At 64.3% G+C, this 905,081-nt stretch carries 864 protein-coding genes, 11 tRNA genes and 2 rRNA genes (2 of these 877 cut by a window edge); 408 read left to right on the top strand and 469 right to left on the bottom strand.

Translation table 11 applies throughout. From position 1 onward, the window contains the following. From NMB43_RS11085 to zapE, 4 genes are all read left to right on the top strand, one after another. Positions 1–2,595: the 3' portion of a 2-oxoglutarate dehydrogenase E1 component gene (locus tag NMB43_RS11085; protein ID WP_494352136.1), read on the top strand. The gene continues 249 nt to the left of window position 1, outside the view; 2,595 of the gene's 2,844 nt are visible here — the last part of the coding sequence; its start codon lies off the left edge, out of view; it ends in the stop codon at positions 2,593–2,595. A 39-nt stretch (positions 2,596–2,634) separates the two neighbouring features. Continuing rightward, on the top strand, positions 2,635–3,885 hold the full coding sequence (gene odhB, locus NMB43_RS11080) for a 2-oxoglutarate dehydrogenase complex dihydrolipoyllysine-residue succinyltransferase (RefSeq protein WP_494348221.1): 1,251 nt from the start codon (positions 2,635–2,637) through the stop codon (positions 3,883–3,885). Positions 3,886–4,024: 139 nt separating this feature from the next. Then, positions 4,025–5,452, top strand: a complete 1,428-nt coding sequence (lpdA, locus tag NMB43_RS11075) for a dihydrolipoyl dehydrogenase (protein WP_494348220.1) — start codon at positions 4,025–4,027, stop codon at positions 5,450–5,452. 82 nt (positions 5,453–5,534) lie between these two features. Continuing rightward, complete coding sequence (gene zapE, locus NMB43_RS11070; RefSeq protein WP_494348219.1) at positions 5,535–6,650, top strand: cell division protein ZapE; 1,116 nt, start codon at positions 5,535–5,537, stop codon at positions 6,648–6,650. Positions 6,651–6,897: 247 nt separating this feature from the next. On the opposite strand, the gene NMB43_RS11065 is transcribed toward zapE, so the two are convergent. Both NMB43_RS11065 and NMB43_RS11060 read right to left on the bottom strand, forming a co-directional pair. Beyond that, positions 6,898–7,887 (bottom strand): Gfo/Idh/MocA family protein, encoded by a 990-nt coding sequence (locus tag NMB43_RS11065; protein ID WP_494348218.1) that lies wholly within the window; start codon positions 7,885–7,887, stop codon positions 6,898–6,900. A 150-nt stretch (positions 7,888–8,037) separates the two neighbouring features. Next, a tRNA-Asn gene (locus NMB43_RS11060) sits at positions 8,038–8,113 on the bottom strand. 272 nt (positions 8,114–8,385) lie between these two features. Here NMB43_RS11060 and NMB43_RS11055 point away from each other — a divergent pair. After that, the gene (locus NMB43_RS11055; protein WP_494348217.1) at positions 8,386–9,459 is read left to right on the top strand and encodes an AsmA family protein; all 1,074 of its coding nucleotides are present in this window, start codon (positions 8,386–8,388) and stop codon (positions 9,457–9,459) included. A gap of 43 nt (positions 9,460–9,502) precedes the next feature. Then, positions 9,503–9,880, top strand: a complete 378-nt coding sequence (locus NMB43_RS11050; protein WP_494348216.1) for a thioredoxin family protein — start codon at positions 9,503–9,505, stop codon at positions 9,878–9,880. A 105-nt stretch (positions 9,881–9,985) separates the two neighbouring features. Here NMB43_RS11050 and NMB43_RS11045 read toward each other — a convergent pair whose 3' ends face one another. From NMB43_RS11045 to ompR, 5 genes are read right to left on the bottom strand one after another with little or no spacing between them, the layout of a single operon-like run. Next, positions 9,986–10,771: a peptidyl-prolyl cis-trans isomerase gene (locus NMB43_RS11045; protein WP_494348215.1), complete on the bottom strand. Its 786-nt coding sequence runs from the start codon at positions 10,769–10,771 to the stop codon at positions 9,986–9,988. Between the two features lie 28 nt (positions 10,772–10,799). Beyond that, positions 10,800–11,084 carry a BolA family protein gene (locus NMB43_RS11040; RefSeq protein WP_494348214.1) on the bottom strand — a complete coding sequence of 95 codons (285 nt, stop codon included), beginning with the start codon at positions 11,082–11,084 and terminating at the stop codon, positions 10,800–10,802. After that, on the bottom strand, positions 11,084–11,626 hold the full coding sequence (locus tag NMB43_RS11035; protein WP_494348213.1) for a septation protein A: 543 nt from the start codon (positions 11,624–11,626) through the stop codon (positions 11,084–11,086). Before NMB43_RS11035 ends, NMB43_RS11040 begins: the two co-directional genes overlap by 1 nt. A 34-nt stretch (positions 11,627–11,660) precedes the next feature. Beyond that, positions 11,661–12,983: an ATP-binding protein gene (locus tag NMB43_RS11030; protein ID WP_494348212.1), complete on the bottom strand. Its 1,323-nt coding sequence runs from the start codon at positions 12,981–12,983 to the stop codon at positions 11,661–11,663. A gap of 4 nt (positions 12,984–12,987) precedes the next feature. Next, the gene (gene ompR, locus NMB43_RS11025; protein WP_494348211.1) at positions 12,988–13,725 is read right to left on the bottom strand and encodes an osmolarity response regulator transcription factor OmpR; all 738 of its coding nucleotides are present in this window, start codon (positions 13,723–13,725) and stop codon (positions 12,988–12,990) included. Between the two features lie 195 nt (positions 13,726–13,920). On the opposite strand from ompR, the gene NMB43_RS11020 reads away from it, so the two are divergent. The 5 genes from NMB43_RS11020 (at position 13,921) to NMB43_RS11000 (ending at position 18,561) form a co-directional block, all read left to right on the top strand. After that, entirely contained in the window at positions 13,921–14,373 is a 453-nt protein-coding gene (locus NMB43_RS11020; RefSeq protein WP_494348210.1) for a hypothetical protein, read from the top strand. Positions 14,374–14,397: 24 nt separating this feature from the next. Then, entirely contained in the window at positions 14,398–15,840 is a 1,443-nt protein-coding gene (locus NMB43_RS11015) for a DUF1800 domain-containing protein (RefSeq protein WP_494348209.1), read from the top strand. A gap of 10 nt (positions 15,841–15,850) precedes the next feature. Then, positions 15,851–17,005: a DUF1501 domain-containing protein gene (locus NMB43_RS11010; protein ID WP_494348208.1), complete on the top strand. Its 1,155-nt coding sequence runs from the start codon at positions 15,851–15,853 to the stop codon at positions 17,003–17,005. Between the two features lie 57 nt (positions 17,006–17,062). Continuing rightward, complete coding sequence (locus tag NMB43_RS11005; RefSeq protein ID WP_494348207.1) at positions 17,063–17,410, top strand: FKBP-type peptidyl-prolyl cis-trans isomerase; 348 nt, start codon at positions 17,063–17,065, stop codon at positions 17,408–17,410. Between the two features lie 143 nt (positions 17,411–17,553). Further along, a complete protein-coding gene (locus NMB43_RS11000) occupies positions 17,554–18,561 on the top strand; it encodes a patatin-like phospholipase family protein (RefSeq protein ID WP_494348206.1) in 1,008 nt (335 codons plus the stop codon). On the opposite strand, the gene NMB43_RS10995 is transcribed toward NMB43_RS11000, so the two are convergent. Beyond that, positions 18,554–19,735: an aminotransferase-like domain-containing protein gene (locus NMB43_RS10995; RefSeq protein WP_494348205.1), complete on the bottom strand. Its 1,182-nt coding sequence runs from the start codon at positions 19,733–19,735 to the stop codon at positions 18,554–18,556. The genes NMB43_RS11000 and NMB43_RS10995 overlap by 8 nt on opposite strands. A gap of 63 nt (positions 19,736–19,798) precedes the next feature. Between NMB43_RS10995 and NMB43_RS10990 the strand changes: the two genes are divergently transcribed. The 6 genes from NMB43_RS10990 (at position 19,799) to NMB43_RS10965 (ending at position 22,931) form a co-directional block, all read left to right on the top strand. Then, entirely contained in the window at positions 19,799–20,275 is a 477-nt protein-coding gene (locus NMB43_RS10990) for a MarR family winged helix-turn-helix transcriptional regulator (protein WP_494348204.1), read from the top strand. A 115-nt stretch (positions 20,276–20,390) separates the two neighbouring features. Beyond that, positions 20,391–20,846 carry a PilZ domain-containing protein gene (locus tag NMB43_RS10985; protein ID WP_494348203.1) on the top strand — a complete coding sequence of 152 codons (456 nt, stop codon included), beginning with the start codon at positions 20,391–20,393 and terminating at the stop codon, positions 20,844–20,846. A 34-nt stretch (positions 20,847–20,880) separates the two neighbouring features. Beyond that, complete coding sequence (ybaK, locus tag NMB43_RS10980) at positions 20,881–21,369, top strand: Cys-tRNA(Pro) deacylase (protein ID WP_494348202.1); 489 nt, start codon at positions 20,881–20,883, stop codon at positions 21,367–21,369. A 76-nt stretch (positions 21,370–21,445) separates the two neighbouring features. Continuing rightward, entirely contained in the window at positions 21,446–22,006 is a 561-nt protein-coding gene (locus NMB43_RS10975) for a histidine phosphatase family protein (protein WP_494348201.1), read from the top strand. Next, the gene (locus NMB43_RS10970; protein ID WP_494348200.1) at positions 22,007–22,450 is read left to right on the top strand and encodes a DUF6644 family protein; all 444 of its coding nucleotides are present in this window, start codon (positions 22,007–22,009) and stop codon (positions 22,448–22,450) included. Positions 22,451–22,460: 10 nt separating this feature from the next. Then, complete coding sequence (locus tag NMB43_RS10965; RefSeq protein WP_494348199.1) at positions 22,461–22,931, top strand: DUF6152 family protein; 471 nt, start codon at positions 22,461–22,463, stop codon at positions 22,929–22,931. Between the two features lie 18 nt (positions 22,932–22,949). Here NMB43_RS10965 and NMB43_RS10960 read toward each other — a convergent pair whose 3' ends face one another. The 6 genes from NMB43_RS10960 to NMB43_RS10935 all read right to left on the bottom strand — a co-directional run bounded on the left by NMB43_RS10960 (position 22,950) and on the right by NMB43_RS10935 (position 27,867). Beyond that, positions 22,950–23,357 carry a YchJ family protein gene (locus NMB43_RS10960; protein ID WP_494348198.1) on the bottom strand — a complete coding sequence of 136 codons (408 nt, stop codon included), beginning with the start codon at positions 23,355–23,357 and terminating at the stop codon, positions 22,950–22,952. Further along, entirely contained in the window at positions 23,354–24,862 is a 1,509-nt protein-coding gene (gene zwf / locus NMB43_RS10955; RefSeq protein WP_494348197.1) for a glucose-6-phosphate dehydrogenase, read from the bottom strand. The genes NMB43_RS10960 and zwf overlap by 4 nt, the downstream gene beginning before the upstream one ends. A 15-nt stretch (positions 24,863–24,877) precedes the next feature. Beyond that, positions 24,878–25,726, bottom strand: coding sequence for a D-hexose-6-phosphate mutarotase (locus NMB43_RS10950; protein ID WP_494348196.1), 849 nt, complete (start codon positions 25,724–25,726; stop codon positions 24,878–24,880). Beyond that, positions 25,723–26,298: a DNA-3-methyladenine glycosylase I gene (locus tag NMB43_RS10945; RefSeq protein ID WP_494352135.1), complete on the bottom strand. Its 576-nt coding sequence runs from the start codon at positions 26,296–26,298 to the stop codon at positions 25,723–25,725. The genes NMB43_RS10950 and NMB43_RS10945 overlap by 4 nt, the downstream gene beginning before the upstream one ends. A 27-nt stretch (positions 26,299–26,325) precedes the next feature. Next, entirely contained in the window at positions 26,326–26,613 is a 288-nt protein-coding gene (locus NMB43_RS10940) for a putative quinol monooxygenase (RefSeq protein ID WP_494348195.1), read from the bottom strand. 144 nt (positions 26,614–26,757) lie between these two features. Continuing rightward, positions 26,758–27,867: an HD-GYP domain-containing protein gene (locus NMB43_RS10935; protein ID WP_494348194.1), complete on the bottom strand. Its 1,110-nt coding sequence runs from the start codon at positions 27,865–27,867 to the stop codon at positions 26,758–26,760. Between the two features lie 103 nt (positions 27,868–27,970). On the opposite strand from NMB43_RS10935, the gene NMB43_RS10930 reads away from it, so the two are divergent. From NMB43_RS10930 to NMB43_RS10920, 3 genes are all read left to right on the top strand, one after another. Next, positions 27,971–29,944: a DNA topoisomerase IV subunit B gene (locus NMB43_RS10930; protein ID WP_494348193.1), complete on the top strand. Its 1,974-nt coding sequence runs from the start codon at positions 27,971–27,973 to the stop codon at positions 29,942–29,944. Between the two features lie 96 nt (positions 29,945–30,040). Next, a complete protein-coding gene (locus NMB43_RS10925) occupies positions 30,041–31,147 on the top strand; it encodes an ABC transporter substrate-binding protein (RefSeq protein ID WP_494348192.1) in 1,107 nt (368 codons plus the stop codon). An 8-nt stretch (positions 31,148–31,155) separates the two neighbouring features. Further along, complete coding sequence (locus NMB43_RS10920; RefSeq protein WP_494348191.1) at positions 31,156–32,451, top strand: GGDEF domain-containing protein; 1,296 nt, start codon at positions 31,156–31,158, stop codon at positions 32,449–32,451. Here the strand turns inward: NMB43_RS10920 and NMB43_RS10915 are convergent. The 5 genes from NMB43_RS10915 to NMB43_RS10895 form a co-directional block, all read right to left on the bottom strand. Beyond that, positions 32,440–32,751 carry a carboxymuconolactone decarboxylase family protein gene (locus tag NMB43_RS10915; RefSeq protein WP_494348190.1) on the bottom strand — a complete coding sequence of 104 codons (312 nt, stop codon included), beginning with the start codon at positions 32,749–32,751 and terminating at the stop codon, positions 32,440–32,442. The genes NMB43_RS10920 and NMB43_RS10915 overlap by 12 nt on opposite strands. 80 nt (positions 32,752–32,831) lie before the next feature. Then, positions 32,832–33,584 carry a TerC family protein gene (locus NMB43_RS10910; RefSeq protein WP_494348189.1) on the bottom strand — a complete coding sequence of 251 codons (753 nt, stop codon included), beginning with the start codon at positions 33,582–33,584 and terminating at the stop codon, positions 32,832–32,834. A gap of 82 nt (positions 33,585–33,666) precedes the next feature. Next, on the bottom strand, positions 33,667–33,864 hold the full coding sequence (locus tag NMB43_RS10905) for a hypothetical protein (RefSeq protein ID WP_494348188.1): 198 nt from the start codon (positions 33,862–33,864) through the stop codon (positions 33,667–33,669). Beyond that, a complete protein-coding gene (recJ, locus tag NMB43_RS10900) occupies positions 33,861–35,555 on the bottom strand; it encodes a single-stranded-DNA-specific exonuclease RecJ (RefSeq protein ID WP_494348187.1) in 1,695 nt (564 codons plus the stop codon). Before recJ ends, NMB43_RS10905 begins: the two co-directional genes overlap by 4 nt. Beyond that, a complete protein-coding gene (locus NMB43_RS10895) occupies positions 35,552–36,598 on the bottom strand; it encodes a hypothetical protein (protein WP_494348186.1) in 1,047 nt (348 codons plus the stop codon). Before NMB43_RS10895 ends, recJ begins: the two co-directional genes overlap by 4 nt. 110 nt (positions 36,599–36,708) lie before the next feature. On the opposite strand from NMB43_RS10895, the gene NMB43_RS10890 reads away from it, so the two are divergent. The 4 genes from NMB43_RS10890 (at position 36,709) to NMB43_RS10875 (ending at position 42,147) form a co-directional block, all read left to right on the top strand. Continuing rightward, a complete protein-coding gene (locus tag NMB43_RS10890; RefSeq protein WP_494348185.1) occupies positions 36,709–37,968 on the top strand; it encodes a lipoprotein-releasing ABC transporter permease subunit in 1,260 nt (419 codons plus the stop codon). Further along, complete coding sequence (lolD, locus tag NMB43_RS10885; protein WP_494348184.1) at positions 37,961–38,635, top strand: lipoprotein-releasing ABC transporter ATP-binding protein LolD; 675 nt, start codon at positions 37,961–37,963, stop codon at positions 38,633–38,635. Before NMB43_RS10890 ends, lolD begins: the two co-directional genes overlap by 8 nt. Positions 38,636–38,728: 93 nt before the next feature. After that, complete coding sequence (locus NMB43_RS10880) at positions 38,729–39,829, top strand: ABC transporter substrate-binding protein (RefSeq protein WP_494348183.1); 1,101 nt, start codon at positions 38,729–38,731, stop codon at positions 39,827–39,829. Further along, positions 39,826–42,147 carry a sensor histidine kinase gene (locus tag NMB43_RS10875; RefSeq protein WP_494348182.1) on the top strand — a complete coding sequence of 774 codons (2,322 nt, stop codon included), beginning with the start codon at positions 39,826–39,828 and terminating at the stop codon, positions 42,145–42,147. Before NMB43_RS10880 ends, NMB43_RS10875 begins: the two co-directional genes overlap by 4 nt. Here NMB43_RS10875 and NMB43_RS10870 read toward each other — a convergent pair. Further along, complete coding sequence (locus NMB43_RS10870) at positions 42,137–42,739, bottom strand: DUF2062 domain-containing protein (protein ID WP_494348181.1); 603 nt, start codon at positions 42,737–42,739, stop codon at positions 42,137–42,139. The two genes, NMB43_RS10875 and NMB43_RS10870, sit on opposite strands and share 11 nt — an antisense overlap. Between NMB43_RS10870 and NMB43_RS10865 the strand changes: the two genes are divergently transcribed. From NMB43_RS10865 to NMB43_RS10845, 5 genes are read left to right on the top strand one after another with little or no spacing between them, the layout of a single operon-like run. After that, a complete protein-coding gene (locus NMB43_RS10865) occupies positions 42,714–45,077 on the top strand; it encodes a DNA internalization-related competence protein ComEC/Rec2 (protein WP_494348180.1) in 2,364 nt (787 codons plus the stop codon). The two genes, NMB43_RS10870 and NMB43_RS10865, sit on opposite strands and share 26 nt — an antisense overlap. Positions 45,078–45,093: 16 nt before the next feature. Then, on the top strand, positions 45,094–45,993 hold the full coding sequence (locus tag NMB43_RS10860; protein WP_494348179.1) for an alpha/beta fold hydrolase: 900 nt from the start codon (positions 45,094–45,096) through the stop codon (positions 45,991–45,993). Position 45,994: 1 nt separating this feature from the next. Beyond that, positions 45,995–46,714: a DUF599 domain-containing protein gene (locus tag NMB43_RS10855; RefSeq protein WP_494348178.1), complete on the top strand. Its 720-nt coding sequence runs from the start codon at positions 45,995–45,997 to the stop codon at positions 46,712–46,714. A gap of 13 nt (positions 46,715–46,727) precedes the next feature. Continuing rightward, positions 46,728–48,371, top strand: a complete 1,644-nt coding sequence (gene pgi / locus NMB43_RS10850) for a glucose-6-phosphate isomerase (RefSeq protein ID WP_494348177.1) — start codon at positions 46,728–46,730, stop codon at positions 48,369–48,371. Between the two features lie 32 nt (positions 48,372–48,403). Next, a complete protein-coding gene (locus NMB43_RS10845) occupies positions 48,404–48,736 on the top strand; it encodes a bleomycin resistance protein (RefSeq protein WP_494348176.1) in 333 nt (110 codons plus the stop codon). A gap of 161 nt (positions 48,737–48,897) precedes the next feature. Here the strand turns inward: NMB43_RS10845 and ald are convergent, their stop codons facing one another. Continuing rightward, positions 48,898–50,013, bottom strand: a complete 1,116-nt coding sequence (gene ald / locus NMB43_RS10840) for an alanine dehydrogenase (protein WP_494348175.1) — start codon at positions 50,011–50,013, stop codon at positions 48,898–48,900. Positions 50,014–50,139: 126 nt separating this feature from the next. Between ald and NMB43_RS10835 the strand changes: the two genes are divergently transcribed. Continuing rightward, on the top strand, positions 50,140–50,616 hold the full coding sequence (locus tag NMB43_RS10835; protein WP_494348174.1) for an Lrp/AsnC ligand binding domain-containing protein: 477 nt from the start codon (positions 50,140–50,142) through the stop codon (positions 50,614–50,616). Between the two features lie 114 nt (positions 50,617–50,730). Here the strand turns inward: NMB43_RS10835 and NMB43_RS10830 are convergent, their stop codons facing one another. The 3 genes from NMB43_RS10830 to NMB43_RS10820 all read right to left on the bottom strand — a co-directional run bounded on the left by NMB43_RS10830 (position 50,731) and on the right by NMB43_RS10820 (position 52,954). After that, positions 50,731–51,087: a cupin domain-containing protein gene (locus tag NMB43_RS10830; protein ID WP_494348173.1), complete on the bottom strand. Its 357-nt coding sequence runs from the start codon at positions 51,085–51,087 to the stop codon at positions 50,731–50,733. Between the two features lie 205 nt (positions 51,088–51,292). Next, positions 51,293–52,360 (bottom strand): PA0069 family radical SAM protein, encoded by a 1,068-nt coding sequence (locus tag NMB43_RS10825; protein ID WP_494352134.1) that lies wholly within the window; start codon positions 52,358–52,360, stop codon positions 51,293–51,295. 207 nt (positions 52,361–52,567) lie between these two features. Then, the gene (locus NMB43_RS10820; protein WP_494348172.1) at positions 52,568–52,954 is read right to left on the bottom strand and encodes a helix-turn-helix domain-containing protein; all 387 of its coding nucleotides are present in this window, start codon (positions 52,952–52,954) and stop codon (positions 52,568–52,570) included. Between the two features lie 156 nt (positions 52,955–53,110). On the opposite strand from NMB43_RS10820, the gene NMB43_RS10815 reads away from it, so the two are divergent. The 6 genes from NMB43_RS10815 (at position 53,111) to NMB43_RS10790 (ending at position 59,222) form a co-directional block, all read left to right on the top strand. Then, positions 53,111–53,386: a hypothetical protein gene (locus NMB43_RS10815; protein ID WP_494348171.1), complete on the top strand. Its 276-nt coding sequence runs from the start codon at positions 53,111–53,113 to the stop codon at positions 53,384–53,386. 69 nt (positions 53,387–53,455) lie between these two features. Continuing rightward, positions 53,456–54,319, top strand: coding sequence for a rolling circle replication-associated protein (locus NMB43_RS10810; RefSeq protein WP_494348170.1), 864 nt, complete (start codon positions 53,456–53,458; stop codon positions 54,317–54,319). 247 nt (positions 54,320–54,566) lie between these two features. Further along, positions 54,567–54,749, top strand: a complete 183-nt coding sequence (locus tag NMB43_RS10805) for a major capsid protein (protein ID WP_494348165.1) — start codon at positions 54,567–54,569, stop codon at positions 54,747–54,749. A 1,591-nt stretch (positions 54,750–56,340) separates the two neighbouring features. Beyond that, positions 56,341–56,655: a DUF2523 domain-containing protein gene (locus tag NMB43_RS10800; RefSeq protein WP_494348166.1), complete on the top strand. Its 315-nt coding sequence runs from the start codon at positions 56,341–56,343 to the stop codon at positions 56,653–56,655. Further along, positions 56,652–57,758, top strand: coding sequence for a zonular occludens toxin domain-containing protein (locus NMB43_RS10795; protein WP_494348169.1), 1,107 nt, complete (start codon positions 56,652–56,654; stop codon positions 57,756–57,758). Before NMB43_RS10800 ends, NMB43_RS10795 begins: the two co-directional genes overlap by 4 nt. 1,224 nt (positions 57,759–58,982) lie before the next feature. After that, a complete protein-coding gene (locus NMB43_RS10790; protein WP_494348168.1) occupies positions 58,983–59,222 on the top strand; it encodes a hypothetical protein in 240 nt (79 codons plus the stop codon). Here NMB43_RS10790 and NMB43_RS10785 read toward each other — a convergent pair. From NMB43_RS10785 to NMB43_RS10755, 7 genes are all read right to left on the bottom strand, one after another. Then, positions 59,171–60,277 (bottom strand): zonular occludens toxin domain-containing protein, encoded by a 1,107-nt coding sequence (locus NMB43_RS10785; protein ID WP_494348167.1) that lies wholly within the window; start codon positions 60,275–60,277, stop codon positions 59,171–59,173. The genes NMB43_RS10790 and NMB43_RS10785 overlap by 52 nt on opposite strands. Continuing rightward, positions 60,274–60,588, bottom strand: coding sequence for a DUF2523 domain-containing protein (locus NMB43_RS10780; protein WP_494348166.1), 315 nt, complete (start codon positions 60,586–60,588; stop codon positions 60,274–60,276). The genes NMB43_RS10785 and NMB43_RS10780 overlap by 4 nt, the downstream gene beginning before the upstream one ends. A gap of 1,591 nt (positions 60,589–62,179) precedes the next feature. Next, positions 62,180–62,362 carry a major capsid protein gene (locus NMB43_RS10775; RefSeq protein WP_494348165.1) on the bottom strand — a complete coding sequence of 61 codons (183 nt, stop codon included), beginning with the start codon at positions 62,360–62,362 and terminating at the stop codon, positions 62,180–62,182. Then, positions 62,346–62,609, bottom strand: a complete 264-nt coding sequence (locus tag NMB43_RS10770) for a hypothetical protein (RefSeq protein WP_494348164.1) — start codon at positions 62,607–62,609, stop codon at positions 62,346–62,348. Before NMB43_RS10770 ends, NMB43_RS10775 begins: the two co-directional genes overlap by 17 nt. A 196-nt stretch (positions 62,610–62,805) precedes the next feature. Beyond that, on the bottom strand, positions 62,806–63,090 hold the full coding sequence (locus NMB43_RS10765; RefSeq protein WP_494348163.1) for a hypothetical protein: 285 nt from the start codon (positions 63,088–63,090) through the stop codon (positions 62,806–62,808). A gap of 24 nt (positions 63,091–63,114) precedes the next feature. Next, positions 63,115–64,338 (bottom strand): replication initiation factor domain-containing protein, encoded by a 1,224-nt coding sequence (locus NMB43_RS10760; RefSeq protein WP_494348162.1) that lies wholly within the window; start codon positions 64,336–64,338, stop codon positions 63,115–63,117. A gap of 505 nt (positions 64,339–64,843) precedes the next feature. After that, positions 64,844–65,263 carry a hypothetical protein gene (locus tag NMB43_RS10755; RefSeq protein WP_494348161.1) on the bottom strand — a complete coding sequence of 140 codons (420 nt, stop codon included), beginning with the start codon at positions 65,261–65,263 and terminating at the stop codon, positions 64,844–64,846. Positions 65,264–65,630: 367 nt separating this feature from the next. Here NMB43_RS10755 and NMB43_RS10750 point away from each other — a divergent pair, with 367 nt between their 5' ends. Then, positions 65,631–65,849, top strand: coding sequence for a hypothetical protein (locus NMB43_RS10750; RefSeq protein WP_494348160.1), 219 nt, complete (start codon positions 65,631–65,633; stop codon positions 65,847–65,849). Between the two features lie 85 nt (positions 65,850–65,934). Here NMB43_RS10750 and NMB43_RS10745 read toward each other — a convergent pair whose 3' ends face one another. Then, the gene (locus NMB43_RS10745; RefSeq protein ID WP_494348159.1) at positions 65,935–66,432 is read right to left on the bottom strand and encodes a hypothetical protein; all 498 of its coding nucleotides are present in this window, start codon (positions 66,430–66,432) and stop codon (positions 65,935–65,937) included. 158 nt (positions 66,433–66,590) lie between these two features. Here NMB43_RS10745 and NMB43_RS10740 point away from each other — a divergent pair, with 158 nt between their 5' ends. Then, positions 66,591–69,611, top strand: coding sequence for a Tn3 family transposase (locus NMB43_RS10740; protein ID WP_494348158.1), 3,021 nt, complete (start codon positions 66,591–66,593; stop codon positions 69,609–69,611). Further along, positions 69,608–69,967: a Tn3 family transposase post-transcriptional regulator TnpC gene (gene tnpC / locus NMB43_RS10735; RefSeq protein ID WP_494348157.1), complete on the top strand. Its 360-nt coding sequence runs from the start codon at positions 69,608–69,610 to the stop codon at positions 69,965–69,967. Before NMB43_RS10740 ends, tnpC (NMB43_RS10735) begins: the two co-directional genes overlap by 4 nt. On the opposite strand, the gene NMB43_RS10730 is transcribed toward tnpC (NMB43_RS10735), so the two are convergent. Together NMB43_RS10730 and NMB43_RS10725 are read right to left on the bottom strand one after the other, a co-directional pair. After that, entirely contained in the window at positions 69,958–70,896 is a 939-nt protein-coding gene (locus tag NMB43_RS10730; RefSeq protein ID WP_494348156.1) for a site-specific integrase, read from the bottom strand. The two genes, tnpC (NMB43_RS10735) and NMB43_RS10730, sit on opposite strands and share 10 nt — an antisense overlap. A 105-nt stretch (positions 70,897–71,001) precedes the next feature. Then, positions 71,002–73,065 (bottom strand): heavy metal translocating P-type ATPase, encoded by a 2,064-nt coding sequence (locus NMB43_RS10725; protein ID WP_494348155.1) that lies wholly within the window; start codon positions 73,063–73,065, stop codon positions 71,002–71,004. 292 nt (positions 73,066–73,357) lie between these two features. Between NMB43_RS10725 and cadR the strand changes: the two genes are divergently transcribed. Both cadR and NMB43_RS10715 read left to right on the top strand, forming a co-directional pair. Next, a complete protein-coding gene (cadR, locus tag NMB43_RS10720) occupies positions 73,358–73,789 on the top strand; it encodes a Cd(II)/Pb(II)-responsive transcriptional regulator (protein ID WP_494348154.1) in 432 nt (143 codons plus the stop codon). An 89-nt stretch (positions 73,790–73,878) separates the two neighbouring features. Beyond that, a complete protein-coding gene (locus NMB43_RS10715) occupies positions 73,879–74,142 on the top strand; it encodes a hypothetical protein (protein ID WP_494348153.1) in 264 nt (87 codons plus the stop codon). Between the two features lie 6 nt (positions 74,143–74,148). Here NMB43_RS10715 and NMB43_RS10710 read toward each other — a convergent pair whose 3' ends face one another. After that, on the bottom strand, positions 74,149–74,574 hold the full coding sequence (locus NMB43_RS10710; RefSeq protein ID WP_494348152.1) for a MerR family transcriptional regulator: 426 nt from the start codon (positions 74,572–74,574) through the stop codon (positions 74,149–74,151). A 56-nt stretch (positions 74,575–74,630) separates the two neighbouring features. Between NMB43_RS10710 and NMB43_RS10705 the strand changes: the two genes are divergently transcribed. The 14 genes from NMB43_RS10705 to NMB43_RS10640 all read left to right on the top strand — a co-directional run bounded on the left by NMB43_RS10705 (position 74,631) and on the right by NMB43_RS10640 (position 87,044). Beyond that, complete coding sequence (locus NMB43_RS10705; RefSeq protein WP_494348151.1) at positions 74,631–75,251, top strand: class I SAM-dependent methyltransferase; 621 nt, start codon at positions 74,631–74,633, stop codon at positions 75,249–75,251. Then, positions 75,248–75,580, top strand: coding sequence for a YnfA family protein (locus NMB43_RS10700; RefSeq protein ID WP_494348150.1), 333 nt, complete (start codon positions 75,248–75,250; stop codon positions 75,578–75,580). The genes NMB43_RS10705 and NMB43_RS10700 overlap by 4 nt, the downstream gene beginning before the upstream one ends. 35 nt (positions 75,581–75,615) lie before the next feature. Beyond that, the gene (locus NMB43_RS10695) at positions 75,616–75,963 is read left to right on the top strand and encodes a hypothetical protein (RefSeq protein WP_494348149.1); all 348 of its coding nucleotides are present in this window, start codon (positions 75,616–75,618) and stop codon (positions 75,961–75,963) included. A gap of 107 nt (positions 75,964–76,070) precedes the next feature. Continuing rightward, positions 76,071–76,643, top strand: a complete 573-nt coding sequence (lspA, locus tag NMB43_RS10690) for a signal peptidase II (protein WP_494348148.1) — start codon at positions 76,071–76,073, stop codon at positions 76,641–76,643. Continuing rightward, positions 76,640–76,954 carry a hypothetical protein gene (locus tag NMB43_RS10685; RefSeq protein WP_494348147.1) on the top strand — a complete coding sequence of 105 codons (315 nt, stop codon included), beginning with the start codon at positions 76,640–76,642 and terminating at the stop codon, positions 76,952–76,954. Before lspA ends, NMB43_RS10685 begins: the two co-directional genes overlap by 4 nt. Beyond that, entirely contained in the window at positions 76,951–77,400 is a 450-nt protein-coding gene (locus NMB43_RS10680; RefSeq protein WP_494348146.1) for a disulfide bond formation protein B, read from the top strand. The genes NMB43_RS10685 and NMB43_RS10680 overlap by 4 nt, the downstream gene beginning before the upstream one ends. Continuing rightward, positions 77,397–78,056 carry a DsbA family protein gene (locus NMB43_RS10675; RefSeq protein WP_494348145.1) on the top strand — a complete coding sequence of 220 codons (660 nt, stop codon included), beginning with the start codon at positions 77,397–77,399 and terminating at the stop codon, positions 78,054–78,056. The genes NMB43_RS10680 and NMB43_RS10675 overlap by 4 nt, the downstream gene beginning before the upstream one ends. Positions 78,057–78,199: 143 nt before the next feature. Continuing rightward, complete coding sequence (gene czcI / locus NMB43_RS10670; protein ID WP_494348144.1) at positions 78,200–78,556, top strand: cation efflux protein, CzcI family; 357 nt, start codon at positions 78,200–78,202, stop codon at positions 78,554–78,556. Between the two features lie 104 nt (positions 78,557–78,660). Continuing rightward, complete coding sequence (locus NMB43_RS10665) at positions 78,661–79,971, top strand: TolC family protein (protein ID WP_494348143.1); 1,311 nt, start codon at positions 78,661–78,663, stop codon at positions 79,969–79,971. Between the two features lie 22 nt (positions 79,972–79,993). Then, positions 79,994–81,523, top strand: coding sequence for an efflux RND transporter periplasmic adaptor subunit (locus NMB43_RS10660; RefSeq protein ID WP_494348142.1), 1,530 nt, complete (start codon positions 79,994–79,996; stop codon positions 81,521–81,523). 14 nt (positions 81,524–81,537) lie between these two features. Beyond that, positions 81,538–84,693, top strand: a complete 3,156-nt coding sequence (locus NMB43_RS10655; RefSeq protein ID WP_494348141.1) for an efflux RND transporter permease subunit — start codon at positions 81,538–81,540, stop codon at positions 84,691–84,693. Between the two features lie 61 nt (positions 84,694–84,754). After that, on the top strand, positions 84,755–85,129 hold the full coding sequence (locus NMB43_RS10650; protein WP_494348140.1) for a hypothetical protein: 375 nt from the start codon (positions 84,755–84,757) through the stop codon (positions 85,127–85,129). A gap of 57 nt (positions 85,130–85,186) precedes the next feature. Then, positions 85,187–85,537 carry a hypothetical protein gene (locus NMB43_RS10645; protein WP_494348139.1) on the top strand — a complete coding sequence of 117 codons (351 nt, stop codon included), beginning with the start codon at positions 85,187–85,189 and terminating at the stop codon, positions 85,535–85,537. 517 nt (positions 85,538–86,054) lie between these two features. Continuing rightward, a complete protein-coding gene (locus tag NMB43_RS10640) occupies positions 86,055–87,044 on the top strand; it encodes a DNA-binding protein (RefSeq protein WP_494348138.1) in 990 nt (329 codons plus the stop codon). A gap of 108 nt (positions 87,045–87,152) precedes the next feature. Here NMB43_RS10640 and NMB43_RS10635 read toward each other — a convergent pair whose 3' ends face one another. Beyond that, entirely contained in the window at positions 87,153–87,593 is a 441-nt protein-coding gene (locus NMB43_RS10635; protein ID WP_494348137.1) for a DNA-binding protein, read from the bottom strand. Between the two features lie 99 nt (positions 87,594–87,692). Here NMB43_RS10635 and NMB43_RS10630 point away from each other — a divergent pair, with 99 nt between their 5' ends. After that, entirely contained in the window at positions 87,693–88,772 is a 1,080-nt protein-coding gene (locus NMB43_RS10630) for a tyrosine-type recombinase/integrase (protein WP_494348136.1), read from the top strand. 34 nt (positions 88,773–88,806) lie between these two features. Here the strand turns inward: NMB43_RS10630 and NMB43_RS10625 are convergent, their stop codons facing one another. After that, the gene (locus tag NMB43_RS10625) at positions 88,807–89,112 is read right to left on the bottom strand and encodes a helix-turn-helix domain-containing protein (RefSeq protein ID WP_494348135.1); all 306 of its coding nucleotides are present in this window, start codon (positions 89,110–89,112) and stop codon (positions 88,807–88,809) included. Between the two features lie 91 nt (positions 89,113–89,203). Here NMB43_RS10625 and NMB43_RS10620 point away from each other — a divergent pair, with 91 nt between their 5' ends. After that, positions 89,204–89,623 (top strand): hypothetical protein, encoded by a 420-nt coding sequence (locus NMB43_RS10620; RefSeq protein ID WP_494348134.1) that lies wholly within the window; start codon positions 89,204–89,206, stop codon positions 89,621–89,623. Between the two features lie 176 nt (positions 89,624–89,799). Here NMB43_RS10620 and NMB43_RS10615 read toward each other — a convergent pair whose 3' ends face one another. The 3 genes from NMB43_RS10615 to NMB43_RS10605 form a co-directional block, all read right to left on the bottom strand. Continuing rightward, positions 89,800–90,645: a DUF5677 domain-containing protein gene (locus NMB43_RS10615; protein WP_494348133.1), complete on the bottom strand. Its 846-nt coding sequence runs from the start codon at positions 90,643–90,645 to the stop codon at positions 89,800–89,802. 75 nt (positions 90,646–90,720) lie between these two features. Next, the gene (locus NMB43_RS10610; protein ID WP_494348132.1) at positions 90,721–91,134 is read right to left on the bottom strand and encodes a hypothetical protein; all 414 of its coding nucleotides are present in this window, start codon (positions 91,132–91,134) and stop codon (positions 90,721–90,723) included. 133 nt (positions 91,135–91,267) lie between these two features. Continuing rightward, entirely contained in the window at positions 91,268–93,718 is a 2,451-nt protein-coding gene (locus NMB43_RS10605) for a DUF4238 domain-containing protein (RefSeq protein ID WP_494348131.1), read from the bottom strand. Positions 93,719–94,541: 823 nt separating this feature from the next. Here NMB43_RS10605 and NMB43_RS10600 point away from each other — a divergent pair. Next, positions 94,542–94,877: a four-helix bundle copper-binding protein gene (locus NMB43_RS10600; RefSeq protein WP_494348130.1), complete on the top strand. Its 336-nt coding sequence runs from the start codon at positions 94,542–94,544 to the stop codon at positions 94,875–94,877. 86 nt (positions 94,878–94,963) lie between these two features. Here NMB43_RS10600 and NMB43_RS10595 read toward each other — a convergent pair whose 3' ends face one another. Beyond that, a complete protein-coding gene (locus tag NMB43_RS10595) occupies positions 94,964–95,155 on the bottom strand; it encodes a heavy-metal-associated domain-containing protein (RefSeq protein ID WP_494348129.1) in 192 nt (63 codons plus the stop codon). Between the two features lie 214 nt (positions 95,156–95,369). Between NMB43_RS10595 and NMB43_RS10590 the strand changes: the two genes are divergently transcribed. Then, positions 95,370–96,644, top strand: coding sequence for a type II restriction enzyme NmeDI-related protein (locus tag NMB43_RS10590; RefSeq protein WP_494348128.1), 1,275 nt, complete (start codon positions 95,370–95,372; stop codon positions 96,642–96,644). A gap of 10 nt (positions 96,645–96,654) precedes the next feature. On the opposite strand, the gene NMB43_RS10585 is transcribed toward NMB43_RS10590, so the two are convergent. The 16 genes from NMB43_RS10585 to NMB43_RS10510 all read right to left on the bottom strand — a co-directional run bounded on the left by NMB43_RS10585 (position 96,655) and on the right by NMB43_RS10510 (position 112,477). Next, positions 96,655–97,011, bottom strand: coding sequence for a hypothetical protein (locus tag NMB43_RS10585; protein WP_494348127.1), 357 nt, complete (start codon positions 97,009–97,011; stop codon positions 96,655–96,657). A 134-nt stretch (positions 97,012–97,145) separates the two neighbouring features. Next, entirely contained in the window at positions 97,146–97,511 is a 366-nt protein-coding gene (locus NMB43_RS10580) for a hypothetical protein (RefSeq protein ID WP_494348126.1), read from the bottom strand. A 108-nt stretch (positions 97,512–97,619) separates the two neighbouring features. Further along, entirely contained in the window at positions 97,620–97,853 is a 234-nt protein-coding gene (locus tag NMB43_RS10575; protein ID WP_494348125.1) for a hypothetical protein, read from the bottom strand. Between the two features lie 56 nt (positions 97,854–97,909). Further along, complete coding sequence (locus NMB43_RS10570) at positions 97,910–98,170, bottom strand: hypothetical protein (RefSeq protein ID WP_494348124.1); 261 nt, start codon at positions 98,168–98,170, stop codon at positions 97,910–97,912. An 88-nt stretch (positions 98,171–98,258) separates the two neighbouring features. After that, positions 98,259–100,505: a copper-transporting P-type ATPase gene (locus tag NMB43_RS10565; RefSeq protein WP_494348123.1), complete on the bottom strand. Its 2,247-nt coding sequence runs from the start codon at positions 100,503–100,505 to the stop codon at positions 98,259–98,261. Beyond that, entirely contained in the window at positions 100,502–100,744 is a 243-nt protein-coding gene (locus NMB43_RS10560) for a DUF2933 domain-containing protein (RefSeq protein WP_494348122.1), read from the bottom strand. Before NMB43_RS10560 ends, NMB43_RS10565 begins: the two co-directional genes overlap by 4 nt. Before the next feature lie 153 nt (positions 100,745–100,897). Next, positions 100,898–104,077, bottom strand: a complete 3,180-nt coding sequence (locus tag NMB43_RS10555; RefSeq protein ID WP_494348121.1) for an efflux RND transporter permease subunit — start codon at positions 104,075–104,077, stop codon at positions 100,898–100,900. 18 nt (positions 104,078–104,095) lie between these two features. Continuing rightward, positions 104,096–105,787, bottom strand: coding sequence for an efflux RND transporter periplasmic adaptor subunit (locus NMB43_RS10550; RefSeq protein WP_494348120.1), 1,692 nt, complete (start codon positions 105,785–105,787; stop codon positions 104,096–104,098). Then, positions 105,784–107,064 carry a TolC family protein gene (locus NMB43_RS10545; protein WP_494348119.1) on the bottom strand — a complete coding sequence of 427 codons (1,281 nt, stop codon included), beginning with the start codon at positions 107,062–107,064 and terminating at the stop codon, positions 105,784–105,786. The genes NMB43_RS10550 and NMB43_RS10545 overlap by 4 nt, the downstream gene beginning before the upstream one ends. A gap of 18 nt (positions 107,065–107,082) precedes the next feature. After that, the gene (locus tag NMB43_RS10540) at positions 107,083–107,544 is read right to left on the bottom strand and encodes a DUF411 domain-containing protein (RefSeq protein WP_494348118.1); all 462 of its coding nucleotides are present in this window, start codon (positions 107,542–107,544) and stop codon (positions 107,083–107,085) included. A gap of 242 nt (positions 107,545–107,786) precedes the next feature. Further along, a complete protein-coding gene (gene bamE, locus NMB43_RS10535) occupies positions 107,787–108,122 on the bottom strand; it encodes an outer membrane protein assembly factor BamE domain-containing protein (RefSeq protein WP_494348117.1) in 336 nt (111 codons plus the stop codon). 260 nt (positions 108,123–108,382) lie between these two features. Further along, positions 108,383–108,712 (bottom strand): copper-binding protein, encoded by a 330-nt coding sequence (locus NMB43_RS10530; RefSeq protein WP_494348116.1) that lies wholly within the window; start codon positions 108,710–108,712, stop codon positions 108,383–108,385. Between the two features lie 107 nt (positions 108,713–108,819). Next, on the bottom strand, positions 108,820–109,317 hold the full coding sequence (locus NMB43_RS10525; protein ID WP_494348115.1) for a cupredoxin domain-containing protein: 498 nt from the start codon (positions 109,315–109,317) through the stop codon (positions 108,820–108,822). A 14-nt stretch (positions 109,318–109,331) separates the two neighbouring features. After that, the gene (locus NMB43_RS10520; protein ID WP_494348114.1) at positions 109,332–110,735 is read right to left on the bottom strand and encodes a multicopper oxidase family protein; all 1,404 of its coding nucleotides are present in this window, start codon (positions 110,733–110,735) and stop codon (positions 109,332–109,334) included. A 33-nt stretch (positions 110,736–110,768) separates the two neighbouring features. Then, positions 110,769–112,193 carry a TolC family protein gene (locus NMB43_RS10515; RefSeq protein ID WP_494348113.1) on the bottom strand — a complete coding sequence of 475 codons (1,425 nt, stop codon included), beginning with the start codon at positions 112,191–112,193 and terminating at the stop codon, positions 110,769–110,771. After that, positions 112,190–112,477, bottom strand: a complete 288-nt coding sequence (locus NMB43_RS10510; protein WP_494348112.1) for a hypothetical protein — start codon at positions 112,475–112,477, stop codon at positions 112,190–112,192. Before NMB43_RS10510 ends, NMB43_RS10515 begins: the two co-directional genes overlap by 4 nt. A 161-nt stretch (positions 112,478–112,638) precedes the next feature. Between NMB43_RS10510 and NMB43_RS10505 the strand changes: the two genes are divergently transcribed. Together NMB43_RS10505 and NMB43_RS10500 are read left to right on the top strand one after the other, a co-directional pair. Beyond that, positions 112,639–113,313 carry a heavy metal response regulator transcription factor gene (locus NMB43_RS10505; RefSeq protein ID WP_494348111.1) on the top strand — a complete coding sequence of 225 codons (675 nt, stop codon included), beginning with the start codon at positions 112,639–112,641 and terminating at the stop codon, positions 113,311–113,313. Beyond that, complete coding sequence (locus tag NMB43_RS10500) at positions 113,310–114,725, top strand: heavy metal sensor histidine kinase (protein WP_494348110.1); 1,416 nt, start codon at positions 113,310–113,312, stop codon at positions 114,723–114,725. The genes NMB43_RS10505 and NMB43_RS10500 overlap by 4 nt, the downstream gene beginning before the upstream one ends. Before the next feature lie 219 nt (positions 114,726–114,944). Here the strand turns inward: NMB43_RS10500 and NMB43_RS10495 are convergent, their stop codons facing one another. Genes NMB43_RS10495 through NMB43_RS10485 form a run of 3 tightly spaced genes read right to left on the bottom strand, consistent with a single transcriptional unit; the run spans position 114,945 to position 118,745 of the window. Continuing rightward, positions 114,945–115,322: a hypothetical protein gene (locus NMB43_RS10495; RefSeq protein WP_494348109.1), complete on the bottom strand. Its 378-nt coding sequence runs from the start codon at positions 115,320–115,322 to the stop codon at positions 114,945–114,947. A 49-nt stretch (positions 115,323–115,371) separates the two neighbouring features. Further along, positions 115,372–115,725 (bottom strand): Tn3 family transposase post-transcriptional regulator TnpC, encoded by a 354-nt coding sequence (gene tnpC / locus NMB43_RS10490; protein WP_494348108.1) that lies wholly within the window; start codon positions 115,723–115,725, stop codon positions 115,372–115,374. A 2-nt stretch (positions 115,726–115,727) separates the two neighbouring features. Further along, entirely contained in the window at positions 115,728–118,745 is a 3,018-nt protein-coding gene (locus NMB43_RS10485; RefSeq protein ID WP_494348107.1) for a Tn3 family transposase, read from the bottom strand. 174 nt (positions 118,746–118,919) lie between these two features. Here NMB43_RS10485 and NMB43_RS10480 point away from each other — a divergent pair, with 174 nt between their 5' ends. The 8 genes from NMB43_RS10480 to NMB43_RS10445 all read left to right on the top strand — a co-directional run bounded on the left by NMB43_RS10480 (position 118,920) and on the right by NMB43_RS10445 (position 124,982). Further along, on the top strand, positions 118,920–119,150 hold the full coding sequence (locus NMB43_RS10480; RefSeq protein WP_494348106.1) for a single-stranded DNA-binding protein: 231 nt from the start codon (positions 118,920–118,922) through the stop codon (positions 119,148–119,150). Further along, a complete protein-coding gene (locus tag NMB43_RS10475; protein WP_494348105.1) occupies positions 119,147–120,175 on the top strand; it encodes a phage/plasmid replication protein, II/X family in 1,029 nt (342 codons plus the stop codon). Before NMB43_RS10480 ends, NMB43_RS10475 begins: the two co-directional genes overlap by 4 nt. A 232-nt stretch (positions 120,176–120,407) precedes the next feature. Further along, positions 120,408–120,635 carry a hypothetical protein gene (locus NMB43_RS10470; RefSeq protein WP_494348104.1) on the top strand — a complete coding sequence of 76 codons (228 nt, stop codon included), beginning with the start codon at positions 120,408–120,410 and terminating at the stop codon, positions 120,633–120,635. Between the two features lie 29 nt (positions 120,636–120,664). Next, positions 120,665–120,907, top strand: coding sequence for a hypothetical protein (locus NMB43_RS10465; protein WP_494348103.1), 243 nt, complete (start codon positions 120,665–120,667; stop codon positions 120,905–120,907). 138 nt (positions 120,908–121,045) lie between these two features. Then, complete coding sequence (locus NMB43_RS10460) at positions 121,046–122,332, top strand: hypothetical protein (protein WP_494348102.1); 1,287 nt, start codon at positions 121,046–121,048, stop codon at positions 122,330–122,332. Between the two features lie 2 nt (positions 122,333–122,334). After that, positions 122,335–122,619 carry a DUF2523 family protein gene (locus NMB43_RS10455; RefSeq protein WP_494348101.1) on the top strand — a complete coding sequence of 95 codons (285 nt, stop codon included), beginning with the start codon at positions 122,335–122,337 and terminating at the stop codon, positions 122,617–122,619. 3 nt (positions 122,620–122,622) lie between these two features. Next, entirely contained in the window at positions 122,623–123,705 is a 1,083-nt protein-coding gene (locus tag NMB43_RS10450) for a zonular occludens toxin family protein (protein WP_494348100.1), read from the top strand. Next, positions 123,702–124,982 carry a type II secretion system protein GspD gene (locus tag NMB43_RS10445; RefSeq protein WP_494348099.1) on the top strand — a complete coding sequence of 427 codons (1,281 nt, stop codon included), beginning with the start codon at positions 123,702–123,704 and terminating at the stop codon, positions 124,980–124,982. Before NMB43_RS10450 ends, NMB43_RS10445 begins: the two co-directional genes overlap by 4 nt. A gap of 758 nt (positions 124,983–125,740) precedes the next feature. Here the strand turns inward: NMB43_RS10445 and ligA are convergent. The 3 genes from ligA to smc all read right to left on the bottom strand — a co-directional run bounded on the left by ligA (position 125,741) and on the right by smc (position 132,903). After that, complete coding sequence (gene ligA / locus NMB43_RS10440) at positions 125,741–128,119, bottom strand: NAD-dependent DNA ligase LigA (protein ID WP_494348098.1); 2,379 nt, start codon at positions 128,117–128,119, stop codon at positions 125,741–125,743. Positions 128,120–128,132: 13 nt separating this feature from the next. Continuing rightward, on the bottom strand, positions 128,133–129,263 hold the full coding sequence (locus tag NMB43_RS10435; RefSeq protein ID WP_494348097.1) for a cell division protein ZipA: 1,131 nt from the start codon (positions 129,261–129,263) through the stop codon (positions 128,133–128,135). 106 nt (positions 129,264–129,369) lie between these two features. Beyond that, complete coding sequence (gene smc, locus NMB43_RS10430; RefSeq protein WP_494348096.1) at positions 129,370–132,903, bottom strand: chromosome segregation protein SMC; 3,534 nt, start codon at positions 132,901–132,903, stop codon at positions 129,370–129,372. A 140-nt stretch (positions 132,904–133,043) separates the two neighbouring features. Here smc and dapC point away from each other — a divergent pair, with 140 nt between their 5' ends. From dapC to NMB43_RS10370, 12 genes are all read left to right on the top strand, one after another. Further along, positions 133,044–134,225, top strand: coding sequence for a succinyldiaminopimelate transaminase (dapC, locus tag NMB43_RS10425; protein ID WP_494352096.1), 1,182 nt, complete (start codon positions 133,044–133,046; stop codon positions 134,223–134,225). 37 nt (positions 134,226–134,262) lie between these two features. Then, a complete protein-coding gene (dapD, locus tag NMB43_RS10420; RefSeq protein ID WP_494352095.1) occupies positions 134,263–135,087 on the top strand; it encodes a 2,3,4,5-tetrahydropyridine-2,6-dicarboxylate N-succinyltransferase in 825 nt (274 codons plus the stop codon). 64 nt (positions 135,088–135,151) lie between these two features. Continuing rightward, entirely contained in the window at positions 135,152–136,330 is a 1,179-nt protein-coding gene (locus tag NMB43_RS10415; RefSeq protein ID WP_494352094.1) for a PilT/PilU family type 4a pilus ATPase, read from the top strand. Positions 136,331–136,358: 28 nt separating this feature from the next. Beyond that, the gene (gene dapE, locus NMB43_RS10410; protein ID WP_494352093.1) at positions 136,359–137,504 is read left to right on the top strand and encodes a succinyl-diaminopimelate desuccinylase; all 1,146 of its coding nucleotides are present in this window, start codon (positions 136,359–136,361) and stop codon (positions 137,502–137,504) included. A gap of 5 nt (positions 137,505–137,509) precedes the next feature. Beyond that, positions 137,510–138,469, top strand: coding sequence for a 50S ribosomal protein L3 N(5)-glutamine methyltransferase (prmB, locus tag NMB43_RS10405; RefSeq protein ID WP_494352092.1), 960 nt, complete (start codon positions 137,510–137,512; stop codon positions 138,467–138,469). Between the two features lie 386 nt (positions 138,470–138,855). Continuing rightward, positions 138,856–141,408 (top strand): sodium-translocating pyrophosphatase, encoded by a 2,553-nt coding sequence (locus NMB43_RS10400; RefSeq protein WP_494352091.1) that lies wholly within the window; start codon positions 138,856–138,858, stop codon positions 141,406–141,408. A 166-nt stretch (positions 141,409–141,574) separates the two neighbouring features. After that, positions 141,575–142,102, top strand: a complete 528-nt coding sequence (locus tag NMB43_RS10395) for a sterol desaturase family protein (RefSeq protein WP_494352090.1) — start codon at positions 141,575–141,577, stop codon at positions 142,100–142,102. A gap of 45 nt (positions 142,103–142,147) precedes the next feature. Continuing rightward, positions 142,148–143,317 carry a DNA polymerase IV gene (gene dinB / locus NMB43_RS10390; protein ID WP_494352089.1) on the top strand — a complete coding sequence of 390 codons (1,170 nt, stop codon included), beginning with the start codon at positions 142,148–142,150 and terminating at the stop codon, positions 143,315–143,317. A gap of 84 nt (positions 143,318–143,401) precedes the next feature. Then, the gene (gene yccS, locus NMB43_RS10385) at positions 143,402–145,582 is read left to right on the top strand and encodes a YccS family putative transporter (protein WP_494352088.1); all 2,181 of its coding nucleotides are present in this window, start codon (positions 143,402–143,404) and stop codon (positions 145,580–145,582) included. 63 nt (positions 145,583–145,645) lie between these two features. Further along, positions 145,646–146,110: a CopD family protein gene (locus NMB43_RS10380; RefSeq protein WP_494352087.1), complete on the top strand. Its 465-nt coding sequence runs from the start codon at positions 145,646–145,648 to the stop codon at positions 146,108–146,110. A 52-nt stretch (positions 146,111–146,162) separates the two neighbouring features. After that, positions 146,163–146,876: a queuosine precursor transporter gene (locus NMB43_RS10375; RefSeq protein ID WP_494352086.1), complete on the top strand. Its 714-nt coding sequence runs from the start codon at positions 146,163–146,165 to the stop codon at positions 146,874–146,876. 115 nt (positions 146,877–146,991) lie between these two features. Continuing rightward, positions 146,992–147,588, top strand: coding sequence for an acyloxyacyl hydrolase (locus tag NMB43_RS10370; protein ID WP_494352085.1), 597 nt, complete (start codon positions 146,992–146,994; stop codon positions 147,586–147,588). Here the strand turns inward: NMB43_RS10370 and NMB43_RS10365 are convergent. After that, positions 147,560–148,609, bottom strand: a complete 1,050-nt coding sequence (locus tag NMB43_RS10365) for a helix-turn-helix transcriptional regulator (RefSeq protein WP_494352084.1) — start codon at positions 148,607–148,609, stop codon at positions 147,560–147,562. The two genes, NMB43_RS10370 and NMB43_RS10365, sit on opposite strands and share 29 nt — an antisense overlap. Positions 148,610–148,681: 72 nt before the next feature. On the opposite strand from NMB43_RS10365, the gene NMB43_RS10360 reads away from it, so the two are divergent. From NMB43_RS10360 to tfpB, 4 genes are all read left to right on the top strand, one after another. Then, on the top strand, positions 148,682–149,512 hold the full coding sequence (locus NMB43_RS10360; RefSeq protein WP_494352083.1) for a class I SAM-dependent methyltransferase: 831 nt from the start codon (positions 148,682–148,684) through the stop codon (positions 149,510–149,512). Positions 149,513–149,635: 123 nt separating this feature from the next. Further along, complete coding sequence (locus NMB43_RS10355; RefSeq protein ID WP_494352082.1) at positions 149,636–150,148, top strand: Spy/CpxP family protein refolding chaperone; 513 nt, start codon at positions 149,636–149,638, stop codon at positions 150,146–150,148. A gap of 111 nt (positions 150,149–150,259) precedes the next feature. Then, on the top strand, positions 150,260–152,005 hold the full coding sequence (locus NMB43_RS10350) for a diguanylate cyclase domain-containing protein (RefSeq protein WP_494352081.1): 1,746 nt from the start codon (positions 150,260–150,262) through the stop codon (positions 152,003–152,005). Between the two features lie 102 nt (positions 152,006–152,107). After that, on the top strand, positions 152,108–153,898 hold the full coding sequence (tfpB, locus tag NMB43_RS10345; RefSeq protein WP_494352080.1) for a type IV pilus assembly ATPase TfpB: 1,791 nt from the start codon (positions 152,108–152,110) through the stop codon (positions 153,896–153,898). On the opposite strand, the gene NMB43_RS10340 is transcribed toward tfpB, so the two are convergent. The 7 genes from NMB43_RS10340 to NMB43_RS10310 all read right to left on the bottom strand — a co-directional run bounded on the left by NMB43_RS10340 (position 153,895) and on the right by NMB43_RS10310 (position 161,059). After that, positions 153,895–155,229, bottom strand: a complete 1,335-nt coding sequence (locus tag NMB43_RS10340; protein ID WP_494352079.1) for an N-acyl amino acid synthase FeeM domain-containing protein — start codon at positions 155,227–155,229, stop codon at positions 153,895–153,897. The two genes, tfpB and NMB43_RS10340, sit on opposite strands and share 4 nt — an antisense overlap. 188 nt (positions 155,230–155,417) lie before the next feature. Further along, complete coding sequence (kduI, locus tag NMB43_RS10335; protein ID WP_494352078.1) at positions 155,418–156,257, bottom strand: 5-dehydro-4-deoxy-D-glucuronate isomerase; 840 nt, start codon at positions 156,255–156,257, stop codon at positions 155,418–155,420. A gap of 172 nt (positions 156,258–156,429) precedes the next feature. Beyond that, positions 156,430–157,284 carry a 5-dehydro-4-deoxy-D-glucuronate isomerase gene (gene kduI / locus NMB43_RS10330; protein ID WP_494352077.1) on the bottom strand — a complete coding sequence of 285 codons (855 nt, stop codon included), beginning with the start codon at positions 157,282–157,284 and terminating at the stop codon, positions 156,430–156,432. 124 nt (positions 157,285–157,408) lie between these two features. After that, entirely contained in the window at positions 157,409–158,350 is a 942-nt protein-coding gene (locus NMB43_RS10325; RefSeq protein WP_494352076.1) for a DUF2950 domain-containing protein, read from the bottom strand. 11 nt (positions 158,351–158,361) lie between these two features. Then, on the bottom strand, positions 158,362–159,564 hold the full coding sequence (locus tag NMB43_RS10320) for a DUF3300 domain-containing protein (RefSeq protein WP_494352075.1): 1,203 nt from the start codon (positions 159,562–159,564) through the stop codon (positions 158,362–158,364). 128 nt (positions 159,565–159,692) lie between these two features. Further along, positions 159,693–160,436 (bottom strand): HesA/MoeB/ThiF family protein, encoded by a 744-nt coding sequence (locus NMB43_RS10315; protein ID WP_494352074.1) that lies wholly within the window; start codon positions 160,434–160,436, stop codon positions 159,693–159,695. A 125-nt stretch (positions 160,437–160,561) separates the two neighbouring features. Next, the gene (locus NMB43_RS10310) at positions 160,562–161,059 is read right to left on the bottom strand and encodes an AP2 domain-containing protein (RefSeq protein WP_494352073.1); all 498 of its coding nucleotides are present in this window, start codon (positions 161,057–161,059) and stop codon (positions 160,562–160,564) included. A 238-nt stretch (positions 161,060–161,297) separates the two neighbouring features. Between NMB43_RS10310 and NMB43_RS10305 the strand changes: the two genes are divergently transcribed. Continuing rightward, on the top strand, positions 161,298–162,308 hold the full coding sequence (locus tag NMB43_RS10305; RefSeq protein WP_494352072.1) for an SPM autocatalytic domain-containing protein: 1,011 nt from the start codon (positions 161,298–161,300) through the stop codon (positions 162,306–162,308). Between the two features lie 16 nt (positions 162,309–162,324). On the opposite strand, the gene NMB43_RS10300 is transcribed toward NMB43_RS10305, so the two are convergent. After that, positions 162,325–163,689: a protein kinase domain-containing protein gene (locus tag NMB43_RS10300; protein ID WP_494352071.1), complete on the bottom strand. Its 1,365-nt coding sequence runs from the start codon at positions 163,687–163,689 to the stop codon at positions 162,325–162,327. A 149-nt stretch (positions 163,690–163,838) separates the two neighbouring features. On the opposite strand from NMB43_RS10300, the gene grpE reads away from it, so the two are divergent. The 4 genes from grpE (at position 163,839) to NMB43_RS10280 (ending at position 168,203) form a co-directional block, all read left to right on the top strand. Continuing rightward, the gene (grpE, locus tag NMB43_RS10295) at positions 163,839–164,399 is read left to right on the top strand and encodes a nucleotide exchange factor GrpE (RefSeq protein WP_494352070.1); all 561 of its coding nucleotides are present in this window, start codon (positions 163,839–163,841) and stop codon (positions 164,397–164,399) included. An 89-nt stretch (positions 164,400–164,488) separates the two neighbouring features. After that, the gene (dnaK, locus tag NMB43_RS10290; RefSeq protein WP_494352069.1) at positions 164,489–166,411 is read left to right on the top strand and encodes a molecular chaperone DnaK; all 1,923 of its coding nucleotides are present in this window, start codon (positions 164,489–164,491) and stop codon (positions 166,409–166,411) included. Positions 166,412–166,505: 94 nt separating this feature from the next. Then, positions 166,506–167,642, top strand: a complete 1,137-nt coding sequence (dnaJ, locus tag NMB43_RS10285; protein WP_494352068.1) for a molecular chaperone DnaJ — start codon at positions 166,506–166,508, stop codon at positions 167,640–167,642. Between the two features lie 105 nt (positions 167,643–167,747). Further along, positions 167,748–168,203 (top strand): c-type cytochrome, encoded by a 456-nt coding sequence (locus NMB43_RS10280; protein ID WP_494352067.1) that lies wholly within the window; start codon positions 167,748–167,750, stop codon positions 168,201–168,203. A gap of 74 nt (positions 168,204–168,277) precedes the next feature. Here the strand turns inward: NMB43_RS10280 and NMB43_RS10275 are convergent, their stop codons facing one another. Genes NMB43_RS10275 through cysS form a run of 3 tightly spaced genes read right to left on the bottom strand, consistent with a single transcriptional unit; the run spans position 168,278 to position 170,994 of the window. Further along, the gene (locus NMB43_RS10275; RefSeq protein WP_494352066.1) at positions 168,278–168,934 is read right to left on the bottom strand and encodes a cytochrome b/b6 domain-containing protein; all 657 of its coding nucleotides are present in this window, start codon (positions 168,932–168,934) and stop codon (positions 168,278–168,280) included. Positions 168,935–168,952: 18 nt separating this feature from the next. Then, positions 168,953–169,582, bottom strand: a complete 630-nt coding sequence (locus NMB43_RS10270; protein WP_494352065.1) for a nucleotide-binding protein — start codon at positions 169,580–169,582, stop codon at positions 168,953–168,955. A 35-nt stretch (positions 169,583–169,617) separates the two neighbouring features. Next, positions 169,618–170,994: a cysteine--tRNA ligase gene (gene cysS, locus NMB43_RS10265; protein ID WP_494352064.1), complete on the bottom strand. Its 1,377-nt coding sequence runs from the start codon at positions 170,992–170,994 to the stop codon at positions 169,618–169,620. Between the two features lie 158 nt (positions 170,995–171,152). On the opposite strand from cysS, the gene NMB43_RS10260 reads away from it, so the two are divergent. The 5 genes from NMB43_RS10260 to NMB43_RS10240 are packed head-to-tail and all read left to right on the top strand — an operon-like array spanning position 171,153 to position 175,298. Then, positions 171,153–172,229, top strand: a complete 1,077-nt coding sequence (locus tag NMB43_RS10260) for a YybH family protein (protein ID WP_494352063.1) — start codon at positions 171,153–171,155, stop codon at positions 172,227–172,229. Then, the gene (locus NMB43_RS10255; protein WP_494352062.1) at positions 172,226–173,431 is read left to right on the top strand and encodes a L,D-transpeptidase family protein; all 1,206 of its coding nucleotides are present in this window, start codon (positions 172,226–172,228) and stop codon (positions 173,429–173,431) included. The genes NMB43_RS10260 and NMB43_RS10255 overlap by 4 nt, the downstream gene beginning before the upstream one ends. Continuing rightward, positions 173,428–174,009 carry a peptidylprolyl isomerase gene (locus tag NMB43_RS10250; RefSeq protein ID WP_494352061.1) on the top strand — a complete coding sequence of 194 codons (582 nt, stop codon included), beginning with the start codon at positions 173,428–173,430 and terminating at the stop codon, positions 174,007–174,009. The genes NMB43_RS10255 and NMB43_RS10250 overlap by 4 nt, the downstream gene beginning before the upstream one ends. 51 nt (positions 174,010–174,060) lie before the next feature. Continuing rightward, positions 174,061–174,555, top strand: coding sequence for a peptidylprolyl isomerase (locus NMB43_RS10245; protein WP_494352133.1), 495 nt, complete (start codon positions 174,061–174,063; stop codon positions 174,553–174,555). Further along, the gene (locus NMB43_RS10240; RefSeq protein WP_494352060.1) at positions 174,552–175,298 is read left to right on the top strand and encodes a UDP-2,3-diacylglucosamine diphosphatase; all 747 of its coding nucleotides are present in this window, start codon (positions 174,552–174,554) and stop codon (positions 175,296–175,298) included. The genes NMB43_RS10245 and NMB43_RS10240 overlap by 4 nt, the downstream gene beginning before the upstream one ends. Here the strand turns inward: NMB43_RS10240 and NMB43_RS10235 are convergent. The 6 genes from NMB43_RS10235 to hrpA all read right to left on the bottom strand — a co-directional run bounded on the left by NMB43_RS10235 (position 175,280) and on the right by hrpA (position 186,604). Next, a complete protein-coding gene (locus NMB43_RS10235; protein ID WP_494352059.1) occupies positions 175,280–175,501 on the bottom strand; it encodes a hypothetical protein in 222 nt (73 codons plus the stop codon). The genes NMB43_RS10240 and NMB43_RS10235 overlap by 19 nt on opposite strands. A gap of 142 nt (positions 175,502–175,643) precedes the next feature. Further along, complete coding sequence (locus NMB43_RS10230) at positions 175,644–176,102, bottom strand: hypothetical protein (protein WP_494352058.1); 459 nt, start codon at positions 176,100–176,102, stop codon at positions 175,644–175,646. A gap of 9 nt (positions 176,103–176,111) precedes the next feature. Further along, positions 176,112–177,026 carry a flagellar hook-associated protein FlgL gene (gene flgL / locus NMB43_RS10225; RefSeq protein ID WP_494352057.1) on the bottom strand — a complete coding sequence of 305 codons (915 nt, stop codon included), beginning with the start codon at positions 177,024–177,026 and terminating at the stop codon, positions 176,112–176,114. A 6-nt stretch (positions 177,027–177,032) separates the two neighbouring features. Next, positions 177,033–179,276 (bottom strand): flagellar hook-associated protein FlgK, encoded by a 2,244-nt coding sequence (gene flgK, locus NMB43_RS10220; RefSeq protein WP_494352056.1) that lies wholly within the window; start codon positions 179,274–179,276, stop codon positions 177,033–177,035. A 151-nt stretch (positions 179,277–179,427) separates the two neighbouring features. After that, positions 179,428–181,971 (bottom strand): sensor domain-containing protein, encoded by a 2,544-nt coding sequence (locus NMB43_RS10215; RefSeq protein ID WP_494352055.1) that lies wholly within the window; start codon positions 181,969–181,971, stop codon positions 179,428–179,430. Positions 181,972–182,110: 139 nt separating this feature from the next. Continuing rightward, positions 182,111–186,604 (bottom strand): ATP-dependent RNA helicase HrpA, encoded by a 4,494-nt coding sequence (gene hrpA / locus NMB43_RS10210; RefSeq protein WP_494352054.1) that lies wholly within the window; start codon positions 186,602–186,604, stop codon positions 182,111–182,113. 189 nt (positions 186,605–186,793) lie between these two features. On the opposite strand from hrpA, the gene NMB43_RS10205 reads away from it, so the two are divergent. The 15 genes from NMB43_RS10205 (at position 186,794) to NMB43_RS10135 (ending at position 202,090) form a co-directional block, all read left to right on the top strand. After that, on the top strand, positions 186,794–188,452 hold the full coding sequence (locus tag NMB43_RS10205) for a tetratricopeptide repeat protein (protein WP_494352053.1): 1,659 nt from the start codon (positions 186,794–186,796) through the stop codon (positions 188,450–188,452). A 327-nt stretch (positions 188,453–188,779) separates the two neighbouring features. Continuing rightward, complete coding sequence (gene urtA / locus NMB43_RS10200) at positions 188,780–190,054, top strand: urea ABC transporter substrate-binding protein (protein ID WP_494352052.1); 1,275 nt, start codon at positions 188,780–188,782, stop codon at positions 190,052–190,054. Positions 190,055–190,235: 181 nt separating this feature from the next. Beyond that, positions 190,236–191,894, top strand: a complete 1,659-nt coding sequence (gene urtB, locus NMB43_RS10195; RefSeq protein WP_494352051.1) for an urea ABC transporter permease subunit UrtB — start codon at positions 190,236–190,238, stop codon at positions 191,892–191,894. An 18-nt stretch (positions 191,895–191,912) separates the two neighbouring features. Further along, positions 191,913–193,007 (top strand): urea ABC transporter permease subunit UrtC, encoded by a 1,095-nt coding sequence (urtC, locus tag NMB43_RS10190; protein WP_494352050.1) that lies wholly within the window; start codon positions 191,913–191,915, stop codon positions 193,005–193,007. Then, positions 193,004–193,861 (top strand): urea ABC transporter ATP-binding protein UrtD, encoded by an 858-nt coding sequence (gene urtD / locus NMB43_RS10185; RefSeq protein WP_494352049.1) that lies wholly within the window; start codon positions 193,004–193,006, stop codon positions 193,859–193,861. The genes urtC and urtD overlap by 4 nt, the downstream gene beginning before the upstream one ends. 55 nt (positions 193,862–193,916) lie before the next feature. Next, on the top strand, positions 193,917–194,609 hold the full coding sequence (gene urtE, locus NMB43_RS10180; protein WP_494352048.1) for an urea ABC transporter ATP-binding subunit UrtE: 693 nt from the start codon (positions 193,917–193,919) through the stop codon (positions 194,607–194,609). A gap of 203 nt (positions 194,610–194,812) precedes the next feature. After that, positions 194,813–195,658, top strand: coding sequence for an urease accessory protein UreD (locus NMB43_RS10175; RefSeq protein WP_494352047.1), 846 nt, complete (start codon positions 194,813–194,815; stop codon positions 195,656–195,658). Between the two features lie 48 nt (positions 195,659–195,706). Beyond that, on the top strand, positions 195,707–196,009 hold the full coding sequence (locus NMB43_RS10170) for an urease subunit gamma (RefSeq protein ID WP_494352046.1): 303 nt from the start codon (positions 195,707–195,709) through the stop codon (positions 196,007–196,009). 99 nt (positions 196,010–196,108) lie between these two features. Next, on the top strand, positions 196,109–196,687 hold the full coding sequence (locus tag NMB43_RS10165; protein ID WP_494352045.1) for a HupE/UreJ family protein: 579 nt from the start codon (positions 196,109–196,111) through the stop codon (positions 196,685–196,687). An 11-nt stretch (positions 196,688–196,698) separates the two neighbouring features. Then, the gene (locus NMB43_RS10160) at positions 196,699–197,004 is read left to right on the top strand and encodes an urease subunit beta (protein ID WP_494352044.1); all 306 of its coding nucleotides are present in this window, start codon (positions 196,699–196,701) and stop codon (positions 197,002–197,004) included. Positions 197,005–197,110: 106 nt separating this feature from the next. After that, entirely contained in the window at positions 197,111–198,811 is a 1,701-nt protein-coding gene (ureC, locus tag NMB43_RS10155) for an urease subunit alpha (RefSeq protein ID WP_494352043.1), read from the top strand. Positions 198,812–198,949: 138 nt separating this feature from the next. Continuing rightward, the gene (gene ureE / locus NMB43_RS10150; protein WP_494352042.1) at positions 198,950–199,438 is read left to right on the top strand and encodes an urease accessory protein UreE; all 489 of its coding nucleotides are present in this window, start codon (positions 198,950–198,952) and stop codon (positions 199,436–199,438) included. Between the two features lie 92 nt (positions 199,439–199,530). Beyond that, positions 199,531–200,211 (top strand): urease accessory protein UreF, encoded by a 681-nt coding sequence (locus NMB43_RS10145; RefSeq protein WP_494352041.1) that lies wholly within the window; start codon positions 199,531–199,533, stop codon positions 200,209–200,211. A 123-nt stretch (positions 200,212–200,334) separates the two neighbouring features. Further along, positions 200,335–200,958 (top strand): urease accessory protein UreG, encoded by a 624-nt coding sequence (gene ureG, locus NMB43_RS10140; RefSeq protein ID WP_494352040.1) that lies wholly within the window; start codon positions 200,335–200,337, stop codon positions 200,956–200,958. A 100-nt stretch (positions 200,959–201,058) separates the two neighbouring features. After that, the gene (locus NMB43_RS10135; protein ID WP_494352039.1) at positions 201,059–202,090 is read left to right on the top strand and encodes an Ldh family oxidoreductase; all 1,032 of its coding nucleotides are present in this window, start codon (positions 201,059–201,061) and stop codon (positions 202,088–202,090) included. Here NMB43_RS10135 and NMB43_RS10130 read toward each other — a convergent pair whose 3' ends face one another. Then, positions 202,091–202,600, bottom strand: coding sequence for a hypothetical protein (locus NMB43_RS10130; protein ID WP_494352038.1), 510 nt, complete (start codon positions 202,598–202,600; stop codon positions 202,091–202,093). It lies immediately after the preceding gene. A gap of 109 nt (positions 202,601–202,709) precedes the next feature. Continuing rightward, positions 202,710–204,668, bottom strand: coding sequence for a DNA repair helicase YoaA (gene yoaA, locus NMB43_RS10125; RefSeq protein ID WP_494352037.1), 1,959 nt, complete (start codon positions 204,666–204,668; stop codon positions 202,710–202,712). Between the two features lie 130 nt (positions 204,669–204,798). Between yoaA and NMB43_RS10120 the strand changes: the two genes are divergently transcribed. The 3 genes from NMB43_RS10120 to NMB43_RS10110 are packed head-to-tail and all read left to right on the top strand — an operon-like array spanning position 204,799 to position 207,589. Further along, positions 204,799–205,464 (top strand): tyrosine-protein phosphatase, encoded by a 666-nt coding sequence (locus NMB43_RS10120; protein ID WP_494352036.1) that lies wholly within the window; start codon positions 204,799–204,801, stop codon positions 205,462–205,464. Next, a complete protein-coding gene (msbA, locus tag NMB43_RS10115) occupies positions 205,461–207,257 on the top strand; it encodes a lipid A export permease/ATP-binding protein MsbA (protein ID WP_494352035.1) in 1,797 nt (598 codons plus the stop codon). Before NMB43_RS10120 ends, msbA begins: the two co-directional genes overlap by 4 nt. Continuing rightward, positions 207,257–207,589, top strand: a complete 333-nt coding sequence (locus NMB43_RS10110; RefSeq protein ID WP_494352034.1) for a DUF4936 family protein — start codon at positions 207,257–207,259, stop codon at positions 207,587–207,589. The genes msbA and NMB43_RS10110 overlap by 1 nt, the downstream gene beginning before the upstream one ends. Here the strand turns inward: NMB43_RS10110 and NMB43_RS10105 are convergent. The 5 genes from NMB43_RS10105 to NMB43_RS10085 form a co-directional block, all read right to left on the bottom strand. Next, positions 207,549–208,517, bottom strand: coding sequence for a DMT family transporter (locus NMB43_RS10105; RefSeq protein ID WP_494352033.1), 969 nt, complete (start codon positions 208,515–208,517; stop codon positions 207,549–207,551). The two genes, NMB43_RS10110 and NMB43_RS10105, sit on opposite strands and share 41 nt — an antisense overlap. A 61-nt stretch (positions 208,518–208,578) precedes the next feature. Next, on the bottom strand, positions 208,579–210,228 hold the full coding sequence (locus NMB43_RS10100; protein WP_494352032.1) for a SulP family inorganic anion transporter: 1,650 nt from the start codon (positions 210,226–210,228) through the stop codon (positions 208,579–208,581). A gap of 13 nt (positions 210,229–210,241) precedes the next feature. After that, positions 210,242–211,018 (bottom strand): polyphosphate kinase 2, encoded by a 777-nt coding sequence (gene ppk2 / locus NMB43_RS10095; RefSeq protein ID WP_494352031.1) that lies wholly within the window; start codon positions 211,016–211,018, stop codon positions 210,242–210,244. A gap of 139 nt (positions 211,019–211,157) precedes the next feature. Next, positions 211,158–211,766 (bottom strand): response regulator transcription factor, encoded by a 609-nt coding sequence (locus tag NMB43_RS10090; protein WP_494352030.1) that lies wholly within the window; start codon positions 211,764–211,766, stop codon positions 211,158–211,160. Beyond that, positions 211,763–213,334, bottom strand: coding sequence for a sensor histidine kinase (locus tag NMB43_RS10085; RefSeq protein WP_494352029.1), 1,572 nt, complete (start codon positions 213,332–213,334; stop codon positions 211,763–211,765). The genes NMB43_RS10090 and NMB43_RS10085 overlap by 4 nt, the downstream gene beginning before the upstream one ends. 179 nt (positions 213,335–213,513) lie before the next feature. Here NMB43_RS10085 and NMB43_RS10080 point away from each other — a divergent pair, with 179 nt between their 5' ends. Both NMB43_RS10080 and NMB43_RS10075 read left to right on the top strand, forming a co-directional pair. Beyond that, entirely contained in the window at positions 213,514–214,782 is a 1,269-nt protein-coding gene (locus NMB43_RS10080) for a putative Na+/H+ antiporter (RefSeq protein WP_494352028.1), read from the top strand. Between the two features lie 58 nt (positions 214,783–214,840). After that, on the top strand, positions 214,841–215,335 hold the full coding sequence (locus NMB43_RS10075) for a universal stress protein (protein WP_494352027.1): 495 nt from the start codon (positions 214,841–214,843) through the stop codon (positions 215,333–215,335). Positions 215,336–215,390: 55 nt separating this feature from the next. Here the strand turns inward: NMB43_RS10075 and NMB43_RS10070 are convergent, their stop codons facing one another. From NMB43_RS10070 to tig, 8 genes are all read right to left on the bottom strand, one after another. Continuing rightward, the gene (locus NMB43_RS10070; RefSeq protein WP_494352026.1) at positions 215,391–216,260 is read right to left on the bottom strand and encodes an EamA family transporter; all 870 of its coding nucleotides are present in this window, start codon (positions 216,258–216,260) and stop codon (positions 215,391–215,393) included. Between the two features lie 2 nt (positions 216,261–216,262). After that, positions 216,263–216,712: a GNAT family N-acetyltransferase gene (locus tag NMB43_RS10065; protein ID WP_494352025.1), complete on the bottom strand. Its 450-nt coding sequence runs from the start codon at positions 216,710–216,712 to the stop codon at positions 216,263–216,265. A 3-nt stretch (positions 216,713–216,715) separates the two neighbouring features. Then, positions 216,716–217,207 carry a L,D-transpeptidase family protein gene (locus tag NMB43_RS10060; protein ID WP_494352024.1) on the bottom strand — a complete coding sequence of 164 codons (492 nt, stop codon included), beginning with the start codon at positions 217,205–217,207 and terminating at the stop codon, positions 216,716–216,718. A 2-nt stretch (positions 217,208–217,209) separates the two neighbouring features. Next, entirely contained in the window at positions 217,210–217,683 is a 474-nt protein-coding gene (gene tadA / locus NMB43_RS10055) for a tRNA adenosine(34) deaminase TadA (RefSeq protein WP_494352023.1), read from the bottom strand. Positions 217,684–217,852: 169 nt separating this feature from the next. After that, on the bottom strand, positions 217,853–220,273 hold the full coding sequence (gene lon, locus NMB43_RS10050; RefSeq protein ID WP_494352022.1) for an endopeptidase La: 2,421 nt from the start codon (positions 220,271–220,273) through the stop codon (positions 217,853–217,855). Positions 220,274–220,384: 111 nt separating this feature from the next. Next, positions 220,385–221,656: an ATP-dependent Clp protease ATP-binding subunit ClpX gene (gene clpX / locus NMB43_RS10045; RefSeq protein ID WP_494352021.1), complete on the bottom strand. Its 1,272-nt coding sequence runs from the start codon at positions 221,654–221,656 to the stop codon at positions 220,385–220,387. A 59-nt stretch (positions 221,657–221,715) separates the two neighbouring features. Further along, positions 221,716–222,336 carry an ATP-dependent Clp endopeptidase proteolytic subunit ClpP gene (gene clpP / locus NMB43_RS10040; RefSeq protein WP_494352020.1) on the bottom strand — a complete coding sequence of 207 codons (621 nt, stop codon included), beginning with the start codon at positions 222,334–222,336 and terminating at the stop codon, positions 221,716–221,718. Positions 222,337–222,399: 63 nt separating this feature from the next. Continuing rightward, on the bottom strand, positions 222,400–223,710 hold the full coding sequence (gene tig / locus NMB43_RS10035) for a trigger factor (RefSeq protein ID WP_494352019.1): 1,311 nt from the start codon (positions 223,708–223,710) through the stop codon (positions 222,400–222,402). A 392-nt stretch (positions 223,711–224,102) separates the two neighbouring features. Between tig and NMB43_RS10030 the strand changes: the two genes are divergently transcribed. From NMB43_RS10030 to NMB43_RS10020, 3 genes are read left to right on the top strand one after another with little or no spacing between them, the layout of a single operon-like run. Then, the gene (locus NMB43_RS10030) at positions 224,103–226,025 is read left to right on the top strand and encodes a PrkA family serine protein kinase (protein WP_494352018.1); all 1,923 of its coding nucleotides are present in this window, start codon (positions 224,103–224,105) and stop codon (positions 226,023–226,025) included. 49 nt (positions 226,026–226,074) lie between these two features. Beyond that, on the top strand, positions 226,075–227,343 hold the full coding sequence (locus NMB43_RS10025) for a YeaH/YhbH family protein (RefSeq protein ID WP_494352017.1): 1,269 nt from the start codon (positions 226,075–226,077) through the stop codon (positions 227,341–227,343). A gap of 10 nt (positions 227,344–227,353) precedes the next feature. Continuing rightward, positions 227,354–228,901, top strand: coding sequence for a SpoVR family protein (locus NMB43_RS10020; protein ID WP_494352016.1), 1,548 nt, complete (start codon positions 227,354–227,356; stop codon positions 228,899–228,901). Here NMB43_RS10020 and NMB43_RS10015 read toward each other — a convergent pair whose 3' ends face one another. The 27 genes from NMB43_RS10015 to NMB43_RS09885 form a co-directional block, all read right to left on the bottom strand. Further along, a complete protein-coding gene (locus tag NMB43_RS10015) occupies positions 228,902–230,341 on the bottom strand; it encodes a right-handed parallel beta-helix repeat-containing protein (RefSeq protein ID WP_494352015.1) in 1,440 nt (479 codons plus the stop codon). It abuts the gene before it with no gap. Positions 230,342–230,444: 103 nt separating this feature from the next. Beyond that, complete coding sequence (locus NMB43_RS10010) at positions 230,445–230,567, bottom strand: hypothetical protein (protein WP_494352014.1); 123 nt, start codon at positions 230,565–230,567, stop codon at positions 230,445–230,447. A gap of 8 nt (positions 230,568–230,575) precedes the next feature. Continuing rightward, a complete protein-coding gene (locus NMB43_RS10005) occupies positions 230,576–238,111 on the bottom strand; it encodes a GNAT family N-acetyltransferase (RefSeq protein ID WP_494352013.1) in 7,536 nt (2,511 codons plus the stop codon). A gap of 10 nt (positions 238,112–238,121) precedes the next feature. Then, on the bottom strand, positions 238,122–239,792 hold the full coding sequence (locus NMB43_RS10000; protein ID WP_494352012.1) for a hypothetical protein: 1,671 nt from the start codon (positions 239,790–239,792) through the stop codon (positions 238,122–238,124). Between the two features lie 10 nt (positions 239,793–239,802). Continuing rightward, a complete protein-coding gene (locus tag NMB43_RS09995) occupies positions 239,803–242,004 on the bottom strand; it encodes a hypothetical protein (RefSeq protein WP_494352011.1) in 2,202 nt (733 codons plus the stop codon). 74 nt (positions 242,005–242,078) lie between these two features. Then, positions 242,079–242,690 carry a hypothetical protein gene (locus NMB43_RS09990; protein WP_494352010.1) on the bottom strand — a complete coding sequence of 204 codons (612 nt, stop codon included), beginning with the start codon at positions 242,688–242,690 and terminating at the stop codon, positions 242,079–242,081. Further along, entirely contained in the window at positions 242,687–244,891 is a 2,205-nt protein-coding gene (locus NMB43_RS09985; RefSeq protein WP_494352009.1) for a phage tail tip fiber protein, read from the bottom strand. The genes NMB43_RS09990 and NMB43_RS09985 overlap by 4 nt, the downstream gene beginning before the upstream one ends. Beyond that, a complete protein-coding gene (locus NMB43_RS09980) occupies positions 244,884–246,533 on the bottom strand; it encodes a hypothetical protein (RefSeq protein ID WP_494352008.1) in 1,650 nt (549 codons plus the stop codon). Before NMB43_RS09980 ends, NMB43_RS09985 begins: the two co-directional genes overlap by 8 nt. Continuing rightward, a complete protein-coding gene (locus tag NMB43_RS09975; RefSeq protein ID WP_494352007.1) occupies positions 246,524–246,721 on the bottom strand; it encodes a hypothetical protein in 198 nt (65 codons plus the stop codon). The genes NMB43_RS09980 and NMB43_RS09975 overlap by 10 nt, the downstream gene beginning before the upstream one ends. Further along, entirely contained in the window at positions 246,664–246,837 is a 174-nt protein-coding gene (locus NMB43_RS09970) for a hypothetical protein (protein WP_494352006.1), read from the bottom strand. Before NMB43_RS09970 ends, NMB43_RS09975 begins: the two co-directional genes overlap by 58 nt. After that, positions 246,837–247,406, bottom strand: a complete 570-nt coding sequence (locus NMB43_RS09965; protein WP_494352005.1) for a hypothetical protein — start codon at positions 247,404–247,406, stop codon at positions 246,837–246,839. The genes NMB43_RS09970 and NMB43_RS09965 overlap by 1 nt, the downstream gene beginning before the upstream one ends. Continuing rightward, positions 247,403–247,900 carry a lysozyme gene (locus NMB43_RS09960; RefSeq protein ID WP_494352004.1) on the bottom strand — a complete coding sequence of 166 codons (498 nt, stop codon included), beginning with the start codon at positions 247,898–247,900 and terminating at the stop codon, positions 247,403–247,405. The genes NMB43_RS09965 and NMB43_RS09960 overlap by 4 nt, the downstream gene beginning before the upstream one ends. Next, entirely contained in the window at positions 247,893–248,117 is a 225-nt protein-coding gene (locus NMB43_RS09955) for a phage holin (protein ID WP_494352003.1), read from the bottom strand. Before NMB43_RS09955 ends, NMB43_RS09960 begins: the two co-directional genes overlap by 8 nt. 2 nt (positions 248,118–248,119) lie before the next feature. After that, complete coding sequence (locus tag NMB43_RS09950) at positions 248,120–248,740, bottom strand: phage adaptor protein (protein WP_494352002.1); 621 nt, start codon at positions 248,738–248,740, stop codon at positions 248,120–248,122. A gap of 1 nt (position 248,741) precedes the next feature. Next, positions 248,742–249,074: a hypothetical protein gene (locus NMB43_RS09945; RefSeq protein WP_494352001.1), complete on the bottom strand. Its 333-nt coding sequence runs from the start codon at positions 249,072–249,074 to the stop codon at positions 248,742–248,744. Then, positions 249,071–249,925 carry a hypothetical protein gene (locus tag NMB43_RS09940; RefSeq protein WP_494352000.1) on the bottom strand — a complete coding sequence of 285 codons (855 nt, stop codon included), beginning with the start codon at positions 249,923–249,925 and terminating at the stop codon, positions 249,071–249,073. The genes NMB43_RS09945 and NMB43_RS09940 overlap by 4 nt, the downstream gene beginning before the upstream one ends. A gap of 46 nt (positions 249,926–249,971) precedes the next feature. Next, positions 249,972–250,412, bottom strand: a complete 441-nt coding sequence (locus tag NMB43_RS09935) for a hypothetical protein (RefSeq protein ID WP_494351999.1) — start codon at positions 250,410–250,412, stop codon at positions 249,972–249,974. Between the two features lie 50 nt (positions 250,413–250,462). Beyond that, positions 250,463–251,734 carry a phage capsid family protein gene (locus tag NMB43_RS09930; protein ID WP_494351998.1) on the bottom strand — a complete coding sequence of 424 codons (1,272 nt, stop codon included), beginning with the start codon at positions 251,732–251,734 and terminating at the stop codon, positions 250,463–250,465. 12 nt (positions 251,735–251,746) lie between these two features. Then, positions 251,747–252,802 carry a hypothetical protein gene (locus NMB43_RS09925; protein WP_494351997.1) on the bottom strand — a complete coding sequence of 352 codons (1,056 nt, stop codon included), beginning with the start codon at positions 252,800–252,802 and terminating at the stop codon, positions 251,747–251,749. Next, the gene (locus NMB43_RS09920) at positions 252,803–255,040 is read right to left on the bottom strand and encodes a portal protein (RefSeq protein WP_494351996.1); all 2,238 of its coding nucleotides are present in this window, start codon (positions 255,038–255,040) and stop codon (positions 252,803–252,805) included. A 68-nt stretch (positions 255,041–255,108) separates the two neighbouring features. Beyond that, the gene (locus NMB43_RS09915; protein WP_494351995.1) at positions 255,109–255,825 is read right to left on the bottom strand and encodes a cadherin-like domain-containing protein; all 717 of its coding nucleotides are present in this window, start codon (positions 255,823–255,825) and stop codon (positions 255,109–255,111) included. Next, positions 255,822–257,576: a putative Ig domain-containing protein gene (locus tag NMB43_RS09910; RefSeq protein WP_494351994.1), complete on the bottom strand. Its 1,755-nt coding sequence runs from the start codon at positions 257,574–257,576 to the stop codon at positions 255,822–255,824. Before NMB43_RS09910 ends, NMB43_RS09915 begins: the two co-directional genes overlap by 4 nt. Next, complete coding sequence (locus tag NMB43_RS09905) at positions 257,577–258,899, bottom strand: hypothetical protein (RefSeq protein ID WP_494351993.1); 1,323 nt, start codon at positions 258,897–258,899, stop codon at positions 257,577–257,579. Beyond that, the gene (locus NMB43_RS09900) at positions 258,896–261,163 is read right to left on the bottom strand and encodes an Ig domain-containing protein (protein WP_494351992.1); all 2,268 of its coding nucleotides are present in this window, start codon (positions 261,161–261,163) and stop codon (positions 258,896–258,898) included. Before NMB43_RS09900 ends, NMB43_RS09905 begins: the two co-directional genes overlap by 4 nt. Beyond that, entirely contained in the window at positions 261,163–261,639 is a 477-nt protein-coding gene (locus NMB43_RS09895) for a hypothetical protein (protein WP_494351991.1), read from the bottom strand. The genes NMB43_RS09900 and NMB43_RS09895 overlap by 1 nt, the downstream gene beginning before the upstream one ends. Before the next feature lie 68 nt (positions 261,640–261,707). Beyond that, a complete protein-coding gene (locus tag NMB43_RS09890) occupies positions 261,708–263,336 on the bottom strand; it encodes a phage terminase large subunit family protein (RefSeq protein WP_494351990.1) in 1,629 nt (542 codons plus the stop codon). Then, on the bottom strand, positions 263,333–264,001 hold the full coding sequence (locus tag NMB43_RS09885) for a hypothetical protein (RefSeq protein WP_494351989.1): 669 nt from the start codon (positions 263,999–264,001) through the stop codon (positions 263,333–263,335). The genes NMB43_RS09890 and NMB43_RS09885 overlap by 4 nt, the downstream gene beginning before the upstream one ends. Positions 264,002–264,133: 132 nt before the next feature. Here NMB43_RS09885 and NMB43_RS09880 point away from each other — a divergent pair, with 132 nt between their 5' ends. Continuing rightward, on the top strand, positions 264,134–265,141 hold the full coding sequence (locus tag NMB43_RS09880; protein ID WP_494351988.1) for an acyltransferase: 1,008 nt from the start codon (positions 264,134–264,136) through the stop codon (positions 265,139–265,141). Between the two features lie 6 nt (positions 265,142–265,147). Here NMB43_RS09880 and NMB43_RS09875 read toward each other — a convergent pair whose 3' ends face one another. The 26 genes from NMB43_RS09875 to NMB43_RS09750 form a co-directional block, all read right to left on the bottom strand. Further along, on the bottom strand, positions 265,148–265,555 hold the full coding sequence (locus NMB43_RS09875; RefSeq protein WP_494351987.1) for a hypothetical protein: 408 nt from the start codon (positions 265,553–265,555) through the stop codon (positions 265,148–265,150). Between the two features lie 32 nt (positions 265,556–265,587). Next, positions 265,588–265,661 (bottom strand) — tRNA-Gly (locus NMB43_RS09870). 402 nt (positions 265,662–266,063) lie between these two features. Next, a complete protein-coding gene (locus tag NMB43_RS09865) occupies positions 266,064–266,258 on the bottom strand; it encodes a hypothetical protein (protein ID WP_494351986.1) in 195 nt (64 codons plus the stop codon). A gap of 144 nt (positions 266,259–266,402) precedes the next feature. Further along, positions 266,403–266,657, bottom strand: a complete 255-nt coding sequence (locus NMB43_RS09860; RefSeq protein ID WP_494351985.1) for a hypothetical protein — start codon at positions 266,655–266,657, stop codon at positions 266,403–266,405. A gap of 105 nt (positions 266,658–266,762) precedes the next feature. Beyond that, a complete protein-coding gene (locus tag NMB43_RS09855) occupies positions 266,763–267,209 on the bottom strand; it encodes a hypothetical protein (RefSeq protein ID WP_494351984.1) in 447 nt (148 codons plus the stop codon). A gap of 66 nt (positions 267,210–267,275) precedes the next feature. Next, positions 267,276–267,476, bottom strand: coding sequence for a hypothetical protein (locus NMB43_RS09850; RefSeq protein ID WP_494351983.1), 201 nt, complete (start codon positions 267,474–267,476; stop codon positions 267,276–267,278). 121 nt (positions 267,477–267,597) lie between these two features. Further along, a complete protein-coding gene (locus NMB43_RS09845) occupies positions 267,598–267,984 on the bottom strand; it encodes a hypothetical protein (protein ID WP_494351982.1) in 387 nt (128 codons plus the stop codon). Continuing rightward, positions 267,981–268,493: a hypothetical protein gene (locus tag NMB43_RS09840; RefSeq protein ID WP_494351981.1), complete on the bottom strand. Its 513-nt coding sequence runs from the start codon at positions 268,491–268,493 to the stop codon at positions 267,981–267,983. The genes NMB43_RS09845 and NMB43_RS09840 overlap by 4 nt, the downstream gene beginning before the upstream one ends. Continuing rightward, positions 268,490–268,951 (bottom strand): hypothetical protein, encoded by a 462-nt coding sequence (locus tag NMB43_RS09835; protein WP_494351980.1) that lies wholly within the window; start codon positions 268,949–268,951, stop codon positions 268,490–268,492. Before NMB43_RS09835 ends, NMB43_RS09840 begins: the two co-directional genes overlap by 4 nt. Further along, positions 268,948–269,130, bottom strand: coding sequence for a hypothetical protein (locus NMB43_RS09830; RefSeq protein WP_494351979.1), 183 nt, complete (start codon positions 269,128–269,130; stop codon positions 268,948–268,950). The genes NMB43_RS09835 and NMB43_RS09830 overlap by 4 nt, the downstream gene beginning before the upstream one ends. Further along, positions 269,127–269,738 (bottom strand): hypothetical protein, encoded by a 612-nt coding sequence (locus NMB43_RS09825; RefSeq protein WP_494351978.1) that lies wholly within the window; start codon positions 269,736–269,738, stop codon positions 269,127–269,129. Before NMB43_RS09825 ends, NMB43_RS09830 begins: the two co-directional genes overlap by 4 nt. Beyond that, entirely contained in the window at positions 269,735–270,091 is a 357-nt protein-coding gene (locus NMB43_RS09820) for a hypothetical protein (RefSeq protein ID WP_494351977.1), read from the bottom strand. The genes NMB43_RS09825 and NMB43_RS09820 overlap by 4 nt, the downstream gene beginning before the upstream one ends. Then, the gene (locus tag NMB43_RS09815; RefSeq protein WP_494351976.1) at positions 270,088–270,294 is read right to left on the bottom strand and encodes a hypothetical protein; all 207 of its coding nucleotides are present in this window, start codon (positions 270,292–270,294) and stop codon (positions 270,088–270,090) included. Before NMB43_RS09815 ends, NMB43_RS09820 begins: the two co-directional genes overlap by 4 nt. Then, positions 270,291–270,707 (bottom strand): recombination protein NinB, encoded by a 417-nt coding sequence (locus NMB43_RS09810; RefSeq protein WP_494351975.1) that lies wholly within the window; start codon positions 270,705–270,707, stop codon positions 270,291–270,293. The genes NMB43_RS09815 and NMB43_RS09810 overlap by 4 nt, the downstream gene beginning before the upstream one ends. Next, positions 270,707–270,997, bottom strand: a complete 291-nt coding sequence (locus tag NMB43_RS09805) for a hypothetical protein (RefSeq protein ID WP_494351974.1) — start codon at positions 270,995–270,997, stop codon at positions 270,707–270,709. The genes NMB43_RS09810 and NMB43_RS09805 overlap by 1 nt, the downstream gene beginning before the upstream one ends. Continuing rightward, on the bottom strand, positions 270,994–271,452 hold the full coding sequence (locus tag NMB43_RS09800; protein ID WP_494351973.1) for a RusA family crossover junction endodeoxyribonuclease: 459 nt from the start codon (positions 271,450–271,452) through the stop codon (positions 270,994–270,996). Before NMB43_RS09800 ends, NMB43_RS09805 begins: the two co-directional genes overlap by 4 nt. After that, a complete protein-coding gene (locus NMB43_RS09795; protein ID WP_494351972.1) occupies positions 271,449–271,628 on the bottom strand; it encodes a hypothetical protein in 180 nt (59 codons plus the stop codon). The genes NMB43_RS09800 and NMB43_RS09795 overlap by 4 nt, the downstream gene beginning before the upstream one ends. Then, entirely contained in the window at positions 271,612–272,097 is a 486-nt protein-coding gene (locus NMB43_RS09790) for a hypothetical protein (RefSeq protein ID WP_494351971.1), read from the bottom strand. The genes NMB43_RS09795 and NMB43_RS09790 overlap by 17 nt, the downstream gene beginning before the upstream one ends. Beyond that, positions 272,090–273,514: a replicative DNA helicase gene (dnaB, locus tag NMB43_RS09785; RefSeq protein ID WP_494351970.1), complete on the bottom strand. Its 1,425-nt coding sequence runs from the start codon at positions 273,512–273,514 to the stop codon at positions 272,090–272,092. The genes NMB43_RS09790 and dnaB (NMB43_RS09785) overlap by 8 nt, the downstream gene beginning before the upstream one ends. Then, the gene (locus tag NMB43_RS09780; RefSeq protein WP_494351969.1) at positions 273,511–274,626 is read right to left on the bottom strand and encodes a hypothetical protein; all 1,116 of its coding nucleotides are present in this window, start codon (positions 274,624–274,626) and stop codon (positions 273,511–273,513) included. Before NMB43_RS09780 ends, dnaB (NMB43_RS09785) begins: the two co-directional genes overlap by 4 nt. Beyond that, the gene (locus NMB43_RS09775) at positions 274,623–278,132 is read right to left on the bottom strand and encodes an LAGLIDADG family homing endonuclease (RefSeq protein ID WP_494351968.1); all 3,510 of its coding nucleotides are present in this window, start codon (positions 278,130–278,132) and stop codon (positions 274,623–274,625) included. The genes NMB43_RS09780 and NMB43_RS09775 overlap by 4 nt, the downstream gene beginning before the upstream one ends. Beyond that, positions 278,129–278,332: a hypothetical protein gene (locus NMB43_RS09770; protein WP_494351967.1), complete on the bottom strand. Its 204-nt coding sequence runs from the start codon at positions 278,330–278,332 to the stop codon at positions 278,129–278,131. Before NMB43_RS09770 ends, NMB43_RS09775 begins: the two co-directional genes overlap by 4 nt. Next, a complete protein-coding gene (locus tag NMB43_RS09765; RefSeq protein WP_494351966.1) occupies positions 278,329–278,610 on the bottom strand; it encodes a hypothetical protein in 282 nt (93 codons plus the stop codon). Before NMB43_RS09765 ends, NMB43_RS09770 begins: the two co-directional genes overlap by 4 nt. Beyond that, the gene (locus tag NMB43_RS09760; protein WP_494351965.1) at positions 278,607–278,789 is read right to left on the bottom strand and encodes a hypothetical protein; all 183 of its coding nucleotides are present in this window, start codon (positions 278,787–278,789) and stop codon (positions 278,607–278,609) included. Before NMB43_RS09760 ends, NMB43_RS09765 begins: the two co-directional genes overlap by 4 nt. Next, positions 278,789–279,187, bottom strand: a complete 399-nt coding sequence (locus NMB43_RS09755) for a hypothetical protein (RefSeq protein ID WP_494351964.1) — start codon at positions 279,185–279,187, stop codon at positions 278,789–278,791. The genes NMB43_RS09760 and NMB43_RS09755 overlap by 1 nt, the downstream gene beginning before the upstream one ends. Positions 279,188–279,219: 32 nt before the next feature. After that, positions 279,220–279,459: a transcriptional regulator gene (locus NMB43_RS09750; RefSeq protein ID WP_494351963.1), complete on the bottom strand. Its 240-nt coding sequence runs from the start codon at positions 279,457–279,459 to the stop codon at positions 279,220–279,222. Between the two features lie 110 nt (positions 279,460–279,569). Here NMB43_RS09750 and NMB43_RS09745 point away from each other — a divergent pair, with 110 nt between their 5' ends. After that, positions 279,570–280,076: a hypothetical protein gene (locus tag NMB43_RS09745; RefSeq protein WP_494351962.1), complete on the top strand. Its 507-nt coding sequence runs from the start codon at positions 279,570–279,572 to the stop codon at positions 280,074–280,076. Positions 280,077–280,202: 126 nt separating this feature from the next. On the opposite strand, the gene NMB43_RS09740 is transcribed toward NMB43_RS09745, so the two are convergent. From NMB43_RS09740 to NMB43_RS09730, 3 genes are all read right to left on the bottom strand, one after another. Next, positions 280,203–280,415: a hypothetical protein gene (locus tag NMB43_RS09740; protein ID WP_494351961.1), complete on the bottom strand. Its 213-nt coding sequence runs from the start codon at positions 280,413–280,415 to the stop codon at positions 280,203–280,205. A gap of 100 nt (positions 280,416–280,515) precedes the next feature. Then, positions 280,516–280,935, bottom strand: coding sequence for a hypothetical protein (locus NMB43_RS09735; RefSeq protein ID WP_494351960.1), 420 nt, complete (start codon positions 280,933–280,935; stop codon positions 280,516–280,518). After that, a complete protein-coding gene (locus NMB43_RS09730) occupies positions 280,932–281,282 on the bottom strand; it encodes a hypothetical protein (protein WP_494351959.1) in 351 nt (116 codons plus the stop codon). The genes NMB43_RS09735 and NMB43_RS09730 overlap by 4 nt, the downstream gene beginning before the upstream one ends. 220 nt (positions 281,283–281,502) lie before the next feature. Between NMB43_RS09730 and NMB43_RS09725 the strand changes: the two genes are divergently transcribed. The 10 genes from NMB43_RS09725 to NMB43_RS09680 all read left to right on the top strand — a co-directional run bounded on the left by NMB43_RS09725 (position 281,503) and on the right by NMB43_RS09680 (position 286,193). Continuing rightward, positions 281,503–281,577, top strand: a tRNA-Pro gene (locus tag NMB43_RS09725). Positions 281,578–281,679: 102 nt separating this feature from the next. Further along, positions 281,680–282,048 carry a hypothetical protein gene (locus NMB43_RS09720; RefSeq protein WP_494351958.1) on the top strand — a complete coding sequence of 123 codons (369 nt, stop codon included), beginning with the start codon at positions 281,680–281,682 and terminating at the stop codon, positions 282,046–282,048. Further along, positions 282,045–282,491, top strand: a complete 447-nt coding sequence (locus NMB43_RS09715) for a hypothetical protein (RefSeq protein ID WP_494351957.1) — start codon at positions 282,045–282,047, stop codon at positions 282,489–282,491. Before NMB43_RS09720 ends, NMB43_RS09715 begins: the two co-directional genes overlap by 4 nt. Further along, positions 282,488–282,901, top strand: a complete 414-nt coding sequence (locus NMB43_RS09710; protein WP_494351956.1) for a hypothetical protein — start codon at positions 282,488–282,490, stop codon at positions 282,899–282,901. Before NMB43_RS09715 ends, NMB43_RS09710 begins: the two co-directional genes overlap by 4 nt. A 2-nt stretch (positions 282,902–282,903) precedes the next feature. Continuing rightward, entirely contained in the window at positions 282,904–283,113 is a 210-nt protein-coding gene (locus NMB43_RS09705) for a hypothetical protein (RefSeq protein WP_494351955.1), read from the top strand. Further along, positions 283,100–283,321: a hypothetical protein gene (locus tag NMB43_RS09700; RefSeq protein WP_494351954.1), complete on the top strand. Its 222-nt coding sequence runs from the start codon at positions 283,100–283,102 to the stop codon at positions 283,319–283,321. Before NMB43_RS09705 ends, NMB43_RS09700 begins: the two co-directional genes overlap by 14 nt. A 186-nt stretch (positions 283,322–283,507) precedes the next feature. Further along, the gene (locus NMB43_RS09695) at positions 283,508–284,392 is read left to right on the top strand and encodes an AAA family ATPase (RefSeq protein WP_494351953.1); all 885 of its coding nucleotides are present in this window, start codon (positions 283,508–283,510) and stop codon (positions 284,390–284,392) included. 1 nt (position 284,393) lies between these two features. Next, positions 284,394–284,897: a single-stranded DNA-binding protein gene (ssb, locus tag NMB43_RS09690; RefSeq protein WP_494351952.1), complete on the top strand. Its 504-nt coding sequence runs from the start codon at positions 284,394–284,396 to the stop codon at positions 284,895–284,897. A 7-nt stretch (positions 284,898–284,904) separates the two neighbouring features. Next, positions 284,905–285,681: a 3'-5' exonuclease family protein gene (locus NMB43_RS09685; protein WP_494351951.1), complete on the top strand. Its 777-nt coding sequence runs from the start codon at positions 284,905–284,907 to the stop codon at positions 285,679–285,681. Positions 285,682–285,800: 119 nt separating this feature from the next. Further along, positions 285,801–286,193, top strand: a complete 393-nt coding sequence (locus NMB43_RS09680) for a DUF8820 family protein (RefSeq protein WP_494351950.1) — start codon at positions 285,801–285,803, stop codon at positions 286,191–286,193. Here NMB43_RS09680 and NMB43_RS09675 read toward each other — a convergent pair. Further along, the gene (locus NMB43_RS09675; protein ID WP_494351949.1) at positions 286,183–287,052 is read right to left on the bottom strand and encodes a hypothetical protein; all 870 of its coding nucleotides are present in this window, start codon (positions 287,050–287,052) and stop codon (positions 286,183–286,185) included. The two genes, NMB43_RS09680 and NMB43_RS09675, sit on opposite strands and share 11 nt — an antisense overlap. A gap of 33 nt (positions 287,053–287,085) precedes the next feature. On the opposite strand from NMB43_RS09675, the gene NMB43_RS09670 reads away from it, so the two are divergent. From NMB43_RS09670 to NMB43_RS09645, 6 genes are all read left to right on the top strand, one after another. Further along, positions 287,086–287,727 carry a DUF6745 domain-containing protein gene (locus NMB43_RS09670; RefSeq protein WP_494351948.1) on the top strand — a complete coding sequence of 214 codons (642 nt, stop codon included), beginning with the start codon at positions 287,086–287,088 and terminating at the stop codon, positions 287,725–287,727. Positions 287,728–287,760: 33 nt separating this feature from the next. Further along, a complete protein-coding gene (locus NMB43_RS09665; RefSeq protein WP_494351947.1) occupies positions 287,761–288,318 on the top strand; it encodes a hypothetical protein in 558 nt (185 codons plus the stop codon). Between the two features lie 221 nt (positions 288,319–288,539). Then, on the top strand, positions 288,540–288,875 hold the full coding sequence (locus tag NMB43_RS09660) for a hypothetical protein (protein WP_494351946.1): 336 nt from the start codon (positions 288,540–288,542) through the stop codon (positions 288,873–288,875). Next, complete coding sequence (locus tag NMB43_RS09655; protein ID WP_494351945.1) at positions 288,872–290,050, top strand: hypothetical protein; 1,179 nt, start codon at positions 288,872–288,874, stop codon at positions 290,048–290,050. The genes NMB43_RS09660 and NMB43_RS09655 overlap by 4 nt, the downstream gene beginning before the upstream one ends. Beyond that, positions 290,050–290,508 (top strand): hypothetical protein, encoded by a 459-nt coding sequence (locus NMB43_RS09650; protein WP_494351944.1) that lies wholly within the window; start codon positions 290,050–290,052, stop codon positions 290,506–290,508. The genes NMB43_RS09655 and NMB43_RS09650 overlap by 1 nt, the downstream gene beginning before the upstream one ends. Continuing rightward, a complete protein-coding gene (locus tag NMB43_RS09645; RefSeq protein ID WP_494351943.1) occupies positions 290,508–290,732 on the top strand; it encodes a helix-turn-helix domain-containing protein in 225 nt (74 codons plus the stop codon). Before NMB43_RS09650 ends, NMB43_RS09645 begins: the two co-directional genes overlap by 1 nt. 209 nt (positions 290,733–290,941) lie before the next feature. On the opposite strand, the gene NMB43_RS09640 is transcribed toward NMB43_RS09645, so the two are convergent. Further along, positions 290,942–291,925, bottom strand: a complete 984-nt coding sequence (locus tag NMB43_RS09640; RefSeq protein ID WP_494351942.1) for a tyrosine-type recombinase/integrase — start codon at positions 291,923–291,925, stop codon at positions 290,942–290,944. A 141-nt stretch (positions 291,926–292,066) separates the two neighbouring features. After that, positions 292,067–292,151 (bottom strand) — tRNA-Leu (locus tag NMB43_RS09635). A 105-nt stretch (positions 292,152–292,256) separates the two neighbouring features. On the opposite strand from NMB43_RS09635, the gene hpnC reads away from it, so the two are divergent. The 3 genes from hpnC to hpnE are packed head-to-tail and all read left to right on the top strand — an operon-like array spanning position 292,257 to position 295,233. Then, positions 292,257–293,075, top strand: a complete 819-nt coding sequence (gene hpnC, locus NMB43_RS09630; RefSeq protein WP_494351941.1) for a squalene synthase HpnC — start codon at positions 292,257–292,259, stop codon at positions 293,073–293,075. Continuing rightward, a complete protein-coding gene (gene hpnD, locus NMB43_RS09625; RefSeq protein WP_494351940.1) occupies positions 293,075–293,908 on the top strand; it encodes a presqualene diphosphate synthase HpnD in 834 nt (277 codons plus the stop codon). Before hpnC ends, hpnD begins: the two co-directional genes overlap by 1 nt. Beyond that, positions 293,908–295,233, top strand: a complete 1,326-nt coding sequence (hpnE, locus tag NMB43_RS09620; RefSeq protein WP_494351939.1) for a hydroxysqualene dehydroxylase HpnE — start codon at positions 293,908–293,910, stop codon at positions 295,231–295,233. The genes hpnD and hpnE overlap by 1 nt, the downstream gene beginning before the upstream one ends. 3 nt (positions 295,234–295,236) lie before the next feature. Here the strand turns inward: hpnE and NMB43_RS09615 are convergent, their stop codons facing one another. Beyond that, the gene (locus NMB43_RS09615) at positions 295,237–295,743 is read right to left on the bottom strand and encodes a phasin family protein (protein WP_494351938.1); all 507 of its coding nucleotides are present in this window, start codon (positions 295,741–295,743) and stop codon (positions 295,237–295,239) included. Positions 295,744–295,939: 196 nt separating this feature from the next. Here NMB43_RS09615 and clpB point away from each other — a divergent pair, with 196 nt between their 5' ends. Next, positions 295,940–298,522: an ATP-dependent chaperone ClpB gene (gene clpB / locus NMB43_RS09610; RefSeq protein WP_494351937.1), complete on the top strand. Its 2,583-nt coding sequence runs from the start codon at positions 295,940–295,942 to the stop codon at positions 298,520–298,522. A 374-nt stretch (positions 298,523–298,896) separates the two neighbouring features. On the opposite strand, the gene NMB43_RS09605 is transcribed toward clpB, so the two are convergent. From NMB43_RS09605 to ppsA, 7 genes are all read right to left on the bottom strand, one after another. Beyond that, positions 298,897–300,147 carry a M15 family metallopeptidase gene (locus NMB43_RS09605; protein WP_494351936.1) on the bottom strand — a complete coding sequence of 417 codons (1,251 nt, stop codon included), beginning with the start codon at positions 300,145–300,147 and terminating at the stop codon, positions 298,897–298,899. Further along, positions 300,144–300,779 (bottom strand): hypothetical protein, encoded by a 636-nt coding sequence (locus tag NMB43_RS09600; RefSeq protein ID WP_494351935.1) that lies wholly within the window; start codon positions 300,777–300,779, stop codon positions 300,144–300,146. The genes NMB43_RS09605 and NMB43_RS09600 overlap by 4 nt, the downstream gene beginning before the upstream one ends. A 190-nt stretch (positions 300,780–300,969) precedes the next feature. Next, complete coding sequence (locus NMB43_RS09595; RefSeq protein WP_494351934.1) at positions 300,970–301,413, bottom strand: NfeD family protein; 444 nt, start codon at positions 301,411–301,413, stop codon at positions 300,970–300,972. Positions 301,414–301,424: 11 nt separating this feature from the next. Then, positions 301,425–301,844, bottom strand: coding sequence for a bactofilin family protein (locus NMB43_RS09590; protein WP_494351933.1), 420 nt, complete (start codon positions 301,842–301,844; stop codon positions 301,425–301,427). Between the two features lie 19 nt (positions 301,845–301,863). Further along, a complete protein-coding gene (locus NMB43_RS09585; RefSeq protein ID WP_494351932.1) occupies positions 301,864–302,250 on the bottom strand; it encodes a hypothetical protein in 387 nt (128 codons plus the stop codon). Further along, entirely contained in the window at positions 302,247–303,206 is a 960-nt protein-coding gene (locus NMB43_RS09580; protein WP_494351931.1) for a M23 family metallopeptidase, read from the bottom strand. The genes NMB43_RS09585 and NMB43_RS09580 overlap by 4 nt, the downstream gene beginning before the upstream one ends. Before the next feature lie 265 nt (positions 303,207–303,471). Next, positions 303,472–305,841, bottom strand: coding sequence for a phosphoenolpyruvate synthase (ppsA, locus tag NMB43_RS09575; RefSeq protein WP_494351930.1), 2,370 nt, complete (start codon positions 305,839–305,841; stop codon positions 303,472–303,474). A 134-nt stretch (positions 305,842–305,975) separates the two neighbouring features. Between ppsA and ppsR the strand changes: the two genes are divergently transcribed. The 14 genes from ppsR (at position 305,976) to gspN (ending at position 320,437) form a co-directional block, all read left to right on the top strand. Next, positions 305,976–306,806, top strand: a complete 831-nt coding sequence (gene ppsR, locus NMB43_RS09570) for a posphoenolpyruvate synthetase regulatory kinase/phosphorylase PpsR (RefSeq protein ID WP_494351929.1) — start codon at positions 305,976–305,978, stop codon at positions 306,804–306,806. Between the two features lie 89 nt (positions 306,807–306,895). Then, positions 306,896–309,610, top strand: coding sequence for a bifunctional acetate--CoA ligase family protein/GNAT family N-acetyltransferase (locus NMB43_RS09565; protein ID WP_494351928.1), 2,715 nt, complete (start codon positions 306,896–306,898; stop codon positions 309,608–309,610). Between the two features lie 98 nt (positions 309,611–309,708). After that, complete coding sequence (locus tag NMB43_RS09560; RefSeq protein WP_494351927.1) at positions 309,709–310,302, top strand: type II secretion system protein N; 594 nt, start codon at positions 309,709–309,711, stop codon at positions 310,300–310,302. Positions 310,303–310,305: 3 nt separating this feature from the next. Continuing rightward, complete coding sequence (gspD, locus tag NMB43_RS09555; protein WP_494351926.1) at positions 310,306–312,408, top strand: type II secretion system secretin GspD; 2,103 nt, start codon at positions 310,306–310,308, stop codon at positions 312,406–312,408. Between the two features lie 4 nt (positions 312,409–312,412). Next, positions 312,413–313,876, top strand: a complete 1,464-nt coding sequence (gspE, locus tag NMB43_RS09550) for a type II secretion system ATPase GspE (RefSeq protein ID WP_494351925.1) — start codon at positions 312,413–312,415, stop codon at positions 313,874–313,876. A gap of 1 nt (position 313,877) precedes the next feature. Next, on the top strand, positions 313,878–315,077 hold the full coding sequence (gene gspF / locus NMB43_RS09545; RefSeq protein WP_494351924.1) for a type II secretion system inner membrane protein GspF: 1,200 nt from the start codon (positions 313,878–313,880) through the stop codon (positions 315,075–315,077). Positions 315,078–315,108: 31 nt separating this feature from the next. After that, positions 315,109–315,558, top strand: a complete 450-nt coding sequence (gene gspG / locus NMB43_RS09540) for a type II secretion system major pseudopilin GspG (protein ID WP_494351923.1) — start codon at positions 315,109–315,111, stop codon at positions 315,556–315,558. 25 nt (positions 315,559–315,583) lie between these two features. Beyond that, a complete protein-coding gene (locus tag NMB43_RS09535; RefSeq protein WP_494351922.1) occupies positions 315,584–316,063 on the top strand; it encodes a pilus assembly FimT family protein in 480 nt (159 codons plus the stop codon). After that, complete coding sequence (gene gspI / locus NMB43_RS09530; protein WP_494351921.1) at positions 316,063–316,434, top strand: type II secretion system minor pseudopilin GspI; 372 nt, start codon at positions 316,063–316,065, stop codon at positions 316,432–316,434. The genes NMB43_RS09535 and gspI overlap by 1 nt, the downstream gene beginning before the upstream one ends. Continuing rightward, a complete protein-coding gene (locus tag NMB43_RS09525) occupies positions 316,431–317,009 on the top strand; it encodes a type II secretion system protein GspJ (protein WP_494351920.1) in 579 nt (192 codons plus the stop codon). The genes gspI and NMB43_RS09525 overlap by 4 nt, the downstream gene beginning before the upstream one ends. A 46-nt stretch (positions 317,010–317,055) precedes the next feature. Further along, entirely contained in the window at positions 317,056–317,970 is a 915-nt protein-coding gene (gspK, locus tag NMB43_RS09520) for a type II secretion system minor pseudopilin GspK (protein ID WP_494351919.1), read from the top strand. A 16-nt stretch (positions 317,971–317,986) separates the two neighbouring features. Continuing rightward, positions 317,987–319,168, top strand: coding sequence for a type II secretion system protein GspL (gspL, locus tag NMB43_RS09515; RefSeq protein ID WP_494351918.1), 1,182 nt, complete (start codon positions 317,987–317,989; stop codon positions 319,166–319,168). Continuing rightward, entirely contained in the window at positions 319,165–319,671 is a 507-nt protein-coding gene (locus tag NMB43_RS09510; protein WP_494351917.1) for a type II secretion system protein M, read from the top strand. Before gspL ends, NMB43_RS09510 begins: the two co-directional genes overlap by 4 nt. Positions 319,672–319,678: 7 nt before the next feature. Beyond that, positions 319,679–320,437, top strand: coding sequence for a type II secretion system protein N (gspN, locus tag NMB43_RS09505; RefSeq protein WP_494351916.1), 759 nt, complete (start codon positions 319,679–319,681; stop codon positions 320,435–320,437). A gap of 48 nt (positions 320,438–320,485) precedes the next feature. Here gspN and dctP (NMB43_RS09500) read toward each other — a convergent pair whose 3' ends face one another. Continuing rightward, complete coding sequence (dctP, locus tag NMB43_RS09500; protein ID WP_494351915.1) at positions 320,486–321,424, bottom strand: TRAP transporter substrate-binding protein DctP; 939 nt, start codon at positions 321,422–321,424, stop codon at positions 320,486–320,488. 313 nt (positions 321,425–321,737) lie between these two features. On the opposite strand from dctP (NMB43_RS09500), the gene bioF reads away from it, so the two are divergent. The 5 genes from bioF to NMB43_RS09475 are packed head-to-tail and all read left to right on the top strand — an operon-like array spanning position 321,738 to position 326,321. Then, positions 321,738–322,937 carry an 8-amino-7-oxononanoate synthase gene (gene bioF / locus NMB43_RS09495; protein WP_494351914.1) on the top strand — a complete coding sequence of 400 codons (1,200 nt, stop codon included), beginning with the start codon at positions 321,738–321,740 and terminating at the stop codon, positions 322,935–322,937. Continuing rightward, positions 322,934–323,665: an alpha/beta fold hydrolase gene (locus tag NMB43_RS09490; protein WP_494351913.1), complete on the top strand. Its 732-nt coding sequence runs from the start codon at positions 322,934–322,936 to the stop codon at positions 323,663–323,665. Before bioF ends, NMB43_RS09490 begins: the two co-directional genes overlap by 4 nt. Continuing rightward, a complete protein-coding gene (locus tag NMB43_RS09485) occupies positions 323,662–324,420 on the top strand; it encodes a methyltransferase domain-containing protein (RefSeq protein WP_494351912.1) in 759 nt (252 codons plus the stop codon). Before NMB43_RS09490 ends, NMB43_RS09485 begins: the two co-directional genes overlap by 4 nt. Beyond that, a complete protein-coding gene (gene bioD, locus NMB43_RS09480; RefSeq protein ID WP_494351911.1) occupies positions 324,417–325,100 on the top strand; it encodes a dethiobiotin synthase in 684 nt (227 codons plus the stop codon). Before NMB43_RS09485 ends, bioD begins: the two co-directional genes overlap by 4 nt. Positions 325,101–325,160: 60 nt before the next feature. Then, positions 325,161–326,321, top strand: coding sequence for a DUF2863 family protein (locus NMB43_RS09475; protein WP_494351910.1), 1,161 nt, complete (start codon positions 325,161–325,163; stop codon positions 326,319–326,321). Between the two features lie 15 nt (positions 326,322–326,336). Here the strand turns inward: NMB43_RS09475 and NMB43_RS09470 are convergent, their stop codons facing one another. After that, a complete protein-coding gene (locus NMB43_RS09470; protein ID WP_494351909.1) occupies positions 326,337–326,951 on the bottom strand; it encodes a hypothetical protein in 615 nt (204 codons plus the stop codon). A gap of 177 nt (positions 326,952–327,128) precedes the next feature. Here NMB43_RS09470 and NMB43_RS09465 point away from each other — a divergent pair, with 177 nt between their 5' ends. Together NMB43_RS09465 and hslO are read left to right on the top strand one after the other, a co-directional pair. After that, positions 327,129–327,488, top strand: a complete 360-nt coding sequence (locus NMB43_RS09465) for an ArsC family reductase (protein ID WP_494351908.1) — start codon at positions 327,129–327,131, stop codon at positions 327,486–327,488. Next, positions 327,485–328,336: an Hsp33 family molecular chaperone HslO gene (gene hslO, locus NMB43_RS09460; RefSeq protein WP_494351907.1), complete on the top strand. Its 852-nt coding sequence runs from the start codon at positions 327,485–327,487 to the stop codon at positions 328,334–328,336. The genes NMB43_RS09465 and hslO overlap by 4 nt, the downstream gene beginning before the upstream one ends. Positions 328,337–328,351: 15 nt before the next feature. Here hslO and NMB43_RS09455 read toward each other — a convergent pair whose 3' ends face one another. The 4 genes from NMB43_RS09455 to gpmA are packed head-to-tail and all read right to left on the bottom strand — an operon-like array spanning position 328,352 to position 332,301. Then, positions 328,352–328,810, bottom strand: a complete 459-nt coding sequence (locus NMB43_RS09455; RefSeq protein WP_494351906.1) for a hypothetical protein — start codon at positions 328,808–328,810, stop codon at positions 328,352–328,354. 51 nt (positions 328,811–328,861) lie between these two features. Continuing rightward, positions 328,862–330,292, bottom strand: a complete 1,431-nt coding sequence (locus NMB43_RS09450; RefSeq protein WP_494351905.1) for a S41 family peptidase — start codon at positions 330,290–330,292, stop codon at positions 328,862–328,864. A 33-nt stretch (positions 330,293–330,325) separates the two neighbouring features. Then, positions 330,326–331,555 carry a murein hydrolase activator EnvC family protein gene (locus NMB43_RS09445; protein WP_494351904.1) on the bottom strand — a complete coding sequence of 410 codons (1,230 nt, stop codon included), beginning with the start codon at positions 331,553–331,555 and terminating at the stop codon, positions 330,326–330,328. After that, the gene (gpmA, locus tag NMB43_RS09440; RefSeq protein WP_494351903.1) at positions 331,552–332,301 is read right to left on the bottom strand and encodes a 2,3-diphosphoglycerate-dependent phosphoglycerate mutase; all 750 of its coding nucleotides are present in this window, start codon (positions 332,299–332,301) and stop codon (positions 331,552–331,554) included. The genes NMB43_RS09445 and gpmA overlap by 4 nt, the downstream gene beginning before the upstream one ends. Before the next feature lie 191 nt (positions 332,302–332,492). Here gpmA and NMB43_RS09435 point away from each other — a divergent pair, with 191 nt between their 5' ends. From NMB43_RS09435 to NMB43_RS09415, 5 genes are read left to right on the top strand one after another with little or no spacing between them, the layout of a single operon-like run. Continuing rightward, entirely contained in the window at positions 332,493–332,903 is a 411-nt protein-coding gene (locus tag NMB43_RS09435) for a rhodanese-like domain-containing protein (RefSeq protein WP_494351902.1), read from the top strand. Positions 332,904–332,922: 19 nt separating this feature from the next. After that, positions 332,923–333,165, top strand: a complete 243-nt coding sequence (gene grxC, locus NMB43_RS09430; RefSeq protein ID WP_494351901.1) for a glutaredoxin 3 — start codon at positions 332,923–332,925, stop codon at positions 333,163–333,165. 38 nt (positions 333,166–333,203) lie between these two features. Continuing rightward, positions 333,204–333,656, top strand: a complete 453-nt coding sequence (gene secB, locus NMB43_RS09425; protein WP_494351900.1) for a protein-export chaperone SecB — start codon at positions 333,204–333,206, stop codon at positions 333,654–333,656. A 19-nt stretch (positions 333,657–333,675) separates the two neighbouring features. Then, positions 333,676–334,110, top strand: coding sequence for an SH3 domain-containing protein (locus tag NMB43_RS09420; protein WP_494351899.1), 435 nt, complete (start codon positions 333,676–333,678; stop codon positions 334,108–334,110). Further along, on the top strand, positions 334,111–335,097 hold the full coding sequence (locus tag NMB43_RS09415) for an NAD(P)H-dependent glycerol-3-phosphate dehydrogenase (RefSeq protein WP_494351898.1): 987 nt from the start codon (positions 334,111–334,113) through the stop codon (positions 335,095–335,097). A gap of 5 nt (positions 335,098–335,102) precedes the next feature. Here the strand turns inward: NMB43_RS09415 and NMB43_RS09410 are convergent, their stop codons facing one another. Then, positions 335,103–336,263 (bottom strand): ROK family transcriptional regulator, encoded by a 1,161-nt coding sequence (locus NMB43_RS09410; RefSeq protein ID WP_494351897.1) that lies wholly within the window; start codon positions 336,261–336,263, stop codon positions 335,103–335,105. Positions 336,264–336,649: 386 nt separating this feature from the next. Here NMB43_RS09410 and NMB43_RS09405 point away from each other — a divergent pair, with 386 nt between their 5' ends. The 20 genes from NMB43_RS09405 to NMB43_RS09310 all read left to right on the top strand — a co-directional run bounded on the left by NMB43_RS09405 (position 336,650) and on the right by NMB43_RS09310 (position 353,933). Then, positions 336,650–337,489 (top strand): flagellin N-terminal helical domain-containing protein, encoded by an 840-nt coding sequence (locus NMB43_RS09405; RefSeq protein WP_494351896.1) that lies wholly within the window; start codon positions 336,650–336,652, stop codon positions 337,487–337,489. A 57-nt stretch (positions 337,490–337,546) separates the two neighbouring features. Further along, the gene (locus NMB43_RS09400; protein WP_494351895.1) at positions 337,547–337,957 is read left to right on the top strand and encodes a flagellar protein FlaG; all 411 of its coding nucleotides are present in this window, start codon (positions 337,547–337,549) and stop codon (positions 337,955–337,957) included. A 34-nt stretch (positions 337,958–337,991) separates the two neighbouring features. Further along, positions 337,992–339,386, top strand: a complete 1,395-nt coding sequence (gene fliD, locus NMB43_RS09395) for a flagellar filament capping protein FliD (protein WP_494351894.1) — start codon at positions 337,992–337,994, stop codon at positions 339,384–339,386. Between the two features lie 16 nt (positions 339,387–339,402). Then, entirely contained in the window at positions 339,403–339,804 is a 402-nt protein-coding gene (gene fliS, locus NMB43_RS09390; protein WP_494351893.1) for a flagellar export chaperone FliS, read from the top strand. 5 nt (positions 339,805–339,809) lie between these two features. Next, the gene (locus NMB43_RS09385; protein ID WP_494351892.1) at positions 339,810–340,136 is read left to right on the top strand and encodes a flagellar protein FliT; all 327 of its coding nucleotides are present in this window, start codon (positions 339,810–339,812) and stop codon (positions 340,134–340,136) included. Between the two features lie 39 nt (positions 340,137–340,175). Beyond that, positions 340,176–341,366 (top strand): flagellar hook-length control protein FliK, encoded by a 1,191-nt coding sequence (gene fliK / locus NMB43_RS09380; protein WP_494351891.1) that lies wholly within the window; start codon positions 340,176–340,178, stop codon positions 341,364–341,366. Next, complete coding sequence (locus NMB43_RS09375) at positions 341,353–341,688, top strand: EscU/YscU/HrcU family type III secretion system export apparatus switch protein (protein ID WP_494351890.1); 336 nt, start codon at positions 341,353–341,355, stop codon at positions 341,686–341,688. Before fliK ends, NMB43_RS09375 begins: the two co-directional genes overlap by 14 nt. Before the next feature lie 13 nt (positions 341,689–341,701). Beyond that, complete coding sequence (locus tag NMB43_RS09370) at positions 341,702–342,472, top strand: flagellar brake protein (protein WP_494351889.1); 771 nt, start codon at positions 341,702–341,704, stop codon at positions 342,470–342,472. A 54-nt stretch (positions 342,473–342,526) separates the two neighbouring features. Beyond that, a complete protein-coding gene (locus NMB43_RS09365) occupies positions 342,527–343,411 on the top strand; it encodes a cation diffusion facilitator family transporter (RefSeq protein ID WP_494351888.1) in 885 nt (294 codons plus the stop codon). 32 nt (positions 343,412–343,443) lie between these two features. Then, positions 343,444–344,472, top strand: coding sequence for a quinone-dependent dihydroorotate dehydrogenase (locus NMB43_RS09360; RefSeq protein WP_494351887.1), 1,029 nt, complete (start codon positions 343,444–343,446; stop codon positions 344,470–344,472). 104 nt (positions 344,473–344,576) lie between these two features. Then, positions 344,577–345,158 (top strand): electron transport complex subunit RsxA, encoded by a 582-nt coding sequence (rsxA, locus tag NMB43_RS09355; protein ID WP_494351886.1) that lies wholly within the window; start codon positions 344,577–344,579, stop codon positions 345,156–345,158. Position 345,159: 1 nt separating this feature from the next. Then, positions 345,160–345,723, top strand: a complete 564-nt coding sequence (gene rsxB / locus NMB43_RS09350; protein WP_494351885.1) for an electron transport complex subunit RsxB — start codon at positions 345,160–345,162, stop codon at positions 345,721–345,723. Then, positions 345,720–347,417, top strand: coding sequence for an electron transport complex subunit RsxC (gene rsxC, locus NMB43_RS09345; RefSeq protein WP_494351884.1), 1,698 nt, complete (start codon positions 345,720–345,722; stop codon positions 347,415–347,417). The genes rsxB and rsxC overlap by 4 nt, the downstream gene beginning before the upstream one ends. Before the next feature lie 4 nt (positions 347,418–347,421). Beyond that, positions 347,422–348,417, top strand: coding sequence for a Gfo/Idh/MocA family protein (locus NMB43_RS09340; protein WP_494351883.1), 996 nt, complete (start codon positions 347,422–347,424; stop codon positions 348,415–348,417). After that, positions 348,414–349,433, top strand: a complete 1,020-nt coding sequence (locus NMB43_RS09335; RefSeq protein WP_494351882.1) for an RnfABCDGE type electron transport complex subunit D — start codon at positions 348,414–348,416, stop codon at positions 349,431–349,433. The genes NMB43_RS09340 and NMB43_RS09335 overlap by 4 nt, the downstream gene beginning before the upstream one ends. A gap of 7 nt (positions 349,434–349,440) precedes the next feature. Then, positions 349,441–350,076 (top strand): electron transport complex subunit RsxG, encoded by a 636-nt coding sequence (gene rsxG, locus NMB43_RS09330; RefSeq protein WP_494351881.1) that lies wholly within the window; start codon positions 349,441–349,443, stop codon positions 350,074–350,076. A 3-nt stretch (positions 350,077–350,079) separates the two neighbouring features. After that, complete coding sequence (rsxE, locus tag NMB43_RS09325; protein ID WP_494351880.1) at positions 350,080–350,763, top strand: electron transport complex subunit RsxE; 684 nt, start codon at positions 350,080–350,082, stop codon at positions 350,761–350,763. A gap of 22 nt (positions 350,764–350,785) precedes the next feature. After that, positions 350,786–351,418, top strand: coding sequence for an endonuclease III (nth, locus tag NMB43_RS09320; RefSeq protein WP_494351879.1), 633 nt, complete (start codon positions 350,786–350,788; stop codon positions 351,416–351,418). An 18-nt stretch (positions 351,419–351,436) separates the two neighbouring features. Then, the gene (locus NMB43_RS09315; protein WP_494351878.1) at positions 351,437–351,865 is read left to right on the top strand and encodes a DUF1841 family protein; all 429 of its coding nucleotides are present in this window, start codon (positions 351,437–351,439) and stop codon (positions 351,863–351,865) included. 172 nt (positions 351,866–352,037) lie between these two features. After that, positions 352,038–353,933, top strand: a complete 1,896-nt coding sequence (locus tag NMB43_RS09310) for a polysaccharide lyase (protein WP_494351877.1) — start codon at positions 352,038–352,040, stop codon at positions 353,931–353,933. 434 nt (positions 353,934–354,367) lie between these two features. Here the strand turns inward: NMB43_RS09310 and NMB43_RS09305 are convergent, their stop codons facing one another. Beyond that, positions 354,368–355,993 (bottom strand): SGNH/GDSL hydrolase family protein, encoded by a 1,626-nt coding sequence (locus NMB43_RS09305; RefSeq protein ID WP_494351876.1) that lies wholly within the window; start codon positions 355,991–355,993, stop codon positions 354,368–354,370. A 189-nt stretch (positions 355,994–356,182) separates the two neighbouring features. On the opposite strand from NMB43_RS09305, the gene NMB43_RS09300 reads away from it, so the two are divergent. Together NMB43_RS09300 and NMB43_RS09295 are read left to right on the top strand one after the other, a co-directional pair. After that, positions 356,183–359,665 (top strand): ATP-binding protein, encoded by a 3,483-nt coding sequence (locus NMB43_RS09300; RefSeq protein ID WP_494351875.1) that lies wholly within the window; start codon positions 356,183–356,185, stop codon positions 359,663–359,665. After that, positions 359,649–360,581, top strand: coding sequence for a response regulator (locus tag NMB43_RS09295; protein WP_494351874.1), 933 nt, complete (start codon positions 359,649–359,651; stop codon positions 360,579–360,581). Before NMB43_RS09300 ends, NMB43_RS09295 begins: the two co-directional genes overlap by 17 nt. Before the next feature lie 231 nt (positions 360,582–360,812). On the opposite strand, the gene NMB43_RS09290 is transcribed toward NMB43_RS09295, so the two are convergent. Further along, positions 360,813–361,817: an integron integrase gene (locus NMB43_RS09290; RefSeq protein WP_494351873.1), complete on the bottom strand. Its 1,005-nt coding sequence runs from the start codon at positions 361,815–361,817 to the stop codon at positions 360,813–360,815. A 1,093-nt stretch (positions 361,818–362,910) separates the two neighbouring features. Between NMB43_RS09290 and NMB43_RS09285 the strand changes: the two genes are divergently transcribed. Together NMB43_RS09285 and NMB43_RS09280 are read left to right on the top strand one after the other, a co-directional pair. After that, positions 362,911–363,285: a DUF7079 family protein gene (locus NMB43_RS09285; RefSeq protein WP_494351872.1), complete on the top strand. Its 375-nt coding sequence runs from the start codon at positions 362,911–362,913 to the stop codon at positions 363,283–363,285. Between the two features lie 93 nt (positions 363,286–363,378). After that, positions 363,379–364,158 (top strand): hypothetical protein, encoded by a 780-nt coding sequence (locus NMB43_RS09280; RefSeq protein WP_494351871.1) that lies wholly within the window; start codon positions 363,379–363,381, stop codon positions 364,156–364,158. Between the two features lie 57 nt (positions 364,159–364,215). On the opposite strand, the gene NMB43_RS09275 is transcribed toward NMB43_RS09280, so the two are convergent. After that, a complete protein-coding gene (locus NMB43_RS09275; protein ID WP_494348244.1) occupies positions 364,216–365,172 on the bottom strand; it encodes an IS30 family transposase in 957 nt (318 codons plus the stop codon). A 202-nt stretch (positions 365,173–365,374) separates the two neighbouring features. Here NMB43_RS09275 and NMB43_RS09270 point away from each other — a divergent pair, with 202 nt between their 5' ends. From NMB43_RS09270 to NMB43_RS09225, 10 genes are all read left to right on the top strand, one after another. Continuing rightward, positions 365,375–365,740, top strand: coding sequence for a hypothetical protein (locus NMB43_RS09270; RefSeq protein ID WP_494351870.1), 366 nt, complete (start codon positions 365,375–365,377; stop codon positions 365,738–365,740). Between the two features lie 99 nt (positions 365,741–365,839). Beyond that, complete coding sequence (locus tag NMB43_RS09265) at positions 365,840–366,193, top strand: hypothetical protein (RefSeq protein ID WP_494351869.1); 354 nt, start codon at positions 365,840–365,842, stop codon at positions 366,191–366,193. A 1,400-nt stretch (positions 366,194–367,593) separates the two neighbouring features. Next, positions 367,594–367,923 carry a hypothetical protein gene (locus NMB43_RS09260; protein WP_494351868.1) on the top strand — a complete coding sequence of 110 codons (330 nt, stop codon included), beginning with the start codon at positions 367,594–367,596 and terminating at the stop codon, positions 367,921–367,923. Positions 367,924–368,016: 93 nt separating this feature from the next. Further along, a complete protein-coding gene (locus tag NMB43_RS09255) occupies positions 368,017–368,313 on the top strand; it encodes a hypothetical protein (RefSeq protein ID WP_494351867.1) in 297 nt (98 codons plus the stop codon). 150 nt (positions 368,314–368,463) lie between these two features. Continuing rightward, positions 368,464–368,811, top strand: a complete 348-nt coding sequence (locus tag NMB43_RS09250; RefSeq protein WP_494351866.1) for a hypothetical protein — start codon at positions 368,464–368,466, stop codon at positions 368,809–368,811. A gap of 131 nt (positions 368,812–368,942) precedes the next feature. Next, entirely contained in the window at positions 368,943–369,455 is a 513-nt protein-coding gene (locus tag NMB43_RS09245; protein ID WP_494351865.1) for a hypothetical protein, read from the top strand. Positions 369,456–369,548: 93 nt separating this feature from the next. After that, on the top strand, positions 369,549–369,962 hold the full coding sequence (locus NMB43_RS09240; protein ID WP_494351864.1) for a hypothetical protein: 414 nt from the start codon (positions 369,549–369,551) through the stop codon (positions 369,960–369,962). A 452-nt stretch (positions 369,963–370,414) separates the two neighbouring features. Continuing rightward, the gene (locus NMB43_RS09235; protein ID WP_494351863.1) at positions 370,415–371,251 is read left to right on the top strand and encodes a hypothetical protein; all 837 of its coding nucleotides are present in this window, start codon (positions 370,415–370,417) and stop codon (positions 371,249–371,251) included. Between the two features lie 113 nt (positions 371,252–371,364). Next, positions 371,365–371,793 (top strand): hypothetical protein, encoded by a 429-nt coding sequence (locus NMB43_RS09230; RefSeq protein WP_494351862.1) that lies wholly within the window; start codon positions 371,365–371,367, stop codon positions 371,791–371,793. A 514-nt stretch (positions 371,794–372,307) separates the two neighbouring features. Then, the gene (locus NMB43_RS09225) at positions 372,308–372,748 is read left to right on the top strand and encodes a hypothetical protein (protein WP_494351861.1); all 441 of its coding nucleotides are present in this window, start codon (positions 372,308–372,310) and stop codon (positions 372,746–372,748) included. A gap of 716 nt (positions 372,749–373,464) precedes the next feature. On the opposite strand, the gene NMB43_RS09220 is transcribed toward NMB43_RS09225, so the two are convergent. The 3 genes from NMB43_RS09220 to guaB all read right to left on the bottom strand — a co-directional run bounded on the left by NMB43_RS09220 (position 373,465) and on the right by guaB (position 377,881). After that, positions 373,465–374,421 carry an IS30 family transposase gene (locus tag NMB43_RS09220; protein ID WP_494348244.1) on the bottom strand — a complete coding sequence of 319 codons (957 nt, stop codon included), beginning with the start codon at positions 374,419–374,421 and terminating at the stop codon, positions 373,465–373,467. Between the two features lie 331 nt (positions 374,422–374,752). Continuing rightward, positions 374,753–376,336 carry a glutamine-hydrolyzing GMP synthase gene (gene guaA / locus NMB43_RS09215; RefSeq protein ID WP_494351860.1) on the bottom strand — a complete coding sequence of 528 codons (1,584 nt, stop codon included), beginning with the start codon at positions 376,334–376,336 and terminating at the stop codon, positions 374,753–374,755. Positions 376,337–376,420: 84 nt separating this feature from the next. Beyond that, complete coding sequence (gene guaB, locus NMB43_RS09210) at positions 376,421–377,881, bottom strand: IMP dehydrogenase (protein WP_494351859.1); 1,461 nt, start codon at positions 377,879–377,881, stop codon at positions 376,421–376,423. 86 nt (positions 377,882–377,967) lie between these two features. On the opposite strand from guaB, the gene NMB43_RS09205 reads away from it, so the two are divergent. Beyond that, positions 377,968–378,459 (top strand): DUF4124 domain-containing protein, encoded by a 492-nt coding sequence (locus tag NMB43_RS09205; RefSeq protein WP_494351858.1) that lies wholly within the window; start codon positions 377,968–377,970, stop codon positions 378,457–378,459. A gap of 54 nt (positions 378,460–378,513) precedes the next feature. Here NMB43_RS09205 and NMB43_RS09200 read toward each other — a convergent pair whose 3' ends face one another. Together NMB43_RS09200 and NMB43_RS09195 are read right to left on the bottom strand one after the other, a co-directional pair. Continuing rightward, positions 378,514–378,831 (bottom strand): RnfH family protein, encoded by a 318-nt coding sequence (locus NMB43_RS09200; RefSeq protein ID WP_494351857.1) that lies wholly within the window; start codon positions 378,829–378,831, stop codon positions 378,514–378,516. Beyond that, positions 378,828–379,271, bottom strand: coding sequence for a type II toxin-antitoxin system RatA family toxin (locus NMB43_RS09195; protein WP_494351856.1), 444 nt, complete (start codon positions 379,269–379,271; stop codon positions 378,828–378,830). Before NMB43_RS09195 ends, NMB43_RS09200 begins: the two co-directional genes overlap by 4 nt. Positions 379,272–379,351: 80 nt before the next feature. Here NMB43_RS09195 and smpB point away from each other — a divergent pair, with 80 nt between their 5' ends. Continuing rightward, complete coding sequence (smpB, locus tag NMB43_RS09190; RefSeq protein WP_494351855.1) at positions 379,352–379,801, top strand: SsrA-binding protein SmpB; 450 nt, start codon at positions 379,352–379,354, stop codon at positions 379,799–379,801. Further along, a complete protein-coding gene (locus tag NMB43_RS09185; protein WP_494351854.1) occupies positions 379,798–380,424 on the top strand; it encodes a trimeric intracellular cation channel family protein in 627 nt (208 codons plus the stop codon). The genes smpB and NMB43_RS09185 overlap by 4 nt, the downstream gene beginning before the upstream one ends. Positions 380,425–380,431: 7 nt before the next feature. Here the strand turns inward: NMB43_RS09185 and NMB43_RS09180 are convergent, their stop codons facing one another. The 17 genes from NMB43_RS09180 to rpsB all read right to left on the bottom strand — a co-directional run bounded on the left by NMB43_RS09180 (position 380,432) and on the right by rpsB (position 396,265). Next, positions 380,432–381,283, bottom strand: coding sequence for an SPFH domain-containing protein (locus NMB43_RS09180; protein ID WP_494351853.1), 852 nt, complete (start codon positions 381,281–381,283; stop codon positions 380,432–380,434). 47 nt (positions 381,284–381,330) lie between these two features. Beyond that, the gene (locus NMB43_RS09175; RefSeq protein WP_494351852.1) at positions 381,331–382,137 is read right to left on the bottom strand and encodes a TrmH family RNA methyltransferase; all 807 of its coding nucleotides are present in this window, start codon (positions 382,135–382,137) and stop codon (positions 381,331–381,333) included. 7 nt (positions 382,138–382,144) lie between these two features. Beyond that, positions 382,145–382,738 carry a ribonuclease HII gene (gene rnhB, locus NMB43_RS09170; RefSeq protein WP_494351851.1) on the bottom strand — a complete coding sequence of 198 codons (594 nt, stop codon included), beginning with the start codon at positions 382,736–382,738 and terminating at the stop codon, positions 382,145–382,147. Beyond that, complete coding sequence (lpxB, locus tag NMB43_RS09165) at positions 382,735–383,877, bottom strand: lipid-A-disaccharide synthase (protein ID WP_494351850.1); 1,143 nt, start codon at positions 383,875–383,877, stop codon at positions 382,735–382,737. The genes rnhB and lpxB overlap by 4 nt, the downstream gene beginning before the upstream one ends. A gap of 11 nt (positions 383,878–383,888) precedes the next feature. Beyond that, positions 383,889–384,659, bottom strand: a complete 771-nt coding sequence (lpxA, locus tag NMB43_RS09160; protein WP_494351849.1) for an acyl-ACP--UDP-N-acetylglucosamine O-acyltransferase — start codon at positions 384,657–384,659, stop codon at positions 383,889–383,891. Positions 384,660–384,665: 6 nt separating this feature from the next. Then, complete coding sequence (gene fabZ / locus NMB43_RS09155; protein ID WP_494352132.1) at positions 384,666–385,100, bottom strand: 3-hydroxyacyl-ACP dehydratase FabZ; 435 nt, start codon at positions 385,098–385,100, stop codon at positions 384,666–384,668. A 5-nt stretch (positions 385,101–385,105) separates the two neighbouring features. Next, a complete protein-coding gene (gene lpxD / locus NMB43_RS09150; protein ID WP_494351848.1) occupies positions 385,106–386,128 on the bottom strand; it encodes a UDP-3-O-(3-hydroxymyristoyl)glucosamine N-acyltransferase in 1,023 nt (340 codons plus the stop codon). Positions 386,129–386,134: 6 nt separating this feature from the next. Beyond that, positions 386,135–386,638 (bottom strand): OmpH/Skp family outer membrane protein, encoded by a 504-nt coding sequence (locus tag NMB43_RS09145; RefSeq protein ID WP_494351847.1) that lies wholly within the window; start codon positions 386,636–386,638, stop codon positions 386,135–386,137. Between the two features lie 10 nt (positions 386,639–386,648). Further along, positions 386,649–388,946 (bottom strand): outer membrane protein assembly factor BamA, encoded by a 2,298-nt coding sequence (bamA, locus tag NMB43_RS09140; protein WP_494351846.1) that lies wholly within the window; start codon positions 388,944–388,946, stop codon positions 386,649–386,651. A gap of 9 nt (positions 388,947–388,955) precedes the next feature. Continuing rightward, positions 388,956–390,323 (bottom strand): RIP metalloprotease RseP, encoded by a 1,368-nt coding sequence (gene rseP, locus NMB43_RS09135; RefSeq protein ID WP_494351845.1) that lies wholly within the window; start codon positions 390,321–390,323, stop codon positions 388,956–388,958. 50 nt (positions 390,324–390,373) lie between these two features. Then, positions 390,374–391,555, bottom strand: coding sequence for a 1-deoxy-D-xylulose-5-phosphate reductoisomerase (ispC, locus tag NMB43_RS09130; RefSeq protein ID WP_494351844.1), 1,182 nt, complete (start codon positions 391,553–391,555; stop codon positions 390,374–390,376). A 16-nt stretch (positions 391,556–391,571) separates the two neighbouring features. Next, on the bottom strand, positions 391,572–392,384 hold the full coding sequence (locus tag NMB43_RS09125; protein WP_494351843.1) for a phosphatidate cytidylyltransferase: 813 nt from the start codon (positions 392,382–392,384) through the stop codon (positions 391,572–391,574). Between the two features lie 3 nt (positions 392,385–392,387). Continuing rightward, positions 392,388–393,167 carry a polyprenyl diphosphate synthase gene (gene uppS, locus NMB43_RS09120; protein ID WP_494351842.1) on the bottom strand — a complete coding sequence of 260 codons (780 nt, stop codon included), beginning with the start codon at positions 393,165–393,167 and terminating at the stop codon, positions 392,388–392,390. A gap of 46 nt (positions 393,168–393,213) precedes the next feature. After that, entirely contained in the window at positions 393,214–393,771 is a 558-nt protein-coding gene (gene frr / locus NMB43_RS09115; protein ID WP_494351841.1) for a ribosome recycling factor, read from the bottom strand. Between the two features lie 11 nt (positions 393,772–393,782). Next, positions 393,783–394,496, bottom strand: a complete 714-nt coding sequence (gene pyrH, locus NMB43_RS09110) for a UMP kinase (protein ID WP_494351840.1) — start codon at positions 394,494–394,496, stop codon at positions 393,783–393,785. A 9-nt stretch (positions 394,497–394,505) separates the two neighbouring features. Further along, positions 394,506–395,405 (bottom strand): translation elongation factor Ts, encoded by a 900-nt coding sequence (gene tsf / locus NMB43_RS09105; RefSeq protein WP_494351839.1) that lies wholly within the window; start codon positions 395,403–395,405, stop codon positions 394,506–394,508. Positions 395,406–395,512: 107 nt separating this feature from the next. After that, positions 395,513–396,265: a 30S ribosomal protein S2 gene (gene rpsB / locus NMB43_RS09100; RefSeq protein ID WP_494351838.1), complete on the bottom strand. Its 753-nt coding sequence runs from the start codon at positions 396,263–396,265 to the stop codon at positions 395,513–395,515. A gap of 270 nt (positions 396,266–396,535) precedes the next feature. Between rpsB and map the strand changes: the two genes are divergently transcribed. Together map and NMB43_RS09090 are read left to right on the top strand one after the other, a co-directional pair. After that, a complete protein-coding gene (gene map, locus NMB43_RS09095) occupies positions 396,536–397,357 on the top strand; it encodes a type I methionyl aminopeptidase (RefSeq protein ID WP_494351837.1) in 822 nt (273 codons plus the stop codon). After that, positions 397,354–399,945: a [protein-PII] uridylyltransferase gene (locus tag NMB43_RS09090; protein WP_494351836.1), complete on the top strand. Its 2,592-nt coding sequence runs from the start codon at positions 397,354–397,356 to the stop codon at positions 399,943–399,945. Before map ends, NMB43_RS09090 begins: the two co-directional genes overlap by 4 nt. 62 nt (positions 399,946–400,007) lie before the next feature. On the opposite strand, the gene def is transcribed toward NMB43_RS09090, so the two are convergent. Next, positions 400,008–400,541 (bottom strand): peptide deformylase, encoded by a 534-nt coding sequence (gene def, locus NMB43_RS09085; RefSeq protein WP_494351835.1) that lies wholly within the window; start codon positions 400,539–400,541, stop codon positions 400,008–400,010. Further along, entirely contained in the window at positions 400,538–401,278 is a 741-nt protein-coding gene (locus NMB43_RS09080) for an S-methyl-5'-thioinosine phosphorylase (RefSeq protein ID WP_494351834.1), read from the bottom strand. The genes def and NMB43_RS09080 overlap by 4 nt, the downstream gene beginning before the upstream one ends. Before the next feature lie 118 nt (positions 401,279–401,396). Between NMB43_RS09080 and typA the strand changes: the two genes are divergently transcribed. Then, positions 401,397–403,214, top strand: a complete 1,818-nt coding sequence (gene typA, locus NMB43_RS09075; protein ID WP_494351833.1) for a translational GTPase TypA — start codon at positions 401,397–401,399, stop codon at positions 403,212–403,214. A 90-nt stretch (positions 403,215–403,304) separates the two neighbouring features. Here typA and NMB43_RS09070 read toward each other — a convergent pair whose 3' ends face one another. The 4 genes from NMB43_RS09070 to NMB43_RS09055 all read right to left on the bottom strand — a co-directional run bounded on the left by NMB43_RS09070 (position 403,305) and on the right by NMB43_RS09055 (position 407,771). After that, a complete protein-coding gene (locus NMB43_RS09070) occupies positions 403,305–403,508 on the bottom strand; it encodes a cold-shock protein (RefSeq protein ID WP_494351832.1) in 204 nt (67 codons plus the stop codon). A gap of 212 nt (positions 403,509–403,720) precedes the next feature. Beyond that, the gene (rocF, locus tag NMB43_RS09065) at positions 403,721–404,638 is read right to left on the bottom strand and encodes an arginase (RefSeq protein ID WP_494351831.1); all 918 of its coding nucleotides are present in this window, start codon (positions 404,636–404,638) and stop codon (positions 403,721–403,723) included. Further along, complete coding sequence (gene recQ, locus NMB43_RS09060) at positions 404,635–406,467, bottom strand: DNA helicase RecQ (RefSeq protein WP_494351830.1); 1,833 nt, start codon at positions 406,465–406,467, stop codon at positions 404,635–404,637. The genes rocF and recQ overlap by 4 nt, the downstream gene beginning before the upstream one ends. Beyond that, entirely contained in the window at positions 406,467–407,771 is a 1,305-nt protein-coding gene (locus NMB43_RS09055; protein ID WP_494351829.1) for a threonine/serine exporter family protein, read from the bottom strand. The genes recQ and NMB43_RS09055 overlap by 1 nt, the downstream gene beginning before the upstream one ends. A 157-nt stretch (positions 407,772–407,928) precedes the next feature. Here NMB43_RS09055 and NMB43_RS09050 point away from each other — a divergent pair, with 157 nt between their 5' ends. Genes NMB43_RS09050 through NMB43_RS09030 form a run of 5 tightly spaced genes read left to right on the top strand, consistent with a single transcriptional unit; the run spans position 407,929 to position 413,537 of the window. Then, a complete protein-coding gene (locus NMB43_RS09050) occupies positions 407,929–408,849 on the top strand; it encodes a lysylphosphatidylglycerol synthase transmembrane domain-containing protein (protein WP_494351828.1) in 921 nt (306 codons plus the stop codon). Next, positions 408,846–409,895: a glycosyltransferase family 2 protein gene (locus tag NMB43_RS09045; RefSeq protein ID WP_494351827.1), complete on the top strand. Its 1,050-nt coding sequence runs from the start codon at positions 408,846–408,848 to the stop codon at positions 409,893–409,895. Before NMB43_RS09050 ends, NMB43_RS09045 begins: the two co-directional genes overlap by 4 nt. Continuing rightward, positions 409,892–411,463 (top strand): ArnT family glycosyltransferase, encoded by a 1,572-nt coding sequence (locus tag NMB43_RS09040; RefSeq protein ID WP_494351826.1) that lies wholly within the window; start codon positions 409,892–409,894, stop codon positions 411,461–411,463. The genes NMB43_RS09045 and NMB43_RS09040 overlap by 4 nt, the downstream gene beginning before the upstream one ends. Continuing rightward, positions 411,460–412,950 (top strand): glycosyltransferase family 39 protein, encoded by a 1,491-nt coding sequence (locus NMB43_RS09035; protein ID WP_494351825.1) that lies wholly within the window; start codon positions 411,460–411,462, stop codon positions 412,948–412,950. The genes NMB43_RS09040 and NMB43_RS09035 overlap by 4 nt, the downstream gene beginning before the upstream one ends. Then, positions 412,947–413,537, top strand: a complete 591-nt coding sequence (locus NMB43_RS09030; RefSeq protein WP_494351824.1) for a hypothetical protein — start codon at positions 412,947–412,949, stop codon at positions 413,535–413,537. The genes NMB43_RS09035 and NMB43_RS09030 overlap by 4 nt, the downstream gene beginning before the upstream one ends. A 50-nt stretch (positions 413,538–413,587) precedes the next feature. Here the strand turns inward: NMB43_RS09030 and NMB43_RS09025 are convergent, their stop codons facing one another. Further along, the gene (locus NMB43_RS09025) at positions 413,588–414,514 is read right to left on the bottom strand and encodes an amino acid ABC transporter substrate-binding protein (RefSeq protein ID WP_494351823.1); all 927 of its coding nucleotides are present in this window, start codon (positions 414,512–414,514) and stop codon (positions 413,588–413,590) included. A 435-nt stretch (positions 414,515–414,949) separates the two neighbouring features. Here NMB43_RS09025 and dctP (NMB43_RS09020) point away from each other — a divergent pair, with 435 nt between their 5' ends. Beyond that, a complete protein-coding gene (dctP, locus tag NMB43_RS09020; RefSeq protein WP_494351822.1) occupies positions 414,950–415,912 on the top strand; it encodes a TRAP transporter substrate-binding protein DctP in 963 nt (320 codons plus the stop codon). A gap of 55 nt (positions 415,913–415,967) precedes the next feature. On the opposite strand, the gene NMB43_RS09015 is transcribed toward dctP (NMB43_RS09020), so the two are convergent. The 4 genes from NMB43_RS09015 to NMB43_RS09000 are packed head-to-tail and all read right to left on the bottom strand — an operon-like array spanning position 415,968 to position 420,563. Then, positions 415,968–417,194: an ABC transporter permease gene (locus NMB43_RS09015; RefSeq protein WP_494351821.1), complete on the bottom strand. Its 1,227-nt coding sequence runs from the start codon at positions 417,192–417,194 to the stop codon at positions 415,968–415,970. Next, positions 417,188–417,895: an ABC transporter ATP-binding protein gene (locus tag NMB43_RS09010; RefSeq protein ID WP_494351820.1), complete on the bottom strand. Its 708-nt coding sequence runs from the start codon at positions 417,893–417,895 to the stop codon at positions 417,188–417,190. Before NMB43_RS09010 ends, NMB43_RS09015 begins: the two co-directional genes overlap by 7 nt. Next, positions 417,895–419,160 carry an efflux RND transporter periplasmic adaptor subunit gene (locus NMB43_RS09005; RefSeq protein WP_494351819.1) on the bottom strand — a complete coding sequence of 422 codons (1,266 nt, stop codon included), beginning with the start codon at positions 419,158–419,160 and terminating at the stop codon, positions 417,895–417,897. The genes NMB43_RS09010 and NMB43_RS09005 overlap by 1 nt, the downstream gene beginning before the upstream one ends. A 2-nt stretch (positions 419,161–419,162) precedes the next feature. After that, complete coding sequence (locus tag NMB43_RS09000) at positions 419,163–420,563, bottom strand: TolC family protein (protein WP_494351818.1); 1,401 nt, start codon at positions 420,561–420,563, stop codon at positions 419,163–419,165. Between the two features lie 153 nt (positions 420,564–420,716). On the opposite strand from NMB43_RS09000, the gene NMB43_RS08995 reads away from it, so the two are divergent. The 4 genes from NMB43_RS08995 to NMB43_RS08980 all read left to right on the top strand — a co-directional run bounded on the left by NMB43_RS08995 (position 420,717) and on the right by NMB43_RS08980 (position 424,501). Beyond that, positions 420,717–421,049, top strand: coding sequence for a nucleotide pyrophosphohydrolase (locus tag NMB43_RS08995; RefSeq protein WP_494351817.1), 333 nt, complete (start codon positions 420,717–420,719; stop codon positions 421,047–421,049). Positions 421,050–421,214: 165 nt separating this feature from the next. Beyond that, positions 421,215–422,528 (top strand): alginate lyase family protein, encoded by a 1,314-nt coding sequence (locus NMB43_RS08990; protein ID WP_494351816.1) that lies wholly within the window; start codon positions 421,215–421,217, stop codon positions 422,526–422,528. Between the two features lie 220 nt (positions 422,529–422,748). Continuing rightward, complete coding sequence (locus NMB43_RS08985; RefSeq protein ID WP_494351815.1) at positions 422,749–423,906, top strand: alpha/beta hydrolase; 1,158 nt, start codon at positions 422,749–422,751, stop codon at positions 423,904–423,906. A gap of 85 nt (positions 423,907–423,991) precedes the next feature. Next, positions 423,992–424,501: a DUF1993 domain-containing protein gene (locus tag NMB43_RS08980; protein ID WP_494351814.1), complete on the top strand. Its 510-nt coding sequence runs from the start codon at positions 423,992–423,994 to the stop codon at positions 424,499–424,501. 119 nt (positions 424,502–424,620) lie between these two features. On the opposite strand, the gene purL is transcribed toward NMB43_RS08980, so the two are convergent. Continuing rightward, positions 424,621–428,556, bottom strand: a complete 3,936-nt coding sequence (gene purL, locus NMB43_RS08975) for a phosphoribosylformylglycinamidine synthase (protein WP_494351813.1) — start codon at positions 428,554–428,556, stop codon at positions 424,621–424,623. 134 nt (positions 428,557–428,690) lie between these two features. Further along, the gene (locus NMB43_RS08970) at positions 428,691–429,272 is read right to left on the bottom strand and encodes a hypothetical protein (protein WP_494351812.1); all 582 of its coding nucleotides are present in this window, start codon (positions 429,270–429,272) and stop codon (positions 428,691–428,693) included. 115 nt (positions 429,273–429,387) lie between these two features. Here NMB43_RS08970 and msrB point away from each other — a divergent pair, with 115 nt between their 5' ends. From msrB to NMB43_RS08955, 3 genes are all read left to right on the top strand, one after another. Further along, complete coding sequence (msrB, locus tag NMB43_RS08965) at positions 429,388–429,783, top strand: peptide-methionine (R)-S-oxide reductase MsrB (RefSeq protein ID WP_494351811.1); 396 nt, start codon at positions 429,388–429,390, stop codon at positions 429,781–429,783. Between the two features lie 75 nt (positions 429,784–429,858). Beyond that, complete coding sequence (locus tag NMB43_RS08960) at positions 429,859–430,326, top strand: OmpA family protein (protein WP_494351810.1); 468 nt, start codon at positions 429,859–429,861, stop codon at positions 430,324–430,326. Positions 430,327–430,446: 120 nt separating this feature from the next. Further along, entirely contained in the window at positions 430,447–431,064 is a 618-nt protein-coding gene (locus NMB43_RS08955; RefSeq protein WP_494351809.1) for an acetate uptake transporter, read from the top strand. 60 nt (positions 431,065–431,124) lie between these two features. On the opposite strand, the gene NMB43_RS08950 is transcribed toward NMB43_RS08955, so the two are convergent. After that, positions 431,125–432,033 carry a hypothetical protein gene (locus NMB43_RS08950; RefSeq protein ID WP_494351808.1) on the bottom strand — a complete coding sequence of 303 codons (909 nt, stop codon included), beginning with the start codon at positions 432,031–432,033 and terminating at the stop codon, positions 431,125–431,127. A 271-nt stretch (positions 432,034–432,304) separates the two neighbouring features. Between NMB43_RS08950 and NMB43_RS08945 the strand changes: the two genes are divergently transcribed. Continuing rightward, positions 432,305–433,924 (top strand): ABC-F family ATPase, encoded by a 1,620-nt coding sequence (locus tag NMB43_RS08945; RefSeq protein WP_494351807.1) that lies wholly within the window; start codon positions 432,305–432,307, stop codon positions 433,922–433,924. On the opposite strand, the gene NMB43_RS08940 is transcribed toward NMB43_RS08945, so the two are convergent. From NMB43_RS08940 to NMB43_RS08925, 4 genes are read right to left on the bottom strand one after another with little or no spacing between them, the layout of a single operon-like run. Further along, positions 433,925–434,230: a hypothetical protein gene (locus NMB43_RS08940; RefSeq protein WP_494351806.1), complete on the bottom strand. Its 306-nt coding sequence runs from the start codon at positions 434,228–434,230 to the stop codon at positions 433,925–433,927. After that, a complete protein-coding gene (locus NMB43_RS08935; RefSeq protein ID WP_494351805.1) occupies positions 434,227–434,892 on the bottom strand; it encodes an energy-coupling factor ABC transporter permease in 666 nt (221 codons plus the stop codon). Before NMB43_RS08935 ends, NMB43_RS08940 begins: the two co-directional genes overlap by 4 nt. A gap of 7 nt (positions 434,893–434,899) precedes the next feature. Then, positions 434,900–435,841, bottom strand: a complete 942-nt coding sequence (locus tag NMB43_RS08930; protein WP_494351804.1) for an electron transfer flavoprotein subunit alpha/FixB family protein — start codon at positions 435,839–435,841, stop codon at positions 434,900–434,902. After that, positions 435,838–436,602, bottom strand: a complete 765-nt coding sequence (locus NMB43_RS08925; RefSeq protein ID WP_494351803.1) for an electron transfer flavoprotein subunit beta/FixA family protein — start codon at positions 436,600–436,602, stop codon at positions 435,838–435,840. The genes NMB43_RS08930 and NMB43_RS08925 overlap by 4 nt, the downstream gene beginning before the upstream one ends. A 145-nt stretch (positions 436,603–436,747) precedes the next feature. Between NMB43_RS08925 and NMB43_RS08920 the strand changes: the two genes are divergently transcribed. Beyond that, positions 436,748–437,317, top strand: a complete 570-nt coding sequence (locus NMB43_RS08920; protein ID WP_494351802.1) for a TetR/AcrR family transcriptional regulator — start codon at positions 436,748–436,750, stop codon at positions 437,315–437,317. Positions 437,318–437,370: 53 nt separating this feature from the next. On the opposite strand, the gene NMB43_RS08915 is transcribed toward NMB43_RS08920, so the two are convergent. Beyond that, positions 437,371–437,574 (bottom strand): cold-shock protein, encoded by a 204-nt coding sequence (locus NMB43_RS08915; RefSeq protein WP_494351801.1) that lies wholly within the window; start codon positions 437,572–437,574, stop codon positions 437,371–437,373. A gap of 300 nt (positions 437,575–437,874) precedes the next feature. Here NMB43_RS08915 and NMB43_RS08910 point away from each other — a divergent pair, with 300 nt between their 5' ends. Next, positions 437,875–438,777 carry a histone deacetylase family protein gene (locus NMB43_RS08910; protein WP_494351800.1) on the top strand — a complete coding sequence of 301 codons (903 nt, stop codon included), beginning with the start codon at positions 437,875–437,877 and terminating at the stop codon, positions 438,775–438,777. Continuing rightward, positions 438,774–439,595 carry a DUF429 domain-containing protein gene (locus NMB43_RS08905; protein WP_494351799.1) on the top strand — a complete coding sequence of 274 codons (822 nt, stop codon included), beginning with the start codon at positions 438,774–438,776 and terminating at the stop codon, positions 439,593–439,595. Before NMB43_RS08910 ends, NMB43_RS08905 begins: the two co-directional genes overlap by 4 nt. A gap of 8 nt (positions 439,596–439,603) precedes the next feature. Here NMB43_RS08905 and NMB43_RS08900 read toward each other — a convergent pair whose 3' ends face one another. Together NMB43_RS08900 and uvrB are read right to left on the bottom strand one after the other, a co-directional pair. Then, positions 439,604–440,065 (bottom strand): low molecular weight protein-tyrosine-phosphatase, encoded by a 462-nt coding sequence (locus NMB43_RS08900; RefSeq protein WP_494351798.1) that lies wholly within the window; start codon positions 440,063–440,065, stop codon positions 439,604–439,606. A gap of 4 nt (positions 440,066–440,069) precedes the next feature. Beyond that, the gene (gene uvrB / locus NMB43_RS08895; RefSeq protein ID WP_494351797.1) at positions 440,070–442,118 is read right to left on the bottom strand and encodes an excinuclease ABC subunit UvrB; all 2,049 of its coding nucleotides are present in this window, start codon (positions 442,116–442,118) and stop codon (positions 440,070–440,072) included. Positions 442,119–442,248: 130 nt separating this feature from the next. Here uvrB and NMB43_RS08890 point away from each other — a divergent pair, with 130 nt between their 5' ends. Then, positions 442,249–443,454: an amino acid aminotransferase gene (locus NMB43_RS08890; RefSeq protein ID WP_494351796.1), complete on the top strand. Its 1,206-nt coding sequence runs from the start codon at positions 442,249–442,251 to the stop codon at positions 443,452–443,454. Positions 443,455–443,586: 132 nt separating this feature from the next. On the opposite strand, the gene NMB43_RS08885 is transcribed toward NMB43_RS08890, so the two are convergent. From NMB43_RS08885 to fur, 5 genes are all read right to left on the bottom strand, one after another. Then, complete coding sequence (locus NMB43_RS08885; RefSeq protein WP_494351795.1) at positions 443,587–445,470, bottom strand: SurA N-terminal domain-containing protein; 1,884 nt, start codon at positions 445,468–445,470, stop codon at positions 443,587–443,589. A 79-nt stretch (positions 445,471–445,549) separates the two neighbouring features. Beyond that, positions 445,550–445,626 (bottom strand) — tRNA-Asp (locus tag NMB43_RS08880). A gap of 13 nt (positions 445,627–445,639) precedes the next feature. Next, a tRNA-Val gene (locus NMB43_RS08875) sits at positions 445,640–445,715 on the bottom strand. 46 nt (positions 445,716–445,761) lie between these two features. Next, positions 445,762–446,034, bottom strand: a complete 273-nt coding sequence (locus NMB43_RS08870; RefSeq protein WP_494351794.1) for an HU family DNA-binding protein — start codon at positions 446,032–446,034, stop codon at positions 445,762–445,764. A 217-nt stretch (positions 446,035–446,251) separates the two neighbouring features. After that, entirely contained in the window at positions 446,252–446,674 is a 423-nt protein-coding gene (gene fur, locus NMB43_RS08865) for a ferric iron uptake transcriptional regulator (RefSeq protein WP_494351793.1), read from the bottom strand. Positions 446,675–446,826: 152 nt separating this feature from the next. Here fur and NMB43_RS08860 point away from each other — a divergent pair, with 152 nt between their 5' ends. Both NMB43_RS08860 and dapB read left to right on the top strand, forming a co-directional pair. After that, positions 446,827–447,252 carry an outer membrane protein assembly factor BamE gene (locus NMB43_RS08860; protein WP_494351792.1) on the top strand — a complete coding sequence of 142 codons (426 nt, stop codon included), beginning with the start codon at positions 446,827–446,829 and terminating at the stop codon, positions 447,250–447,252. A gap of 46 nt (positions 447,253–447,298) precedes the next feature. Next, positions 447,299–448,102: a 4-hydroxy-tetrahydrodipicolinate reductase gene (gene dapB / locus NMB43_RS08855; RefSeq protein WP_494351791.1), complete on the top strand. Its 804-nt coding sequence runs from the start codon at positions 447,299–447,301 to the stop codon at positions 448,100–448,102. Between the two features lie 64 nt (positions 448,103–448,166). On the opposite strand, the gene NMB43_RS08850 is transcribed toward dapB, so the two are convergent. The 3 genes from NMB43_RS08850 to NMB43_RS08840 are packed head-to-tail and all read right to left on the bottom strand — an operon-like array spanning position 448,167 to position 450,986. After that, positions 448,167–449,546 carry an NAD(P)(+) transhydrogenase (Re/Si-specific) subunit beta gene (locus NMB43_RS08850; protein WP_494351790.1) on the bottom strand — a complete coding sequence of 460 codons (1,380 nt, stop codon included), beginning with the start codon at positions 449,544–449,546 and terminating at the stop codon, positions 448,167–448,169. Beyond that, positions 449,543–449,839, bottom strand: a complete 297-nt coding sequence (locus tag NMB43_RS08845; protein ID WP_494351789.1) for an NAD(P) transhydrogenase subunit alpha part 2 — start codon at positions 449,837–449,839, stop codon at positions 449,543–449,545. Before NMB43_RS08845 ends, NMB43_RS08850 begins: the two co-directional genes overlap by 4 nt. Positions 449,840–449,867: 28 nt before the next feature. After that, on the bottom strand, positions 449,868–450,986 hold the full coding sequence (locus tag NMB43_RS08840) for an NAD(P) transhydrogenase subunit alpha (protein WP_494351788.1): 1,119 nt from the start codon (positions 450,984–450,986) through the stop codon (positions 449,868–449,870). A gap of 126 nt (positions 450,987–451,112) precedes the next feature. Between NMB43_RS08840 and corA the strand changes: the two genes are divergently transcribed. Beyond that, positions 451,113–452,216 (top strand): magnesium/cobalt transporter CorA, encoded by a 1,104-nt coding sequence (gene corA, locus NMB43_RS08835; RefSeq protein ID WP_494351787.1) that lies wholly within the window; start codon positions 451,113–451,115, stop codon positions 452,214–452,216. 5 nt (positions 452,217–452,221) lie between these two features. Here corA and NMB43_RS08830 read toward each other — a convergent pair whose 3' ends face one another. The 12 genes from NMB43_RS08830 to NMB43_RS08775 all read right to left on the bottom strand — a co-directional run bounded on the left by NMB43_RS08830 (position 452,222) and on the right by NMB43_RS08775 (position 465,430). Then, on the bottom strand, positions 452,222–452,974 hold the full coding sequence (locus NMB43_RS08830; protein ID WP_494351786.1) for a PP2C family protein-serine/threonine phosphatase: 753 nt from the start codon (positions 452,972–452,974) through the stop codon (positions 452,222–452,224). Between the two features lie 148 nt (positions 452,975–453,122). Further along, on the bottom strand, positions 453,123–453,512 hold the full coding sequence (locus tag NMB43_RS08825; protein ID WP_494351785.1) for an MAPEG family protein: 390 nt from the start codon (positions 453,510–453,512) through the stop codon (positions 453,123–453,125). A gap of 43 nt (positions 453,513–453,555) precedes the next feature. Continuing rightward, complete coding sequence (gene murI / locus NMB43_RS08820) at positions 453,556–454,362, bottom strand: glutamate racemase (RefSeq protein ID WP_494351784.1); 807 nt, start codon at positions 454,360–454,362, stop codon at positions 453,556–453,558. A gap of 8 nt (positions 454,363–454,370) precedes the next feature. After that, a complete protein-coding gene (gene purB, locus NMB43_RS08815) occupies positions 454,371–455,738 on the bottom strand; it encodes an adenylosuccinate lyase (RefSeq protein ID WP_494351783.1) in 1,368 nt (455 codons plus the stop codon). Positions 455,739–455,779: 41 nt separating this feature from the next. After that, entirely contained in the window at positions 455,780–456,907 is a 1,128-nt protein-coding gene (locus NMB43_RS08810; RefSeq protein WP_494351782.1) for a glycosyltransferase, read from the bottom strand. After that, on the bottom strand, positions 456,904–457,917 hold the full coding sequence (locus tag NMB43_RS08805) for an MraY family glycosyltransferase (protein WP_494351781.1): 1,014 nt from the start codon (positions 457,915–457,917) through the stop codon (positions 456,904–456,906). Before NMB43_RS08805 ends, NMB43_RS08810 begins: the two co-directional genes overlap by 4 nt. Further along, positions 457,914–459,017 carry a glycosyltransferase family 4 protein gene (locus NMB43_RS08800; RefSeq protein WP_494351780.1) on the bottom strand — a complete coding sequence of 368 codons (1,104 nt, stop codon included), beginning with the start codon at positions 459,015–459,017 and terminating at the stop codon, positions 457,914–457,916. The genes NMB43_RS08805 and NMB43_RS08800 overlap by 4 nt, the downstream gene beginning before the upstream one ends. A gap of 5 nt (positions 459,018–459,022) precedes the next feature. Beyond that, a complete protein-coding gene (gene asnB, locus NMB43_RS08795; RefSeq protein ID WP_494351779.1) occupies positions 459,023–460,936 on the bottom strand; it encodes an asparagine synthase (glutamine-hydrolyzing) in 1,914 nt (637 codons plus the stop codon). 75 nt (positions 460,937–461,011) lie between these two features. Then, positions 461,012–462,025 carry a glycosyltransferase family 4 protein gene (locus NMB43_RS08790; protein WP_494351778.1) on the bottom strand — a complete coding sequence of 338 codons (1,014 nt, stop codon included), beginning with the start codon at positions 462,023–462,025 and terminating at the stop codon, positions 461,012–461,014. Next, on the bottom strand, positions 462,022–463,380 hold the full coding sequence (locus tag NMB43_RS08785) for an oligosaccharide flippase family protein (RefSeq protein ID WP_494351777.1): 1,359 nt from the start codon (positions 463,378–463,380) through the stop codon (positions 462,022–462,024). The genes NMB43_RS08790 and NMB43_RS08785 overlap by 4 nt, the downstream gene beginning before the upstream one ends. A 65-nt stretch (positions 463,381–463,445) precedes the next feature. Next, positions 463,446–464,069 carry a class I SAM-dependent methyltransferase gene (locus NMB43_RS08780; protein ID WP_494351776.1) on the bottom strand — a complete coding sequence of 208 codons (624 nt, stop codon included), beginning with the start codon at positions 464,067–464,069 and terminating at the stop codon, positions 463,446–463,448. 77 nt (positions 464,070–464,146) lie between these two features. Then, positions 464,147–465,430 carry a PglL family O-oligosaccharyltransferase gene (locus NMB43_RS08775; RefSeq protein ID WP_494351775.1) on the bottom strand — a complete coding sequence of 428 codons (1,284 nt, stop codon included), beginning with the start codon at positions 465,428–465,430 and terminating at the stop codon, positions 464,147–464,149. A gap of 455 nt (positions 465,431–465,885) precedes the next feature. On the opposite strand from NMB43_RS08775, the gene NMB43_RS08770 reads away from it, so the two are divergent. Beyond that, the gene (locus NMB43_RS08770) at positions 465,886–466,224 is read left to right on the top strand and encodes a hypothetical protein (RefSeq protein WP_494351774.1); all 339 of its coding nucleotides are present in this window, start codon (positions 465,886–465,888) and stop codon (positions 466,222–466,224) included. Here NMB43_RS08770 and NMB43_RS08765 read toward each other — a convergent pair. The 3 genes from NMB43_RS08765 to NMB43_RS08755 all read right to left on the bottom strand — a co-directional run bounded on the left by NMB43_RS08765 (position 466,221) and on the right by NMB43_RS08755 (position 469,456). Continuing rightward, positions 466,221–468,041, bottom strand: coding sequence for a glycosyltransferase family protein (locus tag NMB43_RS08765; protein ID WP_494351773.1), 1,821 nt, complete (start codon positions 468,039–468,041; stop codon positions 466,221–466,223). The two genes, NMB43_RS08770 and NMB43_RS08765, sit on opposite strands and share 4 nt — an antisense overlap. A 50-nt stretch (positions 468,042–468,091) precedes the next feature. Further along, the gene (locus tag NMB43_RS08760; protein ID WP_494351772.1) at positions 468,092–468,844 is read right to left on the bottom strand and encodes a hypothetical protein; all 753 of its coding nucleotides are present in this window, start codon (positions 468,842–468,844) and stop codon (positions 468,092–468,094) included. Positions 468,845–468,940: 96 nt separating this feature from the next. Beyond that, the gene (locus NMB43_RS08755) at positions 468,941–469,456 is read right to left on the bottom strand and encodes a pilin (protein WP_494351771.1); all 516 of its coding nucleotides are present in this window, start codon (positions 469,454–469,456) and stop codon (positions 468,941–468,943) included. A gap of 280 nt (positions 469,457–469,736) precedes the next feature. Here NMB43_RS08755 and NMB43_RS08750 point away from each other — a divergent pair, with 280 nt between their 5' ends. From NMB43_RS08750 to NMB43_RS08735, 4 genes are all read left to right on the top strand, one after another. After that, complete coding sequence (locus NMB43_RS08750) at positions 469,737–470,258, top strand: glycine cleavage system transcriptional repressor (protein ID WP_494351770.1); 522 nt, start codon at positions 469,737–469,739, stop codon at positions 470,256–470,258. An 89-nt stretch (positions 470,259–470,347) separates the two neighbouring features. Beyond that, on the top strand, positions 470,348–470,872 hold the full coding sequence (locus NMB43_RS08745) for a gamma carbonic anhydrase family protein (RefSeq protein ID WP_494351769.1): 525 nt from the start codon (positions 470,348–470,350) through the stop codon (positions 470,870–470,872). Continuing rightward, on the top strand, positions 470,872–471,309 hold the full coding sequence (gene dtd / locus NMB43_RS08740; protein ID WP_494351768.1) for a D-aminoacyl-tRNA deacylase: 438 nt from the start codon (positions 470,872–470,874) through the stop codon (positions 471,307–471,309). Before NMB43_RS08745 ends, dtd begins: the two co-directional genes overlap by 1 nt. Beyond that, complete coding sequence (locus NMB43_RS08735) at positions 471,309–471,824, top strand: C40 family peptidase (RefSeq protein WP_494351767.1); 516 nt, start codon at positions 471,309–471,311, stop codon at positions 471,822–471,824. Before dtd ends, NMB43_RS08735 begins: the two co-directional genes overlap by 1 nt. Before the next feature lie 30 nt (positions 471,825–471,854). Here NMB43_RS08735 and ftsB read toward each other — a convergent pair whose 3' ends face one another. The 5 genes from ftsB to pyrG form a co-directional block, all read right to left on the bottom strand. Next, the gene (ftsB, locus tag NMB43_RS08730) at positions 471,855–472,139 is read right to left on the bottom strand and encodes a cell division protein FtsB (protein ID WP_494351766.1); all 285 of its coding nucleotides are present in this window, start codon (positions 472,137–472,139) and stop codon (positions 471,855–471,857) included. Positions 472,140–472,208: 69 nt separating this feature from the next. After that, positions 472,209–473,498: a phosphopyruvate hydratase gene (eno, locus tag NMB43_RS08725; protein WP_494351765.1), complete on the bottom strand. Its 1,290-nt coding sequence runs from the start codon at positions 473,496–473,498 to the stop codon at positions 472,209–472,211. A 135-nt stretch (positions 473,499–473,633) separates the two neighbouring features. Beyond that, entirely contained in the window at positions 473,634–473,945 is a 312-nt protein-coding gene (locus NMB43_RS08720; protein ID WP_494351764.1) for a Dabb family protein, read from the bottom strand. A gap of 2 nt (positions 473,946–473,947) precedes the next feature. After that, positions 473,948–474,787, bottom strand: a complete 840-nt coding sequence (kdsA, locus tag NMB43_RS08715) for a 3-deoxy-8-phosphooctulonate synthase (protein ID WP_494351763.1) — start codon at positions 474,785–474,787, stop codon at positions 473,948–473,950. A 3-nt stretch (positions 474,788–474,790) separates the two neighbouring features. Beyond that, a complete protein-coding gene (gene pyrG / locus NMB43_RS08710; protein ID WP_494351762.1) occupies positions 474,791–476,437 on the bottom strand; it encodes a CTP synthase in 1,647 nt (548 codons plus the stop codon). Positions 476,438–476,664: 227 nt separating this feature from the next. Here pyrG and NMB43_RS08705 point away from each other — a divergent pair, with 227 nt between their 5' ends. The 4 genes from NMB43_RS08705 to NMB43_RS08690 are packed head-to-tail and all read left to right on the top strand — an operon-like array spanning position 476,665 to position 481,821. After that, positions 476,665–477,474 carry a transporter substrate-binding domain-containing protein gene (locus NMB43_RS08705; protein ID WP_494351761.1) on the top strand — a complete coding sequence of 270 codons (810 nt, stop codon included), beginning with the start codon at positions 476,665–476,667 and terminating at the stop codon, positions 477,472–477,474. A 56-nt stretch (positions 477,475–477,530) separates the two neighbouring features. Next, a complete protein-coding gene (locus NMB43_RS08700) occupies positions 477,531–478,346 on the top strand; it encodes a transporter substrate-binding domain-containing protein (RefSeq protein ID WP_494351760.1) in 816 nt (271 codons plus the stop codon). Further along, a complete protein-coding gene (gene dctP / locus NMB43_RS08695) occupies positions 478,343–479,368 on the top strand; it encodes a TRAP transporter substrate-binding protein DctP (protein WP_494351759.1) in 1,026 nt (341 codons plus the stop codon). Before NMB43_RS08700 ends, dctP (NMB43_RS08695) begins: the two co-directional genes overlap by 4 nt. Next, a complete protein-coding gene (locus tag NMB43_RS08690) occupies positions 479,365–481,821 on the top strand; it encodes an ATP-binding protein (protein WP_494351758.1) in 2,457 nt (818 codons plus the stop codon). The genes dctP (NMB43_RS08695) and NMB43_RS08690 overlap by 4 nt, the downstream gene beginning before the upstream one ends. 335 nt (positions 481,822–482,156) lie before the next feature. On the opposite strand, the gene NMB43_RS08685 is transcribed toward NMB43_RS08690, so the two are convergent. The 7 genes from NMB43_RS08685 to NMB43_RS08655 all read right to left on the bottom strand — a co-directional run bounded on the left by NMB43_RS08685 (position 482,157) and on the right by NMB43_RS08655 (position 489,750). Then, complete coding sequence (locus NMB43_RS08685; protein WP_494351757.1) at positions 482,157–482,906, bottom strand: flagellar motor protein; 750 nt, start codon at positions 482,904–482,906, stop codon at positions 482,157–482,159. A 21-nt stretch (positions 482,907–482,927) separates the two neighbouring features. After that, on the bottom strand, positions 482,928–483,686 hold the full coding sequence (locus NMB43_RS08680) for an RNA polymerase sigma factor FliA (RefSeq protein ID WP_494351756.1): 759 nt from the start codon (positions 483,684–483,686) through the stop codon (positions 482,928–482,930). 105 nt (positions 483,687–483,791) lie between these two features. Continuing rightward, a complete protein-coding gene (locus NMB43_RS08675; protein ID WP_494351755.1) occupies positions 483,792–484,604 on the bottom strand; it encodes a MinD/ParA family ATP-binding protein in 813 nt (270 codons plus the stop codon). Then, on the bottom strand, positions 484,601–486,127 hold the full coding sequence (gene flhF, locus NMB43_RS08670; protein WP_494351754.1) for a flagellar biosynthesis GTPase FlhF: 1,527 nt from the start codon (positions 486,125–486,127) through the stop codon (positions 484,601–484,603). The genes NMB43_RS08675 and flhF overlap by 4 nt, the downstream gene beginning before the upstream one ends. 2 nt (positions 486,128–486,129) lie before the next feature. Beyond that, a complete protein-coding gene (flhA, locus tag NMB43_RS08665) occupies positions 486,130–488,223 on the bottom strand; it encodes a flagellar biosynthesis protein FlhA (protein ID WP_494351753.1) in 2,094 nt (697 codons plus the stop codon). A gap of 12 nt (positions 488,224–488,235) precedes the next feature. Then, on the bottom strand, positions 488,236–489,381 hold the full coding sequence (flhB, locus tag NMB43_RS08660) for a flagellar biosynthesis protein FlhB (RefSeq protein WP_494351752.1): 1,146 nt from the start codon (positions 489,379–489,381) through the stop codon (positions 488,236–488,238). Positions 489,382–489,504: 123 nt separating this feature from the next. After that, on the bottom strand, positions 489,505–489,750 hold the full coding sequence (locus NMB43_RS08655; RefSeq protein WP_494351751.1) for a hypothetical protein: 246 nt from the start codon (positions 489,748–489,750) through the stop codon (positions 489,505–489,507). Positions 489,751–490,078: 328 nt separating this feature from the next. Between NMB43_RS08655 and NMB43_RS08650 the strand changes: the two genes are divergently transcribed. Beyond that, on the top strand, positions 490,079–490,714 hold the full coding sequence (locus tag NMB43_RS08650; protein ID WP_494351750.1) for an outer membrane beta-barrel protein: 636 nt from the start codon (positions 490,079–490,081) through the stop codon (positions 490,712–490,714). Between the two features lie 91 nt (positions 490,715–490,805). On the opposite strand, the gene NMB43_RS08645 is transcribed toward NMB43_RS08650, so the two are convergent. Then, on the bottom strand, positions 490,806–492,458 hold the full coding sequence (locus NMB43_RS08645) for a pectate lyase family protein (protein ID WP_494351749.1): 1,653 nt from the start codon (positions 492,456–492,458) through the stop codon (positions 490,806–490,808). Positions 492,459–492,773: 315 nt separating this feature from the next. Here NMB43_RS08645 and NMB43_RS08640 point away from each other — a divergent pair, with 315 nt between their 5' ends. After that, positions 492,774–493,004, top strand: coding sequence for a hypothetical protein (locus NMB43_RS08640; protein WP_494351748.1), 231 nt, complete (start codon positions 492,774–492,776; stop codon positions 493,002–493,004). A 75-nt stretch (positions 493,005–493,079) separates the two neighbouring features. Here NMB43_RS08640 and htpG read toward each other — a convergent pair whose 3' ends face one another. Continuing rightward, positions 493,080–494,993, bottom strand: coding sequence for a molecular chaperone HtpG (htpG, locus tag NMB43_RS08635; RefSeq protein WP_494351747.1), 1,914 nt, complete (start codon positions 494,991–494,993; stop codon positions 493,080–493,082). 104 nt (positions 494,994–495,097) lie between these two features. Here htpG and NMB43_RS08630 point away from each other — a divergent pair, with 104 nt between their 5' ends. Then, complete coding sequence (locus tag NMB43_RS08630; protein ID WP_494351746.1) at positions 495,098–496,915, top strand: sensor histidine kinase; 1,818 nt, start codon at positions 495,098–495,100, stop codon at positions 496,913–496,915. 9 nt (positions 496,916–496,924) lie between these two features. Here NMB43_RS08630 and NMB43_RS08625 read toward each other — a convergent pair whose 3' ends face one another. Next, the gene (locus NMB43_RS08625) at positions 496,925–497,377 is read right to left on the bottom strand and encodes an OsmC family protein (protein WP_494351745.1); all 453 of its coding nucleotides are present in this window, start codon (positions 497,375–497,377) and stop codon (positions 496,925–496,927) included. Positions 497,378–497,474: 97 nt separating this feature from the next. Here NMB43_RS08625 and NMB43_RS08620 point away from each other — a divergent pair, with 97 nt between their 5' ends. The 5 genes from NMB43_RS08620 to NMB43_RS08600 all read left to right on the top strand — a co-directional run bounded on the left by NMB43_RS08620 (position 497,475) and on the right by NMB43_RS08600 (position 503,838). Then, positions 497,475–497,726, top strand: a complete 252-nt coding sequence (locus NMB43_RS08620) for a hypothetical protein (RefSeq protein ID WP_494351744.1) — start codon at positions 497,475–497,477, stop codon at positions 497,724–497,726. A gap of 220 nt (positions 497,727–497,946) precedes the next feature. After that, a complete protein-coding gene (locus tag NMB43_RS08615; protein WP_494351743.1) occupies positions 497,947–498,249 on the top strand; it encodes a hypothetical protein in 303 nt (100 codons plus the stop codon). A 172-nt stretch (positions 498,250–498,421) separates the two neighbouring features. Further along, a complete protein-coding gene (locus NMB43_RS08610) occupies positions 498,422–499,861 on the top strand; it encodes a PAS domain S-box protein (protein WP_494351742.1) in 1,440 nt (479 codons plus the stop codon). Continuing rightward, positions 499,858–502,272 (top strand): two-component system response regulator, encoded by a 2,415-nt coding sequence (locus NMB43_RS08605; RefSeq protein WP_494351741.1) that lies wholly within the window; start codon positions 499,858–499,860, stop codon positions 502,270–502,272. Before NMB43_RS08610 ends, NMB43_RS08605 begins: the two co-directional genes overlap by 4 nt. A 135-nt stretch (positions 502,273–502,407) precedes the next feature. Next, on the top strand, positions 502,408–503,838 hold the full coding sequence (locus tag NMB43_RS08600) for an alanine/glycine:cation symporter family protein (RefSeq protein ID WP_494351740.1): 1,431 nt from the start codon (positions 502,408–502,410) through the stop codon (positions 503,836–503,838). A 59-nt stretch (positions 503,839–503,897) separates the two neighbouring features. Here NMB43_RS08600 and NMB43_RS08595 read toward each other — a convergent pair whose 3' ends face one another. The 9 genes from NMB43_RS08595 to gspG (NMB43_RS08555) are packed head-to-tail and all read right to left on the bottom strand — an operon-like array spanning position 503,898 to position 512,060. Next, positions 503,898–504,302, bottom strand: a complete 405-nt coding sequence (locus NMB43_RS08595) for a type II secretion system protein (RefSeq protein ID WP_494351739.1) — start codon at positions 504,300–504,302, stop codon at positions 503,898–503,900. Then, on the bottom strand, positions 504,289–506,184 hold the full coding sequence (locus NMB43_RS08590; RefSeq protein ID WP_494351738.1) for a secretin GspD/PilQ domain-containing protein: 1,896 nt from the start codon (positions 506,182–506,184) through the stop codon (positions 504,289–504,291). Before NMB43_RS08590 ends, NMB43_RS08595 begins: the two co-directional genes overlap by 14 nt. Before the next feature lie 31 nt (positions 506,185–506,215). Then, complete coding sequence (locus tag NMB43_RS08585; RefSeq protein ID WP_494351737.1) at positions 506,216–506,746, bottom strand: hypothetical protein; 531 nt, start codon at positions 506,744–506,746, stop codon at positions 506,216–506,218. Next, positions 506,743–507,333 carry a hypothetical protein gene (locus NMB43_RS08580; RefSeq protein WP_494351736.1) on the bottom strand — a complete coding sequence of 197 codons (591 nt, stop codon included), beginning with the start codon at positions 507,331–507,333 and terminating at the stop codon, positions 506,743–506,745. The genes NMB43_RS08585 and NMB43_RS08580 overlap by 4 nt, the downstream gene beginning before the upstream one ends. Next, positions 507,330–507,905, bottom strand: coding sequence for a hypothetical protein (locus tag NMB43_RS08575; RefSeq protein WP_494351735.1), 576 nt, complete (start codon positions 507,903–507,905; stop codon positions 507,330–507,332). The genes NMB43_RS08580 and NMB43_RS08575 overlap by 4 nt, the downstream gene beginning before the upstream one ends. Then, the gene (locus NMB43_RS08570) at positions 507,902–508,753 is read right to left on the bottom strand and encodes a hypothetical protein (protein WP_494351734.1); all 852 of its coding nucleotides are present in this window, start codon (positions 508,751–508,753) and stop codon (positions 507,902–507,904) included. The genes NMB43_RS08575 and NMB43_RS08570 overlap by 4 nt, the downstream gene beginning before the upstream one ends. Beyond that, positions 508,734–510,422: a GspE/PulE family protein gene (locus tag NMB43_RS08565; RefSeq protein ID WP_494351733.1), complete on the bottom strand. Its 1,689-nt coding sequence runs from the start codon at positions 510,420–510,422 to the stop codon at positions 508,734–508,736. Before NMB43_RS08565 ends, NMB43_RS08570 begins: the two co-directional genes overlap by 20 nt. Continuing rightward, a complete protein-coding gene (locus NMB43_RS08560) occupies positions 510,419–511,606 on the bottom strand; it encodes a type II secretion system F family protein (RefSeq protein WP_494351732.1) in 1,188 nt (395 codons plus the stop codon). The genes NMB43_RS08565 and NMB43_RS08560 overlap by 4 nt, the downstream gene beginning before the upstream one ends. A gap of 19 nt (positions 511,607–511,625) precedes the next feature. Further along, entirely contained in the window at positions 511,626–512,060 is a 435-nt protein-coding gene (gene gspG, locus NMB43_RS08555; RefSeq protein WP_494351731.1) for a type II secretion system major pseudopilin GspG, read from the bottom strand. Positions 512,061–512,414: 354 nt separating this feature from the next. Between gspG (NMB43_RS08555) and NMB43_RS08550 the strand changes: the two genes are divergently transcribed. After that, entirely contained in the window at positions 512,415–513,932 is a 1,518-nt protein-coding gene (locus NMB43_RS08550; RefSeq protein ID WP_494351730.1) for a fumarate hydratase, read from the top strand. Between the two features lie 78 nt (positions 513,933–514,010). Here the strand turns inward: NMB43_RS08550 and coq7 are convergent, their stop codons facing one another. Further along, positions 514,011–514,640, bottom strand: a complete 630-nt coding sequence (gene coq7, locus NMB43_RS08545) for a 2-polyprenyl-3-methyl-6-methoxy-1,4-benzoquinone monooxygenase (protein ID WP_494351729.1) — start codon at positions 514,638–514,640, stop codon at positions 514,011–514,013. After that, on the bottom strand, positions 514,637–515,170 hold the full coding sequence (locus tag NMB43_RS08540) for an RNA pyrophosphohydrolase (RefSeq protein ID WP_494351728.1): 534 nt from the start codon (positions 515,168–515,170) through the stop codon (positions 514,637–514,639). The genes coq7 and NMB43_RS08540 overlap by 4 nt, the downstream gene beginning before the upstream one ends. Before the next feature lie 185 nt (positions 515,171–515,355). Here NMB43_RS08540 and NMB43_RS08535 point away from each other — a divergent pair, with 185 nt between their 5' ends. The 3 genes from NMB43_RS08535 (at position 515,356) to NMB43_RS08525 (ending at position 518,219) form a co-directional block, all read left to right on the top strand. After that, on the top strand, positions 515,356–517,065 hold the full coding sequence (locus NMB43_RS08535) for a proline--tRNA ligase (protein ID WP_494351727.1): 1,710 nt from the start codon (positions 515,356–515,358) through the stop codon (positions 517,063–517,065). Beyond that, entirely contained in the window at positions 517,065–517,730 is a 666-nt protein-coding gene (locus tag NMB43_RS08530) for a lytic transglycosylase domain-containing protein (RefSeq protein WP_494351726.1), read from the top strand. The genes NMB43_RS08535 and NMB43_RS08530 overlap by 1 nt, the downstream gene beginning before the upstream one ends. A gap of 81 nt (positions 517,731–517,811) precedes the next feature. Then, a complete protein-coding gene (locus NMB43_RS08525; RefSeq protein ID WP_494351725.1) occupies positions 517,812–518,219 on the top strand; it encodes a COG4315 family predicted lipoprotein in 408 nt (135 codons plus the stop codon). A 38-nt stretch (positions 518,220–518,257) separates the two neighbouring features. Here the strand turns inward: NMB43_RS08525 and dnaB (NMB43_RS08520) are convergent, their stop codons facing one another. The 16 genes from dnaB (NMB43_RS08520) to NMB43_RS08445 all read right to left on the bottom strand — a co-directional run bounded on the left by dnaB (NMB43_RS08520) (position 518,258) and on the right by NMB43_RS08445 (position 531,520). Then, positions 518,258–519,682: a replicative DNA helicase gene (dnaB, locus tag NMB43_RS08520; RefSeq protein ID WP_494351724.1), complete on the bottom strand. Its 1,425-nt coding sequence runs from the start codon at positions 519,680–519,682 to the stop codon at positions 518,258–518,260. 118 nt (positions 519,683–519,800) lie between these two features. Beyond that, a complete protein-coding gene (gene rplI / locus NMB43_RS08515; protein WP_494351723.1) occupies positions 519,801–520,250 on the bottom strand; it encodes a 50S ribosomal protein L9 in 450 nt (149 codons plus the stop codon). 16 nt (positions 520,251–520,266) lie between these two features. Next, positions 520,267–520,542, bottom strand: a complete 276-nt coding sequence (rpsR, locus tag NMB43_RS08510; protein WP_494351722.1) for a 30S ribosomal protein S18 — start codon at positions 520,540–520,542, stop codon at positions 520,267–520,269. A 2-nt stretch (positions 520,543–520,544) separates the two neighbouring features. Next, entirely contained in the window at positions 520,545–520,859 is a 315-nt protein-coding gene (gene priB / locus NMB43_RS08505; RefSeq protein ID WP_494351721.1) for a primosomal replication protein N, read from the bottom strand. A 7-nt stretch (positions 520,860–520,866) separates the two neighbouring features. Then, entirely contained in the window at positions 520,867–521,250 is a 384-nt protein-coding gene (rpsF, locus tag NMB43_RS08500; RefSeq protein ID WP_494351720.1) for a 30S ribosomal protein S6, read from the bottom strand. 107 nt (positions 521,251–521,357) lie between these two features. After that, a complete protein-coding gene (locus tag NMB43_RS08495; RefSeq protein ID WP_494351719.1) occupies positions 521,358–522,050 on the bottom strand; it encodes a 3'-5' exonuclease family protein in 693 nt (230 codons plus the stop codon). Between the two features lie 4 nt (positions 522,051–522,054). Next, positions 522,055–522,957, bottom strand: coding sequence for a cysteine synthase CysM (gene cysM, locus NMB43_RS08490; RefSeq protein WP_494351718.1), 903 nt, complete (start codon positions 522,955–522,957; stop codon positions 522,055–522,057). A 90-nt stretch (positions 522,958–523,047) separates the two neighbouring features. Next, positions 523,048–523,383 (bottom strand): DUF3135 domain-containing protein, encoded by a 336-nt coding sequence (locus NMB43_RS08485; protein ID WP_494351717.1) that lies wholly within the window; start codon positions 523,381–523,383, stop codon positions 523,048–523,050. 145 nt (positions 523,384–523,528) lie between these two features. Continuing rightward, complete coding sequence (locus NMB43_RS08480) at positions 523,529–525,445, bottom strand: chemotaxis protein CheA (RefSeq protein WP_494351716.1); 1,917 nt, start codon at positions 525,443–525,445, stop codon at positions 523,529–523,531. Between the two features lie 30 nt (positions 525,446–525,475). Then, entirely contained in the window at positions 525,476–526,405 is a 930-nt protein-coding gene (cheZ, locus tag NMB43_RS08475; protein ID WP_494351715.1) for a protein phosphatase CheZ, read from the bottom strand. A gap of 66 nt (positions 526,406–526,471) precedes the next feature. Continuing rightward, positions 526,472–526,861, bottom strand: coding sequence for a chemotaxis response regulator CheY (cheY, locus tag NMB43_RS08470; RefSeq protein WP_494351714.1), 390 nt, complete (start codon positions 526,859–526,861; stop codon positions 526,472–526,474). A gap of 15 nt (positions 526,862–526,876) precedes the next feature. Further along, positions 526,877–527,824 (bottom strand): chemotaxis protein, encoded by a 948-nt coding sequence (locus NMB43_RS08465; RefSeq protein WP_494351713.1) that lies wholly within the window; start codon positions 527,822–527,824, stop codon positions 526,877–526,879. A 14-nt stretch (positions 527,825–527,838) separates the two neighbouring features. Then, positions 527,839–528,804 (bottom strand): chemotaxis protein, encoded by a 966-nt coding sequence (locus NMB43_RS08460; RefSeq protein ID WP_494351712.1) that lies wholly within the window; start codon positions 528,802–528,804, stop codon positions 527,839–527,841. Between the two features lie 337 nt (positions 528,805–529,141). Next, entirely contained in the window at positions 529,142–529,447 is a 306-nt protein-coding gene (locus tag NMB43_RS08455) for an STAS domain-containing protein (RefSeq protein WP_494351711.1), read from the bottom strand. A 73-nt stretch (positions 529,448–529,520) separates the two neighbouring features. After that, on the bottom strand, positions 529,521–530,669 hold the full coding sequence (locus tag NMB43_RS08450) for a protein-glutamate methylesterase/protein-glutamine glutaminase (RefSeq protein ID WP_494351710.1): 1,149 nt from the start codon (positions 530,667–530,669) through the stop codon (positions 529,521–529,523). After that, positions 530,666–531,520, bottom strand: a complete 855-nt coding sequence (locus tag NMB43_RS08445; RefSeq protein WP_494352131.1) for a CheR family methyltransferase — start codon at positions 531,518–531,520, stop codon at positions 530,666–530,668. The genes NMB43_RS08450 and NMB43_RS08445 overlap by 4 nt, the downstream gene beginning before the upstream one ends. Before the next feature lie 357 nt (positions 531,521–531,877). On the opposite strand from NMB43_RS08445, the gene NMB43_RS08440 reads away from it, so the two are divergent. Continuing rightward, a complete protein-coding gene (locus tag NMB43_RS08440) occupies positions 531,878–532,324 on the top strand; it encodes a response regulator (RefSeq protein ID WP_494351709.1) in 447 nt (148 codons plus the stop codon). A 20-nt stretch (positions 532,325–532,344) separates the two neighbouring features. Here the strand turns inward: NMB43_RS08440 and iscX are convergent, their stop codons facing one another. The 11 genes from iscX to NMB43_RS08385 form a co-directional block, all read right to left on the bottom strand. Next, positions 532,345–532,539, bottom strand: a complete 195-nt coding sequence (iscX, locus tag NMB43_RS08435; protein ID WP_494351708.1) for a Fe-S cluster assembly protein IscX — start codon at positions 532,537–532,539, stop codon at positions 532,345–532,347. Further along, on the bottom strand, positions 532,536–532,880 hold the full coding sequence (fdx, locus tag NMB43_RS08430; protein ID WP_494351707.1) for an ISC system 2Fe-2S type ferredoxin: 345 nt from the start codon (positions 532,878–532,880) through the stop codon (positions 532,536–532,538). Before fdx ends, iscX begins: the two co-directional genes overlap by 4 nt. Positions 532,881–532,890: 10 nt before the next feature. Next, on the bottom strand, positions 532,891–534,759 hold the full coding sequence (gene hscA / locus NMB43_RS08425) for a Fe-S protein assembly chaperone HscA (RefSeq protein ID WP_494351706.1): 1,869 nt from the start codon (positions 534,757–534,759) through the stop codon (positions 532,891–532,893). Further along, entirely contained in the window at positions 534,759–535,271 is a 513-nt protein-coding gene (gene hscB / locus NMB43_RS08420; protein WP_494351705.1) for a Fe-S protein assembly co-chaperone HscB, read from the bottom strand. The genes hscA and hscB overlap by 1 nt, the downstream gene beginning before the upstream one ends. A 113-nt stretch (positions 535,272–535,384) precedes the next feature. Then, on the bottom strand, positions 535,385–535,708 hold the full coding sequence (gene iscA / locus NMB43_RS08415; protein ID WP_494351704.1) for an iron-sulfur cluster assembly protein IscA: 324 nt from the start codon (positions 535,706–535,708) through the stop codon (positions 535,385–535,387). A 9-nt stretch (positions 535,709–535,717) separates the two neighbouring features. Beyond that, positions 535,718–536,101, bottom strand: a complete 384-nt coding sequence (gene iscU, locus NMB43_RS08410) for a Fe-S cluster assembly scaffold IscU (RefSeq protein ID WP_494351703.1) — start codon at positions 536,099–536,101, stop codon at positions 535,718–535,720. A gap of 55 nt (positions 536,102–536,156) precedes the next feature. Continuing rightward, complete coding sequence (locus tag NMB43_RS08405) at positions 536,157–537,365, bottom strand: IscS subfamily cysteine desulfurase (RefSeq protein ID WP_494351702.1); 1,209 nt, start codon at positions 537,363–537,365, stop codon at positions 536,157–536,159. Between the two features lie 45 nt (positions 537,366–537,410). Continuing rightward, entirely contained in the window at positions 537,411–538,559 is a 1,149-nt protein-coding gene (locus NMB43_RS08400; RefSeq protein ID WP_494351701.1) for a cysteine desulfurase family protein, read from the bottom strand. Positions 538,560–538,570: 11 nt separating this feature from the next. Beyond that, positions 538,571–539,053 carry a Fe-S cluster assembly transcriptional regulator IscR gene (iscR, locus tag NMB43_RS08395; RefSeq protein WP_494351700.1) on the bottom strand — a complete coding sequence of 161 codons (483 nt, stop codon included), beginning with the start codon at positions 539,051–539,053 and terminating at the stop codon, positions 538,571–538,573. Positions 539,054–539,161: 108 nt separating this feature from the next. Beyond that, positions 539,162–539,917 carry a serine O-acetyltransferase gene (gene cysE, locus NMB43_RS08390; protein ID WP_494351699.1) on the bottom strand — a complete coding sequence of 252 codons (756 nt, stop codon included), beginning with the start codon at positions 539,915–539,917 and terminating at the stop codon, positions 539,162–539,164. Between the two features lie 33 nt (positions 539,918–539,950). After that, complete coding sequence (locus NMB43_RS08385; RefSeq protein WP_494351698.1) at positions 539,951–540,718, bottom strand: RNA methyltransferase; 768 nt, start codon at positions 540,716–540,718, stop codon at positions 539,951–539,953. Positions 540,719–540,792: 74 nt separating this feature from the next. On the opposite strand from NMB43_RS08385, the gene NMB43_RS08380 reads away from it, so the two are divergent. Further along, a complete protein-coding gene (locus tag NMB43_RS08380) occupies positions 540,793–541,599 on the top strand; it encodes an inositol monophosphatase family protein (protein WP_494351697.1) in 807 nt (268 codons plus the stop codon). Between the two features lie 259 nt (positions 541,600–541,858). Then, positions 541,859–543,001, top strand: a complete 1,143-nt coding sequence (locus tag NMB43_RS08375) for a glycosyltransferase (protein ID WP_494351696.1) — start codon at positions 541,859–541,861, stop codon at positions 542,999–543,001. Between the two features lie 123 nt (positions 543,002–543,124). Here the strand turns inward: NMB43_RS08375 and NMB43_RS08370 are convergent, their stop codons facing one another. Together NMB43_RS08370 and NMB43_RS08365 are read right to left on the bottom strand one after the other, a co-directional pair. Further along, entirely contained in the window at positions 543,125–543,328 is a 204-nt protein-coding gene (locus NMB43_RS08370) for a hypothetical protein (protein WP_494351695.1), read from the bottom strand. A 71-nt stretch (positions 543,329–543,399) separates the two neighbouring features. Beyond that, the gene (locus tag NMB43_RS08365; RefSeq protein ID WP_494351694.1) at positions 543,400–544,257 is read right to left on the bottom strand and encodes an SDR family oxidoreductase; all 858 of its coding nucleotides are present in this window, start codon (positions 544,255–544,257) and stop codon (positions 543,400–543,402) included. A 191-nt stretch (positions 544,258–544,448) separates the two neighbouring features. Here NMB43_RS08365 and NMB43_RS08360 point away from each other — a divergent pair, with 191 nt between their 5' ends. The 8 genes from NMB43_RS08360 (at position 544,449) to pflA (ending at position 556,059) form a co-directional block, all read left to right on the top strand. After that, a complete protein-coding gene (locus NMB43_RS08360) occupies positions 544,449–545,378 on the top strand; it encodes a LysR family transcriptional regulator (RefSeq protein WP_494351693.1) in 930 nt (309 codons plus the stop codon). A gap of 345 nt (positions 545,379–545,723) precedes the next feature. After that, the gene (locus NMB43_RS08355) at positions 545,724–546,680 is read left to right on the top strand and encodes a DUF3617 domain-containing protein (RefSeq protein WP_494351692.1); all 957 of its coding nucleotides are present in this window, start codon (positions 545,724–545,726) and stop codon (positions 546,678–546,680) included. Beyond that, on the top strand, positions 546,670–547,527 hold the full coding sequence (locus NMB43_RS08350) for a D-alanyl-D-alanine carboxypeptidase family protein (protein WP_494351691.1): 858 nt from the start codon (positions 546,670–546,672) through the stop codon (positions 547,525–547,527). Before NMB43_RS08355 ends, NMB43_RS08350 begins: the two co-directional genes overlap by 11 nt. Next, a complete protein-coding gene (locus NMB43_RS08345) occupies positions 547,493–548,872 on the top strand; it encodes a tetratricopeptide repeat protein (RefSeq protein WP_494351690.1) in 1,380 nt (459 codons plus the stop codon). Before NMB43_RS08350 ends, NMB43_RS08345 begins: the two co-directional genes overlap by 35 nt. Before the next feature lie 285 nt (positions 548,873–549,157). Then, a complete protein-coding gene (locus tag NMB43_RS08340; RefSeq protein ID WP_494351689.1) occupies positions 549,158–551,422 on the top strand; it encodes a glycoside hydrolase family 3 protein in 2,265 nt (754 codons plus the stop codon). Positions 551,423–551,544: 122 nt separating this feature from the next. Beyond that, positions 551,545–552,438 (top strand): LysR substrate-binding domain-containing protein, encoded by an 894-nt coding sequence (locus NMB43_RS08335; protein ID WP_494351688.1) that lies wholly within the window; start codon positions 551,545–551,547, stop codon positions 552,436–552,438. 364 nt (positions 552,439–552,802) lie between these two features. Next, complete coding sequence (pflB, locus tag NMB43_RS08330; protein ID WP_494351687.1) at positions 552,803–555,064, top strand: formate C-acetyltransferase; 2,262 nt, start codon at positions 552,803–552,805, stop codon at positions 555,062–555,064. 152 nt (positions 555,065–555,216) lie between these two features. After that, complete coding sequence (gene pflA / locus NMB43_RS08325) at positions 555,217–556,059, top strand: pyruvate formate-lyase-activating protein (RefSeq protein WP_494351686.1); 843 nt, start codon at positions 555,217–555,219, stop codon at positions 556,057–556,059. 6 nt (positions 556,060–556,065) lie between these two features. Here pflA and motB read toward each other — a convergent pair whose 3' ends face one another. The 5 genes from motB to NMB43_RS08300 form a co-directional block, all read right to left on the bottom strand. Then, the gene (gene motB, locus NMB43_RS08320; protein ID WP_494351685.1) at positions 556,066–557,046 is read right to left on the bottom strand and encodes a flagellar motor protein MotB; all 981 of its coding nucleotides are present in this window, start codon (positions 557,044–557,046) and stop codon (positions 556,066–556,068) included. A 30-nt stretch (positions 557,047–557,076) separates the two neighbouring features. Then, positions 557,077–557,934 (bottom strand): flagellar motor stator protein MotA, encoded by an 858-nt coding sequence (gene motA / locus NMB43_RS08315; RefSeq protein WP_494351684.1) that lies wholly within the window; start codon positions 557,932–557,934, stop codon positions 557,077–557,079. 173 nt (positions 557,935–558,107) lie between these two features. Continuing rightward, complete coding sequence (gene flhC, locus NMB43_RS08310; protein ID WP_494351683.1) at positions 558,108–558,656, bottom strand: flagellar transcriptional regulator FlhC; 549 nt, start codon at positions 558,654–558,656, stop codon at positions 558,108–558,110. Positions 558,657–558,668: 12 nt separating this feature from the next. Next, positions 558,669–558,986 carry a flagellar transcriptional regulator FlhD gene (gene flhD, locus NMB43_RS08305; protein WP_494351682.1) on the bottom strand — a complete coding sequence of 106 codons (318 nt, stop codon included), beginning with the start codon at positions 558,984–558,986 and terminating at the stop codon, positions 558,669–558,671. 380 nt (positions 558,987–559,366) lie between these two features. After that, positions 559,367–561,349, bottom strand: coding sequence for a GGDEF domain-containing response regulator (locus NMB43_RS08300; RefSeq protein ID WP_494351681.1), 1,983 nt, complete (start codon positions 561,347–561,349; stop codon positions 559,367–559,369). A gap of 208 nt (positions 561,350–561,557) precedes the next feature. On the opposite strand from NMB43_RS08300, the gene NMB43_RS08295 reads away from it, so the two are divergent. Beyond that, positions 561,558–562,094 (top strand): NUDIX hydrolase, encoded by a 537-nt coding sequence (locus tag NMB43_RS08295; protein ID WP_494351680.1) that lies wholly within the window; start codon positions 561,558–561,560, stop codon positions 562,092–562,094. Between the two features lie 5 nt (positions 562,095–562,099). On the opposite strand, the gene NMB43_RS08290 is transcribed toward NMB43_RS08295, so the two are convergent. Next, positions 562,100–562,423: a hypothetical protein gene (locus tag NMB43_RS08290; RefSeq protein ID WP_494351679.1), complete on the bottom strand. Its 324-nt coding sequence runs from the start codon at positions 562,421–562,423 to the stop codon at positions 562,100–562,102. 505 nt (positions 562,424–562,928) lie between these two features. On the opposite strand from NMB43_RS08290, the gene NMB43_RS08285 reads away from it, so the two are divergent. From NMB43_RS08285 to NMB43_RS08255, 7 genes are all read left to right on the top strand, one after another. Then, positions 562,929–563,462 (top strand): HNH endonuclease, encoded by a 534-nt coding sequence (locus tag NMB43_RS08285; protein ID WP_494351678.1) that lies wholly within the window; start codon positions 562,929–562,931, stop codon positions 563,460–563,462. Further along, complete coding sequence (locus tag NMB43_RS08280; protein ID WP_494351677.1) at positions 563,455–563,712, top strand: SemiSWEET transporter; 258 nt, start codon at positions 563,455–563,457, stop codon at positions 563,710–563,712. The genes NMB43_RS08285 and NMB43_RS08280 overlap by 8 nt, the downstream gene beginning before the upstream one ends. Positions 563,713–563,834: 122 nt before the next feature. Further along, positions 563,835–564,269: a GNAT family N-acetyltransferase gene (locus NMB43_RS08275; RefSeq protein ID WP_494351676.1), complete on the top strand. Its 435-nt coding sequence runs from the start codon at positions 563,835–563,837 to the stop codon at positions 564,267–564,269. Positions 564,270–564,385: 116 nt separating this feature from the next. Continuing rightward, entirely contained in the window at positions 564,386–565,120 is a 735-nt protein-coding gene (locus tag NMB43_RS08270; protein WP_494351675.1) for a ParA family protein, read from the top strand. A 3-nt stretch (positions 565,121–565,123) separates the two neighbouring features. Then, positions 565,124–565,627, top strand: coding sequence for a DNA-deoxyinosine glycosylase (locus tag NMB43_RS08265; protein WP_494351674.1), 504 nt, complete (start codon positions 565,124–565,126; stop codon positions 565,625–565,627). 68 nt (positions 565,628–565,695) lie between these two features. Beyond that, positions 565,696–566,079: a DUF6394 family protein gene (locus NMB43_RS08260; RefSeq protein ID WP_494351673.1), complete on the top strand. Its 384-nt coding sequence runs from the start codon at positions 565,696–565,698 to the stop codon at positions 566,077–566,079. A gap of 20 nt (positions 566,080–566,099) precedes the next feature. Further along, a complete protein-coding gene (locus tag NMB43_RS08255) occupies positions 566,100–567,812 on the top strand; it encodes an NAD-binding protein (RefSeq protein WP_494351672.1) in 1,713 nt (570 codons plus the stop codon). A 5-nt stretch (positions 567,813–567,817) separates the two neighbouring features. On the opposite strand, the gene infA is transcribed toward NMB43_RS08255, so the two are convergent. Together infA and NMB43_RS08245 are read right to left on the bottom strand one after the other, a co-directional pair. Further along, positions 567,818–568,093 carry a translation initiation factor IF-1 gene (infA, locus tag NMB43_RS08250; RefSeq protein ID WP_494351671.1) on the bottom strand — a complete coding sequence of 92 codons (276 nt, stop codon included), beginning with the start codon at positions 568,091–568,093 and terminating at the stop codon, positions 567,818–567,820. 149 nt (positions 568,094–568,242) lie between these two features. After that, positions 568,243–568,446 (bottom strand): cold-shock protein, encoded by a 204-nt coding sequence (locus tag NMB43_RS08245; protein ID WP_494351670.1) that lies wholly within the window; start codon positions 568,444–568,446, stop codon positions 568,243–568,245. A gap of 339 nt (positions 568,447–568,785) precedes the next feature. Between NMB43_RS08245 and NMB43_RS08240 the strand changes: the two genes are divergently transcribed. Beyond that, a complete protein-coding gene (locus tag NMB43_RS08240; RefSeq protein WP_494351669.1) occupies positions 568,786–569,115 on the top strand; it encodes a DUF2249 domain-containing protein in 330 nt (109 codons plus the stop codon). A gap of 18 nt (positions 569,116–569,133) precedes the next feature. On the opposite strand, the gene NMB43_RS08235 is transcribed toward NMB43_RS08240, so the two are convergent. The 6 genes from NMB43_RS08235 to NMB43_RS08210 form a co-directional block, all read right to left on the bottom strand. Continuing rightward, a complete protein-coding gene (locus tag NMB43_RS08235) occupies positions 569,134–570,180 on the bottom strand; it encodes a VWA domain-containing protein (RefSeq protein WP_494351668.1) in 1,047 nt (348 codons plus the stop codon). 1 nt (position 570,181) lies between these two features. After that, positions 570,182–571,132, bottom strand: a complete 951-nt coding sequence (locus NMB43_RS08230; protein WP_494351667.1) for a DUF58 domain-containing protein — start codon at positions 571,130–571,132, stop codon at positions 570,182–570,184. Beyond that, on the bottom strand, positions 571,116–572,126 hold the full coding sequence (locus NMB43_RS08225; protein WP_494351666.1) for an AAA family ATPase: 1,011 nt from the start codon (positions 572,124–572,126) through the stop codon (positions 571,116–571,118). Before NMB43_RS08225 ends, NMB43_RS08230 begins: the two co-directional genes overlap by 17 nt. A gap of 25 nt (positions 572,127–572,151) precedes the next feature. After that, the gene (locus NMB43_RS08220) at positions 572,152–572,985 is read right to left on the bottom strand and encodes a S1C family serine protease (protein ID WP_494351665.1); all 834 of its coding nucleotides are present in this window, start codon (positions 572,983–572,985) and stop codon (positions 572,152–572,154) included. 262 nt (positions 572,986–573,247) lie between these two features. Continuing rightward, on the bottom strand, positions 573,248–573,784 hold the full coding sequence (locus NMB43_RS08215; RefSeq protein ID WP_494352130.1) for a YgjP-like metallopeptidase domain-containing protein: 537 nt from the start codon (positions 573,782–573,784) through the stop codon (positions 573,248–573,250). A 116-nt stretch (positions 573,785–573,900) separates the two neighbouring features. After that, positions 573,901–575,142 (bottom strand): pectate lyase, encoded by a 1,242-nt coding sequence (locus NMB43_RS08210; protein WP_494351664.1) that lies wholly within the window; start codon positions 575,140–575,142, stop codon positions 573,901–573,903. A gap of 206 nt (positions 575,143–575,348) precedes the next feature. Between NMB43_RS08210 and NMB43_RS08205 the strand changes: the two genes are divergently transcribed. After that, positions 575,349–576,161, top strand: a complete 813-nt coding sequence (locus tag NMB43_RS08205; RefSeq protein ID WP_494351663.1) for a helix-turn-helix domain-containing protein — start codon at positions 575,349–575,351, stop codon at positions 576,159–576,161. A gap of 189 nt (positions 576,162–576,350) precedes the next feature. Beyond that, the gene (locus NMB43_RS08200) at positions 576,351–578,054 is read left to right on the top strand and encodes an SGNH/GDSL hydrolase family protein (protein WP_494351662.1); all 1,704 of its coding nucleotides are present in this window, start codon (positions 576,351–576,353) and stop codon (positions 578,052–578,054) included. A 107-nt stretch (positions 578,055–578,161) separates the two neighbouring features. Here the strand turns inward: NMB43_RS08200 and NMB43_RS08195 are convergent, their stop codons facing one another. From NMB43_RS08195 to ppx, 7 genes are all read right to left on the bottom strand, one after another. Continuing rightward, positions 578,162–579,049 (bottom strand): dienelactone hydrolase family protein, encoded by an 888-nt coding sequence (locus NMB43_RS08195; protein ID WP_494351661.1) that lies wholly within the window; start codon positions 579,047–579,049, stop codon positions 578,162–578,164. Between the two features lie 138 nt (positions 579,050–579,187). Further along, positions 579,188–579,961: a TatD family hydrolase gene (locus NMB43_RS08190; RefSeq protein WP_494351660.1), complete on the bottom strand. Its 774-nt coding sequence runs from the start codon at positions 579,959–579,961 to the stop codon at positions 579,188–579,190. 19 nt (positions 579,962–579,980) lie between these two features. After that, entirely contained in the window at positions 579,981–580,556 is a 576-nt protein-coding gene (locus NMB43_RS08185; RefSeq protein ID WP_494351659.1) for a hypothetical protein, read from the bottom strand. Positions 580,557–580,567: 11 nt separating this feature from the next. Continuing rightward, positions 580,568–581,476: an MlaD family protein gene (locus NMB43_RS08180; protein ID WP_494351658.1), complete on the bottom strand. Its 909-nt coding sequence runs from the start codon at positions 581,474–581,476 to the stop codon at positions 580,568–580,570. A 9-nt stretch (positions 581,477–581,485) separates the two neighbouring features. Then, the gene (locus NMB43_RS08175; protein WP_494351657.1) at positions 581,486–582,256 is read right to left on the bottom strand and encodes an ABC transporter ATP-binding protein; all 771 of its coding nucleotides are present in this window, start codon (positions 582,254–582,256) and stop codon (positions 581,486–581,488) included. Further along, a complete protein-coding gene (locus NMB43_RS08170) occupies positions 582,253–583,383 on the bottom strand; it encodes an ABC transporter permease (RefSeq protein WP_494351656.1) in 1,131 nt (376 codons plus the stop codon). Before NMB43_RS08170 ends, NMB43_RS08175 begins: the two co-directional genes overlap by 4 nt. Continuing rightward, entirely contained in the window at positions 583,380–584,894 is a 1,515-nt protein-coding gene (gene ppx / locus NMB43_RS08165; protein ID WP_494351655.1) for an exopolyphosphatase, read from the bottom strand. The genes NMB43_RS08170 and ppx overlap by 4 nt, the downstream gene beginning before the upstream one ends. 233 nt (positions 584,895–585,127) lie before the next feature. On the opposite strand from ppx, the gene ppk1 reads away from it, so the two are divergent. Next, positions 585,128–587,251, top strand: coding sequence for a polyphosphate kinase 1 (ppk1, locus tag NMB43_RS08160; protein ID WP_494351654.1), 2,124 nt, complete (start codon positions 585,128–585,130; stop codon positions 587,249–587,251). Here ppk1 and NMB43_RS08155 read toward each other — a convergent pair. Both NMB43_RS08155 and NMB43_RS08150 read right to left on the bottom strand, forming a co-directional pair. Beyond that, the gene (locus NMB43_RS08155) at positions 587,236–588,594 is read right to left on the bottom strand and encodes a DUF3369 domain-containing protein (RefSeq protein ID WP_494351653.1); all 1,359 of its coding nucleotides are present in this window, start codon (positions 588,592–588,594) and stop codon (positions 587,236–587,238) included. The two genes, ppk1 and NMB43_RS08155, sit on opposite strands and share 16 nt — an antisense overlap. 26 nt (positions 588,595–588,620) lie before the next feature. Next, positions 588,621–591,467 (bottom strand): putative bifunctional diguanylate cyclase/phosphodiesterase, encoded by a 2,847-nt coding sequence (locus NMB43_RS08150; RefSeq protein ID WP_494351652.1) that lies wholly within the window; start codon positions 591,465–591,467, stop codon positions 588,621–588,623. A 187-nt stretch (positions 591,468–591,654) separates the two neighbouring features. Between NMB43_RS08150 and NMB43_RS08145 the strand changes: the two genes are divergently transcribed. The 20 genes from NMB43_RS08145 (at position 591,655) to trmA (ending at position 608,361) form a co-directional block, all read left to right on the top strand. After that, positions 591,655–592,734: a methyltransferase gene (locus NMB43_RS08145; RefSeq protein ID WP_494351651.1), complete on the top strand. Its 1,080-nt coding sequence runs from the start codon at positions 591,655–591,657 to the stop codon at positions 592,732–592,734. A gap of 3 nt (positions 592,735–592,737) precedes the next feature. After that, positions 592,738–593,469 (top strand): beta-ketoacyl synthase chain length factor, encoded by a 732-nt coding sequence (locus NMB43_RS08140; RefSeq protein ID WP_494351650.1) that lies wholly within the window; start codon positions 592,738–592,740, stop codon positions 593,467–593,469. Next, a complete protein-coding gene (locus tag NMB43_RS08135; protein ID WP_494351649.1) occupies positions 593,466–594,254 on the top strand; it encodes a lysophospholipid acyltransferase family protein in 789 nt (262 codons plus the stop codon). Before NMB43_RS08140 ends, NMB43_RS08135 begins: the two co-directional genes overlap by 4 nt. Further along, positions 594,238–594,498 carry a phosphopantetheine-binding protein gene (locus NMB43_RS08130; RefSeq protein WP_494351648.1) on the top strand — a complete coding sequence of 87 codons (261 nt, stop codon included), beginning with the start codon at positions 594,238–594,240 and terminating at the stop codon, positions 594,496–594,498. Before NMB43_RS08135 ends, NMB43_RS08130 begins: the two co-directional genes overlap by 17 nt. Positions 594,499–594,512: 14 nt before the next feature. Then, positions 594,513–594,761 (top strand): acyl carrier protein, encoded by a 249-nt coding sequence (locus tag NMB43_RS08125; protein WP_494351647.1) that lies wholly within the window; start codon positions 594,513–594,515, stop codon positions 594,759–594,761. Then, complete coding sequence (locus NMB43_RS08120; RefSeq protein WP_494351646.1) at positions 594,758–595,321, top strand: COG4648 family protein; 564 nt, start codon at positions 594,758–594,760, stop codon at positions 595,319–595,321. Before NMB43_RS08125 ends, NMB43_RS08120 begins: the two co-directional genes overlap by 4 nt. Further along, the gene (locus NMB43_RS08115) at positions 595,314–597,011 is read left to right on the top strand and encodes an ApeI family dehydratase (protein WP_494351645.1); all 1,698 of its coding nucleotides are present in this window, start codon (positions 595,314–595,316) and stop codon (positions 597,009–597,011) included. The genes NMB43_RS08120 and NMB43_RS08115 overlap by 8 nt, the downstream gene beginning before the upstream one ends. Then, on the top strand, positions 597,008–597,754 hold the full coding sequence (locus tag NMB43_RS08110) for a glycosyltransferase family 2 protein (RefSeq protein WP_494351644.1): 747 nt from the start codon (positions 597,008–597,010) through the stop codon (positions 597,752–597,754). Before NMB43_RS08115 ends, NMB43_RS08110 begins: the two co-directional genes overlap by 4 nt. Beyond that, the gene (locus NMB43_RS08105) at positions 597,751–598,689 is read left to right on the top strand and encodes a lysophospholipid acyltransferase family protein (protein WP_494351643.1); all 939 of its coding nucleotides are present in this window, start codon (positions 597,751–597,753) and stop codon (positions 598,687–598,689) included. The genes NMB43_RS08110 and NMB43_RS08105 overlap by 4 nt, the downstream gene beginning before the upstream one ends. After that, positions 598,686–599,117 carry an acyl-CoA thioesterase gene (locus NMB43_RS08100; protein ID WP_494351642.1) on the top strand — a complete coding sequence of 144 codons (432 nt, stop codon included), beginning with the start codon at positions 598,686–598,688 and terminating at the stop codon, positions 599,115–599,117. Before NMB43_RS08105 ends, NMB43_RS08100 begins: the two co-directional genes overlap by 4 nt. Next, complete coding sequence (locus tag NMB43_RS08095) at positions 599,105–599,863, top strand: outer membrane lipoprotein carrier protein LolA (protein WP_494351641.1); 759 nt, start codon at positions 599,105–599,107, stop codon at positions 599,861–599,863. Before NMB43_RS08100 ends, NMB43_RS08095 begins: the two co-directional genes overlap by 13 nt. Next, positions 599,860–602,178 carry an MMPL family transporter gene (locus NMB43_RS08090; protein WP_494351640.1) on the top strand — a complete coding sequence of 773 codons (2,319 nt, stop codon included), beginning with the start codon at positions 599,860–599,862 and terminating at the stop codon, positions 602,176–602,178. Before NMB43_RS08095 ends, NMB43_RS08090 begins: the two co-directional genes overlap by 4 nt. Beyond that, positions 602,175–602,705 carry a DUF3261 domain-containing protein gene (locus NMB43_RS08085; RefSeq protein ID WP_494351639.1) on the top strand — a complete coding sequence of 177 codons (531 nt, stop codon included), beginning with the start codon at positions 602,175–602,177 and terminating at the stop codon, positions 602,703–602,705. Before NMB43_RS08090 ends, NMB43_RS08085 begins: the two co-directional genes overlap by 4 nt. After that, a complete protein-coding gene (locus tag NMB43_RS08080; RefSeq protein ID WP_494351638.1) occupies positions 602,702–603,901 on the top strand; it encodes a beta-ketoacyl-[acyl-carrier-protein] synthase family protein in 1,200 nt (399 codons plus the stop codon). Before NMB43_RS08085 ends, NMB43_RS08080 begins: the two co-directional genes overlap by 4 nt. Beyond that, complete coding sequence (locus tag NMB43_RS08075) at positions 603,894–604,364, top strand: hotdog family protein (RefSeq protein WP_494351637.1); 471 nt, start codon at positions 603,894–603,896, stop codon at positions 604,362–604,364. The genes NMB43_RS08080 and NMB43_RS08075 overlap by 8 nt, the downstream gene beginning before the upstream one ends. After that, a complete protein-coding gene (gene fabG / locus NMB43_RS08070) occupies positions 604,361–605,086 on the top strand; it encodes a 3-oxoacyl-ACP reductase FabG (RefSeq protein WP_494351636.1) in 726 nt (241 codons plus the stop codon). Before NMB43_RS08075 ends, fabG begins: the two co-directional genes overlap by 4 nt. A 20-nt stretch (positions 605,087–605,106) precedes the next feature. After that, complete coding sequence (locus NMB43_RS08065; RefSeq protein WP_494351635.1) at positions 605,107–606,312, top strand: beta-ketoacyl-ACP synthase; 1,206 nt, start codon at positions 605,107–605,109, stop codon at positions 606,310–606,312. Positions 606,313–606,326: 14 nt separating this feature from the next. Next, a complete protein-coding gene (locus NMB43_RS08060; protein WP_494351634.1) occupies positions 606,327–606,761 on the top strand; it encodes a heavy metal-binding domain-containing protein in 435 nt (144 codons plus the stop codon). A 27-nt stretch (positions 606,762–606,788) separates the two neighbouring features. Continuing rightward, positions 606,789–607,196: a hypothetical protein gene (locus NMB43_RS08055; protein WP_494351633.1), complete on the top strand. Its 408-nt coding sequence runs from the start codon at positions 606,789–606,791 to the stop codon at positions 607,194–607,196. A gap of 85 nt (positions 607,197–607,281) precedes the next feature. After that, complete coding sequence (trmA, locus tag NMB43_RS08050; protein WP_494351632.1) at positions 607,282–608,361, top strand: tRNA (uridine(54)-C5)-methyltransferase TrmA; 1,080 nt, start codon at positions 607,282–607,284, stop codon at positions 608,359–608,361. Positions 608,362–608,610: 249 nt separating this feature from the next. Here the strand turns inward: trmA and NMB43_RS08045 are convergent, their stop codons facing one another. Beyond that, positions 608,611–609,498, bottom strand: a complete 888-nt coding sequence (locus NMB43_RS08045; RefSeq protein WP_494351631.1) for an MBL fold metallo-hydrolase — start codon at positions 609,496–609,498, stop codon at positions 608,611–608,613. 111 nt (positions 609,499–609,609) lie between these two features. Here NMB43_RS08045 and NMB43_RS08040 point away from each other — a divergent pair, with 111 nt between their 5' ends. From NMB43_RS08040 to NMB43_RS08010, 7 genes are all read left to right on the top strand, one after another. Continuing rightward, positions 609,610–610,524, top strand: a complete 915-nt coding sequence (locus NMB43_RS08040; RefSeq protein ID WP_494351630.1) for a LysR family transcriptional regulator — start codon at positions 609,610–609,612, stop codon at positions 610,522–610,524. Between the two features lie 109 nt (positions 610,525–610,633). Then, on the top strand, positions 610,634–611,977 hold the full coding sequence (yjjJ, locus tag NMB43_RS08035) for a type II toxin-antitoxin system HipA family toxin YjjJ (protein WP_494351629.1): 1,344 nt from the start codon (positions 610,634–610,636) through the stop codon (positions 611,975–611,977). Positions 611,978–612,344: 367 nt separating this feature from the next. Further along, on the top strand, positions 612,345–613,274 hold the full coding sequence (locus NMB43_RS08030) for a pyridoxal-phosphate dependent enzyme (RefSeq protein WP_494351628.1): 930 nt from the start codon (positions 612,345–612,347) through the stop codon (positions 613,272–613,274). A 313-nt stretch (positions 613,275–613,587) separates the two neighbouring features. Continuing rightward, positions 613,588–614,994, top strand: coding sequence for a DUF2130 domain-containing protein (locus NMB43_RS08025; RefSeq protein WP_494351627.1), 1,407 nt, complete (start codon positions 613,588–613,590; stop codon positions 614,992–614,994). Positions 614,995–615,149: 155 nt separating this feature from the next. Next, positions 615,150–616,463, top strand: a complete 1,314-nt coding sequence (locus NMB43_RS08020; protein WP_494351626.1) for an SIR2 family protein — start codon at positions 615,150–615,152, stop codon at positions 616,461–616,463. Continuing rightward, positions 616,441–618,324: an ATP-binding protein gene (locus NMB43_RS08015; protein ID WP_494351625.1), complete on the top strand. Its 1,884-nt coding sequence runs from the start codon at positions 616,441–616,443 to the stop codon at positions 618,322–618,324. The genes NMB43_RS08020 and NMB43_RS08015 overlap by 23 nt, the downstream gene beginning before the upstream one ends. Before the next feature lie 54 nt (positions 618,325–618,378). Then, entirely contained in the window at positions 618,379–618,588 is a 210-nt protein-coding gene (locus tag NMB43_RS08010; RefSeq protein WP_494351624.1) for a KTSC domain-containing protein, read from the top strand. Positions 618,589–618,876: 288 nt separating this feature from the next. Here the strand turns inward: NMB43_RS08010 and NMB43_RS08005 are convergent, their stop codons facing one another. Further along, complete coding sequence (locus NMB43_RS08005; protein ID WP_494351623.1) at positions 618,877–620,070, bottom strand: Fic family protein; 1,194 nt, start codon at positions 620,068–620,070, stop codon at positions 618,877–618,879. 295 nt (positions 620,071–620,365) lie between these two features. On the opposite strand from NMB43_RS08005, the gene NMB43_RS08000 reads away from it, so the two are divergent. Next, positions 620,366–620,557 carry a hypothetical protein gene (locus NMB43_RS08000; RefSeq protein ID WP_494351622.1) on the top strand — a complete coding sequence of 64 codons (192 nt, stop codon included), beginning with the start codon at positions 620,366–620,368 and terminating at the stop codon, positions 620,555–620,557. A gap of 418 nt (positions 620,558–620,975) precedes the next feature. Here the strand turns inward: NMB43_RS08000 and NMB43_RS07995 are convergent, their stop codons facing one another. Continuing rightward, positions 620,976–622,379, bottom strand: coding sequence for an amidase (locus NMB43_RS07995; RefSeq protein WP_494351621.1), 1,404 nt, complete (start codon positions 622,377–622,379; stop codon positions 620,976–620,978). A 247-nt stretch (positions 622,380–622,626) separates the two neighbouring features. On the opposite strand from NMB43_RS07995, the gene NMB43_RS07990 reads away from it, so the two are divergent. From NMB43_RS07990 to NMB43_RS07975, 4 genes are all read left to right on the top strand, one after another. Beyond that, positions 622,627–623,718: an ABC transporter ATP-binding protein gene (locus tag NMB43_RS07990; protein WP_494351620.1), complete on the top strand. Its 1,092-nt coding sequence runs from the start codon at positions 622,627–622,629 to the stop codon at positions 623,716–623,718. A 17-nt stretch (positions 623,719–623,735) separates the two neighbouring features. Further along, on the top strand, positions 623,736–624,782 hold the full coding sequence (locus NMB43_RS07985; protein ID WP_494351619.1) for an ABC transporter substrate-binding protein: 1,047 nt from the start codon (positions 623,736–623,738) through the stop codon (positions 624,780–624,782). A 179-nt stretch (positions 624,783–624,961) separates the two neighbouring features. Next, complete coding sequence (locus NMB43_RS07980; protein ID WP_494351618.1) at positions 624,962–625,813, top strand: ABC transporter permease; 852 nt, start codon at positions 624,962–624,964, stop codon at positions 625,811–625,813. Continuing rightward, a complete protein-coding gene (locus NMB43_RS07975) occupies positions 625,810–626,625 on the top strand; it encodes an ABC transporter permease (RefSeq protein ID WP_494351617.1) in 816 nt (271 codons plus the stop codon). The genes NMB43_RS07980 and NMB43_RS07975 overlap by 4 nt, the downstream gene beginning before the upstream one ends. Positions 626,626–626,992: 367 nt before the next feature. On the opposite strand, the gene NMB43_RS07970 is transcribed toward NMB43_RS07975, so the two are convergent. Next, a complete protein-coding gene (locus tag NMB43_RS07970) occupies positions 626,993–627,337 on the bottom strand; it encodes a hydroxyisourate hydrolase (protein WP_494351616.1) in 345 nt (114 codons plus the stop codon). A 36-nt stretch (positions 627,338–627,373) separates the two neighbouring features. Here NMB43_RS07970 and NMB43_RS07965 point away from each other — a divergent pair, with 36 nt between their 5' ends. From NMB43_RS07965 to NMB43_RS07945, 5 genes are all read left to right on the top strand, one after another. Then, entirely contained in the window at positions 627,374–628,618 is a 1,245-nt protein-coding gene (locus NMB43_RS07965) for an MFS transporter (RefSeq protein WP_494351615.1), read from the top strand. 110 nt (positions 628,619–628,728) lie between these two features. Next, positions 628,729–629,415 carry a GntR family transcriptional regulator gene (locus NMB43_RS07960; protein ID WP_494351614.1) on the top strand — a complete coding sequence of 229 codons (687 nt, stop codon included), beginning with the start codon at positions 628,729–628,731 and terminating at the stop codon, positions 629,413–629,415. A 337-nt stretch (positions 629,416–629,752) separates the two neighbouring features. Further along, on the top strand, positions 629,753–630,481 hold the full coding sequence (locus NMB43_RS07955; RefSeq protein ID WP_494351613.1) for a maleate cis-trans isomerase family protein: 729 nt from the start codon (positions 629,753–629,755) through the stop codon (positions 630,479–630,481). A 1-nt stretch (position 630,482) separates the two neighbouring features. Next, positions 630,483–631,928, top strand: coding sequence for a dihydropyrimidinase (hydA, locus tag NMB43_RS07950; protein ID WP_494351612.1), 1,446 nt, complete (start codon positions 630,483–630,485; stop codon positions 631,926–631,928). Next, the gene (locus tag NMB43_RS07945) at positions 631,925–632,746 is read left to right on the top strand and encodes a 2-keto-4-pentenoate hydratase (protein ID WP_494351611.1); all 822 of its coding nucleotides are present in this window, start codon (positions 631,925–631,927) and stop codon (positions 632,744–632,746) included. Before hydA ends, NMB43_RS07945 begins: the two co-directional genes overlap by 4 nt. A 4-nt stretch (positions 632,747–632,750) precedes the next feature. Here the strand turns inward: NMB43_RS07945 and NMB43_RS07940 are convergent, their stop codons facing one another. After that, the gene (locus tag NMB43_RS07940; RefSeq protein ID WP_494351610.1) at positions 632,751–633,731 is read right to left on the bottom strand and encodes a homocysteine S-methyltransferase family protein; all 981 of its coding nucleotides are present in this window, start codon (positions 633,729–633,731) and stop codon (positions 632,751–632,753) included. A 94-nt stretch (positions 633,732–633,825) separates the two neighbouring features. On the opposite strand from NMB43_RS07940, the gene NMB43_RS07935 reads away from it, so the two are divergent. Further along, positions 633,826–634,851 carry a GlxA family transcriptional regulator gene (locus NMB43_RS07935; RefSeq protein ID WP_494351609.1) on the top strand — a complete coding sequence of 342 codons (1,026 nt, stop codon included), beginning with the start codon at positions 633,826–633,828 and terminating at the stop codon, positions 634,849–634,851. On the opposite strand, the gene NMB43_RS07930 is transcribed toward NMB43_RS07935, so the two are convergent. From NMB43_RS07930 to NMB43_RS07920, 3 genes are read right to left on the bottom strand one after another with little or no spacing between them, the layout of a single operon-like run. Beyond that, a complete protein-coding gene (locus tag NMB43_RS07930) occupies positions 634,837–635,763 on the bottom strand; it encodes a polysaccharide deacetylase family protein (protein WP_494351608.1) in 927 nt (308 codons plus the stop codon). The two genes, NMB43_RS07935 and NMB43_RS07930, sit on opposite strands and share 15 nt — an antisense overlap. Further along, positions 635,760–636,524 (bottom strand): aspartate/glutamate racemase family protein, encoded by a 765-nt coding sequence (locus NMB43_RS07925; protein WP_494351607.1) that lies wholly within the window; start codon positions 636,522–636,524, stop codon positions 635,760–635,762. The genes NMB43_RS07930 and NMB43_RS07925 overlap by 4 nt, the downstream gene beginning before the upstream one ends. A gap of 49 nt (positions 636,525–636,573) precedes the next feature. Beyond that, positions 636,574–637,290, bottom strand: a complete 717-nt coding sequence (locus NMB43_RS07920) for a GntR family transcriptional regulator (RefSeq protein WP_494351606.1) — start codon at positions 637,288–637,290, stop codon at positions 636,574–636,576. 357 nt (positions 637,291–637,647) lie between these two features. Between NMB43_RS07920 and NMB43_RS07915 the strand changes: the two genes are divergently transcribed. The 10 genes from NMB43_RS07915 (at position 637,648) to NMB43_RS07870 (ending at position 649,783) form a co-directional block, all read left to right on the top strand. Then, positions 637,648–638,649, top strand: a complete 1,002-nt coding sequence (locus NMB43_RS07915; RefSeq protein WP_494351605.1) for a TRAP transporter substrate-binding protein — start codon at positions 637,648–637,650, stop codon at positions 638,647–638,649. An 82-nt stretch (positions 638,650–638,731) separates the two neighbouring features. Continuing rightward, complete coding sequence (locus NMB43_RS07910) at positions 638,732–639,277, top strand: TRAP transporter small permease (protein ID WP_494351604.1); 546 nt, start codon at positions 638,732–638,734, stop codon at positions 639,275–639,277. Next, positions 639,277–640,557 (top strand): TRAP transporter large permease, encoded by a 1,281-nt coding sequence (locus NMB43_RS07905; RefSeq protein ID WP_494351603.1) that lies wholly within the window; start codon positions 639,277–639,279, stop codon positions 640,555–640,557. Before NMB43_RS07910 ends, NMB43_RS07905 begins: the two co-directional genes overlap by 1 nt. 11 nt (positions 640,558–640,568) lie before the next feature. Next, positions 640,569–641,330, top strand: coding sequence for a maleate cis-trans isomerase family protein (locus tag NMB43_RS07900; protein WP_494351602.1), 762 nt, complete (start codon positions 640,569–640,571; stop codon positions 641,328–641,330). Beyond that, positions 641,327–642,940 (top strand): amidohydrolase family protein, encoded by a 1,614-nt coding sequence (locus tag NMB43_RS07895; protein ID WP_494351601.1) that lies wholly within the window; start codon positions 641,327–641,329, stop codon positions 642,938–642,940. Before NMB43_RS07900 ends, NMB43_RS07895 begins: the two co-directional genes overlap by 4 nt. Then, on the top strand, positions 642,940–643,980 hold the full coding sequence (locus tag NMB43_RS07890) for a TRAP transporter substrate-binding protein (RefSeq protein ID WP_494351600.1): 1,041 nt from the start codon (positions 642,940–642,942) through the stop codon (positions 643,978–643,980). The genes NMB43_RS07895 and NMB43_RS07890 overlap by 1 nt, the downstream gene beginning before the upstream one ends. Before the next feature lie 65 nt (positions 643,981–644,045). Beyond that, positions 644,046–644,624 carry a TRAP transporter small permease gene (locus NMB43_RS07885; RefSeq protein ID WP_494351599.1) on the top strand — a complete coding sequence of 193 codons (579 nt, stop codon included), beginning with the start codon at positions 644,046–644,048 and terminating at the stop codon, positions 644,622–644,624. Continuing rightward, positions 644,621–645,913, top strand: a complete 1,293-nt coding sequence (locus NMB43_RS07880; protein ID WP_494351598.1) for a TRAP transporter large permease — start codon at positions 644,621–644,623, stop codon at positions 645,911–645,913. Before NMB43_RS07885 ends, NMB43_RS07880 begins: the two co-directional genes overlap by 4 nt. 157 nt (positions 645,914–646,070) lie before the next feature. Next, positions 646,071–648,602: a DNA mismatch repair protein MutS gene (gene mutS, locus NMB43_RS07875; protein ID WP_494352129.1), complete on the top strand. Its 2,532-nt coding sequence runs from the start codon at positions 646,071–646,073 to the stop codon at positions 648,600–648,602. After that, positions 648,599–649,783, top strand: coding sequence for an MFS transporter (locus NMB43_RS07870; protein WP_494351597.1), 1,185 nt, complete (start codon positions 648,599–648,601; stop codon positions 649,781–649,783). Before mutS ends, NMB43_RS07870 begins: the two co-directional genes overlap by 4 nt. A gap of 51 nt (positions 649,784–649,834) precedes the next feature. Here NMB43_RS07870 and NMB43_RS07865 read toward each other — a convergent pair whose 3' ends face one another. The 6 genes from NMB43_RS07865 to mltG form a co-directional block, all read right to left on the bottom strand. Further along, entirely contained in the window at positions 649,835–650,647 is an 813-nt protein-coding gene (locus NMB43_RS07865) for a DnaJ domain-containing protein (protein ID WP_494351596.1), read from the bottom strand. 100 nt (positions 650,648–650,747) lie between these two features. Further along, complete coding sequence (locus NMB43_RS07860) at positions 650,748–651,521, bottom strand: TatD family hydrolase (RefSeq protein WP_494351595.1); 774 nt, start codon at positions 651,519–651,521, stop codon at positions 650,748–650,750. Positions 651,522–651,588: 67 nt separating this feature from the next. Then, positions 651,589–651,951: a PilZ domain-containing protein gene (locus NMB43_RS07855; protein ID WP_494351594.1), complete on the bottom strand. Its 363-nt coding sequence runs from the start codon at positions 651,949–651,951 to the stop codon at positions 651,589–651,591. Then, complete coding sequence (gene holB / locus NMB43_RS07850; protein WP_494351593.1) at positions 651,951–653,021, bottom strand: DNA polymerase III subunit delta'; 1,071 nt, start codon at positions 653,019–653,021, stop codon at positions 651,951–651,953. The genes NMB43_RS07855 and holB overlap by 1 nt, the downstream gene beginning before the upstream one ends. Continuing rightward, a complete protein-coding gene (gene tmk / locus NMB43_RS07845) occupies positions 653,018–653,632 on the bottom strand; it encodes a dTMP kinase (RefSeq protein ID WP_494351592.1) in 615 nt (204 codons plus the stop codon). Before tmk ends, holB begins: the two co-directional genes overlap by 4 nt. After that, on the bottom strand, positions 653,632–654,630 hold the full coding sequence (mltG, locus tag NMB43_RS07840; RefSeq protein ID WP_494351591.1) for an endolytic transglycosylase MltG: 999 nt from the start codon (positions 654,628–654,630) through the stop codon (positions 653,632–653,634). Before mltG ends, tmk begins: the two co-directional genes overlap by 1 nt. Positions 654,631–654,797: 167 nt before the next feature. On the opposite strand from mltG, the gene ygfZ reads away from it, so the two are divergent. Next, a complete protein-coding gene (ygfZ, locus tag NMB43_RS07835; RefSeq protein ID WP_494351590.1) occupies positions 654,798–655,829 on the top strand; it encodes a CAF17-like 4Fe-4S cluster assembly/insertion protein YgfZ in 1,032 nt (343 codons plus the stop codon). Between the two features lie 144 nt (positions 655,830–655,973). Here the strand turns inward: ygfZ and NMB43_RS07830 are convergent, their stop codons facing one another. Both NMB43_RS07830 and NMB43_RS07825 read right to left on the bottom strand, forming a co-directional pair. After that, positions 655,974–656,447 carry a cyanophycin metabolism-associated DUF1854 family protein gene (locus NMB43_RS07830; protein WP_494351589.1) on the bottom strand — a complete coding sequence of 158 codons (474 nt, stop codon included), beginning with the start codon at positions 656,445–656,447 and terminating at the stop codon, positions 655,974–655,976. Further along, the gene (locus tag NMB43_RS07825; RefSeq protein WP_494351588.1) at positions 656,444–658,714 is read right to left on the bottom strand and encodes a cyanophycin metabolism-associated ABC transporter; all 2,271 of its coding nucleotides are present in this window, start codon (positions 658,712–658,714) and stop codon (positions 656,444–656,446) included. Before NMB43_RS07825 ends, NMB43_RS07830 begins: the two co-directional genes overlap by 4 nt. A 222-nt stretch (positions 658,715–658,936) precedes the next feature. On the opposite strand from NMB43_RS07825, the gene NMB43_RS07820 reads away from it, so the two are divergent. Together NMB43_RS07820 and cphA are read left to right on the top strand one after the other, a co-directional pair. Further along, a complete protein-coding gene (locus NMB43_RS07820) occupies positions 658,937–661,117 on the top strand; it encodes a cyanophycin synthetase (RefSeq protein ID WP_494351587.1) in 2,181 nt (726 codons plus the stop codon). A 28-nt stretch (positions 661,118–661,145) separates the two neighbouring features. After that, positions 661,146–663,713, top strand: a complete 2,568-nt coding sequence (cphA, locus tag NMB43_RS07815; protein ID WP_494351586.1) for a cyanophycin synthetase — start codon at positions 661,146–661,148, stop codon at positions 663,711–663,713. A gap of 66 nt (positions 663,714–663,779) precedes the next feature. Here cphA and NMB43_RS07810 read toward each other — a convergent pair whose 3' ends face one another. Next, positions 663,780–664,952 (bottom strand): glycerophosphodiester phosphodiesterase, encoded by a 1,173-nt coding sequence (locus NMB43_RS07810; protein ID WP_494351585.1) that lies wholly within the window; start codon positions 664,950–664,952, stop codon positions 663,780–663,782. A 183-nt stretch (positions 664,953–665,135) separates the two neighbouring features. Between NMB43_RS07810 and NMB43_RS07805 the strand changes: the two genes are divergently transcribed. Further along, positions 665,136–665,417, top strand: coding sequence for a TIGR02647 family protein (locus NMB43_RS07805; RefSeq protein ID WP_494351584.1), 282 nt, complete (start codon positions 665,136–665,138; stop codon positions 665,415–665,417). A 9-nt stretch (positions 665,418–665,426) separates the two neighbouring features. On the opposite strand, the gene NMB43_RS07800 is transcribed toward NMB43_RS07805, so the two are convergent. From NMB43_RS07800 to NMB43_RS07770, 7 genes are all read right to left on the bottom strand, one after another. Next, positions 665,427–666,539: a serine hydrolase domain-containing protein gene (locus NMB43_RS07800; protein WP_494351583.1), complete on the bottom strand. Its 1,113-nt coding sequence runs from the start codon at positions 666,537–666,539 to the stop codon at positions 665,427–665,429. A gap of 272 nt (positions 666,540–666,811) precedes the next feature. Then, entirely contained in the window at positions 666,812–667,912 is a 1,101-nt protein-coding gene (locus NMB43_RS07795; RefSeq protein ID WP_494351582.1) for a sugar kinase, read from the bottom strand. An 80-nt stretch (positions 667,913–667,992) separates the two neighbouring features. Then, the gene (locus NMB43_RS07790) at positions 667,993–668,679 is read right to left on the bottom strand and encodes a bifunctional 4-hydroxy-2-oxoglutarate aldolase/2-dehydro-3-deoxy-phosphogluconate aldolase (RefSeq protein WP_494351581.1); all 687 of its coding nucleotides are present in this window, start codon (positions 668,677–668,679) and stop codon (positions 667,993–667,995) included. Between the two features lie 183 nt (positions 668,680–668,862). Continuing rightward, a complete protein-coding gene (locus NMB43_RS07785) occupies positions 668,863–672,045 on the bottom strand; it encodes an error-prone DNA polymerase (RefSeq protein ID WP_494351580.1) in 3,183 nt (1,060 codons plus the stop codon). Then, positions 672,029–673,492 (bottom strand): Y-family DNA polymerase, encoded by a 1,464-nt coding sequence (locus tag NMB43_RS07780; RefSeq protein ID WP_494351579.1) that lies wholly within the window; start codon positions 673,490–673,492, stop codon positions 672,029–672,031. The genes NMB43_RS07785 and NMB43_RS07780 overlap by 17 nt, the downstream gene beginning before the upstream one ends. Before the next feature lie 83 nt (positions 673,493–673,575). Beyond that, positions 673,576–674,268: a translesion DNA synthesis-associated protein ImuA gene (gene imuA / locus NMB43_RS07775; RefSeq protein ID WP_494351578.1), complete on the bottom strand. Its 693-nt coding sequence runs from the start codon at positions 674,266–674,268 to the stop codon at positions 673,576–673,578. Between the two features lie 269 nt (positions 674,269–674,537). Further along, positions 674,538–675,722 (bottom strand): branched-chain amino acid ABC transporter substrate-binding protein, encoded by a 1,185-nt coding sequence (locus tag NMB43_RS07770; protein ID WP_494351577.1) that lies wholly within the window; start codon positions 675,720–675,722, stop codon positions 674,538–674,540. Positions 675,723–675,947: 225 nt separating this feature from the next. Between NMB43_RS07770 and NMB43_RS07765 the strand changes: the two genes are divergently transcribed. Continuing rightward, positions 675,948–676,979: an alpha/beta hydrolase gene (locus tag NMB43_RS07765; protein ID WP_494351576.1), complete on the top strand. Its 1,032-nt coding sequence runs from the start codon at positions 675,948–675,950 to the stop codon at positions 676,977–676,979. Positions 676,980–677,026: 47 nt separating this feature from the next. On the opposite strand, the gene parC is transcribed toward NMB43_RS07765, so the two are convergent. Then, complete coding sequence (gene parC, locus NMB43_RS07760) at positions 677,027–679,411, bottom strand: DNA topoisomerase IV subunit A (RefSeq protein ID WP_494351575.1); 2,385 nt, start codon at positions 679,409–679,411, stop codon at positions 677,027–677,029. A gap of 96 nt (positions 679,412–679,507) precedes the next feature. Next, positions 679,508–681,985, bottom strand: a complete 2,478-nt coding sequence (locus tag NMB43_RS07755; protein WP_494351574.1) for a two-component system response regulator — start codon at positions 681,983–681,985, stop codon at positions 679,508–679,510. A 302-nt stretch (positions 681,986–682,287) separates the two neighbouring features. Here NMB43_RS07755 and NMB43_RS07750 point away from each other — a divergent pair, with 302 nt between their 5' ends. Next, the gene (locus NMB43_RS07750) at positions 682,288–682,857 is read left to right on the top strand and encodes a hypothetical protein (protein WP_494351573.1); all 570 of its coding nucleotides are present in this window, start codon (positions 682,288–682,290) and stop codon (positions 682,855–682,857) included. Between the two features lie 61 nt (positions 682,858–682,918). On the opposite strand, the gene NMB43_RS07745 is transcribed toward NMB43_RS07750, so the two are convergent. The 12 genes from NMB43_RS07745 to sucC all read right to left on the bottom strand — a co-directional run bounded on the left by NMB43_RS07745 (position 682,919) and on the right by sucC (position 692,447). Beyond that, positions 682,919–682,994: transfer RNA gene (locus NMB43_RS07745), tRNA-His, on the bottom strand. A 51-nt stretch (positions 682,995–683,045) separates the two neighbouring features. Further along, positions 683,046–683,122: transfer RNA gene (locus NMB43_RS07740), tRNA-Arg, on the bottom strand. A 45-nt stretch (positions 683,123–683,167) separates the two neighbouring features. After that, positions 683,168–683,244 (bottom strand) — tRNA-Pro (locus NMB43_RS07735). 108 nt (positions 683,245–683,352) lie between these two features. Beyond that, entirely contained in the window at positions 683,353–683,832 is a 480-nt protein-coding gene (locus tag NMB43_RS07730; protein WP_494351572.1) for an FKBP-type peptidyl-prolyl cis-trans isomerase, read from the bottom strand. Then, positions 683,798–684,388, bottom strand: coding sequence for a peroxiredoxin (locus NMB43_RS07725; RefSeq protein WP_494351571.1), 591 nt, complete (start codon positions 684,386–684,388; stop codon positions 683,798–683,800). The genes NMB43_RS07730 and NMB43_RS07725 overlap by 35 nt, the downstream gene beginning before the upstream one ends. 101 nt (positions 684,389–684,489) lie before the next feature. Next, positions 684,490–686,850 (bottom strand): GspE/PulE family protein, encoded by a 2,361-nt coding sequence (locus tag NMB43_RS07720; RefSeq protein ID WP_494351570.1) that lies wholly within the window; start codon positions 686,848–686,850, stop codon positions 684,490–684,492. 42 nt (positions 686,851–686,892) lie between these two features. Next, entirely contained in the window at positions 686,893–687,660 is a 768-nt protein-coding gene (locus tag NMB43_RS07715) for a 3',5'-cyclic-nucleotide phosphodiesterase (RefSeq protein WP_494351569.1), read from the bottom strand. 31 nt (positions 687,661–687,691) lie between these two features. Beyond that, the gene (locus NMB43_RS07710; RefSeq protein ID WP_494351568.1) at positions 687,692–688,441 is read right to left on the bottom strand and encodes an FHA domain-containing protein; all 750 of its coding nucleotides are present in this window, start codon (positions 688,439–688,441) and stop codon (positions 687,692–687,694) included. An 87-nt stretch (positions 688,442–688,528) separates the two neighbouring features. Next, positions 688,529–689,482 (bottom strand): ornithine cyclodeaminase family protein, encoded by a 954-nt coding sequence (locus NMB43_RS07705; protein ID WP_494351567.1) that lies wholly within the window; start codon positions 689,480–689,482, stop codon positions 688,529–688,531. Positions 689,483–689,492: 10 nt separating this feature from the next. Next, positions 689,493–690,224, bottom strand: coding sequence for a TerC family protein (locus NMB43_RS07700; RefSeq protein ID WP_494351566.1), 732 nt, complete (start codon positions 690,222–690,224; stop codon positions 689,493–689,495). 144 nt (positions 690,225–690,368) lie between these two features. Then, a complete protein-coding gene (gene sucD, locus NMB43_RS07695; protein WP_494351565.1) occupies positions 690,369–691,262 on the bottom strand; it encodes a succinate--CoA ligase subunit alpha in 894 nt (297 codons plus the stop codon). 24 nt (positions 691,263–691,286) lie between these two features. Beyond that, a complete protein-coding gene (sucC, locus tag NMB43_RS07690; protein ID WP_494351564.1) occupies positions 691,287–692,447 on the bottom strand; it encodes an ADP-forming succinate--CoA ligase subunit beta in 1,161 nt (386 codons plus the stop codon). Positions 692,448–692,804: 357 nt separating this feature from the next. On the opposite strand from sucC, the gene NMB43_RS07685 reads away from it, so the two are divergent. Continuing rightward, complete coding sequence (locus tag NMB43_RS07685; RefSeq protein ID WP_494351563.1) at positions 692,805–694,967, top strand: type IV pilus assembly protein FimV; 2,163 nt, start codon at positions 692,805–692,807, stop codon at positions 694,965–694,967. On the opposite strand, the gene NMB43_RS07680 is transcribed toward NMB43_RS07685, so the two are convergent. Beyond that, positions 694,964–695,710, bottom strand: a complete 747-nt coding sequence (locus NMB43_RS07680) for a Nif3-like dinuclear metal center hexameric protein (protein ID WP_494352128.1) — start codon at positions 695,708–695,710, stop codon at positions 694,964–694,966. The genes NMB43_RS07685 and NMB43_RS07680 overlap by 4 nt on opposite strands. Positions 695,711–695,756: 46 nt before the next feature. Here NMB43_RS07680 and NMB43_RS07675 point away from each other — a divergent pair, with 46 nt between their 5' ends. Then, entirely contained in the window at positions 695,757–696,911 is a 1,155-nt protein-coding gene (locus NMB43_RS07675) for a Do family serine endopeptidase (RefSeq protein ID WP_494351562.1), read from the top strand. A 2-nt stretch (positions 696,912–696,913) separates the two neighbouring features. On the opposite strand, the gene tatC is transcribed toward NMB43_RS07675, so the two are convergent. The 23 genes from tatC to NMB43_RS07560 all read right to left on the bottom strand — a co-directional run bounded on the left by tatC (position 696,914) and on the right by NMB43_RS07560 (position 712,523). Then, positions 696,914–697,651, bottom strand: coding sequence for a twin-arginine translocase subunit TatC (gene tatC / locus NMB43_RS07670; protein WP_494351561.1), 738 nt, complete (start codon positions 697,649–697,651; stop codon positions 696,914–696,916). Positions 697,652–697,654: 3 nt separating this feature from the next. Continuing rightward, a complete protein-coding gene (tatB, locus tag NMB43_RS07665) occupies positions 697,655–698,089 on the bottom strand; it encodes a Sec-independent protein translocase protein TatB (protein WP_494351560.1) in 435 nt (144 codons plus the stop codon). 68 nt (positions 698,090–698,157) lie between these two features. Further along, positions 698,158–698,382: a Sec-independent protein translocase subunit TatA gene (gene tatA, locus NMB43_RS07660; RefSeq protein ID WP_494351559.1), complete on the bottom strand. Its 225-nt coding sequence runs from the start codon at positions 698,380–698,382 to the stop codon at positions 698,158–698,160. Between the two features lie 10 nt (positions 698,383–698,392). Continuing rightward, positions 698,393–698,737 (bottom strand): histidine triad nucleotide-binding protein, encoded by a 345-nt coding sequence (locus tag NMB43_RS07655; RefSeq protein ID WP_494351558.1) that lies wholly within the window; start codon positions 698,735–698,737, stop codon positions 698,393–698,395. After that, positions 698,734–699,069 (bottom strand): phosphoribosyl-ATP diphosphatase, encoded by a 336-nt coding sequence (locus NMB43_RS07650; RefSeq protein ID WP_494351557.1) that lies wholly within the window; start codon positions 699,067–699,069, stop codon positions 698,734–698,736. Before NMB43_RS07650 ends, NMB43_RS07655 begins: the two co-directional genes overlap by 4 nt. Before the next feature lie 23 nt (positions 699,070–699,092). Then, on the bottom strand, positions 699,093–699,494 hold the full coding sequence (gene hisI, locus NMB43_RS07645) for a phosphoribosyl-AMP cyclohydrolase (RefSeq protein WP_494351556.1): 402 nt from the start codon (positions 699,492–699,494) through the stop codon (positions 699,093–699,095). Continuing rightward, positions 699,491–700,249 (bottom strand): imidazole glycerol phosphate synthase subunit HisF, encoded by a 759-nt coding sequence (gene hisF, locus NMB43_RS07640; protein ID WP_494351555.1) that lies wholly within the window; start codon positions 700,247–700,249, stop codon positions 699,491–699,493. The genes hisI and hisF (NMB43_RS07640) overlap by 4 nt, the downstream gene beginning before the upstream one ends. A 45-nt stretch (positions 700,250–700,294) precedes the next feature. Further along, complete coding sequence (hisA, locus tag NMB43_RS07635; protein WP_494351554.1) at positions 700,295–701,035, bottom strand: 1-(5-phosphoribosyl)-5-[(5-phosphoribosylamino)methylideneamino]imidazole-4-carboxamide isomerase; 741 nt, start codon at positions 701,033–701,035, stop codon at positions 700,295–700,297. Positions 701,036–701,123: 88 nt separating this feature from the next. Next, complete coding sequence (gene hisH, locus NMB43_RS07630) at positions 701,124–701,759, bottom strand: imidazole glycerol phosphate synthase subunit HisH (RefSeq protein ID WP_494352127.1); 636 nt, start codon at positions 701,757–701,759, stop codon at positions 701,124–701,126. Positions 701,760–701,806: 47 nt separating this feature from the next. After that, positions 701,807–702,403 (bottom strand): imidazoleglycerol-phosphate dehydratase HisB, encoded by a 597-nt coding sequence (hisB, locus tag NMB43_RS07625; protein ID WP_494351553.1) that lies wholly within the window; start codon positions 702,401–702,403, stop codon positions 701,807–701,809. A 23-nt stretch (positions 702,404–702,426) separates the two neighbouring features. Beyond that, positions 702,427–703,500 carry a histidinol-phosphate transaminase gene (gene hisC / locus NMB43_RS07620; RefSeq protein ID WP_494351552.1) on the bottom strand — a complete coding sequence of 358 codons (1,074 nt, stop codon included), beginning with the start codon at positions 703,498–703,500 and terminating at the stop codon, positions 702,427–702,429. Between the two features lie 46 nt (positions 703,501–703,546). Then, positions 703,547–704,851, bottom strand: coding sequence for a histidinol dehydrogenase (hisD, locus tag NMB43_RS07615; RefSeq protein ID WP_494351551.1), 1,305 nt, complete (start codon positions 704,849–704,851; stop codon positions 703,547–703,549). Further along, positions 704,848–705,492: an ATP phosphoribosyltransferase gene (gene hisG, locus NMB43_RS07610; RefSeq protein ID WP_494352126.1), complete on the bottom strand. Its 645-nt coding sequence runs from the start codon at positions 705,490–705,492 to the stop codon at positions 704,848–704,850. The genes hisD and hisG overlap by 4 nt, the downstream gene beginning before the upstream one ends. A gap of 8 nt (positions 705,493–705,500) precedes the next feature. Then, positions 705,501–706,760 (bottom strand): UDP-N-acetylglucosamine 1-carboxyvinyltransferase, encoded by a 1,260-nt coding sequence (gene murA / locus NMB43_RS07605; protein ID WP_494351550.1) that lies wholly within the window; start codon positions 706,758–706,760, stop codon positions 705,501–705,503. Positions 706,761–706,790: 30 nt separating this feature from the next. Beyond that, complete coding sequence (locus NMB43_RS07600) at positions 706,791–707,042, bottom strand: BolA family protein (RefSeq protein ID WP_494351549.1); 252 nt, start codon at positions 707,040–707,042, stop codon at positions 706,791–706,793. 90 nt (positions 707,043–707,132) lie between these two features. Next, positions 707,133–707,888, bottom strand: coding sequence for an ABC transporter permease (locus tag NMB43_RS07595; protein WP_494351548.1), 756 nt, complete (start codon positions 707,886–707,888; stop codon positions 707,133–707,135). Between the two features lies 1 nt (position 707,889). After that, a complete protein-coding gene (locus NMB43_RS07590; protein ID WP_494351547.1) occupies positions 707,890–708,816 on the bottom strand; it encodes an ABC transporter ATP-binding protein in 927 nt (308 codons plus the stop codon). Further along, entirely contained in the window at positions 708,813–709,106 is a 294-nt protein-coding gene (locus NMB43_RS07585; RefSeq protein ID WP_494351546.1) for an STAS domain-containing protein, read from the bottom strand. Before NMB43_RS07585 ends, NMB43_RS07590 begins: the two co-directional genes overlap by 4 nt. Then, positions 709,103–709,714 carry an MlaC/ttg2D family ABC transporter substrate-binding protein gene (locus tag NMB43_RS07580; protein ID WP_494351545.1) on the bottom strand — a complete coding sequence of 204 codons (612 nt, stop codon included), beginning with the start codon at positions 709,712–709,714 and terminating at the stop codon, positions 709,103–709,105. The genes NMB43_RS07585 and NMB43_RS07580 overlap by 4 nt, the downstream gene beginning before the upstream one ends. A gap of 17 nt (positions 709,715–709,731) precedes the next feature. Further along, entirely contained in the window at positions 709,732–710,442 is a 711-nt protein-coding gene (locus tag NMB43_RS07575) for an MlaA family lipoprotein (RefSeq protein ID WP_494351544.1), read from the bottom strand. After that, the gene (mlaD, locus tag NMB43_RS07570) at positions 710,442–710,900 is read right to left on the bottom strand and encodes an outer membrane lipid asymmetry maintenance protein MlaD (protein ID WP_494351543.1); all 459 of its coding nucleotides are present in this window, start codon (positions 710,898–710,900) and stop codon (positions 710,442–710,444) included. Before mlaD ends, NMB43_RS07575 begins: the two co-directional genes overlap by 1 nt. A 1-nt stretch (position 710,901) precedes the next feature. Further along, positions 710,902–711,693 carry a lipid asymmetry maintenance ABC transporter permease subunit MlaE gene (gene mlaE / locus NMB43_RS07565; RefSeq protein WP_494351542.1) on the bottom strand — a complete coding sequence of 264 codons (792 nt, stop codon included), beginning with the start codon at positions 711,691–711,693 and terminating at the stop codon, positions 710,902–710,904. Then, a complete protein-coding gene (locus NMB43_RS07560) occupies positions 711,690–712,523 on the bottom strand; it encodes an ABC transporter ATP-binding protein (protein ID WP_494351541.1) in 834 nt (277 codons plus the stop codon). Before NMB43_RS07560 ends, mlaE begins: the two co-directional genes overlap by 4 nt. A gap of 140 nt (positions 712,524–712,663) precedes the next feature. Between NMB43_RS07560 and NMB43_RS07555 the strand changes: the two genes are divergently transcribed. Both NMB43_RS07555 and NMB43_RS07550 read left to right on the top strand, forming a co-directional pair. Next, the gene (locus NMB43_RS07555; RefSeq protein WP_494351540.1) at positions 712,664–714,112 is read left to right on the top strand and encodes a sigma-54-dependent transcriptional regulator; all 1,449 of its coding nucleotides are present in this window, start codon (positions 712,664–712,666) and stop codon (positions 714,110–714,112) included. A gap of 2 nt (positions 714,113–714,114) precedes the next feature. After that, positions 714,115–715,482 carry an ExeA family protein gene (locus NMB43_RS07550; protein ID WP_494351539.1) on the top strand — a complete coding sequence of 456 codons (1,368 nt, stop codon included), beginning with the start codon at positions 714,115–714,117 and terminating at the stop codon, positions 715,480–715,482. Between the two features lie 194 nt (positions 715,483–715,676). Here NMB43_RS07550 and NMB43_RS07545 read toward each other — a convergent pair whose 3' ends face one another. The 5 genes from NMB43_RS07545 to NMB43_RS07525 all read right to left on the bottom strand — a co-directional run bounded on the left by NMB43_RS07545 (position 715,677) and on the right by NMB43_RS07525 (position 720,303). Beyond that, positions 715,677–716,276 (bottom strand): C40 family peptidase, encoded by a 600-nt coding sequence (locus tag NMB43_RS07545; protein WP_494351538.1) that lies wholly within the window; start codon positions 716,274–716,276, stop codon positions 715,677–715,679. 110 nt (positions 716,277–716,386) lie between these two features. Further along, on the bottom strand, positions 716,387–717,454 hold the full coding sequence (locus NMB43_RS07540) for a sulfate/molybdate ABC transporter ATP-binding protein (RefSeq protein WP_494351537.1): 1,068 nt from the start codon (positions 717,452–717,454) through the stop codon (positions 716,387–716,389). After that, entirely contained in the window at positions 717,451–718,323 is an 873-nt protein-coding gene (gene cysW / locus NMB43_RS07535) for a sulfate ABC transporter permease subunit CysW (RefSeq protein WP_494351536.1), read from the bottom strand. The genes NMB43_RS07540 and cysW overlap by 4 nt, the downstream gene beginning before the upstream one ends. Further along, complete coding sequence (gene cysT, locus NMB43_RS07530; protein ID WP_494351535.1) at positions 718,320–719,231, bottom strand: sulfate ABC transporter permease subunit CysT; 912 nt, start codon at positions 719,229–719,231, stop codon at positions 718,320–718,322. Before cysT ends, cysW begins: the two co-directional genes overlap by 4 nt. A 67-nt stretch (positions 719,232–719,298) precedes the next feature. After that, a complete protein-coding gene (locus NMB43_RS07525) occupies positions 719,299–720,303 on the bottom strand; it encodes a sulfate ABC transporter substrate-binding protein (protein ID WP_494351534.1) in 1,005 nt (334 codons plus the stop codon). Positions 720,304–720,458: 155 nt separating this feature from the next. Here NMB43_RS07525 and NMB43_RS07520 point away from each other — a divergent pair, with 155 nt between their 5' ends. Then, the gene (locus tag NMB43_RS07520) at positions 720,459–721,235 is read left to right on the top strand and encodes an NAD-dependent protein deacylase (protein WP_494351533.1); all 777 of its coding nucleotides are present in this window, start codon (positions 720,459–720,461) and stop codon (positions 721,233–721,235) included. Here NMB43_RS07520 and NMB43_RS07515 read toward each other — a convergent pair. Continuing rightward, on the bottom strand, positions 721,232–722,338 hold the full coding sequence (locus NMB43_RS07515) for an aromatic ring-hydroxylating oxygenase subunit alpha (protein ID WP_494351532.1): 1,107 nt from the start codon (positions 722,336–722,338) through the stop codon (positions 721,232–721,234). The two genes, NMB43_RS07520 and NMB43_RS07515, sit on opposite strands and share 4 nt — an antisense overlap. Positions 722,339–722,451: 113 nt before the next feature. Between NMB43_RS07515 and NMB43_RS07510 the strand changes: the two genes are divergently transcribed. The 4 genes from NMB43_RS07510 (at position 722,452) to folE2 (ending at position 726,396) form a co-directional block, all read left to right on the top strand. Then, positions 722,452–722,712 (top strand): exodeoxyribonuclease VII small subunit, encoded by a 261-nt coding sequence (locus tag NMB43_RS07510; RefSeq protein ID WP_494351531.1) that lies wholly within the window; start codon positions 722,452–722,454, stop codon positions 722,710–722,712. Next, positions 722,709–723,602 (top strand): polyprenyl synthetase family protein, encoded by an 894-nt coding sequence (locus NMB43_RS07505; RefSeq protein ID WP_494351530.1) that lies wholly within the window; start codon positions 722,709–722,711, stop codon positions 723,600–723,602. Before NMB43_RS07510 ends, NMB43_RS07505 begins: the two co-directional genes overlap by 4 nt. A gap of 23 nt (positions 723,603–723,625) precedes the next feature. After that, positions 723,626–725,497: a 1-deoxy-D-xylulose-5-phosphate synthase gene (gene dxs, locus NMB43_RS07500; RefSeq protein WP_494351529.1), complete on the top strand. Its 1,872-nt coding sequence runs from the start codon at positions 723,626–723,628 to the stop codon at positions 725,495–725,497. Between the two features lie 86 nt (positions 725,498–725,583). After that, positions 725,584–726,396: a GTP cyclohydrolase FolE2 gene (gene folE2 / locus NMB43_RS07495; protein ID WP_494351528.1), complete on the top strand. Its 813-nt coding sequence runs from the start codon at positions 725,584–725,586 to the stop codon at positions 726,394–726,396. A 115-nt stretch (positions 726,397–726,511) separates the two neighbouring features. Here folE2 and rpsI read toward each other — a convergent pair whose 3' ends face one another. The 3 genes from rpsI to NMB43_RS07480 all read right to left on the bottom strand — a co-directional run bounded on the left by rpsI (position 726,512) and on the right by NMB43_RS07480 (position 728,400). Then, on the bottom strand, positions 726,512–726,907 hold the full coding sequence (gene rpsI / locus NMB43_RS07490; RefSeq protein WP_494351527.1) for a 30S ribosomal protein S9: 396 nt from the start codon (positions 726,905–726,907) through the stop codon (positions 726,512–726,514). A 14-nt stretch (positions 726,908–726,921) separates the two neighbouring features. Then, complete coding sequence (gene rplM, locus NMB43_RS07485; protein ID WP_494351526.1) at positions 726,922–727,350, bottom strand: 50S ribosomal protein L13; 429 nt, start codon at positions 727,348–727,350, stop codon at positions 726,922–726,924. Positions 727,351–727,497: 147 nt separating this feature from the next. Continuing rightward, positions 727,498–728,400: a DMT family transporter gene (locus NMB43_RS07480; RefSeq protein WP_494351525.1), complete on the bottom strand. Its 903-nt coding sequence runs from the start codon at positions 728,398–728,400 to the stop codon at positions 727,498–727,500. 93 nt (positions 728,401–728,493) lie between these two features. Between NMB43_RS07480 and NMB43_RS07475 the strand changes: the two genes are divergently transcribed. Together NMB43_RS07475 and NMB43_RS07470 are read left to right on the top strand one after the other, a co-directional pair. Next, complete coding sequence (locus tag NMB43_RS07475; RefSeq protein ID WP_494351524.1) at positions 728,494–730,092, top strand: peptide chain release factor 3; 1,599 nt, start codon at positions 728,494–728,496, stop codon at positions 730,090–730,092. 164 nt (positions 730,093–730,256) lie between these two features. Beyond that, a complete protein-coding gene (locus tag NMB43_RS07470; protein WP_494351523.1) occupies positions 730,257–730,733 on the top strand; it encodes an FKBP-type peptidyl-prolyl cis-trans isomerase in 477 nt (158 codons plus the stop codon). Positions 730,734–730,900: 167 nt separating this feature from the next. On the opposite strand, the gene NMB43_RS07465 is transcribed toward NMB43_RS07470, so the two are convergent. From NMB43_RS07465 to NMB43_RS07445, 5 genes are all read right to left on the bottom strand, one after another. Further along, on the bottom strand, positions 730,901–732,163 hold the full coding sequence (locus NMB43_RS07465) for a hypothetical protein (RefSeq protein WP_494351522.1): 1,263 nt from the start codon (positions 732,161–732,163) through the stop codon (positions 730,901–730,903). Positions 732,164–732,388: 225 nt separating this feature from the next. Then, positions 732,389–733,183 carry an alpha/beta hydrolase gene (locus NMB43_RS07460; protein WP_494351521.1) on the bottom strand — a complete coding sequence of 265 codons (795 nt, stop codon included), beginning with the start codon at positions 733,181–733,183 and terminating at the stop codon, positions 732,389–732,391. Between the two features lie 37 nt (positions 733,184–733,220). Beyond that, the gene (locus NMB43_RS07455; RefSeq protein ID WP_494351520.1) at positions 733,221–734,597 is read right to left on the bottom strand and encodes a hypothetical protein; all 1,377 of its coding nucleotides are present in this window, start codon (positions 734,595–734,597) and stop codon (positions 733,221–733,223) included. Continuing rightward, positions 734,594–735,193 (bottom strand): RNA polymerase sigma factor, encoded by a 600-nt coding sequence (locus NMB43_RS07450; RefSeq protein ID WP_494351519.1) that lies wholly within the window; start codon positions 735,191–735,193, stop codon positions 734,594–734,596. Before NMB43_RS07450 ends, NMB43_RS07455 begins: the two co-directional genes overlap by 4 nt. 217 nt (positions 735,194–735,410) lie before the next feature. Continuing rightward, positions 735,411–737,150 (bottom strand): vWA domain-containing protein, encoded by a 1,740-nt coding sequence (locus NMB43_RS07445; protein ID WP_494351518.1) that lies wholly within the window; start codon positions 737,148–737,150, stop codon positions 735,411–735,413. A 164-nt stretch (positions 737,151–737,314) separates the two neighbouring features. Here NMB43_RS07445 and NMB43_RS07440 point away from each other — a divergent pair, with 164 nt between their 5' ends. Next, positions 737,315–738,151, top strand: a complete 837-nt coding sequence (locus tag NMB43_RS07440; RefSeq protein WP_494351517.1) for a DNA ligase — start codon at positions 737,315–737,317, stop codon at positions 738,149–738,151. A 67-nt stretch (positions 738,152–738,218) separates the two neighbouring features. Here NMB43_RS07440 and NMB43_RS07435 read toward each other — a convergent pair whose 3' ends face one another. Next, complete coding sequence (locus NMB43_RS07435; protein WP_494351516.1) at positions 738,219–740,759, bottom strand: carbohydrate binding domain-containing protein; 2,541 nt, start codon at positions 740,757–740,759, stop codon at positions 738,219–738,221. 265 nt (positions 740,760–741,024) lie between these two features. Between NMB43_RS07435 and glyA (NMB43_RS07430) the strand changes: the two genes are divergently transcribed. From glyA (NMB43_RS07430) to NMB43_RS07400, 7 genes are all read left to right on the top strand, one after another. Continuing rightward, positions 741,025–742,290 carry a serine hydroxymethyltransferase gene (gene glyA, locus NMB43_RS07430; protein ID WP_494351515.1) on the top strand — a complete coding sequence of 422 codons (1,266 nt, stop codon included), beginning with the start codon at positions 741,025–741,027 and terminating at the stop codon, positions 742,288–742,290. Positions 742,291–742,491: 201 nt separating this feature from the next. Further along, positions 742,492–743,067, top strand: coding sequence for an LOG family protein (locus NMB43_RS07425; protein WP_494351514.1), 576 nt, complete (start codon positions 742,492–742,494; stop codon positions 743,065–743,067). Between the two features lie 151 nt (positions 743,068–743,218). Further along, entirely contained in the window at positions 743,219–744,166 is a 948-nt protein-coding gene (locus NMB43_RS07420; RefSeq protein ID WP_494351513.1) for an AEC family transporter, read from the top strand. 125 nt (positions 744,167–744,291) lie between these two features. Further along, positions 744,292–744,618, top strand: a complete 327-nt coding sequence (gene trxA, locus NMB43_RS07415) for a thioredoxin TrxA (protein WP_494351512.1) — start codon at positions 744,292–744,294, stop codon at positions 744,616–744,618. A gap of 175 nt (positions 744,619–744,793) precedes the next feature. Further along, positions 744,794–746,050: a transcription termination factor Rho gene (gene rho / locus NMB43_RS07410; protein WP_494351511.1), complete on the top strand. Its 1,257-nt coding sequence runs from the start codon at positions 744,794–744,796 to the stop codon at positions 746,048–746,050. Between the two features lie 93 nt (positions 746,051–746,143). After that, complete coding sequence (gene rpmE, locus NMB43_RS07405) at positions 746,144–746,350, top strand: 50S ribosomal protein L31 (protein ID WP_494351510.1); 207 nt, start codon at positions 746,144–746,146, stop codon at positions 746,348–746,350. Positions 746,351–746,480: 130 nt separating this feature from the next. Next, positions 746,481–748,127 carry an ArnT family glycosyltransferase gene (locus tag NMB43_RS07400; protein ID WP_494351509.1) on the top strand — a complete coding sequence of 549 codons (1,647 nt, stop codon included), beginning with the start codon at positions 746,481–746,483 and terminating at the stop codon, positions 748,125–748,127. A 14-nt stretch (positions 748,128–748,141) separates the two neighbouring features. Here the strand turns inward: NMB43_RS07400 and NMB43_RS07395 are convergent, their stop codons facing one another. Together NMB43_RS07395 and NMB43_RS07390 are read right to left on the bottom strand one after the other, a co-directional pair. After that, positions 748,142–749,875 carry a TRAP transporter large permease gene (locus NMB43_RS07395; protein ID WP_494351508.1) on the bottom strand — a complete coding sequence of 578 codons (1,734 nt, stop codon included), beginning with the start codon at positions 749,873–749,875 and terminating at the stop codon, positions 748,142–748,144. Beyond that, positions 749,872–750,468: a TRAP transporter small permease subunit gene (locus NMB43_RS07390; RefSeq protein WP_494351507.1), complete on the bottom strand. Its 597-nt coding sequence runs from the start codon at positions 750,466–750,468 to the stop codon at positions 749,872–749,874. The genes NMB43_RS07395 and NMB43_RS07390 overlap by 4 nt, the downstream gene beginning before the upstream one ends. Before the next feature lie 83 nt (positions 750,469–750,551). On the opposite strand from NMB43_RS07390, the gene NMB43_RS07385 reads away from it, so the two are divergent. The 4 genes from NMB43_RS07385 (at position 750,552) to ribD (ending at position 754,279) form a co-directional block, all read left to right on the top strand. Then, the gene (locus tag NMB43_RS07385) at positions 750,552–751,199 is read left to right on the top strand and encodes a histidine phosphatase family protein (protein WP_494351506.1); all 648 of its coding nucleotides are present in this window, start codon (positions 750,552–750,554) and stop codon (positions 751,197–751,199) included. An 82-nt stretch (positions 751,200–751,281) separates the two neighbouring features. After that, positions 751,282–752,532: a serine hydroxymethyltransferase gene (gene glyA / locus NMB43_RS07380; RefSeq protein WP_494351505.1), complete on the top strand. Its 1,251-nt coding sequence runs from the start codon at positions 751,282–751,284 to the stop codon at positions 752,530–752,532. A 131-nt stretch (positions 752,533–752,663) separates the two neighbouring features. Beyond that, positions 752,664–753,146 (top strand): transcriptional regulator NrdR, encoded by a 483-nt coding sequence (nrdR, locus tag NMB43_RS07375; RefSeq protein WP_494351504.1) that lies wholly within the window; start codon positions 752,664–752,666, stop codon positions 753,144–753,146. Between the two features lie 26 nt (positions 753,147–753,172). Continuing rightward, entirely contained in the window at positions 753,173–754,279 is a 1,107-nt protein-coding gene (gene ribD, locus NMB43_RS07370; RefSeq protein WP_494351503.1) for a bifunctional diaminohydroxyphosphoribosylaminopyrimidine deaminase/5-amino-6-(5-phosphoribosylamino)uracil reductase RibD, read from the top strand. Here ribD and NMB43_RS07365 read toward each other — a convergent pair. The 3 genes from NMB43_RS07365 to NMB43_RS07355 are packed head-to-tail and all read right to left on the bottom strand — an operon-like array spanning position 754,270 to position 758,547. Continuing rightward, positions 754,270–756,411, bottom strand: a complete 2,142-nt coding sequence (locus tag NMB43_RS07365; RefSeq protein ID WP_494351502.1) for a putative bifunctional diguanylate cyclase/phosphodiesterase — start codon at positions 756,409–756,411, stop codon at positions 754,270–754,272. The two genes, ribD and NMB43_RS07365, sit on opposite strands and share 10 nt — an antisense overlap. Further along, a complete protein-coding gene (locus NMB43_RS07360) occupies positions 756,408–757,310 on the bottom strand; it encodes a nitrate- and nitrite sensing domain-containing protein (protein ID WP_494351501.1) in 903 nt (300 codons plus the stop codon). Before NMB43_RS07360 ends, NMB43_RS07365 begins: the two co-directional genes overlap by 4 nt. Positions 757,311–757,320: 10 nt before the next feature. Next, positions 757,321–758,547, bottom strand: coding sequence for a methyl-accepting chemotaxis protein (locus NMB43_RS07355; protein WP_494351500.1), 1,227 nt, complete (start codon positions 758,545–758,547; stop codon positions 757,321–757,323). Between the two features lie 237 nt (positions 758,548–758,784). Between NMB43_RS07355 and prfB the strand changes: the two genes are divergently transcribed. From prfB to lysS, 9 genes are all read left to right on the top strand, one after another. Next, positions 758,785–759,889 (top strand): peptide chain release factor 2 gene (gene prfB / locus NMB43_RS07350; RefSeq protein WP_494351499.1). Its coding sequence is split into 2 segments (ribosomal slippage): positions 758,785–758,865 and positions 758,867–759,889, totalling 1,104 coding nucleotides; the frame shifts between segments, so codons are not numbered across the junction. Positions 759,890–759,893: 4 nt separating this feature from the next. Next, positions 759,894–761,243 carry a S1 family peptidase gene (locus tag NMB43_RS07345; RefSeq protein ID WP_494351498.1) on the top strand — a complete coding sequence of 450 codons (1,350 nt, stop codon included), beginning with the start codon at positions 759,894–759,896 and terminating at the stop codon, positions 761,241–761,243. Then, a complete protein-coding gene (locus tag NMB43_RS07340; RefSeq protein ID WP_494351497.1) occupies positions 761,240–762,232 on the top strand; it encodes an FHA domain-containing protein in 993 nt (330 codons plus the stop codon). The genes NMB43_RS07345 and NMB43_RS07340 overlap by 4 nt, the downstream gene beginning before the upstream one ends. Before the next feature lie 36 nt (positions 762,233–762,268). Continuing rightward, positions 762,269–763,576, top strand: coding sequence for a hypothetical protein (locus NMB43_RS07335; RefSeq protein ID WP_494351496.1), 1,308 nt, complete (start codon positions 762,269–762,271; stop codon positions 763,574–763,576). An 8-nt stretch (positions 763,577–763,584) separates the two neighbouring features. Next, on the top strand, positions 763,585–764,319 hold the full coding sequence (locus NMB43_RS07330; RefSeq protein WP_494351495.1) for a hypothetical protein: 735 nt from the start codon (positions 763,585–763,587) through the stop codon (positions 764,317–764,319). Positions 764,320–764,350: 31 nt separating this feature from the next. Next, positions 764,351–767,143: an AAA family ATPase gene (locus NMB43_RS07325; protein WP_494351494.1), complete on the top strand. Its 2,793-nt coding sequence runs from the start codon at positions 764,351–764,353 to the stop codon at positions 767,141–767,143. Between the two features lie 93 nt (positions 767,144–767,236). Continuing rightward, on the top strand, positions 767,237–768,316 hold the full coding sequence (locus tag NMB43_RS07320; protein ID WP_494351493.1) for a GGDEF domain-containing protein: 1,080 nt from the start codon (positions 767,237–767,239) through the stop codon (positions 768,314–768,316). A gap of 137 nt (positions 768,317–768,453) precedes the next feature. Further along, complete coding sequence (locus NMB43_RS07315) at positions 768,454–768,864, top strand: hypothetical protein (protein ID WP_494351492.1); 411 nt, start codon at positions 768,454–768,456, stop codon at positions 768,862–768,864. 134 nt (positions 768,865–768,998) lie between these two features. After that, positions 768,999–770,516 carry a lysine--tRNA ligase gene (gene lysS, locus NMB43_RS07310; protein ID WP_494351491.1) on the top strand — a complete coding sequence of 506 codons (1,518 nt, stop codon included), beginning with the start codon at positions 768,999–769,001 and terminating at the stop codon, positions 770,514–770,516. A gap of 294 nt (positions 770,517–770,810) precedes the next feature. Here lysS and NMB43_RS07305 read toward each other — a convergent pair whose 3' ends face one another. After that, positions 770,811–772,196 carry an HD-GYP domain-containing protein gene (locus NMB43_RS07305; protein WP_494351490.1) on the bottom strand — a complete coding sequence of 462 codons (1,386 nt, stop codon included), beginning with the start codon at positions 772,194–772,196 and terminating at the stop codon, positions 770,811–770,813. A gap of 37 nt (positions 772,197–772,233) precedes the next feature. Between NMB43_RS07305 and mnmC the strand changes: the two genes are divergently transcribed. From mnmC to NMB43_RS07290, 3 genes are all read left to right on the top strand, one after another. Beyond that, positions 772,234–774,096, top strand: coding sequence for a bifunctional tRNA (5-methylaminomethyl-2-thiouridine)(34)-methyltransferase MnmC2/FAD-dependent 5-carboxymethylaminomethyl-2-thiouridine(34) oxidoreductase MnmC1 (mnmC, locus tag NMB43_RS07300; RefSeq protein WP_494351489.1), 1,863 nt, complete (start codon positions 772,234–772,236; stop codon positions 774,094–774,096). A 166-nt stretch (positions 774,097–774,262) separates the two neighbouring features. Further along, entirely contained in the window at positions 774,263–774,949 is a 687-nt protein-coding gene (locus tag NMB43_RS07295; RefSeq protein ID WP_494351488.1) for an outer membrane lipoprotein, read from the top strand. An 86-nt stretch (positions 774,950–775,035) separates the two neighbouring features. Then, positions 775,036–775,470 carry an OsmC family protein gene (locus NMB43_RS07290; RefSeq protein WP_494351487.1) on the top strand — a complete coding sequence of 145 codons (435 nt, stop codon included), beginning with the start codon at positions 775,036–775,038 and terminating at the stop codon, positions 775,468–775,470. A gap of 46 nt (positions 775,471–775,516) precedes the next feature. On the opposite strand, the gene NMB43_RS07285 is transcribed toward NMB43_RS07290, so the two are convergent. Continuing rightward, on the bottom strand, positions 775,517–775,936 hold the full coding sequence (locus NMB43_RS07285) for a bacteriohemerythrin (protein ID WP_494351486.1): 420 nt from the start codon (positions 775,934–775,936) through the stop codon (positions 775,517–775,519). Positions 775,937–776,121: 185 nt separating this feature from the next. On the opposite strand from NMB43_RS07285, the gene NMB43_RS07280 reads away from it, so the two are divergent. Beyond that, a complete protein-coding gene (locus NMB43_RS07280; protein WP_494352125.1) occupies positions 776,122–776,670 on the top strand; it encodes an NnrU family protein in 549 nt (182 codons plus the stop codon). 9 nt (positions 776,671–776,679) lie between these two features. Here NMB43_RS07280 and NMB43_RS07275 read toward each other — a convergent pair whose 3' ends face one another. Continuing rightward, positions 776,680–776,961: a hypothetical protein gene (locus tag NMB43_RS07275; protein ID WP_494351485.1), complete on the bottom strand. Its 282-nt coding sequence runs from the start codon at positions 776,959–776,961 to the stop codon at positions 776,680–776,682. Between the two features lie 109 nt (positions 776,962–777,070). On the opposite strand from NMB43_RS07275, the gene NMB43_RS07270 reads away from it, so the two are divergent. After that, complete coding sequence (locus NMB43_RS07270) at positions 777,071–777,499, top strand: YkgJ family cysteine cluster protein (protein WP_494351484.1); 429 nt, start codon at positions 777,071–777,073, stop codon at positions 777,497–777,499. A 35-nt stretch (positions 777,500–777,534) separates the two neighbouring features. Further along, positions 777,535–777,948: a PilZ domain-containing protein gene (locus NMB43_RS07265; RefSeq protein ID WP_494351483.1), complete on the top strand. Its 414-nt coding sequence runs from the start codon at positions 777,535–777,537 to the stop codon at positions 777,946–777,948. A gap of 7 nt (positions 777,949–777,955) precedes the next feature. On the opposite strand, the gene NMB43_RS07260 is transcribed toward NMB43_RS07265, so the two are convergent. Further along, positions 777,956–778,162 carry a SlyX family protein gene (locus NMB43_RS07260; RefSeq protein ID WP_494351482.1) on the bottom strand — a complete coding sequence of 69 codons (207 nt, stop codon included), beginning with the start codon at positions 778,160–778,162 and terminating at the stop codon, positions 777,956–777,958. A 195-nt stretch (positions 778,163–778,357) separates the two neighbouring features. Here NMB43_RS07260 and NMB43_RS07255 point away from each other — a divergent pair, with 195 nt between their 5' ends. Next, positions 778,358–781,225: a PAS domain S-box protein gene (locus tag NMB43_RS07255; protein WP_494351481.1), complete on the top strand. Its 2,868-nt coding sequence runs from the start codon at positions 778,358–778,360 to the stop codon at positions 781,223–781,225. Between the two features lie 22 nt (positions 781,226–781,247). On the opposite strand, the gene NMB43_RS07250 is transcribed toward NMB43_RS07255, so the two are convergent. Both NMB43_RS07250 and NMB43_RS07245 read right to left on the bottom strand, forming a co-directional pair. Continuing rightward, positions 781,248–782,837 carry a GGDEF domain-containing protein gene (locus NMB43_RS07250; RefSeq protein ID WP_494351480.1) on the bottom strand — a complete coding sequence of 530 codons (1,590 nt, stop codon included), beginning with the start codon at positions 782,835–782,837 and terminating at the stop codon, positions 781,248–781,250. A 30-nt stretch (positions 782,838–782,867) separates the two neighbouring features. Continuing rightward, entirely contained in the window at positions 782,868–784,136 is a 1,269-nt protein-coding gene (locus NMB43_RS07245; protein WP_494351479.1) for a pectate lyase family protein, read from the bottom strand. Positions 784,137–784,349: 213 nt separating this feature from the next. On the opposite strand from NMB43_RS07245, the gene NMB43_RS07240 reads away from it, so the two are divergent. Beyond that, on the top strand, positions 784,350–784,745 hold the full coding sequence (locus tag NMB43_RS07240) for a hypothetical protein (RefSeq protein ID WP_494351478.1): 396 nt from the start codon (positions 784,350–784,352) through the stop codon (positions 784,743–784,745). A gap of 66 nt (positions 784,746–784,811) precedes the next feature. Continuing rightward, positions 784,812–785,183, top strand: coding sequence for a DUF3301 domain-containing protein (locus tag NMB43_RS07235; protein ID WP_494351477.1), 372 nt, complete (start codon positions 784,812–784,814; stop codon positions 785,181–785,183). Here the strand turns inward: NMB43_RS07235 and NMB43_RS07230 are convergent. From NMB43_RS07230 to serS, 3 genes are all read right to left on the bottom strand, one after another. Beyond that, complete coding sequence (locus NMB43_RS07230) at positions 785,177–788,011, bottom strand: bifunctional diguanylate cyclase/phosphodiesterase (RefSeq protein WP_494351476.1); 2,835 nt, start codon at positions 788,009–788,011, stop codon at positions 785,177–785,179. The two genes, NMB43_RS07235 and NMB43_RS07230, sit on opposite strands and share 7 nt — an antisense overlap. 170 nt (positions 788,012–788,181) lie before the next feature. Continuing rightward, a tRNA-Ser gene (locus NMB43_RS07225) sits at positions 788,182–788,271 on the bottom strand. Positions 788,272–788,325: 54 nt separating this feature from the next. Next, positions 788,326–789,621: a serine--tRNA ligase gene (serS, locus tag NMB43_RS07220; protein WP_494351475.1), complete on the bottom strand. Its 1,296-nt coding sequence runs from the start codon at positions 789,619–789,621 to the stop codon at positions 788,326–788,328. Between the two features lie 224 nt (positions 789,622–789,845). Between serS and NMB43_RS07215 the strand changes: the two genes are divergently transcribed. Further along, positions 789,846–790,109: a hypothetical protein gene (locus NMB43_RS07215; protein WP_494351474.1), complete on the top strand. Its 264-nt coding sequence runs from the start codon at positions 789,846–789,848 to the stop codon at positions 790,107–790,109. A 117-nt stretch (positions 790,110–790,226) separates the two neighbouring features. On the opposite strand, the gene NMB43_RS07210 is transcribed toward NMB43_RS07215, so the two are convergent. From NMB43_RS07210 to NMB43_RS07185, 6 genes are all read right to left on the bottom strand, one after another. Continuing rightward, on the bottom strand, positions 790,227–791,552 hold the full coding sequence (locus tag NMB43_RS07210; protein WP_494351473.1) for a replication-associated recombination protein A: 1,326 nt from the start codon (positions 791,550–791,552) through the stop codon (positions 790,227–790,229). 7 nt (positions 791,553–791,559) lie between these two features. Then, a complete protein-coding gene (gene lolA, locus NMB43_RS07205) occupies positions 791,560–792,168 on the bottom strand; it encodes an outer membrane lipoprotein periplasmic chaperone LolA (protein WP_494351472.1) in 609 nt (202 codons plus the stop codon). Between the two features lie 78 nt (positions 792,169–792,246). Next, positions 792,247–793,713 (bottom strand): type IV pilus assembly protein FimV, encoded by a 1,467-nt coding sequence (locus tag NMB43_RS07200; protein ID WP_494351471.1) that lies wholly within the window; start codon positions 793,711–793,713, stop codon positions 792,247–792,249. Between the two features lie 126 nt (positions 793,714–793,839). Then, positions 793,840–794,442: a hypothetical protein gene (locus NMB43_RS07195; RefSeq protein WP_494351470.1), complete on the bottom strand. Its 603-nt coding sequence runs from the start codon at positions 794,440–794,442 to the stop codon at positions 793,840–793,842. 23 nt (positions 794,443–794,465) lie between these two features. Further along, positions 794,466–796,769, bottom strand: coding sequence for a DNA translocase FtsK (locus NMB43_RS07190; protein WP_494351469.1), 2,304 nt, complete (start codon positions 796,767–796,769; stop codon positions 794,466–794,468). Between the two features lie 102 nt (positions 796,770–796,871). After that, positions 796,872–797,543: a Crp/Fnr family transcriptional regulator gene (locus tag NMB43_RS07185; protein WP_494351468.1), complete on the bottom strand. Its 672-nt coding sequence runs from the start codon at positions 797,541–797,543 to the stop codon at positions 796,872–796,874. 243 nt (positions 797,544–797,786) lie between these two features. Between NMB43_RS07185 and trxB the strand changes: the two genes are divergently transcribed. Next, positions 797,787–798,746: a thioredoxin-disulfide reductase gene (gene trxB, locus NMB43_RS07180; protein WP_494351467.1), complete on the top strand. Its 960-nt coding sequence runs from the start codon at positions 797,787–797,789 to the stop codon at positions 798,744–798,746. A gap of 19 nt (positions 798,747–798,765) precedes the next feature. After that, positions 798,766–799,587 (top strand): Smr/MutS family protein, encoded by an 822-nt coding sequence (locus tag NMB43_RS07175; RefSeq protein ID WP_494351466.1) that lies wholly within the window; start codon positions 798,766–798,768, stop codon positions 799,585–799,587. A 93-nt stretch (positions 799,588–799,680) separates the two neighbouring features. Here the strand turns inward: NMB43_RS07175 and NMB43_RS07170 are convergent, their stop codons facing one another. Then, positions 799,681–800,019: a P-II family nitrogen regulator gene (locus NMB43_RS07170; RefSeq protein WP_494351465.1), complete on the bottom strand. Its 339-nt coding sequence runs from the start codon at positions 800,017–800,019 to the stop codon at positions 799,681–799,683. Positions 800,020–800,073: 54 nt separating this feature from the next. Next, a complete protein-coding gene (locus NMB43_RS07165; protein WP_494351464.1) occupies positions 800,074–801,693 on the bottom strand; it encodes an NAD+ synthase in 1,620 nt (539 codons plus the stop codon). 45 nt (positions 801,694–801,738) lie between these two features. On the opposite strand from NMB43_RS07165, the gene NMB43_RS07160 reads away from it, so the two are divergent. The 4 genes from NMB43_RS07160 (at position 801,739) to NMB43_RS07145 (ending at position 806,023) form a co-directional block, all read left to right on the top strand. Beyond that, positions 801,739–802,848: a GNAT family N-acetyltransferase gene (locus tag NMB43_RS07160; RefSeq protein ID WP_494351463.1), complete on the top strand. Its 1,110-nt coding sequence runs from the start codon at positions 801,739–801,741 to the stop codon at positions 802,846–802,848. 122 nt (positions 802,849–802,970) lie between these two features. Next, on the top strand, positions 802,971–805,022 hold the full coding sequence (locus tag NMB43_RS07155; protein ID WP_494351462.1) for a sodium-translocating pyrophosphatase: 2,052 nt from the start codon (positions 802,971–802,973) through the stop codon (positions 805,020–805,022). 96 nt (positions 805,023–805,118) lie between these two features. Next, positions 805,119–805,697 (top strand): adenylyl-sulfate kinase, encoded by a 579-nt coding sequence (cysC, locus tag NMB43_RS07150; RefSeq protein WP_494351461.1) that lies wholly within the window; start codon positions 805,119–805,121, stop codon positions 805,695–805,697. A 2-nt stretch (positions 805,698–805,699) separates the two neighbouring features. Beyond that, a complete protein-coding gene (locus NMB43_RS07145; protein WP_494351460.1) occupies positions 805,700–806,023 on the top strand; it encodes a hypothetical protein in 324 nt (107 codons plus the stop codon). A gap of 282 nt (positions 806,024–806,305) precedes the next feature. Here the strand turns inward: NMB43_RS07145 and gltX are convergent, their stop codons facing one another. Then, on the bottom strand, positions 806,306–807,691 hold the full coding sequence (gene gltX, locus NMB43_RS07140) for a glutamate--tRNA ligase (RefSeq protein ID WP_494351459.1): 1,386 nt from the start codon (positions 807,689–807,691) through the stop codon (positions 806,306–806,308). A 127-nt stretch (positions 807,692–807,818) separates the two neighbouring features. Here gltX and NMB43_RS07135 point away from each other — a divergent pair. Continuing rightward, positions 807,819–807,894, top strand: a tRNA-Val gene (locus NMB43_RS07135). 354 nt (positions 807,895–808,248) lie between these two features. Next, positions 808,249–809,280 carry a formylglycine-generating enzyme family protein gene (locus tag NMB43_RS07130; RefSeq protein ID WP_494351458.1) on the top strand — a complete coding sequence of 344 codons (1,032 nt, stop codon included), beginning with the start codon at positions 808,249–808,251 and terminating at the stop codon, positions 809,278–809,280. Here the strand turns inward: NMB43_RS07130 and NMB43_RS07125 are convergent. The 12 genes from NMB43_RS07125 to NMB43_RS07070 form a co-directional block, all read right to left on the bottom strand. Next, positions 809,277–811,754: a hypothetical protein gene (locus NMB43_RS07125; protein ID WP_494351457.1), complete on the bottom strand. Its 2,478-nt coding sequence runs from the start codon at positions 811,752–811,754 to the stop codon at positions 809,277–809,279. The genes NMB43_RS07130 and NMB43_RS07125 overlap by 4 nt on opposite strands. Position 811,755: 1 nt before the next feature. Next, positions 811,756–814,680, bottom strand: coding sequence for a type VI secretion system Vgr family protein (locus NMB43_RS07120; protein WP_494351456.1), 2,925 nt, complete (start codon positions 814,678–814,680; stop codon positions 811,756–811,758). A gap of 29 nt (positions 814,681–814,709) precedes the next feature. Continuing rightward, positions 814,710–815,201 (bottom strand): T6SS effector amidase Tae4 family protein, encoded by a 492-nt coding sequence (locus NMB43_RS07115; RefSeq protein WP_494351455.1) that lies wholly within the window; start codon positions 815,199–815,201, stop codon positions 814,710–814,712. Further along, positions 815,198–815,587: a Rap1a/Tai family immunity protein gene (locus NMB43_RS07110; protein WP_494351454.1), complete on the bottom strand. Its 390-nt coding sequence runs from the start codon at positions 815,585–815,587 to the stop codon at positions 815,198–815,200. Before NMB43_RS07110 ends, NMB43_RS07115 begins: the two co-directional genes overlap by 4 nt. Next, entirely contained in the window at positions 815,574–818,282 is a 2,709-nt protein-coding gene (gene tssH / locus NMB43_RS07105; RefSeq protein ID WP_494351453.1) for a type VI secretion system ATPase TssH, read from the bottom strand. Before tssH ends, NMB43_RS07110 begins: the two co-directional genes overlap by 14 nt. Positions 818,283–818,303: 21 nt before the next feature. Continuing rightward, positions 818,304–819,416, bottom strand: a complete 1,113-nt coding sequence (gene tssG / locus NMB43_RS07100; RefSeq protein WP_494351452.1) for a type VI secretion system baseplate subunit TssG — start codon at positions 819,414–819,416, stop codon at positions 818,304–818,306. After that, on the bottom strand, positions 819,380–821,221 hold the full coding sequence (gene tssF, locus NMB43_RS07095) for a type VI secretion system baseplate subunit TssF (protein WP_494351451.1): 1,842 nt from the start codon (positions 821,219–821,221) through the stop codon (positions 819,380–819,382). Before tssF ends, tssG begins: the two co-directional genes overlap by 37 nt. Positions 821,222–821,223: 2 nt before the next feature. Next, on the bottom strand, positions 821,224–821,715 hold the full coding sequence (gene tssE / locus NMB43_RS07090; protein WP_494351450.1) for a type VI secretion system baseplate subunit TssE: 492 nt from the start codon (positions 821,713–821,715) through the stop codon (positions 821,224–821,226). Between the two features lie 101 nt (positions 821,716–821,816). After that, a complete protein-coding gene (locus NMB43_RS07085) occupies positions 821,817–822,320 on the bottom strand; it encodes an Hcp family type VI secretion system effector (protein WP_494351449.1) in 504 nt (167 codons plus the stop codon). Between the two features lie 32 nt (positions 822,321–822,352). Further along, positions 822,353–823,843, bottom strand: a complete 1,491-nt coding sequence (tssC, locus tag NMB43_RS07080) for a type VI secretion system contractile sheath large subunit (protein ID WP_494351448.1) — start codon at positions 823,841–823,843, stop codon at positions 822,353–822,355. A gap of 3 nt (positions 823,844–823,846) precedes the next feature. Further along, the gene (gene tssB, locus NMB43_RS07075; RefSeq protein WP_494351447.1) at positions 823,847–824,350 is read right to left on the bottom strand and encodes a type VI secretion system contractile sheath small subunit; all 504 of its coding nucleotides are present in this window, start codon (positions 824,348–824,350) and stop codon (positions 823,847–823,849) included. Between the two features lie 90 nt (positions 824,351–824,440). Beyond that, on the bottom strand, positions 824,441–825,064 hold the full coding sequence (locus NMB43_RS07070) for a tetratricopeptide repeat protein (protein WP_494351446.1): 624 nt from the start codon (positions 825,062–825,064) through the stop codon (positions 824,441–824,443). Positions 825,065–825,552: 488 nt separating this feature from the next. Here NMB43_RS07070 and tssJ point away from each other — a divergent pair, with 488 nt between their 5' ends. The 6 genes from tssJ to NMB43_RS07040 all read left to right on the top strand — a co-directional run bounded on the left by tssJ (position 825,553) and on the right by NMB43_RS07040 (position 834,013). Next, a complete protein-coding gene (tssJ, locus tag NMB43_RS07065; protein ID WP_494351445.1) occupies positions 825,553–826,176 on the top strand; it encodes a type VI secretion system lipoprotein TssJ in 624 nt (207 codons plus the stop codon). 30 nt (positions 826,177–826,206) lie between these two features. Then, entirely contained in the window at positions 826,207–827,556 is a 1,350-nt protein-coding gene (tssK, locus tag NMB43_RS07060) for a type VI secretion system baseplate subunit TssK (RefSeq protein WP_494351444.1), read from the top strand. Next, positions 827,553–828,338, top strand: coding sequence for a type IVB secretion system protein IcmH/DotU (icmH, locus tag NMB43_RS07055; RefSeq protein ID WP_494351443.1), 786 nt, complete (start codon positions 827,553–827,555; stop codon positions 828,336–828,338). Before tssK ends, icmH begins: the two co-directional genes overlap by 4 nt. A 91-nt stretch (positions 828,339–828,429) precedes the next feature. Further along, complete coding sequence (locus NMB43_RS07050) at positions 828,430–831,369, top strand: type VI secretion system Vgr family protein (RefSeq protein ID WP_494351442.1); 2,940 nt, start codon at positions 828,430–828,432, stop codon at positions 831,367–831,369. Then, the gene (locus NMB43_RS07045) at positions 831,366–832,898 is read left to right on the top strand and encodes a hypothetical protein (protein WP_494351441.1); all 1,533 of its coding nucleotides are present in this window, start codon (positions 831,366–831,368) and stop codon (positions 832,896–832,898) included. Before NMB43_RS07050 ends, NMB43_RS07045 begins: the two co-directional genes overlap by 4 nt. Before the next feature lie 5 nt (positions 832,899–832,903). Then, positions 832,904–834,013, top strand: coding sequence for an Imm71 family immunity protein (locus NMB43_RS07040; protein WP_494351440.1), 1,110 nt, complete (start codon positions 832,904–832,906; stop codon positions 834,011–834,013). A 169-nt stretch (positions 834,014–834,182) separates the two neighbouring features. Here the strand turns inward: NMB43_RS07040 and NMB43_RS07035 are convergent, their stop codons facing one another. From NMB43_RS07035 to NMB43_RS07020, 4 genes are all read right to left on the bottom strand, one after another. Continuing rightward, a complete protein-coding gene (locus tag NMB43_RS07035) occupies positions 834,183–834,887 on the bottom strand; it encodes a hypothetical protein (protein WP_494351439.1) in 705 nt (234 codons plus the stop codon). Positions 834,888–835,044: 157 nt separating this feature from the next. Further along, complete coding sequence (locus NMB43_RS07030) at positions 835,045–835,926, bottom strand: alpha/beta hydrolase (RefSeq protein WP_494351438.1); 882 nt, start codon at positions 835,924–835,926, stop codon at positions 835,045–835,047. After that, positions 835,926–837,590, bottom strand: a complete 1,665-nt coding sequence (recN, locus tag NMB43_RS07025) for a DNA repair protein RecN (protein WP_494351437.1) — start codon at positions 837,588–837,590, stop codon at positions 835,926–835,928. Before recN ends, NMB43_RS07030 begins: the two co-directional genes overlap by 1 nt. Before the next feature lie 15 nt (positions 837,591–837,605). Further along, the gene (locus NMB43_RS07020) at positions 837,606–838,487 is read right to left on the bottom strand and encodes an NAD kinase (protein WP_494351436.1); all 882 of its coding nucleotides are present in this window, start codon (positions 838,485–838,487) and stop codon (positions 837,606–837,608) included. 86 nt (positions 838,488–838,573) lie between these two features. On the opposite strand from NMB43_RS07020, the gene hrcA reads away from it, so the two are divergent. The 3 genes from hrcA to NMB43_RS07005 are packed head-to-tail and all read left to right on the top strand — an operon-like array spanning position 838,574 to position 841,096. Beyond that, complete coding sequence (gene hrcA / locus NMB43_RS07015; protein ID WP_494351435.1) at positions 838,574–839,617, top strand: heat-inducible transcriptional repressor HrcA; 1,044 nt, start codon at positions 838,574–838,576, stop codon at positions 839,615–839,617. A 10-nt stretch (positions 839,618–839,627) separates the two neighbouring features. Continuing rightward, positions 839,628–840,725, top strand: a complete 1,098-nt coding sequence (gene hemH, locus NMB43_RS07010; protein ID WP_494351434.1) for a ferrochelatase — start codon at positions 839,628–839,630, stop codon at positions 840,723–840,725. Continuing rightward, a complete protein-coding gene (locus NMB43_RS07005; protein WP_494351433.1) occupies positions 840,722–841,096 on the top strand; it encodes a phage holin family protein in 375 nt (124 codons plus the stop codon). The genes hemH and NMB43_RS07005 overlap by 4 nt, the downstream gene beginning before the upstream one ends. Positions 841,097–841,106: 10 nt before the next feature. Here NMB43_RS07005 and NMB43_RS07000 read toward each other — a convergent pair whose 3' ends face one another. Beyond that, on the bottom strand, positions 841,107–841,481 hold the full coding sequence (locus tag NMB43_RS07000) for a cupin domain-containing protein (protein WP_494351432.1): 375 nt from the start codon (positions 841,479–841,481) through the stop codon (positions 841,107–841,109). A gap of 118 nt (positions 841,482–841,599) precedes the next feature. Next, complete coding sequence (locus tag NMB43_RS06995) at positions 841,600–842,373, bottom strand: class I SAM-dependent methyltransferase (RefSeq protein ID WP_494351431.1); 774 nt, start codon at positions 842,371–842,373, stop codon at positions 841,600–841,602. A 178-nt stretch (positions 842,374–842,551) separates the two neighbouring features. On the opposite strand from NMB43_RS06995, the gene NMB43_RS06990 reads away from it, so the two are divergent. From NMB43_RS06990 to NMB43_RS06950, 9 genes are all read left to right on the top strand, one after another. Next, positions 842,552–842,824, top strand: coding sequence for a BufA1 family periplasmic bufferin-type metallophore (locus tag NMB43_RS06990; RefSeq protein WP_494351430.1), 273 nt, complete (start codon positions 842,552–842,554; stop codon positions 842,822–842,824). 168 nt (positions 842,825–842,992) lie between these two features. Continuing rightward, a complete protein-coding gene (gene bufB, locus NMB43_RS06985) occupies positions 842,993–843,835 on the top strand; it encodes an MNIO family bufferin maturase (RefSeq protein WP_494351429.1) in 843 nt (280 codons plus the stop codon). Further along, on the top strand, positions 843,828–844,604 hold the full coding sequence (locus NMB43_RS06980; protein ID WP_494351428.1) for an HvfC/BufC family peptide modification chaperone: 777 nt from the start codon (positions 843,828–843,830) through the stop codon (positions 844,602–844,604). The genes bufB and NMB43_RS06980 overlap by 8 nt, the downstream gene beginning before the upstream one ends. Before the next feature lie 23 nt (positions 844,605–844,627). Continuing rightward, entirely contained in the window at positions 844,628–845,137 is a 510-nt protein-coding gene (locus NMB43_RS06975; protein WP_494351427.1) for a DoxX family protein, read from the top strand. Between the two features lie 56 nt (positions 845,138–845,193). Next, positions 845,194–845,709: a sigma-70 family RNA polymerase sigma factor gene (locus tag NMB43_RS06970; protein ID WP_494351426.1), complete on the top strand. Its 516-nt coding sequence runs from the start codon at positions 845,194–845,196 to the stop codon at positions 845,707–845,709. After that, entirely contained in the window at positions 845,706–846,431 is a 726-nt protein-coding gene (locus NMB43_RS06965) for a DUF3379 family protein (RefSeq protein ID WP_494351425.1), read from the top strand. Before NMB43_RS06970 ends, NMB43_RS06965 begins: the two co-directional genes overlap by 4 nt. A gap of 86 nt (positions 846,432–846,517) precedes the next feature. Further along, positions 846,518–848,302, top strand: coding sequence for a glutamine--tRNA ligase/YqeY domain fusion protein (locus NMB43_RS06960; protein WP_494351424.1), 1,785 nt, complete (start codon positions 846,518–846,520; stop codon positions 848,300–848,302). A 131-nt stretch (positions 848,303–848,433) separates the two neighbouring features. Continuing rightward, the gene (locus NMB43_RS06955; RefSeq protein WP_494351423.1) at positions 848,434–849,036 is read left to right on the top strand and encodes a response regulator; all 603 of its coding nucleotides are present in this window, start codon (positions 848,434–848,436) and stop codon (positions 849,034–849,036) included. 222 nt (positions 849,037–849,258) lie between these two features. Then, positions 849,259–851,139: a methyl-accepting chemotaxis protein gene (locus NMB43_RS06950; RefSeq protein WP_494351422.1), complete on the top strand. Its 1,881-nt coding sequence runs from the start codon at positions 849,259–849,261 to the stop codon at positions 851,137–851,139. A gap of 6 nt (positions 851,140–851,145) precedes the next feature. On the opposite strand, the gene NMB43_RS06945 is transcribed toward NMB43_RS06950, so the two are convergent. Beyond that, positions 851,146–851,988, bottom strand: coding sequence for an intradiol ring-cleavage dioxygenase (locus NMB43_RS06945; RefSeq protein WP_494351421.1), 843 nt, complete (start codon positions 851,986–851,988; stop codon positions 851,146–851,148). A 321-nt stretch (positions 851,989–852,309) separates the two neighbouring features. On the opposite strand from NMB43_RS06945, the gene NMB43_RS06940 reads away from it, so the two are divergent. From NMB43_RS06940 to NMB43_RS06920, 5 genes are all read left to right on the top strand, one after another. Further along, entirely contained in the window at positions 852,310–853,542 is a 1,233-nt protein-coding gene (locus NMB43_RS06940) for a phosphoglycerate kinase (protein WP_494351420.1), read from the top strand. Positions 853,543–853,718: 176 nt separating this feature from the next. Beyond that, positions 853,719–854,633 carry a DUF808 domain-containing protein gene (locus NMB43_RS06935; RefSeq protein ID WP_494351419.1) on the top strand — a complete coding sequence of 305 codons (915 nt, stop codon included), beginning with the start codon at positions 853,719–853,721 and terminating at the stop codon, positions 854,631–854,633. Positions 854,634–854,690: 57 nt separating this feature from the next. After that, complete coding sequence (locus NMB43_RS06930) at positions 854,691–855,566, top strand: amidohydrolase family protein (protein ID WP_494351418.1); 876 nt, start codon at positions 854,691–854,693, stop codon at positions 855,564–855,566. A gap of 374 nt (positions 855,567–855,940) precedes the next feature. After that, a complete protein-coding gene (locus tag NMB43_RS06925) occupies positions 855,941–857,779 on the top strand; it encodes an amidohydrolase (protein ID WP_494351417.1) in 1,839 nt (612 codons plus the stop codon). 104 nt (positions 857,780–857,883) lie between these two features. After that, positions 857,884–859,851, top strand: coding sequence for an amidohydrolase (locus NMB43_RS06920; protein ID WP_494351416.1), 1,968 nt, complete (start codon positions 857,884–857,886; stop codon positions 859,849–859,851). A 184-nt stretch (positions 859,852–860,035) separates the two neighbouring features. On the opposite strand, the gene NMB43_RS06915 is transcribed toward NMB43_RS06920, so the two are convergent. Continuing rightward, positions 860,036–860,965 carry a LysR family transcriptional regulator ArgP gene (locus NMB43_RS06915; protein WP_494351415.1) on the bottom strand — a complete coding sequence of 310 codons (930 nt, stop codon included), beginning with the start codon at positions 860,963–860,965 and terminating at the stop codon, positions 860,036–860,038. 137 nt (positions 860,966–861,102) lie between these two features. Here NMB43_RS06915 and NMB43_RS06910 point away from each other — a divergent pair, with 137 nt between their 5' ends. Together NMB43_RS06910 and NMB43_RS06905 are read left to right on the top strand one after the other, a co-directional pair. Continuing rightward, the gene (locus tag NMB43_RS06910) at positions 861,103–861,711 is read left to right on the top strand and encodes a LysE/ArgO family amino acid transporter (RefSeq protein WP_494351414.1); all 609 of its coding nucleotides are present in this window, start codon (positions 861,103–861,105) and stop codon (positions 861,709–861,711) included. Between the two features lie 125 nt (positions 861,712–861,836). Further along, complete coding sequence (locus NMB43_RS06905; RefSeq protein WP_494351413.1) at positions 861,837–863,228, top strand: aldehyde dehydrogenase family protein; 1,392 nt, start codon at positions 861,837–861,839, stop codon at positions 863,226–863,228. A gap of 25 nt (positions 863,229–863,253) precedes the next feature. Here the strand turns inward: NMB43_RS06905 and NMB43_RS06900 are convergent, their stop codons facing one another. From NMB43_RS06900 to NMB43_RS06805, 20 genes are all read right to left on the bottom strand, one after another. Continuing rightward, complete coding sequence (locus NMB43_RS06900; protein WP_494351412.1) at positions 863,254–864,024, bottom strand: zinc metalloprotease; 771 nt, start codon at positions 864,022–864,024, stop codon at positions 863,254–863,256. A 516-nt stretch (positions 864,025–864,540) separates the two neighbouring features. Then, positions 864,541–865,590 carry a pseudaminic acid synthase gene (gene pseI, locus NMB43_RS06895; protein WP_494351411.1) on the bottom strand — a complete coding sequence of 350 codons (1,050 nt, stop codon included), beginning with the start codon at positions 865,588–865,590 and terminating at the stop codon, positions 864,541–864,543. A gap of 5 nt (positions 865,591–865,595) precedes the next feature. Continuing rightward, entirely contained in the window at positions 865,596–867,116 is a 1,521-nt protein-coding gene (pseG, locus tag NMB43_RS06890) for a UDP-2,4-diacetamido-2,4,6-trideoxy-beta-L-altropyranose hydrolase (RefSeq protein WP_494351410.1), read from the bottom strand. Continuing rightward, on the bottom strand, positions 867,113–868,417 hold the full coding sequence (locus tag NMB43_RS06885) for a DUF4910 domain-containing protein (RefSeq protein ID WP_494351409.1): 1,305 nt from the start codon (positions 868,415–868,417) through the stop codon (positions 867,113–867,115). Before NMB43_RS06885 ends, pseG begins: the two co-directional genes overlap by 4 nt. Before the next feature lie 2 nt (positions 868,418–868,419). After that, complete coding sequence (locus NMB43_RS06880; RefSeq protein WP_494351408.1) at positions 868,420–868,674, bottom strand: acyl carrier protein; 255 nt, start codon at positions 868,672–868,674, stop codon at positions 868,420–868,422. Beyond that, positions 868,671–869,450, bottom strand: a complete 780-nt coding sequence (locus NMB43_RS06875; protein ID WP_494351407.1) for an AAC(3) family N-acetyltransferase — start codon at positions 869,448–869,450, stop codon at positions 868,671–868,673. Before NMB43_RS06875 ends, NMB43_RS06880 begins: the two co-directional genes overlap by 4 nt. Further along, entirely contained in the window at positions 869,447–870,607 is a 1,161-nt protein-coding gene (locus NMB43_RS06870) for a class I SAM-dependent methyltransferase (protein WP_494351406.1), read from the bottom strand. The genes NMB43_RS06875 and NMB43_RS06870 overlap by 4 nt, the downstream gene beginning before the upstream one ends. Beyond that, positions 870,600–871,823, bottom strand: a complete 1,224-nt coding sequence (locus NMB43_RS06865) for a pyridoxal phosphate-dependent aminotransferase (RefSeq protein ID WP_494351405.1) — start codon at positions 871,821–871,823, stop codon at positions 870,600–870,602. The genes NMB43_RS06870 and NMB43_RS06865 overlap by 8 nt, the downstream gene beginning before the upstream one ends. After that, complete coding sequence (locus NMB43_RS06860) at positions 871,820–873,343, bottom strand: class I adenylate-forming enzyme family protein (protein ID WP_494351404.1); 1,524 nt, start codon at positions 873,341–873,343, stop codon at positions 871,820–871,822. The genes NMB43_RS06865 and NMB43_RS06860 overlap by 4 nt, the downstream gene beginning before the upstream one ends. 4 nt (positions 873,344–873,347) lie before the next feature. After that, positions 873,348–874,319 carry an aminopeptidase gene (locus NMB43_RS06855; RefSeq protein WP_494351403.1) on the bottom strand — a complete coding sequence of 324 codons (972 nt, stop codon included), beginning with the start codon at positions 874,317–874,319 and terminating at the stop codon, positions 873,348–873,350. A gap of 119 nt (positions 874,320–874,438) precedes the next feature. Next, positions 874,439–875,728: an aminotransferase class III-fold pyridoxal phosphate-dependent enzyme gene (locus NMB43_RS06850; protein WP_494351402.1), complete on the bottom strand. Its 1,290-nt coding sequence runs from the start codon at positions 875,726–875,728 to the stop codon at positions 874,439–874,441. Then, positions 875,721–876,500, bottom strand: coding sequence for a cytidylyltransferase domain-containing protein (locus NMB43_RS06845; protein WP_494351401.1), 780 nt, complete (start codon positions 876,498–876,500; stop codon positions 875,721–875,723). Before NMB43_RS06845 ends, NMB43_RS06850 begins: the two co-directional genes overlap by 8 nt. Further along, a complete protein-coding gene (locus NMB43_RS06840) occupies positions 876,497–877,054 on the bottom strand; it encodes a GNAT family N-acetyltransferase (RefSeq protein ID WP_494351400.1) in 558 nt (185 codons plus the stop codon). The genes NMB43_RS06845 and NMB43_RS06840 overlap by 4 nt, the downstream gene beginning before the upstream one ends. Positions 877,055–877,065: 11 nt before the next feature. Further along, positions 877,066–877,821 carry an imidazole glycerol phosphate synthase subunit HisF gene (gene hisF / locus NMB43_RS06835; RefSeq protein ID WP_494351399.1) on the bottom strand — a complete coding sequence of 252 codons (756 nt, stop codon included), beginning with the start codon at positions 877,819–877,821 and terminating at the stop codon, positions 877,066–877,068. After that, the gene (gene hisH, locus NMB43_RS06830) at positions 877,815–878,459 is read right to left on the bottom strand and encodes an imidazole glycerol phosphate synthase subunit HisH (RefSeq protein ID WP_494351398.1); all 645 of its coding nucleotides are present in this window, start codon (positions 878,457–878,459) and stop codon (positions 877,815–877,817) included. Before hisH (NMB43_RS06830) ends, hisF (NMB43_RS06835) begins: the two co-directional genes overlap by 7 nt. Positions 878,460–878,736: 277 nt before the next feature. Further along, on the bottom strand, positions 878,737–879,897 hold the full coding sequence (locus NMB43_RS06825) for an N-acetyl sugar amidotransferase (protein WP_494351397.1): 1,161 nt from the start codon (positions 879,895–879,897) through the stop codon (positions 878,737–878,739). Between the two features lie 11 nt (positions 879,898–879,908). Next, on the bottom strand, positions 879,909–880,781 hold the full coding sequence (locus NMB43_RS06820) for an aldo/keto reductase (protein ID WP_494351396.1): 873 nt from the start codon (positions 880,779–880,781) through the stop codon (positions 879,909–879,911). 1 nt (position 880,782) lies between these two features. Beyond that, complete coding sequence (gene pseC / locus NMB43_RS06815) at positions 880,783–881,961, bottom strand: UDP-4-amino-4,6-dideoxy-N-acetyl-beta-L-altrosamine transaminase (RefSeq protein ID WP_494351395.1); 1,179 nt, start codon at positions 881,959–881,961, stop codon at positions 880,783–880,785. 9 nt (positions 881,962–881,970) lie between these two features. Next, the gene (gene pseB / locus NMB43_RS06810) at positions 881,971–882,984 is read right to left on the bottom strand and encodes a UDP-N-acetylglucosamine 4,6-dehydratase (inverting) (protein ID WP_494351394.1); all 1,014 of its coding nucleotides are present in this window, start codon (positions 882,982–882,984) and stop codon (positions 881,971–881,973) included. Continuing rightward, positions 882,977–885,082, bottom strand: a complete 2,106-nt coding sequence (locus NMB43_RS06805) for a motility associated factor glycosyltransferase family protein (RefSeq protein ID WP_494351393.1) — start codon at positions 885,080–885,082, stop codon at positions 882,977–882,979. The genes pseB and NMB43_RS06805 overlap by 8 nt, the downstream gene beginning before the upstream one ends. Positions 885,083–885,438: 356 nt before the next feature. On the opposite strand from NMB43_RS06805, the gene NMB43_RS06800 reads away from it, so the two are divergent. From NMB43_RS06800 to NMB43_RS06785, 4 genes are all read left to right on the top strand, one after another. Next, positions 885,439–886,284: a flagellin N-terminal helical domain-containing protein gene (locus NMB43_RS06800; protein ID WP_494351392.1), complete on the top strand. Its 846-nt coding sequence runs from the start codon at positions 885,439–885,441 to the stop codon at positions 886,282–886,284. A gap of 203 nt (positions 886,285–886,487) precedes the next feature. Beyond that, positions 886,488–887,336 carry a flagellin N-terminal helical domain-containing protein gene (locus NMB43_RS06795; protein WP_494351391.1) on the top strand — a complete coding sequence of 283 codons (849 nt, stop codon included), beginning with the start codon at positions 886,488–886,490 and terminating at the stop codon, positions 887,334–887,336. A gap of 184 nt (positions 887,337–887,520) precedes the next feature. Continuing rightward, positions 887,521–888,351 carry a flagellin N-terminal helical domain-containing protein gene (locus tag NMB43_RS06790; RefSeq protein WP_494351390.1) on the top strand — a complete coding sequence of 277 codons (831 nt, stop codon included), beginning with the start codon at positions 887,521–887,523 and terminating at the stop codon, positions 888,349–888,351. Between the two features lie 185 nt (positions 888,352–888,536). After that, positions 888,537–889,373, top strand: a complete 837-nt coding sequence (locus tag NMB43_RS06785) for a flagellin N-terminal helical domain-containing protein (RefSeq protein WP_494351389.1) — start codon at positions 888,537–888,539, stop codon at positions 889,371–889,373. Positions 889,374–889,538: 165 nt separating this feature from the next. Here NMB43_RS06785 and NMB43_RS06780 read toward each other — a convergent pair whose 3' ends face one another. Then, positions 889,539–890,396 carry an amino acid ABC transporter substrate-binding protein gene (locus NMB43_RS06780; RefSeq protein ID WP_494351388.1) on the bottom strand — a complete coding sequence of 286 codons (858 nt, stop codon included), beginning with the start codon at positions 890,394–890,396 and terminating at the stop codon, positions 889,539–889,541. A gap of 284 nt (positions 890,397–890,680) precedes the next feature. Between NMB43_RS06780 and NMB43_RS06775 the strand changes: the two genes are divergently transcribed. Further along, entirely contained in the window at positions 890,681–891,940 is a 1,260-nt protein-coding gene (locus tag NMB43_RS06775) for a pectate lyase (RefSeq protein WP_494351387.1), read from the top strand. A 203-nt stretch (positions 891,941–892,143) separates the two neighbouring features. Here NMB43_RS06775 and hflX read toward each other — a convergent pair whose 3' ends face one another. From hflX to NMB43_RS06735, 8 genes are all read right to left on the bottom strand, one after another. After that, positions 892,144–893,496, bottom strand: a complete 1,353-nt coding sequence (gene hflX, locus NMB43_RS06770) for a GTPase HflX (RefSeq protein ID WP_494351386.1) — start codon at positions 893,494–893,496, stop codon at positions 892,144–892,146. A 112-nt stretch (positions 893,497–893,608) separates the two neighbouring features. After that, a complete protein-coding gene (gene dbpA, locus NMB43_RS06765; protein WP_494351385.1) occupies positions 893,609–894,988 on the bottom strand; it encodes an ATP-dependent RNA helicase DbpA in 1,380 nt (459 codons plus the stop codon). Further along, positions 894,989–895,579, bottom strand: a complete 591-nt coding sequence (locus tag NMB43_RS06760) for a hypothetical protein (RefSeq protein ID WP_494351384.1) — start codon at positions 895,577–895,579, stop codon at positions 894,989–894,991. It abuts the gene before it with no gap. Positions 895,580–895,694: 115 nt separating this feature from the next. Beyond that, positions 895,695–896,546 carry a M48 family metallopeptidase gene (locus tag NMB43_RS06755; protein ID WP_494351383.1) on the bottom strand — a complete coding sequence of 284 codons (852 nt, stop codon included), beginning with the start codon at positions 896,544–896,546 and terminating at the stop codon, positions 895,695–895,697. A gap of 2 nt (positions 896,547–896,548) precedes the next feature. Continuing rightward, positions 896,549–897,025, bottom strand: coding sequence for a YbjQ family protein (locus NMB43_RS06750; RefSeq protein WP_494351382.1), 477 nt, complete (start codon positions 897,023–897,025; stop codon positions 896,549–896,551). A gap of 4 nt (positions 897,026–897,029) precedes the next feature. Beyond that, complete coding sequence (locus tag NMB43_RS06745) at positions 897,030–897,353, bottom strand: YbjQ family protein (RefSeq protein ID WP_494351381.1); 324 nt, start codon at positions 897,351–897,353, stop codon at positions 897,030–897,032. A 208-nt stretch (positions 897,354–897,561) separates the two neighbouring features. Further along, positions 897,562–897,777, bottom strand: coding sequence for a DUF3820 family protein (locus NMB43_RS06740; RefSeq protein ID WP_494351380.1), 216 nt, complete (start codon positions 897,775–897,777; stop codon positions 897,562–897,564). Beyond that, entirely contained in the window at positions 897,774–899,714 is a 1,941-nt protein-coding gene (locus NMB43_RS06735) for a B12-binding domain-containing radical SAM protein (RefSeq protein WP_494351379.1), read from the bottom strand. Before NMB43_RS06735 ends, NMB43_RS06740 begins: the two co-directional genes overlap by 4 nt. Before the next feature lie 330 nt (positions 899,715–900,044). Between NMB43_RS06735 and NMB43_RS06730 the strand changes: the two genes are divergently transcribed. The 3 genes from NMB43_RS06730 to NMB43_RS06720 all read left to right on the top strand — a co-directional run bounded on the left by NMB43_RS06730 (position 900,045) and on the right by NMB43_RS06720 (position 902,029). Next, on the top strand, positions 900,045–900,683 hold the full coding sequence (locus NMB43_RS06730) for an RpiB/LacA/LacB family sugar-phosphate isomerase (RefSeq protein ID WP_494351378.1): 639 nt from the start codon (positions 900,045–900,047) through the stop codon (positions 900,681–900,683). A 180-nt stretch (positions 900,684–900,863) separates the two neighbouring features. Beyond that, complete coding sequence (locus NMB43_RS06725) at positions 900,864–901,418, top strand: flavodoxin (protein ID WP_494351377.1); 555 nt, start codon at positions 900,864–900,866, stop codon at positions 901,416–901,418. A gap of 65 nt (positions 901,419–901,483) precedes the next feature. Continuing rightward, positions 901,484–902,029, top strand: coding sequence for an acyloxyacyl hydrolase (locus NMB43_RS06720; RefSeq protein WP_494351376.1), 546 nt, complete (start codon positions 901,484–901,486; stop codon positions 902,027–902,029). A gap of 33 nt (positions 902,030–902,062) precedes the next feature. On the opposite strand, the gene NMB43_RS06715 is transcribed toward NMB43_RS06720, so the two are convergent. The 3 genes from NMB43_RS06715 to NMB43_RS06705 all read right to left on the bottom strand — a co-directional run. Continuing rightward, positions 902,063–902,296: a DUF2789 domain-containing protein gene (locus NMB43_RS06715; protein ID WP_494351375.1), complete on the bottom strand. Its 234-nt coding sequence runs from the start codon at positions 902,294–902,296 to the stop codon at positions 902,063–902,065. A gap of 200 nt (positions 902,297–902,496) precedes the next feature. Beyond that, a 5S ribosomal RNA gene (gene rrf, locus NMB43_RS06710) occupies positions 902,497–902,610 on the bottom strand. 122 nt (positions 902,611–902,732) lie between these two features. After that, positions 902,733–905,081, bottom strand: a 23S ribosomal RNA gene (locus tag NMB43_RS06705); it runs 536 nt beyond the window's last position.

Here is a 905,081-nt window from a genome sequence, read left to right as displayed (position 1 = left end):
GTCGGCGTGCTGCAGATGATCAATGCCTACCGCTTCCTGGGTAACCGCTGGGCGCAGATCGACCCGCTGAAGCGCCAGGAGCGCCCCTCGATCGCCGAACTGGAGCCCTCGCACTATGGCTTCACCGAAGCTGACCTGTCGGCACCGTTCAACATTGGCTCCTTCCAGTTCCAGCAGAATCCGCAGGCGACCCTGCGCGAGATCCTGGAAGCCGCACGTCAGACCTATTGCGGCACGATCGGCGTCGAGTACATGTACATCGCCGACATTAACCAGAAGCGCTGGATCCAGTCCAAGCTGGAGCCGATCCGCGCCACGCCCAGCTTCGACAACGAGACCAAGAAGCGCATTCTGGGCCGTCTGACCGCCGCCGAGACGCTGGAGAAGTACCTGCATACCAAGTACGTTGGCCAGAAGCGCTTCTCGCTGGAAGGTGGCGAATCGGCCATCGTCGCGATGGATGTGGCGATCAATACGGCCGGTGCGCTGGGCGCGCAGGAAGTGACCATCGGTATGGCTCACCGCGGCCGCCTGAACGTACTGGTCAACACCCTGGGCAAGAGCCCGGCCTCACTGTTCTCCGAGTTCGAAGGCAAGCACGCCGACGACCTGTCGGCCGGTGACGTGAAGTACCACATGGGCTTCTCGTCCGACGTTGCAACGCCTGGCGGCCCGGTCCACCTGACCCTGGCCTTCAACCCCTCGCACCTGGAAATCGTCAATCCGGTGGTGCAGGGTTCTGTCTACGCGCGCCAGCAACGGCGTGGCGGTGAGGCGGCCAAGAAGCAGGTCATTCCGGTACTGATCCACGGTGACGCCGCCGTCGCCGGCCAGGGCATCAACCAGGAAATCCTGAACTTCTCGCAGACGCGCGGTTACGGCGTCGGCGGCACGGTGCACATTGTCATCAACAACCAGATTGGTTTCACCACCTCCGATCCGCGTGATTCGCGTTCCTCGATCTACTGCACCGACATCTTCAAGATGGCCGAGGCGCCGATCTTCCACGTTAATGGCGATGATCCGGAAGCCGTGGCACTGGTAACGCAACTGGCGGTCGAGTTCCGCCAGACCTTCCACAAGGACGTCGTCATCGACCTGCTGTGCTTCCGCAAACTGGGCCACAACGAGCAGGACGAGCCGATGGTGACCCAGCCGCTGATGTACAAGAAGATCGCAGCCCACCCCGGCACCCGCAAGGTGTATGCCGACAAACTGGTGGGCCAGGGCGTGTGCACGCCGGACGAACCGGACGCCATCATCGCCGACTACCGCGAACACCTGGATCGTGGCGAGCTGCTGTACAACCCGGTGCTGTCGGGTCATACGCGCAAGTTCGCTTCCGACTGGTCGCCCTTCATCAAGAAGCCCTACACCGACGAAGCCGACACCACCGTGCCCTTGGCTGAGCTGAAGCGCCTCTCCAAGCGTCTGACCGCGCTGCCCGAAGGCTTCACCCTGCACTCGCGCGTGTCCAACATCGTCGAAGCCCGCAAGGCCATGGGCGAAGGTACTCAGCCGCTGGATTGGGGCATGGCCGAGAACCTGGCGTACGCTTCTCTGGTTGCGCAAGGTTATGGCATTCGCATCTCTGGCCAGGACGTGGGCCGTGGCACCTTCTTCCACCGCCATGCCGTGCTGCACGATCAGAATCGCGAGCGTTGGGACGCCGGCAACTACATTCCTCTGCAGAACATTCAGGAGGGTCAGGCGCCGTTCCAGGTGATCGACTCCGTACTGTCGGAGTCCGGCGTGCTGGGCTTCGAGTACGGCTACGCCACTGCGGAGCCGAACCAACTCGTGATCTGGGAAGCCCAGTTCGGCGACTTCGGCAACTGCGCCCAGGTCGTGGTTGACCAGTTCATCAGCTCGGGCGAAGCGAAGTGGGGCCGCCTGTCCGGTATCACCATGCTGCTGCCGCACGGTTACGAAGGTCAGGGCCCTGAGCACTCCTCGGGTCGCCTGGAGCGTTACATGCAGTTGTGCGCCGAGAACAACTGGCAGGTGTGCGTGCCGTCCTCGCCGTCGCAGATCTTCCACCTGCTGCGCCGCCAGATGGTGCGCAACCTGCGCAAGCCCTTGGTGGTGATGACCCCCAAGTCCCTGCTGCGCCACAAGGACGCGATCTCCACCTTGGACGAACTGGCCAGCGGCACCTTCCAGACCGTGATTGGCGAGGTCGACAAGCTGGAGGCCAAGAAGGTCAAGCGCGTGGTGCTGTGCAGCGGCAAGATCTACTACGAACTGCTCGCCGAGCGCCGTGCCAAGGAGATCAAGGACACGGCCATCGTGCGCATCGAGCAGTTGTATCCCTTCCCCAACGAAGCCTTCGCGCACGAGTTGGCCAAGTACCCCAACGCGAAGGATGTGGTGTGGTGCCAGGAAGAACCGCGCAACCAGGGCGCCTGGTACTGGATCGTGTCGCGTCAGCACCTGGCCCGTTCGCTGGGCAAGGAGCACAAGCTGCACCTGGTCAGTCGTCCGGCTTCTGCCTCGCCGGCAGTGGGTTACTACGCCAAGCACAACCAGCAGCAGAAGGCCGTCATCGAAGGTGCGTTCGGCGCACTGGGCCAGGAACAGGCTCCCGAGCAATAAGGCCTAGGTCACGGAAAGAACTCTGAGGAATATCGAAAAATGATCATCGAAGTCAAAGTCCCGCAGTTGTCCGAGTCCGTCTCGGAAGCTTCGCTCGTCAAGTGGCATGCCAAGGAGGGGGAGGCCGTCAAGCGCGACCAGAACCTGATCGACATCGAGACCGACAAGGTGGTGCTCGAGACGCCCGCACCGGCCGACGGCGTGCTGCTCAAGATCATCAAGGGCAACGGTTCGTCGGTGACCAGCCACGAGCTGATCGCGCAGATCGACACTGAAGCCAAGGCCGGCGCCGCTGCCCCGGCTGCTGAAGCCGCCCCGGCCGCGGCTGCACCGGCTGCTGCCGCCAAGGCGGGTGCCACCGCGGGTCCGGCCGCACGCAAGATCCTGGCCGAGAAGGGCATCGACCCCGCTTCGGCGCAGGGCTCTGGTCCTGGTGGCCGCGTGACCAAGGCCGACGCGCTGGGCGTGGCCGCCAAGCCGGTGGCCGGCAGCAGCGTGTCCGCTCCCGCCGTGGTGCCGGTTGCCGTGGGCACTGCTCAGCCGCTGCCGCAACCGCCTGCACCGGTCGCCATCGAGAATGTGTTGGCTGATCGCCCCGAGCAGCGCGTGCCGATGAGCCGCCTGCGTGCGCGCGTTGCCGAGCGCCTGCTGCAGTCGCAGGCCACCAACGCCATCCTGACCACCTTCAACGAAGTGAACATGGCCCCGGTCATGGAGCTGCGCAAGAAGTACCAGGAGAAGTTCGAGAAGGAGCACGGCGTCAAACTGGGCTTCATGTCCTTCTTCGTGAAGGCCGCCGTGGCCGCACTCAAGAAGTACCCGGTGCTGAACGCCTCGGTGGATGGCAATGACATCGTCTATCACGGCTACTTCGACATCGGTATCGCCGTCGGTTCGCCTCGCGGCCTGGTGGTTCCCATCCTGCGCAATGCCGACCAGATGAGTCTGGCCGACATCGAGAAGAAGATTGCCGAATACGGCGCCAAGGCGCGCGACGGCAAGCTCAGCATCGAAGAGCTCACCGGTGGCACCTTCTCGATTTCCAACGGGGGCATCTTCGGCTCCATGCTGTCGACGCCCATCATCAACCCGCCGCAGTCGGCCATCCTGGGCATCCACGCCACCAAGGACCGTCCGGTGGTTGAGAATGGTCAGATCGTGATCCGTCCGATCAACTACCTTGCGATGTCATACGACCACCGCATCATCGACGGCCGCGAGGCCGTGCTGGGCCTGGTGACGATGAAGGAAGCGCTGGAAGACCCGTCGCGACTGCTGCTGGAAATCTGATGAGTGAAGGGAGAAGGAGGAAGGGAGAAGGGTGTGCGAACACCTGCGGCCTTCCTCCTCCTCCCGCTGAACTAATGATGTCGAAGGCGAGTGGGGCCGACCCTTCCCCCTTCTCCCTTCCCCCTTCCCGGGAACAGATATGAGTAAAGAATTCGACGTCGTCGTGATTGGTGGTGGCCCCGCCGGATATGTCGCTGCCATCCGCGCAGCGCAGCTCGGTCTCAACACGGCTTGCTGCGAGTCCGAAGCCTATGCCGATCCTAAGGGCGAGCCGCGACTGGGAGGCACCTGCCTCAACGTGGGTTGCATCCCGTCCAAGGCGCTGCTGCACTCCTCGGAGCTGTACGACCAGGCCACGCACTCGTTCATCATGCACGGCATCAAGGCCGAGGGCGTGAGCATCGACGTACCCTCGATGATCAAGCGCAAGGACAACATCGTCACCCAACTGGTCAGCGGCATCAAAAGCCTGTTCAAGAAGTACAAGGTCAGCTTCATCCCTGGCCATGGCAGCTTCGTCGGTCAGGTCGATGGTGGTAAGTGGCAAGTCAAGGTCGGGGAAGAGATTGTCACCACCACGCACGTGATCGTGGCGACCGGTTCCAATGCACGCCACCTGCCTGGCATTGAGGTCGATCAGAAACTGATTCTCGACAACGCGGGCGCACTGGACATCAACGACGTGCCCAAGCGCCTCGGCGTGATCGGTGCCGGCGTGATCGGTCTCGAAATGGGTTCGGTGTGGAAGCGCCTGGGCTCCGAGGTCACCATCCTCGAAGCCGTGCCCGACTTCCTGGCCGCCGCCGATCAGGCCGTCGCCAAGGAGGCCTGGAAGGTGTTCACCTCCAAGCAAGGCCTCAAGATCAATCTGGGCGTGCAGATCAAGGAAGTCGCCGCCAAGAAGAATTCCGTCGTCATCAAGTACGAGAATGACGAAGGCGAGCAGACGCTGGAAGTCGACAAGCTGATCGTGGCCGTTGGCCGCGTGCCCAACACCAACGGCCTGAATGCAGCCGCCGTGGGCTTGGGGATCGACGCCCGCGGGCGCATCGAGGTCGATGAGTTCTGCGCCACCAACCTGCCCAACGTGTGGGCGGTAGGCGACGTGGTGCCGGGCCCGATGCTGGCGCACAAGGGCATGGAAGAGGGCGTCATGGTGGCCGAGCGCATCGTTGGCCAGGCGACCAGCATCAACCACGACACCATTCCCTGGGTCATCTACACGCATCCGGAAATTGCCTGGGTTGGCAAGACCGAGCAAGAGCTCAAGGCGGCCAACATTCCGTACAAGCCGGGTCAGATCCCCTTCCTCGCCAACGGCCGCGCACTGGGGCAGGGCGACACTACCGGCTTCGTGAAGGTGCTGGCGCATGCCGAGACTGACCAGATCCTGGGCGTGCATGTGATTGGCACCAGCGCGTCCGAGCTGATCGCCGAGGCCGTAGTGGCCATGGAGTTTGGCGCTTCGGCGGAAGACATCGCGCGTACCTGTCACGCCCACCCGACGCTGTCGGAAGCGCTGCACGAAGCGGCGCTGGCGGTGGACAAGCGCTCGCTCCATTTCTAAGCAGTCGTAGTCGGGGCCAGGCTTGGCGCGCGGTGAAGACCGTGCGCCGACTCTGGCCCCTCGCATTTCCGGGACCGAAGTCATGACGGCGCATTCCATCCTCAACGTTCCCGAGCACGGTGTGCGCGATGCCTACCGTTCCTTGCTCGCCACCCGCGGCTACAAGGCCGACGCGGCTCAGCGTAAGGCCATCGACCGCCTGCAGACGCTCTACACCGAATTGCTGGATTTCAAGGCGCGGCGCCGGACTTCGCTGCGCAAGCTCTTCATCCATCCCGAACTGCCGCGCAGCGTGTACCTGTGGGGTGGCGTGGGGCGCGGCAAGAGCTTCATCATGGATTGCTTCTTCGACGCCGTGCCTTACAAGCGCAAGCGCCGGGTGCACTTCCATGCCTTCATGCAGTCGGTGCATGAGCAACTGCGCGCACACAAGGATCAGGAGGATCCGCTGGGCCACGTCGCGGATGTCATCGCTACTCAGACGCGCCTGCTGTGCTTCGACGAATTCCACGTTTCCGACATCGCCGACGCGATGATTCTGGGGCGCTTGCTGCAGGCCCTGTTCGAGCGCGGTGTGGTGTTCGTGATGACTTCCAACTACCCGCCGGATGGCTTGTATCCCAACGGCCTGCAGCGTCACAACTTCATTCCAACCATCGACTTGATGAAGCTGCGCTTCGACGTGCTCGAGGTGGATGACGGAACGGACTATCGCTTGCGCTCGCTGGAGCGGATGAACATCTTCCTCACTCCACTGGGGGAAGAAACGGACGACGATCTCGCCACGCATTTCGGCCAGATTGCGGGTGCAGTCGGCCGTTCCGGTGAGATTGAGGTGCTCGGGCGCAAGCTCAAGGCGCGTCGTCTCGCGCCTGGCGTCGTGTGGTTTGATTTCGAGGTCTTGTGTGGCGGTCCGCGCTCGCAGAACGACTACCTGGAGATTGCCCGCGAGCACCACACGCTGTTGCTGTCCAACGTGCCACAGATGAGTCGCGAGCAGGGCAACGAGGCGCGTCGCTTCACCTGGCTCGTCGACGTGCTCTACGACGCGCGGGTTAAACTGATTCTCAGTGCCGAGGTGGAGGCCCCGGAGCTCTACCGCGAGGGGCCCAATGCGCAGGAATTTCCGCGGACCGTCTCGCGCCTCATCGAGATGCGCTCGCGCGAATACCTCGCCGAAGCACACCGGCCGCAGTAGGGCGGGGGCAGCGAGCGCTCAGTCGCCAGCTACGTCCTCAGACTCATCGGTTCTGGTGTCCGGCCGGGGAGAGAGGGCCGGCTGGGCCATGCGCAAGTCCGCGATATAGCTGACCGGGCCCGTATGCTGGCTACGGACGGGAGAGGGATTTAGGGGTACGCAGACGCCAATGTTCATGCTGCTCTCCATCGGATTTTGGGGGCGGGGAAGGGTGTGTGCATTGCAGCATCGAACGCTTACAGCCGTCTTACGCAGGGAAGGCCAGCGGCTTCCCCTCATCGGCAGATTGCCGTGCAAGCAGGCTGGCCTCGGTGACGGCCAGGCTGTCCTCCAGGCTGATCAAACAGTTTCCCCTGCCCTCGCATTGCGCGAGAAAGTCCGCGAAGATCGAGCGCGGCGCGGGCAGGGCCAGGTTCGTACTGCTGGTCTGGCCATCTGCATCCAGCAAGGCCACGCCATGCCGCACCTCCAGCACGCCGCGCGTCCCGACCACGCGTACGCGATCGTCGCCATGTGTCGGTGCCGTCGCAGGACGTAGATAGTCCAGATTGACCTGCGCCAGTACCTCCTGCTCCATTCGGAACTGGCATTGCGCGGTCACTTCCAGCTCCCCCAACCCCTGGTTGCAGCGCGAGGACTGCTGCGCGGATACCGACAGGAAGGACAGGCCACCCGACAGCCAGCGCACCCAGTCGATCGCGTGGCTGCCCACCCACGGAATGGTGCCGCCGTAGCGCGAACGCTCCATGAAGAAGGCCGGCCGCTTGCCCAGCCTGTAGGACTTCTGCGCATTGAGCATGCGTACTTCACCGATGCGTCCGTCGCGGATAGCCGCGTGGGCGGCAAGAAAGGCCGGGTGGTAGCGGATACCGAACATCGCGGCGAAGTGTAGCGGCCGTTGGCTCAGCGCCTGGCGGAGCGACGCCAGCTCGGCCAGTTCGGTAGCGACCGGCTTTTCACTGAACACATGAATCCCGCGCGCGATGCAGGCCAGGCTGATCCGGGCAGCGTCGCCGAAGTGCGGATTCACTGCCACCACATCGGGTTGCAGCGCATCGAGCATTGTCTGCCAGTCGGCATACTCTGGAGCGGCAAAGCCAGCGGCCTGCAGCGCTTCGCGCAGCTTGGCCAGATCCTCGCCCGGCGAGCCCGGGGCGAAACCCATCAGCCGGGCAACACTCAGCCCTTCCAGCACATAGCGGTAGTGCCCGCTCCCACCAATGATGCAAACCTTCATGCCGAATCCCGCCAAGCCAATCCTTAGCATAGATTATCCCCAGCGCCCCCAAGGGTTTGCTAGGACTTTCCCAGCCTTGGAGACAGGAAGGTTCTGTCACGTTCCAGAAACGAAAAGGGCCAGTGCCTAAGCACTGACCCTTGTGAATTCTGGCTCCTCGACCTGGGCTCGAACCAGGGACCTACGGATTAACAGTCCGGCGCTCTACCGACTGAGCTATCGAGGAACAGAGACCAAGATTGTAGATACGATACTCAAATGTGTCAACACGAAAGTGCGTGCTGATAGCCTGCGCGGCCGGTCGCGGGAGCGCCGACTGTCACGGACAGGCGCTATCTGCAAGGCAATCGGTTACATTCAGGTTTCCGGAACACTTACTCGGATCGCGTCATGTTCAGTGCTGCTGCCGTCAGGCATCTTGTTGCGGGTTTTCTGGTCCTGTGTTCGCTGGCGGGCGGTGCTCGGGCGCAAGAGGCTGAAAGTTGGCTGGGCCTGCCTGTGACCTACAAGAGCCGCAGCTACGCCTTCTCGCCGTGGCCGGCGATCGAGGTGCGCGAGCTCAAGGTGGCGACAGCCACGCCCATCCTGATCAACAAGGCGTTCGTAACGCCGGACTGGGGGGACTGGATTACCGAGTTCAAGACCCAGCGCGTGCGGATCCAGGCCAGCCAGGTGACGGCCACGCCGGAGGCCTTGCTGCGCCTGTCCTTCATTGATGGACGCTCGTCACGCAAGGTGACGGCGCTGCGTTTCGAGGGCTTGAACCTCATCGTGGGTGGCATGACGCTGCCCTTGCCCAAGGGCGAGATGGATTTCGCGCCCGACGGAACCTTGGCGCACGTGAAGATTGCTCTGGACCAGGGACTGAACCTTGATATTTCGCCGGCTGGTGGCAAGCTGACCGTGCTGCTGCAGGCGAGCTCCTGGCGGTGGTCCGGAATGCCGCTGTTCCTGTGGGAAAGCCTGGTCCTGCAGGGCGAGCTGACTGGTGATGCGCTGACCTTCGACAAGATGGGCGGCAATTCTGATGGCGGCACGGTGCGCGGGCTGCTGCGCTTCGCTTTCACCGAGAAGATGGTCGATCTGGGCGGCGAGTTGAAGCTCGACAATATGCGGGCCACGTCGATGATCGGGCGGATATTTCCGCGTCATACGGTACAGGGCCATCTGAGCGGTATTTTCAAGCTGACTGCGCAGGGTACTTCAGCGGCCGAGCTGGCCAGCAGCACGGCGGTGGCCGGAACCTACACGATCAAGGACGGCGCGATCGATCGTTTCGGCCTGCTGGAGGGCTTGCGCAAGGGAGGGGGCGGGGCTGCCGGCGGTGGCCTGACCCGTTTCGAGACCTTGGTCGGCTCCATCAAGGGGCAGGCCGGGCAGGGGTGGGTGGTTGGGATTCAACGTCTGGATGCGGGCGCTCTTCAGGGTTCGGGTAGCGTGAACGTCGGTGTGGATGGCAAGCTCAAGGGCTACTTCTCCGGCAGCATGCGCTTGCCCGGCGGAGAAACGAGTTCGCGCGGTTTCAGCGTGACCGGTGCGGTTGAGGCGCCGACCCTGATGATCCCCAACTGAGCCGCCGCTGTTATGCTCCTGGGCAAATCTGGGAGTGGTGGATATGGAGTCGGCCCAAGTGTTTTTGGTGACCTGCCTGTGTGCAGAGTGGTGTGGCACTTGCCGGGAGTACCGGCCGTCCTTCGAGGCGCTGCGTGCGCGCTTTCCGCAAGCTGGCTTTTTGTGGGTGGACGTTGAGGACGAGCCCGAACTGGCTGGCGACGTGGACGTGGAGAATTTCCCGACCCTGGTGGTGCAGCGCGATCAGCATGTGTTGTTCTGCGGGCCGATGCTGCCGCAGGTTTCGCTCCTGGAACGCATGCTGGAATCCCTGCTCGAAATGGATGCCGAAAGCGCAGCACGTTTCGCCACGGGAACGGCGGAGCGGGCAAACTGGCAGGGCGTTGCCGATATCCGGGCCCGTCTGGCCGAACGGAACTGAGCAGGGCGCGATACCGGGGATTTAGTTAGACGGTGGGGTCGCGGTATCGCATAGAGAAAAGGGGCGCCATGGCGCCCCTTTTCTATTGCAGGTGAGGGCCTGCGCTTATTCGACCTTGGCCTTGGAGACCAGGGCACCGATGTGCTCAGCTACGACCTTTTGCTGCAAAGTCTGGCGGATGCGGTCCTTGACCTCGTCGAACTTGGGCGGTTCGAACTTGCGGGTGTCCTCGACCAGTACGACGTGGAAGCCGAACTGCGACTTGACCGGAGTCTGCGTGAACTGGCCCTTGTCGAGCTTGGCCAGTTCGTTACCGAAGGGCAGGCTGCTCAGGCGGCCCCAGCCGAGGTCACCGCCGGAGTCCTTGGTGCCTTCGTCCTTCGACTGCTTGGCCAGTTCTTCGAAACGGCCACCCGCCTGCAGCTTCTTGATGATGGCGGTGGCTTCGTCTTCGGTCGTGGTCTGGATGTGGCGCAGCTTGTACTCACGATCGCCGGCTTCCTTGACCTGCTTGTCGTACTCGGCGCGCACCTGGGCGTCGGTGACCGGATGGGTCTTGACCCAGTCGTCGAGGTACATGCCGATCAGTACGTTCTGGCGTGCGATGTCCTGGCGAGCGGTGACGGCGGACTTCTTGTCGAAGCCCTGCTTGCGTGCCTCTTGCGCGATCACTTCACGACGCACCAACTCCTCGCGGATGGCGCGCTTGAGCATGTCGTTGTTCGGTGCGCCCTGGGCGGTCTGCTCGCTGGCGAGGATCTCCGCGTAGGCGGCCGGGATGCTGGTGCCGTTGACCTTGGCGACCGGCTTGTTGGCGTCGCTCTGAGCCAGGACCGGCGACAGCAGGGTGGCGGCGAGCAGGGACGCCAGCAGCGGGAGCTTGATGTTCATTGTCTTCCTTGGTTGTTGAAAGGGGCGTTCAGGCCTGGGTGGCCTGGGCCGCATGTTCGTCCGGTGTGCGGGCGCTCATGCTCAGGGCGTGGATCGGACCCTGCATGAGCTCGCCCAGTGCGTCGAGCACGGCACGCTGACGGGCAAGCCGCGATTGTGCCGCAAAACGTGCAGAGACGATCAGCAGGTGGTAGTGGCCGCCGCCACCTGCGGAACCGGCGTGGCCGGCATGCAGGTGGGAGTCGTCGCGTACTTCCAGCAGGCTGGGCTCCAGCGCGGCGAGGCGGTTGCGGATCAGCGTCGGGGTGTCCATCAAGGCTCCTTGCCCTGGTCTTGCATGTAGCGCGACATGAACAGGGCCTGTGCCAGCACGAACAGGAACATCAGGCCCATGCCGCCGAAGAGTTTGAAGTTGACCCAGGCGTCTTCCGAGAAACCATAGGCGACGATCAGGTTGAGGCCGCCCATCAGGGCCAGGAAGGCCACCCAGGCGAGGTTGAGGCGGGCCCAGGCGATCTCGGGCAGGCTCACCTGTCCCTCCAGCGCCTTGCGGATCAGGTTGCGACCGAAGGCGAGGCTGGAAATGGCCAGCGCGCCGGCCATCGCCCAGTAGAGGATGGTCGGTTTCCACTTGATGAAGGTGGGGTTGTGCAGCAACAGTGTCAGACCGCCAAACACGATGACGATGGCAGCGCTGACCCACAGCATGGGCTCGATGCGCTTCATCACCAGCTTGGCGATCACCAGTTGCAGCACGGTGGCCACGATGGCCGTACCGGTCGCAACGTAAATATCGGCGAACTTGTAGGCGCCGAAGAAGAGCAGGACGGGGAACAGATCGAACAGGAATTTCATGGGGGCCGATTATAGGGCTGTCGCGGGTCTGGCGTTAGAGCGGCAGACGCAGGCGGGCGTTCAATCCACCTCCCGGTCGCGCTTCCAGGCGGAGTTCTCCGCCGTGCAGGCGGGCGATGCGGTCGACGATGGCGAGCCCCAGACCGGACCCGCTGGCATTGGTGCGGGCTGCTTCCAGGCGGGTGAAGGGACGCTTGAGGCGCTCCACCTCGTCTTCCGGGATGCCGGGACCGCGGTCGGCCACGAGCAGGTCCAACCCCTGTGCGTGGGTTTCCACCGACAGTTCCACCGGCCCCTCCGGCGGGCCGTAGCGCAGGGCGTTCTCGATCAGGTTGGACAGTGCCCGGCGCAGCGCCAGCGGGCGGATCGTCAGGCTGGTCTCGGTACCTGCATGCAGGCGTACGCGCTCGATCCTGCGGTTGAACGGGGCCGCCGCGCTGGCCAATAGTTCGTCCAGCCGGTTTTGCGTGGCGGGCTCGCTGTCCAGGTCGCGGGCGAAATCGAGGAACTGGCGGATGATGCGGTCCATCTCTTCGATGTCACCGGCCATCGCCTCGACGTCCTCCGATGCGGCCCCCGACATTTCGATGCCCAGGCGCAGACGGGCCAGTGGCGTTTTGAGGTCGTGCGAGATGCCGGCCAGGATCAGGGCGCGGTCCGATTCGAGCTGAGCCAGATCGTTGGACATCTGGTTGAAGGCCTGGGCCAGGGTGGTCAGTTCCTCGGCGCCGTCCTCGCGCACCCGTACCCCCACCTCGCCACGGCCAATGGCGCGGGCGGCGCGCTCCAGGCGCTTGAGCGGGCGGGTGACGCCGAACACGATCAGGTAGGCGCCAATCAGTGCCAGCAGGATGGCGGCAATCCCCCAGCCTATCCAGCTCACTGCCGCCGCGTGCCGGAAGCGCTCCTGCGGCAGCATGACCCAGTATTCGTCGTCGGATATCTCAGGATCGACGCGGAAGCTCACGTAAATGCCAGGCTGGCCTTGAAGCTCGGCGGCAAGGCGTGTGCTGGCGCCCAGGCGCTGGCGCAGCTCTGCGCTGACCGCGCGGGTAAAGCGGTCCTCCTCGATGAGGACGGCGCCGTCATCGGGTTCGGCCGGATAGATGTGGATGCCTTCCTGTCGGCTGAGGTCGCGCAGCAGAGCAATGCGGCGGTCGATGTCGGAGGCGAGCAGGGCCGAGCGGGTCAGGTTCACCACGCTGGCGACCAGTTGGGCCGAGTAGCGCGCCCGCTCGGCCTGGCCGTAAAGGCTGAACAGCATGAACCAGGCCGAGATCGACAGGGTCAGGAGCAGCGCAATGAGGGCGAAACTACGCCACAGCAGAGTGCGCGGCCAGCGCAGGCGAGGCCGCATATCTTCAGGCCTCGCGGGCGGCGCGCGCTTCGTCAGGCACGAATACGTAGCCGAAGCCCCACACGGTCTGGATGTAGCGCGGCTTGGACGCCTCGTCCTCCACCAGCTTGCGCAGGCGCGAGATCTGCACGTCAATGGAGCGGTCGAACACGCCATATTCGCGGCCGCGCGCCAGTTCCATCAACTTGTCGCGCGACAGCGGCTGGCGCGGGTGCTGCACCAGCACCTTGAGCAAGGCGAACTCGCCGGTGGTCAGCGGCAGCTCCTTGCCCTCGCGCGTGAGCTGGCGCGTGGCGAGGTTGAAGCAGAGGCTGCCGAAGCGCACCTCCTCGTCATCCTCGGCCGGGGCGCCGGGCAGGCTGCGCGGGCGGCGGCGCAGCACGGCATTGATCCGGGCCACCAGTTCGCGCGGGTTGAAGGGCTTGGGCAGGTAGTCATCGGCACCGATCTCCAGGCCGATGATGCGGTCCACATCCTCGGCGCGCGCGGTCAGCATCACGATCGGCAGGTTGTTGCCTGCACCGCGCAGGCGACGGCAGATCGAGAGGCCGTCCTCACCTGGCAGCATCAGGTCCAGCACCATCAGGTCGAAATGCTCGCGGCTCAGCGCGCGGTCCATCTGGCCAGCGTCGATCACGGTCTTCACGGCGAAGCCCTGCTCGTCGAGGTAGCGGTCGAGCAGGCTGCGCAGGCGGGCATCGTCATCGACGACGAGAATGCGGTAACGTTCCTTGGTATCCATGCGTCCATCCTAAGCGCAAGGCGCGCGAATGTCAGCGTGCCACCCGCGCGGCGGGCGGCGCTATCGTAAGAAGAAGTGTCGGCAGCCGGCGATGTTTACAACTGCTTACAGAATGAGGGCCGAATTCCACACACCGGCGCGCCAGGCGCGCCACTATTGGAGCGTGGCCGCAGGGTGCGGCAGAGAAAGTCCAGCGTGCGAGCAGTCCGGTTCCTGATCCTGTGTTGCCTGGGGGCGATGAGCGCCGGGCTGGCGTACGCCCAGCCGCCGCATGGGCCGGCGCCGCACGAGGAGCGCCCGGCGATGACGCCGGAGCAGGAGGCCCGCCTGCAGGCGCGGCGTGAGCGCCTGCGTCTGTTGCGCGAAGAGATGATGCGCGATATGCGCGGCGCCGAAGGCATGCCGCCGCCGCAGTTGTACCCGGCGCCGGACGGCCGGGGCGAGGGGCCGCGCCGGCGCGCCGGGTGGACCGAGGAGGGGCAGCCGCCGCGAGCGGACCGGCCGCCGCCGCGCCCGCCGCAGCCCGAGGCCGCACCGGGGGATGAGCGTGCGCGCGAAGCCGGTCAGCCGCGCCGCCTGAGCCCGGAGGAACGCAAGCAGTTGCGCCGCCAGATGCGCGATGCGGCGCGCGAGGTGTACGGCGAATAGAACCCGGCGGGGAGAGGGGGCGACATGACGCGTTGCGTGAAGGCAGTATGTTTGCTCGCGCTGGCGGTGACTCACTGGACGGCGCTGGCCGCCAGCATGGGGCCGGAGGAGGCCCGTCACCTGCTGAGCCGCAGCGGCTTCGGCGCCACCCCGGCCGAAATCGTCGAGTTCGCAGCGCTGACGCGCGTTGAAGCGGTGGATCGCCTGCTCGCGGCGACCCGCAGCAGCCCGCTCACCCCCTTGCCCGCGCGCGTGACGGACAGCCCCATCCTGCTCGCTCGCGAGCTCACCCAGCCTGAGCGTCAGGCCTATGACCGCGACCAGCGCCTGCGCAGCGACGAGATGCGTGCGTGGTGGATCGGCGAGATGCTGAGCACGCCTTCGCCGCTGACCGAGCGGATGACGCTGTTCTGGCACAACCATTTCGTCTCGGGGCAGCAGAAGGTCAAACACCTGGCCCTGATGCGCGACCAGAACCTGCTGCTGCGCAGCCATGCCACCGGCAATTTCGCGGCCTTGCTGCACGCGGTGTCCAAAGACCCGGCGATGCTCCTTTACCTGGATGCTGCCGCCAACCGCCGGGGCAAGCCCAATGAGAACTTCGCGCGCGAGGTGATGGAGCTGTTCACGCTGGGCGAAGGGCACTACAGTGAGGCCGATATCCAGGAAGCGGCGCGTGCCTTCACCGGCTGGAGCCTGGACACGCAGCGCTGGCAGTTCGTCTTCCGCCGCGCCCAGCACGATGCGGGTGAAAAGCGCATCCTCGGACGCAGCGGACGTTTCGACGGTGATGATGTGCTCGACCTCCTGCTGGCTCAGGACCACACCGCGCGTTTCATCGTGGGCAAACTGTGGCGCGAGTTTGTTTCGCCTCAGCCGGATTCCGCAGAAGTGGAACGCCTCGCGGTCCTCTTCCGTGAGCAGGGCTACGCGATCAAGCCGGTGCTGCGCGAACTGTTGTTGAGCGAGGCTTTCTGGCAGCGGGAGGCGCGTGGCAGCCTGGTCAAGTCGCCGGTCGAGCTGGTCGTCGGCAGCCTGCATACCCTGCAGGGCGAGGTGCCGGACCCACTGCCGCTGACGCGCACCTTGCGCGCGCTCGGGCAAGACCTGCTGGCGCCACCCAATGTGCGCGGCTGGCCGGGGCAGGACGCCTGGATCAACACCACGACCTTGCTCACCCGCAAGCAGTTTCTCGATCGGATCGCGCGCACCGAGACATCTACCATGCGTCCTGCCGCGCCTCCCGCGCCGGACATGGGCGGGATGCTGGACGAGCAGGCGCGCCAGCGTCAGCGCATCCAGGCCGCAGAACCGCTGCTGCGCGCCGACCTTGGCGGCTGGCGCGATACGGTGCTGCGCAGCGGGCTGACACCAGCTGCCGTCTTGCTCAGCGTGGCGCCGGTGCAGGCGAGCCTGGGTGACAGTGCGCGGGCCCTGCTGCAAGACCCGGCCTATCAGGTCAAGTGAGGAGGCACGGATGAGCCGACGCGATTTCCTGCTGCAGATGGGCGCTGCCAGCCTGCTGGCCTGGCGTCCTGGACTGTCGATGGCGATGGCGCCAGCGCCGCGTCTTGGGCGGCTCCTGGTGCTGGTCGAGCTGAAGGGGGGCAACGACAGCCTCAACACCGTGGTGCCCTTCCGCGACCCGGCTTACAAGGCGGCACGCCCCCGGCTCGCCCTGCCGGACAGCGAACTGATTCCCGTGGGCGACGCGGTGGCCTTGCATGCTGCGCTGTCGCCCTTGATGCCGCTGTGGGAGCGTGGCCAGCTTGCCATCGTCCAGGGTCTGGGTTATCCGCAGCCGAATCTCTCGCATTTCCGTTCCATCGAAATCTGGGACACCGCGTCGCGCAGCGACGAGTACCTGGAGGCGGGCTGGCTCAGCCGCAGCTTCCAGCGCTGGCCGCTGCCACCAGCGATGGCGGCCGATGCGCTGGTGCTGGGCTCGGCCGATCTGGGGCCGGTCGCGGGTGGAGCACGTGCGATCACCCTGGACGCGGGCGGCAACTTCGAGCGCCAGGCGCGCCTGGCCAAGGAGGCTCAGCGCGCTGGTGGCGGCGCGCTGGCGCATGTGCTGAAGGTGGAGGGGGACGTGCTGCACGCGGCGCGTTCGCTGGCGCCCGGGCGTCCTCTGCAGACGAGCTTCCCGAACACGGAGTTTGGCCGCAACTGCCGTCTCGCCTGCGAGACCCTGGCACGCACGCCGGGTGTGGGGGCGATCCGCCTGAGCCTGGGCGGCTTCGACACGCACCAGAACCAGCTCGGCACCCAGGCCAACCTGCTGCGCCAACTGGCGGAGGGGCTGCACAGCCTGTACGCCGGGCTGAACGAGCTGGGACGCTGGGATGACAGCCTGATCATGACTTACGCCGAGTTCGGCCGCCGCGTGCGCGAGAACGACAGCGGCGGCACCGATCATGGCACCGCCGCTTCGCACTTCGTGCTGGGCGGGCAGGTGCGCGGCGGGCTGCACGGCCGCATGCCCAGCCTCGAAGACCTGGACGAAGGCGGAAACCTGCGCCATCACGTGGATTTCCGCCGGCTCTACGCCACCGTGCTGGAGCGCTGGTGGGGCATCGCCGACAGCCGCACGGTGCTGGGCGGCCGTTTTGCCCCCCTGGCGCTGGTCTGAGACGGGGCGAGCGGTCATAATCCGCCGCTCTCCCATTCAGACAACGGACGACAGATCATGGCGGACTCCATCACCACGGCCTCGGGCCTCATCTACGAAGACAGCGTGCTCGGCACCGGCGCCGAAGCCAAGTCCGGCCGCACGGTGGTCGTGCACTACACCGGCTGGTTGACCGACGGCAGCAAGTTCGACTCCAGCAAGGACCGTAACGAACCTTTCTCCTTTCCGCTCGGCAAGCGCTACGTGATCACCGGCTGGGACGAAGGCGTGCAGGGCATGAAGGTGGGCGGCACGCGCAAGCTGACCATTCCGCCCGAGCTGGGCTATGGCGCACGCGGCGCGGGCGGCGTGATTCCGCCGAATGCCACGCTGGTGTTCGAGGTGGAGTTGCTGGACGTGCAGTGAGCCGTCCGCAATAGCTGGCCGGAAGACGACAAGGGCACCCGCGTGGTGCCCTTTTGTTTTCTGGCCGTGCTCACATTCGCCGTATAGGATGATGCTGTGGTGCAGCATTCATTCCGCTCAACGTTTGATACACGGAGGACGACATGGCTGGCAAGGCGAAGGCACGCAGGGCATTGATCATCAGCGGTGGGGCGCCCAACGCGACCCTGGTCGGCGGGGCGCTGGAGGCGGTGGTCGATCTGGGCCTGGAGTTCGACGTGATCAGCATGGCGGGTGCCGGCGCACTGCTGGGCCTGATGTACTGCGCGCCGAAGAACGGTGACCCGGTGGCGACCTTGCGCGGGCTGACCGAACTGGGGATCGCCGACCCGCTCTACGACGTATTTCCGGTCAACTACAAGGTTTTCAACAAGCCCGGCATGCTGGCCGACACCTATCGCCAGATGCTGGCCGGCAACCCCCTGGTGCAGCGCGTGATGCAATGGCCGGCGCAGGACCCGGTGAGCCAGCTCACCAAGGACAGCCTGGAACTCGCCTGGGCCACCCTGTGCCCCAGCGATCTGAGTGACAACTCCCTGGGCCTGTGCGCCCATGTGCCCTTTGCCGAGCAGATCATCGATTTCGAGAAGATTCCGCAGGTCAAACCGGCGCTGTACATCAACGCCTACAACCTCAGTACGCACGAGATGCGGAATTTCGAGAAGCACGAGCTCAGCAACAAGCACCTGCAGGCCGCGCTGTCCTTCCCCTTCCTGTATCCGCCCACGCAGCTTGAAGACGGTTACTACATCGAGGGGGCGGCCATCGACTGCCTCAACTTCAAGGGGCTGATGAAAAACCATCCCGACCTGGAAGAGATCGTGGTGTTCGACATCCTGGGGGTGGAGAAGCTGCTGCGTCCGCCGCGTGATCTGTACGACGCCTGGGTCATGTCCATCATCACGCCACTGGTCGAGATCGCACGCGACGACATCAAGCTCTTCGAGGCGAAGCACAAGCCGGAAGGGCTCGCGCTGCACAAGGTTCCCCTGCTCAAAGACATCCCGGCGGAGCGGCTGGAGAAAGTCTTTGACTGGTCGCGTTCCAACCTGTCCTACCTCTACGACCTGGGCTACAAGAACGCGCGCACCTATCTCTCTGCGCTCAAGTAGCGCGGATCAGTCGTGACAGGATCGCGAGGCCACGTGTCATGGCCTCGGGCGTGGCGTGACTGTAGTTCAGGCGCAGGCTGTCGGCCGCGATCGGCTGGGCGGGGTAGAAGGCCTCGCCCGGCATGAACGCCACGCCCTCGGCCAGCGCCCGGTCCAGCAGTGCGCGGTCGGCGCGACCCGAGTGCAGGCGAACCCAGAAGAAGAGCCCGCCCTGCGGGATCGACCATTCCGCGATGTCGCCGAGCTGGGCCAGCAAGGCCGCCTGCATGGCATCGCGGCGCACCCGGTAGCCCGCGATCAGGCGCGCCAGATCCGCCTCGCGCTGGGCGCTCCGCAGCCATTCCGCCACGGCGATCTGTCCGGGGCGCTGGGTGTGCAGGTCATTGGCCTGCTTGAGCTTGAGCAGGTGGGGCATGAGGATCGGCGAGGCGGCGAGGTAGCCGATGCGCAGGCCTGGCCACAGGATCTTGGAGAAGCTGCCGAGGTACACCCATTGGGCGCGTTCCAGGTAGCTGCTGATCGCCCGCATCGGGTGGCTGACATCGAGACGGATGCTGCGATAGGGATCGTCCTCGATCAGCGTGCAGGCGTAGCGATCCAGCAGCGCGGCGACAGCCTGGCGGCGCTCCGCCGAGTAGCACAGGCCGCTTGGGTTCTGGAAGCTGGGCACGAGGTACAGCGCCCGTGCGCCGCCCTCGCGCAGGGCAGCCTCCAGCGTGTCGAGCGCGATGCCTTCGGCGTCCAGCGGCAGGGGGCGGACGCGCGCGCCGAAGAGCTGGAACACCTGCAGGGCCGCCAGATAGGTCGGCGCCTCGACCAGCAGCGTGCTGCCAGGGTCGATGAGCAGCTTGGCGCACAGATCGAGGCCTTGCTGCGAACCGGCCAGGGCCAGCACTTGTGAGGGGGTGACCGTCAGCCCGGCGTGGCCGATCCACTCGGCCACCGCTTCGCGGAAGGCCGGCTCTCCCTCGCTGGCGCCGTATTGGTACAGTGCGCGCTGCGTCAGCGCGGCCACCGGCAACTCGGGCATCAAGTCCGGCGCCGGCAAGCCACCGGCGAAGGAGATCATGCCGGGGCGGGTGGCGGCGGCCAGGATTTCGCGCACCAGCGAGGGCTGGAGGTCGGCCATGCGGTGGGCGAGTGCGGGCTGCGGATGGTCTGCGACGGTGGACATGGCAGGTATTTAGTTGGTCATGTATGTTGACCAATATTGGAAGCCAGGAAATATAAAGTCAACATGATTGACCAAAAAGACAAGCACGACCCGGCAAATCATGCGGAAGCCGGCCCCGACGCCTTGTTCGAGGCCATCGAGCTGTTCCACTTCGCGTTCCGCGCCTTCACCGCCTTGCCCGATGCGATCCTGGCCGAGCGTGGCCTGGGCCGCCTGCATCACCGCGTGCTGTATTTCGTGGCGCGTCGTCCGGGGCAGCGGGTGAGTGATCTGCTGGCGACCCTGGGCATCAGCAAACAGGCACTGCATGCGCCGCTGCGCCAACTGGTGGAGGAGGGCCTGGTGGCCATGCGCCCGGCCGAGGACGATGGTCGCGCGCGTTGTCTGAGCCTCACGCCCGACGGCGCGGCGCTGGAGGCGCGCTTGTCGGCGGCGCAGCGGCAACTGCTGGCGACGGTATTCGCGGAGCAGGGCGGCGGCGCGGAGCAGGGCTGGCGAACCGTGATGGCCTCCCTGGCTGCGTCGCAACGGCCGGGCTGACGCGTACCGCGGCCCCGAGTCTGGTCAACAGACTGCCGCATTGCGGTATCTCCTCCTTGCGATTCGCCCGACCTGACCAATAATTCCAGTTCACCTGACTGAAAAGGGGCCGCTCATGGCCGTGACCCAACAGGTAGCGGGGCGTTGTTTCCTCCGGCATCCCGTCGACATTCCCATCGAGATCTGTGCCGAAGGCGTTCGCCAACGTGCCTCGCGCCGCATGAAGGACGTCAGCCTCGGTGGCCTTGCTTGCCGTTCTGAGCGAGCGCTGGAGGTGGGTGCGGTGGTGCTGGTGGGCATTGATCTGGTTCGACCGCCCTTCCGTGCCGAGGGTACGGTCGTGTGGTGCCGTCGGCATGGTCAGTATTTCGAAGTGGGCCTGCGGTTCCTGCATGCGGATGACGCCTTCGCCGCCCGCATGGTCGAGCAGGTGTGTCATATCGAGCATTACCGCAACGAGGTCTTGCGAGTGGAAGGCCGCGTGCTGGATGGCGAGGCCGCCGCGATCGAGTGGATCACCCGTTTCGCTGCTGAATTCCCCGGCCTGGACGCCTATCGCGGTTCGCATTGAGGCGGGGGTCCGCGGGCGGCATTAAAATGCCCGCATGGCCCAGGAAAAACTTCCCGTCACCCCCGCCGTGCGCGCGCTGCGCGCTGCCGGGGTGAGCTTCACCGATCATCCCTATACCTACGAAGAACGCGGCGGCACAGCGGTCAGTGCGCGCGAGTTGGCCGTGGACGAGCATGCCGTGATCAAGACTTTGGTCATGGAAGATGAGGCAAAACGGCCTCTGATCGTGCTGATGCACGGTGACCGCGAGGTGTCGACGAAGAATCTCGCGCGCCACATCGGCTGCAAGACCATCGTGCCCTGCGCGCCCGAGGTGGCGAACCGGCATTCCGGTTACATGGTGGGGGGCACCAGTCCCTTCGGCACGCGCAAGGCGATGCCGGTCTATGTGGAGAAGAGCATCCTGGAACTGCCACGCATCTACATCAACGGCGGACGGCGTGGCTATCTCGTGGGGCTGGCGCCGCAGGCGATCGTAGACCTGCTGAAGCCTGTTCTGGTCGAGGTGGCGGTGTCCGCCTGAAGTCTTTCGCGCACGCAGGGGAACCGAATGCGCTGCCGGCGCGTCAGTGTCGGCATGACCAGACGGAGTGCCGCCCATGCGCTGGATCGGAAGCCTGCTGCTGTGCCTGTTGTCGACTGCCGCGCTGGCCAGCGAAGCCGCCTGGCAGGCCTTGCGCGAAGGGGGCGTCGTCGTCCTGTTCCGCCATGCGCAGACCGAGCCGGGCGTGGGCGACCCAGCGGGTTTTCGGCTGGATGACTGCGCCAGCCAACGCCAGCTCTCGGCCCAGGGGCGTCAGCAGGCGCAGCGCCTGGGCGAGCGCTTCAGGGCTGCAGGCGTGCAGCCGGTCGCGCTCTTCAGCAGCGCTTGGTGCCGGGCGCGCGATACCGCCCGGTTAGCTTTCCCGGACCTCCCTGTCCAGCACTTGCCCGGGCTCGACTCCTTCTTTGACGAACCTGCACAGCGCGCCGAGCGTGTGGCAGGCATGCGGGCTGCTCTGCGCACGATTGCGTCGGGTGGCGTCACGGTATGGGTCAGTCACCAGGTCAACATCTCCGCCCTGAGCGGCGAGTACCCCTCGATGGGAGAAGGCTTCGTACTGCGTCCAGAGGGCGAAGGCTTCCGCCTCATCGGCCGGCTTCCGGCGGAGGGCGGATAGGTGGAGGCGCCACTGGCGATCGGGGGCGAGTTGGCCGTGTGGTTGCGGACCAGTCTGGCCTATCCGGTACTGGAAACCTTCCACCTGATGGGGCTGGCCACGCTTTTTGGCAGCGTGCTGGTGGTCGACCTGCGCCTGCTCGGCCTGATGCGCGGGCTCGACCTCGCCCTGCTAGCGCGTGGCGTGCTGCCGTGGACCGTGCTGGGCTTCCTGTTGGCTGCCTTGACCGGCCTGACCATGTTCTTTGCCCGTGCCGGCGAACTGATCGGCAACCCGTACTTCATCGCCAAGATGGGACTGGTGATCCTGGCCGGTTGCAATGCCGGCTTCCTGCATGCTCGCGGGCCGCTCGGCGAAGACGGGCTGAGCCGCCTGCAGGCTGTGCTGTCCATGGTGATCTGGTTGGCCGTGATTTTCTGCGGCCGTTGGATCGCCTATTTCTGAGGAGAACAACATGCGACGCAGAGACTTCGTTTTCGGCATGCCCCTTGTGCTGGGTGCCGGGCCGGTGCTGGCCCATCACGGCTGGAGCAGTTTCGACGAAACGCGCCCCTTGTATCTCGCCGGCAAGGCGGCGGAGGTGCGTTGGCAAAACCCGCATGCCGAACTGATCTTGCAACTGAACCAACCGCTTGTGCTGCCGGCCAATCTGAAGTCGCGCGCGGCCCCTGCGCAATCCGCCAACGTGGATGCGGCGGCGATCTTCGCGCGCGCCGTACTGCCGACGCGGCGCGACGAGAAGTGGGAAGTCGAGTTGTCGCCGCTGACCCGCCTGAACGCCTGGAAGGTGCCGGAGATCAAGGCTGGCGAGAGCCTGGAACTGGTGGGCTATACCTTCCCTGGCGAGAAGGGCGCGGCGATCTTCCGGGTGGAGTTTCTGATCCGGGGTGAGGCGGTGACGCCCTTGCGGTCCTCGCCGGCCTGAGTAGCGGATCCCGCCGTTTCAGGTCTCGCTCACCTCGCCGTCCAGGTAGTACCAGCGTCCGTCTTCGCGCACGAAGCGGCTGTGCTCTTGCAGGCGATGAGCGCGGCCGCCGATCTTGTAGCGTGCGACGAAGCGCACCGTGGCCCGGTCGTCTTCGGCATGGTGTTCGCCGACGGCGAGGCCCAGCCAGCGGGTCCCGTTGTCCTGCGCCAGGTCTAGCGCGGCGGGGCGGGTGCTGGCGTGCCAGGTGGCGAGCAGGTAGGGCTCCAGTTTCAGGACGTAGGCGCTGTAGCGGGAGCGCATCAGGGAGGCTGCGTCCGGCGCGGCGGTGCCGGCGTGCAGCGGACCGCAGCATGTGGCGTAGGCCGGGCCGCCGCAGGGGCAGGGCTCGCTTGGCGCGGCCTTGCCCTTGGCGGTCTTGCTCATTCGCCGTCCTCGAACCAGGTGCGGCCGTCGCGCTCGATCAGCGCGATGCCGGCCGATGGCCCCCAACTGCCGGCGGCATAGGGGGCGGCGCGCTGGCCGGTGCTGGCCCAGGCGGCGAGGATGGGGTCGACCCAGCGCCAGGCGGCGGCGACTTCGTCGTGACGCATGAACAGCGTCTGGTTGCCGCGGATCACATCCATCAGCAGGCGTTCGTAGGCGTCCGGATTGGCCACGCCGAAGGTTTCGGCGAAGCTCATGTCGAGCGGGATGCGGCGCAGGCGCATGCCGCCGGGGCCGGGATCCTTGATCATGACCTCCAGCGTCACACCCTCGTCGGGCTGCAGGCGGATGATCAGGCGGTTCTGCGAGATGCGGCCGGCGGTGTCGTCGAAGATCGAATGCGACAGGGGGCGGAAGGTGACCACGATCTCCGAGGTGCGCTGGGCCAGGCGCTTGCCGGTGCGCAGGTAGAAGGGCACGCCGGCCCAGCGCCAGTTGGCGACTTCGGCCTTGATGGCGACGAAGGTCTCGGTGTGGCTTTCGCGGCCGCCCAGCTCCTCCTGGTAGCCGGGCACGGCCTGGCCACCAGCAAAGCCCGCGCGATACTGCCCGCGCACGGTGAGCTGCTCGCAGTTACGCTCGTCGATACGGCGCAGTGCCTTGAGAATCTTCAGTTTCTCGTCGCGCACCGCGTCGGCGCGGAAGGTGTCGGGCGGCTCCATAGCCGTCAGGCACAGCAACTGCAGCAGGTGATTCTGCACCATGTCGCGCATGGCGCCGGAGGTGTCGTAGTAGCCGGCGCGCTCGCCTGTCCCCAGGTCTTCAGCCACCGTGATCTGGATATGGTCGATGTGGGTACTGTTCCACAGCGGCTCGAACAGGCGGTTGGCGAAGCGCAGCGCCATCAGGTTCTGCACCGTCTCCTTGCCGAGGTAGTGGTCGATGCGGAAGACCTGGTTCTCGGGGAAGACCGCGGCGACTGCTTCATTCACTGCGGCCGCGCTCTTGCCATCCTTGCCCAGCGGTTTTTCGAGCACCACGCGGGTGTCCGCCGTGACCAGGGAGAACTGGCGGATGCGCTCAGACAGCGGGGCGAACAGGTCCGGCGAGACCGCGAAGTAGAAGGCCCGGATGTGGCCTGGCTCCTCGTTCAGGAGGTCGGCCAGCTCACCCCAGCCGGCATCGGCGGAGGCGTCGGCCGAGTGGAAGCGGATGCGTTCGAGAAAGCGCGTCAGCGTGGTCGCGTCCTGGTCAGCCGGTTTGACGTACTTCTCGATGCTACCGCGCACGAAGCTGGCGTACTCATCCTGTGCCAGGGCGCGCCGCGACACACCGATGATCCGCGCTTCGGGGGGGATCTGGGTGGCACGGTCACGCATATAGAGTGCGGGCAGCAGCTTGCGCGCGGCAAGATCGCCGGCACCGCCGAACACCACCAGGTCGAAGGGAGAGACCTGGATCACACGCGAGGATTTGTTGCGTGAGTCGTTGCGTGAGTCCTGCATGGGGATGCCTTTCGGTTACATCGCGAGGAGAGTCTGGCGGCCCCACCATTCGGCGCCCGGTTCCAGTACGACCGGTTCCTCGATGGCGGCGGCCTCGACGCACAGCATATGCCGGAATCCTTGCGGCGGCATGTCGGCGATTTTCGCGCAGCCACTCTCCCACGGGTTCCACACCACCGTGTCCGGCATGTTCTCGGCATGAATGCCCAGGGCACCGCGTGCCTCGCGCAGCAGCAGCGGATGGTCGGTGCCGTGGTAGATGCGGTCCACCTCACCCTCCACGCTGAGGGTCACGCCACTGTCGCGGCGTTCCTCGCCCAGCAGCGAATCGGTGTAACGCTGGCCGCGCAGACCTTCCAGTGTGATCTCCTCGACTTCGCGTACGCGCAGGTAGGTGTGCAGGGCCGCTGTGAAACTGAGGTCCGCGTCGCCGGTGTTGTGCACTTCCAGTTCGAGATCCAGGCGCTGGCCGCTGATCGCGACCGACAGCTCCAGCACGAAGGGCTGCGGCCACAGGGCACGGGTGGCGGCGTTGTCCTCCAGGCGCAGGCTGGCGATGGCGAAATCGCCATCGCCGCGCGCATCGACGAGCTGCCAGGGCAGGGTGCGGGCGAAGCCGTGGCGAGGCAAGGGCCCGCGCGTGGAAAACTGCGGGAAGATCACCGGCACACCGCCGCGGATGGCCTGCCCCGCCGCGTAGCTGGCCTTGTCCGACAGGTACAGGCGTTCGCGCCCGTCGGGGCTGATCCAGGAGACGACATGGCCGCCGTACAACAGCACGGTGGCCTGGGCCCCATTGGCCAAGCGCAGGCGACGGGCCGGCTGGCCCTGGAATTCAATTTCTTCGATGGCGGTGAAGCTCATGTTCGGTGACTCAATTCAGCGTGACGGAAGCAGTCGACCAGATGGTCGTTGACCATGCCGGTGGCTTGCATGTGGGCATAGCAGATGGTGCTGCCGACGAAGCGGAAACCGCGCCGTTTCAGTTCCTTTGACATGCGGTCCGAGATGGGCGTACTGGCGGGCACTTCGGCCATGCTGCGCCAGCAGTTGAGAATTGGCTGTCCGTCGACGAACTGCCACAGGAAGTCGGTGAAGCTGCCTTCCTTCGCTTGCAGTTCGAGGAAGGCGCGTGCGTTGCCGATCATGGCCTCGCACTTGAGGCGGTTGCGGATGATGCCAGGGTCGGCCAGCAGACGGGCCAGATCCTTGTCGGTGTAGCGGGCGATCTGGTGGGGGTCGAAACCGCGCAGGGCGCTGCGGTAGTTCTCGCGCTTGCGCAGCACCGTGATCCAGGACAAGCCGGCCTGCGCGCCTTCAAGCATCAGGAACTCGAACAGGCGGGCGTCGTCGCGCAACGGCACGCCCCATTCCTGGTCATGGTAGGCGACATAGAGCGGATCGCGGCCTGGCCAAGGGCAGCGCGGACGATCCATGTCGATGGCATGCACGTGGAGCTGCTCTCAGTCCGCCAGTTCGTTGACCGGGTCCAGCACGCGCACCTGCGGCAGCCCTTTCATCTTGCCGAACAAGGCCTTGATGGCACGCGCCACGATGGGCGAGTCGAGGTGTCGCTGCAAGGCCTCGGCCGAGGCCCACAGTTCGATGGTGTTGAAGCGGCAGGGTTGATCCAGGTCGGCGTAGACGTCGAAGCGCAGACAGCCTTCCTCCTGGCGACACAATTCGGTCAGCTCCTTGAGGGTAGCCCTGACTTCCTTCAGGTGCTGCGGTAGTGCCTCGGCGAGAACCATGGCATGAATCGGTCGGGCATTCATGGCGTGCATTACGTGGGGAGTTCTTCTTCGGATTCCAGGCAGCAGTGTCCCGTATTGCACAAGGAGCTGGCAAGTCGGCGCCCGACTGACAAGGCAATACTCGTCATCTGTGACGAGCGTTCAGCGCATCTGCCAGATACGCCGGAAGTTCACATTGACGCGCAGCTTGTCGCGCGGCAGTACCGATACGACCTCGTACTGCTTGTCGCTGGTCTGGCGCCGCACCGGTCGGTCGTAGAAGCTGCCGGCCGCGCTCAGCACGCTGGCCACGATGGGGGTGTTGGCCTGGGCGCCGCGCTTCCACACCACACCGGTCTCGCCGTTGGCGAGCTGCACGCAGGTGCCTGGTGGGAAGATGCCGACTTCCTTGATCAGCACTGCGGCCAGCGGATCGGCCTCGCCGTTCTGCCCCTGCATCAGCAGCGAGCGTGCGGCCTCGCGCACCGACACTGGTTTGCGCGCGGCGCGCGGGCTGACCTTGGCGGAGAAGATGTCGGCCGTGCGCAGCAGTTGGGCCTCCTCGCAGGGCGAGACGATGCCGGTCGGATAGCCATTACCGCCAGGGGCTTCGTGATGCTCCTCGACGGCACGCAGCCACAGCGGGTCGATGACCTCGGCCTCGCGCAGCATCTCCTTGGCGAGTTGGGGGTGGCGGCGGATCAGCTCACGCTGTTGCGGCGTGGGGGCCATGCGTTGCGAGACGAGGGCGTCCTGCAGGTCGAGCATGGCGAGGTTCATCGTCATGGCCGCGCATACCAGGCTGTGCCGGCGCGACTCGTCCCACTGCAGGCGGCGCCCGGCCAGCTCGCACAGGATCGCGACATGCAGACTGTGCGCCGTGGCGTAGTTGCGTTGGTCGGTCAGGATCATCGCCGCCAGGGCAGTGTCCGGGTTGCGGTCGGCCAGTTCGTTGACGAAGCCGGCCAGTCCCCCGATCTGGCGCGCGAAATCTTCTTCCAGGCGAATGTTTCGCAGCAATGCTTCCAGTTCGATCCGGATATTGGTCCAGATCGAGAAGGGGTCGTTCTCGGGCGGCGCCATGGTCCGCCGGCCGGCGCCGCGCAGCAGGCGCTCGTCGATATAGACGCCGCGTGCGGCAAGGATGGCGATCTGGGAATCACGGGTCAGCACGTAGCCGCGACACAGCAAGAGCTGGCCGGCGGCATCGAAGACATCCCAGGGCAGGGGCTGACCGATCTCCAGGGCATCGTGAGGCAGGGCGTGGCGCATGTGCGGTCTACGTAAAGGGCGGCGCCAAACTTGAGGCGGTCGGCCCGGATGTGTGAAAAAATGCGCCCCTTCCGATCCCGCACAGATGTCCACGCAAAATTCCATGAGTCAGAAGCAGTACGACGAATCCTCTTTCCGCGTTCTCAAGGGTCTGGAGCCGGTGCGCGAGCGCCCCGGCATGTACACCCGCACCGATTCGCCCTGCCACATCGTGCAGGAGGTGATCGACAACGCGGCCGACGAGGCCCTGGCCGGTTTTGCCAAGCACATCCACGTCGCCCTGCACCGCGATGGCTCAGTGTCGGTCACCGACGACGGACGCGGCATCCCGGTCGGCCTGCACCCGGTCGAAGGCAAGCCGGTGGTGGTGCTGGCCTACACGGTGCTGCACGCGGGCGGCAAGTTCGACAAGAAGAGCGGCAACTCGGCCTACGCCTTCTCCGGCGGTCTGCATGGCGTGGGCGTGGCGGTGACGACGGCCTTGTCGACGCGGGTCGAGGTGGAGGTGCGCCGCGAGGGCAAGATTCACCAGATCGAGTTCATCAACGGTGGCCGCGAGATCGGCGAGCTGCGCGAGATCGGCGCCTGCGGCAAGCAAAGCGGCACGCGCGTGCGGGTGTGGCCGGATGGCAAGTATTTCGATTCGCCGCGCATTCCAATGAACGAGCTGGAGCGCCTGCTGCGCTCCAAGGCGGTGCTGTTGCCCGGGGTGAAGGTGATCCTGGACATCGAGCAGGCCGATGGCACGTTCGCGCGCCAGGAGTGGCGCTACCAGGATGGCCTGGCCGGCTACCTGCGCGAGATGGCGGCCGGCGCCGAGACACTGGTGCCGCTCTACACCAAGGAGGCCTATGCCGGCCCCGACGAGGATTTCGCGCCCGGCGAGGGCGCGGCCTGGTGCTTCGGCTGGTTCGACGGCATGCAGTTGGGCGAGAGCTATGTGAACCTCATCCCCACCGTGAATGGTGGCACCCATGAGAGCGGCCTGCGCGCAGGGGTGTTCGAGGCGGTGAAGAGCTTCATCGAACACCACAGCCTGCTGCCCAAGGGCGTCAAGATCCAGCAGGACGACGTGTGCGGCAAGATGAGCTTCGTGCTCTCGGCGCGCATCCTGGACCCGCAGTTCCAGGGCCAGGTGAAGGAGAAGCTGAACAGCCGCGAGGCGGTGAAGCTGGTCTCCAGCATGCTGCTGCACCCCTTCGAGGCCTGGTTGAACCAGAACGTGGAATACGGCAAGGCGATCGCCGAGCTGGCCATCAAGCAGGCGCAGTCACGCCTGAAGGAAGCGCAGAAGGTCGAGAAGAAGAAGAGTTCCGGCGTAGCCGTGTTGCCCGGCAAGCTGTCCGACTGCGAGAGCGAGGACATCGGCGAGAACGAGCTGTACCTCGTCGAGGGTGATTCCGCCGGCGGTTCGGCCAAGCTGGCGCGAAGTCGCGAGACGCAAGCCATCCTGCCGCTGCGCGGCAAGGTGCTGAACGCCTGGGAGGTTGATCCCAACCGCCTGTTTGCCAACGCCGAGATCCATGACATCTCGGTCGCCATCGGCGTCGATCCGCATACGCCCGACGCGCCCGATTCCGTGCTGGCCAACCTGCGCTATGGCAAGGTCATCATCATGGCCGACGCCGACGTCGATGGCTCGCACATCCAGACCCTGCTGCTGACCTTGTTCCTGCGCCATTTCCCGCGTGTGGTCGATACCGGCCATGTGTGGATCGCGCTGCCGCCGCTGTATCGCGTCGACGTGCCGGCGCAAGGCAAGAAGCGCCCGGCACGCCGCTTCTATGCGCTGGACGAAGGCGAGCTGGCAGCCATCCGCGATCGTCTGGTGAAGGAGGGCTTCAAACCCGAGGCCTTGGAGATCGGCCGTTTCAAGGGCCTCGGCGAGATGCGCCCGGACCAGCTCAAGGAAACCGCCATGGACCCGGCGACACGCCGCGTGCTGCCGGTGTCGCTGGATGCCGACAGCGCCGGCCAGGCCATGCGCCTGTTCGACCTGCTGATGGGCAAGGGCGAGGCTTCGGGTCGCCGCGCCTGGATGGAGCTGAAAGGCAATCTGGTCGAAGCGGACCTTTGAATGTCGTCTGCCGCAATGCACAATTGCGGCAGACCCCCATGGAGCCCGTCGTGGAGCGGGCCGTAGACCGCCGTTTACGTTCGACGGAAAGACGCCATGCTTCCTCGCCTTGTCGCGCTTCTGTTGCCCGTGCTGCTGGCGCTGTTGGCCCCCGCCGCCAGCGCCCAGTCGGTCGTCTTCATCAATCCCGGCAAGTCGGACGAGATCTACTGGCTGACGGCCAGCCGGGCGATGGAATCGGCGGCGCGCAGCCTGGGCATGCGCCTGGAGGTGCGCTATGCCGAGCGCGTGCATCAGAAGGTGTTCGACATCGCTGACGAGATCGCCGCCCGCCCGCCTGGGCAGCGCCCGGATTTCGTGGTGTATTCCAACGACTATGGTTCGGCACCGCGCCTGCTGCGCCAGTTCGAGGAGGCCGGCATCAAGAGCTTCCTCGCCTTCAGCGGCATCGTGGCCAGCAGCGAGCGGGCGATGACCGGCGCGCCGCGCGCGCAGCTCAAGCACTGGATCGGCTCTCTCGAGCCCCAGGCCGAAGATGCCGGCTACCTCACCGCACGCGCCTTGATCGAACGGGGCCGCAAGGCGCACGCCCAGACTCCCGACGGCAAGCTGCACCTGCTGGCGATTGCCGGCGACCGCTCCACGCCCAGTTCAGTCGCCCGCAATGAGGGCATGATGCGTGCCGTGGCAGAGAGTCCGGATGTGATTCTGGAGCAGGTGGTCTATGCCGCCTGGACGCGCGAGAAGGCGCGCGAGCAGAGCGAGGTCCTGTTCCAGCGCTACCCGCAGGCCCGCCTGGTATGGGCCGGCAACGACCTGATGGCCTTCGGCGCGATGGACGAATGGCGCAAGCGCGGCGGTACGCCGGGCAGGGATGCCTTCTTCTCCGGCGTGAACACCTCGCGCGAGGCCCTGGAAGCGATGAAGGCCGGCCAGCTCAGCGCGCTGGCGGGTGGCCATTTCATCGCCGGTGCGTGGGCCCTGGTGATGATCCACGACTATGCCCGGGGCAAGGATTTCGCGGGCGACGGGCTGGAGCAGTCGCAGTTCATGTTCACGCTGTTCGACTCGGCGCAGGCCGACATTTTTCTGCGCCGTTTCGGCGAGCTGAATTTCGACGCCATCGACTTTCGCCGCTTCAGCAAGGTGCATAACCCGCGCCTGCGCGCCTACAACTTCAACTTCCGGCAGTTACTGCTGTAGGAGCGCCCGTGTCGGCCCGCCCCGCTTACCGTCCTGCCCCGCGCCCTTTTCGCCCTCTTGCCGTCTCGCTGATCCGCAAGACTTTCCTGCTGTCCACCCTGTGCGCCACGGTCGTGTGCTGCGTGCAGGCAGCGCTGACCTACCAGTCTGTGCAGGACCGGCAGAAGGCCGCCTTGCGTGAGCTGGTGGCCAGCCATGTGCCCTTGCTGGCGCTGAATGTGTGGGACATCGAGCCCGATGCCCTGGCCCAGCAGGTGCGCAGCATCGCCGAGCGGCGCGAGGTCGGCTATGTGTGGGTCGAGACCAAGACCGGGCAGCGCTTCTTCGCCGGCCAGGCCGATCTGGCGCGTGCCCAGGCAATGGTGGTCAATATCCCCTATCCGCGCATCGAGAGCGGCAGCGTGGGCACGCTGCACATCGTGCCCGACCCCGCCATACTGCCGCGCGAGATCCTGTGGAGCCTGCTGCCCGTGGTGCTGGGCTATGGCGTGCTGACCCTGATGCTGTGCGCCTTCATCACCGGCCTGCTGCGGCGTGAGTTGCAGCAGCCACTGGAAGGGATCGCCCGTTTCGTGGCCGGGCTCAACCCGCGCAGCCTGACCATGCCGCTCTCGCTGCGACGGCCGGGCAATCGCTACCGCGACGAGATCGACCTGGTGGTGGAAGGCTTCGGCACCTTGCAGAGTGGCATCAGCGAGCACATCGAGAACCTCGACCGCCTAGTGGCCGAGCGCACGCAGGACCTGGAGAGTGCGCTCAGCTCATTGCAGCGTATCGCGATGACCGATCCGCTGACCGGCTGCTTCAACCGCCGCCATTTCGATGAGCGTTTCCCGATGGAGGTGGAGCGCGCCCAGCGCTACGGCCGGCCGCTGTCGGTGATGTTCTGCGACGTCGACCACTTCAAGCGCATCAACGATTCCTATGGCCACGCCTTTGGCGACGAGGTGTTGCGCGGCTTCGCCGCCCACCTGCTGCACGACCTGCGCAGCGAGGTCGACTGGGTGGCGCGCTATGGCGGGGAGGAGTTTCTGATCGTGCTGCCCGAGACCGAGCTGATGGCCGCCTGCGCCACGGCCGAGCGTCTGCGCCAGCGCATCGAGACCGCCAGTTTCAGCGACGGTCTGCAGAAGGTCCAGGTCACGGCCAGCTTCGGTGTGGCGGAGTGGCTGCCGGGCGATAACGCCGAGCGCCTGCTGGCGCGCGCTGACAACCTGTTGCTGGAGGCGAAGCAGGGCGGACGCAACAAAGTGCTGCCCTCGCCGCAACTCGAAGGTGCGTTGCTGGCGTCTTCAGTCGGTTGAGTCGAAGGCCGCCAGTGCCACCGGCAGGGCCTGCACCACGCCGTTGCCGGCGGCCGGCAGGCCCAGCAGCACGGCACTGATCACCTCTTCGCGGGTGGCGCCGTGCGCTCGGGCGGCCTCGACGTGGAAGGGGATGCCGCCACTCAGCCGCAAGGCGGCGAGCACGGCGACATAGGCCAGCTCTTCGGTTTTCTTGTCGAGCGCGCTGGCTCCGTCGAGTGCCTGCACCGCCTGCATCCAGGCCTGTGCGTGCTGTGGAGCCTCCTTGAAGAAGGCCTCGAACGCTGCCGAAATACCCATCTTTCATTCTCCCGCCGGCGCAAGTGCCGGGAAGGGCATCTTGCGCGGCGGCAGGAAGCGGGCCTTGAGCCTGCGCAAACTCAGTCGGGCAGGTCGCGGTGCAGCTTGACGGCTACGTGCTTGCGGCGCAGGCGGATGTTGATCATCTCGACCACCACCGAGAAGGCCATCGCGAAGTAGATGTAACCCTTCGGGATGTGCGTCTCGAAGCCTTCGGCCATCAAGGTCACGCCCACCAGGACGAGGAAGGAGAGCGCCAGCATCTTGATGGTCGGGTTTGCATCGACGAACTCGCCGATCGACTTGGCGGCCAGCATCATCACCCCCACCGAGATCAGGATGGCCAGCACCATCACGCTGATCTGGTCGGCCAGGCCGACCGCGGTGATCACCGAGTCGAGCGAGAACACGATGTCGATGATGGCGATCTGCACCAGCACGCCCATATAGCTCACCTTGGCGGTGCTGGGGCCATGCTCGGATTCATCCGGCCCCTGCAGCGAGTTGTGGATCTCGTGCACGCTCTTCCACAGCAGGAATAGGCCGCCGAGGATCAGGATCAGGTCGCGCCCCGAGATGTCGGTCGAGAGCAGGGTGAACAGCGGCTCGGTCAGCCGCATGATCCAGGCCAGTGACAGCAGCAGGGCGATGCGGCTCAGCATCGCCAGCGTCAGGCCCAGGCGGCGGGCTGAATCGCGCTGCTTCTCGGGAAGGCGGCCGACCAGCACCGAGATGAAGATGATGTTGTCGATGCCCAGCACGATTTCCAGGGCAGTCAGGGTGGCCAGTGCGATCCAGGCGTTCGGGTCGGAGACCCAGGCGAACCATTCCATGTGTGTCGTCTCGATAATGTTGGTTTATGCCGCAAGCGCAGCGGGCAGCAGACCTGACGTCCGCTGAAAAGTTCCGCGCGGCTCAGGCTACCAGCAAACCGGCCAGCAGGAACACGGCGACCAGCACGAGCGCTGCAATGCCCCGCCAGTCAGTGTAGAAGCGCGGCAAGGTGGGTTTGGGAGCGGTTTTCGGGGTGGCACCGGCCAGCCGCTGCCGCAGTTGTGCCAGGCGGGCATCCTTGTCGGCGTCGCTGCGCGCGAAAGGTTTTTCCTGGCTCATGCTGCTTCGAAGTGTTCCAGCATCAACTGCACGCTGGCGCTGCCCTGGTATTCGTTGACGGCCAGGCGGTAGGCGGCGCGGATGCGCGGGGGGACGGCCTCGGTACAGTTCCATTGCACGGCATCGAAGCGCTGCCCGTTCTTGCGCAAGGCGAGCTTGAGGTGACGATCCTTCATGATGCGCTGGCCCTCGACTTCGAACACATCGTCGAACACCGGCTGCGGGAAGCCCTGGCCCCAGATGGCGGCGTCCAGCTCACGCGCCATTTCGAGCGACATGTAGCCGGTCTCCAGTGGGCCGTCGGTCTCGATCACCTTCTGCAATTCGGCCGGGCTGAGCAATTCGCCCACGGTCTGGGCGAAGGCCTGGGCGAAGCGCGGGAAGTCGGCTTCGCGGATCGACAGGCCGGCCGCCATGGCATGGCCACCGAAACGCAGGATCAGGTCGGGATGGCGCTTGCTGATCAGGTCCAGCGCATCGCGCATGTGCAGCGCGGGAATCGAGCGGCCGGAACCCTTCAACTCGCCATCGCCGGCCTGGGCGAAGGCGATGGTGGGGCGATGCGCGCGTTCCTTGATGCGGCCGGCGACGATGCCGATCACGCCCTGGTGCCATTCGGGCTCATACAGCGCGATGGCCGGCGCGTCGCCGGCGTCGGTGAAGGCGAGGGTGGCGAGCGCGCTGTCGCGCATCTCTTCCTCGATGCTGCGGCGCTCGCGGTTCAGATTGTCCAGCTCGCGTGCGAGGTTCATGGCGCGCGCCATGTCGTCGGTGATCAGGCACTCGATGCCCAGCGACATGTCGGTGAGCCGCCCGGCCGCGTTGAGGCGCGGGCCCAGCGCGAAGCCCATGTCGAAGGTGCTGGCGCGCGCCGGATCGCGCGCGGCCACTGCGAACAGCGCGCGCAGCCCGGCTTGCATGCGCCCGGCGCGCATGCGCGCCAGGCCTTGGCTGACCAGCACGCGGTTGTTGGCGTCCAGGCGCACCACGTCGGCCACCGTGCCCAGCGCCACCAGGTCCAGCAGCTCGCCCAGCACGGGCTCCTTGCGCTCCGCCGCGAACCAGCCGCGCTGGCGCAACTCGGCGCGCAGCGCGCTCATCACGTAGAACATCACGCCCACGCCGGCCAGGTGCTTGCTGGCAAAACCGCAACCGGGCTGGTTGGGATTCACGATCACATCCGCCTCGGGCAGGGTGTCGCCGGGCAGGTGGTGGTCGGTGATCACCGTGGTCATGCCCAGGGCGCGTGCGCGTGCGACGCCCTCGACACTGGCGATACCGTTGTCCACCGTGATCAGCACTTCGGGCTGCAGCCCGGCCGCCAGATCGACGATCGCCGGGGTCAGGCCATAGCCGTACTCGAAACGATTCGGCACCAGATAGTCGACCTGAGCGCCCATGGCACGCAGCGCACGGATGCCCACGGCGCACGCAGTGGCGCCGTCGCAGTCGTAGTCGGCCACGATCACCATGCGCGCTTGCGCTTCGATGGCATCGGCCAGTACCTGGGCGGCCCGGTCGATACCCAGCAGATCCTTGGGTGGGAGCAGGGCCGTCAGCTCCAGCTTCAGCTCGCGCTCACTGTGGATGCCGCGTGCCGCGTACAGGCGGGCGAGCAGGGGATGCACGCCGCCGGCGGCAAGTTGGCGGACGACGGCGGGCGGCGCGGCGCGCGGGCTCAGGCGGGTCATGCCGTGACCTGCACGGAGACATCCTCCGGGCACAGGACAGAAGCTAGCTCGGGCATGCTGCGTTGGCGGCCCCACAGGCGCCAGCGCGGCAGCGGGTTGAGCTCCAGCACCAGGGTGGCGGCATCCCCGGGGGCGACCAACTGGGCGGTGGGCAGGCTACGTTTGGCCAGTGCATCGGCCAAGGGCACGAAGACTTGTGCATCGAGTTCAAGCAGCGCCTGTAGCCAGGCGTGCTCGTCGCGTCGGCGCGAGGGTTCGGCCAGCGCGGTGAAAAACTGCAGCGGGAAATCGGGATCGAACTCGCGCGCGTCGCGCCAGTCCATGCCCGCGCCACGGCACAGGCCCAGCAACAGCGGGCTGGCGTCGCCGCAGCCGCGCGTGCAGGGTGCGCGCAGCGGCACCGGTTCGCCGTTGCCCCACAGCCACAGGCCGCCTAGGGGTACCGCGCCGCGTGCCTCGCGCGCGCGGTTGAGCGGCAGGTTGTGGCAGAACACCTGCAATTCGTTGAGCGCACGTGCCCAGATCGCGCGGTCCGGGCCGTCGGGCTGGAAATAGGCCAGGGGACGGCCACTTGCATCGGCCAGCGCCGGCAGGTCCACATTGAGGGGCTGGTGGGTCTGGAGATACCAGCGCGTGGAGCTGGCGGCAAAGAAGCTGCCGAGGTCGGCGAATTCGGCGTTGAGTGCGGCGATGACGGCTTGCGCTTCTTCCAGCGTGATTTCTTCTGGTGCAAGCCCGCGCAGCAGCATCTGCTCACGCGCGAAATTGAAGCCGACTGGGTCGGCGCACAGCCAGGTGCCCTCGGGTACGGGCGGGCTGACATCCTCGCCGGTCAGGCGCAGGCCGGCGAAGTCGGGCTGGGCGCCGGCACCGAACAAGGCGCACAACCAGGCCTCGAAGCTGCGCGGGCCGCCGCTGTGCGCGCGTGCGCCGGCCAGCAGGCGCTGCAGGCCGGGCAGGCGCTGCGCGGCCAGGCGCGCACGCAGGCCGGGACTGGGCCAGTAGAGGCCGGGAACGGCGATCAGCGTGGGACGGCTGGACATCGGGTGTTGCGGCAAGGGAAAACCGGGGGCAGGCCGGGTGGCGGCGATCTCGTCGCGCCGCCCGGCAAGGCATGCGCGGAACGGGCGGGCAGTGTAGCATGCAGCCCGCAATGAACTTCGAACTCCTGGTCGGGCTGCGCTACGTGCGCGCCAAGCGTCGCAACCGTTCCGGCGGGGGCTTCGTCTCCTTCATCTCCTTCGTGTCCATGGCCGGCATCGCCCTCGGGGTCGCCGCGCTGATCGTCGTGCTGTCGGTCATGAACGGATTCCAGCGCGAGCTGCGCACACGCATCCTGGGGGTGGCCTCGCATGCGCAAGTCGTGGCCTACAACGGTGATCTCGACGACTGGCCTCGCTACGCCGAACTGGCGCAGCGTCAGCCCGAGGTCAAGGCGGCCGCGCCTTATGTACAGGCGCAGGGCATGCTGTCCTACGACGAATCGGTACGCGGCACCGTGGTGCGCGGCATCCTGCCCGAGCGCGAGGATGCGGTGGCCGACTTCGCCAAGTACATGAAGTTCGGCAAGCTGGCCGACCTCAAGCCGGGCGAATACGGCGTGATCCTGGGCATCGAGTTGGCGCGCGCGCTGGGCGTGCGGCCGGGCGAGAAGGTGACGCTGATCGCCCCGCAAGGGCTGGTGACGCCGGCAGCGGTGCTGCCGCGGGTGCGCCAGTTCACCCTGGTGGGTGTGTTCGAGGCCGGCATGTACGAATATGACGTGGGCCTGGCGCTGATCCACCTGAAGGATGCACAGACCCTCTACCGCATGCAGGATGGGGTGACCGGCGTGCGCCTCAAGCTTGCGGAGTTGTTCGACGCGCCGCGCGTCGCGGTGGAGCTCAATCGCCTGCCCGAGATCGCGGACAAGGCCTATGTGTCGGACTGGACGCAGAGTCATGCAAATTTCTTCCGGGCAGTGCAGATCGAGAAGAAGGTGATGTCCATCATCCTGTCGTTGATCGTGGCGGTAGCTGCGTTCAACATCGTCTCGGCCCTGGTCATGGCGGTGCAGGACAAGCGGGCCGACATCGCGATCCTGCGGACCCTGGGCGCGAGCCCGAACTCCATCATGCAGATTTTCATCATCCAGGGGGCCATCATGGGCGTGATCGGCCTGCTCCTTGGGGTGGGCGGCGGGGTTGCGCTGGCCCTCAATATCGACGTAGTGGTGCCGGCCATCGAGCGTGCGCTGGGCTTCCAGTTCCTGGCCAAGGATGTCTATGCCATCTCCGATCTGCCTTCGGAACTGATCTGGAGCGATGTGGTGGGCGTGGTGCTCGTGTCCCTGCTGCTGACCTTGGTGGCCACGCTGTACCCGAGCTGGCGCGCGGCGCGCATCAATCCGGCGGAGGCGCTGCGCTATGAGTGAGCTGATCCTGTCCTGCCGCGGGCTGGCCAAGACCTATGGCAGCGGCGCCTACGCGGTACCGGTGCTGGGCGGCGTGGATCTCGACGTGGCGGCCGGCGAGACCCTGTCCATCGTCGGCGCCTCGGGCTCCGGCAAGAGCACCCTGCTGCACCTGCTGGGCGGGCTGGATGTGCCCAGCGCTGGCCAGGTGAGCGTGCTGGGGCGCGATCTGGCCACACTCAGCGAAGCCGAGCGCGGGGCGATCCGCAATGCCTCGCTGGGTTTCGTCTACCAGTTCCACCACCTGCTGCCCGAGTTCACCGCGCTGGAGAACGTGGCCATGCCCCTGATCATCCGCCGCATGGACGCGGCGGCGGCCCATGCGCGTGCCTACGCCATGCTGGAGTCGGTGGGCCTGGGGCACCGTGTGCACCACACGCCGGCCGAGCTGTCGGGGGGCGAGCGCCAGCGTGCCGCGATTGCCCGCGCGCTGGTCACCGAGCCGCGCTGCGTGCTGGCCGACGAACCGACCGGCAACCTCGACCGGCATACCGCCGGCGTGGTGTTCGACCTGATGCTCTCGCTCAATGCGCGCCTCGGCACAGCCCTGATCATCGTGACCCACGACCAGGCCCTGGCGGCTCGTGCCCAGCGCAGCCTGAACCTCAGCGACGGCGTGCTGGCCTGAGGCGGGGGCGGGGCCGCGCCGCCGGGTTCAAGATTGCGCCGGCCGGGCCGATTTATGGTGCATTGCAAGATATGACTCACCTCGGGGGCGTCGATGCATCCATCCTGCTGGGCCCGTCTCACGGCATGCTGCCTTGTGTTGCTGGCGGGCTGCGCGGAGCCTGAACCGATCCGCGTGGGTTTCCTGGGCGAGCTGAGCGGCCCGTCCTCTGACCTGGGTGAGATGACCCGCAACGCGGCCGTGCTGGCCGTGGACGAGTGGCACAAGAGTGGTCGCCTGGGCCGCCAGCGCATCGAGCTGATCGTGCGCGACAGCGGCGTCACGCCCGAGACGGCACGGCGCGCCGTCGAGGAGCTGATCGCCCGCAAGGTGATCGCGATCGTCGGGCCGGGCACCAGTGGCGTGGCCGATGCGGTGCTGCCGGTGGTCAATCAGGCGCAGATGCTGCTCTTGTCCCCCTCGGCCTCGGCCTCGCGCTTCACCGGCCTGGACGACTATCTCGTCCGCATGAACCGCACCACGCGCGAGAACGGCGCGGACTATGCACGTTACTGCGTCGGCCATGGCTTCAAGCGCCTGGCGGTGGCGGCCAATATCGACAACAAGTTGTTCGCCGACAACTGGCTGCAGGACTTCCGCAGCGTGTTCGAGCCCCTGGGCGGCCGTATCGAGCTGGTCGAACATTTCGACTCGAATGCCGACAACCTGGAGTCCTTCGCCGGCCGCCTGCTGAGCCGACCGGTCGACGCGGTGCTGCTCATCGCCGGGGCGGCGGACAGCGCGCGCATCGCACAACTGATCGCCAAGCGCCAGGCCGGGCTGCCCCTGGTCACCACGGAATGGGCGGGCACCCAGCAATTGCTGGAGACCGGCGGGCGCTCGGTCGAAGGCATGATCCTGTTGTTGAACTACGACACGCGTGACCACTCACCGGATTTCGTGCAGTTCATGTCGCGCTACCAGAAGCAGTACGGCAAGCAACCGGCCTTCCAGGCCATGCTGGCCTACGACGGCGTGCGCGCGCTGCTCACGGCCTACCTGCAGAAACCCGCCGACTTGAGCATGAAGCAGGCCCTGCTGCAGTTCAGCCCCTACCAGGGCCTGCAGCAGGAGGTGCGCTTCGACGCCTGGGGTGATTCCATGCGGCGGGGCTACTTCCACCGCGTGCGTGACGGAGCGTTCGAGCCAGAATGATGCGCAGCGGAGCGGAGCGAAGCCTGCGCAGCTCGCTGGTCTGGCTGTTGAGCCTGGCCTCGGCGACGACCTTCCTGCTCGCCGGGGCGGCCTTGCTGCTGTTCCGCCTGCCGCAGATCGAAGCCCAGACGCGCGAGATGCTCAAGGCCGACAGTGCCGAGATGGCGCTGCGCACCGAGCTTGCACTGGGCGCGGTCCAGGGCCGCCTGGAGGTGGCCGCGGCGACCTTGCGCATCGACCCCGCTTTTTCGGCGCAGGCGCTGCTCGAGCGCATGGTGGGTCCGCAGACGGGAAGCACGGCGGCCTATCTGCTGGCGGCCGACGGGCGCGTCCTGGCCGCCGCGGTGAGCCCGCAGGTGGGCGTGCTGCGGGCGCGCGAGCTGATCGGCAACGACTTCAGCGGCGACCGCCTGTTCCGTCTGGTGCAGGCCGAGAAGCATCTGCAGTGGAGCGAGAAGTTCCTGTCCCCGGTGAACAACCAGCTCGCGGTCAGCGTCGGTATGCCGGCGGGGGACAAGGTGCTGGTGGTCGAGGTGGCGCTCGATGCCCTGATGCGCGCCGCGCGCGAGGCCACCGCGGTGTCCGGGCGTGCCCTGTGGATCGTCGATGCGCGTGGCGAGCTGCTGGCGGACAGCGAGCGCCCCGAGCGGGTTGGCGTGTTCAGCATCAGCGAGCTGCCCCTGTTCCGCCAGGCGGTGCAGCAGCGGCAACACGCGACCGGCACGCTGAACCTGGAAGGCGAGCGTTTCGATGCCGCGATGGTCTATTCCGACACGCTCGACTGGTACTTCATCCTGCGCACGCCCAGTGGATGGCGCAATCCGGGCATCCGCGCGGCGATGGAGTTCGGCCTTATCGCCATCGGCCTGTCGCTGCTGCTGGCCCTGGTGCTGGCCCCGGTCTGGGCGACCAGCATGGCGCGCCCGATCAGCCGCCTGAGCCAGCATGCGCGGGCCATCTCGCGTGGCGAGGGGGCGGGCGAGTGGCCACATAGCCGCACCCGCGAACTCAATGACCTGGCCGCCAGCATCGCCCACATGGCGGCGGCGGTACGCGAACGCGAGCGCGAGCTGGAGGCCATCTTCGAGTTTTCGCAGGTCGGTCTGCTGGTGGCCGCCGGCGAGGAGGGCAATGCCATCGTCAAGACCAATCGGGCGGCCCAGCAACTCCTGGGATACACCGCGGCAGAGCTGGCGGCGCGCAAGCTGGACGACCGTGGGGTGTGGCACGACGAGGCGGCCCAGCATGCCTTCCTCGACGCGCTCGCCCACGATGGCTCCGCCCATGCCGAGGCCTGGCTCCGGCGGGCCGACGGCAGCCTGCTGCGGGCCTTGGTGCATGCCAGTCACTTCCTGCTGGGGGAGCGTCAGCGTACCGTGCTGGTGATGGAGGACGTGACGGCCATGCGCCGCATCGAGGCTGAGGTCCGTCAGCTCAACAACGAGCTGGAGCAACGTGTGGCACAGCGCACTGCCGAACTGCGGGACACCAACGCGGAACTGTCCGACACCGTGCTGCGCCTGCGCCAGACCCAGGCTGAACTGGTGCAGGCGGAGAAGCTCGCCTCACTGGGGGCCTTGGTGGCGGGCGTCGCACACGAGCTGAACACCCCGCTGGGCAACGGCCTCATGGCGGTGTCGTCGATGCGCGATGCGCTGCATCAGTTCCGTCGGCGCTCGGCCGATGGTCTGCGCCGCTCGGCGCTGGAGGAATTCCTGATCACCCTGGAGCATGGCACCGACATCTCGCAGCGCAACCTGCTGCGGGCCGGCGAGCTGGTCAGCAGCTTCAAGCAGGTGGCGGTCGACCAGACCAGTTCGCAGCGCCGCCACTTCTACCTGGACGAGATGGTCGGCGAGGTGGCACTGACCCTGCGCCCCACGCTGCGCAAGTGCGTGGCCGAGCTGCAACTGGCGATTCCGGCGGGCATTCTGCTGGACAGTTATCCCGGCCCGCTGGGGCAAGTGCTGACCAATCTGGTCGTCAACGCGGTGACCCATGCCTTTGAGGGGCGTACGCAGGGGCACATCCGCATCATGGCGCAGCGCGGCGAGGGCGAGTCGACCGTGCGGATTGTGGTGAGCGATGATGGCAACGGTATCCGGCCGGACATCCTGCCACGCATCTTCGACCCCTTTGTCACCACGCGCATGGGACGCGGCGGTACCGGCCTGGGGCTGCACATCGTGCACAACATCGTGGTGCAACTGCTGGGGGGAAGTATCACGGCACGCAGCGAAGCCGGTCAGGGCGCCGAGTTCGAACTTCACCTCCCGCTGGTGGCGCCACCACCGGCTGACGAGGGCGTCAGGACTTGAGCGCGCCTCCGCGCTGGCAGCGCTTGTGCCATTGGTGCAGCACGTGGCGGCGCCACAGCAGGTGGCAGGCGAAATAGCCCAGCGTGGCGATGATCAGGGCCATCGTCGGCAGGCCCACCAGCAGGGGCTTGCCCAGTGAGCCCACCCAGCCCATCAGCGCGTGCATCCAGTCCACCAGGCCCAGGTCGCCCATCTCCGGCGGCGGCGCAAAGGGCGTCGTGTCGCCCAGCAACCAGGCGCCGATCGTATAGGCCACCAGGTACAGCGGCACAATGGTCAGGGGGTTCGTGTACAGGGTAGTCAGCAGGGCAAGTGGCAGGTTGGCATGCCATGCCAGACAGAACAGGGCCGAGCCAAGCATCTGCAGGGGCCCCGGGATGAGCCCGCAGACTAGGCCGATGGCCAGGCCACGCGCGGCCGAATGGCGGTTCAGGTGCCACAGGTTGGGGTGCAGCAGGCTGTCGCCCAACAGGTGGAAAATCTTGTACTGACGGAGGTTGTCGCGGTCGGGCAGGTATTGCTTGATCAGCTTGCGCATGGGCAGTGGGGGTTCGCTCTGAGAGGCGATGTCGTCATGGTCTAATGATGGCATGTACTGGGCCATCCTGTGTTTCGCCATCGGCGTGTGGGCTTGCCAGCAACTGGCCAGTCTGCCCGCGGCTGGAACACTCGGACTCGCTGTCATCCTGGTGGTTCCCCTTGTGCCCTGGGTATGGCGCAGGCCTCGCCTGCACCTGCTGACGTTGGCGGGGCTGGCCTTGCTGGGCGGCTTTGCCTGGGCCGTATGGCGTGCCGAGTTGCGTGTCGCCGAGCAGCTCGCGGCGGCGCTGGAAGGGCAGGACGTGGTGGTGAGCGGTTACATCGCCGACCTGCCCGATCCGGGCGAGCGCGGTCAACGCTTCCTGTTCGTGGCCGACACGCGACCGGCGGGTGTGCCGCCGCGCCTGCTGCTGAACTGGTATGGCCGGTTTGACGAGGACGAGGGGGCGGACTCGCCGCCGTCTTCCGTGCCTCGCTTGCGGGCCGGGGAGCGCTGGCGGCTGACCGTGCGCCTGCATCGCCCGCACGGCAATTTCAATCCGCATGGCTTCGACTACGAAGCCTGGCTGTTCGAGCGCGGCATCCGCGCCGTGGGCTACGTGCGACCCAAGGGGGAGAAACGCCGCCTGGAGGTCATTGACGCTGGTTTCGTGCCGCATCTGCAGCACGCCCGTCAGGTGCTGCGCGAACGCTTCGCGCGCGCGCTGCCAGAGGGCGCATATGCCGGCGTGCTGTCGGCCCTGGCGGTGGGGGACCAGGCGTCGATTCCGGATGCGCAGTGGCGGCTGTTCCGCGAAACCGGTGTCACTCACCTGATGAGCATCTCCGGTTTGCATGTGACCTTGTTCGCCAGCCTGGTCGGCGGCCTGTGCGCTTGGGCCTGGCGCCGCGTGCCCTGGCTGTGTGTGCGCTGGCCCGCCCAGCGCGCGGCCATCGTGGCCGGTCTGTTCGCGGCCTTCTTCTACACCTTGCTGGCCGGCTTCGGTGTGCCGGCCCAGCGTACCTTGTACATGCTGGCCACGGCGGCGCTGGCCATGCTGACGCGGCGCGACGCCGGCATCCTGCGCAGCCTGAGCCTGGCTTTGCTGGTGGTGTTGCTGGTCGACCCCTGGGCGGTGCTGGCCGCCGGCTTCTGGCTCTCTTTCGGCGCGGTGGCCTGTCTCGCCCTGGCGGCCAGTGGCGCCTTTGCCGGGGCGGGGTGGCTGCGCGCCTGGCTGGGCGCGCAATGGGCCATCCTGCTGCTGTCGGTCCCGATGTTGCTGGGCATCTTCCAGCAGTTCTCGCTGGTGTCTCCCTTGGCCAATGCGGTGGCAATCCCCCTGGTCAGCGTGGTGGTCACCCCGCTGGCGATCCTGTTCGCACTATGCCCGCTGCCCAGCCTGGCGGAATTTGCCCACTGGCTGCTGACGGGCTTGATGTGGGCACTGGACTGGCTGGCGCGCCTGCCCATTGCGACCTGGCAGCAGGCGGCTCCGCCGGCCTGGCTGGTAGTCCTGGCGGTGGGGTCGGCCGGGTGGGCACTGCTGCCGCGTGGCATGCCCGGGCGCCTGGCGGCACTGGCCGTGCTGCCGCCGCTGCTGATGTGGACACCACTGCGCCCTGCAAGCGGTGAGTTCCGGATGGTCGCGGTGGATGTGGGGCAGGGGCTGGCGGTGCATGTGCAGACCCAGGCGCACGATCTGCTGTTCGATGCCGGGCCGGCCTGGGGTAGCCCGCCGGCTGACAGCGGAGAGCGGGTGCTGATCCCCTATCTACGCGCGGCAGGCGTGCCGTACCTGGATATGCTGGTGGTGTCGCATGCTGACATCGACCATGCCGGCGGTGCGCTCAGTGTGGTGACGGGCCTGCCAGTGCGCAGCCTGCGCGACAGCCTGCCGGCCGCCCATCCCGTCCATGCCAGCGGGGTGGCCTACCAGCCCTGCGTGGCCGGCGAGACCTGGGAATGGGACGGGGTGCGCTTCGCCTTCCTGCATCCCGAAGCGGATTTCCGCAGCAGGCGCGACAACGAGATGTCCTGCGTGCTGCATGTGTCTTCCCCGGCGGGAGCCGCATTGCTGACCGGCGACATCGAGCGCGCAGCGGAAGACGAGCTGCTGACGCGCCTGCCTGCGGCACTTCGCGCGGATGTCATCGTGGCGCCCCATCATGGCAGCAACAGTTCCTCGCATGCCGACTTCATCGCGGCGGTGGCGCCACGGGTGGTGGTCTTTACGAGTGGCTATCGCAATCGCTTCGGTCACCCGCACGCGGAAGTCCAGGCCCGCTATTCCGCCGCTGGTGCCACGGCCTATCGCTCCGACCGTGACGGCGCGGTTACCATTGACTTCGGCCAGGCGGGCCGGCGTATCGACACGGCGCGGCGCCACGCGCGCTACTGGCACGGAATCTGACGATCGGGTGAGGGACATGGGCATCAAGAACTGGCTTGGCTGGTGGCCGCACAAGAAGCCGGACACCGGCATGCGCCGACGCAGCGTGCAATGCCTGGGCAGTGGCGGCCTGTACAACATGTCCTACGTCGAATGGGGCGTGGCCGACAACCCGCGCGTGCTGGTCTGCGTGCATGGGCTGACGCGCAATGCGCGCGACTTCGACGATCTCGCCCGCGCCATGCTGGGCGAGTACCGCGTGGTCTGTCCCGATGTTGCGGGCCGGGGCCACAGCGACTGGCTCAAGCTGGCCAGTGACTATGTCGTGCCGCACTATGTCAGTGCCATGGTCACGCTGCTGGCACGGTTGGATGCACAGACCGTCGATTGGATAGGGACCTCGATGGGTGGCCTCATTGGCATGGGGCTGGCGGCCCAGGCCGACACGCCGATCCGCCGCCTGGTGCTGAATGACGTCGGGGCAGTGATTCCGGCTATGGCGCTGAGCCGCATCGGCGAATACGTCGGACGGGCGCCGAGCTTTGCCAGCCTGGCCGAGGCGGAGGCCTACATCCGCGCGGTGAGTGCCGATTTCGGCAAACTCAGCGATGCCCAATGGCGTCACCTCGCCGAGCATTCGGTCAAGCCGAACGGGACGGGCTTCGTCATGCGCTACGACCCGGCAATCGGCGACGCCTTCCGCGCGGTGCCGCAACTCAGCGACCTGGCGCTGTGGCCGATCTATGACGCGATCCGCTGCCCGACCCTGCTGTTGCATGGTGCCGCCTCCGATCTGCTGCTGGCGGCGACGGTGGAGCAGATGCGCCTACGCGGACCGCGTCCGCAGGTAGTGGAGTTTCCTGGCGTCGGACATGCGCCGGTGCTGATGGACGAGGCGCAGATCGCGCCGGTCCGCCGTTTCCTGCTGGAGCCCTGAGATGCAGACGGTATTGCACTTTCTCTCCGGGCTCAGTTGGGTGGATTGGCTCGGCCTAGTCTGGTTCATCCTGTGCTGGGGCGGCTATGAGTTCGTGCTGGAGCGTGGCCTGAAGGGGCGTATCACGCTGCTGGAAGAGGGCCACCGCCTGCGCCTAAACTGGGCACGCCAGATGCTTGTACGGGAGAACCGCATCGTCGATGCGGCCCTCGTGGGCAATCTCGTGCACAGCGTTTCCTTCTACGCCAATACCTCGATCTACATCGTCGCCGGCCTGTTTGCCACGCTGGGCGCGCTGGACCAGTTCATCACCACCGCGTCCGAACTGCCGTTTGCCCGCGCCGTGTCGCGCGAGGCGTTGGAGTTCAAGCTGCTGATGCTGATCTGCGTGTATGTGATCGCCTACTTCAAGTTCACCTGGTCGCTGCGCCAGTTCAACGTGCTGTCCATCGTGATCGGCGCGGTGCCACCGCGGGAGTCCGAGCCGGAGGCGCTGGAACGCTTCGCCCAGCGCATGGCCTCGGTCAACACCTGTGCCGGCGACGACTTCAACCGCGGGATCCGGGCGTATTACTTCGGCATGGCCGTGCTGGCCTGGATGCTGTCGGCCTGGGCCTTCATCGTGCTGACCACCATCATCGTCGTGGTGCAGACGCACCGCGAGTTCAACTCTCCCGTCCTGAAAGCCTTGCGCTTGCAGGATGAACTTTCTGCTCCCTGACATGAAGACATCCATGAGCATCGATCCGACCACCACGACCGCCTGGGCCCGACTGAGCGCGCTTGCCCAGGAGAGCGCGCGTCTCAATCTCGCAAAGCTCTTCTCAGAAGACGTCGGACGCGCCGAGCGCCTCACACTGGATGCCTGCGGCATTCATCTCGACTACTCGAAGAACCGTGTCGACGCCGCCGTGCTCGACGCCTTGCTGCAACTGGTGCAGGAAACAGGCGTGCCCGCCCATCGTGATGCCATGTTCGGAGGCGCGGCGATCAACAACACCGAAGCTCGCGCCGTGCTGCATACCGCCCTGCGCCAGCCCGACGGCGCCCGAGTGAGCAGTGGCGGCGAGGACGTGATGCCGGCCGTGCAGGCCGTGCGCGAGCGCTGCTATGCTTTCGCCGATTCGGTGCGAAGCGGGGCCTGGAAGGGGCACACCGGACAGTCGATCCGCGATGTGGTGAACATCGGCATCGGTGGCTCGGACCTCGGCCCGCTGATGGTCTGCGAAGCGCTCAAGCCCGAGTGCGACGGCCCGCGCCTGCACTTCGTCTCCAACGTGGACGGCGCGGCCATCGCGCAGACGCTCAAGCGCCTGGACCCGGCGACCACGCTGTTCATTGTCGCTTCCAAGACCTTCACCACCATCGAGACGCTGAGCAACGCGCGCAGCGCACGCGCCTGGCTGGTGGCTGGCATGGGTGGCGACGAGGCGGCGGTAGCCAAGCACTTCGTGGCGGTGTCGACCAATGCCGAGAAGGTGGCCGCCTTCGGCATCGACACGGCCAACATGTTCGGTTTCTGGGACTGGGTGGGTGGGCGCTACTCGCTGTGGTCGGCCATCGGCCTGCCGATCATGATCGCGGCCGGCCCGGCGCGCTTCAAGGCGCTGCTGGCCGGTGCCTACGCCATGGACGAGCACTTCCGCACCGCGCCCCTGGCGCAGAACATGCCGGTGCTGCTGGCCTTGCTGGGCATCTGGTATGTCGACTTCCTGGGTGCGCGCTCACAGGTCATCGCGCCCTACAACAACGTGCTGCACAGGCTGCCGGCCTTCCTGCAACAACTCGACATGGAGTCCAACGGCAAGGCCGTGCGCCGCGACGGTGCCGCGGTTGCCTATGCCACCGGCCCGGTGATCTGGGGCGAGCCGGGCATCAATGGCCAGCACGCCTACTTCCAGTTGCTGCATCAGGGCCCGGCGCTGATCCCGGTCGACTTCATCCTGGCGCTGCGCCAGCCCGACATGCTGGCGGAGCATCACCGCGTGCTCATCGCCAGTTGCTTCGCCCAGTCCGCCGCGCTGATGCGCGGCAAGACTGCCGAGCAGGTACGGGCCGAGCTGAGCGCGCGCGGCATGAGCGGCGATGCTTTGGAAGCCGCCATCCCGCACCGCGTATTCACCGGCAACCGGCCCAGCAACACGCTGCTCCTGGATGAGCTCAATGCCGAGTGCCTCGGTGCACTGATCGCGCTCTATGAGCACAAGGTCTTCGTGCAGGGCGCGATCTGGGGGCTGAACTCCTTCGATCAATGGGGCGTGGAACTGGGCAAGCAACTGGCGACCGGCATCGAGCAGGTGTTGCTGGGGGCGGACGATTCGGCGCTGGATGCCTCGACGCGTGCGCTGGTGGCGCGGGCGAAGGGCGCAATCGGATGAGTGGCGAGCAGAGTGTCATCCCGCAGCTGCGCATGACCCAGGCTGGCCGCAGCCTTGCGTTCTATCTGGACAGGCTGGGATTCAAGCTCGACTGGGAGCATCGTTTCGGCGATGGCTATCCGCTCTTCGTGCAGATCACGCGCCAGGGGCAGACCCTGTTCCTCACCGAGCATGCGGGCGACTGCGAAGCGGGGGGTGCGGTCTACTTCCGGGTGCCTGATGCGGATGCCTGCTTCGCCGACTTCCAGTCGCGTGGACTCGAGGGGATGGCCGTACCGGCCGATACGCCCTGGGGTACGCGCGAGTTGCTGGTCCGCGATCCGGACGGTAACCGCCTGCGCTTCGCCAGCGAGCGCGAGGCTTGAGGATGGCGGAGGGAAGATGAACCCCTCCCGGCCTCCCCGGGTAAGGGGAGGCGGCGGCCCGCAGCCTGTTGCCAAGGTAAGCAGGAAGGCCATATGCGGATCACGCCTAGCCGCCGCCCCGGTTTCGGGGTGGGGCAGGGAGCGGTTCGGGGAGCGGCTTCTTACTGCAGCAGGCTTTCCGCCGGCACGTAGGGCAGGTTCAGTGCGTCGGCCACTTCGCGGTAAGTCACGCTGCCGGCGCAGATGTTGAGGCCGTTGAGCAGGTGTTTGTCGCGGCGCAGGGCTTCCTTCCAGCCCAGGTTGGCCAAGGCCAGCGCGAAGGGCAGGGTGGCCGCGTTCAGGGCGTGGGTGGAGGTGCGGGCAACCGCGCCGGGCATGTTGGCCACGCAGTAATGCACCACACCGTCGACCACGTAGGTCGGCTCGGCATGGGTGGTGGCACGTGAGGTTTCGCAGCAGCCCCCTTGGTCAATCGCCACATCCACGATCACCGCACCGGGTTTCATGCTCGACAGCATCTCGCGGGTGATCAAGCGTGGCGCGGCCGCCCCCGGGATCAGCACAGCACCGATGACCAGATCGGCCTCGGCGACGGCGCGCTCCACATTGTCGCGGTTGGCATGCAGGGTCTTCACACGGGTACCGAACTGCACGGTCAGGCGGCGCAGCGCAGCGGGGGAGCGGTCCAGCACGGTCACGTCGGCGCCCATGCCGCTGGCCACCAGCGCGGCATTGCTGCCGACGATGCCACCGCCCAGGATCACCACCTTGCCGGGTTCAACACCCGGCACACCGGGCAGTAGCACACCACGTCCGCCGGCAGCTTTTTCCAGGCAGTGCGCACCGGCCTGGATGCTCATGCGGCCGGCCACTTCCGACATCGGCGCCAGCAAGGGCAGGCTGCCATCGGCGGCGGTCACGGTCTCGTAGGCAATGCACACGGCGCCGCTCTTGATCAGATCGGCGGCCTGCTCGGGGTCCGGCGCCAGGTGCAGGTAGGTGTAGAGAATCTGGCCGGGGCGCAGACGGGCGCGTTCCACGGCTTGGGGTTCCTTCACCTTCACGATCATCTCGGCGCGGGCGAACACCTCTTCGGCGGTCGCGACGATCTGTGCGCCGGCGATCTGGTAGTCGCCATCGCTGGCGCCGATGCCGGCACCCGCGGCCTGCTCCACCAGGACCTGATGGCCTTGTGAAACCAGTTCGCGGACTGAGGAAGGCGTCAGACCGACGCGGTATTCATGGTTCTTGATTTCACGAGGCACACCGACAAGCATGATTCACTCCAGAGAGAGGGTTGCGGACAATCAATGCAGATAATTTATGGCGGTCCGCGCAGGTGATTTCACTTCTTTATATTTGTATAGTGGTGAAATCCTCTGTTTGAAAAGCCCCTGTCGAGCATGCCAAGCGATTTCCGCCCCCTGGACCGAACAGACCGCAAAATCCTCGCCGAACTACAGCAGGACGGTCGTCTTTCCATCACCGAACTGGCCGCCCGCGTAGGCTTGTCCGCGACCCCGGTGGCGGAACGCGTGCGTCGCCTGGAGCGCGAGAAAGTCATCACCGGGTATTACGCGCGCGTCGACCCTCGGGCGCTGGACCTGCGCCTGCTGGTGTTCGTGGAGTTGCGCATGTCGGCCAAGTCGGCCGAGATCTTCGATGCGGTGAAGGCCGAACTTGCCCATGTGCCCGAAGTGCTGGAATGCCACCTGGTGTCCGGCGAGTTCGACTACCTCATCAAGGCGCGTATCCCGGACATGAGCGACTACCGACGCCTGCTCGGCCGCATCCTGCTGCGCCTGCCGGCGGCCGTGGAGTCGCGCAGCTACGTGGTGATGGAAGAGATCAAGGACAGCACGAAGCTGCCGGTCGATTGAGGAGGGGAGGGGGCGAGGGCCGTGCGCAGGGAGGCCAGCGTCTCGGGGGCGCGGAAAGCGGGCATAAAAAACGCGCCGAGTGGCGCGTTTTTTTTGGCTACGCAGACAGACGCTTCAGTCGTCGGTCTTGGCGTAGTTGGTCGGGTTGGCACCTAGGAAGTCCAGGCGTTGCGGCGTGAAGGTGTCGAGCAGCACGCCCTTCTTGGTGCACACGCAGCCGTGCATGATGCCGGACGTCTTGTACAGGGTGTCGCCGGCGGAAACCATCTTGGTCTCTTCGCCGATGGTGAACTTGAACTCGCCCGACAGCACGTAGGTGAGCTGTTCGTGCGGGTGGTTGTGCATGGGGCCGATCGCGCCTTCTTCGAAATGAACCTCGACCTGCATCAGGCTGCCGTCATAAGCCAGAATGCGGCGGCTGACACCTCCGCCAAGGTCTTCCATCGGGCGGTCTTTTCCATAAACGAACATGTGGGAACTCCTGATTGATTTATCTGGCCGACTCTCAAAGCGCCAGGCTGGCCCGGATTATGCCGGCCTTTAGGGCCTGATTCAAATGCGCCTGCAGCAATTCGGCATGATTGGGCGCAATCCGGCAAGGGTTTGTCGAGGCTTGCATCAGTCAGTGCGCCGCGCCTTGCTGCACCCCGTCGCCTCCAGGCGCAAGTGCCCTTGCTCACCACAGACTCATCTGCCCGTCGAGTTGTGGCGGGCGGAACAGGTCACACACCGGATCACGCCGATTCTTGTTCAGCCCAAGGCGTTGACAGGCCAGCCGGGCGCGCTGGCTGTACAGCTCGGCCAGTTTGCCCTCACCACGCATGCGGCTGCCGAATCTGGGGGCGTTATCGCGCCCGCCACGCAGTTGCCGCAGCAAGCTCATCACATGGGCGGCACGTTGCGGCGCGTGGGCTTCAAGCCAGGCCGGGAAGATATCGGCCAACTCATGCGGTAGCCGCAGGGTCACATAGCCGGCCGTCTCCGCACCCGCCGCCCGAGCCTGCTCGAACACCTTCTCCATTTCATGGTCGTTGAGCGCCGGAATCAGCGGCGCGAACAACACCCCGACCGGGACGCCTGCTTCGCTGAGCGCACGCACGACGCGTAGCCGCCGCGCCGGACTTGCTGCTCGCGGCTCCAGCTTGCGGGCCAGTTCGCCATCCAATGTGGTGATCGACACCATCACATGCACCAGACCATCGCGCGCCATCGGCGCCAGGATGTCGATGTCGCGCTCGATCAGGGCGCTCTTGGTAATCATCGACACCGGGTGGCGGCATTCCGCCAGCACCGAAAGGATTGCCCGCGTAATGCCCAGCTTGCGTTCCACCGGCTGCCAGGCATCGGTATTCACCCCCAGCGCGATGGGCGAACACCGATAGCCACGCGCCGCCAGCTCGCGCTTCAGCAGGGCGGCCGCATCTGGCTTGTAAGCCAGCTTGGTCTCGAAATCGAGCCCTGGCGACAAACCCAGGTAGCTATGTGATGGTCGAGCAAAGCAGTACACGCAACCATGCTCACAGCCACGGTATGGGTTGATGGATTGGTTGAACGGAACGTCGGGCGACTGGTTGCGGCTGATCACGCTCCTCGCGCGGTCAATCAACAACTCGGTCTGAATGGTCGGCAACTCCGCATCCTCAGCCGCTTTAGCCGAGGTGAACCATCCATCGTCTATGCGCTCCCGTCGCAGCGACTCGAAACGCCCATCCGGCTCAGTCAGCGCACCCCGACCGCGGAACAACAAGGGCTGGCTGCCCGGTTCGGGCTCGGTAGCCTCTGGGATGCGCGCGAAGGGTCGGTTGGGGTGATGCGACTTAGCTGTAAGTATATACAGCCATCAACGCAAATCACGTCTCGTGCGTCTGTAGGCGACGACTACCGTGTCAGGCCGGGTGAGCAAGGGCGTCTGCAATGACCTCCCTGCGTCCAAACTCGGGAGTTCGCAACTTTACATAATAAAGACTGTTTCCCCGGCTTTTGTAGGCGTGGCAAGGCTTTCCGGGGAGTAGGTGACACTAATTGCCGTCAGCGAGCATGCAATCATCATTGCGGCCGCGCTCGCGTAGGTCGCTGAGTATTTTGCAATGCGTTCCCAGTAGGTTCGCGCCTCCGGTGTCTTTGCCCGGTGTGCGGCTGCCTCTGCCATCAGCTCAATTTCTGGCTTGTTCAGCAGTCGTGCAAAGGCGATTGCTTGTTCGTCGTTGGGTGCGCTTTTCCCGCTTCTCCACCACGATACGCTTGCTCTTGTGAGCCCTAGCTTTGCCGCTAGCTCGGCGTCGTTCTTCACGATGCCTCTGTTTATCGCCTCGTCCATGTACATGTAGATCGGCTTCATGGTCTTCCCTTCTGGTTGATCTGTGCCAAGTGTATGTTGGTAAGAAACACTTGACAATTCTGCTTGGTGATTCTTAACATGATGGTAAGCGGTTCTTAACGCTTAACGTTCGCCCGCCCGCGTGGCGTGGCTCACTCAACCGTCAAGGGGATCACCATGGCAACCCGCCTTCAAGTCTTCGCGTCCGAAGTTCTCAAGTCCAAGTCCGGCAACGAGTATCAGGTCCTTCAATGTGGCCTCCATGCCCAAAAGTTCGTGGTCGGCAAAATCCGTGTCTATGGCGATCTGGCCAAGACGCCCATTACCCCCGGTGAGTACAACGCCGAATTTGATTGGGGTGAGGGCTTTGGCGATCAGGCCGGCAACCTCGTTCCGCGCCTGACCTCCCTGCTGCCGCTTCGTTCCTCTCCGAAGCCCGCATCCCAGTCCTGAAAAAGCGAAACCCCGGACCTCGCCAAAGGTTCCGGGGTTTCTTGATTCACCTGTTGCCGCAGGAAAACCATGTCCCAAGATATAGCTCAATTTGATTCACCGCGCAACTACTACATGAATATTCGGGAGTTTCCGGGCGGCAAGATTGAATTCATCGCCCGATGCGTCCGACCGATGCAAATGGAACAAGCCAAAAAACGATTCGAAGAGAGTTACTGCCGGCGCCCTAGTGCGGCCTCTGAAGAGTCGTCTTCTGAGTTGTCCAGTTACGACCGCAGTGCAAATCATGCTCGCGCCGTGCGCCGTGCAAAGCAGAGCATCCGCTATCTCTGCAAGATGATGCAGGCCGACCGCCTCTTTACCCTGACCTACCGCGAGAACATTCAGGATCGGGAGCGCGTTAAGGCGGATTTCACCCGGTTTTTGCGTCTGGTGCGGAAGCACAATCCCGACTGGGCTTACGTCGCCGTTCTCGAGCGTCAGGACAGGGGCGCTTACCACATTCATTGCGCCGTGCGTGGCTGGCAGCGTGTCACGCTCCTGCGCAAGCTTTGGTATCAGGCCCTTGGCGGCGTTGGCGATGAGCGTGGTGAACATACCCCCGGCCAAGTCGATATCACGTCTCCACGGCGTGGGGAAGGGCGTTCAGGTCGCCAGTGGAAAACCGAAAAGCTTGCTGGGTATATCTGTAAATACCTGCAAAAGACTTTTGAAGAGTCCGATCTTGAAAAGCGTCGTTACTGGGCCTCCAAGGATTTGAAGAAGCCTGAGCCTGTGCGTGTTTGGCTTGGGGCCGCAGGTCCTGCGGAAATGTGTGCCGAATCTATTGCTTTCGTGCAGACCTTCTATGGTTTGAATCCTGATTTCAATATGTGGTTGTCCGATGACAAGTGCTGTTTTTGGTTGTCCGGGCAAATACCGGGGGCTTCATAGATGCAATGCGCCCAACTAGTCGCCACTGGCGCAAATCTCTATTCCCTTCAGATCGTTCCTCCGGCCAATGGCGAATGTGTTAATGCCGTCGTTCTGCTGGAGCCGTCTGAATTCAAGAATTTCGCAATGAGCCCTTTCAATCTCAGTGCGGAAGATGGCGCGATTATCGCTGCCGCAATCGTGGCCGTGTGGGGCGTTGGCTTCGCCTCTCGGGCCGTAATTCGTTCTCTTTCAGGAGGTACAAGCCATGAAGAAGATGCTTAAGGTTGGTGTTGGCGCTGGTGCCATGGTCGTCACGGGTCTGGCGAATGCCGCGCCCGACGTGACCGCGATCACTGCTGCCGGCGCTGACGTGGCCGCTATCGGTGCCGCCGTGTTCGCGGTGTACGTCGGTATCAAGCTGGTGAAGTGGGTCCGCCGCGCACTCTGATTCACTGCGCAGCATTCAGGGGTGCGGCTGAATAAGCTGTACCCCTTTTATCGTTTACGGGGTCGGGGAAATGGAAAATGGGAATCTACGTCATCATCGCTATTTGTGGCGCCTGTTGGTTGGCATTTTCAGCCTGATATTTTCATGCGCTCACGCGCAAACCTGTCCGACAGGCTCTTATTGTTTTGGGCCTAAAACTAAATATTCTTTTGGTGATGGGAATCTTTACGACAGTGCCACTTCTGCTTGTAATGCCTATCTCCCGTGGTCAGGTCGTGTAGCGGGTTCTGACGCTAATAGCGTGTGGTCATGGTCTTGTGGTGGTCCATCTACAAATGCTAATGGCGACATTATCGGTATGCAGATTATTAAATCGTATTCGATTACTAATAATTGCACGTCAAATTGCTCCGGGACTAATACCTATGGAATGAGTCTTGCGGAAAATAAAAAATACTGCCCGTCTGAATCTCCCTATAACTCCACCATTCAGATGTGCGAGAACAAAATTTGCCCTCCTAAGGCCGGTCAGTCCGCTGGCGGTGCATATTGTCCCGTCGCAGATGGTTATGGTCCCGGTTCTGTTGGTCGTGTTTTTAATGGTCCCGGCGGCTGTCAGGCTGTTATCAGTGCATATACTCCGCCAGATTCCGGCCTCAGTTCGGATAATGGTTACTGCTCTTTTAAATATACCGGTGCGCCTAATGACACTGGTGGTGGCGGTTCTAGCTCGTCCAGTTCCTCTAGCTCTTCAAGCTCCTCTAGTTCCTCCAGTTCTTCCAGCTCGTCCAGTTCCTCTAGCTCGTCGAGCTCTTCTTCGTCGTCCAGCTCCTCCAGCTCCTCCAGCTCCTCCAGCTCGTCCAGTTCTTCCAGTTCCTCCGGTTCTTCCAGTGGTAGTTCTGGCGGCTCGGCCTCGGGTGGTGGCGGTGGTTCTGGTTCTGGCTCTGGCTCCGGTTCGGGTTCCGGCTCCTCTTCTGGTGGTTCCTCGAGCTCGTCTAGTTCTTCAAGTTCTTCCAGTTCCTCGGGCTCTTCCAGCTCTTCAGGCTCGTCTAGTTCCTCCAGCTCCTCCAGCGGTTCCAGTTCCTCTAGCGGTAGCTCTGGCGGGTCCTCTTCAGGGTCTTCTGGTGGTTCGTCTTCCGGCTCGAGTTCTAGCGGGGGCGGTGGTTCCGGTTCTGGCTCGGGTAGCTCTTCCTCTTCTGGTGGGTCTTTCAGTGGCGGCTGTGGCGCTTGGTCGTGCGAGGGCGACGCCGTTCTGTGTGCGATCGCGCGCGGCCAGTGGGAAACAAAGTGCGCGTTTGAACAAGAGGCGACCGAAAACCAGCGTTACCGCGATGCCGTTTCCGGTGCTGACGGTGTTGTGAGTCCTGCGGATCAATCTAAGCGACAGGTTGTCGATTTAAATGTCGCATTTAATGACCAGCTTCATAAAGCCGATGTCGGCGGGTCGTGCATACCCTCTTTTTCAATACCTGCGCTGGGGCGCTCTTACTCTGTCAGCATGGGTAACTTCTGTGGCGCAATGGAAATAGCCGGACATATTCTTTTCGCTATTGCCTGTTTAATCGCTATTCGAATCGTAGGGGGTGCCTAAATGCCATTACCTGTAGCCGGGATATTTGCGGGTGCGTTCGCCGGCGCCCTGATCCAAATCGCGTCGTCTCTGGTCGGTCGTGTCTTGATCGCGCTCGGCATTACCTATGTCACTTATCAGGGGTTCTCTCTTGTTCTCGATGGTTTGGCGTCTATGTTCGTTCAAAACGTTGGCGCGGCTGGTCCCGTCGCAATGGGTGTCGTGAATACCCTTCGCCTCGATGATGCTGTTGGTGTGATTCTTGGCGCGGTTGCCGCAAAGCATGCTCTCAATGGCCTGACTTCCGGGGCGATTACCAAAATGGTGGTCAAGTGATTACGCTCACGACCGGCACGCCGGGGGCCGGCAAAACCCTGCGCACCCTGGTCGAAGTCAAGGCCTTGGCTGACAAGGAAAATCGTCAAGTCTATTACGCCGGCATAAAAGACTTGATGATTCCCGGTTGGGTGGAGATTGACGCGGCTAAGTGGCATGAATGCCCGGTGGGCGCCATCATCGTCATTGATGAGTGCCAGACCCTCTTTAGGCCGCGCGGCGTGGGGTCTCAGGTGCCTGAGTACGTCGCCAAGCTGGAAACGCACCGTCATAACGGGCACGACCTTTTTTTGGTGACTCAGCACCCGATGCTCGTGGATTCCAATGTGCGCCGCCTGGTCGGTCGGCACCTGCACGTCGCCCGGCGTTTTGGGATGGCGCGTGCCACTGTTCTGGAGTTCCCTAGCGTTCGGGAACAGCCTACCGCGAAGCAGGATGATGCTGTGCGCCATGAGTGGGCCTATCCCAAAGAGGCTTATGGTTGGTACAAGAGTGCCGAAGTACATACGCATAAAGCGCGCATACCCTTTAAGGTGTGGCTGCTCTTCCTGCTGCCTGTTGTGATAGCTGTCCTGTGCTGGTTTGTTTGGTCACGCTGGCAGTCGAGAATTCAGGGGACCGACAAGCCGCAGCAGAGTGACCCGGCGTTGCATCAGACCGTCTTTGCTGGTGGCCAGCCTCACCAGTTACCCAAGCTCGATTTCGTGCAAGCGAGAACCCCGCGCGTGGCTGGGCTGGTGCATACCGCGCCGGCTTACGACGACCTCACTAAGCCGACTCGCGTGCCGGTGCCTGCGGCCTGCATTGAAATGCGTGGCGAATGCCGTTGCTACACCCAGGATGGCACGCGCATGCCGACTGTTCCCCTCGATGTCTGCCGCCAGATCGTCAAGTTCGGCTGGTTCGAAGAGTTCCCGCGTGACTCAGGCAAAGAGCGCGATCAGCAGGCGAGGGAGGGGCAGGGCGATCAGCAGCAAGGTCCTGCGGCCGCATATCAGGCGCCTGAGCCTGAACAGCATGAGCCCATCATCATCGGCGCCCCTAGTCCCTATCAGGAGGCCACGTTCCGCAATTCCGGGCGGGCGCTGGCCCTGAAAAAGTGACCCCTTTGCTGAGGGCTAAACGAAGCCTCGCGGTCATCACCAAGATTCCAGCCGCCAGCCCGAGAGGGTGGCGGGGTTTCTGGAATCGTCTCTCATAGATCAGGCGCCCGCTGGGGCGGCCGCATGGGGACCCGCCGTAGGTGGGGAGAGCGGCGTACCTGATCTTGGGCAAAAGCTATCAAACTTGATCTGTTTTAATAGCTCGGCGCTATGCATTAGATGCGTCGCCTCGGCCGGCCAGCCGTAAGCGAAGCTCGGCGGTCGGCCGGGGCGCAGCCCCGGCCTAGATTTATAACTAGGACACTTTGCAACCGTTCGGACACTTGGCCCGGGCTGACGCGGCCTTCTGGGTTGTTTCTCAAACCTTCGGGCCGTCATGGTGGTGGCTCCGGTCCGGTTACTGGCACATGCGAGCCTGCAGGCGCGATTCCTGCCGTCGTAGGTGGTACAGGTGGATCACTAGGCAAAAAAAACGCCGGGTCGGTCCCGGCGTTGATCCTGAGGCGTTGCGGCTCTACTGTAGGGCGCTAGCTGACCCTCGCTGCGAGTCCCGTTGGTACAGGCTTGCGGCCTATCTTGCGCAGGGCGTTCTTCAGCTTGATCAGCCCCCATCCGAGTACTATCCAAGTTGACATAATAAAGATTATCAGCACTACGATTGCACGAATCAGAAGAGCCGCCCTTGCGCTAGCACGCCTCGCAAGCGGCCCTCAGCTTTGGAGCAGCCCGGGCTCCTAAGCACCTTGCAGACCGCATGCAACACGAAAGGATCAACGCCTGCAACCAGCAGGCGTTTTTTTTCGTCCTGAATCTGGCGGTACAGAGTGCGACGGCTCGGGCGCTGCTGCCTAGGCCGAGACATACGAAGCCGCCAGTAGAGACCACGAAGATTGCACGACCAGTCAGGGAGCAACCCTACCCCCAAAGCTGATCAGGCGACGCGCTAGCGCATCGCACAGCGTTACCTCACCCATCCCGGTGCAACGACGCACTCCCATCGCTTCGCCTTCCGCTGATCCTGGCCTACAGGCACCCCGATAAAGGACCGCCCAACGGGCAAGCCCGATGGTTCGATCCTTGATCGAGGCCCCGCCTTCCGGCCCTGATCGCTCCCGGGCGAAGCGACGGGAGTACGGCGGCATAACAATCGGTGGAATGGCTCGGCAACGCGAGGTGAACACGGGGCTCAGCTCAGGAACCCGGTCAGCTTTGAAGGGCAACGGCATGAAACGCAACTACATGACGAAAGCAGAATTCTTGGAGCGGCAACTGTGCTTTGACTTCGGCCGCGTGGCGCGCGTGGTTATGCCAATCATCGCGGCACTACGCAAGACGTTGCGGGCATGGACAAAAAAAAGGGCTGACAAATATCAGCCCAAAAACAACCAGCAGAAGCAATTCCCGTTCATGTACTACTTTTTCAGGACCAGCGCCCGCCCGGAATTGCGGAACGTGGCTTCCTGATAGGGACTAGGGGCGCCGATGATGATGGGCTCATGCTGTTCAGGCTCAGGCGCCTGATATGCAGCCGCAGGACCTTGCTGCTGATCGCCCTGCCCCTCCCTCGCCTGCTGATCGCGCTCTTTGCCTGAGTCACGCGGGAACTCTTCGAACCAGCCGAACTTGACGATCTGGCGGCAGACATCGAGGGGAACAGTCGGCATGCGCGTGCCATCCTGGGTGTAGCAGCGGCATTCGCCACGCATTTCAATGCAGGCCGCGGGCACCGGCACGCGAGTCGGCTTAGTGAGGTCGTCGTAAGCCGGCGCGGTGTGCACCAGCCCAGCCACGCGCGGGGTTCGCGCTTGGACGAAATCTAGCTTGAGTAACTGATGAGGCTGGCCACCAGCAAAAACGGTCTGATGCAGGGCCGGGTCACTCTGCTGCGGCTTGTCGGTTCCCTGAATTCTCGACTGCCAGCGTGACCAAACAAACCAGCACAGGACAGCTATCACAACAGGCAGCAGGAAGAGCAGCCACACCTTAAAGGGTATGCGCGCTTTATGCGTATGTACTTCGGCACTCTTGTACCAACCATAAGCCTCTTTGGGATAGGCCCACTCATGGCGCACAGCATCATCCTGCTTCGCGGTAGGCTGTTCCCGAACGCTAGGGAACTCCAGAACAGTGGCACGCGCCATCCCAAAACGCCGGGCGACGTGCAGGTGCCGACCGACCAGGCGGCGCACATTGGAATCCACGAGCATCGGGTGCTGAGTCACCAAAAAAAGGTCGTGCCCGTTATGACGGTGCGTTTCCAGCTTGGCGACGTACTCAGGCACCTGAGACCCCACGCCACGCGGCCTAAAGAGGGTCTGGCACTCATCAATGACGATGATGGCGCCCACCGGGCATTCATGCCACTTAGCCGCGTCAATCTCCACCCAACCGGGAATCATCAAGTCTTTTATGCCGGCGTAATAGACTTGACGATTTTCCTTGTCAGCCAAGGCCTTGACTTCGACCAGGGTGCGCAGGGTTTTGCCGGCCCCCGGCGTGCCGGTCGTGAGCGTAATCACTTGACCACCATTTTGGTAATCGCCCCGGAAGTCAGGCCATTGAGAGCATGCTTTGCGGCAACCGCGCCAAGAATCACACCAACAGCATCATCGAGGCGAAGGGTATTCACGACACCCATTGCGACGGGACCAGCCGCGCCAACGTTTTGAACGAACATAGACGCCAAACCATCGAGAACAAGAGAGAACCCCTGATAAGTGACATAGGTAATGCCGAGCGCGATCAAGACACGACCGACCAGAGACGACGCGATTTGGATCAGGGCGCCGGCGAACGCACCCGCAAATATCCCGGCTACAGGTAATGGCATTTAGGCACCCCCTACGATTCGAATAGCGATTAAACAGGCAATAGCGAAAAGAATATGTCCGGCTATTTCCATTGCGCCACAGAAGTTACCCATGCTGACAGAGTAAGAGCGCCCCAGCGCAGGTATTGAAAAAGAGGGTATGCACGACCCGCCGACATCGGCTTTATGAAGCTGGTCATTAAATGCGACATTTAAATCGACAACCTGTCGCTTAGATTGATCCGCAGGACTCACAACACCGTCAGCACCGGAAACGGCATCGCGGTAACGCTGGTTTTCGGTCGCCTCTTGTTCAAACGCGCACTTTGTTTCCCACTGGCCGCGCGCGATCGCACACAGAACGGCGTCGCCCTCGCACGACCAAGCGCCACAGCCGCCACTGAAAGACCCACCAGAAGAGGAAGAGCTACCCGAGCCAGAACCGGAACCACCGCCCCCGCTAGAACTCGAGCCGGAAGACGAACCACCAGAAGACCCTGAAGAGGACCCGCCAGAGCTACCGCTAGAGGAACTGGAACCGCTGGAGGAGCTGGAGGAACTAGACGAGCCTGAAGAGCTGGAAGAGCCCGAGGAACTGGAAGAACTTGAAGAACTAGACGAGCTCGAGGAACCACCAGAAGAGGAGCCGGAACCCGAACCGGAGCCAGAGCCAGAACCAGAACCACCGCCACCACCCGAGGCCGAGCCGCCAGAACTACCACTGGAAGAACCGGAGGAACTGGAAGAACTGGACGAGCTGGAGGAGCTGGAGGAGCTGGAGGAGCTGGACGACGAAGAAGAGCTCGACGAGCTAGAGGAACTGGACGAGCTGGAAGAACTGGAGGAACTAGAGGAGCTTGAAGAGCTAGAGGAACTGGACGAGCTAGAACCGCCACCACCAGTGTCATTAGGCGCACCGGTATATTTAAAAGAGCAGTAACCATTATCCGAACTGAGGCCGGAATCTGGCGGAGTATATGCACTGATAACAGCCTGACAGCCGCCGGGACCATTAAAAACACGACCAACAGAACCGGGACCATAACCATCTGCGACGGGACAATATGCACCGCCAGCGGACTGACCGGCCTTAGGAGGGCAAATTTTGTTCTCGCACATCTGAATGGTGGAGTTATAGGGAGATTCAGACGGGCAGTATTTTTTATTTTCCGCAAGACTCATTCCATAGGTATTAGTCCCGGAGCAATTTGACGTGCAATTATTAGTAATCGAATACGATTTAATAATCTGCATACCGATAATGTCGCCATTAGCATTTGTAGATGGACCACCACAAGACCATGACCACACGCTATTAGCGTCAGAACCCGCTACACGACCTGACCACGGGAGATAGGCATTACAAGCAGAAGTGGCACTGTCGTAAAGATTCCCATCACCAAAAGAATATTTAGTTTTAGGCCCAAAACAATAAGAGCCTGTCGGACAGGTTTGCGCGTGAGCGCATGAAAATATCAGGCTGAAAATGCCAACCAACAGGCGCCACAAATAGCGATGATGACGTAGATTCCCATTTTCCATTTCCCCGACCCCGTAAACGATAAAAGGGGTACAGCTTATTCAGCCGCACCCCTGAATGCTGCGCAGTGAATCAGAGTGCGCGGCGGACCCACTTCACCAGCTTGATACCGACGTACACCGCGAACACGGCGGCACCGATAGCGGCCACGTCAGCGCCGGCAGCAGTGATCGCGGTCACGTCGGGCGCGGCATTCGCCAGACCCGTGACGACCATGGCACCAGCGCCAACACCAACCTTAAGCATCTTCTTCATGGCTTGTACCTCCTGAAAGAGAACGAATTACGGCCCGAGAGGCGAAGCCAACGCCCCACACGGCCACGATTGCGGCAGCGATAATCGCGCCATCTTCCGCACTGAGATTGAAAGGGCTCATTGCGAAATTCTTGAATTCAGACGGCTCCAGCAGAACGACGGCATTAACGCATTCGCCATTGGCCGGAGGAACGATCTGAAGGGAATAGAGATTTGCGCCAGTGGCGACTAGTTGGGCGCATTGCATTATTCGACCAACTCCACAAGGCGATGAATTTCATATTCATCGTGAGTGTTCAAACGCGCGGTATCCACTGCGGATTCGTAATCGTCACAGCGCCCTGCCCGCTTAAAGCTGCGGACCCAATGCAACTCAGACGACAGGAAAAGCCCGCTAGAGCGTTCCTGAATCACGTAGCAGATACGCACGTTTGCAAGCATGATTAGGCAGCCGGTTTATTGCCGGAAACTGCCTTGAAGCCGACGACTTCAATGCCCTTGGTCGTCATGGTGATATCCAGCTCAGCTTGAAGAGGGAACGTCAAATGCTTGATTTTCTCGTACTCATCAGACTTGCCGAACGGAAGCGGGGCGGCGTTATAGCCGACTTCGGTGCCGTTGCGCTCACTGACTTCCATAACAACATAGAGCTTCGTGGAATCGAACTGCTGCCCGTCGATATTGCCCTTGAAACCCTTTGCGCCAAGAACCTGCATGACTTGTTTCATCACCTACCCCTTATAAAAAAACGCCTATGCGAACGACATATCTATGACAAGTTCGCCCGGCATAACATCCCGTATGCGCTGGTGCAGGAACTCCCCGCATGTGCGCCAGTCGGGAACCTTGACCCGTTTCGGGATTTCACCCTCACGGACCACCTTAGAGAGAGCCGCTTCCGCTGAACCCTCAATCTGGGAAAGCACCCACAGAGCAGCGCCGCATTGACGCTTTAACCAATCCACCATGGACGCATAATTGATTTGTGCCGTCTTGGATGTCGTCGCTACCCGCACCTGCTGCTTATCAATCCATGCGAGCGCAGGATAAGCACCAGCCAAATAAGCACCGGGCTGGATAAGGACATCAAAGGGAATCAGACGATTGACGGACTTAAGTTCGAATTCAAAACGGACCCACGGTGACGCCGAATCACCTAATTGCATGCCTTTTTCATAAACACGCAGATATTTGCCGTTCTCTCTGTTGCCAACGTAGAAAGATCGACCCTTGCCATTGGGACGTTTCCAATTGCCCCGCTGTTCGCAGTCGGGCATGCGGCCATTGCAGCCAAACATCCCTGCGTCATACCACGCGGCAGCATCATCAACGGTACGCTCTCCGTCATAGCAATCATGTGCCATATCGACGCGGGTAATACGTGCAGTCGATTCCTTTTCAAGCCAATTGCGTAGCCGAATCTCCCAGCCCTCACGCGCAGCAGCACAACCAGACCCGGACAGCATGACCAAAACCGTCCCACGCTGGCCACCATGGCAAACGAGGCCGTACTCATCACCGAGGGTGTAGGACCGCTCATAGAAATTCGCACCACGATCACGCTGGGCAGATATCCCAAATCCAAACCAACGCTCACACCAGAACGACACCTCGCAGATAACCTCATCATCCGTAACACCCTGCTTCCGGACTGAAAAGGCATCCTCATGACACGTGAAGTTGAGCCAGTCGATAAAAGCGGCCGCACCGCCGTACCCCCTACGTGCAGGGATTTCAACAACCTCGCCGTCATGCATGACGAGACGAGCCGCGATGTCGGGGCGCCGAGCCTCAGTAGGCACCTTTCCCCCCGTGTTACTGACGGGGGGCGCTGGCGCGCGGCGGGCGCCGGCTTCGCCTGTCGCCGCTTCGCGCGCCAGCTTTTCGCCAGTGACGCGCTTAGCGCGCTCTTCGATGTCCCGCACCTCAGACAGCGTTAGATCGCGTTGCTTGAGCTTCCCCGGCTTTGTGGCCATCCCCTCGTATCCCCGTCGTTTACATCGCCGCTATGCGGCTGTATCGTTGCCGTGTTGGGCAATTCCACCTAGACAAATCCGTCTAGGTGCGCGCAGAGTACCTAGACAAATCTGTCTAGGTCAAGGGGTACGACATGGATTTTTTGACCTACATCGAAAAAGCGATCAGCAAAACAGGCTCGAAAGCCGCTCTGTCACGTGAAATTGGGGTAGATCACCCAGGACTAAACGGAGCGATCAAAGGCTCCAGGCCGCTACCCGCAGAGGCGCTCAGGAAGCTGGCGATACTGCTAGATGACGGCACGACACCGGGCCAAATCTGGGAGGCACAACAGGCTGCAAGGGCCGCTACCGAGGAGGAGCGGCAGCTATGGCTTCCGTTTCTTGTGAAGCAGGCAGGAGGCTATGCGAAGGCTGCCAGCGTTATGCTTGCGGCATATATTGCGCTGGCATTTGGCACTTTGTTTTTGCCAAGGGAGGCAAAAGCCGCTGATACGTCAATGACTTACAGCAGCAGCGCCCAGGTAATAAAGATTATCGACACTACGATTTCGATAACCTTCAGTAATGCATGGGCGCCGCTGTGGAGCGCCCAGCCGCCGCAGGCGGCCAGCGCGAAACAAGCGGCCAGCAGGAGGACAGAGGCGCTACCCCTCATGCTGGCCAAGGCTTTTCCCCAGGCGCTGCGCGTGGCCTCGTCCGAGGCCCGCGCTAACTCCAGTTCTGCGATGACTTCCAGTGGGTTCAGGCCGGCCGCTTCGGCCAGCCTGCGGGCAAAGTCGTTGCTAATCCCGTTCTTTCCGACCCTGTCTTTTTCGTAGTTCTTCAGCGAGTCCTCGCTGATTCCAGTGATCTTCGCCAACGCATACGCGGTGCTGACGCATTGGCGGTCTTTGGCCTTCTGAACCAGTTCGCTCGGTTTCATTTGATGTATCTCAGTTGCATACCCGAAAGCTTTCGGGTAGGTTGCGCATACCCGAATGCCATCGGGTATTTGTCACCGTAACGATAAAGGGCGTTCCAATGATCAAGATCGAAGTCAAAACCGGCGTAGCCACAGCGCGCAACGTCAATGTGGGGTATGACCGGGATGAAGTAAAAAACTATACTTTTGTTCTGTAAGTACTTGTTTTTAAGTGCATGCACGCCCGTGATCTTGACCCATCGCAAACCCGCCCTCTTGTCCGGGTTTTGGCCCCCAAAATGGCTCCCTATGCTGGCCAACAGCTGTAGTCCACACAGGCGCTTCGTCTGTGACGACTCGGCTCACGCCACATACTTAGGAGGAGCAAATGCCCAGATTCATCCTGAACCAAAAGCAGCAGCCGAATGGGGATAATGAAGTCCACAATAAAACGACCGGCTGCAATTACATGCCGGCTTTGGAAAACCAGATCGATCTCGGAGAGCATCCGAGCTGTGTGGGCGCCGTGGCGCTCGCCAAGGCCAAATACGGAAATGCTCGAATCAACGGCTGCAAGTACTGCTGCCCGGCCTGTCACACCACCTGAAACACGACACCAAGGAGCGATCACCGGCGATCGTTGTCGCCGGTGATCCTGAGTCGCTGATTGGTCTAGCGAACGGAGCAGCGCTTCAGCGTAGCGACTTCCTGCGTTGAGGCAGCCGTGCGGCCGATGCTGCGGTGCCGCGGTGCCGACGGGCTTCCGCCAACGCGCCTTTCAATCGCCCTACCTCCGCTTCAGCCCGTTCCGCAGTGCCTTCGGCAAGGGTTTGGCGCGTCAGCGCGTCGTCGCGTTGTTGCTCGGTTTGCGCGAGCCTCCCCTGTAGGTGGCCGACTTGCCGCTGAGCCTCGATCCGATCCTGGTTCATTTGCGTCACCTGGCCCTGCAACCTGTCCACCTGATCCAGCCGCTCTTTAGCGAGTCCCTGGGCTTGCTTGAGCTCCTGACGCAAGCGATCCACCTCCGTCAGCCAATGCTGTTCGCGGGCCTGGGCCCGAGACTCCAGCTCGCGTCGCTCCTCATCGAATGCTGAACGTGTGGTGTCAAGTTGCTGCCGGGCCCCGTTGAGCGCGGTATCGAGATCGAGGACGCGCGCTTCGAGCCTGGAGGCTTCTTCCCGGCATTGCACCTCGCGGTGACGTAGATGGGGTACAGCCGGGATGAAGCAAAAATTAGGACATTGGCTACGTAATTGTTTGTTTTGCTGAAAGTTTTTTCGTAACCGTCACCTTTCAGCCATCTGCGCAAGTTATCCTTATCCCTCCTTCAGGGCCAGAGGGACACTGCATGGTATCGATAGAACGGACAGCCTATCCTCGCTTCAGCAAGCCTCCGGCGGGCAAAGAGCTGCAGCGCAACTTCACGCCGACTGAAGAAGAGCGAGCGTGGGCCGAACGTACGGCGCGCACGCCAATTCAGCGACTTGGCCTCTTGGTGCTGCTGAAAACCTTTCAGTACCTGCACTACTTCCCCTCTCTGGAAGATGTCCCGCCCGAAGTCATCAATCACGTGCGCGAATCATTGGGTTACGCCAAGCGGATCGTTATTGACTATTCAACAGAGCGCACCCTGTACCGGCACATGGCGGCTGTTCGGAGCTATCTGCGCGTCAAGGCGTTCTATGGCACTGACGCCAGCGAAATTGCGGACAAGCTGGCGCACGAATCGGCAGAGCTGCTAGACCAGCGCATCGACATCATCAATGCTCTCGTCGATGAACTGGTACATCAGCAGATGGAGCTCCCGGCCTTTTCTGCACTGGACACCCTGGCTGAGCGTGCACACGCGGAGGTGCAGGAACGGATATTCAACACAGTGTTGAGCAGGATTCCTCCAAAGACTCTGGAAGGATTCAAAGCGCTACTTCTCACCGACAAGCTGGAACATCGCCAGAGCGAGTACAACACGCTCAAGAAATCGGCGAAGCGCCCTACCCGCAAACACCTTGAAATGTTGGTCGCGCATCTGGAATGGCTCGAATCAGTTTCCGGTGTCGACTCGCTTTTCGACGGGGTCGTGGATACGAAAATTCGCCATTTCGCGGCGCAGGCCATGGCCTACGACGTGTCCGAGCTGCGTGAATGTACTGAGGCCAAACGCTACACCCTCATGGTCGCCTTGATTCAGCGCATGCAGGTTCGGGCTCGCGATCAACTGGCGGAAATGTTCCTTCGCCGAGTTGCGACTATTCACAAACGTGCCAAGGAAGAACTTGAACAGATCCAGTTCAGCCAGCGCAGCCAGATCGAAAAACTGATCGGAACGCTCGATGGCGTTCTTTCAATTCTCGCCATTGAGCCAGACAACGCCGTGGCCGGAGGGCAGATCCGTGACTACCTGGTCCCGGCAGGCGGGATTGAGAAGGTGCGCGAGACCTGTGCGCAAGTACAAGCCACAAGTGGCAACAACTACCTGCCGCTGGTGTGGAAGCACTTCAAAAGTCATCGTTCCATCCTGTTCAGGCTTGTTCATCTGCTCGACATTCGTCCGACATCTCAAGATCGCTCACTGATTGATGCCTTGGACCTGATAAAGACCTATCAGGACAAACATCGCATCGAATGGATTGAGGATGGCATTGACCTGTCCTTTGTTTCGGATCGGTGGCGTAAGCTCTTGCGCGAAGGCAACGAAGAAGGTTTTGGGTTGGGCGTAAGCCGCCGTAGCCTTGAAATTTGTGTTTTTTCCTATCTGGCTGAGGAACTGCGCTCAGGCGACCTGAGTGTTGCCGGCTCCGAGGAATTTGCCGATTACCGCGACCAATTGCTGTCGTGGGATGAGTGTCAGAAGATATTGCCCGCCTACTGCGACAAGATTGGGCTTCCGCAGAATGCAGCCAATTTTGCGAGCAGCTTGCGTGATTGGTTGAGTGATACCGCCCAGCATCTGGATGACAAATTCCCCGAGTGCCGTGGCGATGTGGCACTCAATGGCGACGGCGAGCCCGTCTTGCGCAAACCTGTTGCACGCGAGATTCCGGCGTCCGTCGTATCACTGCAAAATGCTTTAACGCAGCATATGCCGTCGCGACACATTCTGGATGTGCTGGCCAACATCGAGCACTGGATGGGATTCACGCGGCACTTTGGGCCGCTGTCGGGCAATATGGCCAAGCTTAATCAGCCAGCAGAGCGCTATCTGCTGACCATTTTTGCGATGGGCTGCAATCTTGGTCCAACGCAAGCCGCCCGCCATCTTGGCAACAGCGGTGTAACACCGCACATGCTCTCTTTTGTAAATCGGCGCCATCTGTCGCTGGAAAGCCTGGAGGCTGCTCAGCGCGAGCTGAATGAGGTGTATCTGCGGCTTGATCTACCCAAGGCGTGGGGCGATGGAAAGACCGTGGCTGCAGATGGCACGCAATACGATTTCTACGACGAAAACCTTCTGGCGGGCTATCACTTCCGCTACCGAAAGATGGGCGCCGTGGCCTACCGACATGTGGCCAATAACTACATCGCAGTGTTCCGCCACTTCATTCCACCAGGTGTGTGGGAGGCCATTTATGTGATCGAAGGCTTGCTCAAGGCGGGCCTGTCGGTTGAAGCGGATACTGTGCATGCCGATACGCAGGGTCAGTCTGCAACGGTTTTTGCCTTCACGCATCTGCTTGGCATCAAGCTGATGCCGCGCATCCGTAACTGGAAAAACCTCACCCTCTACAGGCCAGACAAGACCGTGAAGTACCAGCACATCAATCGGCTGTTCGGAGACAGCGCAGACTGGGGGCTGATCGAGCGTCATTGGCAGGATTTGATGCAGGTGGCGCTATCCATCTACACGGGCAAGATTTCATCGGCGACGCTGCTGCGCAAGCTCGGCTCCTACAGTCGAAAAAACCGACTTTACTTTGCCGCCCAGGAACTTGGTAATGTCATCCGCACCGGCTTCTTGCTCGAATGGATTGGCAGTCGAGAGCTGCGTCAGGAAATTACTGCCAACACCAACAAGATCGAGTCTTACAACGGTTTTGCCAAGTGGCTCTCGTTCGGAGGCGATGTCATCGCCGTCAATGAACCGGATGAACAGCAGAAACGTTTGCGTTACAACGATCTGGTGGCGTCTGCCCTGATCCTGCAGAACACGGTCGATATGATGCGCACGCTCGGCGGCCTGCAAAAAGAGGGATGGAAAATTACCGAAGAGGATGTGAGTTTTCTGAGTCCCTATCAGGTTTCCCACGTGAAACGTTTTGGTGAATACAGCCTGAAACTCAAACGCAAACCAGAACCGTGGATTGAGGATGCTACGTTCCAGCAGGCCGCCGCGTCAGTACAAGAAATGCGACGACCGACACGGAAGGCATGAGCATGGAGATCCCGGCCCCTGATTTTGCTATCACGCCTTATGGTGATGCCGATGCTGCGGCGCTCACGCGTCTGCGGCAGGATTTCGATACGGCGTTGTTGCTGGAACTCGTCGAACGACTGACCCCTGTTGCACAGCGCTTCAAGGCGCTTGGCGGTCTCAGGGATGACATGCTCCGCTTGCATCGTATGGCTCACACCGTGATCAATGGCGCCAATTTGAGCGAGCCGGCTTCTGAAGATTTGTGGGAAGTTGCTGCGGAACTCATTGACGAGCTGCGGCAAACGGCCGAGACCTGTCTGGAGATCGCTTCAGCGCTGCAACCGTTGGCCGACCTGCAGCCGAATCAGGGCTGAGATTGCCCTGACAAAGCCCGCTCGATACGCTGTTGTGCAAATGAGTCTGCTGTGTCGATGTAGCGCATGGCTGACTTCATGTCCCTCCAGCCAACATACTCCATCAGGCTTCTCACATCCCAGCCGTTGTCGTTGGCCCAGTTTGCGAAACCTCGGCGTAAGGAATGGCTGCTGAAGTCTCCTGAGGACAATAATCCAGTCTGCTCCAGGATGCTGCGTAGCAGCGGCGTAATACTGTTGGTGTGCAGGCCTTGGGTACTGATGTGGCCCCAGCGATTCACCCCACGAAAAACCGGCCCATCCTCAATGTCCGCCATGTCTGTCCAGGCGGTGTATGCCGCAACGGGACATAATCGGGATAAGGCGGGCACTTTGAAGTGCTGTCCAACCAACTGGCGATCTGTCTTAGTACGTGGCAAAAAACAGATCATGCCCTGCCCAGGAACGAGTTCGACATTTTGTGCTTTCAGACTGATCAGCTCATCGCTGCGGAATCCCCGCCAGAAACCCAGCAGCAACAAAGCCTTGTTTCGCGTGAAACGTAGTCGTTCCGCTGGATCGCACGTAAGCATGGCCGTATCCAGCCAGGCTACGGCGTGGGTCAATTGGTCAATCTGCAGCGGCACTGCCTGCTGCGGCTTTACAGGATGCAGTGCCGAAATCCCCTTCAAGGTCTTGCGCACCAACGGAGTTTTGGTCGGATCAGCAAACCCCTGATCCTGATGCCAGTGTGACAAGGCTGCCAGACGGTGACGTAACGTGGCAATAGACAGCTGTTCGGCATGCTGGGCCAAATAGCGGGCAACACCATCGGCGCTCGCGGGTAAAAAGCCACCCCATTCGAGTTCAAAATGACGGAGTGCAGAAGCGTAGCTGCGGCGCGTGTTGCTACGCGTGGAGGCCTGCACATACACGTCAACGTCGCTCATGGCTCCCCTTGTTCAAACAGGAATTTGTATAGTCGCAGCATGGATCAATGGCGTCATTTTTGCACGCAAACCAGACGTATTCCGTTCATTCCGCTGCAACGAGAGTCAGGCCCGCAGCAGCCGGAGCCCATTCGCCACCACCAGCAAACTCGCTCCCACATCGGCAAACACCGCCATCCACATCGTGCCGGTGCCCGCCAGGGTGAGGACGAGAAACACCGCCTTGATACCCAGCGCCAGCGCGATGTTCTGCACCAGCAAGTTGTGGGTGTGGCGCGACAGGCGCACGAAGCGTGGCAGCTTGCGCAGGTCGTCGTCCATCAGCGCTACGTCAGCGGTTTCGATGGCGGTTCCAGTCCCTGCGGCGCCCATTGCGAAGCCAATGTCGGCACGCGCCAGTGCGGGGGCGTCGTTGATGCCGTCGCCGACCATGCCGACCGCTGTTCCTTTGGAGAGTCGCGCTTCGATCAGCCGGAGTTTGTCTTCCGGCAGCAGGTCGCCCCGCGCTTCGTCGATACCGACTTGCTGGGCGATGGCGCGAGCTGTGTGGGCGTTGTCGCCGGTCAGCATCAGGGTCTTGATGCCCAGCGTGTGAAGTTCCGTGATGGCCTGACGGCTGCTGTCCTTCACGGTATCGGCAACGGCGAAGAGACCATGCACGCGCTGTTCGTCTGCCAGCAGGATGACGGTTTTGCCTTGCTCTTCCAAAGCACTCAGGCGGGCTTCCAGCGCATCGGAGCACAAGCCGCGTTCATGGATCAGCCGATGATTGCCCAGGCAATACAGCTTGCCTGCGACCAGGCCTTGCGTGCCGCGCCCCGGCAGAGCTTCGAAAGCCTCGACTTCCTTGAGCGGGATATCGTCGCGCTCGGCCGCTGCGCTGAGCGCGCGGGAGACGGGGTGATCAGAACGTGCGGCGAGGCTCGCGGCCAGGGTGCGCGCCGTGGCCGCATCAAGCTCACTCAGCGTGGCAAAGTCGGTCTGCACGGGTTTGCCATGCGTGAGGGTGCCGGTCTTGTCGAGCGCCAGCCAGGCGAGCTTGCGGCCTTCTTCGAGATAGACGCCGCCCTTGACGAGGATGCCGTGGCGCGCCGCAGCGGCCAGCCCGCTGACGATGGTGACGGGGGTCGAGATCACCAGGGCGCAGGGACAGGCAATCACCAGCAGCACGAGGGCCTTGTAAATCCATGCGAACCAGTCACCGCCGAACAGCAACGGGGGCAAAAGCGCGACGCCCAGCGCGATGGCAAACACGATGGGGGTGTAGACGCGGGCGAACTGGTCGACGAAGCGCTGGGTTGGCGCACGCGCGCCCTGCGCGGCCTCGATGGCGTGGATGATGCGTGCCAGCGTGCTGTCGCTCGCCGCAGCGGTGACGCGGTATTCGAAGGAGCCGGATTCGTTGATGGTGCCTGCGAAGACCGGGTCGCCTTCGGCTTTCTCCACCGGCAGGCTCTCACCGGTAATGGGCGCCTGATTGATCGCGGAACGTCCGCTGATGATGCGACCGTCGAGTGCAATGCGTTCGCCAGGACGCACACGAATGAGGGCATCAAGCGACACCGAGCGGGCGGGCTGCGCCAGCCAGCTGCCATCCGCCTGTTGAACGATGGCCTGCTCCGGCGTCAGCTTCAGGAGGCCCTGAATGGCGTTGCGTGCCCTGTCCAGCGATCTGGCCTCGATCAGCTCGGCAATCGTGAACAACACCATCACCATCGCGGCCTCTGGCCACTGGCCGATCAGCAAGGCGCCGGTCACTGCAATGCTCATCAGTGCGTTGATGTTGAGATTGCCGTTACGAATGGCAATCCAGCCCTTCTTGTAGGTTGTGATGCCGCAGGCCAGCACCGCAACGATGGCCAGCAGGGCTGCGGCCCATACCGGCAAGCCGGCCCAGTGCGCGGCTTCCGAACCCACCGCAGCCACGCCCGCCAACAACAGCGGCCACCACGGACGAGCGGGTTCTGCCGGCGAGGCGGCAGAACCTGGGCCATTGGCCAGCTCCGGCGTGAAGCCCAGCGAGCGAATGGCCGCCAGAATATCGTCCAGCACGGCCGGGGCATGCGTGACCGTCAGCACCCGCTGCATCAGGTTGAACTCCATGCCTGCCACACCGGCCATGCCGCCCAGCTTCTGGCGCAGCAAGCCCTCTTCGGTGGGGCAGTCCATCTGCATGATGCGAATGGGCGTCCGGGTGCCGTCCGCGTGAGTCACGGGTTCGGCCAAGGGGCTTGAAGACGCAGCCGGACTGCTGCCACAGCAGCTGCTTGAACACGCACCGACGATAGGCAGTTTGGCGGGAGCGCCGCAGGCGTCACTGGCGTCCTCGTTGCCGTGCGGATGCTGATGGCTATCGTGTTGAAGGTGCGCAGACATGCTGTACTCCTGAGCTCGTAGGGTCGTATAGGCGTATTACACAAGCTGAAGCTACTATAGAGTCAACCCCTTTCTGGAGCAGCGAATGAAAATCGGCGAACTGGCGCAGGTGGCGCAATGCACGGTCGAGACTGTGCGCTACTACGAGCGTGAAGGCTTACTGCCCGCACCTGCTCGAACGGCAGGCAACTTCCGGATGTATGGCCCTGCGCACGTCGAGCGGCTGCGCTTCATCCGCAATTGCCGCGCGCTGGACATGAGCCACGATGAAATCCGCCACCTGCTGGCGCTGGCTGACCAGCCCGCCGAGGGTTGCGGTGCGGTCAATGCCGTGTTCGATGAACACATCGCCCATGTGGATGAGCGCATCCGCGAGCTGGCACAGCTCAAGGAGCAACTCAGTGCCTTGCGCCAGCGCTGTGCAGGGGAACAGGCCGTTGATGCTTGCGGCATCCTGCAGGGGCTGGCCGATATGGAAGCCGAAGCCCGGCATACGCGGCACACGCACCTGGGCTGAGTGGCGTGGAGGGTTGAATGGGCCTCTTGACCATGGAGCGTGCTCCACGCTTTAGCTTGTGGGCTCCTCACCCCACACAGGATCTGCCCATGACCTCCCCAACCCCTGACAAGCAAACCCGACGCATCCTATGGACGACGGGTGCGCTCTGCATCGCCTGCTGTGCCTTGCCTTTCATTGGCGCGGCAGTCGGTTCGGCAATGCTGGCCGGACTGGCCATCTACGCAGAGCAGGCCGCATTGGCAGTGCTGGCTCTGGGCGCGGCCTGGCTTGTGTCTCGTCGGCTGACGCGCAACGCTGCACCGGCTTGCGACATTGACTGTGCACGGCGCCCCGGCAAGCCGACAGAATGAAGGGGGTCAGGCGCAACAGCTCCCGCCTTTAAGCGCACGCGTACTGAGTTCAAGGCAATCTGGCAGGCCCGCCGTGCTACCGCAAGCACTATGGCAGGCCTGCCGGGTTTGCCGCAGCAAGCCTCTGTAGGCAATCAGCTCTGCTATTTTTGCGTCGATGCGCGACACCTTTGAATCCAGCTGCGCAGGCAGCCCCTCGCAGACGCTGCGCTCGCCGTCGCTGACAAGTAAGCCACGGACTTCCCGCAGGGTGAAGCCACAGCGTTTCAGCAGCAGGATGTGTTGAAGACGCGTCAGTGCGGCAGGCGGATATTGCTTGTAGTGACTTGTCGGTGCGCGTAGTGCATCGGCCTGCAGCAAGCCGAGCTTTTCGTAATAGCGAATCGTGTCATGCGACAATTTCGAGCGTTTGGAGAGTTCGCCGATCAGCATTGCTTTCCCCGCAACAGGTGGTGGATCCAGTGTAGTGCAAAGCAAAGGGGCAGAACATGCAGGACAAGAGCCACTGGGAGAAGGTCTACACGAGCAAGGCCGTCGATGGCGTGAGCTGGTTCCAGCCGCACGCCGACATGTCGATGCAGATGATCCGCCGCTGCGGCATCGCGCCTGACGCCGCCATCATTGACGTAGGGGGTGGCGCATCCACGCTGGTGGATGATCTGCTGGATGCTGCTTACACGAATGTCACTGCGCTCGATCTGTCAGGCGCCGCGCTGGCCGAAAGTCGCCGACGCCTTGGCCCGCGTGCCGATGCCGTGCGCTGGATCGAAGCAGACATCACGCGTGCCGAGCTTCCGCCGCGCAGCATTGATCTGTGGCACGACCGCGCAGTCTTCCATTTTCTGACGACAGGTGCAGAGCGTGCTGCCTACGTACGACAGGTGCTGCGTGCCCTCAAGCCCGGCGGGCACGTGATCATGGCGACCTTCGGAGCCAAGGGGCCAAGTCAGTGCAGCGGTTTGCCGGTGATGCGCTATGCACCCGACGCCTTGCATGCAGAGTTTGGTCAGGCCTTCGATCTGCTGGCGCACGAGGAGCACATGCATCGCACACCGTTCGGGACGGATCAGCAGTTCATCTACTGCCTGTGCCGCAAGCTGCACGCATGAATACCTTGCAGACCATCGGGCTGTATGCGCTGACCGCCTGTGCCGAAATCCTCGGCTGCTACTTGCCCTACCTGTGGTTGAAGAAAGACGCCTCGATCTGGTGGCTGCTGCCTGCCGCTGCCAGCCTGGCGCTGTTCGCGTGGCTGCTGACCCTGCACCCTCACCCAGCCGGGCGGGTGTATGCGGCGTATGGCGGTGTGTACGTCGCGGTGTCCCTGCTATGGCTGTGGCGAGTCGACGGTGTCGTGCCGGATCGCTGGGATGTAGCGGGCTGTGCGCTAGTGCTGATCGGTGCGGGGCTGATTTATTTCGCACCACGCGCGAGTTGATGCGCATCAAGCCTTTCTGTTAGGCTCCGCCCCCGATGAAGCGCTTTCTGCTGATCCTCTTTGTGATGTTGTTGCCGCTGCAGTCCGTCTGGGCAGCGGTTGATATCTATTGCCAGTCTGGGGTGACAAGCAATGGCGCGCACTGCACTGACGATTGCCTGCTGAAGCAAGCGTCGGACTCATCCAGTCACGATGGCAAAAACACCGTCTCTCACGACGGTGATTGCTCCCCCTGCCATTCTGGCCACTCCTTGGCATTGTCTGGTTTTTCTGTGCAGGACTTCGCGACAACCGGGTTGTCGCCCATAGCGTTCACACGCGTCCCCAACCTCCTTTCTCCTGCCACACGGCCTGAACGGCCCAAGTGGTTCGCGCTCGCCTGAAGCGGGCGCACGGTTCCTTCTCGTAGCGTCCATTGAAAAGTCGGCTTCCAGCCTGGTGCTGGTGGGCCTGCACTCATCTATGCGCTCGCTGCGCGCAAGAGGTGGAAATGAACCGTAGAGAGAATTTGTCGCAGGCCTTGGTCGCTGCGATACGCAAAGCATGTGCTGCGCAGGATGCAGCCATGCCGCACAGGACATGGCCGTGGTTTGCTTTGGCAGGCCTGGTGCTGCTTATCGACCAGTTCAGCAAGACCCTGGTTGCATCCAGTCTGATGCTGGGCGAGCGCATTGCGCTGACAGACTTCTTCAACCTTGTGCATGTGCTCAACCCCGGTGCCGCGTTCAGCTTTCTTGCCGATGCAGGAGGATGGCAACGCTACGCGTTTTCGGTGCTGGGCATTGCGGTGAGTGCCTGGATGGCGCGCGAAATCCGGCAAGGAAAAGCGAGCCGCACGGAGTGTTTTGCCTACGCGATGATCATCGGTGGTGCGCTGGGCAATGTGGCAGATCGCGTCTTGCGCGGCGCGGTAACGGACTTTCTCGATTTCCACTGGCAAAGCATGCACTGGCCCGCGTTCAACTTGGCCGACATTGCGATCAACATCGGCGTGCTGGCGATGCTGCTGGGTGTCTGGCGCCAAGGTCGGTCTGGACAAGCGTGTGACGGAGCGCTTGTATGAACGGACGATTGTCCTTGTTTGTCGCCAGCCTTTGTCTGCTGGCGAGCCTGCCGCTCAGTGCAGCACGCGACGTACTGGAGGAGCGTAAACGAATCCCCGAACGAGTCTCGCCGGTGCGTCAGTTGGCCATTGCGGCGGATAGCGAGCAAAACTATGTACGCGCGATGTTGCGCAATCATGCGCGGCTACTTGAACTGATCGAGCATGGCCTCGGCCTGCCGCTCTCTGCAGACGTCAAGCGCGCCATGGAAGTGCTGGCCTCCAGCGCGATTGCTGAGCGCGCCTTTCTGAATCAGCTGGAGAACTCATGAGCACTATCGGTGAGGTGAGTCACACCTCTGAATCCTGTCACTGGAAGCTGCTGTTCGCTGCCTGGCTGATTGCCTGTGTGGCAACCCTGGGCGCCCTGTTCTTCAGCGAAGTGATGCAGCGCACACCCTGCGTGCTGTGCTGGTATCAACGCATTTTCATGTTCCCGCTGGTTTTTGTCCTGGGGGTCGGCCTGCTGCCATTTGATCCACGCAGCGTGCGCTATGCCTTGCCACTCGCCGTCACCGGCTGGGGTTTCGCGCTCTATCACTGCCTGCTCTACATGGGTTTCATTCCCAAGAGTCTGCAGCCCTGCACCCAAGGCCTGTCGTGTGCTGACGTGAAGCTGGAACTGTTCAGTTTCGTCACCATTCCTCTGTTGTCCCTTCTCGCTTTCACTCTCATCATTGCGCTGCTGTGGGCAGTGCGGAAAGGCCTCAAACCATGAAACGCTCTCTCATCGTCATGGGCGCAGCTGCGAGCCTGATCGCCGCATTTGTCGCCGGCGCCTATTTCTACACGGCCCGGCAAAACGCTGAAGTCAGCACGGCGGCGCAGTCAGTCGCTTCGCCTTTCAAGCGCGCCGGTTCTCCTTCGATCGGCAATCCTGCCGCCAAGGTTGAGATTACCGAATTTTTCGACCCGGCCTGCGAAGCCTGTCGGGCCTTCTATCCACATGTGAAGAGCCTGCTCGGCGAACACGCTGGCAAGGTGCGTCTGACTCTGCGCTATGCGGCCTTTCACGAGGGTTCTGACTACGTGGTCAAGATCCTTGAGGCTGCACGTCTGCAAGGCCATGAGGTCTACCTGAAAACGCTGGAAGCGACACTCGACGCGCAGCCGCTGTGGGCGGAGCATGGACGCCCGCAGCCGCAGAAAGTGTGGGAGGCCCTCGGTGCCAGCGGCCTGGATATCGAACGCGCCAGGCGTGACATGGAGCTCCCGGAAATTGCCGCGCGGCTACAGCAGGACACGGCAGATATCGTGGCGCTCAAAGTGCGTCAGACGCCCACTTTCTTCATCAATGGCAAACCGCTGCGCAACTTCGGTCGGGATGGTTTGAGCTTTCAGCTACGCGAGGAAATTGCTGCCGCTTATCCGTAATGCACGCAGCGGATCGGTAACAGTTCTCAGGGCCTGTCAGCTGCAGGAAAAACCCTGCCTGAAGCGTTGTTGATGGTTTGATGCCGTTTCGCTATCGTCGCTCCGCAATGTAGAAATTCTTCTTGAATTTGCTTCTCCACTTCATGAAACGCTTGGTCTTGATTCTCATCATGCTGATGCTGCCGCTGCAGACCGTCTGGGCTGCGGCCAGTGCCTATTGCAAGCATGAAGCGGATGCGGCTACGGGGCATTTCGGGCATCACAGCCACCAGCATGGTGGCGCCAAAGTGGATAGCGAACCGGATCAGGATTCACCTTCCAGCAAGGCCATGGACAATGACTGCGGGCTTTGCCATCTCGGGCATTGTTCGTTTCTGAACACGCAAATCAAGCTGGGCCTGGTCGATGTCAGCGCGTCGCCCGTTCTCTCTACCCAGCGTCTGGGTCTCTCCGACATCGTGACGCGGCCCGAACGGCCCAACTGGCCCTCGTTCGCCTGATCTGGCGAGCCTCTCCCTCCACCAGTACCTCGTAGTCGCCTGACTTGTACGCGCTTTGCGCGTGCGGCCAGCGTTCGCTTCAATCCTATTCAGCAGGAGTTTTCATGCGCCTATTTCAGCGCAGTATTGCCATGTGCCTCGTCGGCAGCTTGGCGGCAGTCGTGCGACCGGATGGGGCTTTGGCCCAGTCCGCCGCACCTGCCACCCCACAGGCTTCAATCTCGCAGCCTGTCATTGCCCCCCTCACGCTCTCGCAGGCCGTCGAGCGTGCGCTGGCGAACCACCCCGGCTTGCGTGCTGCCGAACGCGAAATCGAGGCGGCCGAGGGCGCCATCGAACAAGGTAGTGCGCGGCCTAATCCGTCCTTGTCCTACGAGATGGAGGACACGCGCAAGGAAACACGCACCAACACAGTCATGCTGAGCCAACCGCTGGAGTTGGGCGGCAAACGCGCCGCACGCATCAGCGCGGCGGAGCGTGGACGTGATGTCGCCCAGGCGCAACTGGCGGCCAAGCATGCCGAAGTGCGCACTCAGACGCGTGACGCCTGGCGTGAAGTGCTGGCCGCACAAGAGGGACTGCGTCTTGCGGAAGAGGCCACGAAACTCTCCCAGCGGGCCACCCAGGCGGCTGCTCGGCGTGTACAGGCGGGCAGCGCTTCGCCACTGGAAGAGACGCGGGCGCGGCTCGAAGAGCTGAATGCACGTCTGGCCCAGGCGCAAGCCGAGGCTACGCTGGCCAGTGCCCGCAATCGTCTGGCGGCACAGTGGGGGCAGCCACAGGCGGACTTCGTGCGCATCGAAGGTCGGCTTGATGACTTGCCGGGTGTCCCCACGGTTGAGGCACTGCTGGGTCGGCTGGACGAGACCCCGGCAATGCGCGTCGCCACCCACGAATCGGCGCGCAGCCAAGCCCTGGCGGAGCTGGAGCGCAGCCGCCGCTACCCGGATTTAACGCTCGGTGTGGGCATCAAGCGCGACAACGAGTTGGGCCGCAATCAGACCCTGCTGGGTCTCAGCATGCCGCTGCCTTTGTTCGACAGCAATCGCGGCAATGTGCGCGAAGCGCTGGCACGCAGTGCTCAGGCACAGGACGCATTGCAGGCCACACGCAACAGCCTCGCAAGCGAACTGCTGCAGGCGCGCAGCCGCCTTAGCGCCAGCCGTCTGGAGGCCGATGGGCTGGCACGCGAAGTCGTGCCTGCTGCGCAGAACGCGCTGGAGGCCACGACGCGTGGCTATGAGCTGGGCAAGTTCGGCTTCATCGACTTGCTCGATGCGCAGCGCAGCCTCTTCCAGATGAAGGCGCAGCAACTGCGCGCCTGGCTCGACACCCACAAGGCTGCCAGCGAGATTGCGCGCCTGCTCGGCGATGCCACCGACAGCCCCACCCCTACACCGACAAGCGCGCGTTGAGCGCAGCACAGGAATCCCCGACATGAAACTCAATCTGAATACCCGCAGCCTCGGCAAGCGCCAATGGCTGATGATCCTGGCGCTGATTGCCATTGCCGTGATCGGCACGGTGCTGATCCTTGCGACCCCAGCCAAGAAAGCTGGCGATGGTCATGGCCATGCTGAAGAAGGTGGTCACGGCGAAGAAGGCCATGGCGAGCATGCCGAAGCGCCCAAGGGGCCGCATGGTGGCGAGCTGATGAGCGAGGGAGATTTCGCGCTGGAAGTGGCCCTGGTCGAAGAAGGCGGCGAAGCGCGCCTGCGCGTGTGGTTCTTCGAGAAAGACAAGCCCTTGCCCGCGACGGCCGCCAAGCTGACGCTCAACCTAGAAAGGCCCGATGGCGAAAAAGAGGCCATCACCTTTGCATCTGACAAGGACGGCCTGCGCAGCGTGCAGACGATTGCCGAGCCGCACGCCTTTGAAGCGACCATTGAGGCACAGACGCCCAAGGAGCCCTACCTCTTTACCTTCAGCAAGGCCGAGGGGCGGTTTGCACTGAGCGAAGCGCAGATCAAGTCTGCCGGCGTGAGCATCGATACCGCAGTTCCTGCCAGCATCAGCAACACCCTGCAACTGCCGGGCGAAATCCGCTTCAACCAGGACCGCACCGCGCATGTGGTGCCACGTGTGCAGGGTGTGGTCGAAAGCGTGCATGCCGATCTGGGCCAGCGCGTCAGCAAGGGCCAGCTGCTGGCCGTGATCGCCAGTACTGCGGTGTCGGAGCTGCGCAGCGAGCAGCTTGCCACGCAGAAGCGCCTGAACCTCGCCAAGGCGAGCTTTGAGCGCGAGAAGAAGTTGTGGGAAGAAAAAATCACGCCGCAGCAGGACTACCTGCAGGCCGAACAGGCATTGCGCGAAGCCGAAATCGCCGCCGCCAATGCGCAGCAGAAGCTGGCCGCACTGGGCGCGGGTGTTCTCGCCAGCAATAATCTGAGCCGCTTTGAACTGCGTGCGCCCTTCGACGGCACGGTGGTGGAGAAGCACGTCACCTTGGGCGAATCGGTCAAGGAAGACGCTCAGCTGTTCACGCTGTCTGACCTGTCGCGCGTGTGGGCCGAGATCAGCATTCCGGCCAAGGACATGAACCTCGTGCGCGTGAGTGACAAGGTGAAGATCAGCGCCACGGCCTTCGACTCGCAAGCCACCGGCACGGTGTCCTATGTTGGCGCCCTGATCGGTGAGCAGACGCGCACCGCAACGGCGCGAGTCACCCTGCCCAACCCGCAGGGGGCATGGCGACCGGGCCTGTTCGTCAATGTCGAACTGACCGCCAGCGAGACGCCAGTGCCGGTCAGCATCGCGGCGGATGCCGTACAGAACCTTAACGAACGGCCCACCGTATTCCTGCGTACCGAAGACGGCTTTCTTGCGCAGCCGGTGCAGCTTGGCCGCAGCGACGGCAAGCGGGTCGAGGTCATCAAGGGACTCAAGGCCGGTGCGCGCTATGCGGCTTCGGGCAGTTTCGTACTCAAGGCAGAGCTGGGTAAATCCAGTGCTGCGCATGAGCACTGATCGGGGGATGAGAAATGTTTGAACGTCTCATCCGCTTCGCCATCGAGCAACGATGGTTTGTCATCCTCGCCGTCATCGGCATGGCCGCGTTGGGCGTCTACAACTACCAGCGCCTGCCCATCGATGCGGTGCCTGATATCACCAACGTCCAGGTACAGATCAATACCGAGGCTGCGGGTTACTCGCCGCTGGAAGCCGAACAGCGCGTGACCTTTCCCATTGAAACAGTGATGGCCGGACTGCCGAATCTGGAGCAGACGCGTTCGCTGTCGCGCTACGGCCTGTCGCAGGTAACGGTGATCTTCAAGGACGGCACCGACATCTATTTCGCGCGACAACTGGTCAATGAGCGCATCCAGGAAGCGCGCGAGAAATTGCCAACCGGCCTCACGCCGACCATGGGGCCGATCTCGACCGGCCTGGGTGAAATCTACATGTGGACGGTGGAGACCAAAGACGGCGCGCTCAAGCCCAATGGCCAGCCTTACACGCCTACCGATCTGCGCGAGATCCAGGACTGGATCATCAAACCGCAGCTGCGCAACGTGCCCGGCGTCACCGAGATCAACACCATCGGCGGGCATGCCAAGGAGTTCCAGGTCGCGCCCAATCCGCAGCGTCTGGCCTCCTACGGCCTGACTTTGCAGGACATTGTCACGGCGCTGGAGAACAACAACGCCAACGTCGGTGCCGGCTATATCGAGAAGCGCGGCGAGCAGTACCTGATCCGCGCGCCCGGCCAACTGGGCGGGCTGGAAGATTTGCGCAACGTGGTGCTGGGCAGTGCCGATGGCGTGCCGGTGCGGGTGCGCGATGTGGCGGAGGTGGACTTCGGGCGTGAGCTGCGCACGGGTGCGGCCACCGAGAACGGCCGTGAGGTGGTGCTGGGCACGGTGTTCATGCTGCTGGGCGAAAACAGCCGCACGGTGTCACGTGCCGTCGATGCCAAGATGACCGACATCAATCGCAACCTGCCTGCAGGCGTGGAGGCCATCACGGTGTACGACCGCACGGTGCTGGTCGACAAGGCCATCGAGACGGTGAAGAAGAACCTGCTCGAAGGTGCCGTGCTGGTCATCGTCATCCTCTTCCTGTTCCTCGGCAACATCCGCGCCGCGCTCATCACCGCGCTGGTGATTCCGCTATCGATGCTGTTCACCTTCAGCGGCATGGTGTCGCAGAAAGTCAGCGCCAACCTCATGAGTCTGGGCGCGCTGGACTTCGGCATTATCATCGACGGGGCGGTGGTGATCGTCGAGAACTGCGTGCGCCGTCTCTCTCACGCGCAAGCACACCACGGCAGGCCGCTGACGCTCAGCGAGCGCTTTCACGAGGTGTTTGCCGCCTCGAAAGAAGCGCGTCGGCCACTGCTCTTCGGCCAGCTCATCATCATGATCGTGTACCTGCCGATCTTTGCGCTCACCGGCGTGGAAGGAAAGATGTTCCACCCGATGGCCTTCACGGTCGTCATCGCGCTGCTCGGCGCCATGATCCTGTCGGTGACCTTCATCCCCGCCGCCGTGGCGCTGTTCATCGGCAACAAGGTGGCAGAGAAGGAGAACGGCCTGATGCTTGCCGCCAAGCGGGCTTACGCGCCGGTGCTGCAACGGGTCATGGCCAACAAGCCTGTTGTGCTAGTGGCAGCCTTCGTAATGGTTCTGCTGTCAGGTTTGCTCACATTGCGCATGGGCAGCGAGTTCATCCCCAGTCTCAATGAGGGGGATATTGCCCTGCACGCCATGCGCATACCCGGCACCAGCCTGTCGCAGTCGGTGGCCATGCAAGCTGACGTGGAGCGCACCATCAAGAGCTTCCCCGAGGTCGAGCGGGTGTTCGCCAAGATCGGCACCGCCGAGGTCGCCACCGACCCGATGCCACCCAACGTGGCGGACAATTTCGTGATGCTTAAACCGCAGTCCGAGTGGCCTGACCCTTCGCGCAGCAAGGAGGATCTGGTCGAAGCCATGCAGGCCGCACTGGCCAAGGTACCCGGCAACAACTACGAGTTCACGCAGCCCATCCAGATGCGCTTCAACGAGCTGATCTCGGGCGTGCGCAGTGACGTGGCGGTGAAAGTCTTTGGCGACGACATGGCGGTGCTCAACAGCACGGCGGAGCGTATCGCTGGCGTGCTGGGCAGCGTCTCCGGTGCGCAGGACGTGAAGGTGGAGCAGACCACCGGCCTGCCAATGCTGACCGTGAACATCGACCGCGAGAAAACGGCGCGTTACGGCCTCAACGTGGCCGATGTGCAGCAGGTCGTCGCCACCGCGATTGGCGGACAGGAGGCCGGCACCATCTTCGAGGGTGACCGCCGCTTCGATGTACTGGTACGCTTGCCCGAGGCCTTGCGCAGCGATCTGGAGGCGTTCAAGCGCTTGCCGGTGGCTCTGCCCAAGGGTGAAGGCAGCAGCCTGCGTTTCATCCCGCTGAGCGAGGTCGCCACACTCGAATTGGCGCCCGGCCCCAACCAGGTCAGTCGTGAAGACGGCAAGCGTCGCATCGTCGTCAGTGCCAACGTGCGCGGTCGCGATCTGGGCTCGTTTGTCAGCGAGGCCGAGCAGGCATTGAATGCACAGGTGAAGATCCCCGCCGGCTACTGGACTACCTGGGGCGGTCAGTTCGAGAACCTGCAGTCGGCAAGCAAGCGCCTGCAGATCGTTGTGCCGGTGTCGCTGCTGCTGGTGTTCACCCTGCTGTTCGCCATGTTCGGCAATTTCAAGGACGGCCTGATCGTCTTCACCGGCATTCCGTTCGCGCTCACCGGCGGCATCGTCGCGCTGTGGGCACGTGGCATCCCGCTGTCGATCTCGGCTGCCGTGGGCTTCATCGCCCTGTGCGGCGTGGCCGTGCTCAATGGCCTGGTGATGCTGGCCTTCATCCGCAACCTGCGCGAGGAAGGCAAGTCGCTCGACGAAGCCATTTTCGAAGGCGCCTTGACGCGACTGCGGCCGGTGCTGATGACCGCACTCGTTGCCTCGCTTGGCTTCGTACCCATGGCCATTGCCCTGGGTACCGGTGCCGAAGTGCAGCGCCCGCTGGCGACTGTCGTCATCGGCGGCATCCTGTCTTCGACCCTGCTCACCCTGCTGGTTTTGCCCGTGCTGTACCGGCTGGCGCATGGGCGCGATGAGGAATCGGCCGACATGCCCACCCCTGAACACCGCTGATGCGGCAACAAGCGGGGCACGCCCGTGCCCCGCTTATTTTTATCCTCTGAAAGGACGCACCATGAAACACGCTCTTATCGCCATCCTCAGCAGCGCAGCTTTGTTGACTGCACCCTTCGCCCTCGCCAGTGGCGATCACAAACCCGCTTACGGCGGCATCGTCACCGAAGTCAAAGACATGCAGTACGAACTGGTCGCCAAGGCCGACACGCTGCACATCTACGTCAGCGACCATGGCAAGCCTGTGAAAGTCGACGGCGCCAGTGCACGCGTCACGCTGCTGTCTGGCACGGAGAAGCAGGAGGTTGAACTCAAGCCGGCGGGCGACAAGCTCGAAGCCAAAGGCAGCTTCAAAATTGCTGCCGGCACCAAGGCTGCAGCCCAAGTCAGCCTGCCCGGCAAGGCGACCGCCAGCGCACGCTTCACCCTCAAATAAACCCTTCATCACGCGCGGCGCCGGGCTCGCGCCGCGCATTCATTGGGAGGCTCAAGCATGCACCACTACAAAACGCTCTGGCCCATCACCTTGATCCTGCTCGTGCCGGCATGCTCGTTTCTAGACCCTGGCCCTTACTCTCTCAGCGATGGCTGGCGCCCGGGCTCGGTCGTTGCTATTTCAACAGATGAAAGCCTGCCTCAATACAGCGGCTATGACTGCCGGAGCGAGAGCGGAACACCTTATCCAGCGGACACAAAAATGGCTGCGATCAGCTACCGCAGTAACCGGATGGAACGCCGCCGCGTGTTACCCGTACCTGAAGAGCTGGCTCTGAAAAGCGGTGATGCCGTTTATATGAATATCCGCCGCTGCGAGAATGCCTTGGTGATGCGGAATCAGCCTTAAACATGCAACGAATTCTCCCGCGACCCCACAGCCCATGAAGGTGTGGTTAGCGCAATGGAAAACAATGCAGCAATGGATGCAGATTTCATGATCTCCTCTTTTGTAGATTTAGGTCGTGAATGGAGGCCATTCAGATGACGCCCCATTCACGACTTCATTCTGGAGAATGAACGACAACGCAACAGTGACGTGGGGATTACGTTTCTGTCAGCAATAACGATTGCGCTTCATCCCGTCCATTCTTTGGCGGTGTGACGAGTTTCTTGTTTGTCGAATACAAGCACGCTTCGGCGAAAAAATGAATCGCCTTCGGCTCATGGTTGTACTGAAATCCTTCCAAATCCCCTCAGTTTTCGTATTGAGGCGTGATAACTCCCTATTATCGCGCCTCATGCTTTCCCGCAATTACAACCCATCTTGACTTTGTAGTGGTATGTACTAGCATGGTACGTAACAAGTATGAAATACACAGCAAGGGATCGATACCATGGCTAGAAGCGGGCTATACAAGTCAGAGGTGAAGAAAGCTCGCGATGCACTCATCGTTCAAGGGAAATACCCTTCAATCGATGCAGTACGGGCAGAACTGGGGACAGGCTCCAAAACCACCATCCATCGATACCTAAAGGAGCTGGAAGAGGAGGAAGGGGGCGGCGTCGGCGGAGGAATCGCGATCAGCGAAGCCCTGCAAGATCTCGTGGGAAGGCTGTCAGCACGGCTGAACGAGGAAGCGGATGCCCGTATCGCCGAGGCTCGTGCAACCTGGGATGGTCAGCGTCAGCAACAAGCGGGCGAGATAGAAAAACTCCAGCAAGAACTTGGCGCCACCAAAGCTCGATTGGCGGAAACTGTCCAGTTACTTGCCGATGAGCGCGAAGCCCACGCGAAGTCTGGCCAGTTGTTGACTGCCGCGCGCATGGAAGGCGAAAGGCTGACGCAGCAAGTTCAAGATATGGTGGAACGCCTGCGCGACAACGAAGCGCACAGGCAATCCCTTGAAGAGAAGCACCAACATGCCCGCACAGCCTTGGAGCACTACCGGGAATCCACCAAAGAGCAGCGAGACCAGGATCAGCGGCGCCATGAACAACAGGTTCAGCAACTTCAGGCTGAACTCCGGGCGAACAATCAATCACTGTCAGCAAAGCAGGGCGAAATCACAAAGCTCTACGGCGAACTAGCCAAAACCACAGCCGAACTGGCTGCAGCCACAAAAGCGCTGCATCAGGCAGAAAGTCAGCTGCATCGAGCCGAAAAGCAGACGGATGAGTTGCGTCGAGGCATTTCAGAGCGTGATCATGCCGTAGCCACATTGACGGAGCGCGCTGACCAGGCTGCTACCGCCAAGCAGCAGCTTCACGAGGTGCTAGTGCAGCGCGATGATCAATTGCGGCAGCTGGAAATCGAGCGCGCGCAGCTTCTGTCCATTCGAGACGGACAGGACACTTTACTTGCTGGGTTGCATTCGCAATTGGTCGAGTTACAGCAATCCAAGAGCAAGTCGTGACATTGCATGAGAGTTCATATGCGTAACTGCTCAACAGCTATCCAAGAATGGCTTTCAATAAAAACAGATAGTTAGGAAGCGAAAGTCCTAATTTTTGCTTCATCCCGGTCATACCCCTAGATCCTCGACTTGCTGATGGGCCTGCGCCAAGGCCGTCGCCGAGGTGGCCAGCTGAGCTTGTATCGCGCGTTCTCGCTGCGCGAGCACTTCGGTTGCCTGCGCAAGATCAGCACGCCCCTGTGCAATGGCCTCTTGCTCGGCCTTGAGCTGAGCACCGATCGCCGCACGTGCCTCGGATTGTGCGGTTTCCCAGAAGAACCGGGACGCTTGTGCCACCGGGTCGGGTACATCGGATGCGGCCGAAAACGCCTCTGGATCCCGGATGCGGGCCCCCAACCCCTTGAACCAGGTATCGAGGTAAGGCTGGACGGTGTTCGGTGAGCCGCGCCCGATTTTCTGGCGCACTCGTTCAATCGTGGGGCGTTGGCCCTCAAGCAGCAGCGCGTCGGCCGCCTTCCAGACGTCCTGTTCCGTGATCCCCGTGGCCATCGTGCGTTCTCCGGGCTAGTATGCATAAACAATGTACGATAAGTGAAGGTTATCGAACAATGCTAACTTTATTGCGTAACATACAGTACAGCATACAGTATGACTGACAGTCTTGCCGTTCGGGCGCTTCACGCACTGGAGTTGCCCCCCGACATCGCCGACGCCGCGGCGGCTTTGCGCGCCGAAGGCGAATCCCGCAACACGCGCCGAAGCTATCGGACGGCCATGCGGTACTGGGCCGCCTGGCACCTGCTGCGCTTGGGCGCCCCGATCCAGCTCCCCCTCTCCCCTGCAACGGTCATTCATTTCGTGGTGGACCACGCCCAGCGCGGCACCCCGCAGGGCTTGCAGCATGAATTGCCGGCCGAGTTGGACGCGCAATTGGTGGCGCTGGGCTTCAAGGGCAAGCCCGGCCCCTTGTCACTGGCCACGCTGAATCACCGGCTGGCGGTGCTGTCCCGCGTGCATCAGCAGTGCGCCCTCCCCAATCCGTGTGCTGCCATCGCGGTGCGAGAGTTGCTCGCCGCCACGCGCCGCGCCTACGCCACCCGCGGCGTTCGCCCGGCCCGCAAGCCCGCCTTGACGCGGGAGGTTTTGCAGCAGCTCCTGGCCACCTGCGACGACTCGCTGATCGGGCTGCGCGATCGCGCCCTGTTGCTCTTTGCCGTGGCCACGGGCGGGCGCCGCCGCTCCGAAGTCGTCACCGCCACGCTGGACCGCCTGCACGCCGTCGGGCCTGCACAATACGTGTACGTCATGGGGCAGTCGAAGACCGATCAAACGGCCGCGGACGATCCGAATGCCCAGAAACCGGTCGTGGGCGAAGCCGGCCAGGCGCTGGCGGCCTGGCTCGCCGCCGCCGGGCTGCAGTCGGGCACTCTCTTCCGGCGCATCCTGGGCGGGGTCGTGGTAGGCGAAGGGCTGAGCGCGGCGACGGTGCGCCGCATCGTGATGCGGCGTGCGCAGCAAGCCGGGCTGCCGGCGGGCTTTTCCGCCCATTCCCTGCGCGCCGGTTTTTTGACCGAAGCGGGCCTCAACGCGATTCCGCTGGGGGAAGCCATGGCGCTGTCGGGGCACGCCAGCCTGCGCACGGCCCTGAGCTATTTCCGCGCGGGTAGCGTCCTGGCGAGTCGGGCGGCGCATCTGTTTGATGCCGCTCTGCCCGCCTCGGACAGTTAGCTCTACGTCATTCCTGCCAAGGTGGCATGCGAGCCTACATGTTGTGTTGCACCTGAGTCACCAGTTTGAGCAGCATGGCGCTCTCCGCCGCGATCCGTTCAAACAGCGCCTGCGGATCCTCTTGTGACCTTATGGCATAGGCGACGCTCAGCAGCGCGGCAGGATGGACGTTCAATACGCCGGCCAACTCATCCAGCTTTTCCAGGGAAACGCCCTTCAGGCCTCGTTCGAGCGTGCTCAAGTAAGTCCGTGAGGACACCTCATCGAAAGACTCCTGGGTGAGTCCGCGGGCTCGCCGCAGCGCACGGATCGTGCGGCCTATTGCTAAGCGGAGATTCATGGTCGGCATCGGGTGCGTCCAAAGCCGACAATGAAGCCAAGATGCACACTATAGGACTACAATCTACAGTGTTCATTTTAGGGAGGTCGCAATGTTTGTAACGGATGCCCAAGGGCACCATCCCTTCCTGTCTAACCTGATGGGAGGGGGATTGGATTTGTGGTCATTTGTCAGGATCTATTCGTTTTTGCCCTGGTATTTGGCAACTTATCGGGTGGAAGAAGATGGCGTTGGCATCGACAACACGATCTTGCTTTCGGATGAGATTCAGGTCGATTCGCTGCTGGCTCAGCATCAGAAGAATGAGGTTCGGGTACTCAGCCTTTGCTTGTTGCGTCGAGATAACCAGTCCGAGCCCACCCGCTGGGAGATGGAGACGGTTGTTCGTGTCTGGCAGGCGACGCGTTCAGAGTGTGGGCAACGCCTACTCGCGTTTGAATTGGCCGACGGGACGCGCCACGCACGAGAGGACAGCGAGGGTGCGTCTTGGGAGATACGCGTCGCGTTCTAGTTGAATGCCCTCCAAGAGAGCCAATCGGCACCAGCCATTACGCCACGCCCAATTCGCGGGCGGCCTCGATCAACTGCGCAGTAGGTAATCGGCATCGCTCCCCGTCTGCTTGCACGCCACACATACGGCAACTATCGCATTCCATTGACGTCATGATGACGGGCGCATAGAAAAGTTCAGCGACGTTCGGACAGGGCCATCGAGACTGTGTTCATCAGCGACTCCGAGGCATAACGCCGCAGGTCCTCGAAATGACGGTCAAGAATCCTATCGACAGCCTCGCTCGGAAAGGCGAGTTGCACCCCCCTGAGGGCCAGGATTTGACAAAGCGCCATGATCGTCAGTGTCTCCTCGATCCGCTCAAACCGAGGCCTGACGCAAATCCCTGTGGCTTGCCCAGAGACTTTGTCCCAGTTGATGTATCGGGACAGCGAGTCCCAGGTGGGATGTCCGGCGTCTGCACTCAGGCTGCGGTAGAGGCCTGCATACACATCGGCGATGCCGGCCCCTTTGGCAATTTGCTCCAGGTTATAGGCTGCAGGTGGGCAACCGTCCGCCAGCTTGATTTTTTGTTGGATGAGCGCGTCGAGCACAGGACCGTAAGGGGAGTCCAGATGCTCTCGCAGGGCTTGTTGCCAAGTGCTGTGGTGACGCTTGTACTCGCTGTTCAGCCGCGCGATCACGTCCAATTCCGGCTTCGCGGCTAACGCATAGCCGAGGATTGCTGCTTCCAGACAATTCCGCGCTTGGGCGTGCGCTTCGCCTTCGAGGCCAACACCGGCCAGCCGGCACGCAGCCTCGAATCCCATGGTGGCTTGGCAGAACAGTAGCGCCGACACGAAGGTGGGGGCGGGGTCCGGGTTGAGTTCGATTTCTTTGATGCGCTGTACGGAAAGCCGGTTGATGGCCACGCACAAGTGGCCCAGTTGTTGTACTGGCTCAGACCAATCGGTACGCGTCAGGAGAGTGGCAGGCAAGAACGCATCATCTACTGAAAACTCTACGCTCGCCTCGGCTGTCATGATTGTCTATTCTCCCTTCCCACCGGTTTCATGGTCGGCCGGCAACAGTTCATCAAGCTCATCGTAGCCCCGCGCCTAAAAACCCATGTGTCGGAGGACATGACGACCGTGTGCAGCAAAGGACGTCTCTGGCACTCCAAGCTCGTACACGTTGCCCGAGAAGGTCTGAACGCGCTGATGGCGCGGATCGATGGCAACTATACGACTGGTCTTGCCGTCCCAGGTCCGGATTACGCCGACCAGAATGCGTTCGGGGATCAGTATGGCTTGAGGGGAATCCTGCTCGGCTAGCCACCACTCTTTGAGGCGACCTTTGAGTGGTGAAGCCCCCAGGGGAGTATTAAGAGGATCGGACGTTGTCTCGGACGACGCGCACTCATCTTCGCATGCCAGATCGTCACGGTCCGAGACAATGGCCGCCAGGAGATCCGCCATGTCTCCGCTGAAGTTCGTTCCAATAAGAAAGCTGTTGCCCTTGCTGCCTGACATCGTGCATCACCGAGGAAAAATGGAGAATCCGGAGATCGGACTCGCTACGCAAAGATCGCACAACGCCTGCTGAACCGGTCGAGCAACGCAGTGGCCTCAAGGCGGAAGGCTCTTGGGTGCGAAGCGGCAATGGCTATCGCGGGCCCGCGTCTTCGCCGACATCCAGCGGTTCATCAAACATCAGACGTAGCGCATAGGGCACCGCCTGCGGCTCGGTCGCGCCGGCGAACATGATGAGCAGCCGCTGCACCTCGTGGCGGCTGAATCCGTGCGGCGGCACATGGAGGTCGAGCCGGGCGCAGAGCACCGAGCCCTCATCTGCGCATTGGGCGGTGCTTTCTACTGCCACGCGGGACTGGAGAAGCTGCTGGGCCAGTTCTGCAGGCGCGGGCCCGCCTGCCGGCGTTGCCACAGCTTCGGCCAGCTGCCGCAGCAGCGACCGAATCGGCGCACAGTCTCCCTGGTCAAGTCGCTCAGCCACCCCGTACGCGTCTTGCTCCACCGGGAACGAGATTTCGCCCAGCGCCTGGCGCACAGGTTCCCAGGCGGGGAGCGAAGGCGCGCGAGCGGGTTGTGCGTCGTTCAACAGTTGCTCCCAGTGAGCTTGCGTATCCACGTGAATAATGGACCCGGTCAGCGAGGCCAGATAGAGCGCCGATTCGAGATTCAACCCTCTGAAGACCTGACACTGCGCGCCCGCCTCGCCGGCGGGAAGCGGTTGCAGAAGCGTATAGGGGTCGGCCTCGGCCAGGGATTTGTAATGTGCGATAAGCCAATCCGTCGTCGCGGCGTCAGCGCCTGGAACGTTCCGGGCAATGAAACTGCGCTGGGACGCCTCGGGCAACATCCAAAAGTAGCGGCGTGTTTCTGCTTCCCCGAGTTTCAGGAACCGGTCCAGTCCGCCGTCGGGGGGCGTCCAGCCTGTGACGCGTCGAGCCAGCACTTCGCGCAGATGCCGGCCCAGGGTCGCGTTGACCTCGCAGGGGTCGGGCACTAAATGGACGAAACCCGCACGGATGAACGGCTCCAGCACCAGCAGGAGCATGACGTTCTTGAGCGTCTGCATCTTGTACGCGCCGGGCGACTCGATAGGGCTGAACTCGGCTTTCATGCGCGTGCCCAGGAAGAATGGGTTCACGAGCACGATCTCATCGATGTACGGCAGCCACCCAATTACCGTCGCCTCGACGGTACGCGGATCGGCGAATCCCATGAAGACCGAGCGCAGCACCTTTCGGTTGGGCCGCGGCAGCAGTGAGGCCAGATCCGTGTCCTCAGGCCATAGCGCCGAGAACACGCCGTGGATGCGTTGGACCTGCTCGTCGCTTAATGTGCGGCGCACGTCCTCCCAAGATGCGCCGTCGTCATGCAGACCCAGAATGCCCTGGACGGCGTTGCAGAACATCAGGTTGCGCTCGCGCAGCCCGTAGATCTCCCAGGAAGGGCGCTCAGCGGCCCCAAGCGGCTGGCAGCAATCCTTGTAGGCATAGGCGCTACCGCAGCCGCAGAAATCATCGGCCTCAATGGTCACGCGCGGGGACTTGCGCGCCAAAAACGCGTGGGCCTTGGAGGTGCGCCCATACGCGTCCCAGTACCCGGAGGTGCCGTCCGCGTAGCCCACGTATATCTCGCCGCCGAAGGTCCACAGATCGCCCCTCGGGAGTAACACCTCGGCAATGCTCGCCCAACTGCCATGGAAGTGCTGTTCCGGAAAAAGCCAGGCTTTGTCAGCGGCCGCAATGTAGCGCTTCGCTCGCGACTTGAGCAGATAGTTGATGGCAATCACGTCATCTCGGCTCAGGCGCCGGTCGCGAATGAAGTTGTCCGTGCGCGTGATGCCGCCTCCAAGCTGTCGGGCGTTCGTGCGCAGTCGATGGAGGTCCTGGCCGTCCGGTTGCTTGGCGTATTCCAGATGGGTAAAGATCAGGCAGGTGTCGGCATTGAGCGCGAACACCGTCTGGGTCCCCAGCGCGGCCACCATTGGATCCTGCGGATAGGCGCATGCCGGCGACGACGGGGGCATGGCTGCGTTGTACACCGTGACCGGGTGGTCCGTCACGATGAACTTCACGTCCGAGTCCGCTGCCGAAACGATCTCTCGGACGCCCTCGGCCCACATGGCGCAGTGCATGAGGCGCAATGCCTGCATCTCCACCATTAGGTCGAGTTGACCAAGCTCACCGTAGCACGAACGAATCCAGTCCAAGCCCTTGGGCGTACGCAGCTTCTGCGCCGCCATGAACTCGAAAAAATCTTCGAACGATTGATGAATGTTGTCGTGATCGCCCAGCGCGAAAGCGCGGACGGCTGGCGCGCCGTGCCTGTCGATATTGCCGAATAGCCGCGTCTCGACCTCGTCATTCACGATTGGGCCGAAGTGCGTGGTGTAGAGGTCGTACTCCACGAAGCAGCTGTCGATGCCCTTTTTGCGCAACGCCGTGTGCGGCACCTCCCGACCATCCGGCAGCGACTGAAGATCCGGTGCCAAATTCAGATAGAACAGGCGCGACTGTCCAGCGGCAAGAAAGCCGCGCTGATACCACTTCGGGACATAGTGGTTGTTCCGGCTCTTTTGTTCGGTCATCCGCTCAGTTAGCGTCGTCGGAAGTCGCGGCTATGACGGCCAAGCGCCTGCTTTCCGGGCGCTTATGGGCATTGTATCTGTTTGGCATGTCGACCGCAGTGGCCGGAGCAATGTTCGTCTCTTGCGACGTAGGGGAACGGGTGGGAACGCGATGAGGTGTAGGGCTCCGCGCTTGCGCACTCGCTCTCGATGAGGCGGTGCTGGCGCGGCTTTTCCCCAAGCCAATTGTCTCCGGACCGCCTCGCCGCCGGGGGTGACCGGGGCGCCCGAGGCCCGCCATTTGCCCTGCAGATCACGGAGGCGCGATCCGCATGATCGCGCGCCGTGATCGAGGGCTCGATGGCCAAGCAGATAACCTCCACCGGACTACGACGCTCACGCCCGCAGGGCGTGGTCGAACACGTCCCTGGCTGGCGGCGGCAGTGCGCTTTCGCGCTTAGCCTCGCCTTGATGCTGTTCGCGCCGACCTCGGTGTGGCCCCAAGAAGGCTCTCATACGCATACCGAGCAATGCGAGGCCACTGACATACCCGGCGCTAGGGTTGCAGTCCCGTCGTGCGAACACAGCGCCTGCGATTTGGCCTGCTGCCAGGTGCTGGGCGTCCTCCCCGACGTGCGCAGCCCGCGGCTACCCCACGTGTCCTTGGGGCGCCCCTCCTACCGTCCGCCTTACTCCTCTTCCCCGGATCCGCAGCGGATCGAACACCCGCCCAAGCGCTAGCGCTCTCGTCCCGCCGCAATCTGAACGTCCGCCTGGCGTGCCATGGCGCGGAACCGGGCCCTTACGTTCATCGAAACCGATCTCACAATCGAAAGGAATTGCCATGAGCCACGAGAAATTCGCGTCCTGCATTGAAGCCTGTCACGCCTGTGCCGACGCATGCGACCACTGTGCCGCAGCCTGTCTGGAAGAAGAACATGTCCACGCAATGGGCCGATGTATCGCACTCGACATCGATTGCGCCGCCATTTGCCGGCTGGCCGCCGGTTACATGGCCCGCGGCAGCACGCTGGCCGCGGTGGTGTGTGCGGCGTGCGCCGAGGTGTGCGCAACCTGCGCTGCAGAGTGTGGCCGCCACGAGATGGCGCATTGCCAGGCGTGCGCCCAAGCCTGTCAGCGCTGCGCGCAGGCGTGCCGCGCGATGGCGGACGCTGCCTGATGCAAGGAGAAATCCGCCACGGGTCGCTTCGGCGACCCGGGGTCTCGCGCGGCACGCCTCGTTATTCGTCGCACCTTCCTTGTCACTCAGGCAGGCGGATAGCCCGCCTGCGCCAGGCAGGCCCGCAATTCATCGGCCGTCAGGTCCGACTCGACCACCACCTGCTTTTCCGGCAAAGCCATCGTGACGCGTGCGTCGGCATCCAATGCTCTGATTGCCTGGGTGATGGTACTTGCGCAGTGTCCGCAGCTCATGTTCGGGATGGTAAATTCCAGCATGTCAGTGCTCCAGTGTCTCGCCTGTATTGGCGTAGTCAAGCTTCAACCCTCCCCGGCAGGGAGAGTCAAGCACGTGAAGGTGGGGAACGCATCCGGCTCCCGCCGCGCGATGATCCGCATCGGCCTTGACGCCATCCAGGGCAAGCCGCGCCGCCCCGCGCCATAATGAGCGGGTTACCGTTGCCAGCCCGCCGACGCTATGCCCCCTGGATTGATGGACGCGCATGAGGAGTCCTTGCGCCTGTTGCTGTCCCGCTGGAAAGCGGACCCCGGCGCCACCTATCAGACCTGGTTTCTGTGGGAAGAGCGGTTGAAGAACTTCCGCTCCATCCGACGCGGCATCGCCCAGGTCGTCCAGGAAATCGACGCGGATGCCTTCGGGAATGTCTACAAGGGCTCGTCGCTGGAAACCGCGGTCGGCTCCATTGCCGAGCAGCGCCAGATCTTCAAGGGCGCGGATCACGCGTTTCTATGGAAGCCCAAGCTGCGCATTCCGGATATCTACGAGAACCGCGACAACCAGCTCGCCTTCGCGCGTTTTCTCGATCACTGCGCATGCTGCACGACCGAACACGCCCTGCTGGCGGGGATTCGCACGCTGGACGCGAAGAAGATCAAGGGCCTCGGGCCGGCGGCCGCGAACCTGCTCTACTTCATGCACCCGACCTTCATGCCCCCGTTCAACACCGCGATCGTGCGCGGCTACAACGCGCTCATGGGGGCCAAGGTGAAACTGGGGAGCTGGAGCGAATACCTCGCGATGCGCGCTGGCATGCTGGAACTCAATGCGCGGCTGCGCGATCAGCTCTCCAACGATCTGGGGGCGGTGGCCGGGTTGCTGTTCGATATCGGAGCGGGACGCTATGCAGCCCCGCCGGTGGGCGATGACCAGGCCGCGCGCGCCAAGTGGGAGGCGGATCTGGCGCAGGTGCGGGAAGAAGCGGCGGCCGCGGACAAGGCATTGAATAGCGCCCAGGCGAGCGACCACACCCATACGCAGGTGCAAGGTTGGCTGCGTGATCTGGGCCTCGCGCTGGGCTATGCGGTGTGGATTGCCGCCAACGATCGCAGCCGACCGTATGCCGACGGCCGCCTGGGCGATGGTTGCCTGGAGAACTTGCCGGCAGCGCTGGCGCAGAGCGCCGGTTACGAGGCCGTGCGCCTGATCGACGTACTGTGGCTCGATGACTCGGGTCACGTGACGGCGGCCTTTGAAGTCGAGCACACCACCTCGATCTACTCGGGGATCGTGCGTTTGCTGGACCTGGCCTGGGGCGCGAACGCAGCAGCGACGCAAAGCCTGTTTCTGGTCGCGCCGGACAATCGGGAAAAGGATGTGCGCGCCCAACTGGCCCGCCCCGCGTTCAGCAAGATCGGTGAGCTCAAAGTGCGCTACCTGCCCTATGGACAGCTCGAAGCGCATCGCCTGGCCATGGCGCGCTTCGGTCAGGGCATGAAGGCGATCGAGGCGATCGTCCACGCGCTCTGAGTCAGACAGATCAAGGTGCGTCTGGGAGGCGCCTCGCCAAGGGAGCAGCGCATTGATCGGGCTGCAGATAAACCCGATCGCCCGCCGCCCACGCGGTCGGGTCCGCGAGTGGCATCACCGCGCTGCCGAAGTCGCCATGGTGCCGATAGCGCACGATCGCCACGGCGGTCGCCGGCGTGACCCCGAGTGCGCGCGCGCAGTCCGTGCCGGGGTGCGCCGTGAGGCTGGCATAGGGGGCGATACGTTCGATACGACCCTCGCGCCAGCCGTCGCGCGCATCAAAAGCGCCGCGCGGGACGCTCGCGCAGGCGGCCAGCCCCAAGCCCGTGAGCGTGAGGACCAGAGCGGAACGCAGTAGCGGGGCCATGGCAGGGCTCCTTGTCGATGAACACGCGCCCAGGAGGTCGGCGCGTGCGTGTCCAATCCACCGCCGGAAGGCGGCGCAGCCGTCCGCCGGGTGGGTGCGGCGGACGGGAAGCCGGGAAGCGACATGCGCCCGTGTCAGCTTTTTTGGAGCTTCACTTCGCAGGTCTGCGGGTTGATGAGCACGTTGGCGCCCACGGTCAGCCCCGATTGCGGGCCGGCCAGCACCACGAAGCGGCCCTCATGGCTGTCCAGCCGCTGCCCGATATTGTCGTGGTGGCGATAGCGGATGATGGCCACCTGTGTCGAGGCGCTGGCGTTGGCTTTCTTGGCGCAATCGTTGCCCGGGTTGAAGGGCAACGCACCATAGGCCGAGACGAGTTCGACGGCGCCTTCGCGCCACCCATCGCGCGGATCGTTTTCCGTGCGCGGCGTGGTGGAACAGGCCGCCAGGCCCAGGGTCAGCGCGGTGAGCGCGAGTCCGGATTTCTTCAGGTTCTTCATGACAACCTCCATTGGCCAGTGAGGGCATGGTCAGACCACGCCAGGTCTCTGTGGGGGCAGTGAATGATTCGCGCGGTCGGCGAATCGTTTTATCAATCGCCAGTTCGTTTATTTCGCATCGCGCTGATGCAGATGGCGGCTCTTGTCGTCCATGGCCGCCTTGTTGCCCTTGTCGGCCTTGGCGGGCGGCTTCATGCCGGTCTTCTCCTGCATGTGGCTGTGCGGTGTCATCTGCGTAGCGGCCGCGGCGCTTGCTGCGGCCGGGGCACTCGTGGGGTCGGCCGCGTACGCGACGCCCGAGGCGGCAAACAGGGCGATCATTAGGAAGGAAGTGACTTTCATGATGAGCTCCTTGAAGATAAACATGCGAGGGAATCCGGTGACAGGAGAGGCTCCCCTTACTTGCCGGAAGAGTCAGCGAGCGACGCAGGAGCCTGCGGCTGCGGCTCGGAGGCCGGCTTGAGCATGCGATGGCACATCCACAGATGCACGGCAGGACACAAGAGCGCGATCAGCCAGGTCCAGCTACTCGTGCCGGCATCCGCCCGCGAGTACAGGAAGACGGCCAGGCCGAGGAAGGCAGCGCACATCAGCAGCCCAGCATGCCGGCGAAAGAAGCCGGGTTTGGTGTCGGCGGACGAGGACTTGCAGCAGTTCATGGCGTACTCCTTGTTTCGGTGTAGCCATCTTGCGCGCACCCGCCTGTCCGTCCGATGACGCGCGCATTACATTGCTGTCAGCTCCCCATCATCGAGGTGTCGCGCGGGTTTGACGCAGTCGGAGCGCATTGGCGATGACGGATGCCGAGCTCAGGCTCATGGCGAGCGCAGCGATCAACGGCGAGAGCAGCCACCCGGTCAGCGGATAGAGCACACCTGCTGCGACCGGGATGCCCAGCGCGTTGTAGAGGAACGCGAACAGCAGGTTCTGCTTCATGTTGCGTACCGTCTGCGCCGACAAGCTGCGCGCCTGCGCGATCCCTCGCAGGTCGCCGCGCACGAGCGTCACCTGCGCGCTATGCATGGCGACATCGGTTCCCGTGCCCATCGCGATCCCCACGTCGGCCCGCGCCAGCGCGGGCGCGTCGTTGATGCCGTCGCCCGCCATGGCCACGATACGTCCCTCGCGCTGCAAGCGCTCGACCAGCGCGAGCTTGTCGGCCGGCTTCACTTCGCCATGCACTTCCCCGATGCCCAGCTTGAGCGCGACCGCACGGGCCGTGGTCTGACTGTCGCCACTGGCCATGACGATGCGCAGGCCCTGCGCCTGCAGCGCGCGCAGCGCCTCGGGCGTGCTGTCCTTGATTGGATCGCTGACCGCGATCAAGCCGAGCACGCGGCGGTCGCAAGCCAATTGCATCACCGTCGCACCTTCGGCGCGCAACGCTTCCGCTTGCGCGTCAAGCGCGGACGCCGACACCCCCAGCTGCGCCATCAAGGCGCTGTTGCCCAAGACAACGGCACGACCCTCTATGCTGCCCTGTACTCCCAGACCGGGTAGCACAGTGAAGTCGTCCACAGGCTGCAAAGGCAGTGCCCGCGCTGTGGCCGCCTGCACGATCGCCTGCGCCAGGGGATGCTCGCTGGCCTGATCGAGACTCGCCGCGAGTGCCAACAATTCGTCCGCAGACTGGTCGGCAAAGGGGAGGACGCGGTCGAGCATCGGGCGCCCCGCGGTCAGCGTGCCGGTCTTGTCGATCAGCAGGGTGTCGACGTCACGCAAGCGCTCGATGGCGGCGGCATCGCGAAAGAGCACGCCCTGGGTCGCCGCGCGCCCCGTGGCCACCATGACCGACATGGGCGTGGCCAGCCCGAGCGCGCAGGGGCACGCGATGATCAGGACGGCCACCGCGTTGATCAAACCGTGCGCCCAACTGGGGGCCGGCCCAAACAGCCCCCACCCCAGCCAGGTCAGCGCGGCGATGGCGATGACCGCCAGCACGAAGTCGCGCGCGACCACGTCGGCCATGCGCTGCATCGGTGCCTTGGAGCGCTGCGCTTGCGCCACCATCTGCACGATCTGTGCGAGCAACGTGTCGGCACCCACGCGCTCGGCGCGCAGCACGAACGCCCCATGCGTATTGAGCGTGGCCCCGATCAGCGCATCGCCCGGCCCCTTGGTCACAGGGACCGGCTCGCCGGTCAGCATGGACTCATCGACCGCGCTGCGCCCTTCGAGCACCACGCCATCGACGGGCACTTTCTCGCCCGGGCGCACCCGCAAGCGGTCGCCCACCTGGATCTGGGCAAGCGGGACATCCGCTTCGCTGCCATCCGCCGCGATACGTCGAGCCGTCTTGGGCGACAGGCCCAGCAGTGCCTTGATCGCTGCCGAGGTCTGCGAACGCGCCTTGAGTTCGAGCCATTGCCCCAGCAGCGTGAGCGTGATGATCACCGCGGCCGCTTCGAAGTAGACCGCGAGACGCCCTTCGGTGCGGAACGCCTGCGGGAAACGCTCGGGAACGAAGGTCGCCGCCACGCTGTAGAGAAACGCCGCGCCGGTCCCCAGCGCAATCAGGGTCCACATGTTGGGGCTGCGGTTCGCGACGGACTGCAGGCCGCGGCTGAAGAAGGGGGCACCCGCCCACAGCACGATGGGAATCGACAGCGCCAATTGCACGAAGGGCTGCCAGGCGCCCTGCAGCGCAGTGACGTGGTCGTGCGCCATGGCCAGCACCACCACGATCAGGGTCAGTGGCAGGCTGATCCAGAATCGGCGCCGAAAGTCGGCGAGCTCCGGATCCTCCTCGTCGCCCAATGCCGGCTGCTCCGCTTCGAGCGCCATGCCGCAAATCGGGCAATGACCCGGCCCGTTCTGGCGGATCTGTGGATGCATCGGGCAAGTGTAAATCCCCTTCGCCAACGTCGGGACCGGCTGCGCAGTCGTCTCGTTTTGCTCGCCCTCGCCACCGTGACCGTGATGATGATGATGATGATGGTGGTGAGGGTGATGGGTGTGAGAAGGGTCGGGTGGGGAGGCGGACGGCTCGCTCATTTGGGGCCCTCGTCGCGCGCGGACCCGTGGTGATGACCGTGTCCGCCATGACCGTGGAACAGGTGCATCAGGGGGCAGGCGAGCAGCAGCAGATAGGGCCAGAAGCCCGCCACGTGCCCCCAATGCTCGCGGAGAACGAAAAAGGCGACGACGATGATCAGCGTCAGGCCGGCCAGGTTCCAGGGCTTGCTGAACCAGCGCGGCTGCGAAGGATGCTTGTGCTGCGATTGCGCGTTCATGATGACACTCCTTTTCGTGGGTTCATCGGTGGCCATGTACCACCACTCGCTCTCTGCTGGCGTCTGTCCGCCGCGTCTCCCGTGCCGATGCCCGGGTTGCACGGATGCAGGGTCATGCCGGCGGCGCGTTGTGCACGCCGCCGGTCCGTCGGATCAGGCTGTCTCGGGCGTTCTTGCTTCGGCGGGCTCCTCTTTGCGAGCGACCGCCGCCCTTGCGTTCTGCCGGCGCAGCTCGTATTGCTTGACCAGGCCGTAGATTGCGGGGATCACGCACAGCGTCAGGATGGTCGAGGACACCATGCCGCCGACCATCGGCGCGGCGATCCGGCTCATGACTTCCGAACCCGTGCCGGTGCTCCACATGATGGGCAGCAGGCCGGCCATGATGGCGACCACGGTCATCATCTTGGGCCGCACGCGTTCCACCGCGCCCTCCATGATGGCTTCATAGAGGTCGGCCACCGTCGCGGCCTGTCCCTGCGCCTCGCGCCTGGCGCGGATCTCGGCCCAGGCGTGATCGAGATAGATCAGCATCACGACACCGGTCTCGGCTGCGACCCCGGCCAGGGCGATAAAGCCCACCGCCACTGCCACGCTCATGTTGTAGCCCAGCGCCCACATCAGCCACACGCCGCCGACCAGGGCGAAAGGCACCGACAGCATCACGATCAGCGTCTCGGTGAGGCGTTTGAAGTTCAGGTACAGCAGCAGGAAGATGATCAGCAGCGTCACCGGGACGACGACCTTCATCTTCGCGACCGCGCGTTCCATGGATTCGAACTGCCCGCTCCAGGTCGCGTAGTAACCGGGCGGGAACTGCACCTGCTCCGAGACCGCCTTGCGCGCTTCATTGACGTAGGAGCCGATGTCGCGATCACGGATGTCGACGTAGATGTAGGCCGACAGCAGCGCGTTCTCGGTGCGGATGCCGGGCGCGCCCTTGGCCACCTCGACCTTGGCGAGCTGGCCCAGCGGAATCATCGCGCCGTCCATGGTCGGCACCAGCACGTGGGTGGCGATGGACTGCGGATCGCTGCGCAGCTCGCGCGGGTAGCGCACGGTGACGCCGAAGCGTTCGCGCCCTTCCACCGTCGTGGTCACCATCTCGCCGCCCAGCGCGGTGGCGATCACGTCCTGCACGGCGCCGACGCTGAGCCCGTAGCGCGCCAGTTGCGCACGGTCCGGCTCGATGTTGAGATAGAAGCCGCCGGTGATGCGCTCGGCGAATGCGCTGGTGGTGCCCGGCACCGTCTTGACGACGGCCTCGATCTCCTTGGCCAGGCGCTCCATCTCGGTCAGGTCCTTACCGAACACCTTGATGCCGATTGGCGTGCGGATGCCTGTCGACAGCATGTCGATGCGCGCCTTGATGGGCATGGTCCAGGCATTGGACACGCCGGGGAACTGCAGCGCGCGGTCCATCTCGGCGATCAGCTTGTCGGTCGTCATGCCGGGCCGCCACTCGGACTCGGGCTTGAGGTTGATGACCGTCTCGAACATCTCGACCGGCGCCGGATCGGTGGCGGTATTTGCGCGCCCCGCCTTGCCATACACGGACGCCACCTCGGGGAAGCTCTTGATGAGCTTGTTCTGCGTCTGCATCAGCTCGGCCGCCTTGGTGACCGACATCCCCGGCAATGACGAAGGCATGTAGAGCAGGGTGCCCTCGTTGAGCGTGGGCATGAACTCGGAGCCGAGCCTGGACGCCGGCCACACGCTCACCCCCAGGGCGATCAGCGCCAGTACGATGGTGGTCTTCTTCCAGCGCATGACCAGCGCGATGACCGGGCGATAGCTCCAGATGAGGAAGCGATTCACCGGGTTCTTCGCCTCCGGCATGATCTTGCCGCGCACGAAGTACATCATCAGCACCGGCACCAGCGTCACCGACAGCAGCGCCGCGCCCGCCATGGCGAAGGTCTTGGTGTAGGCCAGCGGCGAGAACAGGCGCCCTTCCTGCGACTCCAGCGTGAACACCGGCAGGAAGGAGACAGTGATGATCAGCAGCGAGAAGAACAACGCCGGTCCCACCTCCTTGCAGGCGGTGATCAGGGCTTCAGCGCGCGACTCACCGGGCTTGAGCCGCTCGATGTGCTTGTGCGCGTTCTCGATCATGACGATGGCCGCATCGATCATCGCGCCGATGGCGATCGCGATACCCCCCAGGCTCATGATGTTGGAGTTCATGCCCAGCAGATGCATGGCGAGGAAGGCGATCAGCACGCCGACCGGCAACATCAGGATCGCCACCAGCGCCGAGCGGAAGTGCAGCAGGAAGACCACGCATACGACCGCGACGATGATGCTCTCCTCGATCAGCGTGTATTTGAGCGTGTCGATGGCGCGGTGGATCAGCTCCGAGCGGTCGTAGACCGCTTGCACGCTGACACCCTCGGGCAGCCCGGTTGAGATCTCCTCGACCTTCTGCTTGAGGTTGTGGATGACCTCCAGCGCGTTCTGGCCGTAGCGCGACATGGCGATGCCGGAGACCACTTCGCCCTCGCCATTGAGTTCGGCGATGCCGCGGCGTTCGTCCGGCACGAGCTCGACGCGGGCGATGTCGCGCACCAGCACCGGCGTGCCGCGCTGGCTCTTGACGACCAGGTTCTCGATGTCGGTGGCGCCGCGCAGATAGCCCTTGCCGCGCACCATGTACTCGGTCTCGGCCATCTCGACCACGCGGCCACCCACGTCGCGGTTCGACTCGCGGATCGCCTTGGCGACGGTGTCGAGCGGGATGTTGTAGGCACGCAGCCGCACCGGGTCTACCGTGACCTGGTAGGTCTGCACGAAGCCGCCGATCGAGGCCACCTCCGCCACGCCGGGGGCCTTGGCGAGTTGGTAGCGCAGGTACCAGTCCTGGATCGTGCGCAGCTCCGCCAGCGTCTTCTTGGCGCCGACCAGTGCGTACTGATAGACCCAGCCGACGCCGGTCGCGTCCGGCCCCAGTTGCGGGCTGACTTCCTTGGGCAGGCGGCCGGCCGCGAAGTTGAGGTACTCCAGCACGCGCGAACGCGCCCAGTAGATGTCGGTGCCGTCCTCGAAGATCACGTAGACGAAGGACGCGCCGAAGAAGGAGAAGCCCCGTACGACCTTGGACTTGGGCACCGACAGCATGGCGCTGGTCAGCGGATAGGTCACCTGGTCCTCGACGACCTGCGGCGCCTGGCCCGGGTATTCGGTGTAGACGATGACCTGCACGTCGGACAGGTCCGGCAGCGCATCCAGCGGCGTCTTCATGACCGCCCAGATGCCGGCCACGATCAGGAACAGCGTGCCCAGCAGCACCAGGAAGCGGTTGCGGGCCGACCAATCGATCACGGAAGAAAGCATGGTGTCGTCTCTTTCGTCTTAGTGACCGTTGTGGCTGTTCGTGTGCGCGCCGGCGGGCGGCGTCGCCGTCGGTCCGGACGGAGCGCCGATGCGCGTGATCACGAACTCGCCCGGGGCGCGCTCGACGAACTCGAAGCTCACCGCCTGCCCGGCCTTGAAGCCTTGGATGAGGCCCGCGTTCGCCAGTTTGAATTCCATCGTCATCGCCGGCCACTTGAGGGAGGCGATCGGCTCATGCTTGAGCGTGACGCTGTTTGCTGTGGCATCGATCGACTCGATCTGTCCCTGCGCGTGGTGGCTCACCGTCTTGGACGGCGCTGCGGCGGGGGCTGCCGTCGGTGCGGTTTGTGGCGCGGGGGGCGCCACGGCGCTCGGCGGCGTGGCCTGGCTGCCCGGCGCAGCGGCACCGTGGCCTGAATGCCCAAAACCTCCGACCGCCGCCTTGAGGTTGCTTTCGGCGTCGATCAGGAAGTTGGCGGCGACCACGACATCTTCATTCGGCTGCACGCCGCTGAGAACCTGAACGTACTGGTTGCCGCGCGCACCCAGCTTCACCTCGCGCGGCTCGAATCGGCCTTCGGCCCGCTGCACCAGCACCACGGCGCGTGTGCCGCTGTCGATCACCGCACTGGTCGGGACGGTCAGGACCGGTGCGCTGCCTCCGACCGCGAGCTCGACCTGCGCGAACATGGCGGGCTTGAGCAGGGTTTGCGGATTGGCCAGTTCGACGCGGACCGGAATGGTGCGCGTCTCGGCATTGAGTGTCGGATAGACGTAGGAGACTTTCCCTTGGAAGCGCTTGTCGGGGTAGGCCGAAATGCTCACCGTGGCCGAGGTGCCCGGCTTGAGCTGGCCGATGTCCTGCTCGAAGACGTCCGCGATCACCCACACGGACGACAGGTCGGTGATCTGGTAGAGCGCTTCACCGGGCTCGAAGCGCATGCCCTGGATCGCCTTCTTCTCGGTCACGATGCCCGACACCGGCGAGCGGAAAGTCAGCGTGCGCTTGCTCTGTTGGGAACTCGCGAGCGCCTTGATCTGCTCGTCCGAGATATCCCAGTTCTTCAGCCGCGCGAGGCTGGATTCGGCCAGCTGCTGCATGCCGCGGCGCGTCTCCTCGCCGCTGTCCTTGAGCGCCTGCACGCCTTGCGCGGCGATCGCGTATTCGCGCTGCGCGGACACGAGCTCCGGGCTATAGACCTCGAACAGCGGCTGGCCCCGTCCGACGACTTGGCCGGTCGCGTTGACGTGCAGCCGTTCGACATAGCCCTCGAACTTCGGCGAAATCGCGAACGTGCGGCGCTCATCGGGTTCGACGCGGCCGGCCGCGCGCACCTGCCGGTCCAGCGCGCGCAACGTAGCGGGCTCCGTGCGCACGCCCAGCTTCTGGACCTTCTCGGTGCTGATCTTCAACTCGGTACTCGACGCCGCCGGCTCCTCACCTTCATAGACCGGCACGTAGTCCATGCCCATGGGGTCCTTCTTGGGCGTGGGCGACGTATCGGGCAAGCCCATCGGATTGCGGTAGAACAGGATCTTGCGCTCGCCCGGCTTGGCGGCCGCCTGGGCCACCGGGCCCGAAGCGGCCGCCGCATGCGCGGCGTGGTCCGCTGCCGGCGCGCCCATCTCCCTTCCCTGGCCCAACCAGTAGCCCGCGCCCAGTGCGGCCACTGCGAGCGCGATAGCGCCAACGATATGAATGCGCTTCATAGTGCTTCCCCAATGAGTTTTTCGATTTCGGTCAGGCGCAGATGCTGCTCGGCCTGGGCCTTGAGTTGATTCAGGCGCGCCTGGGTGATCTGCCGCTGGGCATCGAGCAAGGTCGCGAAATCCACCTTGCCGTTTTCATATCCCGCCAGCGCGGACTGGAACGCGAGTTCCGACTGCGGCAGCACGCTGGCGTGGACCAGTTGCTCGCTTCGCTGCGCCGTCTCAAAGGCGGTCAGGTTTCCGGCCAGTTCCCCCAGCAGCCTGTGCGCTGCCGCCTCCTGCCGTGCGCGCGCGGCCGCCAGCATGGCGGTCGCCTCGCGTTCTTGACTGCGCCGTGCGCCCTGCTGCAAAGGGATGTTCACCTGGAACATCACCTCGTAGTCCGCAATGCGGCTACCTTGCTGGATGGGGGCGACGCCCAGGCTGAAATCGGGGTAGCGGTTCAGGTAGGCGAGGTCCCGGTTCTGCTCGGCTGCGGCAATCCGGTTGCCCTCGGCCGCCACCTGCGGGTTGTTCGTGCGCAGTCGCTCCATCAACTGACCGATCGTCATGCTCTCGGCGGGCGGCACCGGCGGGAGCATCTGCGCGTCAACGAGGGGCGCGGTCATCGGGCGGTTGAGCAAGGCGTTGAGCTTGGAGGCGAGCCCACGCCGCTCGCCAGCCAGACCGATCAGCTCCGAGCGCATCGCGTTCTGCTCGAGCTGGGCGCGGATGACATCCGACTGAGGCGCCAATCCGCCTGCATAGCGGGCCTGGGCGATCTTCTCCAGGCGCGCCATCAGTTCGAGTTGCTCCTCGGTCAGTCGCTCGCTGCGGACCAGGAAGTAGCGCTGCAGGTGGGTCTGACGGATCAACGCCGCCAATTCCGTCCAGTTGCCGCGTGCCAGATTCTCGGCGGCCTTGGCCTCGCTGCTGGCTACGCCCTCGCGCAGGCCGCGCTTACCGAACCAGGGAATGTCCTGCATGAGCAGGTACTTCGTGCTCCCTACGCGTGACGGATTGAGCGTGGCGTCCTGCTCCCCCATCTTGGTGATATCGCGCAGTTCCACCTGCAGCTTGGGGTCGGGAAGCGCCCCGGCCGGGCCTATGCGCTCATTGGCCGCTTCGGCCTCCAGACGCATGGCCGAGTATTCGACGCTGTGACTGCGCGCGTAGTCGAGCAGCGCGGGCAGGTCCGCCCCGAGCGACGACTCCTGCGCATGAGCGGGGGGCATCGCCAACTGCAGCGCGAAGGCCACCCCCAGAAGGGGAACACGAATCGGGCGTAAGGGGAACACGTTGGGGCTCCTGGAGGATTAGTGTTTTGCGAAGACGGTGGTCGAGCCGTCCATTTTCACTAACAGCGTGTCATAGGGGATGGATTGAGGGCCTTCCATGCCCGGCGAGCCGGGCGGCATGGACGGCACGGCAATGCCGCGCGCGCGAGGCTTTTCCTTGAGCAGGCGCTGCACGTCGGCCGCCGGAATATGCCCTTCGAGGGCGTAGCCCCCGACCGTAGCAGTATGGCAAGAGGTTACGGACTGCGGCAGTTTCAGGCGTTCGCGCTGCGCGCCTGTGTCCTTGACCTCGGTGACCTTGACCTTGAAGCCCGCCTGACGCATGTGCTCGACCCATTTGCCGCAGCACCCGCAATAGGGGCTCTTGAAGACCTCGACTTCAGCGGAGGCCGCATGCAGGGCACCGCTGGCGAGCATCAACACGGTCGAGGCCGCCACACTCAGGGTACGTACGCGGGAGAGGACAGCGAGGCGCTTCATGGTCTTGACATCCCAGGATGAAAGAAGATGACGCTTATGGTGCTACCGCGCGCCTGACCGCAAGCTGTCCCCGAGATTACAGCTTTGTAATGAAAGTCCTCCGGGCTGCCAGCATTCATCCGCGTTGCGTTGGGTCAAACATGCGATGGCGCGGTGCGCGTCGGCACAACAAAAAAAGCCCGCAGCGTAGGCTGCGGGCTGATCGGCGAGCCAGCGGCCCGCGCAGTTCAGTGATGGGAGCTTCAGTTGGTGCCGGGGTCGATCACCTGCGTGGACACGACCTTGCCATCTTGGCCAAAGTTCACGTAGTACTGCGCATCCTTCGAGATGGAGGTGTCCGCGGCGGCGTAGGTCCAGGAAATCTGGGCGCTGCGCGCATAGCGCATGACGCCCGCAGGCTGGCCCAGGATCTTGCTGACCTGGTCTTGCGTCATGCCTGCCGAAATCTGACTGCGCTCTTGTGCGGTCGCAATGGGGGCTCCCGCGTTGTCCAGGGCATAGGTGGCGGAAGACAGGGTCGCGCCCAGCGACAGAACAGCAGCGGCCAGCAGGGTGGAAAGACGAGTGGTGTTTTTCATGATCAGGTTCCTTATGTTAGGGAGAAATCGCGCTGCCCGAAGCAGCTGTGACCATCCTACGTAAAGCCTCCTGACCGGGGCCTGACCGCCCGATTACATTTGCATAACCGTTGTTAGCTGGCTGTCAGCTTCGCGCCATCACGGCGCATATCGGCACCACGCCGAACAAGAAAAAGCCCGAACCGCGCGGGGCGGGTCGGGCTCAAATAGGGACGATGAAGCCTGTCCCCGAAAGGGATCTGAAAGGGGTCGAGCGAGACCTACTTCACGACCTGCAACTGCGTTACGGTCAGGGCACCATTGGCATCCTCGGCGGAGAACTGCACCTTGTCGCCCACCTTGACGCCCTGCAGGAGCGCCGGATCCTTGACCTGGAACACCATGGTCATGGGCGGCATGCCGAGGTTCTTCAGTTCGCCGTGCTTAATCGTGATCTTCTTCGCGCCCAAATCGACCTTGCGCACCTCGCCTTCGGACATCGCGGCCTGGGCGGGCGCCGCTTGCGCCATCATGTGATCATGGTGACCGTCCGCCGCCTGGGCCCCAAAGGCGGCCAACGCGAGACCCAAGGACAACAACAACTTCTGCATCGCACACTCCAATTCGCTAAAGGGTTGAAACTCTCAGCCTAGTCTGCCTGAGGCGAGTGAACGCGAAGCTGACCGAAACATTACATTCCTGTCAGCTTCGCGCCCCGTTACTTCTTCACCAGGATTTTTCCGACCATGCCGGCCTGGTAATGCCCCGCGATCAGACAGGCGAAATCAAACTCACCGGCGCGGTTGAAGGTCCACACGATCTCGCCCGTCTTGCCCGGCGGCACGTGCGTCATGTAGGGCTCGTCGTGCTCCATGTTCGGGAATTTCTGCATCAGCGCGGCATGCTCATCCAGAACCTGCTTCGTGCCGATCACGAGTTCGTGCAGGATCGCGCCCCCGTTGGTCACGGTCAGACGGACCGTCTCGCCTTGCTTGACCTCAATGCGATCGGGGGTGAAGCGCATGTTGTCAGTCATGACAAGCTTGATCGTGCGCCGGGCCGCCTTGGCGTCCGCCGCGATGCCCCACGCCTTCTGCTCCTTGCGCACCGGACCTTTCTTTTCGGCGGCGTGCTCGTCGCCGTGCGCGGCGGCCAGCCCGGGGGCCAACAACGCCAAGCTGGCGATCAGGCTGATGATGCGGATATTGCGGTTCATGCTGGGTGTTCCTTTCAATGGTGGCCTTCATGGCCGGTCGGTTTGCGGACCTTCAGTTCAAGGGGTGTCGCAGGCTGCGGCGCTTTCATTCCGGCGGGGCCGGCGGATGTCGATCGGGGAGCCGGTGCCAGCGCTCCTGTCCATTCGTAGGCGACCGTGCCGGCGGCATGGCGATGCCAGCCCGGGTCGGCGTAGTCGCCACGCTTCTGATCGCGCCGCACCTTGAGCGTCGTGAACATGCCGCCCATCTCGACCGGCCCGAACGGGCCTTGGCCCGTCATCATCGGCAGCGTGTTGTCCGGCAGCGGCATTTCCATCTCGGCCATATCGGCCATCCCACGTTCGCCCATGACCATGTAATCGGGGATGAGCTTGTTGATCTTGCCGGCGAGATTCGAGTGGTCGACACCGATCATGGTCGGCACGTCGTGCCCCATGGCGTTCATCGTGTGATGGCTCTTGTGGCAGTGGAACGCCCAGTCGCCTTCTTCGTCCGCCAGGAATTCGATCTGGCGCATCTGGCCCACGGCCACGTCGGTGGTGACCTCATACCAGCGGGCGCTCTTGGGCGTGGGGCCGCCATCGGTGCCGGTGACGAGGAATTCGTGGCCGTGCAGATGGATCGGATGGTTGGTCATGGTCAGGTTGCCGATGCGGATGCGCACCTTGTCGCCCAGGCGCACATTGAGCGAATCGATGCCCGGGAATGCGCGGCTGTTCCAGGTCCACAGATTGAAGTCCAGCATCGTGTTGACCTTGGGCGTATAGCTCCCCGGCTCCACGTCGTAGGCGTTGAGCAGGAAGCAGAAGTCGCGGTCCACCTCGTCGATCAGCGGATGCCGGCCCTTGGGGTGCGTGACCCAGAAACCCATCATGCCCATCGCCATCTGCGTCATCTCATCGGCGTGCGGGTGGTACATGAAGGTGCCCGGCCGGCGCGCCATGAACTCGTAGACGAAGGTCTTGCCGGGCGCGATCTGCGGCTGAGTCAGCCCGCCCACGCCGTCCATGCCGTTGGGCAGGCGCTGGCCGTGCCAGTGGATCGTGGTGTGCTCGGGCAGCCGGTTGGTCACGAAGAGGCGCACGCGATCACCTTCGACGACCTCGATGGTCGGTCCCGGCGACTGACCGTTGTAACCCCACAGGTGCGCCACCATGCCGGGCGCGATCTCGCGCACCACCGGTTCAGCCACGAGGTGGAACTCCTTGACACCATTGTTCATGCGCCAGGGCAAGGTCCAGCCATTGAGGGTGACGACGGGGTTGTAGGGGCGCCCGGTCTCCGGTACCAGCGGCGGCATGGTGTCGGGCTTGGTCTGGATGACCGGTTCGGGCAAGGTGGCCAGCGCCGCGCGCGACACGCCGGAGGCGGCCACGGCGAGGCCCGCGCCAGTCAGGAAACGTCTTCTGTTCATCATGGGGAAGTCCTTGTTGTCATGCGTATGGGCGCTTCAGTGCCCTTCGTCGCCACCGCCCACGCCCGCCACCGCCGGGCCGCGCGAGGCGCCTCCCCCGGTCGGCTTGCCGAGCATGCTCGCCTGCAGGCTGGCCTCGGACAGCCAGAAATCGCGCTCGGCGTCGATCGCCGCGACGACGCTGGCAACCTGCTCGCGCGCATCGGCGAGCAGCGCGAAGACGCCGATCAACATGCCGTTGTACTTGAGCATCTTCTCGTCCGAGATGGTCTTGCGCAGCGGCACGATCTCCTCGCGGTAGTGGCGCGCCAGGGCGTGCGCCGTCGCGTAGGCGGCGTACTGCTGGCGCACCAGAGAGCTCGCCTCGATGGCGGTCTGGCGCAGGCGATGCACTGCGGCCAGGTAATCGGCCTCGGCGCCAGCGCGTGCCGCGCTGCCGAAATCGAAGAGCGGGATCGGGAAACTCAACTCGTACCCGCGCTGCATCGGCTTGCCGGTTTCCGAGTTGTTCACCACGCCGACTTCGAGCTCGCCGAGCACGCTGTGCACCCGCGTCAGTCCCTGGCTGCGCGCGAGCCGCTCCAGCTCGAAGCGCGCCGCGCCCACGTCCAGGCGGGTGTCCACGGTTTGCTGCAGCACCGCCTGTTCATCGCGCAAGGCGGTGGGCAAGTCGGGCAGGCGTTCGGGCAAGCGCAGCCTGGCGGCCTGCGCGGCGTCCAGGCCCAGTGCGCGCACCAGGCCTTCGCGTGCCTCCAGCGCGCTCTGCCGGGCGCGCGTGAGTTGCGCCGCGGATTCGGCGTAGAACGCCTGCTCCTGGGCGCGCTGCAAGCGGCTCCAGTTGCCTGCGGCCTGCATCCGGCGCGCCAGCTCCGCACCGGCCGACGCGGCCTGCATCACCTGTTCGAAATAGGCCACCGACTGCTGCGCGGCCACCGCGCGCACCCAGGCCTGGCGTGCCTCGGTGACGGCCTGCACCGCATCGCCGGCCGCTTGCAGGCGCAAACGCGTCTGGGCCTGGGTGTCGATGCCGATCCGGCTCGGCAGGTACAGCAGATCGAGCAGGGAGAAGCTCAGCACACGTCCGATCTCGAGCTCGCGCGTACCGTCCTCGGTGCGGACCAGTTTCTCGAAGGCGAATACCGGATTGGGCAGCCGCGCCGTCTGCGTGGAACGCGCCGAGGCGGCCGCGTTCTCCGCCAGCAGGGCCTGGAAGGCCGGGCTGTAGGCCAGCGCCAGGCGGGCCGCGTCGCCCTGGCTCAGGGGCCGCTCGAGCAGCGTCGTCACCTCTTGCTGCGCCGCCTGGCGTGCCTCCTCCGAGTTAAGCCAGCGCAGTTCAGTCTGCAGTTCCCGCTGGGCGTAGCGCGCGGTCTCCTGCGTGTTCTGGTCGACGCTCAATGAGGCGCAGCCGGCCAGCACCAGGGCGCTCGCCAGTACGCTCAGGCGCACCCACGGCCGGCTCATGGCTTCGCTCCCGCCGCAGGCGCTTCCTGCGGACGTGGCGCGGCGGACGGCTGGGGCGCCGGCTCACGCTCGCGCGCATAGGTTTTCCAGCCGCCGATGCGGCCGACCGCGTCGTTGGCCTCGCGCCAGGACGTGACGGGCTCCTCGGCGTAAGGGCGATAACCCGGCAGCGCACCCTGAGGGGCGCTGGCCTGTGGCGGTGCAATCGGGGCGCTTTCGGCGGCCGCGTACACGAGCACGGGCCCCAGCAGGGCAAGCCCTGCCGCAGCGATCTTTGTTCTCATACCTGTTCTCCGTGGGGTACAACGGTCTGGGTAGGACCGTGCCGACAGTGTGCGAGGGCGAAACCGTCAAGGAGCTGACCGGCGGATTACATGTTTGTAATCTTGGGGCGGGGTCCATGCACGGGGCGCACAATGGCCGCCGCAATAGTCAGGAGGTCATCATGAAGATTCTTGTCGTGGAAGACGAACTCAAGACGGGGGAATACCTTCGACAGGGGCTCATCGAAGCCGGCTTCGTGGTCGATCTGGCGCGCGATGGCACGGACGGCCTGCACCTGGGCCTGTCGGAGGATTACGACCTGGCGATCCTCGATGTCATGCTACCCGGGCTGGATGGGTGGCGGGTGCTGCAGGCCCTGCGTAAAGCTGGACGCGAAATGCCGGTGCTGTTCCTGACTGCTCGAGATGAAATCGAGGATAAGGTCAAGGGGCTTGAGCTTGGCGCGGACGATTACCTCGTCAAGCCCTTCGCTTTCGCCGAGTTGCTCGCGCGGGTGCGCACGCTGGTGCGACGTGGCAAGGGCAAGGAACAGAGCATTCTACGCATCGCGGACCTAGAGCTTGATCTACGCCGACGCCGGGTCAGCCGCGGGGGGACACGCATTGATCTGACCGCCAAGGAATTCTTGTTATTGGAACTACTTATGCGGCGCCAGGGCGAGGTGCTTCCGCGTTCCTTAATTGCCTCGCAAGTATGGGATATGAATTTCGACAGCGATACCAATGTCATCGAAGTAGCGATCCGCCGACTACGCGCGAAGATCGACGACGCGTACGAGCCGAAGCTCCTGCGCACCGTCCGGGGCATGGGTTACGTCATCGAGGCGACGGCATGAAGCGACTGCTGCAGACCTCGCTGACCTTTCGGCTCACGCTGCTCTTCTCGTGCTCGGCCACGGTCGTCTTGCTGGTTTTGGGCATCGTGGTGGCGGGCGCTGTCGATCGGCACTTCGTCGATCAGGATTTGGAGGCACTGACCGGAAAGCTCACCCTGGTCAGACACGCCTTCGGGCGCATCGAGGATCGGACCGGGCTCGCGCAACTGCCGGCGCAACTCGATTCCTCCCTGGTGGGCCACCATGGTCTGGCCGTCACGGTGCTGGACAGCAGTGGGCGCGCGTTCTTCACCACCGAAGGGGTGGAGTTTCCAGACCGTCTGGTGAGCCAGCCCCCGATCGAAGGCTATGCCGGCCCCTTCGTCTGGAAAACCCAGGCCGGACATTTCAGGGGCATCGCCGGCGCGGTCGCGACCGGCTATGCCGACTGGCCGCAGGCCACCGTGGTCATCGCCATGGAAGTCTCGCATCACGAGGCGTTCATGGAAGCCTTCCGCGAGACGATGTGGATTATCGTTGTCTGCGCGGCCGTGTTACTGGGCTTCCTCGGCTGGGTCGCGACGCGCCGCGGACTCGCACCGCTGCGACAGCTCGTGGCCGAGACCGACGCCATCACGGCCAGCCGGCTCAACCATCGGATTTGCACTGAGCATGTACCGCTCGAAGTCGCCGAGGTGGCCAACACGCTCAATGCGATGCTCGCCCGTCTGGAGGACTCGTTCCGGCGGCTGTCCGATTTCTCCTCCGATCTCGCGCATGAACTGCGCACGCCGATCAGCAACCTGATGACGCAGACGCAGGTTGCGCTGTCGCGCGCGCGGACGGCCGACGAGTACAGCGAGATCCTGTCGTCGAACGCCGAGGAGCTCGAACGCCTGGCCCGCACGATTTCCGACATGTTGTTCCTGGCCAAATCCGACAATGGCTTGATCGTGCCTTCGCAGGAAACGGTCAGCCTGGAGACAGAGGTCCAGGACCTCTTCGATTTTTACGAGGCGTTGGCCGAATCGCGCCAACTGCATCTGAGCCGCCAGGGTACGGCGAGCGTTCAAGGCGACCGCCTCATGCTGCGCCGGGCGATCAGCAATCTCCTGTCCAACGCCGTGCGCTATGCGCATGAAGGCACGGAAATCCGCGTCGAGCTCGACACGGCGGAAGATCATGCCCGCGTGGTGGTGGAGAACCGGGGTGACACGATTCCGGAAAGTCAGTTGTCGCGCCTCTTCGACCGTTTTTACCGCGGCGACAGCTCGCGTCACCGCACGACCGAGGGGGCCGGGCTCGGCCTAGCCATCACCTCTTCGATATTGCGTGCGCATGGGGGCATGGCGTCCGTCAGTTCGAACGAGGGCATCACTCGGTTTGTACTGAACCTTCCTCAAACCGCCGCGAGTACATTGGCGGTGGCTTGAGCGCAGGGCGGAAGTCAGGCTGCGGATATTCGGGACCGACAGCGTCAAAGATATATGGTTTACTGGCCCACAGCACCCGTTACACCTGCGCGAGACCATCGATCAGTTGCTTGTCTGCCAGGATAGGAACAACTTGCTGCAGCCAGCCATTCTTGTTGGGCGGAATCCAGGGGGCGCGCTTCCGCCAGGGTCATGTCATTCGCCCAGCGGCCTGGAGGCTTACCGCGCATGGTCAGGACAGCGAACCTGATACCAGCCCCCATCCAGCAAATGCACGCCCGGTGCGCCACAGACTTCGCAAATACCGAACGAGCGCTCAGCGATCTCATCGATCAGCTTGAACTGGGCCTCGATCGCGCTGCGCGCATAGAACCGCAAGCTCCCGAACTTCTCCTTGACCTGGGTGGCTACGATTTGCGGCTCTCCATCGTGATCGGTCATGTGCTGCAAGCGCGCGCACAGCTCATCGATCAGCGCAAACCAACCGCCTCCACAGCAGAAGCCCCAACACATGCATGTCGTCTGCATCGAGGCGTGCCGGTCGGCAAAGATCTTGGGGTAGCGCTGGCAGAGCAGTTCGTCGAGATCGGGACTCATGATGCCTCTGACCGCTAGAATTTGCAGTCTGACAGGCGTTATCAGTACGCTAGCGATGAGAGGGTTGGAGTCTCACCAACGAGGTCAATGAATCCGCGACAGACCGCAGGACTGCGGCGGTTTCTGAAAGCTCCTCGTTGAGTTCCAATGCGACTTCCCACAGATCGTCTTGCACCGGTTCCGATACGGCCGCACCATTGATCACGGTGTTTACCATCCGATGCAATCGCAGCAAGTCATCGCGTAAGCCCCCGTCTTCACAGAGTCGCTGAGCAATAGAGTCCAGTTGCTCAATGTGCTCTAACAGCAGTGTGGTATCGAAATCGCGGCGGAGTGCCTCAAGCACCGCGGCATCGACGTCACCATAAGGCGTGACTGCGAAATCCGGCTCGGGAAAATCCATGGTCATTTCCTCGTAGGGCGGCGCATGCCTTGTGCAGAGACGGCCGCTTTCCGGAAGGTTTCGTCCGCGATCCAGGCTTCAGGCTTACGCTTCAGCTTGAGGCTGTACTCGCCGAAGCGCTTGATGTGTGCGACCTGATAGGGACTGAGGAAGGACACATCGTCCGGTGTGATCTTCCAGCCTTCGCGCTTGAGCGCCTCAAGGGTGCGCATCATGTCGACCGTGTTCTGGAGAATCAACGAAGATGCCACCAGGTCGTTGTAGCGCAAACGCTTCTGTTGCTCATCGGGTTCATTGACTGCGATGACGTCCCCGCCAAACGAAAGCCACTTGGCGAAGCCATTGTAGGACTCGATCTTGTTGGTGTTGGCTGTGATCTCCTGGCGCAATTCGCGGCTGCCGATCCATTCGAGCAGGAAACCAGTACGAATGACGTTACCCAGTTCTTGAGCGGCAAAATACAAACGGTTCTTGCGGCTGTAGGAGCCGAGCTTGCGCAGGAGCGTCGCCGAGGAAATCTTGCCTGCGTTGATCGACAGCGCTACCTGCATCAGATCCTGCCAGTGCCGCTCGATCAGCTCCCAATCCACGGTATCGCCGAATAGGCGGTTGATGTGCTCGTACCTCACCGTCTTGTCGGGCCGGTAGAGGATCAGATTCTTCCAGTTTCGGATGCGGGGCATCAGCTTGATGCCCCGTAGGAACGTGAATGCGAAGACCGTGGCGGATTGACCCTGAGTGTCGGCATGCACGGTATCGGCCTCAACAGAAAGCCCCGCCTTGAGCAGCCCCTCAATGACGTAAATAGCCTCCCATACACCGGGCGGAATGAAGTGGCGAAACACCGCGATGTAGTTGTTCGCGACATGGCGATAGGCCACCGCCCCCATTTTTCTATACCGAAAGTGGTAGCCGGCAAGTAGATTCTCATCGTAGAAGTCGTACTGGGTGCCATCCGCGGCTACGGTTTTCCCATCCCCCCAGAGTTTGGGTAGATCGAGGTGCAGGTACACCTCGTTGAGTTCTCGTTGTGCGGTTTCCAGGCTCTCCAAGGACAGATGACGGCGGTTCACGAAAGACAACATGTGTGGCGTGATACCACTGTTGGCGAGGTGACGCGCTGCCTGGCTGGGCCCCAAGTTGCAACCCATTGCAAAGATGGTCAGCAGATATCGCTCGGCGGGTTGCTTGAGTTTGGCCATGTTCCCCGACAACGGCCCGAAGTGGCGGCTGAAGCCAGTCCAGTGCTCTATGTTGGCTAGTACGTCCAAGACGTGCCGTGGCGGCATGCGTTGCGTAAGTGTGTTTTGCAGCGACATGACATTTGCCGGAATCTCGCGCGCTACCGGCTTGTGTAATACCGGCTCGCCGGTGGCGTTGAGTGCGACATCACCACGGCATTCCGGGAACTTGTTGTCCAAGCATTGCGCAGTGTTACTTAACCAGTCACGAAGGCTACTCGTAAAAGACTGGGCATCGTGTGGCAAGCCAATCTTGTCGCAATAGGCCGGCAACTGCTCTTGGCATTCTTCCCACGAAAGCAGTTGCTCGCGGTAGTCAGCAAACTCTTCGGAGCCGGCGATAGCCAGGTCGCCGGAGCGCAACTCTTCCGCCAAGTACGAGAACACGCAGATTTCCAGATTGCGCCGACTCACGCCCAATCCCACATCGTCACCATTGCCTTCACGCAGCAGCTTGCGCCAGCGATCAGAGACAAAGGACAGGTCCATACTGTCCTCGATCCATTCGATACGATGCCGATCCTGGTTGAACTTGACGATTTCGAGGGCTTCGATGAGCGAGCGATCCTGACTGGTGGGCCGAATCTCAAGGAGATGCACGAGCCGGAACAAAATGGATCGATTGCTCTTGAAGTGCTTCCATACCAGGGGCAGGTAATTGTTCGCGCTGGTAGCCCGAACGCGAGCGCAGGCCTCACGCACCTGGTCGATTCCACCGGCCGGGTCCAGGTAGCTGCGGATTTTTGCACCGGCCTCTGCGTTGTCCGGCTCGGTCGCCAGGATGGCCAACACCCCGTCTAGCGTGCCGATCAGATGTTCAACCTGGCTGCGTTGCCCAAACTGGATTTGTTCCAGTTCTTCCTTGGCGCGTTTGTGGATCGTCGCAACACGGCGCAGGAACATTTCGGCAAGCTGGTCCCGGGCACGCACCTGCATACGCTTGATCAGCGAAACCAGTAAGGTGTATCGCTTGGGCTCGGTGCACTCGCGCAGCTCAGACACGTCGTATGCCATGGCCTGGGCTGCAAAGTGGCGAATCTTCGTATCGGGAACATCGGCAAGCAACGTATCGATGCTGCCGAATGACTCCAGCCACTCGAGGTGCTCGACGAGCATTTCCAGGTGCTTGCGCGTGGGACGCCGTGCGGATTTCTTGAGCTCGTTGTATTCACTCTGGCGACGCTCGAATTTGTCGGTGAGCAGCAGAACCTGCAATCCTTTGCGTTGCTCCGGAGATATCCGCCCGAATACATCCGCGAACATGTCACCCTGGACTTTGGCGTGTGTTGCCTCTGCAACGTTGTCCAGCGTAGAGAAGGCAGGCAGCTCAAACTGGTCGAGCACTAAACCTTCAATCATGGCATTGATGATGTCAGCACGCTGGTCCATCAGTTGAGTCGCTTCGCGAGCAAAACGCTCAAGTGCTGATTGAGCCTGCACACCATGAAATGGCTTGACGCGCAGAAACTTCAGTGTCGCTGCCTTGTGACGGAACAGCGTCATCCCAGTAGGGTAGGTCAGGTGAATGCCGTCCCCGTATCCAAACTGATCGCGAATCCAGCTCGTGACTTCTGGTGGTATTGCTTCTTTCGGGGGAAAGTAGCGTAGGTGCTGGAAACCCTTCAGCAACACAGCTAGCGCAAGGCGTTGTTTTGGGGCCTTCGCAACGGAACGTACCCATTCTTGCTCATCGCCTGAGACCGCGAAGAACTGCTTCAGATCTTCTGATGAATACGTTGTGAGGAACTGCGGGTACGCGGTTCGTTCCAGCGAGGCCATCGTGCGCTCCAGTCGTGTAGAACAGGAGCGAGAAGGCTAGCGCAAGTTCCTTGCAGGAAGATAGCCCCTGATATGGCTCATATGAAAACAATTACTTACAGAACAAAAGTATAGTTTTTCCCTTCATCCCGGTCATACCCCAATGTGACCAAGGGCCGCAATGCCGGTCGTGTGATGCAGATGGTCGAGCAAGAAGCCTGGGCTTTCACGTTCGACCCGACCGGCGCACCGCACCCCTATCCGTCGCGCATTGTCCTCACTATCGAAGAGGGCGAACAGCCCTACCCGCCCGGTTTTTACACACTTTCGCCGCAATCGGTCTATGTCGGTGACTTCTCCAAGCTGACCATGGGCCGTGTGCGCCTGGTGCCGATGGACAAGTCCTCCGCCAAGGCCGCCGCGTGATTGACTGGCTCACGCTTCGCTTCCCGCTGGAGCGCCTTCCCGGCGTTCTGCGGGAGCGCCTTCAAGCCTCAATGCTCTACATGTCCTGCGTTGATTCCGACGGCGTATTACGTTGGCATAAGCAGGGCCTTGACCTTGACGCATTGCGCTCCGACACGTCGGGCCTCATGTGGCAAGTTCAAGGCGATGGCAAGCAGTACTTCATCGCCATCGGTGGAAGCCCAGCCAGCCTAGAGCATGGCTGCAACGTGTTCGGCTCCGGTGACATCAAGTACTGCGCCCGCGTCATGGTCAATCACGCCCGCCGTGCGCTGGCGTCAGTGTTGCCGGATGCCGAACGCTGGCAAGTTCGCCGCGTCGACGTGACGCACAACTATCTATTGCCCGGTCCTCGGGAAGTCAAATCCGCGCTTCGTTTTTTGCTCGGCACCGATGCCAGCAGAGCGCGTGCCGCCTCGATGGGCGGCGATACCGTCGGCTGGAACGTCGGCAGCGATCTGCGCAAAGGGAAGGCCTACCACAAGGGGCCGCAGCTCGCGTTTTTAGAGCGCAAGGGAAAAACCAAAGCCACGCCTGAACAGATTGCCTTGGCGGATCGGCTCCTGCGCTTGGAATTGACTTTGGGAAGCCGCTTCTGGCGGCGATTTGAAGAGAAAGGCCTCTCCTGGACGGACTTAACAGAGGCCGATTTAAACGCCGAGCATTTGAACTATTTTGGACGGTTCTTCGGCCGAATTGAGGTGGCAGATATGACCAATCTACTTAACGAGCTGGAGAAAGTGGCCCCTACTCCTGGTCAAGCTCTCGCTGCGCATCGTACTTGGGCGTTGATCCGTGCTGTCGGTTTCGAGAATTCGAAGGGCTCAATGCCTCGCGCCACGTTTTTTCGACACATGAAATTGTTGCGTCAGGCCGGTTTGTCAGACGCTGATTTCTGTCACGGCGACATTATTCCTTTCCGGCGCTCTGTCATTGATATTGGAATCCCTGTCAATTCGTGGGATGACATCAGAAGGGCCGCCTAATGCAATATTTTAAGCCCGATCCTGTTTTGTTATTCCTTTTTGAATACGTTACGTCGGATTTTCTTCTGCTCGCAATGCTCGCCGTGACGTGTTTTGCGTTCGGCTATCTTGTTGGGGTGTGGCGCTAATGATCTGTTTATCTGGCTCTGGGGCGTTTTCAAGTCCTGACCAATTTGGTTATTGCCCTTCCGGCTATGAATTGTTTCTTACTGCGTCTGAGGTCGAGGCTTTTGTGAGTCAGAAGATTGAAGAGTCTTCCGGTCAAGTCGATTTGACCGCTGTTAATCAGACTATTGCCCAAATTCAAGCCGATCAGCAATTAATTCTGAGTTATCAAGCGAAGACTTTTGACCCTGCTTTAGGCGGTTCAATCTTCGCTTTTTTCTTCGGCGGCGTGCTACTCCTTTGGCAGGTATCTAAGGGGGCTGGCGTGCTGCTCGATGCCATCCGTCGTTCTTGACGGTTTTTCACTTCAGGGGAGTTTTCATCATGATTCGTTCGTTCTGCAAGAAGGTCGCTTCCGTTCTGTTCGCTGGTTTCGTCGCTGTAACCGCCCCGGCTGTTGCTCTGGCGCAGACCGCTCCGACCGGTCCCGACTTCTCGTCGCTGACCAGTTCGGTTGACTGGGGTACGGCAACCGTTGCTGTTCTGCTGGTGTTCGCTGGTGTCGCTGGCCTCTACATGGCTTTCCGTGGCGCCAAGCTCATTCTGAGCGCGATCAAGAGCGCCTAACTGGCGTTCCTGCTGGGTGCGCTCTTAACGGGGCGCACCCTTTTTTTTGAGGTGTGCCATGTCTCCTGCTGATTATTGGTATCTGGTCTTTGCCGCCTTCGGAATTGTCTGCGCCTGGGCTGTGATTAAGGGGGTATCGTGAAAAAGCTGATTATTGCGCTAGCGCTTTTGTTTTTTAGCGCATTTTCCTCTGCTTTATTGGTCACGGTGCCCTATGCCTTCGCCTATGTCGCACCTGCCGCAACGTCTGCTGCTTCTGGTGGTATCGCGTGGGGCACTGCCGCGTTAGGCGCTGCTGCGGCGTTTTTCGGACTGACCTATAGCAGCCCTGCAGGCGATCCCAATGAAATACGAGTTCCTTTAACGGACGATCCTGCAAAGGCTCCGGCCGCGCCTTCTGCGCCGGCTAATACTTCTCCTGTTGATCGTTACCGTGCCTGGAGCTGTGTGCAGGATGTGTATGGCGTTTGCGGAGCGCGTAGTTATCACGGGATTTTTTCTACTTCATCTGGCGCATTAAACGCTGCTTCCGGTGCGGTCTGTACGGCTTATGTTGGAAATGGTCAGTGTAATTGCAGTGGTAAAGGCTGTCTTTTTGGTTCTGAATATATGACTGAATGCCCGAGCGGATATTTGGCGTCCTCCGGTTCTTGTTCGTTGAATAATCCACGCGCCGCGACCCCCGATAGTAAATGCGATTTCGGCCGCGTTGGCGGGGCTTACTCCGCAACGGGCGACATTGATTGTGGTGGCACCTTAAACGGCAGTGTTAAACCAGATGGTTCTTTGGTCATCAGTGGCAGGGATCAAAACGGACAGCCCCAGGTGGTGACATTTACGCCTACAACTGGCGGCGGAACCAAAGTTAAGTTGCAAACGCAATCCCAGGATGCGGCCGGAAATACGCAATTGCAGACTCAAACCGGCGATGTTTCGCCTGGTGGTCAAATCGAGAACATTACTCAGCAGACCCAGCCGGGTACGATTAACACGACGGACCCTGATAGCTATTTTCCCGAGCCGACCGGCGATCCGACTACAGGTGGCCAGCAGCAAATACAATTCCCTACCGACTACGCCCGCCAGGGTGAAGCCGAATCCTCCCAGGTCAAAACCCGCGAGAAGCTTGACAAGCTGGCCGAACCTTGGATGTCCGAAACAGCCCCAGCGGACCCGGAGCCGTATGCGAATGAGGACATAAAGAGCCTGTTTTTCCCTGGCACTTTTGACGCTCTCAAGGGCTGGCGTTTCACTGGTACGGGCCAATGTCCGACTGCCGATTTAACGGTCGAAGCATTCGGCACCCAATTCGGCGGCGTCATGGATACGCAGTGCGTAATCCTCGAGGACAATCGCGCCCTGATCAGTAATTTTATGGTTGCCGTTTGGACTGTTCTTGCGTTGTTTGTCGTTCTGAGGGCCTGAATATGGTCGCGTGGCTTCTTCCCTTGCTGTCCTGGTTGTTTCGCGGCGTCGTTGTCAAGTTCGTCATCTTCGCGGCCCTTTTCGCAGTTCTGGCGCTTGTTGTGCCCTGGGCGATTGGCTACCTGACCGGCTTTATTGATCCTGCGTCGTTGTCCAGTGCCTTCGGCGCGCTGCCATCAGGTGTCGTTTATTTCCTCCAGGTGTTCCGCGTTGATTACGGCCTGCCTCTCTGCATTGCCGCTGCCGTTTCTCGGTTTCTGATTCGTCGCATACCGTTTATTGGGTGATCCATGGCCGGCCTTTCTGCATATACCGGCCTCATGGGCTCGGGTAAGTCTTACGAGGTGGTGGCAAATGTCATCGTGCCCGCGCTCATGGAAGGGCGCCGCGTTGTGACCAATGTCAGCGGCCTCCAGCTCGATGCCATCAAGGCTTACGCCGAAGAAAAAGGCGCCGACCTGGAGAAGTTTGGCGAGCTGGTCACGGTCGATAATGACCGCGTTTCTGAGCCAGGTTTTGTGCCGACTGAAGAAGCGCCCGAAGCCATCGTTAAAGGTGGCGATTTGGTCGTGCTGGATGAGGTGTGGCGCTGGTACGCGACCGGCTGCCGGCTTCCTGGCGATCACATGCACTTTTTGCGCATGCATCGTCACTACACGCACCCCGAAACCGGTCGCACCTGTGATGTCGTGCTGATCTGCCAGCAAATCGACGACCTACAGCGCAAGGTGCGCGGCGTGGTCGAAAAGACCTTCGTGATGACCAAGCACAAGGCGCTGGGTCTGCATAAGCGCTACGTGGTCAACATTTACGCCGGATCGCGTGTCACGAAGCAGCGCCTCCTCAACACGATCCAAAACACCTATGACCCTAAGGTGTTCGCGCTCTACAAAAGCCACAGCCAAAGCAGCGCGGCTCAGGCTGTTGAGCAGGACGCCGACAAGCGCGGCAACCTCCTTAGCGGCTGGTTTTTCCGTATCGGGTTACCTCTCGGCGCTGTCGTGTTCGGCCTGGCTGTCTGGTACGTCTATGGCTATTTCCATCCCGACGCGGCAAAGCAGCCCCAGCAAGCCGCCAAATCGGCCGTAGGCGCTGCGCAGCCTGTCGGCCAGCCTGCACCCTCAGTCTCCCCCGAAAAAGCCCGCCCTTCCCTGTCTAGCCGCTGGCGCGTGGTCGGGCATTACTCCGTGCCGGCTGGCCTGCGTGTCCTGGTGCAGGACGCCACCGGAACCCGCCGCCTCCTGGTTGATCCGCCGACCTACAAACTGAGCGCGGCCGGCGTTGAGGTTCAGCTACCCGAGGGCGACTTCGCCGCCCCCTTTTCGGGCGACTTTGGCCCGCGTGGTTTTGATGTGCCGAAGGTGCCGCGATGATGCGTTTGCTGCTGGTTCTGCTTATGGTGGCGTCCGCCTCTGCGGCGCCTGTCTCCGTCGAGTTTGACGGCGTGACGGTCGGCGCTTTGCTGCCTGTCGTGTATGGCGATGTCATCCCGCAAAGCTACGTCATAGACAATGGCCTACCGTTGCAGGCGAAGGTCTCCCTCAGTCTGCGCAACGTCACGCCCGCCGTTGTCGAACGGGAAACCGTTGAAGTGCTGCGCACGGTGGGGATTGAGCCCTACAAGGTTGGCGGTGTTGTTCGCTTCCGGCTGATCGACAAGACAGCCGAAAAGCAGCTCTACACCTACGCGCCGCGCTTCCGGTCGGTCGATACTCTTCTTTCGGTTGTCTCGCCGTTTTTCCCTGCGGATGCCTTCGGCGGTCGTTCCGGTGCCGGCGTGGTGCAGGACATCGGCGCCCGCCTCGATGGCCCAACCAGCTCCAGCTCTGAGCACTTAAACCGAGGCATCAATGCCAGCATGCGCCGCGATGCAGATGTCATTGTGTTCAGGGGCACGCCTGCCGACTGGTCGCGCCTGCAAAGCCTGCTGCGCACGCTCGATGCCGACGTCCATCAGGTGCTTGTCACTGGCTCGATTTACGAGGTCCAGACCGGCAACCGCAACGGTTCGGCCGTGGATCTGCTGTGGTCGATCCTGGGCGGCAAGATCTCGATCTCGATCAACGGCGACGCCAAGGCAGGTGACGCCATCACCATCAAGACCGGCGACAACTTCCAGGCCGTGCTGTCAGCCCTGGCTTCGGACAGTCGTTTCCGCGTCCTGGCGTCGCCCCGTGTGCGTGTCGTTACCGGCAAAACTGCCCGGTTCTCCGTCGGCTCTGAGGTGCCCACGATTGGCCAGGTCAGCTATGACCAGACCGGCCGGCCAATCCAGTCTGTGACCTACCGGCCGGCTGGCGTCATTTTCGACATTACCCCGCAGGTTTTTACCGATCGTGTCGAGCTGGCGATTGGTCAGCAGCTCTCCGAGTTCGTGGCTACGACCAATGGTGTCAATAACAGTCCGACGCTGATTAAGCGCGAGCTGCAAACCGCCGTCTCTGTGGCCGACGATGAGGCCGTTATCGTCGCCGGCCTGGATCAGACCCGCGAAACCTCGGGCAGTAGTGGCCTGTCGTTCCTGCCCTCGTTCATGCGCTCCAGGAGCGATGACGACAGCAAAACGGAAATCCTGGTCTTGCTCAAAGCTGAGCGGCTCGGCACCCGCGCACCGCAGCGGAGCGAGGAGCGCAAGGGGGGCGAGCTGTGAAGCAGAAGGATGACCGGATGACCTTGGAGCTGCCTGGCTTCGCTCGCCCACCTGGTCGGCCTCGCCTGCCCACTACAAAGCCAGGCAAGCAGCGCACAGCAGAATGGCGCCAGCGTCGAGAGCAGCAGGAGGTTGATCGTGCCGTGCGCCTGGTCGAGCTGACCGATGTGCAGCTCGCCCGCTACAGCGTCCATTTGGACGGCCAGGAGGCCCGCGATTGCTGGCTAGAGCTTGGCCGTCGCATGGGTTGGCGCTAGTCCCCTGCCAAACCCGTAGAACCCGTTTAAGCGCGCAGCCGCCAGCCCGAGAGGGTGGCGGGGTTTCTGCACGCGTGTCGCCACGATCAGGCGCGCGCAGGCGCGGCCGCACGGGGACCCGCCCGCAGGGTGGGGAGAGCGGCGCACCTGATTCGCTGCCCGAGCGTCACACCGTGGGGGGGTGGGGTTTGGGGTCCGGGTCCTATGTAACACCCGGACTTAGTCTCATGGGTGAGACTTTTCCCCCTAATTTCGGTGATCTTCTGGCATAACGGGGGATTATCGGCATATATAGTGTGCCGCGGCGGGAGCCCTCCAAGCCTCGATCGCGGGCTGCTGGGGAGCCCGATAGGCCATCCGTGCTTCGTACCGGAGCCATCGGCGGCGAGATCTGCTGGCAGTCCGGCATCACGGGGAACTGCGTCACCCTGTATTAGCCGGTCGACCGTCATGCTTCCACGGCCACGGACCGCTGATATGTCCAGACCGTCGCGGCGAGGCTCAGCCGGCTGTGTGTCCCAGCAAGGCCATGAGGCCCGCTTCGTCCAGAACGGTCACGCCCAGCTCACGCGCCTTGTCCAGCTTGGAGCCCGCTTCCTCGCCGGCAACGACGTAGTGTGTTTTCTTGGACACCGAGCCGGCGACCTTGCCACCAGCGGCTTCGATCAAGGCTTTGGCCTGGTCGCGCGTGAGTGTGGGCAGCGTGCCGGTCAGCACGAAGGTCTGGTCGGCCAGGGGCGAAGCGGCGGCATTGTCGACCTGGCTTGGTGCGTCACGCAGGATGGCGTTGCGATACGCGTCCAGCGCAACCAGACGGGCGCGATTGGCGTCGTCCGCCAGCCACTGGGCCAGGGCTGAGCCGACATCCGCAGGCAGCCCGCGCGCCTGAGCCTCGGCTTCGGACAAGGTGCTCAGGGTGGCCAGATTGAGTCCCTGGTCTGCGAGTTGCTGTGCGCGGACGGGGGTCAGGCGTGGAATCTTCAGATGACCCAGCAAATCGGCGATACCCAGGCGCTGGACGAGACGGGCCGAGGGCAAGTGCTCGTCGGCGGGCTGCACCTGTGTGCTGATCAGCGCATCGAGCACGGCGCTGTTGTTCGGTTCGGAAAAGAATTCATGCAAGGAGTCAGCCACCACTGCGCCTATGTCGGGCAGGCAGGCGAATACCTCGCGTGGCGCGCGACGGATCCGCTCCAGCGTGCCCAGCCAGTCGGCCAGCACCTTGGCGGTGGATTCGCCGATGTGACGGATGCCCAGGGCGAACAGCAGGCGCGCCAGCGGTGGGTGCTTGCTGGCGGCAATGGCGTCGATCAGGTTCTCGGCCCACTTGGTGGCGATCTTGCCCTGCTGCACCGTCTCCGGGACGACGCCGTCGCGCTCGTCGGCGCGGCGCTTCATCTCCAGCAGGTCTTCGAGTTTGAGGCGGTACAGGTCGGCCGGGCTTTGCACGTAGCCGAATTCGACCAGGGACTCGATGTAGCGGTCGCCGAGGCCTTCGATGTCCATCATGCGGCGGCCGGCGAAATGGATCAGCGCCTGCACGCGCTGCGCCTTGCAGGCCAGGCCGCCGGTGCAGCGGGCGATGGCTTCGCCCTCCTCCCGCACCACATGGCTGCCGCAGACCGGGCATTGGCTGGGCATGATGAAGGCGCGCGCCTCGTCTGGCCTGCGCTCGGCCACCGCCATCACGACCTCGGGGATCACGTCGCCGGCACGACGCACGACCACCCAGTCGCCGATCATCAGGCCTTTGCGACGGACCTCGTCCTCGTTGTGCAGGGTCGCATTGGTCACCGTGACACCGCCGACGAATACGGGTGCCAGGCGCGCCACGGGGGTCAGCGCGCCGGTGCGGCCGACCTGGATCTCGATATCGAGCAGTTGGGTCAGTTCCTCCTGCGCCGGGTACTTGTGTGCCACGGCCCAGTGCGGCTCGCGATTGCGAAAGCCCAGTTCGCGCTGCAGGGCGAGACTGTTGACCTTGTAGACGATGCCGTCGATGTCGAAGGGCAGCGCAGGACGCAGCCGGGCAATCTGCTGATGGAAGGCCACTAGACCGGCGGCGCCCTGGCTCACGCAACGATGCTCGCAGACCGGGAGGCCGAATGTAGCCAGCGCGTCGACCAGTGCGAAGTGTGTGGCGGGCGCCTCATCCCAGCCGTACGTCTCTCCTACGCCATACGCGAAGAAGGAAAGCGGGCGCTGCGCCGCGATGGCCGGATCGAGCTGGCGCACCGCGCCGGCTGCGGTATTGCGCGGATTGATGAAGGTCTTCTCGCCCAGTTCGCGCTGGCGGGCGTTGAGGCGCTCGAAGTCGTCGCGCCGCATGTAGATCTCGCCGCGCACTTCAAGTACTGCTGGCGCCCTGCCCCGCAGCCTTAAGGGGATGCCGCCAATGGTACGGATGTTGTGGGTGACGTCTTCGCCGGTCTCACCGTCGCCGCGGGTGGCCGCCTGTACCAGCACGCCTTGCTCGTAGCGCAGGTTGATGGCCAGGCCGTCGAACTTCAGCTCGGCGGCATACTCGACGGGTGGAGCCTGCTCGTCGAACTCCAGTTTTCGGCGCACTCGCCCATCGAAGGCTATGGCGCCGTTGTCGGTGGTGTCGGTCTCAGTTTCGATGGACAGCATCGGTACGCGATGGCGTACCGGCAGCAGTTCCTTGAGCGGGGCTCCGCCCACGCGCTGGGTGGGTGAATCGGCCGTGCGCAACTCAGGCCGGGCTTGCTCCAGGGCCTGCAGTTCGCGAAACAGGCGGTCGTACTCGGCGTCCGGCACCAAGGGGGCGTCGAGCACGTAGTAGGCATGGGCGTAGCGGTGGAGCAACTCGCGCAGTTCGGCGGCACGCGCCGCATCGTCGGCCTGGGAAAACAGGTCCATCGCGCCGGCCGACTCAGGCGAACAGGCGGCGGGCGATCTCGCTGCCGGCCGGAATCGCCTGCCGCTCCATGTGCTGTTCGAATTGGCTGACCTGGGTACGGATCATCGCCAGGGAACGGTCGGACAGGGGGGCCCGATTGTCATCCACCACCTGTCCGCCCAGACCATCGGCCAGGTGCATGGCAAAGTCGATCATGCGGGCGAAAGTGCTATAGGGTTTGGGCGCGCGCGGCAGGTCCATGGCCAGGGTGATGCCATGGGTACTCAATTGACGCATCTGTTCGGCGGAAAACAGGGCCGCCTCCAGGTTGGACAGGGTGAACAGCGACAGCAGGGCTTCGTCCTGCGCATGGAAGCTGCCGTCGGCACGCAGGCTCATGCCGGCCGCCTCGGCCAGGCCACGGATCTTGGTGCCGGCAAAGGGGGTCTCGCGGGCGATCACGTTGACTGCGATCTGGATATCGACTTCCTGACAGAAGCGGTCGATCTCGGCGGCGCGCGCCATGACCTCGGCGCGCACCGGCAGTCGTGGTACGGCAAGGAACTGGTCGCACATGCGTTGCACCTGGTCGTAGAACCGCTCCAGCTCAGACTCGGAAATCGCGCCGCGCGCGTCGACCAGTTGCAGGCTCGCGCAAGCCCGGTTGAGGCTGCCATCGGTACGGGCGTCGAGCATGACCCAGCGGTTGCCGCTCTCGCTCCAGCCATACCAGCGCAAGGGCTTGGAAAGGTTGGCCAGCAGTGTCTGCTGGCCATTGAACAGCGCGGCGGCCGATACACCCGCGGGCGCTTCGATGACTACTGCGCAGTCGATCGCCTGCAATTCCCACGGCAGGCTGGGCTCAACGCCGCGCATGGTGGTCGCTTGGGTGGTCGAAGTGGGTTGTTCGCCCTCCTCCACCACGTCCAGCTCTTCCGCCAAGTCGCCCCGCCCAGGCAGCGAGGGCTCCATGCGCCCGCCCGGGGCCGGCGGAATCACCGGCTCGCTCTGCTCATCCAGCAACACGTCGCGGTGGGTGGAGCGGAACACCTGCTCGGCGTGCTTGCGCGCCTTGCGTTCCTGCCACACGTTGTAGATCACGATGGCCAGCACAAGCAGGGTGCCGAGGCCGATCAAACCGTACTGAAGCTCGTTTCCTTGCATGGAGGGGGGCATGCCTGATCAGGTTTGCTGCAAAAGATGAATGGCCCTTGCGGGTTGGGGCGAATATTGCCACAGACTGAAGGCCACGGCGGCGGCGCCCATGCGGTCAGGCCGCATCCGCCGTGGCGGCCGTTGTTTGCGCCATGCGCATGGCCTCGTCGATGTCGACCTCGACCACGCGCGAGACACCCTGTTCCTGCATGGTGACGCCCACGAGCTGCTGGCCCATCTCCATGGTGATCTTGCTGTGGCTGATGAAGACGAACTGGGTCACCGCCGACATGGCCTTGACCATGTCGCAGTAGCGCACGGTATTGGCGTCGTCGAGTGGCGCGTCCACCTCATCCAGCATGCAGAAAGGTGCCGGGTTGAGCTGGAACATCGCAAACACCAGGGCGATCGCGGTGAGCGCCTTCTCGCCGCCGGACAGCAGGTGGATGGAGGAATTCTTCTTGCCCGGTGGGCGGGCGACGATCTGCACGCCGGCGTCCAGGATTTCCTCTCCCGTGAGCACCAGCGCCGCCTCACCCCCACCGAAGAGACGCGGGAAGAGCTCGCCGAAGTGCTTATTGACCACGTTGTAGGTGGCCATCAGTTGCTCGCGCGTCTCGCGGTCGATGCGGCGGATGGCGTCCTCCAGCGTGTCGATGGCCCGCATTAGGTCGTCGTACTGCGTGTCGAGGAAGTGCTTGCGCTCGCTGGCGGCGGTCAGTTCGTTGAGTGCAGCGAGATTCACCGGCCCCAGTTCTTCGATCTCGCGGTTGATGCGCGAGACCTCGCGGGTCAGCGCGGTCTCGCGTACCTGGGCCAGTTCTTCCGGGCTGAACTGCCTGGGTTCGCCAGGCAGCTCGGTCAGACGTTCGCTGGCCTGCTGGTGCGCCAGCTCGGCCGCTTGATGGGCCAAACGCGCTTCGGCCAATTGATCGCGCAAGGGATGCTGGGCGTGTTCGGTGCGCAGGCGCTCTTCGTCCATGCCGCGGATGCGTTGTCCGAGCGCCTCGTGCGCTTCGCGGCGCTGAACCAGCGTGGCGTCGCGGGACTGGCGCAGGTCCAGCGCGGTACGCATGGCCAGCTGCAGACTGTCCTCGTCCAGCCCGTCGCGCTCGGCGATCAGTTGCGCGAGTTCGCTCTCGCCGCGCCCGATCTGCTCGCGCGTCAGGGCGTCATTGCGCTGGATCTCGTCCAGTTTGGCCTGGCATTCGCGTTGGGCGAAATCGGCCTCCTGGGCTGCTCGGGTCGCATGCTGGAGTTGCTCGCGTGCCCGCCGCAGGGCGTCATCCGCTTCCAGCAAGTCCATCTGGGCTTGCTCCAGGGCCGCCTGCAACTGCTCGCCCTGCTCGTCATGCACCGCGATCTCGCGTTCAGTGTCGGCGATCAGGCGCTGGTCGGCTTCGATGGCGGGCGCCAGCTCGTCCAGTTCGGTACGTAGCTTGGCGCTTTGCTGGCTGAAGCGAGTGTGCTGTTCCTGGCTGCGCAGCAATTGCATCTGCGCCGCGTGAGCCTGCTGCTGGGTGTCCGCCAGCGCACGCCGGGTTGTGCCGAGGCGTTCTTGCGCCTGCTGATAGGCGTTCTCGCAGTCTTGCACCTTCCCGTGCAGGTTTTCGGCCTGGGCTTCAAGCAAGTCCAGGCGCTCGCCCAGTTCGCTGATCTCCCGCTGCCGCTCGACCGCGCCGTGGGTACGCGCGTCCGGCGCGAAAAGGCTAAGTTCCTGCGCATCGAGCTGCACCCCGGCAGGCGTGACGAGGCGTACGCCCGCAGGCAGCTCAGCAGTGCCCAGCCAGGCGTCCAGGCTGTCGACCGCGTACACACCGGCCAGCCAGCGTTGCAGATGAGTCTGGAGTTCCGCTCGCTCGCTACTCACCTTGGCGAGCAAGGGGGCCGCATCGAACGCCGGCGACGCCGGTGCGGCGGCGCCGGCCTCGCGCAGCAGCACGACCGATGCGGGCGCCGGGTGCTGAAGCGCGGCTTGCGCGACGCCAGCGGGCAAGGGGCCCAGCGCGGCGATGCGTTCGCGCAACACCGCTTCCACGGCCAGCTCCCATCCGGCCTCCACCTTGAGGGATTGCCACAGCTCGACTTCGTTGTTCAGGCCGCAATGCTGACGCCAGCGCGCCATATCGCCCTGGTCGCGCAAGCGGTCCTGCAGCGCCTGCAAGGCGCCCAGGCGGGCGCGCGTCTCGGTGACCTGGCGGTTCGCCTCGCGTTCCGAGAACTGGGCTTCGCGCAGCACACCCTGGGTCTGACTGAGCTGTTCCTGTGTCTGGTGCAAGGCCTCTTCGAGTCCGGCCACCCGTGCCTGAAGCTCTTCGGCGCGCGCTTCATCCGCGCCCAGGTCGGGCAAGTCGTCCGGACGCAACTGCCCCAGTTCCGCTTCCAGTCGCTGGCGGCGCTGCAGATGAACGTCCAGGCTGCGCTGGGCGGCCTGCAGGCGGGTCGCTTCCACCTTGCCGCGCTGCTCGGCCAGGGCCAGTTCGCGCCGGAGTTGATCGAGGTGCGCTTGCGCCTGCTGGCGCTGCTGCTCGGCGGGGGCGACTCGCTCCTGCGCGGTGTCCAGGTTTTCCTGGGCCTGCGCGAGGCGCAGTTCGGCCTCATCCTGGCGCTGCACCCACAGCGAACGCGCGGCTTCGAGTTCAGCCGCGCGGGCCTGCCATTGCTGTTCGTTGCCACTCAATTGCAGGATCTGCTGGTCGAGGCGCGCACGCCGGTCGCGCAGATTGCGCAGCTCACCTTCGATGCGGGTGACTTCGGCCGCGATGGCATACACGTCGCCCTGCGCCGCACTGACCAGATCGCCCAGGCGGGTATGGTCTTCGCGCGCCATGGCAAGCTGGTTTTCAAGCTGGCGCAGGCTTTCGGAGCCGTGCTCCACCTGCTGGCCCAGGCTGGCGATGGCGGCCGTGCAGCGCTCGGCTTCGTGCCTGGCTTGTTCGCGCTTGAAGGTCCACAGCAGCGCTTGGCGGTCCAGCAGACTGCCGTGCAGTTCGTTGTAGCGTCGCGCCACCTCGGCCTGGCTGCCCAGGCGCTCGATCTGCTGGCCCAGCTCGGCCCGGATGTCCTCCACCCGTGCCAGGTTGTCGCGCGCGTCGGACAGGCGCCCTTCCGTTTCGCGGCGGCGCTCCTTGTACTTGGTGATGCCGGCGGCTTCTTCCAGGAAACCGCGCACGTCTTCGGGGCGGGCCTCGATGACGCGCGAGATCATGCCCTGCTCGATGATGGCGTAGGCGCGCGGGCCCAGGCCGGTGCCCAGGAACAGGTCGATCACGTCCTTGCGGCGCACGCGGACGTTGTTGATGAAATAGTCCGAGCCGCCCTCGCGGTCGACGATGCGCTTGACCGCAATCTCGGCGTATTGCGACCACTGGCCAGCCGCGCGACCCTCTGCGTTATCGAAGATCAGTTCGACGCTGGCCCGCGATACCGGTTTGCGCGTGGTCGAGCCATTGAAAATGACGTCCTGCATCGATTCGCCCCGCAGCGCGGAGGCGCGCGACTCGCCCAGCACCCAGCGCACGGCATCGATGAGGTTGGACTTGCCGCAACCATTGGGACCGACAATGCCGACCAACTGCCCCGGTGTGATAACCGTGGTGGGGTCGACAAAGGATTTGAAACCGGCGAGTTTGAGCTTCGAAAGACGCACGTTGGGCAGGACGGGGAAGAGTCGAAACGCAGGAGTCAGCCAGCAGGGCCACAGGCAAGGCGGGCTATAATACCACCCCGGTTTTCGGCGCCCGGCGCTGCGGAACCCCCGAATCAGCGTCATTGCCCATACCGAAGACTGTGAATCCCTACCTCAGCAGCCTCCAGCCCTACCCCTTCGAAAAGCTCCGCGCCTTGTTCGCCGGAGTGGAACCCGCCGCCAAGCCAGCGATCCGTCTGTCCATCGGGGAGCCGCAACATGAGACGCCGCGTTTCATCATGGAGGCGCTGGCCGGCTCATTGAAAGGACTGGCGGTCTATCCGACTACCGCCGGGCAGGACAGCCTGCGTCAGACACTGGTGGATTGGCTCAAGCGGCGCTACCAGTTGCCCGCGCTGGAGCTGGGCAACGTACTGCCGGTCAATGGTTCGCGCGAAGCCTTGTTTTCGTTTGCACAATGCATCCTCGACGCCACCAAGCCCGGCGCATTGGTGGCCTCACCCAATCCGTTCTACCAGATCTATGAAGGCGCCGCCTACCTTGCTGGTGCCCAGCCGGTATTCCTGAACCAGACCAGCGAGAACGGCTTCGGGCTGGACCTGGATGCGCTCAGTCCGGAGGAATGGTCGCGCGTGCAATTGCTGTATGTCTGCTCGCCCGGCAACCCGACCGGCCGCGTGCTGTCACTGGACGAGTGGAAGCAGCTTTTCGCGCTGGCCGATCAGCACGGTTTCGTGATTGCGGCCGACGAGTGCTACTCCGAGATCTATTTCGACGAAGCCAATCCCCCGATCGGTGCCCTGCAGGCTGCTCAGCAACTGGGTCGCAGCGACTTCGAGCGCATCGTGGTGTTCTCCAGCCTGTCCAAGCGCTCCAGCGTGCCGGGTCTGCGCTCCGGTTTCGTGGCGGGCGACGCGAAGATCCTGAAGCAGTTCCTGCTCTATCGCACCTACCACGGCTGCGCCATGAGCCTGCCGGTGCAGACGGCCAGCATCGCGGCCTGGAACGAAGAGGCGCACGTGATCGAGAACCGCCGCCTGTACCGCGAAAAGTTCGCTGCCGTGCAGCCCATTCTGTCCACGGTGCTGGATGCGCCGATGCCGGACGCGGGCTTTTATCTGTGGGTGCGCACGCCGGGTGACGATACGCAATTCGCACGCGATTTGCTCCAGCACACGAATGTCACCGTACTGCCCGGCCAGTATCTGGCCCGCGAAGCGCGGGGCGTGAATCCAGGCCAGAACCGCATCCGTATCGCCCTGGTGGCGGGCTTGGCCGAATGCGTCGAGGCCGCCGAGCGCATCGCCGCCTTCTGCCGCTGAACCCGAATAACCCATCGTCAAACCAAGGACCTCACCGATGTCTCAACATCCCTTGCAAGCCCTGATCGAAGAAGCCTTCGAACGTCGCGCCGAGATCAACCCCGGCAACGTGGACGCCAAGCTGGCGGCGGCAATCGACAGCGTCATCAACGAGCTGGATGCCGGCAGCCTGCGCGTGGCCGAGCGCATCGACGGCGAGTGGGTCACGCATCAGTGGCTCAAGAAGGCCGTGCTGTTGTACTTCCGCACGCATGACAACCAGATCATCGAGAGTGGCGATGTGCGCTACTTCGACAAGGTGCCGACCAAGTTCGCGGATTACAGCGAAGCGCAGTTCCGCGAAGGCGGTTTCCGGGTTGTGCCGTCTGCCGTCGCCCGCAAAGGCAGTTTCATCGGCAAGAACGTCGTGCTGATGCCGTCCTACGTCAATATCGGGGCGTATGTGGGCGAAGGCACGATGGTCGACACCTGGGCCACGGTGGGTTCCTGCGCGCAGATCGGCAAGAACGTTCACCTGTCCGGTGGCGTGGGCATCGGCGGCGTGCTGGAGCCGCTGCAGGCCAACCCGACTATCATCGGCGACAACTGCTTCATCGGAGCACGCTCGGAGGTAGTGGAAGGCGTCATCGTGGAAGACAATTGCGTCATCTCGATGGGCGTGTACATCGGCAAGAGCACCAAGATCTACGATCGCGCAACGGGCGAAGTGTTCTACGGTCGCGTGCCGGAAGGTTCGGTGGTAGTGTCGGGCAATCTGCCTTCCGCTGATGGCAAGTACTCGCTGTACTGCGCCGTGATCGTCAAGCGCGTGGATGCGCAGACCCGCGCCAAGACCTCGATCAACGAGTTGCTGCGCGACTGATTGGCAAGTGTGATCACGGGTGGTCCCGCCACCCGTGGCGCCGGCCTCAAGGGGGAGAAGCTGCATGATTTTCGACAGGCTGTTCCAGCTCATGGCCGAGCGCCAGGCGTCCGACATCTTCGTTTCGGCCGGCGCGCCCATCCACATCAAGATCCATGGCACGGTGCTGCCGATCAACCAGCAGATCATGGAACCTGCGGTGATCCAGCGCATGGCCTACGAGATGATGACGCCGGAACAGGTGGCGCGTTTCGAGCGTGATCGCGAGCTGAACCTCTCCTTCGGCCGGCGCGAGATCGGCAACTTCCGCATCAACTTCTTCTGGCAGCGCAACAGCGTGGGTATCGTGGTGCGTTTCCTGCAAGGCGAGATTCCCGCGCTGGAGAGCCTGAACCTGCCGCCCGTGCTGACCGACATCATCATGGAGAAGCGCGGCCTGGTGCTGGTGGTCGGTGCCACCGGCTCCGGCAAGTCCACGACCATCGCGTCGATGCTGGACTATCGCAACACCAACAAGGCCGGCCACATCCTGACGGTTGAAGATCCGATCGAGTACCTGTTTCGTCACAAGCGCTCGGTGGTCAACCAGCGCGAGATCGGCTTCGACACCCATAGCTGGCACGAAGCCCTGCGTAATGCCATGCGGCAGGCGCCGGACTGCATCCTGATCGGGGAAATCCGCGACCTGGAGACCATGAAGGCCGCCATCGCCTACGCCCAGTCCGGCCACCTGTGCGTTGCCACGCTGCACGCCAACAATGCCTATCACGCGCTGAACCGCATCTCGAACTTCTTTCCGCTGGAAAACCGCTCGCTGCTGTACCTGGATCTTTCCGTGGCGCTCAAGAGCATCATCTCGCAACGCCTGGTCAAGAAGCCCGACGGCAGCCGTTTGCCGGCAGTCGAAATCCTGATCAACTCGCGCCATATCGCCGACCTGATCGAGCACGGTTCCTTCAACGAGATCAAGGAAGCCATGGAGCAATCCCTGGCGCCCGGCTCGCAGACCTTCGAGCAGGATCTTTACCGGCTCTACAAGGAAGGCGAGATCAGTTTCGACGAAGCCATGACCAACTCGGACTCGCCGACCAACTTCTCGTGGATGGTCAACAACTCCAGCCCGAGTGCGGCGCCGATCGGACACACCGCCGTCGACCCGTCCGCCCTGACCGAGTTCGACCCCGAGGAGTCCAACGGGGCATCCTTCAGTTCCTTCACGCTGCACATGGAAGAGTCGAACTGAGCTTCGCTCTTCTCTCCCCCTTTGCCCCATGCTTCTTGACCACATCCACGCCAGCACGCTGGCCTTGACGCGCGAGCTGATCTCGCGCCGTTCCGTCACCCCTGCCGACCTCGGTTGCCTCGAACAGATTGCCGCCCGCCTCGCACCGCTGGGCTTCCAGTGCGAGCGGATCGACAGCAATGGCGTGTCCAATCTGTGGGCCCGCCGTGGCACGACCTCGCCAGTCGTCGTGCTTGCTGGCCATACGGACGTCGTTCCGACCGGCCCCCTGGAGCAATGGCACAGTGATCCTTTCGAGCCCACCGAAAAGGATGGTTTCCTGTACGGACGCGGCGCGGCCGACATGAAGACCTCGCTGGCCGCCTTCGTCACGGCCGTGGAGCGCTTCGTGGCCGCCCATCCGGATCACGCCGGGTCCATCGCCTTCCTCCTGACCTCGGACGAGGAAGGCGTGGCCACCGATGGCACAGTGAAGGTGGTCGAGGCTCTCAAGGCGCGCAACGAAACCATCGACTATTGCATCGTCGGCGAGCCCACTTCGGTGGAGCGTACCGGCGACATGATCAAGAACGGCCGTCGGGGATCGCTCAATGGCACGCTGACGATCAAGGGTCAGCAATGCCACATCGCCTACCCGCACCTGGGCCGCAACCCGATTCATCTCGCTGCGCCGGCTCTGGCCGAACTGGCCGCCATTGAATGGGACAAGGGCAACGCCTACTTCCCGCCGACCAGCTTCCAGATTTCCAACATTCACGCCGGCACGGGCGCCAACAACGTGATCCCCGGCGCGCTGGATCTGCTGTTCAATTTCCGCTTCTCGACCGAATGCACCGAGGCCGGCCTCAAGGCACGCGTGCATGAAGTGCTCGATCGTCACGGGCTGGACTACGACTTGGTGTGGAGCCTGTCCGGCAATCCTTTCCTGACGCCGCGAGGCAGGCTGGTCGAGGCTTTGTCGGCCGGCATCGCCGATGCCACGGGCATGACGCCTGAGCTGTCGACCACCGGCGGCACCTCCGACGGTCGCTTCATCGCAACGATCTGCCCCGAGGTGGTGGAGTTCGGGCCGGTCAACGCGACCATCCACAAGATCAACGAACGGGTGCGGCTGGACGACATCGCGCCGCTTTCCCGTGCTTACGAGAACACCCTCGTCAACCTGCTGACCTGATTGCCATGGCCCACGACGAGCATTGCCCCGACTGCGACGACCCGTCGCATGACCACCAGCACGACCATTCACCGCTGGACGAGTTGGTCACCGTGCGTGACCTGATCCGCTACGCAACGACCCGCTTCAACCGCGCCGGCCTGTACTTTGGCCATGGCCTGCAAGATGCCTACGACGAAGCGGTCTACCTCGTCCTGCATTCGCTGGCGCTGCCGCTGGACCGCCTGGATCCCTTCCTCGATGCCTGCATTCCTTCGGACGAGCGTGGCGGTGTGCTCGAGGCGATCCATCGCCGTGCCGACGAGCGTGTCCCTGTCGCGTACATCACCCATGAGGCCTGGCTGGGCGATTATCGATTCTATGTGGATGAGCGCGTCATCGTGCCGCGCTCCTTCTGCGCCGAACTGATCGAGGATGGCTTCTCGCCCTGGCTGCGCGACCATGAGGCGGTCGGCTCCGCGCTCGACCTGTGCACCGGCAGCGGCTGTCTGGCTATCCTGATGGCGCTGCGCTTTCCCAACGCACAGGTCGACGCCGTCGATCTGTCGCCGGAGGCACTCGAAGTGGCGCGCCTGAATGTCGCCGAATACGGACTGGAGGATCGCCTTCAACTGTTCGAAGCGGATGTGTACGACGGTCTGCCAGAGCGTCGCTATGACCTGATCCTGAGCAATCCGCCTTATGTCACCGCAGACTCGATGGCCATGTTGCCGGACGAATTCCTGGCCGAACCCGAGATGGCGCTTGCCGGCGGCGAGGACGGCATGGAGATCGTGCGTCGCATCATCGGCGGCGCGCGTTCCCGCCTCAATCCGGGCGGCATTCTGGTGATCGAGGTCGGCCACAATCGCAATGAGTTCGAAGCCGCATTTCCCCAGTTGGAATGTGTATGGCTGGACGCCACGGGCGGTGATGAGAAGGTGTTGCTGACCTCGGCCGAGAATCTGGCACGCGCCGGTTACTGAAGCCCTTCTGTTCTTGTGCATCGAAATGGCCTGCTTGCAGGCCATTTTCTTTTTGCTGTGGCGCAAAAGTGTGTGCCTTGCCACTGTCATGGCAGCGACATCGCGGGCCGCGCTGGCGCCAAGGCATGTTCATGATTCTCCAGCCTTATAGGCTGTCGTCAGCACCAGCGTGTAACTCGGGGTGGCATATGTGGCGTTGCAGCAGAAAAATATGCCCTTAGAGCAGCTTGAGACAGGTCAACCCCAATTCCCAGCCAGATACTAAAAATTGCACAAGGCGGAGAAGTTGCTTTGATTACGTAACCCCGGCCATAACGACAACACGACCTGGGTTCCAGCACTTCCCGACTGACTATTTTTGGTCCCGTCATCTGGAGGAAGATTCAATGTCACGCGCATACTCAGCCCAGTCGTGTACACGACAACCGGGCCTGATTCGCCGGCTCGCAACGCTGGCAGTCACGTTCGGCCTGGGCGTCATTCCGGCTATTGCCTCTGCTGCGGCAGGGCACGTCAGCGAGGCGGACCTCGTTCTTCCAAACCTGCATGACACCGCAATTGCCAGCTTCCTGGGCGGCATGTCTGGCTGGACCCTGCTCTGCTACGGCCTGCTGATCTGTGTGGCCGGCCTCGTCTTCGGTGCCGTCATCTACGGTCAGGTCAAGCGCATGCCTGTCCATCGTTCGATGGCCGAGGTCAGCGAACTGATCTACGAAACCTGCAAGACCTACATGATCACGCAAGGCAAGTTCCTGCTCGTGCTGGAAGCCTTCATCGCCGTGATCATCGTGGCCTACTTCGGCTGGGTGCAGCACATGCCCGCCAGCGAAGTGATCCTTATCCTCGCCTTCTCCCTGGTCGGTATCGCCGGCTCCTTTGGCGTGGCCTGGTTCGGCATTCGCATCAACACCCTGGCCAATAGCCGTACCGCCTTCGCATCGCTGGAGGGCAAGGGCTTCCCGGTGTATGCGATCCCGATGAAGTCCGGCATCTCGATCGGCATGCTGCTGATCTCGACCGAACTGCTGATCATGCTGGCCATCCTGCTGTTCGTGTCGCCCGCGCTGGCCGGCAAGTGCTTTATCGGCTTCGCCATCGGTGAGTCGCTGGGCGCTGCGGCGCTGCGTATCGCCGGCGGTATCTTCACCAAGATCGCCGACATCGGTTCCGACCTGATGAAGATCGTCTTCAAGATCAAGGAAGACGACGCGCGCAACCCCGGCGTGATCGCCGACTGTACCGGTGACAACGCCGGCGACTCCGTGGGCCCGACGGCCGACGGTTTCGAGACCTACGGCGTGACCGGCGTGGCGCTGATCAGCTTCATCATGCTGGCCGTGCCCGAAGCCGCCGTGCAGGTGCAACTGCTGGTGTGGATCTTCGTGATGCGCGTGATGATGATCGTCGCGTCCGGCGTGTCCTATCTGATCAACGAGCGCATCGCCAAGAGCCTGTTCGGCGACAAGGTGCGCTTCAACTTCGAGCATCCGCTGACCTCGCTGGTGTGGATCACCTCCGGTATCTCGCTGGTGCTGACCTTCATCGTGTCGAAGTTGTTGATTGGCGACATCGCCATTGGTGGTCAGGTCTATGCCAACCTGTGGTGGCAACTGTCGCTGATCATCACCTTCGGTACGCTGGCCGGTGCCATCATCCCCGAAGTGGTCAAGGTCTTCACTTCGACGGCCTCGGGCCACGTGCGTGAAGTGGTGACCGCCTCCCGTGAGGGCGGCGCTTCCCTCAACATTCTGGCGGGCCTGACAGCGGGTAATTTCTCTGCCTTCTGGATGGGCGTGGTGATCGTGGGCCTGATGTCTGGTGCCTACATCGTGTCGCAGTTCGACCTGGCCGCGGTGATCAACCCGGACCCGACCAAGGCTGCCATCATGGCCGCCGTGTTCAGCTTCGGCCTGGTGGCTTTCGGCTTCCTGGGCATGGGCCCGGTGACGATTGCGGTCGATAGCTACGGTCCGGTGACCGACAACGCGCAGTCCGTGTATGAGTTGTCCACCATCGAGCAGTTGCCTGGCATCGAAGCCGAAGTGAAGCGTGATTTCGGTTTCGACCTGAACTTCGACCTTGCCAAGGATCTGCTGGAAGAGAACGACGGCTGCGGCAACACCTTCAAGGCGACCGCCAAGCCGGTGCTGATCGGTACCGCCGTCGTGGGTGCGGCAACCATGGTGTTCTCCATCATCATGCTGCTGACGGGTGGTTTGACCGGCAATCTGGAGAAGCTCTCCCTGCTCTACCCGCCCTTCCTGCTCGGCCTCATCTCTGGCGGCGCCACGATCTTCTGGTTCTCCGGCGCGAGCACCCAGGCGGTGTCGACCGGCGCCTACCGCGCGGTTGAGTTCATCAAGGGCAGCATGAAGCTGGACGGCGTGACCAAGGCTTCGGCCGAAGACAGCAAGAAGGTGGTCGAGATCTGCACGGTGTATGCGCAGAAGGGCATGTTCAACATCTTCCTGGCTGTGTTCTTCGGCACCCTGGCCTGCGCCTTCATCGAGCCCTTCTTCTTCATCGGCTACCTGATCTCGCTGGCCATCATCGGCCTCTACCAGGCGGTGTTCATGGCCAACGCCGGTGGCGCCTGGGATAACGCGAAGAAGATCGTGGAGACCGAGCTGCGCGCCAAGGGCACCGACCTGCACGCCGCCGCGGTGGTGGGCGACACGGTGGGTGATCCCTTCAAGGACACGTCTTCCGTGGCGATGAACCCGATCATCAAGTTCACCACGCTGTTCGGCCTGCTGGCCGTGGAGATGGCGGTGGGCATGACCTCCCAGGGGATGCAGGGCCTAGCCTGGGCCATGGCCGCGGTATTCCTGGCCATCAACCTGGTGTTCGTGTTCCGCAGCTTCTATGGCATGCGCATCGACGTGGCTGCTCCCAAGGAGGAAGCCGTAGCGACCGAGCCGGCCTCGCAATCGGTGTAAAGCACTCAGTACGGCCCGCCATTCGCGGGTGACATGAAACGGAAGGCCCTCCACGGAGGGCCTTCTGTCTTTTCGGGCATCCGGGGCCCAGGTGCGCGCTGACCCTGCATAGAATCCGCGCCAATCTGACTGCGCTTGATCGGCGTCGCCATTCCCGAGAGACAACATGCACGGCAGCCTGACCCAGTGGTTCATCGCCATCGGCTTTACCTTCTTCTACGCGGGTTTCGCGGAATACGCGGCGCATCGCTGGACCATGCACTTCCCTGGCCTGGGCAAGGCCTCGTGGTGGCAGGAACATGCCATCGAGCACCACGCCAAGGGACGTAATGACATCAACATCGACCTCAGTGCCTTCACGACTCTGTTTGCCGGGGCGCCCTTGCTGGTCTTCTGCCCCTGGCTGGGTTGGCCTTGGGTGAGTTTCGTCATGCTGGCCTGCACCGTGTACGCCGCGCTGTGGAGCAATCTGCACGCCGCGTACCATGAGATCAGCGGGACCTGGCTGGCCCGCCTGCCTATCTTTGCCCACTGGAAGGCGCATCACATGCGGCATCACGATCACCCTGACCGCAACTTCGGTACCGTCTTCATCTACATGGACTGGCTGTTCGGCACCCGTGTCGGCAGGGGCTCCGTCGCGCCCTCTGACAGCAGCCCGTCAGCACGCTCGCCCCAAGGCTCGGTGGATTGACGCTTCGGGCGTTAACATGGCGGGGATCTGTTTCGCCGCCCGACCGTGACGCCCCCGCCCCGCCGCATCGCCCACCTCGACATGGACGCGTTTTATGCGTCGGTAGAACTCCTGCGCTATCCGGAGCTGCGTGGGCAGGCGGTCGTGATCGGTGGTCGCCGCCTCCACACTCCACGACCGCAGCCCGACGGCACGCTCGAATATGCGCGCCTGCGCGACTATGCCGGGCGCGGCGTGGTGACGACCTCGACCTACGAGGCGCGCAAGCTGGGCGTGTTCTCGGCGATGGGCATCATGAAGGCGGCACAGCTTGCGCCGGACGCCATCCTGCTGCCTGCCGATTTCGATGCCTATCGGCACTACTCGCGCCTGTTCAAGGCTGCCGTGCGCGAGATTGCACCGAAGATCGAGGATCGCGGCATCGACGAAATCTACATCGATCTCAGCGAGGCGCCTGGCGACAGCCTGGACCTGGCGCGACGCCTCAAGGCCGTGGTGCGCGAGGCGACCGGCCTTACCTGCTCCATCGGCATCACCCCCAACAAGCTGCTGTCCAAGATATGTTCCGAGATGGACAAGCCCGATGGCATCACCTTGCTGGGCATGGACGACATTCCCACCCGCATCTGGCCGCTGGCGGTGCGCAAGATCAACGGCATCGGCCCGAAAGCCGAGCAGCGCCTGCATGCCCTGGGCATCACCACCATTGGCGAGTTGGCGGCAGCGACGCCGCAGTTTCTGGTCGAGCAATTTGGTCGCAGCTACGGAGAATGGCTGCATTGTGTGGCGCATGGCCGCGACGAGCGCAGCGTGGTGACGCACTCCGAACCGAAGTCGATCAGCCGCGAGACAACCTTTGAGCGCGACCTGCACCCGCGCCAGGACAAGGCTGAGCTGTCGGCCATCTTCACCAAGCTTTGCCAGTGGCTGGAGGGCGATCTGCAGCGCAAGGGCTATGCCGGTCGCACCATTGGTATCAAGCTGCGTTACGACGATTTCAGCACCGTCACGCGCGACCTGACCTTGCCCCAGGCCACATGGAGCGCCACGCAAATCCGCCGTGCCGCTGGCGAATGCCTCAAGCGGGTCGAACTGCACCGGCGCATTCGTCTGCTGGGCGTGCGGATCAGTGGGCTGGTGCCGAACAGCAATTGGGCGGAAGAATCGCCGGTGCCGCAGCAAGCCTCCTTGTTCGGCGACACGCCACCGGCATGAACGGCATTTGCGCCAGGCCATTGGTGGCCTGGACCTGCACGGAGATAATCGGCCTGTGATGAGCCGGCTTCTCACCCTTCCAACATGAATACCCTCCGACCCTGGCTGCGCCGCCTGTGGGTGCATGACAAGTCGCTCGACAGTCTCAAGGTTGCACTGGCCTTCGCCGGAGTGATCTGGCTGAGCCTGTGGCAAGGCCAGGAGCACTGGCTCATCGGCCTGATCCTGGGCGTCATCGCGTGCGCCCTGGCAGAGACGGAAGACCGAGTCCTCGGCCGCCTCCAGGCCTTGCTGATGACCTTGCTGTGCTTCGCCGTGACCGCATTCTCGGTGCAGGCGCTGTTCCCCTATCCCTGGCTGTTCGTCACCGGTCTCACCCTGTCCAGTTTCGCTTTCGTGATGCTGGGCGCAGCCGGTGAGCGCTACGCCACCATCGCGGTCGCCTCACTGATTCTGGCCGTCTACACCATGCTCGGCGCCGACCAGGCGGCCAGCCACACCACCCCGCAAACGATGTGGCTGCAGCCGCTTCTGTTGCTTGCGGGCGCGGCCTGGTACGGCCTGATCTCGCTGCTCGCCACGGCATTGTTCGCAACGCGCGCCGCGCGCCGCAGCCTGGCGCGCGTTTTCACCGAACTATCGCGTTACCTCGCGCTCAAGGCTGCGCTGCTTGAACCGGTGGGCGGGCGCGACGAGGACGCGCAGCGCCTGCAACTGGCCGAGCAGAACGCGCGCCTGGTCGGGGCGCTCAACGCGGCGCGCGAAACCCTGATCCGCTGGGTCCAGAACAATCGCCCGTCGGCCAGCGGCGCACGCCATATGCGCTGGTACTTCCTGGCGCAGGACGTGCACGAACGCGCCAGCTCGGCTCACTACCCCTATCGCGCGCTGGTCGCGGCCTTCGCGCGCAGCGACATCCTGTTCCGGGCCCATCGTCTGATGATGTTGCAAGCCGACAGTTGCAGCCGCCTGGCCGAGGCGATCCTGGCGGATGAGCCCTTCGACTACGGCAGCCAGCCCATGCAGGCCTTGGACGAACTGGCGGCCGCGCTCGACTTCGTGCAGTCGCGACAGGAACCCGAGTGGCAGCGCCTCAGCGAATCGCTGGCCGATCTGTGCCGCAACATCACCACGCTGGAGCGCCTGCTGGCCAATGCGCACAACCCGGATGCACTGCCGCTGGAGCCCGACAGCAGCCTGCGCGACCAGAGCCCGCGCGGCCTGCGCCAGGCCTGGCAGCGCATCCGTCTGGAGCTGACGCCGCGCGCCAGCCGCTTCCGCCACGCGTTGCGCCTGGCGCTATCGCTGGCCGCCGGCTACGGCCTGCTGCATGCGCTGGACCTGCCGCAGGGCTACTGGGTGCTGCTGACCACGGTGTTCGTCTGCCAGCCCACCTACAGCGGCACCTGGCGCCGCATGGGCCAGCGCGTGGGCGGCACGGTGATCGGCCTGCTTGCGGCCTGGCTGTTCATCGGTGCGTTTCCCCAACTCTTCGCCCAACTGGCGCTGATCGTGGTCTGCGGCGTGGCTTTCTTTGCCCTGCGGGCCGATCGTTACCTGCTTGCCACGGCCTGCATCACGCTCATGGTGCTGACCAGTTTCCACCAGCTTGGCAGCGGTTACGCGCTGTTCTGGCCACGCCTGCTGGATACCGTGCTGGGCGCCGCCCTGGCCGGGCTGGCGGTGGCCTTCATCCTGCCGGACTGGCAAGGGCGCCGGCTGCCGCAGGTGATGGCGCGCACCCTGCGTACCACCGAGGCCTACCTCACCGAAGTGGTCCGCCAATATCGCGAAGGCAAGCGGGACGATCTGCCTTACCGCATCGCCCGGCGCGACGCCCACAACGCCGATGCCGAACTCTCGGCTGCCATCTCGGCCATGCTGGGCGAACCGGGGCGTCATCACCTGGCGCCCGATCTGGCCTTCCGTTTCCTGGTCGTCAGCCATGCGCTGCTGGGTTATGTGTCGGCGCTTGGCGCGCATCGCGAACATGTCGCGCAGTGGCTGCATGCAGATCTGATCCAGGCCAGCTCGCACGCTGTTCAGACCCATCTGCAAGCCATCGCGAGTCAGTTGGAGACGCGTCAGGTGGCCAGTTTGCCTACCATTGACGAGGCGCTGGACGCCCGGCTTCAGGCGGTGCCGGCCGACGCCAGCGCGCCGGAGCGCCGCCTGATCCGCCAGTTATCGCTGATCCATGCACTGCTGCCGGAACTGGCCGGGATGTGCGGCGAAATCCTGCGCGGCGAACGCCCAACCGCCTGAGCGGCTGGCGCGCGTAGCGGGCTTGCCCCTATCATCGGGAGATTCCCTGATGGAGGCATCGTGATGGCGCTCTACAACGGCTTGCTGTTCCTGCACCTGCTCGGCGTGACCGTATGGGTCGGCGGCATGTTCCTGATGCATGTGGTGGTACGGCCGAGTGCTGCTGAACTGCTGGCACCACCGCAGCGCCTGCCTTTCCTGTCGCTCGCCCTGGGACGCTTCTTCAACTGGGTGGGGCTGGCGATCCTGCTGATCCTGCTGAGCGGCCTGGGCATCCTGCATCAGATGCGTGCCTGGGACGAGATGAGCCCCGCCATCTACGCGATGACCACGACCGGCCTGCTGATGATGGGCCTCTTCGGTCACATCCGCTTCGCTTGCTATCCCCGCCTGCGCAACGCCGTGTCCGCCACTGACTGGGCTGCCGCAGGTGCCGCGCTGGGGCTCATCCGCCGCCTGGTGGCGGCGAACCTCGTGCTGGGCCTGCTGACCATCGGCCTGGCCACGCTGGGGCGGCTGCTGGGCTAGCGCCCGAGCACGCCACGCGACAAATAACAATCCACAGAGAGAGCATCCCGACATGAACCAGACCAGCGGGCGGACCTACCGCTACTACGATTTCGTGATGGCCGCCTTCGTGTGCGTGCTGTTGTGTTCCAACCTGATCGGTGCGGCCAAGGCGGCCCAGCTTGACCTGCCCATCATCGGCACGGTGATCTTTAGCGGCGGCGTGCTGTTCTTTCCGATCTCCTACATCTTCGGCGACATCCTGACCGAGGTGTATGGCTACGGGCGCGACCGCCGCGTGGTGTGGGCCGGTTTCATGGGCCTGGCCTTCGCTGCCTTCATGTCCTGGGCCGTGCTGAGCCTGCCGGCCGCGCCGGACGACTTCAACCAGGCCTACCAGAAGAACCTCGAAGCGGTGTTCGGCAACACCTGGCGCATCGTTGCCGGTTCGATGATCGCGTTCTGGTGCGGCAGCTTCGCCAACAGCTACGTGCTGGCGAAGATGAAGATCGTGACCAGTGGCAAGTGGCTGTGGTCGCGCACCATCGGGTCCACCATCGTCGGCGAAGCGGTCGACTCCGGCCTGTTCTATTTCATCGCCTTCTACGCCATCTGGCCCACCGAGCAGGTCGTCAAGGTCGCCATCGCCCAGTACATCCTCAAGACGAGCTGGGAAATCCTGATGACACCGCTGACCTACCGCATCGTCGGCTTCCTCAAGCGCGTCGAGAGCGAAGACTTCTACGACCGCAATACCCGCTTCAACCCCTTCACCTGGCGCGTCTGAAGCGACAAAACATGGCCGATTCCGGAATCGGCCATGCATTTGCAGGTTTCGGCAAGACCTTCCCTGGCCGCTGCGCTGCAATGCCCCCGTCTTCAACACGACGGGAGTTTTCCAGATGGCCTTCGATGGATTGGGCGTGCTTTACCTTGGCAGCCTCTTTGCCGGCTACGCCCTGATGGGGGAGCCACCCCAGACACGCTTGAATACCGGCATAGACAGCCTGTTACCCACGCAGGACGATCGGCAACTCCGCACAACCACCCTGCATGTCTTCCTGCGGGAAAAGGAACATTCCCCTCTGCGTCTGAGCATGCGCCTGGGCTTCGGCGTCACACGCGTCACCGGCAGCATCACCCAGCTCACCGGCAGTTGGGAGGAAGGCACGCTGCGGCAGGTTCAGCTCGACAGCCAGGCCTGGGGGGCCGGGCCGGAGGTGGAGGCCTCGTTCCGCCTGTTCTCGGCCGGTCGTGTGTCTGGGCGCGCCGACTTCCTGGGCGGTGTGTATCTCTATGACCGCGACTTCCCGGCCGGTGGCAAGCGCTACAACGGCATGCTGCAGGCCGGGCTGAGCCTGGATTACGCGCTCGGCGCGCGGGACTCGCTCAGCCTGGGCTACCGCTGGATGCACGTATCGAACGGCGGTGGAGAGGGGAGCGACAACCCGTCCTATGAGGCGGCGGGGATCACGCTGCGCTACCTACATCGCTTCTGAGTGGCTCTGCGCCACGGCGGAAGTCCGACGGGGTCTGGCCGAGACGCGACTTGAAGGCACGGTTGAACGGGCCGATAGAGCCGAAGCCCACGTCCAGCGCGATGCTCAGGATGGGCAGATGGGCCTGGGCCGGATCGCGCAGTCGGTGGGCCGCCTCGCGCAGGCGCCAATCGTTCAGGTAGTCATTGAAGTTGCGGTAATCCAGTTGCTGGTTGATGAGGCGGCGCAGACGGTATTCCGGCAGGCTCATGCGCCGGGCCAGCTCGGTGATCGTGAGGCCGCTCTGCCGATAGGCGCCCTGCTCGGCCATCAGGCTATGCAGGCGCTGCAGGTCCCGCTGTGCCTCCGTGCCCTCGGCTGCCTGCGTGCCCTTGGGCGCTGCACTCACGGACGCCGTCTCCAAGGCAACCGGCGTAGAGGGCGGCGGCAAGCGCAGATCGAACAGGTAGCCCGCCAGCAGCAGCTTCACAGCGAGCAAGGCCACGGCCTGCAGCACGAGGCCGTCCTCGCCGCCCAGCCGGCGCAGCATCACCAGTGCCATAGGCAGGAGCAAGGCGCACAGGACGAACAGCAGGCGGAAGCGGCGCCGCGGCTCCACCAAGTCCGCCTGGCGGTCGTGCCACACCCGCCACAGCAGATGCAGACCCAGCAGCGCCGATGCCACCAGCGGCAGTTTCCGTAGCGCGGCCAACTCGGGGACGAGTGCAGGCAACAATACGCTGACGGCCAGGCCTGCGGGCAAACAGCCTTGGCGCATACGCAGCGCGAAACCCTCCTCAAACAGCAGGCGGCACAGGGCCCAGAACCAATACACCGTGCTCGCAGCCAGGGCGAACAGCAGCGGCCGCAGCAGGCTGTCGTCCACAGCGGGCAGGCGATAGGCCAGGCTGAGGCTGGCACTGCCCAGCACGCAGCCCACAATGACCAGGCGGAAGTCCCACCGTGGCTGGCGCAACGCAAGCAGCAGGAAGAGCAGCGACAGGCCGCTATGGGCGCCGGTCAGGAAGGGTTCGAGCGTCATCGCATCCATATGTGGGCGCATAGTGCCAGCGCGCGGGTAAACTTGCCGCCCTGCTCCCGTGTCAAACGCATCATGACCAAGACCTACGAAGTCCGCCCCGGCCAGTCCATCGAGTTGCTCAAGGAACTGCATATCCTGACGCGCGAGGGCAAGATGAACCAGGACAGCCGGCGCAAGCTCAAGCAGGTCTACCACCTGTTCCAGTTCATCGAACCCCTGTTGCAGGACGTGCTGGGCCAGCACCCGCAGATCAGCCTCGTCGACCACGGTGCGGGTAAGTCCTACCTGGGCTTCATCCTGTACGACCTGTTCTTCAAGGAGCATGCACCGCAGGGCCGGATTTGGGGCATTGAGACGCGCGACGAGCTGGTGGCGCGCTCGCGCGAGCTGGCGCAACGCCTGGGCTTTCAAGGCATGGATTTCCTTAACCTGTCGGTTGCCGACTCGATCAGCTCGACCGCGCTGCCGGAACGGGTGGATGTCGTCACTGCCTTGCACGCCTGCAATACCGCCACCGATGACGCGATTCGCTTTGCCCTCGCACGTCAGGCAAAGCACATCGTGCTGGTGCCTTGCTGCCAGGCCGAGGTGGCGGCCGTGCTGCGCAAGCACAAGGGGCGCGCGCTGGCCTCGCCGTTGGCCGAGGTGTGGCGCCATCCGATCCACACCCGAGAGTTCGGCAGCCACCTGACCAATGTGCTGCGCTGCCTGCAACTGGAGGCCCATGGCTACCAGCTCAACGTGACCGAGCTGGTGGGCTGGGAGCACTCGATGAAGAACGAGCTGATCGTCGCCACCTACAAGAACCTGCCGCGCCGCAAGCCAGCCGAGCGCTTGCAGACCTTGCTCGACGAACTGGGGCTGGAAGAACTGCAGGCGCGCTTCTTCTGCGCGGCACACTGACCCCGGGGACAGGCCTCACACCTGCTTACACATTGCGGCGTGCGGGATACAACTGGCGCGGGGCTTTCGCATGTAATGAATGCACCGGGCAAGCTGATTGCCCACTTTCAAGGAGCACTCATCATGCGTCACCCCTCTACCCGTCATTCCCGCTGGCTCGGTGCCGGCCTGCTGGCCAGCCTGTTGGGCTGTGCCGCCCTCGCCCCCGCTTTTGCCCAGGGCGGCCCCGCCTCTGCGCCGGGCGCACGTACCGAACAACGTGTGGCGCGCCACGCTGAGCACCGCGCCGCGATGCACAACCGCCTGCACGACACGCTCAAGCTGAGCGCCGCGCAGGAACCGGCCTGGAAGAGCTTCACCGAATCCATGCAACCGCCGGCCCGCCCTGCCATGGACCGTCAATCCCTGGCCGGACTGACCGCCCCGGAACGCGCCGACAAGATGCTGGAGTTCTCGCGCCAGCACCAGGCCGCAATCGAAAAGCGTGCCCAGGCCCTGAAGGATTTCTATGCCCAGCTCAGTCCCGAGCAGAAGAGCGCTTTTGATGCCTTCCATGCCGCCATGCCCATGCATGCGGGCATGCGCGGTCAAAAAGGCGGCCATGGCGGCCCGGGACGCGGTGGCATGCCCTTGTAAGCGCAAGGGGCATCGCCCCGCCCCTGAGTACGTAGCGAATCCAGACGTCGGAGCCGGCATTCTTTGGAATAATGGCGGCTTCCTGTCGGCCCCGTCGTCCGATTCGCCCCCATGCCCCGAAAGCGACTGATTCCCAACCTGCCGCTGCGCCTGATCCTGATCGGCCCTTACGTTGCGCTGGTGCTGGGGCTGGCCACCACCATCGGCGTGCTGTCCTGGCAGGCGGGCAGCCGCGCGGTGGACTCGGTGTCAGAGCACCTGTTGCTGGAGACCGTTGGCCGTATCGGCCAGGCCGTGGACCGCCACATCGTCGGCTCAGGCGCCGCGCTTGAAGCTGCTTTTCCAAACGGTATGGCGGCCCCGTCCGACATCCGCACCGACCTGGCAAACCTGCGCACTCGCTTCTGGATCGCCACCTCGCTGCACATCGACCCCAACAACTACGTCTATTACGGCAACCGCGCGGGCCAGGGCTTCGGCCTCTACCGCCACTCGCTGACCGAGGGCGAGTTGCGGGTGAAGTACGAGGCTGCCGAAATGCGCAGCTACTACCGCTTCACCGGCATCGACGGCGCCCTCAACTTTCATTCGCGCGAGAAGAAACTATTCGATCCCCGGGTACGCCCCTGGTACAAGGCGGGCGAAACCGCTGGCAGCGACATCTGGACTTCCGTCTACATCGACTTCGGTACCCAGGAACTGGTCGCCACCCGGGCGCGCCGCGTGCTGTCGGCCGAAGGATCGCTGGAGGGCGTGGTCGCCACTGACATCTCGCTGCGCGCGCTCAACGACTTCGTGCGCAACCTGAAGGTGTCGCCCAATGGCATCGCTTTCATCATCGAGCCGAGCGGCGATCTCATCGCCTCCTCCTCCACGCCCAATGTGAAGCGCCTGCCGGATGGGGCCAGCACCCGCCTCAAACCAGCCGAGAGCGGCTCGTCCCTGCTTGCCGCGATCAACACCGAGGTGACGGCGGCGCTGGCGCGCCAGGCCAAACCGGAGCTGCCGCAAACCTTCACCTTCGACACCCATGAGTTCGGCCAGATGCATGTGGCCTTCGACCGCGTGCGCGACGACGCCGGGCTGGAGTGGATCACCGTGGTGGCGATGCCGCGCAGTGACTTCATGACCGGCGTGACGGCCAACCTGCGCAGCACCTTCATGATCGGGGCGCTGGCCGCCCTGATCGCCGTGCTCATCGGCATGCGCGTCATCGTGTGGGTGTCGGACGACCTCAAGCGTCTGGCTGCTGCCGCGCGCCGCGTGGGCGAAGGCGAGCTGGATACGCCGATCGGCATCTCGCGCCAGGACGAGATCGGCGAGCTGGCGCACAGTTTCGAGACCATGCAGATGCAGTTGCAGACTGATCGGCTGACCGGCATCGCCAACCGCGAGTGCTTCAGCCGTCGCCTTGATCACCTGATCCGCTCGCGCCGCCTGTCCGATCAGGGCATTCGCTTTGCCGTGCTGTTCATCGACCTCAACGGTTTCAAGCAGATCAACGACAACTTCGGTCACGAGGCGGGTGATCGTGCACTGATCGAAATTGCCCATCGCCTGACCCACTGTGTGCGCGACAACGACCTGGTGGCGCGCTATGCCGGCGACGAGTTCGTCATCCTGCTGCGCGACGTCGACAGTCCGGAGGCCTGCGAGCCGATCCGCAACAACATCGAAACCTCCTTCGCCAGTCCGCTGCAATCCATCGGCATGCCGGATGCCGGTGGCGTGCATGTCGGCGCGGCCATCGGCATCGCGCTGTATCCGCGCGACGGCGAATCGGCCGAAGAGCTGATCCGCTGTGCGGACATCTCGATGTACCACATCAAGACCGGTAGCGCCGGCCTGGCTCAATAACCCAAGCCCTACTGTCTTTGCACCGCTTGACGACGCTTTACGCGGAAGCCTCCCCGGCGCGACTAGAATGCAGTCTGCCCTGTTCCGGATGGATACGTCGTCGTGGGAAATCTGAAGACACCTGAGCACAAGTCGGAAGAGCGCAAGCTCACCCTGGGCGACATCGTGGCGATGCTGACCGAGGACGGACTGGTTGGCGCAGCCGACCTGGCGCATTTGCGCACGGTTCGCCGGCGCCGCGACACCGACCCCCATCCTTTGGCCACGCTAGGCGAACTGCGCCTGCCCAGCGCACGGGACCCCGGCCAGATCCTCACTACCGCATTCCTGACCGAGTGGCTGGCCGGCCGCAGCGGCCTGCCCTTCCTGCATATCGACCCGCTTAAGGTGGATGTTGCCCGGGTGTGCAACGCGGTGTCCCACGCCTACGCGACACGCTTCCATATCCTGCCCGTCTCGGTGGAGGCAGGCGAGGTCACGGTCGCGACCGCCGAGCCCTTCGAGCGGGAATGGCAAAGCGTGCTGGAACAAGCCCTGCGCCTGCGCGTACGCGCGGTCATGGCCAACCCGGTCGACATCCGCCGCTACCTCGCCGAGTTCTACAGCCTGGCGCGCTCGGTGCGCAGCGCCATGGACAAGCACCGAGCGCTGCCCAGTGGCATCACCAATTTCGAGCAGTTGGTGCAACTGGGACAAAGCACCGCCGTCGACGCCAACGACCAGGCCGTCATCCACATCGTGGACTGGTTGCTGCAATACGCTTTCGAGCAGCGCGCCAGCGACATCCACATCGAGCCGCGGCGTGACGAATGCCTGGTGCGCTTCCGCATCGACGGCGTGATGCACATGGTCTATCAGGCTCCGATGCAGATAATGGCGGCCATCACCAACCGCATCAAACTGATGGCGCGCATGGATGTGGTCGAGAAGCGTCGTCCGCAAGACGGTCGCATCAAGACCAAGACGCCCAAGGGTGAGGAGATCGAACTACGCCTGTCGTCCATGCCCACAGCCTTTGGCGAGAAGCTGGTGATCCGCATCTTCAACCCCGAGCTGTTGCTCAAGAGTTACAGCGAGCTGGGACTCTCGGACGAAGAACGCATCCAGTGGGAATCGCTGATCCGCCAGCCCCACGGCATCATCCTGGTAACCGGTCCCACTGGCAGTGGCAAGACCACGACCTTGTATTCGACCCTGCGTGAACTGGCCACGCCCGAGGTGAATGTGTGCACGGTGGAAGACCCGATCGAGATGGTCTATCCCCACCTTAACCAGATGCAGGTGCAGCACAACATCGGCCTGGACTTCGCCAGCGGCGTGCGCACCCTGATGCGGCAGGACCCGGACATCATCATGGTGGGTGAGATCCGCGACCTGGAAACGGCCGAGATGGCGATCCAGGCTGCCTTGACCGGCCACCTCGTCCTGTCGACGCTACACACCAACGATGCGCCTTCCGCGATCAGCCGGTTGATGGATCTTGGTGTGCCGCCCTATCTGATCCGCGCCACGGTGCTTGGCGTCATGGCACAGCGCCTGGCACGCACGGTATGCCCGCACTGTCGCAAGCCAGCGGCGGTGGATGCGATGCAGTGGAGTGACCTGATCACGCCCTGGAAATCAGCCATGCCGGAGCAACTGATGCAGGCGACCGGCTGCCTGGAATGCCGCATGACCGGCTACTTCGGACGTGCCGGCATCTACGAGATCATGTTACTGAGTTCGACGCTCAAGCAACTGATCGTGGACAACGTTGACACCGGCGCCTTGCGCCAGCAGGCCATGCGCGAAGGCATGCGTCCCCTGCGCATCGCCGGGGCAATGAAGATTGCCGCCGGGGTGACCACGCTGGAGGAAGTTGCCCGCACCACACCTCCAGCCTTTGGCGGCTAGGCGGGGTCCCGCGGCAAAGGGGTCAGGGCCTCGCGCATGAAGCGCGTGGCGTCGCCCAGTTCGCCATGGGTGGGTGCCATGCGCAGCGCGTTGACGAACTTCTTCCACACCGCGTCGGCCTGGACGATCTGGAATACGCCGATATGCTCGTCGCTGCGCCCGCGGCGCAACACCTTCACCTGCATCTGGCTGTGATCCTTGCTGCCAAGTTCGATTGACACCTGGCCTTCCACATTCACAGGAACAGGGTCTTCCAGGCGCGCGCGGAAACCACTGCGCGAACACTCGATCACTTTCATGCGGTAGACCGTCTCTGCCTGTGGGCCTGCTGACAGCAGCAACTCGCCCGGGCACATCACCGAGAAGCGCTGGTGCTGCCGCTTGCGCAGGCGGGTCTGTTCCGGGTCCTGTGGCAGCGGCGGCAGGTAGGCACGATAGGCCGGCAGATCATAGATCGCATGCAGCAGCACTTTTTCGCGCTCACTCGCTCGCTGGAATGTGCGCGTGCGTTGGTTGAAGAAGTGATTGATCAACTCCGGGGTCATCACCGGATCATTGGTCGTAAAGAAGCGTTTGTCGGGGAACTGGATGTTCGGCAGACTGACCTCGACGAAGTACTTGTACAGGTTCTTGGTCGGCTGCCGTCCGCTGTAGCACTTGCGATAGATGTCCGGCGCATTGGCGAGGTCGAGATGCGCTCCCACGGCGGGTGCGCCATTGACGAAATCATAGTGCTCCACCGGATTCGCCCGCAGGCGCCTGAAGAACAGCAGGGATTCGTACAGCCCGATATGGCGCGGGTTGACCGCGATCACCAAGTGACGCGTATCGAAGTACTTGGTGGCGTACTCGTACATGAACTTCATCAGCGGGAACAGAATCATCCCGCCGCGCGACTGATAACGCTTGTCTACTGCCAATGCCGAGACTTCCGCGATATTGCCGCCAGTACGCCGGATCGCGTCGATGTCGAAGATCTTCTGCAGTGGAAACCCCAGCGCACTCTCGCGGATCAGCGAGATCGTGCCAACCACACGGTCTCCCATCTTGGCCAGCAGGGTGGAGGTCGTGGGCAGCGCGTGGTACAGCGTGACCCGTAAGCCCGATGTGTCGGGCTGCATGAAACCGGCCTCGACATAAGCATCATGCAGCAGGCGGAAGCAGGCCTCGAGTTCCTCCTCCGTCTCCGCCAGTTTGAGCACGAGCGAAGACGGCGGCGCCTGGTCGCAGTTAATCAAGCGACGATAGGCCGCGAAGCGGGTGCGCCGTGGCAGCACCGACAGGACGGTACGGAAGATGCGGCGCCCGACGGCGCCGAGCAGGCGTTTCATGACCTGGCGCCGCGACCTGGCGGCGGCGATGACCTCTCTCGATTGACTGGGACTTCAGGCTCTGCTGGCCTTGTGCGCCGAAGCATAGCAGTCGATCCACCCAACAGCCATCCTGGATATGGAGAAGCGGTCCCGCAATACGACAGCGGCTCCCGTGAGGAGCCGCTTTCTTCCAACACAGGTAACGCTTACTTCAGCGTCGTCATCGCCACATGGTCCATATCCGGGAAGGTCTGGTTTTCGCCGCACATCCCCCAGATGAAGGTATAGGCCTGGGTGCCGACTCCGGTGTGGATCGACCAGCTCGGGCTGATCACGGCCTGCTCGTTGCGCATCACGACATGGCGCGTCTCGGTCGGTTCGCCACACATGTGGAACACGACACCATCCGGGTTCATGTTGAAGTAGAAATACACCTCCATGCGCCGCTCATGCGTATGGCAAGGCATGGTGTTCCACAGGCTGCCCTCGTCCAGCTTGGTCAGGCCCATCACCAGCTGACAGGAGTCGACCACGCCCGGCACGATGTACTTGTAGATGGTGCGACGGTTGCTCGTCCTGGCTTCACCCATGGTCTGCGGCGAGGCCTGGTCCTGAGTGATCTTCTTGGTCGGATAGGCCGCATGGGCCGGGGTGCTGTTGTAGTAAAACTTGGCGGGGGCATCCTGGCTCACGCTGCGGAAGCTCAGCTCCTTGGCGCCCTTGCCGATGTAGAGGGCCTCCTGGCCATTGATGGCATACTCCACGCCGTCGACGACGATCACCCCGGCTCCGCCGATGTTGATCACGCCCATTTCGCGACGTTCGAGGAAGTAGGCCGTCCCGTAGGTCTTGCCCAGGTCAGGCATGGACACGGCAGCATTCACGGGCATCACCCCGCCGAACACGATGCGATCGACGTGACTGTAGGTCATGGTCATCTGGTCGGCCGCAAAGATCTGCTCGACGAGAAACTCGCGGCGCAATCCTTCGGTGTCCAGTGTCTTGGTATAGGCCGCATTGACGGCCTGGCGGATATCGATGTGCATGTCATTCACTCCTGCGGATACGGCACGGCCGGGGGGTGCCCGGGGAAAGGCTCTAGTCTGACGCGATTTTACGCGGCTTCCGGGACCTTGCCCTGCACTGGATCAAGCCCATAACAAAGAAACAAAAGGCCTTGCCTGTGATAGGCAAGGCCTTTCACAAGAACGCGCTCGATTACTTGAGCTGACAAATGTCCAGCACGTTCATGTCCGTGTAATCCAGGTTCTCGCCGCCCATGGCCCAGATGAAGGCATAGTTGCTGGTGCCCGAGCCCATGTGGATGGACCAGGGTGGCGACATCACGGCCTCGTCCTTGGCCAGCACCAGGTGGCGCATGTCGTCCGGCTGCCCCATGAAGTGCATGACACGCTGATCGTCCTTGAGGTCGAAGTAGAAGTAGACCTCCGAACGGCGGTCGTGCAGGTGCGGCGGACAGGTGTTCCAGACCGAGCCGGTCTTGAGGATCGTCAGCCCCAGCAGCAACTGGCAGGACTGTGCGGTGGTCGGCACGATGTACTGGTAGATCGTGCGCTCGTTCGAGGTCTCGGCGGCGCCACGCTCCAGCGGCACAGCCTTGTCGATGGCGATGTGCTTGGTTTCGTGGCGCTGATGGGCTGGTGTGGACACCAGGTAGAACTTGGCCGGCGTGGCCGCTTCGGCCGATTCGAACTCCACCAAGGCCGAACCCATGGCGATGTAGAGACCGTCCTTCGGAGCCATGTCGTAACGCTGGCCATCCACGGTGATGATTCCCCTGCCCGCTCCGACATTGATGACGCCCAGTTCGCGCCGTTCCAGGAAGGGCTTGCCGGCCGCTGAGGGCGGTTCGGTCTGTGTGGGCAGCGCGAGCTTCTTTGACACCGGGGCCGCACCACCGACCACCATGCGCTCGAAATGGGAGTAATTGAGGTTCAGTTCATCCGCCACGAACAGTTGGCTGAACAGGTAACGCTGGCGCAGTTGTTCGTTGGACGCCCCGATCATGGAATCGGGGGCGGTCGCATAGTAGGTCTTGCGATAGATGCTCATCGGGCGGCTCTCCGGAAGGGGGCGGGCCCGACGCGAATGCGTCGGGCTGGTTCGGACCGGGTTGTGCAGCGCGGCCACTCCTCTTTTTATAGTCGGCGCAAGCGCCGCGGGCGTGGCCGTGCAATCAGTTTTCGCTTGCCGCCTTCCAGCCTTTGCCAGGGTCAAACAGGCGAATGCCCGTGGCCTGCTTTGCGGTGCCGGGGCCAAGATCGCGCTCGTAGACCACGCCATCCTGGTTCACGATGAAGCTCTTGACGCCGGATACACCGTAGGAGACAGGCCAGGCCAGCACGGCGAAACCGCCGATCTGCCGCCCGTTAACCACATAGTCCCGCGCACCACCACGGGCCGCCCGGCCCTGCCCCGGCAACATGCGGTAGTGATAGCCGAAGTAGGCGCTGTCTTCGCCGGTGTAACCCTGGCGTGCAGCCCTGGCCACCAGCGGACCCAGGGGGCTCGGGGGCTCGCCGGCGAGGGCCGGCCAGTAGAGGCCATCGCGCCGGCCTTCGCTGCTCTCGAAGCGGCCGGCGTACTGCCCTGCCCTGTTGGCGGCCGCATCGCGCAGGAAGAACTCGTCCTGGGCCAGTACCACCTGGCGGAGCACCGCGATCGTGGTCAGCTCATTGCGGCCAATGCGCCGGTTGAGGCTTTCCTCGAGACCTGCCTCGATGTCGAACTGCCAGCCCGCCTGGGTCTGGCGCAGCGGCAAGGAGAAAGGGTAGCGGTTGGGGCCGACTACCAGGGTTCGACCATTGGCGCCCAGTTTCTCGAACTCGTGCGCCTGCTCGTAGGCCGCGACGAAACGTTTCCAGGCGGCCTGGTCCTGCGTCGGGTCGCCGCTGAGGATCATTTCATGGCTGCGCCCGCCCAATACCTCCAGGATTCGCGTGGCGTCCTGCGTCTTGAGTGCGCTGACAAAGGCTTCTGCCGCCGCTTCGGGGCTGGGGAAGAACTTGCCCTCCGGCGCAATCGACCACGCTGGCATGGCTACGCCCAGGCACAGGCCCAGGGGCAACAGACGACGGAGCACGTGTTTCAGGATGGATTGCTTCATGAAGTTACCCATTCGATGATTCCTCAACGACGGCCGCCGCGCGCGCCGCCCCCCGAAAAGGACCGTCCCCCCGCCGCGCCACCACCCGAGACGGAGCGGCTGGTGCTGCCACGCGAACTGTAGTCACGCGTGCGGCTCCCGCTGTCCATGCCGGAGAAGGCTGAGCCACGGTCGGCCGTGCCGGCCTGTGGACTGCGATCGATTCCCCCGCCCGCCCGGTCCTGCACGCCGCCACGATCACCCGCCCGATCTGTCGTGCCGGTACGCCCGGCATCCCGACTGCGATCGAGTTGGCCAGCCGTGGCGCCGCCGCGGTCGAAGTTCTGCCCCAGATCCTGACGACCTGTCTCGGCGCGCCCGCGAAACTCTTCACGCGCCTGCGTGTTGCGCGCCTGGCCGGAGCGCTCGCCATACTGCTTGCGCGCCCCTTCGCTGTTGTAGGGCACGCCGCGACGGTTCTCGGCGTTGTGCGACCAGGAGCGATCGCCCCCGTTGATCTGGTTGTTGTGATTGACGCGGTTGAAGTTGTTGACGTTGATGTTGACGTCGCCCCGTCCCCAGTTGCAGCCGCCCCACAGCCAACTGCCCACGGCCACGCCGACGGCGAAGGAAAAGAAGGCCGCCCCCGGCACGTAACCGGGCGGATACCAGTAATACGGCGGTGGCGCTGGGTACCACCAGGTGCCATAGACCACGGTCGGGTCGTAGGTCGGCACGTAGACCACCTGCGGATCGGCTGCCTCGACCTTGATGATGGTCTGGCCCCCTTCATTGGCGGTACTGACCGTCTGCTCCTTGCTGCTCTGCAGCGACCCGGCCTGCTTCGCCTTGGCACGCAGGCTCTGCACCGTGTCCATGACCTGCTTCTGCTGGCCCAGGAAGGCGTCTCCGAGACGCTGCGTCCATTCCAGCTTCTCGTTCATCATGGTCAGCACATTGGGGAAAGCCGTCAGCGATTTGACCGAGGGGTCCCATTTCTGGGCGTCCATCGCGGTTTCGAGCGCCTTTCCTTCGACTTTGGGATTGGCCTTGCGCCAGCGGGCCGCCTCCACCACGTCCAGTGGATAGGTCGATGCCATCAGAATCTGCGCCAGCAGCGCATCCGGGTGAAGGGCAATCGGCGCCAGCAGCTCATCCAGTTCCTGCTGCGAGAACACCTTGCCAGGCGCGGTCTCGCCACTGGCACTGGGGGCAGGTGGCGTCTGCGCCTGGGCCACGGGAAGCATCCATCCACTGCCCGATGCGAGGGAGGACGCAACCAGAAGGGACAACAATCGGGCACACCGCTTTGCCATCTGCGTCTCCACGGAAGGGTAAGAAACAGACTGTAGCAAATGCGCGTACAGAAGAGTGATCAGCCGCAAGCCTTGCAGGCCGTATCGCGCCCGTATCGCACGCTGCGTATCTGCATGCTCAGCCCGTCGATGAGCAGCAGGCGCCCGGTGAGTACTTCACCGCAGTCGGCAATGAGCTTGAGCGTCTCTGCCGCCTGCAGGCTGCCCACCAGGCCGGTCAGGGGGGCGAACACGCCAGTCACGGCGCAACGTAGTTCCTCCACCTCATCCCCTTCCGGGAAGAGGCAGTGGTAGCAAGGGTTGCCAGGCTCACGCAGGTCGAACACCGACACCTGCCCGTCGAAACGGATGGCGGCACCGGACACCAGGGGCTTGCGATGGCGCAGGCAGGCACGGTTCACCGCGTGCCGCGTGCTGAAGTTGTCGCTGCAGTCAAGCACCACATCGGCGGCCGCGATCTGTTCGTCCAGGGCTGCGCCCTCCAGGCGCTGGGCCAGCGCTTCGATGCGCAGCTCGGGGGTGAGTCGATTCAGGCTGCGCGCCGCAGATTCCACTTTGAGCATGCCGATCGCATCGGCGGTGTGGAGAATCTGCCGCTGAAGGTTGGTGGCGTCCACCGTGTCGCCGTCCGCCAGTACCAGGGTGCCGACACCGGCAGTGGCCAGGTAGGTGGCGGCTGGGCAGCCCAGTCCGCCGGCTCCGATGATGAGGACCTTGCTGTCGAGGATGGCCTGCTGCCCGGCAACGTCGATCTGCGGCAGCAGGATATGGCGGGAGTAGCGGAGGAGTTGCTGGTCGTCCATGCGCGCGTTTCCGGAAAGTCAGGTCCGGAGCTTAACGCGCAGCAAGGGTCGGGCGCGAATGAAAAAGGGGGCGAGCGGCGTCACCGCCGCCCACCCCACTCCACCTCGTCGAAAGCAGATCTGCCTTAGGCCGCGAGCTTGCGTGCCTCGCCCTCGGCGGACGCGCGCCGACGCGCCGGCTTGCGGCGTACGGCACCCGGATCAAATTGCCCGTCCAGGTGCTTGAGCGCATCCTTGCGCGCCTTGAGCGCAGCTTTGAAGGCGCCCTCCTCGCCATACTTCTTGACCGAGAACTTGACGCGCTTGCGGCGACCGTCCGGCAGTGGCCAGGAGGCCACCCAGAACCAGCGCTGCTTGTCCTCGGGAAGATCTCGCGTCTCCGAGGCGCAGTAGCGACAGACGCCGACCACGCCGGAGCGGTTGTTCTTCTTCACGATGTTGGAATACTCGCGCATGGAGAACGGCGGGTGTTTCGCGATCACCTCATCGCGGTAGCCCTTGGCTGCCGCAAAGGACTTCTGCTTGCCCCCATGCACGCCGTCAGAAAAATGCTTGCGGTAAATCACGCCGCGACGCTGGATTGTGACCAGCCACCCATGGGTACGGCTGACTTCGTTATCCACGCGACTGATCCCGTATGTGCTGCCTCGGCTCACGTCGTTCCTCCATTCATGATCGGGGTGTAGGGCGGCGATGGGAAGGTTTTCGGCCAGGCGCGCAGAAACTTTAGCCATCGCCCCCGCGATCTGCCAGACGGTTGCCGTCGAGGGCGCCGTCCCCCCGTCTGGTATTCAAGGTCCCCCTGTTGCGGCCGGTAATGAGGCATGACGGCCGGCGACGTACCGGTCGCGGAGAAACGCAATGAAAATCCTTGAATCGAACCTGCAGTCGCAGTCTGCTGCGCTGCAGTGGCAGTATCGGCGGCAGGAAAGCAGCTTTCAAATCGAGCTTCGCCTGCCGGAACCCCCGGTGGTCGAGCCGCAGGACAGCACGCCGGTCACCCTCTCGGCCGAAGCGCTGGTGCTGGAGCCGGATGAGTCAGGACACGCCCTGGACACCCGCCTGCAGATCCTGGTCTCGGTAGTCGAGATGCTGACCGGGCGCAAGGTGCGCTTCTTCCAGGAAAGCGATGTCCGCCCCGTCGAAACAGGCGCTCACGGACAGGGTCAGACGGCGCCCTCCGCTGCCGGCACGGCCACCGCTGCGGCCGAGCCTGAATTCAGCTTGCGCGTTGAGACACGCTCGATTCGAGAGGAGGCGGAGTTCGCGCGCTACCAAGCCAGTGGCTCAGTGCGCACGGCGGATGGACGCCAGATTGATTTCGCGTTGGAACTGGAGATGGCGCGCTACGAGTACGAGGAAAGCAGCATGGTCCTGGAGGCTGGCAACGCCCGTCCGAAAGACCCGCTGGTCCTGAACCTGGGCGCGGATCGCGTGCGTTTGCTGGACGAGCGCTTCAGCTTCGATCTGCTGGCGGATGGCACGGAGTCGTCCCTGGCACGTCTGGGCAGCGGCAGCTTCTTTCTGGCGCTGGACCGCAACGCCAATGGCAGTATCGATTCCGGGCGAGAGCTCTTCGGTCCGCAGAGCGGCGATGGATTTTCCGATCTCGCTGCGCTGGACGAGGACGGCAATGGCTGGATCGACGAGGGCGATTCAGGCTTTGCGCAACTGCGATTGTGGCGACCGGATGAAAGCCTGCAGACCCTGGCAGAGGCCGGCGTGGGCGCGCTGGCCTTGGATCACAGGGCGACCCCTTACAGCCTGAAGACCCCTCAGGGGGAGGTGGCCGGACAGATCCGTAGCAGCGGCTTGTACCTGAATGAAAACGGCAGCGCCGGGACGCTGCAGCAGATTGACCTGATGGCCTGAGCAGCGGCGCTGCCGCTCAGTCGTCCACCAACTGCAGGGTCATGCCGACCGAAGTCACGTTGAGCGCTGCGGTTGCCTTTTCGCCGCTGGCAGCCAGCGTCTTCTCGGCCTTGCTGAGACGCTGCACCATCGCCGTGACAAGGCGTGCGCGCATGTGATCACGGCATTCTTCCGACGCAAGATCCAGCGCGGCGGGCGAGATTTCGAGGTAGCGCGTAGGCGACAAGCTGACCACGGTGCACTGCTGCTTGTGGTCGATCTCGTCGAGATAGGCGGTTTCACCGAAGGAGTCGCCCGGGCCCAGTTTCATGACCCGCTTGCCGTCCATCGACAGTTCCACCTCACCTTCCAGCACGATGCCGAAACGCTGGTCGGTGCTGCCTTCCTTGATGATCTGGGTCTGCAGATCGACCACCCGCCAGGCCGAGAAACGCACCACTTCCCAGATCTCGATGTCGTCAAACTCGGTGAAGAACGGCAGGCGGCGGATCTGCGCGAAACGCGAACTGTCCGGAACCCGAGCGTTCTCGTCCATGATCTTGTAGCGCACCGCAGACAAGTCCTTGGCGAACTCGGCGCCGTTCTTGTAGCGCGAGTACAGATCCTTCTCCAGGGCCTTGCGGATCACCGAATCCATCTGCTCCGGCACGTCCGGGTTGAGCTGGCTGGCCGAGGGCGGATCGGCATTGATGATCTTGTAGACGAGCTGGGCCGGGTTCTTCGCGCGGAACGGCAGGCGCCCGGTCAGCAGATGAAACAGCACGACCCCCAGCGAGTAGAGATCGGTCTTCTGGTTCAGCGGGTAGCTCTTGATCTGCTCTGGCGACATATAGGCCGGCGAGCCCACGCCCATGATGAAGGTCGAGTCGCGGTCGCTTTTCTTGTGGACGTTCAGCGCTAGACCAAAATCGGTGATTTTGACGTTGTCGTTCTCGTCGATCAGGATGTTCGCCGGCTTGATGTCGCGGTGCACGATGCCCTGGCGATAGGCGTAGTCCAGCGCCATCGCGCACTTGAATACGATGCTCACCGCGCGATGGATGGGCAGCATCTTCTCAAAGCTACAGAAGTCCTCCAGCGTCGTGCCGGGGAAATACTCCATCACGATGTAGGCCTGCTCCTCCTCGATCACGGCCTCGTGAATCTTGATGATGTTCGGGTGTTCGAGCTTCTTGGCGACGGACTCTTCGGCCCGCAGAAGCTTGAGAAGCCGGCGGTTCCACTTGGCCTCGTCCTTGCCCTTGTCCTTGAAGGAGATGTGCTTGACGGCAACAGGCTGCGGAAAGAAGGGATTCTCGGCGAGGTATACGGTCGCAGTGGCGCCCCGTCCGACCTCCCGGACCAGCCTGTATTTGCCAATTTTCTCTGGAATGCTGGACATGGCTGCCCTCGAAAGCCCCGACCGACTATGCAGTTTCAATAGTAACCGCTGAACTTGGGGCGTGCGCACAAAAAACTCGGCTTTCGCCTCTTGATATGGACAAAAGCGTCCCCAAGTGCGGTCCAGTGTTTTATCAGGGAGTGTGACTCATGCAGGACAGCACCGGACTGCCGGAACAAGAACCCGCCCAGGAAAATGGACAGACGGCCAGTGCCGCGACGCAGGCGGAAAACCATACCGACACCATCCCCAGCCTCGAAGAGCAGTTGCGCCAGATCGAGCTGAAGGCCGAGGAGCACCACGATGCCTGGCTGCGCGCCAAGGCCGAGACGGAGAACGTACGCCGCCGTGCCCAGGACGATGTTGCCAAGGCGGCCAAGTTTGCTATTGAGAAGTTCGCCGGCGAGTTGCTGTTGGTGAAGGACAGTCTCGAACAGACCCTGGCGGTCGAGGGGGCCACGCCGGAAGCCATCCGTGAGGGCGTAGACCTGACGCTCAAGAACCTCGTCAAGGCTTTCGAAAAGAGCGGCATCGAAGAAATCAACCCGGTCGGCGAGAAGTTCGATCCGCACAAGCACCAGGCGATCAGTCAAATCCCCTCCGAACACCCCGCCAACACGGTCGCCCAGGTGTTCCAGAAGGGCTACCTGCTCGAAGGCCGCGTGCTGCGCCCTGCCCTGGTGGCGGTATCCAGTGGCCAGGCCTCTTGAACTGCACGCAAACAACCCTAATTACGAGTCAGGAATGAATTTCCGCGCAGCCCAAGGCGGCGCAACGAATACAACAAGGAGTTTCTAGCATGGCAAAGATCATCGGTATCGACCTGGGCACCACCAATAGCTGTGTCGCCATCATGGAAGGCGGCACGCCCAAGGTCATCGAGAACTCGGAAGGCGCACGCACTACCCCCTCCATCGTCGCCTACATGGAAGAAGGCGAAATCCTGTGCGGCGCGCCGGCCAAGCGCCAGGCCGTGACCAACGCCAAGAACACGCTGTACGCCGTCAAGCGCCTGATCGGCCGCCGCTTCGAAGAGAAGGAAGTGCAGAAGGACATCAACCTGATGCCCTACACCATCACCAAGGCCGACAATGGCGACGCTTGGGTCGAAGTTCGCGGCAAGAAGATGGCCCCGCCGCAGATTTCCGCCGAAGTGCTGCGCAAGATGAAGAAGACCGCCGAAGACTACCTGGGTGAAGAAGTCACCGAGGCAGTCATCACGGTGCCCGCCTACTTCAACGACAGCCAGCGTCAGGCTACCAAGGATGCCGGCCGTATCGCCGGGCTGGAAGTGAAGCGCATCATCAACGAGCCGACCGCTGCCGCGCTGGCCTTCGGCCTCGACAAGGTCGGCAAGAAGGACCAGAAGATCGCCGTGTTCGACCTCGGCGGTGGCACCTTCGACATCTCCATCATCGAGATCGCCGACGTGGATGGCGACAAGCAGTTCGAGGTTCTGGCCACCAATGGCGACACCTTCCTGGGTGGTGAAGACTTCGACCAGCGCCTGATCGACTACATCGTCGACGAGTTCAAGAAGCAGAACGGCGTCGACCTGTCGAAGGACGCGATCGCCCTGCAGCGTATCAAGGCCGCGGCCGAACGTGCCAAGATCGAGCTGTCGTCCAGCCAGCAGACCGAAATCAACGAGCCCTACATCACCATGACCAATGGCGCCCCGGCGCACTTGACCATGAAGATCACGCGCGCCAAGTTCGAATCGCTGGTCGAGGAACTGGTCAACGCCACCATCGAGCCCTGCCGCAAGGCGCTGAAGGATGCCGGCCTGGGTGTCTCCGACATCGACGACGTGATCCTGGTCGGCGGCCAGACCCGCATGCCCAAGGTGCAGGAGAAGGTGAAGGAGTTCTTCGGCAAGGAGCCGCGCAAGGACGTAAACCCCGACGAAGCCGTCGCCGTGGGCGCTGCCGTGCAAGGTGGCGTGCTGCAAGGCGATGTGAAGGACGTGCTGCTGCTCGACGTCTGCCCGCTGTCCCTGGGCATCGAGACCCTGGGTGGCGTGATGACTGCGATGATCAAGCGCAACACCACCATTCCGACCAAGCACGCGCAGGTGTTCTCGACGGCGGACGATAACCAGCCCGCGGTGACCATCAAGGTTTATCAAGGCGAGCGTGAGATGGCCTCGGGCAATAAGCTGCTGGGCGAATTCAACCTGGAAGGCATTCCACCGGCCCCGCGCGGCACCCCGCAGATCGAGGTCACCTTCGACATCGACGCCAACGGCATCCTGCATGTGAAGGCCGCAGACAAGGCCACCGGCAAGGAAAACAAGATCACCATCAAGGCGAACTCGGGTCTGTCCGAAGACGAAATCCAGAAAATGGTGAACGATGCCGCGGCACACGCCGAGGAAGACAAGCGCCAGCACGAACTGGTCGATGCGCGCAACCAGTGCGAAGCGCTGGTGCACACGACCAAGAAGGCGCTGTCTGAACACGGTGACAAGGTGTCGGCCGAAGAAAAGGGCAAGATCGAAGCCGCCCTTAAGGACGCCGAGGAAGCCCTCAAGAGCAGTGACAAGGCCGAGATCGACGCCAAGGCCCAGGCCCTCGCCATGGCCAGCCAGAAGCTGGGCGAAGCCATGTACGCGAAGGAGCAGGCTGCCGCAGGTGCCGCCCCTGGCGCGCAAGCGGAAGCCAAACCGGCCGACGACAACGTGGTGGATGCCGAATTCACGGAAGTGAAAGACAAGAAGTAAGCTCAGCCCCACCTCACGAGGCACAGAGATGCAGAGATCCTTCCTCTCTGTGCTCTGTGCCTCGGCGTATTTGAAGCAGTAGCGGAATCAGACCATGGCAAAACGCGACTACTACGAAGTGCTCGGCATCAATCGGGACGCTTCGGACGACGACATCAAGAAGGCCTACCGCAAGCTGGCCATGAAGTACCACCCCGACCGCAACCCGGACAGCAAGGAGGCGGAGGACAAGTTCAAGGAGGCCAAGGAGGCCTACGAGGTACTGAGCGACAGCCAGAAGCGCGGCGCCTACGACCGCTACGGCCATGCCGGCGTCGACCCCTCCATGGGCGGCGGCGCAGGACCGGGCGGCGCCGGCTTCGAGGGCTTCGCCGATGCCTTCGGTGGCATCTTCGACGAAATCTTCGGTGGCCGTGCGGGAGGTGGTGGCGGAGGCCAGCGCGTCTACCGCGGTGCCGATCTGCGCTACAACCTTGAGGTCTCGCTGGAAGAAGCGGCCCGCGGCGTCGAGAAAACCATCCGCATCCCCGTCATGGAGGAATGCGGCACCTGCCATGGTTCCGGCGCCAAGCCCGGCACCCAGCCCAAGACCTGCAGCACCTGCGGCGGAGCGGGACAGGTACGCATGCAGCAGGGTTTCTTCTCGATTCAGCAAACCTGTCCGAAGTGCCACGGCTCCGGGCGCGTCATCACCGACCCCTGCGGTGATTGCCACGGCGCCGGGCGTATCAAGAAGCAGAAGACGCTGGAGGTCAAGATCCCGGCCGGTATCGACGACGGCATGCGCCTGCGCCATGCCGGCTTCGGCGAGCCGGGCGTGAATGGCGGTCCAGCAGGCGACCTGTACGTCGAAATCCACATTCGCCAGCACCCGGTCTTCCAGCGCGACAATGACGACCTGCATTGCGAGATGCCGATCAGCTTCGTCACCGCTGCGCTGGGCGGCGAAGTCGAGATTCCGACCCTGGACGGCGCAGCCTCGATCAAGATTCCGGCCGAGACGCAGACCGGCAAGGTCTTCCGCCTGCGTGGCAAAGGCATCCGCAATGTGCGCAGTGGCCACTTCGGTGACCTGCACTGCCATGTGATCGTGGAAACCCCGGTCAAGCTGACGGAACGTCAGAAGGAGTTGCTGCGCGAGTTCGAAAACCTCGCGCAGGGCGAGCACGACAGCCAGAACCCGCGCGCCAAGAGCTGGATGGACAAGGTGCGCGATTTCTTCGCGGACTGATTCGCAGAAAGTGGGATGTCTTCGGGAATAATTTCGGGCCTCGGGGTGTCAACCCCGAGCCGGAAAACCGGCTGATACCCCACAACCGCTACCGAGGAGTCCCCGATGAAGTTCCAGATTGCCGCGTTTGCCGCACTTGTGACTTTCAGTGCCCCTGCTCTCTCCCAGCAATTCAAGCCCGCAGACCAGATCAAGTATCGACAGTCCGCGATGCAGGTATTCCAGCGCAATGCCACCATCCTGAATGCCATGGCGAAGGGCGATGTGCCTTACAACAAGGAAACCGCGGCTGCCAGTGCTGAACTGATCAACCTGCTGGCCAAGCAGGTCGCCAGTGGTTTCGGGCCAGGCAGCGAGAACGGTGCGCCAACTCGGGCCGACATGAAGATCTGGTCTGATGCGGCCGGCTTCAAGGCGGTCAATGACAAACTCATGGCTGCCAGTGCCAAGCTGGCAGCCGCCAATGGCGATCTGAACGGCATCAAGGCAGCTCTCGGTGACCTCGGGCAGTCTTGCAAAAGCTGCCATGACGATTACCGGTTGCGCGAAGCCCGCAACTAACTGATTGATCGGCTCCTGCTCAAAGAAAAGGCGACCACAACGGTCGCCTTTTTCATTGCCTGGCGCGGGAATGGTTACAGCTTGTTCACCACCCACCACACGCATCCTATTGCCACGGCCAGGACAATCAAACCGAGCCACACACTTCCGCCCTGTGCATCGCGCTCTGCGCCTTCCACCGTCTTTTTTCCGGTCAGCATCGGCAGGATCAGATTGTCCTTCTTGAAGAATCTGTAGAAGAAAACTGCAAGAACATGGAGCCCAACCAGCACCCACAAGACATTCGAATTGAACTCATGAAACTCGGTCAGGGCTGCACTCAGCTCACTACTCACCAGTTTTGCCAGCGGCCCCTCGAAAAACTCGTCCGTGGAGGTGAACAGCCCGCTGGTAGCCTGCGCCGCCAGAACGAGAAGTAAAGCCAGCACGGATAGCGCGCCGATCGGGTTGTGTCCTAGCCCTTTGTAGGTGCCATTCAGATATGCCCGGATCGCTGAGGGCCCCTTCACGAAGCTCGCGAAGCGCGCATGCGTGCCACCGACAAAGCCCCACAGGATGCGGAACAGCAGCAAGGTCAGCACGGCGTAGCCGATCTTGGCGTGGGCATCCAGGTTGTCGAAGAATTCGGACAGAAAGCTCCCCGCCACCAGCAGCAGTAAAGCCCAGTGGAAAATGCGCAATGGCAGATCCCATACCCTCACCTTGCGGATCTCTTGATTCTGTTCACTCATGCGTGCTCCTCCCTAGGTTCAGACCCACTCGGCCAGCGGCGCCCACTGGGCAAGATCCTTCTCCACCCGGTGCGGCGCGATGTCGAATACGGTCAGGCCGTGTGCGGCGAGCTGGACGTAGTTCTGCGTATCACGCAGCGACGTCACCAGCGGCAGGCCCGTGCCTTCGATGAAACGATGAAACTGCTCGGCCGCCCGCGTGCGCTCGTCCACCCGCACCCCGACGACGCCGACCTTGAGCCCACGCGCGGCCTTCATCTCCGCGAGTTCGTCGAAGAATTCGCGGCTGGCCAGGATGTCGAACATGGAGGGCTGTACCGGCACCAGCACCTGGTGGGCCAGCTTGAGCAGTTCCTTGAGGCGCTCACCGTGCAGGGCGGCAGGCGAATCCAGCACCGCATGCGTCGTGTCGCGCGGTGGCTTGGCAGGCTTCCCCGGAGTCAGCTCCCAGGTGGAGATTGGCGGCAGGCTGCGCGGACGCCGCGTCAGCCACAGTGCGGCGGACTGCTGGCGATCGGTGTCCCCCAGCATCACCCGCATGGAGCCGTCTTCCCAGCCCTTGCGGGCCAGCATGCCGGCCAGGTTGGTGGCGACGGTGCTCTTGCCGGCGCCACCCTTGGGATTCGCTACCAGATAGACCTTTACCACCTGCCTGCCCTCCATGCCTTAGTACGGAACGGCGCTCATGCGCGGCGCCAGGTCGTGCCTCCTGCACCATCTTCCAACACGATGCCACGCGCTTTCAGCTCGTCGCGGATGCGGTCGGCACCGGCAAAGTCGCGTGCCTTCTTGGCGTCCACGCGTTGCTGGATCAAGGCCTCGATCTCTGCCGCGTCATCGGCCTGCGCGCTGCCTTGCACGAAAGCGGCTGCATCCTGCTCCAGCAGGCCCAGCGTCGCGCCGAGAGCGCGCAACAAGCCCGACAGCTCGGCGGAGTGGCTGCGGTTGACCTCGCCACGCAGCTCATGCAGCACGGCGAACGCCATCGGCGTATTGAAGTCGTCGTTCATCGCATCGCGGAAACGCTGGGCAAACGGATTGCTCCAGTCGACTTCCTGCGCTGCCGGAGGAACGTCACGCAAGGCGGTGTAGAGGGCCAGCAGCGAGGCGCGTGCATCGTGCAGCGTGTCCCAGGTGTAATTGATCTCACTGCGATAGTGACCGCGCAGCAGGAAGTAACGCACCACCTCCCCGCCCTGCACCGGGTCCAGCTTGGCGAGAATCTCGCGCGTGGTGAATACGTTGCCCAGCGACTTGGACATCTTCTCGTTGTCCATGTTGAGGAAGGCCGCGTGCATCCAGTAATTCACGAAAGGCTTGCCGGAAGCCCCTTCGCTCTGTGCGATCTCATTCTCGTGGTGCGGGAACTGCAGGTCCCAGCCGCCGCCGTGAATGTCGATGGTCTCGCCCAGCTCGGCCTTGCTCATGGCCGAGCATTCGATATGCCAGCCCGGCCGCCCCGCGCCGTAGGGCGACTTCCAGTGCGGCTCCTGCGGCTTGGCCGCCTTCCACAGCACGAAATCCAGCGGATCGCGCTTGTGTGAATCCACCGCCACACGCTCGCCGGCCCGCAGGTCGTCGATGGACTTACCGGACAGCTTGCCGTAGCCGGAAAACTCGCGCACCGCGTAATACACATCGCCATTGCTGGCAGGGTAGGCTTTGCCGCGCTCAACCAGCTCACCGATCAGGCCCAGCATGTTGTCGATGTGGCAGGTGGCGCGTGGTTCGGAGACCGGGCGCAGCATGCGCAGACGGTCGGTGTCCTCGTGCATGGCGGCCACCATGCGCTCGGTGAGGGCCTCGATCGGTTCGCCGTTCTTGTTGGCGCGGTCGATGATCTTGTCATCGACGTCGGTGATGTTGCGTACGTACTTCACGTCGTAACCGACCGTACGCAACCAGCGATAGACCATGTCGAACACGGTCAGTGTTCGAGCATTGCCGACGTGAAAATAGTCGTAGACGGTCAGGCCGCAGACATACATGCGGACCTTGCCGGGTTCGATCGGGATGAATTCCTGTTTCTGGCGCGTAAGCGTGTTGTAGATCTTGAGCATGGCGGACTGAGCGAGGCGCTTTGCGCACCTTCTGCGTGATCTTGTGGTTCTGGTCGGGCCGTTGGAAAAAGGCCGGCGCGGCTGCGGCAAATCGCACGGATGTAAAGTAAAATCCGGCGACCGTTTAACCGACGCTTGATCAGACCGACTCTAACACAATGCGCCGAAACACCATCCGTCGTGCCGGTCTCCGGCTCCTCCTCCCCGTCCTGCTTGCCGGCTTCAGCCTGTCCGCCAGCGCCGTCACCCTGCAGGAGGTGCAGGCCCTGGTCCGCCAGGGGCAGTATTCGCAGGCGCTGGACCAGGTGGACCGACTGCTGGCGGGCAGCCCCAAGGACCGCTCGGCACGTTTCCTCAAGGGCGTGATCCTGACCGAGATGAATCGCCTGGACGATGCGGTCGTCGTGTTTTCGGCCCTGGCCCAGGAAGCACCGGAACTGCCCGAACCGCACAACAACCTGGCGGTGATCTACGCCCAGCAGAAGCAATACGACAAGGCACGTGCGGAACTGGAGCTGGCCATCCGCACCCATCCGGCCTACGCCATTGCCCACGAGAACCTGGGTGACCTTTATACAAAGCTGGCGCGCCAGGCCTATGACCGCGCGCTGCAGATCGACGGCAGCAATCAGAATGCGCAGACCAAGCTGAACCTGATCCGCGACATCATTTCGGTGGGGGCCAAGCCCGCCCCAGCCACCGCCGCCAAGCCTGCCGCCCAGGTGGCGGCCGCCAGCCCTGCTCCGGCTGTGCCTGCTACGCCTGCAGCCAAGCCAGCCGTGTCCGCTGCATCCACTCCGGTTCCGGCCGCAGTCAGCAAACCGGCTGCGCCCGTCGTCGCCAGCGCGCCGGCCGACAAGCTGAAGGCAGACAAACCCGCCGCCACGGCGAATCCTGAAGAGGCCGTGCGCAAGGCGGTCCAGGCTTGGGCCGCCGCGTGGTCGCGCAAGGACGTGAAGGACTACCTGGGCGCCTATGCGCGTGATTTCCAGGTGCCGGGCGGGAAGAGCCGCGCGGCCTGGGAAAAGGAGCGTGCCGACCGGGTTGGCAAGCCGGGTAGCATTTCGGTCACGCTCAGTGACCTGCGCGTCGACATGGACGGAGACAGCAAGGCGACCGTGCGTTTCCGCCAGGGCTACAAGTCGGACAACCTCGATACCGCGAGCGGCAAGACCCTGGTGATGGTGCGTCAGCAAGGCCAATGGTTCATTCAGCAAGAAAAGATCGGCCGTTGAAGATTCTCTCGATACGGAACGCGCTGCGTTCCGTGGTGGTCTGCGTCGCTTTCATCACCAGTTCCGGGGCGGGTCCCAATCGGGTGATGGCGGGCATCTCGGATGCCGGCCCTGACGCGACCCTCACCCTGGTCCTGCGCGACCTTGAGCAGGGCAAGCTGGAGACGGCGCTGGCGCGGACCGAGACGCTGCTGCGGGCTTATCCGAACTTCCGCCTCGCCCATCTGATCCATGGCGACCTGCTGCAGGCACGGGCGCGAGGCATCAGCGGCTTTGGCAACATCAAGGGGGCTCCCCCCGAGCGCGTGGAAGACCTGCGCGCCGAAGCCGTCGCCCGCATCCGGGGTTACGCCAACCGCCCCAGCCTGGACGTGATTCCGCGCTACCTGCTGCAGTTGCCGCGAGACTCGCAGCATGCATTCGTGGTCGACACCCGGCGCTCCCGCTTGTACGTGTTCCGCAACGATGACGGGCGCCCGGTCTTCCTGGCCGACTACTACATCAGCCAGGGCAAGGCCGGTGCCAACAAGCTGCGCGAGGGCGACCTCAAGACGCCGACCGGGGTGTACCACATCACGTCCTGGTTGCCGCGCGCCAAGCTGACCGATTTCTACGGTATCGGTGCCTTTCCGATCAACTACCCGAACCAGTGGGACCGCATGAACGGGCGTGGCGGTCATGGCATCTGGCTGCATGGCGTGCCCTCCGACACCTACTCGCGTCCTCCGCTGGCGTCGGAGGGTTGTGTCGTGCTGTCCAACCAGGATCTGCGCGACCTGTCGAGCTATGTACAGATCGGTACGACGCCGGTCGTCATCAGCGACGGCGTGGAATGGGCTTCGCTGAGCGACTGGCAGACCGAGCGCGCCGCCCTGGACAAGCAGATCGAAGCCTGGCGCAGCGACTGGGAAAGCCGCGACGTATCGCGTTACCTGCGCCACTATTCGACCCGTTTCCGCGCGGCCAACCTGGACTATGCGGAATGGTCGAAACAGAAGACTCAGGTCGCCGCCAGCAAGAGTTTCATCCAGGTCGAATTGCGCAAGCTGAGCGTGTTGCGCAATCCCGGCGAGCAGGAACTGGTGGTCGTGAGTTTCGAGCAGGATTACCGCAGCAACAACCTCAACGACGTCTCGCGCAAACAGCAGTACTGGGTGCGCGAAGGCGGCCAGTGGAAAATCATCTACGAAGGGACCCTATGACTACCAAGCTGTTCTCGCGTCTGGCCGGCCTCGCCGCCGCTGCCCTGCTCGCCCTGCCCTGCCTGGCGCAGACGCGCGTGGCCTTCGAGACCTCGCTGGGCAACTTCACGGTGGAGGTGAATGCCGAGAAGGCGCCGAAGTCGGTCGAGAACTTCCTCAAGTACGTGGAGGACAAGCACTATGACGGCACCATCTTCCACCGCGTGATCCCCGGTTTCGTCGCCCAGGGCGGCGGCTTCACGTCAGAGATGCAGCAGAAGCCGGTGCGCGCCCCGATCGAGAACGAAGCCAAGAACGGCCTCAAGAATGCCGCCGGCACACTGGCCATGGCGCGCACTGGCGACCCGCACTCGGCGACTTCGCAGTTCTACATCAATCTTTCCGACAACTCGAACCTCGACTACCCGTCCTTCGATGGCTGGGGCTACGCGGTGTTCGGCAAGGTTGTCGAGGGCATGGACGTGGTACGCAAGATGGCTGGCGTGCCGACCGGCCGCGCCGCCAACGGCATGAGTGATGTTCCGCGCACGCCCATCGTGGTCAAGACCGCGCGCGTGCTGCCCGCAGCCAAGAAATAACCCCAACCGGCGCGCGCTGCGCGCCCCCTCCTCCAACATTCGCGGAGCACTATCATGATCAAACTGACCACCAGCCTGGGCGTCATCACGCTTGAACTCGACGCCGAGAAGGCGCCGGAAACCGTCAAGAACTTCATTTCCTATGTGGAAGCCGGCCACTATGACGGCACGATCTTCCATCGCGTGATCAAGGACTTCATGATCCAGGGCGGCGGCATGCTGCCCGACATGAGCCAGAAGTCGACCCAGGCGCCGGTGAAGAATGAGGCGAGCAACGGGCTCAAGAACATGCGTGGCACGATTGCCATGGCCCGCACTTCGGACCCGCATTCCGCCACGGCGCAATTCTTCATCAACACGGTGGACAACGACTTCCTGAACTTCCGCAACGAGTCGGCGCAGGGCTGGGGCTACTGCGTGTTCGGCAAGGTGGTTGAGGGTATGGATGTCGTCGACCTGATCCGTGCGGTGAAGACCGGCAAGAGCGGCTTCCACTCCGACGTGCCGCTGGAGGCCGTCGTCATCGAGAAGGCCGAAGTCATTTGAGCCGCACGCTCTTCATCTCCGACCTGCATCTCGCGGAATCGCGGCCGTCCACGACGGCCGCTTTTCTTTCCTTTCTCGACGGTCCGGCGCGCGGCGCGGACTGTCTGTGGATACTCGGCGATCTCTACGAGTACTGGACTGCCGACGGCGATCTGGACGAACCGTTCAATGGCGCGGTGGCCGATGCGCTGGCTGCGCTGTCGCGCAGCGGCGTGCGGGTTAGGGTCTTCCACGGCAACCGGGATTTCATGCTGGGCAAGGGATTCGCGCGGCGCTCCGGGGCCGAGCTGGTGGCCGAGCCGCACTGCATCGAACTGGGGCCGTATCGGGTGGCCTTGATGCACGGCGATGTGCTGTGCACCGACGATGTGAAGTACATGGCCTACCGCGCCTGGTCGCGCGAGCCCTGGCGACAGGCCTTGTTCCGCTTGCTGCCCCGGTGGGCGCGCCATCGCGTGGCAGGACGCATCCGCAGCACCAGTCGCGAGGACAAGCGTGACAAGAGCCTCATGATCATGGACGTGAATGCGGACGCGGTAGCGGGCTGCTTTCGCGACACCGGCGCCGACATCCTGATCCACGGCCACACCCACCGCCCTGCCCGTCATGCGCTGACGGTGGAGGGCAAGTCACGACAAAGAATCGTGCTGGCGGACTGGGACGACGCGCCGACCTGGCTGGAATGGGATGGCGAGCGCTTCGTGGACCATCCCCCGCTCACGCCTCAATCGTCGAACGGATAGCCCTCGTCTTCGGTCTCGCGCACCTCGGGCGCGGCCTCTTCCTCTTCGTGGTGTTCGCGACGCGCGCGGGCCATTTCATGGCGGCAGGCGCGGAGTTGGTCGCACAGGCCGGGCAAGGCGGGAATCGTCTCCCCGCGCTTCAGGCTGCGCTGCACATGATTAAAGCCAAGGGCATGGGTGATGCGCTGGCGGCGTTCAAACATGATGGATCTCCCGGGGCGCTTTGAATCGGCCAACTAAGGCCGCTTGTCTGTCTATCTTCAGTTCAGACAAGAACACGGGATCATGCAAGTTCGTCTGCTGGCGTTTTTGTTAAATTCATCACTTGTTGTGGCGTCGCACAAATCAAGTGCCGGTGGCGATCAGGACTGCCTCGGCTTCCACTGTGCGATGCGGCAGCCAGATGCGGGAGTCGATGGACTCCTCGTAGCGGCGCAGCTCATAGCCCGCCATGCCTTGCGTACGCACCATCGCGCGCAGGCGGCGTTCCAGCACCTGGCGTGCCTCACCCTGGCCACCGATGTGGATGCGCTGCATCTTCAGATTGAACACCACCTTGTTGTCGGGATAGCGCATCTCGGTGATCTCCCACGCGGGCGCGCGCGGATCGACGACCTGGTAGACCAGCACGATCACGCCAGCGATCAGCAAGGCGTCGGCCAGTGCGATCGAGTAATCCGGCGTGAGCTGGATCGATGCGTCCGGGATGATGGAGCCACTTTTCGGGTAGCTCCCGCTGATCGACTGGCAGCCGGCCAGCAGGACCAGCAAGCTGGAGAACAGGCAGGCGATGGCGCGGCGCATGACGAGTCCTCAGCCCAGGTAGTCGAACAGTGACAGGCCGGTGATCTTGGCGAAGGTGGAGCGCGACGCCTCCAGGTAGGTCTGTTCCTGCTGCAGATCGGAGATGGCGCTGACATAGTCCAGCCCGACCAGGCGCTCGGTACGATCCGCGTATTGCAGCAGGAGGTCGGAGTTGATGCTCTTGAGGGACTCCACCTCCACCATGCGCGAGCCGACACGGCTCTGCATGCGCAGCACATTGTCCAGCGCATTGTCGATCTGGCCGATGGTGGTCTGGTAGTTGGTACCGGTACCGTTCAGGTCAGTGATGAAGTCCTGCATGATCGAGAACAGGTCGGTGTAGCCGCCGCTGCCGTCCTGGACGCGCATCAGTAACTCCTCGCCGTTGTCGCTGACCGCCAGTTGGCGCCCCTGGGACACCTCCAGCGTGCGGATGCCCTGGTCGCCCATGTACTGGATGCCGCCGGTAGAGGCCCCGCCGGCCTGGAACGGCAGGGTGTCACCCTTGTAGCCGGAGAAGATGTACTCGCCGTTGACGTCGGTGCTGTTGGCCAAGCCCACCAGGTTGCTGAACTGGGCCTGCATGTCGGTGGCGATGGTGCTGCGGTCGACCGGGCTGAGCGCCGCATTGCCGGCCTGGATGGCGCGGTCCTTGGCGTACTGCAGCAGGTCCACGATGGCGGCCATCTTGCTCTCCAGGATGGTCAGCGCATCGCTGGCGGTACCCTGGTTCTCCTCGTACTGCTTGACCTGGCTGACAGCCTGCGAGATTTCCAGGGCGCGGGCCGAGGCCACGGGGTCGTCGGCCGGGGTCACAACGCGGCGGCCAGTGGAGAGCTGTTGCTGGTACTGCAGCAGGTTGGTCTGCTGGCGGTTCAGGTTGGCCACGTTGACGTCATACATGACGGATGTGCTGATTCTCATGGCGCATTACCTCGAGACGGACAGGATTTCATCGAACAGGCGGCCGGCCACGTCGATCACGCGCGCGGAGGCCTGGTATGCCTGTTGATAACGGATCAGGTTGGAAGCTTCTTCATCGATATTCACGCCAGACAGGCTCTGCTGCGCGGTGACGGCCTGGTTGTAGAGGGCCGTCTGCGAGTCCGCGCCGACTTCTGCCTCACGCGCCTTGGCACCAATGCTGCTGACGATCTGCGAATAGGCGTACTGGTAGCTGGCGCTGCCGCCGAGCAAGGTCTTGGCCGACTGCAGGCCGCCCAGCGCCACCATGTTGCGGCTGTCCGACACGCCCACCTCGGTCGCCGCTCCTCCCACCACCGCTGGCGGCGTAAGGTTGGGCGAGATGGTGAACACATCTCCGGCCTGTGGCGTGCCACTGATCTGGAAGGACACGCGCGGCTGCCCCGGGATGTTGATCTCGAAGGTCTTGCCCGCCCCTTCGGTCGCCGGGTTGTAGTTGTTGCTGGGCATCAGCGTCAGCGCGGTCGCCCCGTTCATGACGGTGAAGTTGCCGGCGGCGTTGAAGGTCAGCGTGATCGGCCCGAAGTCGGCAATGCTGTCGCCGTTGGTGTCGAAGCCGCTGGCGGCCATGGTGGCCCCCTGGGAAATCTGCCCGTTGCCGGTGTTGGTGCTCTCGGCCGCGGTGCGGAATGGCGCTGCGGCCGCTACAAGGCGGGTGTCCGACAGGGCGACCGCGATGTTCTGCGCCGCATAGCGCGTGGGCTGGATCAGGAACCGGTCGCCCGCATTGATGGTGCCGGAGGCGAGCGAGATGCTGAGCCCTTCCACCCCGGGCTTGATCAGGATCTGGTCGCCGGCACTTGCCCCGGCCACGCTCAGGTTGAGCCCTTCCACCGTGGTCGGCGGCGTGGCGCCCGAGTACACCACCACGCCATCGGTCTGCCGAGTCAGGCTGTAGGTCGTGCCATCGAAGCCCAGCAGGTACTCGCTGGCCATGCCGGTCACGCCAGTGGCCGCCGGCGTCACCGTCACAGTGGCGGTCGAGGCGCCCAGCGGCGTCGCGCTCGGGCCGGGCAGCGTGGTACCGGAATACACAAGGCTGTTGCCGGGTTGCGAACGCAGCTCGTAGTTCGTGCCGTCAAAGCCCAGCACGTAGTCGCTGACGCTTAGATCGCCCACCGCAGTCACGACGGCATTGATCTGCGCCGCCGGAGGCAGGCCACTGACCGGGTCCGGCAAATTTTGCACGCTGACCGCGAGGTCCTTGAAAAAATTGCCGCCCGCCACGCCATTGAGATCCTGCCCCTTGGCGTGCTGGGCGTTGAAGGCGGTGGCCACGCCCATGGCGATGCGGCCCAGCGCGTTCTGTGCCGAGTCCAGCGCTTCCGAGCGGAACTGCAACAGTCCGCCCAGGGTCCCGCCGGTCAGCAATTCCTCCGACATTGGGATGACGTTTCCACCCGGTTGCACCAGGCCCATGGTCAGGCGCTTGGGGTCGTTGAGCGAGCCGGTCGCCTGCAAGGTGAAGTTGGTCGTGCCGATCACCAGCGGCTGGCCGGTGCCGATGAACACGCTGATGGAGCCGTCGGCCTCCACCGAGGTGCTCGTCTTGATCTGGCGGTTCAGCTCGGTGACCAGTGCATCGCGCTTGTCGTGCAAGTCGTTGGCCGGTACGCCCGGGCCGGCCGCCTGGGCCGACACGATCTGCAGGTTGAGGCTGGCGATTTCCTTGGCGATGGAGTTGATCAGGTCTGCCGAATCCTTGATCTGCGCCTCCAGGCCGCTGCGGATCTCCTCCAGCCGGGTATTGAGCTGGTGGAAGCGGGTCGTCAGCGATTCGGCTGCGGACAACAGGGTCTGGCGCGCCGGAATGCTGGACGGGTTGGCCGCCACGCTCTGCACACCGGTGAAGAACTGCTGCAGCGAGGGCGACAGGCCGGCCGTCTCGTCGGCCAGCAGGTTGTCGATCTGCTTGATTTCGTTGGCGTAGGTCTCGTATTGGGTGCGCGTGGTGTCAGCCGCCATCACCTGGCTGTTGAGGTAGCTGTTGTAGACGCGCTTGACCGTCTCGATCTGCGTGCCCTGGCCGAAGAAGCCCACCCCCGAGAACAGCGGGGTCTGCGTCCCCTGCAGCACCTTCTGACGGGTGTAGCCATCGGTATTTGCATTGGTGATGTTGTGGCTGGTCGTCAGCAGGGCTGCCTGAGCGGCATTGAGTCCCGACAAACCGATTCCCGTCAAACTGGCCATGTGATTACGCTCCTGCCTCTGTTAGCTGGGCAGTAGCAAGTCCTTTGCCAGTTATCTACGCCATTGATTTAAATGAATAAATTGACGAGCTGAAAGCGCCTTCAGGCGACCGGGCGGCAAGACTTGCCGGCTCGCGCGAGCAGCCAGCGGCTCAACTGGAGACAGGCGCCCGCTGCGGTACCTGCCCGGCACGCAGGATGGGGGTCGTCAATCCGACTGGCGCAGGCTTGGCGAACAGGAAGCCCTGCGCGGCCTGGCAGCCCTCGGCGCGCAGGAACTCGACCTGCTGGCTCGATTCGACACCCTCGGCAATCACCTGAATCTTCAGGCTGTGCCCCAGTTGGACGATGGCGTGCACGATCGCCGCATCGTCCGGGTCTTCCGGCACGTCGCGCACGAAACTGCGGTCGACCTTGAGGCGATCCACCGGGAAGCGCTTGAGATAGGACAGGCTGGAATAACCCGTCCCGAAATCGTCGATCGACAGCCCCACGCCCAATGCCTTGAGTTCGCGCATGGTGTGCAGCACGCCATCGGCATTGCTCATCAGCAGCGACTCGGTGAGTTCGATCTCGATCAGCGCCGGATCGACCCCGGTACGCTCAAACACCTCGCGCAGGCTGCGCACGATGTCGCCCCGATTGAACTGCAGGGCCGACAGGTTGACCGCCACCGGTACCACCGGCACGCCAGTCTCCTGCCACTGACGGATCTGGCCGCAGGCCTCGTTGAGCACCCATTCGCCGATCGGCACGATCAGGCCGGTGTCTTCGGCCACCGGGATGAAACTGGCCGGCGACACCATGCCCAGCAGGCTGCTGTTCCAGCGCAGTAGCGCCTCAAGGCCGATCAGGCGGCCGCTCGAGAGCTCCACCTGCGGCTGATAGTGCAGCTCGAACTCGCCCCGCTCCAACGCCTTGCGCAGCGCGTTCTCAATCTTCAGGCGCTCCACTGCGTTGCGCGTCATGCCGCTCTGAAACATGCGCACCGTGTTGCGCCCGCCATCCTTGGCGCTGTACATCGCCATGTCCGCATGCCGCATGAGGGTGTCGACGTCACGTCCGTGGTCGGGGAAGATCGCCACGCCGATGCTGGCGGTGCAGGCCAGCAGGTGGCCCGACACTTCGTAGGACTCCTCCAGCAGTTCGACCATCTTGTAGGCCACGTTCATGGCCGCCTCATGCGAGTCGATGTCGCCCAGCAGCACGATGAACTCGTCGCCACCCTGGCGGCTGACCGTATCGGTGGCCCGCGTGTTCTTGCTCAGGCGCGCGCCGACGGCCTGCAGCAGGCTGTCGCCGACGATGTGGCCCAGCGAGTCATTGATGTTCTTGAAGCGGTCGAGGTCGATGAACAACAGGGCGACCGGCCGCGCCGATCGCGTCGCATGGGCCAGCGCCATGTTGAGCCGATCCTGCAGCAAGGAACGGTTGGGCAGGCCGGTCAGGGCGTCGTGGTGCGCCATGTAGGCGATGCGCTCGCGACTGGCCCTGCGTTCGGTGATGTCTTCCACGATGCCGATGAACTGGGTCGGTTGCCCCTCCTCGTCGCGCAGCAGGGAAACCGTCATCTCGACCCAGATCTCCCGCCCGTCCTGCTTGACGATGCGTTTTTCGGTCACGTAGCCACTGCGGCCACCGCCGAGGCAGTCGAGAAACAGCGCGCGGTCGCGCGGCAGGTCGTCAGGGTGCGTCATCAGGTCGCAGGCCGCCCCCAGCAGAGCGCCGATGGGATGCCCCGTGATGCGGCAGAAGGCCGGGTTCGCGTCGAGGATGATGCCGTCCGGTGCATAGATGCAGATGCCGACCGGCGCCTCCTCGAAGGTACGGCGGAAACGTAACTCGCTCTCGCGCGCCTGGCGCTCGGCCGCCTTCACATCGGTCAGTTCCACGTCCAGGCAGTACATCTGCGGCCCGGTGACGGGGTTGCGCACCATCACATGGCTGGAATAGACGGCCACCAGGGAACCATCCTTGCGCTTGAGCGACAACTCGCCGGGCGGGATCGGAGCACCGTGATTGACCCAGGCATCCACATGCTGGCGCACGCCCTCGCGCATGAAGTCAGGGATGATCAGGTCTTCGAGCAACTGGCCCTTGGCCTCTTCGGCACTGTAGCCATAGAGGCGCTCGCTGGCGGTGTTCCAGAAGGCAACCCGCCGATCCTGGTCGTAGCCCTGGACCGAGATGTTGGGCACCTGCTCCATCACATGGCGAAAGCGCTGCTCGCTTTCGCCGAGCGCGGCGGTCAGCGCCATATGGCTACTCATATCGATCAGCAGACCGCCCAGATCGGCGGGGCCATCCTTGCGATCACCGTGCAAGGGCACCGCAAAGCAGCGCAGGGAGACTTCCTTGTCATCGGCGGCATTGAGGCGGAAGGCAAATTCGCCCACCGCGCCGCTGCGCTGCGCATCGGCAAAGAACTGGCTCAGGCCGGCAAAGTCCTCGTGGCGCACGCGCTGGGCGAGCATGCCGGGCAGCAGCCAGGAATCCAACGGATAGCCGAACAGCATCTCGGCATAGGGCGAGATATAGAGGAAACGGTCTTCTGCCGGACAGAAGCGCCACAACACCACCGGTGCGTCTGAGCCCAGGCGCTCGACGATCTCGGCCGCATCGGCAATCAGGGCATTGGCAGGCTCAACGGCTGCCCGGTCGGACAACAAGCGGAAAAGACTGCGGACGTTTCCCATCGGTGCGTCTCTCTGGTCCCGAAACAAGCGCCTCGTCTCTCTATACGCCAGTGCGCCATCCCATCATAGCCGCTTGAATACCTGGCCGACATATAATTTCTGCGCCGCACCAATGCACCAAGCCCTGTAACACCTAGGGTCAACGAGGTCGACTCTCAAGAATCTTTTGCAGGCGCTTCACGCTCACCGGCATCGGCGTTTTGAGCTCCTGCGCGAACAGGCTGACACGCAACTCCTCCAGCAACCAGCGAAACTCCTCCAGCACGGGATCGTCCACACCGGCACGCTGGCGGCTCAGCAACTCGCGCTCCCACACCTGCGCTAGGCCGCGCCACTCTGCCAGCAACTGCCTGTCCCTTTCCGGATTGTTGCGCAGCTTGTCCAGCCGTACTCCCGCCCCCTTGAGATAGCGCGGGAACTGGCTGAGCCGTTCGTACGGGAAGGCCACGAGGAAGTTGCGCGGCATCAGCTTTGATACCTGTGCCTGGATGTCAACGACGACATCCGGGAAAGTCTTGAGGCCGATCAACCTTTTTTGCAGGGCGGCGTACTCGCCCATCATGCCACCGGCCAGGCGCATCAGCTCCTGCGCCACCAGCGTGATGCGCGGCTTGGCCTCCTGCGCGCGCTGCAGGAAGGCCGCTTCGTCAGTCGGCAAGGGGTCCAGCAGACAAGTTCGGCCAAGGGTGGCCTCGACCAACTGGGCCTTGAGTTCCGTATCCGAGATGAAGGACGCGCACTGCAGCGCCAGCTCGCGTATGCCGGGCAGCTTCTCGATTGCCCGTACCTGGTCCTTGAGGTTCAGCGCAAACAGGCGCGCCAGACCCTTGCGATGGGCCCGGGCCGCCTCTTCCTCGGTGTCGAAGGGGCGCAGGCTGACCGAGTCACCATCGTCGTGCAGTGCCGGGAAGCCGATCATGTTGCGGCCGCCGATCTTCACCTCAAGCAGTTCAGGTAACTCGCCGAACGACCAGGCGGTGAGGCCGGTGAGCTGAGAGGGAGGGCTGCCCTTATCAGTGGAAGTGGGGGACGAGGCGCCGCTCGCCCTCTCCCCCCGCCCCGCGCTCTGCGCCCCACGGTCGGCCCTGCATGGCCGACCGGCTGCGCCGGCGGATGGCATGCCATCCGAAACCCCTGCTAGCCCCGTTCCCGGGAGAGGGGGGGGCACTTTCCCTCTCCCGGGAACGGGAGAGGATGGCCCGGAGGGCCGGGAGAGGGCGACAGTACTTTCGCCAGGCGACTGCTCCCCCTCTTCCTTCCGTCCCTTCACATTCAACGCCGCCAGTTGCGTCCCCAGTGCGCCTTCGACCTGTGCCGCCTTGAAGGCCGCCACAACCTGGTCTTTCAGGCGCGCACGCAGCTCTGGCAGGTTGCGCGACACACCGAGCACGCGACCGTACTCGTCGATGACGCGGAAGTTCATGAAGCAGTGCGGGTTGAGGTTTTCCGCGCGGAAACTCTCCAGCGGCAGCTTGAGTTGCACGCGGTCCTCGACGAAGAGCTGCAGGGCGCGCAGCAGGGGCTGGTCGCGGTCCATCTTGCCCTCCGCCACTGCGTCGAGAAAGGCGCGCGCACTCTCGCCGATGGGCTGCAGGCGATGGCGGTGCTTCTGCGGCACGGTTTTCAGGAAGGCGGTGACCTTCTCCTCCAGCAAGCCCGGCACCAGCCACTCACAGCGATTGGCCGGAATCTGGTTGAGCATGGCCAGTGGTACGGTCAGCGTAACTCCATCTTCCGGGTCACGCGGCTCATGCACATATGTCAGCTTGAGCTTCTGCCCCAGCACCTCCAGCGTGCCGGGGAAGTTGTCGCTGGTGACGCCGGCCGCCTCGTGGCGCATCAACTGTTCGCGTTCGAGGAACAGGCATTTCGGATTGGCGCGCTCGGCCTTCTTGCGCCAGGCGTCGAAGCTGCGGATGTCGACCACCTCGGCCGGAATCTGCGCATCGTAGAAGGCCTCGATCAGAGCCGGGTCGACCAGCAGATCGGGACGACGCATCTTCTGCTCCAGGCGCTCGATCTCCGCCACCAGGCGCTGGTTGTGCTGGAAGAAGGGCATCTGCTTGGCCTGCGTCTCATCCAGGTCGCCCTGCACCAGCGCCTCGCGGATGAACAGCTCGCGACACACCTTGGGATCGGTCTGGGTGTAGCCCACCGCACGCCGCGCATACAGGGTGATGCCATGCAGCACACCGCGCTCCCAGGCGCGCACGGCACCGTGCCGCTTCTCCCAGTGCGGCTCGTAGACGCTGCGCTTGATGAGGTGGGCGCCCACCTCTTCGACCCACTCGGGCTCGATCTTGGCGATGCAGCGCGCATAAAGCCGCGAGGTGTCGATCAGCTCGGCCGCCATCAGCCACTTGCCGGCTTTCTTGGCAAGATAGGAGCCCGGGTGCGGCCAGAACTTGATGCCACGTGCGCCCAGATAGGCACCGACGTTGGCCCCTTGGGCCTCTTCCGACTTGAGCCCGATGTGGCCCAGCAGGCCGGTCAGCAAAGCCTTGTGGATGGCCTCGAAGTCGGTTCGATCTCTGCCTCCTTCTGCGTCATTCCCACGAGCGTGGGCTGGAGAGCGGGAATCCAGTGACTTTTCGACGGTGGTAGCAAGTCGCTGGGTTCCTGCCGGCGCCCTCTCCCCCACCCCCTCTCCCACAAGTGGGCGAGGGAAGCGTCGCGCGGCTTCGCCGTGAGTAAAGCTGGCAGGAGCGACGGTGCTGTCATCGCTGATTTTCGTCTCACGCCCCCCTTCGTCTGACCTCGGAATCCAGCCATGTTCGGCGCACAGCGCATGCAGCTGGCCATGGATGTCGCGCCACTCGCGCATCCGCAGGTAGGACAGGAAATGCTGCTTGCACCAGGCCTTCTGCTTGCTGGAGGACTCGTGCTTCCACAACTGGTCGAACACCTGCCACAGGTTCCAGAACCACAGGAACTCGGAGCGCGGTTCGTTGCGATCATCGGGTGCGAGACGGAACTTCGCATGCGCTTGGTCGGCCGCGCTGGTCTGGTCCGCGGGGCGGTCACGCACGTCCTGCACCGACAGTGCGGCGGCAATCACCAGCACCTCACGCAGGCAGTGGCGGTCGCGCGCCGCCAGGATCATGCGGCCGATCTTGGGGTCCAGCGGTAGCTTGGCGAGCTCGCGACCGATGGGCGTCAGCTCGTTGTCGTCATCCGTCGCCCCCAGCTCGTTCAGGAGCTGGTAGCCGTCGTTGATCATGCGCGGCGTCGGTGCGTCGATGAAGGGGAAGTCCTCCACCGCACCGAGGCGCAGCGACTTCATGCGCAGGATCACGCCGGCCAGCGAGCTGCGCAGGATTTCCGGGTCGGTATGCGCGCCACGGCGGTTGAAGTCCTCCTCGTCATACAGGCGGATACAGATGCCGTTCTGCACCCGGCCGCAGCGCCCTGCCCGCTGCTTGGCCGCACTCTGCGCGATCTTCTCGATCTGCAGCAGCTCGACCTTGTTGCGGATGGAGTAACGGTTCAGCCGCGCCAGCCCGGTATCCACCACGTAACGGATGCCCGGCACCGTCAGCGAGGTTTCGGCCACGTTGGTCGACAACACTACGCGCCGCCCATTGGAGCGCCCGAACACACGCGTCTGCTCCTGCGCCGACTGGCGTGCGAACAGCGGCAGGATTTCAGTGCCGGGAGTGTGGTGTTTGCGCAGCGCCTCGGCGGCTTCGCGGATCTCGCGCTCGCCCGGCAGGAACACCAGCACGTCGCCGGGGCCTTCGCTCTGCAACTCGTCGACCGCGTCGACGATGGCTTCGTAGAGATCGGCATCCTTGCGCCCGCCGCGTGTCGGCGCCTTGGGCTGCGGCCGCCCCGGCGCCAGGCCGGGCTTGTCCTCTTCCTCCACCGGCCGGTAGCGGACCTCAATCGGATACAGCCGCCCCGACACCTCGATCACCGGCGCCGGTTTGCCCGCGATGGCGAAATGATTGGCGAAGCGTTCGGCGTCCAGCGTCGCCGAGGTCACGATCACTTTGAGGTCCGGCCGCTTGACCAGCAACTGGCGGAGGTAGCCGAGCAGGAAGTCGATGTTGAGACTGCGCTCGTGCGCCTCGTCGATGATCAGCGTGTCATACGCCGAAAGCAGCGGGTCGCCCTGGGTCTCGGCCAGCAGAATGCCGTCGGTCATCAGCTTGATGTAGCTGTCGGCGCGCGTGTGATCTGTGAAGCGCACCTTGTAGCCCACCACGGTGCCCAGCTCGCTCTGCAACTCTTCCGCGATGCGGGTGGCGGTGGCGCGCGCGGCGATCCGGCGCGGCTGCGTATGACCGATCAGCCCCGCTTCGCCCCGCCCGATCTCCAGGCAGATCTTGGGCAGTTGCGTGGTCTTGCCAGAGCCGGTTTCGCCGCAGACGATGATGACCTGATGCGCGCGGATCGCCTCAGCGATCTCCGCGCGCCGCGCCGACACCGGCAGCTCGGCCGGGAATGTCGGCCTCGGCAGCCTGTTGCGCCGCTCGATGCGCGCCGCGATGCTGACCTCGAACCTCTTCCTTAAGGTTTCGGGCAGATCTTCGATGCGCTCCACACGCTTCGACAGGGCATGCAAGGCACGGCGCAATGCAGAACGGTCGCGTGAAAGAAGTTGATCCAGCAGGGAGACGACAGAGTTCATGGATTGACAAACGGAAACTGCTCGGATTGTAACGTGGCACAACCCTCCTGCAGCCCTGTCTTCTTGCAGCCCTATCCGCACGGCCTTTGAGGCATGTGAAGAGAGAATCGAATCTATTCAGGTAGCATGAATAAAGATCGAAGCAATGCCCCGCAGCCTGCCACCTGTTTTTTCTCAAGGAGATATCCCTTGAATCACGGAACGCTGATACGCCGTAGTTTTTCCTCTCTGCTCATATGCGTCTCCCTTGCGGTATCCGGACAACAGTCTCCTGCTTCGTCCCCCGGCAACGGTTCCCCGGAGCCGCTGAAAGGTGAGAATTCGGTCTCCAATCTGGAAATCAAGCGTAATGCCGAAGGTGAGTGGGTCGCCAGCTTTGATTACTTTTTCAATGGTGATCCACCCGCTGCAGTGCTGCTCCTCTCCCTGGTATCCGAGAACAGTGGGCTCGTAGATTTCCTCAACGGGGCGCCTTCCGCCGGGATGGAAACCGCCATGCGCGGACGGCATCATGCAGAGATTCTCATCAACCGGCCCTATTACAGTCTGAATGACAGCGTTGCGACCAGGCATGTCACAGCCATCCTTCACACGTACTCGAACCGCGGAGTCCTAGCAAGTCAGCAGGTAGAGCACAAGATTATCTGGCCCGACATGGATAGCTACACGGCAAACCGTCGCTACAAGAATCTGAGCAAGGAAGACATGCTCCAGCTCGCCGTCCAGATGATCGATATGGGTTACCCGAGTGGGCTGAAGGAAGCCAAGGAGATTCTCGACAAGATCATCGTGGCTACGCCCACCTATGCCCCCGCTTACATCGAACTGGCAAGGGTGGCGATGAAGACGAACTGGGGGCCGGAGGGCCTCAAGCAAGCAGAGGATCTACTGATTTCAGCCCTCCGCATCGACAAGGACAGCGTGAACGCCAAGATATTGCTTGGCTATGTCTATACCCACCAAAAAAAGTATGGGGCGGCTGAGAAACTGTTCGCCGAGGCTTCGCAGGCGAACCCGGCCAACCTTTGGTTGTGGTCGAACTGGGGAGAAATGTTTGCCATGCAGGGCAAGCATGAGCAGGCGATCAAGATGTACTTCGAGGCCATCAATCGTCCTCGCCCGAACAATAGTTACGACAACGCACAGCGCGATGCCTACGAAAAGCTGATCACCCTGCTTGATAAGAAGGGAGACCTCGACACTCAAGAGAAGGTCTATCGGCTGCGCTCTGAAAACTTCGGACAAGGCAGTTGCTATAACGCCGAGTACGCCGTGTTCCTGCTGCGTAAGCGCGGCGATGCGCGTGCAGCGATTACAAAAGCGCAACAAGCAGTCGCCGGGCAATGTCGGGAACCTATTGCCCGCGAGGCATTGGGGCAAGCCTACTATGCCAAGTGGACGACCGATACAGAGGCGGACAAGGGAACTTCGCTTAATCAAGCAAAGGCCTTCTTGCCTGGCAGCGCACGAACTTTCTATCTGCTGGCCCAGAGCGAACAGACGCTGGGGGCAGCCAAGGCGCTGATCGCCATGGGAGAGAAGATAGATCAACCTGACAATGCCAGTCTCACCGCCTTGTCCCACGCGTTGACGGACCGGCAATATGCGACCGCACGCAGGCTGATCTCCCTGGGAGCGCAAACAAAAGCGCCCATCGGCGAGGTAGGCATGCCCGTCGCGCTGATCCCGGTCGTATCACGCGATTTCGAAGGCATCCGCTTGATGCGGCAATCGGGGATCGACTACTCGAAGCTGAAATTCAGGGGCATGACAGCCATCGATCACGCAAAGCAGATGGGTGATCAGGAGCTTTCAAATGCGCTGAACCCTCAACGCCAAATTCTCTAGGATCATTCGCTCGCCCAGTCCTGGGCGAGCGAATGAAGATTTCGCTTCCCGTATTCTTGTGGCCTGAATAGCGACGACGAGGACTCAGGCTCGCGGTTTGGCCTGCGAACGCTGGCGCACGACGCTCTTGTTTGGGGCTTGATCTGCCCCCCACAGAACCACTTTCCATCAGCCTGTTCTCCACGCCAACCTGCAGGCCATGCGTTCAAGCTACGCATCGCCTACGCAATCTGGCGTATTCCTTGCCCTCCCCCCACTCCCTACATTTGAGTCGCACGGCAGATACACAGGGCCGGCTCAATCAAACTCTTCCAAGGGAGTCTTCACATGCAATCACGTCGCACCTTCATCAAGGCCTCCGCCATGACCACCGCGCTGGCCATCGCGGGTTTCGCTTCCTTCGCTGCTCACGCCCAGGAAACCATCAAGGTCGGCGTGCTGCACTCGCTGTCCGGCACCATGGCCATCTCCGAGACCGTGCTGAAGGACGTGGCCCTGATGGCCATCGACGAGATCAACGCCAAGGGTGGCGTGATGGGCAAGAAGCTGGAGCCGGTGGTGGTCGACCCCGCCTCCAACTGGCCGCTGTTCGCCGAGAAGGCCCGCCAACTGATCTCCAAGGACAAGGTCGCCGTCACCTTCGGCTGCTGGACCTCGGTATCGCGCAAGTCGGTGCTGCCGGTGTATGAAGAACTGAACTCGCTGCTGTTCTACCCGGTGCAGTACGAAGGTGAAGAGCTGTCGAAGAACGTGTTCTACACCGGTGCTGCGCCCAACCAGCAAGCCATTCCGGCGGTGGAATACCTGATGAGCAAGGATGGCGGCTCGGCCAAGCGCTTCGTGCTGCTGGGCACCGACTACGTGTATCCGCGCACGACCAACAAGATCCTGCGCGCCTTCCTGAAGAGCAAGGGCGTGGCTGAGGCCGACATCATGGAGGAATACACCCCCTTCGGTCACAGCGATTACCAAACGATCATCGCCAAGATCAAGAAGTTCGCTTCCGAAGGCAAGAAGACCGCCGTGGTGTCGACCATCAACGGCGACTCCAACGTGCCCTTCTACAAGGAACTGGGCAACCAGGGCCTGAAGGCGACCGACGTGCCGGTGGTGGCCTTCTCGGTGGGTGAAGAAGAACTGCGCGGCGTGGATACCAAGCCGCTGGTGGGCCACCTGGCCGCCTGGAACTACTTCATGAGCATTAAGAGCCCGGCCAACACCGAGTTCGTGAAGAAGTGGAGCGATTACGCCAAGGCCAAGAACATCGCCGGTCACAAGGACAAGCCGCTGACCAACGATCCGATGGAAGCCACCTACATCGGCATCCACATGTGGAAGCAGGCCGTCGAGAAGGCCAAGTCGACCGATACCGACAAGGTGATCGCCGCCATGGCCGGTCAGACCTTCCCGGCACCGGGTGGCTTCATGTCCACGATGGACAAGGAAAACCACCACCTGCACAAGCCGGTGTTCATCGGCGAAATCAAGGCCGATGGCCAGTTCAACGTGGTGTGGAAGACCAAGGGCCCGGTTGCGGCCGACCCCTGGAGCGACTACATCCCCGAGAACAAGGGCAAGAAGAACGTGCCGGAAAAGAAGTAAGCCGCGCGTGAGACCGTCATCGCCGATCGGGGATGACGGTGCCGGGGAGTTTGGGTGGCTTGCCGCTGTGCGGCAAGCCACCCTTGCGTAGGACGGGTGGAACACAGCCCCATTCCGCACCTACGAAAACAGCAGAACGATAGCGGGATCCGCGCCCCCGCACACAAGAACAGGAAACGCCATGACGTCCGCCGTATCCTCCGAGTCGATCACGCCCGGGCTCGCCAGATTCGCCCGTTACGCTGGCGCGTTGTTCGTCCTCATGCTGGCCACCTGCTTCGTGGCCGCGCAGGCCGCATTACCGCCGCAGACCATCCTGAAATTCGCCACCGGAGAGAACGACGACAAGATCGCCGCGCTCAACGAATTGGCCGCCTCTGCCGATCCGGCCGGCCTCGCGCTGCTGGAAGCGCTGGCGGACGGTCGCCTGCAGTCGGTCGAGGGCAAGCGCGTGCTGATCCTCGATGCCGAGGGCAAGGCCACCGATGCAATCAGCGGCGCCAAGGTCGATCCGATTCCCGAGACGGCCGAAGACGTGACGGTCAACAACCGCGTGCGCAGTGCCGTGGACGCTGCCATCGCCGCCTTGCAGCTCTCCTCACCCGACAAGTCCGTGCGCCTGGATGCCGCGCGCAAGATCAAGAGCGCGGCCAGCGAGGAAATGCTGCCACTGGTGGAAAAGGCGCTGAAGACCGAGAAGGATTCGCAGGTCCAGAACGTCCTCAACGTCACCCGTGCCAGCATCCAGTTGCAGAGCCCGAACGTGTCCACCCGCCTGGCTGCGATCAAGGCCTTGTCCGCCGGCGGGGACTCCGAGATCAAGCAGATGCTTCTCAGCATGCTGGAGAAGGATGGCGACACCTACAAGGAGCCGGAAGCAGCCGTGCGCGTCGAAGCACAGCGTGCCATCAATGCCATCGACTCCCGCCTCAAGGTCGGCGAGTACGCGGGCATGGCCTTCACTGGAGCGTCACTCGGCAGCATCCTGCTGCTCGCCGCGCTGGGCCTGGCCATCACCTACGGCCTGATGGGCGTCATCAACATGGCGCACGGCGAGCTGATCATGATCGGCGCCTATGCCACCTACGTCACGCAGAACCTGGTGCGCGCCTGGGCGCCAGGCTTGTTTGACCTCTATCCGCTGTTCGCGCTGCCGGTCTCCTTCCTAGCCGCCGCGCTGGTCGGCGTGGCCATGGAGCGCCTGGTGATCCGTCACCTCTACGGTCGTCCGCTGGAAACCCTGCTCGCCACCTGGGGAATCAGCCTGGTGCTGATCCAGCTCGTGCGTAGCACCTTCGGGGCGCAGAACGTGCCGCTGGAAAATCCGAGCTGGCTGTCCGGTGGTGTGCAGATCATGAGCAACCTGATCCTGCCGTGGAACCGGATTGCCATCGTCATCTTCGCCGCGCTGGTGGTGATCGGCATGACGCTGATCCTGACCCGCACGCGACTGGGCCTGTTCGTCCGCGCCGTAACGCAGAACCGCAGCATGGCAAGCTGCGTGGGCGTCGCCACGCCGCGCGTCGACACCGTGGCCTTTGGCCTGGGCTCCGGCATCGCTGGCTTGGCCGGTTGCGCCCTCTCGCAGGTAGGCAACGTCGGGCCTGATCTGGGCCAGAGCTACATCATCGACTCCTTCATGGTCGTCGTGCTGGGCGGCGTCGGGCAGCTTGCCGGCACGGTGTACGCCGCGTTGGGCCTGGGCGTGCTGAACAAGCTGCTGGAAGGCTTCGCTGGTGCGGTACTGGCCAAGATCGCGGTGCTCGTGATCATCATCGTGTTCATCCAGAAGCGTCCGCAGGGGCTGTTCGCCGTGCGTGGCCGTTTCGTCGAGAACTGACCGGACGGGATCATCAACATGCTCGACAAGACACTCACTTTCCGTCTCTTCGGTCCCAAGGGCTGGCTGGGGCTGGCGATCTTCGCCGCCCTCACGCTGGTACTGGTGCCCATCCTGAACCTGGCTGTACCCGAGGGCAGCGCCTTTCACCTCTCTACCTACTGGGTCACCCTGATCGGCAAGATCATGTGCTACGCCATCGTGGCGCTCGCCATGGACCTGGTGTGGGGCTACACCGGCATCCTGTCGCTGGGCCACGGCCTGTTCTTCGCGCTGGGGGGCTATGGCATGGGCATGTACCTGATGCGCGCCATCGGCCGCGAGGGTAACTACCAGAGCGACCTGCCGGATTTCATGGTGTTCCTGAACTGGAAGGAGCTGCCCTGGTACTGGCAGGGCACCGACAGCTTCCTGTACTGCATGCTCCTGGTGGTGTTCGTGCCCGGCCTGCTGGCGCTGATCTTCGGCTTCTTCGCCTTCCGCTCGCGCATCAAGGGCGTGTATTTCTCGATCATCACGCAGGCGCTGACCTTTGCCGCGATGCTGCTGTTCTTCCGCAACGAAACGGGCTTCGGCGGCAACAACGGCTTCACCGATTTCAAGCGCATCCTGGGTTTCCAGATCGCCGCCCCGGAGACGCGCGTGACCCTGTTCGCGCTGACCGCGCTGCTGCTCATCGGCTTCCTGCTGCTCGGCCGCTACATCGTCACCAGCAAGCTCGGCCGGGTGCTGGCGGCGATCCGCGATGCCGAATCGCGCGTCATGTTCTCGGGCTACAACCCCCTGCCCTACAAGCTCTTCATCTGGACCGTATCGGCCGTGATCTGTGCCATCGCCGGTGCGCTGTTCGTGCCGCAAGTGGGCATCATCAACCCGAGTGAGATGTCGCCCGCCAACTCGATCGAGATCGCCATCTGGACCGCCGTGGGTGGCCGCGCCACGCTGATCGGCCCGCTCATCGGCGCCGGCCTCATCAATGGCGTGAAGAGCTGGTTCACCGTGGCCTTCCCCGAGTATTGGCTGTACTTCCTGGGCCTGATCTTCATCCTCGTCACGCTGTACCTGCCCAATGGCGTGATCGGCCTGCTCAAGAAGAAAGAGGAACGCGCATGAACGCCGCCGCCAGCGAAAAGACCGTGGGCACCCAGCTCACCGAGACCAGCTTCGATCGTGCGGTTGGCCTGGAGCGGCCGATCACCGACTCCACCCAGCTCGACACCACGAAGGGGGTGATCCTCTACCTGGAGGACATCACCGTCACCTTCGACGGTTTCCGCGCCATCAACAAGCTCAACATCGCCATCGACAAGGGTGAGCTGCGCTGCATCATCGGCCCCAACGGCGCCGGCAAGACGACCATGATGGACGTCATCACCGGCAAGACGCGGCCCGACTCCGGCACCGCCTACTTTGGCCAGACCATCGACCTCACCAAGCTCAACGAGGCGCAGATCGCGCATGCCGGCATCGGCCGCAAGTTCCAGAAGCCCACCGTGTTCGAGCAACTGAGCGTGTTCGAGAACCTCGAGCTCGCGATGAAGATGGACAAGGGCATCTGGACCAGCCTGTGGGCCAGCCTGACCGGCACTCAGCGCGACAAGATCAACGAAACGCTGGAACTCATTCGCCTCAAGGATCAGGCCGCGCGCCCGGCCGGCTTGCTGTCGCACGGCCAGAAGCAATGGCTGGAGATCGGCATGCTGTTGATGCAGGAACCCGTGGTGCTGCTGCTGGATGAGCCTGCCGCCGGCATGACCGACGAAGAAACCGAGCGCAGCGGCGAGCTGTTCCTGTCACTGGCCGGCCAGTACACGCTGATCGTGGTTGAGCACGACATGGACTTCATCAAGCAGATCTCGAGCGGCCGCAAGGTCACCTGCCTGCACGAAGGCAGCGTGCTGTCCGAAGGCCCGCTGGAGCAGGTGCAGAACGATGAGCGTGTGATCGAGGTGTATCTGGGGCGCTGATAGCCGTCATTCCCGCGAAAGCGGGAACGAAGAAATCTTTTTAGTGAGACCTGACATGCTGACAGTCGAAAACCTCAACCAGTACTACGGCGGCAGCCACACGCTGCGCGGCGTGTCGCTCTCGCTCAAGCAAGGCGAGGTCACGACCCTGCTGGGCCGTAACGGCGTGGGCAAGACGACCTTGCTGAAGTGCCTGATGGGCCTGCTGCCTGTCGCGAAAGGTAGCGTCTCATTCGACGGCAAGGACATCACCAAGGCCGCCCCCTACGCTCGGGCGGCCATGGGCCTGGCCTACGTGCCGCAAGGGCGCGAGATTTTCCCGCGCCTGACGGTGGAAGAGAACCTGCAGATGGGGCTGGCCAACGGCAAGGCCTCGCGCGGGGTGCCGGACTACATCTTCGACATGTTCCCGGTACTCAAGGACATGCTCAAGCGTCGCGGCGGCGACCTCTCGGGCGGCCAGCAGCAGCAGCTCGCCATTGGCCGTGCGCTGACCATGCGGCCCAAGGTGCTGATCCTCGATGAGCCCACCGAAGGCATCCAGCCCTCCATCATCAAGGACATCGGCAACGCGATCCGCAAGCTGGCCGAAGGCGGCGAGATGGCAATCCTGCTGGTCGAGCAGTACTACGACTTCGCCGAGTCACTGGCCGACCAGTACGCCGTCATGGCGCGGGGTGAGATCGTCAAGGCGGGTCCCGGCAGCGAGATGCAGGCCCAGAACGTGAAGAGCCTGGTGGCGATCTGAGGTTCCATGCTTAGGGTAGGTTCGGAGCGCAGCGACAACCCACCGATCCAGCATATGTCCAGGCGCGATGCGCCCGCAGATTGACGACCGGTGGGTTACGTCTTCGGCTAACCCACCCTACGCAAACACCCGGCATCGACATCAATACAATCAGATAGAGCGAATCGCTCCATCGCACCCGGTTTGCCGCGAAAATAGCGCCCATGAACCCTGTCGACGCGCCCATCAAGACCGGCTGGCACGCCCGCTTGCGACTCGAAGTCGAAGCACGCGCCGGCCGCAGCGTGCTGGCGCGGCGCGAGCATGAGGGGCCGTTGCGCGTACAGAAGGCGCTTTACCCGGAAGGCGATGCGGTCTGTCAGACCCTGATCCTGCACCCGCCCGCAGGCATTGCCGGCGGCGACCGCCTAGAGATCGACTACTCTGTCCGGTCAGGCGCACATGCCCAGGCCACCACCCCCGGTGCCGGCAAGTGGTACAAGAGCCTCGGCCCGCTGGCCACGCAGGACATACGCCTCGATGTCGGCCCCCAGGCGGTGCTGGAATGGCTGCCACAAGAGGTGATCGTCTTTGACCGCGCGCGAGCACTCGCGACCACCACGGTCACGCTGGCACCCGGTGCGCGCGCCATCGGCTGGGACATCCTGTGCCTGGGCCGCGCGGCGAGCGGTGAGCAATTCCGCGCAGGCAGCTACCGCCAGCGCTTCCGCCTGCAGGACGCGGCAGGCCATCCCCTCTGGCAGGAGTCCATGCATCTCGTCGGCAGCGACGATGCGATGGTCTCCAGCATCGCCCTGGGCGGACACACCGTGTTCGGCAGCCTGTGGATCGCCGGCATTGCGTCCGACGCCGAACTGCTCGGCAAACTACGCGAATTGGACGTCAAGAGCGGCACATGTGGGGTATCGTCCCTCCCACATGTCACGGTGCTGCGCCTGCTGTCACACTCCAGCGAGCATGCACGCCAGTACTTCGAAGCCGCCTGGGCCATTGCCCGGCCGCATGTGTTGAATCACCGAGCGGTTCCCCCGCGCATCTGGAGCACCTGAGCCACATCCGGACGATCCCTGGCTGAACTTGTCGTAGGACACATACAAATGGAACTCACACCACGCGAGAAAGACAAGCTGCTGATCTTCACCGCCGCCCTGCTGGCCGAGCGGCGCAAGGCACGCGGCCTGAAACTCAACTATCCGGAGGCGGTCGCCTTCATCACCGCCGCCATCATGGAAGGCGCGCGCGACGGCCGCACCGTAGCCGAGCTGATGAGCTACGGCACCACGCTGCTGACACGTGACGACGTCATGGACGGCATCGCCGAACTGATCCCCGAGATCCAGGTGGAAGCCACCTTCCCGGATGGCACGAAACTCGTGACCGTCCACCACCCGATCATTTGATCGCCGTGCCTGCACAGGCAGGAACCCCGTGACTTTTCTTTGCACGCCACTGGCCTCTCACTATCAACGGGATGACCAGCGATATCAGGAGATGAACACATGAAACGCTACATGCTCGCCCTCGCCGCCCTTCTCCCCACCCTTGCCCTGGCCCACGCCGGCCCCGACGCTGGTGCCCACCATGGTTTCATGGATGGTTTCACCCACCCCTTCACCGGGCTGGATCACCTGGCCGCGATGGTGGCCGTGGGGGTATGGAGCGTGCTCGCCTTCCGCCACGCCGGCCGTGCGCAATGGGCCGCCCCGGCCGCCTTCGCCGGTGTGCTGCTGGTGGGGGGCCTGCTCGCCTTCGCCGGCTTCAGCCTGCCCGGCGTGGAGCCGATGATTGCCGCCTCGCTGGTTGTGCTGGGCCTGCTGGTCGCCACCCGCGTGCAGATGTCCGCGAGCGCCGGCGCAGCCCTGGTCGGCGCCTTCGCTCTGTTCCACGGCCTGGCGCATGGCGCCGAGTTGCCTGCGGATCAGGCCGTGGCCGCACTGTCCGGCATGGTGCTGGGTACCGCTGTGTTGCACCTGTCCGGCATGGCGCTGGGCCGCTTCGTGCTGGCACGCCAGGTGTGGCTGCCGCGCATCGCCGGCGCCGCGGTCGCGCTGTTCGGTGCCAGCCTGCTGGCTTTCTGAGGAGTCTTGCCATGATCCCCGGCGAACTGCTTGTCGATGACGGTGACCTGGAGCTGAACCCGGGCCGTCGCACGCTCACGCTTGAGGTGAAGAACACCGGCGACCGCCCGATCCAGGTCGGCTCGCACTACCACTTCGCGGAAACCAACGCGGCCCTGGACTTCGACCGCAAGGCCGCACACGGCATGCGGCTCAACATCGCCAGCGGCACCGCCGTGCGCTTCGAGCCCGGCCAGAGCCGCACGGTGGAACTGGTGGACTACGCCGGCGAGCGCAAGGTGTTTGGTTTCAGAGGACTGGTACAAGGCGCGCTGTAACGACTCGTCATTCCCGCGAAAGCGGGAATCCACGAGCCTGGAAATTCGTCCCAAACAAGTGGATTCCCGCTTTCGCGGGAATGACGGATACGTTGAGGATTTACTCATGGCAAATATCTCCCGCCGCGCCTACGCGGAAATGTTCGGTCCCACGGTGGGTGACCGCGTGCGTCTGGCCGACACCGACCTCGTGGTCGAGGTGGAAAAGGACTTCACGCTCTATGGCGAAGAGGTCAAGTTCGGTGGCGGCAAGGTCATCCGCGACGGCATGGGCCAGAGCCAGCGCGTCGCCGCCGAGGTGGCTGACACGGTGATCACCAACGCGCTGATCATCGACCACTGGGGCATCGTGAAGGCCGACATCGGCATCAAGGGCGGCTTCATCTCGGCCATCGGCAAAGCCGGCAATCCGGACGTGCAGCCCGGCGTCACGATCGCCATCGGCGCTGCCACCGAAGTCATCGCCGGTGAGGGCTGCATCATCACGGCCGGCGGCATCGACACGCACATCCACTTCATCTGCCCGCAGCAGATCGACGAAGCCTTGATGAGTGGCGTGACCACCATGATCGGTGGCGGCACCGGCCCCGCGACGGGCACCTTTGCCACCACCTGCACGCCCGGCCCCTGGCACATCGCGAAGATGCTGCAGGCAGCCGACGCCTTCCCGATGAACCTGGGCTTCCTCGGCAAGGGCAACGTGAGCCTGCCCGACCCGCTGCGCGAGCAGGTCGACGCCGGCGCCATCGGCCTGAAACTGCACGAGGACTGGGGCACCACCCCGGCTGCCATCGACAACTGCCTGTCGGTGGCCGAAGAGACGGACATCCAGGTCGCCATCCACTCCGACACGCTGAACGAATCCGGCTTCGTCGAAGACACCGCCGCTGCCTTCAAGGGCCGCACGATCCACACCTTCCACACCGAGGGTGCGGGTGGCGGCCACGCACCGGACATCGTCAAGCTCGCCGGCCTCAAGAACGTGCTGCCCAGCTCGACCAACCCGACGCGGCCCTACACGGTGAACACCATCGACGAGCACCTCGACATGCTGATGGTCTGCCACCACCTGGACCCGAGCATCGCCGAAGACGTGGCCTTCGCCGAATCGCGCATCCGCCGCGAGACCATCGCAGCCGAAGACATCCTGCACGACATCGGCGCCATCTCGATGTACTCCTCCGACTCGCAGGCCATGGGCCGTGTCGGCGAAGTCGTGATCCGCTGCTGGCAGACCGCGCACAAGATGAAGCAGCAGCGCGGCGCACTGAAGGGCGATGGTGCCCGTAACGACAACTTCCGCGCCAAGCGCTACATCGCGAAGTACACGATCAACCCGGCCATCGCGCATGGCATCAGCCACATCGTCGGCTCGGTGGAAGTCGGCAAGCTGGCCGATCTCGTCGTCTGGAAGCCCGCCTTCTTCGGCGTGAAGCCCAGCCTTATCCTCAAGGGCGGCATGATCGCCGCAGCCGCCATGGGCGACGCCAACGCCTCCATCCCGACTCCGCAACCGGTGCACTACCGCCCGATGTTCGGCAGCTTCGGCGGCGGCCTCAAGACCTCGCTGACCTTCGTCTCGCAGGCTGCGCTGGACAAGGGCACGCTGGAAGGTCTGGGCCTGCAGAAGCCGCTGGAAGCCGTGAAGAACATCCGCAGCGTGCAGAAGACCGACATGGTCCACAACGGCTGGCACGGCGAGATCAAGGTCGACGCCGAGACCTACGAAGTGCGTGCCGACGGCGAGCTCCTGACCTGCGAGCCGGCGACATCCTTGCCGATGGCACAGCGCTACTTCCTGTTCTAAAAGCCATGGATAAGCCTACTGCGCCCGCCGATCTTGAGGCTGTGATACTCGACGTACATGCGTACGTCTGCGTTTCTCACCTCAACCTCGACGCGCTCGCTACGGCTTCTCCACGACTTTGATTTCCGGCTCTCGAAAATGCTCCTGATTGAATCGCTCTACACCGGCAGCGCAGCTGCCACCGAACAACTGGTCCTGAACTTCGACGCCCGCACCAAGAGCCGGCTGCGCACGCAACTGGCCTCGGGTGAGGAAGTTGGCATGTTCCTGCCGCGTGGCACGATCCTGCGTGGCGGCGACAAGCTGCAAAGCCAGGATGGCCGTGTGATTGCGGTCGTCTCCGCACCCGAAGCCCTGGTCGAAGCCCGTTGCGCCAACCCTTTCGAACTGGCCCGCATCGCCTACCACCTCGGTAACCGTCATGTCGCGGTGCAGGTCTGCGAGGGCGCCTTGCGCATCCAGCAGGACCACGTACTGGAACACATGCTGGCAGGCTTGGGCGCCCAGCTCACGCATCTGGATGCCGCCTTCGAGCCCGAGGCTGGCGCCTATGCGCATGGTCATCACCACGCGGAGCGCGGCGCCACCGAGGCACGCATTCATGTGATGGGCGGCAACCATGGTTAACGCCCGTCGTTCCTGCGGAGGCAGGAACCCAGTGGCGTTAACCGGCGCCCGTAAAGTCGCTGGATTCCCGCTTTCGCGGGAATGACGGTCACATGAACATCCAGCTCGCCCGCCTGCTCCACCTCGCCAGCCCGGCCCTGCCCGTCGGCGCCTTCTCCTACTCGCAGGGTCTGGAGTGGGCGGTCGAATGCGGCACGGTGAAGAATGAAGCGCAGGCCCAGCAATGGATTCGCGATGCCCTGCACTTCGCGCTGGCACGCTGCGAGGCGCCCGCCCTGGTCGGCCTGATGCGGGCCTGGGCGGCTGGCGATACCGCCGCGGTGCAGCGCCTCAACGCCGAGTTCATCGCCACCCGCGAGACCGCCGAGCTGCGCGCCGAAACCCTGCAGATGGGCTATTCGCTGGCGCGCTTGCTGCGCGATCTGCCGGAGATGCCGGACACGATCCGCGAGGCGCACGCGCAGATGAACGAGATCGCTTTCCCGACACCGTGGGCGGCCGCAGCCGCGCACTGGCAATTGGCCGAGACGGACGCCGCCACGACCTACCTGTGGGCCTGGCTGGAGAACCAGGTGATGGCCGCCGTGAAGCTGGTGCCGCTGGGCCAGACGGCCGGCCAGCGCATGCTGGTGGCGCTCTCGCCCGACTTGCCGATGCTGGCTGCCGAAGCCATCCGGCGCGCCGAATCGCAGGACTGGGAGAACTTCACGCCCGGCATGACGCTCGCCAGTTGCCTGCACGAGACCCAATACACACGATTGTTCAGATCATGAAATTCGGGAGTGGGGAGTCGAGAGTAGGGAGTCGTTGATGTTTCCGGACGGCTTCGCCGTCCGCATACTTTTCGACTCCCGACTCACCACTCCCGGCTCCCGATGCAAAACAAGGAAAGCACCATGCCTCAAACCACCTCCCAACCTCTCAGAGTCGGCATCGGCGGCCCGGTCGGCTCCGGCAAGACTGCTCTGACCCTGGCGCTGTGCCGCGCACTGCGCGACAAGTACAACATCGCTGTCGTCACCAACGACATCTACACCGCCGAAGACGCGCAGTTCCTGGTGCGCAATGAAGCGCTGCCGGCCGAGCGCATCCTGGGCGTGGAGACCGGCGGCTGCCCGCACACCGCGATCCGCGAAGACGCGTCGATCAACCTCGAAGCGGTGGAGCAGCTCACCCGCAAGTTCCCCGGCCTGGAGATCGTGTTCGTGGAGTCTGGCGGCGACAACCTGGCCGCGACCTTCTCGCCGGAACTCTCCGACCTCACGCTGTACGTGATCGACGTGTCGGCCGGCGACAAGATCCCGCGCAAGGGCGGGCCGGGCATCATGAAGAGTGACCTGCTGGTGATCAACAAGATCGACCTCGCGCCGCTGGTGGGCGCCTCGCTGGAGGTAATGGACCGCGATTCACGCAAGATGCGCGGCGACAAGCCTTTCGTCTTCAGCAACCAGAAGACCGGCCAGGGCCTGCCCGAGATCATCGCCTTCATCGAGCAGCAAGGCATGTTGCACGCGGCCTGAGCTCGGGTCGCTGTAGTCCATCGCATTGCATCCAGATCAAAGCCCGGTGCGCCGAGGCGGGCGTATGCTGAGTGCTTTCCGTTCGCGCCGGGAGTAGTCCGTGAGCACCGAATTCCGCATTCCGCTTGAGCAACTTCGCGCCGAAGTCCGCGATACCCTGATCGCCGCCGGCATGCCCGCCAGTGCGGCCATCGTCGAAGCCGAGGTGATGACCGAGGCCGATCTGCACGGTACTCCGTCGCATGGTGTACGCATGCTGCCGGGCCTGCTGGCCGGGCTCAAGGATGGGCGGGTGAAGGCGGATGCCGAAGGCATCATGCTGCGCAGCACCGCCGCCACTTGCGTGCTGGACGGCGAAAACGGTCCCGGCCGCTACCTCTCGGTGCTGGCCATGGAGGCCGCCGTGTCACGCGCCCGCCTGTTCGGCATCGGTGCCTGCCTCGCCACCCGCTTGACCCACTGGGGGCGCGCCCACGCCTACGCCAGCCGCGCTGCGCTGGCGGGCTGCATCGGCATCTGCACCACCAATGCGATGACCACCATGGCGGGTTGGGGCGCCACCAAGCGGGTGATCGGCAACAATCCGCTGGCCATCGGCATTCCCGGCGAAGACATCCGCGAACCGCTGGTGCTGGACATCGCCATGAGCCAGGCCGCCGTGGGCAAGGTAGGTACCTGGCTGCGCGAGGGCAAGAGCATTCCGGATGGCTGGGGCTTCGACGCCGAAGGCAAACCGAGCAATGATGCCAAGGCCATCCTCGGCGGCGCGGTGAAGCCATTTGGCGACCACAAGGGTGCCGGCCTCGCGCTGATGATGGAGCTGATGACGGCAGCACTGGCCGGCGGCATGTTCGGCCCCGAGATCGACGCCGACCGCAGCGGTCTGGATCTGGGCTCCAGCAAGCTGTTCATCGCGCTGGATGTGGCGGCTTTTGGCGACAGCGCGATGTTCCGCTCGCGCTTGCACGACTTCCTGCTGCACCTGGAAACCAACGCCAGCGAGACTACGCCCTTCATGTGGCCAGGCCAGCGTGGCTGGCAGACCAGTCACGAGGGCGAAGCACAGGGCGTGTCGCTGCACCCTGAAATCGTGGCGCAGTTGCGCGCCGCCGGGCTCAAGCTGGAAGTCTGATCAGCCGCTGCTGAGCAGGGAACCGAGGCGGCCGCGCAAGGCTTCCGCCTCGTCTTCACCACGCGCCTTGTGGACCGCATTCACGAGCACTTCGCTGAAGCTGCGGTAATCCTCGACGGCGGCAAGCTTCTCGAGCTGCAGTTGCAGCTTGAAGCCCTTGAGCCCCAGGTGGCGGGAGATCGCCTCGTTGCAGGCGCTGTATAGCGCCATCTGGCGCTCGGCCTGCGCGGCCAGGCTGCCTCCGGCGTCGCTGGGGGACGCGGCGGACGGTTTCGGTGGCGGCGCCACGGGCGCTGCTGCAGCGGGGGCGGCGATCAAACCAGCCTCGGCCAGTTGAGTGAAATGCTCTTCGCTGATGCCCGCCGAGCCCAGCATCTGCAGCAGGCCTTCCACCGAACGCTTGCCATCCACCTGTACCAGGAGGGAACGCAGGCGCGGCGCCAGACGCATCTCGCGTGTCTGGATCTCACGTTGCCCGGCTTCTGTCTTCGAGAACACCCTGTCACGCATGCCCATACCTGCCGATCAATGCCGATTGCATAAGAACGCTTCGCGTTCAACCATGACGCATTAACGCTGCATTGCATCAGCTAGAACATCGGGGCTTGCCCTGACAGGCTCAGCGCGGGATAGCTGGCGGCGGTAACAGTTGCAGGAATTCAACCACTTCCGTCTCCACGCGCGAGCGGCGCATCGGAGGCAGGCTCTGCCACACGCGCTTGCCGTAGGGCTTGGTGATCATCCGCGGGTCGCACACCACCAGCACGCCGCGATCACGCTCGGAGCGGATCAATCTGCCTGCGCCCTGTTTCATGTTGATGACCGAGCGTGGCAACTGGTACTCCATGAACGGGTTGCGACCCTGCTTCTCCATCCATTCCACGCGCGCCTTCAGCACCGGGTCGTCGGGCGGGGAGAACGGCAGCTTGTCGATGATGACCAGCGACAGCGCATCGCCTGGTACGTCGACACCTTCCCAGAAGCTCTGGCTGGCGACCAGCACCGCGTTGCCGAGGCGGCGGAAACGTTCAAGCAGCTCGCTGCGCGAGCTTTGGCCTTGCAGCAGCAAGGGGAAATCCTGGCCCTCGCGCTGCAGGCCATCCGCAATCCCATCGTGGATGCGCTGCATCGCGCGCAGCGAGGTGCACAGCACGAAGGCGCGCCCCTGTGCGGCGATGATCAGCGGCAGCGCCACACGCACCACGGCATCGGCGTAGTCCGGGCTATTCGGGTCCGGCATGCCCTCGGGCGCGTACAGCATGGCCTGCTCGCCGTACTCGAAGGGGCTGCCCCACATGGCCGTCTCGGGCGGCGTCTCCAGGAAGTTGAGCCCCAGTTCGCGGTTGTAGTGGTCGAAGCCACGCCCCACGGCCAGGGTCGCGGAAGTGAAGATCCAGCTCTTGGCCTGCCCCTCCACCTGTTTGCGGAAGATGTTGGCCACATCGAGCGGCGTGGTGTTGAGCGAGGCCGACTGGCTATAGACCTCGACCCAGCGGATCAGGTCCGGCTGCTCCACGCGGCGCCAGCGCTGCACGCGCTCGCACAGCTCGGTCGCCCGCTGCCAGCATTTCTCCAGTCCCTCGGCGCGCTCCGCCTGGGTGCCGGAGAGTTCGACGAACTTCTCCAGCTCGGCCTCCAGGACGTCCAGCGCATCGTGGAAGGGTTTGTTGTCGGCCATCTGGGCGAAGCCCAGGCGCAGGTTCTCGCCCGGAATCGCCAGGCGCAGATCGCGCGCCGCCTTTTCCAGCGAGCGGGTGGCGTCCTGCAGCGGCACGAAGTCGCGCGCATTGGCCAGCGCTTCGTGGCGCGTGTCGCGTGCCAGGTCCAGCATCTGCCCCGTCGATGCGCTTTCGCCGAAGAACAGGCTGGCCGTCTCGGGCAATTGGTGCGCTTCGTCGAACACCACGGTGTTGCAGGCCGGCAGCAGTTCGCCCATGCCCTCGTCGCGCAGCATCACGTCGGCGAAGAAGAGGTGGTGATTGACCACCACCACGTCGGCCTCCTGCGCGCGACGACGCGCGGCCAGCACGAAACACTCCTTGTTATGCGGGCACTCCTGGCCCAGGCAGTTCTCGCGCGTCGAGGTCGCCAGCATCCACACCGTGGCGTCCTCGGGTACCCCACTACATTCGGATTTGTCGCCGGTCTGCGTGTGCTCCATCCACTTGGCGATCTGCTGCATGTAGAACACATCCTCGCGATTGAGGAAGCGCCCGTCGAGCTGCGCACGCTGGATGTGGTAATGGCAGGCGTAGTTCTGGCGCCCCTTCAGCAAGGCCACGCCGACCGGCACCTTGAGCGCCTTGCGCACGGCCGGCAGGTCGCGGTGGAAGAGCTGATCCTGCAGGGTCTTGGTGCCGGTCGAGATGATGACCTTGCCGCCCGAGAGCAGCGCTGGGACGAGGTAGGCGAAGGTCTTGCCGGTGCCGGTGCCGGCCTCGGCCACCAGCACACGATTGCCCTTGATGGCGCGCGCGATCGTCTCCGCCATCTCGATCTGTTGCGGACGCGGACGGAAGCCCGGAATCACGCTGGCCAGCGTGCCGTCTTCGGAGAAATGCAGGGGAATGTCTTGCATGGATACGGTGGAAAAAGCTCGTGCGATGTTAGCACGCAGCCTCTCCGGACCTGAGCATCCATACAGTCGCCCCTGTTCCTGGCCCGCCGGCTCAAGGATAATGCGCGGTTTGCTTTCCCGACCCGACACAGTGGCCCGCGACCTCCGCTCTCCCTGGCAACGCTTCCTCGCCTGGCTTGACCTGATCCTCAAGGATCACGGCTTTTTCCGCACGCTCTACCTGAACCTGCATGCCCTTCCCGGCGGCCTGTACCGCAGCGCCCAGCCCAGCCCGAACCACTTGCGCCGCCTGCACCGCAAGTACGGCATCCGCACCGTGATCAACCTGCGCGGCGCGGACGACAGCGGGCGCTACGCCCTGGAGGCCGAAACCTGCGCCACGCTGGGCATCCGCTTCATCGACCACACCGGCATCCGCTCGCGCAGCGCGCCCGAGGTGGAGGCCGTGCACGCCACGCGCAAGCTGTTCGACGACATCGAATACCCGGCGCTGATCCACTGCAAGTCGGGCGCCGACCGTGCCGGCTTCGCCTCGGCGCTCTACCGGATGTTCCGTCTCGGCAGTCCGGTCCAGGAGGCAATGACGGAACTGTCCCTGCGCTATGGCCATGTGAAGGGCTCCAAGACCGGCGTGCTGGACTTCTTCTTTGAGGATTACCTGCGCCAGACCGCGCAGGCGCCCAAGGAATTCCTGGCCTGGGTGGATCAGGACTACGATCGCGATGACCTGAAGGCTCGTTTCAAACCCAAGGGCCTGCAGGACTTCATCGTCGACAAGGTACTGGAGCGCGAATGAAGGACTCCTGGCTGCTCTATCGCCGACTACTGGGCTACATCCGCCCCTACTGGCGGGTGGCGATCCTCGCCGTGATCGCGATCAGCGCCTCGGCCGCGCTCAATGCCATCCTGCCCAGCCTGATGAAGCCGCTGCTCGACGAAAGCCTGATCGCGCAGGACAACGAGGCGATGTGGCAGATTCCCCTGTTCATCGTGCTCGTCGCGCTGGGCAAGGGCCTCGCCGACTACACCTCGGGTGTCAGCAGTCAATGGATCGCCAACAAGGCGATGGAAGACATCCGCGTGCAGATCTTCCGCCACCAGTTGCGCCTCCCCCTGGCCACCCACCAGACCCAACCCGCCGGCAGCCTGCTCTCCCGCATCACCTATGACGTGGGCCAGGTCGGCGCCGCACTGTCGAATGCCTGGATCGTGGTGATCCAGGACAGCCTGACCATCATCGCCTTGCTGACCGCCCTGCTCTACATGGCATGGAAGCTCACGCTGATGATCCTGCTGGTCGCCCCCCTCGTGGTGTGGGTCATGAACAAGGCCAGTCGTGGCATGCGTACCTCTAACCGCGCGATGCAGGAAACCATGGCCGAGATGACCAGTGCGCTGGAGGAGTCCGTCACCGGGGTGCGCGAGATCAAGGTCTTCGGTGCCGAGGCACACGAGGGCCGGCGCTTTGCCGCCATCTCGAAGAAGCTGCGCCACGAGACCATGAAGGTCGTGCGCATCTCCTCGGCCAACGTGCCGGTGGTCAACATCCTGGCCTTCTCCGCGGTGGCGGCGGTCACCTACTTCGCCACCACGCTGACCAAGAACAACCAGCTCACGCCGGGCGCCTTCGTCGCCTTCCTCACCACCATGGGCATGCTGTTCGAGCCAGTGCGTCGCCTCACCAACGTCAACACAGTGATCCAGCGCGGCCTGGCCGGTGCGCAAAGCATCTTCGGCCTGCTCGACCTGCAGCCCGAGCAGGAGACCGGCCAGGCCCCCGCGCAACCCGTGCGCGGCGCCATCCGCCTGCGGGAGGTGGGCTTCCGCTACCCGGGCCAGGACGCGCCTGCATTGGAAGGCTTCAGTCTCGATGTCGCGCCCGGCCAGACCATCGCCCTGGTGGGCGCCTCCGGTAGCGGCAAGAGCACGCTGGTCGCGCTGCTGGCGCGTTTCTTCGACCCGCAGAGCGGCCATATCGAACTGGACGGCCAGCGCCTCGACACGCTGGCCCCCCAGGCCCTGCGCGAACACATCGCGCTGGTCGGCCAGCATGCCGCGCTGTTCGACGACACGGTGGCGGCCAACATCGCCTATGGCCGCCACGATGCCGACCCCGCCGCAATCGAGGCGGCGGCGCGTGCCGCCCACGCCTGGGATTTCATCCGTACGCTGCCGGAAGGTCTGGCCGCCCGCATCGGCCCGAACGGCAGCCGCTTGTCCGGCGGCCAGCGCCAGCGCATCGCGATTGCACGCGCCTTCTTCAAGGACGCCCCCATCGTGCTGTTCGACGAGGCCACCTCGGCGCTCGACAACGAGTCCGAGCGCGTGGTGCGCGAAGCGATGCTGACGCTGCGCCGGGGCCGCACCGTATTCATCGTGGCGCACCGCCTGTCCACCGTGCGCGATGCCGATCGCATCGTGGTGATGGAGCGTGGCCGGATCGTCGAAAGCGGCGACCACGAAACCCTGCAGGCCGCCAACGGCGCCTATGCCCGCCTGATCCAGAGTGGCGAGGAGGTGCTGCGCGACGCGTCGGCCGAGGTCCTGCCCGAGGCCGAGCAGTTGCGCCAGACCATCGAGCGCGGCTGATGGCGGAGGCGGCCACGCTGTACATCTACTACCGCGTGCCAGACGGGCTGCAGGACGCGGCCCTGGACGCCGCCCGCGCCCTGCTCGCCGCGGTGGCGGCGGACACCGGTTGCGCCACGCAGCTCTCGCAGCGCCGCGACGATCCATTGACCTGGATGGAGACCTACACCGCGATCATCGATGCGGAGCGCCTGCGCACCTGCCTGTCGGCGCGCTTCGCGGCCTCTCCGCTGGCCGCCTTGCTGGCAGCCGGGGCTCGCCATGAAGAATGGTTCGTGCCGCTGCTGGTCGTCAGTTCGGGTGAGCCTCCCGCAGCACCGGCTCCGGTTTGATGCGCAGGGCCCACAGCACACCGGCGACCAGCAGCAGAATCCCCAGCACAGCCAGCCCCTGCGGCGCCTGACCGCGCAGCACGAAGGCATAGGCCAGTGCCGACAGGGTCTCGAACACGATCAACTGTCCCACCAGTGCCGTAGGCAGGCGCTGGCTGGCCTCGTTCCAGCACAGGGTGCCGAGCCAGGAGGCAAGCAGGCCGGTCGCGATCATCAGCCCGACGAAGAGGCCGGCACGCGGCCCCAGCGGCATCTCGAACGGGTTGCCCGCCACCCCCATCGCCCCCCACAGCACGAGATAGCCGAGCAGGGCGAGCGGCAGGGTCATCAGCCCCTGCGCAGTGGCCCAGGCCCGCGGATTGCGATCCGGATGCGCGCGCAGCCAATCGGCATTGCGCAAGGGGTACCAGGTCCAGCAGGCGACCGCCAGCACCGCCAGCGCGGCTCCGCTCGCATAACGCCAGGGGTCGACCTCACGCAGCGCTTGCAGGGCGCTCAGTTCCACCTGGTTTACACAAGCGATGCCAGCGGCGATGAGGAGCAGCGAAGGCGCCAGGCGGCGCCACGGCAGGTGACCATCACGGCGGTGATCACGCAGGTTGGCGCAGATCGCTATCACCACCGGCAGGGTGCCGATGATCATCGTGGGCAGCGGGCCGCCGGCGCGCTGGATCGCGGCCGCCAGGAAGAGGTAGTACAGCAGGTTGCCGATGGCGGCGAGCTTGAGCGCCTCGATCCAGTCAGCCCGGCCCAGTTCGCGCAGGCCACGCCGGTCGAGCCAGCCCAGCGGCAGGGCAATGAGCCCGAAGGCCAGGTAACGCCCCACCGACAAGAGCACAGCCGAATACTCGGGCAGCAGAACGGGGACAATGAACACCAGTCCCCACATGAGCCCCGCTGCCAACGCGAACAACACCCCACCCAGCATCGCATCCTCCTGTCAGGCGCAGGAGTTTAGCTGCATTCTCCTGGCATGCAGCCCTGCGGACTCAACTGCTAGGGGCTGCGTCCAGGGCCTGGTAGCGTTCGATCACCGCACGCGCGTTGAACAGCAGGCGGTCCGGCCCGAGTTGCTCGGCCAGGCCCGCACTGCGCACCACCTCCAACACGGCGGGATTCAGCGCAGCCAGCCACAGCGTGCGCCCGCTCTCCTGCATGCGCTTGTCACCCTCGATAAGCATCTGCAGCGCCGAGTACTCGATATCCGGCACCCGGCTCATGTCCAGCGCCACCACGCGCGGGTCGTGCCGGATCACCAGTTCCTGGAGCTGCGCTGCGATGTTCTGCGCGTTGACGAAGTAGATGCGCCCCACCGGACGCAGGATCAGCAGGCCGGGGAAAGTCTCGTCGTCAGGATTCTCAGGTGATACAGGGCGCAACACGTCGGCTCCGCGCTTGCGGCCGATGACCAGGACCGGCGGGTTGGCCGTCTGGCTGGCCAGCGCGATCAGCGACACGATGATGGCGATGACGATGCCATTGAGCGTACCGAACAGCAGCACCCCCAGGCAGGCCGCCACAGCCCAGCGGAACTCCATCACCCGTACCTTGCGGATCGACCTGAACTCGCCCGGCTGGATCAGTCCGACCGAGTAGACGATCACCACTGCGGCCAGCGTCGCATTGGGCAAGAGCCCCAGCACGGGCGCCAGCACCAGTATGGTGGCCAAGGCCAGCGCGGCCGTCACCAACGAAGCCTTCTGGGTCCGTCCGCCCGCCGCGCGCACCACCGCTGTCTGCGAGGTGCCACCACCACTGGGCATGGCGCCGAGCAGCGCGCCCCCGATGTTGGCCACGCCAGTGGCCAGCAACTCGCGGTTGGGATTGATGCGCGGGTCCGAACTGGCGGCGAAGGCGCGCCCGGCCGCAATGGTCTCGGTAAAGCTCATCAGTGCGATACCCAATGCGCCCGGCAGCAGCACGCCGATCATGTCGAGGTCCGGCAGGTGCAGGCTGGGCAGGCCCTGGGGAATGCTGCCGACGATGGACGTCCCCAACTCCTGCAGCCCCACGCCCCAGGACAGGAGGATGGCCAGCCCCATCGCCACCAGGGGCGGCGCGAACTGCGGCCACCAGCGTTCCATGGCGACCAGCACGAGCAGCGTCGCCAGTGCGACCGCCAGGGTCAGCAGCGAGGTCTGGGGCAGGTGTTGCAGCAGGCTGAACAGGTTGTGGAAGAAGCCGCTCTTCTCGATATGCAGGCCCAGCAGCTTGGGCATCTGGTCGAGCACGATCACCAGGCCGATGCCGGCCTTGAAGCCGGTCAGCACCGGCGCGGAGATGAAGCTGGCCACGAAGCCCAGGCGCAGCACCGAGGCCAGTATCAGGATGGCACCGACGAGCAGCCCCAGCGTGACCGCCGCCACCAGCAGGCGTGCCGGATCGCCATCCGGTACGGCCAATGCGAGATCTGCGCCGGTCAGGATGGCGATGGTCGTCGTCGAGCTGACACTGAGCACGCGCGAGGAGCCCAGCAGCGCATAGATCACCATCGGGACCAGGGCGGTGTACAGGCCCACGGCCACCGGCAAGCCGGCGACCGTGGCGTAGGCCATGGCCTTGGGCAGGATCACGGCAGCCGCCGTAAGCCCGGCCACCACGTCGAAGCGGAGTCCGGCCACGGATTGCCTATCGCTCATGCCCGGCATTCGCTCAGTAACGCTCGGTCACGTAGTTGTAAGGATACGGTGCCGACTCGTACTTCTTGCCCACCTTGCGCTTGGGCAGCTTCACCTTGTCCGTGGGCAGGTCTTCGTAGGGCACATGATCCAGAATATGGTGGATCACGTTCAGGCGCACCCGGCGCTTGTCCTCCGAACGGGCCACGTACCACGGAGCCCAGGCGGTGTCGGTGGCGGCGAACATGTCATCGCGCGCCTTGGTGTATTCGTCCCACAGGGTGAAGGACTTGATGTCCATGGGCGACAGCTTCCAGGTCTTGCGGCCGTCGTCGATACGGTCGAGCAGGCGTCGCTCCTGTTCCTCGGGGCTCACCTCCAACCAGTACTTCAGCACGATGATGCCGGACTCGATCATCGCGTGTTCGAACGCAGGCACCTGCTGCAGGAAGCGCTCAGTCTGCTCCGGCGTGCAGAAACCCATTACACGCTCCACACCGGCACGGTTGTACCAGCTACGGTCAAAGATCACGATCTCGCCGGCTGCCGGCAGGAACTGCACGTAGCGCTGCATGTACATCTGGGTCTTCTCGCGCTCATTGGGCGCCGGCAACGCCACGACGCGGAACACGCGCGGGCTCACACGCTCGGTCAGGGCCTTGATGGTGCCGCCCTTGCCGGCGCCGTCGCGCCCCTCGAACACGATGCAGACCTTGAGCCCCTTGGCGACCACCCAGCGCTGCAGCTTGACCAGCTCCACATGCAGCTTGCGCAGTTCTTTGAGGTAAGTCTTGTTGTTCAGTTCAGGCATCACTTCTTCGTGCTGCCCAGGTGCCGGATGTTCGGCTTTATTCTTTGCGCCCATGAGGTCTCCTAGCTGAGGGACGGCGCACTGGCGTGCGTCCGTCTCCACATCCTAATCGCATGCCTAGGGCAGCGCCAGCGGCACGCTACTGCGGATGTCCCAGGCTCAGGCGTACCAGGTCGGCCACCGAGTCCACCCCCAGCTTGTCCATCATGCGTGCCTTGTGCACCTCTACCGTGCGTGGGCTGATGCCCAGCTCTGCCGCAATGTCCCGATTGTGCTGGCCCGCGACAACGCGCTCCATGACTTCGCGCTCCCGCGGCGTCAGTTCGTCGAGCAGACTATGCAAATCGCGCCGATGACGCAGCTCGGCCAGCTTCTCGCATTGCAGCGCATAGGCCTCGGCAATGGCGGCCAGCAGACGCCCCTGGTCCAGCGGCTTTTCAAGGAAATCGAGCGCTCGCTGGCGGAAGGCCTCGCGCGCCGAGGCCACATCACCGTGGCCGGTCATGATGATCAGCGGCATCTCGCAACCCTGCTCAAGCAGGAGACGCTGCAGGCTCAAGCCATCGAGACCCGGCATGCGGATGTCGACCAGCAGGCAGCCCCGCCAGGCGGGTCGATAGGCCTGCAAAAAACTCTCCGCGTCGGCAAACACGGCCACCCGGTAGTCATGCACACCCAGCAACAAGGCCAGGGCGTCGCGCACCGAGGCGTCGTCGTCGACGATGAATACACTCAGGTTCTCGTTCATGTTGCGTGAGTCTCGTGGATCGGTAGTTCGAACTTGAAACGGCCGCGGGGCCCGATCTCTCCCCAGAGTTGCCCGCCATGCGTCTCGATGATGGCACGGCTAATCAGCAAGCCCAGGCCCATGCCGCTGGACTTGGAGGACTGGTACGCCTCGAACAGACGGGACGCGTCCTGTTCGCTCAGGCCGGGCCCACTGTCGTCCACCCAGACCAGCACCCGCCCTCCCGCACGCAACTCGGCACCGATCACGATCTCGCGCCGATGCGTGCCGTCGGCCGGCAGGCTGTCAACGGCCTCGATGGCGTTGCTCAAGAGATTGCGCAACACCACCTCGATCTGCAGCCGATCGGCCTGTACCTCGACACCGGGGATGCTGCCGGTGTGCAAGGTGATGGCACGCTGACTCAGCTTGTCGCGAAATGGCCGCAGCGCGTGCTCGATGATATCCGCCAGCGACAGTACCTCCAGGCGTGTGGCACCGGTGCGGAAGAAGTCTCGCAGCCGCCGCACCACCTCGCCGGTGCGCGCGGACTCGGTAAGCATGCCGCGGATGGCCAGCAGCAGGCGCTCACCGGCTTCACCACGATGCAGCAAGGTTTCACACGCCGAGGCGTAGGCCGCGAGCGCGGTCAGGGGCTGGTTGAGTTCGTGGGCCAGGGCGCCGGCCATCTCGCCTGCGGCAGCCAGGCGCAGGCTTTGTCGAAGCTCCTCGCTGGTACGCCGCTGCTCGTCCACCACGCAGCCGATGAAGAAGCCGATCAGTGCCATCGCGAAGGCCAGAATCTGCAATTCCGCGATGGTCACCGCGCTGTAGCCCAGCCACAGCACGGCCACGATCACGCCCGCCTGCATCACGCTGGCCGACAGAATGGCGCCGGCCATGCCCTGCCGCGTGGCGGCCCACACGATGGGCAGGAAGAGCAGGTAGAAGAGCTGGAACCCCGCATCCTTGCTGAAGCTGAATACCGCGAACAGGGTTACCAGGCTGAGCAACAGGTAGCCCAGGGACTCCCAGCGCAGCACTGCCGCCCGCAGCAGGAAGCGCCCGCGCTGAGTCGACAACCACCAGATCAGGGGCATCGCCACGGCTATGCCGACAGCATCTCCCACCCAGAAGCGCATGACTCCCTCGAGCCAGCCGTCGGCGGGCAACAGCCCCATCAGGCGCAGGCTGGAGAGGTAGACGAGGCTGTTGAGGAAGGTTCCCAGCGTGATGATGATCACCCAACGGAACAGTGAAGCGCGGTCGTCGATGAGCGTCACGCTCGACAGAATGCGCTGCAGCAGCGCGCCCAGCAGCAGGTAGCCCAGGGCCAGGATCAGGGCCGATCCCACGCTGATGACCCAGGACGAGGGGACGCCACGAAGTACCCATTCCCCCAAAAGGACGGCCATCACCACGGCGCAGGGAGCGATGGGTCCGCGTCGCAACAGATAGACCATGCCCAGCGCGGGGGCGGGATTCCAGGGCGTGATGTTCAGCCCGTGCAGGGGGTCGATGAAGCTCGCCGCGTCCAGCGCGACATACAGGGCGATGAAGGCGACAACACCGAGTCCGTCTTTGATCATCTTGAGCAGTGAAGGGCGAGACCCTTCGGGCACATGTGTCGCAGTCATTGTGGATCAGCCTGAACGCAGGGTCTTGGCAGGAGCGCGTAGTGGAATCCCGTAAGCGGGTCACTGATTTTCGCGCATTGCGGGCTCGCTATCTTGACGGCAAACGCATCCAAAGATCGTGTTCCATCACCATGTCCCTGTCTGCCGTCAGCACTGCCGAAATCGTTGCCGCCGCGCTGTTCCTAGTCGCGGTTCTGCACACGTTCTCGACCAACTTCTTCGCCCGCCTGGCGCACCGCCATCCGAGGCATTCCGGTCTGCTGCACCTGCTGGCCGAGGTCGAGGTGGTATTCGGATTCTGGGCCTTCGTGCTGATCGCTGCCCTCTTCCTGCTCAGTGGCATGCATGAGGCAGTCAGCTACCTGGAAGGACGCAACTTCACCGAACCGATGTTCGTGTTCGCGATCATGGTCATCGCCGCCAGCCGCCCCATCCTCAGCGCGGTGATTGCGACGACCCGCTGGTTGGCCGACCGGCTGCCCCTCACACCGGGGCAGAGCATGTTCTTCCTGTGCCTGTCGCTGGTGCCGCTGATGGGCTCCTTCATCACCGAGCCCGCCGCCATGACGCTGGCGGCACTGATGCTCAAGGACGGCTATTTCGTCCGCGAACGTTCTACCCGCCTCAAGTACGCCACGCTCGGGCTGCTCTTCGTCAACGTGTCGATCGGCGGCACCCTCACCCACTTTGCTGCGCCGCCCGTGCTGATGGTCGCCGCCAAATGGCAATGGGATGCCTGGTTCATGCTCAGCAACTTCGGCTGGAAGGCTGCCCTCGCCGTGCTCATCAACGCGGCGGCTCTGACTTGGTTGTTCCGCACTGAGCTGGCGTCGATCACCCCCTCGCGAAAGGGTGGCGATCGGCCGCCCTGCCCCTTGCCACTGACCCTGCTCCACCTCGTTTTCCTTGTCGGACTGGTCGTATTTGCTCACCACCCCGTGGTGTTCATGGGCATCTTCCTGCTTTTCCTCGGTCTGGCCGAGGCCTACCACGGGCATCAGGATCGCCTGATCCTGCGCGAGGGTCTGCTGGTGGCCTTCTTCCTGGCAGGCCTGGTGGTACTGGGGGGGCTCCAGCAATGGTGGCTGCAGGAGGCGCTGACCGGCGTGGAACCCACCGCGCTGTACTTCCTGGCGACCGCGCTGACGGCCGTGACCGACAACGCCGCACTGACCTACCTCGCCTCGCTGGTGCAAGGCGTCTCCCCCGAGTTCAAGTACGCCATCGTGGCCGGCGCGGTGACCGGCGGCGGCCTCACGGTGATCGCCAATGCGCCCAATCCGGCCGGCGTGGCGATCCTGAAGTCCGCATTCAAGGACGAATCGATCAATCCCTTCGCTCTGTTCGTGGCCGCCCTCGCGCCCACCTGCGTGGCGATCCTGGCCTTCCAGGTGCTGTGATGAAGCGCAGCAGCCATCCCTGCACCCTCCGCAACCGAGCTGCCGCAAGGGAGCCATCATGGGAAATCTGGCCAACATGATCCATTTGTCATCTACTTCGAGCCAGGGCACGCCTCATCCGCTGATCCTGATTGATGGCTCGGAAGAGGCGCAATGGTGCCTGCAGTACGCCCGGCGTCAGTTCCACGCGGGCGTCGCCAAAGAAGTCACGCTGGTGTGCGTCATCACCCCCGTGCGCAACTGGGAAGTCCTGAAGTTCCGCACGGAGGAAGAGGTACGGCAGCACTTCCAGGAACGCTCGGCGATCTTCCTGGCCGAGGCGACTGCGCTCCTGCAGGGCGATGGCATGCCCAACAGAAGCCTCATCCGGGAAGCTGACGACAGAGCCGCCTGCCTGTTGTCGCTGGCTGAAGAACACGCGTGCAGCGAGATCGTCCTGCCGCAGGAAGGTTGGCGTACCTGCTTGCCCAGCAGCCTGCAGCGACAGTTGCGCAACCGGGCACATGGCATCGCCATTGTGGCGGTGGACGCTGAAGGTGTAGCAACGAGGTAGTCCCGTCTTCCCTGGTGGGCTACTTTTCTTTGAGGCGGCGTACCCGCCTCTTTTTTTATCTGCCCGGGCTGCGCACCAGCAGGATCAGCGCCAGCAACACGGCAGCGGCCCCGACGATCTGCATGGGTCGGACGTACTCGCCCAGAAAGATTGCAGCCAGCACCATGGTCACCACTGGCTCGACGGTGGACAGCGTCGCCGCATCGGCCGCCCCCAGATAGCGCACGCCAATGAAGAAGCCCGCCATGGCGATCACGGTCGACACCAGCGCGATGGCCAGCACCGACGCCCAGGCCGACACGCTCACCGGAAACGCAGGGGCCTGCCACCACGTCAGCAAACCGAACACCACGGCGGCGGCCAGCATCACCACGGTGGCGGCCGCCAGGGGGTCCTCCTGCGCCAGCACGCGCTCACCGACCAGGATGTAGATCGAATAAATCAGCGCCGCCGAAATACCCAGCAGGATACCCAATGGCTGGCCACCGACATCTCCGCCGATGGTCAGTGCTGTACCTAGCAAGGCCGCCAGGATCAGGATCACGCGACGACGCGACAGGGCGCGGCGTGCCAGCAGCGCGCCCAGTACGGTCACGATGAAGGGATAGAGATACAGCAACAGCGCCACCAAGCCGGCCGAGGCGTACTTGAGCGCGGAGAAGAAGCTCAGCGATTGCCCCACGTAACCGACACCGCCCATCCCGGCCAGGATCACGGCATGGCGCGCGCCTGGCCAGCGCCGACGCCCCCAGGCCACGATGGCGCTCATGCAGAGGGCGGCAATCGCAAAGCGCAGGAACAGCACGGCGATCACCTCCGCGCCGTCGGCGTAGGCTTGTCGAGCGAAGATTGCCATCGCGCCAAAGGACGCCGCCGAAGCGAGTACCCAGGCCACGCCGACCCGTCTCAGGGTGTGTGTATCCACGATCAGCACCCGGGAGCGAGGCGTTTGCGCATCTCGACATGCGCCAGTCCGGCCTCCATGAAGACGGCCCCATGCTCGACAAAGCCGAGCTGGTGATAGAAACCGGCGGCCGATGTCTGGGCGTTGAGCACCACTTCGGCGTGCCCCCGCTGTGCGGCTTCGCGCATCAGGCAGCGCATCATGAGATTGCCCACGCCCAGCCCACGGGTGTCGGCCAGCACGGCGAGACGACCGATATGTCCGTCCGGCAACAAGCGTCCGGTGCCGACCACGCGCCCCGTGGCATCACGTGCCACGACGTGCAGACAGTGCGGATCAGCCGCATCGCGCTCCAGTTCTTCGGGCACGCCTTGCTCTTCGACGAATACCCGCTGGCGCACCGCCAGCGCCACCGCGCCCAGGGCAGACCACGTTCCGGCCTCCACCTGCACGCCTGTCTCATTGTCAGCCACGACTCACTCCAGAATCTCCACCGGTGTTCCGGCCGGCACCAGTTCAAACAGCTCCACAACTTCATCCACGCGCATGCGGATGCAGCCATGCGACAGAGGCACGCCCATCGGCTGGTCGTCGGGCGTGCCGTGGATGTAGATGTAACGGCGCATCGAGTCGACCAGGCCAAGCCGGTTGTAACCCGGTTCGCAGCCCGATAGCCACAGGATGCGGCCAAGAATCCAGTCTCGCCCAGGCTGTGTTGCAGCCAGTTCCGCGGTCCACCGTTCCCCTGTGGAACGCCGCCCCTTGAGGACAGCATGCGGCGCCAGGCCTGATCCGATACGTGCCCTCACGATGTGCCGACCACGCGGTGTGCACTCACTGCCGGACACCTCTCCGGCCCCCTTGAGTGCAGTCGACACCGGGTAGCGACGGATGCATGCGCCCGCAGACCACAGTTCAAGCATCTGGCGGGATAGCGACACCCGAAGCGAGAGTCCGCGCAAGGACATGCTCAAGTCGACAGCGTCCGATTGCGACGGGCCGCGAAGAATGAAGACAGCATTTCACCGCACTCTTGGTCGAGCAAGCCGCCTTCCACGCTGGTGTGGTGATTGAGGCGTGACTCTCCGAACAGATTGATGACGCTGCCGGACACCCCCGTCTTGGGGTCGCGGGCGCCGAACACTACGCGTGCGATGCGCGCATGCATGATCGCGCCGGCACACATAGCACAAGGCTCCAACGTGACGTACAGCGCGCAGCCCGGCAGGCGATAGTTGCCGATGCGCTGGGCGGCGTCGCGCAAGGCCATGATTTCGGCATGAGCGGTCGGGTCATGAGCCCGGATCGGCTGATTGAAGCCACGCCCCACGATTTCGCCATTGAGCACCACCACTGCGCCAACCGGCACCTCGTCAAGACTGCCCGCCTGGCGCGCCAGACTCAATGCTTCATGCATGAAGAACTCGTCCTGCTCACCGCTCATCCCGCCCACCTCGCTGCTCCATTTTCAGGGTGGCTGCGACCACCCCCACGACATTCTAGAGCCTGAGTGCCTGGCCGTGTTTCAACGGCTCACCTGCGCATGAAAAAGCCCGCAAGCACGAAGTGCCTGCGGGCTGCTGAGTGGCTGATTCGACCGCGCGAGGAAGTCGTCAGTGGGTAATCACGCCAGACGTCCCCACATCGTCCGCTGCGGCAACCGCGGCCGGCGCGGCAGCGGCATCCGCTTCCGGCAAAGGCTCCGGTTGACGCTCCAAGGTGTGCTCGAGGACGGTATCGAACCACTTCACCGGCACGATCTCGATCTTGTCCTTGATACCCGGCGGCAGTTCGCTGAGATCCTTGACGTTCTCTTCCGGAATCAGCGCCTTGCGAATGCCACCGCGCACCGCAGCCAGGAGCTTCTCCTTCAAACCACCGATGGGCAGCACCTCCCCACGCAGCGTGATCTCACCCGTCATTGCCACATCGGCCCGCACCGGGATGCCGGTCAGCACCGAGACCAGCGCCGAAGCGATGGCGATGCCAGCCGAAGGGCCGTCCTTGGGCGTCGCCGCCTCAGGCAAGTGGATGTGAATATCGCTCTTCTGGTAGAAATCTTCAGAGATGCCCAGTTGGCGAGCGCGTTTGCGCACGACGGACAGGGCGGCCTGGATCGACTCCTGCATCACCTCACCCAGCTTGCCAGTGGTCTTGATCGTACCCTTGCCCGGCAGCGAGACGGCTTCGATGGTCAGCAACTCGCCGCCCACCTCGGTCCACGCAAGACCAGTCACCTGACCAACCTGGTTCTCCTTCTCCGCCATGCCGAAGCTGTAGCGATGCACACCCAGGAACTTGTCCAGGTTCTTGGCATTCACCACGATCTTGCTGCTGCGCTTGCGCATGACCAGCGACTTCACGACCTTGCGGCAAATCTTCGACACCTCGCGCTCCAGCGAACGCACGCCGGCCTCACGGGTGTAGTAGCGGATGATGTCGCGCAGTGCGTCTTCGGTGACGGACAGCTCGTCACGCTTCACGCCGTTGTTCTTCATCTGCTTGGGCAGCAGGTAGCGCTGGGCGATGCTGACCTTCTCATCCTCGGTGTAACCCGAGAGACGGATGATCTCCATACGGTCCAGCAGCGGCGCCGGGATGTTCAGCGAGTTGGCGGTCGCCACGAACATGACTTCCGACAGGTCGTACTCGACCTCGACGTAGTGGTCGACGAAGGTGGAGTTCTGCTCTGGATCCAGCACCTCCAGCAGCGCCGAACTGGGATCGCCACGGAAGTCCTGCCCCATCTTGTCCACTTCGTCGAGCAGGAACAAGGGATTGCGCACCGCCACCTTGGTCATGTTCTGCAGGATCTTGCCCGGCATGGAACCGATGTAGGTCCGACGGTGACCACGAATCTCGGCCTCGTCACGCACGCCGCCCAGCGACATACGCACGAACTTGCGGTTCGTCGCCTTGGCGATGGACTGGCCGAGCGAGGTCTTGCCCACCCCTGGGGGGCCAACCAGGCACAGGATCGGCGCCTTCAGCTTGTCGACGCGCTGTTGCACTGCCAGATACTCAAGGATGCGCTCCTTGACCTTCTCCAGGCCAAAGTGATCCTTGTCGAGAATCTTCTGCGCATCACCGAGATCCTTGCTGATGCGCGACTTCTTCTTCCACGGCAGGTTGGTCAGCGTCTCGATGAAGTTGCGTACCACGGTGGCTTCGGCCGACATGGGCGACATCAGGCGCAGCTTCTTGAGCTCGGACTGGGCCTTCGCCAGTGCTTCCTTGGACATGCCGGAGGTGCTGATCTTCTTCTCGATCTCTTCGAGATCGGCACCATCCTCGCCTTCGCCCAGCTCCTTCTGGATCGCCTTGACCTGCTCGTTCAGGTAGTACTCGCGCTGGCTCTTCTCCATCTGGCGCTTGACTCGACCACGGATGCGCTTCTCGACCTGCAGGATGTCCAGCTCGGTTTCCAGTTGCGACAGCAGGCGCTCAAGACGTTGCCCGATATCGAACAACTCCAGCACTTCCTGCTTCTGCTCCAGCTTCAGCGGTAGGTGGGCAGCAATGGTATCCGCCAAGCGCCCGGCCTCGTCGATGCCCGCCAGCGAAGTCAGAATCTCCGGCGGAATCTTCTTGTTGAGCTTCACGTACTGGTCGAACTGGCTGATGATCGCGCGACGCATCGCCTCGATCTCGTGGGTGCCGAGCTCCTCACTGGGGATCGGCGTCACATTGGCCACGAACACGGTGCGCTGGTCTTCCACGCTTTCCACGCGCGCGCGCTGCGTCCCTTCCACCAGCACCTTCACGGTACCGTCAGGCAGCTTCAACATCTGCAGGATGTTGGCCACGCAACCAATCGAATAGAGATCTTCTGCCGTCGGCTCATCCTTGGCGGCGGACTTCTGCGCCACCAGCAGAATGCTCTTGCCGGATTCCATCGAGGTCTCGAGGGCCTTGATGGATTTCGGACGCCCAACAAACAGCGGGATGACCATGTGCGGGAACACCACCACGTCGCGCAAGGGCAACAGGGGGAGCTCGATGGTCTCGGGAGGGAGTTCAGGTTTGCTGGACATGTGATTTCCTTATGCTGGTACTTCCCCTAGCTGGGGCCATCCGCAAACAAATTCAAGCGGCGCATTGCGCGCCGCGCCAGACTGCTCAGACACTACTTGGACAGGGGGCGCTCAGTTCGAGCCCGACACCTTGGGTTGATCGGCGTAGATGAGGATAGGCTTGCCGCCCGACTCGATGGTGCTGTCATCCACCACCACCTTGGACACGTTCTCCATGCCGGGCAGCTCGTACATGATGTCGAGCAGCGCCGCCTCGATGATGGAGCGCAGGCCGCGGGCGCCGGTCTTGCGCTTGAGCGCCTTGCGCGCAATCGCCTGCAGGGCCGCGGGACGCACTTCGAGCTCCACACCCTCCATCGAGAAGAGCTTCTGGTATTGCTTGATCAACGCGTTCTTGGGCTCGATCAGGATCTCGATCAGCGCCTCGGCATCCAACTCATGCAGCGTGGCCACGACCGGCAGGCGACCAATGAACTCGGGGATCAGGCCGTACTTGATCAGATCCTCCGGTTCAGTCTGCAGCAGTGCCTCGGACACGCGCACTTCTTCCTTGCTGCGCACCTCGGCACCGAAGCCGATACCGACCTGTTCGGTGCGATTGCGGATGACCTTGTCCAGGCCATCGAAGGCGCCGCCGCAGATGAACAGGATGTTGGTGGTGTCGACCTGGACGAAATCCTGGTTCGGGTGCTTGCGCCCGCCTTGTGGCGGCACTGCGGCCACCGTGCCCTCGATGAGCTTCAGCAGCGCTTGCTGAACCCCCTCGCCAGACACGTCGCGGGTGATGGACGGGTTGTCGGATTTGCGCGAAATCTTGTCGATTTCGTCGATGTACACAATGCCTTGCTGCGCGCGCTCGACATCGTAGTCGCACTTCTGCAGCAGCTTCTGGATGATGTTCTCGACGTCCTCGCCGACGTAGCCGGCTTCGGTGAGCGTCGTCGCATCGGCCATCACGAAGGGCACATTCAGCAGACGGGCCAGGGTCTGGGCCAACAGCGTCTTGCCGGAACCAGTAGGACCGATCAAGAGGATATTGCTCTTGGCGAGTTCCACATCGTCGGCCGTCTTCGTCATGTGACGCAGACGCTTGTAGTGGTTGTACACCGCTACCGCGAGGATGCGTTTGGCGGCCCCCTGGCCAATCACGTACTGGTCGAGGATCTCGCCAATCTCGCGCGGCGTGGGCAGGTCGCCCTTGTCCAAGCGGCTGCCGGCGTCCGCGCCAATTTCATCGCGGATGATGTCGTTGCAGAGGTCGATGCACTCATCGCAGATGAACACTGACGGACCGGCGATCAGCTTGCGCACTTCATGCTGGCTCTTGCCACAGAAGGAGCAGTAGAGCAGTTTTTCACCGCTGGCAGGCTTTTTGTCACTCATCTTGTTCTGCTCTCTGGCTGGTTCGTACGGACTCGCAGGCTGGCTTGGCGGGAGACCGGTCAGGCGGCGTCAGAGCGGCTGACCAGCACCTTGTCTACCAAACCATAATTCATCGCTTCCTGCGCCGACATGAAATTATCACGGTCGGTGTCCTTTTCGATCCGATCTACAGGCTGACCCGTATGCAGGGCCAGCATGTCATTCAGCTTCGCACGCAGGGTCAGGATTTCGCGGGCGTGGATCTCGATGTCCGAGGCCTGGCCCTGGAAACCACCCAGGGGCTGGTGGATCATGATGCGTGAGTTAGGCAGGCAGAAACGCTTGCCCTTCTCACCTGCTGCGAGTAGGAACGCGCCCATGCTCGCGGCTTGGCCGATGCACAGCGTGCTGACGGCAGGCTTGATGAACTGCATGGTGTCGTAGATCGCCATGCCTGCCGTGACCGAGCCACCGGGGGAGTTGATGTAGAAGTAGATGTCCTTGTCCGGATTCTCGGACTCCAGGAACAGCAACTGCGCCACGATCAAGTTGGCGGTCACGTCATTGACGGGGCCGACCAGGAAGACCACGCGTTCCTTGAGCAGGCGCGAATAGATGTCGTAGGCGCGCTCGCCCCGGCCGCTCTGCTCGACAACCATGGGCACGAGGCCCAGCCCTTGCGGTTCCCAGTTCGTTTGCATCGTTGCTTGCTTCCTGTAGTGATTCATGTGGAGTCCGACGATCCGGTATTACTCAGATTCACTTCAAGCAGGATTCGTTCCCATCAGCGAATCGAAGGTGATCGGCGTGTCGCTCACCTTGGCGCGGGCCAGCACCCAGTCGATCACATTCTGCTCGACCACCATGTCCTGAACGTTCGACAGGTTTTCCGGCTTCGAGTAGTACCACTTGATGACCTGCTGCGGATCTTCGTAACTCTGCGCCATTTCCTCGATCTGTGCGCGCACCTGCTCGGGCTTGGCCTGCAGTTCATTCTTGTTGACGATTTCGGCAACGATCAGGCCAAGCTTGACCCGCTTGGTGGCCTGTTCCACAAACCAGCTCGGATCGACCGGCGGCAACTGCTTGGCATCCATGCCGCGCTGGACCATGTCCTGCTTGGCCATTTCGGCCATGCGCTGGGACTCGTTCTCGATCAATGCCTTGGGCAAATCGAAGTTGCCGGCGGCGATCAACGCATCGAAGGTCTGCTCGCGCACCTTGGCCTGGATGCGACGCTTCACTTCGCGCTCCAGATTGCTCTTGATCTCGGCGCGCATCTTGGCGACATCGCCATCGCCCACACCCAGGGCTTGCGCAAAAGTGGCATCCACTTCGGGCAGACGGGGCGCTTCCACCGACTTCACCTTGATTTCGAACTGCACGGTCTGGCCGGCCAGGTTCTTGGCGTGGTAGTCAGCCGGGAAGGTCAGGTCGAAGCTCTTGCTGTCGCCGGCATTGACACCCTTCAGCTGGGCATCGAAGTCGGGCAGCATCTGGCCGCCGCCAACCTGCACCGGGAAGTCGGTGGCCTGACCGCCTTCGAACAGCTCACCATCCTTGCGGCCGGCGAAGTCGATCACCACGCGATCGCCATCTTCCGACGGACGCTGTGCGGTTTCGAACACGGCGCGTTGCTTGCGCAACACGTCGACGGTGTGGTCGATCTCGGCCTCACCCACGACCAGTTGCGGACGCTCGATGGCTGCCGCCGAGAGGTCGCCGACCACGACTTCCGGATAAACCTCGAACACCGCGCTGAACTCAGCCACGCCTTCGGCTGCGTCGGCCTTGGGTTCGATGCGCGGATAGCCCGCCACGCGAAGGTTCTGCTCGCGAATCTTTTCACCGAAGGCGCGCTCGACGGCTTCGCCCATGGCTTCGGAGCGGACTTGCGGACCATAGGTCTGCTCGACCATCTTCATCGGCACCTTGCCGGGGCGGAAGCCAGGCATCTTCACGGTGCGTGCAAGGCGCTTCAGGCGAGCCTCGACATCCTTTTCCAGGTCGGCCAGCGGCACGGACATGTCGATACGGCGCTCCAGTGCGCCCAGCGTCACTTCATTGGTCTGCATGCAGAAATCCTCAGGTTGATAGGTGTGGGGTCCGGATAGAGCCTTGTTGCACCAGCGCGGGGCATAAACCGGACAAATCTCGACAGGCACGCAAGCCATCGAGACGAATGCGAAGCCCGCGATCTTACCACAAGGCTTCGGTGCGACTTCAGCCCCCGCCGCAGGCCTGAAAGGACGTTTCGTGGCACGCAATCTGCATTGCTGGGACAGGGACGGGAAAGCCCGGTCAACCCGCGGAATCAAACCGCGCGTTATGTGGTCAAACACAAGGCGTGTTTATCCAGGACCGATCGTCGCGTGCGCTCAAGCCGCATGGCGAGACCGCCGTTAGTCCCTGAACAAGTCGTACTGCCGCGCAGGCGGGCAGCGACACTGACAGAGAGGAGCAGCAAATGAGTATTTTCAGTGCCTATCAGTCACGTTTCGAAGCTGCCAAAGAGGAAGAGTACTCACTGCAGGAGTACCTCGAACTCTGCAAGACAGACCGTGCGGCCTACGCGACCGCGGCCGAGCGCATCCTGATGGCGATCGGCGAGCCGGAGATGATGGACACCCGGCTCGATCCGCGGCTATCGCGCATCTTCTCCAACAAGGTGATGAAGATCTATCCGGCCTTCCGTGAGTTCTACGGGATGGAGGAGGTCATCGAGAACATCGTCGCCTACTTCCGTCACGCCGCTCAGGGTTTGGAGGAAAAGAAACAGATCCTGTACCTGCTCGGCCCGGTGGGCGGCGGCAAGAGCTCGCTCGCCGAGAAGCTCAAGCAGCTCGTCGAACGCGTGCCCTTCTACGCAATCAAGGGCTCTCCGGTGCACGAATCGCCGCTGGGTTTGTTCGATCCCGCGGAAGACGGACACATCTTCGAGGATGACTACGGTATCCCGCGCCGCTACCTCAACACCATCATGTCGCCATGGGCAGTCAAGCGCCTGCACGAGTACAACGGTGACATCACCAAGTTCCGCGTCGTCAAGCTGCGCCCCTCGGCCCTGTCGCAGATCGCCGTGGCCAAGACCGAACCGGGTGACGAGAACAATCAGGACATCTCGTCCCTGACCGGCAAGATCGACATCCGCAAGCTGGAGCAGTTCTCGCAGAACGATCCGGATGCTTATTCCTATTCAGGCGGTTTATGCCTGGCCAACCGTGGGCTGCTGGAATTCGTCGAAATGTTCAAGGCGCCGATCAAGGTGTTGCACCCCTTGCTGACTGCCACCCAGGAAGGCAACTACAAGGGTACCGAGGGTTTCGGTGCGATTCCCTTCGACGGCGTGATCCTGGCGCACTCGAACGAATCCGAGTGGCAACAGTTCAAGAACAACAAGAACAACGAGGCCTTCCTGGACCGCATCTTCACGGTCAAGGTGCCCTACTGCCTGCGCGTATCGGACGAGATCCACATCTACGAGAAGCTGCTGCAGCACAGCTCGCTGTCGGATGCGTCCTGCGCCCCCGACACGCTCAAGATGCTGGCCCAGTTCGCCGTGCTCTCGCGCATGAAGGAGCCGGAAAATTCCAGCATCTTCAGCAAGATGCGCGTGTATGACGGCGAGAACCTCAAGGACACCGACCCCAAGGCCAAGAGCTACCAGGAGTATCGCGACTACGCCGGCGTCGACGAGGGCATGACCGGCCTCTCCACGCGCTTTGCCTTCAAGGTGCTGTCGCGCGTGTTCAACTTCGACCATCGTGAAGTGGCGGCCAACCCGGTTCACCTGATGTATGTGCTGGAGCAGCAGATCGAGCAGGAGCAATACCCGCCCGAGGTCGACCAGCGCTACACCGCCTACATCAAGGAATACCTCGCGCCGCGCTATGCCGAGTTCATCGGCAAGGAGATCCAGACGGCCTATCTGGAGAGCTACTCGGAGTACGGCCAGAACATCTTCGACCGTTACGTGACCTACGCCGACTTCTGGATCCAGGACCAGGAATATCGCGATCCGAACACCGGCGAAATCTTCGACCGCTCGGCGCTGAATGACGAACTGGAGAAGATTGAGAAGCCGGCCGGCATCAGCAATCCGAAGGACTTCCGCAACGAGGTGGTCAATTTCGTGCTGCGGGCGCGGGCCAAGAACAGCGGCAAGAACCCGGCCTGGACTTCGTACGAAAAGTTGCGTGCGGTCATCGAGAAGAAGATGTTCTCGAACACGGAAGACCTGCTGCCGGTGATCTCCTTCTCGCCCAAGGGCAGCGCGGACGAGCAGAAGAAGCACCAGGACTTCGTCAACCGCATGAAGGAAAAGGGCTATACCGAGAACCAGGTACGCCTGCTGTGCGACTGGTACCTGCGCGTCCGCAAATCCTCGTAATCGCCTCAAGCGGGGGCGTCCCGCCCCCGCTTCTTGCCGGCAGACACACATGATTCGCATCGTAGATAGACGGGCCGACAGCAAGAAAAAGAGTGCAGTGAATCGCCAGCGTTTCATGCGGCGCTTCAAGCAGCAGATCCGGCGTGCGGTGGCGGATGCCATCGACGGGCGTTCGATCAAGGACCTGGACAACGGCGAGAACGTGTCCATTCCCACGCGCGACCTGTCCGAACCCTCCTTCTCGCACGGACAGGGCGGCGAATGGGAGCAGGTGTTCAGCGGCAACGACCAGTTCGCTGCAGGCGACGAGATCAATCGCCCGATGGGCGGCGGCGGCGGGGGTGGCGCCGGCAAGGGCGCCAGCGACAGCGGCGAAAGCCAGGACGATTTTGTCTTCCAGCTCTCGCGCGAGGAATTCCTGGACATCTTCTTCGATGACCTCGAACTGCCCCACATGGTCAAGACGCAGCTCGCGCGCATCCCGCTCTACAAGACGCGCCGCGCCGGCTACTCCAACGACGGGGTGCCGACCAACCTCAACCTCGTGCGTTCGATGCGCGGCGCGCTGGGCCGCAGACTGGCCCTGGGCGCCCCCTACAATGGGCGCATCCGCGAGTTGCACGAAGAGATCGAGAAACTGGAAGCCTGCGTCCCCCGCGACGAAGCCAGCATCCAGAAACTCAAGGAAGAGATCGGCGTGCTGCGCGCCAAGATCGAGGCCATCCCCTTCCTCGACACCTTCGACCTGCGCTACAACAACCGCGTGCGGCAACCCATTCCCTCCACCCAGGCCGTCATGTTCTGCCTGATGGACGTATCGGGCTCGATGGACGAGGAGAAGAAGGCCACGGCCAAGCGCTTCTTCATGCTCTTGTACCTGTTCCTTACGCGTACCTACGAGCAGATCGAGGTCGTTTTCATCCGTCACCACACGGTCGCCAAGGAGGTGGAAGAGGAAGATTTTTTCCACTCACGCGAGTCAGGCGGCACGGTGGTTTCCAGTGCGCTGGAACTGATGCACGACATCGTGCGCGAGCGCTATGCCGGCGGCAACTGGAACATCTACGGCGCGCAGGCCTCGGACGGTGACAACTGGGAGAACGACTCGCCACGCTGCCGCGAGTTGCTGGCCGACGCGATCCTGCCGCATATGCAGTACTTCGCCTACATCGAGATCACCCCGGGCGAGCCGCAGAACCTGTGGCGCGAGTACGAAAAACTGCTGGGCAGCCAACGCAACTTCGCGATGCAACACATCGAGAACTACGCCGACATCTATCCGGTGTTCCGAGAGCTGTTCAAGAAATCACTTGTCTGAGGCCGACGCCATGGCAACGACCACGCCCCGCAAGCGCAGCCGCAAGCCCCTGCCGGCTCCCTCCGAGTGGAGCTTCGAACTGATCGAGCAGTATCAGAAAGAGATCGCTCGCGTCGCCGCACACTACAAGCTCGACACCTATCCGAACCAGGTCGAGCTGATCACGGCCGAGCAGATGATGGACGCCTACGCATCCGTCGGCATGCCGGTGAACTACCACCACTGGAGCTTCGGAAAACAGTTCATCGCCACCGAGAAAGGCTACAAGCGTGGCCAGATGGGCTTGGCCTACGAAATCGTCATCAACTCCAACCCGTGCATCTCTTACCTGATGGAAGAGAACACGATGACCATGCAGGCGCTCGTCATCGCGCACGCGGCCTACGGCCACAACTCCTTCTTCAAGGGCAACTACCTGTTCCGCACCTGGACCAATGCCGACGCGATCATCGACTACCTGCTGTTCGCGCGGAACTTTCTGACCCAATGCGAGGAACGCCATGGTGAGGAGGCGGTCGAGCTGCTGCTGGACTCCTGCCACGCGTTGATGAATGTCGGGGTCGATCGCTACAAGCGCCCGCCCAAGCTTTCGCTCGAGAAGGAAAAGCTGCGCCAGAAGGAACGCGAGGAATACCTGCAGTCGCTGGTCAACGATCTGTGGCGCACCTTGCCGCAACAAGAGGCCCGCAGCAACACAATGAACCAGCGGCGCTTTCCGGCCGAGCCGGAAGAGAATCTGCTCTACTTCATCGAGAAGAATGCGCCGCTGCTGGAGCCCTGGCAGCGCGAGGTGGTGCGCATCGTGCGCAAGGTCTCGCAGTACTTCTTCCCGCAGCGTCAGACCCAGGTCATGAACGAGGGCTGGGCCACCTTCTGGCACTACACCCTGCTCAACACGCTGTACGACGAGGGGCTACTGGCCGACAGCTTCATGCTGGAGTTCCTGCACTCGCACACCAGCGTGGTCATGCAGCCGCCCTACAACGCGCCCTGGTATCGCGGCATCAACCCTTACGCGCTGGGTTTCGCGATGTGGACCGACATCCGCCGCATCTGCGAGGAGCCCACCGAGGAAGACCGGCGCTGGTTCCCCGACATCGCCGGCAGCAACTGGCTGGAGACTTTCGACTTCGCGATGCGCAACTTCAAGGACGAGAGTTTCATCGCCCAGTTCCTGTCGCCCAAGCTGATGCGTGATTTCAAGCTCTTCGCCATCATCGACGACGACCGCGAATCTCGTCTCAAAGTGGCCGCCATCCACGACGACAGCGGATATCAGCGCGTGCGCCAGGCCTTGTCGGAGCAGTACAACATCGGCGCGCGCGAACCGAACCTGCAGGTGTGGGACGTGGACGTGCGCGGCGACCGCTCGCTGACCCTGCGCCACCAGATGTACAAGCGTCGCCCGCTGGGCAGCAGCACGGAGGAGATGCTCAAGCACGTCGTCCGGCTCTGGGGCTTTGGTGTGCGCCTGGAGTCGGTGGACGACGAAGGCATCATCGTCGACTGCAACGAGATCCGCCCCGAACCACGCAGCCCCCTGGCCAGCGCGGCCTGATCAGCGCGCCGCGGCGAGGCAAGCCGCGACGTCCTGGAACGCGCCCGGCAGCACGCCGCCTTCCAGCTTGGCGCCACACATGTCATGCGTGCGCTGTGGATCGGCCTCGATGTGCGCCGGCGGCGCGCCGCGCCACTCGAAACGCAAGGCCTCCGCGTCGAGGAACAGGCTGCGCACCGGATGCCGCCCAAAGAAGCTCGCCAGCACCTGCGAACGATTGCCCTCTTCGTCATGCAGGACGGCGTCGTCGCGTGCGCTTAGCGGTCCGTCGATCAGGTTGCCACGCAGGCGGGCGCTGCTCTCGGGATAGCGCACCGTCACCCCGGCGGTGTCGATCACCGTGTTGTGCAACAGGCTGCTATTGGCCGCCGAGTTCAAGTAGATGCCGCGATCGGAACAACGACTGACCAGGTTGTTGAGCATCACGCTGCCCTCCTGTTCCACCACGCAGCGCTGGTCGCGGCAATGGTCGGGGCTGGTGCCCCCGCCACCGAAGGACAGACCCACGCGCTGCCCGGGCTGGCCCACCAGGGCGGCCTCGCACACCACGAGATTGGCGTCGAAACGGTTACCCCGTCCACCGCCCTTGGCGAACATGCCATAGCTGATGCCGTCACCGCCGCTCTTCACGAAGTCGGCCACCAGATTGCGGGCGATCAGCCAGCCACTGGCTCCGACAAGATCGACCGAAGTCACCGGCAGGCGCGTCTTGCGCGGCGTGCGATTGACCAGGGTGTTGCCTTCGATGCGGCCGGCATCCGGGAAACGGCCCGCTTCACCATTGATCTTCACATGCGCGTCGAAGTCCTCCAGGCGACTGTTGCGCAACTGGAAGCCGCGCGCGCCGCCTGCGACATGGAAGGCATGCTCGCACAGCGCGCCCTTGTCCAGATCACAGGCGCCACGCAGCACGAGATTCTCGAATTGCCAGTACGGCACCAGCAGCTTGAAGGCCTCGCGCGTCTCGCTCAGCAGGATCACGCTGCCCAGGCGGTCGGCACGCAGCACGATGGGGCGTTCCGCCAGGCCGCCCCTGGGTGGGTTCAGAGTGCCTGTGATGCGGTATTCGCCGGGCAGGAGGTCCAATACGTCGCCGGGCTCGGCATGGGTGATCGCCTCGCGCAGGCTCGCCTCGTCGACCACACCCACGATGCGCCCCGCCGGCGGCTCGCCGCTGCGCCCGGGATGGGCACCGATCCAGTTGGGCAAGCCACTCAGGGCTGCGGGCGAATAGGCATCCAGCGCACGCAGGCTGTTGCCGATGAGGGCACCGACCCCTTCGATCAGGGCGTTGTGGCCACTGGCGCGGCGCTCGGCGTAGCGCGCCCACTCGCGCGGTGCGAAGGACTGCGAGGACAGGACCGTCAGTACGGCGATCAGCCCCACCAACCCGCCCAGGACCAGCAGCCCCAGCAGGACTTTCAACCTGACCCGGCTCATCGATCGCCCCCGCGTTGGACTATGTCCTAGATGGTGCCCAGGAAGGGCACCGCATATCCCCATGAATCGGGGCTTTCCTGTGTTTGTGGGGAATTTATGGGGATCACTTTTTCCGCCACACCAGCACCGCCACGACCAGAATCACGGCCAGCGATTGCACGGGGTACGCCACCAGGCACCCGATTGTGCCGATGGCAGCCATCCCGTAGATCAAGCTGGCCAGCATCCTGTCCATCATTCCCCCATCGCCCGCCTGGCGTTCGCGCGCATCTCACGCGGCGCCATTTTGGCAGTTCTCTCGGCGGCCGTCAGGCGCATGTTCAGCAGGCGGCGGCGCACTGCACCGGCGTCCCACTCGATCGGCGTGCCTGGGTTCCGCGCGTTCCAAGCCCCTACATCGGCCAGCACGTCGGCCAGGGCCTGCGGGTCGTTCTCGAACATGGCCTGTGCAGCCCGCGCATGCAGGTCCGACTTCACCACCTTGGCCATGGTGATCAGCTCCATCTGCATCTGCCGGGCCCGTCCTGGCTGGGCCACCGACGACGGTTGGAAGCCTACCGCCTTCCACACCGCATCGAGTGCGGACACATCCACCACCTTCTGCCCCCGCGTGTTGCGGTACATGCCAGTCTGGTACATGTCGATCGCCTTGGCGAAGTCCGTCACTGCCTTGGGGGCCATGGCCAGCGCGGCATCCTTCGTCCGGCCAGCGCCTGCGGCCTCCCAGGCGTCCCGCGTCTTCACGAATACCAGGCTGCCGGCGGCGCCCAGGATTTCCGACGCCTCGCGCAACGGGTCTTGCTGGCTGCGCTTGAAGAAGCCTGTCGCCGGGAGCAGGTTGCCCATGCTCAGGCGCCCATGCACATCCAGCGGAAGGCCGGCCGAGGCGCCGTACATCATCCAGCGCGCCGCCTCTTCACCGAAGGCGGCCTCCATGGCTTCCAGCTTCCACACCGCCATGTTCGTGTTGTAGCCGGCGGCCTGCCCGATCGTCTCGATGATGTCGTCCAGGTCGTCACCGAATGGCAAGCCGCCGATGCCGGTCATCACCAGCAGTACGCCCAGGGCCACCGCGCGCTGCTGAGGTGGCAAGCGCTTCAGGAACTCGAGGTAGCTGACGGCGTACTGCCGGAAGGTGAAGACGGCCGCGCCCAAAGCTGAGCGGGCCACGGCGGGCCGGCTGTGCTTGTCATAGACGAACTGGGTTTCCTCCACCGCCTTCTGCGCCACGGCGTAGGCTGCCGCCCCGTGCAGGCCTTCGGCATTGGCCAGCCGGTAGGCAGCGATGAACGCCGTCAGCCGGTTGTAGCGCTCGGCCACGCTGAAGAACTCGCCCCAGGCCTTGCCCGCCGCCCGGCCCAGCCGGCTCGACTTGTTGGCCTCGGCGTAGAGCATGTGGATCTGCTGCGGGTCCGTGATGCCTTCGGCAGACGCCTTGTCCAGCGCGCCGCGCAGCTCGGCTTCATCCGGCGCCCAGGTGCTGCCAGGTGCCACCATCCGCGCCGCGTCTGCCATGGCCCGGCGCAACTGGCTCACCGCGCCCTTCTTGGCCGACAGGTACGGTAGCGTCGTCGTGAAGGTCTGGGTCAGGTTCGTTACGGCCGCGGCAATCGAGCCGCCCATGTAGATGTGGAACAGCGCGCCGCGCAGACGGGTGCCTCCCTCTTGGGCCTGGGTGATGAAGCGCATCATGCCGATCGCGTCGTCCTTGACGTCGCCCTTCTCCTTGGGAATCTCCGCCACCGACTTGATCAGCTCGCCCATGTGCCAGTTCTTGGCCGTCAGGCGGGCGTTGCTGGTGATGAAGCTGGCCAGCACGCGCGACACGTCGTCCGAGTAGCCCGGAACCTTCCCGCGCTTGATCATCCGCTTCATGGCGTTTCGGTTGCCGATGGCCAGGCGCAGGTACTGCTGGAAGGCTTCCGTTTGCTCCATGCCGGCCACCTTCGCCAGGGTTTCCATGGTGTCGGGCGACACGCCGGCAAACAGCTCGTGACTCGCTTCCGACAGCACGCCCTGGCTCACCTTCACCTCTGGCATGGCCGCCTTCAGCTCGCGGGCAAAGGCGTTGGCCTCGGCCTCGTCTTCGAACATCCAGAAGCCCACCCGCTCGCCGGCCGCATCCAGGGCATCCACCGTGTAGGTGCCAAAGCGCATCAGCGGCATGTAGCCGTTGCGCAGAAGCTCGCCGATCTGCTGCACAGCCTCGCGCATCTGCTGCGCCAAGTCGCTGGTTTCTTCGAGCTGGCCGAGGTAGTGATCCAGCGCCGCCGCCATGCCGATGCCCGGCCGCGGCACATCCAGGCCTTCCGTCCTGGCCAGGGCCGCCAGGTGCGATTCGGTCAGGTCCGACAGGCTGGTGGCCACCGCGCGCCGCGCCTCCTTGTACTTTGCGATTTGCGCATCGGTCAGCTTGAACCGGCTGCGCAGCTCACCGTCACCGTAGAACCGATCTTCGATCGTGCCGGTGAAGAGCGCCGCGCTCACCGCCTGGCTGTCGCGCTTCTCCTGCGCGTAGCGTGCCGGGTTCAGGTGCTTCAGCGCGTCGCCGAACTGCTCCATCGCCGGCAGCAGGCCGGGCGCCTCTTCCATCGCGCGAGCAGCGAAGTTCTTCACCGCGTCGATGTAGCCGCCCGCCGCGTCGAATGCCCGCTTGTAGTCGGCATCCTTCCAGGCCTTGTGATACCCGGTGCCCACCCAGCGATTCAGGAAGTTGAAGGTTTTGGCGCTGCGCGTGTGGTCCGCGATGTACTCGCGCGCCAGCTTGGCCACGTTGCCCTCGGCCAGCGCATCGCGCAGGCGCTCGGTCGCCCTGCGCGGGCTCGGGATGCTCTCCTGCGGGAAGAACCCTACTTCTTCTCTGGCTCCTGCCGCTTCTCCGCGTCCTGCTTGAGCTGGTCTTGAAGCCATGAATCCGTCGCCGGATCCGTCTTGTCCGGCAGATTCATCAGCCGCTGCTTGTCCATCTGTTCTTGCTTTTCCATAGTCGCCCCACGATAGCGAGCCGTTCATGTCGACGTTCGGATCGCTTGAGATGTTGGCCATGCGCGTGCCCAGCTTCTTCCAGAATGGCAGCGCGTCGGCGCGGATGTCCTGAATCTCAAGCGTAGCACCCTCGGGCAGGCTGGCCAGGAGAGAACGCACCGCGGATTCCCCCAGCCCTTTCCCACGGTACTTCGGCGCCAGCTCGATGTTGCGCAGGCTGGTCAGCTTGCCGGCGCCATCCACGCCCAGCACCACAAAGCCAACACGCTGCCGGCCGCCGCCGCCCTCGGCGTACAGGTAGAAGCGCAGGCTGTCACCGATGCGATCGACCTGCTCCAGCGAGGTGTCCAGGCCGTGCAGCACCAGCCGGCCGCTGGCATCGGCCTCGGCTTCGTAGGCGTGCAGGGCGCGCTGCGGCGTGGATGCCATCACCTCGGGCATGCCGTGTTTCGTGCTGGCAAACTCCAGCGCCCCACGCGCCAGCGCCACCACATCGTCAGCCGTCAGCGTGGCAGGGTTCAGGCCCAGCTTCGCCAGGCCGGCCTTGACGGCATCCATCAACTTGCGCAACCAGCCGGCCAGCGCGCCCTGCTTGCGGGGCCCGTGCCCAGCCTTCACCGCTTCGGTCACGAAATAGGCAATCAGCTCTTCGTCGCGGTTCTCGGCCGCGGTGTCTGCAGGGATGCGGTCGCGGGCGATCCGCGCCAGCCGGCCTTCTTCGCTGTTGCCTTCCAGCGCGGCCCACAGCTTGATCTGGCGGGCCAGCTTGCCCATGGCCTCGTCGCCGATCAGCCCACGCAGGCCTGCATGCACGCCGGCTTCATGCATCAGCACCGCGAAGGCCTGGCCGGGCTCGATGTTGTCGGCCACCAGATACACCTCGCCGGTGTCGGTGAAATAGACGCCTTCGAAGTCCATGCCACCGCCAGATTTCTTGCCCATGCGGCGGCGGTACTGGGCCGGCATGCCCAGCACCGACTGCACCACATACACGTTGCCGGGCTTCTCGGTTTCGGCGCCGATCTCTTCCATCACCTGGGCGACGGTCGATTTCGGCTCAGGGTTTCCGAACAGCGCGCGGGCGGCAGATTCGCCCGTTTGTGCTATATTTTCTGTACCACCTTGGGGGCGAACCGTGGGGGCGGCATCACCGGCACTAGGATGCTTGCCTGCAAAGCCCGATGCGCCGGACGCATCAGCAGAAACGGGATCTCTGCTCCAAAGTGGCTTCCATCCTTCTTTCTCCTGCTTTTTCCCAACGTAGCCTTCACTCACCGGAAACGCGCTGTTGATCCGGTAGTAGTCGCCCGCTTCGTCTCTGGCTGCCTGCAGTTCAAGAAATACGACTTTCCCCTTCGCGCCTGACTGGACAGCGATCAACTGAGTGGTCTTGCCTGGCTTCCAGATTGCGTCGATGTGGCGCACCGCGTCTGAGACAAACGCCTCCACGCTGGGATACCCAGCAGAGCGAATTGACTTCCCGTGCCGGGCCTCAATGTGCGCCAAGCCCCAGCCGGTGCCGTCAGCATGCTGAACGCCAACCTGAAGCCGAATTTTCCCGGGCTGGCGCCGCATTTCTGCCGCCTGCTTTGCCGTGATTTCGCCGAAGTCCAAGCCGCCATCCGGAGCGCGCACAAATGCTTCGCTACTGCGCGCACGCGCCGCCTTCAGCTCTGCTGCGATTCCTCCGGCTTCACTCTTGGCTTCGCCTCGCGCCTCTTGGCTTTCCGGTCGGCGCGCTTCTTGGCCTTTCTCAGCCACTTGTGCAGGTTGGGTAGCATCGGTTCCTTTCGTCAGGATGCGGTTGATCCGGTCGGCCTTCGTTTCCATCGCCGGACGCGTGTGGTCGCCGTTGGCGATCCAGTCCTTGAACTCGGCCATCGGCATGGCCTTCACGGCGCGGATGCCGTCCCAGCCGTCGGAGTAGCTGCGCTGGTAGGCGTCGCGCGCTTCTGCCTCGCTGTCGTAGCCCAGCATGACCTTGTGTTCATCGAAATGCCCGTTCGCCTTCTTCTGGTCGATCACGAACACCTGGCCGTCGTACTCGGCCGGCGTGCCGGGCTTGATGAAGACGTCGATGTGGTCCTTGTCCTTGCCCACCGTGCCGCGGATGTAGCCGTAGTGGGCGGCCATGGTGTTGGTCCAGGCCTGCCCGTTCGGGTCCGTACCGCTGCGCGTGCTGCCCTCCGGGTTCTCGATGGAGATGTCCAGGCCGGCCACGCGGACGTGTCCCTTCTGGTAGTTCCCGGCGCGCTTCTGCGCTTCCGTTGGCTCCGCCAGGGCATTGGCCGGGTTGGTGGCGGCCTCGTTGGCGCGCTGGTCGATCAGTGCAGCCGGCTGTGCGTCGGTACCAACATCTCCCCCTGCCCCGCCGGCATCTCCCACAGCGCGATCCGCTCCACTGCGCTGTGCAGGTGCAAGGGCATCTCCACTTCCTCCGTCGGCGACTCCAGGCACAGAGAGAAGATCTCCATCGCCTCCGCCTCGCTGATCACCTGCTCCTGAATCGCGCGCTGCATCCACTCCGGTAACGTCACCACGGCGGGTCTCCTGCTGGGTCAGGTTGAGGGCTGCCGCCTTGGCGTCCCCCATGAATGGCAGCGCCGGCAGGGTGGCGTCGGCCACGGCCTGGCGCATGTCGGTTGCACGCTGCTCGGCCTGCTGCAGCTCGGCCATCTGCTCAGGGGCGCCGACGTTACCGCGCATGTCTGCCTGCATCGGTGGCACCGGTACCGGGCCCTCGGTGGCACTCAGCACCTGGCCGTCCAGCACGTTCGGGTCTGGCTGCTGCACCTCGTCCATGAATGCCGGTCGTGCAACTCCGTTCGTGCCGGCCACCATGCGGCCTTGCGGGTCACCCGGGCGGATGGGTGGCGGCGGCGCGAAGGGCACGATGTTCGCCGCTGCTGCAGCCTGCTTGCGCTCCACGCCTGACATGCTCGTTTCGTAGCCCTGGCGCTCCAGGTAGGCGTCGATGTCGTCGATCGCCTTGGCGCGCAGGTGCTGGGCGATCGTTGGATTCAGGGCCACCCGGTAGGCCTTCAGGTATTCCGCCCAGCCTTCCGGATCCTGCTCGCGCAGTTCGCGGGTCGCCGTGCGGTCGGCCATGAAGTCGGTCAGCACGCGGGCGCGCTCGGCCAGCACCACATTCGGGTCCGGCGTCGGCTGCGGTACCGCGGCAGAATTGGCGGCTCCTTCCCCTACGGCTGCGCGCATGGCCTGCGTCAGCTCCGCACCGCGCCGCTCCATGTCTCCAAGCTCTTGCAGCACCGCCCCTTGCTGCTCGGGGGATACACGGGTAACGAGTTCGCGCAGTTGCACGATCCGGCGTTGCACGGCGTCTCGCTCGTCGCTGATCCGCCCCAGGTCAGGCGCGGCCTGTTGTGGCGAAGCCGGCGCGCCGTTGGGCATGATCGGCTGCTGCGCAGCCTCGCGCACCACCTGCGGCACGCCTTGCGCTGCTCCGGCACCTTCCACAGCGCCGCCGACGGCACCGAACGGCGCGAACAGCGCACCCATGGCGCCAGCTTCCGCTGCGCCTTCGTCGATGGCCTGTTCCGGATTGTGCTGCTGGGCAGCCAGATTGCCGGCAACTTGGCCGAATGCTTCGTCCGCGCCTTCGCTGACGCCTTCGCCCAGCCCGCCCTTGACTGCCCCGGCCAGCATCCCGGGCGCGCCGGTCTTCTGCATGCCGCCAGCCAAGGCACGCTCCAGCGCCGAAGCCCCGGGCAGCTTGTTCAGCAGGAACGATGCGACCGCCGAGCCACCGCCGGCCAGCACCGCCGACGCACGCGCCGCGCGCTCGATGGCCTCCTGCTCCGACATTCCCTGACGCACCAGGGCCTGAATCGTCGGCGACTGCTGGGCCGCCTCCGGGTTGTCCTTGTAGTGCTGGATGATCTTGTCGTAACCGCCGCTCGCAGCGTCCGCACCCTGCATCACCGCGCCGGTACCGATGGCGGCGTTCGTCGCCACCTTGCCGGCAGCATCCACGCTCGCGCCTACCGCCCTGGCGCCCGCGCCCACCGCCCGGCCGACAAGCCCGGTCGAGATCAGCATCGGCATCTGTTCGACGATGAAGTCACCCAGCAGCGCCGGGCTGCCCAGCGTCTCGCCGGCTGCCGTCAGGAACTTGCCGGCGTTCGTGCCTTGCTGGTCGATGGCTTCGCGCCGGCCCGCCTTCAGTGCCTTGAGGTAATCGGTCTGCGCCTCTGCGGCGGCCTGCTGGATGTCGGCGGCCATCTTCCGGGCGCCGTTGTTCATGTCGCCGGTGGCCAGGCCGTAGATCGTGCCGCCGGTGCCGACCAGGCCATAGGTTCCAGACGCCCAGGCAGCCAGCGCGTCCCAGCCCTTCTCGCCCAGCGAGCGGCCCTTGGCCATGGTCGCGTCGCGTGCTGCGGAGATCTCGCGGGCGTAGCGCGTCTGCTCGATGTCGTCCGATGCCACCGGCACCGAATACCCGATGCCGGCCCGGCTGCTTGGCATGCCCTGCCCGACCGGCTCACCGAATGCGGGCAAAGAGTCAATGAAGCCCAAGCCGTCGCCCTTGCTTTCGGTGCGCAGGGCAATCTTCGGCGGCGCGCTCGTCTTGTTCGGCCAGAATCGCTGCGCCAGCTCGCGCTGCAGATCAACGTTCGTAGGGTCGGCCGCAGCCTCGCGTTCCACCAGCGTTTTCGCCAACTGGTCTCGCTGGGCCTGAACCTCCGGGCTCACCTTCCACGAAAAGCCGCCTGCCGGCTGGTCAGCACCAAACGCCGGCAGATCGTCCAGGAAACTCTTTGCCATGCGGCCCCCGTTATCGGTTCATGTCGGCCAGCGTTGGGATGCGGCCAGAGGCCGAACGCTGGGCCTGCCCTGCCGGCAAGGTGCGCTTGCGAGACGCAGCGGCCTCCTGCTCGCGCATCGCTTCCACCTGGGCGCGCAGTTGCTCGAACACACTGGCGTCCTGGCGCCCCATCCCCTTCGGCAAAGCGAGCCCGCCGTAGGCGTAGGACAACTCAAGCGCACGCACTCCGCCCGGGATGCCCTTTGCCTTCAGTTGCTGGTCGAGCTCTGCGCGCCCGGTTGGCGAGACCATCTTGCTGTTGATCTCGCGCACCGCGTCGGGGTTGGAGAAGATGTGCTGCTGCAGCCAGGCGCTTACCTTGTTCTCCGCCAGCCGGCGCGCCGCCGCACTTTCCTCGGCGTACCTCTTTTCTGCGGGCACGCCAGAAACCTCGCCGGGCATCAGGAAGGTGCCCATGCCATTCGCATTCACCACGCGCGACCACTCCAGCGAATTCGGGTCCAGCGCAGCGCTTTCCACGACCTGGCGCTGGCTCTCCGGCATGGTCTTGTCCTTCGCCAGTTGCACTGCGATCTGCGCCGCCACACCGGCCGACATACCGCCGTTGGCCCGCATGAGCTGCCCGGCGTCGTTGGCCACCACCTGCGGGTCCATGCCTGGTAGAGGCTGCCCCATGGCGTCCATCGGCAGCACGTCCTTGATCGCCTTGGCCAGCTCGGCTTGCGCCTTCAGCGCCTTGTCCGGGTTCTGGCCTTGCTGCCCGCCTCCAGGTGGAGTCACCCAGCCCTGTCCCGGCACGTACAGCGCCTCCCCGGCGTTCTCGCCCGGCATCTTCACCGTCATCGGCCGTGTATCGCCAGCCTTGGCTTCGGCCGGCGCCTGGTAGATCGGTTGCCCGTTGCGCAGTACCGTCTGCCCGGGGCTGACGTTGTGCATGCCGTAGCGGGCCTTGGCCGCTTCCGCCGCCTCGACCTCCATCGCCTTCTCGCGCGCCTTCAGGATCGCGTCGCTGGTGGCCTTCTCGCGCGCCATGCGGCCTTGCGGGTTCAGGTAGTCCATGAAGCTCTGCTGCGCCTCGCGCACATTGGCGAACCGCAGCGGGTCGCGCTTTTGCCCGAAGTGCGACACCCCGACCTCGATGCTCCCGTCCTGGCCGCGTACCGGTTGCGAGAACTCGATCCCGTCCTCGGCCACGTTGGCGATCTGCACCAGGGGCGAGATGTCTTCGCTTTGGAATGCGCCCATGCGCTGCGCTTGGGTCAGCATGCCGTCGATCATCTTGGTGCGCACCCCGGCAGCCAGTTGGCCAAGCTCTTCGTACTTGTCGAAGCGCCCCAACTCCAGGGCCTTCTGGCGCCCCTTGTTGATGTACTGCAGGGCCTGCCGCTGCTGGTCCGCCCCGCCCATCTGCGGCGCTTGCATCGGCTGTGCGCCCTGGGCGGGCTGCGCTTCGGCCAGCGATGCACCGCCTCCGCCGGCCGGCATGCTGGGCTGGCCAGGGTTCATGTCGGCCAGCGTCGCACCGCGGATCGCATCGTCCTCGCGCACACGCTGAAGTTGCCGGTCGAGCAGATAGTCCGTCACCTCATCGCGCTTGCGACGCACGGCGTCCTGTTCGCCCTGGCGGATGCCATCGACAAGGCCAGAAGCCCCTTTGCTGAATGCCTGTAGCAAGTCCATCTCGATCCCCTTACGGCTTCCACCAGCCGGCCCACTGGCCGATCTGTCCGATTGCGCCAGCCAGCCCGCCGATGGATTCGGCGGTTTTCTCGTCCTGCTTCATGTCGAGCAGGGTATTGGCGTAGCTGGAGTTGTTCGCCGCCACTTCGCGCGCCAGCTTCTGCTGGTTGTCGGTCTGCGCGAGCTGCGTGCCAGTGCCCACCAAGGCCGCGTCCGATCGCGTCACCGCGCCCGGTACCGTGGCGTTTTGCACGGCCGAGCTACCCGAAGCGTTCGCCATCGACAGGTCGGCATTCGCCTGGCTGCCCAGGCCGCTTGAGAGCTGGGCCACATTCGTCAGGCGCTGGGTGGCGAGTTCTCGCCCGGTGACACGCCCGCGGCTCATCTGCGCAGCCTTCGCGGCGGCTTCGCTCACGTCCATGTCGGCCAGGGTGGCGGTCGTCATCCCGCTGGACAGGCCACCGCTGGCAGATGCCCGGTCCAGGTAGTTCTGGCGGGCCTCGCCGAAGCTCTTGGTCACGCCCGCCTTGGCTTCTTGCGCCAGGCGGTTGCCTTCGGCGTTTCCGTCGAATGCCAGCGCGTCGGTCGTCAGCTTCTGCAGCGACGGGGCGTAGGTCGTCTCGAAGAGGGTGCGGTCGTAGGCCGCATTCTTCAGGCTGCTGTCCTGGGCGCTGAGCTGGCCAGCCACCGCCTTCGTGGCCGTGTCTTTCACGGCTTGGCGTTCCGTGCCGAGGTTGTTGTAGACGTTCTTGAACCAGTCGTAGGCTTGTGCGCCGTAGTCCGTCCCGGTCGCCGTCGGCGCCACGCCACCAGGAGTCGAGCTTGACCCCCCGCCGGCAACACCAGCCGCGGCGCCGATGCCTGCAACTGTCTTGGCGATGTCCAGCGCGCCCTTTACCGTCTTGGCTTGGTCGAGCACGCTGCTCTGCCCGCCCGATCCACCACCAGAACCGGAGCCACCGCCTACCGCAGTCGTACCGATCGTGCCGTTCAGTCCGGCTCCGCTGGTCGCTTCAGCAATCCCGCCGAAGCCCTGCGAGTACATACCCTGCAGGCCGCCCAGCGTTTCCAGGCCGGCCGCCCCGAGGTTCGCCCCAGAGCCGATCACGCCCATCCCGGGCCCGGCCGTCATGCCGAAAGAGCCGGCACCGCCCAGCGCCTCGACCGACCCGAGAGAGCCAACCCCGCCGCTGATCCCGGATGTCGCCGCCGGCACGCCGCCGAAGGCCGAGCCGCTGGCGTACATCTCGCTCAGGCTGCCGGCCCCGGTGCTGGTCAGGCCGCCCGCGCCTCCACCCGCCCCGCCACCGATCCCACCGCCAGCGCCAACACCGGCTTCAGCGCCGGCCGTCGCCCCACCAAACAGGCCGGCACCAGCCGCCGCACCAGCCGCCGCTGCGACCATGTAGGCGTACTTGACGTTGCTGTCGAAATTGTTGTCCCACTCTTCGTTTGCGTTGATGTAGTTGTCCTTGCCGGCGTAGAGGCCCACGCCAGGGACATACTGCATCTTGCTCAGGTCTTGGAAGCCGCCTTCAGCTCCAGCAGACAGGTAGCTGCCGTTGTAGGCGTTGCGGCCCGCGATCTCCGTTCCCTTCACACCCCCGGTGTTCGAGATCAGGCCCTCGATGGTCGCGCGCTTGTTCGCCATCACCGCCGCGCGGGTCTCGGGGTTCAGGCTGTTGAACTCTTGTCCGTAGGCCTTGATGAACTGCTCGTCGGTGAGCTTGTCGGGGTCCAGCGTCCGCAGGATCGACATCTCGGTGTCCAGCGTGCTTTCGCTGCCAGGGTCCCAGATGCCGTAGGTGCGCTTCTCGGTCGCCTGCGTGCCTTCACTGCCTTCCGTCACTCCGGTCGGCGCGAGCTTGAAGTCGATGGGGTTTGCGTTGACGTAATCGACAACCTTCTGCCAGTCCTGCGGTCCGGTGTAGAGGGAGTTCAGGGTACGCCGCAGCTCGGCGTCCTGGCCTGGCCGCTCGCCGGCAATCGTCTGGAATGACGGCTGGTTTGCGAGAGGCACCCACTCCTGGTAATCCTGCTCGCCTTCCACGCGACCGCCGCGCGTTTCGTAGCGGCCCCACTCTCCGCCGGAGCCCTGCTCGACTCCAGGATTGGCATCCTTGAACGCCTGCACCTGCGCGTCAGCCTGTTCCCATGGCGCAAGCGCATCGGTCCAGTTGTACTGTGTGTCGGCTGCGTATTTCTTCGCCATGGCGGCCATCCGAATAGGTCTGATGGCCCATTCTTGGGGGGTTCAATCGCCCCCGGAAGGCGCGAGTTCCCGCCCTACGCGGCGCTCAATGCCAACTCCACCTGTGCGGTGTGAGCCTCCATGCTCTCGATTGTCGTCATGGCGTCCAGGGCGTCCTTGCCATTGACCCTAAGGCCTTCGACCTCTGGCCCCTTCACGCTTGACCAGTAGTCGCCCAGAACCGCAATGCGGGTGGCGGCTTGTGTCGGGGTCAGCCCTAGCGGGCTGCTTGCTCCGCTCTCCGCTGCGATGTACGGGTAGTCGGTCAGGTCTTCCGGGTATCCAGCCGCGATATAGGCCGTGGCCTGTTCGTACTTGATCCGGTAGCGGTTCTCCTGGCCCGCCCCGTTTGAGATGTATCGCAGGCAGGCCATGTTCGCGGCGGCGTCAATCCGCTGTCGGCACATCTCCCGGTACTGCACAGTCGTCAGCAGCGATACCCACTGACCGGCCGCGTAATCAAACCGGCTCGGCGCGTCTGGCTCGTCCGGCATCTCGATCAGCTCGTCACCGACGAAGTAGTGACGCGAGATGTCCAGCCCATCATCAACCGTCATCACGCGCATGCCGTGACCGTTGAATGCCGCCATCGGCCCCCGCACCTCGCACGCGATGCGCCCGCTTGCTTCAACGAGTACGGTTTTCATTTCTTCACCAAGTGAACAGACAGGCCGGCAGAATTAAACCTAACGAAAGTCCCTGAGTCTCCTTCACCCCATGCGAAATAGGCACTGAATGTCATGCTGTGAGCGTATGAAAATTCTGGCGGGTATGTATTTATCATTGTCGTAGTCAGAATGCATGGTGCAGCCATGTACCTGAATACAGACCCGGCATGTTTCGCACCAAACTCCCCCTCCGCAACGACCCAGCCTTCACCAGTTACAATCCATACGCGGATGAAAGCGCCGTCAGCACCAGCCGGGCCGGATGGTGTGCTTATGTTGACGTTAACTTCAAACGACACTTTGATACGCTGACCAGCGGCCCAATTAACCGTAACTGGCCCGCTTATTAAAAGCGCAGATAACGACGGGTTGTATGGGAGCCAGCCGGAACTTGCGCTGTTGTAGATTGATATCCCGTTGATTGCGCCATCCTGAACTTGCGGCGTACCAATCACATCTACAGCAACATTTCCTGGCTGAACAACCTCACCGTTCAGCACAAGGTCACTGCCCGTCCACGCCATGAACTTGCCTGTCGGGTCGCCGATGTGCATCTTGTACAGGCCTGAGTGATAGCCCATCCAGAAGCCGTTGCCGGTCAGATAGCCAGTGCTTCCACCGCGCAAGAACCCGGTTGAATCAATCGTCAGCCCGCCCGTTGTCGTTGAGAGGGCGGCGAGGCTTGGCGTGCTGATTTGTGCGGCTGTGAGTAGGCCAGCGATCTGCGCGGAATAGACCTTGATCGTGTTGGCAAGCACCGTTCCAAAGGTGCCGTCGTCTGCCAGGATGCGATTACCCGTCGCTCGGTCGAAGTGAAGCTGGTTGATTACCCCGTAAGGGATGAAGGCCGCCGTCATGTAGGTTCCCGCTGGGACCGACACGCCGTTGATTGTGGTCGGCGTCGTGTAATGCGAGAACAGCGCATTACCGGTACCGGATGCGCCCGGTGCGACCACATTGAACCGGTCGGCCACCACCGCAAATACAGATCCTGTCCCGGACTCGTTGCGCAGCCCAACGCCGGCCACCTGCCGATTGCCGCTCACATCGACCTGTACCTTCACCTCCCAGGTGGCGTTCAACGCAGTCTGCGTGGCATTGGCCGTGCTGGTCACGCTGACGATGGAGCTGTAGGTATCCCCGCCGACGTTGAGCCGTGCATTCACCGTCTGGACCGCAGAGCTGATTGCCGAGTCGGTGGCGCTCTTGCTGTAGGCGTAGGTCTGCACGTAGCCCTGCGCGCTGGATAACGTGGCTGCATCTGCGGCCTGATAGTTTGTCGTCAGGGATGACGCCGAGGCAGCAATGGCGCTATCCACCGTCGCCTTCGCGTAGCTGTAGCTCTGGACGTAGGCGACCGCGTTGTTGTAGATCGTCGTGTCGGCGCTTGCGAACTCTGCGCGCAACGTCGTTGCTTGGGCCGACAACGATCCGTCGATGGTGCTGCGCGAGTAGGTGAACCCCTGGGTGTAGCCCTGCGCACTGGATAGCGTGGCCGCATCTGCGGCGATCAGAGCCTGCACCTCTTGGTCGAGCTGGTGCAGGATCGAGCCCGGCACGCTGGCGTCCTCAAGCGGGGTGCGCAGATCGGTGGCCAGTTGATCAATCGTGATGGCATCTTCCAGCACATCCAGGATGTACGCCGGATTGACCGACGACTGCCCTGCCGTGCCTGCCAGCGCGTTGTAGTCACTCTTCCCGTCGTCGCGCGATACCACGCGAATCCAGAAGTAGTGCGGTAGCAGGTCTGCCACATGGAAGGCGTGGAACCCGCCCGGCTCCTGGCCAACCAGCAACGCGGTACCGATGTCGTCGGCTACCGAGTGCCAAACCTCGGAATGCGAATGGCCGCGCCCCACCGTGTAGGCGGGAACGTCCCATGTCACGTAGATCGCCCCGATGCTGCCAGAGGTCTGCACGTTGGTCGCCTTTGGCGGCGGCGTGGTGTCTGGCGTGTATCCGCCGGATCCAGGCAAGGAACCGCCTCCACCAGGCGTGACGATCAGTCCGCTTCCGCCTCGCACGAGCGAGAAGCCCGACTGCTCCAGCATGCGCTTGGTGACAACCGCATCACGCGGGTCTCCCGTCCGCCCCAGCATGACTTCCAGCGCCGCCTTCACGGCGGCACCGAATACTGGCGATGACGGCTGCGGGATGCCCGGGATAACGGTCTCAGCCACTGCGCATCTCCGTCATGCTGCTGGCCATGGCAATCTCGCGCACGGGCCCGGCCGAGCTCACTACCTCGATCGCTGCGTCATGCACGCGCTCAGCGCACGGGATGCGGAACGCGCCGCCGCTGGTGGCCGTGATGTCCGGGCCGTACTGCGTGCCGTTGAAGATCGCCCGGAACGTCACCGGGTAGCCGTCTGCCTCCACCTTGGCGCAGTTGAACAGTGCCGGCCGCGGCAAGGCCTGCCGCTTCGAGCGGAAGCGCAGGGTCATGTTCGCGCCGGCGCCGAACTCGTGCAGCACGCCACCGATCACCAGGTACATGGTGTCGTTCTTCGCATCCACGTAGCTGGCCGAGGCGTAGAGCGTCAGGTCCACGAAGGTCCGCGTCTGCGGATTGAACACAAAACCAGCCTGCTTCGCGCCGGTGTCGTAGAAGCCGAAGTAGTGCCCGTCGTGGTAGCAGGCGTGGATGCTCGACGGCTTGTAGGCCTCCCAGTCCTTCTTGAGCGCGAACACATCCTGGGTCAGCAGAGAGCCGCCGGCAGATGTGATCGCGCACAGTCCGTCCGGGCTCGGGTACATGATCCCGCCCGGAATCTTCTCGATGCCCTTGCGCGACACGCACGACTGCGGGAAGTCGATCTCGATGGGCGTGGCCGACCTTGGGTCGGTGGCCGGCGCCGCGTAGGGAAGGTTCGTGGTCAGCACGATCAGCGTCTGGTCGATCACCCCCAGGCCCACGCCAGGCCACTTGAGCGGGTACCGGTATTTGATCGGCCAGGCATGCGGGAAGCCAGGCTCAGAGAAACAGACGTTGAACCCGCTCAGGCCAGCCAGCCCGCCATTCGGCAAGGCCACCAGGCTATGCAGATCGGCCGGCGGCGGATCGTAGTAGCGCGAGGTCAGCTCGCGCGATCCGGTTTCCGTCGGCGCCGTGTCCGTCCATGTCGTCGTCGTGGCCGGCACCTCTGCCTGCAGGTAGAAGCCCGCAATGTCGGACTCAGGATCGTTCGCCGTCTTGTAGATGCGCTTGGCAGTGATGGAGTAGCCGGACGGCACCGCCGCGCTGATGTCGATCCCGACGGATTGACCCTCGGCCACGCTCTCCACCAGGAGGGGGCCCGAGATGCCGCCCTCCATGACGTAGCCATTCACCGTCGCCACGTAGGCATAGACGTAGGCCACCGTGATCGGCGTGCCGCTTCCGGTACCGGTCACCGTCCCGCCGGTTGGCGCCGACGCTGGGCGCGGCACCCCGAGCGGCAGGCTGTTGTTTGGCGCCGCGTTTCCGCCGCCGGCCAGGATCGTTGTGCTGTCACCCCACTTCGGCGCGCCGTCGCCGGTCCAGTAGGTGCGCTCCATCGTGTCGTCAGCCACCGGGGCCTTCACCACCGACACATCGCCTTGCCACTGCAGCCAGTAATTGACCTTGCTGTCCAGCAGGATGCCGAACCGGTAGATCGTGCCAAGCGTGCCGAAGGCGGCCTTGCCGAGTGTCACCCCGGCCACGGCCGCCGATCCCTTCCAGGGCCTGGCGTCGGCGCCGTCGAAGCGGCAGTTCTCCGCCACCCAGCCGGCTTGCGCAGGCAGTTCGAAGGGATTGACCGACGGCATCGCGCCGGCCAGAGGCTTGACGCTCAGTCGCATTTCTTGGCTTCCGCCAGTTGCTTGGCCAGGTCTTCGGCGTGGCCCTTCATTTGCTGATACCGGCCTTCCATCTCGGCCAGCCGGCCCGACAACTCGGCCACGGCATCCAACGCCGTGTTGCGCTGCACCTTCAGCGTGTTGATGTAGGCCTCGCCACCGGCGGTGCTGTGTTGATCAGTCTCTGCCATTGCTGTTCCTCCAGCATCTGTTCGCGGATCACCTGCGAGGTGCGGATGATCCAGAAGAATGGGTTGCCGTCGCGCTCGGCGTCGTACTCGGCGCGGCGCGAGACCGGCGGCCTCATCACCACGTCACCCCCACACGAATTCGCGCCTCGATACCGACCTGCTGATCGGCATGGCGCACTTGGTTGATGTCCGCGCCGATGCGCAGGCGCCCAAGATCACGTTCAACCCACACCCCGCTGGTGCGATCGGAAGGCGCCCAGCTCACCCCGGCCGCCCACCGTCTTGTCGGCTCGACTGCTGCGCCCTCAACCGGCACGTCCATCCCGCCCACTATCTCGCCGTCAGGACTTGATGCGATCACCCTCCGCCCGCCGTCCTGCTCGCGCACCAGCGACAAATCCACATGCACGGGCGGGCACTCAACCTCCCCGGCCGGTGTCTTCAGGCCAGGGCCCTGAACATCCACGCTCATCACGCGCTCGACCTTCACTCCCTTCGGAATCTTGTGCGCCGGCTTCGCCTTGGCCTCCGGGGCACGCTCAAGCACCTTCGATCCGTCGGCTTGCGTCACTTCTACGCGCGGCGTTTCCACCACGGGGGCGGGCTTCGTCCAGTGCTGGAAGGCGAGAAGGCACAAAGCCGCCAGAGCGGCGGCCACGGCGGCGGTGATGGCGTGCGATCTCATCGGCAGTACCTCCGGAACTCGCCTTCCTCGGCATTGCGTCGATTCGCCAGCCCTGGCCACTTCCGGCCGCCGGCCATCACCCAGCGGTCAAACTGGTCTGCCGCGCCGCGGCAATCACCGGCGTTCAGCTTGCGCATCATGGTTGAGGCGCACACGTTGGACGGGCCCACGTTCCACGCGAAGTCGGCCAGCATTTCCCACTGCCGCTGCGTGATCGCCACCTTCCTGCACCTGTCGATCACCGGCGCAACACGCGTGCGGATGAGATCTTCTTCCTTCGCTGCGCACTCGGCCTCGGTGTATGTCTTGCCGGGCACAACCCATCCGCTGGCCATGCGGTTCGTGATTCCTCGGCACACGGTCCAGAGCCCGGGCACAGCAGGATCCTCGTAGGGCACATAGCGCGTGCCCTCCCACTGCGCCATGAAGGCCAGCAGGAACACCGTGACCGCGCCGGTTGCGCCGGCTGCGACCTTGGCCGCTGGGCTAGTCATCGACGCCTTCCACTACCAGCCGGCCGGCCGCCAGCGCACGCTCTGCGCGCCGATCTGCCCGCACCTTGAAGAACAGGTTCGTCAGGTAGGTCAGCACCACACCGACAATGCCGACGAGCACTGCGACCAGATTCCATTCGCCAGGCGTCAGCCCCAGAAACAGAGATGTCGCACTCGCCGTGTATGAGGCCCCGGAAACGGTTGATTCTTTGATCACGGCTATCGCCCCCCGATAAGTTGAAGTTCAGATTCCAACGGAGCTTGGCTTCGCCCTTTGACGGCCGCGATCTGTGCGCGGCCAATGGCCAAGCGGAAGTCCTCCCCGTACCGCGCGGCGCTACCGATGTCGGTCCATGGCTTCTTGGGCTGGCGCATCATCCTGTGCAGGCAGCCGGCGGCTATGCTTGTCCCCCACGCACCAAGCAGTGAGTCAGGAACGTCTGCCGTGCTGCTGGAAGGCGCTACGCACACTTCGACATCCAGCTCCGATGTGCCGGCCGGAGCAGGAATCAGAATCAGCACATTGGATTGCGTCACCTGATAGACGGGGCGCGCGGTCGTAACCTGCCACCCTGGGATGTTGTCGGCCGTCATCGGGTCGATGCTCAAGCCATCCAGCTTGGCGCTCAGCACTTCGAGAATTCGCGTGCCGGTCTGTGCCGTCAGGGCATATGAATCTTGCTGAGGCGTCGTTGTGATGGTTGCCAGCCAGCGACGGTCAATCTTCGACTTGGTGAAGAACTCTTCGGCGGCGCGAAACAGCTCATGCTGCACTTGCGCAACCACAGCTCCTTGCAGCATTGGCATGACATCGTTGAACAAGGTGGTGAGCTGAGCCATGTCACGCCCCCGTGAGTGCCGTGCGGAACAGCGTGAGGAATGGCGCGGCCATGCCGTCGGCCACATCCTCGTCGTCCCGCAGGTGAGCTCTGGCCACCACGTAGTCAGCCAGAGCCCGGTCGTATTGAGGCGGGAGCAGCACATCGGCGCTCAGCGCCAAGGTAGCCGGCGCAGTCCATGTGCTGGTCCCGAAGAACAGATGCGGCGAGACGGTGAAGGCGAACTGCACGCCGGCCAGTACGTGCTTTGCCAGCACCGCATCCGGCCACGTCACCTTGTTCGGGTCGTACAGGTCTTCCCGGGCAAGATCGCAGATCGCCTGCACCGTGCTCATTGCGGGTCACCTTCCTTGGTCGATTTGGCGGCCCACACCTTGCGCACTTCCTCGCGGATGCGCGCGTCATCCCAGGTGTGATGCACACGCACGACGCCCTGCTCCTTGGCGAAGGTCTTCAGGGCGTCGCCTTCCAAGGTGTCGATGTAGCTCACGACCGTCTCGGAAGGCGGAACGCCCTTGGCGGATGGATCGGACAGCACGCGCTCGATCTCGGCACGCTTGCCGTCCAGGTCCAGGCCTTCCGGCAGAACGACGCCCTGCTCCTTGGCGAAGGCATCCAGTTCCGGTTCCTGCATCTCGGCGAGCAGCTCCGACAGCATCGGGACGTCATCGGGGCTGGTATTGGGATCCTTGTCGTCCTCGGCCGGGCGCACAACCGGCACCAGGCGCAGCTCTGCAGCGCCGGAGATGACCGCGGCGTATTCCTCTGCCGACATCGGGAACGGGACGGCGTAGCGCTGCACTGCCGGGTCTGCCGTGATGGTCTGGGCCTGAATCGTGTGCATGGCCTGCATGCGCAGCGTCTCGATGCTGTCCGTCGGGCTCAGCACCGAGTTGTAGTGCAGGCGCATGAAGTTGATGATCTGTTCCTTGCTGGCCGTGCCGAACGACATCATCGCGACAGGCTTGGGCTGCTCCATGCTCGGCACGGACAGGTACAGGGTTGCGTCCGGATCGACTGGCGACTCTTCGAAGCAGTCCGGGTGCTTTCGCAGGAACACAGCAGCAAGCGGCGCGGTGAAGTTCAGCACATCACCGGGGTTTGCCCACTCAGCTCCACTACGAAGCACAGAATCACGGAACGGCGACTTCTTGCCGATGTAGCGCACGCCGATGATTGGGATCATGTTCTCTCCTTGGCGAGAGGGCCGAAGCCCTCCCGCGCTTCGCGCCTTAGACCGGGGCGCCGTTGAAGTTGGCCGTGATGACCGCACCGATGTACTTGCCAGCGGCGAAGGCAGCGGCGCTCACGTTCTGCGCCACGACATACACCGGGTAGTCGAACTTGATCGGATGCGCCGCCGAAACGCCGCGGCCGATAGCGGCCACGTCACGAGCGGTGAACCAATAGTTGTCGACGGCCGTCGGCCCGAGTGCGGCATTCACCGGGATGAAGCCGAAGTCAGCCGTCACACCGGCGCCTCCCGCCTCGTGGATCGCTTCAAACGCGAGCACTTCGGTACCGGCGGGCAAGATGCCCAGGTAGAAGTACTCGGTCTGCGCGACGCCACCGGACGCGGGTTGGGTTACCTTGCGGCTGAAAACGGTGCTCATGCCGTAGGCCCCGGAAGGGTTGCTTTGCGCCAGCAGATCCGGCGCTTTCACGTTTGCCATGATGAAATCTCCTGTTTGAGCGGCCGGCCTACTGCACCGGCCTTGCTCGGTTAGTAGGCCTTGGCGATCACGTCCAGGGTGATCACACCGAAGTCCGTCGGGACATCCACGCCAGTTTCGTCGGGCAGATCGAAGCGAACCTTCGACACGCCGCCGATGCTGCGCACAGCGAACTCGGGGATCGTGTCGTGGTTCAGCATCTTTTTGCTGAGACGGAACGGGCTGCCGGTGCTGAAGTCCTTGCCGTAGGCAACCGTCGCCGCATGCGCGCCCAGCAGCAGGCAGCGATACAGGCGGTAGCCGGCCGGGATGCCCGACAGCGTGGTGCTGCGGATGGTGCCGTTGGCCTGGGTGGTTTTGAGCACGTCGCCGTTGCCGAAGCTCACGTAGCGGTTCAGCTTCTTGATGGCGATGTTGTTCCACATGGCCGGGTCGCCGCGGAACAGCGGGTGCTTGTAGCCCATGCCCTCGGCACGCTGCAGCGCTTCGGCTTGCCAGTTGCGCAACTTGCCCTCGATGTTGACGTCGTTGTACGCCGGCATCGGCGCCAACAACGTCCACATGTCCTCGTCGTAGTCGCGCATCCCGGGGAGGACGATCGGCTTCGGCGCGCTGTAGGCACTGCCCAGCTTGCTGCGCAGCAGGTCGATGTGGCCGAGCTTCAGCGTGTTGGTCGAAGCCAGCGAACCGAGTTCGGTGATGCCGTCGGTGCCGAACGCGATGTCGTCGCCATTGACGACCGCATAGCGGTTCTCGGACGGCGGCAGGAGCGGATTGCTCAGGATGTCCTCGAAGCGCGCATGCGATTCGGTGGGGATCACCCAGGAAGGATCGTTCTCGCTACCGCGGGCACCGCACAGTTGCACCAGAGCGCGCTGGTCCAACAGGCGCAGCATCAGGTTCAGCGCGTTGCTGCGGGCCAGTTGATCCAGCTTCTGCGGCGTGCGCTGCTGGGTCATCTCGCCACCGGCGGAAACGGCGAAGGCAGCGCCGCGGATGCGGATCTTGCCTTGGCTGAACGCCATCGGCAGGCCCTTGCCTTCATAGACTTCGTTGTCGATGAAGGGGTAGCCGGTCAGCAGCTTCTGCACGTCGAAATACACCTCATCGCCAGCGGTGCGCGACAGGTCGGTGATTTCGACAACCGGCATGCCGGCAGTGGTTTCCAGTCGCTCCAGGTCACGTTGCGCCTGCGCCTGCGTCGGGGCAGGGCCCGTCAGCATCTCGCGGAAGAACGAGTCCTTCGACTTCTGGTACATCTGAAACAGGGCTTGGGACCGGATCGCGGTGCCCTTGAATTGCCCGTATTGAGCCGTGGTCATGATTGATCTCCGTTATTCGAAGAGGTCGAAAACCTGCTCAAGCTCTTCTTGTTTTGCCGACTGCATCCACACGGCGCGCTGGGATTCGGACATGCCGAGGATCCGTTCGCGGAGGGTTCCAGTCGGCGCAACTTCGCCACCGGGAAGGTCAGACAGCGTGACGATTCCGGGCTTTGCGGCAGGAGCTTGCGCAGGGACGGGTTTGCTTGCAGGCTTGGCCGTAGCGGCCGGCGCTGCATCGGTTGCTTGCGGCGATGCGACTTGCTTGAGTTCGATCTCGCCGTGAAGGGCCTCGTGTGCCGCAACCAGCGCTTCCACGCGCTTGTCGATCGGCTTCTGAGCCCATCCAGGGACGGCCTTGCAGTTGGCGGCATCCATCTGCATCACACCTTCCCAGGCTTGCTGGTCGGTCATGCGCAGGTGGTGCGCCTTCGGGTTGGCATCCACGATGGCCGTGATCTCGGCCGCCACGCGCGCACGGCGGTCTGCTTCCGCGCGCTGGGCGTCCTGCTTGACTGCATCCAGCTCGCTGGCATAGGCAACCAGGGCAGCCTGTTGGCTGCGCAAGGCCTTGGCCAGGGCGGGCAGTTCGGTTTCGATCTCGGCCAGTTGCTGCTCGGTGAGCATCTGCGCTTCAGGCACGGCAACCTTCTGCGTGCTGGGTTGCCCCTGCATGGCTTTCAGTTGTTCGGCCTGCTGGCGCGAGAGCTCTTCGAGTTGCGTGGCGCGTGCCCGGGCGTCCTCCAGCACCTTGAACGGCAGGATGTGCTTGCCGTCCTTGGCCAGGACGCCTTCCGGCGTTTCTTCGACCTTCGGCTGTTCGGCGACCGATGGCGCTGCGTCGGGTTGAGCTGCAGCGGCGGGCGCCTCGCTGCTTTCCGCTTGCGCGGTATCGCCCTGTTTCGGCTCTTCCTTCGGCTGCGCGCTCTCAACGACTTCAGGAGCGTTTCCGTCTTCGTCCAGGCCATCCGTGCTGGCCATGAGCGCTTCCAGTTCCGCTTCGTCCATCTGGTTGATCGGCTTCGCTTCCTTGCCTTGCTCTTGCGTTTGCATCGTCACACTCTCCACTCAGCGCATGCCGAGGCCCGTATCGCTGGGCTGCGAAGGAGTTAAGGGGGGTTGTTTGCCCGTATCGCTGGGCTGCGAATCTGCGACGACGACGGCATCCACGCGCTGGGCCAGGTCGATGCCCGCCTGCAGGGTCTGGTGCTCGTCGTCGTTGATGGCGCGCATGCGGTTGGTCTGCGCGTTCGGAATGTCTGCGGCGGTGACCTTCAGGCGGCGGGTCTCTGCGTCGGCCAACTTGACCTTGCCGACCTCCGCCTCCTTGATCTCCAGCTCGCGGTCCTTCTGGCCGAGCTCGCGCTCGCGCCACTCGATCTGCTTGTCCTGCAGTGCCTGTTGCACGGCCTGCTGCACCAGCGCCTGCAGTTGCTCCGGCGTCTTCGGAAGCTGTGCTTGATCGTCCTCGGTATGAATGTTCAGCGCGGCCTGCAGGCGCTCCACGATGGCGTCGCGGAATGGCGAGTCGGTCAGGCTGACGTAGAAGTCGATCAGCAAGCCCTGCAGGTTCGGCGGCAGCGACTGCATGATTTGCGTCATCTGCGCGAGCTGTTGCTGGCGGAAGCTCGCCGTGCTGGCAACCTCTGACAACTCGACCTTCAGGCGAGCGGACTGCACGGCGTTGTTCAGCCCCTTCATGCCGTCCCCGAGGTCGATCAGCTCGTTCAGCACGATGGTCTTCGGCTTCTTGCCTGGCACGTCGATCGTGACTTCCTCACGCTCACGGCCCATGTCCTCGATCACCATGGACATCAGCAATTCGCCTACCTTCTGGCGGCCGAATCGGAAGTTGTCGTTGATGACGCCAAGGGATTGGTTGCTCTGCTCGACCAGCGACTGAATGGCAATGCCGGAATCGGCCTGCCCGTCCGCTCGGCCTTCGAAGCTGGCATAAACGCCGGCCACGTTCTTGATCTGCCCGCGCTTGTCCGCGAGGATCTTGTAGTGCTCACTCGCCAGCGCGAAGTCGGTCTTCACGTCGAAGCGGGCTCCAGGCTGCTGCATTGCCTGTGCATCCAGCACGATGACGCTATTCGCCTTGCCGACTTCACGGCGCACATGGTCCGCAGTCATCCCGCCGCCCAGCACGCCCTCGGTCATGACCGTTTGCTTGGCAGCAAGCAGGTACAGCACCTTGCTGTTGCGGGCGTTGATGTCGTCCTGCAGCGGGATCATTGGGCGGATCAGCCCGTATGGAACACCTGTCAGGTCTTCGCGGAACCCCCAGAACGGCACATACGGAAAATCGTTGTGCTTGAACGGCGAATCCATGTCGAAGAGCTTGTAAGGCCCTGCCCACCAGCTCACGCGCAAGCGCGGGAACACACCTTCGATCACCTGGGCCCTGCCAGACTGAGCCAGGGACAGGTGCAACTGGTTCTGCTTGTCGAACTCGAACACGCGGTCAGAACCGATGATCTTCAGCAGTGAGCCGCGCACCCAGCGCCGGTACCACACCTCGTAGATCATCACGCGCCGCTCGGCGGTCAGCAGCCAATCGTCATCCCATGCAAACGTCCTGTTGTCGGACGCCGTGCCGTGCATTGGCGACGAGTGGTCGTCCAGTAGCGTCAGCGCGTCCGGGCCGCCCGCCATGGCCTCAAACAGATCGCTTTTCTGCGGCATCGTGGCCGCCAGCATGTCGATGTTGTAGCGGCGCTTGCGGATCAGGTATCTGGCATCGCTCAGGTCCGGCTGCTTCGAATGCCAGTCCCAATAGATCTCGGAGCGATGGACATGCTCGACGCGATACGGCGTGGTCGAGAACGGGTTGCTGTTGCGCGAAACCTCAATCCAGCCGATGCCTACCTTCACCTGGGATGCGTATGCCGATGCCTGGGCGCGGTCTGCTCGCGTCTCCTTCTCGGCCTTATTCAGCTTGAAGTTCATCGCGTCAGCGACGTCTTGGTAGCGACGATCGCCAGCCGGAGCCACGCGCCAGTCCGTGCGCGTCTTCGCCTCCAGCCCGAGAACAGAATTGATCGTCGGCTTGATCAGGTTCTCAGGCACCCATGCGATGCCAAGAGAGTTCAGGTGATCAAGCAGCTCGGCGTTTGCTTGGTTGTCGTCGTAGTAGTCGCACTCGACGTTTGCGCGCAGACGCCACTCCGGCTGCAACTGGATCTCATGGATGAAGTCGTTCAGCTCGCGCAGCTCAAGGTCGAGACGTGGCGAGGCATCGCCATCCGGCGACTGCTCGTCGTCCAGCTCATCTACGGATGTGTCATCGTCCAGGTATCGCACGTCGCGTCATCGCTCGGAAGTGATGACGCATGGTTGCGTGCGCGCCGATTGGCGCTAAGGGGAGAGTTCTACGGCCGCACGTACCATCCGCCGGCCATCCACAATCCGGCGTTGGTGCCGGTGACCGGTGCCGGCGTCACGGTGATGGTCAGCGTACCCGTCGCGCTGCTGGTGCCGTCCGTGGCGGTGTAGGTGATTACCGGCACGGACCCCACGAACAGACTTGTCGGCGTGAAGGTGAAAGCGCCCGTGCTGCTGATCTGCAGCGTGCCGGTGCTGGGTAGGCTGGCGTTGGCCGAACCGCCTTGGGCGACCGCGTAGGTCGTCCCATTCACCACGAACTGCGAGACGCGCAGCGGGCCGTCCGTGTCGCTGTCGTTCGTCAGCACGTTGCCGGTGATCGCATTGCCTTGCACGCCGCTGGCGGTGTCCGGTGCCGTGACGGTCGGCGCCGTGCCGCCGGTCACGCCGGCCGCCCAGGTCACCACGCCCTCTTGAGGCGTGGCGTTGTCGATCTCCAGCAGCAGTTCTCCGTCCTGCTCGACCATGTAGCGCCAGGTGTAGGTTCCCGGCGTGCTGGCCGACATGCTGTAGCTGCCGTCCTCGGCCAGCGTCAGGGTCAGGCCCGGGCTGATGTAGGTCACCAGGATGCGCAACTCGGTACCGGCGTCGCCAGGCATCTCGACGTCGTTGATCAGCACCCCGCTCGCTTGCTCGGCGGGCACGCCGTAGCCCTCGTAGATGCTGAAGGGCCGCGTGTAGCTGGTGTCGAATGCCGAACTCACGATGCCACCACCTTGCGCGTCGTCATCCGGCCGGTACCCGGCGTTCCCTCGTAGAAGCGCAGCTCGTAGGTCGTGCCGGCCGTGATGTTGGTGCTGCTGATCGTCGCCCAGGCGCCGGAGCTGTTCGTCGTCCCGTTTGTGATCGAGTGCGCCAGCGCGCCGGTGGCCAGGTTGTAGGCACGCACCGTCAGCCCGGTCAGGTTCGCCGCGGGCAGGCCGTTCGTCTCCAGCTCCATGCCTGTTGCGCACACCAGCGATCCGCTGACGCCGGATGCAGCCACCGTCATCGTGAAGGCGTTGGATGTCGCCGTCTGGCTGGCCGTGTCGGTCACTCGTACTTGCAGGCCGGTGAAGCTGCCGCTCTGCGTCGGCGTGCCGGTGATCTGGCCGGTGGAAGTGTTGATGCTCACGCCGGCAGGCCAGGTGCCCAGCAGAGAGTAGGTCAGCGCGTCGGTGTCGCTGAAGTAGCTCGCCGTCGCCAGGCTGAAGGCCGTGCCCTGCGTTCCGCTCTGCGTCGGAATCGTGCCGGTGAAGCTCGGCGGGTTGTTCGTGACACTCGCCGTGTAGGTGATGTTGCTCGGGTTCGTCAGCGATCCGTTGTTGGTCACGCTGATCGTCTTGGCGCCCTCGCTCGCCGCCGTGTAGGTGAATGTCGCGGTCGGCGTGCCGCTGCTGATATTCACCGTCGTCGGGGTGAAGGTTCCGCCGCCACCGCCGTCTGACGGTGTTACCGTCACCGTGCCGGTGATGACGCCGTTCGCGCCCACAGTGAAGTTGCTCGATGCAGCGCCGACCGTGCCCGCGCTCGGGCCGGACAGCGTGATTGCGGTCGCGGCGGCCTGCGTCGTAAAGCTCGCCGAGGTCAGCACCGTTGAATCGTTGGTCGCCGCATCCTCCTGCTGGAAGTGCGCGTAGTACGTGGTACCCGACGTGAGCCCAGTAGCCGAGAAGGTCTTGGCGCCCGTGCTCGAAACAGCCACGTTTGCCGCGAATGCCGCTGCGGCCCCCGCGTTGTCCTGACCCGCCTGAATCTGCACTACGCTCGGCGCCGTCGCACTGGTCGTGACCACGCAGTACAGCGTCCCGTTGCCCTCGTTCGTCGTGCAGCCGACAGTCGCAGTCGTCGTGCCGATTGCCGATGTCGTGGCCGCACTCAGCGTCGGCGGCGTGGTGTCAGCAGGCGCGCTCAGCGTCTCGCTGAAATAGTCGTCAATCCCCGGCGCAGCACTGACGTATCTCTCCACGAAAAACCCGTCGCGCCCGGCTGAAGTAATCGACGAGTCAGTGGCCGAAACCACCTCCACATCATCGACATAGCCCTTGATGCTTGTTCCGATGCACTCCAGCCGCAGCGTGAAGTTGCCCGTGGCGTTGTACTCGGCCGTGTCCAAAGCGGTATTGACCCCATCCACCCACTTTTGCAGAGAGATGCGGTTCGAGCCTTCGTTGTAATAACGCAGCCAGTAGAACGTCAGCGCTGAAGTGCTGGCACGTGCGACTACGCCCGAGCCCTCCAACCCTTCAGACGGGACGAGCAACACCTCGACGGCATAATCGGCGGTACCGGGGTCGGTGGCGCCGATGTAATACGACCGGCCTGTCCCTCCGCCTGTTGCCACAACCCTATTCCCATACACGATAGCGTTTGGCCCACTTGAAGGAAGCGGGTGCCGCGTCATTCCGGAACTGGTCGCGGTGCTAATGCTCGAATCGTTAGCGACGTTGAAGTTGTAACTGCGGATCGTGGCCATTTATGCAACCCTCATGATTCGAATGTCTTTGTCGCCAGCGGCGCACGCGACAACCGCCTTGATGCGACTGTCGTAATCAATTGCGTAAATGCCGCCACCAACGTCGGAGTCTGCGTACCAGTTTCCGGCAGGCGACGCGATCAAGCTCACCGACGATCCGCTGACATTGAAATGCCTCAACCTGTACGTGCTTCCTGTCGTCTCGCGGTAGAAACCGAAGATGATCTGCTGACCTGTTTCTTGGATAACGACCATGGTGTGGCCGTCTGACGTACCGTCCCACAGGGACGGAGAAAGGTCGCCAGTGGCTGTGATCCACGTTTCCGTCGTTCTGTTGTCGAGATTGAGTTGGTACAGATAGGCGGTCTTGCCAGAAGCCGGGATTGAGAATCCGTAGATTTTCCGACCCGCGCGAGTGAATGCTGCGTTCCAGCTCTGGTCACCTAGCGGACCGATGTGGTTGTTGTCCGCCCGCCGAATCCATGCCCACGAGTTAGTCGCGCGGGTGTATTCCCATGTCTGGTTAGTCTCTGCCCCACCAGCACAGACGCTGTTACGCACTTCGTCATACCACGCGATGACTCCGTTACCCAGTAGTCCAGTTGGTTTGTCATAACTCCCGACTGGTGTGTTGAACGGCATGCGTGGGGTCCAAACGCCTGAGTCTAGATCAAGCTCCCACATGCGACCAATGCACGACCACAGTTTTCCGTTGCCAACAGCAAGGCCCTTGTATGTGTGGCGAGATGTCGGTGTCCTCTGGGCGGTGAAACCGTGGAACTCGTCGCGGCGCACATCCCCACTCGGGTTTGCGAACTCGTAATCGGCGGCTGGCGGGTAATCAGTGAATGTCGTGGTACCGACGACCGTGTATCGAGAATCGCAACCCGTCAGGTCGGTCGGCATCTTGTGCACAGCCCAAGCCATCTTGTCGAAGTCGAGGCGATACACACCGTTGTTTGACGAGTCTTGGTGCCCGCCGCCAAAAACGAATGCACGGGGGGCATCTGGATCAATTGCCATGCCGCTCCACGCCGACAGCACGGTTCTCCAGTCACTGTTGCCACGATCCGTCCAGTTCGGTAGCGCCGCCTTGACAACGGCATCCAGCGCATCAAGCCGTGTGCCTGAAACACGCACCCAGCGATTGAGTGGCACGAGCCCCCAGCTCGCGGCGGTAACGCGGCCATCACTGCCGCGCCCTGGTGTCCAGGTGTCAGTACCAGAATCGTAGCTACCAGGCACGTTGTCCTCGCTCCACAGCCCGGAGGGCGGAAGCGCAGAGACTGAGACGCTGAATGCGTTGCTGCGTGACGTGATCATGAGCGCACCCCCACTCCCCAGGTCGGGTCGTTGGCCAGCGAGTTACGGCATGTCGTGTAATTGCTGGCCGATGTGATGCGCGACCAGACGGCAGACGCGCCCGGCACGCCGCGATTCACGCACATCGCCATCGCGTTCATCGCGTACTCGAAATAGCTGGCACCCCAACTCGACGCTACCAGGTAAGTCGCAGCGTTCCGCTCGTCTGTCCAGCCGCTGTAGATGACGCCGTTGTCCAGATCGGTGCCGTTGGCACGCCCGAACCAGCGCTGGAACGACACGCCCCAATTCGCATCAAAGTTCGCCTGCTGCTGGTTCTGTGGGAAGGTTGAGCCACTGACGGTCGGAGAGTACGGCTGGCGCGTCCAGTGCCACCCATTCGGATTCGTCCCGTCCGACATGCGCTGCACCAAGCCAGCCCCGCACCAGTTCATGAGTGCGTTCCCGTCCGTGAGTTGCTGGCCGGTTAGCAGCTTGTGATCGAGCGCCCACGCGATGCAACCCACCACGTAATCGCTCATCCATGTCCGCTGACCGCCGGGGTCTCCCCAGCCAGCCTGATCGGGCTCGATGAACAAGCCCAGGCCGTTGGTGTGGTAACCGCGCATCCAGGTAAAGGACGCACCGAGCGCGTTGCGGTATGCGGCCTGCTCGCTGTCGTCATCCGGCGTGATACAGCCTGCACACGCCAGATTGCGGATTGCCCAGGCGGTGCCGCGTGTCTGCAGGTTGCGCACCACCAGGCCCGTCGCATTGCCCCGATAGGACACATTGCTGGTGTAGTGCAACCACTTGACGAAGAACTGCAGGCTCTCCAGGTGCCACCAGTCGCCTGTCAGGATGTAGGCCATGAATCCCGGCAACCAACCGTGAGAGATGTCCCAGTCGGTCCCGTACTGCCCCGAGTAGTAGGCCCGCCCGCCGTATGCAGAATTGCTGCCGGCCTGCAGCCCAATCCCTGTCGTCGGAGCGTCAGCGTAAGCAGAAACGCCGTGAGTCGTTGAGTTGCGGTAATGCACCGACCAAGCGCCGGCCGCAAACGAATTCACCAGCACACCCTTGTAGGCCCGCGCGTCGGCACTTACCACGTAGCAGACATCCCAGCGCGGCAGCCAGCCGATGGAGGGATGCGCCCCGCCTCCGCCCAGCGAGTTTCCCGGCAGGTTGTGCTGGGCATATGGCACGTAGGACTGAGCGAGCCCGTTCAAGATCGTCGAGCTGATCGACTGCGCTTGATAGGAAGGAACCGCCCCAGTGCGCTGCAGGTAGGTCGTGTTGTGCGCAAACGTTGGCACACGGCCGACTGCGGCCCCGCTTCTATGCCATCCGTGCGCGCCGTCGTGCAGCACGATGCGTGTGTGGTGCTTGATGTCCAGGTCGGACACCGAGTCATAGACCGGGTTGCTGTTGATCGTCAGCGAGACGCGGCCGATCTTGTTGATGGAGCCTGTGTAATCCAGCGTGCATCCATTCTCTATGCTGCACATCACGTCGATGGTGCCGCCGGCATAGAGCCGGACGTAGAACCAGGCAACGAGCTTTGAGTCGATTGCGGTGCGGTACTGCCACTCGCTGCAGACCGGGCCGCTCAAGAGCTGCTTGTACGGGCTGGACAGCGTCGGGCTTGCGGTGCCGAACCCGGCAACCGAGGCAACGATCTGCGGATTGGCTGCGATCAGGTCGGCCAACTGAATGGCCGTGCCGGACGAAGCTGAACCACGCGAAAGCTGCACCGTGCGCGCAGTCGTAGCGATCAGGTCGCAGCGCCCGGACAGGACGGCGAACTTGACTGAGCCATCCGGCCAGCGGTTGCGCACCACGGCTTGGAAGTCGGGCACGTCAGCCAGTACCGCATACCCGCTCGGTACGTCTCCCTCGCGGAAGAAGTGCCCGACCGTCCAGGGCGAATTGCTGGCGCTGCTCGTCGATGTCACCGCGAACTGCGTGACCGGCGCCGCCTCAAGCTCAGCGAACACGTCCATCGTGAGCCCGGTGACCGTCTGCCCGCCTCCCGTGCCGTCGTAGCTCAACTCGCCCGTCTCGGTGTCGAATGTCACGCCGGCCGGCAGCGCCCCGTTGATCGCGTAGCCGGTCGCCGCATACCCGCTCGGCACCGTCACGTACTGCGTCAGGTCGTGCGTGCCAGGCGTGCCGCCGGTGAATGTGATGTTCGGGATGGTGGCAATCAAGATCGGCGGCAGCACGGATCCTGCAACCGCAATGCTCAGCCCTGAGCTCGATACGGTGTCGTCTTGGATGCGCATCAGGCCAGCTCCACCGTCCAGGTGCTGCCTGTGTCTCCGACCACCTCATACGCAGCCGCGGCGCCGCTGGTAGGGTGCAGCACGTTCAGCGTGCAGGATGCCGTGCCGATCTTCACCGCAATGAAGTTACTGCCTGGCAGCAGTTGGATGTTGGCCTCTCCTGCACTCAGCAGGATCAGCGTGGCGCCCTCGGCGGCCTGGCCGGAGTAGCCGGAAGGCCGCACCTCGAAGAATGTGGCGCCTGCTCCTGAGAGTTCCGTGATTACCGTATGGCCAGAGACGAGCCGCCCTTGTTCATCAAGAGCAGCCGGCTCGACGCGGGCGAACACATCGACCCAGCGCCTCATATTCGGGATCATCTCGGGCGGGATGCACCGAACCTCGTCTGGCAACCACGGGTCGGCATAGCCAGGAACCTTGATCTGCTGTTCCTCGCCTGAGATGTTCTGATACCACTGTACGGTGTATTCGGGCATGGCGCGTCATCCGAATGGAATGACGCCATCCTGCTGCTGGGGTGTAGTGCTCGGAAGTCAGGAGTTCGTCAGAACAGGCCTGTCAGATTTGTCCCGCCGCCAGAAATTGACCTGTGTGGTACTGGCTGCTGGGTGTAACTCTTTGCCGGCTGCGCAATCGCATAGCGCAGGTCCATCATGGCGTAGCGGCTGGCGCTGATCCGGTCGTCGTTCAGCTTCACGATCTGGCCTTTATCGCGCCGGTAGATGCGGAACTCACCGAACCAACCCGTGCAGGTGCTGAATACCTTCCAGCGACCTGTCTGCATCCTGGTCAGCATCTCTTGGATGCCGGCCTCCACACTGGTCACGCTGACGCGCTCCTTGTTTCCTGGTGTCGGCAGGAACTGCGCATGCACCGGGCGCATATTCACGCCCTCGTTTCGGTACTGCTGGGCCAACTGTTCTCCGTTGGTCTGGTCCTTGACTTGGTAGCCGTCGTGCGGCCACGCCACCGGAATCCACTGCCCGCTTGCCTTGATCGCGCTGGCATGCACCGGGATGGTCGTGCGCGAGGCTGCGTACTCGCCGATCACATAGATGATGTCGTTGTCCGGGTCGTAGGCCAGCTCCATGCTGGCGGTCGGGTGATCCCAGCCGAAGTCCAGGCCCTTGATACGGCGGAAGTGCGCAGGGATTGGGAACGGATCGACCTTGATGCTGGCTTCGTCGATCGGGAACACCGCGCCGTCGCCAAGGCTCGGGATGCCGAATTTGCGCGCCTTGTGCTGGTGGATTGGAGTAGCGTCCAGCAGTTCCGATTTCGTCTGCTCGCTCAGGTGTGGCACGTCATCCCAGCCGACCATGATCATGCAGCGCGATGGCGCTACCTGCACGATTCCAGCCCGCGCAATCTCCGGCGTGCCCTCTGCTTCCAGCTCGGCCTGCAACTTGCCCATCATGTCGCCGGGCAAGAAGTGCATGACCGTCTCGGTGATGCCATCCAGCGGAGTGAAGGTGCCGATGACCATGCCGTCCGTCGTCGCGGTTCGCATGACCGACTCGGCCCAGATCTCCATGGGCGGCTCTTCGTCCAGCAGGATGCCGTCGCGCTCGGTGCCCTCGAACACCTTGCGGCCCTGTTCGTAGCTGCGCAGCACCAGAAGTGACCATCCTCCGCTGTCGTGCTTGACCTGCACGCTGTCGATCAGATCTGGTACGCCACTCTTCCAGGTGATGCGCCCGACGCGATCACCGCGTATCAGGCCTGTACCATCGACTGATCGTGTTCCGTCTGGAAGGTGGATGACCTTGCCAAACAGCTTGGCCTGCAGGATGTCGCGTGTCGCCTCGTTGGTCTTTCCGGCGCCAATCCAGTTTGTTGGGCGCCTCCATCTGCGCCCTGGCCACCATTCCGGATAGTCGCCCATGAGGTGGTGGGACATCTCGTAGCAGCCCATGCCTTCGGTTTTTCCTACGCGATTGGCGGCCATCACGCCGCGCTCGCGGTACTTCTGTCCAGCCTCGAAGAATGCGATGTGCTTGTGGTACTTGGCTCTTGCGTGCCACCGCACGCGGCCCTCTGCGTCTGTGGTGTCCTGTTCTGGGTAGTAGCTGTCGATCTTGTTGCGTCTCGCGCGCCAGGTGGCCAGCTTGATCAGGTTGGCAATGCGCGCAGCCGGCGGCAACTTGCGGAACTGATCGAGCGTGATGCTCATTGCAGCGTGCCCCCGCCCAGCAGCGCCATCACCTCGGGCGGGATGGATCCGCCCAGCTCACGCGCAGCTTTCAGCAGTTCCGCGTTGGCTTCCTCCGGCGTCATCTTCTCGATGCCTTCGAACTCGACGTGGGCGCGACGGACGAACATGCCAAGCTCTGTGCCGATGAGTTGCAGCGCCTGGTTGGCTGCAGGCAGGTTTGGCTTGTCTCCTGTGGTGGCGCGCAGGTAGTTCGCGGTCAACTGCTGGAGCACCCATGCCTTATCGACATTGAGCTCCGCGGCTGCCGCGGCCGTTGCGCGGGCCTTGGCCAGCACCTCAGCCTTGAGCGGGTCTTCTGCCGGTGGTGGTGGCGGGAGCGGTGGAACAGCGCGCTTCGTGTAGGGCGCACCAGGTCTCCCTTGCTTGACCTTCGGTGGCTTGGACTTCTTTTCCTGCTCGGCTGCGTAGATGCGGGAAAGCTCCGCCTCGATCTCGTCCGCCACCATAACCGTGTAGCGCTTGATCGCCTCTTGGTAGCGGTAATCCTTGAGCCAGGACGCCGGCTTTATCTGAGCCGTGTTTTCAGAGTACCCAGCAGCACGCGCAGCGTCCCTCTTCTTCCGCCCGTTCGTGGCGTAGTGAAAGCAGAAAAGCAGCGCTTGGTGGCTCAAGCCATCGACCATAACCGTAACCGAGACCGCAACCGAAGATGCGGTTATGTTTGACGGTTAGTGGTTGTGGGTTAAGGCAGCAGTTCGTGCCGCCTTGTCCTTTCGGGCAAATCCGCTCGGTGCGCCATGTGGGATAGTGTGGATATGGTCTGGATCGACAACTTGCGCTTGGTCGCAGCACTCGCGGTTGTAATGCTTCACGTTGCCACTGGCATGGTGGAAGGCTACGCCGTTGGCAGTGCGGATTGGTGGGTGGCGACGGTGTTTAACGTCGGTGCGCGCTGGTGCGTACCAGCCTTTGTGGTGATCTCCGGGGCGCTGCTGCTCAGCGGGCCAGAGCTTCCGGTCGTTGAGTTCTACCGGCGCCGGTTATCCCGTATTGCCGTCCCGCTTGTGGTCTGGTCGGTTGGATACCTAGCTTGGTCGCAGCTTGTGGCATCTGCGCGCGGGCGTCCGCTGGCTGGCCTGGGCGATCTTGCGGTATCCATGCTGGAGGGTCGGCCCTACTACCACCTCTGGTACCTCTACATGCTGGTGGGGCTCTACCTGGCCACTCCCCTCATTCGGCGCGCGGTCTCTCGCGTACCGGTCGGCTGGCTGCCTGCTGTCGTGGTTGCAGGGCTGGTGCTGGCCGCCCTGGAGAGCGCGATTGAACCCGCTGCCCCATGGCGCGAATACTGGCTGCTGTGGTGGGTGATGTACCTCCCGTACTTCCTGCTCGGGCATGCGCTTGTCGTTTGCCGGCCGAGCTTCCGGGTTTGGCCGGTCGCCGTGGCTGCTGTCGGGTCGGTGGCGTTCGGGGCAGGCGCGCTCTTCTGGGCGCTGTCCGGTTGGCATTCTGGCCTCGCCAAGTACCTGCTCGGGTACATGAGCATCGGCGTGATGCTGCTTTCCGTTGCCGTCGTGCTGCTGGTTCGCGTATCCACCCGGCCCATCGTCAGCGGCCGGGCAGGAGCATCTATCGTCGCCGCGACCTTCGGGGTGTATCTCATCCACCCAGCCATCCTCGATGTGTGGCAGCTCACGAGGTTTTGGCCGGGTGATTGGCCGGCGTGGGCCATGATCCCTGCAGTGTGGGTTGTGGTGTTTGCTTCTGCAGTGGTCGCTGTGCTCGGAATCAGGGCGATCCCGCTGGCGAGAAGGATTGTGTGACTGGAACTAGGCTAGGCGCCTGTACTTCCATTCGTAGTGAATCGTCGCGCCTTCCATGCGCGAGTGTACCCCGTGGTCTTCAAGGAGCGGGGTGTCGTCAATGTACAGCGTTTCGTACCTAGCTTCACGAGACTTTGGTGTGGATACGCTGTGAAGGCGCCCCTTCAGTTCATCCAGCACGATTTCCTGCCTGCCCGTGGCGGCCCGGATGCAGTCAGCAATCACCTCGTCTTTTCTCCGCGCAATGCTCAGCGCAATTCGCTGCGCAACACTTTCGCGCACGCCTTCGAAGGTGTCTTCGGGCAGCGTCTCGCTTTCCCACGCGGTGCCGATGTAGGGCTGGGTTAGAGGTGTCGATTCAATCTCGACATACTCACCTGGCGCGGTGAATGAGGCGGGAGGAAGGTAGGTCATATGCTTGTCGGCTCCATGTTTCACTTGTCTTGTGGAGCGGGTACGGAGAATCGAACTCCGGTCCTCAGCTTGGAAGGCTGTGGCTCTGCCATTGAGCTACACCCGCAAAGTTGATCTGTGTGGCATGACTATAGCCACCTTTACTGCCTCACGACACCCACAAGAATGTCGCCTGCGTATTCATCAGCCCGCAGGCGCCGGAGTAGCTTGCCGCTTTCGCGCTGTGTGCATTACCGGGTTGAGGCATTCTTGTAGGCCCTGGGCACTTACGCGGCCCAGGTTACGTGATCCGGCCTATCGGGGCGCCAGCCGGTCAGGCGCGACACGTGCTTAGGAGCCAGTCCCCTAGCGGCATGGGTTCTGCTGGTTCCCCGGGCGAGAAAGGCAACGTCCAGGGCGCAGGTGCTTCCTTGTGCTGCTTGCCCGCTGCCGAATGACGGGCGGCCCGCCGATCTGGCGGTGTGTCCATCATGCTGGTGCAGTGGGCTCGGCGGTAGGGCTGAGTTCTCTAGATTCTGCGCTTTACCCATCGACCGTCAGACCAGCGCACTTCGTAGTCAGTGCCAGAGTTTGGATCAGTGAACGCCGCAATCGAATCGCCTTCTAGGGCTGGAGCAAACATCGACTGTTTGAACAACCCCGAACGCCCAGCTTCCGGTAATGCCATCGCTTCTTCGATTGTTTTCGGTTGCTTCGTTTCCATGGATTGATCCTTCGGTTCATGAATAGATCTCTGACGCCATGCCACCACGAGAGTTGCGTTATCCGACACTGGCTCCATTATCTGCCGCGCCGCTGCTCGATCCTTCCCAGGCGCAGCCGCGTTATGCGACTGCGTTATTGGACATCATGGTGTCGACTTAGTGTTGGGCGTCAAAAGTGCATTCGCCAGCCGCATTCCGGCATCAATTGCGTCCGCACGCATTTTCCGAATGGTCAGCCTGTCGGTGTCCAGCAGGCGTGCCATCTGGCCTTCGCTCAACTCCGCTGCTTCCCAGGCCAGCAGCAGTTGCGCGTTTTCCAACTCGGTTTTGTAGCTTCGCCGGCTGCTGCGGTGCTTCGCCTGGTACAGCCGTGCTTGCCTCTGTTGCTTCTGGTTCATGTTCTTCCTCCGCTTCAACCTTGCCGCCCAACAATTCCGTCGAGAGTGACGGCCCAAAGCTGCGCTTTGGGTTCCCTAAGCCTGCGGCTCCGGCCGCACCTCACGTCAGGTGTTAGATTCCATTTCGCAGTCAGCAAACTCGATGATCGCTGCAATAAAGCCCTTCCACTGCTCTTGGTCGAACTTCATCGTTTCGGCCAGTTGTTTGTGTCCGTCAAAGAGGCCGCAGCTTTGAAACTCAATATCGAAGTCCCACCACGCACCCCTGATGGACGTACCCCAATTGAGCCTGTCAGCAAAGAATGGCATGTTGCACATGAGCAAGTACCAGCGGTATTGCTCCGGGTCTTTGATGTAATCGAACGTCTCGCCGTTGTTGATCGCTCGGCAAACCTCTACCGCCTTGCGTGCGAACAGAACAGACATTTCGCCGTCGTAGGTAGTGAAGTCAAAGATGTGATCGCCGAGGTATTCAAGTCGGCTTTCTGGCGGGCTCCCGCACATCTGCCTTGCATCGGCGTAGCTGTTTTCAAGCAATTCTTTGTAGTTCATTGTTCTTCACCCGTGAAATCTAACAACACGGTCGAGCAGACCGCCTGCAAGCTGCGCTATCGTGCGTCAGCTCACCTCTGCGTTCGGCGTCTCTTTCATTGGGTGCGTATCCGGCATGTTTTCACCGAGCAATTCGGTTAGTTTGGAGGCAGAAATCCCGAGGACATTCGCTGCCAATTTCAACCGCGCCTCTTTGGTGTAATCCCTGTAATTCCATCCACATGTGCAAGGTGTATCCCAGCACTTCACGCAGTCACTCATGGCCATGATTCTGTCCTTTCAAAAGTCGGCGCTGGACTACGGCGCTTCGTTGTCGGCAGCCGCCGAACCCGGCAGTCGAGAGGGAGACTCCGGCGATAATGACGCCTCCGGCCCCCTCACTTTTGCGTTACAAAAACGCCTCGCGCGCAGATCGCCACGCTGGGTCACCGGCATGCTGCTTCACTAGCACCTCGACATCCCACATGAGTTTCCAGGCCGGCGAACATCCGTTGATCGATATGGCCTGCTCGGCAGCCACCTCGGGTATGGATCGCATCAGCGAGCGGTGCCCGACAGACCACAGCACGGCATCCACCACCCACTGACGCGGCGCGGTCCTTGGCAACTTGTCGGCCAGCCTGTCGGCGATGGTTTCCGCGCCAGCCATCACCTCGGACTCGGTACCGCACCACATCATGATGATGGCGCGCTCGATGTCGGCCAGGCCGGGTAGCCTCTCGTCGAGTTGTCCAGCCCGCACACACTCTCGCAGCGATTCAGCGATGGTCTTCATCGTTTTCCCTCGAATGCCTCGATTGACGCGGAGACGACAGGCTGCGTCACGCTCCGCTTGCCGCTCCCCATGTACTTGCCGGTGACGGCGCCGAACCAGCCCGGGTCATCCCGGCGCAGGCCGATCAGACCCTCCCCGCGCATGGCCACGAACACCGTTTCCGGGTGGGCGCAGCGAGCTTCGGAGATCATCGCGTTGCGCCTGGCCGGCGTGCAGTCGCGGCAGTACCTGGCGCTGTCCCAGTCGCTGGCCTTGGCCTCGCGGATGTAGCCCTGCCAGTCGTCCTCGGTGCCGTCCCAGCAGGCCGGCATCATCGGCGCGGCCGGTGCTGGCGCTTCAACCTGGTCGGCGAACAGATCGCCCTGCTCCGGCACCTGCACAACCTTGGCCGCCTTGGGCGGGCGCACGTCGACCACCCAGCCGTCTGGAGCCTCAAGCACGGCGGCCAGGGCCTTCCCTCGCGCCGTGATGGTGTTGCCCAGCAGGTGGATGGTGCGCGTGTGCGTCATCGATCCCACCAATCAGCCTTCTTCATGCGCTTCGACATGCCGTTCTCGAACATGAGGTGGGTGCCGTAGTCGTGGCATACGAACCACTCCCGGCCCTGGCTTCCGTCGTCGTTCTTCGACCTGGCCATGCCGTAATTCGTGCGCTTGAGATCGGACAGGAAGGTCGGCACTCGGTCCGGGAATTCATGTGGCGCAGCCGGCCGCGTGCGTTCCATAACCAGGATCACGCCATTCGGGCTGATCCAGCGGCACTCCGCGAACCACCGCGCGTAGGGCGTCATGCGCACGCGCTGCCACGTCTCCCACTCAATGACGTTCTGAAACTGGCCTGAGCCTTCCTCGACCTTGATCACGCAGTCGGGCAGCAATTTGCTGCTGAATACATTGCGGCTCATGCCGTAGCCAATCTGCTCGTCGCAGAGCAGGTTGAACGATTCGCGCCAGGTCGTTTCGATCATGCAGCTTCCTTTCGCTTCGCCGCGCAGTTGCCGCAGACCCACCGGCCGCGACCATTCGCCATCGGCTTCATGTAGCCGCCCTGGATTGGTCCGCGTCCGTTGTGGTTGCTGCAATAGCGCTCGCTGTCGGCGCGCAGGCCTGCTGGTGCTTGGGCGTGGTGATTGATGGGCTTTGTCATGCGACCTTCCTTTCCGCTACCTTCTCCAGTTCCTTGAAGGCATTCCACATCCTCAGGCTGGCGAGTCTTGCGATGTCGATGGCGGCATCAGGAGTGATCTTTTCGGCTTCCTTGCAAGGGGTGGCGCGACGCACGCAATCGACAACCAGACGTGCCGCGCGCGGAACTTCATGTCGTACCCTGCTTTGATCCGAAAGAAGGAGCACGCCGGAAGATGGCGATGGCAGAAACTCGAACAGAGACTCGTCCCAAATCTCCTTTGGCATGGCGTAGTAGTGCTTCCATACCTTTCTGGGCCATTGTTGAGGCTTGTTCTCGTACAGCGCAGGCTGGCGAATGCGGCGTAGCCTTCCGGTCTCGTCGAACACCTTTTCCTCTGGCCCGTATCCGAGGAACTGACGATCCCACCACTTTTCCTTCTTTGCGTCTGCCTTGAGGTCGGAGCGACTGATCTTGATCTCCACGTCGATGATGCGCAGGTCTTCGGTAACCACCAGCAGGTCACATTCGTAACCGGTCCAGTTGCAGTTGGGGACCACCACCAGATACTTGCGGTTGAAGAACTGCTCAGCCAGGGCGCGAGCGATGGAACGTTCTGACCAGCTCATGCGATCACCTTCAACTTTCCGGCCCTGGCCAGAGCCTGCAGGGTCAGCACGATGGCGCGGTCCATCATGGCGCGCCGCTCTTCTCGGGTCAGGCGCGGGCCGCTGTCGATTTCGACGTGGCATGCCGGGCACAGCGCTGCGGTAAGCGCGTCATCCATCTTCCGGCCCTTGGCTTTTCCCTCGTTGCGGTGGGCTACCTGCACGCCGTGAGCACCGCACAGCACGCAGTGCCCGATGCTGGCGACTGCTGCCAGCCAGTCTCGGGAGCGGAAATACACCGGGTCGCGCTTGCCGGTAGGAGCCTCGGTGCCCGGGCGCTGAACGATCTTGGAGGGGCGGGCCGTGGCGCTCATCGATAGATCTCCGGGTGGCTGGTTCCGTAGATAATCGCGTTCAGGTACAGACGATCCATCTCGGCCCGACCTTCACCGTATGCAGCAGACAGCGCCAACGCGCGGCGAGTCGTGCGGCGCCACCGATCGATCGCGCGCCAATCCTCCCGAGTCGTCGAACGAGGGAGGTTCGGAAGAGTGATGTCGAACGGAATGCGTGTCATCGCTCCTGGCCCTCCATCCACTTCGGGGCCTTGAAGCGCACGCCCTTCTCTGCTCCGAAGGCCTCGATCAGGTCGATCAGCTCGCGCATCTCGCGCTGGCTCATGTTGCTGGTGCTGCGGCCGACGATCACGAAGCCGCCGTTGATGCCCGGCACGACCTTTTCCTTGCGCAGCGCCGCGGTAAGCATGTCCTTCCACTCGTCATCCGTCAGGGTCTGGCCATACCACACCACCTGCTCGGACACGTCGCGCAACATCGCCCACATGCGGGCGTTCAGGTCCAAGCTTCGCGTGGTGTGCTGCACCGTCAGCACGATCGCATGCTCCGCGCGCACCTCGGACAAGGCGATCTCGTGGGCCTGCACGAAAGCAGGCCGCACGGATTCGAAGGACTTGATGACCTCGCGGAACATCAGCGCACCTCCAGCCCGAAAAGCGCCGCGCGGGCCCGGCTGCCCTTGTCGGCGTCGAGCTTGCTCTGTGCCGGCGTGCGGATGGCGTTGGTCAGCATGCGGCCGTAGGCGGCGCTCATATTCTGTTGCGCGGCCAGGTATTGCTGTTGGCTCGCCAGTCCATCGAATAGCGCCGCACCGGTATCGGGGTCGTAGAAGATGAGTCCGTCAGGCCTGCTTTGCTCAGCATCCAGCCTCTGTTGCGCGGCCAGGGCACGCGCGCCGCTCTCGCAGTTCTCGAAGTTGCTCATGACGGCATCCCATCCAGCTCGCCGACCCACACCTCTACACCAGGTCGCTCGGCAAACCGCCGCTGCACGACGACATCTGAAATCTGCGAGTCATCGCGGAACACGATGCCGTTCAGGCCGTCACCGATCGACTTGATGACGTTGTCGACATCAGGCTTCTTTGTCGGGATGATCTCTCCGCGCATGGCCATACCCTGCTTCTTGTAGCTCCAACTCTTGGGGATGGGCAGGCCGATGCGCAGATGAAGCGCGACGGGAGACTGCGTTGGCGCGCGGCCGGCCATCGCTTCCTGGGCTTCCAGGCGGACAAGGTTTTCGTACTCGACCGTATCCTTCGGGGTGTAGCTTGCGACGAACTGCTTGCCGTCGCGGCCATGCGCGATGCGCGAGCGGTGGCGGCCCTTCCCTTTCGGTTCGCCCGGCACGAAAAACCGGACCTTCAGCTTTTCACTCACTTCGTCAGCTCCTTCGCGAGCTTGGCCCGCAACCTGTTTGCGAATGCCGGGCCGTAGGGGTCCGGCTTGTCCTCGTAGTACGCCACTTCCTTCTCGCGCTCCCACGGCCGCATCCAGTAGCAGTTCTGCCAGTGCGTCCGCAGGTAGTCGGCGATGTGATCAACCAGGTCGCTCACGTGGCGCCCATGCGCCATTTCCGACGCGCTTGTAGCCCATCAGCGCGGCAATGATCGGATCGCGGAAGATGGGCGTTTTCCTGATCCTCAGCGCCTGCTTGTCACGATTCTTCTGAACGATTTCAATCCAGCGGTCAGGGTCTGACCGGCGCAGCCTGGCCAGGTAATCGCGCTGCTTCTCGTAGCCCGTTTTCTTCGGAGGATGTGGCTCATCGCGGCCTTTACCGAGGGAATAGACAGGCACGTATCGCGTCTTTCCCGACGGCTTCCGCCATGCGCTGATATGCACCTCGCCATCAGCGTGCATCCTGCGCAGCGTGCCCTGAGCGGAATTTGTACTGATCCCCGTCGCGCGGCTCACGGAATACTTGTCGAGCCTCGTGCGCTTCTCGAACAGCGCGCGAATCGCAACTCGCTGCGTTGGCGTGCCGGCATAGTTCGGGCGTGTAATGGCGGCGTTCTTAGTCATCCTCGCCCCCGAAGCTGTAGCCTTCCTTGCGCTCTGGTCGGGCCGGCTTCCATCCTGGCGCCAGATCTCGGAAGCGTGTTTCGCACCCGATCCAGGCCGTGCGGATCATTCCAATCTCGCCGTTGCGGTGCTTGCCGATGATCAGCTCGGCCGTGCCGCGGTCCTGCGACTCGGGGTAATACACCTCGTCCCGATAGACGAAGAGGATGATGTCGGCGTCCTGCTCAATGGCGCCAGACTCGCGCAGGTCGGACATCATCGGGCGCTTGTTCGGCCGTTTCTCCAGCTCGCGGTTGAGCTGGGACAACGCGATTACCGCGACGTCCAGCTCCTTGGCCAGGTTCTTGAGCCCACGCGAGATATCGCTGATCTCCTGCGCGCGATGCTCGCCCTTCGTGGTGCCAGACATGAGCTGCAGGTAATCGACGACGATGGTCCCCAGCTTGTTGCCCATCTGCTTCTTGGCCTTGCGCGCCTGGGCACGCACCTGCAGGGCGGTGGGAGACACCGCATCCATCACCCGCACAGGCAGCGTCGCCACCTTCGCATTGGCTTGGTTCGTGTCGTGCCATTCGGCCGCCGTCATTTCCGCGCGGCGGATCTTCTGCAGGCTGACGCGCGAGTGCATCGACACCATGCGGTCGTGTAGCTGCTCGGCCGGCATTTCCAGCGAGATGAACAGGCCCGGGTATCCGCACTGCGCCGCGTGGTCGAAGACGTTCAGCGCCAGGGCGGTCTTGCCCATGGATGGCCGGCCGGCAATCACGATCAGGTCGCCGCGCTGCAAGCCGCCGGTGAGGTGATCGAGATCCACCAGCCCTGTCGGGATGCCGGTGGGCTTGCCCTTGGCCGCCTCGCGCCGCTCCATCAACTGCACCCACTTCCCGGACAACGTGTCGGGGGTGATCAGCTCCGCGTCGCTGGAAACCTCGCCGATGGCGCCCCCGATTCGCGTCTGCACCTGATCCACGATCTGATCCACCGTGGCGCCGGCCGGTGACCAGCAAGCCGCCTTCGCCTCGTCCAGCGCCACGATCATCCGGCGCAGCTTCGCGCGGTCGCGCACGATCTCGGCATAGCGCTTGATGTTGGCGGATCCTGCTGCGGACCCCGCCATCTCGCTCAGGTAGGCCAGGCCGCCGACCTTCTCTGCATCCCCGGCGCGGTCCAGCGCTTCGAACACGGTCACCACGTCGGCCGGCTTTCCCTGCGTCAGCTCGCCGGTGATCACTCGGAAGATGCGGCGATGATCGTCGCGGTAGAAGTCGGCCTCGGCCACCACGTCGGCGATTCGGTCCAGCGCGCCGTTGTCCAGCATCAGGCCGCCCAACAGGTACTGCTCAGCCTCGATGCTGTGCGGGGGCACCTTGAGCGAGGCGTGCATCGGCTCGTCCAGGTAGGCGGGAATGTCGGTCATGCCGCCGCCCTCCCCTGCGATTGCATCAGCGCCTGGGCTTGTAGGCCAAGCGTGGTCAGCCCGTAGCCGGTCGCCGGGTCCAGGTACCACAGCCGCAGGTAGTTGCACTCGATGGCCTTGCGGAAACGCTCGCGCCAGTTCTCGCAGCGACGGTCGGCGTTGATGCCGCCAGGCTGGTGCTGGCGCTTGTACTCGGCCCACGCCACGTTCATGAACTCGGCCGGCAGCTTGGCGGCCTCGCAGTAGGCCAGCAGCGGCTGGTACTGCGAGATCGGCGCCTCGCCGGCTGTGCGGCAGGCCGCGATCCACTCGGCAAACGTCTGGCCCTTCTCGGCGCGGGCCTTGATCGCAGCGCTCAGCCACGCCGCGGCGCTGATCGGCTTCTCCTTCGCCATCGCCTCGACCACCACCAGGGCGTCCAGGTCGTCGCAGGCTTTGCGGAGCTGGCCCAGCAGGGAACGGGCCGACGTCTCGCTGCAGCCACCGGCCAGCATCACGGGCAACCCGACCTCGTAGATCGCAGCCAGCAGGGAGGGTTCCGGCTCTTCGGGTTCAGGGATCAGGGAGGTCTGCCCTGACGGCGGCGGTGCGACAGCATCGCCGTCTGAGCGTAGCGAAGACGTAGGTTCTTTCTCCTGCTCTTGTTCCTGCTCCTGGCATCGAAGGGGCTTAGAAGGGGCTTCGATGCCCCTCTTTTTTGTTAGGTGAAAAGCGCTTGAGTAGTGATCGAACCAGTCGGCCAAGAACGGGTTGTCCTGCAAGGCGTTGTATTCCTTCTGGATGCCCGCACAGCGCTTGTCAGATTCCTTGAGTTCATCGGCAATTTGGTAGGTAGCCATCTCAACAACCCACACCATTTCAGTGCCGTCGTCATACTTGCAAAAGCCACACTCAACGCAGTCTTGAAGCCCCTTCGATGCCCCTTCGATGCCCAATCCAGTCTCGTGCGCCATGTACAGCATGGGCTGGTAGTACAGGCCGAGCATGTTGGAATGCGGGCTGGTCATCAGGTACATGGCGACAACGACCGCTTCTGCTCCGCGCTTGCGGATTGCCCGGCCTGTTTCGCCGGTCCAGAAAGTCGGAGACACCTTCCCGTAATCACGCATCACGCCGCCTCACTCGACTCTTCGAAGTCGAACAGCGTGGGCATGCCGACCTTCTGCTCGGCGCTCTTCAGGTACTGCACGCCGTCGAAGAAGTAGGCTGTGTTCAGCTCGGAAGCCTTCCCGTGGCGGCCCTTCAGGATGGCCCGGTACGGCACCGTCATGAGCCCGCCGAACGGGTCATAGACCACCTCGCCGGGGTTCGAATAGCGCTCGATCAGGCGATCCACGATGTCAAACTGAAGTGGACAGTTTTTGACGACGCAGCCCTCTGCTGTGAAGCTCTCGTCTTCTTCGACCCGCAGGCACCACACCTCGCGCTCGCCGGAATCTTCTATGGCGCGAACCTTCTTCCAGGCTCCGTCATCTAGCATGAATGGGCGCTTGCGGCCGTCCGCCTTGGTGTCGAACGACACAATCCACTCTTGCTGGCACCGAACCGTGCGCCCCTGGATTTCGCATTCGCGTTCTCCGCGACCTTCGTACACGGCAGCGATGACGCCGAACACGCGCTGCGCGAGCATGGCGATTCCTAGTGCAAGGGCGCGGCTCACTGTGGTCGCCATCCATCGGTCGCGAGATTGGACAAAGTGCCCGTCACCTGACAGGTATCCCATCAGAAGAGCTCGTGCCTGAGGAATGGGGAGCGTAGCCGCGATGGCGGGCAAGTGCTTTCCGGCGGCGCCGACTCCGCAATCCGCCAGGGTTTCCCGAATAGCTCCATCCCGATCCTTGACGTGCACTTGTTGCGCCGTCCCGGTGTCGCGCCATGCGCCGCAATACTGGCCAAGCCGTGCGGACAGGTCGTCTACCTCGTGCGAGCCGCAGGAAATCGACGCGCCGCCTCGCGCTTCCCAATGACCGTCAGCCAGCCAGCGTCCGACGATCCACCAGTGACGATCGTCATCCAGCGCAGGCTCAGTCTCGGCTAACTTCAAGTTCACGTAGCTGCTAAGCGTGTGCTGAGCTTCCACCCACTGAGGCTCGGATCGCTCGGCGCCGTCGCGCTCACGAACCCAGTCGGTCGTGCGCGCCCACAACTTGTGGTCAGGCGTCAGCGTCAGGCCCGGGACACCCTGCGCGCGAACGGTGATCGTCGGTCGGCGGCCAGTGCAGCGCGCGACCAGAACCGGACGCCAGCGTCCGCGATGCGTCAGCACATGGTCCCCGGGTTGCACGGTCTCGATCGGGACATAACCACGTTCGCGCGTGAGGACGAGGCTCCCTCTGGCGAGGCACACGTGGTTCTGCAAGCCTCGCTGCGACTGCGATCCGTTGAGCGTGAGCATGCGATTCACGTCATGCCACACCAGGTCATCATGTGATCCAGGCGCCAGCGACATGAACGTGCTGGGGAGTGCCGACATGCGGTCCAGCTCTTCGCCGATGCGCACGTGGAATTCGTAGTCGTAGGTTCGGTCCAGGCTGTAGGCTGTGAAAATCTTGGCCAGCTTGTCCGGGCCGTAGCCGGCCATTTCCTCAGCCGTCAGTTGGCGGTTACCGCTGGAGCGCCAGAAGGCATGCGCATCCACCTGCCAGCGGGCCCGGGTGTAGTCGTCCTTGCTCTTGGACACTGGCAGATCGGCATAGCCGCGGGTGCGATCCGTCTGAGGCTTGCGGAACAGCAGCACGTATTCCGGCGAGCCGACACCCATCTTCGTGCCGTCCTTGCACTGCTCAGACCAGCCCAGGCGATACGTCTGGTTGTTCTCGCGCACCACGTCGGTCACGATGGTGATCATCCCCATGTAGTCGAATCCATGCTTACGGGCATGGAAGATCGCTTCCGCGTGGAATGGGCTCACGGTGGGCGCGCCGGCGCCGGTCACATTCCCGAACAGGATGCGGTCCTTCACGTGGCAGCAGTACAGGCGGCCTGGCTGCAGGATCCTCAGCAGCTCGGGCGTCAGGAAGTCCATCTGCGCCCAAAAGTGATCGTTGTTCTCGGTGTGGCCGAAGTCGTTGTAGCTCGGCGTGTATTCGTAGTGGTTCGCAAACGGGATGGAGGTCACGATCAGGCCGACGCTGTTCTCTTCGGTCTGCCTGGCCTCAATAACGCAGTCGTTGTTCGCAACTGTGAAGTGCTCACCCTTCACCTCGACGCGCTCCACACCGATCGAACGCGACAGCGCGTCTTGCATGCTCAGGCTGTTGAGCCCGTGCGACTTGATGATCTCGGTCATCGTGGCCACCATTTCGTTGTGCTGTGCCCACTTCGCCTGCAGCGTGCGCAGCACCTCGCGCTCGGCTTCGGAGTGGATGATGTGGATCTCGCATTCGTGCTGCTGCAGGAAGCGATAGATTCGGTGGATCGACTGAATGAAGTCGTTGAACTGGTAGCCGATCCCCAGGAAGATCGCCTTGTGGCAATGCCGCTGGAAGTTGCAGCCGCTGCCAGACAGCTCGGGCTTGGTGGCCAGGTACTGCAGGCGGCCTTCGCTGAAGTCGATCACGCGCTGCTCGCGCACATCCAGGTCCAGCGAGCCGAACACCTCGGCCGCCGCCGGCAATGCCTTCTTGATGGCGTGCCGCTCGGCCTCCAGGTCATGCCACAGCAGGTAGTGGCTGCCCGGGTCGGCCTCGATGATCTCCATCATCTTGGCGATGCGAGTTTCGATGCTGTCGCGCTTCTCCGCGCTGGCAGCTTGCACGCCAAGGGCGGCATCACGGAACAGCAGAGACTGCCCGTCCCGGTCCTCCCCTGCCGTGCTGTGATCGCTGGCCACCTCGTGATAGATCACACGCAGCGGCGGCAGGTCGTAGCCTTCGTCGCTGTAGCCAAGGTCGGATGGCTTCTGCAGGAACACCGCCCAGCTATGCAACCACAGCCAGAACTCCTGTTCCTTGTGCGGGTACAGCGTCAGGTTGTTGGCCTGGCTGCTGTCGCGCTGGAAGAAGCGCGTCAACGCCTGCCCGGTGTCCATGATCCCCAGGAAGCCGGCGTAATGGATCAGCTCCTTGAACCGGTTAGGGCTCGGCGTGGCCGTGGCCACGAACTTGAAGCGCACGCGATCGAACAGCGTCAGGAAGGTCTGGTAGGTCTTGCTGCCGAAGCTGCGCAGCACGCTCGCCTCGTCCAGCGAGGCGCAGGTGAAGATGTTCGGGTCCAACTTCCCATCCCTAACGCTCTCGTAGTTCGTCAGGTAGAAGTGCTGGCCAGCTTCCATTTCCTCGGCGCGGCGGATGAACTTGAACTGCACACCCAGCAGCGCACCGTCGCGCATGAACTCCTGGCGCACACCGAGCGGGATCACGATCAACACATCGCCACCGGCGTACTTCTGGATCAAGCGCACGATTTCGACCTGCTGCATCGTCTTGCCCAGGCCGAAGGCTTCGAACAGCGCACGGCAGCCGCCAGCCACGGCCCAGCGCACGCAATCGCGCTGGTGAGGCTTCAGGATGGGATTGATCTCGTCGTCCGACACTTCGAAGCCGGCGCGGTCGGCCAGCTTGATCTTCCCGCGCAGGAAGGCCATGTAGTCGGCATGCGGATGGGTGTCGTGTGTCATCCCAGCAGCCCCATCCGTGATTCCATGGCCTGCACCTGGGCCGGCGAGCGCAACTTGATCAGGCATGCCATCGCAGCGGCATACACAGCACGCACGTCACTGCGCTGGGCAGCGATCATCAGCTTGCGCATGTCGGCGATCTCGCGCTCCAGCTTCGCGTCTTCGACGCTGAGCATGTATTCGGGTTTCGTGGCGCTCATCGTGTCGCCCTCCGTGCTTTTTCCTGGCAGCGAGCCAGCAGGCGGTCGCAGATTCGACGCGCCTTGATCGGGTCGCCTGGGAAGCGGCCGCCGTTGTACTGCTCGGCTTTCAGGAACATGACGATGGCCAACTCCATGCGCAGCAGGGCGGCCGTCCAGAGGATGGATTCGTGGATCGTGGTGCGCTCGAACAGCACGTACAGCAAGTCGAGCGGGTCCGTGCCCAGCGTCAGGCCGTCGGCACGCGCCAGGAACACGACCTCCGCGACGCAGCTCACTGCGCATCCTCCTGGGCGGCGATGTCGCGCCTGGCGGCCTGGCGGGCGTACTTGCGCAGAATCTCGTCGCAATCCTGCTGCTGCTTCTTGGCATCCCAACGCAGCAACAACAGGACGACCGCCACGAACAGAACAGCGCGCGCCACCACGGAACTGTCGATGCTGAGCAGCGTGTCCATCACGCGGCCCGCCCGATTCGCGTAACCCCCGTGGATTTGCCCGTCTGCCCTTCTTCGGGCTCGTCCTCTATCGTGAGAAACGAGAGCAGGCCGTGGGCGTGCTTGTACAGGACGGCGCGCTCGTACTCTTCGACCGACACGGCACGCGAGAACGCCAACCCTTCAAAAACCTTCTGCAGAGAGAGATCGCAATGCGACGTGCCGCGCAACAAACCCAGCTCGCCAAGCAGCTCGCGGGTGATCGCCTCGCGCAGGATCTGGCGCTTGGGCATGCCGGTCAGGATGCTGACGGCGGCCAGCGCATCTGCGACGGGTTCCGGGACTTCCACCTCCAGGCGGATGATGCTTTTGCCAAGGGGGTTCGCCGTGGTCGGCCGTGATCCAAGTTCCTTGTCCATGCTCGTGTCCTGTGTGCCGTTGTGTGTGGGTGTCAGGCGGCTTTCGGTTGCCCTGCCAACTCGGGCCAGATGTCTTGCCAGTCGTCGGGGCGGCAATCCGGTCGCGCCACCAGCCCGCCAGTGGCGCGCTCAATGGGGACGCAATGTTCGATAGGAATGGGACGCTGCTTATGCCGCCAGTGCGAGATCTGCACCGGCGTGACGCGCAACTGAACAGCCAACGATTGCGCGGTGACGTCCTTGTGGGTGTTGAGGTACTCGTCGAGGGTCATGGGGCGACTCGGTAAGTTGTCGTGACGCCCCAAGATTAGCCGCTGGCTAACCGTTCGTCAATAGCCTTCGGCTAATCGCAATTTTTAGCCGGCCGCTATCTAATGCAACAATGGAAAGTGCTGAAGAAACGAGGCGTAAGCGCCTCAAGCTGATCGTCGACAAAGCACATGGCGTGGCCGCTCTGGCAAACAAGATTGGGCGGTCATCAAGCCAGATCAGCCAATGGCTCAACGCGTCGATAAACCATGGGACAGGAAAGCCCAGAACCATCAGCGCGTCATCTGCACGGATGATTGAACAGGCTCTGGGGCTACCGCCGAGCTGGATGGATCAGCCACTCTTTGACGGGAGCGACCTCTCCGGTGGCGATTCAAAGCCCGCGCAAGAAGGTGCCCAATCGGGCACCAAGGCCGTTACCGTTGAAGATGCGGCGGGCATAATCGAGTCGGTACTGAACGGGCTTGGCGTGGATTGGGGCATCGTCGGCGTGTCGCGCGAGAAGTTCGTGGCGCGCGTCGAAGCAAAGCTGGCAGGAAAGCCGGCCCCCAACCTGGCAAGAGAGCGCAGCGCAAAGCCAAGCGCTGGACAGAAAAAAGCCAGCTCGAAAGCTGGCTGAGGTTCGGTCCCACGGGCCGGCTTCTACGGCCGTGTCTGCGCCGCCTATGGGAGGGACGGTGTTTACGATACAGGCGGCGAGTGGGTCAGTCTGACCGCTCGTCGTCTGCTTTCTGAATCTGGTAGATCAGCTTCTGCGCCCATAGGTCACAAGCTCGTCGCTTCGATATAGCACCCCGGCGCGGCCGATGACCCAATTCCGTTTCTGCGTGTAGAGCAGCCAGGCCAGGCCCAGAGAGCCGTCCTCCTGCACCAGCGCCGCCAAGTCCTGGGCCGCGCTGATCGTCTCCATCTTGGGCAGTTCCGGCAGGGCGAAAGGGTTGTTTCGTCGTTCTGCCACAAATGTCTCTCTGTTACGAGTCCATGGTGGCACAGGACAATACCTGACGCTGTGAATTGTAGTTTCGCGTTTAACCCGCCAGCAGGCGGTTTGCACAGGCTTACAAAGTGCGCTTGCAGGCGACCGATCGGTAACGCCTGCCCGACTCTCTCCAGTCTTCCGCGATGCTGGCCTGGGCCTCGGCCAAGGGCATCCGGCCTGCACACACCAGGCAAGCCAGCTTCACCTCCACGGTGCGCTTCCGCTGGTTGTCGGTGGCAGCCAAGAGCTGCAGGTTCACTACGGCGCGCGGGTGCCCGCCCAGCACCAGGGGCACGCGATGGTCAAGCGCCCACTCCTTCGCCTCTTCTGCAGGTATGCCGGCCTCGCGCATCAAGCGCAACTTGATGGGGTTCGTGTAGGTCGTGCTTGGCCGCTCGCTGGCCGCATAGCCTGGACGGCAGATGGTCTGGTGGATCGTGTCTTGGGTAACGTCCGTGTTCAGCGCCAGGGCGGCGGCCAGGACGAAAGCCAGAATCATCTCTTGTGCAACACAGCCAATGCACAGCCGGCAACAAGAGCTATTCCTACCCACTCAGATAGCAACTGCACCGTATTCACCCTGGCGTACTGAGGCGGGGAGAAGATGAACGCAAATCCCTGTGGGATCGTTCCACCGTCGATTCTCCGTATTTCGTGTGGCGGGAACAGCAGTGCCATAAGAAACAGCACTCCTGCTACTCCGATGACCCAACGGGACGCCTCTGCTTTCGAACGCCACAGAAATGTTCCGACGAGCGCCAGCAACAGTAGCCCGGTTACCCACATGCAGACCTCCTCGCTGATTTCGTCCTGATTCTCCGCCCCAAAGATGGTCGCACCGTTCATCTGCCCATTCGGGTAGAAAAAAATTAGCCATTGGCTATTGACAGCACATTAGCCGTCGGCTAACTTTCATTCCATGCAGTACCGCAACGGAGCCGAAAGGCCGGCAGGCAATACGCCCTTCAACAAGGTGAGCCAGGCGGGCCACAACCAACAAGCGGCAGACGTAGGCGCCACAAAGGCGCAACGCGGAAAGATCGGCGCGGCTTGAGCGCCAACACGTCGGGGCGTAGCGCAGCGGTAGCGCGCTCGCTTTGGGAGCGAGATGTCGGAGGTTCGATCCCTCCCGCCCCGACCAGAACCCGGAACCCCGCTTACCTCCCTGAGCGGGCCAATGCCGAGCGGGGCAATTTTTGTGGTGCGCGTCCGCCTCAACCGCACCATCGTTTTGGACACGGACATGGGACACGATTTCACCGCTGCATTTCTCAAGCAGCACGGCCTGTCGCCGCTGGACACCTTCGGCATTGCCGAACTGTCCGCCAAGCTGGACGACTACCGCACGGATCCGGACGAAGCCTACGACTTCGCTTTCGGCGAGCTGGTGAAGTCCTGCGCCGAATCGGTTGTCCGTGCCGAAAAGTTCCTGCACGACTGGCACCCTGAAGGCGGCAACTCCCTGGCCGCCGCCGCGCTGCACTACTTCTGCGTCATGTACCAGGCCGACGACATGGCAAAGGCGCCCAGCTCGGTGTTCGCTGCCTGGGTCGGTTTCTTCCGCCCGGTGCTGGACGCGGTGGCGCGTCACAAGGCACGGAGCGCGCAATGAACAAAATCAGGTCACGCATCGCACAAGACATCCGCGCTCGCGTTCTGGCAGCACTGCAAGACGCTGAAGATATTGGCGGCCCGGATGGCGACGAATACGCCGCCTTGATGCATGGCATCGCCCAAGAATGCATCAAGCGCGCCGCGGTGGCGACTGGATCATCTCCAGTCATGTCTGCATCCCAGCTCGAAACGCTGTGCGCCGCACTTGGCTGGCAGGGCGGAACGTACTGGCAGGTTGTCGATGGCATCCGCGCGCTGGTCACTGTCCGCGACGCAATGCTGGAAGCTCTTTCGAAGGCCCTACTTGCGCTGGAGTCTTGCTGCTCCGGTGATTACTCAACAGGCCACGTAATTCACCCGTCATTCGATAAAGAGGCCTGCTCCGCAGCCGAGATCGCCGTGCGAGACGCAATCGCCAAGGCGAAAGGCGGTGCCGTATGAGCATCCGCACCGTCGCGCTTCTCGCGCTCGCCGCCGTATCGCTGCAGGCCCATGCCGAGACCTACCTCGTCATCCATGGCTTCAGCCACCACGGCGACCGTTCCCGCGAGTGGCAGGAAACCAATCCCGGCCTCGGGGTTGAGTACAACGGCTGGGGCGCCGGGTACTACCGCAACAGCTACGACCGCGACACGTTCTATGCCGGCTACCACTGGCGCCCGCTGTCGCTCGGCCCGGTCAAGTTTGGCGCGTTCGCTGCCTTCGCCTCCGGCTACGAAGAAGGTCCGGTCATCGCGGGGCTCTCCATGACCGCCGAATACAAGGGCGTCGGGCTGCAGCTCATGTACATCCCGGCCCCTACCGAGAAGCACACCGAAGTCCTCGGGGCTTCGGTCCTTGTGAGGTTCTGACCATGGCCCATTACGAACAGCACTCTGTCGAGACGGTGAAGGTGAGCAACTGCATTTTGGTGTGCGCCATCTTCGCCCTGCTCGGCTACGTCGCCGGCAGCAAGTCGGACGACTACCACGTCGCCGTGCGCACCGAAGCCGCCAAGGCTGAGCGCTCCTGCGAGCCCGCTCAACGCAAACACACGGAGATCGTCAGCAATGGACGCCAATAGCCTGCGCGAGCAGTCACGCCGCCACATGAACCGCGCCCGCGATGCCCTGCACCTGGCCATGGCCGAGTCCATCGAGAAGGCCGGCCCGCACCTGCTGGCAGCCATGAGCGAGTGCCAGCACGCCTACAACACGGCCGCGGCTGCCGCGACCTACCCCGAACCCACCGAGCAGGTTGTCGCGGAGTTCCGCGCGGCTGGTTACGTGTGATGGCTACCCGTTTCGACCCCGACGAGTTGGACCTGCCCGACGACTCGCCGGCCTTTCAAGATCAGGCAGACATCGACGCCTACGCTGCGTCATTCAACCAGGAGCAAGACCATGTTTCAACGAGCAGAGAGAAAGAAGGCCAGGCTACGGCTGGCACTTTCTGGCCCGAGCGGATCGGGCAAGACGATGGGAGCCCTGCTGATTGCCAAGGGCATCGGCGGGAAGATCGCGCTCATCGACACGGAGCGCGACTCGGCAAGCCTGTATGCCGAACCGATGAAGCTGCCTGACGGCACCGTGTTTCAGCCGCCCGAGTTTGACAGCATGAATCTGTCGGCTCCCTACACGCCGGAGCGCTTCGTCGATGCGATTCGCGCTGCCCAGGCTGGCGGGTACAACATTTTGATCATCGACAGCCTGACGCACGAATGGAACGGCGTCGGCGGCTGCCTTGAGCTGGTCGATGAACTGGCGCGCTCCAAGTACAAGGGCAATAGCTGGAGCGCCTGGAACGACATCACCCCGCGTCACCGCGCAATGCTGGACGCCATCCTGCAGTCTCCCCTGCACATCATCGCCACGATGCGCAGCAAGACCGAGACGGCCCAAACCGAGGGCCCGAACGGCAAGAAGCAGGTGGTCAAGCTGGGCATGAAAGCCGAGCAGCGCGACGGTTCCGAATACGAATTCACCACCGTACTCGACATCGTTCATGACGGGCATTTCGCCGTTGCCAACAAGGACCGCACGGGCCTGTTTGCTGGCGACCCGAAGCGCATCAACGAATCCACTGGCCAGATGCTCCGCGTGTGGCTCGAATCTGGCTCCGAAGCGCCTCCCAATGCGCAGCCACGCGGAACGATCACGGCCGAGCAACTCAAGCAGATCGGCGACGGCCTGGAAATCCTGGGCTGCGATTGGTCTGCCGTGCAAAAGACGGTCGAGAAGGCCATGCATCGCAACGGCATCGACTCGCCCGACAGCCTTTCCACCGAGGAAGCCGCTGCGACTCTGACCTGGATGCAGGCTCAGATCGACAGGCGCGCTGCCGCTACTGCGGGGGCGAACTGACATGGCCAGCGTCAATAAAGTGATCATCGTCGGCAACCTGGGCCGCGATCCCGAAACCCGTTACGCACCTAGCGGGGATGCGTTCTGCACCATCACGGTGGCAACCACCGACACCTGGAAGGACAAGCAGACTGGCGAGAAGAAGGAGGCCACCGAGTGGCACCGCATCGTCTTCAATGGTCGCCTGGCCGAGATCGCCGGCCAGTACCTGAAGAAGGGGCGCGCGGTCTATGTCGAAGGTTCTCTGCGCACGCGCAAGTGGACCAATAAGGAGGGGGTCGAGCAATACACCACCGAGATCCGCGCCGACCAGATGCAGATGCTGGGCAGCGCGCGCGAAGGTGGCGACGCCACACCCCCCGATCAGCAGCGCAACCGAGACGACGCGCGCAGCGCAAGGGCGGCGCAAAACGATCCGGCTGGCGGCGGCAGCAACTTCGGCGACTTCGACGACGACATCCCGTTCGATCGCCTTGGTCGCGGATTCCTCCACCACGTTATCTGAGGCTGACATGGACATCACAACCGACATCGAAACCATTCCCCCGCAGCGGCCTGACATCCTGGCCGAGATCATTGCGGAAGAGCAGCACGCGGCCGAGTTGGAAGTGCGAGACATCGCGCCGCCCAGCAACTACAAGAGCGCCGAATCCATCGAAAAGTGGTGGGCCGAGACAGGCGCGCCGCGTCGCGATCTCATCATGCGAACCGTCGAAGCGGCGGCCGAAGAGAAGTACCGCAAGCTCTCGCTGGATGGCGCCGCGGGCCAGATCGCAGTTATCGGCTTTGCCATCGACGACCGCGATCCCATCGCGGTGTATGAGCGCGACTACTCCGCGACTGGATCGGAGCGCAAGGTGCTGGGCTCGTTCTTCGAGCATGTCACCAAGGCTGTCACGCACAACCAGCCGGTGCGCATGGTCGGCCACAACATCAGTGGCTTCGATCTGCGCTTCCTGTTCCAGCGCGCTGTCGTGAATGGCATCCGGCCGCCTGCCTGTATCGCCTTCAACGCGAAACCGTGGGAGCAGGACAAGGTGTTCGACACGATGGTTGCCTGGGCCGGCGTCGGCCGCACGATCAGCCTTGACCGCCTGTGCAAGGCGCTTGGCCTGCCCGGCAAGCCGGACGGCATCGACGGCTCCAAGGTGTGGGACTACGTGCGCACCGGCCGCATCGACGAAGTGGCGGCCTACTGCCGCGACCACGATGTTGTTATGGCGCGCGAATGCGCGCGTCGCCTGCAGTTCTCCGTGCCTACTGCTGAGCTGTACCAGCACGCGGCGTAACCGATCAACGGGGGAAAGCGCTAACCACGTCGGCGCGGCGACGCAAAACAGCCCGTACCTCCTTCGCTTGCAGCGAGCGCAAGTACCCCACCCCTTCACAACCCAAGCAAGGAACCTCAATGAACAATCCTCTCCAAATCCGCCAGGGCGACGTCCAACTCCAGCCCGTCTCCGCACTTCCCGCTGGTTGCGTAGAAGTGCCCAACGACAACGACCGCATCATCCTGGCTTACGGTGAAGTGACCGGTCACGCTCACGCCATCGCTGACCACCTCGCGACCGATCCAAATTCCGAGCAGCGCGCTGCTGAAATGACTGAAGCATTGATCGCGCGCTGGCAGTACAAGGCGCGGCTGTGGCAAGCGCCGGATGGCGTCCGCTATCTCGAGGTCAGCGCGCCCGTCACGCTGAGCCACGAAGAACACACGGCGCATACCCTCAACCCCGGCATCTATAAACTTCCCGTGCAGGTTGAGTACTCTCCTGCCGAGCTGCGCCGCGTCACCGACTGAGGCCGCCATGCGCATCGACAAGCTCACGCAGCAGCAGGAAGCCTCTCTGGTCGAATACCGCGACCGCTGGCTCAAGATCGGGCTGGATACGAATCCCGCGAACCGGGACGAAGCGGAAGCCGCAATTCGCTTGGCCTACGAGTGTGGCGGACTGCTGCCGCCGAAGATCATCATCTGGATGCGATCTCCGCTTGAAGGCGCGCTCGCCAGCGCCATGCTGGCGAGCGCCAAGGTCGGGGATCAGGTCTGGGATCAGGTCAGGGATCAGGTCGGGGCTCAGGTCTGGGATCAGGTCTGGGATCAGGTCTGGGCTCAGGTCGGGGCTCAGGTCGGGGCTCAGGTCTGGGATCAGGTCTGGGATCAGGTCGGGGCTCAGGTCGGGGCTCAGGTCGGGGCTCAGGTCGGGGCTCAGGTCGGGGCTCAGGTCTGGGCTCAGGTCGGGGCTCAGGTCTGGGATCAGGTCTGGGATCAGGTCGGGGCTCAGGTCGGGGCTCAGGTCGGGGCTCAGGTCTGGGCTCAGGTCGGGGCTCAGGTCTGGGATCAGGTCTGGGATCAGGTCGGGGCTCAGGTCGGGGCTCAGGTCGGGGCTCAGGTCGGGGCTCAGGTCTGGGCTCAGGTCAGGGCTCAGGTCGGGGATCAGGTCTGGGATCAGGTCGGGGCTCAGGTCGGGGCTCAGGTCGGGGCTCAGGTCAGGGATCAGGTCGGGGCTCAGGTCTGGGATCAGGTCTGGGATCAGGTCAGGGATCAGGTCGGGGCTCAGGTCGGGGCTCAGGTCTGGGCTCAGGTCAGGGCTCAGGTCGGGGATCAGGTCTGGGATCAGGTCTGGGATCAGGTCTGGCGTGCTGGCTATGGCCAGCACGACGCAAACTGGCTTGGGTTCTATGAATTTTTTATGGAGCAATGCGGTTTGGAGGCTCCGAAAAAGATACAGGGCCTTCTTTCTCTGGCGCGCTCATGCGGCTGGTTCTGGCCGTTCGAGGGTGTAGTGGTGCTCACCGAGCGGCCTTCGGTCCTGCATCGCGACGACCGGAACCGTCTCCACTGCGAGGACGGCCCGGCACTTCAATACCCGGATGGATTCTCGCTCTGGAAGTGGCACGGCGTTACGGTTCCGCAGGATGTTGTCATGCAGCCTGATGCGATCACCGTTGAGCGCATCGAAGTAGAGACGAATGCGGAAGTGCGCCGGGTCATGATCGACCGCTACGGCCCATCTCGTTACGTCACCGACAGCGGCGCGATCGTTGTCGATGAGCTGCCGGCTGACTACGCCATGCAGGGCCTGCGCACTGCGCGCTTGCTCCGCAAAAACGTCCCCGACGACGAGCCGATCATCTATGCGGATGTCCTGAACAGCACACCAGAGCCGGACGGAAGCGTGAAGCGCTACATGCTGCGCGTCGATCCGAACGCCTACGGTGGCGAAGCGTCGCGAAACGTCCGTGCTGCTGTTGCATCAACTTGGCGCGATTGCGTCACCGGCGAACTCACCTATCAGGACTGGCGCGACTACTCACCTGTCGCCGAGAGCTGATTTACCAACCACCACCCACGAGGAACCCAACACATGGAACTCACCCTGGAACGAAAGACCTGCCACGTGGCCAACGTCAATGTCCGCACCGAGCATCACGGCGAAGTGACGAAGACGGCCGCCGACATCAAGCTGCAATTCGACACCAGCAACGACTTCCTGTCCGAGCTGCACCCCACGCTCAAGCACTCGCTGTACGACAAGAGCGACCAGGGCGACATCCTGGACCTGCCCGAGCACCGCACCGTGCTGCGCTTCCCCGGCCTCAAGACGCCGCTGAAGTGGGAATGGGAAGGCGTCGGCTACCAGCTCCAGGCGCACATCGGCGTCAGCGGCAAGGCCGACGTGCTGCTCAACGACTGCAAGGTCGGCAAGCTCGCCTTCGAGCCCAAGGACGGCGGCACCGTGCGCGTGACCTGCGTGGTGTCTGCGCCGGCAACCGAGCAGCAGATCGGCGCGCTGTGCGGCCTGCTCACCACCGAGGCCGAGATCACGCTGACGCCGCCGTCCAAGGAAGCGGCGAACGACAGCAAGGGCAGCGACGACAAGCCTCTCTTCGACCAATCCGCGCTGGGCGGCGAGGCCGCCTGAGTGCTGCCGGTCCCAGCCTGCAGCCTCGCGTGCGGGGCTGTGGAGTGGGACCAGACAAACGAGGAAATGATGAAGGTCATTTGCGACTACTGCCACAGAGACGCCAAGTTGGTAAGCGGGAACGTCATTTACCCGCATCGCGGCGACTTAGCGCACAAGAAATTCTGGCAGCACGGCCACAAGTGGCGCGGCCTGAACTTCGACCCGAGCGGGAGCCAATCATGAACCGCGCATTCGCAGAAGCAACGACAAGCGCTGCGTTCGTTCTGACGCTGACCAAGAACCAGTGCAACGCGCTGCTGCGCCTGGAGGGCTTTGATCCGGCCGACCGGAATCCGAGCGACGTGCTGCCGCAAGTCAGCACGCTCCAGTCTCTTGAAGCTCGCGGCCTGGTCTGGTGGAAGCGAGACGAGACGGGTATGCCGTGCGGGCTTCAGGGGCTTACCGCTGCCGGCTCACTTCTTGTTGCGCTGCTGAAGGAAGCCGGGATGACAATCGACAACACCAATACCGTGAGCATGCTCAAGCGGCTTGCTCGCGTGGAAGGCCAATCATGACCAACATCGACAAGACCGTGGGCGAGCTGATGGAGCTTGCTACAGATATGGAGCTGCCTGGAACGGCAATGGACTGCATCAATCGGCGCGAGAAACTTCGTGCAGCCATCCGCGCCGCCATGGAAGCCGGGAGCGAGCCTGTGGGCGAGGTCGTGATAGTGCATTACGACGGCTCTTGTTATGGCTTGAATGGCACCGAAGTCCCTGAAGTTGAGCTGCTCGCAGACTTACCGGCCGGCACCAAGCTCTACACCCACCCCCAGCCTGACCAGAGCGCGAGGATCGCGGAGCTGGAGACGCGCTTGCACGACGTAGAGACGATTTGCGACCCCGCCGGGCTTGTAATCCAGAACGCCCAGGCCCAAGACCGGTTGCGCGAGCTGCAGGCAATGTATCGAAAGGCAGCGGACGAACGTGACGAGCTCCGCACCCAGCTCGCCGCAACAGTCGCAGAACTCGACGAATGGCGATTCACAAACAAGGTCGATGAACTAGGCCGCCATGCAGATCGTATGTCAGCAGAGTGCGAAAGCATGCGCGCCCAGCTCGCCACCGCCGAGCAGCGAGCCGTTGACATTCACGCCAAGATGGCGGCGCTGCTGATCGGTCTTGAGGCAGCACCGTCTCTGATCGACATCACTACCCCCGAATGGTTTGGAGGTCTCGGGCGCAGTATTGCGGCCCGCGCTAAAGACGCCGCAAACGCAGAAAAGCGAGTCGATGAGCTTAGCGCTCAACTCGCCGCAGCCGAGCAGCGCGGGGCGGAGAGGATGCGGGAGGCGTGCGCGACACTTGTCGCGGAGATCGGCCACCCGCTCGGAACCATCCGCGAAATCCGCGCCCTCCCCACCTCGCCAGTGCCGGCAGCGGATACTTTCTTCAACGGCATGACCGAAGAAGAAACGAGCGCGACCGCATCCGTAGCGGGCCTGATGACCGAACGCCACTTCTGCGAGCGCTGCGGCAAGCGGCTTGGGGTAGGCATCCACACTTGCACGCCGCCGGAAGCGGAAGCGGCGCCGGATGGGTTCGTGCTGGTGCCGCGCGATCTGCTCGACCGCTTCCCTGAGATAAACCCGAGCAACTACGACCATGCTGATGTCTGCGCCCTGAATGCGTGGGGTGTAGAGGTTGTGCTCTCCGCCGCCCCTGCGGCAGACAAGAAAGGATCGTGATGCCATTGCCCTACGAAAACGCCACAAGCGGCGACAAGGCAATCCAGGAGATGCAGAAGATCCTGCGCGGCTTCGGGTGCGACAAGTTCGGCCAGATGCTGGACTACACCGCAGGCGAGCTGCTGGTGCAGTTCGAGTACCGCAGCCGCAAGGTTAGCGTGAAGGCCAGCATGAACGGCTACGCAGCCGCATGGCTGAAGGCTCACCCCTACAACCCTAGCCGGATGCGCAAGACGCGCGCCCAGCATGAGCAGGCCGCCAAGGACGTTGCTGCAATCGCTGTCTATTCGATCCTGCGCGACTGGATCAAGGGCCAGGTCATGGCTATCGAAACGGGCATCCTGTCGTTCGAAGGCGCCTTCCTTGGGCAGATCATGCTGCCAGATGGCCGCACGGTGTTGGAGCGCGTGGAGACTGAAAAGCTGCTGCCGGCGCCACAGCAAGGAGGTAGTGAGTGATGGCAGAAACGCTCAGCACTGACGCACTGCGCATCGCAACAGCAGCAGTCCGCGCCTATGCAGAGAGCCACCCTCGGCCGTCTCACGTCACCCAGGCCCAGGCTGCGCAGATGCTCGGGCTCAGCAGGCCGACGATTCGCAAGATGGTCATGGCCGGCACGCTGAAACTCAACCAGTGCGGAATGATCCCGATTGAGTACGTCGACATGGCGCGGGCGGCGTAACATGACCCAACCACCAAAAACGCCGAAGGCCCACAAGCGACACGCCGGAAGCGGAATCCCGTGCGGCTGCTGGGAAGGCCACGGCGACAGCATTTCTTGCCCGTGCGGTGCGGCATACCAGCTTGCCGATGTGATTGAATTTGGTGTGTTCCGCTGCTACGACTGCGGAGCGTCGGTAAGGTGGAGGTCAGCAAAGCCGGCGGATCAAATCACCCCAGCCGCTTCGCAATATCCGACGCCGTAGGGTTGTAGTAGATCATCGCCCGCTTCGGGTCTTTCCACCCGAAGGCCTTGCACAGGTCAAGCACCTCAAGGCGCCGCGCCATCCAGGTAGCGGCGGTGTGCCGGGCATCGTGGAAGGTGAAGCCGTCCAGCCCGGCGCGCGTGCGGTATTTCCGGAATGTTGCGTCCAGCGCTGCAGGCGCGAGCCCGAACACCATCTGCTCGTCCCAGCCCCTCATCCGCTCGATGACCGCCTTGGCTTTCTTCGAGAGCGGCACATTGCGCGGCACGGTCTTCGTCACCGGCAGGACAACATGGTCCGCCATCACCCTGTCCCAGGTGAGCCCGCACAACTCCCCCGCTCGCATCCCGGTACGCAGCGCCACCAGGAAGCACGCCGCGACGACGTGGCGCTGCTGGGTGATCTTCTGCCGACGTGAGTACCCAAGCGCAGTCAGCATGCCGCGAATCTGCGCGCGGGTGATGACGACCTCCCGGTGGTGAGGCTGTGAAGGCCGGCGCACGTCCGCCATCGGGTTTGCGGCGATCCACCGCCATTCCCGGCGGGCCATCTCGAATGCCGCCCCGATCTGCCCAAGCTCTCGAATAACCGACCCAGGAGAGACTTCCTTCAGGCGCGCATCCCGCCAGGCGCCCATGACATCCGGCGTCACGTCGCCCAGCTTCATCGCGCACAGGTCCGGGTAGCTGGACAGGAAGCGGTTGATGCGGATCAGCTCCCAGCGCTCCCCGCGCATCTTCACCGACACCTCGTCACGGTAGCGCTTGAGCATGTCGCCCACGGTGTGCCGGGTGCCGACAGGCGCGGTCGCGGTAGCACGAAGCTCAACCTCTCGCGCGGCCCCCCAGGCCTCGGCCTCTCGCTTCGTGCGGAATGTCTTGCTGTCGCGCTGGCCGAGTACGGCGATCTGGGCGCGGTAGCCCTTCGCGGTCTTCTGGACGGAAGCCATGGGGGAAGTGCGTGGGGAAATCGCGGGGAACTGATGTTCCCAAACTTGCGCATTTGGCGGCAAGCTGTGTAAAAGCACAGGGCCGTGAAGCCCTTGTTTTGCCTTGTTTTTGCCTTTACCGTAAAGGCTAGAAAACCTGCGTGGTGCCCAGGAAGGGACTCGAACCCCCACGCCTTGCGGCGCCAGAACCTAAATCTGGTGCGTCTACCAATTTCGCCACCTGGGCCGTGCGGCACGCTGTGCGCCGCAGGAAGGGCGGAGTATATCAGTGGCGACCCACGCGGCCCGGTATACTCCGCCCCTTCCTCAACCGTCCCCTGCCCGCGCGCCGATGCCCGTCGAGCATTACGAGAACTTCCCCGTCGCTTCCGTCCTGCTTCCTGCACGTCTGCGCGAGCCTGTGGAGGCCATCTACGCCTTTGCGCGCAGCGCCGACGACATCGCGGACGAAGGCGATGCCTCGGACGAGCTGCGTCTCGCCGGGCTGGCCAGTTACCAGCGGCAACTCGACCGCATCGAGCTGGGCGAGACAGCCGAAGGCGCGATGTTCCAGCGTCTGGGGCGCAATGTGTCGGATTTCGGCCTGCCCATTCCCTTGCTGCGTGACTTGCTGGACGCCTTTGCGCAGGACGTGGTCAAGAAGCGTTACGAAGACTTCCCCGAGTTGCTGGATTACTGCCGTCGTTCCGCCAACCCGGTCGGCCGCCTGCTGCTGCATCTCTACGGACACACCGACACAGCCTCTCTGCTGCGCTCAGACAGCATCTGCAGCAGCCTGCAACTGATCAATTTCTGGCAGGACGTGGCCGTCGACTGGGCCAAGGATCGCGTCTATCTGCCGCAGGACAGTCTGGCGCGCTTTGGCGTCAGCGATGCGCAGATCGCCGCCGGCACCGTGGACGACAACTGGCGCGCGCTGATGCGCTTCGAAGTGCAACGGGCCCGCGCGATGATGCTGGAGGGCGCCCCGCTCGCCACCACCCTGCCTGGTCGTATCGGGCTGGAACTGCGTCTGGTGGTGCAAGGCGGACTGCGCATCCTGGAGCGCATCGAGGCCGTCGACTACGATGTGTTCCGCCATCGCCCGACCCTGGGCAAGACCGACTGGCCGCGCCTCGCCTGGCGCGCCCTGTGGATGAAAGCACGCTGATGGACCCGTTTGATTACTGCAAGCAGAAGGCAGCCGCGAGCGGCTCCAGCTTCTACTACAGCTTCCTGTTCCTGCCGCCCAAGCAGCAGCGCGCCATCATGGCGCTGTACGCCTTCTGCCGCGAGGTGGACGATGTCGTCGACGAAACTCACGACCTGCAGATCGCCCAGACCACGCTCGACTGGTGGCGCAACGAGACGGTGCAGATCCATGGCGGCACGCCGACGCACCCAGTCACCCGGGCGCTGGCCGAAGTGGTGAAGGACTTCAACCTGCCGCGTGAGCAACTGCTGGAAATCATCGACGGCATGGAGATGGATCTGCAGCAGAACCGCTACTTCGACTTCAAAGGCCTGCAGCTCTACTGCTATCGCGTGGCCAGTGTGGTCGGACTGCTGGCGGCTGAAATCTTCGGCTACACCGACCGCCAGACGCTCAAGTACGCGCACGACCTGGGCATCGCTTTTCAGCTCACCAACATCATCCGCGACGTCGGCGAGGATGCGCGCCGTGGCCGCATCTACCTGCCGGTCGACGAGCTGCAACGCTTCAACGTGCCGGCCAAGGACATCCTGGACGCACGCTACAGCGACAACTTCCGCCAGCTCATGGAATTCCAGATCGAGCGCGCCGAAAAGTACTACGAGCAGGCCTTCGCACAGCTCCCGAAGGTAGACCGCAAGGCGCAGCGCCCCGGCTTGGTGATGGCCGCGATCTACCGCGCGGTGCTGGCCGAGATCAAGGCCGATGGTGGCAAGGTCCTGACCTACCGCACCTCGCTCACACCGCTGCGCAAGCTGTGGCTGGCGGTCAGCACCTGGCTGAAGAACTGATGGACGCCAAGGTTGCCGTCATCGGAGGTGGCTACGCCGGCCTCAGCGCCGCCGTCGAACTGGCGCGTGCCGGGGTGGATGTCACCGTGTTCGAAGCCTCGCGCACCCTGGGCGGCCGCGCCCGCGTGGTCGAGAAGGACGAATGGCGCGTCGACAACGGTCAGCACATCCTCGTCGGCGCCTACACCGAAACGCTGCGCCTGCTGCGCTTCCTGAAGGTCTCGCCCAAGACCCTGCTGCGCCGACCCTTCTTCATCCACGTGCCGGGCCGGCTGGATATGCGCGCCGCCGAGCTGCCCGCCCCCTTCCACCTGGCCGCCGCGCTGCTGCGCGCCAAGGGCCTGAGCTGGGCCGACCGCTTTGCCATGCAGCGTCTGTTGGGCAGCCTGAAGAAGCGGCAGTTCAGGTTCGACCAGGACATCACGGTCGGCCAGTTGCTGCGTGACACGCGCCAGACTCCCACGACCACGAACCTGATCTGGGATCCGCTGTGCGTGGCTGCGCTGAACACACCCACCGACGAAGCCTCGGCACAAGTCTTCGCCAATGTGCTGCGCGACACCCTGGCCGGCAGCGCCGCCGACAGCGAGCTGCTGATCCCGAAGCAGGACCTCACCAATCTGCTGCCCTTCCCAGCCACGCTCTACCTGAACTCGCAGGGCCACGCGGTGCACACCGCCACGCCGATCAAGGCGATCCGCCAGTTGGAGGACGGCCGCTTTCTGCTGGAAGGCGACCCCTTCGAGGCCTGGTACTACACGCATGTGGTCCTGGCCGTGGCGCCCTATCACGCCAGCGAGCTGCTGGCCGGCCACGACGAGCTGACGATGCTGCGCGAGCAGATCGACGCCCTGCCGCACGAACCGATCACCACGGTTTATCTCGCCTACGACGAATCCGTGCGTCTGCCTGAGCCTATGCTGGGCGTCAGCGCTTCGATCATGCAATGGCTGTTCGACCGCGGCCAGCTCGGCGGCCCGGCCGGTTTGCTGGCAGGCGTGATCTCGGCGCGCGGGCCGCATTCCGTACTGCCCAAGGAAGAGATCGCGCTGCGCGCGCACGAGACGGTGGAAAAGCTGCTGGCACGCGACTACCCGCGCCTAGGCGCGCCGCGCTGGTCGCAGGTCATCACCGAGAAGCGAGCCACCTTCGCCTGCCGCCCCGACGTGATCCGGCCGATCATGCTGACGCCCAAGAAGAACCTGCTGCTGGCTGGCGATTACGTGGCCTCACCCTACCCGGCCACCATCGAGGCGGCCGTACGCTCGGGGCTAAATGCGGCGCGGCACATCCTGCGCGTCAGCCAGGCCGACGCGCAGGCCTGAGCCTTACTTGTGCTTGCCGGTACCTTTGGCGATGCTGCCAAAGGCCTCGCTGGACGCCTTGGCCACTTGTTCCAGCGTCTTGCGCGCAGCATCGAAAGTGCTCTGCAGCGCTTCGGCGGCCGCATGGCTGTTCATCGGCATGCCCTTCAGGAAGCTCTGCATCGCCTCGATCATCTCGTGGCTACCACTGGAGAGCTGCTGGCTGACAAGCTTGCCCATCTCGTTCTGCAGCTCGGCCGTCACGTCGGCAATGCCACGTGAACAGGAGAACATCTTCTCGGCCGCCTGCTGCGCGTAGCGCGTGCGCAGCTCCATGGCCTCCTGCGGGGTTTTCACCTGGGCCAGGGCCTGGGCGTTGACCACCCCGTCCTCGAACAGCTCCTTGGCAATCTGCATCTGCAATTGAAGAATGCGCTGGGAGTTCTCTATCGACAGCTGCGCCAGCTTGACGGCGGCATCCAGGTTCTTCTTCTGCAATGCCGACACGACCTCATCGCTCTTGTTGCTCATCTCAGACCCTCCGGAAAAATGGTGCAGGCATAGCCTGCCACGCCACACGTTCGATTGCCTTGACTAGAAGCTAGCATCCATGCAGCCGGCGCGCGAGTGCCCGGCCATCAGGCCTTGCTCGGCTTGACAGCCGGCCGCGCCTTGAAATGTCCCGCCATACCCCCACTTTCAGTGCAGATACCCAAGGGGGAAAACTATGCGTTTCGACAAGCTCACTACCCGCTTCCAGCAGGCCTTTGCCGATGCCCAGAGCATTGCCGTGGGCCATGATAGCCAATACATCGAGCCACAGCACTTGCTGATGGCCCTGCTCAATCAGGACGATGGCGGCACCGCCTCGCTGTTGGCCCGAGCCGGCGTCAATGTGCCACCGCTGAAGACGGCGCTCGACCGCGCCATCGACCGCTTGCCCCAGGTACAAGGCCATGGTGGCGAGGTCCAGGTGGGGCGCGACCTGACCAACCTGCTGAACCTCACCGACAAGGAAGCGCAGCAACGCGGCGACCAGTTCATCGCCAGCGAGATGTTCCTGCTCGCCCTGTGCAATGACAAGGGTGAGACCGGCAGGCTGTTCAAGGAGCATGGCGCGAGTCGCAAGGCACTCGAAACGGCCATTGAAGCGATACGTGGCGGCGCCTCCGTGGGCAGCCAGGACGCCGAATCACAACGCGAATCGCTGAAGAAATACTGCATCGACCTCACCGAGCGTGCCCGCAGCGGCAAGCTGGACCCGGTGATCGGCCGCGACGACGAGATCCGCCGCGCGATCCAGATTCTGCAGCGTCGCACCAAGAACAACCCGGTGCTGATCGGCGAGCCAGGCGTGGGCAAGACGGCCATCGTCGAAGGCCTGGCCCAGCGCATCATCAACGAGGAAGTGCCCGAGACGCTCAAGGGCAAGCGCGTGCTGTCGCTGGACATGGCGGCCCTGCTGGCCGGCGCCAAGTACCGCGGCGAGTTCGAGGAACGCCTCAAGGCCGTGCTCAACGACATCGCCAAGGAAGAAGGCCGCATCATCGTCTTCATTGACGAGATCCACACCATGGTCGGCGCCGGCAAGGCCGAAGGCGCCATCGATGCCGGCAACATGCTCAAGCCCGCCCTGGCGCGCGGCGAGCTGCACTGCATCGGCGCCACCACGCTGGATGAATACCGCAAGTACATCGAGAAGGATGCCGCGCTGGAGCGCCGCTTCCAGAAAGTGCTGGTCGACGAACCGACCGTGGAGTCCACCATCGCCATCCTGCGCGGCCTGCAGGAGAAGTACGAGCTGCACCACGGTGTGGACATCACCGACCCGGCCATCGTTGCCGCGGCCGAGCTGTCGCATCGCTACATCACCGACCGCTTCCTGCCGGACAAGGCCATCGACCTGATCGACGAGGCCGCCGCGCGCATCCGCATGGAGATCGACTCCAAGCCCGAATCCATGGACCGCCTGGAGCGCCGCCTGATCCAACTGAAGATTGAGCGCGAGGCCGTCAAGAAGGAGAAGGACGAAGGTTCGCAGCGTCGCTTCGGCCTGATCGAGGACGAGATCGCCAAGCTGGAGCGTGAATACACCGATCTGGAAGAAGTGTGGAAGGCCGAGAAGGCCGCCGTGGTCGGCTCGCAGCACATCAAGGAAGCCATCGAGGCCCTGCGCCAGCAGATGGAAGAAGCGCGCCGCGCCGGCAACTGGCAGAAGATGAGCGAGCTGCAATACGGCGAACTGCCCAAGCTGGAAGCCCAACTCAAGGCCGCCGAGGGCAGTGAGGACAAGAAGACGCCCAACAAGCTGTTGCGCACTCAGGTCGGCGCCGAAGAAATCGCCGAGGTCGTGTCACGCGCCACCGGCATCCCGGTCGCCAAAATGATGCAGGGCGAGCGCGAGAAACTGCTCAAGATGGAAGAGAAGCTGCACGAGCGCGTGGTCGGGCAGGACGAAGCCGTACGCCTGGTGTCCGACGCCATCCGCCGCTCCCGCGCCGGGCTGTCGGAGGAATCGCGCCCCTATGGCTCCTTCCTGTTCCTGGGCCCGACCGGCGTCGGCAAGACCGAGCTGTGCAAAGCACTGGCCGGCTTCCTGTTCGATAGCGAGGATCACCTGATCCGCATCGACATGAGCGAGTTCATGGAGAAACACTCGGTCGCCCGCCTGATTGGCGCGCCGCCGGGATACGTGGGCTACGAGGAAGGCGGCTACCTGACCGAGCAGGTACGTCGCAAGCCCTACTCCGTGATCCTCTTCGACGAGGTCGAAAAGGCCCACCCGGACGTGTTCAACGTGCTGCTGCAGGTGCTCGACGACGGGCGCATGACCGACGGCCAGGGCCGCACCGTCGACTTCAAGAACACGGTGATCGTGATGACCTCCAACCTCGGCAGCCAGATGATCCAGCAGATGGCCGGCCAGGGCTACGGCGCGGTCAAAGAGGCCGTCATGGGCGAAGTGAAGACCTACTTCCGGCCGGAATTCATCAACCGGATCGACGAAGTGATCGTCTTCCACGGCTTGGCCGATGTGCACATCCATGCCATCGCGCGCATCCAGTTGCAGTATCTGGAGCGTCGCCTGGCCCGCCTGGAAATTGGCCTCAAGGTCACCGAAGGCGCCTTGGCCGAAATCGCCAAGGCCGGCTTCGACCCGGTCTTCGGCGCCCGGCCGCTCAAGCGCGCGATCCAGGAATACATCGAAAACCCGCTCGCGCGACGCATCCTGGAAGGCAGCTTCACGGCCAAGGACATGGTGATCGCAGACCAGGAAAACGGCCAGATCGTGTTCCGCCGGCCGAACTGAGTGGCAGATGGGCCGCGGGGCGTGATAGGTAGATCCCCGTGTATGGGCTCAGGCCGGCGTGGATGGCAGCTTCGAACGATGCGGCCTTCTACGCCGGCAGACACTTCAGTCGCAGGCCGTGGCGGGAGTGCTCATGTCGCCAACCCGCGAAACGCGGATCGGCGAACTCTGGAGCGAACACGCAGAGCCTGCCCGAATGCCACGCCGACGCCAGGGTTCGTTTGACTCGGTCCAGTTGATGGCGAGGTGCTTCTTGCGTCCGCGGCCTACTCGGCCTGCAGGGCTGCAGGGCTGTCGACCACACACCGGCAGGCGATTGATGCCCCCAAGCCATCCCCAAGGCACGACTGCGCGCACTTCCTGCCGTGTGTCTGTCACACGCCGAGCAGGGACTTGGCACGGGTGAGTAGACGACGGCGGTCTTCAAGGCCGTTCAGGCCTCCGTTGATGCGTTTGGTGATGGCCGTCAGGTCGTCTGCATCCGCCAGCACATTGAGGTTCTTCTTGGCCCAGAACCAACCGGCGACGTCCACGCAGAGTTCCAGATCCTGTTCGATCAACTCAGGGGTTTGCAGTATCTCGGCTTCGCGTCCAATCGCTTTTCCGTACTCGGCGTAATTGGCCCGGCCGGTCAGTTGGATCAGGCCGCGGCCTTTGAACTTGCGACCGTCGCCGGGCTGCACATTGCCGAGATCGAGACGCCCCTCGTAGGCTTCGCCCGACGCTATCTCTGCCTTGAAGCGCAATTCGCCGGATTCGTGCCCGATCTGGGCCAGGAAATGGGCTTGTCGCAAGGGTGAGTCGATATTCCGGTTGGCCATGATGCGGGTGATCCGCTGCGCCAGTTCGATCACATCCGGCTCCCCGGCACGCAAATACAGGAGCAGCAGGATCTGTGCGTCGATGGATTCGGGCAGCGCCTTGCACAGGGTGTCGAGTTCCGTGCTGGCGACGCCGATCCGCCCGTCCGGTGTTGTTGCACCCATGACACTGCGTTGGAAGGCCATGATGCCGCTCAGCGTCTTTTTGCCAAATGCGCCGTCCGTCTTCAGTGTGCCTTCCTCCAGTTCGAACTGCTTGAGACCGGCGCACAGGTTCAGCAGGCGTTGGACGGTTTCGACGTCGTCGCGGGTATTGGGGCTTTGCGCACCGACGGCGGCCTGTAGCAGGCCTTTGCCGCGTCCACTGGTTCCAGGCGACGGAGCGCCGGCAATGGTTACTGGGCCCAGCGTGGCTCTGCTCGACGGCGCACTGCGCGGCGTGGCGGACGTGCCGTCGCGACGTTCGAAATGCGGCGTGTCCTTGAAGGAATTCCAGTTTCCACCCCAGCGATTGGCAGGGTCCAGGCCCTCCCAGTAATTGCCGAGAGCTTGCAGGTCGGCCACTTCGTAGGTCAGCGCGTACTCGCCATTGGCTTGCTCACGGAAGAAGTTGAGGTCCACCGCCAGCCGCTTGAGATGCTGGCTGTTCATGGTCTTGCTGCGACCGTTCTTGACGTGCAGGGCCTGCTGTTCCGGGGTCCGGTACAACTCGCCGGCGGAGACGAGGAAGCCGAGTTCCGACGCCTTGCGGATCAGCTCGGCCACATGCAGCAGGAAGCTGGATTGTTCGCGCACGAGACTCATGATTGCCCCTCCCTGCCTGAGGCGCCGACCTCATTCTTCGACTGAAGGGCCGCGGTAAGGTCGCCGATCCGCTCTTCCTTGCTTTTACTGCCTGCGCTGGAACCGAAGAAGAACTGGATGATGGCGGACAGGGATACGCCCAACAGAAAGCCGAGCACGGTGTCGATGATGCGGTCGTTACGCCCGCCGGGCTCACCCGGGAAGAACGCCGCCCAGAAGATGAACAGGAAGGTCAGCGACGTAATGAAAATGGCGTAGTAGTAGATGAAGCGCTTGGCAAAACGGTCATCACTGGCCAGTGCCGCTTTTTGCATGTCCCGGGCGGAGACTCGGTCTGCCTGGTGCAGGCGCTCGCGTTCAAGCTCGTTGGCATCTGCCTGCTGGCGGAACTCCAGCAGCTTGGTCTGGTACTCGAACTCGAACTGCTTGAGCTGGGTCCATTGCGCCTCGGTGAGTTTGTCATCGGCCGCATCGTTGATGTCGATGCCGGTCTTCTCTTCGATGAGGTTGCTGATTTCCTGGGTGCCTTTGTCCAGGGCGCCGCGGAACACGCCGCTCAGCAGATCCAGTCCGCGCTTGGCGAGCGCGGGCGCGATGGCGGACAAGGCCGCCGCAATGAGGGGTGCGGGCATCTTCTCTCCCAGGGTCCGAGTGGGGCGACTACGGTCCGTCCGGTCATGCCGGACTCCGGGTAACCATAGTCTTCGGGGGAGGGAATGTGAATAAAAACGAGGCCCCAGGCATGCGTTCGCCCACCTGGGCAGGTTATCGGAGGGGCTTCGGTTTCACTGCGCGCGCGCGGACTGGCGCGGCAGGGGTGATTCAGGGACGCTCGGCGACGCGCAGTGTGCTGCCTTCTACGCCCATGACCACGACGCGACTACCGGCCTTGAGCGCTTCGTCGGCCACGCAATCCCACACGTCCGACCCCATCACGGGCCGCTGGAAGCGTACTTCGCCGTGCTTGAAGGGTGCGACCTCGGAGACCAGGAGGCCGGTTTCACCCAGAATGGCGTCCGGGGTGCCCGCCTTGGTTTTGCGCTGAGCGGCTTTGAAGACCCGCAGCCACAGCACGACCAGGCCGATGGACAGAAGCGTCCATGTCAGGACTTGGGTACTCAGCGACAGCGTGGGGACAAGTAGTAGCGCCAAACCCAGCACCAGGGCCGACAGGCCAAACCACACCAGTACCATGGCCGGCACGAGCAGTTCGCTGGCAATCAGCGCCAGCCCCAACACGATCCAGTGCCACCATTGCAGGCTCATGGATGAGTCGCTCAGGCAGCGTTGTGGGTGGGTAGTTCGACTACGTTGGCGTTGTCTCCGTCAGCGCTCACGCGGTTGAGTTTGCCATCCACGGTGGCGCCGCAGTCCATGCGCAACTGGCGATAGGTGATGTTGCCGGTAATCCGCGCATGTTCCTGCAGTTCGAGAAAGTGCTCGACCTCCACGTCACCGATGATGACGCCGTTGATCACCGCGTCGTAGCTGCGCACATTACCCCGGATCGAGCCCTGGTCACTCAGCACCAGCAGGCTCTTGGTGCCGGGACGACTCAATACGCTGCCGGCCACCTGACCGTCGATGCGCAGGCCGTCGACGAAATGCACATCACCGGCCAGCTCCACGTTACTGGCGATCAGGCTGGACAGCTTGGTCAGCTCGATCGAGGAATCCTTGCGCTTCTTGCCAAACATGTGAGTCGTCTCCTTGCGTTCAACGCGCGGCACTGGGACCGGAGGCTGCCGCCGCCGCTGCCCGCTGGCTGCGGAAGAAACTGATGTCCTCCTGCAGCTTCTTGATCTGGGCCGCCCGGTCGTCGAGCTGGCTCTGAAGTTCCTTGCGTGTGGCCTCGCCGTGGCTCACGCTCATGCGCAACTGTTCCAGCTCAGCTTGCAGTGTCTTGTTCTGCTCGCTGAGACGCTGCATTTCGGCCATCTGCACAGCTTCTGGCGAGCCCAGCTGGGTGCGCCAGGCTGCATAGGCGCCGGCTGCCCCAAGCAGCAGGAGCAATGCCAGCCAGCGTCGCGAGCGCCTGCCCGACGGCTGAATCTGGTATTCGCCGCAACTGAGCTGGCGTGTCCGGATTTCCTTGTTGCTCATCCTGCGCCGGCTCCGACCAACAGGTAGCGCTGCGGATCGACATAACGTCCCTGATGCAGCACCTCAAAGTGCAGATGAGGTCCGGTGGAGCGCCCGGTCGAACCGACTGCGGCAATCTGCTGGCGCGGGGTCACGACATCGCCGGTCTTGACGTGCAGCCGCGAGGCATGCGCGTAACGCGTCATGAGGCCGTTGCCGTGGTCGATCTCGACTACATTGCCCAGCTCTGGATGCCAGCCCGCGAAACGCACCTTGCCACCACCCGCGGCATGGATCGGCGCACCGGTGTCGGCGGGGAAGTCCAGGCCGGAATGGAAGGCCACGCGCCCGGTGAACGGATCAACGCGGTTGCCGAAGGCTGAGCCCAGGTCGTTGGAGTCGATGGGGCTGCGGGTCGGCACCGCCATGTAGGTCACGTTGCGTTCGGAAGCGGCCTCCTCCACTTGCGACAGGATCTGCTGCAGGCAGTCCAGGGCACGTTCGGCGCGCTGCAGTTGCTCGGAGGAGTTTGCCTTGCTGGCACTGATTGCCAGGCTGTATTCACAGCGCGGCGCCAGGGCTTGACCACCCGAGTTGGCGTTGCCACGCGCAACATCCTGTTGCTTGGCACGCCCATTGGACGGCAGGAGATTGCCCAGCTTCTTTTCCAGGCTGTCGAGCGCGGCAATCTTCTTCACCAGGGTGCTGGCACTGGACTCCAGGCTCAGCACGCGGCCGGATAGTTCGCCCAGGCGCTCGAAGGCGAAACGTTCGAGCGCCGGGCTGGCTTGACCCGCCGCAGCCAGGCTCTGCTGGTGTTCGCTCTCGATCTGGCGGCCCACGCTGAGACCGATACCAAAGGCCAGCATACCCACCACAGTGCAGGCCAAGCCTGCACCGAACATGACCTGACGCAGGGTCAGCGCCTTGACGCCGGAGCGAGTCATGGAACGACTCGACAGCAGAATCAACGCCATCGCGTAGTCTCCTCTCAACACATGCCTGCGAGCGGCAGACAAACACATGAACCGGCTCGCCTCTGGCTGGCTGTTCGTATAAGCGGAGCTCGCCAGCCGAGGCAGGCGAGCCCTTGACGTCCGGCCAGGGCGAAAGCCTGCCCTTTCGGACGTACGCGAAAACCCGTGGATGGTACAACAGACGTCCGGAGGGGAATACCCCGCCGGACAGAAGGGATCAATTCATCCGGCACCGGGAGGCGGCACCGGATGGCAGGCAGGTGCTTCAGGATTGGCGGTGTGAAGCGAGCTTGAGCCAGGTATCAACAACTGTGTCAGGGTTCAGGGAGATGGTCTGGATGCCTTCGTCCATGAGCCACTCGGCGAAATCGGCGTGGTCGGACGGACCCTGTCCACAGATGCCGACGTATTTACCGAGACGATTGGCCGCCCCGATGGCCAATGACAAGAGGCTCTTGACCGCCGGGTCTCGCTCGTCGAAGGCATGCGCCACCAGGCCGGAATCGCGATCCAGCCCCAGCGTGAGCTGGGTCAGGTCGTTGGAGCCGATGGAGAAACCGTCGAAGTACTCCAGGAACTGGTCTGCCAGCAGGGCATTGGAGGGAATCTCGCACATCATGATGAGCTTGAGCTCGTTCTCGCCTCGCCTGAGGCCGTGCTCGGCGAGCAGGCCGACCACGCCCTTGGCCTCTTCCAGATTGCGCACGAAGGGCACCATCAGTTGCACATTGGTGAGCCCCATTTCGTTGCGCACCTTGTTCATGGCCAGGCATTCCAGCTCGAAGCAGTCACGGAAGCTCTGCGCGATGTAGCGCGCCGCGCCGCGGAAGCCCAGCATGGGATTCTCTTCCTCCGGTTCGAAGATGTCGCCGCCGAGCAGCTTGCGATATTCATTGGACTTGAAGTCGGACAGGCGCACGATCACTGGCTTGGGCCAGAACGACGCCGCGATGGTCGCCACCCCCTCGGCCAGGCGGTCGATGAAGAACTGGCGTGGTGAGGCGTAGCCGCGCGAACGGCGTTCGATCTCTTCCTGCAGGCTGCCGGAGACCTGGCTGGGCTCCAGGATGGCCTTGGGATGGATGCCGATCATGTTGTTGATGACGAACTCCAGGCGCGCCAGGCCGACGCCGAAGTTCGGAATCTGCGCGAACTCGAAGGCCAGCTCCGGATTACCCACGTTCATCATGATCTTGACCGGCAGGTCGGGCAGATGGCCCATGTCGGTGGTCACGATCTCGAATTCCAGGCGGCCGCGATAGACGTAGCCGGTGTCGCCCTCGGCGCAGGAGACGGTGACCGATTCGCCCTCGGTAAGCACCTCGGTGGCGTCACCGCAGCCCACGATGGCCGGAATGCCCAGTTCGCGCGCAATGATCGCCGCGTGACAGGTGCGCCCGCCACGATTGGTGACGATGGCCGAGGCGCGCTTCATGACCGGCTCCCAGTTCGGGTCGGTCATGTCGGTGACCAGCACGTCGCCTTCCTGCACTCGGTTCATCTCCGAGGCGTGCGCCACGATGCGCACCGGTCCCGCTCCGACCTTCTGGCCGATGGCACGGCCGGTGGCCAGCACCTTGCCGTGCTGCTTGAGGCGGTACTTCTCCATGACCAGCGCGGACTCCTGCGACTTCACCGTCTCCGGACGGGCTTGCAGGATGTAGAGCTTGCCGTCCGCGCCATCCTTGCCCCACTCGATGTCCATCGGGCGACCGTAGTGCTTCTCGATGATCACCGCGTAGTGCGCCAGTTCGGTCACATCGGCGTCACTCAGCGAGAACTGGTTGCGCTGGGCTTCCGGTACGTCCACGGTATGTGTCGACTTGCCGGCTTCCTTCTTGTCGGCAAACACCATCTTGATCATCTTGGAACCCAGGCTGCGCCGCACGATGGCCTGCTTGCCGGCTGCCAGCATGGGTTTGTGGATGAAGAACTCATCCGGGTTCACGGCGCCCTGCACCACCGTCTCACCAAGGCCCCAGGAGGCGGTGACGAAGACGACGTCCTTGAAACCGGACTCGGTATCCAGCGTGAACATCACGCCCGAGGCCCCGAGGTCGGAGCGCACCATGCGCTGCACCCCCGCCGACAGCGCCACCTCGGCATGGGTAAAGCCTTTATGGACGCGATAGGCAATCGCCCGGTCGTTGTACAAGGAGGCAAACACCTCCTTCATGGCATGGAGGATGTTCTCGTAACCCGAGATATTGAGGAAGGTCTCCTGCTGGCCGGCAAAGGATGCATCCGGCAGGTCTTCCGCAGTGGCTGAGGAACGCACCGCGAAGGAGCCCTCGCCTTCCTTGACCAGCGCGTCATAGTGCGTCCGGATCTCGTCTTCCAGGGCCGGCGGAAAGGGCGTATCGACGATCCACTGGCGAATCTGCGCGCCAGTCCTGGCCAGCGTATCGACATCATCCACGTTGAGTGTGCGGAGCGCATCCTCGATGCGCTTGGCCAGGCCCTGATGCGACAGGAATTCGCGGTAGGCGTCCGCTGTGGTCGCAAAACCGCCCGGCACCCGCACCCCTGCCCCGGCGAGCTGGCTGATCATTTCCCCGAGCGAGGCGTTCTTGCCCCCCACTTTGTCGACATCGGTCATGCGCAGGGACTGGAAGGGGATCACGTGGCGGCTCATGTTTTCGGCTCTCAGGTTGCGTTGTGGGGCGAAGAAAAGCATTCTATCCAGCGCAAAATGCTGCACTGCATAAGAGCTTACCCCAACCGTAGTAGCCGCAAGTAGTTGGCTAGACTCCAGCAGAGGTCCATAAAATGATGCATAGCACAAAACGTAGCGTGTTTTTTGTGTCGGACGGCACGGGCATCACCGCGGAGACGCTGGGGCACAGCCTGCTGGCGCAGTTTCCGGACTGTGAATTCCGCGAAATCCGCATGCCCTTCGTCGATTCGGTGGACAAGGCCCGGGACTGCCTGCGGGCGATTAACCAGGCGGCCGAGCGGGACGGTTGCCGGCCCATCGTGTTCAGCACCCTGGTGCAATCGACCATCGTGGACGCGCTGCATGAGGCCGATGCTACTTTCCTCGACCTGTTCGACAAGTTCATCGGGCCGCTGGAGCAGGAGCTGGGTACCAAGTCCACGCATACCGTGGGACGCTTTCACGGCATCACCGACAGCGAGGACTACAAGACGCGCATCGAGGCGATCAACTTCACGCTGGCACATGATGACGGCGTGTCGGACAAGAATCTGGACGCCGCCGAAGTGATCCTGATCGGCGTGTCGCGTTCCGGCAAGACACCGACCAGCCTCTACCTCGCAATGCAGTTCGGCGTGAAGGCGGCCAACTATCCGCTGATTCCGGAAGACTTCGAGCGCAACAAGCTACCCGGGGAAATCCACAGGTACCGCGCCAAACTGTTCGGCCTCACCATCTCGGCGGAGCGCCTGTCGGCGATCCGCCAGGAACGTCGCCCCAACAGCAAGTATGCGTCGATCGAGAACTGTCGCTACGAACTGGAGGCTGCCCACAAGCTCATGCGGCGCGAGGGGATCAGCTTTATCGACTCCTCGACCCGCTCGATCGAGGAAATCTCGGCCCGCATCATGCAGGACATACGCATCAACAAGAGCGGCTTCTGAACCTGGACCGGGCTTGATGGTCGTCAAGCAAACCCGGCCCACCCCTAACGCACTGTAGGCCTCATTGCCCTTCATGGCCTGGCCCAGACATGGACGAACGCCACTACCTGACCCCCTTGTTCGAACCCCGTACCGTGGCCATCGTCGGCGCCACGGAGCGCGAGGGCCGGTTGGGTGCCGTGCTGATGCAGAACATGCTGCAGGCCGGCTACAAGGGTGGGCTGTACGCGGTGAATCCAAAGTACCGCCAGGTCCATGGCGTGGAGTGTTTCCGCCGCATTGGCGAAACCCCACAGAAAGTCGATCTCGCGGTCATTGCCACGCCAGCGCACACCGTACCCGACGTGGTGGAAGAATGCGGCCGGGCGGGCGTGCGCATGGCCGCCGTGCTGTCGGCCGGTTTCGGCGAAAGCGGCGCGGCCGGCGCGCATCTCGAAATGGAGACGGTACGTAGCGCCAGGCGTTACGGCATGCGCCTGTTGGGCCCCAACAGCCTGGGGCTGGCCCGGCCGCTGATCGGGCTCAATGCAACCTTCTCGCTGAAGCCGCCGCAGCCCGGGCCGGTGGCCCTGGTGTCGCAGTCCGGCGCCTTGTGTGCGGCGGTCCTGGACTACGCAGGCCCCAACCACATCGGCTTTTCCAACGTCATCTCGCTGGGTGTTTCCAGCGATCTGGATTTCGGCGAGATTCTGGATTACCTCGTGTGGGATTTCCGCACCGAGAGCATCCTGCTGTATGTCGAAGGCATCCGCGATGCGCGCCGCTTCCTTAGCGCCCTGCGTGCCGCCGCCCGCGCCAAGCCGGTCATGGTGCTGAAGGTCGGACGTCATCCGGTCGGCTCGCGTGCCGCCTTCACGCACACCGGCGCCATGCCCGGCGACGATGCGGTGTTCGATGCCGCGCTGCGCCGCGCCGGGGTGATCCGCCTGTACAACCTGAGCCAGCTCTACGCGGCCTCCAAGGCCTTGTTCGCACATTTCCGGCCACGCGGCAACCGCCTGGCCATCATCACCAACGGTGGCGGTCCGGGCGTGATGGCAGCCGACCGCGCGGGCGACCTGGGCATCCCGCTGGCACAGCTCTCCACCCAGACGGTGGCACGCCTGAACCGCATCCTGCCGCCCCATTGGTCGCGCGACAATCCGGTGGACCTGGTCGGCGATTCCGACCCCGAACGCTATGCCGCCGCGCTGGACGCCCTGCTTGGCGACGAGGCTGTCGATGGCGTGCTGTGCCTGCTGTCGCCCCAGGCCATGACCCAGCCGACCCAGGTGGCGCGTCGCGTGATCGCGCTCAAGGCCAAGACCGACAAGCCTTTGCTGACCTGCTGGCTGGGCGACGATGTGTGCCGCGAAGCGCGCGAAGAGTTCCGCCTCGCCGGTATTCCCAGCCTGCGCACGCCGGAGGTCGCGGTCGAACTTTTCTCCAACCTCTCGTCCTACTATCGCAACCAGCAGTTGCTGACCCAGACCGCGGCACCGCAGGAGGACGATCGCCCGTCCCTGCGCGAAGCCGCGCGCATGATCATCGACAACGCGCTGGGCGAGCGCCGCACCGTACTGCTGCGCCACGAGGCCATGGCCTTGCTGGCCGCCTTCCGCATCCCCATCGTGCCGCTGCGCGTCGCCCATACGGCGGCCGAGGCGGTCGCGATGACGCAGGACATCGGCTTCCCGGTGACGCTGCGACCCAACGCCCCCTTGTCCGATCTGCCGGCTGGCGCCTCCACCGTGCGCCTGAACATCGTCAGCGCAGTGGGCGTCCATCTGGCGTTCGAAGAACTGCTCGCCGCACTGCAACAACGCATGCCCGAAGCCACGGCCAGCGGCATCTGCGTCGAGCCCATGGTAGAGAACGACTACACCCGACAGTTGATGGTCCGGGTCTGGCGCGACCCGGTGTTCGGGCCAGTGATCGGTTTCGGCGAGCGCAGCCTCGACCCGCACTACTGGCCCGATCGCGCAGTGGCCCTGCCCCCGCTCAACGCCTACCTGGCCAACGACCTGGTGCGCGGCACGCGGGCGGCGACGCGCATGCAGTCTCTGTCGGGCCTGCCCGCTGCCGACCAGGCGGCCGTCGAGAAGCTCCTGCTGCGCGTCTCGGAGATCGTGTGCGAGCTGCCCTGGATGCGCAGTATCGAACTGAACCCCTTGTTCGTTGACGATCATGGCGCCTGCGTCGCCGACGCCCGCATCGAGGTTGGGCAGATTCCGCGCAATGCGGGCCGTTACGAGCACATGGCGATCCACCCCTACCCCAGCGACCTGATCCGCCACTGGGAGTTGCGCGATGGCACGCCGGTACTGATCCGCCCGCTGCGCGCTGAAGACGCGCAAAGCGAGCAGGACTTCGTGCGCCGCCTGTCGCCCGAGACCAAGTACTTCCGCTTCATGAGCGCACTGAAGGAACTGCCCCCCTCCCTGCTGGCCAAGCTCACCCAGATCGACTATGACCGGGAAATGGCCTTCCTCGCCTTGATCGACCGCGAGGGCGAGGATTTCCAGATCGGGGTCTGCCGCTACACGGTTAACCCGGACGCCACTAGTTGCGAGTTCGCCATCGTCGTCGATGACGCCTTCCAGCACAGCGGCGTCGGCCGCAAGCTCATGGAGGTGCTGATCGAGACAGCACGTCAGCGCGGTCTGCGCCAGATGAAAGGTATCTTCCTCACCAATAACGATCGCATGCTGCGCTTCGTCCAGCGCCTGGGCTTCCGTCTCAGCAATGACCCGGATGACAATTCCATCAAGCACGGCTCACTGGACCTGAGTGCCCCCCCGGCTGAGCCCCGCTCATCGCCCTGACATTGCTCACAGAGTGGCGACAGCCTGTACAGCGCGCAGGCCTGAACGCCTCGGGTACAATCGCTGCCTCGCTTTTGCTGCATGAGACTCACCGCCCGATGCGCCTGACCGGACGATCCTTCAGTCTTGCCCCGCTCCTGTCCATTTTGGCCTGGTTGCTGGTGGCAGGCATCGTGGCCTGGGTGGCGGCCGGCTGGTACTGGCGCCTGGCCGCAGCACGCGGCGAACAGGCCGTGCCCGCAATTGCCACCGATGTTGCAACCGTGACGCGCGAGATCACCAGCCGCAACCTCTTCGGTCAGCCGGTGAACAGCGCCGGCGACGCCGCCCCGGTCAGCTCCAGCCGCTACCGCCTGATTGGCGTCGCCGCAAATTCCGGCACGGCAAGGGGCTTCGCCATCATCCAGGTCGACGAAAAGACCTCCCTGCCCGCCATCGAAGGCGAGGAATTCGAGCCCGGCGTCAAGCTCCTGCGCGTGTTGCCACGCAGTGTGGAGATCGAACGCAACGGCCTGCGCGAAACCCTGAGCTTGGCCGACAACGCGGCCGCCGGAGCGACGCCGGTACTGACCCAGGCGCCAGCGGCAACCCAGGCCCCGCCGCCACCGCCTCCTCCACCCAGCATGCTGCGCCCCGTCGCACCGCCGCCCGAGGCCAACAACGCGCCTCAAACTGAATCCACCTCGGACTGAGCAATGAACAAGCCCGTATCCTCCCGCAAGCTGTCGGCCACCCTGGCGGGCCCGTTCCTGGCCTTGCTCCTGCTCGGAGCGTCGCCCGCACTGCAAGCCCAGACCAACGATGGCCGCCCACAGACCGTGGAGAGTGGCGACAACGTGTCGCTGAACTTCAACAATGCCGAGATCGAAGCGGTAGTGCGCGCCATCGGCAAGCTGTCAAACCGCAACTTCATCATCGACCCGCGCGTGAAGGGCACGATCAACATCGTGACCCACCAGCCGGTTCCGCGCGCCATGACCTACTCCATCCTGCTGTCGGCACTGCGCCTGCAAGGCTACGCGGTGGTCGAGGGCAAGGACGTGGTCAAGGTCGTGCCCGAGGCCGACGCCAAGCTGCACGCGGTGCAGGTGGACAAAGACCGCAGCAAGCCCGCCACCGGCGACCGCATCGTGACCGAGGTATTCGCCATCAAGCATGAGTCGGCCAACCAGCTCGTGCAGGTGATCCGCCCCCTGGTGACCGCCAACAACACGGTGAGCGTATACCCCGGTAACAACTCGCTGGTGATCACCGACTATGCCGAGAACATCGCGCGCATTGCGCGCATCATCCAGTCAATCGACGTGCCCCAGGGTGATGCCCAGGTGCTGGAGCTCAAGCACACCTCGGCGGTCGATATGGCCGCCCTGTTGACGCGTCTGTACAACGAAGGCGCGCAGAACCAGGAAGCCTCGATGCGCGTCACCGTGCTGGCCGACTCACGCAGCAACAGCCTGGTCGTGCGCAGTGAGAACCGCTCGCGCCTGCAGGCGGTGCGTAGCATGGTGGCGCAACTCGACCAGCCGAACGCGATCACCAACGTACGCGTGGTCTACCTGAAGAACGCCGATGCTACGCGGGTCGCCCAGACCCTGCGCTCGGTGCTGGCGCGCGATGCCAGCGGCAACGCGACAACGCCCGCCGCCCAGCCGGCCACCACCACCGCGCCGACCTCGACGCAAAGTACCGGCAGCATGAGCAGCAGCGCAGCCGGGGGAGCTGCGCAGTCAGCAATCAACCTGGGAGGCGGCTCCGTCTATGCCGACACCGCCAACAATGCCCTGGTGATCACCGCGCCAGACGCGATGTACAACAACCTGCGCGCCGTCATCGATCAGCTTGACCGTCGCCCGGCCCAGGTGTACATCGAAGCGCTGATTGCCGAGATGTCGTCCGAGCGGGCCGCCGAGTTCGGCATCCAGTGGACGGATGCTCAGGGTGACGCGATCCTGAACACCAACTTCGGTGGTACTGGCCAGAACATCATCGGCATCGCCCAGAACCCGGCCACGATAGGCAAGGGCATGAACTTCGTCGTGGGCGGAGGATCAGTTGAAATTGCCGGCGTAAAGATTGGTGAACTGGGTTTTTTGGCCCGCTTCCTGGAATCCGATGCGCGCACCAACATCCTGTCCACGCCTAGCCTGATCACTGTGGACAACGAAGAGGCCAAGATCGTGATCGGCAAGAACGTGCCCTTCGTGACCGGCCAGTACACCAACACCGGCAGCTCGACGCCATCCAACCCCTTCCAGACCATCGAGCGCAAGGACGTGGGCCTGACCCTCAAGGTCAAGCCTCAGATCACCGAAGGTGGCTCGGTGCGCCTGCAGATCATGCAGGAGGTGTCGGACGTGCTGCAGGACACCGCCTCCAACGCCAACGGCCCGACCACCACCAAGCGCTCGCTGGAGTCGGTAGTGATCGCCAACAACGGCGAGGTCATCGTGCTGGGCGGCCTGGTGCAGGACAACTACACCGGCGGCGTGGACAAGGTGCCCTTCCTCGGCGATCTGCCGTTGCTGGGCCCGTTGTTCCGCTACGACACGCGCAGCCGCTCCAAGGCCAACCTGCTGATCTTCCTGCGCCCGCGCATCATGCGCAGCAGCGATGACAGTCGCAACGTGACCCAGAACCGCTATGACTACATCATGGGCGAGCAGCGCGGCAACGTGGACGACAAGAACCTGATGCGCGGCGAGGCACCGGCCCCGGTGGTGCCGCCGATCGAGCAGTTCAGTCCGCAGCCCGTGGCCCCCGCCACCGCGCCCGTCAAATCGCAGCCTCCGGCCCCGTAAGCCCATGCAGGCCCTGCCCTACATCTTCGCCCGTACCCACGGGCTCATGATCGCCGAGGCCGGCGAGGCCAGTGTCGAGCTGCTGGCACGGGAGGACGTCGCGCCCGCCGCGGTGGCCGAGGTGCGCCGTCACCTGGGCCTGCCGCTCAAGCTCAACCGGGTGCCGCGCGCCACCTTCGAGGCGCGCCTGGCCGAGGCCTACGGCCAGGGCGAAGGCGACGCCGCCGCCGTGGTCGACGATGTGGGCCAGGACGTGGATGTGTCGCAGATGATGCAGGAGATCCCGGTCATCGAGGATCTGCTGGAAACGCAGGACGACGCGCCCATCATCCGCATGATCAACGCCTTGCTGCAGCAGGCAGTGCGCGAGAAGGCCTCGGACGTGCATATCGAGCCCTACGAGCGCAGTTGCCTGGTGCGCTTCCGCCGCGACGGCACGCTCACCGACGTGGCCCGCCCGCACCGCGCGCTGCACGCCGCCATGGTGTCGCGCATCAAGATCATGGCGCAGCTCGACATCGCCGAGAAACGCCTGCCGCAGGATGGCCGCATCTCGCTGCGCCTGGCCGGTCGCACCATCGACGTACGGGTATCAACCGTGCCGACCGCACATGGCGAACGCATCGTGCTGCGTCTGCTCGACAAGTCCTCCAACCAGCTCGGACTGGAATCGGTGGGCATGGCCAGCGGCACCCAGACTGCCTTCCGCCGCCTGATGGCGCAGCCGCACGGCATCGTGCTGGTGACCGGCCCCACCGGCTCGGGCAAGACGACCACGCTGTACGCGGCGCTGCGCGAGATCGCCAGCCCCACGCGCAACATCGTCACGGTGGAAGACCCGGTCGAGTACGACTTGCCCGGCGTTGGCCAGATCCAGGTCAATCCGCGCATCGAGCTGTCTTTCGCCCGCGCGCTGCGCTCCATCCTGCGCCAGGACCCGGATGTCATCATGATCGGTGAAATCCGCGACCTGGAGACCGCGCAGATCGCGGTGCAGGCCAGCCTGACCGGCCACCTGGTGCTGGCCACCCTGCACACCAACGACGCCTGCTCGGCAGTCACCCGCCTGATCGACATGGGGGTCGAATCCTTCCTGCTCGCCAGCACCTTGCGTGGCGTGCTGGCGCAGCGCCTGGTGCGCTGCCTGTGCCCCAAGTGCCGCGAAGCACGCCCCGCGACGGATGCTGATCGCGAAATGCTGGGCGCCCAGACGCCCGATACGCTGTGGCAGGCCGCCGGTTGCACCGCCTGCGCGCGCAGTGGCTACGCAGGCCGCAGCGGGGTCTACGAGTTGCTCACCGTCGACAGCGGCATCGCCCAACTGATCCACGACGGCGCACCCGAGGCGCAACTGCGCGAAACCGCGCTGCAGCAAGGCCTGCAACTGCTGCGCATGGATGGCATGCGCTACCTCGCCGACGGCCGCACCTCGCCGGAAGAACTGCTGCGCGTGACCCGCGACAACTGAGATGGCCGTCTTCTCCTATCGCGCGCTCGACGCGCAAGGCATCGACCACCACGGCAGCCTGGAGGCCGACAGCGCCCGCCACGCCCGCGGGGTGCTCAAGGAGCGCGGGCTGTTCCCCACCGAAGTGAAGCCGCTGGCGGGTGACGCCCGCCAGCAGCGGCGCGTCCGCCTCTCTGTGTCCGAGCTGTGCCTGATGACGCGCCAGCTCTCCGCCCTGCTGGGGTCCGGCCTCAACGTGCCCCAGGCGCTGGCCGCGCTGGGTGAACAGGCCGAGAACCCGAACACCCGCGCGGTGCTGGCTGCCGTGCGCAGCGAGGTGGTCGGCGGCCAGTCCCTGCGCGCGGCGATGGAGAGTGCGGGGAATGCTTTTCCGCCGATCTATCGCGCCTCGGTAGCCGCCGGGGAGAAATCCGGCCAGCTTGCCGAGGTCATGGCGCAACTGGCCGACTACCTGGAGCGGCAGGACGCGATGCGCCGCAAGACCCTGCAAGCCCTGCTCTACCCCGCCGTGGTCGCCACCGTGGCGCTGCTGGTGGTGGTGGCCTTGCTGACCTACGTGGTACCGCAGGTGGTGTCGGTGTTCCAGCAAGGCAAGCAGGCGCTGCCCCTGCTCACCCGCATCCTGATCTTCGCCAGCGCCCTGCTCAAATCCTGGGGCTGGCTGATGCTGCTGGGTACTGTAGCGAGCGCGGTCGGTTTCCACTACGCGCTGCGCGAACCGCATCTGCAGCGGCGCTGGGATGCCTGGCTGCTGAGCCTGCCCCTGGTCGGTCGATACCTGCGCACGGTGGATACCGCGCGCTTCGCCAGCACACTGGCCATCCTCGTGAGCAGCGGCGTGCCCTTGCTGTCGGCGCTCGACGCCGGACGCCAGGTGATCCAGCGCATGCCGCTGCGCGACGCCGTGAGCAACGCGGCGGACCGCGTGCGCGAAGGTGCCTCGCTGTCGCAAGCCCTCAAGCAGACGCAGGCCTTCCCGCCGCTGCTGATCCACATGATCTCCAGCGGCGAAGCCACCGGTGAGTTGTCCGGCATGTTGTTCCGCGCCGCACAGTTGCAACAGACCGAGGTGGAGAATCGCACCGCGATGATGACCACGCTGCTGGAGCCCTTGCTGCTGCTGTTCATGGGCGGTACGGTCCTGCTCATCGTGCTGGCCGTCATGCAGCCGATCATCCAGATCAATACTTTGTTGAAGTAAAGACATGTCCGAACACACTGGAGTACACACCATGCGACGTTCCGCCAGCGCCCAGCCACGTCGTGCCGCCATGCGCGGCCTGACCCTGATCGAAATCCTCGTCGTCGTCGTGATCCTGGGCATCCTCGCCGCCCTGATCGTGCCCAAGGTCATGGATCGTCCGGACGAGGCACGCATTGCAGCCGCCCGCCAGGACATCAGCGCCCTGGTGCAGACCTTGCGCCTGTACAAGTTCGACAACCGCACCTACCCGAGCAACGAGCAAGGCCTGCAAGCGCTGGTGACGAAACCGACGACGGCCCCGTTGCCTGCGAACTGGAAGAACGGGGGCTACCTCGACAAGTTGCCCAACGATCCCTGGGGCCACCCTTACCAGTACCTGAACCCCGGCGTGCATGGCGAGATCGACGTGTGGAGCCTGGGTGGGGACAGCGAGCCCGGTGGCGAGGGCGCGGCGGCCGATATCGGCTCCTGGATGTAATTCGCGCGACCACACTCGAACCGCGATGCGTCACAGCCGGGGCTTCACCCTCATCGAGGTACTGGTGGTCCTGTTGATCATCAGCGCCTTCTCCGGACTGGTGGCCTTCAGTCTCGAAGGCACGCGCAATCGCAGCATCGAGAACGAGGTCGAGCGCCTGCGCGTCGTGCTGGAATTTGCCAGCGATTACGCCGCGGTGCAGGGCACGCCGGTGGCGGTGGACCTGCTGGCCGAGGGCTATCGCTTCAGTGCGATGCAAACCGACGGAACCTGGAAGCTGCTGTTCGCGCCTTCCGCCCTGGCCGCGCAGAACTGGCCGGAGAACGTATCGGTGCTCGGTCTCAGCATCGACCAGGTGGATGCCCGCCCGCCTTACCGCATCGTGTTCGGCCGCGAGGCCCCCGAGTACGTACTGAGCCTGCGCACCCCGCTGGGTATCGAAACCCTCACAGGCAGCCTGGTGGGCAGCGTGGCGCGCGCGCAGTCCGAGCCGCGGGGCTCCTGATGCGCAAGCGCGGCGGCTTCACCCTGCTTGAAGTCCTGGTTGCGTTGGCCATCCTCGCCATCGCCCTGACCGCCGTCATGCGTGCGGTCGGCATCGCCTCCCAGCAAGCTGATGCGGTACGCGAACGCATGCTGGCGCAATGGGTGGCGGAGAATCGCCTCAATGAGCATCGCGCCAAGGCCACCTGGCTGGAGGCCGGTTCGTCGGCCAACGGCGAGGTCGAGCAGGCGGGCCTCAAACTCAGTTGGCGCGAGGAAGTGAAAGCGACGCCCAATCCCTTGTTCCGGCGCCTCGAGGTCAGCGTGTTCCGCACAGGCGACGACGCCCGCCTGATCATGTTGACCGGTTTCCTGTCGCGGGCTGCCCAATGACCCTGCATCGCCGGTCGCACGGCCTGACTCTCATCGAACTACTCGTGGCGATCGCCATCTTTGCCGTGCTGGGCGTGATGTCCTGGCGCGCCCTGTCGACCACGCTCGACAGTCGCGAACGCCTGCAGCAGGAGTTTGGTGACTGGCAGCGCCTGGCGCGGGTATTCAGCCTGGTCGAGACCGAACTGATCCAGATCGTGCCGCGCGAGGCTGGTCCTACCGACACCACGCCCGCGGTGCGCTTCCAGATGCTGCAGGACGGTGCCAATCGGCTGATCTTCCTGCGTGTGCTGGACAGCGCGGGCAGCCGCCACACCGGCTACGAGTTCGCCAACGGGCGCTTCAACCTGCTGCGCTGGCAGACCGAAGACCTTAGCCTTGAGCCACGACGCGAGGTCTTGCTCGAAAACGTGCGCGCCGTACGCTGGGCCTTTACTGACCGCCAGGCCGGCACGCCCTGGCTGGCCACCTGGCCGCCGCAGGCCGAGCGGCGCAGCGAATTGCCCAGTGGCCTGCGCCTCGAGATCGAGGTCAACAACATCGGCAGCGTGAGTCGGATCTATGCGCTGCGCTAGTCCGTACATCCATCCCGCTGCCCGCACGTCACGCAGCCAGGCCGGTATGGCCGTGATCATGGCGCTGCTCACGGTGGCGCTGGTCGCCGGCGTCGCGGCCGCCCTCATGGCCGACTATGGCAACGCGGTCAGTCAGCTCTCGGGGCGGCGCGACCAGACGCAATCGCAGTGGCTGGCGCGTGGCGCCATCGACTGGGCGCGCAACGTACTGGAAGACGACTTCCGGCGCGGCGGAGCCAACAATATCGACCATCTGCGCGAGGAATGGAACGTGAAGGTGCCCCCCACGCCGGTGGATGAGGGTGAGCTGAGCGGTGAGATTCTCGACATGTCGGGCCGCTTCAACCTCAACTCGGTGGTCACCGGCGGCGCCGTCGACACGCGCCAGCTCGCCATCTTCGTCCGCCTGCTGCAACACGCGGGCATCGACAGCGCACAGGCCACGCAACTCGGAAACGCCCTGGTCGACTGGCTGGACTCGGACCAGGAGATCGTCGGCCCGGGAGGAGCCGAGGATTCCTGGTACCGCAGCCAGCCACGCCGCCGCATCACGCCCAAAGGCTACCTGGTCGATGTCGGCGAGCTGCTCAACGTGCGCGGCTTCGATGGCGCCATCGTGGACGCGCTGCGCCCCCATGTCGCCGCGCTGCCGGCCGCAACCCGCCGCATCAATGCCAACACCGCGAGCGCCGAAGTCATCGCCGCCCATGTCGAGGGCATGAGTCTCACCGACGCACGTGCCCTGGTCACGGCGCGTGAACGGGCCTACTTCACCTCGCGCGACAATTTCATCTCGCAACTGCCCAAGAACACCAGCAGCGACGCCAGTCAGTTCGAGGTGCGCAGCGAATTTTTCCTCGCCACCGGCCGCGCCCGCTGGGGCAGCGCCACCACCCGCATGGAGGTGCTGCTCAAGCGCAGCCAGGCGAGACCGGATATCCTGTGGTTCAAACTTCTGTAAGCAAACCGAAGCAGCAATGAAGACATTACGCGTGCTGATCCCGGACGCTTGGCCCGACCACCCGGAAGCCCACTGGGCCCTGGTCGACGAGGCCGGTCGCGTCGACAGCGAAGGCCATGCCGAGCCGCGCCACTGGCCACAGGCGGAGCGCACCGAAATCATCCTGTCCGGCAGTCAGGTCGCCTGGCATACCGTACGCATGCCGCGCGCCAGCCTGCGTGAGCAGGCCAAATCGCTCGGTTTCGCGGTGGAGGAACACCTGCTGCGCGAGCCGGACAGCCAGCACAGCACGCCCACACTGCAGGGCGAGGAAAGCTGGTCGGTGCTGGTCATTGCGCGCGAGCGCCTGCGTCGCCTGTGCGCCCAGTTCCAGACCCTGCACCGGCCGCTCGACGGCGCCTACGCCGCCCTCGCCTGTCTGCCCTGGGAAGCGGGCAACTGGACCCTGGCCGTGGATGGCCAGGCCCTGCTGGTCCGCCACGCCGAACACGCGGGCTTCTATGACGACCTCCCTGGCGACGGGCAAGCCCCGTGGATTCTGACCGAGACCCTGGAGCAGGCGCGCAGCGCCGGCACCCTGCCGCAAGCCCTGCGCGTGCTGAGCGGACACCGTAGCGATACGGGCTGGGCCGATCGACTCTCCTGCCCTGTGGAGAACGCGGGCGAATGGCCATGGCATCAACTTGGCCAAGCGCCCAACCTGCTGCATGGCGAGTTCGCCGCGCGCCACCGCACCGACGCCTGGCTCAAGCACCTCAAGCCAGCCGCCGCGGTCCTGCTGTGCGTATTCCTGGCCGATCTGCTGCTGGGCGGCATCGAAGTTGCCCTGCGCCGCAACGAGCTGGCAACCGTCAAGGCCGACATGGCGCGCCTGCTGAAGAGCCAATTGCCGGGCACCGCGGTGCTCGATCCGGCGCTGCAGATGCGCCGCGAACTCAACAACCAGCGCTTGGCGCATGGCCAGTTTTCCGACGACGCGCCGCTGGTTCTGCTGGCCCAGTTGTCCAACGCCCTCGGTGCCGAAGCGAACAACGCGATCTCAGCGCTGCGCTTCGAGAACGGCACGCTCAATGTAATATTCGCCTCCACCTCGCTGGACCTCGACGGCCTGCAGCAACGCCTCTCCGCACAAGGCATCCGCGCGGTCCGTCGCGAGGGCGACGGCCTGCAACTGAGCCTGACGAGGAATCCCGCATGAAGGCCCTGTCGCAACTCCTCCGCTCTACCCAGGTCCAGCAGGCGCTTGCCGCCTGGCAGGCGCGCAGCCGGCGTGAACGCCAGTTGCTGCTCGCCGCACTCGGGGTCATCGTGCTGGCCGTCCTGTGGACCAGCCATGACAGTATCCGCGCCGAACGCAAACGCCTCGATCGCGTGGTGCCGACGGCCCATTCCCAGCTCAAGAGCATGCAGGAACAGGCGGCCGAGTTGGCCCGCCTGTCCAACCAACCGCGCCTGCCCAAGCTCGATGTGACGCGTCAGACCGACGAGATCACGAGTGCGGCCAAGACCCAGGGACTGAGCGTGCAGGTCAAGAACGAGGCCGGACGCCTGGTGATCAGTGGCGACGCGCCCCAGTTCAACCAGTTGGTCGCTTTCGTGGGCGGGGTACAGACTGCGTTGGGTATGCGCAACGAGATGCTGGATGTGAGCCGCGTGCCGGCGGGCATCCACTTCGAGCTGCGCCTGGCGCCGCTCAATTGAAGCTGTCGTGCTGAAGCGATCACTTGCCGGCCTGGCCCTGCTGGGCGTCTGCCTTGCAGTGCGCGCCCCCGCCTCGGTGTGGGACAGCGCCCTGCGGCGGGCCAGTCAGAACAACTTCGGCCTGCTCGACGTCCAGGGCTCGCTGTGGGAGGGACAGGCGGTGCTGGGGGCGCTAGATGCCGAGGCCGGCGTCATGCGCGCGGTGATGCCCGTGGCCTGGAAATGGCATGCCGCACAGTTGCTGCGGGCCCGACTCAAATGGGATTTCTCGCTCGCCGGCAGCCTGCCCTTCGGCCTGCAGGCCAGCGTCCAGGGCTTCTCGCTATCCACCTTGCGCCTCAGTCTGCCGGCGCAATTCGTGATGGCGCGTATTCCCAACACTCTGGCTCGCGCGGGTTGGCGGGGCGACTGGCTGATCAATCTGCCGGCGCTGGCCTGCGACTGGCAGGGGCGGTGCGATGGCTCGCTATCCGCGCGTTGGCAGGGTGCCGCCTCCGATCTGTTCCCCGGCCGCCTGCTGGGCAACTACCGGCTGGACGTGGGCGCGCGCCAGGGCGCACTGGACTTCCGCCTCGGCACGGAGGGCGGCGACGTGCGCGTGGATGGCAGTGGCCAGCTCGACGCGCAGCGCCAGTACAGCTTCAATGGCTTCATCACCGGCGACGCGGCCTTCGTCAACCGCATCCCCAACGTGGCCAGCCCCTTCGTTCAACGTACCGACACGCCGGGTCGTCTGCGCATCGCCCTCCAAGGCCGACTGCGCTGAGGGGGCCAACGCAAACCGGCCGCTGCTTGCGCGCGGCCGGTGCCGGACTCACTTGGTGCTGACGATGCGCAGCACGGTCTCCAGGTCTTTCTCGTCGCGGATGTACTTGGAGTAGAGCTTGACCGCAAAGGCCTCGATGCCGGTGATCGACATCTGGTTGCGCGGCAGGATGGTCACACCGGCCTTGCGTGCAGCAGCCAGGGCCTCCTTCTCCTTCTCCGCCCACAGCTTGCCCATGAATTCGGACGCCGCCACGGCGGCATCCTTGACCATGGCCTGCTGCTGCGGCTTGAGCCCGTCCCACTGTTTCTTCGAGATCAGCAGCACGTCGGGCACCATCGAGTGCTCGTCCAGGCTCAGGTAGCGCGCGTACTTGTAGTGGTCAGCCCCGACGAAGGACGGCAGATTGTTCTCGGCGGCGTCGATCTCGCCAGTACGCAGACCGTCCGCCACCTTGTCGTAAGGCATCACGACCGGCACCCCGCCCAGTTGCGTGATCAGGTCCTGGAACACCGGCGAGGGCTGCACCCGTACCTTGAGGCCTTCGAAATCACTGCGGCTCTTGATCAGCTTCTTGTTGGAATAGAAGTTGCGCGTACCGCTGTCGAAGAAAGCCAGCACCACCACGCCATGGCTGGCGAGATCGCTCTCCAGGCGCTTGCCGAAGTCGCCATTGAGCACGCTCCACATGTGTTCGCGTGAGCGGAACAGGTAGGGCAAGGCCAGCAGTTTGGCGGTCTGTACGTCGCCCAGCACGCCCATGCTGATGCGTCCCATGGAAAGCTGACCGCCGCGCAATTGCTCCAGCACCTTGCTTTCGTTGCCGACCTCTCCGCTGTGTTTCACACTGATCAGCAACTCGCCCTTGGAGCGTTCTGCCAGCGCCTTGGACATGAAGTCCAGCGCCTGCACCACCGGGTGATCGGGTTTCTGCACGTCAGCCACGACCAGGGTACTGGCGGCCGCGGCCGGCAGGGAAACCAACATGCCCATCGCCCACGCGATGCAGCAAGCAATCCGCATTTTCATCCCAGCTTTCCTTTCTTCCTGTTGTCTGAATCCGCCCCAAGGATCGGGCGAAAAATTCCTTTGTCCTAAGATGGGATTGTAAGGAATAAGTCAGGCAAACTCCGGCGCCTAGGGTAAACACCTAACCCTGAAGGGGTATGATCACCGCGCCGCGTCCAGCGGGGCGAGCATCCCCGCGGCTACCGCGAAAACGGACGGAAGCGCCCTCCGGCGGGTAGAATCGCGCCCCTGCACGGGGTGTCTTCCTGCCCCGCTCCCGCCTTGCCCAGCCATGCCCGACTCCTCCCGTTCCGCGCCCACCTTTGCCTTGCTCGATGAGATCCACACCCGCCTGGGTGAGTTGGATGCCGAGCACCTGCGCCGTGTGCGTCGCGTCACCGACAGCCCCTGCGCGCCAGACGTGACGGTGGATGGGCGGCGCATGCTGGCCTTTGCCAGCAACGACTATCTGGGCCTGGCTCACCACCCGGCCTTGCGCGCGGCCCTGCAACGGGGGGCCGAGGAATGGGGCGCCGGCGCTGGTGCCTCACACCTCGTGAGCGGCCACAGCCGCCCCCACGACCAACTTGAGCACGCGCTCGCAGATTTCGTCGGCATGCCGGCCGCGCTCGGCTTCTCCACCGGCTACCTGGCCAACCTCGCGGTGATGCCGGCCCTGGTCGGGCGTGGCGATGCGATCTTCAGCGACCGCCTGAACCATGCTTCGCTGCTCGACGGCGCGCAACTGAGCCGGGCCGACCTGCAGCGTTACCCGCATTGCGACCTCGATGCGCTGGGCGCCGCGCTCTCAGCCAGTCGTGCGCGGCGCAAGCTGATCGTGAGCGACAGCGTGTTCAGCATGGATGGCGATATCGCACCCCTGGCCGGTTTGCTCGATCTGGCACGCGAACACCACGCATGGCTACTGGTCGATGATGCTCACGGCTTCGGCGTGCTCGGGCCACAGGGGCGCGGTGCGCTGGCCGCGGCTGGCTTGCAGGATGAGCGCCTGATCCTGATGGGCACCCTGGGCAAGGCTGCCGGGCTAGCCGGTGCCTTTGTCGCCGGGCAGACGGCTGCCATCGAATGGCTGCTCCAGCGCGGGCGCCCCTACATCTTCACCACCGCCGCGCCGCCCCTGCTGGCAACGACACTGCTGCAGGCCCTCGAACTGATCGCCGGGGGTGACGCGCTGCGCGCACATCTGCAGGCCTTGATCGGCGAGTTGCGCGCGCGGCTGAAGCTGCGCCATTGGCAACTGCTCCATTCGGATACCGCGATCCAGCCGGTGCTGGTCGGCGATAACGCCACCACGGTCGCACTGTCGCGTCGCCTATGGCAGGAAGGCCTGTGGGTGCCGGCCATCCGCCCGCCGACCGTGCCAGCCGGTACGGCACGCCTGCGCATCTCGCTGAGCGCGGCGCACCGCCTCGAAGACGTCGCCCGCCTGGCCGCCGCGCTGAATGCGGCCGAAGAAAGCCTGCTGCCATGAAGCCGCTGCCACTGGTGTTGCTGCATGGCTGGGGGGTGCGCCCAAGAGTGTGGGACAGTCTGCGCGCCGCCCTGCCCGAGCAGCCGATCCTGACCCCCGCGCTGCACCCGGCCCCCTCGCTTGCCGAATGGGCGGAACAAGTCCATGCCAGCCTGCCGCAGCCCTGCGTGTTGGGCGGCTGGTCGCTCGGCGCCATGCTTGCCATCTGCCTGGCGCATCAGCGTTCCCAGGCAGTAGCCGGCCTGTTGCTGATCGCGCCGACGCCACGCTTCGTCGCCGGCGACGGCTGGCGCCATGGCCTGGACTCCGCCACCGTGCAGGCCTTCCGCGAAGCCTTCCAGCGCGATCCGGCACGCACCCAGCAACGCTTTCTGGCGCTGCAGGCGCTTGGCGACGCAGATCGTCACGCCGTCACGCAGGGCCTGCAGGCCGGCCTGGCAGATCCCGTAGCCGACTTCGCCTCGCTGGCTCAGGGGCTGCGCCTGCTGGCCGACGAGGACCTGCGCAAACGCCCTCCCCCCGCCGGCGTGCCGGGCCTGATCATCCACGGTGAACAGGACGCCCTGGTGCCGGTCGCCGCTGGCCGCGCGCTGGCCGAACCCTGGTCCGCCTGCCGCGTGCTGAGCCTGGCGGACACCGGCCACGCCCCTTTCCTGAGCCAGGGGCCGCGGGTGAGCGAAGCGATCCGCGCGTTCATGGCGCAATGCCAGAGCAAGGCCAGCACATGAACAGCCTGGGCGAGAAGCATCGCATCCGCGCGGCCTTTGCCGCAGCCGCGCCCGCCTACGACGGCCTGGCCATCGTCCAGCGTCGAATCGCCGACGCGCTGCTGACGCACCTGCCCAAGGAGGCGAGTGGCCCCATGCTCGACGCGGGTTGCGGTACCGGCTACCTGGGCCGTCAGTTGCAGACCCGCTACCCCGGTCTCGCCCTCCTCTCCTGCGACCTGGCCTTCGACATGCTGCGGCTGGCACCCGCCACGACCCTGTGTGGTGACTTGGAGCAACTGCCGCTGCCTGATGCCAGCCTCGGGCTGTACGCGTCCAGCCTGTCGTGGCAGTGGGCAGATACCGCGCGCGCGGTGGCCGAGGCCGCGCGTTGCCTGCGCCCGGGCGGCCAGTTGCTGGTCGCCAGCCTGGGGCCGACCAGTCTGGGCGAACTGCGGCAGGCTTTCAGCGCGGCCGACCGCCGCCCGCATGTGCGTGACTTCCAGCCACCAGAGCTTATCCGGACGTTGTTCGACGGTGGCAGCTGGTCACAGCTCCGCATCGAGGTGGAAGTGTTCCGCGAGTACGCCTCGGAGCTTTCACAATTGCTGAACGGCGTGCGCGGCCTCGGCGCCGGCGTGCTGCCCACCCGCCCGCCCGGCCTCTACGGCAAGACCGCCTGGCAGCAGATGGCGCAGGCCTATGAGGCCTTGCGCGAACCGGCCGGCCTGCCAATCAGCTATGAAGCGGTGTTCATCCGCGCCATCCGCGCATGAAGCCGAACCCGCCGCTCTCATTCTTCGTCACGGGCACGGATACCGGTGTCGGCAAGACCCTGGTCAGTTGCGCCTTCCTGCACTGTCTACATGCCCAAGGATGGCGTGTCGCGGGCTACAAGCCAGTGGCTTCCGGCGCCGAGCCGCTGGCCAGCGGCCAACTGGCCAACGAGGACGCGCTGGCGCTACAAGCCGCGGGCAGCCCCGGTTTCGCGCTGGCACGGATCAATCCGATCTGTCTGCGCGAGGCGACCGCGCCGCATCTGGCCGCACGCGACGAAGGCATCGCTCTCAGCGTGAGGGAGCTCGTAGAAGGCTTTCACGCCCTGCGTGGTGAGACCGACGCGGTGGTGGTGGAAGGCGCAGGCGGTCTGTTGGTGCCGCTGGACGACACGACGGATTTCTCCGACCTGGCCCAGGCCCTGGCGCTGCCGGTGGTCCTGGTGGCCGGCATCCGCCTTGGCTGCATCAACCACGCTTTGCTGAGCGTCGAGGCCTTGCAGGCGCGCGGGCTGGTCCTGGCCGGCTGGGTCGCCAATTGCCTGGAGCCCGATTTCGCGCGCCAGGACGACTATGTCGCCACACTCACGGCACGCATCCCGGCCCCCCTGCTGGGCCGCCTGCCGCGCGTCGGCTCCGCCATCGAGGCTGCAAATCTGCTTGTCTTGCCTCCGGCCTGATGGGGATGCGCACGAAACGGCTAAACTCAGACCATTCGATATAACGAAAAGAACCCGCCCATGAAACGTTCCCGATTTGGCCGCCGCAGCGGCCTGCCGCGCGAGGCAGAAGATCTTCTGCGCCTGGCTACCGGCCTGTCCGAGTCCGGTTGTCGGGCCGAAGACAGCTACTGGGAAAGCAGCCTGGTCGCACGCATTGACGATCTGCTGCAATCCGGCAGCGAAGACACGCTCAACGCCGCGCTGGACCACCTCTACTCGACCAACGCAGCGGCTTACGACACCCTGGCTGATCTCGTTGAGGCGCGTGCCGAATGTGGCGCCGGCGAGGCGGACATCCTGCTGCTAGCGATTCCGGTACTGGCCTGGAGCCGTTTCACCATCCAGGCCGGGCCACTGTCAGCCACGGTGGTCGACAACCTGCGCGTGCACCTGGCCGCCCACGTGCTGGCCAGCAACGTGAAGCTGGCCATGGCCAACATCCTGTTCAGCCCGGAACAACTGCCCCAGGGCTACTGCGAGACGGCCCGTTTCGCCGCCGACCTGGGCGCCTGCGCACGCCAGGGCGAAGACATGAAGATCGACCCGGAATCGCTGCCGGAACCAGCGCGCTTCCTGTCCGACGTGCGCTACGTATTGGCCTGCGTGGCCTACAAGCCGCAGGCGCCGATCTTCCGCTGGCAAGAGAAGGATGGCAGCCGCGACCACGCCACCAAGCAATGGCGCGCCCAGGGCGGCGCCTGCCTCACTCCGGTGATGACCGGCTGCGCCATCGAGACGGTGCTGCCAGACGGCTTCTTCGCCGCCAGCCGCGAGAGCGAACGGGCTTCCCGCCCCTACTCGCTGCGAGCCTCGGTAGCCTTCCTGAGCACCACGCTGGACCTGCCGCCGGCGCGCCTGCGCGCGGTGGTCGCGCCTTTTTACGACACCCAGGTGGAGGAGTACCGCATCGGTTTCACCACCGCGGGCAACAACCGCATCTACCACGGCGTGGTGTGGCCCTTGCTGGGGGCGGAGGAAGACAGCGCGGAACTGTCGGGGCAGATCGACGCGGCGCTGCGCGAATGCGGCATCAGCGATATCCAGCACATCGACAACCGTTTCCCGCTGGAATACTGCGACGACTGCGGCACGCCCATGTACCCCGCGCCGGACGGCGAGGCAGTGCATCCCGAACTGCCGGAGGAGCAGGCCGAGCAGATGCCGCGCCACCTGCATTGAAGCAGGCTGTGGCGCTCAGTTGCCGTTGTTGAGCTGACCGGCCAGGTCGCGACCGTTGACGCGCACCTGTGCAGTCGCCACACCACTGTCGTCGATGGCGATCTGCTCGATCGAGATGTTGCCGCTGTCGAGCAAGGTCTGCAGGCGCTGCTTGGCGTGCTCGCCAGTCGCCGTGGCGTTGGCTGAGCTGAGTCCTTCGATGCGGATGCGCCTGCCCTGGTGGAAGAAGGTCTGGCCGTCGATGGCGTAGGCCCGGTCGGGCACCGTGCGCGCCTTGATCTCGTCCCCGCTGGTCGCGGCGCTCTTGTCCAGCGAGTCGGCACTGATCGGACTGTTCAGCGTTCGGCCCGTCGTGTTGCTCTTGCTTGTCGTCCTGGATTTGCTGGCGGACTTGCCAGTGGATTTGGCGGTCGACTTGGCAGTCGAACTCTTGGCTGTGCTCTTGGTAGCGGTCTTGGACTTGGTGCCACTCTTGGTCGGTGCGGCGGCCTTTGCTTTGCTGGCCCCCTTGGCCGACGACGTGCTCTTGGCCGAACTGCTCTTGCCGCTCGCGGCCTGGGTACTGGTGGCAGCTTGCACGCTCCCCATGACCAGGCCCACACACACGGCCAGCACTGGAACAAGACGCATCGACGACTCCGGATCAATTTGCAGGAATGCGCGATTTTCGCCTATCCCGGCCCAGGCTGCACTCCCGCAGACGGACGCCGGATGAGAAAATAGGTTTGAATCAAGCTTCCATCCCTGCGCCTGCGCCGATTGGGTTTCCATTCTTCCCCTCTTTTTGCTTCATCACCCGCCCTCAGCATGATCACCGTCTACGGCATCCCCAACTGCAGTACCGTCAAGAAGGCCCGCTCCTGGCTCGAAGAGCGTGGCGTGCCCTACCACTTCCATGATTACAAGAAGGACGGGCTGGACCCGGCCCTGCTCAAGACCTGGGCCGCCGCACTGGGTTGGCAGGCCTTGCTCAACACCCGTGGCACTACCTGGCGCGGCCTGCCTGAAACCGAGCGAGAGGGCGTGGACGAATCGCGCGCCCTGGCCTTAATGGCGGCCCGCCCGAGCCTGGTGAAGCGCCCGCTGATCGCCTTGGAAAGCGGCTATCTGCTCGGATTCGATGGTGACGAGTACCTGCGTACATTGGGCAAGGAGGGCAAGGCGTGAGCGATGCAGTCCAACGCTTCCTGCTCGAAGACCTCGACATCCGGGGCGCCGTGGTGCAACTGGACGCCAGTTGGCAGGCGATCCGCGCCCGTCGTGACAACCCCGCAGCAGTGGATGGCTTGTTGGGGCAGATGTGCGCGATAACCGCGATCATCTCGGCCAATCTCAAGCAACCGGGTCGCCTGACCTTCCAGCTCAGCGGCCACGGGCCTGTCTCGATGCTGGTGATCGACTGCTCGCAGGACCTGAACCTGCGCGGCTACGCGCGCCATGCCGGCGTGGGCGAAGCTCACCACCTGCCTGAACTGCTTGGGGATGGCCGTCTGCTGATGACACTGGATGTGGAAAGCGCGCGCGAACCCTGGCAAAGCATGGTGCCAGTGGAAGGCGGCAGCATCGCCGAAGTGTTCGAGCACTACCTGGCACAGTCGGAGCAGCAGCCTGCCGTGCTGGTGCTGGCGGCGGATGCTCAGCGTGTCGGCGGCCTGTTCCTGCAGAAGCTGCCCGGCGCGGATTTGAAGGACGAAGACGGCTGGAACCGCATGGAGCAACTCGCCCGCACCCTGAAGGACGAGGAGTTGCTGGGCCTGCCCGCCGAGACTTTGCTATCGCGCCTGTTCCACGAAGAAACGGTGCGCGTATTCGCACCACAGCCCGTGCGCCACGATTTTCCGCCGCAGCCGGAGAAGATTGCCGACATGCTGCGCTCGCTGGGACAGGCGGAAGTGGAGCGGATTCTCGCCGAACACGGCGAGATCCATGTGCGCGACGACCTGTCGAATCATGACTACCGCCTGAGTCCGGAAGAAGCCCGCAAGCTATTCAGCGACGGCCCCACGCTGCACTGAGCGTTCAGCCCGACCTCACTTCGCCTGGCGCAGCTCGGGCGGAGTGTCGTCGTGGTCGCCGTGCGGATGGTGTTCGTAGGCCTGCACGTACACTTCGCTGGATTGCTTGATCAGGCGTTGCGGTGCGCTCAGGTTGCGTCGCCGCGTCTCCTCGCAGAAATGCACCATGGCGCGGCGCAAGCGGCCGTACAGCGAATGGTCGAGCTGCAGGCCCAGCTTTTCGAGCTGCTCCTCCAGTTCATCGCAGGTATGCAAAGCCAGGTTGTAGCTGACATGCAGGGCATCCGGCGTGGCCGCCGCCTGTACCTTGACGCCGGGAATGGCGGCCAGCGCCTGCGCGGCCTGCTCAAGCTGTTCCGGCGTGATGTGCTCGAAACGGATATCCCGCTCGCACAGCCCTTCCTCTGGTAGGCGCTCCTCTGCACTGCGGTGGTGGCGACCGGCGAGTTGGTAGGCAGTTTCACGACGCAGCATGTCATTCCTCCATGCAGCGGGGCGGCGGAACCGCCCCGGATCAGGCACCTCTTACTTGCTGGCGACAGGCTCCGAACTCGCCACCGGCGCCTTGGACTTGATCACCGGCAGCCCCTTGAGTTGATTCAAGGCCTGCTGCAGCTGGAAATCATCCTTGCTGCCGAACTCGATGCGTGGCGTATCCACATCTTCCTCGACCGGCTTCTTGCCTTCCTGCGCCTTGTCCTGTGCCTTGGGCTCTTCCGGCTTCTTCTCACCGGCGCCCGGCACCTTGTCGTTGCTCAAGTGGCGGGTCAGGTCGGCCTCACGCACATGCTTGGCGGTAAAACCTTCAGGCGTCTCGTCGACCAGCACGTCGGGCACGATGCCCAGTGCCTGGATGGAGCGGCCGTTGGGCGTGTAGTAGCGCGCCGTCGTCAGCTTCAGCCCCGTCTTGTCCGACAGCGGCACGATGGTCTGCACCGAGGCCTTGCCGAAAGTCTGCGAGCCCATGACGACCGCGCGCTTGTGATCCTGCAGTGCGCCCGCCACGATCTCGGAGGCCGAGGCCGAGCCGCCGTTGACCAGCACCACTAGCGGCAGTTTCTTCACCGAGGCCGGCAGTTGCGCCAGTGCGTCATCACGCTCGCCACGCATGTAGTCGTCCGGCGTCGCATACATCTTGCGCTTGGAGTCCTCGGTGCGACCATCGGTGTACACCACCAGCGCGCGGTTCGGCAGGAAAGCGGCCGACACGCCGACCGCACTGTTGAGCAGGCCACCCGGGTCGTTACGCAGATCCAGTACCAGGCCCTTGAGCGGGCCTTCCTTGTACAGCGTGTTCAGGTGCGTAGCCAGATCGCGCGTGGTCTGCTCCTGGAATTGGGTCAGACGGATGTAGCCATAGCCCGGCTCGATGAGCTTGGAGCGCACGCTGCGCACCTTGATGACTTCGCGCGTGAGCGTGACCTCGAAGGTCTTGTTGTCGGTCTTGCGCAGCACGGTCAGGGTGATCTTGGTATTCGGCACGCCACGCATGCGCTTGACCGCGTCACCCAGGGTCATGCCCTTGACTGGCGTTTCATCGAGCTTGACGATCAGGTCACCGGATTTGATGCCGGCACGGAAGGCCGGTGTGTCCTCGATCGGCGAGACGACCTTGACGAAGCCATCCTCCATGCCAACCTCGATACCCAGGCCGCCGAACTCGCCCTTGGTACTGGTCTGAAGGTCTTTGAAGGCCTCTTCGTCGAGATAGGCCGAATGCGGGTCCAGGCCGGACACCATGCCGCTGATGGCATTGGTCAGGAGCTTCTTGTCCTCTACCGGCTCGACGTAACTCTGCTTGATCGCGTTGAACACGGAGGCCAGATTGCGCATTTCCTCGACCGGCAACGGCGCATTCGCCTCCCGGTTCGCGGTGGCCGACAGATGGAGGCTGATCAGCACCCCGACGCACACGCCGCTCAACACCAGGCCCGCCTGTTTCAACTTGCCGCTCATCCAGCACTCCACTATCGAGGTTAGTTGCGGGGTCTAGCGCCCCGCCATCCATTTCATCGGATCCACGGCCTGACCGCGATACCGTAATTCAAAGTATAAGCCGGTTTCCTCGGCCCCACCCGTCGCGCCGACGCTTGCAATGGCGTCGCCGGCGCGCACTTTCTGTCCCGGGCTGCGCAGCAATGATTCATTGTTGCCATAGATGCTCATGTACTCGCCACCATGGTCCACGATGATCAGGTTACCGAAACCGCGCAACCAATCGGCATAGGCGACTTCACCATCCGCCACGGCGCGCACCTCCGCGCCCTGCGTGGCGCGGATGAACACGCCTTTCCAGGTTGCCCCGCCTTCCGCCCTTGGACTGCCGAAGCGCCCGCTGAGTTCTCCCTTGACCGGCCAGCGCAAGCGCCCCTTCAGTGCGCTCAGGCTGGCACCGGAGTCCGCACTGCTGGCCACGCTGTCGGCACGGCCGGCGACCGGTTCGCTTGCAGACCCGGACTGAGGCTTGGCCGCTACAGGCGGTTTGGGGGTCGGGCGATTGCGCGCGATGCGCTCCAAGCCCTTTAGGAGCTTTTCAAGGCGCAGCGCATCGGCCTGCAAGCTCGCCATCTCGCGGCGCTGGGCGCGCAACTTGCCAGCCGCTGCGTCGAGCGCTTCGCGATGCTTGCGGCGCTCGTCGCTCAACATGCGCTGCTCACCGGCCCGCTCTGCTTCAAGCTGGCGCAATTCGTCGCGCTTCTGCTCCGTCTCCGCCAACACGCGCTGCAGGTTGTCCAGAGCAAGACGCGTCTCTTCGATGAGCTGGGCCCGCTGGCGGGCGATCTGTTCAAGGTAGTAGCTGTCGCGCGCGATCTGGTTGGCGTCTCCGCCGCCCAGCAAGCGTCGGGCGCCCGCCTGCCCGCCTTCGACATAGAGCTGATAGACAGCTTCGCCGAGCTGGCGCCGCCGCTCGGCAATCAAGCTCTCCAGGCTGGCACGCTCTGCCTGCAGCCGCTGCAGCGCGGCCTCGGCAGCCTGGCGTGCCCGCACGATCTCGTGCAGACGGCGTTGCGCGGCAGAGATCGCACGCTCTGACTCGGCCAATTCGTCTGCTGCGTCACCACGCGCCTCTTCACTGCGCGCGATATCGCGCTCCAGTTGCTTGATCTGCTCGCGCAACTGGCGCAACTCGTCACGCGAGCCGCTTTCCTGGGCGGCAAGCGGCGTCGCCCAGGCGAGCAGCGCCAGCATGGCGCTGCTCGCAAGGAAGCGAAGGATCACGCCTTGGCCTTGCCTTGATTGGCCACGGCCTGCATGGCGGCCGCAATGGCGTCGGCGTCGCCGAGGTAGTAGTTCTTGATCGGCTTGAGGTTGGCATCCAGCTCATAGACCAGCGGCTGGGCGGTGGGGATGTTGAGATTGACGATGTCCTCGTCCGACACTTGGTCGAGGTACTTGATCAGGGCGCGCAGACTGTTGCCATGCGCGGCGATGATCACGCGCTTACCCGTCTTGACCACCGGAGCGATGACCTGCTCCCAGTACGGCACGAAGCGGGCCACGGTGTCCTTCAGGCACTCGGTCAGCGGCAGCTCGCCATCCTTGAGGTTGGCGTAACGGGGATCGTCACGACCCACGCGCGGATCATCCTTCTCCAGTGCGGGCGGCGGAATGTCGTAGGAACGACGCCACACCAGCACCTGCTCGTCGCCGAACTTGGCCGCCGTCTCGCCCTTGTTGAGGCCTTGCAGGGCGCCGTAATGACGCTCGTTCAGGCGCCAGTCGTGCTCGACCGGAATCCACAGTTGGTCCAGTTCTTCCAGCACGACGTTGAGCGTCTTGTTGGCACGCTTGAGCACGGAGGTGAAAGCCACGTCGAAGGCAAAGCCCTCGCGCTTGAGCAACTGGCCTGCGGCCTTGGCTTCCTGGACGCCCTGTTCGGTCAGGTCGACATCGGTCCAGCCAGTGAAGCGGTTTTCCTTGTTCCAGGTGGATTCGCCATGGCGAATCAATACGATCTTGTACATGTGTGGTGCCTGATTCTAAAGAGGGATGAGAGTGGGCGCCCGCCATGAGGCCGTTCGTCTGCCTGAGGGCAGCCGGGGCGGTTGCTGGCGATTGATGGTATTGTATCGGATTCATTCGGAGCCGCATGGCCCCTGCCTTTGCCCCAGCGCAAAGCCGGCCGCGGCGGTGTTTCACCTCGATCGCAAGCCACATGGAATTCATTACCCAAAACCTCGTCTGGATCGCCCTGGCCATCGTCAGTGCCGCCCTCCTGATCGCTCCGCTGATGCGTGCCGGCGGCAAGGACAACATTACCGTCACCCAGGCTGTGATGTTGATCAACCGCGAGGACGCTCATGTCATCGACGTGCGTGCGCCCGCTGAGTTCGCCAAAGGACATTTTCCGTCCGCCCGCAACGTCGAACTGAGCACGCTGGACAAGCACATCGACGAACTTGGCAAGCTGCGCAAGCGTCCGCTGATCATCGTCTGTCAGACCGGCATGCGTGGCGCGTCGGCCGGTGAAAAACTCCGCAAGGCAGGTTTCGAGAAGGTGTACAACCTTGAAGGCGGCGTCGCAGCCTGGAGCCAGGCCGGCCAACCCCTGGTGAGCGGCGCCTGATTCCGTGAAACCTGTTGTCATGTACGCCACCGCGGTGTGCCCTTATTGCGTCCGCGCGGAGCAGTTGTTGCAACGCAAGGGCGTCAGCGCCATCACCAAGATCCGGGTTGACATCGACGCGACACAGCGCGAGCGCATGATGTCGCTGACCGGGCGCCGGACCGTCCCGCAGATCTTCATCGGCGAAACCCACGTCGGCGGCTGCGACGATCTGTACGCCCTTGAGCACGCCGGCCAGTTGGACGCCCTGTTGGCCGACTGAGCCGCCCCTCCACTTCCACACCCTCTGTCAGGAACATCATGGAACAGCAAGAGAACAAGCAACCGGTCTTCAACATCGAAAAGCTCTACGTGCGGGATCTTTCCGTCGAGGTGCCGAACGCGCCCGCCGCCTTCCTGGAGCGCGAGCAACCGAACGTGAATGTTGAACTGGCCACCAACGGCCGTGCGCTGGAAGAAGGCTTCTACGAAGTGTCGCTGAAGGTCACCGTGACCGCCTCGGTCGGCGAAGACAAGACCCTGTTCCTGGTCGAGGCCACTCAGGCAGGTGTGTTCCAGTTGCGCAACATCCCGCAGAGCGATCTGGAACCGGTGCTGATGATTGGCTGTCCCAACATCCTGTTCCCGTATGCTCGCGAGGTGGTGTCCGACGCCGTGACGCGCGCCGGCTTCCAGCCGGTATTGCTGGCCCCGGTGAACTTCGAGGCCATGTATCAGGCGCGCCAGCAGGAAGCCGCGGCAGCGGTCCAGTAACACCGAAGGAGGTTTGGCCATGCCCAGGCTGCTCGCCTTGTTGTTCGTCGCCTTCGTCAGCACGACGGCCAGTGCGCTGGAGTACCGCAGCATGGCCGACCACGGTGTCGTCTATGACGCGGGGTCGAAAGAATCGCGCCCCTTGTTCATCCTGATGCGCGGCACTCCGGTCGAGGTCATCGTGAGCCTGGAGCGCTGGATCAAGGTGCGTGAAGCGGGCGGCGGCATCGGCTGGGTGGAACGCAGTGCGCTGAGCGAGCGCAAGCAGCTGATCGTGGTGGTGCCGCAACTTGAACTGCGGCAAAGCGCAGAGCCGGGTTCCCCGGTGGTCGGCACCGTCGCGCGCGACGTCTTGCTGGAATGGGTGGATGGGCCTATTGCAGGCATGCTGAAGGTCCGCCACCCGGACGGCCTCACGGGATTCGTCCCGGTCAAAGCTGTGTGGGGAATCTAGTTGTCCCGAATTGCCATTCTGGGTGCCGGCGCATGGGGTACCGCGCTGGCCGTTTGTTTTGCCGAATCGCACAAGGTCGTGCTGTGGTCCATCGACGCGGATCAGGTCGCCCTCATGCGCGAGACGCGCTGCAACGCGCGCTACCTGCCTGATATCACCCTGCCCGAAACACTGGAGCTGACGGCGGACTTTGCCGCTGCAGTCCAGGAGGCCGACTTGCTGATCGTGGCGACGCCGGTCAGTGCGATGCGCGAGACCTTGCACCGGGTGGTCGAATCGGCATCCGCCGCGCCCCTGCTGTGGGTCTGTAAGGGGTTCGAGAGCAAGAGCAGCAAGCTGCCGCACCAGATCGCGGGCGATGTCTTGCCGGCCGGGCAGACTTTCGGTGTGTTGACCGGCCCCAGCTTTGCGCAGGAGGTGGCGGCCGGCATGCCCTGCGCCATCACCCTTGCCGCCACCGACCTCAGCTTCGCCCAGGACTGGGCGCGCCGCCTCGCCACACCACGCTTACGGCTTTATGCCAACGACGATCTGGTCGGCGCCGAAATCGGTGGCGCCATCAAGAATGTGCTGGCCATCGCGGCGGGCATATCCGACGGACTCGGCTTCGGGCTCAATGCCCGCGCCGCGCTGATCACCCGCGGCCTGGCCGAGATCGCGCGCCTGTGCCAGGCGCTCGGCGGCCGCCGCGAGAGCCTAATGGGGCTGGCGGGTGTCGGTGACCTGATCCTGACCTGTACCGGCGACCTTTCACGTAACCGACGTGTAGGCCTGGCATTGGCCAGGGGCGAATCGCTGGCCGACATCCTGCGCCAGCTCGGTCATGTCGCAGAAGGCGTCAATTCCACCCAGGTCGCCGCGCGCCTGGCCCAGGAGCTGGGCGTAGACATGCCCATCACGCGCGCAGTCAATGATGTGCTGGCCGGCCGCATCGCGCCGCGCAGCGCGGTCGAACAATTGATGAGTCGCGATCCGAAGACCGAATAGGCGCTCTACACCGGCCGCACGATCTGGTGCAGCACCAGCGCCGTGGCGCCGACCGAGACTGCGTGGTCGCCGAAACGTGCGATGCTCACCTGCGGCGCTTTCAGGCCGGCTTTCTGGGCCAGTTCATCGAGGCCGTCGCGAGCCGCCTTCAGGTAGTCGTCCCCGAGTTGGCAGCACTGCCCGCCCAGCACGATCTGCGCCGGGTCGAAGGTGGACCACAGGTTGTGCATCAACACCCCGAGGAAGTGGCCGGCACGCACCGATACCAGGCGCGCGGCTTCGTCGCCGGCCGCCAGGCGCGCTTGAAACTCCTCTGGCGTGACGCCCAGCGCGGTAGACATTGCGCGCAGCCCGATCAAGGCTTCGGCACAGCCCTTGCGACCACAGGTACACAGAGGCCCTTCCGGGAGGAGTTGCAGGTGCCCGACCTCTCCGGCAAATCCGCCATGTCCGCTCAGCAGGCGGTCGCTGACGAACACCCCCGCCCCCAGCCCCATGCCTACATGGATGTACAGCAAGGGTTCCTCGACTTCGGTGCAGGCGAACTCGACCTCTCCCAGGGCGGCCGAAGCGGCCCGCCGTTGCAGGTAGATCGGTAGCTCACCCAGACCGTGGCGCCCCAGGAGGCCGGCGAGCATCTGGCGGATGGGCACGTCGCGCCACCCCAGGTTGGGCGAGTAATGCAACACCCCCGTTCCCGCATGCACCGGCCCCGGCACGGCCAGACCCAGGCCCAGCACGCTGCGCCCCTCCGCCTTGAGTGTGTGCACCGTCTCGACGATCACACCGCCCAGCAGGTTCAGCACATGACTGACATCATTGCCCTCGAAGCTGCGCTCCTTCACGGCAATCACCTCGCCGGTCAGGGAAGTCACGGCCAGTTCGAAGCGCCCGGTGTTCAGATCGACCCCGAGTAGTGCAAGGCGGCGGGTATCCAGGCGCAGCGGTGTCGGGCGGCGCCCGATAGAGCCGGTCGCCAAGGCGTCGTCTTCGGTCAACCACCCCTCTTCGATCAGCTCGCCGGTCAGCATGCTGACGGTGGATTTGGTCAGCCCCGTGACCCCGGCAAGATCAGCCCGCGACAAACCTGGCTGGGCGCGGATCAGGCGCACCAAGGCCATTCTGTTGATGCGCTTGAGAAACTTCTGGTCGCCCGTGATCGTCATTCGCTCTCCCCGTGCGCCAGTCGGCGCTGATTATTAGTGATCTTCTTATTGCACCCGCCCGAAGCTGCTACGTGGCGGATTGTAACGCGCCGGCAAATATCAGTCCGACGTCATTTCCAGTAGATACCCTCGGCGAAGGGACAGCCTGGCCGGCACCAACAAGTGCCATCAAATCAAAGAGCTAACAAGCTGCCTTGCAGCACAGCTCACCCTGCGGCGCAGCACTCACGCGCCGTAATGAGCCTCATGAGGCTGCCGGGCGTCTGCCAGTACAACCGGTTCTTAAAGAAATCCAGCAGCCGGTCGTAATTGCACATACGGACCAAGAGTCCGTGTCGTCCAGTTCGACGACTAGTGGGAAACGCATATAAAACAAGGAGTTGAAAATGGCCATGACCATCAACACCAACGTTGAGTCGCTCAACGCCCAACGTAACCTCAGTGGTTCGCAGAACAGCCTGGCGACCTCGTTGCAGCGCCTGTCCTCAGGTCTGCGCATCAACAGCGCCAAGGACGACGCGGCGGGCCTCGCCATCTCCGAGCGCATCAATGCGCAGGTGAAGGGCTTCAACGTCGCGATCCGCAATGCCAACGACGCGATCTCGCTGATGCAGGTCGCCGACGGCGGCGCGCAACAGATCTCGGACAACCTGCAACGCATGCGCGAGCTGGCGGTGCAGGCCGCCAACGGTACGCTGAACTCCGGTGACCGAGACAATCTTCAAGTCGAGTTCTCTGCGCTGAGAAGCGAGATAGACCGATTGTCGCAAGCAACGAAGTTCAACAACGTTTCGCTGATCGATGCGGGCACGACATTCACCTTCCAGGTTGGCGCGGGCACCACGAGTAATGATCAGATCACGGTGTCTACAACTGATCTGCGTGCCTCGACTATCGCCTCTGACTCTGCAGGCTCGGCCGTGATCATCTCGGGCACCTCAGCGTCCAATGCGCTGCTCGCCTTAACTGTGCTGGATGCGGGGATCAATACCGTGACCACCAGCCGCGCCCGTTTCGGCGCCGCACTCAACCGCACCCAGGCGGTGATCTCCTCGCTGCAGATCGCGGTGGAGAACCAGTCGGCCGCACGTGGTCGCGTGGTGGATGCCGACTTCGCATCGGAAACCGCCAACCTGTCGCGCGCGCAGATCCTGCAACAGGCTGGCACGGCCATGCTGGCGCAAGCCAACGCCGGCCCGCAACAGGTGTTGAGCCTGCTGCGCTGACAGGCCACATTGGGGCCGCCCATGAGGCGGCTCTGACGAGACCAAGGAGTAGCCGACATGGCCATTCAACCGATCCCCTCCGCCGCCGCCCAACTGCTGTTGTCGCGCGCCCAGGCCACGTCCGCCCCGCGTGAAGCCGAGCCCGTCGATCCCGTGGCCCCGAGCAACGGCATTGTCGAGGCCGAGGCTGCACCTGCCGTTCCGGTACCGGGCGAGACCACCGCCCAGCCGTCGGCCGCGCCCAGCCGGGAACAAATCGACCAGGCAATGACGGAAGTGAAGAAGGCTCTCGCGCCGGTGGCACGAAACCTGCAGTTCTCGGTCGATGACGAAACGGGACGCACGATCATCAAGGTGATCGACGCGTCCACCAACGAAGTGATCCGCCAGATGCCCAGCGAGGAATTGCTGGCCATCACCAAGGCCATCGATTCGTTTTCAGGGCTGTTCGTCAAGCAGAAGGCTTGAGCGCGCTTGGCGCGTAGATGTTGGAGATTGAGGCATGGCCACTATCAGTTCACTAGGCGTGGGATCGAGTCTCCCGCTGGATACACTGCTCGAACAGTTGATGACTGTCGAACGCCAGCCGATCACGCAGATCGAGACACGCAAGAGCTCCACCCAGACCAAGTTATCGGCCTACGGGACGCTGAAGAGCTCGCTCGCCTCGCTGCAGACTGCGGCCGAAGCGCTCAACACCAAGGCAAAGTTTTCCGCCTTCACGGCAACGGTTGCCGACACGACGGTAGCCTCTGCCGCCGCCAGCGGCAGTGCGGCAGCCGGCAGCTACTCGCTTGAAGTGTCCCAACTGGCGCAGACACAGAAGGTCAAGTCGGCCGGCTACGCCGCCACCAGCTCGACCATCGCGACCGGCACCTTCACGATCGAGATCGGCAAGTACGCCGAAGACAGCAGCACCGACTTCACCGCCAGCAAGACGACCAACATCACGATCGACAGCAGCAACAATACGTTGGCTGGCCTGCGCGATTCGATCAACGCCGCCAACGCCGGGGTGACCGCCACCATCGTCAACGACGGTGGCAGCTCGCCCTACCGCCTGGTCCTGACGGCTTCGGCCAGCGGTACCGCCAACTCGTTCCGCACCTCCGGAGTGACCGGCTTTTCCTACACCGAGGACACCACACCGGCACCGAGCAACGATCTCAGCTCCATCCAGGTCGCCAAGGATGCGAAGTTCAAGCTCGACGGGATCGACATCGTCAAGTCCTCGAACGTCGTGACCGACGCCATAGACGGGGTGACGCTGACGCTCAGCAAGACCAACGTCGGCGCGGCCACCACGCTCAACATCAATACCGATGTATCGGGCGAGAAAGCCAAGATCGACGCCTTCATCAAGGCCTACAACGATGTCGTCGGCCTGATGAAGTCGCAGTCGGCCTACAACGAGACCAGCAAGACTGCGGGGCCGCTCAATGGTGACGCCACGCTGCGCAGCATCCAGTCGCAATTGCGTGGCATCGTCGGTGGCACGCTGGGCGGTTCGGGCCTGACCCGCCTGTCCGACGTGGGCGTCAAGATCAATGTGGATGGCACGCTCACGGCCGACAGTACCAAGCTCGAGGCCGCGCTCAAGGACCCGACCAAGGATGTCGGCGCCCTGTTTGCCAAGGTCGGCTCCACCAGTGGCTTTGCTGATCAAGTAGCGAGTGCGGTGAAGGAGCTGATCGACAGCGACGGCCTGCTGACCAGCCGCACTGACGGCTTGAATTCGACGATCAAGAATTTCGACAAGCGCATCGAGGAGATGGAGAAGCGCCTGGAACTCGTCGAGACCCGTTACAAGCGCCAGTTCGCCGCGCTCGACACGATGATCGCGGGCCTCAACTCGACCAGTTCCTACCTCGCCCAACAACTCGAAAAGCTCGCCTGAGCAAAGGAAACGCATCATGTTCGGTACCCAGTCTGCTGCCGCGTATGCCAAGGTTGGCGTCGAGACGCACGTCAGTGAAGCCAATCCGCACCAACTCGTGGTGATGCTGTTCGACGGCGCGCTGCTGGCCATCAACAGCGCCGCCATCTCCATGTCGCAGGGTGACATTCCGAGCAAGGGCAAGGGCATCAGCAAAGCCATCGAGATCATCACCTATGGCCTCAAGGCCAGCCTCGACAAGGAGGCCGGTGGCGAGCTGTCACAGCGCCTGGCCGCGCTGTACGACTACATGGCCAGTCGTCTCTTCTTCGCCAACGCCAACAACGACCAGGGCGCCTTGAGCGAAGTCGCCAAGCTGCTGGGCGAGCTGCGCGAAGCCTGGGTGCAGATGGGCCAGGGCGAGCGGGACGCAGTGTGACGACCATGGACACGACACTGAGCATCTACGAGCGCATGGGCGAACTGACCACCCGCATGGTGGGCGCCGCCCGCGACAACGACTGGGACCACCTGTGTGAGCTGGAGCGCGAATTGGCCGGCCTGCGCGACTGGCTGCAGCGCCATGACGGCAAACCTGCACGCCTCGACGAGACCGAGCGCCAGCGCAAGGTGCAGCTCATCAAGACCATGCTTGCCGACGACCGCGAGATCCGTCGTCACACCGAACCCTGGATGGAGGATGTGCGCAAGCTGATCGCCAGTGGCTCACGCGCACGTTCGCTGGAAGCCACCTACGGCGCCATGCGCTGACCTTAGCGCCGGCGGGCGCACGCCTGGAGGAATGACGCGATGATTCCGAGCGATTTGGCCACGCGCCTGCGCGCCTTCATCGAGTCCCAGGTCAATCCTCTGGCGGCCCTCAAGCCGATTGGCGATGAGCTGCCGCGCTACGAGCAGGGACAACGGTTTACTGCACTGGTCCAGAATCCACTACCCGATGGCACCTTCCGTGCCATCGTGGCAGGGCGGACCCTGACCCTGGCCCTGCCCGACTCCGCCAAGAGCGGCGACGTGCTGGAACTGGTTGTCACCGGCCGCGAAGGCAGCACCGTTGCGGCACGCTATGCCGATGACGCCGACATCGAGCCAGCCTCGCCACAGGCCCGGCCAGCCCTGAGCCAGGCCGGGCAACTGATCAGCCAGCTTCTGACCGGGCGCTTCAGCCAGGCGGCTGCCGTGCCGCTACGCGGCGGCGAACCGGTCCTCGCCGCGCCGCCGCTTGATGCGGCCGAGGTGGCGCCACAGCTTCAGCAAGCGGTCAAGCAAAGCGGTCTTTTCTTCGAGTCACACCAGGCCAAGTGGCTGGCCGGCACCTTGCCGCTTGAGCACCTGCTGGCAGAACCTCAGATGAAGCTGATGCGTGCCCTGACCCAACCAGGCAGCAAGCAGGCAGAGCAGGCCCCCAGCCAGGCCGAGCCCCCGCCCTCGCGCGCCGACGGAAGTGCCCCGACCCGAGCCCCGGCGAACGCGACGGCGGCGGCGCCCACGCCCACGCCGACGCCGCAAAGCCCGCAACGCACCGAACAACAGGCCGCCGCGCTGGCTGCCGCGATCGAGCGCACCATCCCGCCACCGGAGCGCGAAAGTCTGCGCATCCCGGAACGCCTGATGCCCCTCGTGCACCAGCAGCTTGAAACGCTCGCCACCCACCAAGCCCAATGGCAAGGTCAGATCTGGCCCGGTCAGCAGATGCAATGGACGGTCTTCGATCCGGAACACCAGGCCCGAAGCGGCCAGGACGAAGAAGCGGCGCCATGGAGCAGTTCGATCCGCCTGACCCTGCCCAGCCTGGGTGGCGTGAATGCCCACCTCGTGCTGAGCCCGCAGGGGCTGGCACTGCGCGTAGAGGCAGACGAAGCGAGCACCACCGCACGCCTGCTGGCCGATCGACAGTCGTTGGCCGAGGCACTCGATGCCGCCGGCATTGCCCTGACCAGCATGACGATCCACTCCGTCGGAGACACGCATGGCCGCACCTGAGCCGCCACAGCGCCGTCCCAAGGCGGTCGCCCTGTCCTACACCGAGGGTGAAGCTGCTCCGCGTGTGGTGGCCAAGGGCAATGGCCTGCTGGCCGACGAGATCATCCGCCGCGCCCGCGAGGCAGGCGTCTACGTGCACGAATCGGCCGACCTTGTAGGCCTGCTGATGCAAGTGGATCTGGACGACCGCATCCCACCGCAACTCTACGTGGCAGTCGCCGAACTCCTGGCTTGGCTGTATCGTGTGGAACAGGGTACGACGCACAGCGCGGCAGCGCCGGCTGCTGCTATAGTCGCGCCCAGTACCAACCCTGCATCTTGAGTTGCCCGCGCCGATGTCTCATCCGGAAAGTCCAGAACCGCGTTTCGAACTCCTGAAGGCGGATGACTACACCCAATACCTGTTGCGCGAGACGCGCGAGATCGTGTTCGTGCTGCGCCAGCTTGCGTCGCGCCGCGCCAACATCACCGCCTATCTCGACGAAGGGCAGACCTTCTTTCCGACCTCCATCGTCGACATCTCGAGTGACGAGCAGCACCTGTTGATGGACCTCGGCCCGGATACCGGGCTGCATGCCCAGATACTCGCGGCGCAGGGCGTCCTGTGCATCACCCAGATGGACAAGGTGAAGATCCAGTTCATGCTGCACGACGCGCAGATCACCCAGCATGAAGGTTTCCCGACACTGCGCGCGCCCCTGCCCGCCAAGCTGCTGCGCCTGCAGCGCCGCGAGTACTACCGCCTCGCAGCGCCCAGCAGCGCGCCGCTGCGCTGCGTGATACCGGTTTCACCGATCAACGGCGAGCAGATCGACGCGCGCGTGCTGGACATCTCGGGTGGCGGCATCGCCGTGGTGGTCCCGCCACAAGGGCTCAGCTTCACGCCGGAGCAGGAATATCCGAACTGTCGCCTGGAACTGCCCGAGTTTGGCCCGATCACCGCCACCCTGCGCATTCGCAGCGTGTTCCGCATCGTCCAGCGCAACGGGGTGGAAACCATCCGTGCGGGATGCCAGTTCGTTGACCTGTCCCCGGCGACGGCCAACCTGATCCAGCGTTATATTCTCAAGGTCGAACGCGACCGCAAGCTGCGCGGCATCGAATAGTCCACCGTCCTGCGGTGAGGCCCCGCGGGACTCCGTGTCCCGCCCTCAGAAACCATGACCGTACATCTCACTGACACTGCCCGCGACGAGGCGCGCGGTTATATCTGGCTGTCCATCCTGGCCGCGCTCGCCACGATCACGCTCAAGCTGCTCGCCTGGCACCTGAGCGGCTCGGTGGGCCTGTTGTCCGATGCCCTGGAGTCCTTCGTCAATCTCGCCGGCGCAGCGTTCGCGCTGACCATGCTGGGCATCGCACGGACACCTCCCGACGACGACCACCCCTTCGGTCACAGCAAGGCTGAGTATTTCTCCAGCGGCTTCGAAGGCATGCTGATCTGTTGCGCGGCCGTCGGCATCCTGGTGACCGCGATTCCGCGGCTGATCCAGCCCCAGCCGCTCGAAGCACTGAACCTCGGTTTATGGTTTTCCGCCGCCAGCACCGTACTCAACTTCGTCGTCGCGCGCGTGCTGGCCGGTGCAGCGCGGCGCCTGCGCTCGGTGGCGCTGGAAGGGGATTCACGCCACCTGATGACCGACGTATGGACTTCGGTAGGCGTCATCGCCGGCCTGGTGGCCGTGCAACTGACCGGCTGGCTGGTACTCGACGCGCTGATCGCGCTGGCGGTAGCCTGCCACATCCTGCTCGAAGGCTGGCGACTCATGCGCGACGCGGTCCAAGGGCTGATGGACCAGGCCCTGCCCGCCGATGAACTGGCACAGATCGAGGCCGTGCTGGCTGAGTTCGCCGCCCGCGGCCTGCAGTTCTCCGGCCTAATGACGCGCCGCGCGGGCAGTCAGCAGTTCGTCCACCTGAACGTGCTGGTACCCGGTCACTGGCGGGTAGACGAGGCCCATGTGCTGCTCGACGAGATCGAAGCACGGGTGTCGGCCGCCGCCGGCGGCGCCCATACCACCACCCACCTCGAACCCCAGCCCTGAGCGGGGGCGCCCGATCGGGTAGAATCCGCGCCATGCTTTATTCCCTAGCCCGTCCTTTCCTGTTTGCGCTGGACCCCGAGAAGGCGCACGACTTTTCCATGTGGACCCTGCGCAACCTGGGGGGCTGGATGCCCGCCTGTGGCGCCATCGCCGGTACGCCGGTCGATGTCATGGGCCTGAGCTTCCCCAACCGCGTAGGCCTGGCCGCCGGCCTGGACAAGAACGGCGAGGCCATCGACGGCCTATCCGCCTTCGGCTTCGGCCACATCGAGGTCGGGACGGTGACCCCGCGTCCGCAGCCTGGCAACCCCTCGCCGCGCATGTTCCGCCTGCCCGAGCACCAGGCCATCATCAACCGCATGGGTTTCAACAACCATGGCGTCGACAACCTCGTCGCGCATGTGAAGGCCAGCCGCTACAAGGGCATCCTGGGCATCAACATCGGCAAGAACTTCGATACGCCGATCGAGCGCGCCACCGAGGACTACCTCGCCTGCCTCGACAAGGTGTATCCCGTCGCCAGTTATGTGGTGGTGAACATCTCCTCGCCGAACACCAAGAACCTGCGCCAGTTGCAGGGTGAGTCGGAGCTGGATGAGCTGTTGGGGCGCCTCAAGGCCCGTCAAGTGGAACTGGCCGAACAGCACAGCAAGTACGTCCCTATCGCCCTGAAGATCGCACCAGACCTGGATGAGCAGCAAATCATCAATATTGCCGACGCGCTGCGTCGCCATCGCATTGACGCGGTGATCGCCACCAACACCACGCTGTCGCGCGCGGGAGTGGAAAGCCATCTGCATGCGGGCGAAGCTGGCGGCCTGTCGGGTGCGCCGCTGCGCGAGAAGTCGACCGCCGTGGTCGCCGCACTGGCCAGGCAACTTGCCGGCGAGCTGCCCATCATTGCGGTCGGCGGCATCACCGAAGGCCGGCATGCGCTGGAGAAACTCGAAGCCGGCGCCAGCCTGGTCCAGATTTACACCGGCTTCATCTACGGTGGCCCCAGGCTGGTGCGCGACTGCATTGCCACCACGCGGGACTTCGTTGCCGCCCCCGTCGCCTGATCAGCGCGGCCGCCGATTCAGTTCCTGCATAAGCTGATAACCCGCCAGCGATTGGATGCAGGCGGCGGGTGCAGGATAATCCGCGGTCTACCAAGGAATCCCGGATGTCTCACTACATCTTTCTCGTCATTGGCGCGGTCCTCGTCAACAACGTGGTCTTCGTGCGCATTCTCGGGCTTTGCCCCTTCATGGGCGTGTCCAAGAAGCTGGACACGGCCATCGGCATGGGCGCGGCGACCACCTTCGTGCTGACCCTGGGCTGCGGCAGCAGCTACCTGATCGAGCACTTCCTGCTCGAACCCTTCGATATCGGCTACCTGCGCACCCTGTCCTTCATCGTGGTGATCGCGGCCATCGTGCAGCTCACCGAACTGGTGATCCAGAAGACCAGCCCGGTGCTGCACCAGGTGCTGGGCATCTATCTGCCACTGATCACCACCAACTGCGCGGTGCTGGGCGTGCCGCTGCTGTCGGTGAACTACCGCCACAATTTCCTCGAAGCCCTGCTGTTCGGTTTTGGCAGCGCGGCAGGTTTCACCCTGGCGCTGATCCTGTTCGCCGGCATCCGCGAGCGCCTGGAAGGCGCCGATGTGCCGACGCATTTCAAGGGCACCGCCATCGCCTTGGTGACTGCCGGCCTCATGAGCCTGGCCTTCATGGGCTTCGCCGGTCTGGACAAGTACTGACATGCTCTCCGCGCTTCTCATCATGCTGGCCCTGGCGCTCGCGATCGGCGCCGTGCTGGGCTATGCCTCGCTCAAGTTCAAGGTCGAAGGCGATCCGCTGGTCGACAAGATCGACGCCATCCTGCCCCAGACGCAGTGCGGCCAATGCGGCTTCCCCGGCTGCAAGCCCTATGCCACCGCCATCGCCAGCGACGAGGCCGACATCAATCAATGTCCGCCCGGCGGCGAGGAGGGCATCCGCAAGCTGGCTGATCTGCTGGGGCGCGAGTTCAAGCCGCTCAACGCCGAGAACGGCGTGGAAAAGCCGAAGTCCGTTGCCATCATCGACGAGAACACCTGCATCGGCTGCACCCTGTGCATCCAGGCTTGTCCGGTCGACGCCATCTCCGGCGCGGCCAAGCAGATGCACACCATCATCGCGCCGCTGTGCACCGGCTGTGAGCTGTGCATCGCCCCCTGCCCCGTCGATTGCATCACCATGATTCCCGTGCCCGAGACGGTCGAGACCTGGAAGTGGCGTTACCCGGTCATCCCGCTCAAGCAAGAAACGAAAGTCGCCGCATGAACGCCGCGAACCAGATCATCCGCAAGCTGTTCCAGTTCAATGGCGGTGTGAAGCCGGCCACCAACAAAGACGCCTCCACGCGCGAACCGATTGCCACCCTGTCGCTGCCGGCGCAACTGGTCATCCCCCTGCATCAGCACGTCGGCGGTCAGGCCACGCCCTTGGTCAAGGTCGGCGACCTCGTGCTCAAAGGCCAGCGCATTGGTGAAGCGGATGGCAACGTGTCGGCCGCGACGCATGCCTCCACTTCCGGCCGCGTTGTCGCGGTGGAGCCGCGCGTGATGGCGCACAGCTCCGGCCTCAGCGTGCTCTGCGTGGTGCTGGAGCCGGATGGTGAAGAACGCTGGATCGAAGCCGCCACGCTGGACTGGCAGGCCGCCAGCCCGGCCGCGATCCGCGACCATGTGCGCGATGCCGGCGTCGTAGGCCTGGGTGGCGCGGTCTTCCCCAGCCACCTGAAGCTGCGTCCGGGCAAGGGCACGCCGATGAAGACCCTGGTCATCAACGGCGCGGAATGCGAGCCCTACATCACCTGCGACGACATGCTGATGCGCGAGCGGCCCGGCAAGATCCTGGCCGGCATACGCATCATGCAGCGCCTGCTCGAAGCCGAAGAGGTGCTGATCGGTATCGAGGACAACAAACCGGAAGCCATCGCCAGCCTGCAGGCCGCCTGCGCCGCGCTGGGTGATACCCGCATCGCGGTGGTAGCGGTACCGACGCGCTACCCGGCCGGTGGCGCCAAGCAACTGATCCGCGTGCTGACCGGCATCGAGGTGCCGCACGGCGAGCGCTCCACCGACTACGGTGTGCAGTGCTTCAACGTCGGCACCGCCTACGCCATCCATGAAGCCGTCGAACTGGGCCGCCCACTGGTATCGCGTATCGTCACCGTTGCCGGCAACGTGGAAGCGCCGCGCAACTTCGAGGTGCTGTTCGGTACGCCCATGAACCACCTGGTCGCCCAGGCCGCACCGCGCCCGGACACCGACAGCTACATCATGGGCGGCCCGATGATGGGCTTCCGCATGCCTGCCTTCGACGTGCCGGTGGTCAAGGCGACGAACTGCGTCCTGGCCTCCAGCGCCAGCGTGTTTGCGCCGCCACCGCCCGAAATGCCCTGCATCCGCTGCGGGGAATGCGCGCGCGCCTGCCCGGCCGACCTGCAGCCTTTCGAGCTGTACTGGCACGCCCGCAGCAAGAACTTCGGCAAGGCACAGGAATACCACCTGTTCGACTGCATCGAGTGCGGCTGTTGCGCCTACGTATGCCCGTCCACGATCCCGCTGGTGGACTACTACCGCTTCGCCAAGAGCGAGATCTGGGCGCGCGAGCGCCAGAAGGATGCGGCCGACGTGGCACGTGACCGCTTCGAGTTCCGCAATGAGCGCATCGAGCGCGAGAAGCGCGAGAAGGCCGAGAAGCTGGCTGCGCGCACCTCGGCTGGCCGCGCCGCCGCCCCGGCCGAAGGTGCACCGGCCGGCAGCGCGCCCGCACCGACCCCAACGGCGGAAGACGACCCGAAGAAAGCCCTGATCGCCGCCGCGCTGGCTCGCGCGCAGGCGCAGAAGGCAGCCACGCAGCCAGCCAATACCGAGAACCTGACGCCGGCGCAGCAGGCCCAGGTCGATGAGGCAGAGAGCCGCCGCAAACCGCTGGCCGAGGCCGGCGACACGACAGGCAGCGAGGGCTGAACCCATGAGTCGACGCGTGAACTGGGGCATCCTGGGCTATGCCCGCATCGCCCGCCTGTCCGCCATCCCGGCCATTCTGCGCAGCCCGAATGCGCGCCTGCATGGCGTGGCCTCGCGCGATGCGGCCAAGCTTGCCGAATGCCAGGCGCATTTCCCGCAGGCCGGTGAGATCGTGGCCTACGACAGCTACGAAGCACTGCTGGCCGACCCGGCGATCGATGCGGTCTACATCCCCCTGCCCAACTCGCTGCACAAGCCTTGGACGCTCGCCGCGCTGCGCGCCGGCAAGCATGTGCTGTGTGAAAAGCCGCTCGCCCTGGACGCCGCCGAAGCCGCCGAGATGATCGCCGCCGCGCACGCCGCCGGCCGGCTGCTGATGGAAGCCTTCATGTACCGCTACACCGACCGCGCGCAGAAGATCGCCGAGGTGGTACGCAGCGGTCGCCTGGGCAGGCTGCGCCACATCAACGCCTCGTTCCGCTTTTTCCTCGATCGCCCCAACACGATCAAGGTCCAGCCAGGCCTGGGCGGCGGCGCGCTGTATGACGTGGGCTGCTATCCGGTGAACCTGCTGGGGCTGATCACGGGTAGCGTCCCGCAGCAAGTGCACGCGCTGGCCGACATGGACAATGGCGTGGATGTGAACCTCTCGGCCGTGTTGCGCTATGACGACGGCCTGATCGCCAACATCCACTGCGGCTTCAACGCCGCCGCCTACATGCACGCCACGCTGATCGGCACGGATGGCGTGCTGGAATGCAGCGACACCTTCGTCGACTTCCGCGGTCACCTGACGCTGCGCGACAAGGAAGGCACCCGCCTCATTCCGGTGGATGAGTCCGACCGTTACGCGGCGGAATTCACCGACTTCTCTACCGCCATCCTCAATGGCTGCCAGCCGGCCCTGAGCCTGGACGAAAGCCTGCGCAACATGCAGGTGCTTGACCTGATCCGCGCCAGCCTGGCCGGCCAACCCAGCCCGCATACCCGCAACGCATGAGCGCCACCCACAATTCTCCCTACGTCCGGGCCCAGGCCAGCGTCACCCAGGTGATGCTGAAAGTCCTCTTGGCCCTGGTGCCGGCCTACCTCGCCTATGTCTGGCTGTTCGGCTGGGCCATCCTGCTGCAGACCGCGCTGGCCGTAGCCACCGCCCTGGTATGCGAAGCGGCAGTCCTGAAAGCGCGGGGCAAGCCACTCGCCCTGCACCTGTGCGACCTGTCGGCGGTGGTAACAGCGGTGCTGATCGCGCTGGCCTTCCCGCCCATTGCGCCCTGGTGGATCGTTGTCGTGGGCAGCGCCATCGCCATCGTAGTCGCCAAGCATCTCTATGGCGGTCTTGGCCAGAATCCCTTCAACCCGGCGATGGTGGCCTACTGCGCCATGATCGTGGCCTTCCCTGCGCTGATGTCGAAATGGCCGGCCGATCTGGCGATGCAGGCTGTCGCTACCGCCGAGTTCCTGCAGGTCACGCCGCAGGCGGGCCAGGTACCACTGGATGCACTGACCGGCGCAACGCCGCTGGACGCGCTGCGCACCGGCCTGCTCAGCGGCACGAGCTCGGTGAGTCAGCTTCTGGGCGACCCTGCCATCTTCGGCCTCCTGGCCGGCCGCAGTTGGGAGTGGATCGCCCTGGCCTACCTGCTGGGCGGGCTGTGGCTGGTACAGCAGAAGATCATCACCTGGCACATCCCGGTGGCCTTCCTGGGCACGCTGGCGCTTGTCAGCGGCGTGTTCTGGCTCACCGACAGCCAGCATTACGCCTCGCCACTATTCCATCTCATGGCCGGCGGCAGCATGTTGGGCGCGTTCTTCATCCTGACCGACCCGGTGTCGGGCGCCACCACGCCGCGTGGCAAGCTGCTCTTTGCCGCCGGTGCGGCCCTCATCACCTACCTGATCCGCGTGTTCGGCAACTACCCCGACGGCGTGGCCTTCGCCACCCTGTTGATGAACCTGTGCGTGCCGCTGATCGACATGAAGACCCAGCCGACCGTGTTCGGCCACAAGAAGTGATCGCGCGATGAAGGAACCCACGCCCCTCGGTCTCTCGGTGCGCACCGCAGCCATCATGATGGCTTTCACGCTGGTGTTCACCGCGCTGATGGCCGGCACCTACCAGGCCACCAAACCGGCCATCGAGCAGAGCGCGGCCGAAGCGCGCCTGCGCCTCATCAACGAAGTGCTGCCGCCCGCGAGCTATGACAACAAGCTGCTCGCCGATGCACTGAAGCTGGGCCCGACGACCGAGCTCGGCTTGCGGGATGGCGGTGAAATCCTGCGCGCCCGCAAGGACGGCCGGATCGTGGCCCTGGTGCTCGAAGCCGTGGCGCCGGATGGCTATGCAGGCGCGATCAAGCTGATCCTCTCGGTCGATGCAGCGGGCCGCATCGGCGGCGTGCGCGTGACCGAACACAAGGAGACGCCGGGCCTGGGCGATTACATCGACCCCCTGAAGGACAAGAACAAGGCCCAGCCCTGGGTGGGCCAGTTCAAGGGGCGTGAGACCGACACAGCCGCCCGCCTGAAGGTGCGCAAGGACGGTGGAGACATCGATTACATGAGCGGCGCGACGATCTCGCCGCGCGCAGTCACCAATGCCGTGCGGCGGGCACAGGAATACGTGCAGGCCCATCGTGCCGAGCTGTTCAAGGAGTAAGCCATGAGTCAGGTGAATTGGCGTGAGATTGCCTGGAACGGGGTATGGAAGCAGAACACCGGCCTCGTCCAGTTGCTGGGCCTGTGCCCGATCCTCGCGGTGTCGACCACGCTGGTCAATGGCGTGAGTCTGGGCTTGGCCACCATCCTGGTGATGGCTTTGTCCAACGGCGTGGTGGCGGCACTGCGAAACCTGATCCCGTATGAGATCCGCATTCCGGTTTTCATCCTGATCATTGCGGCCCTGGTGACGGTGCTGGATCTGGCGATGAATGCCTGGCTGCACTCGCTGTACCTGGTGCTGGGCATCTTCGTGCCGCTGATCGTGACCAACTGCATCGTGCTGGCGCGGGTGGAAGCTTTTGCCGCCAAGAACGGAGTGCTGGCTTCGACAATCGACGGTGCCGCCATGGGTGTGGGCCTGGTGGTGGTGCTGGCGATCCTCGGTGCGGCACGCGAAGTGCTGGGCAGCGGCACGCTGTTCGCCGGCATCGAGATGATCATCCCCGGCGCGCAACCGATCCATGTGCTGCCGGCAGACTACCCGGGCTTCCTGCTGGCCATCCTGCCGCCCGGTGCCTTCATCGCCCTGGCCTGCCTGATCGCCGGCAGATCCTGGCTCAACGCGCGTGCCGAAGCGCGCGCCAAGGCGCAGCCGCCGGCGCCGGTCGCCACCCAGTCCGCCTGAGCGACACGCGATGGCACGCCCGATGAGCAAGGCCGCCATTGCCGAGGCCTTCGCGCGCTGGCAGGCGGCCAACCCTGAACCCAAGACCGAGCTGGAGTACGCCACGCCCTTCCAGTTGCTGGTGGCCGTGGTGCTGTCGGCCCAGGCCACCGACAAGGGCGTGAACCTCGCCACGCGGAAGCTCTTTCCCGCCGCACCGACACCCGAGGCCATGGCCACGCTGGGTGAGGACGGCATTGCGGACTACATCAAGACCATCGGCCTCTACCGCAACAAGGCGAAGAACGTGGCCCAGCTCTCACGCATGCTGCTGGAACGCCACGCTGGCGAGGTGCCGCGCAGCCGCGAGGCCCTCGAAGCCCTGCCCGGTGTCGGCCGCAAGACCGCCAACGTGGTACTCAACAGCCTGTGGCGCGAACCGGTCATGGCGGTGGATACCCACATCTTCCGCGTGTCGAACCGCATGGGGCTCGCCCCCGGCAAGGACGTGCTGGCGGTCGAACAGGCCCTGCTGCGCCGGGTGGCGAAGGATTACCTGATTGACGCCCACCACTGGCTGATCCTGCATGGCCGTTACGTGTGCACCGCGCGCAGCCCCAAGTGCGGCGAATGCATCGTGCGCGACCTGTGCGGCAGCACCGACAAGACCGTCTGAACCCGGAGTCCTTACAGCATGTTCAGCCCCACCCGCGACCAGGCCCGCCTGTTCTTCATCGAGGCCTGGCGCAAGCATGGCCAGGGCGAAAGCCTCACCGCCCTGGAGGATGTCGCCGCCGAGCTGATCAGCCAGCATCCCGAGTACCACGCCCTGCTCGCTTCGCCCGAGGCGGCGGACAAGGACTTCAGCCCTGAGGACGGGCAGATCAATCCCTTCCTGCACCTCTCGCTGCACCTGGCGATCCACGAGCAGCTGACGATCGACCAGCCGCCCGGCATCCGCGCAGCCTATGACGCCTGCCTGGCGAGGCATGCGGGCGACCGTCATGCGGCACTTCACGTCGTTCTGGAAGCATTGGGTGAGACGATCTGGCAGGCCCAGCGCGATGGCAGCGGCCTGGATGCGGGCGCCTATCTGGAGCGAGTCCGCCAGCGCGCCGGATGATGCTGGCGCACATCAAAACAAACGATTACCAGCCGTTTATCGTCAATAAGTTCATGTTCTAAAAGATCTAGCACGTCTTGGTTAACCCTTATTACGAAATTGACAGTTAACCGCTTACCTTTAGCGTACTGCCTCCTCGATGAGGTGGTCACGACAATCACTGGAGGTAGACATGAACCTGTTTTTCCCACGCCCCTGGAGGGGCGCTGCCATTGCGCTGGCCGGCATCGGGATGTTCGCGCTGTCAGCGACCGCCGCCGCTTCGCAAGTGACGGCACGCATCGACGAGGACACGACTTCGCGCACGAAGTACGACGTTTTCATCAAGAACACCACGGGCAGCACACTGAGCAACGTATCCGCGCGGGTATACGTCGACCTGTCCGAGGTCATCGCGTCTGGCCTCACGGCGGCCAACGTGAAGTGCGACGAGCGCTACGATCCGTCTGGCGCCACCTGTACGCTGGTGCAGTACAGCGGCAACATCTACTACGCCAAGCTGACGTTCGCCAACAGCATCGCGTCCAATGTGGAAGTGCAATACAAGATCACCCTGCGCCTGTCCGACTGGTCCAGCAACTGGAGCAGCACCAACGACTACTCGCGCGTCGGTCTGACGAGCAGCAACAGCGTGACCACGCGGATTCCGGTGTATTCGGGCAGCACGCTGATCTCCGGCACCAATCCTAGCGGCGGCGGCTCCAGCTCCTCGTCGTCGTCCAGCTCGTCAAGTTCGTCCAGCTCTTCCAGCAGTTCGAGCAGCTCCAGTTCCTCCTCAAGCAGCTCCAGCTCGTCGAGCTCCTCCTCGAGTTCTTCCTCATCCAGCTCTTCCTCGTCGAGCAGCTCATCCTCCAGTTCCTCCTCCAGCTCGAGCAGTTCCTCCGGCGGCGCCCTGCTCTATCGCCAGAACTTCGACGCCCTGCCCACCGGCCAACTGTGGACCAACAACCTGGACAGCGCGAAACCCAAGGCCCGGCCCGAGAACGCGTTGGTCACCTCGGGCTGCGGCGTGAGCGGCAACTGCCTGCGCATCGTCTATCGCCATGCCGACGGCATCCACAAGGCACCGCCCTCCAGCCCGGTGTTCGTCAACGATGGTGGCACGATCAACTGGGCCGCCGCCGACTCGACGCACACCAACACGGCGACCGATGTGATCCAGCAGAACCTGCCGATCAGCGGCCTGCTCGATACCAGCAAGAAGACAGATACCCCGTCGCCGCGCAAGACGATGACGCTGAGCTACAACGTCTACTTCGAGCCGGGCTTCGACTTCGCCAAGGGCGGCAAGCTGCCGGGCCTGGCCTCGGAGCAATTCGACAGCGGCTGCACGGAAGACGGCAACAACAAGCGCAGCACCGGCAACTGGAGCGTGCGCCTGATGTGGCGCGCCAACGGTCGCCTGGAGCTGTATTCGTATGACCAGACACGCCCCTCCGGTGCCTGCGGCATCACGCGCAAGATCGACGAAGTGGCGGGCGAGCCGGCGCACGAGATCCCGGGCCAGATCCCCAATGACGGCAAGTTCCGCTTCCAGACCGGCGTGTGGTACACGATCCGCCTGTCGGTGAAGATGAACGACAACGGCGCGGTGGTCTATCAACGCGATGGCAGCGGCAACGTGGTGCGCGACGAGTTCGGTGACCCGATCGTGCTGTCCGGCAACGGCGAAGTGAGCCTGGCGATCAAGTCGGCCGACGGCGCTACCAAGCGACTCCTGGTCTATCCGAACGTCGCCCTGCGCGACGAGTGCAACGGTAGTTGCCCGGGCACGGTACCCGACAGCGCCGCCACGCAGATCAACGCCTTCTTCTTCAGCACCTTCCACGGTGGCAACGAGACCAAGCGCCTGACCTGCATCAACGAAGCCCAGAGCACGCTGACGACCCTGGTGCAGAACCCGCTACCCAGCTTCAGCGGACTGACGCAGGCACGCTTCAACCAGCTCTGCGCCTCGCAGATGAGCAACAGCGTGTATTCCGACCTGACCTGGAACCCGCTGACGCCCTCGGCAGCACGCTTCGACAACATCACGGTGACAGAGGGCTACACCAACGCGCCGTTCTGATCTGGACGTGAGTAAATGATGAACCGGGATACCCTGAGGTATCCCGGTTTTGCTTTGTATGCCCCCGCCCCAAGCACATCGCCCCTGCGCAGATTGGGACCCAGCGGCTTTGCCTTTCCTGTCTATCGGGCCGAAAACCCAGGAAAGACGCTGGATTTCTGCCCCCGATCGGGTCGAGGGCAGGCTCTACGCAGGAATGACGGCGTGGGTGAGAGTCAGCCTGCTTATCCTCTCTCCCCGCTCTGACGAGGAGAGTATTTGCACGCCGGCCACGTCTATCCTGACCCCGCCTCGTCGCCCCTGCGCAGGCAGGGGCCCAGCGTCTTTACCTTTCCTGCTGCCCTGGCTTAGGGCACTGGATTCCTGCCCCCGATCGGGTCGAGGGCAGGCTCTGCGCAGGAATGACGGGTTTTCCAAGCGAGGCCGCGACGCGCCTACTTCAGCAAAGTCGCCAGTGCGGCAAGCGCTGGTGTCTCCTTGATCCCCTGCACCACCAGATCGGCCATGGCGTGAGCGCCCGCTTCCTGGAAGTGGGTGGTGTCCGGGCTGGCCAGGGTGCCGCTGCTCTGCGTCTTGTAGTACGGATAGCGCGCATCCGTCGGGTCGATCGCGAGCCAGTAGGACTTCCAGTCGGCGGAATGCGCGTTGGCGAAGGCAATGGACTTGGCCTCCAGGTCGATCAGCGGAATCGCATTGGCGATCGCCGTGTCCTTGACCGTCTGACTGTAGTCGCCGATGAAGGCAAAACCGTTCGCCGCGTTCTGGCTGGTGAAGTGATTGGGCACTACCGGGCGCGTGTCGCCGGACTGATAGGCGGTCTTGCGATCCACGTTCCAGTAGCGCGTGGTCGGCGTCATGATGAAGGGCGTGGCGCCGGCGGTGCGGGCCGACTGGATGTAGTTTTCCAGCGAGGCCTGGAAAGACATCTCCGGCTTGCCGGCCGGGAACTGCCGCACGCCGCCGGCGGCGTTCGGGTAGCTGCACAGGTTGGCCACGTCGGCCGCGCCGCGCACCGCCTTGCTCGCATCGCAGTTCTGGTCGTTATGTCCGTGATTGATGATCACGTAGTCGCCCGCCTTCATGAAACGCGCCATCTGCCGGTACCAGCCGCCGTTGTAGAAGTCGCGGGAGGAACGCCCGGCGCGTGCGCCGTTGAGCACCTTCACGCCGCTGCCGTCCTTGAACTTGCTCTCGAACACCTGCCCCCAGCCCATGCGCGGTAGGCGTTCCAGCTCGTAGGTGGCGGCCGTCGAGTCGCCCACCACCAGCACGCGCACGCTGGCAGCCTTGATCTCGGCCAGCTCCCGCACCGCCCGCTTGTAGTCCAGCGGCTCGTAGGGACCGCTACCCAGCAGACCTACGATGGGCCGGAAGCTGATGTCGGTGAGCACGGTATGGGCCGACTCGCCACTGTTGTTGTCGTAGTTGCGGGTGTGGTTGATCACGTCCAGCACCGCGTCCACACCCTTGCCATCGGCCTCCATGGGCGTGGTGACCGGATCGAAGGCCTCGACCTTGGCCACACCCGCCTCACTCAGCGCGGTTTTGAAGCCGGCGCGCATCAAGCTCATCGCGGTGTCCAGCGCGGCGCCGCTGACGCTGGGCGCCTTACCGCTCTCCACCATCTGCTGCGGACCGATGAACTTGAGACTCACCGCCAGATCGGACGCCACGCGGTCGGTCAGCGGGTTCAGGTTGGCCACGTTGCCGGCCTGGGCGCTCAGGTTCGGCAAGTAGGCCGCCAGGCAACGCGCGCGCAGGCTGCTGTTGTAGCGGCAGTTGGTATTGCCGCCCGCCTCGATGGCCGACAGCAACAGCGGCGCCTGCAGGCCATCCACCACCAGGGTATAACGGCCGCGCGCATCGGCCGTGGCGGTCTTCTTCTGCCCCAGGCTGTCGACAACGGTAATGCTGGCGCCCGCCAGTGGGGCGCCAAGGGCGGCGACGCCAGTCAGGGTGGTGGCGGGCGGGGCTTCATCATTGCCCCCGCCACCGCAGGACGCCAGCACGACCGCCAGTAGCCCCAGGCTCAGTGGCCGGGCCATTCCCATGCGTTTCATCTTGTCTCCTCGTCTGTTCTGGATACCCGATGCGCATATGCGCAGCGACACGGATTACCGTGGCGCGCAGCCTGCGCCGCGCGCGCTGGCTTGTCCTGATAGCGATTGCTGCTTTACAGTCGAGCGCAGGCAACGGGATGGGGCCGCGCCGAACGAACGCCCCGCCCGCCCTGCAGTGCCCCGATCGTCATGCCCTTGCCCCCGCCCCAGATGGACCTGCCGCGCCCCAGCCCTGCCGCCGACGCCGTACCCGCCCCCGAGCCGCACGAAGCCATCCAGCGCGTGGTGAAGATCCGCCGCGACTACAACACCTGGGTCGCCAACGAGACCATGGAGGACTACGCGCTGCGCTTCACCCCGCGCAGCTTCCGCAAATGGACCGAGTGGCGCGTCGCCAACACCGCCTTCGGCGCCGCCTCCTTCCTGGTGCTGGAAGCAGTGGGTGCGACCCTGCTGGTCAACTACGGGTTCATCAACGCCTTCTGGGCGATCCTCGCCACCGGGCTGATCATCCTTCTGTGCGGCCTGCCGATCAGCCTCTACGCGGCCCGCCACGGGCTGGACATGGACCTGCTGACGCGCGGCGCCGGCTTCGGCTACATCGGCTCGACCATCACCTCGCTGATCTACGCCAGCTTCACCTTCATCTTCTTCGCGCTGGAAGCGGCCATCATGGCCTACGCGCTGGAGCTGGCCTTCGACATCCCGCCCTGGCTGGGCTACATGATCTGCGCGCTGGTGGTGATCCCGCTGGTGACGCACGGCGTCACCGTGATCAGCCGCCTGCAGACGCTGACCCAGCCGATCTGGCTGTTTCTGCTGGCCCTGCCCTTCATCTTCGTGCTGGCCAAGAATCCGGGCGTACTGCAGGGGCTGGCCGCCTACCCGGGGCAGGACGGGCTGGGCGGCGCTTTCAATATGGCCTTGTTCGGCGCCGGCCTCACCGTGGGCATTGCGCTGATCACGCAGATGGGCGAGCAGGTCGACTACCTGCGCTTCATGCCGGAGAAGACGCCGGCCAACCGCCTGCGCTGGTATGCCGGCGTACTGGTGGGCGGACCGGGCTGGGTCATCATGGGGGTCGCCAAGATGCTCGGTGGCTGCCTGCTGGCCTATCTGGCCCTGCGCAATGAGGTACCGGCCGAACACGCGGTCGACCCCAACCAGATGTACCTGGTGGGTTTCGAGTACGTGTTCTCGCGCCCCGGCATCGCCATCGCGGTGACCGCCTTCTTCGTCATCGTGTCGCAGTTGAAGATCAACGTGACCAATGCCTACGCCGGCTCGCTGGCCTGGTCCAACTTCTTCGCGCGGCTGACCCACAGCCACCCGGGGCGCATCGTGTGGGTGGTGTTCAACACATTGATCGCGTTGGCGCTGATGGAGCTCAACGTGTTCCGCGCGCTGGGCCAGGTGCTGGGGCTGTACTCCAACATCGCCATCTCGTGGATGGTGGCGGTGGTGGCCGATCTCGTCATCAACAAGCCGCTGGGCCTGTCACCCCCCGGCGTGGAGTTCAAACGCGCCCACCTGTACGACATCAACCCGGTGGGCGTGGGCGCGATGCTGATCGCCTCCACCCTGTCGATCTGCGCCTACGTGGGCCTGTTCGGCCCCACCGCCCAGGCCTTCGCCTCCTTCATCGCGCTGGCGGCGGCCCTGGTCAGCGCGCCCCTGATCGCCTGGGCCACGCGCGGCCGCTACTACCTGGCGCGCCAGCCGGCGGCCGGCACACACGGACGTCATGCCCATCGCTGCGTGATCTGCGAGCGCGAGTACGAGTCCGACGACATGGCGCACTGCCCCGCCTACCAGGGCGCGATCTGCTCCCTGTGCTGCTCGCTGGACGCGCGCTGCAACGATCTGTGCAAGCCCGAGGCCAAGCTCTCCGCCCAGTGGTCGGCGGTGCTGCGCCGCCTCTTGCCGCGCAGCGCCTGGCCTTACATCGACACCGGCCTGGGCCATTACCTGCTGCTGATGGGCACCATCCTCACCTTCCTGTCCGCGCTGCTGGGCCTGCTGTACCTGCATGAGCTGCAGATCCTCGAGCCCCATGAGCACGCCCTGATACCGGCGCTGCGGCTGGCCTTCCTGAAGGCCTTCGTGGCCTTGCTGATGGTCAGCGGCATCGTCGCCTGGTGGCTAGTGCTCACGCACAAGAGCCGGCAGGTGGCGCAGGAAGAATCGAACCGCCAGACCCACCTGCTGATGCGCGAGATCGAGTCGCACAAACGCACCGACGAGCAACTGCAGCGCGCCCGCGTGGTGGCCGAGCAGGCCCGCGCCGCGGCGGAACAGGCCAATCAGGCGAAGAGCCGCTACATCACGGCGATCAGCCACGAGCTGCGCACGCCGCTCAACAGCATCCTCGGCTACGCCCAGATCCTCGACAGCGACCCCTCGATCCCGGCCCATCGCCACCAGGCCATCAACGTGATCCGGCGTAGCGGCGACCACCTGCTGTCACTCATCGAAGGCACCTTGGACATTGCCCGCATCGAGGGCGGCAAGCTGCGCCTGGAGGTGCGCGCACTGGACTTCGCCGACATGCTGCAACAGCTCGTCCGCATGTTCGAACTGCAGGCGCGCAACAAGGACATCGGCTTCCGCTTCGAGGGGCCGGGCGAGATTCCGCAGGTCGTGCGCGCCGACGAGAAGCGCCTGCGCCAGATCCTCATCAACCTGCTCGGCAACGCGGTCAAGTTCACCGAGCAGGGCGGCGTCGTGCTCCGCCTGCGCTATGCCTACGACATGGCCACCTTCGAGATCGAGGACAGCGGCCCCGGCATCTCCGCGGACGAGATCGCGCGCGTCTTCGAGCCCTTCTCGCGCGGCGCGGCGGCGCAGGGCAACACCAGTGGCACCGGCCTCGGCCTGACCATCGCCAAGATGCTGACCGACCTCATGGGCGGCGAGCTGAGCCTGCGCAGCACGCCGGGCGTGGGCAGCACCTTCACCGTGCGCCTGTTCCTGCCCCAGGTGCACTCCACCCAGGCGGCACGCGAGTTGCCGCGCGAGCGACGCAACGGCTACCTGGGCCCGCGCCGGCGCATCCTGATCGTCGACAACGAACAGGTCGACCGCGAACTGCTGATCAGCATCCTCGCGCCACTGGGCTTCGAGCTGGACCAGGCCGCCTCCGGCATCGAGTGCCTGGAGGTGCTCCCCCGCTTCCAGCCCGAACTCGTCTTCATGGACCTTGCCATGCCCGGCATCGACGGTTGGGAAACGATCCGCCGCATCCGCGCGCAATACGGCGAGGCGGCACCACATATCGCCGTGATTTCGGCCAATGCCTTCGACAAGGGCCTGGAGAACGAGGTGGCCCTCCCCAGCGAGGACTTCATCCTCAAGCCGGTGCGTGTGCACGAGTTGCTGGACTGGATCGGCCACCGCCTGCAACTGGAATGGCGCGAGCAGGATGCCGCCCCCCCGCCCCCGCCGCCGCCTGCCAGCAGCGGCCTGCTGCCCCCGGTGGACAAGCTGGAAGCCCTGGCCGAGCAGGTCAAGCTGGGCTATGTACGTGGGGCCGAGGCCGTGCTGCAGCAGATCGCCGCGCTGGACCCCGGCCACGCCCCTTTCGTACAGTCCATGCGCGAGCAACTGCGCCAGTTCCAGCTCGACCGCATGAGCCAGCAACTCAAGAACCACCTCGATGCCACCCAGCCTTGATCGCCTGAACACCGACATCGTACTGATCGTCGACGACGTGCCGGAAAACCTCTCGGTGCTGCACGACGCACTGGACGAATCCGGCTACACGGTGCTGGTCGCCACCAATGGCGAGAGCGCCCTGCAGCGCGCGCGCCAGAGCCTGCCCGACATCATCCTGCTCGACGCCCTGATGCCGGGCATGGACGGCTTCGAGGTCTCGCGCCGCCTCAAGGCCGACTTCTCGACCCAGCACATCCCCATCATCTTCATGACCGGGCTGACCGAGACCGAGCACGTCGTCGCCGCCTTCAACGCCGGCGGCACCGATTACGTCTCCAAGCCCATCCGCACCGGCGAGGTCATCGCGCGCATCGCCACCCACCTGCAGAGCGCGCGCCAGATGAAGCAGGCACGCTCCGCGCTCGACGCCTTCGGCCAGGCCACCATCGCGGTACGCCCGGACACCGGCCGCCTGACCTGGCAGACCGCGCTCGCCCGCCGCCTGCTCGCCGCCTACTTCAGCCACGACGGCGAGCATGCGCCAGCCCCCCTGCTCGACTGGATTGCCGCCAGCCTACAACGCCGCCGCAACGCGCCGGACAGCGAGATCACCCCGCTCCACATCATCCAGTCCGCCCGCCGCCTGACCCTGACCCTGCACGACCAGACCAGCGAGGGCGAATGGCTCATCGTGCTGCGCGAGGAATCGGACAGTGCCACCATCGAAGCCCTGATCGCCACCTTCCGCCTCACCCTGCGCGAAGCCGAGGTGCTCTACTGGGTGATCAAGGGCAAGACCAACAAGGACATCGGCGACATCCTCGGCACCAGCCCGCGTACCGTGCACAAACACCTGGAGCACGTGTTCGAGAAACTCGCGGTCGAAACCCGCACCGCCGCCGCCAACCTGGCCATCAGCCGACTGCGCGGGTAGTGCCTCTCCGCTCTTCCTCCCACCCCAAAGACACTGGATTCCTGCCTGCGCAGGAATGACGAATGACGGACTGCGCGGCACAGTCTCTCCATGCCGTCGTCCCTGCGCAGGCAGGGACCCAGTGGCTTTGATTTGTTGTCGATTCAATCTAGCTTGACTGCTCGAAAGAACCCCAGCCCACAGGCGATACAAGTCACAGACTGCGTTCCACCCGAGCAACTCGCGCTACGCCTACGCCCCCATCCTGTCTAGCGGCGACAGCACCCCCAAACCGCCACGATTGAGCACATGGGTGTAGATCATCGTCGTGCTGACGTCCTTGTGCCCCAGCAGCTCCTGCACCGTACGGATGTCCTGCCCCGTTTCCAGCAGATGCGTGGCAAAGGAATGGCGCAAAGTGTGCGGCGACACTTGCTTCTCAATACCCGCCAGCTCCGCCGCCTTCTTCACCGCCCGCTGCACCCGCTTCTCATCCACGTGATGCCGCCGCACCACGCCCGACACCGGATCGCGCAAGTAAGCCGCCGACGCAAACACGTAGTGCCAGCGAAACTCCTGTGGGGCTCGCGGATACTTCTCTGCCAGTGCGTGAGGCAAGTAAACACTGCCGTACCCCTTCTCCACGTCCTGCCGATATTGCACCTGACGCTTTCGCACCTGCTCGCGCAAGGGCTCCAGCAGACTGGCCGGCAGCATCGTCACGCGATCCTTGTTGCCCTTGCCCTCGCGCACCACGATCTCGCGGCGCACGAAGTCGACATCCTTCACGCGCAGACGCAGGCACTCCAGCAGACGCATTCCCGTGCCGTACAACATGCGTACGATCAACTCCATCTCCGGCCCACCTTCCACCGCATCCAGCAAGGCCGTCACCTCGCGTCGGTTCAGCACCGAAGGTAGGCGCGCCGGGCGCTTCGCGCGCGTCACCTCGTCCAGCCAAGGCAGCGCCTGACCCAACACCTCCTGATACAAGAACAGGATGGCCGACAAAGCCTGCCCCTGTGTGGCGGCCGCCACATTGCGCTCCACCGCCAGCGAAGTCAGGAAGGCCTCCACCTCGACCTTCCCCATCTCCCGCGGATGGCGCCGGTCATGGAAGAGCAAAAAGCGCCGCACCCAGCTCAGGTAGGCATCCTCGGTCCGCAAGCTGTAGTGCTTCAAGCGCAGCCGATCCCGCATGACCGCCAAAACCCCCTTCTGCCCACCCACAGCCCCCACTCCAGCCACGCTGCTCATGGCGCTTGCTCCCCTATCACTGGTTGCTGTATAAAAACACAACAATCAAATGCTGTAAATAACCACAGGTCAGAAGGGTTCGGGTCCGAAGGCCCTGAGAAACGCGAACTGCATTGCCAACTAGCGACGATGCTCAGCCTCCCGAAAGGGCAGGCAGCAGCGATCCACTTCACACTCAACGATGTGATCGGCATCATGACGATCGAAAGTGTTATCCGACAGGATATGCACCAGTCTCAAGTCCCAAGGTATTGATTAATCAACACTTGGCATCAAGTCCAGCGCGTTATCAGACAGGTTTATTGGACAAGATGTCGTCTACTTAACGTTAGAGCGCATCAATGTCATTGCTTTGGGTCGCTATCGTCTCGGGGGTAATGCTCTTGGCTCTGCTGGCGTACTTGGCGTTATGGTTTGCTGCTTACCAGGCCACGCCCAATATTCGTAAGCGCCCATTTCGACCCACTGCACGCAATTGGGTTTGTAGGAAACTACAACTCCAGCCCTACAAGGCACATTCACTAAAACAGGCGCCCAATGGTGGATCATTAAACGGCAAAGTCATACAGACAGACCACTGATTGGGGACATTCTTGACCATTGAGACCTTGGGTGGGCAGCAAAATCCGTCAAGTGTTCTGTAACGACCAGCGGGTGAAACTCAGCATCTCCTTGCGGTTCTATAGATCCCGCTACTTGACCGATGCCACCGCTTGGGTCGCGTGCTTCACGACCTCGACGATCTTCAGCCCACCATCAGGTGCCGACTCGTTCTCCAGGTAACCAGACGGTGTGATGGCGAAAATCGACTTAGTGGTTTCCATTAGTACCGCATTACGAGCGGCATCGTCACTGGCGGCCTTGCTAAAGGCCTGGAATGTCCGCAGTGCATTTGCCCGGTGCTTGTTGATTGCGCTCTGATGCCGGGCTGGCGTTCAAATCTTTCCGTGTCGTAGAAGACAAGAACTCCCGCTATGCTCCCACCGAAGCCTAACAATTCCGTCGAGAGGGACCGCCTGCAAGCTGCGCTTGCAGGTTCCCTTCGCGGCTTCGCCGCTACGGCGGCCCCTCACGTCAAACGTTAGAGGGCACAGTGAACTCGCCACACGAAGACGTCGAACTTAGGGCTCCAGTTTGGCAGGCGCTCGGTGAGTTCTTCTTGGACAATGAGCCGCACTTGGAATATGTAATTCGCGTCTGTTCGGAGTCTCCTTATTCACTAAAGGAGCTAGATCAAATTCTCCTTAGTGAGGTTTGGCCTGCGCTAAGTCCAAACCTTGCTTCTATGGTCGGAGAATGGGCAGGGTGGGACCGTGAGTGGCTTTCTCAAAGGGTGTTGGCGAAGCACAGCACAGGCTCTTCTAGATTTTGGTGGCTTAATCCAGCCAAGCTGTTTTTTTGTTCGGCATGGTTACGTGTTCGTAAAGAAATCGAGAAAAAGCGTTCCAATGAACCAGCAGCCCTCTAACACTACAGTCGAGCGGGACAGCCAAAAGCTGCGCTTTTGGTTCCCTGCGCTTCGCTCCGGCTGCCCCTCACTTCCACGTTAGGCAGGCCATAAATGTTCGTCTTCGAAATTACGAAACCTGGCACATGGCTTGAACTTGATGATCGCGACCGATCACGATTTTTTGAAGACCACATCGATCATCTGATATCGAGTTTTTACGAAGCCAATGTGGCATTGAATTTATTCGTAGCCGCAAGAGAGGCCGCCACCAATCAAATGACTCGCGACCAGTGGGAGAAGGACAATGAACGACGCAGGGAGATTCGGCAGGGACTTGAACCGGAAAATCGCGTCAATTTTGATTTTGAACTCTCTCGCAAACTAGATTTCGAGGCTGAAATCATGTTCAAGCGCGAACAATGGAGCCGAGGCGTACTTCCAAGAAAGTTTGAGCATGAGCCGTCATTGCTTTATGCACGTGCTTTTCTTTTTGCACTTGATTCTTTTGATAAGTTTTTGAAAATTTTGGCCGATGAGCCAGACGCCCCATCTTCACTACCTGATATACATTCTCAGTTTTGCCAAAAGTTTCCGGATCTACGCGCAGTAAGAAATTCTGCCCAGCATAAAGAAGATAGAGCGCGGGGCCTCGGCGTTGGCGGGAAAGCCTTGGATTTGAAGGGGATGAGCAACAACATGATTCATGCCCCAAACGCGAAAGTACTGGTATTAAACTCTCTAAATGGTTCGCGGTACGGAAATACTATGGCAGATGGCTGCTATGGCGAAGTTGACGTGAGTCCAGATGCAATGAAGGAACTAATGTCCATTCTTCAAGCAACAATAAATGCTTTCTCTTGGAAGGGATCGGCTTCACATTATCCCCAATAGATTAAATAGCATTTTATGAGCGAACTGCGTAGTCTCAACGTTGAAGTGCAACGGTAGTCAGGACGCATGGTAAATCTCCTTGGGGGTTTTGAATTGAAGTCTTTTGCGGGGTCGAGTATTTAATTCATTGGCGATCCAGTCGCAGTGAGCTTGGCTCAGTTGGCTCATGCAAGTGCCCTTGGGGAGGTACTGACGGATCAAGCCATTGAGGTTTTCGTTGGCCCCGCGCTCCCAGGAGTGGTACGGGGTGGCGAAGTAGCAGGTGACAGGGAAACGGGCTTCGAGTGCCTTGTAGTCGTGGAACTCGGTGCCGTTGTCCAGCGTGAGGGTATGAAACCGACCCGCCTGTTCGGTGAGTGCCTGGCTGGCGGCCCGCGTAACTTGTGCGCTCGTCCTGGCCTTTAGTTTCTTGATGATGGCGTAGCCGGTTTTGCGTTCCAGCAGCGTGAGGATGCAGTGATGCTTGTCCTGGCCGATGACCGTGTCACCTTCCCAGTGCCCCAGGTACAGGCGCTGTTCAATCTCTTCTGGCCGCTCGGAAATATGGCGTTTGCCCGCCAGTACGCCGCGCGAATCCTTGCTGGCGTACCGCTTGCGCACCGCCTTGCACATGATGCGCAGGCATTTGAAGAGCGTGCCCCCCGCACGCTTGTCGCGCAGGACATGGCGGTAGATCGTCTCAGGACTGATGCGCCACTGCCCGGCTGCCCGCAGCGTGCCGCTGATCTGTTCCGGGCTCCATTTCTGGCGCAGCCACCCTTCGATCTGTTGCCACTGTGCCGGGCTGAACCAGGAGCGGCGCCGTGCCCGCCGTCGCCTGGCCGTGGCGTACTTGTGCGCTTTCTCCGCGCGATAGTGGCCGTCGTGATGGGTGCGGTTTCGCCGCAACTCTCGGCTGATCGTGCTGGCTGCGCGCCCCATCTGCTGGGCGATCTGCGCTTGCGAGAATCCCGCAAGCCGCAGCCCCGTTATGCGGTATCGTTCCTCTCGGGTGAGCTGGTGGTACTTATTCATCAACGCTTCCTTTTTCTTGGCCGGAAATGGAAGCGTTCAGTATCCCAGTTCGCCCGCCTATTTCAGGGAGCGTTGCACTTCGTCTTTGAATCCGCGTCCCCTAACCCTACAGTCAAGCGGACCGCCACAAGCTGCGCTTGTGGTTCCCTCCGCGCTTCGCGCTCCGGCGTCCGCTTACTTCCACGTTAGCCGTCTTCCAACCATGAACGATACGCCTGAAGAATTTCGTAAGTTCGCTTGGAACAACACAACGTTTCATGTGCTCAAGAAATCAAAAGATGAGTTCATCCTTGTTTTCGATAGCATGTCTTTGGCAACGGAACCGGCGAGAAGAATCGAGATGTCGTTCCTTAACCCAATCAATGAGTGGTCATCTCTTTGGGACCCCGCGTCAAATGAATGGATCGAACACACAGACAATGTTCATCCAATCGGAGACAAAGTGATTGAGGCCACCGCGAAACAAGTAAACAAAATGAGGTTCAGCTTTGGCGGAAATCATTCACTAGGCTGGGCTCGTTGGGGTTTCACGGCTGATGCTTTCAAAATCTCCGAGGTATCAACGTGACGGCTAACCCTACAGTCAAGCGGACCGCCACAAGCTGCGCTTGTGGTTCCCTCCGCGCTACGCGCTCCGGCGTCCGCTTACTTCCACGTTAGAGCGCACATGTCTCCCGAGCAGCTTCACTGGACTGAGAGCAATATCGAAAGCATTTCGGTTTCAGGCCGAGAGCTAGTAGTGATTGCGTCTCAGGTTTTTGCTTTGGGCGCTGCGGGCGGCCCGTTGAAAGTAAAGGTCACCTACTCAAACGTAGCTAGCGCTACGCGCGAAGTCACCGAATACATCGGTGATCCAAAAGAGAGTCCAGAATTCAAAGAGCCGCGCATCTATCAGGACATTGAGCCTTCGGATCTTCCCAATGTGAAAACCTACGGCATTGAGGGCATTTCCACATTTAGCCCCGTTGCGTGGATTGATCTTGAAGTTCAAGCCCAGGGAGCTTCCGTTGAGATTCTGTAATTCAAAACCATCACGGATTTGGCGAAAGCGCTCTAACCCTACAGTCAAGCGGACCGCCACAAGCTGCGCTTGTGGTTCCCTCCGCGCTTCGCGCTCCGGCGTCCGCTTACTTCCACGTTAGCCTCTTTGTTTCGGTTGTGAATTGAGCGTCGTGCCGGTGGGCTCCGAATCGAGAGCGCGCCAGGTTGGGAGTTGGTTTTCATTGTGAGCGCCGCGTCACTCTTTTCGTTGTCGGCGTTCATGCCGTTGAGATTTGCCGTGTCGCTTGATCGTGAGGCGTTGTATCTTCGGTTTGCCCGATAGGTTTGTAATTTGGCGTTCGGGTTCGTTGATGTTTTTAGTTTTGTCCCGGTGGCACGGCTTTTTCCGTGCTCTTGTTTATTTGGCGTCCGGCGCGGTGGCTGATGAATTGTCAAAGTTTTTGGCTAACAATTCAGTCGAGCGGGACGCCCAAAAGCTACGCTTTTGGGTTTCCTCGCTACGCTCGGCGCCCCTCACCTCAAACGTTAGGCAGCATAATGCGGCGCTTGTTTTCGAGGCTTGGCCCTGATTACGCTCCACCTAGGGAGCAGAAGTCGCTCCTGCGGTCGATATCGTTATTCGGGTGGCTAGTCCTTTTTATTGGCTTTTCTTCAGCCGGCTCATTTCTTGTCGGCTTGCTGTTCGGTGAGGTTCCGTTTTTACTCCCTGGTAGGTCCCGTGGGGTGTTCTTCCACGCTAGCTTCACTTCATCACCACTCTGGTTTTCCGTCCTAATGGCAGTAAATGCCGCGCTCTCCATTACAATATTTTCTCTATTCATTCGCTGGGTGCGCGAGCGTAGTCGCTAACCTCCACCAGACCAAGAATTACAGCCGAGAGTACATTTCTCTTGCCTAAACCAATGCCGCCCAACCAATCCGTCGAGAGGGACCGCCCACAAGCTGCGCTTGTGGGTTCCCTCCGCGGCTTCGCCGCTACGGCGGCCCCTCACGTCAAACGTTAGCGCCATGCGTTTAAGCGAAACGAAATCCCAGCCAAAGCTTTTGCGAGCGCGGTGGTTTTCCTTTTCGCTTCCATGCCCAGCCCGTGCTGAACTCGGCACAGCACGCAGCCCCATCCTTTTTAATCAGCCCTACACAACCCATCCCGGTTTGGCGCGGGGTACTTCGCAAACCCGCCTGGCCGATGTGCCGGCCGTTGCCGTTCTGGCTCCTGTTTGCCGTTTGTGGGCGCACAAGAATTCACGCAGTTCGTGTGGCACAGTTCAGTCGGTTCGGGGCGGTTCGCATCGCCGGCCTGCTTTCCAGCGGGCTTCCGCTAACCCGGCAGTCGAGAGGGACAGCCCAAAGCTGCGCTTTGGGTGCCCTACGCCGCTTCGCGGCTCCGGCTGCCCCTCACTTCTACGTTAGACGTCTTCAATGAGCCATACGCATAATTTCTCAGAATCGGATTGGCCGTTTAATGTGCCAATAAATTCTGCCTCGTTCACTACGAAGTACGTGATTGACGGCTCTCGCCCGATTCTTGAGGTTTATCACGATCATGATGGTGAGTGGCAATTTATGTGTGGCACAACAAATGCATCTGAAGATGCAAAGCTCGTGTGCCTCGGTTGCATGATGGAGCGCGACCAATCACTCTTTCAGCTCGCCGATTTGCCTGCTGGCTGGGTTGCCTACCGTGAAACACCCACGCAACAATGGTCACGTGAAGCGTATGAAGATAGCGATGCCGAAGACGACGTCTAACCCTGCAGTCGAGCGGGACAGCCACAAGCTGCGCTTGTGGTTCCCTGCGCTTCGCTCCGGCTGCCCCTCACTTCTACGTTAGACCTTGCTCCAATGGCAATCGATCTTCACGCACTCGCAGATGCAGTTCACGATGAAGCATCCTTCCTAAATTTTCTGGGGGCACTCAGTGCTGATTGGCACGAAGAAAAGAAAATCGAGAATGAGAAACCTTCGTCGCCTTATTCATCTGGCGCGCTCGGTTGGGAAAATGGAACAATCGGGGCAATGCTTGAGGCAGCAGAGGCTTGGGGGAGCGCATCAATTTCTGGCTTACCACTTTATGAAAAACCAGAAAATCCATGGCGGCGCGCAGCTCATATCCTTCACGCCGGGAAGTTCTATGAGTAGTCGTCAACTGACATTCCGTAAAACCGGGGCGTTGTTCAAAGTCCGGTCTAACCCTACAGTCAAGCGGACCGCCACAAGCTGCGCTTGTGGTTCCCTCCGCGCTTCGCGCTCCGGCGTCCGCTTACTTCCACGTTAGGCTCAAGTACGTCAATGAAGCGCCATGCCTACTATTCAACTTTTTCCAGAGCAGCAACTCTCTGGTCGATTGTTTCTTTAGGCATCGTCGTTATTTCCATAGGAGTTTGTTTTCTTGTTGGTAGCCAGTGGCGCCCAACACTCCTTTCGGTTGCATCAATTGCAATGTCCGTACTTGTTTCTATTACTACCTACCAATGCTTTGTGAATGGCTTCTTTCCGGGGAGCATGTTTGTATCCATTGAAACGAAGCCCGTTCAATTTTGGCTTACCGTTGCTTTATTCTTTTTTATAGCAATATGCCTATTTCTGGTTGGCGAATTTAGTTTAGTTTCTTCTTTACTTGCAAAACTCATGCTCTAGTGCTCACTGCCATGCCTACCGGTAAAACGCCTAACCATTCCGTCGAGAGGGACCGCCCACAAGCTGCGCTTGTGGGTTCCCTTCGCGGCTTCGCCGCTACGGCGGCCCCTCACGTCAAACGTTAGATTTCAATGAATCTCGACGCTCTGCGAGAAGTGACTAAGTGCAATGGATGGAAAGCATTGGCAGATACTTTGCTGATGCAGCCGACACCCAGCCAAGAAGCCTCGGGGGTTTTTGAAACCTACTGGATTGAAGGTGGGGCGCGAATGCGCGAACAAATATCAGATGATAGAAAGCTCGTCGCGCTTCTTCGTCACATGCTCAAGCCCTACGCGGGAAGCGAAGTTTCATTGTATCGAGGCGAAAACATCGAAAGATGGCGGGAAGGGAAAATCGGATTGGCATGGACGCCAAAAATTGAAACCGCACAAATGTTTGCTGGCGGCTTAAATTCAGTCCCTTCCGGTGGTGTTGTGTTGCGCACGGTTTGCGCCCCTAGCTCAGTGATTGCAGAGCCGAACTACCATAGTCGCTACTTGGGCGAAGACCAGTACACGATTGATCCGTTCTCTTTAGGGGGCATTGATGTCATTGAACACCAACCGCCATCGCCGGTGCTTAGTCGTGAAAATGAAATCTAACCCTGCAGTCGAGAGGGACAGCCAACAAGCTGCGCTTGTTGGTTCCCTCCGCGCTACGCGCTCCGGCTGCCCCTCACTTCCACGTTAGGCCAAATGCGAATCATCCCCTACATCAGCGCAATTGGAGTTCCGTTCGGCTGTTCCGAGGAAACTGTTGCATCAGCCTTGGGAAGCGAATTCACAAGGCAATCCAATAGCATTGGACAGGTAGAGCTTGTCTATGAGGCCTACACGTTTCGCCTCTCGAAAGACGACAAAGTGCTTGTCGAAACAACGTTGAATTCGGAGTACTTCCAAATTGATGGCTGCTCCTTGCGCTCGACCAAAATGAACGAGATTGCGTTTGCTGAGCTCGGTTACGCAGTGGCAAAGCTCGACCAAGAATCTTTTGAAGCGCATGGGTTTATCGTAAGCCCAAAGTTTGGAATAGCCTTTGATCCGCAATTCGCCTCATGGCTCACCGTGTTTGCTAAAAATGAACTGCATGCTTGGCGAAAATTGGCCTAACCCGGCGCTCAACCCCGTTCGCTTCGCTCTCTGGACGCTGCGCGATAATGCCGCGCAGCGCCGGTTAGCTCTACGTTAGACAGCGGGGCACCGAGGTGAGTGGCGGTTGGTTCTTGCGCGAGGAGTCTGTTGCCTGCCATCGTTGGCCCTCGCGTGGCGAGCGCCGTGCTGGTTCGGTCGACGCGGTTGGTTCAATCGGCGGCCTGGCCGGCACGTTCGAACACTCGCTCGGTTTTCAGGTCGCAGCGAGTGTTTCGCGAGTTCGTTGCGGCACGGCCAAGTCAGCTCGGGAAGCCGCCGCTCGGCTGCGGTGTCTCGCTGGTTCACCAAGTCATGCGGGCAGTGGTGGTTCGCTGCCTAACCCCTCAATCAACCGGACGTCACCCGGCAAGCTGGGTGCCGCCGGTTATCTCAAACGTTAGATTCACTCAAGACTTACCGGAGCGCCATAAGTGACTAATCAAATAAATAACCCACCACAGAGAAAAGGATTCCTATCTCTGCAATTTATGAGGGACTTACTGCTGATCCTATTAATAGTGATCGTCGCATGGAAGGCACTCAACGCTGAGATAAAAGTTGATCTGGCCAGCTTCTCTTTCAACGATTTTTTGTCACTTGTACTCGCGCTGTTCTCTGTGGCTCTGTCTGTCGCGTTTTACTTCAAAGCGAACGAGGCAAGTAATCAGTTCTACGACAACACATACAAATTCACCAAGGAGATGTCCGAAATCCTAGGGCGAATCGAGGCCGGATTCGGGGAACGCTTGAGGCATCTCGATGAAGGATATTCTGGCATGAGAGACCGTCTTGACAGAATGCCGCACTATGGCGCATCTCCATCTGACGTCAAAAAGGAAGAAGAAGAAATCAAACGTAAAGAGGCAGAGCAACGGGCGGTGATTGAAGAGCTGGCCAAAAAAGCAAAGCTTGCGGTACATGAAAAGGATGCGCTTTTTGCTAATCTCGCTCAGAAGAATGAAGAACTAGAACAGGCGCGGCTCGAATTGCGCCAAATGCAAGCAAGTCGACACCCCAGGTCTCCTGATTCCGGCATGAGACGGGAAGTGATCCGATATGTCGTTGGAAGACTGAAACAGTCACTCCCTGCTAACGAGGCTGATGAGCCGTTGCCATTGTCAAAAATAAGGAGGCTATTTTTGGAGAACAAGGCTGAAATTGCTGAGGCTGCGATTGATGATATGAGAAAGCTAGACCTGCTTGACGTTGAGGACAATTTAACCAGAGACGCACTTATGATGATCCGCATCGAATGGAAACGAATCTAACTATTCAGTCGAGAGGGACAGCCAACAAGCTGCGCTTGTTGGTTCCCTCCGCGCTACGCGCTCCGGCTGCCCCTCACTTCTACGTTAGACGCTATAGCCAGGATCACTCCGCTATGAAAGCATTTTTCCTTTTCATTGCACTCGCTCTCACTGGTTGCGCCACAACACCAGTTCCCACCACCTCCGCAAAGCAGGCTCCAGCAGACCGTGTACTTGCTTTTCAAAATAAACCCGAAGGACCTTCAGGCAAGCTCATCGTTACTCGTGACGAAGGCTTTCTCGGCGGTGGCTGCTTCTATGCCTTATCAATCAATGGCACCGTGGCTGCAAGGCTAGATGTGGGAGAAACGTCGGCATTCTTTGTTTCTCCAGGCGAAGTTCTTCTTCGGGCTGGCCGAGACCCACAAGGCAAGGCTCTTTGCGCCTTAGGTCAAGACGAATGGACTCAACGCGAGACTCTCGTCAGAGACAAAGAAACAAAATACTTCCGTTTATCTATCGACATGAATGGAAAGACTGATATTCAGCGCGCTGATCCGTAGAAATGTCTAACAATTCCGTCGAGAGGGACGGTTTGCAAGCTGTGCTTGCAAATACCCTCCGCCGCTTCGCGGCTTCGGCCGCCCCTCACGTCAAACGTTAGCCCCAAGCGGGTTTTGTGGTTTGAAAGTCGTGCCCCAGGCCCTGTTGGTTTCTCGGGCATGGGTTGAAAGTTGGGAGGGCGTGAATGTTCGCGCCACTTTATCGTTGGGCATGAACGGTTCGTTGGGAAGATTCGTGGCGCTCAAATCCAGCCTGATCGTTTCTTCCGTAGTTCGTGGTGGCTTACTACAGTTTTTCCCGGTGGCACGCGGGTTCTCGGTGTCAGGCTGGCCGGAGTTCGGCGCAGTGAAACCTTTAAACCAGTTCTCGGCTAACCCGGCAGTCAAGCGGACCACCACAAGCTGCGCTTGTGGTTCCCTACGCGCTACGCGCTCCGGTGGCCGCTTACTTCTACGTTAGTCGTCACAAAACGCGAGTTCGGCGCTTCCGACCAACCAGTCCGGTACTTTCACAATGCATCAATTGCAGCTCAATGTCCTGCTCGATCTAGCACTCAAAAGTGATGAGCTCATCGAGCTACTTGAAGACTTTGAGTTGAGCGTCGTATATGAATTCGATCGTCTCAATGAAGGTATCGAAGACATCTACTGGGTGTCAGCTTATGACGCAGGTTTCCAGTTGATGTTTAACGAAAATCAGGTCCTTAAAACTGTGTTTGCGTATGTATCCCCAAGAGACGGCTTCGCAAAAGTAGACTCAGCGATTGTGGGAGTGCCTTTCTACTCTTCTCGTGAAGAGGCGCAACGCGCCCTCGAAGATGCGGGCATTTCATTCGCAACCGGGCACCCAAAGTACGACTGGATCAAAGGCCAATTTCCTGAGTACTCGGCTCACTACGAGTTCAATCCCAGCGGAGAGCTAGCACTTGTCACACTCATGTCGAGTGACGCCTAACCCTACAGTCGAGCGGGACAGCCAACAAGCTGCGCTTGTTGGTTCCCTCCGTGCTTCGCACTCCGGCTGCCCCTCACTTCCACGTTAGCCCCATGGGGGTTTTGGTGTTTGAAAATCGTGCCTCAGGCCCCATCGGTTTCTCGGGCTTGAGTTGTAAGTTGGGAGGGCGTGAGTGTTCGCGCCACTTCATCGTTGGGCATGAACGGTTCGTTGGGAAGATTCGTGGCGCTCAAATCCGGCCCAGTTGTTTCTTCCGTAGTTCGTGGTGGCTTGCTACAGTTTTTCCCGGTGGCACGCGGGTTTTCGGTGTCAGGCTGGCCGGAGTTCGGCGCAGTGAAACTTTTAAACCAATTCTCGGCTAACCCGGCAGTCAAGCGGACCACCACAAGCTGCGCTTGTGGTTCCCTACGCGCTGCGCGCTCCGGTGGCCGCTTACTTCTACGTTAGGCTTCAAAGTCGCGCTCCATTTGCAGAACGCATCCCAAGTCTTTTTGCTCGGCACAACAATCGGCTTGATTGCGGCCTCGCTCCGGTAAAAAGTTGGGCCAAGGTAGTTATGATGATCGCACCAAACCTTTGCGCCGTATGGCTCAAGATTTACCCAGTGGTCTCCGTGGCAGATGTGCCCAACAAAACCCGGCCCTGAAAAGTATGTGCAGCCCATCCGTATGTCCTTTCTGTGCCGGCGTAGTCTCAACGTTGAAGTGCAACGGTAGTCAGGACGCATGGTAAATCTCCTTGGGGGTTTTGAATTGAAGTCTTTTGCGGGGTCGAGTATTTAATTCATTGGCGATCCAGTCGCAGTGAGCTTGGCTCAGTTGGCTCATGCAAGTGCCCTTGGGGAGGTACTGACGGATCAAGCCATTGAGGTTTTCGTTGGCCCCGCGCTCCCAGGAGTGGTACGGGGTGGCGAAGTAGCAGGTGACAGGGAAACGGGCTTCGAGTGCCTTGTAGTCGTGGAACTCGGTGCCGTTGTCCAGCGTGAGGGTATGAAACCGACCCGCCTGTTCGGTGAGTGCCTGGCTGGCGGCCCGCGTAACTTGTGCGCTCGTCCTGGCCTTTAGTTTCTTGATGATGGCGTAGCCGGTTTTGCGTTCCAGCAGCGTGAGGATGCAGTGATGCTTGTCCTGGCCGATGACCGTGTCACCTTCCCAGTGCCCCAGGTACAGGCGCTGTTCAATCTCTTCTGGCCGCTCGGAAATATGGCGTTTGCCCGCCAGTACGCCGCGCGAATCCTTGCTGGCGTACCGCTTGCGCACCGCCTTGCACATGATGCGCAGGCATTTGAAGAGCGTGCCCCCCGCACGCTTGTCGCGCAGGACATGGCGGTAGATCGTCTCAGGACTGATGCGCCACTGCCCGGCTGCCCGCAGCGTGCCGCTGATCTGTTCCGGGCTCCATTTCTGGCGCAGCCACCCTTCGATCTGTTGCCACTGTGCCGGGCTGAACCAGGAGCGGCGCCGTGCCCGCCGTCGCCTGGCCGTGGCGTACTTGTGCGCTTTCTCCGCGCGATAGTGGCCGTCGTGATGGGTGCGGTTTCGCCGCAACTCTCGGCTGATCGTGCTGGCTGCGCGCCCCATCTGCTGGGCGATCTGCGCTTGCGAGAATCCCGCAAGCCGCAGCCCCGTTATGCGGTATCGTTCCTCTCGGGTGAGCTGGTGGTACTTATTCATCAACGCTTCCTTTTTCTTGGCCGGAAATGGAAGCGTTCAGTATCCCAGTTCGCCCGCCTATTTCAGGGAGCGTTGCACTTCGTCTTTGAATCCGCGCTGGCTAACATGGCAGTCGAGCGGGACAGCCCAAAGCTGCGCTTTGGGTTCGCTCCATTGCCGGTTACTTTCAACGTTAACCACCAGTGAATTGGTGTTCAAACCGTGCGCGTGGCATAAATCCGGTGGGGTCAAGGGAGTTGCGCCTTCGGACGGATTCGTGCACCAAAGCCGCTGTTGAGCGCAAGTCCCCTCCAGAACCTTCTTTTCGACAATGGCCACGAATGACCCAACTTCACTCCCACTCAATGGTTGCGGGCGGCTTACCTGAGACGTCATAGACCACTCGATTGATGCCACGCACCTCGTTGATGATCCGATTCGAAACACGCCCCAGCAAGTCGTGAGGTAGATGCGCCCAGTGCGCAGTCATGAAGTCCTGCGTCTGCACGGCACGCAGGGCCACTACATATTCGTAGGTACGGCCGTCACCCATCACACCCACACTCTTGACCGGCAAGAACACGGCGAAGGCCTGGCTGGTCAGCTCGTACCAGGTTTTGCCGGAATTCTCGTCGACGGTCTTGCGCAATTCTTCGATGAAGATGGCATCGGCGCGACGAAGCAGGTCAGCGAAATCTTTCTTCACTTCACCCAGGATGCGCACGCCGAGGCCCGGCCCCGGGAAGGGATGGCGGTACACCATTTCGTGCGGCAGGCCCAGCGCCACGCCCAGCTCGCGTACCTCGTCCTTGAACAGTTCGCGCAGCGGCTCCAGCAACTTGAGGTGCAAGGTGTCGGGCAGTCCGCCGACGTTGTGGTGGCTCTTGATCGTGGTCGCCTTCTTGGTCTTGGCGCCGGCTGACTCGATGACGTCCGGGTAGATGGTGCCTTGCGCCAGCCACTTGGCACGGCTCAGCTTGCCGGACTCGGTCTGGAAGACCTCGACGAATTCCTTGCCGATGATCTTGCGCTTTGCTTCGGGGTCGGACACACCTTCCAGCTTACCCATGAACTGCGCCGTGGCATCGACGTGGATGACTTTGACGCCCATGTTGCGCGCGAACATGTCCATCACCATCTGGCCTTCGTTGAGGCGCAGCAGGCCATGGTCCACGAAGACACAGGTGAGTTGATCGCCAATGGCGCGGTGGATCAGCGCCGCCGCGACAGAGGAATCCACACCGCCCGACAGGCCGAGGATGACTTCCTCATCGCCCACCTGCTCGCGAATCTTCTCCACCGCTTCGGCGATGTAGTCGCCCATGATCCAGTCGGGCTTGCAGCCGCAGATCTCGCGCACGAAGCGCTGGATGATCTCGGCACCACGCAGCGTGTGCGTCACTTCCGGGTGGAACTGCACGGCGTAAAAGCGGCGCGCTTCGTCGGCCATGCCGGCCATCGGACAGGACGGCGTGGAAGCCATCAGCTTGAAGCCTGGCGGCAGCTCGGTGACCTTGTCGCCATGGCTCATCCACACCTTGAGCATGCCGTGGCCGTCGACCGTACGGAAATCCTCAATGCCGTCGAGCAGCTTGGTGTGGCCATGTGCCCGTACTTCGGCGTAGCCGAATTCGCGCGTCTTGCCCGGCTCCACCTTGCCGCCCAGTTGATGCGCCATGGTCTGCATGCCGTAGCAGATACCCAACACGGGCACGCCCAGCTCGAACACCGCCTGCGGCGCCTTGTCGGTCGACTCCTCGTAAGCAGACATGTGGCTGCCCGACAGAATCACGCCACTGGCGCCATAACTGCGCACGAATTCGTCGCTGACATCGGCAGGATGAATCTCGCAGAACACGTGTGCTTCACGCACGCGGCGCGCAATCAACTGGGTGACCTGGGAGCCGAAATCGAGAATGAGGATCTTGTCGTGCATGGCGGTCGTAGTGTCGAAATGGAATTGAAAAGCGAAACGACCGGCAATCAGCCGGCCGTTCCTGGTACTTGCATCACGCGGAAATCAATCCACGTGGTAGTTCGGGGCTTCCTTGGTGATTTGCACGTCATGAACATGCGACTCACGAATGCCGGCCGAGGTAATCTCGACGAATTCGGCACGCGCGCGCATCTCTTCGATGCTGCCGCAACCCACGTAGCCCATGGAGGCACGCAAACCGCCGGCCAATTGGTGAATCACCGCACCAACCGCTCCCTTGTAGGCCACACGACCTTCGATGCCTTCCGGCACCAGCTTGTCGGCATTGTTCTCGGCATCCTGGAAGTAGCGATCGGCCGCACCCTGCTGCATCGCCCCCAACGAACCCATGCCACGGTAGGACTTGTAGGACCGGCCCTGGTACAGCACCGTCTCGCCCGGCGCCTCCTCGGTGCCGGCGAACAGGCCGCCCAGCATCACGCAGTAGGCACCGGCCGCGATGGCCTTGGAAATGTCGCCCGAGTAGCGGATGCCGCCGTCGGCAATCAGCGGCACGCCGGTTGACGCCAGTGCGGTCGCTACGTTGTCGATGGCAGTGATCTGCGGCACACCCACGCCAGCCACGATACGCGTGGTGCAGATGGAGCCCGGGCCGATGCCGACCTTGACGCCGTCAGCACCCGCGTCGACCAGCGCCAGCGCGGCCGCGCCGGTCGCGATGTTGCCGCCAATCACTTCAACCTGCGGGAAGTTCTTCTTGACCCAGCGCACGCGGTCCAGCACGCCTTGCGAATGACCGTGCGCGGTATCAACCACGATCACGTCCACGCCGGCTTCAGCCAACAGCTCGCAGCGCTCCTCGGTGCCGGCACCCACGCCCACCGCCGCGCCCACGCGCAGGCGGCCATGCGAATCCTTGGCGGCCAGCGGGTGCTCGGTGGCCTTCTGGATGTCCTTCACGGTGATCAGGCCGTACAGGTCGCCTTCCGCATTCAGCACCAGCACACGCTCCAGGCGGTGCTTGTGCATCAGGCGCTTGGCCTCTTCCAGCGTGGCGCCCTCGCGCACTGTCACGAGGCGGTCGCGCGGCGTCATGACCCCAGCCACCGGCTGGTCCAGATTGGTCTCGAAGCGCAGGTCGCGGTTGGTGACGATGCCGACCACGTGTCCGTCATCCACGACCGGCAGACCGGAAATCTTGTGCTGACGGGTCAGCGCCAGCACTTCGCGCACCGATAATGTGGGTGGAATCGTGATCGGATCGCGCAGCACGCCGGACTCGAAACGCTTCACGCGCGCGACTTCCTGCGCTTGCTGCTGCGCTGACAGGTTCTTGTGGATGATGCCGATGCCGCCCTCCTGGGCCAGTGCAATGGCCAGGCGCGACTCGGTGACCGTGTCCATGGCTGCGGACACGAGCGGAAGATTCAGGTGAATGTTGCGCGTCAGGCGGGTAGCGAGGCTGACATCGCGGGGCAATACATTGGAATGAGCAGGAACGAGCAGAACGTCATCAAACGTCAGCGCCTTCTGGATCAAACGCATGTCTATAATCCTTACCGGCAAATCGGCATTATACAGGTGTCGATAAGCGCCCGCAAAACAACCAGTTGGAAGTGCAAGAGGTGCTCATGTTGAAGCAGGTTCTCTCTGTTCTGTGCCTGGGGCTTGTCACCAGCACGGCCTCGGCTCAGATCTATACCTGGACGGACAGCAAGGGGGTCAAGCACGCCTCCGACCAACCGCCGCCCGAGGTGGAGGTGAAGACCACGGTCAAGGGCGGCAATCGCGCTGCGGCGGCAGCGCCTGCTCCCGTTGCCGGCTCGGCACCGGTCGCGCCAGTCACGGCCAGCGGCCCCAAGACAATGAAAGAGCAGGAACTGGAATTCCGCCAGCGCCAGGCGGCACAGAACGAAGCTGCAGCAAAGGCACAGAAGGAAAACCAGGTCAAGGCGGAGCGTGAAGCCTACTGCCAGGCCATGCGCAGCAATCTGTCCTTGTATGAGGGTGGCGGTCGTGTGACCCGGGCCAATGCCAAGGGGGAGAAGGAGTTCCTGACCGACGCACAGCTTGCGCAGGAGGCTGAGAAGGCCCGCAACCAGATCGCCCGCGACTGCAAGTAAGGGCCTCAGCGGCAATCCAGATATGCAAAGCCCGGCTAAGCCGGGTTTTTTGTTTCAGGCAGGCAGATCGCCGCCGCCCTTCTTCATCGCCTTGCCCTCGTCGGCGCGCTTGCGGCGCACCTCCTTGGGGTCGGCAATGAGGGGGCGGTAGATTTCGACGCGATCACGATCGTGCAGCACCGCGTCAAGCTTGGTGAGCTTGCCGAAGACACCAATCTTGTTGGTCGCGAGGTCGATCTCCGGATACTTGGCGCAGATGGCCGAGGCCTCAATGGCCTGGGCAACGGTACTTCCTTCCGCCAGGTCCAGCACAACCAGTTCCTGACGTTCGCGCAAGGCGTAACAGACTTCGATACGGATCACGTTGCTCACGGCTTGGGGCCTCCATGAATCTGATCGGCGCGCTTGACGAAGGCGTCGACAAAGGTATTTGCGATATGGCTGAACACCGGCCCGACGACCTTCTCCAGCATCTTGCTGGAGAACTCGTAGCTAAGGCGGAACTCTATCTTGCAGGCTGCTTCGCCGAGCGGCGTGAAGAGCCAGTCACCATCCAGTTTGCGAAATGGGCCGTCGCGCAGAACCAGGCGCATGTGGCGCGGGGCATCCTTGCTGTTGGCCGTCGTGAAGTGCGAGCGGATGCCGTGGTAGTTGATTTCCAGGCGCGCCACGGTCAGTGCGGGCGTGCGCTCCAGCACCTGGGTGCCGCCGCACCAGGGCAGAAAGGCGGGATAGTCCTCGACACGATCAACCAGCTCGAACATTTCACTCGCACTGCGTTCGATCAGGACCAGCTTTTTGACTTCAGCCATGCGGATCGCCGGGCGCCGGGGGCGGCGCTTGCTAAAATGGGCGATTCTATCCGAACGGCAAGACCGCAGACTGACACGGCATGAGCATCATCGACAACCGCAAGGCCTTCCATGACTACTTCATCGAAGAGCGCTACGAAGCAGGCCTCGCGCTGCAAGGCTGGGAGGTCAAGGCGATCCGTGCCGGCCGCGCCCAGATCAAGGAAGCCTACGTGCTCCTGCGCGATGGGGAGTTGTTCATCATCGGCATGCACATCAGCGCACTGCCGACGGCCTCCACCCACGTCAATCCGGACCCCACCCGTACGCGCAAGTTGCTGCTGCATGACCACGAGATCGACCACCTGATCGGCAAGGTCGAGCGCGCCGGCTTCACGCTTGTGCCACTCGACCTGCATTACACGCGAGGACGCATCAAGGCAGAGATCGGCCTGGCCAAGGGCAAGAAAAACTACGACAAGCGCGAAACGGAGAAGAAGCGCGACTGGGACCGCGAAAAGGCCCAGTTGATGCGCAATAAGCGATCGTGACACCTCCCGAGCTGCTGTACTGGATCGGTATCGCCGCGGTCGCGGTGTGCGCCATCACCGGCGCGCTGGATGCCGGGCGCAAGAACATGGACATCGTGGGCGCCACCGCCGTAGGACTGGCGACCGCAGCAGGTGGTGGCACGGTTCGCGACCTGTTGCTGGATCGCCCGGTGTTCTGGGTCGCTGACCAGACCTACCTGGTGGCCGCCCTGCTGGCGACCACGCTGAGCTTCTTCGCGGTGCGTGCCACCCGCCTCCACCCGCGCCTGTTCCTCGTGCCCGATGCGCTGGGCCTGGGCCTGTTCACGGTGCTCGGCACGCAGATCGCACTGGACCATGGCAGCCCCTGGCTGGTTGCCAGCCTCATGGGCGTCATCACCGGCGTACTGGGTGGAGTATTGCGCGACATGCTGTGCAACGACATTCCGCTGATCTTCCTGCCCGGCGAGCTGTACGCGACGGCGGCCTTTGCGGGCGCCATCAGCCTGGTCGGCGCCCAGGCCTGGGGCCTGAGCCACTCAACCAGCGCGATCATCGGTTTTGTGGTGGCCACTGGCCTGCGGCTAGGTGCGATGGCGTTCCGCTGGCAGGCGCCGCGCTGGACGCCTGACGACGGCGTCTGAGCCCCGCCTACTTGCGGCCGCCGACAAACTGCTTGAGCGCCTCCGGCAGATCGGCCGGCAGCATCACGATCTTGGCGTTCTCCGAGTTGCTCATGCTCTGCAGGGAGTGAATGTACTTCTCGCCCAGCAGGTAGAGCACCGGCGTGGTGGAATCACCGATCGCCTCACTCACGCGACGGATCGCCTCCGCGCTGGCGGTGGCCAGGGCGACCTGCGCATTGGCGTCGCGCTTGGCGGATTCCAGGCGCGCCTCCGCTTGCAGGATGGCGGATTGCTTCTCGCCTTCAGCACGCGTCACCCAGGCCTTGCGCTCGCGTTCTGCCGCAGCCTGCATTTCCATTGCTTTCTGCATGGACTCCGAAGGCTTGATGTCCTGGATTTCCACCGTCTTGATGCTGATACCCCAGTCCAGCGCCTCGTCGGAAATGCTCTCGCGCAGTCGCGCCTTGATCTTGTCGCGCGAGGACAGGGCTTCGTCCAGCTCCATCTCGCCGACGATGGAGCGCAGCGTGGTCATGACCAGGTTGCGGATCGCTTCGGAGAAGTTGGTCACGCCGTACACCGCACGCACCGGGTCGGTCACCTTGATGAAGGCAATTGCGTTGGTAAGGATCACCGCGTTGTCGCGGGTGATGACCTCCTGCTCCTGCACATCGAGGATGATGTCCTTGGTGACGACCTTGTAGGCTACGTCGTCCAGGTAGGGCACCAGAATGCTCAGGCCCGGCTTGAGTACGCCGTTGTACTTGCCCAGGCGCTCGACCACCCATTCCTCACCTTGCGGAACGATGCGCACGCCCTTGGCGATCGTGATGACCACGAACACCAGGATGGCGACGACGACGATCAGACTCTCCATGATGCCTCCTTGCTGGTTGATGCAACGAGACCCGAGGCAGACCGCGCTCAGGCCGGATGAGCTGCGTCAGCGCGACGCTGGCGCGACTGTTCGAACAGGCACACGGCGGCAGCCGCCGCCACGTTCAGCGACTCACTGCCCGCCGCCATCGGGATACGCGTGCGCAGGCTCGCGGCAGAACACAGCGCCTCGCTCAGTCCGCTCCCCTCCGAGCCAAACAACCACAGGCAGGGCGGGCGCAGGTCCAGCGCGTAGAGATCGTGTGCATCGGCCGCCAGACTCGTGGCGATGCTAGGCCCAGACCATGACACCAGCAAGTCGGCGCCAGCGACCTCTTCCTCGATGCTCAGCACGAAATGGGCGCCCATGCCGGCGCGCAAGACCTTGGGCGACCACACGTGGACGCAACCGGGGCTCAGCTTCACCTGCCGCAGGCCGGCGGCGGCGGCTGTACGCAGCAAGGTCCCCAAGTTGCCGGCGTCCTGGATGCGCTCCAGGAACAGCACATCGCGCCCAGGATCGAACCCGGTCGGCGCAGCCGGCAACTCGATCTCGGCCACCACGCCGCTGGGGGTCTCGACCGGACTGACCTGCCGCATCAAGGCCTCGGGCAATTCGACCAGCTCGCAGCGGGTCGGCACAAGGTTTTCGAGCAGGCCGATGATCTCGTCACGTGCCCTCGCCTGCGCAGTCACCGCCACACAGCGCAGCGCAATGCCGGCGTCAGCCGCGGCCTGCAGCAGATGCGCACCGTCCAGCAAGGTCGCGCCGGACTGGCGGCGGTAGCGCGCATCGTCCAGCAAGCCGCGCCAGTGCTTGATGAGGGGATTGTCGCGTGAGCTGATCGCCTTCATGCCCGTCTCAGGCAAAGAAGTCCGGCTGGTCGAGCAACTGCTTCACCGGACCGAAACTGCGGCGATGCTCTGGCGTCGGGCCCAGACGCTTCAGTACCGCCAGATGATCCGCCGTCGGGTAGCCCTTATGTTGCGCGAAGCCGTATTCCGGGTAGCGCGCATCGAGCGACTTGAGCAAGGCGTCGCGATGCGTCTTGGCCAGAATGGAGGCAGCCGAGATCGCCGGCTCCAACGCGTCGCCCTGCACGATGGCACGAGCCGCACACGGCAAGCCCGTCGGCACCCGGTTGCCGTCCACGATCACCTCGTCCGGCACGTTGCCCAGCGCCTCCACTGCCCGGCGCATTGCCAGCATGGTCGCATGCAGGATGTTCAGACGGTCAATTTCCTCCACGCTGGCCTCAGCCACCGCCCAGGCCAGCGCGTCACGCTGAATCTGCGGCGCGAGGGCGTCGCGCTTGCGTTCGCTGAGCTTCTTGGAGTCGTTCAAGCCGATAATAGGACGCGCCGGATCGAGGATCACCGCCGCCGCGACCACGGGCCCGCACAGTGGGCCACGGCCCGCCTCATCCACCCCGCAGACCCGGCGGCTCGTGCTCACCCTGCTCGCCCCAGCAGGCCGGCAATGGCTTCCGCCGCGCGCGTCGCATGATTCTGCCGCAAGGCCAGATGCATCTGCATGAAGCGCGCCTCCTGCGCCTCCCGCGCCGTGCGGTCGTCGAGCAGCTTGGCGATAGCATCACCCAGCGCAGGTACGGTCGCCGCGTCCTGCAGGAACTCCGGCACCACGAACTCGCCGGCCAGGATGTTGGGCAGGCCCACGTAAGGCAGGTAGGCCATGCGCGAAATGATGCGGTAAGACCACTTGCCCATGCGGTAGGTGATGACCATGGGACGTTTGTGCAGCGCGGTCTCCAGCGTGGCCGTACCACTGGCAACCAGCACCACGTCGGCTGCGGTCATGGCCAGGTCGGCATGTCCGAACATGATCTTGATCGGCAACTCGGTGGCGTTCGCCGCGTACAGGGCCTCCTCGAACAGCTCGCGGGTGCGCCGCGTCACCAGGGGTACCAGGAAGCGGATGTTGGGGTAACGCTGATAGAGGCCCTGGGCTGTCTCCACGAACAGCCGCGCAAGGTGCGTGACCTCTCCCACCCGGCTGCCGGGGAGCAGCGCCACGACCGGCCCCTCACCCGTCAGTTGCAACTCGGTACGCGCTGCCGCGCGATCCGGCTCAAGTGGAATCTGATCGGCCATCGGGTGACCGACAAAGGCCGCGCGTACGCCATTGCGCTCGTAGATTGCAGGCTCGAAGGGGAATAGACACAGCACCAGATCGGCGGCCCGTTTGATCTTGTGCACCCGTTTGCCACGCCACGCCCAGATGGACGGACTCACGTAGTGCACGGTCTTGATGCCGGCACGCCGCAGGCGACGCTCGACTTCAAGATTGAAGTCAGGTGCGTCGACGCCGATGAACAGATCGGGCGGGTCATCCTTGAGGCGCTTGAGCAGATCCGCGCGGATGTTCCACAGCTCCCTGAAGCGCCGCAGGACGTCGACATAACCGTTGACCGCCAGCAACTCCGACGGCCACCAGGCATCGAAACCTTCGGCCTCCATCTTGGGGCCGCCAATGCCGCAGAATCGCGCCTCGGGGTAAGCCTTCTTGAGTGCGCGGATCAGATGGGCCGCGAGCATGTCGCCCGAGGCCTCTCCTGCCACCAGGGCAATTCGCATAGGCCCTCCGGTCAGCGGATGATGCCGCGCTTGGACGCCGCGAAGAAGTCGACCAGAACCTGCAGTTCCGGGGTCCCGGCCGCAGCAGCCTCGATCTCTGCACGTGCGGCTTCGAGCGTCAGCCCCTGGCGGTAGATCGCCTTGTAGGCGCGCTTGAGCTGCGTGATGGCTTCGGCCGAAAAACCACGGCGGCGCAGACCTTCGCTGTTGATGCCATGGGGCGTGCTGGGGTTGCCGGCATGCATCACGTAAGGAGGTACGTCCTGGGTGATGATGGCACCGCCACCAGCCATGCTGTGCGCACCGATGATCGCAAACTGGTGCACGGCGGCCATGCCACCGAGAATCACGAAATCCCCGACGTGTACATGCCCCCCCAGGGTCACGTTGTTGGCCATGATCGTGTTGTTGCCAACCTGGCAGTCATGCCCGATATGCACGCTGGCCATGAACCAGTTGTCGTGACCGATGCGCGTCACGCCGGCGTCCTGTGCGGTGCCGATGTTGAAGTTGCAGTACTCGCGGATCGTGTTGCGGTCACCGATCTCCAGGCGCGTCGGCTCGCCGGCGTACTTCTTGTCCTGCGGAATCTCGCCGATCGAGCAGAACTGGAAGATGCGGTTCTCGCGACCGATCTTCGTGTGTCCCTTGATGACGACGTGCGGACCGACCGCGGTGTCGTCGCCGATCTCCACGTGATCCTCGATCACCGAGAAGGGGCCGATGCTAACCCGTTCACCGAGACGGGCGCTGGGACTGACGATGGCGCTGGGATGGATCATGGCGGCTCAGAGCTGCTTGATGGCACACATCAGATCGGCTTCGGCGGCGAGTTCATCGCCTACCTTGGCCACACCGGAGAACTTCCAGATGCCGCGCATGTTGCGCACCAGCTTCATCTCGAAGCGCAACTGGTCGCCCGGCACCACGGGACGCTTGAAACGCGCGTTGTCGATGGCGGCAAAGTACAACACGGAGCGTTCGTCCGGCACCTGGCCATGCGTCTTGAAAGCCAGGATGGCGGCGGCCTGGGCCATCGCCTCGATGATCAGCACACCGGGCATCACCGGCTCATGCGGGAAATGCCCGTTGAAGAAGTCCTCGTTGATGGTGACGTTCTTGATGGCCGTGATGTGGTCACCGATCTCCATGTCCAGCACGCGATCCACCAGCAGAAAGGGATAGCGGTGCGGCAGGAATTTCATGACCTCCTTGATATCCATCTGATTCACTTCTTGTTCTCCAGTTCTTGCAGTTTCTTTTCCATCTCACGCAGGCGCTGCGCCAGTGTGTCCAACTGGTGGAAGCGCGCCACATCGCGCAACCACTCTTTGTGCGGGGTCGCCGCCCAGGTCGAGGTATAGAGTCCGGGGCGCTCCGTATCCTTGGTCATGCTCGTCGCGCCAGACACCACCACATCGTCTCCGATGTGGATATGGCCGTTGATCCCGGCCTGCCCCCCCACCATGACGCGCCGCCCCAAGCTGCTGCTGCCGGCCATGCCGACCTGCGAGGCCAGGGCGGAATGCTCGTTGATACGACAGTTGTGGGCGACCTGGATCAGGTTGTCCAGCTTCACGCCATTGGCGATCACCGTGTCGTCCAGCGCGCCACGGTCGATGCAAGTGTTGGCACCGATCTCCACGTCGTCGCCGATGAGAACGCGGCCAATCTGCGGCACCTTCTCCCAACGGCCATCACGATGGCGCGCATAGCCGAAGCCATCGCTCCCGATCACCGTGCCCGCGTGCACGATGCAGCGCGCACCGATGACGCAGTCCTCATATACCGTGACGTTGGCGCGCAGCACACTGCCGGCACCGATACGCACACCCCGCTCCACTACGCAGCCAGGGCCAATACGCACGTTCTCGCCGATCTCACAGCCTTCGCCGACATAGGCCAGCGGCGCAACACTCGCCGATGCAGGCAGGGGCGACAGCACCACCGCCTGCGGATGCACACCAGCCTCAACGGCCGTAGGAGGATTGAGGCACTGCGCCAAGCGCGCGAAGTAGACATGCGGTTCAGGCGTCACGATACATGCCGCCTTGCATTCCGCCGCCAGCGCCGGGGGCACGATCACCGCACCAGCCTGCGTGGACTGCAGTGCCGAGCGGTACTTGGCCTGCGCCACAAAGCCGATCTCCTGCGGCCCTGCCCGTTCGAGAGGGGCTACCTGAAGGATATCGGTCGTGCCGTCCCCGCGCAGTTCCCCGCCCAGGCGGGCCACGATATCAGACAGCAGCATGAGCGCTTACTTCCCGGGGGTGTCGGCCAGCGCCTTGATCACCTTGTCGGTGATGTCGATACGCGGATTGAAATACACGGCCTCTTGCAGGATCAGGTCGAACTTTTCGGCCTCCGCGACCTGTCGGATGGTCTTGTTGGCGCGATCCAGCACGCCAGCCAGCTCTTCATTCTGGCGCTGGTTGCGGTCTTCCTGATACTCGCGCTTCTTGCGCTGGAAATCGCGATTGAGGTCACCGAACTCACGCTCCTTCTGGCGACGATCGGCCTCCCCCATGGTCAGGGCGTTGCGGTCGAGCTGCTCCTGCAAGCCTTGCAACTGCTTGCCCAGACGCTGCAGATCCTGCTCGCGCTTTTCGAATTCCTTCTCGAGCTTCTTCTGGGCACGCACGGCCGGTGCCGACTCGCGCATGATGCGTTCGGCGTTAACGAAACCAATACGGAACTCGGCCTGGGCCAAGACCCCTGTGCAAGCGGCAAGCAGGCCGAGTGACACGAGAATGCGGCGCATCTGGTCTCTCCTAGAACACGGTGCCGACGGTGAACTGGACCGTCTGCTTATTGTCGCCTTCCTTGGCATTGAGCGGATAGCCAAAGGCAAAGCGTAGCGGGCCGATCGGGGACACCCAGTTCAAGCCCACGCCGGTACTGAAGCGCATATCGGAAAACTTGACCTTGTCATCCACGCCCCACACCTGACCGGCATCCAGGAACAGGCTCAGACGCAAGCTGCGATCATTTTCCTTCATGCCCGGCATGGGGAACAGCAACTCGAGGTTGCCGACGATACGGCGATTACCCCCCAGCGCCTGACTCGTCTCAATCCCGTTGGCATCCACCACGCGCGGCCCCAGCGAGCTGTCGGCGAAGCCGCGCACCGAGCCGATACCGCCGGCGTAGAAGTTGCGCATGAAGGGCAGGCTCTTGCCTCCATAGCCATTGGCGATGCCGAAGTCGGTATTGACCATCAGCGTGAAGGTGTTGGTCAGCGGCGTGTAGTGCTGCCATTGGTAGCTCAGGCGCCAGTAGCGCAACTCCGCCGGCGCCACCGCGACCTCGGCCCCGGCACGCGAGTACCAGCCTGCCGTGGGGTAGACCGCGCTATTCCGCCCCTCATGGATCCAGTTCATGGTCAGCGGCAACGAGGTCGTGTTCTCGCCGTATTCAGCGACGAAATCGCGGTACTGCTGCGGACTGGTGTCGGTCAGCTCAAGATTGGTCTTGTCGGCCGTGATACCGGTCGTAATCGTATCCTGGTCGGACAAGGGAAAGCCAAAGCGCACCCCCAGGCCACCCGAGGCCGCCTTGTAGTTGGCGACCGAGCTGCTGGTCGTGTCGGTCTTGCGGTAATAGAGATCAAAGCCGCGGCTCACCCCATCCGGCGTGAAGTACGGGTTGGTGTAGCTCAAGGACAGCAGACGATTGGTCTTGCCTGTATTCGCCGCAAGCGTCAGCGCATTGCCCGTCCCGAACAGGTTGTTCTGCGAAATCGAGCCGCTCAGCACCAGCTTGTCGACCTGGGAGTAGCCCACCCCCAAAGACAGAGCACCAGTGGGGCGTTCCTTCACATTGACGTCCAGGGCCACCTTGTCGGGCTCACCCGCCTGGGGCGAAGGCTGAACGGTCACTTCTTCGAAGAAGCCGCTGCGATCCAGGCGCAGCTTGGAGCGCTCGACGCTCTCGCGGTCGAACCAGGCGCCTTCCATCTGGCGCATCTCGCGTCGGACCACCTCATCGCGAGTCTTCGAGTTACCGCTGATGTTGATGCGATCCACGTAGACGCGACGGCCGGGGTCGACGAAGAATGTCAGACCGACGCGGCGCTGCTCGCGCTCGACTTCGGGCACCACATTCACATTGGCGAAGGCGTAGCCGTCATTGCCTAGGCGCTCGGCCACGGCCTTGCTGGTGGCGTTCTGCAGTCCGCGCGAATAGACCTCACCGGGCTTGAGCTTGACCAAGGGCTGGAGTTCCGACTCGGGCAACAACAGATCGCCCGCCAGTTTTACCGAGGACACGGTGTACTGCTCACCCTCGGTCAGGCTGATCGTGATGTAGACGTCCTTCTTGTCCGGCGTGATCGAAACCTGGGTGGAGTCCAGACTGAAATCGACGTAACCCTTGTCGAGGTAGTAGGACTTGATGGTTTCCAGATCGCCGGTGAGCTTGGGCTTGGAGTAGCGGTCGCTCTTGGTGATGAAGGTCAGCCAGCCGCTGGTTGTCAGCGACATCAGGTCAATCAGGTCCTTTTCCTTGAATGCCTTGGCGCCAATGACCGAAATCTTCTTGATCTTGGCGACTTCGCCCTCTTCGATCTCGAAGTTGATCGCCACCCGGTTGCGCTCCAGCGGCGAGGTCGTGGTCCGCACTTTCACGCCATAGTAGGAGCGGGTCAGGTAGAGACGCTTGATTTCCTGCTCGGCTTTTTCCAGCGTGGAACGGTCGAAGGTGCGCGACTCGGCAATGCCGGCCTCCTTGAGGCCTTTGCTCAGCACATCGGTGGCAAATTCCTTGTTGCCCGAGAAGTTGATCTGGGCAATCGCAGGACGCTCCTCGACGATGACCACCAGCACGTCGCGATCGGAATCGATGCGTACGTCGCGGAAAAAGCCGGTCGCGTAGAGCGCCTGGATGGCGTTGGCGATACGGTCGTCGTTAACGGTATCGCCGATCTTGATGGGCAGGTAATTGAAGACGGTTCCGGCCTCCGTGCGCAGCACGCCTTCTACCCGGATGTCCTTGACCACGAAAGGTGTGATCGCAAAAGCAGCATTCGACAGCGTGGCGGCCACCGCTGCCGCAATCAGGCTTTTTCTCATTATTGGAAGTCAGCGAATAAACAGACGATTGAGGTCATTGAACAGCGCGAGCGCCATGAGCCCCAACAACAAGGCCAGGCCGCAACGTTGTGCGATCTCCAGCGCGCGCTCCGACAAGGGCCTGCCGGTGAGGGCTTCGACCGCATGATACAGTAAGTGCCCCCCGTCCAGAATCGGCACCGGAAGCAGGTTCAGAACCCCCAGGCTGATACTGATCAAGGCGAGCGAGCGGATGTAAACCTCCCAGCCGGCGGCTGCCGACTGCCCCGTGAAGTCGGCAATCGTGAGCGGTCCGCTGACATTACGCAGCGAGATGTCGCCCGTCACCATGCGCCACAAGACCTTCAAGCTGAACACCGACATGCGCCAGGTCTGCTGCACCGCACGCATCATGGCCTCAACCGGCCCGTAGCTCACTTCCACCAGATAACGCGAACTCAGCGCCGCATCCGGCCGCGCTGCCGCGATCCCAATGCGCGCACGCGCGGCCTTACCTTCCCCCACGACTTCCGGAAACACTTCCACAGTGTGTTGATCACCCGCACGCTCAACGCCCAGACGCAGCGCTCGACCTTCTGCCGCCCCGATCTTCTCTGCCAGGTCATGGAAATCTGCGATCGCAGCACCGTCGACCGTCGCCACACGATCCCCGGCACGCAGCCCGGCCTTCTCGGCCACGCTGCCGGGCGCGACGCTACCAATCACTGCCGGCAGTTGAGGGCGCGCGGGCCGCAGCCCGAACTGTTCCATCGGGTCGGCAGCCCCCTCGTCCACCACGATCGCCGACAAATCGGCCTGCCGGATCTGCGTCGAACCGCCGGACGTCCGGGTCTCGATCTCGATCACCCGTCGTGCCAGCCCGTTGTCGATGATCGCCCAGCGCAGATCGTCCCAGGAGCGGATGCCTTCGCCCTCGATGCGCATCACGCGCTCGCCAGCGACCAAGCCAGCGCGCTCGGCAGCCGAACCCTGGGTAATGCTGCCGATCTCCGGTGCCAGAGTCGTCGTGCCCGCGATGAACGTCCCCCAATAGATGAGGATGGCCAGCAGAAAATTGGCAAATGGGCCGGCAGCCACGATCACGCTGCGCTTCCAGATCGGCTGGACATTGAAAGCGCGTGCGCGCTCCTGCGTGGCGACCGGTTCCTCGCGCTCGTCCAGCATCTTGACGTAGCCTCCCAGCGGGATCGCCGCCACGCACCACTCCGTCTGGTCTGCACCGAAGCGGCGGCTCCACAGGGGCTTGCCGAAACCGATGGCAAAACGCAGCACGCGCACGCCACACCAGCGCGCGGCCAGGAAATGCCCCAACTCGTGCACGAAGATGAGCACCGCCAGGGCGAGCAGAAAGGACCACAGGTAGTGCAGGAAGCTCATCAGGAACCTCTATAAATGGGGAAGCCAGCGCCCCGACGGCTAAGCCAGACTCAGGCGGACACTGAGACCAGTGCTCGCGCGGCAAGTTCACGCGCCTGGTGATCTACCGCGATCAGATGCTCCAGTGAGTCGACAGATGTCGCTGGCAACTCGTCCAAAACCTGCTGGACGGTCCGCGCAATGTCGACGAAACGCGTGCGCCCATCGAGAAAGGCTGCCACCGCGATTTCGTTCGCCGCATTGAGGATGGCGGGTGCACATCCCCCCTGGCGCAAAGCCTCAAACGCGAGGCCCAGACAAGGGAAGCGCTGCAGATCCGGCTCCTCGAAACTGAGTTTGCCGATCTGCGCCAGGTTCAGGCGCGACACCCCGGCGTCGATGCGCTCGGGATAGGCCAGTGCGTGCGCAATGGGGGTCCGCATGTCGGGATTCCCGAGTTGGGCGATCACCGAGCCGTCTCGGTATTCGACCATCGAGTGGATCACGCTCTCGGGGTGGATCAGCACCCCGATACGATCGACCTCCACGCCGAACAGCCAACGGGCCTCGATGACCTCCAGCCCCTTGTTCATCATGGTGGCGGAATCCACCGATATCTTGCGTCCCATCACCCAGTTGGGATGCGCGCAAGCCCGCTCTGGCGTCACCCCGTCCAATTCCGCCAGGGGCGTGCGACGGAACGGTCCGCCGGAGGCGGTCAGCACGATACGCGCCACGCCGCAGTGATGCAGACCGTAGTCAAAACCGGCTGGCAGGGACTGGAAGATCGCGTTGTGTTCGCTGTCGATCGGCATCAGCGTGGCACCACCCTCGTGCACCGCCTGCATGAAGAGTTCACCGGCCATCACCAGCGCCTCTTTGTTGGCCAGCATCAGACGCTTGCCCGCGCGCGCAGCCGCCAAAGCCGGCCGCATGCCCGCGGCACCGACGATAGCCGCCATCACGGTAGTCACTTCGCCGGCACAGGCGACCTGTTCGAGTGCCTCCGCGCCCCACAGCACCTCGGTCGACAGCCCGTCCAGCGCGGAACGCAAACGCCCCGCGTCCTCCGCCGACGCCACCACCGCCATTCTCGGCCGGTGGAGACGGCATAGGGCCGCCAACTCGTCCACCCGCGAAAAAGCCGTCAGGGCGAAGATCTCGAACCGCTCGGGGTGGCGTGCAACGACATCCAGGGTGTTCAAGCCTATGGAGCCGGTCGCACCCAGAATAGTTAACACCTGCTTGCTCATGCGCGCGCTCCCGGATTCAGGCGAGGAAGGACAGGATCAGGACCGCAGCCGCCGCCAAGGGCAGCGTCGGCAGCAAACTGTCGATGCGGTCGAGCAGGCCACCATGGCCCGGCAGGAGGTCGCCACTATCCTTCAATCCAGCCTGGCGCTTGAGCAGGGATTCGAACAGATCGCCCTCCACGCTGGTTGCCGTGTACAGCAAGGCGAACACCATCAGGACGAGCGGACTCAGCGCTTGCAATGCCGGCACGAAGGTCTGACACAGCAGCACGAACACAAGCACCGCGAGCACACCGCCCATTACACCTTCCCAGGTCTTGCCGGGACTGATCCCCGGCGCTAGCTTGTGGCGCCCAAAGGCCCGTCCAGCGAAGTAAGCGCCGATGTCGGCCAGCCACACCATGGCCATGGCCCCAAGCAGGAGCCAGGGGCTGATCTCGCGCAACTGGATCATCGCCAGACCTGCCGGCACCAGAACAACCAAACCCACGATGTAACGCCCCACGCCCTCGCGGAACTGGGGCTTAAGCCGCAGGATCGCCGACACCGTAAACCACCAGAAGGACACGGCCCCCAGATGCACGGCCAAGCCCAGCATGAGCGCGTCCTCCTTGGGCATCAAGGCAAATAGCAGTGCCGGTGCCACGGCCAGCACGCGGAATACCCAGCTCATCGGGCCGCGTATGGCGGTCAGGCGCAGCCACTCCCCTGCTGCCAGCCACAACACCCCGCCGACCACACAGGCCCAAGCCAGCGTCGGCAACAGGAACACGCAGGCCAGCAAGGCCAGGAGAAGGGCGACTGCCGTCAGGACACGCGCTTTCAGCATGGATCAGGCACCGGTTCCCGCCGCAGGATTCGCATGCACCTGCTCGCTTGTGCGACCGAAGCGGCGCTCCCGCCGGCGATAGGACTCGAGCGCCTCGGCAAAGGCCGCTTCATCGAAATCCGGCCACAGCCGATCGGTGAAATAAAACTCCGCATACGCGAGTTGCCATAAAAGGAAGTTACTTACCCGCTGCTCACCACCGGTACGGATGAAGAGATCCGGCTCAGGCGCATCGGCCAGGCACAGGTACGGCGCCAAATCCTCTTCGCTGAAGTCGCCAATGTGGTCCGGCCGCGCTGCGCGCAGACGGTTCATCGCATTCAGGATGTCCCAGCGGCCGCCATAGTTTGCCGCGATCGACAAGGTCAGCGCCGTATTGCCCGCGGTCTGGGCTTCGGCATCACGGATGGTCGCCACCAGGGCTTGGTCGAAGCGCGCCAGATCGCCAATCACCCGCAAGCGGATGTTGTTCTTGTGCAAGCGGGCCACTTCGTCGCGCAAGGCCTGCAGGAACAGGTTCATCAGGAACGAGACTTCGTCCGCCGGACGACGCCAGTTCTCGCTACTGAACGCGAACAAGGTCAGGTGCTCAACACCATGCTCAATGCATAGCCTGACGACGTTGCGCACCGTCTCCACGCCACGCTTGTGACCGGCCACCCGCGGCAGCAACCTCTTCTTGGCCCAGCGCCCATTGCCATCCATGACGATGGCAATGTGACGCGGAAGGTCCGGAGAGGCGGGAATGTCGCGCGTGGAGCTGAAAAGTCGCGATAGCGGCATGGCCGTTCCTTGCGCGATGAAATGGAAGGCGGTGCGATGCAGCCGCTCAGACCTGCATCAACTCCTGCTCCTTCTGGGCCAGGAGCTTGTCGACTTCGGCGATGTACTTGTCAGTAAGCTTCTGCACATCGTCCTGCGTGCGACGTTCTTCGTCCTCGGCGATTTCCTTGTTCTTCAAGGCATCCTTGAGCGAGGAATTGGCATCACGACGAATATTGCGGATCGCCACCTTGGCTTCTTCGCCTTCGCTCCGCACGACCTTGATCAGGTCCTTGCGGCGCTCTTCGGTCAGGGCCGGCATCGGCACCCGCACAACATCGCCGACGGCAGACGGATTCAGACCAAGGTCCGAGTCGCGGATCGCCTTCTCCACCTTGCTCACCATGTTTTTTTCCCACGGCTGCACACCGATGGTACGGGCATCGAGCAGGGTCACATTGGCGACCTGCGGAACTGCTGTCGGCGACCCGTAGTAATCGACCATCACATGGTCCAGCAAACCGGTATGGGCACGCCCGGTACGCACCTTGCCGAGGTCGTTCTTGAGCGCCTCGACGGACTTCTGCATCTTGCTTTCGGTGGTTTTCTTGAGTTCCGCAATCATGGTCTGTTCCCTCAAACGTGAACGAGCGTGCCTTCGTCTTCGCCCATCACGACGCGACGTAGCGCTCCCTTCTTGAAGATACTGAACACCTTGATCGGCAGCTTCTGATCGCGGCACAGCGCAAAGGCCGTAGCGTCCATCACTTGCAGGTTTTTCGCGATGGCCTCGTCGAAACTCACGGTGCTGTAACGCGTGGCGTGCGGATCCTTTTTCGGATCCGCCGTGTAGATGCCATCAACCTTGGTCGCTTTGAGTACGATCTGCGCGCCGATCTCGGCGCCGCGGAGCGCGGCCGCCGTATCGGTGGTGAAGAAGGGGTTGCCGGTACCAGCCGCGAACACGACAATCTTGCCCTCTTCGAGGTAACGGATCGACTTGCCACGGATGTACGGCTCGACGACCTGATCCACGCGCAGCGCGGATTGCACGCGAGCAGTGACGCCGGCATGCGTGAACGCATCGACCAGCGCCATGGCGTTCATGATCGTCGCCATCATTCCCATGTAGTCCGCCGTGGCGCGGTCCATGCCGGAAGCGGCACCGGCCATGCCACGGAAGATATTGCCGCCACCAATCACAATCCCTACTTCGACGCCCATGCGGGCCACTTCGATCACGTCGGCCACGATGGTCGACACCACCCCCTGATTGATGCCATAGGCATCATCACCCATGAGAGCTTCACCGGAGAGCTTGAGCAGGATACGTTGATAGGCAGCGGCCATGCGGACTCCTTAGCGGGCTTGAGCGGCAGCGGCGGCCTGGGCAGCCACCTCGGCGGCGAAGTCGGTCACCTTCTTTTCGATGCCCTCACCCACCACGTACAGCGTGAAAGCGGCCACCGAAGCCGACTTGGACTTCAGCAGTTGCTCGATGGTTTGCTTGCCATCTTCAGCCTTGACGAACACCTGCGACAGCAGCGTCACTTCCTTCAGGAACTTCTGCACCGTGCCTTCGGCGATCTTTTCTAGCATCGCTTCGGGCTTGCCGCTTTCCTTGGCCTTTTCGATGGCCACGCGACGCTCGGTTTCGATCAGCTCGGCCGACACGCCGGAAGCGTCCAGCGACTTGGGCTTGCTGGCAGCGATATGCATCGCCACGTCCTTGCCCAGGCTCTCATCGCCGCCCAGCAGGTCCACCAGCACGCCCACCTTGGCGCCACCGTGAATGTACTGGGTCACCTTGCCCGTGGCTTCCACGCGCTGGAAGCGGCGGACGCTGATGTTCTCGCCGATCTTGCCGACCAGGGCCGTACGCACGGCATCCACGGTCGAGCCCTGCAGCGGCAGCGCCGACACGGCGGCCACATCGGCCGGATTCTGGGTTGCGACCAGCTCGGCCACGGCCTTGGTGAAGGCGATGAAGTCGTCGTTCTTGGCTACGAAGTCGGTTTCGCAATTCACCTCGACGATCGCGGCCAGCTTGCCGTCGGCGGAAATGTAGGTACCGACGATGCCTTCGGCAGTAATGCGAGCGGCAGCCTTGCTGGCCTTGTTGCCCAGCTTGACGCGCAGAATCTCTTCGGCCTTGCCCAGGTCGCCATCGGCTTCGGTCAGGGCCTTCTTGCACTCCATCATCGGCGCGTCGGTCTTCGCGCGCAGTTCTGCCACCATGCCTGCGGTAATTGCCGCCATGCTTGTGCTCCTAAATCAATAAAGTAAGCCTAAAAGCAAGGCCCTTTCGGGCCTCGCACGCGCCCAGAGCCTCGCGGCCCTTGGCGCCAAAGTATCCAGCGAAGCTGTTACGCCCGTTCTTCGACGTTTTCTTCCACCTCGACGAACTCGTCCGAAGCGGCAGCCACGATGTCCTGCACCATGTTGTTCTTGCCTTCCAGGACGGCATCAGCCACGCCCTGGGCGTACAGACGGATGGCACGGCTGGAGTCGTCGTTACCGGGAATGACGTAATCCACACCATCCGGGGAATGGTTGGTATCAACCACGGCCACGACCGGAATACCCAGCTTCTGGGCTTCGGTGATGGCAATCTTGTGGTAACCCACGTCGATCACGAACAGGGCGTCGGGCAGGCCGGACATGTCCTTGATGCCACCGATGCTCTTCTGCAGCTTGGCCAGTTCACGCTGGGCCATCAGCGCTTCCTTCTTGTGCAGCTTTTCGGACGAACCGTCGGCGAACATTTGCTCCATGTCCTTCAGGCGCTTGATCGAGCCCTTGACGGTCTTGAAGTTGGTGAGCATGCCGCCCAGCCAACGATCGTCCACCACCGGCATGCTGCAGCGCTGAGCCTCTTCGGCGATGATCTCGCGAGCCTGACGCTTGGTGCCCACAAAGAGAATGGTGCCGCGATTGGCTGCCAGCTTCTTCACGAAGCTCATGGCCTCGTTGTACTTCTGCAGCGTCTTCTCGAGGTTGACGATGTGAATCTTGTTGCGATGGCCAAAGATATAGGGGGCCATCTTGGGGTTCCAGAAGCGGGTTTGGTGGCCGAAGTGGACACCGGCTTCCAGCATTTGACGCATGGTCACGGACATGGAAATACTCCAGTTTTCAGGGTTTGGCCTCCGCTCGCGGCACATGCCGGCAAATCTGCCACCATGCTGCACGTCACCAAGGATGACGAACCCGGACCGCGAGCGTGCGAATTAGCCAGATCGAATGCCGACCCGGCTTAGCCCGCAATTCTAGCAGCAAACGACAGGCCGGCTCAAGCCGCAAACCGGCGAAATTCGCGCCACGCGTTGCCCTGAGCCCATGAGTGGGCTAGTCTTGGGCGTTTGTTTCTGGAAGGTCCCCTGCTCACCATGAGCGTCGTCATCAAATCCCCGGCAGAAATCGAGAAGATGCGGGTCGCCGGCCGTCTGGCCGCAGAAGTCCTGGATTTCATCGAACCCCACGTACAGCCTGGCATCACCACCGAAGAGCTGGACCGCCTGTGTCACGAATACATGGTCAAGGAGCAAGGCACGATCCCGGCTCCGCTCAATTACACGCCGCCCGGCTACACGCCCTACCCCAAGGCCATTTGCACCTCAGTGAATCACCAGGTGTGTCACGGCATTCCCGGGCCCAAACCGCTCAAGCGCGGCGACATCGTGAACATCGACATCACGGTCATCAAGGACGGCTACCACGGCGACACCAGTCGTATGTTCATCGTCGGCGGCGAGGCCAGCATCCAGGCCAAGCGTCTGTGCCAAATCACTTACGAGTGCATGTGGCTGGGCATTGCCCAGGTCAGGCCTGGCGCCCAGCTCGGTGACATCGGCGCGGTGATCCAGAAGCATGCCGAGGGCAATGGCTTCTCGGTGGTACGGGAGTTCTGCGGCCACGGCATCGGCGCCAAGTTCCACGAGGAGCCGCAGGTGGTCCATTATGGTCGCCCGGGTACCGGCATGACCCTGCGCGAAGGCATGATCTTCACCATCGAGCCGATGATCAATGCGGGCAAGGCGGCCATTTCCGAGTTGCCGGATGGCTGGACGATCGTCACCCGCGACCGCTCACTGTCCGCCCAATGGGAGCACACGGTACTGGTGACGGCGGACGGCTACGAAGTACTGACAGTGTCGCCCCGCATGCCGGCCCTCCCGGCCTTCATCCGGGGAACCCAGGCAGGCGCATGATCATCGACGAAGCGACGGTCCCGCCGGTCGCCCGCGGCGACCTGGAAGCCCTGCGCAGCAAGCTGGTTGAAGGACAGGCACGCCTGCGCGGCGAGTACGAAGCGCGCGCCAACCCGGCCCACCTGCTGCGTGGCCGGGCACGCAACGTGGACGCCGCCTTGATCGAACTGTGGCGGCGCAGCGGCCTACCTGAATCCGCCACCTTGGTTGCGGTTGGCGGCTATGGCCGTGGCGAACTGTATCCCTGCTCAGACGTAGACATCCTGGTCCTGCTGGCCGAAGAAGCCGGACTCCCGCTGCAACAGAAGATCGAGCGCTTCATCGGTCACCTGTGGGATCTCGGTCTGGACATCGGTCACAGCGTGCGCACCCTCGAGGAATGCCTCAGCGAAGCCAAGCAAGACGTCACCATCCAGACCAATCTGCTGGAGTCACGTCGCCTGACCGGCAGTCTCGCGCTGTACCGTCGCTTCTGCCAGCAACTGGCAGTGAGCTTCGACCCCGAGGCCTTCTTCCACGCCAAGTGCGCAGAGCAGGAGCAGCGCTACAACCGCTTCAACCACACCCCCTACGCACTGGAACCCAACTGCAAGGAGAGCCCCGGTGGGTTGCGCGACCTGCAGAACATCGTGTGGGTCTCGCTGGCCGCCGGCCTGGGCACGCGCTGGGGCGACATGGCGAAGAACGGGTTGATCACGCCCGAAGGCGCGCGCGAACTGCGCAGCGTGGAGCGCTTCATGCAGCATGTGCGCATCTGTCTGCACCACATCACAGGACGGCGCGAAGACCGCCTGATCTTCGATGTACAGGAAGCACTGGCACGCGCCTTTGGCGTCGGTGCGACCAAAGCCAAGCGCGCGTCCGAGGTCATGATGCAGCGCTACTACCGCATCGCCAAGCAGGTGACCCAGCTCAATACCCTGGTGCTGCAGAACCTGGCGGTACGCTACCGCCCACTCGCCTTGTCGCAGACGCGCGCCATCAATGCACGATTCCAGGCCAACAGCGAGTTGCTGGACATCGTCGACGAGCAGGTCTTTGAACGCGAACCAGGTGCCCTGCTCGAGTGCTTCCTGCTGATGCAGCGCAATCCGGAACTCAAGGGCATGAGTGCGCGGACCCTGCGCGCCCTGTGGCGTGCGCGCCATCTGATCGATGCAGACTTCCGCCGCAAGCCGGAAAACCGCATGCTGTTCCTCGACATCCTGAAGGAACCGCACGGCCACACACACGAGTTCCGGCGCATGAACCAGTACGAGATACTGGGGCGCTACATACCGGCCTTCGGACGCATCGTAGGCCAGATGCAGCACGACCTGTTCCATGTCTACACGGTGGATCAGCACATCCTGCAGGTGCTGCGCAACGTGCGACGCTTCGCGCTGGAACAACATGCGCACGAATATCCCCTGATGACGCAGTTGTTCACCGGCTTCGAGCGCCCCTGGCTGCTCTATGTCGCGGCGCTGTTCCATGACATCGCAAAGGGGCGCGGTGGAGACCACTCCAAGCTGGGCATGGCCGATGCACGTCGCTTCTGCCGCGACCACGGCCTCTCCAAGGAAGATACCAACCTCGTCGTGTGGCTGGTCGAACACCATCTCACCATGTCGCAGGTCGCGCAACGCCAGGACCTGACCGACCCGGACGTCATTCACAGTTTTGCCGCGCTGGTGAAGAACGAGCGTCGCCTGACCGCGCTTTACCTGCTGACCCACTCAGACATTCGGGGCACCAGCCCCAAGGTGTGGAACGGCTGGAAGGCCAAGTTACTGGAAGACCTCTTCCTGATCACTCGCAAGCTGCTGCGCGGCGACACGCCGGAGCAGGCGCAGGGGGTGGAAGAGCGCCGCCAGCAGGCACGCGAACGCCTGCGCTTCTTCGGCTTGCAGGAAGGCATCGAGAAAGCCCTCTGGAAAAATTTGGACACCGTCTACTTCCTGCGCAACAACACCGAGGAAGTGGTGTGGCACACGCGCATGCTCTACTACCGCCCTGACAGCGAAGAGCCGGTGGTCAAAGCGCGCACCAGCCCGGTCGAGAAGGGGCTGCAGGTGATGATCTACACGCGCGACCAGAAGGATCTGTTTGCGCGCCTTTGCGGTTTCTTCAGCCGCATGGGCTACAACATCATGGATGCGCGCATCCACACCACCCTGCACGGCTACGCGCTGGACACCTTCGTTCTGCTCGACCCAAGTGAAGAGGAAGGCCACTACCGCGACGTCATCGCACTGATCGAGCATGAACTGACCGAAAGGCTTCGCCAGCAGGGGCCTATCGACAAGCCAATAGGTGGGCGCATCTCACGCCAACTGAAACACTTCCCGATCACGCCGGCGGTGACGCTGCAACCTGATGAGCGCGGCCAGCATTTCATCCTCTCCATCGTCGCTGCTGACCGTCCTGGCCTGCTCTTCACGGTCGCCAGCACGCTGGCCGAACATGGCATCAATGTGCAGGGCGCCAAGATCGTGACCCTGGGCGAGCGAGCCGAGGACATCTTCCTCGTCAGCAGTCACAACCTCGACCACAGTGCGAAGACGGTGCAACTTGAATCGGACTTGATCGAGCGGCTGCGCGTCTGAGCCACTTGCCGCGCATGAAAAAGCCGGCGCCCTGCGCCGGCTTTCTTTTTTTGAACTTCCCCTCAATCGTCCGGCTGGCCGGCCAGTTCGGGAAACAAGACCTCGGTAAAACCGAAGCGACGCAGGTCGCGGATGCGCATCGGGTAGAGGATGCCGTCAAGGTGATCGCACTCGTGCTGCACCACGCGCGCATGGAAGCCCTCGGCGATGCGATCAATGGGGGCGCCCTCGGGAGTGAAGCCGCGATAGCGCAGACGGGTGTAACGCGCCACTTCGCCACGCATTCCGGGGACCGACAGGCAGCCCTCCCACCCCTCCTCCAGCTCCTCGGTCAGCATCTCGATGAGGGGATTGACGAGGATGGTGCGCGGCACGGCCGGCGCATCCGGGTAGCGTTCGCTCTGCTCGAAGCCGAAGATCACCACGCGCAGGTCTACGCCGATCTGCGGCGCGGCCAAACCCACCCCGCCCGCCGCATGCATGGTGTCGAACATGTCCTGCACCAGTGCATGCAACTCGGGGGTATCGAAGGTCTCAACCTCTCGCGCGCGTCGCAAGAGACGCGCATCCCCCATTTTCAACAGGGTGCGGATCATGCGACCTTGCACACATGCTGCAGGATGTTATGGACGCGGTGCATCGCGCGCTGCAGGGTTTGCTCGATGTCCTGCATCTGGATGCCTTGGCTGCTACTGGCGCGCCCGGCCGCATGGTTGGCCACCACGTTGATGGCCGCGTATGGCAGCTCCAGCTCGCGCGCCAGCACCGCTTCGGGCATGCCAGTCATGCCGACCACATCGGCACCGTCGCGCTCCAGCCGGTTGATCTCGGCGGCCGACTCCAGGCGTGGGCCCTGGGTGGCGGCATAGACCGCCCCATCGACTACAGCTTCGCCCGCAGCCTTGGCAGCGCCCAGCAGGCGTGCACGCAAGGACTGCGCGTAGGGTTCAGTGAAATCGACGTGCACGACAGCAGAATCACTGCCGTCGAAGTAGGTCGCCTTGCGACCCCAGGTGTAGTCCAGGATCTGGTGTGGCACCACGATCACGCCCGGCCCCAGGTCGGCACGGATGCCGCCCACCGAGGCCACCGACACGATCGCCTCGGCCCCGGCATGCTTGAGCGCCCAGATGTTGGCGCGGTAGTTCACCTGGTGGGGGGGGATCGTATGGCCGTAACCATGACGTGCGAGAAACACCGCCTCCTGGTCGCACACACGCCCGAACAACAAGGCTCCCGAAGGCTCGCCATAGGGGGTGCGCACGACTTCGCGTCGTTCTATATCAAGATTCGAGAGCTGCGACAGTCCGCTGCCGCCGATGATTGCAAGCATTGCCAGAATCCGTTGTAGGTTGGTTTTCGATGGTAGCACGCCACAAAACGACCTCGGCTGATACGGTGCAACATGCTAGAATAGTCGGCTTTTTCAAACATTTAGAGCCCTCCCCGCCATGAGCCGCGCCATCCGCAACATCGCCATCATCGCCCACGTCGATCATGGCAAGACCACGCTGGTCGACCAGCTTCTTCGCCAATCCGGCACCTTCGCCGCCCACCAGCAGGTGGCCGAGCGCGTGATGGACAGCAACGATCTGGAAAAAGAGCGCGGCATCACGATCCTGGCCAAGAATTGCGCGATCCAGTACGGCGAAACCCACATCAATATCGTCGACACCCCGGGGCACGCCGACTTCGGCGGTGAGGTGGAGCGCGTGCTGTCGATGGTCGACTCGGTGCTGCTGCTGGTTGACGCCGTCGAGGGCCCGATGCCGCAGACGCGCTTCGTCACGCGCAAGGCGCTGGGCATGGGCCTCAAGCCCATCGTCGTGATCAACAAGATCGACCGTCCGGGCGCGCGCCCTGACTGGGTCATCAACCAGACCTTCGACCTCTTCGACAAGCTGGGCGCCACCGAGGAGCAACTGGACTTCCCGGTCGTCTACGCCTCGGCCCTGAACGGCTTCGCCATGCTCGACGCGAGCCAGCCCGGCACCGACATGAAGCCCCTGTTCGAGGCGATCCTCACGCATGTCCCGCAACCCGAGGTTGATGCCGAGGGCCCGCTGCAGGTGCAGATCTGCTCTCTGGATTACTCGACCTACATCGGCCAGTTGGGCATCGGCCGCATCAAGCGCGGCCGCATCCGCCCGAACCAGGAAGTGGTGGTCATGTACGGCGACGAGAACCGCGGCAAGGCCAAGGTCTCGCAGGTGCTGACCTTCACCGGCCTGGAGCGCGCGCCGGCCGAAAGTGCCGAGGCTGGCGACATCATCCTGGTCAGCGGTATCGACCAGGTCGGTATCGGCGTGACCATCTGCGATCCGGAGAACCTGGATCCGATGCCGCCGATCGCCGTGGATGAGCCCACGCTGACCATGAACTTCCTGGTGAACTCCTCGCCGCTGGCCGGCCGCGAAGGCAAGTTCGTGACCAGCCGCCAGATCCGCGAGCGCCTGGAAAAGGAACTGCTCAAGAACGTCGCGCTGCGCGTGAATTACACCAGCGACTCCGATGTGTTCGAGGTGTCCGGGCGCGGTGAGCTGCACCTGACCATCCTGCTGGAAAACATGCGCCGCGAAGGCTACGAACTGGCCGTCGGCCGCCCGCGCGTGGTGTTCAAGGAAATCAACGGCGAAAAGTGCGAGCCGTATGAAATGCTGACCGTCGACGTGGAAGAGAACCACCAGGGCGGCGTCATGGAAGAACTGGGCCGTCGCCGTGGTGAACTGCAGGACATGCAGCCGGATGGCAAGGGTCGCGTACGCCTGGAATACCGCATCCCGGCGCGCGGTCTGATCGGCTTCCAGGGTGAGTTCCTCACGCTGACGCGCGGCACCGGTCTCGCCAGCCACGTGTTCGACGACTACGGCCCCATGGCCGGCGGCATGGCCGAGCGTCGCAACGGCGTGCTGATCTCGCAGAACGATGGGGATGCCGTCGCCTATGCGCTGTGGAACCTGCAGGATCGCGGCCGCATGTTCGTGTCGCCCGGCGACAAGCTGTACGAGGGCATGATCATCGGCATCCACACGCGCGACAACGACCTCGTGGTGAACCCGATCAAGGGTAAGCAGCTCACCAACGTGCGCGCCTCGGGCAAGGACGAAGCAGTGGCCCTGACGCCGCCGATCCAGCTCACCCTGGAGTCCGCCATCGAGTTCATCGCTGATGACGAACTGGTCGAGATCACCCCGCAGAACATCCGCCTGCGCAAGCGCTTCCTGAAGGAACACGAGCGCAAGCGCGCGGCACGCGCCGACGAGGTCTGAGCGAGACTCTCCCGAGAGCAACAAAAAAGCCCGGCGATGCCGGGCTTTTTTGTTGGCTGCGCGGGCTTATGGCCCGCTGACCAATCCGCCTTATTCGGGACGGATGTTCGAGGCTTGCTTGCCCTTAGGGCCTTGCACAACGTCGAAGCTCACACGCTGGTTTTCGGCCAACGACTTGAAGCCGGAGCCCGTGATCGCGGAGAAGTGCGCGAACAGGTCTTCGCCGCCGTCATCCGGCTTGATGAAACCGAAACCCTTTGCGTCGTTGAACCACTTGACGATGCCAGTTGCCATGATTGATGTGTCCTTAACAAAAACAGATAACAAGGCCGAAGCCCAGGACGAAGATCAAGTGGAGCGGTGACAAACCGGCACGTCGCATCACGCAACGCTGCGAGCAAGACAGACCAACTTCGCAGCTTGAAAATCGTTGGCCCGCACTATGTCTCAACGTCCACCACTTGGCAAGCACAGACAAAAGGGCAGGTGCTCGTATGGCAGGTCACTCAGCCCGGTTTGCGCATCAGCGTGGATTTGCCGAACAGGCTTTCGACCAGATCGACCGCCAGTTCGGCCGTGCGGTTGCGCAGGTCCAGCGCCGGGTTGAGTTCCACGATATCAAGCGAGGCCAGGGCGCCGGTATCCGCGATCATCTCCATGCATAGCTGGGCCTCGCGGTAGGTCGGTCCCCCGGGCACGGTGGTGCCTACACCGGGCGCAATCTCGGGGTCGAGAAAGTCGACGTCGAAGCTCACATGCAGGTGGGTGTCCTGATCGACGCCCAGCAAGGCCTGCTCCATGGTGTGGCGCATGCCCATCTCGTCGATGAAGCGCATGTCGAACACATCGAGATCGGCCTGGTGCACGAAGCGCTTCTCCTCGGCATCCACGCTGCGGATACCGATCTGGCGGATGTCATCGACGGCCAGGGCGGGCACCTGGTCGGACAGCCCGATCAAGGCGTCCGGGCCATGCCCGCACAGGCAGGCCACGGGCATGCCATGCACATTGCCGCTGGGCGTGATGGTGGCGGTGTTGAAGTCGGCATGGGCATCCAGCCACAGCACGCGCAGCTTCTTGCCAACGCGCCGGCAGTGGCGCGCGACGGCGGAGATCGAACCCACCGCGAGCGAATGATCACCGCCCAGCATGATGGGGAGGCGCCCCGCCGCCAGCTCCGCCAGCACCGCGTCGTGCACCGCGCGGTTCCACGCCACCACCTCGGCCAGGTGTCGATAGCCCTGCTCCGGCGGCAACCACGGATTGGCCGGACCGGCGAGATTGCCGCGATCCAGCACGTCCAGCCCCTGGCGCGTGAGGACGGGACCGATGTCGGCCACGCGCAAGGCTTCCGGCCCCATCGAGGCGCCGCGCGCGCCAGCACCGATGTCGGTCGGTACGCCGATCAGCGATAGCTTGTTCATTCAGACCCCTCCAGTCCGTAGCGTTGTGCATGATCCTGCAGCACTTCGAGAAATGCCTGGCCATAAGCCGCCAGCTTGCGGTCGCCGACGCCCGACAGTTCGTACATCGCGTCCAGGCTCTGCGGCCTCTTCTCCAGCATCTGCTTGAGCGTGGTGTCGCCGAAGATCACGTAGGCCGGCACGTTCTGTTCTTCCGCGAGGCGACGGCGGCACTGGCGCAGCGCGGCCCACAGGCTGCGCGCTTCGTCGGACTCGAACTCGATCTCGCGGCGCACGCTGGTAGCCGCGCTGGGCGCTGCCTCGCGCACCTTGCGGGCGACGAAGCTGGCTTCGCCACGCAGCACTTGACGGCAGGCCTCCTGCAGCACGAGGCCGCCATGCTCGTTCACGCCGATCAGGCCTTGCGCGGCCATCTGGCGCAGCAGCGAGCTCCATTGCACATCCGACACATTCTTGCCGATGCCGAAGGTGGATAGATGCTGGTGTCCGCGCTCCGTGACCTTGGGCGTCTCGCGGCCGACCAGGATGTCGATCAGGTGCCCGGCACCGTAGCGCTGCCCGCTGCGATAGATCGTGGACAAGGCCTGCTGTGCGGCAACCGAGGCATCCCAGGTCTGCGGCGGGGTGAGGCACATGTCGCAGTTGCCGCAGGGTTCGGAGCCTTCGCCGAAGTAGCGGAGCAAGACCTGGCGGCGGCAGGCCGGTGCCTCGCAATAGCCGAGCAGGGACTCCAGGCGCTGGCGTTCGAGACGCTTGACCTCGTCCGGCGCCTGCGACTGCTCGATCATCTCGCGCTGCAGGACAAGGTCTTGCAGGCCGTAGGCCATCCAGGCATTCGACGGCAGGCCGTCGCGGCCAGCGCGACCGGTCTCCTGGTAATAAGCTTCCAGCGATTTGGGCAGGTCGAGGTGGGCGACGAAGCGCACGTCGGGCTTGTCGATGCCCATGCCGAACGCGATGGTCGCCACCATGACGATGCCATCGCCGCGCACGAACTGGGTCTGGTGCGTCTCGCGCGTGGCCGGGTCGAGGCCGGCGTGATAGTGCAGCGCGCGGATGCCTTCGCCGCGCAGCCAGTTGGCCGTCTCTTCGACCTTCTTGCGCGACAGGCAATAGACGATGCCGGACTCGCCGTCATGGCTGTTGCGGATGAAACGCAGCAGTTGCTTGCGCGGATTGTCCTTCTCCACCACGGTGTAGCGGATGTTCGGCCGGTCGAAGCTGGACAGGAAGACGCGTGCTTCGTGCAGGGCCAGGCGCTCGATGATCTCCTGTCGCGTGGCGCCGTCGGCGGTCGCGGTCAGCGCGATGCGTGGCACTTGCGGGAAGCGCTCATGCAGGATGGAGAGCTGGATGTATTCGGGGCGGAAATCGTGCCCCCATTGCGACACGCAATGCGCCTCGTCGATCGCGAACAGGCCGATGCGGCTACGCCCCAGCAGGTTCTGGAAGCGGCCGGTCAGCAGGCGCTCAGGGGCGACATAGAGCAGGTCCAATTCGCCGCGCTGCATCTGGGCTTCGATGTCCTGCGCGGCCTCGGCATCCAGGGTCGAGTTCAGGTAGGCCGCGCGCACGCCCAGTTGGCGCAGGGCCTGCACCTGATCCTGCATCAGCGCGATGAGGGGTGACACGACGACGCCGCAGCCCTCGCGCAGCAAGGCGGGGATCTGGTAGCACAGCGATTTGCCGCCGCCGGTGGGCATCAGCACCAGGGCATCGCCACCGCCGCTGACGTGCTCGACGATGGCCGCCTGCTCGCCGCGGAAAGCCGGAAAACCAAAAGTGTGGCGCAGCGTGTGCAGCGCCGGATCGTGCAGGGCTTCTTCCATCAATTGTGGTACGGCGAATTCAGCAGGGAGTGATGGCGCAGGCTCATGCCCCACTCGACCACGCGGCTGCCGATCAGCAGGCCCATGCCCATCGCGCCGACCACGAAGCCCGCCTTGAACAGGTTGGCCAGGGTCTCGGCCAGCAAGGGCAGCGCCGCGCCCTGACCAGCAAAGGAGATCTGCATGGCGCCCGCGATGCCCTGGAACATCAGCACGCCGGGCATCATGGGCACCGCACCGGCAAAGGCGATGGTGGCGAAGGGGGCGCGCAGGCGCTCCACCGCGAAGCTCGCGATGACGCCGATGGCCAGGCAGGCAAACAGCGTGGAAACCTCCAGCGAGATGCCATTGTGCAGGCACAGGTAGCGGATGCCGTGACCGACCATGCCGCACAGGATGGACGCCCACAGCACGCGCCACGGCGCGTTGTAGAAGGCGCCGAAGCTGCACGCGGCCACCCCGGCCAGCAGCACGTCGAGCCACAGCGAAATGTCAGCCGGCGCGCCCTGGTGCGGTGGCACGGTGGTCATGCCGAGGGTGATCCAGCCGCCGAGGAAGATGCCCATGGCAGCCGCAACCAGGATGCCCACCGCCAGCCCGAAGCGCGGGATGCCGGTCTGCATGTTGTTCTCGATCACGTCGTAGAGCCCGTTGATGAGATGCGGGCCCGGCACCAGCATCAAGGCTGGCACGATCAGGCAGATACCGGGCGTCGAGGTCCCCCCCAGGGTGATCAGCGTACCGCCCAGCAGAGAGCCGATCAGCGCGGCCGTGAATGGCAGGGCGAACAGCAGCACATGGCGCTTGGCCAGTTCCTGGCGCGCCAGCAGCCCCAGGGCCGAGGCCAGCGCGACAATGGCGATCGCCGCCGCGTCGCCCGCCAGCAACCAGGCCAGGGCACCGGCGCCGGCGCCGAAGATCAGCGCGAGCAACCAGCGGTTGTGACGCGGCGCAGTGCGCTCCACATGGTCGAGCGCCTGGATCGCCTCGCGCAGGTTCATGCGCCCGGCGCACAGCTCGTCGATGACGCGATTGACGGCGATGCTCACCGACACGTTGATGCGGAACTCCGGCGCTTGCGCATGCGCATACTCGCCATGGGGCGAATAAAGCGTGACCGAGCGGTAGCCGACCCATACCTGGCAGTGCAGGCCCAGGGTCTGCGACACCGCCAGCAGGCGGCTGCGCAACAGTTCGGTGCGCATGTTGTATTCGAGCAGCAAGCGCGCCGCGCGGCGCAGGAACAGCATGCCCTCGCTGGAGGTTTCGGCGTGGGCAGGAGGGGGTGAATCGGAAAGCGACATGGGATCGGAGAATGACGAAATACAGGGCGGGATCAGACCATAAGCCTGCCTGCGCGGCAATGCAGCATGATCAAGTTGAGCGCAGCCCGGAGCGAATGATACGGGGGTGCTAAACTTCGCGCCCTCTCCCGCCTCCGGTGTGTGCCCTCCCCGTCGCATGAAAACCTGGCTCACGCGCCTTCTGGGCCTGCTGCTGACCGCCGCCTTGCTGGCCTGGTTCGTCCAGGGCGCGCATTGGCAAGGCGTGGGCGAACGCCTGACCAGCATCGCAAGCTGGCAGCTCGCCGTCGCCCTGGGGGCCTTCGCGCTGACCTATCTGCTGCGCGCCGGACGCATCTTCGACGAGTTCCGCCACAGCCACGCCATCCCGTATGCTGGCGTGCTGCGCCTGACCCTGATCCACAATGCCTCGATCAACATCCTGCCCTTCCGCAGCGGCGAGGCCGCCTTCCCCCTCCTGCTGAACCGCTGGTTCGGCGTGGATACCTCGCGGGCCATCGCCACCCTGCTGTGGCTGCGCATCCAGGATGCCTTCGTGGTGCTAGCCTTGGCCGCGCTGGTGTGGCCCGGCGTGCCGGCCTGGCTGCGCGCGCTGTGGATCGCCGCGGTGGCGGTGGCGGCATGGGCGATCCCGGCCTGGGCGCGCCGTCATCCGGAGCTGCTCGACAGCCATGGCCGCCTGCAGCGCCTGGCGATCAAGTTGCGCGCCGCCCTCGCCGAATCCACCCGCGGCAGCGGTCGCAGTTGGCTGTGGACGCTGGCCAACTGGTCGCTGAAGCTGGGGGCCCAGGCCTGGTTGCTGGCAGCTTTGCTGGCTGGCGGACTGGCCACCGGCCTGGCCGGCGCCCTGGGCGTGGAGTTGGCGGCGATCCTGCCGATCCAGGGCGTGGCGGGATTCGGCACCTACGAAGCCGGCGGCGCAGCCCTGATGCTGTCTCACGGCATAATGCTGGCCGATGGCCTGCAGGCCGCGCTGGCGCTCCACCTGTTTGTGATCTGCTGCGCCCTGGCGGCCGGCGGACTGGCCCTGCTGCTGCCGCTGCGGCCCACCCAATCGACTGAAGAAGAAACGACATGAGCACTTCCTTGCTGCCGCCCGTCCAGCCGCAACCCGAGCTTGCCCTGGAGACCCTGCCCCCGCACCGCCTGTCGGTCGTGGTGCCGATGTACAACGAGGCCGAGAGCGTGGCGCCGATGGTGGCGCGCGTGCATGAGGGCCTGGCCCACTACCCGTGGCCGTGGGAGCTGATCATCGTCGATGACGGCAGCACCGATAGCACGGTGGACGCACTCAACGCCGCCGCCGCGCAATACGGTCCGCATGTGCGAATAGTGGAGTTGATGCGCAACTTCAAGCAGACCGCGGCCATGCAGGCCGGCGTGGATGCCGCGCGCGGCGACGTGATCGCCACCCTGGACGGCGACCTGCAGAACGACCCGGTCGACATCCCGCGCATGGTGGCGCGCCTGCTGCGCGAGAAGCTGGATCTGGTGGCCGGCTGGCGCAAGAACCGCAAGGACGGCATGGTGCTGCGCAAGATCCCGTCGCGCATCGCCAACCGCCTGATCGCCCGCATCACCGGCGTCAAGCTCAACGACTACGGCTGCAGCCTCAAGGTCTATCGCGCCAGCGTGATCAAGAGCGTGCGCCTGTATGGCGAGATGCACCGTTTCATCCCGGCCTGGATGGCCACCGTCACCACGCCGCGCCGCATCTCTGAGGAAGTGGTGGCGCACCACGCGCGCCAGTTCGGCGAATCCAAGTACGGCATCTCGCGCACCTTCCGCGTGATCCTCGACCTGATCTTCGTCTACTTCTTCATGCGCTTCCGCACCCGCCCCGGCCATTTCTTCGGAGGCCTGGGCCTGGGCCTGGGCGCGCTGGGCAGCCTGATCCTCGCCTGGCTGGCCTTCGACAAGTTCGTCATGGGCAATCCGATCGGCACCCGCCCCCTGCTGCTGGCGGGCTTCTTCACCTTGATCGCCGGCGTACAGTTCGTGGTCACCGGCGTACTGGCCGAGACCCTGGCGCGGATCTACTTCGAGGCCGGCAACGCCAACCTGTACCAGGTGCGCGACCCCGACAGCCCGGGTGACCAGGACGCCTGGCAGCGCGCGCAATGAGTCTGAGTCACCCCGGTTCACCGGACAGCCGCACGCGCTGGCTGCTGTTCCTGCTGCCCTTCGCCGCCCTGCTGCTGAACCTGGGCGGCGTGCCGCTGTTCGATGTGGACGAAGGCGCGTTCTCGGAAGCCACGCGCGAGATGTTCGACCGCCACGACTTCCTGTCGACCTGGCTCAATGGCGCCCCGCGCTTCGACAAGCCGATCCTGATCTACTGGTGCCAGGCCTTGTTCGTGTGGCTGCTGGGCCCCAACGAGTGGGCCTTCCGCCTGCCCTCGGCGATCGCCGGGGCCTTCTGGTGCCAGGCCGTGGCCTTGTTTGCCTTCGAGCTGGCCGGTCGCCGTGCCGCCTGGCTGGCCTGCGTGGTTGCCGCGACCTGTGTTGGCGTGCAGGTCATCGGCCGCGCAGCCATCGCCGACGCGCTGCTCAACATGTTGCTGGCGCTGGCCTTGTTCGACGCCTGGCGACACCTGGAAAATCGCAGCCGTGGCGCCTTGCTGCGCAGCTACCTGTGGATCGGCCTGGGCGTGCTGACCAAGGGCCCGGTCGCCCTGCTGGTGCCGGCCGCCACCACCTTGCTGTACTGCCTGTCGGCCGGACGCTTGCGCGACTGGTTGCGCGCCAGCTTCGACCCTGCCGGCTGGCTGATCCTGCTGGCCGTCACCGTGCCCTGGTATGCCACCGCGCTGGCCATCCATGGCCAGGCCTTCATCGACGGCTTCATCCTCAAGCACAACGTGCAGCGCTTCTCGGGCACGCTGGAGGGCCACTCCGGCAGCCTGGGCTATTACTTCTACGTCATTCCGCTGCTGCTGCTGCCCTGGCTGTCCTGGCTGCTTGCCTCGTTGCGCCGCCTGCCTGGCGACTGGCGCCAGCCGGAACGCCGTTTCCTGTGGCTGTGGTGCGGCTTCGTGACGGTGTTCTTCTCGCTGTCCGGCACCAAACTGCCGCACTACGCGCTGTATGGCTGCACACCACTGTTCCTGCTGATCGCCCTGCATGCCGATGCGATCCGCAACCGCTGGCTCGGCGCCCTGCCCCTGCTGGCACTGTTGGTCCTGTGCCTGGCCCTGCCCTCACTGCTGGCGCAGGCACTGGCAAACGGCGCGATTGGCGACGCTTACTATCGCCTGCAGTTCGCCCGCCTGAGCGAGTTGTCGCTGACCAGCTACTACGTGGTACTGGGTGCGGCGCTGGCGATCACGCTCGCGCTGCTGCTGGTGCGTGGCGGCGCCACTGCCGCCGGCCGCATGGCGCTGGCGGCCTGGGTCATGGTGCCGCTGCTGGCACTGGCGGTGATGCCCCTGTTCGGCGAACTGCTGCAAGGCCCGGTCAAGCGCAGCGGACTGGCCGCGCGCGAGATGCAGGGCGTCGCGCCCAATCAATTCATCCTGTGGAATTTCCACGCCCCCAGCTTCAGCGTCTATCGCCAGCATGAAACGCCAACCCGCCAACTCGCACCCGGCGAAGTGGCGTTGACGCGCGCCGATCGCCTGCCACCCGATCTCCCGGTGGAAGTGTTGCGACGCGAGGGCGGCGTGCTCCTGGTCCGCCTGCGCCAGCCATGATGCACGAGCGTTCCGCGTCTCCCGCCGCCTCCGCCGCGGCCTGGCCACAGGCCGGCGTACTGCTGCTGTGGCTGACCGGGCTCACGCTGTACCGCATGTGGGTCTTGCCGGGCCTGGGCATCGGCCTGTACGTGGATGAGGCGCAATACTGGACCTGGGCCAAGGATCTGGACTGGGGCTACTTCTCCAAGCCACCGGTGATCGCCTGGCTGATCGCCGCCAGCACGGCCTTGTTCGGAGACGGCCTGCTGGCCGTCAAGCTGCCGGGCCTGCTGCTCTACCCGGCCACGAGCTGGCTGCTGTTCCTGCTCGGGCGCCGCCTGTTCGACGCCCAGACCGGCTTCCGCGCTGGCTTCGCCTTTTCGCTGATCCCGCTGGTCTCGGCGCTTGGCCTGTTCGTGTCCACCGACGCGCCGCTGCTGTTCTGCTGGGCAGCCTGCTTGCTTTGCCTGCAGCGCGCGATCGAGGAAGACCGCTGGACCGACTGGGCCCTGTTGGGCCTGTGCCTTGGCCTGGGCTTGATGTCGAAATACACGATGGGCGCTTTCGTGCCCTCGGCCCTGCTCTATCTGCTGATCGACCCGCGCCGGCGGCGCCTGTTCTCGCATGGCGGCCTGTGGCTGGCGGCCCTGCTGGCACTGCTGATCCTGCTGCCCAACATCCTGTGGAACTGGTCGCACGACTTTCCGACGCTGCGCCACACGGCCGACATCACCCATGTTGACGGCAATAACGACAAGGGCGGCAACATCGGTGAATTCCTGCTGGCCCAGGTCTTCTCGCTGGGCCCACTGTTTGCCCTGGCTTTCGCGGCCGGCTGCGTGATGGCGCTGCGCCGCTGGCGCGAGGCGCGCATGCAGTTGCTGCTGTGCTTCAGCCTGCCCCTGCTGCTGCTGGTGGTGGCCCAGGCCTGGCGCTCGGAGGCCAACGGCAACTGGGCTGCGCCCGCCTTGTTGGGTGCGCTCTTGCTGAGCGTGGTGTGGCTGCTGCGCCAGCGCAGCCTGTGGTGGAAGTCGGCACTAGGGCTCAACCTCGTACTGATGCTGCTGGCCTACCACCTGCATGCGGGCTTCGCCCTGTTCGACCGCACGGTGCCGGACAATCTGGACTACCTCAAGCGCGCGCGCGGTTGGCCACAGCTCGCCAGCGAACTGCGCCCGCTGCTCGCCGCCCACCCGCACGCGGTGCTGCTCGTCGACAACCGCACCACCATGGCCCATCTGCGCTACGAACTGCGCGACCTGCGCTTCGACCATGCCGCGTGGGCACCTTACCCATTCCCGCAGGACCACTACCAGCTCACCGAGCCGCTCGACGAGTTGCTCACGCCGCGCCAGTTCCTGCTCGTGACGCGCGATGACGCTGCGGGTATCCGCGCGCGCTTCCAGCACAGCCGCCTGCTCGGACGCTTCAACGCGCCGATCAGCGAGAAACGCAGCATCCAGTTGCAGGCGCACCTGCTCGAAGGCTTCCGGGGTTACAAATGAGCTGGCCGCGCCTGCTGCTGTGCGGCCTGCTGGCCTGGTGGGGACTCAGCCAGTGGCAGGCCCGGCCGGTGCAGCACGGCCCCGGCGTACTGGCAGCGGAGGCGCCGCAGCAGCGCAACTTCGGTGGCGATGCCTTTGCTGTCGGCGATTACCGACTCACGCCGCGCGCCCGCTTCGACATCGAAGCGCGGGTGCTGGCCCGCGAACGCTATCGCAGTGGCCGCGAGGCCGATCTGTCCCCGGTCGACCTGGCCCTGGGCTGGGGCCGCATGTCGGACAGCACGGTGCTGGCCAAGATCGACATCTCGCAAAGCGGCCGCTTCTACTTCTGGCGCACCGAGGATGCGCCGATCCCGCTGCGCGAGATCGAGACGCACAGCGCCAACATGCACATGATTCCGGCCAGCGACGTAGTGCGCGAGCAGTTGCTGGACATCCGCCCAGGCCAGGTGGTGCACCTGCAAGGCAAGCTGGTGGACGTGCAGGCTGGCGACGGCTGGCAATGGCGCAGCTCGCTGACGCGCGACGACACCGGCGCCGGCGCCTGCGAACTGGTGTGGGTGGAGGCGGTCAGGGTGACACGCTGAGCAGGGCTTCACGCCCTGCCTCGCCTACCTGCCGCCCTAGCCGGTGTGCCTCAGAGCGAATGCCCCAGCACGCGCGCGAAGCCGGCCTCCTTGGTCGGCCGTGAGAAGGAATCGCGCAGCAGGCGCGACATGGGCAGCTTGATCGACTCGGTGTCGAACCAGCGCTCATAGATCGCGTTGATCTGGCCGCTCGAATAGAGGCCGCGCAGGGTCCGGTCCACCGCCGACAACAAGGCCTCGTCGCCCTTGCGCACCATGATCGCGTAGGGCTCGATCGACAGATAGCTCTCCGTCAGGCTGTACTTCTGCGCGTCCGGCGCTGCGGCCAACATGCCCATCAGGAGGATGTCGTCCTGCGGGAAGGCGACCACCTGGCCCGCCTGCAGGGCCTTGAAGGCTTCCGCGTTACTGGGGTAGCTCACCAATTGCATGCTGCCCAGTTCGGCATCACGCATCTGGGTGAACAGCTTCTCCGAGGTCGTGCCCTTGCTTAGTGCCACCTTGCGCCCGCTCAGGCTGGCCGGCTGGGTCACGCCCTTGTCGGCGGTCAGGATCTTCATGCCGGCCACGAAGATGGTGTAGCTGAAATCCACCTTCTCCTGCCGCGCCTTGGTGTTGGTGGTGGGGCCACATTCCAGATCAACGGAACCATCCATAAGCTTGGGGATGCGCTCAGCCCCCGACAGGGTCACGTACTTCACCTTGAGGTCGGGCATCTTGAGCTCCTTGCGCAAGGTGTCCACCACGCGCAGGCACAGGTCGACCGAATAGCCGACCGGCTTCTTGTCGGCGTCGAGGTAGGAGAAGGGGCGCGCCGCCTCGCGGTTACCGAGCGTGATGGTGCGCGTCTGGCGGATCTTGTCGAGCGTGTCTTCGGCAAGCGCGCTGCCGGGCAGGCTTGCACCGATCGCGAGGCACAGCAAAGAACCGACGAAACGGGGAAGGGGGGAGAAACTGGACAGGCTGACGGGATACATCGGGAACTCCGGTATGACCTTGTGGGCCGGGTTGAACTCGCACGGGTTGCGCGGAAAGACCCGGGAGACGCAGTCTGGCGGTCGTGTCGGAGAACGACTGGATGCAGATCAAGCTGGCATGGCGCCTTTCGTCGCTCACCTGACGAAAGGCATGCGGTCTGCAGCCAGGCGGGACAGGGGCCACCGTGGAAGCGCCACCCGAGACATAAGGGTTAACCCTTGTTTTACCAGTTTGAGTTCCGGCTGGCAGCCCACAGCCGACGAAGAGGACTATTCGGGCGCTGGAATGAGCCCGCATGATCCTCATGCTGCAGTGAAAATTGCCGGAAGCATATTGATCCGCTAGATTCGGGGCCGCGCCTGTTTTTCCCAATGAACGCACGCGGAAAACGCGGGTCCATCTGCGCAGCCCTTCGCAACAGAGGAATAGACAAGATGTTCAAACGACTGCTCGCCCTGCTGGCTTTCCTGGGCTCCGGCCTTGCCAGCGCTGCTCCGCTGACCGGCTGGGTGCTTGAAAACGAGGACTACCCCAACCACCAGGGCATGAAGCGCTTCTTCGAGCTCCTCAAGCAGGACAGCAAGGGCAGCCTCGACGGCAAGACGCTGTGGCGGCAGGACCTGGGGGCCCAGAAAGAAGTCATTCCCAAGTACAAGAAGGGCGAAGTGGACTTCATGGTCATCAGCAACTCCGGGCTGGCCGAGTTCTATCCGGTCATGGAAGTGCTGTCCCTGCCCTTCCTGTTCCAGAACCAGCAACACATGCTGCGCGTGCTGGATGGCCCGGTCGGCCAGTCGCTGGAGGCCGAACTGGCCAAGAAAGGTGTGATCGTGCTGGCCTGGTACAACGGCGGCTCGCGCTCCTTCTACTCGCGCAGCAAGCCGCTGCGCCACTCCACCGACTTTGACCAGCAGAAGATCCGGGTCGCCAACCGCGAGAGCATGATCTCCATGATCAAGGCCTTGCAGGGCGTTCCCTCCACCCTGGCCTTCGACAAGGTGGGCGACGCGCTCAAGTCAGGCGAGCTCGACGGCGCCGAGAACGACATCATCTCCTATGAGCTGACGCAGCATCACAAGGTGGCGCCGCACTACGTGTTCAGCCACCACAACGTGCTGCCGGAAGCGCTGATCATCTCCACCCAGCGCTGGGCCGCGCTGAGTGCCGACGACAAAGCCAGGGTGAAGCAGGCGGCCATCGCCTCGGCCACCTACATGCGCCAGCAGCGCGCGCAACTGGAGGCCACGGTCAAGGGCCGCCTGGAGAAGGCCGGCGTCAAGTTCGCCGAATTGCGCAGCCCGGAGAACTTCGTGGCGCGCATGCGCACGATCTACGAGCCGGTCATCAAGAGCCAGGATTCGACCAACCTGATGTTCCGCATCATGTCGGGCAACTAAGAAGGGTGCCGGGCGGGACCCGCAGTGGGCCCGCCCATTCCTGGCGAGGCCGCACTCACTGGTAGCGCAAGGCCTCGATCGGATCCAGGCGCGAGGCCTTAAGCGCCGGATAGAAGCCGAAGAACACGCCGATCGCGGCAGAGATCACGAAGGCCACGGTCAGCGCGGCGGTGGTCACGTTCACCTGGGTCTTCCACACCTCTTCCACCAGCCAGGCGCCGCCCACGCCCACCAGCACGCCGATCAGGCCCCCGGTCAGCGACAGCAGCAGAGACTCCACCAGGAACTGCCGCAAAAGATCCTTGCGCCGCGCACCGATGGCCATGCGGATGCCGATCTCGCGCGTGCGCTCGGTCACCGACACCAGCATGATGTTCATGATGCCGATGCCGCCCACCACCAGGGACACCGAGGCGATGGCGCCGAGCAGCAGGGACATGGTGCGCGCCACCTCGGCTGCCGCATTGGCTGCGGCGGTGAGGTTGTTGATGAAGAAGTCATCCTCCACGCCTGGCCCGATGCGATGACGATCGCGCAGCAGTTCGGTCATGTCATGCTGGACTTGCGGCATCGCGTCTTCCGACTCGGCCTGCACCAGGATCATGCGCACCGAGTTGCGGAAGCGCGTGCCAAACAGCGAGCGCGCCGCCGCCGAATGCGGCACCAGCACGGTGTCGTCCTGATCACGTCCATCCAGGCTCTGCCCCTTGTGGGCCAGCACCCCGATCACGGTGAATGAGGAGTTGCGGATGCGGAAGGTCTTGCCCAGCGGGTCCTCGTCACCGAACAGGTTCTGCACCACGGTCTGCCCCAGCACGGCCACGCGCCGCGAGGAAGTCACGTGGTCGGCGTCGAGGTTGTCGCCGCGCTCGATTTCCCAGTCTCGCACCTGCACATAGGCCTCGTTGCTGCCGAATACCTGGGTGCCCCAGTTGTTGTTGCCATACACCACCTGCTGGCCGCTGAACACCATGGGCGCGGCGGCGGCCACGCCGGGCAACTGGGCTATGGCATCGGCATCATCACTGGTCAGCGTGACCGCATTGCCGCTGCCAATGCGCGCACCACTGGTGTTCTGCGAGCCGGCCAGCACGATGAAGAGATTGCTGCCCATCGACTCGATCTGGCGCTTGACCGCGTCGCGCGCGCCCTGCCCCACGGCCAGCATCAGCACCACCGCGGCGACGCCGATCATCATGCCCAGCATGGTCAGGAAGGAGCGCAGGCGATTGGCCCCCATGGCATGCCAGGCCTCGCCGATGGCGGCCCACCACATCAGCATGCCCACCTCCGCTGCATCACCGGCGCATCCTCGACGATCAGGCCATCGTGAAAGCGCACCAGGCGCCGCGCATGCTCCGCGATGTCGGCCTCGTGCGTCACCAGCACGATGCTGACGCCTTCATCGTTGAGACGGCAGAACAGGCCCATGATCTCCTCGCCGGTCTGGCTGTCGAGGTTGCCGGTCGGCTCATCGGCCAGGATCAGTTGCGGCTCGCCGACCAGTGCCCGCGCGATGGCCACGCGCTGCTGCTGGCCGCCGGATATCTGGTTCGGCCGCACATGACCGTACTTTCCCAGGCCTACCCGCTCCAGCATGCGGGCGGCGCGCTCGTGACGCAGCGGGCGCGGCACGCCGGCATAGACCAGCGGCAGGGCCACGTTGTCCAGCAGGTTGGCGCGTGGCAGCAGGTTGAAGCCCTGGAACACGAAGCCGATCACCCGGTTGCGCAGGCCGGCCAACTGGTCGGGATTCAGCTCGGACACCTTCTCGCCGGCCAGCCTGTAGTCCCCTTCCGACGCGAGGTCCAGGCAGCCCAGGATGTTCATGAAGGTCGACTTGCCGGAGCCGGACGGCCCCATGACGGCGACGAACTCGCCGCGCCCCATGTGGAAGTCCACCCCGTGCAGCACCGGCACCGGCCCGGCCTCGGTGTGGTAAGTCTTGCGCAGGCCTTGCACCGCGATGACCGCCTCGGCCATCAGAACCTCCGCATCGGGCCGCCGGCGCCCAGCGGACGCGCCGCGCTGTCCTGCTTCTGCGGCACGGCGTCGCCGATGATCACGCTGACGCCCTCGGTCAGCTCCCCCGCGATCACCTCGGTCAGACGATTGTCGGACAGTCCGGTGCGCAGCTCCACCCGACGTGGTTCGGCCCCGTCCAGCACGTACACCGTGCCAGCGCGGCCACGCTGCTCGCCCGCCACCGCTTCGCCATTGCCTCGCGCACGGCGTGGCTGCGCGGCGGGCGCCGACGCGGCCGGGCGCGGTGCATTCTCGGCGCGGGCGTCAGCCCTATTGCCTGCCGCATTGCCCCCCTTGTCATTGGCCGGGCGATAGCGCAGCGCCGAGTTGGGCACCAGCAGGGCCTGGCTGCGCCGGCCGGTGTCGATGTCGACATAGGCCGTCATGCCCGGCAGCAGCATCTGCCCGGGATTGTCGACGTCGATCACCACGTCATAGGTCACCACGTTCTGCGTGGTGATCGGGTTCAGGCGCACCTGGCGCACCTTGCCGGCCAGCACGCGGCCGGGAAAGGCGTCGACGCGGAAGCTGGCATCCTGACCCTCGCGGATGCGCCCGAGGTCGGCCTCCGAGAAGCTCGCATTGATCTGCATGCGGCTCATGTCCTCGGCAATCTTCAGCAGATTGGGCGTCTGGAAGTTGGCCGCCACGGTCTGCCCGAGGTCGACCGACTTGTCGATCACCACGCCGGAGACTGGAGAACGGATCGTCGCGTTGTTGAGGTTGAAGCTGTCACTGTCGACCTGCGCCTGGGTCTGCTGCACGGTGGCCCGGGCGGCGGCAAAATCGGCCTCGCTCTGGTCCAGTTCCTGTTGCGATGCATAGTCCTGCTCGCGCAGGCGGCGCATGCGTTCGACATTGGTCTGCGCCAGCACCAGGCGTGCCTTGGCGGTCGCCAGGTTGGCCTGGCTCTGGCGCAGGCGTGCCGACAGGATGTCGGTATCCAGTTGCAGCAGCACCTGGCCCTGCTCCACGCGGGTGTTGTAGTCGACGTAGAGGTGGCGGATCGTGCCCGACACCTGGGTGCCCACGTTGACCACGCGCACCGGGTTGATGGTGCCGGTCGCGCTGACCGTCTGCACCAGGTCGCCACGCGTCACCTGCGCGGTGCGATAGGGCGAGGGCACGACCTGGCTGGCCTTCCACCAGCGCCAGCCACCATAGGCCGCAGCGGCCAGCACGAGGGGAAGGATCAGGAGCGGGAGGATGCGGGAACGCTTCATGGTCAGCGAGACGAGGGTGAAGGCTGCGAGGTGGGCGGAGACGGAGGGACCGCCTGCTCGGCGGACAGGACGGGGCGCCAGCCCTGCGGGCTGCTCGCGAGGCTGCCGCCCAAGGCCCAGGCCAGGCTGGCGCGTGCGCTCAGCCAGTCGAAACGGGCTGCGGTAAGCTGCTGCTGGGCATTGGCATGGGCGGTCTGCGCCGTCAGCACGTCGAGGATGCTGCTGATGCCCGCCTCGTAACGCGCCAGCGCCGCCTGCGCCGCACGGCCGGTATTGGTCTCCACCGCCTGCGCCGAGCCCACCGTCTCCAGGGCCAGACGCAGGTTGTAGAAGCTCTGCCAGGCGTCGCTCTCGACGCTGCGTCGCGTCACGTCCAGGCTGGCCGCCTGCGCATCGCGTTGCGCTTGCGCCTGCTGCACCTGGGCCCGCGTGATGCCATTGATATCCAGCGGCACGCTGAGGGTCAGGCCGATGCTGTTGCCATACTGATTCACATTGTCGCTGCGCGAGGCATTGAGGCCGGCGCCCAGGGCCAGGCTGGGCAGGCCGCTGGCGCGTGCGGCGCGGATGTTGGCCTCGGCCGATTCGATGGTGGCCAGGGCCTGGCGCACCTCGGGCCGCTCACGCATCGCCTCGTCGAGCAGGCGCCCGAGCTCGCTCTCCGGAATCGGCAACAGCGGCAGATCGGCCGGGATGCTGCGGATATCCTGCAGGCTCGTCGGGCTGATGCCCATGGCCTGCGCCAGCAAGCCGCGGCTGAGATCGAGCTGGCCTTCGGCCCGGGTGCGGTTGAGCGTGGCCTGGGCCAACGAGGCGCGCGCCTGCAGCACATCCAGTTGCGTCGCGCTGCCGACGCGGGCGCGGTTCTCGGCCGCCGCCAGGCTCACCTGGGCCGCCTTCTCGGCGGCCCGCGCCGCGTCGATCTGGCTCACCGTGCGCGCCACGTTGAAATAGCGCTGTGCGGTGTTGAGCCACACCTGGGCAAAGCTCGTATCACGCGCATACCCCGCTGCCGCCAGGGTGGCGTCGGCCGAGTCCAGGCGGGCCGCGCGCTGGCCGAAATCGAACAAGGTGTAGGCCAGACGCAGCGAAGCGCCGAGCGAGCTGTTCTCACGCTCCAGCGAGGCGGTACGGGTCTGCTCGCGTTGCCAGTCAGCGTTGAGGCTGGCCGAGGGCAGCAAAGCGCCGGCTGCCTGCGCACGCGCCGCTTCCTGCGCCCGCACCTGGGCCCAGGCCACACGTGTCTGCGGCTGGTTGCACAGGGCGAAGTCGATCGCGTCGGACAGGGCCAGGGGCGAAGGCGGCAGGCTGGCACTGCAAGGCAGCGCGTCCGCCGCATGCAGCGAGCTGACAGAGAGAAGCACGCCGATCAGGGCGAGGGCACGTATCAACGACGAAGACATCGGGATAGGCGGACAATCCGGGAGGCCCGAAGCATACGCCCTCGCCTGGCAGGCTTTGCGAGGAAGCAGCGGCATTTTGTAATGATATGTTTGGAATGACACACACCGTGTTGGCGTGTGGACCCACCACCCTCTAATTTGTTCTCTCCCCCCATGCCCCTGATCGACACCACCGCCTTGCAGCACGCCCTGGCCGAGTTCGCCGGACAGCGTGACTGGGATCGTTTCCACACGCCGCGCAACCTCCTGCTGGCGCTCACTGGCGAGGTCGGCGAACTCGCCGAAATCTTCCAATGGATGAGCGACGCCGAGGCGGAGACCATCATGCAGACGAGCAAGGCCGAGCATGTGCGCCAGGAAGTGGCAGACGTGCTGCTGTACCTGGTACGCCTCGCGATGGTGCTGGAGATCGACCTCGATCAGGCCGTGCGCGACAAGATCGCGCTCAACGCGATCAAGTACCCGCCCACCCAGCCTCAGGGTTAAGGCGGGGTAACGCATACCTGTCTGAATATTACTGACATTACGTCGGGGTTTTACTGAACAAGTTAAACGATTATCTTTGAGCTATCCTGTGCACAGGCGGCGTAGGGTACGCAGCTCGTAGATCCGCCCACGCCTGACCAAACCTACTGATTGGAGACGTTCATCATGACTTTCCGGACCGGAATGCTAGGCCTGCTGGCCGGCATCCTGTGTGCAGCCTGCGCCAGCACGGCGGACAAGACCGCTGCCACGAATCCCGCCGCGCCCCAGGTGACCGTGCCTGCGGTCATCACCATGGACAAGGCCTACCTCGACTACGCGAAGCAACAGGTCAAGGCTGGCGATGCGCAACTGACCCCGGCCTACAACAAGCTGATTGCCGACGCCAACGCGGCGCTGCAACTGGCGCCGGAATCGGTGACCTACAAGAAGATCATGCCGCCCAGCGGCAGCAAGAACGACTACCTGAGCCTCGCGCCCTACTGGTGGCCGGACCCCAGCAAGCCGGACGGCCTGCCCTACATCCAGAAGGACGGCCAGTTCAACCCGTCGTCCAAGAATGCCGACTCCGACTCGGTGCGCAACCAGGTCATGTGCCTGTCGGCGCAGAACCTCTCGCTGGCCTACCACTTCACCGGTGACGCGCGCTACGCCAAGAAGGCGGCAGACGTGATCCGTACCTGGTTCCTCGACCCCAAGACGCGCATGAACCCGAACCTCAAGTTCGGCCAGGCCGTCATGGGCCGCACCGACGGGCGTGGCATCGGCCTGATCGACACCCGCAACTACTGGATGGTGATCGACGCGGTGGGCCTGATCGAGCCGGCCAAGGTACTCAGCGCCAGCGAAGTGGCCGATCTGAAGAAGTGGTTCCGCGAGTTCTCCGACTGGATGCTCACCAGCGAGCTGGGCATCGAGGAATTCAACGCCCACAACAACCACGGCACGTTCTATGACATGCAGATTGCCGCCTTCGCACTCTTCGGCGGCGACACGCTGACCGCCAAGCGCGCCGTCGAACGTGGCGTCGACCTGCGCATCGCCAGCCAGGTAGCCATCGACGGCAAGCAATGGGCCGAACTGGAGCGCACCACGCCCTTCCACTACGTCGCCTTCAACCTCGATGCGATGACCAACATCGCGCGCTACGGCGAGATCGTGAAAGTCGAGGTGTGGAAGAAGCGCGACAAGACGCGCGGCCTCAAGAACGCGGTGAACTTCATCGTGCCCTACGTGCAGAAGCCGGAAAGCTGGCCCTACAAGGAACTGCGCGACATGGAAGAGGAAGTCTCGCAAGGACCGCTGCTCAAGGCCGAGCGCGCCTACGGCGGAGGCAGCTACGCGAAGGCCGCCTACTCGATCAAAGAACACACCTACGAAGCACAGGAATACCTGGCCTTCTACGGCGCCATCAATCAGCCAAAGCCGACCACCAGCAACGTGGTCGACCGTCTGATCTGGCCGGTGATGAAGAAGTGAGCGTTCCGCTCCCAAAGAAAGGCGCCTGCGTGGCGCCTTTCTTTGTGTGAAGAAAAGCAAGGCGCCGCAAAACCTGCTGACACACGCTCACCCGATTTGGCAGCGGCTTCTTCCACACTGGACGGATCAGCATCCCTCCCCGCCCAGAATGAGACTTCACGCCCTCCGCTGCCCCGCGTACCACCTGCCCCTGCTAACGTGCGTGCTACTGAGCCTGGTCATGCTGCTCAGCGCCTGCAGCCACGCACCAGGCCGTGCCCCATCGCCCACACCCCAGGTTCAGGCGATCCCGCAGGATCAGGCCTATCGCAGCGGTCCCCGCCTGCCCACCGAGGTCCAGCGCCAGCAATGGCAGACAGCACAGGGCACGCTGTCCGCCGAAATCCTCGCGCCGCGCGAACAGGGCCGCTTCCCCCTGATCATCTACATGCCGGGTTGGGGCGAGGACATTGCGGCCGGACGGCGCTGGCGCGACGCCTGGGCCGGCCAGGGCCATGTCGTGCTGGCGATCCAGGCGCAGGAATGGGCCGCCGGCGCACGCCACGCGGACACCGCGGCCCGTGGCAGCGTGTTCCTGCAGGCCCGCGCCATCTACCAGGACGATGTACGGACGCGCCGCGTGGCACAACTGCAGGCCGCGCTGGCCGAGGCCCGCCGGCTCGCCATCATAGGCGAGCGCGGTTTCGCGCAGATCGACTTCGAGCGCATCGTGCTCGCCGGCTTCGACCTCGGGGCCGACACCGCCCTCGCCTGCTCGGGCGAACGCTGGGCCGGTGCTGCGCAGGCGCAGATCGCCGGGCTGCGCGGCATCATCGCGATCAGCCCTTACCACGACGCCACCGAAGCCAGCCACGCACGTTATGCCTCGGTGTCGGTACCCGTCCTCAGCATGAGCTCGGACGGCGATTTCGACGACCACGGACTGATCCGCGACCTCAGTCTGCGCAGCCTGCCCTACCGTGGCATGCCGCGCGAGGACAAGTACCTGCTGGTCCTCAACAAGGTCTCGCATCGTGCCCTTGCTGGCAACGAGGAAACAGGCGGCATGGAGACTGCGCGCACGCGACGTGCCGACGGGCGTGGCGGGTCGGGTGGAACACCCCCGGGCGGCGAACGCGGCGGCCCGGGTGGAGGCGACGGCATGGGTGGTCAGGCAGGTGGGCCGCCCAGTGGTGGCAAGCGGAATGGCGAGGCTCAGGGCGAGCGTCCGGAGGACGAAGACACTGGCATGCGAGGCGATCCATCGCGCTTGGTCATGGAAAGCGTGAGCCTGGCCTTCCTGGATGCGGTCAGCCAGGGCAGCGAAGCTGCGCGCGACTGGCTGGCGCTGGATGCGCCACGCTGGCTACGCCCACTGGGCAGCCTCAGCAGCAAGTAGGCCCGCACACGCATCGCTGCTTGGCGCGCGGATCGGGGAGTGGCACAGTAAGCCCCCTTCCCTTCTACCCTCGCAGGAGCACGCCATGAGCCTCTCCATGTACCAGGCCCTTGTCCCACCCGCCATCCACGCCCTGAAGAACCTCGTCGACATCCTGGGCAAGATCGCCGCGCATGCCGAGGCACGCAAGATCGAGCCTGGCGTCTTCATCAAGGCGCGCCTGTTCCCGGATATGCTGCCCCTGTCCAGCCAGGTGCAGATCGCCTGCGACATGGTCAAAGGGGGCGCTGCCCGCCTCGCCGGCGTGGACATTCCGCGCTACGAGGACAACGAAAGCACATTCCCCGAGTTGATCGAGCGCGCGCAGAAGACCATTGCCTTCCTGCAGACCTTCACGCCCGAACAGATCGACGGCAGCGAAACGAAACCGATCACCCTGAGCCTGCGCAGCGGCGACCGCCACTTCAAGGGACAGGACTACCTCTGCTACTACGTACTGCCCAACCTCTACTTCCACGTCAGCACGGCCTATGGCATCGCGCGCAGCAATGGCGTGGAGCTGGGCAAGGCGGATTACCTCGGCGCCAACAAGTAGGGCGGAACGCCAAAGGCGGTTCCGCCACGCGGCGGTAAACGGAGGCTCATGCCGCCTTGCGGCGGCTGGCGGAACCTCCTAGGGAGTTCCGCCCTACGCGATACGTGTGAGGGGGCGAATCAGCCCACCCACTTGCGTGCGTTGCGGAACATGCGCATCCACGGCGAGTCTTCGCCGAGGAAGTCCGGCGCCCAGCTCATCTGCACCGTGCGGCGGCAGCGTTCCGGGTGCGGCATCATGATGGTGAAGCGGCCGTCCGGCGTCGTCAGGCCCGTGATGCCGTCCGGCGAGCCGTTCGGGTTGGCAGGATAGGTCGTCGCGATGCCGCCGGCATTGTTAACGAAACGCACCGCGACCAGTGCGTTGTCACGGTCATCCACGCCCTGGAACACCGCGCGGCCTTCGCCGTGGCTGACCACGATGGGCATGCGGCTGCCGGCCATGCCTTGCAGGAAGATCGACGGCGACTCCAGCACCTCGACCATCGCCACGCGTGCCTCGAACTGCTCGCTGCGATTGCGATGGAAACGCGGCCAGGCTTCGGCGCCGGGGATGATCTCGGCCAGGTTACTCATCATCTGGCAGCCATTGCACACGCCCAGCGCGAAGGTGTCGGAGCGCGAGAAGAAGGCCGCGAACTGCTCACGCAGACGCTCATTGAACAGGATGGACTTGGCCCAGCCCTGCCCCGCGCCCAGCACGTCGCCATACGAGAAACCGCCGCAGGCCGCGAGGCCCACGAAGTCGTCCAGCTTCACGCGGCCGGACATCAGGTCCGACATGTGAACATCGTATGGGGCGAAGCCGGCGGCCTCGAAGGCCGAGGCCATCTCGTTCTGCGAATTGACGCCCTGCTCGCGCAGGATGACCACTTTCGGACGACGCCCAGACGCGATGAAGGGGGCCGCGATATCTTCGCTCGCGTCATAGCTCAGTTGCACCGACAGGCCTGGATTCGCCTTGTCAGCCAAGGCTGCGAATTCCTGGTCGGCCGACTCTGCGTCGTCGCGGATGCGGGCAATCTGATGGCTGACTTCGCTCCACACCTGCAGCAGCGCGTTCACATCGTCTTCGAACACCACCTTGGCGTTACGGCGGATGCGCAGCGTGCCGCGGTCATTCGGGAAGCCGATGAAGTGCGTCGCGGCGCCGAGGCCGGCTTCGCGCAGCGTCTGCTGGACCTTTTCCCGGTCCGCGCGGCGGATCTGGATCACCGCACCCAACTCCTCGGCGAACAGTGCACCGAAGACGCGATCGTTGAAGCGACCCTTGAGCAGGTCCGGGCGCTTTTCGCTGCCGTCGACATCGCTGGTCATGTCGTCGTAAGCCACCGAATCCAGCTCGATGGAAATACCGCTGCGCGAGGCAAACGCCATCTCGGCCAGCGTGGCGAACAGGCCACCGTCGGAGCGGTCGTGATAGGCCAGCACCAGGCCGTCGCGCTTGAGTGCGTTGAGGCCGTTCACGAACTGCTTCAACGTCTCGGCATCGATGTCCGGCGCATGTTCGCCCACCGAGTTGTAGGCCTGGGCCAGCACCGAGCCGCCGAGGCGATGCTTCTGCTTGCCGAGGTCGATCAGCACCAGTTCGGTCTCGACACCGGCCTCCAGCTTGAGTTGCGGCGTCAGCGTCTTGCGCACGTCCGCGACGGGCACGAAGGCGGTGGCGATCATGGACAGCGGCGAGATGACAGCCTTGTCCTCTTCGCCCTCCTTCCACGCCGTCTTCATCGACAGCGAATCCTTGCCGACCGGGATCGCCAGATTCGCGCCGATACAGAACTCGGACACCGCCTTGACCGTTTCGAACAGGCGCGCGTCTTCGCCACGGTGGCCGCAAGCCGCCATCCAGTTGGCCGACAGCTTCACCTGCTGCAGGTCGGCCACGTCGGCCGCCATCAGGTTGGTGATCGCCTCGCCGACCGCCATGCGGCCCGAAGCGGCCGGGCTCACACAGGCCAGCGGCGTACGCTCGCCCATCGCCATCGCCTCGCCGGCGTAGCCGTGGAAGCTCAGGGTCGTCACCGCCACGTCGGCCACCGGCACCTGCCAGGGGCCGACCATCTGGTCGCGCGCCGTCATGCCGCCGACCGAGCGGTCGCCGATGGTGATCAGGAAATTCTTGCTCGCCACGGCCGGCATGCGCAGCACGCGCAGGGCGGCTTCCTTGACCTCGATGGCCGTCACATCGAATGGCGGCAGGAAGATCTGGCGCGTCGCGACGTTGCGCGTCATCTTCGGCGGCTTGCCCAGCAGCACCTGCATTTCCATGTCGACCGGGCGGTTAGAGAAATGGCTGTCGGACACGACCAGTTGCTCTTCCGCCGTGGCGCGGCCGACCACCGCGAAGGGGCAGCGCTCGCGCGCGCAGAAGGCCTCGAAGACCGGCAGGCTCTCCGGCGCGATGGCCAGCACGTAGCGCTCCTGCGCTTCGTTCGACCAGATCTCGCGCGGGCTCATGCCGGGCTCTTCGATCTTCACTTCGCGCAGCTCGAAATGCGCACCGAGGCTGGCCGAATCGGCCAGTTCGGGGAAGGCGTTGGAGATGCCGCCGGCGCCCACGTCATGGATCGCCAGGATGGGGTTCTTGTCGCCAAGCTGCCAGCAGGCGTCGATGACTTCCTGCGCGCGGCGCTGGATCTCGGGGTTGCCACGCTGCACCGAGGCGAAGTCGAGGTCGGCCGTGTTGGTGCCAGTCGTCATCGACGAAGCCGCGCCACCGCCCAGGCCGATCAGCATGCCGGGGCCGCCGAGCTGGATCAGCAGCGTGCCGGGCGCGAACTTGATCTTCTCGGACTGCTGCGCCTGGATGTTGCCGACGCCGCCCGCGATCATGATGGGCTTGTGGTAGCCGCGCACCTCGCCTTGCACCTCCTGCTCGAAGGTACGGAAGTAACCGGCCAAGTTCGGGCGGCCGAATTCGTTGTTGAAGGCAGCCGCCCCCAGCGGGCCTTCGATCATGATGTCCAGCGCGGATGCAATGCGTTCCGGCTTGCCATAGTTCAACTCCCAGGGCTGAACCGCGCCGGGGATGTTCAGGTTCGAGACCGAGAAGCCCGCGAGACCCGCCTTGGGGCGCGAGCCACGCCCGGTGGCGCCTTCGTCGCGGATCTCGCCGCCCGCGCCGGTCGAAGCGCCGGGGAAGGGGGAGATCGCGGTCGGGTGGTTGTGCGTCTCCACCTTGGCCAGCAGGTGCGTCTCTTCCTGCTTGAAGCTCCACTTGCCATCGGCCTCCGGGTAGAAACGGTCGACCGTGTAGCCATTGATGATGGCGGCATTGTCCGAATACGCGACCACCGTGCCCTGCGGCGTGGCCTTGTGCGTGTCCTTGATCATGCCGAACAGGCTCTTGGACTCGGTCCGGCCGTCGATGATCCAGTCGGCATTGAAGATCTTGTGGCGGCAGTGCTCCGAGTTCGCCTGCGCGAACATCATGAGTTCCACATCGGTCGGGTTGCGCTGGATGCGCGTGAAGTTGTCGACCAGGTAGTCGATCTCGTCTTCCGACAATGCCAGGCCCAGCTCGCCGTTGGCCGCGACCAGCGCAGCGCGGCCGCCACCGATCACATCCACCGTGGTCAGCGGTTGCGGCGCATAGTGCGCGAACAGGCGCGCGGCGGCATCCACATTGTCCAGCACCGACTCGGTCATGCGGTCGTGCAGCAGCGGCAGCACGGCGGCGCGTGCCGCGTCGTCCAGCGTCTTGATGTCCAGCGTGAACATCGTGCCGCGCTCGATGCGCACGATCTTGTCGAAACCACAGTTGTGGGCGATGTCCGTCGCCTTCGACGACCACGGCGAGATGGTGCCCAGACGCGGCGTGACCAACAGGCCCACGCCAGCCGGCAGTGCGGCGCTGGCCGGATGCGCATCCAGCAGTTCGACCAGGCGCTCCTGCTCTAGGGCGCTCAGCGGCGCATTGATCTCGACGAAATACCAGTGTTCGGCGGCTACGCCACGCACTTTGCCGGCGGCGGACTGCAGGGATTCGGAAAGGCGGGACAGGCGCGAAGCCGAGAAGGCCGGCGCGCCACGAAGCTTGAGGATGTCGGACATTGAGGGTCTGCTCGCGGTGGGGAAGAAGCCGGCGGTGAGGCAGTGGCCGCACCGGCTGGCGATCAGGAGGGCGGAATTCTAGCGAATTCAAGGATTTCCGGCCACCCGAACCTCACCCAAACCTCACCCGCGCCCTACCACGCCAGGCGCAGGCCCAGTGACGCGCCGCGCGCTGCGTACGCCGGGTTGTGATCTCCGCTCCCTAGCCCGTTCGAAACATGCGCCCAGTGGTACTGAAGGTTCAGCGCCGACGCCTTGCCGAGTCGGAATTCCAGCGCTGGCCCGGCCCGCCACATGAAGTTGTAACGCTCGCCACCGTACGGAAACTCGCGGTCGTAGAGCAGCACGGCGCCCTGCGCCTGCAACCAGACAGTCAGCCAGTCGCAGCGCCATGCCGCGAAGCGCACCCGCATGGCCGGCCCGGCGCCACTGGCATTGGACTCATGACTGACCGTCGCACCGTTCTCGTCCAGCCGGATCGAACCCTCGGCCTGGGTCAGCGTCAGCCCCAGCGCATACTGCACGCGGCTGTCCGCGATGCCGGCCTTGCCGAACAGCAGATGCAGGTTACGCGTCTCGATCTGGCGATCGTCCCGTGTCGGCAACAGCGATTCCACGCTCAGCTCGCCCCAGGCGGGTGCCAAGCCTTGCGCCTGGACGATCGCCCCCCACATAGACAGCAGCAGGCCACACAGCCCGCGCACCGAACCCTTCATCTGCGTCCTCCTGCCTGCCTCGGCATGAAGCTGAGCCTTGTACCACAACAGCCGCGGCGGCTTGGCAAACCCGCGCAATGGGCTCAGCATCCACTGACCAACCCGGAGAACCCCTATGTCACGCAAGGTCGATAAAAAAGAAAGCGAATGGCGTGAGCAGCTCACGCCCGAGCAATTCCGCGTCGCCCGCCTCAAGGGCACGGAGCGCCCCTTCAGCGGCCAATACTGGAACGAATGGGCCAAGGGCGAATACCGCTGCATCTGCTGCGGCGCCGAACTGTTCCACTCCGAGCACAAGTTCGATGCCGGCTGCGGCTGGCCCAGTTTCTTCACCGCCGCCGAGCCTGACAACATCGAGACCGCCGAGGATTTCAGCCACGGCATGCATCGTGTCGAGGTAATGTGCCACCAGTGCGGCGCCCACCTGGGCCATGTGTTCGAGGATGGCCCGGAACCCACCGGCCTGCGCTACTGCATCAACTCCGCCTCGATCAAGCTGGACAAGACATAGCCGCAGCGCCTGTCATACCAGCGGCATGAGACGGGATTACACTGGCGGCACCATTGATCTGCAAGGGAGGGTGACATGAGTGAGCAGGACAGCGACCAGAAAATCGCGTTCTACGTAGTCGGTATCGTGGTGGCAGCTCTCGTGGCGGCCGTCGTCAGCTTCGGCGCCTGCAGCACGCACACGCCGCCCGCGGCCACCGTGGCGGCAGACGAGGCCCCGGCCGCCATCGGCGAAGCCCTGGCCAAGGTCTACTTCGAGCTCGGCCAAGCCGCGCTGACACCCGACACCGAGGCGGCCCTGGCGGTCGTGCTCGAAGCAGCGAACGCAGCGCAGGCCAAGATCGTACTGATTTCCGGTTTCCACGATGCCTCGGGCGATGCCGCGCGCAATGCCGAACTGGCCAAGCAACGCGCCATCGCAGTACGCGACTTTCTTACGGCCAAGGGCGTGGACGCGACGCGCATCAAGCTCAGCAAACCGGCCGAGACCCTGGGCGGCAGCGACGCCGCCGAGGCGCGCCGGGTTGAACTGCGCGTGCAGTAAATGTCTTACAAACTTACAGGGTTTTTGATCTTTTACGGGTAAACCCAAGTCGGTTATCGGCACACTCCGCGGGCCCGCATGTGCGGGCTCGTTTTTTTGCCCCTGCCCTGGAGTATTGCGATGGCCGACCACGCCAAAACCACCGACACCACCGCCAACCCTGCCCCGCTCGGGCTGCTCGGGTTCGGCATGACCACCGTCCTGCTCAACCTGCACAACGCGGGGCTGTTCGAGCTCAACGCCATGATCCTCGCCATGGGCATCTTCTACGGCGGCATCAGCCAGGCCATCGCCGGCGTGCTGGAATGGAAGAAGGGCAACACCTTCGGTACCGTGGCCTTCACCTCGTACGGCTTCTTCTGGCTGGTGCTGGTGGGCCTGATCGTGTTCCCCAAGACCGGCCTGATGCCGGCCACCTCGGAAGCCGGCATGACCGCCTTCCTGGCCATGTGGGGCATCTTCACCTTCATCCTGTTCTGCGCCACGCTGAAGATGAACCGCGCCACCCAGTTCATCTTCGCCTCGCTGACCGTGCTGTTCGCGCTGCTGGCCGTCGCCGACGCCACCGGCTCCGCCGCGATCAAGACCCTGGCTGGCTGGGAAGGCATCGTGTGCGGCGCCTCCGCCATCTACGCCGGCGCAGCCCAGATCCTCAACGAAGTCTATGGCCGTACCGTGCTGCCACTGGGCAATGTGGTCGTCGCACCGGCCCAGAAGCTGTATCCGAAGGCAGCCTGAGCCTGGCGCCTCATAAAAAAACCCGCCAAGTGGCGGGTTTTTTTATGCTCGAATGGCTGCTTACTTCGTCACTTTCACGTTCCAGATTCGCAAGCCGCCACCGCCGCCACCATTCCGGCTGAAGACCACGTAGACCGGACCCGCGGCCGATGTCGTCGCCGACAGGCTCTGGTTGGTGGGCGACTGGGTGTAGATGTCGGCCGAGTTGAGGATGTTCCCAGCCGAATCGACCAAGGCCAGGCGCGAATTGGTACACGCCGTGGTGCAAGTCCCGCTGTTGCTGTACGAGTAGGTGATTTCCACCGTCACATTGCCCGAAGCGGTGTATGGCACGGCCAGGTAGCGGTTAGAAGTCGTCACCGTCACCGAGCCGGTGGCGTTCAGGGCCGCAACGGTTTCCCCGTTGTAGTTAACCGCGTACTCGGTACCTGCTGCATTGAGGTGCAGGCGCAAATTGCCCGCAGTCGGAGAGCTGAAGAGCATGCCATCCGCCGTCACCGGCGTCGTGCTCGTGGCGTTGAAGTTCGAGTTCGAGTTCGCAGCCGGATCGCCCGCCACGATGCTGGACAGGGCTGCATAGCTTGGCACCCAGGTCGTCGTCGTTCCACCCGAGGAACTGCTCGACGAAGAACTCGATGAAGAGCTACTGGAAGACGAGGAGCTGCTCGACGACGAACTGGACGACCCGCTGGACGAGGACGACGAACTCGAACCGCTGCTCGACGAACTGGACCCGCCCGAAGAGGAGCCAGAGGAAGACGAACTCGAGGACGACCCCGCACCACTGGACGACGAGCCCGAGGAAGACGACGAGGAGCTGGACGAAGACGAACTGGACGACGAACTGCTGCTCGACGTCGTGGTCGGCACAGGGTCATCGTTACCGCTGCCACCACAGGCCACCAGAATCATGCTGCTCAGCAGCGCTGCGATCGTCAGGCGACGATCAACCACCTTATTGCTGTACATCTTCAACTACCCTCCTTTGATGATCCGCTCGTTTGCGGCGGACCGCTGATCGAGTCATTTCTCTTATGAATCGCAGACTTGCGATACGCGGCCGATCATCCGTTTGGAAGAAAGCTTTCTCAAGATTGATTTTGGTGTTTTCACGGTAAACCATCAGTGGTCAATCGAGAGAATCAAGACGAGTACTTGTGCGGGCTAGGCATGGTCTCGCACCACCTGCCCCCGGTATAATTTCCGGTTTTGCCATTCCCCCGCCGCAGAAAGGTTTTCCGTGCTGGTTGCCAACAACATCACCATGCAGTTCGGGGCCAAGCCCCTGTTTGAGAACGTCTCGATCAAGTTCGGCGACGGCAACCGCTATGGCCTCATCGGCGCCAATGGTGCCGGCAAGTCGACCTTCATGAAGATCCTGGCTGGCGTGCTGGAGCCTTCTGCCGGCAACGTGGCACTCGACTCCGGTGAGCGCATGGCCTTCCTGCGCCAGGACCAGTTCGCCTACGAGGATGTGCGCGTGCTGGACGTGGTCATGCAAGGCCATGCCGAGATGTGGGCGGTGATGCAAGAGAAGGACGCGATTTACGCCAATCCGGAAGCCACCGAAGACGACTACATGCACGCCGCCGAACTGGAGTCCAAGTTCGCCGAGTACGACGGTTACACGGCAGAAGCCCGTGCCGGCGAGCTGTTACTGGGCGTGGGCATCCCGACCGAACAGCACAACGGTCCGATGCGCGAAGTCGCGCCGGGCTGGAAACTGCGCGTGCTGCTGTGCCAGGCGCTATTCTCGAACCCGGACATCCTGCTGCTCGACGAACCGACCAACAACCTGGACATCAACACCATCCGCTGGCTGGAAAACGTGCTGAACAATCGTGACAGCACGATGATCATCATCTCCCACGACCGCCACTTCCTGAACCAGGTGTGCACCCACATGGCCGACCTCGACTACGGCCGCATCCAGGTCTGGCCCGGGACCTGGGACGACTACATCGAAGCCTCCACCCAGGCGCGCGAGCGCCAGGCGGCACAGAACGCCAAGGCCAAGGAACGCGTGCAGGAGCTGCAGGAGTTCGTGCGCCGCTTCTCGGCCAACAAGTCCAAGGCACGCCAGGCGACCAGCCGCGCCAAGCAGATCGAGAAGATCAAGATCGACGAGTTCAAGCCCTCCTCGCGCCAGTACCCGTGGATCCGCTTCGACTACGACGAGAAGGAGAAGCTGCACCGCCAGGCGGTGGAGATCGAGAACCTGTCGTTCTCGTACGACGCGAGCAAGAAGATCATCGACAAGCTGACCGTCACCTTCGACGCTGGCGACCGGGTCGCGATCATCGGCGAGAACGGTGTCGGCAAGACCACGCTGCTCAAGTTGCTGATGGGTGAACTACAGCCCCAGGCCGGCACCATCAAGTGGGCCGAGAAGGCCAAGCTGGGCTACTACGCGCAGGACCACGCCGCGGATTTCGCCAAGGACGAAAACCTTACCGACTGGATTTCGGGTTACGTGCGTGAAGGCGGCTACGAGGGCGACGACGCCGAGACGCTGATCCGCGGCACCCTGGGCCGCCTGCTGTTCAAGGGTGACGAGGTAAAGAAATCGGTCAAGGTCATCTCCGGCGGTGAGCAAGGTCGCATGCTGTTCGGCCGCCTGATGCTCCAGCGCAAGAATGTGCTGGTGATGGACGAGCCGACCAACCACCTGGACATGGAGTCCATCGAATCGCTGAACTCCGGCATGATGGATTTCACCGGCACCCTGTTCTTCGTCTCGCACGATCGCGAGTTCGTCAGCTCGCTGGCCACCCGCATCCTGGAGCTCAAGGGTGACGGCAAGGTCGTCGACTATCGCGGTACCTACGACGAATACCTGTCCAGCCAGGGCCTGGAGTGATCAGCCCGCGGGCACGCCCAGGCGTGTCCGCAGCACCGCCAGCGACTCACCTCCGCGCAGCTCGGTGACGAAGGGCAGAACCTGCGGCAGGCTGCACGAACCGCAGGATGCCCAGGGTCGCAGGTAGTACCCCGTCCCGCCCTCCTCCGGGGGCAGGAATTGCGGTCGCATGGGGCTGCCGTCCTGCGCGAAGAACAGCCAACGTTCCGCCCTCACCTCTGCAGTCAGACACAGGGCCCGCACCGCGGCCTCATCGTTCAGCATATGCAGGACCTGGGTTTCAACCTGCAGGACGTAGAAGCTCATGAGCGCCCCAGGTAGCTCGCGTCGTCGAAGCTGCCCACCCAGCCGGGTCGCCACACCACCATCAAGGTGATCGCCATGCCGGTGAGCCAGGCCTCGGAGAAGGCGAGCAAGATGAAGAAAGGGCTGTAATCCTGCACCAGCACGGCCAGCGGCAAGGGCCCGAAGGCGGCCATCAGCAGCGTCGCGACCAGCCCCACGGCAGCCACGCTCAACACCGCGCCAAGACAGGTCGTCACGAACAGGAACACGAAGTAATTGTGCGGCAGATGACGCTGGGTCCAGCGCAGCCAGGCGGTCGTCACCAGCACGGGCAGCCAGCCGGCAGTGAGCAGGTTGAGTGCGAAGGCAGCCCAGGACTCGCCCCCATTGAGGCTGGCCACGGCCACCGCGAGCAGCATCGCCACGCAGGCCAGCGGCAGGGGAAACATCAGCGCCAGCAGCGTGGCTCCGATCAGATGCAGATTGAAGCCCGGCATCAAGGCCCCTTTCAGTGACCAGGCCAGGCTTACGGCCAGAATCGCGCCGGCCCAGTGGTGCAGGCGATTGCCTTGCATCAGCTCGCGCCAGCCGGCTCGCCACAACAGCCAGGGCAGGCTCAGCCCCAGCACCGCCCAACTGATCCACAAGCAGGCTCCAGAGACGGATTGACCGGCAAAATTCATCGCAAGCTCAGGCCTTCAAGAGTGCGGTCAGGCGGGGCACGACTTCGGCGAGATCGCCGATCAGGACCCAGTCTGCTTGCGCGCAGATGGGCGCCTCCGGGTCCTTGTTGATGGCCACCACCACGCGCGAATCGCGCATGCCAGCCATATGCTGGATCGCGCCAGAAATGCCGATCGCGAGGTACAGGTCGGGGGCCACGATCTGACCGGTCTGTCCTACCTGGCACTCGTTGCCGACAAAGCCCGCATCCACTGCCGCGCGCGAAGCGCCCATCGCAGCCCCCAGCGCTTCTGCCAAGGGTGTCAGCAAGCCTTGAAACTGTTCGGCGCTGTCAAAACCCCGCCCCCCAGCAACCACCACGCGTGCGGTATCCAGTGCAGGTCGGTCGCCCCTCGCCAACTCGCGCCGCTGCAGGCGCACCACGCCCAGGTCCGGTCCGGCCGGCGCATGCTCGATCGGTGCCGGCCTAGCGCCCGGCCCGGCTGCTGGAAAGGCCGCGCTGCGCACGGTCAGCAACTTGACCGGATCATGGCTGCGTACGGTCTCCAGAGCGTTACCTGCATAGATCGGCCGCACAAAGGTATCCGCCGCCTCGATCGCCACCACCTCGGTAATCGGCGCAACATCGAGCAGGGCCGCCACACGTGGCCCCAGATTCTTGCCGTAGGAACTGGCCGCCAATACGACATGGGTATAGGCCCCTGCCAGTTGCGCCACCACGATGGCCAGGTTCTCCGCCGTCTGGTCGGCATAGTGAGGCGCGTCGACCATGCGCACGCAGCGCACTCCCTCGAGCGTAGCCGCTTCACGTGCCGCAGCTTCGCAGGCGTGGCCGATCACCAATGCATCGACCGAACCGCCCAGCGCGGCGGCCGCGCCCAAAGCATGCGCACTCACCCCGGCCAGATGGGAATGCAGGTGCTCGACCACCCACAGCACCTTGCTCATGGCCGTAATCCTCCCGGGCAAGCCAACTCGGCTTTCAACTGTTCGGCCAGTTCCTCGACCTTGCTCAGGTGCAGACCACGACGTTCCCGCAGAGGAGCTTCCACTTTCAGCACCTCCAGGCGTGGCACCAGGTCCACCCTGAACGTGTCGGCCGGGAGTACCTCGATCTGTTTCTTGCGGGCTTTCATGGTGTTGGGCAGGGTGACATAGCGCGGCACGTTCAGACGCAGGTCCGCAGTCACAACCGCCGGCAGGCTCATCGACAGGGTTTCCGTCCCCGCATCGATCTCCCGCGTCACCTCGATACCCGCTTCGCTCACGCTCAGGTGTGAAGCGAAGCAGGCCTGTGGCCAGCCCAGCATGGCGGCCAACATCTGGCCAGTTTGATTGGCGTCGTCGTCAATCGCCTGCTTACCCATCAGCACCAGTTGCGGCGTCTCGCGTAAGACAACGCACTTGAGTAGCTTGGCAACGCCCAGGGGCTGCAGCAGAGCGCTCGTCTCGACCAGAATCGCCCGGTCAGCCCCCATGGCCAAGCCGATGCGCAAGGTTTCCTGGCAGGCCTGGACGCCGCAAGACACCACCACCACTTCGTTTGCAACGCCCGCCTCGCGCAAGCGCAAGGCTTCCTCAAGCGCGATCTCGTCAAAGGGGTTCATCGCCATCTTGAGCCCGGCGAGGTCGACACCGCCGCTATCCGCCAGCACGCGGACCCGCAAGCTGGCATCCGGCACTCGTTTGATCGGGACCACAATCTTCACGTCAGACACTCCTGTGCGGGCACCCACCCGGCGAGGCAAGTATCGCATCCATGGTCAGTACGCTGCGCAACAGCTCACATCTCACGCCACATGTCGGGCACCTGGTGCTGGCGTAAGCAAGGCGAATGTGGCAATACTCCCACGTATGGAACCCAACACACGCCCTGCTCTTGATCGCCAGGCCTGGATACGCCAGGCCACCGACTGCCTGGGCGAATCCGGACTGGAAGGGATTCGCGTCGAAACCCTGGCCAAACGCCTGGGCGTCACCAAGGGCAGTTTCTACTGGCACTTCAAGGACCGCCCGGCCCTTCTGGAAGCCGTTCTCGAAACCTGGCAGACCGGGCGTACCCGCGAAGCCACACGCCTCGCGGAGCAAGCCGGCCACGATGCCCAGGCACAGATCCGCCATGTGATGAACCTGCACAGCCTGGAGCCAAACCAGAAAGGCATTGCTATCGAACTGGCAATCCGCGACTGGGCCCGCCGCGACGCCCGCGCCGCTGCAGCCGTCGAATCGGTGGACCAGGCCCGCCTGGCCGAAGCGACACGCCTGTTCGAGCGCGCTGGATTCTCGGCGACCGAGGCGCGAGCCCGCGCCCTGCTTCTCTACACCCACGCATTTGGCATGAGCCTGATGTTTTTCCGCAGCAATCCGGAAGACATATCCTCACTGCACGCACGCATCAGCGAGCTGATCACCCGGCTGGCCTGAGGCAATAAAAAAGCAGGGCCGCAGCCCTGCTTCCTGATCTTGGCGACGCTCCGTCAGAGCGGCTTGATCGTCGACGCCTGTCGCCCCTTGGGCCCCTGCTTGAGTTCGAATTCGACCTTCTGGCCTTCCTTCAACGTGCGGAAGCCGGAACCCTGAATCTCCGAGAAATGGGCGAACAGATCTTCACCACCCTGGTCGGGCGTAATGAAACCGTAACCCTTGGAGTCGTTGAACCACTTGACGATACCAGTTGCCATACAGCATTCCTTACCTTGCGAAATTCTTGGATTTCGGCCGGATGCCCCGACCGCTCTGGCACGCGGATGAGAATGCATGAAAATGCGACGGTGCAGATACTGAATGGCAGTCCGCTCTCGTGGAGCGGCGTCAAGGAGTAATGCAACACACAACCCAAGCGCCTGCTGTTGGCGACAATATTTCAAACATAAGGTGCGCGCAAGCCATGACCAGTGGGTTTTTACGGGTTTTGGCATCAACGTTTACCCGCATGCAATTCGAATTCCAGCATTAGGCCGATAGCATATTTAAATCTTTGAATGAAACTCTATTACGCCGACCACTTCGTACTGCCCTTGCCTGAAGGACATCGCTTCCCAATGCGCAAATATGCCGACTTGCGCGGCTTGCTGTTGAATTCTGGACAATTCGCGCCGGACGACTTTCAGGAACCCCCGGCAGCCAGCGACAAGCAGATCCGCCGCGCCCACTGTGCCGACTACCTGGCTCGTGCGGCGACAGGCCACCTCGACCACGAGGAGATCCGCCGCATCGGTTTCCCCTGGTCAGAAAAAATGATCGAGCGCTCGCGTCGCTCCTCCGGCGCCACGATCGAAGCTGCCCGCAGCGCATTGCGCGAAGGCTGCGCGGTCAATCTCGCGGGGGGCACGCATCATGCACATTTCGATTTCGGCAGCGGCTTCTGCGTATTCAACGATGCCGCCATTGCCGCGCGTGCGATGCAACAAGAGGAAGGCCTGCAGCGCGTCGCCATTGTCGATTGCGATGTGCACCAGGGCGACGGCACGGCCACCATCTTCGCCAGTGACCCGAGCGTATTCACCTTCAGCATGCATGGCGCCAAGAATTTTCCGTTCCGCAAACAATGCAGCGATCTCGACATCGAATTGCCCGACGGCACGGGTGATGCGGAATATCTTCAAGCACTGCAAGACGCGCTCGACATCGTATTTTCTCAGGCCCGTCCGCAACTGGTGATCTACCTCGCCGGCGCCGACCCGTACGAGGACGACCGCCTGGGGCGGCTCGCCCTCAGCAAGGCCGGCCTGCAGGCACGCGACCGATACGTGCTGACGCGCTGTCATTCAGCAGGCGTGCCGGTGGCCGTGGCAATGGCGGGGGGCTATGCCAACAACATCGACGACACGGTCGCCATCCATGCGACCACCGTGCTCACCGCCCACTCAATCTTCGCGGCATGAGCGCGGACCACCTGCTGCTGGGCGTGGACTTCACCTCGGCGCCACGCCGCGCCAAACCGATCACGGTGGCGCATGGCCGCTTCGTCGGAGTGCGCCTGCAGGTCTTGGCCCTGGAAACCATAGGCGACTGGGCTGCTTTCGACGCCCTGCTGCTGCGCCCCGGCCCATGGCTCATGGCGCTGGACCTGCCACTCGGCCTGCCGGCGCAACTTGTGGAACAACTCGACTGGCCTCGCACCTGGCCGGCGCTGACCGCGCATTGCGCGGCACTCGGCAAGGCAGGCTTCTGCGCAGCGCTGGATGCGGTCCGCGAGTCACGCCCCTATGGCGAGCGCTACCTGCATCGCGCTACAGACCTGCCGGCGCGCTCGCACAGCCCCATGAAACTGGTCAATCCACCGGTCGGCCTGATGTTCCTGGCCGGTGCACCACGCCTTGCCCAGGCCGGCGTGCACATCCCCGGGGGCATGCAGGCCGGTGAGCCCACACGCATCGCGCTGGAGGCCTATCCGGGCCTGCTGGCGCGACGTCTGGGAGCTGCGTCCTACAAGAGCGACGACCCGCGCAAGCAAAGCACGGCACGCTATGACGCCCGGGCGGACATGCTGGACAAGCTGGGCAGCGCAGACAATCCGCTGGGATTCGCGTTGGAGCTGGATCGTTCGCTGCGCGCTCAGGCCCTGGATGACGCCCGTGGCGACGCCCTGGATGCGATCCTGGCCTTGGCGCAGGCTGGCTGGGCGTGGCAGCGCCGCAGTACGAACTATGGCCTGCCACACGATTTCGATCCCGTGGAAGGCTGGATCGTCAGCGCCTGAGCATTCGCTCAGCGATGATCGTCGAGGAGGCCGTGCACAGCGTCCTCGCACATGTCGAGCACCTCGTCGAAGCCATCGTCTCCGCCGTAGTACGGGTCGGGCACATCGGCATCGCGAAAACGCTCGGACCAGGCCGTGAACATGGCCAGCTTGTGACGATGCTCGGCCGGACACTCACGGCGCAACCACACCAGATGGCCACGATCCATGGCCAGGATGAGGTCGAAGCGCTCGAAATCCTGTGGCACCACCGGACGCGCCCGCAGGCGGGACAGGTCATAGCCGCGCCCACGTGCCGCGCGCTGCGCACGCGGGTCCGGCGCTTCGCCGTTGTGATAGGCATGTGTGCCAGCAGAGTCGAACTCGACCTCGCCCTGCACGCCCAGGCGCTCGGCCCAGTGGCGGGCAATGCCATCGGCGGTGGGGGAACGGCAGATGTTGCCAGTACAGACGAACAGGATGCGTTTCATGTGCTCAGTGGTGATCGGCGCCGAAGGCGCGCTGACGTAGCTTGAAGAGTTCATCGCGTGCCGCGGCGGCCTTTTCGAACTCCAGGTTCTTGGCGTGCTCCTGCATCTCTTTTTCGAGTTGTTTGATCGCCTTGGCCAGGGCCTTCTCGTCCATGGCGGCGTAGTCAGCGCGCGGCTCAGCCACGTAGCCGGCCGACTTCTCGTCATCCGCCTGGTACACGCCGTCGATGATGTCCTTGATGCGCTTGTTGACCGATTTAGGCACGATGCCGTTCGCTTCATTGAAGGCGATCTGCCGGTTGCGGCGACGCTCGGTCTCGCCGATGGCGGCGCGCATCGAGTCCGTCATCCTATCCGCATACAGGATGGCGGTGCCGTTGAGGTGGCGCGCCGCGCGGCCGATGGTCTGGATCAGCGAACGCACCGAGCGCAGGAAGCCTTCCTTGTCCGCATCCAGGATCGCCACCAGTGAGACCTCTGGGATATCCAGCCCCTCGCGCAACAGGTTGATACCAATCAGAACGTCAAACTCGCCCAGGCGCAGGTCGCGGATGATCTCCACACGCTCCACAGTGTCGATATCGCTGTGCAGGTAGCGCACGCGCACGCCGTTCTCCGCCAGGTAATCCGTCAGGTCCTCCGCCATGCGCTTGGTCAGCACGGTGATCAGCACGCGCTCTTCGACCGCCACCCGCTTGCGGATCTCCATCAGCACATCGTCGACCTGTGTTGTCGCCGGTCGCACCTCGACAATCGGATCCACGAGGCCGGTTGGGCGCACCACCTGCTCGACCACCTGCCCCTGGTTCTTCTCTTCGTAATCAGCCGGCGTGGCCGACACGAAGATGGTCTGCGGCATCAACTTCTCGAACTCGTCGAACTTGAGCGGCCGGTTGTCGGCGGCCGAAGGCAGGCGGAAGCCGTACTCAACCAGGTTTAGCTTGCGCGCCTGATCACCCTTGAACATGCCGCCCACTTGCGGAATCGCGACGTGAGACTCATCGACAAACAGCAAGGAGTCGGACGGCAGGTAGTCGATCAGCGTCGGTGGCGGATCGCCCGGCATGCGGCCCGAGAGGTGGCGCGAGTAGTTCTCGATGCCCTTGCAGAAGCCCAGCTCGCTGAGCATTTCCAGGTCGAAACGGGTGCGCTGCTCGATGCGCTGCGCCTCGACAAGCTTGCCGCCACGCTGGAAGAACTCAATGCGCTGGCGCAGTTCCTCCTTGATGTTTTCGATCGCCCGCAGCACCGTCTCGCGCGGGGTCACGTAGTGGCTGGAAGGGAACACCGTGAAGCGCCCCAGCTTCTGCTTGAGGTGGCCGGTCAGCGGATCGAACAGCGTGATGTGCTCGATCTCGTCGTCGAACAGCTCGATACGTACCGCCAGTTCGGCATTCTCGGCCGGGAAGATGTCGATGATGTCGCCGCGCACGCGGAACTTGCCGCGCGAGAAATCGATGTCGCCGCGCTCGTACTGCATGCCCACCAGGCGCTGCAGGATGTCGCGGTGGGCCATCTTCTCGCCCTCCCGCAGGTGCAGGATCATGCTGTGATAGTCGACCGGATCGCCGATCCCGTAGATGCAGGACACGGTCGCCACAATCACCACATCGCGGCGCTCCAACAGGCTTTTGGTAGCCGACAGGCGCATCTGCTCGATGTGCTCGTTGATCGAGCTGTCCTTCTCGATGAACAGGTCGCGCGAGGGTACGTAGGCTTCGGGCTGGTAGTAGTCGTAGTACGAGACGAAGTACTCGACCGCGTTCTCCGGGAAGAACTCGCGGAACTCGGCATAGAGCTGTGCCGCCAGTGTCTTGTTCGGCGCCAGTACCAGCGCGGGCCGGCCGCTGCGCGCGATGACGTTGGCCATGGTGTAGGTCTTGCCCGAGCCCGTCACCCCCAGCAGGGTCTGGAACATGAGCCCGTCTGCCAAGCCCTCGGTGAGCTGGGCGATCGCGGTCGGCTGATCGCCAGCCGGCGGAAAGGGCTGATGCAGCCTGAAAGGGCTGCCATCGAAGCTCACAACTGTGGGCCGGCCGGCTTGATCTGGCATGATAAAATGTTGGGCTTTCAGAGGTTTGAGCGCAGGGTCAACTTCTCACGCGCCGAACCGTTGATTATTCCGGATTTCCCGCCTCGATGCGAAACCAGTTCGGGGCCCCCAACAGACCATTGGAGTATTCATGAGTTCTTCGATTTTTGCCGCCGTCGAGATGGCCCCGCGCGACCCCATCCTGGGCCTGAATGAAGCGTTCAACGCCGACCCCCGCAGCACCAAGGTGAACCTGGGCGTGGGCGTGTACTTCACCGACGAAGGCAAGATTCCGCTGCTGGGTGCCGTCAAGGCCGCCGAGAAGGCCCGCCTGGAAGCGGCCCCGGCCCGCGGTTACCAACCCATCGAAGGCGCAGCCGCCTACAACAACGCCGTCGCGGCCCTGCTGTTCGGCAACGATTCGCCGCTGCTCGCCAATGGCCAGACCCTGACCGTTGAAGCCCTGGGCGGCACCGGCGCGCTGAAGGTCGGCGCTGACTATCTGAAGCGCCTGCTGCCCAACGCCACCGTCTACATCTCGGATCCGAGCTGGGAAAACCACCGCGCGCTGTTCGAAGCCGCCGGCTTCCCGGTCAACAACTACGCCTACTACGATGCCAGCACCCGCGGTGTGAACTTCGAAGGCATGCTGGCCGACCTGCGCAAGATGCCGGCGCAGAGTATCGTCGTGCTGCACGCCTGCTGCCACAACCCGACCGGTGCCGACCTGACGGCTGCCCAGTGGGAACAAGTGGTCACGGCCGTCAAGGAACGCAACCTGGTCGCCTTCATGGACATGGCCTACCAAGGCTTCGCCGATGGCATCAAGGAAGACGCCGTGGCGCTGGACCTGTTCGCCGCCTCCGGCCTGCAGTTCCTGGTCTCCAGCTCGTTCTCCAAGTCTTTCTCGCTGTACGGCGAGCGTGTCGGCGCGCTGACCATCGTGGCCGCCAGCAAGGACGAAGCCTCGCGCGTGCTGTCGCAGGTGAAGCGCGTCGTGCGCACCAACTACTCCAACCCGCCGACCCATGGCGGCGCCATCGTGGCTGCCGTGCTGGCCTCGCCGGAACTGCGCAAGCAATGGGAAGAGGAGCTAGCCGGCATGCGCCTGCGCATCCGCGAGATGCGCAAGGGCCTGGTCGAGAAGCTGGCCGCACGCGGCGTGAGTCAGGATTTCAGCTTCGTGCTGAAGCAGCGCGGCATGTTCTCCTACACCGGCCTCAGTGCCGAACAGGTGGAGCGCATGAAGACCGAATTCGGCGTGTATGCCGTGTCGACCGGCCGCGTGTGCATCGCCGCGCTGAACAGCAAGAACATCGACTACGTGGCCGATGCAATTGCCGCCGTGCTGAAGTAAGCCCAGCACAGGGCAAAACAAAAAAGCCGCTCAATTGAGCGGCTTTTTTGTTTGACAGTGCAGCCCCGAAGTCTGCGCTCACTCACCTCGGTGCTTATACCGGCGAATGAAGGCGCTTCATCGACGCGCGCTTTACTTGCTCTCTGCGGCCTGGTTGCTCGTCATCACCTTGACGCCAGCACGGTCACGCAGGCCGCGGATATAGGCCCGCACATCCGCATCCGCCATGGTCTGAGCGTAAGAATTGCGCAGCGCCTCCACGCGCGGATCCTGCGCCGCGATCGTCGGTTGCGTGGCCTTTTCCAGGCGGTACAGCGTGTATCCCTGAGCGCTGTCAGCGCCAAGGTAGGCCGGCAGTTTGTCAGTCTTGGCGCCGAACACCACCTTCTGCGCCTCGGGCATCAAGCCAGGAGCACCACGCTTGAGCGTCTTGGCCGCCGACCAGTTCAGCGTCACCGCCTCTCCTGCGGCCAGCTTGGCCAGCTTGGCCTCGCCATCCGCCTTGGCAAGCTTCTGTGCCTCCTTAGCCAACAGTTCCTTCTCGATCTGAGCCTGCACTTCCTCGAAAGGCTTTTGCGCAGCAGGCTTGTGATCCAGCACGCGCACCGACACCAGATTGCCACCACCAACGTCGATGGCCTCGCTGTTGCGACGATTCTTGAGTGCATCCGAACTCTGGTAGGCCGCACGGACCTTGTCATTGCCCAGCACGCCAGGCAACTTGACCCCGCCGGCAATCCAGTCGGTCGACACGATGGTGACCGGCAGCTTCTCGCCCACCGGTTTGAAGCTGTCGGATTGTTCGTACACGGTGTTGGTGAATTGCTCAGCGGCTTCGGCGAACTTCTTCGCTGCCGCGCTCTTGCGCAACTCCTCGACGATGTCTGACTTGGCCGCCTCGAAAGCCTTGGCCTTTCCACCGCGGATATCGGTCAGGCGAATGATGTGGTAACCGAAATCGGTCTTCACGACATTGCTGATGTCGTTCGCCTTCAGCCCAAAGACTGCATCCTCGAAAGGCTTGACCATTGCGCCACGGCCGAAGAAACCCAGGTCACCACCCTGCTCGGCCGACACCTTGTCGGCCGACTCAGCCTTGGCCAGTTTGGCGAAACTGGCCGGGTCCGCCTTCAGCTTGGCCAGCAGCGCTTCGGCCTTCGCCTTGGCCGCGGCATCATCGCTGCCCGATTCGATCAGGATGTGGCTGGCACGACGCTCCTCCGGCTCCTTGTAGCGGTCAAGGTGCTCGTCGTACCACTTGCGGGCCTCTGCATCGCTGACCTCGACCGTCTTGGTCAGAGCCTCGGTCTTCAGTTCGGCATATTCCAGCTTGAATTGCTCCGGGGTTTCGAAGCGACTCTTGTTCGCCTCGTAGTAGTCCTTCAGTGCAGACGGCTCCAGCTTCACCTTCGCCTCAAAATCCTTGGCCGCCACAGTGACTTCGGCGACCACCCGTTCCTCGTCCTGCAGACGAATCCAGTGCTCCAGCACCGGAGTCGGCGCCACCGCGGACTTCACCACCGGGGTGATGAGAGAGCGCAAGGCCAGATCCTGTTGAACATCCCGCTCGAACTCCAGCTCGCTCTTGCCGTTGGAACGCAGGATGTTCTGGTAGGCCGTCATCGAGAACTTGCCGTTCTCTTGAAACTCCGGGAAGTTGGTCTGGATGTAGTGCTGAGCCTGCTCCTTCGACACATCCAGTCGGGCGTCCACCACACGCTTGAGCAGGGCACGGCGCACGATCAGGGAATCCAGCACGGCGGCGCGGAATTCCGGCGTCTCGGTGGCGGCCTGATCGAAGGACTCACCCATCTGGGTACGCATCGCTTCACGGCGATTGCGTACGTTTTCGGTCAGTTCCGCTTCACTGATCTTGATCGAGCCGATGGTCGCCACGGTATCGTCACCGCCACCACTGCGGATATAGGACTCGACGCCCCACAGGGCGAACGGAATCGTGATGAGCACGAGGAATACCTGGACGATCTTGCGGTTGTTGCGCACTGCATCAAACATGGCGAATCCGTTTTGGATGAATGAATCGATCACAGATACGAAAAAGGCGAACTCTCGTTCGCCTTCTTCTACTTCTTGCTGGCGGAGTGGACGGGACTCGAACCCGCGACCCCCGGCGTGACAGGCCGGTATTCTAACCGACTGAACTACCACTCCGCGTCAATGCACTTGGTGGGCGCTGACGGGCTCGAACCGCCGACATCCTCCTTGTAAGGGAGGCGCTCTACCAACTGAGCTAAGCGCCCGCTTTCCAGCCCGCCACAAGGCGCTCGCGGCCGGAAAGAAAGCGCATCAGTTTACAGCATCTTTGAGCGCTTTGCCAGGACGGAACTTAGGCACCTTGGCCGCCTTGATCTTGATCGTGGCTCCCGTCCGGGGATTGCGGCCAGAGCGGGCTGCGCGCTTGCCAACCGAAAAGGTGCCAAACCCGACCAGGGTCACGTCATTGCCCTTCTTCAGGGATTGCTTGATGGCCGCGATTGCGGCATCCAGCGCCCGGCCGGCTGCCGCCTTGGAAATCTCGGATTGCTTGGCGATCACTTCAATCAGTTCAGACTTGTTCACGTCATACCCCCTCGGTGTATATCCAGCGTGGAACGAACCATACGCGACGACAGGCATGACGCCACGTAGCAACTGAAAGCCTGCGGCGGACCTTATAACAAGCCAAAAATCCTTGTGTCAAGCCGCTTTGCAGCGAATCGCCCCCGTCCGGGATGCCCCCTCCCAACCCGGATGCATACGCCCGGACTGGCGTCGTGAAACAAGGCCGGTGCGTGCACTACTTCTTCTTGTTGGCGCAGTCATCGCACTCTGCGTACAGGTGCATGGCGTGATCCTTTAGGGTGAAACCGCGCTCGCGTGCGATCTCATGCTGACGGGCCTCGATCCCGGCATCGTAGAACTCTTCCACCTTGCCGCATTCCACACACACGATATGGTCGTGATGGCGACCCTCATTGAGTTCGAATACGGCCTTGCCGGTCTCGAAGTGATGGCGTTGCAACAGACCAGCCTGCTCGAACTGCGTCAGCACCCGGTAAATGGTGGCCAGACCGACATCCATGTTCTCCGCCAGGAGCATCCGGTAGACGTCCTCTGCCGTCAGGTGCCGTTCCTCTGCACGCTGAAATAGATCAAGCACCTTGAGGCGCGGCAAGGTGGCCTTGAGCCCCATGTTTTTCAGGCTTTGCGGGGTAGCCATGTCTTCTCCGTTCTGGTCAGCAGGGTGGGGGCACTATGATATAGTTTGCCGCGCTCTCGTGCCATTCGGCCTGCCTGGCCGGGCACCGTTCGCCGGACCTGATCCGGCCACGTTTTCTGACCAGACCACGTTATACCGGTGGCCACATCCTGATGTTGCATATTCATTCCAAGCCCCTTCGCAGCCTCTTCCTCGGCGCGACACTCGCCCTGCTGCTGGGCGCCTGTGGCCCGCTCCTCGAACGGACGTATCGGATTGATGTCCGCCAGGGCAACTACGTCACCCAAGCCATGCTGGCGCAGTTGAGCCCCGGAATGACCGAAGAACAGGTCCGTTTCATCATGGGCTCGCCGATCCTCATCGACCCCTTCCACACCGGACGCTGGGACTATATCTACCGCTTCACTCCGGGGCGCGGAACCCCTGAGGACCGGCGCATCACCCTTCTCTTCGACCAGGGCAAGCTAATGCGGGTCGAAGGCGATGTGACTGCAGCCCCCTCCACCTCGGTCGCAGCCGAGTCGGCAGGCACCCCGCGTGTCGTCGAGATTACCAATCCCGGCACCAAGAAGAAGTAGTCCCGCCTCGGGCATTCGCTGTCCCTGCCTTTTTCCTGGAATACACATGAGCTTGAAAGTCGCCATCGCAGGTAGCTCCGGCCGCATGGGCCGCATGCTGATCGAAGCCGTGCTGCAACAGCCGGAGGCCAAACTGGTTGCGGCACTCGAACGCCCAGAGAGCCACTGGATCGGGCGCGATGCCGGAGATTTCGCCGGAGTGGAAACAGGAGTGGCCATCAGCAGCGACATCGATGCGGCCTTTGCCGTGGCGGACTGCCTGATCGACTTCACCCGCCCCGAAGGCACCCTGCTCCATCTGGCCGCGGCGCGTCGTGCAGGCAAGAGCATGGTGATCGGCACCACAGGCTTCAAGACGGAAGAGAAAGCACGGATCGCCGAGGCAGCACAAGATATTCCTGTCGTGTTCGCAGCGAACTTCGCCGTCGGTGTAAACACCGTTTTCAAGTTACTGGATATCGCAGCACGCATTCTGTCGAGCGGCTACGACGTCGAAGTGTATGAAGCGCACCATCGCTTCAAGGTGGACGCGCCCTCCGGCACGGCGCTGCGCATGGGCGAAGTCGTCGCGACGGCATTGGGGCGCGATCTGGACAGTTGCGCGGTCTACGGTCGCGAAGGCGTGACGGGTGAGCGCAAGCCCGAGACCATCGGCTTCGCCACGGTACGTGCCGGTGACATCGTGGGCGACCACACCGTCACTTTCGCCGCCATGGGCGAGCGCGTGGAGATCACGCACAAGGCCAGCAGCCGTATGCCCTATGCGACAGGCGCTCTGCGTGCCGCTCTGTTCCTGAGGGAAAAGCAGAATGGTCTGTTCGACATGCAGGACGTGCTGGGACTGAGATGATCGCTAAGTAGCCCAACAAAAAAGCCCGGCTGATGCCGGGCTTTTTGTCTGACGGTGGCGTTACTCAACCCATCGTCTTGATGTGCGAGATCACATCCGCCACGGCCTGCTGCGCGCTGCCGTAAAGCATGTTGCAGTTCTCCTGGAAGAACAGCGCGTTCTCGATACCCGAGTAGCCAGCGCCCTTGCCGCGCTTGATGACGATGACGTTCTGCGCCTTGTCGCAATCGAGGATCGGCATGCCGTAGATCGGGCTCGACTTGTCGGTACGTGCGACCGGGTTCACCACGTCGTTGGCACCGATGACCAGGGCCACGTCGGCGAGCGGGAACTCGGCGTTGATCTCTTCCAAATCGAAGATCTTGTCGTAAGGCACGCCTGCTTCGGCCAACAACACGTTCATGTGACCCGGCATACGACCCGCCACCGGATGGATGGCGAAGCTGACCTCGACCCCGGCCTCTTCCAGCAACTCGGCCATCTCCCACACCTTGTGCTGAGCCCCCGCCACCGCCATGCCATAGCCCGGCACGATGATGACCTTCTGCGCGTAGCGCATCATGGCTGCGGCATCCAGACCGGACACCTCCTTCATCGTGCCCTGCGGGCCTTCGCCGGCCTGCGCCTCACCCGTGATCGGGGTGAAGATGATGTTGGAGATCGGGCGGTTCATGGCCTTGGCCATGAGCTGGGTGAGCAGCGTGCCCGAAGCGCCCACGACGATACCGGCAATGATCAGCGACGGGTTCTGTAGCACGTAGCCCTCGAAGCCAACGGCCAGGCCGGTGAATGCATTCAGCAGCGAGATCACCACCGGCATGTCGGCGCCTCCGATCGGAGTCGTCAGCACGACGCCCAGGATCAGGGAGAGCACGAAGAAGGCGATCAGGTACTGCACGTTGTTGCCGCCGTCGATGACGATCAACGCGCCCAGCACAACCGCGACCAGCGCCAGCACGGCATTCACCGCGTTCTGCGCCGGCAGGCGCCAGGCCTTCTTCATGATGCCCTGCAGCTTGGCGAAGGCCACGCAGGAGCCGGAGAAGGCCACCGAACCGATCAGCGAACCCAGTACGGCCAGGATCAGTGCCACCGTGCCATGCTGGGCCACCGTACCGCGCGCAAACTCCACTGCTGCGATCGCTGCCGCGGCGCCACCGCCCATGCCGTTGTAGATGGCGACCATCTGCGGCATGTCGGTCATCTTGACCACCTTGCCCAGGTACCAGGCCGCACCACCACCGATCACGATGGCCGCGATCATCAGGCCAAAGTTATGCAGGCCCGGGATGGCGAAGGTCACCAGCGTGGCGATGACCATGCCCACACCAGCCCACACGATGCCCTTGCGCGCCGACACCGGCGAGGCCATGGCCTTCAGGCCGAGGATGAACAGGACTGCTACGACGAAATACGAAATGTTGACGAGCAACTGGACGTTCACTTGCCGCCCTCCTTCTTCTTGTCGGTCTTGAACATCGCGAGCATGCGCTCGGTCACCACGTAACCCCCGGCGGCGTTGGCCGCGCCCAGCAGCACGGCGAAGAAGCCGATACCTTGCTCCAGCGGCGTCTCGGCATGGCCAAGCGCAACCATCGCGCCGACCAGCACCACGCCGTGTACAAAGTTGGAACCCGACATCAGCGGCGTGTGCAGAATGACCGGCACACGCGAAATGACTTCATAGCCCGTGAATGCCGCGAGCATGAAGATGTACACGTAGATAAAGCCTTCCATCTCTTGTTCTCCGAATGGTGAGCGGGCCTTACAGGCCGAGGACCTGCTTGACGCCAGCGTGCTTCACGAGGCCATCATGAGTCAGGCAGGCGCCGGCCAGCACTTCGTCTTCCCAATCCAGCTTGAGCTGTGCGTCCTTGATCATGCCGCCAATGAAATTGAACAGATTCTTGGCAAACATCTCGGAGGCATGCACGGCCATGCGGCTGGGCAGGTGCGTGGGGCCAACGATCAGTGCCGGGCCTACCTGCACGTTCTGGCCGGCGACGGTACCCGCGACGTTGCCACCGCTCTCCGCCGCCATATCGACGACGACCGCGCCCTGCTTCATGCCGGCCACCATTTCGGCGGTGACGATCTGGGGGGCACGCTTGCCGGGGATGGCCGCGGTGGTGATCAACACGTCCACGTTGGCGATCGCCTTGGCCAATTTCTCGGCCTGCTGACGTTTCTCGTCCTCGGTCAGTTCACGCGCATAGCCGCCGGTGCCGGCCGCAGACACCCCCGTGTCGACGAACTTGGCGCCAAGCGATTCGATCTGCTCCTTGGTTTCGGGCCGCACGTCATACGCCTCGACCATTGCGCCCAAGCGCTTGGCGGTGGCGATGGCCTGCAGACCGGCCACCCCGGCACCGATGACCATCACGCGTGCCGGGCGAATGGTGCCGGCAGCATAGGTCATCATCGGGAAGAACTTGGGGCACAGCGAAGCGGCGATCAACACGCACTGATAGCCCGCGCAGGCGGCCTGCGAGGACAGGATGTCCATGCTCTGCGCGCGCGAGATGCGCGGCAGCAGCTCCATGGCGAAGGAAGTGATCTTGCGTTCGGCCAGCAGCTTGACGCGTTCCACACTGGCATAGGGTTGCAGCATGCCCAGCAGGACGGCCCCTGGCTTGAGCTGCTGCAGCACGGCATCACTGGGCGGGGTCACGCACATCAGGATGTCCAGCACGCCAGCAGCACCTTCCGCGGACCACGCGGTTTCAGCATAGTCAGCCTCGGGATAGAAGCTGCCCAGCGTGGCGCCGTGCTGGATATGGATGTCGGCCCCCAACTGGCGGTACTTCTTCGCCACGTCGGGAACCAAGGGCACACGGCGCTCGGCCGGATCGGCCTCTTTGAGAACACCAATCGTCAAGGACATCTACACTCCCTTTCAACATGCGTGATCGTTGTCGTGCGCGGAAATCGGGCTCCGCGCAGGGTTCGTCGTCTCCACCTACCGCCTTGGCCGGTGCATCATAGCGAAAACCATTCCATTGATGCCGTCATGCCAAAAAAGACCGAGCGCCGTAATCGGCGCCACCAGGGGCAATACGCCAAGAAAGCCGGGCAGCCGCCAGGCAGCATCCTGCACCTAGGCGACGTCAAGGTTGCCAAACCGGACATCACTCTATTCGACTACGATGCGGCCCGGCTGACAGAGATCACATTCTCGACAGTCGATGATTCGCGGACTTATGTGCGCCAGCACGAGAAGCTCTGGCTCAACGTGCACGGCGTACACGAGCCGCACATCATGGAGGAGATTGGCGCCCGCTTCAAACTGCACCCGCTGGTGCTGGAGGACATTGCCAACACCCACCAGCGCCCCAAGCTGGAGGACTACGGGGACTACATCTACGTGGTGCTGCGCGCCTTCAGCTATGACCGCGAGCACGCGGAAGTCACCTCGGACCAGATCAGCCTGGTCCTAGGCCGGCACTTCGTGGTGAGTTTCCAGGAGCGCGGCACGGGCCTGTTCGCTCCGGTGCGCGAGCGACTCCGCAAGGAAGGCAACCACCTGCGGCGGGCGGGCGCGGATGCGCTGCTGCACGCGCTGCTCGACAACGTGGTGGATCGCTACTTCGTGGTCGTGGAGGAACTGGCGGACGACATCGACACGCTGGAAGATGAAGTCATCCGCGGGCGCGGCAAGCGTGTGGTCGAGCGCATCAATCACTTCAAGCATGAATGCCAGGTATTGCGGCGAGCCATCTGGCCCATGCGCGAGGCCCTCTACAGCCTCCTGCGCCAGCCTGGCGGACTGATCTGCGACGGCATGGAGCTGTACTTCCGCGATGTGCACGATCACTGCACACACATCCTCGACCAGATCGACGCCCTGCGCGACCAGATCGGCGGGCTGCTGGACATCCACCTCACCACCGCCAGCAATCGCCTCAACGCCGAGTTGCGCGTGCTAACCGTGGTCACCACCCTGTTCTCGCCTGCCATGCTGGTCACGAGCTTCTTCGGCATGAACTTCCAGCACATGCCCCTGCTCGAACAGAATGACGGATGGGTAATTTCGCTGCTGATGATTGCCGCGGGCGGCTTCGTGCTGCTGCTGGCGCTTTACTGGCGCCGCTGGTGGGTACGCGATGGCCTATAGGGGCCTCAGACAACGGCGGGCACCACCTTGATGATGGCCAGCGAGATGTTGTCGCCACCGCCCTGGGCGCGCTCACGCGCCGCATTGATCAGCACACGGGCAGCAGAACGCGCATCCAGTTCAGCCAGGGTATGACCGATCTCGCGATCTTCGAAATAGCCCCACAAGCCATCGGAACAGAGCAGGAAGACATCTCCGGCCTGCAGAGCATGGGTGCGACCGAAGTCGATGCGAGGATCGCGCTCGGCCCCCAGGCAGGACAAGAGCAGGTTGCGCTGCGGGTGCACCGCGGCCTGTTCCTCGGTGATGCGGCCAGAGCGGACCAGCTCACCGACCAGCGAATGGTCGGGTGTCTTGCTGACCAGTTCGCCGCTGCGGAAATGGAACAGGCGCGAATCCCCGCAATGCGCCCAGTCCGCATGGCCCGGTCGCAGCACGAACATGACCGCCGTGCTGTGAGGATCCTGCTCGCTGGTGAAGCGGGTCAGCTTGATCACGACATGCGCCTCCTCGATGGTGGAGCGCAGGAAATCGGTGGGTTCCTCTCCGACTGGGGAATAGGCAGAGAAATTCTGCTTGGCCTTCAACACCACCTGTTCGGCCGCGATGGCCCCGCCCGAGTGCCCACCCATGCCATCAGCCAGCACGGCCAGCATGCAGCCCGGCTGCTTGGGGTGGGCCATGATGGCAACCCGGTCTTGCTGCTCGGTGCGGTCGCCAATGTGCATGGCGGCGCAAGTGTCGATAGAAATACCCATGAGTGTCGATCGGAGCCTGATGTGTGCGTGAATTGTATTTTATGTTTTTGTTGATTTTATCGAATCGTAAAGGCTAAACCGTAAAAGGTGGTGCGCTGTCGATGAACGCATGTACGGCAGGCCGACCGGCAAACTTGACGCGCCCGCCTTACAGCGCAGCAAGCATCAGGCGGAACGATGCCAGCGTCGCCACGGCCCACACTAGGCTGCGCAGTGACGCCAGATTAGCCAGATAGCAGCCAATGTAGGCCAGGCGGGCGAGCACCCAGACGACACACCAGAAGGCCAACAAATCGTCCGCCACTGCAGCATGGCGCGCAAGCAGCACGCCAGCGAGGAACACCGGCAAGGCTTCCCATGAATTCTGCTGGGCCCAGTTTGCCCGCGCCGGCCATCCTTCCAGGCGGGCCAGCCAGGCGCGCGGCGCGGCGTTGTCGAAACGGCTCGACGAGTTGTGCACACCTCCGATCTTCGCGAGAAGCGTGCAGACATAAGGCAGAAAACAAGCCAGCGCGACGCAAGCAACGACGGTGTTCATGCGGGGTCCTGACAGCATTGAGAGAGCCTCAGCTTAGCCCGGCTCAGGACAGTTGTGCCGCGGGCAGACTCGCGCAATCACTGTCGGCGTGCCAAAGCACACGCAGTACCTGCTGCGCCTGGCGCAGATCGCCCGAGGTCCAGAAACGTGTCGGCAGCGCGCAGGCGTGTGAGAGCAGCGCAGCCGCCTCCAGGCGGCGCAGCAATTGACGCGCCACGGCCGCGCCAGTATCGATCACCGCGATCTGCGAACCCACGATGGCCTCACACATGGCGCGCAAGAAGACGTAGTGCGTGCAGCCGAGCACGATGGTGTCAGCCCCGGCTGCCAGCAAGGGTTCGAGATGCGAACGCAGCAAGGCCTCGGTCGCAACATCATTCAGGGCGCCACGCTCGACGCATTCGACCAGGCCTTGACCGGGACGGGTGACCACGCGGGTCTCACGCCCGAAGCTGTCCAGTAGCGCAGCGAATTGCGCACTGGCGAGGGTGCCGGTGGTGGCCAGCACGCCGACAACACCGGAGCGCGTCGCCTTCGCGGCGGGTTTGACCGCCGGCTCCATGCCGATGATCGGCATGTCCGGCCAGGTTTCGCGCAGCGTCCTGGCGGCGGCGGCGGTAGCCGTATTGCAGGCGATCACCAGCGCCTTGGCGCCCTGCCCGATCAGGAATTCCGCCAGTGCCAGGGAGCGCGCCCGGATGAAATCCTGTGATTTCTCACCATAGGGCGCGTAGCCGGAGTCGGCGCAGTACAGCAGGCTTTCCGCCGGCAGCAGGGCGCGGATCTCGCGCAGCACCGACAGGCCGCCCACGCCGGAATCGAAGACGCCGATCGGGCGTGGATCTGCCATGGCAGCGATCAGATCTTGCGCGCGAGTTCCGCGGCAGCGCCGATGTAGCTGGCGGGCGTCATGGCCAGCAGGCGAGCCTTGTCCTCGGCCGGCAGATCGAGACCGGAGACGAATTCCTGCATGGTCTCGCGGGTGATCGCCGCACCGCGGGTGAGCTTCTTGAGCTGGTCGTAGGGGTTGTCGAAACCGAAGCGACGCATCACCGTCTGGATCGGCTCGGCCAGCACCTCCCAGGCCGCGTCGAGATCGGCCGCCAGCGCGGCCGGGTTCGCCTCCAGCTTGGACAGGCCGCGCAGGCAGGATTCCAGACCCAGCACGCTGTGACCGATCGCCACGCCCATGTTGCGCAGCACCGTCGAATCCGTCAGGTCGCGCTGCATGCGCGAGATCGGCAGCTTCTCGGAGAAGTGGCGCAGCACCGCGTTGGCGACGCCGAAGTTGCCCTCGGCGTTCTCGAAGTCGATCGGGTTGACCTTGTGCGGCATGGTGGAGCTGCCGACTTCGCCTTCCTTCAGCTTCTGTTTGAAGTAGCCCAGCGAGATGTACATCCAGATGTCGCGGCAGGCGTCGATCAGCATCGTGTTGGCCCGCGCGATGGCATCGAACAGTTCGGCCATGCTGTCGTGCGGCTCGATCTGGATCGTGTAGGGGTTGAACGTCAGGCCCAGCGACTCGATGAACTGCTGGTTGAAAGTCGGCCAGTCGAAAGCCGGATAGGCCGACAGGTGCGCGTTGTAGTTGCCGACCGCACCGTTGAACTTGGCCGTCATCTCGACACCCACGATGGCCTTGCGGGCGCGTTGCAGGCGATAGGCGATGTTGGCCATTTCCTTGCCGACGGTGGTGGGGCTGGCGGTCTGGCCGTGGGTGCGCGACAGCATGGGCAGGTCGGCCAGTTGATGCGCCAGTTCGCGGAAGCGTGCCAGCACCTTGTCGAAGGCGGGCAGGAAGGCTTGCTCGCGCGCCTCATGCAGCATCAGCGCATGCGAGGTGTTGTTGATGTCTTCCGAGGTGCAGGCGAAGTGGATGAACTCGGCCGCCTTGCTAACCTCCGCGTTGGCCGCGAAGCGCTCGCGCAGCCAGTACTCCATGGCCTTCACGTCGTGGTTGGTGCGCGCTTCGATGGTCTTGATGGCCGCGCCATCCGCCTCCGAAAAGCCCGCCACCACCGCATCCAGCTCGGCCAGCGTGGCGGCGGAAAAGGGCGCGACTTCCTTCAGTTCGGGCGCGGCGGCGAGGGCCTTGAGCCATTCGACCTCCACCCGCACGCGATTGCGGATCAGGCCGTACTCGGAAAAATGCGGGCGCAGGCCATCGAGTTTGCTGGCATAGCGGCCATCGAGGGGCGACAAGGCGGTCAGGGCGGAAAGCGACATGGAAATAGATCCGTAACGACGGGAAAACCGACGATTTTAAACTAGTCCAGCAAGGCCTCATATTCCGCCATGAGGCAGGCGGCCACGCCATCCAGGGCGTAATGCCCGGCAATCTGCGTCCGCAGTTGCTCTGGCGTGCCGCCCTGCCCGGCCAGCGCAGCCGCCCAGGCCTGCGCGATCGAGGCTGGATCGTCCTGCACGATCGCCCCCAGCCCGCCCAGAATGTCACGTGCGTCTCCCACGTCGGTGCTGACTACCGGCACACCACAGGCCATCGCCTCGGCGAGTACATTCGGAAACCCCTCGCTGGCGGAGGTCAGCGCCAACAGATCGAGTCCGGGGTAAATGGCTTCCACGTCATGGCGCATGCCGAGCAGGTGGCAGTGTTCCCGTAAGCCATGCTGATCCAGCAGGGCGGCCAGCATGGCGTTGTCGGTATCCAGCCCTTTGCCAACCAGCACGAATCGCGCGTCTGCACGCAGCGCGAGCAAGCGGGCAGCCACCTCCAGAAACAGGCCATGTCGCTTGACCGGCGTCCACCGCGCCACCATCCCGATCAGGGGCTGCGCATCGCTCACCCCGAGTGCGCCACGCAGCGCAGCGCGCGCGGCGGCGTCGGGCCGGAAACGCGCGAGGTCGATGCCATTGGGCAGCACGCGAGTCGCCGCGGCGGGCCAACGGTAGCGCTCGGCGCAATAGGCCGCGCTGCGAGAGGACACGTTGAAGATGCGGGCGACCCGTGACGCGTAATGCCCGCTCAGCCAGATCACGGCACGCGTGAATCGACTGTGGCCTTGCGCCGCATCCGGCGTATCCCGCACGCTCCAGCACACCGGCACCCTAGGCGCCAGTCTGGCCCCTGCGAAGGATGCGGCAAGGTTGCCGTGGTACATCCAGCCCTGGATCAGATCGGGGCCGAACTCCCGCACCGCATCGAGGAGCCGGCGTATACCGGCCAGCGGCCAACGACCCGCGTGCAGCCCGAGCAGCACGGGCTCGATGCCTATCTCCCGGAAGCGCGGCAACAAGGCCTCATCGTCGCCCAGAACGAGGAGGCGTAAAGCGAAACGGTTGCGATCCACACGCGACAGGGTCTGCAACAAGGCATGCTCTGCCCCACCCAAGCCCAGATTGGTGACGATCACACACAAACGGATGGCTTGCCTCATGCACGGGGCTCCGCGCCGGAATCCGCCTCGTGCGACTCCCACACGCGCATCCACAGCATCTTGGCCACCAGCATGAAGAGCCAGACCAGCACCAGCACCAGGGTGCCGGCCCCCATGCGCCACAGCAGGAAGCCCAACCCGGCCAGCGACACCTGCAAGACCCACAGCAAGACCACCGACAGTTCGACACGCATGCCTTCGAGCATGAGCAGGTGGTGAAGGTGCGTGCGATCGGCCCGCATCGGGTTGCGTCCGTTGAGCATGCGACGCGTCGCCACCGTCACCATGTCCATCAGCGGCAGGCCACAGGCGTAGAGCAGCAGCGCGGCCGGAATGTTGCTGCCGGGCGTTCGCGTCAGCACGATGAAGAACCAGCACAGCAGCAGTCCCAGCGTCATGGCACCGGCGTCCCCCATGAACACATGCGCACGCGCCAGCCAAGGGTGGCGTGCATTGCAGACCAGGAAACCTGCAACGGCCGCCATCAATCCCACCACCAGCAGCACGACGACTTGGTGACCCGTGCCCAGGGCCAGCGCGCAGAGAAAACCCAGGGCGACGATCACGTACCCACCCGCCAACCCATCCGCGCCGTCCGACATATTGATGGCATTGACCGTGGCCACAATGCCGATCAGGCAGATCAACCACAGCATGAAGCTGCCCGTCTGCGCATAACCCGTCGTCTTGAGCAACAACCAGGCGGCCACGAACTGCCCGATCAACTTGAGGCGGGCCGGCAGTGGACGCGCATCGTCCACAATGCCAAGCAACAACAGGAAACCGACGGGCAGGATGGCCTCGCTGAGATTGCCGGACAGGCCGCGCAACTTCAAAGCGAGGAAGTAAGAGATCAGGATCGCCAGCCCGCCGACCACGGGCACCGCGCGCCCGTGCTGCTTGCGTGCATCCGGCCGATCCATCAGCGACAGGTAGGGCGCCAGCCGCGCCAGCAGCAGGCAGGCCAGCAGCGAACACAGGAAGGGAAAGAGAAGGTACTTGAGCGTCATGCGGTGTAGAGCGCCAAGGTTTGCGCGTTGATCACCTCGTTGGCATACAGTGCCTCTACCCGGGCACGCGCGGCAAGCCCCATGCGCCGCGCGCGATCGCAGTCCTGCAACAAACCGAGGATCGCGTCCGCCAACGCCTGCACGTCACCCGGCGGTACCAGCACGCCGTTCTCTCCTTCTGCCACCAGCTCACGACAACCCGCCACGCGGGTCGTCACCAAGGGCTTGCCGCAGGCTGCCGCTTCCAGCAGCGAGCGCGGCATACCCTCGCCCTGGGTGCTGGCCAGCACGGCCAGCGTGCAGCCTTGCTGCAAGGCCAGCACATCCTCGCGGTGTCCGAGGCATTCGACGTCCCCCTGCTCACGCCAGGCAGCAAGCTCGGCGGTAGTGACACTCTCCGGATTACCCGGATCGGGCTCGCCCGCCAGCAGAAAACGCACCTGCGGCATCCGCGCACGCACGCGTCCGGCGGCCTCCACGAACTCCCGCACGCCCTTTGAATGGAGCAGGCGGCACATCATCAGCACAACAGGCGGTGCATCCTGACCCGCCTCTGCTGGCCTGAAATGCGCGGTGTCGATGCCATCCCCCGGGATCAACGCTACCCGGCTGCGGGCCAGCACACCATGACGAGCCAACACGTCGCGGTTGTCCGCATTCTGGAAAACGACCTGGGTATCGCGCAGCGCCAGGCGATACAGCGCCAGCACCACGGGGCGGATGAGCCGCGCCTTGAGCGTATGGGCCAGCAAGGCGAATCCCAGCCCCGTCACCGAATTGACGATGCGCCGGACGCCCGCCCGGCGCGCCGCCAGCGAACCATAGATGACGCACTTGATCGTGAAGTGGTGCACCACCTCCGGCTGCCACTCCGCATAGCAGCGCCGCAGCCGTGCAATGGAGAGGCATTCATCTAGCGGATTGATGCCACTGCGCGAAAGCGGAAAGCTCTCCCACCGGAAGCCCAGCTCCCTGAGCTTTTCGCCAAAGGGCCCGGGCGGGCTCAACAGGATCACCTCATGCCCGCGGGCACGCAGGCTCTCGGCCAGCGACAGCTTGAAGTTGTAAAGAAACCAGTCCGTGTTGGCGAACAGCAGCACGCGCATCAGGCAATGTGTTCCTTGTAGCGGGCATGCCAGGCCTGGAACATCAGCACGTCCCACAGCCAGTAAGGCCAGCTCGCACGGCCCTCGACATGCTCCAGCCATTTGCGGCGGATCGGCGCCGGATCGAGCAGCCCGCTCGTGGAGAGCGCTTCGACGGACAGCAGGGACTCGGCCCACTCACGCAGCGGGCCGCGCAACCACCCCGCCAGCGGGATGCCGAACCCCTGCTTGGGGCGCTCGAACAGATGCCGTGGCACATGGCGCGCCAGCAGTTCGCGCAGGATCCACTTGCCCTGCCCGTCGCGCACCCGCAGGTGCGGCGGCAGTTGCCACGCGAACTCCACCACGCGACGATCGAGGAAGGGCGCACGCGTCTCCAGGCTCACCGCCATCGCCGCGCGATCCACCTTGACCAGAATGTCGTTGGGCAGATAGGCCAGCGTGTCATGCGCCATCATGGCCTCGATGTCGTTGTCGGCGGCATGAGCCAGGCGCTCCGCCTCGCCGAGCGCCTGCAGATGCGCGCCCGGCACGAGCAGCCCGGGATGCTTCCAGTGCGAAATCAATTCGTCATAGAAATCCGCCGGTGAGCGCCCCTTGAGCATGCGCGCGATGCGCCCGAACTTGTCGCCCGGTGAGGCGCGCAGCATCGGCGGACACCAGTTGCCCAGCGAATCGGCCAGGCGGTCCCAGCTGCGCGGCGGCACGAGGTCGATGCCTGCGGCCAGCATGCGTCGCAGCGGGTGCGGTATGCCACGTACCTTGCGCCAGAAACCATCCCCCACGTGATAGCGGGTGTAGCCGGAAAACGACTCGTCCCCCGCATCCCCCGACAAAGCCACCGTCACATGCCGGCGCGCAAACTGAGAGACCAGATAGGTCGGCAACTGGGATGAGTCGGCAAAAGGCTCGTCATACACCTCGGCCATGCGCGGCACGAGATCCAGCGCATCCTGGCCCGACAGGTACAACTCGTGATGCTCTGTCTTGAGGTGCGAGGCGACCTCGCGCGCGTAGTGCGCCTCGTCGAAAGCGTCCTCGCGGAAGCCGATGGTGAAGGTCTTGACCGGCCGCGTGGCACGGCGAGCCATCATGGACACGATCAGCGAGGAGTCGATGCCACCCGAGAGAAAGGCACCCAGTGGCACATCGGAGATCATCTCCTCCTCCACCACTTCGCCCAGCACGTCTTCGAAACGATCGACCCAGGCCGCCTCGCTCAGGGCAGGCGCCTGACGCGAAGCACGGCCCGCTTCGATGGCATCCGCCAAGCGCCAGTATGCGCGCGGCTCACCGAGCCGCCCGGCCTGAATGTCGATCCAGTGCGCGGGCGGCAGCTTGCCGACATGCCGCCAGATCGACTGCGGCGCCGGTATGCAGTTGTAATGCATGAAACCCGCCAGCGCATCGCGCGAAATCTCACCATGCCAGGCCGGGTGGGCATACAGCGCGCGCAGCTCGGAGGCGAACAGCAGCGTGCCGTCGGGCATGCGCCCCCAGTAAAGCGGCTTCTCGCCCAGACGGTCGCGTGCCAGCACGAGACGCTGCTCCGCACCATGCCAGGCGGCAAAAGCGAACATACCGTCACACGCTTTCAATGCCCGCTCGGGCCCCCAGGTGTCGATGGCCTCCAGCAATACCTCGGTATCAGAATGCCCACGCCAGGCAATCGCGCCACGCTCAGCCTCCAGGCTGCGGCGCACCTGCTGGTAGTTGTAGATCTCCCCATTGAACACGATCACCCACCGCCCGGAGTGGCTGCGCATGGGTTGCACACCGGCTTCGGTCAGATCGAGGATGGACAAGCGCCGGTGCGACAGCCCCAGCCCAGCCGCTACGTCGGCAAATTCGCCATGCGCATCCGGCCCGCGATGCACGATGGCCTGCCCCATGGCCTGCGCCACGTTGCGCAAGCGGGGCTCATCCCAGCCAACCGTTGCGTTAAGAAATCCGGCTATCCCGCACACCTTGCTTGCTCCCTCGGCAGATCAGACCCGGCTGCGCAAAGCGGCCGCAATACGCGGCGCAATGACCGCACTGGAATACCGCTGCTCGACGAGCGCACGCCCTGCTGCCCCCATGCGTGCGCGCAGCGGCGCATCACGCAGCAAGCTCAGCAGTGCATCCACCCATTCGGTTTCGGTATGCGCGCCCAACGCCACTTCGCCCTGCGCCAGCACTTCGCCGTTCATGCCCCAGGGCGACACGATCGCGGGAACGCCACATGCCAGATAGCTCAGCATCTTGAAGCTGCACTTACCGCGCGTCCAGGCCGTATCCGGCATCGGCATCAAGCCGACCCAGGCCTCATTGACCGCAGCCACCTCGCATTGCGGCGACCACATGACTTGCTCCACCCGGGTCTCCGGCAATCCGACCAGTTTCGCAGGCGCATTGCTGACGACACGCAAGCGCGCCTCGGGCAGCAACTCCAGCACGGTTCGAAGCGCACCGCTGATCGCCTCAAGATAGGGATGCCCGCTCGCGCTGCCCGACCACACGATCAAGGGCTGCGACGCCGCCACCCCGGGTCGATAGTAGGCTGTGTCAACCGCGGTCGGGATCACCTCGACGGCCGCGTAACGAGAGAACCAGTCCGCCAGGTACGCATTGCCACACAACACCAACCCACAATGACGCGCAATGCGCTCGGCCGCGCCAAAGCGCTGATCGAGCCAGATCGCATCGTCCACGTCCAGCACAGCCGGTTTGCGCCAGCAGCGCTCGACACTCGGCAGCGTGGACAGCATCTCGCGCTGGAACAAAGCCACCGCACAGGTCTCTTCAGCCTCACGCAAGGCCTGGTAGCGCTCCGTCAGACTACGTGGCAACCAGCGCATGCGGGGCAGAAGACCCGCGGGCGGATAGCTGCCGTGACGCGCCGGCCATTCATGCAAGGCGATGCCTTCGGCCTGCAGGGCCGAAACATGCTGCCGCACCCGGAAGCGCGCGGAAGGCACGGTCATGCCTTGGGTGAAGGCGGCCACCTGCAACTGACTCATGCGACACGCGCCCGGACACGCTGGCACAGCCAGCCCCGCACTCCAAGTCCATCGAGCAGCAACAGACCGAGCCCAAAACCCGCCACGCCCAGAACCACGCGCACCAACAGCCCGGCAACACCGGAGAACGGTACCAGCAAGACCAGGACACACATCAGGATCACCGCGAGGCCAATGGCCAGCAAATCGCTGACTGGCACGCGCCAGGCGATCAAGCCCCGTCCGGCCCACCAGGACAAGAGCACGCCCAGGGACTGAGCACAGACGTTCGCCACCGCAGCACCATATGCGCCCACCCGAGGCACCAGCACCCAGGTCAGCAACATGCCCGCAGCGGCCGCGACCAGCGCATTCGCCAGTTGCGTCCTCAAGCGACCCGAAATGAACAGCGAAACATCGAACACCAGGGTACGCAGCGTGCCCAGACACGCCGCTGCCGCGAGCCAGGGAACCATCTGGGCGGCTTGCCCCAGGTAAGCGGCGCCGAGAAAGAGGCCGACGATCTCGTGGCTCAGTAGTGCAAAGCCGATGCCGGCCGGCACCATGACCGCCAGACTCAGACCAAGATAGCGCCCGGCCAGGCGGTCTACCTCGGCACGCTGACCGCTCTCCCAGGCGGCCACCATGCGCGGGAACCAGGCCAGGAAACAGGCAGAGGACAACATCGTCATGGTCTGTGCGATGAGATCCGCCATCGCGCCGTAAGTCCCGGTAGTCGCCGCATCGCTCAACGCCGCCAGCAACCAGCGATCGGACCACTGCAACAAACCAGCACAGCCCGAAATGCAGGCAAGCATCAGCGCAAAACCGCGAACTTCCCGCAGCAAGCCAGGGCGCCAGGGGCTGATCAGCACGCTGCGCCAGGCATCGCGACAGATCAGCAGACTACCCAGCACACCGGCGAGCACCATCACGCCCAGCACGCCCCACTCGCCGCCGCCCAGCCACAAGACGCAGCCCCCGGCTACCAGCGTGCCGACTGACTTGAACAGAAACAGCACCGAATAGCGTTCAGACTGGAAACGACTGTTGGCAAACTGGGCCGACAATTCGAACATGCCGATCGCAAGCAGCAAGAGCGTGGCACCCAGCAGCACGCCGGGGCGAAACGAAAGTCCGCCCAGCCAGCCGGACCATTCCAGACAGCCTGCCAGCAGGATCAACACGCAGGCCGCACCCAGAAATACCCTGGCCAACACAGGCAGCAGGGTTTCGAAACCAGGACGCGGCAGATAGCGGGCAAGCGTCTGCCCCGCGGGAACCACGAGCAGACTGGAGAGAATCGCCGCCCCGGTCGCGCACAAGGCAAGCCAAGCGTAGTTCTCCGGCCCCAGACTGCGCGCAAACAGGCTCACCGCACAGACCGTGGCGACTCCGGCAAGAGCGCGGGCGCCAAGATAGATGGCAGATGCGCGCGCGCTCACACCGAACCGGCCCGCGGCAGACGACGCAAGGCGTAGCGCACCTGATAACACGGCAGCATATGGCACAGGTTTTCCTCGTGGAACTCCTGCAACCAGCGCGTCAGATTGAATACCCTGCCCAACGCACGCTTGATCAAGCCGCGCACGGGAAACGGAGAATTGAAGTCAAGCTGTACATCGATCTGCCGGAAGCGTGGCTCACGCCCATAGCGAGGCACCTTGCGCGTAAGCAGATCGTCCTCGGCCAGATAACAAAAGGTATAGAGGCCGAAGAAGCGGTGATGAGTGGGATCGGAATAGAAGTACGGATTGGCGAAATGTGGCACTTCGACGTCCAGCAACGCCCCCTCCTCCATCACGCGCGCTAGTTCGTCGAGCAGTGCTCCCAGATCCTCGACATGCTCGAAGAAGTGGTAGGCATGGACGGCCCGCACGCAGGCATCTGGCAGCGCACGCAAGACAGCGAACACATCACCGACAAGGTCCACACCCGGGTAATCCAGCGCATCCACTCCCAGTGCTTCCGCATGCCTCTTGCGCGGTCCGCAGCCCAGTTCAAGCACCAGACGCTCGCCAGCAGCAACGCGAGAAAGCACGCCAGACTTGTCAATGAATTCCATGCGGCCAGCGCCAAAGGCAAAGGCGAGGAGTATACCTGCCTGCGCACGCCCCCCAAGCCTTGGTTCGTCCCGCCAACTCAACGAATGCAGTACATCTCCGGGCGGACAGCCCAGCCTTGGCGCTGAAAAATGGCTGCCAGCTCAGCCGGGAAACGACCGTGATAGATCGCGGGATAGGCACCGCAGACCATCGCCCCGGCCTGGACGGCCTCAGCTTCACGCCCCACCTGCCCGTAAGCTAGGGCGCATTGCGTCAGGGTCTGGAAATTGGGCTTGTAACGAAGATAGTGATCGCACAAACCAACGACTTCAGCCGCAGCATCCTCGCGTTCTGGTGGCCAGGCCCGAATCTGCAACGAGCGGGCATGCAGCGCCAGCAAGGACCAGTCGGAAATCTTGACTCCGACCTCTCGACTCTCGGCGAAGCTGCTGTCGGACGCCACGGCACCATAGGGGAAGCGCGCGTACGCCTTTTCCAACAACAAATAGTCACGCATGCTCCAGACCAAACCGATTGCCAACATCAAGGCGGGCAGCAGCAGCCAACGACTGCTGATCCTCATTCCCGAAGCGTCTCTCTGCTCCGCAGCAGCAATCACCCCCATCGCCAGCCCGGCGGGAATCAGAAAGTAGGTGTACCACAGCGGATACTCGACCATGCTATGGGCTCCTATCACACCAAGGATCATGAAGCCCCACAAAGCCTCTGGCGTGCTGGCCCGTACCCATCGCCGCAACAACCACCAGGCCAGCCCCCCGCAGATCATCAAGGTCAGCGGCCAGCCGAATTCAGCCAGCAAGTGCAATGGAGTGTTGTGCGCGTTCTCGCCGATGCGGATGAAATCCGGAGGCGGGAGTCCTATGGAGTGCAGCGCCGTTTGCCAGGCGAACATTCCCGCCCCGGCACCCATCCACGGATGATCCAGCCCAGTCTGCCAAGCCACGATCCAGTCAAACAGGCGCTGCCCGTTGGAACTGGCATCCCCCACACGACTGGCGGAAGACACGACGCCCAGCCACTTGCCCAGATCGCTGAAAGCCAACAGCAACTGCATGCCGACCGAAATACCGGCTACCACCAAGCTCGCCTGCGCCATCAGCCGGGCCGAATCATCCCCGCGCCTTCGCCACGCGTACAAACCACACAGCACGGGCAGTGCGGCCGTATACAACCACACAGCCCGCGACGCAGACATCGCAGCAAATAGAGAGATCGCAGTCGTCAACACCAAAGCAAGCCAAGGCTGAAGCCGTCGCGTGCTCCAAAGGTAGATCAATGAAGCCTGTCCGAGCCACAATAGGTTGCCGAAATGATTGGGCTGCGCAATGTTCCCGTACACGGCATTGTAGAGTTTGGGCATGATGATGCCGCCCCAGTCTAACCCCGCAAGCTGACCCCAAGCCGCAACGCACTGCAGCCCCCCTCCTACTGTGGTCCCAAACGCAAGCAGGGCAACCTGTCTCGATGAGTGCAGATGACCCCAGGCAACCCATATAGCAATCAACGCGAGAAGGGTGTAAGTCGCATAACCAACTTGAGAGCCGCCTGAAAAAACGACTCCGACGGTCATCAACGACAGGTACATCAAAGTCTCAGGCTTGCGATGCATGCTCTTCAAAGTGAAAGGCCCCACAGCAATCACAAGTGTGATAGCTGACAGTACAAGCATCACAACCCATTCGTTGACGAACACAGTCTGGGGATAGCGATGAATCCCACATAGAGGCCCCAACCCTCCGAAAGTCACGACAAGCAACGCCAACAGTTTAGAATGCACGACGATTGATCCGAAAAATCCAAGCAGTGGTCTTTTTGATGCAACCGCATCCAGTGAGGATACCGATGGGCCTATTTTCAGACTTTAAGAAAAGAAATCAGATCGACACTTTCGCGCACAATCTGGCCGAGCAGCTTGCTAGACGCCTCCCTCCGTCACACCGCAAAGATGAAAAACGCCTGAATGCTGAACTCGAAATCGCTCTTGGGCACGCCCAGGGGTTTCATCGCACGAACGAACTGGGAACCTATGGCAAGTCCAGACTAGTCAACAGCTTCCAATGGAAGCTCATTGAGCTCGGATATGACTCAGTGGTCGCAAAAAAAATTGGTTACAATATCGCGACGAGATTGACAAAGCAGCGGGCAATTTCTTAGTTATTTCTCAGAGAAGAAAAGGCATTTAATGCAGCAACCCTTGTCTGCAGATCCTGTGCGGCGAGCCTAATTGGATCCTCCCAGGCCGCCGGCGCCTTGCAACGATACGGCGTAGCATTCGGCCACCAAGGCCGGGCATCCTCAGCAATTTGCCAACGCCAATCCAATGCAGACGGGAGCAAAACCAGAACAGGCTTTCCGAGCGCAGCAGCCAAATGTGCGACAGAACAATCTATGGCCACTACGACATCCATGGCATCAATAATCGCCGCGGTATCGCAGAAGTCCCGCATATCAGGCATAGGGTCCACCATTCCTAGCGCGGCAATGGCCTCATCGCGCTCCTTCCGGACATCTACGGCCAGGTTGAACCATGCCACCCCGTCGAGTTGACATAGTCCTTTGAGATGTTCAGGCGGAACAGAACGCAACCAGTCATCATGTCGCCATGGATTACCAACAGCCGCCACTCCAACCCGAAGCCCCTGGCTCTCTGCAATGCGCTTCCGCCAATCCTGACAGCGATCTGATGGTGCGCGAACGAGAGCAGGAGCCTTCAGATCCGCTGGCGAAAGTCTAAGCAAGCGAATCAGGCTGAACAGCGGAGCGACTGCTACACACCCAAACAAGCGCGGATCGGGCCGTTCATCCGCACCGACCAGTTCGTCGACGCCCTCGACTCCTCTAAAAAGCTGTTCAATCTCTGGTTTTACCCAGAATACCGATGCAACACCCCGCCTGCCGAGAGCCCGAAAAAGTCGCAAAGCCAACAACGCGTCCCCGAAACCCTGATCCTGATAGACAAATAGTTTTCCAGCACGCAGTTTCTCGCCCCGCCACAGAGGCAACTCAAAAGAATGCCGGCCCCGATACATCTGAAGAAACGCTTCGTCCGCCATCCGCCAAGCATCAAACCAAGTCCTGCCGCCAGCAGCGATACACGTAAACGAGAGCGAGAGGCTGGGACCAGTTCTACCAGGATACTCATCTACAACGACCTGTCGCATCTCCAAAGTGCGCGGCAAATCACCCTCTACGCTGAATACGTTAGCAAGATAGTCAGCAGAATCCGCATCGACAAAACGCTCTTCATACAACCTATTGGCAACCCTTTGCGCCACAGGAAAGAGCGCTGCCGAACGGCTGGCCAACGAGATCAGGACCAATGACTCCTTGTGACTGAGCGAACCCTTTCTCTCCGCGACCAACAAGCGCTTTAAAACCTGACGCTCAACATTCTGCGTCCTCTCATTTTCCACCTCGCGCCGCAGCTGCATCTTGGCGCGCAACTCAATTGCCTGCAAATTAAGGAAAGTGGAGATATCAGACGGCTTCAGTTCGACCGCACGATTAAAGTAATGAACTGATTCTTCGAAACGCTCCAGCAACATGCAAAGAACGGCCAGCATGTTGGCAGTCTGATGGTCCGCTGGCCGTAACGCCCACGCCCTCTCGGCCACAAGAAGTGCTTCAGCATTCGCTCCAACATGCATCAATACCGCAGCGAGATATTTAGCAGCCTCTGCATCCTCAGGCGACATCTGTGCCGCCTTCCGCAATAGCGGGAGCGAAGAAGCGAAATCCTTATTCTCAAACGCCAAGACTCCGCCAACAAAACAAGCAACAAAACCAGGATCTTGCTCCTGCAACAATGCTACACAAGCCTCTTCCGCCACACGTCTTTCTCCGGCGCGCAAAGCACGTAAAGCCTCCGTCTCAAGCTGTAATTTCAGTTGTGGCAACAAACCTGGAGCACGGGCCTTCGGCGAGTCTATCTCGACGCGCTCTCTCAACCAGGAAATAAAGCCTTTAATCATAACCAAGCTTATATAATTTCAGCCATTTTAATTTACTTAATCATCGAGCACTAAGGCTTTACCGGCCACACAACCACCGGCCAGAAATCAACTGGTTCCAATGTAGCCCGCACGAAAACCACACTTACATCCCGATCCCTGGTCTGCAGTGGCAAGTAGCCTAGATCAGAGGCCTGATAGCCGAGTCGCTTCAAGGCACGCATGTAATCCGACTCCGAAAATACCCCGCCCGCTTTTGCCAGCGCGTCCACTGGAAGCAAGCGTGACTGTAAATCCTTCCGGCCCTCTTTCATGGATCTGAAGTACTGGGGCATTGACGTCACATCCCTACCCGACACAACGGCAGAGGCAACAATCTTGGCCGCCTCTTCCTGATCGTCTGGCAACGGCGCCCACACCCAACGGGGGCGGCTCGCAAAGCTGGGAGCAAACTCATTCCCTTGCTTTCTGGCAAGCATCACATCCTCCGGCGCTAAACTTGCCGCGGACACCAGCTCGACGCGATCCAAGGAGAATGCATAAAACATGGGCCGCATGACCCATAGTGCATGAGCACCGTAAAACAGGGCAGAAAACTGCAGCACAGCAATCATCAGGATATCCCGCCGCAACTCTGACCTGGGTTTGGATGGGCTGGCCACAACAAGAGTTGCGAGGGGACCCAAGCCTAGATCAACCAGCACCATCATGCCCGCAACAGGACCCGCCCCCATTAACTCGTAGTTAGGCCAATAATACCAACCTGCATACAACAAAAGCAGCACCGACGCCAAGACAGCAGCACTGACCAATAAATGCACCAAGAAGCACTTCAATCTGAAAGGAAGCATCTTCTGTATCACGTCAAAAAATAAAAAAGGGCGCCAAGCGCCCTTTTTTATCAAACAACTCGGTTCAGATCAACGGCATTCCGAAGGTGCGTACTTGGCAGGCAACGGAGTACCAGTCGGAGCAGTGAAGGGCAGGGAGCGCTGCGTAGCCTGAACGTTGGTTGAGGAAGCACACGCCCAGTCGATCGCACCGACCGAAGTGGCCGCCAGCGCAGCACCACCAACCGACGGCGTGAAGGTCAGGCGATTGCCATTCAGCGTCGTGGGAATACCGTTGTTAGCCGTAGCCAGAATCGACACTTCGACAACGCCGGCATTCGAAACCGATACGCTCTGCACATACTTGGAACCAGTGATAGCAACGTTCCAGGCACCCGCAGCAGCCGAAACGCCAACCAAGCCGTCGGTCTGGAAGGCTTCACTGATGGTGGCCTTGGCCGATGACGCAGCGATGATGCCTTCCGACACCTTCGAACGGATCGTGTAGTCCTGATAGGCAGGCAGCGCGATCGCTGCCAGGATACCGATGATCGCCACCACGATCATCAGTTCGATCAGGGTAAAACCTTGTTGAACACGCTTCATCACGAATCTCCTGTTGATGTTGCCGGATACCGTTATCCGTACAAGGCAGTACGTGCGAATGACATGCCACACACTTGACCGCTCATCGCCTACAGACAAGAGCCACTAAAAATCAATAACTTAGACGACAGACCGCACGTTCGTCGTCAGGCGTTCAAGTTTGCACACCGAGCGCAACTGACATTTTTCGTCACTCACCTGTCGAACAAGGGCAGATTCCGGCATGAAGAGCTGCGCGTTAGCATGTGCCCTGCACTGCATACACACAAAGGAGGCAAGCATGCAGAGAACTCTGGTGTTGACCGCGATTGGTGATGATCGGCCCGGCTTGGTGGAGGAACTGGCGCGCACGATCAGCGGCCAGGGCGGAAACTGGTTGGAGTCGAGCATGTCGCGCTTGGGCGGCAAGTTTGCCGGCATCGTGCGGGTGGAGATTGCGGACGAGAAACTGAGGACGCTGCAAGCCGCGCTGGACGCCTTCGCGCCCTTACAGATCGTGCATGGCACCAGTCAGACCGTCGTCGCAGGCGCGGCCGGTCGCCGCTTCATCCTCAATCTGATGGGACACGACCGGGTGGGGATCGTGCGCGAGGTCAGTCAAGTCCTGACCCGACACGCGCTCAATGTAGAAAGCCTGCACACCTATACCTCGACAGCCCCGATGTCAGGCGAGACGCTGTTCCACGCAGAGGCCGAGCTGCAAACCGGCCCGGACCTGGATGAGGTGCAACTCCAGCGGGATCTGGAAGCCTTGTCTGCTGAACTGGTCGTGGATATCAAGCTTGAGGACGCGTCGGCCTGAGCCCAGCGCATTGGAGGGTCGGCGGGCGGCTGTTATCATCGGCCAGTGCGCTGCACAAACACTTTTGAATCAGGAAAGTAGCAACAAGCATGGCCATTTTTTCCTTGGGTAAACGGGTCCCTGTGCTGGGCGAAGGGGTGTGGATCGCGGAGAACGCCACGGTGGCGGGGTCCGTCACGCTGGGGGACAAGGTCAGCGTGTGGTTCGGCGCGGTCGTGCGCGGCGACAATGATCCGATCACGATTGGCAAGCACACCAACATCCAGGACGGTTCGGTGCTACATACCGACGACGGCGTACCGCTGACCATTGGCGACAATGTGACGGTGGGGCACATGGCCATGCTGCATGGCTGCACCATCGGCGACAACACGCTGATCGGTATCAATGCGGTGGTGCTCAACGGTGCGGTGGTGGGCAAGAACTGCCTGATCGGCGCCAAGGCACTGGTGGCCGAGAACAAGGTCATACCCGACCGCTCCCTGGTGGTTGGCACACCCGGCCGGATCATCCGTGAGCTGACCGATGAGGAAGTGGCACGACTGCAGGCCAGTGCCGATACCTATATCGCGCACGCCGAGGAATATCAGGTCGATCTCAAGAAGATCGGCTGATGATTGCCCTGATCCAGCGCGTCAGCGAGGCGGCCGTGCATGTGGACGGCGAGTCGGTGGGCCAGATCGGTCGCGGCCTGCTCGCACTGATTGGTGTGCAGCGTGAAGACGACGAGGCCAGCGCGGCCCGCCTGCTCGATAAGATGCTGGCCTATCGCGTCTTTCCCGACGACGAAGCACGCATGAACCGTTCATTGAGCGACATTGGCGGCGGTTTGCTGCTGGTCTCGCAATTCACACTGGCGGCCGACACCAAGAAAGGTAGCCGTCCTGGTTTCTCCACGGCCGCCGCGCCTGCGCGCGCCGAAGCACTCTACGACCACCTCGTCGGGCTGGCACGCGCCAAGCATGCCGATGTCGCCACAGGCCGCTTCGCGGCCGACATGAAGGTCAGCTTGGTCAATGACGGGCCGGTCACATTCTGGCTGGAGACCTGATGGTGAAGCACAAGGGGTTCGCGCGCCTGCTGGTCGCCACGGTTGGCGGCTTGCTGGCCGCCTGCTCGACGACACCGCCAGCCCCGCCCCCGAGCCCTGCCCCCGCTCGACCCGAGGCAAGGTTTCGGCTGGAAGAGCAACAAGCTGCCAACGAGATCGTGCTGTATGCGATGGGCCTGCTCGATACCGGCTACCAGTTCGGCGGTCGCAACCCGGAGGCCGGCCTGGACTGCAGCGGCATGGTGAGCCTGGTCGTGGAGAAGGTCACCGGCCGCCGCCTGCCGCACAACGCGGCGCAGATCGCCGGCCTGACACGGGAGATTCCGCGCCAGGAACTCCGCCCCGCCGACCTGGTGTTCTTCAACACCAATGGCAAGCCTTACTCACACATGGGCATCTATCTTGGCAAGGGGAAGTTCGTACACGCGCCCTCCTCCAAAGGTCGGGTACGTGTGGAGAGCATGGAGAGCAGTTACTTCGCCAGCCGCTTCACCGGCGCACGCAGCTTGTTTTGAGGCGCGACAAACGGGGGACGGACACCCAGCCTACCTGGCTGGCGCACCTTCCGGAATCTGGATGAATTTCTCGCCCGGCTTGATCAGGCCGTGGTCGAAACGCGCCCGCTCCTCGATGGCGTCATAGCCCGACTTGAGATCCTGCACCTGGGCGCTGTTGCCAGCATTGCGCTGCTCCAGCTTGCGGTTGTCTTCCTTCAGCGTGGCGAGTTGTTTCTCGGCTTGTTGCACAGAGAGATAGCCGCCCTTTCCGAACCACAGCGGATACTGAAGAAGCAGCAGGAGAACCAGGAAGATCAGCGCAGGCCAGCGCATCGGCGATGTCGGGAGCAGAAACAAAAAGGGCGCGCCAGTTGGCGCGCCCAGATTGTACCTGCTGCCTAATTACTTCAGGCGCAGGTTGTAGAAGGCACGGCGGCCCGGGTAGATCGCGGTGTCGCCCAGGTCTTCCTCGATGCGCAGAATCTGGTTGTACTTGGCCACACGATCCGAACGCGACAGGGAACCCGTCTTGATCTGACCGGCGGACAGGCCCACGGCGATGTCGGCGATGGTGCTGTCTTCGGTTTCGCCCGAACGGTGCGAGATCACGGCGGTGTAACCGGCGCGCTTGGCCATCTCGACGGCAGCGAAGGTCTCGGTCAGGGTACCGATCTGGTTCACCTTGATCAGGATGGAGTTGCAGATGCCCTTGTCGATGCCTTCTTGCAGGATTTTGGTGTTGGTCACGAACAGGTCGTCACCCACCAGCTGGATGCGCTTGCCCAGCGCGTCGGTCAGCAGTTTCCAGCCGTCCCAGTCTTGTTCTGCCATGCCGTCTTCGATGGTGACGATCGGGTACTTGTCGACCAGGCCAGTCAGGAAATCGACGTTCTGGGCCGAGGTCAGCGACAGCTTCTCGCCGTGCATCTCGTACTTGCCGTCCTTGTAGTACTCGGAGGCGGCGCAGTCCAGGCCCAGCACCACGTCGGTACCGGCTTCGTAGCCGGCGGCGGCGATGGCTTCCATGATCAGGTCCAGGGCCTCGGTCGCGCCGGACACGTTGGGCGCGAAACCGCCCTCGTCACCCACGGTCGTGGGGTAACCCTTCTTGTCGACGATCTTCTTCAGGTTATGGAAGATCTCGGCGCCGCAACGCAGGGCTTCGCGGAAGCTCTTGGCGCCGACCGGCAGCACCATGCATTCCTGGAAGTCCAGGCTGTTGTTGGCGTGCGCGCCGCCGTTGATGACGTTCATCATCGGCACCGGCAGTTGCATCTGGCCCGAACCGCCAAAGTAACGGTACAGCGGCAGGCCGGCTTCTTCAGCGGCGGCCTTGGCCACGGCCATCGACACGGCCAGCATGGCGTTGGCGCCCAGACGGCTCTTGTTGTCGGTGCCATCCAGCTCGATCATGGTCTTGTCGATGAAGGCCTGCTCTTCGGCATCCAGGCCGATCAGGGCTTCACAGATCTCGGTGTTGACGTTCTCGACGGCCTTCAGCACGCCCTTGCCCAGGTAGCGAGCCTTGTCGCCATCACGCAGTTCGATGGCTTCGCGCGAACCGGTGGACGCGCCCGAGGGCACGGCGGCACGGCCCATGACGCCGGATTCCAGCAGCACGTCGGCTTCAACAGTGGGATTGCCGCGGGAGTCCAGAATCTCGCGGGCAATGACGTCAACGATTGCACTCATGTCCAATTTCCTTATTGGGTGAAGAGATGACAGGGGATGTCGGCGACTGCTGCAGGGGACGGCCGCAGGCGCAAAAAAACCTGCGAATTCTATGCTGGGCGCCCTCTTTCGTGTTGATCCGACGCAGACAAACCCTTATGAAACGACCACTTCGGTGTCCTCGATGTCGCCGAAACGCAGTTGCGCCACCGTCCCCAGCATGGCCAGCAACTCCAGGTGGGCGGGATGATCGAAGTAGCGGTGCAAGGCGGCCTTGGAATCGAAGCGCGCAACCAGTACGTAATCATAGGCTTCGCTATCCGGGGTGACATTGAAACCGCAATGCCATTCCCGGATTTCCTCGATCTTGCCTGGCAAGGCCAGCATGGCCTCGTGGAAACGCCGGCCGGCCTCGCTGTCGGCGGTGACGCCCTCAAACAGCTTGAACAGCACGGCGTGGGTGATCATGCTCAGAGACTCAGTTCAGCCAGCCCTGCGCGCTTGACCACAGCATCCAGGTCGCGCAGCGTGGCCAGCAACTCCTTCATGCGCGGCAGCGGCCAGGCGTTCGGTCCGTCCGACATCGCCACCGCCGGGTTCGGGTGGGTCTCCATGAACACGCCGGCCACGCCCGCCGCGATGGCGGCACGCGCCAGCACCGGCACATGCTCGCGCTGGCCACCGCTCTTGTCGCCCTGCCCACCCGGCAACTGGACCGAATGGGTGGCATCGAACACGACCGGGCAGCCGGTCTCGCGCATGATCGCCAGGCTACGCATATCGGACACGAGGTTGTTGTAGCCGAAGGAAGCGCCGCGCTCGCACACCATGATGGTGTCGGCACCGCCATTGGCTTCCTTGGCCTTCAGCACGACCTGCTTCATGTCGCCCGGTGCCAGGAACTGGCCCTTCTTGATGTTCACCGGCTTGCCCGAGGCGGCCACGGCGTGGATGAAATCGGTCTGACGGCACAGGAAGGCCGGGGTCTGCAGCACGTCGACAGCGGCGGCGGCATCGGCAATATCGTCTTCGCCATGCACATCGGTGAGCACCGGTACGCCGATCTTCTCGCGCACCTCCTTGAGGATCGCCAGGCCGTTGTCGCGGCCCGGGCCGCGGAAGCTCTTGCCCGAGCTGCGGTTGGCCTTGTCGAAGGAGGACTTGTAGATGAAGGGGATGCCCAGCGCGGCAGCAATCTCCTTGAGCTCAGCCGCCGTCTCCATGGCCATCTCGCGCGACTCGATCACGCAGGGGCCGGCGATCAGGAAGAAGGGTTTGTCCAGTCCGACTTCGAATCCACACAGTTTCATCGTTCAGCGGCCTTTCTGTTGGCGGTAGGCCAGCGCTGCCTTGACATAGGCAATGAACAGCGGGTGGCCATTTCGGGGATTGGAGGTGAACTCCGGGTGGAACTGCACGCCCACGAACCAGGGGTGGGCGCTCTCACCTTCCTGCGGCAGCTCCATCATTTCCGGCAGGTTCTCGTTGGGCGTACGGGCACTGATGATCAGGCCGGCCGCTTCCAGCTTGGGCACATAGGTGTTGTTCACCTCGTAGCGATGGCGGTGACGCTCGTTGACCTGGGCGCCGTAAATCGACTCCGCCAGGGTGCCGGCCTTGATCGGGCAGCGCTGCGCGCCCAGGCGCATGGTGCCGCCCAGGTCAGAGCTCTCACTACGCTTCTCGACGCGCCCTTCGCGGTCCAGCCATTCGGTAATCAGCGCTACCACGGGGTGCGGCGTGTCCTGCTCGAACTCGGTACTGTTGGCGCCTTCCAGGCCGGCCACGTGGCGCGCGAACTCGATGGTCGCCAACTGCATGCCCAGGCAGATGCCCAGGTAGGGAATCTTGTTCTCGCGGGCGTAGCGGATCGATGCGATCTTGCCCTCGGTGCCGCGCTTGCCGAAGCCGCCCGGCACCAGGATCGCGTCCATGCCCTTGAGCGCAGCGCAGCCATTGCGCTCGATCTCTTCCGAGTCAAGGTAATGAATGTTCACGCGGCTCTCGGTATGCAGGCCGGCGTGCTTCAGGGCCTCGATCAGCGATTTGTAGGACTCGGTCAGGTCGACATACTTGCCGACGAAGGCAATCTCGACGTGGTGCTTGGGGTTCTCCAGCGAATGGACCAGCTTTTCCCAGATCGACAGGTCGGCCGCGCGGGCCAGGATCGCCAGTTTGTGACAGACGATCTCGTCGATCATCTGGTCATGCAGCATGCTGGGGATCTTGTAGATCGAGTCGGCGTCCATCACCTCGATGACGGCTTCCGGCATCACATTGCAGAACAACGCGATCTTGCGCCGCTCTTCCATCGGAATCGGGCGATCGCAACGGCACAGCAGCAGATCGGGCTGGATGCCGATCTCGCGCAGGTCCTTGACGGAGTGTTGCGTGGGCTTGGTCTTCAGTTCGCCGGCGGTGGCGATGTAGGGCAGCAGCGTGAGGTGCACGAAGCAGGTGTTGTTGCGCCCTTCTTCAATGCCCATCTGGCGGATGGCCTCCAGGAAGGGCAGCGACTCGATGTCGCCCACCGTGCCGCCAACCTCGACGATGGCCACGTCGGCGCCCTCTGCGCCACGCTTGATCGACAGCTTGATCTCGTCGGTGATGTGCGGGATCACCTGTACGGTCTTGCCCAGGTATTCGCCGCGGCGCTCCTTGCGGATCACCGAGTCGTAGATCTGACCGGTCGTGAAGTTGTTGCGCTTGGACATCTTGGCGCTGGTGAAGCGCTCATAGTGACCAAGATCGAGGTCGGTCTCCGCGCCGTCGTCGGTCACGAAGACCTCGCCGTGCTGGAAGGGGCTCATCGTGCCCGGATCGACGTTGATGTAGGGGTCAAGCTTGAGGTGGGTGACGCGGATGCCTCGGGATTCGAGGATGGCCCCCAGAGATGCCGCCGCGATGCCTTTGCCCAATGAGGACACGACACCGCCCGTGACGAATACGTACTTGGTCATGGAAATACAGGTGCGGGGAAATGCGAATGATACAGCAGCCGGGAGGGGGGCTCAAATCCGGCTGCCCGCGCGGCCACGGAAAGCCGTCGTCCGGAGACGCGCCATCCTCACCGGCCCGCACTTCAGCTTGCCCCAAAAGGGGCCGTTACTCCCTACGGGTGATTTGGCGGCATACTTCCGCAAAAACCATGGCGCGGGCAGGCCCGCGACCCGACAGGAGGAGCGCAATGAACAAGCGGCGGCAATGCATCGCCGGCATTCTCTGGCTATTCAGCCAGTGCGTGGCGGGAGGCGCCTGGGCGGACCAGCTCGACGACATCCTGGCCAGCCGCAAACTGCGGGTGGCGATCATCAATGGCCTGCCCCACTTCAGCTACCAGCATCCCCAGCAGGGCTTCGTGGGTTCCGACGTGGAAACCGCCCGCCTGCTCGCCAAGGATCTCGGGGTCGCGGTCGAGTTCGTTCAGGTCCCCAACGCCGAGCGCATCGACGCCCTGCTTGGAAGGCGCGCCGACCTGGTGATCTCGGCACTGTCGATCACGCCGGCACGTGAGCAGGTGATCTCCTTCTCCCTGCCCTACTCGCAGATCGCCCTGGTCGTCGCCGCGCCGCGCGCCATCAGCATCTACAGCTACCAGGACCTGACCGACAAGCGCGTCGGCGTGGGCAGCAAGACATCCAACGGCGAGTTGCTGAAGATGCGCGCACCGGGCGCCAGGCTGGTGGAGTATGCCGACGAGCAGAGCCTGCTCGACGCCTACGTCAAGGGGGATTTCGACATCGTGTCGATGCAGCGTGCGGACATTGAAGTGATCAACCGCCGCACCCCGGCACGCAGCCTGGAGGAAAAGTTCGTCCAGCAGGAGTTCGACATCGGCATGGGCATTCTCAAGGACGAACGCCGCTTGCGCAGCCGCATCAACACCTGGATCTCGAGCCGGCTGGCCGATGGCAGTCTGAACGACATCTTCCGGCGCTATCACGGTCGCGACCTGCCCGAGAGCGTGCTGCCCCGGACGCTGACGCCAAAGGGATAGGAGCCGTGGATATTGTCCGCAGCCGCTGGCGGGAACGACAGGCACGACCCGTGGCGATGGCGGTCGCACTTCTGCGGCAGTGGGGTGCCTGGCTGACCTGCCTGGGCCTGCTGGCCCCTGCGGCGCAGGCCGACCGCCTGGAGGACATCCGCAGCGCCGGACGCATCCGCATCGCCATCGCGGGCGCCGTGCCGCCTTTCAATGCCTTCAACGCGGCGGGTCAGGCGAGTGGCTCGGATTTCGATACCGCCACCTTGTTGGCGCGAGACCTCATGGTGCGCCTCGAGATCGTGCGCGTGTCCAACGCCGACCGTGTGAAGGCCCTGCTGGACAAGCGGGCCGACCTCGTGATCTCGGCCCTGTCCATCACGCCCGAACGCGAACGCCAGATCGCCTTCTCCGTGCCCTATGCCCGCCTCGCAACCTACATCGCGGCCCCCGCCAAGACGCCGGTTTCCTCGATGCTCGACCTCAACGGCAAGCGGATCGGCGTGCTCGCCAACAGCTCGAACCAGGCCCACCTGCTCAGTGCAGCGCCGGGCGCACATGTCGTGCCCTACGAGGACCATGATCACCTGAGTGCGGGCTACCTGGCGGGAGAGTACGAGATCGTCTCGGCCCCCGACTCGGCGATCCAGGCCACCAATGCGCTGCGCCCCAGGCACGCCTTGGTCGTCCAGTTCCACCAATCCGATTTCGATATCGCCATCGGCTTCAACCATGGCGAAAAGGGGCTGCGCGAATGGATCAACGCCTGGGTGGTAAACAACCTGCACAACGGGCGGCTGGACGAGACTTTCCGCAAGCACCATGGCCATGGATTGCCGCCGGGCATCCTGCCGGCACCCTCGCCGACCCGGAGGTCACCATGACACCACCACGCGCCGCCCGCCCCCGCCTGTATCGCACCCTCGTCCTGGCGTTGCTGCTGGTGGCGGGGGGATCGCTCGTGTCCGCCGCCTGGGCCGCCGACGCACCCAAGCGATTGCTTCGCTCGGCCGACGTACACCCGGAGGACTACCCGACGGTACAGGCCGTGCTCGCCCTGGGCCAGACCCTGCGCCAGCGCACCGGCGGCCGCCTGGGCATCCAGGTCTTCCACTCTGGCCTGCTGGGCGACGAGGCGCCCTTGCTCGACCTGGTGCAGGCCGGCAAGCTGGACATGAACCGGATCAGCGTGCAGGCGCTGGAGTCGCGGACCAGCCTGGCGCACGTGCTGAGCCTGCCCTACCTGTTCCGCAACACCGAACACCTGCACAAGGTGATCGATGGCCCCATCGGCCAGGAGATTCTCGATTCGCTGGAGCCCAGCGGCCTGATCGGCCTCGCCTTCTATGACGCGGGCGTGCGCAACGTCTATAGCGCGCGCAAGCCCATCGAACGGCTGGATGACTTCCGCAACCTGAACATGCGCGTCCAGCCTTCCACCATGGCGACCGCCTACTTCACCGCCCTGCTCGCCAAGCCGATCGCCCTGCCCTATGCGCAGACCGGGCGTGCGCTCAACAACCGCATCGTGGAGGCGGCCGAGAACAATCTGCCGTCCTATGGCAGCAGCGAGCACTACCGCGCCGCGCCGTACTACACCCTGACTCGCCACTTCATCCAGCCCGATGTGCTGGTCATTTCGCGCGAGACCTGGAAGTCGCTCAGCCCGGCGGACCAGGCCGCGTTGCGCGCGAGCGCACGCGCCTCGGTGACGGTGATGCGCGACATGTGGCAACAACGCGAGGAGCGGGTCGAGGCCTCGCTCAAGCTCGCGGGCGTGCGCTTCAACGAGTTGCCGCCGGCCGAGCTGGCCCGGCTGCAGCAGGCCGCCCAGGCCATCTACGCCCGCTTTGCGTCCGACCCCCGCCAGCAGGACCTCATCAAGCGCATCCGCGCCGTGCAATGAAGCTGCCACTCCCCCGCCAGATCACCGACCGCCTGCATCAATGGCTGGATCGCACCCCCATCCACCAGCGCCTGCGCTACCTGGTGCTGCTCAACGTAGGGGGCCTGCTGCTCCTGCTGCTGCTCAACGTCGCTGGCGGGGTGCTGCGCGACCGCTACTTCAACGCCATCGAAAGGCTCAATGCCGAGCAACGCGAGCTGCGCCATTTCGTGACCGAGACGGCGCGCCTACAGGCGAGCATCCGCGAGTACCTGAGCGCGCCCAACGACGACCTGACAGGCTCGATCGACCAGGCCACCGCGCTGCTGTTCCTCGATCTGAGCAAGATGGAGGAAGCCGGCAGCGACTACGCCGAGAGCCTGGGCGTGCTGCGCAACTCGCTGCAGACATTCGTGGGCGGCTACCGCGAGCTCAAGCAGATCAACAAGGAGATCGACTTCATCTACCAGACCGAGCTGCTGGAACCCAGCAAGCGCTCGGCTGAACTGCTCGCCCTGGTCATTGGCGGCAACACGCAGAACCCGCGCAAGTCACTGCTCGACCCGGCCTCGCTGTCGCTGATCAATGCCTTCGTCGATTCGCTGCTGAAGATGAACGCCTACTACGCCAACCGCGAGACCAATGTGAGCCTGTCCACGCGTGCCTCGCTCGAACGCGTGGCGATGCTGGCACCGGTGCTGCGCGAGCTGGCGCCGGGCGAACTGGAGCGCAAGTCGCTGAGCCTGCTGGAGTCGCGCGTGTATTCCATGATCTCCGGCCTGGGCAGCCTGCAACGGGCCTCGTCCAACCGCGCCCAGATCATGGAGCGCAAGATCGAGGCCAGTCAGCGCGCCATCGCCCAGGCGGCCGGCGCGCTGGACAAGCGCTACACCCGCATCGAGGAAGAGCTGCGGCAGCGCCACGGGCGCCAGTTGCACATCCTGAATGCCTCCATCTACCTCGTCGGCGCCCTCGTCGTGGCGCTGGCCTTCTTGTTCGGCGCCCTCATCGCGCGCTCCATCCGCCACCCCCTGAGCAGCTTGATGGGCACGGTGGGCGCCTTCTCGGCGGGCGACTTCGAGCACCCTATCCCCGAGGTCGGCAGCAACGAGTTCGGCCAGCTCGCCGGTGCCCTGCGCGAACTGCGCCACAGCGCGATCGAGCGCCATCGCGCCGAATTCGCGCTGCGCGCCAACGAGGCCCGTTTCCGCGCCCTGTCCGACATGTCCAGCGACCTGTTCTGGCGCCAGGATGCCGAGCATCGCTTCGTCTCCTTCTCCGGCACCCGCGCCACCGAACTCATGGAAGCCGGCCTGCTGCGGGTCGGCGAACGCCCCTGGGACAATCCGCGGATGTGCCCCGAAAGCGGCGACTGGGACACCCATCGCGCCACCCAGGAGGCACAGCGCCCCTTCCGCGACCTTGAGGTGGCACTCCAGACTGACGGCAACACTCTCGCCCACCTGCTGGTCAATGGCGACCCCCTGTTCGACCAGGAAGGCGGCTTCCTCGGCTACCACGGCACGGCCAAGGACATCACGACCCAGAAGGCGGCCGAGTCCGAGATCCGCCAGCTCAACGCGAGCCTGGAGCAACGCGTGCATCAGCGCACGGCCGAATTGCAGGCGACCAACGAACAGCTCTCGCAGGCCATGGAACAACTGGTGCAGAACGAGAAACTGGTATCGCTGGGCAACCTGGTGGCGGGCGTGGCGCACGAGTTGAACACTCCCCTGGGCAATGCGCTGGTGGCCACCACCTCACTGCGCGATCACGTCAACCAGGTACAGCAGGCCATTGCCGACGGCCAGTTGCGCAAGTCCTTGTTCGAGACCTTCCTCGGCCAGTGCGCCGAAGGCTGCCAGATCATCGAGCGCAACACCCAGCGCGCCGCCACCCTGGTCGCCAGCTTCAAGCAGGTCGCGGTCGACCAGACCAGTGCCCAGCGCCGCCGCTTCGGCCTGCGCCAGACGATCGGCGAGGTGGTCGCCGCGCTCGCGCCCACGCTGCGCAAGCAGCAGCTCTCGATCACCCTGGACATCCCGGACGACCTGGAGATGGACAGCTACCCCGGCCCGCTGGACCAGGTGATCACCAACCTCGTCTCCAACGCCGCCCTGCACGCCTACGAGGACGAGGAACGCGGCGACCTGCTGATTTCGGCCGCCCGCCTCAATGAGCAGGAGATCATGCTGATGCTCTCCGACAACGGGCGCGGCATCCCGCTCGAACGCCAGGGCCGCGTGTTCGACCCCTTCTTCACCACGCGCCTGGGCCAGGGCGGCACGGGCCTGGGGCTCTACATCGTCTACAACATCGTCACCAACCTTCTGGGCGGACACATCCAGCTCGTCAGCGCGGAAGGCGCCGGCACCTGCTTCATCCTGCGTCTGCCGCGCGTGGCACCGGGCCACGAGCTGGCCGGGCTGGCCGCGCCGATGTCGGTCGGGCACGCGCCACCGTCGCAGCAATAGCAGGTACTAGGGTCTGTTCACAATTACTCCGCCGGTTGCGCTGGCGGTGAATGGCACGCAGATCAAGGCGCCGCGACAACGCAATGCCGTCAGCCTTGCTAGGAGCGGCAACGCCGAGATGCGTGCCATTCACCCCCAGCCCTTCGGGTGGTTCGCTGCGGCCGTCCAGCTGCGTTGCGCTCGTCGCCAAGGGCACCACCCTTGGTTTCCTCGCGGCGCCTGGCTGGAACGACCGCAGCGAACCACGCAATCCGGCGCGGTAAATGTGAACAGACCCTAGCATGGAAGAGTGATCGCACGCCGGGCCCGCGGGTTTCCCCGGGCGGCAGGCGCGCTCAGCGACCGTGGGTCAGGTAGCCCTGCAGTCGCGTCTCGATGATGCGGGGATTGTCGCCATGGGCAATGCCGACCAGGCCGTCGAGCACCATCTCGCGCACCGCCACGAGGTGCATGATGCAGGCCTGCAGCTTCTTGGCCACCGGCAGGAAGATGAGGTTGGCCGAGCCCACGCCGTAGATCGTGGCGACGAAGGCCACGGCAATGCCGGCGCCCAGCTTGCTCGGGTCCGACAGGTTCTCCATCACGTGGATCAGGCCCATCACCGCGCCCAGGATGCCGATGGTGGGCGCATAGCCGCCCGCCGCCTCCCAGATCTTGGAGGCCTGCTTCAGCTCGGCCTCCCAGATCGAGATCTCGACTTCCATCACCTCGCGGATACGGTCCGGTTCGACGCCATCGACCAGCAACTGCAAACCCTTCTGCATGTAGGGGTCGCGCAACTGGTCAAGCTTGGCCTCCAGTGCCAGCAGGCCTTCCTTGCGCGCCGCGCTGCTCCAGCTCACGATCTGCGCGATCAGCTCGCGCGAGGGCGGATGCGGCGGCTGGAATACCCAGGCGATCATGGTGACGCCGCGCTTGAAGGTGGCCAGGGGGCTCTGCAACATGACGGCACCGATGGTGCCCCCCATCACGATCAGGAAGGCCGTGGGCTGGATCAGCGAGGAGATGTGCCCCCCCTCCAGCACCTGCCCGACGATGATGGCCAGTATCCCGAGAAGGAGGCCGGCGATGCTGATCAGGTCCATGGCGTCGCGGGATGTCCGGCCTCAGGTTGCGGCGCGGCGGCCGCGCTTGCCGGCAGCCTGGCTGCTTTCACGTCCGCTGGCGATGCGCGAGCGCAGACGCGCGATCGCCTGGCTGTGCAACTGGCACACGCGGGATTCAGATACCCCCATGACCTCGCCGATCTCGCGCAGGTTCAGATCCTCTTCGTAGTACAGACCCATGACCATCTTCTCGCGCTCCGGCAGATCCTCGATCGCCATCACCAGGGTGTGGCGCATGTCCGAATCGAGCAGCAGTTCCAGCGGATCATTGTTCTCGCCCACCATGTGGCGTTCGAGGAAATCATCCTCGTCGTCCTCGCCGAAATCCTCGAAGTAGACGAGCTGGTAGCCGCGCGCTTCCTGCAGCATCTTCTGGTAATCGGCCAGCGTCATGCCCAGCGACTCGGCCAGCTCGCGTTCGGTCGGCTGGCGTCCGTGCTGTTGTTCGAGCGAATGGACGGCTGTTTCAATACGGCGCATCTCGCGCCGCAGGCTGCGCGGCAACCAGTCGTTCTCGCGCAGGCCGTCGAGCATGGCGCCGCGGATGCGCTGCACGGCGTAAGTCTCGAACTGCGCACCCAGGCCTTCCTCGTAGCGCGTGATCGCATCGAGCAGGCCCAGCATGCCGTTCTGGATGATGTCTTCCACCTGCACGCTGGCCGGCAGCTTGGCCATCAGGTGGTAGGCGATTCGCTTGACCAGGGGCGCATAGCGCGTGATCAACTGGTCTTTGTCGAGTGTTCCGGCGGCGTTGTACATCTTTGTCTCTCGTCAGCGTCCTGTCGGTCCGGCCATGAAGCACATTGTCCCGCCATCCGCATCATGCAAGGCTCCGAAAAGAGCCAGCATGTGCCGCATTTTCACTCAAATCGCGTGCTTCAGGCCATCAGACCCCGCCAAGCCCCGCCAGGCCCGCGCAGTGACCGCCTCGCGCGACAGGCGCAGCAGGCGGTCGATGAAGAGTTCCGACAGTTCGCGCGCGCCCGGCTCAGCCTGCATGCCGAAGGCCTCGCCGACGCTGCGCACCGGTTGCATCACCACGCCCAGTTGCCGTAGCACGGCCCCCTGCAGGTTGTTGAGCAGGCTGCGCCCTTCCGGCGTGACGGGGCCGGCCAAGGCCAGCCCGACCGACAAGGTATCGGCACCTGCGGCACATCTCTTGAGCGTGGCGTAGGCCTCGGTCATGGCCTTGGGATGGGCATCGACCACCACCAGCAGGCGCGGCGCAGCCAGCGCCAGGGGCGACAGGCCCTGCATGCCGGCGGTACGCGCCAGCACGATCCATTCGTCGGTCATCGGCTGCAGGGCACGCAGGCGCTCCGCCGCACGCTGCAGGAGGATGCGTTCGCCCTCCAGTGCCCCCAGCAACTGGGCTACCGGACTCAGGAAGACCTCCGGGCAGATTTCGCCCAGGCATTGCACCAACTCCACTTCACCGCGCACTGCCCGCAACAGGTCGTGGCAGCCCTGGATACCCAGGCTGTCGGCCAGCGAGCCGCTGGTGGCGGACTCGTCCAGGGCCAGCACACGCCGCCCGGCACGACCACGCTGCACGATCTGGCGTGCCGTCCAGGTGAAGGCCCCCGCCCCGCACGGCACCACGCACAGGACTTCGGGCGGGGCCTGGCGGAACAAGCGACGCAGGCCGCTGGCCTGGTCATGACTCCAGTTCGTCACAGGGCGCCTCCGGCGGAAGCGGCGCGTCCCGGGCGCGTGGTGCCGGCCATCAGCAGGCCGGCATCCGACTGGTCGAGCTTGTAGGGCGAGTCCTGGGCAATTTCGCGCAGCGCGCGATGGATCAGGTAGGCGCGATTGGGCAGGTGCAGATCTTCCGGCACGCGCTGACCGTTGGCGATGTAGAACACCGACAACTCGTTGCGCATCGCCACGTCCAGCGCCGGAGCCAGCGAAGCGGCCTCGTCGACCTTGCTCAGCACGCAGCCGGCGAGATCCTGCCCTTCGTAGGCGCGCATCACATCGTCCAGCGTGCTGCCCTGCGCGGTGGCGTTGAGCACCAGCAGGCGCTTGATGTTGCCGGCCGCGGTGAGCATCGAGGCCTGTTCGACCACCATGCGGTCGCGCTGGCTCATGCCCACGGTGTCGATCAGCACCATGTGCTTGCCGCGTAGTTCCTGCAGGGTCTGACGCAGATCGGAGGCATCCCTCACCACGTACACCTGCACGCCCAGGATGCGCCCATAAATGCGCAGTTGCTCATGCGCGCCGATCCGGTAACCGTCGGTGGTGATCAGGGCCAGCTTGTCGGCACCGTGGCGCACCACGCAACGCGCGGCGAGCTTGGCCGTGGTGGTGGTCTTGCCCACGCCGGTGGGGCCGACCAGGGCGTAGACGCCACCACGGTCGATGATGTCGGTGTCGGTGGACAAGGTGCGCAGGTTGCGCGCCAGCGCGTCGCGCACATGCTTGCGGGCTTCGTCCAGCGAGGCCTCGGGGCGCAGCTGTTCGGTCAGACTGCGGGTGAGCTGGGACGAAAAGCCGACCTCCAGCAGCTCGCTCATGAGCTGGGTGCGCGCCGGAGCCTGGCGGGTGATCTCGCTCCATGCGAAGCCGGCCAGTTGGCGTTCCAGCAGGCCCTTGATCGAGGCCAGCTCGTCCATCAAACGGGCATTGGTGGCTTCCAGGGCCTGCACCTTGGCCTCGGCCGCCGGGTCTTGCGCCTGGAGGTGTTGCTCCACCATCCGCTCGACGGGGCGGGCCGACTGGCGCGGCACGGCGACGGCCTCCAGCGGCTCGCCATAGCTATTGACGCGCGGCGGGTTGAAGGGGCGCACCACCTGTGCCGGCGCGGCGGCGTGCGCAGCAGGCTGGCTGCGCGTGCTGCGCAGGCCGCCCTGGGCGCCGTCGCGCGTGGCGTGTTCGCGCGCCGCGCGGGCCAGGTGCTGCCCCAGGGTCAGGGTGTAGTCGTCGTCATGCTCGCTGACGGCCCGACGTTGCGGAGCGGCAGGATTTGCCGGTGCGGCAGCCATGACCGCCGGAGCGGCAGCTTGCGCCGCCGGCGTGCGCGCCTGGCGCACCGTGGCCGACAGCTCGCCCATCTGTTCGGCGGGGATCGCGACGATCTCCACCTGGTCGCCGAGCGCGCGGTTGGATAGCACGATGGCATCCGCCCCGAGTTCCATCTTGACCTGGGCGAGCGCCTCGCGGGCCGTCTTGCCGACATACTTGCGGACATTGACCATGATTAACCTCCAACGACGGCCGTGACGCGGATGGTGCGCGTTTCGGGCACTTCAGAATGCGCGATGACGCGCAGATTCGGGATCGTCCGGCGCAAGAAGCGCGCCAGCAACCAGCGTAGATTGTTCGGGACCAGCAACACGGCGGGCAGGCCCAGGTCTTCCTGTTTCTGCGAGGACGCTGCGGTCTGGCGCAGCAATGCGTCGGCCAGACCGGGTTCGATGGCGCCGCCCTCGCCGCCTCCGCTGGCGATGGCCTGTTGCAGCAAACGCTCCAGGTTCGGGTCGAGCGCCATGACCTGAAGGTCGCCCGGGCCGGGGAACAGGCCTTGCACGATGGCGCGGCCCAGCGCGATCCGGGTGCGGGCGGCCAGCTCCATCGGGTCCTGGGTGCGCGGTGCATGCTCCGCCAGGCTTTCGACGATGGTGCGCATGTCGCGGATGTTGACGCCCTCTTCCAGCAGGTACTGCAGCACGCGTTGCAAGCTGTGCAGCGGCAGGGTCTTGGGCACCAGATCCTCGACAAGCTTGGGCGAATCCTTGGCAATGTGGTCGAGCAGTTGCTGCGTTTCCTGGCGACCGAGCAGATCGGACGCGTGACTCATGATCACATGGTTGATGTGCGTGGCCACCACGGTGCTGGCATCGACCACGGTGTAGCCCAGGGCATGTGCCTGGTCGCGCAGGTTGGCGTCGATCCAGGTGGCGGGCAGGCCAAAAGCCGGATCCTTGGTCTGGGCGCCGGGCAGCACGCCGGCCACGCGCCCGGGGTTGATCGCCAGGAACTGACCGGGATAGGCCTCGCCATGACCGATATCCACGCCCTTGAGCGTGATGCGGTAGGCGTTCGGGCGCAGCTCCAGGTTGTCGCGGATGTGCACCGGGGCGGCGAGGAAGCCGATGTCCTGCGCAAACTTCTTGCGCAGGCCGCGGATGCGGCGCAACAGTTCGCCGTCCTGCGACTTGTCGACCATGGGGATCAGGCGATAGCCCACTTCCAGGCCCAGGACGTCGACAGGCGCGACATCGTTCCAGCTCGCCTCCTGCGATTCGGCGGCGGCCGGCGGGGCCACCGGCTTGGCGGTCTCGCCCTCCTCCGCCTCGGCCATCTGCTTCTTGTTGAGCATCCAGGCGAGCGCACCGAACAGGCCCGCCAGCAGCAGGAAAACAAGGTTGGGCATGCCCGGGATCATGCCCAACAAGCCCAGGATGGCGGCCGTCAACACCATGACGGTAGGGTTCGCGAAGAGCTGGCCGACCACTTGGCCACCGATGTCGCCCTCGTCGCCCACACGCGACACCACCAGGCCGGCTGCCACCGAGATGATCAGCGCCGGCAACTGCGCGACCAGACCGTCACCGATGGTCAGCAGGGTGTAGTTGTTGATCGCACGGCCAAACTCCATCTCGTGCTGGACCACGCCCACGATCAAACCGCCCACCACGTTGATCAGCAGGATCAGGATGCCGGCCACCGCGTCACCGCGCACGAACTTCGAGGCACCGTCCATAGCACCGTAGAAGTCCGACTCCTGCGCGATCTCCTTGCGGCGGCGCTTGGCTTCCTTGTCGTCGATGAGGCCGGCGTTGAGGTCGGCGTCGATGGCCATCTGCTTGCCGGGCATCGCGTCCAGGGTGAAGCGTGCGCCCACTTCGGCGATGCGGCCGGCACCCTTGGTGATCACGACGAAGTTGATGACCGTGAGGATCACGAACACCACCACGCCGACCGCCGTATTGCCACCGACCAGGAAGTGGCCGAAGGCCTCGATCACCTTGCCGGCCGCATCCGGCCCGGTGTGGCCTTCGAGCAGCACGATCCGGGTGGAGGCCACGTTCAGCGACAGGCGCAGCAGCGTGGTGATCAGCAACACCGTGGGGAAGACCGAGAAGTCCAGCGGCTTGCGGGAGTACATCGCCACCAGCAGCACGATCATCGAGATCGCGATGTTGAAGGTGAAGAACACATCGAGCAGAAAAGCCGGCAGCGGCAGCACCATCATCGACAGCACCAGCAGCACCAGGATCGGTGCCGCGAGCTGGCGGATGTTGCCCGGCGAGAAGAGCTGCTTGAGGTCGAGTGCGTTGGCCTGGGCCATGACGTCTGCCTATCAGTGAACGGTCGGCGCGCCGGGATCCATGCCCTCGGGAACGGGCAGGTCGACGGGCGGCACGGGCGGCAAACCGCCCTGACTCAGGAAATGGTTGAGCTGGTAGACGTAGGCCATGACCTCGGCCACCGCGGTATAGAGCCCGGCCGGAATCTGCTCGTCGACCTGGGCATGGCGGTACAGCGCGCGCGCCAGAGGCGGCGCTTCCAGCAGGGGTATGTGGTGTTCGGCGGCCAGTTCGCGAATGGCCTGAGCCATCAGGTCGGCACCCTTGGCCACCACGGTGGGCGCCGCCATCGTGCCGGCCTCGTACTTCAGCGCGACCGCGAAGTGCGTCGGGTTGGTCACCACCACGTCGGCCTTGGGCACCGCTTCCATCATGCGGCGGCGGGCCATCTCGCGCTGGCGCGCACGGATGCGGCCCTTGATCTGCGGGTCGCCTTCCTGCTCTTTGAACTCCTGCTTCAGCTCTTCCTTGCTCATCTTGAGCTTGTCGAAGTACTGCCAGATCTGGAAGGGCACGTCGATCAGCGCCAGCACGGCCAGGCTGCCGGCGAGGAACAGGCTGGAACTCAGCAACAGATCACCGAAGGTGGCCAGGCTGCGATCCAGCGGCATGGAGATCAGGGCCAGGATGGTGTCGCGCTGCTTCCAGATCACCCACATGCCGATGCCGCCGATCAGGAAGGACTTGAGCAGGCTCTTCACCAGCTCCACCGCGCCGTGCAGGGACAGGATGCGACCGATGCCCGAGAGCGGATTGAGACGGGTGAAATCCGGTGTGTAGGCCTTGGTGGAGAAATTCATGCCGCCGACCATCAGGGGGCCTGCCACGGCAGCCACGATCAGCACCAGCAACATCGGGGCGATGGAAATAAGACCGTCGGTGAACTGCGAGCCCAGCAGGCGCAGCATGTAGGTGGTATCGAAGACCGCGCGCTGGTCGAAGCTAAGCCCCTCGGTCACCACGCCCTTGACGCGCTGGAACATCCAGCCAGAGGTGATCATCAAGGTGACGGCACCCGCCATCATGACCAGGAACGACGACAGCTCCCGCGATTGCGGGACCTGTCCTTCCTCACGCGCCTGCTCGATGCGCCGCGCTGAGGCTGATTCCGTTTTTTCCTGATCGCTATCTTCGGCCATGACTCACTCCGGGAGGCGAGCCATTATTTGCCGCAGCGGCAAGAACTGCCGCCTGGAAAAGCCGGAGAAAGGGCCGTCTATTTCAGCGCCGAGCGCGCGGCCCCATGCGGTTTGCTGGGGAAACTACTGATGCCGGGGGTGATCAGCCAGCAGGAAATCGAGCGACTGGACCGTCTCGATATCGAACACTTCGCTTGTCGCTGCCAGGCGCAAAGCCTTTTCCAGAGCGGGAAAACCCACTTCCCTCACCGGCACGCGGGCACACTCCAATGCACCGTTGAGGGCCAGGAGGCGCAACTGGAATTCGAGCAGTCGGGGCGAAACGCTGGTCATGGCTGTGTGATCGGTGAGCTGGTTGAAGATGGACAATCGCTGGCGTTCACGCGATACATCGCCACCTCTGTGCGGATATTTAGCCCGTGACAGGCATGATCGCAAGTCCGGCACACAAGAAAAAACCGCCTCGTGAGAGGCGGTCAAGGAGAGAGTCGATGCGTGGAGAATCCCCACAAGCCAGATTACGACATGCTTCCAGCTCAACTTGAGGGCCAGATTCGCAAGACTTTGCAAAACACTGTGTCGGTTCGAGCCCGCGATGTAAGCAGTTTTTCCGCACTGCGCGCCCGCCCATCGAGCCCCTCTTCGCAGTCGTTGGAGCCTCCCCTTCCCTATTCATTTCGTCCTGCCCGGAGAGAACATGAGACGCCTCACCCGCCACATGCGCTGCCAGATACCCTGCCTGCTCGCCCTGCTGCTGGCACCTCCGCTGGCGAACGCGCAGACACAACAGCCCAAACCTTATGCGCTGACGGTCTACGGCGCCTACCGCGACGGCGGCACCCTGACCAATGACAGTAGCGCACGCGACATGGACATTGATGGCAGCCCGGCCTGGTCGCTCGCCTTCGACACGCTGCTCGACTCAAACCGCCAGGTTCAACTGTTTCTGTCGCGCCAGCGCACCGACCTGATCGACAAGGGTACGACCGGCACCCGCCTGCCCATGTACATCAGTTACCTGCATTTCGGTGGCACCTATTTCTTCGAAGGGCCGGTCGGTCGCGGCCCCTACGTGGTGGGTGGCCTGGGCGCCAGCTTCATGCAGCTCGATGGTGAGGGGTATGGCGACGAACTACGCCCATCGATGAACCTCGGCGTGGGCTACCAGTGGGCCGTCGCGCAGAACCTCGCGCTACGCCTTGAAGCCCGCCTGTATGCAACCCTCGTCAACAGTTCGGGCGGCCTCTTCTGCTCCGGTGGCTGCGTGATCTCGATCCGCGGCGAGACCATCACACAGGGCGAAGTGGGTCTCGGACTCTCCGTGCCCTTCTGAAACCACATGCAGATTAAAAAAGGGCGCACCGAGGTGCGCCCTTTTTCTTTTTCTTGGGGGCGGAGCATCGCCCCGCCCACCGCTCACACCATCAATACAACTCGAACTCGGTGATGGAAGGCTGTCCCGATGCGCTGGTCACGAACAGGCGGACCGCACTCGTACTCACCGGGCTGAAGGCGTGGCTCTTGCTGGCGCCGACCGTGGTGCCGGTGGCCACCGCAACCCAGTTCGCCCCGCTCAGCACTTCGACGCGATAGCCCTTGATACGGCTGGCGTACTCCTTGAGCGTCACGCTGGAGACCGTCTGTGTGCTCGGCAGGCTCAAACGCAGCCAAGTCCCTGCGCTGCTGTTGCTGGCCTCCCAGCGGGTGGCGGTGTTGCCATCCTTGGCTGCGGCTGCGGTGCGGCTGCTGCCGGACTGGCTGGAAGCGCTAGCCGTCGCACTCAGCGCCAGGTTTGCTCCGCCACCACCGCTGCTCGACGACGAGCTGCTGGACGACGAAGAAGACGAGGAGGAAGAACTCGAGGAGCTGGACGAACTACTGGACGAAGAGCTCGAACCGCCAGAGGAACTGCTGGAAGACGAAGAGCTGGAAGAACTGCTCGACGAGGAGGAACTGCTGCTGCTCGAAGAGGAGCCGCCATTACAACCGCCCGCCACCTCGGCCGCCTCCTTGAAGCCCTTGCCTGCGCCCGCGGTCGCCAGCGTGATGCACTTCGCGCGCAGGCCTGGATAGGCCGTGTAGGTATAGGGGATGGCGATCGGGAATGGCTTGGTGGTCTGCCAGTCATCCGCGTTCTTCTTGGTGTCCGAATCCACCGTCCAGGTGATGCCATAGGTCGCGAAATCGGCCGGACTCATGATGTTGTTGTTGCGCAGATCCCAGTAACCGATCGTGCTGCTGTAGCGCGCCACCACCGGGTTCACCGAGTTCTCGAAGTAATTGCCTTCGATCAGCACGTTGCCATTGACACGCGAGTTGATCCCGCTGGCCGTCACCCCGGTGTAGTAGTTGTTGTACATGTGGTAGTTGCCACCACGGTTCATCGGCGCGCGTTCCTGCACGTTCTTGAAGATGTTGTACGCCCAGGTCACGCGGCGCACGGTACTGACGTCGCTGTCGCTGGAGCCGCCCAGGGCCACCTTCTGGTGGTCACGCAGGATGTTGTAGGAGATGGTGATGTCATTGACCGCGCCCTTGATGTCGATCATGCCGTCGAAGGTCGTGTCATCCCCCGGCGTCCCGGCGCACTTGTAGTTCTGGCTATAGAACTCGTTGTGGTCGATCCACACGTTGGAGGCATTGCCTTCGATGCCGATGATGTCGCCGTCCGAGGCGCCACCGGGCAGCAGGCCCATCGTCATGTTGCGCACCGCGACATTCTTGGACGAACCCTTGATCCGGATACCGAAGTTGGCCGACGAGCCATCCACGCCCTGGATCGTGATGTCGTTCTTGTTCTGGATCGTCACTTCCTGCCTGGACTTGCTCCATTGGCCACAGATGTTCGCCAGGATGGGTGCCGGATCGAAACTGCCGGTGTAGTGGATCACCAGACCACCGCTGCCGGCGTAGTTGTTGATGGCGGTCTGCATGGCCGACATGCTGTTGACCACCACCGGCGTCGCGCTGCCACCACCAGTGACATTGCCTGCAAAGCCGGGCACCGCCGCACCGGCCTGGGTCGCCGCCAGCACGGTTGCAACGGCGAGCAGGCGCTTCATGGGTATCGCTTTCATCGTTCAGTCTCCAGAGTTTGTCATTTTTGATAATTCCGCAAAATCAAATGCTTAGAATGATTTTGCGACACTCAGTCTGGTAGACAGGCCGCCACTCCGCAAACCTTTTTCGTGCTGCTGCACAGCATGCAGCCCCATGAAGTACGTCGGGCACCCGCATGTGCATTGGGTACTGCGTCGCAGCATCCGAGCCGGTGTTTCCTTCCGCTTAATCCGCGTCAACCTCTGTGCATTCAAGCCAGGGACACGAGTCGCCGAGACCTAAGCTCAACAGAAAGAAACGCCATCCAGGCATTGCATGAAGGAGACAAGCTCATGACTACGCTCGATCAAACCGGCCCGGTGACCCACTCGTCCTTCTATCGCTTCTGTCACAACAAGCATGTGAAGGCGGAGCTGAGCGCCATCATCTATCTGGTCGTCGCCATCGGCGCGCTGTACGTCGGCCTCCACATCGCACCGATCGTGTGCTTGCTGATCGCGGTAGGTATCGTCATCGCCGACCTCTACGACTGGACGCATCCGCCCAGCAGCCCCCAGGGCTGAACGCCCGATAACGAAAAAAGCCACCCGCTTGGGTGGCTTTTTTCTGGGCGATGCCCATGCCGGACTACTGGCTGATCACTTGCTCATATCCAGCATCAGCTGGTTCATGCGCTTGATGAAGGTCGCCGGGTCGTCCAGGGTACCGCCCTCGGCGAGCAAAGCCTGGTCGAACAGCACCGCCGCCCAGTCGTCGAACTTCGCATCCTCTCCCTTCAAGCGTGTCACCACCGGGTGTTCCGGGTTGATCTCCAGGATCGGTGCGGAGGTGGGCACGTGCTGGCCAGCCGCCTTGAGCAGACGTGCGAGGTTGGCCCCCATGTCATGCTCATCGACCACCAGGCAGGCCGGGCTGTCGGTCAGGCGGTGCGTCACACGCACTTCCTTCACGCGCTCGCCGAGACTGGTCTTGATCTTCTCCAGCAAGGGCTTGAACTCCTCTGCCTGCTCTTCGACCTTTTTCTTCTCGGCTTCGTCTTCCAGCTTGCCCAGATCGAGGTCACCCTTGGCCACCGACACGATCTGCTTGCCATCGAACTCGGTCAGGTAGCCGATGGCCCACTCGTCGATGCGGTCGGACAGCAGCAAGACTTCGATACCCTTCTTGCGGAACACTTCAAGGTGTGGGCTGTTCTTGGCGGCGTTGAAGCTCTCGGCCGTCACGTAGTAGATCTTCTCCTGGCCTTCCTTCATGCGCCCGATGTAGTCCTTCAGCGAGACGCTCTCGTCGGCCGTATCGGTATGCGTGGAGGCAAAGCGCAGCAGGCCCGCGATCTTGTCCTTGTTGGCGTGATCCTCGCCGATGCCCTCCTTCAGCACGCGGCCAAACTCGGTCCAGAAACTGGCGTAGTCATCCTTGCGGTTCTCCGCCATGTCTTCGAGCAGGCCCAGCACCTTCTTCGCGCAACCGCCGCGGATGGTGTCGACGTCCTTGCTCTCCTGCAGGATCTCGCGCGACACGTTCAGCGGCAGATCGGCCGAATCCACCACGCCGCGCACGAAGCGCAGGTAGTGCGGCAGCAGCTTTTCGGCGTCATCCATGATGAAGACGCGGCGTACGTAGAGCTTCAGACCGTGGCGCGGGTTGCGGTCCCACAGGTCGAAGGGCGCGCGCTTCGGCACGTACAGCAGTTGCGTGTATTCATGGCGACCTTCGACCTTGGCATGCGACCAGGCCAGCGGGTCTTCGAAGTCATGCGAGACATGCTTGTAGAAGGCCTTGTAGTCGTCGTCCGTGATGTCGTTCTTGGAACGCGTCCACAGCGCATTGGCCTGGTTGATCGTCTCTTCCTCGTCGCTGAGGACGTTCTCGGCCTTCTCCTGATTCCACTCTTCCTTCTGCATCAGGATGGGCTGGACGATGTGGTCGGAATACTTGCGGATGATGCTGCGCAGCTTCCAGCCCGACAGCAGGTCGTCCTCACCTTCACGCAGGTGCAGGATGATGTCAGTGCCACGGATCGCCTTGGCATAGGGCTCGACGGTGTACTCGCCGGCCTCATCGCCTGCCATCGAGCATTCCCACTTCACGCCGGCGTCGGCGCCCAGGCCAGCGCGACGCGTCAGCACGGTGACCTTGTCGGCGACGATGAATGCCGAGTAGAAACCCACGCCGAACTGGCCGATCAGGTTGGCATCCTTCTGCTTGTCGCCGGACAGTCGGGAGAAGAATTCCTTGGTGCCCGACTTGGCGATGGTGCCCAGGTGTGCAATCGCTTCATCGCGGCTCATGCCGATACCGTTGTCGGAGATCGTGACCGTGCGCGAGGCCTTGTCAAAGGCGACGCGGATCTTCAACTCGCCGTCGTTCTCGAACAGGGCGGCATTGTCGAGCGCCTCGAAGCGCAGCTTGTCGCAGGCGTCTGAAGCGTTGGAAATCAGTTCGCGCAGGAAGATCTCGCGGTTGGAATACAGCGAGTGGATCATCAGGTGCAGCAGTTGCTTCACCTCGGCCTGGAAACCACGCTTCTCGACGGTACTGGAATCGCTCATGTAAACCCTCCGGATGGAACTTTGTTAGCATCCGCGCAGATGGGGGTGCGCCCTCTTCATTTCAAGCCCTGTCCGCCGCCTGGTCCCCCGACTCCAACCCATCCATGCCCGACATCCGTGACCCCGGCCCCCTCACCATGGTCGCCGGCGACCCGGCAACGGACGATGCCAGCCCGCGGCGATCCGCTTGGCGCTTGACGCTGGGCGGGGCGCTGTTCGGGGCCTACATCCTATTCTTCCTGGCGGTCGTCGTGGCCTTGTGGGCACTGATCGCGCACGACCGGCAGCGCGAACTGACGCGCCGTGAAGCCGAGCTGTCAGGCCTGGTCCGCATGTTCGAGGAGCATGCCGCCAACACCCTGGACGAGGTGGACTGGCTGCTTGAAACCAGCGCGCGCGACCTGGCCCGCCTGCTGGCCAGCGGCGACCCGGGCAATCCGAGCGCCCGCGAGGATCTGCGTGCCCAGACCGGACGCCAGCTCGCCCGTGTCGCGGCCGCTTCTGCCCTGCGCCTGTCTGACGCCAGTGGGCAGACCGTGCTGATCCTGCGCGACGCTGGCCTGCCCGGCGTGATCTCCCCGCCCACCTTCAATCCGCAGGACTGGGGAAGCTCCCCGCAGGCGCCTATGCGCATCGGCAAGCCTGTGGCCCTGGGCACACAGGAGAGCACGCGCTGGCAACTCCCGGTCGAGCGTGCGCTCAGTCAGCGCGATCAACTACTGGGCGGCGTCACCGCCCTGCTGGACTTGCGACGCAGCGCCCGCTTCTTCCAGGAGGTCAGCATCCATGCCGAGGACCAGGTCGACCTGCTGCTGGAAGACGGCACCGTACTGTTGCGCCACCCTTTCGCCGCCGGCGAGATCGGTCGCAACCTGCACGGCACGCCCTTGCTCGAACGGATCCAGCAAGAGCGCAGCGCGGTCTTCACCGCCCGCCTGCGCGTCGACGACGAACCGCGCATCTTTGCCATGCGACGCCTCTCCGGCCACCCCCTGATTGTGGTGGTGAGCCGGCCGCTCAGCGTCGCGATGAGCGACTTCCGCGAGATGCAACGTCGCCTGATCGTCGGTGCGGCCCTGCTGCTGAGCCTGTTGCTGGCGCTGATCCTGCTCGCCTACCGCGACATCCGCCGGCGCGAGGCCGACCGCGCCGAACTGCGCCGCGTCAACGCCACGCTGGAGGCACGCGTGGGGCGCCGTACCGCCGAACTGGAACAGACCAACCGCGAGTTGCTGGCCTTCAGCTACTCCGTCTCGCACGATCTGCGCACCCCGCTGCGGGCGATCAATGGCTTTGCCTATGCGCTACGCGAGGACTATCAGCACCGGCTCGACGCCACCGCCCAGGACTACCTGGACCGCATCTATCGCGCCAGCGTGCGCATGGGCGAGCTGATCGACGAGCTGCTGAGCCTTGCCAACATCTCGCGCCAGCCGCTGAACTTCGGCAACATCGACTTCAGCGCCCTGTGCGCCGAGGTCGGCGAGGATCTGCGTCTGGCGGAACCCCACCGCACAGTGCGCTTTGACATCCAGCCTGGCATGCGCGTCGAGGGCGACGAGGTCCTGCTGCGCAATGCCCTGACCAACCTGCTGGGAAATGCCTGGAAGTTCACGCGCAGCCGCAACCCGGCGATGATCGGCGTCGTTGCACGCGACGAAGGCGACCGCGTGCGCTACACGGTCAGCGATAACGGGGTCGGTTTCGACATGGCGCATGCCAAACGACTGTTCCAGCCCTTTCAGCAATTGCACGGGGACCAGGGCTACGGCGGCACCGGCATCGGGCTCGCCTCGGTCCGCCGCATCATCGAGCGCCACGGCGGCCGCATCTGGGCCGAGGCCATGCCGGACCAGGGCGCCCGCTTCATCTTCGAGCTGCCCAAGCGCATGGCGGTGGTGCGCCGCCGCCGGAGCGGCTGAGACGCTCGCTCAGGCCTTGAGCGCCACCCCGTCGGCATCATGCACCGACACACTGACCGGGAAGCCGCTGCGCACGCTCTGCGTCACCACGCAGAAATCCTCGAACTGCGCCAGCACACGTTCCAGCATCGCCACATCGGCCCCGCGCTGGCCGATGCGGATGTCCACCGCCATGCTGCCCACGCGCAGCCGGTTGTGCTCGTTGCGCACCATGGTCACGTCCACCGTGGCGGTGACCGGCGAGGGATCGTTGCGGAATTTGCCCAGCGCGAACAAGAGACTCGCCGCGAGGCAGTTGGCCACGGCCGTGGCCAGCAGGCGTGAGGGGTTGGGCCCGCCATCCGCCCCTAGCGGCGCGGACTCGTCGGTGATCAAGGGCGGTACCGCCGGATTGTCAAAGCTCGCCTTGAATCGGAACTTCTCTTCCTGTTCGAGCACCACCCGCCACTGCGTCTCGCTCATCCCCCGCTCCTTGCATCAAGCTACCGTTCGTCGCCCGCAGGATCACCTGGCATGGCGGTTGCACATTGCCTCCCAGTCATCGAACCCTGAGGCCGCAATGGACTATACCCTGTTCCAACTGATCGCCCGTTTCAAGATCCGCCTGCGCCAGGACCTGGGGCTGTACCTCAATACCGAACGCTTCGTGCGCGACCCCGAGTACGCCATGCAGGCCCTGGATACGGCAGAAGGCAGCGAGCTGCTCGAACTGATCACCACCGCCCTGGAACTGCGTATCCACCTGGGCTGGATCGACACGCCACGCAGCGATGCGCCGCTGCAGAACGCAGCGGCCTGGGCCAGCGCCTGACCAGGCGGGCGCGGCACCAGTAGCCGGGGCATGCCCCGGCTTTTTTTCGTCCACCGCTTTTCCGGGGTGACGTTTTCCAGCACCTGGCTGCCCCACTCCGGCAGCGCTGGCGCGCCAGCCCGCCGTCGGAATCGCCGGATTGCCGGATCGCCTATTGACCGTTCGTCGGTACTGGGCACAGGCATTGCTTAGATGCCTCCGACCTACTTACGGAGGACCCATGGATAGCGCCCTGATACACCTGATCGCCCGCCTGAAGATTCGTCTGCGCCAGGACAAAGGCATATCCATCAACACCCAGCGCTTCTTCGACGACCGCGCTTACGCCTCGCAAATCCTTGATGCGGCAGAGGAAAGCGAGAACCTCGATCTCGTCGAGATGGCCCTGCAAATGCGCGACCGCCTGGGCTGGCTGGGAGCCCCTGCGGCCCCGGCCAAAACCGCGTCCGCTGCATCCCCGACGCGCGCCGCTGCCTCAACAGGCACCGCGACGGAGCGTTACATCTTCGGCGCCCGCTCCTGAGTGCCCGCCTCAGGGCAGTCCCTGCAGGCGATCGTCTCCGTCAATGATTCTGGATACTGACTATAGTTATCTGGAATGACATCCCGTTCCGCTCCATCCGTATGGCATGGCTGGGCAGGCGACGGGAGACTCGGCCGATATCACGGCCAGCCCTGACGGAGTACCGAGTGGAATGGCCGGACAACACGACCTAGCTGCCCAGGGCGCCGATGGGCCGCTTCCGAAAAGCCTGCTCGACGCCCTGCCCGGCCTGGTGGGCCTGCTCGACCACGGGGGGCGCATCCGCCACGCCAACCCCCGCCTCGCCAGCCTCACCGGCAGCACGCCCGAGGCGATGCTGGGCAAGCGCCTGTGGGACTGCCCCGGCTGGTGCGTGGACGCCGCAGCCGCCACCCGCCTGATGCTCGACATCGAACGCGCAGTCCAGGGCACGACGGTCAGCCATGCCGCCGCGATTTGCCAGCCAAACGGCGACATCCTGGCCCTGGATCTCAGCCTGTCCCCCTGGGCCTTGCCCGGCGGACAGTCCGGCGGGGTCGTGCTGAGCGCCAGCGACCGCGCCGAGCAACGCGCCGGGCAGGCCGCCCTGGATCGCTCCGAGGCACGTTTCCGCCACGTTTTCGAGGGGGCCCCGGACGGCATCGCCATGGTCGATGACCAGGGCCGCATGGCGCTGGTCAACGGCGCGATGGAACGCCTGTTCGGCTATTCGCGCGAGGAGATGACCGGCCAGCCCATCGAGATGCTGATTCCGCCGCGCTACCTGCCCGGTCACCACCAATGGCGCAGCGCCTACATGAGCGCGCCGACCACGCGCGACATGGCCGGCCGCAAGGAACTGTATGCACGGCGCAAGGACGGCAGCGAGTTCCCCGCCGAGATCGGTCTCAATCCGCTGCGTCTGCCCGAGGGCGTGTTCGTGCTGGCCACCGTGTTCGACGTGACGCGCCGCCGCGCCGACGAACAGATCCTGCAGAAGGCGCTGGCCGAAAAGACCGCCCTGCTCAACGAGGTGCATCACCGCGTCAAGAACAACCTGCAGGTCATCTCCAGCCTGCTCAATCTGCAGTCCCGGCATGCCCCGCCGGAAGCGCAAAGCTTCCTGGTGGAGAGTCAGAACCGGGTGAAGGCGATGGCCCTGATCCACCAGCTCGTCTACGAGCGCCACGACTATGCCGACGTCAACCTGGCGCAGTACCTGCAACGCCTGGGGAAACTGCTGCACGACAGCGTGACGGTCCAGCGCGGACAGATCCGCATCGACACGCTGTGCCATGGCGCGGACCTGCTGATCGACCTGCAGCGGGCGATTCCCTGCGCGCTGATCGTCAACGAGCTGGTCACCAACGCGATCAAGCACGCCTTCCCCGACGGCCGCCAAGGGCGCATCTGTATCGAGCTGGACCAGCATGAGGACGGCACGGGCCGTATCGTCGTGTCGGACGATGGCATCGGCCTGCCGGCTTCGGCACGCATCGGCGAGGCCCACTCGCTTGGCTTCCAGCTCATCCCGCTACTGGTCGACCAGCTCGGCGGAAACCTGGACGTCGTCCGCACGCCGGGCGCCCGCTTTACGTTGAGCTTCACACTCCTACGAGGGGAACCGACATGAGCGCACGCCTGATGGTGGTGGAAGACGAGCGCATCGTGGCCCTCGATCTCAAGCACAACCTGGAATACCTGGGCTACCAGGTGGTCGGCATGAGCGCCCGCGCCGACGAGGCGATCAGTCTCGCCCACAGCCTGCGGCCCGACCTGATCCTCATGGACATCCATCTGGAAGGCACCCGCGACGGCACCGACGCGGCACTGGAGATCCGTCGCTCGATGCGCCTGCCGGTCATGTTCCTGACCGCCTACGCGGAAGAGAAGATCCTCAGCCAGGCGGAGAACAGCGCCCCCTATGGCTATGTGATCAAGCCCTTCGAGCTGCGCGAGCTGGAGGCCGCGGTCCGCATGGCGCTGGCGCGGCGTCGCGCCGAATTGGAGGTGGAGCACGCCAGCGAGCGCCTGCACATCGCCATGGATGCCGCCCAGCTCGGCGTCTGGGAGTGGGATGCGAAGAGCGGCGACTTTCACACGGCCGGCCACATGGAGCGCATCCTGGGCAAGGTTCCCACGGTACTGCGCGACGCGGCCGACGCCTTCCTCCAGCGCATCCACGAGGAGGACCGCCACGCCATCACCGCCGCCATCCAGGCCGGCTACCCGGTCAACGCCACCGTTCGCATGACCCTTGCTGACGGCCGCCAGGGCTGGTGCGACCTGCACGCCAAGGCGATCGTCAGCGACGGCCACACGCGCATCATCGGCGCCCTGCGCGACGTGACCGAACGCCGCTGCAGCGAGGACCGCCTGCGCCAGGCCAGCGTGGTGTTCCGCACCACCGCCGAGGGCATCACCATCCTCGACGCACAGCGCCGCATCATCTCCGCCAACCCGGCCTTCTCGGCACTCACCGGCTATGCCTTGAGCGAAGTCGAGGGGCGTGATCCAGACGACTTCCTGCACGCCCGCCGCCACAGCGACCAGTTCTACCCGCGCTTGATTGACTCACCCCAGGGCTACTGGCTCGGCGAGATCGCGTGCCGCCACGCCGACGGCCGGGTCTTCCCCGCCTGGCAGCACATCAGCGCGGTGCGCGACGAGCACCACGACGTGACCCACTACGTGCTGGCCATCAGCGACATCAGTGCGGTGCGCCAGGCCGAAGCGCAGATCAAGCACCTGGCCTTCCACGACGCACTGACTGGCCTGGGCAACCGCCACATGCTGGAGCAAAGCCTGCAACACGAGATCGTCCAGGCACAGCAGAGCGGGCAGACGGTGGCCTTGCTGTTCATCGACCTGGACGGTTTCAAGCTCATCAACGACTCCCTGGGCCACAGCGTCGGCGATCACTTCCTGCGCACGGTGGCGCAACGCATCCATGCCAACCTGCGGCGCAGCGACATCCCGATTCGCCTGGGCGGCGACGAGTTCATCCTGGTCGTGCCGGAGGTGGCACGACCGGAGGATTGCGCCTTGCTGGCGGACAAGCTGCTGGGCCAGATTCGCGACAGCGTGGAATTGCAGGGCGACCGGGTCAGCGTGTCAGCCAGCATCGGCATTGCCCTCTACCCGCAGGATGCCACCACGCCGGACACCCTGGTCAGCGCCGCCGACAGCGCCATGTACGCGGCCAAGGCGCGAGGGCGCAACCGCTATGCGTTTTATTCACCCGACATGGCCGAGCGCGCGCTCACCCGCATGCGGACCGAGCAAGGCCTGCTGCGGGCGCTGGAGAACCAGGAGTTCCGGCTCCACTTCCAGCCCCTGGTCCGCCTGGCGGACCGTCAGATCTGTGCTTTCGAGGCCCTGATCCGTTGGGAGCACCCGCTGCAAGGCATGGTGCCGCCAGACAGCTTCATCCCGATCGCGGAAGACACGGGCCTGATCGAGCCGATTGGCGAATGGGTACTGCAGGAGGCCTGCCGGCGTGGTGTCGAATGGGTGCGCAATGGTCACTCAGACATGCGCATGGCGGTCAATCTCTCGGTACGCCAGATGGCCAGCGAACGCCTCGTCGAGCACATTGCCGCGGTACTGGCGGAGACCGGCTTCCCGGCGGATCGCCTGGAACTGGAAATCACCGAGAGCACCCTGCAGAGTATCGAGCACAGCCAGGGCGTGCTCTATCGGCTACGCAGCCTGGGCTGCAGCATCGTGATCGACGACTTCGGCACCGGTTTCTCCTCGCTGGGGCTGCTCAAGCACCTGCCCATCAATGGCATCAAGATCGACCGCTCATTCGTGCGCGACCTGCCCGAGGATACGAATGACCTGGCGATCGCCCGCGCCATCGTAGCCATGGCTGACAGCCTGGGGCTGCACGTCACGGCAGAAGGCATCGAACACCCCGAACAAGCCCGAATACTGCAAGAGATCGGCTGCCGCGAAGGCCAGGGCTTCCTGTTCAGCCGTCCCCTCCCTGCATCCGAAGCCACACAACTGCTGCAGCCCCCACCCCACCCTCCGCACTGACTGCACGGCCGCCACGCGCAGCCGACTTCAGGCAGATCAAGCCGCGCCCCTCCAGTCCCGGCTAGTCTGCGCCGCTTGACCCGGCCACAAGCCGGGTCAGCTAACAAGACCACCTATCAAGACTGGAGACACGAGATGACCGATCTCATCAACCGCATCAACGACATCGTCTGGAGCCCGGCCCTGATCTGGCTGTGCCTCGGTGTCGGGCTGTACTTCTCGCTGCGCACACGCTTCATGCAGATCCGCCACGTGCCCGAGATGATCCGCCAGTTACGCGAGCACGAAGCCACCGAGGCCGGCGTGTCGTCGTTCCAGGCGCTGACCATGGCCCTGTCCGGCCGCGTCGGCACCGGCAACATCGCTGGCGTGGCCGCCGCCATCTTCTATGGTGGCCCGGGGGCCGTTTTCTGGATGTGGATGATGGCCTTCCTCGGCGCCGCCACCGCCTACATCGAATCCACCCTGGCCCAGATCTACAAGGAAAAGAACGACGGCCTGTTCCGCGGCGGCCCCGCCTACTACATCGAGAAAGGCCTGGGCTGGCGCGCCTACGCCTGGGTCTTCGCCCTCGCCACCATCATCTCGATGGGCCTGCTCCTGCCCGGCGTGCAAGCCAACAGCATCGCCTCCGGCCTGCAGAACTCGCTGGACGTTGACCCTTCGGTGTCCGCCGCGATCATGGTCGTCCTGCTGGGCCTCATCATCTTCGGCGGCGTCAAGCGCATCGCCAAGTTCGCCGAAATCGTCGTGCCTTTCATGGCCCTGGGCTACATCCTGGTGGCCTTCGTAATCGTCGGCCTCAACATCGAGAAGTTGCCAGGCGTGCTGCAACTGATCTTCAGCAGCGCCTTTGGCATGGATGCGGCCTTTGGCGGCATGCTGGGCAGCGCGATCCAGTGGGGGGTCAAGCGTGGCGTGTTCTCCAACGAAGCCGGCCAGGGCAGCGGCCCCCACCCGGCCGCCGCGGCCGCGGTGAAGCATCCCGCCGAGCAAGGCATCGTGCAGGCCTTCTCGGTCTACGTCGACACCTTGTTCGTGTGCTCTGCCACCGCCTTCATGATCCTGATCACCGGCCTGTACAACGTGACCAGCCCCAGCGGTACGCTGCTCGTCGAGAAGCTACCCGGCATCACCGTCGGCCCGGCCTTCACTCAAGCCGCCGTGGAAAGCGTACTGCCCGGTTTCGGCAGCATCTTCGTCGCCACCGCGCTGTTCTTCTTCGCCTTCACGACCATCGTCGCCTACTACTACATCGCCGACACCAATGTCGCCTACATCAACCGCAAGATCAACCGCCCCTGGCTGGGTTTCCTGCTCAAGCTCATGATCCTCGGCGCCACGCTGTTCGGTGCGGTGAGATCGGCAGAACTGGCCTGGACCCTGGGCGACATCGGCGTCGGAGTGATGGCCTGGCTCAACATCATCGCCATCCTGGCGCTCCAAAAACCAGCACTGCTTGCCCTTCGGGACTGGGAAAAGAAGCGTGGAAACGGCCGCGCAACCATGCGCTTCGACGCGCGCGAACACCAGATCGGCAACGCCGATCTGTGGGTCGGCGATTGATGAAAACAAAGCGGGAGGCCCGTGCCTCCCGCATTGTTCTGCATCGAATTCCTTGAGCCTCAGAGTTGTGAGTAGGGGCGCCCGTCACGGGTCGCCCCGCGCGCACCGCTCTTGATGTCGTACACCTGGCCGCGATAAGGCTGTTCAGGCGGAATGATGATCCAGGTGCGATTGCTGTTGGTCACCGGGTCGATCGGCACGCTGCGCAAATACTTCTTCTCCACCAGTTCGTACAGCGACTCCGGGTAGCGCCCGTTGTCGCCGTAGAACTTGTCGATCACATCGCGCGTCGTCTTGAGGTTCTCCATCAGCACCGCATCCTTCGAGTGCTCCAGACCCGAGAAATAGCGCGGCAAGGCCAAGGTCAGCAAGAGTGCGATGATCGCCATCGCCACCAGCATCTCGATCAGGGTGAAGCCGCGCCATGATCTGGCGCGGCCGGGTGCTGCCTCACTCTTCGTCACGTTCCCGCCTTCTGCTGCTATCCGTCGGCGTCTGCTGCTGGGGCGACACCACATTGCCCTGCATGCCGTCTGTGAAGCCGGCATTGCCACCCTGCTGCAGTTCGTTGTCCGGACGACGACCACGCACGCTGGTGACGGTACCCGCATCGAAGCCCGCCGCATCCGGCGTCGGCTTGTTGATCGCGCGAATCAGGCGCGGCGTGATCGACAGCACAATCTCGGTCTTGCGCTGATCGTCAGTATTCGAGCCGAACAGGTAGCCCAGGACCGGGATGTCACCCAGGCCTGGCACCTTCTGCGCCTGCTTGCGGTCGATATCCTGGATCAGTCCGGCCAGCACCTGGTTCTCGCCATCCTTCAAGCGCAGCACGGTGGCCGCGTTGCGCGTGGTGATACGGTAAGCCTGAGTGCCGCTCTTGGTCTGCACGGTCTCGGAAATCTGGCTCACCTCCAGGTTCAACTTAATGGCCACTTCGCGGTCCGCAAAGATCTGCGGCTCTGCTTCCAGCTTCAGGCCCACATCGACATAGGTAATGTTCTCGCTGACGAAACCGGTCGAGGTGGCCGTCGAATTGATGTTGGGCACGCGCTCACCGATCAGCACCTTGGCCTTGTCGCGGTTGCGGATGCGGATACGCGGGTTGGCCAGCAGGTTCAGGTCGCCATCGGTCTTGCCGGCGCGGGCGGTGACCGGGCCGATCGCCGCGCCGATGCGCGAGGAATTGATGGTCATCAGGTCCTTGAGCGTAAGCGTGGTCGAGCCATCCGCCGTCACGTAGTTGCCGGAAGGCAGCGGCGTGAGGCTCAGGCTGGTGGGCCACTCGATGCCCAGGTTCTGCAGCATGGAGCGGGAGATTTCGATGACCTCGATCTCCAGCATCACCTCGGCCTCGGGCACGTCGTGCATCGCCACCAGTTTCTCGGCCAGGCGGATCGCCTCCGGCGTATCGCGCATCACGATCATGTTGAGCTTGGGATCGACCACCACGTTGTTGAAGCGCAGCACGGTCTTGAGACTGTTGGCCACCAGCTTCGCATCCGCGTTGGCCAGCACGAAGCTGCGCACGGTCAGCGCCTGATAGTCGCGCTGCTTGGTCACATCGTCGTTGTAGATCAGCAGCGTGTCTTCGTCGAGCGCGCGCCAGGCGAGCTGGCTGGTCAGTACGATCTTGTCGATCGCGGCACGCACCGTGGTGTTCTTCAGGAACACCGTGGTCTTGAGGTCGGGCGAGACATCGCGGTCGAACACGATGTTGAGTCCGCTAGTCTTGCCGATCACGTCGAACAGGGAACGCACCGACGCGTCGCGGAACTGCAGCGTCACGCGACGCTCCAGCGCCTGCTCCAGGTCGCTTACCGGAGACTGCGCCAAGCCGGCCGCAGGATTCGCCGCCGGCCGCGTAGCCGCCTTGCCGCCCACCGCCACGTCGAAGCCCTCGTAGCTGCGCACCGGCCCCGCGCCCGGCATGGGCGTGGCCGGCACCACGGTCGCCGTCACCTTCGGCATCACGACGGCTGGCACGCTCGCGGCCCTGCGCTCACTCACCTGGGCCAGGCCGACGTTTCCCTGCTGCTCATAGCCCGGCACCGCCGCCAGTTGCTTGTACTGGCGCTCGGCATCGTCCCAGCGCTGCCTGTCCATCGCCTCCCCTGCCTGGTTGGAGAGGAAGTGGCCCAGGCGTTGCCGCGAAGTTTTCAGCGCGGCCTGCACCTCGGCATCGTTGGGATACTTGGCGGCGGCGCGCTGCAAGACCTCGTGTGCCTCGCTGATCTGGCCGGACGCGGACAGTCCTTGCGCGTACTTCAGCTCTTCCTTGCCGCCGGTCGTGGCACAGGCGGTCAGCAGCACGGTCGCCAGCACCAGCGTCCAGGCGCGGAGCATTCGATGTTGTCTCATCATTCTCGTTTTCATTTCACTCACCATCGATCGCGATGACGTGCCTGGCCTGGGTCGACAGCTCCACCAGGGCCAGCTCTCCATTTCCTGCCTTCTCAAGCCTGAAACCCTCGGCCTGTTCGCCGGCCGCCAGCACGAAAACCTGACCGTTCCTTTCCAGGAAGTAACGCCAGCGCGACTTGTCCAACTCGCGCCCAATGTAGGCGAAGGGCTGCACCGGCGGTGGCGGCGGTGCCACAACTTGCTGATCCTGCGGCGGTGGCGGCGGCACGCTGGGGGCAAACAGGTCGCGCATGTCCGCACTGTCGATCATGGCGCTCACACGGTCGCGTGGCGCCACTCGCAACACCTCGCCTTCCGCAACCTCTGCGGCCACGGGCTGCGCGGGCGCCTCGACGCTCGCCACCGGCGCGGTTTCGCTCGCCCCGCTGCCACGCGTCGGCGCGGCCACCTCGTCCTCCGGCGTCTTGTCGCCGAACAAGGCCAGCCAGGCAGCGACGGCCAGCAGCGGCAGCATCACGAGCAAACGCTTGTGTTTGGGGTTCACGGCGTGCCCCCTGTGACAAGCTGCCTGCGTTCGGGCGTCTGCCACACGGACAGGATGATCTGGGCATCGACCTGGTTGCTCTGCACCTGCTCGCGCTTGAGGACCAGTTGATCCAGCGACAGCGAGGGGATGGCCGACAGCAGGGTCAGACAGAAGCGACGCAGGGCGGCATAGTCTCCCCGCGCCGGCAGCGCGATCTGCAGTTGCGAGGCAACGCCGGCATTGTCGTTCACCCGCCGCAGGTCCGCCTGCACCGTCGCGACGCCAGTGTTCTGTGCGATCTGGTGAATCTGCCGCAACAGGTCATTGGTCTGCGCCTGTGGCATCAGGATGCGCTGGAAGGCATTGAGTGGCGGCTCCTGCGGCGCCACCGCCACCTTGCTGGCGGACTGTTCGACCGCTGCGGCCAGTTCGTTCTCCAGGGCCTCCACGCGCAGGCGCTGGACCGGCAGGACCAGCGCCAGGCACAGCACAGCCACCACCAGCAGCACGACGGCCAGCACCGGCAGCCAGCCCAGGCGCCACAGCAGCATCTCGCTGCGCAGACGCAACGCCGACAGGTCCAGGCTCTTGGCGTCGAGCTTCATCGCCCCTCTCCTCGCGGCGTCTGACGCGGGCTCGGCACGGCCTGCGGAATCTCCAACAGGACCCGGGATGCCTTGCCAGTGTCGGTCGTGGTCTCCTCGTGCTTGGTCACCGCGAGGCCACGCAAGGCAGGCTCGGCCTTGATGCTATCCACATAGCCCAAGGCTTGTCCGACATCCGGTGCCTGCACGCTCAGCTTGATGCTGGGTCGGGTAATGCCCATCTCCAGCGACACCAGGGTCACCTCCGGGCGGATGTGACGCTCCAGCGCGCCCAGCAGATCCACCCAGGGATAGTTGAGATAGCGCACGGCCGCGTTCACCGACTCCAGTTCGTCGGTGGAGACGCCGGCAGCCTGCTGGCGGGTCGCCTCGATGCTGCGCGTCGATTCATCCAGCTCGGCAATCTGCGCCGACAGCTCGGCACTGGTCGCGCCGGCCTGCCAGATCACGCCGACACAGGACAGCAACAACAGCAGGGCCACGACCAGCAGCCCCCACCACAAGACGCGACGCTGCCCGCCGCCGAACATGGGCAGGGCTTCGCTGGCGAAGTCGATCTCGACGCGTCTCATGCCAAGCCTCCCTGCATGGCGAGCACGCAGGCCTCGGCCTGGCTGCGCTTGCCGCTGCCGGTGAGCACAGCCCGCTCAGCCGCGTCGTTGAGTGCCTCCAGGCGCATCCCATGCCAGTTGGAGGCTTCACGCAATTCCGGCCCCTTGCCCAGGAAGTAGGCCACCGGCGGCATGTCGCAACCGACCCGCAACAGTTCCGTCTCCAGGCGCAGGCAGACTTCCTCCATCATCGGCAAGCTGTCGAAGCGGAACTGACGCGCGTGGCGCAGCAGCTTGTCTTCATAGAGCAGCGCGAGGAAGGTGCCACTGCTGAAGCAACACACCCAGGCGTGGTCCTCGATTCGATCGCGGTGCCCATTGAGCAGGCGCACCGCCTGCGGCTGGATGGTCTCGATACGCCAGTGGTACTGCGCGCTGACATTGCGCAGCGAGGCAAGCAGGCGGCTGGGCAGCGCACAGGCCAGGGAAGCGCCGTGCGGGCTCCAGTCCGCGCAGAGGGTCCAGCCGTCCGCCGGGCTCGAATAGAGCTGTTCGAAGCGGGTGGCGGACAATGCCCGCAACTCTTCCATGCTGCGGATGCCCTCAGGCACACCGAGCGCCCAATAGCGCACCCAGTCGTCGGCAATGGTCACATGCAGGTTGCCGCCGGTCTTCACTTCGGTCTGTGCCATCACGGTCGCCATCGACGGCTCCCAGTCAGCAAACTCGGGGGTGTGCGAGCCGGCCAGATAGGCTTCCAATGGCAGCAGCGAGAGCAGGCGCGCAGCGGCCTTGCCCTGCAGGTCGACCACCGCCATCTCGCGCGCACCGACGCCCAGCGAATAAGTGTTAGGCCGCAAGCGTGACACGCCGGACCTCCTCCAGTGTCGTCTCGCCAGTCGCCACCAGGGTCAGCGCATCCTCGTAGAGGCTGCGCGTGCCATTGCGGCGCGCCGCTTCCATGAGTTGGCGCACCGAACGCCGTTCGACGATCAATTCTGCGATTTCGGGATTCATCACCAGCACCTCGGCCACTGCCTTGCGCCCACGATAACCGGAACCACGGCAATCCCCGCAGCCCCGCCCGCGCATGAACACGTAGTTTTTCACACCCTCCTGCGTGAGCCCGGCATCCGCCAGCTCACGCTCGGAAGGGGTGTAGGGTACACAGCAGCGCTTGCAGTTGAGGCGAACCAGCCGCTGGGCGGTCACACCATTCAAGGCAGAGACAAAGGAGTAGAGATCGACGCCGATGTGGTGGAAACGTCCAAACACGTCATACACGTTGTTGGCGTGCACCGTGGACAGCACCAAGTGACCCGTCAGCGCCGATTGCACGGCAATCTCGGCGGTTTCCTTGTCGCGGATCTCGCCAACCATGATCTTGTCCGGGTCATGCCGCAGGATGGAGCGCAAACCACGCGCAAAGGTCAGGCCTTTCTTGTCGTTGACCGGAATCTGCAGGATGCCCGGCAACTGGTACTCAACCGGGTCTTCGATGGTGATGATCTTGTCGCGGCCGTGGTTGATCTCGGACAGCGCGGCATACAGCGTGGTGGTCTTGCCCGAGCCCGTGGGGCCGGTCACCAGCACCATGCCATAGGGTTCCTGCACCAGGCGGCGCAAGGTCGCCAGGGTCTTGGCGTCGAATCCTGCCGCATCCAGCGTCAGCGTGCCGTGCTGCTCGACCATGGCCTGTTTGTCGAGGATACGGATCACCGCATCCTCGCCGTGGATGCTGGGCATGATGGACACCCGCAGGTCGATCTCGCGCCCCAGCGCCTCGACACGGAAGCTGCCGTCCTGCGGAATGCGACGCTCGGCGATATCCAGCTCCGACAGCACCTTGATGCGGGAGATCACCTGCTCGGCCAGGGCCGAGCCTTGGATGGTCGCCACCGGGTCCAGCACACCGTCGATACGGTACTTGGAGACCATGCCGGTCGGCGTGCTCTCCAGGTGGATGTCGCTGACGCCCGCCTTGAGTGCGTCGTACAGCGTCGAGTTGACCAGCTTCACGGCCGGACTGGTGGCATCGCTAACCGAGGCGAAGGTCAGGCTCTCCAGGGTACGGGCATCGCCCTTGCCCATCTCGCCACCCGACAGCAGGCTGTCGACCGCGCGGATCGACTCTTCCTGCTTCGACAGGTAGGCCTGGATATCCGAGGCCAGCGCCAGGCGGAACTCCAACGCACGTTCGGCAACCGATTCAAGCCACACCTGCAGGTCGGCATCGAAGGGGTCCGCGATCACTGCCAGCAAACGCTTGCGGTCATCCGCCTTGGGCTGCAGCAAGACACAGCCGCGCTGCTGCGCGCGCGCCAGCGGCAGCAGTTCGAAGACAGCCACGCAGTCCAGCATCTCGGCGGTTTCCATCACGCGGCAACCGAAATGCGCCGCCACTGCGCGCAACACATCGCGCGCTTCGAGGCGGGTCACGGCCTCCAGCTCGGCCATCACCGAGCGGCCGGAACTGACCGCCGAAGCCCGTGCGCGGCGCAGCACTTCCTGTTCAATGCGGGGATCACGCGCGGTCATTGCAGGGACCCTGCCAAATCAAAGATGGGCATATACAACAACACCACGATGAAGCCGATGATGACCCCGATGAGCGCCATGAGGGCCGGTTCAAATGTCTTGCTGAAGCGCTCGATCCAGCGCGCGCTCTCACCCTCGTAGAACAGCGCGGAGCGTGTCAGCATGGTGCCGAGCTGGCCGGACTTCTCGCCCACCCGCAGCATGCGCAGCGCAATCGGCGTCGACAGGCCGTGCATTTCGAAGGCACGCGAGACCGGCTCACCATTGGCAATATCGGCCCGCGCGGCCAGGATGCGGTTGCGCGTGCCGGCCGCGACGGTACCGCCCACCATGTCGAGAGCCCCCACCACGGGAATGCCGCCCTCCAGCAACATGCCGATGGTCAGGTACATGCGCGACAACTCCATGATCTGCGCCCGCTCCGCAATGCCGGGAATCTTCTCCGCGATCTGCGCCCAGCGCCCTTCGCGGTTGTTGCGTCGCACCACCCAAACCACCGCCGTCACCAGCATGCCCGCCAGCACCGTCACAATCAGGAAATGCTGGCTGATGAACTCACCCCAGTTCAGCAGGAGCTTGGACATGAACGGCAGGTCCCGCCCGCTGTCCTTGTACACAGCAGCAAACTTGGGCACCACGTACATCATGAGGAACAGGCCGACCAGGCCGCCCACCGAGAACAGGATACTGGGATAGATGGTGGCACCCACGATGCGCTGCCGCACCTGGTCGACGCGGGTCTGATAGTCGATGTATCGGGCCAGCGCGCGCGGCAGGTCGCTAGTCTTCTCGGCCGCCTTGACGATGCCCACGAAGAGCGGCGGGAAGTGCTCCGGCAGCATGCTCACCGCGTCGGAGAAGCGCCGCCCTTCACGCATGCGCTGCAGGATGGAATCCATGATCGCCCGCGAGGACGGCGCCGACTCCTTCTCCAGCAGGGCCTCCAGGCCTTCGACCAGGGTCAGGCCGGCCTCCAGCAGGGACAGCAGTTCCTGGCTGAACATGACCAGCGAGAAATTGCCCTTGCGCTTGCCAAAGGCACGCGCCGCGGACAATTGCTTGAGCGTAACCGGCTTGAGGCGCTTCTCCTCAACCACCTTGCGGGCGGCGTGGGCATCCTCGGCGTCGACCACCAGGGTCTGCAGCCGATTGTCCGCCGACAGGGCTCGAACTTCGAACTGCATGACTGGACGGGACGGAAGCTTAGTTGGTCACGTCGGCCGCACTCTCGGCGCCGCCCGGCTGGCCATCACTGCCATAGGAGAGGATGTCGAAGTCACGCCCCTGCGTACCGGGGAAACGATAGACATAGGCCTTGCCCCAGGGGTCGAGCGGTACCTTCTTGCCCAGATAGGGGCCATTCCATTTGTTCATGCCGGCAGGGCGGGCGAGCAGTGCCTGCAGCCCCTCGGCACTGGTCGGATAGCGGCCGACGTCAAGCCGCATGGTGTCGAGCGCCTTGGCGAAGGCTTCGATCTGTGCCTTGGCCACGCCCTGCTCCGACTTGCTGATCTGCGAAAAATACTTGGGTCCCACATACGCCGCGAGCAAGCCGATGATGGCCACCACCACCAGCAGTTCGAGAAGGGTGAAGCCCTTGGAAGTCCGGCCCTGCGATGCTTGTCTCTTGTCGTTCATATGTCACCACGAAAACTCGGTTCACTGCGCCGGAGAGCCGCAACCATCAAGCGTTTCCGGCCTTCGGCAGCACCCCCAAGCATGCCACAAACCGCACTCAAGTCCAACGCCGCCTGGCATGTGAAAGTCACCCTAAGAGCACGTCGGACCACTCGCACGCGCAACATGGAGAAACACCTTCCCGGCCCCATCACACCCCGGAATCAAGCACTTGAGAAGACACTGCAGCGCACCAAACACCTTGCGCAGCGGCTCCCGGGCGGTTGATATAATCAGGGGCTGCTGTGGCAGACGCCGCCGTAGCCTGACCCACCCCCCGGGGCAGACCGCCCTTGCATACGAGACCCCCAAATCATGAGCACGATCCGCCAAAGCGACCTGATCGAGAGCGTCGCCGCTGCCCTGCAATACATCAGCTATTACCATCCGGTCGATTACATCAAGAACCTGTCACGCGCGTATGAACTGGAGCAAAGCCCGGCGGCCAAGGACGCCATGGCGCAGATCCTGATCAACTCGCGCCTGTGCGCCGAAGGTCACCGCCCGATCTGTCAGGACACTGGCATCGTCACCGTGTTCGTGAAGATCGGCATGGACGTACGCTGGGAAGGCTTCAGCGGCAGCCTGGACGACGCCATCAACGAGGGCGTGCGCCAAGCCTACAACCACCCGGACAACAAGCTGCGCGCCTCGATCCTGCTGGAGCCCGCGGGCGCCCGCAAGAACAGCAAGGACAATACGCCGGCGGTGATCCACTACTCGATGGTGCCGGGCGACAAGGTGGACATCACGGTCGCGGCCAAGGGGGGCGGCTCCGAGAACAAATCCAAGATGGTCATGCTGAACCCCTCGGACTCGATCGTTGACTGGGTGCTCAAGACGGTGCCGACCATGGGTGCCGGCTGGTGCCCGCCCGGCATGCTGGGCATCGGTATCGGCGGCACAGCCGAGAAGGCTGCGCTGCTGGCGAAAGAAGCCCTGATGGATCCGATCGACATGCAGGAGCTGATCGCGCGCGGTCCGCAGAACCGCATCGAGGAACTGCGCGTCGAACTGTACGAAAAGGTCAACGCGCTGGGCATCGGCGCCCAAGGCCTGGGCGGCCTGACCACGGTGCTGGACGTGAAGATCCTTGACTACCCGACGCACGCGGCCTCGCTGCCGGTGGCCATGATCCCGAACTGTGCCGCGACCCGTCACGCGCATTTCGTGCTCGACGGCTCGGGTCCGGTCTACCTCGATCCGCCCTCGCTGGACGACTGGCCCTCGCTGACCTACGACACCTCCAAGGGTCGTCGCGTGAACCTCGACACCGTGACGCGCGAGGAAGTCGCCTCGTGGAAGCCGGGCGAAGTGCTGCTGCTCAATGGCAAGATGCTGACCGGCCGCGATGCCGCGCACAAGCGCATGGTCGACATGCTCAATAAGGGCGAGGCACTGCCGGTCGACCTGGCTGGCCGCTTCATCTACTACGTCGGCCCGGTCGACCCGGTGCGCGACGAGGTGGTGGGCCCGGCCGGCCCCACCACCGCCACCCGCATGGACAAGTTCACCGAACAGGTGCTGGCGCAAACCGGCCTGCTGGGCATGATCGGCAAGTCCGAGCGCGGCCCGACCGCCATCGAGGCGATCAAGAAGCACCAGTCGGTGTACCTCATGGCCGTGGGCGGTGCCGCCTACCTTGTCTCGAAGGCCATCAAGGCCTCGCGCACCGTGGCCTTCGCCGACCTGGGCATGGAGGCCATCTACGAGTTCACCGTGCAGGACATGCCGGTGACCGTGGCGGTCGACTCGACCGGTATCTCGGTGCACAACACCGGACCGAAGGAATGGCAGGCGAAGATCGGCAAGATTCCGGTTGCCACGGCCTGAGCCAGATGCAGCAGATGAAAACGGGCCCCGCGGGGCCCGTTTCTTTTTCCGACTCACGCTCCGAGGAGCACGATACGCTTACACGTGATACGCCAGTCCCGTCATCACGCGCGAGGCCGCACGCATCGCCAGCTTCACCGGCGGTGGCAGTTCCGCTGCGCCCAGTTTGACCGCTGTTTCGGCATGCTCGATCTCGTCGGCCTTCATCTGCTGGACGACAGCCCGTGAGCGCTGGTCACCTGCCGGCAATAAACCGAGGTGCCCATCCAGATGCGCTTCCACCTGGCGTTCGGTTTCGGCCAGGAACCCGAGGTTCCACTTGTCACCGGCCACGCCGGCAGCCACCCCAATACCCAAAGCGCCGAGATACCACAGCGGGTTGAGCAGGCTGGTCCGCCCACCCAGTTCGTCGATACGCCTCGCCGTCCACGCCAGGTGTTCAGTCTCCTGGTAGGCCGCATGCTCCAGCGACTGGCGCAGGCCCGCAGTGCGCGAAGTCAGGGCCTGCCCTTGGTAGAGCGCCTGCGCACACACCTCACCGACATGATTGACCCGCATCAGCGCTGCGGCGTGCTGACGTTCGGCTGCAGACAAGTCTGCCTCCGGCAGTTCTGCGCCGGGATGAGCACGCGTGCTCTGCTGGCGCGCAAAGACCGTGCGCAGTGCACGATCGAAACCGAGGATGAACGCATCGACCGGATGACTCACGCTCGACTCCCTGCCGCGCTTGGCTCAAGCAGATAGGCTTCAGGACGCGCGCAGCCCTTGGCGAATGCAAGGCAACTCAATTCATTCAAAGCCTGGCGATACACCTCGCGCTTGAACTCGATCACGCTGTCCAAGGGCACCCAGTACTCCGCCCAGCGCCAGGCGTCGAACTCCGGATGCCCGCTGGCGCGCAGGCTGACATCGGTGTCCCGTCCCTGCATGCGCAGGAGGAACCAGATCTGTTTCTGCCCCTTATAGGTACTGCGCCATTCGCGCTTGATCCAGTGCTTTGGCACGTCGTAATGCAACCAGCCACGAGTACGGCCGAGCACTTTCACATGCTCGGGCCGCAAGCCCACCTCTTCGTACAGCTCTCTGAACATGGCCTGCTCGGGAGACTCTCCCTGCTTGATGCCACCTTGCGGAAATTGCCAGGAGTGTTCCCGAATCCGTTTGCCCCAAAAAACCTCGTTGCGTGCGTTGATGATGACGATGCCGACATTGGGCCTGTAGCCGTCTCTGTCGAGCATGAAAACCACCTGAAACTGTTATTGACTGGCGACGATTGTTCCACAGTTACGATTCCGTGAAAACCAGCCGTCGCTGCCTGCGCACCCCACCGCCCCAACCCTGATCAGGAACTGCGGTGACTCGGTTACAATGCCCTGTTTACGCGGCATTCCGCCGCTTCACCTCTTTAGCCCAGAGTCAATTCATGCGTGCCAGCCAGTTCCTGATCACCACCCTCAAGGAAGCCCCCTCCGACGCCGAGATCGTCAGCCACAAACTGATGATGCGGGCCGGTCTCATCAAGAAACTGTCGGCCGGCATCTACAACTACATGCCGATGGGATTGCGTGTGATCCGCAAGATCGAAGGCATCATCCGCGAGGAGATGAACCGCGCCGGCGCCATCGAACTCTCCATGCCCATCGTGCAGCCGGCCGAGTTGTGGCAGGAGACCGGGCGTTTCGACAAGATGGGCGATGAGCTGTTGCGCTTCAAGGACCGTCATGAGCGCGACTTCGTGATGCAGCCGACCTCGGAGGAGGTCGTCACCGATATCGTGCGGCAGGAAATCCGCAGTTACCGCCAGTTGCCCAGGAACCTGTACCAGATCCAGACCAAGTTCCGCGATGAGCGCCGCCCCCGCTTCGGCATCATGCGCGGCCGCGAGTTCACGATGAAGGACGCCTACTCCTTCCACACCAGCTTCGAGGATCTGAAGCGCGAGTACCAGAACATGTTTGAGGCCTACTCACGCATCTTCACGCGCCTGGGTCTGCAATTCCGCGCCGTGGCGGCCGACACCGGCGCCATCGGCGGCACCGGTTCGCACGAATTCCATGTCATCGCCGAAACCGGGGAGGACTCCATCGCCTACAACCCGGCCTCGGACTACGCCGCCAATGTCGAACTGGCAGAGGCGCTCGCGCCCACGATCGCCCGTCCCAGCCCACAGGCCCCGCTGACCAAGGTGCACACGCCGGCCATCAAGACCATCGCCCAACTGGCCGATTTCCTCAAGATTCCTGCCACACAGACCGTCAAGGCTGTTGTTGTGGAAGGCGAGGAAGGTGTGCCAGTGCTGCTGATGCTGCGTGGTGACCATGAACTAAACGAAGTGAAGGCGAGCAAGCTGGCCGGCGTGTTCTCACCCCTGCGCTTCGCCTCGCCTGCCACCATCCGTGACGCCTTCGGCGCCGAGCCCGGTTCGCTGGGCCCGATTGGTTTCAAAGGCAAGATTTATATGGACCGTGCTGTGGCCGCCATGGCCGACTTCGTGATCGGCGCCAACGAGAACGATCAGCACTACACCGGCGCCAACATCGGCCGCGACTTCCCCGAGCCGGAAGCAGTAGACATCCGCAACGTGGTCGAAGGTGATCCCTCGCCTGACGGTAAGGGCACGCTCGCCATCTGCCGCGGCATCGAAGTCGGTCACATCTTCCAGTTGCGCACCAAGTACTCCGAAGCCATGGGCTGCAAGTTCATCGGCGAAGATGGCAAGGAGCAAGTCATGGAGATGGGCTGCTACGGCATCGGTGTCACGCGCATCATGGGTGCGGCCATCGAGCAGAACAACGATGCGCGCGGCATCATCTGGCCGGACGCCATTGCGCCCTTCCAACTGGTGATTGCGCCGATGGGCTGGAGCAAGTCCGAGGCCGTGCGCGAAACAGCCACCAAGCTTTATGAAGAATTCACCGCAGCCGGCATCGAAGTGATGCTGGATGACCGCGACGAGCGCCCCGGCGTGATGTTCGCCGATTGGGAACTGATCGGCGTGCCGCATCGTGTCGTCATCGGCGACCGTGGTCTCAAGGAAGGTCTGGGCGAATACCAGGGCCGCCGCGACGCAGAAGCCACCAAGCTGCCGCTGAGCGAGATCGCGGCTTTCGTGAAGGGCAAGCTGGGTCATTGATGATGCTGCTCCGCTGCCCCCTTCGCGTACAGAAACTCGGCGCCATCCTGATGTTGGGTGGCGCCCTGCTGATCTCTACGCCACCGGCTATAGCTGGCGCACAACAAGAAGAAAAGCTCGCAGCAAGCGTACGGGCCGCGCTGCACGCTGCGGTCAGCGACATGGCCTCACCGGAGCCGATCTTCTCCTCACCGGATGAGAAATACCGCTGGCTGACGCAGATGTCCGCCAAGCTCGAAAAGCGCATGCCCAACTCGCAGGAGCGCGTCGAGTTTCTGAAGACGGTGCATTACGAAGCCACCCGCGCCGGCCTCGACCCACAGCTCGTACTGGGCCTGATCCAGGTGGAGAGCGGTTTCAAGAAATACGCAGTATCGAGCGCAGGCGCCCGTGGCTACATGCAGGTCATGCCGTTCTGGGTGCGCCTGATCGGCACCCCGGACAACAACCTTTTCCACCTGCGTACCAATTTGCGCTACGGCTGCACGATCCTGCGCCACTACCTGGACATCGAGAAGGGTGACCTCTATCGCGCGCTGGGACGCTATAACGGCAGCCTGGGCAAGCCGGAGTACCCGAATCTTGTGCGCGGCGCATGGGAGAAACACTGGAGCTACACCAAGCCCCAGGTGGCCCAGTCCAGCGGTAACGCTGCCGTCCGCTGATCTGCGCGGGCCCGGAATAAAGCGCGCGCGCTTACTGTTCATCTCGCGTCAGGCCCTGACACAACCCACGGGAGAATCCAGATGAACAGCAATAATGCAAAGGCAGTCCTGAAATCCACCCTCCTCGCCCTGGCACTGGCCGGTCTCGCCGCTTGTGCCAGCATGGGCCCGGCCCCGGCCGCGCCAGCCAAAGTCGCAGACGGGGTCTTCGTCGACGCCAAGGGCATGACGCTCTACACCTTTGACAAGGACGCCGCCGGTTCGGGCAAGAGTGTGTGCAACGGCCAATGCGCCATCAACTGGCCCCCCTTGTTCGCCACCGACACAGACAAGGCAAGCGGCGACTGGAGCATCGTGACCCGCGACGACGGCAAGAAGCAGTGGGCTTACAAGGGCAAACCCCTGTATCTGTGGATCAAGGACAGCAAGCCCGGCGACAAGACGGGCGAAGGCATGGCCAGCAACACCTGGCATGTCGCCAAGCCCTGACACGGGCTTGAATGAAAAGGGCGCCTCGGCGCCCTTTTTTACTCCGAAGATCCGTAGTACCCGCTCCCGCCGGCAAAACTCTCAAAGCGCGTGTTCTCGCCCAGGAAGGTCAGGCGCACCGTACCGATCGGGCCGTTACGATGCTTGCCGATGATCAGCTCGGCCGTGCCCTTGTCCTGCGAATCCGGGTTGTAGACCTCGTCGCGGTAGATGAACATGATGATGTCCGCATCCTGCTCGATGGCGCCTGACTCGCGCAGGTCGGACATCACGGGACGCTTGTTGGGGCGCTGTTCCAGACTGCGGTTGAGCTGCGACAGCGCGATGATCGGCACATGCAGTTCCTTCGCCAGCGACTTCACCGAACGCGAGATCTCCGACAACTCGGCCGCGCGGTTGTCACTCTCCTTGTTGGTCGTCATCAATTGCAGGTAGTCGATAACGATCAGCCCCAGCTTGCCGCACTGGCGATACAGGCGGCGTGCGCGCGCACGCAGATCGGTGGGCGTCAGGCCCGGCGTCTCGTCAATGAAGATCGGCGCCTCATGCAGCTTGCCCAGTGCATATGACAGACGCTGCCACTCGTCGTCATTGAGCTTGCCGGTGCGCAGGCGGTGCTGATCCAGGCGCCCGACCGAGGAGATGAAACGCATGGCGAGCTGGGTCGCCGGCATTTCCATCGAGAACACGGCCACTGGCAGCTTGGGCTCCAACGCCACATGCTCGGCGATGTTCAGCGCCAGCGAGGTCTTGCCCATGGCAGGCCGCCCCGCCAGGATGATCATGTCGGTCGGCTGCAGACCGGACGTCATGTTGTCGAGGTCGATCAGACCGGTCGGCACCCCGGTGATCGCAGACGGATTGTCGCGATCGTAGAGCTCCTGGATGCGATCGACGACCTGCGTCAATACCGGCTGGATGGCGATGAAACCCGCCGCCGTGCGGCTGCCCTCCTCGCGAATGGCAAAGATCTTGGATTCGGCTTCGTCGAGGATCATGCCGGCATCCCGCCCGGCCGGTGACAAAGCGCTGCCCGCGATCTCGTCGCCCACCGACACCAGCTTGCGCAGGATGGCGCGCTCGCGGACGATCTCCGCGTAACGCTTGATGTTGGCCGCCGACGGCGTGTTGTTGGCGATCTCACCAAGATAGGCCAGGCCGCCGACGTGCTCGGCGTCGCCCATCTTGTCGAGCGACTCGAACACCGTCACCACGTCGGCCGGTTTGCCGGACTCGATCAGGCGTTCGATGTGATGGAAGATGCGGCGGTGCTCGTCGCGATAGAAGTCCACCTCGCTGACCAGGCCGGCACAGCGCTCCCAGGCCATGTTGTCGAGCAGCAGACCGCCGATCAAGGACTGCTCTGCCTCGATGGAGTGCGGTGGCAGCTTGATCGCAGCCAGTTGCGCATCACCCGAGGAAAAAGAGGAAGAAGAGAAATGTCCGCCGCGCGCCTGTGCCATGAATTCCGTCCTGCGAGTCAGGGAAGGATTCTACCGTCCGCCCCAAAGGAGCAACCTGACCTCCAAACAAAAAGGGCTGCTCACGCAGCCCTTTTTGTTTGCCACGAAGTGGCGACGATCAGTTTTCGCCCAGCACCGAAACGGTGATGGTGACAACCACATCGGTATGCAGCGCGATTTGCACTTGCGTATCGCCGATGGTCTTGATCGGGCCTTCCGGCATGCGCACGGCAGCCTTGGCGATCGCGAAACCTTGCTTGGTGACCGCATCCGCGATGTCGGCGTTGGTGATGGAACCGAACAGGCGACCATCGACACCAGCCTTGCTCGTGATCTGAACCATCAGGCCTTCGATCTTGGTAGCCAGTTCCTGCGCGGCAACCAGCTTTTCGCCCGCCACGCGTTCCAGCTCGGCACGCTTGGCTTCGAACTCGGCCACGTTGGAGGGAGTGGCGCGCTTGGCCTTGCCCTTCGGGATCAGGAAGTTGCGTGCGTAGCCATCCTTGACGCGCACGACATCGCCCAGGTTGCCGAGGTTGACGACTTTTTCCAGCAGAATGATTTGCATTGTGTTGGCCCCCGGATTACTGGTGCAGATCGGTGTAAGGCATCAGAGCCAGGAAGCGAGCGCGCTTGATCGCGGTCGACAGCTGACGCTGGTAGTTGGCCTTGGTACCGGTGATGCGGGCCGGCATGATCTTGCCGTTTTCGGTGATGAAGTCCTTCAGGATCTCGATGTCCTTGTAGTCGATCTCTTCGATCTTCTCGGCCGAGAAACGGCAGAACTTGCGACGCTTGAAGAGACTGCGATTGCCGCCACGCTCTTCCTTCTTCTTACCTGCTGCTTTGTTGAAAGCCATGCTTATATTCCTTCCAGCAATTCAATTGATCTGACGTGCAGTACGAGCTTGCGGTTGCGGGTGCTGCGGGCGGCGAGAAAGCCTTCCAGGATCAGCTGCGTGCCGAGCGGGATGGCGCAGAGCTGCTGCGCCAGCGCCTCGATCGCGCTTGCCTCGACCTCGCACGTCACATCGCGCTCGATTCCGGCTTCTTCCTGGCGGGATACGTGTTCGACACGAAACCCGACGACTGCCACTCTTGCCGGCGTGTAGCGAAGCGCATCGCGCTCCACCAGACACCCCGCGATGCGCACCGTGTTCGGCGCGACCGCGCTCATTCCTGCATCAAGCCGCGGGCTGCTCGGCCTTGGCGGCTTCAGCGCCGGCCGGCTGGGTCAGCGACTTGGCCTTTTCTTCCTTCATCATCGGCGAAGGAGCGGTCACCGCCTTCTTCATCTTGATGGTGAGGTGGCGCAGGACGGCGTCGTTGAACTTGAAGCCATTTTCGATCTCGGCCACGGTCTCGCTGCCGCACTCGATGTTCATGAGCACGTAGTGAGCCTTGTGGATCTTGTTGATCGGGTAGGCCAGCTGACGGCGACCCCAGTCTTCAAGACGATGGATCTGGCCACCTTGGCCGGTCACCAGCGACTTGTAGCGTTCGATCATGGCGGGCACTTGCTCGCTCTGATCGGGGTGCACGATGAATACGATTTCGTAATGTCGCATGCAGACTCCTCTTGGGTTGATTCAGCCCCCCGGCATGCGTACCGGTGGAGCAAGGAAAGCCCGCGATTGTATGCCGAAATCCAGACTCAGGCAAGCAGCAGGAAGATTCAGGCGCGTTCGAGCGCCTCGATGACGGTCGCCAGTGCCTCGTACTCGACGCGGCCCAGTTCGCCTCGCACATGACACAGCCGCAAGTAAGCCAGGGCGAGATACCGGACGCGCGCGCGGCAGGCTGCATCGACCAGGCTGTGGTCATCGCGCAGGAAAGCCTGCCAGAGCGCGGTTTCATCAGGAAACTCATGTGCCTGCGCGCCCTCGAGGCGCGCCAGCAGCGCTAGGTCTTCCCGCGCCAGGCCACTCGTCAGGCAGGCCCCCACTCCGCAAACCTGTGCTGGATTCGCCGACAGGCAAGCCCAGAAGGCCGGAGCGACCAAGCCGTGGTGATAGCTGCGGGCAGCAAGCAGGCTGAGACACTCCTCCGGATTCCACACGACCAGGCGGGCCTCGGGATGATGGGCCTGCAGCACGAGCAGGGCAGACAGGAGCGCAGGCTCGCCCGCCCCCGCAGAACCCAGCGTGTGCATCCGCGCCATGCCGGAGATGACCTCGATCACCGCCACGCCGGTCACGCGGCGCAGCAGCGCGGGCAAAGGGGCTTCCTGGCCAGTCCGGGCACGTTGCTTCTGCAGGGCGAACTCGCCCACTTCGAAATCCGACAGGGTCGCGGGGGCGCCATACACGCGCCGCAGGCCCGGCACGTCCGGCACGCTCTCGACCGCCAGGATCAGCGCGTCAAGCATGAATTCAAGCTGGGAACACGCCCGTCGACAGGTAGCGATCGCCGCGATCGCACACGATGGAGACGATCACCGCATTCTCCAGTTCCTGCGCCAGGCGTAGTGCCACGCTCATCGCGCCACCCGAGGAGATGCCGGCAAACAAGCCCTCCTCGCGCGCCAAGCGGCGGGTGGTTTCTTCCGCTTCAGCCTGCGACACGAGGATCAGGCGGTCGACCCGCGCAGCCTCATAGATTGAGGGCAGATACGCCTCGGGCCATTTGCGGATGCCTGGAATCTGGGCGCCTTCCTCCGGCTGGCAACCGATGATCTGGATCGCCGGGTTCTTTTCCTTCAGGAAGCGAGAGGTCCCCATGATGGTGCCTGTGGTCCCCATACTGCTGACCAGGTGAGTGATGCGCTCCCCGGTCTGCTCCCATAGTTCGGGGCCCGTACCTTCGTAATGTGCGCGCGGATTGTCTGGATTGCCGAACTGGTCGAGGATGATGCCCTGCCCTTCGTCACGCATGCGGATGGCGACGTCACGCGCCATCTCCATGCCGCCACTCCTGGCGGTCAGCACCAGCTCTGCACCATAGGCGCGCATGCTCTGGCGCCGTTCAACGCTCTGGTTCTCGGGCATCACGAGGATCATGCGGTAGCCACGCATGGCCGCCACCATGGCCAGGGCGATGCCGGTATTGCCACTGGTGGCCTCGATCAGGGTGTCGCCCGGCCGGATGTCACCACGCGCCTCGGCGCGCAGGATCATGGACAAGGCCGGCCTGTCCTTGACCGACCCCGCCGGGTTGTTGCCTTCCAGCTTGGCGAGGATCACGTTGTTACGGGCCTCGGCCTCGGCACCAGGCAGGCGCTTGAGGCGCACGAGCGGGGTTCGGCCTACGTAGTCTTCCAGGGTGGGGTAGTTCATCGCAAATCTATCGCAGCTTTCATTCAGAAAGGCCGGCCATCATAGCGGCAGCCGTCGGGCGCGCCTATGGCTCTTGACGCGGGAACCACCCTAATCGGCGAGGCGTGCGAAGGCGTCAGAGAGGTGCTGCGATTCGTCGCGCAACAGGACAAGCTGGGATTGCATCGCGGCCAGGTGCTCGCTGAGCATCAGCATCAGCTTGCGCGTGGCCGTAACCGGCGAGCCGGCCTCCAGCCGCGTGCCGTCGATGAGGGTCTGCAGACGGCGCAGGTCATCCTGGTGCTGCAGCGGCACGGACTCGATGAAGGCCTCGATCAAGGCCTTGCGCTGGGCGAAGTAGGCCGCGGGGTCTTGCTGCGCAAGATCCGCCCAGTACTGGAAATCGATGTCGAAGCTGCTTGATGACACGGGGACTCCGGAAGACATGGCCCTACTCCTGCCCGATGCTACGGATGGCAGCGACCATGTTCAAGCTGACTACATGTCGCTTGGCGCGACATCCTGCTGTGCCAGTGAAAACGGCGCTGGGCTCACGCCACAGCGCCGTTCTTCGTCGAGTGTCGAACAAGGATCAGGCCGCCTGGGCGTACTGAGATCCTTCAAGCAACAACTGTGCGCGGGTCACCACCCGCTGGTCACCCGCCCCGGCCAGCAGCTCCTTCATGTCGAGGATCAACACGATCTGGCCGTTGGACAGGGTGGACACCCCGGCCACGCCCTTGGGGCGGAAGTCGTCGAGCGACTTGATCACGGCGTCTTCGCGCCCGGCGAAGCTGTCGATGGCCAGAATGAAGCTCTGCTCGGCCGTCTGCATCAGCACGCCGTACTCGGGCACGCGTTCCTGGTCCCAACCGAGCAGGCAGGACAAGGTCACGATCGGCAACACCTCGCCGCGAACCACCATGGTGGCACGTCCGCCCAACTCCTGAACCTGGCCCGGCTCAATCGGCAGAATCTCGCGCACCATGGACAGCGGCACGGCAAAGGGTTGATCGCCCAGGCACACCAGCAACACCGGCAGGATGGCCAGGGTCAGCGGCAGCGAGATGATGAAGCTGGTGCCTTTGCCCAGGGTCGAGCGGATGTCGATCGTGCCGTTGAGCTTCTGGATGTTGGTCCGCACCACGTCCATGCCCACGCCACGGCCGGACACATCGGAAATCTGGGTCGCGGTCGAGAAGCCGGGCAGGAAGACCAGGTTGTAGCTCTGGCGCTCGTCCATCGTGTTGGCCTCTTCATCCGAAATGAGGCCCTTCTCCAGCGCCTTGGCGCGCAGCTTTTCCGCATTCATGCCGCGCCCATCGTCGGCCACGATGATGACGATGTGGTCACCTTCCTGGCGCGCCTCCAGACGCACGATGGACTTTTCCGGCTTGCCTGCACCCAGGCGCTCGCCGATCGGCTCGATGCCATGATCGACTGCGTTGCGCACCAGATGGATGATCGGGTCCGACAAGTCCTCGATCATGGTCTTGTCGATTTCGGTCTCTTCCCCATCGAGCACCATCTCGACGTCCTTGCCCAGCGAGCGGGCGAGGTCGCGGGCGATCCGCGGGTACTTCTGGAAGAGGCGGCCAATCGGCTGCATGCGCGTCTTCATGACAGCGTTCTGGAGGTCCGAAACCAGCAGATCGAGCTGGCTGACTGCGACATCCAGCGCATGCATCGTGTCGGTATCGTTGCGTCCGTTCAGGATGTCGCTGCGCAGCGCGTTGAGGCGGTTCTTGGTCAAACCGATCTCACCCGACAGGTTCAGCACCTGGTCGAGGCGTGCGGTATCGACGCGGATCGAGTTGTCGCGTACGCGTTCGTCGGTGCGGCGCCCGCTCGGCGGCCCCTGGTAGCCGGGCTTGTCCGAGGTACGACGGCCAATCGCAGCCTGGATGATCTGGTCCGCCGGCACATCGGCCAGGGTCTTGACCGGCAGGTTCTCGGCCGAGGCGCCTTCGGGCAGCACGCCCGTCACGGCATGGTAGAGCGCGTTCCAGTCGAGGCCGTCGGCACCGATCGCGGCGCTGGCCGGCGCGGGTGCGGATGCTTGCGGGGCGGGTGCAGCAGCCGGCTTGGCCGAGGCATGCGAGCTTGCGCTCCCCAAGGTTCCGGCGATGGCCTGCTTGAGGGCGTCGATCAGGTCCGGCTTCGCCGCCGACGGCTGCATGCCACGCTCCAGCTCACCGAACATCACGCGCACCGTGGCCGTCGCGGAGAGGATCGCGTCCAACACCTCCGGCGTCACCATCAACTCGCCGTTGCGCAGCTTGTCGAAGAGGTTTTCGGTGAGGTGGCACAGGGTGACCATCTCGCTCGCGTTGAGGAAGCCCGCTCCCCCCTTGATGGTGTGGAAGCCGCGGAAAATCTCGTTCAACAGGGCGCGGTCGTTGGGCGATCGCTCCAGATCTACGAGCTTGTTGTCGACCCCGGATAGGAGGTCTCCCGCCTCGATCAGGAAATCCTGCAGCAGGTCTTCCATGCCAGCAAAGTCACTCATGTTCCGCTCCGTCTTTCCGCTTCTGCAGGCTCAGAAACCCAGGCTTTCAAGCAGGTCGTCGACCTGTTCCTGTCCGGTCACCACATCGTCACGCCCTTCAGCGTTGACCACCGGTCCGTTGAGCAGGCCTTCGTTGGCCAGGTTGCGCTTGTTCTCGGGCATGACTTCAATGAGCACCGACAGCAGGCCCGACTCCAGGGTCTGCGCCATGTCGACGATCTTCTTGATGACCTGACCAGTCAGGTCCTGGAAGTCCTGCGCCATCATGATTTCAAGCAACTGCTCATTGACCAGTTGGCCATCGCGCGCCACTTCACCCACGAAGGCACGGGTGTCACCCGCCAGTTGCTTGAATTCGTCGACTGACAGTTGCTTGTCGTACAGCCGCGACCAGCGCGTCTGCAGGACCTTGGCCTCTTCAACCACGCGATCCTGCAGCGGCTTGGCAATGTCGGTGGCATTGAGTACGCGACTCGCCGCCTGCTCGGTCATCTGGGCGATATAGGACAGGCGCTGGCGGGCATCCGGCAGCTTCTGCGCGGTTTCTTCCAGCATGCGGTCATAGCCCAGCTCGCGCAGTGAGTCGTGCAGCATGCGGGTGAGATGGCCCAGGCGGTTGAACACATGCGCCTGGCGCTCCTCCGGTGTGGCATCGGCCGCCAGCGGCGGGTCGATCATGAGGGCTTTCACCGCGCTGGAGGCCGCGGCCGGCGCTGCGGTGCTTCCGCCCTGGGTGCTGACCTGGTCAAACAAGGCCTGCAGTTCATCCGAGTCGCCGGAGTCGTCGCTCGCTGCGGCGAGCTCCGTCACGGCCGGCTTGGCAGCAGCTTGCGGAGCGGCTTTGGTTTCACTGGTCTTGGCCGGGCTTGGGGCCTGGCCGGAATTCTCGGCAATGGAGTCGAACAAAGCCTGCAGCTCGTCGTTGTCTCCGGCTTCATCCATCTTGGGGCGCTTCGCCATAATCGGGCTCCTGATGATTCGTGTCTGCTGATCTGCCTGCCGGTCAGTGCCTGACCGGCCCTTCGGTCACTTCCCCATCTTCTCGAAGATCTTGCCGAGCTTCTCGGACAGGGTGGCCGCGGTGAAAGGCTTGACGATGTAGCCACTGGCGCCCGCTTGCGCCGCCTCGATGATGTTTTCCTTCTTCGCCTCGGCGGTGATCATCAGCACCGGGAGGTGGGCAAGCTGGCCGTTGCCGCGGATGGCGCGCAGCAGCTCGATGCCGGTCATGTTGGGCATATTCCAGTCGGTGACGACGAAATCAAACCCGCCCGCAGTGAGCTTCTGCATGGCCACGACGCCATCTTCGGCTTCGTCCACGTTGGTGTAGCCCAGCTCCTTGAGCAGGTTGCGGACGATGCGACGCATCGTCGAGAAGTCATCAACTACAAGAAATTTCATTTTGGGATCCGACATGACTTGTTCTCCGTATTAGTCCTTGTTGCCCTTGCTCAGATAAGGCCGCAACGTATCCGCGAGGACTTCCGCGTCAAACTTCGCTACATAGGCATCGACGCCGACCGATTTGCCCATCGAGCGATTGGCTTCGGACGACAGCGAGGAATGCATCACGACGGGAATGCCGTCGAAACGCGAGTCGTTCTTGATATTGCGCGTCAGCACATAGCCATCCATCTCCGGCATTTCCGCGTCGACCAGGATCAGGTCCAACTCGTCGGCCAGGCGCCGCTTCTGCTGCTGCGCGTGGGTCGCCATGCCCTCCAGGCGGGTCCACGCCTCCAGACCATTGAGCGCGTGCTTGTGGCGAACACCCAGCTTGTCGAGCACTTCGGCAATTTTCTTGCGCGCCACGGCAGAGTCATCGACAAAGAAGAGGTTCGATTCGGACCCTTTTTCCATCGCCTGGATGTTGCCGATGGGCGACTCGCCGAAGGTCTGAGCCAGGATGGTCTCGACATCCAGGATGGAGACCAGCTTGCCATCGGGCAGCTCGGTGATCGCGGTGATGAAGGATTGCGACGAGCCCGCCATGTTTTCGGGCTGGCGTACCTTGTCCCATTCGACGCGAATGATGCGGTCCACGTCATGCACCAGGAAGCCCAGGGTGCGCTTGCTGTACTCGGTGACCATCATCGAGCCACCCAAGGGCTGGCCGGGCCGGGCCAGGCCCAGGATTTTCACCAGCGACAACACGGGAATCACGTTGCCGCGCAGGGAGATGAGCCCCTCCACGCCAGTCGGCATGTTGGGCGCCTTGGTGATGAAAGGGGTCTTCGAAACCTCGCGGACCTTGAACACATTGATCCCGAACACCTCACTGGTGCCCAGGGTGAACAAGAGAATCTCCATCCGGTTCGAGCCGGCCAGCTTGGTCCGGCCATCGACTGCGTCCAGCAGATTGGTATCAGCGCGCTCCATGCTTCCCTCGCCTCTCAAACCGTTTCATCCACACTGTCGGGCACCAGCATCGCGCGTATCGACGAAGACAGGCGATGCGGCTCGAACTTCGATACGTAGCCATCCACCCCCACCGATTTGCCTAGCGTCTGGTTCGACATCGACGACAGGGAGGAATGCATCAGCACGGGCACGCCGTCAAAGCGCGGGTCGGACTTGATTTTCTTGGTCAGGATATAGCCATCCATCTCGGGCATTTCGACATCGGTCAGCACCAGGTGCAGCACCTCCCACACCTTGCGACCGGTAATCTCGCAGTGCTGGGCCAGTTTTTCCAGCTCATCCCAGGCTGCCCGGCCATTGACGGCGCCCATCGCCCGCACGCCCATGGCATTGAGGGTGCGCTCGATCTGCTTGCGCGCCACCGAGGAGTCATCGGCATAGAACACGGTGAAATTGTCCCGGCCAATATGGGGAATGTCCTTGAACAAAGCCTCGTCGTCGATGTGCGTGGTCTCGGACAGTACCTTCTCGACATCCAGCATCATGATCAGACGGTGGTCGTCGATCTCAGTCACAGCGGTCACCAAACCACCCAGCTTGGAGGTCAGCATTTCGGGCGGCACCCGCATCTGGGCCCAGTCCAGGCGCAGGATCGTATCGACGGCCTCAACCAGAAAGCCCTGGGTATGTCCGTTGTATTCGGTGACGATCATGATGTCGCGGCGCCCGTTGGGGTCGATCCCGCAGTACTTGCCCAGGTCCACCACCGGCACGAGCTGGCCACGCAGGGACACCATGCCCTCCACCCCTTGCTGCATGGAAGGCGCCGCCGTGATCGGCGGCGTGCGCATCACCTCGCGCACCTTGAATACATTGATGCCGAAGCTCTCCCGGCGCCCGGTGCGCTCATCGACGCCGAGCGAGAACAGCAGTATCTCGAGCTTGTTGGTACCCGCCAGCCGGGTCCGTGCGTCAATGCTCTTCAGCAACTCAGACATGGTGTTCTCCGTAGGTCACGCCAGCAGCCCGACCGCGCTGCAATAATCCAAGAGGCTTTACGGCACCCGCAAGGCAAACTTTAAGCATCACAAGCACTCCGGAAGCCGCGCCAGCGCAAGCCCGACCCAGGAAAACGGTGCCGACACATCATGTAATACTTTCGGCCCGCCAGACACCAGGCATCCCTGCCCGCACAGCCCGCCTCGCAGGGTATTCGCCGCATTCAAGTCATTATCGGTCGGCGGCCGGAAGGGCTTGAATGGCGCGGAGCAAGGCAGCTCCAAAAAAAGAGGCCACCCGATTCGGGTGGCCTCTTTTTCTAAAACAGGAAGTCGATCAGCTGATCGCGAACAACTTGGAGAAATTCGCAATATCCAGCACCTGACGTACGTTGCCCTTGACTCCGGTGAGCTGAACTTCGCGGCTGGACGCCTTGGCCTTGTCACGCAACATCAGCAACATGCCGAGGGCAGAGCTGTCCAGATAAGACACTTCGGCCAGATCGACACGCACCGCGCCCTCTGCAGACTGCTGGAGGAGTTTGTCCACTGCTTCGCGAAACTCACGGTGGGCCTTGAAATCGAAGCGACCGGACAGCTTGAGCGTGGCCTGACCATTTCCGGCCGATACGTTGGTTTCCATTCTTGCTCTCCACGTGAAATCTGCCGCAGGGAATATAACGTCAGATGCGGGCGGGGCTTGAGTGTACTAAATGTCAGCTTGGAATGGTGCGCCGTTCCGCGCTTTTCAAGCGAGCCAGCACTTGGCCTGCAATGGATTTGAGGCTGCTCACTTCATGCGCTGCACCATTCAAGGTTGCCTCCCGCGGCATCCCCCAGACCACGCAGCTCGCCTCGTCCTGGGCAATGTTCCAGGCCCCGGCTTGGCGCATGGCCAACATGCCCTGCGCGCCATCCTTGCCCATGCCGGTCAGGATCACACCCAGCGCTTGCGCGCCCAACTCACGCGCGGCCGAATGGAACAGCACGTCGACAGAGGGACGATGACGATTGACCGGCGCCTCGCGTGACAGCACGCAGGCATAGCCGCCGGCATTGCGCTTGACCATGAGGTGGGAGTGCCCTGGCGCCAAGTAGGCCACGCCGGGCTTCATCACCTCCCCGTCCTGGGCCTCCTTGACCTTGATGCGCGACAGATCGTCCAGGCGCTTGGCAAAGGAAGCGGTGAACATCTCCGGCATGTGTTGCACGATCAGGATCGGCGGCATGTCGACCGGGAAGCGCGTCAGCACCTCCTTGATGGCCTCCGTCCCGCCCGTGGAGGCGCCGATGCACACCACGCGCTCGCGCAGCACCCGGGCATCCAGCACTTCCAGCGCGGAGCGCTGCGGCGCAGCGGCCGGCGCAGGCTCATGGTCCGCACCGGGTCTGGCCGCCGCTGCGGCGCGCACTTTCTCGCGCACTTCCTCGGCATAGCCGGCCACGCCGCTGCTGCCCACCTGGCGTGGCTTGGCGAGGAAATCGACCGCCCCAAGCTCAAGCGCCTTGAGGGTCGCCTCCGATCCGCTCTCGGTGTAGCTGGAGATCATGACCACCGGCAGTGGCGCCTCTCGCATCACCCGCTCAAGCAAGGCCAGGCCGTTGATGCCCGGCATCTCCACATCCAGCGTCACCACGTCGGGCTTGAGCCGGTTCAGTAATTCCCAGGCGCGCTCGGCATCCGGCGCCGCGCCGATCACACGCATGTCGTTCGAAGCGTTGATGATGTCGCCGAGCAAGGCCCGCATCAGGGCCGAATCGTCTACGACCAGCACCCGGATCTGCTTGCCCGCCCCGGCACCGGTCGTGCGTGCGACATGCGTGGCGGCAGAAAGACGCAGCTTGTTCAGCGCGTCCAGTTTCATCGAGGCGCTCCGGTCGGGGCGTAGACCGTGCGGCCAAGGGAGCGGAAGAGCTTCACCGCGTGGATGAAGTTTTCCGAATGGCCGGCAAACAGCAGACCGTCCGGGCGCAGCAGCGGCAGGAATTTTTCGAGGATCTGGTACTGCGTGTCTTTGTCGAAATAGATCATGACGTTGCGGCAGAAGATCGCGTCGAAGCCCGCCTGCAAGGACCAGCGCGCATCCAGCAGATTGATCTTCTGGAAGGTGATCAGACGGCGCAACTCGGGACGTACCTTCACCTGGCCGGCCTCGCTGCCCGTCCCTTGCAGGAAAAACTTCTGCACCCGCGCGGCTTCCAGTCGCTCCACCCGATCGCGGGTGTAGACGCCCCGCTCGCCGTGCGCCAACACGTTGGTGTCCAGGTCCGACGCAATGATTTGGACCGGCGGACTCATGCTGGCGAAGGCTTCGCAGGCCGTAATCGCCAGCGAGTACGGTTCCTCACCGGTGGAGGCCGCACAACACCAGACGCGGAAGGTCCGCTTTTCGGTCTGCTTGCGCAGGTGCGCGGCGAGAATCTCGAAGTGATGCGCTTCGCGGAAGAACGAAGTCAGGTTCGTGGTGAGCGCGTTGACGAAGGCTTCCCATTCGGCCGTATCGCCCCCGCGCTCCAGTGCATCCAGATAGTCGACGAAACGACGCAGGCCCTTGGCGCGCAGGCGGCGTGCCAAGCGGCTATACACCATGTCCTGCTTGACCGGCGACAGCGAAATGCCGGCCCGCTTGTAGATCAGGCCACGCACCCGCTCGAAATCGGCTGCGGTGTACTCGAACTCGCGCACCCCGGTATCGATACGCTGCAGGGTCTGCATGATCGAGGCGTGCACCTTGGACGGGGTGGTCGCGTCACTGCCCGAAGCGGGCTTGGGTCGGCTGGCCGACGCCGCAGGAAGGGTGTCCCAGGGTTTGCTCTGCGCCAAGTTCTCTCTCCAATTCGCTCGCACGGCCTGTGGCCTTCGCAGCAGTAACGACGATTGGCGGCAAATCTTGACCCCGGCCAAGGGGGCATGCCGCGCCCTGCTCCAACCGAAGACTCGGGATATACTCGGCCCGGCATGCATTCGTGCATTCCGTCACGATTTGTGTCGACGGGAAGTCAAGTCCGCGGGCACTGGATCCGCTGCTGACAGATTCACCGACACGCCCGCAAGGCAAGACAAGGACGCTAGATGGCTACCGATCGCCCCATCCTGCTCGTCGAGGACAATCCCGACGATGAGGCGCTCACCCTGAGGGCTTTCAGCAAGAACCGGATCACCAATGAAGTGGTGGTGGCGCGTGACGGCATCGACGCGCTGGACTACCTGTTCGGCACCGGCCGCCACGCCGGGCGCGATACCGGCGTGCAGCCGGCGGTGGTCTTCCTCGACCTGAAGCTGCCCCGCATCGACGGGCTGGAAGTGCTGCGGCGCATCCGCGCCGATTCGCGCACCACCCTGCTGCCGGTGGTGGTACTGACCACCTCGCGCGAGCAGCAGGACATCCACGAAGCCTACAGCCTCGGCGCCAACAGCTACATCCGCAAGCCGGTGGATTTCGAGCGTTTCATCAATACGGTGGGACAGCTCGGCCAGTACTGGCTGGAGCTCAACGAGGCCGCCGAAGGTCGGGACTGATCCCGCCCCGTCGCGCGGGTTCAGTCCGCCTCTTCGATCCAGGTCGCCTGGATGGCTTCGAGGACGCGCTCGCCACAGCGCTTAGGGTCGTCGTCAAAGCCGGGCAACTCCATCACCCACTGCATCAGGTCGACGAAGTTGATGCGCTTCGGGTCGACATCCGGCTTGGCTTCGGACAAGGCAATGGCGATGTCCAGCGTATCGGTCCACTTCATTTCTTGCTCCCCTCGCTGACCATATTGATGGTGTAACGCGGAATCTCGACCACCAAGGGCGTTTCCGCCACCACCGCCTGGCAGGACAGGCGGGAGTTCGGCTCCAGGCCCCAGGCCTTGTCCAGCAGGTCTTCCTCCAGCTCCGTCGCCTCCTCCAGCGAGCGGAAGCCCTCGCGCACGATCACATGGCAGGTGGTGCAGGCGCAGGATTTCTCACAGGCATGCTCGATCTCGATGCCGTTGGACAGCAAAGCGTCACACAGGCTCTGCCCGGCCGGCGCTTCGATCACCGCCCCCTCGGGGCACAGTTCAACATGGGGAAGCACAACGATCTGGGTCATTCGTTCAATCTCACAATTTCAGGGCGTTGACGCTGCTGCCCATCAGCGCCGCGCGGATCGCCTTGTTCATGCGGCGCGCCGCGAAATCCGCCGTGGCCACGGACAAGGCCTCGATGGCCTGCTTGATGGCCGGCGCTTCGTTGCCTGCAGCCACGGCGACAAGCTGCTCCATGGCCGTGTCGATGAGTTCTCGCTCGTGCTGGGCCAGCAGTTCCGCATCCGCCGCCAGGGCCTGCTGGGTGGCCTCGATCAGGCGTTGCGCCTCGACCTGCTGCTCGCGCAGGGCACGCAGCTTCATATCGTCGACCGCATGCTCGAAGCCGGACTGCAACATATGGGTGATCTCGTCATCCGACAGCCCGTAGCTGGGCTTCACCGTCACGCTGGCCTCGACCCCGGAGGTCTGTTCGCGCGCGCCCACCGCCAACAAGCCGTCGGCATCGACCTGGAAGGTCACGCGGATGCGCGCCGCGCCGGCGGCCATTGGCGGGATGCCGCGCAGCTCAAAGCGCGCCAGCGAGCGGCAGTCGCTGACCAGTTCGCGTTCGCCCTGCACGACGTGGATCGCCATCGCGGTCTGGCCATCCTTGAAGGTGGTGAACTCCTGCGCCTTGGCAACCGGAATGGTGGAATTGCGCGGGATGATCTTCTCGGTCAGCCCGCCCATGGTCTCGAGGCCCAGCGACAGCGGAATCACGTCCAGCAGCAGCCAGTCCTCGCCCGGGCGGCGATTGCCGGCCAGCACATTGGCCTGGATCGCGGCCCCCAGCGCGACCACCTTCTCGGGGTCGATATCGACAAAGGGTTCGCGGCCGAAGAACTCCCCCACCGCGGCACGGATATGCGGCATCCGCGTAGCCCCACCGACCATCACCACCGCCTCGATGTCGGCCGCCTTGAGCCCGGCGTCACGCAGGGCCGCCCGCACCGGCTGCAAGGTACGCTCCACGAGTTGGCGTGTCAGTGTCTGGAAATGTGCGGCGGTGACTGTCAGTTCCTTGAAACCGCCTGCGGCCAGCGGTACGCCCGCCAGCACCTCGGTCTCGCGCGACAGCGCCTCCTTGACGCGCCGAGCCTCGGCCAGCAGCGCACGCGAGGAGCCACAATCCAGGTCCGCCCCAAGTGCCTGGGCATGTAGCCACTGCGCCAGGGCTTCGTCGAAATCATCCCCGCCCAGGGCCGAATCGCCACTGGTGGCCAGGACCTCGAACACGCCGCGCGACAGCTTCAGGATGGAGAAGTCGAAGGTGCCACCACCCAGGTCGAACACCGCGTAGATGCCCTCGGCCGCTTCGTCCAGGCCGTAGGCGATGGCCGCCGCGGTCGGCTCGTTGAGCAGGCGCAGCACGTTGAGGCCGGCCAGACGGGCCGCGTCCTTGGTGGCCTGGCGCTGGGCGTCGTCGAAATAGGCCGGCACCGTGATGACGGCGCCCACCAACTCTCCCCCCAGCGAAGCCTCGGCGCGTGCGCGCAGCACCTTGAGGATCTCGGACGACACTTCGACCGGAGTGCGCGGGCCGGCCACGGTCTTGATGCGTACCATGCCGCCCGCATCGACCAGGTCGTAGCGCGAGCGCATGCCAGCGTCGGCATCGGCGAAACCGCGTCCCATCAGACGCTTGACCGAGGCAATGGTATTGCGCGGGTCAGTGGCCTGGGCGGCGATCGCGTCGCGTCCCACCAGCGTGCTGCCGTCGCGCAGGTAGCGCACGACAGAAGGCAGGAGGATGCCGCAGTGTTCGTCGGGCAGGCACTCGGGCAGGGAGTGGCGGATCGTCGCCACCAGCGAATTGGTCGTCCCCAGGTCGATGCCCACCGCCAGCCGATGCTCGTGCGGGGCGGGGCTTTCGCCAGGTTCGGAGAGTTGCAACAGGGCCATCAGCTTTCCAGTGCCGCCAGGGCATCCTCGATTTCGTGACGCAGCTTTTCCATGAACATCAGGCGACGCACCAGTTCAGCTGCCTGGGCCAGATCGTTCGCCTCGTCCAGCGCGCGTGCCATGTCTTCCAGCATTACGCGCTCATCGCGCTCCAGGTCGCGCGCCAGGCGGCCGAGTGCCTCGGCATCCTGGCCTGCTTCCTCCACTGCCTCGCGCCACTCCATTTGCTGCATCAGGAAGGCGCTGGACATGGCGGTGTTGCGCTCAGCGTCGATTTCCGCGCCGCGCAGCTTCAGCAGGTAGCGCGCGCGTTCCAACGGGTTGCGCAAGGCCCGAAAGGCCTCGTTGGCATGGGTCGCCCATTGCATGGCGACCCGCCGCTCGGCCTCGGGCCGATGCGCGAAGCGGTCCGGATGGACCTGTGCCTGCACGTTGCGATAGGCAGATTCAAGCTGGGCCAGGTCAAGCGCGTAGCGCTCCGGCAATCCAAACAGCGAAAAATACTCTTGCATGGGCAACCCCCTTGCGGGGAGTCAAGCAGGGTTCGGGCCGACAGCCTCACCGGCTGTCACGGAAAACGCGTCAATCGAGACAGGGCCAGCGATGCCGGCCCTGTCACCAGACTTCAAACGTTGAAACTCTCACCACACCCGCATTCGTTCTTGACGTTCGGGTTGTTGAATTTGAAGCCTTCGTTGAGCCCCTCGCGCACGAAATCGAGTTCGGTGCCGTCGATGTAGGGCAGGCTCCTGGGATCGACCAGCACCTGCACACCGTGGCTCTCGAACACGAGGTCTTCCGGCTCGATGGCGTCGGCGTATTCCAGCTTGTAGGCCATGCCGGAGCAGCCCGTGGTCTTGACGCCCAGACGCACGCCCACGCCCTTGCCGCGCTTGGCCATGAATTTGGTGACGTGGCTGGCGGCTGCCGCACTGAGGGTGACTGCCATGATCGTTCCTTACGCGTGCTTTTTCTTGTAATCGTCCACCGCAGCCTTGATCGCATCTTCGGCCAGGATCGAGCAGTGGATCTTCACCGGGGGCAGCGCCAGTTCTTCGGCGATCTGCGTGTTCTTGATGTTGAGCGCCTCGTCCAGGGTCTTGCCCTTGACCCACTCAGTCACCAGCGAGCTCGACGCGATGGCCGAACCGCAGCCATAGGTCTTGAACTTCGCATCCTCGATGAGCCCGGTGGCGGGATTCACCTTGATCTGCAGCTTCATCACGTCGCCGCAGGCGGGGGCGCCCACCATGCCCGTGCCCACTTCCTCGTCGCCCTTGGCGAAAGACCCCACGTTACGGGGGTTTTCGTAGTGATCCAGAACCTTGTCGCTGTATGCCATTTCCTTGCTCCTGCTTAACTTGCCGGGCCGCTCGAAACGCGGCACCTCTCAATCATCAATGTGCGGCCCACTGGACCGTGTTCAAGTCGACGCCGTCCTGGAACATCTCCCACAGCGGGGAGAGTTCGCGCAGCTTGCCAATCTTCTCGTGCAGCAGCCGGATGGTGAAATCGACCTCTTCCTGCGTGGTGAAGCGACCGATGGTGAAGCGGATCGAGCTGTGCGCCAGCTCGTCCTCGCGGCCCAGCGCGCGCAGCACGTAGGACGGTTCCAGCGAGGCCGAGGTGCACGCGGAGCCGGAGGATACCGCGATCTCCTTGATTGCCATGATCAGGGATTCGCCTTCGACGTAGGCGAAACTGATGTTCAGATTGTGCGGGACACGGTGTTCGACATCGCCGTTCACGAAAGTTGCCTCGATATCCGACAGGCCCTTGAGCAGGCGGTCGCGCAGCGCGCGGATACGTTCGTTCTCCTGCACCATCTCTTCGCGGGCAATGCGGAAGGCTTCGCCTATACCGACGATCTGGTGGGTGGCCAGCGTGCCGGAGCGCATGCCACGCTCATGCCCGCCGCCGTGCATCTGCGCTTCCAGGCGGGCACGTGGTTTGCGCCGCACGTACAAAGCGCCGATGCCCTTGGGACCGTAGGTCTTGTGCGCCGAGAAGGACATGAAGTCGACCTTCAGCTTCTCCAGGTCGATGACGACCTTGCCGGTCGCCTGCGCAGCGTCGACATGGAACAGGATGCCCTTCTCACGGCAGATCTCGCCGATCTGTTCGATGGGCTGGATCACGCCGATCTCGTTATTCACGTACATCACCGACACCAGCGTGGTATCCGGCCGGATCGCCGCCTTGAAGGCGTCGAGATCGATCAAGCCATTCGGCATCACGTCGAGGTAGGTCGCCTCGAAGCCCTGGCGTTCCAACTCGCGTACCGTGTCCAGCACGGCCTTGTGCTCGGTCTTGACCGTGATGATGTGCTTGCCCTTGCCCGCATAGAAATTCGCCGCGCCCTTGATGGCGAGGTTGTTCGATTCGGTCGCGCCCGAAGTCCACACGATCTCCTTGGGGTCGGCGTTGACCAAGGCCGCCACCTGCGCACGCGCGTGCTCGACCGCCTCCTCCGCCTCCCAGCCATAGGCATGGGAACGGCTGGCCGGATTGCCGAAATGCTCGGTCAGCCAGGGGATCATCTTTTCCGCCACGCGCGGATCAACCGGGGTCGTGGCCGAGTAGTCGAGATAAATCGGAAACTTCATGTTCGCACTCCAGGGGGATAGTCGCGTCTTGTTAAGCCGTGTGCACTACACCGCCATGGCGGTGAGGTGCTTCAATTCCTTCAGCGTCGCCGACAGCGCCGCCACGAATCCATCAATGTCTTCCGTCCGTGTCGTCGCGCCGGTGCTCACGCGCAGCGCGCCGCGCGCCAGTTCCGGCGCCACCCCCATGGCCAGCAGGGTGCGCGAGGGCTCGGGATGGGCGCTGGAGCAGGCAGCCCCACTCGCCACCGCATAGCCAGCGCGGTCCAGCTTGCCCACCAGGGTTTCGCCGTCGACGCCCTCGAACGCGAAATACGAGGTGTTGGGCAAGCGCTCGCCACTGCCGAACAGCGTGGCGCCGAGCCCATGCAAAGCTTTCTCCAGCCGATCGCGCGCAGCCAGCATCGCGCGCCGCCGCAGCGCCAACTCCGCCACCGCCAGTTCCGCAGCGACCCCGAACCCGACGATGGCCGCCACGTTCTCGGTGCCCGAGCGCAGGCCACGCTCGTGGCCGCCGCCGGCGATCAAGGGACGCAGCTCGACGCGCTTGTCCAGGACCAACGCGCCTGCGCCGATCGGCCCGCCTATCTTGTGCGAGGACAGAGTCATCGCGTTGACGCCCAGCGCCCGGAAATCCAGCGCGATCTTGCCAAGGGCCTGCACCGCGTCTGTGTGCAGCCAGGCAGCGCTCGCGCGCGCCGCCTCAGCCAGGCGCGGAATATCGCTCACCGCACCGCACTCGTTGTTGGCCAGCATGGCCGAGACGAGCTGCGGCTTCTCACGGGCCAGCATGACCTCGGCCTGCGCCATATCCAGGCCACCCCCGGCCAACACCGGCAGTTCCAGCAGGCGCCAGCCGCTCGCCACCAACTGCCGCGCCGGTTCGCGCACACAGGGATGCTCGCCGGCCCCCACCGCCACCACGCCGGGCTTGAGACTGGCGGCAGCGCCCTTCATGAACAGGTTGTTGGCCTCCGAACCGCCGCTGGTGAACACCAGCTCGGTGGGATGCGCCCCCACCGCGGCCGCCACCTGCTGGCGTGCGGTATCAATGGCGGCACGCGCCTGGCGACCGTATTCATGGCGGCTGGAAGCATTGCCAAAACGTTCGCGCAGCCACGGCAACATCGCAGCCAGCACGCGCTCGTCGAGCGGCGTGGTGGCGTTGTAGTCGAGGTAGGTGGGCGCGAACATGATGCGGACGCTCAGGCTTGTGCGGTACTCGGCACGGAATCACGTTCCTCGCGGAACATGGTCACGCATTGTTCCGTCGGCGTGCTGCGCGTCTTCTGCGCCGCCACCAGCGAAGCCAGGGAGACCGATTCGAGGTACTCGAACATCTTGCGGTTCAGGTTGGACCACAAGTCATGCGTCATGCAGCGATGCTCGTCGTGGCAGTTCTGTTTGCCCCCGCACTGGGTGGCATCCAGCGGCTCGTCGACGGCGATGATCACATCCGCCACCGAGATGTCGTCCATGCCGCGCGCCAGGGTGTAGCCCCCACCGGGGCCACGCACGCTGCACACCAACTCGTGCCGGCGCAGCTTGCCGAACAACTGCTCAAGGTAGGACAACGAGATGGCCTGCCGCTCACTGATACCCGCCAGCGTCACCGGGCCGTCGGCCTGGCGCATGGCCAGGTCGATCATCGCGGTGACGGCGAAACGTCCTTTGGTCGTCAATCTCATGCTGGGGCTCCGAAGCCTAATACTTGATTATTTTGGTCAAGAATAAAATACCCGACAAAATCAGTCAAGGATTAACCCCATAACTGCAAACTATCGCCAGGCGGCGGACTAGTCGACGATCTTCGACAGGTAGTCGTGATCGAAGGGGCGCTCGCAACCGGGGTCGTCTCCCTCGCCACACAGGCCGGCCGCCTTGAGACGAGCAACCAGGGCGTCGATGCGCCGATCCTGCTCGCTGGCATGGTCGAGCAGTGCATGCAGCGCCTTGGACAAGGGGTCGTCCATGTCACGACTGACGCCATAGGCAAGGAAAGGATGCGCATCTGCGCTATGCCCCTGGCTGGCCTCGGAGGGCTGGATGATGCGCGCTGGGATACCCACGGCCGACACGCCGGCCGGCACCGGCTTCACCACCACGGCATTGGAGCCGATCTTGGCCTCCACCCCGACCGTGAAACCGCCCAGCACCTTGGCACCAGCGCCCACCACCACGCCTCGCTCCAGTGTGGGATGGCGCTTGACGCCGCGATACAGGGATGTGCCGCCCAGAGTCACCCCCTGATAGATGGTGCAGTCGTCACCCACCTCGGCGGTCTCGCCGATCACCACCCCCATGCCGTGATCAATGAACACACGGCGGCCGATCACCGCGCCGGGATGGATCTCGATGCCGGTCATCCAGCGCCCGAAATGCGACACGCAGCGCCCCAGCCAGCAGAAGCCGCGCGTCCACAGAGCATGTGCGATGCGATGCAGAAACAACGCGTGCACGCCGGGATAACAGGTCAGCACCTCCAGCTTGCTGCGGGCGGCGGGATCACGGGCCAGAACGCTGGCGATGTCTTCTCGAAGCTGGCTGAACATTTGGATAAGAGTCCGACGAGTTGTCCGAGTATTTTACTCGGGTATTTTCTTGTCCGCTGCCTTGTGTCCAAACTGGTGCAGCGGGCGCTCAAAGTAGCTGAGCATGCCGCGCAGGATGTTCACCTCGTCGCGTTCCAGCCGCACACGGCCGAATAGACGGCGCAGCCGCGGCAGCAGGCGCTTGGGATTGGCCGGATCGAAGAAACCGCTGGCCGTCATCGCGCGCTCGAAGTGCGCATGCATCTGCTCCACCTCGTCCACGGTCGCCAGCTCACCTTCCTGGTACGGCGCGGAGCCAGGCTGCAGGCAGGCCATGCGCAGCTCGTAGCACATCAACTGCACGGCGGCGCCGAGGTTCAGGGAGGCGTATTCCGGATTGGCCGGGATCATCACCGGCATCTGGCACAGTGCCAGCTCCTCGTTGGACAGGCCGAAGGTCTCATTGCCGAAGACCAGCGCGACCTCGCCCGCCACCGCCTGCTCGGCCAGCCCTGCAGCGGCTTCGCGCGACCACTGCATGGGCAGGGCCAGTTCGCGCCGGCGCGAGGTCAGCGCCGCCGCCAGGGTGACACCGGACAAGGCCTCGCCCAGACTGGCACATACGGTCGCCGCGGCCAGCACGTCGGTGGCCCCGGAGGCGCGCGATTCGGCCTCGGGATGTGGAAACTGCTTGGGCTCGACCAGATAAAGCCGGCTCAAGCCCATGGTTTTCATGGCACGCGCAGCGGCGCCGATGTTGCCGGGGTGGCTAGGCCGCGACAAAACGACACGCACGCGGCTCAACGCGGAAGGCTCGGTCATACTATAATTCGCGGTTTTCCTGAATACGCCAGCAACAGCCGCGCCGGCTATTGCGCTGCGAGACTCCAATACCCATGCATCCCACGCTGAATATCGCCGTCAAGGCTGCCCGCCGCGCCGGCAGCGTCATCAATCGCGCCGCACTGAATCTGGACCTGCTTGAAGTGCGCGCCAAACAGCAGAATGATTTCGTCACCGAGGTCGACCGTGCGGCGGAAGAAGCGATCATCGACACGATCCGCGAGGCCTACCCGGAACACGCGATTCTAGCAGAGGAGTCAGGCCTCTCCGGACCGACCACCGAGAGCGAGTTCCAGTGGATCATCGACCCCTTGGACGGTACGACCAACTTCATCCATGGTTTTCCGCAGTATGCGATCTCGATCGCCCTTGCGCAGAACGGCCAGCTCCAGCATGGCGTGATCTACGACCCGAACCGCAATGAGCTATTCACTGCCAGCCGCGGCAAGGGCGCCTTCCTCAACGATCGCCGTATCCGCGTCTCCAAGCGCGTGCGCATGAACGAGTCGCTGATCGGCACCGGCTTCCCGTTCAAGAACCTGCAGCACAGCGACGCCTATATCGCCATGTTCCGCGAGCTGACCGAGAAGACCGCCGGCCTGCGCCGCCCCGGCGCCGCCGCGCTGGACCTGGCCTATGTGGCCTGCGGCCGCACCGATGGCTTCTTCGAGATCGGTCTCAAACCCTGGGACATGGCAGCCGGCGCCCTGCTGGTGCAGGAGGCTGGTGGCCTGGTCAGCGACTTCGCTGGAGAAGCCGCCTACCTCGACACCGGCAACCTGGTGTCGGGCAACCCGAAGGTGTTCGCACAACTGCTGCAGATCGTGCAAAGCCACAAGGGCGACGCACTCCCGGCCTGAGTCGAGACCGACACCCGTCGGAAAAGGGCAGCGTCCATGGACGCTGCCCTTTTTGTTTGGTCAGGCAAATATTGGGCAGGAATCCTTAATGTCTTACTAATACTTACACTTGCTCAAAACTTGTTAAGTATTTCACGGCTAGCATGGTGTCATTGCCAGTGACCTCTGCGATCACCCGATCGCTACGCCAGCCATGCAACACAGTCTTCCCCTCACGGCGCAAGCGGCGCGCCTCGCCAATACGCCTCACAGCTTGTCCTTGCCTCGCACGCACAAACGCATCGGGCTGCTGATCGACTCCTTGATCGGCGGAGGAGCCGAGCGCGTTGTGCTGAACCTGGCCCAGGCCTTCACAGAGCTGGGGCACGAAGTTCATATCATCCTGCTGCGACGCGAGGTGCACCATGCGCTGCCGGCCGACATCCACTTGCATGCCTTGTCCGAAGACGGGGCACTGAGCCGCTGGCGCCCCCTCAACAAATGGCTGCTGGCACAGCGCTTGAGACAGGTCGTCAAACAGATCGAATGCGACGGTCAGGCCTTCAGCTTCTTCGTTTCCAACGCCGAAGACTCGGACCGTGTTTCCCGCCTTGCCGAGCTGCCCCGGGTCTATATCCGTTACCGCAACTCCATGGTGGAGTACCTGAACAGCAAGATCGGCAACAAGACCGGCCTCAAACGGTTGATCCGCCAGTTCCGCTGGCTGCACCGGTTCCGCCACGAGTACTCGCACCGTCCCATCATCACGGTCTCGCACGCACTGCAGAAGGAGATCGTCGAAGAGGTCGGCGTTCTCCCCTCCTCCATCACGACCATCTACAACCCGTTCGACTTCGACAAGCTCAGAGCGCAGGGCGAAGCCTACCGGCCGCCCATCACCGACCCATACATCGTATGTGTGGCCAAGCTGGAGATGCGCAAGCGCCAGGATGTGCTGCTCCGCGCCTTCGCGGCCAGCCAGGCCCGCCATACGCACAAACTGGTGCTGCTGGGCGCGGCCTACACCGATTCCGACCGTCGATGGCAAGCGCAGATCCTGCAGTTGATCGCCGAGCTGGATCTCACCGAGCAGGTCGTCATGCCGGGCTTCCAGCAGAACCCCTTCCCTTGGGTAGCCCAGGCCGACCTCCTGGTGCTGGCCTCCGACAGCGAAGGCCTGCCCACTGTGGTGATCGAATCCCTGATCCTCGGCACTCCCGTCGTCAGCACCGATTGCCCGACCGGGCCGCGGGAAATCCTGACCGGCGACCTGGCACGCTTTCTGTGCCCGCGCAACGACCACGAGACGATGCGCGATCGCATCGAACAGGCCCTGCAGCATTACCCTGAGATCACCGAACACCACCTGCGCCGGTTCTCGGCGGACTATGCGGCGCGTCAGTACCTGCGCTACTGCGCCTGAACGCAACGCGGCAGCACGCCTGAATCAAGCCGCCGCGCCGCAAAGCTAAGAACTCTGCGCAAGCCCGCTCAGCCGGCCTTCATACGCGGCCCGGGTCGGCGCAAAGCCTTGCCCCAAGACGCCTCAGTTCAACGCGCCGACACACAGGCCGGCCGGCTGCGCCACGTTCTCGCCGAACCGGAATCCATCTTCCACATTCACGCAGACGCGCTGGCAGGACCATTGCGCCGCCGCGTCATGGCGGAGGATGAAAGCGCGCGCGCGCTGCTCCGATGAAAAGGCGGCCAGCAGGCCTTCTGCCTCACCCCAAACGATCCATACGAACATGGCGTCCTCCTGGTTTGACGGGCATGCCGGCTCTCTCTGGGAGCCGGTCAGGCCCGAATACACGATTTGCGTTACACGCCCGAGTAGGCCGAGAAGCCACCATCGACCGGCACCACGATGCCGTTGACGAAGCCTGAAGCCTGGTCGCTGGCAAGCCATAGCAGCGTACCCAGCAACTCGCTGGACTCACCGAACCGACCCATCGGGGTATGCGCCAGGATCTTGCCGGCGCGCGCGGTGGGCTGGCCTTCCTTGTCGAACAGCAGCGCGTGGTTCTGATGCGTCACGAAGAAGCCCGGGGCAATGGCGTTCACCCGCACGCCGACCGGCGCCATGTGCACCGCCAGCCACTGGGTGAAGTTACTGACCGCGGCCTTGGCGGCGCTGTAAGCCGGAATCTTGGTCAGCGGACGGAAAGCGTTCATCGACGAGATGTTCAGGATCGAGCAGCCCTGGCGGCCGACCATGTGGCGCGCGAACACCTGCGAGGGCAGCAGCGAGCCGACAAAGTTGAGGTCGAACACGAAGCGGAAGCCTTCGAGGTCCATGTCGAAGAAGGTGACCTTGGCCGGATCGGTATTGCCGAGATCGTCCAGCGACAGGGTTTCGTTGCTGGTCGTACCCTTCGGGTGATTGCCGCCAGCGCCATTGATCAGGATGTCGCACGGACCGAACGCAGCAGCCACGTCATCGGCGGCCTTCTGCACCGAGGCGCGCTCAAGTACGTTGCATTGCAGGCCGATGGCCTCGCCACCGTCCTTGCGGATCACTGCAGCCACCGTGTCGGCAGCATCAAGCTTGAGATCGAGGATGGCGACCTTGGCACCACAGGCGGCCAAGGCACGTGCCATGTCGGCACACAGCACGCCACCACCACCGGTGACGACGGCTACCTTTCCGGACAGATCGACTGAGAGAGGAACTTGCATGGTTATCTTCCTTTTGCGATGAACGAATGGGATGAGCTCGGGGGCGTCCCTGGGGTCGCCGGATCAAGGCCGGCGCTCTTCTCGTATCAGCATCGCGGAGAATATCCATACCGTCCAATTCAAAATTTGTTCTTCTCGATACCTATTAGGTATATCTTCAGACGCACCACATCGGCCGCCTGGAGACCGCAATGGACATTCGCAAACTGAGGTATTTCATTGCCGTTGCCGAAGAGCGCAACATCGGCCGCGCGGCCACGCGGCTGGCTATCTCGCAGCCGCCGCTGACGCGCCAGATCCAGATGCTGGAGGAGGAGTTGGGCGCGCAACTCTTCATCCGCACACCACGCGGCGTGGAGCTGACGCAAGCCGGCGAGATCCTGCTGGCGGATGCGCGCAACATCCGCGCCCTGGTTGACCAGGCCACCGACCGCGCGCAGCGCGCAGGCAAGGGACAGGTCGGCCGGCTGGACATCGGCATCTTCGGTTCCGGCGTGCTGCAGATCGTGCCGGAGATTCTGTCGACCTACACCGGCCTCTACCCCGATGTGAAGATCGTGCTGCACAACACCCACCGCACGCTGCAGATCGAGGCTCTGCGGCAAGGCCGGGCGCTGCTCGCCTTCGACCGCTACCTGCCGGTGGAGCCCGACATCGCCATCGAGGTGGTGGCGCGCGAGCCCTTCGTGGTCGCGCTGAATACGCGCAACCCCTTGGCCGCGCAGGAGAACATCGCCATCGAGCAACTCCGCGACGAACAACTGATCCTCGGCGGTCAGCCCGGCTCCGACACTGCCAACATCGTGCTGGAACTGTGCCGGAAACATGGCTTCGAGCCACACGTAGCGCAGGAGGTGGAAGACATGATCACCGGCACCGCGCTGGTAGCCTCCGGTTTCGGCAGTGCGCTGGTACCCAGCTCCATGCTCAACCTGCAACTGCCCAACCTCGTCTATCGCCCACTGCAACCAGGCCAAGGAGCCTGCATGGACCTGCATTGCTACTACCTGAAAGGCGAGCCTTCACCGCTGCTGCAGTCGGTACTGGCGGTGCTGCGACGCTTCCGCGACCCGCGCTTGGCGGCAGAGCATGGCTCCCGCCCCGTCGCCCACGTGCAGTGACACAACAGGCGCTCGTTGTCTGTCTTTGGCGAAAGAGGGTGTATTGCCGCCCTCATGGGCCTGAGGGACATCGTGTGCAGGAGACCCAAACGGGCGTCTGCCCACCCGGGCAGGCGGGCCGTCACAGACCGCAGCGTCTTCGTGCACAGCCCATGTCTGCGCGGCATTCCAGGCGTTGCGGCCAGCAGCCCCCGTACCCACATGCCATATCGCGCACCCTAAGAATTCCATAAGCACGCAGCACCGCCTCCACCCGGTGCTAAGCTCCGGCTACACGTTTTACCGCCCCGGCGCCCACAATCATTCCATCGCGCCAACCGGGCCCCATCCACGGAGCGCAATACCATGACGTCGACCTTCCGCATCGCCGCCACGATGCCCGCCACCCTGTTCCTGAATTTCGCCCTGTGTGCCGGTGCGGCACATGCCGTCGAGGGCGAGCTGTGGGAAATGACCACCAGCATGAAGATGCCCGGCATGGACATGCCGGCCCGCACACAGCAGGTCTGTACTCCCAAGGGCCAGCAGGAAAAGATGGCCCAGCCCGACCAGGGCGACTGTGTGATGAAAGACCTCAAGCGCAGCGGCAACCGCACCAGCTTCAACGTCTCCTGCCAGGGCGGCCAGCTCACCGGCTCGGCCGAAATCATCTCCACCGGCCCGAATGCCAGCAACGGCAGCATGCGCATGAAGGGGAAGATGGATGGGCAGGACATCGACATGACGCAAACCTGGTCGGCCAAGAAACTGGGCACCTGCGACGCCGTTGACGTCGCGGCCGCAACCGCCGCCGCTCAGAAACAGGCAGCCGACGCGCAGAGCCAGAGCTGCAAGGGCATGCTGCAGGCCCGCTACTGGCAAGGCCTCGACAAGGGCGGCCCGTGCGAGTCGCAGCGCAAGGAGTTCTGTAGCGACCTGAGCGGGCTGGGCCGCAGCCTCGGCACCGCGGAGGGTTACACCAAGCATCGCGGGGGCGCCGGTCTGGAGGGCGCTTTCGGCTTCTGCGGCATCGCCACCGCTGGCCTGCTGCCTGCTGCCTGCAAGGACGGTGTCTCCACCAGCAACTGGGGCTTCGTCGCCAACCACTGCCCAGCCGAGGCGCAAGCAGTGGCGGCGACCAACTGCGAAGGTCGCAGCTACACCGTGGTGATGAGTAGCCCCTACGGCCCGGTGTGCCAGAAGTACGCCGCCGACCGCTGGCAGAACAATCGCTCCGCCACCAGCAACGCCCCGGCCCCCGCCAGCACCGAGGCCTTGATCAAGGATGGCGCCAGCAAGCTGAAAGGCCTGCTTGGCTTCTGATCGCGCACTGCGGCGCCGGCTCTGCGCCCTGCTGCTGGGGCTGGCCTGCGGCGCGACGGCGCCATGCGCCACGGCACAGCCCATGCCCCCGCGCGGGCTGCCACTCATCGCCGACGCGGTCGCCGTCGCGCTGGACGGCGAGCCCCTGTGGTCCGTCGCAGCAGACAAAGCGCTCCCTCCCGCCAGCCTGACCAAGATCATGACGGCCTTGCTGATCATCGAGCGCGGCGGACTGCAAGCCCGCACCACAATCAGCATACGGGCGGCCGGCAGTGGCGGCTCGCGGCTCGGTTTGCGCAAGGGAGAGCGTGCCAGCGTGGGCGACCTGCTCAGTGCAGCCCTGGTGCGATCGGCCAACGATGCCTGCCTGGCACTGGCCGAATGGCATAGCGGCAACGAGGCCCGCTTCGTCGCACGCATGAACGCGCGTGCCGCCGAGTTGGGCCTGCGCGACACCCATTTCGTCAATGCGTGTGGCTTCGACGCAGCTGGCCACCACAGCAGCGCGGCTGACCTCCTGAAACTCGCGCAGGCCGCACTGGCCCGACCCGAGTTTGCCGAGCGCGTGCAATGGCGCGAGGGCAAGCTCACCACTCAGGGGGGACGTCAGCTCGCCTACCGCAGCACCAACGCGATGCTCGACTACTACCCAGGCCTGCTGGGCGTGAAGACGGGTCGCACCACCCAGGCCGGCGACTGCCTGATCGTTCTGGCCGAGCGCAAGGGGCACCGCGTGCTGGCCGTGCTGCTCGATGCGCGCGACCGCTGGTGGGACGCCACCTCGCTGCTCGACTATGTGTTCGCCCAGTTCGATGATGCAGGCCGCCCCACGCCCCTCGCCCGCTGAGGACGTCCCGCGCCAGGCCGTGCGCGGGCTGATCCTGCTGGCCCTGCTCAGCATCGCGGCCTATGCCAACAGCCTGCACACGCCCTTCCAGTTCGACGACTTCGTGGCCTTCGCCCACTACCACGGTGCACGCGACCTGCAGGGCTGGTGGGCGGCCATGCCGGGCATCCGCCCGCTGCTGAAGCTGAGCTATGCGCTGAACGCTGAGCTGGGCCGCTCCAGTTTCGCCTACCACCTCACGAACCTCGTTTTGCATCTGGCCAACACCGGCATGGTGTTCGTCTTGCTGCGACGCTGGCCCGGCCGTTCTCTGCCAGCCCTGGCCGCACTGGCGGGCGCCGCCGTGTTCGCGCTGCATCCGGCACAGACCGAAGCGGTGAGCTACCTCGCCGGGCGCTCGGCGTCCTTGATGAGCTTCTTCTACCTCGCAGCCTGCCTCGCCTGGAGCAGTGCGAGCCGCCATCGGCGCGCGCATTGCACCGCGCTGTTTCTCGCTGCGCTGGCGAGCAAGGAAACAGCGGTCACCTTGCCGCTGACGCTGATGCTATGGGAATACGCACGCCAGCCGGTCGGCTCCTGGCGCCAGGCCCTGCAGGCCACGGCGCCACTGTGGGGCGTACTGGCGCTTGGCCTGGTGGTCATGCTCGCGCTGCCACGCTACCGCGAATTGCTCGACTTCAGCCTTGCCCTGCGCGACACCGGCAGCAATCTGCTGGCCGGGTTGCACGGCATCGCCTACCTGCTAACGCGCCCCCTGCTTCTGTTACATCTGAACATTGACCCCGACCTGCGCGCGCCGGCGGCGCTCACGCCGCTACTCGCGCTGCAGGGCGCTTTGCTGATCGCCACCGCCGCGCTGGCGCTCGCCATGCTGCGCCGCACGCCAGGTGCCAGCCTCGCCGTGCTGGTCTGCCTGCTGCAGTTCGTACCGACACACACCGTGCTGCCACGCCTGGACTTGGCAAACGATCGCCACCTCTACCTGGCCCTGATCGGTCCGGCCTGGCTGTGGGCGGCCGCCGTCGCCAGGCTGGCCGCGTGGCAACCGCGCGCCACGCCCTGGCTCGGGCTGCTACTGACACTTGGCTTGGCCACCGCCACCGCTGTGCGCAATCACGACTACCGCAGCGAAGTCGCGCTGTGGGTGGATACCGTGCGCAAATCGCCTGACAAGCCACGGCCCTGGAACAACCTGGGCTACGCCTTGCGCCAGCAGAGCGAGCACGCAATGGCAGCAGCGGCCTACCACCGGGCGCTGGAGCTGGACCCTGCCTTCGAACAGGCACGCATCAACCTGGGCGTGATGGATCTCCAGCGCGAACTGGGCAAGGCAAAGAGCCCTTGAGCCAGTTTCTGGCGCGATTCAATGAGGGCATCTCCCCCATTTGAGCTAGTGGTTTACACCGACAGGTGCTCAAGCCGGGCCCTCACAAGGCGACATGGCGCTCCCGCGCAAACGCCCAAGCCATCTACCATTCCAATTCTTATATATGTTTTGCCATACCAAATAAGGTATTGCGCTCAAAGATTTCAGCATTGGATGCGCAAAAAACCCTCGGCAATGATTCAAGCGGCTTCGGAAGCCCCGTCTTCCATGCCATGCGAATAATCAGTCAGTCGAGGAGATGCAATGAAAAGCAGCAAATACGCAGCGCCCGCCAGGGCTCGGGCACGCCGCCTGGGAATCGTGTTCGCCGGCAGCACGGTCCTGTTGGCCGCCTGCGGTGGATCGGGCAACGACGACACGCCGGCCGCGCCGACTCAGGTCGCGCTGAGCGCCCGCGCTAAGCCGATCATCACGGCGGACGGGCTGCAGTTCAAGGATCTCAATGCCAATGGCCGCCTCGACGCCTACGAGGATTGGCGCCTCACCGCCGAGCAACGCGCCGACGACCTCCTCCCGCGCATGTCGCTGGAAGAGAAGACCGGCATGATGATGATCGACACGCTAAACTCCGGCTGCCAGGGCGCCGTGACGAGTACCGCGCTCGACTATGTGCAGACGCAGAAGATGAACCGTTTCATCCTGCGCACCACGGCCAAGGCCACGGCGGAATCCTGCGCCTCGGCACCAGCCAACGCACGCGGCGGCTACGTGGTCACGCCGCAGCAACTCGCACAGTTTTCCAACTCCATCCAAGAACTGGCCGAGGCCATGCCGCTGGGCATCCCGGTCGTGTTCAAGGACAACGCACGCAACCATTACGAGACCGATCCGCGCTTCGGCATCTCGGCCGGTGCTGGCGCCTTCACCGAATTCCCCAAGGAAGCCGGTCTCGCCGCCGCCGCCCTGGGTGAGGAATACCTGAAGACCGGCAAGGCCACGGTGGGCGACATGTCGGTGATCAAGACCTTCAGCGAGGTCATGAGCCAGGAATACAACGCCGTCGGCATCCGCGCCATGTACGGTTACATGGCCGACCTGGCGACCGAGCCGCGCTGGTACCGCGTGCACGAGACCTTCACCGAGGATGCCGACCTCAACGCCAACATCATGAAGGCGCTGGTGGAGGGCTTGCAGGGCGGCCCCATCAGCCCCAAGACGGCGGTGGCGATGACGATGAAGCATTTCCCGGGCGGCGGTCCGCAGGAGCTGGGACTGGACCCGCACTACTCCTTCGGCAAGAACCAGGTGTACCCGGGCAACAACTTCGGCTATCACCTGAAGCCATTCATGTCGGCCATCGACGCTGGCGTGTCCTCGATCATGCCCTACTACGGCGTGCCGATTAACGTGACCTACGAAGGGGTCAAGTACGACCAGGTCGGCATGGCCTTCTCCAAGCAGATCGTCACCGACCTGCTGCGCGGCAAGCTCGGCTTCAAGGGCTATGTGAACTCCGACACCGGCATCATCGACGCTCGCGCCTGGGGCCTGGAAGACAAGACCGTGCCGGAGCGCGTGGCGGCAGCCATCAATGGCGGCACCGATACGCTCTCGGGCTACCACACGAACAAGACGATCACCGATCTGGTGGCGGCAAACCAAGTCAGCACCTCCCGTGTCAATGAGGCGGTACGGCGCCTGTTGCTGGAGCAGTTCAAGCTCGGCCTGTTCGAGAATCCTTACGTAGACGCAGACAAGGCCAACGCCACCATCGGCTCGGACGCCAACCGCGCCAAAGGCATGGAGATGCAGAAGAAGTCGGTCGTCCTGCTGCAGAACAAGGACATGGGCACGGGCAGCAAGACCCTTCCGCTCGCGGCCGGCGCCAAGGTCTACACGATCGGCATGGGCAAGTCGGACGTGGAGAAGTACGGCTACGTGGTCACCGACGGCAACGTCACGGCGCCTGCGGTGCGGCCCAGCGCGGCGGGGCACGACTACGCCATCATCCGCGTCCTGATCCGCGATGCCGGCTCGGCCTATTCCAGCAAGAGCGCAACGACCGGTGCCAACCCCGCCTTCCTAAACCCGCTGACGGGCAAAACCTGGGGCAGCGAAGACCCCTGCGTGATGTTCCCCCTGATCAATACCACCTGCTCGGATACGGCTTTGATGTTCGGTGGCGCCCTGCCGTGGGAGAACAACATGCTGTCGCTCTCCACCATTGCGACGGCGAGTTCGCGCACGATGACGCCCTCGCTGGCCGACATCAAAGCCGTCATGGCCGAAATCGGGGACGCGAAGAAGGTCGTGCTGAGCATCTATTTCCGCGCACCGTATGTGCTGGATGATGCCAGCGGCGCCAAGGACGCCGGGGCCATCGTTGCCACCTTCGGCGTCAGCGACACGGCACTGCTGGAGGTCTTGAGCGGCAAGTTCAAGCCGCAGGGCAGAATGCCTTTCGCATTGGCCAGCAACCTGCAGGCCGTCATCGACAATCAGCCCGACGTACCCGGCTACCCGTCCGCCGACACGCTCTACCCCTTCGGCTACGGCCTCAGCTACTAAACCGGCTCCAACCCGAAAAGGCCGCCCTGCGGGGCGGCCTTCTGCTTTGGAAGCCGGAAACAGACACAAATGGCGCAGGCACCGTATTGCATCCGCCTCACCGCTCCCCCAGTATCGCCCCCATGGAAATACGCCAGCTCAAATACTTCATCGCAGTCGCCGAAGAAGGCAACATCAGCCGTGCCGCCGCCCGCCTGCACATCTCGCAACCCCCGCTGACGCGCCATATCCAGAGTCTGGAGGAAGACCTCGGCGTGCAACTCTTCCACCGCACCACCTCAGGGGTGGAGCTGACCCAGGCCGGTGCCCTGCTGCTGGAGCACGCGCGCAACATCAAAGCCCATGTCGAGCTGGCTTCGCTGCAAGCCAGGCGCGTGGCAGCCGGCCAGTTGGGCCGCATCGAAGTGGGTGTTTACGGTACGGCCATGCTCAACGTGGTGCCCCGCATCCTGCGGGCCTTCGCGGCCAAGCACCCCGACGTGGAGCTGGCCCTGCAGAGCGCGCCCAAGGGACCACAGCTCGAAGCGCTGCGCCAGGGCCGCATCCTGATCGCCTTCGACCGTTACATTGCTGAATCCGACGACATCGCGGTCGAACTCGTCGACCGCGAGCCGATGATGCTTGCCCTCCACAAGGACCATCCGCTGGCCGCCCACGCCAGCATCCGCGTCCCCCAGCTCGCGGGGCAGGAAATGATCGGCGAGCTGGGTCGGGTCCTCCAGCGCAGCAGTCCCTTGTTCCAACGCCACGGCCTGCAGCCCAACGTCACACAGTACGCAGCCGACATGATCTCGGCCGCGATCCTGGCCGCCGGCGGCTTCGGCATCGCCTTCGTGCCGGCCTCAATGGCCGACATGCAGTTGCCCGACCTCGTCTATCGCCCGCTGGAGGACGACAGCCAGCCTGCGATGTACCTCCATTGTGGCTACCGCCGCCAGGAGACCAATCCCTTGCTGCAGGAAATGCTGCGGACGGTGCGCGAATACCGGGCCGCGCGCGGGATCGCGATAGACTGACGCCCGCCACCTGAACCGGATAAGCTGCGCCCGGTCCGTGAAAGAAAGCGGCTCCTAGGCGTTTCGCATGTCAGCCAGAACAATGCTTCCTATACTGGATGTTTCCGTGCCAACACGAGAGACCCTCGCCCAGGTTTTTGAATTTGCAGGATATTGCGACGCACCAGAAGCAGAATCCATCGCCAGATAAAGCAATGTAATTGATTGATTTATATGGCGATTATTTCTGGATTTGACCGGTGTCAATAATTTCACATGCCGAAAGCGCATACTGCATTACGCAATAACGGACGGTTCTTCACGAGAGAAAACAGTCCGTTGGCCCCACCCGGGCTTACTGATTTCGACCTACCAAGGAGGCATCATGTCTGAACGCGATAACCCCCCCCTCGACGGAGCACTGGCTCACGCCTGGCGCGGTTTCAAAAGCGGCGAATGGCAGCAGCTCGTCAATGTGCGTGATTTCATCCAGAAGAACGTGGCCTCCTATGAAGGCGACGACAGCTTCCTGGCGCCCGCCACGCCGCGTACCACCGGCATCTGGAACAAGCTGTCCGAGCTGTTCGTGAAGGAGCGCGAACGCGGCGTGCTGGACGTGTCGCAGATCCCGTCCTCGATCACCGCACACGACGCCGGTTACATCGACCGCGACAACGAAGTCATCGTCGGCCTGCAGACCGAAGCGCCGCTGAAGCGCGCGATCTTCCCGAACGGCGGCTGGCGCATGGTGGAGAACAGCCTCAAGGCCTTCAACTTCCCGGTCGATCCGAAGGTCGCCGAGATCTTCACCAAGTACCGCAAGACCCATAACGAGGGCGTGTTCGACGCCTACCCGGCCGACGTGCTGAAGGCCCGCCGTTCGCACATCGTGACCGGCCTGCCCGACGCCTACGGCCGCGGTCGCATCATCGGCGACTATCGCCGTGTCGCCCTGTACGGTGTCGATCGCCTGATCGAAGCCAAGAAGCTCGAGAAGAAATCCATCGACGGCGCGCATTCGACCGACGAGATCATCCGCGACCGCGAAGAGCTGTCCGAGCAGATCAAGGCCCTGGGCGAACTGAAGGAGATGGCCGCCAAGTACGGCTTCGACATCTCGAAGCCCGCCGCCACCGCCAAGGAAGCCGTGCAATGGCTGTACTTCGGCTACCTCGCCGCGGTGAAGGAACAGAACGGCGCCGCCATGTCGCTGGGCCGCACTTCCACCTTCCTCGACGCCTACTTCGAGCGCGACCTCGCCGAAGGCACGCTGAACGAATCGCAAGCACAGGAAATCATCGACGACTTCGTCATCAAGCTGCGTATCGTGCGCTTCCTGCGCACGCCGGAATACGATGCCCTGTTCTCGGGCGACCCGACCTGGGTGACGGAATCCCTGGGCGGCGTGTCGGAAGACGGCCGTCCGCTGGTGACCAAGACCTCGTTCCGCTACCTGCAGACCCTGTACAACCTGGGGCCGGCACCGGAACCCAACATGACGGTGTTCTGGACGCCGAAGCTGCCGGAAGGCTTCAAGAAGTTCTGCGCCAAGGTCTCCATCGACACCAGCTCGATCCAGTACGAATCCGACGAGTTGATGCGCCCGGCCTGGGGCGACGACACCGCCATCGCCTGCTGTGTGTCCGCGATGCGCGTGGGCAAGCAGATGCAGCTCTTCGGCGCCCGGGTGAACCTCGCCAAGTGCATGCTGTACGCCATCAACGGCGGCCGTGACGAGATCACCGGTGACCAGGTCATGCCGGCCTTCGAACCCGTCAAGGGCGACGTGCTTGACTTCGATGCCGTGATGAAGAACTACGACATCGCCATGGACTGGCTGGCGCGCACCTATGTGAATGCGATGAACTGCATCCACTACATGCACGACAAGTACGCCTATGAGCGCATCGAGATGGCGCTGCACGACTACAACCCGCTGCGCACCATGGCTTTCGGTATCGCCGGCCTGTCGGTGGTGGCCGACTCGTTGTCCGCCATCAAGTACGCCAAGGTCAAGGTGGTGCGTGATGAGACCGGTCTGGTGACCGACTACATCACCGAAGGCGACTTCCCGAAGTTCGGCAACAACGACGATGCCGTCGACCAGTTCGCAACCTGGCTGGCCGAAACCTTCATGAACAAGCTGCGCACGCACCGCACCTATCGCGACGCCCTGCACACGCAATCCGTGCTGACCATCACCTCCAACGTGGTGTATGGCAAGAGCACCGGCAACACGCCGGACGGTCGTCGCAAGGGCGAACCCTTCGCCCCGGGCGCCAACCCGATGCACGGTCGCGACAAACTGGGCTTCGTGGCCTCGGCCATGTCGGTTGCCAAGATTCCGTACGAGCACTGTCAGGACGGGATTTCGATGACCTCCAGCATCGTGCCGAGCGGTCTGGGCTCGACGCGCGATGACCAGGTCGTCAACCTGGCCCGCTCGCTGGACGGCTTCTTCGGCACCACCGGTTTCCACGTCAACATCAACGTGCTCAACCGCGACATGCTGGTGGATGCGATGGAGAACCCGGAAAAGTATCCGCAGCTCACGATCCGTGTGTCCGGCTACGCGGTGAACTTCATCAAGCTCACCAAGGAGCAACAGCTCGACGTCATCAACCGCACCTTCCACGGCGAGGTTTGATAAGGCCCTGCGGGCGGGCCGACTGGCGCGCCCGCAGGCTGCCGCTGCTCCGTATAATCAGTAGCACGGGCCGCACTTCGGTGCGGCCTTTGTTTTGTCCAGGCCAGCACACTGACTGATTCACCCGCCCCTTATTGCCAGCAGGATTCGTCATGACCACTCCCGATATCCAGAAACCCTCGCTCAAGGGCAGCCGCTTCGAGCTGCGTCAGGTCGATCACAGCGACATGGCCGATGACGAGGCCTATCGCCTCGCTCGCGAGGGCCGGTGGGGCTTCCTGCACTCGGAAGAAACCGGCTCCGCCGTCGATGGCCCGGGCATGCGCGTGGTGTTCTGGACCACGGGTTGCGAGTTTCGCTGCCTCTACTGCCACAACCCGGACACCTGGAAACTCAAGCACGGGCAACTCGTCTGCGTGGACGACATCCTGGACGAGCTGCGCAAGTACGCAGATTTCCTGCGCCTGGCCGGCGGTGGGCTCACCCTCTCGGGGGGCGAACCGCTGGTGCAGGATCGCTTCGTCATGAACATCCTGCGCGGCGCCAACGAGATGGGGCTGCACACGGCGTTGGACACCAATGGCTTTCTCGGCGACAAGCTCAGCGATGCCGAGCTCGACGAGATCGACCTGTTCCTGCTGGATATCAAGAGCTGGGACCCGGAGACCCACTTGAAGGTGACGGCCAAGCCGGTCGAGCCGGTGCTGGCTTTCGCCCGCCGCCTGGCCGAGCGCAAGCGCCCGATGTGGCTGCGCTTCGTGCTGGTGCCGGGTTACACCGATGATCCAGCCAACATCGAAGGGGTGGCGAAGTTCGCGGCCAGCCTGGGCAATGTGGAACGCGCCGAAATCCTGCCCTTCCACCAGCTTGGCAAGTTCAAGTGGGAACAGATGGGCATGAAGTATGAACTGGGCGAGGTCAGCGCACCGACACAGGAATCGGTGGCCAAGGCGCGCGAGATCTTCCGTGCTGCCGGTTTGAACTGCCCCGGCTAAGGCTGCTCAGGGGGCGCGTGCCGGTGGCGTCGCGCCCTGTCCCGGCGGGCTGGCCGACGGTGCGGTCTGGCTGTTGATGAACTCGCTGGCCGGCACTTCCTCACGCGAGGCCTGGATCAGTGCATCGGCGGCCTTCTGGTTCATCACCACGATGCTGATGCGACGGTTGATCGCACTGAACGGGTCGTTGGTATCGAGCGGGATCGAGGATGCCAAGCCGACGACACGCACCACCTTGTTCTCGTTCATGCCGCCGGCGATCAGCTCGCGCCGACAGGCATTGGCCCGCTCGGACGACAACTCCCAGTTGGAGAAGCCACGGTCGCCGCCTGCGTACAGTGCCGCATCGGTATGGCCGGAGATGCTGATGCGGTTGTCGACCTGGTTCAGCAAGGTGCCCAGCGCCTGCAGGATGACCCGCGTATAGGGCTTCAACTGCGAGCTGGCGGAATCGAACATCGGCCGGTTCTGCTCATCGACGATCTGCAGGCGCAAACCCTCGGAAGTCATGTCCATCAGGATCTGGTTCTTGAACTGGCGCATGTCGGCACGCGCCTCGATCATCGCCTCGATCTTGGCCTTGAGATCATTGAGGCGCTGACGCTCCTCCTGAACGCGTAGCGTCTCCTTTTCCTTCTCTTCCGGGGTGATGTGCACCGTGGTCATGCGCTGCGGATCACGGTAATTGCTGCGTGCAATCTCACCGATCGACTTGGTCAGATCCTGCCCGCCGCCCTCCACCGGCGTCGTCGCCGAACCGGATCCAGGACCGCCCTGGAGGGACACCTTCAGCGGTGCCTGAAAGAAATCGGCGATCCCCTTGAGGTCCCCCTTGGTGGTGGAGCCCAGCAGCCACATGAGCAGAAAGAAAGCCATCATGGCCGTCACGAAGTCGGCATAGGCGATCTTCCATGCGCCGCCGTGCGCGCCGCCGCCGCCCTTCTTGATGCGCTTGACTACGATTGGCTGTTGCGAATCGTCGCTCATATCCTGGTCCGCTCGCCGTACTCGGCCCGCTTACTTGTTCTTGCGACTCTTGATCTCGTCCTCCAGCTCCTTGAAGCTGGGACGATCGTTGGAGAACAACACCTTGCGGCCGAACTCGACCGCCACCTGCGGCGCGTAGCCGCTCATGCTGGCCAGCAGGACCACCTTGATGCACTGGTAGATCTTGCCCTCCTCCTCCGATATCTGCTCGAGTTGGCCGGCAATCGGCTGCACGAAACCATAGGAAACGAGAATCCCGAGGAAGGTGCCGACCAACGCACCACCGATCATCTTGCCCAGCACTGCCGGCGGCTGGCCGACCGAGCCCATCACGTTCACCACGCCCATCACCGCCACCACGATACCGAAGGCCGGCGTCGCGTCACCTACCTTGGCCACGATGTGCGCCGGCATGTGCGCCTCATGGTGATGGGTCTCCAACTCCACGTCCATCAGGCCTTCCAGCTCGAAAGCGTTGAGATTGCCGCCCACCATCATGCGCAGGTAATCGGTCAGGAACTCAATCGCATGATGATCCTTCAATACGTTGGGGTACTTGGAGAAGATCGGACTGCCTTCCGGGTTCTCGATGTCGTTTTCGATCGACATCAACCCTTCCTTGCGCACCTTGGCGAGGATCTCGAACAACATCGACAGCACGTCGACGTAAAGCGCCTTGTTGGCACCAGAGCCCTTGAACACCTTGGGCAACGCCCCGAGCGTGGCCTTGATGGCCTTCATTCCGTTGCCCGCCACGAAACCACCGATGGTCAAACCGATGATGGCCACGTACTCGGCCGGCACCCAGAGGGCGGCGAGGCTGCCATGGATGGCGTAAGTGCCGACTGACGCGGCTAGGATGATCACGTAGCCAATGATCAGGAACATCTGCGCTTATCCCCTTGTCGCCCGGTGGGAACGGGCTCGTCTCTCCCTGTTGGGTATCGGCCCCGGAAAAGGAAACTTGACGGCTATGCGATGCCCCATGCACCAAAAAAAACGCCGGCGGGGCCGGCGGCTTTAACTCCCCACGCAGGAGAGGAGGTCAGACTGGAGAACAATCAACTGGCGAGTGGGACTTCCTCATCGCGGCTCACGCGCTTGCCCTTGCCGGCACGCGCGGGAATGTTGCACAGGCCGCAGACATAGCCCTTGGTCGGATCGTAGGCATGCGCGACGAAATGGCCCCCGCACTTGGTACAGCAGGCCGTCTGCAGCATCTTGGCGTCGAAGAAGCGCACCAGGGTCCAGGCACGGGTCAGGCTCAGCACCTGCTCCAAGCCATTGTCGATGGTGTAGTCGCGATACATGCGGAAGGCCTTGAGCGTGGCTTCCAGGCCCGTGAGGCCGGTATTGCGGGTGATGAAGCCCAGCAGCGACACGAACAACGAGGCATGTACGTTCTGCTGCCAGGGAATGAACCAGTCGGTGGAAAAGGGCAGCATGCCCTTGGGCGGCGATTCACCGCGGATTTCCTTGTAAAGCTTGAGCAGGCGCTCGCGCGACAGGCCCGTCTCCGACTCCAGCATCTGCATGCGCGCGCCGAGCTCGATCATCTCCATGGCGAGCTGGGTCTCGCGTGCGTCCTGTACCAGGCTCTTCATCCGCATGATCGCCTCCGCTCAGGCCAGGTGCTCGACAGGCTTGCCAGCCGCGAGAATGGTGGCGTGGATGCGCGAAACCGAAGAGTCACGCTCATGGCTGGTCAGCAGGTTGACCAGCATCGTGTCGTCGAAGCGGAAGCGGCACAGCAGCATATCGCTGGAGGCCATGCGCAGAATCTGGCCAGGAGAGAGTTTCTCCACGATGTCGGCGAGATCCTCGCCCAAACCCAGCTTGAACATCGCCGACTCACGGTCACTCGCCAGCATCTGTTGGGCGAGCATGAGGTAGGCAAGATTCAACTCGCGGATTTCACTATTGATATTGGTTCCGGTCATGTCGATCTCCCTGATGGGCCAGCCAGCGCCTAAATGCTTTCTGGCATGGGAGGCAGTTTGCCTTTGAGGGGTAACGACGACCAATCAGGCAGTGTCGGAAAAACGTGTAACAACAGACGGAGACACCCTTGTAAGAATTACTCTTACAAGGGTTGGCCCGGAGAGGGAGTTCAGCAGTATTCGGTCGCCCACATTCAGCGTCCTTGCTGAGGGTTTACGGCAGGCGGCGAGCCGACTTTAGGAAAATTTTCAGCCCCGCCATAGAGGGGAGAAACAGACGACAACTCATTGTTTCTAAAGGATCAACACATCATAAGACAACCATGTCCTGCAGGGCCGTCAGAACAACAAGCAAAAGAAGCCTCAGTTTCCCGCAGCGCTCAGGCTTCTGACAACTTGTGAGGCCGCAACTGGATGGCCTCCACCGCATTGCGCCCCGCCTGCTTGGCCAGGTACAGCCCCTGGTCGGCACGCTTGATCAACGCATCGGGGTCCACGATGCCCGTGTCGCGCGTCGCCACGCCCACGCTGACCGTCACCTTGCCAATCGGTCGTTCAAGCGTAACGGCGCAATCCTCGACCTCCTGCCGCACCCGCCGGGCGCAGGCCAGGGCGGCCTCCAGCGCGGTATCCGGGCACATCACGAGGAACTCGTCGCCACCCGTGCGCGCCACCACGTCATTGACCCGCAAACCCTTGCGGATGGCCTGCGACACCGCACGCAGCACAAGGTCGCCAACATCGTGGCCATAGGTGTCGTTGATCGTCTTGAAGTGGTCGATGTCGATCATGAGGCAGGACAAGGGGCGCTTGCTGCGCGAACTGGCCGCCCACTCCTGCAGCATGCGATCGGAGAAGAAGCGCCGGTTGGGGAATCCGGTGAGCGAATCCATCAGGGCGGCTTCCTGCAAGCGCCGGTTGCTGACCGCCAGCTCGGCCGCGAAGTGGCGGATCTCCTCCTTGTCGGTCTCGATCTCCGCCTGCAGGCTCGTCATGCGCACCCCCGCGCCGGCCCGCGCCAGCAGCAGGCGTGGATTGAGGGGCATGGCCAGCATGTCATCCACGCCGGCCTCGAAGGCACCGATCAGCAAGTCATCATCCACCCGGGGCGCCAGGCCAAGCACGTAGATGCCGCGCCCGATGCGGGTCTTGCGCAGGCTGGTGACCAGCTCCAGGCCGCTCTGGTCTGGCAAGGCCCAGCCCGCAATCAAGATGTCCGGGCGGAAATCCAGTGCCAGCTCGATGGCCATCCCGGCATCACCCGCCTCCGCCACCTGGTAGCCCGCCCCCAGCATGGTCTGCTTGATCTGCGCACGTAGCCCAGGCTCAGCCTCGGCCACCAGCACACGCACCTGCGGCAGGTCCGCCGCCGCTTGCGTACTCGCAGAGGGTTCGGCCGGCGTCACCACCGGCACGGAGTCGGCACCGGTGGTGCCCCCCAGCGTCTCCCGCGCAGAACGGCTGAGGGTCTCGAAGGGAGGCAGGCTCTCCGCATGTACATCCAGCAGGGCGCCCCACTCCACCCATTCACGCACCACGCCGTCGCACAGGGCAGTCGTGGTCTCTTCGTCGAACGAGAGGCGCGAGCACAAGGCCAGCAGGCGATTCATCATGGCCGGCCGCACATCCTCCTGCGCCAGGCACAAGTCGCCCATCTGCCGTGCGATCGCCAGGGTCTGCGCGATGGTGTGTTCGCGCGAGCCCTCAGGTGCAGCGGTCTCGGTGAAACTCTGCGCGTGGTAGGCCCCCTCGGTGAACACGCGCGGCAGCCCCCAGTCAGCCAGCATGGCCGCACCCAGCTCGGCGTGATTCATGGCGAAGGCACGGGTTTCCTCCTCCAGCAGCAGGCTGGGCGCCTTGCCTGCCGTGTCGAGCAGGATGCGCGCGTAATCCTTGGGATAGAGCGTGGCCATCGCCAGCTCGCCGATGCGGGCCAGCAGGCCCAGGCAATACACCTCGTCCACCGCAGCAGCACGGGTGCGCTGCGTAATCGCCTGGGTGGTGACTGCGCTGACCAGGGAGGCAGACCAGTAACGGCTGTAGTCGAACACTTCGCAGGCGCCGCTGCGATAGTTGGTGAGCAGCGAGAAGCCCAGGGCCATGGTGCGTACCGCCGGCAGACCCAGCACGGTCAAGGCGTCCTGCACCGAGGCGACCGGGCGACGACCATAACCGATCACCCCGTTGGCAGCCTTGATCAGGCGCCCGACGAAGGCCGGATCGGTGCGGATGATGCGCGCCAGCTCGGCCATCGAAAGGTCGTCCTGCTGGGTCAGGCGCATGATCGCAAGGGCCACGCCCTTGGGAGAAGGTAGGTCGCCGGAAGCCTTGAGCTGCTCCAGCCTGGACATGTCGATCGGCATTTCTTGCTGTTCTCCGCAAGGCCAGCGCTGAGGGAGCCGCCCGAGGCGGAACGGCAGTGTCTGGCCTACCGTCCTGATATCGGCATGGAAACGCTCAGCTTTAAGGCAGCACCGGGCACAGGCGACCACCGGTGGCATTCGTTACAATGCATCGACCGTGGCGGTCTGTCGCCCGGACGCGAAAGCATCAGCCCGCTGCACGCCCATCATGAACTTCTGCTCGAAATGCGGCTCCCCGGTGAGCCTGCGCATCCCCGCCGGTGACACCCTGCCCCGCCATGTATGTGACAACTGTGGCGAAATCCACTACCAGAACCCTAAGCTGGTGATCGGCACACTGCCGGAATGGGAAGACCGCATCCTGTTGTGTCGGCGCGCCATCGAACCCTGCCACGGCATGTGGACCCTGCCTGCCGGCTTCATGGAGATGGGCGAAACCACGGCGCAAGCAGCCTTGCGCGAAACAGCCGAGGAAGCCTGCGCGCGCGTCGAGCTGATCGAGTTGCTCACCCTGGTCAACGTGCCGCACATCAGCCAGATTCACATGCTGTACCGCGCCCGCCTGCTGGACCTCGATTTCCGCCCTGGCGAGGAATCGCTGGAAGTGGCCCTGTTCAGGGAAGACGAAGTGCCGTGGCAGGAGATCGCCTTCCGCTCGGTGGCGGTGACCCTGCGCCATTACTTTTCCGATCGGCTTACCGGCTCCCACCGTTTCCGCATCGAGAACCTTCCCCCGCCCAATTAGGCCGGCTACTCGACCTGCAACTCCAGCACAAATGACTGCCCGCGCAGAGGGTGCGGGATCGGCGCCCGCGCCACGGCCTGGCGCAGGCTTGACAGGAGTCGCGCACGCGCCGCCTCGTCCGGCGGCGATTGTGGCAACCATTCCACCACCTCCAGCCCCTCCCACTCGCCCTGCACGCCAAGGCGCAACTGCAGGCGCGCTGCAGCCAGCTCGCCCTCCGGCACCGCCATGGCGGCCAACAGATTGAGCCGATAGGCCACCTTCGCCTCGACCAGACTGCGGGCAGGCAGGCCTTCCGCCTCTCCGCCCGAGGGCAGTGCTGCATCCATCGCCGCATCCTGGCGTGGCAGCGCCTGTCCGGCAGTGTGCGGTGGCGCCGGCACGACGGGTCGGGACGCAAGCCCAGCCGGCGTAACCGGATGAGGCGGCGCTGGCCGGTGCTCACGCAATGGCGCCGCCACGGGCGACGATGGGGAGGGCGTGGCCTCGGCGCTCGCGGGCGACACCGCCAGCCGGGCCTTCAGGTGCCCTGGCGACACCTCGCCAGACTGTGACGGGCCCGACCCACGCCACGCATCCATGACGGCCAGATGCAGCACAGCCGACAGACCGCTTGCCACAAGGAGGGGGCGCAGGGAGGCACGCATCGCATCAAGTCATTGAAATTTCGCCGCAAGCCGATATGCTCTGCTTCAGTCCCCTTGTTGATTCCGTAGCCGATGTAGCCCACACCACGTCCCGACCATCATGCGCGCCACCGAATTGCGCCCTCTCCGCCGAGAACGTCGACCACTGATCCTCACCCTTGATGTTCATGGTCAACCGCACCGCTGGGTGACCTGGCAGCACGCGCTGTTCTACTACTCGAAGAACCTGGTGGCATGGGACGCGGGTGAAGAGTGCTTCACATTCTATGGCGGCACCTCCCGCGTGACGGGCGCCCGTTCGGTCATGGTGGCCAACAGCATCATTGCCATCAAGGGCAAGGCGCTGCCCAGCCGCAGCTTGCTGCAGACCCCGCCCCTGTCGAACCGCGAACTGTTCCACCGTGACCGCCAGATCTGCGCCTACTGCGGCTGTGAACTGCCTGTTGCTCGCCTCACGCGCGACCACATCCTGCCGGTCTCACGCGGCGGCCAGGACCAATGGATGAACGTGGTCACGGCCTGCCGTCCATGCAACCAGCGCAAGGCCGGCCGCACGCCGGAACAAGCCCACATGCTGCTGCTCTATGCGCCCTACGTACCGAACAAGGCGGAATACCTGATTCTCTCCAACCGCAACATCCTGGCCGATCAGATGGACTTCCTGGCGCGCCATCTGCCGGCACAGAGCCGCTGGCATCCGCTCGTGACCGTCGATGCCTGATTTTTCCGAGCTGATCGGCTATCTCGCAGCCAGCCTCACCACCGCCGCCTTCGTTCCGCAAGCCTGGTTGACCTGGAAGACCCGCTCCGCGCACGGTGTATCGCTGGGCATGTACAGCGTGTTCGTCACCGGCGTCGGTCTGTGGATCGTCTACGGCTGGCTCGCATCGGCCTGGCCAGTGGTAATAGCAAACATCGTCACCTTCGCGCTGGCCGCCTTCATTCTGGTCATGAAGCTGCGCTTCGGATAGACGGCCTTAGTGTCCGTCCGTCACACGGCGACACACTGCGCGCGAACCGACTTGACCTCTCACAAAGCCGGGCCGAAGTGGGCGCGCCAGAATGGCGCCGCCTTCGTTTCCGTCCATGCAGAATGAGTCCGGTCCTGGTCATGAAAGGCGTCGAGTTCGGTTTGCGCCACGCAAACCGCGAAGCGCAGATCGCGCGTACCGACGCCAGTCGTCTGATGCAATCCCGCCTGCCCTTCTACTCGCCCGCCAAGGTCCGCGGGCAACTGGTGTTCTTCATCGAAGAGGGCGGCGAGGTGGTCGCCCTGTGCAATTGCGAACTGTCCGCCTGTGGCGAGGTGCTGACCCTCGTGGGTTTCGGGGTCGATGCAGCCCACCGGGGCCGGGGCTACTGCTCGCAACTGGTGCAGGGGCTGGCGCAGTTCATGCGCAATGGCGGCTTCCGCGCCCTGTGCGTCACCCGCTATACGCAGGCTGGCCTGTCGCGCCTGCGCCCCTGCCTGTGGCGCCATCTGCAGGGGATCGAGGTGCTTGACGACGGCATCCCGCTCGCCGCCTGAGCCCACCGTCGAGACGACGGAGCACCGCAGCGTATCCAGCGTCATCCCGTACGTGCTAGCTTGTTGAGAATGGCAGTCATCCTGCCGTTCACTAAGCTACGAGGAGACGCTCGCAGGTGGCCGTCATCGCAATCATCAACCGCAAGGGTGGCGTCGGGAAGTCAACGCTGGCCACCCATGTGGCGGCTTGGCTGGCCCATCGCGGGCTGCCGGTCATGCTGGGCGACGTGGACCGCCAGCAGTCCTCCCGCCTGTGGCTGAACCTGCGCCCGGAGCGCCTGCCGCCAATCCAGGGCTGGACCATCGACGAGCGCAACTTCGCCCGCCCACCGGTGGGGGTGAAACATGTTGTGCTCGACACCCCGGGAGGCTTCGAGGGCCTGGCCTTGATGAAGGTAGCGCAGTATGCCGACGCCATCCTCATCCCGGCCGGCACGTCGCTGTTTGACCGCCGCTCCGCTGAAGGCAGCCTGCAGGAGTTACGCGGCTATCCACGCATCGCCAGCGGCAAGTGCCAGCTCGCCTGCGTCGGAATCCGCATCGACGGCCGCACGCGCAATGCCGAGTTGCTGCAGGCCTGGGCGGCAGAGCAGGGCCTGGCCTATCTGGGCAGCATCAAGGCGGCCCAGGCCTACAGCCGCTGCCTGGAAATCGGCATGTCCATGTTCGACGTGCCCGCCGCCAAGGCCGCACCCTACCTGCAGGAATGGGAGGCGATCACCGCCTGGCTCGGCGATTTGCTGGGGCCACGCGAAGAAGCCCCCACCAAGCCGCAGCCGGGGAACGAGCCCGATCCACGCATCCGCCCAGTGATCCGCGACGGCATCCTGCCGGAACATCTGCGCCGCTGAGGCATGGGTCGCGTCCACAGCTTTCCGCCGGTGGCCGAACCGAGCGCCCGGCTGCTGATCCTGGGCAGCATGCCGGGCGAAGCTTCGCTGCGCGCCGCACGTTACTACGCCCATCCGCACAACCAGTTCTGGCCCATTCTGGGAGCCCTGCTGGACTTCTCGCCTGACAGCGCTTACGCCGAACGCTGCACGCGCCTGTGCGCCGCCGGCATCGCACTTTGGGACGTGCTGCAGAGCTGCGAGCGGGCGGGCAGCCTGGATTCGGCGATCGTGGGCGAGAGTGTGCAGGCCAACGACTTCGCCAGTTTCTTCGCGGCCCACCCGCTGATCCGCCAGGTATTCTTCAACGGCAGCGCAGCCGAGCAACTGTTCACCCGACATGTTCGCCGCACCCAGCCGATTCCCGCCGACCTGCGCTGTCAGCGCCTGCCCTCAACCAGTCCGGCCCACGCCAGCCTGCGTCCGGCCGAGAAACTTGCGCACTGGCGCGCTGCCCTGCTCGCCTGAGCGCTTGCTGCGCCGCACCGGCTCACCCACAATGGGCGCGAGCGCCCCGCTCTGCACGGAGACACTACATGAACCTGGAAAAGGTCATCTTCGGCTTCTTCATCATCCTGGCCTGCACCCTGAACTTCGGTTTCTTCATCGGTGAGATCGACCGGGTGGAATTGCATCACCCATCCGAGTTGTTCGCCACCGTGGTCGTGAATCTGATCGCCACCGTACTGAAGTTCGGTGATCGCACGCACATGGGCGCGACCCACCTGGCAACCAGTCTGGTCGCCTTGCTCCAGCTCTTCGGCGCTTCCCTCGTGTGGATGTGGCAACTCTACATTCTGAGCCAACCGATGGACGGGGAGACGATGTCCGTCGTCGTCTCGCTGTCCGGCGGCGCACTGGTGGCCAACCTGATCTCGGTGATCCTGCTGATCGGCGAAACCCTTAAGCACAGCCGCTGAAGGAATGGAGAGGCACGGCGATGGGTGACATCGTGCTGCTGGCCGCGCGCCGCCTGCGCGCGCCGCTGATCCTGCTGATCCTGGCCTATGCCATCTCGGTCATCGGCCTGGTTGCCGTGCCTGGCCCCGAAGTGCCAGGGCAGCCGGCGCGACTCGGCATCTTCCACGCCTTCTACGTCATCAGCTACACCGCCACCACCATCGGCTTCGGCGAGCTGCCCTTCGCCTTCAGCGACGCCCAGCGCGCCTGGATCACGTTCTGCATCTACCTCTCGGTGACCTGTTGGGCGTACACCCTGGGCAGCATCTTCGCCCTGGCGCAGGACGCGACCTTCCGCTCGGCTCTCTCACGCAGCCGCTTCAAGCGCCGCGTGGCACGCCTGGAAGAACCCTTCTACCTGATCGCCGGTTATGGCCAGAGCGGCACGGCACTGGCGCATGCACTTGACGAGCTGGATCTGCGCACCAGCATCATCGAGATCCGGCCGGAACGTGCCGCCCGCATTGATATCGAGGACTACCACCAGCCCCCGTTGACGCTGTGCTCCGATGCGCGCTGGCCCGACGTGCTGCGCGACGCCGGCGTCGGCCACCCGCAATGCAAGGCACTGCTCGTGCTGGTCGGCGACGACGAGATCGCCCAGGCAATCGCCATCGGCGCCTCGGTACTTGAGCCCAAGCTGCCGATCATCGTGCGCGTGCATCAGCGACTGGCCCGAACCAATCTGGACAGTTTCCCCGCCATCACGGTGATCGACCCCTTCGAGACCTTCGCCACCAACCTGCAGCTCAACCTCGCCTCGCCTGCCGTGCTGTGGCTGGAGGACTGGCTGTCCAGCGTACCCGGCAGTGCGTGTCCCAAGCCCTGCACCACGCCTATCGGCCACTGGCTGATCATCGGCTTCGGCCGCTTCGGCCACGCCATCTCGCAGGCGCTGGAACGGGCCGGTTCGACCTGGACCGCGCTCGACTCCAACCTGCGACTGGCCGACGAGCCGCACCTGCAGCGCACCGACAACTCGGTCGACAGCCTGCGCACGGCCGGCATCGAGAATGCCGTCGGCATCGTGGCGTGCACCGACCGCGATGCGATCAACCTTGCCATCGTGTCACGCGCACGTGCGATCAAACCCGGGCTGTCAGTGCTGATCCGCCAGAACCATGTGGCCGACGCCAGCCTGATCGAAGCAGCCCAGGCCGACCTGAAGTTCGTGAAATCGGAAGTGATGGTGCGCGAGTGCCTGCAGTTGCTGATCTCGCCGATCCTCAACGCCTTCCTGATGGAGGTGCGCAAGCAAGGCCGTATGCTGGCCGAGCAGATCATCGTGCGCCTGCTCACCGAACTGGATGAACGTGTGCCGCACGTATGGGTGTTTGACTGCTATGCCGCCTACCCCGGGCTGAAGGATGTGCTCACCCGTCCCGGCGCACAGCCCCTGCGCCTGCGGGAACTGCTGATCGACCCACATGCGCCGCCCAGCACGCTACGCGCCGTGCCCTTGCTGCATGCTCGCAACGGCGTCTCGACGATACTGCCGGACCTGAACCTCGAGCTGCGTTCGGGCGACCGCATCCTGTTTGCCGGGGCGACCGGGATGGAGGGGCGACAGCGCCGTTTCCTGCTCGATCCCAGCCCGATCGAATTCGTGCGCACGGGCGTCGAGCCAGCGAGAAGCTGGCTGTTCCGTCACCTCGCCAGAAAACAGGCGGCAAGGCGCGGCAAACCGCACTGACAGACTCAGTGGCGGGGGCGATTGCCGCCAGGACGACTCATGGGCGGTGCGCCGTTGCGGGTTTCCAGGTGACGGAAAGTGATGCGCCCCTTGCTCAGATCGTAAGGCGACAATTCCAGCGAAACCTTGTCGCCTGCCAGGATGCGGATATGGTGCTTGCGCATCTTGCCGGAGGTATAGGCCACCAACATATGGCCATTTTCCAGCGTGACGCGGTAGCGCGAATCCGGCAGCACCTCGCTGACGACGCCATTCATTTCAATCAGTTCTTCCTTGGCCATGCGTTAATCACCTCGGCAGGTAAATGCCCTGGCGCGCCGTTCGGCATCCGCCATGGGTACGAAGAAAAAAGAAAGAGCCCGGCCAGGCCGGGCTCTTCCGGTTCGAGGCATCAGGCCTTACGCCTGCGCCGCGCCACATCGACCGGGAATTATTCCGGATGGATGTTGGAGGCTTGCTTGCCCTTGGGGCCTTGGGTCACGTCGAAGGTGACGCGCTGGCCGTCCTTGAGGGTCTTGAAACCGTTGCCTTGAATGGCGGAAAAGTGTGCGAACAGGTCGTCGCCGCCTTCATCGGGGGAGATGAAGCCGAAACCCTTGGAATCATTGAACCACTTGACGGTGCCGGTTGCCATGTCTTGATACTCCTGAAATAAACAAATAAACGGGGGTATTCCCCGGAAAAACGAAGATCAAGACGGCGGGGTAGTGATGGAAGAACGGCAGTGGAACTGCTGAAGACCAGACAACAACAACGACACGGACTTGAAGATCGCAGGGCGATACTGTGCACTGCTTTGGCTGATAACGCAAACTTTAACGGTCATTTGCAATTGGCCGCGCCAGGTCAAGCATGTATTTCGTGGCCCCATCAGCGTTTCGGTGATGGCCGAAAATTATCCTTGCTCAAGGAAACATGCTGCTTGGGCCGACCAAAATGGGTTTCCCTCAAGCCGACAGACAAGGAATCCATCATGGAATGCTGCAGCGAACCCAGTACTACCACCGTCCATATTTTCGATGCCCGCGGCATTTCGCGCCGCTTCCGCCACTCCGCCATCTTTGGCGCGCTCGAAGCACTGGACGACGGCGAGACGATGCGCTTCGTGAATGACCACGACCCCCTGCCCCTGATCGCCCAGCTGGGCCAGCGCTACGGCGCGCAACTGGTGGTGGAGTACGTCGAGCGCAGCGGCCCGGTGATCATTGATTTCCATGTCCGCCTGGACCAGCCGGCCGCCACCTCGCAGGGCGAGGGAGCGGGTTCCTGCGGCGGTTCGGGTGGCTGCGGCTGCAGCCACTGAGCACGCGCCAGCAGCGGGCTACAGCACCCGCCCGTGCCACCACAGGGACAGGGCCGCCGCCAGTACCACCAGGGCGGCGGCGAACGCCGCAAGCAGGGCGCTCACCTCGGTCTGCTTTTTCTCGAAGGCGATGCGGGCGTTCAGCGACTGGTAGATCTTCTTGAGGTCAACCGCATTGCCGGCGTAGAAGTACTCGCCTTGCGTCATCTCGGCCACTTTCTTGAGCGTCTCCTCGTCCAGGCGCACGCGCATGGACCAGCCCTCGAAGCCGATGGTCTCGCCGTCCTTGGTCCCGACCCCCACCGTGAACACCCGTACGCCGCGCTCGGCAGCCATCTTGGCCGCCTCCAGCGAATCCGGTCCGGTGGTACGTTGGCCGTCGGTGAGCAGGATGATGGCCGCGGAGGTATTGGAGCCCGGCGGCACCGGCTTGAACTCTTCCTTGGGCTTGTCCTGCCCGCCAATGGGCAGGTTGCTCTCGTCCTGCCCACTACGGCCATACAACAGCATGGACAGGTCGATGCCGCTGTTGGGGAACAGGGTGGCGAGCGACAGGATCAGGCCGCTGCCGATGGCCGTGCCGCGCTGCAACTGGAAGCGGTCGATGGCGGCCACCAGATCCTCGCGGTTCAGCGTGGGCGCCTGCACCACCGAGGCCGTGCCGGCGAAGGACACGATGCCCACCTTGGTACGGGGTTGCAGTTCGGCGATGAAGGTCTTGGCCGCCACCTGTGATGCCTGCAAGCGATTGGGCTGCACGTCGGTGGCGCGCATGCTGCCGGAGACATCCATGGCGAGGATCACTGTCTCGTGCTGCGTGGGCAAGGTGATGGTCGCCACCGGCCGCGCGGCAGCAAACAACAGGGTCGCGAGTGCGAGCAACATGAGTACCGGCGGGATGTGCCGGCGCAAGGTGTTGCCCAGACCCAGCGCCTCGCGCACCAGGCCCAGGCTGGCGTAGCGCACGGCCGCCTGTTTCTTGCGCCGCAGGACCAGCAGGTAGAGCACGATGAAGGCTGGCACCAGCAGCAACGCCCACAGCATCAAGGGCCATTGGAATGTCATGTCACGCGCTCCCCTGGGCTTGGGCGAGGTAGGTGGAAAGGTGGGCCGGCAGCCCGCCGCCGCTGACGGCCCGGCTGCGCATCTCGCGCAGGTCGGCAAAGCGCAGCAAGGCGTCCATGAGATCGCCCTCGGTCGACAGCTCCAGGGCATCCACACCGGCCTGGGCGAAGGCGCTGCGCAGGCTCGTCTCGCGCTTCTGCGCCAGTTCGGCGAAACGGCGCCGGAAACCTTTGTCGTGCGTGTCGACGAAGAGCTGCTCGCCGCTCTCGGCGTCCTGCAGCAGCAGCATGCCGATGTCGGGCAGTTCGTGCTCCAGCGGGTCGGACAGGCGCACCGCGATCACCTCGTGGCGCATCGACAGGCGCGCGAGGGCCTGCTCCCAGCCTGGCGCGCTGATGAAGTCCGACACCACGAAGACCAGGGAGCGGCGCGGCACGAGCTGCGCCGCGTGGTTCAGCAGGCTGGCGAGCTGGGTCGGTGCGGGCTTGGTCACCGGTCGCGCCAGCAGCACGTGCAGCAGGTGCAACACGTGACGTCGCCCGCTGCGCGCCGGCACCACGGTGTCCACCGCGCTGCCGTAGCACAGCGCGCCGATGCGATTGCCGTGGCGCGTCAGCAGACGCGCCAGTACGCCCACGAACTCGGCGGACACCGCCTGCTTCTTCACGCGCGAACCGAAGTCCAGCGAGGCTGACAGGTCGAGCAGGAACCACGCGGTGAGGTCGCGATCCTCGTTGTACTCCCGCACATAGGGGGTCTGCATGCGTGCGGTGACGTTCCAGTCGATGTGGCGCACATCGTCGTGGTACTGGTACTCGCGCAAGTCCGCGAGGTCCAGGCCGGGGCCGCGGAAAAAGCTGCGGTAGTCACCGTGCAGCAGGCCGTCGAGACGGCGGATCACCGTCCATTCCAGGCGTAACAGCAAGGCCTCCGCATCAGCCGGCTGCGACATGGCTCGGCTCCAAGGCTTTTTGCGGCGCGGGGATGTGCTGCATCAGCTTGGCGATGATGGCGTCCGCCGTCATCCCCTCGGCGAGCGCCTGGTAACTCAGCACCAGGCGGTGGCGCAGGACGTCGGGCACCAGCTCGGTCATATCCTCCGGCAGCACGTAGTCGCGGCCGCGCAGGAAAGCCAGCGCACGTGCGCCTTCGACGAGGTTGATGGTGGCGCGCGGGCTGGCGCCAAAGGTCAGCCAGGGGGCGAACTCGGCCAGCCCGTACTTGGCCGGCTCACGGGTGGCGCAGACCAGGCGCACCGCGTACTGCATCAACGCAGGCTCGACGAAGCCCTTGCGGCATTCCATCTGCAGTGCGGCCAGTTGCTCGGTGGTGGCGATGGCGCCGATGACGGGCATCTCGCCGGTCACCCGCTGCACGATGACGAACTCTTCCTCGGCCGTGGGGTAATCGACCAGCACCTTCATCATGAAGCGGTCGACCTGCGCCTCGGGCAGCGGGTAGGTGCCCTCGGTCTCGATTGGGTTCTGCGTCGCCATGACCAGGAAGGGCGCGGGCAACCGGTGCGTCTCGCCGGCGATGGTCACCTGGCGCTCCTGCATGACCTCCAGCAGCGCGCTCTGCACCTTGGCCGGCGCACGGTTGATCTCGTCCGCCAGCAATAGGTGGGTGAACACAGGCCCCAGCGTGGTAGAGAACTCGCCGGTCTTCTGGTTGTAGATGCGATTGCCGATCAGGTCGGCCGGCACCAGGTCGGGCGTGAACTGGATGCGCCGGTAGCCCCCGGAGAGCGTGGCGGCCAGCGTCTTGACCGTGAGGGTCTTGGCCAACCCCGGCACACCCTCCACCAGCAGATGCCCTTGCGCCAGCATGGCCACCATCACACGTTCGAGGAAAGTGTCCTGGCCGACGATCAGCTTCTTCACTTCGTACAGGATGCGCTCCATCAGGGAGGCGACTTCGGCAGTCTGGTGGTTTGCGTGTGTCATGTTCTCTCTCGGGGACGGTGAACGATCAGAACGGCGGGAAACCGACGGCGGACGCCGCGTTCTCGATCGGCACCGCGAAACCCAGGCCGACGAAGAAGCGCTGCTGCACGGGATTGAGGATGGCGGTGACGATGCCCACCACCTCGCCTTCCATGTTGATCAGCGGGCCACCGGAATTACCTGGGTTGGCCGCCGCATCGAACTGGATCAGGTTGGACAACACGCGCTTGCCATCCGGCGCGCGGAACTCGCGCTTGAGGCCGGAGACCACGCCGGACGAGACCGAAGGTCCGAAGCCAAAGGGGAAGCCTGCGGCCACGACCTCGTCGCCCGGCTTGAGGTCACCGGTGGAGACCAGGGTCGCCGGCTTGAGATCGTCCGGCACCTTCTTCGTGCGCAGCACAGCCAGGTCGTTCTTGGCGTCGATGCCGGTCACCACGGCCTCCGACTCCGTGCCATCGGCATAGATCACCAGGATGCGGCTGGTGCCGCTGACCACATGCAGGTTGGTCAGGATCGCTCCCTGTTCGGTGATCACGACGCCGGTGCCGATCGACCCCTGCCCGCCCTCCTCTTGCTTGTCCTTGTCTGCCGGTCGGGCCTCAGCCTTCTTCCCGGCCTTCGCTGGCTTGCCAGCCTCGGCCGCCTCGTCGGGATGATCGAAGCCCACCACCCGTACGATGGACGGGCGGATCACCTCGTAGGCCTTGGCGGCCCGTGACGGCAGGGGTTTCTTCTCCAGTGTGCGCAGCACGGCGCGGTCGATGTCGCCTTGGGTGAGCGTAGTCGGCAGCGGGAGGGTATGGCGCTGGATCAGCATGCCGGCGAGGACGGCCAGCACGCCGGCAAGGACCAGCAAGGGGGTGCGCCAGCGAGGAGGGATGCGCGACAAGCGCGAGGGCGGCGGGAGCGGTGGCGCGGCCGACGACGCTTCGTCTACCGCTGGGGCCGGAGTCGCCACGGGTCGGGCGCTGCTGTACAAGGCGGTTCTGCGCATACACCCCTCGCTTCGCGCGGATCGCGGGTGGGGCCAGCGATTCCGTCTGGATGCTTGGTCAGCGAATCGCTGGCCAAGTTTCATGCTGGCATGCGAATAGGGCTTATTCCAGCCGCAAAGAGGGCTATCCGTCCGACCCGATAGTGCTTGCCGACCACAGGGCTTCGCCGCCGGCGTCGAGCCAGCACAGATAGGTGCGCAGATCGAACTCGATCTGGTGATATTCCGGCTCCATGTGGCAGCACAACTGGTAGAAGGCGCGGTCATGCGCGCGCTCCTTGAAGTGGGCCAGCTCATGCACCACGATCATGCGCAGAAATGCTTCGGGTGCCTCGCGGAACAGGGAAGCGATGCGAATCTCGCGCTTGGCCTTGAGCTTGCCGCCCTGCACGCGCGAGATGGCGGTATGCGTGCCCAGCGCGTTGCGGATGACGTGCAGGGTATTGTCGAAGTGCGCCTTCGCCACGGGTGGCGCGCTCTTCAGATGGCGTGCCTTCAGTTCGCCGACATAGGCATACAGCGCCTTGTCGCTGCGCACCGTATGCACTTGCGGGTAGCGACGGCGCAGGCGCTCACCCAGGCTGCCGTCCACGATCAGGGCGGCCACCTGCTCCTTCAAGGGCGGAGGGTAGCCGGACAGGTAGGCGAGGTCGGGAGCAATGGGCACAACACGACGGGCGGCAAAGGAAACGCCGCATGGTACGCCGCCGGTCCTCCCCCCGGTAAGGCAAAGAAAGAGGGCCGCCACAGCGGCCCTCCCCTGGCTTGCCGGCCGGCTTACTTGTTATACGCCGAGCAGTCGCCGATATTGCACTCACCCGGGTTGGTGCGGCTGGGGCCCAGCAGCAGCACGTCGGTGGTCTTCACGTCGCACTGTGCCGTGTTCCAGAACACGCCGATGGTCTCCGAGCTGCCCTCGCCCTTGACCTTGCCAATATAGGCCTGGCACAGCTTGGTGCGGGCGTCGCCGGTGTTGTCCAGGATTACGTTGCGGATGGTGGCGCTGTCGCCGTAGTTCAGGTTGATGCCCACGTAGGTCTTCACGTCGCGCGTCGCCACATTGCTGATCGTGACCTTGCGCGGCCCGCCGTTGGCGGTGCAGTCCCCGCAGGAGCGGTAGAGCTTGCCCGAGTTCTCGACGTAGAAGTTGCTGATGCGCACCTCGCCGCGGCCATTGTGCTGGAAGGTCTTGTCCGCGCCCTTGTAGGCGCCACCGCAGTTGATGCTCATCACCGAGCCTGCCGGGCCGAGGCCTGTGGCGGCATCTTCACCGATGTCCTCCCACCACACGTTCTGCAGGTTGCAGGAACCCAAGCAGTGGATGCCGTCGGCGGCGAGCGTGCCGATGATCACGTTCTTGACGGTCGCCCCGTCCTGCACGTCGATCACCGCCGGCTGTCCTTCCGACTGGCTACCGCCCGACAGGTTGTAGCGCTTGTTGCCGCCGTCGAACACGGTCCCGGCTGGCACCACCAGGGTCGCGGTGAGCTGCACCGTCTCGGTCGGCGTCGGCATCTTGCAGCCGGGGTAGTAGCCCAGGCCCGAGATGTAGCCGCCGCCCGAGCCGCTGCTCGAGGAGGACGAACTGCTAGACGAGCTGCTGGACGAGCTGGAAGAGGAGCTCGATGAACTGCTTGAGGAAGAACTGGATGAGGAGCTGCTGCTGGAAGAGCTGCTCGAACTGCTGCTCGACGAGGACGAGCTGGACGAGGAGCTGGACGACGACGAACTCGACGATGAGCTGGAGCTCCCGCTACCGGAGGGCACGGAACACTCATTGGTACCGCCCGCCACCCGGGTACCCGCACCAAAGGTGGCTTCCGAGCAGACGAAGCTGCCGCTCAGGGTCTTGTAGGTGAATTTGTCGGCACGGCCGAAGGCCACGCTGGTCGCACTGGCGACGCTACAGGTCTTGTTCTCGGTACAGATGGTGACGTAACCGGCGGGGCGATTCGCGGCCTGCGCGAAGCCCGCCAGCGTGAGGGCCGCGAGGCCCAGCACGAGGTGCTTGGTTGGCATGACTTGTCTCCAGAATGTGCTTCTTGTGAGCCGGTCGCAACACGACCGCGTGGGCCGTCGTCCCCTGCCACGCCGGCGATGACAGGACACTCATTTGTAGCACGCGGCAGCGCCGAGGCAAGCGATGCCCGACGCAGGCGATTGACGGCACCCCGCCGGAGGCCCATGCTGCGTCCCGGCACCCATCTGGAATATCGCAGCGCAGCATGAGCATCGAACAGACCACCCGCAAGATCAACCGCCTGCGCCGCGTCGCGCAGCACATTGATCGCCACCTGTTCGAGCCCTTGTGCCTGGACGGCCTGGCCGAAGTCGCCTCGATGTCGCGCTTCCACTTCGAGCGCGTGTTCACCGAGTACGCCGGTGAGACCCCGCTGGCCCGCGTGCGCCGCCTGCGCCTGCAACATGCACGCCGCCGGCTGACCGCCGGCGATGGCGCCAGCATCCTCGAACTGGCATTGGATTGCGGCTACGGCTCGGCCGAAGCCTTTGCGCGCGCCTTCCGCGGGCATTTCGGGCAAGCCCCCTCTTCGGTGCCGGCCGCGCCGGCCCGCGCCCAGCCCGCGCTGACGATCCGCCAGCTTGCCCCGCTGGCGATCCAGTACATTCCCTACGCCGGGCGGATGGACGAGTCCTTGCTGCCCTTCGACGAATTGCGCGCCCGTGCCATGAACCTCGACATCCCGCGCGAGCGGCGCAAAGGCTGGGCGGTGCACCTGTCAGGCCAGACCGAGCACTGGAACGACACCATGGAGCTGCAGGCCGCGCTGCTGTCCGAGCGCCTGGGCACCCGCATTCCCGGCATTGATCACGGTCGCCTGCCCGGCGGCACCTACGCGGTATTCACGATCGAAGGCAGCTACGACGCCCCGCCAGTCACGGATCTGGCCCGACGGGTCACTGTCGAGACCGGCTGGCGTCTTGCTGCCGGCCCGGTGCTGCGTTGCTTCGACAACCCTACCTACCTGCCGGCCCAACACGAGCGCCGCTATCAGCTCCACCTGCCGGTGACACGCTGAGAAGAGTCAAAGGCCACGTACAGTCGGCCCTGCACTGTCCACTCAGAGCGGACAAAAACAGCAATTCCTGTCAGGACGCTGCCTGCCGCCCTGCCTAAGCTTTCGCTCCAGCCCGGACGTCCTCTGTTCGCAAGACAGGCTTCCGGCGCGATCGAAACAAAAGGGCCGAGGAAGGCCGAGGAGACAGGAATGAATCAGGTATTGCGCATCAGCGCGATGGCAGGCGCCATCGCGCTCACTCTTTCCGCCTGTGGCGGCAGCGGCAACGATGACTCCGTCGCGACCACCACCCCCAGCGGCAGCACCGCCACCACCATCAGCGGCGTGGCTGCGACTGGCGCCGCACTGGCAGGCGCGAAGATCACCGTGTGCGATGCCAATGGCACCAGCAAGACGGCCACCACGGCCAGCGACGGCAGCTACTCCATCGACGCCGCCAACCTGACCGCGCCGCTGCTGATCTCGGTCACCACCGCACCCTTCGCCACCATCAACGGCATACCGCAACCGGCCAACGGCACCATCGCCTACGCCGCCCTGCTCGACAGCCTCACCAGCGGCGCCAAGAACACCGCCAACGTCAACCAACTGACCGACAAGATCAGTTCCGACGTGGCCAGCACCGACCTCTCGCTGAAGGGCTCCGTGCAACTCATCAACCTGTGCAAGACAGCCGGCATCAAGGCCGCCACCATCACCTCCAAGACTGCCGAACTGCGCGCCTTGGTGGTCGATGCGCTGAAGGCCAAGGGGGTGACGAATGCCGACGCGTTCGATCCGGTCAAGACCGCCATGAAGGCCGACCACACCGGCATCGACGCGGTGCTGGACATGGTGAGCCACAACCGCGATGGCTGGGGCAGTGGCACCGACGACCAGTTGCGCGGCACCAAGCTGTATGACCGTGACCTGCAGGAACTGTCGAGCAGCAACGTCAAGCTCGAAGCCACCCAGAAGGCGTGGTCCAGCTACGGCAAACGCATCTTCGTGGTGGGTGACTCGACGGCCAGCAACTATGGCCTGGATGTCGCGCCGCGCATGGGCTGGGGCCAGGTCTTCGATCGCATGCTGGTCAGCGGCGCCGACGCCAAGGTCGTGAACCTCGCCCAGTCCGGCCGCAGCTCGCGCAGCTTCATCACCGAGGGTTGGCTCAAGGTGATGGAAGACAACATCAAGGCGGGCGACTACGTGCTGATCCAGTGGGGTCACAACGACGAGAAATGCGGCTACCTGACCGCGACCTCCGACGCGACCAAGGGCACCAAGCTCGACTGGGCCAACCGCTGCACCTACCCGAACGACACCAACGGCAACCCGGTGGTCGCCAAGACGGCAGACGGTCTGCCGACCGGCACCACGGTCAACGATCTGTCGTTCCAGAAGTCGCTGGAGAAATACATCAAGGTCGCCAAGGACAAGGGCGCGATCCCGGTGCTGATCACCCCGATGACGCGCATCAACGCGGACAGCGCGGTCACCACCTACGTCGAGGGTAAGTTCCCGATCACCAAGAGCACGCACATCACCAGCAGCGGTGACTACGTGGGCAACTACTCGACGACCATCCTGCAGACCGCAACCGCCAACAACGTGGCCTCGGTGGACCTGGATACAGCCAGTATCAACTTCATGAACAGCATCAACGTGGGCACGGGGGGCGCCAACGCGACCGGCGGCTGGCGCGACTATCACCTGGCGGTGAGCGACTTCACGAAGTACCCGTACTACGCCACTGTTGCGGGTGACTACAAGGCACAGAAGACCGGCCACTACCTCAACGCCGACCGCACCCACTTCAAGGAAGAAGGTGCGCTCAAGATGGCCAGCCTGATCGTGGACGGCATCAAGGCCGACACCACCCGCCTGGCAGGTCTGATCGCGCTGCTCAAGTAATCCGCGTTGTACCTCCACTAGGGAATGCCCCGGGCAACCTCGTTGCTCGGGGTTTTTTTATTGCAGCTCAGGCAGACACGATCACGCCTTGGAGCGCACCCGAAGACTCAAGTCAGGTACTTGGCAAAGAAATCCAAGGTACGCTGCCAGGCCAACTGGGCCGCAGCCTCGTTGTAGCGAGCCGTATTGGTGTCGTTGTTGAAGGCGTGATTGACGCCGTCGTAGATGTACCACTGGTAGGTCTTGCCGGCCGCCTTCAGTGCCGCTTCGTAGCCGGGCCAGCCCTTGTTGATGTTTTCATCCAGCCCGGCGTAATGCAGCAGGATGGGCGCCTTGATATTGGGCACGTCCTCCGCCTTGGGCACCGGACCATAGAAGGCCACTGCGGCATTGATGTCGGTGCCGGCGGCTGCAAGGCGGTTGGTCTGCCCACCACCCCAGCAGAAGCCCACCACCCCAACCTTGCCATTCGACTTGGCATGCGCCCGCAGATACTTCACGGCTGCTTGACCATTGCCCAGCACCTGGGCCGGATCGAGCTTGCTGATCATCTCGCGGCCTTTGTCCTCATCGCTGGGGGTGCCACCGACCGGGCTGAGGTAATCCACCGCCAGCACGAGGTAGCCGGCCACGGCCAGGCGGCGGCCGATGTCCTGGATATGCGGATTGAGACCCCGGTTCTCGTGAATCACGATCACGCTGGGCAGCTTGCCGCTTGCCGCCTTGGGGTAGCTCAACTGCCCCGTGACTTTGCTGCCGACGCCATCAAAGCTGACCGTCTCGACGACGATCCGGGTGTCGTCCGCTTTGACCATCTGAGCATTGGCGTAGTTGTTCTCCAACAAGGGCAGCACCGCGGTCGCGGCAGCGGTACTGCCGGTAATGGCGGTCAGGCGCTTGATGAACACGCGGCGGGCGAGCGGCGCATGAGTGTACTCATCGTAGAGCGCAATGATTTCCTGGTTGATGACGGGGTTTGCGGGCTGTCTGCTCATGCTTTTTTCCTCTCTCTTCGTCGGGCGGGGATGCGGGTTTGGGCGAATCACCGATCCCCGTAAATGGGTGGGATGAGGCTTGTAGGTACGACGCAGCTTTGATGCAGGCTCAGGCTGTCAGTTCCATCCCGAGGAAACTCAAAGCAGACCGGCCGCGTTGGCCGTGGTGGCCATGCAGACTTCCGCTTCCGACAGCCCTCGCAGCCCCGCCAGCACCTCGGCAAAACGCGCCACATTGGCCGGTTCGTTGCGGGCCTGCGGTGCCCAGGCCGGCGGGATGTCCGGCCCGTCCGACTCCAGCACGATGGCCTCCAGCGGCAGCTCAGCGGCCAGCGCGCGAATGCGCGTGGAGCCGCTGTAGGTCATGGCGCCGCCAAAGCCCAGCTTGAAGCCCAGCGCGATGAAAGCCTCCGCCTGCTGGCGGCTGCCGTTGAAGGCATGGGCGATGCCGCCACGCACGCGGTGCCGTCGCAGGTACTTGAGCACCCGGTCCTGGGCGCGCCGCACGTGCAGCAGCACCGGCAGGTCGAACTCACGGGCGATCTTCAACTGCTCGGCGAAGAACCATTCCTGGCGGGCCGCATCGGTGTCGGGTTCGTAGCCATCGAGACCGATCTCGCCGACCGCACAGGCGCCCCCCTCGGCCAGCGCGGCGCGCAGTTCGATGAGGGCGGCTTCAGTCACACGATCGACGTAGAGGGGGTGGATGCCCAGGGCAAAGCGGCTGCCCGGCAGGCGGGCCGCGAGGGCACGCACAGCGTCGAAATTGCCCGGATCCACTGCGGGTAGGATGAAGCGCGTCACACCCGCGGCGTGTGCGCTGGCGATCACCGCCTCGCGATCTGCATCGTACTCGGCGGCATCCAGGTGCAGATGGGTATCGACCAAGAGGTTGCCAGGCAGGCTTTCCATGGCCTCGCCTATGCGCCGCTCAGCCTTTGCACACCTGCCCTGCCGGGCCGCCCAGCCAGGCGGCACTGCGCTCGCCCAGTTGCTGCAACACGCCGCGGAAGGCCAGCGCGGCCTCGGCCGGTGCAGCTTGGGACAAGGGTGCGCGCAGGTCCAGTGCCAGTTGCTGCGACTGACCGGCATCCGAGGTCAGGCGCAGGTCCGCCACCACCACGGCCTGGGCCTTGCCGGCGGCGTCGATCTCGACAATGAACTCGCCCAGCGTGACCAGCAGGCGGCAGCGCCCCGGCGCCCCGCCATTGGCCAGCAGGCGGTTGAGTGCGCCTTCGGTCATGGCCGCCGGCGGCGCGGCCCAGCGGTTGCTGGTCCAGGCGTTGCGGCGTGTCGGCACCGCCGCCTCGCGGTACTGCATGGCCACGCTGTTGATCATGGGGTGGGCCACCACCGCGATGGAGCGCAGGCCGACCGGACTCTTCGCGGCACCGGACTCGAACACGCTGCCCAGGTCGTGCTGACTCAGCGGCGAAGCGCCTTGCTTGGGCACGCTGCCGCAGGCGGCCAGCATGAGGGCGAGGATCAGGCGGGCGAGTGCTTTCATCACGATTCCTGTCAGGGCGTCTTTTCACCGGGGCCGGGCGCGGGCGCCTCACGGCCGAACACCAGCATATTGGGCGAGCGCTCCAGCTCGTCGAGCACGCGGTTGAGCTGAGCTGCCGTGCCTTGCAATTCGCTGGCGAGCTGGTTGACCCGGGGCAGGGTCTCGCCCGCAACCGCGTTGTTGAGATCGGCCGCCAGGCGGTCCCAGCGATCCAGGGTGCGGCGCGCGTCCGCCAGCACCGGCTGCACCTGGCGCGCAGCGGCCGACAATTCGCGGATCGCCGCGCTCATCTGCTCCGCGTTCTGAGACGAGGTGAAGCGGCGCATGTCGGCCGACAGTTCGGCGGAATTCGCCAGGGTCTTTTCAAGATGGGCCGAGCTGGCCGCGAGATTGCGCAGCACCTGGTCGACGCGTTCCACGTTCTGGTCGCTGAGCACGCGCTCGATGCGCGTGGTGGCCTCGCGCAGGCGGCCGATCATGTCGCGCCCGGCATCAGTGGCGCTGTCCATCAGGCCCTGGCCCAGCGGAATCTGCGCCAGCTCCTGCCCCTGCCCCAGCAACGGACGTGGATCGAGCCCATCGTCGTCGAGCTGCACGAAGGCCAGGCCGGTCAGTCCGGTGCTGCCAAGCGTCGCGCGCGTGCCGCGCGTGAGCTTGACGTCGCTGCTGACGCGGATGGTCACGATCACGTTGCGCGTGCCTTCGTCATCCAGCTCGATGTTGAGCACCCGCCCCACGCGCACACCGCGGAAACGCACCGCGGCCTGCGGGTTCAAGCCGGTGACCGGGCGGCTGGAGACCAGTTCGTAATAGTTGAAGTCCTGCCCGCTGCCGGAGAACCACCACAGGCTCAGCACCCCGGCCGCACTCATAAGGATGACGAACAGACCAACGATCAGCGCATGGGCGCGGTTTTCCACTTGGGGGCCTCAGAAAATCCAGTTCGAGATCGGATGGTCGGATTTGACCACGCTGCGGAAGAAGGAATCCACGAAGGGATGCTCCAGGCACATCACCTGCTCCGGCGTGTCGCTGGCGAGTATACGGCGATCCGCCAGCACCGCGACCCGGTTGGCCAGCGCATGCAGCGTCGCCACGTCGTGCGTCACGAATACCGCCGTCAGGTTCAGTTGAGCGTGCAGCGAGCGGATCAGTTCCACGAAGCCGCCGCTGCGGTCCGGGTCCAGCCCGGCGGTGGGCTCGTCGAGCAGCAGCAGCTCCGGCTCCAGGGCCAGCGCGCGCGCCAGGGCGACGCGCTTGACCATGCCGCCGGACAGCTCGGCCGGCATCAGGCGCGCATGGCGCGGCTCCAGCTCGACCAGGGCCAGGCGGCTCATCACCAGGGCGTGGATCTCGTCCTCCTGCATCACGCCCAGCTCGCGCATCGGAAACGCGATGTTGTCGAACACCGTCAGAGCGGAGAACAGCGCGCCATGCTGGAACAGCATGCCGAAGCGGCGACGGCGCAGGCTACGGTCGGCGCGCCGACCGGCGTCCAGGCGTTCTCCGAACAGCAACAGCTCGCCACGCGTGGGCCGTGCCAGCCCTGCCATCTGACGCAGCAAGGTGGTCTTGCCGGAGCCGGAGGCACCGATCAAGGCCAGCAGGTGGCCACGCTCGACCGTCAGGTTCAGGCCTTCATGCACCACCACCCGGCCGAAACGGGTATGCACATCGCGTACCTCGATGACCGGCTTCATCGTGCAATGATCCCGATGCCACGGGTCAGTACGGCAATCAGCGCATCCAGCGCGATCACCGCCGAGATCGCCGCCACCACCGAGGAGGTGGTGTTGACCGACAGGCTCTCGGTGTTGGGCAGGATGCGCAGGCCGAAATGGCAGGCCACCAGCGCGATGGTGACGCCGAACACGATGCCCTTGATGAAGGCGATCCACAGGTTGGCCGACAGAACCACGCGCGGCAGAGTCTCGATGAAGTAGCGGAAGTCGAGCTGCAACTGCAGGTCGGCCGCCAACATGCCGCCGGCCAGGGCCCAGGCGGAACTCCACAGCACCAGCATGGGCATGGCCACGCCCAGGGCCAGCACCTTGGGCAGGATGATGCGCTGGTAGCGCGACACGCCCATCGCGGCGAGGGCGTCGATCTCCTCGGTCACCCGCATGACGCCGATCTGCGCCGTGATGGCGGAACCGGAACGCCCGGCCACCAGCACCGACACCAGCATCGGGCCCAGCTCGCGGATGATGCCCAGGCCCAGGATGTTGACGATGAAGGTGTCGGCACCGAAGTTCTGCAACTGCAAGGAGATCAGGTAGGAGAACACTACGCCGATCAGGAAGCCCAACAGGGCCGCGATCGGCAGTGCCTGCACGCCGGTCTTGTAGAGCGCGGCCGAGATCTCGCGCCACGGGAATTCGCGCGGCTGCAGCAGCAGGCGGCCACACTCGATGCTGACGTGGCCCAGCAGCACACACAGGTCGCGCACGTGCTCGGCGAACAGCGCCGCGCCATCGCCGACCGCCAAGATGGGCGCTCGCCAATCAGCGCGCGCACGCACGCGCGGCACCTCGGCCGCCTGATGGATGCGCTCGAAAGCCCCGAACAGATGCGGCGGCATGACCAGGGCTTCCGGCATGCGCCGCCCCCAGGCCCGCCACAGCAGGAGCGCGCCAAAAGCATCGAGGCGATCCACGCCCGACAGGTCCCAGCGCATACCCTGGCGCCCCAGGCGAGCCAGTTGCCCGCGCAACGCGGGCGCCATGGTGTTGAGTGCGGCCAGCGTCCAGGTACCGCTTAACTCCACCCGCGCCCCGTCATGGGTCACGCGGGGAGGCTGGGTCTCGGGCGGCAGCAGGGGCTTCATGCAGGATTCGGTACGAGGCTGCCGCTGCGCCGCGAGCGCACGCGGAAGCTCAAACCCAGGCGCGCCCACTGCGACTCCTCGTCGTGCAGCGCGGCAGCGGTCAGGGGAGCGTGCTGCAGCCAGCCCGGTGCGAAGTCGAGCACGAAGCCGCCGCGCCGGTCGCGCTCCAGCTGCACGCCGGCGAGTGGCCGGTCCTCGCGCGAACGGCAGAAGATCACCGCCAGGCGCAGGCACAGGATCAAGGCCCAGTCGCCACTCTCCGGCCCCATCGCCTGCACCCGCTCCAGCTTGCCGCGATGGGCCAGCGCGAGGCGGGCCAGACGCCCCTGGTCCATGCGCGAGAAGCCGGGCATGTCGGCGTTCGCCAGGATGTAGGCGGTGTGCTTGTGATAGCTGGCATGCGCCACCGACAGGCCGATCTCGTGCATCAGCGCGGCCCAGCCGAGGAAACGTCGATCCCTGTTGTCGTCGGCCACGGTCTCCGGCTGGAGCTGGGCCAGCAAGCTCTGCGCGGTGGCCGCAACCCGCAAGGCCTGCTGCTGGTCCACCTGATACCGGCGGACGAAGGCCATGACTGTGGCATCGCGCAGGTCATGGCGGTGGTAGCGCCCCAACAGGTCGTACAGCACGCCCTCGCGCAATGCGCCTTCGGAGAACACCATGCGCTCCAGCCCCATTTCCTCGAACACCGCCGTCATGATGGCGAAGCCGCCGGGGAACACCGGGGTCCGGTCGGCCTTGAGACCTTCCAGGCGCAGGCGGTCGATGTGGCCAGCCTTGATCATGAGATTGCGCAAGGCTTCCAGGCCTTCGCGACAGATGCCATGCGAACACAGGCCGTTGTACTCCAGCACGTCGGCCAGGGCCTTGGCCGAGCCACTGGAACCGATGGCCAGCTCCCAGCCGGTCGCGCGGTAGGTCGCGGCGATGGCCTGCAGCTCCTGGCGCGCGGCGTTCTCGGCCTCCTTCAGCGCAGCGCGGGTGATCACGCCATCCGGGAAGTAGCGCAGGCTGTAGCTGACGCAGCCCATGTACAGCGACTCCAGGTGCAGCGGCTCGAAGCTGCGCCCGATGATGCATTCGGTGGACCCGCCACCGATGTCGACCACCAATTGCTGCAGGCCGGGGTCCGGCATCGAGTGGGCGACGCCGACGTAGATCAGGCGCGCCTCCTCGCGGCCGGCGATCACTTCGATCGGGAAACCCAGGGCCTCCTCGGCCTCGATCAGGAACTCGGGGGCGTTCTTCGCCACCCGCATGGTATTGGTCGCCACCGCACGCACCGCCTCCGGCGGCAAGCCGCGCAGGCGCTCGTTGAAGCGCCGTAGGGCTTCCGTGCCGCGTTGGCGCGAGGCCGGGTCCAGTACCTTGTCCGGCCCCAGACCGGCGGCTAGGCGCACCGGCTCCTTGAGGTTGTCGATGGGATAGATCTGGTCGCCCTCGACCCGGCCGATGATCAGACGAAAGCTGTTGGAACCGAGGTCGACAGCAGCGACAAGCTCTTGGGACATAGGCGGGAGGCGGAGACGGGGAAGCGCGGGGCGTCGAAATTCTAGCGTTTTTTGCCCTGCCCCTCGCGCGTCTGTCATCTCGCCCACCCGATTTGGCGCGCAAGCGCACGAAAAACCAACATCCGGCCGGGCGGGTAATATTGCTGTCATGAATCTGTCACACACTGCACGCGCGCCCTACCGGCCGCAGCACGCCGGAGTCCCGCGCCCCTCAACGCTTAGATGGCTCCCGCATGAACAATCTTGATCCGACCCGCGTCACGCCCCCCGACCAACTGCTCAACCGCGAGCTGTCCCTGCTCGCCTTCCAGCGCCGGGTGCTGGCGCAGGCGGCCGACGACAGCGTGCCGCTGCTGGAACGCCTGAAGTTCCTGTGCATCGTGTCGAGCAACCTCGACGAGTTCTTCGAGATCCGCATCGCCGGCGTGAAGGAACAGATCCGTTCCGGCGCCAGCACCTACGGCGGCATGCCGGCGCTGGCCCTGTACCGCACCATGTCACGTGAGGTGCACGCCATCGTGGCCGAGCAGTACGCCCTGCTCTACGACACCATCCTGCCGCGCCTGGAACAGGAAGGCGTGGTGTTCCTGCGCCGCTCGCTGTGGACCGATGAGCAGCGCGAATGGATCCGCGACTATTTCTTCTCCCAGGTTATGCCGGTGCTCACACCGGTGGGGCTGGACCCGGCCCACCCCTTCCCGCGGGTGCTCAACAAGAGCCTCAACTTCGCGGTAGAGCTGGAGGGGCGTGACGCCTTCGGGCGCAACTCGAATGCCGCCATCGTGCAGGCGCCACGTGCGCTGCCACGGGTGATCCGCCTGCCGCGCGAGTTGACCGGCGTGGAGTACGGCTCGGTGTTCCTGTCCTCGGTGCTGCACGCCTTCGTGGGTGAGCTGTTCGCCGGCATGAACGTGCTCGGCTGCTACCAGTTCCGCGTGACCCGCAACAGCGACCTGTTCGTCGACGAGGAAGAGGTCAAGGACCTGCGCACCACGCTGCAGGGCGAACTGCAGCAGCGCAACTTCGGCAATGCGGTGCGCCTGGAGGTGGCCGACAACTGCTCGCCGCAGATGAGCGAGTTCCTGCTCCAGCAATTCGGGCTGGAACGCGAGGAGCTCTACCGCGTGCCGGGCATCGTGAACCTGGTGCGCCTGATGCAGGTGCCCGACTGGGTCGACCGCCCGCAGCTCAAGTACCCGCCCTTCACGCCAACGATTCCCAAGGGCCTGGACAAGCGCAGCGACCTGTTCGCCGCGATCCGCAAGCAGGACATCCTGCTGCACCACCCCTTCCAGAGCTTCGCCCCGGTGATCGACCTGCTCAGCGCGGCGGCCGACGACCCCAAGGTGGTGGCCATCCGCATGACGGTGTATCGCACCGGCACCGACTCCATCCTGATGGAGCAGTTGCTGCGTGCCGCGCGCAAGGGCAAAGAGGTGAACGTGGTGGTCGAGCTGATGGCGCGCTTCGACGAAGAGGCCAACATCAACTGGGCGGCCAAGCTGGAAGACGCCGGTGCACATGTGGTGTATGGCGTGTTCGGCTACAAGACGCACGCCAAGATGCTGCTGATCCTGCGCCGCGAAGAAGACACCAAGGGGGTCGAATACCTGCGCCGCTACGTGCACCTGGGCACCGGCAATTACCACCCGCGCACCACGCGCTTCTACACCGACTTCGGCCTGCTGACCGCCAACGAAGAGATCGGCGAGGACGTGCACGAGGTGTTCAAGCAGCTCACCGGCCTGGGCCATGCGAAAGAGCTACGCCACCTGTGGCAGGCGCCCTTCACCCTGTGCAGCAGCGTGATCGCGGCCATCGACCGCGAGGCCGAGGCCGCGCGTGCCGGGCGCAAGGCCCGCATCGTCGCCAAGATGAATGCGCTGCTGGAGACCCACACCATCCAGGCCCTGTACGAGGCCTCACAGGCCGGCGTGGAGATCGAGCTGATCGTGCGCGGCACCTGTGCGCTGAAGCCCGGCGTGCCCGGCCTGTCGGACAACATCAAGGTGCGCTCGGTGGTGGGCCGTTTCCTTGAGCACACGCGCGTGTTCTGGTTCCATGCCGACGGCGAGGACAAGGTGTACCTCTCCAGCGCGGACTGGATGGAGCGCAACTTCTTCCGCCGCATCGAGGTAGCCTTTCCCATCCTGGACTCCCGCCTGCGCCGCCGCGTCATCAAGGAAGGCCTCAAGCCCTACCTGATGGACAACTGCCAGGCCTGGGAGATGAATGGCGAGAACGGCAGCTACCGTCAGCGCAACCCGCGCGGAGCGCGGCACAGCGCGCAGGAACTGCTGCTGCGCGAGGTCGGCGGCAGTGGCACGGTCCGCCTGGAGCCTCAGCCCGAGGCCTGATCGCGCAGACGCCACTCCGCCACCGCCAGCCATGCCGGCCAGTCAGTGTCGGCCGGCAGCGACGCCAGGCGCAGGCTGGTGATCCGCGGTCCGGCCAACCCACCCACCGGGGCCGTCAACAAGTCCACCAGTTCCTGTTCGCTCAGTGCGGCGGCCGGCGCCAGCACGGCGAAACGGTCGGCCGCCAGGCTGGCGGCCACGCCCAGGCGACGCACCCTCTCGCGCAAGCGCCGCGCTTGCTCGCGCAGCCAGTCGGCCAGCGAGTCGTCGTGCGCCACGACCTCCACCTGCAGCAAGGTCAGCGCCATCGCCTCGCCCTGCTGCTCCTGTGTCGCCGCCAAGGACTCGCACAGGCCGTGGCGGTTGGCCAGGTGCAACCACTCCTCCATCTGCAGGCGGCGTGTCAGACGCTCAATGAGGTCGATGTTGTCCAGGCAGCGCCCGACGTTGCGGCAGAACAGTTCCAGCAGGTTACGGTCCGGCCCGGACATCGGGCTGCCCGCCGCAACGTAGGCCGCCATGTCCTTACCGGTGCTGCCGGCAAAGAACAGTACGCTGCCTCCTGCCAGCAGGCGGCTCTGGCGCAGCCGCAGGGCCTCGCTCAACAGATCGCGCACCTGCTCGTTGCCGATCGCCTCAAGCGGCCGGTAGACCAGTTCGGTATAGCGCCCGGCCGCCGCCACGATTTGGTAGTCACCCTCACCGTCCTCGCCCAGGCAACGGGCGCAGATCAGTCCTTCCGGCGGAATCCCCAACAAGGCCGCGATCTGCGTGATGACGCCAGCGGCGAAGGACTGCAGGCCGTGTTCGGCGGTGATGCGCTGGCAGGCGTTGACGATCAGCTCCAGGCCGCGCCGGCTGGCGTTGATGGTCTGGATCTGCTCGAAGGAACGCAGCGCGGTGGTGAGCGTGGTGTAGAGCTTGTGGCGCGTCAGCTCGGTCTTGGTCTTGTAGTCGTTGATGTCGTAGTCACGGATCGCCTCCAGCTCCGGTGCGTGGCCCGGCTGGCCGGTGCGCAGGATGATGCGCACCTCCTCCAGCCGCAGCTCACGCCGGATGTGGTCGACCAGCTTGAGGCCGGCGTTCTCCTCCTCCATCACCACGTCGAGCAGGATCACCGCAATGTCGCGCTCGTTCAGCAGCAGCGCGCGAGCCTCGGCGGCCGAGCGCGCATGCAGCAACTCCAGTTCGCGCCCGAGCACCTGGGAATTGGCCAGTACCAGGCGGGTGGCGTCATGCACGTCATCGTCATCGTCGACGATCAGCACGCGCCAAGTTGCCCGTGGCGCGCGGGCCGGGTCTGTCTCGTCTTCGTCGAGGAACTCCAGTTCGTCGTTGTCCACGCACCGCCTCCTTGCCGTTCGCGACTTCAACCCGCTTCGCCGCCAGCCCCGAACTCCTCCAGCCAGGCAGCAAACGCCTCGGCCTCCATCGGGCGGCTGTAGTAATAACCCTGGGCCATTTCGCAGCCCAGGCTGCGCAGGGCCTGCAGGGTGCTCGCCTGCTCCACGCCCTCGGCCACCAGGGTGAGCCCCAGAGCATGCCCCATGGATATGATAGCTTCCACGATCGCGCGGTCGGCCCCGGTGCTCTCGACGCCACGCACGAAGGAACCATCCACCTTGAGTTTGTCGATGGGCAGGCGCTTGAGGTAACCGAGGCTGGAATAACCGGTGCCGAAATCGTCGATGGCCAGGCCCACGCCCACCTGCTGCAGCTCGGCCAGGGTGCGCGCCGCGCCCTCGTTCTCCTGCATCACGATGCTCTCGGTCAGCTCCAGTTCAAGCTCGTCCGCCGCCACGCCGAACAGGCTCATGGCCTCGCGCACGCGGCGCGCGAAATCCGGCTGCCGGAACTGCAGCGCCGACACGTTGATGGCGACCGGGAAGCGCGGCAATCCGGCGCGGGTCCACTCGGCACGCTGGCGGCAGGCCTCGCGCAGCACCCAGTCGCCGATCTGCAGGATCAATCCGCTCTCTTCGGCCAGCGGGATGAAGGTGGCCGGCGACACCAGACCCTGCCCGGGGTGCTTCCAGCGCACCAAGGCTTCAACGCCGATCAGCTTGCGCGTGGCGATCGCCACCTGCGGCTGGAAATGCAGGACGAATTCGTCGCGGTCCACCGCCAGGCGCAGCTCCTGCTCCAGTGACAGCGATTCCTCCGCATGCTCGGCCATGGTCTTGCGGAACATCTGGTAGTTGTTCCGCCCCAGCGACTTGGCGTGATACATCGCCACATCGGCCTTGCGGATCAGTTCGTCGGCATCGCGTGCGTCCTGCGGGAACAGGCTGATGCCGATCGAGGTGGTGATCGACAACTCGTGGCCCATCACGTTGATGACCGGGGCCAGCACCGCGATGATGTGCTCGGCCACCAGTTCCGCATCCTGCTGGTTGCGCACGCGGTCGAGCATCACGATGAACTCGTCCGCCCCCTGCCGGCATACGGTGTCGGAGCCACGCACCGCACGCTTGATGCGCTCGGCCACCTCCTTGAGCAGACCGTCGCCCACCGTGTGACCCAGGGTGTCGTTGATCAGCTTGAAACGGTCGAGATCGACGAACAGCAGGGCCACCATGCCCTGTTCGCGCTGCGCATGCGCCAGCGCCACCTGCAGGCGGTCGCGCAGCAGGCTGCGGTTAGGCAGGTGGGTCAGGGCATCGAAGTGCACCAAGTGGCGGATCTGCGCCTCCTGTGCCTTGCGCTCGGAGATGTCGTGGTACATGCCCAGGTAGTTCGTCACCTCGCCGGCCTCGTCGCGGATGGCCGTCATGCTGAGCCACAGCGGGAAACTGCTGCCATCGGCGCGCAGGTCCCAGATCTCGCCATGCCATTCGCCGGCCTGCGCCAGCGTCTGCCAGAAGGAGACGTAGAAGGCCTCGTCATGCAAGCCGGTACGCAGGAAGGAGGGCTGACGCCCCAGCAGGTCCTCGGCGGACTGACCGCTGATGCCCAGCAAGGCCACGTTGACGTATTGCACCATGCCGTCCGGATTGCAGATGAAGATGGCGTCGCGCGCGCGCTGGAACACGCTCGCCCACAGGCTCAGTTCCTGGCTGCGCAGGGCCTGCACCGAAGCCAGCTCGCCCAGGCGCCACAGCTCACCCCCCCCGAATGCCCGCTCATCCGCCCCTTCGGCCAATCTCTGGACCGCCGCGAAATCACCCACGCGCAGCGCCTGCAGGGCGCGATCCAGGCGGGCCACCGCCGGCGCGATGCGCCGCCGCACCCGCCACAGGCACAGCGGCACCGCCGTCAGTGCGGCCAGCAGCGCCGCCACCAGGCTGGCGCCGGACAATTCCCCGAGATCGAACTGCTGCTCCGCACCGTGCAGACCCAGCACCAGGTATTCCGGCCCGGCCACGTCGCCCGGCAGGCGCAAGGCCAGCCGCAGGCCATCCTCCTCGCGGAAGGGCTTGCCGGGCTCTTCGGTCGGGCTCATCGGCATCAGCTCGGCGGCCTCCATCAGGTGGGTGGGCTGCAGATCCTCCCCCTTCTGCACCGCCTGGCCCGGCAGATCCGGCCACCAGTCGAAGCTGAGCCGGGAACCGGACGGCGGCACCACACCCAGCGCCTCTTCGGGCGAGCACAGCAGAATGGCGACATGCCCGGCGAGCTGGCGCAGCGCCTGCACCGGGGCGGACTGCATCAGGCAGTACTCGCCCTGTACCGCCCGCCAGGCCGGCACCCCGCCGGGCCCCAGTCGCAGCGCATCGCGTTTGAGCGGGGTGGCGTACTGCCCGCCGCTGATCCCCGCATTGGCTTCACCTTCAGTGAAAAAGCCACTGGACGGTAGGTCGCCACGGCCATCGACATACACCAGGGGCTGGCCGCGGCGGTCGTATACCGCCAGCACCAGGGGGCTGCCCAGCCCGGCATGGGCCAGTTGGGTCTGCATGAGCTGGCGCATGCCGGCGCCTGGTTCAATGTCGCTGCGCGTCAGCGTGACCAGCATGTCGCGCAAGGCCTCGTCACCGGCCAGCCGCGACACGGCACGCCGCAACTCGTCCGCCCGCTCACGGAAGCGTTGCTGCACCACGGCCCCGACCGCCTGCACGGTCTCTTCCTGGCGCCGCTCCAGCACGCTGGCCGCCAGCGCGTAGCCCGCCAGCGCGATCACCAGCACCACGGCCAGGGCAGCAGCCAGCACGACCCGGGGGTGCTCCATGAGCACCACCAGGGCCGTCCCCGGAGCGGCGCTCTGATCGCTGGACATCTGGGTGTCATTCCTCGGCATATCCCACACTATATCGACCCTGCCCGGACAAGCTTGACGTGCAGTGCAGCACACGCCCTGCCCGTTGTGGGAGGCAACCCGCCCACCGCCCCGGGCACGGTACAATCCTGCGCCTGCCGCACCCAGCCGCTGTGTATTCGCCCGTATTCCACGCCTGTCCCTGCCCATGAACGCGCCCGCCCCGCTGTCCCGACGCCCCGCGCTCAATGCGCTCGACGCCCAGTTCGAGGCGCACAAGATCGCCTTCGGCCCGGTTGTCTTCCAGTGTGTCCGCCTGGCCCTCAAGAAAGGCCTGCTGGCCACCCTGGCCCAGCGGGGGCCGCAGACCCCGGCGCAATTGGCCGAACTCCTGGGCCTCTCGGCCTACGCGGTCGACCTGCTGCTGGAAAGCTGCCTGTCGGCCCAGGTGGTCAGCCAGGATGAAGAGGGCCGCTACGCGCTCGACAAGACCGGCTACTTCGTCCTCAACGACCCTCAGGCGCGTATCAACATGGATTTCGTCCATGAGGTCTGCTACGCCGGCCTGGCCGACCTGGAGCAGAGCCTGGACGAGGCGCGCCCCGTCGGACTGCGCCATCTGGGCCCCTGGCCGACGATCTACCAGGGCTTGTCCATCCTGCCCGAGCCGGCACGCAGCGCCTGGTTCCGCTTCGACCAGCACTATTCCGACAGCGCTTTCCCGGCGGCCCTGCCGCACGCCTTCCTGCATCGCCCGCGCCGCCTCATGGACATCGGCGCCAACACGGGCAAGTGGACGCTGCAATGTCTGCGCCACGACCCGCAGGTGACGGTCACCCTGGTCGACCTGCCGGTGCAGCTCGAAGCAGCTCGCAAGAACATTGCCGCAGCCGGTCTGAGCGCGCGCACCCAACTGCACGCCATCGACCTGCTCAACGATCCGGCACCGCTGCCCGGCGAGCAGGACGTGGTATGGATGAGCCAGTTCCTGTCCTGCTTCACCCTGGCCCAGATCGAGCAGCTCTTCGGCCGTGCCGCCGGAGCCCTGGCCGATGCCGGCGAAGTGCTGGTACTGGACACCTTCTGGGACCGCCAGCGCCACGCTGCCGCCTCCTACTGCCTGATCAACACCTCGCCCTATTTCACCGCGATGGCCAATGGCAACAGCAAGATCTACCGCGCCAGCGAGTACATCGCCTGTGCCGAAGCCGCCGGCCTGCGTCTGGTCGATATCGTCGATGGCCTGGGCCTGTCGCATTCCCTGCTGCGCTTCAAGCGCGCGCGCTGAACCATGGCGCAGTCCCCCCTGGCCTCCTTCACCCTCCGCCGCTGGGCCGCGTGGGCACCACAACGGCCGGATGCGGCCGCCTGGCTGGCCTGGGCCCACGGCGCCCCCGATGCGAGCGAGTCGCACACGCCCGCCGTCGCCGCCATGGCGCCAATGTTGCGCCGGCGCCTCGCACCGTTCGGCCGCATGGCACTGGAATGTGCCTACGGCCTGGGCGCACATGAAGGACAAAGCATCGTGTTCGCCTCGCGGCATGGCGAACTGGGACGCTGCCTGGGCCTGCTGGAAGAGCTTCAGGCCAGCGGCGCGGTCTCGCCACAAGGTTTCAGCGTGGCGGTACATAACGCGGTAGCCGGGCTCTACACCATCGACCGCAAGCTCGCGGCCCCGGTCTCGGCCGTATCCGCCGGACTGGACAGCTATGCCGCCGGCCTGATCGAAGCCGCCGCCCTGCTCGCCGATGGCGCGCCGGAAGTCTGGCTGCTGGTGTGCGAGGAAGCCCTGCCGCCCGCCTTCGCGGCCTTCGCCGAGCATCCGCGCGAGACCGATTGCGCCTATGCCTACGCGCTGGCGCTGGGCTCCGGCGAGGACTGGCAACTGCTGCGCCAGCGCGCCACCGAAGTGGCCGAGGCGGCGGACGAACTGCCCGCCCTGGCCTGCCTGCGTGGTCTGCTGCGCAAGGAGGACACCGCGCTGTCCGGCGGCTGGAGCCTGCGCCGCGGAGCGAGCGCATGAGCGCCCTGTGGTCTGCCGTGTTCCGCCTGTGGCGCATTCTCGCCACCGGTTTCTGCTTCACCGTGTTCGGCACCGGTGGCGTGCTGATCCTGCTGCTGGGCACGCCCCTGCTGCACCTGTTGCCCGACCCGGCGCGCCGTCAGCGCTGGGCACGCCGTCTGATGCATCTGAGCTTCCGCCTGTTTACCCGCCTGATGATCGCGGTCGGCGTGATCAGCGTGGAATGGCGTGGCGTCGAACGTCTGCGGCGCGGTGGCCAACTGGTCCTGGCCACCCACCCTTCACTGATCGACGTGGTGTTGCTGATCGGCGAGGTGCCCAACCCCGACTGCGTGGTCAAGGCCGCGCTGTGGGACAACCCCAGCATGATCGGCCCGCTGCGCCTGGCCGGCTTCATCCGCAACGACGGCGGCCCCGGCCTGGTCGAGGACTGCATCGCCTCGCTCGCCGCCGGCCACACCCTGATCATCTTCCCCGAGGGCACGCGCAGCCGGCCCGGCCAGCCCATGCAACTGCAGCGCGGCGCGGCCAACGTGGCGGTGCGTGGCGCACGGCGCTTCACGCCCGTCATCATCAGCACCTCCGAGCCCATGCTGACCAAGGGCACCCCCTGGTACCGCGTGCCGCAGCGGCGGCCGCATTTCATCGTGGAGGCGCGCGAGGAGATGCCCATCGAGGCGCTCATCGCCCCGCGTCCCGAAGCCCCGATCGAGGCGCGCGCCTTCACCGACGCGCTGCGCCAGTATTTCACCGAGGAACTGAAGCTCCATGTCAAACCTAGCTGACGAAATCAAGCAACTCATCATCGACAGTCTGAATCTCGAAGACATCGCTCCGGCCGACATCGACACCGATGCGCCGCTGTTCGGCGAGGGCCTCGGGCTGGATTCCATCGACGCGCTGGAGCTCGGTATCGCGCTGCAGAAGCGCTACGGCGTGCACCTCGCGGCCGAGGCCGCCGAGACGCGCGCGCACTTCCGCTCGGTTGCCAGCCTGGCCGCCTTCGTCAGCGCCAACCGCACGCTCTGAAGCGGAGGACCGCCATGAACCAGCAGGAAATCTTCCAGCTCATCACCCAGGCCCTGCAGGAGACCTTCGAGATCCCGGCCGACAGCATCACGCTTGAATCGCGGCTGTACGAGGATCTCGACATCGACAGCATCGACGCCGTCGATCTCATGGTCAAACTCAAGACCCTGACCGGCCAGCGCCTGTCGCCGGATGCCTTCCGCGCCGTGCGCACCGTCGGCGACGTGGTCGAAGCCATCCACAAGATCGCCCACGGCGAATGAAGGCTGGCCTGTTCGCCCGCGTGCTGGCGATACCGCTCGCGCTGGCCTTGCCGGCGCTGTTCTGGTTATGCCACATGCAAGGCTGGCCGCTGTGGCTGGGCGGCCTGCTGTTGCTGCCGCTGGCCCTCCTGCAAAGCGGCCGGCGGGCATGGACGGCCGCCGCGGTCGCCGCCTTGCTGGGCGCCTGGGCCTTGCTGGCGCGCAGCGACCTGCCGGTGCGCCTGTACCCAGTTGCGATCAACGCCGCGCTGCTGGGCGCCTTCGCCTTCACCCTGCTGCGCCCGCCGAGCATGATCGAGCGCTTCGTGCGCCTGCGCGTGCCCATGACCGCGCCCATCGCCGCCTATTGCCGCCGCGTGACCCAGGCCTGGTGCCTGTTCTTCGTGGCCAATGGCGGCATCGCGCTGTGGACCGTGCTGCGTGGCGACGAAGGTTTGTGGGCGCTGTACAACGGCGGCATCGCCTACCTGCTTATGGGTCTAATGTTCGCGGGTGAATGGCTGGTGCGCCGCCGCGTGCAACGCCGCCTTGCCGCGCAGGACGGAGCCGCCCGTGTCTGAAGCCCACCCGCTGCTGCACCTGCCGCGCCTGCTGGCGACGCGGCACCAGCCCGTCGCCTTGCGCCAGGGCGCGTTCATCTCGCCCGCCCGTTTCGCGCAGGACATCGGCAGCGCCCTGGCCCGCCTGCACGCCCATCCTGCCGGCGCCTGCGCGCTGTACACCCAGGACGCCTACACCGCCGCCGTGTGGCTGATCGCTGCGCTATGCGCCGGGCGCGACGCCCTGCTGCCGGGCGAGGTGACGCCGGCGACCGTGCGCGCCCTGCGGGCCGAGGGCCTCCTGCTGGTGGGCGACTGGCCGGACCAGACCGGCGTGCTGAGCGAATGGACCGGCCCGGCCCAGCCCTTGCCCGAGACGCTGGCAGCGGACGCGCGCATCCTGCTGCAGACCTCCGGCTCCACCGGCGCCCCCAAGCGCGTGGCCAAGACCCTGGCCCAGACCGAGGCCGAGACACGCGCCATCGAAGCCCTGCTGGGGCCACGCGTGGCGGCCGAGGCGATCATCGCCGGCAGCGTGCCGCATCAGCACATGTACGGCCTGTCCTTCCGCTTCTTCTGGCCACTGTGCAGCGACCGCTGCCTGCTCGCCCCGGCCCTGCCCGGCCCGGAGACCCTGTGGTCCCTGCCGGCCGACCGCCCGGCCGTGTTCGTCAGCAGCCCGGCCCTGCTGCGCCGCCTGCCGGACACCCTGCCCTGGCGCGAGCTGCCCGCCATTCAATGTGTGTTGTCCGCCGGCAGCCCCCTGCCCGCCGAAGCGGCCCGCGATGCCGCCGGCAAGCTGGGCTGTGCAGTCGGCGAGATCTACGGCAGCACCGAAACCGGCGCCATCGCGCTGCGCGCGGACCCCGAGGCGGACTGGACGCTGCTGCCTGGCGCCACCTGGCAACTGGCGGATGGCGGCGAAGGCCCGCGCCCCCTGATGCTGCGCGCGCCCTGGCTGGAGTCGCCGGACTGGTTCGTCAGCGGCGATCTGGCCGAAGCGCAAGAAGGGAGCTTCCGCCTGTGTGGGCGGGGTGACCGCATCGCCAAGGTCGAAGACAAACGTATCTCGCTGAGCGCGGTAGAAGCCGCGCTGAAGCAACTGCCCGAAGTTGCCGAGGCCCGCGTGCTGGTGCTGCAGGCAACGCGCAGCGAAGTGGGCGCGGTGGTGGTGCTGAGCGAGGCCGGACGCGCCCGTCTGCAGGCCGGCGGCAAAGGCGCGCTGGACCGCGCCCTGCGCGCAGCGCTGGCCGACGCGGTGGAGCCCCTGGGCCTGCCGCGCCGCTGGCGTTACCTCGAGGCCCTGCCGCAGGACAGCCTGGGCAAGACGACCGAAGCCGCGCTGGCCAACTGCTTCGCCCCGCCGCGCTGGCCGCGCGTGCTGGCACAGCAGCTCGAAGGCGCCAGCCTGCGCCTGCGTCTGGCCATCGACGCCGATCTGGCGCATTTCGAGGGGCATTTCCCCGCAGCACCGATCCTGCCCGGCGTGGCGCAGATCGACTGGGCCATGCACTTCGCGCGCCGCCATTTCGCCTTGCCGCCGGACTGCCTGAGGCTGGAGGTGGTGAAGTTCCAGCAGGTCATCCGCCCCGGCATGGAGGTGGAACTGCAACTGGACTGGCAGGCCGAGCGCGGCAGTCTCAGCTTCGAATACCGCAGCGGCACGCATCGCCACGCCAGCGGCCGCCTCGTCCTGGGGCAGTCGGCATGAAGCTCGTCGCGGTGATCCCGGTGTACAACCACGAACACGCCATCGGCCAGGTGGTGGCCGGCATCCGCGCGCATGCCCTGCCGGTAATCCTGGTCGATGACGCCAGCCAGCCTTCCTGCGCGGCCGTGCTGGACGCGCTGGCCGACGCCGACCCGCAGCACATCGAACTGGTCCGCCTGCCGGTCAACGGTGGCAAGGGCGCGGCCGTGTCGGCCGGCCTGCGCCGCGCAGCCGCACGCGGCTTCAGCCACGCCCTGCAGATCGACGCCGACGGCCAGCACGACTGCGCCGACATCCCGCGCTTCATCGCAGCCGCCCAAAGCAATCCCGAAGCCGTCGTGACCGGCTGCCCGGCCTACGACGCCAGCGTGCCCAAGGGCCGGCTCTACGGCCGCTATGCCACCCACATCTGGGTGTGGATCAACACCTTGTCGCTGCGTATCCGCGACTCGATGTGCGGTTTCCGCATCTATCCGCTGGCCTCGGTGATGCCGGTCATCGACCAACCGCGCCTGGGGCAGCGCATGGATTTCGACCCCGAGGTGCTGGTGCGCCTGGACTGGGCCGGCGTGCCGGTGATCAACCTGAAGACGCCGGTGCACTACCCGCTAGATGGGGTGTCGCACTTCGATGTGCTGCGCGACAACCTGCTGATCTCCGGCATGCACGCCAAGCTCTTCTTCTGCATGCTGCCGCGCGCACCGAAGCTGCTGTGGCGCCTGCTGCAAGGACGCTGGCGATGAGCACGCCCACGCACTGGGCAAGGATCGGCGAGTCCAGCTTCGTGCTGGGCATGCGCATCCTGTTCTGGCTCAACCGCGTCGGCGGGCGCGCGCTGTTCCGTCTCGCGTTGTACCCGGTGATCCTGTGGTACGTGCTGACCAAGCCCGCCGCGCGTGCCGCCTCGCGTGACTACCTAGCCCGCCTGCATGGGGTGAGCGGTGGCAGCACACCCGCGCCAAGTTTCGGCAACGTATTCCGCCATGTGATGGCCTTTGGCGAGACCCTGCTCGACAAGCTGCGCGCCTGGGGTGGCGAACGCGCCTGGCCGGTCCATTTCGACGGCGCCGAGCACATGGAAGCGCTGGCCCGCGCCGGACGCGGCGCGGTGGTTGTGATGGCGCACATGGGCAACCTGGAGGTCGCACGCGTGGCCGGTGCCCTGCACGGCCTGCGCATCAACGCGATGGTGCACACCCGGCATGCGGAGCGCTTCAACGCCCTGCTCGCCAGCCTCAACCCGGACAGCGGCCTGTCCCTGCTGCAGGTCGGCGCGCTGGACCCGGGCACCGCGATGCAGCTCTCAGCCAAGGTCGAAACCGGCGAATTCATCATGATCGCCGGCGACCGCGTGCCGCTGGATGACAGCCGCGCCACCATCCGCCTGCCCTTCCTCGGCGCCGAGGCGGATTTCCCGATCGGCCCCTACGTGCTGGCCGGCCTGCTGCGCTGTCCCTTGCTGTGCCTGCTGACCAGCCAGCGCGAGGGCGTGCATCATTTCAGCATCAGCATGCTGGCCGAGGAGGTGCGCCTGGATCGGCGCGACCGCGTGGGCAGCATCCGCCCGCTGGCCGAGCAGTACGTGGGGCGTCTCGCCGCCGAATGCCAGGCTGCACCGCTGCAATGGTTCAACTTCTTCCCCTTCTGGGCCAGCGCCCAGGCCAGACAATCATCATGAAGCACAGCCCCTGGTCGGCCTCGGTCGAAATCACCATTCCCTTCCATGACCTGGACCCGATGGCGGTGGCCTGGCACGGCCACTATGCCAAGTACATGGAAGTGGCGCGCTGCGCCTTGCTGCAGAGCATCGACTACGACTACCCGCAGATGAGCGAATCGGGCTATCTGTGGCCGGTGGTCGAGATGCACATCCACTACGCGCGTCCCCTGCGCTACCTGCAGGTGATCCGCGTCGAGGCCGAAATCGTGGAATGGGAACACCGGCTCAAGATCCGCTACACGATCCGCGACGCCGGGAGCGGCGAACGCCTGACGCGCGCCCATACCGTGCAGGTGGCGATCCATGCCGACAACCAGGCCTTGCGCTTCGTCTCGCCCCCCGTGCTGTTCGAAAAGCTGGGCCTGGAGCCGCCATGCGACGCCTGATCCTGGCCGTTTTCCGCCTTGCCTGCGTGCCCTACGCCAGCGGGCCTCACCTGGCCGTCATGCCTGCGAAAGCAGGCATCCAGCGTCGTTGGACGTGGCTGAAAAGTCACTGGGTTCCAGCCTGCGCAGGAACGACGGGTGCGGGCTTGTTGCGCGCGCCGCTCGCGGGCCTACTCCTGTTGCTGGCCAGCACCGCCCATGCCGACCTGCTCTCCGAGGTGCGTGGCCGCCTCGTGGATGCGCCCGTGCTGCGCGGTGAATTCGTGCAGACGCGCCAGCTCGCCGGCATCCGCAAGCCGCTGACCGCCGAGGGCCGCTTCCTGGTGCTACGCGGCCAGGGCGTGCTGTGGCAGACCGAGAAGCCCTTCGCCCAGACGCTGCGCGTGACACCGCGCGAACTGCTGCAGAAGGATGCGCGCGGCAACAGCACGCGCCTGTCGGCCGACAAGGAGCCGGTGGTGGCCACCGTGAGCCAGGTGCTGAGCGCCGTCATGGGCGGCGAGCTGGCCCCGTTGGCGCGCCTGTTCGAGGTCAAGGGCACGCTGGATGCGCAGCGCTGGCAGCTCGTGCTGAGCCCGCGCGAGCGTGGCATGGCACAGCTCATCAGCGAAATCCGCTTGGCCGGCAACACCCAGGTCGACAGCGTGACCCTGCTGTCGCCCAGCGGCGACCAGACGCGCATCGAGATGCGCCAGCACAGCAGCGCGGAGCAGCCCAGCGCAACCGAGAAGGCCGCCTTCGAATGAGCGGCATGCGCCTGCTGCGCCTGGGCGCCTGGCTGTGGCTGGCCTTGAGCCTGCTGCTGGGCGGCCTCGGCGTGCAGCGCTTCGAGGACTGGCGCGCACGCATCGACAGCGACCTGTTTGCGCTGCTGCCGCGCGATGCCCGCGACGCACGCGCCGAAGCCGTGCTGGAGCGCCTGGCCCGCCAGGGCGAACGACAACTGGTGCTGATGGTCAGCGGCGCGGACAGCACCGAGGTGCGCGCCGGCGCGCGCGCGCTGCGTCAGCGCCTGCAAGGCCTGGCCCTGGAAGAGCAGACCAGCAAGCTGGACCCGGCCACGCTGCGCGACTGGTTCAAGCCTTTCCGTGCAGGCCTGGCCGCCCGGGCTGACCTCGAAGCCATGCAGTTCGAGCCGATTCCTGTGTGGACAGCGCGCGCGGCAGCGCTGGCCTTCAACCCCGTCTCACCCAGCGGCCTGCCGTGGCAGGACGATCCCTATGGCCTGTTCGGCAACTGGTTGCTGGAACGCGCCGGCAGCAGCCCGGCGCGCCCGGTCGATGGGCTGCTGGAAGCGCAGCACGACGGCCAGACCCATGTGCTTCTCAACTACCGCGTCGGCGGCAGCGTGTTCTCGCTGGCCGTACAGGAAAGCATCGACCGTGCGGTCACGGCCGCGATCAGCGAGTTGCGCGCGACGCATCCGCAACTGAGCGTGCAGCGCGCTGGTGTGCTGGTGCATGCCGCCGCCGCCGCGCGTGCCGCACAAAGCGAGTTGAACCTGATCGGCAACGGCTCCACCCTGGGCGTGATCCTGCTGACCCTGCTGAGCTTCCGCGGCTGGCGCGCCCTGCCCCTGATGCTGCTGCCGGTGCTGATGGGCAGCCTGTGGGCTGTGGGTGCGAGCTTCCTACTGTTTGAGCGCGTGCACCTGCTGACCCTGGTGTTCGGCGCCAGCCTGATCGGGGTGGCGGTCGACTATGCCGAGCACTCGCTCGGTAGCAGCATCGACTCGCCGATGCCACCGACCGAGCGCTACCGCAAGCTGCTGCCAGGCATGCTGCTGGCCCTGCTGACCACGGTGGTGGGCTATCTTGGTCTGCTGCTGACGCCCTTCCCCGGCCTCGCGCAGATGGCCATGTTCGCCGCCATCGGCATCTGCGCCGCCTGGCTCTGCGTGATGCTGTGGTACCCCTTCATCGCACCCGCCTCGCTGCACGCCGGCCCCGCCGCTGCCTGGCTGTTGCGCGCGCCGCAGCGCTATCCGCGCTGGCCCGAGGGTTGGCGCGGCATCGCCCTGGGGCTGGCCGCCGCCGGCCTGTGCGCACTGGGCATCAGCCACCTGAAGATCGACGACGACATCCGCAACCTGGTCAGCACGCGCCCCGAGCTGGTCGCCGAACAGGCCACCGTCTCGCGCGTGTTGGGCCTGCCCAGCCCGGCGCAATTCTTCCTCGTCAGCGGGCCCGACGAACAGGCCGTGCTGGCACGCGAGGCCGCATTGACCGCGCGCCTGCGCAGCGAGGTGCAGCGTGGCGGCCTGAGCGGCTACCAGGCACTGAGCGACTGGCTGATCCCGCTGGCGCAGCAGAACCCGCTGATCGAAGCCAACCAGCGCCTGCTGACGGGAGAGGCACTGACCGCGCTACGCCAGGCGCTGGAGCTTGAGTCCGACTGGCAACCGACGCCCGCCGGCACCCGCCCGCTCACCCTGGCGGACCTGCGCCACTCCCCGCTCGCGCCGCTGCTTGATGCCCTGTGGCTGGGGAGCACGGCCGAGGGCGCCGGCAACGAGTATGCCAGCGTCGTGCTGCTGAGCGGCCTGCACGATCGCGCCACGGCGGCACGCCTGGCCAGCCTGGCCGACGGCCAGCAGCTGCGCTGGGTGGACAAGCCGGCGCGCATCTCGCTGCTGTTCGGCGAATACCGCCAGCGCCTGCTGTGGCTGTGCGCCCTGGCCATCGCCGCCGCCGTGCCGCTGCTGTGGTGGCGTTTCCGCCGCGACAGCCTGCGCGTGCTGGCCCCCGTGCTGCTGGCCGGGGCCGCCACCCTGGCCGTAATGGGCGCCCTGGGCATGCCACTGCAATTGCTCAACGTGCTGGCCTTGCTGGTCATCCTGGGCATGGGCGTCGACTACGGCATCTTCATCGTGGACAGCCAAGGCGACCCGCGCAGCTTTGTCGCCACCCTGCTGGCCGCCTCGACCACGGTGCTGTCCTTCGGCCTGCTGGCCTTCTCCAGCACGCCGGCCCTGCACAGCTTCGGCTTCGCCATCTTCTGCGGCGTCGCGCTGTCGGCCCTGCTGGCCCCCATGTTCCGCCATGCGGAGGCGCCGCGATGAAGCGCTGCCTGCTCCTGCTGTGCGCCCTGCTGCTTGGCTGCGTCAGCACGCCACCGGTCTTGCTGCGAGTCTCGCCCGCCAGCCTGGGGGAGCGCGCCGTGCAACAACTGGTGAGCATCAGCGTGGGCGAACAGACGCGCAGCTTCGACGCGGTGGTGGAGGTCGCCGATGGTCACCTACACCTGGTCGCCCACAACCTGGGCATCCGCCTGCTGAGCCTGGATTACGATGGCGAGCGCCTGGTGGTGGGCGACAATCGCCTGCCCCCGGACCTGCCACCGGAACGCATCCTCAACGACCTGTTGCTGGTGGTGACGGACGCGCCGGCGCTGCGCGCCGCCCTGCCCGCCGGCCAAAGCCTGCTGGAGGGGCGCGACGCGCAGGGCCTGTGGCGCCGCGTGATGGCCGGCGAGCGCCTGCTCAGCGAGATCCGCTACCAGGGCACGAACCGCTGGCAAGGCGAGCTGAGCCTGCGCCACGCCGACGCCTCTTACCACCTCGACATCCGATCCGAGCTGCTGCCATGACGATCTACCTGCACGAGCTGGGCCTCTTGTGCGCCCTTGGCGACACGCCGGCCGCGATCCTCGCCAACCTGTTCGCCGGCCATGCGCCGGGCATGCGCGTCACCGACCGCTACAGCCCCGGCCGCCCGCTCACACTGGGCCTGGTGGATGCGGCGCTGCCCGCGCTGGAGGACCACCCGCCGGCCTTCCGCAGCCGCAACAACCAGTTGCTGGCCGCCGCCTTCGCCCAGATCGAGCCGCGCTACCGCCAGATGGCGCAAGGGCTGGACCCGCAGCGCATCGCGGTGATCCTGGGCACCAGCACCTCCGGCATCAGCGAGACCGAGGCCGCACTGGCCGCGCGCACCGCCGACGGCCAGTGGCCCACCGGCTACCACCTGTCGCAGCATGAGCTGGGCAACACGGCGGCCTTCGCTGCGCATCTCGCAGGGGCCAAAGGACCGGCCTACACGATCTCCACCGCCTGTTCCTCGTCAGCACGCGCGTTGGCCACCGGCGCCCGCCTGCTGCAATCCGGCGTGGCCGACCTGGTGATCGCGGGCGGCGTGGACAGCCTGTGCCGCTTCACCGTAGCCGGCTTCTCGGCGCTGGAGTCGGTATCGGCCGAGCGCTGCCTGCCCTTCTCGGCCAAGCGCCACGGCATCAACATCGGCGAGGGCGCCGGCCTGTTCCTGATGAGCCGTGAGGCGAACGCTAATGCTGGCCCGGTCGCCTTGTCGGGCTGGGGCGAGAGCTCCGACGCGCACCACATCTCGGCCCCGGAGCCGGAGGGGCGCGGTGCGCGGCGGGCCATCGAGCAGGCACTGGCGCGTGCCGGCCTCACGCCCGATCAACTCGACTACATCAACTGCCACGGCACCGCGACCCCGCTCAACGACGCCATGGAGTCGCGCGTGTTCGGCGCGCTGTGCCCACAAGTGCCGGCCAGCTCCACCAAGGCGCTGACCGGTCATACACTGGGCGCCGCCGCTGCGGTGGAGGCCGGCCTGTGCTGGCTCGCCCTGCTGGACGAGCAGCAACGCCTGCCACCCAACCTGGACGACGGCCAGCCTGACCCGGCCTTGCCCGCGCTGAACCTGGTGCGCCCCGGTCAACGCGCGGACAAGCCGCTGCGGCATGTGTTGTCCACCTCCTTTGCCTTCGGCGGCAACAACGCCGCGCTGATCTTCTCGCGCCAGGAATCCCGCCATGACTGAAGCCCCTTCCACCCTGCCCGAGATCGCCAGCCTGCTGCCGCACCGTGACCGCATGCTGCTGCTCGACCGCTGCGTGGAGATCGGCGAGGACTATGTCGTGGCGGAAGTCCGTATCCGCGAAGACAGCCCATTCTGCGAGAATGGCGCGGTGGAAGCCTGGGTCGGCATCGAATACATGGCCCAGGCAGTCGGCGCCTTCGCCGGCCACTGCTGGCGCCTCCGGGGGGAGGCGCCCAAGCTCGGTTTCCTGCTGGGCACACGCAAGCAGATCTGCCACCGGCCGCGTTTCGCGCTGGGCAGCCTGCTGCGGGTCACGGCAACCAGGGAGTTTCAGGGAAGCGACGGCCTGGCCGCCTTCCGCTGCACGATAGAAGATGAATCCGGCCTCGCGGCCGAGGCTGGCCTGTCGGTGTTCGAACCCGCCGACGCCGCGGCCTACCTGCAACAGAGTCAAGAAGCATGAGCAAGACCGTACTCGTGACCGGCGCCAGTCGTGGCATCGGTCGCGCCATCGCCCTGCGTTTGGCCCGCGAGGGCTACCACGTGGTGGTGCATTGCCGCTCGCGTGTCGCCGAGGCCGAGGCCGTCGCCGCCGAGATCGCCAGCCTGGGCAGCCTGGCCCGCGTGCTGCAGTTCGACGTCGGCGACCGGGCCGCCGCACGCAGCACGCTGGAGGCGGACATCGCCGCCCATGGCTGCTATTACGGCGTGGTGTGCAACGCAGGCATCCACGCCGACGCGGCCTTCCCAGCCATGACCGAGGCCGAGTGGGACAGCGTGCTGCACACCAATCTCGACGGCTTCTACAACGTCCTGCATCCGCTGGTGCTGCCGATGGTGCAGACGCGCAAGCCGGGGCGCATCGTGACGCTCTCTTCGGTGTCCGGCGTGACGGGCAACCGGGGCCAGGTCAACTACAGCGCGGCCAAGGCAGGCATCATCGGCGCGACCAAGGCGCTGGCGGTGGAACTGGCCAAGCGCAGGATCACCGTGAACTGCGTGGCACCCGGTCTCATCGACACCGAGATGGCCACGCCCGAGGTGCTGGAGCAGGCCTTGGCGATGATCCCGATGCAACGCGCCGGCGCGCCGGAGGAAGTGGCCGCCACCGTGGCCTTCCTGATGTCCGACGATGCCGCGTACATCACGCGCCAGGTCATCAACGTCAACGGAGGCATGGTTTGAAGCGCGTCGCAGTCACCGGAATGGCAGGATTCAGCCCCCTGGGCCACGACTGGCCCACGGTGCGCGCGCACCTGCTGTCGCTGCGCAACGCCGTGCGCCACATGCCGGAGTGGGATCAGTACGAAGGCCTGCAGACGCGCCTCGCCGCGCCGGCGGCGCCCTTCGAACTGCCGAGCGAAGGTTACGACCGCAAGCGCACGCGCAGCATGGGGCGCGTCGCCCTGATGGCGGTACGTGCCACCGAACTGGCCCTGCGTGATGCCGGCCTGCTCGGCGCCCCGCTGCTCACCAGCGGCCGCGTCGGCATCGCCTACGGCTCCTCGATGGGCTCCACTGCGGCCACGCAGGATTTCGGCCGCATGCTGATGGACAAGACCACCGACGGTCTCAACGCCAACAGCTACCTGCGCATGATGGCGCACACCGCGCCGGTCAACATCGGCGTCTACTTCGGACTGTGCGGGCGCGTCTACACCACCAGCAGCGCCTGCACCTCGGGCAGCCAGGGCATCGGCTACGGCTTTGAGGCGATCCGCCACGGCTATGCCACTGCCATGGTCACCGGCGGTGCCGAAGAACTATGCCCCACCGAAGCGGCGGTGTTCGACACCTTGTTCGCCACCTCGACGACCAACGACATACCAGAATGCAGCCCCCGCCCCTACGATGCGGCACGCGACGGACTGGTCATCGGTGAAGGCGCCGGCACGCTGATCCTGGAAGACTGGGACCACGCAGTGGCACGTGGCGCCACCCTCCACGCGGAGCTGGTGGGCTATGGAACGAACTGTGACGGCGCCCACGTCACCCAGCCGCGCGCCGCCACCATGGCCGAAGCCATGCGCCAGGCACTGACCGTGGCGGGCCTGCAGCCGGAAGACATCTGCTACGTCAATGGCCATGGCACCGCCACCGAGCAGGGCGACATCGCCGAAACACAGGCCACGCAGGAAGTATTCGGCAAGCGCATGCCGCTCAGCTCGCTCAAGAGCTACATGGGCCACACCCTGGGCGCCTGCGGTGCGCTGGAAGCCTGGTACAGCATCGCCATGCAGCGCGAGGGCTGGTTCGCCCCGACGCTGAACCTGCGCGAGGTCGACCCGCGCTGCGGCGAGCTGGACTACATCCAGGACGCCCCACGCCAGATCGACGGCGAATATGTCATGAGCAACAACTTCGCTTTCGGCGGGATCAACACCTCGCTGATCTTCAAACGCCTCCCCTAATGAAAGGAGCCCAGGTGAAAAACACGTCTCGACTCGCAGCCCTTGCCATTGCCCTTATCGCCGCGGGTGCCGCACAAGCACGCGACACCGAACACAAACTGCCGATCAAGGACGTTGTCGAGGGGCCGGAAGCCGCCAAGTTCAGCAACGTGAAGTTCTACTTCGGCAAGCAGGCAGCGCCTGCCGTCGAGAAGAGCCTGGGCGAGTTCACCACCAGCCAGAAGACCAACGCCTTCAACAAGACCGACGAAGAGGCCTGCCGCTGGGTCATGGCCAGCGCCCTGAAGCGCCTGGCCGAGTCCGCCGCCCAGAAAGGCGCCGATGCAGTGATCAACGTGCGCAGCAACTACAAGAACATCGAGTTCTCCAGCGAGACCGAGTACGAATGTCATGCCGGCGGCATCATGGCCGGCGTCGCACTGAAGGCCGAGTTCGTCAAACTCAAGTAATTGCCTTTCGGGAGGATGACTAGAAACATGAAGCTTCTACTGAAAACCCTTCTCTTTTCTGTTGTCTTGATGCTCAGCCAGGGGGCGCTCGCGCGTGATGAGCCCATTCCCGATTTCGGCAAGCAACAGATCCTCACCGGTGAAGCCGACCAGGCCAAGCTGAACAAGGCCATCAAGGCCGGCGCAATGCAGAAGGGGTGGACCGTCACGAAGGAAGAAGGCGACACACTCCGTCTGAGCATTCTGGTCCGCAACAAGCACACCGTGGTGATCGACGTGAAGGCGATTGACGGCAAGGCTGTCGAGGTGAGCTACGTCGACAGCATCAACATGAACTATGCCGTCCGCGATGGGGTCCCCGTGATTCACCCGAAGTACGAAGACTGGGTCAGGAATCTGCTGCAAGCCGCACGCGCTGCTGCCACCATGAACTAAGCTCCTGGAATCCAGGCAGAAACGAGGCCCGCTACGGCGGGCCTTGCTCTTCCCCCAACCAGCCCCCGTTTCGATCGCAACGCACGTGTCTTCCTCTCACGATTACGCAACCCAACTCGCAGAGAAGCTGGCCGTTTTTCGCGCCGACTTTGCCCCCTTCGACCTGCCGGAACCGCAAGTCTTCGAATCCACGCCGCAGCACTACCGCATGCGTGCCGAGTTCCGCATCTGGCATCAGGGCGAACGGCTGGACTTCGCCATGTCGGACCCGGCCGACCCGAAGCGTCCGCTGCTGATGGAAACCTTCCCGGCCGCCTCGCTACGCATCTGCGAGGCCATGCCACCGCTGCGCGCGCGCCTGCAGGCCAGCCCGGTGCTGCGCCACAAGCTGTTCCAGGTGAACTTCCTGTCCACGCTCAGCGGCGAGCTGATGATCACCCTGCTCTACCACCGCAAGCTGGACGCCGACTGGGAGGCCGAAGCGCAAAAGCTGGGCGAGGAATTCAACGCACAGATCATCGGCCGCAGCCACAAGCAGAAGCTCGTACTGGGCCGCGACTGGCTGCTGGAGGCATTCGAGCTGGACGGCCGCCACCTGCGCTACCAGCAGATCGAAGGCAGCTTCAGCCAACCGAATGCCGGCACCAACCGCCTGATGCTGGGCTGGGCACTCGCCCAGGCGAGGGGCCTTGGTGGCGACCTGCTGGAGCTGTACTGCGGCAATGGCAATTTCACCGTCGCCCTAGCCCCCATGTTCGACAAGGTGCTCGCCACCGAGGTCAGCAAGTCCTCCACGCGTGCCGCGCTCTACAACCTGGATGCCAACGGCATCGAGAACGTGACGCTCGCGCGCATGTCCAGCGACGAGATAAGCGACGCCCTGGCCGGTGGCCGCGAGTACCGTCGGCTACGCGAGATCGACCTCGACAGCTACGCCTTCAGCACGATCTTCGTCGACCCGCCGCGCTGCGGGCTGGACCCTGCGACGGTAGAGCTGGCGCGTGGCTTCGCCCACATCCTGTACATCTCGTGCAATCCGCAGACCTTGCGCGACAACGTCGCCGCCCTGCACGACACGCACCAGATCAGCGCAGCGGCCGTGTTCGACCAGTTTCCCTACACCCACCACCTGGAGTGTGGGTTGCTGCTCTCCGCCAGGGACTGAACCGCGGCGGGCCGGGGCGCCCCTTTTCCCTTGAGCAGGCGCCCCTTTTGTCCGAGGAGGAACTCCCCGGACCGGGCCGCCACGAACGCGCTCCCCTGACAAGGGGGCGACGCGGGGAATTCGGAGTGCATTGCACTCCGCCCGCGCAGCCGCGAGCCCATACAGGGGCGAGAGTGGAGGTTGGGGTGGGGTTGAAGGCCGTACCAAAGATCGCGAACAGGGCCTAAGGGGCGCCTCGCTCCTAGGCGATCACCACTTCATCTCGCCCTTGCGCACCTTGGCACCGATGTCCAGCGCGATGCCCAGGCCGGCATTCGGGTAAGCGCGCTTCATCGCCTCGATCAGCTCGGCGCCGGTCTTGGCCTTGTCGGCCTCGGTGTCGAAGCGCTTCAGGTAGTCGCGGGTGTAGCGGATGCTGCTGGCATCCAGCGCCGTACCGGCCGCCATGTGACCCGGCACCACCGTCGTCGCTTGCAACGCCTCGATCTCGTCGAGCTGCGCATACCAGGCGCTGCGCTCGCTGGCCTTCTGCGTATCCGCCGTCCACACATGCAGATTGCCGAAGATCGCGATGTTGCCGACCACCGCCTTGATCGACGGAATCCAGGTGTAGGGGCGATGCGCCAGCTCACCCGTGGTGCCGCGCACTTCGATGGCCTCGCCATCGACGGTCAGCGTGGAGCCCGTCAGCGCGTCCGGCACGATGGGTTGCTGCGGCGCATTGGCGCCCATCTTGGGGCCCCAGAAGGCGAGCTTGCCGGCGAGCTTGGCGGCGATCTTCTCGCGCACCGCCGGCGTGCTCACCACCTGCGCCTGGGGGAAGAGCTGCTTCAGCGTCTCGGCGCCGAAATAGAAATCCGGGTCGGCATTGCTGATGAAGATGGTCTTCAGCGTCTTGCCGCTGTCCAGCACATTGGCCGCCACGCGCAGCGCATCGGCGCGGGTGAAGCCGCTGTCGATCACCAGCGCTTCGCTCTTGCCGCTGACCACCACGGCGTTCACGTTGAAGCTGTTGCCGTCGGCGTTGTAGACCTTGAGCGTCAGCGGCGCGGTCTGCGCGCTGGCGCCGGTGCTGGCGACGACGCCCAGGGCCAGGGCGGGGAAGAGGGAGCGGGCGATCTGCTTGAGGCTGAACATGTGAATCTCCTTGAATGGGGTGTGCAGGGATGCGACGGAACGAACTTTATGTTTTGCGGTTTGGTAGATAAAGTTCGCATCTGTTGATTGTTTTTTGCACGGACCGTCACAATGGATCGTCTCACCGCCGTACGCGTCTTCGTCGAAGTCGCCGACCTGGGCAGCCTCACCCGCGCCGCCGACACGCTCGACATGTCCACCGCCATGGTCAGCCGCTACCTGGCGGCGCTCGAAGACTGGTTCGGCGCGCGCCTCCTGCATCGCACCACGCGCAAGCTCAGCCTCACCGATGCCGGGCTGGCTGCCCTGCCCGCCTGCCGCCAGATGCTCGACCTCTCGGAAGAAGCGGCCCATCTCGCCGCCGAACGCAGCCGCGAGCCCACCGGCCTGCTGCGCGTCACCAGCGCCGGCTCCTTCGCCGATGCCCAGCTCACCGCCGCGCTGGTCGAGTTCCAGCAACAGCACCCCCAGGTGGAAATCGTCCTCACCGTGGGCGACAAGGCGGCTGACCTCGTCGGCGAGCGCGTCGACCTCGCGGTACGCATCACCAACACGCTGGACCCGGCGATGATCGCCCGCCGCCTCGCCACCTGCCGCTCGATGCTGTGCGCCTCGCCGGCCTACCTGCGCCAGCACGGCCACCCGCAGCAGCTCGAAGAGTTGCAGCAGCACCGTTGCATCGCCCATGCCTTTGGCATCGGCCGGCAGTACCGCTTCACGCGCGGCTTAGACGTCATCGAGGTGCCGGTGAGCTGGAACTTCCACACCAACGAGACGGCCGTACTGCGCCGCGCCGTCCTCTCCGGCGCGGGCATCGGCATGCTGCCCACCTACTACGTCGGCGACGACCTGCGCGCCGGCCGCCTCGTGCAACTGCTCCCCGACGAAGAACCCGAAGTCCTGGGCATCCACGCCATCTACCTCTCGCGCCAGCACCAGCCCCTGGCCCTGCGCCTGCTGGTCGACTTTCTGGCGGCACGCTTCGCCGGCGAAGTCGCCCCCTGGGACAAGGCGCTGGCCGCTTAAGACTCAACCAAGCCGTGGACACAACGAGCCGCCCCGGCTTCCGCATGGCTTTTTCCTCGCCCTAACTCTAAAATCAATTCACTTATCTATTCACAAATCAATTCAAACCATGCCCACGCACGCGGATCAGCTCCGCCTCCAGCTCGCCGACGGCCCCCGCAGCGCTGCCCAACTCATTGAAAAAATGGGGATCAGCCAGCCCACGCTGTCGCGCACCGTCACGCAACTGGGTGATGAGTTGGTCCGTCTGGGCGCGGCCAGATCCATTCAGTACGCCCTGCGCGACACCCGGCGCGGTCTGCCCGACATGCCCGTGCATCGCGTGGACCCCGAGGGCCGGCTGCACCGCCTGGGCAGCCTCATCCCCGTGTGGCCGGATGGCTTCGTGATGCGCGAAGACGCCGGGGCCACCCTGTACAGCGAAGGCCTGCCCTGGTGGCTGGCCGACATGCGCCCGGCGGGCTACCTCGGCCGCGCCTATGCCGCCCGCCACGGCGCCGCGCTCGGCCTGCCACCGCGCCTTGGCGATTGGAACGACAGCCACGTCCTGCGCGCCCTGCTCACCCATGGGAACGATCTGCCCGGCAACCTGCTGCTGGGCGACAGCGCGCGCGAGCACTTTCTTGCCGGCCCGCCCATGGCCCCCATCGCCCAAGCCGACAAGGCCAGCGCCTACCCGCGCCTGGCGCGTGAGGCCGCCCAAGGCGACAGCCCCGGCTCCTCCGCCGGTGGCGAGCAACCCAAGTTCACGACCTGCGCCGAGACAGCGCACGGCCCCGGCCATGTCATCGTCAAGTTCAGCGAAGCCGAGGACAACCCCGTCACCGAACGCTGGCGCGACCTGCTGCTGGTCGAACACCTCGCACTCGACACCCTGCTCGCGGCGGGCATCCCGGCCGCGCACAGCCAACTCATCGACGCTGGCGGCCAGCGCTTTCTCGAAGTCGCACGCTTCGACCGCGTCGGCCCCCACGGCCGCCACGCCCTCTTCTCGCTCGGCGCGCTCGATGCAGAGTTCATCGGCGCGGGCGCTGGCGGCTGGCCCGCCCTCACGCAGCGCCTCGCCAATGCCCGCGTCATCACGCGCGAAGCCGCTTCCGGCGCCGCCCTGCTGTGGGCCTTCGGCAGCCTCATCGGCAACACCGACATGCACCCCGGCAACCTCAGCTTCACCAGCGACGCTGGCCGCCCCTACCGCCTGGCGCCGGCCTACGACATGACCGCCATGGCCTTCGCCCCGCGCAGCGGCGGCGGCCTGCCCGATACGCTGGCAGAGGTGCCGCTGCGCAGCGACATCCCGGCCGACACCTGGAGACAGGCCGCAGCGCTGGCGCAGGATCTCCTCCACCGCATCCACGACACGAGCGTGTTCAGTGCACGCTTCGCACCGTGCAAGGCAGCGCTGGCAGCGCACCTGGACACAGCCGCTGCGCGCATCGAAAGGCTTGGATAACCGCTCATGCAGTTCACTTAAGCCCGTCATTCCTGCGCAGAGCCTGCCCCCGATCAGGTCGAGGGCAGGCTCTGCGCAGGAATGACGGAACTGCAATGACTATGTACTCACTGAACTGCACTGGGGATAGCCCGGCCTTCCGCACGGGATTCCACACGCGACTCCACACGCAGCTCAACGATTTCACGACGCCACCCACCGCCCAGGCCTCGCCCCCCGAGATCGCCTGGGTGGATACACAGAATTCATCTGCGGAGTTGATTTTCAACTCCGCGTTGATAGCCTGTGACCGGCTGCACTCCGGCCGACTCGACCCTGACCTGCAGGGACGACGACCGCGCTGCCTCAGCCCCACACGGAATCACCCATGCCCCTGCACATCCACACCCCCCTGATCGAATCGCTCCCCCTGAGCACCACTACCCAGCGCACCGTCTGGCTCAAGCTCGACGCGCTGCAACCCTCAGGCTCCTTCAAGCTACGGGGCGTCGGCCACGCCTGCGAGGTGTACGTCTCGCGCGGCGCCCGCCGCTTCGTCTCATCCTCCGGCGGCAATGCCGGGCTGGCCGTCGCCTATGCCGGCCGCAAGCTCGGCGTACCGGTCACCGTGGTCGTGCCCGAAACCACCACCCAGAGCGCCAAGGCACTGCTGCAACTGGAGCATGCGGAAGTCATCGTCCAGGGCGCCTCATGGCAGGAAGCCAACGCGCACGCCCAATCCCTGCTCGGCGAGCACGACGCCTTCATTCACCCCTTCGACGATCCCCTGCTATGGCAAGGGCATGCCAGCCTCATCGACGAAGTCGCACAGACCGGGCTCAAGCCCGATGCGGTGCTACTGTCCGTGGGTGGGGGTGGCCTGCTCAGCGGCGTGGTCGAAGGGCTACGGCGCAACGGCTGGCACGACACCCCCGTCATCGCCGTCGAGACCGAAGGCACCGCCTCGTTCCACGCCGCCCTGCAAGCCGGCCACCCGGTCGAGCTGGACAGCATCCGCAGCGTCGCCACCTCGCTCGGCGCCAAGCGCGTGTGCGACCAAGCCTTTCAATGCGCACAGACGCACCCGATCCACAGCGTCGTCATCTCCGACCTCAGCGCGCTCGACGCCTGCGAGCGCTTCCTCGGCGATCATCGCATCCTCGTCGAACCCGCCTGCGGCGCCAGCCTCGCGCTCGCCTATGAACAGCATGCGGCGCTTGAGCCCCACCAGAACATCCTGGTCATCGTCTGCGGCGGCGCCACCGCCACCCTCGACCAGATCCGGCACTGGGCCGCGCAAACCAGGGCGGCGGCCTGAGCGGGCGCCTCCCGCCGGTGGGCGCTGCCTCGCAGGCAGCGCCGTAGGGTGGGTTCGCGAAGCAACCCACCATCAGAGCGACGCGACGGGCCGCAAGTAGTCCCTGCCCGCCACCCCTTCCGCCTCCTCGCCCTGAATCACCACCGCCCCAAGCACCGTGGGCGATTCCCCCCTGCTTCACTGCTTCGGGAAGCCCCCAACTGCCCGCAAGGACTTTGCAACGGCTTGCCTGCCAAACCAGCGGAGTAATATGCCTAAAACATGATTCATCGGCGGAGCAGAAGCATGCTGCCGCTGGGAGGGGGGAACAGACATGCACGAGATCATCTGCCCGCACTGCGGGAGGGCCTTCAAGATCGACGAGGCCGGCTATGCCGACATCCTCAAGCAGGTACGCGACGCCGACTTCGACAAGCAACTGCACGAACGGCTGGTACTGGCCGAGCAAGAGAAACTCAGGGCCATCGAGCTGGCCGAGGCCAAGCTGGCAGGCGAGCTACAGAAAAACGCCGCCGCCAAAGACTCCGAAATCCAGACGCTGAAAGCCCAGCTCGAAGCCGGCGAGGTAGCCCGCAAGCTGGCCGTGACCGAAGCGCTCAGCGCGGCGGAAAAGGAACGGGACGGGCTCGCCAATGCACTGGCACAGGCCCGGCAAGAAAAAGAAGCCGCGGAAAAACTGGCCGAGGCAAAACTGCTGGCCGAGCTGCAGAAGAGCGCCGCCAGCAAGGACGCTGAAATCCAGGCCCTCAAGACGCAGCTCGACACCATCGCGCTCAACCAGAAGCTAGCACTCGCTGACGCACTCGGCTCGATCGAGAAAGAACGCGACGAACTCAAGAGCAACCTGGCCCGCGCCGCGCTCGAAAAGCAGCTCGCCGAAAAATCACTCAAGGACAAATACGAAACGCAGATCAAAGACCGCGACGAGGCCATCGAACGCCTGCGCGACATGAAAGCCCGCCTCTCCACCAAGATGGTCGGCGAAACCCTGGAGCAGCACTGCGAAACCGAATTCAACCGCATCCGCGCCACCGCCTTCCCGCGCGCCTACTTCGAGAAAGACAACGACGCGCGCAGCGGTAGCAAGGGCGACTACATCTTCCGTGACAAGGACGAAGCCGACACCGAGATCGTCTCCATCATGTTCGAGATGAAGAACGAGAGCGACACCACCGCCACCAAACAGCGCAACGAAGACTTCCTCAAAGAGCTGGACAAAGACCGAACCGAAAAAGGTTGCGAATACGCCGTTCTCGTCTCACTGCTCGAACCCGACAGCGAGCTCTACAACACCGGCATCGTCGACGTCTTCCACCGCTACCCGAAGATGTACGTCATCCGCCCGCAGTTCTTCATCCCCATCATCACGCTGCTGCGCAACGCCGCGATGAACTCGCTCAAGTACAAATCCGAACTTGCCCTGGTGCGCGCACAGAACATCGACATCACCAATTTCGAGAACGAACTCGAAAGCTTCAAATCCGCCTTCGCCAAAAACTACGACCTCGCCTCACGGAAATTCCAAACCGCCATCGACGAGATCGACAAATCCATCGACCACCTGCAGAAAACCAAGGAAGCCCTGCTGGGGACGGATCGCAATCTGCGGCTGGCGAACGACAAGGCGCAGGATGTGACGATCAAGAGACTGACGCGGGGGAATCCGACGATGGCGGGGAAGTTTGGGGAGGTTAAGAAGGGGGAGGGGCCTAGTGAATAATGAGAAAAACATAACGGCGTACGGCGCAGTCGTGATGTCGGAACTGACTAAGGAGTCGTGGTGGAAGCCAACGAAGCGCAGTGAAATTACTGTGCATGCGGCGATTCATTTTCATTGATTTGAACAAATCAACAAGGTTGATCAGGAGAGCCTCGGTGACATCATTTAAGAAAACTGACACGCCGTTGATGCCGGCTGCGGCTTCAGGTGGCAAAGCGCTACTTCCGATTCACGATGCTGCCCAGCAGGCAAGAAACCTGAGACAGGTTCTCCAAGACGACAAGCAGCGAATTGGCTGTTTTCTCGGAGCAGGATGTCCACTCGGCATTTACGATGCCGAAGGACAGAAAAGCGTAGTTCTAATACCTGCGATTATCGATCTCACAAAGCGTATTGCTGAGGGACTTCAGGCTGCGGACAAAGCGATAGGTGCTACCTCGAAATTCAAAGCGCAATGGGATTCGTTGTGTTCGGAAAGCAAGCCGGCAAGTGGTCAGGATCCGACTGTTGAGGACGTTCTAACGGAACTCCGCACGCTCTCGAATCGTCGTGGCAGTGCTGAAATTCTTGGAATGAGCAAAAAAGACCTTAGCGATCTTGATGACAAGATATGTGCATTGATCGCCGCGGAAGTGAGCAAGCCGCTACCGGCGTACCGTAACTCCTACAGCCGATTTGCGTCTTGGGTTGGCGGCATCCACCGGGACTTTCGTACGGAAATATTCACCCCAAATTACGATTTGCTTCTTGAACAGGCGCTAGAGCAGCACCTGCTCCCTCACTTTGACGGCTTTGTGGGCTCGCGTGAGCCTTGGTTTGACCTCGCTTCAATTGAGCATGACACGATCCCTACGAGATGGACACGCCTGTGGAAGCTACATGGCTCAATCAATTGGGAGAAGAGCGACGAAACAATAAATGGGAACAAAGTCACTCGCATCGTACGCGTCACGCGTGAAGCTGAAGCCGGCAAAGTGATGATCTTTCCGTCACACCTCAAGTTCGAGCAAAGTCGCCGGATGCCTTACCTAGCTATGCTGGATCGCCTTCGGGCATTCTTCCGCGGGAATGACGCCCCCAGACTTGTCGTATGCGGATACTCATTCTTGGATGACCACCTCAACGAAGTTCTATTGGATGGGCTTCGGGGCAATCGCAATGCCCAATGCTTTGCATTGATGTATTCAGGTCTCAGCAGCCATCCTCGAGTTGTCGAATACGCGCAAAGACAAAGCAACCTCACCGTGCTTGCCTGGGATGGGGCCGTCGTAGGTACTCGTCTTGGCGGCTACCGGTCAGGCACCGCTGGCGGCTCAGAACATGCGCCATGGTTGCTCGACGAGGCTCCATCCGGGGGCGACCCCGAGGAGAGCTTCCCACGCAGTCGCCTTGGCGATTTTCATTACTTTGGACTCTTTCTTGAGCAACTTTGCGGCGAGGGTGGGTATGACACGCGACCAGTTGCCTAATCCCGATCCCTCACGGCTTGGTTCCGTCGAGGACGTAAACGGTGCAAGTATCAGCGTGAAGCTGTCGGAGAGCGCGCCGAGTGGGTTGCTTTTTGTGAATGGCGAAGCTTATCGGGTTGGTCAAGTCGGTGGATTTGTCCGAATTCCTTCTGGTTACGTGGATCTTTACGGCGTTATTTCGCAAGTCGGCGCGGGTGCGGCTCCAGGAGCACCAGAACTTGTCCCCCAGTTCGGCAATCGATGGCTGCGAGTTGAACTGGTAGGACAAGGGCGCCGAGGAACGAAGTTCGAACGGGGCATAGCGCAGTACCCTTCAATTGGAGACTCGGTGCACGTTGTTACTGAGTCCGATTTGAAGACAGTCTACGCGCCAGGGGACGAAGACGGATATGTAGCCGTCGGTCGCGTTGCGAGCGCCGAATCGATCCGCGCGTACCTTGACCTTAATCGGCTTGTCAGCCGACATTCAGCAGTCGTTGGCAGTACAGGTTCAGGTAAGTCGAATGCAGTTGCCAACATTCTGGGCGCTGTTTCTAACGCTGATCGCTTTAAGTCTGCTCGTGTCGTGCTGTTCGACTTGCACGGAGAGTATGCAAAGGCGTTTGGTGATCAAGCCCGAGTATTCCGTGTCGGAGCAAACGTTGAGGCTGGAGAAAAGGAGCTTCATGTTCCGTTCTGGGCCCTGACTGCTGAGGAGTTCATCTCTATTTCAATGGGTTCGGTGTCGGCAGGAGCACCGATGGCTTTGCTCCAAGAAAAACTATTAGCGGCAAAGCGTATGTCGAGGCCAGGGGGAGTGGTGCACGGCATGCCAGAGCTCTCAGTTACGGTTGATACACCTTTGCCTTTCTCCGTTTATCAGCTCTGGCTTGAGCTTTACTCACTGCATTGCGCGACACATACAGTAAGCAGCAGTCAGAATCAGGCTGAAACTACGCGCGCCTACGTTGAAGAAGGTACTCCACCTGAAAAGGTCGTTGGTGATGGAGACCAACTTGTACGCCCCCGGTTTATGCCCGAATGCAAGGACGCTAACGCTACCAAAATTTATAACGGTCAGCACAGCTCACTTCCTCGTGCGCATCTTGAAGTCTTGGAGAGCAGGCTCCGAGATCCGCGTATGCGATTTCTATTCAGGCCAGGGGATTGGGCGGTCGGAAAAGACGGAACGACCATGTCCGATCTCGACACGCTGCTTTCCTCTTGGATCGGTGCGGAATCTCCAATCTCTGTCTTTGACCTTTCCGGCATTCCAACGAGCATCGTGGACGATATGGTTGGTGCCATCCTACGCATCCTGTATGACGCGGTGTTCTGGGGCCGCATGAAACAGGAAGGTGGACGTGAGCGTCCTTTGCTTCTAGTGCTGGAAGAGGCCCACGTATACCTCGGGGAGCAATCCAAGAGCCGTGCGGCCACAGCTGCTAGACGCATAGCAAAGGAAGGTCGCAAGTATGGAGTAGGACTGATGTTGGTCAGTCAACGTCCCTCGGAAGTCGATGCGACGATCTTGTCTCAGTGCGGAACCATCGTCGCGTTACGCCTCACGAACGATAAAGACCGCAATCAAATCGCATCCTGTGCATCTGACAATCTAAAGGGCCTGTTTTCGATGTTGCCTGTCTTACGCACAGGTGAAGCGCTCATCGTGGGAGAGGCCGTCAATATGCCAATCCGCGCTCTGATAGACCGCCCGCCGGAAGGGCGCCGGCCAGACAGCGATGACCCTGTCGTCGTCGTACCAAAAGGGGAAGACGGCAAACGTTTAAGAAGTGGTGGATGGACCGAGCAGGTAGTGGCCGAAAACTACGCGCCACTCGTAGAAGCTTGGCGAAGACAAGACCCATTGGCTGGGGACTAGACTTCGACTACCAGTCAGCAGCCCGTTTAAGCATTTCAAAGGGAGCAGAAAATCATGGAACGGACACCAGTTACCTCTAGCAATATCGCTGCGATTGGCTATGACTCGGATAGCGAGGCGCTTGAGGTTGAGTTCAAGAACGGGGCTGTGTATTCCTATTCAGGTGTTCCGCTCGGCGAGTACGAAGGCTTCATGAATGCCGATTCGAAGGGTACATATTTGCACGCGAACATTAAGGGGCGCTACCCGTACGTGAGGTTGTGACCGCGTACCCCGGATATTCGTAGGGCGGAACGCCAAACGGTTCCGCCAATCCTCATATCGAGCAACCTGATGCATGCCGCCTGGCGGCGGCTGGCGGAACCTCCTGCGGAGTCCCGCCCTACGCCCCAGGGCTACGCGTGTTCTGTTGGTGCGGGAGCTGTTTTCGCTATTCGCGAATAGCGAAATACAGCCCGGGTGGGCAGCGCGTACCCACACGCTTGACCAACCCACCCCCATCACGCGTGGGCTCACCGAGCCCACCCTACCCCTACGCGTCACTCCACGCACTCACTCTTCGCGGCTAGCGGCTTCGGGGTAGAGCTCGGGCAGGAGGAATTGCAGGGCATCGAGGGGGAAGGCGAAGCGCACCGGGGCGACGTGGCCGGTGCTGGTGACCAGACCCGTTTCGATGAGGCGGGAGAGCAGCGTGCGGGCGGTGCGTTCGCCGAGCCCGGTCATCTGCTGGAATTCGCCGCGCGTGGTGGGGCCGGCGAGGAAGAGGTGGTAGAGCGGCAGCGCGGCCTCGGGGCGGATGCGTTTGTCGTGCGCGGCGCGGAAGGCGATGAGCGCCTGGATGCGGGTCTTCATGCCATCGAGATGGAACATGCGGGTCATGAAGCTGACCTGGTCTTCGCAGATACCGATTAACCACTCACACCAGCGGCGCAGCTCCCTCTCGCTGAGGTTGCCGCGCCCGTCGAGGTCGCCTTGACGGGGCGCGTCGGCGGCATCGAGGCGTTCGTAGTATTCGTCGCGACGGCGGGCCAGCCCACGGCTGACGGACCACAGGCCACCGCTCAAGGGCCACAGGGCACAGTGGGTTTGCAGGCGGCAGGCGCGGCCGTTGCCGTCAATAAAGGGGTGAATCCAGGCCATGCGCTGGTGGGCGGCCGCCGCGACGATGAGCTGGTCTTCGAGCAGATGCGGGCGGGCATAGACCTGATCGAAGCGGCCGAGAAAGGCAGCGAGCGCCTCGGGCGGTGGCGGTTCGTGACGGCCGACGGCGACCTGCCGGGTGCGCCACAGCCCGGGCGGAATGGCTTCACCCTCGGTGGTGAGGCGGTCGGCCTCACTCAGGCGGCTGTAGAGGGCACCATGCGCCTGCTGAATGAAGGCACTGGAGAGTGGCGTGATGCCGCCTTCAATGGAGGATTCCAGCGCCCGCTCGGCATCGATGTGGGCAAGTGCGACGCGCTGCAGGCGGGCCACATCGGGCTTGTCGGAGAAGTCGCGCCGCAGGGCGCGGCCGATGTTGTGCGGGTGGGTGCTCTGGCCCTCGATGCGGTTGGAATAGTAGGAGTTCATCTCCCGCACCAGCTCGCGCAGGCTGGCCAGGGTGTCGGGATGCGCAGCGGCAGTGAGACGCAGGGATTGCTCGATGACAGCACGAGAGCGCTCGCGCAGGGCGTCCAGCCCGGTTTGCGGCAGCAAGGGCTCGAACTGATGCGCTTGGGTGTATTGCGCGACGGGGCTGGATTTCATCTCAGTATTGCCGGTTATTGTGCCGGCTTTATTGCCGACCACACCTGCATAATACTTCACACAAATTCAATTGCTTATACTTTTTATATGCGCCTATTCGCACCATCAATCAAGACATAAGTTGCCGGTCATTGTGCCGACCTTGCGCACCGCGCTTGCTCAAGGCATTCAGCGTCACGAGATGGGTTATGGTGGCCAGTCCCTACCCCTGCCCTGCACCTGCAGGTGGAACTCTGGCGGCGCACGCCCGGAGTGCCCGGCGGGATCGGCCGCTGGCCATTTGAGGAGAACCGTCATGCCCTCGCTGCTCGACATCCCGGCTCTGATGCGCGCCGGGCAATGGAACGAAGCCCACAACCTGGTGCAGCAAGATCCGTCGGAGGCGGCGGCGTGGCTGCATGCCCTGCTGCATGTGCACCGCGTACCCCGGATATTCGTAGGGCGGAACGCAAAGCGCTTCCGCCAATTCACCCCTCGCGCAGCCTGATGCATGCCGCCTGGCGGCGGCTGGCGGAACCTTCTGCGGAGTTCCGCCCTACGCCCCAGGGCTACGCGTGTTCTGTTGGTGCGGGAGCTGTTTTCGCTATTCGCGAATAGCGAAATACAGCCCGGTAGGGTGGGCACAGCGTGCTCACGCGTTTGACCAACCCACCCCCATCACGCGTGTGCTCACCAAGCCCACCCTGCCCTTACTTCAACCCCTCCCGACCTCCACTTTCGCCCCTGCATGGGCTCGCGGCTGCACTCCGAATTCCCGCTTCGCCCCCTTGTCAGGGGAGGAGCACTCCGAATCGGGCCGACCTGACCTCCCTCCCCTGTCAAGGGGAGGGCTGGGGAGGGGTTTCCATGACAAACGAAAGATCGTAGACGGCTTCTTAGGCCGAAGCCTGCGGCCAGGCTGGCGCTCAGCACCGCCCTGCCAGTATCTGCTCGGCCGCCCAGGCCGCCTGCAGCACGCGGCCGTCCGCGTCGCGCGGCCCGACCATCTGCAAGCCGATGGGCAGCCCTGCCTTACCGGTGCCGGCTGGAATGCTGATCGCCGGCACATTGCAGTAGTTGAAGAGCGGCGTGTAGGCCGCATGACCGCGCGGGCCGGCGGGTTTGCCGCCGATCTCGGAAGGGCCCAACTGGTCGAGCGGCCAGGCCTCGACCGGCGCAGTCGGGCATAGCAGCAGGTCGTAGTCGCCGAAGAAGCCGGCCAACGCCTGCGCCAGCCTGTCGCGCAGCATCAGCACCGCAGCCAGTTGCGGCCCGCCGACCTGCTGGCCGGCACGGATCTGCGCGGCGAGGTCGGGGTCGATGTCGTCCGGCTGGCGTGACAGTGCATCACCGAACAAGGCTGCCAGCTCGGCCTGCTGCAGGGCCAGCAGCGGATACTCGCGCGCCGCTGCAGGCCAGGACGGGCTGGCTTCGTCGATCTGCCAGCCAGCCGCGCGCAGGCGCGCCACCGCCGCCTGCAGGGCGGCAGCCACGTCGTCGTCGATGGCGAGCCCGCAGCCGAGGTCCAGCGAGAAGCCCACACGCAAGCGCGGCAGCGGCGCCTTGAGGCCGGACAGCACCTCCATGTGTGCAAAGGCGGGTTGCGATAGCGGGTCGCGTGCATCGAAGCCCACCAGGTTCTGGAACATCAGCGCCACGTCCTCGACGTCGCGACCTAGCTGACCGATCACCGACAGCATGTGATTGGGGTCGTCGAAGCCCCAGGGATTGGGCACCGCGCCCAGCGTGGGCTTGAAACCCACCAGGCCGGTGTGCGCGGCGGGCCGCCGCGTCGAGCCGCCGGCATCAGTGGCCAGCGCCAGCGGCCCCATGCCAGCCGCCACCGCCGCCACCGCCCCACCCGAAGAGCCGCCGGGCGTGCGCGTCGGGTCCAGCGGATTGCGCGTGGCGCCGTGCAGCAGGTTGGTGGTGACGCCCTTGCAGGCGAACTCGGAACAGTTGGTGATGCCCAGCATCACCGCGCCGAGCGCGCGCAGGCGCGCCACGCACCAGGAGTCGCGCGGCGCCACGAAGTCGCTGAACAGGCGCGAGCCGAAGCTTGCCGGGCGGCCGCCGACCCACAGATTGTCCTTGGTGGTGAAGGGCACGCCGGCCAGGGGTAGCTCTTCACCCGCCTGCACGCGGCGGTCGACCGCCTCGGCCTCGGCCAGCACGGCGGCAGGGTCGAAGTGGATCAGCGCATTGAGCGCCGGATTGTGCAGCGCCACCTGCGCGCACACCGCCTCGGCCACCTCGCGAGCACGGAGCCGCCCTGCCCTGACCTGCGCGGCGATGTCGCGCGCCCGCATCGTGACCATGTCTGTCTTCATCACCACGTTCCTGTCCTTCCCGTCACGCGCACCGAATCGGGGCTGCACGCGCCTGTTTAGTGCAATGTTTAGTTGAATATTTTGTGTACAACTTACCAGCAAATCCGGTTTTATGAGGATGTAGTCAAGAAGCAAGGCGATGTTTACAAGAGGATTTCCATAAAAACAGCCTGTTCATCATCCAAGCAAAACCTGCTGGCATCCGACTTGCTAAATGCCCTGCATCACACAAGTTCCGTACCCGATCATGCCCACGCAAGAACATGGCTTCAGCCTCACGCTGGACGACATCCTTCATCAGTACGGCCATGCCATCGCAGTCGACCATGTGACGCTGGAGATCGCGGCCGGCGAGCTGGTGTCGCTGTTGGGCCCCTCGGGCTGCGGCAAGACGACCTTGCTGCGGATCATCGGTGGCTTCATCCAGCAAACCTCGGGGCGCGTGGTGGTGGGTGGGCGCCCCATCGACGACCTGCCGCCCAACAAGCGTGGCGTCGGCATCGTGTTCCAGAACTACGCGCTGTTCCCGCACATGAGCGTGGCGGAGAACATCGGCTACGGCCTGGCTGCACGCGGGGCAGATCGTGGAGCGCAGAAGAAGCGCGTCGGCGAGATGCTGGAACTGATCCAGCTCGCCCACCTGGCGGACCGGCTGCCGCGCCAGCTCTCCGGTGGCCAGCAACAGCGCGTGGCCCTGGCCCGCGCGCTGGCGGTGGAACCGCGCCTGCTGCTGCTCGATGAGCCTTTCGCCGCGCTCGACAAGAGCCTGCGCCTGGACATGCAAATCGAGATCAAGCGCATCCAGCGTCAGGCTGGCACCACCTGCATCATGGTCACGCACGACCAGGAAGAGGCCTTGTCGATGTCCGACCGCGTGGCCGTGCTGTCGCGCGGAAAGCTGGAACAGTTCGGCACTCCGACGGCGGTGTATGACGCGCCGGAAACACTCTTCGTGAATCAATTCGTCGGTACGGCCAACCAATTGCAGGGCACGCTCGAAGCGGTCACCGGTGAGGCCTGCAGCGTGCGCCTGCCGACGGGCCGCCTGCTCCAGTGCGCCGCGCCGCGTGAAACCCTGGCGCCAGGCAGCTCGGTGATCGCCTGCGTACGCCCGGAGAGCCTGCGCCTCGACGGCGATGCCGATGGCATTGCCGCCACCGTCGAGCTGGGTCTGCCGCTGGGCGCCACCATCGTGCACGAGGTGCTCACCGACGACGGCCTGCGCATCAAGACCGCCGAACCCCGCCTGCCCGGCCTGGAGCCGCGCCCGGCGGGCAGCCGCATTTCAGTCAGCCCGCTGGCCGCTTCGGCGATCCGCGTTTTCCCTGTTCCAGCCTGAACCACAAGGAGTCGTACATGGACCTCACCCGTCGCCGCGTCCTGCAGTCGGCGCTCACCCTCGCCGCGGTGCAATTGTTCCCCGGCATCACGCACGCCCAGGCGCGCCGCCTCGTCTTCGCCACCTTCACCGGCAGTTGGGAAGAGGCGCACAAGGCGGTGCTGGTACCCGCCTTCCGCAAGGCCAACAACAACGCGGAGATCACGCTCGACCCGATGCTTTCGGTCGACCAGATCGCCAAGGTGACGGCGGCGCGCAACAACCCGCCGATCGACGTGATGCTGCACGATCCGGGCCCCGCGCTGACCGCTGTGGCGCAGGACCTGGTCGAGCCCTTCCCGGTCGCCAAGAGCACCTACTACAAGGATCTGATCCCCGAGGCGCAGGAAGTGAATGGCCCGGCGATCTTCTTCCAGGTCGTGGGCCTGACCTACAACCCCGAGACCGTGAAGAAGGCGCCGACCTCGTGGCTGGACCTGTGGAAGCCGGAGTTCAAGGGGCGCGTCGGCATCACCAACATGAACTCCACGCTGGGCACCGGTTTCATGGTGGAGCTGGCGAAGATGAAGGGCGGCTCCGAATCGAACATCGAGCCCGCCTTCAAGGCGATCCAGGAGCTCAAGCCCAACCTCGCCGCGGTGGCCGCCAACCCGGGCCAGCTCGCCTCGCTGTTCCAGCAAGGGCAGATCGACATCAGCCCGGGCAACTTCAATGCCATCCAGATACTGAAGGCGCAGGGCGTGCCGGTGGAATGGGTCGCCCCGAAGGAAGGTGCCATCGCGTTCAAGACCACGATCCACGTCGTCAAGAACTCGCCCAACCGCGATCTTGCCGTGGCGCTGATCGAAGCCGCCATGTCGCCCGAGGTGCAGAGCAAGCTGATGCAGGCGCCCTACCTGGTCGTGCCGACCAACACCAAGGTCAAGATGGAAGGTGAAATCGCCAAGGCCCTGGCCAAGGATCACGCCGAGATGAAGAAGAAGTTCCTGTTCCAGGACTGGAAGAAGATCAACGAGCAGCGCGCCGGCTGGATCGAGCGCTTCAATAAGGAAATCAAGGTGTAAGACCGCGCTGAACACGCCCCGATTCCGTCATTCCCGCGAAGGCGGGAATCCACTTCTACGTGACGCAACAAGGCTATGCGGCGACGTGGATTCCCGCTTGCGCGGGAATGACGGGTCTGGTGGTGCAAGACCAATCCGACTCGACTCCTTCGATTCATCTGTACAACAGGACTCCGCCCGTGCGCACCTTCACCCCGGTCACCGTCTACGGCCTGCGCTTCGCCACGCCACTGGCGGCGTTCTTCGTCGTGTTCTTTCTCGCACCGCTCTTGCTGCTGCTGTTCATCAGCCTGCACAACGACACCGCGCTCACCGAGTTCGGTGTCAGCCAGTACGGCAAGATCTTCACTGAAGGCTTCGCCCTGCCGATCCTGGCCGACACGCTCTGGCTGGGCATGCAGGTCACGCTGTTGAGCCTGGTGCTGGGCTACGCGCTGGCCTGGGCTTTCGTGCGCAGTCGCCCGTCCATGCAGACGTTGCTGATCATGATCATCGTGATGCCGCTGCTGACCAGCGTGGTCGTGCGTACCTTCGCGTGGATCGTGATCCTCGGCCGCCAGGGCATCATCAACACCCTGCTGCTGCAGTGGGAGTGGATCGAGACGCCGGCCAAGCTGCTGTACACCCGCGCCGGCCTTGTCGTGGCGCTGGCCAACGTGCAACTGCCGTTGATGGTGCTGCCGCTCATCACCGCCCTGCAGCGCATCGAACCCAATCTGGAAGACGCCTCGTCGATCCTCGGCGCGAGCGCCTGGCGCACCTTCTTCAAGATCACGCTGCCGCTGACCCTGCCCGGCATCGTGGCCGGCTGCCTGCTCACCTTCGCCGCCTCGATCACCGCCTTCATCTCGCAATCGCTGATCGGCGGCGGGCAGATGCTGTTCATGCCGATGTACATCTACCAGCAGGCCTCGACTCTACAGAACTGGCCTTATGCCGCGGCCATCTCGCTGATCTTCCTGGTCGCGGTGATGGGCTGTGTGACGGTCTTCAACATCCTCGGCCGACTCTCGAAAGGCTACGCCGCATGAAGTTCGGACACCGCAACAGCCTCTCCGACGCCAGCCTCAGCCTCACGCTGTGGTCACTCGCTGCACTCTCCATCGTGCTGCTGATGGCCCCCACGCTGGTCGTGCTGATCGTCTCCTTCACCAGCGGCTTCTCACTGAAGTTCCCGCCGCCGGGCTATTCGCTGCGCTGGTACGAGGCACTGATCGAGGCTTGGCAATTGCACTTCGCGGCCTGGAACAGCATCAAGGTGGCTGGTCTCACCACCCTGCTCTCGGTCACGCTGGGGGTGGCCGCCTCGCTGGGCATCGCGCGTTCAGAGAAAGCCATGGCGCGCGTGCTCGACAGCTTCTTCATGTCGCCGCTGATCCTGCCCGCACTCGCGTTCGGGCTGGCTTCGCTGATCTTCTTCTCGCAACTGGGCATCCCGGTGTCGGTCACCACGCTGGTCATCGGCCACACCGTGGTGTGCATCCCTTACGTGATGCGCACCACCATCGCTGCGCTGGCGCAGTTGCCCGCCACCCTGCTGGAAAGCTCGGCCAGCCTCGGTGCAGACCGCTGGTATTCCTTCCGCCGCGTGACCCTGCCGCTGATCGCACCGGGCATCGGCGCGGGCGCCTTCATCGCCTTCATGTCCAGCTTCGACAACGTGCCGGTCTCGCTCTTCCTGCGCGATGCGCGCACCGACATGCTGCCGATCCGCATGTGGCAAGACCTCGAAGGCAAGCTCGACGTGACCATCGCCGCGCTGTCCGGCGTGATGATCTTCGCCACCCTGATCCTGATGGTGGTGATGGAGAAACTCACCGGCATCTCGAAGCGGATGCGCTGATGCGGGTGCGTCGGCCCCAGTCTTCATGCCGGCGATGCCCGCACCGCTGCAAAGACGCTGGGCTCCTGCCTGCGCAGGGGCGACGGCGCGAGAGGGACGAAAAGTGTGGATCGTTAGCCGGGGGCAAGCAAGGCAAGCACACCCAACCCGTCATTCCTGCGAAAGCAGGAATCCAGCGGCGTTCGTACCTGCGCAAAGACGCTGGGTCCCTGCTTTCGCAGGGACGACGGTGTGTTTGAGTGCGAAGAGTCGGGAGAACCGCGTGAGGGAAGGCCACCCCATCCGCGGCTGCACCGTCATGCAATGGCGGACTGATATCCCGCGACGTTCATATGGCCGCGAATTCCCCTCAGCCCACCGCGAACCATCAGGCTCCACGGAACAACGAATAGCCCCAGGGCGTCATCTTGAGAGGCAGGTGATAGTGCTGCGCCGGATCACGGATCACGAAACGGAAGGGCACCAGATCGAGGATGCCCGGCCCGCTGCCGCTGGCCGCGAAGTAGGCACCAGCATGAAAGCGCGCCTCGTAGGTGCCGGGCACGATGACATCGGTCCGCGTCACCGGGTCTTCCCATACGCCGTTGGCGCCAAGTTCACCCTGCGCGAGCAGACGAGGCTCAGGCGTCAGCACCCACAATTCCACCCGCATGCCGGCGGCAGGAATGCCGCGCGCTACATCCACTCCGTGCATCGAAATACCGCCTGCCATGTTCCGCTCTCCTCTCGTGTCGGTTGAAGCGCACGCATGAATTCGCCCGCGCCTGAATCCTCAACCAGCAAGAAGCGAGCCGCCAAGCATCCGCTGATGCTGCGCGCCCTGCTGGCCATGACCAGCGTGCAGGCCGTCGTGGGCATCGGCATCTTCGGGCTGGGGGTGGCCGCGCCCTTGATCGGCTTGCCAGTCGAACAGCTCGGCTGGTTCAACACCCTCGTCTTCGGCCTCGGCGCACTGGGCGCCTCCTGGGCGGGGCCGCTGTGCGCGCGCTGGGGCGGCGTGCGGATGTCGATGGCTTGTGTGGCCTGCGTACTGCTGGCTGCCTTGTTACTGACGATGCCCATGGCATGGCTGGTATGGCCTGCCGCGGTGCTGCTGGGCCTCGCCTTCGGGCCCGAGACGCCGGCCAGCTCGGCGAGCCTGGTACGCGTGACGACGCCCGCCCAGCGCGCCAGCATCATCGCCCTGCGCCAGACCGGCAACCAGTGGGGCGCCATCGCCGCCTCGCTGTGCCTGCCGGCCCTGCTGCTGCACGGCCGGCCGCTCGCCTTCGGCAGCCTCGCCGTGCTGTGCCTCCTGTTGCTGGCCCTGCTGTGGTCGCTGCGCGGCATCGACGAGCCGGCCCCGCTGGCCCAGGGCGGGCGCACCGCCCTGCTGCCCACGCTGCGCGAACAATGGCAGACGCGCGGCATGCCCGCCCTGCTGAGCCTGTCGGCCTGCTACGCGGCAATGCAGATCGGCCTCAACGGTTTTGCCTTCAGCTACCTCGTCGGCGTGCTGGGCGAATCACCCGCCCGCGCCGGCCTGTACCTCGCCACCGCTCAGGCCGCGGGGCTGGTCGCACGCCTGCTGCTGGGCGCCTGGGCACGGCGTGCGGCCAGCACCGCCAGTGCGCTGGGGTGCGCTTTGGGATGGATCGGCCCCGGCATCGCGCTGGCTACCCTATCCCTGGCTCTGCTGCCGGCACACACGCCGGCCACGCTGATGTTCCCGCTGATGGCAGCACTCGGCTTCCTCGTCTCGGGCTGGAACGGCCTGCTGCTGGCCGAGCTGGCGCGGTTGGCCGGCCCCGCCCGCACCGCCGCCTGGACCGGCGCTTGCATGACAATCAGCTATGTCGGCCTGCTCATGGCCCCGCTGCTGTTCGCCACGGCAAGCGCGGCGATGCGTCCGGTCTATCTGCTGCTGGCAGCGGGCTGCGCCCTGAGCGGCGTGGCGGTCCTGGTCGGCGCTCGTCGCCGGCCTGGTGCAGAGCTGCCCCAGGAGGCACCATGATCGTGCAGTTTTGTGAACAATCCACACCTGATCTTCAGCCGACAAAGCACCGCAGCCGCGAGTAGAATCCAGGCTCTCTCGAATCCACGCCGACACTCAGGCACATCCACATGGCCACTGCCAGCCCGTCCGCCAAATCAGACATCGCCCTTATCGCCGAGCGCATCACCAACGCGATCATGGAGCACCGCCTGCCACCCGGCGTGAAGCTGGCCGAGGAGCGACTGGCCGAGGCCTTCCAGGTCAGCCGTACGAAGATCCGCCATGCACTGACCGTGCTGGCCAAGGACGGCCTGGTGACGCTCTACCCGAACCGTGGCGCCTTCGTTTCCAGCCCCTCGATCCAGGATGCGCGCGATGTGTTCGCCATCCGCCGCCTGCTGGAGCCGGAGATCGTGCGCAGCGTGATCGCCGGCGCGAGCAAGGCGGACCTGCGCAAGCTACGCGCGCACATCGCCAAGGAGAGCGAGGCCCGCGCCGCCAACGACCGCCGCACCGTCATCAAGCTGTCCGGCGAATTTCACATGCTGCTCGCCCGCATCAGCGGCAATCGCTTCATCAGCAAGATGATGGATGAGCTATGCCCGCTGACATGCCTGATCATTGCCCTCTATGACTCACCGCAGACGCCCGCCTGCCCGGAGGACGAGCATTCCGAGATCGTCGACGCCATCGAGCGCAAGGACGCGGCCACCGCCTGCGAGCTGATGCTGCATCACCTGCAGCACGTGGAGAACGAGCTACGCCTGTCCACCGGCACCAAGGTCGACATCGACTGGGAACGCATGTTCGCCTGAGGCGGCGCCCTGCCCGGCCATGGCTGCGCGAGCGGGCATCCAGCATCTAGTGCGAAGGCCAGCGGGCACGAGAGGAAAACAAAGACACTGGGTCCCTGCCTTCGCAGGGACGACGAAGTGGGACCGACCCGTCAGGCGCGCCGTCATTCCTGCGAAAGCAGGAATCCAGCGTCTTTCAGAACGCCCCGAGCACGCGGAAGGAAAAGCAAAGCGTCCCCAGCCTGCCTCGCCGGGACGGCGCAAGCTGGACTGCGAGAGACAACTCCTTTCTGGCCTACGTCTTGCTAGGATTGTTCACAATTTTTTGAACACCTAACCCGCTCCGGACTTTCAGGCCATGACCACCCGCACCCTGCTCGGCATCCTCACCCCCTCCTCCAATACCTCGCTGGAGCCGCTGACCAGCGCGCTGTGCGCGGCCGCGCCCGGCGTGTCGGCGCACTTCGCGCGTTTCCCGGTGACCGAGATTTCGCTCAAGCCGCAGGCGCTGGGGCAGTTCGACGACGAGAAGATCCTCGCCGCCGCCCGCCTGCTGGCCGATGCCAAGGTGCAGTGCATCGGCTGGAGCGGCACTTCGTCCGGCTGGCTAGGCCTGGAGGCGGACCGCGTGCTGTGCCGGCGCATCGAGGATGCCACGGGCATCCCGGCCACCACGTCGACGCTGGCGCTCAAGGAGATCATGGAGAAGTGCGGGCACCAGACCCTGGGCCTGGTGACGCCCTACCTCGATGATGTGCAGGCGAAGATCGTCGAGAATTTCGGCGCCGAAGGCATGCAGTGCACGGCCGAGCGCCACCTGGGCATCTGCGTGAACTTCAACTTCTCTGAAGTCAGCGAAGCGCAACTGACCAGCATGGTGGCCGAGGTGGCGCAGGCGAAGCCCGATGCCATCACCACCTTCTGCACCAACCTCAAGGCAGCGCATCTGGCTGCCGGCTGGGAGGCCGCGCACGGTATCCCGGTGTATGACACGGTGAGCACCGTGGTGTGGAAGATGCTGCGCATGCTGGGCTACGACACGGCGCAGATCCAGGGTTGGGGCCGCCTGTTCACCGAGGTGAAATGAGATGGCCGACGCCGCATTCGATCTGGTGATCCGCCACGCTCGCTGCGTGACGGCAGCCGACACCTTCGATGCCGACATCGGCATCACGGACGGCCGCATCGTCGCACTCGGCGTACAGCTCGCTGCGGGGCGCGAGGAGATCGATGCCGCGGGGCGCTACGTGCTGCCCGGTGGCGTGGATGGTCATTGCCACCTCGACCAGCCGATGAACGATGGCTCGGTGATGGCCGACGATTTTCTCTCCGGCACGCGCTCGGCGGCTTGCGGCGGCACGACCACGGTGATTCCCTTCGCCTGCCAGATGAAGGGCCACAGCCTGCGCGAGGCGGTGGAGGACTATCACCGCCGCGCGGGCGACAAGGCCTGCATCGACTACGCCTTCCACCTGATCGTCTCCGACCCGACGCCGCAGGTGCTGAACGAGGAGCTGCCGGCGCTGATCCGCGAGGGCTACACCTCGTTCAAGATCTACATGACCTACGACGATCTCAAGCTCGATGATCGCCAGATTCTCGATGTGCTGTCGGTGGCGCGCACGGAAGGCGCGATGGTCATGATGCATGCCGAGAACAGCGACTGCATCGCCTGGCTCACCGAGCGCCTGCTCGCTGCGGGCAAGACGGCGCCGACCTACCACGCGGCCTCGCGCCCGATGCTGGTGGAGCGCGAAGCCACCCATCGCGCGATTGCGCTGGCCGAGCTGGTGGATGTGCCGATCCTGATCGTGCATGTATCGGGGCGCGAGGCGGTGGAGCAGATTCAGTGGGCACAGGCGCACGGGCTGTCGGTGTTCGCCGAGACCTGCCCGCAATACCTGTTCCTCACCGCCGCCGATCTGGGCATCGAGGAACATGTCGCGCACCACCCCGGCGCCAAGTGCATCTGCAGCCCGCCACCGCGCGACGCAGCCAACCAGCAGGTGATCTGGGATGGCCTGCAGTCGGGCACCTTTGCCGTCTTCTCATCGGATCACGCGCCCTTTCGCTTCGACGACCCGCAAGGCAAGTTCGTCGCCGGTGACAAGGCGCCGTTCAACCAGGTCCCGAATGGCATACCTGGCCTGGAGACGCGGCTCGCGCTGCTGTTCTCGGCCGGCGTGCTGGGCGGCCGGCTCGACATCCATGACTTCGTGGCGCTCACTTCGACGAACGTCGCGAAGATGTACGGCCTCTACCCGCGCAAGGGGTCAATCGCCATCGGCGCGGATGCCGACCTGGTGATCTGGGACACCGGCATCGAGCGCACGATCCGCAACACCGACCTGCACCACGACGTCGACTACACGCCTTATGAAGGCCAGACCGTTGCGGCCTGGCCGCGCACCACGCTGTCGCGCGGCAAGGTCGTGGCGGATCAGGGAGCGTTTCACGGTGCATCGGGCCATGGGCAATTCCTGCCCTGCAGCCTGCCGACGCCCGCACGCCCACGCGTGCGCAACGCAGGATGAGCCCCGCCGACATCGAGGCGCTGGCGCGCAGCCTGCTGGAGGCACGCGCCACACGCACACCGCTCAGCTTCGCCGGTGGCGATGAGGGGGCGCGCGCAGCACCGCCCCTCCACTTGCCGGCCCGCTTGCCCGCGAATCGCGCCGAGGCCTATGCCGTTCAGGCCGCCACCTGGCGCCTCACACAGGGCACGCGCCGGCCTTCCGCCTGGAAGATCGGCATCAGCGCGGACAGCGAAATTCCGGTGCGCGCAGCCATGCCCGCCATCGTGCCGAGCGGCGCGCACTTGCCGCGCGCGGCCTTCCGCCTCGTCGGGCTGGAATGCGAGATCGCGGTGCGCTTCGGCCGCCCCCTGCCGCCGCGCGCCCAGCCCTATGGCCAGGCGGAGGTACTGGAGGCGCTGGACGCGGCCTTCGTCGCCATCGAGATCGTCGACACCGCGCTGGCCGACCCCACTGCGGCCGGCCCCTACCTGCGCTTGGCGGACAGCATGCTGCATGGCAGCTTCGTGCTGGGTGAACGCCTTGGAACGTGGCCGCAGCTTGCTCAGCAGTGGCACCAGCTCACGCCACACAGCCACATCGACGAACTGCCGGTCGGCCCCTCAACGGGCCGCCACCCGCTGGGCGACCCGCTCAGCCAGCTCGCCTGGTGGGCCAACGTCGGCGCCCTCGACTGGGGTGGCGTGCGGGCGGGTGACATCCTCACCACTGGCACCTGGAACGGCATGCACTTCGCCGAGCAGCCCGCCCGCTTCGAAGCCCGCTTCACCCACGCCGACGGCCATCTGCTCGGCACCGCAAGCGTCGCCTTCACCTGAGCGTTCAGGTGCGCAGCGCGTCGAGCATGGCGTGCACATGCCGGTGGTCGGTACCACAGCATCCGCCGACGACGGCCAGTGCCGGCAGGCGGGGCAGCAGTTGGGCATGCTGGCCCCCGAGTTCCTGCGGGTCGCCGGCATCGAGGTCGCTGCTCTCGTCGAGTTCCGCATGGCTGCGGCGCGAGGCGTTGGTGCGCAGGCCACGCAGGCGGGTGGCGATGCTCGCATCCTGCGCCAGCACATGCTCGAAATGCGTGGGGTGGGCGCAGTTGATCATGTAGTAGGCGACGTAGCCGTCGGTCGCGTCGTCGGTGCGCGCAATCGCCTCGGCGAGCGTGTCGCCGGCGGGCAGGCGGCCATCCGTTTCCAGCGTGAAGGAGATGACCACCGGCATGGCGTGCATGCGCGCCGCACGCACGATGCCGACGGCCTCTTCGACATAGTTCATCGTGAAAGCGGAGACGAGATCGGCGTCGGTCTGGGCGAAGGTGGCGATCTGGGCTTCGTGGTAGGCACGCGCCTGCTCCGCGCTCATGCGCTTGTCGGCCTTGTAACCATCGCCGCGCGGGCCAAGGTTGCCACTGATGACCATCTGCGATGTGGCGGTGGCGTGGCTGGCGCGTACCTCCAGCATCAGGCCGATGGCGCGACGGTTGGCGTCGGCCAGGCTGGCGGCGTCGTAGCCGAGCTTGTCGGCCCAGTCCGGGTTCGCCCGCCAGGTCGGGCTTTCCAGGACCAGACCCAGTTGCTTGTCGACAGCGATGCGCGCGTAGCGCTCGTAGTAGCGGCGCAGGATGTCGGTACCCGCTTCATCGCGCAGCAGATGGAAGGCCGCGAAGTAAGGCAGATCAATGCCTTCGTGGAAGATCAGCGTGGTTTCAAGCCCGCCGTCGGTCATGAATAGGGCGTGCTCGCCGAGCTGCGGCAGGCGGCTGCGATAGGTACCGGCGAGGGGTGGGCGCGAGAGATCGAGAGGGGTTTGCATGCTGTGGTTCTCCTGTCATGGGGTGAGGCGTACAGTAGGGCCGCCGCCGGCCATGTACTAAAGCCGTTTCGGCAGTAAACCGGACGGATCGGCCATGACTTCCTCCTCGTCGCGCCCCACGATTGCCATCCTCGCCCTGCCCGACGCTTCGGCCTCGGTGGTGTTCGGCATGTACGACCTCTTCCTGTGCGCCGGCCGCGACTGGGGCATGGTCGAGCACGGCCAACCCGGACCAGGACTGATCGACGCCTTCATCGTGTCGCAGGAACCCGCAGCCCAGGGCATGAACGGGGTCAGCATCCAGGCGCACCGGACCCTGGCGGAATGCGAGTACGCCGACATCGTGTGCGTATCCGATCTCAACGTGCCGCCACAGGCTTTCGACGATGCGCAGTACCGCGCCGAGGTCGACTGGCTGCGCCGCTGCCACGCGCGCGGGGCGGTGTTGGCGGCATCTTGCTCGGGCACCCTGCTACTCGCCGAGGCGGGCCTGCTCGATGGCCACGAGGCAACGACCCACTGGGCGTACTGCGACCTGCTGAGCCAGCGCTACCGCGCGGTGAAAGTGCATGCCCAGCGCGCGCTGGTGATCTCCGGCGATGCGCAGCGCCTCGTCATGGCGGGGGGCGGCACCTCATGGCTGGACCTCGCGCTGTACCTGATCGCCCGCGTCAGCAACGTGGAGGCGGCGATGCAGGTGGCACGCCTCAACCTGATCGACTGGCACACCGTCGGCCAGCAGCCTTTCGCCCGCCTGGCGCGCACCCGCCAAGTGGAAGACGCGGTGATTGGCCGCTGCCAGGAATGGATCGCCCAGCATTACCAGGAGCCGGCGCCAGTGGCGGCGATGGTGCGCCTGAGCGGCATCGCCGAGCGTTCATTCACACGCCGCTTCGAGCAGTCCACCGGCATGTCGCCACTGGAATACGTGCACACGCTGCGCCTCGAAGAGGCCAAGCACATGCTGGAAGTCAGCGACGACTCCATCGAGAGCATCGCCAGCCAGGTGGGCTATGAAGATGCCGGTTTCTTCAGCCGCCTGTTCCGGCGCAAGGTGAATCTCACGCCGGCCGCCTATCGCAAGCGCTTTCGTGCCTTGCGCCAGTCACTCAGCGGCTAGCCCGGCCAAGGACTGCGTGGCCTGGGCGTAGTGCGTGGCGATCTGCCTGGCGGTGGTGAACCAGCACTTCTCGCGTTGTGAGGCGATGTGCCGCAAGGCGCGACGCAGATGCTTCAGGCGGAAAGGCTGGCCAATGATCATCGAGTGCAGGGCAATACTCATGACCAAAGGCTGGTCGATTGCTTGACGCGCCATCTCGTCGAACTGATCGACGATCATGTCGGCGAACTCGGCGGCGCCGACCTGGCGCCCGATGATCGCCGCGCTGTCGTTGATCTCCTGCGGATAAGGCATGGACAGGATGCGCCCGCTGCGCGTGGCAAGCCACACGGGCTGGTCGTCCATGCACCAGTCCATCAGGTAGCGGTAGCCCGCCTCGTGCAACAGATCCGGCGTGACCGGCGTCTCGGCGATCCAGGGGCTGAGCCAGCCGGCAGGTGGCGTGCCCTCGTGGCGTGCGATGGTGTCGCGCACATCCTCGATCAAGGCGCGCTCGGTGGCCTCGTCGAAGCCCGCCTGGTGCTCGGAGTTGGTGCGTCCATGGGCGGCGATCTCGGCACCCGCATCGCGGAAGGCGGTGATGAGCTGCGGACACGCGTCGTAGAGCGCGCTGTTGATGAGCAAGGTGACCGGCAGATCGAATTCGCGGAACAGCGCGAGCAGGCGCCAGGCGCCGACGCGGTTGCCATAGTCGCGCCAGGAGTTGTTCAGCACGTCGGGCGCGGGAATGCCCGGCACGAGGTCTTCGGCGATGCCCTCGTTGAACGCGTAGTGCTCCAGGTTCAGGGCAAAGAAGACCGCCAGCCGCTTACCGCCCGGCCAGCAGAAATCGGGGCGCTCGACGATGGGGCTGTAGGCGTAGCGGCCATGCTGTCGCAGGGGCAGTGGCAGCGGTGCGGGGGTCGTTTTCATGTGATGTCCTTGTCATCGGGCGGCAGGCTCAGAGCTCGGGTCAAGGCCGCGCCAAGCCCGCTCTGCTCACGGGCGGGTAAACGGGCCAGGCTGCCGCTGAGGGCTTTCATCGGCTTCAGGCGCGCCAGCGCCTCCGCCTGCAACACGGCGCAAGCGACGCCTTCGACCAGGGGCACCAGCACCTGGGCCTGCAGACGTGCCGGCACCCCGGCCATGACGGCGCCGGCCAGCACGATGACCTCGCACCCCTCGTTGGCAACGAGCGAGTGGGCAGCCTCGATCGCCAACCGGTCGGCTTCGCTCTGATCTCCCTCGGCGTAAGGGGCGCTGCACTCGACGGCACGCCAGCCCACCACGCGCGAGGCCAGCCCATAGGCCGCGACCAGCTCCTGGTATACCGCCAGCACGCGCGCGCCGAACATCACGACGCCGATGCGCGTCCCCAGTTGGCTGGCAGTCAGCAAGGCCGCCTCGGTGATGCCGACAACCGGAATGTCCAGCATCTCGCGCGCGGCCCACAGTGCCACGTCGTAGGACACGGCGATCACCACCGCATCGCACCCAGCGGCATGACGGGCCAGCAGGTCGACGCAGGCGTGATGCGCCACCGCGAGTTCGGTGCGCGTACCGATGACGCGCGCGCCAAAGTCGGCGGTGACCGGGAGGATCTCGGTCCCCGGGGCGGCGATGGACTCAGCAGCCTGCGCCACCCGGTCGGTCACGAACGTGGAGGTATTGGCGTTGAGCAGGAGGATGCGCATGACGATGTACTCCAGAGGATGGATCGGGACGCAGTGCGCCTGAAGGTGCTCAGGCGAACAACTGCTCGATGTCGACCTCCCCGTCAGGCGGGGGCTCCAGCCGCAGGGAATGCTCAACATGTTCCAGGTGGCGCTGCATCAGGCTCGCCGCGCCATCGGCGTCATGCGCCTCGATGGCATCGACGAGCAAGGGGTGGTCGTCATAGGGACAGTGGTGCTCGTCGGGCGCGTCGTAGAGCAGGATGATCAGCGCCGTCAGCGACTCCAGCTCCTGCAGGGTGCGCACCAGAAAGCTGTTGCCCGACATCTCCGCCAGCAACAGGTGGAATTCGCCAGACAGCGGCACGATGGCCAAGGGGTCTTCGCTGGCCCGCGCGCTGCGCTCGCGTTCAAGATGGCGCCGCAGTTGCTGCACCTGGCGGGCGGTTGCGCTCTGCGCCACGGTGCGCACCAGGGGCACCTCGATCAGGCGGCGCGCAAAGAACACATCTTTCGCCTCCTTCGCCGTCGGACTGCTGACGAAGGCGCCCCGGTTGGGGATGTTGGTCGCGATCCGGTCATGGACCAGCCGGCCGATGGCCTCGCGCACCTTGGTCCGGCTGACCTTGAAGACCCCGGCCAGGCGTTCCTCGACGAGTTGGGTTCCCGGCGGCAGCCGATGCTCCATCACGGCAGCGAGGATGCGTCGATAGATCTCTTCCGAGCTGAGCCCCCGGGCTGAGGCTGCGACCGCCCTGCGGCCTATCGATGCACTGTTTTGTGTCACGTCTTTCGCTCCGTTCAACAGACCTTCACTCGACATGCGGACACGTCGGCTTACCGGCGTGCGCCACTTTGCAGCATCCCCGCAGGCGCAAGAACCCTGCCCCACCGTAGGGCGCCCCAAAACCGTGCCTCCGCCTCCCGCTTATGCACCATAACTGTATACAAAACAAAAACACAAAACACAAAATAACACGCACCAATATCGCGCACTCGCGCACCATTCACGTGCAAGTTAATGTATATAACATGCTGATTATCATAGCATTTTTATGTTGACACACTGCATGCATCGCCCCTAGTGTATTGCATACAATCTTTAAAACAGTTGTTGTCAACTCTTAACCCGGAGCACCCACCCATGTCGCCCTCAGCCCTTCGCCGCGCCCTCGCGCTCACCCTCGTTCTCGGCTGCTTCGGCGGCTTGGCCCATGCCCAGCAACGCCTGCGCATCGCAGGGAATTTCGCCTCCGACCACTCCTCCTCCGTCGCCATGCAGCAGTTCAAGAAAGAGGTGGAAAGTGCGAGCAAGGGCGCACTGGTGATCGAGGTGTTCGACAACCAGCAACTGGGCGGCGCGCAGGAGAACGTGACGCAGGCGCGCGCCGGCACCATCGAGATGACTTGGGTGGGCATGGCCTTCCTGTCGCGCACGGTGCCCGAGCTGGAGGCGGTGAGCCTGCCTTTCATGTTCCCGAGCCGCGAAGTCGCCTACAAGGTCATGGATGGCCCGGCGGTCGACCTCATCGAAGCCAAGATGGCCGACAAGGGATTCACCTCGCTGGGCTTCATGGAACTGGGCTCGCGCCAGGTCACCAACAGCCAGCGCCCGGTCAAGAGCATGGCCGACCTCAAGGGCCTGAAGATCCGCATGCAGCCGATCGAGACCCATCTGGCGACCTTCCGCGCGCTGGGTGCCAATCCCTTGCCGATGGACATCAAGGAGGTCTACTCGGCGCTGGAGCAGAAAGTGGTGGACGGCCAGGACAACCCCTTCTCACTGATCCTCGCCAGCCGCTTCTATGAGGTGCAGAAGTACGTCAGCAACACCGGCCACTTCTTCGACTTCATCGCGGTGGTGGCGAACAAGAAGAAGCTGGAAGCGCTGCCAGCCGACCAGCAGAAGATCATCCGCACAGCCATGACGAATGCCATCAAGTGGCAACGCAGCGTGGCCGCGAAGGCCGATACCGATGCCTTGGCCGAGCTGCAGAAGAAGGGCATGACCTACACCGAGCTGCCGGCCAGCGAGCGCGAGGCCATGAAGAAGGCCACCGCCCACGTGGTTGATGACGTGAAGAAGCGCCTGGGCGCCGCCTTTGTGGACCAGGTGCTGGCAGAGGTCGCGAAGGCCAGCAACTAAGCACCCGTCTCGCCTCTGCTCACCGCGCGCGGATGCCCGCATCTGCGCGCACCCCAAGCCACGACACGCTTCCCGGCACGCCATGGACAACCCTCTCCGCTACACCTCGATGCGCGACCGCGGCCCGCTGCGGCCGCTGGCCCAACTGATCGCCACCCTCGACCTGGCGGTGGGCTGGACCCTGGTCGTGCTGCTGCTCGTGATGGTGGCGGTGGTGTCCGCCCAGGTCGCGCTGCGCTACCTCTTCAACAGCTCGCTGGACTGGGCAGACGAGTTGTCCCGCTTGTGTTTCGTGTGGTCCATTTTCATCGCCATCCCGCTCGGTCTGAAACAGGGCGCGCACATCGGCATCGAGCTGCTCGCCGCGCGCCTGCCACAGGCCATGCGTCGTTTGTTGGCCCGCCTGGTCGCGGTGACCGGTGCCGCCCTGCTCCTGCTGGTGGCCTGGGAGGCGCTGCGCATGGCCTTCGAGCAATGGGACGAACTGATGGCCTCGATCAACGCCAGCGCGGCCTGGTTTCTGCTGCCACTGGGCGTAGCCGGCATTCACGGCGCCCTGCATCTGCTGTGGCAGGCACTGACCGGCCCGTCGGACAAGCCGGCTGAAGCCTTGACGGAGCTGGACTGATGAGCCTGCTGATCATCTTCGTCTTTCTGGGTGTTGCCCTGCTGGGCATGCCGCTGGCCTTGTCGCTGGGACTGGCGGCGGTCGGCGGCCTGATCGCCAGCGACGTCGAATTCAACCTGCTGCCCTCGCGCATGATGAGTGCAGTCAACGCCTTCCCGCTGATGACCATTCCCTTCTTCATCCTGGCCGGCGAGCTGATGCTCAAGGCCGGCATGATGGAGCGCCTCATTGACTTGGCGAACACCATCGTCGGGCGTATGCGCGGCGGCCTGGGGTACGTCACCATCCTGTCCGGCCTGGGCCTGTCCACGGTGTCCGGCGCGGCTGTCGCCGATGCCAGTGCGCTGGGCTCCACGCTGCTGCCCTCACTGAAGAAACACTACGGCACCGGCTTCTCGGCCGCCCTGTGCGCGGCGGCGGCCAACCTGGGACCGATCATTCCGCCTTCGGGCGCAATGATCGTCTATGCCTTCATGGCCGGCCCCAGCGTCTCGGTCGGCGGCCTGTTCATGGCGGGCATCGTACCGGGCATCATCCTGGTCCTCGGCATGATGACGATGTGCTGGTGGATCGCGCGCCGGCGCAACTTTCCGCTCACTGGCGAACCCTTTGCGTTGCACGCCGTGCTGCGCGAACTCAAGCGCTCGATCATCATCTTCCTGATGCCGGTGATCGTGATCGGCGGCATCGTCGGCGGGGCCTTCACCGCTACCGAGGGCTCGGCCATCGCGGTGGTCTATGCCTTGTGCATCGGCTTCTTCGTCACCCGCAAGCTGCGCCTGGCCGACCTGCCCGAAGCCCTGGTCCGCACCGCCATCACCTCGGCGGTGGTCGGCGCGATGATCGCCTTCGCCTCGGTGGTGACCTACATGCTCACCATCGACATGCTGCCGCACAAGCTGCTGGCGCTGATCCAGGCGCTGACCGACAGCCCGATCGCCTACATCCTGCTGGTGGCCCTGGTGCTACTGGTCGTGGGCATGTTCCTGGAGTCGAACGCGGCCTACATCATGCTGGTCCCGCTGCTGCACCCGATCGCCATCAAGTTCGGCATCGACCCGCTGCACTTCGGTTTCCTGTTCGTCTTCAACCTGGTGATCGGCATGCTCACACCCCCTGTCGGCGTGGTCTTGTTCGTCATCTGTGGCGTCAGCGGGCTCAAGCTGGGCGAGCTCTCGAAGCACGTATGGCCTTTCATCGCGTTCATGTACGCCCTGCTGCTGGTATGCATGTTCGTGCCCCAACTTGTGCTCACGCTGCCGCGTGCGCTGGGCTACTGAGGCCACACCCCATGACGCGAAGCCCCGCTCCCCTCGCCTACTCCGCGCAGCGCCATTTCATCGGCGTCATCACGCCTTCAGGCAACACCGTAGTCGAGCGCATCACGCAGGGCATCGTCGGCGATCTGCCAGAGGTCTCCGCGCACTTTTCCCGCACGCCGGTATTCGGCAGCAGTGACCCCTCGCCCGACGCCTACGCGCTGCCGGGCCTGCTGACTGCGGCGCAACTGCTGGCCCACCTGGACCCCGACGTGCTGGTGTGGAACGGCAGCAAGGGCGCGGGCATCGGCCTGCGACACGACGAGGCACTGGCCGAGGAGATCACCCGCAGCACCGGCATCGCGGCGACCACATCCATCCTCGGGCTGCGCAGCGTGCTGGCCCGCCGTGGCCTCTCGCGCCTGGCCATCGTCACGCCGTACAACGACGCAGGCCAGGCGAAGACGCTGGCCTGCCTGGCACGCGAGGGATACCACTGCGTCGCCGAAGCGCACGCCGGCTACAGCGACAACCTGTCCTACGCCAGTGTGCCGCTGGAAGACATCGCCGCGATGATGCGCGCCGTCGTCACGCCGCATGTGCAGGCCATCGTCTGCCTGTGCACCAACTTTCCGGCAGCGGTGCTGGCGGCGCAGATGGAGGCCGAACTGGGGCGACCGGTGATCGACAGCACCGCACTGGGCGTATGGGCCGCACTCGATGTGCTGGGGGCGGACATGCGCCCCGCCGCCGCGCGCTGGGGCAGCCTCTTCGACCAGGGGCCCCGGGCATGAAACCGGAACTGATCATCCGCGGCGCACGCGTGCTGTGCCTGGATGCCAGCGACACGGAATGGCCGGACGCCGACATCGTGATCGTCGACGGACAGATCGTGGCGCTCGGTCCGCAAGCGGGCACACCGTTTCTGGCAGCAGCCGGCCGCGTGATCGATGCCCAGGGCATGCTGGCCATGCCGGGGCTGATCAACGCGCACTTCCACTCGCCCGGCAACCTGATGAAGGGCTGCCTGGACGGTCTGCCGCTGGAACTCTTCATGCTGCACGAAGTGCCACCGCTGGCCAGCGCCGACGGGAATGAGGGCGAGGTCGAACGCCTGATCTACGTGCGCACCGCACTGGGCGCGCTGGAAATGCTCCAGCGCGGCATCACGGCGGTACATGACGACGCCTACCACGTACCTGTCGCCAGCGAGGCCGGCATCGACGCCATCATGCAGGCCTACGCGGATGTCGGCATCCGTGCGACGGTGGCCATCGACCAGCCCAACCTGGTCGAGTACGAGAAGTACCCGTATCTCGCCGAGCTGCTGACACCCGGACAGCGTGCTGCGATGGACACCGCACCACGCCAGACCAAGCAGGAACTGCTGGGCCTGTACGCGCACCTGATCGCGACATGGCATGGCGCAGCGGGCGGCAGGCTGCGCGCGGCGGTCTCCTGCTCGGCGCCGCAACGCGTGACCGTTGACTACTTCGAAGGGCTCTCGGCGCTGTCGCGCCAGCACGACCTGCCCTTCAACATCCACATCCTCGAAACTAAGTTGCAGCGCGTGCTCGGCGACACGAAGTACGGCAAGTCGCTGGTTCGATATGTGCACGAGCTGGGCCTGCTCGATGAACGCATGATGGTCATCCATGCCATCTGGATCGACGAGGCGGATATCCATCTGCTGGCCGATGCCGGCTGCACGGTGGCCCACAACCCGGTGTGCAACCTCCGGCTCGGTAGCGGCGTGATGCCCTGGCGACTCCTGCACAACGCAGGCGTGCCGATCTGCATCGGCACCGACGAGATGAACACCGACGACACCACCAATCTGTGGCTGGCCGGCAAGACTGCCGCGCTGCTACAGAACATCGCCGAGCCGGACTATCTCGACTGGCCACGCGCCCCGGAAGTACTGCACGCCATGACGGCCGGCGGCGCACGCGCGATGCGCTATGGCGACAGCCTGGGACAACTGCGCGTGGGCGCGGCCGCCGACCTGATCCTGCTCGACCTCGACACCCATGCCTTCACGCCGCTGAACGATCTGCACCGTCAGTTGGTGTTCTGCGAGGACGGCAGCTCGGTGCGCTACACCATCGTGAACGGCGAAGTGGTCTGCGAAGGTGGCATCGCCAGCAAAGTGAATGCCAAGGCCCTGCGCGCAGAAGCACGCGCGCTGATGGCCGACTACCGCAGGACGCTCACCCACGCCAGCAGCGAAGCCTCGCAGCTAGCCCCCGCCTATCGCGCCATGTACCAGCTAGCGATGCAGCGCGATGTCGGCCTGTCACGCCGGCTCGGTCGCGACAATCCGCCTATTCAAGCCACGCAGTATTTTGCGGCGTCTGCCCACCCGACACCGCTGTCCCCGCCCAACCCACCAGGAGTCTCATGATGTTCACCCGTCTCGCTCTCGCGCTCTGCGCCGTTTCGCTCTTGTCCCTGCCCGCCACGGCCCAGGAGAAGATCAAGCTCAAGGTCATGGGGCAGCCGATCTCCGGCGGCATGATCCAGAAGCACAAGGAACAGCCCTTCTTCGAAGCACTCGCCCAGAGGACCGGGCTGCCCGTCGAGGTCGACTACAAACCGCTGGATACCACCGGCATCAAGGACACCGAGCAACTGCGCATCCTCGATTCCGGCCTGTTCGACATCGTCTCGCTGCGCATGGCGCAGATTTCGCGCGACGAACCGATGACCATGGGCTTCGACCTGGTGGGTCTGAACCCCGATTTCAAGACCGCCCGCGCGACGACCAAGGCCTACTACGACGTGCTCGACAAGCGCCTGCAGGCGCGCTACGCCACCAAGCTGCTCAGCGTGTGGCCGGCCGGTCCGCAGATGCTGTTCTGCAAGAAGCCCATCGCCAAGCTGGCCGACGTGAAAGGTATGAAGGTGCGCGTGTTCGACCAGAACTCGGCCAAGTTCTTCCAGCGCCTGGGCGCCACGCCAATTCCGCTGAGCTTCAACGAGACGCACCAGAGCCTGTCGCTGGGCGTGGTGGACTGCGCGATCACCGGCCCCAGCGCGGCCAACTCCGCCGGCTGGCCCGAGGTCACCACGCATGTGCTGCCGATCGGCATCCAGTTCGCCATGAATGGCTATGGCATCGGCATGGGCGCCTGGAAGAAACTTGGACCAGCAGGTCAGACCAAGCTGCAGGCTGCCGTCACCGAGCTGGAGAATGACATCTGGAAGTATTCGGAAGAGCTGGCCGTCGATGCCACGAACTGCAACATCGGCAAGGACCCCTGCCAGTACGGCAAGAAGTTCAAGCTGACCAATGTGCCGGTGACCGACGCAGACATCGAGGTGGTACGCGACGCAGTGCGTGAGGTCTCGCTGCCGACCTGGACCGAGACCTGCGAGAAGACTGCGCCCGGCTGCGGCGCCGAATGGAAGAAGACGGTCGGCACCGTCGTCGGCATCAAGTAAGGCGACCTGAATCGCCCCGGCGGTCGTCGGCAGCACCGGCGACTGCCGCACCCAGGGATTACACAATGAAACGCTCGCTCGAACGCATCATGGCGAACCTGTTCGGGTTCTGCTTCCTCGGCCTGTCCATCCTGGTCTCGATCGAGACCGTGGTACGCAAACTCTTCAACATCTCCATCCAGGGTTCGGCCGAACTGGGCGGCTACGCGCTCGCCGTCGGCTCGGTCATCGGCTTCAGCCTCGCCGTGGTGGGGCGCAACCACATCCGGGTGGACGTGTTCCACGAGCGCTTCCCGCGCGGCATGCAGGCCTTCATGAACTGGATCTCGGCGGTGTTGATCGCCGCCCTGTCCCTGCTCTTCGTCTACGTGTGCTTCCGTGTCATCGTGAAGACGGTGGAATACGGCAGCGCGGCACAGACGCCCTGGGCCACCCCGCTGATCTACCCGCAAAGCCTGTGGTACGCCGCCCTGGTGATCTTCGCGGTGTTCGCCCTGATCTACGCGCTGCGCGCTTCACGCCTCTACTTCAGCGGCCAGATCGACACTTTGTTGCATGAGTTCCACCCCAAGAGCACCAAGGAGGAACTCAAGGAAGAGCTCGACGATTTGGCGCATCGCACAGCGAAGGAGTCGCAGGCATGAGTACCTTCTCCTTCTCCCTGTGCTTTCTGTTGATGATCGTGCTGATGCTGCTGGGTATCCCGATTGCAGTCACCATGGTGCTGGTCGGCGCGGGCGCCGGTGTGGCGGTGTTCGGCTTTCCCTTCCTCACCTCGACCGGCTCGATGCTGTGGGGCGTGCTCAACGACAATCTGCTGACCGCCGCCCCACTGTTCATCCTGCTCGGCGAGCTGCTGTTGCGCAGCGGCGTGGCTGACCGCATGTACCAGGTGATGACGGCCTGGCTGTCGCGCCTGCCGGGTGGGCTGCTGCACACCAACATCGGCTGTTGCGCCCTGTTCGCCGCCACCTCGGGTTCCTCGGTCGCCACCGCGGCCACCGTCGGCACCGTGGCCCTGCCCTCGCTGCGTGCGCGCAAATACCGTATGTCCGATGCGCTGGGATCACTGGCCGCCGGCGGCACCCTGGGCATCCTGATCCCGCCCAGCGTCAACATGATCGTCTACGGCTCGCTGACCGAGAACTCGATCGGCCGCCTGTTCATGGCCGGCATCATTCCGGGTCTGCTACTCACGGGCTGCTTCATGCTCTACATCTTCGTCACCAGCCTCCTGCGCGGCGACGAAGTACGCGAACCCTTGCCGCCATTGCGCGAGCGCATCCGCCTGCTGGTCCACCTGGTGCCGCCGCTGGTGATTTTCGGCATCGTGATGGGCAGCCTCTACACCGGTGTCGCCACCGCCACCGAGTCGGCCGCGCTGGGCGTCGTCGCCGCGCTGTTCTTCACCTGGCGCAGCGGTCGGCTCAGCATGGCCCTGCTGGAGAACTGCTTCCTCCAAACCGCCCGCATCACCGGCATGATCATGCTGATCCTCGCCGCCGCCTTCGTGCTGAACCTGCTGATCAGCCTCTCGGGCGTTGCGGACGCAATGACGCAATCGGTCATGAGCCTGGGACTGTCGGCCACCGCCATGCTGCTGGTGTTGATCCTGTTCTACCTGGTGCTGGGCATGTTCATGGACGTAATGTCGATGCTGGTGGCCACCGTGCCCATCACCTACCCCATCGTCACAGCGCTGGGCGTGGACCCGATCTGGTTCGGCATCTTCATCATCCTGATGTGTGAGCTCGCCCTGATCACCCCACCCGTGGGCATGAACCTGTTCGTGGTGCAAGGCATCCGGCCCGACGGCGGCAACATCGCCGACGTGATCCGCGGAGCCCTGCCCTACGTCTTCATCCTGCTCGCCTTCACGCTGCTGCTGATCGCCTTCCCCGCGATCGTCACCTGGCTGCCGAACCACACCTGAGTTCGCGCCCCTACGGGGGAGGACGTGCCAGCCGTCCTCCCCGCGCCCATCCGCCCCGGGTTGATACAATCTCGGGCCCCGACCTTACCGCTGGACAGCCACCTTGCAGCCCTTCAAGCCCCTCTCAGAGCAGGAGCTCGCCGCCCACACCCCGATGATGCAGCAGTACATCCGGCTGAAAATGCAGCATCCGGATACGCTGGTCTTCTATCGCATGGGCGACTTCTACGAGCTGTTCTTCGAGGATGCCGAGTACGCCTCGCGCCTGCTGGATATCACGCTGACCACGCGCGGGGCTTCGGGCGGGCAGCCGATCAAGATGGCCGGCGTGCCCTTCCACGCGCTGGAGCCTTACCTGGCGAAGCTGGTGAAGCTGGGCGAGTCGGCCGTGATCGCCGAACAGGTGGGCGAGCCGGGGCAGACCAAGGGACCGATGGAGCGTGCGGTGGCGCGCATCGTGACGCCGGGCACGCTGACCGACGCGAGCCTGTTGGATGACCGCGCGGATGCACCGCTGCTGGCGGTGCAGTTGAATCGCGGCGTGCTGGGCATGGCCTGGCTGAACCTCGCCAATGGCGACTTCCGCATCGTCGAGACCGACCCGGAGATACTGGTCAGCCATCTGGAACGCCTGCGCCCGGCCGAGGCGCTGATCCCGGACTCGCTGAAGCTGCCGCTGCTGGAGTCACGCGTACCGGCGATCCGCCGCCTGGCCGACTGGCAGTTCGACGCCAAGACCGCGCAGCAACTCTTCACCACGCATTTCGGCACGCACGATCTGGCCGGCTTCGGCGCCGAGGGGCTCAACGTCGCGCTGGCTGCCGCCGCCGCGCTGTTCGAGTACGCACGCAGCACGCAACGCCAGGCGCTGGCCCACATCACCACGCTGCGCGTCGAACGCGACGGCGACTACCTGCGCATGGACGCGCACACGCGGCGCAACCTCGAAATCTCCGAGACGCTGCGCGGCGAGCCTTCGCCCACCCTGCTCTCGCTGCTGGACTTCACCGGCACCAGCATGGGCTCGCGCTGGCTGCGCCACACCCTGCACCATCCGCTGGCCAGCCGCCACGCCTGCCGCCAGCGTCACCAGGCCGTCGCCTCGCTGCTGGGCGACGCCGGCGACGGACCGCTGCATGCCGTCTCCGACGCACTGAAGCCGATCGCCGACATCGAGCGCATCGCGACGCGCATCGCGCTGCGCAGCGTGCGCCCGCGCGAACTGGCCTCGCTGCGCGAGAGCCTGGCGGCGCTGGAGGCGCTGCGTGCGCCACTGCTGCCCGACAGCGGCAGCTTGCTGGCTGAACTGCATCAATCACTGGCCACGCCGGTCGACATGCACCAGTTGCTGACCGCCGCCGTGGCTGAGGAACCCGGCGCGCAGGTACGCGATGGCGGCGTCATCGCGCGCGGCTACGACGCGGAGCTGGACGAGCTGCGCGACATCCAGAACAACTGCGGCGAGTTCCTGATCGCGCTGGAAGCCCGCGAGCGCGAGCGCACCGGCATCGCCAACCTCAAGGTGGAGTTCAATCGCGTGCATGGCTTCTACATCGAAGTCACGCATGCCAACGTGGACAAGGTGCCGGACGACTATCGCCGGCGCCAGACCATGAAGAACGCCGAGCGCTACATCACGCCCGAGCTCAAGACCTTCGAGGACAAGGCGCTGTCGGCGCAGGAGCGTGCGCTGGCGCGCGAAAAGGCACTGTACGAGGAGCTGGTCGAGCGCCTCGCGCCCGAGGTGCCGCGCCTGCAGGCCATCGCGCACGCGGTCGCCCTGCTCGACGGGCTGAACGCCTTCGCCCTGGTCGCCGCGCGCCATGACTACCGCATGCCGGAGCTGGTGGACGAACCCGTGATCGAGATCGTCGGCGGCCGCCACCCGGTGGTCGAGCGCCAGGTCGACAACTTCATCAGCAACGACGCGCGCCTGTCGCCCACGCGCCGCATGCTGCTGGTGACCGGCCCCAACATGGGCGGTAAATCGACCTACATGCGCCAGGTCGCGCTGATCGTGCTGCTGGCGCACTGCGGCGCCTTCGTGCCCGCCACCAGCTGCCGCATCGGCCCGGTGGATGCCATCTTCACGCGCATCGGCGCCTCCGACGACCTCGCCTCCGGACGTTCGACCTTCATGGTCGAGATGACCGAGGCTGCGGCCATCCTCAACAACGCGACCGAGCGCAGCCTGGTGCTGATGGACGAGATCGGCCGCGGCACCTCCACCTTCGACGGCATGGCTTTGGCCTACTCCATCGCCAAGCAGTTGCTCGACAAGAACCGCAGCTACGCGCTGTTCTCCACGCACTATTTCGAGCTGACGCGCCTGGGCCTGGAATACCCGGAATGCGCCAACGTGCACCTCGGCGCGGTCGAGCACGGTCACAGCATCGTGTTCCTGCACGCGGTGCAGGATGGCCCGGCCTCGCAGAGCTACGGGATCGAGGTCGCCGCGCTGGCCGGCATCCCGCCCGCCGTGGTACGCGACGCCAAGCGCCGCCTGCGCGCACTGGAAAACCGCGAGGTCGCCAGTGGCCCGCAGGACGACTTGTTCGCCTCGCTGCCCGAGCCTGAGCCCGCAACCGTGAGCCACCCGGCACTCACACAACTGGCCGAGCTGGACCCGGACAACATGAGCCCGCGCGAAGCGCTGGAAGCGCTGTATGCCTTGCGCAAGGCGCTATGACGGAATCATCCGCCTCCTCAGTCTTCGCGCCCCGACAACTGCTGCTGGCCCGCCTCGCGACCAAGGGGCATTTCTTCATCTGCGGCCTGCTGTTTGCGACCTGGGGCGTGCACGTCCCCACCGTGAAAGCGCAGTTCGGGCTGACAGAAGCACAACTCGCCTGGCTGATGCTGTCCGCCGGCATTGGCTCCTTGCTGGCGCTCACGCGCGTCGGCGGCTGGGTCGCACGGCATGGTGCACGGCCTGTCGTGCTGAGCGGCGGCGCCGTGGTCAGCGTTTGCCTCGCAGCGTTGCTGTTCATGCCCAGCTATCCGTGGCTGCTGGTACTGATGTTTGGTTTCGGTCTGGGCAGCGGTGGTTTCGACGTGGCCATGAATGCCGAGGCCGTGGCCGTCGAGCGCGAGATGGCCAAACCCATCATGTCGTCCTTCCACGGTTTCTTCAGCCTGGGAGGCCTGGCCGGCGCCCTGTTCGGCAGCCTGGTGGCCACGCTTGAAGTGCAGGCCACGATCCACATGCTGCTGACCGGCCTGCTGGGCTACGCCCTGATCTGGTTCGCCGCGCGCGCCATGCTGCCGACACATGCCACGCATTCACCGGAGGAACATCACCAGGGTTTCCGCCTGCCACATGGCAGCGTATTGCTGATCGGCCTGCTGGCCGCCTTCGCGCTGGTCAGCGAAGGGGCGATGTACGACTGGAGCACCTTGTACATGGCGCAGGTGCTCGACAGCCCGGCCAGCGTGGCCGCGCTTGGCTACGCCGCGTTTTCGGGCGCCATGGCGGTGGGCCGTTTCGGCGGCGATTGGTTGCGCGGACGCCTGGGCGCCAGGCTCACCCTGCAGGTTTCAGCCTGGACGGCGGGGGCCGCGATGCTGGCGGCCTTGCTGGTCGGTCAGCGCTGGGCTGCCATCGGCGGCTTCGCGCTGGTGGGCCTGGGCCTGTCGAACGTGATCCCGGTACTGTTCTCGGCCGCCGCACGCGTGCCGAATGTGTCGCCCGCAACCGGCATCGCCAGCGTATCGGGCGTGGGCTATCTGGGTTTCATGATCGGCCCACCGTTGATCGGTGCCATTGCGCAATACCACGGTCTCACCATTAGCCTCATGGTGGTGGTCGCGTTCGCCATGGTGGTGGCCTTGCTGACGCCGCGCGCGATGCGCGGCCCAGAGGCCCAATAGCTCAGGGGGCCGTCTCGCGCCCACGGGTCGCTTGGAACACGCAGAACAGGTTCAGCGACTGGAGTTGCGCGGATCCGTGTAGCTGGGTTTCGGAGTGTTGGGTGACGAAATCGTCGACACCCGTGCGGGGCCGGCGCGATTTTCCAGTTCCATCTGGCGCACCAAGGCCTTCTCCCGTTCAAGGCGGCGTCGTGCCTCATCGGCCTCACGCTGGCGACGCGCCTCCTCGCGCTGCTCCTGTCGCTCCAGTTCACTGCGCTGACGCTCTTCGGCACGTACTTGCTGGAGGCGAGCGCTCTCCAGGCGATCACTGACGCGATCGGCTTCACGTCGGGCCTGCTCCAGCTCGCGCTGACGTTGCAGGGCCTCTCGTTCGGCTTGGCGCTCGTTATCACGCTGCTGCCGCGCCCGCTCGACCTCTTGCAACCGTTCCGCCGCCGCCAGTTCGGCCGCCTTCTGCTCCGCCGCCAGGCGAGCCTGTTCGAGCTGGATGGCACGCTCCGCATCGCGCATCGTCTTGTAGTACCAAGCTCCGCCGACAAGCAGCAGCAACACCAGGCCCCACTTGAACACGCTGGGGATGCCACCGCTCTCGATCACGCTCTCCTGCACGATCACGCTACCGACAGGGGGGGCGCGCCGGCCGAAGAGTTTCTGGTCATAAGCCTCCCGCCGGTCCGCGTCGGACAAGGTGGTATAGGCGTCCTTGATGAGGTGGAAGTAAGCCCCTGCATCCATGCCCTTGCTGTCGAGCTGATCGGCGAGATACAGCGCTTTCAGGCGTTCGAACGACAACCGGATGGTTTCGCGACTGGCGTTGGCGCTCACCTCCAGGATGTCGTATAGCGTTGTTTTTGTTTGCATGTGATTTTGACGATTTTTCCGACGAGTGCGATTGTAAAGATATGTCGGTGCTTGCAAAGCCCGACCTTCCCCAAAGTCGCTCCCGCCGGCACCCTCCGGGCTATTGCGCCCGGGCGTGGCGGAACAGGCGGAAGAAGTTGGCGCTGCTGGCCGCGCCCACTTCCTCGGGCGTGATCCCGCGCAGGCGAGCCACTTCCGCTGCCACATGCGGCACATAGGAGGGTTCGTTCATCTTGCCGCGATACGGCACGGGTGCCAGATAAGGAGAGTCAGTCTCGATCAGGATGCGATCGAGCGGGATGCTGGCCGCCACTTCCTTGATCTGCTGTGCGCTCTTGAAGGTCACGATGCCCGAGAACGAGATGTAGAAGCCCAGCGAGATCGCCGCCTCTGCAGCGGTGAGATTCTCGGTAAAACAGTGCATTACACCGCCCACTTCCTGCGCGCCCTCTTCCGCCAGGATGCGCAGCACATCCTCGGTGGAGTCACGCGTGTGGATCACCAGAGGCTTGCCACAGGCCTTGGCCGCCGCAATATGAGTGCGGAAGCGCGCCCGCTGCCATTCGGGCTTGTCCTTGTGCCAGTAATAGTCCAGGCCGGTCTCACCGATGGCGATCACCTTGGGGTGCCCAGCCAGCGCCAGCAGACGCGCCACATCCGGCTCCTCGCCCTCGGTGTATTCGGGATGCACGCCCACGGTGGCAAACAGGTTCGGACGGGATTCGGCCAGCGTCAGCACCCGAGCGATGCGTTCCAGGTCCACCCCGATACACACGGCATGGCTGACCTGCGCTGCCGCCATGCGCTCGAACAAGGCCTCGCCCTGTGCCGCCAGGTCTTCGAAGTCGATATGACAATGAGAGTCGATGAACATCTCGGGATCACTTCCACAAAAACAAACGCGGGCCGGCTGGCCCGCGTCGCACATACGTTGCCGCCGCTCAGATCGTATGGGTCGGCCGATTGGAGCCGAGCGCGCTGCCCAGGATCTGCTCGATCTTGATCTTGGCCGCACTGCCCGCATCATCAGCGCTGAACTGCACGCCAATGCCCTGCGTCTTGCCGTTCTGCGCATTCGGTGGGGTGACCCAGGCCACCTTGCCCTTGACCGGAAGCTTGGTCGGGTCGTCCATCAACTGCAGCATCAGAAACACCTCGTCGCCCGGCTGGTAGGTCTTGGGCGTCGGGATGAACAGGCCGCCATTCTTGATGAAGGGCATGTAAGCGGCATACAGCGCGGAGCGCGAGTTGATATTCAGCGACAGCACGCTGGGGCGCGCAACCGTGGGGCGGACAGCATCCATCAGTGACCTCGTTCAGCAGGGCGCATGCCGCGCGCCACGCGCAGCAGGACGTCTTCCAGGAACAACCGCTGGTTCAGCGGGTGCTGAGCGACCCGACGATAGGCCGCGAGTTCATTGTAGCAAGAGAGCCATTGCGCGCCGCGACCGCTGGCCAGGCCGCCGATGACCGCCTCGAAGTCGGCAAAGAAACGGGCGCCGCCCCCCTGCGCGATCCGCACCCCATCGGCCAGCCAGCGCTGCAGCCAGGACACCAGGTGCGTCAAGGTAAGCCCGGCCTCGGTCGCGGCCTTGCTCTTGAGCCAACTTTCCCATTCGGCCGCCAGCTTGAGCGGATCGGCCTTGGGCAGTGCCGCCAGATCGCGCGCGAAACGGCCGCGGGCCTCGCCCAGCGCCCCGTCGGCCAGGCTACGGGCCGCGATCGGCAGGCCCGAGCTGAAGCCCAGCAAGGCCTCGGCATTCTTCACCCCATGCCGGTCCAGCCAGGCACGCGCGGTGGCGCCGTCCGGCCGCGGAAAGTCCAGCACCTGGCAGCGGCTGCGGATGGTCGGCAACAGGCGGCGCGGCGCGTGGCTGACGAGAATGAAAACGGCATCGGTGGCCGGCTCCTCCAGCGACTTGAGCAGCGCGTTCGCGGTATGCACGTTCATCGCCTCGGCCGGGTCGATCAGCACCATGCGGCGCCCGCCCTGATGGCCGCTGACTTCCAGCAGGCCCTGCATGTCACGCACCTGCTCGATGCGGATCTGGTCGGACTTCTTCTTGTCCTTCTTGCCCTCGGGCTCGCTCTCGCCTTCGTCATCCGACTCCTCGGCGCTCTCCGGCACCATGCGATGCATGTCGGGATGGTTGCCATCGGCAAACCAACGGCAGGACGGACACTCGCCACAGGCGAAGCCAGCCTGCGTCACCTGCGCGCACAACAGGCGCTGCGCCAGTAGCTCGGCGAACAGGCGCTTGCCACTGCCCGCCGGGCCGCACAGCAACAAGGCGTGGGGCAGCTTGGCTAGATCGCCCGTGACCCGCCGCCACAGCGGATGCAGCCAGTCCGGCAAGGCGTCGGGCGCGCTCACAACAGGCGCTCCAGATGCTTCAGCACCTCGGCGGTGATCGCTTCCGGGGTGCGCGAGGCATCCACCACGGCGATGCGCCCAGCGGCTTGCGCGGCGCGGTCCAGATAAGCCGCCCGCACCCGCTCGAAGAAATCGCGTTGCTCACGCTCGAAGCGGTCCGCCGCCTCGCGCCCCGAAGCCAGGCGTTGCGCCGCGATGGCCGGATCGACGTCGAACAGGAAGCTCAGGTCGGGCTGCAACCCCGCATGCACCCACTGCTCCAGTGCGCGGAACTTGGTTTCGCCCAGGCCACGACCACCCACTTGATAGGCGTAAGTGGCGTCCGTGAAACGGTCGCACACCACCCAGGCGCCGCGCGCCAGGGCCGGCTCGATGACCCGCGCCAGGTGCTCGCGCCGCGCCGCGAACATCAGCAAGGACTCGGTCTCCAGGTGCATGGCCTCGCCGTTGAGCAGCAACTGGCGCAAAGCCTCGCCCAGTGGCGTACCGCCCGGCTCGCGCGATTGCACGACCTCGTGACCCGCCGCGCGCACGCGTGCCACGACGGCGGCGATCTGCGTGCTCTTGCCGGCGCCGTCGATACCTTCGAAAGTGATGAATCGGCCCCGCATCAGCGGCCACTCCTCTGGAAGCGCGAAACCGCGCGATTGTGTTCATCGAGCGTACGCGAAAACTGGCTGCTGCCATCACCGCGCGCCACGAAATACAGGAAATCGGTCTTCGGCGGGTTGAGCGTCGCGCGTAAGGCCGCCCGCCCAGGCATGGCGATCGGCGTGGGCGGCAAGCCGCCGCGCGTGTAGCTGTTGTAAGGCGTATCGGTCTGCAGGTCGCGCTTGGTCAGGTTGCCGTTGAAATCCGGTCCCACCCCGTAGATCACGGTGGGATCGCTCTGCAAGGGCATGCCGATGCGCAGGCGGTTGACAAAGACCGAGGCCACCCTGCCGCGATCCTCCTCGCGCCCGGTCTCCTTTTCCACCACCGAGGCCAGCCGCAACGCCTCTTCCGGGCTGTTCAGCGGCAGGCCGCTGGCCCGCCCCGCCCACTCGGCCGCCAGCACCTTATCCATCAACCCCAGGGACCGGCGCAGCACCTCGATGTCGGGCGTGCCACGGGCGACGTAATAGGTGTCCGGGAAGAAACGCCCTTCCGGCACCGCGCCCGCCAGACCCAGCATCGCCATGACCTGGGCATCGGACAGACCCAGCGTGTCATGGCGCAGGTCGGGGTTGGCGTCCAGCGTGGCGCGTACACGGCGGAAGTTCCAGCCCTCGATCAGGGCCACCTCGACGTAGGCGCTGGAACCGGTGGACAACAGCTCGATCAGCGACCACGGCGTCATGCCGGGTTCGATATGGTAGTAGCCGGCCTTGATCGAGCGCGCCCGGCCACTGAGGCGGGCCAGCCACACCAGCGCATGCGGATGCACATCGACGCCCTGCGCCACGACCTGGCGCGCCACCTCGCGCATCGAGCTGCCCCGGCTGACCTCGACATCCAGCGCGCGGCCCGCGTCGGGCAAGGGAGAAGTCGCGTACCACCAGGCCAGGCCGGCGACGAGGGCGCACAACAGGATGCAGAGCTTGATCAGGCGGGAGAGGAAACGCAGCATGGGACGGGAAGAGGCCGACTCAGGGTCGGCAGGAAGCTTGCTTGGAAGGCGTATCTGGAAACCTATTGAAGACCGTCCGACGGGCTTGAAGCGCGGCCGGAACGGCTCAATATAATAGCCCAAAGCATTCAGACGCCCCGCTGCGCCCAACCACAGAAGGATTCCGCATGTCCCCCAGCCGCCAAGCTTATCTTGCCGCCCTCGGCGCCCAACTCAGCACGGATGCCGCGCCCCAGGTCACGATCGCGACAGCGCCCGTGGCGGCTGCGACAGACGCGACACTCGCCGTACCGCTGGAACACCTCGGGCTGATCCGCGTCAGCGGTGAGGACGCCGCCGAGTTCCTGCACAACCTGATGTCGAACGACATCAAGAAGCTGCCCCTGCACGGCGCCCAGCACAACAGCTTCAACAGCCCCAAGGGCCGCATGCTGGCGAGCTTCCTGGTGTGGCGCGACGAGGCCGGCTTCCTGCTGCAGCTCTCGGCCGATCTGCTGGCGGCGATCCACAAGAAGCTCTCGATGTACGTGCTGCGCGCCAAGGTCAAGCTGAGCCTGCCCGGCGAGGACTGGTGCCAGTTGGGCCTGGTCGGCCCGGCACTGGACCAGACCCTGGCCACCCTCGGCCTCACACTGCCGGCAAGCGACATGAGCGTGACGCCGGGCGAGATCGCCGTCGTCCGCCTGGGCGCGAACCGTGTGCAATTGCTGATCCCCGCCGAGCGCGCCGAGGCGACGGCCAAAACCTTGCTGGCCGCGGGCGTGCAGGCCGCCGGCACCGACGCCTGGCGCCTGCAGGACATCCGCGCCGGCATCCCCCTGATCACCGCCGCCACGCAGGACGAGTTCGTCGCCCAGATGGTGAACTTCGAGCTGATCGGCGGGGTGAACTTCCAGAAGGGCTGCTACCCCGGGCAGGAAATCGTCGCCCGCACGCAATACCTCGGCAAACTCAAGAAGCGCATGTTCTTCGCCCATCTCGACGCCGTCGAAGCACCTGCGTCAGGTGGCGACGTCTTCGCACCGGAATTTGGCGAGCAATCCTGCGGCAAGGTGCTGAGCGTGGCGCCTGCTGCGGAGGGTGGCTACGATCTGCTGGTGGTCACGCAACTGGCCGCGCATGAAGCGGGAGAAGTGCATGTGGGCTCACCGAGCGGGCCGCAACTGCGCTTTGGTGCCCTTCCCTATCCGGTGGAGTGAGGCGCGAAGTCAGTGAAGTAGGGCGGAACTCCGCAGGAGGTTCCGCCAGCCGCCCTGAGGGCGGCAATCTGCATCTGGCTGCGCGGGGAAGAGTTGGCGGAACCTCCTTTGGAGTTCCGCCCTACCGCTACTTGTACGGGGCCATCACAAGAAGCGATCAAGGATGCGCCGCGTGCCACGGTCCATCTCGTAGAGGTTACGGATCAGGAACTGCACGCCGTGATTGTCCGCGATCAGCAGGGTGCCGCCGGCGAGGCGCCGGATGTCTTCCTCGCCCTTGAGCACGAAGCGGGTCTCGCCACGGTCGGTTTCCACGGTCCAGGTGCTGGGCGTGGCGAAGCTGGAGACCTCGCGGATGCGGCGGATCTGCGGCATGAACTCGCGTGCCGCCAGTTCCTGCTCGATCAGACTGCGCAGCGTGTCGGGCAAGGCGCTCAGGCGGTCGATCCAGCATAGCTCGTGGCCATCCGCGCTGAGCAGGGAGACCCCCTCGTCCGGGGCGGCGATCGGGAAGGCGCGCACCGGCACCACACCCTCGTGCTGCATGCCGTCCGCATCCGTGAGCACGAGGCGGCCGTAAGCATTGCGCGTCAGTTGAATCTTGTCGATGGCGCTCAATTGGACTCCTCCGCAGGCGCGGCTTCGCCCTGCTCCGCGTTGCGCAACTGGGCTTGGTAAAGCCTGTAGTAGGCGCCTTCGCGCGCCATCAGCTCGTCGTGGTTACCGATCTCGACGATCTGGCCGCGATCCATGACGACCAGGCGATCCGCCTTGCGCAACGTCGACAGGCGGTGGGCGATGGCGATGGTGGTGCGACCCTGCACGAGGTTATCGAGCGCGCGCTGGATTTCCTTCTCGGTCTCGGTATCCACGGCCGAGGTGGCCTCGTCCATGATCAGGATGCGCGGGTCGATCAGCAGCGCGCGCGCGATCGAGATGCGCTGACGCTCACCGCCCGACAGGCCCTGGCCGCGCTCGCCGACCAGCGAGTCGTAGCCCTGCGGCAACCTCAATATGAATTCATGCGCATGCGCCGCGCGTGCTGCCGCGATGATCTCCTCGCGCGTTGCGTCGGGCTTGCCGTAGGCGATGTTGTCGGCGATGGTCCCAAAGAACAGGAAGGGCTCCTGCAGCACCAGGCCGATGTGCTTGCGGAAGTCGGCCAGCGGCAGCGAGCGGATGTCCACGCCGTCGACGCGGATCGAGCCCTCGGTCACATCGTAGAAGCGGCAGATCAGGTTCACCAGCGTGCTCTTGCCGGAGCCGCTGTGCCCCACCAGACCGATCATCTCGCCCGGCTGGATGTCCAGGTTCACGCCACGCAGCACCGAACGGTTGCCGTAGCGGAAGCCGATGTCATGCAGCGAGATGCGACCCTTCACGCTGGGCAGGTGCACCGGCTTGGTCGGCTCCGGCACACTCGAGACATGGTCCAGGATGTCGAAGATGCGCTTGGCGCCCGCCGCCGCCTTCTGCGTCACCGACACGATGCGGCTCATCGAATCGAGACGCGTGTAGAAACGGCCGATGTAGGCGAGGAAGGCGGTCAGCACGCCGACCGTGATCTGGTCCGTCGACACCTGCCAGATGCCGAAGCCCCACACCACCAGCAGGCCGATCTCGGTCAGCAGCGAGACGGTGGGCGAGAACAGCGACCAGGTCTTGTTGAGGCGGTCATTGACGGCAAGGTTGTGCTTGTTGGCCTCGCGGAAGCGCTGCGCTTCGCGCTTCTCCTGCGCGAAGGCCTTGACCACGCGGATGCCCGGGATGGTGTCGGCCAGCACATTGGTGACCTCGGACCACACGCGGTCGATCTTCTCGAAGCCGGTGCGCAGGCGGTCGCGCACGATGTGGATCATCCAGGCGATGAAAGGCAGCGGCAGCAGCGTGACGATGGCCAGCCAGTGGTTGATCGAGAACAGGATGCTGGCCGTCATCACGATCATCAGCACGTCGGTCGCGAAATCCAGCAAGTGCAGCGACAGGAACACGCAGATGCGGTCGGTTTCCGAACCGATGCGCGCCATCAGGTCGCCAGTGCGCTTGCCACCAAAGTACTCCAAGGAAAGTTTGAGCAAATGCTCGTAGGTGGTAGTGCGCAGGTCGGCGCCGATGCGCTCCGACACCAGCGCCAGGATGTAGGTCTTGGCCCAGCCCAGGGCCCAGGCCAGCAAGGCCGCGCCGAGCAGGCCGCCGAGGTAGCCCGCCACCACCCTGGGTTCGATCTCCTGCCCGTTCTGATACGGGATCAGCACCTCGTCCATCAGCGGCATGGTCAGGTAGGGCGGCACCAAGGTGGCCGCCGTGCCGGCGAGCATCAGCAGAAAACCACCGAGAAGCTGCCACTGGTAGGGCCGGGCGAATCGCCACAGGCGGAACAGGGTCCAGGTTGAGGGCGGGGTGTGGATTTCCTTGGCGCAGACCGGGCAGTCCTCCTGCCCTGGTTCCAAGGGCGCCTTGCACTGGGGACAAACCGTCGCGTCCTCTTCCTCCGGCAAGCGGCCCTCGCGCAAGAAGGCGAGTTGCTTGTCGAAGGCCTTGATCAGGCGCAGCGCCGCCAGGTTCTGCGCCAGGGTGTAGCGCCAAGCGGCCAGGCGTTGCATGCCGTCTTCGAGCTGCAAGGTCGCCACGCCGGCGTGGTCGGAATGCTGCAGGACCATCTGGGGCGCCAAGGCCCATTCGATCACCCGCCCGTCCGGCTCCACCTGCACCAGGCGGCGCTCGGTCAACACCAGCAGACTGGTCGCGAAACGCAGTTGGGCGTCGAGATCCAGGTCCAGCCAGGCCAGCACGCGCTCGCCGCTGGCCAATACGGTGGAGAAGCGCTCGACCCAGGGCGCCGGCAAGGCATTCGGATCGGCAGTCGTGGCGACTTGTAGTGTCATGCGATCGAGGTGAAATACGACATCGGGGTGCCGGCCGAACTTCGCCGGGGCGCGCAGTGTAACGCGCCACCCCTGCCCGGCGTTGGCATGACATCCCCTTCTTTTTTTGCTTTTCGGGGCCGGGAGGCCAAGTAAACCAATAGTAACATTGCGCGTTAATCGCCTTGGCCGGTGGCCGGGTGGCGACAGCCGCCCGACCGGCCGGGTTGCGGAGCCTGACACTTGAACACGACAAAAAAGAGCCTTGCATTCCAGCGCATCAATTACCTGCGCGGACCTAATATCTGGACCTATCGCCCAGTCATCGAAGCCTGGGTCGATATCGGTGAGCTTGAAGATTTCCCCTCCAATACCTTACCCGGCCTCTACGAACGTCTGACGAGCTGGCTGCCCGGCCTGATCGAGCACCGCTGCGGCGTCGGCGAGCGCGGCGGCTTCCTGCTGCGTCTGCGCGAGGGTACCTGGGCGGCACATATCCTGGAACATGTGGCGATTGAGCTGCAGAACCTGGCCGGCATGCAGGTTGGCTTCGGCAAGGCACGTTCCACCTCGCAGCGCGGCGTCTATAAAGTTGCCATGCGGGCGCGCAACGAGCAGGTCGGGCGGGCCGCCATCCAGGCCGGCAAGGAACTGCTGGAAGCCGCGATCAACGATACGCCGTTTGATCTGGACGCCACGGTGGAGAAGCTGCGCGAGATCGTCGACGACCATCACTTGGGCCCCTCCACAGCCTGCATCGTCGATGCCGCGACGGAACGCCGGATCCCCTCCATCCGCCTCAACGAAGGCAATCTGGTGCAACTGGGCTACGGCTCGCGCCAGCGCCGCATGTGGACGGCTGAGTCCGACCGCACCAGCGCCATCGCGGAGAGCATCGCCAGCGACAAGGACCTGACCAAGAGCCTGCTCGCCCCTTGCGGCGTGCCGGTGCCGGAAGGCCAGATCGTGGCGAGTCCGGAAGAGGCCTGGGAGGCCGCGCAAGATATCGGCCTGCCGATCGTAGTGAAGCCCTCCGATGCCAACCACGGCCGTGGCGTGTCGCTGGAGCTGAACGGCGAGGATGAGATCAAGGCCGCCTTCCACATCGCGGATGCCGAGGGCAGCGACGTCATCGTGGAGCGCTACATCCGCGGCTGCGAGCACCGCCTGCTGGTGGTGGGTGGCAAGGTCGTCGCGGCCGGCCGCGGCGAGAACATCTACATCACCGGCGACGGCAAGAGCACGGTGCGCGCGCTGATAGACAGTCAGCTCAACAGCGACCCGCGCCGTGGCGTGGCGGAAGAGTTTCCGCTCGAAACCATCGTGCTCGACAAGGACCAGACCATGCAGCTCCTGCTGCAGCGCCAGGGACTGAGCGGCGAATCCGTGCCCGCCGCCGGCCAGCGCGTGACGATCCAGCGCAACGGCAACGTCTCGATCGACTGTACCGACGAGGTACACCCGGAGAACGCGGCCACCGCCTCGCTGGCCGCCCGCATCGTGGGCCTGGACATCGCCGGCATCGACCTGGTGTGTGAAGACATCTCGCGCCCCTTGCACGAGCAAGGGGGTGCCATCGTCGAGGTGAACGCCGGCCCAGGCCTGCTGATGCATCTGAAGCCGGCACAAGGCAAACCACGCCCGGTTGGCGAGGCCATCGTCGACTACCTGTTCCCGCAGGACGACAACGGCCGCATCCCGCTCGTGGGTATTACCGGTCACGACGACACCACACTGATCGCGCGCATCATCACCTGGTTGCTTCATATCGACGGCCGCATTCCCGGCCTGGCCTGCCGCGACGGTCTATTCCTCGACCTGCGCCAAGTCGACCACGGCGATTCGGCCAACTGGAAGGCAGGCCAGCGCCTGCTGTTCAACCGTGTGGTGCAGGCTGCGGTATTCGAGACGCCTGCCGAGAGCATCCTCGGCGAGGGCCTGCCCTATGATCGTTGCGACGTCGGTGTCGTCACCACGCTCAAGCTGACGCCCGAGATCGAGAGTTATGACGTACGCAACGAAGACCAGCTCAGGAACGTGCTGCGCACCCAGGTCGACGTGGTGTGGCCGGAAGGCGCTGCAGTGCTGAACGCCGACGAGGAAGCCGTGGCCGATCTGGCCGAGCTGTGCGACGGCGCCGTGCTGTTCTACAGCCTCAACGCCAGCAACACGCGCATCACCGAGCACCTGGCCGACAACGGCCGCGCGGTCTTCATCGAAGATGGCGCCATCGTGTTGGCGCGTGGCACCGAGCGCAAACGTCTCAGCGCCCCGCCGCTGGAGTCGGTCGCAGCCACGCTGGCCGCCGCCGCCGCAGCCTGGGCCATGGGTGTCGCCCCGGAACTCATCAACACCGGCATCGGCAGCTTCGCCAACGGCTTCGCCCTCCCCGCCACCGGCCCGCGCAAACGCGCCGCCCGCTGACCCGCATCGGCCCAGACAGGAACACACCATGCAAGTATCCCGCGTTCGCGCCCTGCGCGGCCCCAACCTGTGGAGTCGCCACACCGCCATCGAGGCCCTCGTGAGCTGTGCGCCCGAGGCCTGCGCACTGGCCAGCATCCCGGACTTCGACACCCGCCTGCGTACCCTCTTCCCGCAGATCGGCGCGATCCGCCCGACCGATCATGAGGACGAGCTGTCGCTTGCCCATGCGCTTGAATTCGCCGCGCTGGGCCTGCAGGCGCAGGCCGGCTGCCCGGTCACCTTCAGCCGCACGACACTGGCCGAGCCCGGCACCTACCAGGTCGTCGTCGAGTACAGCGAGGAGCCAGTCGGCCGCCTGGCCATGGAACTGGCCGAGCAACTGGTGCTGGCCGCGCTGAACGGTGGCGAGTTCGACGCCGACAAAGCCATTGCCCGCCTGCACGAGATGGATGAAGACGTGCGCCTGGGGCCCTCCACCGGCTCCATCGTGCAGGCCGCCGTGTTGCGCGGCATTCCCTACCGCCGCCTGACCACCGGCTCGATGGTGCAGTTCGGCTGGGGCAGCAAGCAGCGCCGCATCCAGGCGGCCGAAATCGACCGCACCAGCGCAATCTCGGAGTCCATCGCACAAGACAAGGAGCTGACCAAGAAGCTGCTCGACGCCGCCGGCGTGCCGGTGCCCAAGGGCCGCCCGGTGGACAGTGCCGACGACGCCTGGGCCGCCGCGCTGGAGATCGGCCTGCCGGTCGTCGTCAAACCGCAGGATGGCAACCAGGGCAAGGGCGTGACGGTCAACATCACGACCCGCGAAGGGCTCGATGCCGGCTACGCCGCCGCGCGCGAGATCAGCGATGACATCCTGGTCGAACGCTACCTGCCCGGTCACGATTTCCGTCTGCTGGTGGTTGGCAGCCGGCTCATCGCCGCCGCGCGCCGAGACCCGCCGCTGGTGGTGGGCGACGGAGTGCACACCGTGCGCCAGCTCGTCGAGGAAGTGAACAAGGACCCGCGCCGTGGCGAAGGCCACGCCACCTCGCTGACCAAGATCCGCTTCGATGACATCGCCATCGCCCGCCTGGCGGCACAGAACCTGCAGCCGGAATCGGTGCCGCCCAAGGGCCAGCGCGTGATCCTGCGCAACAACGCCAATCTGTCGACCGGCGGCACCGCCACCGACGTGACCGACGACGTGCACCCCGACCTGGCTGCACGTGCCATCGCCGCCGCGCAGACCATCGGTCTCGACGTGTGCGGCGTCGACGTGGTGTGCGACTCGGTGCTCAAGCCGATGGAAGACCAGGCCGGCGGCATCGTCGAAGTGAATGCGGCACCCGGGCTGCGCATGCACCTGTCGCCGTCCTACGGCAAGGGCCGCAACGTAGGCGAAGCCATCGTCTCCGAGATCTTCGCGCCCGGCGAGGACGGCCGCATCCCGGTGGTGGCGGTGACCGGCACCAACGGCAAGACCACCACCGTGCGCCTGATCGCCCACATGCTCACCACCAGCGGGCTGCGCGTAGGCATGACCAATACCGATGGCATCTACGTGCAGGGCAAGCGCATCGACACCGGCGACTGCAGCGGCCCGCGCAGCGCGCGCAACGTGCTGCTGCACCCCGACGTCGACGCCGCGGTGTTCGAGACCGCGCGCGGCGGTGTGCTGCGCGAAGGCCTGGGCTTCGACCGCTGCAAGGTGGCCGTGGTCACCAATATCGGCCTGGGCGATCACCTGGGCCTGAACTTCATCACCACGGTGGAAGACCTCGCCGTACTCAAACGCGTGATCGTGCAGAACGTGGCCGATAGCGGCTACGCGGTGCTCAACGCGGCCGATCCCATCGTCGCCGCGATGGCCGCCACCTGCCCCGGCAGCGTGATCTTCTTCGCCGCCGACCGCTACAACGTGGTGCTGGCCACCCACGCCGCGCAAGGCAAGCGCGTGGTATTCGTCGAAGATGGCCACATCGTGGCGGCCGAGGGCAAGTCCAGCATTCGCATCCCGCTGACCCAGGTGCCAATCACTCGCAAGGGCACGATCGGCTTCCAGGTCGAGAACGTGCTGGCCTCAGTGGCCGCAGCCTGGGGCGCCGGGGTGGAATGGAAGTACATCGCCGAGGCGCTGGCCACCTTCAAGGCCGACAGCGACAACGCGCCGGGGCGCTTCAATGTGTTCGACTATAAGGGCGCGACCATCATCGCCGACTACGGCCACAACCCGGACGCCATCATGGCCCTGGTCAAGGCGGTCGAGGCCATGCCGGGCAAGCGCCGCAGCGTGGTCATCAGCGGCGCGGGCGATCGTCGGGACGAAGACATCCGCCAGCAGACGGAGATTCTCGGCGACGCCTTCGACGACGTGATCCTGTACCAGGACGCCTGCCAGCGCGGGCGCGCCGATGGCGAGGTCATCGGGCTGCTGCGCGAAGGTCTCAAGAATGCGCGCCGCACCACACACACGCAGGAGATCAATGGCGAATTCATCGCCATCGACACGGCCATGGGGCGCCTGCAGCCGGGCGACCTGTGCCTGATCCTGATCGACCAGGTGGAAGACGCGCTGGCCCACATCGCGCGGCGTATCGCCGAGGTCTGAGCGCACGCAGCCAGCCAATACGACAAGGGGCCCCGCGGGGCCCCTTGTCGTTTCCGGATGCCGCTTTCAGCGCCCGTTCCTGCGCGCCGCCACCGCGGTATCGGGAAAGTCCGAAAACACCCCGTCGACACCCAGCTTGTAGAACTGCTCGTACTCCTTGAGCGGATTGCCGCCGTAGTTCGACGGCAGGCGGCGCAACTCGTTGCGGAAGGTCCAGGTGTGGACCAGCAAACCATGACGATGCGCACGCTTGATCAGATCATTCGGCGGCAGGGTCTTGCGCGCGGCCTCGCCGGGCGCACCGGCCGGCGCACTGGCGTCGGGCACCGTGCTCACGATGTAGCGCTTCCACGGCCCGATGCCATCCGCGTAGCGAGCAATCTCGCGCAGGCCGGCATCCGTGGTGAAGTAAGCGAAAGTGCGCGCCAACAGCTTCGGATCGCCCGACACCGTCCAGTCATAGGGACGGTCGTAGGGCGCGGTGAAGTCCAGGCTGCCATCGGCATTGACGTCGTTGGCATCGACCAACTGGACCAGGCGCACATCGGTCATCTTGCGCAGCTTCTTCAGGTTGGCCTGCTCGAAGCTCTGGATGAACACCGGCGCGCGGCGATCGTTCCAGCCCGCCTTCTTCAAGGCCCGGACCAACGGCTCCTCCAGCGCCAGCCCCAGTTGCTGGTGGTAGGTCGGGTGCTTGGTCTCGGGGTAGATGCAGATCTCGCGCCCCACTTCGCGCCCCTTCTGCTTCGCCAGCGCAATCACCTCGTCCAGCGTCGGGATCGCGTACAGGCCGTTGTACTGCTGTGGGCGCTCGGCCAGCGGCTGGATCGCACGCAGGGTCTTGATCTCGGCCAGCGTGAAATCGGAGGCGAAGAAGCCCTCTTCCGCCGCGCCATCGACGACCACGGTTCGCTTGCGACCGGCAAACTCGGGGTGGAAGCGCACATCGGTGGTCGCGTAGATGTTCGGCTCGTGGCGCGCGATCAGGTGGCCGTCCTTGGTTGCCACCAGATCCGGTTCGATGCAGTCGGCACCCAGTTCGATGGCCTTGGCATAGCCTTCCAGCGTGTGGTCCGGCAGGTAGCCCGAGGCGCCCCGATGACCGATCACCAGCGGTCGTTTGGCATGCCCACGCCACTCGCCCCAGCCCTCGTGCCCTGCCCGATCATGCGCCAGCGCCGGCGCGCACAGGGACATGGCCATACCGGTCAGCAGACCAGCTCCAACGATCTTCTGCATTGCTCGCATTTCGTCCTCCTATGGTTCAGGAGCCGACAAGCTTGCAAAGCATCGGTGACCGGCCAGTGACACGGGAATGACAGTTTCGGGAAGCCTGTCCGCTATCGGGGTTGATACGCATCAGCCTGTACGGGTGCATACTGCAGAATGCTTGTACATCCCCATACGGCGAAAGAGGAGACCATGCGCTTCAACCAAGACATGCTGGAAGAGCTGAACACCCTGTTGCGCTTCGACCTGGAAACCAGCCGTCAAGGCATCAAGATCCACCACGACGCAGACGCGGAGGTCATCGCCGCCGCCCAACGCCTGTACGCCAAGGGGCTGATCACGCAGGTCGACGGCGGCTACCTCACCCCTCTTGGACGCGAGGCCGCCGAGCAAGCCCAGTTGCTGCTGACCATCCTGACCACCCGCCCCAACGGCGCCACTCTGGGCGTGCGCGGCGGCGTGCTGATCAACTGAGCCTCGCCCTCACTGGCAGGCCACCCAGGCTTCGACCTGCGGGCGCACGGCCAACTCGGTCTGCGCCCCATTGATGAAGCTGTTGAGCGCTCCTTGCCGGGCGAGCAAGCCGAAATACCCTTTGGCGCGATCCCAGAACGGATAAGCGCCATAGGTGCCGGGGCTGGAGAGCCGCGCGCCCGGCGTGCAGTTGAAGGGCAGACTGCGGCATTCATGCCAGTAGCCGAAACCGTAGTGCCACTCCTCCACTGCATTGCCGGACGAAAAAGCCAGGGCCGCCCCGCCGCCCGGGGTACGGTCCTTCAGAAACTCCGTCATCGCGGCCGGCCCCAGCAGACTGCCGCTCTTGAGCGCCTTGAGAAAGGCCAGGTACTCCTCTCCGCGCCAATGCATCCCCCCCGCCAGCAAAGGATTGCCCACCGACGTGATGTCGTAGCGCGCGTTCTGGAACAAGCCGGTCTGCGCCCTGAACTCGTCGAACACGGCGCGCCAGTCCGCCAGGCCACGTGCGCGCACTGCCATCAGGCCCGCCACCTGCAGATGGGTACTGGCATAGACGAACTGCGTGCCCGGCACGACGTTGTTGGCGGCATTGCTGTTCGCGATCTGGTTCACGCAGGTGGCGAAGTCCGCGCCCGCCACGAACAGGCAGGCCGGCTCCTGGGTCAGTCCCGAAGTGAAACTGAGCAGATGAGTGAGCGTCATGCCTGACAGCGGGCTACTCCCCGGGATGGGCCAGCCCGCGATGCGATCCTGAGGCCTATCCGCCAGACCCAGATAGCCTTGCTCAACCAGGCGGAGAATCACCACCGCTGTCACCAGTTTGGAGGTCGACGCGGAATCGAACTCCGTGCTCATCGAAGCCGCGCCACGGTTGTACGTGTAACGACGCCCGTCACCCCGCTCGACCGCGAAGGAGAATGCCACCTCCGACGGCGCCACCGCCAAGGCGGAGGCCAGCTCGGACTCGCGCGCCACGGTACAACTATTGGCCGTCCCGCCAGCCCCACCGCTGCTGCTTGATCCGCCGCCCGCCGCCGGCGCAGTACTCGTGTCCCCGCCACCGCCGCCACAAGCGGCCAGCAACAGGCTCAGGCACGACACTAACGTCACCTTACGCATGGCACTTCTCCACATGCAGACTCAGAGTGGACATTGTGCACCGGCACAAGTGCCCCGCCCTCACCGAAGATCGGCCCTTGCCAAGCGCTCGGACAAACAAAAAGCCCGCAGGCAAAACCTGCGGGCTTTTTGTTTGTTACTTCAGCGCGAGATTTGCGCAGAAGGCGTAGCGAGCGGGTGGAGGTCGCAACGAGGAGCGGAGACGTACGTGAGTACGTTGAGCACCGGAATTGCGAGATCCGCCCGCGCAGTAGCCTTATGCGTAAATCGGCTTAGCGAATGACGCGAGCTCCCTTGCCCTTCATCGCGGCTTCGACTTCTTCCACGCGCACCATGGAGGTATCGCCCGGGGTCGACATGGCCAGCGCGCCGTGGGCTGCGCCGTACTCGACGGCAGCTTGCGGGCCCTTGCCTTCCAGGAAGCCGTAGGCCAGGCCGGAGGCGAAGCCGTCACCGCCGCCGACGCGGTCGTAGATTTCCAGGTTGTCGCGCTTCATCGACTGGTACAGCTGGCCTTGGTAGTACAGCAGGGCCGACCAGTCGTTGAAGGTGGCCGTGGTGGCCTTGCGCAGCGTGGTGGCAGCGACCTTGAAGTTGGGGAAAGCGGCCACGGCCGTTTCGATCATCTTCTTGAAGCTGTCGGTTTCAATGTTGGTCAGATGCTCGTCGGCGCCTTCGACTTCGAAGCCCAGGCAGGCGGTGAAGTCTTCTTCGTTACCGATCATCACGTCGACGTACTTGGCGATGTTGCGGTTGACCTTCTGCGCGCCTTCCTTGCCGCCCTGGCTCTTCCACAGCGAAGCGCGGTAGTTCAGGTCGTAGGCCACGACGGTGCCGTACTTCTTGGCGACTTCCACGGCTTCGATCACGGCTTCAGCGGTGTTCGAGGCCAGCGCGGCGAAGATGCCACCGGTCTGGAACCAGCGCACGCCCTCTTCACCGAACAGCTTTTCCCAGTTCACTTCACCCGGACGGATCTGCGAAGCAGCCGAGTGACCACGGTCGGAACAGCCCAGGGCCGGACGAATGCCGAAGCCCTTTTCGGTGAAGTTCAGGCCGACGCGGGTGTTCTTGCCCAGACCATCGAAATCGCGCCAGATGACATGGGACATGTCCACGCCGCCTTGCATGATGAAGTCTTCCACCAGCCAGCCCAGGTCGTTCTTCGGCAGGGCGGTCACGACGGCAGCGCGCTTGCCCCAGCACTTGCGCATGGCGCGGGCGACGTTGTACTCGCCGCCGCCTTCCCACACCTGGAAGGAACGGGCGTTGCGCACGCGGCCGAAGCCCGGGTCGAAGCGCAGCATGACTTCACCGAAGGACACGCAGTCCCACTTGGTTTCGGCGGCGGATTTGATGATCAGTTCGGACATTTCTCTTGTTTCCTCGAAGGGTGGATCGCTCTATGCACAAGGGCCGCGCGGTGAAACACCGGGCGGCCCTTGACGGGGAGTTACTTGGCAGCCAGTTCGGCCTTGATCTGCTTGACCAGATCGATGGTCTTGCGCACGTTGGCTTCGATACCCGCGTAGTCCTTGGCCTTCAGCAGTTCCTTGGTGATCAGGTTGCTGCCGATGCCACAGGCCACGATGCCGGCGCCGAACCACTTGCGCAGGGAGGCCTCGTCCGGCTCGACACCGCCGGTGGGCATGATGCGCGTCCAGGGCATCGGGCCCATGACGCTCTTGACGAACTCGGGGCCGCCCACGGACGAACCCGGGAAGACCTTGACGATCTCGCAACCCAGCTCTTGCGCGTCGCCGATTTCGGTGGCGGAACCGCAACCGGGGCTGTAGGGGATGCCGCGACGGTTACACACCTTGGCGACTTCCGCATTCAGCAGCGGGCCGACGACGAACTTGGCGCCGTTGGCGATGTAGATGCCGGCGGTCGGTGCTTCGCAGATGGAACCCACGCCCATGATGACCGAGGGGTCAGCCTTGGCGAAGTACTTGGTCACTTCGTAGAAGACGTGGGAGGCGAAGTCACCGCGGTTGGTGAACTCGATGCACTTGGCACCGCCGTTGGCACAGGCCTGGATCACGTTCTTGCACACTTCGACGTCCGGGTCGTAGAACACCGGAATGATCGACTGATCCATCATCGCGGCCAGGACGGCCATGCGGTCTTTTGCAGCCATTGAATTCTCCACAGAGTTGAAATAGGTCACCGCGGGGGATGCGGCTAGACCACCAGCAAAGCCTAGTATTTTCCCTGATACGGGAGGGCCGGGCAAGGGAATGTGGCTGTCTGCTGATATAGGCCAAATCGGTCCGCTCTGCCGGGTGGAACGTGCTGCAAAGCAACAAAACAACCGTCCTGCTCAATGGAAATCGCGGCTGCTGGTGTCCAGCCGGCCCAGCCAGGGCGTCAGGTCCAATAGGCGCTGGGCGATGACGTGCGTCACCCCGTCGGCGGCCTGGACCTGCCCGAACACGCCCAGCAGGCGTGCGCCCAGCAGTTCGCGGCGGAAGCGCTCGGCCACGCGCGGCCGTACGATCACGTTGGTCATACCGGTCTCGTCTTCCAGCGTCACGAACACGTTCTCGCCCGAACCGGGGCGTTGCCGGCTGGTGACGATGCCCACGGCGCGGGCCAGCGCCCGGTCCCCGGCAGCCCGGATCGCCTCGGCACTCAGGAAGCGGCGCGCGGCCAAGCGGTGGCGCAACAGGGTCAGCGGATGCGGGCGCAGGCTGAGCCCCAAGCTGGCGTAGTCCGCCACCAGGCTCTCGCCCACCGGCGGCGCGCTCAGGCGCAAGGCGGCTTCGGTCGCGGGACTGGCATCGAACAGATCGCCCTGCACGGGCGTGCTCGCCAATTGCACGCCACTGACCTGCCAGGTCGCCTGCCGACGGTGCCCGGCCAGGGCGGACAGGGCGTCGGCCTCGGCCAGGCGTCGCAGCAAGCCGGTGTCCAGCGCGCAGCGCAGGGCCAGGTCCTGCACATCGCGGAAAGCCCGTAGCCCGCGCGCCGCGACGATGGCCTGCGCGGCCTCGGCCGACAGCCCGGCCACCTGCAGCAGGCCCAGGCGTACCGCCGGCCGGCCCCGGCCGCGCGGCAGCAGCGTGCACACGTCCGCGCTGGTCGTGACATCCGGCGGCAGCACCTCCACCCCATGGCGGCGGGCGTCCTGCAGCAACTGCGCGGGCGGGTAGAAACCCATCGGCTGGCTGTCGAGCAAGGCGCACAGGAAGGCCTCCGGCTCATGCCGCTTGATCCAGGCCGAGACGTAGGCCAGCAGAGCAAAACTGGCCGCGTGCGACTCGGGGAAGCCGTATTCGCCGAAGCCCTCGATCTGGCGACACAGTTGCTCAGCGAAGGCAGCCAGCCCACGACTTTCCATGCCAGCACGCAGCTTGTCCTTGAAGCGCTCCAGGTGCCCCTTCTTCTTCCAGGAGGCCATGGCGCGACGCAACTGGTCCGCTTCGCCAGGCGAGAAATCGGCCGCCACCACGGCGAGCTGCATCACCTGTTCCTGGAAGATCGGCACGCCCCAGGTGCGAGCCAGCACGGCATCCACCTCGGGGCTGATGCGCTGCACCGGCGCCTGCGCGCGGTGGCCGGCGAGGAAGGGATGCACCATGCCGCCCTGGATCGGCCCCGGCCGCACGATGGCGACCTGCACCACGAGGTCGTAGAACTTCTGCGGGCGCAGGCGCGGCAGCATGCTCATCTGCGCGCGCGATTCGATCTGGAACACGCCGATGGTGTCGGCCGCACTGATCATGTCGAAGGTCGGCTTGTCCTTCGGCGGAATGTCGTCCATGGACATGGGCGTGCCCAGGCCACGTCGCTGCGAAATGAGCGCCAGCGCCTTGCGGATCACCGTCAGCATGCCCAGCGCCAGCACGTCGACCTTGAGCAGGCCCAGCGACTCCAGGTCGTCCTTGTCCCACTGGATGACGGTGCGCTCCGCCATCGCCGCGTTCTCCACCGGCACCAGGTGCGCCAGCGGCCCTTGCGAGATGACGAAGCCGCCCACGTGCTGCGACAGGTGGCGCGGAAAGCTGCGGATCGCATCGCTCAGCGCCAGCCACTGGCGCACACGCGGACTCTGCAAGGACAGGCCGGCCTCGGCCATGCGCGCCGGCAACTGATCGCGGCTGTCCCACCAGGCCAATGAACCGCTCAGCGCGGCCACCTGTTCTTCGCCGAAGCCCAGCGCCAACCCGACGTCGCGCAGCGCACTGCGCCGCCGGTAGCGGATCACGGTGGCGGCCAACGCAGCGCGATTGCGACCGTACTTCGCGTAGATGTACTGGATCACCTCCTCGCGCCGCTCGTGTTCGAAGTCGACGTCGATATCCGGCGGTTCGTCGCGTTCACGCGACAGGAAGCGCTCGAACAGCAGGCTCGCACGCATCGGGTCCACCGCAGTGATGCCGAGGGCGTAGCAGACCACCGAGTTCGCCGCCGAGCCGCGCCCCTGGCACAAGATGCCCTGGCGGCGCGCGAACAGCACAATGTCGTAGACGGTCAGGAAGAAGGGTTCGTAGCGCTTCTCGGCAATCAGGGCCAGTTCCTTCTCCACGTCGGCCCGCACCTTGTCCGGAATGCCATGCGGGTAGCGGCGCAGCAAGCCGGTCTCGGTCTCCTGGCGCAGGTAGCGGGTGGGCGTGTAGCCGGCGGGCACGATCTCGTCCGGGTACTCGTAGCGCAACGTGCCCAGATCGAAGTCGCACAGCGCCGCGACACGCAGGGTCTCGGCCAGCAGTTCCGGTGGATAGAGCCGCGCCAGGCGCATCCGCGTGCGCAGGTGGCGCTCGGCATTCGGAAACAAGGCCAGCCCGGCCTCGAACACCGTGCTGCGCAGGCGGATCGCGGTCAGCGTGTCCTGCAGGGGGCGTCGTCCGCGCGCATGCATGTGCACATCGCCGGCCGCCACCAGCGGCAGCTTGTGGCGCGCGCCGATCTCGCGCAGCCGGGCCAGGCGCGTCGCATCGTCCGCCGCGCACAGCAGTTCGACCGCGATCCACAACCGCCCCGGAAAACGCTCGGCCAGCCAGGCAGCATCCGCCTCGTCCGGCGCTGCGCCCGGCACCCACAGGGCCAGGCAATCCGGCACCGCGCCGGTCTCGGGCAAGACGCCACCCAGGTCGCCGCGCTGCAGGAGGTAATCCCCCTTCCCCGCCCGCCCCCGCGCCAGCGTGATCAGCGCGCACAGGTTGCCGTAGCCGGCACGGTTGCGGGCCAGCAGCACCAGCTTCAGGCCATCGCTCAGCACGAACTCGCTGCCCACGATCAGCTTGGGCATGGGCAGGAAGACGGGCGGCGGCGCCCCTGCATCCTCTACCTCCTTCGCCGCGCGCTCGTCCTCCGCCTGCATGTCGCGCAGCGCCTGCCAGGCCTGCACCACACCGGCCACCGAGCATTCATCGGTGATCGCCAAGGCCTGGTAGCCACGCTGACGGGCTTGCGCCATCAGCTCGGCCGGATGCGAGGCTCCGCGCAGGAAGCTGAAGTTCGTCAGGCAGTGCAGCTCGGCATAGTCAGGCAAAGAAGCCATGCAGCCACCAGCCTTCCTCGTCGCGATAGATCCACAGCCACTCGCCCGCCTGCGACAGCGCGACGTAGTAATCGCGGCGGACGTCGCCCGGCGCCTGGGCGGCGGGGTCTGCACCCCACCCCGCACTCCACCAGCCGCTCTCGATGCGCTCCGGCCCGGCCAGGCGCTGCAAGGGGCCGCCGTGATGCAGGCTGCCACCCCGCTCCGCCAGACGCCGTGGCCGCGCCAGCAGCCACAGCGGGCGCGGTGGCCCCGGCCGGCGCTGTGTCTCGGCGCGTGCGCCCTCCACCAAGGGCCGCGAAGCGCACTCCGGGCGATGGTCGGGATGCACCATCAGGCCATGCACCGCCTCCTGCCCCAGGCGGGCACGCAGGCGTTCGATGACCGGGTCCAGCGCCTCGGTCGCCGCCTGCGCGAACAGGCCCAGGCTGGTCCCGGGCAGCAGGCGTGGCGCATCGGCACGCAGACTCAGCTCGATCGCAGGCTGGCGCAATTCGAGACGCTCCAGGCGCTCGCGCAGCACCCGCTCCATACGCGGCAGGTCGCGTGTGGCACCGGCAAAGGCCAGGATCAGCTGCGTCGGCGCCTCATCCTCATGCGTCATCGACAGCTCGCACTCGGCCACGCCACACACCCGCTGCCCCAGCCAGCCGGCCAGCCCGGCGAGCAGACGCCGCGCCGCGAACAACAGCATCGGCGCACTCTCCACCTTGGCCGGCAGTTCCATGCCCTGGGCGAACTGCTCCGGAAAAGCGAAGCGCGCCCGCGGATCGGGCGCACTGCCCAGCGCCTGGGCCAGCCGCAGCGGCACACCCGTCCCGAAACGGCGCGCCAGCCCCGCGGCTGGCAGGGCAAACAAATCCTGCAAGGCATGCACGCCGAGGGCGCCCAGCGTCCTGTCGTCACGCGCGGACAGGCCCATCACCGCGACCGGCAGCGGCCCGAGGACCTCAGGCAAGGCAGCCGGATCGACGCAGCGGGCTTCCGCCCCGGCACGCACCAACCATTGCGCTGCCAGGGGTGTAGGCGCGAGCGCCATGTGAAAGGAATAGGCCTGCGCGTGCAGACCGGTGCGGATGGCGTCGAGCAAGACATCCAGGCCGCCGAAGAGACGCAGGCAGCCACCGATTTCGAGCAAGAGCTCATCCTCGGCGGCCAGGCAGACCTCGGGCGTGAAGCCCCCCGCCCAACAGGCCAGGCGCTGCAGCGCCGCCTGCTCCTGCTGCGGCTTGCGTTCCTGCACCAACAACCCTGGCGCCATGCCCAAGGCGGCGGCCAGGCGTAGCCCGACCTGTATGCCCAGGGCTTCGGCAGCCGCGTTGGCACACCACACGCGATGCGCCTCGACCACCACGCTCGGCTCGGCCGGCGGGGCGCCGCCCCATTCAAGCGGCAGACGGAAGAGGCGGAGCGCCAGCCACAGGCTGGCAGGTCGAGACGCATCCATGGCTCAGGCGCAACACGGCCATCGGCACGCCAGGCTGCCGTCACGCACAAGAAGAAGCGCGGAGGAATCGCCCGGCATCCCGCTCACCCCTGTGTCACCAGATGGGGCTTGACGGGTGCCGGCGCGCCTCCTGACACCTGCCGCGCCAGCGCCACCGGGCGCGCCACGTTCAGCCAGAGCGGCTGCGCGCAGACCGGCCCACGCCGCTTCAGGATATCCACCCGCAAGCCCTGGGCACTGCCCGTCAATTGCAGACGCAGGGGTGCCGGCGATGCCGCCTGCGCGGCAGCCTGCGGACGGCACAGGAAAGCCAGGCCGCGGCGCCCCTCGGCCGCCAATTGCAGGCGACGCAGGGATTTGTTGTCGGTCTGCGCCGGCAGCCAGGCCAGCACCGCGCCCACGCCACCGCTGGCGAGCAGCAGCTCGGTGCTCCAGGCAATGTCGTCCCGCCCAGCACGCACGAGCAGCAGGCGGGCCAGTGGAAACTGCGCCGCCCAGGCCGGCGCATGCACCTCACCCGGCGGGGCGACCAGCACGATGGGCGCCTCGGCGGCGCACGCGCGCAAGGCGGGCAAGAGCAAGGACAGCTCACCGATGCCTTGCTGTGCCGCCAGCAACTCGATCAGCGCCCCACGCGGCCAGCCTGCGCCGGGCAAGGCCTCGTCAAGCGGCGCAAAGCCGGTCGGAATGGCCGCCTTGTCCAGCGCGGCCAAGCGGTCGCCGCGCCAGACATCGGGGCGTTGCAGGACGGTCTGCAGGGAAGGCAAGGCGGACATGGCGCGAAGAGAGGGTTGTGTTTATCTGTATTTTTATACAGCAAAACAAAACTTGCCAGTCCACTTGCCGGTTCGCTCCATGCCCAGCACTCATGCCTCTGACTTGTCGACGCAGAGGGGCTCGTCATTCCCGCGAAAGCGGGAATCCACTTTCGCGTGAAGAGCCAGCACTATGGGAACACGTGGATTCCCGCTTTCGCGGGAATGACATGCGGAAAAGAAACAGGCCGGCAAAGCCGGCCTGTCGATCCGTGCTAGACGACGCAGCCTTACTGCGCGCCGCCGATGCTCTCCAGCACCGTCCAGGCGCCCTTCTCCACCTTGTAGACGGTGATGCCGCCGCTCTTGAGGTCGCCCTTCTCGTCATAGGCGATGTCCGGCGCGGTCACGCCGGCATGCTGGATCGTCGCCAGCACCGGGAGATAGGTGGCGGGCTCCACGGAATCCGCCTTCTGCATCGCCGCCAACAGCACGCGCGTCGCGTCGTAACCATAGGGCGAGTAGATCTCCATGTCGCCAAAGCGGGCCTTGAAGCGCGCCTCGAACTCCTTGCCGCCGGGCATCTTGTCGAGCGGCACACCCGCCAGCGAGGCAATGGTGCCTTCGGCCGCTTCGCCCGCCAGTTTGAGGAAGGTGTCCGAACGCGTCATCTCGCCCGACACCAGGGGGACCTTGACGCCAATCTGGCGCATCTGTTTGGCCATCGGGCCGGACTGCGCATCGGTACCACCGAAGAACACCGCGTCCGGCTTGGCCCCCTTGATCTTGGTGAGGATGGCCATGAAGTCGCTGGCTTTGTCGGTGGTGAACTCGCGCGCCACGATGTTGCCGCCGGCCGCCTTGGCCGCCTTTTCGAACTCATCCGCCAGGCCCTGACCGTAGGCGGTACGGTCATCGATGATCGCGATCTTCTTCGCGCCGAGCTTCTCCACCACGTAACGCCCCATCACCGAGCCTTGCTGGGTGTCGGAGGTCATCGAGCGGAAGGTCGTCTTGAAGCCCTGCTGGGTGAAGGCCGGCGCGGTCGCCATGGCGATCTGCGGCATGCCGGCGTCCGAGTACACCTTCGACGCCGGGATCGAGGTACCCGAGTTGAAGTGGCCGATCATGCCCTTGATGCCGCCATCGAGAATGCGCTGCGCCACCTGCGTCGCCGTCTTCGGGTCGGCCATGTCGTCCTCGGCGAACAGCTCGAACTTCACCGCCTTGCCACCAATCACCGGTTTCGTTTCGTTCACGTCGTCGATGGCCAGTTGCACACCGTTCTGATAACCCTTGCCGTAATGGGCCTGTGGGCCGGTCAGCGGTGCCGAGAAGCCGATCTTGACGACCTGGACTTCGGCTGCGGGTGCCGCCGCCGGTGCGGCTGCCTCGTCCTTCTTCGGGCTGCAGGCGGCAGCAAGCAGTGCCAGGCCCGCCAGAGGCAGCAGGCGCAAGGGATTGCGAGTCGTCATAAGGGATGTCTCCGTGGAGTGGATCAGGGCAAAGAAACAGATGTTGACCGAAAACGATGCGCCCGACGCCAGGCTGGGTCAACAAACCCGTGCCCCTGCGGGCGACCACTACCCTCCCGGGCAAGCCCGCAGGCTGTGCTTGCGCCGTCACCTGAGCCCTCTAACCTACAGTCTGGCGAGACGATCCGCGCCAGCCCCAAAGCACACCACAAAGGAGAAGAGTCCATGCGCATCTATTTCGCCACCAACCGCAATCCCAACGACCCCGACAAACCCACCGACTTCGGCAAGACTTTCAGCGCCAACGGGCTGACCGACCTGCGCTTTGGCTGGGCGGATGTCAGCGGCAAGAAACTCGACAAGTACACGCTCACGGTGGCCGACGAAAAACTGGACGTCGGTCTCGCTGCCGCCAGCGTGGGCGATCTCAGCAAACAGAAGCTGGGCAGCAAGGCGATCTTCGAGGAGGTGCAGCGCGAGATGCAGGCGCAGAAGCAGGACTGCGTGATCTCCATCCACGGCTTCAACTACAGCTTCGCCGAGGCGATCCAGCGCACCGCGCAGCTCAAGGCCTTCTATGGCGACAGGCCAATGAGCTTCTTCCTGTTCACCTGGCCGTCGGACGGCTCCATGCTGCCCTTCAAGGCCTACGCCAGCGACCGCGACGACGCGCGTGCATCCGGCGTAGCCTTGGGCCGCGGCCTGCAGAAGCTCGCCAGCTTTCTCAGCAGTTCGCGCCCCGAGGACTTCTGCGGCCAGCGCGTGCATCTGTTCGCCCACAGCATGGGCAACTACGCGCTGCGCTGGGCGCTGCAAGGCATCCGCGGCAGCACCGGCAGCAAGCTGCGCCGCCTGCTCGACCAGATCGTGCTGTTTGCGGCCGATGAGGACGACGACGCCTTCGAGCTGGAACACAAGCTGGCCGGGCTGCCCGACATGGCACGCCGCGTCACGGTCTATCACCACCCCGGCGACAAGGCCCTGGTGGTCAGCGACGTGACCAAGGGCAATCCGGACCGCCTTGGTGCCGGCGGCCCGCGCAACGCGCGCCTGCTGCCCGACAAGGTGAGCGTGGTGAACTGCGAGCCGGTCGTCGGCGGCCTGGACGACATCACGACCCACCAGTACTACCGCCTCGACGACACCGTGCGGCGCGACGTGCTGGCCGTGCTGAACGGCACCGAGCCCCAGGACATCAAGACCCGCCAGTACCAGCCGGAGACGCGCAGCTATCGGCTGAAACGGGTAAAGGCGTAAACGCAAAAAGGCGGAGCCTGGCTCCGCCTTTTTGCTTCAGTCCTGACTCACTCCACCTTGATCAGTCCCACCGGTTTCACCTTCGGTGTCAGCGTGCCCCCCTTGCGCGCACGCTTGCCCCGGCAGGCCTCCAGCGCCACACCCTTCACCACCAGTTCGATGTCCTTACCACCCCGACCCGCGCCGATCACCTTGACGGCATCGACCGGCGGACAGCACACGGCCACCAGCTCTTCCTTCTCGTCCAGGCCCATGACGATCATGCCGCGACCGCGTGGCATCACCTTCATCTCGGCGCGCGGGAAGTAGAGCAGGCGACCATTGGCAGATGCCGCAGCAAGCCATTCACCCTCGACGCGTGCCGGTGCCAGCACGGTCTCCTTGTCCTCCAGGGTCATGAAGGCCTTGCCGGCGCGCTGACGCGTAACCAGTTCTTCCAGCTTGGTGATGAAACCGTAGCTGCCGGAGTTGGCGAAGAAGTATTCGCGGATCGGGTCGTCGGTCAGCGCCTGCGCGATACGTGCCCCGGGCTGCAGCTCGATCAGCGTGCTGATGGGTACGCCATCGCCGCGCCCGCCCGGCAGATCGGAGATGCGTACGGAATACGCACGACCCATGGTGTCGACCAGGATCAGCGGCCAGGTGGTGCGCGCCTCGGCCACCAGCATGGCGGTATCTCCCTGCTTGTAGCTCAGCGTCTGCGGGTCGATGCCATGGCCCTGGCGGGTGCGCACCCAGCCATTCTTCGACAGGATCACGGTGACCGGCTCGTCCAGCACCGGCGCCTCCACGGCCGCCACCGACACCGCCGCCTCGATCAGCGTGCGGCGGTCGTCGCCATGCTTCTTGGTGTCCTCCGCGATTTCCTTGAGGATCAGCTTGGTCATCGCGTTGCGATTCTCGAGCAGCTCGACAAGACCCGCCTGCTCTTCGCGCAGCGCCGCCAGCTCCTTCTCGATGGCGATGTATTCCAGCTTGGCCAACTGGCGCAGGCGGATTTCCAGAATGTCCTCGGCCTGCGTCTCGGACAGGCCGAAGCGCGCGATCAGCTCGGCCTTGGGCTCATCCGCCTCGCGGATGACCTTGATGACTTCGTCGATGTGCAGCCAGGCGATCTGACGCCCTTCGAGGATGTGGATGCGGCGCTCGACCTGCCCCAGGCGATGCCGCGTACGGCGCTCGACTGTGGCAAAGCGGAAGCTGATCCACTCCTCCAGCATCGCCTTGATACCCTTCTGCGCCGGCCGGCCGTCGAGGCCGATGACCGTGAAGTTCATCGGCACCGTGGTTTCCAGGCTGGTATGCGCCAGCAGCACGCGCATCAGCTCGTCCGGCTCCTGCGTGCGGGTCTTGGGTTCGAACACCAGGCGTACCGGCTCCTTGTCGGAAGACTCGTCGCGCGCCGTATCCAGCACGCCCAGCACCAGGGCCTTGTTGTTCTTCTCCTCCTGCGTCACCTCCTTCTTGCCCGTCTTGGGCTGCGGGTTGGTGACGGCCTCGATCTCCGACAGCACCTTGGCGGTCGATACGCCATGCGGCAGTTCATTGATGATGACGCGCCAGGCGCCGCGCGCCAGTTGCTCGATGCGCCAGCGCGCACGCATGCGGATCGAGCCACGGCCGCTCTCGTAGATGTCGCGCAGCACATTGTCCGGCGAGATGATCTGGCCACCCCCCGGGAAGTCCGGCCCCGGCAGCACTTCGCGGATGTCGTCGAGCGAAGCGTTCGGCTTCTTGATCAGTAGTTGCGCCGCTGCCGAGACTTCGCGCAGGTTATGCGGCTGGCATTCCGTCGCCATCCCCACCGCGATGCCCGAAGCACCGTTGAGCAGCAGCATGGGCAGGCGTGCCGGGAACAGCTTGGGCTCGTCGAAGGCGCCGTCGTAGTTGGGCACGAAGTCCACCGTACCCATGTCGATCTCGGACAGCAGCAGCTCGGCGATCGGCGTCAGGCGCATTTCGGTGTAACGCATCGCCGCCGCGCCGTCGCCATCGCGCGAGCCGAAGTTGCCCTGGCCGTCGATCAGCGGGTAGCGCAGCGAGAAGTCCTGCGCCAGACGCACGGCTGCGTCGTACACCGACTGGTCACCGTGCGGGTGCAACTTACCGATCACGTCACCCACGACACGCGCCGACTTCACCGGCTTGGCCGTCGGGTTCAGACGCATCTCGTTCATGGCGAACAGGATGCGGCGCTGAACCGGCTTCATGCCGTCCTCCACCTGCGGCAACGCACGGCCGCGCACTACGCTCATGGCATAGGCAAGATAGGCGCGCTCGGCGAAAGCGGCGATGGGCAGGTGATCGTCCGGCAGCTCGGCCAGGGTCGGCGCCGCCGGCGGTGCGGGCGGTTCGTCCGGTGGCAGCTCGGCGGTGGGAGCGGCGGCAACGTCATCGTCGCCGAAGAGATCGGGTTCTTGCTCGTTATGCATGCGATTCGTGACCAGAGGACTTCATCCGGCGCGAATTATCGCAGCTTCGGCGCGGTCCCGCGCCCCACCCGCTGCAGCCCGGCGCAATCGGCCCGCTCAGTGCAGGTCGGCCGCCCGCAATGGCCCCACCTGGACCAAGGCCTCGATCTGGGCCGCAGGAACCGGCAGGCTGAAATAGAAGCCCTGGAATTCGTGGCAGTCCTCGGCCCGCAACAGACGCCACTCCGCCTCGCTCTCCACCCCCTCGGCCACCACCGTCAGCCCGAGGCTGCGCCCCAGGGTGCTGATGGCGCGCACGATGGCCACGTCGATCTCGTTGCTCGGCGCACTGCGCACGAAGGACTGGTCGATCTTCAGTTCGTGCAGGGGCAACTGCTTCAGGTACGACAGCGAGGAATAGCCGGTGCCGAAGTCGTCCAGCGAGATGCGCACCCCCAGGTTGGACAACTGCAGCATGCGCTGGACTACCGTCTCCACATCAGTCAACAGCACGCTCTCGGTGATCTCCAGCTTGAGCTGGCGCGCATCCACGTTGCAGCGCTGGATGGCGCTGGCCACCCGCTCGACGAAATCGGCGCGCTGGAACTGCAGGGCACTGATGTTGATCGCCATGGCCAGCTCCTCCATGCCGGTCTGTCCTTGCCAGCGGGCCAACTGGCTGCAGGCTGCATCGAGGATGAAACTGCCGAGTGGCACGATGAGGCCGGTTTCCTCGGCAACGGGAATGAACTGACTGGGGCTGAGGATGCCGCGCTCCGGGTGGTTCCAGCGCGCCAGCGCCTCCACGCCGACCATCCGCCCCGCACGGTCGACCTGCGGGTGGTACAGCAGGAAGAAGTCGCCGGCTTGCAGCGAGCGGTGAATGGCCCGCTCCATGTCCACATGCTCGGCCACCCGCAACTCCATCATCGGGTCGAAGAAACGCAAGGTTGCCCGGCCGTCTGCCTTGGCGCTGTACATCGCCAGGTCGGCCTGCTTGATCAGTTGCTCCTCGTTCTGCTCATGCCCCAGGAACAGACTCGCTCCGATCGAGGCGGAGATTCCCCGTCCGCCATACGCCGCCTCACCGGATTCGTGCAGTGCGCGCAACACCTTTTCGCCGATGCGCTGTGCGCTCAGCGCCGCCTCATCCATCTGCTCGCCCAGCTCTTCCAGCAGCAACACGAATTCATCCCCCCCCACGCGCGCGAGCGTGTCAGAGCCCCGCACGCCCTGGGTGAGGCGCTGCGCGATGGCGACCAGCAGGCGGTCGCCCGCGTCATGCCCCAGGGTGTCGTTGAGTTTCTTGAAGTCGTCCAGGTCGATCAGCATCAGCGCCCCGTAGCTGCGAGAGCGTGCGCTGCTGTTCATGGCATGGCGCAGGCGGTCACGCAACAGGCGCCGGTTCGGTAAACGGGTCAGGGGATCGTAGAAGGCCAGCGAGCGGATCTCCTCCTCCGCTCGCTTGCGGGCCGTCACGTCCTGCACCACGACCAGCAAGCCGGTCGGCTCCTCATCGGCGGTGGCAAGCTGGCTCACGCTTGCCTGCAGGTGCAGCACCTGCCCCCGCAGGTCCAGGCTCAGCTCATGCCGCATCGGGCGATGCTGCCGCTGGCTCGCTGGCGGCAAGGCATCGAGCAGCAGCGCCATTTCCTCCGGCAAGACCGCGTGGTAGTCGCGCCCCAGCACCGAACCGGCCAGCTCATGCAAAGGGCTTTCGGCCGGGGCATGGAACAGGGTCACGCAGCCCTCGTTGTCGAGCACCATCACCGCATCCTGCATCGAGGCAATCACCGTGGCCAGGCGCTGCTCGTTCTCGCGCAAGGCCTGCTCGGCCTCCTTGCGCCGGCTGATGACCATGTAGGTGCCCATCATGCGACGCGCCTTGCCGTCCCGATCGCGCTCCACCGTGCTGCCGTGGAGCTGCATCCAGACAAAGCTGTCGTTCTTGTGGCGCATGCGCAGCTCGGGATCGAAGGCCTCCGCTTGCCCCGCCAGGTAGGCATCCCGGCTGGCGCGCAGCACCGCCCAGTCAGCTGGGTGTACGACGTGTTCCCAGGGCATCACGCAGGGCTGCATCTCCCCTGCCGCATAGCCCAGCGGAATGGCCCAGTTGGCATTGAAGAACACCTCGGCCCCCGCCACCTCCCACTCCCACAGGCCCTGGCTTGCCCCCAGCAAGGAGAGCTCCAGTTCCCGCTGCAGGCGGCTGCGCTGCAAGAGGTTGCGCACCCGCGCCAGCACAATGGGAATCACGAAGGGCTTGGTGACATAGTCGTCGGCTCCGTGGCCCAGCCCCTCCAGCTCGCTCTCCGGCGAATCGTCCGCAGTCACGAACATGACCGGGATGGTGCGCGACTCGGCCCGCTCGCGCAGCCGCCGGTGCACCTCGTGGCCGCTCATGCCGGGCATCATCACGTCGAGCAGGATCAGGTCCGGCTTGCACTGTTCGATCAACTCCAGCGCCTGGGGACCGGAGGTCGCGAAGCGAACCTCGTAATCGGTGGCGAGTGCGGTACACAGCATCTTCACGTTCGCCGGCACGTCATCCACGACCAGCACGCGCGGGCAATAGCGGGTGTCGTTCTCGCTCAAGCCTGTCTCCTCCAAGGGGCAGCCTGGATCGGCACGGTCGCGTCCGGGCGTGACCCGCCGCGCACTTCATCTCCCGCACTTATCGGCCCGGCCGGAACGGACTGAATAGCCCTTGCGGCCCCAACTGTGACGAACTGCTTCGAGCCCGCGAACCGGACCGAACTGGCATCCCACCACCCAGCTGCCATACTCTGATTGCATGGCTTGTTACCCCGCGCCCGCCCGGCGCGCCTCGCTGCGCAGGCCACGGTATCGAGCACGCGTTTACCCTGAATCCGCCAGCCAGAGCGAGCGTTTCCCGCATGAATACCCTCCGCCGCCACACCCGGCTAACCCAGGCCCTGGCCAGCGCTGCACGCGACTTGCAGCGGCAGGCATGGCTGCCCATGCAGCAGGCGATGAACGCCTGCCAACGCGGCGAATGGGCCGCCATCGGCACCACCTTGCACGGCCTGCGCGGCGCCGCCGGACGCTTCGACGACGGCGGCTTCACACGTGCGGCCCTGCTGGCTGAAGATGCCATCCAGGCGGGGCGCCACGCCGAGCTGCCCCGCCTGCTGGCCGAGGCCGGACAGCACTACCGGTGTGTCCTGGCAAGAATCGAATCCTGGCTGGCCGAACAGCCCGCAGCCCCGGAATCAGGCACGCCAGCGCTCCCAGGTGGGGCGGGGCGGCGGGAACTGGAGCACCTGATCGGCCTGGTCGAGGAGCAGGCCTTTGCCGCGCTGGACGAATTTGAACGCCTGCAGCCCGCGCTGAGTGCCCTCTCTCCCGACGAGACCCGGGTCATCGCCGGCCTGCTCGACGGACTCGATTTCCAGCGCGCCGCGCTGCGTCTGCGTCGCCTGCTGGACGAGGCCATGCAGCGCTGACTCACAGGAGCAGGTGCATGAAAGCAAAAAGCCCGTGACCAAAGGTCACGGGCTTTTTATCTGGGGCGACATACCGGGATCGAACCGGTGACACTTGGAATCACAATCCAATGCTCTACCGACTGAGCTAATGCCGCCATTGAAACTGCTCGGTACTCTACTGCTTTACTGCGGTACGACGAATTCGGTGGCCTGCCCGAAGGGAATCGAACCCCTAACCTACGGCTTAGAAGGCCGTTGCTCTATCCAGTTGAGCTACGGGCAGTCCTGGGTTTGCCTTCGGACAGGTTCTCGGGAAGGGTCACGCAACTGGTCGGGGCGAGAGGATTCGAACCTCCGACATCTTGCTCCCAAAGCAAGCGCGCTACCGGGCTGCGCTACGCCCCGAGACGCAAGATTATATGTAGATCGGCCCAAGGCGTCAAACGCAATCGCGAGAAATGACAATGGGCGGAGAAAACACCTCCGCCCATTGAAGCGATCCGCTGCAGTTGATCAGTGATGATGGCCGTGCGGGCCGTGCACATGACCGTGGGTGATCTCGTCCTGCGTGGCGATGCGAACGCTGGCGACCTTCAGGTCGAACACCAGCGCCATGCCAGCCAGGGGGTGATTGCCGTCCACCACGACCTTGCCGTCGGCAATGTCGGTGACGCGGAAGACCATGTCTTCCTCGCCGTCTTCGCCGACGCGCTCGAAGGCCATGCCGATCTCGATGTTGTCGGGGAACAGCTTGGCGTCCTCGATCAGCACCAGTTCCTCGTCGTATTCACCGAACGCGTCGTCAGGCTGCAGCTTGATCTGCAGCGTGTCGCCCTCCTTTTTGCCGTGCAGGGTTTCCTCGATCAGCGGGAAGATGGCGTCATAGCCGCCATGCAGGTAGACCAGCGGCTGCTTGCCGTCGTCGACCAGGTTGCCATCGGGGTCGCGCACGGTGTAATCAAGCGTGACGACGGTGTTCTTGACGATTTCCATTGATGCTCCTTGATAAATCCTTGACCAGGTTAAGTACTGTGGCCGCATGTTCACGCGAGCCGGCATCGTCAAGAACATGATGGATCACGCCATCGCGTCCGATAATGAAGGTCACACGCTGCACCGCCGTTCGGGTCACGCCATCGACTTCACGCAGATGCAGGACACCATACTGCCTGCACACTTCGGCTTCCGGATCAGACAGGAGACGGATCGCCAGGCCATGTTCATCGCGGAAATCGGCGTGATTCAGGCACTCGTCGAGGCTGACGCAGGCCACCTCTGCGCCGACCTGGCTGAACTCGTTCTCGATGTCGGAGTAAGCGATGGTCGTGCGCAGGCTGGAAGGCATGCGGTCGCGTGCGAAGAAGCCTAGCACCACGATGCGACGGGAGAGTTCAGCCTGCAGGTCGAACATCTCCATGTCGGCATCCGGCAGCACGAAGGTGGGCGCCTTGGTGCCTACCGCGACGCAGTGTGCATCGTGACCCGCGGGGGATTCTAACCCAGCCGGCGTGACGGAACGGTGTGTGGGCGAACCGGCGAGCTGGGCCATGAGGAGTCCTCCTGGGGGTTGGGCTTCCTCTGATCTAGTCAACCGGCCAAGCATTCACAAGTTGATTGTTGTGTCGACCGCGCGCCGCGACACATCCTGACTCAGCGCAGGCAGACCTTGCGCACCTGCACCATGTCGGTGACACCCGACAGCACCTTTTCGATACCGTCCTGGCGCAGGGTTCGCATGCCGTCCTCAAGTGCGGTCACCAGCAAATCGGCCACCATGCTGCGGGTCTGGATACGCCGCCGCACGTCCTCAGTGCCCAGCATCAGTTCATGCAGACCGACCCGGCCACGGTAACCGCTGCCATTGCAGGCGTCGCAGCCTGCAGGTTCATACAGCAAGATGCGTCCTGATTCGTCTGCAAACTGCTTGCGCCACGCTTCGCGCAGGCGGCTCCGGGCGGCCTGCGGATCGGCCGCGAACTCGACCGTCTTGCGCAAGTCCTCGCAGTACTCGTCAAGCAAGGACTCGATCTCGGCCTCGTGGGCAATATGTGCCTTCTTGCAACTCTTGCAAAGACGTTTGGCCAGACGCTGCGCCAGTACGCCCAGCAAGGCATCGGCAAAGTTGAACGGGTCCATCCCCATATCCAGCAGGCGCACCACCGATTCCGGTGCGCTGTTGGTGTGCAGGGTCGAGAACACCAGGTGGCCGGTCAGCGAGGCTTCAAGCCCGATCGACACCGTCTCTGTATCGCGCATCTCACCCACCATGATCACGTCGGGATCGGCACGCAGGAAGGCCCGCATGACCGTCGCGAAGTCCAACCCCGCCTTGCGGTTCACCTGCACCTGGCGCAGGCCTTTCTGGGTGATTTCGACCGGATCTTCGGCGGTCCAGATCTTGGTGTCAGGGTGATTGATGTACTTGAGGATGGAGTGCAGGGTCGTGGTCTTGCCTGAGCCGGTAGGGCCGCAGACGAAAAAGATGCCATAGGGCTTGCTGACGGTGTCCTTGAGACGTTCCAGGTTGTGCGTTGAGATGGCCAGGTCATCGAGCGGCAGGGGCTCCCCATGCGCCAGCAAGCGCATCACGACATCCTCCATGCCGCCTGCGGTGGGGATAGTGGCGACGCGCAGCTCGAGGTCCAGCGGGCCGAACTTGCGGAACTTGATCTTGCCGTCCTGGGGCTTGCGCTTCTCGGCGATGTCCAGGTCGCACATGATCTTGATACGCGCCACCAGCGGGCTGCGATAGCTGGCGGGCACCTCGATGTAGGGGTAGAGCGAGCCGTCCTTGCGGAAGCGCACCAGGGTCTTCTCCTTGCCCGGGCGCGGTTCGATGTGGATATCTGAGGCGCCCTGCCGGTGCGCATCGACAATGATGCGGTTGACCAGCTTCACCAGTTCGTTGTCGGCCGCCGCATGCAGATCGTCGCTGCCACCGCCATCGCGCTCGTCTTCGCCAAGGTCGGACAGGATATCGCTGACCGAGGAGTCGTCCAGGCTTTGCTCGAAGAACTGCTCGACCGTCTGGTCGAACTCGCGCTGGGTGCACACGCGGTACACGATCTTGCTGCGCTGGAAGATGTTGGAGACCACACGGGAGCCGATTACCTGCTCGGGATCGACGGCCAGGATCACAATCCCCTCCTGCGTCTCCTCCAGCGGCAGCCACTGACTCTTATCGACGTACTCGCGCTTGAGGTTGCGCAGCAAGTCCATCGGCTTGATGCGCCCGGCCCGATAGGGCTCATATGGCACGGCATAGAAGCGCGACATCGATTCGCCGATCTCCTGCAGCGTGCACTGGAACTCCTCGCGCAACACCGTCTCGACGCTGACGCCACGCGTGCGCGCCAGTTCCTCGGCGCGCACCAACTGTTCTTCGACCAGGCGCCCATCCACCACCAGATACTCGTACTTGCCACGCAGAGGCTGACTGGCCTTGAGCCTCTGCAGGAAGGCCATGGACAGCGTATGCGCCAAGCCGAGAATGCCCTCCTCCTCGATCTGCGAGAAGGGCTCGTCGTCCGTGGTGTTGATCAGTTGTAGCACCCCCAGCAAGGCGCCGTTGTCGGCCTGTACCAGCGGGGCCACCAGCATCTGCTTGCAGTGGTAACCGCTGCGGTCGTCCACCTCGTGACGGAACTCCAGCGACGGGGACAAGCCTTTGAGTTCGGCCTCGTCGTAGACATTGCGGATGTTCAGCATCAACTGGTGCGAAGCACAGTAGCCGGCGATGCTGCGGTCCGAGATGGGCAAACGGATCGCCGGGGGCAGGTTGCTGCCTGTCTTGACGTGCGTGCTGATGGTGGTGCCCGTCTTGTCGACGAGGTACACCGACATGCGCTCGGCGCCAAACAAGGAGCAGACCTCGCTACTGATCTCGGCAATGATGCTGTCGATGTTGGGCGCAGCGTGGATTGTCTGGGTCAGGGCCTGCAGCCGCTTGAAGAAGGCCAGGCGACGCGCCAGGCTGCTACGGCTGATCTTGTTCGGGGCAGGAGATTCCATGGGCGGGGGCTCCAGAAACTATCGTCGCCTGAATCAACGGCATTACAGCTCGAAGACTTGATCGTTGCGCAGTATCTGCGGTTTCAGCAAGCCGTCATAGTCGGTGATCTCGGTCAGCATGTTTTCCGCGCTACCCGGCTTGAGATGGGTGACATAGACCTCAGGCGTGACGGTCAGGCGATCCAGCACCCGGTGCAGAATTGCGGGCGACATGTGGCGGGCCGCCAGCGCCAGATCCTGCTGGGCATTGGAGAAGGCCGTCTCGATGATGAGATAGCGCAGGTCATGCGTCTGGTTGATGGCCTCGATCATGCTCTCCGACATCGTGGTATCGCCCGAGAAGATCAGGCTCCCCCCGGGCGCACTGAGCCGATACCCCACCGCCGGCACCGAATGCAGCGCGGGAATCGAGCAGATCCGGCGTTCCCCCAGTTCAACCACCTCCCCCAGACGCATGGCCTGCATTGCCAGATAGGGATTGATGCGGTCCGGGATCGCGGTGAAATCAGGCCAGATCAACCAGTTGAAGATATGCGTGCGCAGCAGGCGCAAGGTCGCGTCCGAGGCATGCAGGGTAATCGACGCACGACGCAGATCGCCCACGGTGTCGATCAGCAAGGGCAGCAGCGCCACATGATCCAAATGGGCGTGGGTCAGAAATACGTGATCTATAGCCTGCAAGGCATCCAGCCCCAGGCGCCCGACACCGGTCCCACAATCCACCAGTACATCATCGTCAACCAACAAGGCCGTGGTGTGCTGATCGGGGCCGCCTATCCCGCCACTACACCCGAGTACCCTGACCTGCATGCTCTGACTCCGGGGACGCGAGCCGAAGGGCTCAGGGATTGGGTCGGAGATAGAACTCCATCTTGACCCCCGCAATTTCGATCACATCGTGGTCGGCCAGCAGATGCGCCTGCGCATCGAGCTGACGGCCATTCAGGATGGGGAAGCTGTCACCCTCGACATGGGTGATGAAGTAACCATGCGGGCGGCGCGTGATGACGGCCACCTGCGATCCAGGCTTGCCCAGGGTCGTGAGCGACTTGGACAGCTCCAGCTCGCGCCCGGCGTTGCGGCCCGAGAGAATCTGCACCACCCCCATCGCCTCGTTGGCGGCAGGCTCGCCCCCCTCGCCCGGCGCCACCCAGCCGGAAGTAGTGGAGGCGTCGGTCACCGTCGCCTCGGCGCCGAAGCCCACCATGGTGTCAGTGTGCGCGCGCGGGGCAGCCCCCAGGGTGGCGGCCTCGGTTGGCGCAATGAAAGCTTTTTCGAAGGTGCTGCCGGCAGAGAAGTCCGGCACATCCTTGATGAACTTGAGGCGGTACTTGCCCAGTTCCACCACGTCGTTGTCCTTCAGCACGTGCTTCTTGACCGGCTGGCTGTTGACGTAGGTTCCGTTGGTGCTGTTGAGGTCTTCCAGGAAAGCGTCGTTGAGGATGGTCACGATCACCGCGTGCTCCCCGCTGATCGCCAGGTTATCGATCTGGATGTCGTTATGGGGCTTGCGGCCAATGGAGGTTCGCTCCTTGGTCAACGGAATTTCCTTGAGTACCAGACCATCCATGCTGAGGATCAGCTTCGCCATCTTCGCCTCTTTACCTCTTCACGTTGCGCGGTCCGGCAATCCACCCCAGCAGTGGGGCATGCGGGTGCCGGTCTCTGCAATTGCAGTTTAATAGGGTAGCGCGATTCCCAGGCCAGCGGCACGGGCCCGTGTGAGGATTTCGGCACCCAGCGCCAGATCCTGAATAGCCAGCCCCTGCGATTCGAACAACGTGACCTGGTGCTCGCCCGTACGTCCGGGGTGGCGCCCCAGCAACACATCCCCCAGTTCAACCAGGGCACGAACCGATAGGCGGCCCTTTTCCAAGGCTGAAAAGAGGTCGCCCGCCTCCTTGGAAGCCGTCGCCACGCTGTCCACACAGATCAGGTCAGCCCGCAGCACGGCCTTCTCTTCCAACTCGCGACGCGTCAGCGCATTGGAGCCCACCGCGTTGACGTGCATGCCTGTTTGCAGGAGATCGGCTCCCACCATTGGCTCACTGGCCGTGGTCACCGTCACGAAAATGTCCGCCCCTTCGGCCGCTGCCGCCACACTGCCCACCGGCACGATCTCGCGTCCCGTCTCCGCCGTCAAATCGGCGCAGAAAACCCGCAACCGCTCAGGGTTGCGGGCAAAGACCTGAAACCGCTCGATGCCGGGCAGTTGCACCAAGCCCAGAATCTGCCCACGAGCCTGCCAGCCGGCACCGATTACGCCGGCCACGCGGGCAGTAGGACGCGCCAGTAAGCGGGCCGCCACGGCACCAGCGGCCCCGGTCCGCATCATGCCCAGCAGATCGGCTTCAATCACAGCCAGGGGCTCACCCGAACGGGTGTCGAAGAGATGCAGCCAGAAGCGCGCACCACCTGCCGAGGTGGTGTAGGACTTGAAGCCCATCACATTGCGCGCGGGGAAGCTTCCCTGCATCAAATGCAGCATGGCGCTCCCCGCCCGCGTGCGATGGCGCGGCACATCCTGAGCCAGACCAACGGCATGATCACGGTGCGCCGCCTCAACCGCCGCGATGGCTGCCGGCATGTCGATCAGGCGCCCAACTTCAGCCTCGCTCAGATACAGCGCCATGCTCTCTTCCTCAAGTATCGGTATTGCCCGCCACGATCTCCCGCCGGCCGGCAAACCAGCGACCGAGCAACAGCACCAGCAGGGCGCCACAGCCTGACGCCACATAGACCACCGTCCGAGCAACCTCGGACTCCCCGTTCGCCGCAAGGTAAGGCACCACGACAGGGTCAGTCACCGCCATATGACCCGCAATCCAGCCCAGCAACATCGCACCCAGCGTAATCACGACTGGGAAACGATCCATCAGCTTGATGACCAATTGGCTGCCCCACACGATGATCGGAATGCTGACCAGCAGGCCGAATATCACCAGCGGCATCTTGTGATCGCCACCCGCGCCCTCGGCGGCCCCCGCAATCGCAATGACGTTGTCCAGGCTCATCACGAAATCCGCCACGATGACCGTCTTCACCGCAGCCCACAGACGATCACTTGCCTGAATACTCCCGTGTTCATCCTCCTGTTCCGGCATGAGCAGCTTGATCCCGATCCAGATCAGCAACGCGGCACCAATCAGCTTGAGGAAAGGCACTTTGAGCAGGATCAGCGCGAAGAAGATCAGGATCACGCGCAGCACGATCGCGCCAGCGGTGCCCCAGAGAATGCCTTTGGTGCGTTGTGCCGGCGGCAACTTGCGACAGGCCAACGCAATCACCACGGCGTTATCGCCGCCCAACACGATGTCGATCATGATGATCTGACTGACTGCGAGCCAGAAAGCCGGCTCCATCAACATCTCCATACCCACCCCCAACAAACACGAAACCGGAAAGACTAGCACTCATGTCCGAGCGCATCCTGATGCAGGCATGCCCAATCCGCATTCCCGCCGTACAAAAGTAAAACAGGCCGCCAAGGCGGCCTGCTTCACACACTTCTTGCGCGATTACAGCACGCTCTTGAGCAGCTTGCCCATCTCGGACGGGTTGCGCGTCACCTTGAAACCGCACTCTTCCATGATGGCGAGCTTGGCGTCGGCGGTATCTGCGCCACCAGAGATCAGCGCGCCCGCGTGGCCCATGCGCTTGCCGGCCGGAGCCGTCACACCGGCGATGAAGCCGACCACCGGCTTCTTCATGTTGGCCTTGCACCATTGCGCGGCTTCGGCTTCGTCCGGACCACCGATTTCACCGATCATGATGACGGCATCGGTGTCGGGATCGTCGTTGAAGGCCTTCATCACGTCGATGTGCTTCAGTCCGTTGATGGGGTCGCCGCCGATACCAACGGCGGACGACTGGCCCAGGCCGATTTCGGTCAGCTGCGCCACGGCTTCATAGGTCAGCGTGCCGGAACGCGACACGACGCCGATGCGCCCCTTGCGGTGGATGTGACCCGGCATGATGCCGATCTTAATCTCGTCCGGCGTGATCAGACCGGGGCAGTTCGGGCCCAGCAGCAGGGTCTTCTTGCCACCGGCGGCTTCCTTGGCCTTCATGCGGTTGCGCACTTCCAGCATGTCGCGCACAGGGATGCCTTCGGTGATGCAGATGGCCAGATCCAGATCAGCCTCGACGGCTTCCCAGATCGCGGCGGCAGCGCCCGCCGGCGGCACGTAGATCACCGACACGGTGGCGCCGGTCTGCGCCGCTGCTTCCTTGACCGAACCGTAGATGGGGATGTTGAAGATCGACTCGCCCGCCTTCTTGGGGTTCACGCCGGCCACGAAGCAATTCTTGCCGTTGGCATACTCCTGGCACTTCTCGGTGTGGAACTGGCCGGTCTTGCCGGTAATGCCCTGGGTGATGACCTTGGTATCTTTGTTGATGTAAATCGACATGTTCTGAACTCCTGGTGGCCCGGCTTACGCCACGGCAGCAACAATCTTCTGGGCGGCTTCTGCCATGGTGTCGGCAGAGATGATGGGCAGGCCGGACTCGGCCAGAATCTTCTTGCCGAGATCCTCGTTGGTGCCCTTCATGCGCACCACCAGCGGCACGCCCAGCTTCACTTCGCGCGCGGCCGTCACCACGCCGTTGGCGATGGTGTCGCACTTCATGATGCCGCCGAAGATGTTGACCAGGATGCCCTTCACCGCAGGGTTCTTGAGCATGATCTTGAAGGCTTCGGTGACCTTCTCGGTCGTCGCACCACCACCCACATCCAGGAAGTTGGCCGGCTCAGCACCGAACAGCTTGATGGTGTCCATGGTGGCCATGGCCAGACCGGCGCCGTTCACCAGACAGCCGATGTTGCCATCCAGCGAGATGTAGGCCAGATCGAACTTGGAAGCTTCGATTTCGGCCGGATCCTCTTCATCCAGATCGCGATATTCGACGATTTCCGGGTGACGGAACAGCGCGTTGGCGTCGAAGTTGAACTTGGCGTCCAGCGCCTTGATGTTGCCGTTGCCTTCCAGGATCAGCGGGTTGATTTCCGCCAGCGAGGCATCGGTTTCCATGTAGCAGGTGTAGAGCTTCTTGAAAGTGTCGACCGCCTTGGCGATCGAGGCTTCCGGCACGCCGATGCCCTTGGCGAGCTCCAGGCCTTGCGCGTCGGTCAGGCCGGTGGCCGGATCGACGAAAACCTTGATGATCTTCTCGGGGGTGCTGTGCGCGACTTCCTCGATGTCCATGCCGCCCTCGGAAGAGGCCATCATGGCCACCTTCTGCGTGGCACGGTCGGTCAGCGCGGCAACGTAGTATTCCTTCTTGATGTCGGCGCCTTCTTCGATCATCAGGCGACGCACCTTCTGGCCTTCCGGACCGGTCTGATGCGTGATCAGTTGCATGCCGAGAATCTCGCCAGCGATCTTCTTCACATCATCCTTGGAACGGGCGAGTTTGACGCCACCGCCCTTGCCGCGGCCACCGGCGTGAATCTGGGCCTTGACCACCCAGATCGAGCCGCCCAGTTCATCAGCCGCCTTGACGGCCTCATCGACGCTGAAGCACGGAATGCCGCGGGGGGTCACGACTCCGTATTTGCGCAGGATCTCTTTCGCTTGATATTCGTGGATCTTCATAATTGCCCTTCGAACGAGCATGCGGGCCGGTCCCGGTCCGACCGCTCGGGATTAGACATCTCTTGATGAGTTGAGGAGATCAGACCCTCTCCTGCGGCAAGGCCTTCTACGGGCTTGTCCTGACAATTCAAGGGCATGAGCGTCGAACATTGTAGCGGAAAGCGCCCCGGGAGCGCAGCTTCCTCCCTTCCGCCAAGGGAACTCAGACCCGGTACCAGCCCCCTGGATCGTTATTCAACGCACGAATATTGGTGCTTTTTGCCGATAAATATGCCCACTGCGGTTTGAACGCCTCCATTAGAATCCGGCCTGATGACCTGCCCCGCCCATAAAGAAGACTGGTCTGACCTCCCGCCCATGCCCGGGGCATGCTGCAGCCTGCCACGCCTGCGCTGGCTCTCCGGTCCGGCACTTGTGCTGGCGCTGACTCTGCCCGCCTCGGCAGCTACGATCGGCAGCGCACGCACGCTGAGCTATCTGGGCGAACCATTGAAGGTCGAAATTCCGGTCCAGATCGACGGGCGCTTCACAGAGGACTGCGTACGCCTTGCGCCTCCCGGGCAGGCAAACGAAGACATTCCCTGGGTACGCGATGCCCGGGCCACGGTCAGCGACGAGGGCGGGGGCAATAAGCGAATCCTCGTCACCACCCAGCGCCCGGTGAATTCGCCGGCCATCATGTTGGGCCTGCAAGTCAGTTGCGGTGTCCAATTACGGCGGGAATACGCCCTGCTGCTGGACCCCCCGGACCTGCAGCAACTGGCAGCGATGACGGCCACGCCCGTAGCCACACCCCACGCGCCAAACACCCCCAAGCCGGCCGATGGCAGTACCGCCCTACGCCGCACGCAGGCCGGTGAGACCGCCGCGAGCATCGCCGCCGAACTGGCAGGGGGTCGCCGCGCGACCCAGCGTCAATTGGCCGAACAAATTGTGGCTGCCAACACCGCTTCGCTTGGCAGCGGCGCCAGCATCGACACGCCTTTCCCTGAAGGTTCATTGATCAACATGCCCGCGCCGCCAGCGGTTCCGCTGCGCAGTGAAGCAGCCCCGGCTCGCGCGACTCGCAGTACGGCGCCTGCTGCGGCTCGGGCCGTTGCGCCGCAACCCCGCCTGCGTATCGCGGACGGCCAAGAGGGAGGCCTCCAGTTGTCGCTCAGCCTAGGGCAGTACCGTGAGCTGAAGGAAACCGAACGCGACCGCCTGCGTACCGAAATGCAGTTGCTCAGCGCGCTGGACGAGAAGATCGCCACCCAGATCGAATTGTCCGACCGGCTGCGACGGCTGGAAGCGCTGCAGGACCAGTTGCGCAACGATGCAGCCCGTCTTGAGGCCGAACTGCAGCGCCAGGCACAGGGCGCCTCGCCAACAGCCCTCGCCGCCCCTGCTGCGAGCACGCCGACCCCGGCCCTGCCCGCCGCCAAGCCAGCAACAGCGCCCCCCTCCAGCTTCAGCCGGGACAACGCGCTGGCCTGGCTGGCGGGTGTTTTACTGATTCTCGTGCTGGCCGTAGGGGCCTGGCTGTGGCTACGCCTGCGACGAAATGGCGCAACGGAAGACGTTCCGCTCGCCGCCCCGCCGGCCAGCAATGCGGTCGCCCCGGCCCAGGACAACATGGATGAGTTGTTCGAACCGCTCAACGAGGCCGACATCTGGCCCGAGCGCGAGGTCGAGCAGGTCGGCACGCTGGCGAGCACTGGCAGCGGCTCGCCCCGCGCAGCCGCCATGGTGGAAGGCGCCCTGGGGCCGATGTCGGTCGCCAGCGTGGGCCCCGCCTCGGTCCTGCAGATTGAAGATGAGGTCGAGGAACACGATTCAGCCGTCGAACTAGCCGAGATCATGATGTCCTTCGGGCGTGTGCACGGCGCGGCGCAGACTCTGGCCGATTTCATCCGCAGCAACCCCAAGCAGGCCGTCAAGCCCTGGATCAAGTTGCTGGAGGTGTACCGCGCCGCCAATATGCGAACAGAATTCGACGCCCTGTGTTCCCAGCTCAACAAGACCTTCAACGTGAAGCCGGTCGGCTGGGAAGACTTCGAGGGCGCGCTGCGTGCGCCAGAGTCGCTGGAAAACATGCCCCACATCGCCAAGAAACTGAGCGACACCTGGGGCAAGCGTGACTGCCAGGCCTACCTGCACGAGCTGCTGCGCGACAACCGCCAGGGCACGCGCCAGGGGTTCCCGCTGGCGATCATCGACGAAATCCTGCTGCTCCTCGCGATCCTGGAATCGCACCTGGGCGCCTATCGTCCCGACGACGAGAGCGCCAATACACCACCGGCCACGACACCGAATCCGGAAACCCTGCAGGTCAAGACTCCTCCGGAAGCGATGATCGCCCCGCTCGACCTGAACATCGAGGAAGCAGCAGACGAAGTGTCCGGCAGCAGCGTCGACTTCGACATCGAGACCATGGATCTGAGCAAGACGCTGCACATCAATCTAGACGACTTCGGTTCGTCGGACAGCCAGACATCGGCCATCGACTTCAGCCTGCCGGACAAGAAACCCCGCCCCTAGACCGGGTTATCTAGGTCAGCGAAGCTCACCTTGATGCCGAAGTGGCCAGCCAGGTGCTCGCCCAGGGCCTTCACCCCGTAGCGCTCCGTGGCATGGTGCCCCGCCGCCAGGTAGGCAATGCCCGTCTCGCGCGCCAGGTGGACGGTGGGCTCCGAGATTTCGCCAGACAGGTAGAGATCAGCCCCCGCCAGGATGGCGTCCTCGAAAGCGCCTTGTGCCGCCCCCGTGCACCATGCGACACAAGCGACCGGGCGTGCCGGATCGCCAATGAGCTGCGGTTCCCGCCCCAGGCGCGCCGCCACCGAACGGGCCAGTTGCCCGGCGGTGAGGGCATGTTCGGGTCGCCCCAGGCAAACCAGATCGCGCTCCCCGCAGTGCCCTTCCACCGTCCAGCCCAGCACGCGCGCCAGTTGGACGTTGTTGCCCAACTCCGCATGCGCGTCGAGCGGCAGGTGGTAGGCAAACAAGCTGATGTCATGTTGCAGGAGGCTTGCCATACGTCGCTTGCGGAAGCCGGTCACGCGCCCATCCTCACCCCGCCAGAACCAGCCGTGATGGACCAGGATCGCATCGGCCTGCGCGGCCGCCGCAAACTCGATCAGCGCCTGGCTCGCCGTCACCCCACAGACGACATGCGCGACCCGCTCCCGTCCTTCCACCTGCAAACCGTTTGGGCAATAATCCTTGAAGCTCGCGCTGCCCAACAAGGCATCCAGGTAGGCTTGCAGCTCCGCTCTTCCGATGGTGACGCGCGCACTCACTCCAACCTCCTTCTCTTAGCAGCGGATTATGCATCGCCTGTGGCTCCTGTTCGCACAATCGGTGACCGTGGCCGTGGCCGTGCTGTTCGTGGTCACGACGCTCAAGCCTGAATGGCTGGCCTTCAGTCGCCCCACCACCGCCCCCGCCGCGCCGCCGCCCGCTTCGCTCCCCGCGCCGGCATCGGGCGGCATGCCGAGCTACCGCGACGGCGCCCAGCGCGCCCTGCCCTCGGTGGTCCATATCTTCACCAGCAAGGAAATCCGCAGCCCGCGGCATCCTTTCATGGACGACCCGGTGTTCCGCCACTTTTTCGGCGACCGGCTCGAGCGACAGACCCAGCGCAAAGCATCAGGGCTCGGCTCCGGTGTACTGGTCAGCACCGAAGGCTACATCCTGACCAACAATCACGTGATCGACGCGGCCGACGAAATCGAGGTGGCGCTGCAAGATGGACGCAAGCTGCCGGCCCGCCTGGTCGGGCGCGACGAGGATACGGATCTCGCCGTACTGCGCATCACCACGCAGGAGCCCTTGCCGGCGATCCAATTCACCAACAGCGACAATCTGCGCGTAGGCGACGTGGTGCTGGCCATCGGCAACCCCTTCGGCGTCGGCCAGACCGTCACGATGGGGATCGTCAGCGCACTTGGGCGCTCTCACCTGGGGATCAACACCTTCGAGCATTTCATCCAGACCGACGCCGCCATCAATCCCGGCAACTCGGGCGGCGCACTGATCGATACGGAAGGCCGCCTGGTCGGGATCAACACCGCCATTTACTCACGCTCCGGCGGTTCGCTGGGCATCGGCTTCGCCATCCCGGCCAGCTTCGCACGTAGCGTAATGGAGCAGATCATCAAGCATGGCAGCGTCGAGCGCGGCTGGATCGGGGTGGAGGTGCAGGATGTCACGCCCGATCTCGTCGCTTCCTACGGCATGCCGGCACAAGGGGCGCTGATCGCCGGGCTGGTCGCCAACGGCCCCGCACATCGCGGCGGCCTGTCACCAGGTGACGTGGTGACCCAGATCGACGGCAAACCTTGCGCCGACCCACAAAGCCTGCTGGAGGCCATCGCCAAGCTGCCCCCTGGCCAACTCGCCCGGCTCCGCTTCTGGCGCCAGGGGCAGACGGTGGAAACCAACGTACAGGTCAGCCGGCGACCACCGATGGGGCGCCAATAGGCTCAGGCGGTCTGTGTCTTCTTGCGGTCGACCATGGCCGCGATCACCAGGCCAAGTTCGAACAGCAGGCACATGGGGATCGCCAGCATCAGTTGCGACACCACGTCCGGCGGCGTTACGACGGCCGCCACCACGAAGGCGCCCACGATCACATAAGAACGCCACTCGCGTAGTTTGGCCACACTCACGATACCGGTCTTGACCAGCAGGATCACCGCCACCGGCACTTCAAAAGTCACGCCGAAAGCGAGGAACATGGTCATGACGAAGGACAGGTACTGCTCGATGTCAGGCGCCACCGTAACGGTCTTGGGGGCGATCGAGTAGATGAACTTGAATACCGTGCCAAACACAAAGAAATAGCAAAAGGCCATTCCGCAGAGGAACAGGAAGGTGCTCCCCATGATCAGCGGCGCGGCGAAGCGACGCTCATGTGCATACAAACCAGGGGCGACAAAGGCCCAGGCCTGGTACAACACGTAGGGCAGTGCCAGGACCAATGCCACCAACATGGTGACTTTCATCGGCACGAAGAAAGGTGTGACCACGCCAGTGGCGATCATGCGGGTGCCTTCAGGCAGCGCCTTGAGCATCGGGCTGGCCAGCAGGTCGTAGATGTCGGACGACCAGGGCATCAGACACAGGAAGACTGCCAGCAAGGCGATCACCGCGCGCACCAAGCGGTTGCGTAACTCCACCAGATGGGACAGGAAGGTGTCCTGGGTATCTTGTTGTACCACGCCTCAGCTCCGCACCTTGCTGTCTGGCCCCGCGCCAAACATATCCAGTTGGTTCTCGTCCCTCTCCGGCTGCGCCTCGGGCTGTGGCTCAGACACTGCGAGGTGCCCGGGCTCAGCCGGCGACGCCGGGGGAAGCAACTCAGTCTGTGCGGGTACGTCTGCGGTGACGTTGCTGAACTGCTGCTCCAGGGCCTGCGCCTGTTCGTTGAGGGAGTGCTGCAACTCGCGCGCCGATTCAGTCACCGATTCCTGCATGCGCTTGAGATCAGCCATTTCCATCTCGCGGCTGATGTCCGACTTCACGTCCGACACGTAGCGCCGCAGGCGACCCAACAGGTGACCGGTGGTCCGCGCCACACGCGGCAGTTCCTCGGGGCCGATGACGATCAACGCCACGACTCCGATGACAAACAACTCCCACATCCCGATATCAAACATGCTGCCTCATCCGGTCCCTGAAAACGGAAAGGGGCGCGTGCGCGCCCCCGTCGCCGATCCGGCGAGCCTCAGCTCTTCTTCTCGCGAGCCTCGGCATCCACTGTCTGCCCGGCGTCGATCTGCTGTGCGGGCTTGCCTGCAGCCTGCTCCTCCGAGCCATCCTTGAGGCCCTGCTTGAAGCCCTTCACGGCGCCACCGAGGTCTTCCCCGATGTTGCGCAGCTTCTTGGTCCCGAAGACCAGCGCCACGATGACCAGCACGATCAACCAGTGCCAGATGCTAAAGGAACCCATGTACTTCTCCTCAGTATTTCAGCATGGCCGGCATGGGCTGCCCGCCAAGGATGTGAAGGTGCAGATGATACACCTCCTGCCCACCGTACCTGCCGGTGTTGATGATGGTGCGCCAGCCCTGCTGGCAGCCCTCCGCCAGCGCAATCCGCGGTACTGCGGCGAGCAGCGCACCCATCAGGGGCGTATCCGCCGCGCTCACGTCGGCCAGCGTCTCGATGTGCTGCTTGGGGATCACCAGGATGTGCGTCTGGGCCTGTGGTCGGATGTCACGGAAGGCGAACACCAGTTCGTCCTCATAAACCTTGTTGCAGGGAATCTGGCCCGCCACGATCTTGCAGAAGATGCAGTCGCTCATTTTGCCGTGCCCTTGTTACGCGCGTTTTTCTCATCAATACCGGAGATGCCCTCGCGACGCCGGAACTCCACCAGCACGTCGTCGGCCGAGAGGCCGAACTGGGCGAGCAGGATCAGGGAATGGAACCATAGGTCAGTCACTTCATAGACGATGTGGCGCAGGTCACCGTCCTTGGCTGCCATGATGGTCTCGGCCGCCTCCTCCGCCACCTTCTTGCAGATGGCATCGGTGCCCTTGGCATACAGGCTCGACACATAGGACGACTCAGGCGGCGCAGACTTGCGCTCGACCAGGGTCGCAGAGAGGCGTTGCAGCACTTCAGGATCGATCATCTTGGACTCCTTCTGCCGTCGCTTCAGCTTTTGCCGTAGATCGCGTCCGGATCTTTCAGCACCGGTTCCACCGTTTCCCAGCCACCTGAAGTCAGCAGCTTCTGGAAGAAGCAACTACGTCGCCCAGTATGGCAGGCGATGCCGCCGACTTGTTCGACACGCAACAAGACCACGTCGTTATCGCAATCGAGGCGAATCTCGCGCACCTTCTGCACGTGGCCAGACTCCTCACCCTTGTGCCACAGCTTGCGACGGGAACGGGACCAATAAACGGCTGTCTGCGTGGAGGCAGTCAGTTCCAGCGCCTCACGATTCATCCAGGCGAACATCAGGACATCACCGGTGTCTGCGTCCTGGGCGATGACGGGCACCAGCCCCTGCTCGTCCCAGGCCACCTGGTTAAGCCAGCGCGTATCGGTATTCATAGCCGCACCTCGATGCCACGCGCACGCATGAAGTCCTTGGCCTCGCGCACCGTGTGCTGGCCATAGTGAAAGATACTGGCAGCCAGCACGGCGTCCGCCCGACCCTGCGTCACCCCCTCAGCCAGGTGAGCCAATTCACCCACGCCACCGCTGGCGATGACAGGAATGCCAACAGCGTCGGCAATCCTGCGCGTCAGCTCCAGGTCGAACCCGATCTTGGTACCGTCGCGGTCCATGCTGGTCAGCAGGATCTCGCCTGCACCCAAGGACTCGACCTTGCAGGCCCACTCGATGGCGTCCAGCCCGGTGTTGCGGCGGCCGCCATGGGTGAAGACTTCCCACTTGCCCGGCGAGGTCTGCTTGGCGTCGATCGCCACCACGATGCACTGGCTGCCAACCTTACCGGCGGCTTCGGCCACCACTTCCGGATTGGAAACGGCGGCACTGTTGATGCTGACCTTGTCGGCACCCGCGTTGAGCAGGCGACGCACATCCGCCACGCTGCGCACACCACCGCCCACGGTCAGCGGAATGAAGACCTGCTCGGCGACCTGCTCGACGATGTGGTAGATGGTCTCTCGATCGTCAGAACTGGCCGTGATATCGAGGAAGGTGATCTCGTCGGCGCCCTGTTCATCGTAACGGCGCGCGACCTCCACCGGGTCGCCCGCGTCGCGCAGCTCAAGGAAATTGACGCCCTTGACCACACGGCCCGCGTTGACGTCCAAGCAGGGGATGATGCGTTTGGCAAGCATGTTTCAGCGGGGCGGCGAGACCCCGTCCAGAGATGATCCTCAGGCTCAGTCAGACAATTCGTCGGCACGCGCCTGCGCGGCCTGGAAGTCCAACTTTCCTTCGTAGATGGCGCGACCGGTGATGGCACCCACGATACCCTCGTGCTCCACGGCACACAGTGCCTCGATGTCGGCAAGGCTGCCGATGCCACCACTGGCGATCACCGGGATACGCAGCGCCTGGGCCAGCTTCACCGTTGCCTCAATGTTGACGCCATTGAGCATGCCATCGCGGCCAATGTCGGTGTAGATGATGGACTCGACGCCGTAGTCCTCGAACTTCTTGGCGAGGTCGATGACATCATGGCCGGTCAGCTTGGACCAGCCATCCACGGCCACCTTGCCATCCTTGGCGTCGAGGCCGACGATGATGTGACCGGGAAAGGCGCTACAGGCATCGTGCAGGAAACCGGGGTTCTTGACTGCGGCGGTGCCGATGATCACATAGCTGATGCCGTCGTCGAGATAGCGCTCAATGGTATCCAGGTCGCGGATGCCTCCCCCCAGTTGCACTGGAATTTCGTCGCCCAGTTCCTGCACGATGGCCTTGATGGCGCTCTCGTTTTTCGGCTTGCCGGCGATCGCGCCATTGAGGTCGACCAGGTGCATGCGACGGGCCCCCAGGTCCAGCCACTGACGGGCCATGACATGAGGATCTTCGGAGAAAACGGTGGCGTCCTGCATGTCGCCTTGACGCAGGCGGACGCAATGGCCGTCCTTGAGGTCGATTGCGGGGATGAGCAGCATGATCTTGCGGGTAGGTAGCGGGAGCGGACGGAGCGTGCGGAGACGTTTCCGGTAGTCTGGGGGTCAGGATCTGCAGTAACTACAGCGCTCAGGGATTCCAGTTCATGAAGTTCGACAGAACCTGCAGACCGGCCCGCGCGCTTTTCTCGGGGTGAAACTGCACTGCAACGATATTATCCCGCGCCACAGCACAGGTAAAGGGTTCGCCATAGCTGGTCAGGGCCGCCGTGTCGCGATCTTCATCGGGCACGCAGTAGTAGCTGTGCACGAAGTAGAAACGCTCCTGCTCCTGCAGGCCAGCCCAGAGCGGATGCTCGGTACAGGGGCTGACCACATTCCAGCCCATGTGCGGTACCTTCATGCGCGCACCCTGAGCATCCATCAGCTTGTCGGAGAAACGCACCACGCGGCCGGGCAGCAGACCCAGGCCCGGCGTGTCGCCCTCCTCGCTGTGGTCGAACAGCATCTGCATGCCCACGCAGATGCCCAGGAAGGGCTTGCTGGCCGCCGCCTGGAACACGGCCTCGCGCAGGCCACAGGCCATGAACTCGCGCATGCAGTCGTTCATGGCGCCCTGCCCGGGCACGATCACCCGGTCAGCACGCAAGATGTCCTCTGCCTGCCCACTGACCAGCACCTGGACTTCAGGCGCGACGTGCTCGACCGCCTTGGCGACCGAACGCAGGTTTCCCATTCCGTAATCGACGATGACGACTTGCATGATGTAGGCAGGTGAAAGCGACCACGCGCGCGGCGTGGCCCGGACTCAGGTCAGAGCGTACCCTTGGTGGAAGGCATCTGGCCGGCGGCACGTTCGTCGCGCTCGGCAGCCATGCGCAGCGCACGGCCGAAGGCCTTGAACACCGTCTCGCACTGGTGGTGAGCGTTGTCGCCCCGCAGATTGTCGATGTGCAGCGTCGCCAGGGCATGATTCACGAAGCCCTGGAAGAACTCGCGCGCAAGATCCACATCGAAACTGCCGATCATGGCTCGCGTGAACGCAACGTTGAACGTCAGCCCGGGCCGGCCCGACAGGTCGATCACCACGCGCGACAAAGCCTCATCCAGGGGCACGTAGGCGTGACCGTAGCGACGCAGCCCCTTCTTGTCGCCAACCGCCTTGGCGAAAGCCTGACCCAGCGTGATGCCGATGTCCTCGACGGTGTGATGCGCGTCGATGTGCAGGTCACCCTTGGCCTCGACCTCAATGTCGAACAGGCCATGGCGGGCGATCTGGTCCAGCATGTGGTCAAGGAAGGGCACACCGCTGGCGAACTTCGCCTGGCCGGTGCCGTCCAGATTGATCGAGACGCGAATCTGGGTTTCCAGGGTGTCGCGCTGAACCGATGCGGTACGTGCAGTGGTCATGGTGTTGAGCGCCGGGGGCGCGCTTACAGATACTCGGACAGGACGTTGAGGAAGGCGTCGTTCTCGGCCGGCGTGCCGACCGTGACGCGCAGGCAGTTGTCCAGCAAGGGGTGACTGCCGTGCAGATTCTTGATCAGGATACGCCGTGATTTCAGACCATTATGCACCCAATTGGCGTCAACCACGCGGAACAACAGGAAGTTGGCCTGACTCTCGAAGACTTGCACTCCCTTGAGCGCCAACATTTCGGTGTAGAGACGCGCACGCTCCGCGACCAGACTCTGCGCCTGTTCGTCGAGCACCTGCACATCGGCCAGCACGCGCGCCGCGACAGCCTGGGTCAGAGAATTGATGTTGTAAGGCAGGCGCAGTTTCTCGAACTCGCCGATCCACTCCGGTGCACCAGCCATATAGCCCAGGCGCAGCGCGGCCAAGCCCAGCTTGGATACCGTCCGCATCACCACCAGATTGGGGAATTCGGCCACGCGCGGCATGAACGAGGCACCACCGGCAAAGGGCGTGTAGGCCTCGTCGATGACCACCAGTCCGGTCGCGGTGCTTAGGGTCGCCTCAACGTCCTCAAGGGCAAACAAATTGCCGGTCGGGTTGTTCGGATAGGCCAAGAAGATCAGCGCCGGCTGCTCGCGCTCGATCGCGGCCAGCCACGCATCACGGTCCAGCGTGAAATCGGCACGCAATGGCACACCGATGTAGTTCATGCCGACGAACTGGGCAATCATGCGGTACATCACGAAGGCCGGCTCGGGCGCCAGGATGGTGGCACCGGGGCGCGCCAGCGCCAGCGCCAGCATCTGGATCAGTTCGTCCGAGCCATTGCCGAGCGAGATCGCGGCCTGTGCGGGGATCTTCATGGCCTCGCGCAGCACTGCCTTCAGCTCAGCCGCCCCCGCGTCGGGGTAGCGATTCAAGGCCGCGTCATGCGCCAGGTCCGCCACCACGCCGCGCAGCTTCTCGGGCAGATGGTAGGGGTTCTCCATCGCGTCGAGCTTGATCATGCCGCTCGCCGGCTGCACGTGATAGGCGGCAAGCGCCTGGATTTCGGGACGGATGAGTTCCTGCGGGCGGCGCGCGGTCATGGGCGTGGGCTCGTGTTGACGGGTCTATGTGCAGCTTGTTTGCGACTTACTTCCGGTACTCAGCCGAACGGGCATGGGCCTGCAGTCCCTCGCCATAGGCCAGGGTCGCAGCCACGGGCGCCAGCGCAGCGGCGCCTGCTGCGGACATGTGAATCACGCTGCTGCGCTTCTGGAAGTCGTAGACACCCAGCGGTGAGGAGAAGCGCGCGCTGCGCATCGTCGGCAGCACATGGTTGGGGCCAGCGCAGTAATCACCCAGCGCCTCGACCGAGTTGTGGCCGACGAAGATGGCGCCAGCGTGGCGGATTTTCTCGACCCAGGGTTCGGCGTGTTCGATGGACAGCTCCAGGTGCTCCGGCGCGATGCGATTGGCAATCTCGCAGGCTTCGTCGAGGCTGGCGACCTGGATCAGCGCGCCGCGATTGGCCAGCGAGGTGGCGATGATCTCGGCACGCGGCATCTGCGGCAGCAGCTTTTCGATGGATGCAGCCACGGCGTCGATGAAGTCCGCACTCGTGCACAACAGGATGGACTGCGCCAGCTCGTCGTGTTCGGCCTGCGCGAACAGGTCCATGGCCACCCAGTCCGGGTTGCCGGTACCGTCGGAGATGATCAGCACCTCGGACGGGCCGGCCACCATGTCGATACCCACCGTGCCAAAGACGCGGCGCTTGGCTTCGGCCACGAAGGCGTTGCCGGGCCCGACGATCTTGTCGACCTGCGGGATGGTCTGCGTGCCGTAGGCCAGCGCGGCCACCGCCTGTGCGCCACCGATGGTGAACACGCGATCCACGCCGGTAATGGCCGCAGCAGCCAGCACCAAGGGATTGCGCTCGCCGCGCGGCGTCGGGCTGACCATGATCAGCTCGCCCACGCCGGCCACCTTGGCCGGAATCGCATTCATCAGCACCGAGCTGGGATAGCTCGCCTTGCCGCCGGGCACGTACAGACCCACGCGGTCCAGCGGTGTCACCTTCTGGCCCAGGCGCGTGCCATCTGCCTCGGCGTAGGACCAGGATTCCAGCAACTGGCGCTGGTGGTAGCTGCGCACGCGCTCGGCCGCCGTCTCCAGTGCGCCGCGTTGCTCGGTACTCAAGCCGTCCAATGCTGCCTGCAGCTCGGCTTTCGGCAACTCCAAGGCTGCGATGCCGGCGACGTCGAGCTTGTCGAAGCGATTGGTGTAGCCCACCACAGCCGCGTCACCCTCCTTGCGCACGGCCGCAATGATGTCGGTCACGGCCTGCGCGATGCCGGCGTCGGTGTCGTCCTCGAAGGCCAGCAAAGCCTTCAGCTCCGCCGCGAAACCCGGCGCAGCGCTGCTCATGCGGCGGATGTTGGCGGCGTCGCTCATGCCTGGATCGCCCCCGCGAACGCGTCGATGACCGGCTGCAGCAGTTCGCGCTTCATCTTCAGCGAAGCCTGGTTCACCACCAGGCGCGAGCTGATCTGCATGATCTCCTCGACCTCGACCAGCTTGTTGGCACGCAGCGTGCCGCCGGTCGACACCAGGTCGACGATGGCATCGGCCAAGCCCACCAGCGGCGCCAGCTCCATCGAGCCGTACAGTTTGATGAGGTCGACGTGCATGCCCTTGGCCGCGAAGTGTTCGCGCGCGGTATTCATATACTTGGTGGCCACACGGATGCGCGCGCCACGCTGTACCGCGGCGGCGTAGTCGAAACCCTCGCGCACCGCGACGCTCATGCGGCACTTGGCGATGTTCAGGTCCAGCGGCTGGTACATGCCCTGCCCGCCATGCTCCAGCAGCACGTCCTTGCCGGCGATGCCGAGGTCGGCCGCACCGTACTGCACGTAGGTCGGCGTGTCGGTGGCACGCACGATGACCAGGCGCACGTCAGGCCGGTTGGTGCCGATGATCAGCTTGCGCGAGGACTCCGGGTTCTCGGCCGGCACGATGCCAGCGGCTGCCAGCAGCGGCACGGTCTCTTCGAAGATGCGGCCTTTCGACAAGGCCAGGGTGATGCCGCCCAGATTTGCGCTCACGCTTCGTTCCTCACGCGACGCACCGAGGCTCCCAGGGCCGCCAGCTTCTGCTCCAGCTTCTCGTAGCCACGATCCAGGTGGTAGATGCGGTCGACCAGGGTCTCGCCCTCCGCCACCAGGCCGGCGATGACCAGGCTAGCCGAGGCGCGCAGGTCGGTGGCCATCACCGCCGCACCCAGCAGCTTGTCCTTGCCGGTGACCACGGCGGTGTTGCCGTCGATGCGGATGTCCGCGCCCAGACGCTGCAGCTCGACCGCATGCATGAAGCGGTTCTCGAAGATGGTCTCGCGGATCACGCCGGTGCCGTTCGCCACCGCATTGAGCGCCATGAACTGCGCCTGCATGTCGGTCGGGAAGGCCGGGTACGGTGCGGTGCGAATGCTCACCGCGTTGAGCTTGGCCGGCGCCTTGAGGCGGATCGCTTCGCGCTCGATCGTGATGTCACAGCCGGCGTCCATGAGCTTGTCGACCACGGCATCGAGGTAGGCCGAGGAAGTGTGGGTCAGTCGCACATCACCACCGCTCACCGCGGCCGCGCACAGGTAGGTACCGGTCTCGACACGGTCAGGCATCACGCGGTGCGTGGCGCCATGCAGACGCTCAACACCGCGGATGCGAATGATGTCGGTGCCGGCGCCGGAGATCTGCGCGCCCATCGCAACCAGGCAGTTGGCCAGGTCGACCACCTCGGGCTCGCGCGCGGCATTCTCGATGATGGTCTCGCCTTCTGCCAGGCAGGCCGCCATCAGCAAGTTCTCGGTGCCGGTCACGGTCACCATGTCGGTCAGGATGCGTGTGCCCTTGAGGCGCTTCGCCTTGGCCAGCATGTAGCCATGCTCGACATGGACTTCCGCGCCCATGGCCTGCAGGCCCTTGATGTGCTGATCAACCGGACGGGCGCCGATGCCACAGCCGCCGGGCAGGCTGACCTTGGCCTCGCCACAGCGCGCCACCAGGGGCCCCAGCACCAGCACCGAGGCGCGCATGGTCTTCACGAGTTCATAAGACGCGACCGGGTCGGTGATCTCGCTTGCATCCAGGTGAACGGTGTCGCCCTCGTGCTGGGTCTTGACGCCCATCTGGCCCAGCAGCTTGAGCAGCGTGCGGGTGTCCATGAGGTTGGGCACATTGGTCAGGGTGACCGGCTCGCGCGTCAACAAGGCCGCGCACAGGATGGGCAGCGCGGCGTTCTTGGCACCCGAAATGGCGATCTCGCCCGCCAAGCGGGCGCCACCGGTAATCAGCAATTTATCCATGAATCGAAAAGAGAGTCTGGCCCAGAAAAACTACAGGGACTTCTGGAACTCCGCCCATTGTGCGGGCGTGTAGGTCTGCAACTGCAGCGCGTGGATCTCGTTCCCCATCAGCTTGCCCAGCGTGGCGTACACGGCCTGATGCTGGCGCACGCGCAGCATGCCCTCGAACTGAGGACTGACGACAATGCCGGTGAAGTGCACGCCGTCGTCGCCCTCGATGGCCACGAATTCGCAGGGCATGCCCTGCTCGATGAGACGCTGGATTTCGGAAGCGGGAAACATGATGTCGATACGCCTGAGAGTGATGGGAACGGAGGACCAGCAACAAGCGGGCCATCCGGTCCAGGGCGGGATTCTAGCATCCGCGGCCGCTCAGGCCCGCAGCTTGTAGCCGCGCCGCAGCATCTCCACCGCCACGCCCGAGACCACCAGCACCGCGGCCAGTACGATGCCCAGCGACAGCCAGGGCGACACGTCGGACTGGCCGAAGAAGCCGTAGCGGAAACCGTCGATCATGAAGAAGAAGGGATTCAGGTGCGACACACCTTGCCAGAACGGCGGCAGGGAATGAATGGAATAGAACACCCCCGACAACATGGTCAGCGGCATGATGAAGAAATTCTGGAAGGCGGCGAGCTGGTCGAACTTGTCGGCCCAGATCCCGGCGACGAGGCCCAGGGTCCCTAGCATCACCCCACCCAGCACCACAAAAGTAAGCGCCCATAACGGGTGGGCCGGCAGCACCAGAGCGAAAGGCAGCGCCGCGAGCCACACGCCCAGCCCGACCACCACGCCACGCAACAACGAGGCGACGACGTAGGCACCAAAGAATTCGCGATAAGACAGGGGCGGCAGCAGCATGAAGATGATGTTGCCGGTGATCTTGCTCTGGATCAGCGAAGAGGATGAGTTGGCGAAGGCATTCTGCAGCACCGACATCATGACCAGCCCGGGAATCAGGAAGTCGGTGTAGCCGACCTGCTCGTAGACCTCGATGCGCTCTGCCAGCACGTGGGAAAAGATCAGCAGGTACAAGACGGCCGTCAGAACGGGGGCCATCACGGTCTGGAAGGCGACCTTCCAGAAGCGCAGAGTCTCCTTGTAGAGAAGCGTGCGGAAAGCAGTCACGTCAGCTCCGGCTTACGATGTCGATGAAAGCCTGTTCAAGGTCAGGCTTGACCACTTCGATGTCGCGCGCGACCAAACCGGCCGTACGCAGGCGCGCCAACAGCGACTCGACTTCGTCGAAGCCATCGAAGGACAGCAGCAGCTCGCCCCCGTCGCGGCGCACCAGGCGCGTCGCCATATCCGCCGGCAGCGCCGCCTGGCCATCAACACGCACCCGCAGCGCATGAGCACTGACCCGGCGCAAGATCGCCTCGGTGGTGTCCAGCGCGACGATGCGCCCGGCCTTGAGCATGGCAATGCGGCCGCACAGTTCCTCGGCCTCTTCCAGATAATGCGTGGTCAGCACGATGGTATGGCCGGCCTCGTTGAGCGAGCGCACGAATTTCCACAGGGTCTGGCGCAATTCCACGTCGACGCCGGCCGTGGGCTCGTCGAGCACGATCACTGGCGGGCGATGCACCAGGGCCTGGGCCACCAGCACACGCCGCTTCATGCCGCCGGAGAGCTGGCGCATATTTGCATCGGCCTTGTCGCTGAGACCCAGATTGGCCAGTATCTCGTCGATCCAGTCGTCGTTACGACGGATGCCGAAATAGCCGGACTGAATGCGCAGCACCTCGCGCACCGAGAAGAAGGGGTCGAACACCAACTCCTGCGGCACCACGCCAAGCTTGCGCCGCGCCGCGCGGTAGTCGCCCACCACGTCGTGCCCCATGACTTCGATGTGGCCACTGGTCAGGCGCACCAAGCCCGCCAGTGCAGAGATGAGCGTGGTCTTGCCCGCACCATTGGGGCCCAGCAGGCCGAAGAACTCGCCCGGCTGCACATCGAGGTCGACCCCGGCCAGTGCGGTGAGCTCACCGTAGCGTTTGACGGCGGCGCGGACGCGGATGGCCACTTCCCCGCCCTGCGTGGCGGAGACGTTCATGACACGGCCAGGCAAGGGGACAGCACGTCTTCCAGGTCGTACAAGCGAACCAGGCTCTCCAAGCTGGCCGGCAGGTTATGCAGGCGCAGGGAATGGCCGGCGGCATTGGCCGCCTTGAGCCAGGCCAGCACGACGGCCAGTGCGGCGGAGTCCACGCGGCTGACCTGGGCGAGGTCGATCTCGCGCGGCCCGGCCGCCAGCAGGCTCGCCCCCTGCTTGCTGAGCGCGGTGGCGGTATCCACTGTCAGCGGCCCGGAGACCAGCAGGCGCGCGCCCTCTTCGACGATCATTTGCTCTTGCCCGCCGGCTGCTTGTTTTTGGCCTGCAGGCTGGCGATCAGACCATCGAGACCTTTCTCGCGGATTTCCTGCGCGAAGGAGTCGCGGTAGTTGGTCACCAGGCTCACGTCGGCCACCACCACGTCATAGACACGCCAGCCTTCGGGTTTGCGAATCAGCTCGTAGTCGATCAGCACCGGCTTGCTGCCTGGCTTGCGCACCTCGGTGTTGACGATGGCGCGCTCGTCATTGGCCTTGCCCTTGAAGGGCTTCACCACGATCTGCTCGTCCTTGTACTGGATCAGCACGTTGGAGTAAGTGCGCACGATCATGGCCTGGAACTCGCGCGTCAGCGCCGCCTTCTGCTCGTTGCTCGCGGCGCGCCAGTCACGCCCCAGGGCCAGCCCCGTCATGCGCGGCATGTCGGTGTAGGGGATCACCTTCTGCTCCACGATCTCCACGGCACGCTGCGTATCGCCGGCGCGGATCGCCTTGTCGTCCTTGATGAGGCCGACGACTTCGTCGACCACGCGACGCACGGTGGCATCCGGCCCTTCCTGGGCCATCGCGACGCCCATGCCACCACACAGCAGCGCGAGCGCAATCAGCTTTCTGAACATATGCAAACCCTTTCCTGTCACTCGAAGTCGTCGTCACGCGGCTGGCGACGACCATCGTTGATGTCGGCTTCCCGCTTGCGCAGGAAGAAATTGCGCCGGAACACGTACTTGTCGGTCGCGGCTTCATCCAGCGTGGTCTCCAGGCCCAGCAACTGCTGGCGGGTGTCGATCGCGCCCAGGATGAACAACTGGTTGCGCCGCGCCTGGCTGTTGGTGGCGTAGATCACCGGGTCAGCCTTGAAATCGAGGAACAGGGCCGCGCCATCGCGCAAGGTGCTCGGCCCCAGGAAGGGAATCTCGATGTAGGGTCCAGACGCCATGCCCCACTTGCCCAGGGTCTGACCGAAGTCTTCCTTGTGCTTGTCGAGCCCGATTTCCGAGGCCACGTCGAAGAAACCCAGGATGCCCAGAGTGGAATTCACCAGCAGACGCCCGCCATCGCTGGCCGCCTCGGCCGGCTTGCCCTGCAACAGGTTGTTCACGCCGGTCCACAAATCCTCGATATTGCCGAAGAAATTGGAAATGCTGGCGCGTGCGGGCAGCGGCATCACCGTCTGGTAGCCACGGGCAACCGGCGCGAAGAGGTACTCGTCGAAGGTCTCGTTGAAGCTCAGCACGCCGCGGTTGAGCGGCTCCAGCGGATCGCTGACCGTCGCCTCCGGCCCGCGCGTCGTGGCGCAGCCTCCCAGCAGCAAACAAGCGAAGAGGACAAGCAACACGCGCTGCATCAGTTTCCTTCAGCCTGCTTGAGCATGAACTGGCCGATCAGCTTCTCCAGCACGATGGCCGACTGCGTCTTGCCGATCGTGTCCCCTGCCTTGAACTCCTCTTCATCGCCGCCCGGCTCCAGGCCCAGGTACTGCTCACCAAGCAGGCCGGAGGTGTTGATGGTGGCGATGGTGTCCTTGGGGAAGGTGTAGCGCTCGTCGATCTTGAGCGTCACCACGGCGTCGTAGCGCTGCTTGTCGAGTTCGATGTTCTCGACGCGCCCCACCACCACACCGGAACTCTTGACCGGCGCCCGCACCTTGAGGCCCCCGATGTTGCTGAAGTGCGCATGCAACTCGTAAGAACGCGAAATCTTGCCGCTGTTGATATCGGCCACCTTGAACGCAAGGAACAACAGCGCGGCCACCCCCATCAATACAAAAGCGCCTACCCACAGATCAATCGTAGAACGGTTCATTTCAGCCCCGGAACATGAAAGAGGTCAGGATGAAGTCCAGCGCCAGGATCGCCAGCGCCGAGCTGACCACGGTGCGCGTGGTCGCACGCGAGACGCCCTCCGCCGTGCCGTTCGAGTCGTAGCCCTCGAACACGGCGATCAGCGACACCGCCACGCCGAACGCGATGCTCTTGATGATGCCGTCCAGCACGCTGGTCGAGAACTCCACCTTGTCCTGCATCTGCGACCAGAAAGTGCCGGCATCAATCCCGATCATCACCACCCCGATCAGATAACCACCCAGCACGCCCATGGCCGAGAACAGCGCGGCCAGCAGCGGCATCGAAATCACTCCGGCCCAGAAGCGCGGCGCGACCACGCGGGCGATCGGATTGACCGCCATCATCTCCATCGCAGCCAGTTGCTCGGTTGCCTTCATCAGGCCGATCTCGGCCGTCATGGCCGAACCCGCGCGACTGGCAAACAACAGACCAGAGACCACGGGCCCCAGTTCCCGCACCAAGGACAAAGCCACCACCACGCCCAGAGATTCCGCCGCACCGTAGCTCTGCAAGGTGTCATAGCCCTGCAAGCCCAGCACCATGCCCACGAAGAGACCTGAGACCATGATGATGATCAGCGACAGCACGCCGGAGAAATACATCTCGCGCAGCGTCAGATGGATGCGCCGGAAGCTGGTGCCGGACATCAGCAGCATCAACACGAAGAAGCGCGAGGCGTAACCCAGGCGCCACACTCCGCTGATCGCGCGGGCGCCGACACGACGAGTGAATTCGGCCAGACAGTGGATCATGGCTGCCTCCCCAGCAACGAATCGGCGTAGCCCTGCTGCGTCGGATACTGGAAGGGCACCGGCCCGTCCGCCTCGCCCCACACGAACTGATGCACCCAGGGGTCGGTGGAAGCGCGGATTTCGTCCGGCGTGCCTTCGGCCACCACCCTGCCTTCCGACAGGAAGTAGATGTAGTCGACGATGCGCAGCGACTCCTGCACGTCGTGCGTGACCACGATGGAGCTGGCGCCCAGGGCGTCATTGAGCTTGCGGATCAATTGCCCGATCACCTCCAGCGAAATCGGATCCAGCCCCGCGAAGGGTTCGTCATACATGATCAGTTGCGGGTCCAGCGCCACGCTGCGTGCCAGCGCCACGCGCCGCGCCATGCCGCCCGACAGCTCGGCCGGCATCAGGTGCGCTGCGCCGCGCAGGCCCACCGCGTGCAGCTTCATCATCACCAGATCACGGATCAGCTCCTCGCTCAGATCGGTGTGCTCACGCAGCGGAAAGGCCACGTTGTCGAAGGCCGACATGTCGGTGAACAGCGCGCCGAACTGGAACAGCATGCCCATGCGGCGGCGCATCGCGTACAGGTCCTCGCGCGACAGCTTCGCCATCGACTGTCCGCAGACCAGGATCTCGCCCTTGCGCGGCTTGAGCTGGCGACCGATGAGGCGCAGCGTGGTCGTCTTGCCACAGCCTGAGCCCCCCATGATGGCCACCACCTTGCCACGCGGGATGCGCATGCTGATGCCGCGCAGGACCTCCCTCGGTCCGTACCCGAACTGCACGTCGCGCAGCTCGACCAAAGGCACATCTTCATTCAATGGATCAACCGGACACACCATGAGGAAATATGTATGACAACGCCGGGGGAGAGCCACGCAGTTTAGCATGTGCGAATGCACACACTTCGTCAGGCAAGCTCAAGTTGCGCTAAAGGACGATACACTTTGGCCCTTCTCCGACAGCCGCTGCAGCCTGATCGATGACCGAGTCCCGTCTGCGCCTGCTGATCGTCGATGACGATCCCCTGATCCAGGAAACACTGGGGTTTCTGCTCGGCCAACATTTCGACCTCAGCGCTGCGAGCGACCGCGCACAGGCCCTCACCCGCCTGCGTGAAGGGCCTTGTGCAGACCTTGCGCTGGTCGACCTCGGTCTGCCGCCCACCCCGCACCGCCCCGACGAAGGCCTGAGCCTGATCGGAGAGTTGCTGGACTACAACCCGAATTGCAAGATCGTGGTGTTGTCAGGCCAGAACGAACTGGAGCACGCACGCCACGCGCGCACGCTCGGCGCGCTGGATTTCATCGCCAAGCCGGCCCAGCCGGAACACCTGCTGGCAACCCTGCGCCAGGCGGCCATGGTGCACCGACGCGAACAGGAGGCCTCGGCAGGGCGGGACAATGCGCCGCGCCTGATCGGTACCAGCCAGGTCCTGCGTCAGGTGCTCGAACGGCTGCAGCAGTTTGCCCCCCTGCCCTTCCCGGTGCTCGTCGAAGGCGAATCGGGCACCGGCAAGGAACTGGCAGCGGCCTTGCTGCACGAGGCGCGCGGCGAGGGGCCCTTCATCACCGTCAACTGTGCCGCGATCTCCCCTGGCTTGATGGAGGCCAGCCTGTTCGGCCATGCGCGCGGCGCCTACACCGGCGCAGTCGGCGCCCAAGCCGGTTTTTTCGAGGAAGCCGGCCGCGGCAGCCTCTTTCTGGACGAGGTCGGCGAACTCCCCCTGGAACTGCAGCCCAAGTTGCTGCGTGTGCTGGAGAACGGCGAATACCAGCGGGTGGGCGAAACCCAGCGCCGCCATGCGGCGGCGCGTGTGATCTGCGCCACCAACCGAGACCTGGCACAAGAGGTGCGCGCCGGCCGCTTCCGTGCCGATCTCTACCATCGCTTGTCGGTGCTACGCCTGCGCATGCCCGCGCTGCGTCAGATGGACGAGGACCGCGAGCTGCTGCTGGCGCACTTTCTCGCCCAGTTCGCACAGCAGATGGGGGTTGCCGCCTGCCGCCTCGGCCCGGACGCGCAGCGCGCCCTGCGTGACTACGACTTCCCTGGCAATGTGCGCGAGCTGCGCAACGTGGCGATCCGCCTGCTGAGCCGGCACGCCGGCCGCGAGGTGACGGCCGCCGCGCTGGAGGCTGAGTTCGAATCCGAGCAGTCCAGCACCGAGCCCCCGGTCTCCCAACCCCTCCTCGCTCCCCCCTCCAGCTTGCCGGGCGACGCGCTGACGGTACTGCAGCAGCACGGCAGCATCGCCCTCGATGACGTGCTGGCCGGAGTCGAGCAGGATTACATCGCCGCCGCCCTGCACCTGGCACGCGGCAACATGAGCCAGGCCGCCCGCATGCTGGGCCTCAACCGCTCGACCCTGTACAACCGCCTGGAAGCCCTCAGCCGGCACGGCAAGGGGCTCGGCCCCGACAAGCCCTGACCATGTACCACGCGCATTTCGGGCTCCGCGAAGCGCCCTTCCGCATCACCCCGCAGACCGGCTACTTCTTCGCCGGCGCCCAGCGCGGCGCCCTGCTCGACGCCCTGGCCTTCGCCATCGAACACGACGAAGGGATCATCCAGGTTACCGGCGAGGTGGGCGTGGGCAAGACCATGCTCTGTCGCATGCTCCTGGATCGCCTGCCGGCCGGGGTGCGCACGATCTACCTCGCCAACCCCAGCCTGGGGCCACAGGAGCTGCTGGCCACCTTGGCGCATGAACTGGGCGTGACCGCCAGCGAGGGACCCAGCCTGCTGCGCCGGATCGAGGAACACCTGATCCAGCTCTACGCCGAAGGCGGGCGGGCCGTGGTGATCGTCGACGAAGCCCACGCCATGCCACGCGAGTCGCTGGAGCAGGTTCGTCTGCTGTCCAATCTGGAGTCACCGCAGCGCAAGCTGCTGCAGATCGCCTTGTTCGGCCAACCCGAGCTGGACGAATTGCTGGCCGAGCACGCCCTGCGCTCGCTGCGCGAGCGCATTACCCAACGCTTCAACCTGGACCGCCTGAAGCACGACGAAGTAGCGGACTACCTGCAGTTCCGCCTGCACGCCGCCGGCTATCGCGGGCCGAACCTGTTCCCGCCAAGCGTGCTGCGCCCTCTGTGCCGCGCCGCCGATGGCCTCACCCGGCGCGTCAACATCCTCGCCGACAAGACCCTGCTGGCCGCCTTTGCCGACAACACCCGCAAGCTGCAGCCACGCCACGTGCATCGGGCCATCCACGATGCCGGCTACCCCGCCGCATCGCGTGGCGCATGGCCCGGCTACGCGTGGGCCGGTTTGGTGTTGGCCGCGGCGGCCACACTGGCCGCAGTGGCCGGGGCTGGGTGGTGGTGGCTGAAGCAGGCGCCTGCGCCGCTCGCCGCTGGGCAACCGGCGACGCCGCCAGCGGCAGCCTCCGAACCATCCGCGCCCGTCGCACCGCGCGCTGCCGCCACCACGGAAGTGCCCGCCAGCACTCCGAGCACCGAGGATTCCAAGCGCCTCGGCGAGCGCGCGGCGCGCCGCCTGGACGCCTCGCGCGAACGCGCGCTGGCCACCCCACCCGGGCATTGGTTCATCCAGTTGCAGACGGTTGCGCCCCCCGATGCGATCGCCCTGCAGGACTACCTGGGGCGGGCGGAGCAGGTGTTGGAGCCGGCGCAACTGCACGTCTATGAAACGCGCCTGGCCCAGGGCAGCCGGGTGGGGATCTATTACGGCAGCTTCGCCGATGCGGCGACAGCCCAGGCCGCGCTTGCCGCCCTGCCCGACTGGATGCGCCAGGCCGGCGCCTACCTGCGGCGATATTCGGCCTTGCAGCCCTAGGGCCTGTTCACATTCACCGCGCCGGATTGCGTGGTTCGCTGCGGTTGCCCCAGCCAGGCGCCGCGAGGAAGCCAAGGGTGATGCCCTTGGCGACGAGTGCAACGCAGCTGGGCGACCGCAGCGAGCCACCCGAAGGGCTGGGGGTGAATGTGAACAGGCCCTAAAAGAAAAAGCCGCCAAGCGGCGGCTGACGATCAGCGCGCGTCGCGCGCCGGACTGGCAGAGTCGCCCGCCCCGATGGCGGGGTGCGGCGCGGGCACCTGCGGCAGCGGAGGCAGCGTCGCCGCATGGGCCTCCGGCACAAGCCGGCGAGCACCCTTGAAGGCCTTGACCCAATAAGAGTCGCGCATGTCATCCACGCGCACGCGGCCGCCAGCCGAGGGGGCATGCACGAAACGGTTGTCACCCAGGTAGATGCCGACGTGCGAGAAAGTGCGACGCATCGTCTTGAAGAACACCAGGTCGCCCGGCTTGAGGTCGGACTTGTTGCCCACCTTGTCGCCCAGCGAGGCCATCTCTTGAGCGGTACGCGGCAGATTCAGGCCGATGGCATCACCAAACACCTTGCGCACCAGGCCGCTGCAATCGAAGCCGCCGTCCGTGGGGCCATCCCCACCCAGGCGGTACTTGATGCCCAGGTAGGACGAGGCGCGTTCGAGCAGCATGCTGACCGTACTGGGCGCTGCCGGCGCGGGGCTGGCAGTCTGCACCAACTCCGGTGCGGCATCTTCCGCCCGCAGGGGGGCAGATGCACACACGGCCAACAGGAAGATAAGCGTTTTCTTGGCAAACATCGGGGCGGACTATAAAACGCCCCGATTCATGCTGTAAACCCTTGACATGAATGCGGATTGATCGAAGGCAGACTGGCCGCGACGGGCGCCGCCAGGTCCGCCGGTCGCATTCAGATGCCGCCGCCCTGGTCGAACAGGCGCGCATCCAGCATCTGGTTACCCTGGAAAACCCGCACGTTGCGTGGCCTGAGCCACACCGCGTCGCCCTCCGCCAAGGCCAGGCGGTCATGCCGCTCGCGCGACAACTCCACCTCGAAGATTTCGCCCTGGTGCTCCACCTCGATGCGCACCATCGGCCCGATGGCCTGCACGTACACCACCTTGGCCGACAGCGCGCCCGTCGAGGCCTCGCGCTCGATCTCGATGTCGTGCGGGCGCACGAAAGCCTGCATCTCGGCCGCGCCCTCCTGGCGCTCGACCTCGGCCCAGTTACCGTGCAGGCGGCTGTGGAACACGTTCACATTGCCCAGGAAGCGATACACGAAAGGCGTGGCCGGTGCGGTGTAGACCTCGTCCGGGGTGCCAAGCTGCTCGATATGGCCCTGGTTCATGACCACCACGCGGTCGGCCACCTCCAGCGCCTCTTCCTGGTCGTGCGTGACGAACACCGAGGCAATGTGCATCTCGTCATGCAGGCGGCGCAGCCAGCGGCGCAGCTCCTTGCGCACCTGGGTGTCCAGCGCACCGAAGGGCTCGTCCAGCAACAGCACCTTGGGCTCCACCGCCAGCGCGCGCGCCAGCGCGATGCGCTGGCGCTGGCCGCCGGAGAGCTGCGAGGGATAGCGCTCGGCCAGCCAGTCGAGCTGCACCAGCTTCAGCAGGCTCATGACCTTGTCGCGGATCGCAGCCTCGGAGGGACGCTGGTCACGCGGTTTCACACGCAGGCCGAAGGCCACGTTCTCGAACACGCTCATGTGACGGAACAAGGCGTAGTGCTGGAACACGAAGCCGACATTGCGTTCGCGCGTATGCACGTGCGTGGCCTCTTCGCCATGGAACAGCACCTGGCCCTCGTCGGCCGACTCCATGCCGGCGATGATGCGCAGCAGGGTCGTCTTGCCACAGCCAGACGGGCCCAGCAGCGCGACCAGCTCGCCGGTCGGGATTTCCAGGGACACATTGTCGAGCGCGACGAAGTTGCCGAAGCGCTTGGTGATGTTGCGGACTTCGATACTCATGATGCAGTTTTCTCCGGCGGCAGCTCGGCGTTGAGCATCGCCGTCTCCTTGTTCATGCGCCATTCCACGATGGTCTTGGCCACCAGAGTGACCAGGGCCAGCAGCGCCAGCACCGAGGCGGCCGCGAAGGCGCCCACGGCGTTGTATTCGTTGTAAAGAATCTCCACATGCAGCGGCAGCGTGTTGGTCTCGCCACGAATGTGGCCGCTGACCACGCTGACCGCGCCGAACTCGCCCATGGCGCGCGCATTGCACAGGATCACGCCGTACAGCAGGCCCCACTTGATGTTGGGCAGGGTCACCCGCCACCACATCTGCCAGCCGGAAGCTCCCAGCGACACGGCCGCTTCCTCCTCGTCCTTGCCCTGCGCCTGCATCAGGGGGATCAGTTCGCGCGCGATGTAGGGCACGGTGATGAACAAGGTCGCGATGATCATGCCCGGCAACGCGAAGATGATCTTGATGTCATTGGCCTGAAGCCAGGGGCCAAGCCAGCCCTGGCGCCCGAAGATCAGGATGAACAGCAGGCCGGCCACCACCGGACTCACCGCGAACGGCAGGTCGATCAGCGTGATCAGCAAGCTCTTGCCACGGAAATCGAACTTGGCGATGGACCAGGCAGCCGCCACCCCGAACAGGATGTTGAAGGGCAGCACGATCAGCGCCACGATGATCGTCAGCCAGATCGCGGACAGCGTGTCTGGCTCTTGCAAGGCCTGCCAGTACAGATCGAAGCCCTGCTTGAAGGCCTCCGAGAACACCGCGGCCAGCGGCAGCGCCAGGAACAGGAACAGAAAGCCGAAGGCCAGCACCATCAGCAGGCCACGAGTCGCCCGCGACTCGGTATTGACGCGGCGGATCCCGCTCATACGGCACCCCCGGTCTTGACGCCCGGCGCAACCGATGAGGGAGGCTCAGGGAGAGGGGGCGCCAGCTCGGCGCCACCGCGATGGGTATGCCGATTGGCCGTCCACCACTGCAACAGATTGATGGTCAGCAGCAGGATGAAGGAGATGACCAGCATCACCACGGCCAGCACGGTGGCGCCGATCAGGTCGTACTGCTCCAGCTTGGAGATGATCAGCAGCGGCGTGATCTCGGACACCAGGGGCATATTGCCGGCGATGAAGATCACCGAGCCGAACTCGCCGATGGCGCGTGAGAAGGCCAGCGTGAAACCCGTCAGCAACGCCGGAAACAGGGCCGGGAACAGCACGCGGCGGAAGGTCTGCCAGCGGCTCGCCCCCAGCGTGGCAGCGGCCTCCTCCACCTCGGGCTCGATGTCCTCAATCACCGGCTGCACCGTGCGCACGACGAAGGGGATGCCGATGAAGATCAGCGCCACGATGATGCCATTGGGCGTGAACGCCACCTTGAAGCCGGCCGGCTCCAGGAACTGGCCCAGCCAGCCATTGCCGGCATACAGCGTGGTCAGGGTGATACCGGCCACCGCGGTGGGCAGCGCGAAGGGCAGATCGACGAAGGCGTCGACCAGACGCTTGCCCGGGAACTCGTAGCGCACCAGCACCCAGGCCACGACCAGGCCGAAGAAGGCATTCACGATGGCGGCGACCAGCGCCGAACCAAAGCTCACGCGATAAGACGCCAGCGCCCGCTCGGTGGTGGCGATGTCCCAGAACTCGGCCAGCGACAGACTGGCGCTCTTGGCGATCAGCCCGCCCAGCGGGATCAGCACCAGCAGCGAAAGATAGACCAGCGCATAGCCCAACGAGAGGCCGAAGCCGGGCAAGACGCGATGTTGCGAACGAGATGACATTGGCACGGACAAAAATGAGGGCCGCCGAAATGGCGGCCCGGATTGTACGGGTTTCAGCCCGGCACGCTTACTTCGACTGATAGACCTGATCGAAGCTGCCGCCGTCCTTGAAGTGGGCGGCAAAGGCCTTGTCCCAGCCACCGAACACTTCTTCCACCGTGAAGGTCTTGACGGTCGGGAACTGTGCGGCGTACTTCTTGAACACTTCCGGGTCCTGCGGACGCAGGTAATTCTGCGCGGCATTTTCCTGGCCGTCCTTGCTCCACAGGTATTCCAGGTAGGCCTGTGCCTGCTTGCGGGTGCCGTGCTTGTCGGCAAACTTCTCGACGACGGCAACCGGGAACTCGGTCAGCACCGATTGCGAGGGATAGACCACCTCGAAGCCACCCCGACCGAATTCGCGCGCAATCAACTCTGCCTCGCATTCGAAGGTGATCAGCACATCACCCTGGCCACGTTGCATGAAGGTCGTCGTGGCATCGCGACCACCGGCCGCGAACAGCGGTGCATTCTTCAGGAACTGACCGACGAAGGCCGCCGCGCTCTTGTCGTTGCCGCCAGGCTGGCGCTGCGCGTAGCCCCAGGCCGCGAGATAGGTGTAGCGACCGTTGCCCGTGTTCTTGGGGTGCGGAATGATGATCGAGGTGCCGGCCTTGGTCAAATCGCTCCAGTCCTTGATGGCCTTCGGATTGCCCTTGCGCACGATGAACACCATGGTCGAGGTATAGGGCGAAGCATTGTTCGGGAACTTCTTGTTCCAGTCAGCAGCCACCAGCCCCTTCTCGGCCAGGAACATGATGTCGGTGGCCTGGTTCATGGTCACCACGTCGGCCTCCAGGCCATCGGCCACTGCGCGCACCTGCTTAGTGGAGCCGGCATGCGATTGCTTGACCTCGACCGTTTCACCGGTCTTGGCCTTGTGGGCTGCAACGAATTTGGGGTTGTAGTCCTTGAACACATCGCGGGCGACGTCGTAGGACACGTTGAGCAGAGTCGTCTGCGCCTGGGCATTACCCAGCCCGAAGGCAAGTGCGGTGACGGCCAGCAGGGCACGGAGGTTTTGTCGATTCATGTTGCGGCTCTCCAATAGGGAAGCCGCATTATCGAAGCACCGAATAGAACAAAAAAGCCGAAATCAGGCAATTGCTTATAACCAATTCACATACACGCAAACCGCAGCAGTACCACGCGGGTTACCATTGCCCTAACTTGCAGCACGGAACACGCATGAAGAAGCCCCCTCACCTGCCCGGCCTGGAGACGGTGATCCCGCGCCTGCGGCACGCTCGCCGCGTACTGGTGATCACCGGTGCCGGCATCTCGGCCGACTCAGGCCTGCCAACCTATCGCGGCATCGGCGGGCTGTACAACGACCAGCACACCGAAGAAGGCTTGCCGATCGAGGTGGCCTTGTCTGGCGAGGTCATGCAGCTACGCCCGGACCTGAGCTGGAAGTACCTGGCACAGATCGAATCTGCCTGCCGCGCGGCAGGCCCCAACGCGGCCCACGAGATCATCGCCCGCCTGCAGGACATCGTGCCCACCACGGTGCTGACACAGAACATCGACGGTTTCCATCGTCAGGCCGGCAGCCGCGATCTGATCGAGATCCACGGTGACCTGTTCGAGCTCTTCTGCATGGACTGCGCACATGAGTTGAGCGTGCCGGACTACGCCCAGCTCAGCCCGCTTCCCCCGCCCTGCCCGAAATGCGCGGGGCCGCTGCGACCGGCCGTCGTGCTCTTCGGCGAAGCTCTGCCGACCCTGGCCCTGCGACGTCTGTCGCAAGTGCTCGACGAGGGTTACGACCTGGTGTTCTCGATCGGCACGACCAGCGTCTTCCCCTATATCGCACAACCTTTTGCGATCGCTCGGCAAATCGGCGCACTGGCCATCGAGATCAATCCCGGCACCACCGAGGTCAGCCGCTACGCCCACCACGCCTGGCGCTGCGGCGCGGCTGACGCAATGCAGGCCCTGTGGGCGGCCCTGCGCGCCGATTAGCCGCGCAAGTGCTGGCCCATCACCCGACGATAGAACTCGTGGAAGTGCTGCATGCCGTCTTCCATCGGTGACTGGTAGGGTCCAACCTCGTTGGTGCCTTGCTTGAGCAGTGCCAGACGACCGCGATCCATTCGCTCGCCGATCTCGTCGTCCTCGATCGCCGTCTCCATGTAGGCAGCCTGCTCGGCTGCAATGAAGTCGGGCTCGAAGGCGGCGATCTCTTCCGGGTAATAGAACTCGACCACGTTCAAGGTCTTGTTCACCGCCTGCGGAATGAGATGGCTCACCACCAGCACATGCGGGTACCACTCCACCATGATGTTGGGGAAATAGGTCAGCCAGATCGCACCATGCGGCGGCAGCTCGCCGTTATAGAAATCCAGCACGGCCTTGTGCCAGCGCTCGTAGGTCGGGGTGCCAGACTTCTTCAGGGAAGTGATGCCCACCCGCTGCACCGAATACCAGTCACCGAACTGCCAGGTCAGGTCGTCACAGGTGACGAAATTGCCCAGCCCAGGATGGAAGGGGGCGACGTGGTAATCCTCCAGATAGACCTCGATGAAGGTCTTCCAGTTGTAGTTGCACTCGTGGTGTTCGACGTGATGCAGCACATAGCCGGAGAAATCCAGTTCACTGGCAAGCTGCATCCCTCCGAGATCCGCGTTAGCCGAGCGCGGCCCCTTGAACAGCAGGCCGTTCCAGGACTCCAGCTTCTGCCGGCCCAGGTTCAGACAAGGATTCTGCGGAAAATGCGGTGCGCCGATCAGCGCGCCCTGGCTATCGTAGGTCCAGCGATGGATCGGACACACGACATTGCGCGCCTGCCCACGTCCTTCCAGCATGATGGCCTGGCGATGGCGGCACACGTTGGACATCAGGTGCACTCCGTCCTCATTGCGGATCAGCGTGCGTGCATGGTCCATCCAGGCCAGCGACTGGTAGTCGAAGCGCTCGGGCACCATCAGCTCATGGCCGACATAGCCTGGGCCGGCATCGAAGAGCAGACGCTTCTCCTGCTCGAAGAGTTGCTCGTCGAAATAGGCCGCCACGGGCAGTTGCGAGGCGGCGGGCGCGAGGATGCGGTGAGAGGCGATATCGGACATTCCCTAGCTCCAGGCGTTTCGAGGGCCGGAAACGAAAAGCGTTCAATTATAATTGCAGGCTTCCTGCGGGTTAAGCCCTGAAGCCAAGCTCCGCGTCGGACCCACGAAAACACATGCCCGCCAAGAAAACCGAAGCCCCCCCGAGTTTCGAACAGACCCTCGCCGAACTCGAAAGAATCGTCGCAGCCATGGAATCCGGCAGTCTTCCGCTCGAAGAAGCTCTGGCCCAGTACCAACGCGGCGTGCTGCTGTTGAAGGAGTGCCGCGGCCGGCTGGAAGCCGCCGAGCAGCAGATCCGCATCCTCGAAGGCGACACGCTGAGCGATTTCGACCAAGGGCCACTGGGCCGCAATGAGGACGACAACACGCGATGAGCGAACCCAAGTTCCAGGACTGGATGGCCCACATCCAGCGTCGCACCGAAGCCGCGCTGGAAGCGCGCCTGCCCGCCGCCGGCCAGGCGCCGGAGCGCCTCCACGAAGCCATGCGCTACACCACGCTGGGGGGCGGCAAGCGGGTGCGTCCGCTGCTGGCGCATGCCGCCGGCGAGCTCGCCGGCGCCGATGCCGAGCGTGTCGATACCCTCGCCTGCGCCGTCGAGTGCATCCACGTCTACTCGCTGGTGCATGACGACATGCCCTGCATGGACGATGATGCCCTGCGCCGTGGCAAGCCCACCGTACACGTGCAGTACGACGAGGCGACCGCGCTGCTCGTCGGCGACGCACTGCAGACCCTGGCCTTCGAGCTGATCTGCGCGCCGGGCGTGTTCGACGACGCGACGCGCCAGTTGCAGGCCGCCGCCTGCCTGGCCCGCGCCGCAGGCTCGCGCGGCATGGCGGGCGGCCAGGCCATCGACCTCGCCTCGGTCGGCAAGCCGCTGACGCGCCCCGAGCTGGAGTTCATGCACATCCACAAGACCGGCGCGCTGATCCGCGCCGCCGTCATCATGGGCGCGCTGGCCGGCACGCTCGACGAAGCCCAGCGCGAACGCCTGGACCACTACGCCAAATGCATCGGCCTGCTGTTCCAGGTGGTCGACGACATCCTCGATGCCACCGCCGATACCGCCACCCTGGGCAAGACCGCGGGCAAGGATGCAGCACACGACAAGCCGACCTATGTGAGCATCCTGGGCCTGGCAGAATCGCGCGAGTTGGCGCACGAGCTCAGTCACGAGGCGCGTGCCACGCTGGCTCCCTTTGGCGCCGCTGCACAACGCCTCCTCGAAATCACCGACTACATCGTCAGCCGGCCCTTCTAATGGCTGCCACACCACATTCCGCCATGTCGTCCTATCCCCTGCTGGAAACGATCAACTCCCCCGCCGAGCTCAAACAACTGGAGCGCAAGCAACTCGATACCCTGGCCGATGAGCTGCGCGCCTTCCTCGTCGAATCCGTCTCGAAGACGGGGGGGCATCTGTCCTCTAATCTCGGCACCGTCGAGCTGACGATCGCGCTGCACTACGTGTTCAACACGCCGGACGACCGCATCGTGTGGGACGTGGGACATCAGACCTACGGCCACAAGATACTGACCGGGCGCCGCGAGGCCATGGCCGGCCTGCGCCAATTCGGCGGCATCTCGGGCTTTCCGCGCCGCTGCGAGAGCGGCTACGACACCTTCGGCACGGCGCATTCGTCGACCTCGATCTCGGCCGCGCTGGGCATGGCCGTGGCCGCCAAGCAGCGCGGCGAGGACCGCCGCGCGATCGCCGTCATCGGCGATGGCGCCATGTCTGCCGGCATGGCCTTCGAGGCCATGAACAACGCGGGCGTGATGGACGCCAATCTGCTGGTGATCCTGAATGACAACGAGATGTCGATCTCGCCGCCGGTGGGCGCGCTGACCAACATCCTGGCGCGCATGCTGTCGGGCAAGACCTACAACTTCGCCCGCCGCGCCGGCGAGAAAGTGCTGGGCGTCTCGCAAAGCATGCTGGAGCTGGCCAAGCGCGTGGAAGAACACGTCAAGGGCATGGTCACGCCGAGCACCCTATTCGAGGAGTTCGGCTTCAACTACATCGGCCCCATCGACGGCCACGACCTGGACGTGCTGGTGCCCACGCTGCAGAACCTCCGGCAACTCAAGGGCCCGCAGTTCCTCCACGTCGTCACCCGCAAAGGGCAAGGCTACAAACTGGCCGAAGCAGATCCCATCCTGTACCACGGCGTTGGCAAGTTCGATCAGAGCGCGGGCATCCAAGGCGGGAAATCCGGCGGCAAGCTGACCTACACCCAAGTGTTCAGCGACTGGTTGTGCGACATGGCCAAGGCCGACGAGCGCCTGGTCGCGATCACCCCGGCGATGCGTGAGGGCTCCGGCCTGGTGCGCTTCGAGCAGGAGTTTCCGGCGCGCTACTTTGACGTCGGCATCGCCGAGCAGCACGCCCTGACCTTTGCCGCCGGCCTGGCCTGCGAAGGCCTCAAGCCGGTGGTAGCCATCTACTCGACCTTCCTGCAGCGTGCCTACGATCAACTGATCCATGACATCGCGCTGCAAAACCTGCCGGTGATGCTGGCCATCGACCGTGGCGGTCTGGTCGGCGCCGACGGCGCCACGCACCATGGCGCCTTCGACCTGTCCTACCTGTTGTGCGTCCCCAGGCTGGTCATCATGACGCCGGCCGACGAAGCCGAATGCCGCCGCATGCTGAGCACCGCCTACAAACTGGACCAGCCCACGGCCGTCCGCTACCCGCGTGGCAGCGGCCTCGGCACAACACCGTCGCAGGCGCTCGACACCCTGCCGGTCGGCAAGGGCGAAATCCGCCGTCAGGGCAAGCGGGTCGCCCTGCTGGCCTTCGGCAGCCTGCTGCGCGAAGCCCTGCAGGTTGGCGAAGAGCTGGATGCGACCGTCGCCAATATGCGTTTCGTGAAACCGCTGGACGTCGAGTTGGTTCGCACGCTGGCGGACGGACACGAACTGCTGGTCACGCTGGAAGAAAATGCCGTCATCAGTGGCGCCGGCAGTGAAGTGCAGCGCGTGCTGGCCGAACAGGGTAGCCACACGCCCGTGCTGCGCCTGGGCCTGCCCGACCACTTCATCGACCATGGCGACCAGGCCCAGTTGCTGGCCCAGATCGGGCTCGATTGCGCCGGCATTCTGGCCAGCATCCGCCAGCGGCTTGATAGCACAGCGAAATCGCCCCAATAGTTGAGCATTTTGCTCAACTATATTAGAGTCGGTTCCTTCGGGCAGCCCCCAAGCCCATCTGCCCGCCCCCTGAGGAAGCATTACCCATGTCTCACACGACCACAGATCTGGCCACGATGCCGGACGTGCAAGGTTCCGAAGACCGTCGCCACATCGCGATCGACAAGGTCGGCATCAAGTCGATCCGCCATCCCGTGCGCGTCAAGGATCGCAGCGCCGGCATCCAGCACACCATCGCCACGTTCAACATGTATGTCGGCCTGCCCCACAACTTCAAGGGCACCCACATGTCGCGCTTCGTGGAAATCCTCAACAGCCACGACCGCGAAATCTCCGTCGAGTCCTTCGAGCCCATGCTGCGCCAGATGGTGCAACGCCTGGAAGCCGAGACCGGCCACATCGAGATGCGTTTCCCCTACTTCGTCAACAAGGCCGCACCCGTCTCCGGCGTGCAGAGCCTGCTCGACTACGAAGTCACCTTCATCGGCGAGATCAAAGCCGGCGGCAGCTACACGTTGAAGATGTCGGTCGTGGTACCGGTCACCAGCCTGTGCCCATGCTCCAAGAAGATCTCGGAGTACGGCGCGCACAACCAGCGCTCGCACGTCACCGTGACGGCCACCGTGAACAGCCACATCTGGCTCGAAGAAATCATCCAGATGGTCGAAGCCCAGGCCTCCTGCGAGCTGTACGGCCTGCTCAAACGCCCGGACGAGAAGTACGTGACCGAACGCGCCTACGACAACCCGAAGTTCGTCGAAGACATGGTGCGTGACGTGGCCGTGGCGCTGAACAACGAAGACCGCATTGATGCCTACGTGGTGGAATCCGAGAACTTCGAGTCGATCCACAACCACTCGGCCTATGCACTGATCGAGAACGACAAGCGCCGCCGCTGAGCTGGGCGTCACACCAAGCAAAAAGCCGCCTACAGGCGGCTTTTGTTTGTCTGCGCCGTCGTACCGGCAACAAAAAAGCCCGCCAAAGCGGGCTTTTCTGCGGAAGCGCTGGATATCAGCGCTTCGAGAACTGCTTACGACGACGGGCGCCGTGCAGACCGACCTTCTTACGCTCGACTTCACGCGCGTCACGCGTCACGAAGCCAGCCTTCTTCAGCGCACCCTTCAGGTTCGCATCGTAGTCGATCAGGGCACGGGTGATACCGTGACGCACCGCGCCGGCTTGGCCGGACTCGCCACCACCGGTCACGTTGACCATGATGTCGAAGCGGTTGACGTTCTCGGTCAGCTCCAGCGGCTGACGCACGATCATGCGGCCGGTTTCGCGCGAGAAGAATTGGTCCAGCGGCTTGCCGTTCACGACGATCTTGCCGGAGCCAGCCTTGATGAAAACACGGGCGATCGCAGTTTTGCGACGACCAGTACCGTAGTTGTATTGTCCGACGGGCATCATGCGCTCCTGGTTCAGATGTCGAGAGTCTTGGGTTGCTGCGCGCTGTGCGGGTGCTCGCCACCGGCGTAGCACTTCAGCTTCTTGAGCATGGCGTAGCCGAGCGGGCCCTTGGGCAGCATGCCCTTGACGGCCTTTTCCAGCACGCGCGCCGGGAAGCGCTGTTGCAGCTTGGTGAAGTTGGTTTCGTAGATACCGCCCGGGTAACCGGAGTGGCGGTAGTACTTCTTGTCCAGCGCCTTGGCGCCGGTCACACGCAGCTTCTCGACGTTGACGACGATGATGAAATCACCGGTATCAACGTGCGGGGTGTATTCAGGCTTGTGCTTGCCACGCAGGCGGTGAGCGATCTGGCTGGCCAGACGGCCGAGCACCTTGTCGCTGGCGTCAACCACGAACCAGTCACGCTTGACTTCGTGGGACTTGGCGGAAAACGTACCCATCATGAGTTCCTTCAGACTTAGTTTCTTGGAAACCTTGTTGTTGTGGCTTTGGTTACTGCGACCCCGAACCGTCATCAGCCGGAAGCCACCAAAGCAAAGAGCCCGCGACTCTATCCCGCGCCAAGCCCCGTGTCAAGCCGTGGGCACTCACTCCTGAGGAGCCGCGGCCGCTCTGCCCCGCGTGTTGATCACCGCCACCGCGCCCAGGATCAAGGCGGCAGAGATCGCTTCCGGCCAGCCCGGCTGCTCACCCAGCATGACGGCGCCGGCCAGGATGCCCACCAGCGGCGTGATCAGCGAAGAGAGCGAGGACACCGAGATCGGCACCAGCAGCACCAACTTGTTCCAGGCCCAGTAACCAAACATGAAACCGACCAGCACGTTGTAGATCAGACCCCAATTGACCGCCGCGCTGGGCCAGGCGGCGGGCAACCCATCGACCACGCAAGCAGCCGCCAGCAAGGGCAACCCACCCAGCAGCATCTGCCAGCCCGTCAGGACCACCGTGCTGACCGGAATCGCGAAGCGCTTCATCAGCACCATGCCCAGCGCCCAGCACCAGGCTGCGGCCACCATGAGGCCTATGCCTATCGGAGCCTGCGCCAGATGCAGGATGTTCTCGCCCATCAGCACCGCCACGCCGGCCAAGCCCAGCAGCAAGGCCAGGATGCGACGCCCGTCCAGGCGCTCATGCAGCAGCCAGACCGACAGGGGCACACACCATAGCGGCATGGTGTAGCCGAGCAGCGCGGCGCGGCCCGAAGGCAGGTTCATCACGCCGTAGGTAGCGAAGATGTTCCAGCCGATGATGTTGGTGACGACCAGCACCCACACCTGAGCCATGCGCCCTTGCGGGATTGCCAGCGTGTGCCCGGCCGCCCGCGCCAGCCCGAAGATGCCCAATCCACCGACCACCAGACACAGCCCCCGGAAGGTGAGCGGCGGCACCTCGGACAGCACCAGTTTCATGACAGGCCAGTTGATGCCCCAGCCAAGGGCCAGGCCGGCCAACAGCAACAGGCCGAGCGGAGAAAGACGTTGGGAGGGCATGCGAGGCACTACGTGAGGGCAAGCGGCGCAGTTTACCGTTTCGGCTCCCTTGTCGCGACGGGTACAATTGATGGTTTTTATCTTTCGGCCGACATGTCCGCCGGCCACCCCACCATCGTGACGCAGATCCAGACCGAGCTTGCGCGGCGACGCACCTTCGCCATCATTTCCCACCCGGATGCGGGTAAGACGACCCTGACCGAGAAGCTGCTGTGGTTCGGCGGCGCCATCCAGGTCGCCGGCGAAGTCCGCGCGCGCAAGGCGGCCCGCCACGCCACCTCCGACTGGATGGAGCTGGAAAAGCAGCGCGGCATCTCGGTGACCTCCTCGGTCATGCAGTTCCCCTACCGCGACGCCATCGTGAACCTGCTCGACACCCCGGGCCACGAGGACTTCTCGGAAGACACCTACCGCACACTCACCGCCGTCGATTCCGCCGTCATGGTCATCGACTCGGTCAACGGCGTGGAGTCGCGCACGATCCAGTTGCTGAACGTGTGCCGCATGCGCGACACACCCATCCTCACCTTCATCAACAAGCTAGACCGCGAAGGCAAGGAACCGATCAACCTGCTCGACGAGATCGAGTCGACGCTGGAGATGGAATGCGCGCCGATGACCTGGCCGATCGGCATGGGCAAGCGCTTCCGTGGCGTGTACCACCTCTACAACGACACCATTTCCTTCTTCGACCCGCATGCCGAGAAAGGCACCTCGGAAGTCATCGAGGGCCTCAACAACCCGCGCCTGGACGAGCTCATCGCCGAGCAGGCCGAGGAACTGCGCATGGAAGTCGAGCTGGTGCGCGGCGCCTCGCACACCTTCGACAAGACCAAGTACCTCGCCGGCAAGCAGACACCGGTGTTCTTCGGCTCCGGGGTGAACAACTTCGGCGTGCAATCGGTGCTGGATGCGCTGGTCGACTACGCCCCACCGCCGCTGGCGCGCGCCGCCGAGAGCCGCGAGGTGCAGCCCGAGGAAGCCAAGTTCTCCGGCTTCGTGTTCAAGATCCAGGCCAACATGGACCCCAAGCACCGCGACCGCATCGCCTTCATGCGCGTGTGCTCTGGCCGCTTCGAGCGCGGCATGAAGATCAAGCAGGTGTCGCAGGGCAAGACGTTGGCCGTCAACAACGCCATCACCTTCATGGCGCAGGACCGCAACACCACCGATGAAGCCTTCCCCGGCGACATCATCGGCATCCCGAACCACGGCAGCATCCGTCTCGGCGACACCTTCACCGAAGGCGAAGACCTCAAGTTCACCGGCATCCCCTCCTTCGCGCCGGATCTGTTCCGCCGCGCGCAGATCAAGAACCCGCTGAAGATGAAACAGCTGCAGAAGGGCCTGCAACAGCTCGCTGAGGAAGGCGCCACCCAGCTCTTCAAGCCATTGGCATCGAACGACCTGATCCTGGGCGCCGTCGGCGTGCTGCAGTTCGACGTGGTGGCCTACCGCCTCGAAGCCGAGTACGGCGTCGAATGCGTGTTCGAGCCCTGCGCCTGGGCCACCGCGCGCTGGCTGCGCGGCAAGGACGAAGACATCAAGGCCCTGCTCGACAAGGCCCCCGGTAACATGGCGCTGGATGGCGCCGGCGACTACGTCTACCTCGCGCCGAACCGCGTGAACCTGCAGATGTCGCAGGAACGCCACCCCAACGTAACCTTCCTCGAAACCCGCGAAATCTACTAAGAAGCCGTAACAAAATGGTTCTGGCGTTGTTGCGCCTCCTTGCCGTACTACCTGTACTGTCTTCGTCGGCGCGCCTAGCCAGAACCGTTACGCTTCGCTTCACTCCATTTTGTTACGGCTTCTAATTACGCGAAGACCGCATGCCATCACACCGAGACACCGCCATGAAGATTGCAAAAGACACCGCCGTCACCGTCACGCTGAAGGTCAGCGACGACAAGGGCATGCTGATCGACCCGGGCAAGGCCCCCATGTCTTACCTGCATGGCGGCTATGACAACATCTTCCCCAAGATCGAAGCCGCACTGGAAGGCCAGGAAAAAGGCTTCCAGATCACCCTGGATTTGAGCGTGGATGAAGCCTTCGGTCCGCGCGACGAAGCGCTGGTGACCGAGATGCCCAAGGCCGAATTCCCGCCCGGCGTGAAGGTCGGCGGCCAGATCGAACGCCTTGGCCCCGACGGCCTGCCGCGCCACTACTTCGTCACCAAGATCAAGGGCCCGGTCGTGCTGCTCGACGGCAACCACCCGCTGGCCGGCAAAGGACTGCGAATCACCGCCAAGGTACTCGACGTGCGCACCGCCACGGCGGAAGAAATCGCCCACCAGCACGTGCATGGTGAGCATGGGCATCACCACTGAGTGGAATGGCCTGCGGCTTTGCGCCGCGTGAAAGCAAAACGCCTCGGCTGTGCCAGGGCTTTATGCTTTGCTGTAATCCGGAAGCAGCGAAGCAGAATCCAGGAACACACGGCCAAACAAGACCCCGGAACCTCCATCGCAACCGAGCTATTTGCAGCCATCACTGCTTACTGACCCCAACTAATCACCTCGAGTGCCCCCCGGTCGCCCTCATGGAGAGTAGTTAAAGTACTCACCAGCACGTTTGCGCGTGCACGAGGTCCAAGACGATACTCTCTATCCCAACCATTGATTTCACGCACATAGATCGTGTTTGCGAGATCATGAAAATGGCTAGCTCGGCTCCTGATGAAGTCATCACCCACAGCCTCTGCTAACAACACATAACGTTTAGCAGCGTCAGCGTAGCCCCTTGGTATCGGCAAATTTACTAGCTCATAGAGCGACCTTAACTCTGCAAAAGGGATACGCCTGAGCAATTCGACAGTTGGCATCTGTGGCCCCCACACAGCCACATCAATTGTACACAGCTCTTGAATATAGCCTTGCTCAACAGATGTAAATTTATTCCATTGGTATGAAGAAGGGGGTTGAGCTAGATACCAACGCCCTGCTTCAGGGGAGATTTTAGCCATAACATCTGCCAACTCATCGCTGCGCTCCAAGAAACCACGTAGGCCAAAGTATTCGCCAACAAAGTCTCTGGGTAGCCAAGGTTTCTGACACTCGGCCAGATAGCAATCCAATTGAGGCCAACAAATGCCACATCTGAATGCCTCGGTAATTGAGAGCCAGCGAGAAGAAGACGATCCGAAGAGAAAGTCATCGAGGCTCTGTTTGAAGTATGAGATCCCGTCTTCGTAACGGGCCTGTAAGTAAATCCTCTGGCCCCCAATTTGCAGTTCAAATGGCTTCAACCTCGGCCTCCTCGGCGGCGGCAGAACACTTTTTGTCGCTAAAGGGTGCTCTAAGTCGCGGGATTCGACCGTTTTAACAAAGCTCTGGCGCGACGGCCAACTGGTCGGCCACGCCTCATACATCAGCACACTCGGAGTTGCTGGCCAAGGTACTGTGTGCTTATCGGCTGTAAAGCGAACAGCGACATCAAGCACGCTCTTGACGGTCCGATCAATGTTATCTAAGGCTGAGGCGTACTCTTCAAGACGTTCAGGCAACTCTCTGTAGTAACGCTCAAGTTTGTCAATCTCCTTGGATAGACGAGTTTGAACGAGATACGAATCTAAGTCACACCCTGGGTAATTCTTGGCCGCCATATCAGGTAGGCCAGTTTCCCATTGCCGTACAACGGCCTCCTGGCAAGGAATGCTAGCAACCCTATGCTCAACCGCTTCTCGAGCCATTAGTGCAAGCGCATATGCCTTCTCAAGCCAAGCGGCGAAGGGCTTGGGAATACGGCTAGGTAGTTCCATACGTAACTTCCAAGGAAGCTGGTTTCGAGACAACACTGAGATCGCGACTTATGTCACCGTTCATCTTGTAAAAACATGTCGTACAGCCCGAACACTACCGCGCCCCCCGGATGGTCGTCGGGCGAAACACGCATCGGCTCCACCAAATCTATCGCTCGGAGCCTGAAGCCACTTGGCTGCGGCCGGCGGTACCTCCATCGGAGCCCAACCCTACAAACCGGCCCCTCAACGAATGCGCCCCAGCCGCCCCGCCAGCGCCTCAAAATACGCGGGAAAGTCCTGGATGTCGTTGTGCCCGGCTTCAGGCAGCACAACCAGCTCCGCATCCGGCCGCTGCGCCTTCAAGGCTTCGGCGTGGCTCAGGCGCACGAGGTCGTCGCGGGCGCCGTGCACCATGAACACAGGGGTCTTCGTCGCGCGCAGCCAGTCTTCACTGCGCATCGGATAGCGCGTGATCTGCGGCGGTACCCAGGGGAAGTGTTCGCGGCCCAGTTGCACGAAGCTGGTGAAGGGCGACACCAGCACCAGCAAGGCAGCGTCGACCTGTGTGGCCAGCTTCGTCGCCAGGCCCGAGCCCAACGAGCGGCCGTAAATGACGATGGGCTTGCCGGCGTATTCGGGCGCCACGCTGTGCCAGGCGGCCAGCACGTCGGCATGCAGTTGCGCTTCGCTGGCGATCTGCCCCGTGCTCTTGCCGAAGCCACGGTAGTCGAGCATGAACAGGTCGTAGCCGACGCGCTGGTAGAGGTCAGTTGAAGGCAACCATATGTCGAGGTTTCCGGCGTTGCCGTGCAGGAAGAAGATCAGCCCCTTCGCATCCGCTTGCTTGAAGTGCAGCGCGGAAAGTGTCGCACCGGGCACGGCAATCTGCCGCTCGACCACGCCGGGTTTGTTGAACTGGAAATCCTCCGGCAGCTTGATCGGGTAGAACAGCAACTTCTCCTGCCGCGCGATCATGATGCCAACCAGCGCGACATAGCAGAGGGAGAGGACGAGCAGGATCAGCAGAATGGTTCGCATGTGTCTCAAGCGTGGCTAAGCGTCAGGAAGCAGGCCCCTACTCGGCGGGAGCAGACGGCGCGGCAGGCGTGGAAGCGGCCTCGTCGGCCGGCGGATTGGATGGCACGACGATGCGCAGCGCATCCGGCGGCAAGTCCTTGTCGCGCAAGATCAGCAGCGCCGCACTCCCTTGCAGCGCGGGCTGCGCACGCAGGCGCTCGGCCCAGGCGCGTAGCGCCGGTAGATCGGGCTGCGCCGCGTAGAGTGCCCAGGTCAGGCCCTTGTCACGTACAGGCAGGCGCGCTGCGATGACGACGGGATCGTCGGCCAGCGTCACGCGCAGGTTTTCGGTCACAGGCGCGGACAATTTCGCAGCAATCGGTGCGCGCGCCGGCGCGGCTGGCGCAGCCGTGCCCGGAGGTATCGCCTCATGGGATTCGCGCGCGCGCTCACTGACAACAGGCGCCGGTGCCGCTGCGGGGGCCGGAGCCGGCGCGGCAGCCATGCTGCGACGTTCGAGCAAGGCCGATGCGGCAGGCGCAGCGGCGACAGCGGGCGGCGGTGCGTCCGCTGCACTGCGCGCGAGTTCGCTCGACGCTGGCGCGGAAGGTAGCGCCTTGGCAAGCTTCGCGTCCGCCGTGTCTACGGGCTTCGGCTCTGCCGGAGGGCGCGCATCCTGCATGGCAATGGCAGGCGCAGCGGCCCCCACGGTGCTGGACGGCGCGGCTTCGGCTTGCGACTGAGCCGGCTTGCGCGCCTGCACCGAGGCAGCATCTGCCTTGGGAGAAGCGTGCCTGGCAGCGGGTGCGGCTGCGGGCGCTTGCGGCGCCGTCGCGACCTGGGGAGCGGACGGAGCCGGCTGAGCTGCGCCTTCGAATGCTTCCTGCATGGCAAGTTCGGTGCTCGGCACATTGCCCGGCAGGAAAAGCTGCGTCATCACCGCGGCCACCAGCGCCGCACTGGCGGCCAGGCCCAGCCCCTTCCAGTGCAGGAAAGCCCAGGGCCGGCGCGGCTGCGCTTTGCTCTCCGGTGGTGGCACGGCCTGCTCTTGCGCGCGGCGCGCCAGCCAGGCGGCTGTCTCGGCACGCACATCCACACCCAGCGCTTCGGCCGGCGATCTGCCTTGGGCGATCTCGCCCAGCAAGGCCTCACGACGCGTGGCCTGTGCCGCGTCCACACTGGCCGCAAGCTGGCGGAAATTGGCTTCCAGGCTGGGCGGTGGCGCGAAGCCGAAATCTGTGACGGCGGGCGCGGCAGCCGTACGGCCCTGCTCCGCGGCGAGCTGCGCCGCGCGCGCAGCCGCCATGAAAGCCTGTTCCAGCGAAGCCGGCGGCGTGTAGGCTGGCAAGGCCCGCAGCAAGGCGACGAGGCGATCTTCGCCTTGCAGGAAAGACTGGAAGCTGTCGTGCTGGGAGCTATCGTCGCGCGTGCTCATGCCGACGACTCCAGCTCGCGCCGCAAGCGTGCGAAGGCGTAGCGCAGGCGGCTCTTCACCGTCTCGAAGCCCTCGCCCAACGTATGTGCGACCTCTTCCAGGCTCATGTCACTGAAGAAGCGCAACACCACCACTTCGCGCTGCGTGGCCGGCAATGCCATCAAGGCCTTGTGCACCTGATCGAGATTCTGGCGCAGCGCCTGTTCCGCTTCTGGCGTGAGGTCTTCGCTGGGGACTTCCAGGTGCGCCTCGTCCAGGGCCTCGCGCTGCGTCTCGGCTGCCGAGCGGCGCAGGTCCAGCCACAGGTTGCGCGCGATCTGGAAGAGATAGGTGCGGAACGCGGCGGTCGGCGCGTAGTCGGCGCAGCGGGTCATGAGCTTCTCCCAGGTGCGCTGCGTGATGTCCTCCGCCTCGGCCAGGTTGCCCTGGCACTGCCAGGCCACGAAGTTGTAGAGCGCCCGGTTGTGGCGGCGGAAGAGCTCGGTGGCGGGCTGCTCGACGATGCCGCGCGCCACCAGGAGCATCAGCTCTTCATCGGGCAGCGAAGCAAGGTCGGGGGTCAGCGTCGTCGGCATGCGGCGAGTATAGACCGGCACGACTCAGCGTTCGGTTCGCGGCGCAAGGGGTTTCGCAGCATGTCGATAAAGGCCTGAAAGACACTGGATTCCTGCCTGCGCAGGAATGACGGAATATGGACGCACCCCATCTCTCCGCCCATCGTCGCCCCTGCGAAGGCAGTCGCGTAGCCCGGATGCAGGCCGCAGGCAGGAATCCGGGGCTGTGCATCCCGGATTCCGCTGCGCGCCATCCAGGCTACAGCTTCGGCTGCGCGCCCAATGTCTGCGCAAGGTCGACCAGTCGCAGGAACTCGCCGCGATACCCGAAACGATCGCGGCCGACGTTCTCGGCCGCCAGGCTGCGCGCTTCGGCGTAGCCCCAGTCGCCGCAGTACTTACCCCCGCGCAACACCTGGCCGAAGCCCGCCACGGCGGTGGCGAAACGGAACTCGCTGCTGACCTGGGCGAGCGGCTTGATGGCCTCGCGTTGCAGGGCGATCTCGATCAGCTCGCTCTTGTCGCCGGCGGGCTGCTTGTAGCGCAAACGCAGGTGGCCGAGCTCTTTGCTCAGCACCGCATTGGCATTCGTCGGTGCGGCATAGCGCAGCGGCTCGACGCTGCCCTTGGCCTCGGCCAGTGTCAGCTCGTACAGCGCGGTCACGGTGTGGCCGGCGCCGATGTCGCCGGCATCCACCTTGTCGTTGTTGAAATCCTCGCGATTGAGCTGACGGTTCTCGTAGCCGATCTGGCGGTATTCCTTCACCACGGCCGGGTTGAACTCGATCTGCACCTTCACGTCCTTGGCGATGGTCGCCAATGTGGATGTCATCTCATTGACCAGAACCTTGTGGCCTTCCATCAGGCTGTCGATGTAGGAATATGCGCCATCGCCCACATCGGCGACCTGCTCCATCATCGCTTCGTTGTAGTTGCCGGTACCGAAGCCCAGCGTCGACAGCGAGATGCCGCTCTTGCGCTTCTCCTCCACGAGGCTCTTCAACTGGCGGGTGTCGCTGATGCCCACGTTGAAATCGCCATCGGTGGCCAGTAGGATGCGGTTGATGCCGCCCTTGATGAAGCTCTGCTGCGCGGCAGAGTACGCGAGCTGGATGCCGGAGGCGCCGGCTGTGCTGCCCCCCGCGCGCAGCGCATCGATGGCGGCGGTGATCGTGGCTTTCTCACTGCCGGCCGTAGGCGGCAGCACGACCTGGGTACCGGACGCATAGGTGACCAGCGAGATGCGGTCCTGTGCGCGCATCTCCTTGACCAGCAGCTTGAGCGAGGACTTCAGCAACGGCAGCTTGTCCGCGCTTTCCATCGAGCCCGAGACGTCGACGAGGAACACGAGGTTGGCTGGCGGCAGGCTTTCCTTGGCGACGTCCATGCCCTTGATGCCGACGCGCAGCAGTACCCGCTCGGCATTCCACGGCGCGGGGGCCAGCTCGGTGTGCACCGCGAAAGGCCGGCCGTCACGCGGCTGGGCGTAGTCGTAAGGGAAATAGTTGATCAGTTCCTCCACGCGCACCGCGTCACTGGGCGGCAAAGTCCCGGCGTTGAGCAGACGGCGCACATTGCTGTAGCTGCCGGTATCCACATCGACCGAGAAGGTCGACACCGGAGCCTCGGCCACCAGCTTGATCGGGTTGTCGGTGATCTGGCCGTAACGCTCGCGGTTCTCGGGCTGCGGCATGACCATGGGTGCGGGCATGGTCACGTAAGGCATGGCCGCCACCGATTCGCGGGCCAGCTTCATGGCCGGTTGGGCGCGACGATCTTCCATGACGACACGGCTGTCGGCAGGGGCTGGCGCGGCGGGTGGTGTCACCTGGGCCACCGCACCCGCTTGCGTCGTGACATCGGCCGACTTCGCCAGCGTCGTCTGCCCGGCCGGGTCGGCCGTGCTTTGCTGTGCGTCCTGGGGCGTGCCGGCGCAGGCGGCCAGCAGGCTCAGGATGAGGACAGTACAGACCGGGCTGGCATGTTTGGGCGTGTTCATGTTTCAGGCTCCTGGGTTGAAGGGTGTGAACCTGAAACGGGGCACAAACGGAATCGGGGTTAAGTCAGTAAAAATATTCTTCAGCACTTGCTCGCCCGGAAGTCCGCTTCACCGCCTCTGCGCCACGGCTTAGCCTGCGCCTGGGTTTCCATCGAAAGCCTCCCATGCGCGCGCTGCTGACTGCCCTGCTCTCACTGCTCATCGCCACCGCCAGCTTCGCCTCCCGGGCTGCGGTGCCGGACATTCTGCTGGCCAATGTGTATCGCGACGGCCTCTCGCCGCAGGCGTACTGGGTCAGCGAGAAACTGGATGGGGTGCGCGGCATCTGGGATGGCAAGGTGCTGCGCTCGCGTGCCGGCAACCCGATCCCCGCACCTGCATGGTTCACGGCCGGCCTGCCACCCGAAGCCCTGGACGGCGAGCTGTGGATCGGCCGGGGCCGCTTCGACGAGGTGTCGGCCATCGTGCGCCGCACCGAGCCGGTGGATGCGGAGTGGCGGCAGGTGCGCTACATGCTGTTCGAGTTGCCCGGCGGCAGCGGCGACTTCAGCGCGCGCATCACCCAGATGCAGGCTGTGGTGAAGCGCACGGGCACGCCCTGGCTGCAGGTCATCGAACAGGTTCGTGTGGCCGATGCAGCCACGCTCAAGCGCAAGCTGGCAGAGGTGGTGAAAGCGGGGGGCGAAGGCCTGATGCTGCATCTGGCCGATGCCCCGTACCAGACTGGCCGCAGCGATGTGCTGCTGAAACTGAAACCCTACCTGGATACCGAGGCCAGAGTGGTCGGCCATGTACCCGGTCAGGGCAAGTACGCCGGGCAGACCGGCGCATTGCTGATGGAGATGCCGGATGGCAAGCGCTTCAAACTGGGCAGTGGACTGACGGATGCGCTACGCGCCAAACCGCCCCCGATCGGCAGCCTGGTGACCTACCGCTACCGCGACCTCACCCCAAATGGTCTGCCGCGTTTCGCCAACTTCCTGCGGGTGAGGGAACCTTGAAGTTAGGGTGGGTTCGACGCATAGCGGCAACCCACCAGCAACAAGCCCCGCGAACGACAGAACGCGCTTAACGCACCTCCACCTCGTACCACAGGCTCTTGTACTGCGGCCCCAGCTCCAACAGAGTCTCCTTGTCGCCGGACACCTTGAGCGGTGCGCGCCGGTTACCGCGCTCGTCCAGCGCCCAGGCACTCACCCGCTTCGCAGCGACCGGCAGGGTTACACGGGCGCGGATGCCTTCGACCAGCACCGGCGCCTTGCCCCAATTGCGGCCCAGGCTGCTGCGCTGCTTGTCGTCGAGCCAGCGCTGGCCGGTGTTCTCCTGTCCGCCCAGTGCGGTGATCAGCACTCGCCCCTTGGCGCCGAAACTCTTGCCTTCGAGCAGGGTGGTCATCAGCACGCCGCTGTCATTGCGGGCCTCCAGGAGTTCGAGTTGAACCCCGTCGGCGCTGAAGGCTTCGCGCATGCGAGCACCGATCAGCCCCTTGCTGCGCTCGGTGTCGATGGTCACGGTCGCCTTCTTCTCCGCACCCCAGGTCAGCTCACCACTGCGGCTGCGGATCGGCGTGGGCGGCACTTCCTGTGCTTCGCTGCCCACGGAGACGGGCTTGACCAGCGACAGATTGCGCGGCACGCCCCAGGCGTCGGCCGAGGGCATGCGGTGGCTGCGCCGCAAGGCGTCGAGCTGCAGAGTCTGCGAAGGCTCCTTGTCGCTCGGGCTGCCTGAACTGGACACGTCGCCCCGGCGGAACAGCGCAGCCGCCGCCACGAGGCTGCTCATCTTGACCGGGTCGCTGTGGGCATCGAAGAAATTGACGATGCGCCCGGGGTTCCAGTTGCCGTCATGCGCGCCATAGCTGTAGAGGAAGATGCCGTCCCAATCCTGCATCGCGGCGTAAGCGGCGAGCAGTGGCAGGGTCTCGCCGGGGTAGTCGGTCGGCGCGGCGTGGTTGTACTCGGTCACGACGAAAGGCTTGCCCGGCACGCGACGCAGTGCCAGGTCCGCCAGCGTGCCCGCACCATCGACGCCGGCCATGGGTTTGTTGCCGATGCTCCAGTTGTCCGGGTCCCAGGGCTTGCCGGGGAATGTCGGGTGCTGCCAATAGGCGTGGCCATCGACCACGTCCATCTCGCCCTGTATGCTGCCAGGACTGTAGGACACCTGGGTACCGATGACCAGCGCGCGCGTTTTCAGCTCGTTGCGGAGGAAGTCGCGCATACCGTTCCAGTACGCCAGCTCGGTGTCCCACAGGAAGCGCAGCCAGTCGCGCTGACCTTCCAGCGTGCGGCTGAGGAAATCGCCAGTGCTCGACATGCGCACCGTGCCTTGCTCAAGCGACTCGCCCTCATCCAGCCCTAGCGTGCCGCCATGGCGCAGGCTCGCGTCAGCCACGAAGAGGCTGCCCGTCTGCTGGCCGAGGTCACCAATGGTCAGGCGCGCGATGTCGTCACCCTCGGTGGGAGCGAAGGTGAAGCGGTGGTCGCGCCACGCCGTGCCAACCTGCACCTCGGTGCTCCACAGGTAAGCCCAGGGCGCATGGGCCTGCATGGCCATCAGCTTGATCTTGCGCGGCTTGTCGGCGCGCAAGCGCAGCTTCAGGGTGTAGGGTTCGCCAGCCTTGAAGCGCAATAGGCTCTGGTGCCACTGCACATGCCAGCGTTCGACTCCCGGGCGGGTGACGCGCAATTCGCCGATACCGTGCGCGGCCAGGGTCGTGGTGGCCTGCGCCTGTCCGACCACCTGCAGATTCCAGCCCGCGCTGTTGGGCATGGCGTTGATGCGCGGGTCCAGCATCTCGAAGCCCAGGCTCACCTCGCGCGCGCCCCAGGCCTTGGCCAGCGCCTCGCTGCTGCGGTAGCGCGCGCGCAGCCATTGCGTCCACTTGTCGTGCAGCGCCGAGCGGTAGGGCTCGTTCATTTCGTTGAGCGAGCCAACGCGCCACTCGCGTAGCAGGCCGTTCTCATTGTTGATCTCGACCAGCGCGATCGCCGGCTCCTCCGCATAGCGCGTGCCGGTGTAGCGATTCTCATGGCTGAGCAGCGCGCGTGCGTAGTCCTTCTGCATCGCGATCATCGGCTCATAGAAGTTGTCGACACCCTTCCAGTACTTGGGCGTGCTCTCACCCCAATCGGCAAAGCCGGGGTACTTGCGGCCCACATGCAGGTTGAGGTTGGTGTAGATCCCTTCGCGCTTGAGCGCGGCGATGAAGTAGTCGAGCTTCTCCAACTGCGCCGGATCGATGGTCTTCATGTCCTTCTGCAGCAGTCCACGCGGCGCGGGACTGGAATCCAGATGGTGGAAACGCGCGATGTTGACCCCCAGGCGCGCCAGGCGCGCGGCTACGCCATCCGCTTCCTCGTGGGTTGGGAAAGCGCCACCGAACACGATGTTCACACCGATCAGGCGCAGGCGCTTGAAGCCGACATAGAGATGCCCGTCGCGCACCGTGACGAAACCATGCTTGCCGGCTGGCTTGTCGTTCCAGCTACTCAGGTTGGTGAGGTTCGGCGAGTTGTCGTTCCACGGCATCGCGTAGGGGAACAGATCCTCGGCACGAACGTTCGCCCCGCACAGCACGAGCAACAGACACAGGCAACGGACCAGCATGCGGATTTCTCCCGACGACTCAGTGACCCGCATTCTACGACCGCGCAGGTCCAAACACTTGCCGCTCGCACACCGCCGCGCCTACACTGGACACCGTCCGCATGACTGACGCGATTTCAGGGGAGGCGACACCCCGGGGAAGTGCGGATATGCCGCAGCCATGCGGCATGCGAGCCGCGCGTCTGGGCCTCATCCTGAAACCTTCCGGTTGTCAGGGAGCGCCCGAGGGCGAGCCTGCGACCGGACCACGCCCGTGGAGGTCGCCATGCAAGCCAGTCCGTCTACCAGTACATTTTCATCTCCCAGCCTGTCCGCACTTGATCCGGCCATCGCCGAACTGATCGCTGCCGAGGACATCCGCCAGCGCGACACCGTGCGCCTGATCGCCTCCGAGAACTACGCGTCCCGGGCCGTGCGCGAGGCCAGCGGCTCCGTGCTCACCAACAAGTACTCCGAAGGCTACCCCGGGGCACGCTACTACGAGGGCCAGCACAACATCGACGCGGTGGAGCGCCTCGCCATCGCGCGCGCCAAGGCCTTGTTCGGCGCCGAGCACGCCAACGTGCAGCCGCACTCCGGCTCGCCCGCCAATCTCGCGGTTTATCTGGCCTTCCTGCAGCCCGGGGACACGGTGCTGGCGATGTCGCTTTCGCATGGCGGCCACCTGACCCATGGCTCCAAGGTGTCCATCACCGGCAAGCACTGGAGCGTGGTGCATTACGAGCTGGATCGCGCCACCGAGCGCCTGGACTACGACGCCATCCGCGCACTGGCTTTGCAGCATCGTCCGAAACTGATCATCGCCGGTCACTCGGCCTACCCGCGACTGATCGACTTCGCCGCCTTCCGCCGCATTGCCGACGAGGCAGGCGCCATCCTGCTCGTCGACATGGCCCACTTTGCGGGCCTGGTGGCCGGTGGTGCGCATCCCTCGCCCATCCCCTACGCCGACGTGGTGACCACCACTACGCACAAATCCCTGCGCGGGCCGCGTGGCGCCATGATCCTGTGCCGCGAGATGCACGCCGCCCGGATCGACAAAGCCGTATTCCCCGGCCTGCAGGGCGGGCCGCACAACGCGATCACGGCGGCCATCGCGGTCAACCTCCAGGAAGCCGCCCAGCCCGCCTTCGCTGGCTACGCCCAGGCCTGCGTCCGCAATGCCCGCGCGCTGGCCGACACCCTGATGTCCCGCGGCTTCAAGCTGGTCTCTGACGGCACCGACAACCACCTCATGCTGATCGACCTGCGCAACAAGGGGCTGGGCGGCAAAGCAGTGGCGCAAGCGCTCGACCGCGCCGGGCTGGTCGCCAACTACAACGCTGTCCCATGGGACGACCGCAAGCCGCAGGACCCATCGGGTCTGCGCCTCGGCTCACCCGCCATGACCACGCGCGGCTTCGGCGAAACAGAGTTCCGCCAGATCGGGGAATGGATCGCCCAGATCGTCGACAGCGGCCTGGACGAGCAGCACATCGGACAGACCGGCCACGCCGTGCGCGAGCTGTGTCGCCACTACCCCATGCCCTAAGAAGCTGTAACAAAATGGAGTGAAGCGCAGCGAAACGGTTCTGGCTAGGCGCACCGACGCAGACAGTACAAGTAGTACGGCGAGGAGGCGGAACAACGCCGGAACCACTTTGTTGCGGCGTCTATGTCGGCCGCGAGGGCGGTCTCACCGCCTTCGCCCTGGCGCGCTATGCTGCACGCCATTCTCTGCTGGAGCACTCATATGCCCTCGATCTGCGTCTTCTGCGGTGCTGCTGCAGGGCACGACCCGAAATACGCCGAAGCTGCCCGTGGCTTCGGCCGGCTGCTCGCGCGCCAGGGCTTCGAGCTGGTGTGGGGCGGTGGCCATGTCGGGCTGATGGGCATCGTCGCCGACACGGTACTGGCGGAAGACGGTCGCACCTACGGCGTCATCCCGGCCTTCATGGCCGACCGCGAACTGGCCCATCCGCGCTCCACCAAGCTGCGCGTGGTGGATTCGATGCATACGCGCAAGGCCGAGATGGCCAACCGAGCCCAGGCTTTTGTCGCCCTGCCTGGCGGGATCGGCACCCTGGAAGAGTTGTTCGAGGTTTTCACCTGGGCCCAACTGAGCCTGCACGACAAGCCCATCGGACTGCTCAACGTCGATGGATTCTTCGACCCCCTGCTGCAGATGCTCGAACACATGGTGACGCAAGGATTCGTCAAACCCGCGCATCTCGACCTGCTCTGCCACGCCAGCACGGCGGAAGAACTGCTTGCCCTGCTCCAGCCACGTATCGGAACCGGGGTCTCGGAGGACCTGCGGGAAATCTGAGGCGCCCCGGTCCCCACGCGTCTCACACAACTCAGTTCCCCCTCGGCACGGGTGCCTCGTCAGCATGCTCAGGCAGCACAGGGCAATGTGATGTGAGTCATGGATTTGTCAGGCAAAGACCTTACAATCGAGGCAAATCTGACATCTGCCCATGTTTACCCTCCTCGAACGCGCCGAGCTCTCCGTTCCTCTTTTTGTCCTGATCGCCATCGGCTACACGCTGATTCGCGGTCTGCAATGGCCGAAATCCATCGCCGAGGCCCTGTCCCGCTTCGTTTTCTCGGTCGCCCTGCCGGCCCTTCTGTTCCAGATGATGTCGGACTTTTCGCGCCTGCCGCCGGTGGATGCGCGCCTGCTGATCGCCTTCTTCGGCAGTTGCCTGATCGTCTTCGTGCTGGGACGGCTCATCGCCCGGCAACTCTTCCGTCTCGACGGCGTGTCCGGTTCAATCTTCGCACTGGGCGGCGTCTTCTCGAACAACGCGATGCTGGGCATCCCGCTCGCCAAGGTCATGCTGGGCGCCGCCGCCCTACCTTCGGTCGCCCTGGTCCTGGTGTTCAACTCGCTGGTCCTGTGGACCCTGGTCACGGTATCGGTGGAATGGGCCCGCCATGGCAGCCTCAGCGTGGACGGGTTCCTCAACACCACCAAGAGCGTGCTGAAGAACCCCATCGTGGCGTCGATCCTGTCCGGCACGCTGGTCGCCCTGATCGGCATTCCCCTGCCCACCATGGTGAATCTGCCGCTGACCATGCTCAGTCAGGCCGCCGCACCACTGGCCCTGATCGCCCTCGGCATGAGCCTGGCCGAATATGGCGTACGCGCGAACTGGCGCATCAGTTCCGCCATCACCGTCCTGAAGCTGCTGATCCAGCCCCTGGTGATCTGGATGATTGCCCGTGCGCTGGGCCTGCCTCTGATCGAAACCCAGGTCATCGTCCTGCTGGGCTCCATCGCGGTCGGCGCCAACGTCTACCTGATGGCCCGTCACTTCAGCGCGCTTGAAGGCCCCATCGCCGCCAGCTTGGTGCTGTCTACCGCGCTGTCATCGGTGACCACGCCCATCGCGCTGACGCTGGTGGCCAATCACTTTCATTGAACGGGACGATAGCTTTCCTGCTCCCGGCTTTTTCGTTAGCATTGATTTTCCTTCCGGTCGCCCCAACCATTGCTTTCAGATGGCATGTGACTGCCTGCAAACGACCGAAATTTCTGTGAGGAATCATGAGCGAACACATTCTCCACGTCTCCGACGCCAGTTTCGAACAAGACGTGATCAAATCCGGCACCCCCGTCCTGCTCGACTACTGGGCGGAATGGTGCGGCCCCTGCAAGATGATTGCCCCGATCCTGGACGAAATCGCCAAGGATTACGCCGGCAAGCTGGTCGTGGCCAAGCTGAATATCGATGAAAACCAGGAAACCCCTGCCAAGTTTGGCGTGCGTGGCATCCCGACCCTGATGCTGTTCAAGGGCGGGAATATCGCGGCCACCAAGGTCGGTGCGCTGTCCAAATCGCAGCTGGCTGCCTTCATCGACGGCAATCTCTGATTCAATCGTTTGACAGGCCGGGACCAAGTCGTTAAAGTCCCGGCCAATCCTTCGCGCAGGCCTGTTTTTCGGCCATCCCCGGCGCGACACGAATAAATCCCCGGCTCTTCACAACGCACCCGCTGCGCTCAGCCCGCGCGCATCCGTCCTACCCGTTTCCCGTCCAAGGTTTGCCATGCATCTTTCAGAGCTCAAATCTCTGCACGTCAGCCAGTTGCTCGAAATGGCTGCGGCCAACGAGATCGAAGGCGCCAACCGCCTGCGCAAGCAGGAACTGGTGTTCGCGCTGTTACGCAACCGCGCAAAAAAAGGCGAGCCCATTTTCGGGGACGGCGCCCTGGAAATCCTGCCGGACGGATTCGGTTTCCTTCGCTCGCCTGACACCTCCTATCTGGCCGGCACCGACGATATTTACGTTTCGCCCTCGCAGATCCGCCGCTTCAATCTGCATACCGGCGACACCATCGAAGGCGAGATCCGCACCCCCAAGGACGGCGAACGTTATTTCGCGCTGGTGAAGGTCGACAAGATCAACGGCGAACCGCCGGAAGCCACCAAACACAAGATCCTGTTTGAAAACCTCACGCCGCTGCATCCGGACGAAGTCTTCAAGCTGGAGCGCGACATGCGCGGCGAGGAGAACACCACCAGCCGCGTGATCGACATGATCGCCCCCATCGGCAAGGGTCAGCGCGGCCTCCTGGTCGCTCCGCCGAAGTCCGGCAAGACCATCATGCTGCAGCACATCGCGCACGCCATCACAGCCAACCACCCGGAAGCCGTGCTGATCGTGATGCTGATCGACGAGCGCCCGGAAGAAGTGACCGAAATGCAGCGCTCGGTGAAGGGTGAGGTCGTCGCCTCGACTTTCGACGAACCCGCGACGCGTCACGTGCAGGTCGCCGAAATGGTGATCGAGAAGGCCAAGCGCCTGGTCGAGCACAAGAAGGACGTGATCATCCTGCTCGACTCGCTGACTCGCTTGGCGCGCGCCTACAACACTGTGGTGCCGGCCTCCGGCAAGGTACTGACCGGCGGCGTGGATGCCAATGCCCTGCAAAAGCCCAAGCGCTTCTTCGGCGCCGCGCGGAATGTCGAGGAAGGCGGCTCGCTGACCATCATCGCCACTGCGCTGATCGACACCGGCAGCCGCATGGACGAAGTCATCTACGAAGAGTTCAAGGGTACCGGCAACATGGAAGTCCACCTCGACCGTCGCATGGCCGAGAAGCGGATCTACCCGGCCATCAACGTCAACCGCTCCGGCACACGTCGCGAGGAGCTGCTGATCGAGCCGTCCGTACTGCAGAAGGTGTGGATCCTGCGCAAGCTGCTCTACAACATGGACGAACTGGATGCGATGGACTTCCTGCTCGACAAGGTCAAGCAGACCAAGACCAATGCCGAGTTCTTCGACGCCATGCGTCGCTGAGCCCATACTTGAGCCGATCTGCATTTGCTGACATAATCGCGGGCTCTGCAATCTTGGGCGGTCACACCCTCCGCCCGCACGAAAAGGAAGATCATGAAAGCCGAAGGCCATCCGAATTACGCCGATGTGCAGGTTACCTGCTCCTGCGGCAACAAGTTCACCACCCGCTCGACCATGGGCAAGCCTGCCTACCACGTCGAAGTGTGTTCTGAATGCCATCCCTTCTGGACCGGCAAGCAGAAGATTGTCGACACGGCCGGCCGCGTCGAGCGCTTCCGTCAGAAGTACGGCAAGCGCTGATCCGCGCCCACCGACCAAAAAGGCAGCCGATGGCTGCCTTTTTTGTTTTTCGTCCCAGTGTCCCGGACCAGTCTGAAGGCAAGGCGGGCTAGAATCCGGCGAAACTTTTTTCCAGGTCAGCCGCCTCTTCATGTTCAGCGCCAAGCACGCAGTTCCCAAGAATTACCTGCCGCCCTACTGGCTCCTGCTTGTCCTGTTCGTCGCTTACGCCCTGCCCGGCAACCTGCTACATGCGCCCTGGCGCGGCGATGACCTGATCGCCATCGACATTGCGACGGGCATCCTGCGGCATGGCGACTGGCTTGCCCCGTCTTTGGCAGGCAGCCACTCTGTCGACTGGTGGCCGCCGCTTCCCCATTGGCTGGGCGCCATCCTCGGGCTCAGCCTGGGCTGGCTGATCCCAGAGCATGATGCGATCCGCCTCGCCTCCGTCGTCTCCCTGACCATCCTGCTGCTGTGCCTGCGCGGCATCAGCCGGCACCTGTACGGTTCCGACGCGGCCCGCGCCGCCGTCCTGATCACGCTGGGTTCGTTGGGCCTGCTGGTGCATGCCCATGAGGCACAGCCGTTGATGCTGCTGTGCGCCAGTGTGGCGGCGACGCTCTATGGCCTGGTCCTGGCGCGCGAAAACCCGCGCCGTGGCGCCCTCGTCGCCGGCATTTCGGCGGCGGCGGCCTTCCTCAGCGGTGGCCTGGCGGGCGCCTTCCTGACCCTGCCCCTGTGGTTCGCCATGCCGGTAATCTGCACCGAATGCCGCGACCGGCAGATGCGCCGGGAATGGCTGTTCGCCCTGGCCCTGGCCCTGTTGCTGGCGGCCACCTGGCCTGTTCTGCTGGCCATCCATGAGCCTGCACTGTTTGCCGAATGGTGGGCCTATGAATGGCGCGAGATCCTGCCGCACGCCTCGCATCTGAATCGCCTCGGGCAACTGGGCAGCCTGCTGGCCTGGTTCGCCTGGCCCCTGTGGTTGATCGCGGGCTGGAGCCTGTGGCGGCAGCGCCGCCAGTGGCGCGAGTTCCGCCTGCTCCTGCCCACGCTTGCCACCATCCTGGCTCTGTGGCTGGTGAGCACGACCGGCTCCCTGCGCAACGCCAACATGCTGCCGCTGTTGCCGCCGCTGGTCGTACTGGCGGCCGGGGAACTGCCGAAACTGCGTCGTGGTGCGATCAACTTCCTGGACTGGTTCGGGGTGATGACTTTCTCCGCCATCATCGCCTTCATATGGCTGGCTTTCGTGGCCCTCCACCTGGGCTGGCCGAGCGGGTTGGCGCGCAACATCCGCCTGCTGGCTCAGGGCTATGACATGCCCTTCTCGCTGTGGGCCACGTTGATCGCGGCCGCACTCACCCTGGGCTGGATCGCCTCGATCACCCGCATGCCCTTCTTCCAGCTACGTGGTGCGGTGCACTGGGCCCTGGGTGTCACGCTCACTTGGGGAGTCGCCAGCGTACTGTGGCAACCCTGGATCGATTACACCAAAAACTATGCCCCCACGATCGAACGTATCGCCAGCGACACGCGGGGCGCAAAGTGCCTGGCCACGCTGGGAGCCGGCGCGGCCCAGCATGCTGCGCTGAACTACTTCGCCGGCATCCTGCCGCGCAGCGTCGATGCCCAGCCTCGTCGGGCCTCACAATGCCCCTACCTGCTGACCTACGCCTCCGGCCGCAACCACGTGGTCCCCACGGCCGGCCCGGGATGGGAGCAGATGTGGCAGCTACGGCGCGGACGAGGGCGCACGGCGGAAACTTTCGTGCTCCATCGTCGCGCCGACTGAGAGGCCCTTCCGCTTCAGCGAGACGGGGCCTGCAACTGACGCATCAGCTCCGCATCTGCATCGCCTGCGGTTGGCGCCGACTCCGCTTCCGGAGCCTGAAGCTCGGGCGGCAAGGCCATCTCGGGATCACCTGACGGCTCTTCGGGTACCAGGATCTGCACCTTGTCGAGATCGACCTGCTCGGTCTTGCCCAAGCCAACCTGCACCATCTGCGGGAAGGCGATGACCAGACAAACCATCACGACCTGGATGATCACAAAGGGGATCGCCCCCCAGTAGATATCTGAGGTGCGTACCGCTGCGGGTGCCACCGAGCGCAGGTAGAACAGCGCGAAACCGAAAGGCGGATGCATGAACGAAGTCTGCATGTTCACGCCCAGCAGCACGCCGAACCAGATCAGGTCGATGCCCAGTTTTTCCGCCACCGGTCCCAGCAAAGGCACGACGATGAAGGCCAGCTCGAAGAAGTCGAGGAAGAAGGCCAGCACGAAGACCAGGATGTTCACCACGATCAGGAAGCCCAGTTGCCCGCCCGGCAGGCTGGTCAGCAGCTCCTCGACCCACTTGTGCCCATCGACGCCATAGAAGGTCAGGCTGAAGATGCGCGCACCGATCAGGATGAAGACCACGAAGGTGGTCAGGCGCGCGGTCGACTCCAGGGCCTGACGCAACAAACCCCAGTTGAGCCGGCGACGGGCCAGCGCCATGACCAGTGCCCCCATCGCCCCCATCGCGCCGCCTTCGGTGGGCGTCGCGATGCCCAGAAAGATGGTGCCCAGCACGAGGAAGATCAGCGCCAGCGGTGGCACCAGCACGAAGGTCACGCGCTGCGCCATCTGCGACAGCAGGCGTAGCCCCAAGAGCTTGTGCAGGCGCGAGATCGCATACGCCGTGGCCGCCCACGCAGACATGCACAGCACGACCATGCCGTCGGTGGCCACCGTATCCACCGTCCCGCCCGACAGCGTCATCATGATGGACAGCGGCAGGCTGCTATAGGCAAAGGCCACGGTGACGCCACCCGCAAAGAGCGACAGCAAGAGCAGAGACAGCAGTCCGGACTTGCCGTCCGGTTCGCGCAGGGTGCGCGCTTCTGGTGGCAGCGCCGGTGCCCATGCCGGACGCAGCACGGTGACGCCAATGATGTACAGCAGGTACAGGCCGGTCAGCACGAAGCCCGGGATGAACGCGCCCTTGTACATGTCGCCGACCGATCGGCCGAGCTGGTCGGCCATCACGATCAGCACCAGCGAGGGCGGGATGATCTGCGCCAGCGTGCCCGACGCGGCGATCGTGCCGCAGGCCAGGCGTTTGTCATAGCCATAGCGCAGCATGATGGGCAAGGAGATCAGACCCATCGAGATCACCGAGGCGGCCACCACGCCGGTCGTGGCCGCCAGCATCGCGCCGACCAGCACCACCGCGATAGCGATGCCGCCACGCACCGGACCGAATAGCTGCCCGACCGTCTCCAGCAGGTCCTCGGCCATGCCGCTGCGCTCCAGGATCAGCCCCATGAAGGTGAAGAAGGGAATCGCCAGCAAGGTGTCATTGCTCATGACACCCCAGATGCGATCCGGCAACGCCTGGAACAGCGCCGGCGACAGCATGCCCAGCTCGATACCCAGCAGGCCGAAGATGCCGCCGCAGGCGGCCAGGGCGAAAGCCACCGGGTAGCCCAACAGGAGGAAGATCACCATGGCGCAGAACATCAGGGGCGCCATGTTGTGCATGATGAACTCGATCATGACTGGCCCTCCTGCGCCGCACGGCTACGGCGGATCTCCTCGGCGAGCTTCTCCTCGTCGCTCTGCTCGACCACGCCGGTGGGCGGCTGGTAGTCCCCACGCAGGAAGGCGATGCGCTTGACGAGTTCCGACAGCCCTTGCAGCAGGAGCAGACCGAAGCCCACGGGCACCAGCAGGCGCGCGGGCCAGATAATCAGGCCGCCTGCACTGTTGGACATCTCGCCGCTATGCAAGGACTCCAGGAACACCCACCACGACAGCCAACCGACCAGCACCACGATGGGCAACAGGAAGAACACGGTGCCCAGGATGTCGATCCACGCGTTCACCCGCGAACCGAAGCGATTGGTGATGATGTCGATGCGCACATGGGCGTTCTTCTGCAGCGCGTAGCCCGCACACAGCAGGAAGACAGCGGAGAAGAGATACCACTGAATCTCCAGCAAGGAGTTCGAGCTGATGTCGAATGCCTTGCGCACCACCGCATTGCCAGCACTGATGATGGTCATCACCAGCACCAGCCAGACCGCTGCCTTGCCGACCCATTCATTGAGCCGATCGATGGCAAACGCAAACCGCAGCCATTGCTTCACGTGTCTCCCCCTCGAGTAGGCCTTCGCACGCCGATCCCAGGTCTCACGCATGGTGCGGCGCGAAGGCCGCGTAATATTACGTCATGACCCAGATCAAGACACTCACCCGCCTGTGCCTCGTCCGCCACGGCGAGACCGACTGGAACACCCAGCGCAGGCTGCAAGGCAGCACCGACATCCCGCTCAACGCACAGGGCCGACGCCAGGCTCAGGCGACGGCCGAACGGCTCGCGGACGAACGCTTTGACCACCTTTACAGCTCCGACCTGGGCCGTGCCCTGGAGACCGCGCGCGCCAGTGCCCAGCGCCTCGGGCTGCCCATCCGGCCCCGGCCTGAGCTGCGCGAGCGGGATTACGGCCAGATCCAAGGCTTGACCCACGACGAGGCCCTCCACCGCTACCCAGCGCTGCAGCCGCGCCTGCGCGCCCGTGAGCCTCATGCCACACCGCCCGGCGGTGAGTCGCTGGCCGTCTTCTCGCAACGCGTTCAGGACGCCTTCACATCGCTGGTGGACAGCCACGCCGGTGCCACCCTGCTGATCGTCAGCCATGGTGGCGTACTGGACATCGCCTACCGGATGGCCACCGGCATGCCGCTCGAAGCACCGCGTGATTTCGTGATCGGCAACGCCTGCATCAACTGGATCGTGCATGACGGCACGGACTGGCAACTGGAGAGCTGGGGCGACGATGCCCACCTGACCGGCGCCCTCGACGAACTGGCCGGCTGAGCCAGTTCATACCCCGTGTCGCAGCGCAACGGGGGCTCACGGTATAATTCGCGCTTTGCCTCAACCCTTTACCAGGCCCACCATGTTCTCCAAGCAAGCCACCCTGTCCCAATACGATCCCGAGCTGTGGTCCGCCATCCAGGCTGAAAACAAGCGCCAGGAAGACCACATCGAGCTGATCGCCTCCGAAAACTACGTGAGCTGGGCGGTCATGGAAGCCCAGGGCTCGCAACTGACCAACAAGTACGCCGAGGGCTACCCTGGCAAGCGCTACTACGGTGGCTGCGAGTATGTCGACGTGGCCGAGCAGTTGGCCATCGACCGCCTGAAGAGCCTGTTCGGTGCCGACGCCGCCAACGTGCAACCCAATTCCGGCTCGCAGGCCAACCAGGCTGTGCTGATGGCCTTCGCCAAGCCGGGCGACACCATCATGGGCATGAGCCTGGCCGAAGGCGGCCACCTCACCCACGGCATGCCGCTAAACATGTCTGGAAAGTGGTTCAACGTCGTCGCCTACGGTCTCAACGAGAAGGAAGAGATCGACTACGACGCGATGGAAGCGCTGGCCCGCGAGCACAAGCCGCGCATCATCGTGGCCGGTGCCTCGGCCTACGCCCTGCGCATCGATTTCGAGCGCTTCGCCAAGATCGCCAAGGAAGTCGGCGCCATCTTCTGGGTGGACATGGCCCACTACGCCGGCCTGATCGCCGCCGGCTACTACCCGAACCCGGTGCCGCACGCCGACGTCGTCACCTCGACCACGCACAAGACCCTGCGCGGCCCGCGCGGCGGCGTGATCCTGATGAAGGCCGAGCACGAGAAGGCCATCAACTCCGCGATTTTCCCCGGCCTGCAAGGCGGTCCGCTGATGCACGTGATCGCCGCCAAGGCCGTCGCTTTCAAGGAAGCCGCCACGCCCGAGTTCCGCCGCTACCAGGAACAGGTCATCGCCAATGCCCGCGTCATGGCCCGCGTGCTGTCCGAGCAGCGCGGCATGCGCATCGTGTCCGGCCGCACCGAGAGCCATGTATTCCTGGTCGACCTGCGCGCCAAGAAGATCACTGGCAAGGAAGCCGAGGCCATCCTGGGCAAGGCGCACATCACGGTGAACAAGAACGCCATCCCCAAGGACCCGGAGAAGCCCTTCGTGACCTCGGGCATCCGCATCGGCAGCCCGGCCATGACCACGCGCGGCTTCACCGAGATCGAAGCCGAGCGCATTGCCCACCTCATCGCCGACGTGCTGGATGCTCCGCACGATGAAGCCGTGATCGCCCGCGTGCGCGACGAAGTGTCGGCACTGTGCAAGAAGTTCCCGGTGTACGGCGCCTGATCGAGCAGTACTGAAAAAGGGAGACCAGGGGTGAAGAACACAACAAACAAGCCGTACCCCGCCATCACCGATCCGGGGCAGAAGCCTGTCCTGGTAGGCGGTCTCCCGCCCCTCACTGGCGGGCGCGCGTCATGAAGTGTCCCTTCTGCGGCGCGCCCTCCACCCAGGTCACCGACACGCGCGAGAACGACGAGGGCGACATCATCCGCCGCCGTCGCCGTTGCGGTGAGTGCGACAAGCGCTTCACGACCTACGAACGGATCGAGCTGCGCATGCCGCAGATCGTCAAGAAGAACGGCAGTCGCACCGAGTTCGACCGCGACAAGGTGCTCGCCAGCATGAAGCTCGCGCTGCGCAAGCGGCCGGTCACGGCCGAAAGCGTGGATGCGGCCATCGACCGCATCGAGAGCCGCCTGCTCTCGCTGGGTGAAAAGGAAATCCCCTCCGACAAGGTTGGCGAGCAGGTCATGCGCGAACTGAAGCGCCTCGACAAGGTGGCCTACATCCGCTTCGCCTCGGTCTATCGCAACTTCGAGGACGCGGAAGAGTTCTCCGAAGTGATCCGCGAAGTCACCACCACCAAACCCAAGGCGCGCACGCCGGGCCGCTCCTGATCGCCAAGCACGACGGAGCACGGTCCATGATCCACCCCTTCGACGAACAGCACATGGCCCAAGCGCTCGCGCTGGCCGAGCACGGGTTGTTCACGACCATGCCCAACCCGCGCGTGGGCTGCGTGATCGTGGCGCCGGACGGCAAGCGCGTGATCGGTGAGGGCTGGACCCAGCCGGCCGGCCATAACCATGCCGAGATCGAGGCGCTCAACGATGCCGCGCGACGCGGCCGCGAAGTACGCGGCGCCACCGTCTACGTCACGCTGGAGCCCTGCAGCCATTTCGGCCGCACGCCCCCCTGCTGCGACGCGCTGATCCGTGCCGGCGTGGCCCGCGTGGTGGTTGCCACGGGCGACCCGAATCCCAAGGTGGCCGGTGCCGGCGTGGCCCGATTGCGCGAGGCTGGCATCCATGTGGATGTTGGCGTGCGGGCCGCCGAGGCGCGCAGCATCAACGAAGGATTCATGTCGCGCATGGAGCGCGGCCGCCCCTGGCTGCGCATCAAGTCCGCCGCCTCGCTCGACGGCCGCACCGCGCTCGCCAATGGCCAGAGCCAGTGGATCACCAGCGAAGAGGCGCGCGCCGACGCGCAGCACTGGCGTGCGCGCTCCTGCGCCATCCTGACCGGCATCGGGACAGTGCTGGCCGACAACCCGCGCCTCACGGTGCGTGGCCATACGATCATCCGCCAGCCGCTGCGCGTGGTCGTCGACAGCCAGTTGCGCACACCGCTGGACGCCGCCGTGCTGGATGCCGGGCGCGCGCTGATCGCCACCGCCCAGACCGAGCCCGCGCGTTTCCGCCCCTACGAAGACAAGGGCGTGACAGTGCTGAGCCTGCCCACGGCAGAGGGCGGCGTCGACCTGCCTGCCTTGATGAGCGCGCTGGGGCAGCGCGACATCAACGAAGTCATGACCGAAGCCGGTGCCCAGCTCAATGGCGCGCTGATCGCCATGGGCTGCGCCGACTCACTCCTGCTCTACCTCGCCCCCTGCCTGCTGGGCGATACGGCGCGCGGCATGTTCGCCTTGCCCGAGCTGGCTTCACTGGAGCAGCGGGTGGGCCTGCGCATCCAGTCGCTGCGCCCGATCGGCGACGATCTGCGCGTGCTGGCGCAATTCAACTACGCCTGAACCAGACGTAGCCCCGGGCCAGTCGTGCGACGGGACAAGAATTGCCCCGCCAACTCTGGATTCAGCGGTTTCGAGAACAGGTAGCCCTGGAACTCATCGCAGCCAGCCGCCACCAGCATGTGAAACTGGCCTACCGTCTCCACGCCTTCCGCCACCACCGACTTGCCCAGGCTGTGCCCCAGCGAGATGACCGCCCGCGCGATGGCCCGCGCATCCTCCTCGCGGTCGCAGGTGGAGACGAAGCTGCGGTCGATCTTGAGGGTGTCGACCGGGAAACGCCGCAGGTAGGCCAGCGAGGAATAGCCCGTGCCGAAGTCATCCAGCGCAACGCGCAGGCCAAGCGCCTTGAGTCCGCGCAGCGTGGCAGCGGCGCGATCCACGTCGGCCACCAGTGAGCTCTCGGTGATCTCGAATTCCAGGTGACGCGCGGGCAGGCCGGTCTCGGCCAGCACCTCGCCGACCAGGCGCACCAGGTCCTTGTCGCGGAACTGCGCTGCCGACAGGTTGACCGCCACGCTGCCCAGCTCCTTGCCGGCAGCCAGCCATTCGGCGGCCTGGGTGCACGCGCGGCGCAGTACCCAGTGGGTCAGCGGCACCACCAGGCCGGTCTCCTCGGCCAGCGGAATGAAACGGTCCGGCGGCACCTGCCCCAGGCTAGGGTTGTACCACCGCATCAAGGCCTCGCAGCCGGTCGGCCGACCCAGCGCATCAACCTTGGGTTGGTAGGCCACGGTGATCTCGTCGCGTTCCAGCGCGCGGCGCAACGCCGACTCCAGCTCCAGACGCTGATGCGCCACCTCGTTGAGCTGCGCAGTGTAGAAGCGATAAGAGCCCTTGCGTTCGCCCTTGGCCTGATACATCGCGGCATCCGCATGGCGCAGCAAGGTGCCCAGATCGCGGCCGTGCGCGGGATACACCGCCACCCCGATGCTGCAGCTCACCTGCAGCGAATGCCCGACCAGCGCCACCGGCTGGGCCACCGCATGCTGGATGCGCTCCAGCGTCTGCGCGGTCTCGTCTTCCTGCCAGTGGCCTTCGAGGATCAGCACGAACTCGTCGCCGCCGTAGCGCGCCACGGTGTCGCAGTCGCGCACGCATTGCCGCAGGCGCAAGGCCATCTCGACGATCAACTGGTCGCCGGCGGCATGCCCCAGGCTGTCGTTGATGACCTTGAAGTTGTCGAGGTCGATGAACAGCACGGCGAGCTGATCGTGCTGGCGGTTGGCGCGGGCGATCGACTGGTCGAGCCGGTCCTGCAGCAGGCTGCGGTTGGGCAGACCGGTCAGCGCGTCGCGCGAGGCCTGGTGCTCCAGTTGTTGCTGGTAGCGACGGCGGTCGGTGATGTCCTCGACCGTGCCTTCGTAGTACAGGAAGCTGCCGTCCGCCGCATGCACCGCGTGCGCGTTCTCGGCGATCCAGATGCGGCGGCCGTCGGCGCAGCGCACCTCGGCCTCGAAGTTGCGCACCACGCCATCGGCCTCGATGCGCTGCTTGAACTGCGCGCGCCGCGTGGGATCGACGTAGAGCGCGTTGGCGATGTCGGACAAGCCGCTCACCAGGGCCTGCGGCGAAGGGTAGCCGTAGAGCCGTGCCAGCGCGTTGTTGGCGGCCAGGTAACGGCCGTCTTCCGAGGTCTGGTACATGCCTACCTCGGAGTTCTCGAAGATGCTGCGGTAGCGCAGCTCAGCCTCCTCCAGGCGGAAGATGGTCTCCACCCAGTCGGTGATGTCCTCGATGAAACCTTCCAGCACGGTCTCGCCGCGCTCGTCCACCACCAGGGTGCCGCGCTCCTGGACCCAGCACACCTGGCCATCCTTGCGACGGATGCGGTACTCGACGCGATAGTGGCCGCCGCGGCTGATCGCCCGCTCGATGTGGCGCCGCACGCGCAGGCGGTCCTCCGCCTCCGTCATGGCCTCCAGCGTGGTGACACGCTGCTGGATCAGCTCGTCCTCGGTGTAGCCGGTCAGGGCCAGGCAGCCGGCGCTGACGAAATGCAGGCTCCAGTGTTCGTCGAGGGCACAGCGGAACACCATGCCGTCGAGGTTGCCGGCCAGCACCGCCAGCACGCGGTGGCCGTCGATGTCGCGCAGCCCCGTAAGGCCTGGCGCGACGCGCCCCTGCTCCGTCATGCGATCGCTCCATGCATGCGGCCCGGCGTGGGGGCGAGGCCGCTGCCGGAGTCCGATAAGTCCTGCAGGGTCTCGCCATGGCTGCCGATCCAGCCGAACACCGCGTCGATGGCACGCGTGGCGGTAGCGAAGTAGTCCTGCGCACCCACGCTGACGCGGCCGCCGTCGAGCACCCGCTTGCGCAGCATCACCAGCAGCTCCTCCACCGCCCGTTGCGCCTGTTCGGCACTGCGTGGGCGGTCGGAACGGCGTGTCGCGAGCAGCAAGGATTCGGCGCGCGCGATGAGGAAGCCCAGGCGCACCCGCGCCACCGGCGAGCACTGCCCGGTCACCGCCACCGAGGTACCCAGCGCGCGCGCCTGCCCCAGGCATTCGGCCAGGGCCGGCAGGCGGTGCACATAGTCGCTGACCAGGCCGGTCGGCAACTGGCGGCCCGCCACTGCTTCGATACGCGCCTCGCCCAGGGCGGCCAGCCAGTCCAGCAGGCGGCTGATCATCTGGGTGTGAAGGTGGATCAGGTCGGCCGCGCTGCTCTGTCCCAGCCCTTCGGTCAGCTTGCCCCACTTGTGCTGGAACACGGCCCATTCGTTGGCGGTGAAACAGGGACGTGCCTGCGCCGTCTCGCGCCGTGCCATCTCGGTGATGGCGGGCCACAGACCGTCGATCTCGCCCTGCAGCGTGCGCCGCCGCTCGGCGAAACTATGGTCACCCGATACCAGCGCCGCACTGGCGCCACGATGCTGTTGCAGCAGGCCCAGCAGGCGCAGCAGCAGCGCGCAGTCGCGCGCCGCCTGGCCGATCTGGCGCGGCGACTGCGCGCTCTGATGGCGCAAGAACAACAAGCCGGCGAGCACGGCGATGCCGGTGAAGGGAAGGATCAAGGCCCAGTCGGTCGTCATGTCGGCACGCTCATTCGTAACGGAAGTGCTGGATGTGCACCGACAGGTGACGTCCAAGCTGGTCGAGGTACTGCGCCAATTCACGGTTGTCGTGGGTGAGGCGCTCGTTGCTGTCGGCCAGGCTCGCCACCGACTCGATGTCACGCGCGATGCTCTGGCAGGCGGCACTCTGCTCAGCCGCCGCGCTGGCCGTCTCGCTGGCCAGGTGGCGTGTCGATCCGGCCAAGCGCGCCACCTCGTCCAGCGCAGCCACGGCCGCCGCACTGTCCTCGCCGCTGCGCGCGGTGCGCTGACGCACCTGGTCCATGGCTGCCTGCATGGCCTGCACATCCCCTTCGATGCCGGCGATGCGCTCGGCGATGTCGCGCGTGGCCTGGGCGGTACGCTCGGACAGCTTGCGCACCTCGTCGGCCACCACCGCGAAACCGCGCCCCTGCTCACCGGCGCGCGCCGCCTCGATGGCCGCATTCAGTGCCAGCAGGTTGGTCTGCGAAGCGATGTCTCCGATCAGGCCGGCAATGCCCCCGATCTCGCGCGAGCGTTCGTCCAGCCGGTGAGCATTGCCATCAGCACCACTCACCGCCGCCGCCAGCGTCTCCAGCGTGTCCGCCAACTGGGCCACACGGGCCTGGCAGCCTGCCACCAGCTCGCCCGTGCTGGCTGCCACGCCAGCCATGTCACGCGCGTTGTCGCTGGCCACGGCGAGGCCCGCCGTCAGTTGTTCCAGCGCCGCCGCCGAGGACTGGGTCACGTCGCGCTGGGCGCGCACGCCCTCGTCGCCACCCACCGCATTGGCCGAAGTCTCGTGAGCCACGCTGGCCAGCTCGTGCGTGCTGCGCGACAGCTCGATGAAGACGCGTCCCAGGGCGTGCGCCATGGCGTTGAACTGCTCCGCCAGCACGCGATGCGCTGGCACGCGGGCCGGGTCGATGCGCTGGCGCAGGTCGCCCGCCGCCAAGGCTTGGGCGAAAGCACTCAATCCGTCCAGCAGGCGACGTTCGGCCACCCTCGCCCGCCACAGCATGAGCACCCCGACCGCTACCAGGGCCAGCGCGGTCAGCACGCCCGGCCACGCCCCCTGTGCCAGGGCCAGGCCCAGCGCCAGGCCGCTCAGCAGGCCGGCCCCCCACAGGATCGCCAGGGCGTCCGGTGGGCGCACGCTGCTGCCGGTGGCGACAAGCCCCGGCGGCGCCACGCGGACACCGGACGGGAGGGGCAAGGACGGGGTCTGGGCCATGAGTTCGGGTCTCCGTGATGGGCGTTTCTCGTTATATGGCGGCTGATGCAAGTTGCTTGCCAATCTGCCAAAACCATCACAAACACCGGGATAACAGGGTCGACCGGGCACCGCGACAGTGCCCCGCGCACCATCGCAGAGCCTACGTCTGCGGCAGGGTTTTCTCGGGCAGGGAGTGAGGCAGGGGGGAGCCGCTATAATGCGCGGCTACTCTTGAAATGAACCGGTAATCGAAACATGGAAGCAGAACGCCTCAACGCCATCACCAACAAGATGTCCGACCTCAAGACCCGGGGTCAGGAACTGCGGAGGTATCTTTGACTACGACAACAAAGCCGAAAAGCTAGTCGAAGTCAGCAAGCAGCTCGAAGACCCGAAGATCTGGGACAACGCGCAGTTCGCGCAGGAACTGGGCCGCGAAAAGAAGGCCCTGGAAAACGTGGTGCTGGAGATCGACGCCATCGAGCAGGGTCTGAAGGACTGTGCCGAGCTGTTCGAGCTCGCCTCGATGGAAGAGGACGAGGACACCGTGGCCGCCGTCGAAGCCGATCTGGCCACGGTCGAGGGCAAGGTGGCAGGCCTGGAATTCCGCCGCATGTTCAACAACCCGATGGACCCGCAGCCGGCCTTCATCGAAATCCAGTCTGGCGCCGGCGGAACCGAAGCCCAGGACTGGGCGCAGATGCTGGAACGCATGTACCTGCGCTACTGCGAGAAGAAGGGCTTCACCGTCGAGCTGATGGAAGAGTCCGAGGGGGAAGTGGCGGGCATCAAGAGCGCCACGATCAAGATCACCGGCGACTATGCCTACGGCCACCTGCGCACCGAGACCGGCATCCACCGCCTCGTCCGCAAGTCACCGTTCGACTCCAACGCGCGTCGCCACACCAGCTTCGTGTCGGTCTTCGTGTTCCCGGAGGTCGACGACTCGATCGAGATCGACATCAACCCGGCCGACGTGCGCACCGACACCTACCGCGCCTCCGGCGCCGGCGGCCAGCACATCAACAAGACCGACTCCGCGGTGCGCCTGACGCACGTGCCCAGCGGCATCGTCGTGCAGTGCCAGAACGACCGTTCGCAGCACCGCAACAAGGATGAAGCCTGGAAGATGCTGCGCGCCCGCCTGTACGAAGCCGAACTGCGCAAGCGCCAGGCCGAGCAACAGAAGCTGGAAGACGCCAAGAGCGACATCGGCTGGGGCCACCAGATCCGCTCCTACGTGCTGGACCAGGGCCGCATCAAGGACCTGCGCACCAACTACGAGGTCGGCAACACGCAGGCCGTGCTCGACGGCGACCTCGACGGCTTCATCCAGGCCAGCCTCAAGCAAGGCGTCTGAGCGCGTGCGCGGACTCCATCGCCTCCTCCTGCTCGCCCTGCCTGCCCTGCTCCTCGCCGGGCAGGGCCGGGCCCAGTTGCTGCCCAGCCAGCCCGCACCGAGCAGTGCGGAAACCCGCTCGGCCACGGCCGACCGCGTGTTCGCCGAGGCCAAGCCACGCCTGCTGCAGATCCGCTCGCTGGTCACCGCCTCGCGCTCACAGTCCTCCATCGGCTCGGGCTTCCTGGTGCGCAACGACGGCAAGCACACGCTGGCGGTGACGAACTACCACGTGGTCTCGCAGAAGGTGCTGGAGCCTGACCAGTACACCCTGGAGTGGGTCAGCACCGACAACACGCGCGGCGAGCTGGAAGTGCTGGCGATCGACATCGCGCACGACCTCGCGCTGGTCCGCTTCAAGGCCACCACGGCGGCGCTCGGTGCGCCCTTCGCGCTGGCCGCGCGCGAGCCGCAGCGCGGGGAGAAGGTGTTCTCGCTGGGCCGCCCGCTGGACCTGGGTTTCAACATCGTCGAAGGCACCCATAACGGCGTGGTCGAAGGCGACTACCGCGAGCAGTTCCTGTTCTCCGGGCCGATCAACTCCGGCATGTCCGGCGGCCCGGCACTGACCGGCAGCGGCGAGGTGTACGGCATCAACGTCGCGCGCAACCTGCGCGGGCAACTGGTGAGTTACGTCGTGCCAGTGCGCTTCGCCGCCGAGCTGATCCGCGCCACACCGGCCGACGCCCCCGCACCGGATGGCGCCGCGCTGGTCAAGGCCATCACCCAGCAGCTCGCCGCCCGCCAGAAAGGCCTGCATGCTCAGCTCTTCAGCAAGCCGCTGGCGCAACGCGAGCTGGGCCGCTTCCAGGTGGCCGAAGAAATCCTGCCCTATGTGCGCTGCTGGGCCAGCACCAGCAATCACCAGGAACAGAAGTCCTTCTCCACCGACTCGCTGAACTGCCGCTCCGACGCCAGCCTGTTCCTCGGCAACAACCTGAACATCGGCGACGTGGCCTGGGATCACACCCTGGTGCGCAGCCGCGAATTCAACCGCCTGCGCTTCGACTCCCTGCTGTCCTCGCAGTTCGGCATCCCCGGCCCGCGCATGCCGCGCAAGCACGCTGGCGTGCGCCGCTGCAGCGAGGACTTCGTGACCCTGGGCGAGCGCACCTGGCGGGTCGCCTTCTGTGCGGCGGGCCTGCGCAAGTTCCAGGGCATCTACCTGTTCAACATGGTGGCGATGTCGGTCGACGAGCGCGCGGCCGATGCGCGCGGCGAGCGCCAGGCCCTGGTCACGCGCCTGGCCGTCAGTGGCGCAAGCTATGAGGACGCCCAGGCCATCGTGCGCCGCTTCCTGGAGGCCACGCGATGAACCGCGACCTCTACCTCGAATTCGCCAGCCGCTCGGGCGAGTTCCAGTTCCGCCAGCGCCTGCAGTCGCTGCCGGCCACGGTGGGCCGCAGCCTGCATAACGATTTCGTGCTCGACGACCCCTATGTCGCCGCCAGCCACATCGAGATCAGCGCCAACCCCGACGATCCGGGCGAGCTGCTGGTGCGCGACCTGGGCAGCCGCAACGGTCTGTTCCTGGACGACCGGCGGGTGCAGCTTGCCCGCGTGCGCCCCGGCCAGATGGTGCGCCTGGGGCACACCACGCTGCGCGTGCGCAGCCCGGACGAAGCGGTCGCCCCCGAGCGCATCGACGCCTTCGCCTCGCAGGCCTTCTCGCTGTCGGCGGGAACCACCCTGGTCGTACTGATCGCACTGATCGCCATCGCCCAGACTCCGCTCAACCAGTTCAACGAGATCGGCGCCAAGACCTGGATGGTTTCGGTGCTGGGCCCGCTCGGCCTGGTCGTCGGCTGGTCCGCGCTGTGGGCCATGCTGACCCGTCTGTTCTCGGGCCGCGCCCAGTTCGGCGCGCACCTGGCCATTGCCGCCTGGACCATGCTGGGTGTAGAGCTGAGCAGCCAGCTCATCGGCCTCACCGCCTATGCCCTGTCACTGTCCTGGCTGGCCCAGGCGATCACGCCGCTTGCCTTCGCGCTGATGGGCTGGGCCTTGTTCCGCCACCTGTCGCTGGCTCAGTTGCGCTGGCCACAGGCCAACCGTGCCCTGGCCCTGGTCTTGCTCGCCCTGCCGCTGAGCCTGTGGATGATCTCGAACTGGGAAGCGCGCCGCAGCCTGCTGGGTGACCCGCTGGTCACCACGACCTACCTCCCCGCCCTGCGGCTGGTCTCCGGAAAATCGCCGGATGACTTCGTCGCCGCCATCGGCAAGCTACGCCCCGCCGTCGATGCGCAAGCCGCCGACGAGCAGGAGAGCGGGACGCAGGACGACGACGAATTCGTCGAGGAATGACGCGCCCGCGCCGCGCTGTCACCACTTACCGTCGCCATGGATAACCGCCCCTTCGATCTCGCAGAGTTCCTGCAACCCGGTCTGCAACCCGATGACGTGCCCGCGCTGTGGTCGCTGGTGCGCTCGCGCAGCCTCATCGACACCTTCATCACGCTGTTCCGCGGCGGCGAGGAAGAGGTCTTCATCCGCCTGCACGTGCTGCGCGAGATCGGCGCCCACGCCGACCGCCCGCGCTGGGAGCCGGACGAACTGCGCCGCCATTTCTCCTACATCGACCCAATCAAGCTGGAGACCGTGCTGGCGCGCCTGCGCGGCAACGGCCTGCTGGGGGTCGGCGAGGATGGCCGCTACGCCTTCTCGGATGCCGGCCGCAATGCGGTGGCCGCGGTGGCCGCCCTGCTGCGCTTCGGCGACAACGAGGACGCCGAGCTGGGCTTCCTGACCACGCAGCTCGCCGGCATGCAGGCCACCGGTACGCTGACGCCGGAGATGCTGCAGCACCTGCTGGCCAAGCTGAACGCGCTGACCGGCTCCTTCGAGGACGCCATCGCCTCCGGCTCCGAGTTCCGCATCCTCGACGCACGCTCGCGCCTGTCAGCCAACACGCGCTGGCTGGAGAAAGGCACCGAGTTCCTGCGCAGCCTGCTGGCCGACGAAGAGATCAGCGCTGAAACCGGTCGCGTGGCACATGCCATCGGCCTGGCGCAGAGCCGCCTGGCGCGCGTCGATGCGGCCTTCCAGCGCGCGCTGAACAAGATCGAGTCACAGCGCGTGACCCTGGGCTCCTCCGGCGTATCGTCCTCCGATGCGGCCGCCTGGCTGCGCAGCCTGGATGCACGCCGCATCGTGGCGCTCGTGGACGGTGCCTTCATCGCGGCGCCGCAGGCCAAGTTCCTGGCCGGCGGCCACGAACTGCTGGACCGCGCCGAAAGCGTGCTGTCGGAAGAGGTCAAGCGCATGGAGGCCGATACCAGCCTGCCGCCGGCCTTCGAAGCGCCACGCGACATGGCGCCGGAAACCGAAGACCTGTCGCTGCTCAACAAGCTGAGCGAGCGCGTCGGCGGCATCCCCTCCGCCGCGCCGCTGCACAAGCTGGTGCTGGGCGGCGGCTTCGGTCCGGCGAGCTATCGCCTGTCGCTGCTAGCCCTGCTCGGTGGCGTCGAAGCGCAAGCCGAAGGCCCGGTCGCCGACTTCACCCAGATGCCTTACGACCTGCTGCTTGAACACGAACTCGTGACCGTCAATGAAGACGAGATCGCCCGCATGTCGGCCGGCCAGATCGTGCGCCAGGAGCGTGGCGCGCCGACCGGCGCCGACACCGGCACGACCACTCAAACTCCCTGAGTTTTCCTATGGAACACGACATCACTACGCTCACTGCCCGCCTGATTGCCCACGGCTGGCTGCCCCGCACCGATGAACAGGTGCGCCGTGCCCTGGTCGACGAGAGCTTCCGCAGCGAGATCGAGCAACGTCTCGGCCAAGTGGGCCTCGCCCTGCTCGACAACCCCTTTGCCGCGCACGTCGCCGTCGGCCTCAAGGACGGTGTCATGGACTGGGTGTTCGGTGGGCGTGAATACCAGGCCAGCACCATGGGCCTGACGCGCGACGAGATCGCACTGCTGATCGTCATCTGGGCCCTGATCGTCCTGCCCAAGCGCGAGCGCCAGTTGGGCCGGCGCGGCATCGACGACGACGGCCAGGACGACATGTTCGGCCAGGAAAAACCCATCGTGCATGGCGAGGAAGTCTCCGGAGCCATTTCGGAAGCCTCGCTGCTGGCTGACTTCGGCGCGCAACTGGGCGGCAAGACCAAGATCCGCAACTTCGGGCTGGGCAAGCTCGCCCGCCTGGGCTTCATCGAGCGGCGCAACGGCTACATTCACGAAGGCCCGCTGCTCGACGTGCTGCTGGACTACCGCGTACTGGCCGACCGCATCATCAACGGCACCCTGGCCGACGTGCTGGCTGCAGCCGGCCGCAGCGTGCCGACGCAGGTGGATCTCGACGACGACATCCTGGATGACGAAGTCATCGACGACGGCGAGCCCGGCGACCCCATCGACGAGGCCGGCGAAGACGCCTGAGCCCTGACAGAACACATCACGACAGGCACGCATGTTCCACATCCGCGACATCGAACTCGTCCACTGGGATTTCTGGCGCCGCTTCACGCTGCCGCTGGATGCCCAGATCATCACCATCGTCGGCCCCAACGGTTCCGGCAAGACCACGCTGCTCGACGCGCTGCGCACGCTGTTCGCGCTCAAGTGCTCCGGCAAGCGCGACTTCCGCCGCTATGTGCGGCGCTCCAACTCCGGCTTTGCGTGGTTGCGCGCCACGGTTTCCAACCAACCGGGCTCCAGTGGCAAGCGGCCCTTCTTCCCCTGCCTCAAGGACAACGTCACGCTGGCCTGCCGCGTCAAGCGCGCCAGCGGCGACTGGACCCGCGAGTACTGCATCGAGGACGGCATCGTCACCGTCGAGCAACTGGATGAGAGCGCGCAGTTCATCGGCCTGCGCGACTACCAGTCGCGGCTCGCCTATGCCGGCCTCACGCCCGCCATCGCCAAGGTGCTGTCGCTGGAGCAAGGCGACACCGACAAGCTGTGCGAATACTCGCCGCGCGCGCTGCTGGACCTCGTCTTCGACGTGTTCGGCGACAAGGAGGTGCTGGACAACTACCAGGCTGCACGCGAAGAACAGAAGGCCGCGCAACGCGAACTGGAGGCCCTGGCGCTGGACCTCGAACGCCTGCGCGCGCAGGCCGAAGGCAAGCGCATGGAGGCCGATCGCTTCCTAGAGTGGCGCGGCCTGCAGGGTGAAGTCACCGCACTCGAAGCCGAGGCCATCCCGCGCCTCGAAGTGGCCGAGCTGGAACACGAGATCGAAGGCGCGCGCGACAAGCTGCGCCAGGCTCGCCTGACGGTGCAGGAGGCCGAGCGCACGCGCGCCGAATCCGAGCAACGCCTGGCCGCCCTGGGCGGCGAGCGCAGCGAGGCAGAAACCGCGCTCAACACCGCCAACACCCGCCAGTTCGAAACCAACGGCCAATGGCTGGCGGCGCGCGATGCGCTGCGCGACATCGAACGCAAGCTGGCCGAGCGCGATGCGCTGCGTGAGCGTGTCGCCAAGGAACACGGCAGCGATGCCCTGGCCTCGGAAGACGCGGCCGCCACCGCCTATGCCGAATGGGAGGCCGCGCGCGCCAAGATCAAGGACCTCACCGCGCGTTTCGAAGACGTGACCCAGCGCCTGCGCGAATCGCAATCCAAGTCCGGTGCGCCGCAGGATGGCGAGGTGCAGCGCTTCCGTGCCGCGCTCCACGAGGCGGGCATCGAACACCGCCTGCTGGCCGAGATCGTCGAAGTCACGGATGCAAGCTGGCAAGGTGCGCTGGAAGCCATCCTGCGCCCCTACCGCTCGCTGGTGCTGCTGGAGGACGAGAACGACCGCCACCAGGCCTGGGCCCTGGGCGAACGCGAGCGCTTCCGCCACTTCATCGTGGCCGACCGTGCGCCCTGCCCCGAAGCCCAACCCGGCAGCCTGCTCGAAGTGCTGCGCTTTGCCGGCGAACCGCCCAAGTGGCTGGCCGAGTTGCTCAATCGCATTCGCCGCGTCGACAACGCGCAGGCCGGCGCCAAGCTGCCGCGCGAGCAGGACTGGATCACCCGCGAGGGCTACCACCGCGAGCGACGCGGCGCGCGTCATCTGGGCGTGCCGCACGAATTCTGGTTCGGCGAACTGGCACGCAAAGCGCGCATCGACGCTCTCCAGCAGGAAGTGTCCGAACTCGACAAGCAGCTCGCCTGGGCGCGCAAGAAGCAGGACGAGGCCCAGGCAGCGATGCAGTCGGCGCGCGAAAAACTGCTGGGCATGCAGGCGGCCGAGCTGCTGCTGTCACGCGGCGGCGAATTCGAGGCGGCGGCGCAGGACAAGCCGGCCGCACAGGACGCCCTGCAGCGCCTGGAAGAGGCGCTCACGGAAGCCAGGGCCGAGGTCGAACGCTGCAAGGAACGCCTGCAAGGCATCGCCATAGAGTACGACCGCCGCAACCGCGATCTGGCCCAGGCGCGCGACATCCTGCACCGCCTCGGCTCGGACGCGCGTCCGCAACGCCTGGAGCAGACCGCCCGCCTGTTGCGCCTGCGCAGCAAGCGCCGCGGCATGCCTGCGAAATGGCTGAGCCCGGAAGCCCTGGCCGAGCTGGCCGAACACTACGGTGGCCTCGCGGGTGCGCGTAACGAACTCTCCCGCCTGCGCCGTCGCCTCAACGAGGGCGACTGGCCCACTGACGAGAGCGTGCTGATCGTCAAGGAGAAGCTGGGGCTGGAGCTGGACCAGCGCCAGGCCGACTACGCCTCGCGCCTGGCCTATACCGAGCGCACCCGCAGCCTGGTCGACGATGCCCGGGCGGCCTATATCGCCAAGCTGCGCGCCACCGTGCGCGAGTACGGCCGCAACCTGCGGGCGCTCGGCGAACTGGCCGGGGTGCACGTCGAGTGCCCGGTGCCCACGCTGGACAACGACGACCAGGTGCTGGCCGCGGCCGGCCTGGAAGTCGCCTTCGACTTCGACCAGAAAGGCGCGCAAAGCCTCAACGACGGCGAGGCCTCGGGCGGCCAGCAGGTCATGAAGTCACTGATCCTGCTGATCGGCCTGCTGATGGACGACGCCCGCCCCGGCGGCTTCGTCTTCATCGATGAACCTTTCGCCCACCTGGACGTGGCCAACATCGACAAGGTCGGCGCCTTCCTGCGGGCGACGCGTGCGCAGTACCTGATCACCACACCGGTCACGCATAACGCCAACGTGTTCCAGCCAGCGCAACTGACCCTGGTGACACGTAAGAAGAAACCCGTAGAAGAGTGGGCGCCGCCCATCGGCGTGCTGCAAAGGCTCATTGATTAAGCATCGGGGGGTCATCAAGCTTCGGCCTGGCCTGCCGTTACAGACGAAGATGCCGATCCTGGCGGCCACCCCGACTATTCAACCGGAAGCCCGATGAGAACCGAGACCGCCCTGCTCAAGCTGCTCAGCCGCCTGCGCTCGCTCGAAGCATCGCGTGACCGCGAGCGCATCGCCGAATCCGTGGTCACGGCGGCCACCGAGTTGCTGGAAGCGCGCTACGGCATCCTCTATGCCGTCAAGGCCCACCAGCAAGGCATGAGCGCGGTGCCGATGGCATGGGCCATCCTGGATGGCGAAAGCTCCACCACGGCGGTCGAACACACCGAGAACGAGGCGCACGACCTGTTGGCGGAGCCGCTGTTCGAAGACGCGGTCTCCAACCCCTCCGGCATCGGCGTCATCGAAACCGACGGCAGCACCCGCATGGGTTTCCGCGTGGGCGACATCAGCACGCCAGTGGCGGTGTTCGAGGCCCATGCCAATTACATCCCGTCCGAGGCCATCCTCGACTGCGTGAGCCAGTTGCTGAACATCTATGCCGACCATCTGGGCATTCTCGACTACGCCGAGCTGGACACGCTGACCAAGCTGAACAACCGCAAGACCTTCGACGACAATTTCGACCGCTTCATCGAGATCGCCGAACAGGCGCGGCGCAGCCAGGAAGACGGCGACAACCGCAACGCCTCGACCGACCGGGACTGCTGGCTGGCGGTGGTCGACATCGACCGCTTCAAGCGCATCAACGACAACTTCGGCCATCTGTTCGGCGACGAAGTATTGCTGCGCGTGGCCGAACTCATGAAGAAGAGTTTCCGCACCAGCGACAAGCTGTTCCGCTTCGGCGGCGAGGAGTTCATCGTACTGCTGCGCCACGTCTCACCTGACATGGCGGAGACGGTGCTGGACCGCTTCCGCCGCGCGGTGGAAGCGCATGAGTTCCCGCAGGTCGGGCAAGTCACCTGCTCGATGGGCTACGTCTGCATCGACCCCAAGCTGACCCCGGCCGAGATCCTGGGCCAAGCCGACGAGGCGCTGTACTTCTCGAAAGAGAACGGCCGCAACCAGATCAACCGCTACGAGACCTTGGTGGCCAAAGGTTTGGTGGACGCACCGACCGCGCCAGAAACCAATGCGGAACTCCAGGCCGATATCGACTCGCTATTCGGTTGAGTACGCCAGCGATCGCAGTCCCTTCCTCCGGCACAGACGAAACAAGCCGTCATCGTGCGCGCGTCCACGGACGTTGTACCCCTATGCGCCATGGCATCCAACCTGGCCAGATACTTATCCCTGACACGAGGTAATCCATGAAGGCATCCATCCCCACTCTGCTCACGAGTCTGTTGTTGGCGTTCTCCGAGGCCCAAGCCGCCGATATCGGCGTCTCCGTCAGCATCGGCGACCCGAACTTCTACGGCCGTATCGACATCGGTAACTTCCCCCAGCCCCGCGTGATCTACCCCGAGCCGGTGATCATCGAGCGCGGTGGCCATTACGCCCCGGTCTATATGCGCGTGCCGCCCGGTCATGCCAAGGACTGGAAGAAGCACTGCAAGCACTACAACGCGTGTGCTCGCCCCGTCTATTTCGTTCAGGACGACTGGTACGAGCGCGACTATGCGCCGGCCTACCGTGAAAAGCAGGGCAAGGGCAAAGGCCCCAAGGACAACCCGGGGCAGGGCAACAAGGGACAGGGTAAAGGCCACGGCAAGGACTGAGCCACACAAGCGGCAGCCGCTTCCTTGCGCGGCGGCTGCAAGAACGGCGGGTGTGACACCCACCGCCCAATCGGTCAAAATAGCGGGTTTCCGCGCCACGTCTGGCGCCCTGTCATCACCGAGACCCACTCATCATGTCTGAACAGAACAAGCCAGCAGCCGACCAGGCCCCCGCCCAGGACGAGAATCACATCATCGCCGAGCGCCGCGCCAAACTGGCCAAATGGCGTGAGTCGGGCAGTGCTTATCCCAATGATTTCCGCCGCGAAAACCTGGCCGGCAAGCTGCACGCAGCCTATGCCGAGAAGACCCCGGAAGAACTCGAAGCGACCCCGGTGAGTGTCGCCGTGGCCGGCCGCATCATGCTCAAGCGCATCATGGGCAAGGCCACCTTCGTGACCATCCAGGACATGTCGGGCCGCATCCAGCTCTACGTCACGCGCGACGCGGTGGGCGAAGAGTTGTACGCCGAATTCAAGGCCTGGGACATCGGCGACATCATCGGCACCACGGGTGTCGTGTTCAAGACCAAGACCGGCGAGCTGTCGATCAAGTCGGAAACCGTGCGCCTGCTGTCCAAGTGCCTGCGTCCGCTGCCGGACAAGTTCCACGGCATGGCCGACATCGAGCAGCGCTACCGTCAGCGCCACCTGGACCTGATCACCAGCGAGGAATCGAAGGCCACCTTCATCGCGCGCAGCAAGCTCGTGTCGGCGGTGCGCAAGTACATGGACCACGCCGGCTTCCTCGAAGTCGAGACGCCGATGATGCACCCCATCCCTGGCGGCGCCTCGGCCAAGCCCTTCATCACGCACCACAATGCGTTGGACATGCAGATGTTCCTGCGCATCGCGCCCGAGCTGTACCTCAAGCGCCTGGTCGTGGGCGGCCTGGAGAAGGTGTATGAGATCAACCGCAACTTCCGCAACGAAGGTCTGTCGCCGCGCCACAACCCTGAATTCACGATGATGGAGTTCTACGAGGCGTACGCGGACTACACGCTGCTGATGAACTTCGTCGAAGGCCTGCTGCGCCACACCGCGCGCGAGGCGCTGGGCACCGAGGTGTTCCAGTACCAGGGCCGCGAGCTGGACATCTCCAAGCCCTTCGACCGCCTGACCATGGTGCAGGCCGTGCTGAAGTACTGCCCCGAATTCACCGAGGCACAACTCAATGACGAAGCCTGGCTGCGCGACGAGCTGGCCAAGCGCAAGGCACTGCCCAAGGGCGAAGTTGGCCTCGGCACGCTGCAACTGATCTTCTTCGAAGAGACGGCCGAAGCGCAGTTGTGGAACCCCACCTTCATCATCGACTACCCGGTCGAGACCAGCCCGCTGGCACGCGCCTCTGACAAGAATCCGGGCATCACCGAGCGCTTCGAGCTGTTCATCGTCGGCCGCGAAATCGCCAACGGCTTCTCCGAGCTGAACGACCCCGAAGACCAGGCCGAACGCTTCCAGGCGCAGGCCAAGGCCAAGGACGCAGGCGACGAGGAAGCGATGTACTACGACGCCGACTACATCCGCGCGCTGGAATACGCGCTGCCGCCCACCGGTGGCTGCGGCATCGGCATCGACCGGCTGATCATGCTGCTGACCGACAGCCCCGCCATCCGCGACGTCATCCTCTTCCCACAAATGCGCCCTGAATAATGGACGCATGAATCTACTGCGCGGGCCGATCTCGGGACTCCGGTGCTCAACGTACATTTCGTACGTTTTCGCTCCTCATCCCGACCTCGACCCGCTCGCTACGATTCCTGCACCCATTATTCACACCTGCTGAAAAACGGCTCAAAGTAGCCTGGATGCAGCGAAGCGAAATCCGGGAGTTTTATCCAATCAACCAACCGCCCCGGATTCCCGGCCTGCGGCCTTCATCCGGGCTACTTGCTCGCGACGATTCCTGCACCCATTAGCGTCAGGATTTAGCAGCGCAGCGTAAGTTCAGGACCGGCGCTGCTGATCCAGTCGCTGCAAGGCCTGTTTGAGCGCCTCAAAGCAGCTTGCGTCGATAGCAGTCCCAACGTTCTCCGCCATCATCTCCAGCGTCTTCGGGATCGGGATCGCGCCGCGGTAAGGCCGTTCGGCGGTGATCGCGTCGAAGATGTCGGCGGTGGTGATGATGCGCGTCTCCAGCGCGATCTCGTCGGCGGCTATGCCGCGCGGGTAGCCCTTGCCGTCGAGCCGTTCGTGGTGCGCGCCGGCGATCTTCGCCAGCTCCGCAAACGCCTCGATGCGCGACAGGATCTGCTCGGTGTAGGCCGCGTGCATCTGCACCGCGCGCCACTCCTCGCTGTCGAGCTTGCCCGGCTTGTCGAGCACGGCATTGCTGACGCCCAGCTTGCCGACGTCGTGCAGCAAGGCGCCACGCTTGAGCCAGCGACGACGCTCGGCTGAGAGCCCCAGGACCTCCGCGATCATGTCGGTGTAGAGCGCCACGCGCGCGCTGTGGCCGCTGGTGTAGGGGCTCTTGGAGTCGACCACCTGGCCGAAGGCGGCGGCGATGTCGTCCAGGTAGTCCTCGTCCAGCGCCACCACGTGCTGCGCCGGCTCCAGCGCGAACACTGCCTGCGGCAGATCGGGGGCAGCCAGGTTCTGCCAGAACGCGGGCTGCGCGGCGACAGCGTCAAACGCGCGGCACAAGGCCGGGTCGAACCAGCTTCCGCTGCGCTGTGCTACCTCCGCACGGGCGGCGGCGGCCCCCGCGCTGGTGTGGAACACATCCACCACCTGCGCCAGCAGCGCGATCTGCGCGTAAACCGGGATCGCCGCGCCACTCAAGCCTAACGGACGCCCGCTCCCGTTCCAGTGCTCGTCGAGGTTCTGCACGCCTTGCGCCACCGCCTCAGAGAAGCGCAACTGGCGCGCGATCTCCGCCCCGCGCTGGCAGCGCGTCTCGATCAGTTCGCGCGCAATATCCCCACCGTTCTGGATGATGTGGAGGATCGCGCGAAAGCGCTCGGCCAGCCCCGCCTTCAGGCCGGTATGCGCGAGCACGAAACCGAGCGCCTTGGGCAGGCTGTCGCCGACAGTCTTGTAGTCGCGCTTGAAACTCAGGTCGTCAGCCAGATACAGCTCGCAGATGCGCGCCGCATTGCTGCTGCAGCCCAGGTCTTTGAGCAGCAGCACGTAGTACAGCTCCCACAGTTGCGCCGCGTCCAGGCCGATCTCGCGTCCGAGATGCATGCCGATCCAGCAACAGCGCACGCAATGCCCTGGCGGCTGCCCCTCGGTCATGTCCAGCGCATGACTCAGCGCGCCCATCAACTGGGCCAGGTGCAAGCCGGTATGGCCGGCCCCCTGGGGTATATTCGCGGTCAATCTGTCCATCCACGCGTTTACGGCCGGTCACCGTTCCGGCTGAACCGTGCGCCACATCGCTTTGCACACCCCACAGCCCTCCCTCGCCCTGCACCCTGCCTCGCTCGAACTGAGCGCCGAGGGGACGCCGTGTTCCTCGCATTACGGCGACGTCTATCACTCCACGCACGGTGCCTTGGCCCAAGCGCAACATGTTTTCCTGCGCGGCAATGGGCTGCCCGATCGCTGGCAGGCGCGCGAACGTTTCGTCATCGTCGAGACCGGCTTCGGGCTGGGCCACAACTTCCTGGCCACCTGGCAGGCCTGGCGCGACGATCCCCAGGCCTGCGGGCGCCTGCACTTCATCTCGGTCGAGAAGCATCCCTTCCACGCGGCAGACCTGGCCAAGGCCCACGCGGCAGCCGGCGTGCCGGCTGAACTCTCGCACCTGCTGGTTGCCGCCTGGCCGATGCTGCTGCCGGGATTCCATCGGCTGGAGTTCGATGCCGGCCGCGTGGTGCTGACCTTGCTGCTGGGCGAGGCCGAGCACTGGCTGCCGCGCTGCGTGGCGCAGGCGGATGCGATCTACCTGGACGGCTTTGCCCCGGGCAAAAACCCGGACATGTGGTCGCCAGGCGTGTTCCAGGCCCTCGCCAGCCTGGCCGCGCCTGGCTGCACGCTGGCCACCTGGTCGGTCTCGGCCGGCGTGCGCAACGGACTGGCCGAGGCGGGTTTCGAGGTCGGCAAGACACAGGGCTTCACCGGCAAGCGGGAGATGCTGGTCGGGCACTACGGCAAGGCTCGCCCAATCACCCCTTGCGATCGCCGTGCCTTGGTCATCGGCGCCGGCCTCGCCGGTACGGCCATCGCCGAACGCCTGTCCGCGCGCGGCTGGCAGCTCACGCTGCTGGAAGAGGCCGCCACGCCGGCACAAGGCGCCTCGGGCAACCTGGCCGGCGCCTTCCGCCCCCTGCCCAGCGCCGACGACAATCTGCTGGCGCGCCTCACGCGCGCCGGTTTCCTGTACGGACTGCAGGAATTGCATAGGCTGTCGCAGACCCCCAGCGCGCCGCGCTGGGCGCCATGCGGGGTGCTGCACGTCGCGCGCGACGCGGCCCAGGCGCGCAAGCTGGAAGCCGCGGTGACGAGCCTGCAGGCGCCGAGCGACTTCCTGCAGTGGCTGGACCAGGCGCAAGCCAGTGCACGCGCTGGCCAGCTCGTGGCGCAAGGGGCCTGGTGGTTCCCCCGCGGCGGCTGGGTCAATCCGCCCAGCCTGTGTGCAGCCCGCCTTGCAGCCGCGCCGATGCTCGACGCCCGCTTTCACTGCCGCGTCGACGCCCTGCGTCGCGTCGACGGTGAATGGCAGGCACTGGATGCGCAAGGCGCGGTGCTGGCCCAAGCGCCGCACCTGGTCCTCGCCAACGGTCACGACGCGCGCCGCCTGCTGGGACTGGACTGGTTGCCGCTGCGCGCGGCGCGCGGCCAGGTCAGCCATCTGCCCGCCACGCACTTTGCTCCGCTCGACACGGTGGTCTGCGGCTCCGGCTACCTGACGCCGACCGTCGATGGCCTGCATGCCCTGGGCGCGAGCTTCGTAGTCGACGACGATTCGCTCGAACTGCGCCCGGCCGAGCATCAGGAGAACCTCGGCAAGCTGGACAAGATGCTGCCCGGCGCCGCCCAGCCCCTCGCCACCGTCGAACTGGACGGGCGCGTCAGCCACCGGCCCATCTCGCCCGACCGCTTGCCCATGCTGGGCGCCCTGCCCGAGGCGACGGGCCTGTGGCTGCTGACCGGCTTCGGCGCGCGCGGCCTGGTCTGGGGTGCGCTGTGCGCCGAGCTGCTGGCCTGCCAGATGGAAGACGAGCCCTGGCCAGTGGAACCTGCGCTCGGCATGGCCGTGGCCGCCACCCGTTTCCTGAAAGCCTGACGCCATCCGCTCCAACTCGCCTCCAGTCGCCTGCCGGCTGCCGTGGCGGGCGCCAGGGACTAAGCTGCAAGCGTGCCAATGACGATTTGTAAGCATTCTTTACTGTCGTCAGCCCTCTTCCGGGCGAAGCCGTTATTCGCGCATCGCCCCCACCGTGGAGATCGTCATGCAAGTCCAGTCGTTCAAACAGCGCGGCAACACCAGCCTGCACCCCGTCATGTGGATTGCCGCCATCGCCATCACCGCCTTCGCGGTCGTGGGTATCGCCAAGCTGATGGGCTGGGTCGGCACCCCGGCCGCCAAGGGGAGCGACCCGCTGGCCGTGGCCGAGGCGCCCGCAGCCGTCGCACCGGCGGCTGAGGCCCCCGTAGCGGCCCCGAAGGAACAAGCCAAGCCCGCCGCTGAAGCACCGCCCAAGAAGACCGTGGCCAAGGCACCCGCCAAGAAGACCGAAACCTCGACCGGTGGCAGCGACTACGCCCAAGGCTCGGGCAGCAACACGCAGCGGGTGATCTGCGGCGACTGCGGCACGATCAGCGCAATCCGCCCGGTGGAAGTGGATGCCGAAGGCAGTGGCGTCGGCGCGGTCGCCGGCGGCGTGCTGGGCGGCGTAGTGGGCAACCAGTTCGGCAAGGGCTCGGGCAAGACGGCCGCCACTGTGGCGGGAGCCGTGCTGGGCGGCGTGGCCGGCCACAAGGCGGAAGAAAAGATCCGCAGCAAGACCGTGTACGACGTGAGCCTGCGCATGGATGACGGCAGCAGCCGCACCATCCGCATGGAACAGGCGCCGGTCTACGGCCAGGGCCAGCACGTGCGCGTCAGCGGCAACCAGTTGCTCGACGCGCCGCGCTGAGAGCCTCTCAGGGTGACGAGCAAAGGGGCCATGCGGCCCCTTTGTTGTTTACACTGCGCCCTTCCCCGAAATGAGCGGTGATTTTCATGGAATGCAACATCAAATGGGTCGGCGGCGCCAAGTTCCTCGCCGAAACCGGCAGCGGCCACGTCGTGGTCATGGAGGGTGCAGGTGACCTGGGCGGCATGAACCACGCGCCGCGGCCAATGGAGATGATCCTGGCCGGCGCCGGGGGCTGTACTGCGTACGACGTGGTGCTGATCCTGCGCCGGGGCCGCCATGCGGTGGACGGCTGCGAGGTCAAGCTGACCGCCGAGCGCGCCGAGGAAGACCCCAAGGTCTTCACCAAGATCCACTACCACTACACGGTGGCCGGCCGGAACCTCAAGCCCGCCGTGGTGGAGCGCGCCATCAAACTGTCGTACGAGAAATACTGCTCGGCAACCTTCATGCTGGGCAAGACGGCCGAGATCACCCACGACTTCAGCATCGTCGAGGTCGGCACGCCGGCCGCCGAGTAGGCTGTTGCTGGCCCGGCCGGGCGCCGGACCAACCGCTACAGCGGGCTCAGACCGGGGCCTTGCGGCTCTCAGCTTCGGCCACGGCACGCGCCAGTGCCATGTCCAGCACCAGCACGTGGCGCCGCAGCCAGTCCGACAGCACCTGCTCGATCGACAGCGACAGCGTGCGTGCGCCGCGCGCCACGCGCGACTGCAGCGCGCACACCTCGCTCACGAAACGCTCATGCTCGGCCTTGTGGGCGGCGTAGTCGGGATAGTTGATCTGACGCATGAAGGACTCTTCACGCGCAAAGTGGGTCTCGGTGTACTCACGCAGGGCATCCACGATGCTCTGCGTCTCCTGGTTGATCAACCCCGTCCGGGCGTCCTGGCGCAGGCGCTCCAGCAATACGAACAACTGGCGATGGTCCTCGTCGATCTCCGCGTTGCCGACGGCGAGGTCCTGGGTCCAGGCGATGGCTTCCATGGTGGCTCCTTGAATGAATGGAAACTGGATTGCCTAATCATTGGAAACTATCGCCCCCAACGGCTTGACTACGATCAAGGCTATGCGGCGCCTGCGTCATCCATCGCCACAATCTTGATTCAAGCCCCGTTTGTAGGCACCCTCACGGCACCGACAGGCTTGCGGGAGGACGCGCCGTGACACTGATGCTGATTGGCTTGATGCTGTTCTTTTCGGTCCATATCGCCACTGCGACGCCGCCTTTCCGGCGCTTCGTCGGCGCCCGTCTGGGAGACAATGCCTGGCGCGGCGTGGTCAGCCTGTGCGCACTGCCCGGGCTGGTGTTGATCGGCATGGGCTGGAGTGATACGCCCAATACGCCGCTGTTCGCGCCGCAGGCCTGGGCGCGCCAATCGGCGCCGGCGCTGGTCACGCTGGCACTGATCCTGGTGGTGATCGGGGGCGGCAAGCTCCAGGGCTATCTGAGCCGCTACCTGCATCACCCGATGCTGGTGGGCGTGGGCCTGTGGGCCGGCGTGCATCTGCTGGCCAACGGCGGCCTGCGCGAGACGCTGCTGTTCGGCAGCTTCCTCGCCTTCGTGCTCTACGCGCTGATCGGGCTGCTGGCCGCCGGCAAGCGCCAGAACTTCGCCCCCGCGCTCAAGTGGGACCTGATCGGTGCCGCGATCGGCATCGTGCTGGCGGGCGGCGTGATGCACGGACACGCCGGGCTGTTCGGCGTGCCGGCATTCTGAGGCAGGGATTCAGTCGGAGGCGAGGCTGGCGGTGAACACCGAATCCGAGTTCGCGGGGAACTGGAAGCGGGAGAAGGTGCTGCGGATCTTCGTCATGTTGTGACGGGCGCCGCGGTCCATGAAGCTGATGCCCAGCGCGCGGCCATTGCGCGCCATGATCATGAAGGCATAGCGCCAGATGGAAGTCTCGGCCAGACGCTCGCGCAGTTCCGGCTCGTTGCTGATCTCGACGCCGGCGGCTTTCAGCGAATCAAGGAATTCGGCATAGGATTCTTGGGACAGGGTTCCCATTCTTGTCTCCTGCTATACAGTTTCACGGTGCGTTCCCGTACGCGAATAACGCTGCCCATACAGTCGGGTTGACACGAATACGCACATTTTTTACGTCCCCCCTCTAGCCATGAACACCCGCCTCCTGCCTGCCTGCGACCTCGACCGGACCGAGACCTGGGTCCGCTTCCGCAAGGGAATGTGTGAAACGTGCAGGGCCACCTGCTGCACCATGCCGGTCGAGGTGCGGATCGCCGACCTGGTGCGCCTGGGCGCCCTTGACGCGTTCGAGGCCGGGGAGGAGCCCCGGCTGCTGGCACGGCAGTTGCAGAAACGCGGCCTGATCACGCATTTCAACCATCGCCACGGCCTGTTCACCTTGGCCCGCCGCGCCAGCGGCGACTGCCTGTACCTCGACGCGCAAACCCGGCTCTGCACCGTGTACGACAAGCGGCCGGACACCTGCCGGCTGCACCCGAAGGTCGGACCACGCCCCGGGTTCTGTGCTTTTCAGCCCAAACAAGCGTCTTTTCCGCCAGATAAGCCAGTTTTCGGTTAAGTTTTCGTCTTGTTCCACACTCGACGCGAAAGACGATGAGCCAAGCCGATGACTACAGCGAGCGCCGGCGGCGCCAGCGTTTCCTGGCCCGCAATGCCGACGGCAGTTCGCCGTTCTGGGTAGCCCTGGATGGCCAGCGCCTGCACCTCAACGATCTCTCGCTCGAAGGTTTCGGCATCGCATCCTCGCAACCAGCGGCCTCAATGGCCCCTTTCCCCTTTGAGCTGAGGCTGGACGGCATCCCCGACCGGGTCCGTGGCATTGCCGAACCCGTCAATTTCGTCCCGGGAGAACCAGAGGGGCAGATTGGCTGCCGCTTCGTCTCGCTGGAGGGGGTAGGAGCGGAGCGCCTGCGCGAATGGCTGACGGTGCATGTCATCCGCTCCGCCTCAGTGCGCATCTCCGCAAAGGAAGCCGAAGCGATCGTTTCCGGCCCCTCGCTGATCTGAGGGCCGTTCAGTAGTGCGGGGGGATGTCCTCGCGCGGATCGCGCGACGAGTCTGGCGCCTCGCCCGCGCCCTGCATCTGCTGATACAGGAAGCGAATCTGCTGTTGCAGTCGCTCGATCTCCTGCTGCTGCCGGTAGACGGTCTGGTTCAGAGTGTCGAGCAGGTCTTCGGTGAAGGCGAGCTTGCTCTCGATGCGGGTAAAACGTTCTTCCATGCGGGGCCTCGACGACGACGGGCCGGCCCTGGCCTGCCCGGACGGGCATTGTACGGCGGGACAGGCGGCCCTACCGCGCCAGCTTGATGCGACACACGCCCCGCTGAGGTTAGTCGTGGCAAGCTTCAAGCATTTTGATCGCGGGTCGTAAGAACATTCAGGCCCCTTCTTTGGCACTCTTCTTCAACATCCCGCATGACGGTTGCAAGCCCGCCTACCCTCGACATCCCGCGCACGGATCGCCATCTGCTGACCCCGCTGCGGCGCGGGATCATCGTGTTGTACACGGTGACCGTAGTACTGATCGTGGCGACCCTGGCGTGGATCTCGGTGCGCGACTACCGCGCGACCATCGCGGACGCGGCCCGCCAGTCGACCTCGCTGGCGCGCTCGCTGGCCGAGCACGCCTCGCGCTCCCTGGTGTCGGTCGAACAGGCGATGCAGAACCTGGCCGAGGACATCCAGCGCACCGGCAGCATCGAGCGCCTGGACGAGCGCTGGATGCACCAGCGCCTGAAGGAAAAAGTGGTGCTGACCCCGCATATCCGCGCGGTGATCGTGATCGACCGCGAGGGCCTGTTGGCCGCGCACGGCCTGGAGTACCCGACACGCCGGGTCAATCTGGCCGACCGCGAGTACTTCCAGTATCACAAGAGCCAGGTGGACGTTCTGCCCCGCCTGGGCGACCCGCTGATCAGCCGCACCGACGGCAAGTGGCTGATCCCGCTGACGCGCCGCCTGCAGATGCGCGACGGCAGCTTCGGCGGCCTCCTGCTATCCGGCGTGGAACCGGTCTACTTCACGCGTTTCTACGACTCCCTGCAGATCAGGCCCGGCACCCGCATCACGCTGATGCGCCCCGACGGCATGGTGGTGCACAACCACCCCTTCGATCCCTCCACCCTTGGCCATCCGGCTGCGATCCTGCCGCAACCCACGCGGGTGCCGCAGTTCTTGCGTCAGTCGTCGGCCACCGAGGGCGACCGCTTCGTGGTGGACCTCAAGGGCGACGATGCCATCCCGCTGGTGGTGCGCGTGTCCACCAGCGCGGACCAGGTACTGCGCGCCTACAAGCTGGACACGGCCTCGCGCATCGGCGTGGCCGCCCTGCTGCTGCTGGTGCTGACATTGATGCTGCGTCTGTTGCTGCGCCAGATCAAACACGTCCAGAAGGCCGAGGCGCACCTGCGCCTGACCCAGTACACGGTGGACGAGTCGCCCGACATGGTCCTGTGGTGCGACCGCAACGGCGCCCTGCGCTATGCCAACGCCGCGCTCGGCAAGCACAGTGGCTATTCGCCGGTCGAGTTGCAGCACATGCGCTTCAGCGATCTCTTCTCTGGCCGCGAGATGCGCTGGGAACGCATCCTGAGCCTGGTGCAGCAGCATGGCCGGGTGGTGGCTGAGCCGCACCTGATGCAGGCGGACGGCAACCAGATGCCGGTGGAGCTGACGCTCACCCGCATGGAGTTCAATGCCGACAGCCTGCTGTGCGTGAGCGTGCGCGACATCACCGCCCGCCGCCGTGCCGACGAGGAGTTGCGGCATCATCGCGACAACCTGCAGGCCATGGTCGACGAACGTACCGCCGAGGTCCGCACCATGCTCGACGCCAGCCCGCTGGCGGTGTGCCTGTCCTTGCGCAACAGCCTGCTGGTGGTCAACCCGGCCTTCAAGAGCCTGTTCGGTTACGACGAGGTCGATATCGTCGGGCGCCATGAAAGCCTGCTCTACCGCAGCGAGACGGCCTATCGCGATGCGCGCCGCGAGATGAAGAGCATCCTGCTGCGCGGCGATACCTTCCGCAGCGAGATCGAACTGTGCCGCAAGGATGGCACAACCTTCTGGGCCGATCTGTTCGCCCGCGCCCTGGTGCCCGACTCGCCCGGCCGTGGCGTGATCCTGATCATCGACGACATCACCGCGCGGCGTACGGCCGAGCAGGCCTTGCGCCGCTCCGAGCAGGTGCGGCGCGCCGTGCTCGACGCCACCCTGGACGGCTTCGCACTGATTGACGAGCAGCGCCGCTTCGTCGAGGTGAACCCGGCGCTATGCCGCCACCTGCAACGCAGCCGCGAGGAGCTGATCGGCATCCGCATCGACGCCGCGCTGGGCGACGAGCTGGCGGACCGGCTGTTCCCCGCGCTGGAAGCCACCGACACGCAAGACCCGGCGCCCCGCGAACTGGCCCTCGAAGTACACGGCTACAACCGCCAGTTCCTGGTGCATGGCAGCCGCCTGGCAGGCGAGCAGGCTTACCGTTTCGCCTTCCTGACCGACATCTCGCAGCAGAAGACCATCGAGCATCGCCTGCTGGAGGCCAAGGATGCGGCCGAGGCTGCCAGCCTGGCCAAGACCAGCTTCCTGACCAACATGTCGCACGAGTTGCGCACGCCGATGCACGCCATCCTGTCGTTCTCGCAGATCGGCAGCGAGAAGGCGCAGGCCCTGGAAGCACAGGACCTGGTGCGCAATTACCAGCGCATCCACCAAAGCGGTCAGCGCCTGCTGCGCCTCATCAACGCCCTGCTCGACATGTCGCAGTTGGAAGCGCGACGCATGAGCTACCTGCGCGGCGAGCATGCCCTGCGGACGACAGTAGATAACGCGCTGGCGGAGCTGCACTCGGTGATCGCCGAAAAGTCGCTGCGCGTCAGCATCGAGCAAGACGAGCAGGATCTGCGCTGCACCTATGATGACGGCCGCATCACACAGGTTCTCATCAACCTGCTCTCCAATGCCATCAAGTACAGTCCGTCTGGTGCCCTGCTGGAAGTCCGCCTGATCCATGACGCCAAATTGGCCAACGGGGCAGACGCCTATGGCGTCAGCGTGCGCGACCAGGGACCAGGTATTCCGGAAGAAGACCTGGAACGCATCTTCGACACCTTCGTCCAGGTAGAACAGGTGCCATTACCCGGCAGCACCGGTCTGGGCCTGTCGATCAGCCGCCACATCGTGCAGGATCATCGCGGCCAGCTCTACGCCCGCAACCACGCGCAAGGCGGCGCCATCTTCACCCTCCTGCTACCCGCCGCAGATCTGCCGGCCGATCCGGCCTGAGTCGCGCCCCTGGCGGCGAGGTTCAGGCGCGCGGAACGTCCTGGCTGGCCGTAGCCAGCATCGCGCAGTTGCGCCCGGCCCGCTTGGCGGCATACAAGGCATCGTCGGCCGCCACCATCAGCTCCATCATGGTCAGGTAGCTGGGGTAGTGGGCCACGCCCGCACTGAAGCTGACCGAGAACACCCCTTCGTCGTAGGGATGGAAGACCTTGGAGAACTGCTCGCGCATGTTGTCGACCAGTTCCCAGGCGGCCTGCGGCGAAGTGTTGAAGAGCACGATCACGAACTCCTCGCCACCGTAGCGCCCGACCACGTCGGCACGGCGCACGCGCTGCTTGAGGAAGCGCGCCAGGGTCTTGATGATCTTGTCGCCCACTGTGTGGCCGTAGGTGTCGTTGACCTTCTTGAAGTGGTCGATATCGAGGATCACGTAGCTGACCGGCACCCCCTGACGCTCTGCCAGCAGCAGGGCTTGCTGCAGCAAGGCCTTGGTCTTCACGTGGTTGTACAGCCCGGTCAGGCTGTCTTCGACCATCAGCTTGCGCAGGCCACGATAGCGCTCAGCCTTGCTGATCACCGCATTGGCGAGCTGGGTCTGGCTGATCGGCTTGGTCAGGAAATCGTCGCCGCCGTTGCGCATTGCCTCCAGTTGTACCGATTCGCTGGTCTCGGAGGTGAAGTAGACGATGGGAATGGACTCGAAGGCCTTGTTCTGGCGGATGATCTTGGCGACCTCCAGGCCCGTGCAGTCTTCCATGTGAAAGTCCAGCAACAGCACGTCGGGCGAGAAATCCATCAGGGTATCGAGGACCATCGCCGGCTGACGCAGCGTGCGCACCGTGATGTTGTCGAACTGGGCCAGGGTCTTCTCCACCATGGCCAGTACGGTGAGCGAATCGTCCAGCACCAGCACACGGTAAGGTTCGTCCTTGGCTTTGTAGGCAATCGGGTCGACTGCATCGACCAGGCCATTGATGCCCAGGGGCGCGACGAAGAAGCCATGCGCGCCCTGGCGTACGGCCTGCAGGCGGAAGGCAAAGTCACCCCGCTCGGACATGGCAAACCACTTGACGCCGTAGTGGTTGAGCATCGAGATCACACCACTGACCCGGGCATCGAAGCCCTGCCCCAGGTCGATGACGACAGCAATGGCACGCTGGCTCAAGGCAGCCTGCAAGCCAGCCCGATAGTCCGGGAAGATGCGGAAGGCATAGCCGTAGTGCTCCATCTGCAGCAGGAGCTCACGCATTGCATCGGTCTGGTTCGACAACAGCACGACCAGGGGCAGATGATCCGAATCCTGGCTGGGCGTCGTACGCCGGGTGGTGTCGCTGCATACGTCGCGCACCACCACGAAGACCTCCGACAGCATGCGGTCTACCGCCTGCTTGTCGGCCTCGGTCGGCTCGCTCAGGCTGGCCAGGCGGTTCAGCAGGGGCTCCAGCGCCTGTTCCAGCTCAGGTACGCCCTGCTGCCGGGCGTGCGCCAGCAGCCGGTCACAGTGCGGCATGAAGGCGGCCCAGCGCTCAAGCGTCTCCGCCTGCGCCCACACCGCGCGCCAGGCCTGAACCAGCGCCACCCAGCTTGCATGAATTTCGTGCCGATTGATCATCTGGCCGCCCGTTGAATCCATCCTCGTCACTTACCTGCCCTCGACCGCGCGCGCGTAGCCGTCCAGCCAGGCTGCCCGATCCCTTGCCGGCACGTTCAGCTCACGTCGCACTGCCCCACTCACCACAGGGTAACCGCCCACTTGCTCCTGGCTGTCGATCACCCGCCCTTCACCGCGCGCGATGTCCGCCACGATCCGCTTGTCCTGTTCATCCCGGTCCGCCGGGCGGGCGCCGGCATTGCGCAGCACCCACTCGCGCACCGTCCCGACCGGGCGGGCCACCAGCCCTGCCGGCCACGCGGGCGGCGCATCCAGTCGCTGCACCCCCGCGGAGGCTTCGGCCACCGGCTTGCCCTGGCGGTCAACCGCCAGATTATCCTGCAGGAAGACCTCACCCTGTGCCGAGTTGCTGCCGACCAGGCTCAAGCCCAGCTGGGTGTCGGCACCGTATTGCATGAAGTTGCCGACCACCGCCACGCGCGGCGCCGGTGGCGGCACGCGATCACGCCATTCGCCCGGTACGTAGCCTAGGCGCACCGCCCACTTGCCCGGGTTATAGATGAAATTATTAATGACCACGCCACTGGCGCCACCCTTGAACCAGGGGTTGCGTTCGATGTTATGGGCGTACAGGTTACCGATCACTGCGACCTCCCCCACTTGGTCGTGGATCAGCGTTCCCATCGAATGTCGACCCTTGCTGTGGGAGGCGTCGTCCAGCCCCTCGGCAATGATGTTGTGGCTCAGCGTGACCCGGCGCGCGGTGCCTTCCGGGCCATCGTAGCGCGGGCCGGACACCGACAGGTTCTCGTCCGTGCCCCAACTGAAGGAGCAATGATCGACCACCACTGCATAGGCCTGCGGCCCTTCGATGGAAACGTCATTCTCGTAGCCGCTCTTGCGTGGCTGGCCCGCGTCGCCCATGCGGAAGCGCAGGTGCCGCATCTGCACATCATGCGTGGTGATGCGCAGACCACCGCGAATCACCGTGATACCCGGCGACGGTGCGGTCTCGCCTGCAATGGTGACCTGCGGTTCGCGCAGCACGAGATTGCGCTGCGCAAGGTCGATCACCCCAGCCACCTCGAACACGATCAGGCGTGGGCCCTTGGCCTCCAGCGCCTCGCGCAGCGAACCCGGTCCGTCCGCGGCCAGGGAACTGACCTTGATCACCCGGCCATCCAGCCCGCCAAGCGTATCGCGCCCGAAGGTGCTGCCGACGCCCTCCGCCGCCACCGCCGCGCTGGCGCACAGGGCGAGGCCTGCAGTCCAGCGCCTCATATTGATCGACATCGACATTCCCCTGCTCTCCTGGCATGCGGGCATCGCGCCCGGGCGATCCCGGTGCAGGCGCATGTTGCCATCATCCTGGGGGCACGCGAGGCATTGGTCGAAAAGGCCTCCGCCCGCGAGGGACGCCGCCGTCCCGCTCGCGCTAGAATCCGGCGAGCGCGCGCCGCCGCAGGCGATGCGCGCCACACCGCCCACCCTCTTTCTCCAGGAGTCCCAGACATGCGCAAGCCGATGATGGTCGCGATTGTTGCCACCTTTGCCAGCCTCTTCCTCGCCCCTGCGGCCCAGGCCGCCGACTGTGAGGCGCAGGCCGCCGAGAAGAAGCTCGCCGGTGCGGCAAAGACGAGTTTCCTGAAGAAGTGCAATGCCGATGCCGGCGCCAGCGGTGCGCAAGCCCAATGCGAAGCCCAGGCGACGGAGAAGAAGCTGGCCGGCGCGGCCAAGAGCAGCTTCGTCAAGAAGTGCGTCAGCGACGCCGGCGGTGGTGCCGTGACGGCCGCCGCGGCCCCTAGCGCCGACGCCAAGTGCGAAGCGGCCGCCGCGGAGAAGAAGCTGGCTGGCGCCGCCAAGACCAGTTTCGTCAAGAAGTGCGTGGCCGACGCCACCGCCAAGTAAGCCCCACGCGGCCCCGGGCAAGGACCGGGGCCCTTCCAGCCCCTTTCCTCCGGATGCCTGCCCGCAATGCTGACGCCCCTGCTGTTCCTCGCCCTCCTGGCCGCCCTCGGCTGGTATGTAATGGATGGCCTCAAGGCCCGCGAAGTGGGTGTGAGCGCCGCGCGCCAGGCCTGCCAGCGCGAAGGCCTGCAGTTCCTCGACGACTCGGTCGCCACCAGCGCAGTGCGCCTGGCACGCAAGGACGATGGCCGGATGAGCTTCCAGCGTAGTTTCAGCTTCGAGTTCAGCGACAACGGAGACAACCGCCTGGCCGGCAGCGTGACTGTGCTGGGCGATGCCGTCAGCATGCTGTACCTGGCCCCCTACGCCCGTGACGCCCAAGCGGCACGCCCAGTCGGCGGCGCTTGCGGTGGCGGATGTGGCGGCGGCTGTCATTGAGCGGCCTGCAGCAGTTTGATCACGGCGTCGGCGGGTAGCGGACGGGCGAACAGGTAGCCCTGCAACACGTCGCAGCCGATCCGGCGCAAGGCGGTTGCCTGCTCCTCGCACTCCACTCCTTCGGCCACGGTATGCATGCCGAGCAGGCGTGCCAAAACCACGATGGTCTGGATGATCGCCTCGTCCGAACGCCCCTCCAGCATGTTGGCCACGAAGGATTGGTCGATCTTGATGCGATCCACGGGGAAGCGCCGCAGGTAGTTGAGGCTGGAATAGCCCGTTCCAAAATCGTCGATCGCCAGGCACACCCCGATGTCCTTGAGCGCCCGCATCACCTGCAGGCTCTCTTCGAGATTGCGCATCGCCATGCTCTCAGTGAACTCCAGCTCCAGCAGATTCGGCGGAATCGCATAGGTCTCCAGCGCCTCGCGCACCACCGCGACCAACTGGCGGCTGTCGCGCATCTGCTTGGCTGACAGGTTCACGGCCATGGTCACCGGGGGCAGGCCGGCATCCAGCCAGGCACGAAGCTGACGGCAGGATTCGCGCAGCACGCGCGCCCCGATCTCGATGATCAGGCCGGTCTCTTCCGCCAGGGGAATGAACTGCGCAGGCGAAATGTAACCCTCGACCGGATGGTGCAGGCGCAGCAGGGCCTCCACCCCGAGGATGCGCCCCCCCTCGGCTGCGACCTGCGGCTGGTAGCACAGGGTGAACCACTCGTGGTCCAGGGCCTGCCGCAAGGTGTGCGTCATACTCAGGCGCTCGCGGGCGCGCGAGTGGATGTCCTCGGTGTAGAACGCGTAGGCGTTACCGCCCTCTTCCCGCAGGCGCACCAGCGCAGTCTCCGACTTCTGCAGCAGCCCGGGAAAATCCGCGCCATCCGCCGGGTACAGCGCAACGCCGATCGACGCGGTCAGGCTCAGCTCCGTCGCCACCCCCTCGGGACGCAAGCCACTCACCGCCCGCAGCAAACTCTCGGCCAGGCCGATCACCGCCGCAGCCTCATTCAGATCGGGCACCAGGATGGCAAAACTATCCCCCGCCAGGCGCGACACGGTCGCCGTCTCCGGCACGCTCTCCGACAGGCGTGTGGCGATGCGGCGCAGCACACTGTCCCCGACAACATGGCCCAGCGACTCATTGACGTAGCGGAAACGATCCAGATTGAGCGCCAGCAGCGCGACATGCCGACCGTACTGGCGCGCATGCGTGACCGCTTCGTTGACGCGGTCCTCCAGCAGCAGGCGATTGGGCAGACCGGTCAGGGAATCGAAGCGGCGCAGCCACTCGATCTGTTCCCGCGCGCGCTGCTCGGAGAAGCTGCCATACACCGCCACATGGTGCGCGGTGCGCCCATCTACATCGAGCACCCGGTTGATGGTGAGCCACACACGCTGGACCTCACCATCGCGGCGGCGATTCCAGATCTCACCCTGCCAGTAGCCCCCGCTGCCCAGCATGGCCCACATCTGGCGGAAGTAATCCCGGTCGTGCCGCCCCGACCCCAGGATGGCCGGATTGCGCCCGCGCAACTCGTCCTGCGTATACCCGCTCAGCGCACAGAAGGCGCGGTTGACCATGACGATGCGATTCTCGCTGTCGGTGATCATCATGCCGTCGCTGCTCTCCTCGAACACGCGCGCATGCAGGCGCAACTGCACCTCATCGCGGGCACGCTGCTCGGCGGCGGCAATGTTGGCCAGCGCAAAGGACAGATCGTTGGCCACCTCCACCAGCAAGGCGCTCACCTCTGCGTCGAAGTAACCCACTTCATCCGCATACACGGTCAGGCAACCCACGAAGCCCCCGCCGCGCACCGACATCGCCATCCCACTGTACAAGCCGTAGACCGGGATCAGCAGATCGGTGGCCACCAGGCCCTGGTAGGTCGTGAAGTCATTCACCACCACCGGGCGCCCCTCGCGCACAGCAATGGCCGACGGCCCGCGGTAAGTCGGTGCACCTTCCGCACACTGGATCGTAATGTGTTCGAGGAACTGCGCCGCCGGTCCTGCCACGGCAACCGGCTTGAGCGTCTGCAGAGAGTCGTCCTGCAACTGGCCGATCCAGATCAGGCGAAACCCGGCCAGTTCCAGTGCCGCCCGACACACCGCCGCGAACAGCTCGTCGCGATCACCTGTCTGGACGATGGCCTTGTTGGTCCCGCTCAGCACCGCATGCATGGCGCTCTTGCGCTGCAAAACCCGGTCGACGCGATGGCGCTCGGTGATATCGACGTGCGTTCCGGACAAGATCAACGCCCGCCCCCGCGCATCGCGCCCGGTCACCCGGCCACGGGTCTGCACCCAGACCCAGCGCCCATCCTTATGGCGCAGGCGCACCTCGCTTTCGAAGTAAGGCGTGTGGCCTGCCAGATGCGCGCGCCGGGCGGCCAGCGACACGGCATAGTCATCCGGGTGCACCAACTCCAGCCAACGCCGGCGGTCAACCCGTCCCAACTCCGACAACTCGTAACCCAGCATGTGGGCGAAGCCGTCGTTCACCTCGCCGGCCCGCTCGGCCAGATTCCACGACCACACACCGACCCCGGCCCCCTCGGTGGCCAGGCTCAGGAAGCGCTCACTTTGCGCCAGCTTCTCGTTCTGCTCCACCTGGTAGCGCATCAGGCGCGCCACCATCAGATAGAGCAGGCCCGCCGTCACCACCACGAACGCCCAGCCCTTGACCATGCTGACGCGCGACATCAGCGTCGCGTCCTGCACGAAGAACTCGAGCACAACGTCGGACAATCCGATCCACGCCGCTGCGAACACGGCATAGGCCACCGCAGCCCGCATGGCGGGGGCCAACAGCACGTGCATCATGCTGCGCCTCCAGCGGCTATGTCTCCAGATCGGAATGTGGACAGGCAAAGAAGGCTCACCCCGCCAACAACGGCAAGGCAGGCGGGAACTTGATTTGCGGGATTATTACTTTTTGGTGCACGTATGCTGCAGCGCAAATGACAACGCCCCTTTCGGGGCGTTGTGGTATCTGGCGGAGAGGGTGGGATTCGAACCCACGGTAGGCTTACACCTACGCCTGATTTCGAGTCAGGTACATTCGACCACTCTGCCACCTCTCCGGGTACTGCAGTCGAGCCCGCGATTATACATATTTCGCGCGAGCCCGCCAGCCCTCAGCGTGCAGGATTCAACACCGCCGCACCGCCGAGATAGGGCCGCAGCGCCTCGGGCACGACGACCGAACCGTCGGCCTGCTGGTAGTTCTCCAGCACGGCGACCAGCGTGCGGCCCACGGCCAGGCCGGAGCCGTTGAGGGTGTGCACCAGTTCATTCTTGCCCTGCTCATTCTTGAATCGCGTCTGCATGCGACGGGCCTGGAAGGCTTCGCAATTGGAGCAGGAGGAAATCTCGCGGTAGGCATTCTGCGCCGGCAGCCAGACTTCGAGATCGAAGGTCTTGGCCGCGCCGAAGCCCATGTCGCCGGTACACAGCGAGACGACGCGGTACGGCAGGCCCAGCTTCTGCAGGATGGCTTCGGCATGACCGACCATCTCGTCGAGCGCGGCGTAGCTCTTCTCCGGATGGACGATCTGCACCATCTCGACCTTGTCGAACTGGTGCTGGCGGATCATGCCGCGGGTGTCGCGGCCATAGCTGCCGGCCTCGGAACGGAAGCAGGGCGTGTGGGCGGTGAGCTTGATCGGCAGCGCATCCGCCGCCACGATCTCGCCGCGCACGGAGTTGGTCAGCGTGACCTCCGAGGTCGGGATCAGGTACAGCGCTTCGCCCTCACCTTCCTGGCCACCCTTCTTGGCGGCAAACAGGTCGCCCTCGAACTTGGGCAACTGGCCCGTGCCGAGCAGGGTTTCAGCATTGACGATGTAGGGCGTGTAGCACTCGGTGTAGCCGTGTTCGGCGGTCTGCACGTCGAGCATGAACTGGGCGAGTGCGCGGTGCAGGCGGGCCACACTGCCCTTCATGAAGGTGAAGCGCGCGCCGGAGAGCTTGCTGCCGGTCTCGAAATCCAAGCCCAGGCCGGCGCCCACATCGACGTGATCCTTGACCTCGAAATCGAAGCTGCGCGGGGCGCCCCAACGACGCACTTCCACGTTGCCGCTCTCGTCCTTGCCGACCGGCACGGATTCGTGCGGCAGGTTCGGGATGCGCTGCAGGAAGTCGTTCATGCGTGCTTGCAACGCGGCCAGCGCCTCTTCGGCCGCCTTCAGCTCATCACCGAGACCGGACACTTCGGCCATCACCGCAGAGGCATCCTCGCCCTTGCCCTTGAGCATGCCGATCTGTTTGGAGAGGCTGTTGCGTTTGGCTTGCAAGTCTTGCGTGCGGGTCTGCAGGGTCTTGCGCTCGTCTTCCATGGCCTGGAACGCGGCGGCGTCGAAGGTGACGTTGCGCGAGGCCAACCGTTGGGTGACCACGTCGAGCTGGTTGCGGAGCAGTTGAATGTCGAGCATGAACAGGTGATCCGTAGGAATACGCGCCCCAACGGGCGGCAAGGAGGCGTGATTGTCTCAAAAATCCAGCGCCCGGTGCCGCTGCACGACACAAGGCCCTGAGGTATAGCGGCAATATGCACACCCAATCAATGCAGCGCACACCCATAGACAGGAACAACTGGCAGCCTTGGCCGCTACCGCATAAAACAAGAGGGGACGGACGCTAAGCGGAGGAGGATCGGATGCTTTCATTGCGTGATTGCCTCGACTATTGCGACCTCACTGACGACGAAGTGGAATTGTTCGCGGAGCACGAACACCTGCCACGCGAGATCGCGGCAACGCTGGCATGCGGACTGGTGCAGACCAAGGATGGCGTGGTCGCCATCGACCACTGCCTGACCGATCTGCTGGAAGACGCCATGCGCTGCGGTGAGTTCGACAAAGCCGAACACGTTTTGCACGTGTATGCGCAGTTCAGGGCTGCGCACCCGCTCGTTCACTAGATTCGCCGACTCTCGCGCGGCAGATCGGGCCCTTTCAGGCAGACGAGCACAGGCACCGTTGCGTGCCGCAGTCCGCGGTACGTGGGCCCAAACCCACGACCGCGGATTTGTTTTTTCTCAGTTTCCCTTGTTGTTCTTGCGCCAGGCGCGGTCCAGGTCTGCCAGATGACGCAGCTTGTCACCGATCTTGCCTTCCAGCCCACGCGGCGTGGGTTCATAGAAGCGCTGCGATTCGATGCCTTCCGGCAGATAGGTTTCGCCTGCCGCATAGGCCTCTGGTTCGTCGTGAGCGTAGCGATAGGCGTGGCCGTAACCCAACTCCTTCATGAGCTTGGTCGGTGCATTGCGCAGATGCACCGGCACCGGCCGCGACGGGTCCTTGCCGACGAAGGCGCGCGCCGCGTTGTAGGCGTTGTAGCCCGCGTTCGACTTGGCGGCCACGGCAAGGTAGATGACGGCCTGCCCCAGGGCCAACTCTCCTTCGGGTGAGCCCAGCCGCTCGTAGGTATCGGCGGCGTTGAGGGCGATCTCGGCGGCACGCGGATCAGCCAGGCCGATGTCTTCCCAGGCCATGCGGATAAGGCGCCGCGCGAGGTAACGCGGGTCCGCCCCGCCATCCAACATGCGACAGAACCAGTACAGCGCACCGTCCGGGTTGGAGCCGCGCACTGATTTGTGCAGCGCAGAGATCTGGTCGTAGAAGGCGTCCCCCCCCTTGTCGAAACGGCGCAGGTTCTGCGCCAGCGTCGATTCGGCGAACTCGCCGGTCACTTCCTGCACACCCGCCGCGTCGGCCGCCGTGCGCAAGGTTTCCAGCACGTTCAGGAACCGTCGCGCGTCGCCATCGGCCCAACCGACCAGTCGCTCGCAAGCCTCGTCGCTGAAGCGCAGTTCGCCCAGCACCTGCACCTGGGCGCGCGCAAAGAGCTGGCGCATCTCGTCGGCCGACAGGCTGTTGAGCACGTAAACCGCGGCACGCGACAACAGCGCCGAGTTGACCTCGAAGGAAGGGTTCTCAGTGGTGGCACCGATGAAGGTGACGAGGCCGGATTCCACATAGGGCAGGAAGGCATCCTGCTGCGCCTTGTTGAAGCGGTGCACCTCGTCAACAAAGAGGATGGTGTGGCGACCACTCAACTGGCGCTGGGTCTCGGCCTGGGTCATCGCCTCTCGGATGTCCTTGACACCGGAGAACACGGCCGACAGCGCGATGAACTCGGCATCGAAATGGGTCGCCATAAGGCGTGCCAGCGTGGTCTTGCCCACGCCGGGCGGGCCCCACAGGATCATCGAATGCGGCCTGCCCGACTCGATTGCCAGGCGCAGCGGTTTGCCCGCGCCGAGCAGGTGGGCCTGCCCGACCACCTCGTCGAGTGTGCGTGGCCGCAGGGCTTCAGCCAGCGGGACATGCCCGGAGGGCGGGCTGTCAAAGAGATCGGCCACGCCCGCCCTACTCGCCGACGACGTCCGCCCCCTTGGGCGGCGTGAAGCGGAACAGGTCGGCCGGTTGCGCCGGGTTGCGCTCGAAGTTGTTGAACTGCAGGCGGGTGGTCTGGCCAAAGTTGTCGCGCACTTCCATGACCAGCGGCACGCCGTCCTTGAATCCCATGCGGACATGCTCGAAGCCCGCCTCGTTGCTCTTGGGCTTGGCGTCAATCCAGGCCAGGCCCTCGGCCTCACCACCTTCCGTCAGCGTGAAATTCTTCTCCAGCGTGTTGTCACCGGCGAGCAGCGCAGCCGGGCTGGCGCCCAGGGCCTGTCCCATGGGCTTGACCACCACCTGGTTGAGCTCCTTGTCGTAGGTCCACAGCTTGCTGCCATCACCCACGATCAACTGCTCGTAGGGTTTCTCATAGTGCCAGCGGAACTTGCCCGGGCGCTGGAACTGCATGGTGCCGCTGGCTTTCTGTCCAGCCTTGCCGGATTTGCTGACGACGACCTGACTGAAGGTCGCTCGCGCGCCGTTGCTCGATTCGAGGAAACGGCGCAATTGATCCAGCCCGGCGGCATGGGCCAGCAGGGGCAGGAGGCTGAACAACAGACAAGCAATCTGACGCATGGGTGATCCGGGGAAAACGGCCGCCGCGGGATCCGGCGGGAAGCGCCGATTGTACCCCCGGGGGCCGCGCCTGCCGGATCAGGCCATGCTCAGCACGGAACTCTCATCCACCGGCATGCCGCGCTGGCGTTGCAGCTCGCGGTCAGCCTCGCGCCACTGGCGCTCGCGGTAGCGGCGATAAGCCAGCCAGGCAGCAGCCGCACTGGCGATGATCAGCATCAGGGTCTGGACCGCCGTGTCCTCGTACCAGTTGCCGGGCATGCGTGCGCTGGTCATGACCTGCGCCTGGGTATCCATCAGGCCGTTGGCCTGGGTGTCGGTCGCTGCCACCGTCGTCGCTTCGGCGACCGGGGCGGACGCCACATCCTGCGTCATCGCCGGTTCGGTACTTGCGGCCACCTGGGTTTCGCCGCCCGGCGCGGGCTGTGCCGCCGCGACCGGCTCACTGGGGGTCGCCGGGGCACTCTGCATGGCCAGCAGCTTGTTGAGCTGCTCCATCGTGACCTCCAGTTCCTGGATGCGCGAGTTCTGCTCTTCCAGTGACTTGGCCTTGCTGGCGATCTCTTCCTCCAGGGCCTCGATCTTCTTGCGTGTCGCGGCCGAAGGCTTGCCCTCGCCGATGCGCAGACGACCACTGGCCTGCCGCGCTGCGGGCTCTTCCACATTGGGCGCGATCTGGCCCGCCGCGCTGCGGCTGGCCTCGGCATCACTGGCCGGACCGGCGGCGGTGGCGACCGCGACCGCCTGGCGATGCTTCTCGAACTCACCCGCCCCCATCACCAGCTTGCGCGACTCGGCCTCGCTCAGTTTCAGGGCATCCGCCTCGGCCGGCAGATTCAGCACCGCATCACGACGCAAGCGGGCGGCATTGCCCCCGACGAAAGCCTGCGGGTTGGCCTGATAGATCGCCGCCATCGTCTGCATGCGGCTCGCCTGACCGATACGGTTCTTGCCCGCGATACGCGCCAGGCTGTCACCTGCCTGGGTACGGTATTGCTGTGCATCGGGTGACGCAGAGCTCTGGCTGGACGGTTCGGCACTGCCAGTCTTCGCCGTCTGCACTGCAGGCGCCGGAATCGTGGCAGCCACTGCACCGACGGCGGGGCTGGAACCCACAGAACTCGGCGGCACGACAACCTTGACGATTTCCGCCGGGGGATCGAGCAAGAAGGTGTAGTCGCGCGTAATGCTGCCGCCCGCCCAGCGGAAATCCAGCAACAAGGCCCCGATCGGCTGGTTGAAAGTATTGCTCGATCGCAGGCGCAGCACCGCCCGCTGGTCGCCCTGGCGCTCCACCTGCAGGTTCAGCCCACGCACGGCGGGGTCGTACTCCAGGCCGTTGCGGATATAGGCCTCGGTGGAGCCCTGGCTCACCTTCAGGTCATCCAGTTCGGCCTTCTCGCCGACGACTTCGATGCTGCCGACGAAGCCCTGCCCCAGATGACTATGGACGATCAGCGGACCGACCGTGGCGGCCTGGGCGGCGAGAGAAGACAGCAGGAACATGCCGAGCGGCACGGTGGCACGGATGAACGAGGAAGCCATGATGAGCCCATGATGCGAAGGGAATCATCACAGCCTACGTGAGCCCGCTGGCATGGGTATCGCCGACCGTCGTGCGTGGCGGCACGCACGACGGACCGCGTAAGAGCACCTTATGCGCCAGCCACTCTATCGTCCGAGAGGTACATAGATGGGAGCTGCAAACGTAGTCGCGTAGGTCCCACCTATGTTTTCAATGTTAGTACCGGTGGCAATGCCCGATACCACAGCCGAGGCCGCAAGCACCGGGTAGCGCGCAGTCAGCACGGGCAGATCGCGAGTCGAGTTTTCGCGCAACGCGACCTTCCAGCCTTTGCCGAAGTGAATGTTGCCCAGATAGATCGCCTTGCCAGGCTCCACCGAAAAGGGAATATCCACAGGTTCGGTTGCATTGAGAGTTCTGGAGCCCTGGACAAAACGCCAACCAGAAATTCGATACTCTCCCGCAGGCAACTCGACGGCAAATGTTCCGCCCTTTGCCTTCAAGGCGTCATCTGTCAGTCGGGAAAATGGCGGCATGGCCATCGGTTCGCCGACGTTGATGTACGTCCGTTTGCCAGAAGCCTGCGAGCGAACTTCAAAGCCATACTGCCCGAAATTGCCATCGTGGGTGATGGAACCAACCGCCAGTCCGGCCGACCGCTGAGGGTCATACTGATAATTAGCGGGAACATTGCTGCATGCCCCCACGATAAGTAGGAACAACGCTATGCATCTGTTCATTTGGCTCACTCAACTCCCGAACGCAATCTGTTCTATTCCTGCTGCGCCGGCGCAATGACGTCGCGGTTGCCGTTGGCGCTCATCGGCGTGACCACGCCGGACTTCTCCATCTGCTCGATGAGCCGCGCGGCGCGGTTGTAGCCGATGCGCAGGTGGCGCTGCACCAGCGAGATGCTGGGGCGGCGCGTCTTGATGACGATCTCCACTGCCTGGTCGTAGAGCGGGTCAGCCTCACCGTCGGCCTCGCCCCCGCCCTCCCCGGTCAGGATGTCGGCACTACCGCTTTCATCTCCAGCGCCTGTCAGGATGCCTTCGACGTAATCCGGCTCGCCAGTACTCTTGAGGTGCTCGACGATCTTGTGCACTTCCTTGTCATCGACGAAGGCGCCGTGAACACGGGTCGGCACACCGGTGCCCGGTGCGAGGTAGAGCATGTCGCCCATGCCCAGCAGGGATTCGGCCCCCATCTGATCGAGGATGGTGCGCGAGTCGATCTTGCTGGAGACCTGGAAGGCCATACGGGTCGGGATATTGGCCTTGATCAGGCCGGTGATCACATCAACCGACGGACGCTGCGTGGCCAACACGAGGTGGATGCCGGCCGCGCGCGCCTTCTGCGCCAGGCGGGCGATCAGCTCCTCGATCTTCTTGCCGACCACCATCATCAGATCGGCCAGTTCGTCGATGACCACCACGATCATGGGCAGGGTCGACAAGGGCTCGGGGCTCTCCGGCGTGATCGAGAACGGGTTCGTGACCGGTTTGCCGGATTTCGCGGCATCCGTGATGTGCTTGTTGAAACCGGCGAGGTTGCGCACGCCCATGGCCGACATCAGCTTGTAGCGGCGCTCCATTTCGCCGACACACCAGTTGAGCGCGTGCGCGGCGTGGCGCATGTCGGTCACCACCGGTGCCAGCAGGTGCGGGATGCCTTCGTAGATCGACAGTTCCAGCATCTTGGGGTCGATCATGATCAGGCGCACCTTGTCGGCACCCGCCTTGTAGAGCAGCGACAGGATCATCGCGTTGATGCCCACCGACTTGCCGGAGCCGGTGGTACCTGCCACCAGCAGATGCGGCATCTTGGCCAGGTCGGCCACCACCGCGTTGCCGCTGATGTCCTTGCCGAGGGCCACGGTCAGCGGCGAATGCATGTCGTGGTAGGCCTTGGAACCGATGATCTCGGACAGGCGCACGGTCTGCCGCTTCGGGTTCGGAATCTCCAGACCCATGCAGCTCTTGCCAGGAATGGTCTCGACCACGCGGATGCTCACCACCGACAGCGCGCGCGCCAGGTCCTTCACGAGATTGACGATCTGCGCCCCCTTCACGCCGGTGGCGGGATCAATCTCGAAGCGCGTGATTACCGGGCCGGGGTAGGCTGCCAGCACCTTCACCTCGACGCCGAAGTCGGCCAGTTTCCGTTCGATCAGGCGCGAGGTGTATTCCAGCGACTCCACCGAAGGCGGCTCCACATCATTGGACGCCGGGTCCAGCAGGGACAGGGGCGGCAGCCCGCCATTCGGCGCATCGCCAAAGAGCGACTGCTGCGCCTCCCTCGCCACGCGCTCGGAGGGCACGATCTCGACCTTGGGCGGCTCAATGTGGATGGCCACCGGTGGATCTTCCTCACGCTTCTTGCGCTCCTTCTTGACCTTCTCTTCGCGCTTGACGGCAATCTGCTGGCCGACGCGGCGGTCCTGCCAGGACTGCCACAGCCCGTAGCTGCGCCAGACCAGGGTTTCGAGCAGCACCCCCAGGCGCTCCGTCAGATTCAGCCAGGAGAAGCCGATGAACAGGCTCAGGCCGCCGGCGAACAGTGCCAGCATCAGCAGGGTGCCGCCGGTAAAGCCCAGGTTGCGCGTCATGAAGTCACCCAGCACCACGCCCAGCACGCCGCCCGCATCGCCGGGCAAGCCGGCTGCGGCAGAATGGAAGCGCGCGGACTCCAGTCCGCAACTGGTTAGCAGCACGACCACAAAACCGGCCAGCACGATGAAGAAGGAACGCTGGTCGCCCCCTAGTTCGACGCGCAGGCGGTGGCGCCCGAACAGCAGGCCCCAGAACATCAGCAGCACCCACCACCAGCTCGAGCGGCCGAAGACCAGCAGCATCACGTCCGCCAGCCAGGCGCCAAAGCGGCCGCCAGGATTGGCGATGCTGGATGACGCGATGGCATGCGACCAGCCGGGATCGGCCGGGTCGTAACCGAGCAGGATCAGGGTCAGGTAGACGCCCACCGCCGCGAGCACAAGCCAGCGCGCCTCGCCGATGAGACCGGCGATCTTTTCAGGCAGGGGGGCAGACGGGGATCGCGTAGACGCGCGGAAGAGCATGGGTCGGGACCGAGGGTGCCGGAGCGGACGGCCGATTATAGCGCGGCCCCCCGGTCTGCCTCAGTGCGGCCGGAGATGGGCGGGCAGGCCCGCCGGACAGATTCAGACCTGGTTGATCTGGTCTTGCAGCACGATGCCGTGATCGGTCTCGTCGATCAGGCCCCGGGTCTGCAGGTCCTTCATCACGCGCGACACCATCTCGCGCGAAGCGCCGATCATCTTGGCAATGTCCTGCTTGGATATCTTGCGCTTGACCACCGTCTCGCCATTGACCGTCTCGGCCATGTCGAGCAGCAGGCGCGCCACGCGGCCGTACACATCCATCAGCGCCAGGCTCTCGATCTTGCGATCGGCCGCGCGCAGGCGCTGTGCCAGGTTGCCCATGATGCGCAGGCACAGTTCGAAATTGTCCTGCAGGATGCGGCGGAAATCGCTCTGCGGGATCGACACCAGATCGGAGGAACTCACCGCGGTGACGGTGGCCGAGCGCGGCGCCTCGTCGACCACGCCCATTTCGCCGAAGATATCGCCCTGGCCCAGCATGGTCAGTATCACCTCGCGCCCATCCTCGTCACTGACCAGGACTTTCAGCGAGCCGTTGAGCACGAAATACACACTGTCGATGCTATCGCCCGCCAGCACCACGGCGGTCCCACGCGACACGCGGCGCATGCTGGCACTGCGCGCGATGCCTTCGAGTCGTTCGGGCGCAATTCCCTGGAACAGCGGAAGGGTGCGCAAGGCAGTGACGGATACAGAATTCCCAAGCGACATCTGGCGAGTCTCCGTTGATTATTCGGGCCGGACTGCAGGCTTTCTCGTATGGCAGCGAGTATATGTGATCGGAACATCAGTCCAAATACTTTAATGCCACCCGTCGGGCCTGGAGATCGATTCGGCGCCCTATGTCGAAAGTGTGCACCGACACGCGCCCTATTGCATCCATAGAGACTTGCTATGCGGCCGCTTGATACCCCTCCGCTATAATCGGCGGCTAGCCGATAAGCGGAGACTTTCATGAGCAACACCAGCCAACATCACCCCCTGATCATCCTGGGCTCCGGCCCGGCAGGCTATACGGCCGCCGTGTACGCCGCGCGCGCCAACCTCAAGCCGGTACTGATCACGGGCCTGGCGCAGGGCGGCCAATTGATGACCACCACCGAGGTGGACAACTGGCCGGCCGACGCCGAAGGCGTGATGGGCCCGGACCTGATGGCGCGCTTCGAACAGCACGCCCGCCGCTTCAACACCGAGATCATCTTCGACCACATCCACACCACGCAGCTCACTGGCCGCCCGTTCACGCTGATCGGTGATGCAGGCACCTACACCTGCGATGCGCTGATCATTGCCACCGGCGCCACCGCCAAGTACCTGGGCCTCCCCTCGGAAGAAAAGTTCTCCGGCAAGGGCGTGTCGGCCTGCGCCACCTGCGACGGCTTCTTCTACCGCAACCAGGAAGTGGCCGTGATCGGCGGCGGCAACACCGCCGTCGAGGAAGCGCTGTACCTCGCCAACATCGCCAGCAAGGTGACCCTGGTGCATCGCCGCGACAAGTTCCGCGCCGAGGCGATCATGGTCGACAAACTGATGGAGCGCGTGAAGGAAGGCCGCATCGTGCTGGAACTCGACAGCACGCTGGACGAAGTGCTGGGTGACGCCAGCGGCGTGACCGGCATGCGCATCAGGAACGTGAAGACGAATGCGGCGAAGGACATCACCCTGCGTGGCGTATTCATCGCCATCGGCCACAAGCCCAACACCGATATCTTCAAAGGCCAACTGGAGATGGACGAAACCGGCTACCTGTTCACCCAGGGTGGACGCGAGGGCAATGCCACACAGACCAGCATCCCCGGCGTGTTCGCAGCGGGCGACGTGCAGGACCACGTCTACCGTCAGGCTGTCACCAGCGCTGGCACCGGCTGCATGGCCGCGCTGGATGCCGAGCGCTACCTCGACAACCTGAAGTAAGCGGGCGCGGGGGGCTGGCGTGAGCAACAACAAGCGCCTGCCGCTCGCGCAGATCCGGCAACGGCTGCGCGAGCAAGCTGCCAAGCCGCCGGCGCCGCCTGCGGACACGGACGACACTGCCCTGCTGGCCCAGGCGCTGCACGGCGTGAAAGCCTTGCCCATCAACAACCAGGCAAACATCGAGCGCCCCAAGCCGCAGCCCCGGCCCAGACCCAAGTCGGCCGACGTCGAAATCGCGCCGCAGCCCAAGCCGGCAGGCAATCCCATGGTATTGCCCGAGCATTGGTTCTCGGGCGACGATGGGCTTGCGCGCGGATCGGACGAAGCCGTGCTGCGCAATGCCCTGCAGGGCATCAACCCCATCAAGCAGACGCGCATCGAGCTGGAGACACCCAAGCCGCGCCCACTGCCGATCCAGCACGAGCGCGACGAACAGGCCGCGCTGGCCGAGTCGATCTACGCCCCGACGCCGCTAGAGCTGCGCCTGGAGGGCGGCGACGAGTTGCACTACCTGAAGGACGGCACGCCACGCACGGTGCTGCGCGACCTGCGCCGCGGACGCTGGGTGGTAGAGGCGCAGATCGACCTGCATGGTGCGACGCGCGACCAGGCGCGCGACATACTGGCCGAGGCCATGGTGCAGTGGAAGAAGAAGGGGATCCGCCTGGTACGCATCATCCACGGCAAGGGTCTGGGCTCGCCGGGCAAGGACCCCGTACTCAAGAAACTGGTCGCTGGCTGGCTGATGAACTATGACGACGTGGTCGCCTACTGCCAGGCCCGCGTGCATGATGGCGGCGCCGGTGCGCTGATCGTGATGCTGCGCGCCATGAAACGCTGACAGGACCTGGCCGGAATACCGCCGCCCACAAAAGAAAACCGCCGGACACGCCGGCGGTTCTCTTTTCGAGTCGGTCAAAGCGTCAGCCGAAGCTCAGATGGCCTGTTCGTTGGTCTCGCCGGTACGGATGCGCACCACCTGCTCCACCGAGCTGACGAAGATCTTGCCGTCACCGATCTTGCCGGTGCGCGCCGCCTTGATGATCGCTTCGATGGCCTGGTCGACGATGCCGTCGGCCACCACCACCTCCACCTTGATCTTGGGGAGGAAGTCGACCACGTACTCGGCTCCGCGGTACAGCTCGGTGTGGCCCTTCTGGCGGCCGAACCCCTTGACCTCGGTGACGGTCAGGCCGGTGATGCCGACTTCCGACAGCGCCTCCCGCACTTCGTCGAGCTTGAAGGGTTTAATGACGGCTTCGATCTTCTTCACGTTTCGGTCTCCGGGTTGAATCTCTGTGACAGGCCGCAGTATATCGTCAGCCGCTCAATACTCATCACTGTAGCGATTGGTGATGGGGTAACGCCAGTCCTTGCCAAAGCCGCGCTGCGTCACGCGAATGCCCGGCGGCGACTGGCGTCGCTTGTATTCGTTGCGCTTGAGCATGCCGACCACGCGCCGCACGTCGTGCTCGCTGAAACCGCGGGCGACGATCTCGCGCGGACTCTGGTCGCGCTCCATGTAGGCCTCGATGATGGCGTCCAGCACCTCGTAGGGAGGCAGCGTGTCCTGGTCGGTCTGGTCGGGCTTCAACTCAGCCGAGGGCGCGCGCGTCAGGATGTTGCTCGGGATCACCTCCGACACCGCGTTGCGGTAGTGGCACAGGCGATAGACGAAGGTCTTGAAGATATCCTTGATGACCGCGAAGCCGCCCGCCATGTCGCCGTACAGCGTGGCGTAGCCCACCGCCATCTCGCTCTTGTTGCCGGTGGTCAGCACGATGTTGCCGAACTTGTTGGACAGCGCCATCAGGCTCATGCCGCGGATGCGCGCCTGCAGGTTCTCCTCGGTCGTGTCGGCCGCCCGCCCTTCGAACAAGGGGGTGAGCATCCGCTCGAAAGTCTCCATCGCCGGCGCGATGCTCAGCTCGTCGTAGCGCACGCCCAGGCGTTCGATCATGGCGCGTGAATCGTCCAGGCTCATCTGCGCCGTGTAGGGTGAGGGCATCATCACCGCGCGCACGCGGTCCGGCCCCAGGGCATCCGCCGCAATGGCCAGGGTCAGCGCCGAATCGACGCCGCCGGAGAGGCCGATGATCGCGCCCGGGAAGCCGTTCTTGCCCAGGTAGTCGCGCACCCCCAGCTTGAGTGCCGCATAGACCTCGGACTCAAGGTTGCCGCGCTCGACCAGGATGTCCGACTCGAAACGGCCATTGGCATAGCCCACCAGGTCCAGGCATTCCGCAAAGCCCGAGGTCTGGTACGCCAGGCTGCCATCGGCATTCAGCGCGAAGGAGGCACCGTCGAACACCAGTTCGTCCTGGCCTCCCACCAGGTTGCAGTACAACACCGCCATGCCGGTGTGGCCGATGCGGTCGCGCAGCACCTCATAGCGCTGCAACTGCTTGTTCATGTGGTAGGGCGAGGCGTTGAGCACCAGCAGCAGTTCTGCCCCGGCCTCGCGCGCGGCCTCCGCCGCACCGCGCTCCCATACGTCGGCGCAGACATTGATGCCGACCTTGACGCCCTTGACCTCCACCACGCAGGGCGCAAAACCCGGGGCGAAGTAGCGCACCTCGTCAAAAACCTCGTAGTTGGGCAGGCGCATCTTGCGGTAGGTGCGATGGATGACACCATCGCGCAGCAGGGAGGCCGCGTTGTAGCGCTCCCCGCTCTCCAACAGGGCATGGCCTACCAGCACGTCGATCCCCGTCACCGCCGCCGCAATGGCCTCCAGCTCCTGGCGCCCGCTGCGATGGAAGTCCGGACGCAACAGCAAGTCCTCGGGCGGGTATCCACACAGCGCGAGTTCCGGTGTAATGAGCAGGTCTGCACCAGCCGCGCGTGCGCGGAGGGCAGCATCAATGATGCGCCGGGCATTGCCGGCGAGATCGCCCACGGTACTGTTGAGCTGGGCGACAGCGATTTTCAGTGTTGCGGTGTTCATGGCGGAACTATACCGCTTCACGCCCGCCCCCAATTGGACCGTAGCGTGTTTCGACTGCATTCCTCCCTCGCTGATCTGCCTGCGGCCGCCTGGGATGCCCTGGCGCCTCCCCAGCCCTTCCTGCGCCATGCCTGGCTGGCCAGCTTGGAGACATGCGGCAGCGTCGGTCCTGGCACCGGCTGGCAGCCTCTGCATGCCACGCTGTGGCGCGACGACATACTGATTGCGGCCGCACCGGCTTACCTGAAGCAGCACTCCTGGGGGGAATATGTGTTCGATTGGGCCTGGGCCGAGGCCTACCAGCGCCACGGCCTGGCCTACTACCCCAAATGGCTGTGTGCGGTGCCTTTCACGCCGGTGGGCGGCCCGCGCCTGCTGGGACGCGGCGCGGCCGACCGCGCCGCCCTGCTACAGGGCATGCTGCAAGTCGCCCCGCAACTGGGCGTGTCCTCCCTGCACCTGCTGTTTCCGGATCAGCCAGGGGATTCGCTTCCGGACGAACTGATGCAGCGCGAGGGCGTGCAGTTCCACTGGCACAACCGGGATTTCAGGGACTTCGAGTCCTTCCTCGCGGCCCTGTCGCATGACAAGCGCAAGAAGATTCGCCAGGAGCGCAACAAGGTCGCCAGGCAAGGCGTCGAGCTGCGTACAGTGGAAGGGCCGCAACTGTGCGAAGCGGACTGGGCTTTCTTTCATCGTTGCTACAGCCTCACCTACGCCCAGCACGGCGCCCGCCCCTACCTGAGTGAAGCCTTCTTCCAGGCCATCGGCCGGGAGATGGCGGACGCCTGCGTAATGGTGATCGCTCGCCGCGCGGGGCACGACATTGCCTGCAGCCTGTCGATGCGCGACGGCGAGGCGCTCTACGGACGCTACTGGGGGGCCGTGGAATACGTGCCCTGCCTGCACTTTGAATGCTGTTACTACAGCCCGATCGAATATGCGATCGGCAAACGCCTGCAGCGTTTCGAAGGGGGCGCGCAAGGAGAACACAAGCTGGCGCGCGGCCTGGACCCGGTACCCACGCAATCCTGGCACTGGATCGCGGATCCACAGTTCCGCGAGGCCATCGGGCATTTCCTGCAGCGGGAATCGGCCGGCATGCATCACTACATCGACGAATTGGCCGAGCATTCAGCTTACCGCGAGAAATAGAACTTGGGGAATCTCCGCGCAGTCGGGCGCACGGGCGGGTGTTAGCGTCGCCGCACCAGAAAAGGGCATCCATCAAGCCCTGAAGCCGCATCGCAACCCAATCAACCGAGGGAGTGCTTCCCATGTCCGGAGTGCTGTGGTTTTCCCTGGCCTGCGCCGCGCTGGCCGTCGTCTATGGTGTGCTGACTACCCGCTGGATTCTCGCCCAACCCGCCGGCAACGCCCGCATGCAGGAGATCGCTGCGGCGATTCAGGCCGGGGCCTCGGCCTATCTCAATCGCCAGTACACAACCATCGCCCTTGTCGGCATCGTGTTGTTCCTGGCGCTGGGTGTGCTGCTCGGCTGGTCCACCGCGATGGGCTTCCTCGTCGGCGCAGTGCTGTCTGGCGTAGCCGGCTACATCGGCATGAACGTATCGGTGCGTGCCAACGTGCGCACAGCAGAGGCCGCCCGTAAAGGCCTCGCTGCCGCACTGGCCGTCGCCTTCCGCGGCGGCGCGGTGACCGGCATGCTGGTTGCCGGGCTGGCCTTGCTGGGGGTGGCCGGTTACTACCTGGTGCTGTTGCAGATCGGCCCAGACACCGCAACACTGGCCGAGCGCATGAAACCCCTGGTCGGCCTGGCCTTCGGCTCATCCCTGATCTCGATCTTCGCACGCCTGGGCGGTGGCATCTTCACAAAGGGCGCCGACGTCGGAGCCGACCTGGTCGGCAAGGTCGAGGCCGGCATCCCGGAAGATGATCCGCGCAACCCGGCCGTCATCGCCGACAACGTGGGGGATAACGTGGGCGACTGCGCCGGCATGGCGGCGGACCTGTTCGAAACCTACGCCGTCACGCTGATCGCCACCATGCTGCTGGGCGCCCTGATGCTGGTCGACCAGCCCACGGTCGGCGCGCTGTATCCGCTGGCGCTGGGCGCGGTGGGCATCATTGCCTCCATCGCCGGCGCATTGATCGTGAAGTCGCGCCACGGCCGCCGCATCATGGGCGCGCTGTACGAGGGGCTGATGTTCGCGGGTGGCGTGGCGCTGGTCGGCTTCTTTCTCGTCACCCTGCTGATGGTGCCGGATGACCTGCTCAAAAGCAGTCTGCACATCAACACGCTGGCCGGCATCCGCCTCTTCGGCTGCGCCACCATCGGGCTGGTGCTGACCGGCTTCATTGTCTTCATCACCGAGTACTACACCGGCACCGACTACAAGCCGGTGCAGCACGTTGCCGCGGCCTCGCAGACCGGGCACGCCACCAACATCATCGCCGGCCTGGGCGTGTCGATGCGCGCCACGGCCTGGCCGGTGGTCGCGGTGTGCGCGGCCATCCTTGGCTCCTACATGCTGGGCGGTCTCTACGGCATCGCCATCGCGGCCACCGCCATGCTGTCAGTGACCGGCATCATCGTCGCGCTGGATGCCTACGGCCCCATCACCGACAATGCCGGCGGCATCGCCGAGATGTCCGAGATGCCACCGGAGGTACGCGCCATCACCGACCCGCTCGACGCCGTGGGCAACACCACCAAGGCCGTCACCAAGGGCTACGCCATCGGCTCGGCCGGCCTGGCTGCACTGGTGCTGTTCGCCGATTACACGCATGCGCTTGAGGCCAGCCACGGCCATCAGACTTTCGACCTCTCCAATCCACTGGTGATCGTCGGGCTGTTCATCGGTGGCATGGTGCCCTACCTGTTCAGCGCCTACGCGATGGAAGCGGTCGGTCGTGCCGCCGGTGCAGTAGTGGTCGAGGTGCGGCGCCAGTTCGCCGAGATCAAGGGCATCATGGAAGGCACCGCCAAGCCAGACTACTCGCGTGCCGTCGACATGCTGACCAAGTCGGCCATCCGGGAAATGATCATTCCTTCGCTGCTGCCCGTCGTGATCCCGGTGCTGGTCGGCCTGCTGCTGGGGCCGCAAGCCCTGGGCGGCGTGCTGATGGGAACCATCATCACCGGCCTGTTCCTCGCCATTTCAATGACCGCCGGCGGTGGCGCCTGGGACAACGCCAAGAAGCACATCGAAGACGGCGCCCATGGCGGCAAGGGCTCGGATGCCCACAAGGCCTCCGTCACCGGCGACACGGTGGGTGACCCTTACAAGGACACGGCGGGCCCGGCGATCAACCCGCTGATCAAGATCATCAACCTGGTCGCGCTGCTGATCGTGCCCCTGTTGTAAAGCCAGCCGTCGCGCCTTGCGGGCAGGTCCGCCTGTCTGCAAGGCCGAATGAGGCCAAATTACGCCACAATGCGCGCTCCTCCCCGGAGTCAACGCATGAGCCTTCCGTCACCCCCTCTTTTTCCCACCGACCGCGCCGCGCTGATGGGCCAGCGCCCACTGGTCGTCTGGTTCACCGGCCTTTCCGGCGCCGGCAAATCCACCCTGGCCGTCGCGCTGGACCATGCGCTCCACACTGCGGGCAAGCGCAGCTTCGTGCTTGACGGCGACGCGCTGCGCAACGGCCTGAACCGTGGCCTAGGCTTCTCGGCCGCTGATCGCAGCGAAAACATCCGCCGCACCGCCGAGGTCGCCCGCCTGATGGTCGATGCCGGCCTGATCGTACTGGTGGCCTTCATCTCCCCCTTCCGGCAAGACCGCGACGCTGCCCGCGCGCTGTTCGGCGATGGCCAGTTCATCGAAGTCTTCGTCGATGCACCGCTGGCCGTGACGGAAGCGCGCGACCCCAAAGGCTTGTACGCACGCGCACGGCGCGGCGAGATCCCACAGTTCACCGGCATCGACTCCCCCTACGAAGCGCCGGAGGCCCCCGAAGTCCATCTGCGCACGGCGGACATCGACGTCGCGACCGCGATCTCGCAATTGCTCGCCTACCTTTCCCCCCGCCTGGGCTAAGCATGGCCAAGCGCAACCCCGTGATGGAAGCCCGTCTGCGCAAGGCCGACGCGCTGGTCATGGCCACCCGGCCAGCCGAGGCCGAACCGCTGTACGCCAGCATCTGCGCCAGCGACCGCCTCAACATGGAAGTGCACGTCAAGCACAGTGAGATTGCGCGCCGCTTGGGTCTGCATACCAAGGCGCTAGCCTCGGCGCCGAAGGTGCCGCAATCTCATTTCCTGGAAGGCGCCGCGCTGCAATGCCTGGGGCATGTCTGCGACAGCGTGGCCGCCTACGAGCGGGCGCTAGCGCTCAATCCGCGCATGGTCGATGGCTGTACCTGAAGGGCATGCACCGTTGGCCCTAAACCCCTCGCGGCACCATTCCGCTGCTGCGTGAGGCCATCGCGCTGAACCCGCGCCAGGCGCCTGGCTTGGGACGACAAGCTGCTGAACCACGCCAGTAACGCATCATCAACACGCCCAGCTAGCACCAGGTGGTGCAGCCGGTGTATCGCCACGCCACCTATCGCTGGCAGCGCTACGGCACGCAGATCGCCGCCGAACAGCCCGTGCTGGAGCCCTTTGCACGGGCCTTCGGCTATCCGATGTAATGCGCTGAGCGAACTACCCCAGACGTCCCAGCACGCGCTCGCGCCCCAGCACTTCCAGCACCGCGTCGATCGAGGGCGTCTGCGGTACGCCCAGCAGCTTCACACGCAGCGGGATCGCCACCTGCGGCATCTTGAGCCCCTTCTCCGTACAGGTCTCCTTGATCGCGGCGCTGAGGCTGGCCTTGTCCCAGGCGGCGGCCTGCAGGCGTTGTGCCAGCGCGGCCAGCGCGTCGCGCGCCACCTCACTCAGATGCTGCGTAGCCAGCTCTTCGCTGATGGTCGGGGCTACGTAATACGGCGCCACGGCATCGGCCAGCTCGACCAGAGTATTCACCCGCTCACGGTAGAGCGCGACTACGGCACTCAGCTCCGGTCCATTTGCCGTGTCGACACCGCGCGCCGCTAGACGACGCGCGCAATCCACCGCCAGCACGGCCGGCTCCGTCTGCTTGATGTAGTGCGCATTGAGCCACTTCAGCTTCTCGGTGTTGAACTGGGCTGCCGAGGGCGTGATGTGGTCCAGATCAAACCACTCGACGAACTGCTCACGCGAGAACACCTCGTCATCGCCATGGCTCCAGCCCAGACGCGCGAGGTAGTTGATCACCGCATCCTTGAGGAAACCGTCTTCGTCGTACTGCATCACGCTAACCGCGCCGTGGCGCTTGGACAGCTTGGTGCCGTCGTCGCCGAGGATCATCGACAGGTGCGCGTACTGGGGCACGGTCGCGCCCAGCGCCTTGAGGATGTTGATCTGGCGCGGCGTGTTGTTGACGTGGTCATCGCCACGGATCACGTGGCTGATGCGCATGTCCCAGTCATCCACCACGACGCAGAAGTTGTAGGTCGGCGTGCCGTCGGCGCGCGCGATGATCAGATCGTCCAGCTCCGCATTGGCGATCTCGATGCGACCCTTGACCAGATCGTCCCAGGCCACCGCCCCCTCCTGCGGATTCTTGAAGCGCACCACCGGCTGCACGCCGGCCGGCACCTCGGGCAAGGTCTTGCCCGGCTCAGGACGCCAACGACCGTCGTAGCGAGGCTTCTCGCCACGCGCGCGCTGCGCTTCGCGGATCGCTTCCAGTTCTTCCGGCTGCGTGTAACAGTAGTAAGCCGTGCCGGCCGCCAGCATCTCGCCGATGACCTGCTTGTAACGGTCCATGCGCTGCATCTGGTAGAACGGACCTTCGTCGTGCGTCAGCTCCAGCCAGCTCATGCCATCCAGGATCGCCTGCACAGCCTCCGGCGTGGAGCGCGCCACGTCGGTATCCTCGATGCGCAGGATGAACTGGCCACCATGACGGCGGGCGAAAGCCCAGGAAAACAGCGCGGTACGCGCGCCACCAATGTGCAGGTAACCGGTGGGGCTCGGAGCAAAGCGGGTGCGAACGGAACTCATGGATGCACGGGACGGATCACAATTGGGAAGCCCGGCATTTTACGGCAGAAGGGCTTTGACTTACGCACAAAGCCTCTCTATAATCCGGCCTCTCTTGAGACGAGCGGTGCAAAACAGCTTGTCTTTTAGGCGGTTAGCTCAGTTGGTAGAGCACGTCCTTCACACGGACGGGGTCGTTGGTTCGAGTCCAATACCGCCTACCAGAATTCCAAGAAAACCCGGCTTCGGCCGGGTTTTTTGTTTTCCGCCTGGACTCGCGAGACTCTGCACGGAGTTGTAGTACGGAGATAGCGCACGGGCTGGGTCCGGCGAGTCGTGAAGCCCAGTACAGCACCGACATCCGCGCTGACGTTTTCCTGTTGGCGAGACGGATCACACGGCTCGTACCGGTGCGGATGAGCCTGTCTGTGCCACACAAACACCCCACTGCGCGCCGCCCAACGGTCTGCTTCAATTGCGAAAAGCCTGACACGTATCATGTAGCCCTCAAACAAAATGGCTACCCCATGCGTTGCTTACTACCCCTGACTCTGACGCTTCTCGCGGCCTGCGGTAACTTGAACGCACAGACGCCCGACGCGTCGCTGTGCCCCAAGCCACTGTCGATTCCTGGGGCTTCCTGCCCCGACGCCACGCTCTACAGCGTCAAGCCGCCCGTAGGGAATCCGAAGAGCAATCACTTCCACATCACCGAACGCGCACTGGAAAAACTGCCCGTTCCGCAGCAGCCCGAGGCCTTAGCCAAAGCGCTGGCAGACCTGGTGCAAGGCACTGTCGAGGAACGCATGGCCAAGCTAAAGGCCAAGGTGGTGGCTGATCTGGTCTTCGTGAAGGGCGGCAGCTTCACGATGGGGGATTTCACGCCGCTCCTGAACATCCCCGGCATCACGCGCATGACCTACAACGAGGACGACAAGCATCTGCACGAGGTCACGCTGTCGGACTTCTACATCGGGCGCTACAAGGCGACCTACGCGGAGCTGAACGTCTTTACGGATGCAACGGGGCGCCCACGGCTTGCCAAGGACGAAGCCCCGAATGATCGCGACCCTACGGTACCGGCCGGCATGTACTGGCAGACCGCGCGGGACTACTGCCAGTGGCTGGGCAAGCTGACTGGCTACAAATTCGACCTGCCCACCGAGGCGCAGTGGGAGTACGCGGCGCGTAGTCGCGGGCAGTTCTTCATGATCCCGACGGACAACGGGAATATCGAGTTTGGGCGGAATGTTCCTTATGCCGCTCAGGCGGAAAAACTCAGGAAAGGCACCTGGAACTGGCGTTATCCGATCGCGCTGTTTCCACCGAACCCGCTGGGACTCTATGACATGCAGTACAACGGCAAGGAGTGGGTATTGGACTGGTATGCCGAAGACGCTTACGAGGAATCAGCGTCGCGCGATCCGCAAGGCCCTGCTACCGGCACGAAGCGTGTGACGCGTGGCTGGGCGTATGGGGACAGTTTGAAGATTGGTGTGGCGACGTGGCGACGGTCTGACGACCCCGAAACAAGAGACAGTTCAGACGGGAAGAAACTACGAGACTTTCAAAGTCCATCTGTGCGATGTTTGGCCGTTCCAATCCGTTAAGCCGTGGTGCTGCTATAGAATCCCCCTTCAGTCGAGGCAAACAACGGGTGGTCAAAACCACGATCTTGCAGGGCATAGGCAATTGATGAGTTCTCAACGGCGGGCAAGCCTCTGATCGGTTCATCCCTCAGGCTAGCGAGTGTGGTATCGAACCAGCCTTGAAAGTCACCGTTCATTGCCGTTTTGCGCGCAGCGTCTGTGGAACCCGCGTTGCGCTCGCGCTGGATTTCCTCGAAGCGCTTTTCGTAGCGGGTACGAGTGCCCGGCATGTTGAATCCACGAGGACCTTCGCCAGCAAAGAAGGTGTTGAGTGCGGCGAGATTGTCTTCGTATTTCCCTTTCGCGCCGTCCCGCCCGATGTGCTGAATCACATTGCGCAAATCCTGCTTGACCTGCGTTTGTTCCAGCACCGCCAAGGCTGCACGGCGTTGGCGTGGTAAGTAATCGTCGAGCAGCCCGAAGCCATCCTTGGCCCAGTTGGCGGCACTGTGGCGCGTAAGCTGGTAGATCAGCATGCCCTTGCTCTCGGGCGTGCTGAAACGTACGCGCTCCGGATTGGCGAGGATGCGGTCGGCGAGCTCTAGACAGGCTTCCGCTTTCGCAAACTTGGCCTCCCAGTCGAGCACGTCACGTTGAAGTCTTTGAACGGCCACCCCAAACTTCTTCTCAATCGCCTCCCCCTCACACACCAGCAGATACCCCAGGTGTTTGAAGGCTTGGAATGCTTCCTTGTAGATGAATTCCGCATTCCTGAACTGGATATTCAGCAGGTTGTAGTACATCCAGTACATGAAGCTGGCGAGCTGCTTGGCGCCCACGGCAAAGCTGATCTCCCCCTCGGCCCCAATGCCCAGACAGAGTCCGGCATGGGCGGTGATGCGAAACACGCCATCGACGTACTCGACGGCCAGCTTCAATTCGCCAGCGAGGCCGGCCATGCCTTCGATGGCGGGGGCGACGCTGGCCAAGAGCTCGAACTTTTTCGTTGCGCTATGCGGATTGCGCCATTCGACCGCTCCCTTGAGTTCCAGCCCGCCGCGCACGCCGGCAAAGAAACTGACATCGGCCGCCAGCCCCGCCGTGTTCTTCCACTCATCGCCTTGTCCCGAAACATCCGCTGAGTTTCGACGCTTAGCCTTCTTGCGCGAGCCCTTTGCGCTGACTTGTTTGCCGTGCTTCTTTTTGCCGTCGGCGTCGGTGACCTCCACGTCCTTCATCTCGACGCCGACCGATACCTCCCCCGCCAGACTCACGCCGAGCATGCCTTTGAGCTCGGCGCCCACCTTGAGACGGATTGCGCCCATGTCGTAACGTGCGGTATCCATGCTTTGTCCGCGCATCAGTTGCGCGGCTTGCTCAAGATCGAAGTAGCACAGCATCAGGCCAGCCTTGGAGGGCAGGTAGAGGTGTCCGTCCATCTTGCCTTCGGCAAACGCGACCTCGGCGGCGCCTTCCGCCTTGAAGCGCAAGTTGCCCTTGAGCGGCGCGATCTCCGCACTGAGGCTACCGCCGCTGTAGTAGCGCATGGCGGCAGCTTCGGCTGAGAAATCGATATCAGCGAGCTGGGTGCCGTTGTAGGACACCGATCCTTCCTTGCTGGTGTGCGCCTTGGCGTTCCAGTTGGCCAGCGCCTCCGGGCCCAGCGTGCCGGTGTTGCTGATTTCCAGTTTGATGAAGTCTGTGCTTTTGACTTTCATCTCCTGAACCTGCTCGCCCAGATAGCGGCGCATCTTCTGGCGATCGATCGTGCGCTTACCGGTCGCAGGGTCTTGCTTGTAGACCTCGGCCCACTTCATGGCCTTCTTGTCTTTGAACTTCGGCCAGCCCACCTTGAGCTTGTCGCTGCTGGCGTAGCGCAGCGGGCCGAGACCGCGGTAGCGCTCTTCCTGCATGAATTTGTCACGCAGTCCGACGCCGCTACGGAATCCCCACTTGCGGGTGAGATCCAGACCTTTGCGCTTCCATTCACCATTGCCTTCCGCTGCTTTGCCTTGCCAAGGCTTGTCGCCTTCTTTCTCCATGAGCGGCACGAGTTCAATGAGCTTCTTGCCCGTTCCGTCGAGCTTGTCCAGGCGCTGCAGCTCGGTGCGCACGGCCTCCGTCGCTTTCTCGCGCCACTCCAGAGCGAAGCCCTGATTGCGCCTGGCGTCGTCGATGATGTCTTGTGGAATGCTATTGGGCTTGTGGGCAAGCGCCAGGGCGATGGCCTCCAGACGCTCGTCAGCGAGCGCCAGTACTTCATTGGCGAGCAGTTGCTCGTGCATCAGGCGGTTCCAGGTGTCGAACTCTTTATGCAGCTCGGCCACATCACCGGCGGGTACGCCGATGACTTCGCCCGTGTCGAGCCGTAGATAAGTCAAAGGCTCTGGCGTAACCGGCACATCGACAATGCTCTTCTGGACCGGGTTGTACTTGCCAGTGGCGAGCGGTTCACCACTCAATGCCGACGGGCTGATTGTTTGTGCAAATGTCATATCAGCGATCCCAGAATACTTTCAGACCCGCAGACTTTGCGCTACGCACACGTTGCGTGCGGCCTTCTGAATCGGTCACACCCTGCGCCACGATGACACCCGCATCATCTTCAATTCGATACGGTGCGCCCGCCAATGGCACTTGGGTTTCTTTGTCACGCAAGACGAACTGCTCATCCAGACTAAGACGTTCGTACTTTTCAAGCTCAAGTGCTGCGGTGCCTGCCAAGGTCCCCTCCCCCGCCGCACTCTTCGCCCCCGTGAAGTTGCGCTGGCTGCCGAGCAACGACACCTTGCCCGGTGCGGTGAGCGTGATGTTTCCGCCCGAGATTTGAATCGCTGCACCCGCTGCGGTGAGCTGCAGCTCGTTCTTGCCTTGCAGCAGAATGTCTGCCGTGGTGGAGGTGATCGTGAGCTTCTTGTCGGCGTTGAAGTCGGCTTTGTCTGATTGGGCTTGCACGCTCAGCTTGCCTTGCGCGGCGTGCAGCTTGAGGCCTTTGTCCTGCACCGCGCGGCGGCCGTCGGAGGCTTTGCCGTAGGTGTAGAGCACGATGCCGTTCTTCACCGCCCAGGCGCTCTTGCCCTGTGCCGTGAGCTGGATGTCCTGGGCTGCGAGGGTGAGGGTCTCGCCGGTGTTCAGGATGGCGTCTTGAGGCGTCAGCGCACTGATGCCGGCAGGGGACTCGGCGACGATCAGGGGGGCGCTCCAGGCCGGTGCGCTGCCGCTGCCGCCATGTGGGCCGTTCTGGGTGTCGGTGTCGCCGAGCGCCGCCTGGCTGTGGGCCAAGGCTTGCGCAGCGCTGAGCTGCGGGGGAGCCGGTTCGCCGGGCAGCGTGGCCTGTTGTTTCTGGGCGGAGTCGGCCAGGCTGGTGAGCAGGCCGTGCGCGGCTTCAAGTTGGGTGAGTGCCAGGCGTGCGTCCATCTGGGTGCCGCTGGCATTTTGGCGGGCGTCGGTACTGAGCAGCAGGCCGCTGCCGGCACGCAGTGCGCCGGATTGTTGGGTGATGAGTTCGGCGCCGTGGGCGCGGTAGGCCAGGCGCTGGTTGTCGGTCTGGTGGCGGATGGCGCCCAGGTTCAGCGCGCTAGCATATTGGGTGGTGGCGAGTTGGGCGCGCGGTTCCTGGGGGGTGAGGTCGAAGACGAGCTGGTTGTAGCCCCCTGCTCCACGCTGACTGGCGGAGAGGGCTTGGGTCTTGATGCCGGCGAGCGTAGCGGCGTGAGCGTGCCCTTGTGCGCCTGCGGCGGACGGTGTGTCGGTGCCCGCGAACCAGGCGGGGGCATTGCCGGTGGCGACACCGGCGCCGCTGCTGATCTGGTTGTGCTGCGCGCGCTCTGCGCCCTGCCCGCTGTAGAGGGCACCCAGTACGACGGGGCGGTCGATGTCACCTTCGATGAAGCCGATGAGGACTTCTTGCCCGATGCGCGGGATGAAGTGCCCCCCCCAGTTGGTCCCGGCCCAGGGGGTCATGACGCGGACCCAGCTCCAGGCGCCCCGGTCACCCGAGGCGTCCTCCGCGCCCGACGGATGCGTCAAGCGGCTGTGACTCTGGCTGCCGCGCTGCCAGTGGAACTGGATGCGGATGCGACCGTCGCGATCGGTGTGGACGGGCTGGCCAGCCCCTCCCTCGCCGACGACGATGGCGGTCTGGGTGCCCCGCACCGTGGGTCGGGGATGCAGTTGGAGGCCGTGCCCATCGGTGTTGATCGGTCGGTAGGGCAAGGCGGCGGGCAGGACACTGAAGTGGTTCGTGTAAAGACTGGCTGTGCCACCTTGCGAAGACTGCGTCGGCAGGCTGGCGAGCTTGTCGGCGAGGCTGGGGTGGAGGTTGTTGCGGGCGTGATGGGTCACGCTCAGCACGGCATAGCGCTCGCCGCCTGCGTCATAGTGGTCGGTCAGCGTGAAGTGGCTGCCCGGGCGCAGGGTGCGCACGCTGCCGCTGCCGGTCAGGGTCTGCCGCGCGGCGTCGAGGGCTTCGGTCTGGCGGCGGGCGTAGCGCTCGCCTTGTTCTCGTGTGGGCCAGAGGTAGGCGCCGGGGGCGTCGAAACGCACCAGGGGGAGCGCTTGCGTCTGCGGCTCGGCCGCGGCAGTGGCGCTGGCCTCGCGCAGGCCCAGGCTGCGGTAGTCCCAGCTGACCAGTTCGATGGTGTGGGTGGCCAGGCCATGCCGGGAGACCAGCGTCTGGATGGTGTCGCTCTGCTCGGTGGCGGCAGCCCGGTGATAGCGGATGCTCGCCTGGGCATTGGGTTGGAAGGCGCCGGGGTGGTCGGCGATCACCAGGGTGTGCGAGGCACTATCCAGCGCGCCCGCTGCCGCATGTTCAAACCAGTAGTACAGGCCCTCCTCCGCCATCAGCCGCTCGATGAAGGCGAGGTCGGTTTCCTGGTATTGGGTGCAGGTGCTGCGTTTGAAGTAGACGCTGGCATCGGCCAGATCGAAACGCCATTGCGGGACCAGCGTGCCTTGACTCGCGTAGTCGGCAAATACGGCTTCGATGATCTCGGGAACCGTGAGGTCGTGGAAGACGAAGCTGTCGCGGCGGTGGCCGAGGAAGGCCAGCCAGGGCTCGAGCGTCAGCCGGTAGTAACCGAAACCACCGTCGGCGCTGATCCGTTCGAAGGCCGTCACATGCCCATGGAATGGACGCAGGACGGTACGCGACTGCTGCGTGAGTAGTTCGATCAGCACGGGTTTGCCCAACCAATCGGGCGCCTGCAACGCAGCGTTGGGGCTGAGAGTCTCGATCTGGAACCGGAAGCCCGCTGTGCCCGCATGCGCTGCCGTGGGCCCCACGCACTCCACCCCGTCGAAACGCGCCGCCAGGAGACTTTCGGCAGCTTGTCCGGTATGCAGGCGGATGAGGCGGGTGTGGTCGGTATGGCCGGGCAGCAGGGCTTGGCGAAGGGTTTCTGCAATGCTTGCGCTCATGAGGGTGCTCGATGCATGAAGGTAAGCGCTCAGACGAGCGCCCAGAACCAGACTTCCTTGCAATTGAAGTAACAGTGCGAATGGCAGACCGCGCCCGCATTGCTGGGCTCCAGCAAGTCGATATGCCCGCCGTCGTAGCCGGAAATCCGGTGAAAGAACACGACACCGCGCTGTCGTTTCAGCGCCTCCAGCGCTTTTCCTGGGTCGGTGAAGACCTCCGGCGCTCCGAAAGCTTGCGGCTTGCTGAGCTGATCAGCCAGGCGCTTGGCACCCGGCTCGATCTGCTTACCCTGATGCTTGCCTGCCTTGACGACAAGACGCCCCCAGAAGGGCACTTGCGCACTCAGCAAGGCGAGGCTCATGCGCACCGCGCAGGTGTTGAGATAAGCAGGGCTTTGCCGCGTCAGCGCAGCTTGCTCATAGCCCAATATGGCGTACAGCGCTTCGCCGGAGAGATAGGACGCCTGGGCATAGTCCGATGAAAAATGTGCCGACTTGAGCGCTGCATAGCTGGGCTTCATCGTTTCTCCTTGCAGGCGAGCGAGGTGCGCAGTGCCTCTGTGATCAAGACCGAGGCACGCTTCTGCAGGTGGGCAGTGCTCTGCTTGCGCAAGTGTTCGAAGACGATCTCACGCAGGGTGACGGACTTGGCCACCTGGTAGGCACACCAGTCGCGCCCCTCCGTGGCATCCAGAACACCCAGCAGATAAAGCTGGGCGCGCTCGCGCCGTGCGGCGTCGCTGTCGGTATAGGCAGCGAAGAAGTCCGCACCGGAGAGGTTCACGCTGTCCGGAGACAGCGAGGCGGTTTGTGCCCACGCAGCCCCAGTTATGCCGAGGCCCAAGGCGCAGGTCATCATGCCGCGCAACACCGGGACAAGGGCCTGGAGAGACTTAGCTGATTGCATACTTGAAGTCTCCCTTGTCGCTCGCACTGAGCTTGATCTTCTTGATCTCGCGCCCTTCGGCCATGCGCGCGAGCACGCTGCCGGCGATCTCGGGCAGCATGGTGCCGTTGAGGATGTTGTCGACGTTGCGCGCGCCGGAATCGACCTCGGTGCAGCGCGCCAATACCGCCTCGACCAGCTCGTCGGTGTAGCTCATCGCCGCGTGGTGGTTGGCTTCGACGCGGCGTGCGATGCGATCAAGCTTGAGGCGGATGATCTGTTCCAGCACATCGTCGGAGATCGGGTAGTAAGGCACCACCTTCAGACGACCGAGGAAAGCAGGCTTGAACGCCTTGTTGAGCTGCGGACGGATCAACTGATCCAGTTCGTCCGGGCTGGGCAAGTCGTTCGCCGGCTTGTTCAGGCAAGCCTGCATGAATGTGCTTGAGCCGACGTTGCTGGTGAGGATGATCAGCGTATTGCGGAAGTCGATCTCACGCCCTTCAGCGTCATCCATCACGCCCTTGTCAAACACCTGGAAGAAGAGTTCGAGCACATCGGGGTGAGCCTTCTCTACTTCGTCGAGCAGCACGACGGAATAGGGCTTGCGGCGCACCGCCTCGGTGAGCACGCCACCTTCGCCATAGCCTACGTAGCCCGGAGGCGAGCCCTTGAGGCCGGAGACGGTGTGCGCCTCCTGGTACTCACTCATGTTGATGGTGATCAGGTTGCGCTCGCCGCCGTAGAGCGACTCGGCGAGGGCCAGCGCAGTCTCGGTCTTGCCGACGCCGGACGGACCGACGAAGAGGAACACGCCCTTGGGCTTGTTGGGGTCCTCCAGATTGGCACGCGCCGTACGCACGCGCTGGCACACCGCTTCGATGGCATGCGGCTGACCAATGACGCGCGCCTCCAGCGAATCCTTGAGCGTCAGCACAGCCTGGATTTCATCCTTGACCATCTTGCCGAGCGGGATGCCCGTCCAGCTGGAGATGATCTCGGCCACCACGTTGCCATCCACCTGCAGCGGAACCAGCGGCGTCTCGCCCTGCATGCCGCGTAGCTCGGCAGACAGGGTGTCGAGTTCAGCATGAGCATCGCTCCTGGGCGCAGCCTTGGCTTTGCCCTTGGTCTTCTTGCCATCGTCGGCCGTCACGAGCTCGGGTGACGTGGTGGCTTGATGCTCCAGGGCAGCGCGCTGCGCGCCGATCTTTTCAACCAGGGCCTTCTCCTGCTCCCAGCGTGCGCGATCGGCCGCCAGTTGCGCGTTCAAGCTGCTGCGCTCCGCCTCCAGCTCCTTGATGCGAACGGCATGGTCGTGGCCGGTGGCACGCTCGCGCGACAGCGAAGCACACTCGGCCTCGATCCGGTCCAGGCGCTTGATGGCATCTTCGATACGCGCGGGCGTGGCGCTCTGGCCGAGGGCCACGCGGGCGCAGGCGGTGTCGAGCACGCTGATGGCCTTGTCGGGCAGCTGGCGGCCGGTGATGTAGCGGGCCGAGAGGCGCACGGCCTCGGTGATCGCCTCATCCAGAATGCGCACGTTGAAGTGCTTCTCCATCAGGGCGCTCATCGCGCGCAGCATGGCGCCAGCCAGCTCCTCGCTCGGTTCCTCGACCTTGACGACCTGGAAGCGGCGCGCCAAGGCTGCGTCCTTCTCGAAGTACTTCTTGTACTCGCCCCAGGTCGTGGCGGCGATGGTGCGCAGCTCGCCCCGCGCCAGCGCCGGCTTGAGCAGGTTGGCCGCGTCGTTCTGCCCGGCCTGCCCACCCGCACCGATCATGGTGTGGGCCTCGTCGATAAACAGAATGATCGGCGTGGGGCTCTTCTTCACTTCGTCGATGACATTCTTGAGGCGGTTCTCAAACTCACCCTTCACGCTCGCTCCTGCCTGCAGCAGCCCCATGTCCAGGGTGTGCAGGGCGACGCCCTGCAGCGGGGGCGGCACGTCACCTGTCGCGATCCGCAGGGCCAAGCCCTCGACCACCGCCGTCTTGCCCACCCCCGCTTCACCGGTGAGGATGGGGTTGTTCTGGCGGCGACGCATCAGGATGTCGATCGCCTGACGGATCTCCATATCGCGACCGATCACCGGGTCGATCTTGCCGTCGCGGGCGCGCTGCGTGAGGTTGGTGGTGAACTGATCCAGCGCGGGGGTGCGCGGGTTGCCCTGGGCTGCCGCAGCCATGTCGCCGGCATCCACGTCTTCCGCCGCAGTGCCCATGCTGACCGCCTGGACGGCCTCGTCGGACCCCAGCGTGAACTCCGTCAGCTTGTGCTTGATCTCGTCGAGCGGAAATTGCGCGAACAGACGTGAGCCGCGATTGGCGAGTTGGGCCAGATCGGGTGCGGTCAGCAAGGCCAGCAGCAGATGACCGCTGCGGATCTGCGCATTGCCCGCATCCAGCGAGGCGATCAGCCAGGCCTGCTCAAACAGGGCCGGCAGATGCGGAGAGAACACCGGCGTACGCGTATTGCCATTCTTGAACCGCCCGATCTCAGCGTTCAGGTCGCGCTCCAAGGCCGTGAGGCTGACATTGCATTTGCGCGCCAGGCGGGCGAAGTCGCTGTTGTCGGTCTCGCATAGCGCAAGAAAGAGGTGTTCCAGGTCGACTTCATAGTTGCCGCGCGACATGCACAACGCAGCGGCGCGCTCGGCCGCCTTGCGGCAAACGGGATTGAGCTTGCCGACCAGGACCTTGAGATTATTGGACATAGTGAGTGACTCTCGGGTGTATCAGGCTGCCTGCAGGGACAGCGGATCGTGGTTGATTTCGTAGGCCATGTCGCGCCGGTGCTCATGCGTCAGACGCGTCAACATCCAGGTGTTGTGGCCGAGCCGCGCGGGTGCCATGCCGCCACCCAGGTGGGCCGGGCGCACATCCTCCTTGCGCAGTACGAGGCGCACGGTGCATGTGACCGTGATGCCCGCCAGCAGACTCAGTAGATGTGCAATGGCATGCGCCGCCTCGCCGCCCGGCAGGAAGCGGTCAAACTGCTCGCGCGACAGCGGGCCGATCTCCAGCGCGATACTGGTGCCGCACTCCCACATGCGCTGGCCACACACGGTGTCGACACCCAAGCGTGCATTGGCCAGCCCCAGTGCGCTCTGCTCGCTGGCCGGCAGGTTCTGCCAACGTCCGGCGAACTGTTCCAGGCGCACCGGCACGGCGAAGTGATCTGCCAGGATGCGTTCGATCAGATGCCCAGGCCGTGCCGACTGACGCAGCGCGCCTGCGTAGTAGGCAAGCGTTTCAGCGAGCACGGGCTGGGTCGCTTCACAGACTTCTGCCCGCAAGTGCCGGTTGCCCACGCCCACCAGCGACAGCATCATCGGTAGGAAACGCTCCTGGCGATCACGCTCGTACTGGAAGTAAAGGCGGTACTTCTCCCATGCGCGGTAGAACAGGCTCACCGCACGGTTGGAGAAAAGATCGAGGAAGGCGCGGGCACTGTGGTCGCGCAGGCTCACCTCGCGTGCAATCAATTGCTCGGTATAGCTGCGCGGAAGCACCCCGCTATTGCCCGTCATCCCGATGAAACTTGGCGTGAGACGAACCCCCTCTGCCTCATCCAGTGCAGGCTCAGCCGCCTTCTCCGGCCAGGCCAGTTCTTGTTGGGGCGCGCTGCGATAGTCGAACTCCAGCCCTTCGATCTCGCTTGGCGCAAAGCCGATGTGCAGAGAATTCGTGAAACGGATGCGCTCGCCCACGACCTCTTCCTGCGCCCGTCCCTCGCGCCGGAAGAATGCGGAAAGCACCCGCACCGCCTGGAAGAACTCGAAACGGTAAGGCTCAGCGCGCAAGCGCTCAATCACGCCAGGATCTGGTCGCCGTTGCGTGCTGGACATTTCAGGATTTCCTCACCACTCTCATGCGAGGTGACGCGCAGACGGGTGAAACTGTTGACGTGAACGTAGAGACCAAAGAAGTGATCGAGCACCCGCGCGAACTGCTCGACACCGATGCCGACAAAGTGCACCGGGTCGACCGCCAGTTCGATCTCGATCCCCTTCACGAAACAGGGAAATGGATTGCTCGTCACGCGCGCAGTCGCCACGCGGTGACTGATCGCCGCCAGGCCATCAAGCAAGCGACGATTGGTAGCCGAGCGATGGATGTCATAGAGCGCCAGTGTTTCCTTCAGCGCATCGAGACCGGTTTCCGTGAGGGAGAGATGATTCAGCGAGAGGTGGGATATCAGCTTCCAGTGCGCCCCTTCCCCCTCGACACGGACACTGGACGTGGGTTTGCGCAGCAGCGAGATACTGCGCGCCAACGAGCCCCCTTCCATGAACAGATCGCCGCCCGCCATCCCGAACGGCATCTGCGCGGGCAGATCGCGATTGGTACAGGTGAGCTCGATGGAGAGCGTCTCGGTCTTTTCGGCGCGCGGATCGAAATCAAGGTCGACCACCGAGATTTCGTATTCGTGACCCGGGCTGCGCTCAGCCACCTGTTCGTCGCGTCGTACCTGATAGAAACGCCCGGCCCGCTGTAAGGACTGGCCGTGTTTGAGCGAGTAGTACGGGCTGTATTCGCGCAGCTGTTCGCCCTGCGCGGTCTTCTCGATCTTGCGTACCGCATCGACGGCATACACCTCGAAGGCATGTGCCCGCCTTGCGTCCGGCAACAAGGTATAGCTGCTGCGCAGATGACTCAGGCGGATCGGTTCGGCACTCTGCTGGAACAGATTGATGACCGGCGTGCAGTGCGTCAGAAAGTTGGCCGTGCTTACCCGCTCCATGATCCGGGCGCCACGGGCTTCGACGTTGCGACCATCCAGCACGAAATGGAGCGAGAACTGACGACAGCCCGCTGGCAGATGCTTGCGCACTTCAGCCAGACTCAGGTCGATGAAGTTGAACTTCTCGGGAAAGGCGAAGAACTCGGTCAGTAAGCGATAGGCCAGATGCGAACGGGCGTCGTAGTCGAGCAACTCTTCGTCAGCACCGAAACCTGCTGCTTGCGCCACCTCCAGCGGCAACGGCACCCAGCGATGCCCCCCCGGCACCTCCACGCAGACGCTGGCTGCGCGTGAAAGCATGGTCTCGCGTAAATGCGAGACAAGCGAGGTCTCGCCGTCCACAAAGAGCCGCAGACGGTCGAGTCGCAGGGTGTCGAAAGCCAGCTGAGGCGAGCTCAGCTCGATATCCAGACTCAGCAAGCCAGCGGCACCGGCCGGCGGCAGATAGCCACGGGGCGGAGTAAACGACTCTGAAAAGCGCGCAGCGGCGACACGTACGGGAGCCAGGGCGACTGGGTAGGCCGTGCGGAACTTGCACACGACGCCCTTGACCGGCCGCGTACTCAACGCGGTATGGCGGGGCAGCAAGCTTGGCCCCGACATCTGCGCATCGGCACCCGCGAGATCGAAACGTGCGATCGAAAATGACGGCAGCGGGCGCAGATAGTGCGGGTAGAGCACGCCCAACAGCGAATGCGTGAGTTCGGGCAACTCGTCGTCCAGCTTCTTGTGGACGCGCGCCGTGAGCAGGGCGAAGGATTCAATCATGCGTTCGACATGAGGATCCTCGCAGGACTCACCCGAGATCAACAGGCGTGATGCAATCTTGGGATAACGCGCGGCAAACTCTCCCGCATGACGACGCAGGAAGGTCAGCTCGCGCTCGTAGTAAGGCAGCAGGTCGCGCATGGCTATCTCACACCCGACAGACCGCGCGACTTCGCCACGGAGTATTGCAGGGTGGTGGGTTGCAGCAGTGCGTCAAAGGTGACCGGCTCAGCGGTCGGCGCCACGTACAACACAGCATTGATGCCGAACTGCAGACAACCGACAGCGCGCCGGTCGGCCTCCAGCCTCACGCTCACATCGCGCAGGCGCGGCTCGTGATGCGCGATGCTGCGCTCCAGCGTGCGGCAGATACGGTCGCGGTCGGCCGGATTGGCCAGACTAAAGCCGACGAAATCGGCCATGCCAAAACTCGCCACCGAACGGTGTGCTTCCGGGTAGGCCTCGAAAGCGTCGGCCTGCATCGCCGCACGGCTGTTCAGCAAGGCCTCAAGGTCACGCGCAACGGAGTCCTTCAGCTCATCGACCGACCACCTGCGCAAGGGATCGTGTTCAGTGGAGCGATGCGGCGCATCGTCAGAGAGTCGTTCAAAGAGGGTCGGCAGAAAACCAGCCATCACATGCATCCCGCGCAGGTCCGCTTCACGCAACCGGGCAGCGGATCCAGGCCCGTTGCAGGCGCGTCGAACAGGGCGACACGCCTGCGCTCAACAGCTCGTTACACGTCGTAGGTCGGCGTGTTCTTGGCCAGACTCCACTTGGCAATCTTGTTGCCCTTGGTGCCGCCCTTGATGTCTTGTGCGGTGTAGGTCCACTGCACCGCGGCATACTTCAGCGCGAACTGTTCGACCGGAATGCCTTCACCCTGCACGGTGGGCGACACGGCGGACACCAGCACATGCTTGAGCTTGACCTCCAGATACTTGACGCGCTTGTCGCCGTCGGCGCGCATGAAGTCGATGGTGACTTCGTCGAAGGTGTGGCCGGCGGAACAGGCTTCCCACAGGCGAGGCGAGGTCAGATCCAGGTCCTTGACGAAAATCATCTCGTCATGTTCGCAACGTTCGGCCGTGAAACCGCCGGCAGTCGAAGCGGTCGCGGACTTGGGCTGACGAATCTGGTGTGCCCACGAACTCACCTCGATCCACTCCTTGTGGTCGTTGTCGCGTGACTCACCCTTGATGTCGTACTTGCCCTTGAACTGAATGTAAATATCCTTCACGTAGTGCTCCTAAAGAGGGATGGAGGGAAAAATCAAGCGCCCTTGGCTGACTGCGGCAACTCGGCCACCAGGCGCAGGGAGACCGAGAGTTCATCGAGCTGGAAGTGCGGCCGCAGGAAGGAGACAGCGCGGTACACACCGGGCCGTCCAGGCACTTCCGAGACCTGGATCGAGGCTTCGCGCAGCGGGAACTGCGCCTTGGCCTCCTGTGACGCGCCGTCGTCGAGCAGCACGTACTGGGCGATCCAGTTGTTGAGGTAGGTTTCGACGTTGCCTGCCGAGGCAAAGCTGCCGATCTTGTCGCGCATCATCGCCTTCAAGTAATGGGCAATGCGCGAGACCGCAAAGATGTACTGCAACTGGGAAGACAGTACGGCATTGGCATTGGCGGCATCGGTGTTGTACTTCTTCGCCTTCTGCACCGACTGCGCGCCGAAGAAGGCGGCGTAGTCCGAGCCCTTGCAATGCACCAGCGGGATGAAGCCCAGGTCGGACAGTTCCTTCTCGCGCCGATCGGTGATGGCAATCTCGGTCGGGCACTTCAGCGCCACCTCACCATCGTCGGTCTTGAAGGTGTGAGTGGGCAGATCCTCGACCAGGCCACCACCTTCGACACCACGGATCGCGGCGCACCACCCGAAGTGATCGAAGGCGTCCGTCAGGCGGGCAGCGAAGGCATAGGCGGCATTCACCCACAGGTACTTGCTGTGGTCACTGCCATCCACCTCTTCCACGTAGTTGAAGCCCTCGACCGGCGTACCGTCCTTCGGGTTGTAGGGCAGACGACCCAGGAAGTGAGGCAGGGTCAGGCCAACGTAACGTGCGTCCTCGCTGTCACGGAAGGAGCGCCACTTGGCGTACTCGACGGTATCGAACACCTTCGCAAGATCGCGCGGCTTGCCCAGGTCGGTGAAGCTTTCCAGCCCCATCAGCTCCGGCGCGGCCCCTGCGATGAAAGGCGCATGCGAGGCGGCCGCCACGTGTGCCATCTGGTCGATGAAGTACATGTCCTCGGGCTGGCGGCCAATCTCGAAGTCGCCGATCAGCGCACCGAAAGGCGCACCGCCAAAGGTGCCGAATTCTTCCTCGTACACCTTCTTGAACAGCACGCTCTGGTCGAAATCGATCGCGGACTTGAAGTCCTTGATCAGATCCTTCTTGTTCGTGTTGAAAACCTTGATCTTCAGCATCGTGCCGGTGGAGGTCTGCTTGCTCAGATACTCCAGGCCGCGCCACGAAGCCTCCAGCTTCTGGAATTCAGGGGCATGCATGACAGCCGAGAGCTGCGTCGACAACAACGCGTCCAGCTCGGCGATGCGCGCATCCAGGGTGGCGGACAGGTTCTCGGAGATCACCACCGCACCGTCCATCACCTGCGACACGAGTTCGCCAATGATGTCCCGGGCACGCGAGTGCTCGGCAGCAGACTTGGCTACCTTGCTCTCGGCAACGATCTGGTCCAGCAGGCTGTTGGCTTCGGCAGCCACAGCCACCGGCTTGAGAGAAGTCAGTTCGGCGCTCATGGCTTACTCCTTGTTGCCCGATTCACGATTGATGGCTGCCAGTTGCTCCGTGTTGGTCAGCACCTGTTGCAGGATGTCATCCAGCTTTTCGTTGCCGGCAAGCTTGCCGCGCAGGTCTGCCAGCTTGTTGCGTGCCTCGAGCAGCTTGCGCAGGGGCTCGACCTGCTGCACGACGGACTCGGGCCGGAAGTCCTCCATCGACTTGAACTTCAGCTCGACCCCCAGCTCGCCCTCACCCGTCAGGGTGTTCTTGACGCGATAGGTCGCGCGCGGCGCCATGCCTTGCAGCACATCGTCAAAGTTGTCGCCATCAATGTTGACGAACTTGCGATCACGCAGACGTGGCAAGGGCTCTTCCGGATTGCCCGAGAAGTCGCCCATCACACCGACGACGAAGGGCAACTCCTTCTGTTCGATCGCGTCGCCGATCTCGACGTCATAGGACAACTGGACCCGAGGCGGGCGCACACGGTTGAGTTTTTTCTGGATGCTTTCGGACTTGGCCAAGATACTTCTCCCTTGCACTGATTCGACAGGCGTGATGACTCACCAAGGCGATCCGAGCCGACCCCGGACCCGCCATGCACTAATTGCTTCCTACTTGAGACTGCTGAATGGATTCGACGCCTGCGGCGACGCTGGCTTGCTTGGCGCGACCGAAGGCACGCTCGTCTTTGGTGTGGAACTCGCTGCCGCAGATCGGTTTGTCGCCGGGCGACTCGCGCGTGATTTCGCAGGGCTCTCTGCCTCAACCAAGGGCACCAGCTCGTCCTGCCCCAAGGTCTCGCGCAGGCTACGCGCCAAGCGCTCGGCCTCGGAACGCGTATTGCCGCGCAGACCGGTGTCCGCCGACATATCCGACAAAGCCCTGACCGCCACTCGCAGACTGGCCACCACCGCCAGCGCCTTCGCATCGCGACGTGACGGGTCACGCTTCATGGCCTCGTCCGCCGCCTCGATCGCCGACGGATAGTTGTCGGCATCGAAGTGAACCTGGGCCATCTTGACCCATGGCATGGCCGACGCTGGATTGGCCCGGGCCGATGCATCCAGGAGCTCCATCCCCTTCTCCTTCTCACCCGCATCAAGTGCTTGCAGCGCGTCGCGATAAAGCGCGGCGGAGTTGGGCGGAGCGGATGCGGGCGCGGAGCGCGACGCGCAACCGGAAATGACGACAGACGCGACCAATAAACCGATCAACGGCTTAAAAATGAATTGCATGATTTGCTTCTCTATAAAATCAACATATTTGTCGTTTCTAGACAGACAACCACAAAAAAACGCCCCCTGACCGGGGCTAAATAAACGATACCAGCACGTCGTGAAAAATATCAATCCAGCCCAAAGGGCAGTACTCTTCACATTCAAATTACATTGAGAGAGACTGCTCACGCCCACTAGATTCGGCAGAGACAAGCACGGCACTCAGCGCCTAGAGACCTGGCAATCCCACGCAACGAGAATGAATTTTATCGTTAAAATTCATAGCGTTACTTAACACAACAAAGCATTGGTAGATCACAGCAGGCGCAACTTAAGCACCCATGACACTCGTTTGGCATATTGTGTTAAATATCACAGACAACACAAACAAGGCGTTTATGAAAAACATGTCGATTTTGTTGTTTTTCTGGACAAGCGGTCGATTGATATAGACATCCGGATATTCTCGATTACAAATCGACATTTACCGTAGAAACACAGCTTTTATGCAATCTAGCCGTTTGATTGAAATCACGACCGCCCTTAAGGGAATACTGATCTGCATATTCATTTCCGGGTGTTCGACCAGCGGTTTGGGGAAAATCGCCGATGGATCGATGGAACTGGTGGGTCTCAAAAAACCCGACGCGCAGCTTCCGTCCATGCCCAGCAAACCCGCTACGCCCGCCGAGGTACCGCTCGTCATACATGCCGGCAACAACCTCAACGCAGACGCACGGGGACGCCCCATTGCGCTGGTGCTCAAGCTGTACAAGCTGCGAGACGACGCCAGCTTCCGCGCAGCCGCCTACTCCGCGCTGTCGGACCCCGCTCGTGAGAAGGATGTCTTGTCTACCGCCCTGATTGAAGCGCGCGAGCTCACGCTACTTCCGGGACAGCGCCTGGAGCTGAAGGAACGTCTGCCGGAAGGAAGCATCTACCTGGGAGTGGCGGCATTCTTCCGTGCCCCCGCCGGCGACCGGTGGCGCGTCAGTCTTCCGATGGATGGCATCAACGCTCGCGGCGTCACGATCGGTGTCCATGCGTGTGCCATGACGGTGTCACAAGGCGTCGTGAGCGGACAGAACAGCAGCGAGGCAGCATCCCTGTCGGGTGTGATCTGCCGCTGACCGAAACAATCCGACCAAGCAGGTAACGCAGTGAAGAACACACAGAAGTTGTTATGGGGCGAGGGGCTCTTCCTGAAGCCCCAGCATTTCCAGCAGCAAGACATCTACCACGAGCAAAGACTCGCCCAAGCCTTGCACGCCACCCACCCCTATCTGTGGGGTGCGAGCCAGTTGCGGCTGGACCGCGACGCACTGGAGAGCGGCTTGCTCCGATTCAACGAGGTCCGCGTGATGTGGCCCGATGGCGAAACGCTGGACGCGCCCACAACCGATCGCCTGCCAGATGCCCGCAATCTGGTGGACATCGACATCCCGGCAGATGGGCTCGACTTTCATCTGTGCTTGCCACTGCTGCGCGAGGATGGCAGTAACTTCTCTTCGCCCGGCAAGCAGACCAGCGTCGCGACGCGCTATCAGCAGGACAGCATCAACGCACTGGACCTCTATACACAGGCCGTAGGCAGCGAGTTGGCCGTGCTACGCAAGCATGCGCGCCTGCTGAGCGATCTGGAACCCCGCGAACAGTACGTGTCACTGCCTGTGGTGCGTATCCGGCGCACCGCGTCGGGTGCCTACGAGAGCGACCCCGCGTTCATGCCTCCGGCATTGAGCATCAACGCCATCCCGGCGCTCGAATCGATGCTGCGGCGCTTGCTCGACATGCTGCAGGCGAAGTGCAACGCCCTCTACGGGCACCACCGCGAGCCATCCAAACACGTCATCGAATTCCGCTCGGGCGATGTGGCCTCGTTCTGGCTGTTGCACACGGCCAGCGCAGCCTTCGCCCAGCTGTCCCACTATCTGCATCATCCCCGCCTGCACCCCGAGCGCCTCTATCAGAGCCTGCTCGGCCTGGCCGGGCAGTTGCTGACTTTCGCGAAGGCCTACAGCCTGGACGATCTGCCGGTTTACCACCACGGCGCCCCAGGCCCGGCCTTCCTGAAACTGGACCAGATCATCCGGGAGCTGATCAACACGGTAATCTCGGCACGCTACGTCAGCATTGGTCTGCAGGAGACGAAGCCGGGCTACTTCGTCGGCAGGCTCGACTCCGAGAAGCTAACCCAGGGCGCATCGTTCTACGTAGCTGTAGCGGCCGACCTGCCACCTGCCGAGTTGGTGGAGACCGTTCCGGTGCGCTTCAAGCTCGGCGCACCAGACGACGTCGACCGCCTCGTGCTGTCGGCCATGCCGGGCGTGAAGCTGCAGGCTGCACCACAAGTACCCGCTGCCATCCCGGTGCGCCCCGGTGCCTACTACTTCTCGGTCGAGGCACACGGCCCCATCTACGAACGCATGATGCAGGCAAAGACGCTCTGCCTCTATGCCCCCAGCGGTTTCCCCGACCTCAAACTCGATCTCATGGCGGTCATCGAATGAGCCTCTCAGCCCCCACCATCTTCGGCAACACCCCAAGCAAACCGAACACGTCCCACCCCCAGGCCGAGGTCGCGCGCAGCCCGCGCAGCCTCGTTGACCTGCTGCACGACGGTTTCTACCTACTGTTCATGCTGCGCAACCGCGCCGCGCCGACAGACGCCGCCATGTTCCGCGAACGCATCCGGCGCTTCCTCGATGATTTCGACAAGAACGCAACGCGACAACACGCCTCCCCGGACGACATCCATTCGGCCAAGTACGCATTCTGCGCACTGGTCGATGAAGTCATCCTGTCGAGCAACTTCGCCATCCGCGATGCCTGGGAGCGTCAGCCCTTGCAACTGGCATTGTTCGGCGAGCAACTTGCCGGTGAGCAGTTCTTCGTTCAGTTGGAGGTGCTACGCGCCCAGGGCGCCAAGCGCTTGCCTGCGTTGGAAGTCTTCCATCACTGTCTGCTCCATGGGTTCAAGGGCAAGTACCTGCTAGAGGGGCCCGAGAAACTGCATTACCTCGTCGCGCGCGTGGGCGATGAAGTCATCCATCACAAGGGCAAGCGTGCCAGCTTCGCGCCACACTGGGCCATTCCAGATCGCATCAAGCACGCCCTGCGTAGCGAGGTACCGATCTGGGTGATCACCTGCATCATGGCCTTGGTAGGGATCCTGGGCTTCATCGGGCTGAAAGCCTACCTGGACGCCCACACGCAGAAGACGCTCAGCCAGTACACCAGCATCGTCAAGCTTGCTCCGCGCAGCGCCAACGTCACGATCACGCTCCCCTGATCTCATGGGCGACCCCAGGGTCGCCCCCGGAATCACCACCATGTTCCCTTCGCCCTCTGCCTCTGCCGCTTCGGTACCAACCGAAGGCACGTTGTCCGCGCTCCCCGACAGTCTGTCCGCCGCCTTGCCCAGCCGCGACATCTTCCAGCGTGCGCTGTCGCAGACGGCACGCCTCATCTCGATCACCACCCCCTTGCCGGATACCGTGCTGGTCGCCGAACGATTTCATGGTGAAGAAGCCCTTTCCACCTGCTATGCCTTCGACATCGACTGCCTGTCATCCAACGCGCACCTCGAACTGAAGCAGTTCATCGGCGAAGAGCTCACCTTGCGTCTGTTACTGGCAGATGGTCGCAGCCATCGCCAATGGCATGGGCTGGTCACACGCGCAGCGCAACTCGGGGCCGATGGCGGGCTGGCGCGCTATCGCCTGACGCTCTCGCCTTGGTTGTCGCTGTTGGCGCATCGCCGCACCAGCCGCATCTTCCAGGACAAGACCATCGAGGAGATCGTCAGCGAAGTTTTCGCGCACTACCCCCTCGCCCGCTTCAGCTTTGAGCTGACCACCCCGCTCTCGCCGCGCAGCCTGTGTTGCCAGTACCGCGAGACCGATCTCGAGTTCGTCCAGCGCCTGCTAGCCAGCGAAGGCTTGTCTTATCGCTTTGCACACGACCAAGCCGCACAGGCGGGAACGACAGGCGAATCACTTCAAGCGATGCATACGCTGGTGATCTTCGATGCGGCGTCTCCCCTGGCCGACTGCGCGCAACCCGACATCCGCTTCCACCGCAGCGCAGCCACCGAAGCGAGCGACAGCATCCACGCCTGGGAGTCAGCCCAGTCGGTGAAGAGCAATGCCTTTACCCGCGCCAGTTGGGACTACAAACAATTGCTGGCACCGGCCGGCAGCGGTGAGGTGGATGCCCAACTCCTGGGTGGGGTGGGTGAGGTGCCGAGCCTGGAAGACTTTGAGGGCAGCGGCGCTTATCGCTATGCCGATGCGCAGGGGGCCGAGCAAGCCGCGCTGCGTGCCGCAGGCTATCAGGCCCTGGCGATGGCTGCGCATCGCATCGAGAGTTCGGTCCGGGTGTTGGCGCCGGGGGAGCGTTTCCGGGCCAGCGCGCATCCCGTCCTGCAGAGCGAGTCGGCCCGGCAGACGGTGTTGGCATTGGTCCATGAGGCGGTCAATAACCTGGACAGTGGGGCGAAAGTCCTCCACGCAGCGGCCACGCACACGTCATCCTCTCAGGTCGAGCGCGGCAGCTACCGCAACCGGGCCGTGTGTGTGTCGGCTGCGCTGCCGGTGCTGCCGCGTCCGTTGCCCAAGCCGGCCGTGCAAGGCATGCAGACGGCGCTGGTGGTCGGCTCGGCTGCGGTGCCGGTGGGCACCGGGACGCACAGTGAGCGGGATGGGCGAGTCAAGATCCAGTTTCCGTGGCAACGCGGAGCACGCCCTCTGACGGGTACGCCGGTCAGTGAGGCGGAGCGCGCGACGCTGGACGAGTCAAATGGCACCTGGGTCCGGGTGGCGGAGTGGTTAGCGGGCCCGAACTGGGGCAGCAGCTTTACGCCACGGGTGGGCACCGAGGTGTTGGTGGAGTTCGTCGAGGGGGATGTGGATCGTCCCTTGGTGGTGGCGCAGCTCTACAACGGTCAGGATGCACCGCCCTGGCCCGCTGGCGAGGGAAGTCAGGCGAATCATCCAGGCCTGCTCTCGGGTTGGCATGTGCCGACACTGGACGGCGCGGGCTGGAGTCAGTGGCAGCTCGATGATGCGACCGGTCAGTTGCGCTGCCGTCTGGCCAGTAGTGCGCAGCGCAGTGAGTTGAATCTGGGCTTTCTGATTCATCAGGCGCCGGGCAGCAGCAGGCGCGGGGCGTATCGGGGCCAGGGCTTCGAGTTGCGCACCGATGGCTGGGGCGTGCTGCGTGCGGCGCAGGGGATGCTGGTCTCGACCAGCGCCCGGATGCAGGCGGCGAGCACGCAGCTCGATACCGGGGAGGTTGCCGTGCAGCTCAAGGCAGCCTGCGACACGGCGACCCGCTTGTCGGATGCGGCCAGTCAGTCGGAAGCCGATGCGCTGGCCCAGGCCCCGCGCATCGAGGCTTTCCGGGCGCTCATCCACCCGCAGGCTGCGCTGGCTCCCCTCTCCCCCACCCCCTCTCCCGCCAGCGGGCGAGGGGAGCAGACGGCGGCTTCTCCGAGCGTAAAGCCGGGCACCGATCCGACGGACCGCACCGTGCCCGCCTTCACTGCCCCTGCCCTGCTGGTGGAGACCCCAGACAGTCTGGCCCTGGCGACCCCGCAGAGCAGCGCCTTGTTCGCCAGTGCGCAGCTCAGTGTCACCGCCCAGGCGGATACCCAGCTCAGCGCGCAGCACACCCTGAGCCTCGTCGCGGGCGAAGCGACCAGTCTCTACACCCATGCCAGCGGCATCAAGGCCATCGCCGCCAATGCCCCGCTCTCCATCCAGGCCCACGACGGCCCGCTCGAAGTACTGGCCGACCAGGATGTCACCGTCACCTCATCGAACGACGAGATCCACATCCTCGCCAGCAGCAAGATCGTGCTCCAGGCCGGCCAGTCCTCCATCACGCTGGACGGCGCCAACCTCACCTTCGCCTGCCCAGGCCAGTTCACCGTCAAAGGCGGGCAGAATGTGTTGGCGGGCGGGGCAAGTGCGGCGGCGAGTTTGCCCATACTGCCAGAAGGCAAACTCACGATTGACAAGGATGTGATCGAACTGGATCACCGTTACCACGATGAAGAAGGTCTGGCCGACGCCGAGTATGTCGCCACACTTTCTGATGGCAGCACGCGCTTCGGGCGGCTGGATAGCCATGGACGCGCAAGGCTCACAGACGTCCCAGCAGGTTCAAGTGCAAGCGTTCGTTTCGGTCCCTCGAGCGCGCCGTTCAAGCGCAAGACCGCCGAGCCCACACCCGGTCATTCCGCCACGCCTGCGGAAACGAACATTCAAAGCCTGGTGGCGCGCTACGCGGCACATCTCAAGAACAGGAGCAAGGTATGAGTACGGCGAACGCAAGCAGTGCGCCGCACTGGTGGTCCGGCTTCGAGTCTACGGTCAGTGAGGCAAGCGGCTGGCTCTGGGGTACGGTACAAGGCGCGTTCAACGAGAAAGCCAGCCTCTCACAGATCATCGTGGATGCCGTGATTGGCATGATCCCGCTGGTTGGCGACGTCACGGCGGTGCGTGATCTGATTGCGGTCAGCATCGGCATGGTCGATGACCCTGCCAAGCGCGACGACAAGCTGCAATGGATCATGCTTGTCGTGCTGATCTTCGCCCTGATCCCTGTGATCGGTGGTGTCATCAAAGGCGTGGGCCGACTCACGCTCAAAGCGGTCGGCGAAGCCGCTCATCTCGTCGGTGCCGCGCGTGCCGCGCATCTGGGTCAGGCGGCCAAAGACATCGTGGCCTTTCTGAATCGGGTGGGCGTCGGGAATGCAGAGCGCTGGCTGCTCAACTTGCGCGTACTCGATCATCAGGCGCAGATCGTGGAGCGCTTTGGCGCCCTGATCGTCACGCTGCGGCGTTGCTGCGCGAAGATCAAGACCGAGCTGCATGCTGTGCTGCCTCAGTCTTTGTTGAGCAGACTGGATGGGCTTTCAAGCGGGCTCCAGCGTTTGAAGGAGACTGGCGACAAGATGATCCCGGAAGCCCTCAAAGAACTTGATCAACACTTGCGCGAGATTCAGGCCTACATTCGCTCCGGCGGCGAAACCACCGCACGCACCGTCGAACACACTGCCACGGCAGGCACGAAGACAGTGACCTATGCCGACGAGCTGCGCATGATTGAAGCCGAGGCCGGCGCGCTGCGCAGCGCCAAGGGCGGGTGGGTGCAGAACAGTGCGAATCCAGGCGACATGCACAATTACTACAAGCATGAGACGGGGTATCCGGATTTGGCAAAATTCGTTGGTGATAAGGGTCGGCTCACGGGTATCCCCGCCTTCGCCGGCAAGATCACCAACCGCACGATGAAGCCAGGTGACGAGGTGTTTCGTTTGTTTGGACCTAAAGGCGAGACGTTTGGCGAAACAGTCGACCAGAGCTTTGGTGCAGGAGGCTGGTGGGGCATGGGCAAGCCGCCCAAGACTGCTGAGGAATGGCGTAAGCACTACGCAGTGCTCGACGAATTCAATCGCGATGGTTTTATGGTGGTCGGTAAGGTTGTGGAGCCGGATCGAATTAGGGCTTGCGTGGGTAAGGTGTCTGAGCAAGTTAGCAACAAAATACCGGGGCAATACCTTGAGGGCGGTGGCATGCAAGCGGTGTTCTATCTGGACGATGCCGCCAAAAAAACCTTGAGCGAGGCCGGGCAAGAAGTCATCAAGACCGGTCAGCCCAAGAAGCTCACAGTCGGTGGCATGGAGTTGGAGATCCGCCCAACCGGTTGGACAGATGCCAACGGCCGCTGGGGCTATGTGCGCATGCCCGGTACCACTACCGTGCAAACCACGCGCCTCGGTGCGCGCGAGATCGCCCGCAAAGATGAAGAGGTGCCTGCCACGCGCAGCACCAAACCCCGGTAATGACCATGAGTAATTCCATTCCCCTGATCCCCAACGCCGAAGAGCGTCGCCGCATCTTCTACATGCTTAAGAAGAACTCCTCCTACACCGCTTGGGCGCGGGTGGCGGAGTACCACTGGAAGTGGTTAGAGATTTATAAACTGGCTGTGGCCGATGATTCACAAAAAGGTACGGGGTTCTTTAGCAATCCAGCAAAGCGCATAGCCTTTGCTGAGGGAATGGCTGTTTGCTTGGAACGCCTGCGGCGAGGCGATAAGCGCCCGTTCAAGTACCTGGGGCTGACGGGATATTTCTATCAAGCCCATCAACCACTCAGCTGGATGGCAACAGATATTTCGCGCTACGAGATGGGGGAGAACGCCCTTCCCGCAATGGACTCACCCCACTGGGATCGCCTCGTCGAGGCTTTGGTCAACGAAGGACGCGCCGAGCAGGAAATCGGCGCCTTCATCCTCGAAGGCCAGTGGATCGACAACCCGGCCCCGCTGAGTTATCACGTCATGGCCAACCACGGCCCCAACTTCCTGATGGAGTACTCCACTTTTCCGGAAGGTGAATTGCCGCCCGTGCCAGAACCCGAGGAGCAGGTGTTTTTGCGCACCAAAGATACGGTGCCTTACTCGGGCATCTGGGAGCCGGTGAAGGTCGATTACACCAAGGGTGTGCTGGGTTTGTTCCAGAAACCCATCGTGCCTGACGCAGGAATCGAACTCGACGGGCTGATGAATTACCTGCATGTGGGCTCGCCCGCGCCGAGCATCGCCTTCCCGGGCGATGACTTGCGCAATGACGGCCGCCCGACGACCTGGCGCCTCATCTGGCGTGATGATCGGTATGAGGACGGTACTATTCCCGACGAAGAAGCGCAGTACACCTTCCGTTGCCCCGAATGGCCGCACGTGCCATGGCCGCAGTTCGCCCCGCCAGACCCGAACGCTCAACCCGACACAGGCCCGGCACGCTGCCCCGCCGGTCAGCCCTGTCCGCGCGCAGGCTACTGGATATCGCCCGCCAAGGCTGACTCACGACGCCTGTTCAAACAAGGCGAGATCATGCCGGAGTTGGGTGCTGACTACGGCGTGACAATCTGGCAATGGGACACGGATCAGGCCTGACGGAAGGTCGACATCCGTTTCCACAGCAACGTGGCCACCGAGGCCAGCGGCAGCATATCGCCCCGGCCCTCTGCGCTCATTTTCCCGCGCCAATTGGGCCTGCAAGCTGTTGCTGGCTCCGGTCGGCGACCGCGAGATCAATGCCCAGCACTGCATGTGCAAGGCACAACTAGGCTCCGCCCTGCCCCCGCCACCTCGCCCACAGCAAGACCATCAGGTCGAGCACGCAGTAGAACGCGCCGGCCGCGAGGGGTGGGTTGGTCATGGCGAGGCCGAACCAGGGGTCTTGCGCCTGCCATTGCCAGTTGCCTAGCCAGGTGGCGAACAACTCCATCCACAGTGCCAGCAGGAACATCCAGGCATAGAGTCGCGGCGCGGGGCCGAAGCGCCAGCAGAGCAGGAAGAAGGCGCAAAGCACGAGACCCAGATGGTCGTGCCCCTGCCATGCCATCCAGAGGGTAAGCGGGGCAGCCAGCCAGGGCACCAGGGCGAGCAGGCGATAGGGCACGCGCGCGACGCTGTGCATGCCGAGCCAGAAAAGCAGCACATGCCCGGGCGGGACGAACAGCGGCAAGCCGCCATCGCGATACAGGTAGAGCCCCCACAGCAGGGACAGGAACAGTTCGCCCGCAGTGGCGATTACCAGGCAGACGATCAGCGGCGGGCGCATGGCGGGCTTTTCCACCCGCAGCAGCAAGGCGTACAGGCCCCACACCCAGGCATTGACCAAAAGTGGCCCCAGCCTGCCGCCCAGTTGATCGAGCAGGAGGCCGCCCACGATGATCAGCAGGATCAGCAGCGGCATGAGGCCCAGCACACGGGCACGCGTCGCGGGCCAGCCACATTGGAACAGCGTGGCGCCGAGTCGACGCACGGCCGCCCTCACCCGCGCCCCCGGTTCTTGTCCCAGGTGAAGCGCTGCGTGCGCTGCCAGCGTTGGTCGGCCTGCAAGCGTGGATTGCCCGGGCGCTGTGCCGCAGGTTTGGGTGCAGATGGCAGCGCAGGTCGATTGCCGGGCTTGGCCGGTTTGCTCATCTCAGCCAGCCGTTGAGGCGCAGCCAGTTCTCGCACAACTGCGTCCATTGCGCGACAGGCCCCTGAGCAAGGCGGATCGCGAAACCGTGACCGCCGCGCTGGAACACATGCAGCTCCGCCGGCACCTTCTGCCGACGCAGTGCGAAGTAGAAACGCAGCGCGTTCTCGGGCGGTACGGAGGCGTCGTCATCGGCATGCACGATGCAACAGGCCGGCGTGTCGGCCTGCACCATCAGCTCGGCGGACTGCGATTTGATTTCGGCCTCAGTGGGCGCTTCGCCCAGCAGTTTCTGCCGCGAAATCGCGTGCGTGTAGACCGCGTCCATGGTGATGACGGGATAGACCAGCAGCGCGAAATCAGGCCGTGCGGAATTGCCGTCCACCGCATCCTGCGCCGCATAGACGGGCGCCGCAAAGCGCGTCGCCAGCATCGCCGCGACATGGCCGCCGGCCGAGAAGCCCATCAGCCCGACGCGCTGCGGCGCGATGCCCAGCGACACGGCATGCGCGCGCAACCAGCGCATCGCGCGCTGCGCGTCCTGCAAGGATACGTGCACCGCCTGCGCATGACCTTCGCCGGGCAGGCGATACTTGAGCACACCGACCGTGATGCCCAGGCCGGTGAGCCAGGGCACGATCTCCTCACCTTCCTTGTCGATGACGACGCGCTGGTAGCCGCCACCGGGAATCACCAGCAGCGCCAGCCCATTCGGCTTGGCCGGGCGATAGACGCGCAGCATCGGCCGCGTGATGCGGCTGATCGCGCGGTCATGGAATTGCGTGATGTCCGGGCTGCGTTCGTCGATGAACTCTTCCAGCACGAGCCCCGCCGAACCCGGCGCATCGCCCGGCCACAGCGGATGCTCGGTGTAGCCCATCAGGCGCGGCGCTGGCCCAGCAACTCGGCGGCGTGCTGGCGCGTGGTTTCGGTGATGTTGACGCCGCCCAGCATGCGCGCGATCTCTTCCACGCGCTCAGCCTCGGCCAGCGCCGAGAGGCGCGACAGCGTGGCACCGTCGACGGTTTCCTTGGCCACCTTCCATTGCCAGTCGGCCTGCGCAGCCACCTGCGGCAGGTGCGTCACACACAGCACCTGGTGCGTGCGGCCCAGCTCGCGCAGACGGCGGCCCACGATCTCGGCCACGCTGCCCCCGATGCCGACGTCGACCTCGTCGAAGATCAGCGTCGGCGCGGACTGCGCTTCACTGGTGATGACCTGGATCGCCAGCCCGATGCGCGACAGCTCGCCGCCGGACGCAACCTTGCCCAGCGGTCGCAGCGGCTGCGCGGGATTCGCGGCAACCTGGAACTCGATGCGCTCGTAACCGGTGGCAGCACCATCCGGTTCGGGCTGCAGGGCAATCTGGAACGTACCACCAGCCATCGCGAGGCCCTGCATGGCTTCAGTCACGGCCTCGCCCAATGCGGCGGCGGCCTTTTCACGTTTGCCACTCAGCTCGCGCGCCTTGCGATCGAACTGCGCCTGCGTCTCCTGTTCGCGCGCCAGCAAGGCGGCGGGATCGGCCAGCTCGTCCAAGCTCGCCAGTCGTGTAGCGCTCTCGTCGAGCAGGCCCGGCAGCGCTTCCGGCGCGACGCGATACTTGCGCGCCATGTCCAGCACGGCGGCGATGCGCTGGTCGACTTCGGCCAGGCGTGCCGGGTCGAGGTCGACGCGATCACGGTAGCGGCGCAGCGCATGGCCCGCCTCTTCCAGCCGGATCGCGGCTTCCGACAACAACTGCGCGATCTCGCCCAACTGCGGGTCATAGCCGGCCAGCTCCTGCAGGCGGGCGGCCAGGCGCTCGGTCTCGGTGGCCAGCGGCGCATCGCTCTCGCTGACGGCGTCCAGTGCCGCCGAGGCACCCTCCAGCAGGCTGGCCGCATGCGACAGGCGCGCCTGCTCCTGATTCAGCGCATCCCACTCTTCAGCCGCGAAGCCCAGCTCGCGCAGCTCCTTGACCTGGTAGGACAGCATCTCGCGTTCGCGCAGCAGATGGGCCTGGCCCTGCTCCGCCTCCTCACGCGCCTTCGCGGCGGCGCGCCATTCGCGGTACGCCAGCGCCACTTCGCGCGCCAGCGGCAGCAGGCCGGCATGGCTGTCGAGCAGGATGCGCTGTGCATCCGGGCGCAACAAGGCGTGGTGCGCATGCTGGCCATGGATGTCGGCGAGGAACTCGCCCAGCTCGCGCAACTGCGTCGCGGTGGCCGGCATGCCGTTGATGTAGGCGCGCGAGCGGCCGCCGCTGTCGATCACCCGGCGCAGCAGGATCACGTCCTCGTCGGCCGACAGGTCCTGCGCCAGCAACCAGGTCCGAGCCGGGGAGTCAGCGGGTAGGTCGAATTCGGCCGCGAGATCGGCCTTGTCGCAGCCGCTGCGTACCACGCCGGCATCCCCGCGCTCGCCCAGCAGCAAGGCCAGGGCGTCGAGCAGGATGGATTTGCCGGCGCCGGTCTCGCCCGTCAGCGCACCGAAGCCGGCACGGAAATCGAGTTCGAGCTGGTCAACCAGCACGAAATCCTTGATCAGAAGACGCCGCAGCATGAGTCGATCCAGTCCTCAGGACAGGCGCGGCGCCGCGCTCCAGTGCAGCTTCTCGCGCAGCACGGCGAAGTAGCTGTACTGCTCGGGGTGCAGCAGGGTCACGGACTGGAATGAACGGCGCACACGGATACGGTCGCCCGCCTTGGCGTCGAACAAGGTCTGGCCATCGAAGTGGATGCGCGCGTCGTGCGAGGGCAGGATCACCAATTCCACCGTGCTCTCCTGCGACAGGGCGATGGGGCGATAAGTCAGGGCATGCGGGCACAGCGGCACCAGCAACATGCCCGCCAGGCGCGGATGCAGGATGGGGCCATTGGCCGACAAGGCGTAAGCGGTGGAGCCGGTCGGCGTGGCGACGATCATGCCGTCGGCGCGTTGCGAGTAGATGAACTCGCCATCGACATGCAGTTCGAACTCGATCAGGCGGCCGATCTCGCCGCGCGACAGCACCACGTCATTGAGTGCGGTGGTACTGAACACCGGGGCGCCGTTACGCAGGACCTCGGCCTCCAGCAACACACGGCGCTCGCGCTGGCACTTGCCGTTGAGCACCTCGGCCACCATTTCCAGCATGCCGTCACGCGAGATGTCGGTCAGGAAGCCCAGGCGCCCCAGGTTGATGCCCATCAGGGGCACACCATAGGCCGACAGCCGACGGGCCGCAGTGAGCATGGTGCCGTCGCCACCGACCACGATGGCCAACTGGGCACCGCGGCCGATGGCGTCGTAGTCGACCACCCGGTCAAAGCCCAGGCCGGTGGCGTTGGCCGTTTCCAGCTCGATCCACACGGTTGCGCCGGCCCGGCGCAGGAAGTCCGCCAACTGGCTCAGGACTTCGCCCACTTCCGCACTCTGGTACTTGCCAATCAGGGCAATGGTCTTGAACGCTGTGCTCATGGAGCGGCATTGTAACCGCGCGGCCCGGTCCGTGAAGGCCCGCCGCAACTGGTCAGCGGGGAGCCAGCCACTTACAATCGGGGGTCATGTCGAATCCATCAGACGCTTCTCTCGACCAACGCGCCAAGGTATTGCTCAAGACCCTGGTCGAGCGCTACATCGCCGAGGGCCAGCCCGTCGGCTCGCGCTCGCTGTCGCGCCAGTCCGGCCTGGAACTGTCGCCCGCCACGATCCGCAACGTGATGGCCGACCTGGAGGAGATGGGCTTCGTCGCCAGCCCGCACACCTCGGCCGGCCGCATTCCCACCGCGCGCGGCTACCGCCTGTTCGTCGATTCACTGCTGACCGTGCAGACCATCGAACAGAATGAACTGCGCGCACTGGAACACCAGTTGCAGCCAGACGACCCCAAGCGTGTGATCAACGCGGCCTCGCAACTGCTGTCCGGCCTGACGCACTTCGCCGGCATCGTGGTGGCGCAGCGCAAGGACGGCACCAAGGTCCGCCAGATCGAGTTCGTCAGTCTGTCCGATACGCGCGTGTTGCTGATCATCGTCACCACCACCGGCGACGTGCAGAACCGCATCCTGCTGACCAAGCGCGCCTACTCGCCCAGCGAGCTGACCCAGGCAGCCAACTACCTGAACCAGCATTGCGTGGGCCTAGGGCTCACCGACATGCTGGACCGTCTGCGCATGGAGTTGACCGAACTGCGCGCCGACATGTCCGAACTCATGAGCGCGGCCATCCAGGCAGGCGAAGAAGCCATCGAGAAGCAGGACACCGACTACGTGATCTCCGGCGAGCGCAACCTGCTGGAGGTCGACGAGCTGTCCTCCAACATGTCGCGCATGCGCGAGCTGTTCCGCATGTTCGAACAGAAGTCCAGCCTGATGCAGTTGCTGGACATCTCAAACCGTGCCGACGGCGTGCAGATCTTCATCGGCGGCGAATCCGGCATCACCACGCTGGACGAATGCAGCGTGATCACCGCCCCCTACGAGGTCGACGGCCAACTGGTCGGCACCGTAGGCGTGATCGGCCCCACGCGCATGGCCTACGACCGAGTCATCCCCATCGTCGACATCACCGCGCGCCTGCTCTCCAGCGCACTGTCCAACAACGGCTGACCACGCCTGCATGCCACGTTATTTACCCGAACCCAAGCATGACCACGCCGCCGCCGAGCGCATCGGCATCCTGCTGGTCAATCTCGGCACGCCGGAAGCGCCCACGGCCAAGGCGGTGCGGCCCTACCTGAAGCAGTTCCTGTCCGACCCGCGCGTAGTCGAGATTCCGCGCCTGCTGTGGACGCCCCTGCTGAACCTGGTGATCCTCAACACCCGCCCGGCCAAGTCGGCGGAGAAGTACGCCCAGGTGTGGACCGCCGAAGGCTCGCCGCTGAAAGTGCATACCGAGCGCCAGGCCAAGTACCTGCAGGGCTACTACCTGCAGGCTGGCCACGGCCGCGTGCTGGTGGAGTACGCCATGCGCTACGGTCAGCCCGACATCGAGTCAGGCCTGCTGGCGCTGAAGGAAAAACAATGCCGCCGCATCCTCGTGCTGCCGATGTATCCGCAGTACGCGGCCTCGACAACGGCCAGCGTGTTCGACGCGGTGGCAGAGGTCGCCATGCGCATGCGCAACCTGCCCGAGCTGCGCTTCGTGCGCAACTTCCATGACCAGCATGACTACATCATGGCGCTGGCCAACAGCGTACAGGCGCACTGGCGAACCAACGGCCGGCCCGAGCAACTGGTGATGAGCTTCCACGGCGTACCACGCTTCACCCTGGACCGTGGCGACCCGTACTTCTGTGAATGCCACAAGACCGGCCGCCTGCTCGCCGAGGCGCTGAGTCTCAAGCCGGAGCAGTACAAGATCACCTTCCAGTCGCGCTTCGGCAAGGCCGAGTGGCTGCAGCCCTACACCGAACCGACCCTGCGCGAGCTGGCCAAGCAAGGCGTCAAGTCGATCGATGTGATCTGCCCTGGCTTCGTCGCCGACTGCCTGGAGACGCTGGAAGAGATCGCCATGGAGTGCAAGGCGGCCTTCATCAGCAGCGGCGGCAAGCATTTCGGCTACATCCCCTGCCTCAATGAGCGCAACGATTTCATCTCGGCGCTGCTGAACATCAGCAAGCGTCACATCGAAGACTGGCTGGCCCTGCCCCAGCCGACGGCAGAGCGGCTGGCCGCCACCGCACAGCGCGCCCGCGCGCACGGAGCGACGACATGATGCTGATCCTGCGCTGGGCGCTGAACGCGGTGGCCCTGATGCTGGTGCCGGAGATCGTCGGCTCGATCTCGGTGTCGAGCTACACCGCCGCCCTGGCGGCCGCACTGGGCCTAGGGCTGATCAACGCACTGATCCGCCCGATCCTGCTGATCCTGACCCTGCCGATCACCGTGCTGACCCTGGGCATCTTCGCCCTGGTCATCAACGCCCTGCTGTTCTGGGCCGTGGCCGGTCTGGTCGGCGGCTTCCACGTGCCAGGCTTCTGGCCGGCGCTATGGGGCGCGCTGGTGTATGGCGTGCTGACCTGGATGGTCGGCCTGGCACTGGGTGACTCGAAGTCAGTCCAGGTGTCCATGCGCGGCCGTCGCTGACCGCGCGCGTTCAGGCCTCACCGCGCAGATAGGCTTCAGGCCGGAAGCGCGGCGTACAGATGGCAAGGAACACGAGATCCTCGCTGCCTTCGGCGCGGATGCGCTGGCGCTCGCCGGGCGGAATCACCACCACATCGCCCGTCGAGACAGGCATGGGCGGAAACTTGCCGACCTCCGCCGTACCACGACCGGACAGGATCACGTAGCGCTCGGTGATGCCGTCCAGCCGATGCCATTCGGTCGTCACCCCGGGTGGCACACGGGCGCGCGCGACCGAGGCATCCTCGTCATCCGGCGAGTTCCACCACTCGGTGATGTAGCAGCCTTCCTCGAAAAAGTACTCGGCCGTGCCGGCGTTGATGACGATGCGCGGGCGGCGGGCCATATGGATTCAAGGCATCGGGCAAAGCCCGGGGCCTTCACGAAGTTCCCCTCGTCTGTGAACGGGAGAGGGGCTGGGGGAGAGGGCGAACGACAGGTCGAGCATGCGCCTCACGTCCCGATCAGGTATTCACACGCCCGATGCGGATCGTCAGCGGCCAGCGGATCTTGTGCGTGACGTACGGATCACCCCACAGCGGGCCGATCTCCTCGCCCAGCGCGACCACCGGGTCGGCGCCATGCGCCTCGACGTAGTGCGCCACGGCTGACCAGCTACGCGCGTAGCCCAGCAGTTGCGGCAGGGTCCAGTCGACGGTCAGGCCGAAGGGCGGGGCGGTGATTTCCTCGAAGGGGAAGGGCAACTCGCGGTAACCGCTGTCGACGTGGCGACGCGCGGCCGGCCAGTACGGGCCCAGCTTCTCCTTCAGGAAATGCATGACGGCATCGTAGATCGCATCCTCACCCACATTGATGGTGCCGTAGCTCCACACCGCGATCACCCCGTCCGGCTTGGCCACGCGGCGAACCTCGGTATAGAAGGCGTCAAGGTCGAACCAGTGCAGGGCCTGGGCGACGGTGATGAGGTCTACGGAGTGATCCGGCAGGCCGCTCGCATGTGCCGGCGCGACGCGATACTCGATGTTCGGGTAGGCCGGCGCGGCGCCGATCTGCGCCGCACTGATGTCGGTGCCGACGACCTGGGTGAAACGATCGGCCAGGTCCTGCGTGGCCTGGCCTGAGCCGCAGCCGACATCCCACGCCAGTTGGCGCGCCGGTGCGATACCGGCAAGACAGTCGAACAAGGCTTCCGGGTAACGCGGGCGGAAGCGCACATAGCCGTCTGCCACGGCTGAAAACACGTCCTTGCCGGCCTGATTGTCCTCGCGCGGGTTCATGTGAGTCCTGTATCTCTCGGAATGACCGGCCGCCAGTGTACTCCCAACCCGTGGCGCGCGCCGCCACGCCACCAGGACGCTCGCCCCCCGGCATGTAAGGTTTCCAGCCGCCCCCCTGTCTACTCGCATGCCTGGCCACGAACCCACGGCCAGCCATTACCCAACCAGGAGAACACACATGAACAAGCAAGCCCTTCTCGCCACCGCCCTCGGTTCCGTCCTCGCCCTGGCCGCCCTGCCCCATACCGCCGCCGCGCAGGATGCCGGCAAGGAAAAGTGCTACGGCATCGCCAAGGCCGGCGCCAATGACTGTGCGTCCGCCACCGGCAGCCACTCCTGCCAAGGCCACGCCAAGACCGACAACGACCCCAACGACTGGAAGTACGTTGCCAAGGGCAGTTGCGAAAAGATGGGCGGCTCGCTCAAGGCCGGCGCCAAGAAACCCATGTAAGAGCAACCAGCGAAATGATGCTGGCGTTGTTGCAGCCGCTTGCCGTACTACCTGTACTGTCGGCGCGGCTGCGCCTGGCCAGCAGCATTTCGCTTCGCTCCATTTCATCTTGTTGGCCGCTCTGCGCACCGATGCGGGCAGCAAGTCTGTCCGGCCCTCTTTGCTGACATGCACACGCCCCTCCCCCCCACCGCAGTTGGCATCGGCCTGCGCGCACCCTACCAGCGCGCGCTGCTGGACACGCCCGCCGACCTGGACTTCCTCGAAGTCCACAGCGAGAACTACTTCCACGCCGGCGGCCCCGCCCTGCACAGCCTGATGCAGGTCGCCGAGCGTTATCCGCTGAGCCTGCACGGTGTCGGCCTGTCACTGGGTTCGGCCGATGCGCTCGCCGCGACGCACCTGGACAAGCTGGCGCGCCTGGCAGCACAGGTGCAGCCGGCGCTGCTGTCGGAACACCTGAGCTGGAGCAGCATCGACGGCCAGTCCCTCAACGACCTGCTGCCGCTGCCACGTAGCCGAGAAGCGCTGGCCCTGCTGGTGACGCGCATCGACCGCGTGCAGCAGCGCCTGGGCCGCCGCATCCTGGTCGAGAACCTGTCGGCCTATGTCGACTTCGCCGCCCCCGATTTCAGCGAAGGCGAATGGCTGGCGGCCGTGGTGAGCGCCAGTGGCTGCGGCCTGCTGCTGGACATCAACAATCTCTACGTCAACGCCTGCAACTTCGACTTCGATCCCCTGCGCGAGCTGGCCTGCCTGCCCGCCGGCTGCGTCGGCGAATATCACCTGGCCGGCCACACGCAGGAAGGCCTGCTGCTGATCGACACCCACGGCAGCGCCGTGTGCGACCCGGTGTGGGCCTTGTTCGAGCAGGCGGTACAGCGCCTCGGCCCGGCCCCGACCCTGATCGAGCGCGACGCCGACTTGCCGCCTCTCGCCACGCTGCTGGCCGAGGCCCACCATGCTCGCAGCATTCTGCATGCTTATAGGAACGAGGCCTGTCATGCCTGAGCACGCTCCAGCCCTGCTCGACACGCAACGTCGTTTCGCCAGCCTGATCCGCAGCAGCGGCCCCGCCGACCTGCCGGACCTGCTGCAAGGCGAGGCCGCGCGCCGCGCCGCCGGCCTCACCGCCTACCGCCGCAACGCCCTGCTCAACGCGCAACAAGCCTTGTGCCTGGCCTACCCGGTGCTGACCCAGGTGGTCGGCGAGGAATTCATGCAAGCCCTGGCACGCGACTACTGGCTGGCCCATCCCTCACGCAGCGGCGACCTCAACGACTATGGGGCCAGGCTTGGTGAAAGCCTGGCCGGCCCGGCGGAGGCGATCGGCCTGCCCTGGCTGGTCGAACTCGCGCAACTGGAATGGGCCGTGCACGAAGCCAGCCGGGCCGCCGATATCGCAGCGCTGAGTCTGGCTGAGCTGCAGGCCTGCGCCCCCGAGCGACTGCCCACACTACGCCTCGCCCTGCACCCCGCGAGCTGCCTGCTGACCTCGGCCTGGCCACTGGCCAGCCTGTGGCGACAACACCAGCCCGATTACCAAGGCACCCTGGACCTCGACCACGGCGGCGCCGAGACCGCACTGGTTGCGCGTAGCGCCTGGCGCCTCGAGGTGCTTGCGCTGAGCGCTGCCGAAGCTGCCTTCTGGCAAGCCGCCCAGGCGGGGCACACGCTGACCGACATGATCGAGCAGGCCCTGGAACACGAACCCGGCTTCGACCCTGCGGGCTGCCTGCAGCAGGCCTTCGCCCAGGGCCTCATCGTTGCCCTGCACTGACCCCGACCTACGAGAGCCCACACATGAACACGCTCCCCCTGATTCACCGCGCCTACCACCATACGCTCCGCCTGACGCCCCTTTTCGATCTGCTGCGCGACGCGCTGCTGCTGGGCTTCCGCCTGTACCTGGCCTGGGTCTTCCTGCGCTCGGGCCTGGCCAAGCTGGCCGACTGGGACAACACCTTGTTCCTGTTCCAGGAGGAATTCCAGGTGCCGCTGCTGCCCCCGGCCCTGGCCGCCGCCGCCGGCAGCTTCGGCGAAGTCGTGCTGCCGCCGCTGCTCGCGCTGGGCCTGGCCGGCCGTTTTGCCGCGGCCGGCCTGTTCGTGGTCAACGCGATGGCCGTCGTGTCCTACCCGGCGTTATGGACCTTCGAATGCCCGGCCGCGCTTCAATCGCACTTCTTCTGGGGCGCCGGCCTGCTCACGCTGCTGGCCTGCGGTGGCGGCCGGCTAGCGCTCGACCCCTTGCTCGCCCGCCGCCTGCAGGCACAATCCGCGCCGCCTGCAGAATCCATACGCGGCCCGATGTAAGCTTTGCCGAGCTTGCCCGGTCCACTCGTCCAAGGCCCGCCCCCTCTCCCGCCATCATGTTCAAACGCAAGCAGGAAAAGCACTTCGAACAGGTCGTCCGCGCCTACAGCGGCGAGCTGTACCGCTTCGCCTACTGGCTCAGCCACGACCGCTTCAAGGCCGAGGAACTGGTGCAGGAAACCTTCGCCCGCGCGTGGAACAACTGGGACGCGCTGCGCGATCCGCTCAATCCCAAACCCTGGCTGCTGACCATCCTGCGCAACGAACATGCGCGGACCTTCGAGCGCAAACAACTCGACTATGTGGACGAAGCGCCGGAGGAACTGGACATCCCGGCCGGCAACGACCTGATCGCGCAGTACGAGCTGGAGAACCTGCTGGCCGGACTGCCGCTAAGCCTGCGCGAACCCCTGTTGCTGCAGACCCTGGGCGGTTACTCCTGCGAAGAGATCGCCGAGCAACTGGGCACCACGGCCGGCGCCGTGATGGTGCGCCTCACACGCGCCCGCAAGGCCTTGCAGGCCCTGCTGACACCAGCCGCCGCCCGATCGCATAACCGGAGTGCATCATGAGCAGTACCCATCAGGCGCCGTACAGTTGCCTGGATTTCCGCCGCGACAAGCTGGCCCGCCCGCGCGAGCTGCCGGCCGAGGCGGCCGATCACCTGGCCGGCTGCACGTCCTGCCAGACCTGGGCCCGGCGCGCCGACGCCATCGAAGCACGCATCGCCGACACGCTGGCCGTGCCGGTGCCGGAGGGCCTGGCCGAGCGCGTACTGCTGCGGGCACGGACGCCCCGCCGCCCACCCTGGCCCTGGATGGCGCTGGCCGCCTCGCTGATGGTGGCGCTGGCGCTGAGCGTGATCCAGTACCACGACCGCTATGGTGAGGAGACGTCGATCAGCCTCGCCCAAGCCGCGCTGCAACATGCGCAAGAAGAACCGATAGAGCGCGGGCTGCACCGCGTCTCCGACCTCGGCCAGTTTCCCACCGTGCTGGCCAACTTCGGCGGACAGATCGAAGCCCCACTGGCCCCGGTACGCTACCTGCACCTGTGCCCGATCAAGGGCCATGGCATGGGTTGGCACATCGTCTACGCCACGCCACACGGCGAGGTCACCTTGCTGCTGGTGCCCGCCAAGGCGGACGGCCCCGCGGTCGAAACACTCGAAGTCGATGGCATGCAGGTCCGCGTGCAACGCGCCGGCAAGGGTTACTACGCCATCATCGCGCACAACCGGGCCAGCCTGGACGCGGCCTCGCGCGACCTGCAGTCCAAGGTGCGCTGGCTCTGAGCGGGCTCTGACCGCGTGTTGCGGCGCGGGGTAGAATGCGCGTTTCGGCGCGCCTGGCGCCGCCCTTCTTGCAGACCGGACCGACCGTGAGCGCACCGCACGACAATAAACCCGCCGCACAGGCCACGAACTTTCTTCGCAACATCATCGAGGCCGACCTCGCCGCCGACAAATTCGCCCAGCGCCGCTTCGCCGGCAGTCCGGGCGACGCGGCCCACCATGCGGCGGGCCCGCTGGACCCGGCGAAGATCCGCACGCGCTTTCCGCCCGAACCGAACGGCTACCTGCACATCGGCCACGCCAAGTCGATCTGCCTGAACTTCGGCCTCGCGCGTGATTTCGGCGGCGTGTGCCACATGCGCTTCGACGACACGAACCCGGAAAAGGAAGAGCAGGAATACGTCGACTCCATCCTCGACGCCGTGCAATGGCTGGGCTTCGGCTGGAACGCCAATGGCACCGAGCACCTGTTCCATGCCAGCGACTACTTCGACTTCATGTTCCGCGCGGCGGAATACCTGATCACTTCCGGCAACGCCTACGTCGACCAGCAATCGGCCGACGAGATGCGCGCCAACCGCGGCACGCTGACCGAGCCCGGCAAGAATTCGCCCTGGCGCAACCGCCCGGCCGCCGAAAGCCTCGCCCTGTTCCATGAGATGCGCGACGGCAAGCATCCGGACGGCAGCATGATCCTGCGCGCCAAGATCGACATGGCCTCGCCCAACATCAATCTGCGCGACCCGGCCATCTACCGTATCCGCCACGCCGAGCACCACCGCACCGGCGACAAATGGTGCGTGTACCCGATGTACACCTTCGCCCACCCGATCGAGGATGCGCTGGAGCAGATCACCCACTCGATCTGCACGCTGGAGTTCGAGGATCAGCGCCCCTTCTACGACTGGCTGCTGGAACATCTGGCCGATGGCGGCCTGCTGGCCAGGCCCCTGCCGCATCAGTACGAATTCGGCCGCCTCAACGTCACCTACGTGATCACCAGCAAGCGCAAGCTCAAGCAACTGGTGGACGAAAAGCACGTCGACGGCTGGGACGATCCGCGCATGCCCACCATCGTCGGCCTGCGCCGCCGCGGCTACACGGCAGAAGCCCTGCAACTGTTCTGCGAGCGCACCGGCACGACCAAGTCCAACAGCCTGATCGACTACAGCAGCCTGGAGATCGCACTGCGCGACGACCTTGAAGGCAAGGCCGCGCGCGCCATGGCGGTGCTGGACCCGCTCAAGCTCAAGCTGAGCAACTGGGATGCCGTGTTCGGCCCCGGTCACGTCGAGCCCTGCTCGGCGCCAGCCCATCCGCACCACGAAGAGATGGGCAGGCGCCACTTCAACCTCACGCCGGAACTGTGGATCGAGCGCGAGGACTTCATGGAAGAGCCGTCCAAGGGCTATCACCGCCTCTACCCAGGCAACAAGGCGCGCCTGAAGTATGGCTACGTCATCGAATGCAAGGGCTGCGAGAAGGATGCCAACGGCAACATCACGGCCGTGCTGGCCGAGATCGTGCCCGACACCAAGAGCGGCACGCCGGGCGCCGACAGCGTCAAGGTCAAGGGCGTGATCACCTGGGTATCAGCCAGCGAGGGCAAGCAGGCAGAGGTGCGCCTGTACGACCGCCTGTTCAAGGAAGAGCACCCGGACGCCGGCGGCCGCGACTTCCTGGAAGCCATCAATCCGGACTCCAAGAAGGTCGTCACCGCCTGGATCGAGCCGGGCCTGGCCCAGGCTGCGGCCGGCACCAGCTTCCAGTTCGAGCGGCACGGCTACTTCGTGGCCGACCGCCAGGACCATGTGGACGGACGGGCAGTTTTCAACCGCACGACTACCCTCAAGGACAGTTGGGGCAAGTGATAGCGGCCGGCGCAGCGGACAATCCGCCGCGCCAGCGCCGCCAATTAGTTCCGCGCCAAGACAAAGGCAAACCAGTATGGTGAGCGGAACACTGCGGTCACTCTCGTATCACTTTGCGTCGTAACAAAACCATGGGTCTTTTTGATCTGTTCCGCTCGAAGCGCCCCGAACCTGCCAAGCCGCAGGTGGACGAGGTGCCCGACACCGTGCCCGTCGTACCGATCAATCGCCGCACCCGGCCGCGTGTCAACGCGCGCCCGGGTACCGTGGCGCTGATCATCGACGATTCCCCGACCATCGTGGCGGCGCTCGGCAAGATCCTCAAGTCCGTCCAGTACGTCATCCTCGAGGCCGGCGACGCCGAGACGGGCCTGGAGATCGCGCGCCGCGAACGCCCGCAACTGATCTTCCTCGACATCGTGCTGCCCGGCATGAACGGCTTCTCGGCCCTGCGCCAGTTGCGCCGCGATCCCCTGACCATGGACACCCCCGTCATCATGATGAGCGGCAACGAGCACGCCACCGAGCAGTTCTTCGGCAGCCGCATCGGCGCCGACGACTTCATGAAGAAGCCCTTCTCGCGCCACGAGGTGTTCGCCCGTATCGAGCGCCTGCTCGACGACAACCGCAGCCCGCGCCGCCCGCCGCGTGCCAGCCTGTTCGGCGTGCATGACGACAACAGCAGCAGCACTCAGCTCGCCGTCCCCGTCCTGCCGCCCAGCAAGGAATCCTGAGCCCGCCCCCGGGCATCCAGGGTCATCCCGGCGGCGCTGCGTTTCTCCCCCCGCCGGCCCCTCAAGGCCACTCCGGCCACGCAAAAGAATGTCCTGCGGAAGGCCAATCTCCTTCTGGCGGGATAGTGCGTCCCTATCGGCAACCGCCTTTCCAAATTTATTCTTCAGGCGCCCCGGGTATTGCCGTTAACCCGCACTCTCATTCCATCGCCTGGTGTCTGCATGAATCTCAAATACCGCTTGATGCTGTTTGTGTCCCTGTTGGTCGCGCTGAGCATCAGCGTCCTGTCGACGGTGGCTTACCGGCAGATGGAGCGCGAGATCATCCAGGGCGTGGAGAACGAAATCCTCATGGCCATGCAGGGAAATGGCGAGGCGATGGCACGTTGGATCGGCCAGCGCCACGACGCCATGGCCGCCGCCGCCCAGGCCATCAACCCGACCGACGCGCCCCATGCCGCCCTGGTCGCGGCGAAGACTGCAGGGCGCTTCGACCAGACCTTCGTCGGCTTTGCCGACAAGCGCATGGTCTACCAGAACCCGGACAAACAGCCGCCCGCAGGCTATGACCCCACCGCGCGCCCGTGGTACCAGAAGGCCAGCTCGGCCAATGCCGCGGTACTGTCCGACCCTTACATCTTCGCCTCGACCAAGAAGCTGGGCGTGACCTTCGCGCTGCCCGTGACCAGCGCCGGCTCCCTGCTGGCGGTGGCAGGCGGCGACATCGCACTGGAAGACATCATCGCCCTGACGCAAGGCATCAAGCTGCGCGGCGACGGCTTCGCCTTCCTGGTGACGCGCGACGGCAAGATCGTCGCGCACCCGGACTCCAGCAACGTGCTGAAGCAGGTGTCGGAAGTCATCCCGGGCCTGGAGCAGGGACAACTGCAGGAACTCGCCGGCACCCGCAAGCTGAGTGACGTGGAGACGCCCTCGGGGCACGTGCTGCTCAGTGTGGTCCCGGTGGCGGGCAGCGACTGGTTGCTGGGCACGGTCACCAGCCGCAGCAAGATCCTGGCCCCGCTGAACCACCTGTTGCTGACCCTGGTGGTGGCCGGTCTGATTCTCGGTGCGATTGCAGTGGGCGTGGCCAAGCTGGCGCTGGATCGGTTGTTGAGCGGTCTGTACCGCCTGCGCGCCGCGCTGGAGGAAATTGCCTCCGGCGCCGGTGACCTGACCCACGCGCTGCCGGTGACTCGCCGCGACGAGATCGGCCTGACCGCAGAAGCCTTCAACCGCTTCATCGCCAGCCTGCGCGACATGTTCGTGGGCGTGCGTGACCAGTCCGAACGCCTGGCCCGCGACGTCAATGCGCTGCACCAGGCCATCGCAGAGGTGTCAGCCGACTCGCAACGCCAGGCGGATGTGTCCAGCGCCACGGCCGCCACGATCGAAGAGATCACGGTCAGCATCAACCACATCGCCGACAACGCGCAGGACGCGGAACAGGCTGCCATCGCCACCGGCAAGGTGTCGCTCGACTCGGCCGCCGCGGTCAATCACTTGGCCGGCGAAATCGACCACATCTCGCAGGCCGTGGGGCAGCTCTCCGACACGCTGGGCGCGCTGGGCATGCGCTCGTCCGAGATCACCAGCATCGTCGGCGTGATCAAGGAGATCGCCGAACAGACCAATCTGCTGGCCCTCAATGCCGCCATCGAGGCGGCGCGCGCTGGCGAGCAGGGTCGCGGTTTCGCCGTGGTGGCCGACGAGGTACGCAAGCTGGCCGAGCGCACCGCGAAGGCCACGGTGGAGATCGGTCATCGCATCGACACCATCCACAGCGAAATCCAGGTCGCGCTGGACAACATGGACAAGACGCGCCACTCGGTGACGGGTGGCGTCGACACCTCGCATCAGGTGGCCGAGCAGATGGCCAGCATCGACGGCCGCATGCAGGCCGTGGTGGCGGGTATCCGCGATATTGCGGAATCCACGCGCGAGCAGTCGGCGGCCACCAATGACATGGCCCAGGCGGCAGAGAAGGTCAATCGCATGGCGGCGGACACCGACGCCGCGATCCAGTCGGCCAACGCCACGGTGCGCGAACTGAATACCGTGTCGCGCGATCTGCACGCCCTGGTCAACCGCTTCCGGCTCTAAACCAGATCAGGCCGCGATGCCGACGCGCAGGCTGGCCGCGTAGCCGGCGTTCGTGCTGCCGCTCAGCGTGGCCATCTGCGTGCTGTAGCCGTCGCTGAACACGTTGTCGCTGGCAAAGCTGATCTGGGCAAAGTTGCTCTTGCTGCTGGTGTAGAGGCTGGTGGCATAGACCTCGTTGCAGGTCGCGGTCGGAAAGGCGATCTGCGATGTCTTGATCTTGTTGGCCGAGCCGGTCGCCTGGGCCAGGCTGGGATACACCTCGAAATGCATGTGCGGCATACGACCCGAGTAGCAGCCGGGAAAGATGGTCGTGAAGCTGACCGAGCCATTGCTGTCGGTCACCTGCACGCCGCGCAGATAATTCTCGCCCGTCACCCCGCTCGAATAGAGCGAGTACAAGCCGCCCGCGGTGCAGTGCCACAGGTAAATCGCGTAGCCCACCAAGGGCGTGCAGCCATCGGTCGTGCTGACCAACTGGAGGGTGATCGTCAGCGGCACACCGTCCGCCACGCCGCTCGCCCCCGCCACGCTGCTGCGGATGTCGCTGCGCACGATGCCGGTGAGCGTCAAGGCGTTGGCCACGCCGCTCGCATTGTTGTTTGAGCCGTCACCGGGGTAGGGACCGGCCGTCTCCTCCGGGATCACCGAGCAGGTCGAGCTGCCGCCGGATGAAGAGGAGGACGACGATGAAGACGACGAGGAACTGGACACGGTCGAACTGCCGATCGACAAACCACTGGACTCACCGCCACCGCAGCCCTCCAGCAGCCACATCGCCCCCAAGCCCCCCAGCAATGTAAGGGCATGACGTCTTTGAATCTGCAGCAAGTCCTGGTGCAGTTGAGGCATGGTGTTTTCTCCGTCAGGTCAGTGTTTTCCCGGTCTGGAACGCCGGTGATGGCGGGGGCCTGCTCACACCGCCCCTCCCGCTGGCGTGGGCGCGTGTGAACAAGCCCCAGTCTATGAATCCGCGGGTCAAGAGACGTAAAGAATGTGCAAGTCTTCGCGAGCCGGCACTCACCGGCCTGGCAAGCAGCCAGGCTTGCGCCCCCCCATGGCCGGGCCTACCATCGCGGGTCCGACTGATTTTGTGCAATGTCCGGCAGCGAGACTGCTGGCACACTGCCGCCTCCCTCATACGTTCAACACTCCCTCATAGAACATACGACCATGACCAAACTGTTCATCGAAGACCTGCAACTGGCCGGCAAGCGCGTGCTGATGCGCGTGGACTTCAACGTGCCCGTCAACAATGGCGTCGTCGAGAGCGACAAGCGCATCCGCGCCGCCCTGCCCACCATCAAGTACGCGCTGGACAAGGGTGCCTCCGTGGTACTGATGTCGCACCTGGGCCGCCCGGACGGCAAGGCCAACCCGAAGTACACGCTGGCCCCCGTCGCCCAGCGCCTGGAACAACTGCTGGGCAAGCCGGTGAAGTTCCTCAACGACTGCGTCGGCGCGGAAGTCGAAGCCGTCACCAGCAAGCTGGCCGCCGGCGAAGTCGTGCTGCTGGAAAACGTGCGCTTCCACCTGGAAGAAGAAGGCAAGGTCAAGGATAAGGAAGGCAACGTCACCAAGGCCACGCCGGAAGCCATCGAAGCCTTCCGCGATGCGCTGTCGCGCCATGGCGATGTGTTCGTGTCCGACGCCTTCGGCACCGCGCACCGTGCGCACAGCTCGGTCGTCGGCGTGAAGCTGCCGCGCGCCTCGGGCTTCCTGCTGAAGAAGGAACTGGACTTCCTGGGCGACGCCGTGAACAAGCCGGTGCGCCCGCTGGTGGCCATCATTGGCGGCTCCAAGATCTCCGGCAAGATCGACGTGATCGAAGCCCTGCTGCCCAAGGTCGACAAGCTGCTGATCGGCGGCGGCATGGCCTTCACCTTCCTCAAGGCCCAGGGCTATGAAGTCGGCAACTCGCTGTGCGAGAACGACAAGGTCGAGCTGGCCAAGAGCCTGATGGCCAAGGCCGGCGACAAGCTCGAACTGCCCATCGACACCATGGTGACCAAGAAGCTGGACTTCGGCGCCCGTACGCTGGACGGCCTGGTCGAAGTCGCCTCCACTGCCATCCCGTCCGACCAGGAAGGCGTGGACATCGGCTCCAAGAGCGCCGCCCGTTATGCCGAAATCATCCGTGGCGCCAAGACCGTGCTGTGGAACGGCCCGATGGGCGTGTTCGAGATCGACGCCTCGGCCAAGGGCACCTACGCCGTGGCTCATGCGCTGGTGGAAGCCACCGCAAACGGCGCGATCACCGTGGTCGGTGGCGGTGACTCCGTGGCCGCGGTCGAGAAGGCCGGCCTGGAAGACAAGGTGTCGCACGTCTCCACCGGTGGCGGCGCCTCGCTGGAGTTCCTCGAAGGCAAGGCCCTCCCCGGCGTGGAAGCCCTGAGCGACAAGTAAGCCGCTTCTGCTTCTGTGCTGACACAACGCCCCGCTTGCCGGGGCGTTGCCATTTTTTCGCCCCGCCTGCCGGGGCGTTGCCACTTCTATGCCCCGCTCGCCGGGGCGTCGTCGTTTCTGCGCTCCCTGATTTCTGCGACACTCCGCAGCAAACATAACCACAGGGAGTGAATCGCATGGCCGGAACCAGTCTTCTGATGTTGCTCGACGACATCGCCAGTGTGCTGGACGACGTCGCCGTCATGAGCAAGGTCGCCGCCAAGAAGACGGCCGGCGTGCTGGGCGACGACCTGGCACTCAACGCGCAGCAGGTCACCGGCGTCACAGCGGATCGCGAACTTCCGGTCGTCTGGTCGGTGGCCGTGGGATCGCTGCGCAACAAGCTGATCCTCGTGCCCGCCGCGCTGCTGATCAGCGCGTTCGCGCCCTGGGCAGTGATCCCGCTGCTCATGCTCGGGGGCGCCTTCCTGTGCTTCGAGGGCTTCGAGAAGCTGGCCCACAAGTTCCTGCATCGCGCCGAGGCCGAGTCCGAACATGCCGCCCGCTTGCAGGCCTTGCAGGACCCGAACATCGACATGGCCAGCTTCGAGCGCGACAAGATCAAGGGCGCCGTGCGCACCGACTTCATCCTCTCGGCCGAGATCATCGTCATCGCGCTGGGCACCGTGTCGAGCCAGCCCTTTGGCATGCAGGTCGCCGTACTAAGCACCATCGGCCTGCTCATGACCGTCGGCGTGTACGGCTTCGTCGCCGCCATCGTGAAGCTGGACGACGCCGGGCTGCACCTGCAGCGCCAGTCTTCCGCCTTCCTGCAGGGCGTCGGTCTGGGCCTGCTGTGGTTCGCACCCTGGCTCATGAAGGCGCTCTCCGTGCTGGGCACCGCCGCGATGTTCCTGGTCGGCGGCGGCATCCTAGTGCACGGTCTGCCCTTCCTGCACCACCTGGCCGAAGCCGCGGGCGCCGCCCCCGGCGTGATCGGCGCCCTCGGGCCGACGCTGTTCAACCTGCTCGCTGGCCTGATCGCGGGCGCCCTGTGCCTGCTGGTGGTCAGTGGCGTGAGCCGCCTGTTCCGTCGCCCCAAGGCAGCCTAGGCGGAATCAAAACCGGCGCGCGTGCGTCCAAGCCGGAAGCCCTCACGGAGAGAAGCCATGCCACGCGCCCTGTATGTCCTGACCAGCCTGCTGCTGTCCTGCGCCGCCCACGCCGCCCCCTACACCGGCCCGCTGTTCGACGCCCACCTGCACTACAACGACGAGGCCTTCCTCGCCGCCTACCCGGTGCAGGACGCAGTGGGCAAGCTGCAGCGCAGCGGCGTACGCGCCATCATCGCCAACAGCCGCCCCAACACCGGCACCAAGACGCTGGCCGGCGCGCCCGAAACACGCCAGGCCGGCGTCGCCGTCGTGCCCTTCATCCGCCTCTACCGTAACCGCGACGACTACACCAACTGGTTCCGCGACGAGAGCATCTACACCATGGTGCAACAGGAGCTCGCGGCCGGCACCGCCGCCGGCCCCTATCGCGGCATCGGCGAATTCCACCTGTACGACAGCGCGAACGCCAACGGTCCGGTAGCCCGCAAGCTGATGCAACTGGCCGAAGCGAAAGGGCTGGCCGTGCTCGCGCATGTGGATGACAGCGCCATCGACCTGCTGATGGCCCACGCCCCCAACGCACGTCTGATCTGGGCCCACACCGGCATCGGCGGCGCCCCGGTCGAGCGCATCAAAGCCCTGCTCGCGCGCTACCCAAAACTGATGGGCGAGCTCTCCTACCGACCGGGCCTGACCGAAGGAAACGGCACCCTCAGCGCCGACTGGAAAGCCCTGCTCAGCGCCCAGCCCGAACGCTTCCTCGTCGGCTCCGACACCTGGATCAACGCCCGCTGGGGGGGCTATGAGGAGCTGATGCAGGACGCCCGCCAATGGCTGGGCGACCTGCCCCCGACGGCTGCGCGGAAGATTGCCTGGGACAACGGGGCGACGCTGTTTGGGCTGCCGGAGCCGGCGCAGATCAAGCCCTGAACAAGCCCTTGCGCTCTAGCCGAGCTCTTTGCGCGACACGGACCAAATGCGGCATTCGTAGGCCGCAAGCCGCCCATCCACAAGCAAGCTATGCACTATGGGTACCTGAAAACCCCCTCCGATACACCCTTTTGGGTATAAACAAAAAATACATCACTCGACAGAAAGAACATGACGGCAGCGGGACGAGTGTTCAGTTCCAAGCTCCAGAAAAGCCCCTGTGCATGGACTCCCCGACGGTAGGTTTTTAGGCCTGCCTTCAAGACCGAGTCGCGGATCAATACAGCACCGCACCCCGCTATCAGGTGCCCCAGACGTCTGTGTCAGTGCTCGCAGCACCATTCGCCGTGTGCCGTTCTGAACCGGAGATCAGCATGTCCCAACTTCGCAAGATCATTCAGGGCTTCGCCCTCAGCACGATGGCATGCTCGATTTCATCGATCAGCCAGGCCGCCCAGCCCTTTGCTGACCTGATCTATTCGGGCGGCAAGGTGGTCACCGTCAATGATCTCCAGCCGGAAGCCGAGGCCGTCGCCATCAAGGCGGGCAAGATCATCGCGGTGGGCTATCGCGACGAGGTCATGAAGCTCAAAGGCAGCCAGACAAAACTGGTCGATCTGGGGGGCAAGGCCCTGTTGCCCGGCTTCATTGACCCGCACGGCCACGTCTTCAACACCGGCATCCAGGCCATTTCCGCCAACCTGCTGCCCGCGCCAGATGGTGCGGTGAATGACATCCCTGCGCTGCAAGCAACGCTCAAGGACTGGGCTGCGCGGAACGACAAGCTCACGGGCAAGTACGGCTGGATCGTTGGCTTCGGTTATGACGATGCCCAGCTCAAGGAACAGCGCCACCCGACACGCGAAGACCTCGATCAGGTGTCCACGGTATTGCCGGTGGTGATCGTTCATCAATCCGGCCACCTGGGTGTGATGAACAGCAAGGCGCTGCAGATGCTGGGGCTCACGGCGGCAAGCAAGAATCCGCCCGGCGGCAGCATCCGTCGCAAGGCGGGGAGTCAGGAGCCGGATGGTGTGCTTGAAGAGAATGCCTTCTTCGGTCCCTTCTTCGGTCTGATGAGCAAGCTCAGCCCGGACGCCAACAAGGCGCTGTTTGCCGCCGGTGTGAATCTCTACAAGAGCTTCGGTTACACCACGGCCCAGGAAGGCAAGGCTTCCATGGGGTCGGCCGCCACCATGCAAGCCGTGGCCAGGAGCGGCAAGCTGGATATCGATGTGGTGGCCTACCCGGACATCACGGTCGGCGCGCAGGCCATGAAAGCGCCCTGGCTCTCGCGCAGCTATACGCAGCATTTCCGCATCGGGGGCATCAAGCTCACGCTGGATGGCTCACCGCAAGGCAAGACGGCCTGGCTCAGCAAGCCCTATTACAAGGCGCCGAGTGGTCAGAAGGCGGACTATCACGGCTATCCGGCCTTCACCGACGAGCAGGTGAATGGCTTTGTCGAGCAGGCCTTCCAGAAGAAGTGGCAGGTGCTGGCCCATGTGAATGGCGACGCGGCCATTGATCAATTCATCGCTGCCGTGCGCGCTGCCGAAGCCAAACATGGCATGGCGGATCGCCGGCCTGTGGCCATTCACGCCCAGACCGCGCGTGAAGACCAGGTTCAGGCCTTCCATGACCTGGGCATCATGCCGTCCTTCTTCCCGATGCATACCTATTACTGGGGTGACTGGCATCGCGACTCGGTGCTCGGGCCGGAGCGTGCGGTGAATATTTCACCGCTGGGCTGGGCCATACAGCGCCACATGATCTTCACCTCGCACCACGATGCGCCCGTTGCCATGCCGGACCCGATGCGGGTGATGCATGCCACGGTCAATCGCGTGACGCGCAGCGGTCAGGTGCTGGGGCCGCAGCACCGGGTGTCACCGCTGGTGGCGCTCAAGTCACACACCCTGTGGTCGGCCTACCAGCACTTCGAGGACAAGAGCAAAGGCTCGATCGAAGTCGGCAAGCTGGCGGATTTCGTGATCGTGGATCGCAGCCCGCTGGATGGAGACCCGATGACGATCGACACGATCAAGGTCATGGAGACGATCAAGGAAGGCAAGAGCGTTTTCCACCGCGAAACCGCGCCGAAAGCAGCCGACGGCCGACGCAGCTGCGCCGAATCGGAACCGTGCATCCGGGTGGCAACCCTGGCCCTCAACATGGCCGGTGTAATCGACATTCACCGGCACGAGGACTGATCCTTGTGTGAACCAGGCCCGGAATCGGCGGGCCTGCAGAGCGACTCCCGGCGTGAACAGTTTTCTCCAGATGACTCGTACATAAACTTGAAAGGAGCGCTCCCGTGAAGCCACGGCAAATCCGTTTCACTCTGGGCCTGAGTGCCCTGCTGACCAGCTTTACCGTGCATGCAGACGGCGCGGCCAATGCGCTGATCATGCCGGCCGAGGCGCCGGTGACGCAGACGGCGGAAATCGTGATCTACCCGGCCAAGCGCGTCATCACCATGGAGAAGAAGCAACCCGAGGCAGCGGCCGTCGCCGTCAGCGGCAAGCGCATTCTCGCGGTCGGCACGCTGGAAGAGCTCAAGCACCAGGCGGGCACGCGCAGCGTGCGGGTGGATGAGAGCTTCAAGGACAAGATCATCATGCCGGGCTTTCTCGATCAGCACTTGCACCCGGTGCTCGGTGCGCTGACCCTGGCCACCGAAATCATCGCGCCGGAAGACTGGGCGCTGCCGGGCCGCACCGTCCTCGCGGCCAACAGCGAAGCCGAGTATCGCAGCCGCCTCAAGGCCGCCGAAGCCGCCCTCAAAGACCCAAACGAAACCCTGATCAGCTGGGGCTACCACAAGCTCTGGCATGGCAAGCTGGATCGCGCCACGCTGGACCAGATCAGCAGCACGCGCCCGATCATCATCTGGCAACGCTCCTGTCATGAATTCATCCTGAACACCGCTGCGCTGAAGTACCTGAACATCACCGAGGCAGACGTGACCGGCAAGGGCGACGCCAGCAAGATGGCGAACTTCGCCGAGGGCCATTTCTGGGAGCAGGGCCTGAATCTGGTGGGTGGCAAAATCATCAAGGTGATGGCCACGCCCGAACGCCTGAGCTTCGGCCTGAAGCAGATGGTGGCCTATGAGCACTCGCACGGGGTGACGGCCTACAACGAGCCGGGCGCGATCGTCACGCCGGACATGTGGAAGCTCTACCAGCAGATTCTCGGCGCGGACAATGTGCCGATGTACACCACCTTCCTAGCAGATGGCCGCGCCATCATCGATCGCGTGGGGCTCGATGCCGGCCTGGACGAAGTCGAGAAAACTGTCGCCCTGGCGCCCGAGAGTGCGGGTGGCAAGGTGATGTTCTTCCCGAAGCAGATCAAGCTGTTTGCAGATGGCGCCATCATTTCGCAGCTGATGCAGATGAAAGAGCCTTACACCGATGGCCACCGCGGAGAGTGGATCATTCCGCCGGCCGAGCTGGAGAAACGCGCCAAACTGTTCTGGGATGCGGGTTACCAGGTCCATGTGCACGTGAATGGTGACCTCGGCCTGGATGTGGTGCTGGCAACCCTGGAGAAGCGCATCAAGGAAACGCCGCGCCAGGACCACCGCTTTGTGATTGTGCACTTCGCCAACTCGAACGAGCAGCAGATTGCGAAGATCGGCAAGCTCGGCGCCATCGTCAGCGCCAACCCGTACTACCCGACCGCATTCGCCGACAAATATGCCGATGGACTTGGCAAGAAGCGCGCTGACAGCATGGTGCGTGCTGCCTCGGTGCTGAAGGTGACGCCGCATTTGTCCTTCCACTCCGACTTGCCGATGGCGCCCAGCGACCCGCTCTATCTTGTCTGGACGGCAGTCAATCGCATCACCCAGAGCGGCCGCGTGGCGGCGCCCGAGCAGCGTATTTCAGTGGACGCAGCCTTGCGTGGCGTGACCATCGAGGCCGCCTACTCCTGGCGTAAGGAAGACCTGCTCGGCAGCATCAAGCCCGGCAAGATCGCCAACCTGACCGTGCTGGAAGCGGACCCATACAAGGTCGACCCGAAGAAGCTGAAGGATATTCCGGTGTGGGGCACGGTTTTTGAAGGCAGGGTATTCCCGGTGCCAGAGGCCTACCGGGCGAAGGCAGGAGCCGCGGCGCCAAAACAGGCGACAGGCGTCGCGACAAAAGCTGTGCTCAGCAAGTGGGGATCAGACCCTTTCGGTCATGTGCACGACGCTGGCAACGAAGCCTGCCATCTGGCAGAGCTTTCGCAGCTCGCCGTACTCGCTTACAGCGAGAACCTGGCCGGCCGCTGAAGCCAGAGATCGGGACGCTGTCTTTCTGGACCAGAAGCTCCCCGATCCATGCTTGCTCAAAGCCCCCTCAAGACCAGCAGCAAAGTAGCCACGCAATGCCTGCTATCGGCCAGATACCGCATCACGCACACAGATCAGGCGCGCGGCATTCGGACCGGATGGCGCTCCGCCCCCTCCCAGTGACTTACTGCCCCCTCCCCGCCCTACGCCCCTTGGCCTGCACCTCCAATGGCTCCAAGGCACTACGCGCACCCTCAATCAAAGCGGTGCTAAGGCTACCGATCAGCTCCGAATCCAGTGGCCAGGTGTGCCAGTACAGCGGCACCGGGGCCGCGGTGTCGGGCGTCACGTCGATCAAGCGCCCTTGGGCCAGGGCTTCGGCGCATTGCAGCTCGGGCAGCATGCCGTAGCCGTAGCCGTGCAGGGCCGCGAGCATGTAGGCGTCATAGCCGGGTACGTAGTGGCGGGGGAAGACGGGGTCGTTCCAGCGCAGGTGCTGCTTGAGGTGATCGCCTTGCAAGGCGTCGCGCCGGTTGAAGACCAGGGCGGGGGCGCGGCGCACCGAGGCGCGGTTCAGCCCTTGCGGGAAGTAGCGCGCGACGAACTCGGGTGAGGCCACGCAGCGGTAAGTCATGATGCCCAGGGGCACGGAGCGGAAGCCCTGCGCCACGACGGGGGTGGAGCCGACGGCGCCGACCACCTCGCCGCTGCGCAGCCAGTCTGCGGTGTGCGTCTGGTCATCCACCAGGAACTCCAGCATCACTTCATGGCTGGCCGTCCATTCGGCCAGGGCGGGGACGACCCAACTGCCCAGGCTGTCGGCGTTGACGGCGAGGCGCAACTGGTCGCGCGTGGCGCTGGCCTTCACCTCGGGCAAGAGGTCGATGGCCAGCAGCCGCGTCTGGCGGGCGAAGCGCAGCAGGGGCTGGGCGGCCGGCGTCGGGCGCACCGGCCGGGTGCGGAACAGCAGCGGCAGGCCGACCAGGGTTTCGAGCTGGCGGATGCGTTGCGACACCGCCGACTGGGTGATCGACAAGGCAGTGGCAGCCTTGTCGAAGGAGCCCTCGGTGACCACCGCTTCGAGGCATTCCAGGAGGGAAAAATCAATCTTCACGGTCACCCCGCTTCATTAGCAAATCTGATCAATACTGAAAGTTATGCATGATGCTAATCATAAAGCCCTGCCCTGCCTAGACTGGCGACATTCCAGATCAATACGGGGAGCGGCGGCCGACACCGCCCGATCGCATCATGTTCACCGAAGCATTCGTTCAAGGATTCATCATCTGTGCCGGCCTGATCATGGCCATCGGCGCGCAGAACGCGCACATCCTGCGCATGGGCCTCACCCGCCAGCACGTCGGCGTCACTGTGCTGATCTGCATCGTGTCCGACGCTCTGCTGATCGGCCTTGGCGTGCTGGGCGCGGGTGCGGTGCTGACGCGCTGGCCGCTGGCGCTGGAGATCGCCACCTGGGGCGGCGCCGCCTTCCTGCTGTGGTACGGACTGAACTCGCTGCGCGCCGCCTTCCGCAAGCGTCAGATGGAGGTCGCGACCAATGGCGAGCGCATCTCGCAGCGCCAGGCCATCCTGCTGCTGCTGGCTTTCACCTACCTGAACCCGCATGCCTATCTCGACACCATCGTGCTGATCGGTTCGCTGGGTGCGCGCCATGCCGACGAGGCCCGCCTGCTGTTCTGGGCCGGCTGCATCACCGCCTCGGCCCTGTGGTTCACGGTGCTGGGCTATGGCGCGCGCTGGCTGGCGCCGCTGTTCACCCGCCCGATCTCCTGGCGCGTGCTGGATGCGCTGATCGGCCTGGGCATGACCGTGCTGGCGGTGAGCCTGGTGCGTCATTGATTACCGGCGGAACACCACGCTTATCTGCGCTTTGAGTGGAGGGTCGCGGCGCACAATGCTTTCATCGCGCCGACCGTATTGCCGTGCCGTCGCGACCTGGCCTCGTACCACTCAAGGCTCGCCGCATGATCGACGCCGCACGCAATTTCGACCTCTACCTCAATGGCGCCTGGACCCGTTCCAGCGCGCCGCAGCGTATAGAACGACGCCACCCCGCCAGCGGTGAGCGCGTCGCGACCTATGCCCAAGGCCACGCGATCGACATCAATCGCGCGGTAGACCACGCCACCGCCGCCCTCGCAGGCCCCTGGAACGCTTTGTCGCGCGCCCAACGCAGCGCCTTGATCCAGGCGGCGGCAGAGCAGCTCGATACGCGGCGCGAGGAGTTCGCCCGCGTGGAGTCCGACGAGACCGGCAAACCCTTCTCCGATGCGCTGGCCGACATCCGCCAGGGCATCGCCCTGTGGCGCTATGCCGCTGCCATGCTGCGCGGGCAGCACGGCGAGCTGCAGGCCGAGCTGGGCGGGGGTACAACCGGCGCCTGCCTGGTCGAGCCGGTCGGCGTCGTTGGTCTGATCACGCCCTGGAGCGCACCTTTCCTGGTCGCCGCCGAGCGCCTGCCCTTCATGCTGGCGGCCGGCTGCACGGTGGTGCACAAACCCAGCGAATACACCTCGGGCAGCGCGCTGCTGACCGGCGAAGTGCTGACCCAGGCGGGCTTTCCGCCCGGCGTGTTGAACATCGTGACCGGCCTGGGCAGCGAGGCAGGTGCCCCGCTCGCCGCCCACCACGATGTCGCGATGCTGTCCTTTGCCGGCACGACCGGCACCGGCCGATTAGTGATGAGCACCGCCGCAGCCTCGCTTAAGCGCGTCCACCTGGAACTGGGCAGTCGCAACCCGGTGCTGGTGTTCGCGGACGCCCATCTGTCGAAGGCGGCCGACGCCATCATCAGCAGCTTCACCCACAACGCAGGCCAGAGCTGTCTCGCCACCTCGCACCTGCTGGTGGAAGAAGGCGTGCGCACCGAGCTGGAGCGCCTGCTGGTCGACCGCTTGCGCGTCAAGTTCGGCAAATCGGTCGCCCAACCGGTGGCCACGCGCGCGCAGTTCGAGCGCCTGGCGGGGCTACTGGAGGAAGCCGCGGACACCGGACGCACCGTATTCGGCAGCAATAGCGCCGCAGGCGACGGCGGAGGCTTCCACATCGCGCCCGCCGTGTTCGCCGATCTGCCACCGGATTCGCCGGTCTTGCAGGAGGAGATCCTCGGCCCCCTGCTCACCGTGCAAGCCTTCCGCAACGAAGCCGAAGCCATGAGCCTCGCCGCCGAGCTGGGCGAAACCGCCCGCGCCGCCGCGATCTGGACCGAGGACGTGCGCCGCGCGCTACGTTGTGCCCGCCGCCTGCGTGCCGCCCGCGTCTGGGTCAATGCGCCGCAGGAGCGCTACCCGGAACTGCCCTCCGAGGTTTCGCGCATCGCCACCTATTGCGCGACCAAGGCGCTGATCCTGCGCTGATCCTGCGCGGCCGTCCGACGACGCATCAGGGCTTCGCCAGCCCGATCTCCAGCGCCGTTGCCCCGCCAACCACACATTGCGCCAGCGAGCGCGGCTGTTCCGCCCTGCCCTCGCCCAACGGAATACGCCCGGCCATGATTTCGCAGAAACGCTGCGGCAGGCGCGGCTCGCGCTGCGGCTCGGCGTAACCCAGCGGGTAGATGGGCATCAGGCTGGCGAAGTCGTATTTGTCCGTGGCGCCCATCGCATGCAGGATCTCGTGCGCGATCACCACGTTGTTGGCGCGCTGCATCTGCGCGTCGACATGCACGTTGCTGATTGCCACCTGCCCCTTGGCCAGGCCATGCGAACTGGGTACGCGCCCGCCGCTCCGCGCGGAATCCCAATAGACCACGAAGGCGCGGATGTTCGCGCGCGGCGTGCCACCTGGCTGGCGCCACGCCCACCAGCGCGTCTGCAGGCTCCACCACACCACCGGCAGGCCGCTCAGTTTCGACGGCGGCGCGGGCGGCAGGCTGCTCAGCGCGGGCTGCAGTGTCACCCGCACGGGTTGTACATTGCTCACCCCATGCTCCTGCGCCGCGAGGATGAGAAAGCGCTCGATGTCCTCGAAGTGCTCGGGGGCCAGGCTGGCGATGCGTGCGGCGGTGACTGGACTGCCGTCACCGTTGATGGGGAAGATCGCGATCTGCACGGTGCCACTCCAGTCGCGCGCGTTCTCACGCGCCACGTAGGTCGACCAGGCCACGCCCAACAGGATCAACAGCAGGATCAGGATGCGGAAGTTCTTCAACATGCCGCGCATGCTGACAGGGAAAGTACGCGCCGGGCAATGCCGCTCGCCGGGGAGGCTGGCGGCACGCGCGGGCGCCCCTTCCTCCCCCCGAAACCCCTCCCCGGCCCTCCCCTTGTCAGGGGAGGGAGGCTGGTTCGGCCTGGTTTGTCATGAACGGGCGCTCAGAGGCCGTCATGGCTCCCAGGTCGTGACGCCTCTCGCCCATACTCGTCATTCCTGCGAAGGCAGGAATCCAGCGTCTTTCGGGGCGCACCTAGATTGGGAAAGACAGCCAAGCCACTGGGTCCCTGCCTTCGCAGGGACGACGGCCGGGGTGTGCGATATACGCCGCTCTTCTGAGAGGCCGTAACAAAGTGGCTCCAACGCAGTGACACCTCTCGCCCACACCCGTCATTCCTGCGAAAGCAGGAATCCAGCGTCTTTCGAGGCGCACCCGGATTGGGAAAGACAGCCAAGCCACTGGGTCCCTGCCTTCGCAGGGACGACAAGTTGGGGGCGTCGCCGAGACGCTGCCTCTCAGGCGATCAGCTCCCAGGCCATCGGCGTGCCGCGTGCGATGTCGCGTGCCGCGCTGCGGCCGAGCACGGCGGGCAGGTGCTTGGGTAACAGGCCCAGGCCGGGGCGGATGGCGCGCACGTTGTCCGGGCCGAAACGCTCGCCGGCCCTCATGTCGCGCGTCACGTACAGGGTGCGGCGGAATTGCAGCGAGGCGGACTCACGTTCGCTCGGGCCGTAGCGCACGCCGCCCAGCGCCTCGGCCGCGATGGCGCCCTGCTCCACCAGCATGGCCAGCTCCTGCGGCTCCAGCGAGAACGCGGAGTCGACACCACCATCATGGCGGTCCAGCGTCACATGCTTCTCGATCACGCAGCCGCCCAAGGCGATGGCCGCGATGGCCGCGCCGATGCCCAGGGTGTGATCCGACAGGCCGACCTCGACGCCGAAGGCCTCGCGCAGGTGCGGGATGGTCAGCAGGTTGCTCTCGGCGGCCGGCGCCGGGTAGCTGCTGGTGCATTTGAGCAGCACCAGCTCGCGGCAGCCCGCCTCGCGCGCAGCGGCGACGGCCTCGCCGATCTCGCTGAGATTGGCCAGGCCGGTGGAGATGATCAGCGGCTTGCCGGTCGCGGCTGCCTTGCGGATCAGCGGCAGGTCGACGTTCTCGAACGAGGCGATCTTGAAGCAGGGCACGTCGAGTTCCTGCAGGAAGTCGACCGCCGTCGCATCGAAGGGCGTCGAGAAGGCCAGCATGCCCAGCTCGCGCGCACGCGCGAAGATCAGCGCATGCCACTCCCAGGGCGTGTGTGCCTGGTGGTAGAGGTCGTACAGCGTGCGGCCATGCCACAGACTCTTGGGGTCGTCGATGCGGAACTCGCGCTCGGCGATGTCCAGCGTCATCGTGTCGGCCGTGTAGGTCTGCAGCTTGAGTGCCTGCGCGCCGGTCTTGGCGATGGCCTCGACGATCTGCAAGGCACGGTCGAGCGAACCGTTATGGTTGCCGCTCATCTCCGCGATGATGAAGGGGCGCTCGCCACGCCCTACGCGATGCTGACCGATCTGGATGCTCATGTCCTTCACCCTTCCTGGAGACTCTTGCGGAACACGCGGCTGAACTCCGCATAGCCCGATTCGGCGAATACATTCAGCGAGGCACGGTTGCTGCCGAGGATCTCGGCCTCGATCTCGCTCAGCTCCGGCCGGTTGGCGCGCAGCCAGCGTTCGCCGGCCAGCAGCAGCACGCCGCCGCGGCCCTGACCATGCCGCCCCGGCACGAGGTAGATGGAAACGGTCGCGCGCGCGCCGTCGATGTCGTAGCGAAGCACGCCGACCGGCCCGCCCTCGTCTTCGGCGATCAGCAGCACACAGTCCGGGTCCTGCAGGCGCGAGGCGAACCAGGCCTCGTGCGAAGCCTGCGCGATGGAGCGCGCGTCGAGCGCATGGCGGCGGTTGATGTCGTGATTGCGCCAGGCGTAGAGACTGGCGCTGTCGGCCGCCGTCACGTCGCGCAACTGCATGTCGAAGGACTCCATGCGCGCCGCCACGCGGCCCGCACCATGCCCATCGCACACCGCCGCCGCGCTGCGCGACAGGATGGACAACCAGTCCGGGCTTTGCGCCAGCGCGCGCGCCACACCGGCCACCGCCATCAGGTGCTGGGCGCTGGCGGTGCCCAGGTGGATGCCGCCGCCCAGCTCGGCCAGCGCCTCGGCGCCGGCGCGCTGGTTGTCGGCCACGGTCAGCATCAGCGTGGGCAGGCCCAGGCTGCAGCGCTCCCAGGCCGCGGTGCCGGCGGCGCCAACGGCCAGGTCGGCGGCCAGGTAGAGCTGGGTCATGTCTTCCACGTCGACATGCAGGCTCGCCCCCGGAATCGAGGCCACGGCACGCTGCAAGGCCTCACGGCGCGGCGCCAGCGAGCCGACCACCACGTCGATCATGAAGCCCTCAAAGGCCAGCGGCGTCAGCACCGCCAGCGCGTGGCCCGATATGCCATCCGGGTCGGTTCCACCCAGGTTGACCAGGATGCGCTGCAGGCGCCTGCGTTCGGGCGGCGCCTTGCCGCGCGCGGCGGCAAACTCGGGCCGCAAAAGCGCATAACGCGGCCCCAGCAGGCGCAGGCAGTCATTCGGGGTGTGACGGCCGTAGCGGAAACCGTTGACCAGCGAAGGGTTGTGGTCGACCAACAGATCACAGTCGTGCGGCCGGTTGTCGAGGTCGTCGATGACCGCGATGTGGCGCACGTACTGCCGCATGGTCGTCTCCCACACGGCGTCCAGCCCGTAGTGGTCGACCACCAGCCAGTCGATGCGCCCCATCTCGGCCAGCGCCGCCAGGGTGTCTTCAGCGTCCAGCGCCGGCTCGACACCGAGCCAGGCCGCATGACCGGTGAGGCCCGGCAGCAGGTCGCGCGGCGGCAGCAACTGCAGGCTGGCGAATTCGTGGCGCTCGATGCGCTCCACCATCGAGCTGGGCATGTGGCGCGCGAGGAACACGCAGTCCGCTCCGATCTCGCCCAGGGCCTGCGCCAGGGCGAGGCAGCGCATGGCGTGGCCCAGGCCCATTGGCAAAGACGCATCGACCCGGAAGACCACCTTCATTGCTGTTCCACCTCGAACAAACCTTCTTCCAGCAAGCGTGCCACGAGCGGCAGCAATTCCAAAGCGCTGAGCTTGATGCGTTCGGCCAGTGCAATGAAATCGCGCTGGCCGTCGGCGTAACCGATGAGGTTGGACAAGGCCATGACCTCGCGGATCGTGTCCGGCGTGCTGAGCGTGGGATACAGGCCGCGCTTGCCGAGCTGCGGCTCGCACAGCACGGTGCAACGGTAGCGCTGGTTGGCCTCCAGCACGCGCAGCACGTCGCGCACCACCCGGAAGCCCCCTTCCAGCCCGGCCGGCGTGACGAAATCGAGGTCGTCCAGCGAGCTGTGGTACTCGGGATAGGTGGCGTACTTGGAGCGCATGATGGAGCCCACCGGCAGGTCGAGGCCGGGGCTGCAGTACTGGCGCTCGTCCGAGCCGCGCTCCAGGAAGTCGTACAGGGTGTAGCCGCCCGGCAGGTGACCCATCACATGCATGGCGGCACGATCCGCCAGGGTGTCGCCCTCGCGTGAGTGCAGGTAGCTGTAGGCGCGCTCATCACCGATGCAGGTCAGCACATAGCCGGCCACCACATGGCGCTTGAGGTGCGCCGAGTTGCGCGCGAGGTAGGCGATGGCGCCGATGGTCTCGGGCACGAACACGATGCGGTAGGTGTAGCGCCGCCGCGGCAGGCTCTGCAGCCAGCGCGCCAGCGCCAGCGTGACCAGCGGGCCGGACAGCTCGTTGTTGGCCATCGAGGGGTGGCAGACGTAGGTCGACAGCAGCACTTCCTGCTTCGTCTCGCCCGGCAGTACCCATTCGCCATAAGTCAGCGCGCCGTCGATGAACTCACTGTCGACACGCACCCGGTACTGGCCCGGCGGCAGCGCGTCGAGCTGGCGCTGGCTCAGGCAGAAACCCCAGCGCTCGCGGTAGTACGAGGTCACGTAGGGAATCGCGTCGGGCTGCTCGGGCAGGGTGTACAGATGCGGGCGCAGCTCGTCGAGCGACATCACCGCATCCACCGGCGCCGAGTAGCCCACGAGGTGGAGGTTGTGGCGCGCCACGTCGACGACGCGTTGCCCGTCCGGCCCCTCGATGTAGGCCTCGCGCAGCACCCATTCGCGCGGCACGGTCCAGTCGAAGCACTGGGTGCCGCTGGGCACCTCGTGCAGCGTCAGCGCGGGCAGTTCGCGCTGCAGGATGGCCAGGGTCTGGCGCAGGCCGGCGCCGGTGATGCTGCGGTTGAGCGGCCACAGCTCATGCGCCAGAGCGTGCAGCCAGGCGCCGATGGAGGCCTCCGCGCCCGCCTCGCTCATGCTCAGGCCCCGCCCGCGCGGTAGCGCTCGACCAGGGCGACGATGCTGTTCACGCTATCGAAACTCTGCACCGTCATGTCCTCGGTGCGGATCGCGATGCCGAAGGCCTGCTCCAGGTCGCCGACCAGGCGGATCAGGCCGAAGGAGTCGATTAGCTTGGCGCCCAGCAGGGCTTGCTCAGGCGTCACCTGCTCGCGCAGGCGCGGCTCGACGATCTCCTTGACCAGTTCGGTCACTTTCTCGATGTATGGACTCATGAAGGCTCTTTCTCGAAGTCGCCACGATTGCTCAGGACCAGCAAGGGATCGCGCTGCATCAGGGGCAGGATGGCATCACGCACGGTACAGGTGTCGTAGGCCGTGAGGCTGATGCCCCGCAGCGGCCGCTCCATCATGCCGGCCTCGCGCAGCACCGGCAGCAGGACGGTGAAGTCGTTTTCCGCAACCGGCGACAGGCTGCGCACGTACAGCGTCTCCTCGCAGGGGATGGACGCCCCGCCACGGATCAGCGTGCCTTTGAACGGCTTGCGATAACGGTAGGGCAACTGCTCGCGCACCAGCCACTCCAGGCGGTGCAGGTAGCTGCAGTGGGTCGGGTGGGTACCCAGCATCAGGAAGCGCGCATTGCGCCGCTCCATCCAGTCGTAGATCGAACCCTCGCCCCAGGCATCCAGCGGCATCCGTTGGCCCAGCTCGGCCTGCGCCGGGCCCAGCACATTGAAGGAAAAGTAGGCGGACAGCGTGCGCAGGGTGTCGGGCCGGCGCCGGAAGTGTTCGCTCAGCACGCCGGTGCTGGCGGGTGCCTCGTCGAGATTGCACACGCCGTCGCGATAGCCCTCTGCAAACGAGGGCATCAGCAGGTCGCGCCCGCCGGCGATCTGGATGAGAGCATCGAGAACCTCATCCACCGCGGCCGGATCGTTGCGCCGCATCTCGCGCAGGATCGGCCACAGCGCGCCGTACACCACGATCGGGCGATCGTCCTCGCCGACCAGCGCGGCCATGCTGGATTGCAGTTCGGCCAGGAAACTCATCGCGGCACGAAGGTAAAGAAGTCCCAGATCGGGAATTCGTGCTGGTAGCCCTGCTGGCTGGACGCCTCGCCGACCAGGCGCGGGTGCTCGTAGCCGGCCAGCGCAAAGCCGGCCTCGGCCATGAAGTCCAGCAGCACGTCCAGCGTGGGCGCCACGTTGAACTGCGGGTTGAAATACTCGCTGACCACGGCATACGGCCGGGCCGGGTCGCCGTAGCGATTGGCCAGCCAGAACACCGGGTTCGGCTCCATCGCGCACAGCGCGCCATCGCGCGCGAGCACCGCGCGCAGCGCGCGGAACACCTCGGGCAGCAGCGGCGAGCGCGTGCCCTGCTCCGGCTGCAGCAACAGCAGCAAGGTGTCCTGCAGGTAGATGTAGTCGAAGTGGGCGGCATCCTGCCCGGCCAGCAGATCCAGCACCGCCTCGAAGGACGCGGTCTCGACGAAGCGCAGGCCGGCGCGCTTGCCATGATTGCGGCGCGCCAGTTCGAGCAGCTCCGGCGAGTTGTCCAGGCCCAGCACCTGCGCGCCGGCCGCCGCCATGCGCGCGCTGAAGAAACCGTTGCCGCAGCCGAAGTCGAGCACCCGCTTGCCGGCCAGGCGGGCGGGCGTGCACCAGGCATCGAAGAAGGGCAACTGGATGTCGCGGTAGGTCTCACCCACGATCCCGGTGCCATCGGGCGAGAACTTCTGATCCTGCCAGGCACGCCAGGGTTCGCGCACGCGGCGCTCGACCAGCAGGTACTGCCCCACGCGCTGATGGAAGCTGCCCACGTGTTCGCGGTCCAGCAGGTTGGCCAGCGGCGCCAGGCAGTCCGTCGCCTCTTGCGGCGAGGCGATCAGGCAGCGCCGGCGGCGCAACAGGGCGAGCAGCGGCTCGCCTTGCAGAGACTCGCCACCTGCGGGGGCCAGCCCCGAGTGATCGGCATGCAGGCCGGCGGCGCCCACCGCGCGCAGGCTGCGGTCGCGCCCGTGCGCCTCCTGCAGGCGCGCCTGCCATTGCGCGGGCGACGCACCGGCGGCCTGCGCGAACAGCACGGCGGCGGCCGCCGCATCCAGCTCCACATGCAGGCGCAGGCGTGGGTTGGAGGCCAGCCAGACGCCCTCGACATGGCGCAGGCAGACGTCCGGGTTCAGGTAGAGGACGGCTTCACTCATGAGTCGGCACGAAGGGGCGGATGCCCAGCTCGGCCAGGCGGGCCTTCACCAGGGGTGCGATGTCGCTGCGCGCATGCAGCATGTTGCGGATCACCGTCAGCGCATCGGCAATGCGCTCCTCCGACTCGGTGCCGATGGACACGCGCAGGAAGCGCTCGGTGCTGGCGCCATAGGCCGAGCCGGAGACGGTGGAGATGTTGTGGAACAGCAGCAGGTAGAGCGAGACGTCCAGCGAGGAGGCCGGGAAGTCGCCGATGTTCACGAAGAAGTAGAAGGTGCCGCAGCCGGGCAGGCAGTCCAGCCCGATCTCCGCGATCTTCAGCGCCACGCGCTCGCGCTTGGCCACGATCTCGCGCGCCTGCGGCAGCGTGATGCCGATGATGCGGTGGAAGTACTTGGCGAGGTAGGCCTGCAGCACGGTCGGCGCGCAGGTGATGATGTGCTGGTTGAGCTTGAGCACCTGGGCGATCAGTTCCGGGTGCGCAATCAGGTAGCCGATGCGCCAGCCCGACATGCCCATGTTCTTCGACAGCGAGTTGGCGATGATCACCGTGTCGCGCGCCGGGTCGAACTCGATCGCCGAGTGGAACTGCCCGGGTTCGAGAAAGTCGCTGTAGGCCTCGTCGACCAGCAGCCACACGCCACGCGACCGGCACAACTCGACCAGCCGGGTCAGGTCTTCACGCGTGTAGAGACGCCCGGCCGGATTGTTCGGATTGTTGATGACCAGCATGCGGGTGCGCGGCGTGAGGTAGTCGCCAAAGCGCTCGATGGGTGCATCGAAGGGGATGAAGCGCGGCGTGGCGTCGACCAGGCGCACATGCTCCTGGTAGCTGAGCCAGGCGGGTTCGTGGATCAGCACCTCGTCGCCGGCATCCACCGTGGCCAGCACCGCGAGGTAGATGGCGACCTTGGAGCCGGCGGTGATCAGCACCTCGTCCTGTCCATTGACCGGGCAGGCGTACTGCTGCTGGTAGAACTCGCCGATCAGGCGGCGCAGCTCCGGCAGGCCCTGGCTGTCGGAATAGTGGTAGCCCTTCACGAAGTCGATCTTGCGGAAATCGAACATCGGGATGTCGAAGAAGGCCTCGCCCAGCGACAGGGTCGTGATGTCGTAGCCGCGCCGCTTCTGCGCGTACACGATCTCGTTCATGTAGATGGACAGGGCCGGCGGCACGTGGCGCGCGCGCTGGCTGAGCGTACGCAGGGCTGTCATGTCGATTCCTTGAGCAGGAACTTGCGGATCTTGCCGCTGGCGGTGCGCGGGAAATCCGCCACCGACTCCACCGCCTCGGGCCACTTGTGCTTGGCCAGGGAAGAGAACACGTAGTCGCTCACGCTGGCCTCCGCATCGGCCGGCGCCTCCGGCTTGAGGCGCACGCACAGACGGTAGCTCTCGCCGTAGAAGGGATGCGGCACCGGCGTCGCGGCCGCCTCCAGCACCCAGGGGTGTTGCATGGCCAGCAGTTCCACCTCGCGCAGCGCGATGAAGTAGCCGCCCTTCTTGATCACATCCTTGCTGCGCCCGGTCAGGATCAGTTGCCCCTTGGCATCGAGGTAGCCCAGGTCACCGGTGGCGAAAAACCCTGCCTCGTCCAGCACCAGCAGCGGCTCGCCGCCCGACTCCTGGTAGCCCAGCATGAGGAAGGGCGTGCGCACCATGATTTCGCTGTAGCGCGTGTCCTCGCCGGCCAGCGGGCGGAAGCGCATCTCGGCATAGGGCAGCACGCGCCCCACGCTGCCCTCGGCACGCGAACTCAGCTCGGCGGGGAACTCGGAAGTCAGGAAGGTCGTTTCCGACAACGCGAAGTTCTCCAGCAGCGGGATGCCGAACATGGCCTCGAAGCGCGCCTTGGTCTCGCGCTCGATCGGCGCGGTGCCGAGGAAGGCATGGCGAATCTGCTGGCTGCGCGGCGCCACCTGGGCGCGCTGGGTGCGCTCGCCGATGGCCAGCAGGCCGCGCACGATGGCGGGCACGAACCACAGCACGTTGATGTCGTAGCGCTCCAGCGTCTGCCAGAAGGAGAGGAAGGTCTTGCCGCTGAAGATCTCATCCACCACGGCGGAGCCGGCCACCGAGAAGGGAATCAGCGCCATGTTGAACAGCCCGCCCAGGTAGGACTGCGGCAGGTAGTTCCAGATGCGGAACTCCTGGTCGAAATCGGCGCCATGCACGCGAGCGAAAGCGTGGCCCGCCGACCACAGGCGGTCGCCGTCGAGCACGATGGCCTTGGGCGCACCGGTGGTGCCGCTGGAGTACAGGTAGACGCGCGCCCCGGCATGATGCGCGGGCCGCCCCTGCGCGGCTGGCAGATGGCGAAAGGCACCGTCGACCTCGACCGGCAGGCAGGGACGCTGCGTGGCCCGCAGCGATTCCACGACGGTGGCGGCCAGCAGCGGGCTGTAGAGGCAGCACACCGGCTGCACCAGTTCGGCCCAGCGCTCCACTTCGGCCGGCGCGGTGTCGCAGGCCAGCGGCGCGAAGCGGATGCCACCGCGCAGGCAGGCGATGAACAGGCTCAGCATCTCCAGCGAGTTGGGCAGCACCGCGCCCACGCAGGCGCCGGGGCCGACGCCCTGCGCGGCCAGCCACTGCAGGTGGCGGTCGGCCAGCGCGTCGAGCTGGGCGTAGCTGAGGCTGCGCTCCTCGTCACCCGCTGCGATGAGCGCGGTGCGCGCGCCGAAGCGCGCCACGATGTCGTCGAAATCCGCGTTGAAACTGCGCTGCCATTCCATGGTGTCACCCGATCACTGGTTCGCCATCGAGCAGGATCGCCTGCCCGTCGATCCACAAGGATGCCTGGCGGAATACGAAGTCGATGTGGAAGGGCACATCGTTGAGCCCCCCCACGGTGGCGTTGGAGCCGAAGCCGAAATGCACGCAGCCCAGCACGCCCTCGTCGGTCAGCATGTTGCCGGTCAGCGTGGCGGCCGGATTGAGGCCCACGCCGCATTCCGCCAGCACATAGGCCAGCGGACTGCCGACGCGTGCGAACAGACGCTCGCAGGTCTCCACGTACTCCGCTATGTCGCTCTCGAAGCGGCGGATGCGCCCGCCCGCGACATGCAGGGTAATCGGCGCGCGCAGCAGACCGATCTCCTCGCAGGCGACCGAGCCGTCGACCACGACGATGCCTTCGGAGGCGTCCTCCACCGGCGAGACGTTGGACTCGATGTCGGGCGGCGAGCCCAGGCGGTAGTCCGCGCTGACGAAGCCGGGGCAGCAGTTGCCGACGCGCCCGGCGATGTCGAGCTGGATGTCGGTGCCGGCCGCCGTGGCGACGCGCACCCGCGAGCCTGCGGTGAAGGCCTCGGTGATGCGTCGCGTGCGCTCGAACTGGGCGTGGAAGTCGGCGGTGACGGCCGGATCGCGCAACAGGGTCTCGGAGTAACCGGGCAGGCTCAGGTAGCGTCCGCCCGCCTCGGTGAATGCCAGGCGGGTACGCGTGTGGGCCAGCGACTTGAAGGTCAGCCCGGCCACCAGGTCGGCCTGCTGCATCAGCGGCGCCAGGAAGGGCGGTGGCTCGGCGCCATGGCGATCGGCCACCGGGATGACGGCCGTCTCGGCCTGCGCGCCCAGCGCGCGCGCAGCGGCCAGGAAACGCTCGGCCAGTGCCTGCGTCGACGCGTCGACGACCAGCAGGAAGCGCTCCCCGGACCGAAGGGCGCCGCAATGCGACAACAGATGTGCCGCCGGATCGATTTTCGACATGCTCAGCCTTGCAGGACGGTCAATGCCACATGCCAGCACTTTAGCGCAGCGGGGTGCGGGCAGGCAGCGCGGAATTGCCGCGCAAACCCCCCACTATTCGGCCAACCGTCCGCCCCGCCTCAGCGCAGCTTGAACAGCGGCTCCAGCGGTGCGCAGCGCAAGACCTGGCGCACGCCATTGGTCTTGACCGCCACCGACATCACCGCGAACACCTCATCGAGCACCGACAGCAGGAAGTCGACCTCAGCATCGGTGTGCGCGTAGCTCACGTTGAAGGTGCCCAGCGAGAGGATGCCGCGCGAGAAGATCTCCTGCAGGAAGAGCGTCTTGATCTCCCAGCTCGTGGCGTTGGAGGTGTCGCGGATGATCAGGAAGGGCCAGGTGGCGTCGCCGCCCACCGCCAGCACCTCGGACAGCTCGTGGTAGGCGATGCGCGCCGCAATACCGGCCTGGATGCGCTCGCCCATGCGCTTCAGATGGTCGATGACCGGCTGCGCCTGCAGCTTGGTCAGCGTGGCCTTGGCGGCCGCCAGCGACAACAGCTCGCCACCGAAGGTGAAGGAGAAGAAGATCTCCTCCATCAGCTTCATCACCTCGCGCGAGCCAGCGATGGCCGACACCGGGAAGCCATTGGCCATGCCCTTGCCGAAGGTGGCCAGGTCCGGCACCACGCCGAAGCGCTCCTGCGCGCCGCCCTTCTCGTAGCGGAAGCCGGTGATGGTCTCGTCGAACACCAGCAGCGCGCCGTAGCGGTGGGCCAGCTCCTGCACGCCTTCGAGGTAGCCCGGCGCCGGCGGCGTCACGTTCATCGGCTCCAGGATCACCGCGGCGAAGCCGTCCGGGTGACGTGCCAGCAGGTCGGCCAGCGCTTCGAGGTCGTTGTAGGGGAAGGTATGGGTCAGCTCGCGCACCTGCATGGGCACACCACGATGACGCGCGGTGGAGCCGATGTACCAGTCCTGCCAGCCGTGGTAGCCGCACACCGCCACGTTGTCGCGCCCGGTGTAGGCGCGCGCCAGGCGGATCGCGCCGGAAGTGGCGTCCGACCCGTTCTTGCCGAAGCGCACCATTTCCGCGCAGGGCACCATGTCGACAATCATCTCGGCGACCTCCATCTCCAGCCGGTGCGGCAGGCTGAAGATGACGCCGTCGTTGAGCTGGTGGCGCACCGCGCCGTTCACGTCCACGTCGCCGTAGCCCAGGGTGACGGCGGCGAGACTCATGACGAAGTCGATGTACTTGTTGCCGTCCGGGTCCATCACGCGGCAGCCGCGCCCCTTCTCGATGAAATAGGGCGACACGCCATGCGGATACTGGGTGAGGCTCTTGCTGAAGGTCTGCGAGCCGAGCGGGATGCTGCGCAGCGCGCGCTCCAGCATCTCCTCGGACTGGTGATAGCGTTCAGACACCGTGGTTCTCCTGCTTGCCCGCCGCGGCGGCCAGCGATTTCGCCAGCCCTTCGTTGCGGACATGTTGCGTATTGATCGTTGTGTTCTCGGGGTGCGCGGCCAGCCAGGCCAGGATGTCCGCCATATCGAAATCGGGCTTGCGGGGGTACAGCGCCTCGTAGATGCGGCAGACCAGGGCGTAGTCGGCAGCTTCGTCGACCGTCCAGCGCAAGGCCGACAGGTCGGGCGACTCCTTGAAGTGGATGATACGGAATCGCTCCGGCTGGCGGTTGATGTAAAGCGTCACATGCTCACGCTGCGCCGCCTGGCGTGCCTCGCGCCAGGCCTCTTCGAGGCAGGCGAAGCGGAAGATTTCGATATCCAGCCCGTCGGGAAAGGTCGGTTCCAGCGCGTTGCTGAGGTAATCGCAGGGCTGCGCCTCGAAGGCCATGAGCATCCGGTCGAGCAAGGCGGGGTCGGCCAGCGGGCAATCGCCGGTCAGGCGCACCACCGTGTCCGGCTGCCAGGGCGCGGCCGCGCGGTAGAAGCGATCCAGCACATCATCGAGCGCACCGCGGAAGCAATGCACGCCCAGACGCTCGCACAATGCGGCCAGGGCATCGTCGGAAGCGTCGTCGCTGGTCGCGACGATCAGCCGCTCAAGCCGGTGGGCACGGCGCAGGCGCTCGATCTGCCGCGCCAGCATCGGCTCACCCAGCACGGGCAACAAGACCTTGCCAGGCAGGCGGGACGAAGAGCAACGCGCCTGCAAGACGCCCAGCACGCCACTCACGCGCCCTCCTCCGACTTCTCTGCGCGCCATTTGCCGAACAGCCAGCCGTCCAGGTACTCCCCCTCGCACCACCAGTGCCGGCGCAACACGCCTTCCTGCCGGAAGCCCGCTTTCAACAGCGTGCGGGCCGAGCCGGAGTTTCCGGCATAGCAACCTGCGGTGATCTTGTGCAGACCCAGCTCGTTCAGCGCGAAGTCGGACAGCGCCTGGACCGCCTCACTCGCGTAGCCACGGCCCCATTGCCCCCGCTCGCCGATCAGGAAGCCGATGTCGGCACGGCCATGGGTGCTGTCGACCGGGCCGAGCTTGATGTTGCCGATGTGCAGCCCCCCCTGCTTGAGGCAGATACCCAGCAGGAGGCTGGTGGCGGAGGCATTGGTGGTGGCGATGAATTCGCGGATGCGCTCGATGGTCTGCGGCGGTGCAAAGCGCACCTCCAGGTGGCGTACCACCTCGGGGTCGGCCAGCCAGCGGGCATACGCTGGCGTGGCATCACCCGCGCCAAGATTGCGTAGCACCAGCCGATCGGTTTGCAGCGGTTTGTCCAGCAACACGCCGAGACCTCCTAGATGCGCTTGAGCGGAATCCCGTAGTTCTTGAGGAAGGCCTTGGCGCGCAAGGGATTGTTGTCGCCAAAGTTGAACAGGCTGCCGCAGGCCACCGCCTCGACCCCTGCCTCGAAACCCTCGCGCAGATGCACGAAGCTGCCGGCGCCGCCACAGGCGATGACCGGCACATTGACGGCCTGCGCCACCGTGCGCAGCAGGTCCACATCGTAGCCGTTCATGCGCCCGTCACGGTCGATGGAATTGAGCAGGATTTCGCCCGCGCCGTGCGCCACGCCTTCCTGCAGCCAGTCGAGCAAGGCGCGTGCCTCGGGCTGGCGTCCGCAGTCCGAGCGCAGCGTCCAGCCCTCCCCCTCGCGCAGCACGTCGACCGACAGCACCACCGCCTGGCGCCCGTAGCGCTGCGCGATCTCCGCCAGCAGCGCGGGATTGCGGTAGGCCGCCGTGTTGATCGCCACCTTGTCGGCGCCGGCACGGATCAGGCGCGCGGCATCTTCCACTGAACGAATACCGCCACCGACAGTGAAGGGCACGAAGCAGACCTCGGCGATCTTCTCGACCCAGCCTACCAGGTCGTCGATGCTGCGCGCCTCGCGGGCGATGTTCAGCAGCATCAGCTCGTCGGCATCCTGGTCGCTGTAGACCAGCGAACTCTTCACCGGGTTGCCCACGTCACGCCATTCGCCGAAGCCCACGGTCTTGACCAGGCGATTGTTGAGCAGCAACTGCACGGGGATGATGCGGCGCTTCAGCATGCGCCCGCCTCCCAGCGGCCGTCCCACTGGCAGAAGTTGTCCAGCATCTGCAGCCCGTTGCGCTGGCTCTTCTCGGGGTGGAACTGCGCGCCGACCACGCTGCCTCGCCCGACGATGGACGGGAACAACTCACCGTGATCGGTCATCCCAATGGCGTTTTCCTCGTTCGTGCAGTGGAAGCGGTAGCTGTGCACGAAGTAGAAATCCACGTCGTCACGGATGCGATCCAGGATCGGGTGCGGCCGCGCACGATGCACCAGGTTCCAGCCCACATGCGGCAGGCGCAGGCCCGGGGCCAGTGGCAGGTGCCGCACTTCGCCCGGCACGAGGCCGAAGCCCTCGGCGCCCCCCGCCTCCTCGCCGAAATCCGCGAGCAACTGCATGCCCAGGCAAATGCCCATCACCGGCTGGCCGGCTGCGGCGTAGTCGCGCACCGGCTGGCGCAAGCCCGCTGCATCGATGCGCTGCATGGCATCGGCGAAGCTGCCCACGCCGGGCATGATGAGGTGGCTGACTTCCTGCAGATCGGCGGCGGCCCGCACCGGCACCCAGTCGTAGCCCAGGCTGTAGACGGCGTGCGTCAGCGAACCGATGTTGCCGATGCCGACTTCGAGCACGCCGATCTGGGGATGCTTCATGGCCAGAGCCCTGGCGTTGGCCCGGAAATGCTGCCACCACCGCGGCGTAGCGCGAATGCGGCGACATGCAAGCCGGAGCGCGGGGCGCGAAGTGCAAACCCCTCCCCTCCCCTCCCCTTGTCAGGGGAGGGCGTCCGCCCCGGCCCAGGCTGGTTTGCTCCTCCCCTGACAAGGGGAGGCCGGGAGGGGTTCAAGCGCTGCGCGGCACGCCACACACGCACGCCATCCGGTGCAGGCAGTCGGTCAACCAGAAGGCACGCGGCGCGGATCGGCATGCTCAAGACCGCTTGGGTTCCCGGTACCAGCGATCGAAGTCCTTGGTCTTCGGCGCCCACTGGATCGTCTTGAAATCCGGCTCGAAGGGCGGCACCACGGTCTTGGCGACGATGGCGTTGAACTCGTCCTCACTGAGCTGCAGGTACTCCAGGAACAACTCCAGCGAAGCCGGCTTGCGGCCCTCGAACTCGGCCACCAGGCGGTCGGCCTCGGCCTTCTCCATGCGGCCATGGCGGATGTCCAGCGCGGTCATCTGCGAGACGCGCCCGTACCCGCGCTTGAGGTACTTGATGTAGTCGCGCACGCCCTGCATGTAGCACTCGATCTTCTCGTAGGGATAGACCTCCCAGGGCATGCCCTCCACCTGGTCGCCCTGCCAGCCCAGCTCGTCCATGATCAGTTTCGACTGGCGCTGTGCGTCCCAGGGAATGAAGGAGCCCAGGCACACCGAGCGGTAGCGCAGGCGGCGCAGCTCGCGCACCGGCGGATAGGTGTAGGGCCACAGGTCGCGCGGGTCGAGATCGAAGTCGTGCTCGATCATGCCCTTCATGTCCTCGGCCGTGATGCCCAGGTTCACGAAGCGGTTGAAGCGGCTCTCGTCGACCTCCTCGATCTGATCGTCGCGGTAGTCGTAGTAGGCGGTGTACTCGGAAGACGGCTCGCCCCACATCACCAGCGGCACCTCGAAGCGCAGCGCGATGTGCATCGGGAAGGAGAAGATGCCGGTGTGGCAGTGCCAGCAGAAGTCGCCCTTGCGGATCAAGGCTTCCAGCATGAGGCGCTTCACCACCTTCCAGTTGGGCGTGAAGCTGATGAAATCGACGCCGAGCTGCTTCAAGGTGCGCTCGTTGTTCTGCTTGAGCCCGTCGCGCAGGAAGCCGTGGTTGAACTGCACCACCAGCGGCTTGAGCTTGTATTCCTTGATCAGGTGGTAGAGCGTGAAGGTGGAGTCCTTGCCGCCCGAGAAAGGCACGATGCAGTCGTACAGCGCCTTGCCGCGATGCTCTTCGATCAGACCGTCGAGCATCTTCTTGCGTGCGTCCCAGTCGATGGCGCCCTGCTTGTACTCCTGCTGGCGACAGACGTTGCACACCCCCTGCGCATCGAACTCGATGGTCTCGTAGGTCTCGGGCAGGCCGCACTTCACGCACTTCTTCAACATGTCATACCCTTTCAATGCTGCCAGCGACGCGGGTCGATCAGGTCCAGATCCTCGCATGCCAGCTCCGGCGCATCCAGGCGCGGCGCATCGTTCGCCGCCTGCAGGATGGCCGCCCATTCTTCCACGCCGCTGACGCCCAGCACCACCGCCTCGACCGGCTGCGCCAGGCCCCAGCCCAGGCAGGCCTGCAGCGGGCTCAGACGACGCTCATCCAGACAGCGGTCCAGTGCGCTGGCGGCGCGCGCCGCCGCCGGACCGCGCTTGCGCAATGCCTCGGGCGACAGCAGCAAGCCCTGCAGGAACAGCGAACGCAGATGCACGGCCACGCCGCGTGCGCTCAAGCGCGCCAATGCGCCACTGCTCAGGAAGCGTTGGTCCAGCAAGTTCCCAGGCATCTGCACCAGTTCAACCGGGTAGCGCTCCGCCACCTCCTCAGCCTCATCCGGGGCGTAGACCGAGACGCCAATGCGACGCGCCAGCCCACGTTCGCGCACGCTGAGCAACCAGCGCCACACCGCCTCGCCCTGCTCGCCCAAGAGATCCTCCCCCCGGTGCAGCAGCAGCGCATCCACGCTACGTACCCCCAGCGCCTGCAGGCTGTCGCGCAAGGCGGCTTCGGACGCCGCCAGGTTGCCATGCAGATCGCGGTCAGCGCGCCAGGCCGGCGACTTGGTCACGATGCGGAAGTCATGCCCCGGCGGCAGCGTACGCCCCAGCACGGCCTCCGCCGTGCCGTAAGCAGAAGCCGTGTCGAGGAAGCGTACACTGGCCTGCCGCGCGCTGCTCAGGATGCGCAACGCCTCATCCTCGGGGACCTGCCCGCGCGTGTTCGTCGCCCCATAGGCCAGACCGAACTGCACGGTACCCAGCGCGATTTCGGCCATGTCAGCGCCCTCTCAGGGCACGCGCCAGGGCGTCGACCACGCGGTCCTGCTGCGCATCGCTCAGGTCCGCGAACAGGGGCAGGCTCAAGGTCCGGCGGTAGTAGTCCTCGGCCTGCGGACACAGTCCTTCGGTGAAACCGAGCCGGGCGAAATCGGGCTGCCAGTACACCGGGATGTAGTGCACCTGGCAGTAGATGGCCTCGGCACGCAGGGCGTCATACACGCGTCGCCGCGTCGCCTCGTCGGCCAGCAGGATCGGGTACAGGTGGTACGCCGATTCGCCCTCGGGCAGCTGCCATGGCCGTTGCACCGGCAGCTCGGCAAGCAATGCGTCGTAACGCGCCGCCAACGCACGGCGGCGCGCGAGGAAGGTCTCGATGCGCGCCAGTTGCGAGAGCCCCAGCGCGGCCTGGATGTCGGTGATGCGGTAGTTGAAACCCAGCGCCTGCTGTTCGTAGTACCAGCCGCCTTCGTCCGGACGCGTCAGCCGGGCCGGTTCGCGCGTGATGCCATGGGTGCGCAGCATGCGCACGGCATCGAGCAGCGCGGGATCGGGCGAAAACAGCATGCCGCCCTCGCCCGTGGTCAAGATCTTGACCGGGTGGAAGCTGAACACGCTGAAGTCGGCGGCCGTTAGGCTGCCGATGCGCTGCCCCTGGTAGCGCGCGCCGACCGCATGGGACGCATCGTCGATGAGGCGGAAGCCATAGCGGGCCTTGAGCGACGCCAGCGCGGCCCAGTCGCAGGGCTGACCGGCGAAATCGACGGCGACCACCACGTCGGGCAGCGTGCCGCCGCGCTCGGCAGCTTCCAGCTTGTGCCGCAGCGCCTCGATGCTGATGCAATAGCTGCGCGCGTCGATGTCTACGAAGTCAAGCTCGGCGCCGCAATAACGGCCACAGTTGGCCGAGGCGACGAAGGTGTTGGCCGTGGTCCACAGGCGCTTGCCCGGCCCCAGCCCCAGGGCGAGGCAGGCGATGTGCAGCGCGGCAGTGGCGCTGCTGACGGCGCAGGCGCCGGTGGCGCCCACAAACGCAGCCATGCCCTGCTCAAAGCGCTCGATCGTGGGGCCGCTGGTCAGCCAGTCGCCACGCAGCACGGCCTCGACGGCGGCGATGTCGTCATCGTCGATGGATTGCCGGCCATACGGAATCGAAATCGAAATCGCCTCGCCCGCCATGCTGCCCCGCTAGCTGCCGCGCCGCTCGACGGTGGTGGAGTCGATCAGCGTGCGGATTTCATCCACGCTCAGGAACCAGGGGTTGGTGCCTGAGTTGTACTCGAAATCCTCCGCCACCTTGACGCCGCGCTCACCCGTGCCATCGATGGTGTAGTTGGGCTGAGCGAAAAAGGCGATGCTGGGCGTGATGACGTAGTGCTCCTTGAACTCCAGCGTGTGGTGCGCGTCGTCCATGGGCACCATGATTTCGTGCAACTTCTCGCCCGGACGGATGCCGATGATCTTGGTCGGCACGCCCGGTGCGACGGCGTTGGCGAGCTCGGTGATGCGCGAGGACGGGATCTTCGGCACAAACACTTCGCCGCCATGCATGCGCGCGAGGTTGCGGATCACGAAGTCCACCCCTTGTTGCAGGGTGATCCAGAAGCGCGTCATGCGCGCATCGGTCACCGGCAGTTCGGTCGCGCCGTCCTGCAGCAGCTTCTTGAAGAAGGGCACCACCGAGCCACGCGAGCCGACGACGTTGCCGTAGCGCACCACGGCGAAACGCGTGCGACGCCGGCCGACGATGTTGTTGGCCGACACGAAAAGCTTGTCGGAGGCCAGCTTGGTGGCGCCGTACAGGTTGATCGGGTTGGCCGCCTTGTCGGTGGACAGGGCGATGACGCGCTCCACCTCGTTCTCGATGCAGGCGTTGATGACGTTCTGCGCGCCGTTGATGTTGGTCTTGATGCACTCCATCGGGTTGTATTCCGCGGCAGGCACCTGCTTGAGTGCGGCCGCGTGGATCACCACGTCGATGTCACGGAAGGCCTGGCGGGTGCGCTCGGCGTCGCGCACGTCGCCGAGGAAGAAGCGCATCCGCTCGTCGCGGAACTCCTGCTGCATCTCGTATTGCTTGAGCTCGTCGCGCGAATAGACGACCACTCGGCGCGGGTTGTACTGCTCCAGCACTGTCTTGACGAACTGGCGGCCGAACGACCCCGTGCCGCCGGTGATCAGGATGGACTTCCCGTCAATCATGGATTGGCTCCCCTGCTTGTCGCGCGGCCAGTCTCTTGCGCCCGACTTCGTGCAGGCTGGCCACTGTTTCGTGTGCGGCGTCGATATAGCGCAGGATCAGGTCGAAGCCGAAGCGGGCGAACTCGACCGCCTTCTCCTCGCTCTTGAACATGCCCACGCAGTCAAAGAAGAAGCGCCCCATGTGCAGCATCGAACCGCGCAGCAAGGGGAAGATCTGCGCCGCCTGATGGTCTGGCGCGAACAGGTAGTGATGGATGTCGAACAGCATGTCGAACACATCCATGCGGCATTGCAGTTCGTTCGACTTCACGATGCGCTCGATGTCCTCGCGCACCGCCTTCAACTGCACCAGCAGGAAGTCGAGGCGCGCGAACGGGTCTGCATCGTAGTCGGTGGTGAAGGCGCCCAGCATCGCCTCCAGGCTGCGCTGCTTCACGCCCGGCCCGGCCACCACGACGGCCTCTTCCACGCGCTGCGCAATCGCCCCTTCGATGGCCGCGCCGTCGTTGAGGTTGTAGACCTTGGCGTCGGAGAACTCCTTGATCGACATCTGCAGCGCGTCGCGCGAGTGGATGAAGGTGTCGGTCGACAGAACCTTGCCGCCGAAGTTGGCATCGATCTCTCGCGCGCCACGGGCGGCGGCATGGGTCAGCTCGACGATGCGCGTGAGGGCATCGGTGAATTCATCCTGCTTCTCGTCGAAGTACATGCTGGCCTTGGCATGGTGCTGGGTCTCGTCGCGGAAGCCATAGTCCACGCCGAGCAGGTACACATGCTTGAAGCCCATGCGCAAGGCGAGGTCTGCGCCGCCATTCGTGCAGGTCGGGTTGCTGCGGAAGCGCGCGTACTCGCGGTAGAAGTCGGCCAGGGAGCAACCGGCATCCAGATCCTTGAGGATCATCAGCGGCTTGCTGGTCAGGCTGAACACGCCCGGGTGCATGATGTTGAGCGCCACCACCGGCATGTCGCGCAGCAACTCCCGCGCACTGGTGTCCCGCAGCACCGCGTAGGTGTCGAAGGTCCGCTCCACCTCGATGTGGATGTCCGGCTTGATTCCCGCATTGGCCAGAGCGGTGATCGCACTGCCGCAACTGATGATGACAGCGCGGTCGGCCTGCTCACGCAGGAAGGGCAGCAAGGCATCGAGCGAGGGACCGGAGCCGATCACGAAGGCGGTCGCGTCCTCGGGCAGGTCGGGCTTGCGGGTGTAGAGCGGAACGCGGTCGACCGCATTCTCCAGCGCGTGCTTGAGGCCGACGACCTCGTCATCGAGGTAGCCCCAACCGCGATACATCGTCCACAGGTTGCGCTTGAGGTTGTTCCACAAGTCGTGCACGCGCGTCGAGTCGTAGTCATGGAAGAAGATCGCCGCGCCCTGCATGAAGTACGGCGGCCACAGGTGATAGAGCATCACCCGCAGGTCGTTGGCCAGCGCGTCGGGGTCTTCCTCCAGCGCGACCGTGAAGTAGAAGCCCTTGCGTGCAAAGCGCGCGTGCAGGGACACGTAGTCGACGAAATACAGCGAGAGGTTCAGGCGCTCGACATCGGTGTCAGCAATCAAGAGATGGCGGATCTCCCAGTCGTCCACCAGGCGGTCCAGGTGCCAGCCATAGCCACTGCCGAACACCACCGCGATCGGAACCTTGTGGTCGCCGAAGTCCGGCGAGTCGAGCCGATCGCCCGGCCCGGGCGTCATGTCGATGAAGCGCTGGATCAGCTCCATGCGGTACTGCGGCTCGACCTTGCGGTAGAAGTGCGGATTGTCCAGGTGGGGTGCCGCGGCACGCGGGTCTTCGATGAAGCCCGTGTCGACCCGGATGCGCGGGCGGCTCGCCGGGTCTTCAAAGATCCGGTAAAGCATCTTGCCAAGGTCGACGTAGTCGCGCTCGTCCCCCTTGTACTTGCCGCTGAAGATCGTGACCTCGCCGCCGGGGCCGACTTCGAAGGGCGCCTTGATGTCGCGCTCCATCACGCGCCGGAACACCTCCGGGAACTTCTCCTTGAAGAAGTACAGGTTGGCCTGATAGGTCGCCATCAGCTTCTGCGTGTAGGCCTCCTGCAGGGGAGTCCAGTCCGGCGGCAGCATGCTCTTGTCCATCGTTTTCCTCGTTGTCCGGCCGCGATCGTCCAGGCTCGGCGCGTTACGCCATCACTTCGCCCGTCCAGGGTTCTCGCGCAGTTGACCCGATGTTAGCCCCCGGAGCAAGTCGGGCAATGCCATAGATAGGCGCAAAACCAGGCTCAATTCGACCAGTCGGCGCCAAGCAGCCGGAGTAACCCTTCAGGTGGCGTTAGCGGAACCGTAGATGGAACCAAGCACGGAAATGCAGGGGGAAAACCCCTCAAATTAAAGTTTTGAACCCGGCATCCGTAAGTGCTTGCAAGACTTGGAAACGCTCCCGACGATCGAAAGACGATCGGAAGTGAGAAACGCACATAACTAGGAGTTGCACCATGGCCATGACCATCAACACCAACGTTGAGTCACTCAACGCGCAACGCAATCTCAGTGGTTCGCAGAACAGCCTGGCGACCTCGCTGCAGCGCCTGTCCTCAGGCCTGCGCATCAACAGCGCCAAGGACGACGCGGCGGGCCTGGCCATCTCCGAGCGCATCAACGCGCAGGTGAAGGGCTTCAACGTCGCGATCCGCAACGCCAACGACGCGATCTCGCTGATGCAGGTTGCAGACGGCGGAGCAGCACAGATTTCCGACAACCTGCAGCGCATGCGCGAGCTGGCGGTGCAGGCCGCCAACGGCACGCTGAACTCCGGCGACCGTGCCAACCTGCAAGTGGAATTCGCTGCGCTGGGCTCCGAAATCGATCGCCTCTCGCAAGCCACCAAGTTCAACAACCTGGCCCTGATCTCCGCTTCGAGCAGCTTCACCTTCCAGGTGGGTGCCGGCACCACGACCAATGACCAGATCACGGTCAACACGGTGAACCTGCGCGCCGCCACCTCGGCCGGCGGCCTGGGCATCGACTCCGGCACCATCGTGCTGAGCGGCTCCACCGCCTCCAACGCGCTGGCCGCGATCACCAACCTGGACGCGGCGATCAACACGATCACCACCGCGCGCGCCGGTTTCGGCGCCGCACTCAACCGCACCCAGGCGGTGATCTCCTCGCTGCAGATCGCGGTGGAGAACCAGTCGGCCGCACGTGGTCGCGTGGTGGATGCCGACTTCGCCTCGGAAACCGCCAACCTGTCGCGCGCGCAGATCCTGCAACAGGCTGGCACAGCCATGCTGGCGCAAGCCAACGCCGGCCCGCAACAGGTGTTGAGCCTGCTGCGCTGACGCTGTCGGACGCACCACGCAAACGGGGCCCGCGCGGCCCCGTTTCTTTTGATCCGGCCCAAGATAATTTGTGAAATAACAAGAGCCTAGGCCTAAAGAATTGCGTGCGGATGACGTCATTCTGAGCATGAGTCAAAGACTCTGACGGGCGACCTGCAAGGCCTCCCGGAGTGGGAAACGCACATGAATCAAAGGAGCCCGAAATGGCCATGACCATCAACACCAACGTTGAATCGCTGAATGCCCAGCGTAATCTCAACAGTTCGCAAAACAGCCTCGCCACCTCGCTGCAACGCCTGTCCTCGGGTCTGCGCATCAACAGCGCCAAGGACGACGCGGCCGGCCTCGCCATCTCCGAGCGCATCAACGCGCAGGTGAAGGGCTTCAACGTCGCGATCCGCAACGCCAACGACGCGATCTCGCTGATGCAGGTCGCCGACGGTGGCGCCCAGCAGATCACCGACAACCTGCAACGCATGCGCGAGCTGGCCGTGCAGGCCGCCAACGGCACGCTGAACTCGGGCGACCGCGGCAACCTGCAAGTGGAATTCGCGGCCCTGTCGTCGGAAATCGAACGCCTGTCGCAAGCCACCAAGTTCAATAACCTGGCCCTGGCCAATGCTTCGACCGCTTTCACCTTCCAGGTCGGTGCCGGCACCACGGCCAACGACCAGATCACGGTGAACACCTCCAACCTGCGCGCCTCCGCGCTGGGCGTGCATACCGACACTACGATCGCGAGTTACCTGAACCTCGCCGACTCGACCGGCGCCGGTGCCCAGACCGCACTGACCGCGCTGGACGCCGCGATCAACACGATCACCACCGCGCGCGCCGGCTTCGGTGCTGCGCTCAACCGCACCCAGGCGGTGATCTCCTCGCTGCAGATCGCGGTGGAGAACCAGTCGGCCGCACGTGGTCGCGTAGTGGATGCCGACTTCGCATCGGAAACCGCCAACCTGTCGCGCGCGCAGATCCTGCAACAAGCTGGCACGGCCATGCTGGCGCAAGCCAACGCCGGCCCGCAACAGGTGCTGAGCCTGCTGCGCTAAAAAGTTATTCATTTAGCATCAAGAGAAAGAGGCGCCACTGGCGCCTTTTTTTCGTTCAAGCACATGAAATCGCTCAAGAAACCCTCGCCACGACCGTTAGTTCTCACATGAGCTGAACTTGCTCTGACAGGCCGCACAAACACGGCCCAAGTGTGAAACGCAACGACTTGAAGGAGCCAAAAAAATGGCCATGACCATCAACACCAACGTTGAGTCTCTCAACGCGCAACGCAACCTGACCGGCTCGCAGAACAGCCTGGCGACCTCGCTGCAACGCCTGTCCTCGGGCCTGCGCATCAACAGCGCCAAAGACGACGCGGCCGGCCTCGCCATCTCCGAGCGCATCAATGCGCAAGTGAAGGGCTTCAACGTCGCGATCCGCAACGCCAACGACGCGATCTCGCTGATGCAGGTCGCCGACGGTGGTGCCGCACAGATTTCGGACAACCTGCAGCGCATGCGCGAGCTGGCCGTGCAGGCCTCCAACGGCACGCTGAACTCCGGCGACCGCGCCAACCTGCAGGTGGAATTCGTCGCGCTGTCGGCTGAAATCGGCCGCCTCTCGCAAGCCACCAAGTTCAACAACGTCGACCTGCTGAACTCCGCCGCGTCGGCCTTCACCTTCCAGGTCGGAGCCGGCACCACGAGCAACGACCAGATCACCGTATCCACGACCGATCTGCGTGAGTCGACGCTAGGCCTGAACAGCGGTGCTGTCGATATCACCATGGCATCGACCGCGCTGGGCGCCATTACCTCGCTGGATTCGGCCATCAACACGATCACCACGGCGCGCGCCCGTTTCGGCGCCGCGCTCAACCGCACCCAGGCGGTGATCTCCTCGCTGCAGATCGCGGTGGAGAACCAGTCGGCCGCACGTGGTCGCGTGGTGGATGCCGACTTCGCCTCGGAAACCGCCAACCTGTCGCGCGCGCAGATCCTGCAACAAGCTGGCACGGCCATGCTGGCGCAAGCCAACGCCGGCCCGCAACAGGTGCTGAGCCTGCTGCGCTGAGCGTCAGTATTCGCATCAAGTAAAAAGGGGCGCGTGGCGCCCCTTTTTACTTGATGCCGCTCGTCTCTTCGGCCTCAAGAAATACGACGATCCGTCCGTAACTCTCTCCATGAGTGATCTCACTCAGCAGGGCCGAAACGCTCGACCCGAAGTGTGAAACGCAACGATATGAAGGAGCCAAAAAAATGGCCATGACCATCAACACGAACGTTGAGTCGCTCAACGCTCAACGCAACCTGACCGGCTCGCAGAACAGCCTGGCCACCTCGCTGCAGCGCCTGTCCTCGGGCCTGCGCATCAACAGCGCCAAGGACGACGCGGCCGGCTTGGCCATCTCCGAGCGCATCAATGCGCAGGTCAAGGGTTTCAACGTCGCGATCCGTAACGCCAACGACGCGATCTCGCTGATGCAGGTCGCCGACGGTGGTGCCGCACAGATTTCGGACAACCTGCAGCGCATGCGCGAGCTGGCCGTGCAAGCTGCCAACGGCACGCTGAACTCCGGCGACCGCAGCAACCTGCAGGTGGAGTTCGCCGCGCTGTCGAGCGAAATCACGCGCCTGGGCGAAGCCACCAAGTTCAACAACGTCGCCCTGCTGAATTCGTCCGCCAACACCTTTACGTTCCAAGTGGGTGCGGGCACCACGAGCAACGATCAGATCACCGTGTCCACCGTCGATCTGCGCTCCTCCGCCACCGCCATTGCCATCGACTCGACCAGCATCGACATCACGATGGCGTCCCTGGCTGCCGCGGCCATCACTTCCCTGGACAGTGCGATCAACACGATCACCACCGCACGCGCCCGCTTCGGCGCCGCGCTGAACCGCACCCAGGCGGTGATCTCCTCGCTGCAGATCGCGGTGGAGAACCAGTCGGCCGCACGTGGTCGCGTGGTGGATGCCGACTTCGCATCGGAAACCGCCAACCTGTCGCGCGCGCAGATCCTGCAACAAGCTGGCACGGCCATGCTGGCGCAAGCCAACGCCGGCCCGCAACAGGTGCTGAGCCTGCTGCGCTGAGCGAGGCTTACGCCGCGTAGCGCGAGGCAGCATCAGATGCCTCTGGTTCAACGACAAAGCCCCGGGAGACCGGGGCTTTGTCGCATCTGGGCATCGTCATGACAACGGCGTAATCCTGCCGCGAGTTCCCTCACTTGAACATGCGTCGCCTACAGCGCGCTCCGCTCATTCAGGAATCGCCCCCAGCGAATAGCTCATCTCCACCATCATCCCCGGCTTGCCGAGCATGCCGAACCACTGGTTGAAGATCTCGGTGATGGTGCCATTGCGGTAGATGCGCGCCAGTGCAGTATTGACGGCAAGACGGAAACTGTCGTCATTGCGCGGCAGGACCAGCGCATAGGGTTCGATCGCGAGGGTGTCGCCCAGCATGCTGAGGGCTTGCGGGTCCTTCGCCTTGGCGGCCAGGCCCAGCAACAACAACTGGTCACCCACGAAGGCGTCGAGCTCGCCGCGCTCCAGTTGCGCGAAGCCCTCGTCACGCGACTTGACGACTACGACAGTGGCCGCCAACGCGCTGCGCTTGAGCGCATGGTCGAGCGAGCGTTCGTTGGTGGTGCCGCTGACCACGCCGATCTTCTTGCCGCCGAGTTCCGCGAAGCGCTTCATGCCGGAACTGCTCTTGACCAGCACGCCTACCCCGTCGATGAAGGTGTAGCTGGAGAAGTTGACCTGCTTCATGCGCGACAAGGTGACCGAGCTGGCGCCGCATTCGATGTCGGCCTGCCCCTTGGCGATTGCGTCGAAACGACTCTGCGCGCTGACTGGCAACCACTTGATACGCAGGCTGCCCACGCCCAACTGCTCACCAATGGAGCCGGCGACGCTGCGGCACAGGTCGATGCTGTAGCCGGCGGGCTGCTGCTTGTCGTCGAGGGACGAGAACGGTGCGGCATCGGTGCGGTAGGCGACGGTGATGCTCTTGCCCTGCTTGATGCGCCCGAGAACGTCCGACGGAGGAGCTGCATGCGCCATCGCGGGGATGAGCAGGCAAGCAAGGCACAGCAAGGCGGAGCGGATCATGGGCAAGGGTCTCTTCTGGAGTCGGAGGGTGGCGGAAGTATATGTGTGCCCTCGCTGAAGGGGGCAGGTGCGGCCCATTCGTCAGCGCCGGGCGCCATGCGCCAGATCATTCCCCACCACCACACGTCTCCCAACGCTGCGCTGCGCCTTGACTCGGATCACATGCTCGGCCAGTGTTGTCAGGTCATCCCGCCGGCCCCGACTCGGCCACGAGAAGGATGCAGGCGCGATGCCACCCCCGTCACACCGGGGGCTATCAGCCAATAAACAATCAGGAGACAAGAATGAACGCAAGACGCATTGCGCTTGCCGCACTCGCGCTGGGACTGAGTTCCAGCGCGTGGGCCGCCAATCGACCCGCCGGTTACGTGACCATCTGTACCGAGAACAAGACCTGCTCGGTCGCCACCTCGACCAATGTGGCTTTCGGCCGCGCCGACAAGTTCACCTACAAGACGCTCAGCGGCAGCTTCGTCTGCTCGGAAGCCACCTTCGGCGCCGGCACCAAGGTTGCGGGCGGCACCAACGAATGCTCGATCCCCTCGGGTAGCTCCAGCTCGTCCAGCAGCTCGAGTTCCTCGTCCAGTTCGTCGTCCAGCTCCTCTTCCAGTTCGAGTTCAAGCAGCTCCAGTTCGAGCAGCTCGAGCTCCAGCTCCAGTTCGTCCAGCTCTTCCAGTTCGTCTTCCTCGTCCAGCTCCAGCTCCTCCGGCGGCACGGTCAGCCTGCCTGCCTGGCCCGGCTGCCCGGCCTATGTGACGCCCAGCAGCACGGAGCCGCTGACCGCCAGCAAGGTCGTCCCGGCGGGCACCACTTTCGACGGTGGTGGCAAGCGCTTCCAGTTGAGCGATGGCGGCCAGGGTGAAGGCCAGCCGCCGGTGTTCCTGCTGGAGGAAGGCGCGACGCTGCGCAACGTGGTGATCGGCAACCTCGCCGCAGACGGCGTGCACTGCGTGGGCAACTGCAATGTCTCCAACGTGTGGTGGGAGGACATCGGTGAAGACGCGGCGACGGCCAAGGGCGGCGCCGGCACGACCATGCGCGTGGACTGCGGCGGAGCCTTCCTGGGCACCGACAAGACCTTCCAGCACAACGGCCAGGGCACGCTGCACATCACCCGCTTCGTGGCGGACAACTGGAAGACCAAGGGTGGCAAGTTCTATCGCTCCTGCGGCGACTGCACGGGCAACAAGGGCCCGCGCACGGTGATCATCGAGAACTCGCGCATTCACAACCACCAGACCATCGTGGGCGTGAACAGCTCGTACTCGAACGGTTCGCCGCGCGACACCGCGACCCTGCGCAATCTGTTGCTGCTGCGCTGGAACGGCGAGATCGAAGTCTGCTCGACCTACAAGGGCGTGGAGAAGGGCTCGGGTTCGTCGAGCAATATCGGGCCGGAATGGAATACCGCTACCTGCAATGTGAGCCATTCAGACATCACTGCCGTCGACAAGACCGGCGGCAGCAAGAAGACCGGCATCGCCCCGGGGAATGGTCCCGATCCGGCACCGGTGAATCGCATCCAGGAGAATTGGACGTACTGAGCTGGACGTACTGATGGCGTAACCGAACGGTCGCCAAAAAAAAGCCCGAGGTCAGCCTCGGGCTTTTTTTGTTCCGGGTCGGCAAGCGTGTTCAGAACAGTGCAGCCTGGATTGGCCCCATCGACCCGCCACGGCGCGCTTGACGGCTGTGCGGCAGTGCAACGCCTGGGCCGCGCCCCAAGCACCGCACGCCCCGCGCGGCCCTAGCCCGCGTCGATCGCCGCGCGCAGTCGCGCCAAGGCTTCCGCCTCGCCGCGCACGCGGAAGGTGGCGCCCTCCTCGCTGGCCTGCTCCTCCAGCACTTCGCAACTGGCGTAGATGTCCTTGCGCCATTGCTGGGCCGACCAGGGCACGAACAGCTCGGCCTCCACCAGGTCGCGCTGGAACCAGGCGACGATGAGACCATGCAGGCGCGCCACGTCCTCGGGTCGGCGCGCGCTCATCACCACGCAGTCCGGGTACTGCGCCTTGAGCGCGGCCTCGCAGGCAGCCTGCGCGGCTTCGTCGCCCACATGGTCGATCTTGTTGAAGACACGGATGCGCGGCACCTCGGCCGCACCGATCTCGGCCAGCACATGGTCCGTCACCTCGCGCTGGCGCTCGAAACCAGGATCGCTGGCGTCGATCACATGCAGCAGCAGCTCGGCGTCCAGCGCTTCATCCAGGGTCGACTTGAACGAGGCGACCAGGCCGTGCGGCAGGTTCTTGATGAAGCCCACGGTATCGCTGACCAGCACGCGCGGCACGCTTTCCGGGTGCAGCACGCGCACCGTCGTGTCCAGCGTGGCAAACAGCTTGTTGGCGACCAGCACTTCGCTGCCGGTCAGCGCGCGCATCAGCGTGGACTTGCCGGCATTCGTGTAGCCCACCAGCGCCACCGTGGCGATGTCGCCCTGGGCCTTCTGGCGGCGTGCGCGCTGCGTATCGCGGGTGGCGTTCATGGCCTCGATTTCCTGCTGCAGCTCGGCCATGCGATCGCGGATCTTGCGGCGGTCCAGCTCGGTGGCGGATTCGCCCGCACCGCGCCCGCCCACACCGCTGCGCTGGCGCCCCTGCGGCCCGGCCGCCTTGGCCGCTTCGCGCAGGCGCGGCGCCATGTAGCTCAGGCGCGCCATCTCGACCTGCGCCTTGGCGGCCGGCGAGCGCGCATTGCGATGGAAGATTTCGAGGATGACCATGGTGCGGTCCATCACCTCGACGCCCACCGCCAGCTCCAGGTTGCGCAACTGGGTGGGCGAAATCTCGTGATCGACGAGCAGGACTTCGATGTCGGCGTCTTCGGGGTCCACGGCCAGTGGCGTGCCGTCCATCTCGTCGAAGCCCAGTTCGCCGGTGATGCAGCGGTGGATCTCCTCGCGCTTGCCGACGCCCAGGTAGCCGGTGGTGTCGAAGCTGGCGCGCTTCTGCACGAAGGTATGCACGACCTGCAGGCCCAGCGTCTTGGCCAGCTCGCGCAACTCCATCAGGGAAGCCTCGAACTCCAGGTCGCTGACCGAGGGCAGTTGCACGGCGGCCACCACGGCGCGCACGGGTTTCTCTTGGACTTCTCTAGACATTGCGGACAGATCGGATGAAAAGCGAAAGTGGAGTGTACCCGGCATCGGCTTGCGCGCCGGGAACCAGAAGCGGCATCAGGCGCGGATCGAGTCCGCCCTCGTCCCGGCCGCGCTACAGTCGCCGCAGTTTGACCGGCCGCCCCTTGAGCTTGCCGCCGGACAGGCGCCGCACCACCTCGTCGGCGATGCTGCGTTCGACCGCCACGTAGCTGCTCTGCTCGGTGATGTTGATCTTGCCGATCTGCTCGCGCGTGAAACCGGCCTCGCCGGTCAGCGCGCCGAGCACGTCGGCGGGACGGATCTTCTCCTTGCGTCCGCCCAGGATCTGCAGCGTAGCCATGGGCGGCTCCAGCGGCGCATCATCCTGCGCCAGCTCGGCCAGCGTATGCCATTCGGGTTCGATGTTGCAGGCCTGCGCGATGGCACCGATGCGGCGCTTGTCGCCGGGGCTCATCAGCGTCAGCGCCCAGCCCTCCTGGTCCGCCCGGCCGGTGCGGCCGACGCGGTGGACGTGCACCTCGGGGTCGGGCGTGGTGTCGACGTTGATCACCATGTCCAGCTCCTTGATGTCCAGCCCGCGCGCAGCCACGTCGGTGGCCACCAGCACGCTGCAACTGCGGTGCGCGAAGCGGATCAACACCTGGTCGCGGTCCACCTGTTCCATCTCGCCATGCAGGGCCAGCGCCTCGATGCCCTGCGCCTGCAGCGCGTCGAGCAAATCGCGGCATTGCTGGCGCGTGTTGCAGAAGGCCAGCGCGCGCTCCGGCCGGTAGTGGCGCAACAGCACCCCCACCGCCTGCAGGCGGCCCTCATGCGTCACCTCGTAGAAGCGCTGGCGGATCTTGTGGCTGGCATGCGTCTCTTCCAGCTTGACCATCTGCGGATTGCGCTGGAAGCGCAGCGCCAGGCGCGCAATGCCATCCGGGTAGGTGGCGGAGAACAGCAGGGTCTGGCGGCTGCCGGGGCAATGCCCGATGACCCACGCGATGTCGTCATGGAAGCCCATGTCCAGCATGCGGTCGGCCTCGTCCAGCACCAGCATCGCCAGCCCGTGCAGTTGCAGGCTGCCGCGCTCCAGGTGATCCATCACCCGGCCCGGCGTGCCGACCACGATGTGTGCGCCATGCTCCAGGCTGGCGCGCTGCGGGCCGGCCGGTGTGCCGCCACACAGGGTGACGACCTTGATGTTGTCCTGCCCGCGCGCCAGCCGCCGCACTTCCTGCGCCACCTGCTCGGCCAGCTCGCGCGTGGGGCACAGCACCAGGCCCTGCACCGCGAACCAGCGTGGATTGAGGCGCGCCAGCATCGGCAATGCGAAGGCGGCGGTCTTGCCGCTGCCGGTCTTGGCCTGGGCGATGAGGTCATGGCCGTCCAGCGCCAGCGGCAGACTGGCGGCCTGGATCGGCGTCATCTCGTGGTAGCCGAGCTGCGCCAGCGTCGCCAACTGGGCCGGCGACAGCGGCAGCGCGTCGAAACTGTGGAGTACGCTCATTCAGCGGCCACGCGTGCTGCGCTTGGGGCTGCCGAAACCGGCATTCGGATTGGCCGGCTTGCGGCCCCCGCCCTTGCCGGCACCCCCCGGCCCCTTCGGCTTGCCGGGCATCGCGCCACGCGGCCGCCAGCCCTCGGCCTTGCGGCGGGCCTTCTCCTCGGCGATGCGGTCTTCCTGGCGCTGGGCGAACTTCTCGCTCTTGGTCGGCGGCGGCAAGGAGGCGCGCCAGGCTGCGATGGCCGCGCTCAAGTCTGCCGCGGCCGGGGCTGCGGCCGGATGCACCGCCGCGCCCTCGAAGGCCGCCAGCCCACGCTTGAGCTGCGCTGCACGATCCGCCGTCTCGCCCTTGGCCGGCACCGCGCGCATCAGCGTCTCGCCCTCGGCACTCAGGGCGAAAGCGGCGTCATGCGCAAGGATCAGGCCATGGCTGCTGAGGCGGGCGAAGGCGTCCAGCAGCTTGTCCTCGGCCGGCAGACGCGGCTGCAGGGTGCCCAGGGCAAGGGCAATCTCCTCCACCGTGGCAGGCTTGCGCTTGCTGGCGAGCGTGACAGCAAGCAGGAGGATGAGGTCGGCGTCGTGGATCGGATGCATGGATGGCTTTCAGTAGCGGGTCGATGAGGGTAGTCGAAAGCGGCCCGTCTGCGGCGAAATTCTGGTGACGGCAAGCACACCCGCGCCCGCCCCGGCAGATCGACGTGAACAGGCCCTACTCTGCCCGGCGCAAGGCCAGCAGGGGCGCCGGCAGCGGACGACGCGGGCCATCCAGGCGCCAGCCCTGCTGCTGCGCCAGCACGCCCAGCCTCGCCTCGCGCTGCGCGTCCAGCGGGTGCGTCTGGAGGATTTCGAGGCGATCCTGCCCCTCGTGCAGGCGCGAGAACAGACGGAACAAGTCCTGGGCGCCGCCCACATGACCATAGCGCTTGGCCAGCACGGCATAGGCGATGGCATCGGCGTCATGCTCCTGCTCACGGCTGAAGCGGAGCATCGGCAACATGCCGGCCTTGTTGAAGCTCTCACCGGCAAAGCCGCCGACGGAGGAAGACACGGTACTCAGCAGCAGGCCCACCGCGATGCCACTGCCCAGCCCCCGCGCCGGGTGGCGCAGCCGGACATGCGCCAGCTCGTGCGCCAGGACGGCGACCAGCGCATCCTCGCTGTCGAGCCGGGCGATAAGCCCGCGAAAGACCACGACATGCCCGCCCAGCGTGGCGAAGGCATTGGCCACATCGGAGTCGTGATAGTGGATCGTGAAGGCGAAATCGGCCGGCAGGCCCATGTCCCGTGCCACCTGTGCCGCCAGCTCGCGCAAGGCCTGCTCCGCCGCCAGGGCGGCCGGCGTGCTGGCAGGCTCGGGCATGGCCCGGCCCAGCCGGTCGGCGTATTCGCGCTCGACCTGATACGGCACTCGGGCCGCCAGATCGCCAGCAAAACGCGCCAGCAGCAATGCGCCGCCAATGAGCAGGACGAGACAGCCCGCCACCAGCCAGGCGAATTCATGCAAGGGATGGATGTCATCCGTATGCAGGTCTTCGACCGGCTGGGGGTTTTCGAAACGCATGCTCAGGCCGGGTTGCGCACGCGCAGCGCTGTGCCGTAGGCGAAGGCCTCGACGGCCGGCACCTTTCCCCGGCTCGCCCCGGTGATGTTGGTGCTTTCGATGCGCAGGTTGAACACCATCGTGTAGCCGTTGCGCTTGGCCTCTTCCTTGAGGCGCAGCACGGCCTCACGCCGGGCCCGGTCGAGCAGCGTCTCGTACACCCGCATGCGGCCGCCGAACAGGGTGCGCAGGCCGGCAGCGAACTGCTTGAAGTAGTCCGACGCGACGACCACGCCACCACTCACGAGCAGCACATCCTGCTGCTGGTCCACCGCCGGCGGAAAGCGCGTCGACACCGCCATGACCTGGCGGCCAACCGTGCGTTCGCGCGCCCGGATGGAGGCGAAGTGGCGCATCTCGCGCGCGCGCCCGACGAAGTAGCCCAGTGCCAGCAGCACCAGGAATATGAAGAAATCAGGCATCTGCAGGAGCAGGTCCATGGCCTTACTCCAGCGTGACAGCCGTGCCGTAAGCCAGGATCTCGGCCGCACCGGCAGTGATCGAAGTGGTCGTGTAGCGGATGTTGATGACCGCGTTCGCACCGACCGAGCGGGCCTGTTCCACCATGCGCTCGGTGGCCTGCGTGCGCGCTTCCTGCAGGAGCTCGGTGTAGGACTTGAGTTCACCGCCCACGATGTTCTTGAGCCCGGCCAGGATGTCCTTGCCTGCATGCTTGGCCCGTACGGTGCTGCCCTGCACCACGCCCAGGTGCGTGCGCACGCGACGGCCCGGCACGATCTCAAGATTGGAAAGCAGAATGTCCGACATGATGTGAATCCCCGAAATGATCTTGTTGATATGAAGTCCGCAAGACTGCGAAAACCGAGAAAATCCTAGCAGCATAGCGCCCAGCCGGGACAAGGACATGCTTCTTCGGGCACATGCCGACCTGCGCAGGCCATGCCATGCACATACACGGCGTGGCAATCATCCAGACGAAAACAAGCAATCAGCGCGATGGCTCGAAAAGCCCGCCTCAGCCACGACGCCGCAAGGGCGTGAGCAAGGCCTTGAGCCCGTTGTGGTCGAGCTCATGCATCAGCGCCAGCAGGCGCCCGATCTCGCCCTTGGGAAAGCCCTCGCGCGCGAACCAGGCGAGGTAATGCCCGGGCAGGTCAGCAATCAGCGTGCCCTTGTGCTTGCCGAAGGGCATCTCACGCGTCACGAGCAGCTCCAGGTCCTGCGGATTCATCGCCCTTTGGCCTGCAGCGCCCGCGCGATGAAGTTGCGCGGCACGGTGGTGCGCGGCACGCGGCCGCTGAACCAGCTGCGCACATCCTCCTCCAGCCCGATGCCGTGCATGTAGTTGTAGAGCGCCTTGTTGAGCGCGACGCCCAGCGCGTCGTGATCGACACCCGTAGGGTCGATGAAGCCCACGTCGTTGCGCGCGAACGTGGTGGGCGGCAAGGGAACCAGCTCGATGCCGTACTCCTCGGGACTCTTGCCCACCGGCGAATGCACGGTGCAACTGAAGCGGTGGAAGAAGCCGGACTGGATGCAGCCGGCATCGAAGAGCTGGCGCACATACTCCAGCGCGTCCACGGTGTCCTGCACGGTCTGCGTCGGAAAACCATACATCAGGTAGGCGTGCACCAGGATGCCGGCCTCGGTGAAGGCATGCGTGACGCGCGCCACCTGATCGACCGACACGCCCTTCTTCATCAGTGTGAGCAGACGGTCGGAAGCCACTTCCAGCCCGCCCGACACCGCGATGCAGCCGGCATCCGCCATCGACTGGCACAGCTCCGGCGTGAAGCTCTTCTCGAAGCGGATGTTGCCCCACCACGAGATCGGCACATTGCGCGCCAGCAGCTCGGCCGACAGTGCGCGCAGCGCCTTGGGCGGCGCAGCCTCGTCGACGAAGTGGAAGCCGGTCTGCCCCGTTTCGGCCACGATGGTCTCGATGCGGTCGACCAGGGTGCTGGCCGCCACGCCGTCGTAGCGTGAGATGTAGTCCAGGCTCACATCACAGAAGCTGCACTTCTTCCAGTAACAGCCGTGCGCCACGGTCAGCTTGTTCCAGCGCCCATCGCTCCACAGCCGGTGCATGGGGTTGAGCATGTCGAGCACCGACAGGTAGCGGTCCAGCGGCAGGCCGTCCCAGGTCGGCGTGCCGACCTCGGCGAAGGCGATGTCCGGCTCCTGCCAGTTGGCGTAGCGCACCTCACCCTCGCCATCTCGGTGGAAGGTACGCACCAGGCGCGCGGCCGAGCGCTTGCCCTGCACATGCTCCAGCAGCGCCAGCAGCGGGCGCTCGCCGCCGTCCAGCGTGACGAAATCGAAATAGTCGAACACCCGCGGCTCGGCCAGCTCGCGCAGCTCGGTATTCACGAAACCACCCCCCAGCACGGTGACGATGCTCGCGTCATGCGCCTTGATGCTCTGCGCGATGCGGAAGGCGGCATACACCGAGCCGGGGAACGGCACCGACAGCAACACCACTTGGGGGGTGTGCTGGGCCAGCGCATCCAGCGTCAGCGCATGCAGCGTCTCGTCGACGAGATTGCGCGAAGCCGTGAGCGCCTGCGCCAGCGGATCGAAGCTCGGCTGGCTCTGCGCCAGGGATTCGGCATAGCGCACGAACTCGAAGCGCGGGTCCACCGCCTCGCGTAGCACATCGGCCAGATCGTTGAGGTACAGCGTGGCGAGGTGACGTGCGCGGTCCATCGTGCCCAGCGCACCGAAGGCCCACGCCAACGGATCGCCGCCCTCCGGGTCGATGTACTGGTCCAGCGAGGAAAAGCGCGGCCCCTCAGGCAGGAAGCCCCGCCCGCTGATGCGATGCCCCAGGGTCGGATCGCGCCCCTGCAGGAAGGCGATCACCGGCCCGATAGTGGCGTGATAGCGCGCGTACTGCGCGAGGAAGCTCTCCACCGCATGGCTGCGATTGCGCAGGGGCATCGCCTCGGCATGCTCGCGGATCGCCACCAGGCCCTCGCGCGACAGCAGGCGCAAGACCAGCGCCAGCGCCAGATCCGTCTGCACCGCATCCACCCCGCGCGAACGCAGGAAGCCCGTCAGGTAGGCGGTGGACGGATACGGCGTGTTGAGCTGCGTCATCGGCGGGATGACGGACAGCACGCGAGGTGACGCGGTAAAAGCGGCGGGGCTGGAGTCTGCAGTCGACATGCGGGATGCCGCCCATTCACATACAGGCTGGCGGCGGAAACGGGGGTGGCCGAAGGGATGGCGGATTATAGCGGGCGGCCCTGCCCTGCCCCGCCTCAACACGCAATCGCCCTGGCCCGTGCCAACCCATGGCAGGCTTGACGCCACACAAGGCAAGGCGGCCAGTGCGCACGCAGGATTTGCGTTTGTCGCCGGCCGGGTTTACCCTCGCGCATTCCCGCCCGGTTTGCTTCTTGAGCCGCGCCCGTGTTCTGTCCCGGGTCTTGCCACGGAGGCAGCCACCATCCACCCGAAACCGACGCCCCGCGTCGTTACAGAAAGGTAAACCCCATGAAGATCGCGCTGATCATCGAAAACAGCCAAGCCGCCAAGTCGGAAATCGTTCACAACGCACTGAAGAGCGTCGCCGAGCCCCTGGGCCACCAAGTGTTCCACTACGGCATGTACACGCCGGAAGACAAGGCTTCGCTCACCTACGTGATGAACGGCATCCTGGCCGGCATCCTGCTGAACTCCAAGGCCGCCGACTTCGTCGTGACCGGCTGCGGCACCGGCATGGGCGCAATGCTGGCCTGTAACTCCATGCCCGGCGTGTTCTGCGGCCTGGTGATCGATCCGACCGACGCCTTCCTGTTCGGCCAGATCAACGACGGCAACGCCATCTCCATGCCCTACGCCAAGGGCTTTGGCTGGGCCGCCGAGCTGAACCTGCAAGACTGCTACCGCAAGCTGTTCGACGGCGAGCGTGGTCTGGGCTACCCGAAGGAACGCGCCGCCATCATGGCAAAGAACCGCGGCATCCTGAAGGATGTGAAGGCCGCCACTACCAAGAACTTCGTCGACGCCCTGAAGGCCATCGACCAGGATCTGCTGAAGTCCGCCATCGCCGGCGAGAAGTTCCAGGAGTTCTTCTTCGCCAACGCCAAGGACGACGCCATCGCCACCTATATCAAGAGCGTGTTGGCCTGATGTCGGCTTGGGGCGATTGCCCCACGCGATGACAAAAGCCCGCCTCTGGCGGGCTTTTTTTCTGTCCCGACACAGCATGTTTCTTGCCTGAGCTTGCTAAGCAGGCTGCGGTCGCAGCCCTGCTGGCGCGATTGTCGTCGCGTCCGCGACAAAGCCCGCCACACGCACAGGGAGCGCTACATGAGCAAGATCGGTATCTTCTTCGGGACCGAGACCGGCACGACACGATTGGTGGCCAAGAAAATCCATGCCCGCCTCGGCGACGAGATCGCGGACAAACCGCTCAACGTCAATCGCATCACGCCTGCGGACATGCTGCGCTATGACGCACTGATCCTCGGCACACCCAGCTACGGTGTGGGCCAGATCCCCGGGCGCACGGCCGGTTGCCTGGAGGCGAACTGGGAAGAGTTTCTGGCCCGGATGTCCGCCCCCGATTTTCACGGCAAGCGCATCGCCTTCTTCGGACTGGGCGCGCAGGAACGCTACAGCGAACGTTTTGCCAGTTCGCTGCGACGGCTGCATGACGTTTTCCAGGGCTTCGGAGCGGACATCGTCGGACACTGGAGCACGGATGGCTACCAGTTCGAGCACTCCGCAGCGGTTCTCGACGAACGCTTCGTCGGTCTCGTCATCGACCAGCGAACACAAAGCATGCACACTGAAGCGCGCATCGACACCTGGGTCACCCAGGTCAAGCCCTTGCTGCTGGCGCGCCTGGCCAACACAGCCTGAACATGCGCTAGCAAACTCCGTCGACTAGGCTGCATACGGGAGTAGACAGGACGAGCGGCGAGGCCATGGGCGGGCAACAATTCATGACTAGGCTGGCGATGGTGCTGGCGCCATGCGCAGGCGCTCAGGCATTCGAGCCGGAGAACCTGGGTACCCGCATGCGTGTTGGGGGCGAGCGGGTCATCGGTGTCGAGCAACCCGAACGCTTCGAAGAGGTGGATATCTTCGCCACCTGGAACCTGCCCTGGACGAGCTATGGCACATCCGGCTGGGGCATCGGTAGCCGGCTGCTCGCTAGCGCGGGCTGGATGCAAGGCGCCAGCGACTCAGCCATGGTGCTGTCCGCCCTGCCCCTGTTGGCGCTGGGCAGCCAAGACGGCCGCTACACGCTGGACTTGGGCCTCGGCGCAGCCTGGCTGAGCCGTCATCAGTTCTCACAACAGGATTTCGGCGGGCAGCTGCAGTTCGCGTTAAGCGCCGGCTTGTCCCTCCCCCTGTATCGCTCTTGGGGAATCGGCTACCGCTTCATGCATTACTCCGACGCGGGGCTCTACGGCGAGCACACCATAGGCGCGGACTTTCACATGCTCGAGCTGATCTACCGCTTCTGAGCCCTCTGGATTTGCCAGAACGCTCACCAGACGTCAGGCGCGCAGCCGCACATTGAGCTCGTCGATCACCCCAGCCCAGTCTGCATCGACACACAACTCACTCTGCAACAAGGTGCGCTGGGCGTGCGTCCAGAAGGGCGCATCCTGCAACGCAATCGCTGGCGGTAATGGCGCATGCGTCAGGATGAAGCTCGTAATGGCACTATCCTCAGCCGGCAGGCCAAGTTGGGAAAAAAGAGAACTCATTGAATGGATGGGGGCTTCCATATTTGTGTCCTGGAGTCAGAGAAACTTCATTCTAGAAGCCCCCTGTTGCTTCTGCGCGGTTGGCCTCGATTCTCTGCGGAATCGAGATTTGCGGGGGATTCTGCGGGTTTGGCCTGGGTAGCCAGAGCGTGCGCGCGTGTGCTGGTCGGACAAAGTAAAACGCCCCACTGATTGATTCAGTGGGGCGTTTTGATGGGGTAGTCTGACGATGACCTACTTTCTCATGGGCAATCCACAATATCATCGGCGCGACTTCGTTTCACGGCCCTGTTCGGGATGGGAAGGGGTGGTACCGAAGCGCTATGGTCGTCAGACTGTAACTTGTCTATCTGCTGATTCTGATGATCAACAGACCAAAGAAGGAAGGCAAATCAACTTGCGTATGGGTTGAGATTGCTGCGATGTGCTGTTGTTAGCACTGTGTTCTCAATGTTATAGGATCAAGCCGCACGGGCAATTAGTATCAGTTAGCTTAACGCATTACTGCGCTTCCACACCTGACCTATCAACGTCCTGGTCTTGAACGACCCTTCAGCAGGCTCAAGGCCTGAGGGAAGTCTCATCTTGAGGCGAGTTTCCCGCTTAGATGCTTTCAGCGGTTATCTCTTCCGGATTTAGCTACCCGGCGATGCGACTGGCGTCACAACCGGTACACCAGAGATCCGTCCACTCCGGTCCTCTCGTACTAGGAGCAGGCCCCCTCAAACTTCCAACGCCCACGGCAGATAGGGACCAAACTGTCTCACGACGTTTTAAACCCAGCTCACGTACCACTTTAAATGGCGAACAGCCATACCCTTGGGACCGGCTACAGCCCCAGGATGTGATGAGCCGACATCGAGGTGCCAAACTCCGCCGTCGATGTGAACTCTTGGGCGGAATCAGCCTGTTATCCCCAGAGTACCTTTTATCCGTTGAGCGATGGCCCTTCCATACAGAACCACCGGATCACTATGTCCTGCTTTCGCACCTGCTCGACTTGTCGGTCTCGCAGTCAAGCCTCCTTTTGCCATTGCACTATCAGTACGATGTCCGACCGTACCTAGGAGACCTTCGAACTCCTCCGTTACCTTTTGGGAGGAGACCGCCCCAGTCAAACTGCCTACCATGCACGGTCCCCGATCTGGATTCACAGACCAAGGTTAGAACCTCAACGACACCAGGGTGGTATTTCAAGGACGGCTCCATGAGAACTAGCGTCCTCACTTCAAAGCCTCCCACCTATCCTACACAAGTCCCGTCAAAGTCCAATGCAAAGCTACAGTAAAGGTTCATGGGGTCTTTCCGTCTAGCCGCGGGGAGATTGCATCTTCACAAACATTTCAACTTCGCTGAGTCTCAGGAGGAGACAGTGTGGCCATCGTTACGCCATTCGTGCAGGTCGGAACTTACCCGACAAGGAATTTCGCTACCTTAGGACCGTTATAGTTACGGCCGCCGTTTACCGGGGCTTCGATCAAGAGCTTGCACCCCATCACTTAACCTTCCGGCACCGGGCAGGCGTCACACCCTATACGTCCACTTTCGTGTTTGCAGAGTGCTGTGTTTTTAATAAACAGTCGCAGCCACCGATTCTCTGCGGCCCCATCGCCCTTCGGATGTACTCCTACAAGCTACCGGGGCATACCTTCTCCCGAAGTTACGGTATCAATTTGCCGAGTTCCTTCTCCTGAGTTCTCTCAAGCGCCTTGGTATTTTCAACCTGCCCACCTGTGTCGGTTTGCGGTACGGTCGATTCTTGACTGAAGCTTAGAGGCTTTTCCTGGAAGCAGGGTATCAACCACTTCGTCTGCAAGCAGACTCGTCATCACACCTCAGCTAAGCTCTCCGGATTTGCCTAGAGAGCACGCCTACATGCTTAAACCGGGACATCCAACACCCGGCTGGCCTAACCTTCTCCGTCCCCCCATCGCATCAAGAACCGGTACAGGAATATTCACCTGTTTCCCATCGACTACGCATTTCTGCCTCGCCTTAGGGGCCGACTCACCCTACGCCGATGAACGTTGCGTAGGAAACCTTGGGCTTTCGGCGAACGAGCTTTTCACTCGTTTTATCGCTACTCATGTCAGCATTCGCACTTCCGATACCTCCAGCAGGGTTCTCACCCCACCTTCGCAGGCTTACGGAACGCTCCCCTACCACGCACTAAAAGTGCATCCGCAGCTTCGGTTCATAGTTTGAGCCCCGTTACATCTTCCGCGCAGGACGACTCGACTAGTGAGCTATTACGCTTTCTTTAAAGGGTGGCTGCTTCTAAGCCAACCTCCTAGCTGTCTATGCCTTCCCACCTCGTTTTCCACTTAACTATGCATTTGGGACCTTAGCTGGCGGTCTGGGTTGTTTCCCTCTTGACGATGGACGTTAGCACCCACCGTCTGTCTGCCGTATATCACTTTGCGGTATTCGGAGTTTGCTATCGCGAGGTAGATCGCAATGACCCCCTCAACGATTACAGTGCTCTACCCCCGCAAGTGTCCGTACGACGCACTACCTAAATAGTTTTCGGGGAGAACCAGCTATCTCCAAGTTTGTTTAGCCTTTCACCCCTATCCACAGCTCATCCCCTAACTTTTCAACGTTAGTGGGTTCGGACCTCCAGTACGTGTTACCGCACCTTCATCCTGGCCATGGATAGATCACTTGGTTTCGGGTCTACGCCCAGCAACTCTGACGCCCTTATCAGACTCGCTTTCGCTACGCCTCCCCTATCCGGTTAAGCTCGCTACTGAACGTAAGTCGCTGACCCATTATACAAAAGGTACGCAGTCACCCCTTGCGAGGC

This window comes from Uliginosibacterium sangjuense (genome assembly GCF_059132465.1).
Note: the sequence above shows the minus strand (reverse complement) of the source record. Positions and strands in the feature narration are given on the sequence as shown.

Coding starts and splice junctions, on each gene's coding strand:
- NMB43_RS10680 (WP_494348146.1), top strand. CDS start 76,951: ATGAGCACTATCGGTGAGGTGAGTCACACCTCTGAATCCTGTCACTGG.
- NMB43_RS08590 (WP_494351738.1), bottom strand. CDS start 506,184: ATGCTCCGCGCCTGGACGCTGGTGCTGGCGACCGTGCTGCTGACCGCC.
- NMB43_RS07715 (WP_494351569.1), bottom strand. CDS start 687,660: ATGCAGGTCAGGGTACTCGGGTGTAGTGGCGGGATAGGCGGCCCCGAT.
- NMB43_RS07585 (WP_494351546.1), bottom strand. CDS start 709,106: ATGATCGTCGAAGAGGGCGCGCGCCTGCTGGTCTCCGGGCCGCTGACA.
- cysT (WP_494351535.1), bottom strand. CDS start 719,231: ATGTCATCTCGTTCGCAACATCGCGTCTTGCCCGGCTTCGGCCTCTCG.
- NMB43_RS08955 (WP_494351809.1), top strand. CDS start 430,447: ATGGCCGACCACGCCAAAACCACCGACACCACCGCCAACCCTGCCCCG.
- tssE (WP_494351450.1), bottom strand. CDS start 821,715: ATGGCTGGTTTTCTGCCGACCCTCTTTGAACGACTCTCTGACGATGCG.
- NMB43_RS07335 (WP_494351496.1), top strand. CDS start 762,269: ATGGATAACCGCCCCTTCGATCTCGCAGAGTTCCTGCAACCCGGTCTG.
- NMB43_RS07165 (WP_494351464.1), bottom strand. CDS start 801,693: ATGAACACCGCAACACTGAAAATCGCTGTCGCCCAGCTCAACAGTACC.
- NMB43_RS10395 (WP_494352090.1), top strand. CDS start 141,575: ATGCACGGCAGCCTGACCCAGTGGTTCATCGCCATCGGCTTTACCTTC.
- NMB43_RS08565 (WP_494351733.1), bottom strand. CDS start 510,422: ATGACCGCGCGTGATCCCCGCATTGAACAGGAAGTGCTGCGCCGCGCA.
- NMB43_RS07515 (WP_494351532.1), bottom strand. CDS start 722,338: ATGTCCGATATCGCCTCTCACCGCATCCTCGCGCCCGCCGCCTCGCAA.
- NMB43_RS10145 (WP_494352041.1), top strand. CDS start 199,531: ATGAACATCCAGCTCGCCCGCCTGCTCCACCTCGCCAGCCCGGCCCTG.
- NMB43_RS07555 (WP_494351540.1), top strand. CDS start 712,664: ATGACCGAGTCCCGTCTGCGCCTGCTGATCGTCGATGACGATCCCCTG.
- clpP (WP_494352020.1), bottom strand. CDS start 222,336: ATGCAAACGAACTGGGAACCGCAAGGGCTGGGCCTCGTGCCCATGGTT.
- NMB43_RS09910 (WP_494351994.1), bottom strand. CDS start 257,576: ATGGCCACGATCCGCAGTTACAACTTCAACGTCGCTAACGATTCGAGC.
- NMB43_RS09750 (WP_494351963.1), bottom strand. CDS start 279,459: ATGACCCTCGACGAGTACCTCAACACCCACAAGGACGTCACCGCGCAA.
- fliS (WP_494351893.1), top strand. CDS start 339,403: ATGTTCGGTACCCAGTCTGCTGCCGCGTATGCCAAGGTTGGCGTCGAG.
- NMB43_RS09005 (WP_494351819.1), bottom strand. CDS start 419,160: ATGAAGCGTTCCCGCATCCTCCCGCTCCTGATCCTTCCCCTCGTGCTG.
- NMB43_RS10715 (WP_494348153.1), top strand. CDS start 73,879: ATGACCTCCCCAACCCCTGACAAGCAAACCCGACGCATCCTATGGACG.
- NMB43_RS10625 (WP_494348135.1), bottom strand. CDS start 89,112: ATGAATCTCCGCTTAGCAATAGGCCGCACGATCCGTGCGCTGCGGCGA.
- dapB (WP_494351791.1), top strand. CDS start 447,299: ATGAGCTTGAAAGTCGCCATCGCAGGTAGCTCCGGCCGCATGGGCCGC.
- lon (WP_494352022.1), bottom strand. CDS start 220,273: ATGTCCAGCAAACCTGAACTCCCTCCCGAGACCATCGAGCTCCCCCTG.
- NMB43_RS11000 (WP_494348206.1), top strand. CDS start 17,554: ATGGCTGGCAAGGCGAAGGCACGCAGGGCATTGATCATCAGCGGTGGG.
- NMB43_RS07265 (WP_494351483.1), top strand. CDS start 777,535: ATGAGCCAAGCCGATGACTACAGCGAGCGCCGGCGGCGCCAGCGTTTC.
- tssJ (WP_494351445.1), top strand. CDS start 825,553: ATGCAATCTAGCCGTTTGATTGAAATCACGACCGCCCTTAAGGGAATA.
- NMB43_RS08210 (WP_494351664.1), bottom strand. CDS start 575,142: ATGCCAACCAAGCACCTCGTGCTGGGCCTCGCGGCCCTCACGCTGGCG.
- NMB43_RS10650 (WP_494348140.1), top strand. CDS start 84,755: ATGAAACACGCTCTTATCGCCATCCTCAGCAGCGCAGCTTTGTTGACT.
- NMB43_RS09280 (WP_494351871.1), top strand. CDS start 363,379: ATGTTCGTCTTCGAAATTACGAAACCTGGCACATGGCTTGAACTTGAT.
- NMB43_RS07685 (WP_494351563.1), top strand. CDS start 692,805: ATGCCCGGGGCATGCTGCAGCCTGCCACGCCTGCGCTGGCTCTCCGGT.
- NMB43_RS10940 (WP_494348195.1), bottom strand. CDS start 26,613: ATGGTTCTCGCCGAGGCACTACCGCAGCACCTGAAGGAAGTCAGGGCT.
- NMB43_RS06930 (WP_494351418.1), top strand. CDS start 854,691: ATGCCACGCGCCCTGTATGTCCTGACCAGCCTGCTGCTGTCCTGCGCC.
- gspL (WP_494351918.1), top strand. CDS start 317,987: ATGAAGACATTACGCGTGCTGATCCCGGACGCTTGGCCCGACCACCCG.
- NMB43_RS10695 (WP_494348149.1), top strand. CDS start 75,616: ATGAAGCGCTTTCTGCTGATCCTCTTTGTGATGTTGTTGCCGCTGCAG.
- NMB43_RS10455 (WP_494348101.1), top strand. CDS start 122,335: ATGGTCGCGTGGCTTCTTCCCTTGCTGTCCTGGTTGTTTCGCGGCGTC.
- NMB43_RS10555 (WP_494348121.1), bottom strand. CDS start 104,077: ATGCTTTCTTCCGTGATCGATTGGTCGGCCCGCAACCGCTTCCTGGTG.
- zapE (WP_494348219.1), top strand. CDS start 5,535: ATGACGGCGCATTCCATCCTCAACGTTCCCGAGCACGGTGTGCGCGAT.
- NMB43_RS09490 (WP_494351913.1), top strand. CDS start 322,934: ATGAAGCCGCTGCCACTGGTGTTGCTGCATGGCTGGGGGGTGCGCCCA.
- NMB43_RS07700 (WP_494351566.1), bottom strand. CDS start 690,224: ATGGAGATGTTGATGGAGCCGGCTTTCTGGCTCGCAGTCAGTCAGATC.
- NMB43_RS07870 (WP_494351597.1), top strand. CDS start 648,599: ATGACGGAATCATCCGCCTCCTCAGTCTTCGCGCCCCGACAACTGCTG.
- NMB43_RS10660 (WP_494348142.1), top strand. CDS start 79,994: ATGAAACTCAATCTGAATACCCGCAGCCTCGGCAAGCGCCAATGGCTG.
- grpE (WP_494352070.1), top strand. CDS start 163,839: ATGCAGGACAGCACCGGACTGCCGGAACAAGAACCCGCCCAGGAAAAT.
- NMB43_RS07905 (WP_494351603.1), top strand. CDS start 639,277: ATGAGCCTGCTGATCATCTTCGTCTTTCTGGGTGTTGCCCTGCTGGGC.
- NMB43_RS10485 (WP_494348107.1), bottom strand. CDS start 118,745: ATGGCCTCGCTGGAACGAACCGCGTACCCGCAGTTCCTCACAACGTAT.
- urtA (WP_494352052.1), top strand. CDS start 188,780: ATGCAATCACGTCGCACCTTCATCAAGGCCTCCGCCATGACCACCGCG.
- NMB43_RS09305 (WP_494351876.1), bottom strand. CDS start 355,993: ATGAAACGCATGGGAATGGCCCGGCCACTGAGCCTGGGGCTACTGGCG.
- NMB43_RS10005 (WP_494352013.1), bottom strand. CDS start 238,111: ATGGCAAAGAGTTTCCTGGACGATCTGCCGGCGTTTGGTGCTGACCAG.
- NMB43_RS07470 (WP_494351523.1), top strand. CDS start 730,257: ATGAAGATTGCAAAAGACACCGCCGTCACCGTCACGCTGAAGGTCAGC.
- NMB43_RS06900 (WP_494351412.1), bottom strand. CDS start 864,024: ATGTTGAAGAACTTCCGCATCCTGATCCTGCTGTTGATCCTGTTGGGC.
- NMB43_RS06910 (WP_494351414.1), top strand. CDS start 861,103: ATGTTCACCGAAGCATTCGTTCAAGGATTCATCATCTGTGCCGGCCTG.
- NMB43_RS10480 (WP_494348106.1), top strand. CDS start 118,920: ATGCAGATGGTCGAGCAAGAAGCCTGGGCTTTCACGTTCGACCCGACC.
- NMB43_RS07705 (WP_494351567.1), bottom strand. CDS start 689,482: ATGGCGCTGTATCTGAGCGAGGCTGAAGTTGGGCGCCTGATCGACATG.
- rplI (WP_494351723.1), bottom strand. CDS start 520,250: ATGCAAATCATTCTGCTGGAAAAAGTCGTCAACCTCGGCAACCTGGGC.
- NMB43_RS07925 (WP_494351607.1), bottom strand. CDS start 636,524: ATGCGCATCCTCCTGCTCAACGCCAATACCTCCACGTTCGTGACCGAC.
- gspE (WP_494351925.1), top strand. CDS start 312,413: ATGCAGGCCCTGCCCTACATCTTCGCCCGTACCCACGGGCTCATGATC.
- NMB43_RS08230 (WP_494351667.1), bottom strand. CDS start 571,132: ATGTCGCAGCCGGCTGATGCGGAGGCCTTGCTGTTACGCCTGGAATGG.
- tadA (WP_494352023.1), bottom strand. CDS start 217,683: ATGAGCGGTGAGCAGGACGAGTTCTTCATGCATGAAGCATTGAGTCTG.
- NMB43_RS09525 (WP_494351920.1), top strand. CDS start 316,431: ATGACCCTGCATCGCCGGTCGCACGGCCTGACTCTCATCGAACTACTC.
- NMB43_RS07655 (WP_494351558.1), bottom strand. CDS start 698,737: ATGAGCGACTGCATCTTCTGCAAGATCGTGGCGGGCCAGATTCCCTGC.
- NMB43_RS09000 (WP_494351818.1), bottom strand. CDS start 420,563: ATGTCTTCGTCGTTGATACGTGCCCTCGCCCTGATCGGCGTGCTTCTC.
- NMB43_RS09890 (WP_494351990.1), bottom strand. CDS start 263,336: ATGAGCATCACGCTCGATCAGTTCCGCAAGTTGCCGCCGGCTGCGCGC.
- urtD (WP_494352049.1), top strand. CDS start 193,004: ATGAACGCCGCCGCCAGCGAAAAGACCGTGGGCACCCAGCTCACCGAG.
- flgL (WP_494352057.1), bottom strand. CDS start 177,026: ATGAGAATCAGCACATCCGTCATGTATGACGTCAACGTGGCCAACCTG.
- NMB43_RS07395 (WP_494351508.1), bottom strand. CDS start 749,875: ATGATCGAGTTCATCATGCACAACATGGCGCCCCTGATGTTCTGCGCC.
- NMB43_RS08930 (WP_494351804.1), bottom strand. CDS start 435,841: ATGAGCAAGGTGCTGTGGGTGGTCGAGCACCTGCATTCCCATCTGGCC.
- tsf (WP_494351839.1), bottom strand. CDS start 395,405: ATGGCGGCAATTACCGCAGGCATGGTGGCAGAACTGCGCGCGAAGACC.
- NMB43_RS10645 (WP_494348139.1), top strand. CDS start 85,187: ATGCACCACTACAAAACGCTCTGGCCCATCACCTTGATCCTGCTCGTG.
- NMB43_RS08630 (WP_494351746.1), top strand. CDS start 495,098: ATGCCCGACATCCGTGACCCCGGCCCCCTCACCATGGTCGCCGGCGAC.
- NMB43_RS10820 (WP_494348172.1), bottom strand. CDS start 52,954: ATGAAGCCGATCTACATGTACATGGACGAGGCGATAAACAGAGGCATC.
- NMB43_RS09260 (WP_494351868.1), top strand. CDS start 367,594: ATGAGCCATACGCATAATTTCTCAGAATCGGATTGGCCGTTTAATGTG.
- NMB43_RS06970 (WP_494351426.1), top strand. CDS start 845,194: ATGTTCAAACGCAAGCAGGAAAAGCACTTCGAACAGGTCGTCCGCGCC.
- NMB43_RS10560 (WP_494348122.1), bottom strand. CDS start 100,744: ATGAACGCGCAATCGCAGCACAAGCATCCTTCGCAGCCGCGCTGGTTC.
- NMB43_RS10515 (WP_494348113.1), bottom strand. CDS start 112,193: ATGAGCCGGCCGTGGGTGCGCCTGAGCGTACTGGCGAGCGCCCTGGTG.
- recQ (WP_494351830.1), bottom strand. CDS start 406,467: ATGGAAGAAGCCCTGCACGATCCGGCGCTGCACACGCTGCGCCACACT.
- hisH (WP_494351398.1), bottom strand. CDS start 878,459: ATGAAGCATCCCCAGATCGGCGTGCTCGAAGTCGGCATCGGCAACATC.
- NMB43_RS09010 (WP_494351820.1), bottom strand. CDS start 417,895: ATGGCCGAGGCGGTCATCGCGGTGCAAGGCCTGCGCAAGACTTACCAC.
- fdx (WP_494351707.1), bottom strand. CDS start 532,880: ATGACCCAGATCGTTGTGCTTCCCCATGTTGAACTGTGCCCCGAGGGG.
- NMB43_RS09700 (WP_494351954.1), top strand. CDS start 283,100: ATGGACGCCAATAGCCTGCGCGAGCAGTCACGCCGCCACATGAACCGC.
- NMB43_RS08605 (WP_494351741.1), top strand. CDS start 499,858: ATGAGCGCACGCCTGATGGTGGTGGAAGACGAGCGCATCGTGGCCCTC.
- urtC (WP_494352050.1), top strand. CDS start 191,913: ATGCTCGACAAGACACTCACTTTCCGTCTCTTCGGTCCCAAGGGCTGG.
- NMB43_RS07730 (WP_494351572.1), bottom strand. CDS start 683,832: ATGGAAATCGTCAAGAACACCGTCGTCACGCTTGATTACACCGTGCGC.
- cysM (WP_494351718.1), bottom strand. CDS start 522,957: ATGAACTACCCCACCCTGGAAGACTACGTAGGCCGAACCCCGCTCGTG.
- imuA (WP_494351578.1), bottom strand. CDS start 674,268: ATGTCCGCCTTGCCTTCCCTGCAGACCGTCCTGCAACGCCCCGATGTC.
- NMB43_RS09230 (WP_494351862.1), top strand. CDS start 371,365: ATGAAAGCATTTTTCCTTTTCATTGCACTCGCTCTCACTGGTTGCGCC.
- hscB (WP_494351705.1), bottom strand. CDS start 535,271: ATGCAAGAGTATTTTTCGCTGTTTGGATTGCCGGAGCGCTACGCGCTT.
- NMB43_RS08400 (WP_494351701.1), bottom strand. CDS start 538,559: ATGTTCGCGCCCACCTACCTCGACTACAACGCCACCACGCCGCTCGAC.
- NMB43_RS07880 (WP_494351598.1), top strand. CDS start 644,621: ATGAGTACCTTCTCCTTCTCCCTGTGCTTTCTGTTGATGATCGTGCTG.
- NMB43_RS10615 (WP_494348133.1), bottom strand. CDS start 90,645: ATGACAGCCGAGGCGAGCGTAGAGTTTTCAGTAGATGATGCGTTCTTG.
- NMB43_RS08130 (WP_494351648.1), top strand. CDS start 594,238: ATGTCAAACCTAGCTGACGAAATCAAGCAACTCATCATCGACAGTCTG.
- mlaE (WP_494351542.1), bottom strand. CDS start 711,693: ATGATCCACTGTCTGGCCGAATTCACTCGTCGTGTCGGCGCCCGCGCG.
- NMB43_RS08340 (WP_494351689.1), top strand. CDS start 549,158: ATGAAAAGCAGCAAATACGCAGCGCCCGCCAGGGCTCGGGCACGCCGC.
- NMB43_RS09300 (WP_494351875.1), top strand. CDS start 356,183: ATGCCCTTGCCCCCGCCCCAGATGGACCTGCCGCGCCCCAGCCCTGCC.
- NMB43_RS07725 (WP_494351571.1), bottom strand. CDS start 684,388: ATGGCCCAGCTCGCCGGTTCGCCCACACACCGTTCCGTCACGCCGGCT.
- NMB43_RS10760 (WP_494348162.1), bottom strand. CDS start 64,338: ATGGCCACAAAGCCGGGGAAGCTCAAGCAACGCGATCTAACGCTGTCT.
- gspD (WP_494351926.1), top strand. CDS start 310,306: ATGAACAAGCCCGTATCCTCCCGCAAGCTGTCGGCCACCCTGGCGGGC.
- infA (WP_494351671.1), bottom strand. CDS start 568,093: ATGGCCAAGGAAGAACTGATTGAAATGAATGGCGTCGTCAGCGAGGTG.
- NMB43_RS07190 (WP_494351469.1), bottom strand. CDS start 796,769: ATGCTCTTCCGCGCGTCTACGCGATCCCCGTCTGCCCCCCTGCCTGAA.
- cheZ (WP_494351715.1), bottom strand. CDS start 526,405: ATGGCGAAGCGCCCCAAGATGGATGAAGCCGGAGACAACGACGAGCTG.
- motA (WP_494351684.1), bottom strand. CDS start 557,934: ATGTTCCTGATCATTGGCTACGTGATCATCCTAGCCGCGTCAGTCGGC.
- NMB43_RS10865 (WP_494348180.1), top strand. CDS start 42,714: ATGTCGTCATGGTCTAATGATGGCATGTACTGGGCCATCCTGTGTTTC.
- NMB43_RS06715 (WP_494351375.1), bottom strand. CDS start 902,296: ATGGAAGCCCCCATCCATTCAATGAGTTCTCTTTTTTCCCAACTTGGC.
- ureG (WP_494352040.1), top strand. CDS start 200,335: ATGCCTCAAACCACCTCCCAACCTCTCAGAGTCGGCATCGGCGGCCCG.
- NMB43_RS09680 (WP_494351950.1), top strand. CDS start 285,801: ATGAACAATCCTCTCCAAATCCGCCAGGGCGACGTCCAACTCCAGCCC.
- NMB43_RS08735 (WP_494351767.1), top strand. CDS start 471,309: ATGGTGAAGCACAAGGGGTTCGCGCGCCTGCTGGTCGCCACGGTTGGC.
- dnaJ (WP_494352068.1), top strand. CDS start 166,506: ATGGCAAAACGCGACTACTACGAAGTGCTCGGCATCAATCGGGACGCT.
- NMB43_RS09605 (WP_494351936.1), bottom strand. CDS start 300,147: ATGAGTCTCGTGCGCGAACAATCCAGCTTCCTGCTGCATGTGGCCGAG.
- lpdA (WP_494348220.1), top strand. CDS start 4,025: ATGAGTAAAGAATTCGACGTCGTCGTGATTGGTGGTGGCCCCGCCGGA.
- NMB43_RS07400 (WP_494351509.1), top strand. CDS start 746,481: ATGTTCAGCGCCAAGCACGCAGTTCCCAAGAATTACCTGCCGCCCTAC.
- NMB43_RS07295 (WP_494351488.1), top strand. CDS start 774,263: ATGCAAGTCCAGTCGTTCAAACAGCGCGGCAACACCAGCCTGCACCCC.
- glyA (WP_494351505.1), top strand. CDS start 751,282: ATGTTCTCCAAGCAAGCCACCCTGTCCCAATACGATCCCGAGCTGTGG.
- msbA (WP_494352035.1), top strand. CDS start 205,461: ATGAAGGACTCCTGGCTGCTCTATCGCCGACTACTGGGCTACATCCGC.
- NMB43_RS10880 (WP_494348183.1), top strand. CDS start 38,729: ATGCATCCATCCTGCTGGGCCCGTCTCACGGCATGCTGCCTTGTGTTG.
- NMB43_RS08105 (WP_494351643.1), top strand. CDS start 597,751: ATGAGCACGCCCACGCACTGGGCAAGGATCGGCGAGTCCAGCTTCGTG.
- NMB43_RS09810 (WP_494351975.1), bottom strand. CDS start 270,707: ATGTTCCGCGAGGTCATCAAGTCCTTCGAATCCGTGCGGCCTGCTTTC.
- NMB43_RS06800 (WP_494351392.1), top strand. CDS start 885,439: ATGGCCATGACCATCAACACCAACGTTGAGTCACTCAACGCGCAACGC.
- rpsR (WP_494351722.1), bottom strand. CDS start 520,542: ATGGCTTTCAACAAAGCAGCAGGTAAGAAGAAGGAAGAGCGTGGCGGC.
- folE2 (WP_494351528.1), top strand. CDS start 725,584: ATGTCTCACACGACCACAGATCTGGCCACGATGCCGGACGTGCAAGGT.
- NMB43_RS07915 (WP_494351605.1), top strand. CDS start 637,648: ATGTCGCCCTCAGCCCTTCGCCGCGCCCTCGCGCTCACCCTCGTTCTC.
- cphA (WP_494351586.1), top strand. CDS start 661,146: ATGCAAGTATCCCGCGTTCGCGCCCTGCGCGGCCCCAACCTGTGGAGT.
- NMB43_RS10260 (WP_494352063.1), top strand. CDS start 171,153: ATGCGCCGAAACACCATCCGTCGTGCCGGTCTCCGGCTCCTCCTCCCC.
- NMB43_RS07235 (WP_494351477.1), top strand. CDS start 784,812: ATGCTGACGCCCCTGCTGTTCCTCGCCCTCCTGGCCGCCCTCGGCTGG.
- NMB43_RS10665 (WP_494348143.1), top strand. CDS start 78,661: ATGCGCCTATTTCAGCGCAGTATTGCCATGTGCCTCGTCGGCAGCTTG.
- NMB43_RS09385 (WP_494351892.1), top strand. CDS start 339,810: ATGGACACGACACTGAGCATCTACGAGCGCATGGGCGAACTGACCACC.
- NMB43_RS10610 (WP_494348132.1), bottom strand. CDS start 91,134: ATGTCAGGCAGCAAGGGCAACAGCTTTCTTATTGGAACGAACTTCAGC.
- NMB43_RS10565 (WP_494348123.1), bottom strand. CDS start 100,505: ATGAGCGAGCCGTCCGCCTCCCCACCCGACCCTTCTCACACCCATCAC.
- dctP (WP_494351822.1), top strand. CDS start 414,950: ATGTTCAAACGACTGCTCGCCCTGCTGGCTTTCCTGGGCTCCGGCCTT.
- gspG (WP_494351731.1), bottom strand. CDS start 512,060: ATGAACGACAAGAGACAAGCATCGCAGGGCCGGACTTCCAAGGGCTTC.
- NMB43_RS10575 (WP_494348125.1), bottom strand. CDS start 97,853: ATGAAAGTCACTTCCTTCCTAATGATCGCCCTGTTTGCCGCCTCGGGC.
- ribD (WP_494351503.1), top strand. CDS start 753,173: ATGATCCACCCCTTCGACGAACAGCACATGGCCCAAGCGCTCGCGCTG.
- dxs (WP_494351529.1), top strand. CDS start 723,626: ATGTCGTCCTATCCCCTGCTGGAAACGATCAACTCCCCCGCCGAGCTC.
- hisI (WP_494351556.1), bottom strand. CDS start 699,494: ATGAATACCGATACGCGCTGGCTTAACCAGGTGGCCTGGGACGAGCAG.
- NMB43_RS09535 (WP_494351922.1), top strand. CDS start 315,584: ATGCGTCACAGCCGGGGCTTCACCCTCATCGAGGTACTGGTGGTCCTG.
- NMB43_RS09400 (WP_494351895.1), top strand. CDS start 337,547: ATGGCCATTCAACCGATCCCCTCCGCCGCCGCCCAACTGCTGTTGTCG.
- hscA (WP_494351706.1), bottom strand. CDS start 534,759: ATGGCCCTGTTGCAACTCTCCGAACCTGGCGAAAGCCCCGCCCCGCAC.
- NMB43_RS07445 (WP_494351518.1), bottom strand. CDS start 737,150: ATGAACACGCCCAAACATGCCAGCCCGGTCTGTACTGTCCTCATCCTG.
- ppk1 (WP_494351654.1), top strand. CDS start 585,128: ATGAACAATCTTGATCCGACCCGCGTCACGCCCCCCGACCAACTGCTC.
- NMB43_RS09035 (WP_494351825.1), top strand. CDS start 411,460: ATGATGCACGAGCGTTCCGCGTCTCCCGCCGCCTCCGCCGCGGCCTGG.
- hisB (WP_494351553.1), bottom strand. CDS start 702,403: ATGACCACTGCACGTACCGCATCGGTTCAGCGCGACACCCTGGAAACC.
- NMB43_RS08205 (WP_494351663.1), top strand. CDS start 575,349: ATGAGCATCGAACAGACCACCCGCAAGATCAACCGCCTGCGCCGCGTC.
- NMB43_RS07545 (WP_494351538.1), bottom strand. CDS start 716,276: ATGTTTGCCAAGAAAACGCTTATCTTCCTGTTGGCCGTGTGTGCATCT.
- NMB43_RS07955 (WP_494351613.1), top strand. CDS start 629,753: ATGACCACCCGCACCCTGCTCGGCATCCTCACCCCCTCCTCCAATACC.
- NMB43_RS06805 (WP_494351393.1), bottom strand. CDS start 885,082: ATGGACAAGAGCATGCTGCCGCCGGACTGGACTCCCCTGCAGGAGGCC.
- iscA (WP_494351704.1), bottom strand. CDS start 535,708: ATGGCAGTCACCCTCAGTGCGGCAGCCGCCAGCCACGTCACCAAATTC.
- NMB43_RS09825 (WP_494351978.1), bottom strand. CDS start 269,738: ATGAGCTGGTCAGAACGTTCCATCGCTCGCGCCCTGGCTGAGCAGTTC.
- NMB43_RS10965 (WP_494348199.1), top strand. CDS start 22,461: ATGCGACGCAGAGACTTCGTTTTCGGCATGCCCCTTGTGCTGGGTGCC.
- NMB43_RS09640 (WP_494351942.1), bottom strand. CDS start 291,925: ATGGCTTCCGTCCAGAAGACCGCGAAGGGCTACCGCGCCCAGATCGCC.
- ompR (WP_494348211.1), bottom strand. CDS start 13,725: ATGGATACCAAGGAACGTTACCGCATTCTCGTCGTCGATGACGATGCC.
- NMB43_RS09295 (WP_494351874.1), top strand. CDS start 359,649: ATGCCACCCAGCCTTGATCGCCTGAACACCGACATCGTACTGATCGTC.
- NMB43_RS10960 (WP_494348198.1), bottom strand. CDS start 23,357: ATGAGCAAGACCGCCAAGGGCAAGGCCGCGCCAAGCGAGCCCTGCCCC.
- gspG (WP_494351923.1), top strand. CDS start 315,109: ATGCGACGTTCCGCCAGCGCCCAGCCACGTCGTGCCGCCATGCGCGGC.
- NMB43_RS09310 (WP_494351877.1), top strand. CDS start 352,038: ATGAACCTGTTTTTCCCACGCCCCTGGAGGGGCGCTGCCATTGCGCTG.
- NMB43_RS10705 (WP_494348151.1), top strand. CDS start 74,631: ATGCAGGACAAGAGCCACTGGGAGAAGGTCTACACGAGCAAGGCCGTC.
- NMB43_RS10235 (WP_494352059.1), bottom strand. CDS start 175,501: ATGTTTGAACGCCGCCAGCGCATCACCCATGCCCTTGGCTTTAATCAT.
- NMB43_RS07940 (WP_494351610.1), bottom strand. CDS start 633,731: ATGCAAACCCCTCTCGATCTCTCGCGCCCACCCCTCGCCGGTACCTAT.
- serS (WP_494351475.1), bottom strand. CDS start 789,621: ATGCTCGACATTCAACTGCTCCGCAACCAGCTCGACGTGGTCACCCAA.
- NMB43_RS09470 (WP_494351909.1), bottom strand. CDS start 326,951: ATGCGTCTTGTTCCAGTGCTGGCCGTGTGTGTGGGCCTGGTCATGGGG.
- NMB43_RS10945 (WP_494352135.1), bottom strand. CDS start 26,298: ATGGATCGTCCGCGCTGCCCTTGGCCAGGCCGCGATCCGCTCTATGTC.
- glyA (WP_494351515.1), top strand. CDS start 741,025: ATGCAAGCCAGTCCGTCTACCAGTACATTTTCATCTCCCAGCCTGTCC.
- NMB43_RS07505 (WP_494351530.1), top strand. CDS start 722,709: ATGAGCGAACCCAAGTTCCAGGACTGGATGGCCCACATCCAGCGTCGC.
- NMB43_RS07790 (WP_494351581.1), bottom strand. CDS start 668,679: ATGGCTGCAAAAGACCGCATGGCCGTCCTGGCCGCGATGATGGATCAG.
- grxC (WP_494351901.1), top strand. CDS start 332,923: ATGTACGCCACCGCGGTGTGCCCTTATTGCGTCCGCGCGGAGCAGTTG.
- guaB (WP_494351859.1), bottom strand. CDS start 377,881: ATGCGTTTGATCCAGAAGGCGCTGACGTTTGATGACGTTCTGCTCGTT.
- NMB43_RS10810 (WP_494348170.1), top strand. CDS start 53,456: ATGTCCCAAGATATAGCTCAATTTGATTCACCGCGCAACTACTACATG.
- trxA (WP_494351512.1), top strand. CDS start 744,292: ATGAGCGAACACATTCTCCACGTCTCCGACGCCAGTTTCGAACAAGAC.
- NMB43_RS10755 (WP_494348161.1), bottom strand. CDS start 65,263: ATGAAACCGAGCGAACTGGTTCAGAAGGCCAAAGACCGCCAATGCGTC.
- NMB43_RS07320 (WP_494351493.1), top strand. CDS start 767,237: ATGAGAACCGAGACCGCCCTGCTCAAGCTGCTCAGCCGCCTGCGCTCG.
- NMB43_RS09745 (WP_494351962.1), top strand. CDS start 279,570: ATGGAAAGTGCTGAAGAAACGAGGCGTAAGCGCCTCAAGCTGATCGTC.
- NMB43_RS09270 (WP_494351870.1), top strand. CDS start 365,375: ATGAACGATACGCCTGAAGAATTTCGTAAGTTCGCTTGGAACAACACA.
- NMB43_RS10570 (WP_494348124.1), bottom strand. CDS start 98,170: ATGAACTGCTGCAAGTCCTCGTCCGCCGACACCAAACCCGGCTTCTTT.
- NMB43_RS07230 (WP_494351476.1), bottom strand. CDS start 788,011: ATGATGCACGTGCTGTTGGCCCCCGCCATGCGGGCTGCGGTGGCCTAT.
- NMB43_RS09410 (WP_494351897.1), bottom strand. CDS start 336,263: ATGACGATCACGGGCGACCAGAAGTTTCTCAAGCGCATCAACAGAATG.
- NMB43_RS11015 (WP_494348209.1), top strand. CDS start 14,398: ATGACGCGTTGCGTGAAGGCAGTATGTTTGCTCGCGCTGGCGGTGACT.
- uvrB (WP_494351797.1), bottom strand. CDS start 442,118: ATGCCAGATCAAGCCGGCCGGCCCACAGTTGTGAGCTTCGATGGCAGC.
- NMB43_RS06865 (WP_494351405.1), bottom strand. CDS start 871,823: ATGACAGCCCTGCGTACGCTCAGCCAGCGCGCGCGCCACGTGCCGCCG.
- NMB43_RS10775 (WP_494348165.1), bottom strand. CDS start 62,362: ATGAAGAAGATGCTTAAGGTTGGTGTTGGCGCTGGTGCCATGGTCGTC.
- NMB43_RS07260 (WP_494351482.1), bottom strand. CDS start 778,162: ATGGAAGAACGTTTTACCCGCATCGAGAGCAAGCTCGCCTTCACCGAA.
- NMB43_RS08805 (WP_494351781.1), bottom strand. CDS start 457,917: ATGACGCTCAAGTACCTTCTCTTTCCCTTCCTGTGTTCGCTGCTGGCC.
- NMB43_RS08940 (WP_494351806.1), bottom strand. CDS start 434,230: ATGAGCTTCTACGTCCTGCAGGTTGAAACCCAGGTCCTGCATATGCTG.
- NMB43_RS06820 (WP_494351396.1), bottom strand. CDS start 880,781: ATGGCCGAAATCGCGCTGGGTACCGTGCAGTTCGGTCTGGCCTATGGG.
- NMB43_RS10910 (WP_494348189.1), bottom strand. CDS start 33,584: ATGGAATGGTTCGCCTGGGTCTCCGACCCGAACGCCTGGATCGCACTG.
- NMB43_RS09905 (WP_494351993.1), bottom strand. CDS start 258,899: ATGATCACGTCACGCAGCAACGCATTCAGCGTCTCAGTCTCTGCGCTT.
- NMB43_RS08450 (WP_494351710.1), bottom strand. CDS start 530,669: ATGAAACTGGACGCGCTGAACAAGCTGCGTCTTTCTGCCGCCACGCAT.
- NMB43_RS09770 (WP_494351967.1), bottom strand. CDS start 278,332: ATGAGCGCCACGAAACCCGAATACATGCTCAGCGTCGAAGACGCGAAG.
- NMB43_RS11045 (WP_494348215.1), bottom strand. CDS start 10,771: ATGAACATCAAGCTCCCGCTGCTGGCGTCCCTGCTCGCCGCCACCCTG.
- NMB43_RS10015 (WP_494352015.1), bottom strand. CDS start 230,341: ATGAGCCGGGTCAGGTTGAAAGTCCTGCTGGGGCTGCTGGTCCTGGGC.
- NMB43_RS09790 (WP_494351971.1), bottom strand. CDS start 272,097: ATGACTAAGAACGCCGCCATTACACGCCCGAACTATGCCGGCACGCCA.
- NMB43_RS07795 (WP_494351582.1), bottom strand. CDS start 667,912: ATGTCCGAACTGATCATCAAATCCGCCGCCGAAACCAAGTGGGACTGC.
- NMB43_RS06965 (WP_494351425.1), top strand. CDS start 845,706: ATGAGCAGTACCCATCAGGCGCCGTACAGTTGCCTGGATTTCCGCCGC.
- NMB43_RS07550 (WP_494351539.1), top strand. CDS start 714,115: ATGTACCACGCGCATTTCGGGCTCCGCGAAGCGCCCTTCCGCATCACC.
- lysS (WP_494351491.1), top strand. CDS start 768,999: ATGTCTGAACAGAACAAGCCAGCAGCCGACCAGGCCCCCGCCCAGGAC.
- NMB43_RS07250 (WP_494351480.1), bottom strand. CDS start 782,837: ATGATCAATCGGCACGAAATTCATGCAAGCTGGGTGGCGCTGGTTCAG.
- NMB43_RS08045 (WP_494351631.1), bottom strand. CDS start 609,498: ATGTTCAGCCTCAAGCAGATCGCCCGCTCCCTCTTCCCCGCCCTGGCC.
- hisD (WP_494351551.1), bottom strand. CDS start 704,851: ATGAGCGACGCCGCCAACATCCGCCGCATGAGCAGCGCTGCGCCGGGT.
- NMB43_RS09835 (WP_494351980.1), bottom strand. CDS start 268,951: ATGATCGAAACGACCTGGCGCGAATCGTTCAACCTGCTCTGCGACGAG.
- NMB43_RS08140 (WP_494351650.1), top strand. CDS start 592,738: ATGGCGCAGTCCCCCCTGGCCTCCTTCACCCTCCGCCGCTGGGCCGCG.
- NMB43_RS09250 (WP_494351866.1), top strand. CDS start 368,464: ATGAAGCGCCATGCCTACTATTCAACTTTTTCCAGAGCAGCAACTCTC.
- rsxC (WP_494351884.1), top strand. CDS start 345,720: ATGAACGCCGCGAACCAGATCATCCGCAAGCTGTTCCAGTTCAATGGC.
- NMB43_RS07800 (WP_494351583.1), bottom strand. CDS start 666,539: ATGCGTAAGGTGACGTTAGTGTCGTGCCTGAGCCTGTTGCTGGCCGCT.
- NMB43_RS07965 (WP_494351615.1), top strand. CDS start 627,374: ATGAATTCGCCCGCGCCTGAATCCTCAACCAGCAAGAAGCGAGCCGCC.
- NMB43_RS09600 (WP_494351935.1), bottom strand. CDS start 300,779: ATGCCCGCACCCCTCATTGCGGCGGCCTTGTCCGCCATCGCGCCCGCG.
- NMB43_RS06870 (WP_494351406.1), bottom strand. CDS start 870,607: ATGAGTGAAGCCGTCCTCTACCTGAACCCGGACGTCTGCCTGCGCCAT.
- NMB43_RS08000 (WP_494351622.1), top strand. CDS start 620,366: ATGCCCTCGCTGCTCGACATCCCGGCTCTGATGCGCGCCGGGCAATGG.
- NMB43_RS08625 (WP_494351745.1), bottom strand. CDS start 497,377: ATGAGCGAGACGCAGTGGCGGGTGGTGCTCGAACAGGAAGAGAAGTTC.
- NMB43_RS10520 (WP_494348114.1), bottom strand. CDS start 110,735: ATGATGAACAGAAGACGTTTCCTGACTGGCGCGGGCCTCGCCGTGGCC.
- NMB43_RS08030 (WP_494351628.1), top strand. CDS start 612,345: ATGCCCCTGCACATCCACACCCCCCTGATCGAATCGCTCCCCCTGAGC.
- NMB43_RS08600 (WP_494351740.1), top strand. CDS start 502,408: ATGACCGATCTCATCAACCGCATCAACGACATCGTCTGGAGCCCGGCC.
- NMB43_RS07240 (WP_494351478.1), top strand. CDS start 784,350: ATGCGCAAGCCGATGATGGTCGCGATTGTTGCCACCTTTGCCAGCCTC.
- lspA (WP_494348148.1), top strand. CDS start 76,071: ATGAACCGTAGAGAGAATTTGTCGCAGGCCTTGGTCGCTGCGATACGC.
- NMB43_RS08650 (WP_494351750.1), top strand. CDS start 490,079: ATGAGACGCCTCACCCGCCACATGCGCTGCCAGATACCCTGCCTGCTC.
- NMB43_RS08640 (WP_494351748.1), top strand. CDS start 492,774: ATGACTACGCTCGATCAAACCGGCCCGGTGACCCACTCGTCCTTCTAT.
- NMB43_RS10350 (WP_494352081.1), top strand. CDS start 150,260: ATGCCCCGAAAGCGACTGATTCCCAACCTGCCGCTGCGCCTGATCCTG.
- NMB43_RS09465 (WP_494351908.1), top strand. CDS start 327,129: ATGATCACCGTCTACGGCATCCCCAACTGCAGTACCGTCAAGAAGGCC.
- NMB43_RS09080 (WP_494351834.1), bottom strand. CDS start 401,278: ATGCTTGCAATCATCGGCGGCAGCGGACTGTCGCAGCTCTCGAATCTT.
- lolD (WP_494348184.1), top strand. CDS start 37,961: ATGAGTGAGCTGATCCTGTCCTGCCGCGGGCTGGCCAAGACCTATGGC.
- NMB43_RS08120 (WP_494351646.1), top strand. CDS start 594,758: ATGAAGGCTGGCCTGTTCGCCCGCGTGCTGGCGATACCGCTCGCGCTG.
- NMB43_RS08970 (WP_494351812.1), bottom strand. CDS start 429,272: ATGAAGGGTTCGGTGCGCGGGCTGTGTGGCCTGCTGCTGTCTATGTGG.
- NMB43_RS07885 (WP_494351599.1), top strand. CDS start 644,046: ATGAAACGCTCGCTCGAACGCATCATGGCGAACCTGTTCGGGTTCTGC.
- NMB43_RS10855 (WP_494348178.1), top strand. CDS start 45,995: ATGCAGACGGTATTGCACTTTCTCTCCGGGCTCAGTTGGGTGGATTGG.
- NMB43_RS09755 (WP_494351964.1), bottom strand. CDS start 279,187: ATGGACAAGGAACTTGGATCACGGCCGACCACGGCGAACCCCCTTGGC.
- NMB43_RS08560 (WP_494351732.1), bottom strand. CDS start 511,606: ATGCAGTTCGAAGTTCGAGCCCTGTCGGCGGACAATCGGCTGCAGACC.
- dctP (WP_494351915.1), bottom strand. CDS start 321,424: ATGTTGGTTTCCCTGCCGGCCGCGGCCGCCAGTACCCTGGTCGTGGCT.
- NMB43_RS09950 (WP_494352002.1), bottom strand. CDS start 248,740: ATGGCTCAGCTCACCACCTTGTTCAACGATGTCATGCCAATGCTGCAA.
- NMB43_RS10985 (WP_494348203.1), top strand. CDS start 20,391: ATGGCCGTGACCCAACAGGTAGCGGGGCGTTGTTTCCTCCGGCATCCC.
- ligA (WP_494348098.1), bottom strand. CDS start 128,119: ATGGACCTGTTTTCCCAGGCCGACGATGCGGCGCGTGCCGCCGAACTG.
- NMB43_RS06885 (WP_494351409.1), bottom strand. CDS start 868,417: ATGAGCGAGGCGGGCGCGGAGGCCTCCATCGGCGCCTGGCTGCACGCT.
- NMB43_RS06935 (WP_494351419.1), top strand. CDS start 853,719: ATGGCCGGAACCAGTCTTCTGATGTTGCTCGACGACATCGCCAGTGTG.
- parC (WP_494351575.1), bottom strand. CDS start 679,411: ATGCATAACGAGCAAGAACCCGATCTCTTCGGCGACGATGACGTTGCC.
- NMB43_RS06780 (WP_494351388.1), bottom strand. CDS start 890,396: ATGATCCGCTCCGCCTTGCTGTGCCTTGCTTGCCTGCTCATCCCCGCG.
- NMB43_RS06980 (WP_494351428.1), top strand. CDS start 843,828: ATGCCTGAGCACGCTCCAGCCCTGCTCGACACGCAACGTCGTTTCGCC.
- NMB43_RS08620 (WP_494351744.1), top strand. CDS start 497,475: ATGGACTATACCCTGTTCCAACTGATCGCCCGTTTCAAGATCCGCCTG.
- gpmA (WP_494351903.1), bottom strand. CDS start 332,301: ATGTACAAGATCGTATTGATTCGCCATGGCGAATCCACCTGGAACAAG.
- gspK (WP_494351919.1), top strand. CDS start 317,056: ATGGCCGTGATCATGGCGCTGCTCACGGTGGCGCTGGTCGCCGGCGTC.
- corA (WP_494351787.1), top strand. CDS start 451,113: ATGCCAAAAAAGACCGAGCGCCGTAATCGGCGCCACCAGGGGCAATAC.
- NMB43_RS07480 (WP_494351525.1), bottom strand. CDS start 728,400: ATGCCCTCCCAACGTCTTTCTCCGCTCGGCCTGTTGCTGTTGGCCGGC.
- NMB43_RS10495 (WP_494348109.1), bottom strand. CDS start 115,322: ATGAGTCCCGATCTCGACGAACTGCTCTGCCAGCGCTACCCCAAGATC.
- NMB43_RS07860 (WP_494351595.1), bottom strand. CDS start 651,521: ATGTTCATCGACTCTCATTGTCATATCGACTTCGAAGACCTGGCGGCA.
- NMB43_RS07215 (WP_494351474.1), top strand. CDS start 789,846: ATGCTTTCATTGCGTGATTGCCTCGACTATTGCGACCTCACTGACGAC.
- NMB43_RS08810 (WP_494351782.1), bottom strand. CDS start 456,907: ATGAGGCAAGCCATCCGTTTGTGTGTGATCGTCACCAATCTGGGCTTG.
- pseC (WP_494351395.1), bottom strand. CDS start 881,961: ATGGCGGGCGAGGCGATTTCGATTTCGATTCCGTATGGCCGGCAATCC.
- NMB43_RS08910 (WP_494351800.1), top strand. CDS start 437,875: ATGAAACTCTATTACGCCGACCACTTCGTACTGCCCTTGCCTGAAGGA.
- ispC (WP_494351844.1), bottom strand. CDS start 391,555: ATGAGCAAGCAGGTGTTAACTATTCTGGGTGCGACCGGCTCCATAGGC.
- NMB43_RS10435 (WP_494348097.1), bottom strand. CDS start 129,263: ATGCAAGGAAACGAGCTTCAGTACGGTTTGATCGGCCTCGGCACCCTG.
- flgK (WP_494352056.1), bottom strand. CDS start 179,276: ATGGCCAGTTTGACGGGAATCGGTTTGTCGGGACTCAATGCCGCTCAG.
- NMB43_RS07340 (WP_494351497.1), top strand. CDS start 761,240: ATGAACCGCGACCTCTACCTCGAATTCGCCAGCCGCTCGGGCGAGTTC.
- NMB43_RS10010 (WP_494352014.1), bottom strand. CDS start 230,567: ATGCTGGCCAGCTTGATCTACGGGATGGCTGCCATCGGCACAATCGGG.
- NMB43_RS09820 (WP_494351977.1), bottom strand. CDS start 270,091: ATGAGCGCCACGGCCCGCCCCTCCAAGATCGTTCAGCGCCCGGGCACC.
- NMB43_RS09775 (WP_494351968.1), bottom strand. CDS start 278,132: ATGACACACGACACCCATCCGCATGCCGACTACATGGCCTTCCTGCGC.
- NMB43_RS09815 (WP_494351976.1), bottom strand. CDS start 270,294: ATGACACGCATTCCGTTCGACATCACTCTTCCGAACCTCCCTCGTTCG.
- NMB43_RS09865 (WP_494351986.1), bottom strand. CDS start 266,258: ATGGAAACGAAGCAACCGAAAACAATCGAAGAAGCGATGGCATTACCG.
- NMB43_RS10875 (WP_494348182.1), top strand. CDS start 39,826: ATGATGCGCAGCGGAGCGGAGCGAAGCCTGCGCAGCTCGCTGGTCTGG.
- NMB43_RS09265 (WP_494351869.1), top strand. CDS start 365,840: ATGTCTCCCGAGCAGCTTCACTGGACTGAGAGCAATATCGAAAGCATT.
- NMB43_RS09975 (WP_494352007.1), bottom strand. CDS start 246,721: ATGGCAGAGACTGATCAACACAGCACCGCCGGTGGCGAGGCCTACATC.
- map (WP_494351837.1), top strand. CDS start 396,536: ATGAGCGTCGTCATCAAATCCCCGGCAGAAATCGAGAAGATGCGGGTC.
- NMB43_RS08190 (WP_494351660.1), bottom strand. CDS start 579,961: ATGGAAAGCCTGCCTGGCAACCTCTTGGTCGATACCCATCTGCACCTG.
- NMB43_RS09845 (WP_494351982.1), bottom strand. CDS start 267,984: ATGAAGACCATCGCTGAATCGCTGCGAGAGTGTGTGCGGGCTGGACAA.
- frr (WP_494351841.1), bottom strand. CDS start 393,771: ATGATTGCGGAACTCAAGAAAACCACCGAAAGCAAGATGCAGAAGTCC.
- NMB43_RS10105 (WP_494352033.1), bottom strand. CDS start 208,517: ATGCTGGGTGGGGTGTTGTTCGCGTTGGCAGCGGGGCTCATGTGGGGA.
- NMB43_RS10370 (WP_494352085.1), top strand. CDS start 146,992: ATGGCCTTCGATGGATTGGGCGTGCTTTACCTTGGCAGCCTCTTTGCC.
- NMB43_RS07365 (WP_494351502.1), bottom strand. CDS start 756,411: ATGACGGAGCAGGGGCGCGTCGCGCCAGGCCTTACGGGGCTGCGCGAC.
- gspF (WP_494351924.1), top strand. CDS start 313,878: ATGGCCGTCTTCTCCTATCGCGCGCTCGACGCGCAAGGCATCGACCAC.
- sucD (WP_494351565.1), bottom strand. CDS start 691,262: ATGTCGATTTACATCAACAAAGATACCAAGGTCATCACCCAGGGCATT.
- kduI (WP_494352078.1), bottom strand. CDS start 156,257: ATGCACATCGATATCCGCCAGGCCGTCAATGCGGCCTATACCAAGACA.
- NMB43_RS10915 (WP_494348190.1), bottom strand. CDS start 32,751: ATGGGTATTTCGGCAGCGTTCGAGGCCTTCTTCAAGGAGGCTCCACAG.
- NMB43_RS09730 (WP_494351959.1), bottom strand. CDS start 281,282: ATGAACGGTGCGACCATCTTTGGGGCGGAGAATCAGGACGAAATCAGC.
- rsxG (WP_494351881.1), top strand. CDS start 349,441: ATGAAGGAACCCACGCCCCTCGGTCTCTCGGTGCGCACCGCAGCCATC.
- NMB43_RS08885 (WP_494351795.1), bottom strand. CDS start 445,470: ATGTTTGATGCAGTGCGCAACAACCGCAAGATCGTCCAGGTATTCCTC.
- msrB (WP_494351811.1), top strand. CDS start 429,388: ATGTCACGCAAGGTCGATAAAAAAGAAAGCGAATGGCGTGAGCAGCTC.
- NMB43_RS06775 (WP_494351387.1), top strand. CDS start 890,681: ATGAACGCAAGACGCATTGCGCTTGCCGCACTCGCGCTGGGACTGAGT.
- murI (WP_494351784.1), bottom strand. CDS start 454,362: ATGGCAGATCCACGCCCGATCGGCGTCTTCGATTCCGGCGTGGGCGGC.
- NMB43_RS09760 (WP_494351965.1), bottom strand. CDS start 278,789: ATGGACACGCTGCTCAGCATCGACAGTTCCGTGGTGGCGCGCGCTGTT.
- murA (WP_494351550.1), bottom strand. CDS start 706,760: ATGGATAAATTGCTGATTACCGGTGGCGCCCGCTTGGCGGGCGAGATC.
- NMB43_RS10835 (WP_494348174.1), top strand. CDS start 50,140: ATGCCAAGCGATTTCCGCCCCCTGGACCGAACAGACCGCAAAATCCTC.
- NMB43_RS08455 (WP_494351711.1), bottom strand. CDS start 529,447: ATGGAAACCAACGTATCGGCCGGAAATGGTCAGGCCACGCTCAAGCTG.
- NMB43_RS10380 (WP_494352087.1), top strand. CDS start 145,646: ATGGCGCTCTACAACGGCTTGCTGTTCCTGCACCTGCTCGGCGTGACC.
- NMB43_RS10020 (WP_494352016.1), top strand. CDS start 227,354: ATGGCAACGACCACGCCCCGCAAGCGCAGCCGCAAGCCCCTGCCGGCT.
- NMB43_RS08680 (WP_494351756.1), bottom strand. CDS start 483,686: ATGTACAACGCCGCCGGAACACTCGACAAAGACCAGTTGATCACGCGC.
- NMB43_RS11050 (WP_494348216.1), top strand. CDS start 9,503: ATGGAGTCGGCCCAAGTGTTTTTGGTGACCTGCCTGTGTGCAGAGTGG.
- NMB43_RS08275 (WP_494351676.1), top strand. CDS start 563,835: ATGAGTCCGGTCCTGGTCATGAAAGGCGTCGAGTTCGGTTTGCGCCAC.
- NMB43_RS08770 (WP_494351774.1), top strand. CDS start 465,886: ATGCAACCGCATCCAGTGAGGATACCGATGGGCCTATTTTCAGACTTT.
- NMB43_RS08460 (WP_494351712.1), bottom strand. CDS start 528,804: ATGTCTGAGTTGCTGAAGAGCATTGACGCACGGACCCGGCTGGCGGGT.
- NMB43_RS09025 (WP_494351823.1), bottom strand. CDS start 414,514: ATGTATCCCGTCAGCCTGTCCAGTTTCTCCCCCCTTCCCCGTTTCGTC.
- NMB43_RS09900 (WP_494351992.1), bottom strand. CDS start 261,163: ATGCGCATCCAAGACGACACCGTATCGAGCTCAGGGCTGAGCATTGCG.
- NMB43_RS09475 (WP_494351910.1), top strand. CDS start 325,161: ATGAAACGTTCCCGATTTGGCCGCCGCAGCGGCCTGCCGCGCGAGGCA.
- NMB43_RS09695 (WP_494351953.1), top strand. CDS start 283,508: ATGGGAGCCCTGCTGATTGCCAAGGGCATCGGCGGGAAGATCGCGCTC.
- NMB43_RS09245 (WP_494351865.1), top strand. CDS start 368,943: ATGAATCTCGACGCTCTGCGAGAAGTGACTAAGTGCAATGGATGGAAA.
- iscU (WP_494351703.1), bottom strand. CDS start 536,101: ATGGCATACAGCGACAAGGTTCTGGATCACTACGAAAACCCCCGTAAC.
- NMB43_RS09195 (WP_494351856.1), bottom strand. CDS start 379,271: ATGGCTGAAGTCAAAAAGCTGGTCCTGATCGAACGCAGTGCGAGTGAA.
- NMB43_RS10930 (WP_494348193.1), top strand. CDS start 27,971: ATGAGTCAGAAGCAGTACGACGAATCCTCTTTCCGCGTTCTCAAGGGT.
- NMB43_RS07045 (WP_494351441.1), top strand. CDS start 831,366: ATGAGTACGGCGAACGCAAGCAGTGCGCCGCACTGGTGGTCCGGCTTC.
- NMB43_RS09275 (WP_494348244.1), bottom strand. CDS start 365,172: ATGAATAAGTACCACCAGCTCACCCGAGAGGAACGATACCGCATAACG.
- yoaA (WP_494352037.1), bottom strand. CDS start 204,668: ATGCAAGACATTCCCCTGCATTTCTCCGAAGACGGCACGCTGGCCAGC.
- gltX (WP_494351459.1), bottom strand. CDS start 807,691: ATGAGTTCCGTTCGCACCCGCTTTGCTCCGAGCCCCACCGGTTACCTG.
- mlaD (WP_494351543.1), bottom strand. CDS start 710,900: ATGAACCGTTCTACGATTGATCTGTGGGTAGGCGCTTTTGTATTGATG.
- NMB43_RS07000 (WP_494351432.1), bottom strand. CDS start 841,481: ATGGCCCGCCGCCCGCGCATCGTCATCAACGCCGGCACGGCCGAGTAC.
- NMB43_RS07270 (WP_494351484.1), top strand. CDS start 777,071: ATGAACACCCGCCTCCTGCCTGCCTGCGACCTCGACCGGACCGAGACC.
- NMB43_RS08915 (WP_494351801.1), bottom strand. CDS start 437,574: ATGGCAACTGGTATCGTCAAGTGGTTCAACGACTCCAAGGGTTACGGT.
- rpsF (WP_494351720.1), bottom strand. CDS start 521,250: ATGCGACATTACGAAATCGTATTCATCGTGCACCCCGATCAGAGCGAG.
- NMB43_RS07810 (WP_494351585.1), bottom strand. CDS start 664,952: ATGCAGAAGATCGTTGGAGCTGGTCTGCTGACCGGTATGGCCATGTCC.
- NMB43_RS08580 (WP_494351736.1), bottom strand. CDS start 507,333: ATGAAGCTCGACGCCAAGAGCCTGGACCTGTCGGCGTTGCGTCTGCGC.
- fabG (WP_494351636.1), top strand. CDS start 604,361: ATGAGCAAGACCGTACTCGTGACCGGCGCCAGTCGTGGCATCGGTCGC.
- recN (WP_494351437.1), bottom strand. CDS start 837,590: ATGCTGCGGCGTCTTCTGATCAAGGATTTCGTGCTGGTTGACCAGCTC.
- NMB43_RS08195 (WP_494351661.1), bottom strand. CDS start 579,049: ATGAGCAGACAGCCCGCAAACCCCGTCATCAACCAGGAAATCATTGCG.
- NMB43_RS08540 (WP_494351728.1), bottom strand. CDS start 515,170: ATGCTCGACAGAGACGGCTACAGGCCCAATGTCGGCATCGTCATCATC.
- NMB43_RS11005 (WP_494348207.1), top strand. CDS start 17,063: ATGGCGGACTCCATCACCACGGCCTCGGGCCTCATCTACGAAGACAGC.
- NMB43_RS09045 (WP_494351827.1), top strand. CDS start 408,846: ATGAGCACTTCCTTGCTGCCGCCCGTCCAGCCGCAACCCGAGCTTGCC.
- NMB43_RS07975 (WP_494351617.1), top strand. CDS start 625,810: ATGAAGTTCGGACACCGCAACAGCCTCTCCGACGCCAGCCTCAGCCTC.
- NMB43_RS08690 (WP_494351758.1), top strand. CDS start 479,365: ATGAAGCTGCCACTCCCCCGCCAGATCACCGACCGCCTGCATCAATGG.
- dctP (WP_494351759.1), top strand. CDS start 478,343: ATGACACCACCACGCGCCGCCCGCCCCCGCCTGTATCGCACCCTCGTC.
- ppsA (WP_494351930.1), bottom strand. CDS start 305,841: ATGAGCCGCCACGTGATCCCCTTCCAGTCCCTGCGCATGACCGATGTC.
- NMB43_RS07120 (WP_494351456.1), bottom strand. CDS start 814,680: ATGAGCGCAAGCATTGCAGAAACCCTTCGCCAAGCCCTGCTGCCCGGC.
- gspI (WP_494351921.1), top strand. CDS start 316,063: ATGCGCAAGCGCGGCGGCTTCACCCTGCTTGAAGTCCTGGTTGCGTTG.
- ppx (WP_494351655.1), bottom strand. CDS start 584,894: ATGTCCCAAGAGCTTGTCGCTGCTGTCGACCTCGGTTCCAACAGCTTT.
- NMB43_RS09180 (WP_494351853.1), bottom strand. CDS start 381,283: ATGGAGAGTCTGATCGTCGTCGTCGCCATCCTGGTGTTCGTGGTCATC.
- NMB43_RS10700 (WP_494348150.1), top strand. CDS start 75,248: ATGAATACCTTGCAGACCATCGGGCTGTATGCGCTGACCGCCTGTGCC.
- ppk2 (WP_494352031.1), bottom strand. CDS start 211,018: ATGCCTGAACTGAACAACAAGACTTACCTCAAAGAACTGCGCAAGCTG.
- rsxA (WP_494351886.1), top strand. CDS start 344,577: ATGTCTCACTACATCTTTCTCGTCATTGGCGCGGTCCTCGTCAACAAC.
- NMB43_RS09435 (WP_494351902.1), top strand. CDS start 332,493: ATGGAATTCATTACCCAAAACCTCGTCTGGATCGCCCTGGCCATCGTC.
- NMB43_RS09685 (WP_494351951.1), top strand. CDS start 284,905: ATGGACATCACAACCGACATCGAAACCATTCCCCCGCAGCGGCCTGAC.
- NMB43_RS08175 (WP_494351657.1), bottom strand. CDS start 582,256: ATGAAGCCGGTCATCGAGGTACGCGATGTGCATACCCGTTTCGGCCGG.
- NMB43_RS07440 (WP_494351517.1), top strand. CDS start 737,315: ATGCGCGCGCTGCTGACTGCCCTGCTCTCACTGCTCATCGCCACCGCC.
- NMB43_RS07510 (WP_494351531.1), top strand. CDS start 722,452: ATGCCCGCCAAGAAAACCGAAGCCCCCCCGAGTTTCGAACAGACCCTC.
- hrpA (WP_494352054.1), bottom strand. CDS start 186,604: ATGAACTCTGTCGTCTCCCTGCTGGATCAACTTCTTTCACGCGACCGT.
- NMB43_RS07520 (WP_494351533.1), top strand. CDS start 720,459: ATGAAGAAGCCCCCTCACCTGCCCGGCCTGGAGACGGTGATCCCGCGC.
- hflX (WP_494351386.1), bottom strand. CDS start 893,496: ATGTCTAGAGAAGTCCAAGAGAAACCCGTGCGCGCCGTGGTGGCCGCC.
- NMB43_RS07590 (WP_494351547.1), bottom strand. CDS start 708,816: ATGAACGTCTCCGCCACGCAGGGCGGGGAAGTGGCCATCCGCGTCCGC.
- rseP (WP_494351845.1), bottom strand. CDS start 390,323: ATGAGCTTCCTGCACTACCTGTGGTCCTTTCTGCTCGCCCTGGCGGTG.
- NMB43_RS10415 (WP_494352094.1), top strand. CDS start 135,152: ATGATTTTCGACAGGCTGTTCCAGCTCATGGCCGAGCGCCAGGCGTCC.
- pyrG (WP_494351762.1), bottom strand. CDS start 476,437: ATGACCAAGTACGTATTCGTCACGGGCGGTGTCGTGTCCTCATTGGGC.
- tnpC (WP_494348157.1), top strand. CDS start 69,608: ATGAGCATGGAGATCCCGGCCCCTGATTTTGCTATCACGCCTTATGGT.
- flhA (WP_494351753.1), bottom strand. CDS start 488,223: ATGGCCCAGGCCAACGCACTCGACCTCAAGCAGCTCTTCTCGCCGGGC.
- NMB43_RS10815 (WP_494348171.1), top strand. CDS start 53,111: ATGGCAACCCGCCTTCAAGTCTTCGCGTCCGAAGTTCTCAAGTCCAAG.
- NMB43_RS06995 (WP_494351431.1), bottom strand. CDS start 842,373: ATGAACCCGCGCGAGGACAATCAGGCCGGCAAGGACGTGTTTTCAGCC.
- NMB43_RS10580 (WP_494348126.1), bottom strand. CDS start 97,511: ATGAAGAACCTGAAGAAATCCGGACTCGCGCTCACCGCGCTGACCCTG.
- NMB43_RS09580 (WP_494351931.1), bottom strand. CDS start 303,206: ATGGCGTTGATTCTGCTGTCGAGTCGTTCCATGACTCGCTCCGGCGTC.
- NMB43_RS09125 (WP_494351843.1), bottom strand. CDS start 392,384: ATGCTGAAAGCGCGTGTCCTGACGGCAGTCGCCCTTCTCCTGGCCTTG.
- fabZ (WP_494352132.1), bottom strand. CDS start 385,100: ATGGATATCAAGGAGGTCATGAAATTCCTGCCGCACCGCTATCCCTTT.
- NMB43_RS08765 (WP_494351773.1), bottom strand. CDS start 468,041: ATGATTAAAGGCTTTATTTCCTGGTTGAGAGAGCGCGTCGAGATAGAC.
- NMB43_RS07930 (WP_494351608.1), bottom strand. CDS start 635,763: ATGAAAACGACCCCCGCACCGCTGCCACTGCCCCTGCGACAGCATGGC.
- NMB43_RS10635 (WP_494348137.1), bottom strand. CDS start 87,593: ATGGCCACGGGGATCACGGAACAGGACGTCTGGAAGGCGGCCGACGCG.
- NMB43_RS10600 (WP_494348130.1), top strand. CDS start 94,542: ATGAGCCACGAGAAATTCGCGTCCTGCATTGAAGCCTGTCACGCCTGT.
- NMB43_RS08830 (WP_494351786.1), bottom strand. CDS start 452,974: ATGGGTATTTCTATCGACACTTGCGCCGCCATGCACATTGGCGACCGC.
- cysC (WP_494351461.1), top strand. CDS start 805,119: ATGAGCCTTCCGTCACCCCCTCTTTTTCCCACCGACCGCGCCGCGCTG.
- NMB43_RS08980 (WP_494351814.1), top strand. CDS start 423,992: ATGAGCCTCTCCATGTACCAGGCCCTTGTCCCACCCGCCATCCACGCC.
- smpB (WP_494351855.1), top strand. CDS start 379,352: ATGAGCATCATCGACAACCGCAAGGCCTTCCATGACTACTTCATCGAA.
- NMB43_RS07115 (WP_494351455.1), bottom strand. CDS start 815,201: ATGAAGCCCAGCTATGCAGCGCTCAAGTCGGCACATTTTTCATCGGAC.
- NMB43_RS10925 (WP_494348192.1), top strand. CDS start 30,041: ATGCTTCCTCGCCTTGTCGCGCTTCTGTTGCCCGTGCTGCTGGCGCTG.
- NMB43_RS10305 (WP_494352072.1), top strand. CDS start 161,298: ATGAAAATCCTTGAATCGAACCTGCAGTCGCAGTCTGCTGCGCTGCAG.
- dnaB (WP_494351724.1), bottom strand. CDS start 519,682: ATGGCACAGGCGCGCGGCGGACATTTCTCTTCTTCCTCTTTTTCCTCG.
- lpxD (WP_494351848.1), bottom strand. CDS start 386,128: ATGCTGCTGTCTGATATCGTGGCCCGCCTGGGCGGGGAACTGCGCGGG.
- NMB43_RS07865 (WP_494351596.1), bottom strand. CDS start 650,647: ATGCAAACAAAAACAACGCTATACGACATCCTGGAGGTGAGCGCCAAC.
- ureE (WP_494352042.1), top strand. CDS start 198,950: ATGCTCCTGATTGAATCGCTCTACACCGGCAGCGCAGCTGCCACCGAA.
- NMB43_RS10530 (WP_494348116.1), bottom strand. CDS start 108,712: ATGCAGAAGTTGTTGTTGTCCTTGGGTCTCGCGTTGGCCGCCTTTGGG.
- NMB43_RS09595 (WP_494351934.1), bottom strand. CDS start 301,413: ATGAGCCTGCAATGGTGGCACTGGATCGTGTTGGGGCTGGCGCTGATT.
- zwf (WP_494348197.1), bottom strand. CDS start 24,862: ATGCAGGACTCACGCAACGACTCACGCAACAAATCCTCGCGTGTGATC.
- NMB43_RS09485 (WP_494351912.1), top strand. CDS start 323,662: ATGAACAGCCTGGGCGAGAAGCATCGCATCCGCGCGGCCTTTGCCGCA.
- iscX (WP_494351708.1), bottom strand. CDS start 532,539: ATGAAGTGGACCGATACGCTGGACATCGCCATTGCCTTGTCCGAAGCC.
- NMB43_RS07935 (WP_494351609.1), top strand. CDS start 633,826: ATGACTTCCTCCTCGTCGCGCCCCACGATTGCCATCCTCGCCCTGCCC.
- NMB43_RS10030 (WP_494352018.1), top strand. CDS start 224,103: ATGAGTATTTTCAGTGCCTATCAGTCACGTTTCGAAGCTGCCAAAGAG.
- NMB43_RS10730 (WP_494348156.1), bottom strand. CDS start 70,896: ATGAGCGACGTTGACGTGTATGTGCAGGCCTCCACGCGTAGCAACACG.
- NMB43_RS09670 (WP_494351948.1), top strand. CDS start 287,086: ATGGAGCAATGCGGTTTGGAGGCTCCGAAAAAGATACAGGGCCTTCTT.
- dnaK (WP_494352069.1), top strand. CDS start 164,489: ATGGCAAAGATCATCGGTATCGACCTGGGCACCACCAATAGCTGTGTC.
- NMB43_RS09990 (WP_494352010.1), bottom strand. CDS start 242,690: ATGAAAACCGTACTCGTTGAAGCAAGCGGGCGCATCGCGTGCGAGGTG.
- NMB43_RS08465 (WP_494351713.1), bottom strand. CDS start 527,824: ATGGAGCGCGCTGATACCAATCTGCTGGACGCAGTCGATGGCCGGACC.
- NMB43_RS09645 (WP_494351943.1), top strand. CDS start 290,508: ATGGCAGAAACGCTCAGCACTGACGCACTGCGCATCGCAACAGCAGCA.
- nth (WP_494351879.1), top strand. CDS start 350,786: ATGAGCAAGGCCGCCATTGCCGAGGCCTTCGCGCGCTGGCAGGCGGCC.
- NMB43_RS09455 (WP_494351906.1), bottom strand. CDS start 328,810: ATGCTGCGTCGTGAAACTGCCTACCAACTCGCCGGTCGCCACCACCGC.
- NMB43_RS09945 (WP_494352001.1), bottom strand. CDS start 249,074: ATGAGCACGGTGCAGGCGATCTGCGATCTTGCCCGGGAAGACCTGTAC.
- NMB43_RS06875 (WP_494351407.1), bottom strand. CDS start 869,450: ATGAGTTTCCTGGCCGAACTGCAATCCAGCATGGCCGCGCTGGTCGGC.
- NMB43_RS10725 (WP_494348155.1), bottom strand. CDS start 73,065: ATGGACTGCCCCACCGAAGAGGGCTTGCTGCGCCAGAAGCTGGGCGGC.
- NMB43_RS11035 (WP_494348213.1), bottom strand. CDS start 11,626: ATGAAATTCCTGTTCGATCTGTTCCCCGTCCTGCTCTTCTTCGGCGCC.
- NMB43_RS10165 (WP_494352045.1), top strand. CDS start 196,109: ATGAAACGCTACATGCTCGCCCTCGCCGCCCTTCTCCCCACCCTTGCC.
- NMB43_RS10590 (WP_494348128.1), top strand. CDS start 95,370: ATGGACGCGCATGAGGAGTCCTTGCGCCTGTTGCTGTCCCGCTGGAAA.
- NMB43_RS10375 (WP_494352086.1), top strand. CDS start 146,163: ATGAACCAGACCAGCGGGCGGACCTACCGCTACTACGATTTCGTGATG.
- NMB43_RS10740 (WP_494348158.1), top strand. CDS start 66,591: ATGGTATCGATAGAACGGACAGCCTATCCTCGCTTCAGCAAGCCTCCG.
- trxB (WP_494351467.1), top strand. CDS start 797,787: ATGAGCAACACCAGCCAACATCACCCCCTGATCATCCTGGGCTCCGGC.
- tatB (WP_494351560.1), bottom strand. CDS start 698,089: ATGTTTGATATCGGGATGTGGGAGTTGTTTGTCATCGGAGTCGTGGCG.
- NMB43_RS08185 (WP_494351659.1), bottom strand. CDS start 580,556: ATGAAAGCACTCGCCCGCCTGATCCTCGCCCTCATGCTGGCCGCCTGC.
- NMB43_RS08700 (WP_494351760.1), top strand. CDS start 477,531: ATGGCGGTCGCACTTCTGCGGCAGTGGGGTGCCTGGCTGACCTGCCTG.
- NMB43_RS08280 (WP_494351677.1), top strand. CDS start 563,455: ATGCCTGATTTTTCCGAGCTGATCGGCTATCTCGCAGCCAGCCTCACC.
- NMB43_RS08290 (WP_494351679.1), bottom strand. CDS start 562,423: ATGGATGCAGCACTGCCCTCGGGCGGAGAGGCGGAAGGCCTGCCTGCC.
- NMB43_RS06990 (WP_494351430.1), top strand. CDS start 842,552: ATGAACAAGCAAGCCCTTCTCGCCACCGCCCTCGGTTCCGTCCTCGCC.
- NMB43_RS06945 (WP_494351421.1), bottom strand. CDS start 851,988: ATGCCTCAACTGCACCAGGACTTGCTGCAGATTCAAAGACGTCATGCC.
- NMB43_RS09710 (WP_494351956.1), top strand. CDS start 282,488: ATGAGCATCCGCACCGTCGCGCTTCTCGCGCTCGCCGCCGTATCGCTG.
- NMB43_RS08125 (WP_494351647.1), top strand. CDS start 594,513: ATGAACCAGCAGGAAATCTTCCAGCTCATCACCCAGGCCCTGCAGGAG.
- NMB43_RS10770 (WP_494348164.1), bottom strand. CDS start 62,609: ATGCAATGCGCCCAACTAGTCGCCACTGGCGCAAATCTCTATTCCCTT.
- NMB43_RS08575 (WP_494351735.1), bottom strand. CDS start 507,905: ATGAGACGCGTCGAGATCGACTTCGCCAGCGAAGCCCTGCCCATGTTC.
- NMB43_RS07355 (WP_494351500.1), bottom strand. CDS start 758,547: ATGGCCCAGACCCCGTCCTTGCCCCTCCCGTCCGGTGTCCGCGTGGCG.
- NMB43_RS08550 (WP_494351730.1), top strand. CDS start 512,415: ATGAGCACGATCCGCCAAAGCGACCTGATCGAGAGCGTCGCCGCTGCC.
- NMB43_RS07990 (WP_494351620.1), top strand. CDS start 622,627: ATGCCCACGCAAGAACATGGCTTCAGCCTCACGCTGGACGACATCCTT.
- NMB43_RS09175 (WP_494351852.1), bottom strand. CDS start 382,137: ATGAAGGCGATCAGCTCACGCGACAATCCCCTCATCAAGCACTGGCGC.
- tssC (WP_494351448.1), bottom strand. CDS start 823,843: ATGAGCGCCGAACTGACTTCTCTCAAGCCGGTGGCTGTGGCTGCCGAA.
- bioF (WP_494351914.1), top strand. CDS start 321,738: ATGCCCGACTCCTCCCGTTCCGCGCCCACCTTTGCCTTGCTCGATGAG.
- NMB43_RS09965 (WP_494352005.1), bottom strand. CDS start 247,406: ATGAGATCGCACGCCATCACCGCCGCCGTGGCCGCCGCTCTGGCGGCT.
- NMB43_RS10845 (WP_494348176.1), top strand. CDS start 48,404: ATGACCCAGGCTGGCCGCAGCCTTGCGTTCTATCTGGACAGGCTGGGA.
- NMB43_RS10895 (WP_494348186.1), bottom strand. CDS start 36,598: ATGTCCAGCCGTCCCACGCTGATCGCCGTTCCCGGCCTCTACTGGCCC.
- NMB43_RS08445 (WP_494352131.1), bottom strand. CDS start 531,520: ATGCAGACCCTGCAGCGTATCGATACCGGGGTGCGCGAGTTCGAGTAC.
- NMB43_RS10025 (WP_494352017.1), top strand. CDS start 226,075: ATGATTCGCATCGTAGATAGACGGGCCGACAGCAAGAAAAAGAGTGCA.
- mutS (WP_494352129.1), top strand. CDS start 646,071: ATGCAGCAGTACATCCGGCTGAAAATGCAGCATCCGGATACGCTGGTC.
- NMB43_RS08095 (WP_494351641.1), top strand. CDS start 599,105: ATGCGACGCCTGATCCTGGCCGTTTTCCGCCTTGCCTGCGTGCCCTAC.
- lpxA (WP_494351849.1), bottom strand. CDS start 384,659: ATGATCCATCCCAGCGCCATCGTCAGTCCCAGCGCCCGTCTCGGTGAA.
- NMB43_RS09665 (WP_494351947.1), top strand. CDS start 287,761: ATGGAACTCACCCTGGAACGAAAGACCTGCCACGTGGCCAACGTCAAT.
- NMB43_RS11030 (WP_494348212.1), bottom strand. CDS start 12,983: ATGCGGCCTCGCCTGCGCTGGCCGCGCACTCTGCTGTGGCGTAGTTTC.
- NMB43_RS06755 (WP_494351383.1), bottom strand. CDS start 896,546: ATGCGTTTCGAAAACCCCCAGCCGGTCGAAGACCTGCATACGGATGAC.
- NMB43_RS08360 (WP_494351693.1), top strand. CDS start 544,449: ATGGACATTCGCAAACTGAGGTATTTCATTGCCGTTGCCGAAGAGCGC.
- NMB43_RS07750 (WP_494351573.1), top strand. CDS start 682,288: ATGAATACCCTCCGCCGCCACACCCGGCTAACCCAGGCCCTGGCCAGC.
- NMB43_RS07825 (WP_494351588.1), bottom strand. CDS start 658,714: ATGACACTACAAGTCGCCACGACTGCCGATCCGAATGCCTTGCCGGCG.
- NMB43_RS07560 (WP_494351541.1), bottom strand. CDS start 712,523: ATGGTGTGTCCGGTTGATCCATTGAATGAAGATGTGCCTTTGGTCGAG.
- NMB43_RS08495 (WP_494351719.1), bottom strand. CDS start 522,050: ATGCTTGACGCGCTGATCCTGGCGGTCGAGAGCGTGCCGGACGTGCCG.
- NMB43_RS10340 (WP_494352079.1), bottom strand. CDS start 155,229: ATGAAACGCCTGCTCGGCGCCGTCGGGCGCCGCATCTTCCGTACCGTC.
- NMB43_RS07285 (WP_494351486.1), bottom strand. CDS start 775,936: ATGGAAGCCATCGCCTGGACCCAGGACCTCGCCGTCGGCAACGCGGAG.
- pgi (WP_494348177.1), top strand. CDS start 46,728: ATGAGCATCGATCCGACCACCACGACCGCCTGGGCCCGACTGAGCGCG.
- NMB43_RS09450 (WP_494351905.1), bottom strand. CDS start 330,292: ATGAGCGGCAAGTTGAAACAGGCGGGCCTGGTGTTGAGCGGCGTGTGC.
- lolA (WP_494351472.1), bottom strand. CDS start 792,168: ATGCGTCAGATTGCTTGTCTGTTGTTCAGCCTCCTGCCCCTGCTGGCC.
- NMB43_RS06855 (WP_494351403.1), bottom strand. CDS start 874,319: ATGTCGAAAATCGATCCGGCGGCACATCTGTTGTCGCATTGCGGCGCC.
- tssH (WP_494351453.1), bottom strand. CDS start 818,282: ATGTCCAATAATCTCAAGGTCCTGGTCGGCAAGCTCAATCCCGTTTGC.
- NMB43_RS07145 (WP_494351460.1), top strand. CDS start 805,700: ATGGCCAAGCGCAACCCCGTGATGGAAGCCCGTCTGCGCAAGGCCGAC.
- NMB43_RS10300 (WP_494352071.1), bottom strand. CDS start 163,689: ATGTCCAGCATTCCAGAGAAAATTGGCAAATACAGGCTGGTCCGGGAG.
- NMB43_RS07360 (WP_494351501.1), bottom strand. CDS start 757,310: ATGACGACCGACTGGGCCTTGATCCTTCCCTTCACCGGCATCGCCGTG.
- NMB43_RS09875 (WP_494351987.1), bottom strand. CDS start 265,555: ATGACCTACCTTCCTCCCGCCTCATTCACCGCGCCAGGTGAGTATGTC.
- NMB43_RS07785 (WP_494351580.1), bottom strand. CDS start 672,045: ATGGCTTCTTTGCCTGACTATGCCGAGCTGCACTGCCTGACGAACTTC.
- NMB43_RS10000 (WP_494352012.1), bottom strand. CDS start 239,792: ATGGACTTGCTACAGGCATTCAGCAAAGGGGCTTCTGGCCTTGTCGAT.
- NMB43_RS10710 (WP_494348152.1), bottom strand. CDS start 74,574: ATGCTGATCGGCGAACTCTCCAAACGCTCGAAATTGTCGCATGACACG.
- NMB43_RS07185 (WP_494351468.1), bottom strand. CDS start 797,543: ATGTCGCTTGGGAATTCTGTATCCGTCACTGCCTTGCGCACCCTTCCG.
- kduI (WP_494352077.1), bottom strand. CDS start 157,284: ATGAGCATCTATCGCAAGACCTACTATGCGACCGCCCCCGATTCCATG.
- NMB43_RS10360 (WP_494352083.1), top strand. CDS start 148,682: ATGACCAAGACCTACGAAGTCCGCCCCGGCCAGTCCATCGAGTTGCTC.
- NMB43_RS09315 (WP_494351878.1), top strand. CDS start 351,437: ATGTTCAGCCCCACCCGCGACCAGGCCCGCCTGTTCTTCATCGAGGCC.
- NMB43_RS08645 (WP_494351749.1), bottom strand. CDS start 492,458: ATGAAAGCGATACCCATGAAGCGCCTGCTCGCCGTTGCAACCGTGCTG.
- NMB43_RS08755 (WP_494351771.1), bottom strand. CDS start 469,456: ATGAAGCGTGTTCAACAAGGTTTTACCCTGATCGAACTGATGATCGTG.
- NMB43_RS09855 (WP_494351984.1), bottom strand. CDS start 267,209: ATGAACTACAAAGAATTGCTTGAAAACAGCTACGCCGATGCAAGGCAG.
- NMB43_RS06730 (WP_494351378.1), top strand. CDS start 900,045: ATGAAGATCGCGCTGATCATCGAAAACAGCCAAGCCGCCAAGTCGGAA.
- NMB43_RS08440 (WP_494351709.1), top strand. CDS start 531,878: ATGGCTACCGATCGCCCCATCCTGCTCGTCGAGGACAATCCCGACGAT.
- pflB (WP_494351687.1), top strand. CDS start 552,803: ATGTCTGAACGCGATAACCCCCCCCTCGACGGAGCACTGGCTCACGCC.
- NMB43_RS10830 (WP_494348173.1), bottom strand. CDS start 51,087: ATGTTCGTTTATGGAAAAGACCGCCCGATGGAAGACCTTGGCGGAGGT.
- NMB43_RS09030 (WP_494351824.1), top strand. CDS start 412,947: ATGAGCTGGCCGCGCCTGCTGCTGTGCGGCCTGCTGGCCTGGTGGGGA.
- NMB43_RS06735 (WP_494351379.1), bottom strand. CDS start 899,714: ATGTCGACTGCAGACTCCAGCCCCGCCGCTTTTACCGCGTCACCTCGC.
- NMB43_RS08170 (WP_494351656.1), bottom strand. CDS start 583,383: ATGAAGCCCCTGCTGCCGCCCGAGACCCAGCCTCCCCGCGTGACCCAT.
- NMB43_RS08990 (WP_494351816.1), top strand. CDS start 421,215: ATGACTTTCCGGACCGGAATGCTAGGCCTGCTGGCCGGCATCCTGTGT.
- NMB43_RS08295 (WP_494351680.1), top strand. CDS start 561,558: ATGAACTTCTGCTCGAAATGCGGCTCCCCGGTGAGCCTGCGCATCCCC.
- NMB43_RS08905 (WP_494351799.1), top strand. CDS start 438,774: ATGAGCGCGGACCACCTGCTGCTGGGCGTGGACTTCACCTCGGCGCCA.
- NMB43_RS09960 (WP_494352004.1), bottom strand. CDS start 247,900: ATGACTAGCCCAGCGGCCAAGGTCGCAGCCGGCGCAACCGGCGCGGTC.
- NMB43_RS08075 (WP_494351637.1), top strand. CDS start 603,894: ATGACTGAAGCCCCTTCCACCCTGCCCGAGATCGCCAGCCTGCTGCCG.
- NMB43_RS09205 (WP_494351858.1), top strand. CDS start 377,968: ATGTTGAAGCAGGTTCTCTCTGTTCTGTGCCTGGGGCTTGTCACCAGC.
- NMB43_RS10595 (WP_494348129.1), bottom strand. CDS start 95,155: ATGCTGGAATTTACCATCCCGAACATGAGCTGCGGACACTGCGCAAGT.
- NMB43_RS07945 (WP_494351611.1), top strand. CDS start 631,925: ATGAGCCCCGCCGACATCGAGGCGCTGGCGCGCAGCCTGCTGGAGGCA.
- NMB43_RS08775 (WP_494351775.1), bottom strand. CDS start 465,430: ATGCCCAAACTCTACAATGCCGTGTACGGGAACATTGCGCAGCCCAAT.
- NMB43_RS08150 (WP_494351652.1), bottom strand. CDS start 591,467: ATGTCCAGCGATCAGAGCGCCGCTCCGGGGACGGCCCTGGTGGTGCTC.
- NMB43_RS11040 (WP_494348214.1), bottom strand. CDS start 11,084: ATGGACACCCCGACGCTGATCCGCAACCGCCTCGCCGCGCTGGAGCCC.
- NMB43_RS08145 (WP_494351651.1), top strand. CDS start 591,655: ATGAACGCGCCCGCCCCGCTGTCCCGACGCCCCGCGCTCAATGCGCTC.
- NMB43_RS07005 (WP_494351433.1), top strand. CDS start 840,722: ATGATGCTGATCCTGCGCTGGGCGCTGAACGCGGTGGCCCTGATGCTG.
- NMB43_RS07020 (WP_494351436.1), bottom strand. CDS start 838,487: ATGAGCACAGCGTTCAAGACCATTGCCCTGATTGGCAAGTACCAGAGT.
- NMB43_RS09240 (WP_494351864.1), top strand. CDS start 369,549: ATGCGAATCATCCCCTACATCAGCGCAATTGGAGTTCCGTTCGGCTGT.
- NMB43_RS10750 (WP_494348160.1), top strand. CDS start 65,631: ATGCCCAGATTCATCCTGAACCAAAAGCAGCAGCCGAATGGGGATAAT.
- NMB43_RS07030 (WP_494351438.1), bottom strand. CDS start 835,926: ATGGGCTACACCGAGCATCCGCTGTGGCCGGGCGATGCGCCGGGTTCG.
- NMB43_RS09980 (WP_494352008.1), bottom strand. CDS start 246,533: ATGCGACTGAGCGTCAAGCCTCTGGCCGGCGCGATGCCGTCGGTCAAT.
- rocF (WP_494351831.1), bottom strand. CDS start 404,638: ATGAACAAGCTATCGCTGATCGGCGTACCGACCGACATCGGTGCTGGC.
- NMB43_RS10935 (WP_494348194.1), bottom strand. CDS start 27,867: ATGCGCCACGCCCTGCCTCACGATGCCCTGGAGATCGGTCAGCCCCTG.
- NMB43_RS09220 (WP_494348244.1), bottom strand. CDS start 374,421: ATGAATAAGTACCACCAGCTCACCCGAGAGGAACGATACCGCATAACG.
- NMB43_RS09335 (WP_494351882.1), top strand. CDS start 348,414: ATGAGCGCCACCCACAATTCTCCCTACGTCCGGGCCCAGGCCAGCGTC.
- NMB43_RS10505 (WP_494348111.1), top strand. CDS start 112,639: ATGAAGATTCTTGTCGTGGAAGACGAACTCAAGACGGGGGAATACCTT.
- NMB43_RS08385 (WP_494351698.1), bottom strand. CDS start 540,718: ATGACCGAGCCTTCCGCGTTGAGCCGCGTGCGTGTCGTTTTGTCGCGG.
- hisC (WP_494351552.1), bottom strand. CDS start 703,500: ATGACCGCGCGCCGCCCGCAGGAACTCATCCGTCCCGAAATCCAGGCG.
- NMB43_RS07710 (WP_494351568.1), bottom strand. CDS start 688,441: ATGGCGAAGCTGATCCTCAGCATGGATGGTCTGGTACTCAAGGAAATT.
- dapE (WP_494352093.1), top strand. CDS start 136,359: ATGCTTCTTGACCACATCCACGCCAGCACGCTGGCCTTGACGCGCGAG.
- cysE (WP_494351699.1), bottom strand. CDS start 539,917: ATGTTCAGCCAGCTTCGAGAAGACATCGCCAGCGTTCTGGCCCGTGAT.
- NMB43_RS08335 (WP_494351688.1), top strand. CDS start 551,545: ATGGAAATACGCCAGCTCAAATACTTCATCGCAGTCGCCGAAGAAGGC.
- prmB (WP_494352092.1), top strand. CDS start 137,510: ATGGCCCACGACGAGCATTGCCCCGACTGCGACGACCCGTCGCATGAC.
- NMB43_RS09850 (WP_494351983.1), bottom strand. CDS start 267,476: ATGGCCATGAGTGACTGCGTGAAGTGCTGGGATACACCTTGCACATGT.
- NMB43_RS10630 (WP_494348136.1), top strand. CDS start 87,693: ATGACTGACAGTCTTGCCGTTCGGGCGCTTCACGCACTGGAGTTGCCC.
- rplM (WP_494351526.1), bottom strand. CDS start 727,350: ATGGGTACGTTTTCCGCCAAGTCCCACGAAGTCAAGCGTGACTGGTTC.
- rpmE (WP_494351510.1), top strand. CDS start 746,144: ATGAAAGCCGAAGGCCATCCGAATTACGCCGATGTGCAGGTTACCTGC.
- NMB43_RS10315 (WP_494352074.1), bottom strand. CDS start 160,436: ATGGACGACCAGCAACTCCTCCGCTACTCCCGCCATATCCTGCTGCCG.
- cadR (WP_494348154.1), top strand. CDS start 73,358: ATGAAAATCGGCGAACTGGCGCAGGTGGCGCAATGCACGGTCGAGACT.
- NMB43_RS10890 (WP_494348185.1), top strand. CDS start 36,709: ATGAACTTCGAACTCCTGGTCGGGCTGCGCTACGTGCGCGCCAAGCGT.
- NMB43_RS08825 (WP_494351785.1), bottom strand. CDS start 453,512: ATGAACACCGTCGTTGCTTGCGTCGCGCTGGCTTGTTTTCTGCCTTAT.
- NMB43_RS10320 (WP_494352075.1), bottom strand. CDS start 159,564: ATGCTTCCCGTGGCCCAGGCGCAGACGCCACCTGCCCCCAGTGCCAGT.
- NMB43_RS10790 (WP_494348168.1), top strand. CDS start 58,983: ATGAAACGCAACTACATGACGAAAGCAGAATTCTTGGAGCGGCAACTG.
- NMB43_RS08085 (WP_494351639.1), top strand. CDS start 602,175: ATGAAGCGCTGCCTGCTCCTGCTGTGCGCCCTGCTGCTTGGCTGCGTC.
- NMB43_RS09015 (WP_494351821.1), bottom strand. CDS start 417,194: ATGCTGATGTGGTGGGCCGCCATCGGCGAGGCCTGGCATGCCATGGGG.
- NMB43_RS08615 (WP_494351743.1), top strand. CDS start 497,947: ATGGATAGCGCCCTGATACACCTGATCGCCCGCCTGAAGATTCGTCTG.
- rpsB (WP_494351838.1), bottom strand. CDS start 396,265: ATGTCCGTGACCATGCGTCAAATGCTGGAAGCCGGTGTCCACTTCGGC.
- NMB43_RS07780 (WP_494351579.1), bottom strand. CDS start 673,492: ATGGATGCGTCTCGACCTGCCAGCCTGTGGCTGGCGCTCCGCCTCTTC.
- NMB43_RS06785 (WP_494351389.1), top strand. CDS start 888,537: ATGGCCATGACCATCAACACGAACGTTGAGTCGCTCAACGCTCAACGC.
- secB (WP_494351900.1), top strand. CDS start 333,204: ATGGAACAGCAAGAGAACAAGCAACCGGTCTTCAACATCGAAAAGCTC.
- NMB43_RS06795 (WP_494351391.1), top strand. CDS start 886,488: ATGGCCATGACCATCAACACCAACGTTGAATCGCTGAATGCCCAGCGT.
- ssb (WP_494351952.1), top strand. CDS start 284,394: ATGGCCAGCGTCAATAAAGTGATCATCGTCGGCAACCTGGGCCGCGAT.
- NMB43_RS09510 (WP_494351917.1), top strand. CDS start 319,165: ATGAAGGCCCTGTCGCAACTCCTCCGCTCTACCCAGGTCCAGCAGGCG.
- pflA (WP_494351686.1), top strand. CDS start 555,217: ATGACCACTCCCGATATCCAGAAACCCTCGCTCAAGGGCAGCCGCTTC.
- NMB43_RS07600 (WP_494351549.1), bottom strand. CDS start 707,042: ATGTTTCCCGCTTCCGAAATCCAGCGTCTCATCGAGCAGGGCATGCCC.
- NMB43_RS09655 (WP_494351945.1), top strand. CDS start 288,872: ATGACCAACATCGACAAGACCGTGGGCGAGCTGATGGAGCTTGCTACA.
- recJ (WP_494348187.1), bottom strand. CDS start 35,555: ATGACCCGCCTGAGCCCGCGCGCCGCGCCGCCCGCCGTCGTCCGCCAA.
- NMB43_RS06725 (WP_494351377.1), top strand. CDS start 900,864: ATGAGCAAGATCGGTATCTTCTTCGGGACCGAGACCGGCACGACACGA.
- icmH (WP_494351443.1), top strand. CDS start 827,553: ATGAGCCTCTCAGCCCCCACCATCTTCGGCAACACCCCAAGCAAACCG.
- guaA (WP_494351860.1), bottom strand. CDS start 376,336: ATGCACGACAAGATCCTCATTCTCGATTTCGGCTCCCAGGTCACCCAG.
- NMB43_RS09365 (WP_494351888.1), top strand. CDS start 342,527: ATGACCGTACATCTCACTGACACTGCCCGCGACGAGGCGCGCGGTTAT.
- NMB43_RS06860 (WP_494351404.1), bottom strand. CDS start 873,343: ATGGAATGGCAGCGCAGTTTCAACGCGGATTTCGACGACATCGTGGCG.
- NMB43_RS07995 (WP_494351621.1), bottom strand. CDS start 622,379: ATGAAGACAGACATGGTCACGATGCGGGCGCGCGACATCGCCGCGCAG.
- NMB43_RS08745 (WP_494351769.1), top strand. CDS start 470,348: ATGGCCATTTTTTCCTTGGGTAAACGGGTCCCTGTGCTGGGCGAAGGG.
- NMB43_RS08485 (WP_494351717.1), bottom strand. CDS start 523,383: ATGTCTTCCGGAGTCCCCGTGTCATCAAGCAGCTTCGACATCGATTTC.
- NMB43_RS07305 (WP_494351490.1), bottom strand. CDS start 772,196: ATGGACAGATTGACCGCGAATATACCCCAGGGGGCCGGCCATACCGGC.
- NMB43_RS06880 (WP_494351408.1), bottom strand. CDS start 868,674: ATGAGTCCATACATCGAGAAAGTGACCGAACTGGTCAAGGAGATCGTC.
- NMB43_RS10675 (WP_494348145.1), top strand. CDS start 77,397: ATGAAACGCTCTCTCATCGTCATGGGCGCAGCTGCGAGCCTGATCGCC.
- NMB43_RS07435 (WP_494351516.1), bottom strand. CDS start 740,759: ATGCTGGTCCGTTGCCTGTGTCTGTTGCTCGTGCTGTGCGGGGCGAAC.
- NMB43_RS08135 (WP_494351649.1), top strand. CDS start 593,466: ATGAGCGCCCTGTGGTCTGCCGTGTTCCGCCTGTGGCGCATTCTCGCC.
- NMB43_RS07900 (WP_494351602.1), top strand. CDS start 640,569: ATGACGCGAAGCCCCGCTCCCCTCGCCTACTCCGCGCAGCGCCATTTC.
- NMB43_RS08950 (WP_494351808.1), bottom strand. CDS start 432,033: ATGTACAGCAATAAGGTGGTTGATCGTCGCCTGACGATCGCAGCGCTG.
- NMB43_RS10275 (WP_494352066.1), bottom strand. CDS start 168,934: ATGAGTGAACAGAATCAAGAGATCCGCAAGGTGAGGGTATGGGATCTG.
- NMB43_RS09860 (WP_494351985.1), bottom strand. CDS start 266,657: ATGAACCAGAAGCAACAGAGGCAAGCACGGCTGTACCAGGCGAAGCAC.
- tig (WP_494352019.1), bottom strand. CDS start 223,710: ATGCAGACCAATGAAGTGACGCTGGGCGCACTGGAGCGCCGTATCGAC.
- NMB43_RS10500 (WP_494348110.1), top strand. CDS start 113,310: ATGAAGCGACTGCTGCAGACCTCGCTGACCTTTCGGCTCACGCTGCTC.
- NMB43_RS08240 (WP_494351669.1), top strand. CDS start 568,786: ATGGAATGCTGCAGCGAACCCAGTACTACCACCGTCCATATTTTCGAT.
- NMB43_RS10605 (WP_494348131.1), bottom strand. CDS start 93,718: ATGACCGAACAAAAGAGCCGGAACAACCACTATGTCCCGAAGTGGTAT.
- NMB43_RS10540 (WP_494348118.1), bottom strand. CDS start 107,544: ATGAAGCGCCTCGCTGTCCTCTCCCGCGTACGTACCCTGAGTGTGGCG.
- NMB43_RS09405 (WP_494351896.1), top strand. CDS start 336,650: ATGGCCATGACCATCAACACCAACGTTGAGTCGCTCAACGCCCAACGT.
- yccS (WP_494352088.1), top strand. CDS start 143,402: ATGAATACCCTCCGACCCTGGCTGCGCCGCCTGTGGGTGCATGACAAG.
- NMB43_RS07805 (WP_494351584.1), top strand. CDS start 665,136: ATGCGCTTCAACCAAGACATGCTGGAAGAGCTGAACACCCTGTTGCGC.
- NMB43_RS08530 (WP_494351726.1), top strand. CDS start 517,065: ATGATGCTGCTCCGCTGCCCCCTTCGCGTACAGAAACTCGGCGCCATC.
- NMB43_RS10655 (WP_494348141.1), top strand. CDS start 81,538: ATGTTTGAACGTCTCATCCGCTTCGCCATCGAGCAACGATGGTTTGTC.
- NMB43_RS07245 (WP_494351479.1), bottom strand. CDS start 784,136: ATGTCGATGTCGATCAATATGAGGCGCTGGACTGCAGGCCTCGCCCTG.
- NMB43_RS06745 (WP_494351381.1), bottom strand. CDS start 897,353: ATGTCGGACATTCTGCTTTCCAATCTTGAGATCGTGCCGGGCCGTCGC.
- hisF (WP_494351555.1), bottom strand. CDS start 700,249: ATGCTTGCCAAACGCATCATCCCCTGCTTGGACGTCAACGCGGGCCGT.
- NMB43_RS07910 (WP_494351604.1), top strand. CDS start 638,732: ATGGACAACCCTCTCCGCTACACCTCGATGCGCGACCGCGGCCCGCTG.
- bioD (WP_494351911.1), top strand. CDS start 324,417: ATGAAGCCGAACCCGCCGCTCTCATTCTTCGTCACGGGCACGGATACC.
- ybaK (WP_494348202.1), top strand. CDS start 20,881: ATGGCCCAGGAAAAACTTCCCGTCACCCCCGCCGTGCGCGCGCTGCGC.
- NMB43_RS10400 (WP_494352091.1), top strand. CDS start 138,856: ATGTCACGCGCATACTCAGCCCAGTCGTGTACACGACAACCGGGCCTG.
- NMB43_RS08345 (WP_494351690.1), top strand. CDS start 547,493: ATGATGCAGGCCGCCCCACGCCCCTCGCCCGCTGAGGACGTCCCGCGC.
- ureC (WP_494352043.1), top strand. CDS start 197,111: ATGGCAAATATCTCCCGCCGCGCCTACGCGGAAATGTTCGGTCCCACG.
- ppsR (WP_494351929.1), top strand. CDS start 305,976: ATGATGCATAGCACAAAACGTAGCGTGTTTTTTGTGTCGGACGGCACG.
- NMB43_RS06905 (WP_494351413.1), top strand. CDS start 861,837: ATGATCGACGCCGCACGCAATTTCGACCTCTACCTCAATGGCGCCTGG.
- NMB43_RS10805 (WP_494348165.1), top strand. CDS start 54,567: ATGAAGAAGATGCTTAAGGTTGGTGTTGGCGCTGGTGCCATGGTCGTC.
- NMB43_RS08780 (WP_494351776.1), bottom strand. CDS start 464,069: ATGGAATTCATTGACAAGTCTGGCGTGCTTTCTCGCGTTGCTGCTGGC.
- NMB43_RS07110 (WP_494351454.1), bottom strand. CDS start 815,587: ATGCAATCAGCTAAGTCTCTCCAGGCCCTTGTCCCGGTGTTGCGCGGC.
- flhD (WP_494351682.1), bottom strand. CDS start 558,986: ATGACCGGAACCAATATCAATAGTGAAATCCGCGAGTTGAATCTTGCC.
- NMB43_RS07275 (WP_494351485.1), bottom strand. CDS start 776,961: ATGGGAACCCTGTCCCAAGAATCCTATGCCGAATTCCTTGATTCGCTG.
- NMB43_RS06790 (WP_494351390.1), top strand. CDS start 887,521: ATGGCCATGACCATCAACACCAACGTTGAGTCTCTCAACGCGCAACGC.
- NMB43_RS11065 (WP_494348218.1), bottom strand. CDS start 7,887: ATGAAGGTTTGCATCATTGGTGGGAGCGGGCACTACCGCTATGTGCTG.
- NMB43_RS10060 (WP_494352024.1), bottom strand. CDS start 217,207: ATGTCCTTGCGCGGACTCTCGCTTCGGGTGTCGCTATCCCGCCAGATG.
- NMB43_RS08790 (WP_494351778.1), bottom strand. CDS start 462,025: ATGAGTCAGTTGCAGGTGGCCGCCTTCACCCAAGGCATGACCGTGCCT.
- NMB43_RS09090 (WP_494351836.1), top strand. CDS start 397,354: ATGATCATCGACGAAGCGACGGTCCCGCCGGTCGCCCGCGGCGACCTG.
- NMB43_RS09880 (WP_494351988.1), top strand. CDS start 264,134: ATGGTCTGGATCGACAACTTGCGCTTGGTCGCAGCACTCGCGGTTGTA.
- odhB (WP_494348221.1), top strand. CDS start 2,635: ATGATCATCGAAGTCAAAGTCCCGCAGTTGTCCGAGTCCGTCTCGGAA.
- NMB43_RS10780 (WP_494348166.1), bottom strand. CDS start 60,588: ATGCCATTACCTGTAGCCGGGATATTTGCGGGTGCGTTCGCCGGCGCC.
- NMB43_RS08300 (WP_494351681.1), bottom strand. CDS start 561,349: ATGCCGATCGACATGTCCAGGCTGGAGCAGCTCAAGGCTTCCGGCGAC.
- NMB43_RS09070 (WP_494351832.1), bottom strand. CDS start 403,508: ATGGCAACTGGCATCGTCAAGTGGTTCAACGACGCAAAGGGTTTCGGT.
- NMB43_RS08100 (WP_494351642.1), top strand. CDS start 598,686: ATGAAGCACAGCCCCTGGTCGGCCTCGGTCGAAATCACCATTCCCTTC.
- urtB (WP_494352051.1), top strand. CDS start 190,236: ATGACGTCCGCCGTATCCTCCGAGTCGATCACGCCCGGGCTCGCCAGA.
- NMB43_RS07525 (WP_494351534.1), bottom strand. CDS start 720,303: ATGAATCGACAAAACCTCCGTGCCCTGCTGGCCGTCACCGCACTTGCC.
- pseG (WP_494351410.1), bottom strand. CDS start 867,116: ATGAAGGTGGTCTTCCGGGTCGATGCGTCTTTGCCAATGGGCCTGGGC.
- NMB43_RS07720 (WP_494351570.1), bottom strand. CDS start 686,850: ATGGAATCTCCTGCCCCGAACAAGATCAGCCGTAGCAGCCTGGCGCGT.
- NMB43_RS07675 (WP_494351562.1), top strand. CDS start 695,757: ATGCATCGCCTGTGGCTCCTGTTCGCACAATCGGTGACCGTGGCCGTG.
- NMB43_RS10800 (WP_494348166.1), top strand. CDS start 56,341: ATGCCATTACCTGTAGCCGGGATATTTGCGGGTGCGTTCGCCGGCGCC.
- NMB43_RS08920 (WP_494351802.1), top strand. CDS start 436,748: ATGGAACCCAACACACGCCCTGCTCTTGATCGCCAGGCCTGGATACGC.
- NMB43_RS07765 (WP_494351576.1), top strand. CDS start 675,948: ATGCGCATCTATTTCGCCACCAACCGCAATCCCAACGACCCCGACAAA.
- NMB43_RS10525 (WP_494348115.1), bottom strand. CDS start 109,317: ATGAACCGCAATATCCGCATCATCAGCCTGATCGCCAGCTTGGCGTTG.
- rpsI (WP_494351527.1), bottom strand. CDS start 726,907: ATGCCCGTCGGACAATACAACTACGGTACTGGTCGTCGCAAAACTGCG.
- NMB43_RS10110 (WP_494352034.1), top strand. CDS start 207,257: ATGGCGGAGGCGGCCACGCTGTACATCTACTACCGCGTGCCAGACGGG.
- NMB43_RS10090 (WP_494352030.1), bottom strand. CDS start 211,766: ATGAACGAGAACCTGAGTGTATTCATCGTCGACGACGACGCCTCGGTG.
- NMB43_RS09055 (WP_494351829.1), bottom strand. CDS start 407,771: ATGTCGCTTTCCGATTCACCCCCTCCTGCCCACGCCGAAACCTCCAGC.
- tssG (WP_494351452.1), bottom strand. CDS start 819,416: ATGTCCAGCACGCAACGGCGACCAGATCCTGGCGTGATTGAGCGCTTG.
- NMB43_RS10175 (WP_494352047.1), top strand. CDS start 194,813: ATGAACCCTGTCGACGCGCCCATCAAGACCGGCTGGCACGCCCGCTTG.
- NMB43_RS07200 (WP_494351471.1), bottom strand. CDS start 793,713: ATGGCTTCCTCGTTCATCCGTGCCACCGTGCCGCTCGGCATGTTCCTG.
- NMB43_RS07040 (WP_494351440.1), top strand. CDS start 832,904: ATGAGTAATTCCATTCCCCTGATCCCCAACGCCGAAGAGCGTCGCCGC.
- NMB43_RS09805 (WP_494351974.1), bottom strand. CDS start 270,997: ATGAGCAACTTCGAGAACTGCGAGAGCGGCGCGCGTGCCCTGGCCGCG.
- NMB43_RS08080 (WP_494351638.1), top strand. CDS start 602,702: ATGACGATCTACCTGCACGAGCTGGGCCTCTTGTGCGCCCTTGGCGAC.
- typA (WP_494351833.1), top strand. CDS start 401,397: ATGAGCCGCGCCATCCGCAACATCGCCATCATCGCCCACGTCGATCAT.
- priB (WP_494351721.1), bottom strand. CDS start 520,859: ATGAGCGCGGTCGCGCCGAACACGGTGCGCATCGCGGGGTGTCTGGTG.
- NMB43_RS10685 (WP_494348147.1), top strand. CDS start 76,640: ATGAACGGACGATTGTCCTTGTTTGTCGCCAGCCTTTGTCTGCTGGCG.
- NMB43_RS06955 (WP_494351423.1), top strand. CDS start 848,434: ATGGGTCTTTTTGATCTGTTCCGCTCGAAGCGCCCCGAACCTGCCAAG.
- cheY (WP_494351714.1), bottom strand. CDS start 526,861: ATGTCGGATCCCAAAATGAAATTTCTTGTAGTTGATGACTTCTCGACG.
- cysW (WP_494351536.1), bottom strand. CDS start 718,323: ATGAGCGGGATCCGCCGCGTCAATACCGAGTCGCGGGCGACTCGTGGC.
- NMB43_RS07385 (WP_494351506.1), top strand. CDS start 750,552: ATGACCCAGATCAAGACACTCACCCGCCTGTGCCTCGTCCGCCACGGC.
- tatA (WP_494351559.1), bottom strand. CDS start 698,382: ATGGGTTCCTTTAGCATCTGGCACTGGTTGATCGTGCTGGTCATCGTG.
- NMB43_RS07255 (WP_494351481.1), top strand. CDS start 778,358: ATGACGGTTGCAAGCCCGCCTACCCTCGACATCCCGCGCACGGATCGC.
- NMB43_RS09970 (WP_494352006.1), bottom strand. CDS start 246,837: ATGAGGCCGCCGGTCTCGCGCCGCGCCGAGTACGACGCCGAGCGCGAC.
- NMB43_RS09995 (WP_494352011.1), bottom strand. CDS start 242,004: ATGGCGAAGAAATACGCAGCCGACACACAGTACAACTGGACCGATGCG.
- flhF (WP_494351754.1), bottom strand. CDS start 486,127: ATGGTCAATGTCCGCAAGTATGTCGGCAAGACGGCCCGCGAGGCGCTC.
- ygfZ (WP_494351590.1), top strand. CDS start 654,798: ATGTCCCCCAGCCGCCAAGCTTATCTTGCCGCCCTCGGCGCCCAACTC.
- NMB43_RS09420 (WP_494351899.1), top strand. CDS start 333,676: ATGCCCAGGCTGCTCGCCTTGTTGTTCGTCGCCTTCGTCAGCACGACG.
- purB (WP_494351783.1), bottom strand. CDS start 455,738: ATGTCGCTTTCCGCCCTGACCGCCTTGTCGCCCCTCGATGGCCGCTAT.
- NMB43_RS07315 (WP_494351492.1), top strand. CDS start 768,454: ATGAAGGCATCCATCCCCACTCTGCTCACGAGTCTGTTGTTGGCGTTC.
- NMB43_RS10765 (WP_494348163.1), bottom strand. CDS start 63,090: ATGAAACAAGTCATGCAGGTTCTTGGCGCAAAGGGTTTCAAGGGCAAT.
- NMB43_RS09720 (WP_494351958.1), top strand. CDS start 281,680: ATGGGACACGATTTCACCGCTGCATTTCTCAAGCAGCACGGCCTGTCG.
- NMB43_RS10445 (WP_494348099.1), top strand. CDS start 123,702: ATGATGCGTTTGCTGCTGGTTCTGCTTATGGTGGCGTCCGCCTCTGCG.
- NMB43_RS06975 (WP_494351427.1), top strand. CDS start 844,628: ATGAACACGCTCCCCCTGATTCACCGCGCCTACCACCATACGCTCCGC.
- bufB (WP_494351429.1), top strand. CDS start 842,993: ATGCACACGCCCCTCCCCCCCACCGCAGTTGGCATCGGCCTGCGCGCA.
- NMB43_RS10550 (WP_494348120.1), bottom strand. CDS start 105,787: ATGAAGCGCATTCATATCGTTGGCGCTATCGCGCTCGCAGTGGCCGCA.
- NMB43_RS08535 (WP_494351727.1), top strand. CDS start 515,356: ATGCGTGCCAGCCAGTTCCTGATCACCACCCTCAAGGAAGCCCCCTCC.
- NMB43_RS07125 (WP_494351457.1), bottom strand. CDS start 811,754: ATGACATTTGCACAAACAATCAGCCCGTCGGCATTGAGTGGTGAACCG.
- NMB43_RS08840 (WP_494351788.1), bottom strand. CDS start 450,986: ATGTCCTTGACGATTGGTGTTCTCAAAGAGGCCGATCCGGCCGAGCGC.
- NMB43_RS08985 (WP_494351815.1), top strand. CDS start 422,749: ATGCTGCTCAGCGCCTGCAGCCACGCACCAGGCCGTGCCCCATCGCCC.
- def (WP_494351835.1), bottom strand. CDS start 400,541: ATGATCCGCACCCTGTTGAAAATGGGGGATGCGCGTCTCTTGCGACGC.
- NMB43_RS07325 (WP_494351494.1), top strand. CDS start 764,351: ATGTTCCACATCCGCGACATCGAACTCGTCCACTGGGATTTCTGGCGC.
- rsxE (WP_494351880.1), top strand. CDS start 350,080: ATGAGTCAGGTGAATTGGCGTGAGATTGCCTGGAACGGGGTATGGAAG.
- NMB43_RS09840 (WP_494351981.1), bottom strand. CDS start 268,493: ATGACGCACACGCGCACCATCCACCTGCTGGGCAACACCATCACGGCG.
- NMB43_RS09370 (WP_494351889.1), top strand. CDS start 341,702: ATGTCTCATCCGGAAAGTCCAGAACCGCGTTTCGAACTCCTGAAGGCG.
- bamE (WP_494348117.1), bottom strand. CDS start 108,122: ATGAAAAACACCACTCGTCTTTCCACCCTGCTGGCCGCTGCTGTTCTG.
- NMB43_RS10230 (WP_494352058.1), bottom strand. CDS start 176,102: ATGCGCCGCGCCATCGCCTGCCTGTTCTCCAGCTTGCTGGTCCTGCTG.
- NMB43_RS08900 (WP_494351798.1), bottom strand. CDS start 440,065: ATGAAACGCATCCTGTTCGTCTGTACTGGCAACATCTGCCGTTCCCCC.
- hemH (WP_494351434.1), top strand. CDS start 839,628: ATGCCACGTTATTTACCCGAACCCAAGCATGACCACGCCGCCGCCGAG.
- NMB43_RS07475 (WP_494351524.1), top strand. CDS start 728,494: ATGTCCGCCGGCCACCCCACCATCGTGACGCAGATCCAGACCGAGCTT.
- NMB43_RS10585 (WP_494348127.1), bottom strand. CDS start 97,011: ATGGCCCCGCTACTGCGTTCCGCTCTGGTCCTCACGCTCACGGGCTTG.
- NMB43_RS06825 (WP_494351397.1), bottom strand. CDS start 879,897: ATGTTGAAGAAGTGCGTGAAGTGCGGCCTGCCCGAGACCTACGAGACC.
- NMB43_RS10905 (WP_494348188.1), bottom strand. CDS start 33,864: ATGAGCCAGGAAAAACCTTTCGCGCGCAGCGACGCCGACAAGGATGCC.
- NMB43_RS07420 (WP_494351513.1), top strand. CDS start 743,219: ATGTTTACCCTCCTCGAACGCGCCGAGCTCTCCGTTCCTCTTTTTGTC.
- NMB43_RS10160 (WP_494352044.1), top strand. CDS start 196,699: ATGATCCCCGGCGAACTGCTTGTCGATGACGGTGACCTGGAGCTGAAC.
- NMB43_RS07455 (WP_494351520.1), bottom strand. CDS start 734,597: ATGAGCACGCGCGACGATAGCTCCCAGCACGACAGCTTCCAGTCTTTC.
- NMB43_RS08960 (WP_494351810.1), top strand. CDS start 429,859: ATGAGTGAGCAGGACAGCGACCAGAAAATCGCGTTCTACGTAGTCGGT.
- NMB43_RS08525 (WP_494351725.1), top strand. CDS start 517,812: ATGAACAGCAATAATGCAAAGGCAGTCCTGAAATCCACCCTCCTCGCC.
- NMB43_RS07970 (WP_494351616.1), bottom strand. CDS start 627,337: ATGGCAGGCGGTATTTCGATGCACGGAGTGGATGTAGCGCGCGGCATT.
- flhB (WP_494351752.1), bottom strand. CDS start 489,381: ATGGCCGAAGATAGCGATCAGGAAAAAACGGAATCAGCCTCAGCGCGG.
- urtE (WP_494352048.1), top strand. CDS start 193,917: ATGCTGACAGTCGAAAACCTCAACCAGTACTACGGCGGCAGCCACACG.
- fliK (WP_494351891.1), top strand. CDS start 340,176: ATGATTCCGAGCGATTTGGCCACGCGCCTGCGCGCCTTCATCGAGTCC.
- ald (WP_494348175.1), bottom strand. CDS start 50,013: ATGCTTGTCGGTGTGCCTCGTGAAATCAAGAACCATGAATACCGCGTC.
- NMB43_RS08090 (WP_494351640.1), top strand. CDS start 599,860: ATGAGCGGCATGCGCCTGCTGCGCCTGGGCGCCTGGCTGTGGCTGGCC.
- NMB43_RS09885 (WP_494351989.1), bottom strand. CDS start 264,001: ATGGTCGATGGCTTGAGCCACCAAGCGCTGCTTTTCTGCTTTCACTAC.
- NMB43_RS08005 (WP_494351623.1), bottom strand. CDS start 620,070: ATGAAATCCAGCCCCGTCGCGCAATACACCCAAGCGCATCAGTTCGAG.
- NMB43_RS08890 (WP_494351796.1), top strand. CDS start 442,249: ATGAGTTCTTCGATTTTTGCCGCCGTCGAGATGGCCCCGCGCGACCCC.
- rsxB (WP_494351885.1), top strand. CDS start 345,160: ATGCTCTCCGCGCTTCTCATCATGCTGGCCCTGGCGCTCGCGATCGGC.
- NMB43_RS09715 (WP_494351957.1), top strand. CDS start 282,045: ATGAACAAAATCAGGTCACGCATCGCACAAGACATCCGCGCTCGCGTT.
- NMB43_RS08265 (WP_494351674.1), top strand. CDS start 565,124: ATGGGTCGCGTCCACAGCTTTCCGCCGGTGGCCGAACCGAGCGCCCGG.
- eno (WP_494351765.1), bottom strand. CDS start 473,498: ATGAGTGCAATCGTTGACGTCATTGCCCGCGAGATTCTGGACTCCCGC.
- NMB43_RS08935 (WP_494351805.1), bottom strand. CDS start 434,892: ATGAATTTTGCCGGTCAATCCGTCTCTGGAGCCTGCTTGTGGATCAGT.
- flhC (WP_494351683.1), bottom strand. CDS start 558,656: ATGCGGATGAAGAGCCTGGTACAGGACGCACGCGAGACCCAGCTCGCC.
- NMB43_RS08370 (WP_494351695.1), bottom strand. CDS start 543,328: ATGTTCGTATGGATCGTTTGGGGTGAGGCAGAAGGCCTGCTGGCCGCC.
- NMB43_RS07855 (WP_494351594.1), bottom strand. CDS start 651,951: ATGGATGCTGTCCGCCCCACGGTTGCGCGCCCCAGCGTGCTGTCGCTG.
- NMB43_RS06750 (WP_494351382.1), bottom strand. CDS start 897,025: ATGGACCTGCTCCTGCAGATGCCTGATTTCTTCATATTCCTGGTGCTG.
- NMB43_RS08245 (WP_494351670.1), bottom strand. CDS start 568,446: ATGGCAACCGGCACCGTCAAGTGGTTCAATGATTCCAAGGGTTTCGGC.
- hpnC (WP_494351941.1), top strand. CDS start 292,257: ATGCCCGTCGAGCATTACGAGAACTTCCCCGTCGCTTCCGTCCTGCTT.
- lpxB (WP_494351850.1), bottom strand. CDS start 383,877: ATGCGAATTGCCCTGGTGGCAGGAGAGGCCTCGGGCGACATGCTCGCG.
- NMB43_RS10100 (WP_494352032.1), bottom strand. CDS start 210,228: ATGAGCGATAGGCAATCCGTGGCCGGACTCCGCTTCGACGTGGTGGCC.
- NMB43_RS10860 (WP_494348179.1), top strand. CDS start 45,094: ATGGGCATCAAGAACTGGCTTGGCTGGTGGCCGCACAAGAAGCCGGAC.
- NMB43_RS10990 (WP_494348204.1), top strand. CDS start 19,799: ATGATTGACCAAAAAGACAAGCACGACCCGGCAAATCATGCGGAAGCC.
- hpnD (WP_494351940.1), top strand. CDS start 293,075: ATGGACCCGTTTGATTACTGCAAGCAGAAGGCAGCCGCGAGCGGCTCC.
- NMB43_RS10170 (WP_494352046.1), top strand. CDS start 195,707: ATGGAACTCACACCACGCGAGAAAGACAAGCTGCTGATCTTCACCGCC.
- NMB43_RS09290 (WP_494351873.1), bottom strand. CDS start 361,817: ATGAGCAGCGTGGCTGGAGTGGGGGCTGTGGGTGGGCAGAAGGGGGTT.
- kdsA (WP_494351763.1), bottom strand. CDS start 474,787: ATGAAACTGTGTGGATTCGAAGTCGGACTGGACAAACCCTTCTTCCTG.
- NMB43_RS07290 (WP_494351487.1), top strand. CDS start 775,036: ATGGAATGCAACATCAAATGGGTCGGCGGCGCCAAGTTCCTCGCCGAA.
- NMB43_RS10365 (WP_494352084.1), bottom strand. CDS start 148,609: ATGACGCTCGAACCCTTCCTGACCGGCGCCCATAGCGGCCTGTCGCTG.
- NMB43_RS07155 (WP_494351462.1), top strand. CDS start 802,971: ATGTCCGGAGTGCTGTGGTTTTCCCTGGCCTGCGCCGCGCTGGCCGTC.
- htpG (WP_494351747.1), bottom strand. CDS start 494,993: ATGAGCGATTCCAGTACCGTCGAGAAGCGTGGTTTCCAGGCCGAGGTG.
- NMB43_RS08260 (WP_494351673.1), top strand. CDS start 565,696: ATGAACCTGGAAAAGGTCATCTTCGGCTTCTTCATCATCCTGGCCTGC.
- NMB43_RS09735 (WP_494351960.1), bottom strand. CDS start 280,935: ATGATTCTGGCTTTCGTCCTGGCCGCCGCCCTGGCGCTGAACACGGAC.
- NMB43_RS10450 (WP_494348100.1), top strand. CDS start 122,623: ATGGCCGGCCTTTCTGCATATACCGGCCTCATGGGCTCGGGTAAGTCT.
- NMB43_RS07465 (WP_494351522.1), bottom strand. CDS start 732,163: ATGGAACTACCTAGCCGTATTCCCAAGCCCTTCGCCGCTTGGCTTGAG.
- NMB43_RS10870 (WP_494348181.1), bottom strand. CDS start 42,739: ATGCCATCATTAGACCATGACGACATCGCCTCTCAGAGCGAACCCCCA.
- purL (WP_494351813.1), bottom strand. CDS start 428,556: ATGTCCGACATCCTCAAGCTTCGTGGCGCGCCGGCCTTCTCGGCTTCG.
- NMB43_RS10130 (WP_494352038.1), bottom strand. CDS start 202,600: ATGCGTGACAGGGTGTTCTCGAAGACAGAAGCCGGGCAACGTGAGATC.
- tnpC (WP_494348108.1), bottom strand. CDS start 115,725: ATGGATTTTCCCGAGCCGGATTTCGCAGTCACGCCTTATGGTGACGTC.
- NMB43_RS09895 (WP_494351991.1), bottom strand. CDS start 261,639: ATGCCCGAATACACCGTACAGTGGTATCAGAACATCTCAGGCGAGGAA.
- NMB43_RS08025 (WP_494351627.1), top strand. CDS start 613,588: ATGCACGAGATCATCTGCCCGCACTGCGGGAGGGCCTTCAAGATCGAC.
- NMB43_RS09660 (WP_494351946.1), top strand. CDS start 288,540: ATGAACCGCGCATTCGCAGAAGCAACGACAAGCGCTGCGTTCGTTCTG.
- NMB43_RS07070 (WP_494351446.1), bottom strand. CDS start 825,064: ATGCAATTCATTTTTAAGCCGTTGATCGGTTTATTGGTCGCGTCTGTC.
- pseI (WP_494351411.1), bottom strand. CDS start 865,590: ATGAGCATCCAGATCGGTCAGCATCGCGTAGGGCGTGGCGAGCGCCCC.
- NMB43_RS10250 (WP_494352061.1), top strand. CDS start 173,428: ATGACTACCAAGCTGTTCTCGCGTCTGGCCGGCCTCGCCGCCGCTGCC.
- NMB43_RS10280 (WP_494352067.1), top strand. CDS start 167,748: ATGAAGTTCCAGATTGCCGCGTTTGCCGCACTTGTGACTTTCAGTGCC.
- bamA (WP_494351846.1), bottom strand. CDS start 388,946: ATGAGAAAAAGCCTGATTGCGGCAGCGGTGGCCGCCACGCTGTCGAAT.
- hpnE (WP_494351939.1), top strand. CDS start 293,908: ATGGACGCCAAGGTTGCCGTCATCGGAGGTGGCTACGCCGGCCTCAGC.
- NMB43_RS08015 (WP_494351625.1), top strand. CDS start 616,441: ATGACACGCGACCAGTTGCCTAATCCCGATCCCTCACGGCTTGGTTCC.
- NMB43_RS07540 (WP_494351537.1), bottom strand. CDS start 717,454: ATGAGTATCGAAGTCCGCAACATCACCAAGCGCTTCGGCAACTTCGTC.
- NMB43_RS10465 (WP_494348103.1), top strand. CDS start 120,665: ATGATTCGTTCGTTCTGCAAGAAGGTCGCTTCCGTTCTGTTCGCTGGT.
- uppS (WP_494351842.1), bottom strand. CDS start 393,167: ATGCCGCTATCGCGACTTTTCAGCTCCACGCGCGACATTCCCGCCTCT.
- NMB43_RS08010 (WP_494351624.1), top strand. CDS start 618,379: ATGGAACGGACACCAGTTACCTCTAGCAATATCGCTGCGATTGGCTAT.
- fur (WP_494351793.1), bottom strand. CDS start 446,674: ATGGCTACCCCGCAAAGCCTGAAAAACATGGGGCTCAAGGCCACCTTG.
- NMB43_RS09225 (WP_494351861.1), top strand. CDS start 372,308: ATGCATCAATTGCAGCTCAATGTCCTGCTCGATCTAGCACTCAAAAGT.
- NMB43_RS09340 (WP_494351883.1), top strand. CDS start 347,422: ATGAGTCGACGCGTGAACTGGGGCATCCTGGGCTATGCCCGCATCGCC.
- NMB43_RS09255 (WP_494351867.1), top strand. CDS start 368,017: ATGGCAATCGATCTTCACGCACTCGCAGATGCAGTTCACGATGAAGCA.
- NMB43_RS10975 (WP_494348201.1), top strand. CDS start 21,446: ATGCGCTGGATCGGAAGCCTGCTGCTGTGCCTGTTGTCGACTGCCGCG.
- NMB43_RS07425 (WP_494351514.1), top strand. CDS start 742,492: ATGCCCTCGATCTGCGTCTTCTGCGGTGCTGCTGCAGGGCACGACCCG.
- NMB43_RS08610 (WP_494351742.1), top strand. CDS start 498,422: ATGGCCGGACAACACGACCTAGCTGCCCAGGGCGCCGATGGGCCGCTT.
- hisF (WP_494351399.1), bottom strand. CDS start 877,821: ATGCTGAAGCGCCGCATCATCCCCGTGCAGTTGCTGCTCAACAATCGC.
- NMB43_RS09585 (WP_494351932.1), bottom strand. CDS start 302,250: ATGAGCAACAAGGAAATCCGGACACGCCAGCTCAGTTGCGGCGAATAC.
- NMB43_RS07580 (WP_494351545.1), bottom strand. CDS start 709,714: ATGTTCAGAAAGCTGATTGCGCTCGCGCTGCTGTGTGGTGGCATGGGC.
- NMB43_RS08055 (WP_494351633.1), top strand. CDS start 606,789: ATGAAGCTTCTACTGAAAACCCTTCTCTTTTCTGTTGTCTTGATGCTC.
- fliD (WP_494351894.1), top strand. CDS start 337,992: ATGGCCACTATCAGTTCACTAGGCGTGGGATCGAGTCTCCCGCTGGAT.
- NMB43_RS09560 (WP_494351927.1), top strand. CDS start 309,709: ATGCGCCTGACCGGACGATCCTTCAGTCTTGCCCCGCTCCTGTCCATT.
- NMB43_RS06950 (WP_494351422.1), top strand. CDS start 849,259: ATGAATCTCAAATACCGCTTGATGCTGTTTGTGTCCCTGTTGGTCGCG.
- NMB43_RS07895 (WP_494351601.1), top strand. CDS start 641,327: ATGAAACCGGAACTGATCATCCGCGGCGCACGCGTGCTGTGCCTGGAT.
- NMB43_RS08380 (WP_494351697.1), top strand. CDS start 540,793: ATGCATCCCACGCTGAATATCGCCGTCAAGGCTGCCCGCCGCGCCGGC.
- NMB43_RS11010 (WP_494348208.1), top strand. CDS start 15,851: ATGAGCCGACGCGATTTCCTGCTGCAGATGGGCGCTGCCAGCCTGCTG.
- NMB43_RS09590 (WP_494351933.1), bottom strand. CDS start 301,844: ATGTTTGGCAAGAAGCGCAAGGATTCCTCGATCGAGCTGACCAAGCTG.
- NMB43_RS06740 (WP_494351380.1), bottom strand. CDS start 897,777: ATGAATCCGCAGGACCTGGAGCTGCTCGTGACGCGTGAGATGCCCTTC.
- nrdR (WP_494351504.1), top strand. CDS start 752,664: ATGAAGTGTCCCTTCTGCGGCGCGCCCTCCACCCAGGTCACCGACACG.
- NMB43_RS06720 (WP_494351376.1), top strand. CDS start 901,484: ATGGGCGGGCAACAATTCATGACTAGGCTGGCGATGGTGCTGGCGCCA.
- NMB43_RS08235 (WP_494351668.1), bottom strand. CDS start 570,180: ATGACATTCCAATGGCCCTTGATGCTGTGGGCGTTGCTGCTGGTGCCA.
- NMB43_RS08685 (WP_494351757.1), bottom strand. CDS start 482,906: ATGGACCTGATCAGCATCGCCGGCCTCCTTCTCGGGATACTGGCCATC.
- NMB43_RS07330 (WP_494351495.1), top strand. CDS start 763,585: ATGGAACACGACATCACTACGCTCACTGCCCGCCTGATTGCCCACGGC.
- NMB43_RS10995 (WP_494348205.1), bottom strand. CDS start 19,735: ATGTCCACCGTCGCAGACCATCCGCAGCCCGCACTCGCCCACCGCATG.
- mltG (WP_494351591.1), bottom strand. CDS start 654,630: ATGCTGCGTTTCCTCTCCCGCCTGATCAAGCTCTGCATCCTGTTGTGC.
- NMB43_RS08860 (WP_494351792.1), top strand. CDS start 446,827: ATGTTGCATATTCATTCCAAGCCCCTTCGCAGCCTCTTCCTCGGCGCG.
- NMB43_RS10325 (WP_494352076.1), bottom strand. CDS start 158,350: ATGGGTAACTTCATGAAGCAATCCATCCTGAAACACGTGCTCCGTCGT.
- NMB43_RS09650 (WP_494351944.1), top strand. CDS start 290,050: ATGCCATTGCCCTACGAAAACGCCACAAGCGGCGACAAGGCAATCCAG.
- rho (WP_494351511.1), top strand. CDS start 744,794: ATGCATCTTTCAGAGCTCAAATCTCTGCACGTCAGCCAGTTGCTCGAA.
- NMB43_RS09935 (WP_494351999.1), bottom strand. CDS start 250,412: ATGGCAAACGTGAAAGCGCCGGATCTGCTGGCGCAAAGCAACCCTTCC.
- NMB43_RS08255 (WP_494351672.1), top strand. CDS start 566,100: ATGGGTGACATCGTGCTGCTGGCCGCGCGCCGCCTGCGCGCGCCGCTG.
- NMB43_RS09615 (WP_494351938.1), bottom strand. CDS start 295,743: ATGAGCAACAAGAGCGATGAGGTCGTGTCGGCATTGCAGAAGAAGAAC.
- NMB43_RS10355 (WP_494352082.1), top strand. CDS start 149,636: ATGCGTCACCCCTCTACCCGTCATTCCCGCTGGCTCGGTGCCGGCCTG.
- NMB43_RS08355 (WP_494351692.1), top strand. CDS start 545,724: ATGACGTCGACCTTCCGCATCGCCGCCACGATGCCCGCCACCCTGTTC.
- NMB43_RS08995 (WP_494351817.1), top strand. CDS start 420,717: ATGCCCCTGATCGACACCACCGCCTTGCAGCACGCCCTGGCCGAGTTC.
- NMB43_RS08040 (WP_494351630.1), top strand. CDS start 609,610: ATGGATCGTCTCACCGCCGTACGCGTCTTCGTCGAAGTCGCCGACCTG.
- NMB43_RS06760 (WP_494351384.1), bottom strand. CDS start 895,579: ATGCATCCGATCCACGACGCCGACCTCATCCTCCTGCTTGCTGTCACG.
- NMB43_RS09705 (WP_494351955.1), top strand. CDS start 282,904: ATGGCCCATTACGAACAGCACTCTGTCGAGACGGTGAAGGTGAGCAAC.
- hisA (WP_494351554.1), bottom strand. CDS start 701,035: ATGCTGCTCATCCCCGCAATCGACCTCAAGGACGGCCATTGCGTCCGC.
- czcI (WP_494348144.1), top strand. CDS start 78,200: ATGAAACGCTTGGTCTTGATTCTCATCATGCTGATGCTGCCGCTGCAG.
- NMB43_RS09050 (WP_494351828.1), top strand. CDS start 407,929: ATGAAAACCTGGCTCACGCGCCTTCTGGGCCTGCTGCTGACCGCCGCC.
- NMB43_RS08480 (WP_494351716.1), bottom strand. CDS start 525,445: ATGAGTGACTTTGCTGGCATGGAAGACCTGCTGCAGGATTTCCTGATC.
- dnaB (WP_494351970.1), bottom strand. CDS start 273,514: ATGACCGACATTCCCGCCTACCTGGACGAGCCGATGCACGCCTCGCTC.
- NMB43_RS07575 (WP_494351544.1), bottom strand. CDS start 710,442: ATGCAGCGCGTGTTGCTTGTCCTCTTCGCTTGTTTGCTGCTGGGAGGC.
- NMB43_RS10510 (WP_494348112.1), bottom strand. CDS start 112,477: ATGAGAACAAAGATCGCTGCGGCAGGGCTTGCCCTGCTGGGGCCCGTG.
- NMB43_RS08845 (WP_494351789.1), bottom strand. CDS start 449,839: ATGGAAGGCTTTATCTACGTGTACATCTTCATGCTCGCGGCATTCACG.
- NMB43_RS07985 (WP_494351619.1), top strand. CDS start 623,736: ATGGACCTCACCCGTCGCCGCGTCCTGCAGTCGGCGCTCACCCTCGCC.
- NMB43_RS06925 (WP_494351417.1), top strand. CDS start 855,941: ATGTCCCAACTTCGCAAGATCATTCAGGGCTTCGCCCTCAGCACGATG.
- NMB43_RS07890 (WP_494351600.1), top strand. CDS start 642,940: ATGTTCACCCGTCTCGCTCTCGCGCTCTGCGCCGTTTCGCTCTTGTCC.
- NMB43_RS09940 (WP_494352000.1), bottom strand. CDS start 249,925: ATGATCCCAATCATCGGCGTGCGCTACATCGGCAAGAAGTCGCCGTTC.
- cysS (WP_494352064.1), bottom strand. CDS start 170,994: ATGCTCAAGATCTACAACACGCTTACGCGCCAGAAACAGGAATTCATC.
- NMB43_RS08110 (WP_494351644.1), top strand. CDS start 597,008: ATGAAGCTCGTCGCGGTGATCCCGGTGTACAACCACGAACACGCCATC.
- NMB43_RS08225 (WP_494351666.1), bottom strand. CDS start 572,126: ATGACACACGCAAACCACCAGACTGCCGAAGTCGCCTCCCTGATGGAG.
- ftsB (WP_494351766.1), bottom strand. CDS start 472,139: ATGCGCTGGCCTGCGCTGATCTTCCTGGTTCTCCTGCTGCTTCTTCAG.
- dapD (WP_494352095.1), top strand. CDS start 134,263: ATGTCTCAACATCCCTTGCAAGCCCTGATCGAAGAAGCCTTCGAACGT.
- NMB43_RS07650 (WP_494351557.1), bottom strand. CDS start 699,069: ATGATCGATCCTGAAGTGCTGCAACGCCTCTCTGCGACCCTGGTCGAG.
- pseB (WP_494351394.1), bottom strand. CDS start 882,984: ATGATTGACGGGAAGTCCATCCTGATCACCGGCGGCACGGGGTCGTTC.
- NMB43_RS09930 (WP_494351998.1), bottom strand. CDS start 251,734: ATGACCACGGCTCAATACGGGCAATTCAAGGGCACCGCGATCCGGTCC.
- NMB43_RS10080 (WP_494352028.1), top strand. CDS start 213,514: ATGTCCCTGTCTGCCGTCAGCACTGCCGAAATCGTTGCCGCCGCGCTG.
- NMB43_RS09375 (WP_494351890.1), top strand. CDS start 341,353: ATGGCCGCACCTGAGCCGCCACAGCGCCGTCCCAAGGCGGTCGCCCTG.
- tmk (WP_494351592.1), bottom strand. CDS start 653,632: ATGCGGGGCCGATTCATCACTTTCGAAGGTATCGACGGCGCCGGCAAG.
- NMB43_RS10620 (WP_494348134.1), top strand. CDS start 89,204: ATGTTTGTAACGGATGCCCAAGGGCACCATCCCTTCCTGTCTAACCTG.
- motB (WP_494351685.1), bottom strand. CDS start 557,046: ATGAGCGACGATTCGCAACAGCCAATCGTAGTCAAGCGCATCAAGAAG.
- NMB43_RS07280 (WP_494352125.1), top strand. CDS start 776,122: ATGCTGATTGGCTTGATGCTGTTCTTTTCGGTCCATATCGCCACTGCG.
- NMB43_RS09145 (WP_494351847.1), bottom strand. CDS start 386,638: ATGCGCCGCATTCTCGTGTCACTCGGCCTGCTTGCCGCTTGCACAGGG.
- NMB43_RS07460 (WP_494351521.1), bottom strand. CDS start 733,183: ATGCGAACCATTCTGCTGATCCTGCTCGTCCTCTCCCTCTGCTATGTC.
- NMB43_RS10215 (WP_494352055.1), bottom strand. CDS start 181,971: ATGGGAAACGTCCGCAGTCTTTTCCGCTTGTTGTCCGACCGGGCAGCC.
- tssF (WP_494351451.1), bottom strand. CDS start 821,221: ATGCGCGACCTGCTGCCTTACTACGAGCGCGAGCTGACCTTCCTGCGT.
- NMB43_RS09040 (WP_494351826.1), top strand. CDS start 409,892: ATGAGTCTGAGTCACCCCGGTTCACCGGACAGCCGCACGCGCTGGCTG.
- NMB43_RS08200 (WP_494351662.1), top strand. CDS start 576,351: ATGAATCAGGTATTGCGCATCAGCGCGATGGCAGGCGCCATCGCGCTC.
- NMB43_RS08705 (WP_494351761.1), top strand. CDS start 476,665: ATGAACAAGCGGCGGCAATGCATCGCCGGCATTCTCTGGCTATTCAGC.
- NMB43_RS10075 (WP_494352027.1), top strand. CDS start 214,841: ATGGGAAATCTGGCCAACATGATCCATTTGTCATCTACTTCGAGCCAG.
- NMB43_RS08405 (WP_494351702.1), bottom strand. CDS start 537,365: ATGAAGTTTCCGATTTATCTCGACTACTCGGCCACGACCCCGGTTGAT.
- NMB43_RS07960 (WP_494351614.1), top strand. CDS start 628,729: ATGGCCACTGCCAGCCCGTCCGCCAAATCAGACATCGCCCTTATCGCC.
- hrcA (WP_494351435.1), top strand. CDS start 838,574: ATGTCGAATCCATCAGACGCTTCTCTCGACCAACGCGCCAAGGTATTG.
- NMB43_RS10085 (WP_494352029.1), bottom strand. CDS start 213,334: ATGATCAAAGACGGACTCGGTGTTGTCGCCTTCATCGCCCTGTATGTC.
- NMB43_RS08065 (WP_494351635.1), top strand. CDS start 605,107: ATGGCAGGATTCAGCCCCCTGGGCCACGACTGGCCCACGGTGCGCGCG.
- NMB43_RS07770 (WP_494351577.1), bottom strand. CDS start 675,722: ATGACGACTCGCAATCCCTTGCGCCTGCTGCCTCTGGCGGGCCTGGCA.
- NMB43_RS09565 (WP_494351928.1), top strand. CDS start 306,896: ATGGACGAACGCCACTACCTGACCCCCTTGTTCGAACCCCGTACCGTG.
- sucC (WP_494351564.1), bottom strand. CDS start 692,447: ATGAAGATCCACGAATATCAAGCGAAAGAGATCCTGCGCAAATACGGA.
- NMB43_RS08750 (WP_494351770.1), top strand. CDS start 469,737: ATGCAGAGAACTCTGGTGTTGACCGCGATTGGTGATGATCGGCCCGGC.
- NMB43_RS06940 (WP_494351420.1), top strand. CDS start 852,310: ATGACCAAACTGTTCATCGAAGACCTGCAACTGGCCGGCAAGCGCGTG.
- hydA (WP_494351612.1), top strand. CDS start 630,483: ATGGCCGACGCCGCATTCGATCTGGTGATCCGCCACGCTCGCTGCGTG.
- iscR (WP_494351700.1), bottom strand. CDS start 539,053: ATGAGATTGACGACCAAAGGACGTTTCGCCGTCACCGCGATGATCGAC.
- NMB43_RS09830 (WP_494351979.1), bottom strand. CDS start 269,130: ATGACAAAGCCCATCAATCACCACGCCCAAGCACCAGCAGGCCTGCGC.
- dbpA (WP_494351385.1), bottom strand. CDS start 894,988: ATGAGCGTACTCCACAGTTTCGACGCGCTGCCGCTGTCGCCGGCCCAG.
- clpX (WP_494352021.1), bottom strand. CDS start 221,656: ATGAGTGACAAAAAGCCTGCCAGCGGTGAAAAACTGCTCTACTGCTCC.
- NMB43_RS08720 (WP_494351764.1), bottom strand. CDS start 473,945: ATGATCACCCACGCCGTGCTGTTCAAGCTGTTTGAGGGCGTCACCGCC.
- NMB43_RS08365 (WP_494351694.1), bottom strand. CDS start 544,257: ATGCAAGTTCCTCTCTCAGTCGATCTGTCCGGAAAGGTAGCCGTCGTC.
- yjjJ (WP_494351629.1), top strand. CDS start 610,634: ATGCCCACGCACGCGGATCAGCTCCGCCTCCAGCTCGCCGACGGCCCC.
- clpB (WP_494351937.1), top strand. CDS start 295,940: ATGCGTTTCGACAAGCTCACTACCCGCTTCCAGCAGGCCTTTGCCGAT.
- NMB43_RS10950 (WP_494348196.1), bottom strand. CDS start 25,726: ATGAGCTTCACCGCCATCGAAGAAATTGAATTCCAGGGCCAGCCGGCC.
- NMB43_RS09360 (WP_494351887.1), top strand. CDS start 343,444: ATGCTTTATTCCCTAGCCCGTCCTTTCCTGTTTGCGCTGGACCCCGAG.
- dtd (WP_494351768.1), top strand. CDS start 470,872: ATGATTGCCCTGATCCAGCGCGTCAGCGAGGCGGCCGTGCATGTGGAC.
- pyrH (WP_494351840.1), bottom strand. CDS start 394,496: ATGGCCGCTGCCTATCAACGTATCCTGCTCAAGCTCTCCGGTGAAGCT.